This window comes from Vibrio sp. 10N.286.45.E10, assembly GCF_002874195.2.
Lineage (GTDB): Bacteria > Pseudomonadota > Gammaproteobacteria > Enterobacterales > Vibrionaceae > Vibrio > Vibrio crassostreae.
Genome location: NZ_MCWD02000001.1, coordinates 1 through 922,746, shown reverse-complemented (window position 1 = coordinate 922,746; position 922,746 = coordinate 1). Strand labels below are relative to the sequence as shown.

The 922,746-nt window shown below is 44.8% G+C and carries 757 protein-coding genes, 36 tRNA genes, 12 rRNA genes, 3 other RNA genes, 15 pseudogenes, 3 riboswitches and 3 other annotated features (1 of these 829 only partly in view); of the genes and pseudogenes, 310 read left to right on the top strand and 513 right to left on the bottom strand.

From position 1 onward, the window contains the following. The 3 genes from BCU34_RS04115 to BCU34_RS04105 all read left to right on the top strand — a co-directional run. Window positions 1-408: the 3' portion of a DEAD/DEAH box helicase gene (locus tag BCU34_RS04115; RefSeq protein WP_102480782.1), read on the top strand. Its footprint begins 831 nt before the window's first position; the window shows 408 of its 1,239 coding nt (coding positions 832-1,239); the start codon falls outside the window, past its left edge; it ends in the stop codon at window positions 406-408. A gap of 253 nt (window positions 409-661) precedes the next feature. Next, the gene (locus tag BCU34_RS04110; RefSeq protein ID WP_102480781.1) at window positions 662-883 is read left to right on the top strand and encodes a hypothetical protein; all 222 of its coding nucleotides are present in this window, start codon (window positions 662-664) and stop codon (window positions 881-883) included. Window positions 884-1,010: 127 nt separating this feature from the next. After that, window positions 1,011-1,313 (top strand): MTH1187 family thiamine-binding protein, encoded by a 303-nt coding sequence (locus tag BCU34_RS04105; protein WP_102480780.1) that lies wholly within the window; start codon window positions 1,011-1,013, stop codon window positions 1,311-1,313. Between the two features lie 57 nt (window positions 1,314-1,370). On the opposite strand, the gene BCU34_RS04100 is transcribed toward BCU34_RS04105, so the two are convergent. Next, on the bottom strand, window positions 1,371-1,538 hold the full coding sequence (locus tag BCU34_RS04100) for a hypothetical protein (protein WP_009846446.1): 168 nt from the start codon (window positions 1,536-1,538) through the stop codon (window positions 1,371-1,373). Window positions 1,539-1,647: 109 nt separating this feature from the next. Beyond that, complete coding sequence (locus BCU34_RS04095; protein ID WP_048609553.1) at window positions 1,648-1,908, bottom strand: DUF1289 domain-containing protein; 261 nt, start codon at window positions 1,906-1,908, stop codon at window positions 1,648-1,650. Between the two features lie 191 nt (window positions 1,909-2,099). Here BCU34_RS04095 and BCU34_RS04090 point away from each other — a divergent pair, with 191 nt between their 5' ends. From BCU34_RS04090 to BCU34_RS04070, 5 genes are all read left to right on the top strand, one after another. Beyond that, the gene (locus BCU34_RS04090; protein ID WP_102431610.1) at window positions 2,100-2,546 is read left to right on the top strand and encodes an META domain-containing protein; all 447 of its coding nucleotides are present in this window, start codon (window positions 2,100-2,102) and stop codon (window positions 2,544-2,546) included. 357 nt (window positions 2,547-2,903) lie between these two features. Further along, window positions 2,904-4,070, top strand: coding sequence for an ABC transporter substrate-binding protein (locus BCU34_RS04085; RefSeq protein ID WP_102480779.1), 1,167 nt, complete (start codon window positions 2,904-2,906; stop codon window positions 4,068-4,070). A 5-nt stretch (window positions 4,071-4,075) separates the two neighbouring features. Further along, complete coding sequence (locus BCU34_RS04080) at window positions 4,076-5,776, top strand: ABC transporter permease (protein ID WP_102480778.1); 1,701 nt, start codon at window positions 4,076-4,078, stop codon at window positions 5,774-5,776. Beyond that, complete coding sequence (locus BCU34_RS04075) at window positions 5,742-6,392, top strand: ATP-binding cassette domain-containing protein (RefSeq protein ID WP_102480777.1); 651 nt, start codon at window positions 5,742-5,744, stop codon at window positions 6,390-6,392. Before BCU34_RS04080 ends, BCU34_RS04075 begins: the two co-directional genes overlap by 35 nt. After that, complete coding sequence (locus tag BCU34_RS04070; RefSeq protein ID WP_102480776.1) at window positions 6,382-7,002, top strand: CDP-alcohol phosphatidyltransferase family protein; 621 nt, start codon at window positions 6,382-6,384, stop codon at window positions 7,000-7,002. The genes BCU34_RS04075 and BCU34_RS04070 overlap by 11 nt, the downstream gene beginning before the upstream one ends. A gap of 78 nt (window positions 7,003-7,080) precedes the next feature. Here BCU34_RS04070 and BCU34_RS04065 read toward each other — a convergent pair whose 3' ends face one another. From BCU34_RS04065 to BCU34_RS04050, 4 genes are all read right to left on the bottom strand, one after another. After that, window positions 7,081-8,034, bottom strand: a complete 954-nt coding sequence (locus tag BCU34_RS04065) for a class I SAM-dependent methyltransferase (RefSeq protein ID WP_102480775.1) — start codon at window positions 8,032-8,034, stop codon at window positions 7,081-7,083. An 8-nt stretch (window positions 8,035-8,042) separates the two neighbouring features. Then, a complete protein-coding gene (locus BCU34_RS04060) occupies window positions 8,043-8,741 on the bottom strand; it encodes a TIGR01621 family pseudouridine synthase (RefSeq protein WP_004734618.1) in 699 nt (232 codons plus the stop codon). A 179-nt stretch (window positions 8,742-8,920) separates the two neighbouring features. Beyond that, window positions 8,921-10,537: a methyl-accepting chemotaxis protein gene (locus BCU34_RS04055; protein WP_102452951.1), complete on the bottom strand. Its 1,617-nt coding sequence runs from the start codon at window positions 10,535-10,537 to the stop codon at window positions 8,921-8,923. Between the two features lie 229 nt (window positions 10,538-10,766). Then, window positions 10,767-12,200, bottom strand: a complete 1,434-nt coding sequence (locus BCU34_RS04050) for a sodium-dependent transporter (RefSeq protein WP_012604350.1) — start codon at window positions 12,198-12,200, stop codon at window positions 10,767-10,769. Between the two features lie 367 nt (window positions 12,201-12,567). Between BCU34_RS04050 and cls the strand changes: the two genes are divergently transcribed. Next, window positions 12,568-14,022 carry a cardiolipin synthase gene (cls, locus tag BCU34_RS04045; RefSeq protein WP_102480774.1) on the top strand — a complete coding sequence of 485 codons (1,455 nt, stop codon included), beginning with the start codon at window positions 12,568-12,570 and terminating at the stop codon, window positions 14,020-14,022. 183 nt (window positions 14,023-14,205) lie between these two features. Continuing rightward, window positions 14,206-15,390 carry a cystathionine beta-lyase gene (locus BCU34_RS04040; RefSeq protein WP_102480773.1) on the top strand — a complete coding sequence of 395 codons (1,185 nt, stop codon included), beginning with the start codon at window positions 14,206-14,208 and terminating at the stop codon, window positions 15,388-15,390. 86 nt (window positions 15,391-15,476) lie between these two features. On the opposite strand, the gene BCU34_RS04035 is transcribed toward BCU34_RS04040, so the two are convergent. The 9 genes from BCU34_RS04035 to pspA all read right to left on the bottom strand — a co-directional run bounded on the left by BCU34_RS04035 (window position 15,477) and on the right by pspA (window position 24,228). After that, window positions 15,477-15,947: a hypothetical protein gene (locus BCU34_RS04035; RefSeq protein WP_102480772.1), complete on the bottom strand. Its 471-nt coding sequence runs from the start codon at window positions 15,945-15,947 to the stop codon at window positions 15,477-15,479. After that, window positions 15,938-16,795, bottom strand: a complete 858-nt coding sequence (locus tag BCU34_RS04030; protein WP_102480771.1) for a winged helix-turn-helix domain-containing protein — start codon at window positions 16,793-16,795, stop codon at window positions 15,938-15,940. The genes BCU34_RS04035 and BCU34_RS04030 overlap by 10 nt, the downstream gene beginning before the upstream one ends. 109 nt (window positions 16,796-16,904) lie before the next feature. Beyond that, the gene (locus tag BCU34_RS04025) at window positions 16,905-17,471 is read right to left on the bottom strand and encodes a DNA-3-methyladenine glycosylase I (protein WP_055320150.1); all 567 of its coding nucleotides are present in this window, start codon (window positions 17,469-17,471) and stop codon (window positions 16,905-16,907) included. 76 nt (window positions 17,472-17,547) lie between these two features. Next, window positions 17,548-20,658, bottom strand: a complete 3,111-nt coding sequence (locus BCU34_RS04020; RefSeq protein ID WP_102479734.1) for an efflux RND transporter permease subunit — start codon at window positions 20,656-20,658, stop codon at window positions 17,548-17,550. Then, complete coding sequence (locus BCU34_RS04015) at window positions 20,651-21,736, bottom strand: efflux RND transporter periplasmic adaptor subunit (protein ID WP_102431597.1); 1,086 nt, start codon at window positions 21,734-21,736, stop codon at window positions 20,651-20,653. Before BCU34_RS04015 ends, BCU34_RS04020 begins: the two co-directional genes overlap by 8 nt. Before the next feature lies 1 nt (window position 21,737). Continuing rightward, window positions 21,738-22,772: an efflux RND transporter periplasmic adaptor subunit gene (locus BCU34_RS04010; RefSeq protein ID WP_055320147.1), complete on the bottom strand. Its 1,035-nt coding sequence runs from the start codon at window positions 22,770-22,772 to the stop codon at window positions 21,738-21,740. Window positions 22,773-22,929: 157 nt separating this feature from the next. Further along, window positions 22,930-23,316, bottom strand: a complete 387-nt coding sequence (gene pspC, locus BCU34_RS04005) for an envelope stress response membrane protein PspC (RefSeq protein ID WP_102433190.1) — start codon at window positions 23,314-23,316, stop codon at window positions 22,930-22,932. Further along, entirely contained in the window at window positions 23,309-23,542 is a 234-nt protein-coding gene (pspB, locus tag BCU34_RS04000; RefSeq protein ID WP_004734605.1) for an envelope stress response membrane protein PspB, read from the bottom strand. Before pspB ends, pspC begins: the two co-directional genes overlap by 8 nt. A gap of 14 nt (window positions 23,543-23,556) precedes the next feature. Beyond that, on the bottom strand, window positions 23,557-24,228 hold the full coding sequence (gene pspA, locus BCU34_RS03995) for a phage shock protein PspA (RefSeq protein WP_102433191.1): 672 nt from the start codon (window positions 24,226-24,228) through the stop codon (window positions 23,557-23,559). 270 nt (window positions 24,229-24,498) lie between these two features. Between pspA and BCU34_RS03990 the strand changes: the two are divergent. Next, window positions 24,499-25,137: pseudogene (locus BCU34_RS03990) on the top strand (sigma 54-interacting transcriptional regulator); the annotation flags it as partial. Between the two features lie 4 nt (window positions 25,138-25,141). On the opposite strand, the gene BCU34_RS03985 reads toward BCU34_RS03990, so the two are convergent. Further along, complete coding sequence (locus BCU34_RS03985) at window positions 25,142-26,278, bottom strand: ISAs1 family transposase (RefSeq protein WP_108145208.1); 1,137 nt, start codon at window positions 26,276-26,278, stop codon at window positions 25,142-25,144. A gap of 206 nt (window positions 26,279-26,484) precedes the next feature. Between BCU34_RS03985 and BCU34_RS03980 the strand changes: the two genes are divergently transcribed. After that, window positions 26,485-27,072, top strand: coding sequence for a hypothetical protein (locus BCU34_RS03980; RefSeq protein ID WP_102479704.1), 588 nt, complete (start codon window positions 26,485-26,487; stop codon window positions 27,070-27,072). 27 nt (window positions 27,073-27,099) lie between these two features. Here BCU34_RS03980 and BCU34_RS03975 read toward each other — a convergent pair. Next, window positions 27,100-28,236, bottom strand: a pseudogene (locus BCU34_RS03975) (ISAs1 family transposase). A gap of 413 nt (window positions 28,237-28,649) precedes the next feature. On the opposite strand from BCU34_RS03975, the pseudogene BCU34_RS03970 reads away from it, so the two are divergent. The 8 genes and pseudogenes from BCU34_RS03970 to BCU34_RS03935 all read left to right on the top strand — a co-directional run bounded on the left by BCU34_RS03970 (window position 28,650) and on the right by BCU34_RS03935 (window position 36,347). Continuing rightward, window positions 28,650-29,785, top strand: a pseudogene (locus BCU34_RS03970) (ISAs1 family transposase). After that, a pseudogene (locus BCU34_RS03965) lies at window positions 29,781-30,185 on the top strand (helix-turn-helix domain-containing protein); the annotation flags it as partial. The pseudogenes BCU34_RS03970 and BCU34_RS03965, both read left to right, overlap by 5 nt. Window positions 30,186-30,287: 102 nt before the next feature. Further along, entirely contained in the window at window positions 30,288-31,910 is a 1,623-nt protein-coding gene (gene sapA / locus BCU34_RS03960) for an ABC transporter substrate-binding protein SapA (protein WP_102478598.1), read from the top strand. Then, the gene (locus BCU34_RS03955; protein WP_048658331.1) at window positions 31,910-32,872 is read left to right on the top strand and encodes an ABC transporter permease; all 963 of its coding nucleotides are present in this window, start codon (window positions 31,910-31,912) and stop codon (window positions 32,870-32,872) included. The genes sapA and BCU34_RS03955 overlap by 1 nt, the downstream gene beginning before the upstream one ends. Continuing rightward, window positions 32,859-33,746 carry a putrescine export ABC transporter permease SapC gene (sapC, locus tag BCU34_RS03950; protein WP_048658330.1) on the top strand — a complete coding sequence of 296 codons (888 nt, stop codon included), beginning with the start codon at window positions 32,859-32,861 and terminating at the stop codon, window positions 33,744-33,746. The genes BCU34_RS03955 and sapC overlap by 14 nt, the downstream gene beginning before the upstream one ends. After that, entirely contained in the window at window positions 33,746-34,747 is a 1,002-nt protein-coding gene (locus BCU34_RS03945; RefSeq protein WP_102433194.1) for an oligopeptide/dipeptide ABC transporter ATP-binding protein, read from the top strand. Before sapC ends, BCU34_RS03945 begins: the two co-directional genes overlap by 1 nt. Beyond that, on the top strand, window positions 34,744-35,526 hold the full coding sequence (locus tag BCU34_RS03940) for an ATP-binding cassette domain-containing protein (protein WP_017060304.1): 783 nt from the start codon (window positions 34,744-34,746) through the stop codon (window positions 35,524-35,526). The genes BCU34_RS03945 and BCU34_RS03940 overlap by 4 nt, the downstream gene beginning before the upstream one ends. Before the next feature lie 41 nt (window positions 35,527-35,567). Next, entirely contained in the window at window positions 35,568-36,347 is a 780-nt protein-coding gene (locus BCU34_RS03935; RefSeq protein WP_102478597.1) for a DUF2927 domain-containing protein, read from the top strand. Window positions 36,348-36,446: 99 nt separating this feature from the next. On the opposite strand, the gene BCU34_RS03930 is transcribed toward BCU34_RS03935, so the two are convergent. Together BCU34_RS03930 and BCU34_RS03925 are read right to left on the bottom strand one after the other, a co-directional pair. Next, window positions 36,447-36,836, bottom strand: coding sequence for a DUF2750 domain-containing protein (locus BCU34_RS03930; RefSeq protein ID WP_004734596.1), 390 nt, complete (start codon window positions 36,834-36,836; stop codon window positions 36,447-36,449). 150 nt (window positions 36,837-36,986) lie between these two features. Next, on the bottom strand, window positions 36,987-37,892 hold the full coding sequence (locus BCU34_RS03925) for a manganese-dependent inorganic pyrophosphatase (protein WP_048658327.1): 906 nt from the start codon (window positions 37,890-37,892) through the stop codon (window positions 36,987-36,989). Between the two features lie 201 nt (window positions 37,893-38,093). Here BCU34_RS03925 and BCU34_RS03920 point away from each other — a divergent pair, with 201 nt between their 5' ends. Beyond that, a complete protein-coding gene (locus tag BCU34_RS03920) occupies window positions 38,094-39,308 on the top strand; it encodes a putative manganese transporter (protein ID WP_102433197.1) in 1,215 nt (404 codons plus the stop codon). A gap of 251 nt (window positions 39,309-39,559) precedes the next feature. Here the strand turns inward: BCU34_RS03920 and torA are convergent, their stop codons facing one another. The 3 genes from torA to torE are packed head-to-tail and all read right to left on the bottom strand — an operon-like array spanning window position 39,560 to window position 43,461. Continuing rightward, entirely contained in the window at window positions 39,560-42,022 is a 2,463-nt protein-coding gene (gene torA, locus BCU34_RS03915; RefSeq protein WP_048609404.1) for a trimethylamine-N-oxide reductase TorA, read from the bottom strand. Window positions 42,023-42,046: 24 nt separating this feature from the next. Then, window positions 42,047-43,228, bottom strand: coding sequence for a pentaheme c-type cytochrome TorC (torC, locus tag BCU34_RS03910; protein WP_004734592.1), 1,182 nt, complete (start codon window positions 43,226-43,228; stop codon window positions 42,047-42,049). A gap of 50 nt (window positions 43,229-43,278) precedes the next feature. Further along, complete coding sequence (gene torE, locus BCU34_RS03905; protein WP_008222628.1) at window positions 43,279-43,461, bottom strand: trimethylamine N-oxide reductase system protein TorE; 183 nt, start codon at window positions 43,459-43,461, stop codon at window positions 43,279-43,281. A gap of 437 nt (window positions 43,462-43,898) precedes the next feature. On the opposite strand from torE, the gene BCU34_RS03900 reads away from it, so the two are divergent. After that, window positions 43,899-44,693, top strand: coding sequence for an ABC transporter permease (locus tag BCU34_RS03900; protein WP_102433198.1), 795 nt, complete (start codon window positions 43,899-43,901; stop codon window positions 44,691-44,693). Window positions 44,694-45,047: 354 nt separating this feature from the next. On the opposite strand, the gene focA is transcribed toward BCU34_RS03900, so the two are convergent. Beyond that, complete coding sequence (gene focA / locus BCU34_RS03895) at window positions 45,048-45,890, bottom strand: formate transporter FocA (RefSeq protein WP_048614492.1); 843 nt, start codon at window positions 45,888-45,890, stop codon at window positions 45,048-45,050. Window positions 45,891-46,252: 362 nt separating this feature from the next. Further along, window positions 46,253-47,560, bottom strand: coding sequence for an ATPase (locus BCU34_RS03890; RefSeq protein WP_102433199.1), 1,308 nt, complete (start codon window positions 47,558-47,560; stop codon window positions 46,253-46,255). A gap of 257 nt (window positions 47,561-47,817) precedes the next feature. Between BCU34_RS03890 and BCU34_RS03885 the strand changes: the two genes are divergently transcribed. From BCU34_RS03885 to BCU34_RS03875, 3 genes are all read left to right on the top strand, one after another. Continuing rightward, window positions 47,818-48,048, top strand: coding sequence for a TIGR02647 family protein (locus tag BCU34_RS03885; protein WP_017630468.1), 231 nt, complete (start codon window positions 47,818-47,820; stop codon window positions 48,046-48,048). Between the two features lie 114 nt (window positions 48,049-48,162). Continuing rightward, on the top strand, window positions 48,163-49,017 hold the full coding sequence (locus tag BCU34_RS03880; RefSeq protein WP_102433200.1) for an NAD(P)H-binding protein: 855 nt from the start codon (window positions 48,163-48,165) through the stop codon (window positions 49,015-49,017). Then, window positions 49,010-49,675: a YdcF family protein gene (locus BCU34_RS03875; protein WP_102433201.1), complete on the top strand. Its 666-nt coding sequence runs from the start codon at window positions 49,010-49,012 to the stop codon at window positions 49,673-49,675. Before BCU34_RS03880 ends, BCU34_RS03875 begins: the two co-directional genes overlap by 8 nt. Window positions 49,676-49,800: 125 nt before the next feature. On the opposite strand, the gene BCU34_RS03870 is transcribed toward BCU34_RS03875, so the two are convergent. Next, window positions 49,801-50,379, bottom strand: coding sequence for a thymidine kinase (locus BCU34_RS03870; protein WP_048658319.1), 579 nt, complete (start codon window positions 50,377-50,379; stop codon window positions 49,801-49,803). 97 nt (window positions 50,380-50,476) lie between these two features. Then, complete coding sequence (gene cysS / locus BCU34_RS03865) at window positions 50,477-51,862, bottom strand: cysteine--tRNA ligase (RefSeq protein WP_102480818.1); 1,386 nt, start codon at window positions 51,860-51,862, stop codon at window positions 50,477-50,479. Window positions 51,863-52,052: 190 nt separating this feature from the next. On the opposite strand from cysS, the gene BCU34_RS03860 reads away from it, so the two are divergent. From BCU34_RS03860 to BCU34_RS03845, 4 genes are all read left to right on the top strand, one after another. Next, window positions 52,053-52,547: a peptidylprolyl isomerase gene (locus BCU34_RS03860; RefSeq protein WP_017060275.1), complete on the top strand. Its 495-nt coding sequence runs from the start codon at window positions 52,053-52,055 to the stop codon at window positions 52,545-52,547. A gap of 77 nt (window positions 52,548-52,624) precedes the next feature. Continuing rightward, the gene (gene lpxH / locus BCU34_RS03855; RefSeq protein ID WP_102480819.1) at window positions 52,625-53,359 is read left to right on the top strand and encodes a UDP-2,3-diacylglucosamine diphosphatase; all 735 of its coding nucleotides are present in this window, start codon (window positions 52,625-52,627) and stop codon (window positions 53,357-53,359) included. Between the two features lie 123 nt (window positions 53,360-53,482). Further along, a complete protein-coding gene (locus BCU34_RS03850) occupies window positions 53,483-54,700 on the top strand; it encodes an EAL and HDOD domain-containing protein (RefSeq protein WP_102480820.1) in 1,218 nt (405 codons plus the stop codon). Between the two features lie 118 nt (window positions 54,701-54,818). Continuing rightward, the gene (locus BCU34_RS03845; protein ID WP_102433205.1) at window positions 54,819-55,343 is read left to right on the top strand and encodes a YchJ family protein; all 525 of its coding nucleotides are present in this window, start codon (window positions 54,819-54,821) and stop codon (window positions 55,341-55,343) included. 183 nt (window positions 55,344-55,526) lie between these two features. Here BCU34_RS03845 and hisIE read toward each other — a convergent pair whose 3' ends face one another. The 9 genes from hisIE to BCU34_RS03800 all read right to left on the bottom strand — a co-directional run bounded on the left by hisIE (window position 55,527) and on the right by BCU34_RS03800 (window position 64,789). Then, window positions 55,527-56,177 (bottom strand): bifunctional phosphoribosyl-AMP cyclohydrolase/phosphoribosyl-ATP diphosphatase HisIE, encoded by a 651-nt coding sequence (gene hisIE, locus BCU34_RS03840; protein ID WP_009848800.1) that lies wholly within the window; start codon window positions 56,175-56,177, stop codon window positions 55,527-55,529. Next, entirely contained in the window at window positions 56,174-56,947 is a 774-nt protein-coding gene (gene hisF, locus BCU34_RS03835) for an imidazole glycerol phosphate synthase subunit HisF (protein ID WP_017630683.1), read from the bottom strand. The genes hisIE and hisF overlap by 4 nt, the downstream gene beginning before the upstream one ends. After that, a complete protein-coding gene (gene hisA, locus BCU34_RS03830) occupies window positions 56,929-57,666 on the bottom strand; it encodes a 1-(5-phosphoribosyl)-5-[(5-phosphoribosylamino)methylideneamino]imidazole-4-carboxamide isomerase (protein WP_012604374.1) in 738 nt (245 codons plus the stop codon). Before hisA ends, hisF begins: the two co-directional genes overlap by 19 nt. Before the next feature lie 43 nt (window positions 57,667-57,709). Then, window positions 57,710-58,324, bottom strand: a complete 615-nt coding sequence (gene hisH, locus BCU34_RS03825; RefSeq protein WP_017630681.1) for an imidazole glycerol phosphate synthase subunit HisH — start codon at window positions 58,322-58,324, stop codon at window positions 57,710-57,712. A 25-nt stretch (window positions 58,325-58,349) separates the two neighbouring features. Beyond that, window positions 58,350-59,438 (bottom strand): bifunctional histidinol-phosphatase/imidazoleglycerol-phosphate dehydratase HisB, encoded by a 1,089-nt coding sequence (gene hisB, locus BCU34_RS03820; protein WP_102433206.1) that lies wholly within the window; start codon window positions 59,436-59,438, stop codon window positions 58,350-58,352. Window positions 59,439-59,569: 131 nt separating this feature from the next. Next, complete coding sequence (gene hisC / locus BCU34_RS03815; RefSeq protein ID WP_102433207.1) at window positions 59,570-60,610, bottom strand: histidinol-phosphate transaminase; 1,041 nt, start codon at window positions 60,608-60,610, stop codon at window positions 59,570-59,572. 9 nt (window positions 60,611-60,619) lie between these two features. Continuing rightward, window positions 60,620-61,921, bottom strand: coding sequence for a histidinol dehydrogenase (gene hisD / locus BCU34_RS03810; RefSeq protein WP_102433208.1), 1,302 nt, complete (start codon window positions 61,919-61,921; stop codon window positions 60,620-60,622). Next, entirely contained in the window at window positions 61,921-62,817 is an 897-nt protein-coding gene (gene hisG / locus BCU34_RS03805) for an ATP phosphoribosyltransferase (RefSeq protein WP_009848806.1), read from the bottom strand. Before hisG ends, hisD begins: the two co-directional genes overlap by 1 nt. Window positions 62,818-62,870: 53 nt before the next feature. After that, window positions 62,871-63,006: a sequence feature (His leader region), on the bottom strand. Window positions 63,007-63,196: 190 nt separating this feature from the next. Then, complete coding sequence (locus BCU34_RS03800) at window positions 63,197-64,789, bottom strand: Na+/H+ antiporter NhaC family protein (protein WP_102433209.1); 1,593 nt, start codon at window positions 64,787-64,789, stop codon at window positions 63,197-63,199. 112 nt (window positions 64,790-64,901) lie between these two features. Further along, window positions 64,902-65,079, bottom strand: a riboswitch (Lysine riboswitch). A 364-nt stretch (window positions 65,080-65,443) separates the two neighbouring features. On the opposite strand from BCU34_RS03800, the gene BCU34_RS03795 reads away from it, so the two are divergent. Further along, entirely contained in the window at window positions 65,444-65,854 is a 411-nt protein-coding gene (locus tag BCU34_RS03795; protein WP_102433210.1) for an H-NS family nucleoid-associated regulatory protein, read from the top strand. Window positions 65,855-66,072: 218 nt separating this feature from the next. Here the strand turns inward: BCU34_RS03795 and BCU34_RS03790 are convergent, their stop codons facing one another. Both BCU34_RS03790 and BCU34_RS03785 read right to left on the bottom strand, forming a co-directional pair. After that, on the bottom strand, window positions 66,073-67,377 hold the full coding sequence (locus BCU34_RS03790; protein WP_102431572.1) for an inosine/guanosine kinase: 1,305 nt from the start codon (window positions 67,375-67,377) through the stop codon (window positions 66,073-66,075). 102 nt (window positions 67,378-67,479) lie between these two features. Beyond that, window positions 67,480-67,749 carry a hypothetical protein gene (locus BCU34_RS03785; protein ID WP_010439986.1) on the bottom strand — a complete coding sequence of 90 codons (270 nt, stop codon included), beginning with the start codon at window positions 67,747-67,749 and terminating at the stop codon, window positions 67,480-67,482. 204 nt (window positions 67,750-67,953) lie between these two features. Between BCU34_RS03785 and mnmA the strand changes: the two genes are divergently transcribed. From mnmA to purB, 3 genes are all read left to right on the top strand, one after another. Continuing rightward, window positions 67,954-69,090: a tRNA 2-thiouridine(34) synthase MnmA gene (gene mnmA / locus BCU34_RS03780; protein ID WP_017068076.1), complete on the top strand. Its 1,137-nt coding sequence runs from the start codon at window positions 67,954-67,956 to the stop codon at window positions 69,088-69,090. Window positions 69,091-69,133: 43 nt separating this feature from the next. Then, window positions 69,134-69,751: a high frequency lysogenization protein HflD gene (gene hflD, locus BCU34_RS03775; protein ID WP_009848813.1), complete on the top strand. Its 618-nt coding sequence runs from the start codon at window positions 69,134-69,136 to the stop codon at window positions 69,749-69,751. 143 nt (window positions 69,752-69,894) lie between these two features. Continuing rightward, window positions 69,895-71,265: an adenylosuccinate lyase gene (purB, locus tag BCU34_RS03770; protein ID WP_017057059.1), complete on the top strand. Its 1,371-nt coding sequence runs from the start codon at window positions 69,895-69,897 to the stop codon at window positions 71,263-71,265. 286 nt (window positions 71,266-71,551) lie between these two features. On the opposite strand, the gene htpX is transcribed toward purB, so the two are convergent. Further along, window positions 71,552-72,415 (bottom strand): protease HtpX, encoded by an 864-nt coding sequence (gene htpX, locus BCU34_RS03765; protein ID WP_102480629.1) that lies wholly within the window; start codon window positions 72,413-72,415, stop codon window positions 71,552-71,554. A 277-nt stretch (window positions 72,416-72,692) separates the two neighbouring features. Here htpX and BCU34_RS03760 point away from each other — a divergent pair, with 277 nt between their 5' ends. Then, complete coding sequence (locus tag BCU34_RS03760; protein WP_017078977.1) at window positions 72,693-72,860, top strand: hypothetical protein; 168 nt, start codon at window positions 72,693-72,695, stop codon at window positions 72,858-72,860. A gap of 113 nt (window positions 72,861-72,973) precedes the next feature. Here the strand turns inward: BCU34_RS03760 and bioD are convergent, their stop codons facing one another. Genes bioD through bioB form a run of 4 tightly spaced genes read right to left on the bottom strand, consistent with a single transcriptional unit; the run spans window position 72,974 to window position 76,660 of the window. Further along, window positions 72,974-73,657, bottom strand: coding sequence for a dethiobiotin synthase (gene bioD, locus BCU34_RS03755; protein WP_048658306.1), 684 nt, complete (start codon window positions 73,655-73,657; stop codon window positions 72,974-72,976). Further along, a complete protein-coding gene (bioC, locus tag BCU34_RS03750) occupies window positions 73,654-74,457 on the bottom strand; it encodes a malonyl-ACP O-methyltransferase BioC (RefSeq protein WP_102431573.1) in 804 nt (267 codons plus the stop codon). The genes bioD and bioC overlap by 4 nt, the downstream gene beginning before the upstream one ends. After that, window positions 74,458-75,621, bottom strand: coding sequence for an 8-amino-7-oxononanoate synthase (bioF, locus tag BCU34_RS03745; protein WP_102431574.1), 1,164 nt, complete (start codon window positions 75,619-75,621; stop codon window positions 74,458-74,460). Then, window positions 75,608-76,660, bottom strand: coding sequence for a biotin synthase BioB (gene bioB / locus BCU34_RS03740; RefSeq protein ID WP_048609384.1), 1,053 nt, complete (start codon window positions 76,658-76,660; stop codon window positions 75,608-75,610). Before bioB ends, bioF begins: the two co-directional genes overlap by 14 nt. Window positions 76,661-76,822: 162 nt before the next feature. On the opposite strand from bioB, the gene bioA reads away from it, so the two are divergent. Further along, on the top strand, window positions 76,823-78,100 hold the full coding sequence (gene bioA / locus BCU34_RS03735; RefSeq protein WP_102431575.1) for an adenosylmethionine--8-amino-7-oxononanoate transaminase: 1,278 nt from the start codon (window positions 76,823-76,825) through the stop codon (window positions 78,098-78,100). A 136-nt stretch (window positions 78,101-78,236) separates the two neighbouring features. Here bioA and BCU34_RS03730 read toward each other — a convergent pair whose 3' ends face one another. From BCU34_RS03730 to lrp, 6 genes are all read right to left on the bottom strand, one after another. Next, window positions 78,237-78,503 carry a DksA/TraR family C4-type zinc finger protein gene (locus tag BCU34_RS03730; protein ID WP_048658302.1) on the bottom strand — a complete coding sequence of 89 codons (267 nt, stop codon included), beginning with the start codon at window positions 78,501-78,503 and terminating at the stop codon, window positions 78,237-78,239. 235 nt (window positions 78,504-78,738) lie between these two features. Further along, entirely contained in the window at window positions 78,739-80,046 is a 1,308-nt protein-coding gene (serS, locus tag BCU34_RS03725) for a serine--tRNA ligase (RefSeq protein WP_048658298.1), read from the bottom strand. Window positions 80,047-80,188: 142 nt separating this feature from the next. After that, on the bottom strand, window positions 80,189-81,544 hold the full coding sequence (locus tag BCU34_RS03720) for a replication-associated recombination protein A (RefSeq protein WP_276605534.1): 1,356 nt from the start codon (window positions 81,542-81,544) through the stop codon (window positions 80,189-80,191). A gap of 64 nt (window positions 81,545-81,608) precedes the next feature. Further along, on the bottom strand, window positions 81,609-82,205 hold the full coding sequence (gene lolA, locus BCU34_RS03715) for an outer membrane lipoprotein chaperone LolA (protein ID WP_102479105.1): 597 nt from the start codon (window positions 82,203-82,205) through the stop codon (window positions 81,609-81,611). A gap of 75 nt (window positions 82,206-82,280) precedes the next feature. After that, window positions 82,281-85,439, bottom strand: a complete 3,159-nt coding sequence (locus BCU34_RS03710) for a DNA translocase FtsK 4TM domain-containing protein (RefSeq protein WP_102479106.1) — start codon at window positions 85,437-85,439, stop codon at window positions 82,281-82,283. Window positions 85,440-85,602: 163 nt separating this feature from the next. Further along, window positions 85,603-86,097, bottom strand: a complete 495-nt coding sequence (gene lrp, locus BCU34_RS03705) for a leucine-responsive transcriptional regulator Lrp (RefSeq protein ID WP_004734558.1) — start codon at window positions 86,095-86,097, stop codon at window positions 85,603-85,605. Between the two features lie 156 nt (window positions 86,098-86,253). On the opposite strand from lrp, the gene ald reads away from it, so the two are divergent. Then, on the top strand, window positions 86,254-87,378 hold the full coding sequence (gene ald / locus BCU34_RS03700) for an alanine dehydrogenase (RefSeq protein WP_017060246.1): 1,125 nt from the start codon (window positions 86,254-86,256) through the stop codon (window positions 87,376-87,378). A gap of 158 nt (window positions 87,379-87,536) precedes the next feature. On the opposite strand, the gene BCU34_RS03695 is transcribed toward ald, so the two are convergent. Continuing rightward, window positions 87,537-88,739 (bottom strand): methyltransferase, encoded by a 1,203-nt coding sequence (locus BCU34_RS03695; RefSeq protein WP_102432598.1) that lies wholly within the window; start codon window positions 88,737-88,739, stop codon window positions 87,537-87,539. A 152-nt stretch (window positions 88,740-88,891) separates the two neighbouring features. Then, complete coding sequence (gene cysB, locus BCU34_RS03690) at window positions 88,892-89,866, bottom strand: HTH-type transcriptional regulator CysB (protein WP_017060244.1); 975 nt, start codon at window positions 89,864-89,866, stop codon at window positions 88,892-88,894. Window positions 89,867-90,188: 322 nt separating this feature from the next. Between cysB and BCU34_RS03685 the strand changes: the two genes are divergently transcribed. Together BCU34_RS03685 and miaE are read left to right on the top strand one after the other, a co-directional pair. After that, a complete protein-coding gene (locus BCU34_RS03685; protein WP_048658294.1) occupies window positions 90,189-90,953 on the top strand; it encodes a hypothetical protein in 765 nt (254 codons plus the stop codon). A gap of 143 nt (window positions 90,954-91,096) precedes the next feature. Next, window positions 91,097-91,852 carry a tRNA isopentenyl-2-thiomethyl-A-37 hydroxylase MiaE gene (miaE, locus tag BCU34_RS03680; protein ID WP_048658293.1) on the top strand — a complete coding sequence of 252 codons (756 nt, stop codon included), beginning with the start codon at window positions 91,097-91,099 and terminating at the stop codon, window positions 91,850-91,852. 104 nt (window positions 91,853-91,956) lie between these two features. Here the strand turns inward: miaE and pyrF are convergent, their stop codons facing one another. From pyrF to BCU34_RS03625, 11 genes are all read right to left on the bottom strand, one after another. Continuing rightward, window positions 91,957-92,652: an orotidine-5'-phosphate decarboxylase gene (gene pyrF, locus BCU34_RS03675; RefSeq protein ID WP_017078954.1), complete on the bottom strand. Its 696-nt coding sequence runs from the start codon at window positions 92,650-92,652 to the stop codon at window positions 91,957-91,959. Between the two features lie 123 nt (window positions 92,653-92,775). Next, window positions 92,776-93,951, bottom strand: coding sequence for a lipopolysaccharide assembly protein LapB (gene lapB / locus BCU34_RS03670; protein WP_016769333.1), 1,176 nt, complete (start codon window positions 93,949-93,951; stop codon window positions 92,776-92,778). A 12-nt stretch (window positions 93,952-93,963) separates the two neighbouring features. Continuing rightward, complete coding sequence (locus BCU34_RS03665) at window positions 93,964-94,236, bottom strand: LapA family protein (RefSeq protein WP_017066774.1); 273 nt, start codon at window positions 94,234-94,236, stop codon at window positions 93,964-93,966. A 129-nt stretch (window positions 94,237-94,365) separates the two neighbouring features. Continuing rightward, window positions 94,366-94,650, bottom strand: a complete 285-nt coding sequence (gene ihfB, locus BCU34_RS03660) for an integration host factor subunit beta (protein ID WP_010439923.1) — start codon at window positions 94,648-94,650, stop codon at window positions 94,366-94,368. A gap of 121 nt (window positions 94,651-94,771) precedes the next feature. Next, entirely contained in the window at window positions 94,772-96,442 is a 1,671-nt protein-coding gene (gene rpsA, locus BCU34_RS03655) for a 30S ribosomal protein S1 (protein ID WP_010439921.1), read from the bottom strand. Window positions 96,443-96,548: 106 nt separating this feature from the next. Next, complete coding sequence (cmk, locus tag BCU34_RS03650) at window positions 96,549-97,229, bottom strand: (d)CMP kinase (RefSeq protein ID WP_017060237.1); 681 nt, start codon at window positions 97,227-97,229, stop codon at window positions 96,549-96,551. A gap of 276 nt (window positions 97,230-97,505) precedes the next feature. Continuing rightward, complete coding sequence (gene kdsB / locus BCU34_RS03645; RefSeq protein WP_009847141.1) at window positions 97,506-98,252, bottom strand: 3-deoxy-manno-octulosonate cytidylyltransferase; 747 nt, start codon at window positions 98,250-98,252, stop codon at window positions 97,506-97,508. Then, window positions 98,252-98,431 carry a Trm112 family protein gene (locus BCU34_RS03640; RefSeq protein WP_004736429.1) on the bottom strand — a complete coding sequence of 60 codons (180 nt, stop codon included), beginning with the start codon at window positions 98,429-98,431 and terminating at the stop codon, window positions 98,252-98,254. The genes kdsB and BCU34_RS03640 overlap by 1 nt, the downstream gene beginning before the upstream one ends. After that, complete coding sequence (gene lpxK / locus BCU34_RS03635) at window positions 98,412-99,419, bottom strand: tetraacyldisaccharide 4'-kinase (RefSeq protein ID WP_102432599.1); 1,008 nt, start codon at window positions 99,417-99,419, stop codon at window positions 98,412-98,414. Before lpxK ends, BCU34_RS03640 begins: the two co-directional genes overlap by 20 nt. A gap of 14 nt (window positions 99,420-99,433) precedes the next feature. After that, window positions 99,434-101,182, bottom strand: a complete 1,749-nt coding sequence (gene msbA, locus BCU34_RS03630) for a lipid A ABC transporter ATP-binding protein/permease MsbA (protein WP_102478381.1) — start codon at window positions 101,180-101,182, stop codon at window positions 99,434-99,436. Between the two features lie 31 nt (window positions 101,183-101,213). Next, window positions 101,214-103,544: a DNA internalization-related competence protein ComEC/Rec2 gene (locus BCU34_RS03625; RefSeq protein WP_102478380.1), complete on the bottom strand. Its 2,331-nt coding sequence runs from the start codon at window positions 103,542-103,544 to the stop codon at window positions 101,214-101,216. 17 nt (window positions 103,545-103,561) lie between these two features. Between BCU34_RS03625 and BCU34_RS03620 the strand changes: the two genes are divergently transcribed. Further along, window positions 103,562-104,074 carry a DUF2062 domain-containing protein gene (locus BCU34_RS03620; protein ID WP_048658288.1) on the top strand — a complete coding sequence of 171 codons (513 nt, stop codon included), beginning with the start codon at window positions 103,562-103,564 and terminating at the stop codon, window positions 104,072-104,074. A 192-nt stretch (window positions 104,075-104,266) separates the two neighbouring features. Here BCU34_RS03620 and lolE read toward each other — a convergent pair whose 3' ends face one another. Genes lolE through lolC form a run of 3 tightly spaced genes read right to left on the bottom strand, consistent with a single transcriptional unit; the run spans window position 104,267 to window position 107,405 of the window. Further along, on the bottom strand, window positions 104,267-105,511 hold the full coding sequence (lolE, locus tag BCU34_RS03615) for a lipoprotein-releasing ABC transporter permease subunit LolE (protein ID WP_102478379.1): 1,245 nt from the start codon (window positions 105,509-105,511) through the stop codon (window positions 104,267-104,269). Beyond that, a complete protein-coding gene (gene lolD, locus BCU34_RS03610; RefSeq protein WP_102478378.1) occupies window positions 105,512-106,204 on the bottom strand; it encodes a lipoprotein-releasing ABC transporter ATP-binding protein LolD in 693 nt (230 codons plus the stop codon). Then, entirely contained in the window at window positions 106,197-107,405 is a 1,209-nt protein-coding gene (gene lolC / locus BCU34_RS03605; RefSeq protein WP_102478377.1) for a lipoprotein-releasing ABC transporter permease subunit LolC, read from the bottom strand. The genes lolD and lolC overlap by 8 nt, the downstream gene beginning before the upstream one ends. A 227-nt stretch (window positions 107,406-107,632) precedes the next feature. Between lolC and BCU34_RS03600 the strand changes: the two genes are divergently transcribed. The 4 genes from BCU34_RS03600 to BCU34_RS03585 all read left to right on the top strand — a co-directional run bounded on the left by BCU34_RS03600 (window position 107,633) and on the right by BCU34_RS03585 (window position 113,193). Next, window positions 107,633-108,202: a hypothetical protein gene (locus BCU34_RS03600; protein WP_048658284.1), complete on the top strand. Its 570-nt coding sequence runs from the start codon at window positions 107,633-107,635 to the stop codon at window positions 108,200-108,202. Between the two features lie 6 nt (window positions 108,203-108,208). Continuing rightward, window positions 108,209-111,670 carry a transcription-repair coupling factor gene (gene mfd, locus BCU34_RS03595; protein WP_102478376.1) on the top strand — a complete coding sequence of 1,154 codons (3,462 nt, stop codon included), beginning with the start codon at window positions 108,209-108,211 and terminating at the stop codon, window positions 111,668-111,670. A 62-nt stretch (window positions 111,671-111,732) separates the two neighbouring features. Beyond that, a complete protein-coding gene (locus BCU34_RS03590) occupies window positions 111,733-112,500 on the top strand; it encodes a peptidoglycan binding protein CsiV (protein WP_086712213.1) in 768 nt (255 codons plus the stop codon). 147 nt (window positions 112,501-112,647) lie between these two features. Beyond that, complete coding sequence (locus tag BCU34_RS03585; RefSeq protein WP_048658281.1) at window positions 112,648-113,193, top strand: GNAT family N-acetyltransferase; 546 nt, start codon at window positions 112,648-112,650, stop codon at window positions 113,191-113,193. A 110-nt stretch (window positions 113,194-113,303) separates the two neighbouring features. Here BCU34_RS03585 and BCU34_RS03580 read toward each other — a convergent pair whose 3' ends face one another. From BCU34_RS03580 to hinT, 7 genes are all read right to left on the bottom strand, one after another. Continuing rightward, window positions 113,304-114,593 (bottom strand): NAD(P)/FAD-dependent oxidoreductase, encoded by a 1,290-nt coding sequence (locus BCU34_RS03580; protein ID WP_048658280.1) that lies wholly within the window; start codon window positions 114,591-114,593, stop codon window positions 113,304-113,306. A 509-nt stretch (window positions 114,594-115,102) separates the two neighbouring features. Beyond that, complete coding sequence (gene ycfP, locus BCU34_RS03575) at window positions 115,103-115,642, bottom strand: alpha/beta hydrolase YcfP (protein ID WP_102478375.1); 540 nt, start codon at window positions 115,640-115,642, stop codon at window positions 115,103-115,105. Between the two features lie 108 nt (window positions 115,643-115,750). After that, window positions 115,751-116,605 carry a phosphotransferase gene (locus BCU34_RS03570; protein WP_102478374.1) on the bottom strand — a complete coding sequence of 285 codons (855 nt, stop codon included), beginning with the start codon at window positions 116,603-116,605 and terminating at the stop codon, window positions 115,751-115,753. Between the two features lie 170 nt (window positions 116,606-116,775). Next, window positions 116,776-117,366, bottom strand: a complete 591-nt coding sequence (gene lpoB / locus BCU34_RS03565) for a penicillin-binding protein activator LpoB (RefSeq protein WP_048658277.1) — start codon at window positions 117,364-117,366, stop codon at window positions 116,776-116,778. 86 nt (window positions 117,367-117,452) lie between these two features. Continuing rightward, window positions 117,453-117,836 carry a YcfL family protein gene (locus tag BCU34_RS03560; RefSeq protein WP_019822451.1) on the bottom strand — a complete coding sequence of 128 codons (384 nt, stop codon included), beginning with the start codon at window positions 117,834-117,836 and terminating at the stop codon, window positions 117,453-117,455. Further along, a complete protein-coding gene (locus BCU34_RS03555; protein ID WP_102478373.1) occupies window positions 117,836-119,227 on the bottom strand; it encodes a COG3014 family protein in 1,392 nt (463 codons plus the stop codon). Before BCU34_RS03555 ends, BCU34_RS03560 begins: the two co-directional genes overlap by 1 nt. Before the next feature lie 296 nt (window positions 119,228-119,523). Next, window positions 119,524-119,874, bottom strand: a complete 351-nt coding sequence (gene hinT / locus BCU34_RS03550; protein WP_004736268.1) for a purine nucleoside phosphoramidase — start codon at window positions 119,872-119,874, stop codon at window positions 119,524-119,526. A 277-nt stretch (window positions 119,875-120,151) separates the two neighbouring features. Between hinT and BCU34_RS03545 the strand changes: the two genes are divergently transcribed. Continuing rightward, on the top strand, window positions 120,152-122,143 hold the full coding sequence (locus BCU34_RS03545) for a methyl-accepting chemotaxis protein (protein ID WP_048658275.1): 1,992 nt from the start codon (window positions 120,152-120,154) through the stop codon (window positions 122,141-122,143). Between the two features lie 197 nt (window positions 122,144-122,340). After that, window positions 122,341-123,507 carry a DUF1887 family protein gene (locus tag BCU34_RS03540; protein WP_017065293.1) on the top strand — a complete coding sequence of 389 codons (1,167 nt, stop codon included), beginning with the start codon at window positions 122,341-122,343 and terminating at the stop codon, window positions 123,505-123,507. Between the two features lie 208 nt (window positions 123,508-123,715). Here the strand turns inward: BCU34_RS03540 and udp are convergent, their stop codons facing one another. The 4 genes from udp to BCU34_RS03520 all read right to left on the bottom strand — a co-directional run bounded on the left by udp (window position 123,716) and on the right by BCU34_RS03520 (window position 129,350). Next, complete coding sequence (gene udp, locus BCU34_RS03535; RefSeq protein ID WP_102479116.1) at window positions 123,716-124,474, bottom strand: uridine phosphorylase; 759 nt, start codon at window positions 124,472-124,474, stop codon at window positions 123,716-123,718. Between the two features lie 313 nt (window positions 124,475-124,787). Further along, a complete protein-coding gene (locus BCU34_RS03530; RefSeq protein WP_102479115.1) occupies window positions 124,788-127,145 on the bottom strand; it encodes a zinc/cadmium/mercury/lead-transporting ATPase in 2,358 nt (785 codons plus the stop codon). 153 nt (window positions 127,146-127,298) lie between these two features. Beyond that, window positions 127,299-128,762 (bottom strand): MATE family efflux transporter, encoded by a 1,464-nt coding sequence (locus BCU34_RS03525; protein WP_102479114.1) that lies wholly within the window; start codon window positions 128,760-128,762, stop codon window positions 127,299-127,301. Window positions 128,763-128,933: 171 nt separating this feature from the next. Continuing rightward, window positions 128,934-129,350 carry a CBS domain-containing protein gene (locus BCU34_RS03520; RefSeq protein ID WP_102479113.1) on the bottom strand — a complete coding sequence of 139 codons (417 nt, stop codon included), beginning with the start codon at window positions 129,348-129,350 and terminating at the stop codon, window positions 128,934-128,936. Between the two features lie 303 nt (window positions 129,351-129,653). Here BCU34_RS03520 and BCU34_RS03515 point away from each other — a divergent pair, with 303 nt between their 5' ends. Both BCU34_RS03515 and BCU34_RS03510 read left to right on the top strand, forming a co-directional pair. Beyond that, window positions 129,654-129,887, top strand: coding sequence for a hypothetical protein (locus BCU34_RS03515; RefSeq protein ID WP_102479112.1), 234 nt, complete (start codon window positions 129,654-129,656; stop codon window positions 129,885-129,887). Between the two features lie 202 nt (window positions 129,888-130,089). Then, a pseudogene (locus BCU34_RS03510) lies at window positions 130,090-130,374 on the top strand (hypothetical protein). Between the two features lie 99 nt (window positions 130,375-130,473). Here BCU34_RS03510 and BCU34_RS03505 read toward each other — a convergent pair. Then, a complete protein-coding gene (locus tag BCU34_RS03505) occupies window positions 130,474-131,460 on the bottom strand; it encodes a glycosyl transferase family protein (protein ID WP_258186864.1) in 987 nt (328 codons plus the stop codon). 287 nt (window positions 131,461-131,747) lie between these two features. Between BCU34_RS03505 and BCU34_RS03500 the strand changes: the two genes are divergently transcribed. From BCU34_RS03500 to BCU34_RS03490, 3 genes are all read left to right on the top strand, one after another. Then, window positions 131,748-132,122 carry a hypothetical protein gene (locus BCU34_RS03500; RefSeq protein WP_102432614.1) on the top strand — a complete coding sequence of 125 codons (375 nt, stop codon included), beginning with the start codon at window positions 131,748-131,750 and terminating at the stop codon, window positions 132,120-132,122. A gap of 89 nt (window positions 132,123-132,211) precedes the next feature. Beyond that, window positions 132,212-132,811 (top strand): thiol:disulfide interchange protein DsbA/DsbL, encoded by a 600-nt coding sequence (locus BCU34_RS03495; protein ID WP_102479111.1) that lies wholly within the window; start codon window positions 132,212-132,214, stop codon window positions 132,809-132,811. A 202-nt stretch (window positions 132,812-133,013) separates the two neighbouring features. Next, window positions 133,014-133,508: a peptidylprolyl isomerase gene (locus BCU34_RS03490; RefSeq protein WP_102479110.1), complete on the top strand. Its 495-nt coding sequence runs from the start codon at window positions 133,014-133,016 to the stop codon at window positions 133,506-133,508. Window positions 133,509-133,638: 130 nt separating this feature from the next. On the opposite strand, the gene BCU34_RS03485 is transcribed toward BCU34_RS03490, so the two are convergent. Then, on the bottom strand, window positions 133,639-134,061 hold the full coding sequence (locus tag BCU34_RS03485; RefSeq protein WP_102479109.1) for a c-type cytochrome: 423 nt from the start codon (window positions 134,059-134,061) through the stop codon (window positions 133,639-133,641). Between the two features lie 152 nt (window positions 134,062-134,213). Between BCU34_RS03485 and BCU34_RS03480 the strand changes: the two genes are divergently transcribed. Together BCU34_RS03480 and BCU34_RS03475 are read left to right on the top strand one after the other, a co-directional pair. Beyond that, window positions 134,214-134,855, top strand: a complete 642-nt coding sequence (locus BCU34_RS03480) for a cytochrome b/b6 domain-containing protein (RefSeq protein ID WP_048658262.1) — start codon at window positions 134,214-134,216, stop codon at window positions 134,853-134,855. 17 nt (window positions 134,856-134,872) lie between these two features. Next, a complete protein-coding gene (locus tag BCU34_RS03475; RefSeq protein ID WP_048658261.1) occupies window positions 134,873-135,301 on the top strand; it encodes a MarR family winged helix-turn-helix transcriptional regulator in 429 nt (142 codons plus the stop codon). Between the two features lie 64 nt (window positions 135,302-135,365). Here the strand turns inward: BCU34_RS03475 and BCU34_RS03470 are convergent, their stop codons facing one another. The 4 genes from BCU34_RS03470 to BCU34_RS03455 all read right to left on the bottom strand — a co-directional run bounded on the left by BCU34_RS03470 (window position 135,366) and on the right by BCU34_RS03455 (window position 138,984). Continuing rightward, the gene (locus BCU34_RS03470) at window positions 135,366-136,232 is read right to left on the bottom strand and encodes a DMT family transporter (RefSeq protein WP_057621756.1); all 867 of its coding nucleotides are present in this window, start codon (window positions 136,230-136,232) and stop codon (window positions 135,366-135,368) included. Window positions 136,233-136,342: 110 nt separating this feature from the next. Further along, window positions 136,343-137,440, bottom strand: a complete 1,098-nt coding sequence (locus BCU34_RS03465; protein ID WP_102479108.1) for an alkene reductase — start codon at window positions 137,438-137,440, stop codon at window positions 136,343-136,345. A gap of 14 nt (window positions 137,441-137,454) precedes the next feature. Then, the gene (gene gloA / locus BCU34_RS03460) at window positions 137,455-137,832 is read right to left on the bottom strand and encodes a lactoylglutathione lyase (protein ID WP_102479107.1); all 378 of its coding nucleotides are present in this window, start codon (window positions 137,830-137,832) and stop codon (window positions 137,455-137,457) included. Window positions 137,833-138,048: 216 nt separating this feature from the next. Next, entirely contained in the window at window positions 138,049-138,984 is a 936-nt protein-coding gene (locus BCU34_RS03455) for a LysR family transcriptional regulator (protein WP_102480740.1), read from the bottom strand. A 953-nt stretch (window positions 138,985-139,937) separates the two neighbouring features. Between BCU34_RS03455 and BCU34_RS03450 the strand changes: the two genes are divergently transcribed. Next, window positions 139,938-140,549, top strand: a complete 612-nt coding sequence (locus BCU34_RS03450; RefSeq protein ID WP_102480741.1) for a magnesium transporter — start codon at window positions 139,938-139,940, stop codon at window positions 140,547-140,549. Further along, complete coding sequence (locus BCU34_RS03445) at window positions 140,549-141,538, top strand: efflux RND transporter periplasmic adaptor subunit (RefSeq protein WP_012604427.1); 990 nt, start codon at window positions 140,549-140,551, stop codon at window positions 141,536-141,538. Before BCU34_RS03450 ends, BCU34_RS03445 begins: the two co-directional genes overlap by 1 nt. Before the next feature lie 107 nt (window positions 141,539-141,645). Here BCU34_RS03445 and cyoE read toward each other — a convergent pair whose 3' ends face one another. The 7 genes from cyoE to BCU34_RS03410 all read right to left on the bottom strand — a co-directional run bounded on the left by cyoE (window position 141,646) and on the right by BCU34_RS03410 (window position 151,396). Continuing rightward, on the bottom strand, window positions 141,646-142,515 hold the full coding sequence (cyoE, locus tag BCU34_RS03440) for a heme o synthase (protein ID WP_048669035.1): 870 nt from the start codon (window positions 142,513-142,515) through the stop codon (window positions 141,646-141,648). Window positions 142,516-142,523: 8 nt separating this feature from the next. Further along, on the bottom strand, window positions 142,524-142,835 hold the full coding sequence (gene cyoD / locus BCU34_RS03435; protein ID WP_010439794.1) for a cytochrome o ubiquinol oxidase subunit IV: 312 nt from the start codon (window positions 142,833-142,835) through the stop codon (window positions 142,524-142,526). Further along, the gene (gene cyoC / locus BCU34_RS03430) at window positions 142,835-143,452 is read right to left on the bottom strand and encodes a cytochrome o ubiquinol oxidase subunit III (protein ID WP_010439790.1); all 618 of its coding nucleotides are present in this window, start codon (window positions 143,450-143,452) and stop codon (window positions 142,835-142,837) included. The genes cyoD and cyoC overlap by 1 nt, the downstream gene beginning before the upstream one ends. Continuing rightward, complete coding sequence (gene cyoB / locus BCU34_RS03425; protein ID WP_048669033.1) at window positions 143,442-145,520, bottom strand: cytochrome o ubiquinol oxidase subunit I; 2,079 nt, start codon at window positions 145,518-145,520, stop codon at window positions 143,442-143,444. Before cyoB ends, cyoC begins: the two co-directional genes overlap by 11 nt. A 5-nt stretch (window positions 145,521-145,525) precedes the next feature. Then, window positions 145,526-146,422, bottom strand: coding sequence for a ubiquinol oxidase subunit II (gene cyoA, locus BCU34_RS03420; protein ID WP_080585195.1), 897 nt, complete (start codon window positions 146,420-146,422; stop codon window positions 145,526-145,528). 742 nt (window positions 146,423-147,164) lie between these two features. Beyond that, window positions 147,165-150,263 (bottom strand): efflux RND transporter permease subunit, encoded by a 3,099-nt coding sequence (locus BCU34_RS03415; protein ID WP_102480743.1) that lies wholly within the window; start codon window positions 150,261-150,263, stop codon window positions 147,165-147,167. An 8-nt stretch (window positions 150,264-150,271) separates the two neighbouring features. Further along, on the bottom strand, window positions 150,272-151,396 hold the full coding sequence (locus BCU34_RS03410) for an efflux RND transporter periplasmic adaptor subunit (RefSeq protein ID WP_102480744.1): 1,125 nt from the start codon (window positions 151,394-151,396) through the stop codon (window positions 150,272-150,274). A 225-nt stretch (window positions 151,397-151,621) separates the two neighbouring features. Between BCU34_RS03410 and BCU34_RS03405 the strand changes: the two genes are divergently transcribed. Further along, window positions 151,622-152,236 carry a TetR/AcrR family transcriptional regulator gene (locus BCU34_RS03405; protein ID WP_102432624.1) on the top strand — a complete coding sequence of 205 codons (615 nt, stop codon included), beginning with the start codon at window positions 151,622-151,624 and terminating at the stop codon, window positions 152,234-152,236. 42 nt (window positions 152,237-152,278) lie between these two features. On the opposite strand, the gene BCU34_RS03400 is transcribed toward BCU34_RS03405, so the two are convergent. Continuing rightward, window positions 152,279-153,175 (bottom strand): LysR family transcriptional regulator, encoded by an 897-nt coding sequence (locus BCU34_RS03400; protein ID WP_102432625.1) that lies wholly within the window; start codon window positions 153,173-153,175, stop codon window positions 152,279-152,281. Window positions 153,176-153,355: 180 nt separating this feature from the next. On the opposite strand from BCU34_RS03400, the gene BCU34_RS03395 reads away from it, so the two are divergent. Continuing rightward, window positions 153,356-153,661 (top strand): monooxygenase, encoded by a 306-nt coding sequence (locus BCU34_RS03395; RefSeq protein WP_055320113.1) that lies wholly within the window; start codon window positions 153,356-153,358, stop codon window positions 153,659-153,661. A gap of 48 nt (window positions 153,662-153,709) precedes the next feature. Continuing rightward, window positions 153,710-154,084 carry a hypothetical protein gene (locus tag BCU34_RS03390; protein ID WP_102478665.1) on the top strand — a complete coding sequence of 125 codons (375 nt, stop codon included), beginning with the start codon at window positions 153,710-153,712 and terminating at the stop codon, window positions 154,082-154,084. An 88-nt stretch (window positions 154,085-154,172) separates the two neighbouring features. On the opposite strand, the gene BCU34_RS03385 is transcribed toward BCU34_RS03390, so the two are convergent. Beyond that, entirely contained in the window at window positions 154,173-154,691 is a 519-nt protein-coding gene (locus BCU34_RS03385) for a lipocalin family protein (protein WP_048669028.1), read from the bottom strand. 262 nt (window positions 154,692-154,953) lie between these two features. Here BCU34_RS03385 and BCU34_RS03380 point away from each other — a divergent pair, with 262 nt between their 5' ends. After that, window positions 154,954-156,597 carry an amidohydrolase gene (locus BCU34_RS03380; protein WP_240698017.1) on the top strand — a complete coding sequence of 548 codons (1,644 nt, stop codon included), beginning with the start codon at window positions 154,954-154,956 and terminating at the stop codon, window positions 156,595-156,597. A 142-nt stretch (window positions 156,598-156,739) separates the two neighbouring features. Then, window positions 156,740-157,435 (top strand): outer membrane beta-barrel protein, encoded by a 696-nt coding sequence (locus BCU34_RS03375; protein WP_102432629.1) that lies wholly within the window; start codon window positions 156,740-156,742, stop codon window positions 157,433-157,435. A 235-nt stretch (window positions 157,436-157,670) separates the two neighbouring features. On the opposite strand, the gene BCU34_RS03370 is transcribed toward BCU34_RS03375, so the two are convergent. The 3 genes and pseudogenes from BCU34_RS03370 to BCU34_RS03360 all read right to left on the bottom strand — a co-directional run bounded on the left by BCU34_RS03370 (window position 157,671) and on the right by BCU34_RS03360 (window position 161,098). Beyond that, window positions 157,671-158,327: a hypothetical protein gene (locus tag BCU34_RS03370; RefSeq protein WP_102432630.1), complete on the bottom strand. Its 657-nt coding sequence runs from the start codon at window positions 158,325-158,327 to the stop codon at window positions 157,671-157,673. Between the two features lie 368 nt (window positions 158,328-158,695). After that, window positions 158,696-160,177, bottom strand: a complete 1,482-nt coding sequence (locus tag BCU34_RS03365; protein WP_102432860.1) for a serine protease — start codon at window positions 160,175-160,177, stop codon at window positions 158,696-158,698. Between the two features lie 441 nt (window positions 160,178-160,618). Further along, window positions 160,619-161,098, bottom strand: a pseudogene (locus BCU34_RS03360) (hypothetical protein). A 302-nt stretch (window positions 161,099-161,400) separates the two neighbouring features. On the opposite strand from BCU34_RS03360, the gene BCU34_RS03355 reads away from it, so the two are divergent. Beyond that, window positions 161,401-162,663, top strand: a complete 1,263-nt coding sequence (locus BCU34_RS03355) for a metal-dependent hydrolase family protein (RefSeq protein ID WP_102432861.1) — start codon at window positions 161,401-161,403, stop codon at window positions 162,661-162,663. Between the two features lie 156 nt (window positions 162,664-162,819). Further along, on the top strand, window positions 162,820-164,070 hold the full coding sequence (locus BCU34_RS03350; RefSeq protein WP_102432862.1) for a lipase family alpha/beta hydrolase: 1,251 nt from the start codon (window positions 162,820-162,822) through the stop codon (window positions 164,068-164,070). Between the two features lie 209 nt (window positions 164,071-164,279). On the opposite strand, the gene BCU34_RS03345 is transcribed toward BCU34_RS03350, so the two are convergent. The 6 genes from BCU34_RS03345 to BCU34_RS03320 all read right to left on the bottom strand — a co-directional run bounded on the left by BCU34_RS03345 (window position 164,280) and on the right by BCU34_RS03320 (window position 170,592). Beyond that, complete coding sequence (locus BCU34_RS03345) at window positions 164,280-165,701, bottom strand: DUF4041 domain-containing protein (protein ID WP_102432863.1); 1,422 nt, start codon at window positions 165,699-165,701, stop codon at window positions 164,280-164,282. Continuing rightward, complete coding sequence (locus BCU34_RS03340; protein WP_102432885.1) at window positions 165,702-166,004, bottom strand: hypothetical protein; 303 nt, start codon at window positions 166,002-166,004, stop codon at window positions 165,702-165,704. A gap of 224 nt (window positions 166,005-166,228) precedes the next feature. After that, window positions 166,229-167,242: a manganese-dependent inorganic pyrophosphatase gene (locus BCU34_RS03335; RefSeq protein WP_102432864.1), complete on the bottom strand. Its 1,014-nt coding sequence runs from the start codon at window positions 167,240-167,242 to the stop codon at window positions 166,229-166,231. A gap of 391 nt (window positions 167,243-167,633) precedes the next feature. Continuing rightward, window positions 167,634-169,067: a hypothetical protein gene (locus tag BCU34_RS03330; protein WP_048658240.1), complete on the bottom strand. Its 1,434-nt coding sequence runs from the start codon at window positions 169,065-169,067 to the stop codon at window positions 167,634-167,636. Window positions 169,068-169,342: 275 nt separating this feature from the next. Further along, window positions 169,343-169,795: a septal ring lytic transglycosylase RlpA family protein gene (locus BCU34_RS03325; protein ID WP_102480192.1), complete on the bottom strand. Its 453-nt coding sequence runs from the start codon at window positions 169,793-169,795 to the stop codon at window positions 169,343-169,345. A gap of 305 nt (window positions 169,796-170,100) precedes the next feature. Further along, on the bottom strand, window positions 170,101-170,592 hold the full coding sequence (locus BCU34_RS03320) for a VOC family protein (protein WP_102300459.1): 492 nt from the start codon (window positions 170,590-170,592) through the stop codon (window positions 170,101-170,103). Between the two features lie 440 nt (window positions 170,593-171,032). Between BCU34_RS03320 and ahpC the strand changes: the two genes are divergently transcribed. Together ahpC and ahpF are read left to right on the top strand one after the other, a co-directional pair. Then, window positions 171,033-171,590 (top strand): alkyl hydroperoxide reductase subunit C, encoded by a 558-nt coding sequence (gene ahpC, locus BCU34_RS03315; RefSeq protein WP_017629768.1) that lies wholly within the window; start codon window positions 171,033-171,035, stop codon window positions 171,588-171,590. 212 nt (window positions 171,591-171,802) lie between these two features. Then, window positions 171,803-173,395: an alkyl hydroperoxide reductase subunit F gene (ahpF, locus tag BCU34_RS03310; protein WP_102432866.1), complete on the top strand. Its 1,593-nt coding sequence runs from the start codon at window positions 171,803-171,805 to the stop codon at window positions 173,393-173,395. Between the two features lie 145 nt (window positions 173,396-173,540). Here the strand turns inward: ahpF and BCU34_RS03305 are convergent, their stop codons facing one another. Beyond that, the gene (locus tag BCU34_RS03305; protein WP_102277316.1) at window positions 173,541-174,140 is read right to left on the bottom strand and encodes a LysE family translocator; all 600 of its coding nucleotides are present in this window, start codon (window positions 174,138-174,140) and stop codon (window positions 173,541-173,543) included. Between the two features lie 122 nt (window positions 174,141-174,262). Here BCU34_RS03305 and BCU34_RS03300 point away from each other — a divergent pair, with 122 nt between their 5' ends. Further along, the gene (locus BCU34_RS03300; RefSeq protein WP_019825927.1) at window positions 174,263-174,748 is read left to right on the top strand and encodes an Lrp/AsnC family transcriptional regulator; all 486 of its coding nucleotides are present in this window, start codon (window positions 174,263-174,265) and stop codon (window positions 174,746-174,748) included. 113 nt (window positions 174,749-174,861) lie between these two features. Here the strand turns inward: BCU34_RS03300 and BCU34_RS03295 are convergent, their stop codons facing one another. The 4 genes and pseudogenes from BCU34_RS03295 to BCU34_RS03280 form a co-directional block, all read right to left on the bottom strand. Continuing rightward, window positions 174,862-175,209 (bottom strand): hypothetical protein, encoded by a 348-nt coding sequence (locus BCU34_RS03295; protein WP_375071354.1) that lies wholly within the window; start codon window positions 175,207-175,209, stop codon window positions 174,862-174,864. Window positions 175,210-175,350: 141 nt separating this feature from the next. After that, window positions 175,351-175,632, bottom strand: a pseudogene (locus BCU34_RS03290) (sulfatase-like hydrolase/transferase); the annotation flags it as partial. 61 nt (window positions 175,633-175,693) lie between these two features. Beyond that, window positions 175,694-176,249: pseudogene (locus BCU34_RS03285) on the bottom strand (sulfatase-like hydrolase/transferase). 9 nt (window positions 176,250-176,258) lie between these two features. Continuing rightward, a pseudogene (locus BCU34_RS03280) lies at window positions 176,259-176,534 on the bottom strand (DUF4345 domain-containing protein); the annotation flags it as partial. Between BCU34_RS03280 and BCU34_RS03275 the strand changes: the two are divergent. Then, window positions 176,528-177,046: pseudogene (locus tag BCU34_RS03275) on the top strand (hypothetical protein); the annotation flags it as partial. The pseudogenes BCU34_RS03280 and BCU34_RS03275 sit on opposite strands and share 7 nt — an antisense overlap. Before the next feature lie 95 nt (window positions 177,047-177,141). Here the strand turns inward: BCU34_RS03275 and BCU34_RS03270 are convergent. From BCU34_RS03270 to BCU34_RS03245, 6 genes are all read right to left on the bottom strand, one after another. After that, window positions 177,142-177,561, bottom strand: a complete 420-nt coding sequence (locus tag BCU34_RS03270; protein WP_102478463.1) for a globin — start codon at window positions 177,559-177,561, stop codon at window positions 177,142-177,144. A gap of 136 nt (window positions 177,562-177,697) precedes the next feature. Further along, window positions 177,698-178,078 (bottom strand): VOC family protein, encoded by a 381-nt coding sequence (locus tag BCU34_RS03265; protein WP_102432870.1) that lies wholly within the window; start codon window positions 178,076-178,078, stop codon window positions 177,698-177,700. 148 nt (window positions 178,079-178,226) lie between these two features. Next, complete coding sequence (gene soxR / locus BCU34_RS03260; RefSeq protein WP_055320106.1) at window positions 178,227-178,667, bottom strand: redox-sensitive transcriptional activator SoxR; 441 nt, start codon at window positions 178,665-178,667, stop codon at window positions 178,227-178,229. Window positions 178,668-178,854: 187 nt separating this feature from the next. Continuing rightward, a complete protein-coding gene (locus tag BCU34_RS03255; RefSeq protein ID WP_055320105.1) occupies window positions 178,855-179,376 on the bottom strand; it encodes an NADPH-dependent FMN reductase in 522 nt (173 codons plus the stop codon). Between the two features lie 242 nt (window positions 179,377-179,618). Continuing rightward, window positions 179,619-181,181, bottom strand: coding sequence for a glutamate synthase-related protein (locus tag BCU34_RS03250; protein ID WP_102478462.1), 1,563 nt, complete (start codon window positions 181,179-181,181; stop codon window positions 179,619-179,621). A gap of 226 nt (window positions 181,182-181,407) precedes the next feature. Next, window positions 181,408-181,965 (bottom strand): DUF1439 domain-containing protein, encoded by a 558-nt coding sequence (locus tag BCU34_RS03245; RefSeq protein WP_102530474.1) that lies wholly within the window; start codon window positions 181,963-181,965, stop codon window positions 181,408-181,410. Window positions 181,966-182,252: 287 nt separating this feature from the next. Between BCU34_RS03245 and BCU34_RS03240 the strand changes: the two genes are divergently transcribed. Continuing rightward, complete coding sequence (locus BCU34_RS03240; protein WP_102478650.1) at window positions 182,253-183,596, top strand: sigma-54 interaction domain-containing protein; 1,344 nt, start codon at window positions 182,253-182,255, stop codon at window positions 183,594-183,596. A gap of 90 nt (window positions 183,597-183,686) precedes the next feature. Here BCU34_RS03240 and BCU34_RS03235 read toward each other — a convergent pair whose 3' ends face one another. Then, window positions 183,687-185,477 (bottom strand): hypothetical protein, encoded by a 1,791-nt coding sequence (locus BCU34_RS03235; RefSeq protein ID WP_102478649.1) that lies wholly within the window; start codon window positions 185,475-185,477, stop codon window positions 183,687-183,689. Between the two features lie 396 nt (window positions 185,478-185,873). Here BCU34_RS03235 and BCU34_RS03230 point away from each other — a divergent pair, with 396 nt between their 5' ends. The 4 genes from BCU34_RS03230 to BCU34_RS03215 all read left to right on the top strand — a co-directional run bounded on the left by BCU34_RS03230 (window position 185,874) and on the right by BCU34_RS03215 (window position 189,093). Then, window positions 185,874-186,260 (top strand): thiol-disulfide oxidoreductase DCC family protein, encoded by a 387-nt coding sequence (locus tag BCU34_RS03230; RefSeq protein ID WP_102478648.1) that lies wholly within the window; start codon window positions 185,874-185,876, stop codon window positions 186,258-186,260. Between the two features lie 383 nt (window positions 186,261-186,643). Then, the gene (locus tag BCU34_RS03225; protein ID WP_102478647.1) at window positions 186,644-187,987 is read left to right on the top strand and encodes an ABC1 kinase family protein; all 1,344 of its coding nucleotides are present in this window, start codon (window positions 186,644-186,646) and stop codon (window positions 187,985-187,987) included. 96 nt (window positions 187,988-188,083) lie between these two features. Beyond that, complete coding sequence (locus BCU34_RS03220) at window positions 188,084-188,629, top strand: glutathione peroxidase (RefSeq protein WP_048669003.1); 546 nt, start codon at window positions 188,084-188,086, stop codon at window positions 188,627-188,629. Continuing rightward, on the top strand, window positions 188,626-189,093 hold the full coding sequence (locus tag BCU34_RS03215) for a DUF3429 domain-containing protein (protein ID WP_102478646.1): 468 nt from the start codon (window positions 188,626-188,628) through the stop codon (window positions 189,091-189,093). The genes BCU34_RS03220 and BCU34_RS03215 overlap by 4 nt, the downstream gene beginning before the upstream one ends. A gap of 41 nt (window positions 189,094-189,134) precedes the next feature. Here BCU34_RS03215 and BCU34_RS03210 read toward each other — a convergent pair whose 3' ends face one another. The 5 genes and pseudogenes from BCU34_RS03210 to BCU34_RS03190 all read right to left on the bottom strand — a co-directional run bounded on the left by BCU34_RS03210 (window position 189,135) and on the right by BCU34_RS03190 (window position 193,186). After that, entirely contained in the window at window positions 189,135-189,569 is a 435-nt protein-coding gene (locus BCU34_RS03210; RefSeq protein WP_055320100.1) for a GNAT family N-acetyltransferase, read from the bottom strand. Between the two features lie 48 nt (window positions 189,570-189,617). Next, window positions 189,618-190,232: a LysE family translocator gene (locus BCU34_RS03205; RefSeq protein ID WP_017089636.1), complete on the bottom strand. Its 615-nt coding sequence runs from the start codon at window positions 190,230-190,232 to the stop codon at window positions 189,618-189,620. A 109-nt stretch (window positions 190,233-190,341) separates the two neighbouring features. Then, the gene (locus BCU34_RS03200; protein WP_102478645.1) at window positions 190,342-190,695 is read right to left on the bottom strand and encodes a hypothetical protein; all 354 of its coding nucleotides are present in this window, start codon (window positions 190,693-190,695) and stop codon (window positions 190,342-190,344) included. A 113-nt stretch (window positions 190,696-190,808) separates the two neighbouring features. After that, a pseudogene (locus BCU34_RS03195) lies at window positions 190,809-192,243 on the bottom strand (lipopolysaccharide biosynthesis protein). A 16-nt stretch (window positions 192,244-192,259) separates the two neighbouring features. After that, window positions 192,260-193,186, bottom strand: coding sequence for a glycosyltransferase family 2 protein (locus tag BCU34_RS03190; protein ID WP_102432879.1), 927 nt, complete (start codon window positions 193,184-193,186; stop codon window positions 192,260-192,262). 316 nt (window positions 193,187-193,502) lie between these two features. Between BCU34_RS03190 and BCU34_RS03185 the strand changes: the two genes are divergently transcribed. Next, window positions 193,503-194,651, top strand: coding sequence for a glycosyltransferase family 4 protein (locus BCU34_RS03185; RefSeq protein ID WP_102478644.1), 1,149 nt, complete (start codon window positions 193,503-193,505; stop codon window positions 194,649-194,651). Between the two features lie 174 nt (window positions 194,652-194,825). Here BCU34_RS03185 and BCU34_RS03180 read toward each other — a convergent pair whose 3' ends face one another. From BCU34_RS03180 to BCU34_RS03160, 5 genes are all read right to left on the bottom strand, one after another. Next, window positions 194,826-195,599, bottom strand: coding sequence for a viroplasmin family protein (locus BCU34_RS03180; RefSeq protein WP_048658205.1), 774 nt, complete (start codon window positions 195,597-195,599; stop codon window positions 194,826-194,828). A gap of 81 nt (window positions 195,600-195,680) precedes the next feature. Further along, a complete protein-coding gene (locus BCU34_RS03175) occupies window positions 195,681-195,986 on the bottom strand; it encodes an NIPSNAP family protein (protein WP_102478643.1) in 306 nt (101 codons plus the stop codon). A gap of 50 nt (window positions 195,987-196,036) precedes the next feature. Next, a complete protein-coding gene (locus BCU34_RS03170; RefSeq protein WP_102432880.1) occupies window positions 196,037-196,366 on the bottom strand; it encodes an AzlD domain-containing protein in 330 nt (109 codons plus the stop codon). Between the two features lie 2 nt (window positions 196,367-196,368). Continuing rightward, window positions 196,369-197,097 (bottom strand): AzlC family ABC transporter permease, encoded by a 729-nt coding sequence (locus BCU34_RS03165; protein ID WP_048658202.1) that lies wholly within the window; start codon window positions 197,095-197,097, stop codon window positions 196,369-196,371. Between the two features lie 103 nt (window positions 197,098-197,200). Beyond that, the gene (locus tag BCU34_RS03160) at window positions 197,201-198,034 is read right to left on the bottom strand and encodes an AraC family transcriptional regulator (protein ID WP_055320095.1); all 834 of its coding nucleotides are present in this window, start codon (window positions 198,032-198,034) and stop codon (window positions 197,201-197,203) included. A 247-nt stretch (window positions 198,035-198,281) separates the two neighbouring features. Here BCU34_RS03160 and BCU34_RS03155 point away from each other — a divergent pair, with 247 nt between their 5' ends. The 4 genes from BCU34_RS03155 (at window position 198,282) to BCU34_RS03140 (ending at window position 202,493) form a co-directional block, all read left to right on the top strand. Then, the gene (locus BCU34_RS03155) at window positions 198,282-198,620 is read left to right on the top strand and encodes a hypothetical protein (protein WP_102432881.1); all 339 of its coding nucleotides are present in this window, start codon (window positions 198,282-198,284) and stop codon (window positions 198,618-198,620) included. A 331-nt stretch (window positions 198,621-198,951) separates the two neighbouring features. Continuing rightward, complete coding sequence (locus BCU34_RS03150) at window positions 198,952-200,346, top strand: glutamate decarboxylase (protein ID WP_017105444.1); 1,395 nt, start codon at window positions 198,952-198,954, stop codon at window positions 200,344-200,346. Window positions 200,347-200,420: 74 nt separating this feature from the next. Next, window positions 200,421-202,148 (top strand): aspartate:alanine exchanger family transporter, encoded by a 1,728-nt coding sequence (locus BCU34_RS03145; RefSeq protein ID WP_102432886.1) that lies wholly within the window; start codon window positions 200,421-200,423, stop codon window positions 202,146-202,148. 93 nt (window positions 202,149-202,241) lie between these two features. Then, window positions 202,242-202,493 (top strand): GlsB/YeaQ/YmgE family stress response membrane protein, encoded by a 252-nt coding sequence (locus BCU34_RS03140; RefSeq protein WP_017105442.1) that lies wholly within the window; start codon window positions 202,242-202,244, stop codon window positions 202,491-202,493. An 88-nt stretch (window positions 202,494-202,581) separates the two neighbouring features. On the opposite strand, the gene ffs is transcribed toward BCU34_RS03140, so the two are convergent. Beyond that, an RNA gene (ffs, locus tag BCU34_RS03135) (signal recognition particle sRNA small type) lies at window positions 202,582-202,678 on the bottom strand. Between the two features lie 196 nt (window positions 202,679-202,874). Continuing rightward, the gene (locus BCU34_RS03130) at window positions 202,875-203,618 is read right to left on the bottom strand and encodes a hypothetical protein (protein ID WP_048664232.1); all 744 of its coding nucleotides are present in this window, start codon (window positions 203,616-203,618) and stop codon (window positions 202,875-202,877) included. Window positions 203,619-203,832: 214 nt separating this feature from the next. On the opposite strand from BCU34_RS03130, the gene BCU34_RS03125 reads away from it, so the two are divergent. Beyond that, on the top strand, window positions 203,833-204,135 hold the full coding sequence (locus tag BCU34_RS03125; RefSeq protein WP_048664234.1) for an MGMT family protein: 303 nt from the start codon (window positions 203,833-203,835) through the stop codon (window positions 204,133-204,135). Between the two features lie 59 nt (window positions 204,136-204,194). On the opposite strand, the gene BCU34_RS03120 is transcribed toward BCU34_RS03125, so the two are convergent. After that, a complete protein-coding gene (locus BCU34_RS03120; RefSeq protein ID WP_102479526.1) occupies window positions 204,195-204,656 on the bottom strand; it encodes a YbaY family lipoprotein in 462 nt (153 codons plus the stop codon). A 168-nt stretch (window positions 204,657-204,824) separates the two neighbouring features. On the opposite strand from BCU34_RS03120, the gene tesB reads away from it, so the two are divergent. Next, a complete protein-coding gene (tesB, locus tag BCU34_RS03115) occupies window positions 204,825-205,685 on the top strand; it encodes an acyl-CoA thioesterase II (protein ID WP_048664245.1) in 861 nt (286 codons plus the stop codon). A 114-nt stretch (window positions 205,686-205,799) separates the two neighbouring features. Here the strand turns inward: tesB and BCU34_RS03110 are convergent, their stop codons facing one another. Together BCU34_RS03110 and BCU34_RS03105 are read right to left on the bottom strand one after the other, a co-directional pair. Continuing rightward, on the bottom strand, window positions 205,800-206,465 hold the full coding sequence (locus BCU34_RS03110; RefSeq protein ID WP_048664237.1) for a hypothetical protein: 666 nt from the start codon (window positions 206,463-206,465) through the stop codon (window positions 205,800-205,802). Between the two features lie 71 nt (window positions 206,466-206,536). Continuing rightward, entirely contained in the window at window positions 206,537-206,992 is a 456-nt protein-coding gene (locus BCU34_RS03105) for an Lrp/AsnC family transcriptional regulator (RefSeq protein ID WP_029223439.1), read from the bottom strand. A gap of 147 nt (window positions 206,993-207,139) precedes the next feature. Here BCU34_RS03105 and BCU34_RS03100 point away from each other — a divergent pair, with 147 nt between their 5' ends. After that, a complete protein-coding gene (locus tag BCU34_RS03100) occupies window positions 207,140-208,207 on the top strand; it encodes a PLP-dependent cysteine synthase family protein (RefSeq protein ID WP_057623769.1) in 1,068 nt (355 codons plus the stop codon). Between the two features lie 88 nt (window positions 208,208-208,295). On the opposite strand, the gene BCU34_RS03095 is transcribed toward BCU34_RS03100, so the two are convergent. The 3 genes from BCU34_RS03095 to BCU34_RS03085 form a co-directional block, all read right to left on the bottom strand. Next, the gene (locus tag BCU34_RS03095; protein WP_048658194.1) at window positions 208,296-208,616 is read right to left on the bottom strand and encodes a DUF1244 domain-containing protein; all 321 of its coding nucleotides are present in this window, start codon (window positions 208,614-208,616) and stop codon (window positions 208,296-208,298) included. Between the two features lie 124 nt (window positions 208,617-208,740). Then, window positions 208,741-211,854: a vibriobactin export RND transporter permease subunit VexH gene (vexH, locus tag BCU34_RS03090; protein WP_048658193.1), complete on the bottom strand. Its 3,114-nt coding sequence runs from the start codon at window positions 211,852-211,854 to the stop codon at window positions 208,741-208,743. After that, complete coding sequence (locus BCU34_RS03085) at window positions 211,854-212,930, bottom strand: efflux RND transporter periplasmic adaptor subunit (RefSeq protein WP_102479528.1); 1,077 nt, start codon at window positions 212,928-212,930, stop codon at window positions 211,854-211,856. Before BCU34_RS03085 ends, vexH begins: the two co-directional genes overlap by 1 nt. A 551-nt stretch (window positions 212,931-213,481) precedes the next feature. Here BCU34_RS03085 and BCU34_RS03080 point away from each other — a divergent pair. From BCU34_RS03080 to BCU34_RS03050, 7 genes are all read left to right on the top strand, one after another. After that, window positions 213,482-213,566: transfer RNA gene (locus BCU34_RS03080), tRNA-Tyr, on the top strand. A gap of 103 nt (window positions 213,567-213,669) precedes the next feature. Next, window positions 213,670-213,754, top strand: a tRNA-Tyr gene (locus BCU34_RS03075). A gap of 102 nt (window positions 213,755-213,856) precedes the next feature. Next, window positions 213,857-213,941: transfer RNA gene (locus tag BCU34_RS03070), tRNA-Tyr, on the top strand. A gap of 102 nt (window positions 213,942-214,043) precedes the next feature. Further along, window positions 214,044-214,128 (top strand) — tRNA-Tyr (locus BCU34_RS03065). Between the two features lie 102 nt (window positions 214,129-214,230). Continuing rightward, a tRNA-Tyr gene (locus tag BCU34_RS03060) sits at window positions 214,231-214,315 on the top strand. Window positions 214,316-214,417: 102 nt separating this feature from the next. Further along, window positions 214,418-214,502, top strand: a tRNA-Tyr gene (locus BCU34_RS03055). A gap of 102 nt (window positions 214,503-214,604) precedes the next feature. Further along, a tRNA-Tyr gene (locus tag BCU34_RS03050) sits at window positions 214,605-214,689 on the top strand. A 651-nt stretch (window positions 214,690-215,340) separates the two neighbouring features. Here the strand turns inward: BCU34_RS03050 and BCU34_RS03045 are convergent. Further along, a complete protein-coding gene (locus BCU34_RS03045) occupies window positions 215,341-216,249 on the bottom strand; it encodes a Tim44 domain-containing protein (RefSeq protein ID WP_102478634.1) in 909 nt (302 codons plus the stop codon). A gap of 197 nt (window positions 216,250-216,446) precedes the next feature. Between BCU34_RS03045 and BCU34_RS03040 the strand changes: the two genes are divergently transcribed. The 3 genes from BCU34_RS03040 to BCU34_RS03030 all read left to right on the top strand — a co-directional run bounded on the left by BCU34_RS03040 (window position 216,447) and on the right by BCU34_RS03030 (window position 219,996). After that, a complete protein-coding gene (locus BCU34_RS03040) occupies window positions 216,447-217,037 on the top strand; it encodes a TetR/AcrR family transcriptional regulator (protein ID WP_017071712.1) in 591 nt (196 codons plus the stop codon). A 17-nt stretch (window positions 217,038-217,054) separates the two neighbouring features. Then, window positions 217,055-218,929 carry an MFS transporter gene (locus BCU34_RS03035; protein ID WP_102478633.1) on the top strand — a complete coding sequence of 625 codons (1,875 nt, stop codon included), beginning with the start codon at window positions 217,055-217,057 and terminating at the stop codon, window positions 218,927-218,929. A gap of 146 nt (window positions 218,930-219,075) precedes the next feature. Beyond that, window positions 219,076-219,996 carry a YeiH family protein gene (locus BCU34_RS03030; RefSeq protein ID WP_102432826.1) on the top strand — a complete coding sequence of 307 codons (921 nt, stop codon included), beginning with the start codon at window positions 219,076-219,078 and terminating at the stop codon, window positions 219,994-219,996. A gap of 133 nt (window positions 219,997-220,129) precedes the next feature. On the opposite strand, the gene BCU34_RS03025 is transcribed toward BCU34_RS03030, so the two are convergent. The 7 genes from BCU34_RS03025 to BCU34_RS02995 form a co-directional block, all read right to left on the bottom strand. Next, on the bottom strand, window positions 220,130-220,297 hold the full coding sequence (locus BCU34_RS03025) for a hypothetical protein (RefSeq protein ID WP_048664248.1): 168 nt from the start codon (window positions 220,295-220,297) through the stop codon (window positions 220,130-220,132). Between the two features lie 140 nt (window positions 220,298-220,437). Beyond that, window positions 220,438-221,877, bottom strand: a complete 1,440-nt coding sequence (gene menE, locus BCU34_RS03020) for an o-succinylbenzoate--CoA ligase (RefSeq protein ID WP_102478632.1) — start codon at window positions 221,875-221,877, stop codon at window positions 220,438-220,440. 52 nt (window positions 221,878-221,929) lie between these two features. Beyond that, window positions 221,930-222,937, bottom strand: a complete 1,008-nt coding sequence (gene menC, locus BCU34_RS03015) for an o-succinylbenzoate synthase (RefSeq protein WP_102478631.1) — start codon at window positions 222,935-222,937, stop codon at window positions 221,930-221,932. Between the two features lie 75 nt (window positions 222,938-223,012). Further along, window positions 223,013-223,879, bottom strand: a complete 867-nt coding sequence (gene menB / locus BCU34_RS03010) for a 1,4-dihydroxy-2-naphthoyl-CoA synthase (RefSeq protein ID WP_017060170.1) — start codon at window positions 223,877-223,879, stop codon at window positions 223,013-223,015. 93 nt (window positions 223,880-223,972) lie between these two features. After that, entirely contained in the window at window positions 223,973-224,782 is an 810-nt protein-coding gene (gene menH / locus BCU34_RS03005; protein ID WP_102478630.1) for a 2-succinyl-6-hydroxy-2,4-cyclohexadiene-1-carboxylate synthase, read from the bottom strand. Between the two features lie 9 nt (window positions 224,783-224,791). Further along, window positions 224,792-226,516 carry a 2-succinyl-5-enolpyruvyl-6-hydroxy-3-cyclohexene-1-carboxylic-acid synthase gene (gene menD, locus BCU34_RS03000; protein WP_102530046.1) on the bottom strand — a complete coding sequence of 575 codons (1,725 nt, stop codon included), beginning with the start codon at window positions 226,514-226,516 and terminating at the stop codon, window positions 224,792-224,794. Next, the gene (locus BCU34_RS02995; RefSeq protein WP_102480116.1) at window positions 226,513-227,820 is read right to left on the bottom strand and encodes an isochorismate synthase MenF; all 1,308 of its coding nucleotides are present in this window, start codon (window positions 227,818-227,820) and stop codon (window positions 226,513-226,515) included. The genes menD and BCU34_RS02995 overlap by 4 nt, the downstream gene beginning before the upstream one ends. Before the next feature lie 296 nt (window positions 227,821-228,116). Between BCU34_RS02995 and BCU34_RS02990 the strand changes: the two genes are divergently transcribed. The 3 genes from BCU34_RS02990 (at window position 228,117) to BCU34_RS02980 (ending at window position 231,504) form a co-directional block, all read left to right on the top strand. Continuing rightward, window positions 228,117-229,352, top strand: a complete 1,236-nt coding sequence (locus BCU34_RS02990) for a pyridoxal phosphate-dependent aminotransferase (protein WP_048661469.1) — start codon at window positions 228,117-228,119, stop codon at window positions 229,350-229,352. A gap of 168 nt (window positions 229,353-229,520) precedes the next feature. Then, window positions 229,521-230,105, top strand: a complete 585-nt coding sequence (gene yfbR, locus BCU34_RS02985) for a 5'-deoxynucleotidase (protein ID WP_017060613.1) — start codon at window positions 229,521-229,523, stop codon at window positions 230,103-230,105. A gap of 55 nt (window positions 230,106-230,160) precedes the next feature. Continuing rightward, entirely contained in the window at window positions 230,161-231,504 is a 1,344-nt protein-coding gene (locus BCU34_RS02980; protein ID WP_048661470.1) for an anti-phage deoxyguanosine triphosphatase, read from the top strand. 26 nt (window positions 231,505-231,530) lie between these two features. Here BCU34_RS02980 and BCU34_RS02975 read toward each other — a convergent pair whose 3' ends face one another. Further along, window positions 231,531-232,130 (bottom strand): tRNA-uridine aminocarboxypropyltransferase, encoded by a 600-nt coding sequence (locus BCU34_RS02975; RefSeq protein ID WP_102478429.1) that lies wholly within the window; start codon window positions 232,128-232,130, stop codon window positions 231,531-231,533. A gap of 9 nt (window positions 232,131-232,139) precedes the next feature. On the opposite strand from BCU34_RS02975, the gene rrtA reads away from it, so the two are divergent. Beyond that, entirely contained in the window at window positions 232,140-232,688 is a 549-nt protein-coding gene (rrtA, locus tag BCU34_RS02970; protein ID WP_102478428.1) for a rhombosortase, read from the top strand. Here the strand turns inward: rrtA and BCU34_RS02965 are convergent. From BCU34_RS02965 to BCU34_RS02930, 8 genes and pseudogenes are all read right to left on the bottom strand, one after another. Next, window positions 232,679-232,978, bottom strand: a complete 300-nt coding sequence (locus BCU34_RS02965; protein ID WP_102432832.1) for a ComEA family DNA-binding protein — start codon at window positions 232,976-232,978, stop codon at window positions 232,679-232,681. The genes rrtA and BCU34_RS02965 overlap by 10 nt on opposite strands. A 246-nt stretch (window positions 232,979-233,224) precedes the next feature. After that, window positions 233,225-235,090 (bottom strand): peptidylprolyl isomerase, encoded by a 1,866-nt coding sequence (ppiD, locus tag BCU34_RS02960; protein ID WP_048661474.1) that lies wholly within the window; start codon window positions 235,088-235,090, stop codon window positions 233,225-233,227. A 219-nt stretch (window positions 235,091-235,309) separates the two neighbouring features. Further along, window positions 235,310-235,603: an HU family DNA-binding protein gene (locus BCU34_RS02955; protein ID WP_012604504.1), complete on the bottom strand. Its 294-nt coding sequence runs from the start codon at window positions 235,601-235,603 to the stop codon at window positions 235,310-235,312. Window positions 235,604-235,772: 169 nt separating this feature from the next. Beyond that, complete coding sequence (lon, locus tag BCU34_RS02950; protein ID WP_019824784.1) at window positions 235,773-238,124, bottom strand: endopeptidase La; 2,352 nt, start codon at window positions 238,122-238,124, stop codon at window positions 235,773-235,775. 132 nt (window positions 238,125-238,256) lie between these two features. Further along, complete coding sequence (gene clpX / locus BCU34_RS02945) at window positions 238,257-239,537, bottom strand: ATP-dependent protease ATP-binding subunit ClpX (protein WP_009847283.1); 1,281 nt, start codon at window positions 239,535-239,537, stop codon at window positions 238,257-238,259. Window positions 239,538-239,618: 81 nt separating this feature from the next. Next, window positions 239,619-240,245, bottom strand: coding sequence for an ATP-dependent Clp endopeptidase proteolytic subunit ClpP (gene clpP / locus BCU34_RS02940; protein WP_004736080.1), 627 nt, complete (start codon window positions 240,243-240,245; stop codon window positions 239,619-239,621). 105 nt (window positions 240,246-240,350) lie between these two features. Further along, on the bottom strand, window positions 240,351-241,649 hold the full coding sequence (gene tig, locus BCU34_RS02935) for a trigger factor (protein WP_017106221.1): 1,299 nt from the start codon (window positions 241,647-241,649) through the stop codon (window positions 240,351-240,353). Between the two features lie 294 nt (window positions 241,650-241,943). Further along, window positions 241,944-242,126 (bottom strand): annotated as a pseudogene (locus BCU34_RS02930) (hypothetical protein); the annotation flags it as partial. A gap of 163 nt (window positions 242,127-242,289) precedes the next feature. Between BCU34_RS02930 and BCU34_RS02925 the strand changes: the two are divergent. The 3 genes from BCU34_RS02925 (at window position 242,290) to BCU34_RS02915 (ending at window position 245,824) form a co-directional block, all read left to right on the top strand. Continuing rightward, window positions 242,290-244,110, top strand: a complete 1,821-nt coding sequence (locus BCU34_RS02925; RefSeq protein ID WP_102478427.1) for a sensor histidine kinase — start codon at window positions 242,290-242,292, stop codon at window positions 244,108-244,110. Window positions 244,111-244,139: 29 nt separating this feature from the next. Beyond that, window positions 244,140-245,486, top strand: a complete 1,347-nt coding sequence (locus BCU34_RS02920) for a sigma-54-dependent transcriptional regulator (RefSeq protein ID WP_102478426.1) — start codon at window positions 244,140-244,142, stop codon at window positions 245,484-245,486. Window positions 245,487-245,641: 155 nt separating this feature from the next. Beyond that, window positions 245,642-245,824: a hypothetical protein gene (locus BCU34_RS02915; protein WP_017106218.1), complete on the top strand. Its 183-nt coding sequence runs from the start codon at window positions 245,642-245,644 to the stop codon at window positions 245,822-245,824. 74 nt (window positions 245,825-245,898) lie between these two features. Here BCU34_RS02915 and BCU34_RS02910 read toward each other — a convergent pair whose 3' ends face one another. From BCU34_RS02910 to BCU34_RS02900, 3 genes are all read right to left on the bottom strand, one after another. Then, window positions 245,899-247,260 carry a TRAP transporter large permease gene (locus BCU34_RS02910; protein ID WP_102432835.1) on the bottom strand — a complete coding sequence of 454 codons (1,362 nt, stop codon included), beginning with the start codon at window positions 247,258-247,260 and terminating at the stop codon, window positions 245,899-245,901. Between the two features lie 2 nt (window positions 247,261-247,262). After that, the gene (locus BCU34_RS02905; protein ID WP_102432836.1) at window positions 247,263-248,018 is read right to left on the bottom strand and encodes a TRAP transporter small permease; all 756 of its coding nucleotides are present in this window, start codon (window positions 248,016-248,018) and stop codon (window positions 247,263-247,265) included. 64 nt (window positions 248,019-248,082) lie between these two features. Beyond that, entirely contained in the window at window positions 248,083-249,078 is a 996-nt protein-coding gene (locus BCU34_RS02900; RefSeq protein WP_102478425.1) for a TRAP transporter substrate-binding protein, read from the bottom strand. 356 nt (window positions 249,079-249,434) lie between these two features. On the opposite strand from BCU34_RS02900, the gene BCU34_RS02895 reads away from it, so the two are divergent. Beyond that, the gene (locus BCU34_RS02895; protein ID WP_009847292.1) at window positions 249,435-249,842 is read left to right on the top strand and encodes a thioesterase family protein; all 408 of its coding nucleotides are present in this window, start codon (window positions 249,435-249,437) and stop codon (window positions 249,840-249,842) included. Between the two features lie 20 nt (window positions 249,843-249,862). Here BCU34_RS02895 and BCU34_RS02890 read toward each other — a convergent pair whose 3' ends face one another. Continuing rightward, window positions 249,863-250,690, bottom strand: coding sequence for a 4'-phosphopantetheinyl transferase family protein (locus BCU34_RS02890; RefSeq protein ID WP_102478424.1), 828 nt, complete (start codon window positions 250,688-250,690; stop codon window positions 249,863-249,865). A 527-nt stretch (window positions 250,691-251,217) separates the two neighbouring features. Here BCU34_RS02890 and BCU34_RS02885 point away from each other — a divergent pair. The 5 genes from BCU34_RS02885 to pfaD are packed head-to-tail and all read left to right on the top strand — an operon-like array spanning window position 251,218 to window position 268,892. Beyond that, window positions 251,218-251,409 (top strand): hypothetical protein, encoded by a 192-nt coding sequence (locus BCU34_RS02885; RefSeq protein WP_102480884.1) that lies wholly within the window; start codon window positions 251,218-251,220, stop codon window positions 251,407-251,409. Continuing rightward, window positions 251,409-259,265 carry a type I polyketide synthase gene (locus BCU34_RS02880; RefSeq protein ID WP_102480883.1) on the top strand — a complete coding sequence of 2,619 codons (7,857 nt, stop codon included), beginning with the start codon at window positions 251,409-251,411 and terminating at the stop codon, window positions 259,263-259,265. Before BCU34_RS02885 ends, BCU34_RS02880 begins: the two co-directional genes overlap by 1 nt. Then, complete coding sequence (locus BCU34_RS02875) at window positions 259,265-261,313, top strand: PfaB family protein (RefSeq protein ID WP_102480882.1); 2,049 nt, start codon at window positions 259,265-259,267, stop codon at window positions 261,311-261,313. Before BCU34_RS02880 ends, BCU34_RS02875 begins: the two co-directional genes overlap by 1 nt. Then, window positions 261,310-267,216, top strand: coding sequence for a beta-ketoacyl synthase N-terminal-like domain-containing protein (locus BCU34_RS02870; RefSeq protein WP_102480881.1), 5,907 nt, complete (start codon window positions 261,310-261,312; stop codon window positions 267,214-267,216). Before BCU34_RS02875 ends, BCU34_RS02870 begins: the two co-directional genes overlap by 4 nt. Window positions 267,217-267,254: 38 nt before the next feature. Then, the gene (pfaD, locus tag BCU34_RS02865) at window positions 267,255-268,892 is read left to right on the top strand and encodes an eicosapentaenoate synthase subunit PfaD (protein ID WP_102480880.1); all 1,638 of its coding nucleotides are present in this window, start codon (window positions 267,255-267,257) and stop codon (window positions 268,890-268,892) included. Window positions 268,893-268,988: 96 nt separating this feature from the next. Here the strand turns inward: pfaD and hflX are convergent, their stop codons facing one another. From hflX to prmB, 11 genes are all read right to left on the bottom strand, one after another. After that, the gene (hflX, locus tag BCU34_RS02860) at window positions 268,989-270,356 is read right to left on the bottom strand and encodes a GTPase HflX (RefSeq protein ID WP_017056924.1); all 1,368 of its coding nucleotides are present in this window, start codon (window positions 270,354-270,356) and stop codon (window positions 268,989-268,991) included. A 225-nt stretch (window positions 270,357-270,581) separates the two neighbouring features. Beyond that, window positions 270,582-271,727 (bottom strand): S8 family serine peptidase, encoded by a 1,146-nt coding sequence (locus tag BCU34_RS02855; RefSeq protein ID WP_048616112.1) that lies wholly within the window; start codon window positions 271,725-271,727, stop codon window positions 270,582-270,584. 140 nt (window positions 271,728-271,867) lie between these two features. After that, on the bottom strand, window positions 271,868-272,980 hold the full coding sequence (locus BCU34_RS02850) for an ABC transporter ATP-binding protein (protein WP_048613122.1): 1,113 nt from the start codon (window positions 272,978-272,980) through the stop codon (window positions 271,868-271,870). A gap of 6 nt (window positions 272,981-272,986) precedes the next feature. Next, on the bottom strand, window positions 272,987-273,844 hold the full coding sequence (locus BCU34_RS02845; protein ID WP_048613124.1) for a carbohydrate ABC transporter permease: 858 nt from the start codon (window positions 273,842-273,844) through the stop codon (window positions 272,987-272,989). Beyond that, complete coding sequence (locus tag BCU34_RS02840; protein WP_102480879.1) at window positions 273,841-274,779, bottom strand: carbohydrate ABC transporter permease; 939 nt, start codon at window positions 274,777-274,779, stop codon at window positions 273,841-273,843. The genes BCU34_RS02845 and BCU34_RS02840 overlap by 4 nt, the downstream gene beginning before the upstream one ends. Window positions 274,780-274,960: 181 nt before the next feature. Beyond that, the gene (locus BCU34_RS02835) at window positions 274,961-276,208 is read right to left on the bottom strand and encodes an ABC transporter substrate-binding protein (RefSeq protein ID WP_102480878.1); all 1,248 of its coding nucleotides are present in this window, start codon (window positions 276,206-276,208) and stop codon (window positions 274,961-274,963) included. A gap of 110 nt (window positions 276,209-276,318) precedes the next feature. Beyond that, the gene (locus BCU34_RS02830) at window positions 276,319-277,764 is read right to left on the bottom strand and encodes an ATP-binding protein (RefSeq protein WP_048661489.1); all 1,446 of its coding nucleotides are present in this window, start codon (window positions 277,762-277,764) and stop codon (window positions 276,319-276,321) included. Between the two features lie 44 nt (window positions 277,765-277,808). Then, a complete protein-coding gene (locus BCU34_RS02825; protein ID WP_048661490.1) occupies window positions 277,809-278,537 on the bottom strand; it encodes a response regulator in 729 nt (242 codons plus the stop codon). A gap of 152 nt (window positions 278,538-278,689) precedes the next feature. After that, complete coding sequence (locus tag BCU34_RS02820; RefSeq protein ID WP_057622902.1) at window positions 278,690-280,147, bottom strand: protein adenylyltransferase SelO; 1,458 nt, start codon at window positions 280,145-280,147, stop codon at window positions 278,690-278,692. Window positions 280,148-280,626: 479 nt separating this feature from the next. Then, on the bottom strand, window positions 280,627-281,268 hold the full coding sequence (locus tag BCU34_RS02815) for a LysE family translocator (protein ID WP_102432844.1): 642 nt from the start codon (window positions 281,266-281,268) through the stop codon (window positions 280,627-280,629). 253 nt (window positions 281,269-281,521) lie between these two features. Beyond that, window positions 281,522-282,454 carry a 50S ribosomal protein L3 N(5)-glutamine methyltransferase gene (gene prmB / locus BCU34_RS02810; protein WP_102480877.1) on the bottom strand — a complete coding sequence of 311 codons (933 nt, stop codon included), beginning with the start codon at window positions 282,452-282,454 and terminating at the stop codon, window positions 281,522-281,524. Window positions 282,455-282,516: 62 nt separating this feature from the next. Here prmB and smrB point away from each other — a divergent pair, with 62 nt between their 5' ends. Beyond that, complete coding sequence (gene smrB, locus BCU34_RS02805; RefSeq protein WP_048661493.1) at window positions 282,517-283,047, top strand: endonuclease SmrB; 531 nt, start codon at window positions 282,517-282,519, stop codon at window positions 283,045-283,047. A gap of 107 nt (window positions 283,048-283,154) precedes the next feature. On the opposite strand, the gene sixA is transcribed toward smrB, so the two are convergent. Next, a complete protein-coding gene (gene sixA / locus BCU34_RS02800) occupies window positions 283,155-283,619 on the bottom strand; it encodes a phosphohistidine phosphatase SixA (RefSeq protein WP_048664281.1) in 465 nt (154 codons plus the stop codon). Between the two features lie 305 nt (window positions 283,620-283,924). Between sixA and BCU34_RS02795 the strand changes: the two genes are divergently transcribed. After that, on the top strand, window positions 283,925-286,702 hold the full coding sequence (locus BCU34_RS02795; protein ID WP_102480876.1) for an insulinase family protein: 2,778 nt from the start codon (window positions 283,925-283,927) through the stop codon (window positions 286,700-286,702). 302 nt (window positions 286,703-287,004) lie between these two features. Here the strand turns inward: BCU34_RS02795 and fadJ are convergent, their stop codons facing one another. Both fadJ and fadI read right to left on the bottom strand, forming a co-directional pair. Then, complete coding sequence (gene fadJ, locus BCU34_RS02790) at window positions 287,005-289,221, bottom strand: fatty acid oxidation complex subunit alpha FadJ (protein WP_102480875.1); 2,217 nt, start codon at window positions 289,219-289,221, stop codon at window positions 287,005-287,007. Then, window positions 289,221-290,528, bottom strand: coding sequence for an acetyl-CoA C-acyltransferase FadI (gene fadI / locus BCU34_RS02785; RefSeq protein ID WP_048607862.1), 1,308 nt, complete (start codon window positions 290,526-290,528; stop codon window positions 289,221-289,223). The genes fadJ and fadI overlap by 1 nt, the downstream gene beginning before the upstream one ends. 552 nt (window positions 290,529-291,080) lie before the next feature. Between fadI and BCU34_RS02780 the strand changes: the two genes are divergently transcribed. The 4 genes from BCU34_RS02780 to BCU34_RS02765 all read left to right on the top strand — a co-directional run bounded on the left by BCU34_RS02780 (window position 291,081) and on the right by BCU34_RS02765 (window position 295,487). Further along, window positions 291,081-291,629 (top strand): sigma-70 family RNA polymerase sigma factor, encoded by a 549-nt coding sequence (locus tag BCU34_RS02780; RefSeq protein WP_017060646.1) that lies wholly within the window; start codon window positions 291,081-291,083, stop codon window positions 291,627-291,629. Further along, on the top strand, window positions 291,622-292,350 hold the full coding sequence (locus BCU34_RS02775) for a DUF3379 domain-containing protein (RefSeq protein WP_017060647.1): 729 nt from the start codon (window positions 291,622-291,624) through the stop codon (window positions 292,348-292,350). The genes BCU34_RS02780 and BCU34_RS02775 overlap by 8 nt, the downstream gene beginning before the upstream one ends. A gap of 297 nt (window positions 292,351-292,647) precedes the next feature. Next, the gene (locus BCU34_RS02770) at window positions 292,648-293,913 is read left to right on the top strand and encodes an outer membrane protein transport protein (RefSeq protein WP_102479521.1); all 1,266 of its coding nucleotides are present in this window, start codon (window positions 292,648-292,650) and stop codon (window positions 293,911-293,913) included. A 296-nt stretch (window positions 293,914-294,209) separates the two neighbouring features. After that, a complete protein-coding gene (locus BCU34_RS02765; RefSeq protein WP_102478299.1) occupies window positions 294,210-295,487 on the top strand; it encodes an outer membrane protein transport protein in 1,278 nt (425 codons plus the stop codon). Between the two features lie 89 nt (window positions 295,488-295,576). Here BCU34_RS02765 and BCU34_RS02760 read toward each other — a convergent pair whose 3' ends face one another. The 60 genes from BCU34_RS02760 to BCU34_RS02465 all read right to left on the bottom strand — a co-directional run bounded on the left by BCU34_RS02760 (window position 295,577) and on the right by BCU34_RS02465 (window position 356,793). After that, entirely contained in the window at window positions 295,577-296,362 is a 786-nt protein-coding gene (locus BCU34_RS02760; RefSeq protein WP_048668495.1) for a VacJ family lipoprotein, read from the bottom strand. Window positions 296,363-296,486: 124 nt separating this feature from the next. Beyond that, entirely contained in the window at window positions 296,487-297,707 is a 1,221-nt protein-coding gene (gene ccmI / locus BCU34_RS02755; protein ID WP_102478298.1) for a c-type cytochrome biogenesis protein CcmI, read from the bottom strand. Then, on the bottom strand, window positions 297,707-298,198 hold the full coding sequence (locus tag BCU34_RS02750; protein WP_057622892.1) for a cytochrome c-type biogenesis protein: 492 nt from the start codon (window positions 298,196-298,198) through the stop codon (window positions 297,707-297,709). Before BCU34_RS02750 ends, ccmI begins: the two co-directional genes overlap by 1 nt. Beyond that, a complete protein-coding gene (locus BCU34_RS02745; RefSeq protein ID WP_102479681.1) occupies window positions 298,195-298,746 on the bottom strand; it encodes a DsbE family thiol:disulfide interchange protein in 552 nt (183 codons plus the stop codon). Before BCU34_RS02745 ends, BCU34_RS02750 begins: the two co-directional genes overlap by 4 nt. A gap of 5 nt (window positions 298,747-298,751) precedes the next feature. Beyond that, window positions 298,752-300,722 carry a heme lyase CcmF/NrfE family subunit gene (locus tag BCU34_RS02740; RefSeq protein ID WP_048661502.1) on the bottom strand — a complete coding sequence of 657 codons (1,971 nt, stop codon included), beginning with the start codon at window positions 300,720-300,722 and terminating at the stop codon, window positions 298,752-298,754. After that, window positions 300,719-301,201 carry a cytochrome c maturation protein CcmE gene (gene ccmE, locus BCU34_RS02735; protein ID WP_017064106.1) on the bottom strand — a complete coding sequence of 161 codons (483 nt, stop codon included), beginning with the start codon at window positions 301,199-301,201 and terminating at the stop codon, window positions 300,719-300,721. Before ccmE ends, BCU34_RS02740 begins: the two co-directional genes overlap by 4 nt. Then, entirely contained in the window at window positions 301,198-301,404 is a 207-nt protein-coding gene (gene ccmD / locus BCU34_RS02730; RefSeq protein WP_009848525.1) for a heme exporter protein CcmD, read from the bottom strand. Before ccmD ends, ccmE begins: the two co-directional genes overlap by 4 nt. A gap of 14 nt (window positions 301,405-301,418) precedes the next feature. Continuing rightward, window positions 301,419-302,159, bottom strand: a complete 741-nt coding sequence (locus tag BCU34_RS02725; protein ID WP_017064107.1) for a heme ABC transporter permease — start codon at window positions 302,157-302,159, stop codon at window positions 301,419-301,421. Between the two features lie 148 nt (window positions 302,160-302,307). Next, window positions 302,308-302,976: a heme exporter protein CcmB gene (ccmB, locus tag BCU34_RS02720; RefSeq protein ID WP_004736228.1), complete on the bottom strand. Its 669-nt coding sequence runs from the start codon at window positions 302,974-302,976 to the stop codon at window positions 302,308-302,310. A gap of 1 nt (window position 302,977) precedes the next feature. After that, window positions 302,978-303,595 (bottom strand): cytochrome c biogenesis heme-transporting ATPase CcmA, encoded by a 618-nt coding sequence (ccmA, locus tag BCU34_RS02715; protein ID WP_048607846.1) that lies wholly within the window; start codon window positions 303,593-303,595, stop codon window positions 302,978-302,980. A gap of 278 nt (window positions 303,596-303,873) precedes the next feature. Then, window positions 303,874-304,386, bottom strand: coding sequence for a DUF2802 domain-containing protein (locus tag BCU34_RS02710; protein WP_048668497.1), 513 nt, complete (start codon window positions 304,384-304,386; stop codon window positions 303,874-303,876). Beyond that, window positions 304,386-304,880 (bottom strand): chemotaxis protein CheW, encoded by a 495-nt coding sequence (locus tag BCU34_RS02705; RefSeq protein ID WP_017056895.1) that lies wholly within the window; start codon window positions 304,878-304,880, stop codon window positions 304,386-304,388. The genes BCU34_RS02710 and BCU34_RS02705 overlap by 1 nt, the downstream gene beginning before the upstream one ends. A gap of 72 nt (window positions 304,881-304,952) precedes the next feature. Further along, entirely contained in the window at window positions 304,953-306,107 is a 1,155-nt protein-coding gene (locus BCU34_RS02700) for a chemotaxis protein CheW (RefSeq protein ID WP_413286260.1), read from the bottom strand. Beyond that, on the bottom strand, window positions 306,094-306,876 hold the full coding sequence (locus BCU34_RS02695; protein ID WP_048661505.1) for a ParA family protein: 783 nt from the start codon (window positions 306,874-306,876) through the stop codon (window positions 306,094-306,096). The genes BCU34_RS02700 and BCU34_RS02695 overlap by 14 nt, the downstream gene beginning before the upstream one ends. A 10-nt stretch (window positions 306,877-306,886) precedes the next feature. After that, window positions 306,887-308,011, bottom strand: a complete 1,125-nt coding sequence (locus BCU34_RS02690; RefSeq protein WP_048616090.1) for a protein-glutamate methylesterase/protein-glutamine glutaminase — start codon at window positions 308,009-308,011, stop codon at window positions 306,887-306,889. Between the two features lie 13 nt (window positions 308,012-308,024). Continuing rightward, a complete protein-coding gene (locus BCU34_RS02685) occupies window positions 308,025-310,205 on the bottom strand; it encodes a chemotaxis protein CheA (protein ID WP_048664304.1) in 2,181 nt (726 codons plus the stop codon). Window positions 310,206-310,214: 9 nt separating this feature from the next. Beyond that, window positions 310,215-310,946 carry a protein phosphatase CheZ gene (locus BCU34_RS02680; RefSeq protein ID WP_048661507.1) on the bottom strand — a complete coding sequence of 244 codons (732 nt, stop codon included), beginning with the start codon at window positions 310,944-310,946 and terminating at the stop codon, window positions 310,215-310,217. Window positions 310,947-311,052: 106 nt separating this feature from the next. Next, window positions 311,053-311,421, bottom strand: coding sequence for a chemotaxis response regulator CheY (cheY, locus tag BCU34_RS02675; RefSeq protein ID WP_016767062.1), 369 nt, complete (start codon window positions 311,419-311,421; stop codon window positions 311,053-311,055). Between the two features lie 42 nt (window positions 311,422-311,463). After that, window positions 311,464-312,198, bottom strand: coding sequence for an RNA polymerase sigma factor FliA (locus BCU34_RS02670; RefSeq protein WP_048661508.1), 735 nt, complete (start codon window positions 312,196-312,198; stop codon window positions 311,464-311,466). Further along, the gene (locus tag BCU34_RS02665; RefSeq protein WP_048661509.1) at window positions 312,191-313,078 is read right to left on the bottom strand and encodes a MinD/ParA family protein; all 888 of its coding nucleotides are present in this window, start codon (window positions 313,076-313,078) and stop codon (window positions 312,191-312,193) included. The genes BCU34_RS02670 and BCU34_RS02665 overlap by 8 nt, the downstream gene beginning before the upstream one ends. A 13-nt stretch (window positions 313,079-313,091) precedes the next feature. Further along, window positions 313,092-314,654, bottom strand: a complete 1,563-nt coding sequence (gene flhF, locus BCU34_RS02660) for a flagellar biosynthesis protein FlhF (protein WP_102478845.1) — start codon at window positions 314,652-314,654, stop codon at window positions 313,092-313,094. A gap of 27 nt (window positions 314,655-314,681) precedes the next feature. Beyond that, entirely contained in the window at window positions 314,682-316,781 is a 2,100-nt protein-coding gene (flhA, locus tag BCU34_RS02655; protein WP_048668500.1) for a flagellar biosynthesis protein FlhA, read from the bottom strand. Window positions 316,782-316,993: 212 nt separating this feature from the next. Next, window positions 316,994-318,124: a flagellar biosynthesis protein FlhB gene (gene flhB, locus BCU34_RS02650; protein ID WP_048661512.1), complete on the bottom strand. Its 1,131-nt coding sequence runs from the start codon at window positions 318,122-318,124 to the stop codon at window positions 316,994-316,996. 9 nt (window positions 318,125-318,133) lie between these two features. After that, window positions 318,134-318,916 (bottom strand): flagellar biosynthetic protein FliR, encoded by a 783-nt coding sequence (gene fliR / locus BCU34_RS02645; protein ID WP_017060672.1) that lies wholly within the window; start codon window positions 318,914-318,916, stop codon window positions 318,134-318,136. A 6-nt stretch (window positions 318,917-318,922) separates the two neighbouring features. Then, the gene (fliQ, locus tag BCU34_RS02640; protein WP_029235191.1) at window positions 318,923-319,192 is read right to left on the bottom strand and encodes a flagellar biosynthesis protein FliQ; all 270 of its coding nucleotides are present in this window, start codon (window positions 319,190-319,192) and stop codon (window positions 318,923-318,925) included. Window positions 319,193-319,203: 11 nt separating this feature from the next. Beyond that, window positions 319,204-320,133 (bottom strand): flagellar type III secretion system pore protein FliP, encoded by a 930-nt coding sequence (gene fliP / locus BCU34_RS02635; protein WP_170960824.1) that lies wholly within the window; start codon window positions 320,131-320,133, stop codon window positions 319,204-319,206. Next, window positions 320,120-320,560 (bottom strand): flagellar biosynthetic protein FliO, encoded by a 441-nt coding sequence (gene fliO, locus BCU34_RS02630; RefSeq protein WP_048664311.1) that lies wholly within the window; start codon window positions 320,558-320,560, stop codon window positions 320,120-320,122. Before fliO ends, fliP begins: the two co-directional genes overlap by 14 nt. Beyond that, complete coding sequence (gene fliN / locus BCU34_RS02625; RefSeq protein ID WP_004739851.1) at window positions 320,560-320,970, bottom strand: flagellar motor switch protein FliN; 411 nt, start codon at window positions 320,968-320,970, stop codon at window positions 320,560-320,562. The genes fliO and fliN overlap by 1 nt, the downstream gene beginning before the upstream one ends. A 28-nt stretch (window positions 320,971-320,998) precedes the next feature. After that, window positions 320,999-322,042 (bottom strand): flagellar motor switch protein FliM, encoded by a 1,044-nt coding sequence (gene fliM, locus BCU34_RS02620; RefSeq protein ID WP_048661515.1) that lies wholly within the window; start codon window positions 322,040-322,042, stop codon window positions 320,999-321,001. 7 nt (window positions 322,043-322,049) lie between these two features. Next, window positions 322,050-322,538: a flagellar basal body-associated protein FliL gene (fliL, locus tag BCU34_RS02615; RefSeq protein ID WP_048664313.1), complete on the bottom strand. Its 489-nt coding sequence runs from the start codon at window positions 322,536-322,538 to the stop codon at window positions 322,050-322,052. Between the two features lie 89 nt (window positions 322,539-322,627). Continuing rightward, entirely contained in the window at window positions 322,628-324,781 is a 2,154-nt protein-coding gene (locus BCU34_RS02610) for a flagellar hook-length control protein FliK (protein WP_102478844.1), read from the bottom strand. A gap of 180 nt (window positions 324,782-324,961) precedes the next feature. Continuing rightward, window positions 324,962-325,399 carry a flagellar export protein FliJ gene (gene fliJ / locus BCU34_RS02605; protein WP_008218280.1) on the bottom strand — a complete coding sequence of 146 codons (438 nt, stop codon included), beginning with the start codon at window positions 325,397-325,399 and terminating at the stop codon, window positions 324,962-324,964. A gap of 19 nt (window positions 325,400-325,418) precedes the next feature. Further along, window positions 325,419-326,738 carry a flagellar protein export ATPase FliI gene (fliI, locus tag BCU34_RS02600; protein ID WP_061033695.1) on the bottom strand — a complete coding sequence of 440 codons (1,320 nt, stop codon included), beginning with the start codon at window positions 326,736-326,738 and terminating at the stop codon, window positions 325,419-325,421. Next, window positions 326,738-327,538, bottom strand: a complete 801-nt coding sequence (gene fliH, locus BCU34_RS02595; protein ID WP_102478843.1) for a flagellar assembly protein FliH — start codon at window positions 327,536-327,538, stop codon at window positions 326,738-326,740. The genes fliI and fliH overlap by 1 nt, the downstream gene beginning before the upstream one ends. A 125-nt stretch (window positions 327,539-327,663) precedes the next feature. After that, window positions 327,664-328,725 carry a flagellar motor switch protein FliG gene (gene fliG / locus BCU34_RS02590; RefSeq protein WP_048661520.1) on the bottom strand — a complete coding sequence of 354 codons (1,062 nt, stop codon included), beginning with the start codon at window positions 328,723-328,725 and terminating at the stop codon, window positions 327,664-327,666. Beyond that, window positions 328,718-330,460: a flagellar basal-body MS-ring/collar protein FliF gene (gene fliF / locus BCU34_RS02585; RefSeq protein ID WP_102478842.1), complete on the bottom strand. Its 1,743-nt coding sequence runs from the start codon at window positions 330,458-330,460 to the stop codon at window positions 328,718-328,720. The genes fliG and fliF overlap by 8 nt, the downstream gene beginning before the upstream one ends. Window positions 330,461-330,476: 16 nt before the next feature. After that, window positions 330,477-330,788 carry a flagellar hook-basal body complex protein FliE gene (gene fliE, locus BCU34_RS02580; RefSeq protein WP_017060684.1) on the bottom strand — a complete coding sequence of 104 codons (312 nt, stop codon included), beginning with the start codon at window positions 330,786-330,788 and terminating at the stop codon, window positions 330,477-330,479. A gap of 132 nt (window positions 330,789-330,920) precedes the next feature. Then, on the bottom strand, window positions 330,921-332,330 hold the full coding sequence (locus BCU34_RS02575; RefSeq protein WP_017060685.1) for a sigma-54-dependent transcriptional regulator: 1,410 nt from the start codon (window positions 332,328-332,330) through the stop codon (window positions 330,921-330,923). A 30-nt stretch (window positions 332,331-332,360) separates the two neighbouring features. After that, window positions 332,361-333,404: a sensor histidine kinase gene (locus tag BCU34_RS02570; RefSeq protein WP_048661522.1), complete on the bottom strand. Its 1,044-nt coding sequence runs from the start codon at window positions 333,402-333,404 to the stop codon at window positions 332,361-332,363. 184 nt (window positions 333,405-333,588) lie between these two features. Next, a complete protein-coding gene (locus tag BCU34_RS02565; RefSeq protein WP_048661523.1) occupies window positions 333,589-335,055 on the bottom strand; it encodes a sigma-54 dependent transcriptional regulator in 1,467 nt (488 codons plus the stop codon). Between the two features lie 228 nt (window positions 335,056-335,283). Next, a complete protein-coding gene (fliS, locus tag BCU34_RS02560; RefSeq protein WP_004736194.1) occupies window positions 335,284-335,694 on the bottom strand; it encodes a flagellar export chaperone FliS in 411 nt (136 codons plus the stop codon). Window positions 335,695-335,706: 12 nt separating this feature from the next. Continuing rightward, window positions 335,707-336,012: a flagellar protein FliT gene (locus tag BCU34_RS02555; RefSeq protein ID WP_048661524.1), complete on the bottom strand. Its 306-nt coding sequence runs from the start codon at window positions 336,010-336,012 to the stop codon at window positions 335,707-335,709. Window positions 336,013-336,015: 3 nt separating this feature from the next. After that, window positions 336,016-338,043, bottom strand: coding sequence for a flagellar filament capping protein FliD (gene fliD / locus BCU34_RS02550; RefSeq protein WP_102432856.1), 2,028 nt, complete (start codon window positions 338,041-338,043; stop codon window positions 336,016-336,018). Window positions 338,044-338,065: 22 nt separating this feature from the next. Next, window positions 338,066-338,491 carry a flagellar protein FlaG gene (gene flaG / locus BCU34_RS02545; RefSeq protein WP_048661526.1) on the bottom strand — a complete coding sequence of 142 codons (426 nt, stop codon included), beginning with the start codon at window positions 338,489-338,491 and terminating at the stop codon, window positions 338,066-338,068. An 81-nt stretch (window positions 338,492-338,572) separates the two neighbouring features. Continuing rightward, window positions 338,573-339,703 carry a flagellin gene (locus BCU34_RS02540; RefSeq protein ID WP_048661527.1) on the bottom strand — a complete coding sequence of 377 codons (1,131 nt, stop codon included), beginning with the start codon at window positions 339,701-339,703 and terminating at the stop codon, window positions 338,573-338,575. 733 nt (window positions 339,704-340,436) lie between these two features. Next, the gene (locus BCU34_RS02535) at window positions 340,437-341,570 is read right to left on the bottom strand and encodes a flagellin (RefSeq protein WP_048659821.1); all 1,134 of its coding nucleotides are present in this window, start codon (window positions 341,568-341,570) and stop codon (window positions 340,437-340,439) included. A 649-nt stretch (window positions 341,571-342,219) separates the two neighbouring features. Continuing rightward, complete coding sequence (locus tag BCU34_RS02530; RefSeq protein WP_076651682.1) at window positions 342,220-343,356, bottom strand: flagellin; 1,137 nt, start codon at window positions 343,354-343,356, stop codon at window positions 342,220-342,222. A gap of 420 nt (window positions 343,357-343,776) precedes the next feature. Further along, complete coding sequence (gene flgL / locus BCU34_RS02525) at window positions 343,777-344,967, bottom strand: flagellar hook-associated protein FlgL (protein ID WP_048661936.1); 1,191 nt, start codon at window positions 344,965-344,967, stop codon at window positions 343,777-343,779. A gap of 10 nt (window positions 344,968-344,977) precedes the next feature. Next, window positions 344,978-346,858 carry a flagellar hook-associated protein FlgK gene (flgK, locus tag BCU34_RS02520; protein WP_102478908.1) on the bottom strand — a complete coding sequence of 627 codons (1,881 nt, stop codon included), beginning with the start codon at window positions 346,856-346,858 and terminating at the stop codon, window positions 344,978-344,980. Between the two features lie 223 nt (window positions 346,859-347,081). Further along, complete coding sequence (gene flgJ / locus BCU34_RS02515; protein WP_048661934.1) at window positions 347,082-347,999, bottom strand: flagellar assembly peptidoglycan hydrolase FlgJ; 918 nt, start codon at window positions 347,997-347,999, stop codon at window positions 347,082-347,084. A gap of 10 nt (window positions 348,000-348,009) precedes the next feature. Next, a complete protein-coding gene (locus tag BCU34_RS02510) occupies window positions 348,010-349,101 on the bottom strand; it encodes a flagellar basal body P-ring protein FlgI (RefSeq protein WP_017106350.1) in 1,092 nt (363 codons plus the stop codon). A 94-nt stretch (window positions 349,102-349,195) separates the two neighbouring features. Then, on the bottom strand, window positions 349,196-349,972 hold the full coding sequence (gene flgH, locus BCU34_RS02505; protein WP_017064132.1) for a flagellar basal body L-ring protein FlgH: 777 nt from the start codon (window positions 349,970-349,972) through the stop codon (window positions 349,196-349,198). A gap of 88 nt (window positions 349,973-350,060) precedes the next feature. Next, window positions 350,061-350,849, bottom strand: coding sequence for a flagellar basal-body rod protein FlgG (gene flgG, locus BCU34_RS02500; protein WP_017062259.1), 789 nt, complete (start codon window positions 350,847-350,849; stop codon window positions 350,061-350,063). A 21-nt stretch (window positions 350,850-350,870) separates the two neighbouring features. Continuing rightward, on the bottom strand, window positions 350,871-351,620 hold the full coding sequence (locus BCU34_RS02495; RefSeq protein WP_019825277.1) for a flagellar basal body rod protein FlgF: 750 nt from the start codon (window positions 351,618-351,620) through the stop codon (window positions 350,871-350,873). Window positions 351,621-351,873: 253 nt separating this feature from the next. Further along, window positions 351,874-353,178, bottom strand: a complete 1,305-nt coding sequence (gene flgE, locus BCU34_RS02490) for a flagellar hook protein FlgE (protein WP_017062260.1) — start codon at window positions 353,176-353,178, stop codon at window positions 351,874-351,876. A gap of 49 nt (window positions 353,179-353,227) precedes the next feature. Then, window positions 353,228-353,941, bottom strand: coding sequence for a flagellar hook assembly protein FlgD (gene flgD, locus BCU34_RS02485; RefSeq protein WP_010439286.1), 714 nt, complete (start codon window positions 353,939-353,941; stop codon window positions 353,228-353,230). Window positions 353,942-353,958: 17 nt separating this feature from the next. After that, window positions 353,959-354,372: a flagellar basal body rod protein FlgC gene (gene flgC, locus BCU34_RS02480; RefSeq protein ID WP_017631739.1), complete on the bottom strand. Its 414-nt coding sequence runs from the start codon at window positions 354,370-354,372 to the stop codon at window positions 353,959-353,961. Between the two features lie 4 nt (window positions 354,373-354,376). Then, window positions 354,377-354,772: a flagellar basal body rod protein FlgB gene (gene flgB, locus BCU34_RS02475; RefSeq protein WP_004736175.1), complete on the bottom strand. Its 396-nt coding sequence runs from the start codon at window positions 354,770-354,772 to the stop codon at window positions 354,377-354,379. Between the two features lie 255 nt (window positions 354,773-355,027). Then, window positions 355,028-355,855 (bottom strand): protein-glutamate O-methyltransferase, encoded by an 828-nt coding sequence (locus BCU34_RS02470; RefSeq protein WP_004736174.1) that lies wholly within the window; start codon window positions 355,853-355,855, stop codon window positions 355,028-355,030. An 11-nt stretch (window positions 355,856-355,866) separates the two neighbouring features. Further along, window positions 355,867-356,793: a chemotaxis protein CheV gene (locus BCU34_RS02465; RefSeq protein WP_019825285.1), complete on the bottom strand. Its 927-nt coding sequence runs from the start codon at window positions 356,791-356,793 to the stop codon at window positions 355,867-355,869. Between the two features lie 77 nt (window positions 356,794-356,870). Here BCU34_RS02465 and flgA point away from each other — a divergent pair, with 77 nt between their 5' ends. The 3 genes from flgA (at window position 356,871) to BCU34_RS02450 (ending at window position 358,605) form a co-directional block, all read left to right on the top strand. After that, the gene (gene flgA / locus BCU34_RS02460; RefSeq protein ID WP_102478909.1) at window positions 356,871-357,617 is read left to right on the top strand and encodes a flagellar basal body P-ring formation chaperone FlgA; all 747 of its coding nucleotides are present in this window, start codon (window positions 356,871-356,873) and stop codon (window positions 357,615-357,617) included. A 178-nt stretch (window positions 357,618-357,795) separates the two neighbouring features. After that, window positions 357,796-358,113, top strand: coding sequence for a flagellar biosynthesis anti-sigma factor FlgM (flgM, locus tag BCU34_RS02455; RefSeq protein WP_017062263.1), 318 nt, complete (start codon window positions 357,796-357,798; stop codon window positions 358,111-358,113). 66 nt (window positions 358,114-358,179) lie between these two features. After that, on the top strand, window positions 358,180-358,605 hold the full coding sequence (locus BCU34_RS02450) for a flagella synthesis protein FlgN (RefSeq protein ID WP_017064136.1): 426 nt from the start codon (window positions 358,180-358,182) through the stop codon (window positions 358,603-358,605). Between the two features lie 296 nt (window positions 358,606-358,901). Here BCU34_RS02450 and flgP read toward each other — a convergent pair whose 3' ends face one another. Both flgP and BCU34_RS02440 read right to left on the bottom strand, forming a co-directional pair. Continuing rightward, complete coding sequence (flgP, locus tag BCU34_RS02445) at window positions 358,902-359,333, bottom strand: flagellar assembly lipoprotein FlgP (RefSeq protein ID WP_017062265.1); 432 nt, start codon at window positions 359,331-359,333, stop codon at window positions 358,902-358,904. A gap of 9 nt (window positions 359,334-359,342) precedes the next feature. Next, window positions 359,343-359,978 carry a FlgO family outer membrane protein gene (locus tag BCU34_RS02440; protein ID WP_017064137.1) on the bottom strand — a complete coding sequence of 212 codons (636 nt, stop codon included), beginning with the start codon at window positions 359,976-359,978 and terminating at the stop codon, window positions 359,343-359,345. 192 nt (window positions 359,979-360,170) lie between these two features. Between BCU34_RS02440 and BCU34_RS02435 the strand changes: the two genes are divergently transcribed. Both BCU34_RS02435 and BCU34_RS02430 read left to right on the top strand, forming a co-directional pair. Next, window positions 360,171-361,304: a flagellar assembly protein FlgT gene (locus BCU34_RS02435; RefSeq protein ID WP_048615749.1), complete on the top strand. Its 1,134-nt coding sequence runs from the start codon at window positions 360,171-360,173 to the stop codon at window positions 361,302-361,304. A gap of 139 nt (window positions 361,305-361,443) precedes the next feature. Further along, window positions 361,444-361,950, top strand: coding sequence for a hypothetical protein (locus BCU34_RS02430; protein WP_017062268.1), 507 nt, complete (start codon window positions 361,444-361,446; stop codon window positions 361,948-361,950). Window positions 361,951-362,078: 128 nt separating this feature from the next. Here the strand turns inward: BCU34_RS02430 and BCU34_RS02425 are convergent, their stop codons facing one another. From BCU34_RS02425 to BCU34_RS02415, 3 genes are read right to left on the bottom strand one after another with little or no spacing between them, the layout of a single operon-like run. Continuing rightward, window positions 362,079-363,320: an NAD(P)/FAD-dependent oxidoreductase gene (locus BCU34_RS02425; RefSeq protein WP_102480665.1), complete on the bottom strand. Its 1,242-nt coding sequence runs from the start codon at window positions 363,318-363,320 to the stop codon at window positions 362,079-362,081. Between the two features lie 23 nt (window positions 363,321-363,343). Continuing rightward, window positions 363,344-364,417, bottom strand: a complete 1,074-nt coding sequence (locus BCU34_RS02420; protein WP_102480666.1) for a methyltransferase — start codon at window positions 364,415-364,417, stop codon at window positions 363,344-363,346. Between the two features lie 28 nt (window positions 364,418-364,445). Further along, the gene (locus BCU34_RS02415; RefSeq protein WP_017062271.1) at window positions 364,446-364,835 is read right to left on the bottom strand and encodes a hypothetical protein; all 390 of its coding nucleotides are present in this window, start codon (window positions 364,833-364,835) and stop codon (window positions 364,446-364,448) included. A 72-nt stretch (window positions 364,836-364,907) separates the two neighbouring features. On the opposite strand from BCU34_RS02415, the gene BCU34_RS02410 reads away from it, so the two are divergent. The 17 genes from BCU34_RS02410 (at window position 364,908) to BCU34_RS02330 (ending at window position 380,603) form a co-directional block, all read left to right on the top strand. Next, window positions 364,908-365,654 (top strand): beta-ketoacyl synthase chain length factor, encoded by a 747-nt coding sequence (locus tag BCU34_RS02410; RefSeq protein ID WP_170960835.1) that lies wholly within the window; start codon window positions 364,908-364,910, stop codon window positions 365,652-365,654. Then, complete coding sequence (locus BCU34_RS02405) at window positions 365,654-366,424, top strand: lysophospholipid acyltransferase family protein (RefSeq protein WP_048661930.1); 771 nt, start codon at window positions 365,654-365,656, stop codon at window positions 366,422-366,424. The genes BCU34_RS02410 and BCU34_RS02405 overlap by 1 nt, the downstream gene beginning before the upstream one ends. A 105-nt stretch (window positions 366,425-366,529) precedes the next feature. Continuing rightward, window positions 366,530-366,790, top strand: coding sequence for a phosphopantetheine-binding protein (locus BCU34_RS02400; RefSeq protein WP_004736154.1), 261 nt, complete (start codon window positions 366,530-366,532; stop codon window positions 366,788-366,790). Window positions 366,791-366,800: 10 nt separating this feature from the next. Then, window positions 366,801-367,058: an acyl carrier protein gene (locus tag BCU34_RS02395; RefSeq protein ID WP_004739745.1), complete on the top strand. Its 258-nt coding sequence runs from the start codon at window positions 366,801-366,803 to the stop codon at window positions 367,056-367,058. Continuing rightward, window positions 367,058-367,615, top strand: coding sequence for a septation protein IspZ (locus BCU34_RS02390; protein WP_048669155.1), 558 nt, complete (start codon window positions 367,058-367,060; stop codon window positions 367,613-367,615). The genes BCU34_RS02395 and BCU34_RS02390 overlap by 1 nt, the downstream gene beginning before the upstream one ends. 6 nt (window positions 367,616-367,621) lie before the next feature. Next, complete coding sequence (locus BCU34_RS02385; RefSeq protein WP_102480668.1) at window positions 367,622-369,010, top strand: AMP-binding protein; 1,389 nt, start codon at window positions 367,622-367,624, stop codon at window positions 369,008-369,010. A gap of 88 nt (window positions 369,011-369,098) precedes the next feature. Beyond that, window positions 369,099-369,461 (top strand): 3-hydroxyacyl-ACP dehydratase, encoded by a 363-nt coding sequence (locus BCU34_RS02380; RefSeq protein ID WP_102480669.1) that lies wholly within the window; start codon window positions 369,099-369,101, stop codon window positions 369,459-369,461. Continuing rightward, the gene (locus tag BCU34_RS02375; protein WP_102480670.1) at window positions 369,454-371,253 is read left to right on the top strand and encodes a glycosyltransferase family 2 protein; all 1,800 of its coding nucleotides are present in this window, start codon (window positions 369,454-369,456) and stop codon (window positions 371,251-371,253) included. The genes BCU34_RS02380 and BCU34_RS02375 overlap by 8 nt, the downstream gene beginning before the upstream one ends. Further along, the gene (locus BCU34_RS02370; protein WP_102480671.1) at window positions 371,231-372,778 is read left to right on the top strand and encodes an HAL/PAL/TAL family ammonia-lyase; all 1,548 of its coding nucleotides are present in this window, start codon (window positions 371,231-371,233) and stop codon (window positions 372,776-372,778) included. The genes BCU34_RS02375 and BCU34_RS02370 overlap by 23 nt, the downstream gene beginning before the upstream one ends. A 56-nt stretch (window positions 372,779-372,834) precedes the next feature. Beyond that, entirely contained in the window at window positions 372,835-373,362 is a 528-nt protein-coding gene (locus BCU34_RS02365; RefSeq protein ID WP_102480672.1) for an acyl-CoA thioesterase, read from the top strand. Continuing rightward, complete coding sequence (locus tag BCU34_RS02360) at window positions 373,349-374,035, top strand: LolA family protein (RefSeq protein WP_102480673.1); 687 nt, start codon at window positions 373,349-373,351, stop codon at window positions 374,033-374,035. The genes BCU34_RS02365 and BCU34_RS02360 overlap by 14 nt, the downstream gene beginning before the upstream one ends. Then, a complete protein-coding gene (locus BCU34_RS02355; RefSeq protein ID WP_102480674.1) occupies window positions 374,007-376,379 on the top strand; it encodes an MMPL family transporter in 2,373 nt (790 codons plus the stop codon). The genes BCU34_RS02360 and BCU34_RS02355 overlap by 29 nt, the downstream gene beginning before the upstream one ends. After that, window positions 376,376-376,999 carry a DUF3261 domain-containing protein gene (locus BCU34_RS02350; protein ID WP_102480675.1) on the top strand — a complete coding sequence of 208 codons (624 nt, stop codon included), beginning with the start codon at window positions 376,376-376,378 and terminating at the stop codon, window positions 376,997-376,999. Before BCU34_RS02355 ends, BCU34_RS02350 begins: the two co-directional genes overlap by 4 nt. A 5-nt stretch (window positions 377,000-377,004) precedes the next feature. Then, complete coding sequence (locus BCU34_RS02345; protein WP_102480676.1) at window positions 377,005-378,204, top strand: beta-ketoacyl-[acyl-carrier-protein] synthase family protein; 1,200 nt, start codon at window positions 377,005-377,007, stop codon at window positions 378,202-378,204. Next, window positions 378,197-378,661, top strand: a complete 465-nt coding sequence (locus BCU34_RS02340) for a hotdog family protein (protein ID WP_102480677.1) — start codon at window positions 378,197-378,199, stop codon at window positions 378,659-378,661. Before BCU34_RS02345 ends, BCU34_RS02340 begins: the two co-directional genes overlap by 8 nt. After that, window positions 378,658-379,383 (top strand): 3-ketoacyl-ACP reductase FabG2, encoded by a 726-nt coding sequence (locus BCU34_RS02335; RefSeq protein WP_102480678.1) that lies wholly within the window; start codon window positions 378,658-378,660, stop codon window positions 379,381-379,383. The genes BCU34_RS02340 and BCU34_RS02335 overlap by 4 nt, the downstream gene beginning before the upstream one ends. Further along, on the top strand, window positions 379,380-380,603 hold the full coding sequence (locus BCU34_RS02330) for a beta-ketoacyl-ACP synthase (protein WP_048669164.1): 1,224 nt from the start codon (window positions 379,380-379,382) through the stop codon (window positions 380,601-380,603). The genes BCU34_RS02335 and BCU34_RS02330 overlap by 4 nt, the downstream gene beginning before the upstream one ends. Before the next feature lie 84 nt (window positions 380,604-380,687). On the opposite strand, the gene gltX is transcribed toward BCU34_RS02330, so the two are convergent. Beyond that, window positions 380,688-382,115, bottom strand: a complete 1,428-nt coding sequence (gene gltX, locus BCU34_RS02325; RefSeq protein WP_102480679.1) for a glutamate--tRNA ligase — start codon at window positions 382,113-382,115, stop codon at window positions 380,688-380,690. Window positions 382,116-382,446: 331 nt separating this feature from the next. Between gltX and BCU34_RS02320 the strand changes: the two genes are divergently transcribed. Further along, a complete protein-coding gene (locus BCU34_RS02320; RefSeq protein ID WP_102480680.1) occupies window positions 382,447-385,230 on the top strand; it encodes a copper-translocating P-type ATPase in 2,784 nt (927 codons plus the stop codon). Next, window positions 385,220-385,660 carry a DUF411 domain-containing protein gene (locus tag BCU34_RS02315; RefSeq protein ID WP_102480681.1) on the top strand — a complete coding sequence of 147 codons (441 nt, stop codon included), beginning with the start codon at window positions 385,220-385,222 and terminating at the stop codon, window positions 385,658-385,660. The genes BCU34_RS02320 and BCU34_RS02315 overlap by 11 nt, the downstream gene beginning before the upstream one ends. A gap of 247 nt (window positions 385,661-385,907) precedes the next feature. Here BCU34_RS02315 and BCU34_RS02310 read toward each other — a convergent pair whose 3' ends face one another. Both BCU34_RS02310 and BCU34_RS02305 read right to left on the bottom strand, forming a co-directional pair. After that, window positions 385,908-386,564, bottom strand: a complete 657-nt coding sequence (locus tag BCU34_RS02310) for an oligogalacturonate-specific porin KdgM family protein (protein WP_019824160.1) — start codon at window positions 386,562-386,564, stop codon at window positions 385,908-385,910. Between the two features lie 533 nt (window positions 386,565-387,097). Beyond that, a complete protein-coding gene (locus tag BCU34_RS02305; protein WP_102480682.1) occupies window positions 387,098-389,749 on the bottom strand; it encodes a beta-N-acetylhexosaminidase in 2,652 nt (883 codons plus the stop codon). Between the two features lie 404 nt (window positions 389,750-390,153). Between BCU34_RS02305 and BCU34_RS02300 the strand changes: the two genes are divergently transcribed. Together BCU34_RS02300 and BCU34_RS02295 are read left to right on the top strand one after the other, a co-directional pair. Next, entirely contained in the window at window positions 390,154-391,041 is an 888-nt protein-coding gene (locus BCU34_RS02300; RefSeq protein WP_102479135.1) for a TraB/GumN family protein, read from the top strand. A 121-nt stretch (window positions 391,042-391,162) separates the two neighbouring features. After that, window positions 391,163-391,585 (top strand): hypothetical protein, encoded by a 423-nt coding sequence (locus tag BCU34_RS02295; RefSeq protein ID WP_048669169.1) that lies wholly within the window; start codon window positions 391,163-391,165, stop codon window positions 391,583-391,585. Window positions 391,586-391,978: 393 nt separating this feature from the next. Here the strand turns inward: BCU34_RS02295 and BCU34_RS02290 are convergent. Beyond that, window positions 391,979-392,055 (bottom strand) — tRNA-Pro (locus BCU34_RS02290). Between the two features lie 255 nt (window positions 392,056-392,310). On the opposite strand from BCU34_RS02290, the gene BCU34_RS02285 reads away from it, so the two are divergent. The 3 genes from BCU34_RS02285 to rluF all read left to right on the top strand — a co-directional run bounded on the left by BCU34_RS02285 (window position 392,311) and on the right by rluF (window position 394,531). Then, a complete protein-coding gene (locus BCU34_RS02285) occupies window positions 392,311-392,451 on the top strand; it encodes a DUF3149 domain-containing protein (RefSeq protein WP_017062321.1) in 141 nt (46 codons plus the stop codon). Between the two features lie 188 nt (window positions 392,452-392,639). After that, window positions 392,640-393,221, top strand: a complete 582-nt coding sequence (smrA, locus tag BCU34_RS02280) for a DNA endonuclease SmrA (RefSeq protein WP_017062320.1) — start codon at window positions 392,640-392,642, stop codon at window positions 393,219-393,221. A 176-nt stretch (window positions 393,222-393,397) separates the two neighbouring features. Beyond that, a complete protein-coding gene (gene rluF / locus BCU34_RS02275; RefSeq protein ID WP_102479136.1) occupies window positions 393,398-394,531 on the top strand; it encodes a 23S rRNA pseudouridine(2604) synthase RluF in 1,134 nt (377 codons plus the stop codon). A 106-nt stretch (window positions 394,532-394,637) separates the two neighbouring features. Here rluF and ybaK read toward each other — a convergent pair whose 3' ends face one another. From ybaK to hemA, 8 genes are all read right to left on the bottom strand, one after another. Next, window positions 394,638-395,111, bottom strand: coding sequence for a Cys-tRNA(Pro) deacylase (gene ybaK, locus BCU34_RS02270; RefSeq protein WP_102479137.1), 474 nt, complete (start codon window positions 395,109-395,111; stop codon window positions 394,638-394,640). Between the two features lie 118 nt (window positions 395,112-395,229). Further along, window positions 395,230-396,891, bottom strand: a complete 1,662-nt coding sequence (gene ushA / locus BCU34_RS02265) for a bifunctional UDP-sugar hydrolase/5'-nucleotidase UshA (RefSeq protein ID WP_048659781.1) — start codon at window positions 396,889-396,891, stop codon at window positions 395,230-395,232. Between the two features lie 506 nt (window positions 396,892-397,397). Further along, complete coding sequence (kdsA, locus tag BCU34_RS02260; RefSeq protein WP_017069619.1) at window positions 397,398-398,252, bottom strand: 3-deoxy-8-phosphooctulonate synthase; 855 nt, start codon at window positions 398,250-398,252, stop codon at window positions 397,398-397,400. A gap of 22 nt (window positions 398,253-398,274) precedes the next feature. Next, window positions 398,275-399,084: a SirB1 family protein gene (locus BCU34_RS02255; protein WP_017069620.1), complete on the bottom strand. Its 810-nt coding sequence runs from the start codon at window positions 399,082-399,084 to the stop codon at window positions 398,275-398,277. A gap of 28 nt (window positions 399,085-399,112) precedes the next feature. Next, window positions 399,113-399,496 carry a SirB2 family protein gene (locus tag BCU34_RS02250; protein WP_009848726.1) on the bottom strand — a complete coding sequence of 128 codons (384 nt, stop codon included), beginning with the start codon at window positions 399,494-399,496 and terminating at the stop codon, window positions 399,113-399,115. Between the two features lie 204 nt (window positions 399,497-399,700). Further along, window positions 399,701-400,561 (bottom strand): peptide chain release factor N(5)-glutamine methyltransferase, encoded by an 861-nt coding sequence (gene prmC, locus BCU34_RS02245; protein ID WP_102431677.1) that lies wholly within the window; start codon window positions 400,559-400,561, stop codon window positions 399,701-399,703. Window positions 400,562-400,566: 5 nt separating this feature from the next. After that, a complete protein-coding gene (gene prfA, locus BCU34_RS02240) occupies window positions 400,567-401,655 on the bottom strand; it encodes a peptide chain release factor 1 (protein WP_102479138.1) in 1,089 nt (362 codons plus the stop codon). 28 nt (window positions 401,656-401,683) lie between these two features. Further along, complete coding sequence (gene hemA, locus BCU34_RS02235) at window positions 401,684-402,943, bottom strand: glutamyl-tRNA reductase (protein WP_048659779.1); 1,260 nt, start codon at window positions 402,941-402,943, stop codon at window positions 401,684-401,686. Window positions 402,944-403,103: 160 nt separating this feature from the next. Between hemA and lolB the strand changes: the two genes are divergently transcribed. The 25 genes from lolB (at window position 403,104) to BCU34_RS02110 (ending at window position 411,585) form a co-directional block, all read left to right on the top strand. After that, window positions 403,104-403,751: a lipoprotein insertase outer membrane protein LolB gene (gene lolB / locus BCU34_RS02230; protein ID WP_102431676.1), complete on the top strand. Its 648-nt coding sequence runs from the start codon at window positions 403,104-403,106 to the stop codon at window positions 403,749-403,751. Continuing rightward, window positions 403,748-404,623, top strand: coding sequence for a 4-(cytidine 5'-diphospho)-2-C-methyl-D-erythritol kinase (ispE, locus tag BCU34_RS02225; protein ID WP_048669175.1), 876 nt, complete (start codon window positions 403,748-403,750; stop codon window positions 404,621-404,623). The genes lolB and ispE overlap by 4 nt, the downstream gene beginning before the upstream one ends. A 27-nt stretch (window positions 404,624-404,650) precedes the next feature. Next, on the top strand, window positions 404,651-405,595 hold the full coding sequence (locus BCU34_RS02220; RefSeq protein ID WP_004739814.1) for a ribose-phosphate pyrophosphokinase: 945 nt from the start codon (window positions 404,651-404,653) through the stop codon (window positions 405,593-405,595). 208 nt (window positions 405,596-405,803) lie between these two features. Continuing rightward, a complete protein-coding gene (pth, locus tag BCU34_RS02215; protein WP_004739815.1) occupies window positions 405,804-406,394 on the top strand; it encodes an aminoacyl-tRNA hydrolase in 591 nt (196 codons plus the stop codon). A 10-nt stretch (window positions 406,395-406,404) separates the two neighbouring features. After that, entirely contained in the window at window positions 406,405-407,496 is a 1,092-nt protein-coding gene (ychF, locus tag BCU34_RS02210) for a redox-regulated ATPase YchF (RefSeq protein WP_010439159.1), read from the top strand. 280 nt (window positions 407,497-407,776) lie between these two features. Next, a tRNA-Met gene (locus tag BCU34_RS02205) sits at window positions 407,777-407,853 on the top strand. A 67-nt stretch (window positions 407,854-407,920) separates the two neighbouring features. Then, window positions 407,921-408,005 (top strand) — tRNA-Leu (locus BCU34_RS02200). 29 nt (window positions 408,006-408,034) lie between these two features. Continuing rightward, window positions 408,035-408,109: transfer RNA gene (locus tag BCU34_RS02195), tRNA-Gln, on the top strand. 77 nt (window positions 408,110-408,186) lie between these two features. Next, window positions 408,187-408,263 (top strand) — tRNA-Met (locus BCU34_RS02190). A gap of 90 nt (window positions 408,264-408,353) precedes the next feature. Then, window positions 408,354-408,438 (top strand) — tRNA-Leu (locus BCU34_RS02185). A gap of 30 nt (window positions 408,439-408,468) precedes the next feature. Then, window positions 408,469-408,543: transfer RNA gene (locus BCU34_RS02180), tRNA-Gln, on the top strand. Between the two features lie 68 nt (window positions 408,544-408,611). Continuing rightward, window positions 408,612-408,696: transfer RNA gene (locus BCU34_RS02175), tRNA-Leu, on the top strand. Between the two features lie 30 nt (window positions 408,697-408,726). Next, window positions 408,727-408,801 (top strand) — tRNA-Gln (locus tag BCU34_RS02170). 109 nt (window positions 408,802-408,910) lie between these two features. Further along, window positions 408,911-408,995 (top strand) — tRNA-Leu (locus tag BCU34_RS02165). 30 nt (window positions 408,996-409,025) lie between these two features. Next, window positions 409,026-409,100 (top strand) — tRNA-Gln (locus BCU34_RS02160). Between the two features lie 94 nt (window positions 409,101-409,194). Further along, window positions 409,195-409,279, top strand: a tRNA-Leu gene (locus BCU34_RS02155). A 30-nt stretch (window positions 409,280-409,309) separates the two neighbouring features. Next, a tRNA-Gln gene (locus BCU34_RS02150) sits at window positions 409,310-409,384 on the top strand. A 94-nt stretch (window positions 409,385-409,478) separates the two neighbouring features. Continuing rightward, window positions 409,479-409,563: transfer RNA gene (locus BCU34_RS02145), tRNA-Leu, on the top strand. A 50-nt stretch (window positions 409,564-409,613) separates the two neighbouring features. After that, window positions 409,614-409,690, top strand: a tRNA-Met gene (locus BCU34_RS02140). Between the two features lie 55 nt (window positions 409,691-409,745). Further along, window positions 409,746-409,830: transfer RNA gene (locus BCU34_RS02135), tRNA-Leu, on the top strand. 30 nt (window positions 409,831-409,860) lie between these two features. After that, window positions 409,861-409,935: transfer RNA gene (locus BCU34_RS02130), tRNA-Gln, on the top strand. Between the two features lie 94 nt (window positions 409,936-410,029). Then, window positions 410,030-410,114 (top strand) — tRNA-Leu (locus BCU34_RS02125). Window positions 410,115-410,164: 50 nt separating this feature from the next. Beyond that, window positions 410,165-410,241: transfer RNA gene (locus BCU34_RS02120), tRNA-Met, on the top strand. A 55-nt stretch (window positions 410,242-410,296) separates the two neighbouring features. Then, window positions 410,297-410,381: transfer RNA gene (locus tag BCU34_RS02115), tRNA-Leu, on the top strand. A gap of 157 nt (window positions 410,382-410,538) precedes the next feature. Next, window positions 410,539-411,585 carry a lactonase family protein gene (locus BCU34_RS02110; protein WP_102480002.1) on the top strand — a complete coding sequence of 349 codons (1,047 nt, stop codon included), beginning with the start codon at window positions 410,539-410,541 and terminating at the stop codon, window positions 411,583-411,585. A 69-nt stretch (window positions 411,586-411,654) separates the two neighbouring features. Here the strand turns inward: BCU34_RS02110 and BCU34_RS02105 are convergent, their stop codons facing one another. Then, window positions 411,655-412,830, bottom strand: a complete 1,176-nt coding sequence (locus BCU34_RS02105) for a 2-octaprenyl-3-methyl-6-methoxy-1,4-benzoquinol hydroxylase (protein ID WP_102480765.1) — start codon at window positions 412,828-412,830, stop codon at window positions 411,655-411,657. A 308-nt stretch (window positions 412,831-413,138) separates the two neighbouring features. Here BCU34_RS02105 and miaB point away from each other — a divergent pair, with 308 nt between their 5' ends. The 5 genes from miaB to lnt all read left to right on the top strand — a co-directional run bounded on the left by miaB (window position 413,139) and on the right by lnt (window position 418,871). Then, the gene (gene miaB / locus BCU34_RS02100) at window positions 413,139-414,563 is read left to right on the top strand and encodes a tRNA (N6-isopentenyl adenosine(37)-C2)-methylthiotransferase MiaB (RefSeq protein ID WP_012603385.1); all 1,425 of its coding nucleotides are present in this window, start codon (window positions 413,139-413,141) and stop codon (window positions 414,561-414,563) included. 163 nt (window positions 414,564-414,726) lie between these two features. Next, a complete protein-coding gene (locus BCU34_RS02095) occupies window positions 414,727-415,848 on the top strand; it encodes a PhoH family protein (protein WP_048663673.1) in 1,122 nt (373 codons plus the stop codon). Beyond that, window positions 415,849-416,310 (top strand): rRNA maturation RNase YbeY, encoded by a 462-nt coding sequence (ybeY, locus tag BCU34_RS02090; protein WP_102432279.1) that lies wholly within the window; start codon window positions 415,849-415,851, stop codon window positions 416,308-416,310. It abuts the gene before it with no gap. Between the two features lie 120 nt (window positions 416,311-416,430). Continuing rightward, window positions 416,431-417,321, top strand: a complete 891-nt coding sequence (gene corC, locus BCU34_RS02085; protein ID WP_012603382.1) for a CNNM family magnesium/cobalt transport protein CorC — start codon at window positions 416,431-416,433, stop codon at window positions 417,319-417,321. Between the two features lie 32 nt (window positions 417,322-417,353). Next, window positions 417,354-418,871: an apolipoprotein N-acyltransferase gene (gene lnt / locus BCU34_RS02080; RefSeq protein WP_102432278.1), complete on the top strand. Its 1,518-nt coding sequence runs from the start codon at window positions 417,354-417,356 to the stop codon at window positions 418,869-418,871. 106 nt (window positions 418,872-418,977) lie between these two features. Here the strand turns inward: lnt and BCU34_RS02075 are convergent, their stop codons facing one another. After that, window positions 418,978-419,448, bottom strand: coding sequence for a zinc ribbon-containing protein (locus BCU34_RS02075; protein ID WP_102480764.1), 471 nt, complete (start codon window positions 419,446-419,448; stop codon window positions 418,978-418,980). Window positions 419,449-419,711: 263 nt separating this feature from the next. Between BCU34_RS02075 and leuS the strand changes: the two genes are divergently transcribed. From leuS to lipA, 12 genes are all read left to right on the top strand, one after another. Next, entirely contained in the window at window positions 419,712-422,288 is a 2,577-nt protein-coding gene (gene leuS, locus BCU34_RS02070; RefSeq protein WP_102480763.1) for a leucine--tRNA ligase, read from the top strand. Window positions 422,289-422,467: 179 nt separating this feature from the next. Further along, window positions 422,468-423,121 (top strand): LPS assembly lipoprotein LptE, encoded by a 654-nt coding sequence (gene lptE / locus BCU34_RS02065; protein ID WP_102480762.1) that lies wholly within the window; start codon window positions 422,468-422,470, stop codon window positions 423,119-423,121. Window positions 423,122-423,133: 12 nt separating this feature from the next. Beyond that, window positions 423,134-424,159 (top strand): DNA polymerase III subunit delta, encoded by a 1,026-nt coding sequence (gene holA, locus BCU34_RS02060; RefSeq protein WP_102480761.1) that lies wholly within the window; start codon window positions 423,134-423,136, stop codon window positions 424,157-424,159. 64 nt (window positions 424,160-424,223) lie between these two features. Further along, window positions 424,224-424,541, top strand: coding sequence for a ribosome silencing factor (gene rsfS, locus BCU34_RS02055; RefSeq protein WP_004735247.1), 318 nt, complete (start codon window positions 424,224-424,226; stop codon window positions 424,539-424,541). A gap of 3 nt (window positions 424,542-424,544) precedes the next feature. Continuing rightward, window positions 424,545-425,015, top strand: coding sequence for a 23S rRNA (pseudouridine(1915)-N(3))-methyltransferase RlmH (gene rlmH, locus BCU34_RS02050; RefSeq protein ID WP_004735246.1), 471 nt, complete (start codon window positions 424,545-424,547; stop codon window positions 425,013-425,015). 6 nt (window positions 425,016-425,021) lie between these two features. Next, the gene (mrdA, locus tag BCU34_RS02045) at window positions 425,022-426,914 is read left to right on the top strand and encodes a penicillin-binding protein 2 (RefSeq protein ID WP_102432275.1); all 1,893 of its coding nucleotides are present in this window, start codon (window positions 425,022-425,024) and stop codon (window positions 426,912-426,914) included. Then, entirely contained in the window at window positions 426,914-428,035 is a 1,122-nt protein-coding gene (gene rodA / locus BCU34_RS02040; RefSeq protein ID WP_048607962.1) for a rod shape-determining protein RodA, read from the top strand. Before mrdA ends, rodA begins: the two co-directional genes overlap by 1 nt. Before the next feature lie 3 nt (window positions 428,036-428,038). After that, window positions 428,039-428,878 (top strand): septal ring lytic transglycosylase RlpA family protein, encoded by an 840-nt coding sequence (locus BCU34_RS02035; protein ID WP_102480760.1) that lies wholly within the window; start codon window positions 428,039-428,041, stop codon window positions 428,876-428,878. A gap of 93 nt (window positions 428,879-428,971) precedes the next feature. Beyond that, the gene (locus BCU34_RS02030; RefSeq protein ID WP_017067140.1) at window positions 428,972-430,153 is read left to right on the top strand and encodes a serine hydrolase; all 1,182 of its coding nucleotides are present in this window, start codon (window positions 428,972-428,974) and stop codon (window positions 430,151-430,153) included. 232 nt (window positions 430,154-430,385) lie between these two features. Beyond that, window positions 430,386-430,664, top strand: a complete 279-nt coding sequence (gene ybeD / locus BCU34_RS02025) for a DUF493 family protein YbeD (protein ID WP_026084358.1) — start codon at window positions 430,386-430,388, stop codon at window positions 430,662-430,664. Between the two features lie 195 nt (window positions 430,665-430,859). Next, on the top strand, window positions 430,860-431,519 hold the full coding sequence (gene lipB / locus BCU34_RS02020) for a lipoyl(octanoyl) transferase LipB (protein WP_004737632.1): 660 nt from the start codon (window positions 430,860-430,862) through the stop codon (window positions 431,517-431,519). A gap of 4 nt (window positions 431,520-431,523) precedes the next feature. Further along, window positions 431,524-432,489 carry a lipoyl synthase gene (lipA, locus tag BCU34_RS02015; RefSeq protein WP_017059920.1) on the top strand — a complete coding sequence of 322 codons (966 nt, stop codon included), beginning with the start codon at window positions 431,524-431,526 and terminating at the stop codon, window positions 432,487-432,489. 148 nt (window positions 432,490-432,637) lie between these two features. Here the strand turns inward: lipA and BCU34_RS02010 are convergent, their stop codons facing one another. From BCU34_RS02010 to BCU34_RS02000, 3 genes are all read right to left on the bottom strand, one after another. Beyond that, window positions 432,638-433,999 (bottom strand): sodium-dependent transporter, encoded by a 1,362-nt coding sequence (locus BCU34_RS02010; RefSeq protein WP_102432273.1) that lies wholly within the window; start codon window positions 433,997-433,999, stop codon window positions 432,638-432,640. A 290-nt stretch (window positions 434,000-434,289) separates the two neighbouring features. Further along, window positions 434,290-435,066 carry a YggN family protein gene (locus tag BCU34_RS02005; protein ID WP_102480759.1) on the bottom strand — a complete coding sequence of 259 codons (777 nt, stop codon included), beginning with the start codon at window positions 435,064-435,066 and terminating at the stop codon, window positions 434,290-434,292. 88 nt (window positions 435,067-435,154) lie between these two features. Beyond that, window positions 435,155-435,628 (bottom strand): GreA/GreB family elongation factor, encoded by a 474-nt coding sequence (locus BCU34_RS02000; protein ID WP_102480758.1) that lies wholly within the window; start codon window positions 435,626-435,628, stop codon window positions 435,155-435,157. A gap of 145 nt (window positions 435,629-435,773) precedes the next feature. Here BCU34_RS02000 and BCU34_RS01995 point away from each other — a divergent pair, with 145 nt between their 5' ends. After that, the gene (locus BCU34_RS01995) at window positions 435,774-437,708 is read left to right on the top strand and encodes an ATP-dependent DNA helicase RecQ (protein ID WP_102480757.1); all 1,935 of its coding nucleotides are present in this window, start codon (window positions 435,774-435,776) and stop codon (window positions 437,706-437,708) included. Window positions 437,709-437,820: 112 nt separating this feature from the next. Here the strand turns inward: BCU34_RS01995 and dinB are convergent, their stop codons facing one another. Beyond that, window positions 437,821-438,897, bottom strand: coding sequence for a DNA polymerase IV (gene dinB, locus BCU34_RS01990; protein WP_102480756.1), 1,077 nt, complete (start codon window positions 438,895-438,897; stop codon window positions 437,821-437,823). 164 nt (window positions 438,898-439,061) lie between these two features. Between dinB and BCU34_RS01985 the strand changes: the two genes are divergently transcribed. Next, window positions 439,062-440,300, top strand: coding sequence for a response regulator (locus BCU34_RS01985; protein WP_102480755.1), 1,239 nt, complete (start codon window positions 439,062-439,064; stop codon window positions 440,298-440,300). A 135-nt stretch (window positions 440,301-440,435) separates the two neighbouring features. On the opposite strand, the gene nqrM is transcribed toward BCU34_RS01985, so the two are convergent. The 9 genes from nqrM to bolA all read right to left on the bottom strand — a co-directional run bounded on the left by nqrM (window position 440,436) and on the right by bolA (window position 448,555). Continuing rightward, window positions 440,436-440,690 (bottom strand): (Na+)-NQR maturation NqrM, encoded by a 255-nt coding sequence (gene nqrM, locus BCU34_RS01980; RefSeq protein ID WP_009848378.1) that lies wholly within the window; start codon window positions 440,688-440,690, stop codon window positions 440,436-440,438. Window positions 440,691-440,706: 16 nt separating this feature from the next. Continuing rightward, on the bottom strand, window positions 440,707-441,711 hold the full coding sequence (locus tag BCU34_RS01975; protein WP_048657906.1) for an FAD:protein FMN transferase: 1,005 nt from the start codon (window positions 441,709-441,711) through the stop codon (window positions 440,707-440,709). A 174-nt stretch (window positions 441,712-441,885) separates the two neighbouring features. Then, on the bottom strand, window positions 441,886-443,112 hold the full coding sequence (gene nqrF / locus BCU34_RS01970; RefSeq protein WP_017631923.1) for an NADH:ubiquinone reductase (Na(+)-transporting) subunit F: 1,227 nt from the start codon (window positions 443,110-443,112) through the stop codon (window positions 441,886-441,888). 29 nt (window positions 443,113-443,141) lie between these two features. Then, window positions 443,142-443,738 carry an NADH:ubiquinone reductase (Na(+)-transporting) subunit E gene (gene nqrE, locus BCU34_RS01965; protein WP_009848375.1) on the bottom strand — a complete coding sequence of 199 codons (597 nt, stop codon included), beginning with the start codon at window positions 443,736-443,738 and terminating at the stop codon, window positions 443,142-443,144. A 7-nt stretch (window positions 443,739-443,745) separates the two neighbouring features. Further along, window positions 443,746-444,378 (bottom strand): NADH:ubiquinone reductase (Na(+)-transporting) subunit D, encoded by a 633-nt coding sequence (locus tag BCU34_RS01960; protein ID WP_008223083.1) that lies wholly within the window; start codon window positions 444,376-444,378, stop codon window positions 443,746-443,748. After that, on the bottom strand, window positions 444,378-445,145 hold the full coding sequence (locus BCU34_RS01955) for a Na(+)-translocating NADH-quinone reductase subunit C (protein WP_004735209.1): 768 nt from the start codon (window positions 445,143-445,145) through the stop codon (window positions 444,378-444,380). The genes BCU34_RS01960 and BCU34_RS01955 overlap by 1 nt, the downstream gene beginning before the upstream one ends. Next, window positions 445,135-446,379, bottom strand: coding sequence for an NADH:ubiquinone reductase (Na(+)-transporting) subunit B (locus tag BCU34_RS01950; protein WP_017067139.1), 1,245 nt, complete (start codon window positions 446,377-446,379; stop codon window positions 445,135-445,137). The genes BCU34_RS01955 and BCU34_RS01950 overlap by 11 nt, the downstream gene beginning before the upstream one ends. A gap of 5 nt (window positions 446,380-446,384) precedes the next feature. Beyond that, on the bottom strand, window positions 446,385-447,725 hold the full coding sequence (locus tag BCU34_RS01945) for a Na(+)-translocating NADH-quinone reductase subunit A (protein ID WP_048657905.1): 1,341 nt from the start codon (window positions 447,723-447,725) through the stop codon (window positions 446,385-446,387). A 521-nt stretch (window positions 447,726-448,246) separates the two neighbouring features. Then, window positions 448,247-448,555, bottom strand: coding sequence for a transcriptional regulator BolA (gene bolA, locus BCU34_RS01940; RefSeq protein ID WP_017064186.1), 309 nt, complete (start codon window positions 448,553-448,555; stop codon window positions 448,247-448,249). Between the two features lie 174 nt (window positions 448,556-448,729). On the opposite strand from bolA, the gene BCU34_RS01935 reads away from it, so the two are divergent. The 4 genes from BCU34_RS01935 to BCU34_RS01920 all read left to right on the top strand — a co-directional run bounded on the left by BCU34_RS01935 (window position 448,730) and on the right by BCU34_RS01920 (window position 452,477). After that, a complete protein-coding gene (locus tag BCU34_RS01935; RefSeq protein WP_048607983.1) occupies window positions 448,730-449,881 on the top strand; it encodes a methyltransferase in 1,152 nt (383 codons plus the stop codon). A 66-nt stretch (window positions 449,882-449,947) separates the two neighbouring features. Next, window positions 449,948-450,517: a YajG family lipoprotein gene (locus tag BCU34_RS01930; RefSeq protein WP_102480754.1), complete on the top strand. Its 570-nt coding sequence runs from the start codon at window positions 449,948-449,950 to the stop codon at window positions 450,515-450,517. After that, window positions 450,517-451,065 (top strand): peptidylprolyl isomerase, encoded by a 549-nt coding sequence (locus BCU34_RS01925; protein WP_102480753.1) that lies wholly within the window; start codon window positions 450,517-450,519, stop codon window positions 451,063-451,065. Before BCU34_RS01930 ends, BCU34_RS01925 begins: the two co-directional genes overlap by 1 nt. A 53-nt stretch (window positions 451,066-451,118) precedes the next feature. Next, on the top strand, window positions 451,119-452,477 hold the full coding sequence (locus tag BCU34_RS01920) for an AmpG family muropeptide MFS transporter (RefSeq protein ID WP_048657901.1): 1,359 nt from the start codon (window positions 451,119-451,121) through the stop codon (window positions 452,475-452,477). A gap of 78 nt (window positions 452,478-452,555) precedes the next feature. Here the strand turns inward: BCU34_RS01920 and BCU34_RS01915 are convergent, their stop codons facing one another. Beyond that, on the bottom strand, window positions 452,556-453,902 hold the full coding sequence (locus tag BCU34_RS01915) for a DUF4397 domain-containing protein (RefSeq protein WP_102480752.1): 1,347 nt from the start codon (window positions 453,900-453,902) through the stop codon (window positions 452,556-452,558). Between the two features lie 588 nt (window positions 453,903-454,490). Here BCU34_RS01915 and BCU34_RS01910 point away from each other — a divergent pair. From BCU34_RS01910 to csdA, 3 genes are all read left to right on the top strand, one after another. After that, window positions 454,491-455,273 (top strand): outer membrane protein OmpK, encoded by a 783-nt coding sequence (locus BCU34_RS01910; protein ID WP_102480751.1) that lies wholly within the window; start codon window positions 454,491-454,493, stop codon window positions 455,271-455,273. A 110-nt stretch (window positions 455,274-455,383) separates the two neighbouring features. Next, a complete protein-coding gene (panE, locus tag BCU34_RS01905; RefSeq protein ID WP_102480750.1) occupies window positions 455,384-456,277 on the top strand; it encodes a 2-dehydropantoate 2-reductase in 894 nt (297 codons plus the stop codon). A gap of 86 nt (window positions 456,278-456,363) precedes the next feature. Continuing rightward, entirely contained in the window at window positions 456,364-457,575 is a 1,212-nt protein-coding gene (gene csdA, locus BCU34_RS01900; RefSeq protein WP_048657897.1) for a cysteine desulfurase CsdA, read from the top strand. Between the two features lie 74 nt (window positions 457,576-457,649). On the opposite strand, the gene csdE is transcribed toward csdA, so the two are convergent. From csdE to BCU34_RS01880, 4 genes are all read right to left on the bottom strand, one after another. Then, the gene (gene csdE / locus BCU34_RS01895) at window positions 457,650-458,078 is read right to left on the bottom strand and encodes a cysteine desulfurase sulfur acceptor subunit CsdE (protein ID WP_102480749.1); all 429 of its coding nucleotides are present in this window, start codon (window positions 458,076-458,078) and stop codon (window positions 457,650-457,652) included. A gap of 37 nt (window positions 458,079-458,115) precedes the next feature. Then, a complete protein-coding gene (gene tcdA, locus BCU34_RS01890; RefSeq protein ID WP_017059899.1) occupies window positions 458,116-458,925 on the bottom strand; it encodes a tRNA cyclic N6-threonylcarbamoyladenosine(37) synthase TcdA in 810 nt (269 codons plus the stop codon). A 113-nt stretch (window positions 458,926-459,038) separates the two neighbouring features. Next, window positions 459,039-460,151, bottom strand: a complete 1,113-nt coding sequence (mltA, locus tag BCU34_RS01885; protein ID WP_048657894.1) for a murein transglycosylase A — start codon at window positions 460,149-460,151, stop codon at window positions 459,039-459,041. Window positions 460,152-460,232: 81 nt separating this feature from the next. Then, entirely contained in the window at window positions 460,233-460,706 is a 474-nt protein-coding gene (locus BCU34_RS01880) for a DUF2850 domain-containing protein (protein ID WP_048657893.1), read from the bottom strand. A gap of 162 nt (window positions 460,707-460,868) precedes the next feature. Here BCU34_RS01880 and argA point away from each other — a divergent pair, with 162 nt between their 5' ends. Both argA and BCU34_RS01870 read left to right on the top strand, forming a co-directional pair. Further along, the gene (gene argA, locus BCU34_RS01875) at window positions 460,869-462,206 is read left to right on the top strand and encodes an amino-acid N-acetyltransferase (RefSeq protein WP_048663694.1); all 1,338 of its coding nucleotides are present in this window, start codon (window positions 460,869-460,871) and stop codon (window positions 462,204-462,206) included. Window positions 462,207-462,489: 283 nt separating this feature from the next. Beyond that, window positions 462,490-462,681, top strand: coding sequence for a hypothetical protein (locus BCU34_RS01870; protein ID WP_008223046.1), 192 nt, complete (start codon window positions 462,490-462,492; stop codon window positions 462,679-462,681). 52 nt (window positions 462,682-462,733) lie between these two features. On the opposite strand, the gene recD is transcribed toward BCU34_RS01870, so the two are convergent. The 5 genes from recD to BCU34_RS01845 all read right to left on the bottom strand — a co-directional run bounded on the left by recD (window position 462,734) and on the right by BCU34_RS01845 (window position 473,618). Next, entirely contained in the window at window positions 462,734-464,944 is a 2,211-nt protein-coding gene (recD, locus tag BCU34_RS01865; protein ID WP_102480748.1) for an exodeoxyribonuclease V subunit alpha, read from the bottom strand. Next, complete coding sequence (gene recB / locus BCU34_RS01860; RefSeq protein ID WP_102480747.1) at window positions 464,944-468,618, bottom strand: exodeoxyribonuclease V subunit beta; 3,675 nt, start codon at window positions 468,616-468,618, stop codon at window positions 464,944-464,946. Before recB ends, recD begins: the two co-directional genes overlap by 1 nt. Before the next feature lie 241 nt (window positions 468,619-468,859). Beyond that, the gene (locus tag BCU34_RS01855) at window positions 468,860-469,021 is read right to left on the bottom strand and encodes a hypothetical protein (protein WP_165918461.1); all 162 of its coding nucleotides are present in this window, start codon (window positions 469,019-469,021) and stop codon (window positions 468,860-468,862) included. Between the two features lie 6 nt (window positions 469,022-469,027). Further along, window positions 469,028-472,540 (bottom strand): exodeoxyribonuclease V subunit gamma, encoded by a 3,513-nt coding sequence (recC, locus tag BCU34_RS01850; RefSeq protein WP_102480746.1) that lies wholly within the window; start codon window positions 472,538-472,540, stop codon window positions 469,028-469,030. Window positions 472,541-472,667: 127 nt separating this feature from the next. After that, complete coding sequence (locus BCU34_RS01845; protein WP_170960879.1) at window positions 472,668-473,618, bottom strand: TDT family transporter; 951 nt, start codon at window positions 473,616-473,618, stop codon at window positions 472,668-472,670. A gap of 208 nt (window positions 473,619-473,826) precedes the next feature. Here BCU34_RS01845 and BCU34_RS01840 point away from each other — a divergent pair, with 208 nt between their 5' ends. From BCU34_RS01840 to BCU34_RS01820, 5 genes are all read left to right on the top strand, one after another. Beyond that, window positions 473,827-474,723: a LysR family transcriptional regulator gene (locus BCU34_RS01840; protein ID WP_048657887.1), complete on the top strand. Its 897-nt coding sequence runs from the start codon at window positions 473,827-473,829 to the stop codon at window positions 474,721-474,723. 88 nt (window positions 474,724-474,811) lie between these two features. Continuing rightward, on the top strand, window positions 474,812-475,105 hold the full coding sequence (locus BCU34_RS01835) for a YebG family protein (protein ID WP_008223840.1): 294 nt from the start codon (window positions 474,812-474,814) through the stop codon (window positions 475,103-475,105). 155 nt (window positions 475,106-475,260) lie between these two features. Continuing rightward, a riboswitch (Fluoride riboswitch) is annotated at window positions 475,261-475,345 on the top strand. Between the two features lie 194 nt (window positions 475,346-475,539). After that, window positions 475,540-476,232: an iron-sulfur cluster assembly scaffold protein gene (locus BCU34_RS01830; RefSeq protein WP_102432259.1), complete on the top strand. Its 693-nt coding sequence runs from the start codon at window positions 475,540-475,542 to the stop codon at window positions 476,230-476,232. A gap of 21 nt (window positions 476,233-476,253) precedes the next feature. Next, window positions 476,254-477,243: a GGGtGRT protein gene (locus tag BCU34_RS01825; RefSeq protein WP_050645517.1), complete on the top strand. Its 990-nt coding sequence runs from the start codon at window positions 476,254-476,256 to the stop codon at window positions 477,241-477,243. Window positions 477,244-477,485: 242 nt separating this feature from the next. Next, on the top strand, window positions 477,486-478,127 hold the full coding sequence (locus BCU34_RS01820) for a MarC family protein (protein ID WP_065676366.1): 642 nt from the start codon (window positions 477,486-477,488) through the stop codon (window positions 478,125-478,127). 134 nt (window positions 478,128-478,261) lie between these two features. On the opposite strand, the gene BCU34_RS01815 is transcribed toward BCU34_RS01820, so the two are convergent. Next, window positions 478,262-480,253, bottom strand: coding sequence for a bifunctional metallophosphatase/5'-nucleotidase (locus BCU34_RS01815; protein ID WP_102478362.1), 1,992 nt, complete (start codon window positions 480,251-480,253; stop codon window positions 478,262-478,264). A 504-nt stretch (window positions 480,254-480,757) separates the two neighbouring features. Here BCU34_RS01815 and dapD point away from each other — a divergent pair. Next, window positions 480,758-481,789 (top strand): 2,3,4,5-tetrahydropyridine-2,6-dicarboxylate N-succinyltransferase, encoded by a 1,032-nt coding sequence (gene dapD / locus BCU34_RS01810; RefSeq protein ID WP_102478363.1) that lies wholly within the window; start codon window positions 480,758-480,760, stop codon window positions 481,787-481,789. Window positions 481,790-481,887: 98 nt separating this feature from the next. Here the strand turns inward: dapD and BCU34_RS01805 are convergent, their stop codons facing one another. Together BCU34_RS01805 and purL are read right to left on the bottom strand one after the other, a co-directional pair. Continuing rightward, complete coding sequence (locus BCU34_RS01805) at window positions 481,888-482,421, bottom strand: DUF3332 domain-containing protein (protein ID WP_008223831.1); 534 nt, start codon at window positions 482,419-482,421, stop codon at window positions 481,888-481,890. Window positions 482,422-482,685: 264 nt separating this feature from the next. After that, the gene (gene purL, locus BCU34_RS01800; RefSeq protein ID WP_102478364.1) at window positions 482,686-486,582 is read right to left on the bottom strand and encodes a phosphoribosylformylglycinamidine synthase; all 3,897 of its coding nucleotides are present in this window, start codon (window positions 486,580-486,582) and stop codon (window positions 482,686-482,688) included. 329 nt (window positions 486,583-486,911) lie between these two features. Here purL and mltF point away from each other — a divergent pair, with 329 nt between their 5' ends. Continuing rightward, window positions 486,912-488,480, top strand: coding sequence for a membrane-bound lytic murein transglycosylase MltF (mltF, locus tag BCU34_RS01795; RefSeq protein ID WP_055318882.1), 1,569 nt, complete (start codon window positions 486,912-486,914; stop codon window positions 488,478-488,480). 303 nt (window positions 488,481-488,783) lie between these two features. Then, entirely contained in the window at window positions 488,784-488,915 is a 132-nt protein-coding gene (locus BCU34_RS01790; RefSeq protein WP_017059878.1) for a hypothetical protein, read from the top strand. 61 nt (window positions 488,916-488,976) lie between these two features. Here BCU34_RS01790 and tadA read toward each other — a convergent pair whose 3' ends face one another. From tadA to BCU34_RS01755, 7 genes are all read right to left on the bottom strand, one after another. Further along, window positions 488,977-489,582: a tRNA adenosine(34) deaminase TadA gene (gene tadA / locus BCU34_RS01785; protein ID WP_057623811.1), complete on the bottom strand. Its 606-nt coding sequence runs from the start codon at window positions 489,580-489,582 to the stop codon at window positions 488,977-488,979. 85 nt (window positions 489,583-489,667) lie between these two features. Then, window positions 489,668-490,957, bottom strand: a complete 1,290-nt coding sequence (locus BCU34_RS01780; RefSeq protein ID WP_048657877.1) for a hemolysin family protein — start codon at window positions 490,955-490,957, stop codon at window positions 489,668-489,670. Window positions 490,958-491,148: 191 nt separating this feature from the next. Next, window positions 491,149-492,711 (bottom strand): AbgT family transporter, encoded by a 1,563-nt coding sequence (locus BCU34_RS01775; RefSeq protein ID WP_048657876.1) that lies wholly within the window; start codon window positions 492,709-492,711, stop codon window positions 491,149-491,151. 298 nt (window positions 492,712-493,009) lie between these two features. Beyond that, on the bottom strand, window positions 493,010-493,459 hold the full coding sequence (locus BCU34_RS01770; RefSeq protein ID WP_048669197.1) for a prepilin-type N-terminal cleavage/methylation domain-containing protein: 450 nt from the start codon (window positions 493,457-493,459) through the stop codon (window positions 493,010-493,012). Then, window positions 493,449-494,789 carry a hypothetical protein gene (locus BCU34_RS01765; protein ID WP_102478365.1) on the bottom strand — a complete coding sequence of 447 codons (1,341 nt, stop codon included), beginning with the start codon at window positions 494,787-494,789 and terminating at the stop codon, window positions 493,449-493,451. The genes BCU34_RS01770 and BCU34_RS01765 overlap by 11 nt, the downstream gene beginning before the upstream one ends. Continuing rightward, window positions 494,786-495,418, bottom strand: coding sequence for a PilW family protein (locus BCU34_RS01760; RefSeq protein ID WP_102478366.1), 633 nt, complete (start codon window positions 495,416-495,418; stop codon window positions 494,786-494,788). Before BCU34_RS01760 ends, BCU34_RS01765 begins: the two co-directional genes overlap by 4 nt. Then, entirely contained in the window at window positions 495,399-495,905 is a 507-nt protein-coding gene (locus tag BCU34_RS01755; RefSeq protein WP_048657872.1) for a GspH/FimT family pseudopilin, read from the bottom strand. Before BCU34_RS01755 ends, BCU34_RS01760 begins: the two co-directional genes overlap by 20 nt. Window positions 495,906-496,007: 102 nt before the next feature. Here BCU34_RS01755 and BCU34_RS01750 point away from each other — a divergent pair, with 102 nt between their 5' ends. Beyond that, window positions 496,008-496,439: a type IV pilin protein gene (locus BCU34_RS01750; RefSeq protein WP_102478367.1), complete on the top strand. Its 432-nt coding sequence runs from the start codon at window positions 496,008-496,010 to the stop codon at window positions 496,437-496,439. Between the two features lie 103 nt (window positions 496,440-496,542). Here the strand turns inward: BCU34_RS01750 and dnaJ are convergent, their stop codons facing one another. The 4 genes from dnaJ to grpE all read right to left on the bottom strand — a co-directional run bounded on the left by dnaJ (window position 496,543) and on the right by grpE (window position 502,609). Continuing rightward, window positions 496,543-497,688: a molecular chaperone DnaJ gene (gene dnaJ, locus BCU34_RS01745; protein ID WP_102432252.1), complete on the bottom strand. Its 1,146-nt coding sequence runs from the start codon at window positions 497,686-497,688 to the stop codon at window positions 496,543-496,545. A 289-nt stretch (window positions 497,689-497,977) separates the two neighbouring features. Further along, complete coding sequence (dnaK, locus tag BCU34_RS01740; RefSeq protein WP_019823919.1) at window positions 497,978-499,891, bottom strand: molecular chaperone DnaK; 1,914 nt, start codon at window positions 499,889-499,891, stop codon at window positions 497,978-497,980. A 473-nt stretch (window positions 499,892-500,364) separates the two neighbouring features. Then, entirely contained in the window at window positions 500,365-501,639 is a 1,275-nt protein-coding gene (locus BCU34_RS01735) for a dicarboxylate/amino acid:cation symporter (protein WP_019823920.1), read from the bottom strand. A gap of 388 nt (window positions 501,640-502,027) precedes the next feature. Continuing rightward, entirely contained in the window at window positions 502,028-502,609 is a 582-nt protein-coding gene (grpE, locus tag BCU34_RS01730) for a nucleotide exchange factor GrpE (RefSeq protein WP_019823922.1), read from the bottom strand. 143 nt (window positions 502,610-502,752) lie between these two features. On the opposite strand from grpE, the gene nadK reads away from it, so the two are divergent. The 3 genes from nadK to bamE all read left to right on the top strand — a co-directional run bounded on the left by nadK (window position 502,753) and on the right by bamE (window position 506,120). Continuing rightward, the gene (gene nadK, locus BCU34_RS01725) at window positions 502,753-503,637 is read left to right on the top strand and encodes an NAD(+) kinase (protein WP_017066747.1); all 885 of its coding nucleotides are present in this window, start codon (window positions 502,753-502,755) and stop codon (window positions 503,635-503,637) included. Window positions 503,638-503,928: 291 nt separating this feature from the next. Continuing rightward, window positions 503,929-505,593, top strand: coding sequence for a DNA repair protein RecN (recN, locus tag BCU34_RS01720; RefSeq protein ID WP_102478368.1), 1,665 nt, complete (start codon window positions 503,929-503,931; stop codon window positions 505,591-505,593). A 167-nt stretch (window positions 505,594-505,760) separates the two neighbouring features. Beyond that, on the top strand, window positions 505,761-506,120 hold the full coding sequence (gene bamE, locus BCU34_RS01715; RefSeq protein WP_009848326.1) for an outer membrane protein assembly factor BamE: 360 nt from the start codon (window positions 505,761-505,763) through the stop codon (window positions 506,118-506,120). A gap of 181 nt (window positions 506,121-506,301) precedes the next feature. Here the strand turns inward: bamE and BCU34_RS01710 are convergent, their stop codons facing one another. Continuing rightward, complete coding sequence (locus tag BCU34_RS01710) at window positions 506,302-506,613, bottom strand: RnfH family protein (protein WP_009848325.1); 312 nt, start codon at window positions 506,611-506,613, stop codon at window positions 506,302-506,304. Between the two features lie 3 nt (window positions 506,614-506,616). Beyond that, window positions 506,617-507,045, bottom strand: coding sequence for an SRPBCC family protein (locus BCU34_RS01705; RefSeq protein ID WP_017106599.1), 429 nt, complete (start codon window positions 507,043-507,045; stop codon window positions 506,617-506,619). 119 nt (window positions 507,046-507,164) lie between these two features. Between BCU34_RS01705 and smpB the strand changes: the two genes are divergently transcribed. Together smpB and ssrA are read left to right on the top strand one after the other, a co-directional pair. After that, window positions 507,165-507,650: an SsrA-binding protein SmpB gene (smpB, locus tag BCU34_RS01700; protein WP_004735156.1), complete on the top strand. Its 486-nt coding sequence runs from the start codon at window positions 507,165-507,167 to the stop codon at window positions 507,648-507,650. Between the two features lie 66 nt (window positions 507,651-507,716). Next, window positions 507,717-508,083, top strand: a transfer-messenger RNA (tmRNA) gene (gene ssrA, locus BCU34_RS01695). 209 nt (window positions 508,084-508,292) lie between these two features. On the opposite strand, the gene BCU34_RS01690 is transcribed toward ssrA, so the two are convergent. The 4 genes from BCU34_RS01690 to BCU34_RS01675 all read right to left on the bottom strand — a co-directional run bounded on the left by BCU34_RS01690 (window position 508,293) and on the right by BCU34_RS01675 (window position 512,939). Then, window positions 508,293-510,173 (bottom strand): ATP-dependent zinc protease, encoded by a 1,881-nt coding sequence (locus BCU34_RS01690; RefSeq protein ID WP_102479241.1) that lies wholly within the window; start codon window positions 510,171-510,173, stop codon window positions 508,293-508,295. Between the two features lie 305 nt (window positions 510,174-510,478). Continuing rightward, entirely contained in the window at window positions 510,479-511,288 is an 810-nt protein-coding gene (locus BCU34_RS01685; RefSeq protein ID WP_055318878.1) for a M15 family metallopeptidase, read from the bottom strand. A gap of 81 nt (window positions 511,289-511,369) precedes the next feature. Next, window positions 511,370-512,098, bottom strand: a complete 729-nt coding sequence (locus tag BCU34_RS01680) for a DUF429 domain-containing protein (protein ID WP_102479240.1) — start codon at window positions 512,096-512,098, stop codon at window positions 511,370-511,372. A 46-nt stretch (window positions 512,099-512,144) separates the two neighbouring features. Beyond that, window positions 512,145-512,939 (bottom strand): YeeE/YedE thiosulfate transporter family protein, encoded by a 795-nt coding sequence (locus tag BCU34_RS01675; protein WP_102479239.1) that lies wholly within the window; start codon window positions 512,937-512,939, stop codon window positions 512,145-512,147. 187 nt (window positions 512,940-513,126) lie between these two features. Here BCU34_RS01675 and BCU34_RS01670 point away from each other — a divergent pair, with 187 nt between their 5' ends. The 6 genes from BCU34_RS01670 (at window position 513,127) to dndE (ending at window position 521,160) form a co-directional block, all read left to right on the top strand. Then, window positions 513,127-513,654 (top strand): hypothetical protein, encoded by a 528-nt coding sequence (locus tag BCU34_RS01670; protein WP_102479238.1) that lies wholly within the window; start codon window positions 513,127-513,129, stop codon window positions 513,652-513,654. A 26-nt stretch (window positions 513,655-513,680) separates the two neighbouring features. Then, on the top strand, window positions 513,681-515,699 hold the full coding sequence (locus tag BCU34_RS01665; protein ID WP_102479237.1) for a DNA phosphorothioation-associated putative methyltransferase: 2,019 nt from the start codon (window positions 513,681-513,683) through the stop codon (window positions 515,697-515,699). Between the two features lie 205 nt (window positions 515,700-515,904). Continuing rightward, on the top strand, window positions 515,905-516,984 hold the full coding sequence (gene dndB, locus BCU34_RS01660) for a DNA sulfur modification protein DndB (protein ID WP_102479236.1): 1,080 nt from the start codon (window positions 515,905-515,907) through the stop codon (window positions 516,982-516,984). Further along, window positions 516,981-518,789, top strand: coding sequence for a DNA phosphorothioation system sulfurtransferase DndC (locus BCU34_RS01655; protein ID WP_102479235.1), 1,809 nt, complete (start codon window positions 516,981-516,983; stop codon window positions 518,787-518,789). The genes dndB and BCU34_RS01655 overlap by 4 nt, the downstream gene beginning before the upstream one ends. An 8-nt stretch (window positions 518,790-518,797) precedes the next feature. Further along, on the top strand, window positions 518,798-520,810 hold the full coding sequence (gene dndD / locus BCU34_RS01650; RefSeq protein ID WP_102479234.1) for a DNA sulfur modification protein DndD: 2,013 nt from the start codon (window positions 518,798-518,800) through the stop codon (window positions 520,808-520,810). Further along, window positions 520,810-521,160, top strand: a complete 351-nt coding sequence (gene dndE / locus BCU34_RS01645) for a DNA sulfur modification protein DndE (protein WP_102479233.1) — start codon at window positions 520,810-520,812, stop codon at window positions 521,158-521,160. Before dndD ends, dndE begins: the two co-directional genes overlap by 1 nt. 41 nt (window positions 521,161-521,201) lie before the next feature. Here dndE and BCU34_RS01640 read toward each other — a convergent pair whose 3' ends face one another. The 5 genes from BCU34_RS01640 to dptF form a co-directional block, all read right to left on the bottom strand. After that, window positions 521,202-522,401, bottom strand: coding sequence for a hypothetical protein (locus BCU34_RS01640; protein WP_146163856.1), 1,200 nt, complete (start codon window positions 522,399-522,401; stop codon window positions 521,202-521,204). Then, a complete protein-coding gene (locus BCU34_RS01635) occupies window positions 522,394-524,460 on the bottom strand; it encodes a hypothetical protein (RefSeq protein ID WP_108145123.1) in 2,067 nt (688 codons plus the stop codon). The genes BCU34_RS01640 and BCU34_RS01635 overlap by 8 nt, the downstream gene beginning before the upstream one ends. 283 nt (window positions 524,461-524,743) lie before the next feature. Next, complete coding sequence (gene dptH / locus BCU34_RS01630) at window positions 524,744-529,828, bottom strand: DNA phosphorothioation-dependent restriction protein DptH (RefSeq protein WP_102478553.1); 5,085 nt, start codon at window positions 529,826-529,828, stop codon at window positions 524,744-524,746. Beyond that, the gene (gene dptG, locus BCU34_RS01625; RefSeq protein WP_102478554.1) at window positions 529,809-531,149 is read right to left on the bottom strand and encodes a DNA phosphorothioation-dependent restriction protein DptG; all 1,341 of its coding nucleotides are present in this window, start codon (window positions 531,147-531,149) and stop codon (window positions 529,809-529,811) included. Before dptG ends, dptH begins: the two co-directional genes overlap by 20 nt. A 1-nt stretch (window position 531,150) precedes the next feature. After that, window positions 531,151-532,746 (bottom strand): DNA phosphorothioation-dependent restriction protein DptF, encoded by a 1,596-nt coding sequence (dptF, locus tag BCU34_RS01620; RefSeq protein WP_102478555.1) that lies wholly within the window; start codon window positions 532,744-532,746, stop codon window positions 531,151-531,153. Window positions 532,747-533,064: 318 nt separating this feature from the next. Here dptF and BCU34_RS01615 point away from each other — a divergent pair, with 318 nt between their 5' ends. From BCU34_RS01615 to BCU34_RS01595, 5 genes are all read left to right on the top strand, one after another. After that, window positions 533,065-533,922, top strand: a complete 858-nt coding sequence (locus BCU34_RS01615) for a helix-turn-helix transcriptional regulator (protein WP_102266013.1) — start codon at window positions 533,065-533,067, stop codon at window positions 533,920-533,922. Between the two features lie 72 nt (window positions 533,923-533,994). Next, complete coding sequence (locus BCU34_RS01610) at window positions 533,995-534,939, top strand: hypothetical protein (protein ID WP_102478556.1); 945 nt, start codon at window positions 533,995-533,997, stop codon at window positions 534,937-534,939. Between the two features lie 196 nt (window positions 534,940-535,135). After that, entirely contained in the window at window positions 535,136-535,903 is a 768-nt protein-coding gene (locus BCU34_RS01605) for a 1-acylglycerol-3-phosphate O-acyltransferase (protein WP_102478557.1), read from the top strand. 147 nt (window positions 535,904-536,050) lie between these two features. Next, entirely contained in the window at window positions 536,051-537,421 is a 1,371-nt protein-coding gene (locus BCU34_RS01600) for an MBL fold metallo-hydrolase (protein WP_102478558.1), read from the top strand. A gap of 455 nt (window positions 537,422-537,876) precedes the next feature. Further along, complete coding sequence (locus BCU34_RS01595) at window positions 537,877-539,424, top strand: alanine/glycine:cation symporter family protein (protein ID WP_048658817.1); 1,548 nt, start codon at window positions 537,877-537,879, stop codon at window positions 539,422-539,424. Between the two features lie 161 nt (window positions 539,425-539,585). Here the strand turns inward: BCU34_RS01595 and BCU34_RS01590 are convergent, their stop codons facing one another. The 5 genes from BCU34_RS01590 to guaB all read right to left on the bottom strand — a co-directional run bounded on the left by BCU34_RS01590 (window position 539,586) and on the right by guaB (window position 547,856). Then, window positions 539,586-540,179, bottom strand: coding sequence for an acetate uptake transporter (locus BCU34_RS01590; RefSeq protein WP_017056721.1), 594 nt, complete (start codon window positions 540,177-540,179; stop codon window positions 539,586-539,588). A 472-nt stretch (window positions 540,180-540,651) separates the two neighbouring features. Beyond that, a complete protein-coding gene (locus tag BCU34_RS01585) occupies window positions 540,652-542,202 on the bottom strand; it encodes a Na+/H+ antiporter NhaC family protein (RefSeq protein ID WP_102431891.1) in 1,551 nt (516 codons plus the stop codon). Between the two features lie 222 nt (window positions 542,203-542,424). After that, window positions 542,425-544,137 carry a chitinase gene (locus BCU34_RS01580; protein ID WP_102431890.1) on the bottom strand — a complete coding sequence of 571 codons (1,713 nt, stop codon included), beginning with the start codon at window positions 544,135-544,137 and terminating at the stop codon, window positions 542,425-542,427. Between the two features lie 324 nt (window positions 544,138-544,461). Continuing rightward, entirely contained in the window at window positions 544,462-546,015 is a 1,554-nt protein-coding gene (gene guaA / locus BCU34_RS01575; protein ID WP_019820323.1) for a glutamine-hydrolyzing GMP synthase, read from the bottom strand. Window positions 546,016-546,392: 377 nt separating this feature from the next. Next, window positions 546,393-547,856 (bottom strand): IMP dehydrogenase, encoded by a 1,464-nt coding sequence (gene guaB, locus BCU34_RS01570; RefSeq protein WP_048669208.1) that lies wholly within the window; start codon window positions 547,854-547,856, stop codon window positions 546,393-546,395. 269 nt (window positions 547,857-548,125) lie between these two features. Here guaB and xseA point away from each other — a divergent pair, with 269 nt between their 5' ends. Next, complete coding sequence (gene xseA, locus BCU34_RS01565) at window positions 548,126-549,472, top strand: exodeoxyribonuclease VII large subunit (RefSeq protein WP_102478559.1); 1,347 nt, start codon at window positions 548,126-548,128, stop codon at window positions 549,470-549,472. Between the two features lie 92 nt (window positions 549,473-549,564). Here the strand turns inward: xseA and ureG are convergent, their stop codons facing one another. From ureG to trmJ, 34 genes are all read right to left on the bottom strand, one after another. Continuing rightward, window positions 549,565-550,203, bottom strand: coding sequence for an urease accessory protein UreG (gene ureG / locus BCU34_RS01560; RefSeq protein WP_017062498.1), 639 nt, complete (start codon window positions 550,201-550,203; stop codon window positions 549,565-549,567). A 48-nt stretch (window positions 550,204-550,251) separates the two neighbouring features. Continuing rightward, window positions 550,252-550,932, bottom strand: a complete 681-nt coding sequence (locus BCU34_RS01555) for an urease accessory protein UreF (RefSeq protein WP_102478560.1) — start codon at window positions 550,930-550,932, stop codon at window positions 550,252-550,254. 42 nt (window positions 550,933-550,974) lie between these two features. Then, window positions 550,975-551,571 (bottom strand): HupE/UreJ family protein, encoded by a 597-nt coding sequence (locus BCU34_RS01550; RefSeq protein WP_102478561.1) that lies wholly within the window; start codon window positions 551,569-551,571, stop codon window positions 550,975-550,977. 73 nt (window positions 551,572-551,644) lie between these two features. Then, on the bottom strand, window positions 551,645-552,097 hold the full coding sequence (ureE, locus tag BCU34_RS01545; protein WP_048669212.1) for an urease accessory protein UreE: 453 nt from the start codon (window positions 552,095-552,097) through the stop codon (window positions 551,645-551,647). A gap of 116 nt (window positions 552,098-552,213) precedes the next feature. Continuing rightward, on the bottom strand, window positions 552,214-553,917 hold the full coding sequence (gene ureC / locus BCU34_RS01540) for an urease subunit alpha (RefSeq protein WP_102478562.1): 1,704 nt from the start codon (window positions 553,915-553,917) through the stop codon (window positions 552,214-552,216). A 40-nt stretch (window positions 553,918-553,957) separates the two neighbouring features. Continuing rightward, a complete protein-coding gene (locus tag BCU34_RS01535; protein WP_102478563.1) occupies window positions 553,958-554,293 on the bottom strand; it encodes an urease subunit beta in 336 nt (111 codons plus the stop codon). 11 nt (window positions 554,294-554,304) lie between these two features. After that, window positions 554,305-554,607: an urease subunit gamma gene (ureA, locus tag BCU34_RS01530; RefSeq protein WP_004735119.1), complete on the bottom strand. Its 303-nt coding sequence runs from the start codon at window positions 554,605-554,607 to the stop codon at window positions 554,305-554,307. A gap of 133 nt (window positions 554,608-554,740) precedes the next feature. Beyond that, on the bottom strand, window positions 554,741-555,688 hold the full coding sequence (locus BCU34_RS01525; protein ID WP_102478564.1) for an urease accessory protein UreD: 948 nt from the start codon (window positions 555,686-555,688) through the stop codon (window positions 554,741-554,743). Beyond that, window positions 555,685-556,380, bottom strand: a complete 696-nt coding sequence (gene urtE / locus BCU34_RS01520; RefSeq protein ID WP_102478565.1) for an urea ABC transporter ATP-binding subunit UrtE — start codon at window positions 556,378-556,380, stop codon at window positions 555,685-555,687. The genes BCU34_RS01525 and urtE overlap by 4 nt, the downstream gene beginning before the upstream one ends. Window position 556,381: 1 nt before the next feature. Next, entirely contained in the window at window positions 556,382-557,224 is an 843-nt protein-coding gene (gene urtD, locus BCU34_RS01515; RefSeq protein WP_017062506.1) for an urea ABC transporter ATP-binding protein UrtD, read from the bottom strand. Beyond that, on the bottom strand, window positions 557,221-558,393 hold the full coding sequence (gene urtC / locus BCU34_RS01510) for an urea ABC transporter permease subunit UrtC (RefSeq protein ID WP_102478566.1): 1,173 nt from the start codon (window positions 558,391-558,393) through the stop codon (window positions 557,221-557,223). Before urtC ends, urtD begins: the two co-directional genes overlap by 4 nt. Window positions 558,394-558,403: 10 nt before the next feature. Continuing rightward, window positions 558,404-560,032, bottom strand: coding sequence for an urea ABC transporter permease subunit UrtB (urtB, locus tag BCU34_RS01505; RefSeq protein ID WP_102478567.1), 1,629 nt, complete (start codon window positions 560,030-560,032; stop codon window positions 558,404-558,406). Between the two features lie 135 nt (window positions 560,033-560,167). Beyond that, entirely contained in the window at window positions 560,168-561,454 is a 1,287-nt protein-coding gene (gene urtA, locus BCU34_RS01500; RefSeq protein ID WP_076650847.1) for an urea ABC transporter substrate-binding protein, read from the bottom strand. Between the two features lie 294 nt (window positions 561,455-561,748). Further along, entirely contained in the window at window positions 561,749-561,976 is a 228-nt protein-coding gene (locus BCU34_RS01495) for a zinc ribbon domain-containing protein (RefSeq protein WP_102478568.1), read from the bottom strand. A 36-nt stretch (window positions 561,977-562,012) separates the two neighbouring features. Then, window positions 562,013-563,014, bottom strand: a complete 1,002-nt coding sequence (locus BCU34_RS01490; RefSeq protein WP_102478569.1) for a sensor domain-containing diguanylate cyclase — start codon at window positions 563,012-563,014, stop codon at window positions 562,013-562,015. Window positions 563,015-563,303: 289 nt separating this feature from the next. Beyond that, entirely contained in the window at window positions 563,304-564,206 is a 903-nt protein-coding gene (locus tag BCU34_RS01485; protein WP_102478570.1) for a metal-dependent hydrolase, read from the bottom strand. Window positions 564,207-564,337: 131 nt separating this feature from the next. Beyond that, window positions 564,338-565,819 carry a ribosome biogenesis GTPase Der gene (gene der, locus BCU34_RS01480; protein WP_017629857.1) on the bottom strand — a complete coding sequence of 494 codons (1,482 nt, stop codon included), beginning with the start codon at window positions 565,817-565,819 and terminating at the stop codon, window positions 564,338-564,340. A 158-nt stretch (window positions 565,820-565,977) separates the two neighbouring features. After that, window positions 565,978-567,138 (bottom strand): outer membrane protein assembly factor BamB, encoded by a 1,161-nt coding sequence (gene bamB, locus BCU34_RS01475; RefSeq protein WP_048613470.1) that lies wholly within the window; start codon window positions 567,136-567,138, stop codon window positions 565,978-565,980. Window positions 567,139-567,148: 10 nt separating this feature from the next. Beyond that, window positions 567,149-567,763 (bottom strand): YfgM family protein, encoded by a 615-nt coding sequence (locus BCU34_RS01470; RefSeq protein ID WP_102478594.1) that lies wholly within the window; start codon window positions 567,761-567,763, stop codon window positions 567,149-567,151. A gap of 79 nt (window positions 567,764-567,842) precedes the next feature. Continuing rightward, window positions 567,843-569,111, bottom strand: coding sequence for a histidine--tRNA ligase (gene hisS / locus BCU34_RS01465; RefSeq protein WP_017062514.1), 1,269 nt, complete (start codon window positions 569,109-569,111; stop codon window positions 567,843-567,845). Between the two features lie 70 nt (window positions 569,112-569,181). After that, a complete protein-coding gene (gene ispG, locus BCU34_RS01460) occupies window positions 569,182-570,303 on the bottom strand; it encodes a flavodoxin-dependent (E)-4-hydroxy-3-methylbut-2-enyl-diphosphate synthase (RefSeq protein WP_048658835.1) in 1,122 nt (373 codons plus the stop codon). Window positions 570,304-570,310: 7 nt separating this feature from the next. Continuing rightward, window positions 570,311-571,267 carry a cytoskeleton protein RodZ gene (gene rodZ, locus BCU34_RS01455; RefSeq protein ID WP_102478595.1) on the bottom strand — a complete coding sequence of 319 codons (957 nt, stop codon included), beginning with the start codon at window positions 571,265-571,267 and terminating at the stop codon, window positions 570,311-570,313. 440 nt (window positions 571,268-571,707) lie between these two features. Then, window positions 571,708-572,850, bottom strand: coding sequence for a bifunctional tRNA (adenosine(37)-C2)-methyltransferase TrmG/ribosomal RNA large subunit methyltransferase RlmN (locus BCU34_RS01450; protein WP_102478596.1), 1,143 nt, complete (start codon window positions 572,848-572,850; stop codon window positions 571,708-571,710). 291 nt (window positions 572,851-573,141) lie between these two features. Continuing rightward, the gene (ndk, locus tag BCU34_RS01445) at window positions 573,142-573,576 is read right to left on the bottom strand and encodes a nucleoside-diphosphate kinase (RefSeq protein ID WP_008222758.1); all 435 of its coding nucleotides are present in this window, start codon (window positions 573,574-573,576) and stop codon (window positions 573,142-573,144) included. A 106-nt stretch (window positions 573,577-573,682) separates the two neighbouring features. Then, the gene (gene pepB, locus BCU34_RS01440) at window positions 573,683-574,978 is read right to left on the bottom strand and encodes an aminopeptidase PepB (protein ID WP_102480685.1); all 1,296 of its coding nucleotides are present in this window, start codon (window positions 574,976-574,978) and stop codon (window positions 573,683-573,685) included. Window positions 574,979-575,184: 206 nt separating this feature from the next. Then, entirely contained in the window at window positions 575,185-575,385 is a 201-nt protein-coding gene (iscX, locus tag BCU34_RS01435; protein ID WP_004740335.1) for a Fe-S cluster assembly protein IscX, read from the bottom strand. A 134-nt stretch (window positions 575,386-575,519) separates the two neighbouring features. Further along, window positions 575,520-575,858 carry an ISC system 2Fe-2S type ferredoxin gene (gene fdx / locus BCU34_RS01430; RefSeq protein WP_017629863.1) on the bottom strand — a complete coding sequence of 113 codons (339 nt, stop codon included), beginning with the start codon at window positions 575,856-575,858 and terminating at the stop codon, window positions 575,520-575,522. 20 nt (window positions 575,859-575,878) lie between these two features. Further along, a complete protein-coding gene (hscA, locus tag BCU34_RS01425; protein ID WP_048658837.1) occupies window positions 575,879-577,729 on the bottom strand; it encodes a Fe-S protein assembly chaperone HscA in 1,851 nt (616 codons plus the stop codon). Between the two features lie 22 nt (window positions 577,730-577,751). Next, complete coding sequence (gene hscB / locus BCU34_RS01420; RefSeq protein ID WP_019822106.1) at window positions 577,752-578,267, bottom strand: co-chaperone HscB; 516 nt, start codon at window positions 578,265-578,267, stop codon at window positions 577,752-577,754. Window positions 578,268-578,351: 84 nt separating this feature from the next. Continuing rightward, window positions 578,352-578,675 carry an iron-sulfur cluster assembly protein IscA gene (gene iscA, locus BCU34_RS01415; protein ID WP_010440519.1) on the bottom strand — a complete coding sequence of 108 codons (324 nt, stop codon included), beginning with the start codon at window positions 578,673-578,675 and terminating at the stop codon, window positions 578,352-578,354. Between the two features lie 97 nt (window positions 578,676-578,772). Then, window positions 578,773-579,150, bottom strand: a complete 378-nt coding sequence (gene iscU, locus BCU34_RS01410) for a Fe-S cluster assembly scaffold IscU (RefSeq protein WP_004740340.1) — start codon at window positions 579,148-579,150, stop codon at window positions 578,773-578,775. A 33-nt stretch (window positions 579,151-579,183) separates the two neighbouring features. Further along, window positions 579,184-580,398 (bottom strand): IscS subfamily cysteine desulfurase, encoded by a 1,215-nt coding sequence (locus BCU34_RS01405; protein WP_017629866.1) that lies wholly within the window; start codon window positions 580,396-580,398, stop codon window positions 579,184-579,186. A 27-nt stretch (window positions 580,399-580,425) separates the two neighbouring features. Next, a complete protein-coding gene (gene iscR, locus BCU34_RS01400; RefSeq protein WP_010440512.1) occupies window positions 580,426-580,947 on the bottom strand; it encodes a Fe-S cluster assembly transcriptional regulator IscR in 522 nt (173 codons plus the stop codon). 116 nt (window positions 580,948-581,063) lie between these two features. Continuing rightward, complete coding sequence (gene trmJ / locus BCU34_RS01395) at window positions 581,064-581,792, bottom strand: tRNA (cytosine(32)/uridine(32)-2'-O)-methyltransferase TrmJ (RefSeq protein ID WP_048658839.1); 729 nt, start codon at window positions 581,790-581,792, stop codon at window positions 581,064-581,066. A 181-nt stretch (window positions 581,793-581,973) separates the two neighbouring features. Here trmJ and suhB point away from each other — a divergent pair, with 181 nt between their 5' ends. Next, on the top strand, window positions 581,974-582,777 hold the full coding sequence (gene suhB / locus BCU34_RS01390; protein ID WP_017062836.1) for an inositol-1-monophosphatase: 804 nt from the start codon (window positions 581,974-581,976) through the stop codon (window positions 582,775-582,777). Window positions 582,778-583,040: 263 nt separating this feature from the next. On the opposite strand, the gene secF is transcribed toward suhB, so the two are convergent. The 5 genes from secF to queA all read right to left on the bottom strand — a co-directional run bounded on the left by secF (window position 583,041) and on the right by queA (window position 588,700). Continuing rightward, window positions 583,041-583,988, bottom strand: coding sequence for a protein translocase subunit SecF (gene secF / locus BCU34_RS01385; protein ID WP_048658840.1), 948 nt, complete (start codon window positions 583,986-583,988; stop codon window positions 583,041-583,043). A 14-nt stretch (window positions 583,989-584,002) separates the two neighbouring features. Next, a complete protein-coding gene (gene secD, locus BCU34_RS01380) occupies window positions 584,003-585,859 on the bottom strand; it encodes a protein translocase subunit SecD (RefSeq protein WP_080967378.1) in 1,857 nt (618 codons plus the stop codon). A 20-nt stretch (window positions 585,860-585,879) separates the two neighbouring features. Beyond that, on the bottom strand, window positions 585,880-586,209 hold the full coding sequence (gene yajC, locus BCU34_RS01375) for a preprotein translocase subunit YajC (protein ID WP_010440492.1): 330 nt from the start codon (window positions 586,207-586,209) through the stop codon (window positions 585,880-585,882). A 111-nt stretch (window positions 586,210-586,320) separates the two neighbouring features. Continuing rightward, a complete protein-coding gene (gene tgt, locus BCU34_RS01370; RefSeq protein WP_017056177.1) occupies window positions 586,321-587,457 on the bottom strand; it encodes a tRNA guanosine(34) transglycosylase Tgt in 1,137 nt (378 codons plus the stop codon). Between the two features lie 190 nt (window positions 587,458-587,647). Continuing rightward, window positions 587,648-588,700 carry a tRNA preQ1(34) S-adenosylmethionine ribosyltransferase-isomerase QueA gene (gene queA, locus BCU34_RS01365; protein ID WP_017629870.1) on the bottom strand — a complete coding sequence of 351 codons (1,053 nt, stop codon included), beginning with the start codon at window positions 588,698-588,700 and terminating at the stop codon, window positions 587,648-587,650. 335 nt (window positions 588,701-589,035) lie between these two features. Between queA and BCU34_RS01360 the strand changes: the two genes are divergently transcribed. Beyond that, window positions 589,036-589,482: a CBS domain-containing protein gene (locus tag BCU34_RS01360; RefSeq protein ID WP_102480892.1), complete on the top strand. Its 447-nt coding sequence runs from the start codon at window positions 589,036-589,038 to the stop codon at window positions 589,480-589,482. Window positions 589,483-589,549: 67 nt separating this feature from the next. On the opposite strand, the gene BCU34_RS01355 is transcribed toward BCU34_RS01360, so the two are convergent. Together BCU34_RS01355 and BCU34_RS01350 are read right to left on the bottom strand one after the other, a co-directional pair. Next, entirely contained in the window at window positions 589,550-592,525 is a 2,976-nt protein-coding gene (locus tag BCU34_RS01355) for a hypothetical protein (RefSeq protein ID WP_102480893.1), read from the bottom strand. A gap of 348 nt (window positions 592,526-592,873) precedes the next feature. Then, window positions 592,874-593,779: a hydrogen peroxide-inducible genes activator gene (locus tag BCU34_RS01350; RefSeq protein WP_102479637.1), complete on the bottom strand. Its 906-nt coding sequence runs from the start codon at window positions 593,777-593,779 to the stop codon at window positions 592,874-592,876. 210 nt (window positions 593,780-593,989) lie between these two features. Between BCU34_RS01350 and BCU34_RS01345 the strand changes: the two genes are divergently transcribed. From BCU34_RS01345 to BCU34_RS01330, 4 genes are all read left to right on the top strand, one after another. Beyond that, on the top strand, window positions 593,990-594,598 hold the full coding sequence (locus tag BCU34_RS01345; protein WP_048658845.1) for a peroxiredoxin C: 609 nt from the start codon (window positions 593,990-593,992) through the stop codon (window positions 594,596-594,598). A 316-nt stretch (window positions 594,599-594,914) separates the two neighbouring features. Next, the gene (locus BCU34_RS01340) at window positions 594,915-595,658 is read left to right on the top strand and encodes a copper homeostasis protein CutC (protein ID WP_102479635.1); all 744 of its coding nucleotides are present in this window, start codon (window positions 594,915-594,917) and stop codon (window positions 595,656-595,658) included. A 100-nt stretch (window positions 595,659-595,758) separates the two neighbouring features. Next, window positions 595,759-596,688, top strand: a complete 930-nt coding sequence (locus BCU34_RS01335; protein WP_102479633.1) for a LysR family transcriptional regulator — start codon at window positions 595,759-595,761, stop codon at window positions 596,686-596,688. Between the two features lie 126 nt (window positions 596,689-596,814). Continuing rightward, the gene (locus BCU34_RS01330; RefSeq protein WP_102432991.1) at window positions 596,815-597,372 is read left to right on the top strand and encodes a porin family protein; all 558 of its coding nucleotides are present in this window, start codon (window positions 596,815-596,817) and stop codon (window positions 597,370-597,372) included. 77 nt (window positions 597,373-597,449) lie between these two features. Here the strand turns inward: BCU34_RS01330 and BCU34_RS01325 are convergent, their stop codons facing one another. Next, window positions 597,450-598,145, bottom strand: a complete 696-nt coding sequence (locus BCU34_RS01325) for a hypothetical protein (RefSeq protein ID WP_102432990.1) — start codon at window positions 598,143-598,145, stop codon at window positions 597,450-597,452. Between the two features lie 376 nt (window positions 598,146-598,521). Between BCU34_RS01325 and BCU34_RS01320 the strand changes: the two genes are divergently transcribed. Then, window positions 598,522-599,013: a hypothetical protein gene (locus tag BCU34_RS01320; protein WP_102432995.1), complete on the top strand. Its 492-nt coding sequence runs from the start codon at window positions 598,522-598,524 to the stop codon at window positions 599,011-599,013. 8 nt (window positions 599,014-599,021) lie between these two features. Here the strand turns inward: BCU34_RS01320 and phoU are convergent, their stop codons facing one another. The 4 genes from phoU to BCU34_RS01300 all read right to left on the bottom strand — a co-directional run bounded on the left by phoU (window position 599,022) and on the right by BCU34_RS01300 (window position 604,650). After that, window positions 599,022-599,720: a phosphate signaling complex protein PhoU gene (gene phoU, locus BCU34_RS01315; protein WP_009848270.1), complete on the bottom strand. Its 699-nt coding sequence runs from the start codon at window positions 599,718-599,720 to the stop codon at window positions 599,022-599,024. Between the two features lie 74 nt (window positions 599,721-599,794). Further along, window positions 599,795-600,613 (bottom strand): phosphate ABC transporter ATP-binding protein PstB, encoded by an 819-nt coding sequence (gene pstB, locus BCU34_RS01310; RefSeq protein ID WP_048663744.1) that lies wholly within the window; start codon window positions 600,611-600,613, stop codon window positions 599,795-599,797. Then, window positions 600,614-602,323 carry a phosphate ABC transporter permease PstA gene (gene pstA / locus BCU34_RS01305; RefSeq protein ID WP_102479639.1) on the bottom strand — a complete coding sequence of 570 codons (1,710 nt, stop codon included), beginning with the start codon at window positions 602,321-602,323 and terminating at the stop codon, window positions 600,614-600,616. A gap of 110 nt (window positions 602,324-602,433) precedes the next feature. After that, a complete protein-coding gene (locus BCU34_RS01300) occupies window positions 602,434-604,650 on the bottom strand; it encodes an ABC transporter permease subunit (RefSeq protein ID WP_102432989.1) in 2,217 nt (738 codons plus the stop codon). 200 nt (window positions 604,651-604,850) lie between these two features. Here BCU34_RS01300 and ppk1 point away from each other — a divergent pair, with 200 nt between their 5' ends. Continuing rightward, window positions 604,851-606,947, top strand: a complete 2,097-nt coding sequence (gene ppk1, locus BCU34_RS01295) for a polyphosphate kinase 1 (RefSeq protein ID WP_102479353.1) — start codon at window positions 604,851-604,853, stop codon at window positions 606,945-606,947. Beyond that, window positions 606,938-608,449 carry an exopolyphosphatase gene (gene ppx, locus BCU34_RS01290; RefSeq protein WP_102479355.1) on the top strand — a complete coding sequence of 504 codons (1,512 nt, stop codon included), beginning with the start codon at window positions 606,938-606,940 and terminating at the stop codon, window positions 608,447-608,449. Before ppk1 ends, ppx begins: the two co-directional genes overlap by 10 nt. A gap of 78 nt (window positions 608,450-608,527) precedes the next feature. On the opposite strand, the gene BCU34_RS01285 is transcribed toward ppx, so the two are convergent. Genes BCU34_RS01285 through phoB form a run of 3 tightly spaced genes read right to left on the bottom strand, consistent with a single transcriptional unit; the run spans window position 608,528 to window position 611,523 of the window. Further along, entirely contained in the window at window positions 608,528-609,505 is a 978-nt protein-coding gene (locus BCU34_RS01285) for a PstS family phosphate ABC transporter substrate-binding protein (RefSeq protein WP_102479357.1), read from the bottom strand. Further along, on the bottom strand, window positions 609,502-610,800 hold the full coding sequence (gene phoR / locus BCU34_RS01280; RefSeq protein WP_019823041.1) for a phosphate regulon sensor histidine kinase PhoR: 1,299 nt from the start codon (window positions 610,798-610,800) through the stop codon (window positions 609,502-609,504). The genes BCU34_RS01285 and phoR overlap by 4 nt, the downstream gene beginning before the upstream one ends. A 33-nt stretch (window positions 610,801-610,833) precedes the next feature. Further along, window positions 610,834-611,523, bottom strand: a complete 690-nt coding sequence (phoB, locus tag BCU34_RS01275) for a phosphate regulon transcriptional regulator PhoB (RefSeq protein ID WP_004735064.1) — start codon at window positions 611,521-611,523, stop codon at window positions 610,834-610,836. A 194-nt stretch (window positions 611,524-611,717) separates the two neighbouring features. Here phoB and rdgC point away from each other — a divergent pair, with 194 nt between their 5' ends. The 3 genes from rdgC (at window position 611,718) to BCU34_RS01260 (ending at window position 614,525) form a co-directional block, all read left to right on the top strand. After that, entirely contained in the window at window positions 611,718-612,632 is a 915-nt protein-coding gene (rdgC, locus tag BCU34_RS01270) for a recombination-associated protein RdgC (protein WP_048669223.1), read from the top strand. A 206-nt stretch (window positions 612,633-612,838) separates the two neighbouring features. Further along, window positions 612,839-614,242, top strand: coding sequence for a tRNA 5-hydroxyuridine modification protein YegQ (gene yegQ / locus BCU34_RS01265; RefSeq protein WP_102479359.1), 1,404 nt, complete (start codon window positions 612,839-612,841; stop codon window positions 614,240-614,242). A gap of 28 nt (window positions 614,243-614,270) precedes the next feature. Beyond that, a complete protein-coding gene (locus BCU34_RS01260; protein ID WP_004735061.1) occupies window positions 614,271-614,525 on the top strand; it encodes a YfhL family 4Fe-4S dicluster ferredoxin in 255 nt (84 codons plus the stop codon). 40 nt (window positions 614,526-614,565) lie between these two features. On the opposite strand, the gene BCU34_RS01255 is transcribed toward BCU34_RS01260, so the two are convergent. The 11 genes from BCU34_RS01255 to rluD form a co-directional block, all read right to left on the bottom strand. After that, the gene (locus BCU34_RS01255) at window positions 614,566-614,874 is read right to left on the bottom strand and encodes a hypothetical protein (RefSeq protein ID WP_048658856.1); all 309 of its coding nucleotides are present in this window, start codon (window positions 614,872-614,874) and stop codon (window positions 614,566-614,568) included. Window positions 614,875-615,147: 273 nt separating this feature from the next. Further along, a complete protein-coding gene (gene mepA, locus BCU34_RS01250; protein ID WP_048669225.1) occupies window positions 615,148-615,987 on the bottom strand; it encodes a penicillin-insensitive murein endopeptidase in 840 nt (279 codons plus the stop codon). A 187-nt stretch (window positions 615,988-616,174) separates the two neighbouring features. Continuing rightward, a tRNA-Trp gene (locus tag BCU34_RS01245) sits at window positions 616,175-616,251 on the bottom strand. 35 nt (window positions 616,252-616,286) lie between these two features. Then, window positions 616,287-616,363: transfer RNA gene (locus BCU34_RS01240), tRNA-Asp, on the bottom strand. 67 nt (window positions 616,364-616,430) lie between these two features. Beyond that, window positions 616,431-616,546 (bottom strand): 5S ribosomal RNA (rrf, locus tag BCU34_RS01235). Window positions 616,547-616,707: 161 nt separating this feature from the next. After that, window positions 616,708-619,601: ribosomal RNA gene (locus BCU34_RS01230) — 23S ribosomal RNA — on the bottom strand. Window positions 619,602-619,940: 339 nt separating this feature from the next. Further along, a tRNA-Ala gene (locus tag BCU34_RS01225) sits at window positions 619,941-620,016 on the bottom strand. Window positions 620,017-620,092: 76 nt separating this feature from the next. Next, window positions 620,093-621,647, bottom strand: a 16S ribosomal RNA gene (locus BCU34_RS01220). A 585-nt stretch (window positions 621,648-622,232) separates the two neighbouring features. After that, window positions 622,233-624,806: an ATP-dependent chaperone ClpB gene (gene clpB, locus BCU34_RS01215; protein WP_048606842.1), complete on the bottom strand. Its 2,574-nt coding sequence runs from the start codon at window positions 624,804-624,806 to the stop codon at window positions 622,233-622,235. 142 nt (window positions 624,807-624,948) lie between these two features. After that, the gene (pgeF, locus tag BCU34_RS01210; RefSeq protein WP_102479163.1) at window positions 624,949-625,689 is read right to left on the bottom strand and encodes a peptidoglycan editing factor PgeF; all 741 of its coding nucleotides are present in this window, start codon (window positions 625,687-625,689) and stop codon (window positions 624,949-624,951) included. Between the two features lies 1 nt (window position 625,690). Further along, window positions 625,691-626,665: a 23S rRNA pseudouridine(1911/1915/1917) synthase RluD gene (rluD, locus tag BCU34_RS01205; RefSeq protein WP_019820953.1), complete on the bottom strand. Its 975-nt coding sequence runs from the start codon at window positions 626,663-626,665 to the stop codon at window positions 625,691-625,693. A gap of 137 nt (window positions 626,666-626,802) precedes the next feature. Between rluD and BCU34_RS01200 the strand changes: the two genes are divergently transcribed. From BCU34_RS01200 to yjjX, 6 genes are all read left to right on the top strand, one after another. Further along, window positions 626,803-627,531, top strand: coding sequence for an outer membrane protein assembly factor BamD (locus tag BCU34_RS01200; protein WP_102479164.1), 729 nt, complete (start codon window positions 626,803-626,805; stop codon window positions 627,529-627,531). Between the two features lie 138 nt (window positions 627,532-627,669). Continuing rightward, complete coding sequence (locus BCU34_RS01195) at window positions 627,670-629,094, top strand: lytic transglycosylase F (protein WP_346762961.1); 1,425 nt, start codon at window positions 627,670-627,672, stop codon at window positions 629,092-629,094. Between the two features lie 427 nt (window positions 629,095-629,521). Further along, on the top strand, window positions 629,522-629,857 hold the full coding sequence (hpf, locus tag BCU34_RS01190; protein ID WP_004735034.1) for a ribosome hibernation-promoting factor, HPF/YfiA family: 336 nt from the start codon (window positions 629,522-629,524) through the stop codon (window positions 629,855-629,857). Window positions 629,858-629,967: 110 nt separating this feature from the next. Next, window positions 629,968-630,089, top strand: a sequence feature (Phe leader region). 12 nt (window positions 630,090-630,101) lie between these two features. Next, complete coding sequence (pheA, locus tag BCU34_RS01185) at window positions 630,102-631,277, top strand: prephenate dehydratase (RefSeq protein WP_019820950.1); 1,176 nt, start codon at window positions 630,102-630,104, stop codon at window positions 631,275-631,277. 333 nt (window positions 631,278-631,610) lie between these two features. Continuing rightward, complete coding sequence (locus tag BCU34_RS01180) at window positions 631,611-633,989, top strand: EAL domain-containing protein (protein WP_102479051.1); 2,379 nt, start codon at window positions 631,611-631,613, stop codon at window positions 633,987-633,989. After that, complete coding sequence (gene yjjX, locus BCU34_RS01175) at window positions 633,952-634,473, top strand: inosine/xanthosine triphosphatase (RefSeq protein WP_048658081.1); 522 nt, start codon at window positions 633,952-633,954, stop codon at window positions 634,471-634,473. Before BCU34_RS01180 ends, yjjX begins: the two co-directional genes overlap by 38 nt. Window positions 634,474-634,578: 105 nt before the next feature. Here yjjX and trpR read toward each other — a convergent pair whose 3' ends face one another. Together trpR and sltY are read right to left on the bottom strand one after the other, a co-directional pair. Next, entirely contained in the window at window positions 634,579-634,872 is a 294-nt protein-coding gene (gene trpR / locus BCU34_RS01170; protein ID WP_048658080.1) for a trp operon repressor, read from the bottom strand. Between the two features lie 172 nt (window positions 634,873-635,044). Beyond that, a complete protein-coding gene (sltY, locus tag BCU34_RS01165; protein ID WP_102479052.1) occupies window positions 635,045-636,994 on the bottom strand; it encodes a murein transglycosylase in 1,950 nt (649 codons plus the stop codon). Window positions 636,995-637,257: 263 nt separating this feature from the next. Between sltY and ettA the strand changes: the two genes are divergently transcribed. The 3 genes from ettA (at window position 637,258) to BCU34_RS01150 (ending at window position 640,444) form a co-directional block, all read left to right on the top strand. Then, a complete protein-coding gene (gene ettA, locus BCU34_RS01160; RefSeq protein ID WP_017071393.1) occupies window positions 637,258-638,925 on the top strand; it encodes an energy-dependent translational throttle protein EttA in 1,668 nt (555 codons plus the stop codon). Window positions 638,926-639,015: 90 nt separating this feature from the next. Further along, on the top strand, window positions 639,016-639,384 hold the full coding sequence (locus tag BCU34_RS01155) for a PilZ domain-containing protein (protein WP_048658078.1): 369 nt from the start codon (window positions 639,016-639,018) through the stop codon (window positions 639,382-639,384). 49 nt (window positions 639,385-639,433) lie between these two features. Next, on the top strand, window positions 639,434-640,444 hold the full coding sequence (locus BCU34_RS01150; protein WP_102479053.1) for a M23 family metallopeptidase: 1,011 nt from the start codon (window positions 639,434-639,436) through the stop codon (window positions 640,442-640,444). 142 nt (window positions 640,445-640,586) lie between these two features. Here the strand turns inward: BCU34_RS01150 and tyrA are convergent, their stop codons facing one another. The 3 genes from tyrA to nagZ all read right to left on the bottom strand — a co-directional run bounded on the left by tyrA (window position 640,587) and on the right by nagZ (window position 644,126). Then, window positions 640,587-641,714: a bifunctional chorismate mutase/prephenate dehydrogenase gene (gene tyrA, locus BCU34_RS01145; RefSeq protein WP_102479054.1), complete on the bottom strand. Its 1,128-nt coding sequence runs from the start codon at window positions 641,712-641,714 to the stop codon at window positions 640,587-640,589. Between the two features lie 101 nt (window positions 641,715-641,815). Next, the gene (locus tag BCU34_RS01140) at window positions 641,816-642,889 is read right to left on the bottom strand and encodes a 3-deoxy-7-phosphoheptulonate synthase (protein ID WP_017629783.1); all 1,074 of its coding nucleotides are present in this window, start codon (window positions 642,887-642,889) and stop codon (window positions 641,816-641,818) included. 247 nt (window positions 642,890-643,136) lie between these two features. Continuing rightward, the gene (nagZ, locus tag BCU34_RS01135; protein WP_102479055.1) at window positions 643,137-644,126 is read right to left on the bottom strand and encodes a beta-N-acetylhexosaminidase; all 990 of its coding nucleotides are present in this window, start codon (window positions 644,124-644,126) and stop codon (window positions 643,137-643,139) included. 121 nt (window positions 644,127-644,247) lie between these two features. Between nagZ and BCU34_RS01130 the strand changes: the two genes are divergently transcribed. Further along, entirely contained in the window at window positions 644,248-645,363 is a 1,116-nt protein-coding gene (locus BCU34_RS01130) for an anhydro-N-acetylmuramic acid kinase (RefSeq protein WP_102479056.1), read from the top strand. 45 nt (window positions 645,364-645,408) lie between these two features. Beyond that, complete coding sequence (gene murQ, locus BCU34_RS01125) at window positions 645,409-646,329, top strand: N-acetylmuramic acid 6-phosphate etherase (protein ID WP_048658073.1); 921 nt, start codon at window positions 645,409-645,411, stop codon at window positions 646,327-646,329. Between the two features lie 91 nt (window positions 646,330-646,420). On the opposite strand, the gene BCU34_RS01120 is transcribed toward murQ, so the two are convergent. Beyond that, complete coding sequence (locus BCU34_RS01120; protein WP_017098352.1) at window positions 646,421-646,771, bottom strand: DUF2799 domain-containing protein; 351 nt, start codon at window positions 646,769-646,771, stop codon at window positions 646,421-646,423. Between the two features lie 332 nt (window positions 646,772-647,103). Here BCU34_RS01120 and BCU34_RS01115 point away from each other — a divergent pair, with 332 nt between their 5' ends. The 3 genes from BCU34_RS01115 to btsR all read left to right on the top strand — a co-directional run bounded on the left by BCU34_RS01115 (window position 647,104) and on the right by btsR (window position 651,355). Next, on the top strand, window positions 647,104-648,594 hold the full coding sequence (locus BCU34_RS01115) for a carbon starvation protein A (protein WP_048669573.1): 1,491 nt from the start codon (window positions 647,104-647,106) through the stop codon (window positions 648,592-648,594). A gap of 255 nt (window positions 648,595-648,849) precedes the next feature. After that, window positions 648,850-650,520, top strand: a complete 1,671-nt coding sequence (locus tag BCU34_RS01110) for a sensor histidine kinase (protein WP_102432237.1) — start codon at window positions 648,850-648,852, stop codon at window positions 650,518-650,520. 103 nt (window positions 650,521-650,623) lie between these two features. After that, complete coding sequence (gene btsR / locus BCU34_RS01105; protein WP_055319044.1) at window positions 650,624-651,355, top strand: two-component system response regulator BtsR; 732 nt, start codon at window positions 650,624-650,626, stop codon at window positions 651,353-651,355. 132 nt (window positions 651,356-651,487) lie between these two features. On the opposite strand, the gene ispH is transcribed toward btsR, so the two are convergent. The 6 genes from ispH to murJ form a co-directional block, all read right to left on the bottom strand. Further along, window positions 651,488-652,444, bottom strand: a complete 957-nt coding sequence (gene ispH, locus BCU34_RS01100) for a 4-hydroxy-3-methylbut-2-enyl diphosphate reductase (protein ID WP_102394042.1) — start codon at window positions 652,442-652,444, stop codon at window positions 651,488-651,490. Window positions 652,445-652,580: 136 nt separating this feature from the next. Beyond that, a complete protein-coding gene (gene fkpB, locus BCU34_RS01095; RefSeq protein WP_017062866.1) occupies window positions 652,581-653,012 on the bottom strand; it encodes an FKBP-type peptidyl-prolyl cis-trans isomerase in 432 nt (143 codons plus the stop codon). A gap of 149 nt (window positions 653,013-653,161) precedes the next feature. Beyond that, entirely contained in the window at window positions 653,162-653,662 is a 501-nt protein-coding gene (gene lspA / locus BCU34_RS01090; protein ID WP_102394038.1) for a signal peptidase II, read from the bottom strand. Window positions 653,663-653,819: 157 nt separating this feature from the next. Next, window positions 653,820-656,678, bottom strand: coding sequence for an isoleucine--tRNA ligase (gene ileS / locus BCU34_RS01085; protein ID WP_102394039.1), 2,859 nt, complete (start codon window positions 656,676-656,678; stop codon window positions 653,820-653,822). A gap of 63 nt (window positions 656,679-656,741) precedes the next feature. Then, window positions 656,742-657,677 carry a bifunctional riboflavin kinase/FAD synthetase gene (gene ribF / locus BCU34_RS01080; RefSeq protein ID WP_102479057.1) on the bottom strand — a complete coding sequence of 312 codons (936 nt, stop codon included), beginning with the start codon at window positions 657,675-657,677 and terminating at the stop codon, window positions 656,742-656,744. A gap of 70 nt (window positions 657,678-657,747) precedes the next feature. After that, on the bottom strand, window positions 657,748-659,310 hold the full coding sequence (gene murJ / locus BCU34_RS01075) for a murein biosynthesis integral membrane protein MurJ (protein WP_032501129.1): 1,563 nt from the start codon (window positions 659,308-659,310) through the stop codon (window positions 657,748-657,750). A 251-nt stretch (window positions 659,311-659,561) separates the two neighbouring features. Between murJ and rpsT the strand changes: the two genes are divergently transcribed. Next, window positions 659,562-659,822, top strand: coding sequence for a 30S ribosomal protein S20 (gene rpsT, locus BCU34_RS01070; protein WP_012603273.1), 261 nt, complete (start codon window positions 659,562-659,564; stop codon window positions 659,820-659,822). 284 nt (window positions 659,823-660,106) lie between these two features. Here rpsT and BCU34_RS01065 read toward each other — a convergent pair whose 3' ends face one another. Together BCU34_RS01065 and nhaR are read right to left on the bottom strand one after the other, a co-directional pair. Further along, window positions 660,107-660,400 (bottom strand): ArsR/SmtB family transcription factor, encoded by a 294-nt coding sequence (locus BCU34_RS01065; RefSeq protein ID WP_004735028.1) that lies wholly within the window; start codon window positions 660,398-660,400, stop codon window positions 660,107-660,109. 100 nt (window positions 660,401-660,500) lie between these two features. Further along, window positions 660,501-661,391: a transcriptional activator NhaR gene (nhaR, locus tag BCU34_RS01060; RefSeq protein ID WP_048658065.1), complete on the bottom strand. Its 891-nt coding sequence runs from the start codon at window positions 661,389-661,391 to the stop codon at window positions 660,501-660,503. 388 nt (window positions 661,392-661,779) lie between these two features. On the opposite strand from nhaR, the gene BCU34_RS01055 reads away from it, so the two are divergent. Further along, window positions 661,780-662,925, top strand: coding sequence for a Na/Pi symporter (locus BCU34_RS01055; RefSeq protein ID WP_048662115.1), 1,146 nt, complete (start codon window positions 661,780-661,782; stop codon window positions 662,923-662,925). A gap of 270 nt (window positions 662,926-663,195) precedes the next feature. On the opposite strand, the gene BCU34_RS01050 is transcribed toward BCU34_RS01055, so the two are convergent. The 7 genes and pseudogenes from BCU34_RS01050 to rppH all read right to left on the bottom strand — a co-directional run bounded on the left by BCU34_RS01050 (window position 663,196) and on the right by rppH (window position 670,713). Continuing rightward, window positions 663,196-663,672, bottom strand: a complete 477-nt coding sequence (locus BCU34_RS01050) for a hypothetical protein (RefSeq protein WP_048658064.1) — start codon at window positions 663,670-663,672, stop codon at window positions 663,196-663,198. Between the two features lie 216 nt (window positions 663,673-663,888). Continuing rightward, window positions 663,889-665,277 (bottom strand): winged helix-turn-helix domain-containing protein, encoded by a 1,389-nt coding sequence (locus tag BCU34_RS01045; protein ID WP_102479714.1) that lies wholly within the window; start codon window positions 665,275-665,277, stop codon window positions 663,889-663,891. A 124-nt stretch (window positions 665,278-665,401) separates the two neighbouring features. Beyond that, the gene (locus BCU34_RS01040; RefSeq protein WP_017056122.1) at window positions 665,402-666,253 is read right to left on the bottom strand and encodes a thymidylate synthase; all 852 of its coding nucleotides are present in this window, start codon (window positions 666,251-666,253) and stop codon (window positions 665,402-665,404) included. A gap of 9 nt (window positions 666,254-666,262) precedes the next feature. Further along, window positions 666,263-667,084 (bottom strand): prolipoprotein diacylglyceryl transferase, encoded by an 822-nt coding sequence (lgt, locus tag BCU34_RS01035; RefSeq protein ID WP_017059338.1) that lies wholly within the window; start codon window positions 667,082-667,084, stop codon window positions 666,263-666,265. 57 nt (window positions 667,085-667,141) lie between these two features. Beyond that, a complete protein-coding gene (locus tag BCU34_RS01030) occupies window positions 667,142-667,933 on the bottom strand; it encodes a sulfite exporter TauE/SafE family protein (protein WP_048606789.1) in 792 nt (263 codons plus the stop codon). A 12-nt stretch (window positions 667,934-667,945) separates the two neighbouring features. Beyond that, window positions 667,946-670,192 (bottom strand): annotated as a pseudogene (gene ptsP, locus BCU34_RS01025) (phosphoenolpyruvate--protein phosphotransferase); the annotation flags it as partial. Between the two features lie 2 nt (window positions 670,193-670,194). Beyond that, window positions 670,195-670,713: an RNA pyrophosphohydrolase gene (gene rppH / locus BCU34_RS01020; protein WP_017059335.1), complete on the bottom strand. Its 519-nt coding sequence runs from the start codon at window positions 670,711-670,713 to the stop codon at window positions 670,195-670,197. A gap of 616 nt (window positions 670,714-671,329) precedes the next feature. On the opposite strand from rppH, the gene mutH reads away from it, so the two are divergent. Further along, window positions 671,330-671,995, top strand: coding sequence for a DNA mismatch repair endonuclease MutH (gene mutH, locus BCU34_RS01015; protein ID WP_102480739.1), 666 nt, complete (start codon window positions 671,330-671,332; stop codon window positions 671,993-671,995). Window positions 671,996-672,084: 89 nt separating this feature from the next. On the opposite strand, the gene BCU34_RS01010 is transcribed toward mutH, so the two are convergent. The 8 genes and pseudogenes from BCU34_RS01010 to xerD form a co-directional block, all read right to left on the bottom strand. After that, window positions 672,085-672,396, bottom strand: coding sequence for a DUF6482 family protein (locus BCU34_RS01010; protein WP_004735016.1), 312 nt, complete (start codon window positions 672,394-672,396; stop codon window positions 672,085-672,087). Between the two features lie 214 nt (window positions 672,397-672,610). Then, complete coding sequence (locus BCU34_RS01005; RefSeq protein WP_004735015.1) at window positions 672,611-672,862, bottom strand: hypothetical protein; 252 nt, start codon at window positions 672,860-672,862, stop codon at window positions 672,611-672,613. 567 nt (window positions 672,863-673,429) lie between these two features. Further along, on the bottom strand, window positions 673,430-674,764 hold the full coding sequence (vpsR, locus tag BCU34_RS01000; RefSeq protein WP_102480737.1) for a cyclic-di-GMP-binding transcriptional regulator VpsR: 1,335 nt from the start codon (window positions 674,762-674,764) through the stop codon (window positions 673,430-673,432). Between the two features lie 271 nt (window positions 674,765-675,035). Further along, window positions 675,036-676,568 carry a lysine--tRNA ligase gene (gene lysS, locus BCU34_RS00995; protein WP_017059330.1) on the bottom strand — a complete coding sequence of 511 codons (1,533 nt, stop codon included), beginning with the start codon at window positions 676,566-676,568 and terminating at the stop codon, window positions 675,036-675,038. Between the two features lie 98 nt (window positions 676,569-676,666). Further along, a protein-coding gene (prfB, locus tag BCU34_RS00990) for a peptide chain release factor 2 (RefSeq protein WP_100208942.1) occupies window positions 676,667-677,765 on the bottom strand; the annotation gives its coding sequence in 2 pieces (ribosomal slippage) (window positions 676,667-677,689 and window positions 677,691-677,765; 1,098 coding nt in all). A 235-nt stretch (window positions 677,766-678,000) separates the two neighbouring features. After that, window positions 678,001-679,738: pseudogene (gene recJ, locus BCU34_RS00985) on the bottom strand (single-stranded-DNA-specific exonuclease RecJ). Between the two features lie 79 nt (window positions 679,739-679,817). Next, complete coding sequence (locus BCU34_RS00980; RefSeq protein ID WP_017059328.1) at window positions 679,818-680,597, bottom strand: thioredoxin fold domain-containing protein; 780 nt, start codon at window positions 680,595-680,597, stop codon at window positions 679,818-679,820. A 26-nt stretch (window positions 680,598-680,623) separates the two neighbouring features. Further along, a complete protein-coding gene (gene xerD / locus BCU34_RS00975; RefSeq protein ID WP_048658059.1) occupies window positions 680,624-681,538 on the bottom strand; it encodes a site-specific tyrosine recombinase XerD in 915 nt (304 codons plus the stop codon). A 150-nt stretch (window positions 681,539-681,688) separates the two neighbouring features. Here xerD and fldB point away from each other — a divergent pair, with 150 nt between their 5' ends. Next, window positions 681,689-682,210: a flavodoxin FldB gene (fldB, locus tag BCU34_RS00970; RefSeq protein ID WP_019820572.1), complete on the top strand. Its 522-nt coding sequence runs from the start codon at window positions 681,689-681,691 to the stop codon at window positions 682,208-682,210. Between the two features lie 130 nt (window positions 682,211-682,340). On the opposite strand, the gene brnQ is transcribed toward fldB, so the two are convergent. After that, window positions 682,341-683,654, bottom strand: a complete 1,314-nt coding sequence (gene brnQ, locus BCU34_RS00965; RefSeq protein WP_102432244.1) for a branched-chain amino acid transport system II carrier protein — start codon at window positions 683,652-683,654, stop codon at window positions 682,341-682,343. A 314-nt stretch (window positions 683,655-683,968) separates the two neighbouring features. Here brnQ and BCU34_RS00960 point away from each other — a divergent pair, with 314 nt between their 5' ends. Together BCU34_RS00960 and srmB are read left to right on the top strand one after the other, a co-directional pair. Then, entirely contained in the window at window positions 683,969-684,697 is a 729-nt protein-coding gene (locus tag BCU34_RS00960; RefSeq protein ID WP_048662677.1) for a tRNA1(Val) (adenine(37)-N6)-methyltransferase, read from the top strand. Window positions 684,698-684,804: 107 nt separating this feature from the next. Further along, window positions 684,805-686,070 (top strand): ATP-dependent RNA helicase SrmB, encoded by a 1,266-nt coding sequence (srmB, locus tag BCU34_RS00955; protein WP_017059323.1) that lies wholly within the window; start codon window positions 684,805-684,807, stop codon window positions 686,068-686,070. Window positions 686,071-686,182: 112 nt separating this feature from the next. Here the strand turns inward: srmB and yaaA are convergent, their stop codons facing one another. Together yaaA and BCU34_RS00945 are read right to left on the bottom strand one after the other, a co-directional pair. Beyond that, the gene (gene yaaA / locus BCU34_RS00950; protein WP_048662676.1) at window positions 686,183-686,959 is read right to left on the bottom strand and encodes a peroxide stress protein YaaA; all 777 of its coding nucleotides are present in this window, start codon (window positions 686,957-686,959) and stop codon (window positions 686,183-686,185) included. Window positions 686,960-687,186: 227 nt separating this feature from the next. After that, on the bottom strand, window positions 687,187-688,614 hold the full coding sequence (locus BCU34_RS00945; protein WP_032545312.1) for an alanine/glycine:cation symporter family protein: 1,428 nt from the start codon (window positions 688,612-688,614) through the stop codon (window positions 687,187-687,189). A gap of 711 nt (window positions 688,615-689,325) precedes the next feature. On the opposite strand from BCU34_RS00945, the gene BCU34_RS00940 reads away from it, so the two are divergent. Continuing rightward, window positions 689,326-689,514 carry a DUF3545 family protein gene (locus BCU34_RS00940; RefSeq protein ID WP_008224353.1) on the top strand — a complete coding sequence of 63 codons (189 nt, stop codon included), beginning with the start codon at window positions 689,326-689,328 and terminating at the stop codon, window positions 689,512-689,514. Window positions 689,515-689,699: 185 nt separating this feature from the next. On the opposite strand, the gene BCU34_RS00935 is transcribed toward BCU34_RS00940, so the two are convergent. From BCU34_RS00935 to nfo, 3 genes are all read right to left on the bottom strand, one after another. Continuing rightward, entirely contained in the window at window positions 689,700-690,251 is a 552-nt protein-coding gene (locus tag BCU34_RS00935) for a hemerythrin domain-containing protein (protein ID WP_102479464.1), read from the bottom strand. An 86-nt stretch (window positions 690,252-690,337) separates the two neighbouring features. Beyond that, on the bottom strand, window positions 690,338-691,018 hold the full coding sequence (gene ung, locus BCU34_RS00930; RefSeq protein WP_102479466.1) for a uracil-DNA glycosylase: 681 nt from the start codon (window positions 691,016-691,018) through the stop codon (window positions 690,338-690,340). Between the two features lie 397 nt (window positions 691,019-691,415). Further along, the gene (gene nfo, locus BCU34_RS00925; protein ID WP_048658052.1) at window positions 691,416-692,324 is read right to left on the bottom strand and encodes a deoxyribonuclease IV; all 909 of its coding nucleotides are present in this window, start codon (window positions 692,322-692,324) and stop codon (window positions 691,416-691,418) included. A gap of 327 nt (window positions 692,325-692,651) precedes the next feature. On the opposite strand from nfo, the gene grcA reads away from it, so the two are divergent. Further along, on the top strand, window positions 692,652-693,029 hold the full coding sequence (gene grcA, locus BCU34_RS00920) for an autonomous glycyl radical cofactor GrcA (RefSeq protein WP_017059315.1): 378 nt from the start codon (window positions 692,652-692,654) through the stop codon (window positions 693,027-693,029). A gap of 77 nt (window positions 693,030-693,106) precedes the next feature. Here grcA and thrC read toward each other — a convergent pair whose 3' ends face one another. From thrC to thrA, 3 genes are read right to left on the bottom strand one after another with little or no spacing between them, the layout of a single operon-like run. Then, the gene (gene thrC / locus BCU34_RS00915) at window positions 693,107-694,390 is read right to left on the bottom strand and encodes a threonine synthase (RefSeq protein WP_065584718.1); all 1,284 of its coding nucleotides are present in this window, start codon (window positions 694,388-694,390) and stop codon (window positions 693,107-693,109) included. Next, window positions 694,387-695,343 (bottom strand): homoserine kinase, encoded by a 957-nt coding sequence (gene thrB / locus BCU34_RS00910; protein WP_102480910.1) that lies wholly within the window; start codon window positions 695,341-695,343, stop codon window positions 694,387-694,389. Before thrB ends, thrC begins: the two co-directional genes overlap by 4 nt. A gap of 17 nt (window positions 695,344-695,360) precedes the next feature. Continuing rightward, window positions 695,361-697,820, bottom strand: a complete 2,460-nt coding sequence (gene thrA / locus BCU34_RS00905) for a bifunctional aspartate kinase/homoserine dehydrogenase I (protein WP_102480909.1) — start codon at window positions 697,818-697,820, stop codon at window positions 695,361-695,363. A gap of 29 nt (window positions 697,821-697,849) precedes the next feature. Beyond that, window positions 697,850-697,967, bottom strand: a sequence feature (Thr leader region). Window positions 697,968-698,284: 317 nt separating this feature from the next. Here thrA and BCU34_RS00900 point away from each other — a divergent pair. Further along, on the top strand, window positions 698,285-698,743 hold the full coding sequence (locus BCU34_RS00900; protein WP_048662672.1) for a hypothetical protein: 459 nt from the start codon (window positions 698,285-698,287) through the stop codon (window positions 698,741-698,743). A gap of 112 nt (window positions 698,744-698,855) precedes the next feature. Here the strand turns inward: BCU34_RS00900 and BCU34_RS00895 are convergent, their stop codons facing one another. Then, entirely contained in the window at window positions 698,856-699,341 is a 486-nt protein-coding gene (locus BCU34_RS00895) for a putative 4-hydroxy-4-methyl-2-oxoglutarate aldolase (protein WP_048658048.1), read from the bottom strand. 47 nt (window positions 699,342-699,388) lie between these two features. Here BCU34_RS00895 and BCU34_RS00890 point away from each other — a divergent pair. Beyond that, window positions 699,389-699,490: pseudogene (locus tag BCU34_RS00890) on the top strand (ribonuclease activity regulator protein RraA); the annotation flags it as partial. Between the two features lie 429 nt (window positions 699,491-699,919). Beyond that, window positions 699,920-700,636 (top strand): two-component system response regulator ArcA, encoded by a 717-nt coding sequence (gene arcA, locus BCU34_RS00885; protein WP_004741534.1) that lies wholly within the window; start codon window positions 699,920-699,922, stop codon window positions 700,634-700,636. Window positions 700,637-700,760: 124 nt separating this feature from the next. Here the strand turns inward: arcA and BCU34_RS00880 are convergent, their stop codons facing one another. The 4 genes from BCU34_RS00880 to BCU34_RS00865 all read right to left on the bottom strand — a co-directional run bounded on the left by BCU34_RS00880 (window position 700,761) and on the right by BCU34_RS00865 (window position 706,552). Beyond that, window positions 700,761-701,204: a hypothetical protein gene (locus BCU34_RS00880; protein WP_048658047.1), complete on the bottom strand. Its 444-nt coding sequence runs from the start codon at window positions 701,202-701,204 to the stop codon at window positions 700,761-700,763. Window positions 701,205-701,211: 7 nt separating this feature from the next. After that, complete coding sequence (arcB, locus tag BCU34_RS00875; RefSeq protein ID WP_102478685.1) at window positions 701,212-703,581, bottom strand: aerobic respiration two-component sensor histidine kinase ArcB; 2,370 nt, start codon at window positions 703,579-703,581, stop codon at window positions 701,212-701,214. Between the two features lie 174 nt (window positions 703,582-703,755). Further along, window positions 703,756-705,507: a diguanylate cyclase domain-containing protein gene (locus tag BCU34_RS00870; RefSeq protein WP_102432150.1), complete on the bottom strand. Its 1,752-nt coding sequence runs from the start codon at window positions 705,505-705,507 to the stop codon at window positions 703,756-703,758. Window positions 705,508-705,598: 91 nt separating this feature from the next. After that, the gene (locus tag BCU34_RS00865; RefSeq protein WP_102478684.1) at window positions 705,599-706,552 is read right to left on the bottom strand and encodes a TIGR01212 family radical SAM protein; all 954 of its coding nucleotides are present in this window, start codon (window positions 706,550-706,552) and stop codon (window positions 705,599-705,601) included. A gap of 530 nt (window positions 706,553-707,082) precedes the next feature. On the opposite strand from BCU34_RS00865, the gene gltB (BCU34_RS00860) reads away from it, so the two are divergent. From gltB (BCU34_RS00860) to BCU34_RS00810, 11 genes are all read left to right on the top strand, one after another. Further along, window positions 707,083-711,630, top strand: a complete 4,548-nt coding sequence (gene gltB / locus BCU34_RS00860) for a glutamate synthase large subunit (RefSeq protein WP_048658043.1) — start codon at window positions 707,083-707,085, stop codon at window positions 711,628-711,630. Further along, on the top strand, window positions 711,630-713,099 hold the full coding sequence (locus BCU34_RS00855; protein ID WP_048658042.1) for a glutamate synthase subunit beta: 1,470 nt from the start codon (window positions 711,630-711,632) through the stop codon (window positions 713,097-713,099). Before gltB (BCU34_RS00860) ends, BCU34_RS00855 begins: the two co-directional genes overlap by 1 nt. Window positions 713,100-713,527: 428 nt before the next feature. Continuing rightward, the gene (gene gltB / locus BCU34_RS00850; protein WP_102478683.1) at window positions 713,528-717,991 is read left to right on the top strand and encodes a glutamate synthase large subunit; all 4,464 of its coding nucleotides are present in this window, start codon (window positions 713,528-713,530) and stop codon (window positions 717,989-717,991) included. A 16-nt stretch (window positions 717,992-718,007) separates the two neighbouring features. Beyond that, window positions 718,008-719,420, top strand: coding sequence for an FAD-dependent oxidoreductase (locus BCU34_RS00845; RefSeq protein WP_102478682.1), 1,413 nt, complete (start codon window positions 718,008-718,010; stop codon window positions 719,418-719,420). Between the two features lie 170 nt (window positions 719,421-719,590). Continuing rightward, window positions 719,591-720,019, top strand: a complete 429-nt coding sequence (locus BCU34_RS00840; protein ID WP_017070085.1) for a DUF1499 domain-containing protein — start codon at window positions 719,591-719,593, stop codon at window positions 720,017-720,019. 127 nt (window positions 720,020-720,146) lie between these two features. Beyond that, window positions 720,147-720,842: a 5'-methylthioadenosine/S-adenosylhomocysteine nucleosidase gene (gene mtnN, locus BCU34_RS00835; RefSeq protein ID WP_012603226.1), complete on the top strand. Its 696-nt coding sequence runs from the start codon at window positions 720,147-720,149 to the stop codon at window positions 720,840-720,842. A gap of 10 nt (window positions 720,843-720,852) precedes the next feature. Beyond that, window positions 720,853-721,806 (top strand): cobalamin biosynthesis family protein, encoded by a 954-nt coding sequence (locus BCU34_RS00830; protein WP_102478681.1) that lies wholly within the window; start codon window positions 720,853-720,855, stop codon window positions 721,804-721,806. A 1-nt stretch (window position 721,807) separates the two neighbouring features. Then, on the top strand, window positions 721,808-722,677 hold the full coding sequence (gene btuF / locus BCU34_RS00825) for a vitamin B12 ABC transporter substrate-binding protein BtuF (RefSeq protein ID WP_048662665.1): 870 nt from the start codon (window positions 721,808-721,810) through the stop codon (window positions 722,675-722,677). Window positions 722,678-722,751: 74 nt separating this feature from the next. Beyond that, on the top strand, window positions 722,752-723,369 hold the full coding sequence (locus tag BCU34_RS00820; protein ID WP_016789753.1) for a TRIC cation channel family protein: 618 nt from the start codon (window positions 722,752-722,754) through the stop codon (window positions 723,367-723,369). Between the two features lie 242 nt (window positions 723,370-723,611). Beyond that, window positions 723,612-724,193, top strand: a complete 582-nt coding sequence (locus tag BCU34_RS00815; protein ID WP_102478680.1) for a flavodoxin family protein — start codon at window positions 723,612-723,614, stop codon at window positions 724,191-724,193. A gap of 135 nt (window positions 724,194-724,328) precedes the next feature. Continuing rightward, the gene (locus BCU34_RS00810; RefSeq protein ID WP_048658036.1) at window positions 724,329-725,174 is read left to right on the top strand and encodes a LysR family transcriptional regulator; all 846 of its coding nucleotides are present in this window, start codon (window positions 724,329-724,331) and stop codon (window positions 725,172-725,174) included. On the opposite strand, the gene BCU34_RS00805 is transcribed toward BCU34_RS00810, so the two are convergent. The 5 genes from BCU34_RS00805 to mutT form a co-directional block, all read right to left on the bottom strand. Next, the gene (locus BCU34_RS00805) at window positions 725,125-725,904 is read right to left on the bottom strand and encodes a TSUP family transporter (RefSeq protein WP_102478679.1); all 780 of its coding nucleotides are present in this window, start codon (window positions 725,902-725,904) and stop codon (window positions 725,125-725,127) included. The genes BCU34_RS00810 and BCU34_RS00805 overlap by 50 nt on opposite strands. Window positions 725,905-726,099: 195 nt before the next feature. Beyond that, the gene (gene carB / locus BCU34_RS00800; RefSeq protein WP_102478678.1) at window positions 726,100-729,330 is read right to left on the bottom strand and encodes a carbamoyl-phosphate synthase large subunit; all 3,231 of its coding nucleotides are present in this window, start codon (window positions 729,328-729,330) and stop codon (window positions 726,100-726,102) included. A 16-nt stretch (window positions 729,331-729,346) separates the two neighbouring features. Continuing rightward, window positions 729,347-730,486 carry a glutamine-hydrolyzing carbamoyl-phosphate synthase small subunit gene (carA, locus tag BCU34_RS00795; RefSeq protein WP_048609692.1) on the bottom strand — a complete coding sequence of 380 codons (1,140 nt, stop codon included), beginning with the start codon at window positions 730,484-730,486 and terminating at the stop codon, window positions 729,347-729,349. A gap of 503 nt (window positions 730,487-730,989) precedes the next feature. Then, entirely contained in the window at window positions 730,990-731,814 is an 825-nt protein-coding gene (gene dapB, locus BCU34_RS00790) for a 4-hydroxy-tetrahydrodipicolinate reductase (RefSeq protein ID WP_020628676.1), read from the bottom strand. Window positions 731,815-731,906: 92 nt separating this feature from the next. Then, the gene (gene mutT, locus BCU34_RS00785) at window positions 731,907-732,305 is read right to left on the bottom strand and encodes an 8-oxo-dGTP diphosphatase MutT (RefSeq protein WP_017098312.1); all 399 of its coding nucleotides are present in this window, start codon (window positions 732,303-732,305) and stop codon (window positions 731,907-731,909) included. A gap of 207 nt (window positions 732,306-732,512) precedes the next feature. Between mutT and BCU34_RS00780 the strand changes: the two genes are divergently transcribed. Beyond that, a complete protein-coding gene (locus BCU34_RS00780) occupies window positions 732,513-733,538 on the top strand; it encodes an IS110 family transposase (protein ID WP_102479589.1) in 1,026 nt (341 codons plus the stop codon). Window positions 733,539-734,010: 472 nt separating this feature from the next. Here the strand turns inward: BCU34_RS00780 and secA are convergent, their stop codons facing one another. From secA to rsmI, 17 genes are all read right to left on the bottom strand, one after another. Then, window positions 734,011-736,737, bottom strand: a complete 2,727-nt coding sequence (secA, locus tag BCU34_RS00775; protein ID WP_102480624.1) for a preprotein translocase subunit SecA — start codon at window positions 736,735-736,737, stop codon at window positions 734,011-734,013. A 388-nt stretch (window positions 736,738-737,125) separates the two neighbouring features. After that, the gene (gene lpxC / locus BCU34_RS00770) at window positions 737,126-738,043 is read right to left on the bottom strand and encodes a UDP-3-O-acyl-N-acetylglucosamine deacetylase (RefSeq protein ID WP_010434751.1); all 918 of its coding nucleotides are present in this window, start codon (window positions 738,041-738,043) and stop codon (window positions 737,126-737,128) included. A 96-nt stretch (window positions 738,044-738,139) separates the two neighbouring features. Beyond that, window positions 738,140-739,369, bottom strand: a complete 1,230-nt coding sequence (gene ftsZ / locus BCU34_RS00765; protein ID WP_017059291.1) for a cell division protein FtsZ — start codon at window positions 739,367-739,369, stop codon at window positions 738,140-738,142. 31 nt (window positions 739,370-739,400) lie between these two features. Beyond that, a complete protein-coding gene (gene ftsA, locus BCU34_RS00760; RefSeq protein WP_010434747.1) occupies window positions 739,401-740,669 on the bottom strand; it encodes a cell division protein FtsA in 1,269 nt (422 codons plus the stop codon). Next, on the bottom strand, window positions 740,662-741,354 hold the full coding sequence (locus tag BCU34_RS00755; protein ID WP_017629344.1) for a cell division protein FtsQ/DivIB: 693 nt from the start codon (window positions 741,352-741,354) through the stop codon (window positions 740,662-740,664). Before BCU34_RS00755 ends, ftsA begins: the two co-directional genes overlap by 8 nt. Window positions 741,355-741,632: 278 nt before the next feature. Beyond that, a complete protein-coding gene (gene murC, locus BCU34_RS00750) occupies window positions 741,633-743,093 on the bottom strand; it encodes a UDP-N-acetylmuramate--L-alanine ligase (RefSeq protein ID WP_102432159.1) in 1,461 nt (486 codons plus the stop codon). A gap of 13 nt (window positions 743,094-743,106) precedes the next feature. Further along, window positions 743,107-744,168, bottom strand: a complete 1,062-nt coding sequence (murG, locus tag BCU34_RS00745; RefSeq protein ID WP_102432160.1) for an undecaprenyldiphospho-muramoylpentapeptide beta-N-acetylglucosaminyltransferase — start codon at window positions 744,166-744,168, stop codon at window positions 743,107-743,109. Window positions 744,169-744,180: 12 nt separating this feature from the next. Then, window positions 744,181-745,377 (bottom strand): cell division protein FtsW, encoded by a 1,197-nt coding sequence (gene ftsW, locus BCU34_RS00740; protein ID WP_102480623.1) that lies wholly within the window; start codon window positions 745,375-745,377, stop codon window positions 744,181-744,183. A 22-nt stretch (window positions 745,378-745,399) separates the two neighbouring features. Beyond that, window positions 745,400-746,716: a UDP-N-acetylmuramoyl-L-alanine--D-glutamate ligase gene (gene murD / locus BCU34_RS00735; protein ID WP_102480622.1), complete on the bottom strand. Its 1,317-nt coding sequence runs from the start codon at window positions 746,714-746,716 to the stop codon at window positions 745,400-745,402. Window positions 746,717-746,773: 57 nt separating this feature from the next. Continuing rightward, window positions 746,774-747,856, bottom strand: coding sequence for a phospho-N-acetylmuramoyl-pentapeptide-transferase (gene mraY, locus BCU34_RS00730; protein WP_048658030.1), 1,083 nt, complete (start codon window positions 747,854-747,856; stop codon window positions 746,774-746,776). Further along, window positions 747,853-749,226 (bottom strand): UDP-N-acetylmuramoyl-tripeptide--D-alanyl-D-alanine ligase, encoded by a 1,374-nt coding sequence (locus BCU34_RS00725; protein WP_102480621.1) that lies wholly within the window; start codon window positions 749,224-749,226, stop codon window positions 747,853-747,855. Before BCU34_RS00725 ends, mraY begins: the two co-directional genes overlap by 4 nt. After that, window positions 749,226-750,710, bottom strand: coding sequence for a UDP-N-acetylmuramoyl-L-alanyl-D-glutamate--2,6-diaminopimelate ligase (gene murE, locus BCU34_RS00720; protein WP_102480620.1), 1,485 nt, complete (start codon window positions 750,708-750,710; stop codon window positions 749,226-749,228). The genes BCU34_RS00725 and murE overlap by 1 nt, the downstream gene beginning before the upstream one ends. A gap of 18 nt (window positions 750,711-750,728) precedes the next feature. After that, a complete protein-coding gene (locus BCU34_RS00715) occupies window positions 750,729-752,486 on the bottom strand; it encodes a penicillin-binding transpeptidase domain-containing protein (protein ID WP_102480619.1) in 1,758 nt (585 codons plus the stop codon). Next, on the bottom strand, window positions 752,483-752,800 hold the full coding sequence (gene ftsL / locus BCU34_RS00710) for a cell division protein FtsL (protein ID WP_017056040.1): 318 nt from the start codon (window positions 752,798-752,800) through the stop codon (window positions 752,483-752,485). The genes BCU34_RS00715 and ftsL overlap by 4 nt, the downstream gene beginning before the upstream one ends. Window positions 752,801-752,803: 3 nt before the next feature. Beyond that, complete coding sequence (gene rsmH, locus BCU34_RS00705; protein ID WP_076651094.1) at window positions 752,804-753,754, bottom strand: 16S rRNA (cytosine(1402)-N(4))-methyltransferase RsmH; 951 nt, start codon at window positions 753,752-753,754, stop codon at window positions 752,804-752,806. Between the two features lie 228 nt (window positions 753,755-753,982). Then, window positions 753,983-754,422: RNase P RNA component class A (rnpB, locus tag BCU34_RS00700), an RNA gene on the bottom strand. Window positions 754,423-754,598: 176 nt separating this feature from the next. Continuing rightward, entirely contained in the window at window positions 754,599-755,465 is an 867-nt protein-coding gene (rsmI, locus tag BCU34_RS00695; RefSeq protein ID WP_048609684.1) for a 16S rRNA (cytidine(1402)-2'-O)-methyltransferase, read from the bottom strand. A 61-nt stretch (window positions 755,466-755,526) separates the two neighbouring features. Between rsmI and BCU34_RS00690 the strand changes: the two genes are divergently transcribed. The 4 genes from BCU34_RS00690 to BCU34_RS00675 are packed head-to-tail and all read left to right on the top strand — an operon-like array spanning window position 755,527 to window position 758,944. Then, complete coding sequence (locus tag BCU34_RS00690; protein ID WP_102480618.1) at window positions 755,527-757,344, top strand: penicillin-binding protein activator; 1,818 nt, start codon at window positions 755,527-755,529, stop codon at window positions 757,342-757,344. Then, window positions 757,331-757,729 (top strand): YraN family protein, encoded by a 399-nt coding sequence (locus tag BCU34_RS00685; RefSeq protein ID WP_048658025.1) that lies wholly within the window; start codon window positions 757,331-757,333, stop codon window positions 757,727-757,729. The genes BCU34_RS00690 and BCU34_RS00685 overlap by 14 nt, the downstream gene beginning before the upstream one ends. Before the next feature lie 2 nt (window positions 757,730-757,731). Further along, window positions 757,732-758,322 (top strand): phosphoheptose isomerase, encoded by a 591-nt coding sequence (locus BCU34_RS00680; RefSeq protein WP_004729817.1) that lies wholly within the window; start codon window positions 757,732-757,734, stop codon window positions 758,320-758,322. A gap of 16 nt (window positions 758,323-758,338) precedes the next feature. Continuing rightward, on the top strand, window positions 758,339-758,944 hold the full coding sequence (locus BCU34_RS00675) for a BON domain-containing protein (RefSeq protein WP_048658024.1): 606 nt from the start codon (window positions 758,339-758,341) through the stop codon (window positions 758,942-758,944). Between the two features lie 91 nt (window positions 758,945-759,035). Here BCU34_RS00675 and sspB read toward each other — a convergent pair whose 3' ends face one another. From sspB to zapE, 8 genes are all read right to left on the bottom strand, one after another. Further along, window positions 759,036-759,530, bottom strand: coding sequence for a ClpXP protease specificity-enhancing factor (gene sspB / locus BCU34_RS00670; protein ID WP_017072808.1), 495 nt, complete (start codon window positions 759,528-759,530; stop codon window positions 759,036-759,038). A gap of 6 nt (window positions 759,531-759,536) precedes the next feature. Continuing rightward, window positions 759,537-760,172 carry a stringent starvation protein SspA gene (gene sspA, locus BCU34_RS00665; RefSeq protein WP_009848943.1) on the bottom strand — a complete coding sequence of 212 codons (636 nt, stop codon included), beginning with the start codon at window positions 760,170-760,172 and terminating at the stop codon, window positions 759,537-759,539. A gap of 97 nt (window positions 760,173-760,269) precedes the next feature. Beyond that, on the bottom strand, window positions 760,270-761,007 hold the full coding sequence (locus tag BCU34_RS00660; protein ID WP_048658023.1) for a cytochrome c1: 738 nt from the start codon (window positions 761,005-761,007) through the stop codon (window positions 760,270-760,272). Continuing rightward, entirely contained in the window at window positions 761,004-762,269 is a 1,266-nt protein-coding gene (locus tag BCU34_RS00655) for a cytochrome b (RefSeq protein WP_009848941.1), read from the bottom strand. Before BCU34_RS00655 ends, BCU34_RS00660 begins: the two co-directional genes overlap by 4 nt. Next, entirely contained in the window at window positions 762,269-762,859 is a 591-nt protein-coding gene (petA, locus tag BCU34_RS00650; RefSeq protein WP_016797225.1) for a ubiquinol-cytochrome c reductase iron-sulfur subunit, read from the bottom strand. The genes BCU34_RS00655 and petA overlap by 1 nt, the downstream gene beginning before the upstream one ends. Before the next feature lie 330 nt (window positions 762,860-763,189). Continuing rightward, a complete protein-coding gene (gene rpsI / locus BCU34_RS00645; protein ID WP_004740758.1) occupies window positions 763,190-763,582 on the bottom strand; it encodes a 30S ribosomal protein S9 in 393 nt (130 codons plus the stop codon). A gap of 13 nt (window positions 763,583-763,595) precedes the next feature. Beyond that, entirely contained in the window at window positions 763,596-764,024 is a 429-nt protein-coding gene (gene rplM / locus BCU34_RS00640) for a 50S ribosomal protein L13 (RefSeq protein ID WP_010434689.1), read from the bottom strand. A 247-nt stretch (window positions 764,025-764,271) separates the two neighbouring features. Then, complete coding sequence (gene zapE, locus BCU34_RS00635) at window positions 764,272-765,375, bottom strand: cell division protein ZapE (RefSeq protein ID WP_048662655.1); 1,104 nt, start codon at window positions 765,373-765,375, stop codon at window positions 764,272-764,274. A gap of 219 nt (window positions 765,376-765,594) precedes the next feature. Here zapE and zapG point away from each other — a divergent pair, with 219 nt between their 5' ends. The 3 genes from zapG to degS all read left to right on the top strand — a co-directional run bounded on the left by zapG (window position 765,595) and on the right by degS (window position 768,756). Then, entirely contained in the window at window positions 765,595-766,050 is a 456-nt protein-coding gene (gene zapG / locus BCU34_RS00630) for a Z-ring associated protein ZapG (RefSeq protein ID WP_102480617.1), read from the top strand. Window positions 766,051-766,177: 127 nt separating this feature from the next. After that, window positions 766,178-767,533 (top strand): Do family serine endopeptidase, encoded by a 1,356-nt coding sequence (locus tag BCU34_RS00625; RefSeq protein ID WP_102480616.1) that lies wholly within the window; start codon window positions 766,178-766,180, stop codon window positions 767,531-767,533. Window positions 767,534-767,691: 158 nt separating this feature from the next. Beyond that, window positions 767,692-768,756 carry an outer membrane-stress sensor serine endopeptidase DegS gene (gene degS / locus BCU34_RS00620; RefSeq protein ID WP_102480615.1) on the top strand — a complete coding sequence of 355 codons (1,065 nt, stop codon included), beginning with the start codon at window positions 767,692-767,694 and terminating at the stop codon, window positions 768,754-768,756. A 116-nt stretch (window positions 768,757-768,872) separates the two neighbouring features. Here the strand turns inward: degS and parC are convergent, their stop codons facing one another. The 6 genes from parC to nudF form a co-directional block, all read right to left on the bottom strand. Continuing rightward, window positions 768,873-771,131 carry a DNA topoisomerase IV subunit A gene (gene parC, locus BCU34_RS00615; RefSeq protein ID WP_048658018.1) on the bottom strand — a complete coding sequence of 753 codons (2,259 nt, stop codon included), beginning with the start codon at window positions 771,129-771,131 and terminating at the stop codon, window positions 768,873-768,875. A 3-nt stretch (window positions 771,132-771,134) separates the two neighbouring features. Then, a complete protein-coding gene (gene parE / locus BCU34_RS00610) occupies window positions 771,135-773,015 on the bottom strand; it encodes a DNA topoisomerase IV subunit B (protein ID WP_017061428.1) in 1,881 nt (626 codons plus the stop codon). A gap of 239 nt (window positions 773,016-773,254) precedes the next feature. Beyond that, window positions 773,255-773,860, bottom strand: a complete 606-nt coding sequence (gene yqiA / locus BCU34_RS00605) for an esterase YqiA (protein ID WP_102480614.1) — start codon at window positions 773,858-773,860, stop codon at window positions 773,255-773,257. Between the two features lie 15 nt (window positions 773,861-773,875). After that, window positions 773,876-774,700: a 3',5'-cyclic-AMP phosphodiesterase gene (gene cpdA, locus BCU34_RS00600; RefSeq protein ID WP_048658016.1), complete on the bottom strand. Its 825-nt coding sequence runs from the start codon at window positions 774,698-774,700 to the stop codon at window positions 773,876-773,878. 59 nt (window positions 774,701-774,759) lie between these two features. Continuing rightward, complete coding sequence (locus BCU34_RS00595; RefSeq protein WP_004736016.1) at window positions 774,760-775,200, bottom strand: DUF1249 family protein; 441 nt, start codon at window positions 775,198-775,200, stop codon at window positions 774,760-774,762. A 4-nt stretch (window positions 775,201-775,204) separates the two neighbouring features. Then, window positions 775,205-775,834 (bottom strand): ADP-ribose diphosphatase, encoded by a 630-nt coding sequence (nudF, locus tag BCU34_RS00590; RefSeq protein ID WP_102480613.1) that lies wholly within the window; start codon window positions 775,832-775,834, stop codon window positions 775,205-775,207. A gap of 227 nt (window positions 775,835-776,061) precedes the next feature. Between nudF and tolC the strand changes: the two genes are divergently transcribed. Then, window positions 776,062-777,387 (top strand): outer membrane channel protein TolC, encoded by a 1,326-nt coding sequence (tolC, locus tag BCU34_RS00585; protein WP_048658014.1) that lies wholly within the window; start codon window positions 776,062-776,064, stop codon window positions 777,385-777,387. Between the two features lie 92 nt (window positions 777,388-777,479). On the opposite strand, the gene hldE is transcribed toward tolC, so the two are convergent. From hldE to BCU34_RS00570, 3 genes are all read right to left on the bottom strand, one after another. Next, window positions 777,480-778,910, bottom strand: a complete 1,431-nt coding sequence (gene hldE, locus BCU34_RS00580; RefSeq protein ID WP_048658013.1) for a bifunctional D-glycero-beta-D-manno-heptose-7-phosphate kinase/D-glycero-beta-D-manno-heptose 1-phosphate adenylyltransferase HldE — start codon at window positions 778,908-778,910, stop codon at window positions 777,480-777,482. A 120-nt stretch (window positions 778,911-779,030) separates the two neighbouring features. After that, window positions 779,031-781,880: a bifunctional [glutamate--ammonia ligase]-adenylyl-L-tyrosine phosphorylase/[glutamate--ammonia-ligase] adenylyltransferase gene (gene glnE / locus BCU34_RS00575; protein ID WP_102478465.1), complete on the bottom strand. Its 2,850-nt coding sequence runs from the start codon at window positions 781,878-781,880 to the stop codon at window positions 779,031-779,033. Between the two features lie 200 nt (window positions 781,881-782,080). Next, a complete protein-coding gene (locus tag BCU34_RS00570; RefSeq protein WP_048658011.1) occupies window positions 782,081-783,337 on the bottom strand; it encodes a methyl-accepting chemotaxis protein in 1,257 nt (418 codons plus the stop codon). A gap of 97 nt (window positions 783,338-783,434) precedes the next feature. Between BCU34_RS00570 and BCU34_RS00565 the strand changes: the two genes are divergently transcribed. Next, window positions 783,435-784,184, top strand: a complete 750-nt coding sequence (locus BCU34_RS00565; protein ID WP_102433159.1) for a potassium channel family protein — start codon at window positions 783,435-783,437, stop codon at window positions 784,182-784,184. A gap of 51 nt (window positions 784,185-784,235) precedes the next feature. Here the strand turns inward: BCU34_RS00565 and BCU34_RS00560 are convergent, their stop codons facing one another. Beyond that, window positions 784,236-785,753 carry an inorganic triphosphatase gene (locus tag BCU34_RS00560; protein ID WP_048609673.1) on the bottom strand — a complete coding sequence of 506 codons (1,518 nt, stop codon included), beginning with the start codon at window positions 785,751-785,753 and terminating at the stop codon, window positions 784,236-784,238. A 207-nt stretch (window positions 785,754-785,960) separates the two neighbouring features. Between BCU34_RS00560 and BCU34_RS00555 the strand changes: the two genes are divergently transcribed. The 3 genes from BCU34_RS00555 to BCU34_RS00545 all read left to right on the top strand — a co-directional run bounded on the left by BCU34_RS00555 (window position 785,961) and on the right by BCU34_RS00545 (window position 788,849). Then, window positions 785,961-786,641, top strand: a complete 681-nt coding sequence (locus tag BCU34_RS00555) for a TIGR00153 family protein (RefSeq protein WP_010434644.1) — start codon at window positions 785,961-785,963, stop codon at window positions 786,639-786,641. Window positions 786,642-786,769: 128 nt separating this feature from the next. Continuing rightward, window positions 786,770-788,032, top strand: a complete 1,263-nt coding sequence (locus BCU34_RS00550; RefSeq protein WP_017061418.1) for an inorganic phosphate transporter — start codon at window positions 786,770-786,772, stop codon at window positions 788,030-788,032. 205 nt (window positions 788,033-788,237) lie between these two features. After that, on the top strand, window positions 788,238-788,849 hold the full coding sequence (locus BCU34_RS00545) for a TIGR04211 family SH3 domain-containing protein (protein ID WP_019826861.1): 612 nt from the start codon (window positions 788,238-788,240) through the stop codon (window positions 788,847-788,849). A gap of 105 nt (window positions 788,850-788,954) precedes the next feature. On the opposite strand, the gene BCU34_RS00540 is transcribed toward BCU34_RS00545, so the two are convergent. Further along, window positions 788,955-789,890: a general secretion pathway protein GspB gene (locus BCU34_RS00540; RefSeq protein WP_102478466.1), complete on the bottom strand. Its 936-nt coding sequence runs from the start codon at window positions 789,888-789,890 to the stop codon at window positions 788,955-788,957. Then, window positions 789,890-791,560 (bottom strand): ExeA family protein, encoded by a 1,671-nt coding sequence (locus BCU34_RS00535; protein WP_181359721.1) that lies wholly within the window; start codon window positions 791,558-791,560, stop codon window positions 789,890-789,892. The genes BCU34_RS00540 and BCU34_RS00535 overlap by 1 nt, the downstream gene beginning before the upstream one ends. A 36-nt stretch (window positions 791,561-791,596) precedes the next feature. On the opposite strand from BCU34_RS00535, the gene BCU34_RS00530 reads away from it, so the two are divergent. After that, window positions 791,597-792,913, top strand: coding sequence for a multifunctional CCA addition/repair protein (locus BCU34_RS00530; RefSeq protein ID WP_102478468.1), 1,317 nt, complete (start codon window positions 791,597-791,599; stop codon window positions 792,911-792,913). A 100-nt stretch (window positions 792,914-793,013) separates the two neighbouring features. Here the strand turns inward: BCU34_RS00530 and BCU34_RS00525 are convergent, their stop codons facing one another. Genes BCU34_RS00525 through folB form a run of 3 tightly spaced genes read right to left on the bottom strand, consistent with a single transcriptional unit; the run spans window position 793,014 to window position 794,671 of the window. Further along, window positions 793,014-793,817 carry an undecaprenyl-diphosphate phosphatase gene (locus BCU34_RS00525; protein WP_048658005.1) on the bottom strand — a complete coding sequence of 268 codons (804 nt, stop codon included), beginning with the start codon at window positions 793,815-793,817 and terminating at the stop codon, window positions 793,014-793,016. Window positions 793,818-793,832: 15 nt separating this feature from the next. Beyond that, a complete protein-coding gene (folK, locus tag BCU34_RS00520; protein ID WP_048662646.1) occupies window positions 793,833-794,315 on the bottom strand; it encodes a 2-amino-4-hydroxy-6-hydroxymethyldihydropteridine diphosphokinase in 483 nt (160 codons plus the stop codon). Next, window positions 794,312-794,671: a dihydroneopterin aldolase gene (gene folB / locus BCU34_RS00515; protein WP_055319014.1), complete on the bottom strand. Its 360-nt coding sequence runs from the start codon at window positions 794,669-794,671 to the stop codon at window positions 794,312-794,314. The genes folK and folB overlap by 4 nt, the downstream gene beginning before the upstream one ends. Before the next feature lie 138 nt (window positions 794,672-794,809). On the opposite strand from folB, the gene plsY reads away from it, so the two are divergent. Then, a complete protein-coding gene (gene plsY / locus BCU34_RS00510; protein WP_009847793.1) occupies window positions 794,810-795,406 on the top strand; it encodes a glycerol-3-phosphate 1-O-acyltransferase PlsY in 597 nt (198 codons plus the stop codon). Window positions 795,407-795,449: 43 nt separating this feature from the next. On the opposite strand, the gene BCU34_RS00505 is transcribed toward plsY, so the two are convergent. Both BCU34_RS00505 and tsaD read right to left on the bottom strand, forming a co-directional pair. After that, window positions 795,450-796,265 (bottom strand): alpha/beta fold hydrolase, encoded by an 816-nt coding sequence (locus BCU34_RS00505; RefSeq protein WP_102478469.1) that lies wholly within the window; start codon window positions 796,263-796,265, stop codon window positions 795,450-795,452. A gap of 106 nt (window positions 796,266-796,371) precedes the next feature. Continuing rightward, window positions 796,372-797,388 (bottom strand): tRNA (adenosine(37)-N6)-threonylcarbamoyltransferase complex transferase subunit TsaD, encoded by a 1,017-nt coding sequence (gene tsaD / locus BCU34_RS00500; protein ID WP_017061410.1) that lies wholly within the window; start codon window positions 797,386-797,388, stop codon window positions 796,372-796,374. A 258-nt stretch (window positions 797,389-797,646) separates the two neighbouring features. On the opposite strand from tsaD, the gene rpsU reads away from it, so the two are divergent. The 6 genes from rpsU to BCU34_RS00470 all read left to right on the top strand — a co-directional run bounded on the left by rpsU (window position 797,647) and on the right by BCU34_RS00470 (window position 803,858). Further along, a complete protein-coding gene (gene rpsU / locus BCU34_RS00495) occupies window positions 797,647-797,862 on the top strand; it encodes a 30S ribosomal protein S21 (protein WP_004396009.1) in 216 nt (71 codons plus the stop codon). A gap of 25 nt (window positions 797,863-797,887) precedes the next feature. After that, a complete protein-coding gene (locus BCU34_RS00490) occupies window positions 797,888-798,331 on the top strand; it encodes a GatB/YqeY domain-containing protein (protein ID WP_017069475.1) in 444 nt (147 codons plus the stop codon). Window positions 798,332-798,450: 119 nt separating this feature from the next. Continuing rightward, window positions 798,451-800,202 carry a DNA primase gene (gene dnaG, locus BCU34_RS00485; protein WP_017062923.1) on the top strand — a complete coding sequence of 584 codons (1,752 nt, stop codon included), beginning with the start codon at window positions 798,451-798,453 and terminating at the stop codon, window positions 800,200-800,202. Between the two features lie 99 nt (window positions 800,203-800,301). Continuing rightward, entirely contained in the window at window positions 800,302-802,146 is a 1,845-nt protein-coding gene (rpoD, locus tag BCU34_RS00480; protein ID WP_048614894.1) for an RNA polymerase sigma factor RpoD, read from the top strand. 163 nt (window positions 802,147-802,309) lie between these two features. Next, window positions 802,310-802,385 (top strand) — tRNA-Ile (locus BCU34_RS00475). Between the two features lie 204 nt (window positions 802,386-802,589). After that, window positions 802,590-803,858, top strand: coding sequence for an O-acetylhomoserine aminocarboxypropyltransferase/cysteine synthase family protein (locus BCU34_RS00470; protein ID WP_102478470.1), 1,269 nt, complete (start codon window positions 802,590-802,592; stop codon window positions 803,856-803,858). A gap of 85 nt (window positions 803,859-803,943) precedes the next feature. Here the strand turns inward: BCU34_RS00470 and glmS are convergent, their stop codons facing one another. Both glmS and BCU34_RS00460 read right to left on the bottom strand, forming a co-directional pair. Further along, on the bottom strand, window positions 803,944-805,776 hold the full coding sequence (glmS, locus tag BCU34_RS00465; RefSeq protein WP_048657998.1) for a glutamine--fructose-6-phosphate transaminase (isomerizing): 1,833 nt from the start codon (window positions 805,774-805,776) through the stop codon (window positions 803,944-803,946). A 104-nt stretch (window positions 805,777-805,880) separates the two neighbouring features. Continuing rightward, entirely contained in the window at window positions 805,881-806,651 is a 771-nt protein-coding gene (locus BCU34_RS00460) for a DeoR/GlpR family DNA-binding transcription regulator (RefSeq protein WP_048614888.1), read from the bottom strand. 429 nt (window positions 806,652-807,080) lie between these two features. Between BCU34_RS00460 and pykF the strand changes: the two genes are divergently transcribed. Further along, complete coding sequence (pykF, locus tag BCU34_RS00455; protein WP_017061403.1) at window positions 807,081-808,493, top strand: pyruvate kinase PykF; 1,413 nt, start codon at window positions 807,081-807,083, stop codon at window positions 808,491-808,493. Between the two features lie 176 nt (window positions 808,494-808,669). Next, window positions 808,670-809,341: a GntR family transcriptional regulator gene (locus tag BCU34_RS00450; RefSeq protein ID WP_019826885.1), complete on the top strand. Its 672-nt coding sequence runs from the start codon at window positions 808,670-808,672 to the stop codon at window positions 809,339-809,341. Between the two features lie 575 nt (window positions 809,342-809,916). On the opposite strand, the gene BCU34_RS00445 is transcribed toward BCU34_RS00450, so the two are convergent. The 10 genes from BCU34_RS00445 to BCU34_RS00400 form a co-directional block, all read right to left on the bottom strand. Continuing rightward, window positions 809,917-811,800, bottom strand: a complete 1,884-nt coding sequence (locus BCU34_RS00445) for a GGDEF domain-containing protein (RefSeq protein WP_102478471.1) — start codon at window positions 811,798-811,800, stop codon at window positions 809,917-809,919. 113 nt (window positions 811,801-811,913) lie between these two features. Next, on the bottom strand, window positions 811,914-812,408 hold the full coding sequence (gene ilvN / locus BCU34_RS00440) for an acetolactate synthase small subunit (RefSeq protein WP_008219984.1): 495 nt from the start codon (window positions 812,406-812,408) through the stop codon (window positions 811,914-811,916). Window position 812,409: 1 nt separating this feature from the next. Further along, complete coding sequence (locus tag BCU34_RS00435) at window positions 812,410-814,149, bottom strand: acetolactate synthase 3 large subunit (RefSeq protein ID WP_102478552.1); 1,740 nt, start codon at window positions 814,147-814,149, stop codon at window positions 812,410-812,412. Window positions 814,150-814,609: 460 nt separating this feature from the next. Beyond that, window positions 814,610-816,418: an AMP-dependent synthetase/ligase gene (locus tag BCU34_RS00430; protein WP_102478551.1), complete on the bottom strand. Its 1,809-nt coding sequence runs from the start codon at window positions 816,416-816,418 to the stop codon at window positions 814,610-814,612. Window positions 816,419-816,619: 201 nt separating this feature from the next. Further along, on the bottom strand, window positions 816,620-817,579 hold the full coding sequence (gene leuO, locus BCU34_RS00425) for a transcriptional regulator LeuO (protein WP_019826889.1): 960 nt from the start codon (window positions 817,577-817,579) through the stop codon (window positions 816,620-816,622). A 346-nt stretch (window positions 817,580-817,925) separates the two neighbouring features. Further along, window positions 817,926-818,996, bottom strand: a complete 1,071-nt coding sequence (locus tag BCU34_RS00420; protein WP_102478666.1) for an MJ1255/VC2487 family glycosyltransferase — start codon at window positions 818,994-818,996, stop codon at window positions 817,926-817,928. A gap of 54 nt (window positions 818,997-819,050) precedes the next feature. Continuing rightward, complete coding sequence (locus tag BCU34_RS00415) at window positions 819,051-819,575, bottom strand: phosphatase PAP2 family protein (RefSeq protein WP_102478667.1); 525 nt, start codon at window positions 819,573-819,575, stop codon at window positions 819,051-819,053. Between the two features lie 197 nt (window positions 819,576-819,772). After that, window positions 819,773-822,880 (bottom strand): efflux RND transporter permease subunit, encoded by a 3,108-nt coding sequence (locus BCU34_RS00410; RefSeq protein WP_102478668.1) that lies wholly within the window; start codon window positions 822,878-822,880, stop codon window positions 819,773-819,775. Continuing rightward, window positions 822,877-824,214, bottom strand: coding sequence for an efflux RND transporter periplasmic adaptor subunit (locus BCU34_RS00405; RefSeq protein WP_102478669.1), 1,338 nt, complete (start codon window positions 824,212-824,214; stop codon window positions 822,877-822,879). The genes BCU34_RS00410 and BCU34_RS00405 overlap by 4 nt, the downstream gene beginning before the upstream one ends. Continuing rightward, the gene (locus BCU34_RS00400) at window positions 824,214-824,873 is read right to left on the bottom strand and encodes a TetR/AcrR family transcriptional regulator (protein WP_048657989.1); all 660 of its coding nucleotides are present in this window, start codon (window positions 824,871-824,873) and stop codon (window positions 824,214-824,216) included. The genes BCU34_RS00405 and BCU34_RS00400 overlap by 1 nt, the downstream gene beginning before the upstream one ends. A gap of 568 nt (window positions 824,874-825,441) precedes the next feature. On the opposite strand from BCU34_RS00400, the gene leuA reads away from it, so the two are divergent. From leuA to BCU34_RS00375, 5 genes are all read left to right on the top strand, one after another. Then, a complete protein-coding gene (leuA, locus tag BCU34_RS00395; protein ID WP_048657988.1) occupies window positions 825,442-826,989 on the top strand; it encodes a 2-isopropylmalate synthase in 1,548 nt (515 codons plus the stop codon). Between the two features lie 98 nt (window positions 826,990-827,087). Continuing rightward, window positions 827,088-828,179, top strand: a complete 1,092-nt coding sequence (gene leuB, locus BCU34_RS00390) for a 3-isopropylmalate dehydrogenase (RefSeq protein WP_017061390.1) — start codon at window positions 827,088-827,090, stop codon at window positions 828,177-828,179. Window positions 828,180-828,296: 117 nt separating this feature from the next. After that, window positions 828,297-829,709, top strand: coding sequence for a 3-isopropylmalate dehydratase large subunit (gene leuC, locus BCU34_RS00385; RefSeq protein WP_059021564.1), 1,413 nt, complete (start codon window positions 828,297-828,299; stop codon window positions 829,707-829,709). Window positions 829,710-829,723: 14 nt separating this feature from the next. Further along, window positions 829,724-830,326 (top strand): 3-isopropylmalate dehydratase small subunit, encoded by a 603-nt coding sequence (gene leuD / locus BCU34_RS00380; protein ID WP_048657985.1) that lies wholly within the window; start codon window positions 829,724-829,726, stop codon window positions 830,324-830,326. Window positions 830,327-830,501: 175 nt separating this feature from the next. Beyond that, on the top strand, window positions 830,502-831,284 hold the full coding sequence (locus tag BCU34_RS00375; protein ID WP_102478670.1) for a DUF547 domain-containing protein: 783 nt from the start codon (window positions 830,502-830,504) through the stop codon (window positions 831,282-831,284). A gap of 93 nt (window positions 831,285-831,377) precedes the next feature. Here the strand turns inward: BCU34_RS00375 and BCU34_RS00370 are convergent, their stop codons facing one another. Together BCU34_RS00370 and djlA are read right to left on the bottom strand one after the other, a co-directional pair. Beyond that, window positions 831,378-831,923: a DUF924 family protein gene (locus BCU34_RS00370; RefSeq protein WP_102478671.1), complete on the bottom strand. Its 546-nt coding sequence runs from the start codon at window positions 831,921-831,923 to the stop codon at window positions 831,378-831,380. Between the two features lie 59 nt (window positions 831,924-831,982). Continuing rightward, window positions 831,983-832,837: a co-chaperone DjlA gene (gene djlA / locus BCU34_RS00365; protein ID WP_102478672.1), complete on the bottom strand. Its 855-nt coding sequence runs from the start codon at window positions 832,835-832,837 to the stop codon at window positions 831,983-831,985. A gap of 149 nt (window positions 832,838-832,986) precedes the next feature. Between djlA and lptD the strand changes: the two genes are divergently transcribed. The 6 genes from lptD (at window position 832,987) to BCU34_RS00335 (ending at window position 839,758) form a co-directional block, all read left to right on the top strand. Then, on the top strand, window positions 832,987-835,323 hold the full coding sequence (gene lptD, locus BCU34_RS00360) for an LPS assembly protein LptD (protein ID WP_102478673.1): 2,337 nt from the start codon (window positions 832,987-832,989) through the stop codon (window positions 835,321-835,323). Window positions 835,324-835,366: 43 nt separating this feature from the next. Then, a complete protein-coding gene (gene surA, locus BCU34_RS00355) occupies window positions 835,367-836,665 on the top strand; it encodes a peptidylprolyl isomerase SurA (RefSeq protein WP_102478674.1) in 1,299 nt (432 codons plus the stop codon). Next, window positions 836,652-837,644, top strand: coding sequence for a 4-hydroxythreonine-4-phosphate dehydrogenase PdxA (gene pdxA / locus BCU34_RS00350; protein WP_048662744.1), 993 nt, complete (start codon window positions 836,652-836,654; stop codon window positions 837,642-837,644). Before surA ends, pdxA begins: the two co-directional genes overlap by 14 nt. Continuing rightward, window positions 837,641-838,456, top strand: coding sequence for a 16S rRNA (adenine(1518)-N(6)/adenine(1519)-N(6))-dimethyltransferase RsmA (gene rsmA / locus BCU34_RS00345; RefSeq protein ID WP_017062942.1), 816 nt, complete (start codon window positions 837,641-837,643; stop codon window positions 838,454-838,456). Before pdxA ends, rsmA begins: the two co-directional genes overlap by 4 nt. Before the next feature lie 88 nt (window positions 838,457-838,544). After that, window positions 838,545-838,925: a Co2+/Mg2+ efflux protein ApaG gene (gene apaG, locus BCU34_RS00340; protein WP_004735899.1), complete on the top strand. Its 381-nt coding sequence runs from the start codon at window positions 838,545-838,547 to the stop codon at window positions 838,923-838,925. Between the two features lie 29 nt (window positions 838,926-838,954). Then, entirely contained in the window at window positions 838,955-839,758 is an 804-nt protein-coding gene (locus tag BCU34_RS00335) for a symmetrical bis(5'-nucleosyl)-tetraphosphatase (protein WP_102478675.1), read from the top strand. A 56-nt stretch (window positions 839,759-839,814) separates the two neighbouring features. Here the strand turns inward: BCU34_RS00335 and folA are convergent, their stop codons facing one another. The 6 genes from folA to rplU all read right to left on the bottom strand — a co-directional run bounded on the left by folA (window position 839,815) and on the right by rplU (window position 843,925). Further along, entirely contained in the window at window positions 839,815-840,294 is a 480-nt protein-coding gene (gene folA, locus BCU34_RS00330; protein ID WP_065676151.1) for a type 3 dihydrofolate reductase, read from the bottom strand. Between the two features lie 36 nt (window positions 840,295-840,330). After that, entirely contained in the window at window positions 840,331-840,804 is a 474-nt protein-coding gene (locus tag BCU34_RS00325; protein ID WP_017062945.1) for a threonine/serine exporter family protein, read from the bottom strand. Beyond that, entirely contained in the window at window positions 840,804-841,571 is a 768-nt protein-coding gene (locus BCU34_RS00320; protein ID WP_048657975.1) for a threonine/serine exporter family protein, read from the bottom strand. The genes BCU34_RS00325 and BCU34_RS00320 overlap by 1 nt, the downstream gene beginning before the upstream one ends. Window positions 841,572-841,899: 328 nt before the next feature. Further along, window positions 841,900-843,072, bottom strand: coding sequence for an Obg family GTPase CgtA (gene cgtA / locus BCU34_RS00315; RefSeq protein ID WP_102478676.1), 1,173 nt, complete (start codon window positions 843,070-843,072; stop codon window positions 841,900-841,902). Between the two features lie 264 nt (window positions 843,073-843,336). Continuing rightward, entirely contained in the window at window positions 843,337-843,594 is a 258-nt protein-coding gene (gene rpmA, locus BCU34_RS00310; RefSeq protein WP_004735905.1) for a 50S ribosomal protein L27, read from the bottom strand. A 19-nt stretch (window positions 843,595-843,613) separates the two neighbouring features. Further along, window positions 843,614-843,925, bottom strand: a complete 312-nt coding sequence (gene rplU / locus BCU34_RS00305) for a 50S ribosomal protein L21 (protein ID WP_102478677.1) — start codon at window positions 843,923-843,925, stop codon at window positions 843,614-843,616. A gap of 268 nt (window positions 843,926-844,193) precedes the next feature. Between rplU and ispB the strand changes: the two genes are divergently transcribed. Next, window positions 844,194-845,165: an octaprenyl diphosphate synthase gene (ispB, locus tag BCU34_RS00300; RefSeq protein WP_048657974.1), complete on the top strand. Its 972-nt coding sequence runs from the start codon at window positions 844,194-844,196 to the stop codon at window positions 845,163-845,165. A 100-nt stretch (window positions 845,166-845,265) separates the two neighbouring features. Here the strand turns inward: ispB and BCU34_RS00295 are convergent, their stop codons facing one another. Then, complete coding sequence (locus tag BCU34_RS00295; RefSeq protein WP_102432791.1) at window positions 845,266-845,460, bottom strand: hypothetical protein; 195 nt, start codon at window positions 845,458-845,460, stop codon at window positions 845,266-845,268. A 125-nt stretch (window positions 845,461-845,585) separates the two neighbouring features. Then, entirely contained in the window at window positions 845,586-846,521 is a 936-nt protein-coding gene (gene mdh / locus BCU34_RS00290) for a malate dehydrogenase (protein WP_009847834.1), read from the bottom strand. Between the two features lie 332 nt (window positions 846,522-846,853). On the opposite strand from mdh, the gene argR reads away from it, so the two are divergent. From argR to BCU34_RS00270, 4 genes are all read left to right on the top strand, one after another. Further along, the gene (gene argR / locus BCU34_RS00285; RefSeq protein WP_004740827.1) at window positions 846,854-847,324 is read left to right on the top strand and encodes a transcriptional regulator ArgR; all 471 of its coding nucleotides are present in this window, start codon (window positions 846,854-846,856) and stop codon (window positions 847,322-847,324) included. 342 nt (window positions 847,325-847,666) lie between these two features. After that, window positions 847,667-848,635 (top strand): TAXI family TRAP transporter solute-binding subunit, encoded by a 969-nt coding sequence (locus BCU34_RS00280; RefSeq protein WP_017061374.1) that lies wholly within the window; start codon window positions 847,667-847,669, stop codon window positions 848,633-848,635. A 255-nt stretch (window positions 848,636-848,890) separates the two neighbouring features. Continuing rightward, the gene (locus BCU34_RS00275; protein ID WP_048657972.1) at window positions 848,891-851,470 is read left to right on the top strand and encodes a TRAP transporter permease; all 2,580 of its coding nucleotides are present in this window, start codon (window positions 848,891-848,893) and stop codon (window positions 851,468-851,470) included. Between the two features lie 107 nt (window positions 851,471-851,577). Beyond that, a complete protein-coding gene (locus BCU34_RS00270; RefSeq protein ID WP_010434405.1) occupies window positions 851,578-852,015 on the top strand; it encodes a universal stress protein in 438 nt (145 codons plus the stop codon). Between the two features lie 104 nt (window positions 852,016-852,119). On the opposite strand, the gene BCU34_RS00265 is transcribed toward BCU34_RS00270, so the two are convergent. Next, window positions 852,120-853,082 (bottom strand): D-2-hydroxyacid dehydrogenase, encoded by a 963-nt coding sequence (locus BCU34_RS00265; RefSeq protein WP_102480894.1) that lies wholly within the window; start codon window positions 853,080-853,082, stop codon window positions 852,120-852,122. A 34-nt stretch (window positions 853,083-853,116) separates the two neighbouring features. Continuing rightward, the gene (gene rluA, locus BCU34_RS00260; protein ID WP_102432793.1) at window positions 853,117-853,851 is read right to left on the bottom strand and encodes a bifunctional tRNA pseudouridine(32) synthase/23S rRNA pseudouridine(746) synthase RluA; all 735 of its coding nucleotides are present in this window, start codon (window positions 853,849-853,851) and stop codon (window positions 853,117-853,119) included. Window positions 853,852-854,009: 158 nt separating this feature from the next. On the opposite strand from rluA, the gene BCU34_RS00255 reads away from it, so the two are divergent. Further along, window positions 854,010-855,287: an NRAMP family divalent metal transporter gene (locus BCU34_RS00255; RefSeq protein WP_048657969.1), complete on the top strand. Its 1,278-nt coding sequence runs from the start codon at window positions 854,010-854,012 to the stop codon at window positions 855,285-855,287. Window positions 855,288-855,397: 110 nt separating this feature from the next. On the opposite strand, the gene rapA is transcribed toward BCU34_RS00255, so the two are convergent. Then, a complete protein-coding gene (gene rapA, locus BCU34_RS00250) occupies window positions 855,398-858,307 on the bottom strand; it encodes an RNA polymerase-associated protein RapA (RefSeq protein WP_048657968.1) in 2,910 nt (969 codons plus the stop codon). 466 nt (window positions 858,308-858,773) lie between these two features. On the opposite strand from rapA, the gene BCU34_RS00245 reads away from it, so the two are divergent. After that, window positions 858,774-860,153, top strand: a complete 1,380-nt coding sequence (locus BCU34_RS00245; protein WP_102480895.1) for a PhoH family protein — start codon at window positions 858,774-858,776, stop codon at window positions 860,151-860,153. A gap of 107 nt (window positions 860,154-860,260) precedes the next feature. On the opposite strand, the gene tldD is transcribed toward BCU34_RS00245, so the two are convergent. The 26 genes from tldD to BCU34_RS00115 all read right to left on the bottom strand — a co-directional run bounded on the left by tldD (window position 860,261) and on the right by BCU34_RS00115 (window position 891,410). Beyond that, window positions 860,261-861,706 (bottom strand): metalloprotease TldD, encoded by a 1,446-nt coding sequence (gene tldD, locus BCU34_RS00240; RefSeq protein WP_008220563.1) that lies wholly within the window; start codon window positions 861,704-861,706, stop codon window positions 860,261-860,263. 19 nt (window positions 861,707-861,725) lie between these two features. Continuing rightward, a complete protein-coding gene (locus tag BCU34_RS00235) occupies window positions 861,726-862,538 on the bottom strand; it encodes a carbon-nitrogen hydrolase family protein (protein WP_102480896.1) in 813 nt (270 codons plus the stop codon). A 74-nt stretch (window positions 862,539-862,612) separates the two neighbouring features. After that, window positions 862,613-866,485 (bottom strand): YhdP family protein, encoded by a 3,873-nt coding sequence (locus tag BCU34_RS00230; protein ID WP_102480897.1) that lies wholly within the window; start codon window positions 866,483-866,485, stop codon window positions 862,613-862,615. 10 nt (window positions 866,486-866,495) lie between these two features. Continuing rightward, window positions 866,496-867,965: a ribonuclease G gene (gene rng, locus BCU34_RS00225; protein WP_017061363.1), complete on the bottom strand. Its 1,470-nt coding sequence runs from the start codon at window positions 867,963-867,965 to the stop codon at window positions 866,496-866,498. 19 nt (window positions 867,966-867,984) lie between these two features. After that, entirely contained in the window at window positions 867,985-868,608 is a 624-nt protein-coding gene (locus BCU34_RS00220) for a Maf family protein (RefSeq protein WP_102480898.1), read from the bottom strand. Window positions 868,609-868,615: 7 nt separating this feature from the next. Then, entirely contained in the window at window positions 868,616-869,104 is a 489-nt protein-coding gene (gene mreD / locus BCU34_RS00215) for a rod shape-determining protein MreD (RefSeq protein WP_004735926.1), read from the bottom strand. Continuing rightward, window positions 869,094-869,981, bottom strand: coding sequence for a rod shape-determining protein MreC (gene mreC / locus BCU34_RS00210; protein ID WP_048657962.1), 888 nt, complete (start codon window positions 869,979-869,981; stop codon window positions 869,094-869,096). The genes mreD and mreC overlap by 11 nt, the downstream gene beginning before the upstream one ends. 94 nt (window positions 869,982-870,075) lie before the next feature. Then, a complete protein-coding gene (locus BCU34_RS00205) occupies window positions 870,076-871,119 on the bottom strand; it encodes a rod shape-determining protein (protein WP_017062957.1) in 1,044 nt (347 codons plus the stop codon). 150 nt (window positions 871,120-871,269) lie between these two features. Further along, window positions 871,270-875,580: a DUF6701 domain-containing protein gene (locus BCU34_RS00200; RefSeq protein ID WP_241903388.1), complete on the bottom strand. Its 4,311-nt coding sequence runs from the start codon at window positions 875,578-875,580 to the stop codon at window positions 871,270-871,272. 2 nt (window positions 875,581-875,582) lie between these two features. Continuing rightward, window positions 875,583-876,011, bottom strand: coding sequence for a hypothetical protein (locus BCU34_RS00195; RefSeq protein WP_060982980.1), 429 nt, complete (start codon window positions 876,009-876,011; stop codon window positions 875,583-875,585). Continuing rightward, complete coding sequence (locus tag BCU34_RS00190; protein ID WP_102480899.1) at window positions 876,001-876,741, bottom strand: prepilin-type N-terminal cleavage/methylation domain-containing protein; 741 nt, start codon at window positions 876,739-876,741, stop codon at window positions 876,001-876,003. The genes BCU34_RS00195 and BCU34_RS00190 overlap by 11 nt, the downstream gene beginning before the upstream one ends. Then, window positions 876,741-877,310 carry a prepilin-type N-terminal cleavage/methylation domain-containing protein gene (locus tag BCU34_RS00185; protein WP_048657959.1) on the bottom strand — a complete coding sequence of 190 codons (570 nt, stop codon included), beginning with the start codon at window positions 877,308-877,310 and terminating at the stop codon, window positions 876,741-876,743. The genes BCU34_RS00190 and BCU34_RS00185 overlap by 1 nt, the downstream gene beginning before the upstream one ends. After that, window positions 877,307-877,798 (bottom strand): prepilin-type N-terminal cleavage/methylation domain-containing protein, encoded by a 492-nt coding sequence (locus BCU34_RS00180; protein WP_048662726.1) that lies wholly within the window; start codon window positions 877,796-877,798, stop codon window positions 877,307-877,309. Before BCU34_RS00180 ends, BCU34_RS00185 begins: the two co-directional genes overlap by 4 nt. A 146-nt stretch (window positions 877,799-877,944) precedes the next feature. Beyond that, entirely contained in the window at window positions 877,945-878,403 is a 459-nt protein-coding gene (locus tag BCU34_RS00175; RefSeq protein ID WP_102480900.1) for a prepilin-type N-terminal cleavage/methylation domain-containing protein, read from the bottom strand. Between the two features lie 35 nt (window positions 878,404-878,438). After that, window positions 878,439-879,014: a prepilin-type N-terminal cleavage/methylation domain-containing protein gene (locus BCU34_RS00170; RefSeq protein WP_017062964.1), complete on the bottom strand. Its 576-nt coding sequence runs from the start codon at window positions 879,012-879,014 to the stop codon at window positions 878,439-878,441. A gap of 79 nt (window positions 879,015-879,093) precedes the next feature. Continuing rightward, entirely contained in the window at window positions 879,094-879,549 is a 456-nt protein-coding gene (locus BCU34_RS00165; protein WP_102480901.1) for an MSHA biogenesis protein MshF, read from the bottom strand. A gap of 3 nt (window positions 879,550-879,552) precedes the next feature. After that, entirely contained in the window at window positions 879,553-880,776 is a 1,224-nt protein-coding gene (locus BCU34_RS00160; RefSeq protein WP_048657953.1) for a type II secretion system F family protein, read from the bottom strand. Window positions 880,777-880,788: 12 nt separating this feature from the next. After that, window positions 880,789-882,513 (bottom strand): GspE/PulE family protein, encoded by a 1,725-nt coding sequence (locus BCU34_RS00155; RefSeq protein ID WP_102480902.1) that lies wholly within the window; start codon window positions 882,511-882,513, stop codon window positions 880,789-880,791. Continuing rightward, window positions 882,503-883,678, bottom strand: coding sequence for a tetratricopeptide repeat protein (locus BCU34_RS00150; RefSeq protein ID WP_102480903.1), 1,176 nt, complete (start codon window positions 883,676-883,678; stop codon window positions 882,503-882,505). Before BCU34_RS00150 ends, BCU34_RS00155 begins: the two co-directional genes overlap by 11 nt. A gap of 2 nt (window positions 883,679-883,680) precedes the next feature. Further along, complete coding sequence (locus BCU34_RS00145) at window positions 883,681-884,520, bottom strand: ExeA family protein (protein ID WP_055318979.1); 840 nt, start codon at window positions 884,518-884,520, stop codon at window positions 883,681-883,683. A 52-nt stretch (window positions 884,521-884,572) separates the two neighbouring features. Then, window positions 884,573-886,243 (bottom strand): pilus (MSHA type) biogenesis protein MshL, encoded by a 1,671-nt coding sequence (mshL, locus tag BCU34_RS00140; RefSeq protein ID WP_102480904.1) that lies wholly within the window; start codon window positions 886,241-886,243, stop codon window positions 884,573-884,575. Between the two features lie 15 nt (window positions 886,244-886,258). Next, window positions 886,259-886,591, bottom strand: a complete 333-nt coding sequence (locus tag BCU34_RS00135; RefSeq protein ID WP_102480905.1) for an MSHA biogenesis protein MshK — start codon at window positions 886,589-886,591, stop codon at window positions 886,259-886,261. Continuing rightward, window positions 886,584-887,231: a type 4a pilus biogenesis protein PilO gene (gene pilO / locus BCU34_RS00130; RefSeq protein ID WP_102480906.1), complete on the bottom strand. Its 648-nt coding sequence runs from the start codon at window positions 887,229-887,231 to the stop codon at window positions 886,584-886,586. The genes BCU34_RS00135 and pilO overlap by 8 nt, the downstream gene beginning before the upstream one ends. Beyond that, on the bottom strand, window positions 887,231-888,673 hold the full coding sequence (locus BCU34_RS00125; RefSeq protein WP_102480907.1) for an MSHA biogenesis protein MshI: 1,443 nt from the start codon (window positions 888,671-888,673) through the stop codon (window positions 887,231-887,233). Before BCU34_RS00125 ends, pilO begins: the two co-directional genes overlap by 1 nt. A gap of 2 nt (window positions 888,674-888,675) precedes the next feature. Then, the gene (gene csrD / locus BCU34_RS00120) at window positions 888,676-890,691 is read right to left on the bottom strand and encodes an RNase E specificity factor CsrD (RefSeq protein ID WP_102480908.1); all 2,016 of its coding nucleotides are present in this window, start codon (window positions 890,689-890,691) and stop codon (window positions 888,676-888,678) included. Window positions 890,692-890,852: 161 nt separating this feature from the next. After that, a complete protein-coding gene (locus tag BCU34_RS00115; protein WP_017061342.1) occupies window positions 890,853-891,410 on the bottom strand; it encodes a single-stranded DNA-binding protein in 558 nt (185 codons plus the stop codon). Window positions 891,411-891,688: 278 nt separating this feature from the next. On the opposite strand from BCU34_RS00115, the gene BCU34_RS00110 reads away from it, so the two are divergent. The 4 genes from BCU34_RS00110 (at window position 891,689) to BCU34_RS00095 (ending at window position 898,208) form a co-directional block, all read left to right on the top strand. Continuing rightward, complete coding sequence (locus BCU34_RS00110) at window positions 891,689-892,336, top strand: LuxR C-terminal-related transcriptional regulator (protein WP_102478998.1); 648 nt, start codon at window positions 891,689-891,691, stop codon at window positions 892,334-892,336. A 157-nt stretch (window positions 892,337-892,493) separates the two neighbouring features. Continuing rightward, entirely contained in the window at window positions 892,494-893,366 is an 873-nt protein-coding gene (galU, locus tag BCU34_RS00105) for a UTP--glucose-1-phosphate uridylyltransferase GalU (RefSeq protein WP_102478993.1), read from the top strand. Between the two features lie 150 nt (window positions 893,367-893,516). Next, on the top strand, window positions 893,517-896,348 hold the full coding sequence (gene uvrA, locus BCU34_RS00100) for an excinuclease ABC subunit UvrA (protein WP_102478994.1): 2,832 nt from the start codon (window positions 893,517-893,519) through the stop codon (window positions 896,346-896,348). A gap of 96 nt (window positions 896,349-896,444) precedes the next feature. Then, window positions 896,445-898,208, top strand: a complete 1,764-nt coding sequence (locus tag BCU34_RS00095) for a PglL family O-oligosaccharyltransferase (RefSeq protein WP_102478995.1) — start codon at window positions 896,445-896,447, stop codon at window positions 898,206-898,208. A 107-nt stretch (window positions 898,209-898,315) separates the two neighbouring features. Here the strand turns inward: BCU34_RS00095 and BCU34_RS00090 are convergent, their stop codons facing one another. Next, window positions 898,316-899,455, bottom strand: coding sequence for a pyridoxal-phosphate-dependent aminotransferase family protein (locus tag BCU34_RS00090; RefSeq protein ID WP_048618113.1), 1,140 nt, complete (start codon window positions 899,453-899,455; stop codon window positions 898,316-898,318). Window positions 899,456-899,631: 176 nt separating this feature from the next. After that, window positions 899,632-899,809: riboswitch (Lysine riboswitch) on the top strand. Between the two features lie 108 nt (window positions 899,810-899,917). Here BCU34_RS00090 and lysC point away from each other — a divergent pair. Continuing rightward, window positions 899,918-901,285, top strand: a complete 1,368-nt coding sequence (gene lysC, locus BCU34_RS00085) for a lysine-sensitive aspartokinase 3 (RefSeq protein WP_102478996.1) — start codon at window positions 899,918-899,920, stop codon at window positions 901,283-901,285. A 115-nt stretch (window positions 901,286-901,400) separates the two neighbouring features. Here the strand turns inward: lysC and metH are convergent, their stop codons facing one another. After that, a complete protein-coding gene (metH, locus tag BCU34_RS00080; protein ID WP_102478997.1) occupies window positions 901,401-905,078 on the bottom strand; it encodes a methionine synthase in 3,678 nt (1,225 codons plus the stop codon). Window positions 905,079-905,247: 169 nt separating this feature from the next. Here metH and BCU34_RS00075 point away from each other — a divergent pair, with 169 nt between their 5' ends. Then, window positions 905,248-906,528: a cation:proton antiporter gene (locus tag BCU34_RS00075; protein ID WP_017061334.1), complete on the top strand. Its 1,281-nt coding sequence runs from the start codon at window positions 905,248-905,250 to the stop codon at window positions 906,526-906,528. A 921-nt stretch (window positions 906,529-907,449) separates the two neighbouring features. Here BCU34_RS00075 and BCU34_RS00070 read toward each other — a convergent pair. From BCU34_RS00070 to BCU34_RS00005, 14 genes are all read right to left on the bottom strand, one after another. Further along, a tRNA-Trp gene (locus BCU34_RS00070) sits at window positions 907,450-907,526 on the bottom strand. 60 nt (window positions 907,527-907,586) lie between these two features. Beyond that, a tRNA-Asp gene (locus BCU34_RS00065) sits at window positions 907,587-907,663 on the bottom strand. Between the two features lie 67 nt (window positions 907,664-907,730). Beyond that, window positions 907,731-907,846: ribosomal RNA gene (gene rrf / locus BCU34_RS00060) — 5S ribosomal RNA — on the bottom strand. A gap of 130 nt (window positions 907,847-907,976) precedes the next feature. Then, window positions 907,977-910,870 (bottom strand): 23S ribosomal RNA (locus BCU34_RS00055). A 331-nt stretch (window positions 910,871-911,201) separates the two neighbouring features. Beyond that, window positions 911,202-911,277 (bottom strand) — tRNA-Ala (locus tag BCU34_RS00050). Window positions 911,278-911,291: 14 nt separating this feature from the next. Continuing rightward, window positions 911,292-911,368 (bottom strand) — tRNA-Ile (locus BCU34_RS00045). A 67-nt stretch (window positions 911,369-911,435) separates the two neighbouring features. Then, a 16S ribosomal RNA gene (locus BCU34_RS00040) occupies window positions 911,436-912,990 on the bottom strand. A 394-nt stretch (window positions 912,991-913,384) separates the two neighbouring features. Then, window positions 913,385-913,500, bottom strand: a 5S ribosomal RNA gene (gene rrf / locus BCU34_RS00035). 133 nt (window positions 913,501-913,633) lie between these two features. Then, window positions 913,634-916,527, bottom strand: a 23S ribosomal RNA gene (locus tag BCU34_RS00030). Window positions 916,528-916,910: 383 nt separating this feature from the next. After that, window positions 916,911-918,465 (bottom strand): 16S ribosomal RNA (locus BCU34_RS00025). A gap of 349 nt (window positions 918,466-918,814) precedes the next feature. Then, a 5S ribosomal RNA gene (rrf, locus tag BCU34_RS00020) occupies window positions 918,815-918,930 on the bottom strand. A 130-nt stretch (window positions 918,931-919,060) separates the two neighbouring features. Next, window positions 919,061-921,954 (bottom strand): 23S ribosomal RNA (locus BCU34_RS00015). 296 nt (window positions 921,955-922,250) lie between these two features. After that, window positions 922,251-922,327 (bottom strand) — tRNA-Glu (locus tag BCU34_RS00010). Window positions 922,328-922,392: 65 nt separating this feature from the next. Then, window positions 922,393-922,746: ribosomal RNA gene (locus BCU34_RS00005) — 16S ribosomal RNA — on the bottom strand; the annotation flags it as partial.

The following is a 922,746-nucleotide window of genomic DNA, read 5'->3' as shown; positions in this document are numbered from 1 at the left end:
GAGCAAGCATTAGAAAGTTTCAAAAATGGCGAGACTCGTGTGCTTATCGCGACAGACGTCATGGCTCGAGGCATTCATATTGATCAGTTACCTGTCGTGATCAACTTCGAATTACCGTCACACGCAGCAACTTATGTACACCGCGTTGGTCGCACAGCAAGAGCAGGAAATACTGGCTTCGCGATCTCTCTGGTTAGCCACAGCGAAACTGATTACCTCAATGCAATTCGCACCCTGACCAATAAGCCGTTAGTGCTGCAACCATTAGAAGGTTTCCCTGTTACCGACAAACCTGCATCTGAAGCGACCGCTCGCAAGCGTCCACCTAAAGATAAAATGGCCAATCGAAGAACAGCCAAAAAGAAGAGCATTAAGCAATTTAAAAGCAAACCAAATAGCTCCAAGTAACCAGAAATAGCGCTAAGCAGCCAGAAATAGAATGGTCAGCCCAGTTTGTACTGGGCTTTTTTATATGCAACAAAACATAAATTCACACCCAAAAACTTACCTAAAGTTGCCAACTTAAATGACACTTTTGTGAATTATGATGCCAAGGTATTGATTCTTGGTTGCTCAAAAAAAATACTCTTAAATCACGTTGACGCCCCTATATCTGGCAACTAGATTTTTCTATTAGTGTCTACAACAGGAGGTCATTGAAATGAAACGTGCTAGCTCTACATATCGATTACAACTGATTAAGGAAGTGGCAACCCGCCGAGATCGTCAACGTTCCAATGACCCGATGGCAAACTACATACAAACCCTAATAGATAATAGAGATGATTGTGATACTTCGGTTGAACGCAACCAGAGGTTCAGTGGCAGTCATTTTGATGAGCACATAGGTGGTTGGGTAAGTGACCACTGGGGTAACAAGTAGGACAAAGAGAGTAATCCAACCAGCATAACCGCTGTAGAATTCGTCTCCGCATTAACCTATCATCTGCAACAATTCCCTATCCTAGAGTAAGCAGAAAGTGTCTGAGTTAAAAAGAGAAAAAGAAGTGATGGTTGCCTTCCAAGTGATACCTCGCGTTAAAGAAGGCAACAACTTCGAAGTGGTTGATAAAGCCATTGAAGTTGTGAAAGCTGCCGATGTGCCTTTCCAAGTCGGTGCGATGGAAACCACGATGAAAGGTGAACTCAACCAATTACTCGATATCGTTAAAAAAGCAGAACAAGCTTGCTACGATGCAGGGGTTGTAGAAGTGATCACGAACATTAAGATTCACAGTAAAACCACCGAGGCCGATGATACATTTTGCACGTACCATCGTGGTGTAACGAAAGCGAATCACATGTTTGTTTAATCACATTTTTGTTTCTGAAAACTGAGCTTTAAACAAGACTCTGGAGAACCAGTGGTGTTATTGGAAAGGCATGTCTGAGAGGTGAGAAAGGATTTCCATTCGTTCTTCTTCTGACATCGAATGCCAATCACGCGGAGTCTCTTCAGGGTCATCTTTCGCCCCGATCGGTTTTCGGTCCAGTGCTTTGACTGGCTCTTTTTTGAGTTTTACGTTCTTTTTATTCATACCGACACCACTCCTTCAGGTACAAAGGTACCTACCTTAATATTACACCCCAACCATTATGTAAAGTAATAGTTACTTCGGAGTTAAATAAAATCTTAATACTTCCTCTTTAGCCAAAAAGATCTCTTTGGGGACTTGTGTTTCCCTCTTCATCGACCTGCTTACCAACCAAGTTTTTTTGCTTCATTATTTTTCGTCTATAGCGCTGACGACACAGCTTTATCACGTGCAATTGTTCTGACGGTGTCATCGACATCCAATTAAAGCGCTCTTCTCTTTTGCGCATACAACCATTGCAATAGCCTTTGTCATCGCTTGAACAAACCCCAACGCAAGGGCTTGGAACTTGGAAAAACTCTAACTGCTCCACCGTGCCTCCTTACACATTTAAAATTACGCTTACTATCTCAAAAATAAGCGATTAATTTGTCGCCTAGCTCATGAAATCCATACTAAACTATGACCTTATACTGACACATATAGTGTTTTGTAAACTATACTTTGAACCCATCAAGTTACACTTATTCGGTAACTTCGTTCTTTCCTTTGGAGCCTTATAATATGAAGTTTAGTTCAAAAAAATTACTAGCAGTAGCCGCTTTACCTATGATGCTAGCAGCATGCACAACAACAGGTGACAACGCGATGCAAGTAACACCAACCGATCTACAGCACCATAATTGGGAACTTGCGCAAATTGATGGCAAGGACATTGTGAAAAGCGAAGACCAAGCAGCTCCTCGTCTAGAGATCGGCGAAAAGATGACTGCAAACGGCATGGCTGGTTGTAACAACTTCTTCGGTCAAGGTGAGCTGAAAGACGGTCAATTCCGTATCAAACAAATGGGCATGACAATGAAAATGTGTCAGGGCTCAGCGATGGAAATCGAACAATCGGTTTCAGCTACTCTAAGCGAGTGGAGCGACGTAACGCTAACAAACGATACGCTAGTACTGAAAAACGATGTACACACACTAACGTACACAATTCGTGACTGGGTAAACTAACCCATCATCGACACCAGATATTGATTTAAGGAGCCTTCACGGCTCCTTTTTTATTGCTTGCTCAAAACCTAATCATTAAAAACGCTACTTCTCACCTTCTTTTCGTACCAACCTCCAATAAATATCAAAAAAACCTCATTTAGGTGCAATTAATTCACCGCTTTAACGGTCTGTTGCTAGGATGGCAAAGGCCCCTAGTAATTGATTGAATTTACTGTTGAATTAGAATTTATTTGAGAAACAGATAGAATAACTATTATGCCGTGTTGATCTTTCGTTAGCCACGAAAGGTCAACACGCCCAAGGGAGTTCGAAAACACAATGCTCTTGCCCGTTCACTACCAAATGGAAAAGTTTATGAACAAGATAGTAAGTACGTTAGGAATCATGGCAACCGTTGCATACAGCGCAACCATTTATGCTGATGAAGCAACATCCACCGAGAGTTGGAACCAAATAGAACAGCAGGCAGCGGGAGAAACTGCCTACTTTCACGCTTGGGGCGGAAGCCAAGAGATCAACCGTTACCTACAATGGGCAGGCAAGAAGTTACAAAGTAACTACGGTGTCACGTTGAAGCATGTGAAAGTAACCGATATTGCGGAAACCACCACTCGACTGCTTGCTGAAAAAGCGGCAGGCAAGAACAGCGAAGGCAGTGTTGATATCGTTTGGATCAATGGCGAAAACTTCCGTTCGATGAAAGATAACGCTTTGTTGTTTGGCCCGTTCACGGAGTCGCTTCCAAACTGGCAATATGTCGATAAGTCTCTGCCGATTGATGTCGACTTCTCTGAACCAACAGAAGGCCTTGAAGCACCTTGGGGCGTTGGACAATTGGTGTTTATTCATGACCAAGAGACACTACACAACCCGCCACAATCATTCTCAGAGATGTTGAGCTACGCTCAAGCTTTCCCGAACCGATTAAGCTACCCTCGCCCACCAGAATTTCATGGTACGAGCTTCATTAAGTCTCTACTGATTGAACTAACCAACAACAGCCCAGAACTCGCTAAGCCTGTTTCAGAAGACAACTTCCAAGAAGTTACAGCACCACTATGGGCTTACTTAGATAAATTCCATAAAGTAGCGTGGCGCGGTGGCAAACAATTCCCAGCAGGCACATCAGAAAGTATCCAACTTTTGGATGATGGACAGCTCGATCTCGCGATTACGTTCAATCCAAACTCTGTTTATTCAGCACAAGCAAGTGGTCGCCTAGCCGAAACCACTAAGGCCTATGCTCTAGAAAGCGGCGCTTTATCTAACATTCACTTCCTTGCTATTCCTTGGAATGCCAATGCAACCGCAGGAGCTCAAGTGACCATTAACTTCTTGCTGAGCCCAGAAGCGCAATCTCGTAAAGGTGACCTCAATGTTTGGGGCGACCCTTCGGTACTGAGCAGCAAGTACCTCACTGGCAGCGCTAAAAACACCCAACAATTTAAATCGATTGATGAACCACACCCTAGCTGGCAAAACGCGCTCGAGAAAGAGTGGCTGAAGCGATACGGTAACTAATCTTTATGCTACGCGCTCTATATTTTGTTGTTATAGCTGTGTGCATTATCCCAACCATTCCTGGGGTGGCGGGAGTCGTGGCTTCGTCACTGAGTTTCATCCCGCCCCTAGGTTTAGAGGAACCAACACTCAACGGTTTTAGCCAAGTCTTTCAATGGGAAGGAGCTTGGCACTCTATTGGCTTGAGCCTAGGTTCAGCGATTGCAAGCAGCTATATAGCCTGCTTCCTAACCTTTTGTATTCTTCAAGCCTCTTGGGGAAACAAGTTTTGGAGAAAGATAGAATTAACGCTATCGCCAATGCTTGCTATTCCGCATGTGGCTTTCGCTATCGGCTTTGCTTTCCTATTCAGCCCGACAGGGCTTGGAGCCAGAGCCGTGCATCACTTGCTTGGCGAATCGGCTACGAGCTCAGAATTGGCGTTATTGGTGAAAGACCCATACGCGTTCGGCTTGATCATTATGCTCGCACTCAAAGAAGTACCTTTCTTGTTGCTGATGAGCATTTCGACACTGCAGCAAATTGATGTAGAACGTATCACTAAGGTCAGTGCATCTCTGGGTTATAGCCGTGCTCAGATTTGGTGGAAATCTATTTTCCCACAATGGTTTACTAAGCTTCGCTTCCCAATGCTGGCGGTACTCGCTTACAGTGTCTCGGTTGTCGATATTGCTTTGATCATTGGCCCGACAAACCCACCAACCTTTGCGGTATTAGTATGGCAATGGTTTAACGATCCAGATCTTAACCTACTGCCGCGAGCAGCAGCCGGAGCTATTGTTCTATTTGGTTTAGCGTCGTTAATCATCGCCTTAGCACGTTTCGTTGAATGGGCGATCCTTAAATACTTTCGAATTTGGCAATATTCAGGCAGAACAGGCGCGAACCTTCCTGGGAAAACCGTGTTTACTGCGCTTGCTGCGTTATCACTGCTTATCATTCCATTGATGGTGATTTGGAGTGTTGCCCAACGTTGGCGTTTCCCAAACCTACTCCCTAGCCGATATAGCATGCGTTTCTGGGAGTTTGAGTGGGATGGCATCATGAGTACCGTCGGACAAAGCTTATGGATTGGTTTGATTGCCGCTTCAGTCGCTTTGTTGCTTGCGCTGGTTGCTCACGAATACAGAATCAAATACAAGTGGCAAGTTCCGGGCTTCATTATCGCCATTCCGATGTTGATACCTCAACTCTCGGTGTTGTTTGGTATGCAAGTCACGACCCTCTACGTTGGCAGTAGTGCCTATGAGTTCTGGGTGATTTGGGCGCATGTTTTCTTTGCTTTCCCGTTTGTGTATCTCTCTTTGGACGGCCCATGGAAAAGCTTTAACGATGGGTTGATTAAAGCCTCGCTTAGCCTGGGTAAATCGCCATTTCAGAGTTGGTATTCAATCAAACTGCCAATCTTGCTTCCTGCTATTGCCTTTGCTTGGGCGGTCGGGATCAGTGTGAGTTTGGCCCAATACCTTCCAACATTGATGCTAGGTGCGGGCCGTATTAGCACCATCACCACAGAAGCGGTTGCCCTAACCAGTGGTTTCGACCGCAGGGTGACAGCAATCTATGCCATTTGGCAGGCCTTATTGCCTCTGTTCTTTTTCTCTTTAGCGATATTGGTCAGCCGACTTCAACTTAGATATCGCCGTCTTACTTTTAAAGGTTTCCTAAGTAATGAGTCTGTACCTCAACGACCTCGCCATCCGTAAAACCGATGGGGATTCGCTGTTCTCAGCGCTAAACGTAACATTAGAATCTGGCCAAATACTGGCTTTAATGGGGCCGAGTGGCTGCGGAAAGTCGACCTTACTGGATGCGATTGCCGGTCACTTAAGTGAAGAGTTTTCGTATTCTGGCACCGTTGTGTTGAACGATATTCAGCTAGATGAACTACCTTCACATCAGCGTGAAGTCGGTATTTTGTTTCAAGATGACTTGTTGTTTCCGCACCTAAAAGTATGGGAGAACTTGGCCTTTTCATTACCTAATTCGGTTAAGGGTTCCGCTCGTCAACAGCAAGCTATGGCTGCACTAAAAGACATAGATCTGACTCACTTGGCAGAGTCTTTTCCTGATCAAATATCTGGTGGTCAACGCGCAAGAATAAGCTTAACTCGTATGTTACTAGCCAAGCCGAAACTCGCCCTACTCGACGAACCGTTCAGTAAGTTAGACCAAGAATTAAGAGCACAATTTCGCGATTGGGTGTTTGAACAATTGACCAAAGCAAATATCCCGACGTTAATGGTCACGCACGACGAAGCCGATGTGCCTCAAGGGGCAGATGTACTGTCTTGGCCATGGAGAAGTCACAATGCTGGATAAATACTCCATCAAGGTCATTAAGTGGCCATTAAATCAGTCGGCTAAGATACTGAACCAATTGGGTATCACGGCCAATCAAACTACGTTATTCGGATTTCTGATTGGGTGTTTAGCATTTCCAGCGTTAGCGTTCCAGCAATACGATTGGGCGTTGGGCTTCATTGTGTTTAATAGAGTATGTGATGGGCTTGATGGGGCCTTGGCTCGAATCCAAGGCATTAGCGATGCGGGCGGCTTCCTCGATATCAGCCTAGATTTCCTATTCTACTCGTTGATCCCTTTTGGATTTGTAATTGCCAATCCAGAACACAACGCCATTGCCGGTGCATTTTTGATCTTCTCTTTTATCGGCACAGGCAGTAGCTTTTTAGCGTTTGCGGTAATGGCGGGCAAGCGAGGTATCGAGAACCCCGTTTATAAGCACAAGTCGCTCTACTACATGTCTGGATTAACTGAAGGCACAGAGACCATCGCCTGTTTCATTGCCTTTTGTATTTGGCCACAACACTTTGCTGTTATCGCCTATACCTTTGGCGCAGCGTGTTGGCTGACTACATTTATGCGTATCTATTTTGGGTTCCAAACTCTTAAGACTCAGCAAGAGAGCTAGTGCTCTAACGACAAAAACAAGATACAAAAACGCCGCTCAATATGAACGGCGTTTTTTCTAACTGGTGTTTAGAATCAATTAAGCGTCAGCAGAAGCGCCTATCTTAAACCTCAAAACCTTGAGGCTCGAATCAAGGTCGACATCGACAAACTCAGGCGGGTTGTCTAGGCGTTCAATAAACTCAACGCTTGGTGCTTCTTCTACCATCGTCTCAATCAGGAAGTTTGGTGATACAGCAGGTGAATTCACACAGGCAATCACTTCACCACCTTCTGTTAGAAGCTCAGGCAAACGACGTAAGATTTTTTTATAATCTTTAGTTAGAGCAAAGCTGCCTTTTTGGAACGAAGGTGGATCGATGATAACCAACTCGTAAGGGCCGCCCTTCTTGATTTTCCCCCACGACTTAAAGATATCGTAGCCAAGGAAGTTAACCGATCGCATGTCGTGCTCATTAAGACGGTGGTTATCACGACCTTTATTCAACGAGCCGCGAGACATATCCACGTTCATGCATTGACGAGCACCACCAGCGATAGCCGCGACAGAGAAGCCACAAGTATATGCGAACAGGTTAAGAACATTCTTATCCTTGGCATTATCTTGTACCCACTGGCGACCATTACGCATGTCTAAAAACAAACCGAAGTTCTGATTACGGCCAATGTCTAGTTGGTACTTAAGACCGTGTTCAACCACGACGGGTGAGTCATTGAGTTCACCCCATAAAACCTCTGACGGCGCACCATCGGCATAACGATGTTGCAGAACAATACTGGTGCCCTGCTTTGCTTGCCAGATGTCTTTATTAGTCAGATCAACCAATCCGGCTTTGAGAGATGATAAGAATTCGTCATCCACCTCTTTGAATACGTTAACCAATAACTGCCCATCAACCCAATCACATGTCAGTTGATCTAGACCTGGCCAAAACTTACCACGACCGTGAAAAATACGGCGTAGTTCATTCGGCACTTCATTAAGTTGCTGTTCAATATGACTAAAAAACAGAGGTAAAGCTGATGCTTCCATTATTTCACTCACTTAGTGTTTAGCTTTGGCCAAGTTAATGACCAAGGTTCAAGCCAGTTGTCTAAACCATTAGACACGATCTCTTGATGCCACTTCTCACCCAAGGAGTTTAGGCTTCTTGGATCGCAGACATATTCGTAGGCTTGTGATTGATAGGTAAATCGAATCGCGAAGGCATGCAGATAACCTCTGTCAGCCTCACTCGATGGATTATAAATAGGGTCACCAACAATGGCTGAGCCGATCGACTTCATCGCGACACGGATCTGGTGAGTTCTTCCCGTATAGGGTTTACATAAAAATAGACGCTCACCGGGTTCAGCCGTTGCAGATAAAAACTGGGTAATCGCTGGGTTTTCTTTGCTTGTCAGTAACTTCCAGCTCGAGCGTCGTGAACGCTCCATATCTCCTGAAATCAGCCCCTGCTTTTTCTTAGGCTTCTTCGAACCAATCGCAAGGTAGTACTTCTCGACTTCACGCTTTGCGAACAGCTGTGAAAGCTCACTTGCTGCCGAAGCATTTTTTGCCAGCAGTAGAATACCTGATGTCATTTTATCGAGACGATGGACTAGGTATAGCTTCGGCTCGTTGATTGCTTTAGCAACTTCTTGCAACAACATGGTATCACCATCGTCTTTATGGACGCTGACGCCAGGATGTTTGTTTATGAGTAAAAAATCAGAGTGGTTCAGAAGAATGTCGAACATTTAAAGGCTAGCTCCATTGTAGAACGTGGAGTATACCGTGTCTGAACCCAGATTCCAGCTACGAAAAAGCCCAACTCACTCAATAAATATTGAATCATTGGGCTTCTTTTCAGCAAGTAGCGATCAGTGCTTGGTCTTTGTTCTATTGGCATTCGGAAAATAGAACAAAGCCACCCGCCCTACGCGAGTTTGAACTTACCGACTAATGCTTCTAGCTCAGCAACTTTAGCGTTCAAGCCTGAGGTATTTTCAGAGCTGCGAGTCGCTAATTGCAAAGACTGCTCAGAAATATCACTGATCGCCGTAATATCCGCTGCAATTTCTTTGGTCACCGCTGTCTGTTCTTCTGCCGCTGTCGCGATAGAATTGACCATGCTTTGTACATTGCCAGCACCACTTACAATCGCTTCTAGCGCCGAAACTGCGCCAGAGCTTTGCTCAACACCAATCTCAACTAGACGACAGTTATCTTGAGTGTAAGTCACCGCTTCTTGCGTACCAGATTGAATCGACTGAATGATACCAGACACTTCTTGAGTCGCTTTGGTCGTTCTCTCTGCCAGTGCTCGTACTTCATCAGCAACCACTGCAAATCCACGTCCAAACTCGCCAGCACGTGCCGCTTCAATCGCAGCATTCAGCGCCAGTAGATTGGTTTGCCCAGCGATGTCCTCGATTACCTTAATAACGCTGCCAATCTGTTCGCCATGTGAACCTAGCGTATTCATTTGTAGCGACATGTCGCTCATTTGAGTCGACACTTGTTGGATACTTGCCACCATTTCAACAATCACGTTACGGCCATCTTCTGCTGACGTTTCTGAGCGACGCGCCTCTTCATAAGTAGAAGTACCTTGCTGAGCGACTTCAGAAATGGTCAAGCTTAGCTCTTCTGCGGCAGTCGCAATCAGGTTAGCTTTATCAGCTTGCGCAGAGGCACCCGAAACGATGTCTTGACTGATTGATGATAGCTCACCTGTCACCGATTGAACTTGGTTCGTCACAGAAGAGATTGAACCCAATAGGTCGACCAAAGATTTCTGCATTTGGTTAATCGACGTAGCAAGATCGGCCAGTTCATCGCCAGAATCATCAACAATATCTCCAGCGGTAAGGTCGCCATTTGCCACGCGTCGCGCAACTTGTTCAACACGAGTTAGACGGTTAGTGATGGAGCTAGATAATACAAACGCAATCACACAACCAAACACAATCGCAATGGCAGACAACACCATGATGGTACGTTCGATGGTGGTAAACGAATCGGTTAATACAAGCAGCGATTGTTCTGTATCGGCACGCTCACTTGCAGACGCTTGGTCCAGTAAGTTTTCAACCGGGATTAGATTGCTCTCATATAAGGAGCGAAGCTGCTGGATATTCGATAACAGCGCAGACTCATCGTTGATCATAGGTACAAGCTTAGATTCAAACTCTTGAGTAAAGCGCCCCATCAGGTCTTCAATTCGCTCAATACGGCGATGGTCTTCTGAACCTCGACTCTCTAAACGTTTTGCTTCTTTAATAGCCTGAGCAAATTCATTCTTGTTGGTTCGATAATCATTAAGCGCATTGTCGGCCTGAGTAATCGCACCAAGTGCATCGCGATAAACATCCCCAGCTTCATCTATCAATACAAGGTAGGTCACCGTTCCCGGTACATCATCCATTCTAATTTCATCAGCGCTCTTGTGAGCTCCAATGACTTCTATCCATACAATACCGACTAACGTGACAAGCACCGCCAATATAGAGCCAAACCCGGCGTACAACTTCTTCCTAACTGACAATTTCACACAACACCTACTTAAATAAAATACAGCTCAATCAGCTATTACTTTTCATTATATCGGCTACCAGACCAATAACTTTAAGTGTTTATTTTTCTTTGATAATTAAGTTAGTAGCATAAAAAAACGGGAGCCAATGGCTCCCGTTTCTTAACTTACTTTAACTCGCGATTGTAGCTACTAATAACTATGGTTTCTTAGAGCTATAGCTTCTTAGACCTATAGCTTCTCAGAACTATAACTTCTTAGAGATAAGCGCAGAGCCAGCAATGATACCAATACCTAGTAGCATGATTGCACCTTTACCGCTGTCGAAGCCAGAAGAGATACCCATGAACGCTACGATAGCGATAGCTACTGGGATGATGTACTTAACAAGTGTGTACCATAGACCGAATAGAGGGAAAGATACTTCACCGTCGTTAGTGATTTCTTTCTCTAGGTCAGCACGGTTCAGTCTCCAACCAGCGAAGATACATACCAACATACCGCCAACTGCCAGGAAGATTTTATCCGTTAGTAAGTCGAAGATATCGAATGCACCAGTACCAAACAATGTTGGACCGAAGCCGCCAAGTGATAGAGAAGCGAAGATACATAGAATCGCCATCACTACACTTGCAGACAGTACTGCAGTCACACGCTTCATGCCTTTCTCATCGATTAGGTACGAAACCACAACTTCAAGTAGAGATACTGAAGAAGTTAGTGCCGCAACACTTAGACCAACGAAGAACATTAGAGCAAATAGAAGACCAACTACGCCGCCCATTTCAGCGAATAGCTGAGGAACAACAACGAATACTAGACCAGGACCCGCCGCAGGTTCCATACCAAATGCGAACATTGCAGGGAACATTGCAACACCAGCTAGGATAGCAACGCCTGTATCCATCGCCGTAACCATAGCTGTAGTTTGAACTAGGTTCTCTTTCTTCTTAAGGTAAGAACCGTAAGTCAACATACAACCCATACCAAGAGATAATGAGAAGAATGCTTGACCTAGTGCAGCTAGAATTACACCGCTGTCTACTTTAGAGAAATCAGGGCTGAATAGGAATTCAAGACCAGCCATCGCGCCCGGAAGCATTAGGCCTTTGATTGATACCACGATAAGGATGATGAAAAGAAGTGGCATCAGAATCTTACCCGCTTTCTCAATACCGCCAGAAATACCCTTCATAACGATAACAACGTTAAGTAGTAGGTATAGGCCCATCCACATAAGTGGTTGAACTGGGTTTGAGATAAAGCCACCGAAGCTGTCACCAATTGCTTCAGGTGCGTCTAGTAGACCACCAGCAATCTTACCGATGTATGCGATAGACCAGCCACCTACTACAGGGTAGAAACCCATGATAAGTAGACCACTGACTACGCCGATAACACCAGCGAACGTCCAACGACGGTCAGTTGATTTAAATGCACCTACTGCTGATTTTTGCGTATGACGGCCAATCGCAAATTCAGTCAGCATGACACTGAAACCGATGAAGATTACAAAAAACAGGTAAATTGCAACGAATGCACCGCCGCCACTTTCGCCTGCTGTGTAAGGGAATTTCCAGATGTTACCTAGACCAACAGCAGAACCTGCTGCAGCCATTACGAATCCTAACTTCGAACCCCAGGTATCGCGGGGTGTTGTGGTTGTATTACTAGTAGCCACGTGTACTCCAAACTTTTGTGTTGTGTGATGTTGTGTTTTGCTTTGGGTGGCGTCTTTAAAAGATAAGGTGTATAAAAAAATTTACACACTTAAAAGATTTGATTGACGCTCATTGTATGGCAAGTAAACCAGTTTAAGAATAAAATTGGAAGTCCGAACCGTACATATTTCGTTACCAATGTAAATTTTTATGGTTAAATGCCGTCTTTTTATACAAAACAATCGTTTTCGTCTTAAGTTAACCAAAACTTAACAACTATAACCTGTTTACAGCTTTTGCTCTATTTTGTAAATAGTTGATTCCTTAAATTCCCATATCCTCAAAATAGCATTACTATCTAAGTGTCTCTTTTTTCGAGTATTCAATGTGGAAAAGCTCTACCATTTTTTAACTTTAGCTTCCGTTGCTTTGTACTGGGTTCTCGTCGCCGGTGTGACTTTCCGTGTCGTACTAAAACGACGCTCTGTCAGCGTTTCTCTCGCGTGGTTGATGGTTATCTACATTATCCCGATTGTTGGCGTGGGCTGTTACTTCCTTTTCGGCGAGCTAAACCTAGGTAGAAAGCGGGCTGAGCGCGCACATCGCATGTTTACTCCGTTCGGTGATTGGTTCCGCCAATTAAATGATTGTCAGGTTCACCTTCCAGGTAAAGTTGGCTCCCCAATCCACAAGATTGATGAGCTTTGTAATAATCGAATGGGTATACCTGCACTTAGTGGAAACACACTTTCACTGCAAGCTTCACCCAATGAGATCCTACACGCAATTATCGAAGATATAGAAAACGCACAAACCAGTATCAAAATGGTTTTCTACATTTGGCATCCTGGTGGTCTAACCGACTCCGTAGCCTCTGCACTGATTCGAGCGGCCAAACGTGGCGTCGATGTTAAGGTTTTACTCGATTCAGCAGGTAGTCCACGCTTTTTCAAAAGCCATTGGCGTTCAATGATGAAAGACGCTGGTGTGCAAGTTGTGCAAGCATTAGAAGTAAGCCCATGGCGTATTTTCTTACGTCGCCTTGATTTAAGACAGCACCGTAAGATCATCGTGATTGATGAATCCATCGCCTATACCGGTTCAATGAATATGGTGGATCCGGCGCATTTCAAGCAGAGTTCAGGCGTTGGTCAATGGATCGACGTAATGGTCCGAGTCACCGGGCCAACCGTTAACGTGCTTTCGGCCATTCATGGTTGGGATTGGGAAGTAGAAACAGGCGAACGCATTCTTCCTGATTTACCTGAATGCCCGATTGAAGAAATAATGACGCACCATCCGGTTCAGGTCGTTCCGTCTGGTCCTGGTATGCCGGAATATTTGATCCTACAAGTTCTGACTATTGCCATTAATCAAGCCAATCGTTCTGTGCGCATCACTACACCTTATTTTGTACCGAGTGCCGACTTGTTAGAAACGCTAAAAATGACAGCGCAAAGGGGCGTAAACGTAGAACTGATCATTCCACACAACAACGATTCATTGATGGTTAAATGGGCTTCTCGCGCTTTCTATACAGAGTTACTTGAAGCTGGCGTTAAGATTTACGAGTTTTACGGTGGCCTTCTTCACACCAAATCGGTAGTGATTGATGAAGAGTTTTGCTTAATCGGAACGGTCAATATCGACATGCGCAGCCTGTGGCTAAACTTCGAAGTGACGCTAGCCGTTGATGACGTACACTTCACCAAGCAACTGTTTGATTTGCAGCAATCCTATATTGAATCATCTCATCCAGTGGAATTGGAGCAATGGGAGCAGAGAAATTTACGTAACCGCTTCTTCGAACGATTGTTCTATTTGTTCAATCCCCTGCTGTAATCCAATCAATGGACCCACTGCGACTCATATCTCTCTGCTTATCAGATTTTTGACCTTTCACGATAAACGACGTGAAAGGTTAAAAAGCGAAAGAAAAGCATAAAAACTCTCCCTCTGCTCTTGCTTTGAATGCTATTGGCATGTTTTAAATAGGACATAACCGATTGATAAGGAATTCACAGCATGTCCGAGAACAAAACCACTAAACTGATCACTGCTGGTCGTGATAAGAAGTGGACCAATGGTGTCGTTAACCCACCAGTACAGCGCGCCTCTACTGTCGTGTTCAACTCAGTAGAAGAAAAGCGTAAAGCTACGATTAATCGCGCTAATAAAACGCTTTTTTACGGACGCCGTGGAACCAACACTCACTTCGCTTTCCAAGATGCCATGGTTGAAGTCGAGGGCGGCGCAGGCTGTGCACTTTACCCTTGTGGTACTGCAGCCATTTCAAATGCCATTCTTTCTTTTGTAGAAACAGGCGATCATATTCTGATGGTCGACACCTGCTACGAACCGACGCGTGATTTCTGTGACACCATCATGAAGAAGATGGGTGTAGAGACGACCTACTACGAGCCAACGATCGGTGAAGGCATCCAAGACCTTATTAAGCCAAACACTAAGGTGCTGTTTACCGAATCTCCGGGTTCAGTCACCATGGAAGTGCAAGACATTCCAACGCTAGCGCGTATTGCTCATGAACACGACATCATCGTGATGCTCGATAACACTTGGGCTGCTGGTGTTAACTTCTCACCGTTTGATTTCGGTGTTGATATCTCGATTCAAGCAGCAACCAAATACATCGTTGGTCACTCTGATGTGATGCTAGGGACTGCGGTAGCCAATGAAAAATGTTGGGACCAGTTAAGAGAACAGAGCTACCTGATGGGGCAATGTGTTTCGCCAGATGATGCTTACCTCGGCCTTCGTGGTATTCGTACTCTTGATGTTCGCCTACGCCAACACGCAGAAAGCAGCTTGAAAGTGGCAAAATGGTTAGAGACTCGCCCTGAGATTGACCACGTTCGTCACCCTGCGCTTGAATCTTGTCCTGGTCATGAGTTCTTTAAACGAGATTTTACTGGCGGGAATGGCTTGTTCTCTTTCGTGCTGAAGAACTCAAATACCAAAGCGACCACAGCGCTGCTTGATGGTATGACGCACTTTAGTATGGGTTACTCATGGGGTGGTTTCGAAAGCTTGATTCTAGCGAATGAACCAAGCAGCTTTAACAGCCTAAGAACAGTAGCGAACCCTAACTTCGAAGGGACTTTGATTCGTGTTCATATCGGCTTAGAAGACGTTGATGATCTGATTGCAGACCTAGAAGCAGGGTTAGAGCGTTACAACGCGCTCGTTTAATTAAAATCGTTAACAGACGCAGACCAAAAAGGCAGGATATTCCTGCCTTTTTCAGATTAGCGTATTAGACACATAGCTTTAAAAAGCTACTGAACGTTAAAACACGCCCAATTGAATATTTCAGTTCGATGTTCATTGAACATATACAAAGACTGATCCTTCACTGCAATAGCGTAGTCAATCGTCACCCCTTTATACTCACTGTAATCATTGTTAATAATAGGATCATGAAAAGGCGTTGCAGTTCTCACATCAATAATACTCATCGACAAACTATCCCCATCAAGGCCATAGTAACCAGAATAAAGATTTTCCATTGTAGCTTCGTTACCGTCTTTCTCAGTTATCGTCACAAACTCTCTCATACTAAAAGTTTGGTCAGACTGAAAAGTAATGCTCATTCGCTCATAAAGCGATTGATACGGTTGGAATGCCTGAGATAAAAAATCCGTTTTTAGCGTTTTACAGTGCCAGCGAGTGCCAGCCAATGCGTTCTGTTCCAGAAAAAAGCTTGCTGTAGCAATTGCCAATAGAATGAGTAAGCCAATTAGTCGCAAAAGTTACTCCTCTTTTCCATGTACTGAGTAAACGAATCAAAAGACGACTCTACATTGAAAATAGAAGCGCTATAGTTCAAAGCCTCACCACTCTTCCTTTGAATCAACATGTATAGCGTATCATCTTCGGGCTGGTCTACTGATGGGTAGATACGGACAAAAACATCAACATTGCAGTGGCTAGGTATCACATCCGTTAGCTTTTTAGTGATCGCAGGCAGCGAATAGGATTCATTGTGCGCAACATGGAAAAAGTAGTGATTAGTATTGTCTGTGTAACTGCCGCGGTACTCGGCTTTATCAATAAAATAAGGCAGTGGCGTATAATAGGTTTTGAAAAGATTGAACGCCGTTACGACGACACAAATCAATGCGACTAAGTAGCCCGCTTTAATTAAGTGCGCATTACTCTTTGAATCTGAGGGTTCTAATTCAGTTGCAGCCAACACTTCTTGATCGACAGGTGAAGAGTTTAATTTAGATGCCTTCGCAGTCATTTGAGAAGGCACAATTTCAGTTTTACTAGGTTTTATCGATTCATCGATTTCAAGTAAATAACCCGTTTTACTGACCGTGCGAATCGTTGCACAGCCACAAGTCACTCGCGATAACGTTTTTCTAATCTTAGATATCACGTTAGTGAGCGCTTGCTCTGAGACAATCACATTGCCCCAGCACCTATCAAATATTAGGCCTCGTTCAACACACTCACCAGTATTTTCAAGTAAGAACAGAAACACCTTACCTTCTATCGGCGCGATAGTTTCTACGTGGCCATCGTCACGCACAAACTGCCTTAGCAAGGGATCATAACTAACATCACAAATTTGGTAGCTTTGTTGTTTCACTATCGTCTTCTAGGTTTGAATTTGGTCGAGTATGATATTGAATAGTTTATAAATGACCAGTGAATTTTCCTATATTAACGCAATTATTTTTCGACGATAAATAACACCTTTATTTATGCGGACAACCTACGATATGGTCATTAACCATACCTGTCGCTTGCATGAACGCATAACAGATTGTTTCCCCTACAAACTTAAAGCCTCTCTTCTTCAAAAACTTACTCATCGCTTTAGATTGCTCGGTAGAAGCGGGAACTTGAGACATCTCGGTCCATTGATTCACAATCACCTCATTATCAACAAACTGCCATAAAGCATTTGAAAGAGAGCCGAACTCTTTCTGTAATTCAAGCGTAGCTCGCGCATTGTTGTATACCGAAGCAATCTTGCCCTTGTGTTTAACGACATCGAAGTTTTCAATGATGTGCGGCACGTTGTCTTCATTCAACTCAGCTAACTTGTTTAACTCGTAATTATCGAATGCGGCACGATAGCCTTCACGCTTTTTGAGAATCGTAATCCAACTTAGACCTGCCTGAGCGCCTTCCAAGGTAATGAACTCAAACAGAACTTGGTCATCATAAACAGGCACGCCCCACTCTGCATCGTGGTACTCCCTTTCAAGCTCGTGCTTAAGCGCCCATGCACAAGTTCTATCCGATGTATTTACTTCCATTTTTTATTCTCTTCTATCAATCGATATATAAAAATAATGCCCCATTTAGGGGCATTATTTCAAAGGTTAGTTGACGTTAAGCCACTTCAATTTTATGGAATAAACGATACAGCACAGGTACTACGATTAGCGTGAGTACAGTCGCAAAGCCTAAACCAAACATGATGGTTACTGCCATTGGTTTGAAGAAGATATCCGGTAGTAGAGGGATCATACCTAGAATCGTGGTGATCGCTGCCATACATACCGGACGAACACGACTCAGTGCCGCATCAACAACCGCTACATATGGATCTTTACCTGACTTCATCTCAATCTCAATTTGATCAAGCAGTACGATACCGTTCTTCAGAAGCATCCCAGATAGACTCAGGAAGCCCAACAGCGCCATAAAGCCGAATGGTGTATTCAAGGCTAGCAAGCCTGTCGTCACCCCTATCAACGCCAATGGAACCGTTAACCAAACAATCAGAGGCTCTTTCACCGAGTTAAACAAGAACACGGTAATTAAGAACATGAACAAGTAACCAAGAGGCATGGTTGTGAACAGTGACGCCTGTGCATCTGCTGACGACTCATATTCACCACCCCATTCCAATGAGTAACCCGGAGGCATCTCAATCGCTTCAATTTGTGGTTGTAAGCGTTTCTGTAAAGTTGATGCTGTCTCTTCACCCAATAGATCAGGGTCCGCCATTACCGTCAGCATACGCTTACGGTTCTTACGGATGATCAGTGGGTCTTCCCACTCTAACTCATAACCAAGTGTTACTTGTTGCAGCGGGATATACTCACTTAATGCAGGGCTCCAGATCTTCATGCCTTCGATGTTACGTATATCAACACGCTCATCTTCAGGTAAACGAGCCACAATCGGCATCAGCGTTGTACCATCACGGTACACACCAATCGACTTACCAGAGAAAGACATCGCGAGGAAGTCATCGACATCAGACTTGGTGATACCATAACGACGCGCTTGACTTTCGTTGAACTGAGGCTCTAACACCTTAGTTCTATCACGCCAATCATGACGAATATTAAATGCTCCAGAATCAGCTCGCATGATATCCATCACTTGAGCGGCAATTGAACGTAATACTGTTGGATCAGAACCAACAATTCGCGCTTCAATCTTCGCACCACCACCAGGGCCTAATTCAATCTGCTTGAGCTTATAGTCGATCTCAGGGAACTGACCATTTACGTGCTCACGAAAGCGTTTCATCAGCCCTTCAAGCACTTCGTAGCTCTTCACACGGACCGTTATTTCGCCATACGCGCTATAACTTTTCTCTGGTGCGTAAGTCAGCATGAAACGTTGCAGGCCTTTACCCGCAGTCGTCGTGATGTGCTCAACTTCGTCCTGATCAGCCAACCAACTCTCAAGCACTTTAAGCTTGGTATTGGTCGCTCGAATATCAGTACCTTCCGGCATCCAGACGTCAACTTGGAACATCGGTGTTGTCGAGGATGGGAAGAAGGCTTGTTTTACAAAACCAAAGCCGTAAACGCTTGCGCCCAAACCAATAATCAGAACAAACATGGTTAACCAAGCACGCTTCATACAGAACTCAAGGAAGTTTTTGTAGATCACAAAAACCATCCCGTTGTATGGGTCTTTACCTTCGTTCTCTGAGTCGACCTTTTGACCTTTAAAGAACATGTCAGCAAAGAACGGCGTGAGCGAGATGGCAGTAAACCAACTCAGCATCAAAGAAATCAGTAGCACTGTGAACAAGGTGCCACAGTACTCACCTGTTGAGTCCTCGGATAAACCGATAGGAGCAAACGCAGTCACCGCAATCACCGTTGCCCCCAACAGCGGCCATTTGGTTTGGGTCACGATATCGGTGGCGGCCTGCATCCGGGTTCGCCCCTTCTGCGTGCCGATCAATATCCCTTCCACCACCACAATGGCATTATCCACCAGCATCCCCAGAGCGATAACCAACGCGCCTAATGAGATACGTTGAAGGTCAATCTTGAAGTACTGCATGAAAATAAAGGTACCGAAAACGGTCAACAACAATATCAAACCGATCAACAGACCAGAGCGTAGCCCCATGAAGAACAGCAGAACCACGATTACAATCGCAACCGCCTGCCCCAAACTCACCACAAATCCACTTACTGACTTATCTACCTCTTTGGGTTGGTTATAAACCTCAGAGATATCGATACCGATGGGCTGCTGATATTTCAGCTCGGCGAGTCTTCGGTCAAAGGCTTCACCCACCGCCACAACGTTTACACCTTGCGCAAAGGATACCCCAAGGTTGAGCGCAAGCTTGCCATTGTAGCCAATGATGTTAGTAGGTACTTCAACATAACCACGAGTTACCTCTGCCACATCTTTCAGGTAGATAAGCCCTTGAGCGCCACCTTCTGTCAGAATCAAATCACCCAGTTGCTCTACATTCTGGAACTCGCCCGTAGGGTGGATACGAATGTATTCGTCACCAATTCTCACCGCACCTGCACTGGAAACAATATTTTGAGTCGATAAAAGGTTAAATACTGTGCTTGGAGACAGACCTAATGAGCTTATCCGTTTCATCGATATCTCAATGAACACTTGCTCTTGCTGCTGGCCGGATACCGAGACTTTACTGACCCCGTCGACCAGCTCTAATTCTCGCCTTAGGTAGTCAATATAATCGAGTAACTCTTTATAACTGTAGCCATCCCCCGTCACCGCCAACAAAATCCCGTAAACGTCACCGAAATCATCGATGACTTGAGGATCGTTGACGCCGGGTGGCAGTTCAACCTTAAGATCATTCACTTTTCGGCGAAGTTCATCCCAAATTTGCGGAAGATCGTCCGGGCCGTAGTTATTCTTCATCGTTACCGTTACCTGAGACAGGCCACGGCTTGAGATAGAGTTCACTTCGTCCACATAAGTAAGCTGTTGAATCGCTTTCTCTAGCGGATAGGTCACTTCCTCTTCCACTTGCTGAGGGGTAGCCCCAGGGTAAGAGGTCACTACCATTGCATCTTTGATGGTAAAGGCAGGATCTTCTAGACGACCCAAACCAAAGAATGCAGAAACACCACCAATAAGAAAGATCAGAGATAGCATCCAGCTAATGACTTTGTTACGTATAAAGTAAGAAGCAACACCTGTGATCTGATCATCACCCTGTTGATCGTCATTTTGAGGCTTGTTATTTACTTCACTCATTATTCGTCTCCTGAGGCAATACTTCCACTGTCATCCCATCTCGCAATCGCGATACGCCTGCAACAACGACATGCTGCCCCATTTCTAATCCTTTCATGATCTGCAAAGTTTTCTGGTTTGCTTTTCCTAACACGACTTGCTGCTTCGAAACGGTATTGTCATCATTCAAAACCCAAACAAATGAGTTCGTTCGGCTCAGTTCATCGCCATCCGCATTGAACACCGCCTCAATTGGAACCAAAACACCGGCTTTCAGTTCTAAACCAATATCTCGCCCATGAGAGGTAACATCGACAGCCATACCATCAAGAATCAAATCATCTTCGGGCATCGGCAATGCCAAGGTAACCGTAAAGGTACCAGTGCTTGGGTCTGGCTCTGTCGTATACTCTTTTATGCTCGCTGGATACTCATTACCACTCGGAACTCTCACCAGAGCTTCGATAGTCTTTAGTACCGCATCATTCGGTTGATTTACATATATGCGGTCTGGTAACTGGATAATGACTTCAACATCTTCGACGCTGTGAATATTGACAACTTGCTGACCGACTTGAATATTTTCGTATTGATCAACACTGACTCGGGAGATAATCCCATCAACAGGTGCAAGAAGCTTAGTAAAGGATAAGCGTAACTTAGCTAGCTCTAACTCGGCATACGCTATTTGGCGTTGAGCTGCAATTTCATCAAACTGAGATTTAGCCAACAGCCCTTTTTTGACCAACGGACTAGAGCGTCTATATTGGCTATTGATTACCGTATATCTCGCCTGAGCGTTATCAACATCTAATTGGTAGTCTGTAGGGTCGAGCTCGGCAATCAATTCCCCCGCTTTAACTCGCTGGCCTTCTTTGACATCAAGCTTAAAGATCTCACCCGCGACACGAAAACTGAGATGCGCTTTCTCTGCGGCATTCGCCACTGCTGGAAAGTACAGCTTGTCATTGAAATCCAAGACTGAAATTTCAATCGCTTTGACTAGGGGTGTATTGTCGACTTCTATTTGTGGCTTTTCTCCGCAAGCGGTTAGCAGAACTAAACATGACAAACCTGTCGCTAATTTAAATGCACTCATGTTATAGCCCCCTTTCCTTGATCCACTCTCGGACTTTAACGCCGGGTTCAAGACCATTAACACCAGAGGTTACGATGCGGTCTCCATCATTAAGCCCAGAGACAATGTGACGCTTTTCATCAATCACAATTGCCACATTCTCAACAATACCGTCACTGTTTACGCGCCAAACTGAAACATCGTCGCCATCGGTCATCATTGCTGAGGTTGGAATTTTCGTCGCAGCTGCTTTGGCAGAAACCAAATTTACGGTTCCCGACATACCAGGTAGGATGCCAATGTCAGTAGGTCTCTCCATTACCATGGTAACTTTATAAGAACCAGTTTTAGGATCCGCTTCGGTATCAACCTCTTGAAAAATCAGTTCATAAGCGTTGTCAGGAAACGCATCAAATACCATAGTCGAATCAGTTTCAAACCCGGATGAATAACGTGTAATTAGGCGATCAGGCAATAAAAATACGACTTTGAGGATTTGATTGGTTTGAATATTCATGACTCCTTGCTTCGCCGCTATGTATTCATGGTTTTCAGCTGGGATAATGGAGATGGTGCCATCGTATGGAGCAACAAGAGTGGTGTAGCGTAAATTAGCTTTCGCTTGATTGAGCTCTGCTCTTGCAGAGTTATGGTTCGCTTTTGCTTGGTCAAAATCTTGCTCAGAAACGACTCGGTCTTTACGCAATTTTATTGCACGTTGATATTGAACGTCAGACAACTTGAAATTCGCTCTGGCTTGTTTCTCCAACAATTGATATTCATCAGGGTCGAGCATTGCTAAAGGGTCACCTTTTTGCACGCTTTGTCCCGCTGTGACATCGATAGTTTGAAGTAATCCAGGTACACGGAAAGCTAATACCGCTTTGTCACCCGCTTCGGTAGTGGCAGGAAAAGTTCGTTCAAAAGCGTTGCTACCGACGGAGACAGTGAAAAGTTTGGCGGGTCTAGATTCAGGTTCAGGCACGGGAGGAAGCTCCTTACCACACCCAGACAACCCAGCTAAGGCCGTCAATAGGACAACGGAGGCTCTATACATTGGTGTTCATCCATATCTATAAATATTTTTATAACATAGATTAATCACATGTAACTTGCCAGTTATCGTAAGATTTATTTAGACAAAATTATTAAAAAAAATAACGGCTTGGGATAAATTTTCCTAAACCGTTATCTAATTTTTTGAGGTTTTAACACTAGATGTTCTTAAATGCGCGATCAACTTTGAAAGTGTCGGAGGTGACATAAGCTTCCATGTTGCGGACACTGGTCTCTAACTTCTGGAAATCCCCCTCTAAAGTGCCCAGCAAAGACTCTGCAGTCTGCCCTTTTTCCCAAGGCTTCTGCTTCAGCGTGTGCTCTTGCTTAGCTTTCATCTGATCGACATACTGAGGTGGTTGTTTTTCAAGCATAAATGTCAAAGCTAAATACGCTAACAAGACCAGAAAACTCCCCCCAAGCAGTGCTGCAGAGATAACTAAGATGCGAACCAGCCAAACTTCAAGGCCAAAGTAGTTCGCTAAGCCCGCACACACACCAGACAATTTGCCGTTAATCGTGTCTCGATACAGTTCTCTATTCATAGTTGCGTCTCCAGTTAGGCGACTCCGCATCCAGTATTTTTTCTAGTGTCTTCACACGATCTTGCATAGATTCCGCTTGCGCTGAAAGCTTGTGCAGACGCTGAAGATCCGTTTCTGAAAGACCGTTACTGGATTTCTTCTTGCTGCGGTAATGTAAGAATAACCATAGCGGAGCCACGAAGATCAAGAAGACAATCAGTGGGCCTGCAATTAGAAATGTTGACATAGAAAACTCCTAAATTATTTATCGCGGTTTTCAACTTGTTGCTTCAGTTTCGCTAGCTCTTTTTCAATTTCGTCTTGAGCTTGTAGCTCTGCAAACTCTTGATCTAAAGATTTTGCGTTGCCTGTTTTTGCGTAAACGTCTGCCTCAGCTTCTAATTCATCCACTTTACGCGAGAATTGCTCAAACTTCGCCATTGCTTCGTTGGTTTTGCTTGAATGCAGATGTTTTTGAACATCACGACGATTGCTCGCAGTATTATTGCGAATCATCAATGCTTGTTGCTTTGCACGAGTTTCTGCAATTTTAGTTTCTAGCTTGCCAATCTCACTGGTTAGCTTCTCGATGGTTTCATGAACCAATGTTTGTTCTGTATGAAGGCTCTTGATGATGTCTTCAAGTTTTTGCTTTTCAATCAGCGCTGCTCTCGCCAGATCTTCGCGTTGTTTAGTCAGTGCTAGTGTCGCTTTATTTTGCCAATCTAGAATCTGAGTTTCGATAGCTTCAACTTTACGCGCTAGCTCTTTCTTGTCTGCGATAGCTTTTGCCGAGTTAGTGCGAACTTCTACCAGCGTGTCTTCCATTTCTTGGATAATCAGGCGAATCATCTTTTCAGGATCTTCAGCCTTATCTAATAGTGCACTGATGTTTGAATTTACAATGTCTGCAAAGCGAGAAAAAATACCCATGAGGAACTCCTTAATTACAATGATGGCAAATGCGTTCTAAATCGTTGTTCGACCCTTTACTCACTTGCTCGCAAATTTACGTTTGTTATTAAACCTACCATAAGTAATCCAAGTAGCATGCCAACTTTTAAGGCATTAATTATCAGTAGCTTACAATGTAATGGCGATTAATCCGAACCATGCTATGATGAATTTAACCAAGTATTGGTATTTTTCACCACTACAGCCTAAATGACTTCCATCAGCGCTCAGCTAATACAAGGACCCGCTATGCAGCAGAACCTCATTGGTGAATCCCCTAGTTTTCTCTCTGTTTTGGATAAAGTTTCTCAACTGGCTCCAATCGAAAGACCCATTCTGATCATTGGCGAGCGTGGTACGGGTAAAGAATTGATCGCACAAAGGCTGCATTACCTTTCAAGACGTTGGGATCAACCTTTGATCTCGCTGAACTGTTCAACCCTCAGCGAAGGTTTGATTGATTCTGAGTTGTTTGGTCATGAATCCGGTTCTTTCACGGGCTCAAAAGGCCGTCATCAAGGCCGCTTTGAAAGGGCGGAGGGCGGCACTCTGTTTCTTGATGAGCTGGCAACAACCCCGCTTGCAGTTCAAGAAAAGTTGTTACGTGTTATCGAATACGGACAATATGAACGTGTTGGCGGCCAAAAGGCTTTGAGTGCCAATGTAAGACTGGTGTGTGCAACCAATGCCGACTTGCCTGAGATGGCTTTGAAAGGCGAATTCAGGGCCGATTTACTCGATAGATTGGCGTTTGATGTGATTACTATCCCGCCGCTTCGTGAACGTAAAGAAGACATCACGTTATTGGCAGAATACTACGCAATTAAGATGTGTCGTGAATTGGAATTGGAGTTGTTTGTCGGCTTTGCTCCATCAGCCGTTGAATCTAAGGCTAGCGCATTTTAACCGCAGACTCTAAAAGCACTGAGCGGTATTCATCATTCAGTGCTGCATTCTTTTTCTTTCGAGCCATACTCATCTTTTGGGTTGTATCAAACTTAAACAAGTTGAGGGCTATTTTCCTTAACGCATTAAAAGCCAACGCGCCATTTCCTTTTCTAACTCGGCATTCATCTTCTCTGAAGGTCATGTCTAACATCCAGTGCATACTCTCTACTTGCCAATGACCACGGACAGCTTTAAGTGCTTGTTCTGCATCTAATTCCAGTGAACTGATATACCAACGAGTCTCTTTGCTAACCTTGCCTGTTATGGAGTGCTCGACCTCAGAAGTGATTTTAATAATGCTTCTAAGTCCCTCCCACTGATATTGTTTAGTCAGCCATTCTTTATCAACCACAAGGTGCTCACAGTGTCGCGTCTCGATTCGACCATGTCCTGCGTCTACATCCGTGTGTTGAGCATCGTTCTTCTCGGTGAATTGCTCTCGACACGCCTTATGCCACCAAGCTTCTAGCTCTGCCTGCATCGTTGAGTGATTCCCTTTTAGGGCCAAGACATAGTCCGCTTTGCTTTGAACTATTTGTTTGGCAATCTTGCGCTGACAACCCATCGCATCGAGTGTGATGATGCAGTTCTCTATATCAAGTAAGGTTAACAATTTAGGAATAGCGGTTATTTCATTGCTTTTATCGTCAACGGCGGCCTGACCTAAAACAAGTTGGTTGGAGCAACTCCACGCACTCACCGAATGAAGCGGATTTTTTCTTCCGCGAGTATCGAAAGAGTGGCGTGCTGTTTTGCCATCTACGGCAATGATATCAGTGCCTGTCGTTTGAACTAGCGTCTTCATCCACGACTGAAACGCTTGCTCAATCTCATCTGCTCTGAGTTTGGTGATAACTTTTGTAATTGTATCGTGACGAGGGATGCCATTGAGGAATGGACGGTATTTACGAAGCCAATCTAAACGATTATGGCCGAAATCTTCGATGTCCTCCCAGCCCTCCGCGCCAGAAATCACCGCACTAATAGCAAGTAAAAGAATATCTAAGAGTTGGTGTTTTTTACATCGTTCAATGCGAGGGTCAGCGATGTTTTCGAAATGCTCTAGAAACGAATCAGACATGGAAAAGGCTCTAAATGGATAATAGTTACCAGATCTGATCCCTTAAATTAGGAAAAGTTCAAATTTATAATGATCTTGCCTTAGGGGCTTGGTGAACACTTACGATTTAGTTCCATCGATTTAAGCATCAAAGCCCTTTTTGAGCTAATCTATATGTTGAATGTATAGCTATATATTAAAAAATAATACTAAATTTGGGATTGCATATGAAAAAGATATACAATGTACTTATTCTCTTATCTACCTTTCTAACCCCATTTACTATCAGCGCAGGTGAAACACAGGCCTCGCTTGGCTTAGGGGTTTCAGACTATAGATTTAGTAATCATAATGGTGTTAATCAATTTGACGATAACGCATTTGGGGGAGTACTCCATTTAACTCATTATCCTTATTCTCGGGATGCCTTTAATGGAGAGTTATTTATGGGAGGAGGAGTGGGGTACATCAATTACGGTACTTATGATGGAAAAGTATCAACCCAGGGACCTGAGGCCGATATTGCGAAAAGGTTTAGTGTACCAGGGAAGGGACCATTTCTTTTTCTTTCTTCAAACTATCAAACAGAAGCCTGGTTTAGTAAGTTAAATATAGGGCTAATGGATTGGTCTAATAGCATCGAAGTAAATGGTATTCTTTTCAAAGAACATGGTACATCAGTAGTTTATGAAGTTGAAGTTGGTTATCGTGCGTCAGAAAATGTAGGCTTGTCGATAGGTTTAAACACAACAAGCGATAACAGTAACCATGCAACGTTATTTTTATGGAAAATAACATACAACTTTCCTAATTAGGCCAACCACATGGGTATCTAGCTAAGGCTAGCGCATTTTAACCGCAGACTCTAAAAGCACTGAGCGGTATTCATCATTCAGTGCTGCATTCTTTTCTTTCGAGCCATACTCATCTTTTGGGTTGTATCAAACTTAAACAAGTTGAGGGCTATTTTCCTTAACGCATTAAAAGCCAACGCACCATTTCCTTTTCTAATTCGGCATTCATCTTCTCTGAAGGTCATGTCTAACATCCAGTGCATACTCTCTACTTGCCAATGACCACGGACAGCTTTAAGTGCTTGTTCTGCATCTAATTCCAGTGAACTGATATACCAACGAGTCTCTTTGCTAACCTTGCATGTTATGGAGTGCTCGACCTCAGAAGTGATTTTAATAATGCTTCTAAGTCCCTCCCACTGATATTGTTTAGTCAGCCATTCTTTATCAACCACAAGGTGCTCACAGTGTCGCGTCTCGATTCGACCATGTCCTGCGTCTACATCCGTGTGTTGAGCATAGTTCTTCTCGGTGAATTGCTCTCGACACGCCTTATGCCACCAAGCTTCTAGCTCTGCCTGCATCGTTGAGTGATTCCCTTTTAGGGCCAAGACATAGTCCGCTTTGCTTTGAACTATTTGTTTGGCAATCTTGCGCTGACAACCCATCGCATCGAGTGTGATGATGCAGTTCTCTATATCAAGTAAGGTTAACAATTTAGGAATAGCGGTTATTTCATTGCTTTTATCGTCAACGGCGGCCTGACCTAAAACAAGTTGGTTGGAGCAACTCCACGCACTCACCGAATGAAGCGGATTTTTTTCTTCCGCGAGTATCGAAAGAGTGGCGTGCTGTTTTGCCATCTACGGCAATGATATCAGTGCCTGTCGTTTGAACTAGCGTCTTCATCCACGACTGAAACGCTTGCTCAATCTCATCTGCTCTGAGTTTGGTGATAACTCTTGCAATTGTATCGTGACGAGGGATGCCATTGAGGAATGGACGGTATTTACGAAGCCAATCTAAACGATTATGGCCGAAATCTTCGATGTCCTCCCAGCCCTCCGCGCCAGAAATCACCGCACTAATAGCAAGTAAAAGAATATCTAAGAGTTGGTGTTTTTTACATCGTTCAATGCGAGGGTCAACGATGTTTTCGAAATGCTCTAGAAACGAATCAGACATGGAAAAGACTCTAAATGGATAATAGTTACCAGATCTGATCCCTTAAATTAGGAAAAGTTCAAATTTATAATGATCTTGCCTTAGGTATCTAGCGGAGTTGTTGGCTAAATTAGTTGAATATTTTCTCAATCCTGCGATCTGATCCCATGTGATCGAAGCATTGTGGTGTTGTAGGTAAATTGGAAAAGAAGACAACGAGCTGGAATAAGTATATTGAAGCCTTGTGCGAACGAGGCTCCTTGAACTTTTGGATTAACGACCTAGGTGTTGAAGCGTAGTACTTCCAAGCCACCATGGCAAACATGGTAGAGGGTTTCAACCTCCTGATACTAAGGCAAGATCATTATAAATTTGAACTTTTCCTAATTTAAGGGATCAGATCTGGTAACTATTATCCATTTAGAGCCTTTTCCATGTCTGATTCGTTTCTAGAGCATTTCGAAAACATCGCTGACCCTCGCATTGAACGATGTAAAAAACACCAACTCTTAGATATTCTTTTACTTGCTATTAGTGCGGTGATTTCTGGCGCGGAGGGCTGGGAGGACATCGAAGATTTCGGCCATAATCGTTTAGATTGGCTTCGTAAATACCGTCCATTCCTCAATGGCATCCCTCGTCACGATACAATTACAAGAGTTATCACCAAACTCAGAGCAGATGAGATTGAGCAAGCGTTTCAGTCGTGGATGAAGACGCTAGTTCAAACGACAGGCACTGATATCATTGCCGTAGATGGCAAAACAGCACGCCACTCTTTCGATACTCGCGGAAGAAAAATCCGCTTCATTCGGTGAGTGCGTGGAGTTGCTCCAACCAACTTGTTTTAGGTCAGGCCGCCGTTGACGATAAAAGCAATGAAATAACCGCTATTCCTAAATTGTTAACCTTACTTGATATAGAGAACTGCATCATCACACTCGATGCGATGGGTTGTCAGCGCAAGATTGCCAAACAAATAGTTCAAAGCAAAGCGGACTATGTCTTGGCCCTAAAAGGGAATCACTCAACGATGCAGGCAGAGCTAGAAGCTTGGTGGCATAAGGCGTGTCGAGAGCAATTCACCGAGAAGAACTATGCTCAACACACGGATGTAGACGCAGGACATGGTCGAATCGAGACGCGACACTGTGAGCACCTTGTGGTTGATAAAGAATGGCTGACTAAACAATATCAGTGGGAGGGACTTAGAAGCATTATTAAAATCACTTCTGAGGTCGAGCACTCCATAACATGCAAGGTTAGCAAAGAGACTCGTTGGTATATCAGTTCACTGGAATTAGATGCAGAACAAGCACTTAAAGCTGTCCGTGGTCATTGGCAAGTAGAGAGTATGCACTGGATGTTAGACATGACCTTCAGAGAAGATGAATGCCGAATTAGAAAAGGAAATGGTGCGTTGGCTTTTAATGCGTTAAGGAAAATAGCCCTCAACTTGTTTAAGTTTGATACAACCCAAAAGATGAGTATGGCTCGAAAGAAAAAGAATGCAGCACTGAATGATGAATACCGCTCAGTGCTTTTAGAGTCTGCGGTTAAAATGCGCTAGCCTTACCGTTGAATCGCTATTGGAGTACTCTTGGCCAGGGAATGTACGAGAGCTAAAAAACGTCATTGAGCGGGCAATCTATCAGCATGGTAAGAATCCATATCCTATTGAATCTTTGGTGTTTAACCCATTCAAACCAGCATGGAAAACAGAACAAGATTCGACGCCAGAAACTGGCAATGCTCAGTCCAACAGCCATACTTCATCTGATAGCGCTTTTTCTTTGCCGTTGGATTACAAAGCATGGCAGGAACAGCAAGACATCAAGCTACTCAATCAAGCCTTAAAACAAAGCAAGTACAACCAGAAGCAAGCCGCTGAATTACTTGGGTTAACCTACAACCAATTACGAGGAATGGTGAGGAAGTACGCGATTGTCGGACAAGCTAACGATAAATAGCTGCCCACACTAGATTATTATTTGGAGCCGAATAAATAAAATGTTAAATTGTCCGGATCTTGAGGCTCCTCTAACGCCTCGTTTCGAAAAGTATTTCTTTTTATGAAAGCACTAATAAAACTATCACTGAGCATCTGCACGCTGAGCTTTCTAGCTGGATGTGGTGAGAGTGTGGATCACGAGCAAATCCGTGAAAAAGGCTTCATTTATTGCGGCCAAGGTAATCCTAGTACCTTCAACCCACAGCTGGTTGATAGTGGTATTACCGCAGAATCACTGAGCCCTCAAATCTTCGATACACTGCTCACTCTTGATCCGATGACTTACCGACCAAAGCAGAACTTGGCGACAAGTTGGTCTGTTGATAAATCTGGTACAGAGTACACGTTCAAACTGCGCCCAAATGTTGCGTTCCAAACTACAGACTGGTTCACCCCAACTCGTAGCATGAATGCGCAAGACGTAGTGTTTAGCTTCGAACGTGTCATTGATAGTTCAAACCCATTTCATTATGTAGGCGGTGGCCTATATCCATGGTTTGCCGGAATCGACTTCAAAAACCTGATCGTCGATATCACTGCAGTTGACGACCTAACGGTGAAATTCCAATTAAGTCGCCCAGACAATTCATTTCTCAACAATATCGCCACCAGCTATGCGGTCATTCATTCTAAAGAATATGCCAATAAGCTCATTGCTGCGGACGAGAAAAATCAAATCGATTCCAACCCGGTCGGCACTGGTCCTTTTTACTTAGACGAATACCAGATCAATGACCTAGTTCGCTTGAAAAAAAACAAGCACTACTGGAGGGGAGAAGTACAAATGGACCAAGTTGTGTTTGATACTTCACAACGTGGGACAGGCACACTTGCCAAGCTTCTCCGCAGTGAGTGTGACGTGTTGAACTCACCGATTTCTAGTCAGATCCCTATTATTCAAGCTCATGAAGAGCTGAAAATTTCTGCTACACCGGCGGTTAATGTCTCTTTCATCGCGCTGAATACTGAGCACCCTGCACTACGCGATTCTCGAGTTCGTAAAGCGCTCAACCTAGCCATCAATCGTCAGAACATTCTTGATTCTGTGTATTACGGCACAGGTACTAAGGCCTACACATTGCTTCCTCCTACGTCTTGGGCTTACCAAAAAGACAGCGTTCAAGTTCGTTATGATCGAAACTATGCAATTGCGCTTCTCAAAGAAGCTGGTGTTGAACCTGGATTAGAGCTTTCGATGTGGGTACCACTAGAGCCACGCGCATACAACCCAAGCCCAAGAAAAACCGCAGAATTGATCCAAGCAAACTTGGCCGATATTGGTATCGAGCTGAAACTCTATACCGACGATCGATTTGACCGCACACAGTTATCCTCTATTTCCTCAACAGACTTGTTGCTTACTGGCTGGATAGGCAATACGGGGGATCCAGATAACTTCTTGCGTCCACTTCTATCATGCAGCTCAGAACGCGCAGGATTAAACGTCTCTATGTGGTGTAATTCAGACTTTGATTTCCTTCTCGACTTAGCATTAGAGATCAATCAACAAAGGCACCGTGTGAACTTGTATCGACAAGCCCAAAACATTCTCAATGAAGAAGTTCCTGTGATCCCTCTCGCTCACGGCGTGCAGTTCCGCGTGCACGATCGTTCGCTAACCGGTTTTAAACAGAGCCCGTTCAATGCTCAACCTTTTGACCAAGTCAGAAGAGAGGTGCAGTGATGTTTTGGTATACATTAAGACGTGTAAACTTATTCATTATTACGTTGGGGATTCTGACGTTAGTGGGTTTCGCCCTGCTTCGATTAGACCAAACCTCACCTTGGGCGATTCAAGATTTCTGGCCCGGTTGGATCAGCTATATCACTGAATTATCGACACTAAACTTTGGTCTAAGCAAACACGGTGTACCTATCATCGATGAGTTGGCCGTTGTATTCCCTGCAACGTTAGAACTGTGCTTCTTTGCCTTTGTGCTTGCGCTGTTTATCGGCATCCCTTTCGGCACGATTGCAGGTATGAGACAAGGTAAGTTTGTCGATACGACAATATCGTTTACCTCTATGGCCGGTTACTCTGCACCTATATTTTGGGTCGCATTGTTGATGATCATGGTATTTTCTCTGCACTTTGAAATGTTCCCGGTTGGCGGTCGATACGACCTGCTTTACGAAATTGAACACGTGACTGGCTTCGCGATGATAGATGCCTTTTTTGCCGAAGGCCGTTACCGTGCACACGCACTACAAAGTGTTATCGAGCATATGGCGTTGCCTTGCCTCGTTTTAGCGCTCGCCCCAACGACTCAGGTAATCCGATTGATGAGAGCATCAGTAGCTGAAGTGATGACTCAAAACTACATCCGCGCCGCGCGAATTAAGGGTCTATCAACTAGAGAGATCATCACCCAACACGTGTTGAGAAATGCAATACCACCGATTATCCCTAAGGTCGGCGTTCAACTATCAAGTATGTTAACGCTTGCTATTATTACCGAGTCTATCTTTAACTGGCCGGGTATTGGCCGCTGGTTATTGGATGCATTATCGAATCAAGATTATGTTTCAATTCAAGCAGGCGTAATTGTAGTGGCAACCTTGGTTTTGACTGCAAACATTCTGTCCGATCTACTGGGCGCTATGATCAATCCACTGGTAAGGAAGGAATGGTATGCTAACAAATAACGTCTACCAAGAAGAACAGATTCCAACCCAGTTCGAACGTTTCTGGCGCAGCTTTCGTAGCAACAATCTGGCGATGTTTGGCTTGTGGTGTTTGGTGCTTATCATTCTGGTTACCGTCACTTCACCGTGGTTAGCACCGCATGATGCACAAGAGCAAACGGGACACCTTCTAACCCCTCCCTCGTGGGACCCTGCGGGTACGGTTGAATACTTTCTAGGTACTGATGACTTAGGCCGAGACATTCTTTCTCGCCTAATAATTGGCTCTCAACTTACTTTCGGCGCTGCGGTGGTGATTACCTTTATCGCAGCAGTCATTGGCTGTCTGATTGGCGTACTTGCCGGGATGACGCGTGGGTTGCTATCAAGCACGCTCAATCACCTGCTTGATACCGTGATGTCAATCCCATCTCTTCTGCTGGCGATTATCTTCGTAGCATTCCTTGGCTTTGGTGAGTTTAATATCTTGCTTGCCTTGTGCTTGGCACTGATTCCGCGCTTTATTCGCTCGGTGTACATTGCCGTGCACGCTGAAGTAGAGAAGGACTACATTCTGGCATCTCGCCTTGATGGTGCGAACGATTTCTACCTACTATGGAACTCAATCCTTCCTAACATTCTTACCGTGGTCGCTCTTGAAGTGACTCTGGCACTGTCAGTTGCAATTCTTGATATCACGGCGTTAGGTTTCTTGGGGCTTGGCGCTCAAGCACCAAGTACGGAATGGGGCTCTATATTAGGTGATTCGGTCGAGTTGATTTACCTTGCGCCATGGACAGTAACCCTACCCGGCTTAGCTATTATGTTTACAGTTATCGTGATTAACCTCGTCGGTGAAGGTGTTCGCCAAGCGCTAAATGCAGGAATCGAATAATGCCGTTACTTGATATTCGACATCTAACCATCGAAATTGAGACCCCTCAAGGGATGGTTAAAGCAGTAGATCGAATGAGTATTACCCTCAATGAAGGAGAAATTCGTGGCTTAGTAGGTGAGTCTGGCTCAGGTAAGAGCTTGGTTGCAAAGGCAATTGTCGGGGTTTGTAAAGAAAACTGGAAGGTTTCTGCAGACCGAATGCGCTTAGGTAATATCGACCTGCTGCAACTGACGCCGAAAGAAAGGCGACGAGTGATCGCACGCGATATCGCGATGATCTTCCAAGAGCCATCGACCTGTCTTGACCCTTCTGAAAAAGTAGGCAACCAACTCATTGAAGCGATTCCTTCCCACGCATTTGAAGGTCGTTGGTGGCAGCGATTTAAGTGGCGTAAGAAGCAGGCCATAGCGTTACTGCACAAAGTAGGTATCAAAGACCACTCTCGTCTAATGGACAGTTACTCTTATGAACTGACCGATGGTGAGTGTCAGAAAGTCATGATCGCAATGGCGATAGCTGCCAAACCAAAAGTCTTAATAGCGGATGAGCCAACCAACGATTTAGACCCAATTACGCAGTCTCAAATACTGCGTCTGTTGAGTCGTATGAATCAGATCAATAACACGACCATCGTGCTGATCGGCCATGACTTAACTACCATTACCCAATGGGCGACTCGTATTACCGTTATGTACTGTGGCCAATCTGTAGAATCTGCTGATACGCAGAAACTATTGGATACACCTAAGCACCCGTACACCGTTGCTTTGCTAAAAGCGATGCCAGACTTTAACGACTGGATTCCCCACAAGGAGAAGCTACAGTCTTTACCAGGATCAATTCCGCCGTTGCAACATCTACCTATTGGTTGTCGGTTAGGCCCACGTTGCCCATACGCGCAAAGACAATGTGTGGAGATCCCACATACTAAACGTATCAAGAACCATAAATTTAACTGTCACTTCCCTCTGAATATGGAGAAGAAAAAGAAATCATGAGTGCATTATTAGAAGTCAGTGATCTATCTAAAGACTTTACGACTCGCTCTGGTCTTTTTCGTAAGAAGATTCATCAGGCGGTGAAGCCGGTAAGCTTTTCCCTTGAAGCAGGCCAGACGATTGGTTTTATCGGTCAGAATGGATCTGGGAAATCAACATTAGCGAGAATGCTCGCAGGCATGGTTGAACCGACTGCGGGCGAGATCCGCGTGAACGGCGAAAAGCTAGAACACAAAGACTATTCAACTCGTTGCAAGCTGATTCGAATGATCTTCCAAGATCCGAATACATCACTTAATCCACGCATTCAGATTGGTCGAATTCTTGAAGGCCCATTGAAGCGAAATACCAACATGCCACCAGAAGCCCGTATGCGCCGCGTGAAAGACACGTTATTACGCGTTGGTCTCCTTCCGGAACATGCTTACTTCTACCCTCAGATGCTTGCTGCGGGCCAGAAACAGAGGGTTTGTTTGGCTCGTGCCTTGATACTTCAGCCATCCATCATTGTCGCTGATGAAGCGTTAAATGGTTTGGACATGGCAATGCGCTCTCAAATTATTAACTTGTTCTTAGAGCTGCAAGAAGAGATGGGCGTGTCGTTCGTTTACGTATCTCAACACCTAGGTATTGTTAAGCACATCACCGACAAGATCATCGTGATGCACGAAGGCAATGTGGTTGAGAGCGGTGAAACTGATCAAGTGCTGACCAACCCAACTCACCAAATCACGCAAAGACTGGTTGAGAGCCATTTCTCCAAAGCGCCCAACCACTAAACTGGTTTCGCTTTTTCACTCGCCACTAGAGGGGGTAACGCATGCTAACAAAAGCTTCAATGCTTCCCCTCTTGCTTGCAACTCTCTGCTTTAACGCCGTAAGCACTCCGCTTACTTGGTTAGATAGAAGCTTCGTTGAAAATGCGTTTTATAACGTCGCGCTGCAACACGAATATTCCCAAGGCAATAAACCACTCGCCAAATGGAAACAACCGATCAAGATTTGGATTGATCATCGAGTGGGCGATGAAGAACTGCATCAAGAGCTCACCGAGCTTCATATCCAACATCTATCCGAAGTCACTCAACACCCTATAACAATCGTCAGCAAAGAATCTGAAGCGAACGTTAAATGGATATACACGAGGCAGAGCCAGTGGGTGTCAGAGGCGAAATCGGTACTGAAACTCAAATCGACTCAGCATTTAAATAACGCTATCTGCACGGCGGGTTATCGAACCAATTCTAAAAGTGAGATTGTTTACGCTGGGATTGTGATTCCCGTAGATCAGGCAAGATCGCGAGGTAAGCTAGTCGCCTGTATCGTAGAAGAGATCACACAGGTTCTAGGTCTGCCGAATGATTCAGATAAAGCCTACCCTTCTATTTTCAACGACCACACGCCAGAAGAGTTGTTATCACCTTTAGATGTGGTGCTACTGCAACTACTGTATGAACCAGAATTGAAAGCTGGAATGACAGAATCGGAAGTAAAGCCTATCGTTCGAAAGGTACTGAAGAGATACAGTAAAACAGGTGTGCTTCAACAAGCTTCTAGAGCCGCACAGCAAGCGCCCTTGTATCAGTTGATTGGGTATTGAAGGAATATACGTTGGAAGTAGCTGAGATGTGCTAATTGAATGATAGCGCTGCCTAAGAAAGGCAACGCTGACTTACGATGTTACTGTATAACGAAAGAACTAGCGCTTAGCTGCCTGTTTCTTCAACTCGAAATCGAACTCATCAGGGAACAAGATAACGCCCTCTTCTTGTTCGTTCGGGAATACCACAACAGCAAGCTCGTCGTCTTCTAGACCATTCGTCCAGCGACTATGCCATTTGTTTAGCGAGATAGACTCAGCTTTACACTCAGACCAATCACCCGTTGCCCATGACTCTGCGAACTCTTGGTTTGGCCATACTGGAACACAGTCTTCATCTTCTGTGTTCAGCATTACACAACCGTGTTCATCGGTTAAGATCCATACTTCACGGTTTGCTACGATTTCTTTCACACAGTACTTCAGGCGTTGCTCGCCCGTATACTTGTTGATTTCAGCGATTTTTTTATCGTCTAGCTGTGTAGTCATCTTAATTTCCTACTTTAGTCAGTAACTTTGTTCTTAAAGCTATTTTATGCCGAGTACTTTTAACTTCAAACATTATCGATGAAGAAGAAAATCTACTTCAAAGAAAAACGCCTGCTAAAGTAGCAGGCGTTTATTATTTAAGTGACTTGATTAAACAAGCTCACCTTGTAGCCAAGGCCAGCCTTGCTTCTTACGGCTTAGTGTATTTTCCATCATCAATACGCCGTCTTTCTCGTGCTTAACTAATTTCTCAGCCCACTCACCTTTGTAAAGAAGACGAGTTTGCGCAGTAGTGATGTCAGTTAGCATTACCGCAGCAAATGCTAGACCGTCTTTCTCACAACGCTCTTCAAGATCAGCTTCTAGAGCTTCAATCATGCCGTCTACTTGCTCAAGAGTCGCAAGTTCAACTTGACCAACAACAACATCGCGACCATTGAATGGGTAGCCTTTAAGGTCTTTTTCTACTAGCTGTGCAGCAGATAGGCCTTCGATGTTTGTCTTAGCGATTAGAAGTGCTTTGATGAATGCATCAACGTCTTCTACACCTGCGATTTCAGCAAGTTCAGCAACCGCGTCTTTGTCTTTTTGAGTACATGTTGGAGATGCGAAACCAACTGTGTCTGAAAGAATTGCAGACATCATTAGCTTAGCGATTTGTTGAGATATAGCGTGACCTTCAATCTTGAACATGTTGAAAAGTACAGTGTTTGTACAACCAACAGGCCAGATCCAAGCTTCCATTGGGTTTACTGTCATCACATCGCCTAGACGGTGGTGATCGACAATACCTACGATCTCTGCTTCAGCAACATCGTCTGGTGCTTGTGCTAGATCTGAGTAGTCTACTAGCCAGATTTTCTCACCAGCAACAGAAGTACGAAGCTCTGGTTTTTCAGCGCCAGCAACTTCTAGAATGTGTTGAGTTTCGCGGTTGATCTCGCCTTGGCGAATTGGTGTCGCTTCCTCGCCACGAGCTTTAAGAAGCTCTGTTGCAACTAACGCACTACAAATACTGTCACTATCAGGGTTTTTGTGACCAACAACTAAAATCATGTTTCTTCCTATTACACTAACAATTATGACTCTACCTTTAGAGCCTCTCTTTATTAGCCATACTTTACCTCATTTTTTTAGATTGGTCATGTTTCCTAGTTTTAGCCAATAGTAACAATAGATAAAAAAACAACAAATGCAATTGATAATTATTATCATTCGTATATATTTATCTTAAGCCACTAATTTTGAGTAACACCTATGGATCGTCTAATCTCTTTTTTGCCAAGCAGTCGTGCTTCGAAAACAACTCAGTTTTCACTGTCATTTAAGCGACTGCTATTACCTATCTCACTTGCCGCTCTTGTGGCCGCTCCCGCTACACGTGAATTGACGGTGACCACTCTGTCAGACGCGTTCTGGGCAGTGTCTTGCTATGTTGCTTTAACCTTGGCGATTTACCACTGGTTAAGCCTTTACATCAATAAGGACAACGTCTTTAACAAGCTTGTACATCAGTCTCGTTCAAACCAAGTGGTATTTGCGGCACTCATGGGGGCTTTACCCGGTTGTGGCGGTGCGATTGTGGTAACCACGCAATTTATATCCGGCAAACTCGGGTTTGGTGCGGTTGTTGCGGTGCTTGTTTCCACGATGGGTGACGCAGCCTTCCTGCTGATTGCTAGCGAACCTAAAACTGGTTTAGCCATGATGGCGATGGGCGTGATTGTGGGTACTGCTTCAGGTCGAATCATTAACCTATTCCATGCCGATGACTTCTTACGTCCAAAACAGACTGAGCAAAATGAAGCCTCCAACAGCTGTGCTTCCCAATCTCAAGACAAAGAAGCGGTATCTAAAAAGGCGATCAATCTGCAAGGCTACCTATGGTCAGTCCTAATTATTCCCGGTGCAGCGGTGGCCCTACTTGGCTCTTTTCAAGTCGATGTCAACGAGCTGCTCGCTTTGCCTGAAATGTCAATGGAATGGGTGGGAACAATTTTACTGATTAGCTCAATGTTTCTGTGGGGGCTGACCCGTGAAATTGAGGATTACAAATCAGCTGTGAGTGAGGACGAAAAGTGTGTAGGCTCTCATCCACTGCAAAAGACCGCTCAAGACACAAACTTTGTTACCGCTTGGGTGGTGGTTGCCTTTCTTTTCTTTGAATTTGGCTCTGTCATTGCAAATGTCGATTTTGCGACGCTATTCTCAAGCTGGGGCATCATGCTCCCCCTGGCTGGCGTGTTGATGGGTTTGCTACCGGGCTGTGGACCACAATTATTGGTCACTAGCTTATACCTTTCAGGCGCACTACCACTTTCGGCTCAGGTAGGTAACGCAATTTCAAATGATGGTGATGCACTATTTCCTGCGATTGCGATGGCACCGAAAGCAGCACTGGTCGCAACCTTGTATTCAAGTGTGCCCGCTTTAATCTGTGCTTATGGCTATTGGTTTATGTTTGAGATCTAACTTGATCAGAGCTAACTCCATAGGCTTCTGTAAGGTCGGTACTTTGTATCGGCCTTTTTGTTTCCGCGTCATTGCTTCTGTCACCTATCTCAAACAGCACGTTACAACCTATCTCAAAAATGCCCTCTATTCGCCTTGTCACAAGGCTTATTAGAAACAGCAACACAGACATCTAAAATACAAAAAGCCCCCGTAAGAGTGCTTACAGGGGCTTTAATTCAAGCTTTAATCTTAGCTTTTAAGCGAGATGCTTAAGAAACTTCGATTGGACCACCGAATGAAGTTACTGGAGGCAGTTTGCCTTGGAACTTCTCGAAGTCTACCAAACATGTGTTTGCTGACGTTGCTTGAGCAAGTTCAGACGTACCGATATCTTGAGTCAGTGTGTTTGGATCGCCGTATGTATCTAGCGCGCCCACTTTCTCGTTGATCGGACCGTACCAAGCACCTTCTTCGATACGAACAACACCAGGGGCATAGCTATCCATTAGAACAGCACCCGCTAGTAGTTGACCACGGTCGTTGAACACACGTACTACGTCACCATCTTTGATGCCTTTCTTCTTAGCATCTACTGGGTTGATGTAGATTGGCTCACGACCTTGTACCGCGTAAGTCGCACGCCACTCTTCAGATTCACACATCTGAGAGTGAAGACGCTTGTCTGGGTGACAAGATTGTAGCCAGTACGGGTGTTTGTCAGAACCTGGACCACCGTGTGAACGTTCAGATTTCTCGAACCACATTGGGTGCTCTTGACAGTGCTCGTAACCCATGTTGCCTACAGTACGGCTTGTAATTTCGATGAAACCAGAAGGTGTACCTAGAGCATTGATCTCTGGGTCTTCACGGAATGAAGCGTGACGAGTCCATGGCTTACCTTTACCGAAGTCTAGGAAACCTTTTTCCCAGAACTCAGCAAACTCAGGCATTTCGAAGCTACCTTCGTTTGAAGCACGACATTCGTCGTACAGAGATTTAACCCACTGCATTTCGTCCATACCACGCGTGTAATCGTCGTAACGACCCCAACGCTTAGTTAGGCTAGACATGATCTCGAAGTCAGTCTTAGACTGGAACAGAGGATCAACTAGTTTGTGCATCGCGATCAAACCACGGCCAGAGTACGCGCCGTAACCATCGATATCGTTACGCTCCCACTGAGTACATGCTGGAAGCACGATATCAGAGTGACGACAAGTTGCAGTCCAAGCGAAATCAACAGCCACTACAGTTTGTAGGCTCTTGAATGCTTTACGCATCTTGTTGCGATCTTGGTGGTGGTGCCACGGGTTGTTACCACTGAATACCATCATTTTGATATCAGGTAGTGTTACCGTTGAACCGTTCGCTTTGATCTTCTTACCTGGCTCTAGCAGGCTATCTACCCAACGAGCAACAGGGATTACGCGGCTGTAACCGTTGTAATCAGTGTTAGTGTGCTTAGGCGATTGACCCTGGTCGATGTTCAGCGGGAAAGAACCCGGAGCAGCGAAGCCAGTTGAAGATACACCGATACCTGAGTAGTGGTGACCGTAAGAGATACCGCCACCAGGTAGACCAATTTGGCCAACCATTGCTGCGATAACTGCACACATCCAGTAAGGCTGTTCACCGTGCTCTTGACGTTGGATACTCCAACCCACAAGAATCTGTGTACGACCGTTAACCAGCATCTTAGCGAATTCACGGATAGAGTCCGCGCTTGCACCACAGATTTCTGCAGCCCATTCTGGTGTCTTCTCAACTTTATCTTTCGTTTCACCTTGAACGTACTTGATGAAGTCTTCAAAACCTAGACAGTAAGTTTCGATGAACTTCTTGTCGTATAGATCTTCGTTGTAAAGAACGTGAGCAACACCAAGCATGAACGCCACATCAGTTTGTGGGTTGATGTACATTTGCTCGTTTTCTAGGTAACGGCCTGTTTTGTTTTTAACAGGGTCAACAGAAACAACGTTGATCTCTTTCTTAGCAACTTTTTCTTTCAGCTGTTCTAGGTATGCGAACGACTCGTGCGTCTCACATGTCCAACCTACTTGCAGGTTTTTAACTGGATCGTTACCCCAAAGAACAATGTTGTCACTGTTTTCTAGGATAAGTTCCCAAGATGTACCTTGCGCGTAAACTTCAGTCGAACCTAGCACGTAAGGCATGATCGTTTGACCAGCACCTGTTGAGTAGTCACCGATTTTCTTCACAGAGTAACCGTGAAGTGCCATTGCACGTTGCATGTGGTTAGTACAGCTGTGGAACTGACCAGTTTGTCTCCAACCAGTTTGACCGGTGTGAAGCGCCCATGGACCGTAATCTTTCTGTACGCGCTCTAGTTCACGGTAAACAAGGTCTAGTGCCTCATCCCAAGTCACACGAATAAAGCGGTTGTTACCACGCGTATCTGCGCTGTATTTATGCTTCTTCAACCAATCTAGGCGAACCATTGGGTAACGCACACGTGATGGGCTGTAGATAATACCTTTAATACCTTTCAACATCTCAGTTGGGTGTTGATCGATTTCTAGAGGTTTAATTTCTTGTACTTTACCCGCATAAACACGAGCTCGGAATGCACCCCAGTGAGAACCAGAGACTTTCCACGCGCCGTCTGTTTCTGCAGCAGACGCTGATGCCGACGCCAATAAGCTTGGACCGATAACCGATGCCGCACTTGTAGTAGCGACACCTTTCAGAAAACTTCTTCTTGTAATTGCCATTGTGTTACTCCAATTGACGTCTTATTAGTGATGGCCTTCAGAAAAATCTGATGAGTGCTTCTGTAGATACTTAAGAACAAGTGCTTCTGTATCTGTATCGAAGTTAACGAACGCAATCATACCATCTAGCATGCCTACCCAACCGTTAGCGCTGAAGTGAGCTTCATCTGGCTGTGAGTGACACGTTGAACAGTTAGATTGGTACGCTTGACCCGCTGCGTTCCAGATTGGATCGAAGTTATCAACCATAGACTCTTTCTTCATCCAAAGTGCTAGGTTAACTTCTTCCCAAGGAAGACCAGTTAGCTCATCTTCTTTCTTCTCACCAACAGTGATTACGTCACTTTGAGATACTTCTTTCGTCAAGATTGCAGTCGAGATGTTCATACCGAAGTCTTCTTGGATTACACGTCCGAAGCCTTTCGCTTTACGCCAACCGTCGATTTGAATCTTAATCATGTCGCCTTTTTCGTCGATCACTGCAACTTTACTTGCAGGGCTTAATAGACCCGCTTCAACTGTTGCTGTCTCATCCGTATACATTGGTAGGTGACGAATAGAGATTACGTCTGAACCATTTGCGTAAGATGTGCTGCTTGCTACATTTTCTAGCTCGCCAACAATACCGCTTGCTGATGCCATATCTAATGGAAGGTTGTGAGCAATACCTTTGTGACAGTCAACACAGCTTTGATCACGCTCTGCCGCGTTTTTCATCTGGATACGCGCTGTTGGGCGCATGTTTTCGAAATCCATTGAATCGTAGTTGTGGCAGTTTTTACACTCTAGAGATTTGTTCGAAGAGAAACGATCCCATTCATGTTTAGCCAATTCGATACGACGAGCTTCGAATTTCTCAGGTGTATCTAGGTCACCAAATACTTGAGCGAATACTTCTTTAGATGCTTGCATCTTACGAGCGATTTTTGCTGTCCATTCATGTGGAACGTGACAGTCAGGACAAGTCGCGCGTACACCAGAAGTGTTTTTCCAGTGAACCGTTTCTTGTAGTTCTACGTATACGTTGTCACGCATGGTGTGACAGCTTACACAGAATTCTTCTGTATTTGTGTGCTCTAGAGCTGTGTTAAAACCGCCCCAGAAAATAACACCGGCGATAAAGCCACCCATAGTTAGTACACCAAGACTGATGTGTACCGCAGGGCGAGTCATTGTGCGCCATAATTTAACTAAAAATGATTTCATGTTTAGCTCTCTTAAATATTGATTTTAAAAAATGTTGTTACTAGAGGGCATTACATGCCGCCGTGAGCACCTGGAGGTCCGAATACAAACACTTGCAGTGCCCAAACTAGGAAGCCGTAGCCGCCTACAAAAGCCACACTTAATATTGGAAAGAGAACCACCGCGATGAAGAGGAAAGACTTCCACTCCAACGAGCGTTTTTCGCCAGTTTCAATTTTATTAACATCACTCATACATTTTGCCTATTTTGTATTTAGTAATTTCGAGTAACCCATTCTATGGGGCTAAAGTTCTTAAGTATCTAACAACAAATTTTAGACCATACTCAAAGTAGGGTTCAATCAAATCTCCTGTTATAACCCTTGCTAATCAATACTTTTTTGAGCTCATCCAAAGTTGTTTTTAGTTAAACAAAGTTATTAAAAAGTATTAACAAATGTGAAGAATTAAGTATATTTCACAAATGTTAAATTCCAACACTCACACAACCTTATTGTAACCAATTTTAACGTTTTACCTACTAAGTAGTAGCTAAAAATGCCTTAAACAACCAATATTTTGTACTTTGGTTGTTAAATAATTGAGCACTTTTTGAATCGACGGGTTTGAAGCTGAAATGCATCATTTGGCACTTTCAGATATGATGGGGACCTACTTAAAAGGAAGCTCTATGCAAGACGTTATTGATATATCTTGGTGGCAGTTGTTGCTCTTCGGTTCACTTCTCTTTCTGCCCATTGCCATCAACCACAAGCTGAAACTCGGCCTTGGAAAAGAAGCCTCTATTAGCATCATTCGCATGGTTATTCAGCTGTTTCTTGTGGGTCTTTACCTAGAATATTTATTTACTTTGAATAGTTTGTGGGTCAATTTGTTGTGGTTATTTGCCATGATAATTGTCGGTGCGAGCTCGATTGTTGAGAAGTCTAAGCTACCGAGACAGCTATTATTAGCGCCTGTTGCCGTAAGCCTTGCCGTAACCTGTGTACCCATCGTCTTGTTTATCTGCTTTTTCATCATTAAACCGACACCGCTTTTTAACGCGCAGTACCTTATCCCGATCGCAGGAATGTTATTGGGTAATAGCTTAAGCAGTAATATAGTGGCATTGCAGAACCTGTTTGGTGCTTTTGAAACACAGAAATCAGAATATGAAGCAGCAATCGCGTTAGGCGCGTCTCCCTCCTACGCTGCAGCACCGTTTGTACGCAATGCAATACAGAAAGCGATGTCCCCTATCATGGCCTCTATGGCAACCACAGGCTTAGTAACGCTGCCAGGAATGATGACAGGACAAATTCTTGGGGGGGCGTCACCGATGATCGCGATTAAGTATCAACTGATGATCATGCTGGCGATTTTCGTGATGATGAGTTGCTCTTTAGCGCTTGCCCTTCACCTCTCATTGAAGACTTCCCTGACCAAAGAAGGTCGAGTCCTCGCTCAAATAAAACCGGCAAAATAGCCTCTCTACTCCCCTTAGATCTGGTTACTCACTGAATTTGAGACAGGTTATCCACAGAAATTGTGGATAACCAAATCAAGATAGATCCTTTTTTGTCCACTTTCACTCGAGAAAAGATCATTACCGTTGATCCTTCCGTGTTTTCAAAGAGATATACACATATGGTGAGCAGCGCTGTTGAGTGTTCAGATGATCATTAGAGGGGTGAAGAAGTAGGTTTTCCACAAATAAAAAACGGCCTGCAATGCAGACCGTCTTGTAAATGTCATAAGTCAGTTCAGTGTTTCCACTGAGCTTTAGCGCATCTCGTCAACTGAGTTAAGTACGCCACTTTTGTTGATAGAGCCACCTTTATTAGTCACGCAGGTAGATCAACCAATACCACATGCCGACAAAGATACCGCCACCAATGATGTTACCTATAGTAACGGGCAGCAAGTTGTTCATCAGAAAGTCCATCATGTTCAGGTCAACGTAATCCGCAGGGTTAGCGCCCGTCATTGTCCAGAATTCAGCAGGAGCAAATGTTTTAATGCCGATAGCTAAAGGGACTTGGAACATATTCGCAATACAGTGCTCGAAACCAGCTGATACGAACATCGCAACAGGTAAAATCATTACCGCGATTTTGTCGGTAAGTGTACGTCCACTAAACGTCATCCATACCGCGATACAAACCAATACATTACACATGATACCAAGCGCGATAGCTTGGATAAAATCATGGTGCATCTTGTGTTGGGAAATCGCCATTGCATTTAAACCAACCTGGCCATGGTCAAACATGTACTGTTTAGTCAGAAGCATACATGCCACCAGCAACAATGCGCCAATCAAGTTACCTACATAAACCGTAGCCCAGTTCTTGACGAGCGTGCGCCAAGTAATTTTACCACTTGCACGAGCAACCAGAGTAAGCACCGAACTGGTAAATAACTCACCACCGGTAACAACAACGAGAATTAAGCCCAGGCTAAATGCAAGGCCACCTAATAGGCGAGTAATACCCCAAGGCAAATCACCAGCACCGGTCGTTACGATGGTGTAGAACACAAACGCAATACCGATATGGATGCCAGCTGAAATCGCTAGGAGAAAAGATTTGATTGGATCTTTAGTTGCTTTACCTACGCCAATATCTGCAGCGCGCTCAGCCATTTGTGGCGGTAATAATGAGTCAAATTGGTTTAGATTCATGATGATTTACATTTTGAAACATGTCGTCGGGAGCGCGATAATCCTCTCTTTCATTTCTGAATTCAAGAGCTATTTTAAGCTCGAATTTCCTTCAACAACTAAGAAAACGCCAAACCTTCAATGATATTGAAATTTCTTACGACTTTAGTAGTAAAAAGAAAACTCTGATGAATGAAAAACTACCAACGATAAAAACAACACATCTATAAATATCAACAAGTTACGTTAAAACCATAAGAATGACGTACACTATAGCCGTGTTTTGAGAGCTTTTCTTTTCAGATTTTGACATAGATCAACAGAACGTAAAAAAGCGCCCTGAGGCGCTTTTAAGTCAGTCACAAATAAAGACATTGGTTATGCTAAACCGAAGGTTCAATCACTTCTTCTGATGATAGTTCTAGAGCCGGGTTCTCTAGATTTGTTTCAATACTCGGCGAGATCGCATCAGAATCACTTTCGTTGGCAACTTTACCACCTAAGCTTTTCAAACTATCGACTAGTTCTTCTAAGCTTTTTATGTGAGCATCGCTCTTCGTAATCTGCTCACCGAGCAACTCACTATGCTTGGTTGCTTCAGACAATTGCTGTGCTTGCTTCTGGTTTTCAGATTCCAGGTTAGCCAATTGCTCAGTCAAAGTTTCAATCTCTGACTTTAATAGCCCTGTCATGTCGGAGCTTTTTAACGCTTTAATACTCGCTACAATCTTTTGAGATTGCTGACGTAACCCAACATCACGGTAATCTTCATCATTGACGATTTGTGAAATACTCAGTAGTTGGTTCTCTGCATTCAAAACCGACTGTTCGAACTTGTCGCCTTTTACACTCGCCAGCACTTTGACTTCATGAGCGACACTGCGCACGTGGTTCAATTCAAACTCAGCAGCGTGAACCGCATCTTCAATGATCGACTTTTCACGAGGGCTGGCTTTCACTTGGCTTTCGGCCAACGCAATTTGAGATGCTGCCTTAGCAAAGGTCAGCGGAGCAACATCATAAAAATCTTCATCTTCCAAGAACTCTAATTCGTTCTTCAAAGGTTCGATGTATTTCTTATGCGCCACTTTAACTTCTAGTAAGCGAGCATTGTTAAGAAACTCCACCTGCGCTTCTTGAGCGTCTTCAAGCTCATCGACCAGCACATATTCGAACAACTCGCTGTATTCTGAATACAAACGTTTGTAGCTCGAAGTAAACATGGTATCTGCGCCAAGAAACTTCAGGTAATCCATTTGGACAATCGAATCAGCGAGTACTCGGTCAGCCTTCTTCTTTAACACTAAGATCGAGTCATAATTTGATTTGATCAACGCTATTTTTTCATCAAAGGCTTCAGCGTAAGTCAGGCTCGAAAAAATGGAGTAGCTCTTGGTTATCCGAGTTTCGTCTTTCAGTAAGTCCGCATAAATGCTTTCAGCATCATCCCATGCGTCTAATAGTTCATTGTAATTCTCTGGTGCATAGAGAGACAATTGAGCATGGTCTTCAAGCTTAACTTCCCATTCGGAGTAAACGCTTTGGACAGACTGAAATGAACGGACCTCTATTGTAGATTCATTATTGTTGTTTGTGGTTTGGTTCGCGTCTGTCTGCTCTGAGGGTGTGCTTTGACAACCTGAGATAGCAAATAGCATACTGATCGTTAATGCTACTTTGTTCGCTCTCACTTATGCATATCCTTTTTATACAATATTCGCTCAATGCAAATTATTTCTAGTCACAATATATTACAACCACTTAGCAATAAACATCATTGATGATTTAAGTGGGTGCAAATCACCCAATATAACCAAAATAAACCCATCACTCGATGATTAATCAATCAATTTGGTATCACTTATCAATTCTCCTTATTTGCTATTGCCTGAGCCGTGAATGCGCACTAAGGTGAAGGTAGAGAACGTTATGAATATATAGGTTAATTATGAAGTACAACGCTGAACATATTGCTGATTTAAACCTCCTTCTTCAATTTGATGTAAGTAGCGCTGCTACTGGAATTAAAGTTCATCAAGAGGCTGCTCAAGAAACTCAAGACGCTGTTAAGCGCCTATTCGAAAAAAACCTTTGTACTCAGCCAGACGGCGGTTATTTAACAGATGAAGGTATCGAGATGGCAGAGCGCGCAGATAAGCTACTTCGCGTACTTAAATAAAGCTCCATTGTTCTAGTAAAAACTCCACTCGCTTCGGCCGTGGAGTTTTTTCATTTTTGGGCCAAGGTTTGTTAGGCTTATTGTAAATCCATAGCTTGTCGTTGTGAGGTACAGATGGCTTCTATATTTATTGTCGGTGCAGGATGGGTCGGTGCACCTTTATCCAAACATCTAGAAAAACATGGTAACCGAGTGGTGGTCACGAAAACGACCCAAGCGGGAGCGGAGGCCATTGGTAACGAACGAATCCCATGTGAAGTGTTTAGTTTTGACTCATCAAAGCCAGAACAGACTATCGGGCGACTCTATTCACTGTTACTCGAAAACAACACTGAAATTGTAATTGGCAGCTTCCCTCCTGGCTTTAGAAAAGGAGCAGGACAAGAGTATGCCGACTACTGGCAGCAACTCACCAATGCATGTCAAAAGGCCAACATTAAAAAGCTCATTATGGTCAGTTCAACTACGGTATACCCAACCAAGCCGGGTGTGTTGAATGAGCTGGATGCATCGCTCCCCCTTTCAACCTCAGGTAACGAGAACGCATCTTCATTTTCCGATAACGCGCGAATCATGCTGCAAGCTGAACAGTCAGTGATTGATTCAGGTATCGACTACACCATTCTTCGCTTTAGTGGATTAATAGGTCCAAGTCGTCACCCATCAAGGTTTGCTAGTAAGCTAAAGCAAGTGAGCACTCAAGCTCCAGCCAACATGCTGCACCTTGATGACGCGATTGGCGCTGTCGATTTCGCTATCAGTCAGCTGCACAACGAAGTGGTTAACGTGACGACGCCAAATACGGTCAGTAAGGCGGAGTTTTATGCCGCAGCACTGAAAAGCGCCAACAGCAGTGAGCCTCTACCCGCTGTTGTTGATACCCCAGACAAATTAATCTCTTCGAAGAAGATTCTCGATTTAGGTTATTCATTTAAATTCGAATCCACATTGGATGCACTTCATGACTGAACAATCTATGGCTAACAAATATCCCAACACAAAACTGCACCGCTCGGTAGACACCCTTTGGAACTTTATGTCGATGGGTCACAAGGTTACGCCTTCAGACTGCATCTTTGTATTGTGCAGCAATGATACTCGCGTCGCTGAATATGCAGCTGAGCTTTATCACCAACAGATCGCGCCTTACATTGTTTTTTCTGGTGGTGTGGGACGCTTTACCGAAGGAAGCTTTGAGCGCTCAGAAGCTGAAACATTCGCTTCTATCGCACGAGATTGTGGTGTGCCTGACTCTGACATTATCATAGAGAAACACGCGACAAACACTGGGGAAAATGTCCGCTTCACTCATGAGTTACTGAAAGAGCAAGGGTTATCACCGAAGAGGCTAACCTTAGTTCAGAAGCCCTTTATGGAAAAACGAACTTACGCGACCTTTAGTAAACAGTGGCCTGACGAAACGTCCGAGATAACCGTGACATCACGTTGGCAAAATTGGGATGATTACTTTAATGAAGAGTTGCCGTTAGACATGGTGTTAGGTGCATTGATTGCTGATTACGAACGAATCAAATCCTACCCAGAGAAAGGCTTTCAGGTTGAGATGCCCATCCCCGATGACGTTGACCACGCCTATCAAGCATTGAAGAAGCTCGGATTCGAATAAGTCTCCAATAAAGTAAAAGCTAGGCTTGGCATAAAGTAAAAACATAAGTTCAGTAAACAAAAACGGTGACACTTGGTCACCGTTTTTCATTCTTTCCTGTTAGTAACAACAGCAAATAGTTTTGCTTATTTACCTAATGCTTCTTTGTAGTGCAGACGGCAAACAGAAACGTATTTGTCATTGCCACCAATTGCCACTTGATCACCTTCAGCGATCGCGACACCGTGCTCATCGGTACGAATAACCATGTTCGCTTTACGGCCACAATGACAGATGGTTTTCAGCTCCACCAGCTTGTCCGCCCAAGACAGTAAGTAACGGCTACCTTCAAACAGCTCGCCCAAGAAGTCAGTGCGTAAGCCATAACACAGCACAGGAATATGAAGTTTATCCACTACTTCTGTAAGCTGATACACCTGCTCTTTCGACAAGAATTGACACTCATCGATCAACACACAGTGACGCTTCTCTTCGTCGTTCAGCTTTTTGATCGCATCAAACATGTTAGTGTCATTTTTAAAAAGTTGAGCTTCAGATTGCAGACCAATTCTTGAGCTTACTTTACCGATACCATAGCGATCATCCAATGCAGCCGTGAAGATCACTGGCGTCATACCACGTTCTTGGTAGTTGAATGACGATTGAAGAAGCGTTGTTGATTTACCCGCATTCATTGCCGAGTAGTAAAAATACATCTGAGCCACAGAAATATTCCTGTTAAATAAAATTGAATATGAAAAGGTGAAATTAGAGAATTTTTGCTAGAAAAAAGGGCTGAAAATCAGCCCTTTTTTATAAGATTTACTTGCGACGCCAAGTCGTACCTTCTGGGCCGTCTTCTAGAACGATGCCTAACTCGTTTAACTTATCACGTGCAAGGTCGGCATTTGCCCAATCCTTTGAAGCTCGAGAGTCGTTACGCAGTTTGATCAACGCTTCGATTTCAGCCACTTCGTCATCGTTACCAGCCGCATCACCTTGTAGGAAGGCTTCTGGCTCTTGGTGAAGAATACCGATGATGTCCGCTAGTTCACGCATCAATGCACCAAGTCCGCTTGCTTTTTCGATGCTTTCAGGCTTGATACGGTTGATTTCACGCGCCATTTCAAACAGCACTGAGTAAGCTTCAGGCGTGTTGAAATCATCGTTCATCGCAGTAGAGAAGCGAGTTACGTACTCTTCGCCACCAGCAGGAGCTGCGGTAAGGTCTAGGCCACGAAGTGACGTGTATAGACGCTCTAGCGATGCGCGAGCTTGGTTTAGGTTGTCTTCACTGTAGTTCAGTTGGCTACGGTAGTGACCAGACATTAGGAAGTAACGCACTGTTTCAGCATCGTAGTGTGCTAGCACATCACGGATAGTGAAGAAGTTACCTAGTGACTTAGACATTTTTTCTCTGTCTACCATCACCATGCCACTGTGCATCCATGTGTTTACATAGTCAGTACCATGTGCACAGCAAGATTGCGCGATTTCATTCTCGTGGTGTGGGAATTGTAGATCTGAGCCGCCACCGTGGATATCGAAGTGATTACCTAGAATAGACGAGTTCATTGCTGAACATTCAATGTGCCAACCTGGACGACCTGGACCCCATGGTGATTCCCATGTTGGTTCACCTGGCTTAGACATCTTCCAAACCACGAAATCTAGCGGACTACGTTTTGCAGAGTCTATATCAACACGAGCGCCAGCTTGAAGCTGATCAAGGTCTTGCTTAGAAAGCTTACCGTATTCTTCGAACTTCTTAACTTCGAACATTACGTCGCCGTTACTTGCAACATATGCGTAGCCGCGTTCAATCAGCTTTTCAACAAGTTCGATGATTTCAGTGATGAATTCCGTTGCACGAGGCTCAACGTCTGGACGCTTCATGTTCAATGCATCGAAATCAGCGTGCATTTCGCCGATTAGACGTTCAGTCAGAGAGTCACAAGACTCGCCGTTTTCGTTAGCGCGCTTGATGATTTTGTCATCAATATCTGTGATGTTACGAACGAAGTTCAAATCGTAACCAAGGTAACGAAGGTAACGAGTTACTACGTCGAAAGAAACGAACGTACGACCATGACCAATGTGACAGAGATCGTATATGGTTACCCCACAGACATACATGCCGACTTTGCCAGCTGTAATTGGTTTGAATTCCTCTTTCTGTCTTGTGAGCGTGTTATATATCTTCAGCATGATCTCTATCTATTTTATGGATTAATCAAAAATAAGCTCGCAGTATAACAAGTCATACCTTAATAGGTAATCCCCCAAAGCAGGAATTACCTCAAACATCCGAGTTAAGTTAATGATTTGGTGATTTGAAAGTCCGCCAACATGCGCTAGAATTCGAACTTCATATTAAAAAGACAGTAAGGTAACAATCATGATCATCCTTCACACAAATTTTGGTGACATCAAAGTTCAACTTAACGAAGAAAAAGCACCAGAAACAAGCGCAAACTTCCTACAGTATTGCCGTGACGGTTTCTACGACAACACACTATTCCACCGTGTTATCGATGGTTTCATGATTCAAGGCGGCGGCATGACTTCTGGCCTTAAAGAAAAAGCGACTCGTGCAACGATCAAGAACGAAGCAAACAACGGTCTTGCGAACAAAGTTGGTACGCTAGCAATGGCTCGTACTATGGAACCGCATTCAGCGAGCTCTCAGTTCTTCATCAACGTTAACGACAACTCTTTCCTAAACTTCCGTAGCGAAAGCCTAGACGGTTGGGGCTACTGTGTATTCGCAGAAGTTGTTGAAGGCATGGACATCGTAAACAAGATTAAAGGTGTTAGCACTGGTTCTATGGGTATGCACCAAGACGTACCTCTAGAAGAAGTGATCATCACTGGTACTACAATCGAAGCTTAATTCATCGCTTTCGGTTAGTATTGATGAGCCGATAAAATCAGGATATAGGGAGCGAATCGCTCCCTTTTTTTAGACCTATGAAAACATATTTTATATCAGATCTGCACCTTGCTCCGTCACGACAAGATATCACCGACTGCTTCCTAACCTTCATGAAGAAAGAAGCCGTAGAAGCGGATGCACTTTACGTGTTAGGTGACCTTTTCGAATTCTGGATTGGTGACGACGATAAGAGTGAGTTCGCAACTTCTATCCGCCAAGCATTTATTGATTTGGTAAAGACAGGCGTACCTTGCTACTTCACTCAAGGTAACCGTGATTTCCTTGTTGGCAAAAAATTTGCCAAGCAAACGGGCGTGAAACTGCTAGACGAAGTATCGACTATCGATATCTACGGCCAAAGAGCGGTGGTGTTGCATGGTGATACCCTATGTACTGAAGATGTAAAGTACCTCGCTTTTCGTGAAAAAGTACATCAACCATGGCTTCAATGGGTCTTCAACAGAATTCCATTTTTCATCAAGAAAAAAATTGTTTCGAAGGTTCAATCCGATATCAAAGATGACAAGCAAACTAAGTCTCTCGACATCATGGATGTGACACAACAAGAAGTCGAAGATGTAATGGAACGAAACAACGTTGATCTGATGATCCACGGTCATACTCACCGCCCTGACATCCACACCTTCAGTGCTAATAATTGCACTAAAACCCGTATCGTACTTGGCGATTGGTATACGCAAGGTTCCGTGCTGGTGTTCACGCCGCAAAGTTTTGAACTACAGAATCGAGCGTTTAGCAATAGCTTTTAACGTCACTCTTAAACTTTCAGTTTGATTATTATTGTCGGTCAGACTTTCTTAGAAAGTGTATGGTAATTTCTACTGAATTAGCTATTATCTCTCTACCAGAAATAAACCGAACACAGTACCAAGTTGAAATATTCATACGTAGCGCGTCAACCAATACTCGATACAGACAAGAAGACCATAGGTTACGAGTTGCTATTCAGGGATGGTCCTAAGAACACTTTCCCTGAAGTAGAGCCGGAGCTCGCTACTAGCCGTTTGCTTTCCGATCACTTCTTATCGACCCACTATAATACGTTGGGTGATAAGCTTGGGTTCGTGAACTTCCCTTACGCAAGCCTAATCAACTTGGTCCCTACTCTGTTTCCCAAAGAAAGCCTCGTTGTAGAGGTTCTTGAAGACTGCGGACCGACAGACGAGTTACTTGAAGCAATCAAAACTATCTTTGATGCAGGTTATACCATCGCGTTAGATGACTTTGTACCAAGTAAAGCTTGGAAGCGCTTCTTACCTTACGTTTCGATTATCAAGTTCGATATCCGTTTGACGCCAATTGCCAAAGCAGCGATGTTTATGAACTCACTCAAAGGGCTAGATATCAAGTTCCTAGCTGAGAAGGTAGAAACGTACGAAGAATACCAAGAAGCGAAGAAAGCAGGCTTCACTTACTTTCAAGGTTACTTCTTTAGCAAGCCAGAAATGATCCAAACGCGTGCGCTCAACCCTGCATTCCTGACGACCGTTCAGCTGTTAAAAGAGATTGCACACGACCCTATCGACTTTGGTGAAGTAGAGCGTTTAATTACGCTTGATGTGACCATGTCGTATAAGCTACTTACCTACGTAAACTCTGCAGGTGGTTCAGCAACGACGATTCGCTCATTCCGCCAAGCGCTTATTTACCTTGGCGAACAAAAGCTGCGTAAGTTCGTTTCTCTTGTGGCTATCGCCTCCGCGAAAGAAGATAAGCCGGACTCTCTCTATGGTTTAGCGGTAATACGCGCACGTCAATGTGAACTCTTAGTCGAGAAGATGAATGTTAAGGTTGAGCCTGGACAAGCCTTTTTGACCGGTATGTTCTCTCTATTGGACTCACTCTTTGACCAACCATTGAAACAAGTACTCGATTCAGTGCCGATCGACGTAGAGATCAAACAAGCCTTAATTCAACGTAAAGGCGTGTTAGGTGCTGTGTTGGCGATGGTGGTTGCTTATGAACAAGCTCGTTGGGATGAAGCGACTCGTATTCGCCAGCTTCTCAAACTGAGTGAAGCTCAACTTGGTCAAGCTTATGACGAAGCGACGACTTGGGCTCAAGAACTATTATCTCCAGCCCTGAAATAGCGTAATTCACACAACAACTTCAATAGAAACTTAACTTTGGTGAGCGATCGTTTCTTGGTAAACTCCCACGCATTCATTTATGGCCTCTTAATAGAGGCCATTTTTACAGGATCTGACTATGTCTTTATGCCCATGCGGTAGTAATAATACTTACCAACAGTGCTGTGAATCAGCGCACCTCGATCACAGCTCAGTTGAAACTCCAAAGCAGCTGATGCGCTCTCGTTATTCCGCGCACGTTTTAGGATTGGTTGATTATGTAATTGCTACCTATCACCCTAGCTGTGATGCTGAGTCGCAAAGAGAAGGCATTACCGAATCTATCGACAGTGATTGGGCAGGTCTTGAAGTCATCGATACGGCGGCAGGCTCGCACCAAGACGAAGGCTTTGTTGAATTTAAAGCTTACTTCAATGAAGACGGCGCGCAGTACTGTATGCAAGAGCGCTCGCGTTTCGTTCGTGAAAACGGCCTATGGTTTTATATCGATGGCGAGTTCCCAGAGCAAGAAAACGAACATGAAAAGCTAACAGAACCAGAGATTGACCCTCGCCTAAACCAAACCGTAGAGAGCTTCAAGATTGGCCGTAATGACCCTTGCATTTGTGGTAGTGGGAAGAAATATAAAAAGTGCTGCGGGTAATACTGAGATTTAAGGTAGCTAAGCGCTGAGATAGATTCCTGATGTCACCTAAGCTCCTCGGAATGACGATGTTCAGTGCTTTTTAAGTAGATTAATATCTTAGATGATTAAAAAGCCCCGTAAACATGGTTGTTTACGGGGCTTTTATCTATTTTTTACGCGGTTCGATAAATCTAAAGAGGCTTACTTATGACGCTCTTTAAGTTTATTTACCACGTCGTTCATCGATAGGCCTTGGTCTTGAAGAAGAACCATTAGGTGGTAAATCAAATCTGCTGATTCACACACTAGTTCCGCCTTATCGCCCGACGTCGCCGCAAGCGCGACTTCAACGCCTTCTTCGCCCACTTTTTGCGAAATACGCTTGGTGCCACGGGCATATAGACTGGCAGTATAAGAAGACTCAGGGTCTGCGTCCTTGCGGGCAGCCAGTAGCTGCTCAAGCTGATGAAGCCACACCATCTGAGACTCTTCTTGCTTGTCTCCATCCCAACACGTTGTTGTACCTGTGTGGCACGTTGGACCAATGGGATTAACTTTAACCAGTAAAGTGTCGCTGTCACAGTCCAAGGCGATGTTTTGCAGTTGTAATACGTTGCCTGACGTTTCACCTTTCGTCCAAAGGCGCTCTTTGGTGCGAGAGAAAAACGTCACATTGCCAGTTTCACCTGTTTTCTCAAGTGCTGCTGGGTTCATGTATCCCATCATTAACACTTGGCTCGATTGGTAATCTTGAACAATAGCTGGTACTAAGCCATCTACTTTTTCCCAGTTAATACGCTCTGATAATGCGCCTACTTCTGTTTTTGATAAGCTTGCGGTTTCAAAACTCATAGTCGCACCTCTACATCTTGTTGTTTTAAATACTGTTTAAGTTCACCAATATTGATGACTTGCTTGTGGAATACCGAAGCTGCTAGCGCTCCGTCCACGTTGGTCTTCTTATAGGCTTCAGCAAAGTGCTCCATTGCACCTGCGCCACCAGAAGCAATCAGAGGTACATTGCATACTTCACGTACCATGTTTAACTGTTCGATGTCATAGCCGTTACGAACGCCATCTTGGTTCATCATGTTTAACACAATCTCACCTGCGCCACGTTTCTGTACTTCCTGCACCCAATCTTTGGTTTCCCATTTGGTCGCTTTAGTACGCGCCTCATCGCCAGTGAATTGGTAAACCTGATATTTACCGGTTTCTTTATCGAAGTATGAATCGATACCGACAACAATACACTGCACGCCGAACTTATCAGCAAGGTCAGTGATCAATTGAGGGTTAGCAAGTGCAGGCGAGTTGATCGATACTTTATCGGCACCAAATTCAAGAATGCGCGCTGCATCTTCTGCTGATTTAATACCACCAGCAACACAGAAAGGAATGTCAATCACTTCTGCTACGCGCTTCACCCAGCTTTTATCGACGACACGACCATCGCTTGATGCCGTGATGTCATAAAATACTAATTCATCAGCGCCCTCTTCCGCATAGCGCTGTGCTAACGGAACGATGTCGCCAATGATTTCGTGGTTACGGAACTGAACGCCCTTCACCACTTGTCCGTCACGGACATCCAAACAAGGGATTATTCGCTTTGCCAACATGCAAATGCCTCCTCTGCGGTAAACTTGCCATCAAGTAACGCACGACCAACAATCACACCCGCAACACCGCTGCCTTTTAGAGCTTCGATATCCGCTAGGCTGCCAATGCCGCCCGATGATTGGAATTGAACCTGTGGGTACTGTTTACAAAGGTCAACGTAAAGCTCGACGTTTGATCCTTCTAGCGTGCCATCACGTGAAATGTCAGTACATAGAACGTGTTTAAGACCCACTGTTAGGTAGTCTTCAATCAGCGCTTCAATAGTCACGCCTGAATCTTCTTGCCAACCTGAAATTGCCACTTTACGTGTGCCGCTTTCATCGATGTTGATGTCCAGAGCAAGCACGATTTTTTCAGCGCCGTACTTTTCCATCCAACCTTTAACCAGCTCTGGTTGCTTAACTGCTGTAGAACCAACCACAACGCGCTGTGCACCAGCTTCCAGTAGGTCTACGACATCTTGTTCGTTACGCACGCCACCACCAATCTGGATGTTCGCAGGCGTGCTAGCAAGTAGCTTAGCAATCAAGTCTAACTGACGAGCCGTTGTGTCTTTTGCACCCGTTAAGTCAACAAGATGCAGCCAACCTGCGCCAGCTTGGTGATACAGGTTAAACTGCTCTGCTGGGTCTACTTTGTATTCTGTTACTTGCCCGTAGTCTCCTTGGAATAAGCGAACTACTTGACCTTCAATTAAATCTAACGCGGGAATAATCATTTACATTCCTTATATGGCAACGTTAGCCGCTGCCTAATCCTTATTACAATTCCAAGAAGTTCTGAATCAGCTTAGAGCCAGCTTTCGAAGATCGCTCTGGGTGGAACTGAACACCATAATAATTGCCACTTTGAACCGCCGCTGTAAACGGATTACCGTAATCACATTGTGCGATTGTGTAGTCGCCCACTGGCATTGCGAAGCTGTGAACGAAGTAGAAATACTCGCCTTCTTCAATATCTTTAAACAAAGGATGGTTAGGTGTCGAAGTTACTGTGTTCCAACCCATGTGTGGTAATGGCAAATCGCCCGTTTCGAGTAAACGCACTTCACCATCACACAAACCTAGACATTCAACTAACTCGTCAGCCTTTTGGCCTTTCTCTTGAGATAATTTGCCTAACAGTTGCATACCTAAACAAATACCAAGCAGAGGCTTCTCTACTTTCTTCACAAGAGAAACAAGGTCGCGCTCTTGCAGGTTCTTCATTGCCTCACTTGCTGTACCTACACCGGGTAGGAATAGCTTATCGGCAGCAAGAACAACTTCAGGTTCTTTTGAAATTTCAACTGCGTAACCCAAACGTTCAATGGCAAATTTAACCGAAGAAACGTTGGCACACCCAGTATCAATGATGACGACTTTTTGATCTTTCATTGTTTTTTCCTTGCTAACGTTAGCCTTACAGGACGCCTTTGCTGCTTGGTAACTCATTACCTTCAACTTTGATTGCTTGGCGAAGAGTACGGCCAAACGCTTTGAACAGGCTCTCAATGATGTGGTGATCATTATTGCCAGCAGAAGAAAGGTGTAGCGTACAAGCCAGAGTGTCGGTTAGAGAACGGAAGAAGTGAACCACCATCTCTGTTGAAAGATCACCCACTTGCTCACGACTGAATTTAGCATCGAACTTCAGGTATGGACGACCAGAAAGGTCTAGCGCACACTGAGCCAAACATTCATCCATTGGCAGGCTAAAACCAAAACGGCCAATACCACGTTTGTCACCTAGTGCATCTTTCAGAGCTTGGCCTAACGCAAGTGCCGTATCTTCCACTGTGTGGTGATCATCAATGTGTAGATCGCCTTTCACCGTCAGGTTCATTTGGAAACCACCGTGTGTCGCGATTTGATCAAGCATGTGGTCGAAGAAACCCATGCCGGTATCGATCTTATTACCACCGGTTTCATCAAGGTTTACAGCTACCTTAATGTCGGTTTCTTTAGTTGTACGAACCACTTCAGCAACGCGAGCATTAACCGTCAGATCTTTAACGATTTGTGGCCAGTTAAGCGTACCTTCCGTTTCTGCATCAGGGCCATATTGAATACCGCGGATTGCCATATTCTCTGCAAGTTGAAGATCCGTCATTCGGTCGCCAATCACAACAGAGTGTTGGAAGTCGACTTTACCGCCTTGTAAATACTCTTTAACCATACCTAATTTAGGCTTGCGGCAAGAGCAGTTGTCTTCGTCAAAGTGAGGGCAAATAAGCACGTCGTCAAACTTAACGCCTTGAGATTCGAAGAACTCCATCATCATATTGTGTGGCGCATCGAAATCTTCTTGTGGGTAGCTATCGGTACCTAGGCCGTCTTGGTTAGTCACCATCACTAGACGGTAACCAGCATCTTGCAGTGCAAGCAGGCTAGGAATCACTAGCGGTTCGAATTTTAGCTTGTCTAAACGGTCTACTTGAAAGTCAACTGGCGGCTCAACAATTAAGGTGCCGTCGCGGTCTATAAAAAGTATTTTCTGTTGTTTACTCACTTGAACTTCCTTTTAATTTTAAATCTGGTGGCCTAGCTAAAATCAAACGCTAACCCAAAATATTGGTTTCACTTACCAGCCTGCGATTAATCAAATCAAACTGGTAAATGTTATTACTGGTAAGCCTTTCGTTACTGATAAAAGTTACGAATAAATCCAAGTGTCTTTTCGCACTCTTCGCGGTTACCAATACTAATGCGAACACAGTCTTCAATTGGTGAATTACGCAAGATGATGCCCGTATCCCAAGCCGCTTTAAACAACTTATCGCCGTTCGGGAATTTAACCAGTAGGTAGTTACCCCAACCATCAAATACCGTCACTTGAGGCATACCTAATAGACCCGCTTGCAAATACGCTCGGTTCGCACTTAAATCCAGGACCTGGAACTTAGCTCGTGCAAGTCCTTGCTCTGAAAGTGCTTGAACGGCAATGTCAGCAACAGGGATTGGCACTGGGTAAGGAGCAATCACTTTCAACAGCACATCGATAAGCGCTTTATTCGCCAGCGTAAAACCACAACGTAAACCCGCTAAAGCAAAAGCCTTCGACAAGGTGCGTAGGATCGCGAGGTTTGGATATTGCTCAAGCAAATCAACGGTTGACGCTTCTGGACAAAAATCGATATACGCTTCGTCCATCACCACGATCGCTTTGTCTTGAGTCATTTCAAGCAACTTGATGATGTCTTTACGATTAACCAAATTACCGGTTGGGTTGTTTGGGCTACAAACAAACACCACCTTTACGTTGTCGAGTTGAGCTTCAATCGCAGGAAGATCCAGTTGCCATTCAGAAGTTAGAGGCACAACTTTACGCTCAACACCAATCGTCTCTGCACTGATTGCGTACATACCGTAAGTAGGTGGGCAGTAAAGAATAGCGTCTTCGTTCGGCTCACAGAAAGCACGAATCAATAACTCGATGCCTTCATCAGCACCACGAGTCGTTAGTGTTTGCTCTGATTTCACACCGGCGTATTGTGCATAAGCGTCAATCAACTCTTTAGGCTGACATTCGCTGTAGCGATTAAGACGAGACAGGTTTAGGTTGTACTCGTTATCAAACGGAGATTCGTTGGCATTGAGCCATACATCACCAGTACCGCCAATGCGTCTTGCAGACAAGTAAGGTGTAAGAGCCTGAACTTGTTTTCTTGCTAACTTTTCCATGCCCTACCCTTATTTCGCTTTATTTAACTTTTCAACTCGGATGGTCACAGCGCGTTTGTGTGCATCCAAGCCTTCGGCTTCCGCCATTGTTACTACCGTTGGCGCTAGGCCTTTCAAACCGTCAGCCGTTAGCTCTTGCACCGTCATTCTCTTAGAGAAATCAGCTAAACCCAGGCTTGAATACGTTTTCGTGTAACCGTAAGTCGGAAGAACGTGGTTTGTGCCTGATGCGTAGTCACCTGCAGATTCTGGAGACCAGTCACCAAGGAAGATTGAGCCTGCATTATCTAGCAATGGCAGCAATTCACGTGGATTCTTGGTTTGAACAATCAAGTGCTCAGGACCGTAGAAGTTCGAAATCGCAATCGCTTGAGTGATCGATTCAGCAATGATAATTAAGCTTGAAGCCAATGCTTGCTGAGCGATGTTCGCACGAGACAGTTCTTTCAATTGCTTCTGAACCGCTTCTGTTACTTGGTCAGCAACCACTGGAGATGGTGTTACTAGCACAACCTGAGAATCAGGACCGTGCTCCGCTTGGCTCAGTAAATCCGCCGCGATGAAATCTGCATCTGCAGTTTCATCGGCAATCACTAACACTTCAGACGGGCCAGCAGGCATATCAATCGCCGCACCGCGGAAGTCGTTGCTAACTTGGCGTTTCGCTTCCGTTACGTACGCGTTGCCAGGGCCGAAGATCTTATCGACTTTAGCTACACTCTCGGTACCGTAAGCCATAGCAGCAACCGCTTGACCACCACCAACGTTGTAAACCTCGTCGATCTTACAAAGCTTAGCGACATACAAGATTTCATCTGCGATTGGTGGAGGTGAACAAAGCACAACCTTGCGGCAACCTGCGATTTGAGCGGGAACACCTAACATAAGAACCGTTGACGGAAGTGGCGCACTGCCACCTGGAATATAAAGGCCAACAGTATTAATAGCGCGCGTCACTTGCTCACACACAACACCAGGCTGTGTCTCAACCTTAATTGGCTGCGGCTTTTGAGCTTCGTGAAACTTCGCAATGTTGCTATAAGCTTGCTCTAACGCTTGCTTCATCTCTGGTGTTAGACGAGCACACGCCTCTTCGATCTCACCCGAACTGACTCGAATGGATTCTGGAGTCACACCATCAAACTTTGCAGTCAGCTCTCTAAGCGCGGCATCGCCTTCATTTCGTACTTTTGCAATCACATCAGAAACAGTCGCGGTGATGTTTGCACCTTCAGTAATAGCTGGACGCTCTAATACCGAGTCTTGCTGTGATTCACTTAAAGATTGCCAAACAACGGTTCTCATCGTCACTACCCCATCATTTTTTCGATTGGTAATACTAGAATCGAGCTTGCACCCAACTCTTTCAGCTGCTCCATTGTTTCCCAGAACAAGTTCTCTGTACTTACTAGGTGAACGGCAACTTTGTCTTTGTCTGTAGATAGCGGAAGAACCGTTGGATCTTCAGCACCAGGCAGTAGTGCTTTGATTTGCTCTAGCTGAGAGGTTGGCGCGTGAAGCATGATGTACTTCGACTCTTTCGCTTGTTGAACACCCTGCATACGAGTCAGTAGTTTTTCAATCAGTGCGGTTTTGTCTGCGTCGAAATCACCAACACGTTGAATCAGTGTTGCTTTCGATTGGAAGATAGCTTCAGCTTCTTTTAGGCCATTCGCTTCAAGCGTTGCACCTGTAGAAACTAAATCAGCGATAGCGTCTGCTAGACCTGCGCGAGGAGCAACTTCAACCGAACCTGTTAGCATACAAGTGCTGAATTCAACACCCTGCTCATCCATGTAGGCTTTCAGTAGTTGTGGGTAAGTTGTCGCAATACGCTTGCCCGCAAGATCTTGTGGCCCGTTGTAGACTTCATCTTTGTTGATTGCGATAGAAAGACGGCAACCACCGAAGTCTAAACGGCGTAGTGTGCGAAACTCTGATGGCTCTTTTAGAGCAACACGGTCTAGTCGAACTTCTTCTAGTTCATTTTCACCGATGAAACCAAGGTCAACCACACCATCCATGATAAGACCTGGGATGTCATCATCACGAACTAATAACAAGTCGATTGGCATATTTAGTGAATGAACAACTAGGCGCTCACCCATGATGTTAAATTTAACACCACATTTTTTAAGTAGGTCTTGGCACTCTTTACTTAAGCGACCTTTCTTTTGAATTGCGATTCTTAGGCGTTGTGTCTGCATTGCTGTATCCCTGTGCAAATATTTGAATTTATTGATTATTTAAAATCGCTAAAACTAAAAAACCCTCGGAAGACTTTGTCATCCCGAGGGTTTAAATCTAAATTCTTTGACTTAACCTCCGGGAGAATTCTTGCTCCCGGGTATACGTAAATCTCCCCGAAAGACTAGATAGGGTGATGATGGTGATGAATGTTCATTACTAATTTACGCATACTTATAAGCTCTTCAGTTGTTTGCTTTCTTGTCTCCACACTAACTAAGCTGAGATCCTTTTTCAACCATTTATTCGAACTTTTTTCACTAAACTTAAAATTAAATTAACAAGCACAAAAAAGGGAGGCTAATGCCTCCCTGATAGTTTACTGATTAGCTTTCAGTTTTAGCTTTTGCACGTCGCCATTTTGCAGCGAGAGAAGTAAGCCAATGCAAAACATACAGCAACAAACGTTAGAGACGCTGCGCCAAATGCGATGCCAATTGAAGATGTCATACCTAAGGTAATGAAACCAATGCACGATACGAACGCCACAGACAGCGCGTATGGAAGCTGAGTCGATACGTGGTCAATGTGGTTACAACGAGCACCAGTAGAAGACAGAATCGTTGTGTCTGAGATTGGAGAACAGTGGTCACCAAATACAGCACCCGCTAGAACCGCACTTAGCATAGGAAGAATTAGCGCGATATCCGATGCTGCAGCCATGTCGCCCGCGATAGGTAACATAATACCGAACGTACCCCAAGATGTACCTGTCGAGAACGCCATAACGCCCGCTAGAAGGAACAACATAACCGGTAGCCAGTGGTAATCAATGCTGCCTGTTACTAGAGACGATAGGTAAGAACCCGTTTTCATGTCGCCGATGACAGAACCGATAGTCCATGCAAACACAAGAATCAGAATCGCGCCAAACATAGAGCTAGCACCGATCCACATTGTTCTTGCGATATCAGCCATAGAGAGCTTTTGCTTGAATACTGTCGCTAGTGCTACTAGTAAACCGATAACACCACCGTAAACAAGAGACTTACCTACATCCGTGTTTTCGAATGCACCTAGAAGGTTGAATGCTTGGTCATCAGCAGCCAGCGCTTGGCCACCTGTGTAAAGCATTGCTGCAACTGTCGCTACAATTAGCGATACGATTGGCATAACAAGATCAGAAACTGAACCGTTTTCGCTCTCTTCGATGTCTAGCTCTTCGTTTAGATCGTGAGCTTGCTTTTGATCGTTGTCGCCTTCAAAGCCACGGCCTTGAGATGCTTCGATTTCATGCTCACGCATCTTACCAACATCTAGACCGAACCAAGCCACTGCGAACACCATTAATAGTGCAAATACAGCGTAGAAGTTCATTGGAATAAGACGAACGTAAGCACCCAGTGCAGAATACTCTGTCACACCGTGTGTCACTAAAATGCCACCAATAATAGTAATGATGTAAGCACCCCAGCTAGAAGCTGGCATGATCACGCACATTGGAGCAGCAGTAGAATCGAGAATATAAGCAAGCTTAGCGCGAGATACGTAGAAACGGTCTGTTACAGGGCGAGAGATAGCACCTACCGCTAAGCTGTTGAAGTAGTCATCAACAAAGATGAATACACCTAGGAAAGCAGCAAGTAGTTTTGAACCACGTTTGCTCTTAACGCGAGACTGCGCCCACTCCGCGAATGCGCGAGTACCGCCAGACAGTGTTAATAATGCCGTTGTCATTCCAAGAATAATTAGGAATGCAATGATGCTCATGTTCCAAGTGTTGATGCCACCATCTTCGATGAAAACACCAGATGCTTTAGTAAACACGTAACTAACTGCGTTACCTACTGAGTAGTCAGCAAGTAGAATCGCACCCATGATGATACCGACACCCAAAGAAACCAATACACGGCGGGTAACAATAGCAAGGCTCAAAGCCACAAGGGGCGGAAGCAAAGATAAAGGTGATGTTGCAAAATCTATTAAATTCATGATCTTCAAAAACCAGTTTTTTATTTGGCTAGAGATCTACTGCAGACAAACTTGATACGGCTGACCAAGCTCATGTTGAACTAAGCGAAAGGGAAGTGAACACTTCACCCAACCCTACAGTAGCGCTCCATAGTTTAAAATTAAGACTATGGCAGTGTTGTACCTATTGAGCACAACCCCAGCAAATTGCTTAGATATACAATTTACTTCGGCAATTACACCTTTCATTCCCGTTCATTGGCATCACCCCAACGGAAGTTACTTTTTATAATTGCACCTCTACGTGCGATAACATTATTAACCGTGCAAACCAGAGTTTAACAACAAATTAACCAATACCTCGCATCAGGTAGCCGCAATTGTACTCATCAAGAGCAACAATGCAACATATCATTCCGAGAAAAATAGCTTTTTGCTAATGAACTAATCAATAAGAGAATAGTCTACATAAGTTAACTACTCCACCAGTCACATATCAGTTTTTAAGATAATCTTAATAATTATTATAAATTCGATAGAAATACGGCTCTGAATTTTCAACTATTCATCTCACTTTTATATTTAAATATGTAATAGAAGAAATACTATTTGTTTTATTCCTAGGCTCTGTTTATTATTAGGAGGATTATTTAGTTTACCTTGATGGAAAATATCATGTCTGAATTAACAAAAACTCTATTAAATATCCGCAGCCTTCGTGCGTTCTCACGTGAATTAACTCTTGAGCAACTTGAAGAAGCGCTAGACAAGCTGACTATTGTTGTACAAGAGCGTCAAGAGTCTGAAGCTGAAGAGCGTGCTGCTAAAGCAGAGCAAGAAGCTAAGCTTTCTGCTATTGCTGAACAAATTGCAAAAGACGGAATTGATGTTGCAGATCTAATTGCAGCACTTTCTGGTGAAGCAAAATCTAAAACAACTAAAGCTAAACGCGCTCCTCGCCCTGCGAAATACAAATATGTAGACGGAAATGGCGATGAGAAGACTTGGACAGGTCAAGGTCGTACGCCTTCAGCTATCCAAGAACAGCTAGATGCTGGTAAATCTCTAGAAGAGTTTGCAATCTAAACATTTAGTTTACTTAGTGAGTAATCAATTACACGCTAAGCAATAGAATTAATATTTTAGTCGACCAAAGTATTATTTACGGCTTCAATATATTCAGAAACAAAAAAGGCTCCTTTCGGAGCCTTTTTTATATTTGTACTATCAGTATTAGAAACTAACTGATACTGATACTGATACTGATACTGATACTGATAGTACTACTGATTAAAGAAAGTAACTTATCTTTCCCAGTACGCTTCTTCTAGGCTATCTTCTCTTTCAGGAAGACCACGAGATAAACGTGGAGAGTGTTGAACCAACACTTCATAGCTAGCGCGGTTTGAATATTTACAAACTTGTGAGAAAGAAGAATAGGTCAAAAATGAATGTTGGTGCTTACTTGAGTTTGGCACGTTTTCTTTGTGGTACTTATTCGCAGCCATATCATGTAATAAAGCCGATAAAGCAGCATCACCTGCACCATTCGTATTTTTGATTTTTTCCGGACCACCCATGTATGGCGCAATATGCGAATACACTTTGGTTGGGTTTTCACATAAATCTTTATGCGCAGGACGGCTAAATTCAAAACGGTTGAACTCTGCGATTGAACCTGGAAGTAAAGGCAGTGACGTTTCACGTTTAGCTGCATCTTCCGTGTAACCCGCCATGAATAGGCCAACAGGTCCCGCGGTACATAGAACAAGGTCTACCCACTCTAACGCTTTATCTGAAGCAGCAAGCGGATCACTCTCGCCTGTCAATGCTTCAGCTTCATCTTCATTCATTGCAACAACAGTTACGTGTTGCTCAAGGAAATCTTTCCAGAATTCTGGATCATCTTGAATAACAAATTTAGTACCAAGGGTTAAAACAACAGGCACATCGTATTTCTTCGCGTATTCGATCGCTTTCATTGTTGCTTCAGGCATAGGGTCACCTGGCTTACAACGAACTAAATAAGCCGTTAAAACTAAAGCAGAAGCACTTTTGAAGATCTTTTCAGGAATGCTTTCTGGTTTTAATTGGTTCATTTGTCCTTCGCTAATTGCGAAAGTACGTTCACCGTCTTCTGTAATTAATGCAAAGCAGCGACCAATTGCGCCATCTACCCCTTGTAAATGGTTCAGATCCATTCTGCTTGATGTATTACATAAATAGCGGTAACCGTAGCTACCAATCTTAATATCTTGGCTCATTACACCCAGTAGAGTAGAACGGTCATCCGCTAGCACTGAATAGTTGTGTAATGTGTTACCAATTGTGCCACCAGCGTATTCATTGGTAATCAGGCTCTGTTCTTTTAATTCTTGATATAAAGATTCAGCGGCTGCGTCACCAATAACCAGTGAATGTCCCTTGCTCAAACCATACTTCTCAATAAGTTCAGAACTCACCTTTGCTTCAATATCCACCAATGTTTGGTCAATACCGATAATATGAGTGCGTGACATTCTTTTACTGCTTTGAGCTTGGCTCACTAGAGGATCACGAGCGTGAACCGGAAAGTAGTGCTTTGATTTACGTTGTCCAGGGAATTTCATAGGGCTAGTCTAAGTCAAGGGGAAATAGGTGGCGGATTCTACCGCGCTATATTTAACGCGGCAATCTTTCAAACTATAGCAAACGTTTGCTGAAGGTTTTTTTTATTCGCCTTCCATAAAGCTCAGATCAGGCAGCATACCCAAATGCTCTGCGTAACGTTTTTGATTGAACTCCGCGCCGTTTTTCATAACGTCAAAGACTTCAATTGCCAGTGCACATGCCATAGCCGCAATTGCCTCTTCACGAGGAGTACCAGTCATCATTAAACGCATCAGCGTCTCTTTAACTTTTACAGGTTCGCCATCTTCAAGCTGGTTTTCGATAATCTCAATCAGCTCTTCTTCTTGCATAAATTCATTTTGTTCAGACATTTTTTTATCTCAGGTCTTGGATTTCGAGCGACTATGCCACATATACTTCTGACATCCTAGCGACTCACCTCGCTCTCATGCGATTCTCTAACAAAGTCAGCGCACTATTTGTGCAAATGAAACTGTGATTCCGGTCTCGGATCTGTCACGGCGTTTCTCTTTCTGTTAGAATCTGCGACCAAGTAATAGTAACGGTGTTTAGACATGTCAGATATCAGCTCTGGAAACAGCGAAAAGAAAGTAATTGTCGGTATGTCCGGCGGTGTAGATTCGTCAGTATCGGCGTATCTTCTTCAGCAACAAGGCTATCAGGTAGAAGGCCTTTTCATGAAAAACTGGGAAGAAGATGATAACGAAGAATACTGCACGGCAGCTGAAGACCTTGCTGATGCTCAAGCGGTATGTGACAAACTAGGCATCCACCTACACACGATCAACTTTGCTGCGGAATACTGGGACAATGTATTCGAGTACTTCCTTGAAGAGTACAAAGCGGGTCGTACACCGAACCCTGATATCCTTTGTAACAAAGAAATCAAATTCAAAGCATTCTTAGAGTTTGCGGATGAAGTGCTAGACGCAGACTATATTGCGATGGGTCACTACGTTCGTCGTACTTTCCCAACTCAAGAAGAGCTTGATGCTGGCGTAAAACCAGAAATGCTACGTGGTCTAGACAGCAACAAAGACCAAAGCTACTTCCTATACACGCTAAGCTCAGATCAAGTGGCACGCAGCCTATTCCCTGTCGGTGAATTAGAAAAGCCAGAAGTGCGACGTATTGCTGAAGAGCAAGACTTGATCACAGCGAAGAAGAAAGATTCTACAGGCATCTGCTTTATCGGTGAGCGTAAGTTCACTGAATTCCTAGGCAAATACCTACCAGCACAACCGGGTAACATCGAAACACCTGAAGGCCAAGTGATTGGTCAACACCAAGGTTTGATGTACCACACGCTAGGTCAGCGCAAAGGCCTTCATATCGGTGGCACTAAAGGTGGCGGCGGTAATGAAGAACCATGGTTTGTTGGTGAAAAAGATCTCAAGCGTAATGTTTTGATCGCAGTACAAGGTAAAGACCACCCTCTTTTGAAATCAGAAGGTTTGATCGCTTCTCAGCTTCATTGGGTAAATCGCACACCAATTACTGAAGTTATGACATGCACGGTAAAAACACGTTACCGTCAGACTGATATTCCTTGTACAATCATCCCAATTGATGATGAGAACATTAAGGTTATTTTTGATGAACCTCAGATTGCTGTGACCCCAGGTCAATCGGCAGTGTTCTACCTAGACGAAGTATGTCTTGGTGGCGGTATCATCGAAAAACGCATCTAACTAATCGAACGACAAACGATAGAAGACAACTAGGAGTTACTACGTGGCTAATACACTTTATGACCGTACTATTGCTTTCGCCGGAATTTGCCAAGCTGTGGCTTTGGTTCAACAAGTAGCGAAAGACGGCCATTGTGATAAAGATGCCTTCGAAGCTTCACTCAGTGCTATTTTAAATACCAACCCAGCGAATACAGTTGGCGTATTTGGACGTGAAGCGAACCTAAAGCTTGGCCTTGAGTGCTTAGTAAAAGGTATCGATAGTACTCCAGCTGGTAGCGATATTACTCGTTACATTATCAGCTTGATGGCTCTTGAGCGTAAGCTATCTTCTCGCAACGACTCTATGTCTCAGCTTGGTGACCGCATTCAAACTGCGGAGCGCCAAACTGAACACTTTGATCTGTTTGACGAGCAAATGATCAGCAACCTTGCGAGCATCTACCTTGATGTTGTGAGTCCAATAGGCCCTCGTATTCAGGTTTCTGGCACACCAGCTGTACTTCAACAAACCTCGAGCCAACATAAGGTTCGCGCACTGCTTCTATCAGGGATTCGAAGCGCTGTGTTATGGCGCCAGGTTGGTGGTAAACGCCGCCACCTTATCTTCGGTCGCAAGAAGATGATCGAGCAGGCTCAAATCCTACTAGCTCGAATGTAATTTATTAGCTCGCGCCTTGTCGCGAGCTTGTTTTTTGTATCAACACAACTCTCACGCAAACGATTGCGCAATGTGCGTGACAATTGAGATTGTTACTGGTATAAACCTCTCAAAATTTAGAAAACTCAATTCAGGAGAACACCATGGAACTGTCAGCATTGACTGCTGTTTCACCAGTAGACGGCCGTTACGGAAGTAAGACTATTGCATTACGCAGCATCTTTAGTGAGTTTGGACTACTAAAGTACCGCTCTATCGTTGAAATTCGTTGGTTACAAAAGCTTGCAGCTACTGATGCAATCAAGGAAGTACCAGCGTTCAGTGCAGAAGCTAACCAGTTTCTTGATGAACTAGCCGCTAACTTCAGCGAAGAAGACGCTCTGCGTATCAAAGAGATCGAGCGCACGACAAACCACGACGTAAAAGCGGTTGAGTACTTCTTGAAAGAGAAAGTTGCGGGCGTTCCTGAGCTTCACGCAGTTAACGAATTCATTCACTTTGCATGTACTTCTGAAGACATCAACAACACATCTCACGCGCTTATGCTTAAAGAAGCTCGTGACACAGTGATTCTTCCAGAAATTCGTAACGTAATTGATGCTATCAAAGCACTTGCGAACGAGTACCGTGACATTCCTCTTCTTTCTCGTACACACGGTCAGCCAGCTTCTCCTTCTACTATGGGGAAAGAGATGGCTAACGTTGCGTACCGTATGGAACGTCAATACAAGCAAATCGAAAGCGTTGAGATCCTAGCGAAAATCAACGGCGCGGTAGGTAACTACAACGCACACCTTTCTGCATACCCAGAAGTTGAATGGCACCAGTTCTCTGAAGAGTTCATCACTGAATCTCTTGGCGTAACTTGGAACCCGTACACAACTCAAATCGAACCTCACGATTACATCGCTGAGCTATTCGACGCGGTTGCTCGTTTCAACACGATTCTTCTAGACTTCGACCGTGACGTTTGGGGCTACATTGCTCTTGGTCACTTCAAGCAGAAGACTATTGCTGGCGAAATCGGTTCTTCTACAATGCCGCATAAAGTTAACCCAATTGACTTCGAAAACTCTGAAGGCAACCTTGGTCTAGCTAACGCAGTATTTAGCCACCTTGCACAAAAACTTCCAGTTTCTCGCTGGCAACGTGACCTAACTGACTCTACAGTTCTTCGTAACCTAGGTGTTGGTGTTGGCTACGCAATCATTGCATACACTTCAACTCTGAAAGGTATTAGCAAGCTAGAAGTTAACCGTGAAGCACTACTTGCTGAACTAGACAAAAACTGGGAAGTTCTTGCTGAACCAGTACAAACAGTAATGCGTCGTTACGGCATCGAGAAGCCATACGAGAAGCTAAAAGAGCTAACTCGTGGTAAGCGTGTAGATGGAGAAGGCATGCGTGCATTCATCGACGGTCTTGAAATCCCTGCAGACGAGAAAGTTCGCCTGAAAGAGATGACTCCAGCAAACTACATCGGTCAAGCAATCGAGCTAACTGACAAGCTGTAAGATTCGAATCGCAGAATAGACTAAGGCTTCCCATGTGGAAGCCTTTTTATTGCGCGGAATTAAATCTATCGACACAAGAATCGTAAACATAAGAACACCAAGCCTCCTCCAATTGATCTACTCGCCCCCTGCTTATTCAATTTAATCACCTAGCGACAACTACACCTCGTATCTCATACTTCATGTCTCAACACTTGTTATCTTAAGCGCCAAGATCAAAAAAGGCCTCCCGAAGGAAGCCTTTAGATTTTTCTTGTCGACTAGCGATGGCTAATCATATTAGAAATTACATGTTACGTAGAGACGCAATACGCTTATCTAGTGGCGGATGGCTCATTAATAGCTCAGTAAGAGACTTCTTACCGTTAATACCAAACGCCATCATAGAACCTTCTAATTGCGGCTCGTGGCTCACTTTTAGACGCTCTAGCGCTGCAATCATCTTATTTTTACCTACCAAGTGCGCAGCACCTGCATCAGCATGGAACTCACGATGGCGGCTGTACCACATCGTAATGAAGCTCGCTAGGAAACCAAATACCAATTCCAGCACCATAGACACACCGAAGTACACCATCATGTTGCTGCCACCCTCTTCTTCGTTGTCATTCGACGCAACAATGTTGGCGATGAAACGAGATAGGAAGATAACGAACGTGTTCACAACACCCTGCATTAGAGTCATTGTCACCATGTCGCCGTTCGCGATATGGCTAACTTCATGAGCCAATACCGCTTCAGCTTCATCACGCGTCATGTTGTGCAGCAGGCCTGTTGATACTGCGACCAATGAATCGTCACGCTTAGCGCCTGTCGCGAATGCGTTGATGTCTGGCGAGTCGTAGATCGCCACTGTTGGCATACCAATACCAACCTGTTGAGATTGACGGCTTACCGTCTCCATCAACCAATGTTCTGTTTCGTTGCGCGGGCTTTCAATGACCATGCCGCCTACAGAGCGTAGCGCCATTTTCTTTGACATCATTAATGAAATGAATGAGCCGCCAAAACCAAATACCGCAGCCATCACCAATAAGCCTGAGAGGCTACCGGGTTGCATACCTGTGACTGCGTATACAATATTAAGAACAACACTTAGAACCAATACAACCGCTAGGTTGGTTGCAAGGAACAACATTACTCGCTTCATTACTTATCTCCGCATGAAAGCTGTTTTTATAAAACTTATTGTTATAGACAAGGTAGACAGCAATAGATTCCAACCTTGAAGACTTATACTTACTTATACATATAGTCTTAGATTAAGAAAACAAGGTTAAGCATTAAATTGCAACATTTGATTACGAGACCATATCCGAATTAAATCTAGTCTATTAGACCTAAGTCGTATGGTGTCGATATAACAATCCGTTTACAGTGACTTCAGATGATTTATTGGCTAGTCCATGTACAAAAAGGGAAGAATCATGGTTGAAGGTACTAACACTCAAATGGCTATCGATTTACTGTGCTGTCACCTAGGGATTACTGAAGAAGAAGCGAAAAAGCAGATCGGAATCCTAACACCGCAAACTGCACAGACAAAGATCACAGAAACACAGCAAGCTTTAATGGGACTGACAAAAGAACATTAATCCCAAGCTTTCTATTAAAAGACCGGTTGTTTATCAACTTAAGATCTAAAGGCTTAAAATAGCAAAAGGGCTGCAATCGCAGCCCTTTTCTTATTTAGTACATAAGGTGATAATTAAAGCGCAAGCAAAGGCTGCACATCAATGTACTTACCAATGTTCTTAGACTTCGCTTTTGGTACGTAAGGGATTTCACCTAACTTTGGCGCACCTAGCTTATCTTCAAGCATCGCAATAATATCTGCGTAGTGCTCAGTACCCGGATTGATACGGTTTGCGACCCAACCTACTAGGTTTAGGCCATCAGCACGAATCGCTTCTGCCGTTAATAGAGCGTGGCTCAAACAACCAAGCTTAATACCCACAGTAAGTACTACTGGCAACTGCTCTTTTTTAACCCAGCTAGACAAATATTCATCATCTGAAACCGGTACACGCCAGCCACCAGCACCTTCAACTAGAACTATGTCAGAATTTTGCTTATGCTGTTCTAGCTTCGCTGATAATACCGCTTCATCAATTACAACACCGTCATGTTTAGCAGCGATGTGAGGCGATGACGGTAACAATAGCGCATACGGGTTGACGTCTTCGTAAGCAATATCTTGCGTCGCTGCTTCTTGAAGATGCAGAGCATCACTATTACGTAAACCTTCAGGGGATTTCTCACTCCCTGCTGCAACTGGCTTGTAACCAATTGTTGATAGATCTTGTGCGGCCAAAGCTTGAAGAATCGCTTTTGAAACCACAGTTTTTCCCACTTCGGTATCCGTACCTGCAATAAATAATGCATCAATCATAATTGAATAACCCCTAAACAAACTTGATATGTTGCTGGCAAGAAACCTTGATGGTTTTTAAACTCTCGATATTCCCGTTCAACAAGCTGCAACATGCGACGACTTGTTAAACCTTGTGAGCGACCACTTACGTGATTAGCGCCAATACCTTTAAGGTCGCGCATCAGTTCAAACGCAGTGTCGTACCAAACGGTGATGGTGGGCAAGTCTAGTTGATGAGCTGTACAGCTAGATTGCGCTAACGCAATTTTTACCTGATTGATTGTAATAAAATGGTTAACGTGTTGATGTGAGTCAATTTTAGACCACGACTTTTTCAACTCAAACAGTGACCCATCAAGCAAAGTTGAGAAAATAACACGCCCACCAGCGGCAGCAACACGCTTCATTTCTCTCAAAGGCGACGATAAATCGTCACACCATTGCAACGCAAGGCTTGAAAAAACGATGTCAAAAGACCCATCTTCAAACGGTAATTGTTCGGCATCAGCTTGTTGATATAGACAAACACTTGCGCCACAGCGCTGTTCTGCTTTTTGCAGCATTCCATCAGAAAGATCAGCGCATACCACTTCAGCACCGCGTTTCACCATCTGTTCGGAGAAATAGCCAGTCCCACAACCTAAATCGAGCACCTTTAACCCTGAGAGGTCGCTCGGTAACTTATCCAATAGCCGGTGACCAACATCGCGCTGAAACTCAGCGTGTTTATCATAGGTTGTTGCTGCTTTACCGAAAGCTTCGGCAATCGCACTTTTATCTTGGCCTATGTAATCATGCACTACTGCTTCTTGTGACATTTACTGAGCCTCATTATTTAGCTCTATTGCTTTAAGCAACGAGCTGGTTAACTGAAGAATCTGTTTCTGACTGTGGTTAGCCGTTAGCGTGATTCGTAATCGAGCGGTTCCGGCTGGAACGGTTGGCGGCCTTATTGCGGTCACCCAAACTTGGTTTTGCTTTAACTCTTCAGCTATAGATAATGCAGCCTGAGCTTCACCTATCACAAATGGCTTAATTGGAGTCTGAGTATCAACAAAGCCTTTCACGCCATTCAGCTGCTCTGCATAAAGAGCCCCTAACTCGGTTAGCTTCTCGCGACGCCACTCTTGTGTTTGAATCATCTGACACGCATGAGACAAAGCCACTGCTTGTGAAGGTGGCATTGCCGTCGAATACACATGATGACGAGCGAACTGAGTTAAGTAATCACCCACTTCTGATGAACAAAGAATCGCAGCTCCAGAAAGACCAAAGGCTTTACCAAAAGTCACAATTAAGATATCAGGCGTTATTTGTGCCGCGTTACAGCTCCCCGCCCCTTTATCACCTAGTACGCCAATACCGTGGGCATCATCAACCGCTAGCCAACTGTCGTATTGATTGGTCAGGCGAGATATTTGATTGAGAGGAGCTTGGTCGCCGTCCATGCTGAACACGCCTTCCGTCACAACTAAGGATTGTGGAGAACGGCTCAGTAGCGACTCTAGATGTTGCGTATCGTTATGCTTAAAACGTTTCATTGTTGCAGGAGAAAGCATCCCCGCCTCCATCAAAGAAGCGTGGTTAAGTTTGTCTTGCAACAGTGAGTCGTCTTTCTCAAGAAGAGAGAACAACAAGGCTTGATTGGCGCTGAAACCAGAGCTAAAGAGAATGGCACGTTCAAAGCCCAACCATTCACACAGTTGAGCCTCTAAATTTCGATGAGCAGGACTAAAGCCTGTAACCAATGGCGACGCCGCACTTCCAGCTCCATATTGTGAAAGACCCGTTTGCCATGCATCCACCAGTTCAGGATCGTTCGCCAAGCCTAAATAATCATTACTCGAAAAATTGATGAAACTAGAACCTTCGCTATTCAGCAAAGGTCCATTGCTGTTTTCGAGCACCTTGAGTTGGCGAGTCAACCCTTGCTCATGGCGATGAACAAGGGCTTCTTTAATGCGAGCTTTAAACAGTGGCATCGTAGAACATGTCATCTTTAGTTGGACGAGCCGCAACGCGCTCCACCACTTGATCTAACAGTTCGTTTTCTTGAATTTCGTCTGGCTTTTGAGCCACTTCTTGGCTGTTGATACCCAGCTTCTTAAACAACTGCATATCCGTGTCTTCATCAGGGTTTGGCGTCGTCAGTAGCTTACAACCGTAGAAGATAGAGTTCGCACCCGCCATGAAACACATCGCTTGCATCTGTTCGTTCATGTTCTCACGGCCTGCAGATAAGCGAACCGCAGACATAGGCATCATAATACGTGCAATTGCAATCAGCTTGATGAAGTCGAAAGACTCGACATCATCGACGTTTTCCATCGGTGTGCCTTTCACTTTTACAAGCATGTTGATTGGTACACTTTCAGGGTGTACTGGAAGGTTCGCCAGTTCTACAAGAAGGCCTGCGCGGTCATTGGTGCTTTCGCCCATACCGATGATGCCACCAGAACAGATCTTCATTCCGGCATCACGCACGTGAGATAGCGTATCTAAACGATCTTGGTAAGTACGAGTGGTAATAATGCTGCCGTAAAACTCTGGAGACGTATCAAGGTTATGGTTGTAGTAGTCCAAACCTGCGTCGGCTAGCTCACCTGCTTGATCCGGCGTTAACATGCCCAGGGTCATACAGGTTTCTAGACCCATGCCTTTCACACCTTTGATCATGTCAGTTAGGTGAGGCATATCGCGTTCTTTCGGGTTTTTCCATGCAGCGCCCATACAAAAACGAGTTGAGCCCGCATTCTTGGCTTTTTGCGCTGCATCCAAAACACGCTCAACTTCCATTAAGCGTTCTTTGTCGACATCCGTTCGGTAGTGAGCACTTTGAGGGCAGTACTTACAATCTTCAGGACAAGCACCTGTCTTTATCGACAAAAGCGTACTCACCTGCACGTGGTTGTGCTCTTGGTACTGTCTATGAACGACTTGAGCTTCAAACATTAAATCCATAAACGGTTTTTCAAGCAGCGCTGTTACTTCAGCAACTGTCCAGTCATGACGAACTTCCACGTGTCGATCCTTTTTTTTATTTTTTTGATGTTACAACTCTGCGTCTAGAGTTTGCATTTATGCTTGGCTAGTCTACCGACAAGCTTTAGACTGTCAACACATTGATAATATCAAAAGTTTACATCTGGTTATTTTTTAATCACAACAAGAATGGAAGTTACTATGGATCTCGCCTTTGATCGCCAGCATATCTGGCATCCCTACACATCAACGTTAACACCTCTGACCTGCTACCCAGTCACCAATGCAGACGGTGTTTACTTAGAATTAGAAGGCGGAAAACGAATTATTGATGGTATGTCGTCTTGGTGGTCAACTATCCACGGCTACAATCATCCAGAGCTAAATGCCGCTGCTCATAGCCAAATAGATAAGGTTTCACACGTTATGTTTGGTGGTATCACCCACCAGCCTGCCATCGATTTATGTAAGAAGCTTCTCAACCTAGCACCAAGTAATCTTGAACATGTATTCTTGGCCGATTCAGGCTCAGTTGCCGTAGAAGTGAGTCTTAAAATGGCGCTTCAATACTGGCATGCCAAAGGACAACCTCGTTCGAAGTTCCTCACACTCAGAGATGGCTACCACGGTGATACCTTTGCAGCGATGTCAGTGACCGACCCTGACAACTCGATGCACAGCCTCTACAAAGGCTTTTTGCCTGAACATATTTTTGCAGATTCACCGAAAACAGGTTTTTGGGAACAATGGGACGCTAACGACATAAACAGCTTCCGTGAAAAGCTAGCAACACATCATCAAGAAGTCGCAGCCGTGATCTTGGAGCCAATTGTCCAAGGTGCTGGCGGTATGCGCATCTACCACCCTGAGTTACTAAAACAGGTTCGATTGCTGTGTGATGAATTCAACGTATTGCTGATCTTGGATGAGATTGCTACCGGGTTTGGCCGCACAGGCAAACTGTTCGCTTGTGAACATGCCGATGTTCAACCTGATATTTTATGTGTTGGCAAAGCGCTGACTGGTGGCTACATGACCCTTTCAGCAACACTGGCGAGCAAAGAAGTCGCTGATACGGTATGTGGCGGTGAAGCGGGCTGCTTTATGCACGGGCCAACCTTTATGGGGAACCCATTAGCTTGTGCAGTCGGTGCGGCAAGCTTGTCGATCATAGAGCGAGGCGATTGGCAAAATCAGACTCAACAGATCGAACAGCTCTTCTCTGAATTACTGCCACCTTTACGAGAGCATGATCTTGTAAAAGACGTACGCTGGCTAGGAGCGATTGGCGTTGTTGAAACACACACACCTGTCGATATGGAAACCATTCAAGCTCATTTTGTTGAGCAAGGTGTTTGGATTCGTCCGTTCGGAAGGTTAATTTATATGATGCCTCCGTTTATTAGCGAACCACAACATATTGAGCAATTGGTCGCTGCTATCGACACTGCATTACAAAATGCTCATTGCTTTAAATAGTAATTAAATAATGCGTTTATTGTTCTGAACAAGAGCGATGATTATTTCTATATATCTTCAATAATAAATCACTTAATTAAACTTAAAGGCCTTACATAAAAGTAAGGCCTTAACTGTTTTGAAGGTAACCGTCAGTTTAACGTAATTGGCTATCTTTACTTGCTCGACGGTTAAACAATGAATGTCGATGTGCGTCATGCTCTAATATTGACTGACATTCGATACACAAACGAACGCCTTTGATCGCGAGTCGTCTTTGTTCCGGTATCTCATCACCACACTCATCACAATAACGCAAACTCTCACCACCTCGAAGGTTTCCTCTTACACGAGAGATCTCATCATCAATGGTATTTTGTATTTGCTGGCTGACACTATCGTCTCCAGCCCATCCTACGGCCATAAGCCCTCCTCTGTACATAAACGAGAAAATCTTTACCTACCGCGGTAAGAGGACATTATAGCCACATTACAATTAAGTAATAATATGCAAAAATAATAAAACACTATTACTTTTTCGTAATAATATTTAGGTAAAAGTAGTCAAAGAACGCACCAATATATTTTTCAGATGATAAAAAACCCAGCCAATAGGCTGGGTTTTCAATAATTTGTGAACTCACTAAATCGTCGAACGATTAACCGATGTGCGTTACGCCGCCCATGTATGGTTGAAGTACTGCTGGGATAGCAATACGGCCGTCAGCTTCTTGGTTATTCTCAAGAATCGCAACCATAGTACGACCAACAGCAAGACCAGAACCGTTTAGTGTGTGTACAAGCTCAGGTTTCTTCTCGCCTTTACGACGGAAACGAGCTTGCATACGACGAGCTTGGAAATCCCACATGTTTGAGCAAGAAGAAATCTCACGGTAAGTCTCTTGTGCTGGAACCCATACTTCTAAGTCGTAAGTTTTCGCAGAACCGAAGCCCATATCACCCGTACATAGAATTACTTTACGGTAAGGAAGCTCTAGAAGTTGAAGTACTTTTTCAGCATGACCAGTTAGCTCTTCAAGCGCTGCCATTGAGTCTTCTGGCTTAGTGATTTGTACTAATTCAACTTTGTCGAATTGGTGCATACGGATAAGACCACGAGTGTCACGACCGTAAGAACCCGCTTCAGAACGGAAACATGGCGTGTGAGCTGTCATCTTAAGTGGCAGTTCAGCTTCATCAGTAATCGTGTCACGAACCATGTTCGTTACCGGTACTTCCGCAGTAGGGATAAGCGATAGAGTCTTAAGAGGTACGTCACTTACTTGCTCAGTTAGCGGGCTTGTATGGAACAAGTCTTCGCCGAACTTCGGAAGTTGACCAGTACCGTAAAGGCTATCGTGGTTCACTAGGTACGGTACGTACATTTCTGTGTAGCCGTGCTCATCAGTGTGAAGGTCCAGCATGAACTGAGCAATAGCACGGTGTAGGCGTGCGAATTTGCCTTTCATCACGATGAAACGAGAACCAGAGATTTTAACTGCGCTAGCAAAATCAAGACCGCCAGACATTTCGCCAAGATCTACATGATCTTTCACTTCAAAGTCGTAAGCCTTAGGTTGACCCCAACGAGAAACTTCTACGTTGTCGTCTTCATCTTTACCATCTGGCACTTCTGCATCAGGTAGGTTAGGAATAGACATTGTGATCGTTTCTAGCTCAGATTGAAGATCAGCCAATGCTACTTTAGCTTGGTCTAGTTCTGCGCCTAGATTGCCTACTTCAGCAAGGATACGCTCAGCTTCTTCATGGTCGCCTTTTGCTTTCGCTTGACCAATGGACTTCGATCGAGAGTTACGTAACGCTTGTAGCTCTTCAGTTTTCATCTGAAGGGACTTACGTTTTTCTTCAAGTTCACGAATTGTCTCTACATCAAGGGTGAAGCCTCGACGTGCTAATTTTGCCGCTGTTTCATCCAGCTCAGCTCGAAGTAATTTAGAATCCAGCATTGCTAATCCTATGCTTTAGTTATTTGAATATTCAGTAGTTTGCTACTGAATCACTGCTAAACCCCTAAAACTGGTGCTATTTCGACCAATTTCTAACGATTTAATTGAATTTTTATGACTAGGTAACGATATCCAAAAAAGACTACTTTTCATAGCGTTTTTGTGGGCTTTTTGCGTCCAAATCCGCCAGATAATCTAGCTTCTCGCCAATTTTGGTCTCTAAGCCTCGTTTTGTTGGGAAATAGTATTGCTTCTCTCCCATTTCAGGAGGCAGATACTTTTCCCCAGCCGCGTAGGCTCCAGGTTCGTCATGAGCATAACGGTATTCTTGCCCGTAGCCCATGTCCTTCATCAAAGTTGTGGGTGCATTCCGTAAATGATGAGGGACTTCATATTCAGGCAGATTGTGCGCGTCTGTTAACGCTTGCTTCCAAGCTGTATAAACGGCGTTACTCTTTGGTGCACACGCGAGATAAACAACCGCCTGTGCAATCGCACGCTCCCCTTCAGCAGGGCCAATACGTGTAAAACAATCCCAAGCCGACATCGCGACTTGCATTGCGCGAGGGTCAGCATTGCCAATATCTTCAGAAGCAATCGCCAGCAAGCGTCTAACGATATACAGAGGATCGCAACCTGCCGCAATCATGCGTGCCGACCAATATAAAGCCGCATCCGGGTTTGAACCACGAATTGACTTATGAACTGCAGATATTAGGTCATACCAAATATCGCCTTTATTATCAAAACGAGCGACTTTCTCACCGGCCACTTCAGCCAACAGCTGCAAGGTTATCGATTTCTCACCTTTATCGTTGTCTTCTGCCATGTCATACAGCAGTTCAAGATAATTAAGCGACATACGCGCGTCGCCGTTAACCAGTTCTGCAAGGCGATCTAAAACATTATCAGCAAAATCAGCAGGCACATCACCTAACCCACGTTGCTTATCTTCAATCGCTTGGCGGATGACGAGGGAAATATCCTCGGTATTGAGAGAAGTCAGTTTGTAGACACGCGCACGTGACAACAAAGCGTTGTTCAACTCAAAAGAAGGGTTTTCTGTCGTCGCACCAATAAAGGTCACGGTACCATCTTCGATATGAGGCAGAAAAGCATCCTGCTGACTTTTGTTAAAGCGATGGACTTCGTCCACAAACAGGATGGTTCTGCGCCCTGCTTGCTTGTTCTCACGCGCTTTTTCAATCGCAATACGAATGTCTTTTACGCCCGAAGTTACCGCCGATACGCGTTCAACTTCTGCATTCGCATAGTTTGCCGCTACTTCGGCTAACGTCGTTTTACCGGTGCCCGGAGGCCCCCACAAAATCATCGAGTGGATATGACCCGCTTCCAATGCTCTGCGAAGTGGTTTACCTGGGCCTAATATATGCTGCTGACCGATATACTGTTCGACAGTTTCCGGTCTCATACGAGCAGCAAGGGGACGAAAATCTTCGTCCCCCGCAAAATCTAAGCTGTAATTACTCAATTGCAATCTCTTGATTCGTTGATGGCATTAATGCCTATCGACGTACTACCAAACGATCTGCTTCTTTAGATCAGTTTCTTTGGTCGTCGACCTCGACACCTTCCGGCGCCACAAAAGTAAAACGGTCTGCTGCAGGTTTACCCAAGTCAACATTGCTAAAGGTAAACTCACCTTTTTGACCGTCTTGTTCAATCACATTAAAGCCCTGAACAATGCCTTTCTCGGTGATATTAATCTGGAAGTCACCCTGATTAGAGTCCGCTGCCGTTGGTGTTAGTGTAAATTGGTTACCTGTTTGCGCGACGTTGTAGTTATCCCAATCGCTTTCTTGGTTACGTGTAAGCAAAAAAAAAGGTGTTTGCGATGTCGCTTGCTCTTGCCAATAAATACTCACTTGCTCAATGAACGGGCTGTAGTACCACAAGCTTTGGCCATTAGATACCAATAGGTTTTCATCAGGGAAAGTGGTTTCCCAGCGGAATAAGCTAGGGCGAGCAATCTCTACCGTGCCCTCGCCTTCCATGACAACATCACCATCAGGGCTGGTCACGACTTGTTTAAAGTCAGCACTAAAGCCTGCGTTCAATGCCAAACGGCTACTCAACTCTTCTTTCGGAGAAGCAAGCACTGAGAAGCTCATAAATAAAAGTGCGAATACTTTTTTCATCAATAATCCTGTTAGAACATAAGTCGGTCATATTTTCGATTTGACCGACTTAATGGGTATGAGTTCCTAGTGGAACTAATCTTTTGGTGGAGCTGGTGCCAAGACTTCTCGGTTACCGTTATGGCCTGGAGCACTTACGATACCTTGAGCTTCAAGTTGCTCGACAATACGTGCAGCACGGTTGTAACCAATCTTGAATCGACGCTGTACGCCTGAAACTGAGCCACGACGTGAATGAACAACGTGTTCTACCACTTGATCAAACAGAGGATCGACCTCTTCATCACCTTCCATCTTCTCACCCGGAAGCAAGGTTTCTGGGGTTTGTTCGCCGTTAGTGATCTCATCAATATAGTTTGGCTTACCACGCGCTTTCCAGTTATTCACAACTGCGTGTACATCATCATCAGATGCAAAGGCACCGTGAACACGAGTTGTATGACTAGAGCCCGGTGGCAAGTAAAGCATATCACCCATGCCCAATAGTGATTCCGCACCACCTTGGTCAAGGATAGTTCTTGAATCCGTTTTGGTTGATACCGTAAAGGCCACACGGGTTGGAATGTTCGCTTTGATAAGGCCGGTAATAACATCCACCGAAGGACGTTGCGTCGCTAGGATCAAGTGAACACCCGCCGCACGTGCTTTTTGTGCCAAACGCGCGATCAGCTCTTCAACCTTCTTACCGACCACCATGATTAGGTCGGCAAATTCATCAACGATAACCACAATGTAAGGCAGCTTCTCAAGCAATGGGGCTTCAGGGTCCATGCTGTCGCCCGGCTTCCACAGTGGATCGTGAATTGGGTGACCCGCTTCCGCAGCCATCTTAAGCTTATCGTTGTAACCTTTAATGTTACGAACGCCTAACGCTGACATCAGCTTATAACGGCGTTCCATCTCGCCAACACACCAACGAAGGGCGTTCGACGCATCTTTCATGTCGGTTACCACTTCAGACAATAGATGAGGGATACCTTCGTAAACCGATAACTCAAGCATTTTCGGGTCGATCATGATGAATCGAACATCTTCCGGTGATGCTTTGTAAAGCATACTCAGAATCATTACGTTCACACCTACCGACTTACCAGAACCGGTTGTACCAGCAACCAGAACGTGAGGCATTTTCGATAGATCAGCAATGACGGCTTCACCTGCGATGTCTTGTCCTAGAACCACTGTCGTCGGCGATTTCGCTTCTTGGAACTGAGGGCTAGCAACCACATCTGAGAAGAATACCGTTTGACGACTCATGTTCGGCAGCTCTAAGCCAACATAAGGTTTACCCGGAATCACCTCGACAACACGTACAGCCAATGCAGAGAGCGAACGCGCCAAGTCCATAGAAAGGCCAGAAATACGGCTCACTTTCACGCCTGGAGCAAGATCCAGCTCGAATCGAGTGATTACTGGACCTGGGAAAATATCAACCACATCGGCTTTGATCTTGTAGTCCGCTAGCTTAGATTCCACAAGACGAGCAATTGCCTCTAGTGCGTCACGGTCAATAAAGGTTTCACGCTTTTCAGGGTGGAATAACAATTCAAGTGTTGGTAATGGCTCAGCAGGCTTCGGTAAATTAACATCTTGTTGAACCAAGAACGGGTTCTGCGCCGCAGCCATATTCGCTTGGGCTTCAGAAACAATGCTTTGGAATGCGGCGACATCCTGATCTTGATGCGAAGGCTCTTCTTCCGTAACTTCTTCCCAAGGAAGATCAACAGCTGACTCTTGGCTTTGTGCTGTTGGCTGTTCAGGCTCTGAATGTTCTTCTTGATAAGAGAAAGGTTCAAATTGCTCATCAGCTAATTCTGCATCAGCTTGCTCGGTTTCAGTCTGCTGAGCTTCAGGAGCGAAAGTCTGTTCGTCAGCCTGCTCTTCCGTTACATCAAATGGTGAAGCTTGTGCAGAGAAATCGTCTTCCACAGTTGCTTCTGGCTCACCCATTGGTGAAGCGTATAGAGATTCTGGCTGAACATCTTCAACATCGAATTCATTCGTTACTTCTGGCGAGCTATTGACCTCTGGTTCTGCACTTTCAAGAGCCGTATCAGTAGAGGTAACGTCTTGTTGCTCATTCTGCATGTATTGCTGATACGCGATTTGAGATTCATGCGCATCAACCTGCTCTTGCTCCGCAAGGTCATCTTCATACATAGCGGCGTTTTCTAGCTGCTCGATAGTGGCATTAAGCTGCTTAGAACGCTCCACACCTTCTTCTAAAGGCTCCTCTGGCGCTTGGTAAACAGGTGCTACAGGGATCGACTCAGGTGCAACTTGAGGTTGGCGCTGAACCTGAGGTTCTTCTTGTTCTGAAGCTTCTTGCTTCGCTGGCGCCTCAACAGGCATGTGAATATTGTAATGGCGCTTCGGTGTCGCAGCGCTCTCTAGCGCACTTGCAGCCGCATCTGACGAATCATTGGTCGCAGAAAAGCTCATTGCAGGATCTAGTGGATCATGCTCTGTTGATTCTTTGTTATCTTCTAAAGCAGGAACATCACGGTAACTCGGCTCTTGATGACGTTCTTCGATTAAATCGCGGTCTGCTGTTTCTCTTAGCTGAGGCTCTAGTAGCTCTTGATCTTGGCCACGAGCCTTATTAACAGCAGACGTGAAGAATTGGATGGCACATTCACCTAACCATTCCACAATGCTTAACCAAGAAATACCAGTTAATAGAGTAAAACCAGCACCCCATAAGAAAAGAAGAACCAGCGTACTACCAAGAACATTCAACGTCGGAAGTGCAAGGCTTGTTAAGACGTCACCCACGACTCCACCTGATGAAAAGTACCAGATGTCGTCAAAGTTAATATCCGCTAGACCACAACTAGTAAGGATTAGGATAGTCAGGCCAAGTAAGCGAGTGCCCCACAGCATGAAGTCGATCTGCTCGTCTTCATTACGTTTGCGGAATAATACCCACGCAGCAACCGTCACCAAGATAGGCAAAGGGTAAGCCAAAGAACCAAATATGAAGAAAAGTGTATCCGCCAACCAAGCACCTAGATAACCACCCGCATTTTGAATGTCACCACCCCACGCCGTTTGCGACCATGATGGGTCAGCTGGACTAAAAGTTAATAACGCAACGGCAAGTAGAATAGAGAAGAGAACACCGAGAATCAGGCTGCACTCTTTGAGACGTTGAGAACCACTCAAACGAGGAGACTGAGGCTCTTCACTCGTTTTAATGATTGTTTCTACTTTATTACTGCTCTGCTTGAACATAAACCAACTTAATAATTAAACGGGATAAAAACATCTCGAGCGGCAAAAGCCGCTCGTTTCAATGAAACTACTGTTGATTTAACCATATCAAACAGAAAAACCCAATTCCAGAAAGCAAGAAAGCGGAACAAATGTCCGCTTTCTTTCATTTCACCAATTGTGACTAACGAGTTTTAATCACAAGTTGATTAGTTTGTTTCACTTCTTCCATTACAACGTAAGTTCGAGTGTCGTTTACGCCCGGTAGACGAAGTAACGTATCACCCAGTAGCTTACGGTAAGCACCCATATCAGATACACGTGTTTTTAGAAGATAGTCAAAATCACCCGACACTAAATGACACTCTTGGATGTCATCCAGTTTCTGCACAGCGGTGTTGAATTGTTCGAACACATCTGGCGCACCACGGTTCAACGTAATTTCAACAAACACTAAAAGTGAAGCATCAAGGTACTGTGGGTTCAGCAATGCTGTGTACCCAGTAATGTAACCTTGACGTTCTAAACGACGAACACGTTCAAGACATGGAGTTGGAGAAAGTCCTACTCGTTTTGAGAGTTCAACGTTTGAGATACGACCGTCTTTTTGCAACTCATTAAGAATGTTGCGGTCAATACGATCTAGTTCCTTGGACGGCTTCTTATAATTGTCTGCCATTTTTTATTCCACCTTATTACTTCCTTGCAAAAAAATATACTACAACTTTTTAATATTCAGTATCAAATTTTATCTGAACCTATCTATACTAGATATTAATTCGACAGAATTACCCTACACATAGATAAAACAACCAAAATAAAATGAGGAGTCAGGATGATCATTGGCGTACCTAAGGAAATCAAGAACCACGAATACCGCGTTGGTATGACCCCAGCTAGCGTGAGAGAACTAATCTCACACGGCCACCAAGTTTTTGTAGAAACCAATGCCGGTACTGGTATCGGTTTTTCAGACGATGATTACATCGCTGTAGGCGCATCCATTCTTCCTACTGCTGCTGACGTTTTCGCGAAAGCAGAGATGATTGTAAAGGTTAAAGAACCTCAAGCTGTCGAGCGAGCTATGCTTCGCGAAGGGCAAATATTATTTACCTATTTACACCTTGCACCAGATTTTCCACAAACTGAAGAGCTTATCAAGAGCAAAGCTGTCTGCGTAGCCTATGAGACTGTAACAGATAATATGGGTCGCTTGCCACTATTAGCACCAATGTCTGAAGTAGCTGGTCGCATGTCTATTCAAGCAGGTGCACAAACATTAGAGAAATCTAACGGTGGTTGTGGTCTTCTTCTTGGTGGCGTTCCAGGTGTTGAACCAGCAAAAGTTGTTGTTGTTGGTGGCGGTGTTGTAGGTGCTAACGCAGCACGTATGGCTGTTGGCCTTCGCGCTGATGTTACAATCCTTGACCGTAACGTAGATACACTTCGTCGTCTTGATGAAGAATTCCAAGGTCGCGCAAAAGTGGTTTATTCTACTGAAGACGCTATCGAGAAGCATGTTCTAGAAGCAGACCTAGTGATTGGTGCAGTACTAATCCCTGGTGCAGCAGCGCCTAAACTGGTTACAAAAGAGCACATCGCTAAGATGAAGCCAGGTTCAGCAGTTGTTGATGTTGCAATCGACCAAGGCGGTTGTTTCGAGACTTCTCACGCAACCACTCACGCAGACCCAACTTACATCGTTGATGACGTAGTTCACTACTGTGTTGCAAACATGCCAGGTGCTGTAGCGCGTACTTCAACTTACGCACTAAACAATGCAACACTTCCTTACATTGTTAAGCTAGCGAACAAAGGCTACCGCGAAGCACTTCTATCTGATGAAGGCTTCCTAGAAGGTCTAAACGTCATTCACGGTAAAGTAACTTGTAAAGAAGTTGCAGAAAGCTTTGACCTTGAATACGTAGATCCAGCAGAAGCTATCGCAATGTTTAACTAATGATGTAGTAACTAACTGAGCGTCAAATTTTCTCGTTGAAGCGTTCAGTTAATCCACACATTAAAAAGCCAGTCCGATTTTGTCGAACTGGCTTTTTTGTCTCTATAACACTATCGTTCGAAAGCTATGATTAGCACGCTTTCTAATAACCGCATCGTTTATCTATCGCTCTTAACACCATGAACCAACAGATTTCGAGGTGTGACACTACGTTCACAAAACTCTTCGATGGTGGCTTCGTAGCCTTGTTCTTTTAAATAAATCGCGCGATCCAACGCTAGCCATATCTCTAATGGTCGTCTAAAGACTTGCTGAACCAGGCTTAGTTTTTCCATCTCCCAGAAAAGTTGCTCCCCTTGAACAAGATAAGACTCAAAATCGGTATCCAAACGAATTGGGAGCTCTTTAATCTCTGAAGCCCATAAACAAAAAGCTTTAAAGCCCGCAGACAATTCTGATTTTTTGATGCTCGGCACGGGAATGTATTCATCAATCCCCATTTCAGCCTTGAGTAACTGACTGAAGCCTAGGCGATAACTCATCTCCAATTGGCGATGTCGCTTTACCCTTTCGCCACCAGTAACGGTTTCTTGGAGTGGAATTCGTAAATCACTCTTGCTCAATGTTAAAGCCGAGGCTTGTGCCACTGATGACATCGCTTTGTAGTTGTCGTCACGAATAAGGTGATAACAACAAGGGGATATAGTCACAGCAGGAAGCCCATGCGACACGGACTTTTTAACTAACTCAACATGGAGATCACCACAGGCATGCAGTGCTACCGCATGTTGATTGGAATTAAACACCTCATCAACACTCTCAGAAAAGGCATCACCTTGAACAAACGTCATTTCTAAACGTTGTGCATCTGCAATCTTTTGGCCGCTTTCGCACAGCGATTGTTGCCACTCGAAGCTGGTCACTTTTTGCTTCGATTGTTGAGATAAGATTCGACCAAGGAAGCCTTTACCAGAACACCACTCCAGCCACTCTTTACCATGGTGGTGATCAAGTACCGCCTCTCCCATCGACACGATTTGTTGCAACTTTCTACCTGGAATACCATCGGCAGTACCACGAGGGAGGTGGAGCCCTACCAAAGCTGTATTATCAAACTGAATATTTTGATTCGCGAGCTCTAAATCAGGAAGGAAACGAATCAGTTCCTCGGCCAACAGCTCAGGGTTTTCTTTTAAAGTTTGAATGCTTTCAATGCTTAAGTCTTCTAACCAGTCAACAAGTGGACGATTGGCCTCTTGCCATGGTTGCTGTTGAGTTTGGCATAGGTGAAAAGGCTCTGAACGCCAATAAACTTGGTGCTCTAACAAAAATGAGTCGAGAATTGTAAATCGTGAATGCATGATTCCCCCTATGGTGCGTGGATTGTAGGGGTAAGAGCTTCAAATGGAAAGGTTCGAGACAAAGAGAACTAAAAAACGCACGCCCAATAAAGCCGAAAACAAAACGGCCTGTAAATACAGGCCGAATAAGAGTCTAGCTTTAAATGAAGAGATTAACGAACAGGTAGTTCGATATCTTTAAACATCTCTTCGATCTCTTCATTAGACTTCAAAGAAATGGCTTGCTCAACTACTGGGCGAGTTAGGTGCGGCGCAAAACGCTCCATAAAATCAAACATGTAAGAACGCAGGAATGTGCCTTTTCTAAAGCCAATGCTTGTGGTGCTAGCACCAAATAGGTGACTCGCATCAATTGCAACCAAATCGGTATCTTGCTCGTGGTCAATCGCCATACTTGCGATGACACCCACACCAATGCCCATGCGAACATACGTTTTGATGACGTCCGCATCGGTCGCGGTAAACACAACACGCGGTGTTAGACCAACTTTATTGAACGCAGTATCAAGCTCAGAACGACCAGTGAAACCAAATACGTAGGTCACTAGAGAATAAGCCGCAAGATCTTCGATCGTTATATTTCGCTTCTGTGCCAGAGGGTGATCTTTGGTCACAACGATTGAACGGTTCCAGTGGTAACACGGCAGCATGATCGCATCTTGATAAAGGTGCAGCGCTTCTGTTGCAATCGCAAAGTTCGCTGTACCCTTCGCTACCGCTTCTGACATCTGGCTTGGTGTGCCTTGGTGCATGTGAAGCGATACTTTTGGATAACGCGCAGTGAAACCTTTAATCACATCAGGCAGAGCATAACGAGCTTGGGTATGAGTGGTTGAAATATTCAATGTACCCATCTCAGGGTGAGTGTGTTCACCCGCTACGGCTTTAATGCTCTCAACACGAGCCAAAATCTCTTGAGAGATGCGAATGATATCCTCACCGGCTTGGGTAACCTGTGTTAAATGCTTACCGCTACGCTCAAAAATCTGAATGCCTAGCTCGTCTTCAAGTAATCTAACTTGCTTACTAATGCCTGGCTGAGATGTGTACAAACTCTCTGCTGTAGCTGAAACATTTAGGTTATGGTTTACAACCTCAACAATGTACTTCAGTTGCTGTAACTTCATATCTAACCTCGTAATCCTTTACTCATTTCTGTGCTAACTTATTTGCAAAGAGAGCGTTATAGTCTCGTGTAATATAATTAATAGTTATAACGCTTCAAACACAAAAATGACAGAAAAATTGAGTTTTTCTAGCTTAACAAACAAAAACATCACTAACGCTTTGCAACCCAACCCTCATTCTCATACATTAGTGGGTAAGTTTTGATTGCCGATTTCGCTCAACAAGAGATAATCAGAAATTGCAATTTACGAGTGCCGATACACAATGGAATCGTGTATCCTCTCAGGTTAGCTATAGAAAATAATAAGCAGACTCAAATATATGAATATTGGTTTAATAATCGCCTTAGTAGCCGTTCTTTTGGTGTTAGTTTTAGGCTACAACATCATGCTTCAATATAAAGTTAAGGTAGAAACAGCGAAGAAACAGGAAGCTTCTCGTTATCTAACCATTATTGACGGTACAGAAGAACTGATTGGCAACGCTCATCACATGCCGTTTAGCCAAGATCTTCTTGTGTGCTTAAACAATCGGATTCTTGATGCATTAGAAAACATGTATCAACTCGATCCAAAAAATAAGCAGCTTGCCCAACGCATTGAAAGCGTAAAACAACAGATCACTCAGCTCAAAGAGAACTACAAAGGTGGTGAGAGCACAGTTTTCCGCGTACCAAGTAGTGACAAGCAAGCAATCATGATGCTAAAGCTCGTTAAGCGCCTACGTGATACAGTCCGCAACGAACACAATAAGGGTCGCTTCGAGACTCAAGCTTATGTGGTTGAAAACGCTCGTCTAGAGACAATTCAAATTCGTATCAACATTGAAAACGTTATCAAACGTGCAAACGACTCGATTTCTCGTGGGCAACCGGGAACAGCAATTCAGTTACTGCGTAAAGGTATCGATGCGCTAGCAACCAAAAATGATTCGTACTCTAATCAAGCAAAAGAAAAGCTACAGCAGATGCTCGACGAGCTTGATCAAAAACGCCAAGATAAGAACGCTCAAGATTTACAACAGATCGAATCTAAAGAGCGAGAAGACGATATGGATGCCCTCTTCGGTCAAAAGAAAAAATGGTAACAGTCTAACTCAACAATTAAAGGCCGCCTTATTTACATTAAATAGGCGGCCTTTTTTATAGCTGTTGAATTTCCTTTCTCTGTATAGGGAGATCTCTTGAGCTGTGATAAAATCCCCGCATTATCAACAAACTTTCCCTGACCATGTATCAAGAACTACTCGCTCCAATCCACTCTTTTCTGAAAGCAGAAACGCCAGATTCATGGATAGATGAAGCCAAAAAGCCTGAAAATCTGCACATCATTCTACGCGATCACATGCTGTGTGAACTTAAAGCAGCACAGAGTGCCTTGTTCCTTATCCGCAAGTACGCAGTTGATAAAGAAAGTGCGAAACAACTGAATGAATGGATTTTGCCATACGAGCAATTTGCTTACCGTCGTATCGGAGACTTAGAGTCTCTGCGTGGTAAAAGCAACGTATCCAAGCAAATCACAGCGAAAGAAGGCTGTAATTACGGTGCTGATCTGATCGATAAGATGGTACTGCTGATCAAAGAAGAGCTGCATCACTTCTACCAAGTCATGGAGTTGATGGAGAAGAAAGGCGTAACTTACCAGCCAATCGAGGCGGGTCGTTATGCTAAAGGCTTGATCAAACAAGTTAAGACTTACGAGCCTGATGCTCTGGTTGATAAGCTTATCATCGGCGCGTTTATTGAAGCTCGCTCTTGTGAACGATTCGCTAAATTGGCTCCTTTCTTGGAAGAAGACATGGAGAAATTTTACGTGTCTCTACTTCGCTCAGAAGCTCGCCACTACCAAGATTACCTTGAGCTAGCAGAACAGATCGCAGGTAAAGATATTTCAGAGCGTATTGCTCATTTTGCGCAAGTAGAAGCGGAACTTATCACTTCAGAAGACAGTGACTTCAAATTCCATAGTGGTGCTCCAGTTTAAACTCTGTGCAGAGAATTCATTCCAGTTTAGACTAATCCGGACAAGACAATTAAGGCCAGCAATATGCTGGCCTTTGTTATTTATATCTCGAGCTAAATATAAACTTAAGCTAGCGTACCGTTGATCTCTGCAAGTACAGCAGCTGGGTCAATAGCTTGAGTAATAGGACGACCAATAACAAGGTAGTCTGACCCCGATTCAATCGCTTTAGAAGGGGTCATGATACGCTTCTGGTCACCAACATCAGCGCCTACAGGACGAATACCTGGAGTCACTAGTTTGAACTCCTGACCAAGTGCGCCTTTAAGCAAAGAAGCCTCTTGTGCAGAGCATACAACACCGTCTAAGCCAGAGTTCTTCGTTAGAGAAGCTAAGCGCATCACTTGCTGCTGTGGTTCAAGATCCAAGCCAATACCCGCTAAGTCAGATTGCTCCATACTGGTTAGGACAGTTACGCCGATTAGCAACGGGCGATCTTTACCATACGGTTCTAAGATTTCGCGAGAAGCCGTCATCATGCGCTCACCGCCACTTGCGTGTACGTTCACCATCCATACACCTAGTTCAGCGGCAGCGCGGACTGCCTTTGAACATGTGTTCGGGATATCGTGAAACTTAAGGTCTAAAAATACTGAGAAACCACGCTTATGCAATTCACGAACAAATTCAGGGCCAAACAGAGTAAACATCTCTTTGCCCACTTTTAGGCGGCAAGATGCTGGATCAATACGATCAACAAAGGCTAACGCATCCGCTTGGTTGTCATAATCCAAAGCTACAATGATTTTTTGGTCGTTCATTTCATCTCCTAACGCAGTTAACTTTCTAAAAATTTCAATCACCAAATCAGGTGATAAATAACAGTCATAAAAATGCAGCCCGAAAGCTGCAATTAATAATTTGGTCTTAAAATGACCACAAATCTATTCACCATCAAGCCCACGAATAGGCTTGATCGTTCCCCACCCCTTACATGAAGGGCAGTGCCAATACATTGAATGTGTTGAGAAACCACACTGACGACAGCGATAATGGGGCTTAACCTTAAGTTGTTCACCAACCATAGACTGAAGTGTGGTTAAGCTGTCTTTCGCTCGACCTTCTTCAGCTTCCGCTAGGTGGTAATCAATTAATCGATAAAAACCTTTCATGGTTGGGTTTTTAACAAGCTGCTTGGTCAGTAGCTCTTGCGCAGAGCCTACATCTTCATGGTGAGCAACCAATTGCGCCAGCATCAGTTCGGCAGATACACCGGCTTTCTTCTGTATACACGCTTTCAGGAACTCGACCAGTTGAGCTTCTTGTCCAAGTTTGTGGTAACACTCAGCAAGAGTTGGCAACACCTCACTGATAAAATCGATATCTTGTTCGAGTACCGACTCCAGACAATCAATTGTCTTTTGGTAATCTTCATTCGCTAAGTGGAACTTACCTAAAGCAATACTTGCACGAACACATTTAGGATCTTCAGAAAGCGCCTTCTTGAAGTGCTGAAGTGCTTTAGAGCGATTGCCATCAGCTTGCTCCTGCATCGCAAGTTCACACCAAAAATGCGCTACTGTCGCACGCATTTTCATTTTCTTCTTACCAAGCTTAACGAGGATATTTCCGTAATGGATAGCCTTATTCCACTCTCGAGTTTGCTGATAAATAGCAACTAACTGCTGCAAAGCGCCCTCTTTGTGGTCGGGTTCTTCTACAAGCTGTTCAAAGATTTTTTCGGCGCGATCAAGAAAACCAGAGACCATGTAGTCTTTAGCTAATTGTTGCAGTGCGAGATTTTTCTGGTCGAGAGTAAGCCCCGAACGAGAGATAAGATTTTGGTGAATTCGAATAGCGCGGTCGACTTCGCCTCTTGAGCGGAACAAGTTGCCCAAGGCTAAGTGAGTGTCGATGGTCTCATTGTCTACTTGAAGTAGCTCAATAAAATGATCAACCGCTTTGTCAGATTGGTCTGACAGTAATAGGTTCAAACCCGTCACGTATTGACGGGAGATCTGGTGTGATTGTTTTTGTTTTTCTTGCTGAGCATTACGATTACCCATATACCAACCATAAGCGGCTGCGATAGGCAAAAGTAAGAACAGTAACTCTAACATCAAATATAGCCTTTAAGCTTTAGTATCAGCAGCGACCTGCTTTGATTGCTTATTGAGTTGCTTCTTCAAGCGATGAATTTTTAGCTGAGACCGCATGTGCATATTGCCAAAGACTAACCAAGCAAGGGCAAAGCCTGAAACGAATACAACGCCTAGTAAACTTGATAGGTGGAAGTCACCTTGCGCTAGCAGATAGTTGAAATTCACAGTTGTTTGGTTTTGAGAGCCTAAAGCCAGTGCAATTAGGAAAAGTGCGATAACGGCGACTATTTTTATAATTTTCATAGTTCATCACTCATTGGTTGGTTAGCTGTACGATTATGCAGGAAAATTACTAATCAGACCACCATATTATGGTCATAAAAAAGCGGCATACATTATAGTATGCCGCTTTTCTTAATTCCGATAAGTAGGCTACAGTCCTGAGTTTACTCGTTCGCGTAGCTCTTTACCTGGTTTGAAGTGAGGAACGTATTTGCCTTCCAACTCTACCTTGTCACCAGTTTTAGGATTACGTCCAACACGAGGTTCACGGTAATGCAGAGAAAAACTGCCAAAGCCGCGAATTTCGATTCGATCACCACTTTCTAGTGTTGAAGCCATGTGCTCTAAAATGTCTTTTACAGCGTCTTCAATTTCTTTTGCAGAAAGATGCGTTTGCTCAGCGCATAGTCTTTCAATCAATTCAGACTTAGTCATAGTTACCCTCGTTGGTTTTCTTTTTAGAAATTATAGACCTATCGGAAAAATAAGCAAAAAAAAAGGAGCCTTACGGCTCCTTTCTTGGCTATATAGCTATAATTCTCTTAACGAGAAGCTATTATTCGCCTTTAGCAGCTTTGAATGCGTCTGCCATTGCGTTACCGAACGCGCCTTCTTCAGACTTGTTCAGTGAAGCCATTGCTTCTTGCTCATCAGCTTCATCTTTAGCTTTGATAGATAGGTTGATTACGCGGTTCTTACGGTCTACACCAGTGAACTTCGCTTCAACGCTGTCGCCAACGCTTAGGATTAGAGATGCATCTTCGATACGGTCGCGAGAAACTTCAGAAGCGCGGATGTAACCTTCAACGCCTTCGATTAGCTCGATAGTAGCGCCTTTCGCGTCAACTGCAGTAACAGTACCGTTTACAAGAACACCTTTCTTGTTGTCAGCAACGTATGCGTTGAACGGGTCGTTTTCCATTTGCTTAACGCCAAGAGAAATACGCTCACGCTCTGCATCTACTGCTAGAACAACAGCAGAGATTTCGTCGCCTTTCTTGTATTCACGTACAGCTTCTTCGCCGGCAGCGTTCCAAGAAATGTCAGATAGGTGTACAAGACCGTCGATACCGCCTTCTAGACCGATGAAGATACCAAAGTCAGTGATAGACTTGATCTTACCAGTAACTTTGTCGCCCTTAGCTTGCATTTCTGCAAATGACTGCCATGGGTTAGCTTTACACTGTTTCAGACCTAGAGAGATACGACGACGTTCTTCGTCGATATCAAGAACCATAACCTCAACTTCGTCGCCAACATTAACAACTTTAGAAGGGTGGATGTTCTTGTTAGTCCAATCCATTTCAGAAACGTGTACTAGACCTTCAACGCCTTCTTCGATCTCAACGAAGCAGCCGTAGTCAGTTAGGTTTGTAACACGACCAGAAAGCTTGTGACCTTCAGGGTAACGCTTAGCGATTGCTACCCATGGATCTTCGCCTAGTTGCTTAAGACCTAGTGAAACACGAGTGCGCTCACGATCGAACTTAAGAACTTTAACTAGGATTTCGTCACCAACGTTAACGATCTCTGATGGGTGCTTAACGCGCTTCCAAGCCATATCTGTGATATGTAGAAGACCGTCAACACCGCCAAGGTCAACGAATGCACCGTAGTCAGTAAGGTTCTTAACGATACCTTTAACTTCAGTACCTTCTTGTAGAGTTTCAAGAAGTTCGTCACGCTCAACACTGTTTTCAGATTCGATAACAGCACGACGAGAAACAACAACGTTGTTACGCTTCTGGTCTAGCTTGATTACTTTGAACTCTAGCTCTTTGTTTTCTAGGTGAGCAGTGTCACGGATAGGACGTACGTCTACTAGAGAACCTGGAAGGAAAGCACGGATACCGTTAAGTTCAACAGTGAAACCGCCTTTAACTTTACCGTTGATGATACCAACAACAGTTTCAGCTTCTTCGCAAGCTTTCTCAAGTACGATCCAAGCTTCGTGGCGCTTAGCTTTCTCACGAGAAAGTTGAGTCTCACCGAAACCATCTTCAACAGCGTCTAGAGCTACGTCTACTTCAGCACCAACTTCAACTTCAAGTTCGCCAGCAGCGTTCTTGAATTGTTCAGCAGGAATAGCAGATTCAGACTTAAGACCAGCGTCTACAAGAACGAAACCGTTCTCGATAGCTACTACAGTACCTTTAACGATGCTGCCTTGTTGGAATTCAGTTTCAGATAGAAACTCTTCAAAGAGTTGAGCAAAAGATTCAGTCATTATTTAATCTTCAATAATTAAACGTCCATGGGTATCCTACCGCATGGGGTTGATAAATTCGCCGGTCATCATCCTTGCGACCAACGTTCGTACTAGCTCGGCGAAATTACCCAGCCAGTTTCGATTCAATATAGTGTAGTGCTTTTTCTACTACCTGCTCAATATTCATTGAGGTGGAGTCAAGCACTAGAGCATCCTCTGCAGGGCGAAGTGGCGCCACTGGGCGATTACGATCTCGGTCGTCTCGCTCTTGGATCTCGCTCAAAAGGTCGTCAAATTTAACATCTAACCCCTTCTGTTGCAACTGTTTAAGGCGGCGACTCGCACGCTCTTCAGCACTTGCATCTAAAAATATTTTCGCTTCAGCTTCAGGAAACACAACCGTTCCCATGTCACGGCCATCGGCAACCAAGCCAGGCGCAGCGCTGAATGCACGTTGACGACGAAGCAGTGCTTCTCGAACGCGAGGTAAAGCAGCAACTTTTGAAGCCGCCATGCCAGTCTCTTCTTTACGAAGTTCACCAGACACATCTTCACCTTCTAGGATAACCTTAACTAAGTCGCCTTCAGCAATAAACTGCACGTCTAAGTGTGTAGCAAGCGGTACTAAAGCATCTTCTGATTCTGTATCCACACCATGGTGAATTGCCGCTAAAGCCAATACGCGATAGATCGCGCCTGAATCTAGAAGATGAAAGCCTAGCTTATCTGCTAGTAACATACACAGGGTACCTTTACCTGCACCACTTGGTCCATCAACCGTAATCACTGGGCTTTGAGAAGGCATCTTTTACTCCACGTTTTGTCGTAAGTTTTATTCTGTACTAGCGATTCGCCACTACTTTATAGGCGGCATATTATAGAGAAAAATTGGAAGTCGAGCGAGGTAAATCTCAGATAATTCCGTGTTGATGACGCATAAACAAATGCAACCAGCTCAATATCCGTTTGCGTAAGTCAATAAGACACCCACGCGCTTATCGATAGCGTACTTTTCGATAGATAGAAAAAAGCCTCGCAACAAGCAAGGCTCTACTGTGTTTTATGATCAGCTCAAAGAAGCTTAGCCAATAATAGCTCGAACCGCTTCTAGGTCTTCAGGTGTGTCAACCCCAGCAGCAGGCGCTTCAGCCGCAACGTCTACGTGGATTTTTTCACCGTACCAAAGCACGCGTAGTTGCTCTAGGCACTCAATTCGTTCTAGGGTACTTGGTTCCCAATTGATGTAGGTATTGATAAAACCCGCTCGGTAAGCATAGATACCAATATGACGAAGCAAAGGCGATTCTGCTGCAGTGCCGTTGTTCGCATAAGCATCGCGATCCCAAGGGATGGTTGCTCGGCTAAAATATAACGCGTAACCGTCTTTATCGGTTACAACTTTAACTGCGTTAGGATTAAACACTTCATCAGCATGAGTAATTTCCACACCTAACGTTGCCATCGGAGCTGTACTGTTCGCAAGGTTATTCGCAACCTGATTAATGATCGCAGGTGGGATAAGTGGCTCATCACCTTGAACATTCACGATAATATGATCATCTGGAATCTTCATAACTTCAATCACTTCAGCTAGACGCTCAGTGCCTGATTCATGATTCGGTGATGTCATACAAACGGTCGCGCCAAATGCTTTAGCCGCTTTTTCAACTCGAGCGTCGTCGGTAGCGATAATAACGTTATCAGCACCTGCCTTCATCGACTGTTCGTATACCCATTGAATCATCGGCTTGCCACCAATGTCAGCCAGAGGCTTACCTGGTAAACGGCTCGATTGGTATCTTGCAGGTATAACAACCGTATAAGACATTACTTACCCTCATCCATTGAAACGGTGCGAGCTTCAGGTTCTAAAAGAACAGGAATACCCTCTTTAATTGGGTAAGCAAGGCGATCAATTTTACAAACAAGCTCTTGCTTATCCTTGTCAAAAGTTAGTTTACCTTTACATACAGGGCAAGCAACGATCTCAAGTAGACGGTGATCCATAGTATTCCATAACCTCTTTTATTCTTTTTAAAATTTGCTGTTGCGAATCTTCATCAAACTGCGCAGAAACTGGAAGATACCACCAGTTATCTTGAGCATATTCTTCGCATTTTACAGCGTCTTTTTCTGTCATAATCAGATTCATGCCTTTCTTAGCTAAGGCATGAAGTTCATCTTTATCAAAATCTTGATGGTCAGCGAAACCCTGTGTGAACACCACATCACCATCAAGATCTTCCAATGTCTTAAAAAAGCGCGGTGGGTGGCCAATACCGGCAAAAGCCACCAGCTTCTGTAATTCTGAAACAGACCTTTTTTGGCCTGTCTTCAGATTAACCGCTTGGCTTGGAAGCAAAGACATCGAGAACTCTCGCCCATGCGCTTTACCGCCATTATTCACCAAAAAGTCAACTTCATCTAAACGAGATACAGGCTCTCGTAATGGACCTAAAGGAATCAAGCTCTCGCTACCAAAGCGTCTTGCGCCGTCGATAACTGCAAATTCAATATCGCGTTCAAGCGCGTAATGCTGAAGGCCATCATCAGTGATGATGACATTCACCCCTTCGCTCAGTAGAGCTTTCACCGCATTCGCGCGCACAGGGTCGACCGCAACAGGAGCTCCTGTTCGCTTTCGGATCAAACGAGGTTCATCACCAGAGTGTTCTGCTGGCGTATTCTCATCCAAAACCAGCGGATAGCTTGGTGCTTTTGCACCGTAGCCACGAGAAACGACACCAGGCTTAAAACCATTGGCCTGGAGCATCTCAACCAACCAAATTACGACCGGTGTTTTACCATTACCACCAGCGGTAATATTACCAACAACAATTACTGGCAATGGTGGACGGTAAGCCTCTTTCTTCCCCGATAGATAAGCATCACGACGTTGACCGCTGATCATTTTGAACAGCAGACTCAGTGGCCACAACAGCGGCCAGAGAAGGTATTTCAACGGGTGGTTGTTAAACCAAATCTTTTCGATCACAACAAGACCTAATCTTATCCACTGAACTGAATTCGGTGTAATTGTGCATAGGCGCCATCATGCGCGATTAGCTCAGCATGTGCCCCCCTTTCTACAATATGACCATCATCAACCACTAGAATTTCATCGGCTTGCTCGATGGTAGAGAGTCGGTGTGCAATAACTAATACTGTTTTGTCTTTCTGCAGCTCTTCTAGTGCGGATTGAATCGCTCTCTCTGACTCTGTATCCAGTGCAGATGTTGCCTCATCAAGAATCAAAACAGGTGCATCTCTCAATAGAGCTCGGGCAATCGCAATACGCTGTCTTTGACCACCAGAAAGACTCGCGCCATTCTCGCCCACAACCGTATCAATGCCATTTTCCATGCCCTCGATAAATTCGCTTGCATGAGCAAGTTTAGCCGCGTGTTCAATCTGTTCGCGAGTATATTGCTCTTCTGCTGCATAAGCGATGTTGTTCGCGACTGTATCGTTAAACAGATGCACATTTTGAGAAACGAGAGCAAAGTGCTCACGCAGATTTCTCAATTCGTAATCACGAATGTCGTGGCCATCAAGTTCGATAGAGCCTGAGTCTACATCATAAAAACGAGTAAACAGGTTCGCAATGGTACTCTTGCCCGAACCTGATCGGCCGACAAGAGCAACGGTCTTACCTTTCGGTATATTAAAGCTGACCTTATCGAGAGCAGGTTTCTCTGCACCATCATAAGTAAACGTCACATCTTTTACTGCAACTTCACCGGTTACGGTTTCAGGTTTCAACGTGCCTTTGTTTTGTTCTGTATCTAGGTCCATCAAACCAAATAGCGTCGTACTTGCTGCCATACCGCGTTGGAATTCAGATGTTACGTTAGTTAGCGCTTTTAGTGGACGCAACAAACCAAACATTGCAGAGAACACAACCGTGAATGTACCTGGCGTTAGTTCTGCTTTAATAGAATCAACACTAGCAAGGAATAGAACAACAACAATCGCAACTGATGCGATCATTTGAATAATTGGGTTAGCGGCCGCTTGAGCAGTGATTAGCTTCATGCTTTGTTGGCGCATTTGATTACTAACTTTATCAAAGCGGTGTTTTTCTAGATCTTGACCACCGTAAGTTAGAACCACTTTATGCCCTTTCAACATTTGCTCTGCAGACGACGCCACATGGCCCATACTCGTCTGCATGTTCTTAGAGATCTTTCTGAATCGCTTCGATACGATACTGATCGCCCACGCCACAAGAGGTGCTACAGCGAATAACACCAAAGACAACTGCCAACTGTTCCAGAACATCAGCGTCAGTAAGCCAATAATACTTGCACCTTCACGGACAATACTGACTAACGCTTTACTGGTTGCTGCAGACACTTGCTCTGAATCGTAAGTAATTCGGGATAGCAGAGCACCAGTCTGTTCTTTATCGAAGAAAGACACAGGCATGTGCATGAAATGGCTGAATATTTTACGACGAATTTCCATAACCACATTGCCAGAGACCCAGCTCAAACAGTAGGTTGAAACAAAACCACTGACACCACGAACGAACATCATGGCAAAGATAATAAGTGGAAGTGTACGTAAAAAGTCAGATTCAGCATTACCAAAGCCTTCATCAAGTAACGGCTTTAGTAAGGAAATCATATAGGTATCAGAAACGGCATTTATAATAAGCGCAATTACCGCAACACCTAGGCCGGCCTTATATAGTCGAATATAAGTCCAAAGTCTTTTAAATGTGACCCAGGTAGTTTCATCTGTTTGTGTTGACATAGAATCGCTTAATTTTCTCACAATAATCTATCTATTCTACTCCCTTACGAAGCATCTGCCTATACCACTGCCCGCCTTGTTGTTCTCTAATCGCATGATATTGCCAACCTTCTTTGCTAAGAGTGATGGTTATTTGTCCGCTGTCTCCAGTATCTAGCCAAGTACTCCCCGCTTCCTGATAGCGTTCAACAACAGACGCACTTGGCATTCCCCACTGATTTCCTTTGGCTAGAGAAGCTATCGCCAGCTGAGGTGACACGGCCTCAATAAACGACTTAATCGATGACGAATCACTGCCATGATGCGGAACCAACATGACATTACTCCTAAGCCGTTCACCTTCACGGGCAAGTAACCACTCACTTACTAGTTCAACATCGCCAGTGAGCAACATCGAGAAATCTGTATTTGAGTCTGATATCTTGACCACGCACGAATGTGGGTTGTACGCCCTCTTCACTTGCTTGGGAGGCCATAACACTTCAAAAACAATACCTTGCCAGTTCCAAACCTCACCAAGAGTACATGCTTGAATATTAGGCAGAGCTGGAGTGGTAGATTGGGGTTGTTGATTAATATTCTGACTGGTTCTTATCCACTTAGGGTTGTAGTTTTCAAGCAACCCCGGATAACCACCAGCATGGTCAGAATCGAAATGACTCACAATCACGCCTTCTAATTCATGAATCCCCCGCTGATTCAAAGTAGGAATCAACAAAGACTCAACAACCGAGCCTCCTGGCCACGCATTGCCAAGATCATAAACAACAATCTGATTGTTCTTTTCCAACACTAAAGACAACCCGTGTCCAACATCCAATATATCGATGGTTAGCTTTTCTTGCTGGGGTTTGCTGAATTCCCACCACAGCACAAACAGCGCAATTAGCAATATCGATAGTGCTTGCTTGAGGTATCGACCAACAAAGCCGAAAAACAAAATAAGGAATACAAATAACTCAATTGTATGATTATCGACTTGAATCCAAAATCGCTCAGAGAAAGGAAGGCTATATACGAGAGGCTCAAGCGACAAGTCGACCAACTTCCACAGTTGGCTAACAAAACCATTCTCTATCACTCCGAGTTCAAGCGTACTAGACACTGACTCCGATATTAAGCTAAGAAACATTGCCAGAAACAACAGCGGGATCGTCACCATCGATACCCAAGGCAAAAGAAGTAAATTGTAGAAAACAGAGACTAAACTGACCCCTTTGAAAAACAGCATGGAAAACGGCGCGATCAGGAGTGTAAGTATCAGTTGGATCTTAATGAGCAACAATACTCGATCGAAAAATGTAGAGACTGAAGATGAAGGCTGACAATTTAAAGCGATATATAGAACGGCGCCCAATGCACCAAAGGACAACCAAAGACTGCTCGACAAGACTGAAAACGGCCAAATCAGCAGAACCACGCACAGACTTAAAGCGACATACCGAAGCAAACTGATATTCTGCCCACGCCACAAAAAATAACTGGCGATGACGCACATCACTAAAGCTCTTAAAGTTGGCAGCGTGAACCCAGCAAACCAACTATAGAAATAGGCCAAACCGAGCCCGAACATCGTAGGAAGCCAAAGATATGAAGGTGAAAGTAACCTGAATATCTTGCCTAACTGATAACCGAAACCAAAGGCAATCCCGATATGGAGTCCCGAGATAGCCATCAAATGAATTAAGCCACTACTTTTAAGTAAATCCCACCGATGAGGATGAATGAGCTCCCGATACCCAAAGCTTAAAGCCATAATGAGGTCTTGGTTTGTCAGCCGACTTAACCTTTCAAGGCTGGTTTCAAACCATTGGGCTCGCAAGTTGGTGCTAGAGTGTATTCGATATTTGGTATCGGCCCTGTAAGTTGCATTGGCAACCACGCCTGCACTAAACAAGTACTTTTCTAAATCAAAGCCTGCTTCATTGAGTTTGCCCCATACAGGCTTTATGGACACAGATAAATTGACATCATCTCCAAGCGTTAACTTAAAAGGGGTGAATAAACGCAATTTTATCAATTGAGGAGAGATTAATTTTTCGCCGCTAATTGATCTGGCTACTATTACGCTTTCAAAACCGTGGCTATTTTCACTAAAAAGGCTAACAACCGAAGCATTTATGGTAGTATTCTGCCCTGATTGGAATAAGCGACTCGTTTGTATTTCAATCGCATTCCCTAGGCAGATAACTAGTATCAATGCTGTTACTGGACCTCTTGCACTCCGGAAAACGCTATACTTTGTTGATGCTAGCAGTAGCAACAGCATCAATGGTGCCCAAACCCAATGTGGCATCACAGGCCAGAAGCTGGCAGACACAACTGTCGCAGCAAATGAAATCAAGAACCAAGTGTTAAACAAGAGAGTAGCTTCCTCCTATGCCAAGAAAGTTTATCAAACGATTTATGCCTGACCATGAGTTAATCAAGCGTCAGAAAGCATTGAAAGTTTTTGGCAATGTTTTGTACAACCCCAACTTATGGTGCCTTAATCGTCGCTCTGCGGCTGGCGCGTTCGCTGTTGGGTTATTCATGGCGTTTGTCCCTCTACCAAGTCAAATGATTATGTCTGCAGGCCTTGCCGTCGCATGTGGCGTTAATCTGCCTCTGGCTGTCGCACTTGTTTGGATCAGTAACCCGGTCACCATGCCCGTTCTCTTCTACTTTGCTTATAAAGTCGGGGCGTTTGTTATGCATGTTCCGCCGCAAGCCTTTCACTTCGAATTGTCTTGGGACTTCATCTTGGCGCAGATGAGCACCATTGGGCCTCCGTTCTTATTGGGTTGTCTGATTTGTGGGGTGGTTTCAGCAATGACTGGCTACTTTGGTATTCGCGGTTTATGGCGTTACTCAGTAGTAAGAAGTTGGAAAAAGCGACAAGCAAGGTACTGAACGACCGTTCCTTGTCATTCAATCTAACCTTGTATGCGCTTCACTTAAAATGCACACAAGTTAAAATCAGATGAGCCGCTGACCTCTGCAAGATTGGCATGTAACGAAAGTCGTAAAGAACACGAATTGAATTCAATAAAAAAGGATCCCATTGGGATCCTTTTTTGTATCTACTAGAGAACTGACTGCTGATTATTTAGAACTAAGCACCGAGGCCGGATTTAACTTCGCCGCTCGTGATGCTGGATACCATGTCGCCAGCAAACTCAACACAATCGCAGTACCGGACACAACAACAACATCCGTCATATCCAACTGTGATGGCAAAAAGTCGACAAAGTAAATGTCACCGGACAAGAACTGGTGATCGACCAGCTTTTCAAGCCCTTTAATAAGCGTAGTGAGGTTAAGTGCCACCAACACACCTATCGCACTCCCCACTAAACTGCCTAACACACCTGAGAATACGCCCTGCCAAACAAAGATGCGCTTCACTAGACCATCTGATGCACCCATGGTTCTTAAGATCGCGATCTCTGATGCTCTGTCTTTCACTGCCATCATTAAAGTCGAGACAATATTGAAACAAGCGACGCCAATAACCAGTACCATCACCAGATACATGATGGTGCGAACCAATTGGATATCTCGATACAAGAAGCCAAACTTCTGTTGCCAGCTTCGTAGATACACGTACACATCAAGCTGATTGCCCACTTCGCGCACAATAGAGTTCGCGTTCAGCACATCGGTCACTTTTAAAGAGACTCCAGTCACCGCTTCACCTAAGTTTGCGTAGACTTGAGCATCACCAATAGGGATTAGAGCCAAGCTGTGGTCTATCTGACCATTAAGCGTCAGCAAACCCACCACTTTCACTCGAACACGTTTTGGCGCCTGAACCTTCACAGAACCATTCACCGTTGGAATCATCAAAGTCAGATAATCACCGACTTTAGCGCCAAGCACATATGCTACACCTGAGCCCAAGATGATCTGTTGTTGCCCCGACTTAAATTCACTCCAAGCTTGTTTGTCGATGAAGTTAGACAAGCTCGAGACTTCTTGCTCACGCTTAGGGTCAACGCCGCGCACTTCGATCGCTTTCAACTCTTTGCCCTTTTCAGCAAGCGCTGTAATTTTTACATAAGGCGCAGCTGCCACAACCTTGTCGTTTTTTTCGGACTGTTCGATCACATGTTCCCAGCGAGTTACTGGCTCGTTCACGCCCTCAAACTCACCGTGTGGAATAACAGAAAGCACGCGTGATTCAAGCTCACGCTCAAAACCATTCATGGCCGACAAGCCGATAATGATCACGGCGACACCAACCGCAATGCCGATTGTCGAAGACAAAGAGATGAACGACACCATCTTGTCTCGCTGTTTCGCTCGGCTAAATCGACCGCCTATCAATAGAGATAAAGAAGAAAACACTTAGCTCTCCTCTTTTTCTACGTTAACCAACAAGCCATCTTGCATGTGCAATTGACGGTCCATTTTGGCTGCGAGTTCGCCATCATGGGTCACCACTAAAAAGGCGGTATCGTATTCACGGTTGAGCTCACGCATTAAGTCGTAAATTGACAGTGCGGTATTGTGGTCAAGGTTACCAGTCGGCTCATCAGCTAAAACTAAAGCAGGTTTGTTTACCAATGCACGAGCAATTGCCACACGCTGTCTTTCACCACCAGAAAGTTCTGAAGGTCGGTGATCAACACGGTGACTTAACCCAACTTTATCAAGTAACAGTTGAGCTTCTTGTTTTGCTTTCGCAGGTTTCTCGCCGCCAATAAGTAACGGCATAGCTACGTTTTCTAGTGCAGAAAAATCAGAAAGAAGGTGGTGGAATTGATAAACAAAACCGAGATGTTGATTGCGAAGCTTCGCTTGCTTATTTGAACTCAAAGATGCTAAGTCCTGACCAAGAAAACTCACACTGCCTGCAGAGGCATCATCAAGCGCGCCTAAGATATGTAGCAAGGTACTTTTGCCCGAGCCAGAGGTGCCGATGATTGCTACTAGCTCACCCTTTTCGATTTCAAAGCTGACTCCCTTGAGCACCTCTGTATCTAACGAGCCTTCACGGTACGTTTTACGGATATCATTACATTGAAGAAAATTACTCATAACGAAGGGCCTCAGCAGGTTTCACAGACGATGCACGATAAGAAGGGAATACAGTGGCAATCAAGCTAAGTGCGATAGCCAAAACCACAACAACGGCGATTTGAATTGGGTTGATTAAAATTGGTAGTTGGCCACCAAATGAGAATAGAGCAACCCCCATCGCCTCTAAAATGGTATTAAGGTTCATTGCTAGGGCAACGCCCAACACTCCACCAGAGAGCGCCCCAATAACGCCACTACTTGCACCTTGAACCATAAAGATTCCCATGACTTGACCATCGGTCATGCCTTGTGTTTTAAGAATCGCGACTTCAGACTGCTTCTCCATCACCACCATAATAAGCGCGGAAATAATATTAAATGCAGCAACACCGATGATAAGACCAAGCATCAAGCCCATCATATTCTTTTCCATGCGCACCGCTTGAAACAGCTCGCCACGTTGGTCTCGCCAATCACTCCACAACCAACCTTCAGGTAATGGTTGAGTCGATAACTCTGCGACTTCAAACGGGTCTTCAAAAAATAGTCTCCAGCCTGAAATGGTATCTGATTTGTAGCGCATCAAACGCCCAGCATCTTTAATATCTGTCACCATCAATTGAGCATCGATATCAGAGCCAGTATTAAAAATACCAGCAACAGTGAAATTTCGTTGGCTTGGAATACGACCTAATGGTGTGTATTGGCTAGCGCTGGTCACCATCAGGCGAACTTTGTCACCCATAGATACCTTCAAATTTCTCGCCAAGGTATGACCAAGAAATAGCTGATACTGACCCGCTTTAAGTGAAGACAATCGACCTGCAATTAAGTGGTTCTGAAGAGGGTCATCTGAATTAGGCTCAATGCCGATTAACAGCCCTGCAGATAACTGAGCCGGACTCTGAATTACTGCCTCACTGCGAACAATCGGCTCAACGTGACCATTAAGAGACATTTGCTCTGCAAAATTAGGCGCTTTAGCAGAAAGAGAGGTGGTGCCGCCTTGCTCATAAACCACGGCCTGAGGAAGAACACCAAGAATTCGGTCTTTTAACTGCGCTTCGAATCCATTCATTACCGATAAAACAGTAACCAAAGACAGCACACCAATGGTGATACCTGCCGTCGACATATAAGAAACAAAACGGCTAAAGCGATCACCTGAACGGCCTTTCAAATAGCGTAGGCCAACAAACAACGAAATAGGATGAAACATACTTTGAACCATCTAAAGGGGATGCGGGTTAATGTAACGGGTATTGCTGTTACTGTGTAGGGGTTAATTGAAAATATAGAGTGAATTAACTCAATTAGTTAGGCTTGAAAAACAGAACCTTGTCAAATTGCCAAATTTCAAACAACTATTTGAGACTTTCAATTAACTGACCTTGATTACTGCGGCCACATAGCGATAATCAATAGATCACTTCAAGGAACTAACGCATGACAGAACAAGAGTTTTTCACCGTTCACCATAGCCTTACCGCTAATATTGAACCAATGGACAGCGGCTTCACTTTACCCTCTCAAATTCAATTCGAATCTGAGATCCCAGCACCATTTGTGGTGGCAAGTGAATTTAGCCAATTGGATCTGTTAGCTGACAGCGCTCGTGCTGAACTGAAAAACAGCGACTTGAAGAATGTCACCAGTTTATTGGATGCACAAAACTCGAAATTAAACCTCTTGTTGAGCTTTATGTTATCGCAGCAAGATGATGAGAAATTTCGTACTCACACCTATTCATTTGGTGCGAGTCAGTTTTCCTGCTTTTCAAAAGTAGACATCGAACCGGGTCGCTTAGTAAAAGCCAAACTTTTCCTAGAGCACCCAGCAGCAGCCATTTATTGCTACGCAGAAGTATTTGCTAGCGAAGCGAAAGACTCAGGTTTCGAAATCAAATTTAAATACGCTCATCTTCGCGATACCGACCAAGACCTGCTAATTAAAGCGGCACTTCATCAACAACAGAAACTCTTGCGTCAACGCTCTCTAGACCGAGATAACAAGTAAATTAACATGACCAAAAAATCCATATTTACACTACCTAAACTTAAAGGTGCCGGTGACAAAAAGCATATCGGTAACCTAGTCGGTTCGTCTCTCGCTCTGGCCATTGCTAAACTCGCAGAGCAGCACAACAGCCATACCGTACTTGCAGTGCCAGACCCACAAGTCGCACTTAAGCTACAATCTGAAATTGAACAGTTTACGGCACATGAAGTCGCACTATTCCCAGACTGGGAAACACTGCCTTACGACAGCTTTTCGCCGCACCAAGAGATCATCTCAGATCGTATCGCACGCCTTTACGCCCTGCCAACGCTAAAAAATGGCATCACGATCGTTCCGATCAGCACGTTATTGCAACGCCAGTCACCGCGCGACTTTTTGCTGCAGCACACTCTAATGGTGAAAACGGGCGATCTCTACTCGCTTGAGAAACTGCGCTTGCAGCTTGAAAAGTCAGGCTATCGTTACGTTGATCAAGTGTTTGGCCCAGGTGAATACGCAAGCCGTGGTTCTATTCTCGACCTATTCCCAATGGGCAGTAAAGACCCATATCGTATAGACTTCTTTGATGATGAAATCGATACGATTCGTACCTTCGATCCTGAGAATCAACGCTCTATCGAAGATATCTCCGAGATTCGCCTTCTACCTGCTCATGAGTTTCCAACCTCGGAAACAGCGATTGAAGATTTCCGTATTCGTTGGCGCCAACAGTTTGATGCGCGCCGCGAACCAGAATCGGTTTATATGCAGGTTTCAAAAGGGACTTGGCCTGCTGGTATTGAGTATTGGCAACCGCTGTTCTTCGATCACACAGAAACCTTGTTTGATTACGTTGCCGATGAAGCGCAACTCTTAGTTCTTGGTGACGTAGAAACAGCTGTTGATTCTTTCCTTGCTGATGTTGCTCACAGATACGAACAGCGCGGTGTTGATCCATTACGACCACTGCTGACACCTGAACAACTATGGCTAAAGAAAGACGAGCTATTCGCACACTTCAAACAGAAGCCACAAGTCAACCTAAGCCTAGATTCGATTGAAGAGAAAGCAGGCCGCACTAACTTACCGGTCGTGACATTGCCTGACCTCAGTGTTCAGCATCAGAATAAAGAGCCACTCGCAAACCTAAGAAAGTTCACTGAAGCCTTCGAAGGCAAAGTGGTTTTTTCAGTTGAGTCTGAAGGTCGCCGTGAGGCTCTGAGTGAGTTGCTTCGAGGCATTAAAGTTCGTCCAAGCGAAGTTGAAAACCTCGACGAAGCGATTAAAGGCAAAGATAAGTTCAGCCTGATCCTTGGCTCTGCTGAACACGGTTTTATCCATGAAGAGCACAACATCGCCCTTATCTGTGAAAGCGACTTACTTGGCGATCGTGTTGTTCAGCGTCGTAAGAAAGATAAGAAAAGCGTTAATAGCGATACCGTAATTCGCCACTTGGCAGAACTTAAACCGGGTCAGCCTGTTGTGCACATTGACCACGGTATTGGTCGTTACATCGGCTTGCAAACACTCGAAGCCGGCGGCATGAAAACCGAATACGTAACGCTTGAGTATCAAAACGATGCCAAGCTCTACGTGCCAGTTGCGTCTTTGAACTTAATCGGGCGTTACTCTGGTGGCGCTGAAGATTCTGCACCACTGCATAAACTCGGTGGCGAAGCGTGGCAAAAAGCTCGTAAACGCGCCGCAGAGAAAGTCCGTGATGTTGCAGCGGAGCTACTTGATGTTTACGCTAAGCGTGAGCTGAAACCTGGCTACAAATTTGTGCTCGACCGTGGCCAATACGCGACTTTCAAGTCTGGTTTCCCATTTGAAGAAACCGATGACCAAGCTATGGCCATCAATGCAGTGATGTCTGACATGTGCCAAGCAAAAGCCATGGACCGCCTAGTGTGTGGTGATGTGGGCTTTGGTAAGACAGAAGTGGCGATGCGCGCGGCATTCGTGTGTACCGATAACAGCAAGCAAGTGGCGGTTTTAGTCCCTACTACCCTGCTTGCTCAGCAACACTTCGAAAACTTCAGGGACCGTTTCGCCAACTTGCCGATTCGTGTTGAAGTTCTATCCCGATTCAAATCAGCTAAAGAGCAAAAGCTGATCATGCAAGATGTCGCCGAGGGTAAGGTCGACATCTTGGTGGGGACTCACAAGCTTCTTTCTAGCGATATTAAGTTTAAAGACCTTGGCTTGCTGGTTGTCGATGAAGAACACCGCTTCGGTGTGCGTCAGAAAGAGAAAGTGAAAGCAATGCGTGCGGATGTCGACATCCTAACGCTCACTGCTACACCAATCCCGCGAACGCTGAACATGGCAATGAGTGGTATGCGTGATTTGTCTATCATCGCAACACCACCCGCACGACGCTTGGCAATTAAAACCTTCGTTCGCGAGAGTGATGATGCGATCGTCAGAGAAGCGGTGCTGCGTGAAATTATGCGTGGTGGGCAAGTTTACTTCCTGCACAACCAAGTCGACACGATTGAGAAAACAGCAGAGTCACTACAGAAGCTGATTCCAGAAGCGCGCGTTACCGTGGCTCATGGCCAGATGCGAGAGCGCGAACTGGAACGCATCATGAATGACTTCTACCACCAGCGATTTAACATGTTGGTGTGTACAACCATCATCGAAACCGGTATCGATGTACCAACAGCTAATACCATCTTGATGGACAGAGCCGATAACCTTGGTTTAGCTCAGCTACACCAATTGCGTGGTCGTGTGGGCCGTTCTCACCACCAAGCTTATGCCTACTTGCTAACACCTCCCCCGAAAGCAATGACCAAAGACGCGGTCAAACGATTGGACGCCATTGCTTCACTTGAAGACTTAGGTGCAGGCTTTACGCTAGCAACCCATGACTTAGAGATTCGTGGTGCTGGCGAGCTATTAGGCGATGAGCAAAGTGGTCAAATCCAGTCGGTTGGTTTCACCTTGTACATGGAGATGCTTGAGCAAGCAGTAGAAGCATTGAAAGAAGGTAGAGAGCCTTCACTTGATGATCTATTGCGTGAACAAACTGAAATTGAGATGCGTCTGCCTGCACTATTGCCAGACGACTATATTCCAGACATCAACACGCGTTTATCAACATACAAGCGTATTGCGAGCGTGAGTGACACGGATGAACTTGCAGAGCTAAAAGTCGAGCTTATCGACCGCTTCGGTATTCTTCCTGATGCAACCAAGAACTTATTATCGGTTTCCGAGCTTAAGTTAGCGGCGGCATCTATCAAAGCCAAGAAAATTGAAGCGCACGATAAAGGCGGATTTATCGAATTCTACCCGGATGCTGACATAAACCCGAACTACCTTGTTAAACTGTTGCAATCTCAACCGCAAAAGTTTTCAATGGAAGGACCAACTAAGTTCAAGTTTACGATACCATTGGTCGACAGACGGAAACGAATTCAATTTGTTAGTGATTTATTGGACGAATTCAGACAAAACTTGCTGCCTTCAGCATAAGACCCAATCCACTGCACATATAAATTATCCAGCCGATAGTTCGGCTGGAAGACGGAGTAAAAATGAAAAGACTGATCCCACTGCTACTATTGTTCGTCTCACTGCCAAGTTTGGCACAGAGACAATTTGATATAGAAGTGATCATTTTTAAGCGCGCTGTTGATGCAGAAAAAGTAAATGAATCTTGGCCAAACACACAGCCTAAGATTTCACTTGAGCGCGTTGGTTCATTTCAAGATACCCAGTACCGAGCGAAGAAAGGCGTGCAGATGCTTCCTTACTCGGAATACAAGTTAACGCCTCAGAAGGACAAGCTACGCAAACACGCAGGCTTTGAAGTTCTGATGCACACTGCTTGGCGTCAAGGTGACCAAGGTAAAAGTTCAGCACCTGTTTTCCACATTCAAGCAGGTAAAGACTTCTCTAAACAGTTTAATGCCGACGGCTCTGAGAAAGGTGCTGTCACTGCATCAAACCCAGATGGCTTCCAAGAAGAGACTATTGATAAACCGCTTTACGAATTAGACGGCAAGCTACAGATCTACGTACAGCACTATCTATATGCTGAAACGACTCTGGATTTAAAAGCGCCAAGCGTTCGTGAAGTGACGCTGCAAGAACAGCAAATCGAGCTAGACTCGCCAGTAAGTGGTGCAGAGAGCAATGTTCAGGTGGGTAACCTTACTGAGATCTCTCCGACCGTTGAAGTGCAAGAGTTCCTTAAAAGCTACCGCATGGACCAAAAACGTCGCATGCGCAGTACAGAGACTCACTACCTAGACCACCCGCTTCTTGGCATGGTGATTCAAGTACGTCGCGTCGCTCAATAAACCACGTAATCAGTCTTCAGCTAGCAGCTCAACTATTCTTATAGAGAGTGGAACTTGATATAAAGAATTGAAGTTGTATTAAGCATTCAATACGCCCTCCATTGTGAGGGCGTTTTATTAGCCATTACATGTTATTTGGTACGTCCTATGAGCCCAGACTTTCAGATCAATACACAAAATCTAAGCCTCAAAATCATTGAAGCCTCAGATGCTCAAGAGTTTGCTCAGCTGATCAAATCTTCACCGAGTTTATTACCTTGGGTAGATTGGTGCCACGATGAGTTTTCTATCGTCGAAGCCGAGAAGTTTATTCTAGCAACTCGCCTGAACTGGGTGAAAGCCGACGCGTTTGGTTTTGGTATTTTTGAGCGAAAAACCGATAAGCTGGTCGGAATGGTGGCGATCAATGAGCTTTATCACACCTTCAATATGGCGAGTTTAGGTTATTGGGTGAGTGATGACTTTCAAAGGAGAGGAATAGCCAAAGAAGCGATGCTGGCCTTGTTTGAATTTTGCTTTGCGCAACTGAAGTTAACGCGCTTGGAGATTGTCTGCGATACCGAGAACCTACCAAGCCAAAAGCTGATAGAGAAGTGTGGCGCTGAGCGAGAAACCATTGCCAAGAATCGATTTCTGTTTAACGGTAAACCGAAAGATGGCGTGGTTTATTCTGTGCTACCTCCAACCTCTTAACTACTTCAATTAGTTGCAACCAGCGATAGTACTCAATCAACACGATCAAAAAAGAGCTCCGAAGAGCTCTTTTTTATTATCAGCGAAATGCCCTTATAAGGCTTACCTGATTAGTGAAGCTTTAGGTTTGGACGAAGTACACGGTTAATACGACCAACCAGCATCATCAGTGATGTTTTGATTAAGCCGTGAAGCGCCATTTGGTGCATACGGTACAAAGAGATGTAAACCACACGAGCAATACGACCTTCAACCATCATCGAACCTTTAGTTAAGTTACCCATCAAGCTACCTACGGTAGAGAAACGGCTTAACGAAACCAGTGAGCCTTTATCTTTGTAGATGTAGTCTTTTAGGTCACGACCGTTCAGCTTAGCAATGATGTTGCTGAATGCACAGCTTGCCATTTGGTGAGCCGCTTGTGCACGTGGTGGAACAAATGAACCATCTGCTTGGGTACATTGTGCCAAGTCACCGATAGCAAAGATGTTGTCATCCAGTGTTGTTTGCAGCGTGTTTTTCACAACCAACTGGTTGATACGGTTGGTTTCAAGACCACCGATATCTTTCATGAAGTCTGGTGCTTTGATACCTGCTGCCCATACCATGATTTGTGCTGGGATCTTGTCGCCATCTTTGGTTGTTAGGCCGTCAGAGTCCGCCTGAGTCACCATAGTATTAGTACGAACATTCACACCAAGCTTCGTTAGCTCAGAGTGTGCTGCGCTTGAAATACGAGGAGGTAGAGCCGGAAGAATACGCTCACCCGCTTCAACTAGGTTCACGTTCAGCTTGCTTGAATCTAGATCACCGAAGCCGTAAGTACGAAGCTCTTTTACTGCGTTATGTAGCTCTGCAGAAAGCTCAACACCTGTTGCACCCGCGCCAACAATCGCGATGTCTACCGTACCTTGACCGTTCTTAGCGTGAAGCTTTAAGAACTGGTTATTCATTTCAGTACGGAAACGGTGCGCTTGTTCTGGGCTATCAAGGAAAATACAGTTGTCACGAACACCTGGAGTGTTGAAGTCGTTCGACGTTGAACCTAGTGCCATAACAAGAATGTCGTATTCAAGTTCACGACTTGGCATCAGCAATTCGCCGTGCTCATCTTTCAGTTCGCTCAGTGCAATCACTTTACGTTCACGATCGATGTCGTTCAGGCTGCCCATTTGGAAGTCGAAGTAATGGTTTTTTGCATGTGCGCGGTAGCTTAATGCATCAACACCTTCATCCAGTGAGCCAGTTGCTACTTCATGAAGTAATGGTTTCCATAGGTGGCTTGCTTTACGGTCTACCAGAGTGATCTGGGCACGCTTCTTACGACCTAAAGTTCGGCCTAGCTTAGTTGCTAGCTCTAAACCACCAGCACCGCCGCCTACTACGATAATTTTTGTCACAATGACAATCCTCTACAAAATGAATAAATGGGGTTCGGCTCGATTACTCCAACCGATAAATTCTATGTATCTACTCGGCCTTGTTGATAAGGCTGTGACATATTGGATAACCGCGAAAAAGAATAACGACAGCTAACCGAGTAGTTAGAGGGATAACAAACAACAAACATTCGTTTGTCGCTTTGCTCACATGGATAAAAAAGGCGTCTAGCTGAGAGATAGAACGCAAATTATGGGCAAGTTTTTCACTCGCTCTCAATTTTTTTTGATATTTATCAAAATATTTTGCTTAAGAACATTATATATAGCAAAAAGATGACCGCAACAAAAATCCTTACCCACAATGAGGATTCGCGGCTAATTAGTTAACGTTTGCGCAAACTTATCTATAAATGCACAAACCGACCGATAAAACATATACAACTGTTTTATCAATACCAATATCTAAGATTCAGATGTGAAAAAGCAGCACCCAAATGAGTGCTGCTTTTATAAAATAACCGGAGTAATTAAGCGTTCTTAAACGCTTTCATTGCCTGAAGATGTTGAGAGATTTTTTTGAATTTGTGACTCTCTTTCTCGTCCCAGATTACGTCGTAGTAATCTTCGAGTGCAGCGGCTGTTTTGCTATTGTCGTGAATTTCATCTTCACGAGAAAGCACCACTAAACAGCGACCTTTGTTCTTCATACGGTACTGCTCAACACACTTGGTCGCAATATCTTCGTACTCTTCAGGACGGTCAATTCGACCTACCATGTGGTTTTCAGGTTGCAAGTTTGGATTGAAAATCACCTGCTTAATACCACACAAGAAACCAATGCGCTCAGACCAGAAACCACCTAAACCTACACCACAAATAATTGGATGCGGATCATCTGATTGCTCTATCACTTTATGCACTTCTTTTAGCAAATGCTGCATATCGTGTTTTGGATGCAAAGTACTGTAGTTGATGAAACGAACGTCATCATCAATGAATTGCAACTGCAGTATTTTTTCGTGATTGCCCGGGCTTGTTGAGTCGAAGCCATGTAGATAGATAATCATTGTACCTCCCCCGTTGAATATTGGTACGTTTTGATCAATCTAACACGAAAAACAAGGTTTTAAAGGTAACAGCTGAGAAATTATATTTTTCACTTCCTAAACGTGATCCTAGCTACATAAAGTGTGACTCAGAGCCTCTGCTTCCTGCAAATAACTTTCATCGCCCCAAAGCTGATGAGCAAGTAAATACCAAAGCATCGCCATCATTTGGCTTCTTGGTAACCACGCTGCTACACCATCTAGCCAAGGCTGAACATCATGGATACCTCGCAGCTGACAGTACTTCTCAACCGCTTCAGTAGCCGGCACTCCAGTAACCGCAATGGTCAAGGTTAAATCGAGCCTAGGGTCTGCTAGCGCAGAGTATTCCCAGTCGATAATCTTAATACCGTTACTGTTTCTCACTAGGTTATAACCACCTAAATCAAAATGGCACAAAGACAGGTCGACATTGGTAACACTCGGGGCCACGCGCCACTCTTGATAAACCTTAGTGCAGGCTTCGGTCTTATGAATCGCATCAAGCTGCAGCCAATAGTGGTCGACTCGCGCTGTGAAACTGAATGGTTGCAGTGGTAATCGCGCAGTATTGACCAGATGCACAGAGATCAGCGTTTTCAACAGGTCATCGATCTCTAGATCTTCGTAAAGTGTCTCACCTGCAATCCACTCAACCAATAAACCCTGTTCATTCACCACCACTGGGCTTGGCCCGATGCCGAGACGCTCAATTGCCGACAACACTTGGTACTCTTCATGACGAGAGATGAAGAAGGCTTTAGTGATAGCTGTGGTTGGCCGCCAAACATACGCAGTGCCATCGACATCAACCAATTTCCAACATCGATTGGTCAAACCGCCTGTTAATGTCTGAGCTCTAACTGGAGGCTCAGAAAAGTAACCATCAAGCGAACTCAGACTGGTATCAAGAAGCTTAGCCTCAGACCAAGAAAAAATTGCCATTGCTCATTCCCTATAAACGTCTTCATTTCCCTAAAAAAAGACACTGACCAAAAGCCAGTGTCTCTTCATAAACAGCACATCATGCACTGCATTGGCGTGTGGCCAAACTATGCGCAGCCAAGACTAGACGCTGTCAAAACTGGCTGCGTTTAGTTGGCAAGTAAGCGAAATTAAAGGCCTAGAAGGCTCTTAGATTGTTGCTTACGGATTTCAGTCTCGTCAGCCCACTCAATCAAGCCAGACTCAAGATCCATTAGGCGCATCGTCATTTTGTAGTATACGTCTTCATCGCTACCCGCTTTCTTAACGATGCTTGATAGGTTGCCGTACAACATATACTGAGCGCCCACCATTTTACCAAACTGAATCGCTGAACTTTGGTTTACAAGCTCATCGTTGTTTTGGAAGTTCAGTTGATCACGAACAGACTCAACACGATCCATATCAACGAAACGGAACTTACCAGAATTCAACATTTTAGTACTGATTGTGTCAGTGATTGACTCAGTATCGATGTGCTCACTTGTTTTGTTCTTGATTCGCTCAACGAACACGATTGGACGCTGTTCACGAGTAATGTAAGCCACTGAACCAGACGCCATCATGCTATCGACCATTTCACCCGCAATCGTTTGAAGGTCAGTTGAACCGAAATCGATTGTCGTGGTTTCTACTGCTTGTGCATCACCGTAGCTTACCTTGTTCGAACAACCGCCTAAAATAACCGCTAAACCTAGTAGCGCAATGACACTCTTTTTCATTTTGTTTCCTCAACTTATCACTGAGTGGGGTTACCCACACTCTTAAATTCTTATATTTACGAACCATTAGATCCGTTTTATCTAACTTACTGCTCTCGGAACTGAACTCTAAACTGAGTCGCTTTCGGGTTTACCGACACTTCCGACAACGAAATACTTTCAAAGCCACGCACAATCGCTTGCTTCCAAGGGCCTTGCTTTAGGTTGACCTCAAGGCCGGCATCGTCGTACCAGTAAAAACGATAAAGGATATGTTGATCGCCTTTATAGTTACTGTTTAAACGAACGATTCCTCGCGTATGACCGTCGACTAAATCAGTGCGGATATCTTCAACTTGTAAGCGGCTGCCCAATACATTGTCACCAAAGAAAACGTTCTGAGTCAGACTATCGACCCTTACACCAGCTGTATTATCAGCACAACCAGCCAGAGCCATAACCGCTGCTAAGCTCACTAACCACTTTTTCATTACAGCCTCCCTAGCTGTTTATGCCACATTGTTGCGTTGTTTCCTTGTCGAGAAATCCACACCAAGGTGGTCTGCCCCTCTCGAATATCAAAGTCATACGTTTTAGCGCCAGCCTCCAACGTATATTGACCACTGTTTGCTACAAACGTGCTGCTCTTAATCTCTGCTGGTAAAGATTGCCAACTGCGAGTGTCTGGTTGCTCTGTCAGTGTGTTCCACACGTTGAACAGAATATTACCGACATCATCGCCTTTGGTGGCTTCTTTACGAATGCGATCTTTCGCAACCACACGTAGCGCTTGGCGAATAACAATGCTCGTCATACGCTCAGATAAATCGTTTTGAGCCATTGCATTTACATCGGTAATCAAATGCTCTTGTAGCGGCTGCCCACTGATTCGCAATGCAGAAAAACGCTCTACGTTTTGGCTCGGGTAATATGGCAGCGCAAGAGAGTATATCGCTCCCTGATCGCGACTGTCATAAACAGGTAAATCTAGTCGCCAACTGTCCATAGCTTGCACAGCGCTCTGTTCTTGAAGAACAATTACTCTCCCTTCACCTACATTAAGTTTAGAAGACTGCTTATAACGTTTTTCTAGTGTCGCTAAATCTTGTCGCATCCCTAAACGAGCGGCTGTCGCCATGGTTCTGTCGATGATTTCTTGGTTATCTGGCATCACAGCCAAAGCACGACGATAATCAACATAAGCGCTGTTTAGATCATTCGAAGCTTCATAAAGCAGACCAGACAAGAACATCAGATATGCATTCTGTACCGACTGCAGTTTTTTACCCGCATCTGGGTAGTTGGCAAGGATGCTACCGACATTGGCAGACAAACCTTGCTTCTTCGCATCGTTAGCTGCCCGGTCTAACTCAGCTTCGCGTTGCTTCTTCGCTTGCTCTTGCACTTGGTTGGCGCGACGCATTTCGATCACCGCACCTTCTAAATCATTTTTCTTGAGGTAATTTAAACCGAGATAGAGATGAAGAAAGCCCAACTCATAATCGGCTGGCACATACTCGGTAATATTGTCATTCACAGCCAACGCACCCACGCTGGTTGCACTGTCTGAGATTGAGATTACGGCTTTTCGTTGCTGCTCAGTAACCGCCTGATCAGCCACTTCAAACGAAGACTTACTCTCAGGATATTTTTGATCCAGCAGGTTAATTCTGCCTCTTTCAAAGTTATCAAGGATGTCGCCTGCCGCGTAATCTGGTAGCTCTTGCTGAGCCTCTGAATAATCTCCAGATTTAACGGCTTGGTAGATCGCTTTGTTTTGTGCGCTGTAATGACTAAATAGGCTTCCTGCAGAAATACTCGCACAACCTACGGTCAACGCCGATAACAGGGCAATTGAAGCGAATCTAAACTGTTGCTTCACTTATCGTCTCCGTGCATGTTTAAAATGCCAACTTTGTTAGGGTCTGCTGACCTTTCGTGGTCTCATTATCAAAACGAAACGTATTGTAAAAAGGATCTCAAGCCAGTTGAAACCCTACTGATTTAGCCTCTGCCTAGGCGATGCCGATATTCAGACAACAGATAGAACTTAAAGTTGGCATACAAACTACAAATTTTCCAACTAACTACTAGTGTTAACCCGCTAATGATCTCGTTTAAACTAGCTCATTAACTTTCAGTAACTCGTTAGCTTTTCATTAGCTCATTAACTTTTTATTAGCTCATTAATAGCGGACCAAGTGGACGGCCACCAACCAAGTGCATGTGAATATGATAAACCTCTTGGCCACCGTGAGAGTTGCAGTTCACGATAAGACGATAGCCATCTTCTGCGATGCCTTCTTCTTTTGCTAACTTCCGAGCAACGGTAAACATGCGGCCCATCATCGCTTCATCTTCGACTTCAACATCGTTAGTTGTTGGAATCAACTTGTTAGGGATTATTAGGATATGGCTTGGCGCGCGAGGGTTAATATCACGAAATGCGGTTACTAAATCGTCTTGGTATAGTAGATCTGCAGGGATTTCTTTATTGATGATCTTACTAAAAATGGTTTCTTCAGCCATGTTTCTCTCCGATAAAACATTTATTTTTTAATGCTTTGAGTATGCGCTATGCCGCATCAAACCACAATAAATCTGCTTTAAAGCATAATAAAAAACACCGTTCAAATCAAAGAAAACGAGCCTTAGCTCTCAAGAATGGCATGTTGGTTATAACTGAGGGTTATTTTTGACGTGTGCGTCATAAAATGCGCAAGCGGAGCTCAATAGAATGCTGATAATTTTGTTAGTTTTACTTTGACCTGACATTAGGTCAGCATTTTTATTTAGGGAGAAAGCCATGAAGGGATCTGTGATCAAGCGTATGTACGCTGGTTTCGCACTGATCATCATCATGTTCGCAGTCACGATAACCATCATGATGAACAGCATGAATCAGATACACAGCAATTTTGAGAGTGTCTCAGAAACCTCATTACCACTTGTCGCGCTTTCAAATCAAACAAGTGTTCAATTGCTCTCTGCTGATAAGTCATTCAAAGATTTCTTAACCACACAAAACGCTGAACGCATGTCTGCAATGCGTACAGAGTTTGCTGCATCACAAAACTCGTTTTCTGAAGTGCTAGGTAACTTAGAAGCAGCAAGCCAAAACAATGTTTCGCTCACCGAACGTATCGCCCAATTAAGAGCGATGGAAGAGCGCTACTTCGCCGAAGCAGACGAAGCGATGAACAACTACGTCGCTATGTTTGAAGCACAAGAACAAGTACAAAAAGCGTCTCGCGATTTCCAACGCTTACATTCAGAATTAACCGTTGGCATGAAAGAGTACGTGGCCGACCAAAAAAGCATCTCTGTAAAAGTAATGGCAAAAAGCTACTTCATTAAACTGCAAGACGCAGAAGTCATTACCTCTGATGCACTTGCTAGCTCTGATGTAGCCTTCGTTCAAAAAGCCGTTAACCAAAATAAAAAGGCCGTTACTCACCTTAACTACGCTTATCGTGGCCTATCAACACAACTACCAGCACTTAAAAATGTCTTTGATGAATCAGTTCAAAAGTTCACCAAAGATGTTGGTCAGAAAGGCGGTGTCTTGGACAAACACAACAACTACTTGAAAGCGAAAGAAGCTCTGTATATCAACATTGCAAACCTAGCCGTAGAAGTAGACCAAGCAATGGCAGTGCTAGATTCATTCAACGTGACCGCTGAAGAGCAACTGAACTCGTCGTTAGCTGACGCAAGCAGCATCTACGACAAAGGCCTATTCAATGCGATCGCAATTGGCATCATTGTGACCGTATTCGCTGCAGCGATTGGTTACCACATAGCACATAGCGTAAGAGAGCCATTAACTCGCATTCTCGGAACATTAGAAGGCCTGACTCAAGGCGATATGACTCAACGTATCGATATTCGCTACGACAACGAATTCAGCCGTGTGAGTCGCCACATCAACACCTTGGCGGACAACTTGCACAATATCCTTGTGAAGCTGAATGATGCTTCAGATGACTTAACCAAGACAGCAAGCGTAAACCAAAAGACTTCTTCTGAAACGCAAGCTCAGCTGAACAGCCAACGTGAACAAACGGCAACTGTCGCGACCGCAATGACAGAGATGTCTCATTCTGTACAAGAAGTGGCAAACAGCGCGCAAAGCTCACTCACCATGGTTCAACAAGTAGAATCGGCTTCTGAGTCTGGTCGTCAGATCATGAACACCAACATTAGCACTATCAATCAGCTTGAGGTTCGCTTGACCGAATCTGTAGGTGCTGTAGGTGAGTTGCAACAAATGAGTAGTCAGATTGGTTCAATCCTTGACGTTATTCGTGGCATTGCTGAACAGACCAACCTACTTGCACTGAATGCGGCAATCGAAGCAGCGCGTGCTGGCGAGCAAGGTCGTGGTTTTGCAGTTGTTGCCGATGAAGTACGAGTGCTAGCGCAAAAGACCACTCAATCAACGTCAGAAATCGAAACCATGATCAGCAACCTGCAATCAAGCTCGAAAACAGCAAGTAACGTGATTGAAAGTTGTATGAGCGACATGGACATGTCAGTCCAACAAGCTTCAAGTGCAAACAGTGCGATGGAAGAGATCCAAGCCTTGATTCTAGAGATTAGCCACATGAGCACACATATCTCTCAAGCAGCCGCAGAGCAGAGTGAAACGTCTGGCGATATCGCGCGTAATATCGAAGACATCAACCACATCGCAGATAAGAGTTACCAAGCGATGTCATCAATTGCAGAAGCCAGCCAAAACCTAACGATTCTGGCAAATCAGCAAGGTGATTTAGTACATCAATTCAAACTATAGATAAATGAAGAATTGATAGATATTTAGTGAGATTGTTGAGACTTCATACCCAATAGTGGTAACTAATTGAGCTAGGGCAACTTTTATCAAGGGTTGCCCTTGTTTTTTATGAGCTTTGTCATTATATGATTATTAAGGCTTGCTGCTTCCCGTTTTTTCTTTCACCTTTATGAGCGAGCCGCTATTAAGGAATTTATATGGCTGTTCATGTTGGCATTATCGATCAAGACCCTATTCGCTTGCTCACCCCTTTACTTGATAACCGAACGGTCAGCACTCACATCGTGTTTATCGGCGACAAGAATCAAGTCAGTATGTACAAACGTTTAGACAGCGTTTTACATAAGCGCGACATTACCAGTGAGTTTTTCGAAATTCCGACCATCGTAAACACATCTGTAATCAAAGAATCTATCCAAACTCTTGCCGAAGACCTCAAAGCTCGCGGTCAAGAAGTGAAGCTCAACGCTAGTTGTGGCCTCCGTCACCGCCTACTTTCGGTGTATGAAGTATTCCGTACCTACCACTGGCCAATCTTCGTGGTTGAACCAAACAGTGACAAGCTGTGCTGGTTGTACCCGAACGGAAAAGAAGACGCACAAGTTCAAGACCGCATTACTATCGACGACTACCTAACGGTATTTGGGGCTCGTGGCGAGTTCAGCGATGTTCAGCTATCTCCGCAACTTGATCAGAAACTTTATGAACTGGGTGAACGTTGGGCAAGTAACGCGCTAGAATTGGGCCCAGGCCTTGCGACATTAAACTACCTTGCAACGACCTGCCGTAAAGAACAGAAGCTTGATGTTGGTCTCTCTGAGAAGCAACAAGGTTACCGTGAACTGAACATGCTGTTGAGCGATTTAGTTGAAGCGAAGATTGCGACTTACGACAATGGTATTTTAACTTTTGCTAATGAAGACGCACGCCGCTTCTCAAACGGTGAATGGCTGGAGACTCTGGTTCACAGCACAGTGAAACAAATCCAAGATGACATGCCGACCATTCAAGATCGTTCTTTGAATGTTCAGGTATACCGTCAACTGGGTGAACGAGAAGTTCGTAACGAGCTTGATGTTGCCTCAGTGGTGAACAATAAGCTGCACATCATCGAATGTAAGACCAAAGGTATGCGTGACGATGGTGATGACACCTTGTACAAACTGGAATCGCTTAGAGACCTATTGGGTGGCCTACAAGCACGTGCAATGTTAGTGAGCTTCCGCCCTCTTCGCCATAACGACATCACACGAGCAGAAGATCTTGGCCTTGCATTGATTGGCCCTGACGAATTGAAAGATCTTAAAACACACCTAACGGCATGGTTTACGGCTGCGGGTGGTAGTGAAGATCTAGAGTACTAAAAACAAATAAACTCATGAGAGCTAAATGCTCTTAAGCAGATTGTTAAAAAGGCGAATGACGATTAGGTCACTCGCCTTTTTTGTTCTCTAGCCATTTATCTGTTTAGCTCTATTTTCATCTTTCAACTATCTATGTCTCTAATTTCTTTGCCCCATAAAAAATGGCCGCATCATTTGATGCGGCCATTTTTAAATCTTGGAAACAGACTTAAAGCATTTTACGAGCAGCTTCTACAACCACTTTGATTGAACGCGCTTCTGTTACTTTTAGCGTTTCGTGATCAGGCGTCTCTTTTTGAGTACGGTTGATGATTACACCAGCAACACAACCTGCTTTCAGACCAGAACTTGCACACATAGTTAGCAGCGTTGCAGATTCCATCTCGAAGTTTAGAACGCCCATGTCTTGCCATTCTTGCATAGAACCTTGGAAACGCTTAACAACACGACCAGAGAACGTATCGTAACGCTCTTGACCTGGGTAGAAAGTGTCACTTGAAGCCGTTACGCCCATGTGAACTGCTGCGCCTGATTCTTCAACCGCTGCTTTCATCGCTGTTGCCACTTCGAAGTCAGCAACTGCTGGGAATTCCATTGGAGCAAAGTGCAGGCTAGCGCCGTCTAGGCGAACAGAACCTGTAGAAACAATCATGTCACCCACGTTTACGTGAGGTTGGATAGCACCAGTAGTACCAACACGTAGGAAAGTACGAACACCAAGTTGAGCAAGCTCTTCTACAGCGATAGAAGTAGATGGGCCACCGATACCTGTTGAACATACAACAACTGGCTTGCCGTCTAGCTCTGCGCGGTAAAGCGTGTATTCACGGTGACTAGCAAGGAATACTGGATTCTCCATCTCTTCCGCAATTTTTTGCACACGAGCAGGATCACCAGGGATGATCGCCAGAGTAGCACCGTTAAGATCTGCTTCAGTAACACCTAAGTGGAAAACAGCTTGAGACATAGTTCGCTCCTTTTGGCTTATTGGGCTTTTTACCCTTATTTAAGCTCATAGTAAATTCGTGGGGTACGAACACACTCTAACCAAGCTTATTACAAAATGAAGTGACACATGTCACACGAATGATCGCAACAAGAATTCAAGTTTCACAAAAAACCGATTGGCATCACAAAAATAAGCAATCCGTATACCTATGTTGCATAGTAATGAGACAAAAAGCGCCTTTAACGTATTACCGCTAAAGGCGCTTTTTAGATTAGACGCTTTCTATATTCGTCGCTTTGAATAAGACATAATCTATGTCAGAGATCTGAACTTAATCCGCCTTAGACTTGAATCGAAGCAGACGCAATGCGTTCAATGTCACCAAAGCTGTCGCACCACTATCCGCTAACACTGCAACCCATAAGCCAGTAATACCTAATAAGCTCGTCACCAAGAATACACCTTTCAAACCGAGCGCTAACGCAACATTTTGACGGATGTTGTTCATAGTTGCTTGCGATAGCTCAATCATCGCTGGTAATTCTGTTAAGCGGTTATGAGTTAGTGCTGAATCCGCCGTTTCCAAGGCAACATCAGTCCCTCCGCCCATTGCGATGCCGACATTCGCCGTTTTCATTGCTGGCGCATCATTGATGCCATCACCAACCATTGCAACGTGCGACTGTTGAGATAACTCCTCAACGTAAGATACCTTGTCGCTTGGAAGTAGGCTCGCCTTGTATTGCATACCAATCTTACTGCTGATCGCAGCCGCACTGCGCGGGTTATCGCCAGTCAGCATGATAGATTGAATACCCAAATCATTGAGTCGTTCAATCGCAAACTTAGCGTCACTGCGTAACGTATCTTGCCAAGCAATCAGACCAATCACTGTCGTATTTTGCTCTGTTGATTCTTCTTGATCTTTAAGCTCAAGAGCAACCACAACCGTCTTGCCCTCGCCTTCCAATGCTTCTACCTGAGAAACCACATCGGCACCAAGATCGAACGCTATTTTAGACGGTGACAGAACCTGATACTTAACGCCATCAACATCACCTTCAACACCACTACCGATAAGTGCGATCTTGTTGTGTGATTCAGGAATCTCAATATTCAGATCTTTTACTTTAGCGACAAGTGATTGCGCCAATGGGTGAGTAGAGCCAACTTCAATTGCACCAACCACACGCAGCATCGCATCTTGTTGCCAACCCGAAAGAGGCTGAATATCCGTAACCTGCGGCTTACCTTCGGTCAGTGTGCCCGTCTTATCGAAGGCGATAGTTTGGATTTTACCAAGCTGCTCCAGTGCTGCACCGCCTTTAATTAGTGCACCACGTTTCGCTGCTGCCGCTAAACCAGAAGTAATCGCTGCTGGCGTCGAGATAACTAACGCACACGGACAAGCAATCAATAATAACGCTAGACCACGGTATACCCATGTTTCCCAAGGTTGAGCGAACAACAGTGGTGGCGTGATAATAACGAGCAAAGCCACCACCATCATCAATGGCGTGTACCAACGACTGAACTTATCAAGGAAACGTTCCAGCGGTGCTTTACGAGACTCTGCTTCTTCAATCAAGTGAAGAATACGGTCGATTGCGTTTTCACCTTGTTTTGAAGTGATGGTTATACGAACCACTTTGTCCACGACGACGGCACCAGCCATAATGCTGTTACCTTCGGTGTGTTCAACAGGAACAGATTCACCGGTTAACGCACTTTCATCAAAGCTCGCCGCGTCTGTAATCAATTGACCGTCAGCAGGTAAACGAGAACCCGCAGCCACTTCAATCACATCACCAGGAACCAGTTCACTGACTACTACTTCAACACGTTCACCGTTGATAATCTTAGTTGCATTTTCTGGTACCAATGCCATTAACGCTTGAACGCCACTTCTTGCTCTAGATGAAGCAAACGCTTCTAAGCGCTCACCAATCAAGAACAATAATAGAACCATCGCCGCTTCCGCGGTTTCACCCAGGTACAAAGCACCCAGTGCGGCAACACTCATTAAGGTTTCAATAGCAAACGGTGTACCTGAGCGTGCCAACTGAACCGCTTTCTTCGCCACCGGATATAAACCAAGCAAACAAGTTACCGTAAACAAGCCTTCACTTAATTGAGGAGAGGTACTTTTCAGAAGCGCAGCAAACAGCATTGCCGCTGCAATCGCGATAATCTGTAAATTAGGTTGGATATGAGCTTGCCAAAAAGTCTCAGGTTGTTGTTTTTCTTTCTTTGAACCGGCTTCCGTAAGAGGGAAACCCGTTTTAATAGAGACCTGTTCAATGGTGTCGGCAAGGCTTTCATTATCGAATTTCACAACCAGCTTTTCGGTAGCAAAGAGAACCTTCGCTTGAATAACACCGTCAATATTGCTGATCGCGTTTTCTATTTTTCTTGCACAAGCTGGGCAGTCCATTCCGGCAACCAACCAACTTTTCGAAAATTGAGCGTCGAGAGATAAGGTTGAGGACTGACTGTCCTCTTCTCCGCTGTCCGAACTACAGCAATCATCCCCTGACGATGAAGGAGCCGCAGAAGAAGAACCACAACAGCCAGATGAAGTACCTGCTGCCGTGATGCTGGAAATTTTAGGGCTAGAGCAACCAGCTCCCACCGCTTGAGGTTGAACGTCCACTTTTGTTGAGCGGCACGCTGCATGTTTTGCGCACATAATATATCTCCTTAATACTCAAAAGCCTTGAGGTTGTTGCTAACTCACGAGCAACAGAACCTTAAGTTCATCAAAAGTATAAACCTTGGAGGCTACTCCAAGGTCAAGAAGAAGTTTTCAAGAAAACAAAAATATTATGCAAACGCCGATGGCTTACTGAGATTTAAGCTCCGCACACTCTTCACGGTTCGCCGATACATCATCAATAAGAACCGCATCGTGTGAACAGAATGGCTGAGTGTTCAAGCTGACAATCGACACATCATCTTCCACTGGATCAACTTGAGAGCCCTGCATTAACTCAGCAATATGATGTCGAAGTACCAAAATACCTAAAATCCCGAACAGAACATTCCCTAACGCTTGACCATAGAGAACCCCCAAAGCGCCATACCACTGAGAGCCTAGATAGACGAATGGTAAAGTACCTAACGTCGCTTTGCCCAAATTCAACGCTGTCGAGTAAAGAGGTTTACCTAGGTTATTGAAAGAGGTATTGGCAACAAACAGCGCGCCGTTAAAGGTGAAGGTCAGCGCTACATAAGTACAAAACGCAGCAACAATAACGGCCGCATCACCTTGTAAGCTAAAGCCTTGAATGACATAACCTTGAACGAAGTACAACAGAATACAAACGGCGATGGTATAGAGTGTCGTCACCAACAACGAGTTGTTGAGTGTTTCTTTAACTCTGTCCATGCGTTCTGCACCAAAGTTCTGACCAATGATTGGTCCCACGGCGCCAGACAAGGCAAAGATAACCGCAAAACAAACCGGTGTTAGACGACCGATCACGGCAAAGCCCGCGACAAAATCCTCACCATATTGTGCGATACCTGTCGTCACAATCGCATTACCGATAGGCGTTGCGGTATTAGTGATAATCGCAGGCAGCGCAATCGCCAATATTGGTCGAATATTAAGGCGCCATTGCACAAACGAAGGTGGAGCCACCAGCTGATGGCTGCGAATCAGAGGATAAAGCGAGAAGAACAGCACCGAGAAGCGAGCAACAACCGAAGCGATAGCTGCCCCTTCGATGTTCCAACCAAAACCAAAAATAAACAGAGGATCGAGAATCGCGTTAACAATACCGCCTGACAAAGTCGCCCACATCGAACGTTTCGCATCGCCCGCCGCTCTCAAGCCCGCACCCGCGGCCATCGCCAACGCCAAAAATGGACCACTTGGCAACAAAATCTGTAGGTAAGCTTGAGCACGCTCGGCTGCAATGCCTTTGGCTCCTATCGCGGCTAGCAGCTCTGGAATATAAGCGAACATGATTGCCGTTACGGCGGAACTGATAACAAACGCAGTCAACATGATACTGGTGCTTAGGTTTCGAGCGTGTTCTTGATTCTTTGAGCCGATGGCTTTGGACACTAATGCGCCCATGGCAATGGAAGTACCAATCGAAACAGAGGTAGAGAAAAAAGTCAGCGTACCTGCAAAGCCTACCGCAGCAGCCAATTCGACCTGCCCGAGCATACTGATAAACAACATGTCGAGTAAATCAACCACAAATAACGCCATCAAACCGACAGAGCCAGCCCCCGACATCACCAATATGTGGCGCATCGTTGAACCTTCAACAAACTTTGCCGTTTGATTTGACATGAAACCTCCAAAAGTTGGAATACCCAAGAGCTAAAGCCCTATCAACTAATCAACAGGCTAGGGATCCACAAAGAAAGGATCGACCAAGAAAAGTGCTATACATAAAAAAGGCGCTAGTGCGCCTTTTTTCAATTGAGGGTATTGAGAAAAATAATCGTTCTTAACACGCTACTATACCTGATGTTTGAAGCATTCTTCCAAGTTCTTGCCGATTGCTCTCAAAACATCGGTTCTGGTGATCATACCCACCAGTTTTCGATTATCGATTACAGGGTATGCTTTAGGTTTGCCCACCTGCATCATGTCCGCCAATTCAATAATGGATAAGTCAGGTGACACCGACAGTACTTCTTGGTGCATGCAATCACCCACAAGGTGTGTGTCTTGGCAGAAGTAACTGACCTTCACAAGTTTCTCGAGTAAATCCTGCTCAGAAAGGAAGCCTATCACTTGTTCGTTATCATTGATTACGGGTCCACCCATGTGGTGGCTACGCATCACTTTGTCTAACGCTAGACTTAACGGCATATCAGGAGTAAATGTCACAACCTGCTGCGTCATGTAATCTTTCACTTTAATAGAATGCATTGTGTTCTCCCTAAATACTTTGCGTCATATATTTTTCTATCTTGTTAAGTTAATTGTTGTCTAAAATCTTGATTTTACTAAATGGATTTCAACAATTTTATTGATAGGCAAAACCTAACAAGACAACAAAGCGAGACAAACAAAGGCTTGAGCACGTTTTAGACCACCAGAAAAAAGGAAAAAAAGAGCCCTTACAAAGCCTTACTTTCCCTTGCTTAACCTTACTTAGCCGAACTAGCCTGAGTAGATAAACCCTGTAATCTTCTCCGCACTAATAATTAGAAATCCGGATTTGGGAAGTTTATGCAACACGACAACAACATGTACGCGTATGTTTATGCAGGTAACGACGGCACAGAAAACACACTCATCGCCACTGTAGATAATCAAGAAAAACCGCTTATTTCAAGCTGCGTTGATGAGATAAAACGCATGTCGTGCTTAGCCATTGACTTAGCAGCAAAACACGACCTAAAAGTGAAGCTGGTGAAGTATCAAAGAGAGCAAGAGATCGACTTCGGCCTATTCGTAAAATAGTGAGTCCGACACTGGTTTGGTTAATCACGAACTGGCAGCCACAGCAGCATTAGCATTAGCATTAGCATTAGCATTAGCATTAGCATTAGCATTAGCATTAGCCATAATGGCTGCCGAATTCGCCCTGACAAGCCTAACGGGTAAAGGCTATAATGATCAGACGGTGCCCTTGCCGATTTTCATTGTCTAAATACGGTTTACTATGTCTTCTCGAACGTATCTCTCTAACTCCTTATCTAAGTTAAAAAGCTACTTTAGCGAGTTATTGGATTTCCAATCACGCATTTGGGTGGTTCATATCTTTGAAGACTCTATTACCGATCAGTCATTTGTGATTAATGAAGATGGCTTTAAAGAACCGTTAGAGTGGATGAAGAAGCGAGCCTATCAAGCAGTAATGCTTGAATGAGTTGAGAAAATGAAAATTTCACAAGTCATTGAGATTCAGTTCGAAGACAAAATGCATCGATTGATGCGAGTGAAGTAGCTCTATTGTTTGGGCATTAGCAAAAAGCCCTTTGCTATAAATCAAACATAAAAAAGGCCAGCGCTCGCTGACCTTCTCTGATTGGTTAAAAACCATCATCTAACGCGCACAATACTCATGCCACAAGCGCACCGCTTTCTGATATGCCTCAGTTTTATCGTGCGTTTCTGCAAAGAGAATAGCTGTCATGCTGTCGACAACGGTATTCGCCATTAGCGCCATCTCTTCAGTCGACGTACCAAGTACACATTGACGAGGAAGTGGCAGTTCTAAGTTCATCATCTCTTCCCAGTAGAACGACTCGACTTTATCAGGAGAGCTCATCCACACCGTTTGGCTAACTTTAGGATTATATTCCGACTCACCGTTCATCCCTTTGAATGAAATCACCGAGTGGGATTTATTGCCAATGACATGCTCAACTTCCGCATGAAGTTGTGGGAAGCCAGGATGGAAACTACCACGCAGACCTAAACGACCACCACCGGGATTCAATGCTCGAACTACCGTGTTAATTGGTGTTCTTAATCCGTAACGGTGTTTCCAACCGATCATGGTTTGCGCTTCGGGAGCAAAGTTAGCTAGCGGTAAATAAGCAATGCCGTCTTGTTCAAGAATCGACTTAGCATGTTCAGGGTTCTCTGCACTTTGCACACCAACATCTTGCAAATGGCTTTCAACGTGTGTCCTACCGCTCGGTTTGTCCATGTAGCCATGCATTAAGACTTTATAACCACTGTCAGCGAGGATTTTTGCTGCCAGCAAGTTCCAAGGTTTACCACTGGCGTTATCGTTACGCTTACCTGCATAACACGGCCAATCAATATCAGCACCTAAATCTGGCACTCGAGATTGAAACGCTTTTACAAAGCCAGCGATCTCTTCATTGGTTTCATTCTGCACACGAATCAGCATCAGTAGCATAGCCATTTGGTCGTCGCCGACTTCTCCGCTTAAATACTCATCCATGATGCGGTAGGCTTGTTCGAACGATAAAGGCTTACGCCCTCTTTCTCCTCGTCCAACTGTACGAATACACTCTAAAATACTACTCATTGATTGTTTATTCTCTTCCGTTGATATCAATAAAATTCGCATACGTTTTCGATTCTATGATACCCGCAGTCCATTGCAAAGCGATTCAACAGCTGCTCCCTAATTATCAATACACGGATTGAGGTAAAATTAACGAATGCAGCGCACCTTGATAGGTCAAACAAAAATAGAACCCTGGCAAGTTTCATCGGGTTTGATTAGAGATGCTGAAACAAGTCGTGTATTATCGGAACGTTTGCACTTTACCTATTTTACGGTTAGCGGTTGCACAATTTTATTCGCACCAACACACGTTCATATACCAAGACTAAGAATTGATGCCAAAGTTGATTAACAAAATTTGGGTACACGCTTTCATGCTCTTCGCTATGCTAATGGCCACCATTAGTGTGGACAGCATCGCGAGCAGCAATGCTCTGCAAGCCCCCCAAGCTCAATCAACTTCTGCCAATAGCTTATCTTTCTCTGCTTCTAACATCAGTTCTGTAGAGAGCGCCCCAACACCTTTTTCCAGCGTACAATCCAACGTTGAGCACCACTGCTGTGGATCGGTCTGTCTACTGAAAATGCCACCACTTATCGTTTCTGAATCTTTCGAACCGCAGATTGAATCACTGGCACTGATAGAAAAAGAATCTTCGCACAAAGCGATTTTTGCACCACAAGCGCCATACCGCCCCCCTATTTCCTAATCGTTTGTCCCTGTTTGGCAATCTCTGCCACCAAGTTATAACAGCATTTTTGCTGTATCAAATGACATCCGAATTTAGGAAATTAACACATGAAAAAACTATTTAGCCTCTTTGCTGCTCTACTCTTAAGCGCTTCAGTAAACGCCGCACAATTTGAAGAAGGCACGCACTACAAAATCCTTGATGTAGCAAAGGCCGACAAGCCTGTCGTTACCGAATTTTTCTCTTTCTACTGCCCACATTGTTACAAGTTTGAAGGGGTCATTAAGTACCTAAAAGCAGACTTGCCAAAGTCAGCAAGCTTCCAAAAAGTGCACGTCGCTTTTATGGGTAACAACATGGCAGCGCCAATGGCGAAGGCTTACGCGACCATGGTTGCGCTAGACGCTGAAGAAAGCATGGTTCCTGCCATGTTTGCTCAGATCCATGAGAAGCAACAAACACCAAAAAATGAAGCAGAACTGCGTGACGTTTTCATTGATAACGGTATCAATGCGAAGAAGTTTGATGCAGCATACAACAGCTTTGCAGTGAACTCGATGCAAAAACGTTTCGATAAAGAGTTTGAGCAAAGCACACTAACAGGTGTTCCTGGAGTTCTGGTTAACAACAAATACATCGTGAAACCGGATCAAATCAAGAGCTACGAAGAGTACAACCAACTAGTGAATTACCTACTAACGCTCTAAGTCCGTTTTTCATCTCAAAGCCAGTGATTCATCGCTGGCTTTCTTATATATGAAGTCTCCCTAGCCACTCACCATTCCCATAAATCCGCTTGGGAAGCATTGTTAACTGGCATCCTCCACAATTTTTCATATACTGCACTCAAATAAGCTAACCACTGTGCTGTAGCCTTCAAAGTATTAACACTCAAATATTGGGACCTTTATGATCATTCTGACCACAAACTTTGGCGACATTGAAATTGAACTGAACCTTGAAAAAGCGCCAGTAACATCGAAAAACTTCCTTAAATACTGCCAAGATGGCTTCTACGAAGGCACGACATTTCACCGTGTTATTGAAGGTTTCATGATTCAAGGTGGTGGGCACACTATCGACATGACAGAAAAACCAACTCGCGCACCCATCGTCAACGAAGCAAACCGTGGCTTAAATAACGTGATTGGCTCTGTAGCGATGGCTCGTACTGATGCACCACATTCTGCAACGGCACAGTTCTTCATCAACCTTGATGACAACGATTTCCTCGATCACACCTCAACAACCAACGCAGGCTGGGGTTACGCTGTATTTGGTAAAGTATCGGCAGGTATGGATGTGGTAAACAAGATCGCAGCCGCGCCAACGACCATTCGTTGGGGACATGAAGATGTACCTTGCGAAGATATTGTGATTACTAAAGTCACTGTTCGCGACTAATTCACTCACGTACTTTTCCGCCCCTAGTGCATTCGAATTGATTGCACAAAGAAAAGAAGGCTGCGCGATAGGACTATGGTGGTAAGGGGTCGACTTTACCACCTATATTCAAAGCTCGTTGTTAGAATCGTTACCAACGAGAACGATAAGTACGGTGACACCCTTTACACGTCTTATTCGCAGAATTTAACCCTTGCTCTGCACTCAACAAGTCTTGTTCAACACTCGCTTGGTAAACCTCTGCAAAGCCTTGATTCATCTGCAACATCAGTTGGTTAAATTTCTCAGGCTTGCTCCAAACCTCCTTCTTGGCCTTACCTCCTGTATCAGCTTCAGCAAAACTCGCGTTCAAGACATCACCATGTTCCACCAACATTTCACTTAACTCCTCAACCTTTTTCCAATCTGTATTTCGGTTTCCTAATTCTGAAGACACTTGTTTATTGAGTTTTTCAATTGAGCTGAAAGCCTGTTGGCGATTATTCACAGCTTCAGTTGCAGCAATAGCCATTACTGGCGCGGCGATAAGTAAAGCGATAGTCAGTTTTTTCATAGTGTCACTCCTGTTCATTGGTCGGTTGATTTGTTGATCTTTCAATCGGGAATCGATGAGATGCATTTAATTTACACAACAATAGTTGCACACGCAACTATTGTTGTGTAAATTAACCTCACTTTGAAAAGTGACAAGCAGGAAATTGAACAATGAAAATTTGGGATCTACCGACTCGACTGTACCACTGGCTACAAGCCACACTATTCATTGGTCTAGCGGCATCAGGCTTTAGTGGCAATGGCCCACACATTTATCTAGGGCTAGCACTGTTTAGTTTGATTCTTTGGCGCTTGGTCTGGGGAATGATTGGTAGCGATACCAGCCGTTTTTCGCAGTTTATGAGCTCACCTCGATCTGCTTGGCTGTACTTACGAGGCCGAGTTCAACCTAAGCCGGGGCATAATCCTCTAGGTGCTTGGATGGTTGTGGGGATGATTACAACCTTATTCGCCCAATGCATAACTGGCCTAGCGATAGCTGGGTTCTTCGACACATTGCCATATTCAGAAATCATCATCACAGACGATGTTTTTGACCTACTCGGCACAGCTCATACTATTGCCGCACGTATGTTAATCGCTTTTGTAGCACTGCATTTATTGGCTATCTTGACCTACAAACTGCGTTCAAAGCCTTTAGTGCTCGCTATGATCACAGGCAAACAAAATCAATCGTTATCTACCGCTCATTCCGGAAATGGCACTCAATTGGCTTTCTCATCAAATAGAAAAGCATTGTTGGTGCTAATTGCATCGGTATTAGTTACGATGACAATAGTTGTTATGTCATAAGAATTAGGGGCTAACCAATGCCAGAAGAGTTTGATAGACAGAATAGTTTTGGATGGATGATCAATGTTATCGCCAACAAAGCGACCAAAGATTTCGACCTTGAGCTAAAGAAACACGGCTTAAGCATCGCATTGTGGCCAACCTTGATGTGTTTATGGGAAGAAGAAGGCGTTACCCAGCGTGATATTGCCGCTAAGTCGAAAGTAGAAAACTCAACGACAACACGAACATTAGATAAGTTGGAAAAGCTTGAACTGGTAGAGCGTAGAGTAGATCCACACAGTCGCCGCTCTTTTAGAATCTACCTAACAGAGAAAGGTAAAGCACTTGAAGAAGTGTTAATACCCATCCCTGTGAAGTTGAATGAAGAGCTAATGGCCTCGCTTGATGCAAAAGAGCAGCAACAGATGATCGGTTTACTTAAAAAAATGGTCGCAGCTGTCTAGATCAATAGCTCACGCTAAAGTAACCACTTAGAAACTGAATAAGACCCTCGCCCTGAACGAGGGTTTATTTTTTCCGCGACCATTTGATATAGCAAAACAGCGAAGCAATGATCACCGCTCCACCGACCAGCTTTTGTACCTCAACTGTTTCACCCAACATGCTGACACTCAGTAACAATGTCCACACTGGCTCAAGAATCATGATCAATGCCGCCACTTCCATGTTCACGGAGTGCTGACCGACCGTTTGCAGCAAGTAACGAATAGACGTTGCGATCACCGCAGATACGATAAACCAGAACACTAAGGTTTTGGTGATTTCGAACTCCGGCTGAGCTGTCATAGAAGCAAAGGCTAAACCACTCACACCCACAACAAACAATTGCACACAGATTGATGCGATAGGCTTAATATTGGTGATCACACGCTTGTTCATCACAAAGTGAATGGATAGCAACATAGAAGCCAACAAGAAGTAGATCTGACTTTGTTCAACATGCCAACCATTGGTGAGGGTAAGCAGTAACATACCAAGGATCGCGATAGGGAATGACATCCAAAATGCGCGATTAGGCTTTACTCGAAACAGAACCCAAGAGACGAATGGCGCAATGATCATCGCGAGGCTCATGATAAATGCCCCTTCCGATAAACTCTCCGTTACCGAAACCGCAAACACCCACACCTGAAGTGAGGCAGACAAGAGTAAGCCGACACCGCACAATGACAGGATCTGCTTAAATGAGAGATTGCGAATATGATGAATACAGAATGGCAGTAGAATCAGGCTCGCGACAACAAAACGCACACCAATGAACACAGGTCCCGGCATTTCCATGACCACAAGCTTAGATGCAATCCATCCTACCCCTGCCAGTAAAGTGGCACACAAGAGGTAAAGCTCGCCACGCATTGCTTTCACGTTCATCATTTTTATTCGTTCCAATAACAAAAAAGCAACCAGGCTCTGCAAGGTTGCTTTTTATAAACTCTCAACAGGATCAAGATACTATCTTAATACTCTGTTTCAGGCAGCAGTTTTTAGCCTGCGTATTCTGGGTAATCCGTTAAGCCTTTTTCAGCACCGCCAAACAGAGTATTTGGATCGTGCGGAGCTAGAGGAAAACCATTTTGAATACGAGCTGGCAAATCTGGATTTGCTACAAATGGACGACCAAAGCCAACCATATCTGTCACGCCTTCTGCGACTGCTTGCTCGCCACGCTCGCTGTCGTATTTACCTGCGTAAATCAGTACACCTTTGAATGCTTCACGAACCGCAACTTTGAACGCTTTTGGCGTTTCCGGCGCATCATCCCAGTCTACTTCTGCGATGTGCAGGTAAACGATCTTGTATAGGTTTAGGTACACGGCTGCCGCTGTGTAAGTTTCAACTGGCGTCGCGTCAACCGTGCCATTTAGCGAAGTAAACGGAGCAAGACGAACACCAACACGGTCAGCACCAATCGCTTCAACCATCGCTTCAACCACTTCACCTAAGAAACGCAGGCGGTTTTCAATTGAACCACCGTATTCATCGCTACGGTTGTTTGCTTCAGAATCAATAAATTGGTTAATCAAGTAGCCATTTGCTGCGTGAAGCTCAATGCCATCAAAGCCTGCTTCGATTGCATTAAGGGCTGCTTGGCGATATTGCTCAACCGCTTCTTTGATGTCTTCTTTGGTCATTTCACGAGGCTCAACCACGTCAACAAACCCCGGCTCATCAGTGCCGTTATCGATGAAGACTTTTACATTTTCCGCTTTGATAGCAGAAGACGAAATTGGCTGTTCACCACCGATGTTATCTGGGTGTGTTACACGACCGACATGCCAAAGCTGAGCGAAAATAACGCCGCCTTTTTCATGTACTGCATCGGTTACTTTTTTCCAACCAGCAATTTGCTCGTCAGAGTAGATACCTGGAGTCCAAGCATAGCCTTGGCCCATAGGTGAAATTTGTGTGCCTTCAGCGATGATCAAACCTGCAGAAGCGCGCTGAGCGTAGTAAGCCGCCATCATGTCGTTTGCTGAATTACCAGGTTGCGTCGCACGTGAGCGCGTCATCGGAGGCATAACAATACGGTTTTTAAGCTCAATGTTACCAAGTTGAATTGGTTGCAATAGTGCGTTTGTCATAATGGTTTCCTCGATTAACCTAGTTGAATCAGTTCGATTTGGTAGCCGTCTGGGTCAGTAATAAACGCGATATGAGTTGAACCGCCTTTCACTGGACCCGCTTCGCGAGTGACGTTGCCACCCAGCGATTTTATCTTGTCACATGCCACGTAAATATCTTCTACACCCAATGCCAGATGACCAAACGCGCTGCCCATCTCGTACTCATTCGTATCCCAGTTGTACGTTAGCTCGATAGTCGTGCCGCCTTGCTCATAGCCAACAAAAACCAATGTGTAGCGGTAGTCTTTGTTTTCATGGCGTTCAAGTTCCTTCATTCCCAATACCTTGGTGTAGAACTCAATAGACTTGTCTAGATCAGCAACTCGAATCATTGTGTGTAGGAATTTCATATTTCACCCTTTTTAAGCCCAGTAACCTGAGCCGATATAATCGTGAGTGGAGGTTATCCACTTCTTTGTTAGGGTTAATATACGAGCTGACAGCAAATAAATGAAATTATCATAAATTCTCATTGTGATAATTTTTTGTTATTAACATATTGACTAATACAAACTAAGAGACACAAAAAAGGGAAGCCAATGCTCCCCTTAGATTTCGACTCTCAATTAAAACCGCAAACGCCTATCTTTAAGCGTTTTCGACATCGTATCAGATGTATTAATCACTTGCTCTCGAAACCATTTATGAGCGGGGTCGCTGTTCTGCTTCTTCAACCAAATCAGGTAATGAGACATCGGCTGATATTCAAAAGGTGGCTTGAACAGCTGTAAACTTAACTTTTCTTGAAACTGCACGGCCATGGATAAAGGCACTACAGTGATGTAATCGGATTGGCTACACAGCAAGATATTACTGAACAGCGAACGCCCATGAAATACGATTTTACGCTGGGACAGATCTAAAGATGTGTAGTGATTCAAACTGCGAACTTTACGGCGAGTTCGATCTAAAACAGCATGTTTTTCGGTCATAAACTGAGCTTCATTGATTTCACCTTGAATTCGTGGATGCCCCTCACGACACACAATGGCAAAATCGCCCTGATACAAGGTTTCGCTAGCGATGCTAGGATGTTCAGGAACCAAAATATCGATCATCGCATCAAACTCTTGAGTCAGAAGATTTTCATAGATACGATCATCATTATCTGGTTGATCATAGACTTCAAGCGAGAGATTTTGATTTGGAAGAGCCGCAAAACTATTGAGCAATACCCACTGAAGGTGTTCAGGTGAAGAAATAACAAACTTACGCTCAGAAACTTGCTCATCAAAATTTGTCATCGATTGAAAGACACCATTTAACTCATTGATCGGTGCTTTAATTTGCTCATACAAGCTTTGAGAATATGCAGTAGGCACCACCCCCCGTCCTTTTCGGACAAAAAGCTCCTGCCCAATATCACTCTTTAAACGTGCTAATGCGGTACTGATGGTCGATTGGTTGGTACTGAGTTGATCCGCAGCTTTACTTAAACTGCCCTGCTCCATCACCGCAGAAAACACAGCAAGTAGATTGAAGTTGGGGATGTCGTTGCTCATATATCATTACTCGTTAGGCGACCATGAGCACCATGCTATCGTAAAAACGATAGAATGAAATAAGAATCCCTCGTTTAACGTCGAAAATTGAGGCGACATCTCGTCATGCCGCTCGTTTTAGGATGAAGGACCTCATCGTTCAACGACTATCAAGTAACAAAAAAGACACGATTGTCTCGTTTATCATGACACTGTGTTCAGCGTCGTTGAGATATACATTTGAGGAATTAAAGCTACAATATTTCAAATTCAGCACTCAACCGTAAACAGAAACGCATTTTTCCAGTGTTCAAAAACCTATTATCATTTATATGTCATCCATCATTCGTTTCTATTACTCCTTTTATTGTAAAAAGCGTGTAAAAAGATAAATTCTATCAACTCTCTTATTGATGCTTTTATTAGTCATTTCATTGATCCAAGCCAATTTAATTAACAATGTTTTAAAGCCGAATTTGAGCACTAGCAAATAATTCAACTTGCCGATTTTGCGCCATGCCAATTCATCGTAATTACGATATTATTAAATCGGTATACTGGGTAGATACTGCTCAAAACTCTTCCTATTATCCTGCCAGCAAATCAATTATTAGCCCAAACAGAAAAATGACAAATGTTTACTGTGGCATGTCAATTATCATGAAACAGCCCTCTATGGTCGAGGCGCAGCCCATAATAAAGACAGTCGCTACGAAGGTTAAGTCGATAGTCTAATTACCATTCTGTTTGCGTCTACTGACAAATAATAAGATTGATTTGTAAGGGAGCATATTCGCTTCTTGATACCGAGAATCGGTTGTCTGGACTGAGTAGTATCACTTTAAATAGCATCTATTACTTTTGTTTATTATGCGTACCAATCTACCCACATAATAGACATCTACTTTTTAAGATGTCATTAAAGGTCACTTCTAGGCTGCAAATTCTCTCTTCTTATTGATGTAGGTTGAGATATGAACTTTATAAAACTCGTTTTCCAGAAAATCTGGGCCATTGTAATGGTCTTGATTAAATTCTGCCTGTTTATGGCGGTGATGTTTGCTGGTGCATGGGCTCTTGCACCGTTAGGCACAATCCATTCTAAAGACATCGACATGTCTCAATTCAACAATCATCCCAATGAAATGATGATGAACTTCTTCCAGATGGAGTACTTCTCTGGCTACTTGTTCTCAGTGACCATTGCTGTGGTATTAGCCGGTGTTTACGGCATGTGGCAGTTGCATGAACTAGGTGTGCATAAAGCAAAAGAGCATAAGAGCGCTCACGTTCAGATCGTGTTTGCACTATCACTTTGCGGACTCTTCATCAGCAAAACATTCTGGGTGATCGCCTTGGTTATCGCATTGGCGAACTGGAAACATATTGGCCAATCACTGAGTGATGTAATTCGCCGTGGTGTACAGCCTAAACAAGATGCGACAAGTACAGAGGCCGCCGTAGTCCACGTATCACCTGAAGAATCGGTAACAGAGCCGTCTCAAACGAAACAATCTCCAGTAGAACAGTCTTCAGAAGCTCAGCCTTCAAAAGAAAAGACTCCAACAAATAAAGAGGTCGCATAATGAAAGAGATGATGATTCCATACATCCTAATTGTATGGTCACTGTTTGCGACAGGCGCACTTAAGAAGAATTTCAAAAACTACACATGGGCTGCCATTGGCGGTGTAACGATTCTTGCGGTATTAGCAGTTATCTCTCGCTTGTGGGCACCCGTTGATTTAACCAACTCAACCACAGTTAAAGCACCACACGCGGTGATGTCACCTATCTTTGGTCAGCAGATCGACCAAGTGCTTGTTGAACACAACCAAATGGTTAAAGAAGGCGACGTAATTTACACACTCGTCGACATTGATTCTGCCGCAGACAAAGCAAAGATCGAATCTTCAATTGTTCAGAAAGAAGAAGAGATCAAGCAAATGAATCGCGACTTAGAGCGCGCTGAAACGTCACCTGAAATCTTCAATATGCGTGACGTGGAAAAATACGACTCCGATCTTCGAGTGCTGCACGCTGAACTTGTGTCATTAAAAGCCGACTTGCAGAAAGTTAACTGGGCACAAGAGAAGAAAACCATTCGAGCTGAATTTGATGGCCAAGTCTCTATCGTGAACATTGCGGAAGGCTCGGTAATGGGCAATATGCACCTTTACAACACCAGCAAAAAGTTCTTAGAGATGCGCATCTCTGACCAAACATACGGCTATGTTCAAGTGGGTGACTTTGCTGAGTTCTTCGTAGACGCTTATCCAGGTCACGTGTTCCGGGCAAAAGTACACAGCTTTAATGCAGGTACCGGTGAGTCGAGTATTTCTCCACTTCAGGGGCCACAAAGTGTCGGTCAACACGTAGTAAGAAACGGCAATGGTTTAGGTCGTACTATCGTACTTGAGATCATCGAACCAGAAGGTTACAACATCCCGATTGGTTCAACTGGCGCGGCTTGGATCTCGGCTGAGAAGCCACACCCATTCTGGGGCTTCATTGATGTGATTGGCGCAGCAACCGTTCGCCTACAATCTTACAAGTCATACTTAGGGGCTTGGTAAACAAGTTACGCGTAAGAGTTGGATAGAAGATAAACAAAAATACCCCGCTCGTCGGGGTATTTATATTATTGGTGTGAACTGCTTGATAGGTTAATCTTGTTCCAACCTTACGAAAAAGGCAGTGGAATCAACTCCAGTCCAAGAACACCACTGATGCTCATTACCACCAGCAGGGACACCTTAAACACAGTCTTTGACCACTGAATGTAGTTGAGGCAGTCGACCTTACGGAACGTCACTTTGGTCCACATAAAGCAAACGGCTGCCGACACGGCTAGGTATTCATAACCCGCCTCTCCGAGTAAAAATAACCCCAGAGCAACCGCGCCAAAAGCGACCACATACGCTTTCATATGTTTGTGGGCCTTATCCACACCCTCTTTAACCGGTAAAACGGGAATGCCTGCATCTCGGTAGTCTTGAATGCGGAACATCGCAATCGCATACGAGTGTGGCATTTGCCATAAGCAGAACATAATGAACAGCAGAACGGCTTCTAAGCTCAGGTAGTTCGTCACGCCAAGGTAGCCAACCAATGGTGGAACCGCGCCAGAAATACTGCCCACTAAGGTGCCGTAAACTGAATTACGCTTGTACCACATGGTGTAGAAAAAAACGTAGAACACATAACCAAGCAACACCACCACCGCAGACATCGGATTAACGAATTGAAACAGCAACGCCGTGCCTGCCAACAACATGACTAACGCATAGATAAATGCGACGTCTGTGTTGATGTTGCCCTGAACCAATTCACGGTTCTGGGTTCGTTTCATTTTCTGGTCGATATCTCGGTCAAAGATGTTGTTGACCACACAACCTGATGCAATCACAAGTCCCACACCCGCTAATGTTGTCAGTAACAACATCGCACTGGCTGGTTCTGTTTTTGCGGCGAGGAAGAACCCCGCCGCAACAGAAATCAGGTTGCCGAAAATGATGCCCGGTTTGGTAATAGACAGATATCTTTTCAGCATACCCTAGCCTACAACTTCATGTTGACGTTCATATTGTAGATGATCCATACCGAGCCAGCGATAAGAATCAATACAACGATGGCGGTAAACATCAGTGACACCAAGTTCCAACGCCCATCGGAAGATTTCGCTTCCATATGCAAGAAGTACTTAAAGTGCACAAAGATTTGCACCAGCGCACAACCGAACAAGATCACGTAAGTTTCCGTGCTTGGTAGCGCATGTGACCACACGATGTAGAACGGAATAATGGTCAGAATTAGTGACGCAATAAAGCCTTTCACATAATCCGTTGCACCGCTGTCTAGATGCTGTTCCATTACATCACCCCCATTAAGTACACAATGGTAAATACACAAATCCAAACGATATCAAGGAAATGCCAGAACAAGCTTAAACACTGGAAACGCATCGACATGTTGTCGTTCAAGCCTTTGGTTGAAAGCTGGTGATACGCCACTGCCATCCAAATCAGACCAAACGTTACGTGCAACCCGTGTGTGCCAACCAAGGTAAAGAACGCAGAAAGGAACGCACTCTCTTGAGGACCATAACCTTCTGCAATCAAGTGATGGAACTCATACACTTCCATACAGATAAAGGCTAAGCCCAATACGAAAGTAACTTTGATCCATCGCTTCAGTCCCGTAACGTCTTTGCGCTTCATTGCAATCATGCCAAAGCCAAAGGTGATACTACTGAACAGCAGCATCATGGTTTCGACAAACACGAACGGCAGTTCAAAGATGTCTTTGCCTGTAGGCCCTGCGATTGAACCACTCTCAAGCACGGCATAAGTCGCGAAAAGTGTGGCAAACAGGACACAATCACTCATCAAGTAAACCCAGAAGCCAAACAACTTGTTACCCGCAGCTTCGTGGTGATGATCATGCGAGTGTGCAAGATCATAAGTGTGTGACGGAGTATTAGCTTGCATACGTCGTCTCCAAATCATCTTTATTGTTGTTATCACTGTCACCGTCAGCGCTGTTACCACGACCAGAGTTGTCGCCCTTCACTGACTGTCTCTTAGCTTCTTCAAGCTGTGCACGTCGAGCCGCTTCAATCGCTTTGATCTCTTCAACTTCCACGTAGTAGTCCACATCGTCGTTGTAGCTGTGTTGAATACACGTCACCACGATGCCCACTAAGCTTGCCGCCGCTAGCCACCAGATGTACCAAATCATTGCGAAGCCAAATGCCAACGCCCATGCAGACACATAAATGCCTGTCGGTGTATTCTTCGGCATGTGAATACGTTCGTATTCTTCTTCCTGAGTTGGATCAAACTCACCACTTTGCTTTTGATACCAGAACGAATCGATCTCATCGCCCTTAGGCAATTTTGCAAAGTTGTAGAACGGCGGTGGTGAAGACGTTGCCCATTCGAATGTGCGTCCGCCCCACGGGTCACCGGTTAGATCTCGGTTTTGGTCGCGGTCACGAACACTCACGTAAATCTGAACGAACTGACAAACAACACCCATCGCAATCACGCCCGTACCTGCAGCCGCAACCGCCAGTAGAGGGAAGAATTCAGGATTGATGTCTTGGCTCAAACGACGCGTCATGCCCATAAAGCCCAGAGCATAAAGCGGCAAGAACGCCATCAAGAAACCGATTATCCAGCAGTAGAATGCGCGTTTTCCCCAAAGTTCGTTCAGAGTGAAACCCGTCGCTTTCGGGAACCAGTAACCAATAGCAGCGAAACAACCGAACACTACGCCACCGATGATTACGTTGTGGAAGTGAGCAATCAGGAATACCGAGTTATGCAGAATAAAGTCTGCGCCCGGAACTGCCATCAATACGCCTGTCATACCACCCACCGTAAAGGTGATAAGGAAACCGACCGTCCATAACATAGGTGTGGTAAAGCGGATACGACCTTTGTACATGGTGAACAACCAGTTGAAGATCTTAACCCCGGTCGGGATAGAGATAATCATAGTTGCAATGCCGAAGAAGGCATTCACATTGGCGCCTGAACCCATGGTGAAGAAGTGATGCAGCCAAACCACAAACGCTAAAATAGTGATAGCCACCGTCGCCCATACCAGTGAGGTATAACCAAACAGTTTTTTACGTGAGAAAGTCGCAGTAACTTCAGAGAACACTCCGAAAATAGGCAAGATTAGGATGTACACCTCAGGGTGTCCCCATGCCCAAATCAGGTTCACATACATCATCACGTTGCCACCAAGGTCATTGGTGAAGAAGTGCGTGCCGATGTATCTATCCAAAGTCAGTAACGCAATGGTCACAGTTAGGATCGGGAAAGAGATGATGATCAGGATGTTGGCACACAGAGATGCCCATGTGAACACTGGCATCTTCATCATTGGCATAGACGGAGTACGCATGCGCAAAATGGTCGCAAAGAAGTTCACACCCGTTAGTGTGGTACCCACACCGGATATTTGCAGTGCCCATATCCAATAATCGACACCTACTCCCGGGCTTGCCTCAATGCCGGAAAGCGGTGGATACGCTAACCAACCCGTACGGCCAAACTCACCTAAGCCCAGTGACATGTTGGTTAGAATGATACCCACCACAAACAGCCAGAAGCTCAAGTTATTCAAGTAAGGGAATGCAACATCACGAGCACCAATTTGCAGCGGCACGATAATGTTCATCAAACCGATAACCAATGGCATCGCTACGAAGAAAATCATGATCACGCCGTGAGCAGTGAAGATCTGATCGTAGTGATGTGGCGGTAAATAGCCCGTCTCACCGGCTGCAGAAAGCAATTGCTGACTACGCATCATTACCGCATCAGCAAAGCCACGAACTAACATCACCATCGCAACCGCAATGTACATGAAGCCCAGTTTTTTGTGGTCTACAGACGTAAACCATTCATTCCAAAGGTATTGCCACTTACCTGCTTTAGTTACCGCGAACACCACTAAAGCACCCACCAAAGCAATCATGGTTAAAGTGACTACAATAATGGGTTCGTGGTAGGGAATTGAGTCTAGAGTTAATCTTCCAAACATGACGATTATCCTTGGGTTTCCGGCAAACAGTTCATTGAACCAGGGTGCTGGGTCACGACATCAGTGAATAAAAATGGTGGGATACTGGAGAAAAAAGTCACAGGTTCAGCAACACTTGGCGCAGCCAATGAACGGAACTGCTCCCAATCTTCAATACGGTCTGGGCTAGCCTTCACTTTTTCCACCCAGTTTAGAAACGCCACTTGGTCAGGCATTGCTGATGCGGTGAATTTCATTTGAGAGAACCCTTTACCACTGTAGTTCGATGCAAAACCTTTGAAGTCGCCTTCATGGTTAGCAATCAAGTTCAGCTTGGTCACCATTCCCGGCATCGCATAAATCTGCGAACCAAGACGCGGGATAAAGAACGCGTTCATGATGTTGTCTGAAGTCAGCTTAAACGTCACCGGTACATCTTTCGGGAACGCAACATAGTTAACCGTCGCAATGTTTTGCTCCGGATAGATGAACAGCCATTTCCAGTCCAGAGAGACCACTTCGATCACCATAGGCTTAACGTCACTCTCCAGAGGCTTGGAAGGCTCCAGTTCGTGTGTTGTTCGCCAAGTGATGGTGGCCAGAATCGCAATAATGATGATTGGAATCGTCCATACCACTATTTCAATCTTGGTTGAGTGCGCCCAGTCAGGTGCATACTCTTCTGTGGTGTTGCTTTCACGGTATCTATAAGCAAAGTAGATGGTCATCAGAATCACGGGGATGACGACAATCAGCATCAGCAACAGAGCAGTAATAATCAGCTCCTTTTCCTGAACGCCAACGCTACCTTTTGGGTCGAGCAATGCTGAGTTACATCCTTCGAGCATCAGGACGGTTCCCACCAAACCAATCCTCGACAGATTTGCTCTCGATAAAATGCGTTTATATCTTGAAGCTTCCATTAACTTTCTCGATGGTTATCCAGCCTCAGAACGAACGCCCGAGTACTGGTTGTCATGGTCATTAGAATATTTATGTGTTGAGCATGTGAAACGACGCATCTCAAAGCGAAACGGAATTAGCCACTATCTTGAACAGTCGACAGTTGAACCGTTGAACTGCCAAGTTAAAACGACAGTGCTGCGTAGCCGAAACATTGCCGCACGGTTAAAACCACACAAAAAATATGACTTAATTGTTACACTTTGAAATACATTGTTACATTTGGCGCATTATGAGGAGTTGAAATTGAAAGCTCACCAAACAAACTTGGAAACTAACCTTCCAGTTATGAAAGTAAGATGTGGGAAATTGATGCAATTCAGACGCACATCATATACGTGCCACACGAGTTGAGCCATGTGCGGAAAAGGATTAAAGCGAAACGGGAGAGAGAAAAGTAAACACGCAGTAGAAGCAACAATGATTGATTACATTAGAAAGAGCGAATTAAGTAAAGTGTGATGCATGTCAAATTTATGAATTCACATACGATTTTAAAGGTATTTAGAAAAGACATCACTTCAGACGGCAACCCATTAGATATTCGAATAACACACTACTTTTCATTGATAATAATGCCAGTGAGGTACCGAAAAACAATGGAAAAGATCGATCTAAAAAGCCGATTTGATGAGTATTTTGATGTATTTCAGTGAGTATTGCTCCCCTCAAAGGAGAGGAGTAATACTCATTAAAAAGGGGTTATGCTGTTGCTGTGACGACTTTCTTACGCTGATTTTTAGTCATTAAGTGATAAACCACAGGCACAAAGTAGAAAGAAATAAGCGTGGTTAATACCGTTCCGCCAACAATCGCGACCGCGAACGGAGGCCAGAAACCGCCACCAGCAATAATCAACGGCATAAAGCCGCCAACGGTTGTAATCGTGGTCGAGCTGATATGACGAGTACACGACATCACTGCCTCAACGACCGCATCCACATTACCTGATGAGGCTTGCTTATCGAGTTTCAATTCCGTCAGAATCACGATGGCAGCGTTAATCGCTAAGCCCGCAATCCCAAGCATGGCGATGATCACCGTAAAACCAAACGGATAACCGAAGATCCATACCGACAACAGCCCTAGCCCACCAGCCAGTCCTGCTACCATGAAGATGATGCTACTCATTCGGAACGAGTTAAACGACATCACCACCACCAAAACCATCAATACCACCACGACAGCGACATTCGAGATAAGGCTGTTGACTGAATTGTCACGCTCAGCCGATTCACCACCAAAACCAATCGTATAACCCGATGGCATTTCATAGCTTTCCAATCGTTTTTGGAACTCATTAAGCACGGTTTGAGGCAAGACACCCGCTTCAATGTAACCCTCAATGGTATTGACACGCTGCCCGTTACGACGAGTAATCGCACCACGACTGGTAGTCAGTTCAAGTTCAGCCAAAGTCGACACATTGATGCCCGTTGAGTAGACATCAGAACTGATTGGCAAACGAATATTGCTTAAGTGCGCCAAGTTTTCACGCGCATCATCCGCAACACGAACACGGATTGGCACCGATTCACTGCCCTCAATCACAGAGCCACTTTCACGGCCTGTAAGCGTAGTTTGCAGCATGCCAGCAAACTGATTGAGTGAGATGCCGTTAAGTTTCGCGGTGTCTTCATCGACCTTCAACCACACCTTAGGCGTACCTGGCTGCAATGTTTCTCGCGTATGAGTCACATGAGGCACACCTGCCAGAATCAAGCGTACATCTTCACCAATCGCTTTTAACGTATCGAGGTTTTCACCATAAACACGCAGCTCAACTGGCGCAGTAAATGGAGGCCCTTGATTAAGCTTTCGCACCAAGATTTGTGCTTCCGGCACCTCGTTATCTAACACCTTTTGCAACTCAGGAATCAGCGCATTGGCTTGGTCAAAGTTCTCTGTTTTCACCATGGCTTGCGAGAAGTAAGGCGCATTATTTTGCCTTGCCTGCAAGTTGTAATAGAAAGATGGGAAGTTTGCGCCCACCAGCCAATCGATACGTTCTACTTCAGGATAACGATGAATGATATCGTCGATTTTTTCAGAGGTATTCTTGGTCGCATAAATGCTCGCTTGCGGCGGCATGTACACCTGAATCTCAAACATGTCTCGATCTGATGGTGGGAAGAATTGCTCAGTCAGCTGAGACATAGTCCAATAACCAGTAAACGGTACCAACAACACCAGAGCAATCGTGATGATTGGATGCGTCACACCAAAACGGACAGAAGACGAGAACCAACGCGTCAAAGCCGGAATTCTCAAACCGGTCATGTACCAATGGTGCTGACCTTTCTTATCAACATCACTGAGCTGTTTCGGCAGTAACTTAGTCGCCAAGCCCGCAATTAGGGTATGTGAAATAATGTAAGAACCGATCAGTGAGAAAGACACAGTAATCGCAATACCACCGACAAACTCACCCGATGCACCCGGCATCAAAATAATTGGGGCAAACGCCAACACGGTAGTTAAGGTTGAGCCTAATAACGGCACCCACAAGTGCTTCAACGCATTCATGGTCGCTTCCGCTCTGTGTTGCCCTTTCAAGCGATATGCCTGAATGGTGTCAACCATCACCACCGCGTTATCGACCATGATCCCAAGCGCCACAATTAGGCCTGTCACCGACATTTGGTTAATCGGTACGCCAGTCATTTTCATGGTCGACAGGGTCAACAATGAGGTTAACGGCAGAGAAATTGCCACTAAGATTGCGGCACGCACGCCTAAAGTGACAAACAGAACAATCAAAATCAGACCGAAACCGATCATCAAGCTCTTACCTAAATCGTCTAAGCGAGTCTCGGTATAACCTTGCTGATTAAACAGCACCGTCACCTTAACGTTACTTGGTAACTCTTGCTCAAACTTGCCAATCAGAGCATTGGCTCGTGATGTCCAATTATCAACTCGCAGATCAGGGTGCATTCTTGCCGCGACAATCACCCCCGGCTCACCATCAATAATCGCAATCTGATCTTGTGGGGTTTTCTCACCACGTTTCACAGAAGCAATGTCTTCCATACGGATGATGTGACCATTGCTGTCAGTGGCAATTGGCACTTGCTTGATACGTTCAATGGAGTCCAGCTCAGACTCAATTTCCAAACCAAAACGGGAATAGGCACTGACCAATTCTCCCGCAGAATTCTTGGCGTCGGCCCCTTCTAGCGATTCAGCGATATTGGCACTCGAACGCCCTAGAGCAGCGGCATCAGCAGTTCTTAGACTTATTTGAATCTCTTCTTGTGGCATCCCATATTCATCAACAAACTCAGTACCCGACAAGGTTCGTAATCGCTTGGCTAACTCTTTGGCATATCGCCCTAGGGTTAATCGGTCAGGTTCACCCGCACCAGACCAAGTCAGGGAAGCGATAGTGGTAAAAGCGTAGGTATGGTCACTGTCGAGATCGGGAGAATGGGCACCCGCAGGTAAGATGGATTCGATATCAGACAGCTTGTCACGTGCTTGCGACCAAACGGGTTCAGGCTCGGTGATAGTGTCATCAAGCTCAAGCGTCACAATAGACACGCTCGGCCTTGAGGTTGAGCTCACCAGTTTAACTTCACTCAGTTCACGAAGCTTATTCTCGATAACCTCTGTAACCAAGGTTTCTACACGTTCGGCACTGGCTCCGGGAAAGCTGGTTGTGATGTTTGCATAACGGTTGATGATCACCGGATCTTCTGCGCGCGGTAGCGTCATGAAGGCTGAAATGCCACTCACCATCAGCAGCGCAGTCATCAAGATAAGCAATCGGGTATTGGAAATAGTCTCTATGATTTTCATACTATTCCCTATTCCGCAGCAGTGCTTACTGGCTTCACGGTTTGGCCCGGAACCAAGCGATGCAAACCACTCGCAATAACCTGCTCGCCATCCTCAATCGCACCACTCACGTATGCTTGTTGATTGTTCGCAAACAATACCTGAACACTTCTACGTTCAACCTTGTTGCCATCGCCAATCACAAAGATATTCCACACACCGCGCAAGCCATCAATCAATCCAGTTAAAGGGACCCAGTAGCCTTGCTCCTCAACTTGTTCATCAAATTGAAGGTAGGCCAGTTGCCCTTCTAAAACAGACGCTTGTTCGGGGAAAAGATAACGTAAGCCGACACTGCGGGATTGCGTGTCGACCATGGCTCCCGGATTCAACAGCTCCACGGCATAATCGTCACGTCCAACTCGAATACTAGGAGCAGAGAGTGACGTGACCTTTTGCATTTGATGGGCAGGAATACCAATAAAGGCTTCTTTGCCTTCCGTTGCCAATAGAGTGAGCGTCGGATTACCGACATTGACCACGTCACCTAGCGAGACAAATCGAGTGGCGATGGTGCCCGAATACGGCGCAAGAATCGTCGATTTAACCAATTTTAGGTCGTTACCTTTTACCGAGGCGTCAATGCGCAGTAAGTTAGCCTGTAACACACGTTGCTCACTGGTTAGTGAATCAATCTCCGCTTCGGCACTGAAGCCTTTCGCTTTCAATGAACGTTGACGTTTTAGGTTCGCCGCAACAAGGCTCAGTTGAGCTTTCACTTCTTCTGCTTGCGCTTTTAGCTGGCTCGATTCAGTCTGTAACAGTTGAGTGTCTAATCGAATAAGGGGTTGACCTTCGGTTACTGTGTCACCGACATCAACCAGAATCTCATTCACTTTACCTGCCAGCTCGAAACCTAAATTAGCTTGCTGACCTGCCTTAACCACACCAACATATTCACGCAGCACTGCATACGATGGAGAGCTTTCCAAAGCGACAGTTTCTACCGTTAAGACTGTCGACGCTGCACTATTCGATTCCGCTGCAGCATTATCTGCATCGGATGCTGTCTCGGCTTGTGTATTTTCACCACATCCGACAAGAAGAGTCGACAACGCCACTGCGACTGCGCTTCCTTTCATCAATTTATACATACTTCCTGTTCCTATGCGGTACTCAATCCTATTCTTTTTTAGACTAACCAAACCAAACTAGACTGTCTAGTTTGATTGTGTTAAAAATAAGTTTCATCGTTAATGATTGATAAAACCATCACAAAAAGCATAATGCTTAACGCAGAACGAAATGCATAATGCTTAACGCAGAACGAAATGCATTGAACTGAGCAACACCAAGTACCAAGCAATGAGAAACAGCACGTGACTAAAATCATCAAGAGTGAACAGAAGAGATCGCAGATCTTAACCGCAGCAAGCCAGCTTTTCTCTGAGCATGGCTTCAAGATCAATATGGATCAGATAGCCAAAGCGGCGAACGTTTCCAAGCAAACGGTCTACTCTCACTTTAAAAATAAAGACGAACTTTTCGAAACCTGCATGCAAACCAAGTGTGCAGAGCGCGAACTTAGCCCTGCTGCCTTTGATATGAATGCGGCGGTGGGTGATGAGTTGGTGAAATTTGGTGTGAAGTTTCAGGATTTGTTACTTGATGAACAGTCTCGACAAACCTTTCAGAACGCGGTGAGTCAATCCAACACGCACCCAGAAATTGCCTCTATTTATTTAGAAACAGGGCCACAGAAGACCACTAAGTTACTCGCTGATTACTTGCAGACAAAGATAGAGTCTGGCGACTTAACGCTCTCTTCTACAAGCTCGCCAATCATAGCGGCACGTCAACTGTTGCTGATGTTTCATGGTAAGTCGGCGTATTGGTCGTTCTTCGGCCACGATAGCGGCGAGTCAGAAGAAGAAAGGCTTCACTACACTCGTGAATGTGTCGCGCTATTCTTGAACGGCAACCAGCCTCGTTAATAGCTCATAACTCATAGTTCATAGTTAAGTTTCTCATAGCACTTAGTTCGCATTCTGGGCTGATTCAAGAAGCAGTTCGTAGAAACGTTTTGCGGCTGGGCCTGTCTTCGCACCTTTCGGCAGAGTCAGATGCAGCGGCACTTGATAGCCACTGCCATTTTCCACGTTCAACACAGTGAGCTTGTCACTTCCTCGGCTATCGACAATATGTTTAGGTAGCCTGCAATACCCTACACCCTGCTCTACCGCTCCAAAGGCGTGGTCAAAATTATCGACCGTAATACGCTGGCTCGACTTCAACCAACCCACATCCTTTTTCTCGCCCAGTTTTTCAACCGAGCCTAAATCTCTCACCACTATTTGTGGTAGCGACGACAACTGGTTGAGCGATATGGATGACACGTTAGCCAACGGGTGCGAACTGGCTACAACGGGCTCCATCTTGGTAAACCCAAAGGCTTCGGCCGAGTAATTGGTAATTGGCAGGTTGATGATGGCAACATCGGCTCGTTCTTGAGTGACCATTTCAGTGGTCTTCGACAAGGATGTTTCAACCACTTGGATTGAAGTGGTGTTGTTCTCTGCCATAAACGCAGCCATCGGCTTATAAAGACGCTCAAGGCAGCATAGGTGATCAACTGCGACCACAATTTCAGATTCCACACCCTTTGCTAACTGCTCACTGATCAGCTCAAGCTCTCGCGCTTGTTCCAGCATGCTGCTCGCCCTACGCAATAAGGCTTTGCCATCTTCCGATAGCACTGCCCTACGGCCTTCAACCTGAACCAAAGACACGCCTAGCTGATCTTCCAGTTTTCTCAACGCATAAATCAGTGTGGTGTGGCTCTTATTTAATTGCAGTGCCGCCGCCTGAATGCTGCCAGCACGGTCTATCTCATAGAGTGTTTGCCATTGGTCGAGGGTGGTCTTTAATCTCATCGGTCTAAAATCCTGACAGTTAATGGCAATATTATGAACTTTCCTGTCTGTTTTTTACAGGTAATATCTATTTCAACAGGCAATATAAATCTCAACAACAAACGAGAATGTCTTGTTTGTCTTAAACACCTATTTTTCAGCGGATTTTGTTAAACGAAATTTGTTAAACGGAGAAACACCATGAAACTACTGCAAGTTGATTTTGAATTTAACGGCCCTTTCGGTGAAGAGATGTCGAACGCACTCGTCGACCTAGCTAAGTCCATCAACAACGAGCCGGGCATGATCTGGAAAATCTGGACAGAAAACCAAACCGAAAAACTGGGCGGTGGTGTCTACCTTTTTGAAGATCAACTCAGTGCAGAGGCTTACTTAGCCATGCATGCCGCTCGCTTGAAAGAGATGGGCGTAGATGAAGTTCGCGGCGTGATTTTTGACGTGAACCAGCCATTAACTACCATTAACAAAGGCCCAATCAACGGCTAATGGAATGAATAAAGAATTAGCGAAAGGCACGAGATAGAGAGATAACAAATGAACAATAAAACGTTTTTAAGCCTACACGGCATCATTTACGCAGGTTTTGCCTTCGCGTTGTTTTTTCTACCAACGGTCATGTGGCCTATGTACGGCGTGGAAATTAATGATAAGTACGCTTATTTTCTCTCTCAACATACCAGTATCTTCCTTGGTGGTATTGCAGCGATAACATGGTTACTGCGAGATATTGAAACGGGAGTCAGTGCCAAGAAACTCATCCAAGGCTTGGTTGTCACCAATATGCTCGGTGCGATCATCACTCTGTATGCCGCTTTCACGGGCATCTTTGTTGGCTTTGGTTGGAGCGACCCAGCGTTCTTCCTTTCGCTATCAGTACTGAGCGTGTTGCAAGTGCGTAAACAACACTAACTCTCAGATAATTAAAGGCACAGAGAAGTTCATCCTCTGGGCCTTATCAATCATCAATCAATCACTCTCACCAATAACAGCGATCGGTTTATTGGGTATGTTCCACAACGATCAGCTCATCGGTATTGAACCCACGCTCTTTCGACATCGCTTTAAACTTCTCCATCACTTCAGGTGCGACTTCAGGCGTTCTTGCTAGTAGCCATAAGTAATCAGTGTCGGGCCCAGAAACGAAGGCGTATTGGTACCCTTCCTCTTCCAATTCAAATACCACATAGGCACCATAAAACGGACCGAAGAACGACACTTTTAAGTAACCTTGGTCGCTACCTTCAACAAAGTACGCTTTGCCTTCTGCCTCATTCCATTCGCCCTCTTCAGCCGAATAACCGCGGTTAATCACTTTCACGCCGCCATCATCGCGTAGGCTGTATTCAGCGCTCACATTACTTAAGCCACGCTCAAACGAGTGGTCTAAGCGAGCAACTTCGTACCATTTCCCTAAATATCTATCCAATTCAAACTGCTGAACTGGCTTGACGGTTTCTGGCATACCCACGCATCCACCCAACAGAATGACACTCAGCAGCAATAATATTTTCTTCATCCTAACCTCGACTCGATAAATTTATTCGTTATAGATAACTCTATACGTTAACTTTAAAGGAAAGTTCAGTTCTTACTCTGTTAATCAGTGACTTACCTAACATTTATTCGACAAACGTAGGTTTAACTCTTTAGAAATAAAACTTAGATTCAGCCAATCAATTATTCTAACCTTACAATAGACGGGGAAGTTATTAATGTGAATCACTATGAAAATGCACTCAAAACTAAAAGTACGACTATTAAAACAACTCGTTTGTACAATGGGTTTGGCGACATCATTAACAGTCACAGCCTCCGATAGTCGCGTTTTTACTGACGCGATCATTTATGGTCACTATGAATCCAACAGTATCGTCACGCAGAACGGCAAGATTTCTTTCATAGGGAGTGAACAACAAGCACGACAATTTGCTAGCTCTGACGCTGAATTTATCGACCTAAAACAAAACTTCGTCCTTCCAGGATTCATAGACAACCACAACCATGTTTTTGAAGCCGCCTCAGAGCTGGGTGGCACCTGTGAACTCGATTCTGAAGCAACACTCGAAGAGCAAATCCCCTACTTAGAAGCCTGTAAGATCAATGCTGATACCGTTGGCAGAGGTTGGCTAATGGGTTATGGCTTTTCTTTGGAATCGACTCTCGATAGCGATTCTGAATACACACCACTTGAGATCATCGACAGTGTCTTCCCCGATCGACCAGTCGTGATCATGGAGCAGACTTCACATTCAATGTGGGTTAACTCCAAAGCGCTAAAAATCGCCCGAATTAGTCCGCAATCACCAGACCCACAAGGCGGAGCATATTTAAAAGATCCTGCAAGCGGTAAGCTCAATGGCATCTTACTGGACAACGCCGGTGATCAAGTCATGGAAATGACGTGGAACAGTCAAAGCGAGCTCTTTGAGCAGAGCTACCAAGGCTTAATGTACGGCCTTGAAGAAGCGGCTGCCCACGGCATCACCACCATAGGTGACGGTAGAATGTATTGGAAGCGCGGTTGGTATGACGTTTGGCTAGAAGCCGAGCAAAACCAAGATCTCACAGCACGCGTCTCATTGCGTCCTTGGGTTTACCCTTCCATGGCAATGCCTTCTCAGCTCGAGGTATTCGAGAAAATGTATTCCGATAACAAAAGCCGCCTACTACTGGTCGAACAGGTGAAAATGTACAGCGATGGCATCTTCATTAATGGCACAGCAAAAACGCTTGCCCCTTACTTAGATACCTATTTACCAAGCTCTCCTAATGGCTTGAACTACATTCCACCAGCACAGATGAAACAGTGGTTAACGGCCCTAGAAAAAATCGGCTTTAGCGCTCATATACATGCTATTGGTGACGGTGCGGTTCGTGAATCTTTGGATGCAATAGAGAGCGTGCGTAAACAAGGTTCGCAAAAGCCATACACGTTAACCCACGTTGAATTGATCAATGATGAGGACGTTCCACGATTTAAACAACTTGGCGTAACTGCAGATTTTCAAGTCGGCTCTGATTACGTTGCAAGGCATCAACACCAATGGGCGGAAGCTTTCCTTGGCGCCCGCCGTGCTAAAGCCATGATGAACCTCGATGCAATACTCAAAACCGACGCCAATATCACTCTAAGCAGTGACTGGAATGTTCACGACATCAACCCTTTGGTCGGAATCGCAAACAGCTTAATCATGGGCAAAACAGGCCTAACCGATATCTACACAGCCATCGACGCTTACACTCTCAACGCAGCCAAGAGCCTAGGAATTGAAGACGTAACAGGTTCTATTGAAGTTGGGAAGTCTGCAGATTTCGCCATTCTAGATAAAGACATCACCACCTTGTCAGCAAGAGGCATCGCCAAGACTCAAGTATTGATGACTGTACTGCGTGGCGATGTGGTGTATCAAAATGGTGAATAGATTTTACAACCAACAATAAGCAGCATTATTCACCACAAGAAAACAATCATTACATATCATTTTCAGAATGTTAGTTTCCGCAACAGACAGGTTAAATAAAGTAATACAATGCCGCAACTTTTTACAGATAATGAAGTTACACATGAAGAAACATTTAATTTTACTTGCTGCGTTAACGTCTTTACCTGCTGCTGCGAATGACTTCTCTTCTATCTCATTTGGTGCTCAATATGGCATTGATGATGGCCTATCTGACTCAGTAATTGGGCATGCAGAAAGTAGCCTTGGTGGGTACGGTCGTTTATCTTGGAATTTCTACGACCATATCTTTGCTGACTACAACATCAGTTATAGCTCATTTGATGGCCCTAGCTTTCAAAGCCAACATTTTTCAACAACAACCTATGCTTCAACAACAAAGCAAGATTTCGGCATCGGCTACTACTTCGAGTTAGGCTCTTATTCACCTTATATAAAAGTAAACAAGACGTCATTTAAACAAAGCTACAAAGGTACAACCGGAAGCTCTACTCCTGGCAAAAATGGTATAACACCACCTGATATATCTGATGCGAGCTACACCGCGGATGGTTATGGTTTAGAGCTAGGCTCTTTCATTCATATGAGTGAGAATTGGACACTGAAAGTTTTGGGTAGCATTAGTAAGCTTGAAGAGAGCGGTCAGGACATTGACTTATACGAAACGTATGCCATTTCCGATACGAAATTCGGCAGCAATTGGGCTTTTGAAGCAGCTCTCGGCTATCGAAAGCTTAAAGCTCAAGGTGCCGACTTAGGCGAATTCATGCCACAAGTTGGTCTAAAATACGATTTTTAAATCTCTATTTAATAGAGGCTTATAAACTGAATGCTATATAGCTCAGATTTTTAACCTTTTTAATAAAAACACGATTCTGAGTTTTCTGTGGCATCTCTATATGTACATAAACTTCGATAGACCTAAAAGGGTTGGTATTTATTACCAACCCTTTTTCATTTAATACTAAATTAGAATGTTCAAATGAATATGGGTCAGATTATTAATATAAAAATCCGCTCAAACTTTCACACGATTAAATAGCGTAAAATTTGACAAGACGCTCACTGTAACCCAAATTCGCCGGTGTATGGTTAATTTCAACTGTAATATTACCGGACAGTTCGCCATCAGCTTTATACACCGGGCAAGATGCAATATCTGATAAGTATGACTCTTCTGTTGGAGCGCTGAAGTAATAAATTTTTTGTAGATTACATTCACCGACCTTCATACCCAATGCTTCAACTTCCAAGCGTTGACGGTAATAATGCGGACCAATGTCTAGAAGATATTCAGGGCTATGGGTATAGATCTCGCTGGTATAACGCTCAGAAAATTCACTCTCAGCAACGAAGTTTTCATTCTCCATGCTATAAAGAATGTTCAAATGCCAATAGATTAGCTCAGACTCATCACTCGTTGATTGACCCGGTTTTGAATACACACATTGGATCTGACTATGAGGGACTTCCAAGCCTTGATTTGCTTGGATGTTATTGCGAAGCGTATTGATCCCACAACGATGCAAAGTAAAGCCATCTTGCTTCATCGATTCAGTCACTTGATTCATCGATTGGTATTGAACGTAGACACCTTCAGGCGATTCACCGGTGATAACGTTACTATTATCAGCATAAGTAAACGGACTTAGGCAGGCGGTTACAGACACTAACGCTATTGTTTTTTTCATTATTATTTTTCCTTTATGATTGGCGGCAGGAAAATAACTCAAAAACAAAATATGCAATACAGTGCTCATTGATATTTGTGATCTTGGTTAAAGCAATGATTACTTTTATGAATATTAAAGTTTGGTGTCGGGTATATTTTTATATAAAAAGGATTAAACGCCTCAAAAAAATTATGGATTTATATTAATAGAATTACCTTATAACAATTAAGGAAATAGTATTTACTATTAACATATTAGATATTTAAAACTATCAAATATCACCACCATCTCCATTTTTATTAATCATTCTGTTTAATTATAATAATCAAAAGCGAGCCTAACCGACTCGCCTTTATTATGAATGTCGTAAACTGACTTCTCGTTTATTATTGGGACTCTGACAACAACAGGGATAATCCGGAAAAACTTCGGAACGCGTTAATCATGATATAGAGGTCCTCATCCGCCATAGGCACCTCGCAGCTTTCAAAGTTGCCTGAGCGATAAGGTCGGCAATCGTAAGTACTTTTCGTTGGTTGCGCGCCAGAACGAATATAGAGATCGGCGTCACCCACTCCTTGCTTGATAGTTGCAGTTACATCACTGGTACGGTTTGCGGCTTTGAGCACAAACAGTTTTTGTTGGCCGGACGTCGCGGCGAGATCGGTTATTAGGCTTCCTAAAGTCACTTCTGGGATCTCATTCTTAGGCTCACCAACTGAGCCGTTAGGTAGCTCGTCATTGAAATACGAAGCCACTAATGGCCAAATTTTACTGATTTTTACGCCTTGGTTTTCGCAGCCTCCGAAATGATGCAAAGCAATGGCTTTGTTGTTATCGGTTCGCAGAACAGGTGACCCAGACGAGCCTCCAATCGTGTCACAGAAATAGCCAGTATCCGTATTTAATCCTCGCCCATTCGCTGAAGCCACATCGATCTGACACAATCCTGAACCATTTTGATCACTCTCAATAGCGAGCTCTTTCGGCTTACCCGCCCCGTGTTGAGGAATGTAGATACCATCGCCAAAGATTGGCTCTTGAGCATCCAAGCCTAGATAACCAAACGACTCAATTTTTGAAAAATCATCAACGGTGAAAAGTGTGTAATCCAAATCATAATTGGTGCTGAGTATCTTACTTCCCATGACTTTAACCGTGGTGGCCATAGAGCCGTCACAAGTACGGCGCTGATAGTTAAACCATACCTCTGTATTTCTCAGTTCTGATTCTGATGCGACACAGTGGTTATTGGTGAACATATGGTTATTTGGCCCAACTCGCCAAGCGGTACACAAACTACGTCCATTGATTAATAGCCTTGCAACGGGTGTTGTCCAAGCCACCTTACCTGGATGAGACTCTTCCCAACAGGCAACATCTCTGCGCTCGTTAACGCCACATGTCGATAGTGTTGCCAATGCCTCCTCATCTGCACTCTTACCCGCCATGTAGTAGTCTATCTCGAATTCAGGGTATTGGCCGTTTGCGTTTGGCATCGCCTCAATCAACATGGTGTCACCTGAAATAGACTGAGCAAACCAATCTGTCTGACTCTCATGATATTCAACACCCTCATCACTGGTGCTCGAACTCAAGCGCAACAGGCTACCTTTGGGTATAACAAGCGAATTGAAATGAAGCTTAATGAATGACGCGCTCGCGTGTTCAATTTGCTGCGTGTATCGATCGCCCGATGTTTCAGTCAACGTTTGATGTGACAGTTGATACATCACTTCATCAGCAATAACAGGTAGGTGTGGTTGAATCGAAAGCTGTGGCTGAACTAGGAGCTGTGGTTGCGCATTTACGAACGAAGAAAATAGACATGTTGTCGCTAACCCAAGGTTAGATAAGATTACTTTCATTAGATTTCCTATATCGATTTGTAGTGTTCCCTCCACAAACATATGCGCTAATAAACAATATGACACAAAATGCATATTTTATTTTCAGTAAAGAAATCTCAACACCTAAAGTACACTCTAATATTCAACAAGATAGAAATAATTAGTATTGATTCACACCACTCTGACTGTACAAATTGGTGTGCGACTTGAACACAAAAAGAATCATGGGTAAGCAGCGTATTTTGCTATTCTGAAGATAGTTTCGGCAGAGCTATACTCTTCATATAGTCAATAGAGAAAGCCTTGAACTGCCACACTTAAAACTGCGTGGATTATTAAATAAGTAAGAAATCGATAAATGGAATGCAGGTAAACAGAAACCAAAAAGGGCTAGCAAAACTGCTAACCCTTCTCAGTTGAGAGTTCGTTTCAAACTCCCGATTTCTATTCAACTTTCGCTTACGCTGTCTTTTCATTCAAGTTTGCGTCTTGCTTATCATCAAGAGCAAAGTAGATCTTCGATACAATCACTTCGGCAATCAGAATCGTAAATACCACAGCAAAGAACGCAACCACACCATTCCAAGGACCAGTAAAGCTCACCTTCTCACCGAACAACAAGTTAATCGCTTCTAGCATCACGAATTTTGAACCCACTAAAATGATTCAAGTGGTGATTGCTCGGTAAACCTTAGGTGCGGTGCCCGGCTTGCTTTTGAAGTGCTCAGCAATCTTGTGCTCTAAACCAATAGAGAGCTTCAACAACAACTGCAACAACAACGCCGCAATCAAAGAGATAGTGAAAGATTCAATGTTTACAAAGTCCCAGTACTCATCAAAGAAGTTAAGAACCACTAAGTCCACCAGCACAGCTAACGTGTAACCAACGAATAGACGTTGTGGTGTATTGAATCCGTAAACTTTGTCTGATTTAGTCATTCTGTTTCTCTCTAATTGGATAAGTAACCTCGATTTGAAATACATCTTAGCGTTCGAATCGAAGCAAAACTTACCATTTGATGACACCACAACCATTCCATTCGAAATTATTAGTTTTTATCGATTCATCATTTCTCACACCAATAATTCGCTTCCCTCTATAAAGCAATTTTCAAAAATATAGAAATGCACCAAAAGATAACTCTCATCATTGCTTGTCACCAAATGGCCATTTTTCAAATACTGCCCGCCATAAGATAACTCCATCAGCGACACACTCTCATTTCCAAAAGGTGCAGACTATGAAAAAGCTAATCACTAACGCGAACGTATTTAACGGTGTTGATAACAACCTAATCAAGAACGTATCAATTCTTATTGAAGACAACTTGATTACACAAATTGGCGAGGTTGATACAACGTTAGCGGATGAAATTATCGATGCTCAGGGTGGCACGGTAATGCCAGGTTTGATTGATGCGCACGTTCATATCACGCTATCTGCACCTTTCAATGTGATTGATACCATGACACGTGAAGAAGTGGCGATTCGCTCGGCGAAGATTTCAGAAGAGATGCTGATGCGCGGCTTTACCACCATTCGTGATGTAGCGGGTAACACGCTTGGCCTTAAGAAAAGTATCGATAACGGCTACGCGACTGGTCCACGTATTCTTCCTTCAATGGCGGCAATTTCACAAACCAGCGGTCACTCAGATTACCGCCAAAACCAAGCTCAAGAACGTTTAGCGAATGGACACGAAGACTCGCCAATGATGAAGCTAGGCGCGATGCGAGTGGCCGATGGTCGTTCAGAAGTATTGAAAGCAGTACGTGAACAACTGTTTATGGGCGCGTCGCAAATCAAGATCATGGCCGGTGGTGGTGCATCATCGACCTTCGACCCACTAGACACATTGCAATTTACTTCTGACGAAATGGAAGCCGCTGTACAAGCCGCTTCAGATTACGGTACTTATGTTGCCGCGCACATCCATACTTCCGATGCGATGCGCAGAGCAGCTGAAGCGGGCGTCATGTCTTTCGAACACGCTACCATCATGGATGACGAGATCGCCGAGATCATCAAAGAGAAAGGTATTTGGGTGATCCCGTCTTACTTTACTTCTTCATTGATTGCAGAGCGTAAGATCCCTCTGCCAAACGAAGAGACATACCGCAAGACAGAGCGCGTGGGTAAAGCCATGTTCAAGTCAGCAGAGTTGATTAAGAAATACGACATTCGAAACATCGCCTTTGGTACCGATTGTGTCGGCGAAACCAATGTGCATGCCACTCAGCTGAATGAACTCGGTGCGATTGAACAAGTGTTCGATACCATCACTGCACTTCGTATGGCGACATCAAATTGTGGACGCTTGTTCGAAATGTCGACTTACCAACACCCTTACCAAGAAGGCAAACTAGGCCAAATCGTTGAAGGGGCATATGCCGACCTATTGATCATCGACGGTAACCCACTGGAAGGCGTGGCATGTGTTGCTAACACCGATACACAGAAACTGATCATGAAAGACGGCAAAGTGTATAAAAACACGCTTTAGTGCTCAAATTACTCACTGTGTAACTAAACCTCCAAGGCAAGCAAGCGACCTTTTTAGTCGCTTGCTTGCCTTTTTGTTAAGCGTTGTTTTATTGCTACTATTAAACACAGACTATTGATTCAATGATGGAACGAGTCGATTTAAGGATGAAATTGAATGAAGCTATTACTTACTGCACTATTTTTCAGTTCAGCCCTGTTACTCAGTTCAGTGCTATCAGGTTGCAGTAACTTTAGAAACCTATCCCATGAGATAGATGCGATCGACTCCATTACCAACCAATACCAACTCATTTTGAGCCAACCCGCCTCAGGTTCGGCCGTGGTGATTGAGCAAATCAAAGACATCAATAAAAGCGAAGTGGATGGTTACGACGGAATAATCGCTAGTGACCGTATCGACTTACAGCTATCGAACAACATCCATTACCTACTTGTCTTTAAAGATAAAAATCAAGACTTAACCCTACAAGCAGACGAAGCATTCAGTGTCATTAACCTTCGTAACCATCAAGACAAATCCACAATAGAAGTATCCCTAGAAGTTAATGAAAATGAAGTCCCAAGCGCCTTTGTTGATCGCTCATTATCCTCACTACTGAAAATTGAGTTAGACCTCGTCGACATAGGCACCGTGGTGGATCTATCGGATCCCCCTTTTGAGACAGGCAATGCAAAACTCGGTATGTGGCAGCCACTCACATTCTTACTTGAAGACAAAGCCGGACTCTATTTTCTATCTGAATATGACCCAAATAAAATCCCGATCTTGTTTGTGCATGGCATCAACGCCACTGCGTTAGATTTTGCCCCACTGATTGAAAAAGTCGACCAATCTAAATATCAGATCTGGGTCTTTAACTATCCTTCAGGCTTGTCTCTGGCATTGAACTCCAAAGGCCTGAATAACCTCATGCACACGGTGTTAACGGAATACAAAATTCAACAATTACATGTTGTGGCACATAGTATGGGCGGGTTGGTGGCCACCAACAGTCTTCGTCAGTGCCGTATCGGTCAGCTGTGTGATTTTGTTAGCAGCATCACCACTATCTCTTCCCCTTTCGGCGGTGTTGCTTCAGCGAAGCAAGGCATAGAGTACTCCCCTGTCGTGATGCCAGCTTGGGTAGATCTAAACCCCGACGGCCAATTTATCGCTGACTTATTTTCTGAACACGATGAAAACCACACCCCACATTTTCTCGCGTTTGGCTATAACTCAGGTGAGCTGTTCAATACCAAAAGCAACGATGGTGTGATCAATTTATCAAGCCAGTTATCACGACCTGCCCAATTGAATGCGGACCAAATTCGTGGTTACAACGAAAACCATCTGAGTATTTTGAATAATGATGATCTGTTTGAAGATCTGTCCGAGTTTTGGTTAAGAGCAGAACAAGAAAATTGATCTACCTTTAGGCGCATTAGACGGCGTGGGTGAATCGACTTCAAGCATCTCTGACCCTTACGCAAGTGAGCGAATGTGGGGACACCCTAGCGAGCAAGTTTAAGGTAATCAGATACGAAAAATGGAACGCTCAGACGTTCCATTTTTTTGGGTAAACCGAAATACTCTAAGTCAAAAAATCGAGCTAAGATATCTTAGCTCGATTATGTTTACGCTGCATCTTGGAGTCTTAAGCTTTCATAATAGTCTTCTGCGGTAGCCGTCATTTTAAACTCAGCTTCAAAGCCAGCAATTTTTTCTACAGCTTCTTGTATAGATTCCAAATCAACTTGGAAAAACTCTTTGCGGGTATTAACCGCGTTTACACGTTGAGTATGAAACTCTCTATGTAAAGCCGCCTCTAAAGCAGGAGCATCATCGGCATAAATCATAGCGTGGACATCAAAAGAGAATGGTACACTTGCATCCCCTAGTTCTTTAACGCGATCCATTGGCTCAAGTCTTCTCGTTAAACCAATTTTATAGACATCTTCACCAAATGAGCCGATGTTACTAATCACGTAAACATGCCCTTTTCTAGTTTGTTCAGCCATGCTCTTAGCTCGTTGTTCTTTAGATTCAGCTTCTTCGAGTCGAGTTTGCAGCTCTGCTATTCGACGCTCCATAAGCTCTTTCTCTTCATCTGAAGCATCATTTAATTCTTCACGTGCCTTTTCAAGCATCTTGCGATACATCTTTTCTTCTTTTTCAGCATCAGCAATTGCTTTTTGGAACTCCTTTATAGCTCGCTGTTCTTCACGAATCTGCTCTTTAATTAATTTCTGTTCAACTTGCTCTTCTTCTTTCTTGAGCATGTATTGATATTGGAGCTTGCACTCCTCAAATTTTAATTCGATATAATCCAAATTAAAGCCGCATTCAAAAGTAGCACAAAGTTTTTCAATATTATTAGCTAGCTTCTCTATGCGTTCTAATGTTCGAGCAAAGCTACTTGGCGACACTTTTCCTATTAAGAAGTCACATTCTGAATTAAACGCTGTCAGCATTAACTTAACTTGTGCATCTAGGATTTTTCTATTGTAAGCAGTATCATTAGAGATAACCGTGTAGCTTGGATAAATAATCGCAGTTTTATCTTTGATCATCTCTTTTTGTGATTGCCTAACTTCCTTAATTTCTTCAGCAAAGCGAACTGACGTCTCGTACAAATATTGTGGCATTTCAAAATGACCACATGAAGTGTACTCATCAATTCGAGAATATAAGTCAAGCTTACCCATGAGTTCATCAAGAGCCTTAGTATTCATCTCAAATGAAGATTTACTATCTTCGATACCTAGTTCCACAGCTTCAAGTTCTTTTGTTTTTTGAGCTAAACTCTCAGCAATTGTATTCTCATTTTTCTGAAGAGCCCTCAACGATTCAGTCTCATTGAATATAGAATCTAGTTCTCTCGCTGCTTGTTCAGATTCAGTCTTCACCACATGTAGTTCGTTTTTTATGAGCTTAAGTGCCTCATCGATTGACTTATATTCCGCTACTTTTTTGTTGGCACTATTTTTAGTTAGGATATAGGTCAAGATAATTAACACTGCGGCGGAAACGACAACTATTAGTAAATTATTATCCATTTACTTTAAAACCTCTTTGACAAATTGTTTTCTTAATGAAGATCGTTCAAGACAGCGATCGTTGTATTCATCTTTCGCTTCAACCAAGGACTCTTTAAACGCTCTTTTTACTTCTGAGGCTCTCTTTTTCTCAGTTCGTTCAACGTCTTTTAACCGGCGTATCCTTTCACGCTCAACTCGTAATTCTTCACGTTCAGCTGCTTTACGGCGCTTTTCAGATTCCCGTATAGAACGCTTGTTTGCTTTATCTATAGCTTTAACAACTCTAATCGCTGTTCTTAAACCACTACCACGTCTAGCCAAAACTTCACCGTATACCATATAGATGTTGATGACCGAACATTAACACAAATGGACATTTAATCTTTAATACACATCAAGTTTGATATTTGGGCAAGATAAACAACATGGACCCATTATCAAATTAACGTGATTGCTCACACTATAATAATGTGTGGTTTTAGCTCTCCCCAGAACAAAAAGGGACTGGTATCTCTACCAATCCCTCCTCCAAACTCTCTTATTACTTACAAACTCTCAATTGCCTTTTGAACCGCTGGGCCAATCTGACGCTTGCGAGAAGTGACGCCTTCCAGAGTTAGCATGTCGCTGGTTGGTTCAGCGTTGAAAGCCGACTTGATGACTTGATAATCGCTTTCGTCCACCCACAATAGGTTCGCTTCTTTGTTCTTGGTATCTGTGATTGAGAAGAACAGATGATCTAAGCCGTTCTCTTCTTTATAAGACTTCATTGCCGCCAAAAGCTCGTCTTTACGGTCAATCAGTTGTTGAGCGGTTAGCGTTTCAGCGACACCGATGCCCACCTGTTTGCCACCATATTTAAAGTTTTTGTAATCCAGAGTCAGAATGGTTTCAGAAGAAAGGTGGCTAAGGTCTGATTTAGCAATCAACATTTGTTGGCCGAAACCTTCGATATCCGAAATGCCTGCAACCTTCGCCAACTTCTCTGCATATTCACGATCATGCTCAGTGGTGGTTGACGATTGGAATACCACAGTATCAGAGAGAATCGCGCCTAAGCCGACACAAGCAAGGTGCTTAGGTAAAGTCACATCGAGCTTTTCAGCGTTATCAGCCAAAATAGTGGCAGCTGAACCCCAACCTCGGATATCCATCTCGACAATTTGTGGGGTGTTAATCGGTGAGCCACCAATAGCGTGATGATCAACCACAGCAACAATGGATGATTGATCGATGGTTGGCGCTAGTTGAGTCACTTGGTTGAAGTCCACCAGCCCTACTCGATATGAAGAGTAATCTGTCTCTATACGTGGTGATTCCGCATTACAGTAGTTCAAGATAAACGTCGATTCAGGGTTGATAGGCTCAGGCACTGTCGCCGTACCACCATAGACATGAGCCGCAAGCATCGCAGACATAACAGTGTCGCTATCTGGGCTAAGATGCCCGGTCCATACGAGATCTTCACTGTTTTCATTGGCAGATTGTTGCAAACTAAAAGCAAAACTTGCTGAACTGAAATACATGATTACGGCGGCAACGACAGGTGTTAGCTTCACGGGTATTTCCTTATTTGGATTCGTTTTAGAACTCCATACGCTAGCCCTCAAAAATTTCAGAATCGTGTCAGCTATGTTTCAGATTTACTTCAATCAGTAACGAAATGTAATTCCCCTACCCTTTCCCATTGTTAGCCAAGCTACACATGATTTGGGATTAGGTCAGCTTTTCATTATTTCACAATGAATTTTAATGAAACTCAGTGAAATCAAATTTAAGCCACTGATTTAAATTAAGGAAAAACACGTAAGCCAAATACTAAAAATTAGAGAATCTTATCGGAATTTGATTAGAAGAAAGCACAAAAAAGGCTGCGAAAGCAGCCTTTATAGTATATGTATGAATGTTATGCTCTTGCACTTCAAACGGAAAACCGAATGCTAAATAGGTTTAGCTTGAACAGTTAGCCTCTGACAAATCAGATTCAGACATACCACATTCCGTTTTATGAGTGCCGTCTTTATAATTTGTGAGACGTTCCCAGCCCCCATCACTATTATGGCTAGTCATCACTTGAGTCGGATTTTCTCTAAACTCATTTTTCACGCGAGACCAGGAATCCGCACCATGCCCTTCTTCACTATAGAAGTCGGTATCAATCACATTACGAACAGGAGTTAAATCTGATGCAGTGATAGTGTCTGTGACGCCAATCAGGTGACTGAACCCGCTATCGTTGCCATCGTCATAACTGTGCTCTGAATAACTAGTAAGATCAGAACCATCATAATCTTTCGTAACTAAAGCCTGAACCGTGAAAGTATTACTTAAAATAAGGCTACTACAATCACTCCAGTCTCCAGCTTGGCCATATACGGTGTTACGAACCCCTGACGAATCCTGAGAGATAGTCTCCAGCCATTCACTCACAGAGCAATAGTAGTCACTGCTGGCCATATCCATAGATATCGTTTTTTCAATATTAACGCCATCTCGAACCGTTGTTTCCATTGAGTGCCTATCATGAAGCTGAACTTTACTATTGAGATCATCAGACATTACATGAGTTTCTGACTCAGAGTTACCGTTAGACATTTGCACGAATTGGTAGCGATACCAGACATCCTTATAGTTGTTATTAGAACTATCCCATTTGCCCATGAAGTATTCGACCCAAGCAAAGTCTGCTTCTGGGTATTGATTGATTAGTTCCCGTGTATCTGCGTATGACTTTTGTAATCCGGGAACAATATCTTGAGCAATTTGATGCACTTCATCATTACTAGACTCAATATAATCACCATACAATTCATCTACTGTGATGTTGTAGCGACGAGCAACGTGAAGTTCTTGCTCAGTTAGACGTTCAGCTATGTCGTCTCTCAGCTCTTGTTCTTCTAGCAAAGACTCACAAGAAAGCTCCTGAGAAGTACTTTCGCGTAACTCTTTTTCTACTTCATTCCAAACCACAGAGGTTAATGGTGTTAAGTTGTATAGCTCTTCATCTGTACTCAACGCATATTGAGGAGGTATTACCATCGTATAAGCGTCTTCAATTGGAGTATCAGGAAAATCAGTATCGATAGCACCTTCCGGAACATCTACCACAATAGGAACGTATTGCGCGCACTCACGATAAGTTGATGGTATATCTAAACTAAAATCGCCCTGTTCTTTAGTGACAACACTAGGTTCATTGGCATCCAACTCATTATTGAAATTCAGGTCGAGATAAACCGTAGCCCCAATAATATAGCCATCAATAACCTTCCCTGAAATAGAAGAAATATTGGAATCTCCTCCACTGTTGTCACTACCGCTACTCCCACCGCAACCAACTAAGCCAACGGCAAGCCCACAAAGCATAAGCTTCTTCATTTTCATTTCGATCGACACCTAACGGTTAATATTGTTATTGTTATTGTTTTCAAAGTAGGTTGACACTTACTCGTGAAGCAATATATAGATTTTCAATACAACCATATGATGTATTGATCACATCGCGATAAAAATGAATGTAACTTTATCTAGTGCAATTATCTTTTATTAATCATCTATTCCTTACTACTTGAAACAAAGTTAAGAATGGCCCTAAACAAAAAAGATCGGTATCTCTACCAATCCTTAAGTTTCACTAACCAGTTCAGGCTCAGAGGCAATTAGTGTTTGTACCTGAAGGTATTGCTGTCATCAACAATCTCGATTTTGACAGGCAAGGTGCCCTGCTTAACATTGCCGATTTTTGCAAATGCCTTGTGCGAAAGGTCGATAACTCGGCCTTTTACGTAAGGGCCTCGGTCATTAATTTTCACATCGACCGACTTGTTATTGTCTGTATTGGTCACTCTCACGATAGTGCCGAAGGGTAAGGTTTTATGAGCCGCAGTATTCGCATTCATATTATACGTCTCACCACTTGCTGTGAGCCTTCCATGGAATTTATCGCCATACCAAGAAGCTTTACCAGCAAGAGCATGTGACTTGGCATATTCCTTTGTTTTGGAACTGCCGACAGCCGACGTTGAGGTGCATCCAGCTAATATCATAAGAATAAGAGCAGTAAAGATAATATGTGATTTTTTCATGTAATTTGGGGGCGCTAATCTGTGCATTTTTCTCTATTTTCGTTGTTATTGGTTAGCAATATAATGCTGAGTATAGTCACGGCTCAGCCAAGGCTACCATTCGGTATGATGGCGCAATGTTTTCATGAACAACGCTTTATTTCGTCATATTCATGAAAGGTTTTATCTTAGAAACGTCAAATTTAACAACACCTTAAATCTGTATCTTTCTTGAATACTTGATGTAGATAAGTCACCCAGCCAATCATCCAAACACAAAAAAGGATTGGTATCTCTACCAATCCTCTTTGGGGGTGTTTCGGTTTTCTACCTTATGCAAGGCAGTAACGCGATTACTCGTAATCTGTCGCGTACGTATCTTCGTATGAGTGAGAGTAGAATTCGAATAGGTTGCCAAACGGGTCTTCTAGGTAAACCATTTGTGCTTGTTTTAGTTCGTCTTCTGGGTGGTAACGGTGAATATCCATACGTACTTTACCGCCAAACTCTTCTACACGTTTGATAGCTGAATCAAACTGCTCTTTTGGAAGCTGTAGACAGAAGTGGAAGATACCTAGACGAGAGAAATCAACGTTATGACGCTCTTCACGGTCAACCATTTCGAACAGTTCAACACCGATACCATCAGATGTTACTAGGTGTGCGATGTTGAAGCCTTTGAAGCCTTCGCCAAATACAGCAATACACATACGGCCGATTGCTGATTCGCGCTCTTCCATCACTTTAGTGTTGTTCATCACAACTCTTAGACCTAGAGCCTTTGTGTAAAACTCTACTGCTTGGTCCATGTCGCCTACCATGATGCCTACGTGATTCATTTTCATAACTTGCTCCAAATTCGTTTTTAATTCTGTGCTTTCCGAAGATTAGCTTCGGTGTTTCGTTTCGATGGAGAGAGTATATGGAGATGCGACGATTAACTGAAATTATCATAAATTATATTAATGATAATTTTTTGTTATTTACAATTTGGTATAACAACTCAACTCAACTCAACTCGCGTAAAGAAACCGTACTTCCCCTTACCTAAATAGAGAGCAACCTAAAAAGCATAGCTACTCAAATTGGGGGTGCTGATGTTTGATGGCTTTTGTTAATAGTTTTTGTTGATAGCTTTTACCGATAGTCCTTTCCTTTCAAAGATAGGATTCGCCTATTGAATCTATAGAAATGTCCGATTTCACTAATTTTCGGTGGCAATGCAATATATCTACATCGACGCGGGATAGCGTTAAACACTACAAATTAGAAAGAGAGTCAAATCATGATCAACACAGAAATCAAACCATTCAACGCAACAGCATTCAAAAACGGCGAATTCGTAGAAATCACTGAGCAAGACGTTAAAGGCAAGTGGGCTGTATTCTTCTTCTACCCAGCAGACTTCACGTTTGTATGTCCAACTGAGCTAGTTGACCTACAAGAAAAATACGCAGAGCTTCAATCTCGCGGCGTAGAAGTTTACTCAGTATCAACTGACACGCACTTCTCTCACAAAGCATGGCACGATACTTCTGACAAAATCGGCACTATCGAATACTTCATGGTAGGTGACCAAACTGGCAACATCACAAACAACTTCAACGTTATGCGTGAAGGTCAAGGCCTAGCAGACCGTGCTACGTTCCTAATCGACCCAGAAGGCGTTATCCAAGCAATGGAAATTACTGCTGAAGGTATCGGCCGTGACGCTGAAGACCTACTACGCAAAGTTAAAGCAGCACAATACGTAGCCGCTAACCCAGGTGAAGTTTGCCCAGCAAAATGGAAAGAAGGCGAAGAGACACTAGCACCATCTCTAGACCTAGTAGGTAAGATTTAATCTAAGCCTAGCTAACAAGAATAGCTAAAAAGAACAAATAAAACGGTTCTACAGGCGCGCTTCGGCCTCCCTCCTAAAGGGCAGTTGCGCGCCACCCTTTCAAAGCATCAACACCACAATATTTGCCGACTTGCGCCCCTTTTTTATTTTCCTTTTTCAGCAAGAAGGTATTGGTCAATACCAAGACACAGAATTTAAGAGCAGGCACGATTATGTTAGATCAAGCAATGAAGCAGCAGCTAAAAGCATACCTAGAAAACCTAAAAACCAATGTTCAGTTAGTGCTGAGCCTTGATGACAGCGATACCGCAAACAAACTTCAAGACCTAGCGAATGATATCGCCTCTCTCACAGATAAAATTGAAGTGACTCGAGATGATAGCGCAAGCACTCGCCGCCCTATCATGCAGGTCGTGAACCAAGAGAAAGGCACCGCGATCGGTTTTGCCGGTTTGCCAATGGGTCACGAATTTACGTCACTGGTTCTAGCACTGCTTCACAGTGGTGATCACCCTATCAAGCTTGAAGCTGACGTAATCGAACAAATTAAAGAGCTCGACCAAGAGCTTAATGTAGAGATTTTTATCTCACTATCGTGCCAAAACTGTCCGGAAGTGGTTCAGGCATTCAACATGATGTCGGCGATTAACCCTCTGGTTAAGACAACAATGATTGATGGCGCAGCATTCCAAGACGAAGTGAAGTCTCGCGACATCATGGCAGTACCAAGTGTATTCGTTAATGGTGAGCTATTTGGTCAAGGTCGTATGTCACTGGCAGAGATCCTGAACAAGGTTGATTCAGGTGCAGCGGAAAAGAAAGCGGCTAATCTAAACCAACAAGCACCCTTTGATGTATTGGTTGTAGGCGGCGGCCCTGCAGGTTCTTCAGCAGCAATTTATGCGGCACGTAAAGGCATTCGCACAGGTGTGGTTGCTGACCGATTCGGTGGTCAAGTAATGGATACAATGGCGATTGAGAACTTTATCTCAGTGAAAGCGACAACGGGTCCTAAGCTAGTGGCTAGCCTGGAAGAGCACGTAAAAGAGTACGGTGTTGAAGTAATGACTGAGCAGCGCGCTGCCAACATCATTGCTGCAGAAGACACGGAAGATGGCTACATCCACGTTGAGCTAGAGAGCGGCGCAACACTGCGAGCTCGCACTGTCATCACAAGTACGGGTGCACGTTGGCGTGAAATGAACGTTCCAGGCGAGCAAGAGTACCGCAACAAAGGCGTTGCTTACTGCCCACACTGTGACGGCCCACTGTTCAAAGGTAAGAAAACAGCGGTTATCGGTGGCGGTAACTCAGGTATTGAAGCCGCTATTGACCTAGCAGGTATCGTGGAACACGTAACCGTACTTGAATTTGCAGACACGCTACGCGCTGACCAAGTACTTATCGACAAAGCGAACGCAACGCCAAACATCGAAATCATTAAGATGGCTCAAACGACACAAGTGTTGGGTGATGGCAACCGCGTAACCGGTCTGGAATACAAAGACCGCAACACCGATGAGCTGAAACAGATTGAACTCGCGGGTATCTTTGTTCAAATCGGCCTAATGCCAAACAGCGAATGGTTGAAGGGAACGAAGGTAGAACTATCACCACGCGGTGAGATTGAGATTAACGCTCATGGTGCAACATCAATGAAAGGTGTATTTGCAGCGGGTGACGTAACAACCGTACCTTACAAACAGATCATCATCGCGATGGGTGAAGGTGCCAAAGCAAGTTTAGGTGCATTTGACCACCTAATCCGTAACTCAGCTCCAGTTAAAGAGGCTGAAACCGCTTAATCTTAAAACTTAAAAGCTTCTAGGCATAAAAGCTTTTAACTCAAGTTCCTTAAATATTTGTTAACTTAATTCTTTACTGTTAACGACTTAGTCGACATTTAGACACCACTCCTATGGATTTAGGAGTGGTTTTTTTCTTTCTGAACTATGCCGGTTGATAAAGCATGAAAGCAACAACAAGCGCGAGACTTCCACCCAAGCAACGGTTCACAAACATCATCTGTTTTGGTGATTGAAGCAATTTTTTAAGCATGGTGCCGCAATACGCCCACACCAACATGCACGGTACACCCGTGATCACCATACCCGCGATAATGGTCACCACTTGAATCAGGTAGTCCGCGTTCGGGGTGATGAACTGTGAAAACACAGTTAATGAAGCAATCCAACCTTTAGGGTTTAACACCTGCACCAGCACGCCTGACATAAAGCCCGAGCGATTGTCGGTGGTGCTTTCTTCGATTTGCATATTCGCAATCGACCACGCCATGAACAGCAAATAGGCCGCACCCACGTATTTCAAAATGTTGTATAGCTCTGGGTAAAGGGTAAATAGGCTCACCAAACCGACACTGGAACCCGCCAGTACGATGATGATGCCAACAGCGTTTCCAGAGATAAAAGGTAAAGTCGCAGCAAACCCATAACGACTTGAAATCCCAAGTAATGCGATATTGCCTGCCCCAGGTGTAATTGCAATTGATGTTGAAAATAGCAAGAACGCCAGCATTAATTGAGAGCTCATTTCCTCTCACTCCTAATAAGTAAAGTATTTATAGGGAGAGAGTTTACAGATTCGACTAGGAATTAAATTGCTATATAGGCTAATATTAACCCAAATTTGAGCAAGACTTTTCCAAAATAGCCATGAAACAGAAAGAATCCACCAAAGAAGTGTTAGATGACACAGATATCGCCATCTTAGGACATATCCAACAAGACGGGCGCATGAGTAACAGTAAACTCGCCGAGAAGGTAAACCTCAGCGAAACCCCATGCTGGCGCCGTTGGAAACGCATGGAAGAGACGGGTTATATCGATGGTTACGCAGCGAAGCTAAACCGCAAAAAGCTGGGTTTTCATGTAGCAGGCTTTACTCTTGTGACCTTGGGTAACCACGAAGTTGAAAACACAGAACCGTTCGAAGAGTTTGTCGCCGTTACCGATTGGATTCCGATGTGTCACTGCATTGCTGGCGGTGCCGACTATATGGTGCAAGTGTTAGCAAAAGATTTGGAAGAGTACTTTGAGCGTATTAGCTCAATAAGACGAGTAAAAGGCGTGAGTGCGATTCAATCCAACATCTCAGTGAAAGAACTAAAAAACAGCTATCAGCTTCCTCTTGAGGACTAGTTCACTTCTCCTGACTGCCCTGTTCTTTCAGCAAAACAAAAGCCCAGCTCCCTAGATTTCTAAAACTTAGGGGCTGGGCTTTGTTTATTTAGGTTCTAGGAAATGAGCATACGTTAATTCCCCACACCACCGGTTTTCTCAGCCGGAGATTCTGGTGTGACTGGCGGCCACTCTTCGAAGGTTGCTAAGTGTTGCTGAATAGCGGCTTGAGCAGGGCCAAATGCCCACATTTTCTGTCCCATCCATTTCAAGTACATTCCAGACTCTTCAGCTGCTCGCTCGTAAGGATCACGACGCAGGTTGAACAATAGTGGTGCGTTAAGTTCTTCTTTCGGGCCACTCCAACCGTGATTCTGAACCACGAAGTGTGCCTTCCAATCTCCTACTCGAACGGCTTGTAGCTTATCTCGCTCGTAATAGTAAATCTCTTTACGGTTCGACTCGCCTTTTTCCGTCAACATATCGACTTGGTTGTAACCATCGAGATGCGCTTTAAAGCCATCGTGACCTTTCAGCATTTTCTCTTTCAGGTCTGTTGGACCACCCGCCGCTGCAATCAATGTTGGTAACCAATCCATATCATCAAAGATGCCATTACCGACACTGCCAGCTGGGATTTTGCCCGGCCAACTCACCAATGCAGGAGCACGAACACCACCTTCCCATGTTGTGCCTTTTTCGCCATGGAATGGTGTCATACCGCCATCTGGCCATGTCATGATTTCTGGGCCATTATCGGCCGTGAAAATGATGATGGTGTTATCTGCAATGCCGAGCTCTTCCATTTTGGCAAGCATCTCACCAACGTGATCATCGAGATCTTTCATGACCACTTCTTGCAGTCCCCACCCGTTCTGGCCAAGCATGGCTTCATACTCTTCAGAAAGGTGCGTCCAAACGTGACCACGTGATGGACAGTACCAAGTGAAGAACGGTTTATCCGCTTCAACTGCCCTTGCCGTCCGATTTCGCGTAAATCACGTTACGAGGTGCGAAGGCATCTAACGAGCCATCTTTTGGCCAATCAGGGTCCTCGGTGTATTCCATTGCATTCAGGTGATACAACCAGCCCCAATACTCATCAAAACCATGCATAGTTGGTAAAAATTCGTCTCGGTCACCTAAGTGGTTTTTACCAAATTGCCCCGTCACATAGCCCATGCTCTTGAGCATTTCTGGAAGCGTTGGGGTATCCGCACTCAAACCCACAGGCCCACCAGGTAAGCCAACGGAGTGCATGCCTGTTCGTACTGGTAACTGAACGACCCGCGGTACACGAAGGTTGAGCGTAGTAATCGGTGAGTAACATGCCCTTCTCGGCAATGCTGTCGATATTCGGTGTTTCACTGCTCATCACGCCATTGTGATAGGCACTTAAGTTTGAGGTCCCCACATCATCAGTGAAGATAACAAAGATATTTGGCTGCTCTTGAGCTGACCATGCTGATAGTGAAAAGCTACTCAACACACTCAGGATAAGAAGATGGAAAATCCTTTTCATAGAATGTCCTTATACTGTTTCAGATTGTTCGTTATGAATCATTTTTAAACCGACTAAGCCAAAGCCCAGTTCCAAGATCAGATAGACAAAAAGTAGCCAATGCGGCATGCCATCCACCACCAAACTGATGACTCGTCCGGCAGCTAAACCCAACATGAAAACCACCAAACTATAGAGCGCTGGCAGTCGATACTTTTTGAACAGTGCGCCAAACACCCAAAACAACGCCAGAGCCAAATAAAGCCCCATCACTGCACGAAAGATATGAGTCACATTGATGGGGCTATTACATTGACTACAGCTTCATGAAACTAAGCGGAAAAACAAACTCGGTATTAGGATCCAACGCAGAGTTATTAAGAGGCAACCTTGATATCCGACAAGGTGTTTTAGATGTGAAGGGTTTTAAGCGCTACCAATACGATTTTGGCACGATTGATTATCTGTTTGGGCTTCGTTGGTGGGATAACGACATTGATACCAAGCTTTACGGTTCAGGTGGTAGGTTAAGTGTCGACCGATCACTTGATGAAGATTGGGTTGACTACCAAGTAGGTGTGAGATGGATTACGCAGGTCAATAAGGATTGGAAGTTTCACGCAACCATGGATGCAGGGCTTGGCAGTGACACCAACTTTACCTCATCTCTGTTAACTGGCGTGCGATACCAAATAAACAGTTGGTCTGACTTAAATATTGCCTATAAATCGACCTGGGTTGATTACGAAAACAAGGGCACCTTTGAGTACGATGCCGCATCGCAAGGGTTCCTGATTGGTTGGGCTGCTCATTTTTAATGATGAGTTAAAAAATTGAGAATTGAGGTAAGCCTGATTGATGGCTTACCTCTCAAACGAAATCTACCTTTCAAGAAAAGCTGCTGGTGACTTAACTATTGATTCACAGAACCTGGCACAACACACTCTTTCTTCATGATAGTTAAGCCTGCTTCAAGAGTTTCGGTCCAAGCTTTTTCTACTTGCTCATTGTAGTGTGGGTCGTATTTTTTAACCGTATTGAGTAACGAATTAAACCATTCGTTGAGCTCAATTTCGGAAATATCCAGCCCTAAATCTTTATGCCTTTTACCCAATTTCTTTACTGAGTTACGCACGCTCGGCAGACCCGCAGAGTTATAGATAAGAATGATCGAGGCTTTAAGCATCTTGGTTTGTTGCTCTAATCCTATCTTTTCGAAACGTTCTGAAAACCTTGGATTATGCTCGCAAAAATCCGCCAAAAACGTTTCGAGAAATTCTTGGTCGATCCGGCAGCGCTCAAAGCTTTCATAAAACAGTTCGTTCGATGTCATTTAGCTGAACCTTTGCAAAATTTTGAGTATTCAGAAAGCTAACAAGTTCAGAGCCGCGACTTAGCCAACTCCGAACCATCAACATGATCTAAGTATACGCCACTGTGGCATAAAATAAACGGTGGCATAACGTAAACTATGGCATAAAGTGAGTTGCACAGATCTTGTTTCCATCAGGATCTCGCAAATAAGCCATGTACAAGCGACGCTCGTCAGAACCTCTCGCTCCGGGGCCGTTTTCAATACTGGTACCGCCATTTTCGACGCCAACCCGATGCCACTCATCTACAACTTCAGGAGAAGACGCCAGAAAACCCACCGTCATGCCGTTGCCGTGCGTTGCAGGCAGGCCATCAATCGGTTTCGTTAAGCCCAACACGCCCGTTTGACTAACGTAAACACAGCGCCCTTTGGGATCAACTGAGCCTTCGTTATAACCAAGTACTTTCATGATGGGGTCATAAAAACACTTCGCGCGTTCAATATCTTCGGTACCGAGAAAAACATGGCTGAACATAACTAACCTCTTCTTTTATTGAAAGAACCACCTAAACTAGACCCTTAATTCCGCTTTGTCTAGACGAGATACCCCTACCCCTGCCACCACTGCTCTATCAAGTGATAACACATATAGAATTGAGTTCGATGTTCAGACGAAATGGAGGCTAATCAACAATACGCTGAGCACCCTGCCCTTGGTCATGAAGAATATCTTCTGGGTTTAATAAATGGCACTTTTGCATACTCAAGCATCCGCAACCGATACAGCCAGTTAAGTTCTCTTGTAACGAACGAATCTGTGCCATCTTGCTATCAAGTTGCCCTTGCCATTTCTTCGCTACTCGCTCCCAATCACGCTTGGTTGCGGTATGGTTCATCGGCAGCGTCGATAACTCTTCCGTGATCTCTTCAAGAGTAAAGCCTATCGACTGCGCAACTTGAATAAGAGCAATTCGACGCAACATCGCTGACTGATAACGGCGTTGGTTTCCATTCGTTCGAATAGAGGCAATTAACCCTTTAGTCTCATAGAAACGCAGTGCAGAAGGAGCAACACCACTGCGCTCCGAGAGTTGACCAATCGTTAAATACACGATGTTTTTCATGCTCTATCACTTTCCCTGTTCATGTTATTTAGCTATTCAAGTCCACAGAGCAGTATAGCTAAAGTTAATCTTAAGTTTAAGTTGAGGTTCTTGAGTTAGCTTTGAGTTTTCATATAACAACAGCAGGGCTTAAAACGCAAAAACAGCCATCAAGGAAGGGTGTTTGAGTCTTATGACCAATATGCACCTAGATCTTTTTCATTATCATCTTAAGGTTATCGATCATCTCTACGTTAGTCATCTCTCCCGCTTCCATATCGAAGTTATCGTAGAAGCTTGGCACCGACATAGAGCCTTTCACATCAGCATCAAAGTAAGGTGCAGAATTTACCGCTGACGACAACACAGAACTTGCACCACCAGGGCCTGGTGATGTGGAGAGCATAACAACAGGTTTGCCTTGATAAACTTTCATGTCGATGCGTGATGTCCAATCAAACACATTCTTAAAGGCTGCGGTGTATGAACCGTTGTATTCAGCAAAAGAGATGACCACAGCATCAGCTTCACCAATCTTGCTAAAAAAGCGCTGCGCATGTTGATGAACGCCGGACTCTTTTTCTCTGTCTTCACTGTAAATTGGCATCTCGAAATCATTGAGGTCGAGCACCTCGACTTGCGCGCCTTCGACTAAACCTGCTGTGTAAGCTGCAAGTTGTTGGTTAATTGATGTTGTACTGTTAGTCGCGCCAATCGCTAATACTTTCATTGTTGGTTCCTAATTCATTTGTATCACCTTTCCACATTCATGGTTTCAGAGGCGATTGTCTGTGTATTTAGATTGGGAATGATAATAAAACCTCAAGTTAACTTGAGGTAAAGCGATATTTTTAAAAAATAGGAAATGCCCTAAAAACGCTTATAAATCAATGAATTGCAAAAGGATAACTTTGGGGTTGAGGAAATAAGCACACCCAAAAGAGCAGTAGGTGTGCCTTATCGAAGTGCTGTTTACTTAAGTTGGTTTAGTGGACTGACACCAGAATAGGCAACTCCCGATAGCTCTGCCATTTCGCGATTCCATGTTGCTAAATCGTGAGGGTTAAATTGATTCAAGTGATCATGCCCACACGCTCTCGCCATCACTTGCATTAATTCTGTCGACGCCTCAAAGAAGTTTTTAAGCTGATTCGATGCCTTCTCCACATTTAAACGCTGGCGTAAATCGGCTTTTTGAGTCGCAATACCCGCTGGGCAATTATTGGTGTTACACATTCTCGCCGCTACACAACCTATCGACTGCATGGCACTGTTCGAGATGGCGACACCATCAGCACCAAGCGCCATTGCTTTCACAAAGTCCATCGGTACGCGCAAACCGCCCGTGATGATCAATGTTACTCTGTCACTGACACCTTGCTTGTCTAGATAGGCTCTGGCACGAGCAAGCGCTGGAATAGTTGGCACACTGATATGGTCTCGGAACATTTCTGGCGCCGCCCCTGTACCGCCGCCACGCCCATCCAAGATGATGTAATCGGCACTGGCATCTAATGCGAACTGAATGTCTTCCTCGATATGGTTAGCACTTAGCTTAAAGCCTATTGGGATACCGCCTGTCACCTCTCTAACTCGGTCGGCGAACTTTTTGAAATCCTCGACCGTTTTAAGGTCGACAAAGGTGGGCGGAGAAATCGCTGCCGTACCCGCTTCAATGCCACGTACTTCTGCAATCTTACCTATGTTCTTCGCGCCCGGTAAGTGCCCGCCCGTTCCGGTTTTCGCCCCCTGCCCGCCTTTAAAGTGGAAGGCTTGAACGTTTTTAAGCTTGGATTCATCGTAACCAAACTGAGCACTGGCTAATTCATAAAAGTAGCGAGAGTTCGCAGCTTGCTCTTCGGGTAACATACCGCCTTCTCCAGAACAGATGCCTGTTCCTGCAAGTTCAGCACCTTTCGCCAAAGAGACTTTTGCTTCTTCAGATAGCGAGCCAAAACTCATATCAGACACAAACAAAGAGATGTCCAATTTAAGCGGCTTCTTCGCTTTGGGACCAATAATCAGTTCAGTACCAACTGGCACATTTTCTAGCAAAGGCTTGGTGGCCATTTGCGCGACCATCACTTGAATATCATCCCAGTGAGGTAATAGATATCTTGGGACGCCCATTGAGGTCATTGGCCCATGGTGACCTACTTTGGATAAGCCATCTCGTGCCAATTGATGAATGAACTCAACCGTGGGCTCTTCTTTAGTTGCAGAAGGTGCAGGTGAGAGATCGGGCGTTGCCGCTTGGATATGCACATCAGGGCCTTCTTGACCCACTTGCTCAGCCGTAAACTGTTTATGGGCACCATCACAAAAAGGAAGGTTGCTAGAATACTTACAGCGACACAGGTAGGCATCTCCGCTCTCTTCGGCAACAAAGCTTTTCGGTTTGAACCCCGAACCGGCATGGGAACCGTCACAAAACGGTTGGTTTTTCGATTTCCCACAGGTACAGAAGTAATACTCCTCCCCTTCGGTTAGCTCGACCTTAACGGGTTTGTTATCCGCTATCACTGGATTCTTCATAGTTCGTTCACCTTTTCTTTCTTATGATTTGATGACTGAAGCGATGACTTGCTCACAAGAGTAAAGTAAAGATGAGATACGCAGCGAATTCAATAAATGGGCCTGAGAAAACAAGCTTAATATACAGCCAAAAAACAGAAGCATTGACTGTTCAACACAAACAAAAATGGCCACCAAACTGGCAGCCATTGTGTTTTAAATCTTAGTCTAAGCTAAACGTGAAAGGTTAATCGAATAACTCGATGACCAGCTTGTTGTCTTTAATCACAAGATTAGGTTCCGAAGACTTAATCAATGACTCTTGAACCTTATTGCTGTCGAGTTTGTAAACTGGCGACTGAGATAAGGCAAAACCAATCATAGAAACGGCAGGCTTAAGTAGTTTGGCGATCTCAGGAGAAAGTTGTTTGTCTTTTTCTTCAAAGCGCTCTAAACGCAGTGATTTCAAATAAATCTCGCCACTCTCTTTGTCATATTCAGGAATCGCACTGAACTCGATATCAAGATCCAACCTCATGTTCGGCACGTTAAACACCTGAACTTGTGCATTAGTATTCGCCAGAACAGAAACGCGCTCGGCATCAGCTCGGCCAATTTTCACCGCTAAGTCATCGACAGCCACTTGCGCATACATAACGTTTTGCACACCGACTTCTTGCTCTAACATCACCGAATCTTGCAGGTAGCTCGTCATTTCTTGTTCAGTAACGCTATAGCTAACACAACCGCCTAGCACCAACGCAGAAGCTGCCAAAATGAACTTCTTTGCTACGTTAATTATCATCAATATCAGCCCTTTATCATTAGTGATTAGCGCGGAGTTTACTGTGTCATCATCAATAAACAAAACAGTAAAAACACGATATTCGTGAGTATCTTTATTAATAAGCATAAATATCAATAAGTAAAGCACCAGATTAGCTTTCCCGCTTGAGATAATTACACTTGTCAGCCAAACACCATCAGATTTGTGTACTCGAATTAATTGAGTTTTGCTTCTAAGCTTATGGGATATTTTAGGGGGCTTACTGTAGGTTTCATCATGGAGTCGAAACATGAAGAGTGAGCACAATGCCATCAAAAAGAGTATCACCTGAGCCTAAAACTCGTTCTGTGATTCTGCTATGTAACACCACATGCCTGCACCATAATCAGTGGGTAGATGAATTGCGCCTCCATAACTGGGAAGCTCAAATTGCAGAAACGACCGAACAAGCCATTCACTTACTCAACACCCGCAGCGACAGCTACTCATCAATTTTGATGTCTTGTCTAACATCATCCTCGATCGACAAGCAATGTGAACAAATATCAACGCTCAAGGTTCACTTTCCAAGTTTGAAAGCAATCGCTATCTGCAACCAACCACCAAGCCGCAACTTATCGCTCATTAAGCAAACCTATTGGGATTATTACCATCTACCTATTGATACAGAATGGCTTTGTCGAAATTTAGGGCATGCGTATGGCATGGTAGACACCAAGCAACACAAACCTAAGCCTGATTCGTGCCATGAATATCAATTGGTGGGGCAATCCAGCACCATCCAACAACTTAAAAAGAAGATAACTAAGATCGCTAACAACGATTTTCCAGTACTGATTCAAGGGGAAACAGGAACAGGAAAAAGCCTATGTGCGCGTTTAATACATGAGGCCTCAGCCCGTAGCCAGAAACCTTTCATCGCCGTAAATTGTGGCGCAATTCCACAATCCCTGATCCACTCAGAGTTATTTGGTTTTGAAAAAGGCTCATTCACGGGAGCAAACAAACGCTACGTCGGACACGTGGAAAGAGCGAATGGTGGCACACTATTTTTGGATGAGATCGGCGATCTTGAGCTGTCACTACAAACTTACCTGCTCCACTTTCTCGAAAATAGCTCGATAGAGCGACTCGGCAGTAATAACCAATTACCCGTAGATTGCCGTGTAATTTTCGCCACCAACGTCAATATCGAACAAGCCGTTGCTGCGGGTAAATTTCGTAAGGATCTCTTTCATCGGATCAATGTACTTCCATTGGACCTAGTACCACTCAATGATCACAAGGAAGACATTGAAGATTTGGTTCGATTTGAACTGAAGCACAATTACGCATCCAAAACCAAGCTGCCTAGTGACACACTTGAGCAAATGAAACAGTACCATTGGCCGGGCAATGTCAGAGAGTTATTCAACTGTATAAAAAGGGCGATTGTTCTTTCGAATTCAAACGCGCTCTCTACTCGTCATATGGGGATTCAATTGAAAGATGCGTCGCCCGACACTGAGAGTGACACTCGACTTTCCTCAAAAAATGTTCGTCGTGTGATTCAGCAACACCATTACAATATTTCCCAATCCGCTAAAGCGTTGTCTATTTCTCGGACAACCTTATATAAGCTAATTAAAAAACATCAAATAGTAATTTAAGTCGCCTAGTTAATTAATTACATAACAAATAAAGCAGCCTAACGAACTAGGCTGCTTTAGAAATTAAGTGAGTACAACTAATAAAAGTACTTATGGCTCAGGTACAGTAAATGGACAAACATCACAGGTTGCAATGTTCGATGTTTCCATAAATGCTTCTTGCAAGAACAACGAGTCAAACGTTGCTGTTACTTGATTAGATAGCATTCCGTCTACTCCAGTTGGTAACACATTTGGCGCATAGGTTTTGCTTACTTGTGTACAAACTTGACCAATCGCATCACCAAAGTTCGGTATCCACTCACCCTCACCCGTTTTACAAGCAAACAGTTCTGGGTCGGCACTTAATGCACTACACATATTACCAGCACCACATGTGGTCACATCCTCAAGATCATCACAAGGTAAAGCGAAGTCGAGGTAATAACTGCTGTTGACAACTTCGGTAGGTAAGTCAGAACGGCTCAAAGAATCATCCTTAGAATCCACCAGCGATTCAATGGCCAATGGAATATCACCGGTATTACATATTTCAACATCATAGGTTTTCTTAAGCACAACTTGACCGCTATCAACTTCTAAGGAGCTATTACATACCTTAGAAATCTCAACCATTGGACTCAAATCTATTGGCGGACAATTGTAAGCCACGGGAGCTTGAGCATTCACGATAAGCCCGTCAAGATCCACTGAACCATCGATCACGCCGACGGCACCATTATTTACAGACAGGTAATTACCCATGAATGAGAATGACTCACCGACGCTCCACACTTCATCACCGTTACCCACCACTGGAAGCGCACCTAAGATTGGTGACTCCGATAAAAAGGCCACTTCGTAATCACCATTAGTGCCTAACGAACCAGGGCCAGTATTGGTAACCGTCACGGTGTAGTCGATGTTGAACATGCCATCAACCGTAAAACTGGTTGTGTTACAAGTCGCCGCTATGCTGATACTACATAAACTAAATGAACCGACAACGAAGTCAGCCAAAGACGCATCAATCGAACGGGAAGCTCGTGATTCCACTAAGAAGCTACTAAAACAAGGGATATCCTCAATACCAAACTCATCATTCAATAGTGCAGATAAGTTCAGGCGTCCTTCAACAAAGCTCTCCGTCGGAATAGACGTAGTTTCACCCGTTTTAGCTAGATAATCCCAACCTTGTACATTGGGTAAAGCAATTGCCCCGATAGAATCATCATTTGAAATCGCACATATCTTCTCGACACCGACAGCGCCACTGCCACATCGTGCACCAACAAAATCATTCGATTTAGGATCTCCGTCAGTTTGGAAAATTCTCGTCATGTTGTCAGTCACATCACCATTATTCAAATCCCATTGGAATACTTCAATGTAGGGGTTACCACCGCTCGCTTGTGGGAATGAAATCAGCACAAGGATGTCCCCATTGACATGCTGCCCAACAAAGTCGCCCTTAGTTTGTCCATCTGGTAATCCTACTTGGTCTTGTAAGAACCAGAAACCAATGTACATATCACCATTGTTGGCATATCGGTCTGCACCAAAGTAAATCAGCAAATCGCCTTCGCTTTCAAAGGCAGCAGCATACGCATTAGTAAAGTCATCTTTTGGTTGTGGTGACGCAGTACGGAACGCCCAATCCGTAATGTCGGAATCATCTTTTGATCCCCCCTTCCAAAAAATTTGGTCGATACCGTTACGGTCTTTTTGGAAAAATTCTGCAATCCCAACCATGCTATTGGGATCATTTACATCGTCCCAATCAATACCACTATTATCACTGGTCGCATTACCATCAAGTTCCATCACATCAACAGTAGCCCACGCCAACTGGGGGCTACTAAACAACAAAAGCACACTAAGTAAATAATTTATAACCTTCATGTTCTCTCTCCATTTGTTCATACTTATGCTGTTAGGGTTTTCTGCCTTGCCCAAATTGGAGAAAATCCTTTAGCAATTCGTAGGTTCGATAGAGCACATTCCAAGCCAAGTTCAACTAATTGATTTGGTTGATGTTTATATATTGAAGGCACACCTTTATTGGACGCTTTGTTATCATTTGTCCATAAAGTCGAGATTTGACCAAATAATCAAGCACTTGAAAGGGTGAACAAAGTGTCTAAGTCAGACATATTTAGAGCTTTGATACGAGGAGAGTGATCTTTAAAAGGTACAATAGCGTAGCCACTTTAAGCTTATCGAATAACAAGCGTGTGAAGGGTGCCGATTTAGCGGGCAACTTAAGGTTCTTCTAGCTAAGCCACAGGCGAATAAACAATGACACAACTGACGATATTTTATGATGGGACTTGTCCATTGTGCGCAAAAGAGATGGCGGCACTTGCCAAGCATGATATCGAGAATAAGATTCAAACCATTGATATCTACAGTGAAGCCTTTTCAGACTACCCTCAGATTAATGCGGACGCAGCCAACACCATTTTGCATGCACTGGATGAGAACGGCAAACTGCTGTTAGGTTTAGACGTGACCTACCAAGCGTGGCGCTTAGTAGGAAAAGGTTGGCTATATGCTCCATTGCGTTGGGCTATATTTAAGCCAATCGCAGATTGGTGTTATTTACGATTTGCCAAGAACCGATATAAAGTCTCTTTCTGGCTAACTGGAAAATCACGCTGCAACGGAAACAGCTGCATTAAATAGGATTGAGTTAAGACATGCCGCTGGCGACTTTGTAGTAAACGATGCCAAACAGTGCAGCAAATACTAGTACGGTAAGAACGACTTTCAACCAAATAAACTTCATGCTTTGTCCTTTTCAATCGAGTTACTGATTCAGGCGACAAGTTATCACAACAAGACATAAGGTTGTGTAATGATTGATAGAACTTTGTAGTCATACCAATCACAGTAAGTAAGGGTTCAAAAATAGCGCAGGAAAAAAGCTTGAGAACAAGGCAGATTTTTCGATAAGTAGTTATTCTACAATCAAAAAATCTAACGAAGTTATCGAGTTTTTTAACAAGCTAGGGTGAACCGTTATCTACTACGATTGGTATCACACCTGATTCCCAGAGAGAGACTTTATGTCGGCAAAAGAGAGAAACCTTCCCACTCATAGACTTTCTAGATTCAGCAAGTTCGCCTCGCTGGCGACAAGAGTCGTAGGTAACGTGCTAACAGAAGGCACCAAGCAAATTGCACAAGGCAACAGGCCCAAGGCAAAAGACTTACTGTTAACGCCACAGAATATTGCTCGTCTAACCGATCAACTCGCCCACTTGCGCGGCGCTGCGATGAAGTTAGGACAAATGCTATCAATGGATGCGGGCGATGTTCTAGAGCCAGAATTAGCCGACATTCTTTCTCGCCTGCGCTCCGACGCTGACCCACTGCCAACAAAGCAGCTCAATCAAGTCTTAGAGAGCTCGCTTGGGCACCAGTGGAAAACCGAATTCCTTTCCTTCAACTTTAAACCGATTGCCAGTGCCTCTATCGGACAAGTTCACCAAGCCTATAGCGATGCCGGGGACAAACTCGCCGTCAAAGTCCAATACCCAGGCATTCGAAAAAGCATCGACAGTGATGTGGACAACGTCGGCACACTGCTCAACATTGTTGGCTTGATACCAAAGTCGGTCGACTACAAAGGCTTGTTAGAAGAGGCAAAAAAACAGCTCCATGATGAAGCGGACTACGCTCGAGAGGCTGGCTATGCAACTCGTTATCACAATGCATTAAAAGAGCACTCTCACTTCGTCGTACCTAAGATTCATCCGCAAGTCTCTTCAGAATCCGTGCTCGCCATGGACTTCATCGAAGGCGTCTCTATAGAACAGATAGAAAGCTACGACCAAGACACCCGTGACTTTGTGATGCACAGCTTGCTTGAGCTTCTATTCAGAGAGTTGTTCGACTTTAAGATGGTGCAAACCGATCCCAATTTCGCCAACTACCTTTACGTTGAAAACACCCGACAAATTGGCTTGTTAGATTTCGGAGCAACACGTGAATACAGTGACCGCTTCAGCGAAGGTTATCGCTTAGCCTTTTCGTCAGTGATTAATAACAATGAGCAAGGGCTCAACCAAGCGTTAGAGCAAATTGGATTCTTCAGCGAGACGATTCTTCCCGATCAACGTCAAGCTATTTTAAACCTCGTAAAGATGGCATGTGAGCCGATGTTGGTTGACGAAGACTACGACTTCAGAGCCAGTGGTTTGGCACAAAGGCTTCGTGAAGCAGGCACCATATTGAGCATGGAACAAGAGTATTGGCACACACCACCAGCCGATGCGCTGTTCCTGCACCGAAAAATTGGTGGCATGTATCTGTTAGCGGCTCGCCTTGGTGCGAAAGTGAATATAAGTCGTTTGGTCGCTCCATACCTTATGCCAGAGAGTAAAAGCACAATTAAAAACGATAGTTAAAACGCTAATGAAAGAGACAGTAAATAAGACACAAAGTGATCATTTCAACGTGCTCAAGAGTAATAACCATTACGCCAACTAAAATGAGTCACACCTATGGAACATTCACTGCTGCGCTCCACCGCCCTAATCGCGAGCCTCACGAGTTCATTCGCTTTTTCAGCTAGCTGCCCAGAGATACTCAACGGAAAGCAAAGACTGTTAAATTCAAACGAAGAGATTGAACTGTGTGAAGAGTTTCAAGGTAAGGCTTTATTGATCGTGAATACGGCAAGCCAATGTGGTTTCACTCCTCAGTTCGAACAACTAGAGCAGCTCCATCAAACCTATAAAGACCAAGGCTTCACGGTTGTTGGTTTCCCAAGTAATGATTTTCGCCAAGACAGAGGCAGCGAGGAGCAATCCGCTAAAATCTGCTACTTAGATTATGGCGTCACCTTTCCGATGATGGCGCGTGCATCAATCTCTGGGCCAGAAGCAAACCCAGTCTTTGCCGAAATCCAACAACAAGCGGGCGTAACGCCTAAATGGAATTTCTATAAGTTCTTGATCAGCAAAGAAGGTAAAGTGGTCGCAACCTTCCCGAGTTCTACATCGCCAACCAGTACTATCCTTAAAACCGCTATCGAGCAGCAGTTATGAAGTCAGATTACATGGGGACAACTCAAACACGTAACACCATGGCCAAACTCGGTTATATGGGGTTAATTCCGTTTTTATTCGGTCTCCTCCTTTCGCTCACCGACAGCCAATTTATGGGGATAAGCGGTGAAACGCTCTTCATAACCTACAGTGTGGCGATTTTGAGCTTTCTTTCAGGGATCTTGTGGGCAAACGGCATCGAGAACTTTGAAAGCCAATCAAGCAACAAAGCGCTGCTGCTAAGTAATGCGATAGTGCTCGTCGCATGGTTGGCAGTGTTGCTTGGAGAGCAAAAAGAGTTTCTCACTACCCTAATTCTCATCATTGGCTACATTGCGGTTTGGCGAGCGGAAAGGTCAATGAGAGAAGAGAACCAGAGCCAAGGCCCAGATGGCTACTTGGATATGAGAACTCGGCTCACCTCTAGCGTGGTATTGATGCACGGTATCGTGATGCTAACTTAAGCATGCGATGCCTATATCTAAACGGATACATGAAGCGGTAACTAGATGATGAGCTGCATGACCAGACGAGGCTCATCGTCTCCGAAATAATTACTCTCTTCTTTGATGGTCACAAAACCCATCGACAAATACAGCTCACAAGCCGAACTGTTACTTGGATCAACGGTAAGTAAAAGCTTGGAACCTTGTGGCAAGGTTTCTATCGCCAGTTGCATCAATGAACGGCCAATCCCCATACCTCGGTAAGCAGTATCAACAGCCAGTGACAAAACCCAATACTCTTGTTGTTTGTCGGTTGGTGTCATTAATATATAGCCCGCAACCTGCGAATCTTGTTTCGCCACCAGCAAGCCCTTCCCCCAGCAATCAAATGCCTGACGAAAGAAAAACAACGGATAGGCGTGATCGCCAAATAAAGCATGTTCAAGTTGGTAGATATCAGCCAGCTCCTGTTTTTCCGCACAGACAATATTCATAGACAGACCTTAAAAGATTAACGATAAACTAGACAAGCAAAATGAGAACTACTGTCGACTCACCAACAGATTAGCACCGGATAGAGCAAGAAAAACCGAGCACGCTTTGTTGAAACGCTTGGCCATTTGAGGTTTTGAAAACCAATTTCGTAGATATAAACCAAAGGCTGCATAGATGGAAATCGCGAGCATTTCTAATACAAGGAACGTGCTGCCTAAAACAAAGAATTGAGTATTTACGTTCGCTGAAACATCGACAAATTGAGGTAGGAATGCAGTGAAGATAAGTATCGCTTTGGGGTTGCCAGCAGCCAGTGCGAACTCTTGTTTAACAAGACCAAACCAGTTCTTATTTCGTTCAATATCCGCGACCGGACTGGCTTGTGAGCGCCAAAGATTGAACGCGATCCACAACAGATACATCGCGCCAAATAGCTTGATAAGGAAAAACAGAGTTTCAGAGGTATAAAGCACAACAGCTAAACCGGATGCAGCCAAAGCAATCATGCCAGAAAAAGCGAGGATTCTTCCTAAGCCAGCGACAAAGGCGGCCTGAAATCCGTAACAACGGGCGTTGTTCATTGATAACAAATTGTTTGGGCCCGGTGTCATGTTGAGCGCAAAGCAAGCCGGGATAAACAGTAGCAACTTCCATATTTCCATTGGTATTTCCTAGTCTCAATATGCCAAGGTTATCGTATCATTAAATGAGATATGACCTTTTATAGCAGCTATTAAAACCAGTACCAATCCTACTGTCGTATCCTTTCAACTAATTCTCAAAAAATTTCTCGTACTCTGGTGTCGCTAAGTTTTCTGCAATCCCCATTTCACCCACTATATAAATGGCACTCGCAAGAGTCTCTATGGTTTGGTTAAGCTCTCTATCGGGCACTTCACCAACAACAGGAACGGGCTGACGTACAGATGTTGAATTGCAGACTACGCTTTCACAAACGATGTTGTGTTGTTCCTGTTGAGAAACTTCTGGCGGCTTGAAATCCTGTGAATTGAAGTCGGGAGCAGTAATACCCTTACTTGAAAAATCAGAGGCGCTGTATGAGGCAGCTGAAAACAGAGACAAGAGCAGCATCCACTTATTCATAAATCTTTCCATGGTTAGCATTCACTGAATTTATAAATACTATCTAATTCGAGTCGTTATGAACAGTGTTTTATTGTTGAAGATAATTATGTAGCTAAGTGCCGATTACCCGCTGTACTTGGGATTACATGAATTCAACTCACATGCGAATGCTTACCTAACATAAACTTATCGAGTAGCGGCTGTGGTACAGGGATAATAGAGTATCGAATGAAGGCAACTAACGTCACTATCGCCACAAAACTGCCTAAAACAAAATCATGCACATCAACCAGCACCCAACCAAGAACCCTATCACTGACAATCGCAAATAGACCGATACTCACCGCGACTATCCATTTACGGTGATCATAAGGTAAATATTCCATCTTTTGGCTCACGATATAGAGCAGTGACAGCCTCACGATATAAGTACCACAAAGCACCACCACCACACCCCACACTCCATAAATCGGTGCCACAACAAAGTAGCCAATCGCAGCCAAGATCGCACAGCCACCTTGAATCCACATTTGTGATTGACTTGAATCGCCACTAAAGCAGCCTAAATTGAGGTAATCGCCTGCGCTTTTGATAACACCAATCACAAGCAAGGCCACGACGAGAGTACCAGCATAGTGATAGCTGCTAGGCAAAATTAATGAGATGAAACCAGGAACGGTTAGAATCATCAGGATCCCTAACACGATGGCAAGGTTAACGCCGACTAAGGCTCTATCTGCACAAATTTTACTACCGCCAAGCTGCTGAAGCATAGCTACTCGGTTCGGAAACCACCAAAGTGCATAAGGCTGCAACAGTAAGCCTAGAATCAACGCAAACTTACCGCTGACCGCATAAATCGCAAGCTCTTCAACGCCGACGAAACTCGCCATCACCCAACGGTCTAGCCCTGTAATCATGTAAATCGAAGCACCACCGACTAACGTGGGCAATCCAAATTTTAGGATCTTAGCGGAGTACTTGAGGCTGCCAATTGAGCCCATCTCCTGCCATTGATAACGCAGTAAACACAGCATCAGCAGCACACTCGAAACAGCGGAAGATATTAGTACACCATCGATGCCATAACCCGCTTCAAGCAGCACAAACGTCATTGCAGCTTGCACACTCGCCTTCAAGACATTGAGCATGCAAAAACGTTTTGCCATCGCATTCATTCGCATCAGTGTTAACGGGATAGAAATCGCACCATCGAGCATGGTCGGTATCAACAGAAGTAGGATTTGATAGGGTTGGAACTCGACGGGCAGCATCAATAACAGTAGCGGCATGCTAAGTGCAATTAAGCTCCCCCCTAACACACACTAAGACACTCAATGTGAAACAGTTAGAAACCAATTTCCTCTTTTCTTCCCCCTCAGCGACGCCAACATATCGATACATAGCCTCAACAATCCCAAAGCTAAATAGGATCGTCCCGATATCAGCCAACAAGACAATGGCTTCTAAAGAACCGTATTCAACCAACGTCATCTTATGGGTGATATAGGGGACCATCACGAGTGATATCCCTTTCATCATCACAATGCCAATGGCGTAATAGGCGGACTGTTTTAGTGACCCCATAGCAGACACCTATTCCTTACAATGCAGGCATTAGGAAACTCTTAAAGTCCCCAAGTAGATGTCGGAACGTTCGTTTTTGCGGAGCCAAAACCAACGAACGAATACTGTATGAGATGGCCAGTCGGTTTATTTGTAAGCCTCGATAATAGTCAGCGTAGCCTTCCAGTATTCTCGCCTTTGCTATTTTGAAACTTGAAGAGGGTAGATTCCATCGTTGACTATAATCTTGGTAATGTTGAAGAATGGTCTCTATCGACTGCAAATTTCTCAATTTAAGATTTTCAGTTTGGGTAACGGAACTCGCTCTCATCAAGTAACCAACCTGCACGGAGTTCAACGCACCAATCTGATGGTTTTCACTCATTCGAAGCCACAGCTCCCAATCTTCCCCATACTTAATATCAGCATTGAAACTGCCTGTTTGAGAAAACACATCCGCTCTCACCATGACCGTCGATGTCCCAATCACATTGTTTTCAATAATGAACTCTAGCGGGTTCTCGATATTGATGAACAACTCGTCTTGATCTTGAAACTGCGACCAATAACTAAAGCAATCGACTATCACTTGGTAGTCTTCCGTAAGGTGCTCGTAATTGGTAAAACTCATCGCAAGATCAGGATATCGTTGATGAAATTCAAACTGGCGTTCGACTTTTTCGGGAAACCAAAAGTCGTCAGCATCTAAAAACGCAATAAATTCACCCGTCGCCTTTTCGATACCAAGGTTTCTTGCTTGAGGAGCCCCGACACCCAAGGTTGATAACTTGACGATACGATCATCATGGATTGACGCCAGGTAAGTCGACGTACCATCATTACTATTATCATCGATAATGATTAATTCTATGTCTTGATGAGTCTGCTTAAGCACGCTACCAATTGCCTTAGGCAGGTAATCCAGACAATTGTAAGTAGGAATGATAACGCTTACTTTAGCCATAATGACGCCCTCAGATTTATACGTTATATGGCTAACGTTGCATGTTCTATGCCGAGAGCACCTTGCGATAAAATCACTTCTAGATCAGTCCCCTACGTACCCATTCCCAAAATGACGACAAAACACAACCGGTCAAAAAACCTACAACCTCAATTTGATTTTCAATTTGAGAAAACGGACTACTTCTGGGTGGGTAACCTTCAGGAAACCATTGAAATGCCCGCCAAAGCTACGATTTGATCTTGGTTCGTATCTTGCTTTGTTGGTTATTACCTTGGCTTGATAGCTTTAATCAGATGGATTTGAGGAGCAAAGAATGAAGAAAGTAGCATTTGTGGCGCCAACCTACCCTGTACTCAGTGAGACCTTCATTCAAACAGAAGTCGACTCTGTGAAAGCCTGTGGGCACGATGTTTGTGTAATGACGTTCAAAATTGAAAACAGCGAAAAACAGTTCGACTACCACATTGTCGAGATAGGTAAAGATGTTCGGATGAGTAAAGTCACCCACATTAATTGGATAGGGTTAATCAAGGCTGTCTCATTTATTTCTAAGCAAACCAGCATGCCCAAGAAGTCACTGTTCGCTTATGGCTTTAAATTAGCGCTGCAACTCGCGGAAAACGACGTCGAACACGTTCATGCACATTTCTGTCAGCACACTGCAGCTCACGCCATCGTCGCGGCAAAACTGCTGAATATTACCTGTTCGTTCGTTGCTCACGGCCATGATGTTTACGAGTTTGCTTATGATATTGAACACAAGATTTCATCGAGTGATTTTGTGGTTGCAGTATGTAAAGACATGCTCGCTGACTTCAACACCATGGCGAAAGGAAACATTAAGCTCCTGCACTGCGGAGTTAATACCAAACAATTCCAACTCAACCCAAAAACCGAAACCAAGCAACTTCGCTTTGTTTTTCTTGGCCGATTAGTGGAGCAGAAAGGCATCCACCATCTTATTGATGCACTAGCGCCGATTGCCGAACCTCTCGACATTCATCTCGATATCATCGGTACTGGCGATTTAGAGCAACAATTAAAATTGCAGGTCAAAGAGCAAGGGCTCACTCGAAACGTGACCTTTCTTGGTGCCAAATCTCACGAATGGGTGAAAGAGAAACTGTCGAACTATGAGAGCCTAATCGCGCCCTTCTGCTTTTCCGAAACAGGATGTGTGGATACCGGGCCACTGGTTTTAAAAGAAGCGATGGCCGTTGGTACGCCTGTCATCACAACCAACATCATGGGATGCAAAGAGATCGTCTCACCTGAAACAGGTTTTGTGGTTAGCGAAAAGAACGTTGAGGAATTAAGAGAAGCGATTGAGCGTTTTGCGCAGTTGAGCAGTAATGATAAAGCGTCAATGGGATTGGAGGCACGTCAGAGAGTGAAAGACAGTTTTAATTCGATAAAACAAGCTCAGCAATTATCTCGCTGGATAGAGAACCCAGCTCAATAAGGATTAACTCAGGCAGCTAAGCATCACAAGAACAAAGCACCATAAGAAAACTGAGCACCACAAGATCAAAAGAGCGCTACATCAATTTGAAATGTAACGCTCAACTTAGCACTGCCCAATGATGGCGACTTATGCTTTCAGTGACTTTCATTAGCTTTTCATTAAGAAGCCTAGCTAGCCAGCTCGCAATGCCAAAATAGACTCAATATCTTCGATGTCACGATATTGAGCGAGTTGTTGCTCTTTCGATGAAATCGCCACAATAGACATTCTATCGGCCAATTCGTTGCCTTCAATCCCAACGTGTCCGTTCACATGGTAGATGGTGATTTTTGAAGCAAGTTCTTGGTAGAGAGCATACGCAGGCTTAATAATATCGAGGTTTTTGATCTCGCCTCCCGACTTGGTCCAGCCCTTTTTCTCCCAACCTGTTGCCCACTTAGTAATGCAGTCTATCGAGTATTTCGAGTCACAATAAATCGCCACAGAGAGGCCTGCGTTTAACTTATCTTTCGCAAGCAAAAACGCCTGTTTAAGGCCATGTAACTCAGCGGTATTATTGGTACCAACAGGTTGATACAAGCCATACCATAATTCGGTTAATTGGTTGTTTTGATAGACCGCTAAACCCGTCCCCGCTTCACCAGGGTTTGGCTCACAAGCACCATCAGTAAAGATCTTGATATCAAAAGGCATATCAGTGATTTGCTGCTCTGAAAGAGGCGGAACCTTTGCTTTCGTCGCCTTCCCCGCAGAGCTTGGCTTTGTCGCTGTAGAGCCTGACACAGACGACGTTTTACCACCGAAAGCAGACTCAGCCTCGCCTAATGTTGGAAACGATTTATATCTCGCACCAGCGAAGCCATCGACTTGCGATTTACACTCGTTCCAAGTAGTAAAAATACCCGGTGTGCGACCTTTCCAAACCACATAATATTTCTTAGCCAAACTAACTCCTTACCAAAACCTAAACACACAAACAGTGAATCAGTACATTAGATGCCACCACGCTATACGTTGCAAGGTCTATCACTCTAAAACAGGTCTAAAAAAGCTTCGTTCATAACTCACGATACAATCAACTTCGCCCGCAAATTCAAACGCTTTAATACACTCAGCATCGCTCAGCGATTTAATCCGATATTCTTCATAGGCAACCAAACTTTCAAAGGTAAACAGCGCCAAGGCAATATTGTTCGCCCCTTCCGACGGTAAGAAATAACCATTGTGTTGGCCCCCGAATTTAGCGACCAGAGGAATCCACATTTTTGCGTATGTCTCGAACTCATTTACCTTTTTAGGATCAATCACATATCGAACATAACAAGTAATCATATTTATACGGCCCTTAAATTATGGGAGAAACATAAAGTTGAAGTTGAAGCTCACGAGAAAAGGTAATCAACCGCGACAAGGTTATAAAACAAAAACACCCCCATACTGACGCCAATCGTAAGTAACACATTGCCTGTTTTCCAAATCAGCAAGCCAGTCACCACCGCGCCTATCAAGTAAGGGTTTTCAAGGCTTGGCCAAAATGTTTGTTCAGGAGCAAATACAATTGGCCCCCAAATCGCAGTCAGCACCGCTGGGCTTGAATAGCGCAATAGGCGCCTTGCGGTTTGATTGAGTCGAAGCGGGATTGCAGGTTCAAGAAACAGATACCGACTAAAGAAAACAATCGCAGTCATGAAGAATATCGTTAACCAAATCATCTCTATTTCCCCTCCACGATTGTCTTGTCACCGTTGGTTCGCTCTTGGAATGATTCGCTGAAAAAGCCGGCTAACATACCAGCGATCGCTGCAATCATTAGCCCACCATCAATATTGTTAACCGACATGGCAACCGAAGTGACCAGTGAAACCACCACACACACGACAACAGGCAATGTTCTGATTAGTGGAAAAACCAACGCGATAAACGTCGCGGCTACCGCGAAGTCGAGACCGATTTCATTGAGTGACGGGATTTGGCTTCCCGCGACAATGCCAACAAAGCTCGCGATATTCCAAACAAGGTAAAAACCTCCACCTACACCCGCGGCATACCAACGATTAAACTCTTGCTGAGACTGCCCACTACAAATCGCGAACAGCTCGTCGGTGAGCCAAAATCCGAGTAATAGACGCCAACGCGCAGGAAGATGACTGATTTTGTCTCGCATCGATACGCTATACAGAAAGTGCCTTGAAGTGATGAACAGTGTGGTCAACAACATGGTCCCTAAACCAATACCCGCTTTGAACATACCCGCTGCGACAAGTTGCGCTGAGCCAGCAAATAAAATAGCCGACATCGCTTGAGCTTGAAGCTGATTCAACCCAGCATCTATCGCATATGAGCCCGCTAGAATTCCCCAAGGGATAACCGCAATGCTCAAGGGCATTCCCGCTAAAACGCCCTTCCATAACTGTGTTCGTCTATCCATTGTTTCATTATCCATATAATTCTTTTCTCTCCCACATTAGCTATTCAATGTAAGAAGAGTTGAGTCGGTTCGATTGTACAAACTTGCTCGATTTCACAAACGAATTAAGGTGTCCGATTTAGAGCATTTTGATGTATTGCCCCGGCGTGTAGCCATTGGCCTTTTTGAAGTGTCGATGAAAATGGCTTTGGTCGTGAAAACCACACTCTTGCGCGGTATCTGAAATGGTATGCCCTTGTTTCAATAACTTACGGGAAAGCCTTAATCGAGATTGGATCTGATACGCATGCGGCGGAAGGCCAAACTCTTTCTGAAAAGAGCGTACCAAATGAAACGGGCTTAAAGCCGCCAGTTTAGAGAGTTCTTCTAGAGACACATCGGCTTGTGGAAAGTCATCTAAGAACTCTTTCACTAAGACAAGTTGCCGCTGAGTTTTCCCATCGAGTTGAGGGTTAAGCGGCGATTTTCCATGTCGGCTAATCAGCTTAACCAACATCCCATACATCAAGGTCTCTCTTAACAGGCGATTGTCGGATTCATCAATCGTGTTGAAGACCAACCTCAATTGATTGGCGAGCTCTGGGTCTTCAACAACGGCTCTTGGGAAATAAGGCGCGCCGTAATTGGGTAGGTTAAGCTCTTGAGTGATCTTAGCAAGTTGCTCTGGGAGTGGATACATGGCTCGATACGCCCAACCGCCTTCAGTGGCAGAGTGACCGCTATGAACTTCGTCGGCATTGACCAAAATAATCGCATCTTGTGGCGCAATATGATGTCCGCCCGTTCGATAGAAACGCTGAGCGCCCTGCTCGATGACTCCCAGCGTGTAGCCCTCGTGGCTATGGCGTGAGAAGTTCTGCTTTTCATATTCAGCATTAAGAATTTCAAGGCCGCCGAGCTCTTCCGTTATCTTATATTCGGCCTTTTCTTTAGAGCGTTTCTTGTTCTCCATAACAATTCCCAAGCCTGTTGATTATCGAGCGACTTATCAGTCTACTCTATAGTCTCTTTCAGCTTTTGTACAAAATTGCGCATTTGGCGATTAATGCGCTTTTTGACCGAGGAATTAAACAACTCAATAACGCGCTCTAATTGCGAGCAAAGTCATGCTGTTTAGGTACTTGGCGAAGAATTGACAAATCAGTGACTTAATCATGCTCATAATCCCCACCAACTATTGGCAACTGTTCAGAGATATTATGAAGAAAGCCTTAGCATTGATCTTTTTCTTAAGCCTTACAGGCTGCACGCACAATCAATCCAAAGCACTAAGCATGAACTCCTCGTCGGTTAATACATACCCACAATCAATGTCGAACCTACAACTATGCGACACCTTATATTACGGGCGCTCGAGCAACCAAACATTGGCAGCCATTGGCAGTGAGTTTAATCGAAGAGGATTGTCGAAGAGTTGGTGTGATACTGAAACCAATAAGCTCTATCTAACAAAGACAATTGATTGGGTTGCGGATCAAGTAGAAGACAAAGAAGATTCAGAGGAAGAAGCGTCTGCCGTTGTGTTGCCTGCGAATTAAGAGGATTAAAAATTTAACATCGTAGAATGACCAAATTATAATCAGCCACCAAAATTATATATCCAAAACTTACAACACTAAAAAAATAAGCATTAACACTCATATAAAGTTCATCATGACAACTCCGTTTTTTCACCACACAGTGTACTTTTGAAATATTTGTTTTACCGTGCACAAAACAAGATAAAACAATGTGAAATAAGCAACCAGACTCTTATTTAAGCTGAATTTTTATAAAATCCTGCTATGTTTATTTAGCTGCCAATATTGCTATTTACTGATGTTTCAATGGCAATAAGTAAAATAAATTCAATAAGATAAAGGATTCGCCATGCCTCTTCATAAAAAATCGACTGTTCGTGGTTCACTCTTAGATGATGTTTATTCTTCCAAAGATCTTTCCGTTGTTATGCCCAAGTATCGAATCCCAGAGCAAGAGCATGCACCCGCTCATGCTTACCAAGTCGTGCATGATGAACTAATGCTAGATGGCAATTCGCGGCAGAACCTTGCGACCTTCTGTCAAACATGGGTCGAAGACGAAGTCCATAAATTGATGGATGAATGCATCGACAAAAACATGATCGATAAAGATGAATACCCACAAACGGCAGAAATCGAATCTCGATGTGTACATATGCTCGCCGATCTTTGGCATGCACCTAACGCTGAAAATCCAATGGGATGTTCAACAACTGGCTCAAGTGAAGCCGCAATGCTTGGTGGTATGGCGCTAAAATGGGCTTGGCGTGAGAAAATGAAGAAGCAAGGTAAGCCAACTGACCGTCCTAACCTTATTTGTGGTCCAGTTCAGGTTTGTTGGCATAAATTTGCCCGTTACTGGGACATTGAACTTCGCGAAATCCCAATGCAAGGTGATCGTCTGATCATGACCCCAGAGGAAGTAATCAAACGTTGTGACGAGAACACGATTGGCGTCGTCCCGACACTAGGCGTGACCTTTACTTGCCAATACGAGCCAGTACAAGCGGTACACGAAGCGTTAGATAAACTACAAGAAGAGACCGGATTAGATATTCCGATTCACGTTGATGGTGCAAGTGGTGCCTTTCTCGCCCCATTCTGCGACCCAGATTTAGTGTGGGATTTCCGTTTGCCAAGGGTCAAATCCATTAATGCTTCTGGGCATAAATTTGGTCTTTCTCCACTTGGTGTTGGCTGGGTTGTTTGGCGAGATGCGGATGCTCTGCATGAAGACTTGATTTTCAACGTCAACTACCTCGGTGGCAACATGCCGACCTTTGCGCTCAATTTCTCCCGCCCTGGGGGGCAAATCGTTGCGCAATACTATAACTTTTTACGTCTTGGTAAAGAGGGCTACCGTAAGATCCATGATGCTTGTTATGACACGGCTCGTTACCTTGCCAAAGAAGTCGAAAAGATGGGTATATTTCACATCATCTACGATGGCCATGGTGGTATCCCGGCCTTGAGTTGGTCAATTAAAGATGGCGCAACCCCAGGCTTTAACCTCTACGATCTTTCGGATCGCATCCGATCTCGTGGTTGGCAAATTGCCGCTTATGCGATGCCCGCCGAGCGTGAAGATCTGGTAATCATGCGTATTTTAGTTCGTCATGGTTTTAGTCGTGATATGGCTGACCTTTTGATTTCCGACTTACAACACTGCGTTGATTTCTTTGACAAACACCCGGTCGTCAATGGTAGCGACGCTGACGAGTCGAGTAACTTTAATCACAGCTAATTGTCCCATCTTACTTAAAGCAAGGAGCCTTGATGGTTCCTTGCCCTTATATCAACAAGTTAGCAGGTGACATTATGTCCTTTCTATTTAGTTACTTGTCAGAGAATCCGTTTGTATTTCTCTTTCTATCACTCACCATTGGTTATCCACTTGGTCGACTCACTTTTAAAGGTGTGAGCTTAGGCACAACAGCTGGCACCCTAATCGTTGGCGTTGGTATAGCACTGACGTCCTTCTCAGTTTATGGACTAAAAATTGAAGAACCAGGATTGGTCTCCGACATTTTCTTAATGATGTTCATGTACGCCATTGGGATGAAAGTAGGACCGCAATTTTTCTCCGGCCTTGCTAGAGGAGGCATCGACTTCGTCGTCATTGGTTTAATTGTCGTGTTCAGCAATTTTGCGATTGTTGTCATCGGCGCCAAGCTCATGGGCCTTGAGCCCGGCTATGCCGCGGGCATCATTTCTGGCAGTTACACAGTGACGGCAGTAATGGGCGTAGCGCAGTCAGCAATCAGCTCTGGGGCATTTACGCCACCAGAAGGCATGAGCATTGATCAGGTCAGTGCCAATATCGCGGCGGGTTACGCGATAAGCTATGTCCTGTCGACCGTCCTCATCATCTTGTTCATTAAATACCTCCCTTCTCTCTTTGGAATTGACCCCGTCAAAGCAGGTAAAGAAGCAGAAGCAGAGTTCTCAACTGGCGATGACAACGAGAAGCTCCCAAGTACCTTTGGGTTCTCAGATGTTGGCATTCTACCCATTGATGTTCGCTCTTATAAGGTCACACACCAAGAGTTAGTCGGTCGTTCAGTGCAGGAGCTGTATCGAAACTTCCCTGATGCGGCCGTGCTTAAAGTGGTTCGAGGTGAGCAAGTCATTGATGCTTCTGATAATCCAATGCTTGAGTTAAATGATGTCATTGGCATTCGCGGAGAATATCGCGTCTTGATTGCGGAAGGTGAAGCTGATATCGGAAATGAAGTCGATGAACCACGAGCTAGAAATGTCGATATCGAAGTAGCGGACATTCACGTTGGGAAGTCCGAACATGCAGGAAAAACGATAGCGCAGTTACATTCCGAAGTCGGTTTTGGTGTTTACTTTAAAGCAGTCTTCAGACAAGGCCACCAGCAACCTCTATTACCACAAACCCAGATCGAAGTTGGCGATGTGGTTCGAATTGCCGGCTCTCAGTGGTGTGTAGAACAAACAGCCACTAAGTTGAACAGTGTACCCATCGTCGAGAGTACCGTCACAGAAACCTTCTATCTCGCCGTTTCTTTATTAATTGGTTATGTCTTCGGCCATTTAAGTGTCACAGTCGCAGGTATTCCATTTGCATTGGGAACCTCGGCAGGCTGTATGCTCACCGGGATCATTTTTTCCTTCCTACGCACGCGGAATCCAAGTTTTGGCGGCCCTATGAGCGAGGGAGCAAGAAGCTTTCTACAAGACATCGGCCTAAATCTGTTTGTTGCTGTATTGGCAGCGACGGTAGGCCCCAAAATACTGGCCTCTTTTCAAGGCATCGTTGTCATCAAGATAGCTTTGCTCGGGGTGACAGCTGCTTTAGTCCCCCCCTTATTAGCTTGGTTGTACGGCTTATATTTCCGCAAAATGAATCCTGCAATTTTAGCTGGTGCTTGTGCCGGAGGCAGGAACAGTACGCCTGCAATGAAAGGCGCACAAGATGCCAGTCACAGTGACATGCCAGCGATCGGCTATCCTGTGCCCTACGCTTTAACATCGGTATTGGTTCTTATTCTGGGTTACATCGCAATGGTCATCAGTTAGTTAAATCGAGTTTTGATTCATGGTCTATGATTTAAACGTAACCATAGATGTGTGACGACATGCACCTAACACAATAATGAGTAAGGAGAAGTTATGGGGTTTATATCTTGGATTATTCTTGGGTTGATTGCAGGGGCGCTAGCTAAGTGGCTAATGCCGGGCAACGATGGTGGTGGATGGATCGCCACCATGGTTCTAGGTATTGCTGGTGCCTTTGTTGGTGGTTTTTTAGGGAGCTTCATCGGCCTCGGCAGTGCTGACGGCATTAACATCGGTAGTATTATAACCGCAACGCTTGGCGCATTCGTGTTGCTGTTTGTTTATAACCGTTTCCTCAAAAACTGATATTTTCGCACCTCTAGTCATAAACAAGATAAAATTAAGCTTCAGATAGCAAAAAGCCGCTCATGAAGAGCGGCTTTTTTAAAGGGTGGGAACCCAGCCACATCCCGGCACACAAGTCACTCGCTGCGGCTGCTCCCTTCCAGGCCTGACCGAGTTCACGAGCTATTGTTGCGGGAGGACCAGGCCCCCATAGATTCGTTTTCTAAGAGGCTTGCCTCAAAGAGTGATTGGATTATTAAGCATCACAGCAACCATTGCAAGCCCTTCCACCCTATTTTTGAACAATTACGGTCTAAGTGCTTATCCTTTATTCAAACCACTAGAAAATCGCAGGTAAATTCACCATTTACCTGCATTTGGAAAGTTTGGATTGCTGAAGTACTAGACATCGATGTCTTCATTATCTTCTGTACGAATGATGTAGTCAGTCATCCACGCGGTGCCTAATAGACACAACCACACCACAAAGACAGGGCTTGGAACTTCGATACTTGGAGTAATTACCAGAGCCGCAAAACCGACCGTTGGCAGTGTCCAACATAATAGTTTATTCCAGCGGAACGTTTTCAAGCGCGTCAGCGTTTCCATTGATGCCATGATGCCCGTTATACACAAGGCCACCAAAGCAGCATAAGGTAAATCGGCTATCCATAATGGAAGTATTAAGCCTAATGACCACCAGCTGTGTCGGCTGGCTGGCTTAAGGTGATTTGCCGCCCACCAAATTACGATGATAGATAAGGTTTGAAGTGTGGTAACCCACGGGACGCCTTCAAGCTTGCCTGCTGATTGCGTGACCATGATTCCGACCTGCAACGTAGTCACGATCAAGCCAGAAATAATCACGACCGACAAACTACTGCGTCTTGAGAAGACCACCATCAATAGCGGGAATAGTACCCACGCACTGACAGACAGCGTGATGGGCTGCAAAGGAAGGGTTAGACCATAAGTAGTCATGGAAACAAGCAAAGCTAATCCAGCTATGCCCCCCTGCGGTAAAATCCATAAGGCAGGAATTACCATTGCAAGCACCGGGATATCTCCCTCACTTAAACTGATTGCTCTCGCGCAAACAACCGCTAATAATGTGGTGATCAAGAACTGAAACGTTGAAAATACCATAGCCCTCTCCTTCTACCGATCCGTGGTACCATACCAATCGTAGTAATTAACTGGTCACCCTAGCTTGTTAAAAAACTCGATAACCTCGTTAGATTTTTTGATTGGAGAATAACTACTTATCAAAAAAATCTGCCTTGCTCTCAAGCTTTTTCCCTGCGCTATTTTTGAACACTTACTTACTGTGATTGGTATTTATGAACTAGGAACATTTAGTATGGACCAATTTTTGAGCCAAATCTTTGCTGTGATTCACCAAATTCCATATGGAAAAGTAACAACTTATGGAGACATAGCACGTTTTTCAGGATTTCCGGGCTATGCGCGCCATGTTGGTAAAGCGCTGGGTAACCTACCAGAAGGTAGCAAACTGCCTTGGTATCGAGTGATCAACAGCAAGGGAGAGATCTCTTTAAAGGGCGATTCATTCGACCGACAAAAGCGGCATTTGGTTAAAGAAGGGGTTGAAGTGAGTGATGCCGGAAAGATCAAACTAAGAATATATAAATGGCAGCCCTAGAGCTGCCATTTATCGAAAGACGTTAATTAAGATGCCTTAACAATGGCATCTATTTCTAATTAACGAACACCAACCAAGCGTAGGTCTGCTTGTTGCGTGTTTTCTACGTCTGTAATCACTGACTTAATCGTGTCAGTTGTGAAACGCAGTTTGCCATCGACATGAATCGACGCACGCATGTTGTAGCGGTGGTTAGCTTTAATCTTGTTGTTGTCGTAGCTCAGTTCGAATGCGAACGGTACTTGCTTACCATCAGTAGTGAACTCTTGAGTTGCGATAACCGTCGATGGTGCGTCAGCCAGTGAGATATCTTCTAGCGTAACGGTAACTACTGCATTCTCTGGCAATGCAATTCTTTCACGGTAGCTAACTGTTCCTGAAATCACTTGAGTGTTCTCTGCAACCACTTGAGTGTTCTCTGCAACCACTTCTTGAGAAGCATTCGTTTCTGATGTTGCTTGGCAACCAACAAGTAGGCCAAACGATACTAAAGACGTAATAAGAATTAGAGCCTTTTTCATATTCAATTTCTCTCAACATGTTTGCCGGACTCGGCAAATCTACTCAGCAATTATAAGAGAGCTTTCATATTCTGTCTCGAAACCCTATGATTTATTGACAGATATCTGACTAAGCTAAATGATTAACACCATAATCTGACACCTATTTTACCAAGAGGCATGCTGGCGATGAGTCAACCTTTAAAAGAATTACTCAATTTACTTCAGTTAGAGAAACTAGAAGAAGGTCTGTTCCGCGGGCAAAGTGAGAACTTAGGCCTACCACAGGTATATGGCGGTCAAGTATTGGGACAAGCGCTTTCTGCTGCTCGTTATACCGTTCAAGACGACCGTAGTGTTCACTCTTTCCACAGTTATTTTCTATTTCCCGGTGATCCTGAAAAGCCAATCATTTACGATGTTGAGAACCTAAGAGATGGACGCAGCTTTAGCACGCGCCGTGTGAAAGCGATTCAAAATGGCCGCCCTATTTTCTATCTCACCGCTTCTTATCATGGCGATGCGCCAGGTTTTGAGCACCAGATTGCAATGCCTGATATTCCTGGACCAGAGAACTTTGCTTCAGAAACTGAATTAGCGAGCCACATTGCAGAATTCTTACCAGAGAAACTGCGCAAAACCTTTTGTGGCGAAAAGCCGATTGAGATGCGCCCGGTGACGGTTGTGAATCCACTCAACCCGAAGAAGACGGAAGCGAAACAGTACCTTTGGGTAAGAGCAAATGGCGCGATGCCAGACAACCAATTAATTCATCAATACCTACTTGCTTACGCATCGGATTGGGGGTTCTTAGTTACGGCGCTTCATCCTCATGAAGTCTCTATCATGACACCAAATTTCCAAGTGGCGACGATTGACCACTCAATCTGGTTCCACCGCCCGTTCAAGATGGACGAATGGTTACTTTATGCGATTGAAAGCCCAACGGCGGCGAACACTCGTGGCTTAGTGCGCGGCGAGATCTTTAACCAAAAAGGTGAGCTCGTAGCGACGGCAGTACAAGAAGGTGTGATGCGTTTTACTAAGTAACGGATAAACGCTTTTTACAAGCCCAAAATACGCACAAAAAAATAGAGGCTAGGTTTAGTACCTAGCCTCTATTTTTAATATTAACGAAAAGTCGTTACTTCGAATCCATAAACTCTACTCAGCTTCTGGCGTAGGCTCGAATTCACCTTGCACTCGTGTTTTGATGCCATCGCCAGCGTCTCTAAGTAAATTAAATGGCGATAACACTACGCCTTTCACCGCGCCCTCTGCGGCTCCCTGAGCGAGCTCTTTACTCTTATCAGCTAACAAATTAGCTTGTGCCAAAATACCAGGGACTTCCGCTCGTAGCATTTCAGACTCAGTGACGATGACAGGAATAGTCTGTTCGCGGTAAGACTTACTTTCAGCGAGCATTGGTGGCATTACGTCTACGCGATATCGTTTTAACTCAATTAATGTTGGTGGAATAACATCAGTTCTTACCTGTTCAACTTCCGTTCGAACATTTTTAACTTCATCTAATATCGCAGGGATTTTGTTGTCGACCGACGCTACGGTTTGATTCACGTCATCGATCGTCTTTCTCACGTCTTCGACAGTATCTAAAACTCTAGGGGCTAGCTCGTCGACATGAGATGCAAACTCTAGCCACTCTTCAACTTTAAGACCTTTAGTCAATACCGATAAATCCTCAATAACCTGCGGATAAGTATCAACGATTTCACCGACTTTATTGGTAAAGGAGTAGATGGTGTAACCCAAGTAAAAAACGGCAACGGCCAGCACCAATTGGATAGCAGTCGAAACTTTTGCAAACATGAATAATCCTTTTCTTTATCGCTGAGGCAATATCTAAACTGAGAAATAGTTAGCGTAACGCTAGATTTAGCTTAAAGCGGCAATGCTGTCGTGTACTTCAATGGTTCCATCGCAAATGTCGAGGTCACATTAGATATACCATCAATACTATTCACCAAGCGCTTGTAGAAATCATCAAAGCACTTCATGTCTTTAACCTGAACCTTCATCATATAATCATACTCGCCAGCCATTCGATAGAACTCCATCACTTCTGGAAAGTCCGACACAGTATTCACAAAGCGGCCATACCACTCATGAGAATGGTTGCTTGTTTTCACCAATACGAACGCGGTAAAAGCAAGATCAAGCTTCTCAGGGTTCAGCAACGCCACTCTTTTTTCAATAATACCGTTCTCTTCAAGACGCTTCAGTCTTTTCCAACAGGGCGTGGTTGTTAGGTTGACTGCCTCTGAAATATCGTTCAATGACAGCGTGCTGTCTTCTTGCAGCAAACTTAATATCTTTTTATCTACGGCATCTATCACACTTTCACCAAATCGTATTTAAATAGAATAATTTTCTACATTTTAGTCAAAACAAAGCAAATATGGCAAAGTTTTTCTCTCGAATTCTAGTTAAATTATAACCATACCAATTACAAGAAATTCCTACACAAGATCAGGAGAACGCTTATGTGCACTGACCATCAATGGATTAACAACGCGATTCGTAAAATTGAAGCGGACTACCAACGCTCAGCGGATACGCACCTTATCAAGTTAGACCTTCCAAGTATCGAAGGCATTGATATCTACCTTAAAGATGAAAGCACACACCCTACAGGCTCTTTAAAGCACCGTTTAGCGCGTTCTCTATTCTTATACGCTATCTGTAACGGTTGGGTTGGTCCAGAAACAACGATCATTGAATCTTCATCTGGCAGCACTGCTGTATCTGAAGCGTACTTTGCTCGCCTACTTGGCCTGCCGTTTATTGCGGTAATGCCAAAATGCACAGCGAAGAAGAAAATTGAACAGATTGAATTCTACGGCGGCCAAGCGCATCTTGTTGACCGCTCAGATGAAATTTACGATGAGTCTCGTCGTTTAGCAGAAGAGCTGAATGGTCACTACATGGACCAATTTACTTACGCTGAGCGCGCAACCGACTGGCGTGGTAACAACAACATCGCTAACTCGATTTTCAATCAAATGCAGATGGAAGATCACCCAGTTCCAGCTTGGGTAGTAATGAGCCCAGGTACTGGCGGTACTTCTGCAACTATCGGCCGCTTCATTCGCTACCAACAGCATGAAACTAAGCTTTGTGTTGTCGACCCTGAGAACTCTGTATTCCACGAATACTTCCAAACCGGCAATGCGAACGTGAAAGGCAGTACGTTCAGCAAGATTGAAGGCATTGGTCGCCCACGAGCAGAGCCAAGCTTCATTCCTGGTGTGGTTGACGAAATGCGTAAAATCCCAGACGCAGCAAGTATCGCAACGACACATTGGTTATCTGACATTCTTGGCCGCAAGGTTGGTGCATCAACCGGTACTAACATGTACGGTGTGCTTCAGCTAGCCAGTGAAATGAAAGCGCGTGGCGAGAAAGGTTCTATCGTGACTTTGCTATGTGACAGCGGCGAACGTTACCTAGACACTTACTTCAATGACGAGTGGGTAAATCTGAATATCGGTGACCTACAGCCTTACGCAGCGAAGTTGGAAGCTTTCTCGCAAACAGGTGAGTTGGCTTAACCACAGGATAAGCACCGACACCAAAATTGAAAAGAGCCCTTGATGGGCTCTTTTTTTGTTCTGTTAATCAATCACTAACGACAACAAATTACTCTGGCTTCTGCTTCGCTTCAAATGCCGCTAGTTGTTCAGGCGTCGCTTTTGGTTGATGGTTTTGTTTCCACTCATCGTAAGTCATGCCATATATGCGCTCACGAGCGTCATCGATATCCAAGTCTAGGCCTTGTTGCTCAGCTTCTGCTTTGTACCACTTGCTGAAACAGTTACGGCAGAAACCCGCCAAGATCATCAAGTCGATGTTCTGCACATCTTTGTTATCATCCAAGTGTGCTAGCAGGCGACGAAAGGTTGCTGCATCAAGCTTGTCTTGTTCTTCTTGAGAAAGATCTTTGTATTTAAATTCAGCCACTTTACTTTCCTTTATTCGATTTATTGTATTAGTTCGTTGAGCTCTGTTTGTTATACAAAAAAAGCCTGCAATTCGCTAGGAGCAAACGCAGGCTTTTCAATATTGTTACACTATTCCGTGTTCATTAACCGTGACTGGTTCTTCCCACGTTGTCATGGCTAAGCTCTTTATTGAGCACCGCTTCGACGTGACCCGGAGAGCGTGTTGAGCCAGAAATCAGTCGGTACATCGCAGGGATTACGAACAGAGTGACCAGTGTCGCAAAGCCCATACCGAAGAAGATAACCGTACCCACAGCGACTCGGCTTTCATAGCCTGCGCCCGTTGAAGTAATCAATGGAATAGCACCTGCTAGTGTGGTAAACGCCGTCATCATGATTGGACGTAAGCGTCGAGCCGAAGCATCAATGATCGCCTTTTCAAACTCAATACCACGGTCACGAAGTTGGTTAGCAAACTCAACGATCAAGATACCGTTTTTGGTTACCATACCGATCAACATGATCATACCAATCTGGCTGTAGACATTGAGGCCTTGACTCATCAGCACCAGACCTAAGAAGCCACCAAAGATGCCCATAGGTACGGTGAACATCACCACCAGCGGGTTAATGAAGCTCTCAAACTGCGCTGCAAGTACCAAGTACGCAACTAACATCGCTAACGCAAACACCACTAAGATGCTTGATTGGTTCTCTTTGAAGTCTTTAGACTCACCTGAGTAGCTCACAGAGATGTCACCCGGTAGCTGTTCAATCGCTTGCTCATCAAGGAAATCCAGAGCATCACCCAGTGTGTAACCTTCCATTAGGTTAGCTTTGATGGTCACCGACTTTTGCTTGTTGTAGTGCGACAAACGAATCGATGATGCCACTTCTTCAATGTGTGTCAGTGTATCAAGCGTTACAAGCTCGCCTGACTGAGTTCGCATGTAGATTTGGCTTAAATCGTTGGCGTTGTTGAAGCTGTTCTCATCACCACGCAGGTAAACATCGTACTCTTCACCACGGTCAACGAAGGTGGTTTCACTGCGTCCGCCAAGCATGATTTCTAAGGTATCTGAGATGTCTGAAACGCTAACACCTAGCTCTGCTGCACGCTGTTTGTCTACAGTTACCAATAGCTCTGGTGTTTTCTCAGAGTAATCGATGTCCGCACCTTCCATCATTGGAGAGTCTTCAGCGGCTTGCTTTAAGAGCTCTGCCCACTTTTGAAGTTCAGTGTAATCAGAACCGCCAAGTACGAACTGTACTGGCTCACTTGAACCACCTTTAAAGCCCGGCATGAAAGGGAATACGCGCACATCTGGAATACCAGCTAGTGACTTACGAACTTCATTAAGTGCTTCTTGCGCGGTCACGTCACGCTCGTCCCAATCTTCGAGGATCATGATAACGAAGCCCGTTTGGTCGCCGGCATTGCCACCAAATGCTGGTGATTGAATGCTGAATGACTTCAAGAAACCTTGACCAAGCAATGGCATTAGACGCTCTTCAACGATGTCCATGTTGGCAGACATACGGTTGTAACTGGTTGCATCGGCACCACGAACAAACGCAAAGATAACACCACGGTCTTCTTGCGGCGTCAGTTGCGACGGCACTTGTTGCATCAAGCCATAACTACCGCCCATACACGCGATAATGATAATTGGAGCTGCCCAACGCCAATTTAGAGCACGGCGCAATACCGAGCGATATCCAGACTCAAGCTTGCCAAATACGCGCTCGACAAACAGATTAAAACGGTTTGGTTTAACGTTCGCTTTTAGGATTTTACTGCCTAATACTGGCGTTAACGTTAATGCAACTAGCGACGAGAAGATCACCGACATAGCGAGCAATACAGAGAACTCGGTAAACAACAGTCCAACCATGCCATCCATGAAAGAGATTGGTAGGAATACCATCACCAATACAAGCGTCGTTGCGATTACCGCGAAGCCTACTTCACGAGTACCTTTATAGGCAGCAAGCAGTGGTGACTCACCACGTTCAATGTGGTGGAAAATATTCTCAACCACTACGATCGCATCATCTACCACCAAACCAATCGACAGGATAAGTGCCATCAGAGTAATCAGGTTAATAGAGAAACCGAAGTAGTAAGCCGCAATAAACGACGAGATCAGAGATACAGGTACGGTCACCGCAGGAATAAGCGTTGCACGTGCTTGACCAATAAAGATGTAAAGCACAAGGATAACCAAGCCACCCGTGATAAAGAGCGTGCTGTAAACTTCTGAGATTGAACGGTCGATAAACACAGTTGAGTCGTAGTCGACAGCCAAACGAGTACCATCTGGCAAGAACTTTTGAATTGCTTCGACTTCTTTATGGACTAAGTCAGCCACCTCCAGTGGGTTCGCATCTGACTGAGGCACAATACCCATACTTACGTTAACAACGCCGTCACTCTTAAAGGTCGAGTTCTCGTTTTCTGCGCCAATGTAAACATCCGCTACGTCTTTTAAGTAGATAGGTGTGTTATCAGAAGCGCGTTTTACCACCAAGTATTCGAAATCTTCCGCTTCAGTGTAAGAACGAGCGGTACGAACCGACATCACAATTGCATCGTTACGTACTTCACCACCTGGGCTTTCAATGTTCTCACTGTTCAACGCAGAAGTGATGTCCGAGGTAGTAACACCGCGACCAGCCATCTGAGCCGGTTTTAGCTTGACGTACATGACTTTGTACAAGCCACCTGAAATATCCACCGAGCTCACACCAGAGATCAAACTAAAGCGGTCGATCAACACACGTTCGGTGTAATCGGTTAGCTGCGTTCGATCCATCTCTGTCGAACTTAAGTTGATGTAGACCGAGGCTTCACCACTACCATTGTTCTTATAAACAATTGGGTCGTCGGCTTCATCTGGCAATGAGCGCTGTGCACGAGCTACCGCATCACGAACATCACTCACACCAGTATTGAGATCGTAACCAAGCTCAAAAGTAATCGTGATACGCGACATACCGTTACGGGTAGTGGACTCGATCTCATCGATACCACTGATGCCGGATAACTGATCTTCGAGGTTGGAGGTTATTTGGCTCTCAATGATGGTAGCCGAAGCACCCTCATAACGAGTACTGATGGATACCACCGGACTTTCAATATCTGGCATCTCACGAACAGCAAGCTTATTAAACGAAACAATACCAAACACCACCAACAGCAAGCTCAATACGACAGCCGCTACTGGTCTCTTTACAGAAACATCAGATAACAACATTAGTTAGCGCCTTCTTGTGTTGCTTTCTCGTTTGCTGACTCAGCAGGGCGATTGACGGTCAGTTCTTGAACTTGAACACCATCACGCATATTCACTATGCCCTGCACCACAATTTTCTGACCAATTTCGATGCCCTTTTCAATCACAACTTCGTTGTCGATACGAGCACCAAGGAATACTTCGGTTCGTGTCGCCTTGTTATCTTCGCCAATGACATAAACAAAACGTTTAGTACCTGAGTATTCAAGTGCTTGAACTGGAATAATGGGTGCTTCCACTGGTGGAAAGTCCATATCAGCTGCCACTAACATGCCCGGCTTTAAGTAATCATTATTGTTGTCGAAGTGAATTCGAACTCGAAGGTTCAAGGTTTCAGCGTTAATACGAGAATCAATGCCCACTACAGTGCCAGTGAACTGAGTATCTCCCCATGCACTGGTGCGAGCCGTCACTTTCATGCCTTTAGATAGCTTGGAAAGATAACGCTCAGGGATCTGGAGGTCTAACTGCATTACTGAAAGGTCATCTAAGGTCACTAGTTCAGTACCTGCTGTCACCATTTTACCGCGGCTAAAGTCGATAAAGCCGACCGTGCCAGAAAAAGGCGCGCTAATGTGTAAGTCTTTAAGATTAGCATTCGCAGCAGCTAGGCGAGCATTGGCGATCTCTACATTAGTTTTCTGAGCGTCAATTTCAGTTTGCGTGATCGCGTTGCGTTTCACTAGTCGTTGGAATTCCGCTAGCTTACGTTTCTCATCTTTTAAATACGCTTGCGCCTCTGCAACCGCCGCTTTCGCTTTATCATCGTCGAGCTGGACCAACATCTGCCCTTTGGTGACATCTTGATTGGCCTTGATGTTGATAGAGTCCACTCTGCCAGCCACTTCAGAAGTAATCATGACAGATTGCTCAGCTTCTAACTTACCGACCAAAGAAAGAGATTGACTAACTTGGTGGATATCAACTTGCTCAGTAACAACAGTGACAGTGCTAGGGCCCATACGTTTAGCAAGTGCGGCTGGAGACGCCAAAAGAATAGACAAGCTAAGCAGGGTTAAAACAGATTTATGCTTCATAATAATGGTCTGCAAGTAAGGTTTATACCAATCACAGTGAGTCAGTGGTCAAAAATAGCGTAGGGAAAAGGCTTGAGAACAAGGCAGCATTTTAGATAAGTAGTTATCCTACAATCAAAAATTCTAACGCAGTTATCGAGCATTTTAACAAGCTAGAATGACAAGTTACTTACTACGATTGGTATTATTATCTATAAATGAAATTAACCGTATTCTATCAACTGATGAATGCTGTAACGTCAAGAAGTGTAAATCTAGATTAAATTCCATTTACGTTTCATCACGTTCTAGACACAATGAATAGAATACAGAAAGCCAATTACCTCAAGGTGTTATCTATCAGTACGTAAACCTTAGTACAGATGTTCACTTCACGAGCAATATGCGTACTTTTCGCCATCTTTGCCCAAAAAGGCAGCATTTAACACAAAACCATAAGAAAAACCCTTTACAGGTTTAGCGTGTTTGCTATGATGCGCTCCGCACTTGAGAGATGCGTTGGGAAAAACATCTCTTTAGCCTATCCATTATGAGTTAGGAAAAATCACCCTGGAGGGGTTCCCGAGTGGCCAAAGGGAGCAGACTGTAAATCTGCCGGCACTGCCTTCGATGGTTCGAATCCGTCTCCCTCCACCATATTTCTTCTTACCTCTTTTAAGAGTTAAGAGAACAACCTGATTGATGGGCTTATGGGAAAACATCAATTTAGGCTTACTTTGTGAAGAGTAAGACACACCCTGGAGGGGTTCCCGAGTGGCCAAAGGGAGCAGACTGTAAATCTGCCGGCACTGCCTTCGATGGTTCGAATCCGTCTCCCTCCACCATATTCTTCTTACCTCCTTTGAGAGTTAAGAGAACAACCTAGTTGATGGGCTTATGGGAAAACATCAATTTAGGCTTACTTTGTGAAGAGTAAGACACACCCTGGAGGGGTTCCCGAGTGGCCAAAGGGAGCAGACTGTAAATCTGCCGGCACTGCCTTCGATGGTTCGAATCCGTCTCCCTCCACCATATTCTTCTTACCTCCTTTGAGAGTTAAGAGAACAACCTAGTTGATGGGCTTATGGGAAAACATCAATTTAGGCTTACTTTGTGAAGAGTAAGACACACCCTGGAGGGGTTCCCGAGTGGCCAAAGGGAGCAGACTGTAAATCTGCCGGCACTGCCTTCGATGGTTCGAATCCGTCTCCCTCCACCATATTCTTCTTACCTCTTTTAAGAGTTAAGAGAACAACCTAGTTGATGGGCTTATGGGAAAACATCAATTTAGGCTTACTTTGTGAAGAGTAAGACACACCCTGGAGGGGTTCCCGAGTGGCCAAAGGGAGCAGACTGTAAATCTGCCGGCACTGCCTTCGATGGTTCGAATCCGTCTCCCTCCACCATATTCTTCTTACCTCTTTTAAGAGTTAAGAGAACAACCTAATTGATGGGCTTATGGGAAAACATCAATTTAGGCTTACTTTGTGAAAAGTAAGACACACCCTGGAGGGGTTCCCGAGTGGCCAAAGGGAGCAGACTGTAAATCTGCCGGCACTGCCTTCGATGGTTCGAATCCGTCTCCCTCCACCATATTCTTCTTACCTCTTTCGAGAGTTAAGAGAACAACCTAGTTGATGGGCTTATGGGAAAACATCAATTTAGGCTTACTTTGTGAAAAGTAAGACACACCCTGGAGGGGTTCCCGAGTGGCCAAAGGGAGCAGACTGTAAATCTGCCGGCACTGCCTTCGATGGTTCGAATCCGTCTCCCTCCACCATATTCTCCTTAATTGGAAAATCGAAAAGCCAACTCATTGAGTTGGCTTTTTTCGTTTCTGAACGCGTTATTGAAAAACCCTGTTTTATCAAGACAGAAGTTGAAACCGCTTCTGTCTAAGTTCAACACTTCAAACTTCTATCCGTAGATCTCACAACAAGATTGAATCTCTTAAAGATCATTGAGCGCTCAGTCTCTCCAGGCTTCCATGTGGCGTCCACATACCAAGTAAGCAGCGCAACCTAAGCAGTTTGTAGATACATGCTCCTCACACTCGTCCGCTATTTGTTGTTTCTGCTGTAGTGATGTTTCAGGTTCTAGTATCGGCACGAAAAACTCAGTCGTCACGATTAATACCTCTATCTTGGTTAGATAGCCTCGATTGAATATCCAAGTAAAATGAGTAACTTGCGTTCAGCCTAACTCACTGTTAGCACAAAGTATCACTCTAAATAATTGTCGTGATGGTACTGTTTTCTAGCAACGCGAATATCTAAAGAACCGCATCTTCTGTAAGCCGAAGGCAAACGCCCTTCTTAGAATTTACAGTTCCAAACAACCGGACACAAAAAAGCCCCTACAGATTTCTCCGTAAGGGCTTTCAATAATCAAAGTAATGTTAAGTTAACTCATTTTTAGTTAACTATCGAGATTAACCTTGAATACCAACAATTAACCACGGTGCATTTTGAGTCGTTAAATCACGCTCTAAGTGCCAGATATCAGTGATATCTTCTTCAATGCCGTCCGCTGTATCACGGTAGCGACCGCTAAACTGAAGGCTTAGCTGCGCTTTGCTACCATCATGGTCTGCGCGAACGATTTCAGCATCAACGTACATTACGTCTGTGTGCTGATCACCGTCCAGCTTATTACGCTCAACTTTTAGATCTTCAAATAGGCTTGGAGACACGTACTCTTCAATCGTGTTTAGCTCGTTGTGGTTCCATGCACCTTGCAGTGTACGGTAGTGCTCACGAGAGCCATTGATGAATGCCGCTTGATCAAAGCCTGGTGGGTAGTTATGTGGAACATCGCTTTGTGCACCAAAACCGAAACCACCAGCAGCGCCTTGTGATCGAGGCTGTGCTTGTTCGAAGTTATGAACGTTTGGTTGCTGCTTAGGTTGTTCAAACTTGTTCTGACCCATTCCGCCGAATGCTGGCTGCTGGCCACGTGCATTCTGCTGATTCATTGAGCCCTGCTTCGCACCCAACATTCCACGTAGGAATTTAAACGCTAGGAACGCAATCAGACCCATGATAAGAATATCCATAAACTGGATACCTTCAAATGCGCCACCAAAGAATGCTGCTAAAAGACCACCAGCAAGTAAACCACCTAGTAGACCGCCCATAAGGCCTTTCTTGCTAGAGTTAGCTGCTGTGTTCTTACCCGTTTGATCTTGTCGGATCGAATTCGTGTTTTGTTGTTTTGGTGCTGGAGCCGTTTTAAAGCTTTTGCCAAATGACTTACCACCACCAAACTTTTTCGCTTCCGCGATTGGCGTCACCGCGACTGTTACCAACAGGATCGCGACTAGTGAGAAAAATCGTTTCATTATTATCCTTTATAGGGTTCTTTATCTTTCGACACCTTAATCATACTCGTTAACAAAGAACAATGAAATATTCACGGCCTTTACACATGTATCATAATATTGCGGCCATTAATTGATTACTGAACTAGCGAAGGGATTGACGGCACTCTGGGGCAGCATTAAAATATTGAACGATGTTCATTTAATAGAAAGTACCCATGGCAAGACGAAACGATCATACTCGCGAACAATTAGTGCAATTAACCTTAAAAACGGTGACCGACTTCTTAGAAGAGCACTCTTATCACGAGTTAAGTCTACGTAAAATCGCCAATATGATTGGTTACGTTCCAAGTACCTTGGTGAATGTATTTGGTAACTACAACCTATTGCTATTACATGTGGTCGCTCAAACATTAGATGAACTGGCGTCAGAATCTGCTGCAGCGGTTGAACAATCGAGCAACCCTCAACAAGCTCTATTCAACCTTGCATACTGTTACCACGATTTTGCACAAAAACACCCTCACCGTTGGCAGCTTATCTTTGAGCACAACATGAACGGTGAAAACCTTCCTGAATGGCAATCAAACCGCATCGATAGAATGACAGGTATGCTAGAGCAACTATTAATAGCTATTGCCCCTGAACATACTAAAAGCGAAGTCGTTAAAGCTAGCCGTGTATTATGGTCTGGAGTACATGGAATTACTCTACTCAGCGTTGATGATAAATTTTTCGCCGCTGAGCCAATCGATGGTAAAGAGTTGATCAATAACCTAGTCTCAAACTACTTAACCAACTGGTAATCATCCAAGGAAAGACAATGAACAACAGCAGCCAATCTTCGCTGTTAACGCAAAAAAGGTTCCTACCCTACTTTATTACCCAATTTCTAGGAGCCTTTAACGACAACATATTCAAAAATGTCCTGTTACTGTTTGTTGCTTTCGCAAGCGTAGACACGCTGCCTATTTCTAGCAATCTATTCATTAATTTGGCCGCTGGCCTGTTTATTCTGCCCTTCTTCCTATTCTCAGCTTTAGCCGGTGTACTGGCTGATAAATACGAAAAATCGTGGTTTATCCGTAAAGTTAAGCTCCTTGAAGTGGTGATCATGTCACTGGGTGCGATCGGATTTATCTATGAAAGCTACGGAATATTACTTCTGCTTCTGTTCCTTATGGGAACGCAGAGTGCTTTCTTTGGCCCAGTGAAATACGCCCTGCTTCCACAACAGTTAGAAACAAAAGAACTGGTATCTGGTAATGCTCTCGTCGAAACAGGTACATTCTTAGCGATCCTGATCGGTACTCTAGGCGCAGGCATCATTGCATCTGAAGAAGGCGCAAAGCTCATTGCCGCAGTGTGTATTGTTTCGTTCGCCGTGCTTGGCTATGTATCAAGCTGCTTTATTCCACAAGCGCCAAGTAATGCACCAGACCTGAAAGTAAAGTGGCAACCTGTAAAGCTCACCCGTGCAACACTGGCGATTGCCAAAAAAGACCGCCCAACCTTTCAAGCACTGATGTCTATAAGCTGGTTCTGGTTCCTTGGTGCAGCTTACCTGACTCAATTTCCAAACTTCACTAAACTACACCTAAACGGCACTGAAAGCTCAGTCGCCTTTTTACTGGCACTGTTCTCAGTAGGTATCGCGATCGGCTCTTTGGCTTGCGATAAGTTATCTAATCACCGCATTGAGATTGGCATCGTGCCAATGGGCAGCTTAGGTATCTCGATCTTCGGTCTTTTGATGGCGATATCCATCCCGGAGTCTTTGCCTCACTTTAGCTCTTTTCATCAATTCGTAACCTATTCAGAACTATGGCCACTCTTTGCTTACCTTCTGCTATTGGGGATCTCTGGCGGTATCTTTATTGTTCCTCTGTATTCACTGATGCAGCTACGTGCCAAGCCAGATGAGCGTGCCCAAGTGATTGCCGGGCTCAATATTTATAACTCACTGTTCATGGTGGGAAGTGCGGTTTTAGGTATTGTTTGCCTCAGTGTTCTAGAGCTTTCAATTCCACAGCTGTTTGTGTTGCTCGCGTTGGGCAACACTTTGGTGATGCTGTACCTGTTTTATCAGGTTCCTATCTACGCTTTCCGCTTCTTTACGTGGGTGGTCACTCACACCATGTACCGAGTCAGGCATAAAAACTTACATCACCTGCCAGAAAAAGGCGGTGCGTTAATTGTCTGCAATCATGTAAGTTATATGGATGCACTGCTGCTGAGTGCGGTTTGCCCTCGTCTTATCCGTTTCGTGATGGAAGAGGAATACACCAAGTTGCCGCCGATTCGACGTTTCTTGAAAAGAGCTGGGGTGATTCCAATCTCAGCAACCAACCGCAGTTCGATACGAAACGCTTTTAAAGAAGTAGAGCGAGCCCTGCATGAAGGCCACATCGTGTGTATTTTCCCAGAAGGAAAGCTAACCTCTGATGGCGAAGTGGCTGAGTTCATGCGTGGTATGGAGCTAATTATCAAACGCTCCCCTGTCCCTGTGATCCCTATGGCTCTAAAAGGATTATGGGGAAGCTACTTTAGTCGTTACAAAGGCCGTGCCTGCAAAGGGCTACCCACTCGCTTCTGGACCAAATTAGAGATAGAAGCTGGCGAACCTATTGCACCTAAAGAAGCCTCTTGTGAAACTCTTCGACAGTCGGTGTCCAATCTTCGCGGATCTCTACGCTAGCTAACCAGCCCTTTATTCATATCAGCTGAACAAGCGTTAAGTTTTCCTTAACGTTTGTTCAATTCATTTAGACTTACTTATCATTTTATTGAACGTATAGTGGTCTCATTACAATAACATCACTACAAAACAAGACTCTAAATACAATGAACCTAAAAAAGTCCGTTCCGTTTTATCTTGCTGCGCTGTTTTGCTTAACGCCTTGGGTCAGCTCACCGACAGCCCTGGTTATCGGTTTCCTACTTGCTAGTTTAGGTTTAGTCCCTGAACACTTGGAAGTCGGCAAACTCACCAAAAAGCTACTAGCTTACTCGATTGTTGGCTTGGGTTTTGGCATTCAGTTTGAAAAAGCATTAGCGGTAACAGGCGATGGTATTGGTCTCATTGTAACGACGATTATCGGTACATTAGTCATTGGTTGGTTCTTGGCTAAGAGAATGGGTCTAGACCGCACAACGGGTTACCTTATCTCTTCTGGTACCGCGATTTGTGGTGGTAGCGCGATAGCAGCAGTGGCACCCGCGATCAAAGCAGACGATGAACAGATTGGTTTGGCGTTAGCCACTGTATTCGTGTTGAACTCGGTCGCTCTATTCTTATTCCCTATGATTGGTCACGCGCTTGAACTCAGCCAACAAACATTTGGTACTTGGGCAGCTATTGCGATTCACGATACGTCTTCAGTTGTCGGCGCAGCTTCAGCGTATGGCGAAGAAGCACTGACGACAGCGACCACATTGAAGCTCGCTCGGGCACTTTGGATCATCCCAATCGCTTTAATCAGTGCGATGCTCTTCAAGAACGATCAAAAGAAGATTACGGTTCCCTACTTCATTTTCTTCTATTGCGCTGCTATCGCAGTGAGTGACTTACTGCCACAATTTGAGATGGTTTATCAAGGAATCTTTGATGTGTCTAAGCGAGCACTGGTGGTGTGTTTGTTCTTAATTGGCTGTGGTATTTCAGTTGAGAAGTTAAAAGCAGCAGGACCGAAACCATTGATGTTTGGTATTACAATGTGGGTCATGATCTCGACAGGTTCATTGGCGTGGTTAACTCTCACCTAGACCGCAAGCGAACGCTCTAGATAGTTGCTCGATTACCTAGACACTCAGATTAGCGAATGACACAACAAAAAGGCAAAGCTCAAATGGGCTTTGCCTTTATCGTTTGTGGTAAAAATATTCTTTGTTGCAACAATCACGAATCAAACAGGGGCTTATCACTCTTCTTGCTCTCTCTTTTCATTAAAACGAGTACCACAACCAACACAAATGCGGTGAGTTCAGCCAACGAGCGAGTCAACCCTGACGAAGTAACCGCTTGGCCTATCTGCAGCAAAACCGCAATGATGAGGGCAATTTTCATAATAAGACCTTATTCTATAATCCGTTATTTATATGGCTTATTATGATTGATGGTTATAAAGATAATAAATTCTGTTTTGAACTATCTAATTGCTAAATTAACTAACTGCAGGCCAAGTGAACAAAAAACCTCCGACGCAATTAGTTAGAGCGCCGGTGTTGCAACAACCACTGCGCTAATCCCGCTCTCGATACCTTAATACCTAACTGTTCTTGTTGAGGCATGCGGTAATACTCAATAGGGAACTTAAATCGCTCTAGGCTTCCTTGTAGCTGTTCTGCAAACCATTCTTTGGTTAGAACTTCATCACAGTCCACAATAGCAACTGGTCTAAAACCAAATTCGCTGTCTTCTATGGGCACAATAAAGGCTTGCTTAACTTCGGGCAGCTGGTTAAGTACTCGCTCGACCTCCTCACAGTGAATATTCTCACCGCCAGAAATAAACTGATTGTCGGCGCGACCAATAATCGACACTTGCTCACCAACCCACTCCCCAAGATCCTTGCTATCAAACCAGCCATTCTCACCCACTAATGGGGTTAAAGTGCCTTGATAGTAGTAACCAGAAGCGAGCGTCTCGCCGCCAATAAAGATGCGTTGTTCTTCAATTTTTAGCTGGCGATGATTAAGGACAAACCCTGCAGTGCTGCTAGCATCAACAGGCTTTGCCGTCACCGTTGAGGCTGCTTCCGTCATTCCATAACCAAGCCAAGTCTCAATCCCCATTTGCTGAGCTTCAAGGCCAAGCGCCTCTGGAATATAGCTACCACCCAAAAGTACATGAGTTAAAGTAAGTGCTTGCTTACTCTTTAACAATCGATGTAACTGAGTAGCCACCAATGAGGCATGACTGCAACCTTCTATATCGGTTTCAAGCTGGCCAGAACCTATTTTGATGCAGCCACCCGCAGCCAGCCAACGATGAACAATTGCCAACCCTGACACATGGTACATAGGTAAACTCAATAACCAAGTGTTACCTTGTTGATAACGAAACACCTCAAGTAGCCCAGACGCAGAACATAAGTGCTGCTCAAGTGTATGGGCGACCGCTTTGGGGTTTCCAGTAGAACCTGAAGTGAATACGATGCTCGCTAGATTTTTCGGATTGAAGTTAGAGTCTTGAGATGTCGAGAGCCGATTGTCATCACCATCGACCTTAACTTCATTTAAGCAAGGCAAGGTCACCAACTGAGTATTCAAATCGGCACTCTCTGATTGCTCTATTCCATAATTGTCCAAAAGCCAAAGGTAGCTCTGTTGATCTGCTTGATATAAGGAATCGAGCTTTTGCTTCAGGCGTAAACTAGGCTGAGGCATCGTAAACGCACAAACCACACCTAAATTGAGTGCGGCAAGGTAAACAGGGATCACTTCAGCTTGATTCTTACCTACAATCGTCAGTACATCACCTTCAGATAGGCCTTGATGAGATAGCTGTTGTTGGTACTCACTCACCAACACAAACACTTGTTGCCAAGTATAAGTGCGGTGAGTAGTCACTAGCGCTGGTTGAAGTGGTTTTTGCTGCGCCCACTGTTCCCAAAGTGGGTGATAATTAGATTGTGGGCGCATCATAAGATAACCAAGTTATAGATTGAAAAGTGTCTAAGCCAATCAAACGAACAGCCTAAGAAGACCAAATCAATTGCTGCTGTTCAAGGGTAGAAACCGGAAGCTGACAACCCGGCCATGAAACTTCCAACTGTTGCTGATACAAGCCAATCGTATCCAGCCCCGGCACTTCATTTGGCAGATATTGCTGCGCCAGACGAGCAATCTGAGTCAAACCTAGGCTCGACTCAATGCTTGAACTCAATACAGGTTTAATTCCAAGCTGTTGTGCACGCTCAATGATTGCCACACAACGTTCTACAGAGCCAATGAGAGTTGGCTTGATAACTACAGCTTTAACACCAGTAAGGTCGCTAAGATCAAACTCTGGATTACGCACAGCTTCTTGCAGTGTTTCATCCCAAGCAATCGCTACGCCGTGGTCAATAGCAAATGCCAAGCTGTCTTCCGGCTTTTGGCAAGGTTCTTCAATAAAGCTGATACGCTGACGTAATGAAGGCGAAATGTACTTAATGAACTGCTTCGCTTTTTCTGGCTTCCACGCACGGTTGGCATCAAGCCTTAGAGTCAAATCCGGAATCGATTCAAGGAATAAGCTAACCAGCATGCCATCGCGAATCGCTTCGTAGAGGCCGACTTTCACTTTTGCAACCTTCTCGCCTTCCATTTCATTTAGTACAGGGATCAGTTCATCTGGATCACCTGTACACAAAGGCGCAGCCTGGTAGTTACCTTCCGTGTTGAGTTCGCCTCGTAATTCCATAATCGCCATCGAAAAACCGAAGGCAACAGAAGGATATAGCTCATTAAAAGGCGTTTGAGGGTTGTTGTGACTCCAAAGCTCTAATTCATGTTGCAGTTGAATACCGGCTTGTTCAGCATCTTCTTGGCTGAAGCCTGGCAGAGGCGCAACTTCACCAAAACCTGTTTTACCGTCACACTCTAGTTGGATGACATAGCCAACGCGTTCGTTCAACTTATTGTCACGAAGAACCACTCCACTATCCATAGGTAATTGATAACGGTAGAGTTTAGCGTGACGCTGAGAATTCACTGAGTTCATAAAGTTTCCTAAAAAACGGGGAACATCAAAACAAAACGAGCCGCTATTAGCGACTCATTTTGAAAAGGAGAAAGACTATGGGTTACGCGGGAACTTGTCGAAGTCCGGTCGACGTTTCTCGTTGAATGCGTTACGGCCTTCTTGACCTTCCTCTGTCATGTAGAACATCATGGTTGCGTTACCAGCCAACTCTTGTAGACCGGCTTGACCATCACAGTCAGCATTAAGAGCTGCTTTCAAGCAACGTAGAGCCATTGGGCTGTGCTGCAGCACTTCACGACACCAACGAACGGTTTCTTTTTCTAGGTCAGCGACAGGCACAACCGTGTTCACCAAGCCCATGTCCAAAGCTTCTTGAGCATCGTAGAAACGGCATAGGAACCAGATTTCACGCGCTTTCTTTTGGCCAACGATACGAGCCATGTAAGAAGCACCCCAGCCGCCATCGAATGAACCTACTTTAGGACCCGTCTGACCGAACTGCGCGTTTTCAGCAGCAATCGTAAGGTCTGCCATCATGTGAAGTACATGACCGCCACCGACAGCCCAACCCGATACCGCTGCGATTACTGGTTTTGGACAAGTACGAATTTGACGTTGGAAATCCAGTACGTTCAGGTGATGTGTACCTGAATCGTCTTGGTAGCCGCCGTAGTCACCGCGAATACTTTGGTCACCACCAGAACAGAACGCCTTCTCACCAAGACCCGTCAAAATGATCACGCCTACTTTCTCGTCGTAACGAGCATCAGCCAATGCATTGATCATCTCTTTTACGGTTTGTGGACGGAACGCATTGTGGACTTGAGGACGCGCAATCGTGATTTTTGCAATACCGTCGTCAGACTTGTGGTACTGAATATCTTCGTATTGACTGCTTTCATCGCTCCAGTTAACTGCCGCGTAAAGTTCTTCTTCTGTGATGCCTACTGTTTTAGCCATGGTGATTCCCATTGTTCTATTAGAGACCACGACTAACGAGTAGTCGTGACGGTGTTGCTCTGCTTTTGATAGTGCTTGATACGAGAGAATCGCTCAGTCAGATTTACGACGACTGGCGATACATTGGATTATCAGGTTGGAAAACAGTTCTGGTTGCTCAAAATGAACATTATGACCAGCGTAATCCACCTGACTATATTCAAAGCCACTATTATCAGCTAGCTCCATGAATTTACGGTCTTTTTCTCCACACACATAATGCAATAAGTGCTCATGAGATTTCAATGTGGCACGTAAATCCGGTTGCTTAGCTAACGAAGTAGATAACAACATATTTGCTACGGATACTCCAAGATTACCACTACGCTTTATGACCAAAGTTTGTCTTTGCTCATGATTTAGTGAAGAAAAGACGCTTTGTTGATACCAATCGTCTAAAACATCTTCAATCGACTGCTGTGCAAAACGAACAGCCCACTGCGTATCATGTACTAACCTTTGTGCTCTTTCTTCATCACATTCCAAACCAAAGTTGCCACCTTCAATGATGACTTTCTCTAGGTTAAGCGTCTCGAAGCAAGGGCTTGTCACCCCATACATAGCGAGTCTGCCGCCCATAGAATATCCGATCACCACGATAGGGTAATTAGCAGGAAGATCGTTGAGCGCCAGTTGAGATGTGATGCACTGGACAATTTTCTTGCAGCAATGATCAAACCCTACCGGATCGATAAAGCGACTTTGTCCGTGTCCGGGTAAATCTATGCAAAGGAGAGGAAAGTCCTCGAGGAATGGATGACATGCACTCCAATCATCCCCGCTTCCGAGTAAACCATGTAAAAAAACAAGCAAAGGTTTGTCAGAAGAATCTTGTACAGCTGGGTAATAATCGGAGTAAAGCATGTAAAGTCCTTAGGCTAATGCCTCGGTGAGCATTGAACTGAATTGTTTCAGCAAAGTAGACGCTTGTTCGGGAGGCGTCTTAACTTCCACGAGCAAGGTACCCTGACCCTGTTCGAAATGTTGTTCGATAATGGTTTGATAGCAATTCAAGGTTTCTGGCGCAGCGTATCCCAACTGGAATTGAGCAGCAGCGTGTTCAAAACTGAAACCATGAGGCATTTGATAAAGTGACTGTTTCTGCTGCTCTGGCACCGGCAATAAATCAAAGATCGCACCACCATCATTGTTGGTTACAACAATAACCATCGGCGTTAAATTATGAGTCAGCAGAGCGAGTGAGTTGATGTCGTAAAGCAAAGAAGTATCGCCAATCAACATCAATAAGGGATTCTGGTTGGCTTTCACCACGCCCGCAGCCGTCGCCACCAAGCCATCAATGCCCGATGCACCACGATTGCTGTAAACTCGATTCGCAGATATTGACGACAACATATCCACCAGCCTTACCATCAAGCTGTTTCCCACAAACAACTCTCTGTCTTTAAGTCTAGACGACAAGTCAACCGCAACACTCAACTCTGTCAGTTGGTCATTATTGGATATTTGTGCGAGTGCGAGTTGCTGAACGGTATTTGCGACCTCGATTAAAGGCGTCGCCCAACCAGAGTGTTTGCCTAACAATGTTGGCAGGTGTTGATCGGTTATCCATGACTCAATATTGGCAACAATATGAGTTTGAGGTAGATGATCTTGATTTATACGGTGCGCATCAGGTGAAACCACTACATATTGCGTGCAATCGAACCAAGCTGCTTGTGACTTAATCCATTGGTTTAATCGTTTAGAAACGATGCGCTCACCAAACTGAAGAATAAAATCACACTGGTTGAGTTGCTCTTTAACTGAGTCACTCTGTAACCACAGATCATAATGCTTCCAATCACTGTTCACGCCCGATTGAGGATCACAGAAGATTAGCCAGCCCAAAGCAGAAGCAAACTGCTGCGCTTTTGTTGCCGCTTCTTTATCAATCGAACCAATAATCACGGCACCTTTACGCTCTAGGTAATCGCCAGGCGCTACTGGCTGTACAGTCAAATGATTGGGTAAACAAGTATTAGAATACGGGTTGGCTGATGAGCTCCACCCTGCGATACTTTTAGTGTAATCCGCATACATTTCAGCACTGTTCTTAGAATAGAGCGGCTCTGGGAACGGACAATTGATATGAATCGCGCCGCCAACATTGCATTGTTTCGCAAGCGCACTATCAACCGATGTTAGCAGCCAGTTCAAAGAAACTTGTGTGGTTGGGCTTGGCAGGTTTAGCGCCGTTTCAACATGAGACGAAAAGATACCCTGCTGCTGGATCGCTTGATTAGCGCCGCAATCCACTAAATCGATAGGTCGATCTGAAGTCAGTAAAATCAGCTTCTCTCGTGTTAACCCAGACTCAGCGGTCGCAGGAAGAAGGTTCGCGACAGCTGTTCCCGATGTCACAATCACCGCAACGGGCTTGTTACTCGCCTTAGCTAAACCTAAAGCCAAAAATCCAAGACCACGCTCATCAAAGTGCGTGTGTAAGGTTAACTTGGGATTAGCTTCAGCTTCGAGAGTTAACGGTGTTGAGCGAGAGCCCGGTGCAACACAAACATGTTCAACACCGTTGCGTGCTAGCTCTTCAAGTAATGTGTGACACCAAACTCTATTTAATACGGCTTGGTCGTGATTCATGACGCCACACCAAGTGGTGGATGATCGGAAATTAGGCTGAGCAAAGTCGACATCTTCTTGTTCAGCTCTTGCCACTCATGTTCAGCAACCGATCCCGGCACGATCCCTGCTCCAGCAAACAGTTGTACTTGATCGTTTACAATCAAGGCACTTCGAATCGCCACGCAGAATTCCGCTCTCTGATGGCTGATATAGCCTACAGAGCCTGCATACCAGCCTCGAGCAAACGGTTCGTGTTCAAGAATGAAATCCATCGCTTCTTTACGTGGCAAACCCGCTACCGCTGCAGTTGGCTGTAAGGCAGCAAGCAACTGCACACCATTAACACCATTATTAAGTTGAGCATGGATATTGCGCTTCAAATGCTGCACCTTACGCAAGCGCACTAAGCGGGCATCCTTTTCAACATGGACCGTTTGAGAATGAGGAGTGAGACGCTCAATGATGTCGTCAACCACATACTGGTTCTCATTGAGGTTTTTGCTGTCTTGAGAAAGCCAGTTGGCCAGTTCCATATCTTCAGTAGCGTTCTCTCCACGACCAATGGTTCCAGCAAGCGCTTCGGTATCGAGCTCAGTACCATGTCGGCTATATAAGCGCTCTGGCGTCGAGCCAATAAAGCTGTGTTTAGAGTCCAGCACCAACATAAAGTGGAAACTGTGATGATTTTGCAGATAGCTGGCTTTAAGTAATTGAGCCGCACAAATAGGCGCATCGAGTTGTAGCGTGGTTTTACGCGCTAAAACGACTTTTTTATACTCTTCGTCGCTAATGCCTTGCAGCACTTTATCGACAAGGTTGCCCCACTGCTCTCTTTCTGGAACGTGATTGATCTGTTCAATATGGGCAGACAAAGGCGCCAATATCGCCGCTTCAACGGATAACTTATTTAAGGCATTGATAGAAGCAACGCGATCAGGAGACAAGTTGACGGCCAGCGACCAAGTATTGTCAAAGCGAATTAATTCAACCTGAGGAAGGAAGAAAAACGATTCCATGCAGCGACGGTTCTTTGCGGTGTGCCCGTCAAACGATCGTCCCCCCCAGATTCGTTGGTCTTCACCAAGAATCGCGTACGCGGGTGCCGGGTCTGAAAACGTATGTAACTGTCCGAGCGCAACAACCTCTTCACGAGTGTCGCGTGACTGCCAGTAGAACTTAGGAAAGAGCGGTTGAGCATGAAGCCATTCAATAAATGCAAACGATGGTTTTTGCGTTAGAACTTCAACACAACGAACTTCGCTTGCTTGGGCATTTTGTACTCGCTCAATCAAAGCGGAGATAGTTTGCTGGAAATGTGACAAATCGACCTCGTTCACATCTAAATTATTATTATATTAGTTTGATACTTTATGGGCAGTACCCACTTAGATCAAGAATGTACTATATCTTTTCAACATTCCTGTGATTTTAAGCGATCCCGCCCCTTTATTCATCTTAGCCAATAACCAAGAAAGCGATTAATTAAAATTTAGAAAATAGTGACAACAAAAAGACCAAACGTGACACTGAAATGCGACATTCATCAGATTTTTATTCTATCAAACGCCATTTTGCGGTACTTTAATAAAGTATTTAAATTAATTTCAGGAAATCGGCAATGCAAAATATCGGGATGTCGTCAAAACTCAACAGCGTATGCTACGAAATCAGGGGGCCTGTACTCAAACATGCTAAGCGCATGGAAGAAGAAGGGCATAAAATACTAAAGCTTAATATTGGTAACCCCGCCCCATTTGGTTTTGACGCCCCTGATGAAATCCTTGTTGACGTAATCCGTAATCTACCGACATCTCAAGGTTACTGCGACTCAAAAGGCATCTATTCAGCCCGCAAAGCGGTTGTTCAGCACTACCAGAAAAAAGGCCTACGTAACCTTGATGTAGAAGACGTTTACATTGGTAACGGCGCATCAGAGCTTATCGTTATGTCTATGCAGGCGCTACTGGATAATGGTGATGAAATCTTAGTTCCCGCTCCGGACTACCCACTATGGACAGCGTCTGTTGCGCTTTCTGGTGGTACACCGGTTCACTACATGTGTGATGAAGATGCTGATTGGTATCCAGATTTAGACGACATGCGCGCGAAAATCTCTCCAAAGACTCGCGGCATCGTTCTTATCAACCCGAACAACCCAACAGGTGCAGTTTACAGCCGTGATTTCCTACTACAAGTTGTCGAAATTGCACGTGAGCACGGCCTAATCATCTTCGCTGATGAGATTTACGATAAAGTACTTTACGATGGTGCAGTGCATACCTCTGTTGCAACGCTTGCTGAAGACGTATTAATGGTCACGTTCAACGGTCTATCTAAGGCTTACCGTGTATGTGGTTTCCGTGGTGGCTGGATGTTCTTAACAGGTCCTAAACACCTAGCAAAAGGTTATGTCGAAGGGCTAGAGATGCTTGCCTCGATGCGTTTGTGTGCCAACGTACCAATGCAGCACGCTATCCAAACGGCATTAGGCGGCTATCAGAGTATCAATGAGTTGATTCTTCCTGGCGGCCGTCTACTTGAGCAACGTGACCGAGCATGGGAACTGATTAACAAGATTCCTGGCGTTTCTTGTGTGAAACCAAAAGGCGCGATGTACTTGTTCCCTAAGATCGACACCAAGATGTACAACATCAAAGACGATCAGAAATTCGTACTAGACTTCCTTAAGCAAGAGAAGGTGCTATTGGTTCAAGGTACGGGCTTCAACTGGCCGAAACCGGATCACTTCCGCATCGTGACTCTGCCGCACATTGAGGATCTAGAAATCGCGATTGGTCGCCTAGAGCGCTTCTTGCAAACTTACAGCCAAGACGATCTCGTCGACGTTAAATAAACACAATGAAAGGTGGCTACAATTTGCTGTTTTAAAAGACTTTAACTTGTATTCAATCACTTCTATGCTTAAAAGGCTCCTGTTTAGGAGCCTTTTTTGTATCCGCTGTCTCGTACAGTTTGTGGCAAACACAAGGTACGAGTGGAGCACTCTCTAGATAGGACACTTATGAAACAGAGCCATTTCTTCGCCCATCTCGCACGCATGAAGCTGATTCAACGTTGGCCCCTGATGCGATCTGTTTCAAGCGAGAACATTTCAGAACACAGCCTACAGGTCGCTTTCGTTGCCCACGCTTTGGCGCTGATCAAAAACAAGAAGTTTGATGGTCAACTTAATCCTGAGCATATTGCTCTGCTTGGCATGTACCACGACACCAGTGAGGTACTGACAGGCGATTTGCCAACGCCAGTTAAATACTACAACCCGGATATCGCCCAAGAATATAAGAAGATAGAAGCCGCAGCAGAGCAAAGACTGCTTTCTATGTTGCCAGAGGAGTTCCGAGACGACTTCGCCCCATTTTTAATATCTGGAACAGCGAGTAAAGAAGAGCAAAGCATCGTCAAGCAGGCCGACACCATCTGTGCTTACCTGAAATGCTTGGAAGAGCTCAGTGCGGGCAATCATGAATACGAGCAAGCCAAGCGCCGACTGGAAGAGACACTCGAACAACGCAAAAGCCCAGAAATGGACTACTTTCTCACCACATTTGCGCCAAGCTTTGAATTATCACTAGACGAGATAAGCTAGCTGGGTATAAGTTGTTTTTAATTAGCTAAATAAAATCAATTTGATAGGTGCTATTTTGAATTCTCTACTCGAACCACCCTTTGTACTCGAACAAGAATGGCAGCATCGAAATGACGATGAACATAAAATAAGACGAGATGATCACCGTAGCCCATATCAACGTGACCGAGCGCGCGTGCTTCACTCTGCTGCTTTTCGTCGCTTACAAGCGAAAACCCAGATTCATGGCACCATGGTGAATGACTTTCATCGAACACGCCTTACTCACTCTCTTGAGGCCGCCCAGCTTGGCACAGGTATCGTTGCTCAACTGAAGAAAAAGCAACCCGAGTTTCGAGACCTATTACCCTCAGACAGTTTAATTGATTCACTGTGTTTGGCTCACGACATCGGTCATCCACCATACGGACATGGCGGCGAAGTCGCACTCAACTATATGATGCGCGACCACGGCGGCTTTGAAGGCAACGCTCAAACGTTTCGCATTGTCACTCAGCTAGAACCTTACACTGAGAATCACGGGATGAACCTGTCTCGACGCACGCTACTGGGGTTAATTAAGTACCCTTCGCTGCTCAGTCAAGTCCAAGCGAGATTACAGTCTGAACCGGTAAAGCATCAACGACAGCTCCGAGCCAAAGATTGGATGCCGGCAAAAGGCATCTACGATCATGATGAAGAGTTGTTTAACTGGGTGCTTGAACCGCTTTCAAGCAGCGACCAACAGCTCCTAAAACAGAAAAGAAAAACGCATACCGAGCCACTTGAGCACAATAAGACCAAATATAAGTCACTGGACTGTTCGATCATGGAGCTGGCTGATGACATCGCGTATGGCGTGCACGATTTAGAAGATGCGATTGTGCTTGGTTCTGTGACCAAAGCTCAGTGGATCGAATCGGCTTACCCTCAGCTGAAAGAGATGGCCGACCCTTGGATTTGTGAACACCTAGATTCAATTACAGAGATGCTTTTCTCTGGTGAACAGTATCGTCGAAAGGATGCGATTGGTGGAATCGTCAACGCATTGTTGACCAGTATTTCAATTAAGCGAGTGGATGCTAGCTTTGAGAATGTGCTTTTGGCTTACAATGCGGTGCTTGAACCAAGCATGGACGGCACGCTTGATAAACTGAAACACTTTGTCAGCGAGTTTGTGATTCAAGTGCCTCAGGTTCAAGTCATCGAATACAAAGGCCAACAGATCATCATGGATATGTTTGAAACATTCAGCGCTGATCCTGAACGCTTGCTGCCACTGCCCATCAAGAAGCAATGGCTACAGCATCAAGATGAGTCTCGAAAAATGCGCGTGATTGCGGATTACATTTCATCAATGACTGATGATCTTGCGCAGAAAATGCATCAGCAACTATTCTCGGCTCATACCGAGTTTTAATTCCTGACTCATTTTACTGAAACGGCTTAATCTAAGTAGTTTTTCTCAAACACACCCGGCGGCATTTGATTGATTTGAAACTGAATCATTTGATCAAATGCCGTTAGCAAAGGGCTAAATTCGCCATCACTCTCTAACAAGCTAAGCAAATGATAGCCAGCTTCAACGGTTGAAAGGCTGTTTTCACTGGGTGCTTTGCGAATTCGGTAATTACCCTTGAGATCTTTGGGTAAGTGGACCGTGTTCAACGCATGCAAGTTATTCGACACTTGCCACACCTTGAATGCTTTCTTCCACGTCCCATCCAATAAAATCACACGTAGCTTCTTGCTTGGGTATGTTGCCGACTCAACAGGCACAGAATTTTCACTTGGGTATAAAATCACATGTTGGTACTGTTCATCGGCCAGCAATGCGTTCAGTTGTTCGTTGTCTGAAAAGTCTTCACCAACAAGCGTCACGCTGTTTTTTAGAGATAACGAGAGAATACGCGCGGTTCCCATCGGACGGTGCTCTTCTGATGGGTGCTGAAGAATGATAAGCTCAACATTCGATTCGAGTGGTGTAACCCACTGACAAATACAAGCTTTCAAAGCCTTGCTGCATTGGGGGCAATAACGAGACATGGATTTAATGTGTACCCTGTTTTAATTTTCACTTCACTTTTATGCGTCTTATTCCAATTTGAGCCAATACAAGCTTGGGTCGTATGGGATAGCAATGCGATTGCCGAGGGGCAATGGTGGCGGATCCTAACAGGAAACTTTTCACATACCAACTACTCGCACCTTCTGATGAATCTAGCAGGCTTATGGATCATCAGCTATCTGTTTCAACCGAGTAAAAAACAGCTTGTTCTTGCTCTGCTTGTGATTAGTCTAGTGACTGGGATCGCTCTGTTGTTTTCGAGTATTCAGATCTATGTTGGCCTATCTGGCACTTTGCATGGGTTGTTTGGCTTATTCGCGCTCAGAGAGGCTTTAAACGGCAGGAAATCTAGTTGGCTATTAGTGTTGGGGGTAGTAGCTAAAATCGCTTGGGAGCAGCTTGTTGGCCCCTCTAGCACGACTGGCGAACTGATTAACGCTCGTGTCGCAATTGAAGCCCACCTAGCAGGTGCTCTGGTCGGGGGCTTCATGGCTATCATTTCATTTCTAATCAACAAAAAAATGGATCAAAGCTGAATTCTTTCACGGTTCTTTTCAACCGTCGCTTCACCTATCCCTTTCACACTCGCCAAATCATCAGCAGTAGTAAATGCCCCGTTCTGCTCTCTGTAGTCGACAATCTCTTGGGCTTTTTTGTCACCAACACCAACCAGTAGTGCTGATAGCTCTTCTGCTGTCGCGGTATTGATGTTAACCGTAATCTCAATGCCATCGTAAAGCTCAGCTTTAGTTGGGCTGTCTGCAAACACTGCAGGGCTTAAGAGCATCAGAAATGAAAGAAGTAGTGTTGAATATATCGTGCGCATAAATCGTTCCTTTGTACAAAAAAGGTAACTTATGCATTTGCAGCACTAGATAACACAATCACCAGACAAAAATAAAGCGGGTCTCCTAAGTGACCCGCTTCGTTATACATCTTGTTTTCATCAGTTTGTTTGTTGGCTCACAAATCTGATTTATCGAATAAACCTAATTTGCAAAACAACAACCATCGCATGTTGACTCTCGGTAGTCAGTAACCAAATAGGCTTAACTACCGAGCTAATCGATGCTTACTGACCTTGGCCTACTACGTAGTATTCAACGTCTGCGTTTTTACGAAGTACGTTTAGTACGTTAGTCAGATCTTGTTGGTTACCAACTCGTTCCAACTGTGCACCAATTTGAGTGCTGTAAGCTGGGTTGATTTCAGCCGTTACCTTAGAAAGCTCAACAACAACGATGTTACCGTCTTGGTCTTTAGATTGACCGAACACAGCTTGGCCTGCTTCTGGTTTCGCTAGAGCGAATACAGATGCTGCTAACGGAGAGTTGCGGTCAATCGTTTCAAGTTCAGTGAACTCAAGATTGTTGTCCGCTAGCACTGCTTCATTGCCTTGCTTTAGTTCGTTCACTAGAGAAACACCTAGTTCAACCGCTTGTTGCTCAGCTTGTACAGCAGACAATGCAGCGACAACCTGATCTTTCACTTCAGCTAGAGGAAGAACTGTCTCGTCGCGAGTCTCTTCTACACGAACAACGATCACGTGCTCAGGAGCCACTTCGATAACTTCAGAGTTTAGACCGTCTTCTTTCACTTCAGGGCTCAAGATAGCTTGCATAACTGCAGGCGTCATCAGAACTTCTGGAGCGTCAATTTGAGAGATGAAATCTGTTGTTGTGATCTTCGCATTGATAGCTTCTGCAGAATCATCAAGAGAATCTGGGAATTCAAACGCTACTTTTTCTAGCTCAGTTTGTTGCTCGTAGAACTGGTCTACAGCGTGCTGGTCTAGAAGCTCTTGCTTAATCTCTGCCGCTACTTCAGTGTAAGGCTGAGCTTGAGACGCTTTTAGTTCGTCGAGCTTGATGATGTGGTAGCCGAAATCAGATTTAACTAGACCAGTCGTGTCACCAATATTCTCAAGAGCGAAAGCCGCGTCTTCGAATGCTGGGTCCATCACATCACGTTCGATCCAACCTAGGTCACCGCCAACGTCAGCACTGCCGAAGTCGTCAGATTTCTCTTCCGCTAGCGTAGCAAAATCAGCGCCTGCATTTAGTTCGTCTAGGATAGACTGAGCTTTCGCTTCGTCATCGCCTTGAACTAAGATGTGGCTAACTTTACGTTGCTCTTCAGTTGAGTACTTGTCTAGGTGCTCTTGGTAGTACTTCTGCGCTTCTTCATCGCTTACTTCAAGCTGAGACTTAAGTGCTTCAGCAGAAAGCTCAATGTAAGATACCTTCGCTTGCTCTGGACGAGTGTAAGCTGCAGGGTTCTCTTGGTAGTACTGTTCGATCTGTTCGTCAGTTAGCTCGATGCCTTTCGCAAGGTCAGCAACAGACAGTGTCACTGTGCGAATGTCACGAGTTTGTGCGATAAGCTTGCTCTGAGTATCGATTTCACCTTGAAGAACGAATTCACTGCCTTGAAGTGCAGTCACAAGCTGGTTGCGCATTAGGTCACGACGCATGTATTCAGCGAAGCTCTCTGCGCTGAAACCTGCACGACGTAGTGCCGATTGGTAAACTTCTTGGTCGAATTGACCAGCTGTTTGGAACTGAGGCATTTCTAGAATCATGGTACGGATTTGAGAATCACTGATTCGTAGACCTAAAGACTCAGCTTGCTGCTCAAGCAGTACATCGTTGATCATGCGATCAAGTACTGATTTACGGAAAGACTCTACGTATGCAGGGTCTGCAAGCATTTGAGCGAAGTAATCGCCAAGTTGAGACTGCATGCGATTACGTTCGTTTTGGTAAGCCTGTTCGAACTCACCACGAGCAATTTCTGTGTTGCCAACTTTAGCTGCTGCGTTGTTACCGCCACCGGTGATGTAGCTGCCTACACCTGCGAATACGAATGACAGGATAATCAACCCAAGGATAATTTTTACCGCGATGCTATTCACGCCTTCGCGTAATCGATCCATCATAATTTAAGTGCTCTCCGGATATGAAGCATTGGCTTCAAAATAAAAATCTATTCACGCGATATTATCAGAAAAAGAAATGCGCATCAGTAGGATGCGCATAATTTAAATAAGTTCAATGTGCTTTGTACACATACTGTTTAAAAATGAAACATCATTTTTCAAACAGTAAACGCATTTTACAGCCTTCCCCTCGCAAAACCGAGGTTTCAGCCGTAGAAATTAGTTACATGCGTCTTTAAGTGCTTTACCCGCTTTGAAGCCAGGTACTTTAGCTTCTGCGATTTGGATCTCTTCACCAGTTTTTGGGTTACGACCTGTACGAGCAGCACGAGTACGAACACTGAAAGTACCAAAGCCAACAAGTGCAACTTGGTCGCCTGATTGTAGCGTTGTGCCAACTGCTTCGATGAATGCGTCTAGAGCGCGGCCAGCTGAAGCTTTAGAGATGTCTGCGTTTTCTGCGATTGATTCTACTAGTTGTGTTTTATTCACTGTTTTTCCCCTATGTGTCATCTGTGACTACTTCTTGATGACTGTACGTTCCATTTTGGTTTTAATTTAGCCGCAAGCCTTATTGCAAAAGGGCTGCCGCTTTGATCAATAACTTAGCGTCCAAAAAAAACGCTGACAAGCCTTTTCGGGCCTATCAGCGTAATTCTTTACTTATTTTTGCTATGCATCACTATTTTTTCACGTCAAACTCGACCCCAGACGGATCTCGTTCTAGCGCTACTTTGAGTACTTCATCAATCCACTGAACCGGGATCACCTTCAAGTCAGCGATTACGTTGTCTGGAATCTCTTCCAAATCACGCTCATTGTCTTTAGGAATCAGTACAGTTTTGATGCCGCCACGGTGTGCTGCAAGCAGTTTTTCTTTCAAGCCACCGATAGGTAAAACTTCACCACGAAGGGTAATTTCACCTGTCATACCGACCTCAGCTTTAACAGGGTTACCCGTCAAGCTAGACACTAATGCAGTACACATTGCGATACCCGCACTCGGGCCATCTTTCGGTGTAGCACCTTCTGGTACGTGAACGTGAATATCACGTTTCTCATAGAAATCTGAGTTAATACCCAGTTTTTCTGCACGAGAACGAACCACGGTCATTGCCGCTTGAATCGATTCTTTCATCACATCACCAAGTGAACCGGTTTGCGTTAGCTTACCCTTACCCGGCATTGCTTCAGTTTCGATAGTCAGTAGATCACCACCAACTTGAGTCCAAGCTAAACCAGTCACTTGACCAATACGGTTACTTTCATCCGCTTTTCCGAAGTCATGACGTTGAACGCCTAAGTACTCTTTCAGGTTATCAATATTAACCGTTACAGACTTAAGGTCGCTGTCTAGCAAGATGTTCTTCACAGCTTTACGACAGATCTTAGAGATTTCACGCTCTAGGCTACGTACACCCGCTTCACGCGTGTAGTAACGGATAATGCCGATGATTGCAGAGTCTTCAATCTCAATTTCATGAGGCTTAAGACCGTTGCGTTGAACTTGCTTGTCCAATAGGTGGCTCTTAGCGATGTTCAGCTTTTCATCTTCTGTGTAACCAGACAGGCGAATCACTTCCATACGGTCCAATAGTGGGCCAGGGATGTCCATCGAGTTAGACGTTGCAACAAACATCACATCAGATAGATCGTAATCGACTTCTAGGTAGTGATCGTTAAATGCGTTGTTTTGTTCTGGATCTAGTACTTCTAGAAGCGCTGAAGATGGGTCGCCACGCATATCAGAAGACATCTTATCGATTTCATCTAATAGGAACAGTGGGTTCTTAACGCCAACTTTAGACATCTTCTGGATTAATTTACCCGGAAGTGAACCGATGTACGTACGACGGTGACCACGAATCTCAGCTTCATCACGAACGCCACCTAGTGCCATACGTGTGTACTTACGACCCGTTGCCGCAGCAATCGAACGACCTAGCGAGGTTTTACCTACACCAGGAGGACCTACAAGACAAAGGATTGGACCTTTTAGCTTGTTGATACGGTTTTGTACTGCCAAGTACTCAAGAATACGTTCTTTAACACGCTCTAAGCCGTAGTGATCTTCGTTTAAGATCTCTTCCGCTTTAGCTAAATTCTTTTTAACTTTTGAACGCTTAGCCCAAGGAACACCAACCATCCAATCAATGTAGCTACGTACTACTGTTGCTTCAGCAGACATTGGCGACATCATTTTCAGTTTTTGAAGTTCTTGCTCAGTTTTCTCACGAGCTTCTTGAGGCATCTTAGAATCTTCGATCTTCTTCTTCAGAGTCTCGAATTCATCAGGTGCGTCGTCCATCTCGCCAAGTTCTTTCTGAATCGCTTTCATTTGCTCATTCAGGTAGTACTCACGCTGAGATTTTTCCATCTGCTTCTTAACGCGGCCACGGATACGTTTTTCAACTTGCAGGATGTCAATTTCTGACTCCATTTGGCCCATCAAGAATTCCAGACGTTCTGTCACATCTAAGATTTCTAGAACGTGCTGTTTATCTACCAACTTAAGTGGCATGTGCGCAGCAATCGTATCAGCAAGGCGAGCTGCCTCATCAATACCGTTCAGAGATGTTAGAACCTCTGGTGGAATCTTTTTGTTTAGCTTAATAAAGCCTTCGAATTGATTGATCGCACTACGAACAACCACTTCTTGTTCTTTTTCGTCAAGTTCTGAGGTAACAACGTATTCGGCGTCCGCTAAGAAGAATTCACTTTCTTTGAATTGGTGAATCTTTGCACGCTGCTGACCTTCAACAAGTACTTTAACCGTACCATCAGGGAGCTTGAGTAACTGAAGAATGGTAGCGACTGTACCTACGTTAAATAGGTCGTCGATTGAAGGCTCATCAGTGTCCGCTTCTTTCTGCGCTACAAGTAGTACTTGTTTGTTAGCTTCCATTGCCGATTCAAGGCATGTAATCGATTTTTCACGACCAACAAACAATGGAATAACCATGTGTGGGTAAACCACTACATCACGTAGAGGTAGCACGGGGATTTCGATACGCTCGGAACGTTCCAAGTTCATATATTTCTCTCTTCCGCTTTAACTTATAAAGCAGTATATGGGGCTTAAACGACTGGATTCAATGGAAGAATAAAAAAAAGGAGGTAATTGCTTACCTCCTTTTTCAATTTGAGTGACTTGTCTAAAAAAGACCTACTCTGCAACAGCTGCTTGGTTATCTGAGTTGCTGTAAATCAATAGTGGTTCTGACTCACCATTAATTACCGACTCATCAATCACAACCTTGCTTACATCAGTTGAAGATGGCAGTTCGTACATAGTTTCTAGTAGAACACCCTCCAAGATAGAACGTAGACCACGAGCGCCTGTTTTACGGTTCATTGCTTTCTTAGCAATTGCACGTAGGGCGTCTTCACGGAATTCTAATTCTGTATCCTCAAGCTCAAATAATGCTGCGTACTGTTTTGTCAGTGCATTCTTTGGCTCACATAGGATTTGGATTAGCGCTTCTTCATCAAGCTCTGTCAGTGTTGTTGTCACCGGTAGACGACCAATGAATTCTGGAATCAGACCATACTTCACTAGATCTTCAGGTTCTACTTGAGTGAACAATTCACCGATAGTTTTGGTTTCGTCTTTTGAACGCACTTCTGCGCCAAAGCCGATACCTGAACCTGTTTCTACACGTTGTTCAATCACTTTATCTAGGCCTGCAAACGCACCACCACAGATAAATAGGATCTTAGACGTGTCCACTTGCAAGAACTCTTGCTGTGGATGCTTACGACCACCTTGAGGTGGAACTGAAGCAACTGTACCTTCAACAAGTTTTAGTAGAGCTTGCTGTACACCTTCACCAGACACGTCACGCGTGATTGATGGGTTTTCAGCTTTACGAGAAATCTTGTCGATTTCATCGATGTAAACAATGCCGCGTTCCGCTTTCGCTACGTCGTAATCACATTTCTGAAGCAACTTCTGGATGATGTTTTCAACATCTTCGCCCACGTAACCCGCTTCGGTTAGTGTTGTTGCATCAGCCATAGTGAAAGGAACGTCTAGGAAACGAGCCAATGTTTCAGCAAGTAGTGTTTTACCACTACCAGTAGGACCGATAAGAAGAATGTTACTCTTACCTAGCTCTACGCCTTCAGCTGTCGTGTCACCATTACGTAAACGCTTGTAGTGGTTATAAACTGCAACTGCTAGCACTTTCTTCGCGTATTCTTGACCGATTACATAGTCGTCAAGATGCTCACGAATCTCACGCGGCGTTGGCAGCGATTCCGATTCTTTCTTAGGAAGAACATCTTTAATTTCTTCACGAATAATGTCGTTACAAAGATCGACACATTCATCACAAATGTAAACAGAAGGACCTGCGATTAACTTGCGAACTTCGTGTTGGCTTTTGCCACAGAAAGAGCAGTAAAGCAGTTTACCGCTACCACCCTCTTTGCTTTTATCTGTCATTCGCTAACCTCTTAGCCTTAACTCTCTATGCTTGAGTGTATATCAATTTGAATCACTTTGCGTTAAACAATTGCCCTGCAATTATTGACCGCGATGATTAAGAACTGAATCCACTAAGCCGTATTCTACTGCTTGATCAGCAGACATGAAGTTATCACGATCTGTATCGCGCTCAACAACTTCTAGAGGCTGACCCGTGTGCTCTGCCAATAGTTTGTTTAGCTTTTGTTTGATCGTTAGGATCTCTTGCGCGTGAATTTGAATATCAGACGCTTGGCCTTGGAAGCCGCCAAGTGGCTGGTGAATCATTACACGTGAGTTTGGAAGCACGTGACGCTTACCAGGAGTACCACCCGCTAGTAAGAATGCACCCATAGAGCAAGCTTGACCCATACATACTGTGCTCACGTTTGGCTTGATGAACTGCATTGTGTCGTAGATAGACATGCCTGCTGTTACGCTACCGCCAGGTGAGTTGATGTAAAGATAGATATCTTTGTCTGGGTTTTCTGATTCCAAGAAAAGCAGTTGAGCCACGACAAGATTTGCCATGTGGTCTTCCACTTGACCTGTTAAGAAAATGATACGTTCTTTTAATAGACGAGAATAAATATCGTAAGAACGTTCACCACGGGAAGTCTGTTCAACCACCATAGGAACTAGTGCGTCCATAATCGATGGCATTGTATTTTTTTCTTGGTAGCTCATATTCTTATGTCCCTAAAATAAATGGCCCGAATGATTAAATCATACGGACCATTGTTAGCAGAATTGTTGACCGTACGTCAACCTTCTACGTCAGATATTACTATATTAAGCAGGTTGCTGATTCATTAGCTCGTTGAAGCTAACTTCTTTATCAGAAACTTGAGCTTTAGCGATGATTGCATCAATAGCTTGCTCTTCTAGAGCAACATTGCGCATGTTGTTCATCATTTGCTCGTTTTGCTCGTAGTAAGCAATAACTTCTGTTGGATCTTCGTATGCTGTAGCCATCTCTTCGATGATAGCTTTAACTTTCTCGTCGTCAGCTTTTAGCTCTTCAGTCTTGATTACTTCACCAAGAAGAAGACCTACAACTACGCGACGTTTAGCTTGCTCTTCGAACAGCTCACGTGGAAGTTGGTCAGCAGCTTCAGTGTTGCCACCGAAACGTTGAGCAGCTTGTTGACGTAGAACACCGATTTCTTGATCGATAAGAGCAGAAGGTACGTCGATGTTGTTTTCGTTAACTAGACCGTCGATAGCTTGCTCTTTGATGCGGTTCTTAACAGCTTGCTTAAGCTCACGCTCCATGTTCTTACGAACTTCAGCTTTAAGACCTTCAACGCCGTCAGCAGCGCCGAACTTAGAAACGAATTCTTCGTTTAGTTCTGGAAGTTCACGAGCTTCAACTTTGTTCAGCTTGATAGAGAACTTAGCTGCTTTACCTTTTAGGTTTTCAGCGTGGTAATCTTCTGGGAAGTTTACGTCGATTTCGAATTCCATACCTGCTGTTTTACCAACGATACCGTCTTCGAAGCCAGGGATCATGCGACCAGCGCCCATCTCTAGTGGGAAGTTCTCAGCTTTGCCGCCTTCAAACTCTTCACCGTCGATAGAACCAACGAAGTCGATAGTTGCACGAGAACCAGCGTCAGCAGCAGCTTCAACTTCAGTCCAAGTCGCTTGTTGCTTACGTAGAGTTTCGATCATCTCTTCAACGTCAGCTTCTTTAACTTCTACTGCTGGTTTCTCAACAGTGATGTTTTCTAGACCTTTCAGCTCAACTTCTGGGTAAACTTCAAAAGTTGCGTTGAATACTAGGTCAGCGCCTTCGTTGTTTTCAACTGGTGCGAAAGTTGGAGCGCCAGCTGGGTTGATTTTCTCTTTAACGATCGCTTCGATGAAGTGACGTTGCATTACTTCGCCCATCACGTCTTGACGTACTGCTTTGCCGTACATTTTAGCAACCATCTTCATTGGCACTTTGCCTTTACGGAAACCATCGAAACGACGGTTTTTCGCGATGTTGCGTAGTTCAGCTGTAACTGCATCTTCGATGTTAGCAGCAGGAACAGTAATATTAAGACGGCGCTCTAGGCCTTCTAGCGTTTCAACAGTAACTTGCATTATATAAACCTCAAAACTGGCTCAGTAATCTGAGCATATGAGCCGTAACTTAGCTTTAATTCAAAAGCCGACGTTGTTGGCTGCATCCTTGTGTAGTGCTCTATCCGAACACCTAATTTAAAATCGAGCATTGATGTCTGAATTGATTATTCAACCAAACACCAGACTAATCAGCGATATCTTCGTTCTTCACACGTCGATTAAAACGCAATAAAGCTTGTTTTCAGAAACAAGAAAGGTATCTCCGATTAGCCTCAGGACAGAAATTTTAGACGCGACATTCTAGCGATCTGTTTAATCTCTGTCGAGCCGTTCACCTCTGCATGATGATGAATGCTCTAAATTCGTCCAACTAAGTGATACAAAAACGATCAAATCATCACTTAGCACAACAGAAATGGGGACAATAGCGACTTTTTCAAGGGAATCGAGGGCTTTTTTTGCTAAAAACCTTAAAAAGAGATCTTGCTCTTGTTTTACCCCTCAGAGTCGATAACTTTTTCAACAATCCCCGTTACAAACCCTTAACCTACACCCATCTGTTCACTCTCTGCTTTCAGCAAAAACGACCGCTATTTGCTACCATAAACGAGAGAAGACAGGCTTGATTGTTTACCAAAGAAATTAGCGGAGAGCCTTCATGTTTCAAGCTTTTAGAATCCCAATACTCTTAATGGTCGCATACAGTTTACTGATGGTGTTTGGCGGTCATTGGGTGTGGAGCACAAGCCATGAAAGTTTGTTAAATGATCATCAATCTAAGCTAGACCGTTTTTCAGTTCATATTTCAAGTCAATTGGACAAGTTCGCGCACATTCCAGAACTGCTTTCAAAAGACAAAGAGCTGGTCGATGCCCTGCACTCTCCAAGTAACTCTGCGCAAATCGAACTCACTAATCGTTATCTAGAGCACGTAAACTCGGTGATTCAAGCATCCGACACCTACCTACTAGACAGTATCGGTACCACCATCGCAGCCAGTAATTGGAATCAACCGCGTTCTTTTATTCGTCGTAATTTTGCTTTCCGCCCTTACTTTCAAGAAGCGATTCTTGGCAATGAAAATCAATATTTTGCGCTAGGATCAACTTCTGGGAAGCGAGGCTATTATTATTCTTACCCCGTCTCCTATGCCGCCGAGATTATTGGCGTCATTGTTGTAAAGATGGATTTATCGCTGATTGAAGCAAGTTGGAAAGGCAAACAGAGTTTTTTTGTTGCTGACGATAAAGACCAAATCGTATTTATGTCGAGTAACCCTGAATGGCTGTTCAAAAGCCTTCAACCACTAAGCGAAGAACAGCACTCTCAAATTCAAGAAAGCAGACAGTATCTCGATACAAAAATAGAAAGCCTACACTTCTCCGGTGATTTCGAGAGCGCTACTAGCAATATTGAGTCTCAGCACAAGCTCGTCCAAGAACAGTTCTTTAGCTCCTCTCGCTTCTTAGCCGAGCCAAAACTCACCATACGGGTATTTTCTCCGACCCACTTAGTTTGGTGGGACTTGGTTGCTTACCTTGTGGTTCTCAGCCTTATCTTTGCGATTATTTATCTCACAATGCAACTCAACCACCATCGACAACAAAGACGCGCTCAGATAGATAGGCTGCAATCCGAAGCCAAGCAAAAGCTCGAATTTCAAGTGCTCGAACGCACATCAGAGCTGCATGTCGAAATTAAACATCGTATCGAAACCGAACATGTATTGAGGCAAACCCAAGACGAACTCATCCAAGCAGCCAAACTGGCGGTGCTAGGGCAGATGTCAGCGAGCATCAGCCACGAGCTAAATAACCCGCTCGCTGCGATTCGCAGTTATGCCGACAATGGCCGACTGTTTCTTGCCAAAGAAAAAACCGATCGTGTCGATGACAATCTATCGCGAATCTCGGCACTCACTGATCGCATGGCGAAAATCAGCCACCAGCTTCGCTCCTTTGCAAAGAAATCCACCGCGGAAGAACTGCACACCTTGCAAATACTCCCTATCTTACATTCATCGAAAGAGCTGATGAAGCCACAGCTCAAGAGTGAACGAGTTAAGGTCAACGAACTCCCTGAAATCTTTGATGCTTGCGTGCTCGCCAACGCTATTCAACTGGAACAGGTGATCATTAACCTGCTGACTAATGCGATTCAGGCGATGGAACAACAAGATGATAAACAATTAGCTATTCTGTTAGAGATTTGGGAGTCCGACCATCAACAAGCCCAGACCTTGCTGATTCATGTCGATGATAATGGTCCCGGCTTCACCTCCCCTTCGAACGGACACTTTTTTGAACCCTTCCATACCACCAAGAAAAACGGACTTGGACTTGGGCTATCGATTTCTCAACAAATAATCAGCGGAATAAATGGCAAGCTCGTTACAGGAAGCAGCCCCCAAGGTGGTGCTCGATTTAGTATAGAGTTACCCCTTGTTGAACAAGAACAGCAAGCAAAAACGCAGCAATAACCAGAATACAAAGAAGTAAAGGAATCACTATGTGTCACGTCTATTTCATTGATGATGAATCCGATCTAAGAGTGGCGATTGAACAGAGCTTCGAGCTCGCCGACATTGATGCCGAATTCTTTCCCGATGCGGAGTCAGCTCTGCTCGCGATTCAAGAAAACGGCTTACCTCACGTGATCATCACTGATATCTGTTTACCGGGTCTGTCTGGGCATGATCTGCTCAACACCGTGATGCACAAAGACAAAGAGATCCCCGTAATTATGATTACTGGTCACGGCGATATTTCGATGGCCGTTCAAGCAATCCAATACGGCGCCTATGACTTCATCGAAAAGCCGTTCGCCAATGAGCGCCTAATCGAAACCACCAAGCGAGCGATAGAAAAACGTCAACTAACCCTCGAGAACCTTGAGTTAAAACGTTCACTCAAGGCCAGCCAAGCGCTTGGCCCAAGGATCATTGGTGACACACAATCAATGACAGAACTGCGGTCTATCATCACTCACGTTGCCGACACCAACGCCGATATTTTGTTATTTGGCGAAACTGGCACAGGCAAAGAATTAGTTGCACGTTCTCTACATGAACAAAGCAGCAGACGAGAACAAAACTTCGTCGCGGTCAACTGCGGCGCTGTCCCTGAAAACCTGATTGAGAGTGAACTGTACGGCCATGAAAAAGGCGCATTCACTGGCGCAGAAAGCAAGCGAGTGGGTAAATTTGAATTTGCTCAAGGCGGAACTCTATTCTTAGATGAAATTGAGTCCATGCCGATGCAAGCACAAATTCGCCTGTTGCGCGTCTTGCAAGAGCGAGTCATCGAAAGGGTTGGATCTAATGGTTTAGTCCCTCTGGACATTCGAGTGATTGCGGCCACTAAAGTCGACTTAAAGAAAGCCGCTGAAGAAGGCACTTTCCGCCAAGATCTCTATTATCGACTTAACGTTGTGACCTTAGACTTGCCGCCGTTAAGAAGCAGACAAGAAGACATCCCAGCCCTGTTCCATCACTTCTTACTGGTTGCTGCGGCGCGTTATGGCAAGACAGCCCCAGCCCTTCCACAAAAGGAACTGCACGCACTTTTGGCTCATGATTGGCCAGGGAATGTACGTGAGCTACGTAACAGCGCTGAACGCTTCATCTTACTCGGAAAACTAGCTCAATTGGGGGATGGTGCGAACTCAGAGATCCATTCAGACGCCAGTATTAGCCTATCGGACCAAGTGTCAGAGTTCGAAAAAGCAGTGATCGAGCGCGCGTTGATTGAGAATGAAGGGAGTATAAAATTAACCATGTCTCAATTAAATGTCCCAAGAAAAACGCTTTACGACAAAATGCAACGCTATCAAATCGACAAAGATAATTTTAAGTAAACAATAGATTTTGAAGTGAAAATTAAGCTACGAAATAAAAGAATCAACAACGAAACAAAACGCAAAGCGCAACTTGATCTGAATGTCTATCGAAACTGGCAGAGATAAGATTCATCTTCCATAATTCATATGTCGACTTTAAGGATAAGTTGCATATGAACGAAAAAACGACCATTCCTGTCATTGTAGATACAGTGCTTATTGATGACCATTATGAAGTAGAAAGAAGATCTGGGCGCGATCGAAGAAAGAAAAAACTGCGCTGGAAAGGCTATGACAGACGCATAAGCGGTACTTTACGGCGCGGGAAAAAGAAAGCGATAGATGAAAAAGTATAACTCTTCATCTATCGCTGTTATTTACATTGAGAATGAAACCGTTCGTTAGACTAGCCGTGTATCTAAACCGCCAACTACTTGGTAATGATCTCCGGCCCCATCAAGGTGGTTGGTAACCATGTTGACACCCAAGGCACGTAAGTGACGATAATCAAGAACAAGAACATTACGCCTACCCAAGGCAGTGCGGCTTTTACCACGTTCATCATCGACATCTTCGCGACACCTGCGGTCACAAACAAATTGAGCCCGACAGGCGGCGTTATCATCCCTATCTCCATGTTCACCACCATCATGATACCTAAGTGAATTGGGTCGATACCGAGTGCAATGGCAATTGGGAATACCAACGGCGCTACGATGATCAGCAAACCTGATGGCTCCATGAACTGCCCACCAATCAAGAGTAGAACATTCACCACAATCAAGAAGGTGATCGGTCCTAAGCCAGCAGAAAGCATAGACTCAGTGATCATTTGAGGAATACGCTCTTCTGTTAGAACATGCTTAAGAATCAATGCGTTGGCAATGATAAACAGCAGCATGATAGTCAGCTTACCCGCATCATAGAGCGTGTCTTTGGTGTCTCTGTGACAAAAGGTTTGGAACACTTTCACCAGCGCAGGCTTGGTATTACTCTTGTCAGCGAAAGGTCCCATATCTTTATAGATAAAGTTGGCTATAAAGAAGGCATAAACCGCTGCAACAGCCGCCGCTTCTGTTGGTGTAAAGATTCCGCCGTAGATACCACCCAGAATGATGACAATCAGTAGCAAGCCCCAACTCGCATCTTTCGCTGCTGCGAACATCTCGCCCCAACCCACAAACGGCTGTGCCGGAATCTTCTTAATACGTGCCGCAATGTAGATAGCTATCATCAACATCACGCCCGCCAACAGGCCAGGAATCACACCGCCTAGGAACATACGACCTACCGATACATCGGTCGCTGCAGCATAAACCACCATCACGATTGACGGTGGAATCAAAATACCCAAGGTACCTGCGTTACAGATAACCCCTGCAGCGAATTCTTTTGTGTAGCCGTTTTTGATCATACCTGCGATAACAATACTACCGATCGCCACTACCGTTGCAGGAGATGAACCAGAAAGGGCTGCGAACATCATACATGCCACAACCGATGCCATAGCCAAACCGCCGCGGAACCAACCCACCATCGCGATAGCAAAACGAATAATCCGCTTCGCCACACCACCCGTAGACATGAAGCTAGAGGCCAAGATAAAGAAAGGAATCGCTAAGAGTGTGTAGTGGCCTGCAAATGCATTAAACAGCGTTTGTGCGACTGAAGCTAATGACGCATCTGAATGCATCAATAAGAATATTACGCTCGATAAACCGAGGGAAATTGCAATTGGTACACCGACCAACATGAAAGCAATTACCATTAAAAATAGAAATAACATTGCCATGATTAGTCTTCCTTACCGTTAGATTTTGTACCCGACTCGTTCGCTTTGTTCTGCTTAGTCGAATCCAATACTGCTGTCGCGTCTTCATCAGAACCCGCTAACACATCAGCTTTCAAGGCATCCAGCTCTTCTTCGGCTTCGTGTCCTGCAATCATACGGTCAAGCTTGCCTGTTACGACTTGGTAAGCAACTTGAGCAAAACGGAACGTCAACATTGCCATACCAATCGGCAACGCCATATAAGGAATAAAACGTGGCAGTTTCTCGTATCGCTCTCCTTCATTCAGCCAGTCAGCAAGAAACTGAAGCATCTCTGGCATTGGAATATCGTCGGTCTCGTACCATGCGCGATCGGTCGCGAATGGGTACCAATAATTCCAAGAGCCGATAAGAAGTAAGATTGAAAATGCTAGGCAGCTTGTCACGGCGATTAGCGCGTACACTTTGCGTAGCTTTTCTGGGGCAAGGTTGATGATCACATCAACACCAATGTGGAAATGTTTTTTAACACCATAAGATGCGCCGACCAACACCATCCAAGCAAACATGAACACCGTCAATTCCAGTGCCCACAAGATATTGCCATTGAATGCGTATCGAAATACCACATTGGCAAAAGTAAGTAGCGTCATTGCGCCAAGGAAAAATGCGATTAATGACTCTTCAATCACATCCGTAACTCTTCCGACTTTGGAAAAAAGAGAGGTTTCCAGTGCTGATTCGCTAGAATTTGGTTGTTCCATTTGAGGCTTTTCCATAATTGACTCCGCTTATAATTGTTTTAATAAGGAGTGACGAATACTCGCCACTCCCTTAGCGGTATTATTGGTTTGAAGCTAACGCTGCATCGATAAGATCTGAACCGATGTCTTTTTCAAACTTCTTCCATACAGGTTGAAGCGCAACTACCCATGCTTCACGCTGTTCAGGCGTAAGTGTACGAACCTCACCACCGGCTTCGATGATGTTATTTTTGTTCGCTAGGTTAACTTTTGAAGATTCTGCATTACGTGTTTCAGAGACTTCTTGAACGATAGTGCCAAGCTGTGTACGTACATCTTCAGGTAAGTCTTTCCAGAAGTCGTTTGACGTTACAACTAGGTAATCCAAGATACCGTGATTGGTTTCAGTTACGCCGTCTTGTACTTCAAAGAACTTCTTACCGTAAATGTTTGACCATGTGTTCTCTTGACCATCGATAACCTTAGTTTGCAGGCCACCATAAACTTCTTTGAAAGACATCTTCTGTGGGTTAGCGCCTAGTTGTTCAAACTGAGCCACCAATACGTCTGATGCCTGAACACGGAATTTCAAACCTTCCGCGTCTTCAGGGTTGATAAGAGGCTTATTTGCCGACATCTGTTTCATGCCATTGTGCCAAAACGCTAGACCTTGAAGGCCACGACGCTTCATCGCATTCTTCAGTTTTTCGCCAGATTCTGAGTTTTGGAAACGGTCGACGGCTTCTACGTCTTCAAATAGGAAAGGAAGGTCAAAAATGCGGTATTTCTTAGTGAACTTCTCAAATTTAGACAACGATGGCGCCGCCATTTGAACATCACCATTTAACAGGGCTTCCAGTACCTTATTATCATCGTAAAGTGTTGAGTTAGGGAAAACTTGCATACAAGCTTTGCCATTCATTTCCGTGTTTACTCGCTCTTCCAGTAAAGAAGCGGCAATGCCTTTCGGGTGCTTATCGGTATTGGTTACATGACTGAATTTAATCACGATTTCACCTGGATCACAGTTTGCAGCAGCATTAAAACTTGTGAGCGCCAGAGCAGAGACAGACAGCAGGGTAAGAGGCTTAAACATTATTATTCTCCTTAGTAAACAAAACAGCCCTTCAATGGGAACTGCGTGCTTTCACTAAGGCAATTAGCGCGCCACATTGACACAAATCATTAACAACCCTTTAACCATAAGGCTTCATGATATCTGCCTGCTGCAATCACCAACTTGCTGCAAAAATCAATGGGTGGGAAATGACACATAGAATATTTGTAAATGGGTGGGAGTTGACCAACGCATCACTAATGGATACGGCCGAATGAGGTCTGACCAAGAGCCACATTCCCGATGATACCTTGAAGTAATTTCGACCTATCCTGTAGAGTGCTGCACAACTTAGTCAGATTTACTACAACGCTACTTAATAAGAGTTGATATCAATGAGCCAGATCTACCATCACCCAGTACAAATTTACTATGAAGATACCGATCACTCAGGTGTGGTTTATCACCCTAACTTTCTAAAGTACTTTGAGCGTGCACGCGAACATGTATTGGGTAGCGATAAACTGGCAACATTGTGGAATGAACACGGATTAGGTTTTGCGGTATATAAAGCCAACATGACTTTTCAAGATGGGGTTGAGTTCGCTGAGATCTGCGACATCCGAACCTCTTTTGAACTCGATGGCAAATACAAAACGCTATGGCGACAAGAAGTGTGGCGTAAAGATGCAACCAAACCTGCGGTGATTGGTGATATCGAAATGGTTTGCCTAGACAAAGACAAGCAACTGCAGCCCGTGCCTGCTGAAGTATTAAAAGCGATGCTTGGCGAAACGAGCTAACTTCCCCTCACCAAGCTAGCTTAAAAGAGATGAGACGATGAAAAGGTTCTCATCTCTACCTTCATCGGTAGCAAATTTCCACCAAGCGTAACCGCAAAGCGATACTGCTCATCCAACCGCCCTAAGCAACATTGCCAATCTGTAGAAATATCGGTTTGCTCAGTAACATCCAACCCAACTCCACTGTATATGCTGATTTCACCATGAAATCTAATTTCATCCTGCAAGTTTGGTTGAAAATTCGAAGGGTGAATTGGCAATGTTTGCTCCGTCAGATTGGAGAAATCAAACGAAAAGCTTCGCAACGATGTGGCTAGCCCCCTGCCCGTCGCTTTGATATACGACTCCTTCAGCGCCCATAGATCGAAAAAGCGCTCTCTCTGCAGCTCTTTACTAAGTTTAAGTAAATCCGCCAATTCCTTATCTGAAAAATAGTGCTTCATGATCGAATCGATATTGGTCGAGCTTCTTGCATGTTCGATATCGATACCCAGTTGAACTCGCTTCCCTTCTCTCTGGCAAACCGCGACTAACAAATGTTCTTTGCTATGACTGATATTGAAATTCAGGCCGGTTTCTATTTGTTGTTTCTCAATTAATCTTGGCTTCCCTTTCTCACCATATTCAAAGCACCACGCTTCAGGCATCAAATCAGAATAGCTAGACAGCACCTTTCTTAGGTAGTTGCGAACATACAGGGCCTGAATTTGAGATGAAGGCATTCGATAGCGCTCAACTTTGGCTATCTCGTCGGCCGTCAGTCTCTTTTTGAGCTGAGATACAATGTCTGGCTGGTCATTCAAGTTACCCAGAGAACATAGCCACAAATCAACAACGGGAGTTTTCATTTAACTCGAACTCACTTCTATAAATCACTCTTCAAAACACGATCGGAACAACCCAATCGAACAAATTTAACTCACCTATGAATTAAGTGGAACCTAGAGAATACGGGAGGGAAACCCCCTTCATATGAGGACTTAAAACTAATTTTTCAAATAATAACAAATTAAAACACAGATCACACTTAGCCTTACACAAGAGGCATCCATTAAATGTTACTTACAAAAATATGACATAGATCTCGCCAACTCAAAATATAGAGCAAAAACACTAAAAAACAACTCATAACCATTAATTATCAATAAGTTAATTAAATTAAAAATACAAAAATCAAAACCATGTCAAATTCATCTGGTCTGAACAGATCATAGTGGCCTCTGGGAGCATTGTATCGACCACTCACCTCGGGTAGCCTGCTCAACCATTAAACAAATTCACACGTTTTCTTTGCGGATACCGACTTGTCGTTTAGTCAGACTTTGAACAGGATTTTAATGGACATCGCCTCAACATTTGAATGCCACCGTCGCGCATGAAACACCTCCCCTACTCTCGTAAGTCAACGCACTTCGAAAACCTAATTTCTATCTGGTTGCCGCCACTCAGCAACCTGAATTTTCAGCTGCGCTTCCCTAAATCTGTTTCAGATTTTCTTTCTATAGCTTTAAAAGCGCAGCCTCAAAACACGACATCGCCCTCAGTGATTTCAAGTGGAGACTCATAATGAGCCAACCCGAAAAAAATACACCGGAATCAGTCGACGACACTCGACTTAATAAACGTCTTAAAGACATGCCTATTGCTATCGTTGGAATGGCAAGCATGTTTGCGAACTCTCGTTACTTAAACAAGTTCTGGGATTTGATCAGCGAAAAGATCGATGCAATTACCGAAGTGCCTGATACGCACTGGCGTCCAGAAGATTACTACGATTCAGATCGTACGACGCCAGACAAGTCTTACTGTAAGCGCGGTGGTTTCATCCCAGAAGTTGACTTCAACCCTATGGAGTTCGGTCTTCCGCCAAATATCCTTGAACTGACTGATACGTCACAGCTGCTTTCTCTGATCGTGGCAAAAGAAGTACTTGAAGATGCGAAACTTCCTGAAGGTTACGATCGCGATAAGATCGGTATTACGCTCGGTGTGGGTGGTGGTCAGAAGATCGCTCAAAGCCTAAATGCTCGTCTTCAATACCCGGTTTTGAAAAAAGTCTTCAAGAGCAGTGGCATCAACGACGAAGACAGCGAAATGCTGATCAAAAAGTTCCAAGACCAATACATCCATTGGGAAGAGAACTCGTTCCCTGGTTCATTGGGTAACGTTATTTCAGGTCGTATTGCTAACCGCTTTGACCTTGGTGGCATTAACTGTGTAGTAGATGCTGCGTGTGCAGGTTCTCTAGCCGCAATGCGTATGGCTCTGAGTGAGCTGGTTGAAGGCCGCAGTGAAATGATGATCACTGGTGGCGTGTGTACTGATAACTCGCCAACCATGTACATGAGTTTCTCTAAAACACCTGCATTTACCACCAATGAAACCATTCAACCTTTCGACATCGATTCAAAAGGGATGATGATTGGTGAAGGCATCGGCATGGTTGCTCTTAAGCGTCTTGAAGATGCTGAGCGCGATGGCGACAGAATCTACTCAGTGATTAAAGGTGTCGGTTCTTCTTCGGACGGTAAGTTCAAGAGTATCTACGCGCCTCGCCCTGAAGGACAAGCAAAAGCACTAAAACGCGCTTACGATGATGCTGGTTTCGCACCACACACGCTTGGCCTTTTAGAAGCGCACGGCACAGGTACAGCAGCAGGTGATGTTGCTGAATTTGGTGGCCTAAACTCGGTATTCAGTGAGAACAATGAAGAGAAGCAACACATTGCGTTAGGCTCTGTGAAATCTCAAATTGGTCACACTAAATCAACTGCGGGTACTGCAGGTTTAATCAAAGCTGCATTAGCACTACACCACAAAGTACTGCCGCCAACGATCAACGTATCGGCTCCGAATCCTAAGTTGGATATCGAGAACTCACCGTTCTACCTAAACACACAAACGCGTCCTTGGATGAAACGTGTCGACGGCACACCACGCCGTGCAGGTATCAGCTCATTTGGTTTTGGTGGCACTAACTTCCACGTTGTATTAGAAGAGTACACACCAGAACACGCTCGCGGTGACAAATACCGTCAACGCCAAGTACCGCAAACTCTGTTATTCAGCGCGGAATCTCGTCAAGCACTGATCAATGAGCTCAAGCAGGTTTCAACTCAAGCTGCAGATGCGGCATTCAAACTAGAAGCGCTTGCTGAGCAGCACGCTCTGCGCGAAGTAGACGCTAAGCACGCTCGTCTTGGTTTAGTTGTCACTGACCAATCAGACCTTCAAGCGCAACTGACTCAAGCGGTTTCTATGCTTGAGAGCCAAACCAAAACACATTGGCAGATGCCAAACGGTACTAGCTACCGTGAGTCGGCACTGATTGCAGAAAATGGTGCAGGTAAAGTGGCAGCACTATTTGCAGGTCAAGGTTCGCAATACCTCAACATGGGTCGCGAGCTTGCTTGTCATTACCCAGAGATGCGTCAACAGCTTGCTCAAGCGGATCAGGTATTTGGTCAGCACAAGAAAACGGCTCTGTCGCAAATTCTGTTCCCAATTCCAACCTTCACACCAGAAGCAACCAAAGCTCAAGAAGCTGTGTTAACCAACACGGCCAATGCTCAAAGTGCGATTGGTACTGTGTCTATGGGTCAGTTCGACATCATGACTCAAGCTGGCTTCAAAGCAGACATGGTGGCAGGCCACAGCTTTGGTGAACTAAGTGCACTATGTGCATCGGGTGTTATCTCGCAAGACGATTACTACCAGCTAGCTTTCGCTCGTGGCGATGCGATGGCAGCGACACCTGAACAAGGCGACAGCGGTACTATGTTTGCAGTCATCCTAGATGCAGACAAACTTCCAGCTGTTGAAAGCTGCATCAGCCAATTTGAAGGCGTGAGTATTGCTAACTACAACGCTCCGACTCAACTGGTTATTGCAGGTCCAACTGCGACGGTTCAACAAGCAGCACAAGCGCTAACTGAGCAAGGCTTCAAAGCGATTGCTCTGCCAGTTTCTGGCGCTTTCCACACACCGCTTGTTGCTCACGCTCAAAAATCATTTGCTTCTGCAATTGATAAAGCTTCATTCAGCGCTCCAACACTGCCGCTTTACTCAAATGCAACGGGCAAGTTGCACAGCAAAGACGCGAAAGCGATCAAGAAAGCGTTCAAGCAACACATGCTGCAATCGGTTCGTTTTAGCGAGCAAATTGAAGCGATGTATGAAGCAGGCGCGCGCGTATTCGTTGAGTTCGGTCCGAAAAACATTCTTCAAAAGCTGGTTGAGAAAACATTGGCTAATAAGAACGAAGAGCTTTACGCAATCAGTATCAACCCAAGCCCTAAAGGCGACAGTGACCAACAGCTTCGTTTAGCTGCAGTTCAACTATGCGTGGCAGGTGTTTCATTAGACAACATTGACCCTTACCAAGCTGACATTGCTGAACCTGCGAAGGCATCACCAATGAACATCAAGCTGAATGCAACCAACTACATCAGCCCTGCTACTCGTAAGAAAATGGATCAATCATTGGCTTCGGGCAACGTCACCGAAAAGACTGAGATTGTTGAAGTGAAAGTTGAAGTCGAGAAAATCGTGGAAAAAGAAGTGATTAAAACAGAAATCGTTGAAGTACCTGTGGCTGCTCCTCAAGCTTCAAATGTACAACAGTCAACTGCTCCAGCACCAAGTGCACAAGTAGCAACAGCTGCTCCGCAATCACAAGTGGTTCAAACTGCCCCAGCAACTATTCAGCCAGCAGCTCAAGTAACCGTTGATGAATCTTCACTGCAATCGTTCTTCAATGCTCAACAACAAGCAGCAGAAGTACATCAGCAATTCTTGGCGATTCCTCAGCAATACGGTGACACATTCAACACCCTAATGTCTGAGCAAGCGAAAATGGCAACAGCAGGCGTAGCAATTCCTGATAACCTACAGCGTTCTATGGAAATGTTCCACCAGCACCAAGCTGAAACGCTAAAAGCTCACGCTCATTACCTAGAAATGCAAGCGCACAGCAACAACTCAGCACTTAATATGCTGACGCAAGGTTCAGTACAAACGGCACAACCAACCTTCGTTGCGCCAGTAAATGCTCAACCAGTGATTCAAGCTCCAACTACTCCAGCAGCTATCGTCCAACAGCCTGTAGCTCAAGTACAAGCTGCTCCTGTACAAGCTGCGCCAGTTCAAGCTGCACCGCTTCAAAAGACAGCAGCTCAGCAAGCTCCAGTACAGAAAGCCGTTCCTACACCACAAGTAGCGGCTCAAGCGGCAGCGCCTGTTGCAGCTCAACCTGTGCCAGTTAAAGCGCAACCGGCTCCTGTGGCTGCACCAGTGGCAGTACAATCAGCCGATGCTGAAAAAGTGATGCTAGAAGTGGTCGCTGAGAAAACGGGTTACCCAACGGAAATGCTTGATCTAGAAATGGACATGGAAGCAGACCTTGGTATCGACTCAATCAAGCGCGTAGAGATCCTTGGTACCGTTCAAGACGAAATGCCGAACCTACCAGAGCTGAACCCTGAAGATTTAGCTGAATGTCGTACTCTTGGTGAAATCGTTACCTACATGAACAGCAAGATGCCAGCATCAGCGCCTGTGGCAGCACAACCAAGCGCAACTGCTCCTGTTCAAGCTGCTAACGGTCTTGATGCAAAAGTCGTTCAACAAACCATGCTAGAAGTGGTTGCTGGGAAGACCGGTTACCCAACGGAAATGCTTGATCTAGAAATGGATATGGAAGCAGACCTTGGTATCGACTCAATTAAACGTGTTGAGATTCTTGGTACGGTTCAAGATGAACTGCCTACTCTTCCAGAGCTAAACCCTGAAGATTTAGCTGAGTGTCGCACTCTTGGCGAAATTGTTGCTTACATGAACAGCAAGCTCCCAACTTCTGCACCAGTTGCAGCACAAACGGAAGTAGTTGCTCCAGCAGCAGCTAACAATGGACTAGATGCAGCTGTTGTTCAGAAGACGATGTTAGAGGTGGTAGCAGAGAAGACGGGCTACCCGACTGAAATGCTAGATCTAGCAATGGATATGGAAGCTGACCTTGGTATCGATTCAATCAAGCGTGTTGAGATTCTTGGTACGGTTCAAGATGAACTACCGACTCTTCCAGAGCTAAACCCTGAAGACCTCGCTGAGTGTCGTACTCTTGGCGAAATCGTTGCTTACATGAATACTAAAAGCATGAACAGCAAGCTTCCAGCTTCTGCTCCAGTAGTGGCTCAAGTATCTGCACTAGTGCAAGCAGTATCAAACGGTTTAAACGCAGAACAAGTTCAAGGCACAATGCTGAGCGTAGTGGCTGATAAAACGGGCTACCCAACAGAAATGCTAGACTTAGCAATGGACATGGAAGCAGACCTTGGCATCGACTCAATCAAACGTGTTGAGATCCTTGGAACGGTTCAAGACCAGCTACCAACATTGCCAGAGCTGAATCCTGAAGACCTGGCTGAGTGTCGTACTCTGGGTGAAATCGTTGACTACATGAATAGTAAGCTAGGCGCTACTGCTACTACGAGTACAGAAGTCGCTGCAGCAACTGTAGAAAGCGCGAGCAACGACCTAAACCCTGCTCACGTTCAATCCACAATGATGGAAGTGGTTGCCGACAAAACAGGCTACCCAGCAGAAATGCTCGACCTAACGATGGATATGGAAGCAGACCTTGGCATCGACTCAATCAAACGCGTTGAGATTCTAGGTACGGTTCAAGACCAGCTACCAACGCTGCCGGAGCTAAACCCTGAAGACTTAGCTGAGTGTCGTACGCTTGGTGAAATCGTTACCTACATGCAAAGTAAGCTATCCGCTGCTGCACCCGTAGCGACTCCAAAGGCTGAATCAGTAACGCCTATCGTAGAAACAGCGACAGCGGAACTTCCTCCACACAATGAGGTAGCGCTAAAAAAGCTACCAGCGGCAGATAAACTCGTCGATTGTTTCTCAAAAGACGCTTGTGTCGTGATCACAGATGATGGTCACAACGCCGGTGTTCTAGCAGAAAAGTTGACCGCTAACGGCATTCAAGTTGCTGTAGTGCGTAGTGCTCTTTCTGCCGCGTCACCTTTAAACAGTGAAATCGCAAGCTACACACTCAACAGCGTCGATGATGCTGGTGTGACTGCGGTTATTAACGACATCGAAGTAGACCTTAAAACGTCGAACAAAGTGATTGCTGGCTTCATTCACCTACAAGCTATCGTTGATGCTAAACAAAGCAACGAGCAAGCGGTTAACTTGAATGCAGACTCAAGAGCTTCGCTAACCACAGCGTTCTTGTTCGCGAAGCACCTAAATGGCCAACTGAATGCTGTTTCTGGTCGCAGCGTGTTCTTCACGCTAAGCCGTATCGATGGTGGCTTTGGTTACCTAAATACTAAGCAACTAGCGAATGCAGAACTTAACCAAGCCGCGTTGTCTGGTCTAACTAAGACACTGAGCCATGAATGGTCAAGCGTGTTCTGCCGTGCATTGGATGCAGACGCTTCGATTGATGCTCGTCACCTTGCTGAAGCTATCACAGGCGAACTGTTCGATATCGATACCAATACGGTTGAAATCGGCCTTAGCCATGCGGAAAACGGTGAATCTGGTCGTGCAACATTGATTGCTGCAACACCAGGTACTGCACAAACTAAAAACACAGGCGCTCAACTCACCAAGAGCGATAAAGTTCTCGTAACTGGTGGCGCTAAAGGCGTGACGTTTGAATGTGCACTGACGCTTGCTAAGCAATGTAAATCTCATTTCATTCTTGCAGGTCGTAGTAAGCATATTACTTCAGCTGAGCTACCTCAGTGGGCACAGGGCAAGCAAGAGAAAGAGCTAAAACCAGCGGCTATCGCTCACCTACAAGCAACAGGTGATAAACCAACACCGAAAAAAGTTGATGCCTTGCTAAAACCGGTATTGAGCAGCCTTGAAATCAACGCAGCACTTGCCGCTTTCAATGAGATTGGCGCGAGCGCTGAATACCTAAGTCTAGATGTGTCGAACCATGAGTCTGTAGCGAAAACACTGGCGAATTTCGACGGCATCACGGGGCTAATCCACGGCGCAGGTGTACTGGCTGACAAACACATTCAAGACAAAACGCTTGATGAACTGAACATGGTTTACGGCACCAAAGTGGGTGGACTAGAAGCGGTTCTTGGTGGTCTTGATAGCGGCAAGTTAAAACTGATTGCGATGTTCTCTTCGGCGGCAGGTTTCTATGGAAACACAGGCCAAAGCGATTACTCGATGTCTAACGAGATCCTGAACAAAGCGGCTCTACAACTGTCTGCGCGTAACCCTCAAGCGAAAGTAATGAGCTTCAACTGGGGACCGTGGGACGGCGGCATGGTAAACGCAGCACTGAAACGTATGTTTACAGAGCGTGGTGTGTACGTAATTCCTCTTCAGGCAGGTGCAGAACTGTTTAGCTCTCAACTACTGAACGAAACTGGCATTCAACTGCTGGTTGGTACGAGCATGCAAGGTTCTGACAACAAGGAAGCTGCTGTAAAAAAGCTTAATGCGGAGTCTGTGCATCTTGCAAAGAGTCCGCTGAATACAAGCATTACTGTGACACGTCATCTTGATCCTAAGGCATTGCCTTTCATTCAAGATCACTGCATTGCCGGTAACCCCGTGTTACCGACAGTGTGTGCCATCCAATGGATGCGTGAAGTGGCGGAGCAACTGTTAGGGGTGAACGTTAGCGTTCACAACTACAAACTGCTTAAGGGTGTGATTTTTGATACTGATGAAGTGCAAGAGCTAAAACTGGTTCTTTCTTCTGATGCTAAATCAAAAGATCAGCTAAAAGCAGTGATCAGTTGCCAAGGACGACCACAGTATCAAGCTCAGTTGCAAGTTGCCTCTGTGCAAGTGTCTGAAGATGTTCAACAAGCGTCAGAGAAACGCTTTGAAGCCAACACTTCAGCACCTGTAACAACGGCGCAAGCTCTATACAGTGACGGCACTCTGTTTCACGGACCAAGACTGCAAGGTATTACTTCAGTCGAGCGCTTTGACGACTTAGGCTTATTGGCTCAATGCCAGTTGCCTCAGATTGAAAACAGCGACTGCGGATCATTTATTCCGAAGCAAGGTTTTGGCGATAGTCAGCCATTTTCAGAAGATTATCTATTGCAAGCCATGTTGGTATGGGCTCGATTGAAATACGGTGCGGCAAGCCTACCGTCTGCAATTGGTGAGTTTGTTTGTTACGCACCGATGCACAATGGTGACCGAGGTTGGTTAGAGCTGAGCGTGATAAAAAGCACGGCTCGTTCACTGCAAGCTGATATCTCGCTTTACCACCAGGATGGTCGTTTAAGCGCAGTAATGAAAGGTGCCAAAGTCACCATCAGCAAGAGCTTAAACGACGCATTTTTGCCGAAGTCTAGCTCAGCAGTATCAAAGAAAGAGGCGACTAAAAACGCAGAAAAGGAGCAATTGTCATAGTGATTGTTCCTACTAATAAAGCGATGCCATTGCGCATCGCTCTTTTAGCTCAGCCAGCAAACGCGGCTGAGCTTTCTGCCGACTTATCACCTTCGATTCCAGAGATTGTTACTGTTGTGGTTGATGGCAATTTTAATCAAGCACTTGCTCACGCCATCGAGACAGTCAATCAAGGTAATGTTGTTAAGCTTGGTTTGAATTCTCACTCACCATCATTGTTGATGTTGAGTGCACTGACCGCTGCTCAAAACAAGATTCATCCACACGCTTATCTAGCGGGTTTTGTAGATACAGCTACTGGAGATAGCGTCCAGCTTGCTCTGGATATTGCGCGCCGCCCCGCTACAGATTTAAGTCATCAACAGCAACACTCTGACTTATCGGCTTCGCAACAGTTTGGTCAATTGTTGAATATGGTGAATGCAATATCGAGCCGCTCATTGCCGAGCCATTCATTACCTAACCATTACTGGTTCACTGAGACGAACAAAGCTCGTGTTGCTTCATTGACCTTCAATGACGATAACCAAAATGCCACCAGCCTGATATTGACTCAAGCGACCGGTTTGCAAGAACCGAAACCATTGCTATCGAGCGAGCGTTTGATGTTTGTGCTTTCTGGCAACGAACAAGCCGAATTGGTTTCTCTGTTAACCTCGTTAAGAGAAGAGCTTAAATGCGTTAACGAATCGGCAGACAGCAAACTTGCTATCGCCACTTTGATGCATTCAAACCTAAGTCACTTCCAAAGTGTTCAGCACAATGCTGGCCGTGGTGCGAACATCGTGATTCAAGGTGCTTCAATTGAGGCTGCAATACAAGAGGTCACCGCGATAGAGAATGCGTTGCCAAAAGTAATGGCTGATAATAGCCAATACAAAACCCCAGCGGGAAGTTGTTTCTCACCGATGCCTCAAAGCAAAGGTGGCGTTGCATTTGTTTACCCTGGTGTTGGCACGGTTTATCCCGGCATGTTGCGCGAATTTCACCACCATTTCCCACAGTTATTTGCTCGGTTAGAGCGCGAAGGTAACTTGAAAGAGATGCTGCAGGCTGACAAAACCTACGCTGACGACTCGCAAGAAATGTCGCTTAGTGAATTGGCCATTGCAGGTGTAGGCAGTAGTTATCTGTTAACACAACTGCTGTGTGATGAATTCAAAGTGCAGCCAGATTTCGCCTTGGGCTACTCCAAAGGTGAAGCCTCCATGTGGGCCAGCTTAAATGTTTGGAAAAACCCACATGCGCTAATCGAGATGACTCAAACTAGCCCTATTTTCACCACGGCTATTTCTGGCGAACTCACCGCAGTGCGTCAAGATTGGCAGCTGAACGGCGACGAAAGTATCCAATGGAATAGCTTTGTGGTTCGCAGTGATGCACAAGCGATTAAGGCTCTGTTACCAGAATTTCCGCGCGCTTATCTCGCTATCATCCAAGGTGATACTTGCGTACTGGCAGGCTGTGAAAGCACCTGTCGTGCTCTGCTCAAGAAACTGGGTAAACGTGGCATTGCCGCGAACCGTGTTACTGCAATGCACACCACGCCAGCGTTGAGCCAGCATAGCCAAGTGCAGGAGTTTTACACTCAACCACTGTTCGACGAGTTGCCAAAGCATATCCGCTTTATCAGCGCAGCAGGTCTACCGACTGGCGCACCAATCAATATCGACAGCGATAGTATCGCCCTTTCGATTGCCGACACCTTCTGTTCAACGTTAGATTTCACCGCGTTGATCCAGAGTGCGCGTCAACAAGGTGCTCGTCTGTTTATAGAAGTAGGTGCCGATCGTCAAACCAGCACATTGATCGACAAGATCAATCGTAGCGACAACGTAGCCGACCAATACTGCACAATCGCTTCCAATGCCAAAGGCGGTGACGATGTTGTCACGCTCATCAAATGCATTGGTCAGCTCATTACTCATCAAATTCCACTGTCTGTCGAGCCTCTTATTCAAGGGCTAGAACAACAGATCACCGCCGCTAAGCAATTAAGTGGTATGCCTCAAGGCAGCGCAGTGAATCATCAAGGAGAGCTAGTATGAGTTCTCAATCGAATCAGGCTCAGAACAAACAGCAAGTGAAGTGCAATAAGATCGCGATTGTCGGTATTGCTAACCAATACCCTGAAGCTGATACGCCAAAAGATTTTTGGCAAAACTTGCTAAACAAAAAAGATTCTCGAACCACATTAAGCGCTGAAAAGTTAGGTGCTAAACCTGAAAGCTATCAGGGTGTGCAAGGTGAGTCAGACCGCTTTTACTGTGATAAAGGCGGCTACATCGAAAACTTCAATTTCGACAGCAATGGCTACCGTTTAACAGCCGAGTCATTCAAAGGTATCGACCAGAGTTTCCTTTGGGCTTTGGATACCAGTCGCAAGGCTTTAGACGACGCAGGCATTGATTTGAATGCCGATGTTTTAGAGCGCACAGGCGTGATCATGGGTGCCCTTTCGTTCCCAACCACACGCTCAAACGACCTGTTTCTGCCGATGTATCACTCGGTGGTCGAGAAAGCACTCAAAGATAAATTGGCTAATGACCAGTTTTCACTGCTACCAACCAATGAAACTGCTCAAGACCTCAACCCGATCAACGGTGCTGCAGCACACAACGCCTCTAAGTTAGTAGCTGATGCGCTAGGTTTAGGCAACGTACAACTTAGCCTAGATGCGGCATGTGCAAGCTCAGTGTATTCATTGAAGTTAGCGTGTGATTACTTGAACACGGGCAAAGCCGACATGATGTTGGCAGGCGCGGTATCCGGTGCTGACCCATTCTTTATCAACATGGGTTTTTCCATTTTCCACGCTTACCCTGACCACGGTGTGTCGGTTCCGTTTGATAGCAACAGTAAAGGCCTGTTTGCTGGCGAAGGTGCCGGTGTTTTAGTGCTAAAACGCTTAGCTGATGCAGAGCGTGATGGCGACAACATCTACGCAGTCGTCAGCGGTATTGGCTTGTCGAACGATGGCCGTGGCCAGTTCGTATTAAGTCCAAATAGCAAGGGACAAGTCCAAGCCTTTGAACGCGCTTACGAGGCTTCAAACCTATCACCAGACAGCATTGAAGTGATTGAGTGCCACGCAACCGGCACACCGTTAGGTGACAAGGTTGAGTTAACCTCAATGGAACGTTTCTTTGCTGACAAGTTGAATGGTTCTAACCCGCCATTGATTGGCTCTGCCAAGTCAAATCTCGGTCACTTACTGACGGCAGCAGGTATGCCTGGGATCATGAAGATGATCTTCGCGATGAAAGAAGGTGTGCTTCCTCCAAGTATTAATTTGGACAAGCCACTATCGTCGCCAGAAGGTTTATTTGGTTCACAGACGCTACCAACACAAGTGCAACCTTGGCCAAGTAAAGCGGGCAACCAAGAGCGCTGTGCGGGTGTTTCTGTATTTGGTTTCGGTGGTTGTAATGCTCACTTACTGCTTGAAGCGTATTCAGGTACGGGTCATGCAAACCAGACTCTAGAGTCAGCATCTCCAAGCCTACAATCGCCTAATTTAAGCATTACTGGTCTCGCGTCTCACTTCGGTTCTCTGCAAAGCATCAATGCACTAAGCACTGCGATTGAGACTAACAGCGATGCTTTCATTACCTTGCCGAAGAAACGCTGGAAAGGCTTAGACCAACATCCAGAACTGCTGAATCAGTTTGGTTTACACGGCATTCCAAATGGCGCGTACATCGATCAATTCGACCTCGATTTCCTACGCTTCAAAGTGCCGCCTAATGAAGATGACCGTTTGATCTCTCAGCAGTTGCTACTGATGAAAGTTGCAGACGAAGCCATCAAAGATGCCAAGCTTGTAGCTGGCCAAAAGGTAGCAGTACTCGTCGCTATGGAAACAGAGCTTGAGATGCACCAATTCCGTGGACGCGTAAACCTGCATAGCCAATTGGCTGACAGCTTTACCAACATGGGGATTGAGCTGACACAAGACGAATACCAAGCGCTAGAAACCATTGCGATGGACAGTGTGATGGACGCAGCCAAGCTGAACCAGTACACCAGTTTCATCGGTAATATCATGGCTTCGCGCATCTCTTCATTGTGGGACTTTAACGGCCCTGCCTTTACGATTTCAGCCGCTGAACAGTCGGTTGCTCGTTGTATCGATGTCGCACAAAACCTAATGTCGCAAGAATCCATGGATGCAGTCGTGATTGCAGCCGTTGACCTTAGCGGCAGCGCAGAACATGTGATTCTGAAGAACAGCGTGAGCCCAGTGTCACTTGATCCTAAATTCGGACAACCGCAAGACGGCAGTTGGAATGTCGGTGAAGGCGCTGGTGCAATCGTTCTTGTTGAAGAGAGTCGAGCCACCGGAAACCAAGATACGGCTTACGGCAGCATCAATGCATTGGCCTTTGGTTCAAGCGAGCGTAGCAACGCCGTTGCTGATGAGTTACTGACTCAAGCAGGCATCGGCTCGAACGATGTATCTTTGCTTGAGCTTAACCATGCACCAGAGTCTTCATCACACGAGCTTGTATCTCTCAATCTAGGTGTAACCAAGACCACTCAAGCAAGTCTACGTGTGGGTCACTGCTCTGCAGCTTCTGGCATGGCAAGTCTGCTACACGGCCTGCTCAACCTGAACCTTAAGTCTCTGAATCCAAACATCAGCTCTAAGAGCGCGATTGTTGCCAACATCAGCGAAGGACAATGTTCACAGCTGCTACTAAGCCAGTCGAGTGTTGAATCTCAGTCACTTTCCGTTCGTTTAAGCAATGAACTAGCGAGCGATGCTAAACGTCAATTGGTTAAGCAAGTGACATTAGGTGGTCGCGATATCTATCAACATATTGCTCAAACCCCAGTGACCAACTTGGCAACGATTCAACAGAAAGCTTCTGGTAAACAAGCAGCAAGAGTGGCGTCGATTCCAACGACAGCAAGCATTCAAGCAGCCCTTGCGCAAAAAGAGTTAGAGAAGAAGGCATTAGCGCAGAACGCGGTAGAGCCAGTAATCGAAACTCCTACATCAGTATCCCCTACTCTGGCGCCAACTCGCCACAGTCAGCTAACAGGTAACCACAGCAATATGACTCATGTCCTATCCGCTAAAAATGGCGCGTCTCAAATCGACGCTAAGACGGATGCAGCATTACAACCGTCTGTAACACCACATAACCAAGCTTTTGCTCAAAACCAGCAAGCGGCCCAGCAAGTACACAAAGCATTCCTGCACACTCGTGCCCAAGGCATGCAGATGGCTGATGCACTATTAAAGGCACAGTTAAACGCAATTACGTCTGGTTTAGATAGCTCAGCCGAAACATCAGCTCAACCAGCTCAAGTTCAGTCAGCTCAGGTTCAGTCAACACCAGTCAACGTACTTGCGACACCAGCACCAGTAAAACCTATCCGTAAACCATGTATCTGGGATTACGATGATCTGGTTGAATACGCCGAAGGTGATATCGCCAATGTATTTGGTCCTGACTACGCGATCATCGATAGCTACTCGCGCCGCGTTCGATTGCCAACCACCGACTACCTATTGGTATCTCGTGTCACTAAGCTCAACGCGACAGTGAACGAGTACAGGCCAAGCACCATGACCACAGAATACGACATCCCAGTTGATGCGCCGTATCTTGTCGATGGTCAGATCCCTTGGGCTGTAGCGGTAGAATCTGGTCAGTGTGACCTAATGCTGATCAGCTACCTAGGTATTGATTTTGAAAACAAAGGCGAGCGTGTTTATCGCCTGCTTGATTGTACACTGACCTTCCTTGGCGACTTGCCTCGTGGTGGCGACACACTGCGTTACGACATCTCAATCAACAGCTTTGCTCGCAATGGCGACACACTACTGTTCTTCTTCTCGTACGAATGTTTCGTTGGCGACAAGATGATCCTGAAAATGGACAACGGTTGTGCAGGCTTCTTCACTGATGAAGAGCTAGCAGACGGCAAAGGGGTGATTCACACTGAAGAGGAGATCAAGGCTCGTAAGCTTGCCACTAAGCAACGCTTTGACCCGATTCTGCACTGCCCTAAAACCCAGTTTAACCACCAAGAACTGCGTCACCTACTGACTGCCAACATCGCAGAGTGTTTTGGCCCAACTCACCAATCTGATCGCCACCAGCCTTCTTTATGTTTCAGCTCAGAAAAATTCATGATGATCGAAAAGGTCAGCCGTGTTGAACCGCAAGGCGGCACATGGGGACTTGGTCTGATTGAAGGTCACAAACAGCTAGAACCTGAGCATTGGTACTTCCCTTGTCATTTCAAAGATGACTCAGTAATGGCCGGCTCTTTGATGGCAGAAGGTTGTGGTCAACTGCTGCAATTCTTCATGATGCACCTTGGCATGCACACGCTTGTTCAAAATGGTCGTTTCCAGCCGCTTGAAAATGCGCCTCAACAAGTACGCTGTCGTGGTCAAGTTCTACCACAATCGGCAGAACTGACTTACCGCATGGAAGTGACCGAGATTGGTTTAAGCCCTCGCCCATACGCAAAAGCTAACATCGATATCTTGCTGAACGGCAAAGTGATTGTTGATTTCCAAAACTTAGGTGTAATGATCAAAGAAGACGACGAATGTACTCGTTACCTGCCTTCTTTAGAAACAGCTGTCGCAACCCCTGTTATCGAAAACTTGGACCATAAAAGCTTGGGCCATACGCCAGCAGTGAATCAACAAGCTTCAGCAAATGCGCCACTTATGGCGCAAATTGAAGACCTAGAAACAACGCCAAATAAAGGCGTGATTCCTCTTCAACACGTTGAAGCTCCGGTAACGCCTGATTACCCGAACCGCACACCCGATACGGTTCCATTCACGCCTTACCATATGTTCGAATTCGCGACTGGCGATATCGAGAAATGTTTCGGCCCTGATTTCTCAATCTATCGCGGGATGATTCCACCACGTACTCCATGTGGCGACCTACAGTTAACTACACGTGTGGTTGAAATCGACGGTAAGCGTGGCGACTTCAAGAAACCTTCATCGTGTATCGCAGAATACGAAGTGCCAGAAAATGCATGGTACTTTGATGAAAACAGCCATCACACCTTGATGCCTTACTCGGTATTGATGGAGATCTCATTGCAGCCAAACGGCTTCATCTCTGGCTACATGGGCACCACATTGGGCTTCCCAGGTGAAGAGCTGTTTTTCCGTAACCTAGACGGCAGCGGCAAAATGCTGCGTAACGTCGACTTGCGTGGCAAAACGATTACCAACGATTCTCGTCTGCTTTCAACCGTAATGATGGGCACTAACATCGTACAGAGCTTTAGCTTCGAACTGAGCACTGACGGCGTGCCTTTCTACGAAGGTACAGCGGTATTTGGTTACTTCAAAGGCGCAGCACTGAAAGATCAGCTTGGTTTGGACAACGGTAAAGTGACTCACCCTTGGCACGTTGATAACAACCGCACACCGGATGTAAACATCAACCTGCTAGACAAAACGACTCGTTACTTCAATGCACCTGTTTCTGCTACTGGTGAAGTGCAAGAACACTACCAACTGGCTGGCGGTCGTTTGAACTTTATCGATACTGTGCAGATCACAAGCGATGGTGGTAAAGACGGTCTAGGTTACCTATACGCTGAGCGTACGATTGACCCAAGCGATTGGTTCTTCCAGTTCCACTTCCATCAAGATCCGGTAATGCCTGGTTCTCTAGGTGTCGAAGCGATCATCGAACTGATGCAAACCTACGCGCTAAACAAAGATCTTGGCGCTGGCTTCCGCAATCCGAAATTTGGTCAAATCCAATCTGAAGTGAAGTGGAAATACCGTGGTCAGATTAACCCTCTGAACAAGCAAATGTCTCTGGATGTACACATCACTGCGATTAAAGACGAAGACGGCAAACGTATCATCGTTGGCGACGCAAACCTGAGCAAAGATGGTCTGCGTATTTACGAAGTGAAAGACATCGCGATTTGTATCGAAGAAGCATAAGCCGCCATTAGAGACAGAGAATTAGGAAAGAATTTAGTATGACAACTCAAACTACTATCAATAACGAAAAGCTATCTCCGTGGCCTTGGCAGATCGAAGAGAACACAACGCGTTTCGATAGCGCGGCAATGTCGACAATCTTGAAAGATCTAAGCCTTGCTTGTTACGTCGTGAACCACCCAGAAAAAGGCTTAGGCGTTAGCCAACAAGCAGAGATTACATCAGGCAATTCAGCAAGCTCTGCTAACAGCCAACCTGTTAGCGCATTTGCTCCGGCTCTTGGTACTCAAAGCCTAGGCGACGAAGATTTTCGTCGCTGCCACGGCGTAAAATACGCTTACTACGCAGGTGCAATGGCAAACGGTATCTCATCAGAAGAGTTGGTGATAGCGCTTGGCCAGGCAGGCATTCTTTGTTCATTTGGCGCGGCGGGCTTAATCCCGTCTCGCGTTGAGCAAGCGATCAACCGTATTCAAGCAGCACTGCCAAACGGTCCTTATGCGTTTAACCTGATTCACAGCCCAAGCGAACCCGCTCTAGAGCGCGGCAGTGTAGAGCTGTTTTTGAAGCACAAAGTGAAAACCGTTGAGGCTTCAGCCTTCTTAGGTTTAACTCCGCAAATCGTTCACTACCGTGCCGCTGGCCTTAGCCGTGATGCACAAGGTGAGATTCAGATTGGAAACAAGGTTATTGCTAAGGTAAGCCGTACTGAAGTCGCGAGTAAGTTCATGCAACCAGCTCCAGCTAAAATGCTGCAAGCTCTAGTTGATGAAGGTCGAATCACAGCAGAACAGATGGAACTGGCGCAGCTGGTTCCTATGGCTGATGACATTACCGCAGAAGCAGATTCTGGTGGTCACACCGATAACCGTCCACTGGTTACGCTACTGCCAACGATTCTTGCACTGAAAGAGCAAATCCAAGCACAGTACCAATTCAAAACTCCGCTACGTGTCGGTTGTGGTGGTGGCGTAGGTACGCCTGACGCTGCTCTAGCGACGTTTAACATGGGTGCTGCTTACATTGTTACCGGTTCAATCAACCAAGCGTGTGTTGAGGCTGGCGCGAGCGAACACACACGTAAGCTGCTTTCGACAACCGAAATGGCTGACGTGACTATGGCTCCGGCAGCAGACATGTTCGAAATGGGCGTGAAACTGCAAGTGGTTAAGCGTGGCACCTTGTTCCCAATGCGTGCCAACAAACTGTATGAGTTATACACACGTTATGACTCGATTGAAGCGATTCCAGTAGAAGAGCGTCTGAAGCTTGAGAAGCAAGTATTCCGTTCAACACTGGATGACATTTGGGCAGGGACTGTGGCGCACTTTAACGAGCGCGATCCTAAACAGATCGAACGCGCTGAAGGCAACCCGAAGCGTAAGATGGCGTTGATTTTCCGTTGGTACTTGGGCCTTTCTAGCCGTTGGTCAAACACCGGCGAACAAGGTCGTGAGATGGATTACCAAGTATGGGCTGGCCCTGCACTTGGCGCATTCAACGCATGGGCGAAAGACAGCTACCTAGATGATTACCAGCAGCGTAATGCAGTCGACCTAGCAAAACACCTAATGCACGGCGCAGCCTACTTAGCTCGTGTTAACCTGCTGACTTCGCAAGGTATCAAGCTTGATCCAGAGCTAGCACGCTGGAAGCCGACGCAAAGAATGGCCTAGGCATTTCAATACAGCGTAATTAAGCTCAACGAATAAAAAAAGCGACCTTAACGGGTCGCTTTTCTTCTGGTTATTCTTCTTAAACTAGCTAAGAGATTAAGATTTCTGCATACGCTTTTTCAGTCGAGCTAAGTCAATTTCACTAGAGCGAACAGTCAACTTAATACACTCGTAATCGTACTCTTCTTTAACCACACTCATGTTTGAGCGAATCTCACCGATGATGCCTTGGCCAGAATAAGGAATCGTGATCTCTTCTTCGATCATGCCTTCTTCAGCAACACCAACGATGTACTTGTGCAGTTTGGTGATATCCAGAGGATCACGAGTTGACGTTAGCATCGCATCTGGGAATTCTTCGATCAGCTCTAATTGCTGCTCTTCAGTCAATCTATCGCACTTATTCAGCACTAATAGTTTTTCGCTGCCTTCAACGCCCACTTGAGCTAATACGTCGTGCACTACATCAAGTTGTGCGCGGAATGAAACGTCAGAAGCATCAACGACATAAAGCAGCAACGAAGCATCATGCGCTTCTGCTAGCGTTGAGTGGAACGAAGCAACCAGATCGTGTGGCAATTTCTTGATGAAACCCACTGTATCTGAAACCAGAATACGCGGTTGAGTGATTGGCTGAAGCGCACGAACCGTGGTGTCTAGCGTTGCGAACAGTTTATCTTCACCCACCACTTCGGTTGCGGTCATTGCACGCATCATCGAAGATTTACCGGCATTGGTGTAGCCAACTAAAGCAACAGTGAAAAGCTCCGCGCGCCTTGTGCGTCGGGTCTTCATTTCATCTTGTACGCTGACTAGTTCACGCTTAAGCGCAGCAATTTGGTCACGTACGTTACGACGGTCTAGCTCTAGTGAAGTTTCACCGGCGCCCTGACCCATTTGACGCTCTTTATCACCCTCAGCCGTTTCACGAAGTCGTGGCACTAAGTAGTTTAGACGAGCGATATCAACTTGCAGGCGAGCAGTACGAGTACGAGCGTGACGGCTGAAGATTTCGATGATGATGCCAGTACGGTCAAATACTTCCACACCCAAACTCGCCTCAACAGTGCGCAGTTGAGATGGGCTTAAATCACAGTCAAAGACCACAACATCAGCAGCGCCGTATTGGAAATTGCCCGTTGGAAGATCATCAAAATCTAGCTCGTCGATTTCTGAATCAAATAGGCCTGATTCATCAAGGAAGTCTTCATCTTCTGCTTCTTCAATCGAACCTTGGTAACCAGTTAGATGAGCAATTTCCGCAAGCTTACCAGCACCCAACACGTTTTGTCGTTGAGCTGAACTGTGGTGCTGCGATTGAGTACCAACCACTTTAAACCCTAGGGTTGTTACTAAGCGAGCAAGTTCGGCAAGAGACTCTTTTGCTTCGTCACCTTTGAAGTCCGGTGTCGTAATAGAAATAAGTAAAGCGTTACTAGCTGAGGGTTTTGCTGTTAGTTTCATGTATTCTTCTGTTTATGCACCAAAGTGCAACCTAGTATTTGGTCTAAAGTTGACTCGATCCTACGCGTTTCTACGTCAGCTTTATATAGCCACATCACACTAAATATCAGCTTTGATGATAATTAACTGTCTACTCGATGATTATTCACAATAAAAAACGACCCATCAGGTCGCTTTTTATTGCCTACAACGGCATTTTTATACCTACTTAAACTATCAAACAAGTTAATTACTCACTGCAATAGGGTCAGGAGACCCGTCGGGATCATTATTCACATCACCATCCAAAGAGAATGAGCCTCCGGTGGCTAACAGTACTCCACAAAAGTGAGGAGCCGCCATTGAGGTACCATTGTAAGAAACTGTTCCTCCGCCCGTTTTGGTCGATAACACATCGACTCCAGGTTGAGCGTAATCTACATCAGAGCCATAATTGGAAAAGTAAGCGAAATTATCGTTAGATTCACCAAATGCGGAAATAGTAAATATATTCGTGCCGTTGGTACTCGCTGGCGTAAACCCACTGGCATCCTGCCCTGAATTACCCGCTGCGATTGAGAAAAATATCCCTTGAGCAGCGGCCGTTTTAATCGCGCTATCCAAGGCGGCTGAATATCCAGCTCCTCCCAAACTCATATTGGCACAGTCACCAGAGTCACCATAACGAGCAACATGATCAACTCCTGCAATCACGCCCGACATTGAACCACTGCCGCTATTATCTAACACCCGTACTGGAATTACCTGTACACCAGGAGCAACACCAACGACATCAAAACCGTCATCATACGCACCAATCGTTCCTGCTACATGCGTGCCGTGACCATTACCATCGCTAGTATTGTTTTTCTTACCGCGAGTAAAGTTTGCCCCTCGAGATTTGTTTACATTTAAATCTGGGTGATTACTGTCAATACCCGAGTCTATAACCCACGCAACAGATGAGGAATTACTCATATCAACAGTACCACCGTTGACTCTGGTTACACCCCAAGGAACCTGCTGAACAGCTCGCTCAACACTATCTCCACCTCCGCCTCGATTAGGTTTACCTCCTCGCGGTAAAGCATGCATGACGATATCAGGCTCAATGTAATCAATCTCGGGAAACCTATTTTTAAGACCTTTGAGAGCTTGCTCTGGGACCTTAACAGAAAACCCTTTCAAGGCATGGCTATATTGATGACCAACTACACCACGCCCATTGGCAACTTCGCGCGCGATATCGTTCGCCCGTGATTCCGATACACTCTGTTTTAAAACGACAATATAACTGTCTCTCAAATCATGATTAACAACAGCAGATACAGGAGAGGAAAGAAGAGCAAGTGACATTGCTCCTACGAGTAATTGGACTCTCATTGCAGACATCCTTTTTATAAAAATTAATCTCCCATCAAGCATAGACTCTACTGAGTTTTTTATCATTAATGTGACAATTAACCTGTCTTGATACAAAAACACCCCATCAAACGATGAGGTGTTTGGTGAAACTAACTTGCTAGTAACACTTAGAAATCGATTCTCGCTTCCGTCTGAGCATCGAAGAATACGGCTTTGGATAGGTCAAAATGCAGCGGTGCCATTTGCCCAACCGACACCTCAAACTCCGGTGACAAGCGACACGCGACTTCTTGATCGTTCACTTTAACCATTGCGATGGTATCTGGCCCTGTCGGTTCCAATACCTCTAGCTGTAAGTCCAGCTTTGTCGAGGCAGAAACATCATCACCTTCCTGTTCGGTAATGTGTTCTGGACGCAGCCCAATCACCAACTCCTTGCCATCTTGGTCACGCATACTTTGTGGCAAACGAATATGGTGTTCTTGATCTGCGGTGCCGACCACTTTAATAATCGGATTCTGTTCCTCATCCAAGTCCACCATGGTTTTAATAAAGTTCATTGACGGTGAACCCATAAAGCCAGCCACGAACATATTGTTGGGTTTGGTGTAGATCTCTTGTGGCGTACCGAGCTGCTGTAGCTCACCATCTTTCATTACTGCGATACGATCAGCCAGTGTCATTGCCTCAATCTGATCATGGGTTACATAAACGATCGTGGTATTGAGCTTCTGGTGCAGGCGCTTAATCTGATGACGCATCTCAACACGTAACTTGGCATCCAAGTTCGAAAGCGGCTCATCAAACAGATACAGCTTAGGGCGACGAGCTAGAGCACGGCCCATCGCGACACGTTGACGCTGACCACCAGAAAGCTGCGATGGCTTACGATCAAGCAACTGTTCTATTTGCAGCATTTCAGCGACTCGATTCACTTCAGCATCGATCTCGTCCTGAGGCATCTTGCGAATCTTCAGACCGAAAGCGATATTGCCACGTACCGTCATGTTTGGGTAAAGCGCGTAGGATTGGAATACCATGGCGATATCGCGATCTTTAGGTTCAACCTGCGCCACGTCTATGCCGTCAATTACAATCTCACCCGAGCTAATATTCTCGAGCCCAGCAATGGTGTTCATTAGGGTGGATTTTCCACACCCCGAAGGGCCGACAAGTATCAAAAATTCCCCCGAATCGATACTGATGTCGATGCCCTTTAACGTTTCGTTGTCCGCGTTGCGATAGGTTTTACGGATCTGTTTTAAATCTAATGTTGCCATGGGTAATTATCCTTTTACTGATCCTGCCGTTAGGCCACGAACAAAATATTTTCCTGCGAAGACATATACCAACAGCGTTGGCAGTGCGGCGATGATCGCGGCAGCCATGTCGACGTTATATTCTTTAACGCCCGTACTGGTGTTGACTAAGTTATTTAATGCCACAGTGATTGGCTGAGTTTCTGAGCCCGAATAGACCACCCCAAACAAGAAATCATTCCAGATAGCGGTGAACTGCCAGATCACCGTCACCATGATGATTGGCGTTGAGATCGGTAATAAGATCTTGAAGAAGATGGTAAAGAAGCCAGCACCATCGAGCTTTGCCGCCTTGATTAATTCATCAGGGATCGAGATATAGAAGTTACGGAAAAACAGTGTTGTAAATGCCATGCCGTAGATAACGTGCACAATCACCAAGCCGATGGTTGTGTTCGCTAACCCCATCTTGCCAAGCATGGTCGCCATTGGCAGTAGCACCACTTGGAATGGAATGAAGCAGCCAAATAACAACAAACTAAAGAACAGGTTTGAACCTCTAAATTGCCATTTCGTCACCACATAGCCATTGAATGCACCGAGTAGTGTTGAAATCGCAACCGCTGGAATCACCATTTGGAATGAGTTCCAGAAGTAGCCTTTGATGCCTTCACATTTCACGCCCGTACAAGCGGTGTCCCACGCTTTATACCAAGCATCGAACACCCACTCTTTCGGCAAGCTCATCAGGTTGCCCGCCTTGATATCAGGCAGAGTTTTGAATGAGGTCAGCACCATCACGAACAATGGCATTAGATACACTAAACAGAAGAAAAGCAGTGCTGAATAGATAAAGATTCGAGCAAAATTGATGTTATTCATCATGACTTTTTCTCCCTAAGTTCAGAGTAAAGATAAGGCACGAGAATCGCTAAAATGCCGGCAAGCATCATCATGGCACTGGCAGCACCAAGGCCGATTTGTCCACGCGTAAATGAGTGTGCATACATGAATAGCGCAGGAAGGTCCGATGAATAACCCGGGCCACCCGCCGTCATTGCGGTCACAAGGTCGAAGCTCTTAATCGCGATGTGTGAGGTGATGATCACCGCACTGAAAACCACAGGGCGCAAGCAAGGCAGAATGATTTTGAGATAAATAGTAGGTAAGCTTGCCCCATCAATTTGTGCCGCTTTGATAATTGATGAATCGATGCCGCGAAGACCCGCTAAGAACATCGCCATCACAAAGCCTGAAGACTGCCAAAGTGCCGCGATAACCAAGGTATACACCGACATTTCCGAGTCAACTAGCCAATCAAATTTGAAGTCGGTAAATCCCCAGTCTTGCATCAGCTTTTCAATGCCAAGACCCGGATTAAGAATCCATTTCCACGCCGTACCTGTCACGATGAATGACAACGCCATTGGGTAGAGATAGATAGTTCGAATCGCCCCTTCTTGGCGGATATTCTGGTCAAGCAATACCGCTAAACCAACACCAAGCAAGATAGCAATCGCCATAAAAAGAAAGCCAAACACACCGAGGTTAGTGATTGAGGTGATCCAACGATCGTTGTCCATCAGCTTTTCATATTGGGTTAAACCAACGAAGTTAAAGCTCGGCAGAAATCGAGAGTTGGTGAACGACAGCGCTGCCGTCCAAAAAATGTAGCCGTAGATACACACCACGGTCACTAACGCGGTCGGCGCAAGTACCATTTTAGGTAACCAATGTTGTAACCTGTCAGCAAAACTCGGTTTCGGTGCAGGCTGGCTCCTTGTGGGTTTTGGAGTCGACTCAGTCAAAACATGCTCCATAACTTATCCTTGTTGCACAATCGAGCCAATGGCTTACCTCTCGGCACCACATCAGCATCACGCATATCAGAATTGGGAGTGAAGAGTAGATAGGCTCCCTACGAGCCTACCCACCCTGGGGGTTTGGTAAAGCAACACAACCCGTCACTCACGTGCGTTGTGTGTCGCTTATCAAGTTAGATTAGATAGCCGCTTTCACAGCTTTCGCTAACTTAGCCGCCGCCTCTTTTGGATCGGCATCTTTTTCGTTGAAGAAGTTGGTCACTACGTCATAGATAGCACCTTGAGCGTAGCTTGTTGTCGCTAGGCCGTGAGCCATACTCGGAACAAGATCGCCAGATTCCGCACTTGCTTTGAAGGTTGCCATTGAATCCAACGCACATTGGTCAAACTTAGACATGTCCATATCTAGACGAACAGGGATAGAACCTTTGTTAAGGTTGAAGACTTCTTGGAAATCTTTGGTAAGAATGGTTTTCGCTAGGTCTTGCTGCGCTTTTTGGTTCTCTTTGTCACTCAGCTCAAAGAACGCAAAGCTATCGATGTTGAAAGTGAATTGGCCATCAGTACCTGGAGCTGGTGCACAGATGTAGTCTTTACCCGGCACTTTGCCTGCCGCAGTAAATTCACCTTTCGCCCAGTCACCCATGATCTGCATTGCCGCTTCGCCATTGATAACCATCGAAGTTGCTACGTTCCAATCACGACCCGGAGAGTTGCTGTCGATGTAATCACGCATCTTTTTGAACTTGGTGAACACTTCCACCATTTTGTCGCCAGATAACACGTCCATATCAAGATCAACGAACGCTTTGTTGTAGTCTTCACTGCCTAGCACATCAAGTGCCACTGCTTCGAAGACTGTCGCGTCTTGCCAAGGTTGACCACCGTGAGCCAGTGGAATGAAGCCAGCCGCTTTGATCTTGTCTGCCGCCACAAAGAACTCATCTAATGTGGTTGGAACGGTAACACCTGATTTTTCTAAAACAATAGGATTCGCCCAAAGCCAGTTAACACGGTGAACGTTGACAGGAACCGCCACATATTCTCCGTCCCACTTCATCACTTTGGTCACAACCTCTGGCAGTAACTCATCCCACTGTTCTTGTTTTGCTGTTGCATCGAGAGACGTAAGAAAACCTAAACCACCCCACTCTTGAATATCATGACCTTTGATCTGCGCAGCAGATGGTGGGTTACCTGATACTGCTCGCGTTTTCAAAACGGTCATCGCACTTTCACCGCCGCCACCAGCAACAGCGAAATCTTTCCAAGTATGACCTTGTTCTTCAATCATCTCTTTCAGTACCGCAGCGGATTTTGCTTCGCCACCAGCAGTCCACCAGTGGAGCACTTCCACTTCACCAGCTTGAGAAAATGTTGAGGCAGCAAGAAGAGATAGAGTAAGTAGGGTTTTATTGATTTTCATTATTATCTTCCATGTTTAGCGGACTCGACGTCCGGTTCAATACAGAGTCTACTTATTCTGATTTGTAAGATTGAAACAAAAGGTAAGCTCAATGTAACACAATTGTTACATTACACTTCTAGGCCTCTAGGGATATAGACTTTGGCTTCTAAGCCGCCTTGAGGGGAGTTACGAATAATGAGATCTCCACCGTGTCCGTGCAGGATATTTCGGCAGATCCCGAGCCCTAAACCGTGTCCTTGGTCGTCGGTGGCAAGCCTAAAGTAAGGTTCAAACACCAACTCTAACTTGCCTTCAGGGATACCTTTTCCGTGGTCTTGAATCGTCACGATAACCCACACCGAATCACTGTTGATACCGACCTCAGCTGATGTTCCATATTTCACAGCGTTGTCGATAAGGTTGGTTAGCACACGTTTAATGGCTAATGGTTTGGCGACTAGCGGTTCAACCACAGTGGGCTCAAACTCAACCAAGGTTTGATGTTGGTTGTGCAATTCAATCACAGAGAGCATCATCTCATTGAGGTCGATAATAGCGTTGTTTTCGTGAAGATCAGTATCTCTTACCGCTTGTAATGCACCTTTGACCATCATCTCCAGCTCATCCAAGTCTTTATTGAATTTGTCTTTCTTTACTTCACTCTCCAACAATTCAGCCCGCAATCTAAGACGTGTTATTGGTGTCTTTAAATCATGAGAAATAGCAGAGAAAAGGTGCTCACGGTCGGCAACATAACGGCGAATCCGCTGCTGCATGCGGTTGAAGGCTCGGGTTGCGGTAACCAGTTCTGTCGCACCTTCTTCGTTAAGTGGAGGCTGCTGAATATCCATGCTCATTTCGTTGGCTGCCCTTGCTAGCTTTTTAAGCGGGCGCACTTGGCGGCGAATCATTAAGTAGGTCAACACCAATAGAATCAGCGTTGAAGAGAGCAAGAAGATCACCTGTTCACGACCAAGAATGGTGTCATCAAGTTTTACATAGGGAGCTGGTAACAGTGCGGCAATATACACCCATTCGTGACTGGCTAGCTCTATCTGAACGACCAAAATAGGTGGATTAAGAGGTTCCAACGTTAAAGTATGATGTGCCCACGATCGCGGGAGATCGCTTAAATATATGTCATTTTTAAGCAAACGGAGATGTTCAGGGCGAGAGAAGTCAACACGGACTGATTCCACTTTATTGAGCTTGCTACTCAAAACACTTTCTATCGCTTCAATCGAGGCGGTTTTTAAGCGAGTATCGGGGATCGATTCAACAATCAAAGCCTCTTTATTGAAAGAGACAAAAAATCGCGTGCCACCCATATTTCGAATTTGGTCTAACACGATGTGGCGATATTTGACGGGTAAAGACTGAAAGAAAGTCACCGTTGAAGCAAACATGTTCGCCATGCTAGATGAGGCTGAGCGAATCCCTTCCAGTTCTTTATGTTTAGATTCGCTATACCAAATAGAGGTTGCGATACCTTGAGCAATCACCACCGCTAACAGAGTCAACAACAAGGTTCTTGCGACCAAGGAATTTGGTTTTAATCGACTTAACCATTTCATACGAGATACTTCATTAGCATTACTTAATAAACATTAGATCATGCTCAGTGCTCATACTGAACAGGCACAGCGAGAATATAGCCATTGCCACGCATGGTTTTGATGTAGTGAGGGTATTTGCCGCTGTCGCCCAATCGGCTTCTCAGACGACTAAGCTGCACATCAATGCCTCGTTCAAAAGGCAACGCTTCGCGGCCTCTGGTAGCGAAAGAGATGGTGTCACGGTCGAGAACTTCGTTAGGACGAGTTAAGAACAGCATCAACAGAGAAAAGTCACTGCCCGACAAGTCCATCTCTTCTGAGTGTTCATTGTGGGAAATTCGATGTGCGAGCGTATCAAGCGTCCAATCACCAAAAATAATCTGCTTTGGCAGTGCATCACTCGGCTTGTCATCCACCACTTGAACACGGCGCAATAACGCTTTGATACGCGCCATTAACTGACGTGGACTAAACGGCTTGGCAATATAATCATCGGCACCAATTTCCAACCCGATAATCTGGTCGGTTTCATCCGACACCGCAGTCAGCATGATAATAGGCACATTCGATTGCTTACGGACACGTTGACACAAGGTAAAGCCATCGTCACCGGGCAGCATCACATCAAGCAGAATCAGATCCGGGTAACCTTGGTTTTGCAGGTGAGTTTCTAGTTCAACACCGTCTCCTACAGAAGAGACATCGAAACCCGATTTTGTCAGGTACTCTTCCAGCAGCTCGCGGATTTCTTGATCATCATCCACCACGAGAATTCGAGTATTTGTTGGCATCGCCCAAACCTATTAAATTTACAACTTATTCACATAGTGTATAGGCAGGTCGAGTATTTGATTATTGATATGTTGATAAAATTAGAAGAACAAACAGATAGAGATCACAACTAAGCGACCGCTATCTGTTGGTATTGCATTGATAAGCCGATTTAAGACGAGCAGCTGATCTCCATCGCTTTACCCCACTCTGGTGGTAACGCGGCAAGATGTTCGTAGTCAGGGTGTTCCGCATAAGGATCGGCCAACACCACCATTAATGCGTCAATATCACTGCTATCACCACGCTCTGCTTTATCTATTGCAAGCTGAGCTAGGTAGTTTCTGAGGATGTATTTCGGGTTTACCTGCCTCATCTTTTCGCAGCGCTCTACAACTGAACACTCCTCAAGTTCACAACGTTGCAAGTAGTTATCCACCCACAGCTTCGCAGCATCACGATCGATAACTAAATCAATCACCTCCTGTGGTGGCAAGGTGTCCAAGTTCGACAACGTTCTAAAGAACCTTGGATAATCAACTTTGTTTTGCGACATTAACTCGAACATAGATTCAAACAAGCGGCTGTCACCTTCTTGTTTCGAAAGTAGCCCCAACTTACGACGCATCAGCTGACTAAAGTAACCATTCATTTGCGGTTCGTATTGTTCAAGTGCCGCTTCTAAGTCAGCCCTCTCTATCAACGGTGACAACGAGTGTGCCAATGCAGATAAATTCCACATACCAATTCTAGGTTGTTGATTGAACGCGTAACGACCTTGGTAATCCGAATGGTTACAGATCAAACGAGGGTCATATTCATCAAGGAAAGCGAACGGGCCGTAATCGAAGGTTTGTCCGATGATTGACATGTTATCCGTATTCATCACGCCGTGAGCAAAACCATTCGCTTGCCACAACGCAATCATCCCCGCGGTACGATCGACAATTTGATTAAACATGGCTGCGTATGGCTTTTCTTCTTCAAGACACTCTGGGAAGTGCCATTCGATGACTTTATCAGCCAGCAACTTATGCTCAGCTAACTGATTGGTATAAAAAAGATGTTCAAAGTGGCCAAATCGAATGTGAGATTCTGCAGCACGCACCAGTAATGCGCCCCACTCTTGTTTCTCTCGGTAAACCGGCGTGTCACTGGTCATCATGGCTAATGCACGTGTGGTTGGGATATTAAGCCCTGCCATTGCTTCGCTACACAAATACTCACGAACCGTTGAACGAATAACCGCACGGCCATCACCCATACGTGAATATGGCGTTTTACCTGCACCTTTAAGGTGTAAGTCGAACGTTTCACCGCTTTTAGCGACAACTTGTGCCAAAAGTAGCCCTCTTCCATCACCTAAGTCGGGATTATAAGAGCCAAACTGGTGGCCTGCGTATTTCATTGCTACAGGCGAAAACTGCTCAGGTTCAACATTGCCAGATAACGTCTCAAGCAGCTCTTCGGAGGCGTCATCAAATGACGGAAAACCGAGTTCATCCGCAAGATTATGATTCCATGCAAGCCATTGAACATTGTTTAGCGGTGTAGGTTGAATTGGGGTATAGAACAGTCGAGGTAATGCCGTAAATCGATTGTTAAATGAAATAGAATCCCAGACAGACATGAGCGGTACACTGTAGATAAAAGATGATTTAAGATTATCACAGTTTGATAACAACTTCAGATGAGGTTACGTGATGAACTTGTTAGAGAAGATTGCTTAGCTGTTTTACGAAAAGAAAAAGCTAAGTGGCTAGACTGATGAGAAGAGCCACATTTACGAGAGTAAGAGTTCTGACTTTGAAGACTTTTTGAAAAGTGTATTCATAATAAAAACTAAAAATATAGAGCCGAAAAATAGGCTACATTAGAGCAAGAATACCCACTAGAGAAAGGGTAGAGAAAATCCAAGTACGACTGATTACGCCAAAGTTACTGTGTTGAATCATTTCTTGATGCTGCATATGTCTCTCCTTGAGAACGTGATGGTGTAACTACAATATATCGGCTTTTCACCAAAAGCAGCAAGCACATTAATATTAACCTTTTATGACAGCATTAAGAATTTTCTGTAACTATTCAGCCCTTTGATAAATAAAAAAGTTATGCTCGGCTTGTCGTCGAAAGCAGCGCGCCTGCACCAATAAACACGCCCCCTGTAACACGATTGAAGACCTTAGCTCTGCCCTTCGCAAATAGCCAGTTTGACGACTTCGCACCTAAATACGCGTACACCAATAGCCAAGACAACTCCATCACTGCAAAGGTTAAAGCAAACACGGTAAACTGGGGAAGCAGAGCGATCGACGGGTCAATAAATTGAGGGAAAAGTGCGGTAAAAAACAGGATAGCTTTGGGGTTACTCGCGCCAACAATAAAGCCACTTAGGTAATGTTGCGCAGCGCTTTCTTTAACAGATTTAGAATCGGCTTGTTGACTAGATAGCTTGTCATAATCTTGCTGACTGGAACGCAGAGACTTCCAACCAAGGTAGATTAGGTAAGCGGCACCAGTCCATTTAATAACGTTAAACACCACTTCAGACGACGCAATGATCACCCCTAAGCCGGTAAACGATAGGGTTAGAATGCCAGTAATCGCAGTTAAGCTGCCCAGCGCGGTAAATATCGATAATTTAAAGCCTGATTGCACGCCTTTAGTCATGCACAACAAAGAGCTTGGGCCTGGTGATGCCGTTAAGATCAGCACCGCTAATAAGTAATAAATCCATGTATCTAAGCTCATCGTGAATTCTCCTTAACTCACTAAAACGACCAAACATTAAGCATCAATATGTAATAACCTCTCATATTAATCAACTAAATATTGAGCTGAACGTCTTCGATATAAATACAAACATCCTTAATCTAGGCAATAAAAAACGCCATGCATTGCTGCACGGCGTTTAAATAAAAACGTTTCAAATCGAACGTCTTATTCAGTTTCAGGTTCTAAGCTTACAGCCCTAAGATCGGGGCACTAACCTAATAATTGAAACCTAGTCTTTGTAAATAGAGAACTCATCGGCGCAAGCAACAAGCTGCTCACGAGTGATCATGAATACGCCGTGGCCACCGTTAGAGAATTCAATCCAAGTGAATGGAATCTCTGGGTACTGATCCATCATGTGAACCATTGAGTTACCCACTTCACAGATAAGAATACCGTCATCAGTTAGGTAGTCTGGTGCGTTAGCTAAGATGCGACGAACCAATTTCAGACCATCTGTACCCGCAGCTAGGCCAAGTTCTGGCTCATGAGTAAACTCATCTGGCAGGCTGTTCATATCTTCTTCATCCACATAAGGCGGGTTCGATACGATCAGGTTGTATTTCTCTTTTGGCAGATCACGGAAAAGATCTGAACGGATTGGGAACACTTGCTGCTCCATGCCGTGATCTTGAACGTTCTGTTCTGCAACTTGCAGTGCGTCTGTAGAGATATCAATCGCATCTACTTCAGCGTCAGGGAATGCGTGCGCACATGCAATAGCAATACAACCACTGCCCGTACACATATCCATGATGCGAGTTGGCTCTTCAGTTAACCAAGGTTGGAACTGAGCTTCAATCAGCTCACCAATTGGAGAACGAGGCACAAGAACGCGCTCATCAACGAAGAATTCAAGGCCACAGAACCAAGCTTTGTTGGTTAGGTAAGCCGTTGGTGTACGATCATTAATACGCTTGATTACGCGCTCAACAACACGCAGACGCTCGCTACTCGTTAGACGAGAGTTCATCACATGCGAAGGAACATCAATCGGCAGATAAAGAGTAGGTAAGATAAGTTGTACTGCCTCATCCCACGCGTTATCAGTGCCGTGACCATAAAATAGGCCCGCTGCGTTAAAGCGGCTAACAGTCCAACGAATCACATCTTGAAGCGTGTGTAGTTCTGATACCGCTTCTTCTACAAAAATCTTATCCAAAATTGTCTCCGAAAAGCGCTACAATACTGCTAATTACGTTTCTAATTAGAATTCATAACCTGATGAGCAAAAAAGACACCGACTTCGATGACGATTTCGCCCTGTTCAACGATGCAGTAAAGGGCGTTAAAAAGTTGCAACAGGATACCATAGTCCAGCAGCCAAAAAGAAATGCCAAGCAAAAAGAAATTACTCGAACGGCAAGACAAGCCAGTGATAGCGAGTTTTATTTCTCGGATGAGTTCATTCCGCACCTTAGCGAAGAGGGTCCGACACGCTATGCTCGCGATGATGTCTCGAAATATGAGGTAAAGCGCTTACGTCGTGGTGTCTACGTTCCTGATGTGTATCTCGACATGCATGGTATGACTCAACAAGAAGCTAAACGTGAGCTTGGCGCGATGATTGCGCACTGCGTGAAAGAGAGCGTGGCGTGTGCCTGTGTTCAGCATGGTATCGGTAAACACATCCTTAAACAGAAAGTGCCGTTGTGGCTAGCACAACACCCTGATGTGATGGCTTTCCACCAAGCGCCGTTAGAGTTCGGCGGCAATGGCGCACTATTGGTTCTGTTGTCGATTCCTGAGAAATAATTCTGGTTTTCGAATCCGCTCGACGTCAAAAACAACAAAGGGCATCTCAAATATTTGAGGTGCCCTTTTCATTTTGCTTACGAGAGACAACTTAGATTAAGCGTCGACTATGGATTGATATTCCAAAGTAACTCGCCTTTTTGTGTCTCAAGATTGAAGTCGATACACGCTAAGCCCGAAGTTGGAAACATAGGCGGCGCCATGCCAGTTGCAAACTCTGCTGTTAGGTAGCCCACTAGAGGTAAATGAGAAACAAATAAAATGGTCTCTAGTTTTTCTACTTCAGCCATTGCCACGGTCAAATCAAACACATCGTCGGACATTCCATAAGGCGTAATATCATCACAGGTTTCTACTTTCTTTCCAGAAAACACCTGAGAGATCTCTAACCACGTTTCTTGTGCCCTCAAATATGGGCTCACAAGTACTTTATCGAACTGGCTGATGCCCTGCTCGTTTGCAGCTTGAGCCACCGCAAGAGACGCCATCTTACCGCGCTTAGTTAACGCTCGTTCTGCATCCGAGTTAGCAAAATGTTCTGCTTCACCGTGGCGCATTATGAATATTTTCATGTTCAGTCCTGTCTACGTAACATTTCGAAAGTCGATATATCCCATATCAGCGATACGCTACTTAGCGTTTGGCCCTCAATCCAGAGGGAGCCGCAGTCTATATAAATAATTATATCAAGTCACTTGCTAAAGAGTTCGACTTTCTTAACAATCTTGTTAAAAGAAAATAAATTACTGATAAAAATCGATAAAAGTGATTTAGAAATCACCAAAAAGCACTTCATATCCCAAAATATGATCACAAGGTTTGCACGCCGAATCATCGGGTACATAATTTAAAAACCACCTTCTCTGGAGATGCTCCTGTGCACTTAAGCCCCAACGATGAACATCAATACCGCTACATAACCTTAAATAATGGGTTACGTGTACTGTTAGTTCAGGATCAAAATGCTCAAAAAGCAGCAGCCGCATTAGCCGTCAATGTGGGGCATTTTGATGACCCTATAGACCGAGAGGGTTTAGCTCACTACTTAGAGCATATGCTATTTCTAGGAACTGAAAAGTATCCAAAGGTCGGAGAGTTCCAAAGTTTTATCAGCCAACATGGCGGCAGTAACAATGCTTGGACAGGAACAGAACACACCTGCTTCTTTTTTGATGTTGAATTGAATGCCTTTGAAACCGCACTCGATCGCTTTAGCCAATTTTTTACCGCTCCGCTGTTCAACGAAGAAGCATTAGATAAAGAACGCCAAGCCGTTGATTCCGAATACAAGATGAAACTCAACGACGATTCGCGACGCTTGTACCAAGTTACCAAAGAACTGGTGAATCACAATCACCCATTCTCGAAGTTTTCTGTCGGTAATATCGATACGTTGGGCGACAGAAACGGCGAGACGATTCGACAAGAGATCTTAGCTTTCCACCAGCAACAATACTCTGCTGACTTAATAACGCTGACATTGTCTAGCAATCAATCTTTAGATGAAATGCAAAACTGGGTTGAGGATCGCTTTAGCTCGATCACCAATCACAACCTACAAGGCAAGAAGGTTGAAGTACCAATTGTTGGCGAGTTAAGCACCGGCGTTCAAGTCCGCGTTGAGCCAATTAAAGAAGTTCGCAAACTGATCTTAACCTTCCCTATGCCAAGCATGGACGAGCACTATGGCGTTAAACCATTGTCGTTCTTTGCCCACCTTTTAGGTTACGAAGGTGAAGGCAGTTTGATGATGCAACTTAAAGAGAAAGGTTGGATAACATCCCTCTCTGCGGGTGGTGGCGCCAGCGGCAGTAACTACCGTGATTTCACAGTCAGTTGCTCGTTGACCATTGAAGGTTTAACCAAAACCGATAACATCATCCAAGCGATATTTCAGTACATCAAATTAGTCGAGCAACAAGGCATAGAAGAGTGGCGCTACCTAGAAAAACGCGCAGTATTAGAGTCTGCTTTCCGCTTTCAAGAGCCAGCAAGGCCGCTAGATGTGGTCAGCCACCTTGTTATCAACATGCAACACTACCAAGAGCAAGATGTGGTGTATGGCGATTACAAAATGTCGCATTTTGATGACGAGTTACAGCGTTCTTTACTGCCTTACTTAACCGTCGACAACATGCGAGCGACCATTGTTGCTCAGGGATTCGAGTATGACAGAGAAGCGAAGTGGTATTTTACGCCTTACTCGGTCACACCATTTAGCGCTGAACAAGTTCAATGCTTTGCATGCATTAACCCCGGTTGGCAGTTTGAGCTCCCAAGCAAAAACCCGTTTATTTGCTACGATCTAGACCCTACTGAGCTCGAAGGTGACGCTAAGTTCCCACAACTGTTAGAAGAGCTCGATGGCTTTAAGCTTTGGCACCTGCAAGATCATCAATTTCGAGTGCCTAAAGGTGTGGTGTATGTTGCTATCGACAGCCCACACTCAGTCGCTAGCCCAAGAAATATCGTTAAAACGCGCTTGTGTGTAGAAATGTTCTTAGACTCGCTCGAAAAAGATACCTATCAAGCTGAAATCGCCGGAATGGGTTACAACATGTATACCCATCAGGGCGGCGTTACACTCACACTTTCTGGATTCAGTGAGAAGCAACCACAATTGCTTAATATGATCCTTGAACGCTTTCAAGCACGCGACTTTAGTCCAACACGCTTCGAAACGATTAAGCATCAATTGCTAAGAAACTGGAATAATGCGTCGCAAGACCGCCCTATTTCGCAGCTGTTTAATGCGATGACAGGGATACTTCAGCCAAATAACCCGCCCTATTCTGTATTAATTGAAGCGCTGGAAACGATAGAGGTCGATGAACTCTCTTCTTTTGTTCAAGCAATCTTGGCTGAACTGCACGTAGAAATGTTTGTGTATGGCGACTGGAAAAAAGCCGACGCACATAAAATGGCGGAAACGCTAAAAGATGCCCTACGTGTTCAAGACCAAGCCTACGAAGAGTCATTGCGCCCGTTAATTATGCTAGGTGAAAACGGCAGCTTCCAGCGTGAAGTGGTGTGTAACCAAGATGATTCGGCAATCGTGGTTTATTACCAGTGCGCTGATATTTCTCCTAAAAACATTGCGCTGTATTCATTGGCGAACCATTTGATGTCAGCCACCTTCTTCCATGAGATCCGTACCAAGCAGCAGCTAGGTTACATGGTCGGCACAGGTAATATGCCACTCAACCGACACCCAGGTATTGTGTTGTATGTACAATCACCGAATGCTGCTCCAGCAGACTTATTAGCCTCGATAGACGAGTTCCTCAATGCCTTTTATATGGTGTTGTTAGAGCTTAACGACTACCAATGGCACAGCAGTAAACGCGGTCTCTGGAATCAGATTTCGACACCAGATACGACTTTGCGAGGACGAGCTCAACGCTTATGGGTTGCTATAGGCAACAAGGACTTGGAATTCAATCAGAGAGAGCGTGTGTTGGAAGATCTTAAAGGGTTAACTCGCTCAGACATGATGCGTTTTGTGGTGAGCCAACTAAAACCACGCACCGCAAATCGTCTGATTATGCATGCGCACGGTAATGCCCATCATGAGGAAGAGAAGTTGTCGGCAGGTGTGGAGATTGGCTCTATTGATGAGTTCCAGTTGCGCCCGAAAGATACTGAGCTTGGTTGATAAGAGTGTTTTAGAAATCAAAGGTTGATGTGAAAGCATCAACCTTTTTTATTGGATGCAACATAAAAGCAGATCTCCTATTACGCTCCTTCGTCGCTTTAGGAGATGACGATAGTTTCAATTACAATGCATTTAGCCATAATTTCCCTATTAACACTAATAGCTTACTTTCATCTGTCTTTCGTCATTCCCGAGAAGGAAGAATGACTGAGTCGGGAATCTCATACCTTTCACTCGCCAATTAAACAGAAAAGCCCGCATCAATTGCTTGATACGGGCTCAATAACTAGCGAACTAGAGAGTTACTTGTAAAAAGACTCATCCAAACCAGCACGTGTCAGTAGGCCATCACATGGCGCGAAACGATCACCATACTTCACAGCAAAGTCGTTCATCATCTCAACCAGTGACTTAATACCGATTTGGTCCATGTAACGGAACGGACCACCTAAGAACGGAGGGAAACCGATACCAAAAATAGCACCAATATCGCCATCACGAGGGCTACGGATAATGCCGTCATCTAGACAACGAACCGCTTCGTTTAGCATCGGTAACACACAACGCATTGCGATATCGTTATCGCTCAACTTAGGTTCAGGTTGCAGTTTAAGCAGCTTGTAAACTGACTTATCGACTTCCTTCTTCTTACCCTTGTAGGTGTAGAAACCTTTACCACTCTTACGACCTTTACGGTTGTCATTCAATAGAATATCAAACACATCTGGGCCTTGGAAACGATCGCCAAGTTCATTCACTAGAATAGGAATAATCTTCGCGCCGATATCCACACCGACCTCATCTAATAAGGTAATTGGGCCAACCGGGAAACCGAAGTCCAATAACGTGCTGTCGAGTTTTTCAATCGGCTCGTTCGCTAATAACAAATGCGCGGCTTCATTCATGTACGGAGCAAGAATACGGTTCACATAGAAACCTGCCGTATCTTTAACAACAATCGGCGTTTTGCCTTGCTTCTTCGCTAATGCTACAACCGTTGAAATCGTCTCTTCTGAGGTTGTCTCATGAGGAATAACCTCAACCAGTGGCATTTTCTCAGCAGGACTGAAGTAGTGAAGACCAACCACATTTTCTGGTCGCTGCGCCTTCTCCGCAATCTTATGGATCGGCAGTGAAGAAGTATTCGTCGCGAAAATCGTGTCTGGCTTGGCATTGGCTTCGATGTCCGCAACCATTGATTGCTTAAGATCGAGGTCTTCAAACACCGCTTCAATCACCACATCGGTGTGGTTAAAGCTTGTAAAGTCGATACCACCAGAAAGCTGAAGCATCTTACTTTCAAGACCAGCTCGGCTCAGAATGCGACGCTTACGCTGCTTATCGAACAACTTGAAGTTGTAGTTCAGCGCGTTCAAAACGCCTTCATTTGATACGTCTTTAATACGAACAGGTACTTTCGCTTTTGCAACGCTTACATGACTAATACCTGCGCCCATAAGGCCGCCACCCAGAACACCAACACGCTTAACTGCCTTTGGATCTGCGTCTGCGCCATGTTCTTTTTTCATTTCGGTGGTTGCAAAGAAAATCGAACGAAGGGCTTTTGACTCAGAGGTCATCACTAGTTCAGAGAAACGCTTCGCTTCGTACTGAAGGCCTTTATCAAAGCCGTTCTCTAGGCCATAACGAATGACGTCTAGAATCGCATCTGCTGCTGGGTAATTTCCGCGTGTTTTCTGATTCGTCTTCTTTGAAGCCTGTTCAAAAATCACTTTGCGACCAAGGCCCGTGCGTGAAATCAGCTTTTCTTTAGTCGACGCTTGGCTTTTCGACGCCAGACGCTTACCTTTTTTACTGCCCGTATTCTTTTCAACAAAGCTTTTTGCTACTTCAAGCAAAATGGTATCAGGGACACAAGCATCCACAACACCAAGTGATTTCGCTTTCTTAGCGCGCAGTTGCTTGCCCGTTAGGATTAGATCGAGTGACGGTAGCAAACCAATCAAACGAGGAAGACGCTGCGTACCACCAGAACCTGGTAGCAAACCTAGTTGCACTTCAGGTAGACCAAGACGCGTCTTATCTGAATCAGTACATACACGGTAATCACACGCCAGTGCGAGCTCTAAGCCACCACCTAAACATGGGCCGTGAATCGCTGCAACAACTGGGTATGGAAGATCAGATAATGCTTGGAACATCTCTTGACCTTGGCGAGCTAAAGACTGCGCTTCATCAGCGGTTTTACAAGCATCCAGCATTCTTACATCAGCGCCAGCGATAAAGTTATCTGGCTTAAGAGAATGAACGATTAAGCCCTTAACTCGGCTCTGCTTTTCTTTGAGTTGCTCGAAGATCGCTTTCATTTCTTCAGCAAAAGCCACTTGTAGCGTGTTCATTTTCTCGTTTGGCACATCAATCGCCAACCAAGCAATATCTTGGTCATCGATGTTAAGAGAAAATGCTGTCGTTTTCTTTTGGGTTGATTCAGTCGCAGACGTTGAATCTGGTTGAGCGACTGTTTCTTTTTCTGTTGTTGCATCAAGAGTCGTAGACATTATTCTACCTCCAAGATCATTGCTGCACCTAAACCACCAGCCGCACACGCTGTGTTAAGTGCCAAGCCGCCACCGCGACGTTTCAGTTCACGTAATGTTTGAGTCATCATTCGCGCACCAGTTGCCGCAAACGGGTGTCCGTAAGCAATTGAGCTACCCAGCACGTTGAACTTCTCCATATCAATCTCACCGATCGCTTTGTCACGGCCAAGATTCTTCTGAGCAAACTCATCGCTCGCAAACATTTTTACATTCGCAAGAACTTGCGCTGCAAACGCTTCATGCATCTCGATCAGTGTTAGGTCTGACAACTCTAGACCCGTGTTCTTCAATACTTGAGAGGTCGCGTAAGTCGGCCCCATCAACATATCCGTTTCAACACCAATCGCTGAGAATGCGTAGCCACGAATATAGCCAAGCACTTCTAAGCCTAGCTCTTTCGCTTTGCCTTCGCGCATCAACATCACTGCTGCGCCGCCATCGGTAAGGGGCGTAGCATTGGCTGCCGTTACACTGCCGTACTTTCTGTCAAAAGCAGGGCGCAGCTTAGCGTAGCCTTCAACTGTTGAGTCGTGGCGAATGTTGTTGTCTTCCGCTAGGTACTTTTTGTAAGGCGCCGGGAATGCTGTCATCACTTCGTCTTTGATCTTGCCTTCTTTCCATGCTTGAGAAGCCAAAGAGTGAGAACGGTGAGCAAGTGCGTCTTGAGCTTCGCGAGTAATACCATGTGTCTTCGCCATCTGCTCAGCCGTTTGTCCCATGGATAAACCGGTCGAGTACTCTGCAACAGCAGGCGGCACTGGCATCAAATCTTTTACTGAAAGCGTTTTAAGAATCTTCAGCTTTTGACCCATAGTTTTCGTTTTACTCAGCGCTAATAGATTTGCCGCTAACTTTTTCGAAACACCGATAGGCAATACAGAAGAAGAGTCCGCTCCGCCCGCAATACCGACATCAATCGTGCCAGCCATAATGCTTTCGGTCACGTTAACTGCCGCTTGGAAGCTGGTCGCACATGCTCGTGTGACACTGTAGGCATCGGTATTGATGTCCATGCCTGTGCCCAACACGATTTCACGCGCAATGTTCGGCGCTTCTGGCATTTGCACGACTTGGCCGAACACAACTTGTTCGATAAGCGCAGGATCGACATCCGTTCTTGCAAGCATTTCGCTCACAACCATTTTGCCTAGGTCAACCGCAGGCACTTGGCTAAATTCTGTGCTCTGACGAGCGAATGGGGTTCGTAATCCAGCGACAACGGCAACACGTTCTCCAGAACGCGTTTTGACTTCCTGTTTGCCCATGGTTTCTCCTTAAAGTTAAGAGGTCTGACCTGAAGCATTGTAAAGAAGTTGTTAATTAAATCAAACGAGCGTTTAAATAAACGTGATACGAGTATCTCACTGTTTGAAAATATAACTGCACATTCAGGCGAACCTTTTTGGGGGAAAGGTTGTCGTAAGAGACTAAACTATTGTAAGTAAATACTGTTATCGCTTTGTAGGGAATGGTTTTCTTGAGGTAAAAAAAAACCACACAAAGCTGTGTGGTCGGAATGTATATAAAGCAATTAACTTAGCGCCAATTGAAATAATCAGTTTCCTGATTAGGAGAAAGTAAAGTCAGCCTTCAAAAGGAAGTGTCGTCTTGCTCAACATGCTAGCCACGAATGACTAACTAGACGACAAGGTGTACTATAGCTTGTTCGAGGCCTTAGATTTTGAAGTAGATCAATTTTAATGTGATTTTACGATTTCCTGCCGATCGTTAGCTCTAAAAATATAAAAACAAAGCACAACGTATAGAGGACAGCTATACGCAGAGCAATTATGGAGGCTCGTGTGTCAATAATAAAAATGTTTGGAAAGAAAACAGCCAAGCGTCCGGTCAACTCTGATATGGACAAACAAAGAAAATACGAAGCACTCGTGCGTGCCTATCATCGTGACCTCTTTCGCTACGCCTATTGGTTATGCAAAGACAAAAGCATTGCCGAAGACTTAGTTCAAGAAACTTGCCTTCGTGCATGGAAGTCACTCGATAGCCTTCAAGATGAAAAAGCCGCTAAATCTTGGCTGATTACTATCTTGAGACGCGAGAACGCTCGACGATTTGAACGCAAACAGTTTGATCTGGTTGATATCGACGATCACGGTAATGATGCTAGTGTCAGCGATGACCCGCACCATCAGCATCAGTGGTTGCAAGCGCAGATCATGAAACTTGAAATCGATTACCGTGAACCGCTCTTCTTGCAAGTGATTGGTGGTTTTAGTGGTGATGAGATTGCCGATATTCTCGATCTCAACAAAAACACGGTGATGACACGTTTATTCAGAGCTCGAAATCAGTTGAAAGAGCTGTTGGATACAGAAGAGGCAGAGAGGGGGCAACATAATGGATGATTTGGAATTTCGTCGTCGTGTATTGTCGGAACCTAAACAACGTACACAAGATATTGTTGATGCAACCGCCAATAGCGAAGCCAATAGTAATTTCTTAGACGATGTATTAGCGCTAGATAAACAGATCCACTCTGCGATGAATGTGGATGTGCCAGACGATCTTGCTGATCGCATTCTGTTCAATCAGACCTCAAGCGAAGAAAGCAAAGTGGTAAGGCCTACATTTGCTAGAAGAGCAATGGCAATGGCTGCCTCGGTGGCGTTTGTTGCTGGTTTACTAGTTGGCCAAGTGAATTGGGGCAATGCATTCGTTTCACCAGCTCAAGCTAGTTTGGTTGATACAGCGATGAAGCACGTTGTTGATGAAAAAAGTTTTGTTAGTTCCATTGATGAACAGGTCACATCACAGCAGATTAACGCAAAAATGAACCCATTTGCTTTTCAGTTTGATGATGCTTTCCCTTACCACGTCTATTACCTAAACCACTGTGGCTTTGGTAAATCCAACGCAGTACATATGGTCTTCCAAGGCGCAAAAGGCAAAGTAACGTTGTTTTTAACCGGTATTCCGACAGACAAACCTATCGACTTTGATGAAAAAGGCATGTCCGGATCGGTAACACCCGTCGATGGCAGCAGCTTAATCCTTGTTGGTGAAAATGGTGAGGATGTTTCCAAAATCGCCGAAAAGCTGACAAAAATGATCAAACCGATGAGCTAATTCGCTCTTAAAGCCCCGTGACAAAAGGCCCAGCAATTATATTACTGATATTGCTGGGCTTTATTTATAAATAAACTAAAAAACCATTCACAAAACCAATACCTCTAGAGTTAAAACTCTAAAAAACAGCATTTCGCACCATTTTCGTGCCAGATAGGCGTCATTTCCATAATTTTCCACTCAAAATTTCCAATGGTCGGATTTGTATATCGTATACTTGCGAATAGGATCAGCCACCATTGAGCAATTGCTCAAATTAATCGCCCTGTAGAGGCGGATATATAAAGGAATAAATGAATGACTACCAACAACACGCGTCTGTTTAAAAAGTCTCTTTTAGCAGTAACAATTACACTGGCGTCTTCGCAAGCGATGGCAGCAGGTTTCCAACTTAACTCACAATCAGCTACCGGCCTTGGCCGAGCATTTGCTGGTGATGCAGTAATCGCAGATAACGCTTCTGTTATGGCTCGTAACTCAGCAGCAATGGCTCTGTTTGATTCATCTCAGTTTTCTGCTGGTATAAACTACATCGAGACTGACATCGATGTTACAAACGTAAAAGCAGGCGGTACAGTGCCTGTTGATAGCGCAAATAATAGCAGTGGTACTCCGGTTCCTAATATCTACTATATCCACCGATTAAATGACCAATGGGCATTTGGTGCTGGTATCTACTCAAACTTTGGTACAACTAATAATTTTGATAGCAGCTTTGGTTCAAGCAGCGCTTTAGGCGGTGCACACACAGGTGTGTCAGCATTTGGTGGAACGACTGAAATTAAAAGCATCAACTACGCGCTATCAGCTTCATACCGTGTTAACGAACAGTTTTCTGTTGGTGCTGGTTTAGATATTGTTCAAGGTAGTGGTAAGCTTGAACGTAATTTAACAACGACGAATCCTTTAACAGGCGAAACGAGCACATCTAACCTAGCATCAATTGACGCGGATGGTGTTGGTGTTGGTTGGAACATCGGCGCGGTATATGAACTTGATTCAGCAAACCGCTTTGGCCTTTCTTACCATTACAGCCCTGAAATTGAAGCAGATGGCGACATGACTTTAGGTGGGGCACTTCCACTAGATACGTTATACCTATCGTTACCAAGCATGGCTGAATTCTCTGGTTACCATGAGATTAAAGACACTAACTTTGCAGTTCACTACTCTGTTCAGTGGATTGGCTGGAACACATTTGACACTCTAGAAGCAGACTCTGTTGCTGGTAAGCAAGAAATTGGTAACTACCAATGGCAAGACGGTTGGCACTACGCAATCGGTGGTACTTACTTCCTGAACGATGCTTGGACTCTGCGCGCTGGTTACATGTATGACACTGCAGCTCAAGATAAAGTAACTTCGATTTCTGTTCCTGATTCTGACCGTCAATGGTTCTCTGCAGGTTTCACATACGCATTCCAACAGCAGCATACTGTTGACTTCGGCTTTACATACCTACTAGGTGAAGATGTAGATGTGACTGAAGGTGACGGTGCACTAACAGCAACTACTCACGCAGACGCTATCTTAGCTGGTATCCAATACAGCTACAGCTTCTAATATAAGCTAGTAAGTAATCCCCAAAGGGTCGCTTTATGCGACCCTTTTTTATTGCCTAAGTCACTGACCCGCATCAATTTAAGCTTACAGCTGTAGCCTGCAAGACCAATATATGACTACAAGTGTACGCTCAAACTTCGCAACACAGCCGAAACATTTAGATTATTTCTCTAATAATTAAACACATTTACTCATTAAATCCCTAAAACACTGTTTTATTCGAATTTCATTTTTAAAGTAATGACTCTAAAAGTAGAATCACGCCACTAAATACTTATGATTCAGCGAACATAATAATGAAAATAAATAAGACTCTTCTATCTGCTGCAGTGGCAGTTGGACTACTTTCGACTTCTACCGTGACTCAAGCGGCAGGTTTTCAGCTAGCAGAATACTCAGCAACAGGCCTAGGCCGTGCATACGCGGGTGAAGCTGCAATGGCTGATGGTGCAGACGCACAATGGCGTAACCCTGCCATGCTGACTTATCTAGAAGGCACTCAGGTTTCTGTTGGTGCTATCTATGTTGACCCGAACATCGATATCGACGGTACTTCTACGTCTATGATGGGCAAAACAACTTCATCAAATTCTAGTGATTTTGCACACAGTGCAGTTATCCCAAACTTTTACGTTTCTCATAAGTACAACGAAAAATTTGCTTTAGGTTTTGCTGCTGGTACCAACTACGGTATGGAAACAGACCTAGGGAAAGACTTTGGTGGCGCTAACCATGGTAACGAAGCAAGTGTTACTACAATGGAGCTAAACCTTAATGCTGCATACCAATTACTGGAGAGTGTTTCTCTTGGTGGTGGCATTCGTTACATTATGGCTGAAGGTAGCTTTGGTGCAGTATCTACAGCAAACTCGCTTGTTCCATTACCAGCAGGTACTCCTTTAAAATATATGGAAGGTGATGACACTGCATGGGGCTGGCAAATTGGCACAGCGTGGCAGATTAATGAAAACAACCGCCTTGGCTTTACTTACAAGTCAGAAGTTGATCTAACTCTAGAAGGTTATGCACAAGGCTTTGGTTTCAACCAAGCAAACCCGGCGGCGCACAAAAATGGTTCAATGGACCTTGCACTTCCAGCAACAGCAGAACTTGCGAGCTTCCACCAGCTAACAGAAAAAGTTGCAGTTCACGCGAGTGTTAACTGGACAAACTGGAGCAGCTTTAAAGAACTTGTAGCGGATTTCCCTGGTGAAAACAGCGTTGAGATCAAGCAAGAGAACTGGGAAGACAACTACCGCTTTGCAATTGGTACGACTTACCAAATGACACCAAAACTGGCTCTGCGTTCTGGTATTGCTTACGACACTTCGGCAGTAAGCGAAGAGCACCGCACTGCGACTATCCCAGAAACAGATCGTACTTGGCTGAGCATTGGTGCAGGCTACCAATGGTCTGAGCAGCTAACTCTAGATGCTGGTTTCACTTACATCCTAGCGAAAGACGCTAAAATGCATGAAACCGATGCTGCAGCAGATTTATTTGGTGGCAGCTTCGAAGGTGAAGTAACAGGTAGCATCTGGCTAGTAGGTATACAAGCTAACTACCGCTTCTGATCTACCTCCCTAAAAGTAGAAAGCATTAAAAAGGCTCGATGTTGCATCAACATCGAGCCTTTCTTTTATCGATTTTCTAAATCATGTTTCTAGTAATCTTCTAGATAACCATCGATCAAATCTTCTTCTTCAAGGTCGACCTCTTCAGGCTCGATCTCGGCTTTAAAGTCACGGCGTTGAATATATACATCACGCGTTAATGCGTATGGATCTGGAGAATCATCCAACAGCGCTTCTTGTGACACTAATTGAGCACGTGTTTCCATGCCTTCAAATGCCCATTTGCCTAGACTCGCCCAAAAGTTCAGAAACGACAGAGGGACATATAATCCATCGACAGTTTCAGTCACTTCACGTGTGGTTAATGGGCCATAACCCGGCACCATGAAGTACGGACCATTCCCTACCCCGTAATGACCAATCGCATCAGAAAACGACTTATCATCGTACTTGGTGATCCCTGCCTCGCTGGCAATATCGATTAAGCCTAACAAACCAATCGTTGAGTTAATCCAAAAACGATTGAAATGGTCGAGAGCTTTCTCGCCATTACCCATAATAAGGTTATTCACCATGCTTGATGGTTCGTCTAAGTTGGCTAGAAAATTGGATATACCAGAGCGCACTGGCACAGGTGTGTAGTCAACATAAGCGAGGGAAACAGGACGAACTAAATAAGGATCTAGATATTCGTAGTTGATATCCCACATCGCTCGGTTGAAGCCTTCAAAAGGATCATTCGGGTGGGACTCTTCGACGTATTCAGAGGTTTCGAGGTTATCATCGCTGACACTTTCGTCCGGCGCACTTGAACACCCAGCCGTTAAGCTTGCGATAAAAAGTAAACTCGAGAGTCTTAAAACACTGACAGACATATCACCTTTTCCATAAGGAATTCAAATAATAAAAAAGGCCAGCAATCGCTGGCCTCAATTGTTTGGCTAAGTCTATACCGTTTATCGATAAATCGGAATAGCTAACACCTATGCAAAGTGATGATTAATATTGCTTATTGATATTGATGGTGACTGGAGCGCCCAATTCAACCACTTCACTTTCACCGTACCAATCGCCTTCGCGAGTTGAAACGTTGCGATCTGTATCAAGCCTAGCTCTAACCATCAGAGTTTCAAGGCTAGACAGCTCTTGTCCTTCCAGCATGCTGTTGCCGTCATCTAGCACAACCGTACGAGGGAAAGTCCCTAGTGGGTAACGAGCGGCTGCGATAGGCATTGGAGAACCATCTGCTCTGTGTACTGAAACAATTAACACTGAGTTAGGGTCAGCATTCACGTCTGCAGATAGATCGAGCGTTACAGCAACAGTCTTACCTTGGTCGACACCCATATTGTCGCCCATTTTCTTCTGAGCACTTTCAATACTGCGCGAAAGCATTTCATAGCGACTGTCTTGTGGACCAATCATCTGTTGCATGATGCTCCAGTACTTCACAGCACCTGGGTAGTCTTGACGCTCAAACGCATCAAACGCAAGCAGTGAGAACACACGAAGGTCAACGTAATCGTTTTGAATCAAACGGCTCAAAATCAAACGAGCTTGGTTTTGATCAGCTTCATCCGGTGAAAGCATCAGCGCTTGTGCGAAACCTAACTGAACATCTTCATTCTTAGGTTCAAGCTTGTAAGCTCGTTCCATTGAATCTTTTGCTGTTTCAGCGTCGCGGTTAGCCAGTGCAATACGACCGAGTAGCAACCAGCCTGTTGAATCTTTTGGTTGGTAATGTAGGCGAGTACGAAGCGCTAGAGTCAAATCTTCAAGTTCATCATCCGTTAGTGCACCACCTTCCGATGACATTAGCTTTTTAGACAATTCAGGAAGGTTCGAGCTCACTTCTTGCCAGTGTTGAACTTTGTCCAACGCACCGAACTTAAAGTACATACCATAAGTCACAACGACGACAAGGATGATCGACGGTACAACCACACCGACCGTTGAAATTTGAGTCTTCTTCATCTCTTCTTGTGCAGGAACATCATCAAGTAGCGACTGTTTCAAATCAGCGATCAGTTCTTGTTGGTTATCAACAAGACCTTCCTCTGCTTCTACTTCTAACTCGACAAGACGGTCTTTATAGAATGCTTTGTTCAACTCGTCGCGAAGCATTTCGTCATTGTTTGCCTTCTTGTTAATGAAAGGCAGAACAATTAAGAAAATTGCCGCTAGCGAAAGGATAATGGTAGAAATCCAAAATAGAGTCATTACTTCTTATCTCCGTCGTTCTCTTCATCGAGTAACGCTTTTAAGCGAGCTTCTTTGTCTGCATCCCAGTCTTTATCTGACTCTACTGCCGCTTTCGATTTTGACTTTCTGCTTCGCAAAATGATCAAACCAAATCCAAACACAACCACCGCAAACGGACCAATCCAAAGGATCGATGTTGCTAGTGTCAGTGGTGGATTGTAAGTCACAAAGTTACCGTAGCGAGCAATCATGTAATCAATGATATCTTGCTTCGACTTACCGTCTTTTGTCATCTCGTACACTTTTTGACGTAAGTCGACCGCTAACTCAGCGTTCGAATCACCAATCGTGTTGTTCTGACATTTAGGGCAACGCAATGTATTGCTTAGCTCTTTGAACTGCTGCTCTTGATCTACGGTATCAAATTCATGAAATTCGATAGGTGCAGCAGAAACCGTCGCTGAGATTGCGAACGTAGTAAATAGAGTAATCAATGCCTTTCTAATCATTTCGATTCCTCCAACAACTCTTGATACATCGGCTCAAGCGTCGATGCCCAGTTGGTCGGGTTCACATCGCCAACATGGCGGTAACGAACCACACCGTTAGCATCAATTAGGAAAGTTTCAGGAGCGCCATACACACCAAGGTCAAGACCTAGCATGCCATTACCATCAAACAGGCTGATTAGGTACGGGTTACCCAGTTCTTTTAACCAACCAACCGCTTTATTGCGATCATCTTTGTAATTAAGACCAATGATCTTAACCCCTTGACCAGCAAGTTTGTTCAGGTAAGAGTGCTCTGCATAACAAGTAGGACACCAAGTCGCCCATACGTTAAGAAGCAGCGGCTCACCTTTAAAGATAGCTTGATCATGCAGCTTACCTGGTTGCTCTAGATCTTCTAGGTCAAACTCAGGCACAGGCTTACCAATCAATACGGATTCAAGCTTAGTTGGGTCATCGCCCGACTGGTTGCGCATTAATTGCGTTGCAAAGATTCCAGCTAGAACCATGAACGCAATCAATGGAATGAATAAAACCTTCTTGTTCATTCGGATTAAGCCTCCTGCTCTTCAGCCGACTTTTTTGTTGGCTTACGGAAACGGTAACGACGGTCACTGATAGCAATAGCGCCACCAATCGACATGATCAAAGAGCCTGCCCAGATCCAACGTACAAATGGTTTGTAGTAGATACGTACAGCCCAAGATTTGTTGTCGTCTAAACGTTCACCCATTGCGATGTAAAGATCGCGCGTTACACCACGGTCAATCGCTGCTTCCGTCATCATAGACTTAGCGGTGGTGTAGAAACGTTTTTCAGCGTGAAGCGTGTTGATGTATTTGCCTTCTTTAGTAATTTCAAAGTCAGCAATGTAACCATCGTAGTTAGGACCATCTTTGTCACGAACCCCTGTAAACAGGAAGCTGTATTCTTCAAGCTGGTAGCTTTCACCAGGTGCCAGACGAACATCGCGTTCGATGCTGTAGTTTTGCACCATCGCGATACCAATCACTGTCACAGCTAAACCGATGTGACCACACACCATCGCCCAGTGACTACGAGGCAACTTAGTTAGACCTTTCATAAACGTATGACGGTGAGTCGCACGTTCATGCAGCTCAAAGCCGTGCATGAAGATGATCCAGAATGCCATTACCCAGCCAGCAAACGCAGTACCACTGAAGCGGTCAGCCAATAGAGCAACCATTAGCGCACTCAAGCCCAGTGAGAATGCACCTGAAATCAGCATTGGTTTAACAAGCTTAGACAGGTTGTCACGTTTCCAGCGGATCAGAGGACCGATACCAAGCAAGAACGAGAACGGAATCATTAACCAAAAGAACAGCATGTCAAAGAATGGAGCACCGATAGATACCGATCCCAAGCCTAACTGTTTGTGAACTAGTGGTAATAACGTACCTACTAACACAACCACTAGGGCTGCAATCAATAAGATGTTGTTGCCAAGCAGTGCGTTTTCACGAGAAACCAGATCGAAGTTACCACGAACACGAACCGATGCGCCTTTAACAGCAAACAACAGCAGTGAACCACCGATAACGAAGACTAGGAAACCTAGGATAAACATACCGCGAGCAGGATCCGACGCAAACGCGTGAACCGATACCAAGATGCCTGAACGAACTAAGAATGTACCTAGTAAGCTTAGCGAGAATGCAGAGATAGCCAGCAATACTGTCCAAGCTTTAAATGTGCCACGCTTTTCTGTTACCGCTAGTGAGTGCATCAGCGCAGTACCAGCCAACCAAGGCATGAATGAAGCGTTTTCTACTGGATCCCAGAACCACCAGCCACCCCAGCCAAGTTCGTAGTAAGCCCACCAAGAGCCTAGTGCGATACCTACTGTTAGGAATAACCAAGCTGCGATTGTCCAAGGACGCGACCAACGAGCCCATGCCGTATCTAAACGACCACTCATTAGAGAAGCGATGGCGAAAGAGAACGCTACCGAGAAACCTACATAACCCATGTAAAGCATTGGCGGGTGAATAATCAAACCCGGATCTTGCAGTAGTGGGTTCAAGTCACGGCCATCTACAGGGAAGAAAGGCAATGTACGTAGGAACGGGTTAGACGTTACGATAATGAACAGCAAGAAGCCGACAGTAATCAAACCCATGATAGCCAGTACGCGAGCCACAGACTCTTGAGGCATACCACGGCTAAACGTCGCTACTGCAACTGTCCAACCCGCTTGGATAAGAACCCAAAGCAGTAATGAACCTTCATGAGCGCCCCAAACCGCCGTAATTCGGTAGTACCAAGGCAGTTGGCTATTCGAGTTACTTGCTACGTATTGAATCGTAAAATCATTGGTGTAGAACGCGTAACACAAGATAAAGAACGAAATCGCTAAGAATCCGAACATACCCCACGACAACGGTCGTGCGCTGTTCATCAATAATGTGTTATTTCGAGCGGCTCCATACAATGGGAGCACGCTTAGCAGCAATGCAAGTCCCAAGGACAGGATCATCGCAAAATGGCCGATCTCGGCTATCATTGAGCATTTCCTTCTTTTTGTTCAGTCGTGTATTGCAAAGGCTCATGGGTTTTCTTCATTGCTTCCGCAACTTCAGAAGGCATGTACTCTTCATCGTGCTTTGCCAACACCTCAAACGCTTCGATTGTCGTTGCATTTTTAAGCACACCCTGAGCAACAATACCTTGGCCTTCACGGAAAAGATCAGGAAGGATGCCATCGTATAGAATCGTTACTTTAGGGCCTACATCTTGCAAATCAAAGCTTACACGTAGTGATTCATTGTCACGGCTTACAGAGCCGACTACGACCATGCCACCAATACGTAGGCGTTGACCAACTTCAGGTTTTTTACCATCTTTGCCGTTGACCAGCTCAGTTGGTGTGTAGAACAGATCCATGTTCTGGTTAAGTGCGTAAACCATCAATCCAACAGTCGCACTGATACCAAAAAAGATCGCTAAGACAATGCCCAGCCTCTTTTTACGTCTTGGGTTCATAGAGTGTTCTCCATATTTTTTGCTGCATCGATACGAGCCTGACGATCAATCTTAGCTTGTACTTCATTTAGTAATTGCTTACCACGACGAACGCTTACGACCAGTAAAATGATCATCGCGAGAAATGTGATTCCAAATGCACTCCATACATATGAGGCGTAGCCCCCCATGGCAAAGAAATCACTCAAAGATTCAAAATACATAATTACCTACCCTACTACGCTTTTTCGGCCGCAAGCTTGCGAACCCATGGACGGTGACTCTCTTTACTGATGATTTCGTTACGGAAACGAACCATAGTCACAGCACCAAAGAAAAAGGCGAAGCCGAAGATGTTAAGAAGAAGCGGCCATAGCATGTCACTTGATATAGAAGGCTTGTCGAATTTAGTGATCGTCGCGCCTTGGTGAAGTGTGTTCCACCACTCTACGGAAAAGTGAATGATAGGTAGGTTGATGACACCAACGATTGCCAAAATGCCTGCTGCTTTAGCGGCTGTTTTTTGGTCATCAAATGCGTGGTGAAGTGCAATCACACCCAAGTATAAGAATAGAAGAATCAGCTCTGAGGTTAAACGTGCATCCCAAACCCACCAAGCACCCCACATTGGTTTACCCCAAACCGCACCGGTTAGCAGTGCAATGAAGGTAAATACAGCACCAATCGGCGCCATCGCCAATGCGGCCATATCAGATAGTCTCACCTGCCATACCAAACCGATAAAGGCAGCAATCGCCATCGACATGTAAACGCCCATCGACCAGATGGCAGACGGAACATGGATGTAGATGATTCGGAAACTATCACCTTGTTGGTAATCTGAAGGCGCAAATGCAAGCCCCCACACGGTACCGACGGATAGACACAATAGCGCTAGGATCGAAAACCATGGCAAAAGTTTACCAGCAAGCTGATAAGAGGTTTCTGCTTTGGCATAGGGATGGAGCCATTTCCACATGTTGTAATCTCACTCTTACTTCATATTGCTTACAGCTATTAAAGCTATAATTATAATAATTTTATTTGTCTTGCTTTCAGTTTTACTGACTCTATGAGTCCAATCGACACGTTTGGTTCACATTAGCTATACGATAACGGAACCCTTATCAGTTCACACTCACTCTAAGTGCGGCACTGATCGCAAAAGGTGTCAGAGTCATCGCCCCCATTAACATCGCCCCAAGCACCGCCAACTGACCGTTGTATGCAACGCCCAATGCCGCAGCGTCAATAGCTGACGTCGCGAAAATCAAAATGGGGATGTAAAGCGGCAGAATTAACAGGCTTAATAGGACTCCGCCCTTCTGTAACCCAACGGTCAACGCAACACCAATCGCACCAATAAAGCTCAATGCGGGTGTACCTACCAGCAAGGTCAACACAACTGAGAGCCATGTATCAAAATCTAAAGACAACAAAACAGCTAACAATGGGCTAATTAAAATCAATGGTAACCCGGTCAACAACCAGTGTGCTATGACCTTGGACAAGACTACCAACTGCAACGGGATGGGCATCAGCATCATCTGCTCAAGGGCACCATCTTGAAAATCATCGCGGAAAAGGCGCTCTAAAGAGAGCAATGCCGAGAGCAAAGCGGCCACCCAAACAATACCCGCAGCAATACGTGCAAGTAGGTTTGGCTCAGGGCCGATACTTAAAGGGAAAAGCGTGATAACAATGATGAAGAACCACAGAGGGTTAAAGATATCCGCTTGACGTCGGAATGCGATAAGCAGCTCACGTCGGATAATCGTGGTCATAGAAGAGATCATATTACTCACCCAACTTTATTTTTCTTAGTTTCGGGCTATCAGCAAACATATCTTGGTGCGTGGTTAATAACACAATGCCACCGTTGTCTGCATGCTGAGAAAAAAGAGATTCGAGAACTTTCACGCCCTGCTTATCAATCGCAGTCAGCGGTTCATCGAGAATCCACAACATTTGCTTACTCAACCAAAGACGAGCCAATGCGACTCGGCGCTGTTGCCCCGCTGAAAGTTGCCCCGCAGGTACGTCTTCTCTGCCCGCAAGCCCGACTTGAGCCAACGCGTGGTAAAGCTCTTCTTTGCTCGTACCACCACTGTGAATCGACTGATAGAAACTCAGGTTCTCATAGGCACTTAGCTCGCGCTTCACACCAGTTTGGTGACCAAGAAAAAGCAAATTTTGATGATACACGTCTCGACTCGATTCGATAGACTCACCATCCCAAGAGATAGTGCCGTCATCGCGATCACCTAAGCCAGTAATAATCCTAAGGAGTGTCGTTTTCCCGGTACCGTTACGACCTTCAACCTGAACCAGTTCACCTGGTTTCAATTGAAAAGACAACGATTCAAATAGAACCCTGTCGTCACGAATAGCAGTTAAATTTGAGACTTCTAGCATAGGTAAATTTAGTCGAGTAATGAGAGGGCTATAGTAGCACACCAACATGGTGACAAAACAGGACTAGGCGTTTTCGATAGAACAAAGTCGGTAAGAAACTGTTACCACCGCATCACAATTTACACATTTTCATCAACAAACAAGATATTGCCTTAGATACAAGCACTTATAAACATCGTTCTATATAGATAGAACAGGCATAAAAAAAGAAGCCGAAGCTTCTTTTAAAAGGAATACGTAATAAACATCAATTGTTCAATACGAATTAAGCGCTCAATTTAACGACGTCGAGACGGGTCTCTGCGATCGCGAGAGGCATCGGGTTGATCATCGTACGATGAAGGGTTACTTCTCAACGAAGGGATTTTCTCCTTACCCGCGAGCTTATTCTGTAGAGACATCATTAGCTCAGCTTCCGCTTTAGGTAGTTCACACTCTTCAATCAGTTCGTTTATCCCGGCACCAAGCTGAACCATTTTCGTTGCACGTGTGTACAAGCGGCCATCAGTGTCAGCATGTTCCAACTCAACAATACGCTCATTCAAGTGCTTTATCAGATCTTGCTGTTCAGTAACTTTTTGGCCCAGGCCAACCACAACCGAGCGAACCTCAAGTAATTGCTTACTCGATTTTTGAAGCTCTTTGTCCAAATTACGAACTTGCAGACGTGACTGATCGAGCTGCTTTTGAATCGCACGTTTTACTTTGCTAATCAAAATCACGATGAATAACGTAAAAACCCCAACGCCTGATATCAGAGCAACAGGGGTTAAAGGAAGCGCTTCAAACATTACAGGTGAGCCATCTCATCCCATTCGTCTTCGCTTAGTAGTTTGTTTAGATCTACTAAGATAAGCAGCTTGCCATCACGGTTACTGACACCTTGAATGAACTTAGCACTTTCGTCAGTGCCAACACTTGGCGTTGTGTCGATTTCAGAAGAACGTAGGTAAACCACTTCAGCAACGCTATCTACTAGAATGCCAATAACTTGACGCTCAGATTCAATAACGATGATACGAGTGTTATCTGTGATTTCACCTTGCATCAAACCAAAGCGAGAACGAGTGTCGATAACAGTAACAACATTACCACGCAGGTTGATAATACCTAGAACGTAGTCTGGAGCACCCGGTACAGGAGCAATTTCACTGTAACGCAGTACTTCACGTACTTGCATTACATTGATGCCGTAAGTTTCTTCTTCTAGCTGGAATGTCACCCATTGAAGTACTTCATCATTGGTTGGATCTTTTCTTACTTCAACTTCACTCATATGAGACATAGATAATCCTCTTGCCGTCGTTACCGACCACTATTATTAACTTGACGCTTATTGTTAGCCTAATGCTTATGACTAGCTTAATGCTTTTACATCTAGCCCTGCGTTTAGCATGGCGATTAATGCTTCAACATGGATCAAAGCACACATTTTTTCTTTTACCATACCAGCGAGCCATGGGCGTTTCCCTGCCATTTCTCGCCAACGTACTTTATCTGTATTAAGTAGCTCGGTGCCTTTTAACTCGGTGCCCGCAAGCCCCCACAAGCTCTCTCCAAGCATCACTATATATTGATAGTTTTCTTTGTATTCGTCACCCGATAGTTTCTCAGACATCACCCATTTTGCGGTGTCAACCACATCTAGCTGACTATCACGGTTGGTTTGTAAACCTAAATACCAAGCTGGCTTACCAATGATATGGCTTAACTCTTCAAGGCGATGGATGCCGCCAAGCTCATCAAGTGGCACCGCAAAGGTCACGCCGTTTACATCAAAATACAAAACTTGAAAGTCTTCTGTGCGAACCGTACTTTCCCAAGAGGTAAACTGTTCAGCACCTCCTGCTTGAGTTTCAGGTTCAATAACTGTCTCGGGCTCAGGGACGTCAAGTTCAGGTTCAACAGCCTTAACTTCTAGTTGTTCCATCTCCAGCGATTCAGCTTGTAACTCTTCAAATTGCTGCGTTTCAACCGGTGGCTCTGCAGCAATTGATAAATCAGGTTGTGGAAGATTCCAATCTTGAATCTCTGGCTCTTCAAACACCTGAACAGATTCAACCGCGGCATCAAATATTTGCATATCTGCTTGCTGTGCGATTTTCTGGGTGTTCTGATCCATCAACTCATCAAGGTTCAGTTCATCAACAACATTGGTCGCCTCTAAACGACTCAGTAGTTTCTGAACATCCTCAAGGTTAGGAACCTCAAACTCAGCCGCGCGTATTTCTGCATAGCTTGAGTGGTGACTCGAAAATTGGCGCTCTGGCTCTGGCTCTGGCTCTGGCTCTGGCTCTGGCTCTGGCTCTGGCTCTGGCTCTGGCTCTGGCTCTGGCTCTGGCTCTGGCTCTGGCTCTGGCTCTTCAGATTGTGATTCGTCGCTCGACTCGTCAACAAAAAAATCATCAGATTCAAAGCTTTCATCGCCTAATAACGCAGTAAAGTAATCATCCAGTGCTTGTTCACTGGAGAGACTTGGCTGCGCCAATACTGATTCTTTATTCGCGCTCATTTATCGCCAACCTTTCGAGATAAATAAGCAACTGTTTATAAGCAAATACACCACGGCTACCCGATGCAAAATGAGATGCTGGTAGGCGTTTTAGGCTCGCATCTCGAAACTTAGTATCTATCGGCACAGCAGACGTCCAAACTTGGTTTGGATAATCATCTTTGAGCTGCGTTAATGTTTGCAGTGAGGCTTTAGTTCGCTTGTCGTACATCGTCGGGACAATCGTCACCTTAAACGGCGTTTTGCGAGACTTCTGCATGATGGTCAAAGTGCGAATCATGCGCTCTAAGCCCTTCATCGCCAAAAACTCAGTCTGTACCGGAATCAAAATACGATCACTAGCAGCCAATGCATTGACCATCATCACCCCCAGAATTGGCGGACAATCGATCAACACATAGTCATAGTCACCTTTCAAAGCGGCCAAAGCGCGCTTCAAGATCAACCCCATGCCACTTCGATTTCCCATTACACGGTCTAATGTGGCCAAAGACATGTGCGCAGGAATAATATCGATACCTTCAACTTCCGTTTGTAAAAGCAAAGGTCTTACTGTCTGCGCGTTAAACTCACGCAACTGAAACAAATCAAACAGGCTCGATTCCACCGTATCTGAGTCGTAACCCAGATAGGTGGTCAGTGATGCATGTGGGTCAGTATCAACCAACAGAACACGGTGCCCCTTCAACGCAAGTAAACCTGCTAGAGTCACGGTCGTGGTCGTTTTACCAACACCACCTTTTTGGTTTGCAACACTCCAAACAATCATTTCGATTTACCTAAGCTAACCCAACTTCAACCAAAATCCTTTCCGCGATGCGGTCGAGAGGTAGGTCTTCAGTAGAAATGCCAGCTTTTGCTACAGCTTGAGGCATACCATATACAACACAACTATCTTCGTCTTGTGCCCAAATCGTCGAGCCCGCGGTTTTCAACATACGCGAACCTTCTCGACCATCTGCGCCCATACCGGTCAGTATCATAGACAACACTTTGTCACCGTAGATCTTCGCTGCAGAGCCAAATGTGACATCTACACAAGGCTTGTAATTCATTCGGTCGCCGCCATCGATAATTCTTAGACGTGCAGAGCCTGCACGGCCATCAACCATCATCTGTTTACCACCCGGAGCAAGATACGCCACTCCTGGTTTCAACACATCACCGTCTTGCGCTTCACGGACTTCAATCTTACACAAGGTGTTCAATCGACTAGCAAAAGCAGCTGTGAATGTTGCTGGCATATGCTGAACTAACACAATCGGATGTGGATAGTTAGCAGGGATGCGCGTCAAAATCTTCTGTAGCGCAACCGGGCCACCAGTCGACGTACCAATTGCCGTTAATTGATATTTCTTACCTGACGCTCTGAATTTTGCCGTTGATGCAACCGCTGGCTTCGCTGTCGAAGTCGCAGCTGCTGTTGAAATCGGTTGGCGTAATGGCGTAGATGTTGAAGTCGTTGCTGTCGCTCTCGGTGCAATAGGAGCACGACGCATAAACGCACGCTTTGCAGCAATCTGAATCACACGCTGTTGAAGCAATGCAACCGCATCATCGCGGTTACGTGCGATGTCTTCAAACTTCTTAGGTAGGAAGTCGAGAGCACCTGCATCTAATGCATCTAACGTTGCTCTCGCTCCATCATGCGTTAACGATGAAAACATCAAAATAGGCGTTGGAGACGCGGCCATGATCTCACGAACGGCAGTGATGCCGTCCATGACAGGCATTTCAATGTCCATCGTGATTACGTCAGGTCTTAGCTGTTTCGCTTTCTCAACGGCTTCTTTACCGTTTACTGCTACATCAATGACTTCTAGGCGAGCCTCTGAGTTGATGATCTCGCTAACGCGACGACGAAAGAAACTCGAATCATCAACGACTAATACTTTAATCGCCATATTTATCCTTAAATTAAATTCTTGACGCAGCTGCGTACTGCTTCAACAAGTCCGGCACATCTAGAATCAATGCAATGTGTCCGTCACTTGTAATTGTCGCGCCTGCCATTCCTGGCGTGCCTTGCAGAAGCTTATCAAGTGGCTTGATCACGACTTCTTCTTGACCGATAAGCGTATCGACAACAAAACCAACTCGTTGGCTACCAAGTTGTACGATAACAACATGGCCGTGCCCTTTACGCAGTTCAACAATACCCGCTTTAGGAGCAAGCCAGTTTTGCAAGTAGAACAACGGAATAGACTTATCGCGAACGATGATCGTTAGCTGACCATCAACCACATTTGTGCGGCTTAAGTCTAGGTGGAAGATCTCGTTAACCGATGCCAATGGCAATGCAAATGGGTGACCCGCAACACCGACCATCAAGGTTGGTAGAATAGCTAGGGTTAGTGGAACCTTGATGGTGATCTTGGTGCCTTGTCCCATTTCTGAATCAATATCAATAGAGCCGTTCAGTGTGTTGATCGCCGTTTTCACAACGTCCATACCTACACCACGACCAGAGATATCCGAGATCTGCTCTTTGCTTGAGAAGCCAGGAGCAAAAATCAGGTTGAAACACTCTTTATTTGATAAACGAGACGCTGCATCTTCATCCATCAGGCCACGTTTGACCGCAATAGCACGAAGCTTATCAGGGTCCATACCGCCACCGTCATCAACGATAGCCAGCTCAATGTGATCACCTTCTTGAGAGGCAGACAGAATCACTTTACCCGTTTGTGATTTACCCGCAGCAACACGGTCGTTCGGCATTTCGATACCATGGTCGACAGAGTTTCTCACCAAGTGAATCAGGGGATCAGCAAGTGCTTCTACCAAGTTTTTATCAAGGTCAGTTTCTTCGCCACGCATTTCAAGAACGATGTCTTTCTTCAAGCTACGCGCAAGGTCACGGACAACTCGTGGGAAGCGACCAAATACTTTCTTGATCGGCTGCATACGAGTCTTCATTACCGCGCCTTGTAGGTCTGCAGTAACAACATCTAAGTTAGAGACAGCTTTCGACATTTCTTCGTCATTGCTGTTTAGGCCAAGACTGACAAGTCGGTTACGCACCAATACCAGTTCACCCACCATGTTCATGATGGTATCCAGTGTTGATGTATCGACACGAACTGTAGCTTCAGCTTGCTGCTTCTTCGCTGGCGCTTTAACTTCAGTTTTTGCTGGAGCACTAGGTTTCGGTTCTTCTTTAACCACAACCGGAGCAGCAGGCTTAGGCGCAGCTTGTGGTGCAACTGCCGCAGACTTCACTTCTGCAGGCTTAGTCGCAGCATCGAGCTCTTCAATCGAAGGTCCGTTACCTGAACCATGCAATTGGTCCAGTAACTTCTCGAACTCTTCGTCAGTCATCAGGTCATCGCCTTCAGACATCGCCGAAACAGGTGCTGCCGGAGGCGCTGGCGGTGGAGGAGGCGTTGAACTTGCCGCTGTCGGGCTGTTACCCGCGCCGTGCAATTCATCCAACAACTTCTCAAATTCGTCATCAGTAATATCACCACTGTCAGCAACAGGCTGAGGTGCAACTGGTGCTGGCGGCGGTGTGGGTGCAGAAGGTGCTGTTGGTGAACCACCTTTACCGTGAAGTTCATCAAGCAGGCGCTCAAACTCGTCTTCAGAGATATCATCCACAGATGAGGCACTGATGCTTGAGCTTTCGACAACCGGTTCAGGGGCTGTAACGACAGGCTCTGGGATAACAGGTGCTGGCGCTTCTACTGGTGCAACTTCATCCGCTGATTCTGGTTTGCAGAGGCGGTGAAGTTCATCCAATAAAGCTTGGTCTGCTGGTACTAAAGGTTCCTGATCTTGCACGGCTTGGAACTGTGTATTAACAGTATCTAACGCCTGCAGCATAGTATCCATCAAGCCTGATGTTACGCTGCGCTGACCGTTTCGTAGAATGTCGAACACATTCTCGGCACCATGACAAGTATCCACCAGCTCAGTTAATGCTAAGAAACCAGCACCACCTTTTACTGTATGGAAACCACGGAAAATAGCATTTAATAGGTCTTTGTCGTCAGGGTTATTCTCAAGCTCTACCAGTTGCTCTGATAGAAGTTCAAGGATCTCTCCTGCTTCGACTAAAAAGTCCTGAAGAATATCTTCGTCTAAATCGTAGCTCATACGTTACCTTTAAAATCCAAGACTGGATAACAAATCGTCGACTTCATCCTGAGAAGCAACAGCGTCTTCGCGCTCTTCTGGATTCATGATTGGCCCTTCTGGAGCAATCGATGCTTTCTTCTCTGATTTTGGAGTTGGCTCAGTCTGATTCGCACCAAATACGGTGAGAATCTCAACTAAGCGTCCTTCAACCTCATTCACCAAGGTAATAACTTTGCTAATTATCTGCCCAGTTAAATCTTGGAAATCCTGAGCCATCAAGATTTCAGTCAGTTGTCCACGTAGTTCGGTACTATCGCCCTCTACTTGGACAAGCAATCCATCAATGCGGTGACATAAAGCTTTAAATTGTGCCAGCTCAATGCGGCCATGCATCAGTTCATTCCATTGAGGCCTTACTTGAAGTAAACACTCGTGTAGGTTGTCTGCAATTGGCATACAGCGATCGACAGCGTCCATCGTCTTATTTGCCGCAACTTCCGTTTTATCAATGACATACTGAAGGCGATCCCTTGCATCGGGGATTTCGTCATTTGCGATAACGCTAATGCGCTCATCGAAATTAAATTGAGTCAAAGAGTCATGGAGGTCGCGAGTCAGACTTCCTATTTCTTGAAGCATTGGATTGTCTTGAAGACTAAAATTATCTTCATAAATGCTTCTAACAAGAGAATCAGCATCTTGCTGCTCATCGTTCTCAAGCAGCTCTACTAATTTTTTTGCTTGTTCTAATGAAATCATCCTGAGTTCGGCCTTACTCCGCATACTTTGTGCGCTTAGGCTATCGAGATAAACAGATAACTTATCAGTCAGCGTTTATCTAGAAGTACCTAAAACTTATTGATGCTTATAAGCGATCAAAAATCTTATCAAGTTTCTCTTTCAGCGTTGCAGCAGTGAAAGGCTTCACAATGTAACCATTAACACCCGCTTGCGCTGCTTCGATGATCTGCTCACGCTTCGCTTCTGCTGTGATCATAAGCACTGGAAGGTGCTTAAGTTCTGCATCTGCGCGAATGTGTTTAAGCAAGTCAATACCTTGCATGCCTGGCATGTTCCAGTCAGTTACCACGAAATCAAATTCGCCTTTTTTCAGCATAGGTAACGCGGTCAAGCCATCGTCTGCTTCTTGAGTGTTGTTGAAACCTAAATCGCGAAGTAGGTTTTTAACAATTCGGCGCATCGTTGAAAAATCATCAACAATGAGAATTTTCATGTTTTTGTTCAAATTAGCCTCCACTGAATAGGATCAGTGTTGTTAGTCGTTCTGTGTCCAAGCACTTAACTTAGTGCGTAAACGCTGCATAGATTGGCTCAGTATTTGGCTGACACGAGATTCGCTGACACCTAGCACTTCCCCAATCTCTTTTAAATTGAGTTCTTCGTCGTAATAAAGCGAAAGCACAAGGCCTTCTCTTTCCGGAAGTTGTTTTATCGAGTCGATCAGAGCTTGGCGGAATGACTCATCAGCAACCCCTTGAAAAGGCGTGTTATCTTGAGAGTCTTCATTCGGAGATATTACATCATCTGAGACGCCTAAATCTTCGATCCCAACCAGTCTTGAGCAATTAATATCAGTTAAAGCACTGTGGTACTGCTCCAAAGTGAGTCCCATATGTTTTGCCACTTCGGCATCACTCGGGTCGCGGTTGAGGATACCCTCTAATTCCGCGATTGCACTGCTGATTTCTCGGTTGTTTTTATGAACCGATCTCGGTACCCAGTCCCCGCGGCGAATGTCATCCAACATTGCCCCACGAATCCGAATACCAGCATACGTCTCAAAGCTTGCGCCTTTGGTACCATCATAGTTTTGTTGCGCTTCAATCAAGCCGATCATGCCAGCTTGAATTAAGTCATCAACCAATACATTAGGCGGTAATCGCCCCAACAAGTGATGAGCGATACGTTTAACCAACACAGAATACTTCTCAAAAAAAGCCTGTTGGCTATTGTGATTAGCATGTTGGTCGTAAGTAAGCGCTTTATTCACCAAATGGTTCCTCTATAAATTCAGTACGATTCAGCAGCCTTTCAACAAAGAACTCCAAGTGCCCACTTGGTGTTTTTGGTATTGGCCAGGTCAATGCTTTATTCGCCAAAGAGCTGATTGCCAACGCAGCTGGAGAGCGAGGATACGCATCTACTACGATCTTCTGTCTCTTGACTGATTGACGTACTTTATCATCTAAAGGAATACATGCTACGAGTTCGAGGCTCACATTCAAGAAGCGCTCTGTGACCAAAGTCAACTTTGCAAATAATTCTCGGCCTTCTCGGTAGCTTCTGACCATATTTGCAACAACTTTGAATCGCTGAACTTGGTGCTCTCTGCTCAAAAGCTTAATCAAAGCATATGCATCTGTGATTGAGGTAGGTTCATCACATACCACAACAACCACGTCTTGCGCCGCTCTTGAGAAACTGATCACCATGTCCGAAATTCCGGCAGCGGTATCAACCAACAAGATATCCATCTCGTCTTCAAGCGAACCAAATGCGCGAATCAAACCAGCATGCTGTGCGTGTGAAAGTTCAGTCATGCTTTGTGTGCCCGATGTCGCTGGAATAATTTTAATTCCGTGCGGCCCTTCGACAATCGCATCCTTAAGTTCACATTCGCCAGCCAACACATGCCCAAGGTTTCGTTTAGAACGAATACCCAGCATGATATCGACGTTAGCTAGCCCTAAATCGGCATCTAACACCATGACTTTTTTGCCTTGGCGCGCCATGCAAATAGCCATACCTAACGTCACATTGGATTTACCAACGCCTCCCTTACCACCGGTGACAGCGATAACTTTTGTGAGTGAAGGCTTGGTTAAGCGACGGAGGCCGCTAGCTTGATCATGTATCATATTTTCATTCATATTTATCCGCCGCCTAGAGCCCTTCAGAATCGCTATTCCAGTAATGAGGTTCATTCTCTGTAGATTTTTCTAATAACTCATTAGCCTTAGCAATCATGTACTTTGGCTGAGCTATAACGATATCTTCAGGAACTCGTTGACCATTTGCTATGTAAGCAACTGGTAATGCATTTTGTATTACGACACTGATGAATTCACCAAGACTGAGGGATTCATCCAATTTAGTCATGATGCATCCCGACAACGGGATTCTTCTAAAGTGTTCAATTGTTTCTTGTAGCACTTTGCGTTGTGCAGTTGCTGGCAACACAAGGTAGCTATTGATAACGGAACCACTCTCTTGCATCAATGTGTCTAACTGCTCAGATAGGCGAACATCTCGTTGTCCCATGCCTGCAGTATCGACCAGAATCAGGCGACGATTACGTAACTGATATATTACATCGGCCAGTTCGCTAGAATCTTTAGCAACTCTTACAGGACAACCCATAATTCGACCATAGATCGATAACTGCTCATGTGCACCTATACGATATGTGTCAGTTGTCACTAGTGCGACGTTATCTGCGCCATATTCCATGGCAGCACGTGCAGCTAGCTTTGCAACAGTTGTCGTTTTACCCACACCGGTTGGGCCAAGTAGAGCCACAATACCGCCGCGTTTTAAAATATCTTTCTGAGTGACAGAGATTTGGTCAGCAACCAGTGCTAACAAAGCCTTCCATGCACGCGCTGGTTTGGTATCTTCAGGAATGTAACAAGCCATCTGATCGGCCAGCTCTGCAGAAACACCCATACGCTCAAGGCGCTTAATAAGCATCGCTCTGAGCGGTTCACGACGCTCAACTTCTTGCCACATTAATCCAGATACTTGATGTTCTAACAGACGACGAATTGAGGTCATCTCTTCGCGCATCGTTTCCATTTCAGAATCAGAGCCTTTCGAGTGAGTGTTCTCACGACCGCGATCATAACGAGTAGGATCCAAGCGAGGTGCCGGACGCTCGACTCTGCGGTCTTCAGCAATCAACTTAGACAAACCTGTTTCACGAGCAAATGCTGAATCAAGATTGCCGTGAGACTGTTGGTTACCGTGAGACTGCTGATGGCCATGAGACTGCAGATTGCTTTGAGTCTGATGACTATGAGAGTTATGACCCGTGCTTGATTGGCGATTAAGCAATGCTGACAATGAATCTTCATTTTCAGCACGATGTTGTGGTTCATCCTCGGCGCCATGACTGTATTGTTTTAGCATATTCGCAAAGCGCTTAGTCATTGAGCGTCCACCTTCAGCATTCGACTGCAGGCTAACCTTGTCATCGTCTAGTTGACGTCGCCCTGCAGGAGCTGCGGGCGCGGCCATTTGCGTATATTGGCTTTGTGCAGGCTGCTGAGGTTTATTTAGTCTCTGGCTTGCTGTTGAAGGGCTAGATTCGCCATCAATAGCGGCAACAATTTCCACGCCACCTGCGACCTTTTTGTTAGACATGATCACCGCCTCTGAGCCAAGTTCTTCTTTAACTTGGAGCAGTGCCGTTCGCATATCTTTTGCAAAAAATCGTTTAATTTTCAATTCGATCGTCCGTTCTAATTAGGCGGCTTAATTACCAACAGCTTGTACTATACGTATCTGTTTTTCGTCCGGTATCTCTTGGTAAGACAAGACTCTCAAGCTTGGGATCGTGTTTTTCACGAACTTAGCCAGAGTCGAGCGTAACACACCAGAGGTCAGTAGCACCGCTGGTTCACCTTTCAGCTCCTGCTCTTGCGTAGCGTGGCTGAGGGAGGTCTGTAAACGTTCGGCTAAACCAGGTTCAATACCAGCAGATTCTCCGCCGGATGCCTGCATGGTTTGATGCAAGATTTGTTCCAGCTCAGGAATTAGGGTTATCACTGGCAACTCTGGCTCTATACCATTGATTTCTTGAACAATTAATCGTTTCAATGAGATACGAACCGCCGCAGTAAGTATGTCAGGTTCTTGACTCTTACCTGAATACTCCGACAAAGTTTGGACTATAGTTCGAATGTCACGAATTGGAATAGCTTCATTCAATAGGTTCTGTAGCACTTTCACAACCACACCCAACTGCAATTGATCCGGTACAAAACCTTCGACCAGCTTAGGTGTTGAGCGGCTAAGCATCTCAAGTAAGTTCTGAACTTCCTCGTGACCAATAAGCTGTGATGCGTTGTTGGTAAGCAGTTGGCTAAGATGTGTCGCCAATACTGTAGAAGAATCGACAACGGTATAACCTAGAGCTTGTGCGTGTTCACGCTGCTCTTCACGAATCCATACCGCTTCTAATCCAAATGCAGGGTCGATTGTCGGCTCACCATCGATCATACCGTACACTTGGCCCGGGTTAATCGCGAGCTCCATGTCAGGCTTGATCTCAGCTTCACCTACTGCGACACCCATCAGGGTAATTCGGTAGCTGTTTGGTGTCAGCTCTAGGTTATCGCGAATGTGTACCGCTGGGATCAAGAAACCAAAGTCTTGAGACAGCTTCTTACGCACACCTTTAACGCGTTCAAGCAGTTCGCCCCCTTGGTCTCTGTCAACCAAAGGAATTAAACGGTAACCCACTTCTAAACCAATAATATCGACAGGTTGAACATCATCCCAAGAAAGCTCCTTCTGAGAGCCTGCTTCTCCATTCGCTTCAACGGTCGCCGGAAGATTAGGTTCTTCCGCCTTCTTTTTGTTTTTCTTATCGATGTAATACGCACCCGCGCCCGCAATAACAGCAAGGCTCAAGAACGAGAAATGTGGCATACCCGGAACAATACCCATGATGCCAAGGATAGCGGCGGTGATCATCAAGGCTTTTGGATTGTCGAACATCTGGAAGACGAGCTGTTGCCCCATGTCTTCATCAGTATTTTGACGCGTTACCATCATTGCAGCTGCTATAGAAAGGAGCAGTGACGGGATTTGTGCAACCAGACCATCACCGATAGTCAGTAGCGTGTAGATTTCGATTGCTTCACCAAAACCAAGGTCAAACTGAGCCATACCAATGCTCAAGCCACCAATGATGTTGATGAACAGGATAAGGATACCGGCGATCGCATCGCCTTTTACAAACTTAGAAGCACCGTCCATCGAACCGTAGAAGTCAGCTTCCTTGGTTACTTCAAAACGTCGCAGACGTGCTTGATCTTGGTCGATCAAACCCGCGTTCAAGTCGGCATCGATTGCCATTTGTTTACCCGGTAACGCATCCAAAGTGAAACGCGCACTTACTTCCGAGATACGGCCCGCACCTTTGGTTACAACCATGAAGTTGATGATCATCAGAATCAAGAACACCACTAGACCGACAGCGTAGTTACCACCGATAACCACGTTACCGAAGGCTTCGATCACGTTACCAGCAGCGTCACCACCTTCATGGCCATGGAGCAATACCACACGTGTTGAAGCAACGTTCAAGGCCAATCGAAGCAGAGTCGCAATAAGCAGCACGGTCGGGAATGCAGCGAAGTCTAAAGGCCTACGGGTATAAACCGAAACCAATAGCACAACCATAGACAGTGCAATATTAAAGGTGAAGAACATATCCAACAAGAAAGCTGGAATGGGCAACACCACCATAGCAAGCGTGGCAAGTACCATAACAGGCGCACCAATCGCAGGCATGGCACGGTTAGGGATTTTAGGTAGCTTGTCCGCAAAAGGCAGGGAGAATTTCATAAATCTAGACAGTTTCGCTATGTTGTAGCTCTCTGAAGAAGTGGATTAGATCTTAGTCAGGGCTGTTTTGCTATGGGCTTATAATGTTCAGGCTTACTACAGCAAACACTGTACCAACATCTCACGTCAAATTATCGCCATCACCTCAATAAAAAGAAGATTAGCTAGCTCGCTATTATCAAGGTTCATCACGCAGAGCTCAAGCAATTGATCTAATGACGTAAATCAGGTGGGATCGGCATATTAGAATCTTGCAGTTTTGGCCTCTCCCCTCCTCGTTTTCGGTACTGCTTAAGCTGGAAAACATATGCAAGTACCTGCGCAACTGCCGTAAACAGACCGTCAGGAATTTGTTGTTCTAGCTCAGTGGTGTGATAAAGCGCCCTCGCCAATGGTGGCGCTGGAACAATATAGATGTCGTTTTCGCGCGCAATTTCTCGGATTTTCATCGCCATGTGGTCGACACCTTTGGCAACCACAATCGGCGCTTTATCTTGATTCTGCTTATAGCGCAATGCCACGGAAAAGTGCTCTGGGTTGGTCACAATCACATCCGCTTGAGGAACATCAGCCATCATTCGACGTTGAGCCGCTTCCCTTTGAAGCATACGAATTCGCCCTTTCACTTCCGGCTTACCTTCAGTATCTTTGAATTCGTCTTTGACTTCTTGTTTGGTCATCTTCAATTGATCGGCGTGTTGCCAGATCTGGAACGGGATATCAATCGCCACCACAATAAGCAGAGAGCAACTGATTAAAAGAATAAAGTTGAGCAAGATATCCAAAGCATGAAAGATATTCTGCGGATAAACATCCATGCTCAGCTGCATTAAATCATGCTGAGAGGCCTGAATCAGATAAATGGCCATGCCTGATACAAGAGCTACTTTCAAAATAGATTTGAGAAGTTCAACCCAACTTTGTAGGCCAAACATACGCTTGATACCACTGAGTGGATTGAGCTTAGACGCCTTTGGCATCGCGGCTTGCATTGAAAAGTTAATCCCACCGACACCCGCCGCACCAATGACTGCTGCAACGAATAAGGTTATCAGGATCAAAAACAGCGGAAACAGCAAATTCACCAGTGCACCACCGGCAATTTCGAAGAGTTTATTGGTATCAAAAATCTCGTCGCGGCTCAGAGAAAACAGACGTTGCATAGCCTCGAACAACGCCTTCGCCATCGATTCGCCAAACCACATTAATGCAATCGCACCTACTATCAGTACCGACGCCGACGCTAGCTCTTTCGACCTTGCAACCTGCCCTTTTTCTTTGGCCTGTTGCAAGCGTTTGGGCGTGGCGTCTTCTGTGCGTTCTTGACCGTCTGACTCTGCCATTTCAGTCCCCTAGCAATCTAACCGGATTAGACGACATATCTGTTGTTCGCCTTGCATCCAGAATAGCTCATAGTGACTATACAAGCCGCCAAGGATGTACCAACAAAGTAACAGACCCACGAGTAGCGCAAATGCAAAACCCAAAGAAAAGATGTTTAACTGAGGTGCAGCACGCGTCATTACACCAAAAGAAAGGTTAATCGTTAGTAGCGCGATAATGCCCGACAACGACATTGCTAATGCCGTTTTGAACATGATACCGAGCCACAACGCGAGTTCTCGAAAATCGACCGAAGTCAGAGAGCCACTGCCAATCGGCAAAGTCTTAAAACTGAACACCACCAACTGCAGCATTTTCAAGTGACCATCTGTCGCCAAAAAAAACATGGTCGCAAGCAACATGAACAACTGACCAAGTACTGGCGTATTCTGTCCGTTAGCGGGGTCAACCATTGAGGCGAAGCCCAAGCTAGATTGCATACCCAAGATCTGGCCGAGCATGACGAAGGTCTGAATCATAAACTGAGTAACAAAGCCCATGGCAACACCAATCACGATTTGCTCAAACACCGTTAAGAACCCTTGGAAAGAGAGCAGTTCGATCTCTTTGGGAACAGCAGGAATTGCGGGCATCACGGCAAAGGTGATAGCCAAACCTAAATACAGACGAATACGCGGCGACACGAAGCGTGCCCCTGTTACCGTCATCACCATCAGCATCGCTGAGATGCGAGTGTATGGCCAAAAATAATTGGCTAACCACTCTAGTACAAGGCTCGTTGGGTATTCCATATCGGTCTAATACAGAACTTGCGGCAAGCGTTCGATGAGTTCGAAAAAGAACTCCATCATCATCTGGGTCATCCAGTGTGCAAATAGCATCAACGCCAACAAAGTTACTATCAAACGCGGCAGGAAACTCAGTGTTTGTTCATTGATTGAGGTCGCGGCTTGGAAAACAGCCACAACCAAACCGATCAGCAGGCTAGGAATAATGATGGCGCAAACCATGATTAATACCATCCAAAGGGCATCTCGGAACAACTCTACGAATATTTCAGGATTCATTATTCCCCCAGCTACAAGGCAAAACTGCCGGCGAGTGTGGAGAGGATCAAGTTCCAGCCATCAACAAGAACAAACAACATCAACTTAAACGGCAGCGATACAATCATCGGTGACAACATCATCATACCCATGGCCATCAATACCGATGCCACCACCAAGTCGATGATTAGGAACGGTAAGAACAACATAAAGCCGATTTGGAAAGCCGTTTTTAATTCCGATGTGATAAACGCTGGAATCAGAACCGCCATGGAAACATCTTCAGGGTTGGTCACTTCCGCACCAGAGATCTCAACAAAGGTTTCAAGATCTTTGATTCGAGTCTGTTTGAGCATGAAAGACTTGATCGGACCTTGGGCAACATCGAATGCCTGTCGTGCCGATATCTGTTCATTGAGATAAGGTTGAACCGCCTGTTCGTTAACCTGATTGATTACCGGTGACATAATGAAAAAGGTCAAAAATATTGCGATACCAATAATCACTTGGTTAGACGGTGTTTGTTGTAAACCCATCGCCTGACGCAAAATAGACATCACCACCACAATACGGGTGAACGAGGTCATCAAAATCACCATCGCTGGCAAGAAGCCAAGCATGGTCATTAACGCCAAGATCTGAAGGTTTATCGAGTAGTCTTCACCGCCATTAGCATTGGTTGTCATGGTAAAGGCAGGTATGCCGCCACCATTGCCGGTTAAGCTGCCCGTGGTCATGGTTGTCGATTTGGCTTGGTCTTGTTCCATCGTGCTGATGGTTACCGACTCTGAGCCAGCGGTATTCGCCGGAATGACGGTGCCATCTTCAGTCTGTGCAAATACCGACATACTGAATACGAGTGAGCAGAGAAGAGTGAGCTGAACCAACAACACTTTAACCATTCGGAAAGCTCCGTTTTGGCAAACGTAAGATGAGTTCAAAAGTCCGTTACTTGTTTGCATCTTTTTTTATTAGCTGGGAAAGCTGACTTGAAAATGTACTTTTTTCCAGCATCTCCTGAGTAAGAGGTTTATCGAGCTTAGAAATTAGCTGAATAGATTGCGTGGTAATCCCGACTAAGAACTGCTCATCACCCGCTTGAACAATAGCGATGCGTTCTTTAGTACCTACAGGAATTTGCCTAACAATCGCCAAGCCTTGCTGATTCGACATTGCAGGCACTTGCATGCGCTTGAGTAGCCAAGCAATAAATAAGATGAAGGCTATAACGAAAATTAGCGACCCAAAAGTGGTCGCTAAATCGAGAGATGGCGGCGTTGCAGCAAAGGCAATGGAGGGAACAATTAATAGCCCTACTCCCAAGCCCCCTCTTAACAGCTTTGTCATTCCGAGAGAAGAGCTCGCCAGTCTTTGAGACAAAAAGCTCATTAACGCAGCTTCTTAATTCGTTCTGTTTGGCTAATAACGTCAGTCAAACGAATACCAAACTTGTCGTTCACCACAACCACTTCACCATGAGCAATCAAGGTACCGTTGACCATTACGTCCAGTGATTCACCAGCAATTCTATCTAGCTCAACGACCGAACCTTGGTTCAACTGAAGTAAATTACGGATACTGATCTGAGAGCGGCCAACTTCCATTGAGATAGTCACTGGAATATCCATGATGGTATCCAGCTTACGACGCTCATCTTCAGAAATCGGAGATGATGAATCAGTTAGCTCATCAAGTGGTGCCGCAAGCACGTCATCAACATCAATTGACGGTGCTGAAGGATCTTCACCAAGTGCTGCAGCCCATTCGTCTGCTAGCTTTTGATCTTCACTAGGTTCCATTACCAATTCCTATACTTTTATCTATTTTCTATTCGTCATCATCGCTGTTTTCTAGTTCAGACATTAAGTCCTTGCCTAGAAAAGCGAGATCAGTTTTAACCACATGGGGTCTTTGAATTTTTTCAGAAATCTGTACTGCGAGCTTCTCACCAGAGCGCCCCATTTTCACACGATAGGTCGGCAGTTCTTCGACAAACATCGTTGCGTGCTCAGGCATGTTCATTGGAATGACGTCACCGGGGCGCAGCTCCATCAAATCACGCAGAGAAATATCTTGCTCTAGAAGGTTCACACGAAAGTTAACCGGCACATCCATGATTTCATCACGCAGTGCGGTACTCCAACGAACGTCGGTTTCCATTTTGTCAGATTGAACACCCGCATCAAGCAGTTCACGGATCGGTTCAACCATTGAATAAGGCATCACAACGTGGAAGTCACCACCACCGCCATCTACCTCGATGTGGAACGAACTCACAACGATCACTTCTGTTGGGCTCACAATGTTCGCCATACTTGGGTTCACTTCAGAATCCAGGTATTCAAACTCAACCCCCATCACTGGAGACCAAGCTTCTTTGTAATCTTCAAAAACAATTTTCAGCAGCAGCTGGATAATACGTCTTTCAGTCGGCGTGAATTCACGGCCTTCAATCTTGGCGTGGAAACGACCATCACCACCAAAAAAGTTCTCTACAAGAATAAAAACAAGACGTGCTTCCATGGTGATCAGCGCCGTACCTTTTAACGGACGGAAACGAACCATATTTAAACTGGTGGGTACATACAATGTGTTTTGATACTCACCAAACTTCATCATCTGTACGCCGTTGATCGACACTTCAGCCGTTTTACGCAACATATTAAACAAGCTAATCCGCATATGACGTGCGAAGCGCTCGTTAATAAGTTCAAGGGTCGGCATTCGACCACGGACGATTCGATCTTGAGATGAAAAGTCGAAATTGACCGCACTGTCATTCTCGGTTTCTAAGACATCTTCTACGTCTTCAACATCATCAACGCCATGTAACAGCGCATCAATTTCGTCTTGGCTTAATAAATCGGTCACAAATTACCTATTGAATTACGAAGTCAGTGAATAGCACTTTTTCAATCACAGGCTGGCCAACAGCTTGAGCCAGACTTGCTTTAATATCTTCAGTCGCCTTGTTTCGCAGTTCAACTCGTCCGGTTGGAGAGCGCAATTGATCGACCGTGGCCGAAGCGAACGTTGCTAGTAGCGTACTTTCTACAAGAGGAGAGTGATAGCGAGCCAAGTCTTCATTCTTGCTGCCTCGTACCATCAGCTGTGCTTTTATCTGCACTAGGCGATCTTTTTTATCACCTGTCACATTGAACAAGAAGGGCTGAGGAATATTAACATACATAACTGGCTCTGCAGCGACCATAGCAGTGGCTGGCTGAGACTGAGATTCAGAGGCACTATCATCGGAGCCTAAGAAAAAGAACAAAGCACCACCGATACCAAGCAGTAAAACGACTACCGCTATAATGATGATGAGGAGCTTACTCTTCCCTTTAGGTGCATCTTGTTCTTCGGCCATATCTTACTCTAACTTCCTGTTCTTTCTATTAACTAACGGTTCTTTCTATTAACTGATGTTTTTATTAACTTAGTCTTCTTAGCCTGATACTAGGCATAATAACTAATTCCATCACGCTTTGATGAGACATTCAATTCAAGATTGCTGCCACTATCAAGGTTTTCGTCACCTTGACCATCATTTGTGCGGTTAGCGCCGGATTGTTGCTCACCACTGTTGTACCTCTCCTGCCCCTGACCAGAGTTCTGTTGTTGAACTGACGAATCAGCAAGCTGCATCCCTTGTTGAGCCAACATCTCTCTCAACCGAGGTAAGGTTTGTTCAATCACATCTCTCGCCTGCTGATTGCTCACAGTAAAGTGTACGTTTGCCACATCATTATTCATGGTCATTCGAATTTTCATTTGACCCAGCTCTGGTGGGTCGAGGCGGATATCCAAGTTCTTAAGGTTCTTAGACATCATCATTTGTACTTTTTCCGCTACCTGCTCGTTCGCGAGTTCTTTAGTAAGCTGCAAAGGCGCTTGTTGAGCAGCTTGAATTTCAGCTCGAGTTGGCGCAGAACCCGCGGTGGCAGCGCCTTGAACACCCGCAGCAGAAGCGATCTGCTGAGCAAAGGTCGAATCTTTAGAATCTTCCTTAGCACTCGCTTTTCCAAGACCAGACAGTGCCGCTGCACCAGCTCCGGCTTTAAGTAACATGTCCGTTGAACCTGCTTTGGTCGCGGCAGGCGCAGCATTCATCGCCACCCCTTGTGCAGTTAAAGCAGGGTCTAACGCAGCTTGCTGTTGAGGTGAAGAAAGATTGGCTTGTTGAGCCGCTGCCTGTTGGGCCGCGTGCGCATTATTGGCGTGCAGCATTGCCGCCTTATCCGTAAGAGCATTGTTTGCTGATTGAGAAGCGGCCTGCGCTGACACTTGTTGTGCCGCCGTCGCTACAGCTGCTGTTGATGCTGCCGCAGCTAAGGCTTTAGTTTCGCTTGAATCCGTATTATCCCAATCGATAGCAGCGGGTTCACCAGACGCACTGTTCGCAGCCGGAGCTTGACTTAGCAGAGCTGTTGCTTGTTGTTGAACGTTTGCGAGCTGTTGATTCAACAGGTCTAGGTTAGAGGTCGCTTTAGCCAAAGCGGCTTGCTCATCAACCGTCAACTTAGCACCACTTTGTTGCTTGTGAAGCAAGCTATCGACAACAGACTGCTCTGATTCGATTTTTCCATTCAATTGGTTTAGCGCTTTGGTATGGGCATCTACTTGCTTTGCCAGTTCAATATCCGCGGCTGACAATGCTTGACTCTGATCGGCAGCAACCGCACTAGCTGCATTCTTTTGGCTCAGCTCTCGGCTCATACTGGCTTCAATTTGTTCTGGAGTGACGCCTTTATCCATCAACTGTCGGATTTCATCATCAGTCAGCTGAGAAACACCCTTACCTCCGGTAAGTACAGCGATTTCAGAATCAACTTCTAGCGCACTACCTTGATTCGCTGCATTGGCTTGGCTCACTTGCTTACCCGCTTCACCTGCAACTGAAAGACCAGCAACTGAAGCTCCTGGAATATTACCTTGAGCTTGGTTGAACTGAGACTGTTCTAACTGAGACTGTTGTGGCAAGGCTTTGCCGTTCGGAGTCTGATTCAGCGTTTTATTTGCCTCATCCAACTGGCCAAGCAACTTATTACCTTCATTCATCGCGGCACTTGCTTGCGATGCCTGCTTAGACTCATCTACCGCAGATGAAGCCTGCTCTTGGGGTTGAGCAACCTGTTCTTTCGAATCGTTAGTCGTAGCCTGCGCGTCTTTACCAACCGCCTTATCTGCGACATTGTTATCAGCGACAGTGCTATCAGCGCTCGAATGGGCTTTGAGCTGAGCCGCGGAATCAGACGCTGCCTCTGTAGATGTTTTATCTGTGGCTTTGTCACCCTCTACTCCTGAAGCTGCTTGCTTGCTTTGCGCTTCGCTCACTTCCTCAGTAGCCTTTGATTCGGCTGAATCACCTTTATCCGCTTCAGCTGAAGCTTCACCTTCCTTAGCCGCTTGCTTAGCATCAGATTTTGTGGTGCTTTCTGAGTCTTTTACTGCAGCTTTATTGCCACTTTCTTCAAAGCCAATAGCTTCTTTGAAAGATTCAAAGAAACCTTTTGAGTCGCTGGTTTCCTCTACCTTTGAAGCGGCAGAACCGGTGTCCAACAACGAAGACGTTGTGTTGGTCGCTGAATTTGAAGAAGGACTAACGTTCATATATACAAGCTCTATCTACTAGCTTTGCCACCATAAACAGGCAACAAAAAGAAAGTCGGATGCTTTTCATACCTTTGGCAGGCACAAGGCGCAATTTTATATAAAACAGAGCAAGAAACATGCCTAGAAAACTCGGCTAATCACCATGTGAACAGCGCCAGTAGGATTCATGGCTCGGGATCACATCTTCTTACGGCTATAAAGCAAAGTCGAAAACTCATCCATCTGCTTTTGTTCTCTTTGATCCTGCAGTTTGGCTTTCTCTTTCTGCTTCTTCTCCATCAACCACTCATAGGATTTACGTTTCTTACGCAGTTCCATCCAGTAGTTTTGGCAGTTATCGACCTGATTTTTAAAGTGATGCTCCGCTTCTCGCTGTTTAGAAAGCGTTTCGTCCAATTGAGTTAAGAAGCGATTCAAATGCCCATATTGACTGGCTGTAAGCCCTGCCTTGCCTCTGTCGACCAGTTGCTGACAATAATCCAGTCGATACTTTTCAATCTGCGCAACCTGTTCGTAGTAACCTTGCAGCTCCGCATTGGCTTTGTTGAGCGCCAAGACCGCTTGATTTTCTTGGTCTTTTGCTTGGTCGAGAAGAAACTCTAATGCATTATCCATGACTAACCTTAATCACCCGTTAGCCACCCAACACATGCTTCAACATGTTGACGCACATATCGTAAGGAACCGTTTCTTTCATCTTCTGCTGTAAGTACTCATCCAACTTCGGCTTCAAGGTGAAGGCGCTATCAATCGCAGGGTCGGTACCCGGCTTGTAAGCACCAATCGACACCAAGTCTTGGTTCTTACGGCAGATAGAAAGCACTTGTCTTACCGCTTTCGACATCAACACATGTTCTTCGGTGGTGATTTGAGGCATCACACGGCTGACGGACTTCTCAACGTCAATCGCAGGATAATGACCCGCATCGGCCATTTCACGTGACAATACAACGTGGCCATCGAGAATCGCTCGTGAGGCATCGGCGATTGGGTCTTGTAGATCATCACCTTCGGTTAGTACGGTAAAGAAAGCGGTGATTGAACCTTGCTCATCATTGCCGTTACCCGCACGCTCAACCAGCGCTGGCAGCTTAGCAAATACCGATGGCGGATAACCTTTGGTTGCTGGCGGCTCGCCAACAGATAGTGCGATTTCACGCTGAGCCTGTGCAAAACGGGTCAATGAGTCCATCAGGAGCAGAACATCTAAACCTTGGTCGCGGAAATATTCCGCTACCGTTAACGCCGTTTGACAGCCTTTTAATCGCATTAATGGTGATGAATCGGCAGGGGCAGCAACCACAACCGATCGCTTACGGCCGTCCTCACCAAGAATCTCTTCAATAAACTCTTTTACTTCACGTCCACGCTCACCAATCAGGCCCACCACAACCACTTGCGCGGTAGTACCTCGAGTCATCATGCCTAGTGTTACCGACTTACCGACACCAGAACCAGCGAACAGACCGATACGCTGTCCTTTACCCACCGTCAGCAAGCCGTTAATCGCTTTCAAGCCAACATCCAGTGGTTCTGAGATCGGCTTACGAGCCAGAGGGTTAATCGGTTCGGCACTGAATGATGCGCGTTGCTCAGTATAGATAGGACCAAGCCCATCCAGAGGATTACCGACACCGTCGATAACACGGCCAAGCAGTTCCATCCCGACAGGAATGCCGCTTTCAGAGGTCATAGGGGTGACACGAGCACCGGGTAAGATCCCTGTGATTTGTTCACTCGGCATCAGAAATAGGTTATCACCAGAGAAGCCAACCACTTCAGCTTCCATCTGACCAGACATGGTTTCAACTAAGCACAAGCTACCAATTGGGGCTTTACAGCCAGTTGCTTCAAGGGTTAGTCCGACTACCCGTACCAACTTACCAGAGGCAACGGGACGTGATTTTAGCCCTTCGACTTTGTATTGGCTGAGACGATTCGCTAACTCAAGCATTACGCATGACCTTGATGGCGGTTAGCACCACAGAAGCTCTGGATAACGTTCTTCACACGCTCTTCCATTCGATAATTCACACTCGACTCACCCGCTTCTATTTGTACATCGCCACGGTTAAGTGCTGGCTCTGAAACCAATGTCCAATTGCGGCAGTCCAATTCTGTTTCACCATATGCAGAGCGAATGATCGCCACATCTTCCGGGTTAAGCTTCAATGTAATTGCATGACCAGAAATTGGCAGGGACTCTACCGACTCTTTGACGGTATCTAATATGATTTGTGGATTGGTTTGCACTTCAACATGAACCACTTCTTTGACCATGGTCAGTACCATGTCTACCAGCTGCTTCTCAACCTGAGCATTCATCAGCTCTAGTGGCTGAGCAAACTGGTTGGCAAGCCCCATAAAGATGGCCACTTGTTGCTGAATGTACTCTTGGCCAGCGGTCACGCCTTCAAGCTTACCAGCTTGATTGCCTTCTTCATGGCCAGCGGCAAACCCTTCTTCTTTGCCTTTTTCGTAACCTTGTTTAAAACCAGCCTCTTGCCCTTGATGAAGGCCTTCCTGATAAGCACCTTGTTTGATCAGCTCGATCTGCTCTTCAGTTAGAACCAGCTCTTCATCTTCAATGGCTTCTTCAACCGTTGGCATCCAACCAGGATCGTAGTTAAAGGCCGTTTCTTTGGCTTGTTTATTCACATCAGAGGTATAGTCAGGTAGCCCCCATTTCTGAGGTTGGGCAACCGTATTATCTTCTTCAGGGCGAAGGAAGCCGCGTTTTCTATCACCTGACATATCAGTACCTATCTATGAGTGCATCCAACTGCATTGTAAATTCAAACAGTTAAACGGAGTTAATCTGTGGTTCGAGATTGGATAAAGAAAAGCCCCAACAGTGTGGGGCTTTTGAGGTTTCTGTATTAAAGGAACTCGTCGGCGCCACCAGACAGCATAATCTCGCCACTGTCTGCCATCTTCCTCGCAATACCCAATATCTCTTTCTGAGCCGCTTCCACATCAGAGACTTTCACTGGCGGCATCGCCTCAATATCGTCTCTCATCATATCGGCAGCACGTTTAGACATATTCTTGAAGATCTTCTCGCGTAGACCATCATCAGCACCTTTAAGCGCTTTCTGTAGAATGTCTTGTGGAACATCACGCAGCAGTCGCTGAACACCTTGGTCATCAACTTCAATTAGGTTTTCAAAGACAAACATAAGATCTTGAATCTGGGTTGCCATGTCTTCGTCTTGATCTCGGATTTGATCCATCAAGACACCTTCTACGTTGTTGTCCATGTAGTTCATGATCTCAGCCGCAGCTTTCAGGCCACCAATTTTGGCAGCTTGAGCACCCGCTTGACCCGCAAACTGTTTCTCCATGATTTCGTTCAGTTCAGCAAGAGCTGACGGTTGAACTTCTTCAAGGTTCGCAATACGCATCATTAGATCCAGACGAACACGCTCTGGGAACTGTGACAGAATCTCAGCCGATTGATCGGCATCGAGATACGACAAAACAATCGTTTGAATTTGAGGGTGTTCGTTGATGATGATACTCGCCACCTGACGAGGATCCATCCACTTAAGCGAATCCAAACCTTTCGAACCTGTGCCGAGAAGGATTTGATCGACAAGGTTATTCGCCTTGTCTTCACCCAGAGCAGCCACCAATGCGTTACGCATAAAGTCTTCGCTGCCCATACCAATGTTGGTGTACTTCTGAATATCATCTAAGAAAGCACGGTGCACTGCGCCGACTTTCTCTTGAGATAAATCCGTAGCTCGCGCCATCGCACTACCAACACGCTGAACCTGCTTTGGCTCTAGGTGACGAATAATACCAGCAGCGTCTTCTTCGTTTAAACTGAGCAACAAGATCGCAGCGCGCTCATCGCCTGAGATAGAGCCGATATCCACGCTAGAGACATCAAGCACTTCACCGCCTTCAGTTTGTTGTGGAACTATTTCGTTAGCCATCTACCATCCAATTCTTAACTACTTGAGCTGCTAGCTCTGGTTCATTCGCTACAAGTGCACGTACTGCTTTCAGCACGTCCTCGTCTTTATGAAGGTTTGGCAAGTCAATGCTTGAACCAAATTCAAACAGCTCACCACCTTCAATATCACCACCAATTAAGCTGGTTTCGCCGTCGACACCAATTGGCATGCCATCAGGGCCGTACATTTGATCATCATTGTCAGCTGCAGGATTAAGCAGTTTCTTCATTGCAGGGCGAACAAGTACCAATACCACCACAATAATAACCAAGGCACTCGCAAACCAACGAACCCAATCATTAAAGTTTGGATGCTCCCAGATAGGCACATCTGCCACAACATCTGTCACTTGTGGTGCGAACTGCATGCTTAACACGTTCAGTAAATCACCGCGGCTTTCATCAAATCCAACAGTACCAATCAATACCTGACGAATCGCGTTGATTTCGCTGGCAGGGATTGGAGTATGAACCACTTCGCCCGTATCTGGGTTCAACGATTGACGGTCTTTGATCGCTACAGATACCGTCTGGCGATTCACCGTGCCACTCTGTTTACGTTCATGGCTGATGGTGGTGTCTAACTCAAAGTTTCGGGTCGCTTCTTTGTGAACCGAGCCTTGCCCCGTCATTGCGCCGTCTTTCATCTGAGCAACATCTTGTGGGATTGAGGCATCAGCAGGTGGCTGATTACTCAAAGCTCCAGGAATACCCGCCACAGTATTACCGTTGTTGTAATCTTCTAAGGTGTATTCACTTCGAGTCGCAGGTGTATTCGGATCAAAACGCTTTCGGGTTTGTTCCACTGCACTGAAGTCGAGCTGAATATCAACCTGAGCGGTATAGTTACCAAACCCAAGAATAGGAATCAGAATAGAATCAATTTTTTCACGTAGAGCCTGTTCTTGATTGCGCTCTAACTCGTGTTCTTTACGACGCGCTGCAGACATTGGGTCTTGAGAGCCTGAGCTCAACAATCGGCCATGCTGATCAGTCACCGTAATACGTGAGGTTTTCATTCCCGGAACGGCACTAGCGACCATATCCACAACAGAATCGACTTCTTGTTGCTTAAGATTGTTGCCCGTTTTAAGGGTTAGGAATACGGAAGCGGAGGCTTCTTGATTGTGACGCACAAACACGCTTTGCTTCGGCAACGCCAGTAAAACCTGAGCTTTACGCACCTGTTTCATCTGCTCAATCGCTTTGGCAAGCTGTCTTTCACGGCTTAATTTAAGGCGTTCTTGTTCTAAACGTTGTGATACACCAAAGCCCATGTCTTGCATGAGGATGTCATCACCCGCGTTTCGCTCTTGGTTCAAACCCGCTCGTACCATATTAAGCTTCAATGAGTTGTACTCACTCGCCGGTACTGAGATGGTATTGCCTTCAAGCGTGTACTGGATCTTTTGCAGATCCAAGTAGTCAAGAACGGGGATCAATTCTTCTGTTTCGTAAGCCCCTAGTGGACGCATTTCTGGCTCTTTCACCCAGAAAAACAGCATCACAATCAGCGCTACACAGATAGAGATAGAAAGGACTAATACGACCTGACGGAGTAAATCGAGATCACCGACAGCCATATCGAACTTCGATGAACTGCGTTCACCTAGATCGGGATTTTGCCCTTCTCCGTCTAGCTCAGAGCCTGCAATAAGTGCGTGGTCGTTGCTATCGCTTACGGTTAAATCTGTTGTTTGACTATTATCTGCCACTATTTAACTACCCAACTTATACCGGCATATTCATCAGCTCTTTGTACGATTCGACCAATTTATTTCTAATTTGGATCGTCGCCTCAAAAGCCACGCTAGATTTATTACGAGCAATCATCACGTCCGATAGGGATACGCTTTGGTCGCCACTATCAAAACGAGCTTGAAGATCACCAGAGGTCTTTTGTAATGAGTTCACATTATTGATGGCATTAGTCAGCATGTTGCCAAAATCTGCACCGACCGCTTGCCCCGTTGCTGCGGGACGCGCGCTGGCAGCTTCGACCATCATCGCCTGCATTTCGCCTTGTAAACCATCTATTCTCATCTACTACCTCAGGAGTCAAAATTATGACCATCTATTTAGCTGTATTATTGACAGAGCAATTAGCGTGCCACACATTAAATTGACTAGATATCGTATTACACTAGTCAGAAAGCTGACACTACTAATCTATCCTCAGTTTGGGATATCTATTCCAGCATCGCGCATTTTCGCCAGCTTGTAACGCAATGTACGAGGGCTAATCCCCAGTTTTTCAGCCATATCTTTGCGTCGGCCATTACATGCTATCAGGGTTTCAAGAATGATCGCATACTCTTGATCTCTAAGCTCATTACCTAACCCCTCGCTGCTAGCCGCGATTTTATTAATTGGGTTTGCTTCGGCAATAGGCTTGATTTCTGGCGCAGCAACATCACTGCCTTCGACGATTTGTTGTAGGCTGCTTGCGTCTTGCCAATCAACACCTTCAAGAAGGATGTGCTCGCCAGAGATGTTCTCTTGTTCGCTCAATATTAACGCACGCTGTACCACGTTGTCTAATTCACGAACATTTCCCGGCCACGGATAATTGACGAGTTTGCTGATCGCTTGTGCCGACATCACTGGCACTGGCATACCAAGCTTGGTGCAGTGGCGCTCAACTAAGTGCTTGGCCAAAGGCTCAATATCACCTTTACGCTCGCAAAGCGGAGGCCAAGAAATTGGGAATACATTCAGGCGATAGTATAAATCTTCACGAAAGTTCCCTTCAGAAACATACTGTTTTAGATCACGGTTACTGGTCGCTAATACGCGGACGTCTAATTTGATGCTCTTGCGGCTACCTAACCGCTCAACTTCGCGTTCTTGCAATACACGCAGTAGTTTGGCTTGTAGGCTAAGATCCATTTCACTGATCTCATCCAACAAAATAGTGCCGCCCTGCGCTTGCTCGAATTTCCCTGGGCAAGCTTGGATCGCGCCAGTAAATGCGCCTTTTTCATAACCAAACAGAGTCGCTTCTAACATGTTGTCTGGGATCGCCGCGCAGTTAATCGCGACAAACGGGCCATCTTTTCGGCTAGAGGCATTGTGAATGTAACGAGACATCACTTCTTTACCAGAACCACTTGGGCCTAATACCATGACGTTGGCATCGGTTTTAGCCACCTTATCAGCCAACATCATTAACTTGATGCTTTTCTCATCGGCAACGATAGCGTCGCCATTATCATCCGATTTTACGGGAGCATAACGGCTCACCATATTTAGCAGAACTTCAGGCGCAAATGGCTTTGCCATATAGTCTATGGCGCCCTCTTTCATTGCAGCAACGGCATCTTCGATGTTGGCATAAGCTGTCATCAACAGCACAGGCAAATTTGGCCAATGCTGCTTGATATTTCTCAATAGTGCCAAACCACCCATGCCTGCCATCTGAACATCAGATACGACAATATCAACGGAGTTAGACTTTAATTTGACCAGAGCATCTTCCGCACAATCCGCTTCCAGCCATTCATAGCCAGCAAGCGCGAGCGTGTCGACAAGGGCTTCGCGTAGACCTTCATCATCTTCGACGATTAACACTTTGCTTTGAGCCATAGGATTCTCCAGTGTAAATTCAGTTAAAACTTATTCGTTTTCAGAAGAAGCGCTTCTTTCCAGCGGCAAGCACATGGTAAAGCATGCGCCGTCCCCTTCTTCTGATATCAATTCAAGTCGGCCTTCATGTGCACGACATACCATTTGTACAACCGCTAAGCCTAGACCTGTACCTTGCGAACGAGTGGTAAAGAAGGGTTCCATGATTTTACCTTGAAGCTCTTTCGGTACGCCCGGCCCACTGTCTTGCACTGATATCTTAAGCTCGCCGTTTACGGGTCTAAAAAAAACATCAATCTGCGATTCTTTACCCGCAATTTGAACCGCGTTCAAAACCAAGTTACTTAACGCTGAAGCGATGGCGTTGGCGTTGCCAAACATTTGAGTCTGTTCGCCCTCAACTTCCTGGCAATAATCAATCTGACTGGTTTTCAATGCCGCTTCCACCATAGGGTGAAATTCGGTAATCAATTCAGCCACGGTAAAAGGTTTCACCACCTTATTATCGCCACCTTTGGCAAACAACAACATGTCATTCACTTGCTTCTCTAAGTCATGCAATCTATCCATAAGCTTAGATTGAAAACGCGTTTTTGTTGCCGGCGGCAGATTCGGCGCGGCAAGGTTTGATGCATACAGCATCGCACTAGATAACGGCGTACGGACCTGATGAGCAAGCGAAGCCACCATTCGACCTAACGAAGACAAGCGTTGAAGATCACTCACTCGAGACTGCAATAGACGAGTTTCTGTCAGGTCGGTAATCAAAATCAGCTGACCTGTAGTAGAGGCTGAAATGGCCAAACGTACCTTTCGACCGTTCTTTAATGAGATCTCATGACCATCATCGTCTTTTGGGTCGAAGGCACTTTGAATCACTGAAAACCACTTCTCACCAACCAACTCAACCCCAAGGATACGGTGCGCTTCAGGGTTCGCTTCTCTCACTTCGCCATGAGTATCTAACAAGATAACCCCTGCAGGCATTACATCGAGTACTTGCTTATAGCGTTCAACCTGCTGCTCAACAGAATCTAGGTGTGATTGATTTTCTGGTTCGTTCGATACGTGCATGTCAAAAATTTGCCTCAAATACTAAAACAGCCTGAGACGTATAACACGAGTCAGGCTATTTGCTATATTTATCACATAGTTAAGCAAGCAACAACTCGACTATGGTTTATCTGTTCACTTAGCTAGAATTACCAAATAGCTAAAAAGTGTGTGCTAGTTTTTCGTTTTCATCTAAAACTGGACACTATCGCTGCAAGTTATATTTACGCATTTTTTCAACCAGAGTGGTTCTGCGCATTCCAAGCATGTCAGCAGCACGGGCAACAATGCCACCTTGTGCTTCCAAGGCTTGATTGATCATATTCACTTCCATATCCGCGAGTAACTCTTTCAGGTTAACCCCTTCTGGCGGTAACTCTTGAGGTGCATTGGCGTTGTCGGCAAGTTCATCTTGCTGATCAAAGCTGAAATCTTCTGCGAACAAGTCGGAAAGTGCATCACGCTCTTGCTCTTCTTCAGATACAAAGCTATTAAACTCAGGCTGGAACTCAGGAATATCGCTGTATCGATATTTAGTTGGAAGGTGATTCACATCAACCAAGCTGTTTGGATACAGGATAACCATTCGCTCAACCAGGTTCGCTAATTCACGAACGTTACCTGGCCAGTAGTGCTCCATTAGAGAGTTAATCGCACGAGCGGTAAAGCAGATAGGCATGCTGCCTTCCGCTTCCATTCGAGTCATCAACTCTTGAAGCAACAGTGGAATATCTTCTTTACGGTCCTGAAGCGCCGGCATTTCGATTGGGAACACGTTCAAGCGGTAGTAAAGATCTTCACGGAACAAATCATCATCGATCATATCTTCAAGGTTGCGGTGGGTTGCCGCAATCACACGAACATCAGCTTGTATGGTGCTGTTACCACCGACGCGTTCAAAGCATCGCTCTTGCAGTACACGCAACAACTTAACTTGCATCGCCATTGGCATATCGCCAATTTCATCAAGAAACAGTGTGCCACCCTCAGCCAATTCAAAACGACCTTTACGTGCGGTAATCGCACCAGTAAACGCACCCTTCTCATGACCAAACAATTCACTCTCAAGTAAATCTGGTGGGATAGCACCACAGTTTACCGGCACGAAAGGCCCAGTACGACGTTTAGAGTGATAGTGAATATTACGCGCTACAACTTCTTTACCGGTACCAGATTCACCAAGAATCAGCACGTTCGCTTCCGTAGAAGAGACTTGTTCAATTAAGTGACGTACTTCTTGAATGCCAGCACTTTGTCCTACTAGGCTACGAAATAGAGTGTTCTTGCGTGCCGAAGACACCACTTGAACACCTTTGCGACCTAAGAAGTCTTTACAGTGTCTTAATGCATCACTTAATTGAGGGTAGTTAAGAGGAAGTTCAAGCTCACCAACATAGTTAGTCAACTCGTCAACCGGGTGATTGTTTTTGCCAATCACCAGTAAAGGGATGTGATTGGCGTGAACAAGCTTTTCGTTCAGTAATGCGTTGAAGCCTTTACCTTTAATGGTACCAATAATGCAGCCGGCCCACTGTAGTGACCAGTCAACTTTACGTGCTTGTTCAGAGCTGATTACTTCGCAGCTCTCTCCTACAAACTCTAATATTGTGCTTAAATTGTGACGATCTTGAGCGCTATCGTCGACGACAAGCAGTTTTGCCAAACCTTGCATAAGTAGGAATTATTGCCTTTATTTTGGTGCGATGCGGAAAAACGGTGAGCGACGTAGTCTATAAAACAATGAAAAGTATCAATGATTATGGTCTACGTGGACAAATTTAGGAAATCAGCAACGAAAAAAGCCATTAGGCTATCTAATGGCTTCTATTTTATTTGATTAAAAAAATAAGGCAACCAACCAATTAAGGGATATGAGATTGGTTAAAACTGCAATTTTTCTTTAAATACCTACGTCAGCAGACGTCAAGTTGTGATATTCGTTCGGAATTTGGTCCCAAGCGCTCTTAATTTCGCGAATAATATCGATAACATCATCAATAGGCTGTGGGTCATTTTTGTGATTTGCCGCAGAAATTTGCGTGATCATGAACTCATAAAGTTGATCTAGGTTTTTCGCAATATCGCCACCATCGTCCATAGATAGGCAACTGCGTAGGCTAATAATGATATCTAGAGCCTTACCAAGTCGCTCACCTTTCACCGGGATGTTACCCGCTTGCATTGCCGCTTTACCTTGAATCAAACGCTCGATAGCACCTGCCATTAGCATCTGTACAATCTTATGCGGTGAAGCAGCCGTTAGCTGACTATCCACTGATACCTTTTTATATGCCTGTAAAGAACCGCGCATAGTAAACCTCTTCTATAAAAACTTTTTGTATTGTTGAACTGATTTAGCACCGTGACGATATTTGTGTAGGGCCTTACCTACTCGACTCGTCTCAGACTGCATCAATTCGACTAATTTTCTGGTTCTGATAATGGCTTCAAACCATTCAGAACTTTGCTTAACGTCGGGGTGTGAGTCGATTATTTGAAGCACGTTTTGCAATAACTGTTCTCTGTTATCGACAAGCAGCGTTATTTCTTCAGCATTAATTTCACTAAATTCAAGCTTAGAGAGAATTAATTGATCGAGTTCACAAAGCTCTTTTAGCTGGCTATTCATCTATTAGCCCAACGCATTCATCATACTGCCCAACTGAGATTGCATCTTACTGGTCGCATCTTGCATGGCCGTAAACTTAGAGTGGGTACGGCTCTCAAGGCTGTCCATGCGGCGGTCAAGCGCGCTTTGGTCATCTGCTAGGCGGTAATTTTGCTCGACCAAGCTCTTTTCTCGAGTACGGATTGAACCCGTGATACCTGTAATGCCTTGAATCGCGTCTTCCACTTTTTTGGCGAAGCCGTTGTTGCCACCAAAGAACTCACCCAACTTATCAAAGTTATTGTTAAGTTGACGGTCAAGCATGTCGTAGTTGATTTCTAACGAGCCTTGTCTTGTGGTCGTGATACCAAACTCGGTCAAAGATTTTAGGTTATCAGGCGCGCCTTCAATGCTTGATGAGAACACACCTTTTAATCGTGAGTCGGCGTTACGCACGGTACTGTCACCAGACAGCGGGCCTTTTTGGCCAGTCGTTGGGTCAACACCCGCCAAGTTTTTAGACACTTGGTAAAACTGATTATAAGAATTAACAAAAGCTTCAATGTCTTGGCGAACACTATTACGGTCGTACTCCACACCAATTTCTGCCGGCGGCTTATCTTTAGGTGTTTTTCCTTTTACCGTAATATCGATGCCTTCCACGGCATCTTCAATCACATTGTTGTTACTTGAGAGCTGAGCAACGCCATCCAAGACAACCATTGAATCTTGTCCGGCTTGAACTTCCGTCATACCACTGTAGGTATCGAAAGACTCTTGAGCCTGAGCAAGATCAGCTTGTGCTTTATCGACCTTCTCTAATTGCTCACGCTCTTCCGGATCGAGTTTGGCACGTTCAATTTTTTTGGCTTGTTCAGCGGTCAATTCGCCTTTTTGAACTTTCTCAGCGAGCTCTGCTTTTTCTTGTGAGATCTTTTCTTCGATACGCGCTTGTTCAGCCTCTAGCTTTTGCTGGGCTTCTTTTGGCGTCACGTAAGAATCTGTCAACGTACCTGAAGCAGCATTTGACCACCCCGGCACATCAGGAGCTTTCTCTATCGCTTTTTCATCAAGCTCAAGTTCAGGTGTGTAGTAAGAATCAAGAAGCGTACCAGATGCAGTTTCCGTCCAACCTGGGATATTGTCTTCCGGCATGACAGATTTTGCCGCTTTAGCTGCATCAAGGGCAGCTTGTCCGTCGGCGGCGGCTTGCTCACCGTAGCTAAGGCTTTGAGAGCCTTCATCAGCTAATGAAGTAGCGTCGGTCTGGGATGCAGGAAGGGCATTACCGTCTTCATCGATTGTTTCACTCGCATTTGGATCATCGTTCGAAATTACGTCATCAACGAGTTGTGCGGCTTTTCCTGCAGGAGTTAGAGCAAGAACATCTTGAGCTGCAAGGCGCGCTTTCTCTAAAGCTTTAACGCGCTCTTCAAGAGTTTTGTATTCGAGTTTTTTTAGGGGATTAGCGGCATCTGACTCAACGTTGATGCTGATCTGCTGGTCTGAACCAGACTGATTCGAGGCAACGATAAGTCGTGGGCCTTCAACATCGTTGATAATAGATGCACGAACGCCTGGGTTGCTATCTGCACCGTTTATACTGCGAACAACATCGATAAGTTTCGATCTGTCGCCAACTTGCACATCAAAGCTGTCATCACCAAGCGAAACCTGCAGCTTACCTGGGCCAAATTTCATGTCCTCTGACAGTACATCAGAAGCCACTTTATGGCTTTGGGCAAGCTGCAACACATCGATGGCATATTTGCCAGCGATCGCTTCGGTAGTCGCGGTTGCAGAGACAAGAGCTTCATCAGTACTTTCCACTGTTCGCACAGCGAAAGCTTTTTCCTGACGAAAGTTTGTCATCAGGTTTTTCATCGAATCGAGGGATTCTCTGAGTCTTCCATAGGCACTAATGCTGGTATCGATTCGCGTTCGTTCATTGTCAATTCGTTGCTGTTTAGGTACACGCTCCGAATCAACAATTTTGCTGACCATGGAATTGATATCCATGCCAGACGAAATCCCCATTGGGCCAAAACTCATTAAACCACCTCAATAATACGACTTAAACCTTCACCTCAAATATTCGACTATTTGAGTTTTGGGCTGCTAGGCGTCTTAGAATTTCAAGCATTTCTTCATCGGGTATTTGGCGAATAATATCACCGGTTGTGGTCTCATAAATGGTCACCACATCCCTACCCGACTCTTCATCGACCTTAAAGGCAACACCCTTATTGAGGGAGGAGATAAACTCGTTTACCTTCTCCACCATTTTGACTCGCTCTTCATCATTTAGCTCTTGTCTATGTTGAGCTAATTGAATCGCTGCTTCGGTAGCTTCCTCTTTCGATTTCTCTACCTTGCCATAAGATGTTGCTTCTTTTAGTCGCGAAATACTCGACGCACTACTACCTTCATCGCTTGCAATTTTAATGCCATTAGGTGAGCCATAAGGCTGGATGTTCGATGCGTTGGATGATATTTCCATAACACTCTCCCTCCCTCCTTTATGAGCCATACAGTAAAACTCTACCCAGAGTAGAGTTTACCGCTACTTACCGAGGTAAGTTTAGCCCAATAAGCTTAGAGCTGCTGATGGTGATTGTTTTGCTTGAGCTAGGATAGAAGTACTCGCCTGTTGTAGGATTTGAGACTTAGTCATAGCTGTTGTTTCTTTCGCGTAATCGGTATCTTTGATACGGCTCTTAGACGCATTAACGTTTTCGTTAATATTATCTAAGTTGCTAATTGCATGGTCAAAACGGTTTTGGAAAGCACCAAGAGATGCGCGGTTACTATCAACAGATTTTAGTGCGCCATCAATGATAGATACCGCTTCGTTTGCACCTGCAACCGATGTTACGTCGATATCGTTAACAGTAACGTCTTTACCTGCACCGATACCTAATTCACCAGCAAGACTGCCACCGAACTCAACATCACCATCAACTTTTTGGCTTGAAGCGAAAAGTTGCAGTTTACCGCCTTCGCCTACCGAAGCTTTAACGTCTTGGCTTTGACCGTTGATGTAAGTTGCTAGCTCTTCCATATCGTTGCCTTCCTTCGCAGAAATAGACAACTCTTGTGCTTCACCAAACTTATCGTTGTATTTGATCGTTAAGTCAGCACCAGCACCTACACGCCAAGAAGCATCTTTGCCTTCTGTAACGCCGTAGCTCTTACCACCCATGTCTTGAGTGTCGGTACGCATGTTGTTCATAGTCAGCATTACTGCTTCACCAGAATCTGCACCGATTTGGAAAGATTGGCTGCCGTAAGTACCGTTAAGAAGCTTATTACCACCAAAAGAGGTCGTTTCAGCAATACGGTTAAGTTCTGTATTTAGAGCAGAGACTTCTTCTTGGATCGCAACACGTTCAGATTTGCTGTTTGAACCATTTGAAGATTGAAGAGAAAGGTCACGCATACGTTGCAGAATGTTGGTTGACTCATTCATTGCACCTTCAGCTGTCTGTGCAATAGAGATACCGTCATTCGCGTTTTTCACAGCCATATCTAGGCCACGGCTTTGCGACGTTAAGCGGTTAGAGATTTGTAGGCCAGCAGCATCATCTTTTGCGCTATTGATTTTATAGCCAGAAGACAAACGCTCCATTGATTTTTGAGTACCTTCAGCCGCGCTATTTAGGTAGCGCTGAGCCGTCATTGCAGACACATTTGTGCTTACATTAATCGCCATAGTTGATCTCCTTTAGGCATTTTTAATGTACTTATGTGACTCTCACCTCACACAAATACATGTCAATTTTGTTTATGCACCAGTGTCTCTCTCACCTTACATTGGTACATATCATTTCTCTCAATCCCTTTAACGGCCCCTTAATTAGAAGCTTTAATAAAAAATGCGCTTTTTTTCATATTCTTTTCAACAACAAAGGAAAGTGTGATCGGGCTTCAATTAATAGGGCGACATTCGCTAAAGTTTCCCGTTTTCTTGATTATTGAGCGTGGTGTTGAATATAAAACCAAAAGAGATCCCTGAGATCTCGTTCTATTCGATTCTAGGATGACGATGAATCTTCTCATCGACCAATAAGTAGCTCGTCACTCCCTAGAATGATAAGCGAGAACTAAACAAGTCCGCTCATTAAAAGTCAGATTCCTGATACCTCGTTTTACTCGGTTCTGGAATGACGAAAGGTAGCTTCGGTACAATAAGCGATGAAATTATCATTTCCCGATCCCGTCATTCCCTACAGTGAGGAACGAGCGTGATAGGGAATCTCGCTTTTGCTTCTGTTTACCCGCACTACACTTTTCCAAATACACCTTCACCAAATTTCAGGCAATAAAAAACCCAGCCGAAGCTGGGTCTGTTTAGCGCTCATCTCTCACCACGAGCTAATTTGTGGAAGCCTAACGTTAACGCTTATGATCAAAACTACTTATAGTCAACGTGGCCTTTCAATCGATTAACCTAGTAGGCTAAGTGCCGAGTTCGGTGCTTGCTTCGCTTGAGCAAGAATCGAGCTTGAAGCTTGAGAAAGGATCTGAGACTTAGTCATCTGAGTCGTTTCTTTCGCGAAGTCGGTATCTTTAATACGGCTCTTAGATGCATTAACGTTTTCGTTAATGTTGTCTAAGTTGCTGATAGCGTGGTCGAAACGGTTTTGGAAAGCACCCAGTTCAGCACGGTGGCTGTCGACATACTTAAGTGCCGCATCGATAACCGCTACAGACTCTTGTGCGCCGCCAACAGACGTTACGTCGATAGTATCAACCGTTACGTCTTTGCCAGGTTGCATGCCTAGTTCGCCAGCAAGGCTACCAGAGAATGCCACTTCGCCTTCAACTTTGTTGTTACCAGTAAACATTTGTAGCTTACCATCTTCAGTTACAGACGCTTTCACAGAGTCTTGTTGACCGTTGATGTAAGTTGCTAGCTCTTCGATGTCGTCACCCGCTTTTGCGCTGATGTCGATTTCTTGTGCTTGACCGAAGTTATCAGTGAACGACAGTTTTAGGTCGTTAGAGCCAGCTTGAACGTTCCAATCTTTGTCTTTCGCGTTCTCAGTTTGGTAGCTCTTACCACCCATCTGAGCATTATCAGAGCGCATGTCTTTCAGTTGAAGCATTACCGCTTCACCGTTATCCGCACCGATTTGGAATGATTTAGTACCGTGAGTACCGTTAAGCAGCTTGTTGCCACCAAAAGACGTAGTTTCCGCGATACGGTTTAGTTCGTCGTTAAGTGCTGTTACTTCTTCTTGAATCGCTACACGCTCAGATTTTGAGTTTGAGCCGTTTGAAGATTGTAGAGACAAATCACGCATACGTTGCAGGATGTTCGTTGTTTCGTTCATTGCACCTTCAGCAGTTTGTGCAATAGAGATACCGTCATTCGCGTTACGTACAGCAACATCAAGGCCGCGGCTCTGAACATTCAAACGGTTAGAGATTTGTAGGCCCGCAGCGTCATCTTTCGCGCTGTTGATTTTAGAGCCTGAAGCTAGACGCTCCATTGATGTTTGTTGTGCGCTGTTTGCGTTGTTTAGGTAACGTTGTGCTGTCATCGCTGAAACGTTTGTATTTACATTCACTGCCATGGTGATTTCTCCAATTGATTTTCCGGTATAGCGGTTTCCGACGTCTCGGAAAACCAAAGTAGTTCTCTCAAAGTTACTTTTAATAACGGCGCGAAATTCAGAAGCTTTAGAAAAACTTTTAAAAAACCAAAAAAAAATTATTAACCTGATATTTATCAATAATTTAATTTTCATCACTTTCTATTACAGAGATAGATTTCAATTGAAAAAAGATTTCAACCTGTTTAAAAAACGTACGAATCGACATCTAAATTAGTCAAGGTGGAGAAATGATCAATCACCAAAGATCTCTGGGGTAGGCAAATCCTGTGCAATAGATGAAATTATTTGTCGTGAAGAAGAGCCTTCAAATAGAGATCTAAGAAAGGTAGAGCGAGAAAATTCGCAGGGAAGTAAGTAGCAAAAACAAGAAACACAGAAAGGAAAAAGCCCCTTTTCCTTTGAGAGAACCGGGGCTAGTTGGCGCGTCAGAGCCTGTGTGGAGATCATCGAGAAATGAACACATTTCCGACTTGCCGTTGCATTCTTACCGTAAAAATGGATAGCAGGTGAGAGATGAGAGAGCTAAACACTCAATAGTAAGTATGCTTGCCAGTTTCCCTTGCTGCATGGCTCACGTCTGAACACGAGCAGCAAGTTCAACCAATAACTATTGCAACAATGTCATTGCAGAGTTAGGCAACTGTTTTGCTTGAGCAAGTATCGAAGTACCTGCTTGTTGCAGAATTTGTGACTTGGTCATTTGCGTCGTCTCTTTCGCAAAGTCCGTATCTTTGATTCGGCTGTTAGAAGCGTCTACGTTCTCTTGTACGTTTGCCAAGTTATTAATACTGTGGCTTAGACGGTTCTGTTTCGCACCCAAATCAGCACGCTGTGAATCTACGTACTTCATTGCAGAATCAATCACACTGATTGCGTTCTGTGAACCTGCAACGCTTGTTAGGCTGATATCTTGAACTGATGTTGCACGGCCTTCACTCTTAATACCTAGCTCAGATGCTAGACCACCAGAGATAGACATTGAACCCTCAAGATCAGGTTCAGCAACGAACAACTGTAAACGCCCTTCATCGGTAACCGATGCGTTCACTAGATCAGATTGACCATTAATGTAAGTCGCCAGTTCTTCAATATCGTCACCCGCTTTGGTGTTGATATCTAGAATGATGTCTTCGCCCGCTTTAGTCTTAAATTCGAACTTAAGATCGCTTGCAGTTGGCGGCACTTGCCAATCTTTATCTTTCGCGTTTTCTGAATCAAACGTAGTACCACCCATGCGGAAATCATCGGCACGAATGCTAGTCAACGCCATGATCATCGCTTCACCAGAGTTAGAACCAATCTGGAACGACGCTTCACCAAATGAACCATTCAGTAGACGACGGCCACCAAAAGAGGTTGTTTCCGCGATACGGTTAAGCTCATCTTGAAGTGCCATTGACTCTTCGTTCAGTGCAGTACGCTCTGCTGGAGAGTTAGTGCCGTTTGATGATTGAATCGCTAGATCACGCATACGTTGCAGTACGTTGGTTGATTCATTCATCGCGCCTTCAGCGGTTTGAGCAATCGAAATACCGTCGTTAGCATTACGCATTGCTACATCAAGGCCACGAGATTGAGCCGTTAAGCGGTTCGAGATTTGCAGACCTGCTGCATCATCTTTCGCGCTGTTGATCTTGTGACCAGATGACAAACGCTCCATAGAAGTCGCTAAGTCATTAGACGCTTTATTCAGGTAACGTTGTGCTGTCATAGCAGATACGTTAGTGCTTACATTGATAGCCATTTTGCTCTCCTTATGAGTTCGCAAACTTTCTGCGAAGCGGCCAGCTTTACTCTCATATGGATAAGCACTGACCGTGTATTACTCGATAAACCCTATTCAGGGTTTAAGATCTGTATTAATCATTTATAACCAACACAGATACAAGTTGTATGCCAAGTTTAATTTTGTATAAATAATTTTTTAATTAAATAAAAATCAAAAACTTACAAAAAATTAAACGCGATTATGATTGTTTGTTCTTTGAGGGTGAAACAACGTATACCCTCCTGATTGCCGTTTTTTGCCGCTATCTTGAAAAACAAAACGTTTCGTATAAAAAAGCGGCAAGTATTGAAGTCATTCGCACGTATGGCATAGCACATAAGGCAAAGAATCGACTCCATGATGAACAGCAGCTCACCACTAAATACCGATTGATCATTAAATATAATTAAACAAGGTCAGGTCTTTTGTTTTGCCAAACGCTTGTTGTGAAGCTTGGAGTGCTCGAGAGTTTTCATTGAATTCAATGATGGCTTTCGAATAATCCAAGTCTTCAAAGTTGCTTTTTGCTTTCGCCAAAGACAACTTAAAATCTTCATGTTGTTGCTCTTGAATATCCAAGGTACTCAAGCGTGCACCGACATCGGTTCTCGCCTTAGTTAAATGGATAAACGCAGCATGGAACTCTTCTGTTACTTGGTGCAATTTCGCCGTTGCCGATGCATCCGACACAGGGTTTTCTGCCTGTTCTGCCGCCTCTTTGAACGTATCAAAGATAGAGAATGTCTCTCTCGGCTCTAAGGTGATGGAGTCACCCTTAGTGATCTGGCCTTTGACTTGAATATTCAGCCCTTCGTAAACAATGCCTGTCGAAGGATCAAAATCTTCTGCTGCAACCACTGCACCGTCTTTTTCAAGCTGATAAGCGAAATTACCCGTCTGCATGTCGACAAAAGTCACTTTATAAGTAGACCCATCTTCATCGCTGTTGGTCGCACGCCCGAGCAATAACTCAGACGCAGGCTCAAGCTCATATTGAGGCTCGTAATCCCCGAACGGGTTGTCTATTTCCATAAACATTTTGCTGCCGGGATCATTCATCGCCATTTCAAAGCTGCTTGCCACACGCATCTTGCGTTGATAGTCATCACCTTGGTAAGTCACGTTCCCTTCATTATCTCGAAAGAAAGGTTGGTTCTTTGGTTTAGTACCCGCAAATGTGTAGTTACCCGACTCATCTTGAGAGTTGGCTAAATGCAGAAAGTTATTCGCCAGTTCTTGAATTTCACGCTTCTTAGCTAAGCGGTCTTCTGGAGAAAGTGCACCGTTGATCATTTCCATCACGGTTCGTTTTGCTTCATCAGCAAAGCCTTCAGTGTTGGAGACCAATACCTCATGATGTTCAAGACGGTTTCTTACTAAAGTAATCGCATCTACATACTGTTTAAGCTGCTCTGACTGCTGACCAATATTCTGTAAATAGTGCGTCGCCAATGGGTCATCACTCGGCGACTGCAACTTCTTACCAGAAGCGAGCTGCGCTTGGTTGTGATGCACCTTGTTCTCTTGGCGGCGCAAGTCGTTTTGTACTGACTGATAATTGTGGAAGCTAGAGATGCGATTCAACATTTATACCTTCCTATCTCAGAGCCAAAATGGTGTTAAACGTATCGTTGGCTGCTTGCATGATGCGTGACGAAGCCATATACGCTTGTTGAAATTTCATCATATTTGCCGCTTCTTCATCGAGGTTAACCCCCGAAATCGAAGCAATACGTTCTTGAGCTGACTGCTTTTCTAGCGTCGCGATATCACTCAAGCGATTTGCCGTGGAAGACTTCAAGCCCGTATTGGTGTTCAAATTGTGGTAAAGGTCTAAAATCGTAGACTCACCATCATTCAAGATCTTACCTGTTTGGAGATCTTGTAGCTTACGTAGGTTTCCGTTATCGCCTTCTGATGGGACAAGGTTTGCCGTAAATTTATCGTTTGCCACCGCACCGGCTGTTAGCTCAAAGGTGGTGCCATTGATGGTCACAGGCCCTTGTGGCGGATACGGTTGCGGCTGCATTAAAATGTTGCCCTTTGGATCCGTCACGGCAAATTGCTCACCCTTTGGCGATACAACCACTTCGAACTCACGTAATTGGCCAGCCGCTAAAATTTTGAACCCCGCAGTGCCTTTAGCAAAGGTGGTCGATGCCTCATAACTTTGTGCGGCAATATCTCTAGGGTCTTTAGTTTCCATCTGAATCTGCGCAGCAAAGTTGCGCGTAGGGCGCAGTAATAACTTCTCGCCAAGTTCAGGAGGATTACGTATTTCCACTCGCATGCCATCAAGATAAAAAGCGTTACCATTAGAGTCGGTCGTCACCTTAACGGTTTCGCCATTCGGCTTAGTCACGACATAATCACTGCCGTCATACTTAAGGCCGTACTCACCACCTTTTAAGGCAGAGGTGTCATCGATATATACCGCAACATCCGCTGTTGACTGCCCACTAGCCGTGACACGAGATTTTGCCACCAGCTCTGAGTTCACATCGGTGAAAATATCTTGGCCTACGTTGCCGTTGAGATCCAAACCTTGCTCTTGAAGACTATTTACCTTGTACGAAAACGCCGTCGCCAAACGACCAAGCTCATCCATGATTGCTGGAATATGCTCGTCTCGCATGTCTAACATGGCACCGATTTTTCCGTCGATATCACTGCTGGTGATCGGTTTTAAAGACTTCCCTTCAACAATCGCCAAGCGACGCTGATGCGCATCGGGCAAGCCATCAACCATTTTCAGTTGGCTTGCTTCACTACCTGAAACCAAGGTATGGCCATTACCGATATGGACGTTAAATCCTTCGGCGTTTGAGCGCGGATTTACCGTGACTTTGGTATAACCAGACAGCTCATTAATAAGCTTTTCGTGCTGATCCCGAAGGTCGTTATGTGGCCCAGGAGTTCGCATCATTAAGCGTTGTACGTCACGGATCTCGTAAGCCAGTTGGTTAACTCGCTCGATACCCATATCTAACTTTTTATTAGTAGAATCAGACTGTTGTCGAACTGTTTCATGAAATTCGTTCAAGGTTTTAGTTAATAGCCCAGCCTTTTCTAATACAACCTTTCGCGCACCAACATCATTCGGTGTATCGGCCAATGTTTTAACCGAGTCAAACCACTCGTTGAGGTTTTCTGGGATCTTCTTCGAAGCAACCGATGACAACATGCCCGACAGCATATCTAGGTTGGCTTCGGTATCACCTTTGTTGGCGGCATTGGTTGTCGATAGGTTAAGTTCATTGACGGCAAATTGGTCCCAAGAGCGGCGAACATTTTCCACATGCACACCCATACCATAGGTTTGGCCACCGTACTGGCGCGGGTCATTCACACCTTGAATCACAGATTGGCGGCTATAGCCCTCTGTGTTGGCGTTAGAAATGTTATGACCTGTGGTGTTTAGCTGTCTCTGAGCGGTAAGAACACTTTGTGCCCCTACATTCAGAAGATCCGACGCCATAATGCCCCCAAAAAACTTAACAAAATCAGCGCAAACTGATTAACTACAACTGCATATCATCAAGAGATAAAGCAATATATATGCCAATAGATAAAACTGAGAATTCAAAGGCAATAATTTATTGAAGTGTAAGGAGATAACTACAGACTTCGCAGCAAAACTTGAGGTGATAGATAGGAAAAGAGCCTGCCAATGGCAAGCTCTCAATGTTCATTAAAGGTGATTAGTTCATCTCATCAATCTTAGCTTTAACGCGCAATACCTTATCTGCATAGTTAGGGTCAGTTGCGTAACCTGCTTGGTGGATACCTTTGATGAAGTTCTCTGAGTTACCTTGATGCTGCAATGCCGTTTCGTATCTTGGGTTTTCGTTCAAGAACTTCACATAGTCGTTAAAGCTATCTTCAAAGTTTGAGTAAGAACGGAAAGAAGCCGACTCTTTAACGGCTGTTTTACCGTGGAACTCAAGTGTCTGCGTAGCAACCTTATCGCCCTTCCAACTTCTGTCTGCTTTGATGTTGAATAGGTTATTGCTGTTGCCCAAAGAGTTCTTAACCATTTTAGAACCCCAACCCGTTTCAAGGGCAGCTTGTGCCAATAGTAGAGACGAGTCCACACCAAGCGCGCTCGCTGCTTTTTCTGCGTAAGGCTTCATTGAGGTCACAAACGATTCTGGAGAATCAAAGGATACTGGCTGTTTTGCTGCTTGCGCAGATTGTACTTCTGATGCTCGACCTTCTGAACGGCCTGAGTACTGAGGTCTTTGCAATGAAGTATCAAAGCCTTCACTACGAACCTTATCTTCCGTCGCATCGCTTGCTTGACCCGCGCTTAACTGCGCCACAATCATATCCGCAAGACCTAACGAACCCGAAGCACTCAACTCACTCGCCATTTGCTCATCTTGCATTTGGCGATAAAACTGCTCGTTCTGGCTATTCAGCATATCCGATTTGAAGCTTGAGTTTGCATCGCGCATCGACTTAAACAACATTGAGGTAAAAATTGATTCAAACTGCTTTGCCGCAGCGGTTAATGCTTCTTTCTCGCTGCCTTCTTCACCGTTTACCGCTTGTTGACGAAGGCGGTCTAGGCTGCCGATGTCGTGGATAAAGCCGATGTCATTGTTATTCTTAATCATGCTTAACCCCTTAGATAATGATCAATTGGCCTTCAATCGCACCCGCTTGTTTCAGTGCTTGAAGGATTGCCATTAGATCAGAAGGCGCTGCGCCGACTTCGTTAACTGCTCGAACCAAATCATCCAGCGTTAGGCCAGGTTCAAACTTAAACATCTTGCCATCAGCTTCAGTGACTTCGATATCTGAATCAGGAACCACTACTGTTTGGCCGCCAGAAAATGCATTCGGTTGGCTTACGTTGAGATTTTCTTTGATTGCGACCGTCATACCACCGTGCGTTACCGCCGCCGCTTTTAAGCGAACGTGCTTACCAACCACGATCGTACCGGTACGAGAGTTAACAATGATTTTTGCAGAACCTTCTGCAGGGTCGAATTCGATATTTTCAATTGCAGACAGGAAAGCCACACGTTGGCTGATTTCTCGAGGTGCCCGAACTTTTACTGACGTCGCGTCTACCGCAGACGCCATTTGTGGGCCTAAGAAGTTGTTAACCGCATCAGCCAAACGCTGAGCCGTTGTAAAATCTGATTGGATTAGGTTGAAGGTAATATAGTCACCGCGACCGAATGGGGTTGGAATCTCTTGTTCAACCGTTGCACCGCTAGAGATGATGCCAACGTTAGGGTTGTTACCGACAATCTTAGAACCGTCGTTACCCTGCGCGCTAAAACCACTTACTACCAAGTTACCTTGCGCTACGGCATACACCTGGCCATCAAGACCTTTTAAAAAGGTTTGTAGCAGCGTACCACCACGTAGGCTTTTTGCCGAACCGATAGAAGACACGGTTACGTCAACTTCCTGACCTTGCTTAGAGAAAGCTGGCAGTTCAGCAGTCACAATAACAGCCGCTACGTTTTTGGTTTTTGGCTTAGTGCCGGGCGGCAATTGAATGCCAAAATTTTGCAGCATCGCGTTAAACGTTTGATCGGTAAAGGGAGTTGTCTCACCTGTACCCGGCAAACCTGTAACCAAACCGTAGCCAACAAGTTGGTTACTACGAACACCCGCCACTTTTGCCACGTCTTTGATACGCGCAGCATGGGCACTGGTGGCAAGAAATAGCATGCCGAATAGTACGAGTGTTAGTTTTTTCATTGAGTAACCTGTCTGTATTGCTTTAATTTATAATAGCTTAGCTAAATATGGCTGCGTGATAGAGGCTGTCAGTATGTCGACACCCTCTCAAGCTCTACAGTGATACATTAAAGAATCGTGCCAAGAATCCAGGCTCTTGCATATCTTTCTGTACGCCAGTCCCTGAGTACTGAATTCGCGCGTTAGAAACACGGTTTGAAGCGATGGTATTTTCGAAGTCAATATCGTCTGGACGGATGGTGCCGCTTAGGCGGATGTACTCATCGCCCGTGTTCAGTGTCATCCACTTCTCACCACGAACCACTAGGTTACCATTGGCTAATACTTCGATGACTTCAACGGTAATGTAACCGCTGATACTGTTACTTTGGTTGGCTGACGCATCACCCGCAAAGGTATTGGTGTTGCTCAGATCGTAAGAGAAGTTGTACTTGTCGATCGTCAGCTCTTGACCACCAACAGCCAGTGGCTCCATCGATGCATCATTCGACTTAGACATGTCTGCGTTGGCTTTTTTGGTCGCTCGAGTATTCTCATCTAGCGCCACTGTAATGATGTCACCAATACCACGCGGTTTTGAATCGTCATACATGCTGCCAATGTGGTTCACATTGAACAAAGAGCCCGTTGCCGCTGCGTAATGCTCTGGTTTCTGCTTTGGGTTGATTGGTGCCCATGCAGGGTCACCGGCAATTGGATCGGTTCGCCCACGAAGCGTGTCGATAATGCCTGAGCTCTCTTGAGCCGACTTATCACCTTCAACAGCATCAACCACTGTGGTTGCATTTTCTTCTGCCGGAGTCTCGATCGGGTCCAGAACAGCACACCCCGACATAGACATAAACAAAGCTAAACAAAAAATACGTTTCATGGCGATATACTCTCAGCAGGCAGTGGTAAATGGGTCAATTAGCAAAAACAGATCGATTAATTAAAAAAGTAAACGGCGAATAAACCAATTACAGCTGTTGGTTAACAAAGCTCATCATCTTGTCTACTGACGAGATAACTTTCGAGTTCATTTCGTATACACGCTGAGCTTCAATCATGTTTACCAGCTCTTCGGTTACGTTTACGTTCGATGTTTCTAGCATCGATTGGCGGATGTTACCTAGGCCATCAAAACCCGGTACACCCTCTTGTGGGTCGCCACTCGCGCCAGTTGGCAAGTAAAGGTTTTGACCTACTGGCTCTAGACCACCTGGGTTTACAAAGTCAGTAATGGTAATTTGACCAACCACGACGTTGTTTTGCTCACCACGTAGACGAACAGATACTTCACCGTCGTTACCAACCGTTACTGAGATCGCGTCTTCAGGAATCACAATTTCTGGTTGTAGAGGATAACCTTGGCCCGACGTTACGATCGCGCCTTCACCGTTCAGTGTGAACTGACCATTGCGGCTGTAACCTGTTTCACCGTCTGGCATTTCAACTTGGAAGAAACCGTCGCCTTCAATCATCATGTCTAGGCTGTTAGACGTCGTTTGTGCGTTACCGTGAGTATGCACTTTTTGAGTTGCCACTACCTTAGAACCCGCACCCAGCATCAAACCACTTGGCAGCTCAGTATTCTGAGATGATTGACCACCCGGTTGATTAATATTCTGGTAGAACAGATCTTCAAATACCGCGCGGCTCTTTTTAAAGCCAATAGTCGAGGCGTTGGCAAGGTTGTTCGAAATCGTTGAGATATTGGTTTGTTGGGCGTCTAAACCCGTTTTACTTACCCATAATGCTGGATGCATAGCAATGTCCTTTAAATTCTATTAGCTCATACGAAGCAGTGAATCAGACGACTTGTCCATTTCCTCTGCTGTGCTCATCATCTTGACCTGCATTTCAAACTGACGTTGTAAGTCAATTAGGCTGGTCATTTCACCTACGGCATTTACGTTACTGCCTTCGATAGCACCTTTTAGCAACGTTACCGCTGCATCTGCTTCGTATGCCTGATCTGGGTTTTTCGAACGGAATAGACCATTCGTATCTTTAAACAAACTTTGGTTGTCTGGACGCACAAGCTTAATACGATCAACCACGGCCAATTCTTCAGCTGGAGCGCCTTGAGGAATCACCGAAATCGTACCGTCAGTACCAATTTCTACTTTACTGATTGGGATGGGCAGTGTGATTGGCGCATCGTTCTCACCTAGCACCAAATGGCCACTTGCATTAGTTAGCAAACCGTTTTGGTCAACCTTAAGGTTACCGTTACGCGTTAAACCTTCGCGGCCGGTGTTATCCATCACTGAAATCCAACCATCACCTTGAACGGTAACATCGAGATCTCGACCAGTGGTAACCACACTACCTTGCGCGAAATTATGACCAGGACGCTCTGTCATGCTGAAAACACGAGTAGGCATGCCTTCACCATACGCTTGCATTGAACGTGCTTGTGCTAAATCAGCACGGAAACCCGTTGTACTCACGTTGGCAAGGTTGTTTGCACGTAGCTGCAAAGCCTGCATATTTTGCTTTGCGCCACTCATGGCAAGAAACAGTGCGCGATCCATAATTTTGCTCCAAAAAATCATCTTCTAGAGCTTATAAAGCAAACACTGTGCCAATATTTTTAACTGTTATTTATCAATAATTTAAATAGAAAATGTTCAAAGAGGGGTGATCATTAAAGGATCATTCAGGAAGAATTGTTGCCAGTGGCATTACCGTGCGGCAATAGGAGCGGCAAATAAGAAGACAAACAACAATACCCAATTCAATAACATTGAATTGGGTATTCGCAGATGATTCAAACGCTCGAAACGATTAACGAATCTGAAGAATATTCTGTTGTAGCTGGTTGTGTACTTCTAGAGAACGCGAGTTCGCTTGGAAGTTACGTTGAGCAGAAATCAAATCAACCAGTTCTTGAGTCATATCGATGTTCGACTGCTCTAGCGAACCGTTGTTGATGCTACCAAATGAACCTTTGTTCGATTCACCCCAGATCTTGTCACCAGAGTCGTTGGTAGAATCCCATTGAGTACCGCCTTTCTTATCCAGACCTTGCTCATTTGGTACACGAACCAAGCCTACACGGCCAAGCATCACGTTTTCACCATTTGAGTAAGTACCCAGAACACTGCCGTACTCATCGAAATCGATTTTTGTTAAGAAACCTGTTGTCGCACCATCTTCATCAAATTTAGTCAATTCAAACGGAGCGGCAAACTGAGTTGAAGAATCTAGACCAAACTTAAGCACTTGAGTTGGATCAGCACCGTTCAAGTCAATAGGGTTCGCACCAGCACCCAGTGGTTCCGAGTTAATCGGCTGACCATTGTTCAGGCTTGCTAACGTACCGTCATTGTTGAACTTCATAGTGTGACCAACATGACCTTGTGCATTCGTCGCATCACCACCAGTAATGTTGACCGGCTTTTCACCGTTCTCATCTGACATGGTGTAGTACGTTTGCCAAGTGTTTGGTTGAGTCTGATCTTTGAGGTAGTAAGTCGTTAACTTGTAAGACTGACCCATAGAATCGTATACCGTCGAAGACGTTGCACGGTTATAAGTATCAGCATCTTTGAAGTTAAATGCAGCCGGGTCTTTAAGATCACCGTTTGCAGGAAGGTTAACCCCTACTTCAATGTTTTCTGTCTGTTTTGGTTTACCAAACTCAGCAGGAATGTCGAGAGGCTTTGGCGCGTAAGAAAGAACTTCACCCGAGTTTGGATCAACATCGTAACCTAAAAGAAACTCATCGTTAGCGGTAACCATGTAGTTGTCTTTGTTTAAGTGAAATGCACCATTACGCGTTAATTCGTTAATCTCTGGCACCATGCGGTCTTTCGATACTGCAAAGAAACCTGTACCACTTACACGTAAGTCCATTGGGTTGTTCGTATAAATACTTGAACCTTCGTGGAACTGTTGCGCCACTTGGCTAGCTTGCGCACCGCCACCTGCCGTCGTTTTTGCGTTAGTGAACAACGAGCTTGAGTAAACATCACCGAACTCGGCACGAGACTCTTTAAAGCCAAATGTGTTCGCGTTCGCAATGTTGTTACTGGTTGTATTCAGGTCTAATTGTGCAGCGGATAGGCCGCTTAAAGCTACATATGACATTCCATTATTCTCCTAATCTATCTAGCTAGCATAGTCACTCAATAAAGAGCTACGCTTTACCAACTTCTAGTACTTCAGCAAGTCGTACTGGCGATGTGAAACCAGCCAGATTGAGTAGTACGTTGCCATCGCCCTTACCAAGAAGCACACTGTTCACGTTCGCATAACTGGAAACTTGGAACTCTGTGTTCTCGCCATCCAGCAAACCTGACGCTTTCACGTTGTATTTACCGGCCGGCAATGGGTTACCGTCTTCGTCTTTTCCGTCCCATTCAACACGTGTATCACCAGATGGTTTAGAGCCGATATCAAATGTGCGAACTAATTGGCCAACTTCGTTCTCAACACGGACCATTACATTGTCCATTGCCTGAGGAAGCTTAACCATTGCCGCCATACCGCCATCACCGGGTTTTACACCTGCCGCACCAGGAACCAATACATCACGGCCAACCAAAGAGGATGCCTGAAGTGCTTGGTTAGAGGTCATTGATGAATTCAAGCTTTCAAACTGTGTATTCATTTTGCCAATGCCATCTACGGTCGCAAATGAAGCCATTTGCGCAATCATCTGGTCATTGCTAACCGGCTTGAAAGGGTCTTGTTGTGCTAGTTGCTTAGTCAACAAAGATAAGAAGTCTTCTTGTTTGAGATCCTGCTTACCTGTTGTTTCGTCGGGCTTTTTAGCGCCATCTTGAAGACTCTTCAGCTGGTCAACATAGGACAAGCCGCTTTGACCAACATTGTTGTTGATTCCAGCCATGTGCTACCTCCTTATCCTTATTGACCCATCTGCAGCGTACGCAGCAGCATTTGTTTACTCGAGTCAGCAACCTGTACGTTCGTTTGATACGCACGTGATGCCGAAATCATGTTTGCCATCTCTTCCATAACGTTCACGTTAGGCTTGTAGATGTAGCCTTCGTTGTTCGCTAATGGGTGATCCGGGTTGTACTCCGCACTCAGCGGCTTATCGCTTTCCACAATACCTAGTACTTTCACAGGCACAGTGTGGTCACTGTTGCGTGCTCGATTTAACTCAGCGCCGAACACTGCGTGACGAGCCTTGTAAGTTTCTTCAGCAGAACTACTTACACTGTCCGCGTTCGCAAGGTTGCTCGAGGTCGTATTTAGACGAACAGATTCAGCACTCATCGCAGAACCAGTCACATTGAATACATTAAATAAGCTCATCTAATTATTCCCCTTTAATCGCTTTAGTTAAATTCTTGAACTTGCTTCCTAAGAAGTCGAGAGAGGCTTGATGCCTAATTTGGTTTTGCATGAAAAGGTTTCTTTCCAAATCCAAATCAACCGTGTTGCCATCTCCTGTATCAGGTTGTGTAGGAATGCGATACTTCGTTTCCCCGTTCACCGTTGTTGAGGCAGAAATGTGCCGACCATCTGTACGGCTAAGACCAATGCTTGCCCCAGAACTTGCCGCTTGCAGTGATTTCTTAAAGTCTAATCCCTTTGCTTTATACCCAGGCGTGTTTGCTTGCGCGATATTGGTGGAAAGCACCTCAGCGTTACGCTCACGTACACCAACTGTGTGCTGGTGAATGCCCAAAGCATTGTCAAAAGAAATAGCCATGTAAACCTCAACTCAAGAACTGACTGTTATGAAATAACCAAAGCAATATATATACCAACTTTTAAAACAAGGCGGTCTATCAATGCTTTTACAGGTTACTCGTGGGTAAACTTGCAATATACAAGCCAAAAAATAGAGTAAATTGGAATGTCACTCTGACTTAAAGATATAGCTTAAGTAGGAAAAAGAAAACCCAGCACTTGGCTGGGTTTTAAATTTAGATGGTAACGTTACACCTAATATGGGTGTCGCTCGTTACTTTAATTTGTAGATGATGCCTGGATTACAGCGAACCATTTCAAAACGATCCGTTAAGCCTGTTAACGATTCAGACGCACCCAATAGTAAGTAACCACCAGGGTTCAGGCTATTTGCCATCTGGTTAAGTACCTTTGACTTCATATCAGGCGAGAAGTAAATCAGCACGTTACGACAGAAAATAATGTCGAACTTGCCTAACAATGCATAGCTGTCCATCAGGTTCTGAGGGCGGAAGTTCACCATGCGCTTGACGTTATCTTTCACTTTCATACGGCCATCGCCCGCATCTTCAAAGAAAGTACGACGGCGCTCTGGAGAAAGTCCACGTCCCAATGCAAGGTTGTCGTAAGCGCCAGTGCGGCACATATCCAACATACTTGCTGAGATGTCAGTTGCGGTAATCGATACATTTGGCAGCATACCCGGCTTACGAGCTTGAGTTTCAAGAATCGTCATTGCCATTGAGTATGCTTCTTGGCCTGAAGAGCTTGCCGCAGACCAAATCTTAATAGGACGTTTATTTGCCGCTATTTCCGGTAGAAGCTTATCCGCAAGCACAGCAAACGGGTAAGTATCACGGAACCAAAGTGTCTCGTTCGTCGTCATGGCATCGACAGCAGCCACACGCAGCTCACGGTTTCGACCTGTTACTACATCTCTCAACAAATCAGACAACGAAGCTAACTTAAACTTCGTTACTAATGGGCTTAGACGACTGCGCACTAAGTACTGCTTGCTGTCACCTAATACAATGCCACATTGAGATTCTAAGAAACGGCTGAAATCGCGATACTCTTGATCACTTATTGTTATAGCAGTCATTAATGTCTCTTTTAGTTAGTTAACGCAGCTTTTACCGCTGCACCAAGCTCATCCGGGTTGAATTTAGCGATGAAGGAGTTAGCTCCAACACGCTCAACCATGGCTTGGTTAAATACACCACTCAACGATGAGTGTAAAATTACGTATAAATCTTTAAGTTCGGCGTGACGACGAATCTCAGCAGTCAGCGTGTATCCATCCATTTCTGGCATTTCGATATCAGAAATCACCAATGAAATCTGATCGTAAATACTGCCTTCTGATGACATCTGCATCAGCTTCTCATAGGCTTCTTTACCATCCTTCACCGAGATAACTTCAAAACCAATCGACTCAATAGCACGCTGAACCTGCTTACGAGCAACCGTTGAATCATCAGCAATCAAGATGCGACGAACCAGTTCTTTCTCTTGTTCTACTTTCGCAATATCTTCAGCAATCTTGCTGTCCATTGTTTCATCAACAGGAGAAATTTCTGCAAGGATCTTCTCAACATCAAGAATTTCTACCAATTCATTATCAATGTTGGTTACTGCTGTCAGGTAGTTAGCTCTACCTGCGCCATCCGGCGGCGGAAGAATCGATTCCCAGTGCATGTTAATAATGCGCTCTACTGAACTTACCAAGAAACCTTGAATGGTTCGGTTAAACTCAGAGATAACCACAAAACACTTTTCAACATCCGTTGTAGGACGGCCACCAATCGCTAAGCTCAAGTCGATCACAGAGATCGTTTGGCCACGAATGTGTGCTACACCTTTAACCAGTGGGTTCAAATTTGGCATCTTTGTCAACTTAGGGCATTGAAGCACTTCTTTTACTTTAAAGACATTAATGCCGTAACGCTGACGCCCCATTAGGCGAAAGGTTAGTAATTCTAATCGGTTTTGACCGACGAGTTGCGTACGCTGATTCACCGAATCAAGAATACCCGTCATGAGCTCATCTCCATATCAAACTTTTTTGTATAAAAAGTGTTAGTCTACTGCAGGCTACGAACCACCAGAGAAACGGAATGACGTATTATAAATCAAATTTGCCACCTCTTTCTATAGCAATGTGTAGAGCTACTTTTAAAACTGTCGCTAAGTTTATCGGCATTTTATCAATATTGTTTAGTTTTTTTGTGCAAGCTGCGACCCCAGAACAAATTGAGATGATTCAGTCTGCAGCGGAGCAACATATCCTTGATACGGTAGAGCAGCCACAAGGTGGCGAACTCTTTGTTAATTCAGCAAATGTTGACTCAAGAATCAAAGCGACAGACTGCCCAGTGCCTTTAGAGACCAGTGCTTCAACGACCACTAATACCCGCAGCAGTATTACGGTTTTAGTGCAATGTGTTCCTGATGAGTGGCGAGTTTATGTACCCGTTCGCCTTTCGATGTCGGTGCCTCTTGTCACCACCACTCGCTCACTCGCGAGAGGCGAAATCGTCGGTCAATACGATGTCACCACCGCTACGATTTCTCTTAACAAGTTTCGTCGCCAAGGTTTCACAGCTCCACAACAAGTCATCGGCGCTAAGGTAAAAAAGAACCTAAGACCGGGTGATGTTGTAGAAAGAGGTGATATCTGTGTCGTGTGCCGAAACGAGAAGGTTATCATACAGGCAGTAAAAGGTGGCATGACCATTACCACCAAAGGAACTGCGCTTACCGATGGCTCTATGGGTGATCAAGTAAGAGTGAAAAATGATAAATCACAGCGTATAATTGAAGGGATTGTTACCAGCATGTCTGAAGTCACGGTTTACTTTTAACTCTTTACTTCTAAATTGACGGTATCGTTAGCGATTTCACCCTCAACTCTAACGCCAAATATAACGGCTGCGGTGTTTTGTCCCTTTTCGACTATTGAGCTAAAAATTGCTAAAGTATTCGAACCCTTGGTCGATATTGACTGTACAGGTTCCCATTTTTGAAGAAAAAGGCTTAACTATGGCAGGCATTGATAATATTCGTTCAGGGCAAACCCTAACGACCACTAACCGATCAGCAGTACGCTCTGATTCTAGTTCTGAGGCATCACGCTCTGATGTATCAACTAAATCACCAGCAAGCAAAGATGCGGTTTCACTGAGCCAACAAGGCAAAGCGATTGGTCAGCTCCACCAAGATATGGCAGCACAGCCAAGCTTTGATTCTGTGAAAGTAGCAGCGATCAAAGAAGCAATTGCGAACGGTTCATACACTGTCGATCCAGAAAAACTGGCAGACAACATGATCAAGTTCGAAGATGAATTAAAAGGCCTTTAAGCCAACACTCACTTTTGATTGAAGTGATTGTCTTAAAGCACACGAGGTTATGAATAGGTTTACGTTATGGCGGCACTAGCAGATTTAGTTAATTTTCAACTTCAAAATGCCAAAGCCTTATCTGAATTATTAAGTTCAGAGAAAACCGCTATTACGAGCCGACAATCAAACGATATTGAGCGAATCGCCAAAGAAAAAGTGGTCCTAGTTGAACAACTAAGATCAACCGATCAGCGAATCGCAGCCCATACCAATATCTCAGAACTGACCGAGAATCCTGAACTTGCTCAGTTAGTCACAAAGATCCAGTCCATAGTGCACGATTGCCAGCAAGCGAATCTTGTGAACGGCGAAGCCTTGAATCGAGCGCACCTTAGCTTCAAAAAACTCAGTAATATGATGCAGCAAAGCCACGGAAAAATTGGCATGACCTACAATGCCGGTGGTCAAACGCATACTATCTCTACGCTGGGAACCAACGTAAAAGCATAGTTAAACTCCCTCTATTCAATAATATCTTTAGTCACCTTCCTGCTCGTATCTATATCTATATCTATATCTATATCTGTATTTGTATCTGTATCTCAGCCTATCCTTAGCATGACATCCGTCAAAACTCCCACTAGATCGGTAAATGCGCCGAACAAATCGACAGACACAAAAAAGCGGCAAGTATTTTCATACTTGCCGCTTTTTTATTCATATTAGTTATTAGTTGCCGATACGCCATCTGGAAAACGAGAGCAGCCAATATAACTGGATAATCCTATCGCTAGACGCCCGTTAGGCTAGAACAACGTTTGTTGTCTCTTTTCAGGTACAGGCTGAACTTCACCGTAATTACGTAGCTGTTCCATCTTACGGATATCAAGCTGAAGCTCTGTTACATAGCTATCACCCACTGGGTAGCTGCGTACCACTTCTGCACCGCGGATTACGCCATCAACCGCACCAGAAGTACGTTCTGTACCAAGGCGTTGATCTTCAAGCTCTGCTCGACCACTCACACGCATACCATAGACTTGCTCAGCAAGTTCACGATAGGCATCGATCTTGGAAGCTCTCATCGCACGGATACGTCTTTCTTCGTCGTTACGTCCCTTCTGCTCGCTGATACTCGCGTAACCAACGGCAACCAAGTAGTCGTCTGGCCTCATGTTTTGCAGTGGCTGACAGCCAACAAGCAGTAAAGCGGCAACAACAAATATTAACTTCTTCATCTCGAACTCCTAAGGGCGAAGAATAACAGTATAAGGCTGGCTGATCGTTGGGTCAGAACGAATGATAACGCCATCTTGAGTTCGAATACTGTTCAGAGTATCTAGGTCACGACCAATACGGTCTGCAGGCAAGAAGCCTTGTGCCGTCGCCACGACAATCCGAGTTTGCATGCCAACAACACGAGCATTGACTAACACACCGCCTTCTTGGCGAAGCATAGTGCCTGTCAGTACGTACTGTACGTCTTGCTCTTGAGCTAAGTCTTTCCAATCGCGGCTTAACGCGAAGTCACCTTGGTGAGTCACTTGGATCGAACCTGTTGTTTTGAAATCAACCACCTTGAAGCCACGACGCTGAAACTGATGAATAAAACCTTCTGAAACTGAATTACCTAGCCAGTTTGTTGTGTCCATGTGTTGTAGGTCAACAAACGAAGTAATCGCTATCGGAGTTCTTGCGGAGATACTCGTATTCGAAATGATCAGATCTTCGGTCATACTTTCCACGAAGAAATCCATGGTATGACGAGGGCTATCCATCAACATAAACTGACTGCCTGAATATTCAGACTTGCCGTTATAGATTGGCGAATAAGCGCATGAGGTCAACAACATGACACTCATTACTACGAGCCATTTTTTCATTCTCTTATCTCCAGATAGGTTTAGTGCTCCCTGTTCCAATATGTTCTCACCATTATTCTTTTCAATGGATTACAATGTTGGAACAGTCTTTGCTTTTCATTAATGGTTCAGATTAAGAAAAACGCACTTAAGTCAGCTTCAAGCTTATAGTTATTTGTTAAGCAATATTTATACCCAACTGGTAACGAATAGATGAAAAAAATAATTTCTTACTTATTTTCAATAAGTTCACTGATAACCATAAGCTTCAGTGCTCATGCCTCTTGGTATGAAGTTACCGGTACCGCAGCCATCGTATCGTCAGAGAGCGCCGCAAGGGTCCATGCTTTGGAAGACGCGGTATATAAAGCGATCCAGTTCTCAGGAGCCGACATTGGTAGCATTGCTAACCTCACGCCCTACCTCGACGCAAACAAGAAAGAATTTCAATTTACCAATCATGAAGTGCGTTACATCTTGGTAGAAAAAGAGAAAAAACGCAGTGGCAATATAATGATCACCGCAAGGATCGATATCTATCCTTCGGCAAATGCTTGCCATGAGAGCCAATACAAGAAGACATTTTTGGTAGGCAACATTGATGTGACTTCCCCACAGCAAGCTGTAATGGGCAGAATCTATAACATTGGTGATGATTTTGGCCATGTCGTGGATCGACAGCTGGCGCAAGAGTCTCGCAGCTTTGTTTCCGTTGGCACGACCAATTACGACATCGACAAGCGTCGACCAGAGGTGATCAAGATGATCGCCCAAGATACTGGCGCGCAGTACATCATTGGTGGTGACATTACCGATTTAACCGCGACCATCGAATCCAAGCTTTTGAAAGACGACATCATCAATCGTCAGTTTGCGTTAGAGATGCAAGTCTTCGATGGTAAAACAGGACACCAGGTTTACAACCGTAGCTATCGTGAAGTGGCAAAGTGGCCATTTGCTAAGACCAGTGAAGTGGACACCCGCAGTGCTCGTTTCTGGGCATCAACCTACGGCAGTATGATGCTGCGTGTTAGCCGCAATATTATGTTGGACTTGGAATCTGAAGTGTCATGTAAGATCACACTTCCAGAGGTGGCAGCGGTATTTGGTAACACGGTGACCATTGATTTAGGTCGAATGCATGGTGTTCAACAAGGTGACAAGCTGCAGCTATGGCACACAGGTTCGTTTATCGACCAACGCGGCTTGCCACGTAATAAGGTATCTCAAAGCGATATCACACTGACGGTTTCTCGCGTTTATGAAAACGAAGCAGAACTGACGATCGACCAACCAAGCCTTGCAGGAAGTATTCAAATTGGTGATGTGATGCAGAAAATCATGTAGTTAGCGACACGCCCGTCTCATAGTTTCTAATAAAGCCTTAGCACTTTTGTTAAGGCTTTATTTTTTTCATGGGTATTAGTTTCGGTTTTGCAGTATTTGGCGTAATCTTATTAATAACATAATCATCACTTAGCAAACTATGAGTCAGAATAATCTAATTGGTGCTACCGGTTACCGCTTTATCTCGAAAGGTAAAACCGCTTTTAAGATCCACATCCATACTCCCGAAGATACGGTGCTGCATCGGTCGGTCGGTTTTGTTCGTATGGGTGAAGACAAAGCACTAAAGAAAACCATTAAATTAAGAGATGAACTGGGCAGACAGCTTTGGGGTAAATTTTGGCCCAAAGTCCTCAAAGAGCCCTACCTAATGACGCGCCTGCCTCATAGTTTAGAACCCAAAATTGTATTCAAGCCAAATCCAACTCAGAGTGATCCTGAGCACCGCGACGAGTGCTACATCGCTAAGTGGCGCGTCTTCTCTGAGAATGGTGACTACAAGTACAAAACCAAGGTATGTTCAATCAGAAAGCACGGCCGACTTGCAGCTTATAGCCAAACCAAACGTGCGCTGCTTGATGCTCACAAAGACGTAATTGATCTACTTATATTTATGGGACGGTTGAACAGCATCGACTTAAAATAGGCTTAAATCCGATTAAGCTGACCGCCCATATTTTTCAGATACAAAAACAGCCGCACATTGCGGCTGTTTTTAATTTATGACGATCCATCGTGGCAATTTAGAGTATTGCTACATACAAAATCGATTACCTAGTTTCGGCATATCTCAGCCAGTGTCGCCAATCGGCGCTTAGACTCTTTCACATAAGGGTTGGCTTGATCCCATGCGTAACCCGCCAGAATTGAGCACACCATCTGCTTAATCTTTGGATTTGGATCTTGATAGAAAATCACATCCTGCAAAGCACCTGAGTACCACCCCTCAACATACGTTCTAAAGGTGTTTACACCAACCATCAAAGGAGCGGCATAATCGCGTTCCCAATCTACCTTCTCACCGTTAAGTTGCTTTTCGACACACTCAACCGCAAACTGTGCCGACTTCATCGCAATCGTCACGCCTGACGAGAACACCGGGTCAAGGAACTCACCAGCATTGCCAAGCAACGCGTACTTATCCGTCGCCAAATGTTTTACATTGGCAGAATAGCCACCAATTTCACCCGCAGGGTTTGGATACTCGGCGCTTGCCAGTATCTCAGCCAAGCCCGGCTCTTCCGCTGCCAGCTGTTTAATTGCAGCAATCTTGTCTTCTGGATAGGACTCAAAGAACTTAGGCTCTCCTACGACACCAAACGAAGAGACACCGTTACTAAACGGGATCAACCAATACCAAACATCAGGGTTGGTTGGATGCACAGAGATAAGAATTTTATTTCGGTCATATTCAAGATCGGTATCCACCTCTGCAATATGATCGTTAATGTGCGTAAAAATAGCTTTGCGTGGAGGGAGCGATGACGGCTCTGCCAAGTTAAGCATTTTTGGTAGCACTCGACCAAAACCACTGCCATCCAGAACGTATTGCGCTTCTATCTGATAACGCTCTCCACCCAGCACTTGTACATCTAAAATGGTGCTGTCGTCGGTGAAATTAATGCCCATTAACTCATGTTGGTAATCAATGCAGACACCCTGCGCCTCAGCCGTATCTGCCAAAACCTTATCAAAGGCACCTCGCTGAACCTGAAACGTAGTTCCAGGGCCAGAAGAGAACTTGTCTTCAAAATTAAACGCCGTATAAACGCCATTTTTGCGAAAGGCAGCGCCATCTTTGTATTGGAAGTTAGCGTTGATCACTGCGTCAGTCATCCCAGCCTGTTCAATCACTTCCATACAAGCTGGTAATAGGCTTTCACCAATAGAAAAGCGAGGGAATACGCTCTTTTCAATCACTCGAACATCGATGCCTTTTTTATGAAGTAAAGACGCAGCAATAGACCCTGATGGCCCAGCTCCGATGATCACCACTTGAGTTGATAGTTTTTTCATTATTTAAGCCATGTTTGTTATTTTTATTGCGCGCCAGCTTTCAATTCTAGAAGCGTGTGACCAAGACCGATATCGTCGGTACGCGTTACCACTTCAAAGCCCGCTTCTTCAACAATCTCTAAGAAATCTTCACAGCGGTAAAAACGACTGTTGCCATTGGCCAAGCAGGTAAAGTAGAGAGACGTCGCGTTTAAGCTATAAGAAGCCGCATCGTATTTCTGTGAATCCCAAAACAGTTCAAGGATATAGACAGTCGCATCTTCTGACATATGAGAGCGAACGCGCTTTAATATGCTCAGAATCTCCATTGGCGAGAAACAATCAAGGAACTGACTCATCCACCAAACATCCGCGCCCGTTGGCAGAGTTTGCTGTTTATCGAGCATATTCGCTGGGAATGACGTGACTCGCTCTTGATGACCATGCTTTGCCGCGTTTGCCATTGCCATTTCTAGCTGCTGTGGCAAATCAACAATCGTCACCTTAACGTCCGCATCATGGTTGCAGCATTTCATCGCCCACTTACCCGTGTTGCCGCCGATATCCACCAGCGACTTAGGTTTCTTGCTGAAGACTTTTTCAAGTAACACAGGGAACGAGCGATCCGAATAGAAGTGATCAAACTTGAACCAACTCTCTTTTGCTTTTTCTGGCAATTGAGACAAGCCTTGGTAAATGGTTTCCCAATCACCCAACTCTTTCAAGCCTGCAGGTGTGCCTTCTTCAATCGCTTCTGTTAGATGCATCATCGCGGCATAACAAACATCGGCTGTGAAATCCATGTTTGCGTTAGTCATACCATCATGCAGAAGGTAGAAACCAAGGTTAGCCATTTTGTAGTTAGGCTTTTCCCAAGTCACAATATGAGCACTTAACGCCATATCGAGCAGGACTTTCACGCCGTACTCAGAGACACCGGTCGATTCAGAGATAGACTCTGCTGGTAAACCCTCGTTGCCCGCGTCATCTAACGCTTTCAAAATGCCTAAATCACGAAGTGTACGAGCAGTATGAAAAACAATCGGAGCGAAAGACAATTTCTGCGCTTCTGTTTTTGCTTCTAATGCGTTGAATGGATCTAATTTATATTCCGACACGAAAAACCTAACTTTAAATAATAGAGAGTTACTCAGCTGCCATTTGCGCAAGCTTACGTTTAATATCAACGTTTAAGTTATTAACCCAACGGTTGTAATTACGGTGTATTTCACCATCGTCGTACTTCAAATTCTCTGATTCAACGTAAAGAATAGAGTAAAACTTATCACTATAAGGAATTTCAACCACAGCGTGGTGCGAACGAACATACAATTCAGCGCGGATCAAACCAGGCTTTATTTCTGAAACCAACCAGCCTCGATTTTCAGCAGATTCAGAAATAGCTGATTTAACCTGTTTACTTTGAAGATTCAGTGCAACTGGAGTATCCTCAACATTCATTACAGGTTGGACGCGTCCACATCCTGCAAGAACGAATATGAATAACATTGAAACTGCTATTTTTAGTAATTTCATTTAAATTCCTTATCTGTGTTTATTTATAAGCGCGCATAGTATTTAGTTAGACTCAAAGCAAATCAATACTCTATGTCAAATCAATCCCAATTAATGTCGTTTAATATTGAGAAATGGTCTGCAAATTCAGCGGGGCTCAATTCTATTGCTGAATGGCAAGCGTGGAGCACTAATTTAGATTGGCCACAAGATGGCTCAACTGAATTTAAAGCTATTCCTCCAATGATGCGCCGCCGAATGAGTGTGCAAAGCAAACTTGCTGTCCAAACCGCGTTAACCCTATTAAAAGACACCTCGATTGATTATCTGGTCTTTGCTAGCCGACATGGTGAGTTGCATCGAACCGCCACTTTGATTCAGTCGATATTAGAAGGTGACGATGCCTCACCAATGGCGTTCTCGCAGTCGGTACATAATACCGCAGCCGGTCTAACCACCATTGCCGCCAAAGCACCGATTCCACTGACTTCAATAGCCGCAGGGCAAGATACTTTCCATAACGCTCTGATCGAAGCTTATCTTTACCTTCATCAATATCCGTCGCATCGAGTGTTAGTTATCGATTTCGACCAACCTCTGCCCGAGCTCTACCAAGAGTACGAAACACAGAACTTTGCTGATTATGCGCTGGGCTTAGTGCTCACCGCTGGCAGTGAATGCTCTATTACTAGGACAGTAGAGACCAACCAAGCATCTTCCGTGTTACCACAAGGGTTAGAAATGCTCCAACATATCTTATTAGGTACAAATAAGTGGGCTATTGCTGGCAAGCACCAAACTTGGTCTTGGGTAAATAACACCGAGACAGGTACAGCGTAATGAGCAGAGTAGACCAGTATTGGCGAGTATTCGCGACAGGCCTCTGCTTTACCATCTTTGGTTTGGGTGGCTTAGTATTGAGCTTCTTAATCTTACCGACTATCGCGCTAACCACTCCAAATACCATTAAAAGAGAGCTTAAAGCACAGCGATTAATCCGTTTCTCATTCAATGCGTTTTGCCAGATCATGAAGTTCACCGGAGCAATCGATTACCGAATTGATGGTGCAGAACTACTGCGTAACGACCGTAACTGCATTATCGTCGCAAACCACCCAAGTTTGATTGACTATGTGCTGATCGCCTCCCAACTTCCTCAATGTGATTGCCTCGTCAAAGCGGCCATTTGGGAAAACCCTTTTATGAAAAGGATTGTCAAAGCGGCAGGTTATATACCGAACCAAGCCCCTGACGATCTTTTAGAGCGCTGTGAAGAACGCTTCTCACGTGGCAATGTCCTGCTGATTTTTCCCGAAGGAACTCGCACAACGCCAGGAATTGAACCATCCTTACAGCGTGGGGCGGCACAAATCGCGACTCGAACACAAACCGATTTACGCGTGATTCATATTACGGTTTCTCCGACATTCTTAACGAAAGAGAAAAAATGGTATCAAGTTCCTGCGTCGAAGCCCTTTTTTCATGTCGCGGTGAAAGGTAAAATAGAAGTCGAACCATTTATTGAAGGCTCAAATAATTTAACTTCGGCAGCAAGGCGCCTTAATCATCATCTTGCACAAACAATTTTCCCTTCCGAAGAAAACATTTAGCGTATCAATAACATAACAGGCGATATCGGCATTTCGAAAATACCTCATATAATGTAGAATCGCCCCTTTAAAGCAGCATTCAGATAAAGCATTAAGTAGGCCAAAGTGGAAACATTACACAACGAACTGAAACAACTGATCATCGACGCATTGAACCTTGAAGACATGAGCATTGATGAGATTGAAACGGAAGCTCCACTATTTGGTGATGGACTTGGACTAGACTCTATCGATGCCCTTGAGCTTGGCCTTGCTATCAAGAAAAAGTACAACATTGTTATCGATGCAGATGATTCAAACACTCGACAGCACTTTGCGTCAGTTGAAAATCTAGCGAACTACATCTCTTCTCAAACGAATAACTAGACAGATCTTTATGACACAAGCTAACCAACAAGAAGTATACAACCAGGTTAAAGATGCGCTTATTGAGCTGTTCGAGCTTGATGCTGAAGATATCACCCCTGAAGCTCATCTCTATCTTGATCTAGACCTAGACAGCATTGATGCCGTTGATTTGGTCGTTCACCTACAGAACGTCACAGGTAAGAAGATCAAACCTGAAGAGTTCAAAGCAGTGCGCACCGTTAATGACGTTGTCGAATCTGTGGTTGAACTATTGAAGGACGCCTAATGCGTCCTCTGCTGACTTTACTGTCGGCAATTATACTTTTCACTTATCCAATAGCGGTTTACTTTGGACTCAACAAGTTTGGCTTACAAACCGTTGGTATTGCCTTAGCCGCTATCTTTGCTGTACGCATTTTCACCGGCGGTCAGGCTAAAATCAAAGAGCTAAAACACCTAGCTTGGATCAGTGGAAGTGCCGGTATTGTTCTGCTGGCTTTAGGCTTAGCCTTTAAGCAACACGGCTGGCTAACCTATTATCCCGTTATCGTTAATGTTTGTATGCTGGTTGTATTCGCTTCGAGCCTATGGCAACCACAAACGATTATCGAACGTCTTGCTCGCCTTCAAGAGCCTGAACTTCCGCAAAGTGGCGTTGATTACACACGACAAGTCACCAAAGTGTGGTGCTTGTTCTTTGTTATCAATGGCTCTATTGCCCTTTACACCTGCTTCCAACCGCTAGAAGTATGGACCCTATACAATGGCTTACTCAGCTATCTGTTTGCAGGGTTACTCTTTGCAGGAGAGTGGGTAGTAAGACAGCGCATTCGTCAGAGTTAAATTGTTATGACCCAAACCGTATCTTACACCTCGTTGTCTGAGCTTCTCAACCAGGACAGAACCCCTGAATCTATTGTCTGCTTTGACGACAATAGCGAGATTACGTGGCAAACATTTAACGACGACTTATCTCAACTCGTACAATTTTTGTCTTTATCCCCTTTTCAACGAATCGCGATTTGTACCCAAGACAGCTACCTATTTACGGTGGCCTTTTTGGCATGTGCAGCAGCCAACAAACACATCATCTTACCGGGCAACTACCAGCCATGTGCGCTTGCTGAGTTAAGTAAGCAGTTTGATTGCCTGCTAGTTGATAACTCGATTGGCGAAGTTGAGGTGAGTGACGTTCGTAATATCCAAACCTTATTGGATTCAAACACTGAAGCACAAAAACCTCTAACCGAGAATCTTACGACCATTGATTTGGCAACAGTCCCATTAACTCTGTTCACTTCAGGTTCAAGTGGCACGCCAAAAGCGATAGATAAAACGTTAGAACACCTAGATATTGAAACGGCTCAGTTACACAAGAACTGGGATGCTTTACTCAAGGGAAACCGAATCCAAAGCACCGTTTCCCACCAACACATCTATGGCCTGCTGTTTAGAATCTTATGGCCGCTCTGTTCTGGTGTGCCATTTGCTCGAAACAACCTTGAGTACCCAGAACAAATTCTGTCTCATGCCAATAAAAACTGTGTTCTGATCAGCAGCCCTGCGCTACTCAAGCGATTAAAGCATGAGACCAACAAGGTACAACTTGCAGGAATCTTCTCTTCAGGTGGCCCATTGCCTACCGAGTCGGCTCACCAGTCACGAGATCTACTAGGACATTTACCTATCGAGGTATTTGGCAGCACAGAGACCGGTGGCATCGCCTTTCGCCAACAAGAGAACGCTCAAACCCCTTGGCAGCTTTTTGACTGTATTGAGGCTAGTCTCAACAGTGAGAATTGCATTAAGTTATTGTCGCCGTATATCGATAAGAATAACTGGTATCAAACCGCTGATGAGTGCGAAATGGTCTCAGATAATCAATTCATATTGAAGGGCCGAACCGACCGAGTGATCAAGATAGAAGAGAAACGAGTATCACTGGTTGAAGTGGAGAAACGACTGGAGCAACTGCCTTGGATAAGTGAGTGCGTGGTGATTCCATTTGAGGAGCCTGAGCGATTAATCTTAGCCTCTGTTTTGGTATTATCAGATGAAGGCCAAGCCGCTCTATCGACCATGAGCAAAGGCAAATTCTGGTTGATGCTGCGTACAGAGCTCAGAAAGTGGTTAGAGCCAATCGCTATCCCACGAAAGTATCGTATTGTTGATGAGATTCCTCTCAACAGCCAAGGCAAGCGATTAACGTCTCACATAGAACAGCTAATAAAATCATAGAAACCGCTGATCGTATTTTACACTGAGATTATCTTTTTATATTTTTGTCAAAGAACCAATATTTGCCCAAGGATTCTAAGCACGCCCTATGGATAAAAGAAAACCAAACATCATTGCTGTAGACACGGTAGCAAATGAATCGACCCTGACACTTCATGTTAGCGGAGATATCACCGATTTTAAGGGGCACTTCAAGAGCTTCCCTATTCTACCTGGCGTCACGCAAATTGATTGGGCACTTCACTACGCAATCCAAGAGTTAGGCGTTCCTGGTTTCTTTAAAGGAATGGAAGTCATCAAGTTCCAAGAGCCTATCCTGCCTGATGCTACAATCCAGCTATCACTCAAATGGGATGCTGACAAAGACAAGCTGAGCTTTAGTTACACCTCAAACAACGGTGAACGGACCCACTCTTCAGGCAAAATGAAGCTGGGAGAAAAAAGTGAATAGCGCTCCCGTCGAGGCTACTTCTCAACATCCAACAGAAGAAAGCAGCTACAAGGCTTGCTTCCTTATCCCGTGCTTTAACCATGGCACAACCATGCCTACTGTGGTCTCGTCGCTCCATCACTTTGAGTTGCCGATCATCATCGTTGACGATGGCAGTGAACTGACCACAAAACAGTTTCTGGCTCCTCTTGAAGAGCACTCACACGTAACCTTGGTGACACTTGAGCAGAACCAAGGCAAAGGCGGTGCAGTAAAAGCCGGTATCAAAAAAGCACACGAACTCGGCTTTAGCCACGCCATTCAAATTGATGCTGACGGACAACACGACCTTGAAGCCTTACCAACATTAATTGAGGCCTCACAAGCTAAGCCACAACGTCTGATATCAGGCCAGCCTGTTTATGACGAGAGCGTGCCTAAGGCAAGGCTCTATGGGCGCTACGCGACACACATTTGGGTATGGATAGAAACCCTATCTCTATCAATTAAAGACAGCATGTGTGGCTTTAGAGCGTACCCTGTCGACCAAACACTAGCAGTGCTAAGCAAATACGATGTTGGGTCTCGAATGGACTTCGATATCGAGATTTTGGTTCGCCTGTATTGGGAAAGCTGCGACATCGACTTCGTTGAAACGCGGGTTATCTATCCTGAAAACGGCATCTCTCATTTCGATGCGCTGTGGGACAACGTAAAAATCAGCTGGATGCACACGCGTCTTTTCTTCGGCATGCTACCAAGAGCACCAAAACTGATTGCTCGCCATTTCAAATCCGATTCAGCTGATAATAACCAAAATTTATCGACTGATTCAGAGCCGCAAGCTTCTGAACAACCACACTGGTCTCGCACTCAAGAACGCGGCACCGTGTTAGGCATCAAACTACTATTAGCCATTTATACCTTGTTAGGTCGCGGTGTATTCAACCTGATTTTACGTGGTGTGATGCGTTACTACCACTTGACGGGCAAGCGCGCGCGAAACGCTTCTGAGCAATACTTGTTTCAACTAAAGGCGTACGCAGAGCAGCAGAACATAGAGTTACCCGCAGAGCTAACCAGCTATAACCATCTGCTTTCATTTGGCCATACCATGTTAGACAAGCTCGCTGCATGGAAAGGTGATTTCTCGGCAGATAATCTGACTATTCATGGCCAAGACCAGTTCGAGAGCATGGTGGCAAACCAACAAGGTGTGCTAATCCTTGGATCTCACCTTGGCAATATTGAGCTGTGCCGAGCTTTAGGTCGCAGACACTCGAACATCAAAATCAATGCTTTGGTTTTTACAGAACACGCTGAACGTTTTAATTCCGTGATGAAAGCCGTGAACCCGCAATCTGACTTAAACTTGATTCAGGTGACATCGATGGGGCCTGATACCGCTATCTTGTTGCAACAAAAACTGGAGCAAGGCGAATGGATCGTGATTGTTGGCGATAGAACCTCCACCAGCAAAGAGAGTCGCTCAGTATGGGCAGAGTTCTTGGGTAAGGAAGCGCCGTTCCCTCAAGGACCATTTATGTTAGCCTCTGTTCTCAAAGCACCCGTATTTTTGCTGTTTGGTTTACGTGACGACTCACAGAGAAAACCGCACTTTAATGTCTATTTTGAGCATTTTAGCGACAAAATCGAATTACCTAGAAAGACCCGCGAACAATCTTTAAAGCAAGTCGTTCAACAATACGCAGACCGACTTCAGCACTACACACTGAGAGCACCGCTTCAGTGGTACAACTTTTTTAATTTTTGGACATTGAGCAAGCACCATGACGAAAAAGAATCCAAATAGCATCACCTTTGGTGCCGAACGCCTCACGATTGAGGATGTTGTCGCTATCTCACAGGGCGCAAAAGCCTCGATGAACTCAAGTGAAGCATTCACATCTAAGATCGACCGTGGTGTCGCTTTCTTAGAACGCCTACTGAAAGAGGAAGGCGTAATTTATGGTGTAACAACGGGCTACGGTGATTCATGTACCGTTGCGATTCCACCAAATCTTGTTGATGAATTGCCACTGCATCTGACGCGCTTTCACGGCTGTGGTTTAGGTGAAATACTATCTCACGAGCAAGCTCGCGCAGTATTAGCAACGCGTCTTTGTTCCTTGTCACAAGGCGTATCTGGTGTGACTCATGATTTGCTCAACCAGATCGTTACTCTGATCAACCAAGATATCTCACCGCGTATTCCGCAAGAAGGTTCTGTTGGTGCCAGTGGCGACTTAACGCCGCTATCATACTTAGCAGCAGCACTGATCGGCGAACGCGATGTCATCTACAAAGGTGAAGTGCGCCCAACCAGTGACGTCTACAAAGAGCTAGGCATTCGCCCTATCAAGCTTAAGCCAAAAGAAGGCTTGGCATTGATGAATGGTACGTCTGTCATGACGGCATTAGCGTGTATCGCTTATAAGCGTGCAGAATACCTAGCTCAGCTATCAACTAAGATCACGGCTATGGTATCGGTCGGTATGCACGGCAATGACTTCCACTTCGATGAAGCCTTGTTCGCAGTAAAACCTCATCCGGGTCAACAACAAGTGGCTGCATGGCTGCGTGATGATCTGCAAGCAGATCGCCCGCCACGTAACAGTGACCGCCTACAAGATCGTTACTCTCTGCGCTGTGCTCCACATGTTATCGGTGTGGTTCAAGACTCTCTACCTTGGCTTCGCCAGATGATCGAGAACGAGTTAAACAGTGCAAACGACAACCCAATTATCGATGGTGATAACGAACGCGTACTGCACGGTGGACACTTCTATGGTGGTCATATCGCAATGGCAATGGATACACTAAAAACTGCCGTAGCCAACCTTGCTGACCTGCTTGATCGCCAAATGGCCCAGCTGATGGATTACAAGTTCAACAACGGTCTGCCATTCAACCTAACCGGTGCTGAAGGCGAACGTAAGCCAATCAACCACGGCTTCAAAGCAGTACAAATCGGCGTGTCAGCTTGGACAGCAGAAGCATTGAAACACACCATGCCAGCAAGCGTGTTTTCTCGTTCAACAGAGTGTCACAACCAAGACAAAGTCAGCATGGGCACCATTGCAGCTCGTGATTGCCTTCGTGTTCTTGAACTAACGGAACAAGTAGCGGCAGCATCACTTCTGGCGGGTACACAAGCGCTTGAACTTCGTAAACGCCACAATGAGCTTGATGAGCACCACATGAGTGAGAACCTAAAGCATATTCGCGACGAAGTGCTTAAAGAGTTTGAATTTATCGTTGAAGATCGACCACTTGAAGGCGATCTACGTCACTTCATTGCTCGTATTCAAAGTCAGCACTGGTCACTTTACCCATAAAGTAGCTAACTTCATAAAGTAGCTGCCCCTTTACGCAATATTGTTGAGAGCGATTTATGTCTGAAGTTCTTCATCCATTACAATCTGAGGTGACACTTATCACCTCATTCCAAGATGCCGATCCAATGGGCGTGATCTATCACGGCAACTACTTCCGATTTTTTGAAGAAGTTAGGCGCATCATGATGGATAAGATTGAGTACAACTACCATGAGATGAAGGATTCAGGCTACATGTGGCCGATCATCGACACGCGCGTAAAATACATTAAGGCGATACCGTTTAATCACAAGATTAAGGTCACGGCGAAGCTCACCGAGTGGGAAAACCGCCTGCGCGTCGATTATGAAATTCATGATGCCCTAACCGGTGCTCGCATGACTCGAGCACACACAATGCAGGTCGCGGTGACCATTGAAGAGCAAGAGATGTGCTTCGCTTCGCCGAACGTGTTTACCGACAAGGTAGAACACTGGCATCAATTTGGCTGCTTATCCCAATCAACTGAGCAGCAGCCAAGCGACCAACAATCAGACCCATCTCAAGTATCTAACACACAGCAGGTGAAACATGAGTCTGTTTAAGCGTGGACGTAAGCAAATCAGCATCGTACTACTAGGGCTTGCCTCTGTGATGGCGAGTAACCTTGTTATTGCTAACGAAAATTCAGCAACCATCGGCTCTATTTCAGATCTGCAAACTGTATTAAGCGCAAACAACATAGTGCGTGGTGAGTTCACTCAAACACGCAACATGGAAATGTTCGCCCAGCCTTTGACGTCACAAGGTACTTTCCTGTTAGACAAGTCGAACGGTTTGCTTTGGACACAAGCTACCCCCTTCCCTGTGAGTTTGGTGCTCACCGATAACAAACTGAGCCAAAGGTTTGCCGATCAACCCGCTAAAATCATTACCGATAAAGAAAACCCAATGGCGTTTTATTTCAGCCATATCTTCTTGTCGGTGTTTCATGGGGATACGCAAAAACTTCAGGAACAGTTCGCACTCGATTTTGAGCCTGCAACTGCCACAAGCTCTGATGAAAATACAGAGAATAAGTCTTGGACACTGACTCTAAAGCCTAAAAGTGCACCGATGAACGCGGTATTTGAAGCCATTACTCTGCAAGGTCAAAATGATATTGAACGCATTGAACTGAGAGAGATTCGTGGAGACAGCACGGTGATCGAATTTAGTCAGTTAAGCCATCTACCGGAAGTATTATCAGATGCTGAAGCGCAACAATTCCAACTCTAGTCTTGCCCTTGTTTGGCTTGTTGTCGTCATGCTATTTAGCGGATTGTTGATAAAACAATTCGCTTTTTCTTCGTCGGTACCGATTGAAAGCAACATTCTAAAATTACTGCCAGAAAACCAGCAAGACCCAATGGTCGAGCAAGCCTTTCAGCAGATATCCAGCTCGATGAGCGAGCAGGTGGTGTTTATCATCAGCGCCCCCGACGTTGACCAAGCCATGATTGCGACCGACGCTTTTGAAAAAGCTCTCAACCAAAGAGCCTTTTCAAGTCAGCCAACTCTGTTTCAGCAAGTTCAAGGCAAAATCAGCGCCAGCACCCAAAGCCAATGGAGCGATTTCTACTTTCGTCACCGAGCTCAACTGCTGACTCAACAACAAAAAGAGACGCTGACCCACTCGCCTGATTCGCGATCTCAATACGTCATTCAGTCTCTGTACAATCCGTTCTCAGGCGTCACTGCAGCCGAACTGTCGATGGATCCATTTTTACTATTTCGCGACTACATCAGTGCTGTTGGCGTTCAATCAAGTAACTTTGTTCTGAAAGAGGGATACCTCACCGCTCAATCTAATGACCAAACTCATATTTTGGTGACGGCGACTTTGGCGGGTTCACCTTATAGCTTGGCCATTCAAGAGCAACTTCCCGATCTTGATTCAATTGAGCGCGAAGTCGAAAAGCAGTTTGGCGTCAAAGTGCAGCATACCGGTGTGGTGTTCTACGCCAATTACGGTACCGAAAGTGCGAAATCAGAAATCAGTACCATTGGTTTGGGCTCTTTGGCAGGTGTTATTTTATTGGTGTGGCTGACGTTTCGTAGTGCCCTACCACTTGCATTATCTTTGCTATCAATCAGTACTGGGTTATTGGTTGCGCTGGCAAGCACCGTCGCTATCTTCGGTAAAGTTCATCTGTTTAGTTTGGTGTTCGGTGCTAGCTTGATTGGCGTATCGATCGATTACTCCTTTCACTACCTGACTGACCGCTTGGCAGCTGGAAGTAAATGGCAAAGTGACAAAGGCTTGAAGCACATTCTCATTGCGATCACCTTGGGTCTTATCACGAGCTTAATTGGCTACTTAGGTTTGCTGGTCGCGCCTTTCCCGGGATTGCAGCAACTTGCTCTGTTTTCGTCGATTGGGCTGATCGCAGCTTACGCCAGTGTGGTGTGTTGGTATCCCGTTTTAGCGGCAAAACCAAGCCAAGAACGCCCTCTTCCCCTGTCGAAGCTTTGGCATACTTGGTTAAACCTCTGGAGCAACCAAAAATTTAGAATTGGCTTACCGTTAGCTGTGACTGTCTTGAGCCTGATATCACTCAGTCAAATTCGTTACGACGACGATATTCGCCAGCTTCAGGCTATGCCCGAACAACTCAAACAACAAGAGCAAGCCATTACTGAGATATCAGGGTTAGGCAGTGGTCAAAATATGCTTTTGGTCACAGCTCAGAGCGACCAAAAGCTACTCAAAAAATTGACAGAAATCACCACAAGCTTAGATTCGCTAGTCAATAGCCAAGGTATCTCCGGGTATCGCAGCATCAATCAACACTTGTTAAGTAAACAAGAACAGCATGATAACTATCAGTTGGTTGAACAACTCTATAGCCAACAAAGTCATATATTACAAAGCTCTTTCGGTTGGTCTACCTTTCCAGAACTACCAAAATTCGAACCAATCACAGTATCTGGATTTTTGGAGTCTCCGGTATCAGAACCCGTTCGACCACTTTGGTTAAAACCTATCGACGGGCAAGCAGCGTCGGTCATTTTGATAAAAGACGTCACTGATGCTGAGCTGTTCTCACAGTGGTTGGAGTCAGATTTTGCTCAGAAGCAAGGTGTGAAACACCTCAATAAAGCGGATGAAATCTCCTCTCTTTTTGCTGAGTACCGCGTCAAGATTACCGAGCTGTTATTGATAGCATTGGCAGCTATTGGCATGCTGTTAGGCTGGCGCTATGGTGTGAGGCAAAGCCTGTTAATGCTGTTGCCTTCATTGATTGCAGGCGTAGCAGGTTTGGCGGTGACCGGAGTTTTAGGCTCGACACTGAACCTATTTAACCTGCTTGGTTTGATTCTGATTTTAGGGATTGGCATAGACTACACCCTGTTTTTTGCTGAGCAAAAGAAATCGCTGAGCACCTTATTAGCGATCACCTTATCAGGTCTCACAACACTACTTTCATTCGGCTTACTATCACTAAGTCAGACTCATGCTATTCATAGCTTCGGGGTGACGGTTCTGACAGGGATCCTTGTCGCTTGGCTACTTTCTCCACTCGCGATCAACATAAGTAAAAACGTAGAACGACCAATTTCTCGAGAGGCTTTTAGATGATCCAGACATTAAAGGTAACCTTCGCCATGCTAGTGGGCATTCTAATGAGTGCCTGCTCGATGGTTTCTCAGCAGCCAAGTGGTGCGAGTGTGTCTATCGATCAAGACACCGAGCTAGCACTACCACTTCCAGCTGAACTGGGATACTCATTAACGGCCAGTCAGTTGATTGGCGCTACGTGGGAAAATGATACACAGCAGCTTCCGGTTCAAGTCGAAGTCACACCAGGTAAAGTGGTTTTAGCAGGATTCTCTTCTTGGGGTACACGTATCTTATCGCTGCAATATCAAAACCAAGCCATTGAAACGCAAGTGCTATCTGGCCTTGGTGCGACACTGCCGCAGCCGGAACAAGTGCTATTTAATTTAATGCTCACCTTGTGGCCAGCAGAAGCATGGGCTCAGCCTTTGCAAGGCATCGGTTGGCACCTAGTCGATACCGACAAAACAAGAACCGTTTTTGACGATAACCAACAAGCCATCATTCGTATTGAATACCAAGCAAAAGTCGGCGAACCAAAGACATCTGGAGAGATTGTTTTCAAGCATCTCATCCAAGGCTACAACATTACCATACAAACGTTGAACTCAACGATTGTCGACAATCCAAGTAAGAGTTGAACACTATGCCTATTTACATCCAAGACTGTGGTTTCCACTCAGCGCTAGGCTCTGAGGTTACCGATATTCATGGCTGTCTGAAAGACGAGCGTGAATCAAATATGGTCGAAGTGCACGATATACTGAACGATGGTAAACATACTGTCGTTGGTCAGATCGCAGGTGAACTACCACCGATTCCTTCAGATCTTACGCAATACGCCACTCGCAACAATCAACTGGCGCTGTCGGCTCTTCACCAAATTGAAGATTCTATCGAGCAAGCCAAATCTCAGTTTGGCGCAGATAGAATTGCTGTTGTTATTGGCACCAGCACCTCTGGGATCTCCGATGGTGAAGCAGCCTTCAAACAAAAATTGGCAAACGGCGAGTTTCCAGCAGATTACCATTACTCAAAACAAGAGCTTGGTGATACCTCAGAGTTCGTTAGCCAGTATTGCGCATTAACGGGGCCAAACTACGTAATATCTACGGCTTGCTCATCCAGTGGCCGCGTATTTCTGACCGCCCAGCGCTTATTAGATTCAGGTATAGCTGATGCCGTGTTAGTGGGTGGTGTGGATACCTTGTGTAAGCTGACACTCAATGGTTTCCACGGCCTTGAAGCACTCTCAACAACACATTGTAAGCCATTTAGTGCAACCCGAGATGGTATCAACATAGGAGAAGCAGCGGCATTTATGTTGCTCAGCAAAACAAAGTTAGCCGGTGTTAATGCAGCACAAGACACGTCAAACATTGCCTTATTGGGCTGTGGGGACAGCTCTGATGCACACCACATTTCAGCGCCTCACCCTGAAGGCAATGGTGCTGAACAAGCAATGAAAAAAGCGTTACATTCTGCACAGTTAAACGCAGAAGACATTGGTTATATCAATGCACATGGTACAGCAACGCCACTCAATGACTCGATGGAAAGTAAAGCCATTCATCGTATTTTTGCAAACAAGGTTCCCGTCAGTTCTACCAAACCGCTGACCGGGCATACTCTAGGCGCAGCAAGTGCGATTGAGGCTGCAATTGCGTGGCATATTTTGAAATATGACTTACCGCTTCCCTTACAAAAATGTCAGGATAAAGCTGAAGATATTGAGATTGATTTGGTAAACTGTTCACAGAAACTTAAAGCAAAGAACATCTTAAGCAACTCGTTTGCTTTTGGTGGCAACAACATTAGCCTGATTTTTGGTGTAGTAAATGACTGATATCCCTTCTGTAGACCAACTTCTCCCTCACGATGATCCGATGATATTAATCGATCGTGCTATCAGCGTAGAAGCGTTGTCGATCCACTGTCAGGTCGATATTGGTGACCATAATCTGTTCTTTGACGCCGAATCTCAAACGGTCCCAGCTTATGTTGGCATCGAGTTTATGGCGCAGTCTGTAGCGGCGTGGTCTGGATACCATGCGCTGAAAAGCGGCACCACTCCCCCTATCGGTTTTCTGCTTGGCTCTCGTCGCTATAAATCACTGTGTGATGAGTTTACTCAAGGTCAGACCCTTGATATCTATGCCGAACAGCTTATGGAAGACAGCGGCATGGCCGTATTTACCGCAAGAGTCGAAGACCAAGGCGAGTTGGTAGCTCAATGCCAACTCAATGTTTACGTGCCAACCGAACAAAAATTACAAGAAATGAAAACTAGGAGCCCATCATGACCCGTCAGGTTTTAGTCACTGGTGCCAGCAAAGGCATTGGTAAAGCGATCGCTATTCAACTCGCGAAAGACGGATTTGAAATCGCCGTTCATTACATGGGTGACAAGCAAGGTGCTGAGGAGACTCTACAATCGATCACCGAGCAAGGTGGCGCTGGACGTCTTATCCAATTTGATATCAGCAACCGCAGCGAGTGTCGCGAAAAGCTTGAGTCTGATATCGCTGAACATGATGCTTACTATGGTGTAGTGAACAACGCGGGCATTACTCGTGACACTGCATTCCCCGCGATGACGGAAGAAGAGTGGGATGGTGTGATCCATACCAACCTAGATAGCTTCTACAACGTACTTCACCCTTGTGTAATGCCTATGGTTCAAAAGCGTAAAGGTGGCCGTATCGTCACTCTAGCGTCGGTATCAGGCATTATGGGTAACCGCGGTCAAACTAACTATGCGGCAGCAAAAGCTGGTGTAATTGGCGCGACTAAGTCTCTTGCTCTAGAACTCGCAAAACGCAAGATCACGGTAAACTGTGTCGCTCCTGGCCTAATTGACACTGGCATGGTTGACGAACACGTGAAAGATCATGCGCTTCCTCAAGTACCACTGCGCCGCATGGGCGAGCCTGAAGAAGTAGCCGGCCTAGTCAGCTACCTAATGTCTGATATTGCAGGCTACGTAACTCGCCAAGTGATTTCAGTAAATGGAGGCTTAGTATGACCCGTCGCGTTGTTGTAACAGGAATGTCTGGTGTTACTGCTTTTGGTAACGACTGGCAACAGATAGAGCCTAAGCTAAAGGCCTGTGAGAATGCGACTCAATATATGCCAAGCTTCGAGCAATATGACGGTCTCAACACTAAGCTTGCCGCGCCTATTGATGACTTCCAACTTCCTAAACACTACAAGCGTAAGCAAGTGCGTGGCATGGGCCGTGTATCACGCCTAGCTACCGTTGCGACTGAGAATGCATTGGAGCAAGCCGGCTTAATTGGTCACGATATATTGACCAATGGCGAAACGGGTATCGCTTACGGCTCTTCAACTGGCAGTACCGATGCGGTTGGTGCTTTCGGAGTAATGCTGAACGAGAAGTCGACACGAGCAATCACAGCTACCACTTACGTACAGATGATGCCACACACAGCCGCGGTAAACGTAGGTCTGTTCTTTGGTCTGCGTGGCCGCGTGATTCCCACCAGCAGCGCCTGTACTTCAGGAAGCCAAGCCATTGGTTACGCCTATGAAGCGATCAAGCATGGTTACCAAACCGTAATGGTTGCCGGTGGTGGTGAAGAGTTATGCCCAACTGAGTCTGCCGTTTTCGATACCCTTTTCGCTACCAGTTTAAAAAACGACACACCCAAGAAATCCCCTAGCCCATACGACAGCGAGCGTGATGGCTTGGTTATCGGCGAAGGCGCTGGAACCCTGATCCTTGAAGAGTACGAACATGCTGTTGCTCGTGGCGCAAAGATCTACGCAGAAATCATAGGTTTTGCGAGCAACTGTGATGCGGCTCATGTGACTCAACCTCAGATGGAAACCATGCAAATCTGTATGGAGAAAGCATTGAGAGACGCACAACTTCCAGCTGAGAAGATTGGCTATGTTTCTGCGCACGGTACTGCGACTGAAAAAGGTGATATTGCAGAGAGTAACGCGACAGCGAATATCTTTGGTGAAGTACCAATCAGCTCTCTTAAGAGTTACTTTGGCCATACGCTTGGTGCGTGTGGTGCAATTGAAGCGTGGCTCAGCCTAGAGATGATGCATAGCGGTTGGTTCAGCCCAACCCTAAACCTTAAGAATGTCGATGAACAGTGCGGCAAGCTCGATTACATCACGGGCTCAGGTCGCGAATTGGATGTTGAATACTTGATGAGCAACAACTTTGCTTTTGGTGGAATCAACACCTCTATCATCTTCAAGAAAGTCTAAGCTTAGCTACATAAAACGCTAAGTAAATAAAAAGGGCCAGTAACCAAGTTACTGACCCTTTTTTGATTCTATCAATCGCTCAAATTAAGCGTTAGCTTCACGCTCAGCGATGAACTCAAGAGCCATCTTGATACGAGCGATTACGCGCTCTTTACCAACAAGCTCCATCACTGCATCAACAGAAGGAGACTGACCGCCGCCTGTTACTGCTACGCGAAGTGGCATACCGATTTTACCCATGCCGATCTCTAGCTCTTCACATACTGCTGCGATCACACCGTCTTTGATGTTTGCAGTCGTGAAATCTTCAAGCGCTTCAACCTTAGCAAGCGCAAGCTCTAGCGGGCCTTTAGCAACACCACGTAGGTGCTTCTTCGCTGCGCCAGCTTCAAACTCAGAGAAATCTTCGTAGAAGTAACGAGATTGCTCAGCAAGTTCGATAAGCGTGTTACAACGCTCGCCAACTAGCTTGATCACTTCAGTGATAGCTGGACCGTTTGTTGCATCGATCTTCTGTGCGTCTAGGTGCCATTGCAGGTATTTTGCAACGTACTCAGGCTCAGATGTCTTGATGTAGTGGTTGTTCAACCAAAGTAGCTTATCAGTGTTGAATGCAGAAGCAGACTTGCTGATAGCGTTCAGGCTGAAGAATTCAATCATCTCTTCTTGAGAGAAGATCTCTTGGTCACCGTGAGACCAGCCTAAACGAACTAGATAGTTGTTTAATGCATTTGGTAGGTAACCTTCATCGCGGTATTGCATTACAGAAACAGCACCGTGACGCTTAGAAAGTTTCGCACCGTCATCACCAAGAATCATTGCACAGTGAGCGAACGTTGGAACTGGCGCGCCTAGTGCTTCATAGATGTTGATTTGACGAGGTGTGTTGTTGATGTGGTCTTCACCACGAACAACGTGTGTGATACCCATGTCCCAGTCATCCACTACTACTACGAAGTTGTAAGTTGGTGCACCGTCTGTACGACGAATGATCAGGTCATCAAGTTGGCTGTTTGCGATTTCAATGCGACCACGGATTTGGTCATCAAATACTACGCTGCCTTCTTTAGGGTTACGGAAACGGATAACGCACGCATCGCCTTCTTTTGCTGCTTCGTTTGCTGCAACAATTTTAGGGTGGTTAGCATCGTAGCGAGCCATTTCTTTGTTTTCTTCTTGCTCTGCACGAATTTCATCAAGCAGCTCTTTAGACGCGTAGCATTTGAATGCTTTGTCTTCAGCAAGTAGCTTATCAACCATTTCGTTGTAACGGTCAAAACGCTTAGATTGGTAGTAAGGACCTTCGTCCCATTCCATACCCATCCATTGCATGCCTTCTAGAATTGCATCAACCGCTTCTTGAGAGTTACGCTCAAGGTCTGTGTCTTCGATACGTAGAACGAATTCACCGCCTTGGTTTTTAGCGAATAGCCAAGAGTAAAGTGCAGTACGTGCACCACCAACGTGAAGATAGCCAGTTGGGCTAGGAGCAAAACGAGTTTTAACCGTCATTTAAATACCTTGATTATGTAGGTGATTCTTTTAGTGCTCGCCATTACAAAGCCTGTAACAGAAAAATATCACTAAATTTTGGGCGCTATTTTATCACCACCGCTTAAATCTACAATCAGTAGTGAATGATTAATGCACTGTTGTTGTACGAAAGCTGTTATTGAAAGACTAATTACGTCTTCAAAGTAGCAAATCGATGGTATTAGCCTGTAGATTATAGTCGCACATTCTTTATTCCCCTCTCTCATTCCCAAATTGAATCCACCAGCTAATGCACCACTAAGATCAAATTCTTGAATTTATGTTTGACCTTACCCTTACGGGAAGGTTTATGTTAGGCGTAGATGAGAATTGGAGTATCGATATGAACCACTACACAACCGCGCTCAACGGCTTAAATTGCATGGGTTGTGCGAAGAAAGTCCGCACCCTGTTTGCTGATCTCGACAACACGACGATCAATGATATATCGCCGACCTACATCGATATTTCGACTCCATTTAATTACGTTCAACTCAACGAACAGTTGGCGACGCTTGGTTATAGCATGGGCAATAAACTGCACCTTTCGTTATCCGGTCTTAGCTGCGGTAAGTGCGTTAGCAAGCTGACTCAAGCACTTGAACAAACCGAGCAAATCTCAGACCTAGAAATCAGCAAACATGAATTGTCCTTGGTTACTCAGCTTTCAGAACCCGAGCTTATTGAGTTGATCGAAAGCGTGGGTTATCACGCGGCTTCCTACTCAGAAGTTAATGAGCCTTTATCTAATTCAGATTCAGAATACGATAAAAAAACAGCGCCAGTGGAGCCGACACAAGATAAACCTGCTGCTAGCCAATATACCTATCACCTTGTTCTTGAGGGAATGACGTGTGCGAGTTGTGTTTCTTCGGTAGAGAAAGCACTGAAAAAGAATGAGTTCGTCGACCAAGCTCAGATCAATCTCGCAGAACAGACAGCCTTAGTTTTCACCTCTAAAACACGAGACGTCATCGAAAGCGCGCTAATAGAATCCGTAAAAACCGCAGGTTATGGTGCAGAGTTCGTTGATGACGCGGCGACTCAACAACAAAAACAGCAAGAACAACAACTTCGTACCCAAAAAGCTTTCCTAAAAAATTCGGTAAGCGCGCTGCTTATCGGTGCTCCGCTGATGGCGTGGGGTCTGTTTGGTGGCAGCATGACTATTGCTACATTTAACGACCAATTGGCTTGGGGCTTAATCGGTGTCGTCTGTTTGGTACTGCTAGCCACTTCAGGTCGTAGCTTCTTCACCAATGCTTGGCAATCACTGATGCACAAGCGCGCGACCATGGATACGTTAGTTGCTTTGGGTACAGGCGCAGCATGGTTCTACTCCATGCTAGTTGTGTTGATTCCGTCATGGTTCCCTGAGGCCTCTCGCCATGTCTACTTTGAGGCGAGTGCGATGATCGTTGGTCTAATTTCTTTGGGCCACTACATTGAAGCCAAAGCCAAAGCTCGCACCACAAAATCACTACAAGCTTTGATTAACCTACAACCTCAAAAAGCGGTGGTGATTGTCGATGGCAAAGAACAAACTATTGCTGTAGAAGCTATCCAAGTAGGCATGCAAGTACGCGTCAAACCGGGTGAGAAAGTGCCAGTTGATGGTGTTGTGGTATCGGGTGAGTCTTACATCGATGAATCCATGTTGACCGGTGAACCACTTCCCAACGTTAAATCGATGAGTGATGGCGTTTCAGCGGGCACTATTAATGGTGATGGCAGCTTAGTTATTGAAGCGACAGGAATTGGCTCAAGCACCATGTTGGCTAGAATCATTCAAATGGTTCGCCAAGCACAAAGCAGCAAACCAGCAATTGCGAAACTAGCCGATTCTATATCTGCCATTTTCGTACCAGTTGTAGTCGCGATCGCAGCTGTTGCAGCCCTAGTTTGGTTTTTTGTAGGCCCACAGCCAAGTGCCAGTTACATGCTTGTTGTATCGACCACTGTGCTGATCATCGCTTGTCCATGTGCATTAGGCTTAGCCACACCGCTTTCGATTACTGTCGGCGTTGGTAAAGCGGCTGAGTTTGGCGTTCTGATCAAAGACGCCGATGTGTTGCAATCTGCAAGCAAAATCGATGCTGTTGTATTTGATAAAACAGGCACTCTAACCCAAGGTAAACCAAGCGTTCAGCAGGCGTTTTACCCTAATCTAACGGAACGGGAATTACTGGCTTACGCTTATTCAGTGGAAGTAGGATCTGAGCACCCACTCGCCAAAGCCGTTTGCCAATATGCAGAGAGCTTGCATGTTTCAGCACTCCCACACAGCGACTTTGAAAACCGCCGAGGCCTTGGAGTACAAGCCAACATTAACGGAAAACACGTCCAAGTCGGCTCTCTTAAATACTTAACCCAACTTGGTATTGATACTCAAATAGGCCGTGACTTTATCGAACTTTGCCGTACACAAGCATGGACGCCAATCTTCGTAGTCATCGACCAAAAACTGGTAGGCATATTAGGCATTTCAGACGCGTTAAAAATAGATAGCACACAAGCCATTGCTCAACTAAAATCCGCCGGAATTCACACTGTGCTATTAACAGGCGACAACGATTCTGTTGCTCAAGCGATTGGCAAAAGCGTCGGTATTGATGAGGTTATCTCGGAAGTACTACCAGAGCAGAAAGCTCAGCATATTGTTCAGCTTCAACAACAATATAAGAGTGTGGCTATGGTTGGAGATGGCATTAACGATGCACCAGCGCTTGCTCAGGCCGACATAGGTATCGCAATGGGCAGTGGCAGTGATGTTGCAATTGAAAGTGCACAAATGACACTCCTCAACTCGTCGCCACTGTCTGTAAGCAACGCGATCGAGCTATCTCAAGCGACCGTAAGAAACATGAAGCAAAACCTATTTGGTGCCTTCATCTACAACTCGCTAGGCATTCCAATAGCAGCCGGTGTGCTCTACCCACTTTTTGGATTTTTGCTTAGCCCAGTAGTTGCAGGTGCAGCAATGGCGATGTCGTCAATTACTGTGGTAAGCAACGCCAACAGGCTGAGATTGTTCAAACCCACTCATTCTAATATCAATAATAACCATATTCATGAGGTTAACCATGATTCGTAAAGTTATGACTCTTACTGCACTCGCTGCAATTTCAGGACAGGCTTTGGCTACTGATGTGCTAAACCATAAATCTCCATATTGCGGCTGCTGCACTGAATGGACGGAGCATATGCGTGATTCCGGGTTCGATGTAACAGAGAAGCTCCACGATGATATGAACCCTATCAAGCAAAAGTTAGGCGTAACACAAGAGCTGTCTTCTTGCCACACCGCAGAGATCGACGGTTATGTATTTGAAGGTCACATTCCAGCAGAAGACGTAAAAGCCTTTTTAGAAAACCCACCACGTAATGCGATTGGTTTGGCGGTTCCGGGTATGCCAATGGGCTCACCAGGCATGGAGTATGGCGATAAGAAAGACGAGTATTCTGTGTATGCGTTTAATGAAAAAGGTCAGGTGTTTGAATACCGTCACTACAACGGGAAATAGAACCTAAACAGACCAACACACAACTATAAAAAAGAAGTCATAAAAATAGAGCCTAGCATTCAGTAAACCCAAGACTGTGGTTTACTTGCTAGGCTCTTTGCTTTTGGACAGTAAAGCAAATCTTGTCGCGGCACTAACCGGGCTGTTAGTGCCGCTATGTTCCCCTCGCTAATTAGCTAGCAAGCTATTTAACAAAGAAGTTCATTCAGCTAATAATCGAATCGACTAAACAGCTAAGCGAATCAGCTTAGAAGCCGTAAGAAGCACCGAATACGAATGCGTTGTTAGCATTATCAGCTTGGTTACGGTACTCAAAGTAAGGTTGAACACCTTGACGAGTCCATGTAGCACGAAGCTCGTGGTCCATTGTGTTGTCAGCATCGCTGATTACGTATACGTTGTTGTAGCTAAGCGCTAGTTCAGCATTTACTGCATAGCCGATACGGTTATCAAAACGAGTTTGGTCGTCAGCTTTGCTGTCTTCCATTGCGTGGTAACGAGTACGGTTGCTGATAGAGATACCGTTGTCGAAGTTATAACCGATCTTAACTAATGGACGATACTGAACCGTTTCGCCGTTGTTTAGTAGGTGGTGGTAACCAGCAGCAACCCATAGGTTGTCGTTGATGTTGTACATCTGCTCAACACCAAGAGTGATGTATGGAGAGTTACCTAGACCGCTATCTTGGATTGCGTCGTTGTCGTACTTACCAAGAGAGATACCATCAAACTCTGTTAGTAGCGTTGTACCTGAATCAAACGTGTGGCCCGCTTCTAGCGTAGACGTAGCGTTTGGTTGGAAATCAGAGTGAAATTGAACGTTACCTGTAACGTAAGAAGAACCAGCAAAAGCACTAGAAGCGAAAGCAAGAGAAAGAGCACTTAGAGCGATAATTTTTTTCATAGTAAACTGCCTTAGTTTGATTTTTTCAGCGGCATATCTTCGGTACATCATTCACCTTCACCGCTTGAGTAGTTGGTCGCCTCCCTGGCATGAAATCTATGTTGCTCGAATTAATTTGCGTTTCAAAATAAAAGGGGCAACAGAGTGATCCCTCTCACTATCAAAAAAAGACAAGTTATTTAACTCTTTAAAATCAATAATTTAAAAACATAAAAATTGATAAAAAACTCAAGATGGAAAAATATACAGATCGGGATCACGTTATTTCATGAAGAAAAATTAGATTCAGATAGTTGAATCACATCTGATTTAGAGTTTTTTACAGGGGACTTATTTTTTGAAGAGAATAATGAGAAGCGCGTCACTTTTGGGATTAAAGTCACCTTATGTGCATTGTTGACGATATAAACAAAGGCGATTTCTATATATTTCAGTTTTGGATAAACACCTAATTCGCATCAAACAAAAAGAGCTCCCGTTTTATCTTGAATAAGATAAAGGTCAGGAGCTCTTTTACTAATAGTGCTTATCGATTATTTAACTGAGGTAACTCGACTTACTTTCTCACCACTTTCTGAAATAGAGCGGATGTAAGTTTCACCAGAGACCGATGGACGTTGTTGCTCATCATACGTTAGCCACTTTTCACCATCTGCTGAGTATTGAAGCTCTACACCTGGGAATTGAACGTTCATCGCTAACTTACCATCCACAACCAGAGCGCCCGGCACGGGTAGTCGGTAATCAATGCCCGCTTTTTCAAGCTTAGCCAGTTCACGTTGACCCACGATATTGGCGAAGCGATTGAAGTCGCTGTTTAGCGCTTGCTTATTCACTAGGTTAGTTTCTGGAGAGTATTCAACGCCAACCTTGTAGTCGTTTTCCCAATCTGCTCGGTGCCATGCGCGCTCTGCTGCTGCTAGTACGCGAGGGAACACCATGTATTCATATTGCTCATCGTTACGTACTGTCTCAGACCAAAGCTGTGCTGATAGACCGTAGAAAGGTTTCGCTTCGATTTCACCTTTGCCAATAAAGCCGTTGCCATCGCGGTCTACAGATGTTTCCGCGTTTTGAGGCATATTCTCTGGTGCAAAACCAAACATTTTACGAGTATCGGTTGCACGAGTACCCCAATAGTAACCACGCTCTTTCGAGTCAACCTCATATGGGAAGTCCATGTACACGTAGTCTGGGTTAGAAGCGATCACGTCGTAACCTTTCTTAGACCACTCGTACACTGATGATGTGCCCCCCCAGTAAAGAACGTCCCAGAAGTTAACGCGTGTGTTTTCTGTTGCGAACGCATTCTCACCTTCACTGTACTTAAGGCCATCTTGCCAAGCTTGGAAGTTTGGAATACCCTTCTCAGCAACAATCTTAGACACCTCTTCTGCAAAGTGGCTTGGCAGGTGACCGAAATCACTTACTGTACCGTCTGCAATTAATTTCTGACATTGTGGAGACTGTTGGAATGGCTTATCTTGCTTAGACAAGTCAATGTTACCTTTCCAAGCCACTTTATCTTCTGCATTAATATCTTGTAAGCCAGCGCCTAACTTGATGTTTTTCGCTTCATCGCCACCAAAGTGCCAAGTCGTTAGCGGAACACCCGCTTCTTGGTGCATTGCTGCCACTTCAGAGATCACTTTATCAACAAAGTGCGTCGAAGATTCCATACATGGGTTAATGAAGCTTTGCTTATCGTAGAACTGAACCGTGGTTACGTTCGATGTATCTAGTGGATCCATCAAGCGGTATTCATTTGCTGCCGCTTCTTTACCTTCCGCCATTAGACGAGTGTAACGCGCTTCCATCGACACCACAGCAGAACGAGCGTGTGCTGGCATATCAATTTCTGGAATTACTTCGATGCTGCGCGCTTTTGCGTAGCTTAAGATCTCGACGTAATCCGCTTTACTAAAGAAACCAGAGCCAAAGTTGTCTGTTGTTGGACCTGACCCTAGCTGAGGCAGTAAACAGCTTTGCTCTTCCAAATCAAAACAACGATTAGACCCTACATCCGTTAGCTCTGGTAAACCTGGAATTTCTAAACGCCAGCCTTCATCATCTGTTAGGTGAAGGTGCAGTTTATTCATCTTGTATGCCGCCATTTGGTCTAGCGTTGCTAGGATGGCATCTTTTGAGTGGAAGTTTCGAGCTACATCCACCATCACACCACGGTAATCAAAGCGCGGTGCATCTTTGATCGACAGTTGTGGTAATGATTCAGCGTTCTGACTATCTATTAGGCCAAAAATAGACTGAACTGCGTAGAAAGCACCCGTTTTATCAAACGCTTTAATCGCAATCCCCTCTTCCGAGATGCTTAGTTCATAAGCGCCAGATTTTGCTAAATCACCCGTAAACTGAGTAGGAACAACGGCAACACTTACAGGAAGGTCACCACTCACATCTACGTTTACCACATCTGCACGTTCTTCAATTGCAGCGAACTGATCAGCGTCGAATGCGTCTTTTGGTAAAGCAATACCACCAGCAATACTTACTGAACCTTCACCCGCTTCTACCGACATTGGCGTTGGCAATAGCGTTGTTGATACATCTTGAGTTGCTAGATCAGCATTCTTTTCAAAACGCGTCACCGCTGTCGCCATTACGTTATTATCATCAGGCGTACGCTTAAGGTTATTACCCTCAAGGCCGGTTACGAACGATGCAACATCTTCTGTATTCAATGATGCAATCATCTTAGGTTCTGCGTTTGGCGCCGTCACGAATGCACCTGGCATAAAGTCAGTTTCAAACAGTTGCCAGTATTCACTCGTTAACGGAAGAACCACTTCTTCACCAGCCGCAAAGCCGTCAAATTTTTCAGTAGGTTCTAGCTTGTGAAGGTCACCAGTAACGCGAGTGATCTTAAATTGCTCATTATCAACATCTAAAATAAGACGAATACTGTGGAAGTAGATGCTCCAATCTTTAGAGTCAATCGCTTCACCGTCATTGGTTAGCGTCATGTTCACTTTATTACATGACGCCCATTCAGCACCTAGGTCCTGACAAGCCAAGCCTTCATTCGCACCATGGTTAGTTAGAATTTCGTACTGAACATCAAGATTATCAGCCAGTGCATTCACTACTTTTTGTTCTGGTGCTTGCGTTACTGCACAACCTGTTAGGCCAGCCAATACCGCTACAGATAGTAAGTTTCTCTTCAACATCGTATTCACCCATAAATTAAAAATTGAGTAAGAAGCAAATTGGAGCGCTTCGAAAGTTAGATAAACTATATGGGCTTATTTTTTACCGTGAATTAAATCGAGCTAATAAAGTGATCGGCTTCAAATCTCAAAAATATTGATAAATTTAATTTAAATAAAATCATCAAGTTACAAGCATCGACACTTCCGTCATTTTAATTTTGACGTAAAATTTGAGAAATGAATCACAATCTTTTTTACCGATTTCATAAAATCGTGTCATTGGTAGTCAGAAAGGATTTAGAGTTTCAGCGTATTGTTATACTTTTCGTACAAACAACGTGACATCGTTCTCAAAAAAAACCGTTAAAAAACACCGTCAAAATCGATTTTAACGAGTTTAATACTTCCTAAAGGAGCTCCCTTTGCGCCCACTCTGGTACATGGTTTTATTCGTTTTCGCTTTTTCAGCAAGGCAAGCGCTCGCCGAGCCTCTTTATTGGCGAGCAAAAAAGGATGAACTGACACTCACTATCTTAGGTTCTGTGCACGTTGGGGACGAGAGTATGTACCCACTTCCTTCAGCGATCACCGACACGCTAAAAAACAGTGATGGGTTAGTTATCGAAACGGATATCAGAAAATCTGATGGCGTTGTATATCCCCGCAACAAACTCACTACAGCCGATGTACTCAATGAAGAACAGCTGCAATTATTAATCGACATCTCAAAATCATTGGATATGCCGACGCAACAACTGCTTAGCTCACCGCCTTGGGCGACATCTCTTTCCATACAGATGCAGCAGTTAAAAAATCTTGGTTATGGGTCCGCAGGAGGCGTTGATACGACGCTAGCTTACAAAGCGACTATCCAAGATGTCCCGGTGATCAGCTTAGAGCCTCTTCAATTCCAAATAGACTTGATGACAAAACAGAAGGACGACGGTAAGGAGTGGTTAGTCAGTAGCCTTGAGGAATTTGACCAAACTGATCGTGTGGTTCATTGCCTAATAGAAAGCTGGAAGGCGGGTGATTTAGCAAAACTGGAAGCCTTCGCAAAGCTCTCTGAGATGTCGCCTGAACTAGAGAAAGCATTTTTAGCCGATCGAAACCTAGACTGGGCAAACAAACTAGCAGCCAATGATTGGAAACTCGACTCAAAAGGGAACTACTTGATTGTGGTTGGTGCCTTGCACCTAGTTGGCGAAGGTAACCTTTTGCAGTTGTTAAAAGAGAAAGGTTTTAATGTCACACAACAATCACAAAGCCAACAGGCTCAGTGTCAATTTGAGATTAGTGACGACAGCTAGTTCAACTCGAAGCCATGACCTTCTCCTAATATAAGCATTATCTAATAACAGAATCATTACATTTAATAGCACCATTGGGGTGCTATTATCTTTCGCTCTTTCTACCTACGGCGTTGTTCGAATGAAACCAGTACTTTTTGCTTTCCCTTTAGCCCTCACGATGCTGATGCCCTCAATAGCCTCAGCCAAAGAAACGTGCACCATTGAACAGTTTCAGGCTATAGATATTCAACCTGATGCTAAAGGCGGTGTCTTAGATAAAGAAAGCGGACAGTTCTTGATTACTGAGAAGCCACCAATGCGATGCGCGAACATTACGTTCACGACGTCTACAACACGCAACCGTATCGCAAGCCAAATGAATAGTAATTTTGAAGCAAGCTTTTACGATGGCAAGACGGGTAACTCTCACTCGGTGACTTTTAACGAAGATGAAGTACAAGCAGGTTACATTCGAATTGGTCCAAATAACCCTGTTGAAGCGTATGTTTGCTTTGTCACTTCAGAGACTCCAATCAAAAACATCACCTGTGATGTCAAGTAAACAGGTTTGGGGCTACTAGCTATTGGGTCAACCCTTGTCTCTATAAAGGGCATTTAGAACAACAAGAGATTCCCGACTCGCTCTAGGGAATGACGTACATACCGGAAAGCAAAAAAGCCGTAGCACCTTCTACTACAAAGAGTGCTACGGCTTTCTTTTATGTGGTCGGTGAAGAGCTATTTTGAACATCAGGCGAACCCCACCTAGGTTCAAATCCCATTTCCCTTCCCCTGAAACGACGAAAGCCTGCTCAATGAGCAGGCTTTCTAAATGTTGTAGATGAAGAGCTTGTTTTGAACATCAGGCGAACCCCGCTTGGGTTCTAAACCAAATCAAACCATAAAACCCAAATGCAAAAAAGCCGTAGCATCTCTGCTACGGCTTTCTTTAATGTGGTCGGTGAAGAGGGATTCGAACCCCCGACCCTCTGGTCCCAAACCAGATGCGCTACCAAGCTGCGCTATTCACCGAGATATCTAACTGGCTGATTGCCTGTCGATGGAGCGTATAATACGGATTCTGAATTTATCCGCAAGCGCTTTTTCTCATATTTATTGTGAATTCCAATCGTTCGAACAAAAGACATACAACAACTCGCTTGATGTGACGAAAAACACACAGTTACCAACAAGTATTTAACTTATGAAACAGAATTGATCCAGATCAGTGAATTGATAACACCACTTAATACACTAACCCGTGTCATATAACTTTGAGGTATACACATGGACTTTTGGCTAGATCTCCTATTTGGTAATGCGGTGGGACTATCTTCAATGATAGTAATCTTCGGGGCTCTGGGTCTCATGATGTTTTATGGAGGCTTCTTCATCTACAAAGTTATGACTGAAAAATCTCCTCACTAGAATCGCTCAGCCTAAATCATTTACTTTTAAGCATTGTTTTACTTTATAAGTATTACTTTATTTTATCACTAAATGTAAAAACGCTTTGCACCGGAGCAGACTTATTGTCTTCTCCGGTTTTTTCATTTTTAAACCCAGCCTCAACTTAGGTATACTTACCCTATCCTTCCCAACTTGAGATACACAATATGTCTCATGATGACGACTTAGATCTATTCCAAGAAATGATGGGCGATGTTAAACGTATCGACCATGACACCGCTGAACACCAAAAAGTACACCGAGTCACAGAATCTCACCTTGCTAAGCGTGAAGCCGCTATGTGGCTGTCTGACGACGAGAAAGACTACTTATCATTAGACTATTCGCCAATGATCAAGCCAGACGATGTCGTTGCTTATAAAAAAGACGGTGTACAAGAAGGCGTATACAAAAAGCTGCGCCTAGGCAAATACCCTATTCAAGCCAAGCTCGACCTTCATAGAAAAACACTGAAAGACGCACGTAACGAAGTGCTTTCATTTTTGCGTCAGTGTTTAAGAATGGATGTTCGTACCGTCATCATTGTTCACGGTAAGGGAGAGCGTTCGAACCCACCAGCAATGATGAAAAGCTACGTGGCAAATTGGCTCACGCAAATCAACGACGTTCAATGTGTTCATTCTGCTCAGCAATTTCATGGTGGTACGGGCGCTGTCTATGTCATGCTCAGAAAGAGTAATGAGAAAAAGCTAGAGAACAGAGAGCGCCATCAAAAACGCACCAGTTAATAGGTTGAGATAGATAAACGGGCGAATAACGATTTTGCATCAGGATCGATATTTCGTGCCTAGACTCACACCAAGTGCTAAAATTGCCTCAGTTAACGAATTCCAACTCAAAGCAACTATCCAAAGGTTGCTTTTTGTTTATTTATATTTCCGTTGTGAAACGCTAAGAGAATATCATGTCACAAGAATCCCAAGCTAAACGCCTTAATAAATACATCAGTGAAACTGGTTTTTGCTCACGCCGCGAAGCCGATAAACTCATTGATGCAGGCCGAGTTACTATTAACGGTAAGATCCCTGAGATGGGCACTAAAGTCTTGCCAGGTGATGATGTTGAGATCGACAATAAGCCTGTTCGCTCAAAAGAGAAGCCGATTTACATTGCTCTTAATAAACCAACAGGTATCACCTGTACGACTGAGCGTGATATTCCTGGCAACATCGTCGACTTTATCGGCCACCACAAGCGTATTTTCCCTATTGGCCGCTTAGATAAACCTTCTGATGGCCTTATCTTCTTGACCAACGATGGCGACATCGTAAATAAAATCCTACGTGCAGGTAACAATCACGAGAAAGAATACGTGGTGCGTGTAGATAAGCCGATTACGACTGAGTTTTTGAAGCAAATGGGCGCTGGTGTCCATATTCTCGATACTGTTACCTTGCCATGTAAGGTCGAGAAAGAGACCAAGTTCTCATTCCGAATTACACTAACACAAGGCCTTAACCGCCAAATTCGCCGTATGTGTGAAGCGCTCGGTTACGAAGTATTTAAGCTGCGCCGTGTTCGTATTATGAATATCTCACTAGACGGTATTCCTAACGGCAAATGGCGCTACCTGAGCGACGAAGAGATCACTGAGATCTTGGCGATGTGTGAAGGTTCAGTAAGTACGGAAGATGCGTCAAAAATGAACGCGAAAGGTCAACGTATTCGTAAAGCGACTGACGCGAAACTTTTTGACAGCCGTGAAGAGAACCAAACTTCAACAGCACGTCGCAATCAAAAAGAGAACCGTACTCGCACTTACCGCGGTAACAATGCGGATGAATTCCGTCATGCGCCTAATTCAAAGCGTGGCCGCAATTCGTCGAACGGTGAAAGCGGTGGTAATACCGAGAACTGGAAATCAAACTCTCGTTCAGAGCGCTCTAACTCAGATAGAAACCGTTCGGATCGCAATCGTAACGATCGCGACAATACCGATCGTAGAAGCGGTAAACCGGCAAACCGCAGCCAAAATTCAAACAGACCGAACAAACCTGCACCAAAGCGTGTTGGTGGTACTTTAGGTCTTAAGAAGTAGTCAGAATCAATAAGACGAGACACTCGATATAAAAACGCCCGCTAGATTAGTCTAGCGGGCGTTTTTGTTGGTCATTCGATAGCTTTATCGCCATGATGACGACAATCTATAAACAGAGATCAGCAAACTGGCCGCGAGTGAGCAATGCTAAGTCTTTTGGATCTAACTCAATCTCTAGCCCGCGCTTCCCTGCACTCACACAGATAGTTTCAAAATCGGTAGCGCTTGAATGAACAAAGGTAGGCAGTGCTTTTTTCTGTCCAAGAGGACTAATTCCACCAACAACATAACCCGTGGTTTTCTGAGCAATATCTGGATCAGCCATCTCCGCTTTTTTGCCCTTCGCTGCTTTCGCTGCAAGCTTTAAGTTTAGCTTCTGATCGACAGGAATAACGGCAACCGCCAAATCTTTAGCGACACCGTTCAAACAGAACAACAGCGTTTTGAACACACGTTTTGGGTCCTGACCCAGCGCTTCAACGGCTTCCAATCCATAGTTGGTATTATTCGCATCATGATGATACTGATGCACACAATGAGCGATTTTCTTTTTCTTGGCGAGATTGATTGCAGGGGTCATAACAAATCCAAACGATAGATAAACAAAAAGCGACGCCGAGGCGTCGCTTTAGTTAAATTTATCATGGTGCTAGAGTCAATCTAATTTAGCCCCTATTGACACAATTACTTGTATTCAATTACTTGTAAACCATTTGGCCTGAAGGTGCGTACTTGTTTACGTCAACCGGGCTGTTTGCTTCTAGGTATTCTTTCAGTACTTCAGCGTCAACAAAGCCAGTGTTTACGTAACCAGGGTGGTCAGACAGTTTAGGGTAACCATCACCACCAGCTGCGTTGAAGCTTGGCACCGTGAAGCGGTATGTTTCATCTAAACGTAGCTGTTTACCACCGATGAATACATTCGATACTTCACCGTTTGCCACTGTCATTGAGATACCAGCAAACTGTGCGTAAGCACCAGAATCGATTGGTTTAGTCGCCACTACATTTAGGTAATCTAGAACTTCTTTACCCGTCATGTCTGTGTAAGTCAGGATGTTTGCAAAAGGTTGTACTGTTAGTACGTCTTTGTAAGTCACATCACCGGCTTCAATTGAATCACGTACACCACCAGAGTTCATCACAGCGAAGTCTGCTTTTGCACGCTCCATGTGAGACGTTGCAATCAAACGACCTAGGTTAGTCTGTTGGAAACGAACAACGTTACGGTCGCCTTCAAGCTTGCCATTAGTTTCAGCAATTTGAACTTCTAGCTGTGCTTGACCTTGCTCTTGGAAAGGACGTAGGAATTCAAGTAACTCTGGGTCTTGTGCGATTTCATCTTGAATAAGAACACGTTGCTTCTTACCGTCAATCTTAACTTTCTTCTTAAGGTTAACTGGAATCAGATCGTAGCTCACCATCTCTAGTTCGCCGTTACGGAATTCGTAATCAGCACGGCCTACGTACTTGCCCCACTCATGAGCTTGAACGATGTAAGTACCGTTCTGTACGTCAGGCTTACACTCATCACCCGGCTTGAAGTTTTTCTTCGCTACGTTAGGGCCTTCCATACATACAGGCTCTTGAGAGTGACCACCAACGATCATGTCTAGATCGCCTTCGTTTAGGTAACGAGCGAGTGCAACATCACCCGGAGCGTTAACACCACGTTGGCCATTTTCGTAGTGACCCATGTGAGTCACAGCAAAGATTAGATCCGGTTTTTCTGTTTCTTTAAGTTCAGCGATTAGCTTCTTCGCTTCTTCTTTAGGGTCACGGAAATCTATGCCTGCGATAAATTCAGGGTTACCAATCTTTTGGGTATCTTCAGTTGTTAAACCAATAACCGCAATCTTGATACCTTGCTTTTCAAACATTTCGTACGCTTGGAATTTACGTTCGCCTGTCGCTTTATCGTAGATGTTTGCAGATAACATTGGGAAGTTAGCCCAGTCGATCTGCTTTTGTAGTACGTCTAAAGAGTTATCAAACTCGTGGTTACCCAATGCCATTGCATCGTAACCAATTTTGTTCATACCTTTAAAATCAGGTTCTGCGTCCTGAAGGTCTGACTCTGGAACACCCGTGTTGATGTCACCGCCAGATAGAAGCAACACGCTACCGCCTTCTGCTTCAACTTCTGAACGAAGTTGGTCAACAAGCGTTTTACGCGCAGACATGCCGTATTCGCCGTATTTATTCTGCCAGAAACGACCATGGTTATCGTTTGTGTGAAGAATCGTTAGCTTGTAAGTTTCGTCTTGGTTCCAATCATGAGCTGATTGAGACGCACACCCAGCTAAAGTAGCTAGGATTGCAGCACTTAGTGCTGTCTTTAGAATAAGGCGTTGCTTCATTGTCATACCTTTGAACTTTTTAGGGGAATCCACTGCTTTTTATAATCTATTGCGACCCCTTTCCTGGAGTTCGAACAATAAGACTTCAACATGACTAATCTTAAATTAACATTCTAGATGTAACACGACGATTTCATATTTATGTCGAATTGGTCACGCATAGATCAACAGTTAAGTGTAACAAAATTATGAGATTACACTCAAACTTCCCCTGCATCACAGGCAATCGTTTACTTATAAAGTGTGATGAACATCAGTAATTTACTGTAAACAGGACAGACCTCACACACTCATGGTTATTTCTTAGGGAGTCAAAGATTCTGTTAACAAGGGTTTAATCATCTAGCGCTAATTAGCGCTCAAAAGAACAGATAAGCGCACAACGAAACGAACTGATACCCAGATAAACAAAAACGCCCAACTCTTAGAGTTGGGCGTTTATTTGATATCGTTAAATAACCACTTTAACTAATTTACATTAGCGAGTTATTTAACATCAGCTTCAGCTACTTAATATCGATGTGCTCAAAGCCTTTGATAAGGTCATCCAGTGCTTTCATCTGCTTCAAGAACGGCTCTAGTTTGTCTAGAGGTAGCGCAGATGGGCCATCACAGCGAGCTTGGTCTGGGTTAGGGTGAGCTTCAATGAACAGACCCGCAATACCTGTCGCAAGACCCGCTTTAGCAAGCTCAACCGTTTGCTCACGACGGCCGCCAGATGCAGCACCTGATGGGTCACGCATTTGTAGAGAGTGCGTCACATCGAAGATGATTGGGCTACCGTTTGAAGACTTCTTCATTACGCCAAAGCCAAGCATATCAACTACTAGGTTGTCGTAACCCATGCAAGCGCCACGCTCACAAAGGATGATGTTGTCGTTACCACACTCAGCGAACTTATCAACGATGTTGCCAACTTGGTTCGGGCTCATGAACTGAGGCTTCTTCACGTTGATTACTGCGCCAGTCTTAGCCATTGCTTCAACAAGATCAGTTTGACGAGCTAAGAATGCAGGTAGTTGGATCACATCAACCACATCCGCAACAGGCTGAGCTTGGGCTTCTGTGTGAATATCAGTAATGATCTTCACGCCGAAAGTGTCTTTCAGCTCTTGGAAGATTTTAAGACCTTCTTCCATGCCTGGACCACGGTATGAATGAACTGAGCTTCGATTCGCTTTATCGAAAGACGCCTTAAATACGTAAGGGATGCCCAGCTTCTCTGTTACTTTTACATAGTGCTCACAGATCTGCATAGCGAGATCGCGAGATTCAAGAACGTTCATGCCTGCAAATAGCGTAAATGGCTTGTCGTTAGCAATTGGCATATCGCCAATATGAACTGTTTTCTGTTCCATCATATTCTCTCTAAATAATTATTAATTAGTGAACAACCACTGTCTTTTCGTTCATGACGTTCACTTGAGATTTCAGTAACTCAGATGCAGGGTCATCTGGGCATTGGTCGATAAAGTATTGATAATCCGTTGCAGCCACTTGATGACAGTCTAGCTGCTGATAGATAAAACCGCGGTCACGGATTTCATACGGGTCATCCGGCACAAACGTTAACGCCAGATCGGTACACTTCAATGCAAGTGTATAACGCTCTTCTCGCAGCAGTGCACTCTTGAGCAGAGCTAACCACTTACCAATAATTGTTGGATGGTCGGCGACTTCCAAGTGCTCAGGTTTCACCTTAGCTAATGGGCCATCATGCCCAATTAACCATGCTCGCAACGTTTGTTCGCCAACGTACTCACCGTTATAAGGGTTAATGTAGGCCGCAGCTTGCCCGTACCAGCTTACTTTAAGTAAGAATTGAGTCGGGAAAGAGACGCCCTCTACAGGAAAGCCTAGCTTGCGACCTAGAAAAAGAAAGATCGCCCCCAGACTCACTGGAATGCCTTTCTTTCTCTCAAGCACTTTATCAATGAATGCGTTTTCTGAAGAGAAGTACGCGTCCTTATCGCCAGCAAAACCCCACTCGTAGAAAAATAGTCGAATAAAAGACTCAAACTTCTGCTGTTCGTCGGTTTCATGAACCAAAGCAAACTCAGCTTCTTTAAACAATCTTGCCAGCTCTTGCTCAGCCCAACTGTCTTGGGTTTCTGGGTTAATCGCTTTATTTAAGATCAATGCACCTTCAGCTAATTCTAGCTGGTCAAAGTCTTCATCAAAAAATTCGTACATAGATAGTTAACCGAAAATAAGGAGATAATTAACCGAAAAATGTTGGCGTCTTGGTCATTGCGATTTTGCCTGCCATTGCTAACCAGCCAAGTGCACCGAAGAAAGAGAAAACTCTCAATAGCTTGTTCTTACCTAGCTTAAGTGCAAAGAAGCCCAATGCAATGTAAGCCATAACACAGGTTAGTTTTTCAGTTAACCATGGTGCTGCAGGTGTAAATGGAATAAAGCCGGTGATAAAAATCAAACCAATACCCGATAGCAGTAGCAACGAATCATTGATATGAGGAAAACGCTGCAAGAAAGGATGCTTAAGCTTTGGAGAGTTAGCCATCATAAGAGCGAAACGAATCGAAAGCAGCAGTGCGCTTATCGCAATCGTTAGTAAGTGAAAATGTTTTAAACCTTCGTACATGGTATTCCTTTATATTTTTATATGTGCTTTCGTTAACACGAGCCACACAATACCCGTTAATGCTCTGTATTTCTGCGTTAAATGCATCATCGGGTGAAATGTATTGTCGAGTTAAAGGTATCAATTTAGCAAGTTCATCATCTATTGCTCACAAGACGATTAACCGCAGCCGATGGACAGTCACTATCTATGAACAGTCACTAACTATGAACAGTAACGACCCAATGTCACTCGGTCATTACCACCGTAATCTTTCTCTGTGACAACATCGAGATAACCGAGCGCCTGCATTATCTCACGCACCGCCAAGCCTTGGTCGTAACCGTGTTCAAACGCCAACCAGCCTTCATTTTCCAAAAAGCCACGTGCATTTTCAGAAATATAGCGAATGTCAGCCAGTCCTTTCTCTTCAGCAACCAATGCGGTAATTGGCTCAAAACGCACATCCCCTTGAGATAAATGAGGATCATCTTTCTCAATATAAGGTGGGTTAGAGACAATCAGAGAGAACTTCACAGCTTCTTCAGAGCTCAAAGGCTCAAACCAACTGCCATGTAAAAACGTAGCGTTGGTGATGTTTAAGCGCTTCGCATTTTCTGTCGCCAGCTGCTGCGCTTCAGGGCGAAGATCAATACCCGTTACCTGTCGGTTCGGCATCTCTGACGCCAATGCTAACGCGATAGCACCTGTACCTGTCCCTAAATCTAGAATCGCACCTTGCTTGCCGTAAGTTTTATCCAAAGCCACCTCAACCAAACGCTCAGTATCTGGGCGTGGAATTAAGGTAGAAGGAGAAACTTTTAACGGCAGTGACCAAAACTCACGCTCACCGATAATATAAGCCACAGGCTCACCAGTTAAGCGACGTTTTAGAAGGGCATTGAATTCAGACTCTTGCTCTGAGGTGAGATGCTTCTCAGGCCAAGTCAGTAAGTAAGATCTTGGTTTATCTAAGGCGTGACAAAGCAGTACCGCTGCATCAATAGAGGGTGATGTGTTATCACCCTCTTGAAGCTTTACGATTGCTGCTTTTAAAGCACTTTCAACCGTATATGCTGACTGCATACAGGTTAGTTGTTCTCTGCAAGTGCAGCAAGCTGATCGGCTTGGTGCTCTTGAAGTACAGGATCAAGCAAGCTTTGCATGTCACCTTCAAGTACTTCGTTAAGACGGTAGATAGTAAGGTTGATACGGTGATCCGAAACACGACCTTGTGGGTAGTTGTACGTACGAATACGGTCACTACGGTCACCAGAACCTAATAGGTTACGACGTGTATCAGAAACCGCTGCCGCGCGGCGCTCTTCTTCTGCTTGAACAATACGAGCAGCAAGAACAGCCATCGCTTTCGCTTTGTTTTTATGCTGAGAACGCTCGTCCTGACACTCTACTACTGTACCCGTTGGTAAGTGAGTAATACGGATTGCTGAATCCGTGGTGTTAACGTGCTGACCACCCGCGCCTGATGCACGGAAAGTATCAATTTTAAGATCGCCCGCTTTGATTTCAGGCAGATCAGCTTCTGGGATCTCAGGCATAACTGCAACTGTACATGCTGACGTGTGAACACGGCCTTGAGATTCAGTTTCAGGTACACGTTGTACACGGTGACCGCCCGACTCAAACTTCATGGTGCCGTAAACAGCATCGCCGCTTACCTTAGCGATCATCTCTTTGTAGCCGCCTTGTTCAGAAGCATTGCTGCTCATGATTTCAACGCGCCAACCTTTCTTCTCAGCAAACTTAGAGTACATACGGAACAGGTTGCCCGCGAAGATACCCGCTTCATCACCACCCGCGCCTGCACGGATTTCAAGGAAACAGTTGCGCTCATCGTTTGGATCTTTTGGAATCAGAAGAATCTGTAGCTCATCAGTCAAACGTTCAATCGCCGCTTTTGCGTCTTTGATTTCGTCTTGAGCCATTTCACGCATTTCAGCGTCATCTTCGTTCGCCATATCTTCAGCAGCTTCTAAATCTTCTTGAGCTTGCTGGTATGACTGGAAGCAAGCCGTTACTTCTTCTAGTTGAGAGTACTCTTTAGAAAGTGCACGGAATTTGTCTTGATTCCCGATTACATCTGGATCACCAAGTAGATGTTGAACTTCTTCATAGCGTTCAACAAGTGTTTCAAGCTTTACTAGAATCGAGGCTTTCATAATGTCTTATTCTGTTGGAGGTCTAATATTATTGAGGGTTTTCTAAGCCCAAACTCTGTCTAATGACCATTAATTTTGCAGGTTCTCCTTGCTCTGCTGCACTTTGAAGTGCGCGCGTTGGAGCATGGATCAATTTGTTTGTGAGCTTATTGCTTAGCTCAAGTAAGACTTTTTCAGGGTCACCGCCAGCGGCAAGTGATTGTAAACTCTTACTTAATAATTCTTCTCGGATTTCGTTGGCCGATTTACGGTAGTCACGAATACTGTCTACTGCTTGCAGTGAACGCATCCAACTCATGAATGCCGCACTTTCTTCGCTAACTATTGCTTCCGCTTGAATCGCTTCCACTTTGCGTTGTTCAATGTTGCCATCAACAATCGACTGCAGATCATCCACAGAATAAAGGTAGGCGTCGTTTAATTCGCCGACCTGAGATTCCACATCACGCGGAACCGCAATATCAACCAATAACATAGGTTGATGTTTTCTCGTCTTCAGCGCGGTCTCTACCATACCCTTACCTATAATCGGTAACGGACTGGCGGTTGAGCTGATCACGATATCCGCTCGATGCAGATGATCAGGGATCTCATTTAGGCTGATCACTTCAGCACCAAACTCTTCAGCCAGCCCTAAAGCACGCTCACGAGTTCGGTTAGCCACTATCATCTTGGTACAGCCATTTGCTGAAAGATGCTTAGCCACCAACTCAATCGTTTCACCCGCCCCCACCAATAACACGGTTGAATCGGCAATCGATTCAAATATGTGCTTGGCTAACGTACAAGCTGCGTAAGCAACCGAAACCGCGCTTCCGCCGATCTCCGTTTCAGTTCGAACACGCTTCGCGACAGAGAATGATTTCTGGAACAGTTTTTCCATTGAAGCATCAACAGATTTGTTCTCTCGCGAGTCTGTATAAGCTTGCTTCACCTGACCTAAGATCTGTGGCTCGCCCAATACTAAAGAGTCCAAACCACAAGCTACACGCATTAAATGTTTAATCGCAGCCTGCTCTTCATGGATATAAAGGCTTGGTTTTAGCTCTTCAGGGCTAACTTGATGGAAAACTGACAACCAATCGATCAACTTGTTTTTTGCCACGCCTTTGACGTCACAATACACTTCAGTTCGATTACAGGTAGAAAGTATGACACTTCCATTTACGTGTGCATTTGCGTTAAGTTGCTTGAGTGCCTCAGATAATTTATCTGGACCAAAAGCGACTTTTTCTCGCAATTCAACCGACGCTGTATTGTGATTGATACCTACGGCAAGCAAAGACATGTATCAGAAGTTCTCGATCAGGGAATGGAAACAAGGGGCGAATTTTACTTGATGCATGGCTCTATTTAAAGAGCAAGCGGGATTTGTTTTCCTGACTTCGTGAATTCAATGCTATAGTTGAAGCGTTTTTTAGATAAATTTGAACAAGTTGTGAGCAAATATGAGCAAGCTTCTCAAAATCACGTCTCTTATTTTTATGACCATAATTATGGTGGGTTGCTCGTCTATCCCAGAACAACCAACCAGCGTCGAGTGGCAAAGTCACCAAGATCGGCTTTTACAGATAGAAAACTATCAAGCGTCAGGCAAGCTCGCTTACATTTCCCCAGAGCAACGCCAAAGCCTCAATTTCATTTGGAAGCACTCTCCAAATAAAAGTCAATTAAGGCTTACGACGTTTCTCGGTCAAACCGCATTGAACCTAACCATTGATCCATCGGGTGCAAAAGTCGTGACCTATGATGACCAAATCTTTACTCATGCGAGTGCTTCAATCTTGGTTGAGCAGCTGACAGGCTTACAGATCCCCATTGATCATCTACCACAATGGTTCCTTGGCATTCCAGACCAAGCCGATTCCTATCAACTCAACAGCACCAACACGCTTGAATCTCTGTCCAAACAAGTCAGCAGTCAATTATGGACACTGAATTTTGCTAACTATCGCAATACAGAGATGCCGAGTAAGCAACTATCGAATGAAGACAACGCAAAAGTAGAGACAATCCCACTCCCTACTCGATTGTCATTCAAGCAAAACGAGAACAAAATCAACATTGTAGTTTCGAAGTGGACACTGAAAAAATGATAACAACGCCAACCCATTGGCCCTCTCCGGCTAAACTGAATTTATTTCTCTATATCACTGGTCGACGTGACAATGGCTATCACGAACTTCAAACCTTATTTCAGTTTGTCGATTTTGGTGATGAACTGACGGTCACTGCAAATAAAAAAACAAGTGCGATCACAATAAGCCCTGCAATTCCGGGCGTTGCTACAGAAGACAACCTTATTTGGAAAGCGGCTACGGCCCTTCAACAATACACATCGACCTCTTTCGGTGCGGATATTGAACTCAAGAAAGTGCTGCCTATGGGTGGTGGTATTGGTGGAGGCTCTTCAAACGCAGCAACCGTGTTGGTCGCCCTGAATTATTTATGGCAACTCAACCTCTCGGATGATCAGCTCGCTAAGATCGGTTTGAAGCTTGGTGCTGACGTTCCTGTCTTCGTTCGAGGCTACGCCGCCTTTGCTGAAGGCGTTGGAGAACAGCTACAGCCAGCTAATCCGGATGAGAAATGGTATCTTGTGGTTAAACCTCAAGTGAGCATAGCAACTGTAGACATATTCACACATTCAGAATTAACTCGAAACACGCCAAAGCGAGCGCTATCAACGCTTCTAGAGCAAGAATACGTAAACGATTGCGAAAAAATTGTGCGAATGCTGTACCCAGAGGTTGATAAGCAACTTTCATGGCTGCTACAATACGCGCCGTCGAGATTGACTGGCACAGGTTCGTGCGTTTTTGCTGAATTTAACAGCGAAAAAGACGCCGAATTGGTGCGAGAACAACTGCCTGACACAGTTTCCGCTTTCGTAGCGAAAGGAAGAAACATTTCTCCTTTAAAAGAAACTCTGGCTGAATACCAATCAGCCCACCCACAATCTATTTAAAACTGGACGCAACCCGAGGTTTCCACCGTGCCTGATATGAAGCTATTTGCTGGTAACGCAACACCTGAACTAGCCCAACGTATTGCTGATCGTCTATACATCTCTCTTGGCGATGCTACTGTAGACCGTTTTTCTGATGGCGAAGTCGCTGTTCAAATCAATGAAAACGTTCGTGGTAGCGATGTATTCCTGATTCAATCAACTTGTGCACCAACCAATGACAACCTTATGGAATTGGTGGTAATGATTGACGCAATGCGCCGTGCTTCTGCTGGCCGTATTACTGCTGTAATCCCTTACTTCGGTTATGCCCGTCAAGATCGTCGTGTACGTTCTGCTCGTGTGCCAATTACTGCAAAAGTTGTTGCAGATTTCCTTTCTAACGTTGGCGTTGACCGCGTTCTTACTATCGACCTACACGCAGAGCAAATCCAAGGCTTCTTCGATGTACCAGTTGATAACATCTTCGGTACTCCAGTTCTTCTAGAAGACATGGCTAACCGTGGCCTAGAAAACCCAGTTGTGGTTTCTCCAGACCTTGGTGGTGTTGTACGTGCTCGTGCAACGGCTAAAGCGCTAGGTGATGTTGACATCGCTATCGTTGATAAGCGTCGTCCACGTGCTAACGTTTCTGAAGTAATGAACCTAATCGGTGATGTTGAAGGCCGTGACTGTGTTATCGTTGATGACATGATCGATACAGGTGGCACACTATGTAAAGCAGCTGAAGCACTTAAAGAGCGCGGTGCTAAGCGTGTATTCGCTTACGCAACTCACGCTGTTTTCTCTGGTACTGCTGCGAACAACATCAAGAACTCTGTTCTAGACCAAGTTATCGTAACGGATTCTATCTCTCTATCTCCAGAGATGGCTGCGACTGGTAAAGTGACAACACTTAGCCTTTCTCGCATGCTTGCTGAAGCGATTCGTCGTATCAGCAACGAAGAATCAATCTCAGCGATGTTCAACTAATCAGAGCTCAATAGCTTTGTTTTAGAAACACGTGAGAGAAAAACATTAAGCACTTCATTCAATGAAGTGCTTTTTTTATGTCTGAGTAATATTGCCCTACTAGTTATCACAAACAGGAATAATCGCGCAGCTATCAGCTAGCTCGCACCTTTTTCATAAACTGTGATATCATACGGCGCTTTTTGAAATCCCAAGAGAGATCCATACCTTGAGCCAACAAATAAAACTTCTCGTTGGACTGGCTAATCCAGGTCCAGAATACGCCAAAACTCGCCACAATGCGGGTGCTTGGGTAGTTGAAGAATTAGCGCGTGTACATAACGTGACACTAAAGAACGAACCAAAGTTCTTTGGCCTAACGGGTCGTATCATGGTTCACGGTGAAGATCTTCGTTTGCTGATCCCAACTACTTTTATGAACTTGTCAGGCAAAGCAGTTGCAGCCTTAGCAAAGTTCTACCAAATTAAACCTGAAGAGATCATGGTCGCTCACGACGAGTTAGATCTGCCTCCTGGTATTGGAAAGTTTAAAAAAGGTGGTGGTCATGGTGGACATAATGGTCTGAAAGACATCATCAGCAAACAGGGTAACAATAAAGAATTCTATCGTCTTAGATTAGGCATTGGCCATCCAGGACACAAAGATAAAGTTGCAGGTTATGTATTAGGCAAAGCTCCTCAAAAAGAGCAAGAGTGTATCGAGGCCGTCGTTGACGAATCGGTTCGCAGCCTAGACATCTTATTGAAAGATGGCCTACCAAAAGCACAAAATCGCTTACATACGTTCAAAGCAGAATAAGGTTTATATCATGGGTTTTAAATGTGGCATCGTTGGTCTACCAAACGTTGGTAAGTCAACTCTGTTTAACGCACTGACTAAAGCAGGCATCGAAGCAGCAAACTTTCCATTTTGTACGATCGAACCAAACACAGGTATCGTTCCGGTTCCAGATCTACGCTTAGATGCATTAGCAAAAATTGTTAATCCACAGAAGATCCTTCCAACGACAATGGAATTCGTAGATATCGCGGGCCTAGTAGCTGGCGCATCTAAAGGTGAAGGTCTTGGTAACAAATTCCTAGCTAACATCCGTGAAACTGACGCTATCGGTCACGTTGTGCGCTGCTTTGAAAATGAAAACATTGTTCACGTTGCTGGCAAAGTATCTCCAATCGAAGATATCGAAGTGATCAACCTTGAACTTGCACTGGCTGACTTAGACAGTTGTGAGCGTGCAATTCAACGTAACGCGAAGAAAGCAAAAGGCGGCGACAAAGACGCTAAATTCGAAATCACTGTACTAGAAAAGCTACTTCCAGTTCTAACAGAAGGTGGGATGGCGCGTACTGTTGAACTTGGCAAAGAAGAAGCGGCAGCAATCGGCTACCTAAACTTCCTAACGCTTAAGCCAACAATGTACATCGCAAACGTTGCAGAAGATGGTTTTGAAAATAACCCATACCTAGACGCTGTTCGTGAATACGCTGAAAACGAAAACAACGTAGTTGTTGCTGTTTGTGCAGCAATCGAATCTGAGCTTTCTGAACTTGACGACGAAGATCGCGAAGAGTTCCTAGCGGATATGGGTATCGAAGAGCCAGGTCTTAACCGAGTGATCCGCTCTGGTTACGAACTACTGACTCTTCAAACTTACTTCACAGCTGGCGTTAAAGAAGTTCGTGCTTGGACAATCCCTGTAGGTGCAACTGCGCCACAAGCAGCGGGTAAGATCCACACAGACTTCGAGAAAGGTTTCATCCGTGCTGAAGTTGTTGGATTTGATCACTTCATCGAATTTAACGGTGAGAGCGGAGCGAAAGACGCAGGTAAATGGCGCCTTGAAGGTAAAGAATACATTGTTAAAGATGGTGACGTTGTTCACTTCCGCTTCAACGTATAATTCTGATTAAACATCTAGAAAAAAGGCCAGTGAATTCACTGGCCTTTTTGTTTTTCCCCTTTCTAAATTGCCCCTCATCAGAAACTTAACTTCCTATATATATCGCCTTTTTGACCTGTTTTTTGTCGACAAATACGCCTCTTTGCCTAAAAAGAAACCGAACAGATGTTTATTCGCGATTTATTCAAAAAAAAAGTTGACGGGTTTCGCTCAACTACGCATAATGCGCCCCGTTCACAACGAAGCGACAACGTCTCGAAATGAACGACAATTTGGAAATGGCTACTTAGCTCAGTTGGTTAGAGCACATCACTCATAATGATGGGGTCGCAGGTTCAAATCCCGCAGTAGCCACCATTTCCTAAGCACTCTGTTTGTTATTAAATACATGTTTATTAACGACAAGAGTTTTTAGGAAAGTAAAGCGGTCGTGGCGGAATTGGTAGACGCACCAGATTTAGGTTCTGGCGCCGAGAGGTGTGAGAGTTCAAGTCTCTCCGACCGCACCATATTGAGATATCTTAAGTGATATCATTGTTGGGCTATCGCCAAGCGGTAAGGCACTGGCTTTTGATGCCAGCATTCCCTGGTTCGAATCCAGGTAGCCCAGCCACTATTTAAAGTGTAATTATCTTTAAAAAGATAATGGCATTGGAAGCGAGATTATATTATATTACTTCGCTCTCAGATGGCTACTTAGCTCAGTTGGTTAGAGCACATCACTCATAATGATGGGGTCGCAGGTTCAAATCCCGCAGTAGCCACCATTCTTTCTTTATGAAAGAAGAACAAACAACGTTATATTGAATCACCAATGTCGATATAACTATACTCTTCGCTAGAGTAAAAGCTTTGCTGCGGTCGTGGCGGAATTGGTAGACGCACCAGATTTAGGTTCTGGCGCCGAGAGGTGTGAGAGTTCAAGTCTCTCCGACCGCACCATTATTTAGATATCTTAAATGATATCATTGTTGGGCTATCGCCAAGCGGTAAGGCACTGGCTTTTGATGCCAGCATTCCCTGGTTCGAATCCAGGTAGCCCAGCCATTACAACGTTACTTAGACAAACCATAAGTCTTCTTAACTATACTCTTCGCTAGAGTAAAAGCTTTGCTGCGGTCGTGGCGGAATTGGTAGACGCACCAGATTTAGGTTCTGGCGCCGAGAGGTGTGAGAGTTCAAGTCTCTCCGACCGCACCATTATTTAGATATCTTAAGTGATATCATTGTTGGGCTATCGCCAAGCGGTAAGGCACTGGCTTTTGATGCCAGCATTCCCTGGTTCGAATCCAGGTAGCCCAGCCACTATTTAAAACTCTTTGTTTTTACTTAGCTTGTTTTAAAGTTAAATAGAAAACTAAGAGCACAACGTTACATCGAATCACCAATATCGATATAACTATAAAGATTTGCTGCGGTCGTGGCGGAATTGGTAGACGCACCAGATTTAGGTTCTGGCGCCGAGAGGTGTGAGAGTTCAAGTCTCTCCGACCGCACCATTATTTAGATATCTTAAGTGATATCATTGTTGGGCTATCGCCAAGCGGTAAGGCACTGGCTTTTGATGCCAGCATTCCCTGGTTCGAATCCAGGTAGCCCAGCCACTATTTAAACTCTTTGTTTTATTACTTAAGTAGTTAACTAAGAGCACAACGTTACATCGAATCACCAATGTCGATATAACTATAAAGATTTGCTGCGGTCGTGGCGGAATTGGTAGACGCACCAGATTTAGGTTCTGGCGCCGAGAGGTGTGAGAGTTCAAGTCTCTCCGACCGCACCATTATTTAGATATCTTAAGTGATATCATTGTTGGGCTATCGCCAAGCGGTAAGGCACTGGCTTTTGATGCCAGCATTCCCTGGTTCGAATCCAGGTAGCCCAGCCACTATTTAAACTCTTTGTTTTATTACTTAAGTAATTAACTAAGAGCACAACGTTACATCGAATCACCAATGTCGATATAACTATAAAGCTTTGCTGCGGTCGTGGCGGAATTGGTAGACGCACCAGATTTAGGTTCTGGCGCCGAGAGGTGTGAGAGTTCAAGTCTCTCCGACCGCACCATTATTTCTCTTTAATTAGAGAACAAATAGTGAATCTATTAGATTTATTATGGCTACTTAGCTCAGTTGGTTAGAGCACATCACTCATAATGATGGGGTCGCAGGTTCAAATCCCGCAGTAGCCACCACTTATACAACGTCTTATTGAAGCACCAATATTCGATATGACTATAAAGATTTGCTGCGGTCGTGGCGGAATTGGTAGACGCACCAGATTTAGGTTCTGGCGCCGAGAGGTGTGAGAGTTCAAGTCTCTCCGACCGCACCATTATTTAGATATCTTAAATGATATCATTGTTGGGCTATCGCCAAGCGGTAAGGCACTGGCTTTTGATGCCAGCATTCCCTGGTTCGAATCCAGGTAGCCCAGCCACTATTTAAACTCTTTGTTTTATTACTTAAGTAGTTAACTAAGAGCACAACGTTACATCGAATCACCAATGTCGATATAACTATAAAGCTTTGCTGCGGTCGTGGCGGAATTGGTAGACGCACCAGATTTAGGTTCTGGCGCCGAGAGGTGTGAGAGTTCAAGTCTCTCCGACCGCACCATTATTTCTCTTTAATTAGAGAACAAATAATGAATCTATTAGATTTATTATGGCTACTTAGCTCAGTTGGTTAGAGCACATCACTCATAATGATGGGGTCGCAGGTTCAAATCCCGCAGTAGCCACCACTTATACAATGTCTTATTGAAGCACCAATATTCGATATGACTACAAAGATTTGCTGCGGTCGTGGCGGAATTGGTAGACGCACCAGATTTAGGTTCTGGCGCCGAGAGGTGTGAGAGTTCAAGTCTCTCCGACCGCACCATCATTGAATGAAACCCAGCTTTTTAGCTGGGTTTTGTTTTATCTGGAATATGTAAATCTGATAACTCCGTCACCAAGTATTTCTCTCTATCTAATCACTTCATGACTTTTTTATAAGACAATGTCTGCTCCATTTTCTAATTGAGTATGACTTCCCTATGAAAAACCTCACTCTAACGATCGGTTGCTACACAGACACTCCCAGTAAAAGCCAAGGCGTATATCAGGCTCAATTAGACTTGGAAAGCGGAAAGCTATTACCTTTAGAGCTCGTTGCAGAGTGCACTAACCCGTCTTTTGTCGTAGCGACAAAACTTGGCATCTATACCGCGTCTGAAATTGATCAGCCAAAACAGCCGCAGCTGATTCATATTCCTAGCCCTAACTCAAAGACGGTTAAGAACTCCGGTACTATCGCTGGCGGTCACCCCTGTCACATCACGATAGATCCACACAATAAGTTTGCTATCACGTCGCAATACTCATCAGGCACATTCGATATTTTTAGCTTAAGTATCAATGGCAACATCGATAAGCGCCTCAAAACAATCAAGATGGTTGGTTCCGGGCCAAACAAAGAGAGACAAACTAGCCCGCACGCCCACCAATGTCTGTTCTTACAAAACTCGCCACAGTTTGTGACTGTCGATCTCGGCACCGATCGAATCAACTTCTATTGCTTCGATGAAGAACAGGAAGAGTTTCTAGACGGGCCTATGCAGTCTATTAAAGTGCCAGCTGGCAATGGACCTCGCCATTTAATCTTTAACAAAGCAGAAGACAGAGCCTATGTGATCTGCGAGCTCTCTGAATCAATACTTATGTTGGAAAAGGTTTTGGGTGTATGGAATATCGTAGAAGAAATTGATGCGCTTCCCAATATGGAGAAAGGAGAAGCTACGGCTGCGATAAAACTATCGCCGGATGAGCAATTCCTCTATGTATCTTGTCGACACCAATCAAGGATCAGTTGCTTCAGAATCGAGCCTACAACAAAAATGCCTATTTTTATTGATAGCTATAATACTGAAGGCAACTTCCCTCGCGATTTTCATATTACTGACTGCGGACGATGGGTTATCGCAGCAAACCAACACTCCAATAACATCACCTCATTCAAACGAAATAATGAGGATGGGTCTTTGGTTTATACAGGATACTCTTTAGAGATCGATGCACCGGTTTGCGTTACACAGCAGTTATAGCACTCAGCACCAAACAAAAAAGGAGAGCATCTGCTCTCCTTCTCTATATAGATAATCTGAACTAATAAATTAAAGGCCTAAGGCGTATTTCAATACTTGGGTTTTAATCGGCCCAGAGTTCTCTGCTAATTTTAGCGCAGCATTACGTGCAAACTTGAGCGGACCAATGTCGTTGCTGAATGTCTTGTAGAAAAAATCCATGCCACTCTGCATCATTAGGTTGTCGCCTCTTCTCATCACTTCATAACGTCTTGCTACAAACTGATTCAATTCACCCTTTTCGTTGGTGACATCCAACAGTACTGATACATCTTTAAAGCCTAAGTTAACACCCTGCCCTGCCAATGGGTTGATCGTATGTGCAGAGTCCCCGACTAAAATACAGTTATTCTTCGAATATGATTGAGCATGACGTCGTGTCAGAGGAAAATAACCCGAATTCAAGACTTTAATATCACCTAACTCTTTAGGAAAGTGAGAAAGTACTTCGTTACGTAGTTTTTCAGGGGTCATTGCTGACAGTTGCTTAATACGCAGTGGAGAATCATACCAAACTAATGACCCCTGCCCGATTTCTTGACCGTCAGAGGTTAGAGAACACAAAGGCAAAAATGAACGAGGACCACTTGGTAAAAATTGCTGCCAAGTAATATCTTGCTGAGGCTGCTCGGTTTCTACGTTGATAAGCATACAGTGCTGGCGGTAGTCCCAAGCAGTAATACCGATACCAGCTTGTTGACGAACGGCTGAATTGGCGCCATCCGCGCCAATCACCCATTTCGCGGATAGCTCAGCCCCAGATTGAAGCTTAACGATATTGATTTCACCAAACTCAATCTCATCGAGCTTTTCTGGACATAGCAATTCGAGGTTGTCGTGTTCAGCAAATTGAGACCATAAACCTAATTGAATGAGTCTGTTCTCAACGATATAGCCCAAACGAGGAAGGTCCAGTGATGCAGCATCAAACCGAGTACGACACTCTGGGTGTTCCCACGTCTCTAAACGCTTATATGAACACACTCGCATCGCTGCAATACTTCGCCATGCACCAAGATCTTCAAGCAACTCGACCGATGCTTGAGAAATCGCTGACACACGAATGTCCATCGTTTGTGACTCATCAAAAGCTTGTGGGGCAAAACCTTCGATTACCGCAACACTCAGACCTTGCTTTGCAAAACCGATAGCTGTTGCTGCGCCAACCATGCCGCCACCGACTACTACAATATCGTAACTGTTCATATTTTGTACTTATCAGTTTGATTCTTTGACTGTTTTTGATTGTACTTTTTCATAACTAACTTGTAACCAAAAACCTTATTCGAAAAAAGGGTTATCCCTTATGGCATATGGCGTTAACGATAATAAAAGCCACTACATAAGAGATTTGTTCAGACTACTAGTCAGTCGGTTTTGAAACCAGTACAATACGCCGCTTGCCGCTAGAGCCTGTCATAAAATTGAATACTGAATTATGACATATGGAGCTAGCGGATGAATAATGGGCGATTTGCTCCCTTAAATTAAACTAACGATCGAGCGAACATATAATGAGTAAGAAACTGCTAATTAAAACTTGGGGCTGTCAGATGAATGAATACGATTCATCAAAAATGGCCGACCTGCTTAACGCTGCAAATGGCTATGAGCTAACTGAAGTACCTGAGGAAGCAGACGTACTACTATTGAATACTTGTTCTATCCGCGAAAAAGCACAAGAAAAAGTATTCCACCAGCTTGGTCGTTGGAAAACGCTTAAAGATAAGAAAGAAGGTGTGGTGATCGGTGTGGGTGGCTGTGTAGCGACTCAAGAGGGTGATCACATTCGTCAACGTGCACCTTACGTAGACGTTATCTTTGGCCCACAAACACTGCACCGTCTGCCAGAGATGATTAAATCATCACTGTCTAACGAAAAGCCAGTAATGGACATCTCTTTCCCAGAGATCGAAAAGTTCGATAACCTGCCTGAGCCAAAAGCTGAAGGTGCGACGGCATTTGTTTCTATCATGGAAGGTTGTTCTAAATACTGTACTTACTGCGTTGTACCATACACACGTGGTGAAGAAGTTAGCCGTCCAATGGATGATGTACTGTTCGAAGTGGCTCAACTTGCAGAGCAAGGCGTACGTGAAGTTAACCTACTAGGTCAGAACGTAAACGCATACCGCGGTCCAACACACGAAGGCGATATCTGTTCATTCGCAGAACTGCTTCGTCTTGTTGCTTCTATCGATGGTATCGACCGTATTCGTTTCACAACTAGCCATCCGCTTGAGTTTGGTGACGACATCATTGAAGTTTACAAAGATACTCCTGAACTAGTGAGCTTCCTTCACCTGCCAGTACAAAGTGGTAGTGACCGTATTCTTACGATGATGAAGCGTCCACACACGGCTATCGAGTACAAGTCTATTATCCGTAAACTGCGTAAAGCTCGTCCTGATATTCAAATCAGTTCTGACTTTATCGTTGGTTTCCCTGGTGAGTCTAAACAAGACTTCCAAGATACAATGAAGTTAATTAAAGAAGTTGATTTCGATATGAGCTTCAGCTTTGTTTTCTCTCCTCGTCCGGGTACGCCAGCGGCAGATTACCCATGTGACGTACCAGCACAAGAGAAGAAAGATCGTCTATACGAACTGCAACAAACGGTAAACACACAAGCTATGCGCTTCTCTCGTCTAATGCTAGGCACAGAGCAACGTATCCTTGTTGAAGGTCCATCAAGAAAGAACCTAATGGAACTTCGCGGCCGTACAGAAAACAGCCGTGTTGTGAACTTCGAAGGTTCTGCAGACCTAATCGGCCAGTTCGTAGATGTGAAGATCACTGAGGTTTACACCAACTCACTACGTGGTGAGCTAGTTCGCACAGAAAAAGACATGGGTCTACGCGTTGTTATGACTCCAGCAGAAATGATGGAAAAAACAAAACGTGAAGACGAGCTAGGTGTAGCGACATTTACACCGTAGGCAATACAACTGTTTGAGCACAAAGCGCAAACACAAAGCTTGAAATTACCTAACTAAGTGACCATCTTAGAAATAGGGATATCACAATCAAAAGCCCGGTCTAAATCGGGCTTTTTGCTCTTTGTTTTATTTAAGAGCGAGTGGCACAAAATGAGAGGCTAATTTGAGCAATAAAATCGTTACCTTAGAGATAAATCTAGAGCCAGCCGACAACAAGCGCTTGGCTAGCTTATGCGGACCATTCGACGACAACATCAAACACCTTGAGCGTCGTCTTGGCGTTGAGATTAATTACCGAAGCAACTTCTTCACCATCGTTGGTAAGCCTCACACAGCAGCCGCTGCTTTAGACATCATCAAACACCTCTATGTTGAAACGGCTCCAGTTAAAGGCAACATAATCGATATCGAACCAGAGCAAGTGCATCTGGCGGTCACCGAATCTGGCATTTTGGAACAACACGTCGAGTCTGAAATCGACTACGGCAAAGAAGTGACCATTAAGACTAAAAAAGGCGTCATCAAACCTCGTACGCCAAACCAAGCACAGTACCTAATGAACATGGTCACCCATGACATCACCTTTGGTATTGGGCCAGCAGGTACAGGTAAAACCTATTTAGCCGTTGCAGCAGCAGTTGATGCACTTGAACGCCAAGAGGTTCGCCGGATCCTACTGACTCGCCCTGCTGTAGAAGCCGGTGAGAAGCTTGGGTTCCTACCGGGTGATTTAAGCCAGAAAGTCGACCCATATTTGCGCCCACTTTACGATGCACTGTTTGAGATGCTCGGTTTTGAACGTGTTGAAAAGCTAATTGAACGTAACGTGATTGAAGTCGCTCCACTGGCTTACATGCGTGGACGTACACTAAATGATGCATTTATCATTCTTGATGAGAGCCAAAACACCACGGTAGAACAGATGAAAATGTTCTTAACCCGTATCGGTTTTAATTCGCGTGCAGTTATCACAGGTGACATTACGCAAATCGATTTACCTCGTGGAGCGAAGTCTGGTCTTCGTCATGCAACTGAAGTGCTGAGTGAAGTGGATGACATCAGCTTTAATTTCTTCATGTCTGAAGATGTGGTTCGTCACCCTGTTGTTGCTCGTATCGTCAACGCCTACGAGAAATGGGAAGCGAAAGACCAGAAAGAGCGCAAAGAGTTTGAAAAGCGTAAACGTGAAGAGCGCGAAGCCAAACTTCTTGAGGCTCAGCAGGCAGTTACGACACAATTAGCAACACAAAATAGTTCTGTGATTACAGAACAAGGTGATAAATAGATGTCTATTGAACTAGACCTGCAAATAGCAGTCGAAAATGAGCAAGGTCTTCCAACTGAGCAAGATATTCAGCTTTGGTTGGACAAGACAATTCCTCAGTTTCAAGAGAACGCTGAGTTGACGGTTCGTATCGTTGATATGCAAGAAAGCCACCAGCTCAATCATGAATACCGTGGCAAAGACAAGCCAACTAACGTGCTGTCTTTTCCATTCGAGGCACCTCCAGGGATCGAGCTAGATCTGCTAGGCGACCTCATTATCTGCCGTCAAGTTGTCGAAAAAGAAGCAGAAGAGCAAAGTAAGCCTCTGCTAGCACACTGGGCTCATATGGTTGTACATGGCAGTCTGCATCTGCTAGGTTATGATCATATCGAAGATGATGAAGCTGAAGAGATGGAATCACTCGAGACAGAAATCATGCAAACTATGGGGTTTGAAGACCCGTATATTCTAGAAAAGTAAATTGATTCTAGTAAAGTAGGTTGCAGAGAAACAATAACTCATCGAACCTGTGATTTCCGCAGGAATCTGAGTTGTAACGTGTGCTATCACACTTCTGATAGCGTTATTTTTTGAGAAATCATGAACGAAGGTAACCCCCCCACTTCTGAGGGAAGTAAAAAATCTGAAGGTCCGAGTAGAAAGTCCTTCTTTGAACGCCTAGGCCAACTATTTCAAGGTGAAGTAAAAGATCGCCAAGAGCTCGTGGATGTAATCCGCGACTCAGAAATTAATGACCTAATTGACCACGACACGCGCGACATGCTCGAGGGTGTAATGGAAATTTCAGAGATGCGAGTACGCGATATCATGCTGCCTCGCTCTCAAATGGTTACAGTTGAACGCACCGATGATTTAGATACATTGATTGCGCTTATTACTGATGCTCAACACTCTCGCTACCCAGTGATCAGTGAAGATAAAGACCATGTTGAAGGCATTCTATTAGCGAAGGACCTACTTAAGTATTTGGGTTCAGAAAGTGCCCCATTTGATATCGAACAAGTGATTCGCCCTGTCGTAGTTGTTCCTGAAAGTAAGCGAGTTGATCGCCTGCTTAAGGAGTTCCAAGAAGAGCGTTACCACATGTCTATCGTTGTCGATGAGTTTGGCGGAGTTTCTGGCCTAGTAACCATTGAAGATATCCTCGAAGAAATCGTTGGTGAAATTGAAGACGAGTTCGACGATGAAGAAGAGTTAGATATTCGTAAGCTGAGTAAGCATACCTTTTCTGTAAAAGCTTTAACCACTATTGAAGAGTTCAACGATACGTTTAACACTGCCTTTAGTGATGATGAAGTAGATACAGTAGGCGGCATGGTTATGACAGCACTCGGTCACCTGCCGGTTCGTGGCGAAATTGTAGAAATTGAAAACTACCATTTCAAGATAACATCAGCAGATAACCGTCGTGTAATTCAGCTACAGGTAACCATTCCTGACGAACAGCCTCTTCCGACTATCGAAGAATAACAACTTCTCTCTAAAGAGATGACAGAAATTAGATGACTAAGACCTTTATTCATCGCCTATTACGGCCGCTTGCGGCCGTTTTTGTTGGCGCTATAACCACCCTTTCATTCGCTCCATACTCCATATGGCCTCTTGCTATTCTCAGCCCAGCTTTGTTGCTGTTACTGATCCACAACCGCTCTCCTAAAAGCGCGCTTTGGATTGGCTACGCATGGGGTTTAGGCCAATTCACGACAGGTATCAGCTGGGTATACGTCAGCATTGATGGTTTTGGTGGCATGCCACTGGCGGCTAATCTATTTTTGATGGCATTGCTCGTTGGCTACCTAGCTGTTTATTCAGGTCTGTTTACCTGGAGTTTGAACAAGTTCTTCCCTGTTAATAATCTAAGCCGCTTTTTCCTCGCTGCTCCAGCATTGTGGTTAGTCAGTGATTGGCTACGTGGATGGGTAATGACGGGCTTCCCTTGGCTTTGGTTGGGCTACAGCCAAATCGATTCGCCATTAAGTTCGTTTGCACCGATTGGCGGCGTAGAGCTAGTAACTCTAGCGATCATTGTTTCAGCCTCTGCATTCGCTTATGCGATTGTTAACAGGGCTTGGAGTATCGCTATCATTCCCGCCGTCGTATTTAGCGCAGGTTTTGGTATTCGAAATATCGATTGGGTCACGCCGAACCCGGAAAAAACTACGTCAGTCGTTTTAATACAAGGCAACGTCGATCAAGACAGTAAATGGCTACCAAGTCATCGCTGGCCGACCATGATGAAATACACCGACCTCAGCAGAGAAAACTGGGATGCGGATATCATCATCTGGCCTGAAGCCGCTATTCCTGCTTTTGAAGTCGAGATACCCTCTTTTCTGCGCAACTTAGACAGCGCTGCTAAGATGAATAACAGCTCAATCATCACAGGTGTACTGAATCAGTCTGAAGACAAGAAGTACTACAACAGCGTTCTCTCACTTGGTGTAAACCCATACGGTGAATACAGCTACGATCCAGACGAGCGCTATCATAAACATCACCTACTGCCATTTGGTGAGTTTGTACCGTTTGAGGACATATTGCGCCCATTGGCACCATTCTTTAACTTGCCAATGTCTTCGTTCAGTCGTGGTGATTTCATCCAACCAAACATCGTGGCCAACGGTCGTCATCTTGCGCCTGCGTTGTGTTACGAGATCATCTTTAATGATCAAGTTAGACAGAATGTGACTGATGAGACTGACTTTATCCTCACGCTCTCCAACGATGCGTGGTTTGGTCGTTCGATTGGGCCATTGCAACATATGGAAATCGCACAAATGCGGGCTCTGGAGCTTGGTAAGCCGCTTATTCGCTCTACCAACAATGGTGTGACGGCGGTGACAGATTACAAAGGCAACATCATCAAACAAGTGCCTCAGTTTGAAACGGCCGTATTAAAAGCTGAACTCATTTCAACGGATGGTCAAACGCCTTATCACACAATAGGTACTTGGCCACTGTATATATGGGCGATGCTCAGCTTGGTGATTGGTTGGCTAATAAGAAAGCCAAAAAGCTAGATTCGAGATTCGAGATTCGACGAAAGGTGATTGGAGGGTTGACTGACTGGGTCAACCCTTTTTATTGCTGTGGTTTTACGTTGATACTGTATTATGGTTCAGGAGCTTACGGCTTAAGGGCTTTACGACTAAACCCTTTAGAACCACATTTAATGCATGGAATGATATTGGTTGGGTGGTTATATTCAGTTTGGTGACCACACTCGTCACATACCAAGGTTCCTAAGCCTATGACTTCACCCGCTTGATACAGCCCCTGATGTTCTAAATCTTGGAACAGTTCAACCCACTCCACCTTAGTGCGGTCAGTGATATCCAACAGTCCTTGCCAAATAGAGTCTGCAATCATCAAATAGAATTGACCACTTTTACTCTCTTCATAGCTTTCAGAAAACTCTTTTAAGTCCGACTTCACGTAGGCAGAAATCAGCGATAGTTCATCTTTGGTCATGTCGTTGGCTGCTTTCGCATACTTGCCTGACGTTTCGATTTTGTTGTTGAGCTCTTCAGGACTATGCTTCAGCGTTTCAATCACCTCTTCGACTACTTCTTCATAGAGCGCTTTTTTCTTCGGCATAACAACCTCCTTAAGATAACCAACCTTTTAGTGAGCAAACGGGTGCGCTGCAATGCACTCCCGCTCACAAACAAATGCAATTCATACTCTTAAGTATAGTTGCCCTGCGAAATTCAGTGAAAATTACACAATCTACTAGGTAGCAACTGCAAGTATGAAGGGTATAACTATTGTTGTACTCAGCTCCTTTAGGTATTCTATGACGATCTGTAAGATTCTGTTCTAACCGAACTCACAAATTCCAAGATAACCGGATACCATCGATGCAAGAACAATATAACCCGCAAGAGATTGAACAAAAGGTTCAACAACACTGGGATAACAGCGAAACTTTCGTTGTAAGTGAAGACCCAAACAAAGAAAAATTCTACTGTCTTTCTATGTTCCCTTACCCAAGTGGCCGACTGCACATGGGTCACGTGCGTAACTACACCATCGGTGATGTGGTATCTCGTTTCCAACGTCTACAAGGCAAAAACGTAATGCAGCCAATTGGTTGGGATGCATTCGGCCTACCTGCAGAAAACGCAGCTGTTAAAAACAACACAGCGCCTGCACCATGGACTTACGAAAACATTGAGTACATGAAAAACCAGCTTAAACTTCTAGGCTTTGGTTACGACTGGAACCGTGAATTCGCAACATGTACTCCAGAGTACTACCGTTGGGAACAAGAGTTCTTCACTAAGCTTTACGAAAAAGGCCTGGTTTACAAGAAGACATCTTCTGTTAACTGGTGTCCAAACGACCAAACAGTACTAGCAAACGAGCAAGTAGAAGACGGTTGCTGCTGGCGTTGTGATACTCCAGTAGAGCAAAAGAAAATTCCACAGTGGTTCATTAAAATCACGGAGTACGCTCAAGAGCTACTAGACGATCTCGACAACCTTGAAGGTTGGCCTGAAATGGTTAAGACCATGCAGCGCAACTGGATCGGCCGCTCTGAAGGTGTTGAGCTGTCTTTCGCTGTCAACGGCGAAGAAGCGCCACTGGAAGTTTACACAACTCGTCCAGACACACTGATGGGTGTTTCTTACGTGGGTATCGCTGCAGGTCACCCTCTTGCAGAGAAAGCATCGAAGAACAACCCAGAGCTTGCTGCATTCGTTGAAGAGTGTCGTAACACTAAAGTTGCTGAAGCTGAACTAGCAACGATGGAAAAGAAAGGTATGGATACTGGCCTAACGGCTATCCACCCTCTTAACGGTCGTGTTGTTCCTGTTTACGTAGCAAACTTCGTTCTTATGGATTACGGCACAGGTGCGGTAATGGCGGTTCCTGCTCACGATCAACGTGACTACGAATTCGCAACTAAGTACGGCATCGACATTATCCCAGTAATCAAACCTGAAGACGGTTCTGAGCTAGATGTGTCTGAAGCGGCTTACACCGAGAAAGGCGTATTGTTCGATTCTGGTGAGTTCGATGGTCTTGCGTTCCAAGAAGCATTCGATGCAATTGCTGCGAAGCTTGAAGCTGAAGGTAAAGGTAAAAAGACAGTAAACTTCCGTCTACGTGACTGGGGTATATCTCGTCAGCGTTACTGGGGTGCTCCAATCCCAATGGTAACCACTGAAGACGGTGAAGTTCACCCTGTCCCAGCAGACCAATTACCAGTAATTCTTCCTGAAGATGTGGTAATGGATGGCGTAACTAGCCCAATCAAGGCAGACAAATCTTGGGCTGAGACAACGTTCAACGGCGAACCAGCTCTACGTGAGACTGACACGTTCGATACGTTTATGGAGTCTTCTTGGTACTACGCACGTTACTGTTCACCACAAGCAGACGACATTCTAGATCCAGAGAAAGCAAACTACTGGCTACCAGTTGACCAATACGTTGGTGGTATCGAGCACGCTTGTATGCACCTGCTTTACTCTCGTTTCTTCCACAAGCTTCTACGTGATGCTGGTTACGTGACGTCTGACGAACCGTTCAAGCAACTACTATGTCAAGGCATGGTTCTGGCTGACGCTTTCTATCACGAAAACGAAAAAGGCACCAAAGAGTGGATTGCACCGACTGACGTAACGGTTGAACGTGACGGTAAAGGTCGCATCGAAAAAGCAGTCGACGATCAAGGCCGCGAAGTTGAGCACTCAGGCATGATCAAAATGTCTAAGTCTAAGAACAACGGTATCGACCCACAAGAGATGGTAGACAAGTACGGCGCTGATACAGTACGTCTATTCATGATGTTTGCATCACCTGCAGACATGACGCTTGAGTGGCAAGAGTCTGGCGTTGAAGGAGCTAACCGCTTCCTTAAACGTGTTTGGAAATTGGTTCACGCTCATTCTTCTAAAGGTGCAGCTGAATCTGTTGACGCTTCTGCGCTATCTGGCGACCAAAAAGCACTTCGTCGTGATATCCACAAGACTATCGCGAAAGTAACGGACGATATTGGCCGCCGCCAAACGTTCAACACAGCTATCGCTGCAATCATGGAACTAATGAACAAGCTAGCGAAAGCACCTCAAGAGTCTGTACAAGATCGTGCAATTCTTGATGAAGCGCTAAAAGCAGTAGTTCGTATGCTTTACCCTATGACTCCACACATCTCTTACGAAATGTGGATTGCACTTGGTGAATCAAACGTAGACTCAGCAACATGGCCAACTTTCGATGAGAAAGCGCTAGTTGAAGACGAGAAGACTATCGTTGTCATGATCAACGGTAAGCTACGTGCGAAGCTAACGGTTGCTGCTGACGCGACAGAAGAGCAAGTTCGTGAACTTGGTCTAAACGATGAGAACGCTAAGAAGTTCCTAGATGGCCTAACGATTCGTAAGGTTATCTTCGTTCCTGGTAAGCTTCTAAACATCGTTGCTAACTAATTTCGTTAGTACAGTGCAATTGCTAAAGAATTAACGAACTTAATTCATCAAAAGCAGTCTGTAGACAGGGTAGCTAATTGCCCTGTCTACTTATTTAAGCGCTTTAGATTTGAGCCTAACAACTCAATCTAGCTAAAGCCTTTAAATAAGTATTCTACCTTCATGAGAGCCATCAAATAATGCGCCTGATTTCACTATCTTCATTGAAAGTTACTATTGTTGTTTTAACCGTCAGCCTGTTAAGTGCGTGTGGTTTCCACCTGCGTGGTGATTACTCCGTACCAGAAGAACTCAACAAGATCTCCGTAACCAGTTATGACCAATACAGTACGTTTACACGTATGGTGAAAGGTCAGCTACGCATGAATGATGTAGAAATCGTGCCACCTGCTGAAAATACCCCTAACCTACACATTATTAGTGAGAGCGTTGGTGAGCGTACCCTTTCTCTATACCAAAACACTCGTGCTGCTGAAATTGAACTTACGTTTTATGCTTCGTATCGCGTAACTATCCCAGACCTTGGCTCAAAGACATTCTCAACCAGTGTAACCCGTAGTTATCTAGACAACCCACTGACTGCACTTGCGAAGTCGGTTGAACGAGACATGATTGAAGATGAGATGCGCAAGTTGGCAACAAGCCAAATCCTACGTCAAATGGCTCGACTAAAAGCGAACATCGCAGCTGATAGCATGGATTTAGAAGCGTTAGAACACGTTCAAGTGAAAGAGCTCGAAAAGCAATACAACATCAAGAATGTTGAAATTGACGACGTTGAGATCGTACCGGCTTCAGAAGAGCAACCAACACTTAGCGAACCGGCTGAGTAATAGGTTTATTTGATGCGTATTTTTGCTGACCGCTTATCAGAGCAACTTGCTAAACAGCTAATCAGTGTTTACCTCATTTTTGGTAACGAGCCTCTGCTATTACAAGAAAGCCGAGAAGCAATTCAAAAAGCTGCAAAACAACAAGGTTTTGAAGAACGTCACCGCTTTGCTATTGATAGCAGCCTCGACTGGAATCAAGTCTACGACTGCACTCAAGCACTGAGCCTGTTCTCTAGCCGTCAAGTCATCGAACTTGAATTACCAGAGTCAGGCGTCAATGCCGCGATAGCAAAAGAGCTACTCGCGATCTCCGAGCATATCCACAGTGATATCCTATTGATCTTGGTCGGCACTAAGCTAACCAAAGCTCAAGAGAGCGCGAAGTGGTTTAAGGCGCTCTCGAATCAAGGTCACTGGGTCAGTTGCTTGACTCCAGATGTCAGTCGACTTCCTCAGTTTGTCCAAGCTCGCTGCCGTCAAATCGGTTTGACGCCAGATCCTGAAGCGATTCAAATGCTGGCACAATGGCATGAGGGTAACCTATTTGCACTAACCCAAAGCCTAGAAAAACTGGCTCTCCAATACCCAGATGGAAAGCTCACACTAGTACGCTTAGAAGAATCGCTGAGTCGCCATAACCATTTTACTCCATTCCATTGGAGTGATGCGTTATTAGCAGGCAAAGGAAACCGAGCACAACGGATCCTGCGTCAGCTAGAAGCCGAGGGTATAGAGCCAGTCATTTTACTGCGTAGTATCCAACGTGAACTTGCCCTGTTGTTGCAAATGCAGCAACAAATGAAACAGATGCCGATTGGTCAAGTCTTCGACAAACACCGCATCTGGCAATCTAAAAAGCCTCTTTATAACGCCGCGCTAACAAGAGTTTCGATTTCTCAATTACACTCTTTGTTCGCGTTGCTCACCCAAGCTGAATTGATGACAAAGACTCAATATGAGCAGTCGCCTTGGCCACTAATTCATCAGTTAAGCGTAGAGTTTTGTATCCCTTCAGCTTCAATACCATTTCACGCATAAAAGCGTGGTATATTCTAGGGTCAACAGCCCCTAAAAAGCTAAATTCAGATTAAAGGAACACCCCGTGTTACGTGAAGAACTAAAAGATTTTCTTGCAGACAAAGCCGACGACATGAAAGCAGAATCGATTGTGACTATCGATGTAGAAGGCAAATCAAGTGTGACTGATTACATGATTGTTTGTACTGGCACCTCTAAGCGCCATGTTGCTTCTATTGCACAGCATGTTGCTGATGAAGTACGTAAAGCAGGCATGCAACCACTAGGCATGGATGGCCAGCAAGAAGGTGAATGGGTTGTTCTAGATATGGGCACAAGCATGCTCCACGTTATGCAAGAAGAGCATCGTGAACTGTACCAACTAGAAAAACTTTGGGGCTAAGCTTTGAAGATCCAGTTAATCGCAGTTGGTACAAAAATGCCAAAGTGGGTTGAAGAAGGCTTTAAAGAATATAAACGCCGCTTCCCTCATGATATGCCATTAGAACTCATTGAAATCACTGCGGGTAAACGCGGTAAAAATGCGGATATTGCACGTATTCTTCAAAAAGAAGGCGAAGCAATGTTGGCAGCGGTTCCGAAAGGTAACCGCATTGTCACGCTTGATATCCCAGGTAAAAAATGGGATACCCCTCAGCTGGCAGAGCAATTGGAAAGTTGGAAATTGGATGGACGCGACGTTTCTATCCTTATTGGCGGGCCTGAAGGACTAGCACCTGCATGTAAAGCGGCAGCAGATCAAAGTTGGTCTCTATCGGCACTTACTCTCCCTCACCCATTAGTACGCGTTATCATGGCTGAAAGCTTGTATCGAGCTTGGAGCATCACTGCTAACCACCCTTATCATCGAGAATAAGCGTTAATGTTACGTAAACGTAGCCAAATCCGTGACTACAAAGCAGAAGCACGACTATTTACTAGCCGTGCTTTTGTTGCGTTTGCAGGGATCATAGTGATGATGTCGATGTTGGTTATGAATCTTTACAACATTCAAATCAACCAATATCAGGACTATAAAACCCGCTCTAACGACAACCGTATCAAGGTCGTTCCAATCGCACCCAACCGAGGTTTGATTTACGATCGCAACGGTGTACTTCTTGCTGAAAACCGCCCTGTTTTCAATCTAGAAATCACACCAGAAAAAATAAAAGATATGGATGACACGCTCGCCCGCCTACAAGCGTTAATCGAGGTCCCACCAGAACGTGTCGAGCGTTTTAATCGTGATCGTCGTAATTCACGACGCTTCAAGTCAGTACCGATTCTGAACCAACTTACAGAAGAACAGGTTGCGGTCTTTTCTGTAAACCAACATAAGTTCCCTGGTGTTGAGGTCACTGGCACGTTAAAACGTTTTTACCCTTATGGTGATGTGCTGACTCACGTTATTGGTTATGTATCGCGCATCAATGACCGTGATATGCAGCGCCTAGCACGAGAAGAGAAAGACGCCAATTACCAAGCGACTCGCGACATCGGTAAACTTGGCATTGAACGCTACTACGAAGACATGTTGCACGGTACCGCTGGCTATCAAGAAGTCGAAGTAAACAGCCGTGGACGAGTGATCCGTACCCTTAAGTTTGTACCTTCGGTTCCGGGTAAAGATATCGTGCTCAACTTGGACATCAAGCTACAACTATACGTACATAAGTTACTTGATGGCCGCCGTGGTTCAGCTATCGTTCTCGACCCGAAAGACAATGGCGTGTTAGCTATGGTATCTAGCCCAAGCTACGACCCAAATGCATTTGTACATGGTATATCCTCTAAAGGTTACAACGCACTGCTTCAAGACAAAGACCGACCTTTAGTTAACCGTGCAACGCTAGGTATTTATCCACCAGCATCGACGATCAAGCCATTCATTGCTGTTGCGGCTTTGCAAGAAGGTGTCATTACACCGAATACCACACGTAACGACCCTGGCTACTGGAAGATCCCGAACTCTAAAACCAGACCATTCCGTGACTGGTTGCGTTGGGGGCACGGTGTCGTTGATATAGAGAAAGCGATTGAAGAGTCAGTGGATACTTTCTTTTACCAAATTGCTTATGATCTCGGAATTGACCGCATATCCAAATGGATGATGATGTTCGGCTTTGGTGACTACACTGGCATCGATATTTATGAAGAAAGCAAAGCCAATATGCCAACTCGTGATTGGAAAATGGCAAGACACCGTGTGCCTTGGTACCAAGGTGACACCATCCCTGTTGGCATTGGACAAGGCTACTGGACAGCAACACCAATGCAGATTGCAAAAGCCACATCAGTTTTGGTGAATGAAGGTGAAGTAACAGCCCCTCATCTACTTCGTTCAACCATTGATAACGGCCGCCCATTCGATGAACAAATTATGTCGGATATTGAAACTTACCCACCGCTAACCGGAGTTAAGAAGAAGTATTGGGACATCGCTCAGGAAGGTATGAGGCTGGCTAACCACGGTAAGAAAGGCACCGCAAGACGTTCATTCCAGAAGATGTCTTACCAAACTGCTGGTAAATCGGGTACCGCGCAGGTATTCGGCTTAAAAGAAGATGAAGAGTACAACGCGGATGAAATCGCAGAGCACTTACGCGATCACGCCCTCTTTACGGGTTACGCGCCTTTTGAAGATCCTGAAGCAGTCGTGACTATCGTTCTAGAGAACGCAGGTGGCGGTTCGTCTAACGGCGGACCAGTAGTAAGAAGAATTTTAGACCATATTATCCTTGCAGAAGATTATCAAAGTGAGCCAATTAAATAATGAAACTTGATCCTTCAACTGGACGAAATAGAGCCCTATTCGAAAGGCTGCATATCGACCTGCCGCTTTTGCTCGGCATTCTGGTTTTAATGGGCTTTGCCCTACTGATCATGTACAGCGCAAGCGGACAAAGTCTTGCTATGATGGATCGCCAAGCAATGCGTATGGCTCTATCTTTAGGTGTGATGATCTTCCTAGCGCAAATCTCACCTCGCACTTATGAGACCTTGGCACCACTGCTGTTTGCTGGTGGTGTCATCTTACTATTAGGCGTGTTGTTCTTTGGTGAAGCCTCGAAAGGTGCCCAGCGTTGGTTAAACTTCGGCTTTGTTCGATTCCAGCCCTCAGAGCTATTAAAGCTTGCAGTGCCTTTGATGCTGGCACGATTTATCGGTAAGCGTTCACTTCCACCTACCTTCCAAACATTAGCGATCTCGCTAGTGATGGTATTTGTACCGACGATTCTAATCGCAAAGCAACCCGACTTAGGTACATCTATCCTTATCGCCGCATCCGGTATCTTCGTGATATTCCTGGCAGGTATCAGTTGGAAAATCATTGCTAGTGCGGCAATCGCGTTGGGGGCGTTTATCCCAATCTTATGGTTCTTCTTGATGCGTGAATATCAAAAAGTACGTGTAAGAACCCTTTTTGACCCTGAATCAGATCCATTAGGTGCGGGTTACCACATCATTCAAAGTAAGATTGCGATAGGTTCTGGTGGTATATCAGGAAAAGGTTGGCTGCAAGGCACTCAATCTCAACTAGAGTTCATCCCAGAGCGCCACACCGACTTCATTTTTGCGGTAATTGCCGAAGAGTGGGGCATGATTGGTATCTTGTTCTTGCTTGCTATCTATTTGTTTATTATTGGACGTGGCTTAGTGCTTGCTAGCCAAGCTCAAACCGCATTCGGCCGAATGATGGGCGGCAGTATTGTACTGAGCTTCTTCGTCTACATTTTTGTAAACATTGGCATGGTAAGTGGCATTCTACCTGTGGTTGGTGTTCCTCTTCCTCTAGTCAGTTATGGCGGTACTTCAATGGTTACCCTTATGGCTGGTTTTGGTATTTTAATGTCAATCCATACACACAGAAAAGCATTCTCAAAGGCGACCTAATCGATGTCTATTACAACGTTCTCAAAAAAAGCATCCCTGGTTGATGAGCTGCCATTCAAAAAAATAGCCTCTATCTTAGGGCTAGCGATTTTAATCAATGGCTGTTCTTCACATAAGCCAACAGGTCGCTACGATATTGATTCAGATATTGCGCCAGACGCACCGATCTCGGTAGAGCATTTAGAAGATGCTCACCCTCAGTATGAACCTTATAGTTTAGGTGGTAACACGGATTACACTCTGCGTGGCGAAGACTATAAGATCGTCAAGGAGACGGAAGGATTTACCGAGAAAGGAAAAGCCTCTTGGTACGGTAAGAAATTTCATGGTCATTTAACGTCTAATGGCGAAATCTACGACATGTATTCGATGTCTGCAGCACACAAAACATTGCCGATTCCAAGCTACGTAAAAGTGACCAATACCGACAATAACAAAACCACGATTGTTCGTATCAATGATCGTGGTCCATTCCATGAAGGCCGAATCATTGACCTTAGTTATGCGGCCGCTTACAAGCTCGATGTATTAAGAACCGGCACTGCAAATGTTGAGATAGAAGTCATTACTGTAGCTATGCCAACCGACGCTAAGAAAAAGGCCGCTTTGCCACAATTTATTATTCAAGTTGCCACATCTCCACATGAAGATAGAACAGAGAAGTTAGCTAAAGATCTAGCCGAAAAACTAGAAGTAGCAACGTTCTTGCAGTCAAATGATGACAACTACCGTCTGATGATTGGGCCATTTCATGACTATGCTCTGACTCAAGAAAAATTAGAACAAGTTAAGCTAATGGGTTACCCGTCAGCTTATATAAAAAAACACACCCTAACTCGCTAATTAATCTAACAGTTACTTCTGGTAATCAGCGCTCTGGTGTGACAGAGTGATTCTGTTAATATATGAATAGTTCACCAAATAATTGCATTCAAAATGATTAAATCTAATAAACTTGTTAAATCGATTTTTGCTACTTCTGTTGCTCTTTCTGCAACGATAGCTACATCGTCATTCGCCGCTCCTATTGTTGTTCCTGATGCACCTCAAATCGCCGCTAAAGGTTTTGTTCTGATGGATTACCATTCAGGCAAAGTACTAGCAGAGAAAGAGATGAATACTCAACTTTCTCCAGCAAGTTTAACCAAGATGATGACGAGCTACGTAATTGGCCAAGAGCTAGAGCGTGGCAACATCAACTTAAACGACGATGTTGTAATCAGTGAAAATGCTTGGGCTAAAAACTTCCCAGATTCATCTAAGATGTTCGTTGAAGTAGGTACAACGGTTAAAGTTGAAGAACTGAACCGCGGTATCATTGTTCAGTCAGGTAACGATGCTTGTGTTGCCATGGCTGAACACATCGCCGGCTCTGAAGATGCATTCGTTGACCTAATGAACGCATGGGCAAGCTCTATCGGTATGAAAGACACGCACTTTGCTAACGTGCACGGTCTAGACAACCCGAACCTATACTCAACGCCTTACGATATGGCGCTACTTGGTCAGGCGCTGATTCGTGACGTTCCTGATGAGTACCGTATCTACTCGCAGAAAAAATTCACTTACAACGGCATCACCCAATACAACCGTAACGGTCTGTTATGGGATAAGAGCATGAACGTTGATGGCATCAAAACGGGCCACACAAGCAATGCAGGTTACAGCCTAGTAAGCTCAGCGACCGAAGGCAAAATGCGCCTAGTTGCTGTAGTTATGGGCACCAAGAATGCTAATGCTCGTAAAACAGAAAGCAAAAAACTGCTTAGCTACGGCTTCCGTTTCTTCGAAACAGTGGCGCCACATACAGCGGGTGAAACCTTCGTAGAAGAGAAAATCTGGATGGGTAGCAAGGACACAGTTGCGCTAGGTGTCGATGAAGATACTTTCGTAACTCTACCTCGTGGCCAAGCTAAGAACCTAAAAGCAAGCTTCGTACTTGAGAAAGAGCTAGAAGCGCCAATCAGCAAAGGCGATGTAGTTGGTAAACTATTCTACCAAGTCGACGGTGAAGACGTTGCTGAATACCCACTACTAGCACTTGAAGATGTAGACCAAGGCAGCCTATTCAGCCGCCTATGGGACTACCTAGTTCTTCTGTTCAAGGGTTTATTCTAAACCAGCCAAAGGTTTGTTCTAAGTAAAACCTAAGCTTGTTGTATAGCTAACCTAATGAGTAAGTTCATGATTTACTCATTAGTGAGCCAAAAGCCGCCATGTGCGGCTTTTGTTGATCTTGAGTTCAGTGATATTTACACGTAATATTCCGCCTTATTACTCGTGTCTGTTGACCGAACACGCTTTTTATCGACATTTCGCCAATTTGCGAGAGTCTAGCCTTTTGGAGCTAATCATGAACATCAATTCTGATGCAAAACTAAAAGATCTCTTAGAGTTCCCTTGTTCATTTACTTACAAAGTAATGGGCCACGCTAAGCCAGAACTAACAGAGCTAGTGCTAGAAGTGATCCAGCGTCATGCTCCTGGTGACTACAGCCCAACACTAAAACCGAGTGCGAAAGGTAACTACCACTCTGTTTCTATCAATATTACTGCGACTTCAATCGAGCAAGTAGAAACTCTTTATAAAGAACTGGGCGAGATCGAAATCGTTCGTATGGTTCTGTAATCTCCGATTACACATCAAAAACAGCGGCTTATTGCCGCTGTTTTTGTTTAAAGCCCCCTAACGAGTTCAAATTCATTCAACTTAATTTTCAATAAATACAAAGAAAGTTGAAAAACCTTGCAGTCCGTCTGTAGTTAGAATCATGTTTCGCGTTTATAATGCGTTCACTTTATTAATCCTTGAGGGAGTGCAGCTTTGCAAAATAAGCTAATCGTAAAAAAATTAGGCCGTCAGGATTACGAACCTGTATGGAAAGCCATGCATAAGTTCACAGACGAACGCACGGAAGAAGACGTAGACCAAGTTTGGTTGGTTGAACACAACCCTGTCTTCACTCAAGGACAAGCAGGCAAAGCTGAGCATGTATTAAATGCCGGTGATATCCCTGTGATACAAAGCGATCGCGGTGGCCAAGTGACTTACCACGGCCCAGGCCAATTAGTTGCTTACTTTCTGATTAACATCCGCCGCAAGAAATTCGGAGTACGTGATTTGGTTACTCATATCGAGAACCTCGTAATCAATACTCTGAAAGCTTACAATATAGATTCAGCTGCCCGACCTGACGCTCCTGGTGTTTATGTCGATGGCAAAAAAATCTGTTCACTCGGATTACGTATTCGACGTGGCTGCTCGTTCCACGGGCTAGCACTTAACGTCGATATGGACCTGTCTCCATTCCTACGTATTAACCCATGCGGTTACCAAGGTATGGAAATGGCGCAGGTAAGCCAACTTGGCGGACCAAGTGAACTGGAAAACGTTGAGCAACAGTTAATACAAGAGCTCGTAGAGCTACTCGGCTATGACCAAGTAGACATTCAAGCCACCAGTAACATTACAGCAGAAGCATAAAATCATGAGCAAACCAATCCAAATGGAAAAAGGCGTTAAATATCGTGACGCTGACAAAATGGCATTAATTCCCGTAAAGAATATGCCTGCTGAACAGAAAGAAGTTCTACGTAAGCCTGAATGGATGAAGATTAAACTTCCTTCAGACAGCCATCGTATTCAAGAAATCAAATCAGCAATGCGCAAAAACAACCTGCACTCAGTTTGTGAAGAAGCGTCTTGCCCTAACCTAGCCGAGTGTTTCAACCACGGTACGGCAACGTTTATGATTCTTGGCGCTATCTGTACTCGTCGCTGCCCGTTCTGTGATGTTGCCCATGGTCGTCCTGTTGCTCCTGAAGCAGAAGAGCCGAAGAAACTGGCTAAGACGATTAAAGACATGAAACTGAAGTACGTAGTAATCACTTCAGTTGACCGTGATGACTTGCGTGACGGCGGTGCTCAGCACTTTGCTGACTGTAACCGTGAGATTCGCGAGCTAAACCCAAATATTCGTATCGAAACACTGGTTCCAGACTTCCGCGGTCGTATGGATGTTGCGCTTGATCTAATGAAAGACAACCCGCCAGATGTTTTCAACCACAACCTAGAGACAGCACCACGTCTATACCGTAAAGCGCGTCCAGGTGCGAACTACAAGTGGTCTCTTGATCTACTGAAGAAATTCAAAGAACAGCACCCTGATATCCCAACAAAATCAGGTGTGATGATGGGTCTTGGTGAGACGAAAGAAGAGATCGTTCAAGTACTGAAAGACCTTCGCGAACATGGTGTGACTATGCTGACACTAGGCCAATACCTAGCACCAAGCCGTCACCACTTACCAGTAGAACGCTACGTGCCGCCTTCTGAGTTCGATGAACTAAAAGAGATTGCTCTAGAGCTTGGCTTCACTCACGCAGCGTGTGGCCCGTTTGTACGCTCTTCTTACCATGCAGATCTACAAGCTCAAGGTATGGAAATTAAGTAATCACGATTGCTTAACTAAAAATACAAAGGCGCTGAATATTATGTTCAGCGCCTTTTTTCTATCTTCTTGGTGCCGCTAAAAACAACAAAGCCACTCATTAAGAGTGGCCTTGAATAGCAAATATAATGATGTAGCCGTCAGCTGGTCACTATCCGAAAGAAGCCCAAATAACCGTTGCCACCAAGATTGGGCAGACAAATTTCACATACATTGGCCAAACTTTACCAAACCAACCCAGTTGAAAATCAGGGCAGCCTTGCTCAAGCTCTCTCACTTTTGAAGCTCGGCTCCACACCCAGCCACCAAACAGGCAAAACATCAATGCCGCTACAGGTTGAAGGTATTGAGTTGCAATCATCGCTACCATGCCAAACATCGCAGCAAAGTTGTAAACAATCACCACACTAAACAGCGCGATAGCACCACCAATCACCCAGCTTGTTGGCGTTCGTCTAGTATTGAAACGCTCACTCACTAGCGCTACCGGGCCTTCAAGCATCGAGATAGAAGAAGTCAGTGCAGCAATCGTTAGTAGTAAGAAGAAGACAATTGCGAAGATCTGACCAAGCACACCTAAACTATCAAACATCAACGGCAGAACCGTGAATACTAGCGTGTCAGAACTTAATAGTGAGCCGTCTTCCGCGTAGATTTGAACGCCTTTTTGCATCGCAACAAACATTGCAGGCATCACCACTAGTCCAGCAATAAAAGCGACAGCAGTATCAACCAAAGTAACGTTCATTGCCATTTTTGGCAGGTTTTCTTTCTTACTTAAGTAAGAGCCATAAACCAACATTGAGCAGCCACCAATGGTGAGCGAAAAGAAACCCTGCCCCATTGCCGCCAGAATCAGTTTTCTATCCCACACTTTCTCAAAGTCTGGAACGAGGTAATGTTTTAGGCCTTCCATTGCACCAGATTGCGTCATGATGTAAACAAACAATAAGCCAAATAAAACAAACAGCGCAGGCATCAAACGAGTCGACCACTTCTCGATACCTTGCTTAACACCGCCCTGTACAATCAAGATAGTCAGTACATAGAACGCGACGGTACCAAATACGTTGCGCTCAACACTGAAGCCTTTAAACCAATCAGCAGCAGCCTCTAGACCAATCAGATCCGCAACAGCTCCAATTAGGAAGCAGATCAACCAACCGCCAACAATGCTATAAAAGGCTAGCACTGCACTTGGAACACTCAATCCAATCCAACCGACAAACTCACCGACTTTCTTACCCAAAGGGTTTGTCGTCAACGAGCGCATGCTATCAACTGGATTTGCTTGGCCGTGACGGCCGATAGCCATCTCTACCACCAGCATAGGGAAAGCAACCACGAAGATCATGATCAAATAGACCAAAAGGAAAGCACCGCCACCGTTGCTGGCAACTTGAGTCGGGAAACCCCAAATATTACCCAAGCCAACCGCTGCACCAGCCGCTGCTAAAATAAAGCCTAAACGAGAGCTAAAGTGCTCTCTTGAAGAGGAAGATTGTTGGTCCATATTGCCCGCATTAAAAATCAGTGAACTAGTTGAGAAGTACAGTAATAAAAAGCAATGATAGGCACAACCAATAAATGAACAATTCTCTGATTTTTACAATCAATGCGCTATTTAGAACCACAAAATTAACAAATAACCAGTCTTATCATTCAATCATAAGCAATAAAGCAAAGTGGCGGGCTTGAGAAGGGAATGGATTAACATAGAGATAAATACTCGTTGCGTGGTTCCATTTATACAAACAAAAAGAGCACCAACCGGTGCTCTTGCTATTCATCATTAGATTCAAATTAAATTGTGAATACTTGGTAATCTTTTAGGTTCGGAATAATTTCATGCAGTTCTTGCTCTTGCTCTGCCATCTCATCAAGTGAATCACAGAACTCAGTGCCTTCTTCTTCCATTTGCTGAGCATGTTCTTTCATTCGCTCTTCAACTTTCAGCTTTAATTCAGCCATGCTGTCAGCCAATTCAGTCAGGTTTAGGCCACCGTCTTGTTTCATCTTTTCTGACATCGCATTAAAAGCGCTAGATATAAATTCTTGGTTAAAGATTTCTTTCGCCTTCTCGAAATCTTCAGACCAGCCATTGGCCATCGAATCAAAGCTTTCTGCTGGTAACACTAACTCACCATCTTTGTAGTAACGCGCTTCCAGTTCTGCAAAGTAGGTTTTCATTGATTCTTTTACATTATCAAACGACTCAGGCGAATCTAGGCTAGCGGCGATATCATCAATCACATCATTGGCTAATGCGAGACTTTCGCTCGCCATCTGCTTAGCTCGCGGCAAATACTCACTCATACTTTCACGATACTTTTCAATTGCCGCTTGTTGGTCAGCATCGAGCTCAACTTTCTCTCCATGGATATAGAGGTCATTGTTTTCATCGAAGACCGCAGTATCGCCATTCACCTGATGGATTTCGACTTTTTGGTCATCGATTCGTAATTCATTCTTCAAATCAACGCGACACTGAGCAGCAAAAGTTGGCAGGCTCACAACAGAGATTACCGCTGTTAACGATGCGATTAATAGATTGTTTTTCATAAATACATTGCTTTTCATAACATCCTCTCATCAATCTGACGAATTACTATACCTTGGGTTTATGCTTCTTTGTCAGAGCAACGTCTTATATTCCTTAGCCAATTATTCAGCAAACCGATACCACTTCGTAGCAAAACTGTTTATCAGCAACTTTAAATTCAATTTCATCACCGACTTCTTTACCCATTAACGCCTGACCAAAAGGTGCATTTGCCGTCACGATAGCGACTTCATTATCATTCCACGTGACAGCCAGTCCCCCAACTCTCGGCCCCATAAAGAAGTGTTTATATTGGTCATGCTCATCAATCACCACCACATAGCTACTCACAGTAATTTTTTCACTGTCACGCAATACAAGATTTCGGTAACACTGAATATCATCTTCACACTCTTGCACTCTCACCGCTTGACCATGGGCAAGGTACGAGGCTTCTAGAGCCAAGGTGTCGTACTTGTGCTCTGGTACTGTCTCTTCATCTGTCGCAGCGTCAATCGCACGTTGAGTGGCAGATTGTGCGATACGCAATCGGGATTCGAGTTGCTCTATGATTATTTGGCGAAGCTCAGACTTATTCATACTATTGGGGTGCTTTTCTATAGGAGCTACAGAATAGAATTAGGTACAATCAGGTGCAAGACATTTGATTCATCAAGCGACGCTATCATGAATAGGCGCCCGCTTTAGCATCAATACGACACTTAATAACTCAGGTAGAACATAAATGATTGAGCAGAAACTAAAACAAGTATTCGGATTCGACTCACTGCGTAATGGACAAAAGCAAGTCATTGATAATGTTCTATCTGGTCACTCAACTGCGGCCATATTTCCTACAGGCTCAGGTAAATCCCTGTGTTATCAATTACCAGCATTAGAATTGCCGCACTTAACCTTAGTGATATCACCGCTGTTAGCCTTGATGAAAGACCAACTGGCTTTCCTGCACAGTAAAGGCATTAGCGCAGCTGCAGTCGAATCAAGCCAAGACAGACAAACCACACAACAGGTCATGCAGTCGGTACGTAACGGCGACACAAAGATCCTCATGATCTCCGTTGAACGCTTGAAGAACGAGCGCTTTCGTCAGTTTATCTCTCAAGTGCCGATCTCACTGCTTGTGGTCGATGAAGCGCACTGTATTTCAGAATGGGGACACAACTTCAGACCCGATTACCTGAAGCTTCCTCAATATCAGAAACAGCTCAATATTCCTCAAGTGCTGCTACTGACAGCAACCGCGACGACATCTGTTATTCAAGATATGAAGTCGAAGTTTGAAATTGATGAGGAGCGCGTTGTGGTTACGGGGTTCTATCGTCAAAACCTCGACCTGTCGATTCAACCTTGCGAACAAACCAGCAAGCTAGAAACCTTGTGCAATGTCGTCAACCAAGCTTCTCTCGCTCCGACTATTGTTTATGTCACCCTTCAACAAACAGCAGAGATGGTGGCTCAGCAACTTCGAAACGCTGGCGTTAATGCCGTGGCTTACCATGCGGGTCTTAAGCCTGAAAACCGAGATGCAATTCAACATCAATTCATGAATGATGAAGTGAGCTGTATCGTGGCAACCATTGCGTTTGGTATGGGCGTAGATAAGTCCAACATTCGCCGAGTGATTCACTTTGATTTACCAAAATCGATCGAGAACTACTCACAAGAGATCGGCAGAGCGGGACGAGATGGACAAGCTTCTGAGTGTATATTGCTCGCGAACAAACACGGCTTGAGCACACTAGAGAACTTTGTATTTGGCGATACTCCAGACAACATATCGATCCAGGCAGTATTAAAAGAGATCTACGAAAATCAAAACATTGGCGCTTCTGGTTGGAACCAATGGGAGATCATGCTTAACCAACTATCACGTGAATCCAACATTCGTCAGTTACCGCTAAAAACACTGCTGGTGTATCTCGAAATTGAAGGTGTGATTGAGCCGAAGTACAGCTACTTCGCAGACTACAAATTTAAGTTCATTCGCCCGAAACAGCAAATCACCGAACAGTTCCAAAGCGAACGTCGTCAATTTGTCGAAGCGATTTTCCAATGCTCTCCTCAGGCAAGAGTGTGGTGCCAAGTCGACTTCGATGCGCTTTGGACTCATTTCCAAGCTGATCGTCAGCGCGTGATTGCGGCTATCGACTACTTCAATGAACAAGGTTGGATTGAACTGGAAAGCAAGCAGATCACAGATGTCTATGCGATTCACAATACCTCAGAAGATATGATGCAGCTGTCAGAGCGTCTAACTGAGTTGTTTAAGGTAAAAGAGAACAGTGAAATCAATCGTCTTAATCAGATGCTGAGCTTCTTTGAAGCCGACACCTGCCTAAGCTCGCGCCTTGCAAGTTACTTTGCCGATGATAAGGCGCCAGCAAACTGCGGTCATTGCTCTGTATGTCGAGGAGAAGTGGCAATCTTACCAACCGTTGATGTTGAACCTGTCGATGATGAGACGGTGATGACATGGATACATGAGTTTATTTCGACTAGCCAACAACTGATTACCGACGAGGCAATTACTCGCTTCTTATGTGGAATCGCTACCCCGCTTTCAACCAAACTCAAAGCCAGCAAAATGGTTGGTTACGGCAAGCTAGAGCAGCAACCGTTCAGTGATACCTTAGCGCGAGTAAAACAGCTTCCTAGATAAGCCAACTTCCATACTTAGGTAAAAACCGATTAGGCTGTGAAGTCTAGTCGGTATTCAAATACCAACAACACTTTCAACAACATTTCTAAGCCGAACCTCTCAGAGCCTTTCCCTAAAAGAAACTCAACTGACGCATTTGGTCTTTGGGTTGCAGCATTACGCTTAAACCAAGCAGACGTATCTCTCGCCCCTGTTGTCTTTTCAGTATTTCACTTAGCAGTTCTTTGAAGTGTTCACGATCTAAAGAGACGTGGATATGTTCAATCGTGGTTTGCTGAAAGTCGGCGAACTTGAGTTTGATTCCCTGCTTGATGATCGCTTTACTTGGACTAGCCTTTTCTAAGCGAGTTTCGAGTTCAGGAAATAGCTTATCTTCTATCACCTGCCAACATTCTGCATAGGTTGAAATGTTTTGGGTGAAGGTGCGTTCTACGCCTACTGATTTTCGCTCACGTTCGATGATAACTTCTCGGTCATCAATACCATGACTGCGCTTCCAAAGTGATGCGCCTTGACGGCCAAACTTGAGCAGGAGATCGCGATAGTCAGACTCTTTAATATCCTTACAAGTAAAGAAACCTGCTTGATGCAGCTTTTCAATGCTCACCTTGCCGACACCGGGAATCTTTTCTAGTGGCAACTCATCAATCACTGATTGTACGTCTTGTGGAGGGATAACAAACTGACCATTGGGCTTATTCAGATCCGAGGCAACTTTGGCTAAGAACTTGATCGGGGCAATGCCAGCCGAAGCGGTCAGGTTGAGTTCATTCCAGATATCACGGCGAATCGACTCAGCAATAAGTGTTGCTGAACCATGACACTGCGTAGAATCGGTGACATCAAGAAACGCTTCATCTAAGGAAAGAGGCTCTATGACAGACGTGTATCGAGAGAAGATTTCACGGATCTTTTTAGATATCTCGACATAGACCGACATTCTTCCCGGCACAACCAATAGATTAGGACAAAGCTGTAGCGCTTTTCCGGTCGGCATTGCAGAGCGAACACCAAACTTGCGGGCTTCATAATTACATGTGCTCAAAACACCGCGTTGCTTCTCATGCCCACCAACAGCTAACGGGCGATTTCGGTAAGCAGGGTTATCACGCATTTCTACAGCCGCATAAAAACAATCCATATCGACATGAATTATTTTTCTTATTTTCTCTTCGCCTGCGCTACACATCTAGGAATGACTCGACCTTACAACTGTATCAATAAACAGTATAATCCAAATTTTATCAGATTTAAAACGATCTCGAGTCTAGCTAAAAAGGTTTCGCTTCAATAGTCATAAGCTCTTCTGATACTATTGTTAACGAGTATTTAGTCTATAAGTAGGGATCGCTTGTGAGTGAAAAAATACTAGTGGTGGAAGATAGCCGAGCATTCCGCAACTACCTGTACCAACAGCTTAAAAATAGCGGTTATGAGGTCGCACTTGCTGAATCTATTGCAGAAGCAAAAAACATCTTGGAACAAGAGACGGATTTCTTATGTGCCGTATTAGATTACTGCTTACCTGACGGGCAAGACGGTGAGATCATTGATCTCGTATTAGGCTATCAACAGAAAATAATTGTTCTTACCGGGATGTTCGACAATCAACTGCGAGAACAAGTCCTAGCAAAAGGCGTTATTGACTACATACTTAAAGACAGTATGTCATCAGTAAGCTACCTACTCCCTCTGGTTCAAAGAATTTCGAATAATCGCCACCACAAAGTATTGGTTGTCGATGATTCAGCGGTTGTTCGCCGTTACATAGCTCAACTTCTAGAACACCAATATATCCAAACTATTCAAGCCGAAGACGGCGAACAAGCATTAAAGCTTCTTCATAACGATCCCGATATTACATTCGTTGTTACAGACCATGATATGCCGAACAAAGACGGTATAGCGATGATCCGTGAAATTCGACGCGATCACGATAGAAACCAGTTGGCTATTTTAGGGCTATCAGGCAGCGATGACCGCACCATGACAGCTCGATTCCTTAAAGCGGGTGCTAACGATTTCCTTTACAAGCCTTTTAACCAAGAAGAGTTTTTCTGCCGTATCCATCAACTGCTTGATATGAAAGAAGCGGCCAATGAGCTATTTCGACATGCCAACGAGGATGCTCTTACTGGCTTATGGAATCGTCGCTACCTGTTTAATCATCCTTGTAAGGGCTGCGATCAACGAAACATCGCGATGATGGATATCGACTTCTTTAAGAAAGTGAATGATACCTTTGGCCACGATGGTGGTGATGCCGTGCTGATCGATGTAGGGAAAATCATCAAAGATCATTTCAAAGACGATGTCGCTGTGCGCTTCGGTGGTGAAGAGTTTTGTATTCAGTCATGCGGTGCATTTGAGAGCTTTGTTGACAACTTAGAGTCCATGAGAGAAGCCATTGAAAGCCATGTTGTTGAGCATGACTCTCAAAGAATCAAGGTCAGTATTAGCATCGGCGTAACCGATTTAGACGCCAAGTTAGATGAGCAGATCAAAGCCGCTGATGAGCTTCTTTATACGGCAAAAGAGCAAGGTAGGAATCAGCTAGTGTTTGCGCGTAACAGCATGCAAATCGAACAATAGTCATTCGTTTTTGTTTCCATCGTTAATCTGCCAAGATAAATGACTAAGCCTCAAAACCAAAAAAGCTCAAGATGATAATCTTGAGCTTTTCAATTTAAGGGCATAGATAACTCTACCCCTTATGACTGTCACCCATTAAGCGATACGGTCTTTACTCCAAGCCGCTTCTTTTTGTTGGCGCTCAGCCAGCTTCTCTTCACGGTAAGCTTCACGTGCTTCACGCTTCTTACGCGCGTCGCAAGGTTCAGGGCAGTTACATACTTTATCAATACCAACAGCACCTAAGCCACCACAGCTACCTTTCACAACTTTCTTTTGGATAATGTAGCCAATTGACATCGCTGCGATTACTGCAAGAAAAACACCAAATGTAATCAGAAATGTATTCATAATTATCTCGCTTACCTTATTTACCTAAGTATGGCTTAAATGCTTCAGAAGCAATTTCTTTAAAGCCATCTGCTGTTTTTACCACCATGAACACTGGGATGTTATGCTGGTTTGCGACTTCCATTCCTTTTTCCTCACCTAAGACCATAAGGCCAGTAGATAAGCCGTCTGCAGTCATTGAAGACGGGTTTAAAACAGTCACAGAAACCACTTTATGATGAAGAGGCTTTCCTGTTTCTGGGTTGATGATGTGTGAGTAACGAACACCATCACGCTCAAAATAGTTGCGGTAGTCACCAGACGTTGCGATCGCCATATCACCAGGCTCGATGATCTCTTGGATGTTACGTTCGTCAATACTTGGCTTTTCGATGGCAATACGCCAGCCTACACTTTCACGGTTTAGGCCTTTCAAACGGATTTCACCGCCTACTTCTACCATGTAGTTGTGAATACCAATTGAATCAAGGTAATCGGCAACAACATCAACGCCCCAACCTTTTGCAATAGTTGACAGGTCGACATACAAATTAGGCAAGTCTTTAGTTAGCTTGTTGCCTTCAACGCTCAAGTGGTGAATACCAACCTTAGCTTTACGAGCAGCAAGTTCTTCATCTGATGGAACGACTTCCGGACGCGCTTCAGGACCAAAACCCCAAAGATTAACCAATGGGCCAACCGTAACATCCAACGCACCTTCAGTAAGACCGTTCAAACGAATGGCTTCTTTCACAACGATAGCAGTTTGTTCAGATACTTCGAATGCGTCCGCACCTTTGTGTTGATTGAAACGGCTCAGCTCTGAATCTTCACGGTAAGTCGACATTTGATCATTCACTTCTTCAAGTAGACGATCGATCTCAGTATGAACTTCATTAGATTCAGGAAATTCATCACCATTGATATATTTAATATTGTAACTGGTACCCATTGTTGGGCCACTTAAATGCACTTGCTCTCTTGCCTGATCACAGCCCGCAAGAAAAATCAAAGAAGTTAATGCAACAAGCCAAATTCTCACTTGCTTACTCCTGTCTAATGTTAAGGATTTATATAAGGAAAAATAAGAGTAAAAAATAGGTATTTTGAATGCCTTACTCTTTCTTATATAAGCCAGTATGTTGTCAAAAATAGTCTTAGAAAAACAAATGGCTGACTCGTGAGAGTCAGCCATAATATCAATCACTTAAATGGATTAACCACCGAAGTCATCTAGTAGGATGTTTTCATCTTCTACACCAAGATCTTTCAGCATGCCGATAACAGCCGCGTTCATCATTGGTGGACCACACATGTAGTACTCACAGTCTTCAGGAGCTTCGTGATCCTTCAGGTAGTTTTCGTACAATACGTTATGGATGAAACCTGTGTAACCGTCCCAGTTGTCCTCTGGTTGAGGATCAGACAGAGCACAGTGCCACACGAAGTTCTCGTTTGCAGCCGCTAGGCCATCGAAATCTTCAATGTAGAACATCTCACGCTTAGAACGTGCACCGTACCAGTAAGACATCTTACGAGTAGAGTTAAGACGCTTAAGTTGGTCGAAGATATGTGAACGCATTGGCGCCATACCTGCACCACCACCGATGAATACCATTTCATTGTCTGTGTCTTTAGCAAAGAACTCACCAAATGGACCAGAAATAGTACATTTGTCGCCTTCTTTAAGAGACCAGATGTATGAAGACATCACACCAGGAGCTACGTCAGGGTTGTTTGGCGGCGGAGTTGCGATACGCACGTTAAGCTTGATGATGCCTTTCTCTTCTGGGTATGAAGCCATAGAGTAAGCACGGATCGAGTGCTCTTTAACGATAGACTCGTAACGGAACAAGTTGAACTTATCCCAGTCACCACGGTATTCCTCAGGAATATCGTAATCTGCGTATTTCACGTGATGTGGTTCAGCTTCAATCTGAATGTAACCACCCGCGCGGAACGGAACTTCTTCACCTTCAGGGATCGCTAGAGCAAGTTCTTTGATGAAAGTAGCTTCGTTGTTATTCGAGATAACAGTACATTCCCACTTTTTAACACCAAAGATATCTTCGTCTAGTTCAATCTCCATGTCAGTTTTCATAGCAACTTGACATGCAAGACGTTCGCCTTCGCGAGCTTCACCTTTTGTGATGTGATCAAGTTCAGTTGGAAGGATGTCGCCACCACCAGACTTAACTTTTACACGACACTGACCACAAGAGCCACCGCCACCACAAGCAGAAGATACGAAGATACCAGCGCCAGCTAGGGCACCAAGTAGCTTGCTACCAGGTTGAGTAACGATCGCCTTTTCAGGGTCGCCGTTTACAGCAATAGTGATGTCACCTGATGGTACTAGCTTAGACTTAGCGAAAAGAATCACTAGTACTAGAGCCAATACAATAATGGTAAACATCGCTACGCCAAGAATAATGCTTTGCATTTGTTATTCCTTATTACTGGGTGCTTACCCTACAGTTGAACACCAGAGAAAGACATAAAGCCTAACGCCATCAGACCAACAGTAATGAACGTGATACCAAGGCCACGAAGACCTGGAGGTACGTCAGAGTACTTCATCTTCTCACGGATACCCGCAAGAGCAACGATAGCTAACATCCAACCCACACCAGAACCGAAGCCGTAAACAACAGATTCCGCAAAGTTGTAGTCACGAGTTACCATGAAAGATACACCACCAAAGATTGCACAGTTAACTGTGATCAGTGGAAGGAAGATACCTAGTGCGTTGTACAAAGGTGGGAAGAAACGGTCTAGAACCATCTCTAGGATTTGTACAAGTGCCGCGATAACACCGATGAATGCGATGAAGTTAAGGAAACTTAAATCGACACCTTCAACAAGCGCGTTTTCTTTCAGGATGTGTGTGTAAACAAGGTTGTTTACAGGAACAGCGATTGTAAGTACTACAACTACCGCAACACCAAGACCAAAAGAAGTTTTAACTTTCTTAGATACCGCTAGGAATGTACACATACCTAGGAAGAAAGAAAGCGCCATGTTTTCGATGAAAATCGATTTAACTAGCAGACTAATATAATGTTCCATGACTACCTTACCCCTTCGCTTCTACTTGTTCTGGTTTGAACACACGAATTGCCCAAATCAAGAAACCAATTAGGAAGAATGCAGAAGGTGCTAGAAGCATCAAGCCGTTTGGCTGATACCAACCACCGTTGCTCACTAGAGGTAGTACTTCCATACCAAATAGTTTGCCAGAGCCTAGAAGCTCACGGAAGAAACCAACAGTGATAAGAACGAAACCGTAACCAAGACCGTTACCAAGACCATCGATTAGAGATGGGATTGGCGCAGACTTCATTGCGAATGCTTCAGCACGACCCATTACAATACAGTTAGTAATGATTAGGCCTACGAATACAGATAGCTGCTTAGAGATATCGTATAGGTATGCTTTAAGCACTTGGTCTACCACGATTACTAATGATGCGATGATTGCCATCTGAACGATGATACGCACACTGTTAGGAATGTGGTTACGGATCAAAGAAACGAAGAAGTTAGACAGAGCAGTAACGAACATTACCGCGATAGTCATAACAAATGCTGTTTCTAGCTTAGTGGTTACCGCAAGAGCAGAACACACACCAAGAACCTGTAGCGCGATTGGGTTGTTGTCCAACACCGGCGCTAAGATGCTCTTTTTAATTTCTTTTGCACTAGACATTAGTTCAGACCTCCGTCACGAACTTTTGCTAGGAACGGACCAAAGCCCATATCACCTAACCAGAAGTCAAATGTATGTTGAACACCAACGCTAGTCAGTGTTGCACCAGAAAGGCCATCTACACCGTGCTCAGAACCTTGAGGAGCGCCACCTTTAACAACCTGAATAGCAGGTTTGTGGTTTTCGTCGAATAATTTCTTACCAACGAATTGAGCGCGCCAAGTTGGGTTCTCAACTTCACCACCAAGTCCAGGAGTTTCACCTTGCTCGTAGTAAGTGATACCAGAAACTGTGTTGCCATCAGTTTCTACCGCAACGAATGCGTACATCATTGACCATAGACCGTTACCGTGAACAGGGATGATAACTTTAGAAGTTTCAGCGCCATCTTTCACAAGGTATACAGTACCTGTGTTAGCACGACGAATGATCTTAGCGATGTCATCTTCAGCTGAAAGCTTAATTGACTGAGCTGGATCTTTTGCCGCTTTACGTTGGTCGTATGCAGCAGCATCGCCGTCAACGAAATCACCAGTAGCGAAATCAACTAGACGAGGTTCAATGTTCTCTGCGTACAGTGCTGGAATGTTACCCGCAAGTTCAATGCCCGCAACTTCAAGGATCTTAGTTTGCTGATCCAGAACCGCGTTAGCTTGTTGCTTAGGTTTAAGAACAACTGCAGCTGTTGAAACGATGATTGAGCACACTAAGCTCAATGCGATAACAACAAACAGCGTCTTTTTAATGCTATCGTTATTACTTGCCATAGCGCGCTAGTCTCCGCTTAATGTTCTTCTCGATTACAACGTGGTCAAACAGAGGAGCAAATAGGTTTGCGAATAGAATCGCAAGCATCATGCCTTCTGGGTATGCAGGGTTAACTACACGGATCATTACACACATTGCGCCGATTAGGATGCCGTACCACCACTTACCTTTGTTGGTAAATGAAGCTGATACTGGGTCAGTCGCCATGAAGAACATACCGAACGCGAAGCCACCAAGAACTAGGTGCCAGTGCCAAGGCATGCTGAACATTGCGTTAGTATCAGAACCGATCACGTTAAACAGCGTAGACACTGCAATCATACCGATCATTACACCAGCAATGATACGCCATGAAGCGATACGCATGTATACGATCATCGCAGCACCGATCATAAGTGCTAGAGTCGATACTTCACCGATAGAACCTGGGATGTTACCAATGAATGCGTCCATCCAAGTGATTGCTTCACCAGATGTTACGTTCATTAGTGCGCTACCGCCGCCTTGAGCCCATTGGCTAAGAGCAGTTGCACCAGAGAAACCGTCTGCAGCAGTCCAAACTACGTCACCTGAAATCTGTGCAGGGTATGCAAAGAATAGGAACGCACGGCCAGCAAGTGCAGGGTTCAGGAAGTTACGACCCGTACCACCGAAGATCTCTTTAGCGACTACAACACCGAAGGTAATACCTAGTGCTGCTTGCCATAGAGGAAGTGTTGGCGGAACGATAAGCGCAAATAAGATAGAAGTAACAAAGAAGCCTTCGTTTACTTCGTGCTTACGCACCATACAGAACAGAACTTCCCAGAAACCACCAACGATGAATACCGTTGCGTAGATAGGTAGGAAGTATGTCGCACCAAGTAGCATCTTGCTGCCAACACCTGCATCGGCTCCTAAGGAGGCGCCAAGCATTTCGGTTAGCCAGTAGTGCCAGTTACCACTGATAACAGATGCTAGTTCAGCGCCTGCGTACATATGGTTAAGTGCTGCGATAGCTTGGCCACCCGCGTTGTACATACCCCAGAACATTGCTGGGAATACCGCGAACCAAACCATGATCATGATACGTTTTAAATCAACGCTATCACGAACGTGCGAGCTTTTCTTTGTAATAAGACCTGGCGTGTAGAACACTGTCGCTGCTGCTTCGTAAAGCGCAAACCACTTCTCGTGTTTACCACCTGGCTCAAAATGATGCTCGATGTCTTCAAGAAACTTTTTAAGGCCCATGAAAATTACCCTTCCTTCTCAATCGTATCTAGGCATTCACGAAGTAGTTGACCGTACTCGTACTTACCTGGACATACAAAGGTACACAATGCTACATCTTCTTCGTCTAGCTCTAGCGCACCAAGTGCTTGAGCACTATCAATGTCGCCTGCACATAGATCACGAAGCAGCAATGTAGGTTCCATATCTAGAGGCATTACGCGCTCGTAGTTACCAATTGGAACCATTGAGCGGTCACTACCGTTTGTCGTCGTTGTCATGTTGAACAACTGACCTTTAAACAGGTGACCAAGGAATGAACGAGTAACAGAGAACTTGTTCTTACCAGGCATAGCCCAGCCGAATAGCTCTTTATCACGACCTTCACGTAGAACAGAAACTTGCTGATGGTAACGACCAAGGAAAGCATGTGGACCTGTTGCTTCAGTACCCGTAAGTACAGAACCAGAAATCACACGAACTTCGCCTGGCATTAACTCGCTGTCTGTCAACTCTTCAAGGCTAGCACCAATTTGAGTACGAACTAGACGTGGGTTGTTAACCACTGGACCAGCCAGAGAAACAACACGCTCAGAGTAAATCTCACCAGTAAGGAAAAGCTTACCGAATGCGATAACATCTTGGTAGTTAATGCTCCACGCTACATTTTGTGCATTTACCGGATATAGGTAATGCATATGCGTGCCTGCAAGACCTGCAGGGTGTGGGCCATCAAAAACATGTTCTTCAACGTTAGACTGAGCTGAACGAGGTAAGCTAGTACCTTTTTTACAAACGTACACTTTACCGTTAGTCAGAGTTGAAAGAAGATCTAAACCAGCAACGAAAGCATCAGACTGCTCGTTAATGATTAATTCTGGCTCAGCTGCTAGTGGATTAGTATCCATAGCAGTAACGAAAATAGCCTGAGTTTCAGAATCAACTGCTGGAACCTTGCTGAACGGACGAGTTCGCAAAGCGGTCCATGCGCCAGACTCAACTAACTGAGCTTTAACCGTTTCACGGTCAAGACTTGTTAGTTGGTTAGCTTCATAGCTATTGAACGTGATTTGCTCATTACCTGCTACTTCAATCACTACTGATTGAAGAACACGCTTAGCACCACGGTTCACTTCAATAACTTTACCGCTTGCTGGAGAAGTAAATACAACACCTGGATTCTTTTTATCTGCAAAAAGAACTTGGCCTTTCTTCACTTCATCACCAACGCGAGCATGCATCGTAGGACGCATACCAACGTACTCTTCGCCAAGCAAGGCGACTTTAGTGATGGACTTACCATCATTAATCACCTGGGATGGAGTTCCTGCGATAGGAAGATCCAAACCCTTCTTTATTGTAATCATACGCACTTGCACTACTTTATCGGGAAAAAGATTCTTTTAATTGCGTAAATTCGGGACGTTTTAAAATCGCCCTTAGACACGACATTACAGTGTCCGGTTTTGATATATTTGAGATACCAAAATCGCAACATTACATTAATAAACTCATCACAAAGATTATGTGAGATTTATCAGGTGCCGTATTCTAGCATTTTTTGACAACTTGATGCCATGACCAATAACTTGAATACGGCCTTTATTTGGTGAGATTTGAAGCATATGGACTCTCAAATATGTATAAATTTGACGAGCCGCACAGATAAAATGGCTTTTGAAACGTGTTTTAAACAAGAGATTAATACTCTGTCACAAACTAATATTTTACGAGTTATGTTGAAACACTGTTAATAAAAACATTACTCATTGTAGGTATTTTCAGCCGTTCGATTTACCATCAGTTTGAGTGATATAACAACGAAAAACAGATGAATTTGACGACAAAAAAGGCGGCATCGCCACCTCTTCTATATTCGTAAGCTTTCTTACTTACCGCCGCCCATACACATCGGGCTATCTGGCACGTTATCTAGCTGCTTCATCCATTCATCTTTTGTATAAGTGTGAATGGACAATGCATGAATATTGTTCGCCAGCTCTTCTGAAAGGGCTTTATTTACCGCTCGATGACGAGCAATAAGACGCAAACCTTCAAACACATCGCTGACAACAATCACTTTGAAATGACTCTCAGAACCAGCCGGAACATTGTGCATATAGCTCTCATTGACCACGTTTAAATGACTTGGTGAAAACTCATTGTGCAATTTTGTTTCGATAACTTCTTGGATCATTGTGATTCCTTAATAACGTATTGGCATTATCCGTGGGGTGAGTATAAACCCTAACAGGTCGAGTGTCTGAGTATTTCATAGCGAATGGCATAGGTTTGGTTGAGTTTTTTCTATCTTGTTCAGCCTGCATTTGAGACAATATCTTTGTTATTTCTTACATAAGTATCTCAAGCAATGAAAACCGAACTTACTCTTCACGACAGAACTTTGACCTTACATCGTTTCCCTAAACGTTCAAATGAAACCCTTCAAGCTTGGGATGCAGGCGACGAATACCTGATCAGTCATGTTGAAGAGATGAACCTTGAACCAGGTAAACACATCCTGATCATGAACGACAGCTTCGGTGCTCTATCGACTTGGTTCTCGAAAGATCATGATGTCACTATGATGAGCGACTCATTTATCTCTCACCGTGGTGCTCTGAAAAACTTGCAGCGTAATCAAAGTAACCGAGTGAACTTCTTGAACACAATGGATGATATCCCACACGGTATCGATCTTGTGATCATGCAGCTGCCGAAAACAAATCGTCACCTAATCTGGCAATTGAGTCAGCTACGCCAAGCTTTGCCGGAAGGCTGCCAAGTGATCGGTGTCAACAAGGTAAAAGAGATTCACACTTCTACGCTTAACCTGTTCGAGAAGTACCTAGGCGAAACCAAAACATCACTAGCGAAGAAAAAACACCGCTTAGTATTCTCGTCTCCAAACTGCCAGCCAATTCAAACGGTAGAGCCTTTTGTTGAATGGGATGTGGACGGTGAAGATATCCGCCTGAAAAATTTACCAAATGTTTACTCAGGGGAAGCACTCGATCAAGGCGCTCGCTATATGCTAGAGCACATCCCTCAAGATCCTGAGCTGCGTCATATCATCGACCTAGGCTGTGGCAACGGTGTATTGAGTGTAAAAGCTGGGCAATTGAACCCACAAGCTCGTATCACTTGTGTGGATGAAAGCTTTATGGCAGTGGAATCAGCACGCCAAAACGTCAAGGATAACCTTGGTGAAGAAGGTAACTTCCAGTTCATCGCCAACAACTGTTTAGATGGCTTCAAGAAAAACAGCACCTACTTAGTGATGTGTAATCCTCCATTCCATCAGCAACAAGCGATTACGGATCACATTGCGTGGCAAATGTTCTGTGATGCAAAGCATGTTCTAAGCAATGGAGGCAAATTAATTGTTATTGGCAACCGACACCTCGGATACGATGTCAAACTAGCAAGACTATTTGGTGAAGCTAACGTTGAAACGCTTGAACTAAACCAAAAATTTGAGATATTACAAGCAACAAGAGAACCTGCGAATTTTAATAAATAAGCAGAAACGACTTCACAAGAATTTAAGATACCGAGCTTCTGGTGTGAATTTAGAAAGGATAAAGGAATGAAAAAACTGATTTTGGCTGCTTCTATTATGGCTTTGACAGCATGTTCAGCCCCTCAGCAAGAACAGATCAATGTAATGCCAGAAGCTTCACTAAGCTCAAGCAACCTTGTACAAGGTAAAACATACACACTAACCAGTAAAGATGTTCGTGCCGCTCAATATGTTGCATTGGTTGATAGTGGCCGTTCAAACATTCAGCCAATTCATGCTAAGCAAAACATGCGTATTTCTCTAGAAAACGCTGTGGCTCAACAGTTAGAGTCTCAAGGTTTTCGTGCAAGCGTAAACAGTGAAAACTCAATTGTTTTAGAAATTCAAGAAGCACTCGTTACCGTAGAACACACCATTATGGAAAACAAAATGGACGGTAAAGTAACGCTTGAAGTTACCGCTGAAACACCGGAAGGTAAGCTCGTTAAAACATTCAACGGTACTGCTACTCGCACAGGAGCATTAAGCGCTTCAAACGATGATATCGCGATAGTGCTTAACGATGTAATCAACTTGGTATTGAAAGAGATTGCCAATGACCAAGAGCTACAAACTTACATGAAGGAACGTTTCTAATGGGTCGCATTCTATCTTTTATTGCATTAATGCTAGTGAGCGTGAGCGTTTGGGCTGGTCCTAAAGTGAACGTAGAAACAACATTAGGCGACTTCACTATCGAGCTTAACCAAGAGCAAGCACCAGTTAGTGCTGAGAACTTTTTAAAGTACGTTGCTGACGGCAGCTACGAAGGTACTATCTTCCACCGTGTTATTCCTGGCTTTATGGCGCAAGGTGGCGGCTTCGATCAAGAGATGAATCAACAAGCGACTTATGCTCCTATCAAAAATGAAGGCAGCAACGGCCTAAAGAATGATACAGCAACGATCGCTATGGCTCGCACTAATGCGCCAGATTCTGCAACTCGCCAGTTCTTCATTAACTTCTCTGATAATGATTTTTTGAACGCAAAAGGTGGTAACCCAGGTTACGCAGTATTCGGCAAAGTAACTGAAGGTTTTGATGTTGTACAAAAAATGGCAACAATTCCAACTAAACGAATGGGCCGCATGTCAGACATTCCAGTCGACCCAATCGTCATCACTAAAGTGACCCTTCTTAAGTAATCCAATGCAACGCCCTTATTTCTTAAGGGCGTTTTTCTATACAAGGACGCCCTATGTCATCAGGCACTCCCTCTCTTTCTTGGATGCAGACTTTTCGCAGCTACCTAGATAAACGCCTACTTTGGGTGTTTATGCTCGGCTGTTCGAGCGGCTTCCCATGGGTTCTTATTGGATCCAACATGTCTGGTTGGTTAAAAGATGCAGGTTTAACACGAGCAGCCATTGGCTACTTTGGTAGTGTGTTTGCCGTCTATGCGATTAACTTTCTATGGGCACCATTGGTAGACCGAGTAAAACTGCCGGTGCTTCACGCAATACTCGGCCAGCGCCGCAGTTGGATCTTTTTCTGCCAAACCATTGTTTTGATTGGCACCTTATTCATCGCAGGCGTCAATCCCGCAGAAAATTTGGCGTTTACCTCAATGTTGGCGCTCGCTATTGCTATTGCCTCAGCCACGCAAGATATCGCGATTGATGCATTTCGTATTGATACCTTCCCAAAATCCGAAGCATCAAAACTGCCGCAAGCTTCTGCAATGGCCGTCATTGGTTGGTGGACAGGGTATTCTCTACCAGGCTACCTTGCCTTTATTAATGCAGACTCAATCGGTTGGAATGGCGTGTATTACGGCATGGCAGGTGTCGTTGTTGTATTAATGCTGTTTACTCTTTTTGTCGGAGAGCCAAACACACAACGTGAAGCCCTACAAGAGCAAGCACAGCAGCGCCACAATAAAGTGGTCGGCTCAAAGCTTGTCGCTTGGTTCAGTGTAACGGTAATTGAACCGTTTTATGATTTCTTCAAAAGAAACGGCGTTCAAGTTGCCATTACTCTATTGCTGTTTGTGTTCCTATTTAAGATAGGTGAAGCCTTCTTAGGTCGCATGTCGATCACCTTCTATAAAGAGATAGGTTTCAGTAACGAACAGATCGGTCACTACTCCAAGTTAATTGGCTGGGGAGCAACCATATTCTTCACTTTGGTAGGCAGTGTCTTCAATGTGAAATTTGGCATTGTACGCGGACTGATGATCGGTGGTGTGGCAATGGCAGCAAGTAATCTAATGTTTGCGTGGATCGCTCAGACAGGCCCGAGTGAAACCTTGTTCTTGGCAACCATTATTGTCGACAACTTCACAACTGCCTTTTCTACCGTTGCGTTTGTCTCTTTCCTAACGTTATTAACAGGCCAAGCGTTTTCGGCAACACAATACGCCTTACTCGCATCCTTAGGTAACTTCGGTCGCACCACACTAGCTTCCTTCAGCGGTGAGTTGGTTGATTACCTCAATGACTGGTCAACCTTCTTTATATTGACTGCTCTCATGGTGATACCAAGTTTGATCATGCTCTATTCGTTGCGCCACTTTTTCACAGATTTACTAGAAAAAGCCAAAACCAACCACGAATAAGAGAAAAAGAAGACAGAATAGAAAGAGGGTAGCTTCACGCTACCCTCTTTTACTTTGTCACTACTGATTTAGTAAACGCTAGTCTGTTGTATCACTCACAATAAGGTTGAAGCCTGTGCCAGCCGAATCGTCGATCGCCACAACTTGATACACCACGCCATCAGCCAAGGTCGCCTGTGCTGAATTAACAGCGATTGTTGATGGGTCACCTGCAACGGTAATCGTTACATAATAAGTTCCCGCTGCAACATAAATGCCATTCGCATAATCTTTGAATTTCACATCACTCAGCGCCGGAGTGCTACCAGAGATCCCCGCGTTTTCTGTTAAGTAGATATCCACCGATGCCGCAATTGGGTTAGCAGCGGCGTGGGTAATGTTTAACACCGCACTGGTCGCAACCGGACGACGGTTTTCAGGAACAACCAAAGGTTCCAAATTCAGTGGACTTACTGTCCCTACCGCATAGACGCTGTAATCCATGCCAGCAAATACAGCTAATCCATCAACATCAATAAATGTCGGAGACGTCGTTCCCGTTTCGTATATATCAATATCATAACTGCCTGCTGCTAAATCTAAGAAACCGCGAATTTCTTTAAACATTAAACCATCAAGAGGAGCAAACTTAGCAGAATTAACAAATACATCTACAGCTGGTGCGCCATCGACCAAATGCCCGACTCTCACTTCGGCAGTTTCTGACATGTCGTATATTAAAGAGGAACCGCTACCATCCATCACCATCAACTTAACTGGAGATGCACTGTTTGAGTCAGCTCTTGGCACAGCTGCAATCGTTAGCTCGCTACCGCCAGACAGAGTGATCTCTCCTGAATCAAACGCGATAGCACTACCAGTGACTGTTTCAAGTCTCACGCGATATTGACCAGCAGGAATATTGAGCACATCGGTAAAATCTTTATAAGCCAACGTCCCCAACGGTGCACCCAATGGATCGCTAGGACCTGTGACATACAAGTTTACATCGCCGACACCTGTCGCCGCATGGACTACTTGCACATCTAAACTTGAACTTGTTGCCGTGCCCGCAGCAGGACGAGTAACAACTAAAGCCTCAACCGGGTTATTAGAACCATCAGCATCGCCGACCACCATCACGGTGTAATCTAGGTCTTTGCTCAGGTTAAATTGGCTTTGAGGTATGACGGTTGCGACGGCCTCTCCAGGAAGCTGAACGTCAACTTGCACTGAAGTCTGCCCTTCTGACACTGACGCGTACCCAGACGCTTGAGCATAATCGACGCCAGTCCAACGAGCTTGACTGTTGACGATAACATTAGCCAAAGGTGCATCGGGTGATGCGTGAACGGCTTGAAGTTGTGTAGTAGGTTCATCGTCATCGTCACACCCAACAACGAACAGGGCTGCTATTGCTACCGCTAGTAATGGTGAATATTTCATCGGTCTTCTCTCCAAAAAAGTTAGACCAGTTCGTCACACAAAAGATAAGCTCAGTAAAAAATCTTCAAATACTCTCTCAGTATTTAGTGCAGTGAACTGTCTCAATAATATCTGTGGTGGGAAAAGTAATAAGGCTGACATTCCAAATTACTCATCACATGAGTTGTTCATCAATTGATTCCCCCACCATTACGGAGCTGGTTAAAAATAGATCAAAGAGTGGATCTAACTGAGGAGAGATTTAGTCGTTTTCTGGGGGTAAATTACATAGAAAAGAATACTGTTGATTTTGATATGCATGTCACTCTAATTAGTAGAATCGTTTGCTTAGCGTAGTATTTCACCTATTTATCCACAAAATAATCAAATTTCACAAAATCAATAGAATTAGAGGTGCATCTAGATGCATTGACACTTTAAAGTTCCATCATTTAGATCGTTAGTGTGATCAACCTCACCTTAATAATTGTAGTTTTCACTCTGTCTCACTTTTATTTGAGAACAAAATCGCTATTATGCTCGGCATTCGGACATTATAAACACGCACGGATTAGCGGGTTATTCATTTTTAACATAGAGAGTTCCATTATGCGTAAATCACTTTTAACTCTTGGCCTACTTGCAGCAGCATCTGCTCCAGTAATGGCGGCTGATTATTCTGACGGCGACATCCATAAGAACGATTACAAATGGATGCAATTCAACCTTATGGCTGCAATTGACGAACTTCCAGGTGAGTCTTCACATGATTACCTAGAGATGGAATTCGGTGGCCGCTCGGGAATCTTCGACCTTTATGGCTATGTTGACGTATTTAACCTAACGTCTGATCCAGGTAGCGATAAAGCTGGTGCTGAAAAGATGTTCATGAAGTTCGCTCCTCGTATGTCTCTAGACGGACTTACAGGTAAAGATCTTTCTTTCGGTCCAGTTCAAGAGCTTTACGTATCTACACTTATGGAATGGGGTGGTAACTCTGGCGTTAACACTCAAAAAGTTGGTTTAGGTTCTGACGTAATGGTTCCGTGGTTAGGCAAAATTGGCCTAAACCTTTACGGTACATACGATTCAAACAACAAAGATTGGAACGGTTACCAAGTTTCTGCAAACTGGTTTAAACCTTTCTACTTCTTCGAGAACGGTTCATTCATCTCTTACCAAGGTTACATCGATTACCAATTTGGTCTGGAAGACAAGTACTCTTCTGCAAGTAACGGTGGTGCAATGTACAATGGTATCTACTGGCACTCAGATCGTTTTGCTGTTGGTTACGGCCTAAAAGGTTACAAAGACATCTACGGTATTAAAGATACTGATGGATTCAAATCAACAGGCTTCGGTCACTACGTAGCAGTAACTTACAAGTTCTAATCGAACTTCTAAGAAAGTTTCCTAAATGGCACCCTCGGGTGCCATTTTTTATTGCTTTCATTTAATGCCTCGCTATCCTTGCAGCATCACTTTCTTATCTTGGTATTGCTGTGAACATCACGATTGTTGGACCTGGAGCAATTGGCTCTTTATGGGCAATAAAACTACTTCAAGCTGGTCATAATGTCTCTTTGTGGAGCCGCTCCCCTGAAACCTCAATTGACCTATCACTTGATGAGCAAACTTCACTTCACTTCAGTAACAACAATATCGAAAAGCTATCAGCGAGTGACTTAGTGATTTTCACGGTCAAGGCTTGGCAAGTAAAAGAAGCCACCACTCCGTTACTTCAATATCTCGACCCTGATACCATTCTTATGTTCATGCACAACGGAATGGGAGCAGTAGATGAGATAGCCACTCAGATTGATGCTCACCCGATAGTATTGGCAACCACCACCCAAGCAGCATTCAAACCTGATCGTAATAGTGTATATCACACTGGACTTGGCCAAACTCAACTGGGTGCTTTTAACCTCAATGGGCAACAGTGCACTTTTTTAGTTGATGTATTGGATAATGCTCTCCCGGCTGTGAGTTGGAACCCACAAATAAAAATCGCGCTTTGGACTAAACTCGCCATCAACTGTGCTATCAACCCACTGACTGGGTTAGAGCAAGTCAAGAATGGCGAACTTGCAGAGCAAAAGTTTGGAGATACTTTAAGCTCTATCGTTGAAGAGCTCACAAAAGTTATTCAGGCAGAAGGTATTGATTGTTCGATCGAAGAGTTAGAAGCGAGCGTCAAACAGGTAATCCAAGCCACAGCCCAGAACAACTCATCCATGAAGCAGGATATGTTTTACCAACGCAAGACAGAGATCGACTTCATCACTGGACACCTGATAAAAACAGCAAATAAGCATCAGATAGAAGTTCCCGTTAACCAAAAGCTGTTCGATCAGGTCAAAGAGCAAGAAAATAGCTGGAATCATCAAGATTAGTCAGCAACGGTTAACAAGTCGCGATAAAATAATGATACCGCTTAGCATGACGCTGGCACCAATTTCCAAGATTTAGGTAAGAATAGATGTTTGATATCAATCACATCCGAGAGCAGTTTCCTGCGCTATCACAAACCATCAATCAACAACCATTGATTTACTTAGACAGCGCGGCAACAACACAAAAACCTCAGGTAGTTATTGATGCCATTAGCCAATATTACTCCAAACAAAATGCCAATGTTCACCGTGGTAGTCATAGCTTAACAGCGAACGCGACCAGTCAGTTTGAAGCTGCTAGAGATAAGGTCGCTCAGTTCATTGGCGCAGCCTCATCAAAAGAGATCATCTGGACTCGTGGTGCCACCGAAGCACTCAATTTAATTGCTCAAACTTACGCAAGAAGTACCCTTCAACCTGGCGATGAGATCTTAGTGAGTGAAATGGAACATCACGCCAACATAGTGCCTTGGCAAATTGTTGCAGAACAAACCGGCGCTAAAGTAGTTAAAGTGCCAATGACATCTGATTGCGAATTTGATCTACAAGCTTTTGATCATCTTCTTAATGATAAGACCAAGATTGTTGCCTTAGCTCAGATCACCAATGTCACAGGTTCTCGTCAGCCAATTGAACAAGTCATCGAAAAAGCTCACAAAATGAATGCGGTTGTGGTGGTTGATGGCGCACAAGGTATCGTTCATGAATCAATTGATGTTGCAGCTTTAGGCGCTGATTTCTACGTATTCTCTGGGCACAAGCTCTATGCTCCCGCCGGCATTGGTGTACTTTACGGCAAGCTTGAATTGCTCGAAGCGATGCCACCATGGCACGGTGGAGGTAAAATGGTTGAGCGAGTATCATTTTCTGGTACCACTTTTTCAGAATTACCGGGCAAGTTTGAAGCAGGCACGCCAAATGTTGCCGGAGCGATAGCATTAAGTACTGCAATAGAATGGTTAAGTGGTTTTACACAGCAAGATGTCGAAAATCATATCCACCAGCTACAGCACGAGACTTACCTTGCGCTCAGTAAACTGGATGACATTCAGATTTTGGGCTATCAACCCAACGCCAGTGTGATTACGTTTGTAATGGATGGCGTTCACCATCAAGATATAGCGACTCTACTGGATCAGCAAGGTATCGCAGTACGTGCAGGGCATCATTGTGCTCACCCATTGATGGATGCTCTTAATGTGAAAGGAACGGTTCGTATTTCATTTGGCATTTACAACAACATGGATGATGTTGAAAGGCTCGTAGCAGCGATAGAAAAAGCCGTTGATATGCTTTAGCCGAGTCACGAGCGAAATTATTTAGGGTTGGCGTTTAGCGTCAACCCTTTTTGTTTCTGTGTATCTAAGAGATGTTAAGCACTGAGCTCTTGGATTTGAGCAACAATCGCTTTTAATCCATTACCGCGAGATGGGCTTAGGTGAGTGATTAGACCGATTTTTTCAAAGTAGCTGTCAATATCAAACCCTTGAATCTGCACTGATGTTTTTCCATCATACGCAGCCATCACTAATGCGATTAGCCCGCGAACGATACGAGCATCAGAATCAGCACAAAAGTGCCAAACACCATCGATATTCTGAGAAACTAACCACACTTGGCTTTCACAACCAGACACTACAACCTGCTCACTTTTCAGTTCATCAGGCATGTTAGGTAGTTTTTTTCCCCATTGAATCACTTGGCGATAACGGTCTTCCCAGCCGCTGAATGTCTGCATTTTCGCGACAATATCATCACTGGTAATTTCAGTGCCGAAAGGAGAGCTTGGGAAGGTGGTCATTTTCATATCCAGTCGATTGTTAATTGAGTAGAAGACGTTACTTAGCGTGCTTTTGAATCAGCTTTTCTACAATACGTGAAACAGCCACAAAACCAAACGTAGCAGTTACCACCGTTGCCGCACCAAAACCCGTCGCACAATCCATGCGCTTTGGACCTTCTGCGGTCGCTTTCGCAGCGCATACACTGCCGTCAGCTTGAGGGTATTTCAGCTGTTCAGTTGAGAACACACAATCGATACCAAACTTACGCGCTGGATTCTTAGGGAAATTATGATGACGACGAAGGGTATCTTTTAGCTTCTTCGCTAGCGGATCTTGAATCGTCTTGGTCAAATCGGCCACTTTGATTTGAGTCGGATCGATTTGACCACCAGCGCCACCGGTAGTGATCACCTTGATTTTGTTGCTACGACAGTACGCCAGCAGTGAAGCCTTCGCTTTCATGCTATCAATCGCATCTAACACAAAGTCGAATTCTTTCGATAGGTATTCAGCCTGATTGTCTGGGCCGATAAAGTCATCAATCAGGTTAACCTTACACTCAGGATTAATCAGCTTGACGCGCTCTGCCATCACTTCGATTTTGCTCTTACCAACGGTACCCGACATAGCATGAATCTGGCGGTTAATGTTAGTTACACACACGTCATCCATATCGATCAACGTCAGCTCACCTAAACCGGTACGAGCAAGCGCTTCAACCGCCCATGAACCTACGCCACCAATACCGATAACACATACGTGTGCAGCTCTAAGTATGTCGACTTCACTATTGCCATACAGGCGACGAGTGCCACCAAATCGTTGGTCATAGTTTTCTGAAGCTGGAGTGGTCAATTCACGCATTGTTGCCGCCAATTTATTTCTGAGAAAAAGAAAAGAGTGCGTTTTATACGCACTCTTGAATAAAAAGTCTAGGGGATTAGCGATTCGCTTTCAATGCCCTATTTTATTGTCGCTTACTCAACTTTTTCAGGAGGTAAAGCCCAAGGCGCTTCAGTTGCGCTGCCATCTAAGCCGAGCTTCCACACACGACCAAAATGCTTGTAATGACCCGCTTCAGTACCCGCTCGAGGGCCCATGCCGTGGTAAAGGTCCAAATGGTTTTGCTTAACCGCGCCGCCCGTATCCAAAACCAGTAACAGTCTTAATTGGTGTGCACCGCTCCAAGTACCATCCGCATTCAATAAAGGAACCTCAGCCAGAATTGGAGTTCCCATAGGCAAGATAGAGCGATCGCCAGCTACTGCAGCCATTGGCAATAGAGGAATCCCAGCACTACCCATTACTGACAAGTCGTCTCTCGCTTCAAAAAACACGAAAGATGGATTTTGCTCAAGCAACTCTTTGACCACTTCAGGGTCGTTTGCCAATACCCACTCTTTGATTGCTTTTAGTGACATTTTTTCGCGTGGAACTAAGCCTCGCTCAATCAAAACACGGCCAATGCTCACATAAGCTTTATTGTTCTTACCTGCGTATGCGAAATACTGCAGCGTATCATCATCTCCGAAATGCACAAAGCCACTGCCCTGCACTTCCATCATAAACGGGTCGATACGGTTCGCAGCGTAGCCAAGCTCAAGCCCTTGACCGTCTAAGGCGCCATTGTAAATCTCTTCACGGGTTGGGCACTCTTTATCGCAGTCAGGAAGCCCATAAACAGGGAATCGATATTCTTCATTGGCTTCATGGCGTAATTCCATCACAGGAGAGAAGTAGCCCGTGAACAAAACATTGCCTTGCTTATCGCCACCACCCAGTTGAGCAGTCTGAACGCCAAAGTTTGCTAGTTGGCTTGGATCACCGCTTTGCAGCGCCCACTCATTGAGTTGCTGATAAAGCGGCTCATAGATTTTCGCCATCGAAGGAGATTTAGATACCACCATCTCAGCTTGTTCAGCGAATGCGGTGTAGTCTCTTGGCTTATTGGATTCAACCTGATCGACCTTATTTAAGGTGCGAGGAAATTCATCATCAAGATGTTGTTGAGCAAGATCGGTAGGTTGAGCACAGCCAAATAGTAAAGAGGCGGCAACAAGGGGAAGCCATTTTTTAATCACAAGAGTCATCCTAAAAATTCTATGCATCGAGGATGACAAAAACAGTCAGATAACACAATCTTAGATTGTAAGAGTTTACAATAAGATAACCTACCGGACGGAGTTATCGATGTGACCTTTAAGGCGGAAGATAGGGTTATAGTGGCTGTCAGAATCGAGCACCATTTCTGTATTGTCAGAATTAGTCATGCGGTAGCGATAGGTCTTTTCACCGGCCTTATATTCGAAGTAGTGGCCATCAAAGTCAAAGTTCGTCGAGATAACAGACCCACGAACTGACACACCATTAGCATTCAGTACAAACTCATCTGTCGCATAATGTGCAACATCCTGCTCTATCCAAGTACCATATATTAGATGATCAGGCGTCGCCGCATCTTGCACTCGGGAAAGCACATCACCGAATAAAGAAACCACAGCAAATGAACCCACCAAGGCTAAAACCATTAAGCAGCGCTCAATGATCTTACGCTTCAACTTAGATTGATTGCGCTGATCTGCTTCACTGTAGAGGCCTTTGGTTATCTCATCGATTTTGTTCTTTGTAGCTGGAACTTGCTGCATTCGTTTACGACTCATAAGGATGCTATGCGCATTCTACACTGAGACAGTTTATATATTGAAGTCTAGATAAGAATAGTTTGCGCTTTATTCCAAAAAGGTGTTGTTTACATTTGAATTTAAATGCTAAATTAACGAATAAATAAACACAAATGGACTTGTTCTGTGAAATTAAGAAGTACAGCGTTAGTAAAAGGTTTCAGACAATCAACCCCTTACGTGAATGCTCACCGTGGCAAAACCATGGTCATTATGCTGGGAGGCGAAGCTGTTGCCGATAGAAACTTTGGTAACATTATTAGCGACATTGCCCTACTCCATAGCCTTGGCGTGAAGATTGTTCTCGTTCACGGGGCAAGGCCACAGATCAACCAACTGCTAGAAAAACAAGATTGCCATACGCCTTATCACAAGAATATTAGAGTCACCGATGAATACTCTCTGGGTGTTGCTATGCAGGCAGCTGGCCAGCTACAACTAGCCATAACTGCTCGCCTTTCAATGAGCTTGAACAACACCCCTATGGCAGGCACTCAACTCAATGTGATGAGTGGTAACTTCATTACCGCGCAACCGTTAGGTGTCGATGATGGTACAGATTATTGCCACAGTGGGCGTATTCGTCGAATCGATATAGAAGGGATTAATCGCACACTTGACCAAGGTTCCATCGTCCTTCTTGGGCCTATAGCTAGCTCCGTGACTGGCGAAAGCTTTAATCTACTTTCTGAAGAAGTCGCGACTCAAGTAGCCATTCGTTTAAAAGCCGACAAGCTGATTGGGTTCTGCTCCGAACAAGGGGTAACAGATGAAAGCGGCAATGTACTCGCCGAACTCTTCCCTAAAGACGCCAAACAAATTCTAGAACGCTTAACAGAATCTCAAAAACCTGCCGAAGACATGAGCACAGGAACGCTGCGCTTCTTGAAAGGTGCGATCTCAGCTTGTCGTGCAGGCGTACCTCGTTGCCATCTAATCAGCTACAAAGTCGACGGCGCATTAATCCAAGAGCTGTTCTCTTTTGATGGTATTGGCACCCAAGTGGTCATGGCGAGTGCAGAGCAAGTAAGACAAGCTCAGATTGACGATATTGGTGGCATATTTGATCTCATTCGTCCTTTAGAAGAACAAGGCATCTTGGTTCGTCGTTCAAGAGAGCAATTAGAGCAGGAGATCCACCGCTTTACCATTATCGAAAAAGACGGACTGATCATTGGTTGCGCGGCGCTATACGCCTACCCGGAAGATCACATGGCAGAGATGGCGTGTGTTGCAATCCACCCTGATTATCGTGATGGAAATCGTGGGCAATTACTGCTGGATTACATGCGCCACCAATCAAAATCTCGCGATATCGACCAAATATTTGTCCTAACGACACACAGCCTTCATTGGTTTCGTGAACAAGGTTTTTACGAGATAGCAGTTGATGAGTTACCGATGGAAAAACAAGGGCTATACAACTATCAGAGAAACTCAAAGATCCTGGCGCTCAACGTATAAATAAAGTTTTTGGAGCGGAATCTCACTTCAAAATAAAAATAATTGCAAACGTAATCGTTTTCTATATGAGATTTATTAACTATGCACTTTAACTCACACGCAAAATTGTATAGAATTTAGTCGCTTTAACAAAATAACAAATGTTTTTATTGGAATTACCATCTCGGTTGTCATATCAAATGCATTGAGGTGGTCACTGCACGGATTGCTATACCCGTTGACGGTCAGCACGCTAACATTAGCTCTGCTCGTTAATATAAACAGCAAAAAGAGCAACATTGATATGAGAACCATTGTTTGTAACTCGCTGCAAAGTTTTTGGGATATGGCTGATAACCAATTCTTAGAAGGGCTAGACGTACACTGCGTGTTCCCTGTGAGCGAGAATCTAAAAGAGTTTATTTTGAATTGCCAAGCAAAATACAAAATAAACCACATATCGTTTACTCGAGCGTTTTTAGGCACTGATTCCTAGCACGCTCAAAGCAACCAGGGATGGTTGCTTTGTACGTACATCGACATCATCTTTAGTTGGTTAAGCGACTGCCTAAACCACTCACTCGCTCTGTTTTCACCTTAATCCCACGCTTTAATACATTAGTATCACTGAACATCATCAGTCGTTTCTTCGCACGCGTAATACCTGTGTAGATAAGCTCTCGCGTCAAGATGGGGCTGAAATCTGGCGGCAGGATCATTAAGGTTAAATCAAATTCACTGCCCTGAGATTTGTGAATCGTCATCGCATAAGCGGTTTCATGATCAGGCACTCGGCTTGGTAACACCGCTTTTACGCTGCCATCGGGCAACTCAAAATAAACCTTCAAGCGAGGAGTTGAGTCTGACTGGTGTGAATCCGCCTCGAGCATACAGATACCAATATCACCATTGTATAACCCCAAGCCATGATCGTTACGCGTTACCATTACTGGTCGCCCGTGATACCAAAGTTCATCGTTGTGCGGATTCACCAAGCGTCTTGCAGCAAGCGCTCTTTCAATACGATGGTTGAGGCCTTTAACACCAAAATCACCTTCACGAATAGAACACAACAGTCGGCATTGGCTGAACAAATCGAGTACCGATTTGGCTCTCGCTTCTTGGGTTTCTAATTCTTCTAACGGCACATTCATTCGGTTGAGATAAGCACCATACTCATTAACCAAGGTACGCAGCATCAAGTTGTAGCTGTCACTCGATAGAGGATGATTTTCAATATCGCCAAATCCTTTGGCAAACACTTGGTCGACTTGATTCGCAGACCCGTTATTGATTGCTTTTGCCAACTGCCCGATACCAGAACGCGCGTCGAAACGATAACTCTTCTGCAGCATACACAGACTATCTGCAATTGCCGGTGGATTAACGGTTCCTGCTTTTGCTTGTTGTGTCTTCGCTATCGCATCGAAACCTGTCATATCCGCAATCAAGTTGCCTTGCGCGCTGCTGTAACCTGTAGAATTAAATGAGCAGATATCACCCAACACCGCGCCCGCCTCAACAGAAGCCAGTTGGTCTTTATCACCCAACAGGATAAGCCTTGCGTGCTCAGGAAGTGCATCCACCAGCTTATACATCATCGACAGATCAACCATCGACGCTTCATCCACCACCAAGATATCAAGGTGGAGTGGATTGCGTCGGTTATGTCGAAACTCAGCACGGTTAGGAATCGCGCCGAGTAATCTGTGTAAGGTACTCGATTCCGTTGGTATGTTGGCTTTCACTTCAGGCGCTAATGGCAACTGTTCAATCGCTTTACCAATCGACTCAGTTAAACGCGCCGCCGCTTTACCCGTTGGTGCCACTAGCTTAATCGTAGGTGTTTTTCCTTGGCTTAATGATTGCTCGACCATCGCCGACAATAACTTGGTTACTGTGGTCGTTTTACCAGTACCCGGCCCACCGGAAATCACCGCAAAGCGACGACTCAGCGCCACCGCTGCCGCCACTTTTTGCCAATTCAAACATGCCGATAACGGTACCAAGCTGTCTAGCACATCTAAGTCTGTTACCTGCTTGGCTTGGATAATCGCTTGGTCGATTGCTCCCCAATCTAGAGCCTGCTCATTCACAATATCAAGATGATCACACACCAATTGTTGGCGTAACACCTGAGACGTTTGTTGGCTTGCTTCAGCCTTGGCTAAGGCGTTAAACAGGAAGTGATAGCTGCGTGCAAAGAGCTGATTGAGTGTTTCCGTCAGCGCCTTTTTCTGTTCAATATTGAACTCTACTGGCTTACTTAAACGGTTTAACGTGTCAGCCAGTACAACCTCGTAGTTCCAGTAACGCTGTAAGTAGACACGCTGTCCATCAAACATCAGCGGCTTAACACAGTCATTGGTTGCTCCAACTAAATTGGACGATTGAAGTACCGCCAACCAATCAATACCTAACAACTTTTGATTCAATTGCAGGGCCGTTTCACCGTACAAACCAAGTAACTGGGCTAGATCTGCCGTTTGTGCAGGGCCTGTCGTATGCTGCTGTATAAGCTGAGTACAAATGTGTCCTTTGCCTAATTCATGGCTCACTACCCCCGCGAGAAAGCCGATCTCTTGAGGGTAGCTCGTGGCTTGCTGAGCAATAAAACGGGCAAATTGATAATCCAACTGACGAATAGAACCCTTATCCGCAAGAAACTGGAGTACATCCATCAGTTGCTCAGGAATAAGTGAAACTGGCTTTGCTGTGTTCGCAGTATCTATGCCGGTATTAGTGGTCGTTGTTGTCATTATAAAAGCCCCATCTGTCCAGTTTCATCGTCATTCAATTGTGCCGAACGTCTGTCTATCACTTTACCGTCAATCAATTGATCCATTTCAGCAAGTAAAGCCAGTGTTGGTTTGGCCGAGAAAATACCTTGCTGAGATTGGCCGTCCATTCCTCGTAAGAACAAGTAGTACACGCCACCAAAATGTTGTTCGTAGCTGTAATTGGCAACGCGGCTGCGTAAGAAACGGTGCAACGCCAATGCATAAATTTGATATTGCAAATCATAGCGATGGTCGGCCATCGCCGATTTCAATGCCTCGCCATGGTAGACAGCAACATCATCTCCTAAGTGATTCGATTTCCAGTCGAGTACATAGTATTTACCTTGGTGCTCAAACACCAAATCGATGAAGCCTTTCAACATACCTTGCACGGTTTGGAAACCTAGATCGCCCGCTTTTGCCGATAACGGATCGTGATATTGAATGGTTTGATTCAGTTCAGATGCAGCCAATACTTCGATCGGCAGTAAGAATTCCATCTCAACTAAACGTTGCGTCGAGTCTTTCTCGCTTAGCTTTAAGCTTTTACCATCCAACGCTGTGTTAAGAACGGTATCGACCAGTTGTTGAAGCACAGGTAACCACTCTAGTTCGTATTGCTCCGACTCTAATAAGTGAGTGATTACTTGCGTGTTATGTTTACTGGTTGCTGGCTCAGTAAATTCAACATCCTCAAACAAGGTGTGCAAGAAGGTACCTGGGCGAGCGCCGCGAGGGAACGTGAATATAGAACGTTCAGGTTCAATCAGTTCCGACTCATCTTGTTCATCAGCCGAGTCAATATCGAAGCCAGACACCTCAATTGTCGCATCATGGCTCGCGCCGTGACTGCCTTGTTTTACAAGCCCTGAATAACTGGTGATACGCCAAGCTCGGTCAATTGAAGCTTTAAGTTCATTGGCCTGTAAGTCGTCACTCACTTGCTCTGTTTGCACAAAAACTTGTTCGTGAGCGGTTGGTGTTTCAGACAGCAATACGCTTGAATTCTTACCCTCAATCGCTGACAGAGCTTGATGTAACTCAGCGATGCCTTGCTCTTGTCCGTTTTGAACCAAGTAGCCCATGGCACTTAAGTGAACGCCGGTCGGCTCTTTGGTTGAACGCCCTTTACGTAAAGGAGCCATACCAATAAAACAGCCATAAACGGCACGAGTCAGCGCTACATAAATCAAACGCAGGTCTTCCGCGAGTCGCTCTTTATCGGCTTGCGCCAAAGCACTGTCGCTACCGGTAATATCAAGCACTGTGGTATCTGATTCGTGATCGTAGAACTTGCCTTCACTCGCTTCACGGTAACTCGCGACAAACGGCAAAAATACGAGGTCATATTCCAAGCCTTTTGATTTGTGGATGGTAACGATTTGAACCAAGTTTCTCTCTGATTCAAGGCGTTGAATGTCGTCTTCACTGCCACCTAAACCATTTTGCGCATCTGATATCGCTTCTGCTAACCAACGTAACAAGCCATAGTCGCTGTCGAGTTCTTGCCTAGCTTGTTGCAGCAATTCGCCAATGTGCATCAAATCAGTGAGTGAGCGCTCACCATTTTCTTCTTCTAGTAAGCGTTCGGCGAGGTGCCTTTTACTGATCACGCTGCGAAGCATTGGTAATACGCCACGTTGCAACCACAACTTACGATATTCTCGGAATTCGTTAACGACGTTTTCCCAAACCACTTCATCGTTATTGAGTTCATCCAATGATGCGGCATCCAAAGCAAACAACTCCGACGCTAAACTCGCGCGCAATGCACGGTCGTTTTCAGGAGTCAGCACCGCTTGCAATAGGCGTTGAATATCTTGCGCGACCAAGCTGGTGAACACGCTATCTCGGTTAGACAAATACACGCTCGCAATGCCTTGTTCCGACAATGCATTTTTAATTAGACGCCCTTCACTGCCGGTTCGAACCAAGACAGCAATATCACCTGCATTCACGGCATGTTGTTTTTTACCGTTATCAAAATAGGCTTGCTGGTTTTGAGAAGCAGTCAGAATGGTTTGAATTTGACTCGCCGTCGCCTCGGCCATTGCCTTGTGGTATTCGCCTTTCGGTAAGGGCTTTTCTTCCGCCTCTTGCAGCCAAAAGGTGAGCGCGTGCTGAGTTTCACCATTCATCACCCATTGGCGTTTGTCGGCCGATGGGCTGGCTGCGACGGGCAAAAATGGAATATCTTGGTCGTAGATAAATGGGCTATCCGAATTCATAAACACTTGGTTTACCGCGCTGACCATATCCGCACTCGAACGCCAGTTAGTGCCTAACGTGTAGTGAGCACTAACTTGGTTTCTCGCTTTGATATAGGTAAAGATATCTGCGCCGCGAAAGCCATAGATAGCCTGCTTCGGGTCGCCGATCATAAACAAGCCACATTGCGGGTTATCTAGGTAGATTCGACTAAAAATACTGTATTGCAGCGGATCGGTATCTTGGAATTCATCGATCATCGCTACTGGGTATAAGGTGCGAATTCTCTCCACCAGCAGTGATTGCTCATCGACATCGATTGACGCGGATAACTGAGTCAACAAATCATCAAACGATAACCACTGCTTTTGTTGCTTAGCCTTGGCTAGCATAGTTCGACAATGGGTAATGGCATGCGCCAGCAATGGAGCTTTTAGATCTGCTGGAGAATTTAAGAAGTCCTCAATCGCTTCGAAAACGGCGTGCTGAGGCGCGGTGCCTTTGGGTGTTTTTTCAATTAGAGTGGCTTGTGAGAACTTCTCTAATTTATCTGGGAACTGGTAATCATGGGTGTCGCTCTGCGCCCATGCTGTTACCGCTTCTAGCCATGTTGGCAAAGACTTCTTGGTGTAGCTGCGCTTGTTCACATCTGAACCTGAAATCAAAGCCAAAAAGTCCGCTTCAGATTCACACCACAGCGCTTTAAGTTGCTTCACTTTGTCTAGGTTTTGATTGTGCAGAGTTTGTAAATCGCCCGACATTGCTTCGACGGTTAGCTTTAGTGGAGATCCCGTCAGATAACGATTTACGTCAGCTAATAACGAAGCGGGAGAACCCCAGATATTACGAACCTCACCAGCTAATTGAGTCGGCAGCGGGTAGAACTGTTTACGCCAATAGTCGGCAACTACTTGTGCTTTCAGATGGCTTTCATCGGTCACAAATTCATTATCAAAACGGCTTCCAGACTCAAAAGCATTTTGAGTCAACATTCGCTGACAGAAACCGTGAATGGTGTATACCGCCGCTTCGTCCATTTGCCTTTCGGCATTAAGCAGTGTTTTCGCAGCGCCAGCGTGGTCTTCGATCTCTTGCAACAGAGGCGCAATCACTGGGTCATCACTTTGCCCGCGAGCAAACGCAATGCGCGCATCATGGATTCGTGCACGGATACGATCTCGCAGCTCTGCGGTTGCCGCTTCGGTAAAGGTCACTACCAGGATTTGATCTACGGTCAGTGGCTCATGGTGTCGGGTAGCTTCTGTAAGCTCACCTTGTGGTGCTACCGTGCCGTGCCCGAGCAGTAGGCGCAAGTACAAACCAGCGATGGTAAATGTTTTACCCGTACCCGCTGATGCTTCAATTAAACGCGCGCCATGAAGTGGAAACGTCATGGTATCGAGTGTCTGTGGAGCAATTACCTGAACACTGCTTGTGGTCGTCATGCCTTACTGCCTTCTGATAAATATGTTGTTACAAATGTGACCTAGCGTGGAAAACGTCATTCAATTTACGTCCTACGCTGATTTGTTAATAGTTAGTGCGATCTCTCTCACGGATCAATTCAGATCGCCTCGCTACTATGCGCCCACGAGTTCAGGAGCGCGTACGAGTTTTGTACTTTACGGCGTTACTTTGAACCACAGAATAATGGTCCCTCTGACCTGTGGCCGTACAGCGAACGCCCTACACTAATAATGATTTACTGGCGGCCACTTTATTTCCTGTACCTTGCTTCTGTTCACCTTGATTCCCTTCACCTGGAAAGTAAGCACCCCAAATGCTTACCAGCGACTCTCTTTCGTTTTTCATTAATTCAGCGCACACGCTACTGATCTTGTCGATCACAGCCACTTACTCCTGATCTTCCAGATCGGCAGCAGCCAACCTTGCCGCCTGTAACACAAGCGTTGAATACATACGCGACTCAGCCGCCAGCTCCTCGTCCCACTTAGGCCAAATACGCGAGATGTAGGTATCTCGACCCTCGCCCGTGAAAGCGAAGCTATCATTAAAAGTATCGGCCATTTTCTTGAGCGACTTCTCTTCATCATCGACCCATTTACCACGGCTAAAGCCCGCTTCAACGCCGGCCAAGGCGGTTTTCGGGAAATACGGCAGTGGTGCAGTCATACCTTGATAGAACAGTCGCACTAACTCAGCTAATAAACTCTTCGCCTGCTGCGCATCGCCGATAGGTTGTAGCGTTTGGTGAACCACGCCTTCTTTTCTGTCATAGCCAATAATATGAGTCGTTTTGCCGTGCCCCATCACCGCACAACACAAGTGATCGACCCACGCAGCCAAGTAATCTTGCGAGCGAATTTTGCCACTACGGAAACGCACTAAACCCGATTGATAGTTTTGAGTCAGCCAACCCATCAAACGAACCGGTTTGCCCTCACCTAGTACGTCAAATTCAATATTTACCTCGAGATCTTGTTGTGGCTGCCCACTTACAAATCGAATCTCTTTGGCTAAGTCTTCTGCTTGAACGCGGTTGGTTTCAAATTCGATATCACCAAAAGCGCCAACCGGTAATCGACCTTGAGCTTTTTGCTCAGAGACAAACAAGCGAACCGCTTCATCCGCCCCTTCAGGATGATCGAGTAATACTTGAAGCAAAGCGTCTTTTAGTTGGAAACTTTCTAAACCATTAAGCACGAACGGTTCATCGTCTTCCATTACCGGAAGCGGGGGCTCAAACACCACTTTTAGTCGGCGATTAAAGAAGTATTGCACTGGCAAGCGCCAGAAACGCTGCAGCTCAACCAAATCCAATTCCAATGGATAGGTCGCACCAAGCAAATAGTCATCCAAGGCACGATTGAATTCACCACTGCGTTCACCGGAACGGTTAGCCGCAGGAAGCCATTCTTTGGCGTAACTCAGCACATGGCTTGAATCACCTTGAGTAAAGGCAGCCGGGCTAAATGGCGTCATGGTGTGTTCAAAACTGATCGCTTGAGTCAGCTTGATACCAGAATCATCACTTGGTAGCGCTTGGTCTTCACTTAGACAGTAGTTCTGCTGGCAGTACTCTATCAACTCTGAAACCAATACCGACGGCACTCGCTCAGTATTATCTTGAATCGAACGGCCGACATAGCTTATGTACAAACATTCTTGCGCTGACAACATCGCCTCTAAGAATAGGTAGCGGTCATCATCACGACGAGAACGGTCTCCGGGACGAGCTAGACTCTTTTTGCCTACGCCATTCGGCGAGCGAGTTTGGGCGCTCATCAAATCAAAACCTTCCGGTGGCATTGAGCGCGGGTAAACACCATCATTCATGCCTAATAGACAAACGGTTTTGAACGGAATAGAACGCATCGGCATCAGGGTACAGAAGTTAACTTGTCCCGCTAAGAAACGCTGACTAATACGCGCGCCCGACAGTTTATTATTCAAGTACTGATAGATAATGCTTGGCGATAGCTCTTGTTCGTACAAGGCATCATCAAGCTGTTCATTCAGTTGAGAAAGTGCATCGCGAATCGACTTAAGCACCACCTCACCTTCTAACTCAACCGCAAAGAAATCATCAATCATTTGCAGCAAGGTTTCACGCCACATGTCGATAGATTGCGTCTCAGCAAGGCGTTGACGGTAATGAGCAATGCGGTCAATAAAATGCGCTAACTTACCTGCAAGTTCGGCGTTAATGCCCTGAACTTCGTTATAAGCGGCAATTGGAGAGTGTTCATTTTCAAACAAACCTGCAGAATCCGACATCGCATAGCCCAGTAGCATTCGCTGGATACCAAATAGCCAGGTATTTTGTTCAGTAGCAGGTAAGTCAAATTCAGTTGCGGTAGAAGAATCGACACCCCAACGGATACCCGCTTCTTCAACCCACTGCTTAGCTTGTTCAAATTGAAATTCATCAATACCGAAGCGTGCCATCATCGCTGGGATTTCTAATAACTCTAGAAGTTCAGAAGCTAAACAGCGCGTGTTTGGTAGCGCGACTAGCTGCATGAACGCCGTCAAAATTGGGCTCTCTTGATCTGCGGTTCTATCCGAGATCGAGTAAGGGATGTAACGCTCACCCGGAGCATTGCCAAATACCGCCTGAATCGCAGGGCTGTAGGCATTGATATCTGCCACCATCACGATGATATCGCGTGGCTTTAGTGTCGGGTCAGCGTCAAACATTGCTAACAGCTGATCATGAAGAACTTCAACCTCACGCATTGGGCTGTGACAAGCGTGTACCGTCAACGAGCGATCGCCCAGCTCAACCACTTGTTTGTGGTTGCTGGAATCTAAGATGTGATCGTCTTGGTGTTCTTCTAGCTCAAGAATATCCGCTTGCAGTTGATGCAGCAGGCTGTCTCTCTCAACATCAATAAAGAACTCATGCTCTTCACTGTCTGATTGAGACAGCAAGAACAGGTTATCTCTGCCCAGTTTACCCATAGACGCAAGTAAGCTATTACCGACCGCTTGGCTGGTATGCAGTTCGTCTTCAATATTGGCTTCAATGCCATCTTTCAATGGTGAGGCTTCGCCTTCAAGTAGAGGTAAACCATCAACCAAAGCAAACTGCTTACGACGCTGCGCTTCCACTCTAGCCAAGTATTTACGGTCACGAATATCGCCCCAGTAATGTTGGCAAGGGTTGGTAAACATCAGGTGGACATCAATCTGTTCGCCAAGTGCTTTCAAAGCATCCATGTAGCGAGGAGGCAGTGACGAAATACCAAACACAAACAAACGTTTCGGCAGGTGTTGTAACTGGCCTTGTTGATTAGCTAACGCTTCAATGAAGTCGTGATACAAGTTGCCACGGTGATACTTTGATTGGCCTTGAGAGAGCGTTTGCTCGTAGAGTGCCTTCCACAAAATTGGCTGCCAAGGGTGCTCTTGTTGCCCTTCACTATCAATCAATTCTGCAACGGGTTCTCCCGCTTCCCACATCGCCATCCACTCAGGTCGATACACCAAGTAACCATCGAAGATATCGGCAATTTTCTCTGCCAATTGATACAGCTTAGAGCCGTCTTCGTCGTTTTCAAGATAGCGCTGTAGGGGTAAGAAATCAGGATGGTCAAGCTTCGCGGGTAGCAAATTCATTAGCTTCCACGTCATCGCTTCTTTATTAAAAGCACTGCGTTTCGGTACATCAGGAAGCACTTGGGTAAACATATCCCAAATGAAGGTTGCTGGGAGAGGAAAATCGATATTTGCTGCTACACCAAACTCTTTGGCGAGTTCCATCTTAAGCCATTGAGACATACCAGGGCTCTGAACCAAGATCTGCTCTTTTTCGAAAGGATTGGCTAAAGGGTCACTTTTGATTAAGTGAACGAGAAGGATTTTTAAAGTATCAACTTTATTGGAATGATAAACAGTAAACAAAGTGCACTCACGCTAATCTTGCCACAATATACTGCCAGATTAGCATAAGTGCTGAGTTTGGATGAGGAATATAAGCTTATGAAATACCGAAAGCTTAAGCTTCGTTTATCTTTTGAACTATTGCCTCTTACAATCTACCCGCTACCGCGCCTAAAACACGATGAGGTTTGTAGTTCATGTAGTAACGAACAGCGACATAACCCACAACCAACGTAGCCACAATCAATTCAAGATACGCTAGGCCAAACACTTGATTGATGTAATGCGCTTCAATACCTTGTGCTTGCATCCACGCAGCCAGTTTAAACAAGGCTGTTGCACCAATCACGATTGGGAAGGTAAACGCTGCATAACCAGGGCTAAATGGAAGACGAAGTAGTTTGAAAAACGCCATATAGATAATGAACGTCATCAACACTGCAATACCAAATAGTAAACCAATGATCACAGGTGAAGGGCTAGCAGTAACGGTTAAGTAACCCGCTAAAGATAGGCTTGCCGGTGCTGCCATAATCGCAATCGTTGGTTTTGCAGCATCTGGCACTTCGTGAGCGAAGATCAAACGGTAAACCATGATTGGTAGCATTACTGCGTAAACCAATAAGCCGAATACCAAAGTCGCGTTAGCTACTGGCTCTAAAACTGGATTACCAGAGAAAGAGACGTCAGCGACGATAATACCGATCGGTGGCACAAACCAGCTTGGCACCATGTGGTGAATCTCAAAGTTTTTAGCTCTGTGGTACAAAAAGCTCATTAGAAACACAACGTGCAAAGCCACAGAAGCCAACCACATAGCTTCTTGTAAGAATTGAGAGATTGGCGCCAAAGACGCTGACACCACCATGCACCCCATTGCAAATGTTGGTACCACACTGCCGACAACAGGGTGAGCAAGATCTTCACGAAGTAAATGACCGTGAATCAAAAATTTCACAGCTAAAACAAGAAGCAATACCGCTGCAATAGCTGCACTGATCCACTGGACTAAGCCTGGGGTGTGCAAAATACCTTGTGCGACTAAAACGCCATCCCAGCACCAGCCTAAGCTTGCGATTGCTAGTGCTAACCCTGCCATGGGTGTTGGAGCTCCTGTTAATCTATATTTAATACGTTGAATCATGTCAGCCTCTCTTAAACTTAATTCACTAAACTTGTGAACTCATCAGCTTGTTGAAGCCATAATACGCTTGCGCTTCGTTAAACAATATCCAATTATATATAACAAGTGTTCATCAATACTGAACAGAACCCGTTTTCACCAGCAGAGCAAAACTAGGAATCTGATGGCTAATATTTCAATTAAACAACTCAAAGTGTTTGTCACCATTACCCAGCATTCGACGCTTACCGCAGCATCAGAAGCGCTGTTTTTGTCTAAAGCTGCGGTCAGCATGGCACTAGGCGAAATGGAGAAACAACTCGGCCACTCTCTATTTGACCGGGTCAACAACCGATTAATTCTCAACCAAGAGGGACATAAGTTACTTCCTTTGGCTGATGAAATACTTCACCGAGCTGCGGGTATTGATGTTTTGTTCCGTGACGACCAGCCTTTAAGTGGCAATTTAAAGGTCGGCGCGAGTGACACGATTGGTAATCAGGTCGCACCGTTTATTTTGTCAGGTTTTCGTGAACGAACTCAGCACCAGGATCAAAGCTTGTTCATTTCAAACAGTGCACTGATCTGTCAAAAGTTGGTGGATTATGAACTTGATATCGCGCTAATTGAAGGAAAAACATTACACCCTGAACTCATTTCGAGTCAGTTTAGCAGCGATGAAATGTGTATTATTGTTAGTAATCAACATCCTCTCGTTTCAAAAGAAAAAGTAACTTTAAGCGATTTAGAAGGCAGCCATTGGATTCTACGTGAATCAGGCTCAGGGACTCGCGAGTTTTTCCTTCGTGCCGTCGCACCACGTATCGAACACTGGTATGAATCTTTTGAACTCAACACGACAGAGGCGATCATCAATTCGGTTTCTGCCAATCTTGGATTCGCGTGTTTATCACGATTGGCGGCGCAACGAGCGATTGATTCAGGCCGGGTGAAAGCGCTCGATGTGCCACTCGACATGAAACGACGTTTCTGGATGCTGGTACATAAAGACAAATACCAGAGCCCGCTGCTGAAATCTTTCATGAGTTATTGTGAAGACTGGGCTACACATCAAGATTGAGGCCGCATAGTTGGGGCTCCAACTGGACTTTTAACATCAGAAACTGTATAAAAAGCCAGTAAAATTTATCAAACTTAGAGGATTAACCATGGCTGTTATCGTCAAGTACGTGGTGGAACGCAACGGAGAAGAGAAAATGACTTTTACCTCTAAAGCCGAAGCTGACGCATACGACAAAATGCTGGATATGGCTGATGAGCTTTTTGAACTGTTAGGCAAAAGCGATTTAGTTGAAGATGAAGGCAAGCAAGAAGAACTTGCAATGTACCTAGCGAAGAACAAAGAAGAAGTTCTTTACGCATTAGGTGCTAAGCGTAAGCCAGCTCCGAAAAAAGCTAAGAAGCTTGAAGCTGTTGAAGACGCAGAAGAAGATGCAGCTTAACTAGCTGATACCTTTCTAAAAAACGTCAATGACGCCTCTAATCAGAGTTCGTTATTGGCGTTTTTTTATACTTTTCGAAATATAATGAAGCTTGTTTATAGTCGAAATCGCTCTAAACATTCGCTTGCACAAAAGTGTGATAAAGATCTAATCTATAGCCATCAGGTGATGGGGTTCCACCTAAGCTTTTGCTTCAACCGCCCGTTCTTTTCGAACAGTGCTAATGACTCCTACAGAATCGAAAACAGGTAATACTGTTGGATGTATCGCTATTCCTCCATTTTGAAATGGACTTAGTCTATTGAGACCAAGACCCATGACACCTTTGGATTATCGATACTCAAGATCTGTAGTGAATTAGCCGCACCTCTTCCAACACGTCCTGTTTTCTCAACGCCCTAGGTCTTAAATGGCTCTACAAGTGAGAAAACATTATGCACTACTCTTCAGAAATTCAATCAATGTGCCCTATTCAAAGGGGTGACCTTCACAATTCAGCTCCAATTCCAGTTGAAGGCGCAATGGTTAGCCCAAAAGATGTCATCGCTATTTCTGGCTTAAGCCACGGTGTTGGCACTTGTGCACCACAACAAGGTGCTGCAAAACTGACTCTTAACGTAAAAAACGGCATCATCGAAGAAGCACTAATCGAAACGATTGGTTGTTCAGGCATGACTCAATCAGCCGCGATGGCCGCTGAAATCCTCACCGGAAAAACTATCCTAGAAGCACTTAATACAGACTTAGTATGTGACGCTATTAACGTAGCCATGCGTGAAATCTTCCTGCAGTTTGTTTACGGTCGAACTCAATCAGCTTTCTCTGAAGGTGGTCTAGAAATTGGCGCTGCATTAGAAGACTTAGGTCAAACACAGCGCAGCCAAGTGGGTACCAGTTACTCAACCGCTGCAAAAGGCGTACGTTACCTAGAGCTTGCAGAAGGTTACGTGACCAAGCTTGCACTTGATGATCACAGCGAAGTGATTGGCTACGAATATCTCAACCTCGGCAAAATGATGAAGGCGATTAACCAAGGCGTGCCAGCGAATGAAGCGGCCGACCTTGCGACAGGGACCTATGGCCGCTTCGATGAAGCCGTGACCACTATTAACCCACGCCAACACTAATTGCCAATTTAGAGGAAAGATATGATGAACACTCAATTTAATGAATCAGTAACTCGCGTATTGGCAGAAATGAACTTCGACTCTTTGGAGCAAGCTGACCAATACTGTAAAGCCCACAACGTTGATCCAAAAGCGCTAGTGATGGATACCCAACCTATCGCTTTTGAAAGCGCTGCAGATGCTTATATCCTTGGCTCAGCACTGGCGTTATTTCGTAAAGCCACCAGCGCAGAACAAGCCGCTAATATTATTGGTGAAGGTCTTCAAGCATTCACCAAACCTGGCAGTGTTGCTGAACAACGCCAAGTTGGTATTGGACATGGCGCGCTAGCCGCTCGTCTTCTCAATGAAGAGAGCCACTGCTTCGCCTTCCTAGCGGGTCACGAATCTTTTGCTGCAGCAGAAGGTGCGATTAAAATTGCGCTAAACGTCAACAAATCACGCAAAAACCCATTGAAAGTGATCTTAAATGGCCTAGGTAAAGATGCGGCTTATCTTATCTCGCGCATCAACGGCTTCACTTACGTGCGCACTCAATACGATTACCAAACAGGTGAACTTGTTGAAACTGAACGTCGCCGTTTCTCACAAGGCCCTCGCGGCGACATCTTGTGTTACGGCGCTGATGATGTACGTGAAGGTGTGGCTATCATGCACAGAGAAGAAGTGGATGTCAGTATTACGGGTAACTCAACCAACCCTACTCGCTTCCAACACCCTGTAGCGGGTATCTACAAAGCAGAACGTACTCGCCAAGGTTTGCCATACTTCTCAGTAGCTTCAGGCGGCGGTACAGGTCGAACATTACACCCAGATAACGTAGCAGCAGGCCCAGCGTCTTACGGCATGACAGATACCATGGGCAGAATGCACGCTGACGCCCAGTTCGCAGGTAGCTCTTCTGTTCCTGCTCACGTGGCGATGATGGGCTTCATCGGCATGGGCAATAATCCAATGGTCGGTGCTACAGTTGCATTGGCTGTCGCAGTGAGTGAATCTCAAAACGCATAGCGCCAAAACGAGCTCCACCGTCGGCCTGTTATATAGAGGCCGTTGTGTCGAGCTTAATAATTGAGAAACTCGCAATAACGCGCGACCAAAACTCTACCCCTATCACTAAAATCAAACAGTCAGCCTTGTGCTGGCTGTTTTTTATTCATACTTGCTCTACTATCTATTTCTAATAATTATTTGTATCTAAGATTAAATACACTAGCCATTAGTATTTAACTGCATCTTTTCAAAGGAATAATATGAAAGAGCTCATCATTCATACCATTACCGTGTTCATGGGCTTTTTTGCCATCATGAACCCAATCGCTAATACGCCAATCTTTCTTGGATTAACCGGTGACAATGACAGGGAAACGGTCAAGTCCATCGCCTTCCGTTCAGTGTTTATCGCATTCGTCATCGTCAGTACGTTTGCACTCTCTGGCAAACTGATCTTTGACCTCTTTGGTATCACGCTTTACGCACTGCGTATCACGGGCGGTATTCTGGTCTTTTTGATTGGCTTTCACATGCTACAAGGCGACTCAACACACGCCAAAGCGAAAGAGAAGGTCAACTCAGATGCCCAACGAGACGCGGCGCTAAGTATCGCAGTTTCACCTTTAGCTATGCCAATACTGGCCGGCCCGGGCACCATTGCCACTGCGATGAACTTTGCCAGTACCGAGGGGATTTACGAGACCATCATCACCATCGTCGCCTTTGGTCTACTGTGTACTTTAACCTATGTATTATTTGTATTCGGCGAACGCTTCGTGAAAGCCGTTGGGCCAAGTGCACTGAATGTGATTACTCGAATGATGGGTTTGATACTAGCGGTAATCGGTATGCAGATGTTGATTGAAGGTATTGAACAAGCTCATAAGGCGCTGTTTGTTTAAGCTCAGACTACAAAAATCTAAAACAAAAATAGCCAGCGATTCGCTGGCTATTTTCTTTTACTGTTAATCTATACCCTTGTCTTTTAAGGCTTTGAATAACAATAAATAACGCTCCGACAAGTGCGGTATCAGTACTATTTATATTCCATCGTTGTTGTTTCAAACCCTAGTGGTTCTAGTACTTTCTTATGCTCAGCCCAAGAGATAAATGATTCAGCATCAGTATTACATATGTCACCTGAGCCTTCCGCACATGGTTTAATACCACCGTCATAGATGACGCTATACTTCTCGGTACTTCCATCGTATGACAAGTTGTTAACTTTGTAAGTTTTAAAACTATCGCCTGAAATAACTATGTCTTGACGATCTGTTGATGTTAATTGAGCATCGCCTAATACATTCCAACCATCACTACCGCTTGCATTATAGTTATTAACGATAACAGTGTAGTCAGCGGCATCGTTCATTGTCGCCCATACTGGGTTTACTTCTGTTCCAGTATTTACCTCTAGATTCGTAACTGTACCTGATACACCTTTCACATCTTCTGTAAACGTGTAACGCATACCCGATACATACGGGAACTTACCAGCATGAGCACCTTCAGCAAGCGTCGGCTCAATTGTGCTGTCAATAAGGTTTCGAATCACCTCGCCTTTCACTGTTAAAATCGACAGGTAGTTCGAGAATGGTAATAATTCTAGCGTAGCGTTACCTTCCCTGAAATCACCTGACGCGATATCCGTTCGAACACCACCAGCTCCCACCAAACCAATCTGGACATTTTTACCGGTAACAGTTGCTACCGACGCTTGATTTGCCCAATAAATCATACCTTGAGCTATCATAGGTGCAACATCAGAACCGTGCACATCTGTTCCAGCATCACCAGGACGACGCTCATGACTGATTTCAGTCGGTGCGGCTGCAACAACATCACCATATGCAGCTTCAAGAGCAGGCTTATAAGTCGCGTCGATACGGGTTCTTAAATCAACATCTTCATTTTTAATCGTGATTTTATCGTTATCATCAATAAACGAAGTTACATCATCTTTATCAGAGCTAACCATTTGATGTTCTCGATGAGAATCATGATAAAACTCATCATTTGATAATAAAGTATTATTCCCAACACATGATAGGAGGTTGCCATTTATATCAAATGCTACATCAACGTCTCCGATAGCTTCGGCATACTGACCAGCTTGAACCACACAAGTATTTTGTGCCTTATCTTTTTGCGGGATCATTTCGGCGTAAATACCATTATTACCTTGATCAAGGTCGGTAAAATCACCAAGTAAAGTATGAGAATGACCGCCAACAATAATATCGATACCCGTTGTATTGGCAGCTAGATCCTTATCGGCAGCATTTCCTATATGTGATAGAACAATGATTTTATTCACACCCTTGGTTTTTAAATCATTTATAGTGGCTTGAGTTGCTGTAATTTGGTCACTAAATGTCACATCACCAGTCCCGGTAGCTATCGTTGGCATATCCCCCAAAACAACACCGATTACCGCAACAACTTTCTCATCATCACTTGCATCAGAAACAGAGGTAATTGCTCTTTTTTCTGAGCCTTCAAATGCAAACAGTTGATAAGGGTATAAATTATCTACATTACTTAAAGACTGATCTTTTGATGCATCCATATTATTTGCTAATATCGGAAAACTAACCGTATTGATGAACGATGCGAGCTTGTCGGTATCTAAGTCGAATTCATGGTTCCCAAGTACCATTGCATCTAACCCCATCTGGGACAATAAGTCTGCGTTTGCAGCACCTTCATTTAGCTTAAAGTAAGCGGTACCTTGCCATGCATCACCACCATGCAAGAATAACAAAGGTTCTTTGTCTGCTTTAGCCCCTGCTTTGATATCGTCAGCGGCTTTCAATAGGCGAGGATAGCCGCCAAATTCGTTATAAACCTTCTTGCCATCAGCACCCATAGTAAAACTGGATTTTACAGGATCAAAATTTGAGTGAGTGTCATTCACATGTGCTATGCGCAATGTCATATCGGGAACAATAATATCGTCACTGTCCGAGCCACAACCAACCATCGCTACGCCGATAGAGAGCACCAGTAAAGACTTAGTAAAATTCATAGAAGATCCTTTATTAATCGTTTTAATGTCGTTATGGCTGGAAATATACTTATATCCTTAAGTGTTTTAGTGATCGCTATCTTAATTACACAGCGGAAAAACTGAGTAATTACTCGGACTGTAGGCACAAGCGATTAATCAACAGAACTCGATTAATTCCGATACTAAACAGATATTTATAAAGAATTTGTGACTAGCTCTATTGATATAGCGAACAAGAGACTTCTTTCTAAGTGCAGATTTGGGATGAGAATGGAGCGGTGCAAAGCAGCTTAAGCAATGATCAATACAATAAGCTCAGAGAGTAATATCCGGATAATGAAAACTATCGCCAGAAAGACAAGCAATATCATTTTACAGACTTTATCCCGATACGCCCTTTCATAACGAGAGCGCTCTCTTTATGATGAACGCAATTAAATTAACTTTGCTAACGGCAGCGCTTGTTATTCGAGCCGCTGTTATGAAATAGCAAAATCAAGACTCAACACATGGAGATTCAACATGGCTTACTTTTCACTAGCCTTCGGTACGGCAACCAAAAACCGCGACAATAAAATCATTGAAGCGTTCTTCCCTAACCCACTTCTAAACCCAAGTGACGCTCTTGTTGCGGCTGTTGGTGAAGTTGCAGGTTACACTGAAGGCAACCAAGCTATCGAAATCTCTGCTGCACAGAGCGCGGAACTAGCGAAAGCATTCGCAGCAAACGACGATTCAGCAAACGCATCTTTAGCAGAAAAAGCAGCAGCATCTGAACAGCCACTTGTTCTTGTTGTTCTTGCTACTGACGAGAAGCCAGCATCAGTTGCTGAAGGCTTCCTAAAACTACAACTTATCTCTAACCGCCTAGTACAACCACACGGTACGGTACTGGACGGCATCTTCGGCCTACTGCACAACATCGCATGGACTAACGAAGGCCCAATCGACCTTCCTGAGCTGGCTGAGCGCCAAATCGAAGCTCGCCTTGCGGGTCGCGCTCTATCTGTAGATTGCGTAGACAAGTTCCCTAAAATGGTGGATTACGTGGTACCAACAGGTATTCGTATTGCTGACACTTCTCGTGTTCGTCTTGGCGCACACGTAGGCGAAGGCACAACAGTAATGCATGAAGGTTTCATCAACTTCAATGCAGGTACAACAGGCGTAAGCATGGTCGAAGGTCGTATCTCTGCGGGTGTTGTTGTAGGTAACGGTTCAGACATCGGCGGCGGCGCTTCTATCATGGGTACGCTATCTGGTGGCGGTACTATGGTTATCTCTATCGGCGAAAACTGCCTACTGGGCGCAAACGCGGGTCTTGGCTTCCCAATGGGCGACCGTTGTACTGTTGAGTCTGGCCTATATGTGACTGCAGGTACTAAAGTTCGCATGCTAGATAAAGAAGGCAACGAAGTAGAAATCATCAAAGCGCGTGACCTAGCTGGCGTTTCTGATCTTCTGTTCCGTCGCAACTCGATCACTGGTCAAATTGAATGTCTAGCGAACAAGTCTGCTGTTGAACTGAACAGCGAGCTACACAGCAACAACTAATTTAAGCGCTAGATGCTAAATTACTAGATACTAAAAAATACGAAGCCGCTGGGGTTAACTCCAGCGGCTTTTCTTTTATTAGTCTCTAGCTGAAAGGGTTACGCTTTCTCTGCGGCTAGCTGTTCAAGCGCTTGAATAGAGGTCTCTGATACTAGCGTGCCATCCATGTAGTAGCTGACCTTATCGCCATCACGAACACCCGTCAGAACGGCTTTCTGGCCATCGTTGTAGGTGATGTCCATGCGAATGGTGTTCTCATCGATTTGTTGCATCTCACCCCATTCAATCTGGCGATTATTGAAACCAAGTGGCGCTTCTTTTAGTGAATCATCAAGGCTGTCGTTCACATCAATCATGGTGTCGACTTTGCTATCAAAGATGTGAGGCGCGCCTGTGAGTGGGTTTTTACCCGCCCAGAATTCGATTGAGTTAAAGACAATGTAATCGGCTGCGGTGGTTAGTGCGTAAACCGGAGCAAGCAAGAAGTTGACGCCTGCACGAGCGTAACGGTTATCTACCACCTCGACGTTGAACTTCATTAATTTCCCAGTAACCGCGTTACTACCTACACACCCAGCTAACGACATAACAATCGCTGCCACTGCAACGGCTTTTGTAATTGTTGTTTTCATAGATCCCTCTTATGCCACGATGATTGATTCAGTTTTTGCATAGCCGAACGAAGCTTTCCTTGCTCGAGTGCAAGAATTATTCGCCTAACAAATTGATTCCATAACATTTAGCGTAGTGGAGATTTTTAGAACAGCAAACTGCAAACCTCAATTGTTTCGCACCGGTTCCTAAATCTTAGGAAATAAAAAAGCGCAGACCTTTCGATCTGCGCTTTTCATTTTTGCATAACCTAGCCTAGATTAATGCGACCTGTAAGAAAGTGATTAACCTACATTCTTACGAGCGTTTTGGAACATACGCATCCAAGCGCCATTCTCGCCCCAACCTTCAGGAGACCAAGAGTTTGCAACCGTGCGGAATACACGCTCTGGGTGAGGCATCATGATTGTCACGCGGCCATCCGTCGTTGTTAAACCAGTGATAGCGTTTGGCGAACCGTTCGGGTTGTTCGGGTATTGCTGCGTTTGGTTACCGTTGTTATCAACGTAACGTAGGGCAACTGTACCTGAGTTTTCAATCGCGTTTAGGTGGTCGTTGTCACGCACTTCTACGCGACCTTCACCGTGAGAAACCGCAATTGGCATACGAGAACCTTCCATGCCATTGAAGAATACGGAATCAGACTTCTGAACTTCAACTAGGCTGAAACGAGCTTCAAAACGCTCAGATTCGTTGCGAACGAAACGTGGCCAGTACTCAGCTCCTGGGATAAGTTCACGTAAGTTAGAAAGCATCTGACAACCGTTACACACACCTAGTGAGAAGGTATCTTCACGCTTGAAGAAGTTTTCAAACTGGTCACGCGTCGAATCGTTAAACAGAACCGACTTCGCCCAACCTTCACCAGCGCCTAGTACGTCACCGTAAGAGAAGCCACCACAAGCCACAAGCCCGTTGTACTCTTCAAGAACCGCTTGACCCGTTAGGATGTCGCTCATGTGAATATCTGTCGCTTCGAAACCTGCACGGTCGAATGCTGCTGCCATTTCCACGTGAGAGTTAACACCCTGCTCACGTAGAATCGCCATCTTAGGCTTAGCGCCAGTGTTGATGAACGGTGCAGCGATATCTTCATTTACGTCGAAGCTTAGTTTCACGTTCAGACCTGGGTCTGAGTTGTCTTTCTTCGCTTCGTGCTCTTGGTCAGCACATGCTGGGTTATCACGTAGACCTTGCATCTTATGCGTTGTCTCAGCCCAGATAGTACGTAGTTCAGTACGGTTACGTTGGATTACAACGTCTGCGCCTGACTTAATCACTACCTCGTCAGATGCTTCAACAGAGCCAATTACGTGTGAACACGCTTCTAGGCCATTTGCTGCAAGAGTAGAAAGAACTGCGTCTAGGTCGTCGTTGCGAACTTGGATTACCGCACCTAGCTCTTCGTTGAATAGTGCTGCTAGTGTGTCTTCGCCTAGCGCTGCAATATCAGCGTTAACACCACAGTGACCTGCGAACGCCATTTCAGCTAGCGTTACGAATAGACCACCGTCGCCTTTATCGTGGTAAGCGACAACTTGGTCGTTAGCCACAAGTGCTTGAACGCCTTCGTAGAAACCTTTTAGTTGTGCTGCGTTGTCTACGTCTGCTGGCTTGTCACCAAGCTGCTTGTAAACTTGCGCTAGTGCTGTAGCACCCATACGGTTTTTGCCGTTACCTAAGTCGATAAGAACTAGGCTTGTATTACCCTTGTCAGTGCGAAGTTGAGGCGTAATCGTCTTACGAACATCTTCAACACGTGCGAACGCAGTGATAACAAGAGATAGCGGAGACGTTACTTCTTTCTGCTCGCCATTCTCTTCCCACTTAGTCTTCATCGACATTGAGTCTTTACCCACAGGGATAGTTAGACCTAGCGCTGGACATAGTTCTTCACCAACTGCTTTCACCGCTTCGTAAAGACCTGCATCTTCACCTGGGTGACCCGCTGGAGACATCCAGTTAGCCGACAGTTTAATGTGTTTGATATCGCCGATATTGGTCGCTGCGATGTTTGTGATTGCTTCACCAACCGCTAGACGAGCAGATGCGCCGAAGTCTAGTAGTGCCACTGGCGTACGCTCACCAAGAGACATCGCCTCACCGTGGTAAGAGTCGTAACTTGCCGCAGTTACAGCACAGTTAGCAACAGGAACCTGCCATGGGCCAACCATTTGGTCACGAGCCACAAGGCCAGTTACCGAGCGATCACCGATAGTGATAAGGAATGTTTTCTCAGCCACTGTTGGTAGACGAAGAACACGGTCAACCGCTTCGTTCATCTCGATACCAGAACGGTCAATCGCTGGGTTATTTGCTTTTAGCGTTTTCGCGTCACGGTGCATCTTAGGTGTTTTACCTAAAAGGATGTCCATTGGCATGTCGATTGGCGTGTTGTTGAAGTGTGAATCTTCAAGTTTAAGTTCACGCTCTTCCGTTGCTTTACCAACCACTGCGTAAGGTGCGCGTTCACGCTTACAAATAGCGTCGAACGTTGCCATGTCTTCGTCAGCAACCGCCATTACGTAACGCTCTTGAGATTCGTTACACCAGATCTCAAGTGGGCTCATGCCCGGCTCATCGTTTGGCACATCACGTAGGTTAAAGATACCACCACGCTCGCCATCGTCTACTAGCTCAGGAAGAGCATTAGAGATACCGCCCGCGCCCACATCGTGGATGAATGCGATTGGGTTCGCATCACCTAGCTGCCAACAACGGTCGATAACTTCCTGACAACGACGTTCCATTTCTGGGTTTTCACGTTGTACAGAAGCGAAGTCTAGATCTTCAGAAGAAGAACCCGAATCCATTGAAGATGCCGCACCGCCACCAAGGCCGATGTTCATCGCAGGACCACCAAGAACGATTAGGCTTGCACCTACTGGGATCTCTTTCTTCTGAACGTGCTCATCACGGATGTTACCAAGACCACCAGCTAGCATGATTGGTTTGTGGTAACCACGTACTTCTTCACCAGCGTGAGAGTTAACTTTCTCTTCGTAAGTACGGAAGTAACCTAGCAGGTTTGGACGACCAAATTCGTTGTTGAATGCTGCGCCGCCAAGAGGACCTTCAAGCATGATATCCAGAGCAGTAACGATACGGCTTGGCTTACCAAAGTCTGTTTCCCAAGGTTGAACGAAGTTCGGGATCTTAAGATTAGATACAGAGAACGCAACCAAACCAGCTTTTGGTTTACCACCAATACCAGTCGCGCCTTCATCACGGATTTCACCGCCTGAACCTGTCGATGCGCCCGGCCATGGAGAGATTGCCGTTGGGTGGTTGTGCGTTTCAACTTTCATCAAGATGTGTGTTTTTTCTTGGTGGTAGTTGTATTGGCGAGTTTCTGGATCTGGGAAGAAACGACCGACTTCAGAACCTGTCATTACCGCTGCATTATCTTTGTAAGCAGACAGAACGTGCTCTGGTGTCGTTTCAAAGGTGTTCTTAATCATCTTGAACAATGATTTTTCTTGCTTAACGCCATCGATAGTCCAATCAGCGTTAAAGATCTTGTGACGACAGTGCTCTGAGTTCGCTTGTGCAAACATCATTAGCTCGATGTCAGTCGGATTACGACCTAGCTTCTCAGTGAAGCTTTCAAGAAGGTAATCGATCTCATCTTCTGCAAGTGCAAGACCTAGGGTAACGTTTGCTTTTTCAAGCGCTTTACGTCCGCCAGTTAATAGGTCAACTTCCGCATAAGGAGCAGGCTCAGCAACCGTGAATAGTGCCGCCGCTGATTCGAAGTCAGTGAAAACCACTTCCATCATACGGTCGTGCAGAATCGCTTTCAGCTCAACAAGTTGAAGCTCAGAAAGTTCAGAAGAGGTTTCAATGTAGAAAGCAGTACCGCGCTCTAGACGTGACACTTTAGCCAGTCCGCAGTTGTGTGCGATATCTGTTGATTTTGAAGACCAAGGCGAGATAGTGCCCGGGCGTGGCGTTGCAAGCAGCAGTAAACCTTCAGGTTCATGCTCTTCAATCGTTGGACCGTAAGTCAGTAGCTTTTCTAGCTTCTCAACTTCAGACTCATCTAGGTCTGCCGTTAGATCAGCAAAGTGGGCAAACTCAGCGTAAATACCTGTTATAGGTAAGCTTAATTCACGACAAAGCTCTAAAAGCTTGTTAACACGAAACTCAGATAGAGCTGGGGAGCCACGCAAAATTCTCATGTGCTTACGTCTCTTATGCAGTTGATTAAGGTAGTATTGGAATAAATTCAGTGGGTTATAGGAACAACCTAACTGTTTTCTTCGAAGCTATTCCCGAAGGTTGCCAAACCTATGCCGATTCCACCTCTTCAATGCGAGCGCATTATAAAGCATTTCTTTTTGTGACGTAACACCAAAAGCAACCGTTTGCGTGATTTTTTTTATCTTTCTGCGTAAATGGTACTTTTGCTGCATTTATCACCACTTTTACAACTGTTTAATTAAACCTACTTTGCCAGCCTTGCGGGGTTTGGTATAAAGGGGCTTCCACTTTTCGAGATTTCATTTTGATGCCTAAATTTACGCTCATCTTTTCGTCTAAGTTCCTTCTGCTCGCCATCGCCCTCTTTGGGTTGGCTGGATGTCAGATTGAATCTGAACCTAAAAGTGTCCTTGAGCAGATACGAGATCGTGGCGTTCTTCGTGTCGGCACCCTCAATAACCAACTCTCTTATTACATCGGTCCTGATGGCCCTGCTGGCTTGGATTACGAATTAGCGCGTGAATTTGCGCAGGAGCTTGGTGTAAAGCTTGAGGTTAAACCCGCTTACCGTTTGTCTGGCCTGTTCCCTGCCCTGCAGAAAGGCGAAATCGATCTTATCGCAACCGGCTTAACGCAAAACAATAAACTGACACGCGCTTATCGCGCCGCACCTGCTTATTATTATGTAAGCCAACAGGTCGTATACAAAAAAGGCCAGTGGCGACCAAGAAACCTTGAACAACTGATCAAGTTTGAGAATGAGCGTCAGGCTGAGTTTGTAAAAGCGCAAACTGAATCAGAAGAGGCGGCGTCTACTGACACATTAACGCCATCTTTGGTTGTAGTGAAAGACTCACACTTTGAGCCAACACTAAAGCAGCTGCAAAAAACACACGATGACTTTATCTATGATGCGGTCGGCAATGCTGATATCAACGACCTGCTTAAAGAAGTCTCGACTGGGGAGCGCTTATTCACTGTGGCTGACTCAATTGAGCTGTCACTTGCACAACGTTTATACCCAGACGTAGCTTTGGCTTTTGAACTGACAGAAGACCAACCTATCTCTTGGTATTTGCAGAAGTCTGAAGATGAAAGCCTTTATGCTCTGTTGATTGAGTTCTTCGGTAACCTAAAACAGTCTGGTGAACTCGCTTCACTGGAAGAGAAATACATCGGCCACATCGGTACTTTTGACTATGTTGATACTCGTGCCTTTATCCGTGCACTGGACAGCAAGTTACCAAAATGGTCACCGCTGTTTCAGAAGTACTCGCAAGAGTTTGATTGGCGCTTGATTGCTGCATTGGCATACCAAGAGTCACACTGGAACCCTGTTGCGCGCTCGCCAACTGGTGTGCGAGGCATGATGATGCTAACACTGCCTACTGCTAAGAGTGTTGGTGTAACCAACCGTCTTGACCCGAAACAGTCGGTACAAGGTGGTGTTGAATACCTGCGTCGGATCGTGAACCGAGTGCCAGATTCAATCACACAACATGAAAAGATCTGGTTTGCCCTAGCCTCATACAACGTAGGTTACGGACACATGATGGATGCTCGACGCTTAACCAAAGCACAAGGCGGAGATCCTGATGCTTGGGGCGATGTAAAAGACCGATTGCCTCTATTGAGACAGAAGAAGTACTACAGTAAGACTCGTTATGGGTATGCGCGTGGTGATGAAGCAAGGAATTACGTTGAGAACATTCGCCGTTATTACCAGAGCATCATTGGCCATGTGAATAAGCGCAATAAAGAGCAAGAAGCGAGCCTTGAAGGTTTGGTGGTGATCCCGCCTTTAGAAACCTCAGGTGCTGAATCAAGCATTAGTGCTGCTCAATCGACAGTAAGCAGTTCGGAACCTTCGCAGTAGATACTAAAAGAGCAATGCCATTAAGCATTGCTCTTTTTTATTGTGCTTTTTATAACTGCGCGAAAAAGAACAAGCTCGACAAAAGGCCATGAAACTCGATGTGTCATATTGCAGTAACAATCGAACTTTATAACGGCACACCATAATCAAAAATTACGTTCTGTTGCACATCAGTGCTGGCTTTAGACTAGAACTGCTCTTCTATTTAAGCCAAGCGTGCGACAGGCCAAACAAACGAATAACACTATAATTAAATCGTTAGTCCAAACTAAAAAGTCAGACGACAAATAGGAAATCATTGAAATGATGAAGAAACTGAAATCGAAACGCCTTGATAAGACCGTTGCTGCAAACCGTCGTAAGCGTATGCTTTCAAATAATAAAAAGAAGATCATTTGGCGCAATCGCGCTTTCATGCAGATGATTGCCGAGTAAATGTAGTTACTCAGTCAGTTTGCTTGGCACTCTTGCGATTGAGAGTGCCGAAAGCACGCTGCTATTTCTTGTTGCTAGCCTTCATCTCTGCTTCTAAACGCTGCTCTTCCAACAGACGTTCTTGCTTTCGCTTCTCTTTTATCTCTTTTCTACGACGCTTGAAAAACGCCTGCAATTGTTCACGGCACTCTTCCTCTAACAAACCATGCTCGACGTCGGCATAGTGGTATGAGGCTTGGCTTTCAAACAAATTCAACACTGTACCTGCAGCACCCGCTTTTAAGTCTGGGGCGCCAAACACAATGCGCTTTACTCGGCTGTGTAACAAGGCACCTGCGCACATTGGGCAAGGCTCTAGCGTGACATATAAAGTGGTATCGAGTAGACGGTAGTTTTCTAAGGTTTGACCGGCTTTACGCAAGGTTTCAATTTCTGCGTGTGCCGTTGCATCGTGGCTGCCAATCGAACGGTTCCATCCTTCAGAGATAATCTCCCCATCTTTCACTAATACAGCACCCACAGGAACCTCTCCCTCACTCTCTGCTTGCTTAGCAACCTCAATGGCGCGTCGCATGAAGATTTCATCTTGAGGGGTGAATTGATGGTCTGACAAAGGGAACTCCAAAAAACATAGGATAAAAACGAAAATAGGTATGCGGTGAAGCATACCTAATCTTCGTGATAATGAACAATAAAGAGGTTAAGACAACAAAAGACAATGAACCATTGCCGCTTGTTGGTTGATCTGACTGTTAGCTATTAGCATCTTCTGTGTCATCGACTATTGGCGTCGCCTTGATACTCACTATGCGATTGTTCTCAACAGAGATAATTTCAAACTGCCACTGCTGGTATTGAACAACTTCGCCGGCATCCGGTAAACGCCCGATTAACCAAGTCACAAGGCCATTCAACGTTTGGAAGCTCTCACTTTCGCCCTCAAAATCCGATAGCTCTAAACGGTTTTTCAGTTCACTGATAGGAATCAATCCATCCACCAGCAAACCGTCTTCCACTTGCTCGGTCCAAAGATCGTTCGGGTTATTCGATAGCTCACCAGCAATCGCCTCAAGAATATCGTAATGAGTCACAAGACCTTGCACATCGCCATACTCGTCGACAATGAATGCCATCTCAGTACCCGACTCTTTAAAGTAGCCAAGTAAACGCAGAGCTTTCATCGATTCTGGAACATAGATCGGCGAGCGAGACAGCCCCATGATCACTTGAATGCTTAGATTGCCCGCCTGATTCAGCAAGGCTTTGGCTGACACCGTACCGACCACTTTATTGAGGTGATCTTGGCACAATGGAAACACACTATGCTTTGATGAACGCAATTGCTTAAAGATATTCTCGACAGGCTGATCGATATCCAGAAAATCGATGTCTCGACGCGGAGTCATCAATGAGCTCACAAGGCGATCATCAAGCTGCAAGATATTGCGAATCATCTCTTGTTCGCCGCGTTCAATCACACCCGATTCCGAGCCCTCTTTCACCAGTGCATGGATATCATCTTCAGTCACGCTATCTTCTTCACCGCCTCGACCCATCAACTTAAGAATACCTTCCGTTGAAGCCGACAACGCAAATACAAACGGCGTCGCGATTTTAGATAGCCAGAAGATTGGCAGCGCGACTAACACAGCAATGTTTTCAGCTTGAGACTGAGCAAAACGCTTTGGTACCAACTCACCGACAACGATAGCGAAATAAGTAATACCCACCACCACAACCGCGGTAGACAAGATATTCGCTTGTGTTGGGTCTAATCCCCACAGTTCAAGTTGAACGGCCAATGGAGCCGATAGCGTCGCCTCACCCACAATACCGCTGAGCAGGCCGATTACCGTGATACCGATTTGAATGGTTGAGAGGAAGCGGGTTGGGTTTTCTTTGAGTTCAAGCGCAACCTGAGCGGAACGGTGTTTTTCGGCTAAGCGTTTCAACCGACTATTCTTTGCTGCTACCAATGCAATCTCTGACATGGCAAACAGACCATTTAAAACAATTAACCCTACTAAAAGCAGAATCTTCATGTGGCTTGGATTTCCTAAATTTACCGGCCAACAATTAGCCGTAATCCGGAGTATAAGCTGAGTGCCTTTACCTTGGATATAAAAAGTTTTGGGTATAAAAAGTCTCAGATATAAAAAATAGCGAAAAAAAAACCCGCATATTTCGGTGCGGGCTTAGCAATGAATAAAGCTTAATTTTGCTTAGTTCAATCTTACATTGTGTAAGTGTAAGGTGCTTGGATACCTAGTGGGATACCAAGAGCCCAGTAAGCTAGCAAGAAGATAGACCAACCGATTAGCATAGCAATCGAGAATGGCATCATTAGAGAAGCTAGAGTACCGATACCTGTGGACTTAACGTAGCGTTGACAGTAAACAACAACCAGTGGGAAGAACACCATTAGTGGAGAGATGATGTTAGACACTGAGTCACCTACACGGTAAGCCGCTTGAGATAGCTCAGGAGAGATACCCACAACCATTAGCATTGGAACTAGGATTGGACCGATAAGAGCCCACTTAGCTGAAGCAGAACCTACAAGCAGGTTAACTGAAGCTGTTAGTAGAATCATACCAACAACCGTTGCTTCACCAGGAAGGTCCATCGCTTTCAGGCCTTCAGCACCGTAAAGTGCCAGCATAGTACCGATGTTTGATTGACCGAATGCAGATAGGAACTGTGCACAGAAGAACGACATTACAATGTATGCGCCCATCGTTGCCATCGTCTCAGACATTGCTTTGATTACGTCATTGCTGTTTTTGAAAGTACCCGCTACACGGCCGTAGACGATACCTGGAATGATGAACAGGATGAAGATAAGAGGAACGATAGACTTCATTACTGGTGCAGAGAATGCTGTTAGCTCACCTTCAGGCGAACGAAGCGCTGAGTTTTCAGGAATAAGAGCCGCGATAAGCAGACCAATACCTGCAACCATAGCCCAACCCGCAAACTTGAATGCTTTAGATTCAATTGCAGTGAACGTACCAAGATCTGGTGCTGCTTCTGCATCTTCATCAACTGGCGTGTTAGCAAGGCGAGGCTCGATGATCTTCTCAGTTACGTACCAACCGATAGCAACAATAAGAACTGAAGATAGGCCAGTAAAGAAGATGTTCGCTAGAGGGTTAATCACGTATTCAGGGTCAAGAACGTTTGCCGCTGTTTGAGTGAAACCAGCTAGTAGCGGGTCAATACCTGAAGGAATGAAGTTCGCTGAGAAACCACCTGATACACCAGCAAACGCTGCTGCAATACCCGCTAGAGGGTGACGACCCGCAGCGTGGAAGATGATACCGCCAAGAGGGATTACGAGAACGTAACCTGCATCTGCTGCTGTGTGAGACACGATAGCAACAAGAATTAGCATTGGTGTTAGTAGCTTAGCTGGCGTGAAATTAAGCATCTTCTTAAGGCCAGTCGTAATGAAGCCTGAAGAATCTGCAACGCCAACACCTAGCATAGCAACAAGTACGATGCCTAGAGGTGCGAAGCCTGTGAACGTAGTAACCATATTCGCTAGGAAGCTAGCAAGCGCTTCACCAGTAAGTAGGTTGTTAACTTCAAGAGCAGCACCCGTTTGAGGGTTGATGAGGTCGAATGAAAAGTTCGACAAAAGTGCAGATGCTACCCATACAATAACTAGAGCCCAGAAGAACAGGATTGCTGGATCTGGAATTTTGTTGCCGGCGCGTTCAATGAAGTTTAGAAAGCGGTCCATTCCACTGATTTTCTCAGTCGATGGTGCTTTTTTTACGGCTTGGTTACTCATTGTAACTCCATATGTGATGTTGTTTTGTTTAGGCCTAATATAAGTTTTGACCACGGCCTATTGGTACAGCACATATTCTATTAAAGTCGTTATTAAAAAGCACAAGATTCCATCTGATTTTCCATAAATGGAGACATATTTTGCAAAAATACCATACAACCACAACAATATAAAAACACAAAAAACACCATTCCATATACAGAGTTTTAACTAGCACGCAAACAATGTCCGAGGAGTGAAAATTATCAGTAAAAGGAGTGGCGTAAGCCTTGGCATGCAGTAAACGTTTGCTTAGGGGTCAGTCAAACTCACTGTATTTGGAGAGCATAGTTTCGAGATAAATACTTTGCGCGCGGTTCATACGATCTTGCCATGCAATTGTGACAACAATGTTTTTGAGGGCACCAGATAAGGCTCCGCTCGCATTAGTGACTTCACATGTCATCGAATATACAGAACCAGATAAACCGGATAAGGGATCTGAACTCGCGATGTTGAGACAGTAACTCGACTGATTTAGTTCCTCAAAAGGAATAAGCCCTACCGCGCCACTAACATTGAGCGCGCGAGTTCGATAATGCTCCATCTGCCTTTCTGCAAAATGCAAAGCTTCGACACTCTGGAGCGCATGATCCGACTTTTGTTCCGCATACACCTGTAATTTAACCAGCCCTAACGACGCAACGCCAATCAGCAGAAAAGAGATAAGTACCTCTAGTAAACTGAAGCCAGAACTCTTAGAAATCATTCCACGAACCTCGCTGCCATTGGTACGTTGAAGGTGGGTCACTTGGGTTCGAATCCGCACGAAAATCCATGTCCATATCGCCCACTATGGTCGTCACTCCCGAGGGGGAATCAAAAATAAGACCACCAGAAGGTAAACCAGAGGCAAACTGAATCCCGACACTTTTTTTGACGACACTGGCCTCATCAATATCTTTGATAAAAGGCGCAAACACGTTATTAGCAGCGAGCGCATTCCAGAAACCATCGACTCGATTTTTCACGTGGCTCTTTTGATAATCGACCAAATGATAAATCACTCCGTTGTAAGCCATGGCTCCATTCAGGGCCAACACACCATCTTGCACAACCAACAGCTGTGACGGATTGATTGTGGCCGCAACCGAAGCGTTGATATGGCAGTTGCCTTCAATCCACAGCCCCTTGGTTTGCCCTGCAGTGAAGTGGTCCATGATCTCAGTGCCGCACTCAGTCGCATTCAATAGCTGAACATGCTTAAACAAATCCGTATCTTGTGATAAATCGACAATGTTTTGATCAGTTTTAGCAACACCAAAAAAGGTGTAAAACGGATTCATATTCGGATCTGGATTAAAGTCTTTTTGGAAAGGCGGTGGATTAGTACCTTGATAGTAATCAGGGGCATAGATTGAATGAGTGCTACCGGAAGCACCTTTCGGGATCTCCGTTTTATAATCACTATGGCATATACCATCAAAGCCAGAAAATGGACCATCAGCACTAGGATCGAGAACCTCTAACCCCAATGCCTGTCCTGAATTACTATGAGTTTCGTTATATTGATAGGTGAACAGGTCAGCAAAAGAGACACTGACACACTCATATTCATTGCCGCTAATTGGGTCTTCTTTTACTGTCGGCTTCAAGCTTAAGGTACCAATAAGCTCAATAGGCCCCGTCGACTGAATCGCCCCACTGCCGAACTGAGATCTTTCTTTTATTGTCTTAAAAAGTGACTGTGCGTTTGAGGATGACGTTACGATGTAAGCACTAGAAATTGCACTATCGGAGATCTCGATTTCTGGCTGATTTTGATAAGGAGAGCACCAATCTGCAAAATCCGCCGGGCGAGCACTCACGTCTTTGATATCAGCAATAGTCTTGTCTAATTCAAGTAAGTAAGAATAAGTACATTCTAACCCCCCTTCCGAACGCCAATGTTCTTGCCTACCTTGAACCTCGTTTTGAGCAACTTTGACCTGATGAAAAACACTGCGATACGTGCCTAGCGTCACCACTAAAGCTCCAACTAAAAGAACCGATGTCACCAGCAAGGTCACCACGCCGCGCTGCTTTCTATATATCATCATTGCCAGTTCCTTTGTTTAACGGAAACCGAAACCGATTTGGAAACACCTGCGGTTGGAATTGAGGCTGTGATACTGATGTCAGTAAATGTGCTCTTGATAGAGTTCTGCTCTAATACTTGGGAATTAATGCTGAACTCATCAACCTCAATGAGGTTGTCATCGAAAAGTGAGTAACATCCAGTAACCTCATGAAATGTAGGAATTGCCTCCGATACAGTGGTGCCCTTCTCACATATTTGCAGTTTGGTTCCATTTTTTCTGTAAACGATATTTCGATGATCTTTACTTGCGCTCGAACCCTCTCGGAAGTAAACAAAACCAACGGCAACACCACCGCTCACTTGAATGGTATCCGTCGCGCCAGACAACTTGATTGAATAACCATTAGATCCATCGTAGCCCGCTCGTTGAATATCTTCTTTCATCACTTGCATGGTGCTGGTTAGGTTTTGTAGTAGCAGTAACTCGATACCTTTGTCTTTAGCTGTTCTCTGACCGGTGATAAAAACACTGCCCATGATCGAGATCGCGAAGATACCAATCACAGACGCCACCATTAACTCAATCAATGATGTGCCTCGTTGCTTGCTAGGCGCAGCCACAATCGGCTTAACACGCATAATAGCCATACAGAGCGCTCGACTCGCCGCAAACCTTAATTCGCCCTGGGGGACTAGATAACTTAATCAATAAACGGTCGGTTGAAGATGCATTAGGAGAAAGATAGATCGTGCCCCTGGCAGGTCTCCCCCTGACACTCTCAAAACTGATTCTCGCCCCCGTATAGTTGTGAGAAAACGACACATCTCGAAACGGTTGACCCGATAACATCACCAGCGTTTCGCCAGAGAGATCTTCGGTCGGCTTCAACAACAGACTCCATTCCCCTGTTGATTGCTCCTCATTTTTATCCATAGAAAAATGCACCCAAAGATCTTGATTCCTTTTAACCGATTCAGACTTGGCCTGAATAAGAAAGCCATTCAACTCTCCGGCGAGTCGCTGCATCTTGACGGTTTCAGTAACCGAACTAAAACTCGGGGCAGCCGCAGCTATCAGTATCGACAGCACCGATACCGTTACTAACAGCTCTAATAAAGTAAACCCGCGAGTCATTTCCCAAATTCCTATGTAATTCAGTGCGTAACCGTATTTAATCTTGCAGCGATGCTACCACCAGAGAAGAATGGACAGAGTTATGAAAGGAAACTACTCGCGATGATTCGAAGAAATATATGCAACAGCAACAACATAAGCATGAGAGGGATGACATTGATCGAGTTATTGCTGGCTGTGGTAATCGTGGGGATACTCGGTGCCATTGCCTATCCAAGTTATACCAACCATGTTACCAAGGCTCATCGAGTTACAGCGATGGCCGACATGACCAAAATACAACTGGAGATAGAAACCCTATACACGGGAAACTATGCGTCGGCAGCAGTGAATATTATTTCTGGAGGAACATGCTTGTTTTGTGATACCGATTCTAGCCGATACACGCTCGCTATCTCAGCAAGCAGCAGCACCTATTCAATTCAGGCTGAGCCGCATGCACCACAGACAAGTGATGACTGTTTAGATTCGACGACTGATTTTTTGGAATTGCACCACTCAGGTATCTCAGAGCCAGAAGCGTGTTGGAAATAATGAGGTAAGCCAATCAATCTCATGCGTTACCCTTTTACCCTTTCTACAGGCACAAAAAAGCCTGCACACTGGCAGGCTTTAAAATTTTCAAATCACTATCTAATTACTTAGTTAGGTCATCGAAGAAGTTTTTCACGCCGCTGAAGAAACCTTCAGATTTTGGCTTGTGCTTGCTTGCCGCTTCGCCACAACATGTTTCTTCGAATTCACGTAGTAGTTCTTTCTGACGAGAGCTTAGCTTAACTGGCGTTTCTACCACTAGCTTAACGATTAGGTCACCCACACCGCCGCCACGAACACCTTTCACGCCTTTGCCACGCATACGGAACATACGGCCCGTTTGTGTTTCTTCTGGCACTTTAAGGTTTACACGACCATCTAGTGTTGGAACTTCAACTTCACCGCCTAGAGCAGCCATAGAGAAGCTTACTGGAACTTCACAGTAAAGGTTGTTGCCGTCACGCTCAAAGATGTTGTGCTCTTTTACGTGTACTTGTACGTACAGGTCGCCAGCTGGAGCACCTTGCTCTCCCGCTTCGCCTTCGCCAGATAGGCGAATACGATCGCCAGTATCAACACCAGCAGGGATCTTAACGTTAAGTGTTTTCGTCTTCTGCTTGCGACCTTGACCATGACATGAGTTACATGGGTCTTTGATGATCTTGCCTTTACCGTTACACGTAGGACAAGTCTGTTGAACCGCAAAGAAACCTTGGCGCATTTGTACTTGGCCGTGGCCATGACAAGTGCCACACGTTTGTGCAGAAGAACCCGCTTTCGCGCCGCTGCCGTCACAAGTATCACACTCTACAAGTGTTGGTACTTCAATTTCTTTAGAAACACCACGAACCGCTTCTTCTAAAGAAAGTTCCATGTTGTAACGTAGATCTGAACCACGTTGTGCACGCTGTTGACCGCCACCACGACGACCACCGCCGAAGATGTCGCCAAATACGTCACCGAAGATATCGCCGAAGTCACCTTGGCCACCGCCGCCGAAACCGCCGCCGCCCATGCCGCCTTGTTCAAAAGCTGCGTGGCCGTATTGGTCGTAAGCTGCTTTCTTTTGAGAGTCAGTTAGGATCTCGTACGCTACTTTTACTTCTTTAAACTTATCTGCTGCGGTCTCGTCACCCTGGTTACGGTCCGGGTGGAATTTCATCGCTAAGCGTTTGTACGCTTTTTTAATATCGCGCTCTGATGCATCGCGGCTTACGCCTAATACTTCGTAAAAATCACGTTTTGACATGTTCTAGGTCACCAAAATAATTGCTACTACCGAATGATCACTTCAGTAGTCTGTGTATCAATCTAGATAAAAGTTCTGCCGGCTGAAACGCCGAATAAAGCTATTATCTAGATCGACAAGTCTAAATACAAATTTACGGGCGTGAGAGTTACCTCTGACGCCCGTATATTTAGAAATCGAAAAACGACTTTTCTAAGCTAAAACACGTTAGTTCAAGGAGAAGGCACGGAGCTTACGGATGTAAGTGAGTACCTTCGACGTAGAAATCACGTGTTATAGCGACGAAAAATTACTTTTTGTCGTCTTTAACTTCTTCAAACTCCGCGTCTACCACGTCGTCGTCTTGCTTAGGTTGTTCACCAGCGTCAGCACCAGCTTGTTCAGCTTGAGCTTTCTGTTGAGCAATTTCCATTAGCTTTTGAGCTGCTTGCATAAGTTCTTGAACTTTAGCGTCGATAGCTTCTTTGTCGTTACCAGACTTAACTTCTTCTAGTGCCGTGATAGCCGCTTCGATTTTAGCTTTCTCGTCTGCAGGTAGAGCTTCACCAGCTTCTTCTACTTGCTTCTTAGTGCCGTGAATCATTTGGTCAGCTTGGTTACGTGCAGTTACTAGCTCTTCGAACTTTTTGTCCGCTTCTTTGTTAGCTTCTGCTTCTTGTACCATTGCTTCGATCTCTTCCTCAGACAGGCCGCCTGATGCTTGGATAGTGATCTTCTGCTCTTTACCCGTCGCTTTATCTTTAGCAGATACGTTCAGGATACCATCAGCATCTAGGTCGAATGTTACTTCGATTTGTGGCATGCCACGTGGTGCTGGTTGGATACCTTCTAGGTTGAACTGACCAAGAGACTTGTTGTAAGTCGCTTGCTTACGCTCACCTTGAAGAACGTGGATAGTTACTGCGTTTTGGTTGTCTTCAGCTGTAGAGAACACTTGATCCGCTTTAGTAGGGATAGTTGTGTTTTTCTCGATAAGCTTAGTCATCACGCCGCCCATCGTTTCGATACCGAAAGATAGAGGAGTAACGTCTAGTAGTAGAACGTCTTTAACGTCACCAGCTAGTACACCACCTTGAACAGCAGCACCCATCGCAACAGCTTCGTCAGGGTTCACGTCTTTACGTGGCTCTTTACCGAAGAATTCAGTTACTTTAGCTTGAACCATAGGCATACGAGTTTGACCACCAACTAGGATAACGTCAGTGATTTCGCCTACAGATAGGTCAGCATCTGCTAGAGCAACTTTTAGTGGCTCAAGAGAACGTTGAACTAGGTCTTCAACTAGAGACTCAAGCTTCGCACGAGTCACTTTGATGTTCATGTGCTTAGGACCAGTCGCATCAGCAGTAACGTAAGGTAGGTTTACGTCAGTTTGAGTAGTAGAAGAAAGCTCGATTTTCGCTTTTTCTGCTGCTTCTTTAACACGCTGCATTGCTAGTGGATCAGCTTTAAGGTCGATACCTTGCTCTTTCTTGAACTCATCTACTAGGTAGTTGATCATGCGGTTATCGAAATCTTCACCACCAAGGTGAGTGTCACCGTTAGTTGAAAGAACTTCGAAAGTCTTCTCGCCTTCTACTTCATCGATTTCGATGATAGAGATATCGAATGTACCACCACCAAGGTCGTATACAGCGATAGTGCGATCACCACCTTGCTTATCTAGGCCGTAAGCTAGAGCAGCAGCAGTTGGTTCGTTGATGATACGTTTAACATCTAGACCTGCGATACGGCCAGCATCTTTAGTTGCTTGACGTTGAGCATCGTTGAAGTAAGCAGGAACAGTAACAACTGCGCCAGTTACTTCTTCGCCTAGGAAGTCTTCAGCTGTTTTCTTCATTTTCTTAAGAACTTCAGCAGATACTTGAGGAGCAGCCATTTTTTGGCCTTGCGCTTCAACCCATGCATCACCGTTATCAGCTTTAACAATGTTAAAAGGCATGATTTCGATATCGCGTTGAACTTCTTCATCTTCAAAACGACGACCGATTAGACGCTTAATTGCGTATAGCGTGTTTTGAGGGTTAGTAACTGCTTGACGTTTCGCAGGTTGACCAACTAGCGTCTCGCCGTCAGTGTATGCGATTACCGATGCTGTTGTGCGTTCGCCTTCAGCATTTTCTAGTACGCGTGGTTTGTCGCCGTCTAAAACAGCAACACAAGAGTTAGTAGTACCTAAATCAATACCAATGATTCGACCCATCAGGCTATCTCCGAAATATAATCTATATTAGTTTTTGCTATACCCACATATGTGGGGGGCGGTAATCAGGGATTCAACCCTAATACACAAAATTTAAGTGCAAATGTAATTTGCTTTCGTATGCACCATAGATAAGGGCTCACGAAGCCTTTTCAAGGGTGAAAAGGGATTTTTTTACATTTATTTTAATAAAAGGAATGATTAGGCACGAATACATATCATTACCGCCTATATAAGTCCCATAACTGGGTTTATTCACCCTCTACTATCCTTTTTTGTAGCAAAGTCTTATTTCTGTAAACTGACTCTCAAAGAGGCTCCCCTCACACAGCAATTCAGACTGCACTATCGTTTGTTGAGTAAAAATAGATAAGGTGACCTTCTCACTCAATAAAAAACGGAGCCACTTGGGCTCCGTTTATCTACTCAGGGTTTCAGCTCAGATTAAATCTATAGCGGAAAGAATCTCTGAATTAAGCTTCTGCTTTTTGTAACTCAGCTTCTTCATTAGCTTCAACGCCAATTTCGTTTTCAGATTTAGCAACGATAGTGTTCACCGCTGTATCACCAACTACGTTTGAAGAAGTACAGAACATGTCACAGATACGGTCAACAGCAGCAACGATTGCTAGACCTTCTGGTGGTAAACCTAGTTGGTGCAATAGAACACCTACCATCACAACACCGCCACCAGGAACACCACCAGCACCGATAGACAATAGCAGGATAGTTAGACCTAGAGTGAAGATATCAGCAGTGTTGATTGGCTGACCAAACGCGTTTGCTACGAACATAGTTGCTAGCGCGATGTAGATAGATACACCAGACATGTTCATTGTTGCACCTAGTGGTACACCGAAACCCGCTACTGACTTAGATACGTTTAGTTTGTCAGTTAGAGTGCGCATTGTTACTGGGATTGTTGCATTCGAACTTGCTGTAGATAGTGAGAATAGAACTTGCTCACGAGTTGCACGTAGGAACTGCTTTGGAGAAATACCTGTGAATGAACCCACCATCATTGGGTAGAAGAAGAAAATCCAGAACACAAGCATTGCAACCACAAGTGCCACATAGCCAGCAACTGACATTAGCGTGTCTGCATCCAGTGTTGCGCCCAGTTGAATCATCAGAGCAAATACACCGTAAGGCGCCAAGCTCATTACTAGGCCGATAAGCTTCATCATGATTTCGTTAGCCATCTTGAATGTCTTGATAGCTGGACCACCACGAGAATCAAGCGCTTGAATAGCAAGACCTGTCAAAATTGCCATGAAGATGATTTGTAGCATGTCGCCGCTTGCGAACGCTTCTACAGGGTTGCTAGGAACGATGTTAACAACAAGAGAGAAGATGTCTGGCGTTTCAGTTGTTGTAAGCGCAATTGTCTCAGAAACCGTACCGGCTAGATTCGCACCTGCACCTGGTTGGAAAATAAGACCAATCGTTAGCGCTGCTGAAATCGCGATGATGGTGTTAATAATGTAAAGACCAAAGGTTTTACCACCAAGACGACCAAATGAACGAATATCTTTTAGCTCAACAATACCGCAAACAATAGATACGTATACAAGAGGAACTACAAGCAATTTGATAAGTGAGACGAACATACCACCAGCACCTTCGGCAGCACCAAGTAGATACGTATCAAAAATAGCAATACCGCTGAATAGGTACTGAATAGCAGTACCAATAAGTAGACCGGCGAACAAGCCTACAAAAATTTTACTTGAGAGCGATTTATCCATCGTTCTTCTCCAGTTTGTTGTGTTTAAAATTTGTACTTTTATAGTTATATATGCGACCAAAGTCGCTATATGGCAGTGGATTTTACATACAAAGATAACAATTAAAAGTATTTATTTACAAAAATATCACAAATGTGACATCAAAACATTCACTCAATCACAACAAGTTTCATAACACAAAACTCTAAATCGCTGATCTGAATGAAATAAAAAGAACGACATTCTTAATGCGGTTTTGATGCTTATTTACGTGGACTCTCAGGCTATAGACATAAAAAAAGAGAGGCATATGCCTCTCTTTTCATTTCACGTAAACCAGTGATTTATTTTGCCGCCACGACTTATTCAGTCAATGCGCCAGTCAATCAGTTGGTAACGTAATAAGTCATTACTTAGCAACCATAACCATCGCTGGGCGAACCACACGACCGTTTAGTTCGTAGCCTTTTTGCATCACAAACATAACCGTGTTTGATTCATGATCTGGGCTTTCTTGGATAGACATTGCTTGGTGGAATTCAGGGTTGAACGCTTCACCTTCAGGGTTGATCTCTTTAAGACCAAACTTAGCAACTGTATCTACGAACGTCTTGTGCGTTAGCTCAACACCTTCAAACAGTGGCTTAACCACTTCGTTTTCAGCGTCTGCCGCTTGCATTGCACGCTCTAGGTTGTCGATTACAGGAAGTAGACCTTCAGCAAACTTGTTCAAAGCGAATTTACGCGCTTTATCAATTTCTTGTTCGCTACGGCGACGCATGTTTTCAACTTCAGCTTTCGCGCGAAGAACAGAATCTTGCTGCTCTTTCACTTTAGATTCGCTAGAAAGCAGTGCAGCTTCCAGTTGAGCGATTTTTGCTTCCTGCTCATCAGCAGCGTCTTCATTCAGCTCAGCTTCTTCAACTTTCTCAGCTTCAGCGATGATCTGATCTAGCTCTTCTTCGGTTACTTTGTTTTCTTCGTTGCTCATGATATCTCCAGAATTCGTTTTCAATGCAAGTGACAGGCGTGTTTGCGCCCCAAATTGATATAAAACACTCGCATAGACGTTCAACTTGCCTTTATTATGGGGATGAAGAATTTTGATTCAAGCCTAATTCGTTTGGAAACGTTATGAAAAAGCCATTTGAAGTCATCGCCATTATTGGTAAACCTCGAGATCAGCAAGCAATTCAGACTCATAGAGAGCTCTATCAGTGGTTAAGTGCTGAGGGTTATCAAGTGTTTGTTGATGACAGACTCGCCACTATTTTAGACGACATCCCAAAAGAACATTTTTCTAGCCTGATTGAATTAGGTAAACGCGCCGATCTCGCCATTGTGGTCGGTGGCGACGGAAATATGCTCGGTGCCGCTCGAATCTTGTCACGTTTCGACATTTCAGTGATTGGTGTTAACCGAGGCAACCTTGGTTTCCTAACCGATCTCAACCCTGAAAACTTCCAGAGTGCGCTTACTGATGTTCTCAAAGGCGAGTTCATGGAAGAGGAACGCTTCCTGCTTGAAACGGAAATTCACCGTCACGGCCAAATAAAAAGCCATAATGCAGCACTAAACGAAGCGGTACTTCACCCAGGTCAAGTTGCACACATGATCGAGTTTGAAGTCTATATCGACGACAGCTTCGCTTTCTCGCAGCGTTCTGATGGTTTAATCGTGTCGACGCCAACAGGTTCTACCGCCTACTCACTTTCTGGCGGCGGCCCTATCCTGTCATCAAGCCTAAATGCGATCTCACTAGTACCAATGTTCCCACACACCCTTTCAAGTCGACCACTTGTGGTGGATGGCAAGCGTCGTATCAAGCTGATCGTATCGCCTGATAACCGCGGAACTCAGGAAGTGAGCTGTGATGGTCAAATCTCGCTGCCTGTCTCCCCTGGCGATGAGATCCACATTTACCAAAGCCCAAATGTACTCAAACTGATCCATCCTAAGGACTACAATTACTACCACGTTCTACGTAACAAACTAGGCTGGTCGAGTAAGCTGTTCTAACTAAACAGCTCTAGCAATAACCGAAAATTTCAAAGGCTGACGACATTCGTCAGCCTTTTTTATTACCGATTAAAAGCCCACCATCTCGGTCTTTACGCCAATCCACCACATCGTCATTCCCAAGAGGAAGGAACGACCGAGTTGGGAATCTATAGCGGTTTCAGTGATCTACAGACAAGCTTAATTCTGAGAGCTGTCGCAAAAAATTTTCACCCGCCGACTTTACTGTATAAAGAAACAGTATATACTGAGCTTATATACAGTATTGTTCAGTTATACAGGTAAATAAAAATGCTGGCTCATTTAAGTGTTAATAATTTCGCTATTGTTAAGTCTTTACAGCTAGAACTCTCTAAAGGCATGACAACAATCACCGGTGAAACTGGTGCGGGTAAATCTATCGCTATCGATGCTTTAGGCTTGTGCCTTGGAGGAAGATCCGATGCAGGAATGGTTCGACAAGGTGAAGAAAAAACCGAAGTCAGTGCCGCTTTTTTACTTGAGAACAATCTGCATGCTACCCGCTGGTTAGAAGACAACGAATTGCTTGATGGCAGTGAGTGTATCCTGCGCAGAACCATCTCAAAAGAAGGTCGTTCTCGTGCATTCATCAACGGTAGCCCTGTCCCTCTTTCACAATTGAAATCGCTAGGGCAACTATTGATCAACATTCATGGTCAACATGCGCATCACCAGTTGATGAAAAGCGATTACCAAATGGCCATGCTTGATCAATACGCAGGCCACTTGAACCTATTGAAATCAACACGTAATGCTTACCAAGCGTGGCGACAAGCGGATAACCACTTAAAAGAGTTACGTGAAAATAGCCAGCAAAACCAAGCTCAAAAACAACTTCTTGAATACCAAATCAAAGAGTTAAATGAGCTGTCTATTGGGGAGGAAGAATATGAAGACCTCGAACAAGAGCATAAGCGCCTCTCCAATAGCGGAGAACTGGCCACAACCTGTCAGCAAGCTATCGAGCTTATTTATGAAGGCGAAGAAGTTAATGCGCTTGGTATTCTGCAATCGGCCAATAACTCCTTAATTCAGTTAGCTGAGCTCGATGAAAGATTGGCCGAGTTACCGAACTTGCTTTCTGAAGCCATTATTCAGATTGAAGAAACCAACAACGAGTTAAGAACATACCTAGACAGCATTGATGTTGATCCCGGTCGTATGGCTTACGTTGAAGAACGCTTCTCAAAAGTGATGTCAATGTCTCGTAAACACCACGTGTTGCCAGAAGAGCTATATAAGCACCATAAAGATTTATTACAACAAGTTGAAGCGCTTGATTGCTCTGATGAAAAGTTGGAAGAATTGGTAAACGAGGTAGAAAACCAATACCAATCGTTCGTTGCTAAATCAGAGAAGCTTCATAAATCTCGAACTCGTTACGCAAAAGAGCTAAACAAACTGATCACGCAAAGCATGCACGAACTGAGCATGGAAAAAGCGCAGTTTGCCATTGAAGTGAACAACACCAACACACACCCTTCTCCATTGGGTATGGATAACGTGACCTTCATTGTTTCAACCAACCCAGGGCAGCCAATGCAGCCGATTGCGAAAGTGGCCTCTGGTGGTGAGTTATCACGAATCTCACTAGCGATTCAGGTGATCACAGCGCAAAAAGTGGATACACCAAGCCTGATTTTCGATGAAGTCGATGTGGGTATCAGTGGACCAACCGCTGCGGTTGTCGGAAAAATGCTTCGCAAGCTGGGCGAATCTACACAGGTGATGTGTGTGACTCACTTACCTCAAGTGGCAGGTTGCGGTCACCAACAGCTGTTTGTAGCGAAGAACACGAAATCGGGCAAAACAGAGACTCAAATGCACACGCTTGATGAGCAACAACGTGTTTCAGAGCTTGCTCGACTGCTTGGTGGCAGCCAAATTACCGAATCGACGCTTGCCAACGCAAAAGAGCTATTAATCGCAGCTTAGGTTACATATTCAGCAACTTTCTGATAATTTACCGAAAATTCTTGGCAATTTTGCAACTTAATTCAAAATTGCCAGTCATAACAAGCTCAAAGCGCAAGGAGCTTTTTACTTCTTGCTGGAGCTTGTTTATTATCAGGCAGTATTTTAGCGAAGAAAGATCTCAAACTATGCGAATTAAAAAGTGGTTAGTTGCAGTTCCACTTGCACTAACAATGTTGACCGGTTGCTCTCTACTAGAGAAGTTGGTTTATCGAATTGACATCAATCAGGGTAACTATGTTGAACAAGAAGCTGTCGACCAGCTCAAGTTTGGCATGACAAAAACACAAGTTCGTTACGTTATGGGCTCACCTATGCTTATCGAAAATGGCTACCCAGATACGTGGTACTACATTTACCACCATCAGAAAGGTCACAACGACCCTATTCAGAAAAACCTTGTCGTAAACTTTGATGCTACGGGCACTCTGGTAACGATCAATGGTGATTTTGAAGCCAGTGATGAGTTCTTCGAAAGCCTTCGCTAGCTTTCCAGTCAACAAAACTCTCAGCCGATAAAGCTATCAGTCGACAAAGCAAGAATCACAAAAGCCTGCTCATATGAGCAGGCTTTTTAACATCTGCTAACAAATTAGCTGCTGTGTCTAACTAACAGGCACAAAAAAGCTCGCAGATGCGAGCTCTCTTCTAACTTAAATTTGTTTAGCATTACGATTTAGCTGCGGCCGCTTTTGCTTGTTCAGCACGCTTGCGACGAATCTCTTTTGGATCTGCCAATAGCGCACGGTAGATTTCGATACGGTCTTTATCACGAACCGTCGCATCAAGCTTCACGTTACGGCTGAATACACCAACCTTATTTTTCGCTAAGTCGATCTCTGGATACAATTCCAAAACACCAGACTGCGCAATGATCTCTTCAACGGTCGCGTGCTTGTTCACTACCAAAGTAAACACACGCTGTTCATGCGGAAGCGCAAACACAACCTCTACGTGGATCATATCCGATTCAATAGTCATGGCTTAGTAAACCTGTTTCGCGCGTTGAGTAAAAGCACTGACCATATTGCTCGTCAGCTCATTGAAAATCTTACCAAATGCCATTTCAATCATTCGGCTAGAGAACTCAAACTCTAGCTTAAGTTCAACCTTACAAGCTTGCTCGTCGAGCGGAGTAAAGTACCAACCACCCTGCAGCTTTTTGAACGGGCCGTCCACCAGCTCCATCAAAATCTCAGCACCATCCGCTAAACGGTTCGATGTGGTAAATGTTTTGCTGATACCAGCTTTAGAGACATCAACCGAAGCCACCATAGTTGAATCTGAAGATTCGATCACACGCGAACCAGAACACCCTGGCAAAAACTCATGATAACGAGCAACATCATTGACCAAGCTGAACATCTGGTCGGCACTAAACGACACTAATGCTGAACGAGTAACCTTTGGCATATAGACTCCTGTTAAAGACAGCGTTACATTAACACAAACTGCAATTTTAATTGTATTGGGCCAGAGCGCAAATAAAAAGGATTCCCCAACTAGGGCGCAATCCGTATAATGAGGCCATTATGGCAAAGAATAAATCAAAATCAAAAGCCGGTAGTAATACCATTGCGCTTAACAAGAAAGCTCGCCACGAATATTTCATCGATGATGAGATAGAAGCGGGGCTTGAGCTACAAGGCTGGGAAGTAAAATCCCTACGTGAAGGCAAAACCAATATCGCAGAAAGCTACGTTTACATCCGAGATGGCGAAGCATTCATCAGTGGTATGACGATTACTCCGCTAACTCAAGCGAGTACTCATATCGTGGCGAACCCAACACGTATTCGTAAACTCCTTATGTCGAGAAAAGAACTCGACAACCTTATCGGTCGTATTAACCGTGAAGGCATGACACTTGTCGCAACCGCACTTTACTGGTCTCGCTCTTGGGCGAAGATTAAAGTTGGCGTTGCGAAAGGTAAAAAGCTGCACGATAAACGTACTGATATGAAAGAAAAAGATTGGGCGAGAGATAAAGCACGAATTATGAAGAGTAATTTGCGTTAATTTTAAGCACTTAAACGCACAGTGCTAGACAGGGTAAGCTTTTCTGGTACTATGCAAATAACACTTGGGGCTGATTTAGGATTCGACAGGAATTTTGAAGTCTGAGGTGCATGCCGTGGGGCGGTTGGCCACGTTAAAAGCCGCAAAAAAATAGTCGCAAACGACGAAAACTACGCACTAGCAGCTTAATAACCTGCTCAGAGCTCTCTTACCCTAGCTTCCGCTCGTAAGACGGGGACCAATAAGAGATCAAACCCAAACTAGCTAGCGCGGATTCTCCCACCTGAGAGGAAAAGCGCGAATAACAATTCAGGTTAGCCTTTAACTAGCGTGTCGGTTCGCAGGTTGCTGGTGAAATTAAAGATCGACTAAGCATGTAGTACCAATGATGAATGATTTTTGGACGCGGGTTCAACTCCCGCCAGCTCCACCAAACGTTTGGAAAGGGCCAACTCGAAAGAGTTGGCCCTTTTTGTTTGTCTAAAGGTTGAGTAGTAGTAGATAAATTTCTAAATAACAAAGGTTTAGAACTCAAACCATTAACGTCAAAAACAGACACCTAATAAAAAAGCCACACATCCCGTTGCTGAAATGTGTGGCTGTTTGGAACGGTTCTATTATGAATAGAAGCAGGTTTAGGTGTTACTCCATATCACCCAGCACATAATCTTCATCGCTACTCACAACCGCGCCGTGTTTCAGGAAGTTCTTACCTAGGATCATGCTGTATTCAAAGCGAGAGCGATCTTGAAGGTTTACCCTCACCTCTTTCTCTAGGTCTCCAAGCTTAACCTTCATTTCAACGACAGGGCGAATGTTCACCTTCTCGCCTTTCTTGGCTTTGATGCGCATTACATCAATCACTGGCTTGGTGAACTCTTGCTTATCACCTTGGTTGTTTTGATAAGTAAAGGTCACCATGTCTTGGCCATCTTTCTTGAATCGCTTGATGTTCACCGCGTTCATTGAGCTTACATCCGCACCAGTGTCGAGCTTGGCCGGGAACTTCATGCCATTCACTTCAACCACTTCAATGTGCCCAACTTTAAACAGTGGCTCGGCTTTCAATAGGTAGTCTGAGCGCGTGTTTACGTAAACGCCCTCTTTCGCCATCTTCTTACCTAAAATAAAGTACGCTTCTTTCTCATTCGTATTGAGCACGTCGATGGCAAACTCTTGCGTACGCACTTTTCCAGACACCGCAAACTCACCACTTACAACCGGGCGAGTATCATCCCCGACTTTAAGCTTCTTAATAATTGGCTTGGTCACCTTCTGCTTCTCACCATTTACATCCGTAAGATAAAATTCAACGGAGGCATCTTTGCCTTTACCTGTCATTTCAAAACTGTCGACCTTCAACAAAGGCGTATTAACAGTAAAAGAAGCCACAGCCTTAAGCGGGAAGTCATCTAGGGTGATGTCCTCTTCCGGCGAGATAATCATAGGCTCACCAGACTCAGCCACATCACTAAATTTCTCTGAACCTTCTGATAAAATATTCTCAGCACTGGTGTCAATCATGAAGAGTTCGCTGGCAGTGCTGGTTCCAAATCTCAACTGCGACTCACTACTCGAGCGCTCACGTAGGTACACCAGAACGTCTTTGGTTGTGTTTTCATCGAGTTGAACCGGCACATACACCAAAGGCCTTTTCTTACCACTTACGCTTAACATACGAACTAATGGCAGTGTCATCTCTTTCTGCTTGCCATCGTTGTCGAACATATCAAACGTCACTTCACTGTTCTTCTTATCTACATCGATGTCTTTTGCATGCAAAATGCTGTAGCGGTTCTTTAAAGAGAAGGTCGCATTCATCGCCATTCCCGAGATAGAAACCACCTCTTTACGGCCAACCACCGTTGCGTTCTCTTGCTCTTGTAAGTAGTCATAGCCCGCAAACACTAAAGCGTTATCTGCAAGGAAGGTTTTGCCGATCAATACTGGCGCAGAGAAGTGACTTCTGTCGGTCAGGTTAACGTCTGTTTTTAGCTCTTGGTCTGCAATGGTAAGCGACATTTTTACGGTAGGGCGAAGTAAAGGCGTGCTGCTAGTGCGGCTGCGTATCATGCTGACACGCTCTAAAGGCGCTTCGATTAATACCATGTCTCCCGTGCGTGGGTTTTGGATCTTAAAAGACACCACAGCTTCATATTTCGCAAAGGTGCTGCCATCCCAATCATCGTAATCAACATCAGAATTGTTCAACAGGTCTTCGGTTAACGCCGCCATCAACTCTTTGTCTTTGAGGTTTTGGTAATCGGGATTAGAGCTCTTCACATGAATGTCTTCAGCATGCATAGAAGTGGTTTCTGCACCGGTATCAATTTTACCAATGAAAGGAACGTCTTTTAGCCCTTGAACGCTAGATAGGTACACGTTCTCAGTACGGCCTAATACCGACTTACCATCGAGTTCGTAAGTAGGATTTTGAGTGGTGTGTGAAGTATCAGTAGCCAAAGTGTATTGTGAAAAAAGTAGAGTGCTTAAAAGAGTTAGAGCCAAAGGTATCTTTTTCATTAGTTGGTCCGTTGTGATCAGTTCACTAATAATACTGGCGTTTCAGCGAAGAGTTCCCCCACCAGTAATGGTTCTCACAAAACGTTAACGCTATGAGTTTTTCAATGACAAACCGATGACTTTGCGCTGCATTCGCTTATCGATTATTGACTAATGGATACCCAATAACCTTTTCAATGCTCGGTGTTCTATTGGAGAAATGAATACAAAAAAGGCCAACGACAAGCGCTGACCTTAGCTATTCAAAACACACCTGAAGCGAGTTTAACTTGCTAAAACACAAACGGTTCTAGATAAACATAGCACTAAAAAGTCCCGACTGTTTTCTTTGCGCAGATAGCTCGAGCTTTTTCTGCGTCCTCACCTTTATTTTTGAGATAGCACTGTCGATAAGATTCGACGTAGCGCTCAAATAACACCTTAGCTTCAGGTTGTGGTTTAGAGAGCAGTTGGTTAACAAACTTTCTTGAGCCGACCTCAAAATGCTGAGTATCGATTGGGCTATTCCAATCCCCTCCCCAGATCATAAATCCGTGATGGGCAAAAAGCTCAACCACATCTTCAGCCATGCCGCGGCGTTCTATTTCATCACGCGCACGAAAGCGAGTACGGTTCACATAACTTGTCGCAGATTGTGAAGGCTTTACCGTGATCTTTCCGTTGCTATCGAACGCTAAGAAAGGATTTTGAACTGGGTTGATGTCTATCGCCACACCATAAGCATGCTTCGACCAACCACCTCCACCTATAATAGGACGAGCATTAAACGCACTGCTGTTGTTCGCGTCCATTGAGGCGTTATCGTCACCTCTGAATTCACGCATTAGGCGAGCGGAATGAAGAGGAAAATTGCGCTGTTTGAGCTCCGAAAAAATTTGTTCAACAGCAGGTGCAACCACATCAAGCACGATCATATTGCCCTGTTGCGTTTCCCCTTTGAAATTAATGAAATCGAAATCCACTTTGGATAGTCGCTCACAACCGACAGGCGCACCACTACTCAAGACATTGTTCTTTTTCATCATGTCGCATTGCCATTGAGATATAGGGGCAACTTGGCCGTAACTCGCAACACTGAGAACAGTGGCCAGCCAGCCGACAATAAAACGTTTCATATCAAAGACTCAAAATAGTAAGTGTGAAAAGTAGCAGAAGTTGGAAAGTAACATATTAAGCCAAGTGGAGCGCACGCTTTGTTAGCGCGTTTTGTCCCAATAGACAATCTCTCGAACTCTTCCGTTCTGATCCTTATCAGCCTTTCCGCCGATTTCAGAAAGCTCAGGCAAGCACGACAATGTTGGAGCGTGATAAGCAATCAACATCAAAATGAATGCGTCATAAATATCGTCTATCGCGACGTCTTTACGCTTGGTATTTAAAATGGCCAAAGACAAGCCGTCACACCATTGAGGGGCGAGTTGCTGAATAATAGAAAGCCGTTCCTCTTTGCCTTCTTGCGTTCGTTTGGAAAACGTCAGCGGTTCACCTTTCAATGCTGCAAACACCACCTCAGGATGTGATTCCCTTATCGAAAGGCTTGGGTGAGATTCAATGAGTTCATCAAGCTCGCGAATCTTGGGCACAATTCCCCAAGTCTGTTTAGAAAACTTCTTATCAAGCTGCTCAACATTAGCACTGCACGCCGCAATGTAATCGGTTTGGTAAACCGCCTCTCGACACGGAACAGGAAACACGGAAGAGCCACGTTTGCTGGTGAGGAAACGTCTTGCTGCTTTATCGCATAATCTATCTGGAGTCAGTGAATCGCTAAAGCCAATCGGCATATCGATTAACGTTGTTGATCCCGTAAGATCATCAACCAACTCTTCGAGGGTCTTCACCACCTTGAACTCAGGTGTTTCATTGCCAGAGACAATCCAAGCGATCCAACCCGCCTTGCAGCCATCAATTCCGATGTATTTCATTGTGTTCTCAAATTACGTGCCCATGTTATCTACGTACTGTCGCTAACTATCGGCTTTGAATCAACTTAACTCCGGTATATATGCCCACAATGATACTCAACACAGAAAAAACACCCGCCAACGACAGCACTGGCATCGCCACTAACAGCTGAGTATCGTTCCCGCCACCAGCCATCACAGCGCCAAGCCCCATAAGTACACCAGCAACCAAATGTTTACCCAACAGACGTATAGAGCTCAACCTCAGTGAAAACGACCCAGTAAACAACGCGGCGCTAACCATTCCAACTAACAGAGAGATCATCAAGATAAAACGCTCGCTGCTTGGCCAATCTTCGGCTTTTCCGTGCCAGAGTGAAGTACCCATAGATTTCAATAAACCACTTGGCGTCCAGTGTGGTTCATAAAGGAATACAAAACCTGCCGTTAAGCCAATTCCCAGCATTGATAACCATAACTTACGATTTACCGCATTCATGAAATAGCAACTCACCACAATAATGAACGAAATGCTCCCAAGGAATGCATAGCGAGAAAAATCAGACAATACCAACTTATCTCCCTTTAACTCGTTAGGTAAAACGGGAGCAAATAACAACCAAGCAACGAACCACCCTAATATCGTCGCCAGCATAACCAGTTCGCCACGAGCTAAGCGGCTTACGGTAGATACCCCGCAACCACTATTAATTGCCGCTCCAATACCAAACAGAAAACCACCAAACAGGGAAAACAGGCTCGGCCAAAAAGCGGCAGATAAAAGCCGCCCTTCTACGACAGAGCCAAGAGCCATAGAAACCCAAGCCAGCGAACCACTAAACACAATCGCAACGATGAACATCGGTGATCCGTTTATTGCCTCCTTCACTCCTCTCACCATACAAAGGCCCGTAGTTTGTGCAAGATACCCCAACAAGAAGATGCAGAGTAAAGCGAGAATAAACAACATACATAGCCCCCGAATTGCATTGATTTTACTGCTGTCGTTCGTTAAATATAGTAGCAACCTAGAACCCTAAGGACAGAAAATGCACCACAAGCTTATTGATTGGCATAAGTCTAGACATCCTAATTACTTAGGAGACAACAAGGTTAATAAACTTTCTTCCACTGAGCTTCAGTGTTTAACGGTTCAAATTTTACAGCCTATCGAACGCTCACTAGGAGAGGTAACGGTGACCTATGGTTATACAAGCCATCCTCTTTTAAGGTGGATATTGAAAAATAGCCCTGGAGATATGGCGCCCGATATTGACCAACATGCCTCTATGGAACTCAACACCCGGGATAGTCGTATCTGTAAGCGCAGTGGGGCTGCGTGTGATATTTATGTTGAAGGGTATGAGCAACGTATGGATGAGGTCGCTCGATTTATCTGCACGCATTTAGAGTTCGACCGCCTCTATTTTTATGGCAAAGATAAACCTCTGCATATTAGCGTTGGGGCTGATAATTCAAAATACGCACTTATCCGACAACGTCGAAGTGACGGGCTTCGCGTAAACACAAAAAGTGCAAAAGGCAGCGCCACACAGGCATTGTTTGATGATTTATAATCTTCAAAAACACCTAAGGAATAGGAATGAACGAAGAGCTATTTGCTGAACTTACCTCTCAAATAAAAGTTGGAAAACAACTACCCGATGCCATTTATCTTCATAAAGACGCATTCAGCGCATTGCCTAAAGTATTAACACAGTTCATTCCTGCCGTAGCAAAAGCCGTTAACTTAGATGAAGAAGAGTGGAACCTCGTTAAGCTGTTTAAAAAAGAGTTCCGCTTATCTCTTCTTCATTACCCTGATTTTTATACTGATTCCTATCCCGCATTAGAACAAAGCCTCAATGTCGACCTCTCTAAGCTAAGCCACAAAATTACAGGCTATCTCGAATCTGAAAACCCGCCGATCTTACATAGAAAAGAAACGATGGTTTTGCCAACAAGTGAATATTACGAACACTTCGTTTCACTCACACAAGAAGGCGAGAATGCAGGCCTGTACGAAAACAGCCGTTTGATTGGTTTTAAACGTTCTTGGGAAAACCTAATAGCACGCCATGGTTACGAGCTTGTCGATGGTCGATTATTCCGATGCTCCTCTGTGACAACGCAAGAAGAGGCTGGGATTGATAGGCACAGAACAGCCATCGTGCGCCATGAACTCTCCGCACCAATGAAGACTCTCGTTAAACATGGTTACTTAAAAGGCGAACACTCAATTTTCGATTACGGCTGTGGTCGCGGAGACGATTTAAGAGAGCTCGAAGCACATGGCCTCGACGCTCTAGGTTGGGATCCGAACTTTCAACCCGACAACGAGAAATCCAATTCTGATATCGTAAACATAGGGTTTGTTCTTAACGTAATAGAAGATCAAGATGAACGACTCGATGCCCTACTAGGCGCATGGGAGCTGACAGACAAGCTTCTGGTGGTTTCTGTCATGCTGGCCAACGAAAACTACATTGCTCAGTTCAAACCTTATAAGGATGGGGTCATCACCTCTCGTAACACCTTCCAAAAATACTATGCGCAATCAGAGATCAAAGCGTACATAGAGAGAAGCCTACAAGAAGACGCCATTACCGTCGCGCCTGGTATTTTCTATATCTTCAAAGACAAATTGGAAGAGCAACAGTACCTGCAGAGTAAATACAAACGACACCACAAGTGGCAGCAACTGACTTCACCAGAACCTATCGAAGCGAAAGATAAAGCCAAGCTACTTATCACTCAGCATCAAGACCTGTTCAACAACTTTTGGAATACCTGCTTAGAACTAGGCCGAATTCCGGCCAACGACGAATTTGAACAATCTGACAAAATTCGAGAGTTAATAGGCTCACACAGAAAAACCTTTAACTTACTGCAAGAGATGTTTGATACCCAAGAGTTTGAACAAGCAGAAAAAAGCCGAAAAGAAGATCTTCTCCTCTACTTTGCTATGGGACTGTTTGAGAAAAGAAAACCCTATACGCAGCAACCAGAGCCGCTAAAGCGAGACATCAAAGCCTTGTTTGATGATTACAAAACCGCGATCAACCTAGCTGCAGAATTACTATTCGCAATCGCAGATATCGACTTAATCCAGAAGCAGTGCCAGAAAGCACATGATCTGTTACCAGCCAGTCTTCTTAATGAAGGGCACTCTTTGATTCTGCATCGAGACTTTATCGATGATTTACCTTTGTTACTGCGAGTCTACGTAGGCGCAGGGTTGCAAATGTATGGCGAACTGGATGAAGAGGTAGACCTAATTAAAATTCATATCACATCAGGAAAACTTACCCTCACCGCCTATGATGACTTCGAGAAATCGGTTCCTTTCTTAGTAGAACGCATAAAAATCAAGATGGCTGAGCAAGATATCGACTTCTTCGATTACGTTAATGAAGATCGCAGGCCGCCATTGCTCAATAAGCACCTTTACATATCAGCCGAGCACGAGAACTACAAGAAACAACAGAGCTTTGATAAACGATTAGCAAAGCTCATGGAGTTTGAAGTAAGTGAAGAAACACGGATGATGAGAACAGAATTTGAGGTTCTATTAGAGAAGGAACATAAAGAAATCAAAGGGTTTACGCTAAGTTCAAAATAGCGCTTTTTTAGCACTATAAAAACCTATGGTTACCATAGATATCTGGCCTACATACCTGTAAAATACTCAGCCTATTTTGGCATACCTATGTAATAATTCGCATAGATAAGACTAAAGCATAACAAACTAAAAGCTTAGTTTGTCAAAATATGACATACCAACTATGGTTTATGTCATAGGCAAATAACATAACTTAGAGTTCACTATGCAAAATCAAGATTCAGGCTATTGCTATTCATTTCCAGCAGTCAGAGGTATTCAAGCAGGACGTCCATTTTACATTGCGACATGTCCTCTTCGAATCATCCCGAAGATTTTCAGTTATAACGAAGATGATGTTCCTCCAGAGCTTAGAGCTCAAAGAACATTAAACAAGACTCGTATACCTGAAATGGTCAAATACCTACTCGACAACCCTAAAGAGTACGTATTCTCAGCATTAACAGCATCGGTTGGAGTTGATATATCTTTCCACGATCATGAAGGTGCGCCTAATTTAGGTACGCTTCAAATCCCGATGGATGCACAGATTCTAATTAACGATGGCCAACACCGTCGTAAAGCGATAGAAGAAGCACTAAGAGAAAATCCTGACCTTGGGCAAGACAACATTCCAGTATTGTTCTTCATCGATGAAGGTTTAGGAAGAAGCCAACAAATGTTTGCTGACTTAAACAAGTACGCAGTAAAACCCAGTCCATCTCTTGGCACTCTCTACGATCACCGAGACGAAAGCTCTGAATTAGCACGTGAATTAGCAGCTAAAGTGAAGCCCTTCATCGGAATGACTGAAATGGAAAAGTCTAACATCAGTCCAAAGTCGAACAAGCTATTTACTTTAAGCAGTATAAAACAGTCAACACGAGCACTTTTAAGTAAAGGGCCTAAAGATGGTTTCACTGAAGAAGAGAAGCAGTTAGCTGCTGAGTTTTGGGAAGAGGTCACTCGCCATATTAAAGATTGGCAAATGGTGATCGACAAACAAGTATCCCCTGCACAGCTTCGCCAAGAATACATCCACGCACACGGTGTCGGGCTGCATGCTATTGGCGTCTTGGGTAAACACCTGTTGTGTCAGGAGCCAAAGCAATGGAAAGAAAAACTCCAGTTACTAGGGAAAGTCAATTGGTTGAAAACCAATCCTGAATGGATCAAGCGTAGCATGAACCACGGCAAGTTGAGTAAATCGAACATCAACATTCAGCTCACGGCAAACGCACTTAAAATTGAACTTGGGTTACCACTTACCCCAGAAGAAAAAGCTCTAGAGAAGCAGTTATCATGATACACGAGCTAAAATTGGCAGAAGATCTCGCCGAAGAATACCAAGAATTCATCAACGCTGAAGAGTTCGCAAATAATAAACTCAGCTACTATGTTGCTGACGTTCAACGCGTCTATTGTGCAGACAACCGCCCATGGGTGATCGGCTACAGTGGTGGTAAAGATTCCTCCGCTATCATGTCTTTAATCTATATGGCACTACTTGGCCTAGAGAAAGAACAACGCCACAAACCCGTATTTGTCGTTTCATCAGACACACTGGTTGAGACACCTGTTGTTGTTAACCACATTAAAGACTCCCTAGCGGCAATACAAAAAGGCGCTAAGCGTGACGACTTGCCAATCAGCTGCCACAAAGTTGTACCTGAGTCAGACCAAACGTTCTGGTCAAGTCTTCTTGGTAAAGGCTACCCAGCACCGACACGTTCATTTCGCTGGTGTACAGAGCGAATGAAGATCGATCCGGTTAGTGACTTCATCAAAAGCAAAGTATCTCAATTTGATGAGGTGATTGTTGTATTGGGCTCACGTAGCCAAGAAAGTGCCTCGCGTGCTCAGGTTATCGCTAAACACAAAATTGATGGCTCTCGTCTAGCTCGCCATACAACGCTAGCCAATGCATTCATTTACACCCCTATTGATACATGGGCTGTTGATGATGTTTGGAAGATCTTGCGTTTATGTCACCTAGAGACAAAAGAAACGCCATTAGGTATTAGAAACATCTGGAAAGATGACTATGACCTAGAATGGGAAAACCCTTGGGGCGGTAAAAACCTAGTACTTTGGAATCTATATAAAGACTCTTCAGGCCAAGGTGAATGCCCAATGGTGATTGACGAAACTACCCCCTCTTGTGGTAACTCTCGTTTTGGTTGTTGGACATGTACCGTAGTAACCAAAGACCGTGCGATGGAAAGCCTTATCCAAAACGGTGAAGAGTGGATGTCACCTCTACTTGAGTTCCGCAATAAGCTTGCGGCAACCAATGTCCCCAAAGACAAAGATGAGTATAGAAACTTTAAAAGAAGAACAGGCCGAGTTCACGACCACACAAAAAAATTGCCTTGGGATATAAAGACTCCAGAAGCAGCAATCACGTATATAAAAACTGAAAAACGTGACGAGCTGTATGATACCCAGGAATTTCGCATTATTAACGATAGTAACATTGAGATTCTAGATGGTAAAACTGTTGTCGAAACTGTTACTTATCAAGTTGATACCAAGGATTTAAAAGAGCGTAAAGCATGGTTTTGGTCACGCTATACTCCAGGCCCTTACTGGCTTAAATACCGCCGTCAATGGCTCCGTGAATTGCTAGAGCTAGATAAGAAATACAAAGCTGAAGGCCGAGAGATTGAGTTAATCACAGTGCCAGAGCTGCATGCTATTCGCCAAGAGTGGATCCACGATCCAAACGAACCGGATTGGGATGACTCTCTACCAACTATTTTTAAAGACGTTTATGGCTACGACCTTGATTGGGTATATGACGATAACGCAAGTTTTGGTAAAGATGACGCACAGCTGATCCATGAGCTTTGCAATAACTTCGATGTCGAACCGGAAATGATCATGAAACTCATCGAGCTTGAGGTATCTATGGAAGGTTTGAGCCGTCGTAGTGGCATCTCGAACAAGATCGCATCGCTATTGAAACGAGACTGGGGAAGCTTGGAAGAAATCAAACAAAAGCATGCTTCACTGCAAAGCAAAGCCGAGTTTGATATCCACCAACAAGAAATTGAGCGCTATAACGAACAGCTTGCTGACCTAGATAACCAGCTTCAAAAAGAGTTTTAAATACTGAAATGTTGATTACAAAACTAACTTTAAACAACTTTCGCGTGTTTCGCGGTGTGCATGAAATTGACTTGCGCCCCGCCCCAGCTCGTTTAAGTAAAAGTGGCCCTATCGAAGGGACCGAACGACCTATTATTTTGTTTGGCGGCTTAAATGGTGCCGGTAAAACATCAATACTGACAGCAGTTCGCTTAGCGCTTTTCGGGCGTCAATCATTTAGCCAATTACTTTCAAATGGTGACTACGTTGACGCTTTATCGGAACTGATTCACAAAGGTGTCGGCCACGGTGGAGTTCAAGATAATGCATCGATCGAGCTTGAGTTTAAATACAGCCAAAACGGTGAAGAGAACACCTATAAAGTGATTCGCGGTTGGAAACGTGGCAAGAAAGACAACCTATGCCTTGAAAAAGATGGCATCCAAATTCCAGAGCTGAATTACGAGCAGTGCCAAGGCTTCCTTAATGAGTTAATTCCAACGGGTATTGCTGATCTGTTCTTCTTTGACGGTGAGAAGATTGCTGAATTAGCAGAAGATGAGTCTGGTAACGTACTTAAAACTGCCGTTCGTCGTTTGTTGGGATTAGATGTTATAGCTAAGCTTAAAAGCGATCTGAACATCTTCTTAAAAAAACAGGGAGCAGGCGCTTTAAGTCAGTCTCTAAAAGAAGAGATGGATAATCTCGAAGATATTCGTATTAGACATGAAAGAGAATCAGACAAACTCCGCTTCGAAGCTGAAAACGAAGTCTATAAGCAGATTATCCATACTAATTCTGATATCCAAATTTTGGAAAACAAGCTTGCACAAAATGGCGGAGCTTGGGCAAAAACCAGAGAAGATGAACAACTAAAAGTTGAAAGCTTGCTGAAAGAAAAAGTGGAGCTTGAGAAACAGATTCGTATGGAGATGGAAACCAACCTTCCATTTTCACTTGCTCCAAAGGCAATGCAAAGACTGCAAACTCAAATCAAGCAAGAGCAGCAGGTTAAGAAGAAACAAAACTTTGGCAATGAGCTAGATTCATTCTTAGAAACCCTATGCTCAAAATACCCAAGCTTTGATACTGAGATGGCGCAAAATGCAATTGCCGACAGCTTTAAAGCTCATGTAGGTGAATTTGATTCTACAGATCTACTTTTAGATATTTCAGACCGTCAGTCGAACACCATTGATTACCAGTTATCAAATCTTTCGCAGGATTCTTTTGTTCGCTTTGATAAAGCGCGAATTCGCCTTCAAAAAGTTGAAGACGAGATCGACAATGCTTCAAACAATATCGCGCGAGCTCCCGAACAAGAGCAGGTACAAGAGTTGTTTACGGATGTTCGAGCATTAGATAAGAAGAAAGAAAAGCTAATTATCGAGTACCATGATTTACTTGAAAAAGCTAAGCGTGAGCTTCGACTAGCACTGGAAACAGCTCGTCAAATCCAAAAACTACACGACAAGCACAAAGATCAGTCCAACAAAGATCAAAGCGTTAGCAACGCCCAAAACTCAATTTTATTGCTAGAAAAGTTTGGTGAACAGTTAACCAAAGCTCGCGTTAATCAACTAGAGAATGAATTCGTTCAATCATACAAAAAATTAGCACGTAAAGAAGATTTGCAGATAACCGCTTCAATCAACCCTGCATCATTTGATGTTGAGTTAGTTGATGAACACGGTATTAAGATCAACCGTAAGGCGATGTCTGCTGGTGAAAAGCAGATCTACGCTATCTCGATCCTAGAAGCACTTGGTCGTACATCTGGCCGTAAGTTACCAATAATCATTGACACACCACTAGGTCGATTGGATTCACACCACCGTGATAAGTTGGTTGAGAACTACTTCCCTACAGCGAGTCACCAAGTGGTAATTTTATCGACAGATACCGAAATCGATAGAAACTACACAAGCCTCATCCAAGACGATCTTGCGCGTACTTACGAGATCTGTTTCGACGGTACAACCAAGTCTTCAAGGTTGAAAGAAGGTTACTTCTGGAAAGAATCGATTAAGGAGGCAGTGTAATGCTACCTAACCGCATGAACTTAACTCGCTCTACTGAAGAACAGCTTAAAAAGTTGAAAGGCTATACTGGAATAACTCCAAACGTTTCGGCACGTATTGCTTTCTTCCGTTCTATTGAAAGTGATTTCCGATACCAAGGCCAAGAAGCTAAGTTAGATGGTTCACTTGTACTAGATAAGTACACTTGGCTCGGTGAGACTAGTGATGTGACTGAGCTAATGCTGAAAATGTACTACCCAGAGCTTGATAGTAAAGAATGCCAACAAGCTTGGGCAGCACATGTTGAAGATGGGATTGCTTCTGTGCGTAATCACAAATTAATATCAGCCTTAGCAACTAAGATTGCTTGATTTTTTAAGCAACAATAGGGCTTCCTCTGCAAGCCCTATTGTTAGAAGTTTTGTTCATCGCAAAAATATGAAATTTCGTCAAATACATCAATCGACAAAAATTCATCAAGTCGATGAGAAATATTATACCATTTTGATGCTTGCTGATTTATTTCATTCTCAAAAGCCAAAATGAAACTAGATATTATATCAATTGATGCCCTCGATATTTGCTTAGTAAGCTTCACATTTCCATGAGTTAGCACAAAATTATTTCTCAACTCTTTAATTTTCTCCAATTCATTGATTAAATTGGGCTCAATAGAACTAAACTCATCTTGAGTTTTTATCTCAGACCACTTTCCACCAAAACCAGAAATAAAACGGTTGTTAACTAGTAAAGTATCAGGCTTAAATATTTCACCTTGGCGATTTAAAGCATCACCAATACGAGCTCTTCCAAAAAAAACCAGCAAACCATCACAGTACGCTTCTAACGCTCTAAAAGCATACATAAATGAACTAGAAATAACATTAGATGACAATTTAAACTCGGCAGCTTTAATAAAAAACGAGGACAATATTTTAATAGATATTGGATAGCCATCCACCAGCTTCAGACTTAAGTCACTATTATTTCTCAGGCTAAATAAATCATTCAGGCATGAAATCTTTCTTTCCTTAAAAGCATTAGTACATAGGTAATAATCGAAAACTGAACTTTGATAAAAAGATCTTACTTTATCTAATTCATTTAAATTGAGCATTTCTAAATACGTTTCATCTTTTCGATTCCAAACTTCCTCGTCTAAAAAAAAACCATCTTTAGATATAAATCTTTCATCATATGTAGAGATATTTTCTAGAAAATTAATATAATTACTTAAATTATACTTCAAAGTCGAAGATAGTGTACTTGATGCTATCATAGACTTTAACCTGAACAATCGAACCCTAGCTTGAGTTCCAAAATTATTTCCCTGAAAGTCATATATATCAATTTCTAAATTTAACAATCTTCCCGTGTTCACACAAACTGGCATTAATTTTTCAACTTTCAAGGATTCCAGAAATAACACGTCGCTATACTTTTGATTAGTAACCCTTAAACTAAAGTCTATTTCCAATTCCGTTAAAGATTGTAGTTCATGTTCATATAACTCTCTAGAGGATACAATTATAACAGGTGAGTATAAGCACATACCCACCATTGCATTGTCATTATCATCCTCCCTAATATCAACTAGATAATTACTATTCATCTTCACCATCATCAGAAGTAAAAACTAGTGCGCTAGCTTCAATACCAAAGCAAGAACGTAAAGAATCCAAAGCAGTATCTAATTCTGTAGAAATAGCTTCTGTAATAGCTTTATCAAACGGTTCATTTGCATTTCTTCTCTCAGACGCTGTTGATGCTAAAATCAACTTTTCATCTCTTTCAGATTCTAATTGCAATAGTTTTTCCCTATCGAATGAAGAAACAGAAAAATTAACTTTATAATTTTTCTCAAAGTATTTCTTCTTATCTAAGGTCATTCTGTTTACATACGAACTAAATTCTTTAGAAGCTAGATTTAACAACCTTTCAGCACATGACTCACTAACGATCCCCTTAACTTTCGCTAAAATAGAAGGAGAATTCAAAGAGCAAATTATCAATCTTGATAGCTGCTTCCTTGTTTCTTTTGTTACTTTAAGCTTATTAGCATTATATATAGTATTTTGAACATAAGGCTGTCTGAAATCATAATTTCTACCACAGTCAATCAAGCTTGAATCCAATAGTAATATCAATATTTCAGTTGCTTCTTTCACCGTAAACCCAGAAGCGACTACAATTTCTAGTATTTTAAACCAAGACTCTATTATTGACTTCTGAAATATTGATCTTCTAACAATTTCAGAAACCTTCCCTTTTCTATTAGCAAGTAATACATTATAGAATTCCGAACGAAGTTCCCTTGCTTTCTTTTGAGAACTATCTATCGGATCATTGAATAATATATTATTCTTTACCAGAGATGCAGAGTCAGAGATAGATTTCCTTTCCGAAATTGCTTTTTCAATAACTTCATCTAATGAGTCTTTAAATGTATCATATAGAACCTTATAAGACTCAGACTCAAAAAATATCTCTACCAAATGCTTGGTTATATTATCGTTAACTAATTCAGTTAATTTGGATTTATGTTTAATAGAGATAGATTCTAAAGGGAATTTTTCTGGTTTAGGCTTTTTATTTTCATACTCATCAACCCCAAAGTCAAAATCTGATATATTATCATCTATCTTAAGAATTTCATTAATCAGTTGAATACCAGATTTATTGTTAAACATCTCTTCAAATGCTGAGTTCAAAACTCCAATGCTAGTTGTGGTATGTTCCCGACTTATATTCAATGATTCTTTGTGATTTTTAGTATTCCATTCAATTAAACCTAACCCTTCATTAGATAAACTAGGAGAGTTGAGAACTTCATTACAAAAATCTCTACAAATAACAGAACCAAGAGAATCATCTTTTAATAAAGTAAGAAAATGCCCACTGACTCTTTCAACGGTCGAGTTAACATCGACAAATAAACTTCGCATAACGCTCTGGATATTTGGAATATCTTGTCCATCAGAAGACAATGACTTTATTGATTTTGGTGAGTACACAACACAGACCGGTAAAACAATATTTTTAACGCTTTCGTAATGTTCTCTTCTTAAGTAGTTCAGGGCATATAGACGGTGCTGCCCATCAATAACAACTAATTTAGCTCCTTTCATTTGCTTTGGACTCAAATTTAGAGAAATTTCTGCCTGAGTGGATGTAATTCGTATCGACTTATCAACAAGGTCACTATCTAAAATATTTAAGTCAAATCCCTTCTTTGCAGGATAGTTTTCAACTTTGAATACTCCTGGCCATTCTCTCGTATGTGTCCCACCAAATTTATCTTTTATAAATTCATACTCTGAGTCAGGGTAAGTTTCTACAATATTATCTTGATTATCAGTCTCGACTACTGCCACTAATAAAGGCGGAAGAAATATAATTTCCTTCTGCTTTTTTGTTCCATCAGTATAAATATACTGACTAATTTCACTTAAAGCTCTCTCTTCATCAATATCCCTCTGAATTAAATAGTCAAAATTCAATTCAGAGTACAAATCTCTAGCCAGACTAAGGTGTGGAAGTTCATTAATGGTAAAAGAAGTCATTACAAATTCTATCGGTATTGTCGACTCAGTATCAAATATTCCAAATGCACCACTTCTACTAAACTCATACTTGTAACCATCTTCTAAAGGTCTTCTTTTGTCATTCATTATTATTACCCATTTTTCAATTCATTAACCAACCTCAGTAGTTAATACTAGCAAGCACATCAACCTTAAATAACCTGTAATGAAAGAATACCGATATTTATTCTTACTAACTTTCATATACAACGTATTACTTTATAAATTTAAGTTACCTAATGGGCTAGAGTCCATCTAACTAAAACGCGAGGAACTCCCGGATCCAATTACGAGTTAATATGCATCTGCATTATATTACTATGATATAGCATAACAAAAAACGCCCTAAAGGGCGTTTAAAATCAGTTGTTTATTGAAGAAGCTCCCAAAATGCTCTATCTCTCATTGGGAGTATCTTCTTCGCCCCATCAATGTATAAGCTGTAGTGCTTCTCTAGCTTATTGATGGTTTCCATCAGCTTCTCTTGTTCTGCTTTTTCGTTTACACCAAACATGGCTTTTAGCTCTTGTGGGCGAATCTTCGCTACGCGATGAATTACCCATGTAAGTACGTAACTTGAGTAGTCATTCTCACCAGTTTGGAAGTGGGTGATGTCTTGTGTAGACAGAATCACACCAACACCGTATTCACGGCCTTCCTTCAAGATCTTACGTAAACTTGGGAAATTTTGAGACATGAAGTTATCCGCTTCATCCACCAAAATCATCTTAGTAATTTGGCGGAAATCACCTTGGACTTCAGGCTTACCTTTCTTCTGCATTTGTGAGTAGAAAAGGTCTAACGTAAGTGCGACTACAAGGTTTTGAATTTCTGAAGGGTAACCCGCTAGTTCAACTACCGTGATGCCATCCACCAAGTCATAAAGGCTCATGCACTTGGTGTTATCGTCTTCAAAAATCTCTAGCTCATATAAGCTCTCAAGTGCCGCATATAATGAATCTTCATCTGGTTCTGTTTCAATGAACAAGTCCCATACCTGTGAGATTGTCGGCGCTGCTTTTGACCAAGTGTTTGGATCCGCTTTGCGGATACCCGCCAACTCATACGCTTCACCCACCAGCTTACGCAAACGCAGTTGCTGTTTTTGGCCCAAGCCAAAGGCTTTCCCCATGGTTTCAGAGAAGCCACGTGCGGTGTGCACAGGTAGCATTGGTGTATCGCCAAACAAGCTCAGTGGGTTATACGGCAGTTTATGAAGGTTAAACTTCTTACCCGCGGTCGCTTGTTGAAACTTGTCGTCTACATAATCGGATTTGTAGTCGAAAATAAGCATCCCAATTGGCGCACCGTTTACGTTGTCTGCTTGGTTGCGGTAAAGCTGAGTGATCACCGACTTGGTAAACTGCGTTTTACCCGTACCCATGGTGCCAATAATGCCGGTATTGGTATTCATGAATTTGGCGGTATTGGTTGGCTCCCAGTTCAATGGTGCTTGTGTTAACGCATTGTGGCCAAATAACACGTTTAGGTTGCTGTTAGATTCGACCTTCATAGGCTCAACGACTGGTGCTACTTGCTCTTCAACAACTGGCTGTTCAGGCTGCACTGATTCTGTCGTTTCAACCTCATCAGATTCTACTACCGCTGGCTGTGATTCAGCTTCAGGGAATTTCTCTAATCGAGTCTCACCATTCAACACATATTCACTTGGCACGTGGCAAAGTTTCACTACATCTAATTCGTTCAACACTTCTTGCAGCGGAGTTTCCACTAAGCCAGGAAGTAGCCCCATCGGTAGGTCGACTTTTAACACCCCTTCCATCATTTGGTAGTCGGGTTGTAAACAGCCAGCCCCTTCAAGGTGGCTAACCACAAAGCCCTCTGGGTAGTCTGCAATTTGACCAAGTGAATAGTCGCCTCTTAGCCACTCTTCTTTGTTAGCAAGTAAGCTATCGAAGTAATTATCTGCAAACACCTTGTATAGGCGATACTTGTCGACTTGCATCAATACTTGGCGCATAAATAGGCCACGGTAAAGCTTGCTCGCTAGGTCATCATTTCCTAGTAAGTCTTGGCTTAAGTAACGTAGTAGCTCTTTCGACTGTTTAACGGCTTTGTTGTAATTCGGCACCGAGCCCGTTTTTACTTCAACAGGTAATAAATACATGTCTTGGTCTTTGAAGCCAACCAGCAACACATCGTCAGAAATTTCGCCTTTCTTGTAACCTTGTACATTACGAGAGAATTCACTGTCAGACATCTTCAGGCCAATGTTGCCCGATACTCGGATCATCTCAGCGACAGACAGCGGTACCCATGTAATGTCTGAATCATGCACAAGGCTAGTCACAAACTTGTAGGCACCAATCACGCCTTTGCGTTCTTTATTTATGGTCGGCGCACAGGTCATCATTTTAAGGAGCCAATCGCCGTTGAACGCGTTGAACTCATTAATTTGGCCACCATCACCTTGCTTGATGACTTTCTCAAACAAACCACGCTGAGCGGTAACCGTGATCGCGTCGTAGCTTGATGAACTGGTGTACTGATCTGAATAGTGAATCAATACTACGTCTTCATTACTGTGGAAGAAGTCCAACGTAACCTTAGGATCAATAATGGTCGTCCAGATAGAACTCTCGTACGAACGTTCTAGTAAACCTTTAAAGTCTTCACTTACAGCAAGGGCAACCGCGTTTGCACCGTGATATTGAGTATTTGGCTTGAGTGCAGGTTTTAACAGAGCACCGACGTATTTAGCCATCATCAAATGTGGGTAGTCTTGGTAATCCGTTCCTTTTAAGCCAAAGCCCGTAAAGTACGAACCTGATTTACTTTCAGAAGCATCACCCGTTAATAGACCATCACATGCAATGCCTGATGCCATATCTTCAATCGCAATGTCTGAGCAATCGACCTTGTCGTTATTACGGAAAAAGGAAAGATGCGCATAAGACTGACCATCTTTTTCGGCTTGGGCATTAGTGAACTTGCTGTAAGTTAGACGCGTGCGAAGAATATCGATAATAGTATCTGCAACTTCACGAACTTTACCCTTGTTCAGCTCTAGCCACTCTTTCAATTCATCGTAATTGGCTGTTTCAGCAAATCGGTCAAACGCATTAAACGCTAACTTGTCGTCATACAGGTTAATATGAATCGATGCAGCCTGATCTTGGTTACTGCGGACATAATCCACCAGCCCCATGAATAACTCTTCAGCGCTGTCTTGGTTCACCGCATTGACAATAATGCTCTTCTCAGAGCCTGTGAACAGTTGGCTGAATGCCGTTTGGAACTCATCGATTTTCTCTTTTACCAGCTTACGAACGAAAGTAAGAGAGCTTTTCTCTTGAGGCACACTCTTGATCCAGAATGCGTTCTCTTTCACCTGTTGGTTATAAGAGAACTCATGTTTTGGATGGAAAACATATGGCAGCAAACCTTTTGGTGACAAGCGTTCGAAAGTGACATCCGGTAGCTGAGCAAAGCTCTTGTCATTACGAATCGAATTTCTTAGATTGAGGTAATAAGCCAAAATCAGCGGGTGGAAGGGTGAGTAATACTCCTCACCTTCTGAGTTAACTAAACCAATAGTCAGTGCTAGCTTTTGCTCTTTGGTTAGCATACTGCCTGTTGGAATTGCTTCAAAATAACCTAAGCAAGCGTCAACCGTGTTTTGAACAAGCGTTGTAAACTCATCTCCCCAAGATGCCAATGAAGGCGTACTGCGGCGTTGTTCTAGGTAATCAAAAAGCTCAACGTAAGAAGAGTGAATGGCATCATCAATCGCTTGCAGGTCATCGAGCTTGAGCGCCCCTGAATCAGCAATCGACACCACTTTGTTGTTAATGAACTCTTCTTCCCAACGCAGTAGTTTTAAGCGAACACCAGGTACAACGAACTCGCTGTTGTCGATGCCGACCTTGCCTTTGTGAGAATAAAACTCGCCGTTGTATTCATCTTTGAAAAGCTTGTGATAACGACCTCTATTGATCAATAAAGGTAAGCTCAATGAATCGGTGGCTACTGCACCTTCAACATTAAACTTAAGCTGGTTATCACCTGATTTAACGGCAAAATCTATTTCGTCAGCTTCATTGGCTAACGCTTCAAAATCCACTACGGCGTAGTCTGCTGCATCGACAACCTGCTTAGCATCAAGCAGTGAACATGCGCTGCCTTCGTTGGCTCTGATTTGCAGCTTATTCTCTTCCATATTCAAGGTTAAGCGCTGCTTCGCTGGTGCAGGCTCTACCAAGAAGATGTTTTTGAACGGTTCAATATAGAACTCGCCTTTTCGAACCACTAAACAACGGAAGTTATAAACTTCAGATTTATTCTCGCGCTTCAACGCCAAATTAAAGAACAATGGCTCGTGCTTATAGGTACCTTTTAAGCTAGCTCGTGTCGTTTTTAGGCCGTTAAGTGTGGTAATCACTTCCTCGTTGTTGAGCGCTTTTGCTGGCTGAATTTTGAATTGGCTTCTCTCAAGATTACTCGCACCTTGGAAGATCAGCTTCAGTTCAAACTCATTCACATCTTCATCTAACTCGATGATTAAGTGGCGATCACGCATACCCGCTTTGGTCTCTGCACGGTTACGCGCTGTGATTGTGATACCATCACTCGCTTGCTCTTCTTCAAGAACTAGCTGCTGTTGCGCATTGCGTTTTTTCTCTTGCAGAAAAGCTTCAAATTCAACATCTTTCCATGCATCCGTTTCAGCAAAGTTTTCTTTAATAAATTTCTCGCCGAATGATTTCAAGCGGTCTTGAAGCTGACCACCAAAGTGTTCAACTTCAAAAGTGAGCTCTTCATAAAGTGCACGGTTATCTTCTAGGCGTTTTTTAATTTGCTTAGGATTGCCGCTCATTTCAGCTACAAGCGGATCTTCAAACATGCCCAATTCATTGAAGCGCAAGTCACCGTCTTCAACTGCTTTGTATAGAGATTCAAAACCAAACATGGTTGCGCCATCTTCTAAAATGGCATCAAATTGGTCATCAAGCAGGCAATTCGACACATCGCGCCCTTTGTCTTGCTGATCGATTAACCCTTTCATTGCCGCTTTGATCTTTGATGCGCTCCAAACCTGCCCCACTTGAGCTAAGTCTTCTGCAGAGTTTATCAAGGTATCAAGCAAGCTGTTGTGGATCACAACTAGCGCGCAACCTTTTAAGTAGCCTGATTGACTCGCCACTTCGTCACGCAAATGTGAGATGTAGTTTTCAGTGAAGCCTTCGAACTCTGCTGGGTTTTCGCTATGAATCACAGGTACGATTTTGCAACCTGACAGTTCAATGAATGGCAATTTAATGTCGTTAGTCGCATCAATGCTGTTTTCAGAATGAGCCGTCATCGCCTGATACAAGCGCATGCTATTTTCATTGTCTGGCGACTTAAACTGATAGCGAAAACCTGCCTTGATGTGTGTTTCAGCATCCGCTAAAAACTGCTCTACTAGAAAGGTCTCAAATTGTTTTACGGACATATACTGCGTCTCCACTATCACTCATGCGCTCTACGTTACCAATGCGCTCATAGAATTTAATTAGTTCTTGTTCTGTTTGTTTATCAACGAAAATGCCACGTTGCTCAAAAGCTGTGATTAATTCGTGGAAACGGAGTTTGTCCTTTTCTCCAACAACTAGGTTGGTTAATAATATTATGTAGTCTTGGTTAAGTACTAATACTCGACCACTACGACCTCGGCTTTGAATAAAGTGAGACGCCAGATATTTCTCGACTTCTGATACATACTTCTTGTTGATATTGAAACGCTCACCGACGCTAAACTGCGCTGATGCCAACTTCATTACATTGCCAAGCCAATCGAGCGCCAATTCAGACTCACCTAGATCTGTGTCTAGATTACGTTGTGACTTAAACGCTCTGGCAAAGTTTTCTAGTTGTTCTTTTAGATGCGTCGACTTCGACTCTTGAATGCCCTTTGATATTTCCCACAGAGGTACTTTTATCGCATTCTTATCGCCAACACCTGGCTGAAGTAGCTCAAGCATCGTCAGCATAGGGAACAGTCGAGTGGCTGACTCATTAAATAGCTTATAGCCGTGATTCTTAATATGGGTGCGTTCGTTACTCGCACGCTCATGATCCATAATGAAATATAAAGGCTTAGCCACTGGCTCTTCACCACTGCGCCAATCAGTTATCGCTAAACTCAGCTGCGCGGTGTATGCGAAACCATAAAAAGACAAGAACGACTCAATTTCACTGAGTAGATACTTAGGGCGACTTGCCAAGAATTTCAGGTCGTCACGGAATGCTTTCGAAAGATAAGGTAGATAAGGTTTCTCGCTCGCTTGCAATGACGAGTCAGACTTCATTTTTCCACGAAGCGTAGAAAGCATCTCACGTTCAATGAAGTTTAACTTCGCATCAAACTCTTCAACACGCATGTTCTGCAGTAAGTTGGTAAACATAGAAGCGACACGCGAGTCACCTGCCGCAAACTCACCTTTTTGTGCTCGAAATAGAAGGAGCTCAGGGCTAACAGTAAAGATATCTTTGTTATCAAAGTACATCTCTTTTAGCACCTGCCAAAACTCTTCTTCACCGAGCTTTTCTTCAAAGGCGCTTTGGCAGTCAGCCACAAACTCTTCGTAGCTATAACCTTCTACTTTTTTACGTAGAAGCCCACGTAAAACTAAACCGATGACCGCATCAACATCAAAGTCATTACCTTTGGTTCGAATAGGTAAGTAGCTGCTTAGGCTATTTTTATTTCGCACTTTTTCCGCAGTTTGTGGCAACGTTGGATTAAATGGTTGGGTGTAATTATCCATTGTCATTTTATAAACCACTCACTTCGAAATATTCATCATCTTCATTCACGACCTTATAGCGTTTGTCGTTTTTCAGAATAAATAGGGTGTGTTTTTCGTTGGCTACGGTGATGATCTGCTCAATCACTTCATCCAACAAAAGTACCGCGTTCTTGTCGTGTTTGTTTGGACGGTACCCTTGGTTAATTTTTTCCAACAGCTCGAGTAAATTAATGCTAATAGGCATAGGTAGAAGCGAATGATCGTCGACTCGAATATGAGCGTTAAACGAACCAATTTTACTCACAGCTTGCGTTTTGATAGATGAGAAGTCAGGTTTAACTTCAAGCTCAGCCGCAGTCTTAAAACCGTTATATTCAGAGATAAAAAACTGGTCTTTATCAAGAGATGGGGAGTTACGATTACAATAACGGTGGACAGCTGAAATCAATGTGTCTTTGTAGAATTTATTAAGCTCTTTTTTCTGTTTACCTGAACCATCAAACTCACGATGAAGTAACCAGATCTTGGCATATTGCTCAACCAAAGAGTTATCGAAGTCTGCTTTTAACCCATTGATATAGTCATTAGCGAACTGCGCTTCATCCTTTAACAAGTAAACCATACGTAGATAAGAAGCAGCGCTTAGCACGTCAAATACACCGAGCGCTTTCACTTGATCTTTAAGTTGTGCGAAACCTTCATCTTCGATCCCTAAACCAAACTGAAGAACGAACTCATCCACTTTGCGAGTATGAATATTGCTTGGGTCAAAGCTTTGAATATGTTCAAGCAACTCGTTATCAGAGCCTGAATACAAATTATCAAACAAGTATCCATCGCTCGCTAAGATTTGGTATACAAAGTCTAATAGAGCTCTTGCCGTTAAGAACTGGTCTTTGATTAAACGAGCCTTCAGCAACAAAGAAATAATATTCTTCTGTACAGATTCTAAGCCTAACAACGCATAGTTTGCCGTGAGCTTACTGTGACCTAGCTTTTGTACTTCACTGTCATACAGTGCGTAAAACGGGTTATCTAGCGTTGGCTCAGTTAAGCGAGCGAGAAACTTAGCCGCAAAGTCAGAGGTACTAACTTCATGGCCAAGCGTAAATTTCGGGTATTGCTCGAAATCTAAGAAAATATGGTTCGTTGGAATATCGTCCGTTTTGTTTTCCAAGAACGCTTTTATCGAAGCTTTAATATCGTCGTGTTGTTCAGCACCTTCCTCAGCATAGTTGCCTAACATTCCGATATTAATGCCAACAACAAGTGGCTTATCATTTCCTTTGAACTGTGAGAATCGCTCATCCAACGCATTGATTGCCGTCTGATTTGGGTTAAAGCTGTGTGTCGCATCCAGATGGAATTCATGTGTCGCTTTATGCTTCTGGCTATACTGAGTCAGAATCTCAGATTTACCATCACCACTACTGCCACACAAAAATATGATGTCACTTTTCTTAGAGGACAGCAGAGACTTTTTAAAGTCCACTTCGATATCTGTAGTGATGTACACATGGCTTTTATAATCAGCCAGAAGATCTTGATTTTGCTCTCTTTCTGTACTTACCGCGTAGGGCGATGATTTAGAAAGTATGCTGAGGGCTTTTTCTAAGTTCAAAGGAATCTCTTCAAAATTTGATTAAACGGACTTTTTTTGTGGAGATAAATAGTATCAAACACGGAAAAGTAACGGTACTTGTAACCATAAAAAAATGGAATGAGTGGATGAGTTAACATCACCATATGCAAATTGTTTATCTTACTCGCTTTACAAACAAATATTGTGTTTAGTATTAGAAAAGTATGATTTAGCTTACATTGCGTTACGTAACACTCCGCAATTTTAACCGTTGAGTGTGTACTATACCCATGTAAAAAATGTACGTATATTCTGTACACATCAACATGTATCATTTTCAGGCATTAGATAATTGTTATGACAATAAAGTGGGATCAGTTACTGCGCTTCAAATTAATCGAAGTTGTTGCATTGTGGGAGGGTCGCGTTACGACTAATCACCTATGTAACTCTTTCAACATTAAGCGACAGCAAGCCTCTAGAGACATCAAAGCTTATCAAGAGCACTTTTCTACTTCACCACTTGTTCATGATCGTAGTATTAAAGGCTACCGACTTACTGATCATTTTGCGCCAAAGTTTACAAAAGGCACTCCTAACGAGTATTTGTCGCTACTGCACAAATACAACAGTGACCATGTAGACGGCTTTAATTTAAAAGATCTGGGTTTCGCAGACTCTATTGTCCTTTCAGTCCCAGACAGGCAGATAGCCCCTATAATCGTTCGTAGACTTCTACAAGCAGCACGAGAAAGGCGTAGAGTTGATATTGAGTATGTTTCAATGGATAACCCTGAGGGGCGAGGTCGAAATATCGTTCCACACACCATCGTATTTGATGGGTTTCGCTGGCACGTGAGAGCATATTGCGAAGAAAGAAAGATGTTCTTAGACTTTGTATTGAGCCGATTTAGAGGTGAGCCTGAGCTGCTCAACCAATCGGAGATTAACATCGAAGACGATGAAGATTGGGCAACAGAAGAAATAATCGAAATCATCCCAAATCCACATCTTTCACCAGCACAACAGCAAATAGTGAAAGTCGACTACGGGATGCATGATGCGCCATTTACAATTGACTGTCGACGAGCATTGATTAAGTATTTGCTCAAACGTTTGGATGTCTGCGTAGATACTAAGAAGCTCTCTTCAGCTCCCAAAAAGTACCAATTAACCCTAGCGAATCCAAAGAATATAAAACGCTGGTTGTTATAGTGGTATAAGAAGACATTCCCCATAGGTAAAGACTCACTACCTCTACCTCGATAATTCAGAAATGGTTCAAAATTGACAGTTAACACATACTCGCACATAGATACCCCGTTCAACCTGCGCCACACCTGTTGGTTTTGTGGTGAACCTTCCAGTAACCTTGTTGAATTTCCTAAGACAGCGCAGGCTGTTGCCAAGATTGGCCATTCACCGATAGCACTGCCGGCTTGTAATGAGTGTGAGAGAATTAACTATTCAAAGAATCTGACCTCAATTTGGTCTGTGCGCGATCAGATAAAACACACTCTGATAGACAAGTACGCTAAGCACCTTGGCATCGGTGAGAACTGGACAGAGCAAGAACTTATTGATTCTGATTTCTCGGGCTCGACACTTGGCGGGTTTGGGCGCAGCGCGTGGAAAATGTATCAAATCGCCAAGCAACGCGTCGATTATAAAGGCTGGCCTTTGTCGGTTGATGACATCCCACTTGAGGTATACGACGAAACCAGTGGCTTTGAGTTTGACGGTACTCGTTATGCCTCAATCAATTCGTGTATAGACTATTTCACCAAGGCTGCAGGCGTAGACAAAGAGCTGTTGTCGCAGCTTGTCGACATCGTTTCATCAGACCGATTTAGCTACGCACTGCGAATCGCTAAGCTGAACAAAAGTGTCTCTAATACCAAGCGCTCGGAGATCGTCGAAGAGGTGCTACAACAAGAGTCTGAACAAGAAGAGATACTGCTTGAGCAAGCTAATTCAATGTTTAACCCAAACGTCGAAGAGGTGAATATTTCAGGCTCAGTTGCGCCTGTATTTGCCATTCAATGGGCGTTAGCTAACAAGGTTGAAGATTTGGCCCACCTATGTGCGCTCGAAGATGAGTATTTCGACTATTTCGAACACCTCGGCGGCCCTGCAGCTTTCATGTCTTATAACGGCCTACAACTCTACTTGGAATCGCGTCAAGATCCTGAATGGGTAGAAAAATCGGATCCAAATAAACAGTATTGGTGATCATGAGCCATTACTGGTGAACACGTGTAAGCTCGATAAGTGTGTCAAATGCCCATTGTTAGTCCTTGTTTTATATAAAGATCTAAAAATAGCCCCCTAACACAGTTAATTGTTGCAATTCGGTTAAATAGAGTGAAAACTTCAAGCATCTAAAACTATTTAATCACTGCCCTCTGTGGTGAGTAAGGAGTGAATTGTGCTTGCTGTTCTTCGTATTATTTTGGCTACGGTGTTTATTATTCTCACCACTCTATGTGCTTTTGTTTACTGCTTGTTTAGCCCCAAGAACCCCAAGCATGTGTACGTTTTCTGTCGTTGGTTCAACCAACTCCAAAAGATCATCGGTGTAAAACTGGTGCAGCGCGGCCTCGACAATGCCCCGACACCAGAAAACAGCGTCTACATCTCTAACCACCAAAGCATATTGGACTTTGTGACCGACCCAGGAATGCTAAGACCACGCACTGTTTCATTGGGCAAACGCGATTTGTTGTACGTGCCTTTCTTTGGTCTGCTGTATTGGATCACGGGTAACATCATGATTAACCGTGAAGACAAGTCCAAAGCACGCGATACCATCAAACAAGTGGCGGAAGCGATTCATCAGAGAGATCTATCTGTTTGGGTTTACCCTGAAGGAACCCGTAGTAAAGGACGTGGGTTACTGCCATTCAAAACAGGCGCTTTCCGAATGGCGATTGAAGCTGGTGTGCCTATCACCCCGATGTGTACCAGCACCACACACAATAAGATCGACTTAAATCGATTAAACAACGGTATTGCGATTACCGAGATGCTGGAACCTATCGATGTGTCTGGATACAAGCTCAGCGATGCAAGGGAGCTGGCCAATCGCTGTCACGCACTCATGGCAGAGAAAATAGCAGAGCTTGATGCCGAAGTAGCTAGTTTAGAGGCGCAGCAAAACCCAGAGTTGGATTCAGACCGCTCTTCTACGAACTAACTCACAACGAACCCACTGAGTCATCGCTCAGTTACTTAAAAAGATACTCAACGATCGCAACTCTCATTGTTCTTGTTTTACTTACTGGCGCTTATCCGCAAAATAAAAACAGGCGTTAACGGCTTTATAGAGCAATGGGAGTAAACGATGGAAGTGATTCACCATGGCGGCAAACATACTGTCACAGGATCTTGTCACGAATTAAGAGATTCAGGCCAAGCGGTGCTCATCGATTGTGGCCTGTTTCAAGGTTTAGATCTTCAAGGTAAAAAGCTTCAAGGTGCGGACACCCACCCTCTTGATATTGAATTTGAAACATCCCACCTCAACGCTCTGCTGCTGACTCATACTCACATTGATCATATTGGCCGATTACCTTGGTTACTCGCCAGTGGGTTTAACCAACCGATTTATTGCACGCAAGCCACCGCTGAACTCGCCCCTTTAATGATTGAGGATGGCTTAAAGCTGCAAGGACTCAGTAATAAACAGTCGAAGCTGATACTCAAAAAGATTCATTCATTAATTGCTCCCAAGCCTTACGGGGAATGGTTTCCAATCACGTCTAAACAGCAAAAAAACGGAAAGGATCATCATAGGCCAAATACTTTGCATGCCCGCTTTCAACCCGCTGGGCACATCTTAGGTTCTGCCTATATCGAGATTAAATTACCTAATCAAGAGGTGGTGGTATTTTCTGGCGACTTAGGGCCAAGCAACACACCTTTACTTCCCGACCCGATGCCGCCACAACAAGCCGACTATCTGTTTATCGAATCTACTTATGGCACCAGTACACATGATGATATTGCGACACGAGCAGAACGCCTCAAAAGCATCATAGATCGTTCGCTACTTGATGGGGGTGTCATCCTAATTCCGGCCTTCAGTATCGGTCGAACACAAGAGTTGCTATTTGATATCGAACACCTGATCTTTGAGCATCAGCTCAGCGCCGATATTCCTATCATCCTCGATTCTCCTATGGCAGAGAAAGTGACACGTTCCTATCGACGCTTTAAAGAACTCTGGGGACAAGAAGCAAAGCAACGGCTAGAACTGAACCGTCACCCACTCGCTTTTGAGCAGTGCATTACCGTTGATGGGCATCGAATGCACAAGAAAATCGTTAATCGCCTTAAGTCGACAGGTGAACCCGCGATTGTGGTCGCAGCTTCTGGAATGTGTCAGGGCGGCAGGATCATGAACTACTTATCCGCCTTGCTTCCCGATAAACGAACTGATGTAATTTTAGCTGGCTATCAAGCGCACGGAACGCTCGGACGAGAGCTGCAACAAGGCGAAATGCAGGTTTCTATTGATAACAAAGACGTTGAGGTTAATGCTCAAATTCATGGCATGTCTGGCTATTCTGCCCATGCTGATAAAGAGGATCTCTACCGATTTATAGAGGGCATCGCGACGCCACCGAAAGAGGTGCATTTGATTCACGGCGAGCCAAATACTCAGTCGGAGTTCGCTCAAGAATTACAAGAGCGAGGGTTCGTAGTTGTTTGAAACAGTCATCAAACTAACAACTTTCACTAAGTAATTCTTAAAGCCGCAATTATCGAATCTTCAAAAAACACAGTTTCTTATATCTGCTAACTCACACGATGCAGGTGATAGATTCCAATCTACTTATCCCACAACCCCTATATCAGCCGTTTATGCTAGCGGCCTTAACCGCTGCTCTTTTTTAATTTCGTATTTTATTCGCATCTCAAATCCCCCTTTTTGTATTAATCACTATTTATTCACTTTGTAAAACACCAGAAAGCAAAACTAGTTGCATATTAGGTTGAATGGGACGATTATCGAATTAGCACTAAGCATTAACAACCCCCCTCTATAACTTGCTTTATGTCACAGTAATCCTAATGCGCAGTTAAATAATTTAACACTTGGGTTACAAGTGAAGTATTGTGTTGTTCGAAAAACAATCATAAGCAAAACTAACAGGGAAAATACTCATGCAGTCATTCGTTGATTTTTTGAATGGAATAATCTGGAGCCCAGTACTTATCTACCTATGTTTAGGTGCAGGTTTGTTCTACTCCATCATGACTCGATTTGTTCAAATCCGTCACTTCTTTGAAATGTGGCGCTTGCTACTATCAGGTAAAAGCTCATCAAAAGGCATCTCGTCTTTCCAAGCTCTAGCCGTTTCGCTATCTGGCCGTGTCGGTACCGGTAACATTGCTGGTGTTGCTGCCGCTATCGGTTTCGGTGGCCCAGGTGCAGTATTCTGGATGTGGGTTGTAGCCTTCTTTGGCGCCGCAACTGCTTACGCAGAATCTACACTAGCGCAAATCTACAAAGAAGAAGACGAAGGCCAGTTCCGTGGTGGTCCGGCTTACTACATTGAAAAAGCAATGGGTCAGAAGTGGTACGCATGGATCTTCGCTATCGCGACTATTTTTGCATGTGGCATTTTGCTTCCAGGTGTTCAGTCAAACAGTATTGGTAATGCTGTAGAAGCTGCATTTGGCTCAGGTGATATGATTGAAACAGCTGTCGGTACATTCAGTTTCGCTAAAATTTTCACCGGTACTGTTGTTGCTATCATCCTTGCTTTCATCATCTTTGGTGGTGTTAAACGTATTGCGAACTTCACACAAATCGTTGTTCCTTTCATGGCATTGGCTTACATCATCATCGCGTTCGTTATCATTCTGCTAAACATCAGCCAAGTGCCAACTGTTTTCGCAATGATTGTTGGTGATGCATTCACACCTATGGCTGGCTTCGGTGCTGCAATTGGTTGGGGTGTTAAGCGTGGTGTTTACTCAAACGAAGCGGGTCAAGGTACAGGTCCTCACGCGGCAGCAGCTGCAAGTGTTGATCACCCAGCTCAGCAAGGTTTGGTACAAGCGTTCTCTATCTACATCGATACTCTTCTAGTATGTTCTGCTACAGCGTTCATGATCATCATCACTGGTGCTTACAACGTTCACGGCGGCGCAGAAGGTGTGTTCCTTGTTCAGAACTTAGCAGCAAACGTTGGTGCGAATGGTCCTGTATTTACACAGCTTGCTATTGAAAGTGCACTACCAGGCATTGGTAAGCCATTCATCGCATTTGCTCTGTTCTTCTTCGCATTTACAACGATTCTTGCTTACTACTACATCGCAGAAACGAATATTGCTTACCTACGTCGTACCATCAAGATCCCTGGCATGATGTTCGTACTTAAGCTTGTTCTTATCACTGCAGTTTTCTATGGCACAGTTAAAACAGCTAACCTTGCATGGGCAATGGGTGATGTTGGTGTTGGCTTGATGGCATGGTTAAACATCGTGGGTATTCTGATCATCTTCTTCATGTCTAAGCCTGCGCTTAAAGCTCTAGCTGACTACGAAGAACAGCAGAAACAAGGCGTAACTGAGTACACGTTCAACCCTGTAAAACTAGGCATTAAAGGTGCTACTTACTGGGAAGAGAAGTACAAACGTAAAACAGGCAAGTCTCCTGAAACAGAAGCTGCAGACACTAAACCTGTAGAGCAACCTTCAGCTTAAGCTTGTGCCTTAACAAATGGATTGCTTTAGCAAATAGCTCGCTTTAACTCGCGCTATTAATAACGCATAAAAAAGGGGTTAGCCATTTCGGCTAACCCCTTTTGTTTTATTCATAACCAATAAACGGCTTATAACAAACTAACTGTTCCCGAGTTAGAGTATTAAGCAGCGATTTCTTGTGTTGCCAGTTGAGGTGCTTTCTTCTCACCGATAGGCAGAACTGTGCGGCCGTATTCGTTGTTGATTACTTGTGCCATTGCAAAGTAGATAGCTGAAGCGCCACAGAAGATACCTTCAAAACCAGCGATAGTGCCGATCAGTTCGCTACCAGTGAAATCACGAGCTGCAAGTAGGAAGAACAAGATAGTTAGTGAACCGAATACTACTTGCTTCGCTACTGGGTAGCATAGAGAACCGATGAACATGAAGCCAGTGAAGATGCCCCATAGAAGTAGGTACCAACCCATAAATGCAGCAGGGCTTGCTGGTAGGCCCATGTAAGGCATTACGATTAAACCAACCAAAGACAACCAGAATAGGCCGTAAGAAGTAAACGCAGTTGTACCGAACGTGTCACCACGTTTGAAACACATTGTGCCCACGATAACTTGGCTCAAACCACCGTAAAAAATACCCATAGCAAGAATCATTGAATCGATTGGAAAGAAACCTGCGTTGTGGATATTAAGAAGAATAGTGGTCATACCGAAACCCATTAAGCCTAGTGGCGCTGGGTTAGCTAGTTTGGTCGACATTGCGAATTTACCTTATTAAAGTGGTTGATTAAAAAAAATCGATAAAATTTGTAAGAAAATTTTAATCTATAAACCGCTCAACTAGGTAATCCAGTTATCGAAAACTAAGATTGTGTAAATGATCTTATGGAAGATTAGTTTCATAACGACACAAATCAATTCACAGAAACTATAAGTAAACAAATTCCCTATCGCGCTATAAAAAAGATGCGAGTAACGAGATACGAGATTCGAAAAGAGTCTTTAGATTCGAGTAAGCGGGATACGAAGAGCGTGTTGAGATTGAAGTTAGTAATATGCATATGAAAAAGTTTCGGGTAACGAGATGCGGGATGCGAAAAGAGTCTTCAGATTTGAGTAAGCGAGAACCCTTAGCATCAAACTTAGACAATAGAGAGCTAGCTTTTCGTTACTCGATTACTCGCATCCCGTATCTGTCCATTAAATCTCGTCTCTACTTAGACATATTAAATTACGCTTGTTGTTGTTTAGACTCTGACACTTGAGATTGAACGTCTGAAGAAGCGTTTTTACTCGCATCGCGCTTGGCTAACAACGTAACGATAATCAATTGAGCGACAAGCGCACCTAACACAACCAACGAGCTACCAGTAAAGCCAGCCACGATAAAGCTCACTAAAGCGATAGAACCGTTCATCAATGCATAAGGCAGTTGTGTCTTAAAGTGCTCAAACTGGTCACACCCGGCACCTGTTGAAGAAAGAATCGTGGTTTCAGAGATCGGTGAGCAGTGATCACCAAACAAGCCACCCGATAACACGGCACCAATTGCGACGAGTAGCGGAGCATCTATTGCAATCGCGGTTGGAATAACCAATGGCATCATTATCGCGAAGGTTCCCCAAGAAGAGCCCGTAGCGAATGAGATGATAGCCGACAGCAAGAAAGCGACCGCAGGTACTAACCAGTATGGAAAGCCACTCTGTGCTTGTTCAGCAATATAAGCCGCTGCTCCTAACTCTTTACCGACAGTACTTAACGCCCAAGCCAGTACCAAGATTATTGCCACTGGCATCATGTTTCCCATGCCTTTTAGGTACACAGAAACGCCATCCGACAGTTTTCTCACGCCGTAGTAAGCCATCAGCGAGATCAAGGTAATCGCGGCAAAGAAATAAGCCGAAGATAATGCTGCTCTGAATGATGAGCCTGCGACCTTTTGGAATGGGAAGCCTTGTGGAACCAACATGGCGCACAACACCACCAACATCACTAACAATGGTGCCCAGACAAAAGAAGCCTTTGCATTTTTATGCGAGAACGCATTGAGTGATTCGTTATTCACGCCAGAGTTAATCCCCGCTTGGCAATCACGCTCGGCTTTTGCCATTGGTCCAAAGTCTAAACCTTTAACGGACACGAGCGGAACGATGAAAATCGCGAGAAATGCGTAGAACTGGAAAGGAATCGCACCGATGAAGGCATCCCAGTCAGACATGTTGACATTCAAAGCCGTAAACTCTTTTTGAATCAGACTCATGATGTAAACACCCCAGCCGATAAAAGGGATAAGGATTGCGACTGGTGATGACGTAGAATCGATGATGAATGCTAGCTTCTGTCTTGAAAGTTTTAGTTTATCGAAAAGAGGACGAAAAACAGGGCCAACAATTAGCGGAGTACCTAAGTCTGAGAAAAATATAACGATTCCACCCAGCCATGCTGACAATTGAGCTTGGCATTTATTGCTTACCCACTGAGTCACTCGCTTTGCAAACGCGACGCCGCCACCGGACTTTTCCATCAAAGCGACAAAACCACCGATGAACACCAACAGCATAATCACACCTGCGTTGTAGCTATCCGTAAGCTGTGGTACTAGGTAGCCTTTGACCATGGTTCCAAAGGTATCAAGAGGATTTAGTTCACTAAACATTCCGGTGAGCATAGCTACACCACTGAGTACGCCAGCAAAAAGGCCAATCACTACATTCCTTGTCGCCAACGACAACACCAAAGTAATCACAATGGGGATGAGTGACGTGATATCTGTCTGTTCCATAGGTAAACCTTAACCCTAAAATAAAGAATAAGTATAATTTAAAAGTGAATATAAATTCACACTCAGCATTTGTACAGGACTTTATTCTCTAAATGGAAAATTAGCATTCAGCTAAGAAGTTTTGCGTTAGATAATCGAGGAACGCAGAGCAGAAACGCAAAAGCCGAAAGCAATCACTTTCGGCTTTGATTCGTCAGTTGAGGTACTTAATTAGCTGAGTAATTATTGACAGCTGATTTCATCCCAGAACCAATTCGATTGAACTGGGCTTTCCCAGACACCAGGGCCGTTTTTAGCCACGAAGCACTTACCGTTATGCGTCACTTTATCGCCATTACTCACTTGGCTAACGCCAGCTTGCCATGTGATAAACACAGATGGGTCAACAACGACAGGTGGCTCGGTAACTGGCGGTTCAACTGGTGTTGGGTCTACCGGAGCAGGATCGACAGGCACAGGATCAACAGGAGTTGGATCAGTAACAACCGGCGGTGTTGGCTCTCCAGCAACCAATTTCCAAGGGCCACCATTGGCAGGGTCATCCCCTTGTGTCCACCATTTCGCTTCATAGGTTGCGCCGTTGTGAGTCACTTGGTCGCCCGCATTGTAAACCTTAGTCGCACTCCAACCATTACCACCGGGATCAGTACCTGGGTCTACCGGATCAAGCTTATCGACCACTTTCACTTCCGGCCAGCTTGCATGAGAGCCATAGAAATTGGTCACACACTTCTCGTAATCGCCCGCCACCAGCGCGGAATAAGCAGTTTGGAAACCAACCAACTCGCACTCAAATGAATACCCTTCTGGGCGATCTGCGTAGTATTTCCAGTTGCCATCCCAGTTGGTGTACAACACATCAGTCGCGCCGTTGAGGTTCAAGCTTCCGTAAGGTGTTTGCTGCCAACAGGTATTGGCTTCATCCGCTTCTACAGGAATTTCATAGTGAGCCGCTAACCCTTCCCAGTAACGAATACGGTTAACTGGTTGGCCCTTGTCTTTATTCTGTTCACCACACTCAATACCACCGTTGATCACGTTGATTGTGGTACCAAACCCATAACCAATACCGGCATCCAGTTCACGTTGAGATGGTGTCCATGTACGGTCAATGACATGCAGCATGGCAGGCTTAGGTGCTTGTGGTGTTAAGAAAAACCAGATAGCTGACGCTAAGTTCAACCAAGAGTCCGCTACCAAGCCCGGATTGTTGAGAAGCACTGTCGCGTCACCATCAAACATCACCTCAGAGAAAGCACCGTAATTAAAGTGGTAAGAAAGCTGTTTAGCACCACGACCGAAGTAGCCCTGCCCCGCGGCACATGGCCAGCGAGCATTTTGCCAATCGTTCTGACCACAACCAGTGGTGTAGCCTTCTTGACCTTCTGACCACCCCATTTCACGAACATGTACCAGCGCTTGCTGCCACTCTTCTAGAGCTAATGGGTTATCTGAGGTGTTGTCTATCGCGATGTGACCGCCTGTCTCTTGAGAGAAGTGAGCAAAAGCGGTGATGATGGATTTCTTACAGATAGCATCAGAATCACGGCCATCAGTGTACTCTCCACAGAACGCAGGGAATTTACCAATCGCACGTAAGAAACGAGTGTAAGTGTATTCTGGCGCCGCCATCTGAGTAAGGAAATCCCATTCAGATTGAGGGAACACACGCTCAACCCGCTTTACGTTTTCAGGGTTAGATGGGGAACCGGGTTCAATCGCTTCAACGATTGTGTTCGAACGAGTTTGTAATGCTTGTGACCAGATCGCATACATAGGATCGGATGTTTTTGCTTGTTCAGCAGCTTGTAATGCCGACTTTTCAACAAGGTAACCATTCGGGTTTTGCGGATCAGGTTGAATGTTCAAAGACGCATGACTTTGCGCTGCCAATGTGCAGCCCAGTACTGTCGCCAAATATTTGATTTTTAACATGATGGATTCTCTTATCTGTCCTTAATAAGTCCATCAAAGAGTATGCGGCGCGTGAGAAATGGCCTAGCTGTTGCTGTGTGAATTTATAAAAAGTGCGAGTGATATTTTTGATATATAGCTCAACACAACAAAGCGTCTCATAGTTTCTTGAGCTGATATCTAGTTTCCAACTCATTTGGTTTCTAGGCATTGTTCATTTGATTTCTAGGTATGGCTCATAAGCCTTTAATGCTATGAGTCAATATAATGAATCGAAAAGAAAAAAGCCCCGAACTGAGTTCGAGGCTTAAGATCTTAATCAACGCTGGTTAAATCTCTAAGAGATTATTCCCACTCGATAGTTGCCGGTGGCTTACCAGAAATATCGTAAACAACACGTGAAATGCCGTTAACTTCGTTGATAATACGGTTAGAAACCTTACCTAGGAAGTCGTATGGTAGGTGTGCCCAGTGAGCAGTCATGAAGTCGATAGTTTCTACAGCACGTAGAGATACAACCCAATCGTACTTACGGCCATCGCCCATTACGCCAACTGAACGTACTGGTAGGAATACCGTGAATGCTTGAGATACTTTGTGGTAAAGGTCAGCAGCGTGAAGCTCTTCAATGAAGATTGCATCAGCACGACGCAGTAAATCACAGTACTCTTTCTTCACTTCGCCAAGTACACGAACACCTAGACCTGGACCTGGGAATGGGTGGCGGTAAAGCATGTTGTATGGAAGACCAAGCTCTAGACCGATCTTACGTACTTCATCTTTGAATAGCTCACGTAGAGGCTCAACAAGGCCCATTTCCATATCATCAGGAAGACCACCAACGTTGTGGTGAGATTTGATTACGTGTGCTTTACCTGTCTTAGATGCAGCAGACTCGATTACGTCTGGGTAGATAGTACCTTGAGCAAGCCATTTAGCATTCTTCAGTTTCTTAGACTCTTCATCGAAGATATCTACGAATACGTGACCGATGATCTTACGCTTAGCTTCTGGTTCAGCTTCGCCTTCAAGAGCGTCAAGGAAGCGTTGCTCAGCATCTACTTTGATGATGTTTAGACCAAACTTGTTGCCGAACATCTCCATAACCTGCTCAGCTTCGTTCAAACGAAGAAGGCCGTTATCTACAAATACACATGTTAGTTTGTCGCCGATAGCGCGGTGAGCAAGCATTGCAACTACAGATGAATCAACACCACCAGAAAGACCAAGGATAACTTCGTCGTCACCTACTTGTTCTTTAATACGTGCAACTGCATCTTCAATGATTGAAGCTGAAGTCCACAGACCTTCACAACCACATGCGTTAAGAACGAAGTTCTCTAGCATTTTTAGGCCGTTCTTAGTGTGTGTTACTTCTGGGTGGAATTGTACGCCGTAGTACTTCTTCTCTTCGTTTGCCATTGCAGCGTATGGGCAAGTGTCTGTTTCAGCGATCTTTGTGAAATCAGCTGGGATCTCAACCACTTTATCGCCGTGGCTCATCCAAACATCTTGAGTAGACTCAAGGTCTGCGAAAAGTGCAGATTCACCAGTCACTTGTACCGCTGCGTAGCCGAACTCGCGCTCAGTAGACGTTGCTACTTTACCGCCAAGTTGCTCAGCCATAGTTTGCATTCCGTAGCAGATACCGAATACAGGAACACCTGAATCAAATACGTACTGAGGTGCACGTGGAGAGTTCTCTTCCGTTACACTTTCAGGGCCACCAGATAGGATGATGCCGTCTGGATTGAATTCACGAATATCCGCTTCTTCTACGTCCCAGCTCCAAAGTTCACAGTAAACACCGATCTCACGAATACGACGAGCTACTAGCTGTGTGTATTGAGAACCGAAGTCTAGAATTAGAATACGTTGGTCATGAATATTTTTAGTCATTGTAAGCAGTCTTATTGGCTATGTGATAAAACGGAGGCGAGTTTACTCACCTCTGATTAACTCTTCAAGAAATAAAGCAAACGTTTTCGTTGGTTATCTGTAACCTCGTGTTTTGAGAAAATCAGAATTTCAGCAAAACAGGCGGTAGATATAATACCAATCACAGTAAGTAAGTGTTCAGTAGTAGCGCTGGAAAAAAGCTTGAGAACAAGGCTGTCTATTCAACAAAGAGTTCTGATAAGTAGTTATTCCACAATCAAAAATTCTAACGAAGTTATCGAGGTTTTTAACAAGCTAGGATGACCAGTTATTTACTACGGTTGGTATATTAATGTGCCGACTCAATCAGCACATTATTCAAACGTTTGGACGTATTATTAACCTAAACGGTAGTTAGGTGCTTCTTTCGTGATTTGAACATCGTGTACGTGAGATTCTTTCATGCCCGCACCAGAGATACGAACAAACTCAGCTTTAGTACGCATGTCTTCAACAGTTGCAGAACCCGTAAGGCCCATGCTTGAGCGTAGACCGCCCATCTGTTGGTGAACGATCTCTTTTAGACGACCTTTGTATGCGATACGACCTTCAATACCTTCTGGAACAAGCTTGTCTGCAGCGTTGTCAGATTGGAAGTAACGGTCAGAAGAACCTTGAGACATAGCGCCAAGAGAACCCATACCACGGTAAGACTTGTAAGAACGACCGTTGTAAAGGATAACTTCACCTGGAGCTTCTTCAGTACCAGCGAACATTGAACCAACCATCACACAAGATGCGCCAGCAACGATAGCTTTACAGATATCGCCAGAGAAGCGGATACCGCCATCTGCGATTACTGGAATACCGTATTCGTTAGCGACTTCAGCTGCATCTGCGATTGCTGTCACTTGAGGAACACCAACACCAGTAACGATACGAGTCGTACAGATTGAACCAGGGCCGATACCTACTTTAACCGCACTAACACCAGCTTCGATAAGAGCACGAGCGCCAGCGCCAGTTGCTACGTTACCACCGATGATTTGTAGATCAGGGTATGCAGCGCGAGTTTCGCGGATACGGTTAAGTACGCCTTCAGAGTGACCGTGTGAAGAGTCGATAAGTAGAACGTCTACGCCAGCTTCAACTAGAGCAGCAACGCGCTCTTCGTTACCAGCACCAGCACCAACAGCTGCACCTACACGTAGGCTGCCGCGCTCATCTTTACAAGCGTTTGGTTTACGTTCTGCTTTGTGGAAATCTTTTGCAGTGATCATTCCAGTTAGTTGGAAGTCATCATTTACAACAAGAACTTTTTCAACACGCGCTTCATGCATTTTCTCTTGAACTTCTTCACGAGTTGCACCTTCTTTAACAGAAGCAAGGCGAGCTTTAGGCGTCATTACTACATCAACTTTCTTAGAAAGGTCAGTAACAAAGCGAACGTCACGGCCAGTAATAATACCAACCAATTCGTTTGTTTCAGTAACAACAGGGAAACCGGCAAAGCCGTGTTTTTCAGTTAGGGCTACAACATCAGCGATTGTCGCGTCAGGGTTTACAGTTACTGGGTGAGAAACCACACCTGCTTCGTAAATTTTAACCTGGCGAACCATTTCAGCTTGCTGTTCAATAGACATGTTCTTATGAATGAAGCCTATTCCGCCTTCTTGTGCCAGTGCAATCGCTAGGCGAGCTTCTGTCACAGTATCCATCGATGCAGAGATCATTGGGATGTTTAGGGAAATATTCTTCGTCAGCTGAGTGCGAAGATCAGCTGTATTAGGGAGAACGGTGGAGTGTGCTGGCACTAGCAGTACGTCGTCGAATGTCAGCGCTTCTTTGGCAATTCTTAGCATTTGCAATATCTCACAATAATAGGAGTAAAAAGAAACAATCCAATCTCATCGTTTCGCCTAATGAGGGCAGCCAATTAAGGAAAATCAAACTGCATTTGGATTAGATATTGCGGACGGATTATACGGCCAACGAAATCGCTTGGCTACACATTTTTGTATTTTTAATTTGCATTTACCCTCTTGCTATGTATTATATTGCCGCTATCTTCCATACTCACGCCCTGTGAGATTCCAAGAAAGACCTTCCTTCAAGGAAAGATAGTGCTTCTATGACTAATCCAAACATCTTTACTGTTTCTCGCCTCAACTCAGAGGTTCGTCTCCTATTAGAAAACGAAATGGGAATAGTCTGGCTCGTTGGTGAAATATCAAACTTCTCTGCACCTGTATCTGGTCACTGGTACCTCACGCTTAAAGACTCTCGCGCTCAAGTTAAGTGCGCCATGTTTCGTGGCAATAACCGCCGAGTCACTTTTAAGCCTCAGAACGGTAATCAAGTGTTAGTCAAAGCTCGTCTGTCGCTTTATGAGCCACGCGGTGACTACCAACTGATCATCGAAAGCATGCAGCCAGAGGGTGACGGTAAACTTCAGCAAGAGTTTGAAAAGCTTAAGATGAACTTGGCGGCAGAAGGCTTATTTGCTCAGTCCAGTAAGCAAGCTCTTCCTGAACATCCAAAACGCGTTGGCGTCATCACCTCTAAAACCGGTGCAGCACTGTTTGATATTCTTGATGTCCTGAAAAGACGCGATCCTTCATTGCCTGTTGTGGTTTACCCGACCATGGTTCAAGGCGAAGAGGCGGCAATTCAGATTGCTCAGGCGATTGGGTGTGCCAATGAGCGCAATGAGTGTGATGTGTTGATCGTGGGTCGTGGCGGCGGTTCGTTAGAAGACCTATGGTGCTTCAATAACGAGATCGTAGCTCGCACAATCGCTGCAAGCCAAATCCCGATTATCAGTGCAGTTGGCCACGAAGTTGATGTCACTATCGCCGATTTCGTCGCAGATATGCGCGCTCCAACACCATCAGCAGCCGCTGAATTGGTTAGCCGTGATAACAGCCATAAAGAACAAGCTTTTGCGTCTAAACGTGCTCGCTTAGTCAGTGCGATTCGTCATGTGTTAATCAAACAAGCGCAATCAACTCAAACATTGAAGTACCGCTTAGAGAAGCAACATCCTAGCTACCAACTGCAAAAGCAGAGTCAGCAGCTTGATGATCTAGATATGCGTTTGCGTCGTGGTATGACTCAATACCTAAAGCAGCATGCACAGCGTGTTGAACGTAAACAGCACCAGCTTCAATTGAACTCGCCAGTAAAGCGCCTTGGCGAACAGAAGCTACATCTGCAACGTTCAGAGCAAAAGCTATTGGATGCGATGGATAAAACGTTACTAACGACTCGCCACCAGCTCGCTATGGCTGCAGAGAAGTTAGAAACCGTTAGTCCACTGGCTACCCTAAAGCGTGGCTACAGCATTACTCATTCAGCATCGAGCAAGACGGTATCATCGATTAACGATGTCGAAGTGGGCGAAGTGATCACCACCCAAGTTGAAGACGGTGTTATTGAATCGCAAGTGACCACAAGAGTCGCTAAGAGCGAGCTTTAAGTTCGACTCGAACGTTTAAAATCAAAAAGCCCTATCGATAATCGACAGGGCTTTTTAGTCTCTAGCGGCTTAAAAAATCAATGATTCCAACCCTACTCAGTAGTAGAAGGTTCCTTCATGGTTAGCATACCTTCGGTCACAATAAAGTTGATGATGAAGTCTAGCCCTTGGCTCTCTTTGAGGTTGGTAAACACATAGGGCTTGGTTGGACGCATGCGTTGTGTGTCTTGCTCCATCACCTCCAATGATGCGCCAACATACGGTGCTAAATCGATTTTATTGATAACCAACAGATCAGATCGTGTAATACCCGGGCCACCTTTACGTGGGATCTTCTCCCCTTCAGCTACATCAATCACGTAGATGGTCAGGTCTGCTAATTCAGGGCTAAACGTCGCACTGAGGTTGTCGCCACCACTCTCTACAAACACCACATCGAGATTCTTATGTAGCTTAGCCAGCTCTTCGACTGCTGCGAGGTTCATCGAGGCATCTTCACGAATCGCGGTATGTGGGCAGCCGCCTGTTTCCACACCGATAATACGATCCGGTTCTAGCGCTTCTGCTCGCGTGAGTATCTTGGCATCTTCTTGGGTGTAGATGTCGTTGGTTACCACCGCAATGTTGAGCTTGTCGCGAATCGCCTTACATAGCACCTCTAACAACGCTGTTTTACCAGACCCTACCGGGCCACCAATACCAATTCGAAGTGGTTGCTTATAACTTTCCATAATCTACTTCCTTATATTCTTTTCTTGCTACCTCGTTAGCGCTGACCGCTACGAACGAAATAGTCGTGTGTATTGTGTTTCGTGCAGTGAACTTGCTAATGCCATTGATGGCGAAAAGCTACCTATCATCCAATCTTCAATCTTGCGTGCTTTCTCAATCACCTCGGGAAAGGTGTTAGTGATATTAATCAGTGCCAACTGCCCGTCGGTTTGGCCTAAAGGCACCAATTTGACTCCTGCGGTAACGATATTTTCAAGCCAGCTCCATAAGTAACCTTGCTTGAGGCTTTCTAAATCAATGCACCAATGCTGAGCCGCCATACACATGCCCAACAGTTGGTTTGGGTGACTATCAACAGAGTCCACCAGCGAAATATCGATATCCAAGCGCTTCAACAAGGTGTTCAATGCCTGCCCACGCTGCTTTTCTTCCGCTCGCAATTCACTGGTTTCACGGCTTGAGTATAAGTAGTTACACCAATGCTCAATCTCATCGATTTCACCCTTTTCTAGGGCATGATAAAGACGCTCTAAGATAGGTAATTCCAAAGTCGCGATACTGGAACTGACGATGGTATTGAGCCACTGCTCCATGCTGTTGCGATCGGTCACCCACCCCGCTTCAACCGCTAACTCAAGGCCTTGCGAGTAAGTGAACCCACCAATCGGCAGTGACGGACTGATCAATTGAAACAGACGATAGATGGCAACATTTTCTGTTGTGTTCATAATCGCGCCCTCAGTCTTCTAGAATCGAAAAAGTTCGAGAGCTTACGCGCCTAACAGTAATAATGCGCTAGCTGAAGCCACACCAACCGACATCCATTTTGAGTAAACCGCGCGTCCAACCGATGTACCGATAACCATAAGAGCCAAAGCAGTGATGCTCATGCCTGCTGCAAACTGAGTTAGGTTGCTCGCAGCTTCAACGCCGTGTGCGTAGCCATGGAAAAACAACATAGCAATAGAAGCGACTAATACGCTGTTTACACGCTTGGTTGATGGTGAGAATACGTGCCAAAGGCAAAAGCTGACGACGAACAGAGAAGCGATAATGGCTGGTTCAACAATTACAGAGAAACCTAAGGCTTGGCCTGCGATAAGCCCAACCACCAACGAAGCCAATCCACCACCAATCAAAGCGGCTTTTATCTTGGTTGAAAACGACAGTGCGCCAATTAACAGACCAAAAGCGATCAGCATAATCAGGTGATCCATACCTGTCACAGGGTGAGTTAAGCCAGACATCAATGAGTGAGACTCATGAACCGAATGCGAACCGTGCCCCGGGTGAGCGAAAGCCATCGTGGATGTTGTTAGAGAAGCCAGTGTGAAAGTACAAAAGCCAGCAGCTGTTTTAAAGTTCATCGCGAGTTCCTTGCGTTTATAATTATTGATATCGTGGTTGTATCTATAAATGGATGAGTCTCAAATGACTCGATTAATGATGGTGATGATGACCACCAGAGCGACCGCCATAAGCGCCGCCTTCTGGTTCAAACGGTTGTTTTTCGGTCGTCACTGTCGCGCCTAAACCTTCAACCATTTCATCCAAAACATGGTCGTGTTGATAACGAACCCAGCCCGCTTCCACTTGCAGCGGAACATGTCGGTTACCAAGGTGATAAGCAACACGAGTTAACAGATGCGAGTCTTCACAGTAAACGGTCGACACGGTTTCCGGCGCCGCTTTCACTTCGACAGTTAAGCCACACTCACTAGTCAATTGTTCTCCACCACGCAAAATATGACCGCGTGGTAGAAACAATCCAGCATTGCGCCCGTCATCAAGCATCACCTTAAGACGGCTTTTAATGCGACTATCGATCGGCAGACTTAAATAGCCGTCCGGTGCATTTTGTATTTGAGTATTTAGTTGAGTCAGTTCAATCATGCTATTACCTCAATCTCCTTGTGAGATTTATAACGTTCAAATTAGGAGCCCTCAGCCAAGAGCTAAAATACGAGCTTCAGCTAAAGGACTTAAAATAAAAGCCTTCAGCCGAGCTATTAAAATAAAAAATATCTTTGAGCCATTGGCAGTTCTTCAGCCGGCTCACACGTCAGCAGTTCACCATCAGCACGCACTTGATAAGTCTGAGAGTCGACCTCAATTTTTGGCATCCAGTCGTTAAGCTTCATGTCGGCTTTGCTAATGTTTCGGCAATTGCTCACAACACCAATCAGGCTTTGCAAACCCAATTTTTTATCGATGTTCTGTGCTTTGGCTTCCTTGGAAACAAACAGCATCGATGTGTTCTGACACGCCTTGCCATAACTACCAAACATAGAGCGGTAGTGGACGGGTTGAGGGGTTGGAATTGAAGCATTAGGATCACCCATTGGTGCCATGGCGATCATTCCGCCTTTCAAAATCACGCTCGGCTTCACACCAAAGAAAGCTGGTTTCCACAGCACGAGATCCGCGAGCTTTCCTGCTTCGATAGAGCCGATCTCATGTGCCATGCCGTGCGTGATCGCAGGGTTAATGGTGTACTTAGCGACATAACGTCTTAGGCGGAAGTTATCGCTGTAGTCAGAATCTTCTTTTAGGCTGCCACGCTGCACTTTCATCTTGTGCGCGGTTTGCCAAGTTCGGGTTACCACCTCGCCTACGCGCCCCATTGCCTGTGAATCCGAAGCGATCATCGAGAACGCGCCTAAGTCATGAAGAATGTCTTCTGCGGCAATGGTTTCACGGCGAATGCGCGATTCAGCAAACGCGACATCTTCAGCAATTGACGGTGACAGGTGATGACACACCATCAACATGTCTAAGTGCTCATCGACCGTATTGACCGTATAAGGTCGCGTTGGGTTAGTCGAAGAAGGCAGAACATTTGGTTCACCTGCCGCACGGATAATATCGGGAGCATGACCACCACCTGCACCTTCGGTGTGATAGGTATGAATCACACGGTCACCGATGGCACCCAGTGTAGATTCAACAAAACCCGATTCATTTAGTGTATCGGTGTGAATTGCAACTTGTACGTCCATCTCGTCAGCAACACTCAAGCAAGTATCAATTGACGCGGGTGTGGTTCCCCAGTCTTCATGCAACTTCAAACCCACTGCGCCTGCAGCTACTTGTTCGCGTAGAGCTTCTGGCTGACTGGCATTGCCTTTGCCGAGCAAGCCAAAGTTCATCGGGAATTGATCGAGTGACTCCAACATACGGTGCATGTTCCACGGGCCCGGTGTACAGGTCGTCGCATTGGTGCCTGTGTTTGGCCCAGTACCACCACCTATCATGGTAGTCACACCCGACGCCAGCGCCTCTTCAACCTGCTGTGGGCAGATAAAGTGAATGTGTGAATCGATACCGCCAGCAGTCAGGATCGAACCTTCACCTGCCAAAATTTCCGTGCCCGGGCCAATGACTATATCGACGCCCGGTTGAACGTCGGGGTTACCCGCTTTACCCAACGCTTGAACTCGGCCGTCTTTGATAGCGACATCGGCTTTTACTATGCCCCAATAGTCCAACACAATCGCGTTAGTGATCACCAAGTCAGGTGTTTCGGCACTTGGACGCTGGCTTTGCCCTTGTCCATCACGGATCACTTTACCGCCGCCAAACTTCACTTCGTCACCGTATACGGTGTAATCCTTTTCAACTTCTAGCCATAAATCGGTGTCAGCAAGACGCACTCGGTCACCGACTGTAGGCCCAAACATTTCGGCATAAGCCTGTTTGGATATCGTCGCCATGATCAATCCTTTGTTGTTTTAATTCTTTCTATGGGAGCGCTTAGAGCTTGCCCATCACCTTTCCTTGGAAGCCATAAATCTCTAACTTACCTGCGTAACGCACTAACTCGACGCTACGTGATTGACCCGGTTCAAAACGAGTGGCAGTACCTGCAGGGATATTGAGTCGAAACCCTTTAGTGGCTTCTCGGTCAAAGATCAAAGAAGGGTTTGCTTCATAGAAATGGTAATGAGAGCCAATTTGCACAGGACGGTCGCCAATGTTTTGCACCTTAACCGACGTCGTGTCTCGGCCTTCATTTAAAGTAATGTTGCCCGGAGCGGTTTCGACTTGCCCGGGAACTAAGCCTGAATATTGTTTGGTGGAACTAGCCATACTACTTCTCCCTAAACGATAGGTTCATGAACGGTCACCAATTTGGTGCCATCGGGAAAAGTCGCTTCGACTTGTACATCTGGGATCATGGAAGGGATCCCCTCCATAACGTCATCGACGGTTAGCAGTGTGCGTCCAAAATCCATCAGTTCCGAAACGGTTTTACCCTCGCGGGCACCTTCTAGAATGGCGCTGCTGATCAGCGCAATAGATTCTGGATAGTTGAGTTTTAAGCCTTTTTGTTTGCGCTGCTGTGCCAGCATTCCTGCGCAGAAGATAAGTAGCTTATCCTTTTCTCTTGGTGTTAATTCCATTTAGCCGCCCGCTGTTAGTGTTGTTTTCTTATTGCTCATAAACGCATGAGCAGTAAGTGGGATTCAGTCACAGCAAGCTTGAAAAAATGTACCGAGGGCCGGAAGTCACTCTCGGTACAAATAGGGCTAATCGCTAAGTCGCCCAAATCCTTGGTAAATCAGGAGTCGTACCATACAAATGAGAGCGAGTTGCTTGCCATATCTGACCAAAGGCCTGGAGAATATCTTCACTCCAATTGCCCAAGGCTCGCACCACAATCAATCCTTCTATTTGTGTCGCGCCCAATATTAATGTGGGGTCACTCGACATTTTCGATGAGTCTGATTGCTGTGAAGCTTGCTGTGTAATAGATAAGAGCAAGCTCTGTACCAACTCTAAATCTTGCTTCTCATTTGAGGTGAGATAAAAGGTTCCCATCATAGAATAGTCAAGTAACCCCATATTTATCATCAACTTATCGCCACCGTGAAAATTAAACCCTTCCGTAAGAAGCCGTTGATTATCAAGATAGATTTCCGTTTTACCGACGAGGTGACCATGCTCAAATCCCTCATTCTGTGCAGGCCGTCCAAAACAGTGCATCTCCCAACCCCAAAACTGTGCACCCTTTTCTAGGCGTATTTCAGTATCGAGTCGAACATGTGCATTGGGGAAAAAGATGTTCTCTTGTGGCATCCACTCCAAGCGAGCCCCTTTCTCCACATGTAAGGTTTGCTTCTGCTTGGCGTACTTGTTGTTGGAACGATAGAACTTGGTCGCACCGGGGGTGGTGATCAACGCATGAGCACCTCGCTCAAGGTTCACGTTAATATTGAGAGTGTCACCACCTACCACTCCGCCGGGGGGATGGAGTAAGTAGGTGTGACACGTTTCCCCATCAGGATACAGGGGGCGTTGCACCGCAAGCGGGCCTGACTGCTGACGATTCTTTAATACGGTTTTATCACCACGATCGACAAAGGTGAGATTTAAACTCGCTTGCCAACCATCACGAATATCTTGTTCGATGGTGTCATTCAAAGATAAAGCTTCAACTAAAGAAGCCTTGCTTACTTCATTTGGAGAAAAGAGAGAATTCATACGGTTAGGTACTCCTTAATCAAAGACTCATCGAGCCCTGTCATTTCACCTTCTGCCACCTGACGCCCACGGTCGAGAATACAAAAACGGTCACCGACCTTTCTTGCAAATGGTAGCTTCTGCTCTACAAGTAGAACCGTGAGTCCCATCTTCTCGTTAAGCATGCGAATGATGTCGCCAATCTCTTGCACAATATTGGGTTGAATACCTTCCGTCGGCTCATCCAAGATCAATAGCTTTGGATTAACCACCAGCGCACGCCCAATCGCTAGCTGCTGCTGCTGCCCACCCGATAAATCACCACCGCGACGATGTAGCATCTCTTTTAACACTGGGAAAATATCGAAGATGAATTCAGGAATCTTGCGGTCGCCCTTTTTACGAATCGGTAAACCGACCTCTAGATTTTCTTGAACAGTGAGCATTGGGAAGATCTGGCGACCTTGCGGTACATAGCCGATCCCTTGGCGTGGGCGGTCCTCGGCATCGGTTTTCAAAAGTGACTCACCCGATAAAGAAATGTCACCGCTTTCAACATTCACCAACCCCATAATGCATTGCAGCAAGGTGGTTTTACCAACACCGTTACGCCCCATTAATACCGTGCATTTTCCCTCAGGGATCTGCATATCTAAGTCCCATAAGGTGTGGCTCTCACCGTAATATTGATTAACTGATTTAACATCTAACATCCTATTCTCCGAGATAAACTTGTTTAACTTCAGGGTGAGCCTGTACTTGATCCATGGTGCCTTCTGCCAACACGTGACCTTGATGAAGCACGGTGACATGGCTAGCAATCGAACGAACGAAATCCATATCATGTTCAACCACAACCACCGAGTGCTTACCTGCCAGCGAATTAAGAAGTTCAGAGGTGCGATCCATCTCTTGGTGAGTCATACCTGCAACGGGTTCATCCACCAGCAACAGCTTAGGGTTTTGCATCAGTAACATACCGATCTCTAACCACTGCTTTTGTCCGTGAGACAGATTGCCCGCCAAGTTCGCGGCTTCGTCTTTAAGGTGAATAAGCTCAAGTACCGAGGTCAGTTTGTCTTTCTGCTCACCAGACATCACGGCAGTAAAAGTCGCCCACACTGAACGATCGCCGGCCATCGCCAACTCAAGGTTCTGCCACACGGTTAAACATTCAATTACGGTCGGCTTTTGGAACTTACGCCCAACACCTGCATTGGCGATTTCAGCTTCGTTCATCTTGAGCAGATTGATGTTCGAACCTAGCCACACTTCACCAGTGTCTGGCTTAGTCTTCCCGGTGATGATGTCCATCATGGTGGTTTTACCGGCGCCATTAGGGCCGATGATGCAGCGCAGTTCGCCCTCTTTGATATAGAGATTGAGGTCGTTTATCGCTTGGAAGCCATCAAAGCTTTTGTTGACGCCTTCAACATACAACAGCACGTTATGACGAGTATCGATGGCAGGATGAATATCAGGTTTAAGATAATCAAACACTTCATCTCGACGAGTGAACGCCTGAACCGATTCCTTTACGCTATTAAATGTGGTCATGCGATCGCCTCCTTTCCTTTATGTTGATCATCCTTATCTTGTCCTTCGCCTTTTGAGTTCGATGCCTTGCGCAGCTGTTGCCATTTTTCGCTAACAAAGCCAATCACACCTTGTGGGAAGTACATGGTCGAGAGAACGAATAGACCACCGAGGGCAAATAGCCACACCTCTGGGAACTCAACGGTAAACCAGCTCTTGGCGTAGTTGATGATCAGGGCACCAACAATGGCACCAAACAGAGTGGCGCGGCCACCTAAGGCAACCCAAACCACAATTTCAATCGAGTTAAGCGGTGCAAATTCACCTGGGTTGATGATGCCGACTTGAGGCACATAGAGCGCGCCAGCAATACCCGCGATAACCGCAGACAGAACGAAGACCCAGAGCTTAATGCCATCGACGTCGTAACCCATAAAGCGGGTGCGAGATTCAGTATCACGAATCGCTAAGGCCACACGTCCTAATCGACTGGTCACGACCATGCGACACGCTATATAGCTAAGGATGAGCGAGATACCCGTCGTGACAAACAGACCAATCTTGACCGCATCACTCTGTAAACTCAGGCCAATGATGTCTTTAAAATCCGTCAGTCCGTTGTTACCACCAAAGCCCATCTCGTTGCGGAAGAACGCCAACATCAAAGCGTAAGTTAACGCTTGAGTCATGATCGAAAGGTAGACACCAGACACGCGAGATCGGAAAGCCAAATAACCGAACAAATAGGCCAATGCGCCCGGCACCAACACCACCATTAAGCAAGCAAACCAGAATTGATCAAAGCCCTGCCAGAACCACGGCAACGCTGACCAATCAAGGAACACCATGAAGTCTGGTAGAACCGGATCACCATAAGCCCCACGATCACCAATCTGGCGCATTAAGTACATGCCCATCGCATAACCGCCAAGCGCAAAGAAAGCACCGTGGCCTAAGCTCAATATTCCGAGGTAGCCCCACACCAGATCGAGCGCCAACGCCAACATCGCATAGCTTAGGTATTTGCCCATCAGCGAGATAGTGAAAGTCTCGACATGAAGCGGGTGTCCACTTGGTAACACGGTATTAGCCAGTGGGATTAGAATCACGGCCGCAAGAATGGCAAGGATGGTCAGTTGACCACCTTTATCACCACGCATCGCCGAAAGTACAAATGATTTAGACTGCATGATGTTGTCCTTAACCTTCAGCCGCACGACCACGTTGCGGGAACAATCCGCGTGGGCGTTTTTGAATAAATAGAATGATGAGAACCAGTACTAGAATCTTGGCGAGCACTGCGCCAGCCCAAGGCTCTAAGATCTTATTGAACAAACCAAGACTCAGACCTGCAACGAGTGTTCCCCACAAGTTACCGACTCCGCCGAACACCACCACCATGAAAGAATCGATGATGTACGCTTGCCCCATATTAGGGCCAACGTTAGTCAGTTGAGAAAGTGCCACACCCGCGACACCCGCCACGCCAGAACCTAAACCAAAGGTCAGCGCATCAACACGTTCAGAACGTATCCCCATCGCGCGAGCCATGCCACGGTTTTGAGAAACTGCACGTACCTGCAAGCCAAGTGGCGTTTTCTTGAGAACCATCAACAATCCCATAAACACCAAACCACAGAACAAGATGATGTATAAGCGGTTGTAGGTCAGAGACAGCATTGGATTCAATTGCAGTGCGCCAGACATCCATTCAGGCGTGCTCACTGAGCGGTTCAATGGAGAGAAAATAGAGCGAACGGCTTGCTGTAAGATCAAGCTGATACCGAAGGTCGCAAGTAAGGTTTCCAATGGACGGCCATAAAGGTGACGAATCACACTACGCTCAATCGCAATGCCAACCAGACCAGACACAATAAATGCAGCCGGAATAGAGAGAATCAGCGCTAAACCGATGTGATTCGGCATCAACAACTGCAATACATAGGTGGTGTATGCGCCAATCATGATCAGCTCGCCATGGGCCATGTTAATCACGCCCATTACGCCAAAGGTGATCGCCAAACCAATACCCGCCAGCACTAGTACCGAACCTAAACTCAAGCCGAAGAATACGGTCTCAACGCCCGAGTACAGTGCTTGGCTCTGTTGATAATCATCCATCGCTCTCTCTGCTGCCGCCAAGACTTTTGGGTCTTGTTCGCTGTTGAGCAATTGATTCAAGGTTTTGAGTACTACTGAATGTTTGAAGTCACCGACTCGGTCAATCGAAACCACACGATCGTCAACCGTGGCACTCTTATCAAGAGAAGTGAAAATGGCTAACGACAAGTCCATCAACTCAGCGACTTTGCCCTCTGATTCACTGGTTCTCAGCACAGCTAAACGATCAATAATGTCAGAATCTTTGGTACCGAGCAGATCCAGAACCGCTTTATAACGCACGTCTGGGTTGTTGCTGTTCAGTCCAATCGAGGCAATTTCCCCACGCAAGATCCCGCGAAGCTTGTTATTCACGCGAACTTTTTTGAACTGTCTAGCATTCTCGATACTGAGGCTTGATTCATCCCACACAGACTGAGCCGAGGTTGCCGTTTTAATGCTTTGAATTAGGTAAAGCTGTTTGTACTGCTCACTTTGTTTGTCATTAAAGTAATAGAGATTACCGTTTAACCAGCCATCCAAAATAGGTTTCGACACATCTTCCGTTTGCGTCTCAATAACCCAATCAATAGCTAATTCTTTATCCGATGTTTTCTTACCAACTAGCGCCTTGGTAAAACTAGCTTCATCCGTTATTCCAGCAAAAGCCAACTGAGCACTGACTGCCATAAGCAATAGCGCCTTAAATACGTTCAATAGGTTTTTCATCCCTGCTTCCTTAATCCACCGAGCTAGATATTGTTATTTTTGCTTGATGGATACGTGGATAATTATTGTTACCTGAGAAGTAGTGAGCCTTACCTTAGCTATATTTACTAAAGACAAGGCTCAACATTCATGACTCTAGTTACCGCCAGAACACTTCTTGGTTTCGACATTAAACGCGCCACATGAGAATGGCTTCGACCAGCTAGAGAACAATTTTGCCGACTCAGGTAAGTAGCTCGACCAAGCATCACCCGCAACGAGACCTGTGGTTTCCCAAACGATATCGAATTGACCATCGTCTTGGATTTCACCGATCAGGACAGGTTTCGTGATGTGGTGGTTTGGCAGCATGGTAGAGTAGCCGCCAGAAAGGTTAGGTACAGAGACACCAATCAAGGCATCTTGTACAGATTCAGGATCGGTTGTGCCTGCATTAGTGACCGCTTGAGCCCACATGTTGAAACCTACATAGTGCGCTTCCATTGGGTCATTGGTGACACGCTTTTCACTCTTGATGAACGACTGCCACGTTTCAACGAACTCTTCATTGGCTTCGGTATCAACACTCATGAAATAGTTCCATGCCGCTAGGTGGCCTACCAGTGGTTCTGTGTCCATACCTGACAGTTCTTCTTCACCAACAGAGAATGCAATAACTGGGATGTCTTCAGATGAAATGCCTTGAGCGCCGAGCTCTTTATAGAAAGGGACGTTCGCATCGCCGTTCACAGTAGAAACCACTGCGGTTTTCTTGCCTGCTTCACCGAACTTCTTGATGTCAGAAACGATAGATTGCCAATCAGAGTGACCAAATGGCGTGTAGTTGATCATGATGTCTTCTTCTGCGACACCTTTATCTTTTAGGTAAGCTTCTAAGATCTTATTGGTAGTACGTGGGTAAACGTAATCGGTACCTGCAAGTACCCAACGCTCAACTTCAAGCTCTTCCATCAAGTAATCCACTGCTGGGATCGCTTGTTGGTTTGGCGCGGCACCGGTGTAGAAAACGTTTTTAGAGGACTCTTCACCTTCATACTGTACTGGGTAGAAAAGGATGCTGTTGAGTTCCTCAAAGACAGGCAGCATCGATTTACGTGATACCGATGTCCAACCACCGAACACCACATCGACCTTCTCTTTTTCGATAAGCTCACGCGCTTTCTCAGCAAATAGCGGCCAGTTTGACGCAGGGTCAACCACAACAGGCTCTAGCTTCTTGCCAAGTAAACCGCCCTTTTTGTTCTGCTCTTCGATAAGCATTAGCACGGTATCTTTTAGCGTTGTTTCACTGATCGCCATGGTACCAGACAGTGAATGTAGAACGCCGACCTTGATGGTCTCATCAGCCGCAAGCACGGTAGCAGAAGAAAATGAAAGTGTTGTACACAGTGCAGCTAGCGATAAATTGAACACCTTGTTCATGATAGTACTCCATAATTGTATTTTTGTTATTCAATTACAGAGTTACAAGAAGAGTGCCAAACTTATAAATCAACAAGTTTATTTATAAGCTATTGTATTAATAGAATTTAAAATTAACTCACACCAGTATGAAACATAGTAATCATGTAACTATGTTTCATACTGGTGCAGCGGCGATAAGAATGAACCAAGATGACACATTCCTGTTCTTCAGATACAAAAAAGACCCAACACTTTAGTATTGAGTCTCTGGTATAACATCACCGATAGTCGTTCAAACCATGCAGTTTAAGGCTATTCCGCTGGTTGGAATTCGAATTTTACTCTCGATTTAGACTTAAGCTCGTTGCAATCGCCATTACAAAAATAGCTCGCGGCACCACAGGCTTGAAGCTTCTCTAACTGGCTCCTGCACTCAGGACAAAACCCAACTTTAGTAAAGTGAGCCTGACAAGTTTCACAGTGATACTTGCCATCCCAAGCTAGCTCAGACTGGCACTTAGGGCAGATATTTTCACTCATTAGCATTTCCTAATTCACTACTCTGTTTACAATCTACTACTGCTGGGATTTAGCTTGCTTGATTTGGTACATGTTCTTATCAGCTTGTGCAATCAACTGGTCTAATCCTTGAGGATCTTTCTCACAAGAAAGCCCGACACTCACTGAAAACTGCACATCATTGATATAAAGCGCTTGTTGCAGTGCTTTTTCTAAGCTGTGATAGAAGCTAACAACGCTTTCTTGATCATCAAAACAAGAGAACACCACAAACTCATCACCACCATAACGCCCTATCTTGGCACAGGCTGTAGTTGCCTCATCAAGAACCTCAGCAACCGCCAACAACACATCGTCACCGAAACTGTGGCCATAGGTATCATTTATCGATTTGAACTTATCGACATCAACAAACAGACACGCCATCACCTTTTGTGCAAAACAGCGCTTAGTTAACACTTTTTCGGCTTCATTGAACAATGCCCGACGATTCAAACAGTGAGTTAGAGAATCACGATTGGCGAAAAAGTTAAGCTGATTCTCCAGCTCAAACTTCTCTAGTGCGACCGAATACAGAGACGCTAATAGCTCTAAGATCTCGAGCTCAAATTCATGTGGTTCAGAGATGTACTGACTATAAATAGCAAAGGTACCCAAAACATTACCGCGCGACGATATAATGGGTACCGACCAACAGGCATGCAGATTGGCTTGGCTGGTTAAGGCTAAGAAAGGCGCCCAGTTTGGGTGTGCATTTATATTGGAGACCATCACTGCTTTCTTAAGCGCAGCTGCCTCACCACAGGAACCAATCCCGGCACCAATTCCCACCCCTTCTATCTGTTGATTGTAGAAATCAGGCAGGTTGGGGGCATATTCAAGATGTAGAGTCTTTGATTCGGAGTTGAGCAGTAAGATTGAAGCCATACGCTGACCAAAAAGCAGCTCAGTAAGCTGAATGATCTTATGGTTTAAGTCCTTGCGATCCATCCCAAGGGCAAGCTTCCGCAGCAAACTATTGACTGCTCGGTGGCCTTCTAATAAAAATTGTTGTTCCATTCGCTAAAGCTTTCAATTGTGTAATTGGGTACAGCTTGTTCTTATGCAAGCTTGTTATTGGTTAATAATAACACACTAAGTTAGTACCACACACAACCGAAGATCATAGGTTGATCTTTCGCTTTATCTATTTTGATCAGCGATCTACCCCAAAAAGAATATTTATATCACCACACACCGAAAGCATAAGTTACATGTGCTGCATTTCAATTTTAAATGGTCATTTATATCAAAAGTGACATGTTAAAAAAGAATATACAGCACAACCCATTTCGATCTGTAGTCTAAATCATCGAATTACATGCGTCAGCATTTCAATATGCTGGTCATCTAGCTGGGTTAACTTAACGGATAATGTCTTAAGTTCTGAGGTGTTCTCGATGTGAGTACCACCACACGGAATAGACACCAAAGTATCGCTATCCAACTGCCATTCCCAATAGCGAGAGTCTGTTAATGTCTCGCCTTCCAGTCGCATCGCAACTGGTGTCGGCTCTGCAAGCCAGCCCGCAATCATCTGGTTGATGTCAGCTTCAATGACATCTAGGTTTGCTAGCATGTCTGCAACGTTCAAACCGCGCTTCTTCAGGGTTTTGCCTAAACGATACTTATCGGTACACAGCTCTGGAGTCACAAAGCTCGTCACCTGTGCATAGCTATTGAAATCGTAGCTGCCAAGCGGATCTTTTCTGTCCGCATCTTTACGCCAGTAGCTTTCAGCCAATACTTTATTCAGGGCTAGAAAAGCGATGTGGCCAGCACTGTGACCACGGCTCAAACTGGCTTGATACTCTTTATCAACCGACAACACGACTTCGTCGCTAACCTTAATCATAGAAGCAGATGCGGGTAGCTGGTGGACAACCACAAACGCCCACCCTTCCGTATCACGCTTAACAGGAATATCTGCTGCAATATGAAGCTTGCCAGTAGATTGTTCTATTGCACCAACAAGGCACTCCTCCACTGGATATTGAACGTCACCAACAGTCACAAAGCCTTGGTCTGCCGGATGATCAGGCCAAATATGGCTAACAGGGTGGAAAGGTGTTACGTCGGTGATCAAGTAAGTTTTACTGTCATCACTTTCAACGTACAGCGCTTTAGCATTGAACTGCCAGGCCTGATGACAAAATTTAGTGATGGTTGGTGTGATTGCTGACGCAGGTGTAATCAAATCGCTAGTAGTCATATCGTTCTTCTTTGGGAATCTAGTCTGATTCGTTAAGCCATGATGATAAAAATATATTTTTATGGCTTAACGTGAATTTTGCTTAAAAAAATACCCGAGACAGGCTCGGGTATCAAATCTATTGGAAAGGTTTACTTACGACCTTTAACCATGCTCATCATACGCTTACGTTTACGTTCTTGAGAAATTGTCAGCTTGTTTGTCTTAGCTTCAAATGGGTTCTCGCTGTTCTGGAACTGAATGCGAATAGGTGTCCCCATAATTTCTAGTGAACGACGGTAGTAGTTCATCAAGAATCGTTTGTATGAATCTGGCAAATTACGAACTTGGTTACCGTGGATAACGATAATCGGTGGGTTGTAGCCACCAGCGTGCGCGTATTTCAGTTTCACACGACGGCCACGAACCATAGGCGGTTGGTGATCATCAGTCGCCATCTTCATGATACGAGTTAGCACAGAAGTACCAACACGAGTCGTCGCTGACTTGTAAGCTTCTTGTACAGACTCAAACAAGTGACCAACACCAGTACCGTGAAGTGCAGAGATAAAGTGAATACGTGCGAAATCAACGAAACCTAAGCGACGGTCTAGCTCTTTCTTAACGCGTTCTTTCACGTCGTTATCTAGGCCATCCCACTTGTTTACCGCAATCACGATTGAACGACCCGCGTTCAACGCAAAGCCTAACAAGCTTAGATCTTGATCAGAGATGTTTTCGCGAGCATCGATAAGCAGCAATACAACGTTGGCATCTTCAATCGCTTTCAGTGTTTTAACTACTGAGAACTTCTCTACCGTTTCGTTGATGTTTTTACGGCGACGAACACCCGCAGTATCGATTAGAACGTATTCACGCTCATCACGTTGCATTGGGATATAGATAGAGTCACGAGTTGTGCCTGGCATATCGTAAACAACCACACGTTCTTCACCAAGAATACGGTTAGTTAGTGTTGATTTACCTACGTTAGGACGGCCAATGATCGCTAGCTTGATTGGTTGATCTTGAAGACGCTTGAATTCTTCTTCAGCTTCTTCTTCTGTAAATTCAACCTGCTCTTCTTCTTCGTCTTCAAACTCAGTTAGATCGCTTACTTCGCCATTTTCCGCTTTTAGCGCTTCTGCGAACGGGTTAAGAGCAAGGTCAATCAGTGCAGTAACGCCACGACCGTGCGCCGCAGCGATTTGGTACATGTCTTCTACACCTAGTTGCCAGAAGTCAGCACTTGCAGCATCAGGGTCGATACCATCAACCTTGTTTACTACTAGCATTGAAGGCTTTTCTAGTTGACGTAGGTGCTTAGCAATCGCTACATCAGATGGTGTTAGACCAGCACGGCCATCTACCATAAATAGAACAACATCAGCTTCATCAATCGCTGCTAGCGACTGTTCAGCCATTTTAGTTTCAACACCTTCTTCAGTACCGTCGATACCGCCAGTGTCAATAACAATAAAGTCATGCTCGCTAAAATGAGCATGGCCGTATTTACGGTCACGCGTTAAGCCAGGGAAATCCGCAACCAATGCATCACGAGTTCGAGTCAATCGGTTAAATAACGTAGATTTACCTACGTTCGGACGCCCTACTAGAGCAACAACAGGTACCATAACAACCTCTACAATTTCTTCTCTAAATGTAGTTATAGGTAAGCACTTGTTCGCAAGTTTAAACTCTTACCTATAACCACACGGTTTATTAATTTTTAACAACAAAACGGCTCCTGGCTGTTACCAACCAGGAGCCGACTGTGAATTATATCACGCTTTTATTGGCTAATCGTTAGTTTCTTTACATCGCCATTGCGAGTCGTCACTAAGTAGCCTTCAGGCAGTTCAATTGGTGCAACCGCAAAGCCGCTATCATCGACAAGCTGTTGAGCAACAAACTCACCCGATGAACGATCTAACCAGTGCAGGTAACCTTCTGTGTCACCCACGACTACATAACCATTAATAATAGCAGGTGCTGTCAGTAAGCGGTTTTCTAACAATGGAGTGCTCCACAGTTCAGTACCACTACGAGCATCAACCGCAACCACATGGTCTTTGTCGGTAACAACGAACAAACGGCTGCCATCACTTGCTAAATCAATCGCTGACGAGTAGTTACGCTTCCAAATTGGCTTACCAGAACGAAGGTCAATTGCAATCAGCTGACCATTGATACCTACGGTATACAGGGTGCCACCGAGAACAATTGGAGATGCATCAACATCAACCAAGCGATCGATTTCCGTTGCGCCTTTTGGCGTGCCTACTGGCTGTTGCCAAATAAGCTGACCACGGTCGACGATAGCTGCAGCTAGACGACCATTTGCTGTACCCCAGAATACACCACCAGAAACCGCAACCGGTGAGCTATCGCCACGGAGTGTTAGGCTTGGTACTTCAGTACTGATGGTCCATTTTTGTTCGCCACTTGCTTGATCTAACGCGATCAACATACCGCGACTGGTATGAACAATGACCATGTTGCTATCAGTTGCTGGGGATGCAAGCACCTCGCCATTCACTGATACACGCCACAGCTCTTCACCGGTCGATTCTTCCAGTGCGATCACTTCGCCATTTTCAGAACCAACAAATACTTTACCGTAAGCCGCCGTTAAGCCACCCGATAAACGAGCCAGTACGTCTTTCTCAAGATCGACTTTCCACAGCTCTTTACCTGTATCAGGATCAAGCGCTTTAACCATACCTTCACGGCTTGCAACAAACACTTTGTCGTAAGCCAATTCTGGCGTTAGTTTTGAAAAGTAGTGACCAACACCATCACCAACCGACGTAGACCATTCCTGACTAGGAGTGAACTCGCTGTTTACCGTTGGTACTGGAGCCATGATTACGGTGTCTTCTTCACCCGCACAGCCAGCTAGTAGGCCAAGAGCAATCGCACACAACGCCGCTTTTGGAAACATCTTCTTCATTCAAAGCGCCTTATTTAGCTAGGTCGTCAAGTTTGATTTGAAGCGTTTGGCTAGCATCAACAGCTTGCTGTGCTTCTGTATAAGCACTGTATGCTGCGTCAGTGTCGCCTTTACGAAGTGAGATATCACCACGCAGTTCAGCAACACGGCCTTTCCAAGATTCATCAGTCATAGCAGCAAGATCAGTCAATGCTGCGTCAAATTCACCTTGCTCAGCTTTAATGCGTGCAACACGGTAAGTAAGTAGTGGCGCAAGTGCCGCGTCCTTAGTTGCCGATTTTGCCCACTCTAGCTGTTCAAGTGCTGCTGCTAGCTCACCCGCTTGCACTTGTACTTTTGCTAATTGCATAGCTGCAAGTACTGAGTACTCAGCCTCTTTGTTTGCGTCGATGAAAGCTTGAATATCAGATTGAGCATCAACGCCCTTAGTATCAAGAGCTGAAATTACAGAGGTGTAGCTTTCTGAAGCTGCTTCACGCGCTTCAACGACTGAATCTTGGTAATAACGCCAGCCAAATAGACCACCTAAACCAATAACCGCACCAAAGATTACGGCTTTACCGTTCTCTTTCCACCAATCTTTAATGGCTTCAACTTGTTGCTCTTCGCTATCGTAAAGTTCCACTTCCTGTCCTCTTTAATTCTTTAAACGCCAGCATAGTGCTGACGTTAGTATTCATTATGAGCGTTTGCTCAATGGCTAATTAGATTAGCGCAGCAACTTTCTCTGCAACTTCCGTTTGAGACACGGTTTCTTGCTCGCCGCCAACCAGATCTTTTAGCACAACTGTATTGTCAGCAACTTCGTTCTCACCAAGTACCAGCGCCACAACAGCACCTACTTTGTCAGCACGTTTGAATTGCTTCTTGAAGTTACCACCACCGAAGTGGTTCATTACACGCACGCCTTCAACGGTGTCGCGTAATTGATTCGCTAACTGCATGCCCGCGATCATAGTACCTTCGCCAGCAGCAACTACGTAAACATCAACGCTACGGCGAACTTCTGTTAGCTCTAGCGTTTCCATCATCAGAACCAGACGCTCTAGACCCATTGCGAAGCCAACTGCATTGGTTGCTTTGCCGCCCAGTTGCTCAACAAGACCATCGTAACGACCGCCGCCACATACTGTACCTTGAGCACCAAGGCTGTCTGTGATCCACTCAAATACGGTGCGGTTGTAGTAATCTAGGCCACGTACTAGACGCTCATTAACTTGGTATTCGATACCAACAGCGTCAAGAAGTTCACACAAACCAGCAAAATGTTGCTTCGATTCTTCACCTAGATATTCAGATAGTCGAGGTGCGTCACCTAAGATAGCTTGAACATCAGGGTTCTTAGTATCAAGTACACGTAGAGGGTTAGTGTGCATACGACGTTTACAGTCTTCGTCAAGCACATCAATGTGTTGCTCAAGGAAAGCCACTAACGCAGTGCGGTAGCTTACGCGATCTTCTTGAGAACCGATTGAGTTCAGCTCTAGGCGAACGTGCTTATCGATGCCTAGCTCACGCCATAGACGTGCTGTCATCATGATAAGTTCTGCGTCAACGTCTGGACCGTCTAGGCCAAACACCTCAACACCACATTGGTGGAATTGACGGTAACGACCTTTTTGAGGACGCTCGTGACGGAACATTGGACCCATGTACCATAGGCGCTGTTCATCACGGTTGATAAGGCTATTTTGAATACATGAACGTACACAACCTGCCGTGCCTTCTGGACGCAGCGTTAAGCTATCGCCATTGCGGTCATCAAAAGTGTACATTTCTTTAGAAACAACATCTGTCTCTTCACCAACTGCACGGCTAAATAGGTTTGTTTCTTCAACGATAGGCATACGTACTTCGTTGTAACCGTATGCGCTCACCACGTTTTTAACTGCGCTTTCTACTTTCTGCCACAGTGGTGATTGAGTTGGAAGGCAGTCGTTCATGCCTCGAATTGCTTGGATATTTTTAGCCACAGTATTTATTCCGTAATTTCTCACGACCAGGTGTTAGTGCGAATAGACAATCACACCCCATCGCGTTGTATTAATCTTCTAAGTTTTCTACATCAATGCGATTTGCTTGATCAAGCACTGACGCTTTTGCACGAATCTTAGCTTCAAGTTTGTCGACAAGATCATCGTTGTCGAAGCGCTCTTTCTGACGCTTACCGTCTTCGTAGAAAGCACTCTTACGTGCACTACCCGCTAGACCTAAGTGAGACACTTCAGCTTCACCAGGGCCGTTAACCACACAACCGATGATTGATACATCCATTGGTGTAATCACGTCTTCTAGGCGCTCTTCAAGGGCATTAACAGTGTTAATAACATCGAACTCTTGACGAGAACAGCTTGGGCACGCAATGAAGTTGATGCCACGCGAGCGAATGCGCAAAGATTTAAGAATATCAAAGCCGACTTTGATCTCTTCAACAGGATCAGCCGCTAGCGAGATACGCAGCGTATCGCCGATACCTTCAGAAAGAAGCATACCCAAACCTACCGCGGACTTCACAGAGCCAGCACGTGCCCCACCCGCTTCGGTAATACCAAGGTGAAGAGGTTGGTCAATCTGCTTAGCAAGCAAACGGTAAGAACCAACAGCTAGGAATACATCAGACGCCTTCACGCTGACTTTGAATTGATCAAAGTTCAGACGGTCGAGGATATCTACGTGACGCATTGCTGATTCAACAAGCGCTTCTGCTGTAGGTTCTGTGTATTTCTCTTGGATCTCTTTCTCAAGAGAACCGCCGTTAACACCAATACGAATCGGAATATTCATATCACGTGCGCAATCAACAACTGAGCGGATACGGCTTTCGTTACCGATGTTACCAGGGTTGATACGCAGACAGTCAACGCCGTACTCTGCCACTTTAAGAGCAATACGGTAGTCGAAGTGAATATCAGCAACCAAAGGAACAGAGACCTGCTGTTTGATTAGCTTAAAAGCTTCAGCGGCATCCATAGTCGGTACAGATACGCGAACGATATCTGCGCCAACTTTTTCCAAAGCTCGAATTTGAGCAACGGTCGCGGCTACATCTGTTGTTCTTGTGTTGGTCATGGATTGCACAGCAATTGGTGCACCATCACCGATCGGCACATCACCCACATAAATACGGGTTGATTTGCGACGAATAATAGGAGATTCGTGTTGCATATTAACTCTAAGGTAAGGTTATTCTAGCTACTTTGCCTGAAGTATACCCAGAAAGGTCGACAGGTTCACTTGCAAATGTCATTGATACGCCCTCTGGCGCACCTAGAATCACTTTATATGGCGCAGTTCCTGATAGATTTAATGACTGACCTGCTTTTTTGATGCCAGTCGACAGGGTTTTACCGGTTGCATCTTTTACTTGGATCCAACAATCAGCAGAGAACTGCATCACTAGCTCGTTAGCCACAACTTCAGGAGTAGCACTTGCTTCTACAGCTTCTGCCTTAGCAGCAACTTCAGTAGCGGGTTCTGTCTCTGTTGCTTGTTGTGCCGCAGTTTCGTCAGCTAGAATAACTGCATCTGAAGTATCTTCCGTATCGCTTATAGCAACAAGGTCATCTGTACTTTCAGCAACAGCAGCACCTGCTTCGTTTTGTTCAGCTTCAATCACTTCTAAAGAGGTGAATTCAGGGACAAGTGATTCTTCTACCGCTAGCTCTTCTGAACTTGCAGTATTCGCTAAAGATTGAGATAGGGTGTCTTGCTGTTGGTTCTGCCACCACCACAGTGAAGAGATACCCGCAATTACCGCAAAAATGCTCCAAGTAAGGATCATAATACGGCTGTTGTGCTTCTCGGTTTTGGTCTTACGAGAAAAGCTCAGCATTTCTTGCTCTTGATGCTGAGCATCACCAGCATGATGCAGCGCACTCAATACGACTTTTTCGTCAAGATTGACGTATTTCGCGTATGAACGAATGTAGCCACGCATAAACGTCGCCACTTGATCTGACTCGAATTGGTTTTCTTCAATTTGCTGGATCAGCGTAACGCGAAGTTTTAAGCGATCAGAAATCTGCTTTTGCGTTAAACCAAGAGCTTCTCGTTTGTTCTTAAGCAGCGTTCCCGCTTCCAAAGCTGGAGCGATCGGTTCTTGCGTTTGTGTATCTTGTTCTGTGTTCATAGAGAGTGAACTTCTAAAGTATTATCGCAAGTTGAGGAGAGCGTTTTTTTATTGTCGTTTAAGCTCAATCTAACAACCCACGTTATGTGGAATTTTTCCTGCTATCTAAATCATCAACCCTTAAAGGCGAACATCATTCATTTGTTATGGATGACCTTCTCAGGAAGCTAGTTTATCAAGTAGCCAACCTAAATAGACATATTGGCGATCAGTAGCAAGCGAGCACTTAAATTAATTTAAGATTAGTTAATCATAAGCTAATGCCATTACAAGGCAAAAACACTTTAAACAAAATTTACCGTCAGCTCATGGTTTTGTCCAAAATTTGACGAAAAATGTAAGAAAGCGTGGGCAAGAAGTCCAAAAAATCAAAAACTGTCCCCCAGAAAAGCAACAAGCCAGAAGTAAGACTTCTGGCTTGTTTAGGTTCTAATCGCGTTTTATACCGCTTTTACTTCAATCACACCACCGGCAATCAAGTTCGCTTCAGAGGCTGCTTTAAGCATTTTAGTACGCTTGGTTCTGTCAATAACATCACCGACTAATTGGCCACACGCGGCATCAATATCATCACCACGCGTTTTACGAACCGTTACTGTGTAGTTGTATTCCATCAGCGTTTTTTGGAAGCGATCAATTCGAGAGTTGCTTGGCTTCTTATAAGGCGAACCCGGGTAAGGGTTGAATGGAATCAAGTTAATCTTACAAGGCGTCTCTTTCATTAGCTCTGCAAGTTCACGTGCGTGGTCCATATCATCATTCACATGATCCAATAACACGTACTCAACCGTTACTTTACCGCGGTTAGCATTTGAAGAGGCAATGTAACGACGAACAGATGCTAGGAAGTCTTGGATATCCCAACGATCGTTGATCGGCATGATTTGGCTGCGTAGTGCATCGTTTGGCGCATGCAGAGAGATAGCCAATGCTACATCGATGTTGTCTGTCATTTGGTCAAGGCCAGATACAACACCAGAAGTTGATACGGTTACACGACGCTTAGACAGTGCGAAACCTAGATCATCAAGCATGATTTCTAATGATGGCATTAGGTTCTTCATGTTCAATAGAGGCTCGCCCATACCCATCATTACAATGTTAGTAATTGGACGACGACCGGTTTCTTTTTCTAGGCCGATTTCGCGAGATGCACGCCAGATTTGGCCAACAATCTCTGAAACTTTTAGGTTACGGTTAAAGCCTTGTTGAGCTGTAGAACAGAACTTACATTCAAGTGCACAACCAACCTGTGAAGATACACACAGCGTCGCACGGTCACCATCTGGGATGTATACCGTTTCAACGTCTTGGTCGCCAACGCTCATCGCCCATTTGATTGTGCCATCTGAAGAGTGTTGAGCTTCAGAAACAACAGGTGCAACAATCTCACAGCGACGTTGCAGTTTCTCACGTAACTTTTTGTTGATGTTGTTCATTTGTTCGAAGTCATCGACACCGAAGTGATAAATCCACTTCATCACTTGCTCTGCTCGAAACGCTTTCTCATTCAGTTCTTCTGTGAAAAATTTACGAAGACCTTTACGATCAAAATCGAGTAGATTGACTTTAGCTGTGGTCATGATGCCTCTCAATGACGGAACAATAATTAAGGGCGCGAATTGTACAGGCTTTACGCAACTTCAACAAGCACTGTAAAACCCTGTGTTTATTAAGACATTCAAACTTAAGCGATTAAAATTTGAACAACTGTATTTATTAGCCTGAGATTACCTAATTTAAACAAAAGATTCCCGACTACGCTCCTTCGTCGCTTTTAGGAATGACGACTAAATTGATTATCGAGAACGTAAAACTCACTTACAAAAAAGGCCTCACCGAAGTGAAGCCTTTAGAATCATTTGCTGTGTCGCTTATTGAGCTGGACGTGGGCAAATTTCAGATTCTGGGAAGAAGAACTCGATTTCACGAGCTGCAGACTCAGGGCTGTCGCTGCCGTGTACTGAGTTGTAACGCATGCTGATTGCGTAGTCAGCGCGGATAGTGCCGCATGCTGCTTCTTCTGGGTTAGTTTTACCCATGAGTTCACGGTAACGAGCGATTGCGTTTTCGCCTTCAAGTACTTGAACCATGATAGGACCAGAAGTCATGAACTCTTTTAGTGGACCAAAAAATTCTTTGCCTTCGTGTTCCGCGTAGAAGCCGCTCGCTTGCTCTTCAGTCAGACGAACCATCTTAGCAGCGATAATTTCAAGACCTGCTTTTTCGATTCGGTGGTAAATTTCACCAACAAGGTTACGCTTAACTGCATCCGGCTTAACAATTGAGAACGTTCTTTCTAGAGCCATAGGGATTCCTTCACTTCATTTTTTTGTTATTAAATACTGAAATTACTGAGATCTTTCAATCTTAGCTTTATGAATGAGCGGCACAAAATACCGCTCACTCTTATTATTATTTTGCTTGGTCAACAAGAAGACGAGCCAGTGTACGAACACCCATACCCGTTGCGCCTGCCGCCCACTTATCACTTGCTGATTTACGGTAAGTACCCGCGCAATCCATGTGAATCCAACCTTTTTTGTAGTCGTCTACAAAGTAAGAAAGGAACGCAGCTGCTGTACTTGCACCCGGCGTGTAATCGCCCGTGCTGATGTTTGAAAGATCAGCAAAGTTTGAAGGCAACATGCCACGGTGGAAATCAGCAAGAGGCAATGGCCATAGGCCTTCTTTCTCTTGGTTTGCCGCAGTTAGCGCTTGATGAGAAAGCTCATCGTCGAAGCTTAATAGTGCGTGGTAGTCGTTACCCAGTGCATTTTTAGCTGCACCAGTTAGCGTTGCACAGTCGATGATAAGCTCAGGGTTTTGTGCACTTGCGTACATCAGGCCATCAGCAAGCACCAAGCGGCCTTCCGCATCGGTGTTCATTATCTCAACTGTCTTACCATTTTTGTAAGTAATGATGTCGCCAAGCTTCAATGCACGGCCAGAGATCATGTTCTCAGCACAACATAGGATAAGCTTGATACGCTTGTTCAGACCACGTTCAATCGCAAGACCCAAGCCACCAGTGATGGTAGCTGCGCCGCCCATGTCAGCCTTCATCGCTGTCATGAATTGCCCTGGCTTGATGCTGTAACCGCCTGAGTCAAAGGTAATACCTTTACCCACTAGACAAGCAAACACGGGTGCGTTTTCGTCACCGGTTGGGTTGAAGTCCAGTTGCAGCATTGCAGAGGTGCGTTCAGAGCCACGACCTACCGCATAAATGCCTTCCCAACCTTCAGTTAGGAGATCTTTGTCTTTAACGATTTTTGCTTTTACTGTGCCTGCTGGCGCCACTGATTTGATGTATTCAGCTGCCATCGTCGCTAATTGACGAGGAGCCACTTCTTCAGCAGTTTTGTTGATAATGTCACGCGTCCAATCAGTAGCACGGATGCGAGCTTCTAGCTCAGCTTGAACAGCTTCTGAAAGTGCATCCCATTCCAATGCATTTTTTTTCTTTGGTCCACGGTAGCCTTGGTAGAAAGCCCAAACGCTTTCTAGATCCCAACCTTCACCACGAAGTGAAACGAATGCGATACCTTGTCCGTCAAGCGTACGACCAGCACGCTGAACCGCGCCTAGATCGTGGCCTTCACCAATGTGAATTGTCGCTCCCGCTTCTGAGAACGATAAAATAGCTCTTGCTCCCCACTGAGGCTGGGCAGCTTCTTGACTTAAAAATACTGACATCTGTGTAGACATGATTTCTCCTTGTCATGAACCACTTTGAGTGTGTGATTCTGATTATTTTTTATTAGCGCACTGATGTTAGCATTATGTAGGAGGAAAATGTCATTTTGATAAAAAAACGGACCATAAGGTCCGCTTTTTTTAGTAAGAATTGTTAACTTGGCTGCGTTTTATATTGGACTGATACCAACCCGCGACCAAATCATCAGATAAGAGGATTAATCCATCTCATCCATCCAGCACAAAATAATAGCCTCTAAGATTTTCTCATTCGAGTGGTTAGGCTCGTCGTCGAACTCTTCAAGGTCTAGCACCCATTGATGCAGATCGGTAAAACGTACCGTTTTAGGATCAGTATCAGGGTACAAATCACATAGCTCAATTGCGATATCTCGCGAATCAATCCACTTCAAGCTCATAACACTTCCTTATATTTATCAGCGACGCTCTGTCACCTTTATGATCTATATTCTAGGCCAGTTTTCTTAGTATGTTTGTCTAAGCAATAGCTCTCTCAGTCATCACTGTATTAGCCATGACTGAGAACAGGTTCTTAGTGGTCTTCAGAAGCCAGGTTCAATGTGTACTTTGGAATCTCTACTACAAGATCTTCATTCGCCACTTTTGCTTGGCAACCCAGGCGAGATTCCATCTCTAAGCCCCATGCTTTATCTAGCATGTCGTCTTCTAGGTCATCACTCTCTTCTAAAGAATCAAAACCTTCACGAATCACAACGTGACATGTCGTACATGCACACGATTTTTCACATGCGTGTTCAATACCAATACCGGCCTTCAATGCAACATCAAGAACCGTCTCACCAGTTTTTGCTTCTAAAACAGCGCCTTCTGGACATAGATCTTCGTGAGGTAAAACAATAATCTTTGGCATGTTTATCTATTCTCTAACTATTAAATATTATCGACTGACTGACCTGACAGTGCAGCACGAATTGATTTATCCATACGACGAGAAGCAAAGTCTTGGCTCGCTTTGTCGGTATTCTTAATTTCTAGTTCAATCGCATCGGCATTATCGCCATTGCGCACTTCAATCAGTGCTTCAATCGCTTGAACAAGTTGTTGTTTGCCTTGCTCATCAAGTAACTCATCGCCATCGGCTTGCATTGCAGCAATTAGGCCTTCAATAACGCGATCCGCTTCTACGCGTTGCTCAGCAAGAGCACGCGCTTGCATGTCTTCTTTTGCAAAAGTCATCGAATCTTTTAGCATGCTAGCCACTTCGTTATCGCTTAGACCGTAAGAAGGCTTAACTTGGATTTCAGCTTGAACGCCTGTGCTCTTCTCCATTGCGGTAACCGATAGCAGGCCATCAGCATCCACTTGGTAAGTCACACGAATATGAGCAGCACCTGCAGTCATCGGCGGGATGCCTTTCAAAGCAAATCGAGCCAGTGAACGACAGTCATCAACCATTTCGCGTTCACCTTGTACGGTGTGCACTGTCATAGCAGTTTGACCGTCTTTGAACGTGGTAAATTCTTGTGCGCGAGCCACTGGGATCGTGGTGTTTCGAGGGATGATCTTTTCGACCAAACCGCCCATGGTTTCGATGCCAAGAGACAGAGGGATAACGTCCAGTAGCAGCATCTCAGAGTCAGGCTTATTACCGACTAAGATATCCGCTTGAATTGATGCGCCAATTGCAACCACTTCATCAGGGTTAATGCTGGTTAGTGGCGTACGACCAAAGAAGTCACCGACCATTTCACGTACAAGTAATGTGCGAGTTGAACCGCCGACCATCACGACTTCTAGAACTTCATCTGCATCAACTTCCGCATCTTTTAGTGCACGACGGCATGAAAGCAGTGTTTTCTTAACGAGCGGTTTGATGATCTCTTCAAACTCTTCACGAGTTAATGAACCAGACCACCCTAGTACTTCAACCTCAACGCTTTCAGCTTCAGATAAGCCAATCTTAGCTTCTGTTGCGGCGTCTAGAAGAATACGGTTCTGCTCTGCAGTTAGCTCCGATAAGCCCATTTGCTCTTGGAAATGATCCGCAACTAAATGGTCAAAGTCGTCGCCGCCTAATGCAGAGTCACCGCCCGTAGCTAGAACTTCGAAGACACCTTTAGATAGGCGTAGGATAGAGATATCAAACGTACCACCACCTAAGTCATAAACAGCAATTACCCCTTCTTTACCTGAATCCAAACCGTAAGCAATAGCAGCGGCAGTCGGCTCATTAAGAAGACGTAACACGTGAAGACCAGCAAGTTGCGCCGCGTCTTTCGTACCCGCACGCTGTGCATCATCAAAGTAAGCAGGAACGGTAATAACAGCACCAGATAACTCGCCACCAAGTGTTGACTCAGCACGTTGACCTAGCGCTCGCAGAATGTCTGCAGATACTTGAATTGGGTTTTTGTTACCTTGCTCTGTGCGAATCACAGGCAAACCATTATCACTTTCTTCAAATTGATATGGCAGAGATGGGTATCGCTGTTGAATATCTGACAGTGAGCGACCGATTAGTCGCTTAACTGAGATAATGGTATTTTTAGGATCAGTCTGTGCATTTGCACGAGCTTCATCACCAGTCGTGTATGACTCTGACGTATAGTGAACAACGGAAGGAAGAATACTGCGACCCTGTTGATCAATCAGTGTGCTCGCCTCACCACTGCGCACTGCCGCAACCAATGAGTTTGTTGTACCTAAATCAATACCCACAGCAAGCTTGTGCTGATGAGGAGCGGCGCTTTGCCCTGGTTCTGCAATCTGAAGTAGTGCCATGGATGTGTCCTTGTTATACGAACTAGCCGATCAGACGATCTTCAACTAACTCGATTTCATTCTTTAATTTTGCAATAAACTTAAGCTTTCTTACTCGGTCTGCAGCTTCTAACCAAGCCTCACTGTCGAGTTCTTGTTGGATAGCGCTTAATTGTTGTTTATACATTTTGCTAACCTTTCCTTCAAATGCAAACAAAGCATCTTCAGGTTCAGAACTGTCGGCGATATCTTCAAGCTCTTCACGCAATTCCATTTGCTCCATTAGGAACATAGGATCTTGCAGGGTCTGCTGTTCACCACGAATATCCTCACCATGTTGCACTAACAGGTATTCAGCTCGGCTGATTGGATTCTTCAATACCTGATACGCATCATTGATTTGCGCAGCTTTTTGCACGGCTAGCAGGCGATCACGCTCAGAAGCAGTGGCAAATTTATCAGGGTGGAATTGGCGTTGCAGATCTCTAAACTGAGAAGAAAGAAGGCTACCATCCAGTTGAAACTGAAGTGGTAGCCCAAATAATTCGAAATGATTCATGTAACGGTGGTCCTAAGTTTAGGCTCTTCAATCAGAGCCTAATTTTATTCTTCGCTCACTATAAACGCTTAACGATTGAAGCGTTTATACGTTGAAGCTCTCACCACAACCACATTCGCCTTTCGCGTTAGGGTTGTTGAATTCAAAACCTTCGTTTAGGCCTTCTTTTACGTAATCAAGCTCAGTTCCGTCTAGGTAAACTAGGCTCTTTGGATCAATAATGACCTTAACACCTGAATGCTCGAACACTTCGTCTTCTTCGTTAAGCTCGTCAACGAATTCTAGTACATACGCCATACCCGAACAGCCAGTCGTTTTTACCGCTAAGCGTAACCCGATACCTTTACCTCGGTTATCTAGGAAAGCTTGAACTCGGCTTGCTGCCGTATCTGTCATGGTGATGGCCATACTACAACCTTGTGTTTTATATAAATTGAGAACTCAGGGGGAGCACAAAGGATGCTCCCAAATATTGCTTATTTTTTGTGATTACTTAATGAGACGATTAACGCTTCTTTTTGTAATCCGCAACAGCTGCTTTGATTGCATCTTCAGCAAGAATTGAACAGTGAACTTTCACTGGTGGCAACTCTAGCTCTTCTGCGATTTCAGAGTTTTTGATAGCTGCCGCTTCATCAATACTTTTGCCTTTAACCCACTCAGTTACTAATGAGCTAGAAGCGATTGCGCTGCCGCAACCGTAAGTTTTGAATTTTGCATCTTCGATAATGCCTTCTGGCGTTACCTTGATTTGCAGTTTCATTACGTCACCACAAGCTGGTGCGCCAACCATACCGCTACCAACACTTGGGTCTTCTTTATCAAACGAACCTACGTTACGTGGGTTTTCGTAGTGATCAATTACTTTTTCGCTATATGCCATGATAGTTACCTCGAATCCTCTATTTCCGTGAGATTAGTGATGAGCCCACTCAACAGTGTTCAAATCAATCCCTTCTTTATACATATCCCATAGAGGAGACATGTCGCGTAATTTGTTTACCGCTACACGAATTTGTGCAATCGCGTAGTCGATTTCTTCTTCCGTTGTGAAACGGCCGAATGAGAAACGTACTGAGCTGTGTGCCAGTTCATCGTTCAGGCCAAGAGCACGTAGAACGTATGAAGGCTCTAGGCTTGCTGATGTACATGCAGAACCTGATGATACTGCTAGGTCTTTTAGAGACATAAGCAGAGACTCACCTTCAACGAAAGCGAAGCTCACGTTTAGGTTGTGTGGTACACGTTGGTCTAAGTCACCGTTTACCGTTACCGCTTCTAGATCTTGAACACCTTTCAATAGGCGCTCACGAAGTGCTAGTGCGTGATCGTAATCTTTCTGCATGTCTTGCTTAGCAACAGCACAAGCTTCGCCCATACCCACGATTTGGTGAGTAGCAAGCGTACCTGAACGGAAACCACGCTCATGACCGCCGCCGTGCATTTGCGCTTCAAGACGAATACGTGGCTTACGACGAACGTAAAGTGCACCGATACCTTTAGGGCCATACATTTTGTGAGCTGAAAGTGAGATTAGGTCAACTTTCATCTCTTGTACGTCTAGTGGGATTTTACCCGCAGACTGAGCCGCATCAACGTGGAAGATGATCTTACGAGAACGACATAATTCGCCGATTGCAGAGATATCTTGGATTACACCAATCTCGTTGTTAACGTGCATGATAGAAACTAGAACAGTGTCTTCACGCATTGCAGCTTGTAGCTTGTCTAGATCGATGATGCCGTTTGCTTCTGGCTCAAGGTAAGTTACCTCAAAACCTTCACGCTCTAGTTGGCGACATGGATCAAGAACCGCTTTATGTTCTGTTTTGCACGTAATTACGTGCTTACCTTTCTTCTCGTAAAAGTGCGCTGCACCTTTAATAGCAAGGTTGTCTGACTCTGTAGCACCTGAAGTGAAAACAATCTCACGTGGGTCTGCATTTAATAGGTCAGCAATTTGCTCACGAGCATTATCTACTGCTTCTTCTGCCTGCCAGCCGTAACGGTGTGAACGAGATGCAGGGTTACCGAAGTTACCGTCCATCGTCATGCACTGAACCATTTTCTCAGCAACTCGTGGATCGACTGGGCATGTAGCTGAATAGTCAAAGTAAATAGGCAGTTTCATTTTCTACTCCAATGTAAAAACTGACCGCTAAGAGCGGGCATTAACACCGTGAGGTGCTGCACTAATCGTTGTAGTGCTCGTATTTTTATGTGCAAAACCATTATTAACCGCAAGATCGATATCTTGACGATCAGAAATTTCTAAAACTTCGTTATCTTTCATTAGCTCACCGAGCGTAATGTCGTTTAAGAAGCTGCTGATTCGGGAGCTTAAATCACGCCATAGAGTGTGAGTTAAACAACGACTACCACCCTGGCAATCTGCTCGACCGTGACACTTAGTCGCATCCACTGATTCGTCTACTGCTGCAATCACAGTTCCGACAGCGATGTCGCTCGCTTCAGCTCCTAAACGGTAACCACCACCAGGGCCGCGAACACTAGCAACTAAGCCAGCTTTACGTAACTTAGAAAAAAGTTGCTCTAAGTAAGATAACGAGATGCCTTGTCGCTCTGAAATGTCAGCCAGAGGAACTGGGCTTTTTTGCGAATGCAGTGCTACATCGAGCATAGCTGTTACCGCATATCTTCCTTTAGATGTAAGTTTCATATCACACCGTATCCACATTGTTTATGTGGTTGGAATCTTCCCATACCCGACCAAATTGGTCAAGTATTTAGTTGACTATTTTAGTCAGGTATTCACCCTTAGTTTTCACATGGGCTTTATTTATCGTTTTTGCTCTTCTCAATTGAAGTCAAAATGCCACGTAGAGTATTGATCTCTTGCAGCTCTGGACGAGCTCGGCTAAACAGACGACGCAGCTTATTCATCACCTGCCCCGGCTTATCCTTAGAGATAAATTGGGTATCAATGATCACTTTTTCAAGGTGCTCGTAGAACATTTCTAGTTCTTCGTGACGAGGGTACTCATCTTGTGGCTGTGGTTGATATTGGCTAGCGACCATATCAAGGTGGGCGACACGCACTTCGTAGCTCAGAGTCTGTACCGCCATTGCTAGGTTTAGCGAGCTGTATTCAGGGTTAGCTGGGATACATACATGGAAGTGGCACTTCTGAAGCTCATCGTTAGTCAAGCCCGTACGCTCACGGCCGAATACTAATGCTACTGGGTGCTTCTGACCTTCAATTGCAAATTTTTGTCCACACTCACGAGGCTCAAGCATTGGCCATTCAAGTGTGCGTGAACGTGCACTCGAACCAACCACTAAACCACAGTCTTTTACTGCTTCGTCCAGTGTGGAAACGATAGTCGCGTTTTCTGCGATGTCACCAGCACCCGCAGCCAGTGCTAAGGTCTGCTCGTCAACTTCACATTGAGGGTCTACAAGAACTAATTGACTCAAACCCATCACTTTCATTGCGCGAGCTGCTGATCCGATATTTCCCGAATGAGACGTACCAACCAGAACGACTTTTACATTGTCTAACATGCTATATGACACCACTTTAAAAATAATCGCGAGATATTAACACATAGCAAAGTAAAATGGTCAGACCCTTCGCGCAATGTGAAACCAAGAGTTCAAAAAATAACCACTTCCCTTTTGGTAAAACTTTGGTATACTCGCCGCCGCTTTAAATTGTTCTTTAACATCTTGTGGGAAAAACCATATGCATCCAATGCTAAACATTGCGATACGCGCTGCGCGTAAAGCTGGCAACCATATTGCTAAATCTCTAGAAACAACTGATAAGATCGAATCGTCTCTAAAAGGTAACAACGATTACGTTACTAACATTGCTCAAGAAGCTGAGTACATGATCATTGAGACAATCAAAGCATCTTACCCAGAGCACAGCATTATTTCTGAAGAGAAAGGCCTGACTGAAGGTAAAGACTCTGACGTACAATGGATCGTTGACCCACTAGATGGCACCAACAACTTTGTAAAAGGTTTCCCTCACTTCTCTGTATCTATCGCTGTTCGCATGAACGGTCGTACAGAAGTTGCTTGTGTTTATGACCCAATGCTAAACGAGCTATTCACAGCTCAACGTGGCGCTGGCGCTCAACTTAACAACGCTCGTATGCGTGTTACTCAACTAAAAGACCTTCAAGGTACTGTTCTAGCGACTGGTTTCCCATTCAAGCAAAAACAACACTCAGAATCTTTCATGAAGATCATCTCTGGTCTATTCATTGACTGTGCTGATTTCCGTCGTACAGGTTCTCCTGCTCTTGACCTATGTTACCTAGCAGCTGGCCGTGTTGATGGTTACCTAGAACTAGGCCTTAAGCCATGGGATCTAGCAGCTGGTGACCTAATCGCTCGTGAAGCTGGTGCTATCATGACCGACTTCGCTGGCGGTACTGATTACATGACTTCTGGTAATGTTGTTGCTTCAAGCGCACGTGGTGTTAAGTCTATTCTTAAGCACGTTCGTGAGAACGCTAACGAAGGTATGCTGAAATAATTCAGACCTTACGTTAAAGCTCCCTGTTTTAAGGGCGCATAAAAATTCCAAAGCCTCGCTAGATAGCGAGGCTTTTTTGTATCTGTGGTTCAGGGATGCGAGATGCGAGATGCGAGATGCGAGCAGAATAGCGCTTATGGTATTAAGTACAACTCACTTCGACCATAAAATTTGTATTGAGTTTTCCTGCAAAATGCAGCCATAAAAAAACCGCTAGTTGCCTAGCGGTTTTTTTGGTTTAGCGAAACTTGTTAAGCCAAGGCCTAAGGCATTTCGTCAAACTCTTCACCTTCTTTTTCCACTTGTGGTGGCATTAGGTGTTCACGTGTAATACCCAACTTCATTGCTAGTGCAGATGCAACGTAGATAGAAGAGTAAGTACCAACCGTAATACCCAATAGAAGGGCAGTTGCGAAGCCGTGAATCATAGCGCCGCCCTGAACGAACAGTGCGATAACTACGAATAACGTGGTACCAGAAGTGATCAATGTACGACTCAATGTTTGTGTGATTGAGCTGTTCAGTACTTCAGGCGCTTCACCTTTACGCATCTTACGGAAGTTCTCACGAATACGGTCGAATACAACGATGGTATCGTTGAGGGAGTAACCGACTACCGTTAGCAAGGCTGCTACGATGGTAAGGTCGACCTCAATTTGCATTAGAGAGAACACACCAAGTGTGATGATAACATCGTGCGCCAGTGCTAATACCGCACCCGCAGCCAAACGCCATTCAAATCGCACTGATACGTAGATCAAGATACAGATAAGAGAAACTAGGATAGCAAGGCCACCCGCTTCTGTTAGCTCATCACCTACGTTAGGACCAACGAACTCGATACGACGCATTTCAACTTGCTCACCAGTACCATTCTCAATAGCAGAAAGGATTTGGTTACCAAGCGTTTCGCCCGCTACGCCATCACGTGGACGTAAACGAACCATCACATCACGAGCTGAACCGAAGTTCTGTACCGTTGCATCACCAAAGCCTTCGGCTTCTAGTGCACTACGGATATCAGGAAGGTGTGCCGGTTGTTCAAAACCAACTTCAATCAGAGTACCGCCAGTAAAATCTAGACCCCAGTTCAACGATTTCGTTGTTAGGGTGAAGATAGCAGTACCAATCATCAAGATAGAAAAAACAAAGGCAACCTTTGACCAACGCATAAAGTCGATCATTTTGTCTGCTTTTAGAATCTGAAACATATTAATTCCTAGCCTTAGATCGACAGTTTTTTAACGCGTTTGCCGCCATACATCAGGTTCACGATACAACGTGTTCCCACAATAGCTGTAAACATTGAAGTCAAGATACCGATAGACAGCGTTACCGCGAAGCCTTTGATAGCACCAGTACCCACAGCAAATAGAATAATTGCTGTTAGTAGCGTGGTGATGTTGGCATCGGCGATTGTGCTGAATGCGTTCGCGTAACCTTGGTGAATCGCTTGTTGTGGACTACGTCCATCTCGAAGCTCTTCACGTATACGCTCAAAGATCAGAACGTTGGCATCAACCGCCATACCGACCGTTAATACGATACCGGCAATACCTGGCAGGGTCATAGTAGCCCCCGGAATCATCGACATCACACCGATAATCAACACCAAGTTAGCCATTAGCGCAACGTTCGCAATCAGACCAAAGCTGCGGTAGTAAAGCAGCGTAAACAGCATTACAGCAGCCATACCCCAAACCATCGCCATGATACCCATATCGATGTTTTGTTGCCCCATAGATGGACCAATCGTACGTTCTTCTACAATCGAGATAGGCGCAATCAGAGCACCAGCACGCAGTAGAAGTGCCAAGTTATGAGCTTCAGCCGTTGAGTCGATACCAGTAATACGGAAGTTACGACCAAGTGCAGACTGAATCGTCGCTTGGTTAATCACTTCTTCGTGCTTACTTAAGATAACTCGACCTTCCGGTGTTTTACGACCGCTGTCTTTGTACTCTGCAAATACCGTCGCCATTAGCTTACCGATATTCTGACGAGAGAATGCAGACATCTTGCTACCACCTTCGCTGTCTAGCGAGATGTTAACTTGAGGACGACCATATTCATCAACACTTGAGCTTGCATCAGTAATACTTGAACCGCCTAGAATAACGCGCTTCTTAAGTACCACAGGACGACCATCACGATCTTGCTTGATTTCGCTACCCGCAGGGGCACGACCAGAAGCGGCAGCGGCTAAATCAGCACTGCTATCTACTTCACGGAACTCAAGCGTCGCGGTAGCACCAAGGATTTCTTTAGCGCGAGCAGTGTCTTGAACACCAGGCAATTCCACTACGATACGGCTAGAACCTTGACGTTGAACCAAAGGTTCAGCAACACCAAGTTCGTTAACACGGTTACGTAGAATGGTAATGTTTTGCTCAACCGCGTAGTTACGGATTTCTTGAAGACGAGCCTCTGTAAAGCTTGCAACCAAAGAGAAACGACCGTTAGATTCAGAATCTACGAACGTCATATCTTGGTGCTTAGATTGCAGTAGCGATTTCGCTTCAGCAAGCTGCTCTTCGTTACGCAGAATCACTTCAACCGCATCTTTACCAGATGGGCGAATCGCACGGTAACGGATTTTCTCTTCACGAAGTTCACTACGGAATGCTTCTTCTTGTTGACCAACCAGCTTTTGCATCGCCGCGTCCATATCCACTTCCATTAAGAAGTGAACACCACCACGTAGATCAAGACCAAGTTTCATTGGTGCAGCACCAATAGATTCAAGCCAATCAGGAGTTGAAGCCGCTAGGTTTAAAGCAACAATAACGTCATCGCCTAGTGCTTCTGTGATGATATCACGGGCACTAATTTGCGTATCTGTGTCGTTAAAGCGAACAAGAATGGAACCGTTTTCGAGAGCAACGGATTTAGTAGAAAGGTTTTCTGCTTCAAGAGCATTGGTGACAGCATCCAGCGTAGACATATCTACAGAGGCGCCGCGCGCCCCTGTAACTTGAACTGCCGGATCTTCACCGTATATATTTGGAAGTGCGTACAACGCAGCGATAGCGATGGCAAACACCACCATCAAATACTTCCATAACGGGTAACGGTTTAGCACAGCGAGGATCCTCTAGCTGTTTATAGAGATTTCAGAGTACCTTTTGGTAGCACTGCTGTAACGAAGTCTTTCTTGATAACTACTTCGTTGTTTGCGTTCAGTTCGATAGCAACGTAGTCGCTGTCTTCAGCAATCTTAGTGATCTTGCCGATTAGGCCGCCGCTTGTAAGAACTTCATCGCCTTTGCCCATAGAAGACATAAGGTTCTTGTGCTCTTTAACACGCTTAGCTTGTGGACGGTAGATCATGAAGTAGAAGATCACAGCGAACATACCTAGCATGATAAGCATTTCGAAACCGCCGCCTGCTGGTGCACCTTCTGCTGCTGCGTGAGCTTGAGAAATAAACATTTAAAACATCCTCTATTTATATTTTCGTAATTGTTTGTCTAATTGGGTTGCATCCCTTTATTTTCAAGCCCCATCACTCGGAAGAGAGATAGGGCTCGCAAAAAAGAAATACTAAGATTCTTTACCTAGTGGTGGCACTTCACGCCCCATTCTTGCGTAGAACTCTGCAACGAACTCTTCAAAGCGGTCTTCATCGATAGACTGACGAATGTCTGACATTACTCGTTGGTAGAAACGCAGGTTATGAATCGTGTTCAGTCGAGCACCTAGGATTTCGTTACAACGATCCAAATGGTGTAAGTACGACTTGCTGTAGTTCTTACAAGTGTAACAGTCACACTCTGAATCTAGTGGTGTTGTATCGGTTTTATGCTTCGCATTACGGATCTTGATCACACCTTCAGTCACAAACAGGTGGCCGTTACGTGCATTTCGCGTTGGCATTACACAGTCAAACATGTCGATACCACGACGAACACCTTCAACTAGGTCTTCTGGTTTGCCTACACCCATTAGGTAACGTGGCTTATCTTCCGGCAGTTGAGGACATGTGTGTTCAAGAATACGGTGCATGTCTTCTTTTGGTTCGCCTACTGCTAGACCACCAACTGCGTAACCATCAAAACCAATTTCAGTTAGGCCTTTAACAGATACATCACGAAGGTCTTCGTACACACCACCTTGAACGATACCGAATAGTGAGTTCGGGTTTTCAAGTTTGTCGAAGTGGTTACGTGAACGCTCAGCCCAACGAAGAGACATCTCCATTGAGTCTTTTGCTTCTTTGTGTGTCGCTGGGTAAGGCGTACACTCGTCAAAGATCATTACGATGTCTGAACCTAAGTCTTTTTGGATTTCCATAGACTTCTCAGCGTCCATGAAGATCTTGTCACCGTTTACAGGGTTACGGAAGTGAACACCCTCTTCAGTGATTTTACGCATTGCACCTAGGCTGAATACTTGGAAGCCGCCTGAATCAGTCAGGATAGGACCGTGCCAGTTCATGAAATCGTGCAGGTCACCGTGCATTTTCATGATTTCTTGACCAGGACGTAGCCATAGGTGGAATGTGTTACCTAATAGGATCTCAGCACCTGTGTCTTTAACTTCTTCAGGTGTCATACCTTTTACAGTACCGTAAGTACCTACAGGCATGAATGCTGGGGTTTCAACGGTACCGCGTTCAAACTGAAGTTGACCACGACGTGCGCCGCTATTAGTTTTTTTAAGTTCGTATTTTAATTTCACGAAGCCTCCAATATGCCAGAGAAACAATCTGACTGTTAATTCAGAACCTTAAGCCAAACAAAAGTTCAGTCCAGTGAGCTCTATGAGGAGCGGTCGCGTATTCCTTGCGAGAGATTAGACAGACACCCTGCCCGACTCCTAGCTTACTGCTAGCACCCGTAAATTTTTTTATCGCTTAAACCAGCTTCAATTAGCTCGTTTTCTTATTGATGAACATGGCATCGCCGTAGCTGAAGAAACGATATTCGCTCTTCACAGCGTGATCGTATGCGCCCATCACATTATCGTAACCTGCAAATGCACTCACCAACATAATCAGCGTTGATTCTGGTAAGTGGAAATTGGTAATCAAGCAATCCACCAACTGGTATTCGTAACCAGGGAAGATAAAGATTTCAGTGTCACCAAAGAAAGGAACCAACTCTGTGCCTTTCTTCAATGCATCTTGCGCTGCACTTTCTAGTGAGCGTACTGATGTTGTACCAACGGCAATAATACGACCGCCACGAGCTTTTGCTGCAGCTACGGCGTCAACCACTTCTTGCGGGACTTCAACGTACTCCGCATGCATGTGGTGATCATTGATGTTGTCTACTTTAACTGGCTGGAATGTGCCAGCGCCAACGTGAAGCGTCACGTAAGCAAACTCAACACCTTTCTCTTTCATGTCAGCCATTAACTTGTCATCAAAATGAAGACCCGCTGTTGGAGCTGCAACCGCTCCCGGCTTCTCATTATAGACCGTCTGGTAACGCTCTTTATCTGCGTCTTCATCTGGACGATCAATATAAGGAGGTAGCGGCATATGACCAACACTGTTCAGAATCTCTAAAACGCTTTGATCGGATGTGAAATGGATTTCGAATAACGCATCGTGACGCGCCACCATTTCAGCTTCATATTCATCGTTCTCACCAAGGAACAACTTGGTACCCGGCTTCGGTGATTTAGAACAACGAACATGCGCAAGAATGCTTTTCTCATCAAGCATACGTTCAACCAAGACTTCAAGCTTACCGCCTGATGCCTTGCGACCGAATACACGAGCAGGAATCACTCGAGTATTATTGAAAACAACAAGATCGCCTGGTTCAACCAAGTCTAAAACGTCTTTAAACGAACCATCTGTCAGGTTGCCATTATTGCCGTCTAATTTAAGCAGACGGCTTGCTGTACGCTCTTCTTGAGGATAGCGAGCAATAAGTTCATCTGGTAGGTCAAAGTGAAAATCTGAAACTTGCATGTGTCTAGTCTTGTCTTAGTTGATGAGATTTGTGCCGTTGACGAATCATCAATCGTAGTTGCTGAACAATGGTTACGGTAAGTCAATCATTACCGGAAACACATCGCAAACACGACTAAAAATTTCGCAGTGGGCTAGTATAGGCACACGAGCCGCAATAGCAAGGTTTACAGCAATGGATTATTGTAAAGAGGCGTAAAATAATGCTACTAACTCACCTCCTTAAACTAAAGAATTAGTTGCATAAAACTCACCCAAAAATGCGTCAGATCTCAGTTATTTTTAGGATAAAAAACTATAGTAATAGCAACAAAATAAAAAAGAAGGAGGTTCGTATGATCAAGGTTGAAGATATGATGACTCGCAACCCTCATACCCTATTGCGCTCACACTCACTGGCCGATGCTAAGCACATGATGGAAGCGCTTGATATCCGCCATATTCCGGTCGTCGATGCCGATAGAAAGCTACTCGGTGTTGTCACACAACGAGACGTTCTAGCCGCTCAAGAATCCAGCCTACAAAACATCCCACAAGCTCAATCTTTTACTCTTGCTACTCCCCTCAACGACATCATGCACAAAAGTGTTATGTCAGCAGAGCCACGTGCAGGATTAAAAGAATCGGCTATCTATATGCAGAAACATAAAGTGGGCTGTTTACCTGTCGTAGAAAACCACGAACTAGTAGGCATTATCACCGACAGTGACTTCGTCACCATCGCGATTAACTTGCTTGAACTGCAAGAAGAAGTCGAGCCAGAAGAAGCTGAAGTAGATTGAGACAACAATAAAAAGAGCCTCATGACATCATGAGGCTCTATTAGAATCAGATTTACTGTTTCTGTTGTTACAGAGGGGTAGCATCACTGCAAAGGTTAGTTTGTCGAGTTCTGAATTGATGCTGAATAACTAGCTGAATATCATCAATCGCTTCCGTCTCAACAATATCGCCATATTCATCACCTAATTGCAGAGACAATCTCCAACCAGAAGCAGCTACACTTCTCTCTTTAAATGAATAGGTTGGATTAAGTAACTCTCTATTGTCATGATAACCTGCCGTTAAGTTAGCGGTCATACGCTGTCTAAAACTACCATTAGATACAACGCTATCACGGGAAATATCAGCAAAACGAGTGGAATAAGAGTTCAAACCACCTTGAAGCCCCTCGCCATCACCTACTAATACTCCTGGAGTGCTACTACGCATGTAACTATTCCCGCCGTAAGTAAGATATGCTTTAGTTGTCGCCTCGCCAGATATGTCGTAATTCAGCGCGAGATCAATAGCAACACCACCAATTTTATCAGAATATGTACCGGCAGCACTTAAGCACATAACGTCATCATCACTACCCACAATCGGACCTTGAAAAAGGACTGAGGATGGAAAGTTTTTCACGGTACTGAACTCTACCGTTAGCCATTCACCAGAAACTAAATCGCGAGATAATAACTTAAGCTTGGCATTAAATGCTTCATCAGCATTCAACATTTCACCACTACCATTTGGGTCTGGGTAAAGGATAGTTCTCCCGTTATAGTTATCAATGTAACCAAAGATATCCCTCTTGAGAGAAATAATATCCACGGTTTGATGACCATTCGATGTATACCATCCGCCATAGAAACTTTCCAAAGCATTGAGGTATTCGATAGATTGCTGAATGTTTGAGACTTTGAATACATCGCCTTTATCTAGCTCTGCATTACGGTCATTGAACAACACTTGTCTACTATGCTCAAAAGCTTGTACAGCATAAAACAGCCACTCTTGAAGTTCAGAAAACTCTAATTCTGCTTGATAGGTTTCAACAGTCAAAGTGCTGAAAGATAGTGGATTAGCGTACGAGCGCTCTGAAGCCAGATACTCATTTTGGTCGGTTTCCGCGACCAAACGCAAAGCTTCAGCATTTAAAGCAAGTAACCTACCAGCATCATCACTTAAATTAGAAAGTGACTTAGCCATATCAGCTCTAGCCGTTGCCAATTCTAAGGTTAGTTGTTGAATTCGCCCCTTAGCAAAAACATCTGATGTCTCTACCTGTAAACCTTTTATTGTTGCACGCTCAAGCAAAGCCAACTTCTGTGTATATAAGTCAGCCTTAAGAGAACTTCCCTTCAATGCACCTTGTAAGTTCTCGACAGCAGTAAATGTCGATGATAAATCGGTAGAGCCGGTATCATTCAAGAAACGATTTAGTATATCAAGAGAGTGTTGTACTTCTTCAGACAGCAGCAATGTGTTCATATCGAAAGTCGAAGTTCGACTTTCATCAATTAGGCTTTGGAGCTTAAATTCATTAAGACCTAATTTAACCGTGATCTTATCGACCAAATTACTAGTTTGCTGCACCAGCTCAAGATGTGCCACTTCTAGTGCTATGTTGTTTAATACCTCACTATGGACTCTATAAGCTCGTTCAACTTCGCGCTTTGCAGCTTGAATGTTTTTCAACTGATAGCCGATTAAGCTGCCTCTACGTTGACTCTTAGTCTGCTCTTTACAGGAGTTAACAATCAATGAAGAAGGGCAACCTAGAAGAGTTGATAACCTCTCTTTTGAGCGTTGATTTTCTTGCTCAAAATTTCGTGTAAAGACGCCCAACTGATAACGGTAATCAAGGTGTTTTTTTTGAGCAAAATTCAGTGAACTCTCAAGAGAGAGCGTCATTTCATCTAATACTTTCCCTATAGCCTCAGTTGAACTGCTCCCAATACTATCTTCAGAGTCATAATCTGGCATCAACAAAACGAAATCATCTGGCAGCCCTAAATAGTTAGCTCCACCTTCGAGCCAGTTGGCTACAGATTTCAATTCAACAACGTTACCTTTAAATTTATCTAGCTCAGACGACAATATTATATGGGTATAGGAATCATCGCCTAACAAACGACGTAACTGCGTCTCTTTTGAAATAACTCGCTCAAGCAGTGAACTAGCATCATATGCAAGCTTAGATTTTTGCTCTACAGAACTCGCCGATACCGACTTTAATTTACTAATTTGTAACTGCTGAGCTAATAACTCATTCATAAACTGATAAGCTAATAAAGCATCTTTATAACCTGTAATTAAACGGTCTTCTTGGTATACAGGTAATGACTGTCCTTTTTCATTTAGGTATCGAGCACTTTTCACATCACGAAATGGCTGCGCACTAGCAAATGATTGAGGGTACTTTTCGATCAATCTCCAATAATCATCAAAAGCGCTTAATAGAATATCTAAAGACTGTTGACGGTACTTTTCCACTGCGGCTGTGCTTGCTCGATCTACCCATAATATTCTAGCTTGGTCAGTTGCACGATTCGCCAAAATAAAATCTGCTGTAGCGCGATCATAATAAATATCAAAAAGTACCGCTTTTAAGCCCACCAAATCAGAAGTTTCGATAACGAGTTTTTCAATCGTTTTAATGGCACCAGTAGCTTGACGTTTTTCTGCATTACCCCATAAAGAGTCGAAGGGCCATCCTTCTCCGCTTTCAGATATTGCAACGATAATATTTCCTGTTTTTGGGTCGAGAGTAAACATACGCTCCAAATAACGAAAAGCTGTTAAATCTTTAGCTTCAGTATCTTTTGCATACTGAGGATATAATTTAGATAACGCTTGTTCGATAGTCGTATATGTTGTAGAAAATTGAGGTACGCTCGACCAACAGAGTTCACCTTCAATAAACTCCTGATAACAACTCTGCCTTAGATTATTCTCATCAAATAAATAGTTTTCATTTTTATCATCTGAAGCGTTAGTAACTCCTGATAATAGTAATAAGGGCGTAAAAAGCCCTACCAAACGCTGTTTAGCATCAATCATAATTATTCTTTTAATTTTATTTTTGACCATTAAGTAAATAACATAATGGTCATTTACTTTACCTAGCTAACAATAATATTTTTTTATCATTAGTCGGGTTCACTATCCACACAGGGAATGCAATATCAACTTTTATAAAACCCAATTATCATTAACTTAATTTCGATCACAGTTATCAATAGATGGAATGATAAAAAGCATAACAATTAGAAGAAAATAACCATTTATTATTTTATGCTTCATTAGATTTAACTAATAATAAATTTATTTAACAGTATCAATAAATAAAAGAGCGGCTTTAATAGCCGCTCAAAGATATAAATTAAATACGCTGATAAATGATGTCTCTTAAAGTAACTCAGAAACCACATCAGCAAGTTGATGGAAGGTTTCGCGACGTGATGAGCTTGGTCGCCAAACCAGGCCTATATCTCGGTACGCATGCTGACCAGGAGGATCAATAACCACTAGGTTTTGGTTTTCAAGCAAGCCATGATCGATCGCCATTTGCGGAATAAAGGTGGTTCCTAAACCATTGGCGACCATTTGTACCAACGTATGTAGGCTTGTGGCGGTGAACGGGTTGATCTTCTCTTTGTCGGTTAGCTTACAAGCTGATACCGCATGCTCGGTTAAGCAGTGCTCGTTCTCCAATAAAAATACAGACTCATCTGGCAAGTCATCGTATTTAATCGGGACACGAATGCCATCTGCTTGATTACGACTGATCACCATACGGAAAGGGTCTTGCCCAACAACTTTGCTCTCCATGTTGTCGATATCGACAGGCAGGGCCAGAATCAACACATCTAACTCACCATGACGCAGTGCAGCCAATAAGTTGGTCGTCGTGTCTTCACGCAATAGTAAATTTAGCTGCGGGAAACGATGGTTGGCTTCTTGGACTAAATCACACAAAAGGAATGGCGCAATGGTAGGGATACATCCGACTCTTAGCTGCCCTTGCATCGCATCACCATTGCATAGGTTTCCAAGCTCGACAAGGTCTTGCCCCTTCGCCAGTAGATCTCGTCCATGCTTGACCACCAGCTCACCCGCTTGAGTAAAAACCAATGGGCTCTTCTTATCCTTCTTTTCATAAAGAGGGCAACCAATGAGTTCTTCTAGGTTTTGAATGCCTTTACTTAATGTAGATTGACTAACGAAACAGCGATCAGCGGCGTCGCTGAAGTGACGAGTTTCGTGAAGAGTAACAAGATAGTGAAGTTGCTTAAGACTTGGCCATTTATTCATGAAATTACTTTGTAATATGAGTAGGATAAGTTACGTAAAGGTCATAAGACCTAAGGACAGGACAAAGAATAAGCTTATCGCTTTTTTCGATTAACTTAATCTATTTAATTCGCTTTTTTCTATAGTACCGATTGTACTATAGTTTGTCCCGTAGAAACGGAGCCCAAACAAAGATGTGTTGGGCCAACTAATTTTTTAGGAGATTCCAAAATGGTACTAGTAGGTCGTCAAGCCCCTGACTTTACTGCAGCAGCTGTTCTAGGTAACGGTGAGATCGTTGATAACTTCAACTTCGCAGAATTCACTAAAGGTAAGAAAGCTGTAGTTTTCTTCTACCCACTAGACTTCACTTTCGTTTGTCCTTCAGAGCTAATCGCTTTCGACAACCGTCTAGAAGATTTCCAAGCTAAAGGCGTTGAAGTAATCGGTGTTTCAATCGATTCTCAATTCTCTCACAACGCATGGCGTAACACTGCTATCGCTGATGGCGGTATCGGTCAAGTTAAATACCCTCTAGTTGCTGACGTTAAGCACGAGATCTGCAAAGCATACGATGTTGAGCACCCAGAAGCAGGCGTTGCTTTCCGTGGTTCTTTCCTAATCGATGCTGACGGTCTTGTACGTCATCAAGTAGTTAACGACCTTCCACTAGGTCGTAACATCGACGAAATGCTACGCATGGTAGACGCACTAAACTTCCACGAGAAGAACGGTGAAGTTTGTCCTGCACAATGGGAAGAAGGTAAATCAGGTATGGACGCATCTCCACAAGGTGTTGCAGCATTCCTATCTGAGCACGCTGACGACCTAAGCAAGTAATTACCTCTTAAGCCCGAACTCAACGCGGGTTAATGGTTGGAAGATTCTCTATAAAGAGACATAAAGCATAAGCTAATAGCGCAAAGCGCACCGCCAATCAGTTAAGAAGTAAAGTCCTATTAAAAGCCCGAAGTTAACGCTTCGGGCTTTTTGCATCTACCGCTTCAATAATGATTTATTCCTCGCTCATATCCGCTATGAATAGGGGTAACCGCAAAGCCAAACTTTACCTCTATTTTCCTCTGCCCCTACCTATTCAGAATCATCCCAAGATTGCTATGATTTCCTTAGTCTCAATTTGAACGAGTAAAATAGCATGAACATCGAAATTGAAGTTTGTATCGATAACCTAGAATCCCTACACAATGCCCTAGCTGGCGGAGCTAATCGTATTGAGCTCTGCTCTTCACTAGCACTGGGTGGGTTAACTCCGAGCTTCGGAATGATGAAGCAAGCGGCAAGAATTTCGTCCGTTCCGGTCTACGCGATGATACGCCCAAGACAAGGCGACTTCATCTTCGATGATGATGACATGATGTGTATGCTTGATGATATCCAAGCCGCTGCCGATGCTGGTTTACATGGCGTGGTATTGGGTGTACTTACCGCTCAAGGTGAAATAGAAATGGTCGCGATGAAAGCCCTTACCTCAAAGGCCCACCAACTAAAACTTGGTGTGACCTTTCACCGTGCCATCGACCAACTTAAGGATTACCAAACAGCACTAGAACAGATTATCGAACTTGGTTGTGAGCGCGTTTTAACTTCAGGCTTAGCAAGTAACGCAGAGCAAGGAAAAGACATTCTCAAGGAAATGGTTACACTCACTCAAGGCCGCTTAGACATCATGGCAGGGGCAGGCGTTACCGCTGACAATGGCCAAGACATTCTTAAGCACACTGGCGTTCAAGCGCTGCATCTATCTGGCAAGTCGACAAGATCGAGCGTCATGACACAAGCCTCTCAAGCTCAAATGGGGCACGATGACATAGACGACTACTCAATCCCCGTTACGAGTACAGCCAAGATTCAAGACCTAATTGCTTCGCTTAACGAATAGATGAACACCGAGAGCTGACTAAACACCAACACAACATGGCTAGTAAAAGCTTGGAAGTCACGTATATTAATAGACTCAATATAGCGACTCATGGAATGTTATGGCTAAGGATCTGTTCAGCTCTCTTGATTTAAACCTACTGCGCACCTTTTTGATTGTTTACCAAGAAAAAAACACCAGAAAGGCAGCTGAGCGTTTATTCGTTTCTCAGCCAGCGGTGAGCCAAGCCTTACAAAAGCTACGCCATCACTTCAACGATGAGCTTTTCGTCAAAGTTCATGGTGGATTGCAAGCTACCTCGTTCAGTGAGCAACTCATCAATGAGATAACACCTCACTTGGATGGCTTGATGACGGCAGTGAATGCATCCAATAAATTTGATCCAAACGACATTGACTACCCTATAAAGATTGCGCTATCTCCTGTGGTACTCGCTTGCTTATCCGGCACCTTATACAAAGAACTCATGAGCCAAGCGCCAAACTCGAAACTCGAGCTAGTAAGCTGGTCTACTTCATCTTGTGAAGATATACAGAAAGGAGAGGTTCTGCTAGGGGTTGCTTACGAGCTACCTTTTACATCAAAAGAGATCTATGTAAAAAAACTGGTTGAGATTACAGGCCGATTATTTGTAAGAAAAGATCACCCAATTAAACAAGCTTCAGTCAGTCCCGAAGAATTAGCAGGTTATGAAATAGCATCAATGATATCTCCTGGTTGGAACGACAATTTTAGCCATGCAGCCAACATATTAGAGTCACGTTCAATTCCACACAGTATTGGCTTTCGTTCCGAGATTTTGATGGCAATCATCGATGTCGTAGCGAACTCCGATATGTACATGCCACATTCTAACCTATTCCCCATAGATAACTACCCAACGCTGCGAGCTATAGATGTAGATCTTGATACTAAACATAAGAATGTCAGCGTTTACAGTCATATACATACTAAAAATCGTAATAACCCTCTCATATCCTGGCTTTTCGATGTAATCAAAGCTGCACTACTACAACAGATTAATAAGTAATGCTTATTACAGATATACGAGAACCTATTTAGCTTAAAAATATAACACTGTTTAATATTCACTCCATCGACAGGGAGTCAATCAAATATAAGGATGCAATAATTAAACATTAAGAGCGTTATTTATATGAAATTACTAACTACAGCACTAACCGTTATCGCAATCATTTCTGCTTCATCAGCTTATGCTCAGAAAGACTATTCTGGACATCGTATTGGTTTCGGTATTGTTTCTAGTGAAGTCGATCATCTAGATTCAAATTTCTCTCGAAGCGATTTAGGTAATGGGTTAAAGCTCGAATATGGTTATGACATTAACCGAATCTTTGGTGTGAATATCTCATCAGATACGAGTAAAGAAGATGAAAATTTTGAAGGCTATGGATATGAGACTAAAGTTTCAACCTTCAAAATAGACACAGACATCGGCTATGCATTCTTCCTCAATGGCTTTGATGTAAAGCCATACGGTGCTATTGGTTTTACTCGTGTAGAGGAAAAGATCACGTTAAATACGCCTGACGGTAGTGCAAGTATCAAAGACAACAATACTTCTCTATTGCTAGGCACCGGAGTTAGAGCAAACTTTGATTTCGGCCTATACACTGACCTGCGTTTCAATTTCATCATGATGGATGATTACGATATCGACCAGTTATCTTTAACCGTGGGCTACAAGTTCTAACCTCTCTCGTAATCAGGTACGCTATTTGCTCACAATTATTTCTTATTGTGAGCAAAATAATTAATACCATCGCTTTTCTAATCTTCTGGACGCCAACTCAATGCACTCGCGATAGTACCAATAACTAACGTATCTTTCTCATCATCATTAAGTTCAGGCATCATCTGTAAAGTTAGCATTCCATTCGTCTGAGCCGCTGCTGCCTCTTGTGAAGCTTGTTTAAAGCTATACCCTAAAGGTTTTTCAACTGACATCAAAAGGTCTTTGCTTGAGTGGACAGTTTCGACATCATATTTATTCGACCCAACTCGTATGTAGCCAGCTTCTTTCTTCTCTAAACTAACTTTAATCATCCCAGATTGAGGCTCTAAGACGAACTCTCCTACTTTCTCATTCCTTTGGGTTACAGAGCAGCGATAAGGCTTATTGCCACCGAAATCAACACCCATATAGTTAACTGAAGTCCCACCGCCAGAACAAATTAAGTTCCACACCTGACCATTGTCGTTTCTAGTGATCTCAGCAGCAAGCTCTCCGTCTTTAAAAGAGACAGTATCAAACCATGTTGAGCTTGATGAGTTTCGACTGTATTTGCCTTGATACATACCTGCAATATCAAACGTTCCTTCTTGTCCCAATCCCCAGAAGTCACCATCTGTTTTAATAATAAGTTGCGGTTGCTTACTAACCACTTCTGATTTGTCCATGATGGCAACGCTGCCGCACGCTGTTAACGTGAAAAGGGGAGTTAAAACTAAAAGAAACTTTTTCATACTGATATCTACCTGAAAAAATAAATGTGGAGGATAAATTCAGCAGGAGAATAAATTAAAGATTGATCGGAATATAGTAAACACTAATGAGCCACATCGACATTATCATCATCACATCGGAACAAATACATTAAATAACATAAGGTTAAGTAGACGCTTATCTATCAAACTCGTTTTGTAAGGCTACGTAAGACAAAGCATTCGCTAAATAACGAAAACAACCACTGATAAGTACACGTTATTACAGAGATAACCAATGCGAATTAGCCTGCTCTTTCAAAGTCCATATAATGATTTCCGTTATCCAGTTAATTCTCTGGGTTCATTCATGGATCGACCTAATGCTAAGGAGAGCAAAAATTACTTCGGTGGTACCATGAAACTAAAAACACTTCTTCTCACTTCGGCTTTATTCTCAACCTCTGCATTTTCAAGTGGTCTTCATTTATCCCCTGAACTAAAAATTGGTTCTTATCATGGCTTCGGATTACAGGCGGGTATTACTGATGTGGCAAATTTAGGCGCTGTTTACCTAAGTTATTCTCACCTTTGGTATGACAGCGATCGATATGATGAAACTGTCGATGCATATCGTATTGGTATCCAAAATATGTTTGGAAGAAATCAAACCCACGGCTTTCAGGCTGAAATTGGTGTGGCAAGCTATGACGGTACAAAAACGCGCTCAGGCGAAGTAGAAGAGAAAACATCACATGGGTTAAGCCTAGGCGGTGCCTATGTTTACCAAGCGACACCAATGCTTGGGTTACGTGCTGGTGTTGATATGAATATTTTTGATCACAATAAAACCTTTGTACCTTACGACACGACGATCAATTTTAATCTTGGTGCAATCCTTAGCTTTTAAGATGTCCCCTACTTCAATGCGTCATCAAGGCTTTGATCGCCTAGGTGGCGTACATCTTTACCCTTCACAAAGTAAATAATGTATTCGCAGATGTTTTGGCAACGGTCTCCCACTCGCTCAATCGCACGCGCTGACCACATCACCTGCAAAATATTAGGAATGTTCTTAGGATCTTCCATCATATACGTCATTAACTGACGAATAACCGCCTCGTATTCCGCATCCAACTTATCATCAAGCTTATGAACTTCAGCTGCCGCATCAACATCCATACGAGCAAAAGCATCTAATACTTGGTGAAGCATGGTGATTGCTTGTCGGCATAGCGGCTCTAACGAAACATGGAATTTTTGCTCTTTGGTCGAAGGGATCTCTATCGCGCCTTGAGCAATTTTAGAGGCTACATCACCAATACGTTCCAGATCGGTAATCGTTTTGATGATCGCCATAATCAAACGCAGATCTTTCGCTGTCGGCTGACGCTTTGCAATAATTCGGGTACACGCTTCGTCAATCGACACTTCCATCGCATTCACTTTATGGTCGTCACGAATCACTTTTTTAGCCAATTCAACATCGTCTTTATGAAGCGCCTGCATTGCAAACGAAAGTTGCTGCTCCACTAACCCGCCCATGGTCAATACATGAGTACGGATCGACTCTAACTCGACATTGAATTGCCCTGAAATGTGGCGACCGAAATGCATACCTGCTCCTTGAAAGAAATGAAGAAAGCCATTTTTATAGAGTGACTAAGCTCTAAATGACGCCTCTATAGAGGTTAACCATATCTACCAGTAATGTAGTCTTCCGTCTGATTTTTCAATGGAGAAGTAAAAATTGAGTCCGTATCTGAGTACTCGATCAATTTTCCCATATGAATAAAAGCAGTATGGTCACTCACGCGCGCCGCTTGCTGCATGTTATGAGTAACAATCACCACGGTGTATTGTGTTTTGAGATCGTTAATCAGCTCTTCAATCGTCAAAGTAGAAATAGGATCCAGTGCCGATGTCGGTTCATCCAACAATAGTACTTCAGGCTCAATCGCGACCGCACGTGCAATCACCAAACGCTGCTGTTGACCACCCGATAAACCAAATGCGTTTTCATGAAGTCGGTCTTTCACTTCATCCCATAGTGCAGCAGCACGCAGAGATCGCTCAACCGCATCATCCAGGTCTCGACTATTGCTGACACCTTGTAGTCTCAAACCATAAACCACATTCTCATAGATAGATTTAGGAAAAGGGTTCGGGCGCTGGAATACCATGCCAACACGACGTCGCAAGGTCGCGACATCTACCTTAGGGTGATAGACGTTCTTGCCATGAAGCTTCACTTTCCCGGAAACCTTGCAGCCCTCAACAAGATCATTCATGCGATTAATACAGCGCAGCAGCGTCGACTTACCGCACCCTGATGGGCCGATAAAAGCCGTCACTTGCCCCTTCGGAATTTGCATTGAAATATCATCGAGTGCTTGACTCTCTTTATAATAAAGATTCAGCCCTTCAATTGAGATAGCAACTTGCTCATCCTTCAGGTTATGAACATCTAGTGGTGCTTGGTAACCCAAGGTTTCATTAATCGAGAACATCTAATCTTGTCCTAAGGTTCGGTATTTTTCACGCAAGTTATTTCGGATATTGATGGCCGTTAAATTTAATCCAACAATCACCGTAACCAATAAAAATGAAGTGGCATACACTAAAGGTCGTGCCGCTTCGATATTCGAGGTTTGAAACCCAACATCATAAATATGAAAGCCTAAATGCATGAACTTTCTGTCTAAATGTAGATACGGGAACTGACCATCGACTGGCAAGCTGGATGCTAGCTTAACAACACCCACCAACATGAGTGGAGCAACTTCCCCCGCGGCTCTCGCGATGGCCAAAATTAAACCAGTGATAATCGCAGGGCTTGCCATCGGTAAAACAATGCGCCAAAGCGTCTCAAATTGAGTAGCACCAAGCGCTAATGAACCATACCTCACGGAGCTAGGGATACGCGTTAAGCCCTCTTCCGTAGTTACAATAACAACGGGCAAGGTTAATACTGCTAAGGTCAAAGCAGACCATAATAAGCCAGGCGTACCAAATGTCGGAGCGGGTAATCGCTCTGCATAAAACAACGTATCAATCGAGCCGCCAATGGTATAGACGAAGAAGCCTAAACCAAAAACGCCATACACAATCGATGGTACACCAGCCAAGTTAATCACGGCGATACGAATCAAACGTGTCAGGGCGTTGTTTTTTGCATATTCATGAAGATAAATAGCAGCAACAACACCAAGAGGCATCACTACAATCGACATCAGAATAACCAACAAAACAGTACCGAAAATGGCTGGGAATACGCCACCTTCAGAGTTTGAGTCTCGTGGGTTCTCTGACAAGAACTTCCAAACTTGTTTGCCCCAATGCCCAACCTTTTCAAGGTAGGGCATATTATTCGGGTACCAATAATCCAGAATATGGCTGAGCGAAATTTCGACCTGTTCTCCTGTCATATCCTCAACGAGCAAGCTTTCTACATTAAGCTGCGTTCTCAAGTGCTCAAGCTTTACTTCAGCCTCACCTAATTGGCGGTTTAATTCCAGTTTAGTTTGAGTATAGGTTTTAAGATATTCATCGCTCACTGATTCATTGAGTTCAAGCTTACGCTTTTCTAAACGCAAGTTTTCCAATTGCCAGCTTATATTGCGAATTTCTTGGTTCACAACACGCGACGTTTCTTTACGTAACGTATCAGCAAACGCTAAACCTTGTTCGAGCTTTTGGTCTATGTTCGAATCAAATGTGCCAGAAGCGGTTTTAAAACCCACTGGCTTACCAAAGAAATAGCCACCTCGACTTCGTTCAATCACAATCCAATCAAGTGGAGTGGTTGGTTCACGTAAGTTAACATCCAGAATGGAAACAAAGTCCGCAGGGTACAGTTCTCTATTGGCGACTTTGATGCTTAAGCGCTGTATTAGCCCTGTCGACAAATTTTGAGGTGACAAAAGGTCATGGACTTGTGGAACTTGCTCTATCGGGATGTACTTGCGTTCATATAACTGACCAATCAATAAATCTTGTTTCGATACGGTTTCGTCAAGGTCAACTACTAACGATAAGTCTTTGGAATCAACTTGCCATTGGTACAAAGGTGCTGGCCAAAAATAGGTCAAGCCCTTCCAACCAATCAGCAGCATCAGGCCAAGAACAGAAAGCATACTGATGCTCACCGCCCCACCCGTTAGCCATATCCACGGAGAGCCCGATTTAACCCAAAATAATAATGACTTCAGTTTATTGATCATAATCGACCTTGCTCTGACGCGCTGAAACCAAGGTACAGTAAAGATCACGAGATGCGCTAGCCAAACAACTAAAAGCCGTTGATACACATTGAGATAAACCGATAAAACTACAGTGCACGATATTTGTCTCTCAATCTTTGTCGAACCCACTCTGCGACTGAGTTCACCGCAAACGTAAAAATAAACAGCAAGAGTGCAGCCAAGAACAACAAGCGGAAATGAGAACCGCCTACTTCAGATTCAGGCAGCTCTACAGCAATCGTTGCCGATAACGTCCTCATCCCTTCTAGAATATTCCAATCAAGGATCGGCGTATTACCTGTTGCCATCAAAACGATCATCGTTTCGCCCACAGCTCGTCCTAGCCCCATCATGATGGCTGAAAAGATACCTGGGCTAGCCGTCAATAACACCACATAAATAAGGGTCTGCCACGCGGTTGCCCCCAACGCTAATGAACCATCAGATAAGTGTTTAGGCACAGAGAAAATCGCGTCTTCTGCGATAGTAAAAATGGTCGGGATAACCGCGAATCCCATAGCAAAACCGACCACCAGCGCATTACGTTGGTCAAAATCGATACCATAGCTAGCCAAGAAAGTACGAATATCCCCCCCAAACAGCAAGGCTTCCATACTATTTTCAGCAATAAATACTGCAATCACAGTAATCACCAATACCGGAATCAATATCAGGGCATGCCAACCATTAGAAAAACGACTGGTCACCATCTTCGGTAAGCAGAACCACACAAGCCCAGTCAGCAGTGTGCTCAATGGCAATAGCACCATTAACAAGAAAACGGCCGTTAAATGCGTTTCAACAATGGGAGCAAACCAAAGCCCGGCTAAGAATCCGATGATAACGGTCGGAAGAGCTTCCATCAGCTCTATCGAAGGTTTCACCACTCTTCGCATTCGAGGAGACATGAAGTAAGCGGTATAAATGGCTCCGAGTACAGCAACAGGTACTGCGAACATCATCGCGAACAGGGCGGCTTTGATAGTACCAAACGTGATAGGTACTAAACTGAATTTCTCTTCAAAGTCATCATTAGCCGACGTTGATTGCCACACATATTGAGGCTCTGGGTAGCTTTCGTACCAGACTTTTTGCCAAAGTGATGAGAATGAGATTTGCGGATATTCGTTATCGACTTTAGCCACACTGATGGTGCCATCAATCAGCGTCGCCAGATGCAGTTCATTGGCAGACATAGCGGCTAATTGTGGTGACTTCTCAAATGCCCGTTCAAACAAAGACAGTTTTTCACTGGTCGTATAGTGGCTCTGTAAGGTGCCGTTTTTGTAGAAGCTATAGAAGCCCTTCCTGTAAGTATCAGGCAGGATAAATTGAACCTCTTCAGCAAGCTGGAAGTCTCGAATATGGGTTAAGCTACGCTTTTCATCTTTGAGAACATCAAACCACTGAGAAACCTGCCCGTCCTCATGCGTAACCAATAGCGAATAGGCCCCAGACAACAAATCGATACTTTTCACCGAGTGCTTCGCATCATTCAAGCTAAGGTCAATCACTTCACGAACATTAAAGCCGCTATCTGATAACTTCAAAACCACTAAATCCGATTGTGCTCGGAGATATAAGGTTTGACCATCGGGTGTCACTAACAGCTGTTGCTGTATGCCCAACTTATCCGATAGCCATTGGCTCTTCTGAAAAATATACTGACCCGTAATATCACTTTGGTACCACTTCACTAAGACTCGTTGGTCACTTAGCTGAGCGGCAACCGTGATACCACGTCCATTCTTAGCGAACGCGAATTTTTCGATTGTCGCCTCGTTCGAGGATTCGTCATTTAAAAATGGCTCAGGGAGAGTGATTTGCTCGATTTTAGGTTCGGCTTCACTGCCCTTTTGCAACACAGGCGCACTATACTCAGGGTAGAAAAAAGTAAGGTTGCTTGCGCTATCGGCAAAAGCAAACCAGTTTTCAGATGGGGTGTTTCGAGAAAAGGCAATTGGATTGGCTAAAACATTTCGCTCAAAGTAAGAGTGTGTATTTTGAGACTCTAAATCCCAAAATTTCACCAAACCGTTTTTTTCGATAGTAAATGCATGCTGACCGTATTCATCAACAGATATGGCGATAGCCTTTTCTACAGCAACGCTCTTTACTGCTCGGTCTGTCTCTAAACCAGTATCAGAAAATACTGGTAAAATGACCATCGCCAAGTAAACAAAGATCAATACCAGAGCAGCTAAGACACTGACGGCACCACATGTCACTGAAAAACGGACGAGACGATCTTTCAACCATCTTTTTTTGTCGCGCTCTTTCAATGAAAATTGGGCTGAAGCCATCTGTTTATCTACCTTTTTTTAGCTACTGACATAATATGTACGTTAGATGACAATTATATTACAAGTTACGTTAAACAACTGAAACTAATAACAAGTTTGTTGACCATATTTCTTAAAGTAAGATCCTAGATTTTGTGAATTTTGTCATTCTAAATTAAAGTAATCAGCTCTATAGCCAGCACTCAAGGATTATCATCTCGATGGAAAAAGACTATGTCACAAAAGAACTTAGCTGGTTATCCTTCAATGAAAGAGTGCTCCAAGAAGCGGCCGACAAGTCAGTTCCCTTAATCGAAAGAGTTCGTTTTTTAGGTATTTACTCGAAAAACCTCGATGAGTTTTACAAAGTCCGATTTGCTGATGTGAAACGAAAGATCTTACTTCAAGATCCACCGCTAACCTCCAACTCACCGAAAGCCTTGCTGACTCAAATGCAGAGCAAAGCGAGCAAGCTCGATGCTCAATTCCATGAACTGTATAACGACTTGCTATTGGAATTGGCACGCAATCGTATTTTTCTGGTCAACGAACAGCAAATCAGCAAAGAACAAAGTGGCTGGATAAAAAAGTACTTTAAGAAAAAAGTATTGCCACACTTAACTCCGCTTCTCTTGAACGAAGATAGCCAGTTACTCAATATTCTCAAAGATGAACAAAGTTACTTAGCCATCGACATCGAGCGTGAGGCAGCTTCTCAATATGTCTTACTCGAAATTCCATCAGAGGCTCTCCCTCGATTTGTTAAGCTACCGGAAGCTTCGGGTTCGCAGCGTACGACTTTGATCTTATTAGATAATATAGTTCGATTTTGTTTAGATGACTTGCTTAAAGGGTTCTTTGAGTATGACTCATTGCGTTGTTTTGCGATAAAAATGACGCGTGATGCCGATTATGATCTTCAAGATAACAATGAAAATAACCTATTAGAATCGATGTCTTTAGGTTTAGAACAACGCTTAACGGCACTGCCGATACGTCTGATCTATGAGTCAGAAATGCCAGCTGAAATGCTCAACTTCTTACAAGTCAGACTTAAGTTGTCTGACTATGACAGTGTTATCGCTGGAGGGCGCTATCATAACTTCAAACATTTCTCTGAGTTCCCAAGTCTTAATCGACGTGATTTAACTAATCGCCCACTCCCCCCGATTAAGTGCGCGCATTTCAGTCATTATCCAAACTATTTCGAAGCGATCAAAGCGCGTGACATCTTACTCCATTACCCTTATCACACCTTTAATCACATCACTGAGCTTGTTAGGCAGGCTTCCTTTGACCCGAAGGTAACCTCCATCAAAATAAATGTTTACCGTGTTGCGGAAGGCTCAAAACTCCTCAGCTCGATCATCGATGCGGCGCACAATGGTAAAAAGATCACCGTGGTTGTCGAGCTGCAAGCCCGCTTTGACGAGCAAGCCAATATTCAGTGGACCAAGAAACTTCAAGAAGCGGGTGTAAAAGTCATCCATGGTATCCCGAGCTTAAAAATTCACTCCAAGCTGCTGCTCATTAAACGAAAAGAAGGCAAGCATACAGAGCATTATGCCCATATTGGCACCGGTAACTTTCATGAAGTTACAGCGCGCGTTTATACCGATTTCTCTCTACTCACTGCGCATGAAGATTTGACTCAGGAGGTGAGACAAGTTTTTAAATATATCGAAAACCCATATCAAAAATCACAGTTCAAGCAACTGATTGTGTCACCAAAGAATACAAGAAAACGTCTATATCAGTTGATAGATCGTGAAATACAAAACGCGATAGAGGATAAGCCAGCAAGCATCACTCTAAAACTCAACAACTTGGTCGATCGAGAGATCATCGAAAAGCTCTATCAGGCTAGCCAAGCCAATGTAAAAGTAAGAATGGTCATTCGTGGTATGTGCTCCCTTGTCTCTGGCATACCCAACATCAGTGACCATATTGAGATTGTCAGTGTGGTCGATCGTTTTCTCGAACATCCGAGAGTGATGATATTTGGTAATGCTGGAAAGCCGAAAGTCTATATCTCCTCTGCTGACTGGATGACTCGAAACTTTGATCACCGCATCGAGGTTGCTGCCCCAATTTTAGATCCAAAGATCAAGCAAACCATTATCGATATCACCGAGTTTCATTTTGAAGACGGCAACAAAGCTCGAGTGTTAGACCAATCGATGAGCAACCCTTACATACAACCACCAGCAACCCCACTTGATTACCCAACGTCACAACTCTCCACTTACCACTATATTAAACGTATGGAGAAACTTACTCGCAAGAAGTACAAACAAGAGAAGAAATCATGCCGCTAATTGATAACGAACATTCTCGATGTATTGCCGCTATCGACTTGGGTTCGAACAGCTTCCACATGGTGGTTGCCCGAGTATTCGATCAACACCTGCAATTAGTCAGCAGACACAAACAGAAAGTGAGATTAGGTGATGGATTGGATGAACGTAACTTCCTATCCGAAAGCGCTATCGAGCGAGGCCTAGAATGCCTCAAGGTGTTCGCAGAACGACTAGCGGATTTTGAGCTTGATGATGTCAGAGTTGTTGCGACTCATACTCTAAGAAAGGCCAAAAACGCTAAAGACTTCTTAGAACAAGCTAAACCATTGTTTCCTTTCCCAATCGAGATCATTTCTGGTCAAGAAGAAGCTCGAATAATCTATAACGGCGTAGAACACACTCAAACCGCTTCTGAATCTAAGTTGGTTATTGATATCGGTGGAGGGAGTACCGAACTCGTCGCTGGACAAGGCTTTACTCCCCTAATTATGCGCAGTTTACCGATGGGATGCGTCAGCTTCACTCAACGTTTCTTTACTGAAGGAGAGCTAACCTCACAACACTTTTCAGATGCTTATACCGCGGCTACTCGTCTATTGATGCCACTGATTGAAGAATATAAAAAGCCCCCTTGGGAAATAGCCTTTGGCTCATCTGGGAGCGCTAAATCCATAAAAGAGGTACTCATTGGCTTAGGGTTCACCGACGGTCTCATTACACCCCAACGCCTTTCCTATTTAAAGAATCACTTATGTGAGTACTCATCTTCCGAAACCTTAAATCTTTCAGGTTTAAGTGATGAGAGAAAGCCAGTGTTTGCTGCTGGTGTCACCATTCTTTCAGCAGCCATGGATACGCTAGACATCAAGGAGTTACATTTTTCTGATGGTGCCCTAAGAGAAGGCGTTCTTTATGACATGGAGGATAGATTTAAAGATATTGATGTTCGCACAAGAACTGCCGAAACGCTGGTCTCTCGATACCATGTTGACGTAGCTCATGGCCAGAAAGTCAAAGTACTCGCACTTGCATTATTGAAACAAGTGCAGCCTCAAGTGACTACTACAGTCACTAATGAGCTGTATGATCTGGTTGGTTGGACAGCATTGCTTCATGAGGTTGGACAAAGCATTGCATTTCAAGGCTATCACCGCCATTCGGCTTATCTGCTTAAGCACACGACAATGCCAGGCTTCAATACGGAGCAGCAACGTCTGATCTCGACATTAGTTCGCTATCAAAGAAAAGCGCTCAAGTTACAAGACTTACCGGAGCTCTCTCTATTTACTCCACAACAAATCACACTGCTGATTCGTATATTGAGACTCGCTATCTTACTTAATCGTCAGCGAAATCAAGCACCTGAACCAAACGTAACTCTAACGATTGAACAACAGAATAACTGGGAATTAAAAGGATCTAACAGCGACTGGTTGACCCAAAACCAACTGCTTGAGTATGAACTCAGAGAAGAGCAACAACGTTGGAACAACGCTGGATGGTCGTTGAAACTAAAATAACGAACAATCAAAATAATAACAGCCTGCGAGATCGCAAGCTGTTCATAGGTTTCTTTTCTACGTTCGCAGTGACCTCAATCAGAGCCCGACTTTCGCCAACTCTTGCTCTGCGAACTCAGACGGTATCGCTAGATAGCCATCTTTTTCTACAAGCTCTTGGCCCTGCTTTGAGAATACAAAAGTAAGGAACTCTCTCTCAACCGGAGAAAGTGGTTTATCCGGATGCTTATTCACATACACATAGAGAAAACGAGATAGAGGGTAATCACCACTCAAGATATTCTCACGCGTAGGCTCAACATAATTAGAGCCATGCTCTGCAATAGGAATCAGCTTAACACCAGCTACGCGGTAGCCAATGCCCGAGTAGCCAATCCCACTGATGGATGAAGCAACCGACTGAACGACTGAAGCCGAACCAGGTTGCTCATTCACACGATTTTTAAAGTCACCGCCGCACAGTGCATTCTGTTTGAAGTATCCATAAGTCCCCGATACAGAATTGCGACCGAACAATTGGAATCGATGTTTCGCCCATGGCTGATCGATTCCGAGATCTTGCCAGTTATTGAGGGGCTTCGTTGCTCCGCAGCGTAATGTCTCAGAAAAGATACCATCAATCTGACGGAAGTTAAGCCCTTCAATAGGATTATCTCGGTGGACAAACAGCCCGATTGCATCAATAGCGACTCGCAGTGCTGTTGGCTTATATCCATGCTCCCTTTCAAATGCTTCAATTTCTCGCAGGCGCATCGGACGACTCATTGGCCCTAGATGTGCAGTCCCTTCGGTTAAGGCTGGAGGAGCAGTAGAAGAACCCGATGCTTGGACTTGAGCGTTAACATTTGGGTAGTAGGACTTGAACTCTTCCACCCATAACGTCGTCATACCCGCTAAGGTATCCGAACCGACCGATAATAAGCTCCCAGAAACTCCCGGAACCTTAGAATAATCAGGAAGAGAATCGACACCCTGTTCGGCATGCACAGGGTTAACTAAAGCAAACGCTAATAATGAGCTGACTGGAAAATGCATCCTGCGTATCGAACAACTCATGATACGGTCAGTCGATTTGGTAAAGTAAAATGGAATCGACTACCGACGCCCACTTCACTTTGAATTTCTAAATGTGAGTCATGGTGACTAAGCGCGTGTTTCACAATCGCTAATCCAAGACCACTACCACCAGTATCACGTGAACGTGCTTTATCTACACGGTAGAAACGCTCTGTGAGTCGATGTAAGTGTTGTGGCTCAATACCGTCCCCAGTATCGGACACATCCAAACACGCGCCTTGACTGGTCTGGTACCAACGCACCTTAACCGTCGCGCCCGGTGGTGTGTATTTCACTGCGTTATAAACCAAATTCGATATCGCACTTCTCAATTGGTCTTCATCAGCTAATACACGTAGGCTCTTATCAATATCAAACTCAAGCTTGTGTTCGCGGTCACCACTCAAGCTCGCGGCTTCTTTCTCAAGAACCTCAAGCATAGCGGGAACGTTGACCACTTCATCAAGCTCATGCATTGGCGCAGCTTCAATTTTAGAAAGCGTGAGTAGTTGATTGACCAGACTGTTCATGCGATTCAATTGCTCGGTCATCACACCATGAGCTTTAGGCCACATAGGCCCAACGACCATGTCTGGGTCTTCCGTCATTTCAAGGTAGCCCTGAAGTACGGTCATTGGAGTACGTAGCTCGTGAGAAACGTTAGCAAAGAAGTTACGACGCATACCTTCTAGCTGCTTTAGCTGAGTAACATCACGTACCACCATTAAGTGTTCACCCTCGGTATACGGCACAATACGCAACTCAAGCATACGCTCCACATTCAGTGGCGAAGGCATCTCTAACGGTTCTGAAAAATCTTGTTTATTAAGATACTTAATGAAGTCCGGCGTGCGGATCAAGTTAGAAATCGGTTGTCCTGAATCGTCCGGCCAGCGAAACCCAAGTAAATATTGAGCGAGCTTATTACACCAAACGATATTACCTTCACCGCGAAATACCACAACGGCATCGGGAAGCGATTCTGCACCGTTACGGAAACGGCGGATAAGGTTAGTCAGTTCTTTGCGTTTGCGACGCTGTCTCTGCTGCATACGATAAATACCGTTAAACAGAGATTCCCAGTTCCCAGAGCCTGAAGGTGGAGTTAGACGCTTCTCATCCCACAGCCATGCGGACAAACGCATTTGGTTGTGTAGATGCCAGCCGAGCTGCAATACCGTAGCAGCCAGCAGTAACCAAGGTAGGTAACCGAATATCCATCCGACTAAAACCCATGGTGCGTAAAAAAAAGCCAGCTCCCAAGCCAGCTTTTTCCAGGTTAACTTTTCAACCATTCAGGACTCCGTAAACTGGGCAGCGAAGCCACATTAAGCCTTTGTAGAAAAACGGTAGCCAGCGCCACGAACCGTTTGGATTAGCTTATCGTGACCTGCAGACTCAAGCGCTTTACGCAGGCGTCGAATATGTACATCAACAGTACGATCTTCAACGTAAACGTTGGTGCCCCAGACGTTATTCAGTAATTGCTCTCGGCTGTATACACGCTCTTGGTGCGTCATAAAGAAGTGCAGCATTTTGAATTCTGTTGGGCCCATATCTACTGGACCTTCACTCGCGGTAACACGGTGTGATACAGGGTCTAGTTTAAGACCTTGAACGTCAATCACATCTTCCAATGCGGTTGGGGTTACTCGGCGAATAACCGCTTTCAGGCGAGCTACTAACTCTTTTGGCGAAAATGGTTTGGTAATGTAGTCGTCAGCGCCAACTTCTAAACCGCGAACCTTATCTTCTTCTTCACCACGAGCCGTCAGCATCACCACTGGGATGTTGCGAGTTAACTCTTCACGCTTCATGTGCTTGATAAAGTTTATCCCGCTACCACCAGGTAGCATCCAATCTAGTAATACTAGATCTGGGAAAGGTTCACATAGCTTGTTTACCGCTGTATCGTAATCTTCAGCCTCTACTGCTTGGTAGCCTTTTTGTTCAAGTACAAAACACAGCATCTCACGAATAGGTGCTTCATCTTCAACGACCAGAATCCTTCTCGACATAATTGAATAGCCTTTGTATTTAATCAACGCATTGCATTATCTGAGTTAATTATGACACTTTTGTGACCTTTGAAAACAAATTTTCATATAACTGTCTCAAACGTTTCACTTTACAACTTTTGATACAGAGCTAAGGACAAATCGAATTAGATCTCATATCATGAAGCACTTCTAAAAAGGTATGAGAAAAATTTATGTGGTTTAAAAATTGCCTAGTCTATCGCTTCAACCGTGATATTGATTTCAACGCAGATCAGCTAGAGAAACAACTTGAAGAATTCCGCTTTACTCCTTGTGGTAGCCAAGACAAACAGAAGTTTGGTTGGGTACATGCAATGGGTAGACACGGCGATATGATGACGCACGTATCAGAAAACCGCATTCTAATTTGTGCAAAGAAAGAAGAGAAAATGCTACCGGCTTCTGTGATCAAAGAATCGCTGAACGCAAAAGTAGAAACGCTTGAAGCTGAATCTGGCACTCCTCTTAAAAAGAAAGAGAAAGACAGCCTAAAAGAAGACATCATCATTGATTTGCTTCCTCGTGCATTCAGCCGCAGTAACTTTACTTATGCGCTGATCATGCCAAAAGAAGGTTTCATTGTGGTTGATGCTAGCAGCTACAAAAAAGCAGAAGACGTATTAGCATTGCTACGTAAAACAATGGGTAGCCTACCAGTCGTGCCCGCTATTCCTGAGCAAGCGATTGAAACGACTCTAACCGAGTGGGTTAAATCAGGTGATACACCTCAAGGTATCACAATGCTTGATGAAGCTGAGCTTAAGTCGATTCAGGAAGACGGCGGTATTGTTCGAGTTAAGAAACAAGAACTAGAAACGGACGAGATTAAGAACCACATCGAAGCTAATAAGATGGTGACTAAACTTCTTATCAACTGGCAAGATCGTATTGAATTCATTCTGGCAGAAGACGGCAGCATCAAGCGCCTAAAATTCAGCGATGAACTTAAAGATGAAAACGATGATATCCCTCGTGAAGACCAAGCTGCGCGTTTTGATGCTGATTTCTCACTTCTATGTGGTGAGTTCAGCGTTTTCCTTCCGAACTTATTTGAATCACTTGGCGGGTTAACTCAACCAAACGCTTAATCTGTGATTTTAAAAGCTCAGATTTCGATGGTATCTGAGCTTATTTCCTAGCAAACTCTTGCTTATATTTATCTCTCTGCCCTCTTCTTAATGTCATTGCTATCTTTAGGGCTATCAACCAAACTCGTTTTAGCGTAAAATTTGCGCCCCTTTGATATCACTTGGTGGTATCAACCTGACTTGAGATCAGATTAGAGAACGAAGCAATGACTACACAAAAACCATTTGTACCTGAACTATTATCACCGGCAGGAAGCCTTAAAAACATGCGCTACGCATTCGCCTATGGCGCAGATGCAGTTTACGCAGGCCAGCCACGTTACAGCCTTCGCGTTCGTAACAACGAGTTCAATCACGAAAACCTACAAATTGGTATCGATGAAGCTCATGCTCAAGGCAAAAAGTTATATGTTGTATGTAACATTCAGCCGCACAACTCTAAATTAAAAACATTTATTCGCGACCTTAAACCTATTGTCGATATGGGCCCAGACGCTCTTATCATGTCAGATCCTGGTCTTATCATGATGGTTCGTGAAGCATTCCCGGAGATGCCAATCCACCTTTCTGTTCAAGCAAACGCAGTAAACTGGGCGACCGTTAAGTTCTGGTCAACTCAAGGCGTTGAGCGTGTGATTCTATCTCGTGAGCTTTCTCTTGAAGAGATCGAAGAGATTCGCGAACACTGCCCTGAAACAGAGCTAGAGATCTTTGTTCACGGTGCACTTTGCATGGCGTATTCTGGTCGTTGCCTACTTTCTGGCTACATGAACAAACGCGATCCAAACCAAGGTACTTGCACTAACGCTTGTCGTTGGGAATACAAAACAGAAGCGGCAAAAGAAGACGAAAACGGTCAGATCGTTGAAGCAAACCCTACTGGTGTTGAGATTCAAGAAGTAGAAGTTCAAGACGAACGTCCAGACAACACACTAGGTCTTGGTAAACCAACCGACGAAGTCGTTCTACTTTCTGAGTCACATAAGCCAGAAGAGAAAATGGCAGCGTTTGAAGATGAGCATGGTACTTACATCATGAACTCAAAAGATCTTCGCGCGATCCAACACGTTGAACGCCTAACGAAGATGGGTGTCCACTCTCTGAAAATCGAAGGTCGTACTAAGTCTTTCTACTACTGTGCACGTACAGCACAGGTTTACCGTAAAGCGATCGATGACGCTGTAGCAGGCAAGCCGTTCGATGAAAGCCTAATGGGTACACTAGAGAGCCTAGCTCACCGTGGTTACACTGAAGGTTTCCTACGCCGCCACACTCATGATACATACCAAAACTACGAGTACGGTTACTCTATCTCAGACACTCAACAGTTTGTTGGTGAATTCACAGGTAAGCGCCGCGGTGACCTAGCGGAAGTAGAAGTGAAGAACAAATTCCTAGTTGGCGATAGCTTAGAAATGATGACACCGAAAGGTAACGTTGTTTTCACGCTAGAGATGATGGAAAACCGTAAGTCTGAAGCAGTAGAAGATGCGAAAGGTAACGGTCACTTTGTATTTATCCCTGTACCAGCAGATCTAGATCTCGAGTACGGCTTGTTGATGCGTAACTTGAGCGAAGGCCAAGACACACGTAACGCATCAGGTAAGTAACTTTACTTAGAAAACCGAGAAGTAAGCAATGGCTCTGTTAATCACTGACAAGTGCATAAACTGCGATATGTGTGACCCTGAATGCCCAAATGGTGCAATCACTATGGGTGACAGTATCTTCGAGATCGATCCAGATTTATGTACTGAATGTAAAGGTCACTATGAGAAGCCAACGTGTCAATCTGTATGCCCGATTACCAAGTGCATCATCACTGACCCCAACCATATTGAAACTGATGATGAGCTACTTGAGAAGTTTGTTATCATTCAAGGCTTGACCTAAAAGAGAAAAGGTTCAACTTATTGTAAGTTGAACCTTTTTTTTATCCTGACTTTTCGATTGGATAAATATTGCAGAAGAGCTCTTTTTCAAATTGATATTCGAGTCGCTCCCGCCAATTTATCGACTGAGAAACAGGAACTAGATAAAAGTGTTCCCGCCCAGTGTCAGTCACAAATGCCATTCCATACTGCATCAATTCATAGTGAACATCATTCACGAAGCTAGGGTCTAAGCGTTGTCTACCTGTCAGTTGGGTAATGTCATCTCTCGAAATCGAAATACCAGAACTTTCAGCGTTGAACCTATGTCTTAACCATTCTGAAAATTCCTTGGCACAAATCATAGTCATAGTCTTATCCTTGAATTATCTATCGACGGGTATCAGACTCTGATTTCGCATACTGCATATAAGCCGCATCTTTCACCCCAAAACACTCCATCCCTGACCAAACCTTGTCAAATTCGTCATCGCCGTTGCTGATACCGTAATTGATTTTATTAATATCAAACGATGTTCTTAATCTAGTGTTTATAAACTCTAGACAAAAGTGTGACATTTCTCCAGTTTCAGAGACGAGAAAGCCAGTGTCGTTACCACTGTAATTAACCTTGATAGATACGATTACTTATTAGATATCAAGGCTAAACATTGACTTGGCATCACTTTAACTTTCTTCTTTTTCTTACTTTTTACGACTTTTTTAGGAGGAGGAACAGGTATAGTTTTCGGAGCCCAACTTGCAAGTTCGTCTCCACAACCATCACCTTTAGGAGGGCTTGCTTGGGCTATGCAGTTTGAACTCCCTTCAGGGCACTTCAAGCGAACATGAAAATGTGAATGATGTCCCCACCAAGGTCTGATTTTTCCAAGCCAAGCTCTATCATCTGCGTCAGAATCTTCTTGATCACAAAGGGTTTGCTTAATCACTGGATGAACAAAAATACGCACCACTTTTTCATCTTTCGCTGCATAACGAATAACTTGAAAATGCTCATCAGTCCAATTCGATTGACGCAATTTGTAGTTAGTAAGATCCACAACGCTCACAGGTTTAGGCACAGCTAACTCGTTTTCTGACAATCTCTTACTCGTTAACCTTAACCATATATCAATATCTAACCCGGTTTGATGACTTGAATGACCGGAAGAAAAGCGCCCTCCTCTAGGAAGAGAAATATCACCGACCAATAAATTAGTATTGAGTTTCTCGCTAGTAGTTACACCTAACCTCTCGATAAACTTTATAGCTTCTGTATGACCATAGTAGCGTTCTCTTTGGGGACGAATGATTTGATACCCCAAACCATTAATAGGTAGAGCCTGTGCTCCATCAAGGCAGCCATTAGCATAACTACCTATTGATGAGGTTGAGTTTCTTGTCGGGATTTTTTCTTCTTCCCATGGGGTTGCCAAAGCAGAAAATGAATAAAACAGGACAACTAAAACAAAAGATAACCTCATAACCGTTCCATGTAAGTGATGCATATTATCTATACTAGTCGGCATTCGAGAAGAGTTGACGATTATTGGTAACTTTTTGGGGATAGACAGAGAGGTATTTGAGGTGGAAGAAGCTGAAAGGGGATTATGAAGTATTTCGCCACCAGAAAGTAAAAAGGCTCTAGTCTTTCGACTAGAGCCTTAAATATGGCAGGGGTGGAGAGATTCGAACTCCCAACACGCGGATTTGGAATCCGCTGCTCTGCCAATTGGAGCTACACCCCCTATTTCAGTTTTAAAGAGCTGAAACTCTGAATAAGTGGCGGAGTGGACGGGACTCGAACCCGCGACCCCCGGCGTGACAGGCCGGTATTCTAACCAACTGAACTACCACTCCGCAGTGGTCAACTCACTAAGTGAGCGTCCATATCTCCAGGTTGGTCAACCTAAAGATTTAATTTAAAGCCTGGCGATGTCCTACTCTCACATGGGGAAGCCCCACACTACCATCGGCGCTATTATGTTTCACTTCTGAGTTCGGCATGGAATCAGGTGGGTCCACAATGCTATGGTCGCCAAGCAAATTTTGCTTTTACTTTCAGTTTTTTAAAAACTGAAGGCAAAATAATCTGGAAAGCTGTTTTTGTTCTCTTCAAACTCATTCAAGCGTTTGTACTTTGTTTCTGCTTTTAAAAAGCGGAGACAAATAGTTTTGAGTCCACAAAACCCCTTGGGTGTTGTATGGTTAAGCCTCACGGGCAATTAGTACAGGTTAGCTCAATGCCTCGCAGCACTTACACACCCTGCCTATCAACGTCGTAGTCTACGACAACCCTTTAGGACGCTTATAGCGTCAGGGAAAACTCATCTCAAGGCTCGCTTCCCGCTTAGATGCTTTCAGCGGTTATCGATTCCGAACTTAGCTACCGGGCAATGCCATTGGCATGACAACCCGAACACCAGAGGTTCGTCCACTCCGGTCCTCTCGTACTAGGAGCAGCCCCTTTCAATTTTCCAACGCCCACGGCAGATAGGGACCGAACTGTCTCACGACGTTCTAAACCCAGCTCGCGTACCACTTTAAATGGCGAACAGCCATACCCTTGGGACCGACTTCAGCCCCAGGATGTGATGAGCCGACATCGAGGTGCCAAACACCGCCGTCGATATGAACTCTTGGGCGGTATCAGCCTGTTATCCCCGGAGTACCTTTTATCCGTTGAGCGATGGCCCTTCCATTCAGAACCACCGGATCACTATGACCTGCTTTCGCACCTGCTCGAATTGTCATTCTCGCAGTCAAGCGGGCTTATGCCATTGCACTAACCACACGATGTCCAACCGTGTTTAGCCCACCTTCGTGCTCCTCCGTTACTCTTTGGGAGGAGACCGCCCCAGTCAAACTACCCACCAGGCACTGTCCGTAACCCCGATTCAGGGGCCAACGTTAGAACATCAAAACTACAAGGGTGGTATTTCAAGGACGACTCCACCACATCTAGCGACGCGGTTTCAAAGTCTCCCACCTATCCTACACATGTAGGTTCAATGTTCAGTGCCAAGCTGTAGTAAAGGTTCACGGGGTCTTTCCGTCTAGCCGCGGGTACACTGCATCTTCACAGCGATTTCAATTTCACTGAGTCTCGGGTGGAGACAGCGTGGCCATCATTACGCCATTCGTGCAGGTCGGAACTTACCCGACAAGGAATTTCGCTACCTTAGGACCGTTATAGTTACGGCCGCCGTTTACCGGGGCTTCGATCAAGAGCTTCGACCGAAGTCTAACCCCATCAATTAACCTTCCGGCACCGGGCAGGCGTCACACCGTATACGTCATCTTACGATTTTGCACAGTGCTGTGTTTTTAATAAACAGTTGCAGCCACCTGGTATCTGCGACTCTCGTCTGCTCCATCCGCAAGGGACTTCACTGATAAGAGCGTACCTTCTCCCGAAGTTACGGTACCATTTTGCCTAGTTCCTTCACCCGAGTTCTCTCAAGCGCCTTGGTATTCTCTACCCGACCACCTGTGTCGGTTTGGGGTACGATTCCTTACAATCTGAAGCTTAGAGGCTTTTCCTGGAAGCATGGCATCAATGACTTCACTACCGTAGTAGCTCGACATCGTATCTCAGCGTTAGTAGCGGTCCGGATTTACCTAAACCACCCGCCTACGTACTTGAACCTGGACAACCGTCGCCAGGCCCACCTAGCCTTCTCCGTCCCCCCATCGCAATTGTAAGAAGTACGGGAATATTAACCCGTTTCCCATCGACTACGCCTTTCGGCCTCGCCTTAGGAGTCGACTTACCCTGCCCCGATTAACGTTGGACAGGAACCCTTGGTCTTCCGGCGAGGGAGTTTTTCACTCCCTTTATCGTTACTCATGTCAGCATTCGCACTTCTGATACCTCCAGCAGCCCTTACAGACCACCTTCAACGGCTTACAGAACGCTCCCCTACCCCACATACCCTAAGGTACGTAGCCGCAGCTTCGGTGTATAGCTTAGCCCCGTTACATCTTCCGCGCAGGCCGACTCGACCAGTGAGCTATTACGCTTTCTTTAAATGATGGCTGCTTCTAAGCCAACATCCTGGCTGTCTGAGCCTTCCCACATCGTTTCCCACTTAGCTATACTTTGGGACCTTAGCTGGCGGTCTGGGTTGTTTCCCTCTCCACGACGGACGTTAGCACCCGCCGTGTGTCTCCCGGATAGTACTTACTGGTATTCGGAGTTTGCAAAGGGTTGGTAAGTCGGGATGACCCCCTAGCCTTAACAGTGCTCTACCCCCAGTAGTATTCGTCCGAGGCGCTACCTAAATAGCTTTCGGGGAGAACCAGCTATCTCCAGGTTTGATTGGCCTTTCACCCCTAGCCACAAGTCATCCGCTAATTTTTCAACATTAGTCGGTTCGGTCCTCCAGTTGATGTTACTCAACCTTCAACCTGCCCATGGCTAGATCACCTGGTTTCGGGTCTAATCCTAGCAACTGTACGCCCAGTTAAGACTCGGTTTCCCTACGGCTCCCCTAAACGGTTAACCTTGCTACTAAAATTAAGTCGCTGACCCATTATACAAAAGGTACGCAGTCACACCACGAAGGTGCTCCTACTGCTTGTACGTACACGGTTTCAGGTTCTATTTCACTCCCCTCACAGGGGTTCTTTTCGCCTTTCCCTCACGGTACTGGTTCACTATCGGTCAGTCAGTAGTATTTAGCCTTGGAGGATGGTCCCCCCATATTCAGACAGGATATCACGTGTCCCGCCCTACTCGTTTTCACTGATGATGAGATGTCGATTACGGGGCTATCACCCTTTATTGCGGCACTTTCCAGAGCCTTCATCTGTCTCATTAAAAGCTTAAGGGCTAATCCAATTTCGCTCGCCGCTACTTTCGGAATCTCGGTTGATTTCTCTTCCTCGGGGTACTTAGATGTTTCAGTTCCCCCGGTTTGCCTCCTGTTGCTATTTATTCACAACAGGATACTTACTTATGTAAGTGGGTTTCCCCATTCAGGAATCCCAGACTCAAAAGGTTATTACTACCTAATCTGGGCTTATCGCAAGTTATTACGCCTTTCATCGCCTCTGACTGCCAAGGCATCCACCGTGTACGCTTAGTCACTTAACCATACAACCCGAAAGGGTTTCTATTTGCTTTCACTTTAAAAAGTGAAGACAAATAATCGTATGGCAACTAACCAAGGTTTTTGGTTGTCATTAAGAAGGGTTAATTCTCAATGACTGTTTGCCGGACTCAATTGTGAATCAAACTAAGTTTGATTCGAATACAAGACACTTGAATGTGTTTGTTGTGTTTACCATAAAGGTAAACATTGAGAACTTTTAAATTTGATTGAATTACTCGTAAGTAATCAATCAGTCAGCTTTCCAAATTGTTAAAGAGCTAGATTTTTCTAATTAAAGAAATAACCATTTTTAAAGATTCTTAAGGAAGAACACTTAAAGATGGTGGAGCTATGCGGGATCGAACCGCAGACCTCCTCGCTGCCAGCGAGGCGCTCTCCCAGCTGAGCTATAGCCCCATCTGGAAAAGTATTTCCTACTCTTAACTTATTAAACCATCAATCTGTGTGGACACTTATCGTGAGTATCTTCGTATAAGGAGGTGATCCAGCCCCAGGTTCCCCTAGGGCTACCTTGTTACGACTTCACCCCAGTCATGAACCACAAAGTGGTGAGCGTCCTCCCCGAAAGGTTAAACTACCCACTTCTTTTGCAGCCCACTCCCATGGTGTGACGGGCGGTGTGTACAAGGCCCGGGAACGTATTCACCGTAGCATTCTGATCTACGATTACTAGCGATTCCGACTTCATGGAGTCGAGTTGCAGACTCCAATCCGGACTACGACGCACTTTTTGGGATTCGCTCACTATCGCTAGCTTGCTGCCCTCTGTATGCGCCATTGTAGCACGTGTGTAGCCCTACTCGTAAGGGCCATGATGACTTGACGTCGTCCCCACCTTCCTCCGGTTTATCACCGGCAGTCTCCCTGGAGTTCCCGACATTACTCGCTGGCAAACAAGGATAAGGGTTGCGCTCGTTGCGGGACTTAACCCAACATTTCACAACACGAGCTGACGACAGCCATGCAGCACCTGTCTCAGAGTTCCCGAAGGCACGCCTGCGTCTCCGCTGGCTTCTCTGGATGTCAAGAGTAGGTAAGGTTCTTCGCGTTGCATCGAATTAAACCACATGCTCCACCGCTTGTGCGGGCCCCCGTCAATTCATTTGAGTTTTAATCTTGCGACCGTACTCCCCAGGCGGTCTACTTAACGCGTTAGCTCCGAAAGCCACGGCTCAAGGCCACAACCTCCAAGTAGACATCGTTTACGGCGTGGACTACCAGGGTATCTAATCCTGTTTGCTCCCCACGCTTTCGCATCTGAGTGTCAGTATCTGTCCAGGGGGCCGCCTTCGCCACTGGTATTCCTTCAGATCTCTACGCATTTCACCGCTACACCTGAAATTCTACCCCCCTCTACAGTACTCTAGTTCACCAGTTTCAAATGCAGTTCCGAGGTTGAGCCCCGGGCTTTCACATCTGACTTAATGAACCACCTGCATGCGCTTTACGCCCAGTAATTCCGATTAACGCTCGCACCCTCCGTATTACCGCGGCTGCTGGCACGGAGTTAGCCGGTGCTTCTTCTGTTGCTAACGTCAAGAGATAGCGCTATTAACGCTACCCCCTTCCTCACAACTGAAAGTACTTTACAACCCGAAGGCCTTCTTCATACACGCGGCATGGCTGCATCAGGCTTTCGCCCATTGTGCAATATTCCCCACTGCTGCCTCCCGTAGGAGTCTGGACCGTGTCTCAGTTCCAGTGTGGCTGATCATCCTCTCAGACCAGCTAGGGATCGTCGCCTTGGTGAGCCATTACCTCACCAACTAGCTAATCCCACCTAGGCATATCTTGACGCGAGAGGCCCGAAGGTCCCCCTCTTTGGCCCGTAGGCATTATGCGGTATTAGCCATCGTTTCCAATGGTTATCCCCCACATCAAGGCAATTTCCTAGGCATTACTCACCCGTCCGCCGCTCGACGCCCATTAACGCACCCGAAGGATTGTTAGTGTCGTTTCCGCTCGACTTGCATGTGTTAGGCCTGCCGCCAGCGTTCAATCTGAGCCATGATCAAACTCTTCAATTTAAGATTTTGTCGGCTCAATGAATACTGACTTCAAAACTACAAAAAGTAATTCTAAAGCTATTATCTTTCCAACAGAAAGATAATGAATTGACTGTGCCAAATACCTTCTTTCTACAAGAGAAAGTAGTTATTTGTATTGGTCACTCAGTTCATTGAAACCAAAGTTGATTCCGAAGAATCTGTTTTATCTAACGATAAAACGTTTTGATATTCATCAACGAGTGCCCACACAGATTGATAGGTTTAAATTGTTAAAGAGCTTTACTTGTTGAGCGTTCCTTTTAATAAGGAGCCTCTCGAAGTGGACGGCCATTCTAGCGAATTGGATTCCAGTGTCAAACACTTTTTCCAGCTAATTTTTCAAAGCATCTTAAATGCTTATCACCGTCTCGTCATTCAGTTCAAACCGCTTGGTTATCCTTGGCAACGGAGGCGCATTATAGAGAGAATAATCCTTTGCACAAGGCCAAAAACGAAAAAAAAACCGCCACCGGCGACCGTTCGAACACTATTCACACAAAGCGTTCAAAATAGGTACGATTACACCTTGATTTTGGCCAATCGTACCTACAATTCTTACTTAAACTACTGGTGAGCAATAATGCGGTCGTTGTTTACTAATAGTTGTACTTTTTTATCTGGATTAATTTTTCCTGCCAATATTGCTTTCGCTAAAGGGTTCTCGACACTTTGTTGAATCGCTCTTTTCAAAGGTCGTGCACCATATACTGGGTCAAAACCGACTTGAGAAATTAACTTGAGTGCTTTATCCGAGACTTCAAGCTCATAACCATTGTCTTCCATTCGCTTCTTGAGGTGCTCAAGCTGAATAGCGGCTATCGATTGAATGTGCTCTTGACCTAATGGGTGGAACACAACGCTTTCATCAACTCGATTCAAAAACTCAGGACGGAAATGTTTGCCTACTACTTCCATCACCTCATTCTTTATTCCTTGGTAATCGAGCGTATTGAAGTTCTCTTGAATTCTCGAAGAGCCAAGGTTCGAAGTCATGATCACTACCGTGTTTCTAAAGTCGACGGTCCGACCTTGTCCATCAGTTAAGCGTCCATCATCAAGAACCTGTAATAAGATATTGAAAACATCAGGATGCGCTTTCTCTACTTCATCTAGCAAAATCACTGAGTAAGGCTTGCGACGCACGGCTTCTGTTAAGTAGCCACCTTCTTCATATCCAACGTAACCCGGAGGAGCACCAACCAAACGAGCAACAGAGTGTTTCTCCATAAACTCAGACATATCGATGCGCACCATTGCATCGTCACTATCAAACATGAAGTTTGCGAGTGTTTTACATAACTCGGTTTTACCAACACCAGTTGGGCCAAGGAATAAGAAGGAGCCAATCGGCTTGTTCGGATCAGATAAACCAGCACGGCTACGACGAATCGCGTTCGATACCACTTCTACTGCTTCCGCTTGACCAATAACACGCTTGTGCAGAACACCTTCCATTTTAAGAAGCTTCTCTTTCTCAGCCTCTAGCATTTTAGAAACAGGGATACCTGTTTGCTTCGATAGTACGTCTGCAATTTCTGCATCCGTGACCTTATTACGTAGTAAGGTCATCTCTTGCATCTCAGCTTGAGTCGCAAGATCTAACTGCTTCTCTAATTCTGGGATTCGACCATATTGCAATTCAGACATTCGGTTAAGATCACCAGCACGTCTTGCAAAATCCATATCCATGCGAGCTTGTTCTAACTCGGACTTGATGTGTTGTGTGCCAGAAAGTGCGGCTTTCTCTGCATTCCACACTTCTTCGAGCTCTGCGAAATCTCGTTCTTTATCAGAAAGCTCTTCTTGTAGTGTTCGAAGGCGTTTTTCACTGGCTTCGTCATTCTCATTAGTAAGAGCTTGCTGCTCGATCTTTAACTGAATGATCTTACGCTCGAGCTTATCTAGTGACTCAGGTTTTGAGTCGATCTGCATACGAATACTCGAAGCCGCTTCATCAATCAGATCAATCGCCTTATCTGGCAACTGACGGTCAGAAACGTATCGATGAGATAAGGTTGCCGCTGCGACAATCGCTGGGTCGGTAATTTCTACATGATGGTGAAGTTCATAGCGCTCTTTCAAACCGCGGAGAATTGCGACTGTGTCTTCCACGGTTGGCTCATCGACTATCACTTTTTGGAATCGACGCTCTAACGCGGGATCTTTCTCTATATACTGGCGATATTCATCGAGTGTCGTTGCACCTACACAGTGAAGTTCACCACGAGCCAATGCTGGTTTCAGCATATTACCCGCATCCATAGAGCCTTCACCCTTGCCCGCACCTACCATGGTGTGAATTTCATCGATGAAGAGAATGATGTTGCCCTCTTCTTTTGATAATTCGTTAAGAACTGATTTCAAACGTTCTTCAAATTCACCACGATATTTAGCACCGGCAATCAAAGAGCCCATATCTAACGAAAGTACACGTCGGCCTCTCAAACCTTCCGGCACTTCATTGTTGATAATACGCTGCGCTAAACCTTCGACTATCGCTGTTTTACCGACACCAGGTTCACCGATAATGACAGGGTTATTCTTAGTACGGCGTTGAAGTACTTGGATAGTGCGACGAATTTCGTCATCTCGGCCAATTACCGGATCAAGCTTGCCTTGCTCTGCTCTTTCCGTCAGATCAATGGTGAACTTCTCTAGCGCTTGACGTCTGTCTTCCGCATTCGGATCATCGACCTTTTGGCCGCCACGAACTTGTTCAATTGCTTGAGATAATTTTTGCTCGGTAAGACCTAGCTCTTTAAGTAGGTTTCCTAAAGGGCCTTTGTCTTCAATGGCAGCAAGTAGGAATACTTCTGAAGATATGTAACTGTCTTGACGCTTTTGCGCGACCTTATCACATAGATTAAACAGCGTTCCCATCGCATTCGATAGCTGAACGTCACCACCAATGCCACTGACTTTAGGCACTCGGTCTAATATTTCGCTCAATTTAGAACGTAATTGAACCACATCAATATTCAGCATGGTGAGCAATGGACGAATTGCACTACCATCTTGATTCAGCAAAGACACCATTAGGTGTACAGGTTCTATATATTGGTGATCACGACCTAATGCGAGTGACTGAGCATCAGATATCGCAATTTGGAATTTACTAGTGAATCGATCGAGACGCATGCCAACCTTCCTACTCTTAGATATGTTTATCTTATGCTTAGAAGATGGATACGGTAACGCGGATTTTCAAGGGATAAGAATGAAGAATAGAGTTTATATGAAAATATAAATGGGCTGGATGGCTAGTTGCACTAGCTAAAGATTACTCTAACCAAATAAAAGTAGCTTGGCGTCCCGTAATGCCATCACGACGATAAGAATAGAACGCATCCGCATCAGCGAAGGTGCATAGATTGGAGTCTATCACAGAAGTTACATCAACTTTGTTCAGTCGTTGCGTTGCAAGCTGAGACATATTCGCTAGCCATTTACCCTGTTCAGGCTTGGCTTTAAATGCAAGCTTAGCTTGAGGGTCAAAGCTAACAAACGCTTCCAACACATCATCGCCGACTTCAAAGGCTTGTTTGCCTATTGCAGGCCCAAGCCAAGCAATGATCTTATTCTCTGAATCTAGTTTCGAAAACTTTGCGACGGCATTTTCAAGAATTCCACCAGCAAGACCACGCCAACCAGCATGAACGGCAGCAACTTGAGTGCCTTTCGTATCAGTAAGGATTACAGGTAAACAATCAGCTGTCATCGCAGAACAAACAACACCTTTAGCAGTGGTAAATGCACCGTCAGCATCAAGAATATCCACCGTAGGTTGTAAAACCGTAACAACATCTGTTGAATGGGTTTGATTTAGCCATACCGGAGTTGCCGGCATGTTCGCTTGCTGCTTAAGCCAAGTTCTATTGTTTTCAACAAGCGAAGCATCATCCCCAACATGCGTACCTAGGTTTAATCCTTGATACGCACCAGTAGAAAAGCCACCTACACGTGTCGACGCAAATGCCTTCACGTTATTGGGTGCATTCCAGTTAGGGATGATCAACGACATATTAAATGTCTTCTTCTTTATTTTCGCGAGCATCAACACGTAACGCTTCAGCCATCACAACCATGTCATTTGGCACAGGAGCGTGGAACTCAACTTCTTCACCTGTAATTGGGTGAACAAATTTAAGCATGACTGCGTGCAGTGCTTGGCGGTCAAAAGAACGAATCATTGTTGTTAGTTCTTCAGATGCACCTTTTGGAATACGAGCACGGCCACCGTATGCAACATCACCTAGCAGCGGGTGCTGAAGGTATGACATGTGAACACGGATTTGGTGAGTACGACCCGTTTCTAGGCGTAGACGAATACGAGTATGCTCGCGGAAGTGCTCAGCAACACGGTAGTGAGTTACCGCTGGCTTTCCTAATTCATTTACGTCCATTAAGGTACGCTTAGTTGCATGACGGCTAATGCCTTTCTCTACAACACCACCAGCGGTCATTTTACCAATTGCAATTGCTTCATATTCACGAGTAATACGACGCTTAGCAAGAGCACGCACAAGACGAGTTTGAGCTGGAACCGTTTTAGCCACAACCATAAGGCCTGTTGTGTCTTTATCAAGACGGTGCACAATACCTGCACGAGGCACTTCTGCAATCTGTGGGTAATGGAAAAGCAATGCGTTTAGTATGGTTCCATCCGGTGTGCCTGCGCCTGGGTGTACAACCAGATCGCGAGGCTTATTGATAACCAATAAGTCATCATCTTCGTAGACAATGTCTAGAGGAATATCTTGTGCTTCCCAGCGTTCTTCATCTGCAAGTTCAGCTTGCAAGATGATCTCTTCACCGCCCAAAACCTTAACGCGCGGCTTAGTAATAACTTCGCCATCCACTTGGATTTTGCCGTCAAGAAGCCACTCTTTAATGCGAGAGCGAGAAAAATCGGTAAATAGTTCAGCGACAGCTTGGTCTAAACGTTGACCTAACTGGCTGCTTTTTACTGTGTCTGTTAATGTGATCTGCTGAGCCATATCGAACTTTTTTAAAAACCGTGAGACTAATACCCATTAGTATGGATAAAATAGAATAATTGCATCATTGTATCTGTTACTGGTTAGAAAGTAACGGAAGCTTACGAAATATTTAATTCAAGGAATCGACGCCTGACATGAAACACCTTACTTTATCGGGTCTATTAGCCGTATCACTCTTGGTTGGTTGTTCAAGTAGTGAAGAGATAGTGCCAGATGTACCGCCATCGGTTCTCTACTCTGACGCTCAAGAATCACTACAGAGCGGTAGCTGGCTTTCAGCAATAGAAAAGCTAGAAGCCCTAGACTCACGTTACCCATTCGGCGCCTATTCTGAGCAAGTACAGCTCGATCTGATTTACGCTTACTACAAAAATGATGACTTGGCACTTGGCCTTGCTACCATTTCACGTTTCCTACGTTTGAACCCAACTCATGAGAAACAAGACTGGGTTCTTTACATGCGCGGCTTAACGCACATGGCGCAAGACCTAAACTTCATGCACGATATTTTCAATATCGACCGTAGTGACCGAGACCCTGAGCCAGTGAAACTCGCTTTTGCAGATTTCAAGCGACTACTCGAACGTTTCCCTAGCAGCCCTTATGCTGAAGATGCACAAAAACGCATGTTCGCACTTAAGAACCGCCTAGCAGAATATGACTTAGCAACTGCGGACTTCTACCTACGTCGCGAAGCGTGGATTGCTGCTATTAACAGAACACAAGAGTTGCAAAAGACTTACCCAGATACCGTTGCTGCGCGTAAATCTTTAGAGATTCAGCTAGAAGCTTATAAACAACTAGGCCTAGATGATGCTGTGTTAAGAACTGAAAAGTTGATTGAGTTAAACCCACTACCTTAATCAACTTCTTACATCTCAACCCAAAAAGCGCGCTAGTTTACTAGCGCGTTTTTTTTGACCACATATCGCAAACTTGATGAATCGCATAATACACGGTATCTTCAAAAGATAACTTTTAACAAAACATCAACATGGAGTGTGGATGTGAGTAGGTTGTTATTATTTATCTGGATATCGCTATTTAGCCAATTATCCTACGCATTAGAACTGTCCCCATTAAGCAATAAGCCTTACATGGGTGATTTGGATGTGCTCAAAACCAAAGGAACGGTTAGAGTGCTCGTATCTGCCGATCTTGGTTTCTATTACATCGAGGATGGTAAGCCAAAAGGCATCGTGGCAGAAATGCTCTACCACTTTGAAAAAAGTCTTCGTAAAAAACACCCCTACCTCAATGTTCAAATCATCCCCGTACAACGAGATGATCTACTTCCCTCTTTAGAATCTGGCTATGGTGATGTCGCTGTCGCGAACCTAACGATCACCGACAAACGATTACGAAGCATCGATTTTTCAGATCCGATGATTAAAGATGGTAAAGAACTAATTATCACAGGGAAAAAGGCCGAACCTATCACCGAAATCAAGCAATTGAGCGGCAAAGAGGTGTGGATACGTGCAAGCTCGAGTTACTTCGAGAGTGTACAAAGAATCAATAAAGAGCTTAACAAATTAGGTTTACCACCACTGCATGTCCACTTCATTGAAGAATCACTGCAAGACTACGAGCTGATAGAGTTGGTTAACCAAGGTTATATTCAGGGCACAATTCTGGACAGCCACAAAGCAAAGCTCTGGATAGATGTAATGGAAAACATTCAAGTGCATCATGATTTGCCCTTACGTGAAAATGGCCAAATAGCATGGGCATTGAGAAAAAACAGCCCTCAGTTAAAGAAAGAGATAAACAAATACGTCAAGACTGCACGAACAGGTACCCTACTTGGAAATGTTATCTATCAGAAATACATCGACAACACTCGCTGGTTAGGTCGAGCACTCAACCCAAATAAAATAGACCGAGTGGCTAAGCTGTCAGATGTCTTTGAAAAGTATTCGAGTAAATACGAATTCGACCCTTTGATGATGTCTGCACAAGGTTTCCAAGAGTCTGGGTTGGATCAAAGCAGAGTTTCTCATCGTGGGGCTATTGGTGTGATGCAGGTATTACCAAGTACCGCCAAAGATAAAAACGTCAACATAAAGAACATCCATAAGGTGGATAACAATATCCATGCGGGTGTGAAATACATGCGTTTTATCAAAGACCGATATTTTGACGACCCGGCAATATCACCCGACAATCAAATCTACTTTACCTTGGCTTCTTATAACGCAGGTCCCGCTAAGATCAGAAAGATGAGGCGCCTTGCTAAGCAGAAAGGCTACAACCCAAACATCTGGTTTAAAAACGTAGAAATCATCACTCGCAAGTACGTGAGTAAAGAACCCGTAACCTATGTTGCCAACATCAATCGCTACTTCGTAATCTATAAACAATTACAAGCTATCAATGCCATCCGAGAAGACGGCACAGCGAGATTACTGAACACTAACGATTAGGATCGCCTCAATCAATCCCCAGCTGGAGAGCTAAAGGGGATTAGGTAAGTCTAAAAACACAAAAGCCGCATAAGAAGACTTATGCGGCTTTTGCTTATCTAATTCAGAAGAAGCTTGCGTAGCTATCTATGTCACGAGAGCTACATCACAAAATACTATTGAGCAAATTTCAATCAAGCACTTTCTATAAGCTGTAGGACGCCCCTAAAAACTGGTTTAATTTTTAGCGAAGACTTGCCTCCAAGTTATCGTTTTCCATAAGGATAACAAGCATTTTCCGCCAAAAAGATACTAAGACTTGCGTGAGATCACATTTGATTTTAATGCTCACTCCATCCAACCAAAACAAGATCTATATCACATTCTTTATTCCTAAAAGTCGTAATCTGAAGTTAACCCATGAGGGATACAACAGAGGAAAACTTCTATGAAAATGAACATCACTGGTAAAAACATCGACATTACCTCTGCAATCCGTGATCACATAGAAAGCAAATTTAAAAAGCTGGATAAATGGCAAGTAGACATCATTGGCTGCCAAGCGAGCTTTAGCGAAGAACCAAACAAGAAGAAGAAGTTTGAAGCGGTACTAACCGTACCAAAAGGCCAACTTGTTGCTTCATCAATCCATGATGACCTCTACGTAGCTATCAACGAAGTAGAACAAAAACTAGAGCGTCAACTCAACAAGCTACGCCATAAACCAGAAGCGCGCCGCGCTGAAAAGCCTGAAATCGAAGAGCTAGAAGCTGAAGTAGAATAAGGAAAGAGAACAGATTAAAAAATAGCGCCTCAGGGCGCTATTTTTTTGCTTGACGCTCGTAGCTCGCTTGCTTATTGTGTTTAAACATTCATAAAACAATCACTTTTTATGCACACTCAATCTTTGTTTATTTTTGACTTCTTTTTTCTTCCGTAAATCGGAGGCTAAGTCGTTTTAGAAAAACAAGTCAAAAACGAACAAGAAGCCTCCCACACTAGGGAGGCTTTTTTATAAGGACACATTTATGACTGACAGCTCAATTTCACTGGATGATATCCGCCTTCGTCTTAATGATTTAGACGACGAACTCCTGAAGTTACTTTCGGAGCGTCGCAAGCTAAGTATCGAAGTTGCTAAAAGCAAGGTAGAGACATCAAAACCAGTTCGTGATGCAGTACGAGAGCAACAACTATTAGTTAAGCTGATCAACAATGGCAAAGATAAATACGAACTTGATGCGCAGTACATTACCAAGCTGTTTCACACCATCATCGAAGACTCCGTTTTACTGCAGCAGTCATACTTACAAAATCTAGCGAACCCGCAAAGTCGTAAACCATTGGCTCGCGTTGCATTCTTGGGTTCTAAGGGATCGTACTCTCACCTTGCGAGTCGCGAATACTTCAGCCGTAAGAATATGGAGTTGATTGAGTTAAACTGTAATCACTTCAAAGAAGTAGCCTCTACGGTAGAATCTGGCCATGCCGACTACGGTGTACTACCTATTGAGAACACCAGTTCAGGTTCGATTAACGAAGTGTATGACCTACTTCAACACACAACGCTTTACATTGTTGGTGAGCTTTCTCAACCAATCGAACACTGCCTAGTGGCGAAAAGTGATATCCGTTTAGAAGACATCAAAACGCTTTACTCGCACCCACAACCACATCAGCAGTGCAGCGAGTTCTTGAGCCGTCTTAAAGATGTAACCCTTGAGTCTTGTGCCAGCACAGCTGACGCCATGAAGAAGGTGAAAGATCTGGACGGTGATGATGTTGCTGCAATTGGTAATGCGTCTAGCGGCAAGCTTTATGGACTTCAGCCAATTCAAGGCAACATTGCAAACCAAACAGAGAACCACACACGTTTCATCGTGGTAGCTCGTAAGCCTGTTGAAGTGTCAACTCAAATACCTGCAAAAACGACGCTCATCATGTCGACTTCTCAAGAAGCAGGTTCTTTGGTCGAGACACTACTGATTCTGCAACGCTTGGGTATCAACATGACCAAGCTAGAGTCTCGTCCTATTATGGGTAACCCTTGGGAAGAGATGTTCTATGTCGATTTAGAAGCACATCTGGATTCAGATAATATGCAGCAAGCAATCACTGAATTAACAGCCATAACTCGTCACCTGAAAGTGTTAGGTTGCTACCCAAGTGAGAATATCAAAGCGACTCAAGTTAAGTTGTCATAGCTGAGAGGGAGTATCAGCTTTTAGCTAACATAAGTATTTGGCCTACAGTAGGCCAAATACTTAAATCACCATTTAGTCGAATACTATTCGGTCTAAGAACACTTACCCTAGCATGCCTAAAACACAATTCACTTGTTTCGCACATTCGGCACGCTTCTCCCCTCCACTGCTTAAGTATTTCTAACAAAAAACCCATTAGTGGCTTTTTTATTAATAAAGACAAAACCTTACACCCTTCACAGGAAATCATCGAACTACGTGTAATTAATAGCGAGTAAGCATTAAGTAACATAAACTTACGCGCTTAAATTATAAATAGTGTTGTCATTAACTATGAAGCTAAGTACTAAAATCTTACTACTGATAACCCCTGTGATACTGATCAGTACCGCGGCTTCTAGCTATATTATTTATTCGACGCAAAAAAGCAGCTTCATCAAACGCGAAGACAACGCACTTCAGCTCAACATGGAAAAACTAGCCGGATACTTTCGTCAATCTCGTTCGTTTCTCAATAGCTACTCTTACACCTTGATCCAAAGCGATATGGTGAAAGGTTATTTTCTCACTGACCAAAATCTATCTCGCGATCTTGAACTGGTTAGTAACTTTCGAGAAGCTATAGATTTCCTGCAAGATGACGATGAGAGCTATACGGGTTTAGCACTTCTTAATGCTGACCGAAAACTGCGTTACTACGCAGATAATAGCAACGACTCACGCACTCAGATTGACAGTAAGATATTGGAGTATGTTGACCAGCACTATCAAGACACCCTAGCAACATCGAGTACCAACTATATTCAAAACTCCCAAGGCGAAGGGATGTTGGTTCACTATGAAAAGGTAGATAGAAAAGCGATTTTTCCAACCGAAAGTAATCAACCAAGCGATGTATTCTTTGTTGTTGTATCTGTTTCTCTCGACAAGTTTAATGCGCTTAGAAAACAGATAGAGTTCGACTACCAAACCAGCTTGTTTTTCACATCCATAGCGATTTCTTTGGAAAATGATGTCACCCATTCAGTCAAGCTGGCTCCAGAACTATACGCCACGGTCGATCCGGCGCAATTCCTGTTGGAAAACAAGCTCGATTCCATATGGAACAAGCTGAGTTTGTCGTTTGCACTGTCTGCGTTTGTGACTGTCGCTTTACTACTCATACTTCTGTCTCGCACTGTGATTACTCCGATAACACGGCTTGATCGACAACTACAGCAAGTAGAAAAAAAACAACGGAAGAACATTGAACGCTTAGGCACTCGAGATGAGCTTGGCCGACTATCACAGCGTTTTTATGACATGTACCAAGAGCTAGATAACACCTACCAACAAACCAAGCTCTTGGCCGAGAATGATCAGTTAACCCAAATCGCCAACAGGCATCAGTTTCAAACCTTCGTTCAGCAATCGTTGCCAAAACCGAGTTCAAATACCGAAACTTGGGTTCTCTACTTTGATTTGGATAACTTCAAGTTTGTGAACGATAAATATGGGCATCAAATCGGCGACTCGATTCTGGTCTCTTTTGCTCAGCGTATTTCAGATATTTGTCGCCACTATCAAACGGAGTTCGATGCTCATTGCATGCCAGCCCGACTTTCTGGTGACGAATTCGTTGTCTACATTAACGCTCCTAGTCACCGAGGAAATGTCGCGCATCGATTTTCGAGTGATTTACTGACTCCCTTACAAAAAGGGTTTATCACCGAATCAGGAAGCTTTCCGATCACGGTCAGTATTGGTATTGCGACCTACCCTAATGATGGCGATTCAATCGAGAAGCTACTGTCGAACGCGGATACCGCAATGTATCAAGCCAAGCGTGCAGGCAAAAACCAATTTGCTGACTATTCACGGGATTTAGACAAAGCGATTCAACGCCAAGCAAACATTGAACGTGCGCTTAGAGACAAGAATTTTGATGAAGAGTTTAGACTCGTTTATATGCCCTATATGGATTCAACCGGCGCGCATATTATTGGGGTTGAGGTACTATTACGCTGGGACTCGAAACTGTTGGGAGTAGTTCCGCCCGATGAATTCATTCCAATTGCCGAGCAAACTGGGTTATTCGAGCAAGTTGATCGTTGGGTAATTCAGAATGCGTTTGCTTCTTTTTACCGACTTCAGGCTCAATTTGACCACTCAATTCAGCTGTCGATTAACTTATCTTCTGCTGGGATTGAAACCACACACCTTGCCGATTTCATTAAAAAACACGCAAAAATCAATCATATTCCACCAAGTTTGATTGATTTTGAAATTACCGAGACCTTTTATTCGAATTCGGAAGGCTTTCCGTTGCTCAACGAATTGGCGGGGATGGGCTATCGATTAGCAATTGATGACTTTGGTTCCGGTTATACCTCTATCACTCAACTGGTGCAGTATCCAACTCAAAAAATTAAATTAGATAAAGCGTTTTTGGATACCTTGATTGAGACCGATAACCAGAACATCGTAAAACCTGTGATTGGACTATGTCATGCTCAGGGGAAAAAGGTCACCGCCGAAGGGATTGAAACTCAAGGCATGCACCAGTGGTTACAGGATGCGCAGTGCGATATGCTGCAAGGCTATTACTTTGGTAAACCTATGCCATTAGAAGAGTTGAGTGACTGGTACCAACAACATCAACTCAATCTACTCGACAACAAAAAGAATCCGACACATGAAATCTGTAATCATCGCATCGCTGAACCCAGCTAAAATTAACGCCGTTAAAAGTGCGTTCTTATCTGCTTTTCCTGATACTGAATTTGATTTCAAAGGCATCAGCGTCCCTAGTGGCGTTGCCGATCAACCGATGAGTAATGATGAAACCTATCAAGGGGCAGTGAACCGCGTGCACAACGCAACGCAAGCGCAGCCCTATGCTGACTTTTATGTTGGTCTAGAAGCAGGAATAGAAAAAAACGTCACCTTTGCTTGGATGGTTATCGAAGCGAATGGTCAACGTGGAGAGTCTCGTTCAGCGAGCCTTATGTTGCCACCAGCCGTGCTTGATAAGTTAGAGCATGCAAACGAGCTCGGAGATGTAATGGATGAAGTGTTTGGTACCGATAATATCAAACAGAAAGGTGGAGCAATTGGCCTACTGACACATAATCAACTGTCTCGCAGTTCAGTGTATCATCAGGCTTTAATTTTAGCGCTGATCCCATTTTTGAACCCTGAGCACTTTCCTGTTTAGTGCTTCGTTAAACTTAGAAAGGTTCTGAAAACAATCTTCAGAAACAAAAAACGCTAACAGTTAGTTAGCGTTTTTTATCGAACTCTTACTTTAACAACTTAGTGACTATTTGAGTAGTAGATCCGCAATCACGGCTTTCTCTTGTTCCGATTTTGCCTTTAGCTCATTCGAACCTCTGGTTATCGTCGCTACGCCTACTCCCAGCATTTGACTCACCTGTCGTTGAGACAGATCGCCTTTCATCAACTCACAGAAGATATTAATTCGAGCAACCAGAGCATCTCGCTCGTCTGGTGTCATCATCATGGTCAACAACAGTTCGTGCTGATCTTTTTCGACAGCCGTCTTTACCAAGTCCATCAGTTGTTGCCAATTATCATATTCAGGTTGTGATGCCATATCTCTACACTTACTTTTAAATTCTGACTTTAAAGAGTCGCTTAACAATTGAAAGTGTTTAACACTTTATACCGAAACACTTGATGCGATCCAATGTAAAAAGGCAGTAAGTGGAAATGGTTCGCACTCACTGCCTTTATTCTTACTCAGTTTCGGGCCAAATGCCGAAGCCTTAGTATTTCATTTTTGCTTCATGGGTAGCTAAAAATGTCCCTTTCTCACCCAAGATATCTCGATAGTAGGTCTCAAACATCAAGATATTCTGAACGTAGCCCCGAGTCTCTTTGAATGGGATCATTTCAATAAATGCAAAAGCATCGAGTTTTTCATCGCTGCGTGAACGCCATTGTTTAACACGGCTAGGACCTGCATTATAAGCGGCAAAAGCAAAGATACGGTTGTCATCATATTGAGCTAATAAGCCATCTAAGTAGTGGCTACCAATCTCAATGTTCTTGCCGACATCATAAAGATCATCGCTGCCCTGATACTTAATTTTATGTTTGTTAGCCGTGTATTGCGCCGTCTTCGGCATAATTTGCATGATTCCACGCGCGCCAACAGGGGAGCGAGCCTCTGAATCCATCGCACTCTCTTGTCTTGCTAAAGACATCAAGGTGATTGGGTCAATATCATGTTTTTCTGCATAGAAGTTAAACCACCACTTATGAGCAACAGGGAAACGTAATGCAATGTTGTCCCACATCTTCGCTGAGATACTCGCCGTCACGGTAAAGTGATTCCAACGTTGCGTCGCAGCATGAGCCGCAAGCATCGCTTTTTGGTCTTTGTCTACGTTGCTTAGTAACCAACTCCACTCACTCTTCGCTGCCGCAATTTTATCTCGGTCAATCAGCTCACCAATACGCACCAAAGAGGTGTCGAATGGCTTGACTGTTTCAGCATTGTATTTAAGTGTCGATGTTGGGTATTCGACAGACTTACCTAACTGCTTAGCCGCAGCTACACTGTAAAAATTACGCTGACCCAAGATATCTGACAATCGCTTATTTCCTTTGTCAGTATCGCCCGTCGCGATTTCAGCTCTGCCCTGCCAATATTGCCAACGAAGCGAAGCCTGATGCTTGTCATCCAAGCGCGCTATCCACTCTTTCAAACCCGTCCAATCGGCATGTTGAATCGCTAAGCGAGCACGTCGTTCGAGCAGAACTTGCTTTGATGAACTCGCGAGCATCTGGTCTCGCCACGCCATCAACTCTTCAGAATCGGTGTTAATCAAACGAAACGTTAGGTAATCAGCAAGCTCTTGAGACTTCTCTTTCGAGAACTTTTGAGCCTTGATGACGTCATCAAACACCTCTTGAGCGCTGCTTGATGACTTCCTTGCTAACTTCTCGAAAGCAAACTCGGTTTGCGCTTGGTAGAATTCATTTGCTGGGTGCTTGTTAGCAAATTCGAGCACGTTTTCAGGCTTGTTGTACAACGCCTTCATCTGCTTAGCTTGAGCAATTGAATCATCATGATCCAATTGCTTGATCAGGTAGCTCATCAGCTTGCCGTTACGGCCTTCAAACGCTAATAACATTCTATCTAGGATGAGTTCATCCGTTCTTAAACCGGCTTGATCCCAACTTTTAAATAAAGGGTCACAGGCATCATCAACACCACTGCCACTCAACCAAAGCTGTTTCGCCCCTTTAAAGGCGAGCTCTTTGTTACCTTGCTCGTAATGCGCTCGATAATAGATGCATTGATATTTTTCACCGACAGGCTCTTTAGTTTGAAATTCAAGGATGGTCTTCCACTGTTTTTGAGAAGCCAATGAATCCAGGTAAGGTGCGCGCATTCGATTAGAAAATGGCAGTGCCTTATTCTCTTCAATGAAAGCATCCACCTCAGCAGGTGTGCGATCACCTAAGCCAATCAGAAAGGCTCGATAATCGGTGTAAGGTGTTAAAGGGTATGTTTGAATTTTGTTGCGCAGCGCGGAGTAAGCTTTTAGATCACGGTTGTCTAAAACCTCTTGCGCTCTATCATAAACATCACGCTGCATTTCAAGCTCAGAGGCGTTGCTAGCCATAGCCATCGGAGCCAGTGAAAATGAAGACAAAATTGCTGATGCAGCCACAGCAATTTTCGTATTACCAATGCGGAAAAACATTCGCTCTTTCCTTAGTGCGTGTATGAATACGTGAAGTCTATTTACGCCCGACATCACATCAAATGTAAAGGATTTGAGTGTAAATACTATTAATATTTAACACTTCGCCTCAGAAGCTTATTAAATATAGTTTTAATGACCAATGTGACAATAATAGGTAAGGATTAGTTCAAGAATGGCTTTTCTGACCTAGGAGTAACATCTTTAGGGATATTGGTATAAAATAGCAGACAATTTTGAACAATAATTAGGATCGATCGGCAATGGCTGAATACGTATATACCATGTCTCGGGTGAGCAAAACTGTTCCACCTAAGCGTCAAATTCTTAAAGACATTTCTCTTAGCTTTTTTCCTGGCGCTAAAATCGGTGTTTTGGGTCTAAATGGTTCAGGTAAATCGACCCTACTACGTATCATGGCTGGTATTGATACTGATATTGATGGTGAAGCTCGTGCACAGCAAGGCCTTAAAGTAGGTTACCTACCGCAAGAACCTGTACTAGACGAATCAAAAACCGTTCGTGAGATCGTAGAAGAAGCGGTTTCTGACGTTGCTGACGCACTTAAGCGTATCGATGCAGTCTACGCAGCTTACGCAGAACCGGATGCAGACTTCGATGCACTAGCAAAAGAGCAAGGCGAACTAGAAGCACTGATTCAAGCAAAAGACGGCCACAACCTAGAAACAGCTCTAGAGCGTGCTGCTGACGCACTTCGTCTTCCTGAGTGGGATGCGAAAATTGAATTCCTATCAGGTGGTGAGCGTCGTCGTGTTGCTATCTGTCGTCTACTTCTTGAAAAGCCAGACATGCTGCTTCTTGATGAACCAACCAACCACTTGGATGCCGAATCAGTAGCATGGCTTGAGCACTTCCTAGTCGATTACAGCGGTACTGTTGTGGCGATTACCCACGACCGTTACTTCCTAGACAACGCTGCAGGCTGGATTCTAGAACTTGACCGTGGTGAAGGTATCCCATGGGAAGGTAACTACACGTCTTGGCTAGAGCAAAAAGACGAGCGTCTTAAGCAAGAAAAAGCGGGCGAAAGCGCACGTCAAAAGACAATCGAGAAAGAACTTGAATGGGTTCGTCAAAACCCTAAAGGCCGTCAAGCTAAGTCTAAAGCTCGTATGGCTCGTTTTGAAGAACTGACTACTGGCCAATACCAAAAGCGTAACGAAACCAACGAACTGTTCATCCCGCCAGGTGAGCGTTTAGGTGACAAAGTTCTTGAAGTGAACAACCTGACTAAGTCGTTTGGTGACCGCGTTCTTATCGACGACCTATCGTTCAGCATGCCTAAGGGCGCTATCGTCGGTATCGTTGGTGCCAACGGTGCAGGTAAATCAACACTATTCAAGATGCTAAGCGGTGCAGAACAACCAGATTCAGGTTCAGTTGTATTAGGTGAGACTGTTAAGCTTGCTTCTGTTGATCAGTTCCGTGACAGCATGGACGACACTAAGACAGTATTCCAAGAGATCTCTGAAGGCGCTGATATCATTAAGATCAACAACTTCGAAATCCCTGCGCGTGCTTACTGTTCTCGTTTCAACTTTAAAGGCAACGACCAACAGAAGATCATCGGTGAGCTTTCTGGTGGTGAACGTAACCGTGTTCACTTAGCTAAACTGCTAAAAGCGGGCGGTAACGTACTGTTACTCGATGAACCGACCAACGACCTTGACGTTGAAACGCTACGTGCTCTTGAAGAAGCACTGCTTGAATTCCCTGGCTGTGCAATGGTTATCTCGCATGACCGTTGGTTCCTTGACCGTATTGCGACCCATATCTTAGACTACCGTGATGAAGGTCAAGTTAACTTCTACGAAGGTAACTATACTGAGTACACTGAGTGGCTTAAGCAGACTCTGGGCGCTCAAGCGGCAGAACCGCACCGCATCAAGTACAAGCGTATCGCTAAGTAAATAAGCTTGTATTTTGAACAAAGGCCGCGATAATAGCGGCCTTTGATATATCTGGCTTACGTGTTATGCATCGATATAGAGAGATTACTTATGGTTGAAAGACGTCAATTTTCACGAGTTATTTATCAAGTCCCGACTGAGATCTCACAAGGGCAAGTAAATGTATCAGGCTCAGTGCAAGACTTATCACTCCATGGTTTACTCATTCAATGCAATGAATCAAAACAACTTAGCCATGATATCCCCGTTCAAGTGAGCTTTAAGCTCGAAAGCAGTGATATCAATATTCAGTTAGAAGCAACGATAGTCTCTACCATCAATACCTCAATGCGTTTACGCATAGAGCATTTAGATATTGATAGTATTAGCCACCTTAAGCGCCTTGTGGAGCTTAACGTTGGTGACGATGAACTGCTTTATAGAGAGATTGAACACCTTACCGATTTAGGTAGAGAGTGACATCTCCATTACCCTTTTTCTATTAGAAGCATTTAGTTAATACAGAACCATGTCTAAAAAACTATCCATTACTATTCCCTCTAGCCAGGGGGAACAGACGTTTTACTTCGGCCGTAAAGCCGTACTCATGTGCACTACTGCCATTTTTTCAGTACCGCTATTGATTGGCGGAGCGGCGTACATGCACTTCGAGAGTAAACAAGAACTCGCGATGCAAGCAGGTGACGCACAAGAGTTGATTGAAACTCTGATTGTTGAAAAAGAGCAAACTGAGTTTCTTTATGCTGAGCAAGTAGAAACCAACCATTCGCTATCGCAAACACTGACTGAGAAAGAAGGCACGATTCAACTGCTTGGTAAGCGTGTATTCGATGTGGAATCAGTACTTGGTCTTGCTGATGAAGAGCTGCTTACCGATGATGCATCTTTAGAAGATCGTATTGATGCGGCTGCAGTCGATTCAGCAGTAAGAGCCACGATGTTCCGTTTGATTCCAAACGACAGCCCGATGGCTTATCAACGTATCTCTTCTTCTTATGGTAGCCGCACTAACCCTATTTCAGGTAAACGCCACGTACATACTGGTATCGATCTAACGTGTAAGCGTGGTGAAGATATTGTGGCGCCCGCAGATGGAGTCATTGAAACAGTACGCCCAAGTAAAAAAGGCTTCGGCAACTTTATCACTATGCGTCACTCGTTTGGTTTCATGAGTTCTTATGCGCACCTACAGAAGTTCAAGGTACGTAGCGGTCAGTTTGTAAGTAAAGGCGATGTCATTGCGAGCTGTGGTAATTCAGGTAACTCAACCGGCCCACACTTGCATTATGAAGTACGCTTCCTTGGCCGTTCGTTGAACCCTCAATACTTGATGGATTGGACACCGGAAAACTTCAACTACGTATTCGAAAAAGAGAAAAAGGTTAAGTGGGGCCCACTGGTTCAGCTGATTGATAATGTGGTTCGTTTGCAGATCAACCTGACTAACGTGCCTTACATTAGCTCAACCATCGACACCGTATCGAGTGAAGATAGTAAGAAACCTATTACGACTAACTAGACACAGCTAACTAGAACCTGTTGATTTGGCCTATGATGATCTAATTGCATTTAGCCTACAGTAGGCCAAATGCTTTCATAGCGTTCAACACAAACAAAAAGAGCGACCATCAGGTCGCTCTTTTTTATGATTTCAAATCGTATTAACCACGATGAATCGAGTCATGTGCTTGTTTTAGAAGACTTTGGCTCTCTTGCAAAAATTGTTGTGAGTAGTCACCAAACCAATCACTCACTTGGTTGAAGCTCTCAACAAACTTGGCTTTATCTTTCCCGTCCAAGATCTCTAGAGCTTCTCCGAAACAACTATGGAAACGTCGAATCATCTCAATGTTCTCATCTGAAGAGAGAATGATGTCTCCGTACAAGTTCGGGTTTTGAGCAAACAGACGACCAACCATAGCAATCTCAAGACGGTAGATTGGCGAACTGAGCTTCAGAAGCTGATCGATATTCGGATTCTCTTTACTTAGGTGCAAACCGTAAGCAAACGAGGTGAAGTGACGAAGTGCTTGAATCAAGGTCATGCCGTGATCGTGTTCTGCTGCATCCATCTGACATAGGCTCGCACCCCAGATACCAAATTGATTCAGTAGCCATTGGTAGCTTTCAGAACCACGACCATCACTGTAGACAATCACCTGCTTAGCAAGGCTAGGAACATCAGGACCAAACATTGGGTGCAATCCAACCACTGGGCCTTGGTGCATGTCCATCATTGCTTGTAGCGGTTTTGACTTAATCGATGTTAAATCACAAAGAATACAATCGCTTGGTAGGTTACCTAGTTTTGCAATCACACCTTCCGTTAGGTGAATTGGAACCGTAACAACAACAAGGCCAGCATTATCTAAGATTTCGTCGGCCTTATCCCAATCTTGGCTGCCGAGGATTTTCACTTCGTAGCCAGACAGTTTGAACATACGACCAAACAAGCCACCAAGTTGACCATTACCACCAACGATAACCACTGAACGTAACTCTGGGTTTAGACACTTAAAACCAGAATCTTTCTCACTGGCATAAGACTCACGCATAGTACGACGCAAAATATCTTCGATTAGCTGTGGTGGAACCCCTATTTTCTCGGCTTCTTGACGACGAGATGCCAGCATTGCAGCCTCACGCTCTGGTACATAAATAGGTAAACCATGTTCACTTTTTACTTCACCGACTTTCTCTACTAGAGCCAATCGCTGAGCAAGTAAATCCAACATTTGTTTATCGACAGCATCGATTTGGTCGCGTAATTCGTTCAGTTCAACGGCCATTTTATTCCTTACTAATCTATAAGCCCCTACTAACGCTGAGTTCGCTAGTAACAGATCTTAAAATGCCCCATTAGATGAGGCACTTAAATTTAAAACTCTGACTAACCTTTCAAACGGTTCTCTAAGAACGGGACTAATTCCGTATGTGCATGCTTCAATAGTGCCTCAGTTGAATCCCAATTGATACACGCGTCGGTAATAGATACGCCGTATTTCATCTCATTGAGAGGTATATCCGAAGATTGGTTTCCTTCGTTAATATGGCTTTCAATCATAAGGCCGATAATCGACTTGTTGCCTTCACGAATTTGGTGAATCACATCTTCTGCAACTAGAGGTTGGCGGCGGAAATCTTTGCGAGAGTTAGCGTGGCTACAGTCGACCATTAGCGCAGCCTCTAAGCCAGATTTACCCAGCTCTTGCTCACATTCGTGTACCGATACTGAATCGTAGTTCGTCTGCTTACCGCCACGTAAAATCACGTGACCGTTTGGGTTACCTTGCGTTGTTAGTAGTGCAACTTGACCTTCGCGACTAATACCCATGAAACGGTGGCTAGAAGAAGCCGCCTGCATTGCATTGATTGCTGTACCTAAGTTGCCATCGGTGCCGTTTTTAAAACCGATTGGCATTGAAAGACCACTTGCCATCTCACGGTGAGTTTGCGATTCAGTAGTACGAGCGCCAATCGCCGCCCAACTGAAGGTATCTGCTAGGTATTGCGGGCTGATTGGATCTAGTGCTTCTGTTGCGAGTGGAATTTCCATCTCAGCAAGTTCAACCAGCAGCTCACGACCAACATGCAGACCGTGCTCAATATCGAAAGTGCCATCTAGATGAGGGTCATTAATCAAACCTTTCCAACCAACAGTAGTACGAGGCTTTTCAAAGTAAACACGCATTACAATATACAGTTGATCGCTCAGTTCTTCAGAAAGTGCTTTTAGGCGTTTCGCATACTCTTTCGCAGCTTCAATGTCATGGATAGAACATGGACCACATACAACAAGCATACGATGATCTTTCTTATGAATGATGTTTGCGATAGTTTGACGAGACTCTTGAATGAAACGACGAGCATTATCACTCAAAGGCAGTTTTGCTTTTAACTCCTCAGGAGTAATCAGTACCTGTTCGTCGATGATATTGACATTGCTTAATTCACTTTTCTGCATAACTCAACCTGTATATTTATTTTTACACCCAACATTTCCATTTGGGCTAACAATCTTTAAAAACACAATAACAGCTACAAAAACGATTGCAAGTGTAAACAATAAAAAACATTTAATGTAAATATAAATTTACACCCCCATCTTTATCTCGTTCTGAGGCACAAATAGGCCTTAACCACACCAAGCACATACAAAAAAGGCGATATCTTTAATATCGCCTTCTTAAAACTTATAGAGTGTTTATTTATCACCCAGCGTTTAACATCCGCTTAATTTGCTCTGAGGCCTCTTTCCATCGGCTATCCGAGTGAAGCGTCGGTAAATCAAAGCTGTGCTTTTTAAGCAATGAGTTGGCTAAAGGCACCTCTTGAATCGCTAAGTGATCAAGAGCTTCAATTTGTGCATCTCGTTTATTACACATCAACACCATGTCACACCCCGCATTCAAGGCCGCTTTCGCTCTGTCGGCTGGTCCGCCCATAATAGCAGCACCTTCCATGGTTAAGTCGTCCGAGAATATTAGGCCTTTAAAGCCAAGTTTTTGTCTCAATACTTTCTGTAGCCAATACTGAGAGCCACTTGCTGGTTGATCATCATAATGAGAGAACACCACATGTGCAGGCATCATGGCATCCAATATTCCGGCTTCAATTTGCGCCTTGAAGATTGCCATGTCGGTTTCAAAGATGTCGTCTCTAGGGTCATATGGCGTCTCTAAGTGTGAGTCAGCAATTACGCCACCGTGCCCAGGGAAGTGTTTTCCTGTTGTCGCCATGCCAACCGACTTCATGCCTTTGATGAACGCGCTGCTATGACGAACGATGGTATCAATATCTTCACCAAACGCTCGGCTACCAATTGCTTTACAGTCGTGGCCTTTATCTAATACTGGCGCAAAGCTCAGGTCGATATCATGGGCAATCAATTCTGCCGCCATCAGCCAACCGGCCTGTTCTGCTAACTGCTCACCATTATTCTTAGTCGCAAATTCCTGAGCAGCTGGAATAATTGAAAAGCCGTCACGAAAACGCTGAACTCGGCCGCCTTCTTGGTCAACGCCGATTAAAATAGGACGTTTTGCTACCTTACGAATTTCTTTGTTTAACGCCGATAACTGTTTGCTATCGTGATAGTTTCGAGAAAATAAGATGAGACCACCAACAGTTGGGTGCTCCAAAATCTCTCTGTCTTCAGCTGTCAGCTCGTAGCCTGCAACATCAACCCACAACGGTCCCATATTTATCCCTTATTAAACCTAATTTCATAAACTTCCCGAGATTATTCTCTTTAAATTTGCTTTACAATGTTTTTAAACCAATCTGTGGAAGACTTTAGGAATGCAGTGCAAGAGCTTAGGAATGGATCATAAAGAACTGTATATCGGTGTGATGTCGGGGACCAGTATGGACGGCGTTGATACTGCTTTAGTTTCGATTGAAGATACGCGTATCACATTACTCGCTCATGATGAGTTCCCAATGCCTGATGATCTCAAAGCGCGTCTGCTTGAGGTGTGTATTGGTCAGAAAACGGATTTGATTGCTATTGGCGAACTCGACCACCAGCTTGGCCATCTATTTGCTGATGCGGTTCTGCAACTTCTCGACAAGTCAGACACACCTGCATCTTCTGTGACTGCGATTGGTAATCATGGCCAAACGGTGTTTCATCAGCCAACAGGCGAATCTCCATTTACCATGCAGCTGGGTGATGCCAACATCATTGCCGCTAAAACACAGATTCAAACCGTCGCTGATTTTAGACGTAAAGACATGGCATTAGGCGGACAAGGTGCACCGTTAGTACCGGCTTTCCACCACACTATTTTTCACCCGCAAGACAGCTCAGTTGTAGTGTTGAATATTGGTGGTATCTCGAATATTTCAGTACTGCGCCCGAATCAGCCAACGCTTGGTTATGATACTGGCCCGGGCAATATGTTGATGGACGCTTGGGTTGATAAACATACGGGTAAGAAGTTTGACCGTGATGCGCAATTCGCACTTAAAGGCCAACTTAATCAAGCTTTACTCGAACAGCTGTTGAATGAGTCTTATCTATCTCAAATACCACCGAAAAGTACTGGTAGAGAGCTATTTAATCTACCGTGGCTAGAGCAACAGCTTACAGAATTTAAATACCTTGCAGCAGAAGATGTGCAACGCACGCTTTGTGAATACACGGCATTGACGATAGCCAATGAAGTGGAGATTTATCGCTTGGGTGACCAACCCGCCTTGTATGTGTGTGGTGGTGGTACAAGAAACCCATTGTTGATGAAGAGACTGTCTGAACTGCTTTCGAGTTGGGAAGTTGACTCAACCACCAGTAAAGGCGTTGATGCAGATTACATGGAAGCAATGGCCTTTGCGTGGCTTGCTCAACGTCATGTTCATCAACTACCAAGCAATTTACCAGAAGTGACTGGCGCAAGTAGGGCTGCCTCTCTAGGCGTTCTCTACCGTGCTGACTAAACCATTTTAGAACCATCATTTTAGAATCACCATTTAAGGATCATTATGAGTAACGACGCTCTCATATCAGCGCTCTCGCACCTCGTTTCGGAGGGGAGAAACCCTGATACTATGGATATTGATCTGCTCACCTCTCTCGAAGTGGTTGAAAAGATTAACCAACAAGACAAACAAGTCCCACTGGCGATTGAAGCGGAACTGCCGCAGATCGCGAAAGCGGTTGATAAAATTGCTCATGCCTTTCAAAACGGTGGTCGACTGATTTATATGGGCGCAGGCACCAGTGGTCGATTAGGTGTGTTGGACGCATCAGAATGCCCACCGACTTTCGGTGTTTCAGACAAAATGGTTATCGGCCTAATTGCAGGTGGACCAGAGGCGATTTTAAAAGCCAAAGAAGGCGCAGAAGACTCGCTGACTCTCGGTATTGAAGATCTGAAAGCGATTCAATTTTCAGAAAATGATGTCGTGGTGGGTATAGCTGCCAGTGGTCGCACACCTTACGTGATTGGTGCACTCAACTATGCCAATCAGCTTGGCGCGGTGACCGTTGCATTGTCTTGTAACCCTGATTCTCCAATTGCTGAAATCGCTCAAATCGCAATTAGCCCGGTGGTTGGCCCAGAAGCATTGACTGGTTCAACACGACTCAAATCAGGTACAGCACAAAAGCTGGTGCTTAATATGCTAACGACTGCCAGCATGATTCGTATCGGTAAGAGCTACCAAAATCTGATGGTCGACGTAAAAGCGACCAATGAAAAGTTGGTTGCCCGCGCTGCTCGTATCGTTATCCAAGCAACTGAATGCGACAAAGCGCTGGCAGTCTCGACACTTAAAACGACTGATTACGATGTGAAGTTGTCTATTTTGATGATTCTAACCGGGCTAGATTTAGAATTGGCCAAGGCTCAGCTTGATAAGCAAAATGGTTTCTTGAGAAAAGCAGTCGAGAATAATCAGTAATCTGCTTCTGTTACTCTCACTACAAACAAAAAGACCAGTACACATGCGGTACTGGTCTTTTTAGTTTTAATTTTTTATCGCTAGCTTGGGCTTAATAGTCGTTTGAGAACTCATCCCAGCCACGTTGCCATTCCATGCGGAAACGTTGAGCGTCTTCCGTACCAGAGCACACGCCTTCATACACCTGACCAGATAAACCAATCTGATAAGCATGGTTCGGATTACAATATTCAGTCACACCTAGATGGTAACCTTCTGTGTAACTCGCTTGATCGACTGCGCCAAGCTCAGTCATCTCTGAATACGAACGCTGAGTGTGACCTTTGATGCCATCACGATAGCCAATCTCTTGCCAATTGCCCTCAGCGGCTAAATCTTGAACATTGGCGCTGCATCCTGCAAGGCTAAATGCCACGGCGAATAGTGCGATTATTTTTTTCATTTCAGTCCTTTATATTTACCTAGCCACTTCCTGACGAAGCGTTACCTTTATGGTGATTCTCCGCTGAACACTGGCTGATGTCCACTTATGTCTGTTATCTGCCACTGATATCTATTGGTTACCGCTTAAAGCTGATAAATCACCACTTGCCAGAAGCAAGAGCCTTCTCAACACGAATAACCAACCGCTCTACAAACGTAGCAAACCACTCAATCAGTTATAACACCACTTAATTGACTATTCGACCACTCACTCTCATAGCAGAAGTTTCTTTTCATACTCTTCTTTAATATACACCCTGACTTAATTAATACATTCAGGGATAACAAATTATGATGTGGTTTCTTACCTGTGTTGCAGCACTCATTGGTGGCTACTTTATTTACGGTGCCTTTATCGAGAAGATTTTCGGTATCAATGAAAAGCGTCAAACACCCGCTCACACTAAGCAAGATGGCGTGGACTACGTTCCAATGTCGACACCAAAGGTTTACCTAGTTCAACTGCTTAACATTGCAGGTGTAGGTCCAATCTTCGGACCTATCATGGGTGCCCTTTACGGCCCAGCAGCGATGCTTTGGATCGTGCTAGGTTGTATCTTCGCAGGTGCAGTGCACGACTACTTCTCAGGTATGTTATCTATCCGTAATGGTGGTGCTTCGGTTCCAACCATCACTGGACGTTACCTAGGCAATGGCGCAAAACACTTTATGAACATCTTTGCCATTGTTCTACTGCTTCTTGTTGGTGTGGTATTTGTTTCTGCTCCTGCAGGCATGATCACTAACCTAGTGAACGACCAAACTGATTTCGCGATGTCTGCAACAACCATGGTTGTTATCATCTTTGCTTACTACATCATCGCAACGATTGTCCCTGTCGATAAAATCATTGGTCGTTTCTACCCACTGTTCGGTGCACTACTTATCTTCATGTCTGTTGGCCTAATCACTGCGATTGGTCTATCTGACGAGCACCAAATCATGGGAGGCTTCGAGATGAAAGACATGTTCACCAACATGAACCCGAATGACCTACCACTTTGGCCTGCTCTATTCATCACTATCGCTTGTGGTGCAATCTCTGGCTTCCACGCAACTCAGTCACCACTGATGGCGCGTTGTATGGAAAACGAGAAGAACGGTCGCTTCGTATTCTATGGTGCAATGATTGGTGAAGGCATCATCGCTCTAATCTGGTGTGCACTTGCTCTTTCATTCTTCGGTTCAGTTGAGTCTCTATCAGACGCAATTGCAAACGGCGGCCCAGGTAACGTGGTATACAGCGCTTCATTTGGTCTACTGGGTGTATTCGGCGGTATCCTTGCTTTCCTTGGCGTGGTTATCCTACCAATCACTTCTGGTGACACAGCATTCCGTTCAAGCCGTCTTATCCTTGCTGAATACTTCAACATGGAACAGAAAACACTGCGTAACCGCCTACTGATGGCTCTGCCACTGTTCGTTATCGGTGGCATCTTGACTCAAGTTGATTTCGGTATCATCTGGCGCTACTTCGGTTTTGCTAACCAATCAACAGCTGTAATGATGTTATGGACAGCTTCGGCTTACCTACTTCGTCACAATAAACTGCACTGGGTAACTACGGTTCCAGCTGTGTTCATGACATCTGTATGTATCACATTCATCCTGAACAACAGCCAACTAGGCTTCGGTCTACCAATGCAAATCTCGACCATCATTGGTGTGGTGAGTGCACTTGGTATTGCGGCTTACGTTATCAAGATATCAAAAGGCAAAGGTGATATCGACCTTGCTGATGAAGAAGAGAAAGAAGCAAAAGGCGTAACCAAAACTGCCTAGTTCTTTCAGACTTTGAATAAAAGAGACACGTCTTCATTGAGAGACAAAACAACAGCCAAACACACTTCGCTTGCTCCCGTAATCACCCAGTGATTCGTGGAAATTAAGACTAAAGCCCGTCCTCTGTGATGGGCTTTACTGTATCTCAGCATTGAGAAGCAATCGTCACTCGATATAACCAACGAAAACACAAGCAAAGCTACCGTTACCACGCAATGAGCTTTACACTTAACAAGCGTCTCAATAGGTGAAAATATGGAACTCATTCTCTCTCTTCTGCAACAAACTTGTGTCTACTTAGTGATTGCTTACATGCTAAGTAAAACCCCGCTGATTCTCCCTCTGTTAAGCATCTCTTCACGCTTAAGTCATAAAGTCAGCTGTTATGTTCTGTTTTCCCTGTTCTGCATTATGGGCACCTATTTCGGACTGCAGATTAATGACGCGATAGCCAACACTCGTGCAATGGGGGCGGTAATGGGAGGCCTGTTTGGCGGCCCTGTCGTTGGCTTTGCCGTAGGCTTTACAGGCGGGATTCATCGCTACTCATTAGGTGGCTTTACTGACTTAGCTTGTGCGATTTCAACCACTGCAGAGGGCCTGATTGGTGGCTTGCTGCATGTATACTTAGTCCGAAAGAACAAAGCCAGCCAGTTGTTTAACCCGATGGTGGTGTTCTCTGTGACGCTATTTGCAGAGATCATTCAGATGTTGATTCTGCTCGCAGTCGCTAAACCGTTTGAGCAGTCCTACGCTCTAGTTTCTGATATTGCCGCGCCAATGATCATTGCTAACTCAGTGGGCGCTGCACTGTTCATGAGCATCATTCAAGATAGGAAAACTATCTTCGAGAAGTACTCAGCGACCTTCTCGCGCCGCGCACTCACCATCGCCGAGCGTTCGGTAGGTATTTTGCATGGCGGGTTTAATTCAGATAACGCGCAAAAAATCGTACGTATCGTTTACGAAGAGACCAATGTTGGGGCGGTAGCGATCACCGACCGAGAAAAAATCCTCGCGTTCGTTGGCATTGGCGATGAACACCATATTCCAAATACCCCTATTTCATCGCAAAGCACGCTCACTTCGATGGAACAGAACGACATCATCTACCTTGATGGCAAAGAGAACCCATACCAATGTTCTCTTTCGCAAGATTGTAAGTTAGGTTCTGCGCTTATTATCCCACTGCGTGCCGGTAACGAAGTCGTCGGTACCATCAAACTGTATGAGCCTAAGCTAAAGCTATTTTCAACCATCAACATGTCGATGGCTGAAGGTATTGCTCAACTATTGTCGAGTCAGATCCTGTTCAGCAACTATCAGCAACAACAGACGCTACTGACACAAGCGGAAATCAAACTACTGCACGCTCAAGTGAACCCGCACTTCTTGTTTAATGCGCTTAATACTATCAGTGCAGTAACACGTCGTGACCCTGATAAAGCGCGAGAGCTCATTCAGCACCTATCTCACTTCTTTAGAAGCAACCTTAAGCAGAACATCAACACTGTGAAACTTAAAGACGAGCTTGCACACGTCAATGCGTATCTCACCATTGAAAAGGCACGTTTTACCGACCGGTTAGAAGTGGAATGGGACATAGATCCACAGTTATACGAGTCACAACTACCAAGCTTTACCCTGCAACCATTGGTTGAAAACGCCATCAAGCATGGCATTTCGAACATGCTAGAAGGTGGCACAGTGAAGATCTATAGCGAGGCTTTCGAGAGTGGGTTCAAGTTAACCGTTGAAGACAACGCGGGTAATTATCAGAAGCCATCTCAAGATCATGTAGGATTAGGGATGGAGATTGTTGATAAACGACTCACTAATTTCTTTGGACAAGATTCAGCACTAAAAATAGAATCTCAACCACAGCAATTTACTCGAATGAGCTTTATCATACCTATACTAAAATAATGATGTTTTCATAGATGTTAGCTCCCCCAGTAGTAACATTTAGCAGACATTAAAAAGATAAGCGTGAATCAAGCAGGGATGGCACAAAAATGAAGATTGTAGGATGTTAAAAGCATTAGTTATCGATGATGAGCTTTTTGCTCGCGAAGAACTGATTGAACTTCTGACCGAAACCGGAGAAGTCGAAGTCATTGGTCAAGCGAGTAACGCAATTGAAGGACTTAAGCAGATCAACCTTCTCAAGCCTGATGTGGTGTATTTGGACATTCAAATGCCTCAGGTCACCGGTATTGAATTGTTGAGTATGCTTGACCCGGAAACCATGCCCTACGTGGTATTTGTCACCGCCTACGACCAATATGCTATTCAAGCCTTTGAAGATAATGCTTTTGATTACCTACTTAAGCCAGTCGAGCCTTGTCGATTAAACAAGAGCGTTTGTCGCCTGAATAAGGTCATCAAACAAAATCAGAAAGCGCCAGCACAAGACATCTCTGCGATTGCTCCCTGTCACTTAGAGCAGATTCCATGTATTGGTCATAACCGCATTGTGATCATGGCAAGCCAAACGGTCGAGTGCGCCTATTCCGATATCAGTGGGGTGCATGTACGTAGCTCATCGCAAACCGCGACTTCACAGTTAACGCTAAAGATCTTGGAAGAAAAAACCGATTTGATCCGCTGTCATCGCCAGTATTTGATCAACATAAAGTCGATCCAAGAGATCAAACTGTTAGAGAATGGATTAGCGGAGATCATTACCCTGACTGGCTTTGAAGTCCCTGTTAGCCGTCGTTACCTCAAGACTTTAAAAGAGCAGCTCGGTCTTCAGTAAACACATCTCGGACGGGACATAAAGCACGATCAAAAAAGCCAACGCATCAACGTTGGCTTCCTACTGTTTACAAATCGATAGTATTTGCGAATCAACTGTTTGCGAATCGCTAGTGTCTCGAATCAATAGAGATTAATCTACTTGCTTGATCTGCAGCTCTTTAGGTACTTCGAAGAACATGTTCTCTTCGCGACCTTGAATCTCTTCAACGCCAGTCGCACCTAGTTCGCGGATACGATCTAAGATTTGGTTAACTAACTCTTCAGGAGCAGAAGCACCAGCCGTTACGCCGATTTTCTTCTTGCCTTCAACCCATTCAGTCTGAATATCTTCTGGGCAATCCGTTAGGTAGCCTGGTGTGCCTAGCTTCTCAGCTAGCTCTTTTAGGCGTGTAGAGTTCGATGAGTTCTTAGAACCAACCACTATCACCACATCAACGTCATTCGCCATCTCACGCACCGCGTCTTGACGGTTTTGAGTCGCATAACAGATGTCGTCTTTACGAGGGCCTTGAATCTCAGGGAATACACGACGTAACTCTTCAATTACATCTGCCGTTTCATCAACAGACAGCGTAGTTTGGCTCACGTAGTGTAAGTTACTTGGATCATTAACCACTAGTTTTTGTACGTCTTCTGGTCTTTCAACCAAGTACATACCACCTGTTTGACTCGCGTACTGACCCATAGTGCCTTCAACTTCCGGGTGACCCGCGTGACCGATCAGTACTACTTCCATATGTTTACGGCTCGCACGAGCAACCTCCATATGAACTTTAGTCACCAAAGGACAGGTTGCATCGAATACCGTTAGCTCGCGCTCCTTCGCTTCTTTACGAACCGCTTGAGAAACACCGTGAGCAGAGAAAATCACGATATTGTCGTCAGGCACTTCACTCAGTTCTTCGACAAAAATAGCACCACGTTGCTTGAGCCCCTCAACAACAAAGCGGTTGTGTACCACTTCATGGCGAACATAGATCGGTGGCTGATACATTTCAAGTGCGCGCTCTACGATGCTGATCGCACGATCGACACCGGCACAAAAGCCACGAGGGTTAGCTAACATTATTTTCATTTCATTGCTCATCATTTACCGCGGTACTAAGGTTGTTTCTATAGAGTTCGCCGTCAGCGAGGTTCGCATTCTACAGTGAAGCGTCTAGACAGTGAAGCTCTAGGTGACATCACCGCAGTAAGGCTATCTTATTCTAACGTTAAGAGAGTTATTCTACCGTTAAGATATTGACGTCAAACGTAACGTCTTGACCTGCGAGTGGGTGATTAAAATCAACCGTCACTGAATCACCTGCGATCTCAGTAATAATACCTGGAATTTCCATCCCATCAGGACCAGAGAATGCCATGATAGTACCCACTTCAACTTCAGAATCACCAACAAACTTAGCACGATCCATATAATGAATATGATCAGGGTTTGGCATACCAAACGCATCTTCCGCTTTCAGTTCGATAGACTTTTCAGTTCCAGCTTCAAGTCCAAGTAAGCACGCTTCAAAGTTCTCACTTAGGCTGCCATCGCCCATGACGAACTTTGCAGGTTTGCCCATATTTTCGGTGCTATCGGCAACTGAACCATCCTTCATTTTAATCGTAAAATGTAGAGTTACTGCTGAATCATTTTTAATTGCTGCCACGTTACTTTCCTTAGATTTCTTTATTATTTGAGGATGCATTGTGCTTTGCTTCCTTGTTGACTGAAGCATAAAAAAAAGCGCCGTCGGAATCAACCGACAGCGCTTAGGGCTATTCTATTCTGTGAGTCATAGACTGACTTTGAGGCAAGCTATTTGCTTTCGTCTTTCTTACGGAAACCATCTAGGATGATCATCGCAGCACCGATACAGATTCCCATATCGGCTAAGTTAAATGCGGGCCAATGGTAAGTGCCCCAGTAGAAGTCTAAGTAATCGACAACAAAGCCATGTACGACTCGGTCAAACACATTTCCTACTGCGCCACCAATGATGATCGCATAAGCAATGTTATTCCACTTCTCTGCAGCTGGTAGTTTGCTCATCCAGTACGTCAGCATACCTGTTACCGCAAATGCGATACCGGTAAATAACCAACGCTGCCAACCACTTTGATCACTCAAGAAGCTAAACGCTGCACCATAGTTATGCACGTACAAAAAGTTAAAGAATGGCAGAACCTCAATACGGTTTGCCCAGCCATAACCCATGTTATCCATAACAAAGAGTTTAATGCCGATATCGGCAAGGAAGACCACTAGGGCCAACCATAGCCAACGCACACCAGATTGTTTTAACGAAACTTCACTCATTTCTATTCCTAGTATTTACGAAGTTGGTATTCACTGTTACTCAATTTAAGTGACCTGATTACCGTACTTGTATAAACACATTTCCTATAATTAAAAATAACCCCAGTTGATACTGGGGCTATGATTTTTACAAAAAGTTCAGTCTTTCTCTGAGCTGTTATGCGAACTTACGCACTTCGCCTTCACCGTCGATGTTCGACACACAACGACCACAAACTTTCTCATGACCTTCGATAGTGCCTACATCTGGAGTGTGGTGCCAGCAACGGTCACACTTCTCAGCTTCAGTAGCTGCAACTTCAACGAATAGACCAGCAACGTCTGTCTCTTGAGCTGCATCAGACTTCTCGCTTAATGGCTTAACAACAGCTGCAGAAGTGATAAGTACGAAACGTAGCTCATCTTCTAGCTTGTTGATTTTCGCCGCTAGTGCGTCGTCAGCGTATAGAATCACTTCAGCTTGCAGTGCACCACCGATCGTTTTCTCTTTACGAGCATCTTCAAGAAGCTTGTTCACAGCGCCACGAACCGTTTGGATTTCAGCCCAGAATTCGTTGCTTAGCTCTTCGCCTTCAGCTAGACCGAATAGGCCTTCGAACCATTCGCCAGTAAACACGAACTTGTCGCGCTCACCCGGCATCTCGTTCCAGATTTCATCTGCAGTGAACGACATGATAGGTGCCATCCAACGAACTAGAGCTTCTACGATGTAGTAAAGCGCAGTTTGACAGCTACGTTGAGCATGGCTGCCCTGCTTCGCTGTGTACTGACGGTCTTTAATTACGTCTAGGTAGAAAGAACCCATTTCGATAGAACAGAACTGCATTAGACGTTGAGTCACACCGTGAGTGTTGTACTCGCCGTATGCTTTAACAATCTCTTCTTGTGCAGCTTGAGCACGGCCAACAGCCCAGCGATCAAGTGCAACCATCTCTTCAGCAGGTACTAGGTCAGTTTCAGGGTTGAAACCATTCAAGTTCGCTAGGAAGAAACGCGCTGTGTTACGAATACGACGGTAAGCATCAGCTGAACGCTTCAGGATTTCATCAGAAACCGCAACTTCACCCGTGTAGTCTGTAGAAGCAACCCATAGACGCAGGATATCTGCACCTAGCTTGTTGGTTACATCTTTAGGTGCAACAACGTTACCGATAGATTTAGACATCTTACGGCCGTTACCGTCAACCACGAAACCGTGAGTTAGTACTTGCTTGTATGGTGCTTCGTCTTTCATCGCAATAGATGAAATTAAAGAAGACTGGAACCAGCCACGGTGTTGGTCTGAACCTTCAAGGTAAAGATCAGCACTGTGAGTACGCTCTTCGTTCGGGAAGTTGTACTCTTCACGAGAATCAACAACCGAGAAGTGCGTCACACCTGAGTCGAACCATACGTCTAGCGTATCCATTACTTTTTCGTACTTATCAGCGTCTTCTGCGCCCATAAGTTCAGCAGCGTCTACATCCCACCAAGCTTGAATACCTTTCTCTTCAACTAACTTCGCGACTTTTTCAATAAGCGCTGGGCTTTCTGGGTGAAGTTCTGCTGTTTCTTTATGAACGAACAGAGCAATTGGCACACCCCAAGTACGTTGACGAGAGATACACCACTCAGGGCGACCTTCAACCATACCTTCGATACGGCTTTGACCCCATTCAGGCAACCACTCAACACTCTTGATAGACTCTAGTGCTTTAGCACGTAGGCCAGCTTGATCCATAGAGATGAACCATTGTGGTGTTGCACGGAAGATGATTGGAGTTTTGTGTCTCCAACAGTGTGGGTAGCTGTGCTCGTAAGCGTGGTGATGCAGAAGTGCACCTTTATCTTTTAGAACTTCTAAAACAGAGTCGTTCGCTTTAAATACGTGCTGACCAGCAAATAGCTCAGTATCTGGCAGGTAAACGCCGTTTGAACCAACTGGGTTAGCGATTTCTAGGTTGTACTTCTTACCAACCACGAAATCCTCTTGACCGTGGCCAGGCGCAGTGTGAACCACACCAGTACCTGAATCCGTTGTTACGTGGTCGCCAAGAACAGCAGGAACAGTAAAATCGTAGAACGGGTGGTTGAACTGAGAAAGCTCAAGATCAGCACCTGTAGCAAAACCAAGGTTATGGAAATGCTCGATACCTGCACGGTCCATTACGTCTTTTGCTAGATCAGAAGCAACAACGATACGTTGAGCTGGTTGGTCGCCATTCGCTTCAACTTGGATAAGCACGTATTCAAGATCATCACGTAGACATACTGCGCGGTTCGCCGGCAGAGTCCATGGTGTTGTCGTCCAGATAACGATAGAAATTTCGCCTTGACCCGCATGACCTTCAGCTAGAGTAAATTTCTCTAGCAGCGCCGCTTCGTCAGCTGCTGTAAATTTCACATCGATAGATGGAGAAACTTTATCTTTATATTCAACTTCAGCTTCAGCCAGAGCAGAACCACAGTCAGTACACCAGTGAACTGGTTTGAAACCTTTAAGAAGGTGACCTTTGTCTGCGATTTTGCCTAGAGAACGAATGATGTTCGCTTCAGTGCCGAAATCCATAGTACGGTAAGGTTTGTCCCACTCGCCCATGATACCAAGACGTTTGAAGCTCTCTTTCTGACCTTCAACTTGGCCCGCAGCGTACTTACGACACTCTTCGCGGAATTCAGCAGCCGAAATCTTCTGACCAGGCTTACCTTTCTTCTTCTCAACCATTAGCTCGATTGGAAGACCGTGACAGTCCCAACCTGGGATGTACGGTGCATCAAAACCAGAAAGGGTCTTAGATTTGATAATAATGTCTTTAAGAATCTTATTCAGCGCGTGGCCAATGTGAATGTCGCCGTTCGCGTATGGAGGGCCATCATGCAGTACGAAAGATTTTTTACCTTTCTTTGCCTTACGGATTTCGCCGTAAAGATCTTCTTTGTACCAACGCTTCAGCATTTCTGGCTCACGATTTGCCAGATTACCGCGCATTGGGAACCCTGTTTCTGGTAAGTTCAGGGTATCTTTATAATCACTCATCGATTCTTAATTCCGTTATATTGGGCGAAGTTAGACATTATGTTAATCGGTGGAATCATCCGATTAATTCTTTAGCTGAAGCAGCCACACCCTTGCGGCTTCAGCATCCAATTCTATTTGATTCTTTAGTGCGTCGAACGATTCAAATTTTATCTCGTCGCGCAGTTTGTGCAAAAGTCGTACTTCTAACTGTTTACCATATAAATTGGCTTTAAAGTCAAAAAAGTGCACTTCTAATTGCTGCCTTACCCCATTAACTGTTGGTCGTTGTCCAATATTAGCAACGCCACCGACAGGAACACCGTCGATATCCAAAGCTTCAACAACATACACTCCCGATACAGGAGAAACACAACGCTTTAATGGAATATTAGCGGTAGGGAAACCGATAGTTCTCCCTAGTTTTCGACCATGAGAAACACGACCACTGATACTGTAGTCACGCCCTAGCATGGTAGCACTAGAAGCCAAGTCATTGGCCGCTAACGCATTTCGTATCTCAGTACTGCTTACTCGTAATTGGTTTAAGCAATAGCTCTGGGTGCTCACCACCTCAAAACCATACTTCTCGCCTGCCGCTTTGAGCATAGCGAAATTACCAGTACGCCCCTTACCGAAGCAAAAATCGTCACCGACAACCAAGAATTTCACGCCAAGCTTATCAACCAAAAGGTCTTTAATGAACGCTTCAGCCGACAAGCTTGCAAAATACTGATTAAAATTCACACACAATAAACGACTGATATCTAGCTTACTCAGTTGCACGTATTTATCTCGTAAGCGAGTTAAACGTGCTGGTGCTTTACCTTTGGCAAACAACTCCATAGGTTGCGGCTCAAACATCATGACAACAGAAGGGAGCCCTAATGCTGCAGCTTGTTTAGAAACCTGACTCAGAACCTCTTGATGCCCTAAATGAACACCATCGAAGTTACCTATGGTTAATACACAGCCATGATGCTGCGCTTTAATATTGTGTATACCTCGGATCAGTTCCATTGTGATCAGCTAAAACCTGTTATTAACATCATTTATTGTGTGAAACCGACGGATTATATACTAATCAGTATTAATCTGTCGCTGCTTTTAAATGTTTTACTCGGATACCTAAAACCAGTATCGACACAATATAAGCAAAGGCGCCAAGTGCGATCAACCCTGTTAGTGTCAACGCTCTTTGGTTAAAGCCCCAATCAAGCCACAATTGCATATTGTCTAGCTGCCATAAAATCACGCCAATCATTACCGTACCTGAGATCAATAATTTAAGGCTAAACAACAATGTAGTCTTGGTTAAACGATAAACACCCGCTAGATGCAAACCACGATAAAGCAGAGTCATGTTCACGAACGCAGACAACGCCGTTGCGATTGCCAAACCAACATAACCATAGAAATAAGCGAAGATTGCGTTGAACACCATGTTAGTCACCATCGCAATGATGCCGTACTTAACCGGTGTTTTGGTGTCTTGACGAGAGTAATAGCCGGGAGCCAATACTTTAATAAGCATGAAATTCAGCAAGCCTGAAGCGTACGCCACTAAAGACATTGAAGCCTGATTAACATCATGAGGAGAAAACTCACCACGCATAAACAGCACCATCAACATCGGTTTTGCTAACACAATAAGACCGAACATCGCAGGAATACCGAGCAGCAGTACCATGCGCACACCCCAATCCATGGTGTGAGCAAACCCTTCTCCTTCAGCATCAACGTGCTTACGAGATAAAGCAGGAAGAATAACCGTCGCAATGGCAATACCAAACAAACCGAGTGGAAATTCTAATAGTCGATCCGAGTAATACAGCCAACTGATCGAGCCCGTCGCTAGAAAACTGGCAATGAAAGTATCGAACAACAAGTTGATTTGACTTACTGACACACCAAACAAAGCAGGGATCATTAACGTGCGGATCTTAACCACGCCCGGATCTCTCCAACCCCACTTAGGCTTAACCAGTACTCCCGCTTTAATCAAGAAAGGCATTTGGAACAGGAATTGAACTAAGCCTCCAAGAAAAACGCCGATGGATAAACCAATTTCAGGTTGTTCTAAATTAGGAGCAAGAAACCAAGCACAAGCAATGATCATTACGTTCAAGAACACAGGCGTAAATGACGAAACCGCAAATTTGCCCATGGTATTAAGGATTGCACCTGATAAAGCGACAAACGTAATGAACCATAAATAAGGAAAAGTAATTTTCAGCATTAGGCTGGCGAGTTCAAACTTAGGCGCCGAGGGGCCGTCATTAAGCCAATCAATAAACCAACCCGCACCGAACATTGCGGTGATAACCCCAGAGCCTAATACCCCAAGCACCGTAACAATAGAAACCAACACCCCAAGAGTACCGGACACCTTTGCTATCAAGTCTCGAGTTTTATCTTTATCACCTGCGGCGTGATATTCCGTTAATACTGGTACAAAGGCTTGAGAAAAAGCACCTTCGGCAAACAGCCGACGTAAAAAATTAGGAATTTTATTGGCGAAGAAAAATACGTCTGCACTTGCTCCTGCCCCCATTAAGTTTGCTACTACGACATCACGTACTAGCCCCAAGACACGGGAAACAAAAGTCATTACACTGACAATCAGCCCTGACTTTAATAGTCGTTTACTCACAGAAACCTCTGACACTGGTTGATTACTTTCAAGCGAGGATAAATACTATCCTATCCTAAGAAGCATATTTATTAGCATTGGTCTAAAAATGCTGTTAGAATCCCCGCCATCTTAACCGCGATGACCTTTCCATACCAAAGTTTGTTTGGCTACGATTGGTTTTTGCACAAATCATTTGACAATTAAGCGCTAATGAGGGATAGTCCTCGCCCTTAAATTGTCACCGAACTAAGTTTTTGGGAGTTAGACCCTTGGCAAACAGTAAATCTGCTAAGAAGCGCGCTATCCAAGCTGAGAAACGTCGCCAGCACAATGCTAGCCGTCGTTCTATGATGCGCACTTACATGAAAAAAACTATTGCAGCTATTGAAGCTGGCAATAAAGAAGCTGCAACTGCTGCTCTTGTAGAAGTTACACCTCTTCTAGACCGTATGGCGACTAAAGGCCTTATTCATAAGAATAAAGCTGCACGTCATAAGTCTCGTTTCGCTGCTGCAATCAAAGCTCTTTAATAGAAATTTGATTACAACGCAAAACGAAAAAAACCGGCCTTGGCCGGTTTTTTTATATCTAAAATTTGAGAAATGCTATTATTTTCCGGTGATTATTTAACTGAAAAACCGCTAATTTGCTTACCGATAAATAGCTAAGCAGCTAAAAAACAACGAGAAAAAAACAGACAAGCAGATAGATAGGTCGGTAATATAGATAGGCACTCACGTTTGACGTGAAATACTGACACTTCCTTGTGTCGGTCTTATTCCTGATAAGAAATCCCCCTCCCACCAGCAATAAGCTACTTGCAGTAAATACCATGCAGTAGGTTAATCATCGCTTTTACTTCTTCACTACTCAATGTGTAATACACAGTTTGAGCTTCTTTGCGAGTTTCGACCAAACCATCTCTTCTCAACCAAGCAAGATGTTGAGATAAAGCAGACTGACTCAGTTCCAACTTGCCACACAACTCCCCAACCGACAGCTCAGTACCATGTAATAGGCACAAGATCTGTAAGCGACGCTCGTTGGCCATGGCTTTGAGTAGAATCACAGCTTGTGCTGAGTTCTTCTCCATCTCTTTTAAGTTCATAGTTTGGCTCCCTACAACCTTTACGCCAACTACGGGCTATCAGTATTTCCGGCATATCGTGGAGTTATGATAATCGATATCAATTCATTAACAAACCGCCTCATTCGAACAATTTGCTAAAATCTGCGTCGCATACGTTTTTTACTGCTGGATGTTGGATCATCCTCTCAGCAAATATGACGTAGTACTCCTCTTTTAACTCTTCAATGCCACCTAATAATTGCAGTGATGTATCTTCCTCAACCTCAGACATATAAAGGGTTGGCGCTAAGAATATTGCGTCATCGTGGTAGCGAGCAAAAGCCTTCATCAATGCCGCATCATCAAACTCACCCAAAACATCAGGTTTAAGTCCTTGTCTATCAAACCACTGCAGCACTTTGCGCCCCATAGAGGTTCGACTACCAGGTATCAAAAGCTTTCTTTGTTCTAATACCGCGGGGAAGTTCACACCTTCAACCTTGCCGGAACTGAAAAAGCTCATTCCACTTTCGCCAAGCTTTTTACTAAACAGGCCAGGGCTTTGACTCGAATCCACCGGGCAATCAGACAAGATCATATCGAGCTTATGCTGAGAAAGTTGCTCAAGTAGCATTTCATGGGTCGATTCAAAGCAACGTAAATGAATGCTGTTATCTGGGGGAATCGTCGACATCAGTATCTTGCTTACGAGTCTTTTAGACAGTGCATCCGCAACACCAACATCAAACAGAATATTAGAGTGCTGGCTATAATTTACGATATCCAGCATCTCGTAACTCAGGCCAAACATACGGTCAGCGTACTTAAAGACTAGCTGCCCAAGCTCTGTCGGCTCAACACTGCGACCATTACGCTTAGTTAACTTGCCATCCATACGCTCTTCTAACGCTTTTATCTGACCAGTTACTGTTTGTGGTGTTAGGAATAGAGCTTCTGCCGCTTTAGTAACAGAGCCTTGTTTGCAAACCATCCAAAAGTAATAAAGGTGGTTATAGTTGAGGTGCGACATAGATGTGCCGTAATAAAGAGTAGATACCCTTTTATATCAAATATGACACTCCCACTCAACAAACTCGGAAAAACCAAACCTAACTAACCATTACCACCTATTTTTACGAAGTGTCTGATTTCATAATGTAATATTTCAGCGATTATTTTCAATTTTTCTCTAACTTTTAAGATCTATATCACCCAGGTTGAAAATGACAAAAAACCAATTAAAACATAAGGTTAAATAAACAACATTTACTGTCGAAATATTTAAACAGCAAATCATCACAAAAAAACCCAACCTAAACCAAAATGTAATATTACTGAAATATTTGTTCTCTAACATCACGCTCAGATTAAACAAACAGACCAAACACAGACTTAAACGGTCCAATGGAGAAAACATTATGAACCAAGCTACTACTGCAGCAGCGCCTATCTCGAGCACTACTCGTTGGCTACGCTGGGCTAACTTGGCATTCATGCTTTACCTACTATTACTTTCAGTTTCAATGGTTGGTACAGGCTTCAAATGGGCAACAGGCGAGCAAGCAAAGGTTCTTTTCGAATTTGCTTCACACCCAGTTGCAGGCTTAATGATTGGTTTAGTGGCAACAGCACTTATTCAATCATCAAGCACAGTTACTTCAATTATCGTTGGCCTTGTGGCAGGTGGTTTACCTGTTGAGCTAGCAATCCCAATGATCATGGGTGCTAACATTGGTACTACGGTAACCAATACGCTAGTTAGCCTTGGTCACGTTCGTTGTAAAGAAGAGTTCAAACGTGCATTCGCAAGTGCGACTATTCACGACTTCTTTAACCTATTAGCCGTTGCTATCTTCCTACCACTAGAGATGGCGTTTGGTATTCTAGAAAAGATTTCTCACTGGTTGGTATCACCAATGCTAGCAACAGGTGATATGAGCATGGGTGGTCTTAACTTCATCAAGCCAATCACGAAGCCTGTAGTAAGTGCGATTAAAGAACCACTATCAACATTTGGCGACACTGTTGGTGGCATCATGCTTATCGTTTTAGGTATTGCGACTATCTTCGTAGCTATCACGGTAATGGGTAAGCTAATGAAGAGCCTGATGGTTGGCCGTGCTCGTGAGATTCTAAAGAATGCAATTGGTCGTGGTCCTATCCACGGTATCGCTTCTGGCTCTATCGTTACTATCCTTGTTCAGTCTTCTTCTACGACAACAAGCTTGATGGTTCCACTAGTCGGCTCAGGTGTTCTTAAAGTACGTGACGTTTACCCATTCACTCTTGGTGCAAACATCGGTACATGTATTACGGCTCTACTTGCAGCTACAGCAGTATCTGGTGAGTTCGCAGTATTCGCACTACAAATTGCTCTAGTACACTTGGTGTTCAACATCATGGCAACGGTATTCATCTTCGGTATTCCGTTCCTACGCGAGCTACCAGTTAAAGCGGCAGACATGATTTCAGACATGGCTGTGAAGAACAAATCAGTAGTCGCTGGTTACCTTGTTGCGGTATTCCTTGTACTGCCTGGTACCGTGTTAGCTTTGACTGCTTAATAGCAAAACAAACATCGCTTATAGCAAAGCCCGCAACCTCCTAGGTTGCGGGCTTTTTCTTTTTAGGAACAGATGCAGGAAACAAAAAGAAGATACGGGATTCGAGTAAACGAGTAACGAAGACCAAAACCAGATACGAGATTCGTGTAAACGAGTAACGAAAAGCGACTATCTCTAATTATCTGCGTTTTAATATTTCATATCTAACTGACTCAAATCTAAACACGCTCTTCGCATCTCGAATCCCGTTTACTCGCATCTAAAAAACGCTTACTTACCTTGCTCATTACGCAGGTACATAATGGCAACCATACCAAAGCCGATAAATTGCCATAGATACTGCCCGTCGCTTGCGCCAGTGATGGTTTGAGTGAAAGCCATACAAGCGGTCACAAACAGGGAAGCGAATGCGGCATAGAGCAACCACGGACGTTCTTTGCCAACCATGAACTCACCAGCAAGTACCGAACGAAGAACCAATAAAAACGGCACACATTGCAAAGCAATCAGAATTGGGAACATAAAATCGAACGTTGGACTCAATAAAGCATGACCGACTTGGCTCTTATCCCAAGTGCCAACAATATAACCTTTCCAACCAGCCCAGGTATCACCTGCATAAGCGGTATCAGGTGTAACAAAGCCAAGTAACACCCCCATCACTTTATCGATAAAGCCATTTTTAAACCAAAAGACGAATAAGAAGATCTGAATTGGAATGATCTGAAAAGCAAACTTCTTCAACATGTGTGTACCCCAAATAATGAATGATTTGGTACCAGTATCTGGAAGTCGATGTTTTTACGCTTGATGCAAGGCAATCGAGCCTGAGTCCAAACAATAATCAAACATATTGAGAAGCCTGTTGGCACAAGAAAGTCTTGCGGATATACCGTTACTATTTGCTCTCACGAAACACCTTCGCTTGAAAACGTATTTCGTGGTTTAGGAAAGGTTTGTTTTTTATAAAGATTCAATAAGATCAAACAGTTGACCGTCATTCTCTTTTTTTACTTCGGTATAACGTTGATAGTTGTATTGCGAACCTTTTGGGTTGTCCGACAGCTTGTCAGCCACACTCAGTAGATAAAAGCTGATTGGGCTCGGCGTACTTTCGGCAGCATAGGAGAGATAAGGGAACGCTTGATTAGCATGTTGATTGATTAACAAGGCTAGCCCTAAGGTAAGATTAGCGATGTCACAACGTGGGTTCATCTCGAAGGCTTGCTTTGCCAGTTGCAGTGCATGTTCGCGATCTTTCTGTTCATGACTTTGTAAATAAGCCAAAGATTCCGAATACGACAGTAAGGCATTGACCAGATAGTTATCTCGCCCTTGTTGCTGAATCGTGTCCAACTGGAGTGCTATTTCCTCAATTGGCTGACCACCTTTTCCTTGGTAGAACAACGATATCCCCTCGGAGATAACACTCCAATCATCGTAGTTATCAATAGAGGTCACTCGATGACTTGCCACGCCGTATTCGGAGCTCATTGGAGCAATAATAGCTTTGACCTCGAGAATCACATCCCCAATGGCATCAAAGAAATTATCTTGGCTAAAGCGCTTTTCCACTTTCTGACTTTGATTCGGTTGGCGATTGTTTTGTACAAGCACGCTCAACACATAATCACTGTCCTTTTGTTTGAGCCAACCTTTGAGTTCAACACCATTGTTGGTCAGTGATTGCTTGCCCTGATGCGATAGCTGAGAAAAGTGGTAACCCGATAAGTTTTTTGCCGAATTCAGCCCGTAGAAAAGATAGTTATAAACGCTTTCTGACATCTCATAATCGTTCGCAGAATCGAGTGTTATGTCATGAATATAAACAGGAATTACATCACTTTGATGAGCAGAAATAACAGCAGTGTCATTAGTTGGGACATCGGTTTGCCATGCCCAAGCTGCTATTAAGCCAATAGAGAATACTGCGGTTGTAATCAGGGCGATGGTTTTCTTTTTCGACTTAGCAACAATAGGCTCAAGTTGAGAGACGTCCTCAACGGGAGTTGGTTTAACGCTCGACTGAGTCACCTCAACATCGAACAGGTAACCTTGTTTAGGGATCGTCTGAATAATGCGATACGGACGTGACTTATCCTGAAGTTGACTGCGCAATAAACTGATGACTTGCCTAACCAGATTGTCAGACACTTGAGTTCTTTGCCACACATCAGAGGCTATCTGCTGAGTGCTAACCACTTGCCCGCGATTTTCGATGAAATAGCTGAGTAGCTTTGCTTGTAATGGCTCTAGATGAATCGCCTCATCATCAATCACCAACTGATTTTTATCAGGGTAGAAAGCAATAGGAAAGTCATGTTGCAACACGAAGCAATGCGAACGAGTCATAGCAGTTCTGTGGTTAGAAAAGACCCCACAAGATTATTGGTTTTATAAATAGTAAGCAAGCCAAGTATCACAAATAAAAAAGGCTGCACAATGGCAGCCTTTCAATCAAACAAAGCAGATTAGATTAAACCGAGAACGGGTACTTAATCGCTTCGTGGCATTCGTAACCTTCAACCCAGAAGTCATCCATCGTTACCCATGTTTCCAAATCTTCTAGAGACTTAATCTCAGGATTGATATGGAATGTTGGGCCAGCTAACGGCTCACGCTTTAGCTGAATGTCACGCATTGGCGCCAGCTGATCTTCGTAGATATGAGCATTCACAAGCTTGTGGTAAGCCACGCCAGCTTTCTTACCCGTGATTTGCGCCATAATAGCTAGGAAGACATACACTTGAACCATGTTGAAGTTCAGGCCTAAAGGCACGTCACAAGAACGTTGAGTACTGTTTAGGTACAGAGTGTCACCAAGTAGAGAGAAGTGATGGCTGTACATACACGGACGCAAACATCCCATGTGGAACTCACCTGGGTTATAGAAGTTTAAGATCTCACCACGGTCATCAATACCGTTCGTTAGATCATCAACAATCTTCTTCAGTTGGTCGATATGACCGCCATCAGGTTTTGCCCATGCACGTCCTTGAACGCCGTAAACACGGCCCATATCGTCTTCGCCCTTGCGGTAAGGGTTATTTAGCCATGCCTCGTTCAAGTTCGAATTCGCATCCCAAGTCTTAGTACCTAGTTTGCGGAAGTCTTCAGCATTATCGTAACCACGGATGTAGCCAAGCAGTTCAGCAACCGCGGCCTTCCAAAAGCTCTTACGCGTTGTTACTAGAGGGAACTGGTTATTACCAACATCATATTCCAGGTCAGCATTGATCACGGTTAGGCAGCGCTTGCCCGTGCGTTCATTTTCAATCCAAGTACCGTCATCAACGATACGCTGACAGAGATCTAAATACTGTTTCACACCAATTCCTTACTTCGTTTGTTGTGGTAATTCGTCTTTGTAGTGACCACGCTTGTATGCCCACACCATCATCAGCACACCGATGATAACCATTGGCAGTGACAAAATTTGTCCCATAGAGATAAATCCACCGAACAAACCTAGGTGGGCATCAGGTTCACGTACGTATTCTACTAAGAAGCGGAATGTACCATATCCTGCTAGGAATAACCCTGATACAGAACCAAGAGGACGCGGCTTTTTGATAAACCAGTTCAAGATGAAGAACAGCACAATACCTTCAAGCGCCATCTCGTAAAGTTGAGATGGGTGACGAGGAAGTGGACCACCGTTAGGGAAGACAATAGCCCATGGCACATCAGTCACACGGCCCCAAAGCTCGCTGTTCATGAAGTTACCTAAGCGTCCCATGCCTAAACCAAATGGCACCAATGGTGCAATCATGTCTGCCACACCAAAGAAGGTTCGACCGTTCTTTTTGGCATACCAAAACATGGCAGTAATAACACCAAGCAAACCACCGTGAAAAGACATACCGCCAGTCCATACCTTAAATAGATACAGAGGATCTGCTAGGAAAAGGTCAAAGTTGTAGAAAAGTACGTAGCCAATACGACCACCCAGCACCACACCTAGAAAGCCAGCAAACAGTAAATCTGATACTTGCTCTCGAGTCCAACCGCTGCCCGGTTGATCAGCTCGACGATTTGCTAACCAAAGAGCAAACATAAAACCAACAAGGTACATTAAGCCGTACCAACGAACTGAGATTGGTCCTAGTTCAATAAGAACAGGATCGATATTTGGGAATTCGATAAAACCCTGAGACATACTTGGCTCTCTATCTAAATTGATTAACGGTTAGCTCAATGGCTAACAGAAAAGACACTACAGCAGCATTGTCGCCGCTATAAACATTAAAAATACCGCAAAGAATTTCTTCAGCACAGGGGTTGGCAATTGAGTGGCCAGTTTCGCCCCCACTCGAGTGGTCAAAACTGAGGTACAAGATATCGCGATCAAAGCCGGCAGATAAACGTAACCTAAGCTATACGCAGGAAGATCATCAACAGAAGATCCATGCCAAATGAAACCGAGCATTCCCGAAATCGCGATAACACAACCGCATACCGAAGATGAGCCCACAGCTTTCCGCATTTCCACACCATGATGGTTAAGGAAGGGCACCGATAAAGACCCACCGCCAATGCCCGCCAAGCTTGATACCAAACCAATACCGCCACCACACAATACGGTTTTAGCTGAACCCGGCATCGACTTTTGGCTCTTAGAACGAATCGACAACAGCATTTGCAACGCCAATACCAAAACAATCACACCAAAGACTTTTGGTAAGTATTGAGCTGGAATGACATCGGCCACGAAAGAACCGAGGAAGCCACCTATAACGACACCCGGCATCAACCACTTAACGACAAATATCTCTACGTTACCCAATTTTAAATGGTTAATCGCAGACGATCCCGACGTAACAATGATGGTTGATAGCGAAGTAGCCAATGCCATTTGCATCGCAAACTCTTGGGGGATACCCGCTTTAGGAAGCAAAAAAAGTAAGGCAGGAACCACCAGCAAACCACCACCAATGCCTAGCAAGCCTGCTAAAACACCAACAATAGCACCAAGGCCTGCTAACAAGCCTATTAGTTCATATGACACGTTAAATCCTATTTTTTTACCTGCTCGAATGAAGCCTGTAAATTCACGCTCTTCGAAATAGTTCAGCATCATACTATAGATGTCACTACCATACGGTTTTGAAAGTGCCTTATTTGCCAAATCCTGTAATTCAGCCAAGTTCGATTGACGAATCAAATATTTGGTCCTTGCGACATTCGAGGTATTCATACTTAGCGTCTCATACCCCAATCCAATCAATAGCAGCGCGCCCATCGGGTCACCGGCTAACTCGCCACAAATACACACAGGTAATTGATATTGCTTACAAGTATCATGAATTTGTTTTAATGCCATGATCACCGCAGGGTGCATTGATTCATAGACATCGGATACTCGTGAATTGTTCCGATCAACCGCTAATAAATATTGGGTTAAGTCGTTGGTACCGACTGAAACGAAGTCGACCTTATCCGCAATCAGCGGCAGTATGTACAGCATGGATGGCACTTCAATCATGATACCAACGCGAGGCATACGCACTCGATTATCAAGTTCATGCACTTCATCATACGCTTGTTCAATCAGCTGTAGCGCGTCATCCAACTCCTGAGCACCAGAGATCATCGGCAGCAAAATGCTCAAGTTATGGCTTTCACAACTCGCACGTAGCATGGCACGCAGTTGAATAATGAAGATATCTGGATGATCGAGCGTAAAACGAATACCACGCCAACCAAGGAATGGATTGTCCTCTTCGATAGGAAAATAAGGTAAGGCCTTATCACCACCGATATCGAGTGTACGCATCACCACTTGTTTCTCAGGGTAACTTGCCAGCACAGAACGATACTGCTTGAATTGTTCATCCTCTGACGGGAATCTTTGCTGTAACAAGAAAGAGATTTCAGTTCGATACAGCCCTACTCCATCAACACCTTGGTTGATGGCGATGTTAGTGTCTGCACTCAAACCCGCATTAAGTAGAATCTCTACTTGCTTGTCGTCTTGCGTTTTTGCCGGTAGGTACAGCTCGCGATTGACCATAGAGGAGAGCTCACTCTCTTCTAGAATCAGCCCTCGATACTCTTTAAGCAGGTTTTTAGTCGGCTCAATAAAGATCTCACCGCTATACCCATCCACAATCGCTCGCTTGCCATTAGCTTGAGCTAGATTGAGATTTACCCCCATGACTGAAGGTATGCCAAGCGCTCGAGACAAAATCGCTGCATGCGAGTTCGCCGCCCCTTCCAAGGAAATAACAGCTAATAGCTTTTCTTTTGGAATAGACGCTAATACCGAAGCGGTTAACTCACGAACCACTAGAATAATCGGCTTATCTAATGTGCGGAGTTCATGTTCAGAGTTATGGAGGAAATAGAGCAACCTTTGTCCGAGCTCTCGGATGTCTTGTGCTCTCTCACGAAGGTACACATCAGACATACGAGCAAAGCGGTTCGAATAGCTCTCAACCACTTGTCTTAATGCCCAATCGGCTTTATCGCCTTTCTGAATTTGACTCTTTAGATCCTTACGCAACATAGGATCGTTGAGTAAGTGAGTAAACAGGTCAAAGATCGCTAATGCGTCTTTATTGATTTCGCTATCTAAGCGCTTTCGCATGCGCTTAAAGTCATTGAGGGCATTTTCAACCGCTACCGCCAACAACTCATGCTCTCTCTCTACATTGAGCGTCGAAGCAGGATAAACATCGGTAAGTTCAGGCTGGGTGTTGTCCCACCATAAATCACCAATCGCCACGCCCGATGAAGCTGCAATACCTTTAGTCGCAGGTAGCTTCTGTTGCTCTAACAGCCAATGACCTTGAGTTTGGGCGTGCGCCACAATAACGGCAAGTTGTGCTGAGAGCGTGACAAGGAAAGATTCTTCCATCTCACTGAATAAACGCGGAGTCTTCTGTTGAATGACCAATACACCGAGTACTTGCTTGCGGTGGATAATCGGAGTACCGAGAAAAGAGTGATAGACGTTTTCTCCAAGCTCTGGAAAAAACTTATAAGCAGGGTGAGCAGATGCTTGTGCAAGGTTGATAGGTTCAGCACTTCTTTTAACAAGGCCAACCAGACCTTCGTCAAAACCAATGTGAATGCTATTGCCTTTGAAGATCAGGCCTTGAGTTGCCATCAACTCAAGGCGCTGCATATCATTATTTGCCAAATACACGGTGCAACATTCCGTCTGCATCGCACTGCATGTCTCTTTAACCAAAATATCAAGAGCCGTCGACACATCTTCAACTCTTGATACGTGTTCAACTATTTCCCTTAGTTGACTGAGCATGCTTAACCTCTACGCAATTTGCGCTTTCCTTTTATTTTTCGCTCTTTAAACGGCATTGCTAAAGATGCGAACTCTTTCATCGCTCGACGGTAAACATCTCGCTTGAAAGAAACAACTTGTCGAACTGGGTACCAGTAACTCACCCAACGCCAACCATCAAACTCAGGTGTACTTCCACGCTGCATATTGATATGCGATTCATCGCAATCTAAGCGCAAAAGAAACCACTTCTGTTTTTGTCCAATACAGACAGGTTTAGAATCCCACCGAACCAGTCGTTTGGGTAGCTTATAGCGTAACCAATGACGACTTGTCGCGACGATCTTTACATCCTTTTTAGTAAGGCCAACCTCTTCATACAACTCGCGGTACATTGCCTGTTCCGGAGTCTCACCTTCATCTATTCCCCCTTGAGGAAATTGCCATGAATGTTGCCCGTATCGTTTAGCCCAGAAGACCTGACCATGGTTGTTACAGATTACAATACCAACATTTAATCGGTAACCATCGCCATCTATCACTGGCCAACCTCTATCTAAATTTTTAATTACTCTGATTTTTCCACATATCCCCAATCGGAGCAAACTTAGTGACGTGATAAGCGCTATATTTATGAATAATAACTAAAGATATGGATAAGTTTTGCTCAAATTCTAGTTACCCACACAATAGTGAGACATAGACCACATTTATTCACCTTTTCTGTGAATAACTATGTGAAGAATTACCCGCAATCGTTTTTTTTAATCCATAGATTCATCAACACAAAAAACGACAAATCAATAAAACTTAATTTATATTCATACAAATCAACCAATTAAAATAATATCTTAGTTTTAAAAAACATTGGAAATGTAAAAGATCTTTCAGAAATTCGACATGGTTAAAGATCAACCACTCCGATGTTTATCCACACTACCAAGTGAAAGATTCATTTTGAACCCCATTTGGCAAGCATTTTATCCACCATAAACCCCTGTTTATTTATCCACTAAATTAATATTTCAATTAATTACCTTTATGTCCTGTGGATAACCCTGAGTTTGATCCCTTTTCTCGCAAGGAGATCATTTCTTAACCAGTCGTCATTTGGTGATAACTTCTGATAAAATCGTTTTTTTGATCATACCTTTTATTATGAAACCAGAACCACAAACACAACAAGAGCTGTTAGAGCGCGCGTATGCCATCGCCGGAATGACCTTTAAAGAACTCGCCGACGAAGCCGAGATGCGGATGCCAAACGACCTTAAGCGTGATAAAGGCTGGGTTGGGCAGTTATTGGAATGGCACTTGGGTGCACCTGCAGGCAGCAAGCCAGAACAAGATTTTACCAAGCTAGGGATCGAGCTAAAAAGTATTCCGATTGGCTATTCTGGCAAGCCACTCGAAACCACCTTTGTGTGTGTCGCGCCTTTGATGGGTGTGCAAGGCATAACTTGGGAAACCAGCCACGTTCGAAACAAGCTGTCTAAGGTGTTGTGGATCCCTGTCGAGGGAGAAAGAGAGATCCCGTTAGCAGAGAGGCATGTAGGATCCCCTTTATTATGGACACCTAGCCAAGCTGAAGACGAACTCTTGAAAAGAGATTGGGAAGAACTAATGGAATTGATCGTGTTAGGCAATGTGGAGCAAATAACTGCAAGACACGGTGAAGCACTGCATTTACGTCCAAAAGCTGCCAACAGTCGAGTGTTAACCGAAGCTTACGGTGCAAGTGGAAAACCTATCAAAACTAAACCACGTGGTTTCTATCTACGAACTCAATTCACCCACAAATTGCTGACAACACATTACGCATAGATCGTTTAATCAAGCCTCGGTAGCGAAAACTCTCAATGCGTTACAAAAGAGCCTGCAATTAGAATCAATCTCTAGCAACAAACGCTCTCTTAATGAGGTTTAAGCGCCAGTTCAATGTCACAGTAGCTTTGGCTTGGCTCATTACCAAACTCATCATACGCGTTATGTAGGCGAAGATACGCCTTTTCAAAGCCGAGCCGGAGTAACTCCTCTTTCACTTGATCCAAGGATCCAAAGTGAAGCGGCTCGCCGTCTTGCTTTACCGGTTCTAGCTTGTGTTTGTACTCCACCGCCAGTAGATATTCTGAGATATCAGAACAGCCTATAACGTACACTTTTGGAGTTTGATAAGAGTCTTTATGCTCTCCATGTAACCACATGTCTAATTGATGCTTCTGCATAGCCAGCCTCCCTTGCTCTATAAAGCTTAGTAGAACTCTTTTCCTTTACTAGATAACAACTTAAAAAAGCATAGATAACGGCTTAAAAAAGCAAAAAAGAGAAGCAAGAGCTTCTCTTATTTGACCAGTTCTAGTTCAAAAGTTTGCACTTTCGACGCCATAACTATCACTGTGACTTATCTTAGGGGTTGAACGGTGCTATCAACCCCGCAGATTACGTCGGTATTCGCGCACTTAGGACACGACGAAGGTGACGTACTCGACGTTCAATAGTGACAACTTCTGGTTCAGAAAAACCAATAGGTCGACCGTCAGCCTCAAGACCAATATCTCTTAATAAGTGAGTATTGTTCCATGGTAGATCATATGAACTACGACGAACTTTTCGTTGCCATTCACGCTCTTCACGACGAAGATCGGCACGGATAAGGACTGTTGCTAATTTTAAATATACTGAGTGACGCATAATAACTCTCCAGTTGTTGAATAAACTGAGGAAAAATAGCGTGTTAGATAGTGTGAGGGCTTCTCATTTAGCTGCTATTTTTCCGCAGCCAAATAAGGATACGGATCTATTAGTTAGGTTTATCTTGGGTGTTTCGATCGGCCATGGCTGATGTTTGTGACATATCAGTCACCATGTCAGTACACGGATCAAACGACGCGCAAATATGCTGTATAAAATCGAAATGTTTCATTTGCGCCTCCAAGCTAACTAAAAAATCCAAAAAGATATGAGGTAGTAAAAGCAGACAAGTATTTGTTAAATCTCTGCTTTCACGGGTAAAGTCTAACCAAGTGAGTATATTATTCAACCGATAATTGGTTAACATTTTCAAAACAATGCATTTACCCAAAATATCAGTTGCATATTCATTTAAATATAACATATTCACTATGATTATATAAAATCACAGCATATCTATCTTCGGCTGAGCTAGAAAAGAACTGGCTATCCTTCAGAAACAAAAAAGCCACGTAGATACGTGGCCTTTCATTTACAGTGACTGAATAAAGTCATGTAGAAAAGAGTCTAAACAACCCCTTCAGAGATTAGGCTGTGTTTATTGAGCAATCGGTACATAGTTGCTCGTGATACGCCAAGTTCTTTAGCTGCCAACGAAACCTGACCGCCGTAAGACTCCAACACAATCAGCAGTGCATCGCGCTCTGAACGCTCACGAATACTCTTCAAACTTCGGCGTTCATCATTCTGTTTTGGTAAATCGAGTTGGTGATCCTCAATGATCACCGCATCAGACATCAACACAACACGCTTAATCTGATTCATCAGCTCACGCACATTTCCAGGCCAATGGTAGCGATTCATCGAACGGATAGCATCGTCTGAAAAGCTCTTCGCTTGAGCATTAAACTCTTTCGAGTACTCACGCAGAAAGTGATTAGCCAGTACTGAAATATCACTCACACGTTCTTTTAAGCTCGGAACATGAATACGCAGAACATTAATGTAGTGATAGAGCTCTTCATTAAAATCGCCCTCAATCAACGCCTTCTCGATATCAGAGGAGTTCGCGGCCAGAATACGCACATCAACGGATTTAGGTCCATTAGCGGTTTCAATCTTACCCTCTTGTAAAAAGCGCAACAGATTCAGTTGTTGATTGCGTGGCATCGCTAAAACATCATTAAGCAAGATGGTTCCGCCATCGGCTTCTTCCAACATACAAGGCGCTGTCGCTGGCTGTGCTGAAATACCAAAGACCTCGGCCTCTATTCTCATTTCAGACAAGGCACGACAGTTAACCGTTAAAAATGGCTTCTGTGCTCGCGACGAGTTTTGGTGAATCGAGCGTGCAATCGTCTCTTTACCAGCTCCGCTCTCGCCATAAATCAAGATACTGACATCAGTCGGCCCAATACGCTTCACTTGGTCTCTCAAGCGCTTCACAGCCACAGAGTCGCCCAGCAGGCCCATATTGTTGTTAATGCCGTAGTTTGGCCATACTTTCTGCTCAAGCTTCAGCATACCCAGTTGGTGACCAATGGTACTCAGCAACTGAGCATCTGGGATTGGCGCCGTGAAAAAGTCGATACAGAAGTTAACGATAAACTGGCAGATAGTATCAGAGCTTAATTGCGATTCACGGATAAAGGCGAGCCATCTCACCTGCTTGTTATTGCTCACAAGGTTAGCAATACCGTTGAGACTGAACTCATCATGACTAAGATCGACAATACCAATACATGGGCCAATATCAGCAATCAAGGCATCGGCTTTTCGTAAATCTGCACACTGGGTACACTGCCAACCCACTTGTTCTAACACTGATAAACAGGGTTCGTACGCACCACCAACGACGATAAGAGAACCTGGTAAGGAATCCATCTTAAATTGAGTTCCCATCCTTCTTCCTTATTCTATTTTTATTTAAATCAGGCTAATACGAGTCACTGCTTCATCGTTCGACAAAATGCCGCGAGATCGTATTCAGCGCAGAGGCGTATAGTAGTGAGACTATCTTAGATTTTATGTCTCAATAGTAAGACTATGTCAGAAATAACGATTTTTCGAATCAAGAGTGCGGTACAGACTAGGTTTTGAAGCCCAAAAACAGAAAAAGCCACCCGAAGGTGGCTTTTTAATTACATAGGCTGTTACGCCCTATAAGCGAGAATTACGCTTGTGGACGCATTGCCGGGAACAAGATCACGTCACGGATTGTGTGCGTGTTTGTAAATAGCATTGCTAGACGGTCGATACCGATACCTTGACCTGCTGTTGGCGGTAGGCCGTGCTCTAGTGCAGTAATGTAGTCTGCATCGTAGTACATTGCTTCGTCGTCACCCGCGTCTTTCGCGTTAACTTGCGCTTTGAAACGCTCGTCTTGGTCTTGTGCATCGTTAAGCTCAGAGAAACCATTCGCAACTTCACGGCCACCGATGAAGAACTCAAAACGGTCTGTGAAGAATGGGTTGTCATCGCTACGACGTGCTAGAGGAGAGATGTCCGCTGGGTAGCCAGTGATGAACGTTGGTTGAATTAGCTGAGGCTCAGCCGTTTCACCAAAGATCTCTTCTAGAAGCTGACCACATGTCCAGAACGTTTCTACGTCTACGTGTACAGATTTTGCGATAGCAACCATCTTCTCACGGTCTTGTAGGTCTGCTTCTGTTAGCGCTTGAATCTCAGCGTGCTCAGGGTTGTAGTGCTTGATTGCATCGAACATGCTCATTCGAGCGTAAGTGCCACCGAACTCAACCGTTTCGTCACCGTAAGGCATAGAAGTAGAACCAAGAACGTCCATTGCTGCCGTGCTTAGCATCTCTTCTGTCAGATCCATAAGGTCTTTGTAGTCAGAGTACGCTTGGTAGAATTCCATCATTGTGAATTCTGGGTTGTGACGTGGAGATAGACCTTCGTTACGGAAGTTACGGTTGATCTCGAATACACGATCAAAACCACCAACCACTAGACGCTTAAGGTAAAGCTCTGGTGCAACACGTAGATACATGTCGATGTCTAGTGCATTGTGATGAGTGATGAATGGACGTGCAGTTGCGCCACCCGGGATCACGTGCATCATTGGCGTTTCAACTTCTAGGTAGCCTTTCGCGCTCATGAAGTTACGGATTGAAGATACAAGCTTAGAACGCACGATAAATGCATTGCGAGAATCTTCGTTCACGATTAGGTCAACGTAACGCTGACGGTAACGCATCTCTTGGTCAGTTAGACCGTGGAACTTCTCTGGTAGAGGACGAAGTGCTTTAGTCAGCAATTCAAACTCTTCCATGTTCACGTAAAGGTCGCCTTTACCTGATTTGTGAAGCGCACCTTTAACACCGATGATGTCACCGATATCTAGGCCTTGGTACTTCTCTTTCAGTACTTTTTGTACGTCTTTCGCTGCGTATGCTTGGATACGACCAGAAGTTTCTTGAATCGCAAGGAATGGACCACGCTTCGCCATAACACGACCAGCGATCGCAACGATGTGGTTAAGCTCTTCTAGCTCTTCCTTAGTCTTCTCACCGAATTCCGCTTGAAGATCGCCAGCTAGGTGCTCACGACGGAAGTCATTTGGGTGACCGTTAGCTTTGCAGTTTTGGCGGATGTGATCCAGCTTGCTGCGGCGCTCAGCGATTAGTTTGTTCTCTTCAGGTGAAGAAGCTTCTTGTGCGTTTTCGTTTTGAACAGCATCAGTCATTAGAGATGTACCCTGCTTTTAAAATTTGGACCGCTATATTTTTGCAAATATAGGCATTTTTACCAATATTATTGGTAAAGCTTAATAGTTGATAAAGCTTACAGACCTGATTTCAGGCTAGCTTCAATAAACTTGTCTAAGTCACCGTCAAGAACCGCTTGAGTATTACGGTTTTCGATGCCGGTGCGTAAATCTTTGATACGAGAATCATCCAGTACGTAAGAGCGGATCTGACTGCCCCAACCGATGTCTGATTTCGTTTCTTCGCTCGCTTGTTTTTCAGCATTTTGTTTTTGAATCTCAAGTTCAAAAAGCTTAGCACGTAGCTGCTTCATCGCTTGATCTTTGTTCTTATGCTGCGAACGGTCATTCTGACACTGAACCACGGTGTTGGTCGGAACGTGAGTAATACGTACCGCCGATTCCGTGGTGTTTACGTGCTGACCACCAGCGCCAGAGGCACGGTATACGTCAATACGTAGGTCAGAAGGATTAATGTCGATCGTAATGTTGTCATCAATCTCAGGATAGATAAACGCAGATGCAAATGAAGTATGACGACGACCACTTGAATCAAATGGTGATTTACGAACTAGACGGTGAACACCAGTCTCTGTACGTAACCAGCCGTAAGCATACTCACCAGAGATACGTACCGTTGCGCCTTTAAGGCCAGCAACATCGCCATCAGACACTTCGATAACTTCAGTCTTGAAGCCTTTCGAATCTGCCCAACGTAAGTACATGCGCAACATCATTGAAGTCCAGTCTTGAGCTTCTGTACCGCCCGAACCTGACTGTAAATCGATGTAGCAATCTGATGCATCGTGATCACCAGAGAACATACGACGGAATTCCAGCTTCTCTAGCTTAGCTTCAAGCTCGGCCAGTTCAGGTTCAATTTCATCGAACGTTTCTTGATCTTCTTCTTCAACCGCAAGCTCTAATAGGCCATCAACATCCTCAACACCTTGGTCAAGTTGGTCGATCGTTTCTACTACCGCTTCCAATGCAGAACGTTCTTTACCTAGCGCTTGAGCACGCTCAGGTTCGTTCCATACATCCGGTTGTTCTAATTCTGCGTTTACTTCTTCTAGACGCTCTTTCTTAGCGTCATAGTCAAAGATACCCCCTCAGGATATTTGTGCGCTCAGACACATCCTGCAGACGGTTTTTTATAGGATTGATTTCAAACATTTTAGCTCATCATTTATGAGTAGAATTTAACCGAAGAATTGTACTCAAAAGTGTGACGGAGATACAGAATTTTTTAGAGTGGTGAACCAAGATTCAACAACTTAATGGGATATAAAATTGACAGGCAGAAGAAACACGTAGAATTTGTAAGGGCAGGAAGGAAAACAAGCCCTGTTTTTGAACAGAGCTTGTTGAATTTAGCGCTAGATGATGAACATTATTGAGCCCAAAATAACTATTTGGCTTCGATATGATCGATCATCAGCTGCAACGATTGGTTACCACGAAATTCGTTGATATCGAGCTTAAATGCAAGATGAACGGTTTTTACTGATGCATCAGGCCAGCGACGTAGGTCGACGTTAAAGGCAATACCATCAATCATCACATTGGTAGGGTGGCCTTTGTAGAGCGGCTCGAGCATCAGCTTAAGGTGTTTTTCACCCACCAGCTTTTGGTGCAGCACTTTAAACTCACCATCGAAAATTGGCTCAGGGAAAGCTTGTCCCCACGGGCCACCTGAACGCAGCGTTTCAGCGGTGTGCATAGAGAACTCTTCTGGTAACAGCTCACCATCAGACAAGATAATGCCCTTCAGTGCTGTTTCTCCAAGTTCATTCTTCACAACATCATTGAACAACTTGCTGAAGCGTTCAAAGTCCTTTTCCATGATGGTTAAGCCAGCCGCCATTGCGTGGCCACCAAACTTAAGAATCAAGCCTGGGTTTTGAGTGTCGATTCGGTCCAAAGCATCACGCATGTGCAAACCTGGAATTGAGCGACATGAACCTTTGATACTGCCTTCGCCGCCATCTGCAAACGCAATCACTGGGCGGTGGTATTTGTCTTTGATACGCGAAGCCAAGATACCAATCACACCTTGATGCCAATCACGTTGGAACAAGGCTAAACCAGAAGGCAGGTCGTCTTTACCAAACTCAAGGCGCTCACAAAAAGCCATCGCTTCTTGCTTCATGCCCTCTTCGATCTCTTTACGTGTTTGGTTCAAACCATCCAGTTCACTTGCCATTCGACGCGCCGCATGGATGTTGTTACTCATTAGTAGCTCAACACCAAAAGACATGTCATCCAATCGACCAGCTGCATTGATACGAGGACCAAGAGCAAAGCCAAAATCAGACGCCACCAAACGCTTAGCGTCTCGCTTAGCGATTTCGATCAAGGCTTGAATACCCGGACGAGCTTTACCCGCACGAATACGTTGCAAACCTTGATGCACTAAAATTCGGTTGTTTTCGTCGAGTGGGACCACGTCGGCAACCGTACCCAGCGCCACAAGGTCAATCAATTCCATCAACTTAGGTTCTGTCATGCCGCGCTCTGCAAACCAACCCAACTTACGCATGTGAACACACAATGCCATCATCAGATAAAAAGCGACACCAACACCCGCTAGGGCTTTCGAAGGAAAAGCACAGCTCTCAAGGTTTGGGTTAACCATCGCATCGACCATTGGCAGTTCATTGCCCGGTAAGTGATGGTCGGTAACCAGAACCTCTAGTCCTTTCTCTTTAGCGAAGCGAACACCTTCAATAGAAGAGACACCGTTATCAACCGTCATGATCACTTCGGCGCCAAGCTCGATTGCCTGTTCGACAACCTCAGGGCTCAAGCCATAACCATCTTCAAAACGGTTTGGTACCAGATAATCGACGTTAGAAACTGCCCAACATACGTAGAGCAAGTACGGACAACGCTGAACTGGTTGCGCCATCGGCATCAAAGTCACCAACAATGATGATGCGTTTTTGCTGCTGAATGGCCTTGAACAACAGTTCAACCGCAGCATCAATGCCACCCAGTTTTTGATAAGAGTGCAAGCCTTTCGCTGCTGTCTCTAGTTGGTCAGCACTGTCGATTCCACGACTCACATAAATACGCTTTAATAAGTCAGGTAAGTGAGCAGGTAAGACTGAAATGTCGACCTCTGGACGGCGTTGGATCTCTATCATATAAAAATGGGCCCGATATCAATCAGGCCTCTCCTTAAATCAAAAACATGGGGGATAAATGGCAATACAGAAAACGAGATTATTGCTCTAAACGTTGAAGAAGTTGTGCTGGCGGCAAGTAACCACTCACCAACTCACCACTTGCTAGTACGATAGCCGGTGTACCATTGATGCCAAGCTCACGACCCAATTGGTATTGTTTAGCAATGATCTGCTTCTGCTCTGCTAGGTCTTTACCAGACGCTGGCATTTGACGATTTACTTTAGCGTCATGCATAGCTGTTTTTGGATCATCTGACGCCCAGATTGCCGCCATTTGATCAGCAACTTGTCCTGTCGCGCCTTGACGCGGGTAAGCCATGTAACGAACGGTAATACCCAGATCGTTGTAGCCCTGCATTTGGCTGTGCAGACGAACACAGTAGCCACAGGTAATATCCGTAAATACCGTCACAACGTACTTTTCGTTATCAGCTTTATATTCGATAACCGTATCCGACATTGCTGCTACTTTTTCAGCATTCAACGGAGCTTGACGCTCAGCCAAAACATCACTGAACTTACCGTTGTCATCCAAAGAGTAAAGTGTACCGGCTAGAAAATGGTCGCCCTTAGGAGAAGAAAAGATAATGCCGCTGTTGGTTTGAACTTCTAAAAGACCATCGATATCCGAAGGAACAATCTTATCGACCTTAATGCCGATCTTTTCAAAACGCTTAGTTAACGCTGCAGTATCAATAGCTTGAGCAGGAGCAGCTTCTACGGCTGTTGACGTTGTTTCTACTTTCGCTTCTGATGCATTACATGCAGTAATCATAAGAGGAAGCGCTAGTAGAGGAAGACGGCGTAATACGCTCATTAAGTTCACCTTAAAAATAAATGGATTTAAGCACGTGGGTGATGCTGCGCGTGAATTTGCTTCAGCCTTTCAGTCGCCACGTGAGTATAAATTTGGGTTGTCGATAAGTCACTATGCCCAAGTAACATCTGTACGACCCTGAGATCTGCGCCATAGTTCAGTAAATGCGTCGCAAAAGCGTGTCTCAATACGTGGGGTGACAACAATTCTGTGTCGATACCGGCGACGACCGAGTAGTGCTTGATACGATACCAGAACGTCTGACGGGTCATTTGCTTGGCGCGTTTACTCGGAAAAACCACATCAGAACTGTTTTCGCCAAGTAGATGTGGACGACCTTGTTCAATAAAAGTCTCTATCCAATCGACCGCATTTTCGCCCATGGGTACTAAGCGCTCTTTACCACCCTTACCAATAACACGCACCACGCCCTGTCTTAGGCTAATGTTTTCCATCGTCAAGCTAACCAGTTCTGTCACACGCAAACCCGTTGCATAGAGTAACTCAAGCATCGCCTTATCGCGAAGCTCAATCGGATCGTTCGGATCTGGCGCATCAAGCAAAGCATCAACCTGCTCTTCGCTCAAATCTTTCGGCAAGCGTTGCGGCAACTTCGGGCTGATCAACAAAGCACTTGGATCATCACCTCTGATTTTCTCGCGGTGTAAGTATTGGAACAAGCGACGAATCGCCGACAACATACGGGCACGAGAAGTCTGCTTAAAATCAGCGTCGGCTAACCAGCCTTGATAATCCTGTAAACCTGAAAGGCTAATGAAGTCGAGGCGGTAATTGTTCTTTTCCATCCACGCTAATAACTTGGACAAATCGGTACGGTACGAAACCAGCGTATTCTCCGATAATCCTCGCTCCATCCACATAGCATCTAAAAACTGCTCAACGAGACCGTGGTCTTCGCTCTGCCCTTGAGGCGACTGCATAGTGTTACTCACAATATTGGAAACTGTTTTGAGAGTATGCCAGAGCAAATATGAATGCCATAAAAATTACGACTTGAGCGGATAATCGCTGCAATCGAAGTCGATTTATGGTTAGAATTCGCCATCTGAAATTAAAATCGAACGTTTGCTATGAAAATTGGATTATTTTACGGCTCAACCACCTGCTACACAGAAATGGCAGCAGAGAAAATTCGCGGCATTATTGGTGAAGACCTAGTTGATATCCATAACGTTAAAGAAACCCCTCTTTCATTGATGGCGGACTACGACCTTTTATTGCTGGGCATCTCGACTTGGGACTTCGGTGAAATCCAAGAAGATTGGAATGAACTGTGGGAAGACATCGCAACCACGCCAATGAAAGGCAAGGTTGTGGCTCTGTTTGGTTTAGGTGACCAAGAAGGCTACGGCGAATGGTTCCTTGATGCGATGGGTCTGTTGCATGATGAACTGAAAACCGCTGGAGCAGAGTTTGTTGGCTTCTGGCCAAACGACGACAGCTACGAGTTCGAAGCGTCTAAAGCGTTAACGGAAGACCAATCTCAATTCGTTGGTTTGGCGCTTGATGAAGATTCACAATACGAGCTTAGCGATGACCGTATCGCAAGCTGGGTTGAGCAAGTACTGGTTGAGTACAGCGAAAAGCTATAACCAAACAGAAGTACACCTAACTAAGTAGCTGAATATAAAAAGACCACAGAATACAAAAAGGCCTCATTACTGCGAAGTAATGAGGCCTTTTCTATTTCATCTCGAAGAACAATCTAATCTCAACGGAAGATTAAACAGTCTCCTCAGCCATCTCTTGCTCTGTTGATTTACCAACGAAGAACATACAGATGATTGCAGCAGTCGTTGGAAGCAACCAACCCATACCGATCTCAAACAGTGGCAGCATCTTAAGTGCAGACACGTCTACACCCGCTACTTTAGCGCCATCAATAAGAGCAAACAGCAGTGACACTAATACTACTACGCGGTAAGCCACTTTTGGATTAGGGAAACGGCTACGCAAGAATGTCAGAGCAACCAACGCGATAGCGACTGGGTACAATGCAAATAGTACTGGAACAGACAGAGAAATCAGTTGAGAAAGACCAACGTTTGCAACGGTTGCACAAGCCACACCGTTGATGATTACCCAAGTCTTGTAAGACAGAGGCGTTAGCGAGCTGAAGTAATCCGAACATGCTGACACAAGACCAATCGCCGTTGTTAGACACGCTAATAGTACGATCACAGAAAGCACTAGCTGACCAGAAGGACCAAACAACGATTGAACGTATAGGCTTAAGATAGCACCGCCATTGTCTGCACCGGCTGCTACTGTTGCACTTGTTGCGCCTAGGAAGAATAGAGAGATGTAAACAAACGCTAGACCCGCTGCGGCAATACAACCCGCGCTAATTAGGTACTTAGTCGTCGCAGCACGGTCAGTAATGCCCTTGCTACGAATCGCATCAACAATCAGCATACCAAACATCAAAGAAGCAAAAGTATCCATGGTGTTGTAGCCTTCAAGGAAACCTTTGGTCAGTGGTTGAGTGATGTACTCACCGTGAGCCGCAAGAATATCACCTTGAGGGTTAACGAACACAGCAATCGCCAGTACAACCAAACCAACGAACAGTGCAGGTGTCAGTACCTTGCCAATAACGTCAATAAGCTTACCTTGCGACCATGAGAAGAACATCGCTACTACAAAAAATGCAATCGAAAAGAGAGTTAGGTGAGCTTGAGAGGCATCGATGAAGAACGGTTTCACCGCCATCTCATAGGCAACAAGGCCAGTACGTGGTGCAGCAAATGCAGGACCGATAATGATAAAGATCAGAACAGCCATGATAGTTGCAGCTTGCTTTGGAAGATCTTTAGTTAAGTGACCCCAAGAGCCACCAGCCACAGCGACCGCGACGATAGTGATTAACGGCAGACCAACGGCAGTCAGCAGAAAACCAGACATCGCTGGAAGGAAGTGATCACCGGCTAATTGGCCAGCTAGAGGTGGGAAGATGATGTTACCCGCACCCAAGAAAAACGCAAAAAGCATAAAGCCCAATGCCATTATATCTGTTAGTTTTAGACTCTGTTTCACAGATAATCCTTAATTATATTTATGAGTTTATGTTGTGCTTACATGAATGTTACAGCTAAAAGCTGCCAATCAATCTATAAAATAGTCGCGCATAATGACGAAACACTTGGCTAGCTGCAAGTCACCACACAAAAACACCATATAAATTTGCATATGAGAACAAAAAGCAGTTGATTACACTGGCTATGGAAAAATAGCCACAATTATAAACTAACCATAATTCACAACAATATTTTCCCAAGCAGAACATTGATTCATACAAGCGGTTAACATTAGAGCTAATCACTTAAAATATCTTGATACTCAGAACATTAATGAAAGACAAAACAGTGCAAACTAAAAGCTTCAATTTTAAGCAATTCTCAATTTACGGCGGGCAAAGCGGTATGCCAGTCAGTACCGATGGCGTGTTACTTGGCGCGTGGGTAAGCCTGCCACAAAGATCATGTGTACTCGATATTGGAACAGGAACAGGTCTGCTGGCCTTGATGGCTGCGCAGCGTTTTGAGGATGCTTCAATCTCTGCGATAGATATTGATCAACACGCCATTGATGCTGCCACTGTCAATATTGAGCAGTCGCCTTGGCAAAATCGTGTCTCGCTTCATCACGACAGTGTGTTATCGGCAAGCTTTCCACAGAAGTTTGATGCGATCATCTGTAACCCGCCCTACTTCAACTCTGGAGAACAGGCGCAGCAAAGCCAAAGAGCCACTGCCAGACACACCGACAGCTTGGATCACCTAGCGCTTGCTCAACGTTGTTTCGAGATCACAACCGAAGCCGCGACGGCCAGTTTCATCCTACCGACGCCTGAGGGGGAAGGTTTTATCAAGCTTGCCGAGCAATGTGGTTGGTATCTAGCAAAACGCCTTGATGTGAGAACAACAGACAAGAAACCGGCTAGCCGAATTCTATTTGAGTTATCTAAAGATCCTGCCTGCGAGCAAGATTTGCAGCGCGAATCGCTTACAATTCACCATCAAGGTGGTTATAGCGAAGCATTTATTGCGCTCACGAAAGATTTTTATCTCAAGATGTAGCAAATACCATGTGATCCTAATCACTAATGCTTCTATAATGTCCGACTACTCTTTTTTATCGTCTGCTTTTTGAGGCAGAAACATTTATTGCTTGTGGAGAAACAACAGTGATCAGAACCTTTGCAGAACTCGATCTAAACCAAGAGCTGCTTAAAGCAATTGACGAAATGGGCTACGAACGTCCAACACAGATACAAGCTGAAGCAATCCCACAAGCGTTAGATGGAAGAGACGTTTTGGCTTCTGCGCCAACAGGTACTGGTAAAACAGCATCATTTGTATTGCCAGCACTGCAATACCTACTGGATTTCCCACGTAAGAAATCTGGCCCTGCTCGTATGCTTATCCTGACGCCAACGCGTGAGCTAGCAATGCAGATCACCGAACAAGCACGTGAGCTTGCTAAATACACTAGCCTAAATATCTTCACGATCACGGGCGGTGTTATGTACCAAGAGCACGCAGATATCTTAAGCACAACTCAAGATATCGTAGTAGCAACACCTGGTCGTTTGATGGAATACATTGAAGGCGAGCGTTTTGACTGTCGTGCAATTGAATGGCTGGTTCTAGATGAAGCCGACCGTATGCTAGACATGGGCTTTGGTCCTGTTGTTGACCGTCTGTCTGCAGAGTGTCGCTGGCGTAAACAAACTTTACTGTTCTCAGCAACGCTAGAAGGTAAAGGCATTGAAGGCTTCACTGAAGATCTACTGAAAAACCCAGCAGAGATCGATGCGAAATCATCACTTCGTGAGCGTAAGAAGATCACTCAGTGGTACCACCGTGCAGATACAGCAGAGCACAAGCTGAACATCCTAAAGCACGTCATCACAGAGCAAGCTGAGCGCAGCATCGTATTCTTGAAGACGCGTGATCGTCTAGGAGATCTACGAGCTCAACTTGAAAGCGCGCAAATCCCATGTGCATGGATCCAAGGTGAAATGCCTCAAGATCGTCGTAACAACGCGATTGCTCGTTTCCGTGACGGCTCTGTAAACGTGCTACTAGCGACTGACGTTGCGGCGCGTGGTATCGACCTTCCAGACGTAAGCCACGTAATCAACTACGACATGCCACGTACTGCTGACGTATACCTACACCGTATTGGCCGTACTGCTCGTGCTGGTAAAAAAGGTAACGCGGTTTCTATCATTGAAGCGCACGATCAACTAATGATTGAGCGTGTGGCTCGTTACACAGACGAACCAATCAAAGAACGCTTCATCGAAGGCATGCGCCCTACGCATAAGAAAGCGGCCGTGACTAAGAAGAAGAAACCGAAGAAAGAAGATAAGAAAGCGGTAGAGAAACAAAAAATCGCGAAGAAGAAAAAAATCGCGAAGAAAAAGAAAGCAGCAAAGAAGAAATAATCTAATAGCTTCAACGATTCAATAAAAAGCCCCATGCAGTTCGCTGCATGGGGCTTTTCTCTATCTGGTTGGCATCTCGCCATAGAGCGTGACGACCATTAATCAATAACGTCTAGTTTTGCTCTTCACGTTTGAAGACAAGCTCTTTCGCGTTCGACTCTTCTTCAACGAAGTAGTAACCCGCTGTATCAAACTGAGTCAGCGCTTCAACCGAGTCGATCTTGTTCTCGATAATGTAGCGAGCCATCATGCCACGCGCTTTCTTCGCATAGAAACTGATCACCTTGTATTGACCGTTCTTACAGTCTTTGAATACAGGGGTAATCACTTGGCCATCCAAGCTCTTCGGCTTCACAGCTTTAAAGTATTCGTTAGATGCTAGGTTGATCAGCACATTGTCGCCTTGAGCATTCAACGCTTCATTCAGCTTGTCTGTAATGATGTTGCCCCAGAACTGGTACAAGTTAGTACCACGAGCATTCGCCAAGCGTGTGCCCATCTCTAGACGGTAAGGCTGCATCAAATCTAACGGCTTAAGCAAGCCATATAACCCAGAAAGCATGCGCAGGTGATTTTGTGCGTAGTCAAAATCTTCATCCGATAGCGTCTCAGCATCTAAGCCAGTGTATACATCGCCCTTAAAGGCTAGGATTGCTTGGCGTGCGTTGTCTTGGGTAAAGGTCTCGCTCCACTGCTCAAAGCGCGCTACGTTCAACCCTGCGATTTTATCGCTCACCTTCATCAGTGCAGAAATATCGACTGGCGTCAGTTTACGGCACTCTTCAATCAGTTCAGCAGAGTGTTCAACAAACTCAGGCTGACTAAAGCGTTCAGTCGCTAATGGTGATTCGTAATCAAGTGTTTTGGCTGGAGAAACGACAACTAACATAACTTTACCCTAATCGGTTATCTAACTGGATGCTGCTAGAGTATAGAAAAAACATCAACTTGTCTTTATGACTCTTCCTATTACTTTGATAGGAAGAATGAGCTTCGATAGGGAGAATAAGCTTTGATAGACAGAATGAGACAAATGACAGGCAAAGAAAAAGGCTAAGGTCGAAACCTTAGCCTTTCTAATCATTTTAGGATGAGCGGTTTATCGCTCCAACAAGATTATTTCTTGTTGTTGTCCCAAATACCGTCTTCCAGTTGAGACTTAAGCTCAGGGAAGTCATTCGAATCGAATGTCGGTACTTTACCCGCGTCTAGTTGGCGGTTGTAGTCTTTCGCTAGCTTAATCACGATGCCTGATAGCAGGATAATCGCCACCAAGTTAACAATCGCCATTAGGCCCATCGATACGTCAGCCAGGGCCCATACCGTTGGTAGTGTCGCTAGAGAACCGAACATAACCATACCCAGTACAACAATACGGAACAGCACTAGGCCTTTCTTGTTGTTGTGCTCTAGGAAGATAAGGTTCGTTTCAGCGTACGAGTAGTTTGCAATAATTGAAGTGAAAGCGAAGAAGAAAATCGCTACCGCTACAAAGATGCCACCCCATTCGCCAACTTGTGCTGTTAGTGCACGTTGCGTTAGTTCGATACCCGTAACTTCACCGTGTGGTACATACTCACCAGACATCAGGATGATTGCTACTGTTGCTGAACAGATAACAATGGTATCCATGAACACGCCTAGCATTTGCACGTAACCTTGTGATGCTGGGTGTGGTGGGTAAGGCGTAGCAGAAGCTGCTGCGTTTGGCGCAGAACCCATACCCGCTTCGTTCGAGAACAAACCACGTTTGATACCGTTAATCATCGCTTGTGCGATTGCGTAACCTAGGCCACCCGCCGCTGCTTCTTGCAGACCGAATGCACTCTTGAAGATAAGAGCCAATACTTCAGGCACTTTCTCGATGTTCGCGAACATCACGTACATAGCGATCGCTAGGTAAGCCAATGCCATGATTGGAACGATGATTTCTGCAGTACGTGCAATCTTACGGATACCACCGAAGATAACGAATGCAGAGATAATTACGATACCAACACCAACGTAGCTACGCTCAAGGTCAAATGCTGTGTTCATTGCGCTTGCAATCGCGTTTGCTTGAACCGCGTTGAATACAAGACCGAATGCAATGATTAGGAAGATAGAGAATAGAACCCCCATCCAACGCATGCCTAGGCCTTTCTCCATGTAGTATGCAGGGCCGCCGCGGTAGTTACCGTCGTTATCACGCGTTTTGTATAGCTGTGCCAGTGTACTTTCAGCAAACGATGTTGCCATACCTAGCATGGCGATTAGCCACATCCAGAAGATAGCACCAGGGCCACCTGCGGTTAGAGCTACAGCAACACCTGCCATGTTACCCGTACCTACACGAGCAGCGAGACTAGTACAAAGAGCTTGGAAAGAAGAGATACCAGCACTGTCTGCTTTACGGCTGTTTCTCAGAACAGAGAACATGTGGCCGAAATGGCGGAATTGAATGAAGCCTAGTCGTACAGTGAAGTAGATACCCACACCAACCAGTAAGTAAACTAAGATAGATCCCCAAAGGAGATCGTTCATCAAATTGATTAAGTCTGTCACGTGAACCTCGTAATTGAGTTTAAGCACCGATCATGCTTCCTAGCCTTCCTCTAAATCGCCTATGCCAGTGTCAATGTTGTGTCGGCATTCGTTTTATATTTATTTGCTGCGATCTAGATTGTAAATGTCGCTTCATGCATCCATTTTACGTATCAGTGTATTTTTTGACGGGCGGATAATGCAGCGAGACGACTTAAAAATCAATATGCAAATGCATTTATATTAAAATGACATTTCACTAATAACACACCTTTTGTTAACACAACTTTCAACAATACAGCCCAATAAAAGTCACATTATCGGGACATAATATCAACAACAGCCACGGCTCCGCCCCAACAAGAACACCATCCCATAAAAATGACGTCAGCCTAGGTTTTACAAGGTATAGTGAAGATCTTCGTTTTTTTCTAGGCCAATGAGATCCCTATACCGCATAGCACCATGTGCACTTCAATGCATTATAGGCAAAACACTATTCCATTCGCACAATGAATTAACATTCAATAACCCCTAATTTAATCGTTTACTTAGGTTTGTTTGCTTGTTTTTTATACATAAAAAGTCCCTCAATGTGTGAGCATGCATAAAAAAACAGAACAAAAACTTCATAGATTTGAAACAAATGAGAAACAAATCAAGGTTATGGTGAACCTAAATATGATATTTAATGGTTCGTAAGAACTAGTCCCACGGAAGGAGATATGGCTTATGGATAGCTTTCAATTCGATGAAGTATCAGAACTAGAAATGCCTCGTGCAACTCAAAAAACACGCTCGAAACCACTTAAGCGTAAGTGGCGTGAAATCGAAGCCATCAACGATCGCAGGCAGCTTGAGAAAGAGCTAAGAGAGATGAATCTCGGTCTCGATTTTAGCCTTGACGATATAAAGCTTTAATCAGCACGATAAGAAATCAGATAGCAAAAGGCACCTATAAAGGTGCCTTTTTTATTGTTTAGACTATCGCATCCGTTCAAAGCGCCGCACTAAGAACTAATCAACTAATATAGAGGGAGTCTCAAACAGTCACCTCTTAATATAGAAGGCACTTCGAAATAGGTGTGACTCACTCTTAATATTAACTAAACGCACTCTTGCTCATTTTGTCGAACGCGAGCTGCGAGCTGGCGATATTGGTCAGCAATCGTGTCCCCAAAAACAGGGTCGTCTTCTGGTTGAAGCCACTGTGACTCAACCTCTTGCCAATCCTTAACCGTGAACGCCTCAACAATCATTGGTAGCACATGCTTCTCTTCATATTCCATGTGCTTTCTCTGAGCCTTAACAAACGCTTCAAGCTGCTCAATAAAGACTTGCTGAGGAACCACCGCATCTTGAAGGATCATATCGACCACGCCTAAAAAGTCCGCCGTTTTCTCAGAAAGCAATTGATGCTCTAACTCCAAGTCTTCAATCGCTTGATCACTGCCATATTGTTTAAGATAGTAGCGATAAATAACGTCTTCTTTAGGGTGATGCACTTTGTCCGAATGGTTCATCAGGTAATCAACCACCTCTGCGATCAAGCTATAGTTTATTTCTCGCTCTTGTTTTAGAAACTCTAACTTATTGTTGAGTATCGCGAGCAAACGAGCCATATAGCCATGCTCTCGTCTTATCCTTTCAATCATCATAGTATTGCACTCCATTACACCTACTGTTTATAAGTGTATACGAAGATACTGATTTATGATTTGACCCGGCTCAGAAAACCACCAACCTACACTTCTGTTGGTAAACACCAGTCAATAGGTTGTTGATCCATAGAAGAAAGTAACTTGTTGGTTGTTGAGAAATGCTGACAACCGAAGAAGCCACGACGTGCCGATAATGGCGATGGGTGAGGTGCAACCAACACTTGATGTTTGTCTTCATCAATCGCTTGGCCTTTCTTCTGGGCGTGTGCGCCCCACAACAAAAAGATGATCGGTTCAGAACGCTGATTGAGCTCAGCAATCATGGCATCAGTAAAAGTTTCCCAACCACATTTAGCATGTGAGTGTGCTTTTGCCTCTTCTACTGTAAGAACGGTGTTCAACATCAACACCCCTTGCGATGCCCAAGAATCGAGATAACCGTGACTAGGAATCTCAAAGCCCTCTATATCTTGTGCAAGCTCTTTGTACATATTGCGTAGAGAAGGGGGGATTTTCACGCCAGGAAGGACTGAGAATGCTAAACCATGAGCTTGGTTAGCACCGTGATAAGGATCTTGCCCTAAGATAACTACTCGCACGGATTCGAAAGGCGTCATATCAAAGGCACTGAACACCTGATCTTGTGGCGGGTAGACGGTTTTCCCATTATTACGTTGCTGCTCAACAAACGCGAGGACACTCTGAAAGTACTCCTTGTCACGTTCATCATTAATAATGGATTCCCAAGTTTTTGGTGCGATCATCGTTTTACTTCCCAATCATCAAGGTTTCTAGCGGCTTTCGCCAGACAAAAAAATAGCTGTATCGGCTAACTGTCCTAAATAGGGATCTAGTTATACCTCATACAGCTATCAATAAACATGATTTGTAGGGTTCACTTGTTGATGAATCATAATAATCAGTTCAAGTTGTGTTTATCTCGATTAACCACTTTTCTGTTGTGTACGATGGTGGCCATGGTTATGCACGTGACGGTTTGGTGTTGGTAAACGACTTGCGACAGCAACAGTTGAAGTTTGGGTGATTGAATACATAAAGGCACCTCCTCTAAGACATCGTGAACTACATATTCACTTTAATGTTATGAAAGAAAGGTGCCAATTTTTAGAAATAGACGGAAATAAATTTTCCCTTCTATTATTACGCTTCTTCGCTGACTACCGTTGCTGAGCGATGAAACATTCTAAGTTGTTGAATTTCCTCTTTCCAAATCGTCGAATCAATCGTTTCCAAGATAAGAGGGATACCATTAAAGCGAGAATCAGAAGCAATATACTCAAAACAATCCCAGCCAATTTCACCTTTTCCTAAAGAATGGTGTCGATCAACTCGACTCGCGAACTCAGCTTTTGAATCATTGATGTGCATTGCTCTTAGATAGTGCATACCCACAATGCGGTCGAACTCAGCAAAAGTATGCTCACACGCCTCTTTTGTACGTAAGTCATAGCCAGCAGTAAACGTATGGCAGGTGTCTAAGCACACGCCAACACGTGACTTATCTTCTACCTGCTCGATAATCTCAGCTAGATGTTCAAACTTCCAACCAAGGTTAGTGCCCTGCCCTGACGTATTCTCGATCACCGCGATTACGTCAGGTACAGCTTGATGAGCTAGGTTGATCGACTCGGCGATCTTAGCCAAACATTCGCTTTCTGAGATTTTCTTCAAATGACTCCCAGGGTGAAAATTCAAAAGCGTTAACCCAAGTTGATTACAACGCTCCATCTCATCAATAAAAGCCGCGCGTGATTTCTCTAGCTTCTCTTCCTCTGGTGCTCCTAGGTTAATAAGGTAGGAGTCATGAGGAAGAATGTGCTCAGCACCGAAGCCCAACATTTTGCAATTGGCTTTGAAGGCACTAATGGTTTTCGCTTCTAGCGGTTTTGCCGCCCACTGTCTCTGATTCTTGGTAAACAGTGCAAACGCATTGGCACCTATTTCACGTGCACGCATAGGCGCCTGATCAACACCACCAGCAGCCGACACATGAGCGCCAATAAACTTCATATTTGTTTCCGGTTTTGAGGATGAATTATTGTTTGTCATTAAATCACTTTACACTTTCATAATGCTTAATAAATAAAGGGTTGTATCGGTTGCTGTTCAATAAAAACACAACAAATGTAGTAAATTTACAACAAATACAACTGTTAAATATTTTTTATACTTTAAAATATTTTGTAATTACTTTGTTTTCAAAGGTTTTTTTTGATTTACCTCAAGATAATCACCTTTGTAAAAATATGGTTTTTGGTTGTTTTTTGACTTAAATCAATGTTAACCTTACTAATATTAGGTATATATTACTCAGCTCAATAAAAATCGAAAGTTAACACCATAATCAAACCACATTCAGTGGACTAGGAGATAGTTATGATCCAAGGTATTCAAATTACTAAAGCAGCAAACGATGACCTACTAAACTCAATCTGGCTACTAGATAGCGAGAAGAATGAAGCTCGTTGTGTTGTTGCTACTGCAGGTTTCGAAGCTGACCAAGTTATCTCAGCTGCAGACCTAGGCGAGTACGAAAGCCGTGAAGTTGCAATCGAAGCAGCACCACGCATCGAAGGTGGCCAACACCTAAACGTTAACGTTCTTAAGCGTGAAACGCTAGAAGACGCAGTTGCTCACCCAGAGAACTACCCACAGCTAACTATCCGTGTATCGGGTTACGCTGTACGTTTCAACTCTCTAACAACTGAACAGCAACGTGACGTTATCGCACGTACGTTCACTGAGTCTCTATAATTTTTAGAGCTTAAATTAGAATACAAAAACGGCGCTCATTGAGCGCCGTTTTTATTTGTTCGAAAAACAAATGGACGTTACGGTTGAACTCGACGAAGCACTGCTTTTAGCGCTTCAAAATCGTTATCAAGATCTTCAGACAACAACTCCATTACCGCGTGTTTTGCTAGCGGGCCTGGCAGTTCGATATCAGAACCTAGGATGTCATCAACCACTTCTTTGAATTTCGCTGGGTGTGCTGTACACAGGAACAAGCCAGTTTCATTCTCTTGCAATTGCTCTTCCAATAGACGGTAAGCAATCGCACCATGTGGTTCACATAGGTAACCTTGTGCTTTTAGGTCGCGAACTGACTCAGCGCTCTGCTCGTCAGATACTTTACCTTTGCCTAGTGTATCTAAGCCCCAACCTTTGAGTTGGCAAAGCTCTTCAATACGAGGCCAGTTATTTGGTTGGCTTACGTCCATCGCGTTCGATGTTGTCGCAACGGTCGGTTTTGGATCCCATTGACCTGTTTCTAGGTAGCGAGGAACCGTGTCATTTTCATTGGTTGCTGCGATGAAACGCTTAACAGGTAAACCTAGTGCTTTAGCCAATAGACCCGCCGTTAGGTTACCAAAGTTACCACTTGGTACAGAAATAACTAGGTTTTCACGTTGCTCTTTAGTCAGCTGAGAAGCCGCTTCAAAGTAGTAACAGATCTGAGCCATTAAACGGCTGATGTTGATAGAGTTTGCCGAGTTAAGACCAATCTCTTTACGCAGTTCAGCATCATCAAATGAGTCTTTAACCAGAGCCTGACACGCATCAAAGTCACCATCGATAGCGACAGTGTGAATGTTCTTACCCAGCGTACAGAAAAGCTTCTCTTGCAATGGGCTGATCTTGCCTTTCGGGTAAAGAATCACAACATTGATGTCTTCCATGCCGTAGAAAGCATGTGCGACCGCCGCACCAGTATCACCTGATGTTGCTGTTAAGATAGTGATTTGACCACCATCTGAAACGGCTGCTAAAGACTGAGCCATAAAGCGGCCACCGAAATCTTTAAACGCCAGTGTAGGGCCGTGGAAAAGCTCAAGCGCGTAAACGCCGTCTTTTACTTGGTTGATTGGTGCAGGGAATTGGAACGCTGCATCCACCATTTGGTCGATCTGTTCTTTTGGTAATTCATCGCCAATCAATGCTGACAGAATCTTTGAGCTACGAGGGACAAAGTCCTCTGCTAGCAGCGCATCGATATCATCAAACTTTGGTAGCTCAGATGGAAAAAATAGACCTTGATTACGACCTAAACCTTGACGAACGGCTTGGCCAAAAGAGACTTGCTCGTCATTTTCTTTGATGTTGTACAGCTTCATAACTCACTTCCTGTAACGATCGAACCTTGCTTATCTAGGCGACAAACGTGAACGAATCCTTCTTCATTTTGTACGTAATTTTGTTCTAACCAGCGTGCAACACGCTCGGCGACATCTTGTTCTTTGCAAATGCTAAATAGAGTTGGACCGCTACCGGAGATCCCAGTAGCCAGTGCTCCTGCTGAAGTGGCGTATTTACGCGCATCAGCAAACCCTGGAAGCAGTTTCTCACGATATGGTTCAGCAATCACGTCTTTGATCATCTTCGCTGCTAGCTCTGGCTGACCAGAGTGGCACGCGTGGATAAAACCCGCTAGATGACGGCCATGGGCAATCACATCCTGACGACGATATTGAGAAGGAAGAATTTCGCGAGCTTCAGCCGTTGAAACCTTAATACCCGGATACGCCATTACCCAATACCAGTCATCAAAACACGGTACTTCTTGGCTAATGATACCTAACTCTTCAAGCATTAACTGCACACCACCAAGGTAACATGGAGCAACGTTATCATAATGGATACCGCCTGAAATCTTACCTTCCATTTCGCCCATTAGAGCAAGCAGTTCAGTCTCATTCAGTGGCTGGCCATGAAAACGATTTAGCGCATCCAGTGCCGCGACAATTGAACATGCACTTGAACCTAGACCAGAACCAATAGGCATGTTCTTTTCGAGTGTCATTTCTAAAGGCTTTAGCGCAACGCCTTTTTTATCAAGCTCTCTAGAGAACACCACCCAGCAGTCATAGACGATGTTTTCTTTGGCTTCAGTCGGCAGCTTAGAAACAAAGCTGCCTGCTGTTTTTAGCGAGAATGATTCATCGCCTACTTTAACCATTACTCGGTCACCCAGCAGTGTGCCATCCACTGGAGACACAGCGGCCCCCAGCACATCAAACCCTACACTGACATTACCGATTGATGCAGGAGCATAAACGACAACATCCATATCACTTGAACTCATTCCTAAACTCCTAATTTCCAACCAAGAGTACGCATCACATCAGAGAATACGCCAGCTGCTGTTACTTCAGTACCCGCGCCGTAGCCACGTAGTACTAGAGGGATTGGTTGGTAGTAACGGCTGTAGAATGCTAATGCGTTCTCGCCATCTTTAATCTTGAACATTGGGTCATCGCCATCAACAGCAGCGATACGAACCTTACACTTACCTTCAGCGATTTCGCCAACATAACGAAGTACTTTGCCTTCTTCTGCTGCGATAGCCGACAGCTCTTGGAAGTAAGCATCCGCTTCTGGCAGACGAGCCATAAACTCTTCAACCGTGCCTGAGTCATCAAAACCTGGTGGCAGAGCTTGATCAACTTCAACATCTTCAAGTTCAAGCGCCATGCCTGCTTCACGAGCAAGAATAAGCAGCTTACGCGCCACATCCATACCAGATAAATCGTCACGAGGATCCGGTTCAGTAAAGCCGTTATCTTTAGCAATATTGGTTGCTTGGCTTAGTGTCATACCTTCATCAAGTTTACCGAAGATGTAAGACAGTGAACCTGAAAGAATGCCGTTGAACTTCTCAAGTTCATCACCTGCAGAGATAAGGTTCTGAAGGTTTTCGATTACTGGTAGACCTGCACCTACGGTTGTTTCGTACATCAGCTTACGACGTGAGTTACGTGCAACTTCACGAAGCTGATGGTAGTAAGCCATGCTTGCTGTGTTTGCTTTCTTGTTTGGTGTTACCACGTGGAAACCAGCCGCTAGGAAATCAGCGTACTGCGCAGCAATACCTTCGCTAGACGTACAGTCAACCAATACTGGGTTGATGATGTGGTTACGTTGAACAAGAGCCGCTAAGCGAGCTAGGCTGAATTCTTCAGTCGCACTCGACATACGGTCACGCCACTGCTCTAACGGTAGACCATCGCTGTCTAGCAACAAACCTTTACTGTTTGCTAAACCACATACGCGAATCACGATGCCTTTTTCAGCCAATTTACCTTGCTGACGTTGGATCTGATCAACAAGTTCGCCACCAACGCCGCCAACACCCACAACGAATACGTCAAGGAAGTGCTTAGAGTTAAATAGGTTCTCGTGACACGCTTTGATTGCTTCAGAGATTTTATCTTCAGGGATAACCGCTGAGATAGCACGCTCAGATGACCCTTGAGCAATCGCAACAATGTTGACGTTCACTTCAGCTAAAGAAGAGAAGAACTGAGAAGCAACACCGCGTGAAGTACGCATACCGTCACCCACCAGCGTTACAATCGCTACGTCGTCCATGAACTCAACTGGCTCTAATAGACCATCTTTGAGCTCAAGTTCAAACGCGTCTGACAACACTTGTTTCGCTTTCACTTTGTCAGCCGATTCAATACAGAAGCTGATGCTGTACTCAGAAGACGATTGAGTAATAAGGACAATAGAAACGCCAGCCGAAGACATCGCGCCGAATACGCGACTTGCCATGCCAACCATGCCTTTCATACCAGGGCCTGATACGTTAACCATTGTTAGGTCACTTAGCGTAGTAATACCTTTAATTGCTAGGTTATCTTCGCCAGTGTCTTGACCAATCAAAGTACCCGCACCCTGTGGGTTAAAGCTGTTTTTGATCAGACAAGGAATATGGAATTGCGCGATAGGCGCGATAGTCTTCGGGTGCAGAACCGAAGCACCGAAGTAAGAAAGCTCCATCGCTTCTTGGTAGCTTAATGATTTAAGCAGACGTGCATCATCGACTAAGCGTGGGTCACAGTTGTAAACGCCGTCTACATCAGTCCAGATTTCACAGCAATCAGCACGTAGACATGCCGCTAGAACTGCCGCTGAGTAGTCAGAGCCATTACGGCCAAGTGTTACTAACTCACCTTTATCATTACCAGCAGTGAAGCCCGGCATGATGTTTACGTGACCTTTAGGAAGTGGCGATTGACGGAAGTTCTGAGTTGAAACATCCACATCGACCATAGCTTCAAGGTGATCACCTTTAGCGTATAGGTATTGAACTGGGTCAATCAGGCTTGCTGGTTGGCCTTTCGCTTCAAGTACCGCTTTCATCAACTGGATTGAGATTCGCTCACCTTTACTGATGATGCGAGCATTAACATGATTCGGGCACATACCCAGTAGGTTAATGCCGTTCACGAACTGTTTTAGCTGAGCAAGAGAAGTATCCACCTGCTCTTGGAACGCAGAACCGTCAATAGAAGGAACAACGGCTTGAATATCTGCAAACAGTGCAGCGAATGAGGATTCGATCTCTGTAATCTGTGCATCTGCTTCACCATTTTTAAGTGCAGCTTCAATTACAGCGACCAACTTATTGGTTGTTTTTCCTGGAGCCGATAGTACAACAGCTAGCTCTTCTTGCTGGGCATTATTAGCGATGATATCAGCCGCTCGTAAAAAACGATCTGCATCAGCTAATGATGAACCTCCAAACTTTAAAACGCGCATCCCTTTCTCCATAAGTCATAAAAATGGTACAAAAAAAGGCCTGTATCTTGTTGGATACAGGCCTTTTTTTAAAATCCGTTACTTAGCAGCCTGCCCCAACAATGTTAATGTCGGTAATAATAATGGTTGTGGTCATTACTAGGTGGCTTACGTGCTGCATATCAAATTCTCTGCTTGTGCTTTACTCTACGTGTATCAATTTTTACCACTGGACGTCAATGAAAAGTTGCGTTTTTTTTACATTCGCACCGTTTTTCAGAGCAAACCGTCATTTAAGGGATAAAACACCCTGTATAAACCTTCACTTAAGATACTGGATTTACTCATTGAACAAGCAAGAGTGATCAATTGCATATATAGTCATAACAAAATGCTATATCGATTGTGCAGCGAACGCACAAGTTCTGTGCTTTAATTGAACGATAACGTTCGAAGAACAATAATAATGACATCAGGAGTGGGAAATGAAGAGATTACTTATTCTTTTGGCTTTTGCTATGCCTGTTGTTTGTTCAGCGAATAGTTTGCCTCTACTTCCTTCTCAAATAGATCGTTCTTCTCATAAATTTTTTATCTCCACACAAAACGCGTCAAGTGAAAGCTTCGATACTTGGAAAATAGACAGTGGCTATTCTTATAGCTTGTTTTCAGATGTGGATCTTTACGTGGGTACACGTATCAATAGTGCGGCACTGAAACAGGAAAGTGGATTCTTAAGTGGTGTCAGTTATCAGTTTTCAGAAAGAGTCTCTTTCAACAGTTCTTTACACACCTATAAAGATGAAACCGAAGACAATGAGAAATCGGTAGCCGCAGAGGTTTCCAGCCGAGTGCAACTGACTGATAATCTAGATTTGCATGCCACCCTTGACTATGAAGAGTGGCAGCAAGGTGTTGAAGTGGGATTAGGGTTTCGCTTTTAATCTCTTTCGCTTGTTCTTTATTTACTGATTAGTCCGAATTGAGCCCCAAGCTTTCAGCACATCACAAACCATTCCCCAATCTAATCTAACAACGGAATTAAATTTGAGTTAGTTACGACTCAATTAACAACTCAGATGAAATTAATACGCCATTCCAATCGGCATAAATATAGTCACCAGGCTGAATCAGTTGATTATGTATAGAGAGCGTAACATTCACTTGTCCGACGCCGCGTTTCTCGGTCTTGAATGGCGATGCACCCAGCGCCTGAACACCAAGGTCCATTTGCGACATCATGCCAACATCACGCACCGCACCGTTCACAATCACGCCTTCCCAACCATTCTCTATCGCGAGAATAGCGAGCTGATCGCCAAGCAGCGCCTTTTGGCATGAGCCATTTCCATCAACGACAAGCACTTTGCCACAGCCATCGGTCTCTAAAATCTCGCGAACCTTGGAATTATCGTGGTAACAACGAACTGTTACAATTTTTCCAAAGAACGCACCACGTTGACCGAAGTTCTGCAATGGCATGTTCAGTAGGGTGACTTCGCTTTCAAACTCATCACATAAGTCGGGTGTTATATCGTGCATATATCCTCCGTGAGTAAGGCGTTACCTGTTTAGTCAGGCTAACCTCTATGCTTTTATATGTTATTAAAATTAATCCTTTGTTTTCATTGTTCTATGCTCAATTTATTACTCAATAAAAGTTGATTGAGCATATTTATCTACTAGACTCTTAGGACAGCTTTCAGCTTCCTTGGTTCATAATCCGGTCTTTAGCAGGCAAGATGTGCGAAACATCTCGAATAATCATTCTTGTTTTGGTGCTAAATAATCACCATAACATTGGTTAAGTTGTAGCCATACTATTAAAGTTTGTTGCGATACGGCAATTGATGTAAATCAACAAAGTGAATGGAATTAACATTCTCGCGTTGTTAGCATGCTGTTAACATTATAGAATCCTCTCCAATCACTAAAAGAATGATTGAAAGGCGTACTGGATCTACGTTATTGGGCAATACTTCAAGGAAGGCAGATAGCTGGAAGTAAGTGTTTTTTTGAAAACTTTAAGTTATCATCAAAAATACATTACCTGTATGTTATGTTTTTGCCTAGAATTTATTCTATTAGCACAGTTTCGTCACAAATTTAGGTACCGCCAAATGCAAACCCCGCAGATTCTTATCGTTGAAGATGAGCAAGTAACTCGTAACACTCTAAAGAGTATTTTTGAAGCAGAGGGATATGCTGTTTTTGAGGCTAGCGACGGTGAAGAGATGCACCAAGTGCTATCTGACAACCAAGTTAACCTTGTAATTATGGACATCAACCTTCCAGGTAAGAATGGCCTACTACTTGCGCGTGAACTACGTGAGCAAGCAAACGTAGCGCTTATGTTCTTAACTGGTCGTGATAATGAAGTTGATAAGATCCTTGGCCTAGAGATCGGCGCTGATGACTACATCACGAAGCCTTTCAACCCTCGTGAACTGACTATCCGTGCACGCAACCTTCTTAACCGTTCAATGAGCACAAGCTCTGTTCAAGAAGAAAAGCGTAGCGTTGAAAAGTATGAGTTCAACGGTTGGGTACTAGATATCAACAGTCGTTCTCTGGTTAGCCCAGATGGCGAAGGCTACAAGCTACCTCGTTCAGAGTTCCGTGCTCTACTTCACTTCTGTGAGAACCCAGGTAAGATCCAAACACGTGCAGACCTTCTTAAGAAGATGACTGGTCGTGAGCTTAAGCCACACGATCGTACTGTAGACGTAACAATCCGTCGTATTCGTAAGCACTTTGAATCTGTTTCTGGTACGCCAGAAATCATCGCAACGATTCACGGTGAAGGCTACCGCTTTTGTGGTGACCTAGAAGACTAATTCGATTCGCGTTTCGAGTCGTTTAGCACTTAGTGTTTGAACAGTAGAAGCGCAATCAATAGTTATTAAAAAGGGAGAATGCCAACGCATTCTCCCTTTTTTGTTGTTCATTGTTCGCTAAGGTTTAGTAAACCGTATCAACCTTAACGTCTTTCTCTACTAGCCACTTCACGGTTTCACCATCTTTCAGTTCAACCGCCACATCAACAGGCTTGTCGCTGTCGATCTCTAGTTGCCACACAAAAGCGACTTCCCATTGAGTTTCGCTATGTGTTCTTAAATCAAGATCGTCAGCTGTTACCAATAAGGTGTCTGCACCCTGTTTAACGGTAACACTCTCAACCGCAAGCGTTGCTGGCAGTTGTGAGTCTGACTCTAGGTAGATTGCACCATGCAGAGTCTTATCTTGGGTCTCTCCAATCGTTGGCATCTTGTTGTGCCAAAGGTTGCTTTTCATTGTGACTGTTGCTGCAGATACTTCTACTTGATTATCTTGCTGCCATTCTACTTGGGGCGTAGAACAACCCGCTAATGCCACTACACATGCGGCGAATGCTAATTTTTTCATTCTTCTTCTACCTTTGATTTAACCAACTCTTTAAGACTTCAATGTCATTCTGGTATTCGTTATTAATCTCATCGACCCAATCTGAAATGTTTTCCCACCAAGCTGGTAGGTCAGGAGATTGAGCTTTCTGAGCAACTTGTTGAATGCGTTTCAGGCCGATAGAACCTGCTGCACCTTTAATTTTATGTGCTTCAGAAACGATACTGGCTTTATCTTTCGCGACCATGTTGGAGTTCAATATTTCCATATACTCCGGCATCATATCTTCAAACATCACGATGCTATCCAAAACCGGTTTTGGTCCAACAATGTCAACATAAGACTCTAGCATATCAATATCAAGCAAAGTGGTATCAATAGCTGAAAGAACAGACTTAGTGGCGTCGACTTTCTCAATGCTTTCAACCTTCTCCGTACCCGCTACTTTCTCAATTACCTCTGGCGCATCTTCGATCAGCTCGCTGATGACATCTTGAATAGCTCGAACTGACAAAGGTTTGCTGATCGCTTCGTCCATGCCTTTCTGGAAATACTCTTGCTTGTTGCTTAACACGTTGGCAGTTAATGCCACCAAAGGCGGTAGTTGGCTGTATTTCTCGCGGTAGTATTGAGCAATATCGAAACCTGTCATGTCTGGCAGTTGGATATCTAACAGTACCAAGTCATAGTCTTCCGGGTTGAAAGCAATCTGAGCCTCTTTACCCGTCATTACTACGGTCACCTCATGACCCAGACTTTCAAGTAGAGAGCGAGCCACTGTGATATTGAGTTCAATATCTTCAACCATGAAGATCTTAAGATTTGACTGCTTTCTTGGCGTTTTGATCAGTGCCTGAGTATCGTGATTCACTGGAACTCGAATCGAAACCGTAAAGGTGCTACCAAAGCCCTCTTCACTGGTGACTTCAATGTGGCCATCCATCATATTGATCAGCTGCTGTGAGACCGCGAGGCCAATGCCCGTGCCGACAGCGTGCAAGTTGTCCGTGCCCGATTTCACCTGATAGTACATCGCGAAGATCTTCTCGATTTCACTTTCAGGGATACCAATCCCGGTGTCTTCTACTTCCATCGTTATGTTGGCAAAGTCGCCATCAATGTCGGCGCTGACTGTCATCACCACACCACCATCTTTGGTGAACTTCATCGCGTTGCTGACAAGGTTCCACAATACCTGTCTAAGACGAGTACCATCCACCTCAACAGCAGCTGGAAGATCAGACAATCTTTCTAGATCGAACCTTAGTCCTTTCTGCTCTGCCATTAACGCAGAAATACTCTCGATCTCGACAACGAAATCTTCAAAATTGATAGGGGTTGGGAAGAGCTCAAGCTTACGGCGGTCGAACTTATCCATGTCGATAATATCGTTAAAGATATTACCCAATGTCACTGCGCTTACCTTAATGGTTTGCATCTGCTTACGCTGCTCGGTCGTTAGTTGGCTATCCAACAACATGCGGCTCAAGCCGATGATGCCATTGAGCGGTGTTCTTAACTCGTGGCTAATGGTTGAGATAAAGGTGGTCTTATCGCGGCTAGCTTTTTCTAACGACTCTTGATGCTCTTTACGTTCAGTAATATCGCGACCAAAACCGACTAAACCCAAGTGACGGCCATCTTTGCTATAGAAAGGAACTTTACGCAGTTCGAAGTAACTCTTACGTCCGTCAGGGTATTCAAGCCATTGGTCATAGGTCAGCGCTTGGTTATCAGAAAAGACTTTCTTATCGGTTTCAACAACTTGCTGGGCTACCTCTTTACTGTAGACATCCCAAGGAGTCAAACCAACCAGCTCTTTTTCTGTTTTGCCGGTGAGCTCTTCTACAGCACGGTTACAACCAGAGAACACACCATCTTCATTACGATAGTAAATAAGGTCAGGAGAAGCATCAATAAATGAACGTAGCAGTGCCGTACGTTCTGCAAGTTCAAGCTGAGTTCGCTCACGTTGAAACACCTCGTTCTCAAGGTCGTGCATCGCTTCTGCACGCGCTTCTTCCGCTTTTTCACGCTCTTCAATTTCTTGATTAAGCTTCTCAATATTGAGCTGCAGTTTATTGTTGAGCTCTTGGTCTCGCTCACGCATGTCGCCAAGTTTAGAGACCAGTTTCGCTAACCTTTGACGAGACTCTTCCAGCTGATCAACGACTACAGATAGGAAGTAAACCGCCCAAGGCGTTATCACTAAACCAAAGAAAACTGAACGGACAATATCGATATCATCAACATTACCTTTGAGTGCGAGGGTGATACCGACTTGCACAACAACAGCGAGGGCAACAAGCGCTAGGGCGAGTAAGATAGAAAAGCGGACAATCCCCAGCTTTACGAGTAGATCCACGTAATACTGGGCAAGATTTTTCATGGGTTTCATTTAACGCTCCATGCGATAAGACTAGCAACATTCTACCCTGTTTGAAGATAGGAGGTAAGCTAGCTACATCACACGCAGCAAGAGATCAGCGGCAATATCGAAGGTTAATCCAATTAATATAAATACCGAACAACCAAAACAGACGAAGGTGGGAAAATCACCGATTTTATAGAGTTAGCAAATTGAGGATGGGTGCACCATAGAACGGTTTCGACCGTCAGACTTTGCTTGATACAGAGCACTGTCAGCCAAAGCAACGGCCGACTCCATCTCGTCATCAGGTTTCGGAATGTAAGAGACAATACCAATACTCACGGTGATGAATTCAGAGACCGTCGACTTCTCATGCGCAAGTTCCAACTTTAGGACTTCGTCATGAATACGCTGCGCCACCAGCTGAGCACCTTCGGTCGTTGTATTCGGCAGAATAAAGCCGAATTCTTCACCACCATAACGAGCTACACAGTCCGATGAACGATTCAACACCTGCTTAAATGCCTGAGAAACTTGGACCAAGGCATCATCACCTTGCTGGTGTCCGTAATAGTCGTTGTAGCCTTTAAAGAAATCGATGTCACACAGCATGATCGTCAGCGGTAACTTCTCACGCACATGATAATGCCACAGTGTCGAGAGCTGTTCATCGAAACGACGTCGGTTAGAAACTTTAGTCAGGCTATCCATAAAGCTGAGGCGTTCAAGTTCAAGGTTGGCTTCTTCAAGCTTTTGTTCTGCTAGATAACGCTCTGTAATATCACGCGCCATGATCAACACACCATTAGTGCTCGATGCTGGATCTCTAAACGGTGATTTGACTACATCATACCAAGTAAATGCTCCATCACTTGAGACCACTTTGTCGATATAACGCAGCGATTTACTTTGATGAAGCACTTGATGATCGGTTTCTGATATTCGCGTATAGATACTATGTGGCACCACATCTTGTAAGCGTTTACCGATCAAGTCACTCACTTCAGAGATACCTAGCGCAGCCACAAATGGCTTATTACACGCTTGATAAACCATGTTTTCATTAAAGATGCCAATCGAGTCTGGGCTGGCCTCCAAGATGTTTTGCAAGATGGTGTCACGCTGCGCAAGTGCCACTTCGGTATCTTTTCGCTTCTCCATTTCGCCACGAAGCTGCTGCTGCATGTCATGCCAATCGGTCACATCATGGCTAATAGAGAGCGTACCTATGGTTGATCCATCTTGTGAGAGCAAGACACTTTGGTAGGTTTCAAGCAAGCAGCTTTTTCCATCTTGATCTGTAGTCCAAGAGCGTTCACTTACACGACCTTTTAATACTCCACCAGAAACACTCAGGGTGCCCTCTTCAGCACGACCATGCCAAAACTTTTTAAACGAGCGATTACTCGTCACTAACTGATCTTTCTGATCTTTCACGTAGATCAACTCAGACAAAGAATCCAAAGCGGTACGAGCAACATTCAACTCTCGAACTTCTTGGGACATTTCTTCGTTAGTATTCTTATAAGGTGAAGCATGAATCATCCAAGCCTGCTTATTTCTAAAATGAACCTTACGACCGACTAAGTTGATCTTAAACGACTCAAATTCAGAAAGCGCCCACAGGGAGACCTGCTCGAAGGCTCGAGAGTTGATGTGATTGGTTAAGTAGTGGCGAAAGCTATTCTCGCTTTCAACGGTAGGGAATCGAAAGTTAACACCAATTTGTCGAATACCAAGCAACTGCATTGCTTGGCGATTGGCATAGAGTATTTCGCCACTTCGAACATCAACAAAGTAGAGTGGCGACGGGGTAGCAAGTAGAAGCGTTTCGATATGCGATTGATAACGAGAATAGAGATGCCAGCAGATGAGAGCAATCAGCAATACAACAACGATATAAATACCGTAGCCATACGCCCTGTCCCACAACCAAGTCATTACCAGTTCCATCTGCTCTCAATCTATACCATAAAATCTGTGAGGGAAATGTTACCACTATTTGTTGGTTTTATCTGCTGTTACCTACAGTCACCCATTTCTATTAATTGGCTGCGTTTAAAACAGGCAACGTGTACTCGAATGCAGAGCCAGTTTTGATGCCTTGAGCACCGGTTTTATCGAGCGAACGGCCTATTTCAGTCATCGCTAACCAGCGGTTCTCACACCATAAAGGAGAAAGTAACGTTGGCCGTCTCGCCGCTGAAGAAACACGGTGATAAACCACGTCCGCAGGCGTGCGTTGAATGATCTCACTCGCGATATCGATGTACTCTTCAAGGCTTGGGGCTTCTAGCTTTCCGGCTTTCCACGCCTTAGCCATGTTACTGCCCTCTACTATATGCAGGCCGTGCAGCTTAATACCATCAGTGCCAACCGCTAATACCTTGTCTAAGGTTTCAAGGTTATCCGGCTTAGTCTCTTTTGGTAGACCAACAATCAGGTGGGTACACACCTTGATGCCTAAAGCGCGTGCACGCTGGGTGATCGTTTCATACACCGCAAAGTCGTGTCCGCGGTTAATTCGCTTGAGGGTTTTATCATTGGCGGTTTGCAGGCCAAGCTCGAGCCAAATCTCATAGCCTTGTTTAACGTAACCCGCTAACAGATCCAACACCGCATCAGGCACGCAGTCTGGTCTTGTGCCAACACAAAGGCCGACGATCTCTGCACCAGGTGCTTTTAACGCCTCTTCATACATATTCTTAAGCACTTGTACCTCAGCATAAGTGCTGGTGTACGCCTGAAAGTAAGCCAGATACTTCTTGGCACGAGCAATCTCACCCGCGCGATCTTTTAACTGGTCAGCAATACTTTGAATTTGAGTTTGTTCATCGGCAAAGGAAGCCACGTTACAAAACGTACAACCTCCACGACCAATGGTCCCGTCTCGGTTTGGGCAGCTGAAACCACCGTGAAGCGTCAGCTTGTGGACTTTCTCGCCATAACGGCGTTGAAGGTCTTGGCCGATAGTATTGACCAACTCGTGTAATTGCATATTTTCAAAGCACTCAAGTAAATAAGAATGAATATCAGTCTTTTTTTGAAAAAAAATTACATCCCTGCAAAATTCGACCAATTAGTTTACTCAAGGCTTTTTGCGAGCAACCTAACAAATATCAATAAACATGCAAAAAATCGGCTCTATTTGCCTAATGTTGCACATTTGTTAGGCATTAAATTCAAAATAAAACGAAAAAAATGGTCTACATGGGTCAACTTTCATTGCAATTCGCCTAGACAAAATTGTAGGATACTTACACATATTGGCTATTTTTGAGTATTTACTTACAACGAAAACTTGCTAATAAGTCGGTGATATCTAACTCCCACCTATATAAACCACTAGTTTGTGGTTAAAAATAAACAGGTATCACTAAGGATTGTTTTTCTCGCAATACTTTTCCTGCGAGATACGGAAAGGATTCAAACCGCCAGCATAGGCAGGTTTAGACCCATAAATATAAAAGGACAAGGCTGACTTTATACAAATAAGTTGCGCCTAGATTTAACTGGAAGGATGTATCTATGGTAGATCAAGAGCAGAACTCACAGGGTCTGTATACTCCTGAATTGGAGCATGACGCTTGTGGTATCGGTTTTGTTGCGCATCTAAAGAATCGCAAATCTCATGATGTAGTAACTCAAGCACTCGATATGCTTGCACGTATGGAACACCGTGGCGGCCAAGGCTGCGATCCGTGTTCTGGTGATGGTGCAGGTATCCTGCTACAGAAGCCGCACGAATTCTTACTAGAAGAAGCCGTAAAGCTTGGAATTAAGCTGCCATCTTTTGAAAAATATGGTGTTGGTGTTGTACTTTTCCCTAAAGATGAACACAAACGTGCACAGTGTCGTGACATTCTAGAACGCAATGCACAACGCCTTGAGTTAGAAGTGATCGGTTACCGTGAACTTCCAACTGACAATTCAATGATTGGTGCTGACCCACTAAGCACTGAACCTCAATTTGAACATGTATTTATTTCTGGCGGCCCTGGTATCACACCAGAAGAACTTGAGCGTAAACTGTATGTTCTACGTAACTACACGGTTCGTGTATGCCTAGAAAGCGTTTCAAATATCGGTGATGACTTCTACATCAACTCTATGTCTTACAAGACATTGGTGTACAAAGGTCAGCTAACAACTGAACAAGTTCCTCAGTACTTCCTAGACCTGCAAAACCCAACCATGGTGACAGCTCTAGCACTGGTACACTCTCGCTTCTCTACCAATACATTCCCACGTTGGCGTCTAGCTCAGCCTTTCCGTTACATCGCGCATAATGGCGAAATCAATACGGTTCGCGGCAACCTGAACTGGATGAAAGCGCGTGAAGCAATCCTAGAATCGGATCTGTTTACACAAGCTGAAATCGACATGCTACTGCCTATCTGTCAGGAAGGTAGTTCGGATTCATCAAACTTCGATATGGCACTTGAGCTACTTGTTCTTTCAGGTCGTACTCTGCCACATGCGTTGATGATGATGATCCCGGAAGCATGGCAAGAAAACAAAAACATGGACCCAACTCGTCGTGCGTTCTACCAGTACCACGCGAACGTAATGGAACCATGGGATGGCCCAGCATCTGTATGTTTCACCGATGGTGTTCAAGTAGGTGCAACGCTAGACCGTAACGGTCTGCGTCCTTCTCGCTACACAGTAACAAAAGACGATTTCCTAGTAATGGCGTCTGAGTCTGGTGTTGTTGAGATTGCACCTGAAAACGTTGAGTACCGTGGTCGCCTGCAACCAGGTCGTATTTTTGTTGCTGACCTTGAGCAAGGCCGCATCATTTCTGATGAAGAAGTGAAAGACAGCATTGCTAAAGCACAACCCTACGAAAAGTGGGTTGAAGAGAACCTTCTGAGCTTGAAAAAGCTACCAGATGCGAGCAACGAATTTAGTCAACCTTCTCCAGAGAAACTTCTCCACAAACAACAATCGTTTGGTGTGAGCTCTGAAGAAGTCAACGAAATCATTCTACCTCTTGCGAAAACAGGCTACGAGCCACTTTCTGCAATGGGTGCTGACTGGCCGCTAGCGATTCTTTCTCATCAATCACAGCACCTTTCAAACTACTTCAAACAGTTGTTTGCACAAGTAACCAACCCGCCGATCGACCCGATTCGTGAGCGTATGGTTATGTCTCTGAACACTTACCTAGGTAAAGATCAGAACTTACTTGCTGAAACACCTGAACACTGTCAAAAAGTAGAGCTTGAGTCTCCAGTACTGTCTAACTCTGAGTTAGAAAAACTGCGTGCAATCGATAACGAGCACCTTCAAGCGAAGACGCTGGATATCGTATTCCAAGCAAATGGCGACCAAGGTAAATTAGAGCGCGCACTTAAGCGTATCTGCCAATACGCAGAAGACGCAGTGATTGATGGCTACTCTATCATCCTACTAACTGACCGTGCGGTTAACTCTAACCATGCCGCTATTCCAGCAATGCTGGCTGTTGGCGCGGTTCACCACCACCTAATCCGTAAAGGTCTACGTGCTAAGTGTGACATCGTGGTTGAAACGGGCGACGCTCGTGAGACACACCACTTTGCAACGCTTATCGGTTACGGTGCGAACGCAGTTAACCCATACCTAGTTATTGAAACGATTGTTGAACTGCAACGTACGAAGAAGCTAGATCCAAACGTACACCCACGTGAGTTATTCGATAACTACCGTAAAGGTGTTAACGGCGGTCTACTTAAGATCTTCTCTAAGATGGGGATCTCTACGCTGCAGTCTTACCACGGTGCACAAATCTTTGAAGCACTTGGTGTTAGCAAATCAGTGGTTGAAAAATACTTCACAGGTACTGTTTCTCGTATCCAAGGTCTAACGATCGACGATATCGCGCGAGAAGTACTGGTTCGTCACCGTGTTGGTTACCCAGCTCGTGAAATCCCAGCTCAGATCCTTGATGTCGGTGGTGTTTACCAGTGGAAACAACGTGGTGAGAAGCACCTGTTCAACCCTGAAACGATTTCTCTACTTCAAGAGTCGACGCGTAACAAAGATTACGGTCAGTTCAAGAAGTACGCAAAAGCAGTTGATGACCAAGGCGACAACGCAGCAACGCTACGTAGCCAACTGGACTTCATCAAAAACCCTGCAGGCTCTATTCCTCTAGCAGAAGTAGAACCAATCGAGAACATCCTTAAGCGTTTTGCTACTGGCGCAATGAGCTTTGGTTCAATCTCGCATGAGGCTCACTCAACACTGGCTGTTGCGATGAACCGCATTGGCGCGAAATCAAACTCAGGTGAAGGTGGTGAAGATCCAGCACGTTTCGAACGTAAAGAAAACGGCGACTGGGAACGTTCAGCAATCAAACAGGTGGCTTCTGGTCGCTTTGGTGTAACGTCTTACTACCTATCTAACGCTGATGAGCTACAAATCAAGATGGCTCAAGGTGCGAAACCGGGCGAAGGTGGTCAACTACCTGGTGATAAGGTTGATGACTGGATCGGCGCAACGCGTCACTCGACTCCGGGCGTCGGTCTTATCTCGCCACCGCCACACCACGATATCTACTCAATCGAAGATTTGGCTCAGCTGATCTACGATCTGAAAAACGCGAACCGTAATGGCCGTGTAAACGTGAAGCTAGTATCAGAAGCTGGCGTAGGTACGATTGCATCTGGTGTAGCGAAAGCGAAAGCTGACGTGGTACTTATCGCAGGTTTTGATGGTGGTACGGGTGCATCTCCGATGTCTTCTATCCGTCACACTGGTCTGCCTTGGGAACTGGGTCTAGCAGAAACGCACCAAACACTACTGAAAAACGGCCTACGTAACCGTATCGTTGTTCAGTCTGATGGTCAGATGAAAACACCACGTGACCTTGCAGTAGCAACACTACTTGGTGCTGAAGAATGGGGCGTAGCAACAGCAGCATTGGTTGTTGAAGGCTGTATCATGATGCGTAAGTGTCACAAGAATACATGTCCTGTTGGTATCGCAACACAGAACAAGACTCTGCGTGAACGTTTCGACGGCCGCGTAGAAGACGTAGTGACTTTCTTCCAATACATGGCAGAAGGCCTGCGTGAAGTAATGGCTGAGCTCGGCTTCCGCTCTATCGATGAGATGGTGGGTCAATCGCACAAACTGAAAGTGCGTGATGACATCGGTCACTGGAAGTACAAGAACCTAGATCTAACGCCGGTACTGCACATTGAGCAGGCGCGTGAAGAAGATGGTATCTACAACCAGACACAACAAAACCACAACCTAGAAGATGTTCTAGACCGTAAGTTGATTCAAGCTGCGATTCCTGCACTTGAGAAAGGCGAAGCTGTAAGTGCAAGCTTCCCTATCATCAACACGGACCGCTCTGCAGGTACCATGCTGTCGAACGAAATCTCGAAGGTTTACAAAGACCAAGGTTTACCACAGCCAATGAACGTTAAGTTCCACGGTAGTGCTGGCCAATCTTTCGGTGCTTTCCTTGCGAAAGGCGTTAAGTTCGAAGTAGAAGGCGACGCGAACGATTACTGGGGTAAAGGTCTGTCTGGCGGTACTTTGGTACTGTACCCAGATGCGAAATCATCTATCGTTGCTGAAGATAACATCGTGGTAGGTAACGTATGTTTCTACGGTGCGACTTCAGGTGAATCTTTCATTCGCGGTATGGCTGGCGAACGTTTCTGTGTTCGTAACTCAGGTGCGAAGGTTGTTGTTGAAGGCGTTGGTGACCACGGTTGTGAATACATGACTGGCGGTGTTGCTATTATCCTTGGCTCAACGGGTCGTAACTTTGCTGCGGGTATGAGTGGCGGTGTCGCTTATGTTTGGGATAAAGCGGGCGACTTCGAAACCAAGCTTAACTCTGAACTTGTCGACCTAGATCCAATTGAACAAGAAGATAAAGATCTTCTACTAGATATGCTAACGAAGCACGTTGAATTCACAGGAAGTGAAGTTGCTCAGTCTTTCCTAGACAACTTTGAAGCAAGTGTTGCATCACTAATTAAAGTAATGCCACGCGACTACAAAGCAGTTCTTGAGAAGCGTAAAGCTGAAGCACAACAGGCACAAACGGAAGAAGTGGAGGCAGTATAATGGGTAAGCCTACTGGATTTTTAGAACACGGTCGTGAGCTTCCAAAGAAGCTCGACCCGTCAGTTCGTATCGAAGACAACAAAGAGTTCGTACTTAACGAAGAGTTTGGTGACAAGATCAATACTCAAGCATCTCGTTGTATGGACTGTGGCGTACCTTTCTGTCACAGCGGTTGTCCGATTGGTAACATCATCCCAGAATTCAATGACGCGGTTTACCGTGACAGCTGGGAAGAGGCTTGGAACATCCTAAGCTCGACCAATAACTTCCCTGAATTTACAGGTCGTGTGTGCCCTTCTCCTTGTGAGAGTGCTTGTGTACTAGGTATCAACCAAGACCCAATCACTATCTGTAATATCGAGAAAACGATTGTAGAAACTGCGTACCGCGAAGGGTACGCAAAACCTAAAACACCTCGTTCTCGCACAGGCAAAACCGTGGCTGTTATCGGTTCAGGTCCTGCTGGCCTAGCCGCTGCTGAGCAGCTGAACAGTGCTGGTCACTCAGTAACAGTATTTGAACGTGACGAGAAAGTTGGCGGCCTACTGCGTTTCGGAATCCCAGACTTCAAACTGGGTATGGACGTGATTGATCGTAAGATCAATCTAATGGCTGAAGCGGGCGTTGAGTTTAAAGTGAACCAACACATCGGTGTTGATGTTAACGCTCAGCAACTACGTCAAGAGTTTGATGTAGTCCTGCTAACAGGTGGTTCTACGGTTCCTCGTGACCTACCAATTCCAGGTCGTGAGCTAAAAGGCGTTCATTTTGCGATGGAATTCCTTGGCCAAAACAACCGTCGTGCCAACGACCTAGACCTCAAAACAGAAGAGATTCACGCTCAAGATAAGCACATTGTGGTTATCGGTGGTGGTGATACTGGTTCTGACTGTGTAGGTACCTCAAACCGTCATAAAGCAGCAAGCATTACTCAGGTAGAGATCATGCCGATCCCACCAGAGAAGCGCCCTGCAAATATGCCTTGGCCTCAATACCCAATGATCATGAAAACAACGACTTCTCACGAGGAAGGTTGTGAACGTCACTGGAACATCTTGACTAAAGAGTTCATCGGTAACGACCAAGGTCAAGTGACGGGTCTACGTATTGCTGACATCGTTTGGCAAGATGCGAAACCAGGTGAGCGTCCAAGCTTTGATGAAGTGGCGAACACAGAACGTGTTATCCCTTGTGATATGGCATTCCTAGCAATGGGTTTCTTACACCCAGAGCCAACAGGTGTGCTAGCTCAACTAGACATTAAACTGGACGAGCGCGGTAACGTCGCTTCTGAAGGTTACGCAACTAACCAGAAAGGCGTTTTCGCTGCTGGTGATATGCGTACAGGTCAGTCTCTAGTGGTACGTTGTATTAATGAAGGTCGTGAATGTGCAATTGCTATTGATGACTTCTTAATGGGTAACTCAAACTTAGAAGCGAAAGCTGATTCACTCATGCTTTCCGCATAATATTTCTCGGGCTAACGTCAATGACGTTAGCCTAGAGGAAAAGCAACACCCTTCCTAACTTTTATATTTGGCTAGCACTCGATGCTAGCCTTTTTTCTATCTGCTTTCTGGCGCTTTCAAAATCCCCCGGTTGTATATGTTAAATCCCGTTAACATCCACCTTGTATATCTCATTGATATCCATCGACTATTTTAGATTATTAAGTGGCTAATCGCGTTTATGCATGATAATTAACCATGAACTTGACCTTAAACACAATTAGCTATACGTTGTAAAGCTGATGAAAATAAAATCAATCGGTTTTGTTAACACAACCAATAACGTTTTAACTGGCTAAAGCAAACTATCAGTTTATAAAAAACAACAAGTACATGAATAGTTAGTCATTTACTGTCTGGATGACAGAGAAGCAAAAGGGAGAATTGCAATGGCTCTATATGATCCTAGTCTTGAAAAAGACAACTGTGGATTTGGTTTAATAGCGCAAATGGAAGGCCAACCTAGTCATAAGTTGGTAAGAACTGCTATTTCAGCCCTAGATCGCATGACACACCGTGGTGGTATCGCTGCGGATGGTAAAACCGGAGATGGCTGTGGCTTATTACTACAGAAGCCAGACTCTTACCTCAGAATAATCGCAGAAGAGAATAACTTCAAGCTCGGCAAGCAATACGCTGTCGGCATGATTTTCTTCAGCCAAGACCCAATCAAGGCGCAATCCGCGCAAGACATCGTCAATAAAGAGCTCGCTCAAGAGACACTCACCGTTGCAGGTTGGCGTGTCGTGCCGACTAACACCGACGTTTTGGGTCCCATCGCGAAAGACTCGGTTCCCAACATTCAACAGGTGTTTATCTCAGCACCTGCAGGCTGGCGTGAGCGTGATATCGAACGCCGCCTATACATTGCTCGTCGCAGAATTGAAAAGCAGATCACCGAAGACAAAGATTTCTATATTTGTAGCCTTTCAACACAAGTAATGGTCTACAAAGGTCTGTGTATGCCCGCCGATCTTCCGCGATTTTACCTCGATCTTGCAGACTTACGTATGGAATCGGCAATATGTCTGTTCCACCAGCGTTTCTCAACTAACACGCAACCACGCTGGCCACTGGCTCAACCATTCCGCTATTTGGCGCACAATGGTGAGATCAATACCATCGAAGGTAACCGCCAATGGGCCAAGGCTCGTGCCTATAAATTCTCTTCACCGTTGCTGCCCGACTTACAAACGGCTGCACCCTTTGTGAATGAGACAGGCTCAGATTCATCAAGCCTAGATAACATGCTCGACCTGTTCCTTGCCGGTGGTATGGATGTGTTCCGAGCGATGCGCATGCTTGTGCCGCCCGCTTGGCAAAATCACCCAGACATGGACCCAGATCTGCGTGCCTTTTACGACTTCAACTCCAAGCACATGGAACCGTGGGATGGCCCTGCTGGCATCGTACTTTCTGATGGTCGTTACGCCGCATGTAACCTTGATAGAAATGGCCTGCGACCAGCGCGTTATGTGATTACCAAAGACAATCTAATCACACTGGCATCTGAGGTCGGTATCTGGAACTACGCACCGGATGAAGTTGCAGAAAAAGGTCGTGTTGGTCCAGGTGAGTTACTGGTGATAGATACTCGCCGCGGCAAACTGTGGCAATCTAATGAAATCGATAATGACCTCAAAAGCCGCCATCCATATAAAGAGTGGATGGAAAAGAATGTTCACAAATTAACGCCATTTTCTGCGTTGCAAGATGACCAAGTCGGTAAGCGTAGCTTTGACGATGACACGCTCAAGACCTACCAAAAACAGTTTGCGATGAGCAACGAGGAGTCCGACCAAGTACTGCGTGTACTTGGTGATATGGGGCAAGAAGCAGTAGGCTCAATGGGCGATGATACGCCGATGGCTGTTCTCTCTTCAAAAGAGCGTCTGGTTACTGATTACTTCCGTCAGAAGTTTGCACAGGTCACCAACCCTCCGATTGATCCATTGCGTGAAAAACACGTGATGTCTTTGGCGACCAGTATCGGTAAAGAGATGAACGTGTTCTGTGAAACAGACGGTCACGCCTATCGTGTGACGTTTGATTCACCAGTACTGCTTTACTCAGACATGCAACAGCTTCTGCAGTTAAGTCAGAAACATTACCGTCATGTCATTCTCAGCATGCACTACGACCCGAATCATCAAGATCTCGAACAAGCGATCAAAGCGGTATGTGATAGCGCGGAACAAGAAGTCCGTGAGGGTGCGGTTTTAGTTGTGCTATCGGACAAAGGTTTAGAAAAAGGCAAACTACCGATCCCTGCAGCCATGGTGGTTGGCGCGGTTCAAACAAGGCTTGCTGATACTAACCTACGTTGTGATGCCAACATCGTGGTTGAGACAGCCACTGCTCGTGACCCACATCAGTTCGCAGTTCTACTTGGCTTCGGTGCGACCGCGGTTTATCCATACCTTGCTTATGAAGCGTTAGGTAAAATGTTGGATAATGGTTCTTTAGATAAAGACTATCGTACCGCGATGCAGAACTACCAAAACGGCATCAACAAAGGTCTGTATAAGATCATGTCGAAGATGGGTATTTCTACGATTGCTTCATATCGTTGTTCGCAACTTTTCGAAGCCGTTGGCCTACATTCCGATGTTGTTAAGCTCTGCTTCCGCGGAGTTACCACACGAATCCAAGGCGCAAGCTTTAGCGATTTCCAACAAGATATCTATAACTTATCTCGTAAAGCGTGGACTAAGCGCAAACCGATCGAACACGGCGGTTTACTGAAATACGTCCATGGCGGTGAATATCACGCCTACAACCCAGATGTAGTTGGCACACTGCAAACCGCAGTTAAAACTGGCGAAACTTCGGATTACCTATCTTTTGCTAAACAGGTAAATGCTCGCCCTGCGGCAATGTTGCGTGACTTAATGAGCCTGAAAAAAGCCGATAAACCACTAACACTTGAGCAAGTAGAGCCAAGTAGCGATCTGTTTAAGCGCTTTGACTCGGCTGCGATGTCGATTGGAGCTTTGAGCCCAGAAGCTCATGAAGCACTGGCTATGGCGATGAACCGATTAGGAGGCTACTCCAACTCTGGTGAAGGTGGTGAAGACCCACGACGCTTTGGGACTGACCGCAACTCGCGCATCAAACAGATTGCGTCTGGTCGATTTGGCGTAACGCCGCATTACTTAACCAATGCAGATGTTCTGCAAATCAAGGTCGCGCAAGGTGCGAAACCCGGTGAAGGTGGTCAGCTGCCAGGTCATAAAGTCACGGCAGAAATCGCCAAACTGAGATACTCAGTTCAAGGGGTCACGCTGATTTCCCCTCCTCCACATCACGATATCTATTCCATCGAAGATTTGGCACAGCTGATTTTCGACCTTAAACAAGTGAATCCTAAAGCCTTAGTTTCCGTGAAGTTAGTATCCGAACCGGGTGTCGGCACGATTGCAACAGGTGTGGCAAAAGCCTATGCGGATCTGATCACCATTTCAGGTTACGACGGCGGTACCGCGGCAAGCCCACTGACTTCGGTGAAATACGCTGGCTGTCCTTGGGAGCTAGGACTCGCGGAAACCCAGCAAGCATTGGTTGCTAACGGGCTTCGTCATAAGATCCGTCTACAAGTCGATGGTGGTCTGAAAACTGGCCTTGATGTGATTAAAGGCGCGATTCTCGGTGCTGAAAGCTTTGGTTTCGGGACTGCGCCAATGGTCGCGATGGGTTGTAAGTTCTTACGAATTTGTCACCTAAACAACTGTGCAACGGGTGTTGCGACTCAAGATGAAACGCTACGCCGTGAATACTTCAAAGGCCTGCCAGACATGGTGGTGAACTACTTTACTGGCCTAGCCGATGAAGTTCGCCAATACCTTGCGGAGCTTGGTGTAGAAAAACTTACAGACCTGATTGGACGTACGGACTTACTAGAAGCCGTTCAAGGCCTCACAGCGAAACAGAGCAAACTCGATCTATCTTCAATACTCGAAGCTCCAGTATCTCCGGAAGGTCACCCGCTGTTTTGGACTGAGCCAAACGCACCATTTGATAAGGCGCAACTCAACCAACAGATCCTTGATGATGCACTCGATGCGATTGAGAAACGACAGTCCACCAGCCTCTACTACAACGTGATTAATACAGACCGTTCGATAGGCGCACGTATCTCTGGCGAAATTGCTAAGCGTTACGGCAACCAAGGGATGGCAGGCTCACCAATTAAGTTGTACCTCGATGGTACAGCAGGCCAATCATTTGCGGTTTGGAACGCTGGTGGCGTTGAGCTGTATCTGACAGGCGATGCCAATGACTATGTCGGCAAAGGCATGGCGGGCGGCAAGGTGGTTATCAAGCCTCACCAAGGAACAGCCTTTGTTTGTAACGAAGCTACCATCATTGGTAACACCTGTCTGTATGGTGCAACCGGAGGCAAGTTATTCGCTGCAGGTACGGCTGGCGAACGATTTGGCGTACGTAACTCAGGCACGGTTGCCGTGATTGAGGGTGCGGGTGACAACGCTTGTGAATATATGACAGGCGGTATTGTGGCCATTCTTGGCGCAACTGGCGTCAACTTCGGTGCGGGTATGACGGGTGGCTTCGCTTATGTAATGGATAAGAACGAAGACTTCCAAGGCCGAGTTAATAATGAGTCGGTCGAGGCACTTTCTCTATCTGACCTATACATCCACCAAGAACATCTGCGTGGTTTGATTGCAGAGCACTTAGAAGAGACAGGTTCAGTACACGCTGAAGCGATTCTGGCGAACTTTGATGAATGGATTCCGAAGTTCTACCTAGTGAAGCCAAAGACGGCAGATCTGAACACCTTGCTCGGCCACCAAAGCCGCAGCTCAGCTGAACTTCGTGTTCAAGCGCAATAATTGGAAGGAGCCAATAATGAGCCAGAATGTATACCAATTTATTGATGTGAATCGCGTAGACCCAGCGAAGAAACCGATCAAGATACGTAAGATTGAGTTTGTAGAGATCTACGAACCTTTCACTAAACAGCAAGCCAAAGCACAAGCAGACCGTTGTTTAGACTGTGGTAACCCATACTGTGAATGGAAATGTCCTGTTCACAACTACATCCCTCAGTGGCTTAAGCTTGCCAATGAAGGGCGCATTATCGAAGCGGCTGAACTATCTCACCAAACCAACAGCTTGCCTGAGGTTTGTGGACGAGTTTGTCCTCAAGACCGTTTGTGTGAAGGCTCTTGTACCCTCAACGACGATTTCGGCGCAGTAACCATCGGCAACATTGAAAAATACATCAATGACAAAGCGTTTGAGATGGGTTGGAAGCCAGACATGTCGCACGTCGAGTGGACCGACAAAAAGGTCGCAATCATCGGTGCAGGCCCCGCCGGTCTTGCTGCTGCTGACATCTTAGTTCGAAACGGTGTGAAGGCCGTAGTATTTGACCGCTATCCGGAGATCGGTGGTCTGCTGACGTTTGGCATCCCGTCGTTCAAACTTGAGAAAGGCATCATGGAAAACCGACGCCGCATCTTTAGTGGAATGGGTGTCGAATTTAAAATGAATACCGAAGTCGGTAAAGACGTTCAACTTCAGCAACTTGTCGATGACTACGACGCTGTCTTCTTAGGTGTCGGTACCTACAAAAACATGCGTGCTGGCTTAGACAACGAAGACGCACCGGGCGTTTATGATGCTCTGCCTTTCCTAATATCCAACACCTACAAGGTAATGGATTTAGATAACCCAACCCCTTTCATAGATATGCAAGGCAAGAAGGTGGTCGTGCTTGGTGGTGGTGATACGGCGATGGACTGTGTCCGAACTTCGATTCGTCAACATGCGGCTAATGTTGTGTGTGCTTACCGCCGAGATGAAGCCAATATGCCGGGCTCTCGCCGTGAGGTAAAAAATGCACGTGAAGAGGGTGTGAAGTTCAAGTTCAACCTACAACCTATTGGCTTAGAGCTTAACAACGCTGGTCATGTGGTTGGTGTCAAAGTCGTGAAAACTGCTTTGGGTGAGCCAGATGAAGCTGGTCGTCGTCGTCCAGAACCTGTCGAAGGCAGTGAACATGTTCTTGAAGCCGATGCTGTGATCATGGCATTTGGTTTCCAACCTCATGCGATGGAATGGTTAGAACCTTTCGGTGTGGAACTCGATCAATGGGGGCGAATCAAAGCCTCCGGCAAACAAGAGTTTCAATACCAAACCACCAACAACAAGATCTTTGCAGGTGGTGATGCGGTTCGAGGATCTGACTTGGTGGTGACCGCTATCGATGAAGGCCGCAAAGCAGCAGAAGGGATATTAGATTACCTAGAAGTGTGATTAGGTTTCCTTTATTACTCAGTTCGTTACTATAAAAAAGGATCCAATTATGGATCCTTTTTTGAATTAGATTCGTTTATCAAAAGCACAACAAAAATACGTAAAACAATTACAAATAAGCCAATACCGATAACTACAATTAGAATTAAAAACAAGCCATAGGAAACACTATGAAAAAAGCCGCTCTCCTCTCGCTATCACTTTTAACGTTAACCGCATGCAGCCAAGGAATCACGGACATGAAAGATAGAACTTCATCACCTTGTGGAGACAAACCAAACTGCGTATCAACTCAAGATGATCGTGAGCAGCACGCATTGGCCGCGTTTGAGTTATCAGATTCAGCAAACCTAGATGCGATTGAGCAGGTTGCACTAACCTTACCGGGATCGAAAACCGCGAGTAAAACAGAAGATTATCTGCGTGTTGAATGTACCTCTCGCATCATGCGCTTTGTCGATGACTTAGAGCTTAAGATCACCGATGGCAAACTGATCGTGCGTTCAGAGTCTCGTACTGGCCATTCTGATTTTGGCGTAAACCGAAAACGAGCTGAACAACTTCGTGCTAGCTTGAAAAGCGAAGGCCTAATCAAGTAGATAAAAGAATACGCAGATAAATCGCTGCTATTCGGATGAGAAGTGCCTCTGGGCAGTCGCTCGACACTTCTTATCCATGCTACAATTTCGCTCTACTGTTTAAATATTATTTATTAAGAGACTACACATGAAAATCGGCATCATTGGCGCAATGGAGCAAGAAGTTGCGATCCTAAAAGCAGCAATTTCAGACATTACTGAAGTTAATAAAGGCGGTTGTACCTTTTTCTCTGGTCAGCTAAATGGTGTTGACGTTGTTTTGCTTCAATCTGGCATTGGTAAAGTAGCAGCGGCTGTTGGTACTTCAATCCTACTAAGCGAATACCAACCAGATGTCGTTCTGAACACTGGCTCTGCTGGCGGTTTTGATTCAACACTGAATCTTGGCGATGTGGTTATCTCAACTGAAGTTCGTCACCACGATGCAGACGTTACAGCTTTCGGTTACGAAATCGGCCAAATGGCAGGTCAACCTGCAGCGTTCAAAGCTGACGACAAACTGATGGCTGTTGCTGAACAAGCTCTAGCTCAAATGGAAGATAAGCATGCCGTTCGCGGTCTTATCTGTACTGGCGACGCATTTGTTTGCACAGCAGAACGCCAAGAGTTCATCCGCAAGCACTTCCCATCTGTCGTTGCTGTAGAGATGGAAGCATCCGCTATCGCTCAAGCTTGTCACCAATTCCAAGTACCATTCGTGGTTGTTCGTGCAATCTCTGACGTTGCAGACAAAGAGTCACCAATGAGCTTCGAAGAGTTCCTGCCACTAGCAGCGCAAAGCTCTTCTGAAATGGTAATCAAGATGGTTGCCCTACTAAAGTAAGCGACTAGACATGCAAACACTGTTTGATCAGGTATTTGCAAATGGCGTGCTCCTTGTGATGTGGGGAGCACTGCTTTTTCATTTAATTTTACCTATCCCCCATGCCGCACACCCCACGACCTTATGGCATAAGTTTGCTGAGCTTTTAGCAAGCAAGGTTAATAACAACCACAACTATTCCCAAAGTTTAATCTCAGGCACATTAGCCTGGGGGTTAATGGTACTGCCGACTCTGGTTATTCTTCTGGCACTGCAACCATTGGTTTGGCAATCTCAACTATTTGAATTAGCACTGTTATTACTCGCAATTGATTGGCGCAATAATGAAAAGCTGGCAAATCAGTTAATCAAAGCATTAGGCCGAGAAGATAAAGCTGCTGCTCGTCAGTTACTGGCTCCGATTATCAATCGTCAAACTGAATCACTTTCGTCACTTGGCCTAGGCAAAGCCGCCACAGAAACCATCATCATGGGCTACGCTCGTAACGTAGTTTGTGTGTTGTTCTGGTACGCCATTGGTGGTGGAATCGCCGCGTTAATGTATCGCCTTATGGTCGAATTAGCTCGAGCTTGGTCGCCAAGTCGCAAGCAATTTTCTCCGTTCGGCTCAACGGCGATCAAGATAGTCGCGATTCTCGAATTTATACCGATGCGTTTTTTTGCTTTGATGATCGTATGTGGTGATAAAGCCACACACACGTTTAAGATGATGTTAGTTCAGAGTCGCTCTTGGCCACTGCCCGGCCCTGCCTGGTTGATCACGGCCGTTGGCAACAAGCTGGAGTTATCATTAGGTGGTCCTGCGATTTACGACAACACTAAAGCCATTCGCGCGAAATTAGGCGGAAGAATCGCACCGTCAGCTCTGCATCTGTCTCAGGTTCAGAAACTACTCTTTGGTCGCATCGCTATCTGGATATTTTTACAAAGCCTAGCCTTACTATTTATTCACCAAGGGATTTAGAGTGAAACCTTCAGCACTTGTTACAAGCCTTACTATTTTGTCTTCCAGCTTATGGCTGCCTTTATCATTTGCAGAAGAAGCACCACGGACTCAAGAAAAAGTACAGCCAGCTCAACGCGTGGTCAGCCTTGCTCCTCATGCCACTGAGCTCGCGTACAGCGCAGGTTTAGGCAACAGCCTTGTTGCCGTAAGTGAACGAAGTGATTACCCACCACAAGCCGATAAGCTTGAAAAAGTGGCAAACTATCAAGGTATCAAGGTTGAGAAGATCATCGCTCTTCAGCCTGATTTGATTCTTGCGTGGCCAGCCGGAAACCCGCCCAGAGAGCTCGCGAAACTAGAGCAATTTGGTTTTAATATTTACTACTCCAAGACCAAAAGCCTAGACAGTATCGCAACCAATATTGAACAACTGAGCCAATACGCTAGCGATCCAAGTATTGGCGAAAATAATGCTCAGCAATACAGAGAGCAGCTCAACGCGTTGAGACTAAAATACAAAGATGCCGAGCCAGTAAACTACTTCTACCAACTCAGTGAGAAGCCGATCATCACTGTTGCTCAAGGGCACTGGCCAAGTGAGGTGTTTGAGTTTTGTGGTGGCCACAATATTTTTGAAGACAGCGCCTCCCCATATCCGCAAGTTGGTATTGAACAAGTTGTATTAAGGAAACCGCAAGTGATCTTCACGTCTCAGCACGCGATTGAGAATGGAACCATGTGGCAAACTTGGCAAAATGAGATCCCAGCAGTTGCTCAAAATCAGATTTGGTCACTCAATTCTGACTGGATTAATCGCCCAACAACGAGAACTTTGCAAGCGATCCAACAAGTGTGCGATTTCTTCGATAGAGCTAGGCAAAATCACTAACTATTTGCTGCGTTTTTTCGTACAATTCGCCACCGACCTGTCCCTACAATTTTAACCATAAGAGCACCAGTATCATGGACTCCATGCTGCTTTATATTATCGATTTATTTGGCACTGCCATCTTTGCCGTCTCAGGCGTTTTTGTCGCTGGCCGTCTTAAGATGGACCCCTTTGGCGTAGCCGTTTTAGGCAGTGTAACCGCAATTGGTGGCGGTACAATTCGAGACATGGCTCTGGGTGCAACTCCCGTGTTTTGGATCACCGACACCACCTATCTTTGGGTCATCATCACCACCTGCTTGCTGACCATGATTATAGTAAGACGCCCCAAACGCCTGGCTTGGTGGATCCTGCCAGTATGTGATGCGATAGGCTTAGCGGTATTTGTTGGCATTGGTGTAGAAAAAGCACTGATTTATCAAGATTCTGCATTAGTTGCTATCATCATGGGTGTCATCACCGGCTGCGGTGGCGGTATTATCCGTGACGTACTTGCCCGTGAAGTGCCAATGATTCTAAGAAGTGAAGTCTACGCGACCGCTTGTATCATTGGTGGCGCTTTCCACACCATGGCGATCAGTATGGGGCACGACTCAGAAACTGCATTTCTGGCCGGCGTGTTCTCAACACTATTGATTAGACTTGGCGCTATTCGCTGGCATTTATCATTGCCGACCTTCGCCATCAAATAAGCTATCATTACAAAGAGAAAGGCTCCGTAAAGGAGCCTTTTTTGATCCGGTTTCAAATCACTATACCCTCTATTTCCACTCATCAAAGATCCCCTCCTTTCCTAAAACTCAATTTAGTTAGTCCATTAGCCCACCAAGTTAGTAATGTTTTTTATTTACTTATCTAGTCCACAGGCTATATTAATAAACAAATAGCTTTATAAAAGATTTTATTTACTAACATTGGCAAACGGGAGTTCAAGATGGGTATTGGTAAAGTGGGCATTGTTTTCTTCTCTAAGAATGGAGCAACTAAACAAGTTGCAGAGACAATCGCTGAAGGTATTAACACTCAACAACCTAACTCAGTACTCCTTGTCGAAGTGCTATCTTCTGAAGTGGTCGAAGGAAGGTATGACAATGACGATAAGCTCAAGTCATTAGATAACTGTGACGCCATTATCTTTGGATCCCCGACTTACATGGGTTCACCAGCCGCGCAGTTTAAGAGTTTTATGGATGCAAGCAGTGATAGCTACTGTAAGAAAGCGTGGCGAAATAAACTCGCAGCAGGCTTTACCACTGGCGGCAGCCTTAACGGTGAGCAACAACAAACCTTGTTGAGCTTTTTCACTCTGGCTTGTCAGCATGGCATGATTTGGGCAGGGCTTGATATCTCAAAGCACATTGATAACTTAGGTTTGAATCGCACAGGATCAAGCATTGGTTTGGTCGCCAGTGAAGATGAGATGGCAGATAGCACCAGTAATCACATCAACAGCAACGATCTTCAGACTGCTTTCTATTTCGGCCAACGCATCGCGAGCCTAGTTAAGAGAACCTAAGTAACTGACTAATTAACTGACGGGCTAGCTTCAAAACTCCTAGCTTGTTTGATATCTATGAGCTCAAGACTAGAGAATGAATGTCGTTTCAGGTAACTTGATTCAATCATTCCCAACTTTCATGAATATACCCTAATGCTACTCGAAGGAATCGAAACTCTACTGGTATTGAGTAAAGCAAAGACCATGAGCCGCACAGGCAGTTTGCTTTATATCAGCCAATCAGCGGTCAGTAAACGGATTGCGAATTTAGAAAAGAAGCTAGGTAAAAAGCTCATTGAGCCGAGTGGCCGACAGATAAAACTCACGCCAGATGCGCTTGCATTAATCGAGAGTATTGGCCCTACATTCAATGAACTTCGCGGGCTTATTTATGAACAGCAAGAGTTGGAAGATACCACTCTCATCACCCTAGACAGCTCTAAGTCTCTGATAGCCGGTTATTTAGGTGAGATGATGGGCCAATTTATCCAGCAAGATAAGTACATCACCATAACCACCAACCACACGCCAAGAATCATAGAGCGAGTGCAATCTGGCAAGGCGACCTTGGGGTTGTGTGCTGGCTTGTTGCCACCGCATCATGGGTTGATGACCTTTCATCTATTTGATGAGCCGTTTTACATAGTGAGTAAGTCGCCGTTAACGGAGCTTCCTCCATTGGTGATTACCAACGATATGACCAACCCTGCCAACTCTTATCAGCTCTCAGTGTTAGAAAAGTTTGGTATTAAACCCTTGATGGAGATGGATGCCTACACCGCAGCAGCACAACTTGCATTGGGTGGGACTGGACCGGCCTTAATCCCACTCTCAATCGTAAAAACACTCAATATTGAGCCTAAATATCTGTATAGCTTCCACGAATTAGCAGGCTTAATTCGACCAATTCATATCTGTGTCAGACCAAATAGTTATCAGTCTCCACGTGTTAAAACACTGATAGAATCCATTGTTGATGCTGTTCCCAAAGCAGTTTAGACGCCATTAGCATCGACATCGCGATCACAAGAGGGCGAATCCATTTCTGCCCTTTTGTCACCACCACTTTAGCGCCAAGCTGAGCGCCCATAAAACCGCCGACTGCCATTACTAAACCCAACTCCCAAATTGGCAAACCAGCCAAAATAAAGAAAATTAAGGCCGCGATATTCGAGGTAAAGTTAAGTACCTTAGTGCGCGCCGTTGCATCGACTAACGAGAAGTGACCAATCGCAACAAAGCAGACGGTGAAGATAGAACCTGTTCCTGGGCCAAAAAAGCCATCATAGAAACCCACACCGCCACCAACACACAGGGCAAACATCGCCTCAGAGATCTTCTGTTTTCCTTCAGACGCTCTAGTTTGGGGGGCTAACAGGAAATAGAGAGAGATAGCGATGAGCAGCAACGGGATAACACTGGTCAGTAAGCTCGCATCAATGTGTTGGACTAGCTCGGCACCAATTGCAGAACCAATAAAGGTACAAAAGATAGCGAGGCGCATCTCTTTAATACTGACGATACCATTGCGCACGAAATACCAACTTGCAGAGAAGCTGCCGAAGGAGCTTTGGAGTTTATTGGTTGCCAGTGCCTGCGTTGGTGGAACTCCAGCCGCTAGCAATGCTGGTAGAGTCAATAACCCACCGCCGCCAGCCATTGCATCAATAAAGCCTGCTGCCGTTGCGACAACAAACAAGATAGCCAATATTTCTAGAGTGATTTCCATATACCCAACGCCTTAAAGTCCTGTGTAGCGACAAGTTACCACTCACGGCAGACGAGCAATAACGAAACACAAGATTCTAACCTATTCCTGATTTTCATCATTTAACTCATGCTATCTAACAGACATAAAAAAGCCCACTCCGAAGAGTGGGCTTTGAGCATTCATATCCGCTTAACAGCGATACACTTTAGGCGATTAAGCTTGAGAAGCTTTAACCTGAGCGTGTAGCTCTTGAACTGAAGTTACTGAAGTTTTCGCGTCTGCAGTGTGCGCCATACAAGTCGCGAATGCAGCGTTTAGCGTAGTCGTGTAGTTCACTTTCTCAGCAAGTGCTCCACGACGAAGAACTTTAGAGTCTTCAATCGCTTGACGGCCAGCTGCAGTGTTCACGATATACGTGTACTCGTTATTCTTGATACGGTCAAGAATGTGAGGACGACCTTCGTGTACCTTGTTTACTAAACGTGGGTTGATACCCGCTTCACCAAGGATAACCGCAGTACCGTGAGTTGCGTCTAGCTGGTAACCAAGCTTAGATAGCTTAGATGCTAGGTCAACAACACGCTCTTTGTCGCCTTCGCGAACAGAAAGCAATGCACGACCGCCTTCAGGGTAGATGTGACCACAACCCAATTCTGCTTTAGAGTATGCTTCTGCGAATGTCGCGCCAACACCCATAACTTCACCAGTAGAGCGCATTTCTGGGCCTAACAGTGGGTCAACACCAGGGAACTTGTTGAATGGAAGTACAACTTCTTTCACTGAATAGTAAGGTGGGATGATTTCTTTCGTAAAGCCTTGAGACTCTAGAGATTGACCTGCCATTACACGAGCGGCAATCTTAGCGATTGGTGCGCCAGTTGCTTTAGATACGAATGGAACCGTACGTGCTGCACGAGGGTTAACCTCGATTAGGTACACTTCATTGTTCTTAACAGCAAACTGCGTGTTCATCAGACCACGAACACCCAACTCAAACGCTAGCTTTTCAACTTGCTCGCGCATTACGTCTTGGATTTCTTGGCTTAGCGTGTATGCAGGAAGAGAACATGCTGAGTCACCTGAGTGAACACCCGCTTGCTCGATATGCTCCATGATACCGCCGATAACAACGCGTTCACCGTCACAAATCGCATCAACGTCGACTTCAACAGCGTCGTCTAGGAAGCTATCAAGTAGTACTGGAGATTCGTTTGATACGCTAACTGCTTCGTTGAAGTAGCGACGTAGATCTTGCTCGTCGTATACGATTTCCATCGCACGACCACCAAGTACGTAAGAAGGACGTACAACCAGTGGGAAGCCGATTTCGCGAGATTTCTCAACCGCTTGCTCCATCGTTGTTACTGTCGCGTTCTCTGGCTGAAGTAGGCCTAGGCGGTCTACAGCAACTTGGAAACGCTCACGGTCTTCTGCACGGTCGATTGCGTCTGGGCTAGTACCGATGATTGGTACACCAGCAGCTTCAAGAGCACGAGCCAGTTTAAGTGGTGTTTGACCACCGTACTGAACGATAACGCCTTTTGGCTTCTCTACACGTGCGATTGCTAGTACGTCTTCCAGAGTTACTGGTTCGAAGTACAGACGGTCAGATGTATCGTAGTCTGTAGAAACTGTCTCAGGGTTACAGTTAACCATGATAGTTTCGTAGCCATCTTCACGTAGTGCTAGTGATGCATGTACACAACAGTAGTCAAATTCAATACCTTGGCCGATACGGTTTGGACCGCCGCCTAGAATCATGATCTTGTCTTTGTCTGTTGGGTTCGCTTCACACTCGTCATCGTAAGAAGAGTACATGTAAGCTGTATCAGAAGAGAACTCAGCCGCACATGTATCTACACGCTTGTACACTGGGTGGATATCGTACTGGTCACGCAGACGACGGATTTCGCTTTCCGCTACACCTAGAATCTTAGATAGGCGCGCATCAGCAAAACCTTTACGCTTAAGCTTGTTTAGCTCGTCTTTGTTCAGACCAGCAAAGCCTTTCGCTTTAAGTTCTTGCTCTAGCTTAACGATGTCTTCGATTTGAACTAGGAACCAACGGTCGATTTGCGTTAGGTTGAATACACCATCTACCGACATACCAGCACGGAATGCGTCAGCGATGTACCAAATACGCTCTGCGCCAGCTTCTTTCAGTTCGTGACGGATAGTCGTTAGAGCATCTGGTGCATCTAGGTCTACCATTTCGTCAAAACCAGTCGCGCCAACTTCTAGGCCGCGAAGTGCTTTTTGTAGAGATTCTTGTTGGTTACGGCCGATAGCCATAACTTCACCAACAGACTTCATTTGCGTCGTTAGACGGTCGTTAGCACCTGCAAATTTCTCGAAGTTAAAACGAGGAATCTTAGTTACTACGTAGTCGATTGTTGGTTCGAATGATGCTGGCGTTGCGCCGCCAGTGATGTCATTCATTAGCTCGTCTAGCGTGAAGCCAACAGCCAGTTTCGCTGCAATCTTAGCGATTGGGAAACCTGTTGCTTTAGAAGCTAGTGCTGAAGAGCGAGATACACGTGGGTTCATCTCGATGATAACCATACGGCCATCTTTCGGGTTGATACCAAACTGTACGTTTGAACCACCTGTTTCAACACCAATCTCACGCAATACTGCTAGAGATGCGTTACGCATTAGTTGGTATTCTTTATCTGTCAGCGTTTGAGCTGGAGCCACAGTGATTGAGTCACCTGTGTGAATACCCATTGGGTCGACGTTTTCAATCGCACATACGATGATGCAGTTGTCGTTTTTGTCACGAACCACTTCCATCTCGTACTCTTTCCAACCGATAAGTGATTCATCGATAAGAAGTTCATTAGTTGGAGATAGGTCCAAACCACGACGACAGATTTCTTCAAATTCTTCTTTGTTGTAAGCGATACCGCCACCAGTACCACCCATCGTGAACGATGGACGAATGATACAAGGGAAGCCAACCATGTCTAAAACTTTGTAAGCTTCTTCCATCGTTTTCGCTGTATCAGCAGTTGGACACTCAAGGCCAATTGCTTTCATTGCTTTATCGAAGCGTGAACGGTCTTCTGCTTTATCGATAGCGTCAGCCGTTGCACCAATCATTTCAACACCGAACTCTTCAAGAACACCGTGCTTTTCTAGGTCTAGAGCACAGTTCAATGCAGTTTGGCCACCCATAGTAGGTAGAACTGCATCAGGCTTCTCTTTAGCGATGATGTTACGCACAACTTCCCATTGGATAGGTTCGATGTAAGTTGCATCGGCCATATCTGGGTCAGTCATGATTGTCGCTGGGTTCGAGTTTACAAGAATAACTCGGTAACCTTCTTCGCGAAGCGCTTTACAAGCTTGAGCACCAGAGTAATCGAACTCACATGCTTGGCCGATAACGATCGGGCCAGCACCTAGAATAAGAATACTTTTAATGTCAGTACGTTTTGGCATTGTCTACTACTCCGAATTACGCTGTGTGCTGTTTGATTAGTTCAATAAAGTGGTCGAATAACGGCGCTGCGTCTTCTGGACCTGGGCTTGCTTCAGGGTGACCTTGGAAGCTGAATGCTGGTTTGTCTGTACGGTGAATACCTTGTAGAGAACCATCAAATAGTGATTTGTGCGTTGCACGTAGTGTCTCTGGAAGGGTTTCTTCGTCAGCAGCAAAGCCGTGGTTTTGCGAAGTAATCATCACAACATCACGATCTAAATCTTTAACCGGGTGGTTTGCACCGTGGTGACCAAACTTCATCTTCACTGTCTTAGCGCCTGACGCAAGAGCAAGAATCTGGTGACCTAGACAAATACCGAAGATTGGTAAGCCTTTTTCTAGGAACACTTTTGTCGCTTCAATTGCGTAAGTACATGGTTCTGGGTCACCAGGGCCATTTGAAAGGAAAACACCGTCTGGGTTCAGAGCTAGTACTTCTTCAGCAGAAGTTTCAGCAGGAACAACTGTTAGGCGGCAGCCGCGGTCAACAAGCATTCGTAGGATGTTTCGTTTTGCACCGAAGTCATAAGCAACAACGTGGTATGGCAATTCAGAGTCTGCTTTCGCTTCAGGAAGTCCACCCGTAAGCGTCCACGAACCTTGTTTCCATTGATACGCTTCTTTTGTTGTAACTTCTTTCGCAAGGTCCATACCTTTCAGGCCAGGAAATTCTTTTGCTTTAGCTAGAGCCAAAGCTTCGTCTAAATTGTTACCCGCTACGATACAACCGTTCTGAGCGCCTTTTTCACGAAGAATACGCGTCAGTTTACGAGTATCGATATCAGCGATACCAACAACGTTTTGCGACTTAAGGTAATCAGAAAGGGATTGTTCATTACGGAAGTTAGAAGCGATTAGAGGGAGATCGCGAATCACAAGGCCTTGAGCGTGGATTGAAGAGGATTCTTCGTCTTCGGAATTGGTTCCGGTATTGCCAATGTGAGGGTAAGTAAGGGTAACGATTTGTTGAGAATAGGAAGGATCAGTGAGGATTTCTTGGTACCCCGTCATCGAGGTATTAAAAACGACTTCACCAACTGCAGAACCTACAGCGCCAATGGCTTCACCGTGAAATACTGTCCCATCTTCTAGGACGAGTAGTGCTGACTTCTTCAAGACAACCTCCAGAAATAAAAATGCATTAAAATTGATTTAATTTGCAAATCTACCTTCCTGCAACACCAGAAACTGCGTGTTTATGGAAATTAGACAAATTGGCGGTATTTTAGTGATGTGCGTGATACGTGTCAACATTTAACGCAAAAGAAATTAAACATTTGTAAGGACTAATTCAATTTTTGCCATCAAAGCTTCAAAAGTTCAACTTTCATGCTCATTTCGGCCGAATATTACGATTTTCTAATTTTCACCCCTCATTTTAGCCAACCATAGAGTAATAAAAATATCAGCAACAAAACGCAATCGATAAATACAAAGAGAAAAGATCGTAATTTAAAGACCTAAAACAAAAAACACATTATAAGCATTAAAAAAGACAGTTAAATAAGAGAAAATTGACGATAAGAAGAAACTATAGGGAGGTTTGTAAAAGGGATATTACGAAGGGAAATGTATCAAATAAAGAAAGCGCCGGCAATTGCCAGCGCATAAATATCTATTTACAGGTCATTCAAACCTAGGACATCAGTCATGGTATAAAAGCCGGCTGGTTTATCATTTAACCAGACTGCAGCCTTGATTGCGCCATTAGCGAAAGTCATTCGATCAGTGGCTTTATGGGTAATTTCCACTCGCTCACCGATATCAGCAAACATAGCGGTGTGTTCACCAATAATGTCACCGGCACGAATCGTCGCGAAACCAATCTCATCTTTAGTACGCTCGCCAGTAATACCTTCGCGTGACCATACAGCTACATCGTTCAGCTCGTTGCCCATCGCACCAGCAATCGCTTCGCCCATACCAATCGCAGTACCAGAAGGTGCATCGACTTTATGGCGGTGGTGCGCCTCAACGATCTCGACATCACAGTAATCGCCCATCACTTTAGCGGCCTTCTCTAGCAGCTTAAAGACCAGGTTCACACCAACGCTGTAGTTAGGTGCCATTACGATAGCCATCTCTTTTGAAGCAGCATCAATCACCTGCTTCTCTTCTTCAGAGAAACCCGTCGTACCGATAATCAGTTTTTTACCGTGACGTTTACAAAGTTCAATATTCGCTAATGTGCTAACAGGGGCAGTAAAATCGACGATCACGTCAAACTCTTCGATGGCTTTAGACAGGTCATCGACTAGAGCAACATCAAAACGACCTTCACCGCATAACTCACCGACATCTACGCCGACCAAAGATGACTCTGGACGCTCTGAACCAGCTCCAACACTTGCTTCTGAATTATGATGAGCGGCTTTCACCAAGTTGCGGCCCATGCGGCCCGCTGCTCCTGCAATTGCAATTCTTACCACTGCGAATATCTCCATTGTTTTGGTTACGGTTGCCGCTTATCTCTTGCAGCAACGTTCAATCGATTAATCTCTTTAAACTAACAACAATCTCAAACTCAGGCTAGCAATTACGAAAACTCTTTTATCACTCGCTCTAAAATTGGCACATTTGCCTCTGGGAAGGCGTATTGATTCAATGATTCTAGGCTTACCCATTCACCTTGTTGACCTTCTTTGCCATAAGGTTGCTCCTCAAAGTCAGTCACAAGGATGAAGTCGAACTTAAGCGACTTATCGGTGTAATCAAACTCAAGGTGCTCAAACAGAGACTGTTCTGTCACCTTGATGCCAATCTCTTCATCAAGCTCACGAGTCATCGCTTGTTCAATGGTTTCGCCCACTTCAACCTTGCCACCAGGGAACTCCCAAAAACCGCCCTTGTGTTTGTCGTCCGGACGTTTAGTGATAAATACCTGTGACTTATCTTGGTTAAAGATAATGCCAGCTACAATATGGATTCTTTTCATGTGTTGGTGTTCCTTAATAAAACGCTTAACTCACATAGTCCCTGAATACGTCATCTTCAAGAAGGAGGAATGACTGAGTTGGGGATATAAAACAACGTGAGCCTAACTAAACGAGATTCCCTACTACGCTCAATGGTATGGACTCCCCACCTCAACTGACAGCGTCAGCTAAAGTTACAGGTGCGAACCAAAACAGGAGCCCATACCATGAATAAATTTAACACAATCTCGATTGATTTAGCCAAATCCGTCTTTCAAGTCGCGGTATTTAACCGCCATGGCAAGCGTAAGTTGAACCAAGCTATGTCTAAAAAGAAAATGCTAACGGTCATCAGCCAACACCCTGGCGCGACCATTTGCATAGAGGCCTGTGCAGCATCTCATTATTGGGGACGAACGTTTCAAAGCCGTGGTCATACCGTCAAAATGATACCTCCCCAAAAAGTGAAGCCGTATCGCAGTGGTAATAAGAACGATGCTAATGATGCTATCGCGATTTACGAAGCTTCCTTACGCTCCGATATTCATGCTGTACCTGTAAAAACACCGGAGCAGCAAGATATCGCAATGCTGCTGAGTTTAAGACAAAGCTATATAAAACAACGCACGGCAGTAAGTCTACGTATCCGTGGCTATGCAGCGGAATGTGGCATTACCTTCCCACAAGGAGCCAATAAACTGCGAGAACTGCTCCCTTTCGTTATCGAAGATATGGAGAATGAATTAACACCGACAACTCGATTCGTTCTCCGAGAATTACATGCTCAGCTACTAAATCTTGATGAGCCTATCGAGAGAGTTGAATCGCAACTTATAGACTTTGCAAAGCAAATACCCGCTTGCCAGTTATTAATCACTTTACGAGGTGTACGTTGGGTGATTGCAAGTGCCATTTTTTCCCGTCTAGGTGACGCTTCGGCCTATAGAAATGGTCGAGGAGCTAGTGCGAGCTTAGGTTTAGTTCCGGCTCATACTGGCAGTGGTGGTAAGAACAAAAACCACGGAATAAGTAAATCAGGTGATAAAACCTTACGCTCTCTTGTCGTTCATGGAGCAAGAGCGGTGGTAGCGAATATCCGAGATAAAGAAGATCGCTTAAGTTGCTGGATACGAAACTTATTAGAAAGAAAGTCGTTTAACCAAGTGGTTGTCGCCCTTGCGAACAAAACGATCAGAATGGCTTGTGCCATGCTGAAAAGCAATCAATCTTATAATGAGACGTTAATCGCTTAACAGTTGATTTTATAAGGTTAAGGGAGACATCAATCCCCCCATGTAAGCAAGTAAATTATGGTAAAGAGTAAGCATAGCAAGCAAAAGAAACTCTGAGAGGGACGAAGGTGATAATACACCACACGCTCGATAAGAACTTTTGCTGAGTGGATTAAGCCATAGAGGTTCGGGGTAGCTCCCCATAAAGAAACCGAATATACGTGCACTTGCGTACCTTTACTCGTTTCCTTGCAATACTAGGGGAGTCCATATACGTTCCTCGCTATAGGGAATGACGACTTCCTTGCGTAACAAAGTAAGCCACGAAATTTACATACAAAAAGAGCCGCCTAAGCGACTCTTTATATTCTATTTATCAGTTTTATGAAGCTAAGTTGTAGTGCTTGAGAGCAAGGCGGTGGCACAGAGCTTACGACTGTAAGTGAGTACCACCAACGCAGCTATCATGCGCTACAACAACGATTCATTAAACTTACGCGATTTTACCGTGACACTGCTTGTACTTCTTGCCACTTCCACATGGACATGGCTCGTTACGACCCACTTTACGCTCATCACGTACTACCGTTTGTGGAGATGCTGCTTCAGCTTCATTGTCACCTAGCTGGTTTTCAGCCGTTGCATGTTGTGCCTGTGCACGACGCGCCGCTTCTTCAGCTTGAGCTTGACGTTGAGCTTCCATCTTTTCAACTTCTTCTTGTTGCTGAACGCGAACTTTAGAAAGGATGGTAACAACGTCTGTTTTTAGTACATCTAGTAGGCCTTCAAACAGTTCAAACGACTCGCGCTTGTACTCTTGTTTCGGGTTCTTCTGAGCATAACCACGCAGGTGGATACCTTGACGAAGGTGATCCATCGCAGCCAAATGCTCTTTCCAAAGACCGTCTAGCGTTTGTAGCATCACAGATTTCTCGAAGTTACGCAGTACTTGAGCACCAACCACTTCTTCTTTCTGTTTGTACGAATCAACCGCCATGCCAAGAATACGCTCACGCAAAGCTTCTTCATAAAGCTTGTCGTCTTCGTCTAACCAACCTTGAATATCAAAGTCTAGATCAAAGTCATTCTTCAGACGATCTTGTAGACCCGCGATATCCCACATGTCTTCAAGAGACTGAGGTGCGATGTATTCATCAATGACTGATGCCAGTACATCTTCACGGTTGTGTTCGATCATCTCACTGATGTCGTCAGAACTCATCAGTTCGTCACGAAGCTCATAAACCACTTTACGTTGGTCATTGGCTACATCATCGTACTCAAGAAGCTGCTTACGGATATCGAAGTTACGACCTTCAACTTTACGTTGTGCTTTTTCAATTGAGCGAGAAAGCATCTTAGATTCGATCGCTTCGCCTTCGTCCATACCACTTTGGATAAGACCAGCCATACGATCCGATGTAAAGATACGTAGCAGAGAATCTTCCATTGATAGGTAGAAACGAGAAGAACCCGCATCACCTTGACGACCAGAACGACCACGTAGCTGGTTATCGATACGGCGAGATTCATGACGTTCAGTACCTATGATGTGCAGACCACCTGACTCAAGTACTTTATCGTGGATTACTCTCCAATCAGCTTTGACCTTCTCGATCTGCTCTTTGGTTGGATTCTCTAGCTTCTCAACTTGTGCCTGCCAGCTACCACCTAACACGATATCGGTACCACGACCGGCCATGTTAGTTGCGATAGTTACCGCACTCGGCATACCAGCTTGTGCAACGATCTCTGCTTCCATTTCGTGGAACTTAGCATTTAGAACGCTGTGCTTAATTTTTGCTTTTTTCAGTTCATTAGACAGTAGTTCAGACTTCTCGATAGAAACCGTACCAACCAGTGATGGCTGACCAGCTGCGACACGGTCTTTGATGTCTTCAATGATCGCGTTGAACTTGTCTTCTTCAGTACGATAAACCACATCTGGCATATCGTTACGCACCATAGGTTTGTTGGTTGGGATAACCACTGTTTCTAGGCCGTAGATAGACTGGAATTCGAAAGCTTCAGTATCGGCAGTACCTGTCATACCTGACAGTTTTTCGTATAGACGGAAGAAGTTCTGGAATGTAATCGATGCTAGCGTCTGGTTTTCATTCTGAATCTTCACTCCTTCTTTAGCTTCAACAGCTTGGTGTAAACCTTCAGACCAACGACGACCTGGCATAGTACGACCAGTATGTTCATCAACGATAACCACTTCGCCTTCTTCAGTAACGATGTAATCGACGTCTTTCTCAAACAATACGTGTGCACGCAGCGCTGCATTAACATGGTGCAATAGGCTGATATTTGTTGGAGAGTAAAGCGTGTCACCCTCTTCCATCAGACCGTTTTTCACCATTAGCTCTTCTACAAATTCTTGACCGTTTTCAGTCAGGTGAACCTGCTTCGATTTCTCGTCCATGGTGTAATGACCTTCACCACGGTACTCTTCAGAATCTTCTTTATCTTGGCGCTCAAGGTTAGGAATCAACGTGTTAATACGCGTGTAAAGATCTGAACTATCTTCAGCTGGGCCAGAGATAATAAGTGGAGTACGAGCTTCATCGATTAAGATTGAGTCAACTTCATCGACAACAGCGAAGAAGCGTTCACGTTGAACACGATCTTCAGCACGGAAAGCCATGTTGTCACGTAGGTAATCGAAACCAAACTCGTTGTTTGTTCCGTATAGGATGTCAGCTTGGTACGCTTCTTTTTTCTCTGGCGGAGCCATGTTTGGCACGTTCACGCCAACCGTCATACCAAGGAATTCAAATAATGGGCGGTTTGTTTCCGCATCACGCTTCGCTAGGTAGTCGTTCACCGTTACTACGTGAACACCTTTGCTAGGTAGGGCGTTAAGATAAGCTGGTAAGGTTGCTGTAAGAGTCTTACCTTCACCAGTACGCATTTCTGCAATTTGGCCAGCATTTAGAACCATGCCGCCAATCATTTGCACGTCAAAGTGACGCATGCCGTAAACACGCTTAGACGCTTCACGTACCGTAGCAAATGCTTCCGGTAGAAGCTGGTCTAGCGATTCACCTTTATCTAAGCGCTCACGAAACTCAACCGTTTTTGCTTTTAGCTCTTCGTCTGAAAGTGCTTCAAACGTTGGTTCGTAGTTATTAATTTCTTTTACAATTTTTCTAAGGCGGCGCAGTGTTCTGTCATTGCGACTGCCAATTACCTTTGTCAGCAGCTTAGTAATCATGTGCTTGGAATCTCTTCGTTCTCAGATCGTCCGCGATCTATTTTAAATGCCGTCAGTCTCTACTAGCTATGAACTAGTCTTCAGTTACTAACCAAGGATACTGAGATAAATCTAGTATCTTTGATATTGTACTTGAGAGTAGAGTTTTCAAGGCTTGAGTTAAAATTAATGCCCTTTAGTGTAAGTAATTTTCACACCAACGACCATTTATAACCCCATTTGTTTGATGTGCTTGGAACTTTTCTTTCTAATTGCTGACGGATTAGCCAGACTGTAGCCCATTGGTAGTCAACTTTCGGATGTTGACGACACTGTATCTGGAAAATAGATACAAAAAAACCAGGTCAATGACCTGGTTTTCGAAATCTTATATTGTTGTAAACAACAATTACGCTAGAACCATTCCTGGCTCAGCAAATGCAACAGGAGAGCCTACTTCTTCTTCGAATGTTGCCCATTCCCAAGCTTCTGCGTCAGCAAGTACTGCACGTAGTAGTTGGTTGTTTAGGCCGTGACCTGATTTGTATGCACGGAACTCACCAATAATAGCGTGTCCACACATGTAAAGGTCACCAATCGCATCCAGTACTTTGTGAGTTACGAACTCATTGTCAAAACGTAGACCTTCTTCATTAAGAATTCGGTATTCGTCTAGAACGATAGCGTTATCGAAGCTACCGCCAAGTACTAGGTTTTGAGATTGTAGATACTCAATATCGCGCATGAAGCCGAAAGTACGAGCGCGAGAGATTTCTTTCACAAAGCCTTGTGAAGAGAAATCAAACAACAAACGTTGCTCATCAGATTCAATTGCTGGGTGGTTAAAGTCGATCTCAAAGTCCATACGGAAGCCGTTAAATGGAACAAACTCTGCCCACTTATCGCCATCTTCAAAACGGATAGGCTTTTTGATACGAATAAAACGCTTCGCTGCATTCAGTGTTTCTACACCCGCTTGCTGTAGCAAGTATACGAATGGGCTTGCGCTACCATCCATAATTGGGATCTCAGGAGCATCTACTTCAACAATAATGTTGTCGATGCCCATACCCGCTAGAGCTGCGTTAAGGTGTTCCACTGTAGAGATACGTACGCCTTCGTCATTAACAAGAGCTGTACATAGCATAGTGTCACGAACTGACGCTGGATCAGCTGGGAAATCTACAGGTGGATTTACATCTGTACGACGATAAACAATGCCTGTATTTGCAGCTGCCGGGCGAAGAGTAAGTGTGACTTTACGACCAGAGTGGAGACCCACACCAGTTGTTTTCACAATTTCTTTCAGAGTACGTTGTCTGATCATCTGCTTGCCTCGTTATCAGTGCTACAAATCACGGTCAGTATTTACCGACCGCGAATTTTACCATTAATTCGACGATAGTCAAATTTTGGGTATTTGTTAATCAGCCTGACGTCGTAAGAATGCTGGAATATCTAAGTATCCACTCTCTTTCTCAGCCTTAGGTGCTGCACTTTGGCTAGCGCCTGTACCTGAAGAAACAGGAGACGTTGTTGGCTGCGGCTTAACTTGAGGTTTAACCTCAGTTTTTTCTTGCAATGGCTGTGCCACTTTCTCTTCCACTTTTGGTGCAGTTTGAGCCGCTACCTGTGGTTGAGGAGTTGGTGCAACCTTAGCTTTACCACCAGCAACTAATGTAATGTCTGGTTTTTTCTCTGTACCGATACCTGTTGCAACAACAGTTACACGGATTTCATCCGTCATATCAGGGTCTAGAGAAGTACCAATCACAACTGTTGCGTTATCAGATGCGAATGCCTTAACTGTATTACCTACTGTTTCGAACTCATCTAGACGCATATCTAGGCCTGCAGTGATGTTCACAAGAACGCCACGCGCACCAGCTAGGTCGATGTCTTCTAGTAGTGGGCTAGAAATTGCCGTTTCAGCAGCTTCTTCAGCACGGTCTTCACCTTTTGCGATACCGCTACCCATCATTGCATGACCCATCTCAGACATTACGGTGCGAACATCCGCGAAATCGACGTTAATCATACCAGGGCGAGTAATTAGCTCAGCGATACCTTGTACAGCGTTTTTAAGTACATCATTTGCACTTGCGAAAGCTTCTAGCAGAGTTACGCCGCGGCCAAGTACTTTAAGTAGCTTCTCATTTGGAATCGTAATTAAAGAATCCACATGCTTAGAAAGCTCTTCAATACCTTGCTCAGCAAACGCTAAACGCTTTTTGCCTTCAAAGCTAAATGGCTTAGTTACAACAGCAACCGTTAGCACACCCAACTCTTTCGCAACTTCAGCAATAACTGGAGCAGCACCTGTACCAGTACCACCGCCCATACCAGCTGCGATAAATACCATATCGGCGCCAGTTAGAACTTCTTTAATTCTTTCTCGATCTTCGAGAGCTGCATCACGGCCAACTTGTGGGTTTGCACCAGCGCCCAAACCTTTAGTGATATCACCACCAATTTGGATCACGCTGCTCACGCTCGTTTTACGAAGTGCTTGTGCATCAGTGTTAACACTGATGAATTCTACACCTTCGATTGATTCACGTACCATGTGTTCAACAGCGTTACCGCCACCGCCACCAACTCCAACGACTTTAATTACTGCATCGTCAGACATTTCCATCATCGGTTCAAACATGTGTTATCTCCGTTTTTTCCTGCAACTCAGGTTAAAACTCTTTTTGTATCCAATTACGCAATTTACCAAATAAACCAGACATAGAAGGTGCTGAACGCTTAGGTTCGCTGTAATCACCTTCATCACTGATCTGACAATCTCTTGCGTAATGAAGTAAACCAACCGCCGTAGAATGATACGGCTCTTTAACATAGTCAGTTAAGCCACTAACTTCTAACGGCTTACCAACTCGAACTTGATTGCGGAAAACACGTTCCGCACACTCTACCAATCCGTCAATTTGTGCCGCTCCACCAGTGAGAACGACGCCAGCTGCAAGGTGGTGTTTAATACCTTCATCGCGTAGCTGTAATTGAACCGTATCAATAGTTTGGTTAACGAGCCCCATAAGTTCAGTGTAACGTGGTTCAATCACTTCCGACAAAGTTTGTCTTTGCAAACTTCTCGATGGGCGACCACCAACACTAGGGACGTTAACAGAGTCATCCTTGCTTACGAGTTCACTCAGAGCGCAACCATGGTTTACTTTTATCTCTTCAGCATCGCTCACTGGCGTGCCGAAAGCGAAGGCAATATCACTGGTTACTGCATTTCCTGCGTAGGAAAAGACTTCTGTGTGTCGCAATGCACCGCCAGTCCAAATGGAAATGTCCATCGTACCTGCACCGATATCTACAACACAGACTCCAAGCTCTCTCTCGTCTTCAGTAATTACCGCATTGCTTGAGGCAAGTCCTGAAAACACGATTTGTTCTACTGTGAGACCACATCGCTCAACAGCTTTAATAATGTTTCTCGCCATGTCGCTATGGCAAGAAATTAGGTGAACACTGACTTCCATTCGAACACCAGATAAGCCAAGTGGGTTCTTAATCCCCTCTTGATAATCAATGGTAAATTCTTGTGGGATCACGTGCAGAATTCTCTGCTCATCACCAATTTTAATTGATTTCGCGGTATGGATCGCTCGATCCATATCGTCTTGAGACACCTCTTCATCAGAGATAGTGCCCATGCCTTTTTCAATTCGGCTTGCGATATGTTTACCCGATAGCGAGATAAATACATTGCTGATTTGGCATTCCGCCATCAACTCTGCTTGATCAATAGCTCGCTGAACCGACTTAACTACCGACTCTAGGTCGTTTACACCACCTTTATCCATACCTCTGGATGGGCTTTGCCCAGAACCAATGATATTGATTTGACCATCAGGCAATATTTCACCAACCAGAGCTGATATGGTCGCAGTGCCTATATCAAGACCAACGATTATGTTGTCATCTGCGGTCTTAGTCATCTGTGCTCTCTTCTAACTCTTGCTCTGGAAACCAGCCTACAGCGGCTCCCGTATCATACCTGAGGTCGATGTAGCTCACTTGATTCGCTTTACTACCAAGTTCGTTGTAAAGCGAAATGAAGCGTTCAACACGCTCATCTAAAGAATCTTTACCTAGTTCTAAACGGATACCGTTATCTAGGATTATTTGCCAAGCGCGACGCTCATTGAGAACGAGAGAGGTAACGGTTAACCCTAGACTGTTAATCAAAGGGGTTATCTGTCGCCACTTTTCTATCACTTCTTGGCTGGTGCCGTCTGGGCCGTAAAGCTTAACTCTATCGCCCTTCAACAGGCCGATATCACCATTAAACACCTGACCATCGTCATTCAACAGCATGTTGCCGTTCCAGATTGCTGCTGCATGGTACTCAGTCAAAAATACTTTTATTGTGTCTGGCCACTGCTTACGAATGGAGACCACTGAAACCCAAGGTAACGCTTCTAAACTGTCTTGCAACACACCGATGTCTTGCGACATGAATGTTCCAATATGCTCTAGCTCGCCAAAGGCATGTTGGACATCACCAGCGGTTACGTAAGTTAAGTCGCCTTGAAGTACTATTTTGGAGAGAGGCAATCGCTGATCGTCCCACATCCAAGTCAGTGTGGTATAGAAAAGAAACCCAATGAATAGCAATACCATGACAAAAAAAGACCCGCCTAAAGCGTGTTTCTTGAGCGACGGTAAACTGAATAGGTGGCGGTTTTCGCTAAAAGTACTTTCTACCAAAGCCCGCATTCCCTGTCGTTGGTTCGCAATTCTATTCCCTATCTTCGTAATAGAGGTAAAAGCACTTACTTTAACCTATGAATTATACTGAGCAAAATCAAACTATCAAACGTTGATAATAAGATTTTTGGTCAATTTTAGGTCAATCGCAAGAAACGAGCGATCGACCACAGTATGTAGACGCTATTCTGTTACGCGTTCTGCATTTTATTAATGTCTAACTGTAACGATTCCAACTGCTTCGCCACTCGACCAACATCGCCTGCACCCTGCGTTAAAACAAGGTCACCGCCTTGAATTACGTTGGCTAAAGCCGATGGCAGTGCGTTGATATCGGCAACAAAGATTGGATCTATCTTACCACGCCCGCGAATGGTTCGACTTAATGAACGTCCGTCAGCCCCTGCAATGGGTTTCTCACCTGCAGAATAAACATCTAACAGAATTAGGACATCAACCTGTTCAAGAACGTTCGCAAAATCATCATAAAGATCGCGTGTTCGGCTGTAACGGTGCGGTTGAAAGATCATTACAAGGCGTTTGTCAGTCCAGCCACTGCGAGCCGCTTGAATCGTCACATCCACTTCGGTTGGGTGATGACCGTAATCATCGACCAACATCGCCACGCCTTTACCCGTTTCATACTCACCTAGGTGATCGAAACGGCGACCTGTGCCTTCGGTTCCCGCCATCGCTTTTAGAATCGCTTCATCGCAGATGTCATCTTCTGTTGCAACCGCAATCGCCGCTGATGCATTCAGTGCGTTGTGGCGACCTGGAATATTCAACGTAATATCTAAGTTCGCTTTGCCTTCACGTACCACCGTGAACTTACCTTGTTGACCTTCTTGTACGTAGTTCTCAATACGGATATCCGCATCTTCTGAGAAACCGTAAGTAATCACTTGGCGACTTACCTGAGGGATAAGCTCGCGCACGACTGGATCATCAACACACATCACAGCCTGACCGTAGAATGGCAGGTTGTGTAAGAAATCAATAAACGTCTGCTTTAGCGTTTCAAAATCACCGCCATAAGTATCCATATGATCCGCTTCAATGTTAGTCACGATACTAACCATCGGTTGCAGATGTAAGAATGACGCATCACTCTCATCGGCTTCAGCGATAAGAATACGGCTTGAGCCTAAACGTGCGTTAGTACCTGCACTTTTCACCAAACCACCGTTTACGAAGGTTGGATCTAGGCCTGCTTCCGAGTAAATCTGTGTCACTAGCGCAGTCGTGGTTGTCTTACCGTGCGTACCTGCCACAGCAATGCCGTGACGAAAACGCATCAGCTCAGCCAGCATTTCGGCACGGCGAACGATAGGTGTGCGCGCTTCACGAGCTGCAATAATTTCTGGGTTTTCTTCGTTGATAGCGGTTGAAACCACCACCACACTTGCGTCGGCAACGTTACTCGCTTGGTGACCGATATAAACGGTCGCACCCTTGCTAACTAAACGATCGGTCACTGGGTTTTGAGCAATATCAGAACCCGTGATCTGGTAGCCTTCATTCAACAGGACTTCAGCGATCCCGCTCATGCCGGCCCCACCAATACCAATGAAGTGGATAGATTTAACACGGCGCATCTCTGGCACCATTGCACGGATTTGCGCTAAGTCTTGGGTATGTTCAATCGTCATCAATTCAATCTCATTATTTTGCTAAAGCTTTAATCGCTTCAGCGACGGTCACATCAGCATCAAGCTTGGCAGCTTGACGCGCTTTTGTAGCCATCATTTTTAATTCATTTCTATCAAGCTCGGCGATGGTGTTCGCTAGCTTATCAGCCGTCAGTTGAGGCTGTTCAATCATTAGCGCTGCGCCACACTCAACCAAGTGATCGGCGTTCAGTGCTTGTTGTCTGTCTTTGTGCATAAACGGAACGAAGATAGAACCTACACCCGCCGCAGAGACTTCAGATACAGTTAATGCTCCTGAGCGACACACTAATAGATCTGCCCACTCATAAGCTTGCGCCACATCATCAATAAATTCAGTCACTTGAACATTATCTACAGAGTGTGATTTATATTGTTCAATCACTTGTTGTTGATTGTTCTTACCCGCTTGGTGCATCACTGTGAAGCCTTCGCCAAGCTGAGCCATCGTCACTGGCAAGGTATCGTTGAGGATTTTTGCACCCTGACTACCGCCCATAACCAAGATACGGATGTCACCGTCACGCTCTGCTATGCGTTGCTCTGGTTCAGCTAAGGCAACCACATCTTCACGTACTGGGTTACCCACTACTTCTGCAGTAGGAAATGCACCAGGGAAGGCTTGGAAAACCTTTTTGGCAATCTTAGACAGCCACTGGTTAGTTAAACCTGCCACTGCATTTTGTTCATGCAGAACCACTGGAATACCGGACAACCATGCCGCGATACCACCCGGGCCACTTACGTAACCACCCATGCCAAGCACCACATCAGGCTGCCACGCTTTGATATGCTGCTTTGCTTGAAGTATGGCATTAATAATCTGAAACGGCGCTTTAATTAACTTGCTAATGCCTTGACCACGCAGGCCTTTCACCTTGATGAAGTCGATCTCAATACCATGCTTTGGCACCAAATCCGCTTCCATTCTGTCTGCCGTTCCTAACCAGCGAATTTCCCAGCCTTGTTGCTGAAGCTTTTTAGCTACCGCTAACCCTGGAAAAACGTGACCGCCAGTACCACCAGCCATCACTAAAAGTTTTTTGTTTTGTTTCATAACGTTAGATTCTTATTCTACTAATTCGTTTTGATTATCGGCTTGTTCTTTCTGCTGCATTCGGCATTCGTGATCGATACGCAGTAGCATAGACACCGCCACCGACATCACGATAAGACTTGAACCACCATAACTGATCAGCGGTAAGGTTAAGCCTTTGGTTGGGACGATACCTGAAGCAGCCCCCACATTAACAAGCGTCTGAAATGCAAACCAAATACCAATACCAAATGCCAGATAACCACTGAATACTTGGTCGTTTTCAAAAGCCTTTTTACCAATAAGAATGGCTTTAAAAACCAAGCTAAAGATCAGCATCAACACTAAGGTTACACCAACAAAACCCAATTCTTCTGCCAACACAGCAAATACAAAATCGGTGTGCGCTTCCGGTAGGTATTCGAGTTTCTGAATTGAGTTACCCAGCCCTTGCCCCATCCAATCACCACGGCCGAACGCCATCAATGACTGAGTTAGCTGGTAACCACTGCCGAACGGGTCGTTCCAAGGTTCCCAGAATGAGGTAACACGTCGAACACGATAAGGTTCTATAACAATCAAACCGACGACCGCGGCAATACCTGCCACCATCAAGGCGATAAACTGTGAAAGCTTGGCTCCCGCAATGAACAGCATGCCAAACAGGGTAACTAGCATTACGACCACTGTACCTAAATCGGGCTGGCCCAGCAGCAGCACGGCAAAAGCGCCGAACACCATGATGGGTTTTGCAAAACCACCGAAGAAGGTTTTTCTCACTTCGTCTTGTTTACGAACCAAGTAGCCCGCCATAAAGATAAACAGCGATAACTTGGCGACTTCAGCAGGTTGTAAGTTAAATAGCCCTAAGGGGATCCAACGCGATGCGCCGTTAACCGACTTACCGACCGCTAATACCACGATCAACAAGAAGAAGGACAGACCCAATAGGTACATACTGTACTGAAACCAGCGCTGCATCGGAATCTGCAATATGATGCTGGACACACCTAACGCCAACACAAGGAAGATGGCATGACGGAACATAAAGTGAAACGGCTGATCGGTTAAACGAGCACTGATAGGGAACGAAGCCGACGTTACCATCACTAAGCCCGTCAGCATCAGCCCAAGAGCAATCCATACCAATTGACGATCGTAGAGCGCCTCTGGTGTGGCACGGTTAAGCCATTGCCAAATAGATTGATTGATCTCTTTCACTCTTTGCACTGAATGTTAGTCCTTCAACACGTTAGGCATACTCATGAGCAAGTTCAGTGAACGCATCACCTCTCGCCATGAAATTATTAAATTGATCGAAGCTCGCGCACGCAGGAGACAGCATCACCATATCTCCAGCCACCAATTGTGGTGAGATAGATTCGATTATCTGCTGCATGGTCTCGAACTTTTGTGCTGATGAATGCAGCGGCATAAATTGCGCGGCGTCTTCACCGAAACAACACAGCTGAACACGGTCTAATTGCGCCAACACTGGTTTAAGTTCGCTAAAGTCAGCACCTTTACCAACACCGCCAACCAAGAGGTACAAGGTACCTTGGTATTCTAAACCGGACAGAGCCGCTAATGTGCTCGCTACGTTGGTTGCTTTGGAGTCATTAACCCATTTGATTTCGCGCTTGTCAGCCACCACTTGGCAACGATGAGTCAAACCGTTATAAGCTTTCAAAGCTACAAGGCTTTCGCTGTAATCAATGCCAACTTGCTTCAATAGTGCAAGAGAGACTAACGCATTCGCCACATTGTGACGTCCAACCAATGTTAAATCTTGAGTAGCAAGTACAGGTTTACCGTTATCGATTAACCACTCCGTACCATCAATCGTCGTAACACCAAACTCTTGGTCATCAAGTCCAAACGTCACCAATGGCATCGTGTGGCCAGGGTAAGTCTCTTTGTCTTCACGATTAACAATCGCACAATGCGCGTTATTAAAGATTCTCAACTTGGCCTCACGGTAATCAGCCATGCCTTGATAGCGATCCATATGATCTTCAGACAGGTTTAAGAATGCAGCAGCGGCAAGTTTTAAATTCGATGTAGTTTCTAGCTGAAAACTTGAAAGCTCAAGGACATACAAATCCGCATCAAGTTCTAGAAGGTCTAGGGCAGGAATGCCAATATTGCCGCCAACGCCAACATTAAGCCCAGCTGCCTTAGCAAGCACACCAGTCAGATCAGTCACGGTACTCTTACCGTTTGAACCAGTAATCGCCAAGACAGGCTTATCTACTGCCCAGCCAAACAACTCGATATCACCAACGACAGGCATTCCCGCTTGAATAACATCTTGTATTTCAGGGGTCGCGAGTGCGATACCTGGGTTAGCTACCACCAAATCAGCTTCCGCTAACCATTGGCTATTCCAACTTCCAGAATGCAGCTCTACCGATTCAGGTAAAGATTCCTTTCCTGGTGGTAGCTCTCGCGTATCAATGACCTTCACATGCGTATGAGGCTGATATTTTACGAGATGTTTAACGACAGAGAGCCCGGTAATACCGAGCCCCACAACCACTACATTTTGAATATTTTGCCAACGTTCCATTTAAACAAGATGCTCTTAATAGTTTTAAAGAGCCCCTACTCAGAGGCTCACACAGGATTAACGAACTTTCAGTGTCGCTAGGCCAACCAGTACTAATACCATTGAGATGATCCAAAAACGCACGATAACACGCGGCTCTGGCCAACCTTTCAGTTCATAGTGGTGGTGAATCGGTGCCATGCGGAAAATACGCTGACCACGCAATTTGTAAGAGCCCACCTGCAGAATCACTGACAGGGTCTCCATTACAAATACACCGCCCATGATAACCAGTACCAACTCTTGGCGAACTAACACAGCAATCACACCCAATGCACCGCCCAGTGCTAGCGAACCAACATCGCCCATGAATACTTGAGCTGGGTAGGTGTTGAACCATAGGAAACCTAGGCCTGCACCGACGATAGCAGTACATACAACCACAAGCTCAGAAGTGTACGGGATGTATGGAATGTGTAGATATGCCGCGAAGTTAACGTTACCTGTCGCCCATGCAATCACAGCAAAACCAGCAGCAACCATCACCGTCGGCATAATCGCCAAACCATCTAGGCCGTCTGTTAGGTTTACCGCGTTACTGGTACCCACAATAACAAAATAAGTCAGTACGATGTACAATAAACCTAATTGTGGCATCACATCTTTAAAGAAAGGAACAACCAGTTGGGTTGCCGCAGTATCGTGTCCGTGAGCATACAGAGCAAACGCCACAACCAATGCAATCGCTGATTGCCAGAAGTACTTCCAGCGAGCGATCAAGCCATCAGTGTTTTTACGAACCACTTTACGGTAGTCATCAACAAAGCCAACCGCACCGTAACCGCCAAGGACAACCAATACCGCCCAAACGTAAGGGTTGGAAAGATCAGCCCACATTAATACCGTAATAATAATGGCAGCTAGGATCATCACGCCGCCCATGGTTGGTGTACCACGTTTGCTAAAGTGAGATTCAGGACCGTCGTTACGAACAACTTGGCCAATTTGTAGCATTTGCAGACGCTCAATTAAACGAGGTCCCATCCACAACGACAGACATAAAGCCGTCAAAATACTCGCGATTGCACGAAACGATAAGTATTCGAACAAACGGAAAAAAGAAAAGTGTGGCTGTAGTAGCTCTGCAAGCCAAATTATCATGAAAAGTTCTCCTTTAAAGCAGCGGCTATTTTACTCATTCCTGCACTATTCGCGCCTTTTACCAACAAGGTATGTGGCGCGTTTTCTGGCAAGCTTAAGTGCTGCTCTATGTGCGCGATCATCGCTTGATGCGTTGCAAAGTGGGTACCATTACAGACCTCACTAATCACCTTGGTATCATCACCGTAAGTGAGTACATGCTCAAAAGCGAATGGGGCAGCATATTCACCGACTTGACGGTGAAGTGCAAGGCTTTCGTCGCCTAATTCAGCCATATTGCCTAAAATCAACCAACGCTGACCTTTGAAGCTAGACAGTAGTTTAGCTGCCGCCTTCATCGCGGGTACGCTGGCGTTATAACTGTCATCTATCAGCTTGATATTCTGACTTAATTGTTGAACCTCAACTCGCCCTTTGACAGAGATAAGATTCGCTAAACCATTTTTTACTTCTTCAAGCGTGGCACCAAATTGGATACTCAACGCTGCTGCAGCCAACGCATTCGCTACGTTATGCTGACCAATAATGCCAAGCTCAACAGGCATAGCGCCTTGCGGTGTTTGCATCTCAAAACAAGCTTCGCCCTGCTCATTAATGCGAATATTCTTAGCAAAGTAATCCGCCGTGTTGTCGCTTTCTGAAAATGTCAGTACCGTTTTATCTGCAAGTACTTCATTCCAAAAGTCGCCACCGTTGCTTTCTAGATTAACAATAGCAGTATCACCAGCAGCAAGCCCCTGAAAGATTTCACCTTTCGCTTGTTTAACACCATCAATTGAGCCAAAGCCCTCTAGATGCGCCGCTGCGACGTTATTAACTAATGCCACCTGTGGTTTCACAAGCTGGGTGGTATAGGCAATTTCACCAATGTGGTTCGCGCCCAGTTCTATCACAGCATAGTCGTCATTGGGTTCACTGCGCAGCAATGTTAGTGGTACTCCAATATCATTATTGAAGTTACCCGCTGTAAACAGCACTTTGCCACGTTGTTGTAGAATACTCGCGACCATCTCTTTGACGGTCGTTTTGCCACAACTTCCTGTTATCGCCATGGTTGGCACGTCACATTGTTTGTGGATCCAAGCACTTAGCTGACCTAAAGCAAGTTTAGTGTCTTCAACAACAACTTGAGTAATATTTAGGTCAAGTTTTCGTTCGACTAACAACGCGCTCGCATTTGCCTCAACCGCTTGATGACAAAAGTCATGCGCATCGAAGCGTTCTCCGACGATAGCGACAAACAATACGCCTTCTTCAACGGTGCGAGTGTCGGTAGAAACGGCATTAATTACGGCATTGTTTGAGTTAGCATCCTCAATCAATTCACCGCTGACCGCTGAACAAATCTGTTCGAGTGATACATCAATCATTATGAAATACCTAAAAGTTGAAGCGCAGACTCTCGGTCTGAGTAATGTACCGTTTTGTCTTTCAATACTTGGTAATCCTCATGGCCTTTACCAGCCAAAAGAATAATGTCATTACTGCCAGCCTGTTCTAGGGCAAACTTAACCGCTTGATAGCGATCGTGTTCGACGAATGCAGATTCAGGTTCGCTTAAGCCAGCTAGCATATCTTTAACAATCAAAGCAGGATCTTCGCTGCGAGGATTGTCATCTGAAATAATAATTTTGTCGGCGAACTGCTCAGCCGTTACCGCCATCATTGGGCGCTTACCAGTGTCACGGTCACCACCGCAGCCAAAGATAGCCCACAATTTTCCAGAGCAGTGAACTCGCAGTGCTGCCAATGCTTTTTCTAGAGCATCTGGTGTGTGCGCGTAATCGACAACGACTTTTGCTTTGTTTGGTACTTGGAACAATTCCATGCGACCAATAACCGGTTGAAGTTGAGATGCAGTGTCGACCAAGGTTTGCTTGTCGATGCCCAATGACAGCAGAGTCGCGAAAGCAACCAATACATTTGATGCGTTGAATTGACCAATTAAAGGAACCGAAAGCTGACCTTGCCCCCAGCTACCATCGAAAGACATCTGAATACCTGTTTCTGCATAAGCGACATCAGATGCCCATACCGACTGTTGGTAACCAGACAGAGGAAGTAATGAAACAGCTATCGCATTGGACAAATCTGACATCCACGCTTTGCCGACTTTGTCATCCACATTGATCACAGCGTACTTGCATTTATGCTCAGTAAACAGGCTCTTCTTAGCCAAAGCGTACTCTTCCATCGTGCCATGGTAATCAAGATGATCACGGCTCAAATTAGTGAATACACCCACTTCAAAGTCCAAGGCTTTAACGCGACCTTGAACCAAACCATGAGAAGATATTTCCATCGCAGTATAAACGGCTTTTTCTTCAGCCAACCCACTCAGCGTGCGCTGTATTTCAATCGCGCTGCCTGTGGTGTTAGCCGCTGTTTTTAGATTATCTAAGAAACCATTACCTGTGGTGCCCATTACTGCTGAGCGTTGACCGACTAGGTCTAGCCACTGAACAATCAATTGAGTGATGGTAGTTTTGCCATTGGTGCCAGTAACACCAATTAGTTTGGTCGCTTGAGAAGAATAAACTCGGCCAGCCAGTTCAGAGAGAATTGAATTTAGCTCAGGTACATAAACTACCGGCACTGCATTTAACCACTCAACCAAGCCATGAACTTTGTCATCACTCGCTTGTGCAATGATGGCTTTCGCACCTTGAGCGACAGCTTTGTCGATAAAGCGACGACCATCAACGGCATGTCCAACAATGGCAACAAAGATATCACCGTCCTTGATCGCACGGCTATCCAACTCCAACTGCTCAACAACAATCGCATCTAACTCAGAAGAACTGAAGTCTCCCCAAGGAGAAAGTAAAGATGACAGCGTGAGGCTATTACTCATATTGAATCCTGATTAGCTCTATTCTTGAAATTTGTTTTCATCAGCAGGGACATTGAGAATTTGCAGTGCCCCCTTCATGATTTCAGAAAAAACGGGGGCAGCAACTGAACCGCCATAGTAAAGGTCACCTTGAGGCTCATTGACCACAACAACCAGCGCTACTCTAGGGTCACTGACAGGGGCAAAGCCAGATGTAATAGCGATATATTCATCGCTGTACCCACCAGCTTCTGCTTTACGAGATGTACCTGTTTTTGCTGCTACTCGGTAACCCGGCACAGCAGCTCTCGTTGCCGTACCACCCTTTTGAGTTACCCCTTCTAGCATTTGCAGAACAAGCTCAGCATTCTCACGCTTGATGATCTGCTTAGAGAAATCTTGGTCGTTACTTTTGATGATGTGAATTGGTTCATACATACCTTTGTTGGCTAACGTTGCGTAAGCATGAGCCAATTGAAGTGGCGTAACTGCTAATCCATAACCAAATGCCAAGGTAGCGATTTCAAACTTAGACCAGCGACGACGATTCGGGAAAATACCAGCCGTTTCCCCCACCAGGTTCAACCCAGACATCTCACCTAAGCCAACAGAGCTGTACATCCCAAGCAAAGCTTCAAGTGGCATATCAAGCGCTAACTTCGCTACACCGATATTACTCGATTTTTTGAGGATCAACGCTAAATCAGCTTTGCCGACTTTCGATGTATCACGTACACGACTGCCACCAATCTGCATGATGCCATTACCTGTATCAATGATGGTTTTCGCATCTGCCGTCCCATTCTCCAGTGCCGCTAGCACCACGAAAGGTTTTACTGTCGAACCTGGCTCCATTGCATCAGTAAGTACGCGGTTACGCATCTTAAAGCTTTGTAAGTCTGCACGATTATTCGGGTTGTAAGATGGCGCGTTGACCATGGCTAGCACAGCGCCCGTCTTCACATCGAGTAATACTGCAGAGCCGGAAGTCGCCTTATGATCGGCCACCGCCTGTTTAATCGCTCGGTAGGCGATAGCTTGTAATCGTTGATCGATCGTTAGCTCGAGTGGCTTACCTTCTTCACGCTCTTCTAAAGCAATGTTTTCAACAACACGTCCGTAACGGTCTTTACGAATCGTTCGCTTACCCGCCTCGCCTGTGAGCCATTTGTCATAGCTGCGCTCAACGCCTTCTAGGCCGTGCCCATCAATGCCGGTCACACCAATAAGATGTGCACTGACTTCGCCTGCAGGGTAGTAACGTCGAGATTCCGCTTTCAGGCCAACACCCACCAGCTTAAGCTCACGGATATACTTAGCCATTGCAGGGCTAACTTGTCTTTGCAGGTAAATAAATCGACGGGATTTGTTGCTAGAGATCTTGTCGATCATCGACTGTCGCTCTAAGCCAAGTACATCGGCTAGCGCGTACCAACGATCAATTTGAGCCATACCATTTTTATCGAAAATCGTTTTTGGATCGGCCCATACCGCCTCAACTGGAACACTCACAGCAAGCGGCTCGCCATTGCGGTCTGAGATAATACCGCGAGCAGAAGGAATTGCCTTAACACGTACCGAGCGAAGGTCGCCCTGACGAATTAAGTTATCTGGTTCAATAATTTGAATGTAAGCCACACGGCCAACAAGTGCAGCAAAGGCAAGAAACACGAAAGCAATCACGACGTTGAAACGCCATTTAATCAGAATTGGATCCGAATCCTTTTCGCTCTTCACACGCTCTTTCGTTGATTTCTTAACGGGTTTTGCGGGTGCTTTTTCCTTTTTACCGGTCATTTCAGTGTGATCACAACTTCTTTGTCAGAGTCTGGACGTTTCATGTCTAGCTCTCTTTTTGCCGATGCTTGAACGCGGCTGTGTTCAGCTAGAGCCGTCTCTTCAAGCATTAAATTTCGCCACTCATCATCAAGCTGTTCTCGCTCCACCAACGCCGTGTCTTTTTGCGTGATCGCCTGACGTGACATATGTGTCGTAAGAACGACCCCCATGGCACTCGCGAAGATACAGATAAGAAGCACCAACGGGACCTTGCCCACGGAGATCAAATCAAAAAATATTATCTTGGCTAAGTTAGGCTTGGAGGTCTTCATTGACTATAGCTTTTCTGCGATTCGTAGTACTGAACTGCGCGAACGAGTATTCTCATCCACTTCGCCTTTCGATGGTTTGATCGCTTTACCAACAGGTTTAAGATCAGCACTGCCTAGCGCTTTGATCTGCTCTTCTGTTAGTGGCAGGCCATGTGGTACTTGCGGGCCTTGGCTCTCTTTACGGATAAAGCGCTTCACCATACGGTCTTCAAGTGAATGGAAGCTGATAACCGACAAACGGCCTTCAGGAGCAAGAATGCTTGCTGCGCCTTTTAGGGCTGTATCGATCTCTTCAAGTTCGCTGTTGATGTAGATACGGAAGGCTTGGAAAGCACGTGTTGCTGGGTGCTTTTTCTCTTTGAAGCTTTTTGGAGCCACATCCGAGATAAGCTTAGCCAGTTGACCAGTGCGCGTTAGTGGTTCGTTCTCTTCATTCTCTTGATAAGCAATAATGCCCTTCGCGATACGACGAGCGTGTTTGTCTTCACCGAACTCACGAATAACCCATGTGATGTCATCAAGATCGGCTTCAAGTAGCCACTGAGACACAGGAATGCCAGTTGTTGGGTCCATACGCATATCAAGCGGGCCGTCTTTCATGAAGCTAAAGCCACGCTCAGCGTCATCCAACTGTGGTGAAGAAACACCTAAATCCAGTAAAACACCATCCACTTGACCGACTAAGTCATAACGCTCTGCATATTCAGCCATACCTGAGAATGGGCCGTGAATAATCGTAAAGCGAGGGTCATCGATCTTTTGCGCTTCTGCAATCGCTTGTGGATCGCGGTCGATACTAAAGAGTCGTCCATTCTCGCCCAGTTTAGACAGGATTGTACGGCTGTGACCACCACGGCCAAAAGTACCATCGATGTAGGTACCGTCAGGTTTGATCGCAAGTCCGTCAATAGATTCGTTAAGCAATACTGAAATATGTTTGAATGCTTCTGTCATAGTCTTCTCAGTGAGTGGATTGAGCCATTAGTGCGGCAATAATTTGTTCTATTAACGTTTTAGTGTACTGATTTCACGCCGTATCTCCACCATATTGTGTATAGGCTTTGGGAATTTTTGACCCAAGCTCATATCAGGGTGAAGGATTCTAAGGAAATCTAAATAATTTACGTCAATATAAAGCAAAAAACCCATCACTACCGTTAAGTAATGATGGGTTCTTTATATAGGTGGAGTTGACACATACGCCGGGTTCTGTTCCGCTTGCGCGGCGGTAACCATTCGTCTAGGCCTGCAATCGCTCACAGGCTCAAGCAATCTACCCGCCCCCATACGCGAGCAACGCAATGTGAGGGCCTATTTGATCTTGCTCCGGGTGGAGTTTACCTTGCTACGAACTGTTGCCAGTCGCACGGTGCGCTCTTACCGCACCCTTTCAGCCTTACCTGTGCCCCTTCCGAAGAAATGAGGCCATCGGCGGTCTTCTCTCTGCTGCACTTGTCGTGGGCTCGCACCCCCCAGACGTTATCTGGCACCCTGCTCTATGGAGCCCGGACGTTCCTCCCCTCTGCCAGTCTCCCGAAGGACTTCAACGTCAGTTTCCCGAAGGACCTCAACGTCAGTCTCCCGAAGGACATCAGCAAAGCAGCGATTACCCGTTCAACTCCGAGGGCGGATTGTATAGAGATTAGGGTGCAGTGTCTAGCGAGATCACAAATATGGTGCAAACCTCTAAGCAACTGCGGGAATTTTACACAATTCAGACAAAAAAGAGGAATGACGGCAACACCATCATTCCTCACAAGCTTTTTCAACAAAGGCCATCTACTCTATAAATAGATATCTAGTTGTCTAGATGCTCTAGGCCCCATTTGTATAAAGCGTTCTTTTTCAAGTTATAGATTTCTGCTGTCATTGCAGCCGCTTTTTTAAGGGGTAATTCTTTGGTTAGGATACCCAGCGTGCGAGTCGCTTCGTCTGGCAGTTCTGTGCTCGCTTCTTCACGGTGACCATGAATCAATAACACCATCTCACCGCGCTTACGGTTCGAATCTTCTTCAATCCAATCAATCAGCTCACCCAATGGCAATCCTTGAATAGTTTCGAATGTCTTAGTCAACTCACGCGCCAACACAACTTCGCGGTCTGGGCCTAAGATCTCAAGCATATCTTGTAGAGAATCTGAGATGCGGTGCGGTGACTCGTAGAAGATACAGGTGCGTTCTGCCTTTGCGATCTCTAAGAACTTGTCTTTACGGCCTTTGCTCTTCGGCGGTAAGAAGCCTTCAAAGCTGAAACGATCAGACGGTAAACCTGAAGCACTCAATGCAGTAATAACAGCACAAGCACCAGGAAGTGGCACAACTCTCACACCCGCTTGACGACATTGTGAGACAAGATGGTAACCTGGGTCACTAATTAAAGGAGTACCCGCATCAGAGACTAATGCGATAGACTGACCTTCTAATAACCTTTCGACTAGAACTTGCGCTTTAGTTTGTTCATTATGATCATGTAAAGCGAACGTTCTGGTTGATATATTGAAGTGAGCAAGCAGCTTACCCGTGTGGCGTGTGTCTTCGGCTGCAATAACATCGACACTTGATAAAATTTCAATTGCTCTTTGAGTGATATCTCCCAAATTTCCGATTGGGGTTGGCACAATGTAGAGAGTTGGGCTCTCTGTGAGCAAGGTTTTGTTATCTGTCATTTGTTTACCATCACTTCAACGATTAATATAGATACAAATTTATACGGAATTTAAAGAACTCATGGCAACGATGAACCATAAGAGACTCAGTGTACCACGCTTACTAACTCCAATTGCATTAGCAATTACATTGGCGGCTTGTTCTTCAGGTCCTCAAACACCAACGAGCGTAGATATTACACTAGATCCAGTGCAATCAACTGAAAGTTACATGATGCAGGCGGATAGTAGCAAAGGAAGTCTACAAAACGACTGGTTAATCATGGCGCTTAAGGCTTCTGTGCAAGCTGGAAAAACCGATCAAGCAACTCTGCTGATCAAACGCTTAGCAAAACAAGAGCTGAGCGAAACGCAACAAGCGGAATGGCAATTAGCGCGCGCTCAACTGCTAGTGAACAACTCGCAGCCGGAGCAAGCTTATAGCCAACTGAACTTCCAGCCTTGGTGGAAACTTCCGAACGAGCAGTGGAAAGATTATCACGAGCTACGCGCGAACATTTCTGAAATGCAAAGCGAGTATTTTGAGGCGAGCCGCGAGTTAGTTCTTTATTCAGAATATCTAGACGCTGACGACGAGCTCCAACAGCAAGCTGCTGACCGTATTTGGCAGACCCTAAATAGCTACTCTCAATATGAGATTCTAGAGCTTAAGACGTCGCCTACGGAAGACGTTCTTGAAGGTTGGTTACAGCTGGCGATTTACATGAAGACGCTGAACTCGAACCTTCCAAACCTACAGGAAACCCTGTCTGATTGGCTAGCTGAGAATCCTCAGCACCCAGCAGCGACATATACACCTCAGGCGATCACGGACATCTTAGCGCTAGAGATCAGCAAGCCAACCAGCACTGCACTATTACTACCTCTAACCGGCAAGTACGGCAAGCAAGCACAACTTGTACGTGACGGTTTCATCTTTGCGATGATGAATGACAAAGAGCGCGAAGAAGATGCAACGCTGACGGTAATGGATACCAACCTGCAAAGTGCGGCTGAGATTAAAGCGACACTGGAAGAGAACAACGTTGATTTCATCGTTGGCCCGCTGATTAAGAGCAACATCACTAAGCTTCAGCAAGCGCAGAAAAACCACGAGAACTCGATTCCAGCTTTAGCTCTGAACATTCCAACGCAACTAGAACCTGATACCAATATTTGTTATCTCGCTCTATCGCCAGAGCAAGAAGTCGCTCAGGCAGCGAAACACCTATTTACTCAAGGTTACAAGTACCCGCTTATCCTTGCGCCAAGAGGACGCTTAGGTGAGCGTGTTGAGCAAGCGTTTAAAGAAGAGTGGAAAAAATACAGCAGCAACGATGTTGCTATCAGCTTGTTCTCTGACAAACGCCAACTACAACGCAATGTGAATCAGGTATTCGGCTTGCAAGAGAGCCAACAGCGTATCGCTCAAATGGATGGACTACTTAACCTAGACCTTGAAACTGAGCCACGCAGCCGTCGTGATATCGATTCTGTCTACATTGTGGCTAAGAACTCAGAGCTAACGCTCATCAAGCCCTTCATTGAAGTTGCAATCAACCCAGATGCAAGCCAACCAGCTCTATTCTCAAACTCACGCAGCAACAGCGGTGATAAGCAGTATGAAGACCTAACCGGTGTGTTCTACAGCGATATCCCACTATTGGTTGAGAATAAAAACGAGCTTAATAAAGAGCTCAACGACCTATGGCCTGCACACTCAAACGGCCAAAAGCGTCTGCAAGCACTGGGAATGGATGCATACTACCTAATGGATGCACTGCCACAGATGAAAGCCGTACAGGGTTACAGCATTCCAGGTGAAACCGGCGTGTTAACCATCGATAACAACTGTGTGGTTCAACGTGAAATCAGCTGGGCAGAGCATGGGGCTTTTTAGCCGAAAGTTCCTATCCAAACCAACCATCACCCACAAACAAGTGGGTGATAAATACGAGACCGTGGCAAAATCTTATCTGATTAACCACGGTTTATCGTTAATTCAAGAAAACTTCATAGCAAAATGTGGCGAGATTGATCTTATAATGCGCCATAACAATACGGTTGTGTTTGCTGAGGTAAAATACCGCAAGCAAACCCGCTACGGACATGCCGCTGAAATGGTGACTGCCAAGAAGTCACAGAAACTGCTAAAAACAGCCAATGTTTGGCTTATGCAGCAAGGCTTGTCGGTACACTCTACAGATTTCAGGTTTGATATTGTTGCCATTGAAGGGCCGAATGACAGTATCAACTGGATTCAAAACGCGATTACCCAAGGATAAACATGCTAGACAGCATTAAAGAAAGTTTCACAGAAAGTATTCAAATCCAAATTGCGGCTGCAGAAGCTCTGCCTGACGCAATCACGCATGCCGCTCAAGCAATGGTTGCGACCTTGCTTAACGGAAACAAAATTCTTTGTTGTGGTAATGGTGGTTCGGCGTCGAATGCTCAGCAATTTGTATCGTGCCTACTCAACCGATTTGAAACAGAGCGCCCTAGCCTTCCAGCGATGGCACTCACAGCAGACAACACTACGCTCACAGCTGTGGCTAACGACTACCACTATGAAGAGATCTTCTCTAAGCAGGTGCGTGCGTTTGGTCAAACTGGCGATATTCTGTTGGCTATCTCGACTAGCGGTAACAGCAAGAATATCATCAAGGCAATGGAAGCGGCGGTAACGCGCGACATGACAATCATTGCCTTTACCGGTAAAGATGGTGGCGAGATGGCAGGTCTGCTTGGTGAACACGATGTAGAAATTCGTATTCCTTCACACCGTACAGCGCGCATTCATGAAGTACATATGGTGACGCTACACTGCCTATGTGACCTAATCGATCAAGTACTCTTCCCTGCTCACGAAGAGTGATATACGGAGCATCACAATGAAATCATTAACCTCTATGAGGCTGTTTAAGCTGATTAGTGTTTCGCTACTTACACTGTCTCTGTCTGGCTGTGCTGGCATTTTCATTGCTGGTGCGGCAACCACAGCAAATCTAGTCACTGACACGCGAACCACCAAAGAAATTTGGAACGACAACAATATCGAGTTTGAAGTTGCAGCTATCACTAATAAACAACCCTACCGTGGTAGCGTGCGTGTCACTGCAAGTTCTTACCGCGGCTCTGTGGTGTTAATGGGGCAAGCAAAAACAGACGCTGAACGTCGTGCTTTTGAGAGCCAAGCCAAAGAAGTAACCGGTGTCGAAAGCATACATAACCAGATTCGAGTGAAAGAGCCATTATCGGTTAGCGCGATTAGCAAAGACAGCTGGATTACGACTAAAGTGAAGTCAGCTCTGCTTGCTAATGCTGAGCTTAACGGCATCAAAGTAAAAGTAATTACTGAGGACTCAGAAGTATTCCTGCTTGGACTGGTCACTCGAGAGCATGCTGATATCGCAACAGAAGTTGCGCGTAACATCTCTGGCGTAAAGCAGGTCATTCGAGCATTTGAATATGGTGAAGAAGAGACGGCTGTTAACTAGCCTTAAGTCAGTCAATTAAATGCTATTTACCAGAAAAGAAAAAGCAGCGACGAGTCGCTGCTTTTTTATTTGATTCGTTATTTAACTAACGTTATTTGATAACACGAAGGCTTGGGCGACCTTTCGCTGGACGAGGTGGCTCAGGATCTGAGTCAGGCTCTTCAGCATCTACGTCTGCCGTTGCTACGCTCAAAGATGGGCCTTTTTCTGGTTCTTCAAAAGGACTTTCTTCAATCCCTTCTTCAAACGCTTCCATGTAAGCCTCTTCAGGTTCAAACATGGTACCAGCACCATTTTCACGAGCATAAATCGCTTGTACTGCGTAAAGCGGAACGATCACAGAGTGTGGACGACCACTAAAGCGAGCACTAAACGTCACAGCTTCGTTACCCAGTTCAAGTTGTCCAACCGCACGAGGCGCGATGTTCAGAATGATCTGACCATCTTGAACAAACTCTTCTGGAACTCGCACACCCGGCAATGTTGCTTCAACAACAAGGTGTGGAGTTAATTCGTTATCAACCAGCCATTCATAAAATGCACGAAGCATATATGGTCGGCGTGGAGTCATATTAGAAATATCCATAAACGCTTAGCGAACAAGTCGCATCTCACGCTCAGCTTCAGTTAGAGAAGCTAGGAATGAATCACGTTCGAATACGCGGTTCATGTAAATCTTAAGCTCTTTAGAACCAGGACCAATTAGTTCGATACCAAGCTCAGGTAAACGCCATAGTAGCGGAGCTAGGTAACAATCAATTAGGCTAAACTCTTCGCTCATGAAGTATTCATACTCAGCGAAGATAGGAGCAAGAGTCAGTAGGTCGTTGCGCAGTTTAACGCGAGCTGCTTCAGATTCTTCAGCATTGCCTTTAACGATCTTCTCTGCAACTGAATACCAGTTACGCTCAATGCGGTACATCATTAGACGACTGTTACCACGAGCAACCGGGTATACAGGCATCAATGGTGGATGAGGGAAACGCTCATCTAGGTATTCCATGATGATCTTTGAGTCATATAGAGCAAGCTCACGATCAACAAGAGTAGGTACTGATTTGTACGGGTTCAGTTCAACAAGCTCTGCTGGTAGATTTTTTTCATCAACCAACTCAACTTCAACACTTACGCCTTTTTCAGCAAGAACGATGCGCACCTGATGGCTATACATATCAGAAGCACTTGAGAAAAGAGTCATTACAGAACGTTTATTGGCAGCTACAGCCATGGAGCCCTCCAGTACACTTTAAATAAAAACAATGGAGGCCTAAAGCCTCCATTGAACATTAACATAATTTGGGAATTAGCACGGTATTATAGCACAATTAGTGCACATCACGCCAATACTCTTTCTTCAGCAAAATCACGATGATAGTGAATATTACTAAGAAGGCCATTACCCACCAACCCATAGCGTGACGCTCAAGTTGAACTGGGTCGCCCGAGTAAACCAAAAAGTTAACAAGGTCACGAACCGCTTCGTCGTATTCACCAGCACTTAGTTCACCAGAACCGTCAGTTTCAGTACCAACAACAACCGTCACTTCCTCGCCATCTACCATATGCGTATCGTAGATTGGTGTTGGGATACCTTGTAGCTCTTCAAGAACGTGCGGCATACCTACACTTGGGAAAACAATGTTGTTCACGCCAAACGGACGAGACGGATCTTCATAGAATGTACGAAGGTAAGTGTACAGCCAATCTGCGCCACGAACACGAGCAACCAAAGTTAGGTCAGGTGGCGGAGCACCAAACCAACTTGCCGCTTGCTCAGAAGGCATAGCGTTAACCATCAAGCTACCAATTTTCGCCTCTGGGTCGAAAATCAGGTTTTCCTTCATTAGATCAACAGGGATCTCTAAATCATTCGCAACACGTTCATAACGCTGGTACTGCGTTGAGTGACAAGCGAAACAGTAGTTCATGAACATCTTAGCGCCATTTTGCAATGAAGCTTTGTCTGTTAAGTCATTGTTCGCTTTGTCTAATGGTACGTTTGCACCCGCTGCCATCGCCAATGACGGCAACATAGCAAATAAAATTACAATCCACTTTTTCATTTGAATGTCACCCTTTCTGGTAATGGTTTCGTCGCTTCATTTTTACTGTAGAACCACAGTAGAACGAAGAACATGAAATAACCTAAGCTAAAGATTTGAGCCAGTAGCGTGTATGTTGGCGTTGCTGGAAGCGCACCAAGTACACCAAGCGCAATAAAGCTTATTGTGAATTGGATGATGTTAATCAAATGCAGTTTGCTACGGTAACGGTAAGAGCGCACTTTACAACGGTCGAACCATGGCAATAGGAATAACACAACAATAGATGCACCCATTGCTACTACACCTAGCAGCTTATCAGGAACAGCACGAAGTACAGCGTAGAACGGCGTGAAGTACCAAACTGGAGCAATATGCTCAGGTGTTTTCAGCGGATTCGCGGCTTCAAAGTTAGGCGGCTCAAGGAAGTATCCACCCATTTCTGGGTTAAAGAACAGCACGTAACAGAACAAGAATAGGAAACCAGCAACACCTACCATGTCTTTCACCGTCCCGTATGGGTGGAAAGGAATAGAGTCGATGATGTCGTATTTCTTAGTGTAATCCTTATGGAATGGGAACTGAGTTTTGTAATCGTCGCCCATTGTACCTTTAGGAAGCTTAGTCTCGATACCATCTGGGTTGTTCGAACCCACTTCGTGCAGTGCTAGTACGTGAAGTACGATAAGTAGCAGAAGTACGATTGGTAGAGCGATAACGTGCAGTGCGAAGAAACGGTTCAGCGTTGCACCAGATATGATGTAGTCACCACGGATCCAAAGCGTTAGGTCATCACCAATAACAGGAATCGCACCAAACAAAGAAATGATTACCTGAGCACCCCAGTAAGACATTTGACCCCATGGTAGTAGGTAACCCATGAAAGCCTCAGCCATAAGCACTAAGAAGATCAACATACCGAAGATCCAAAGTAGCTCACGAGGTTTTTGGTAAGAACCGTAGATTAGGCCACGGAACATATGCAGGTAGATAACAACGAAGAATGCCGAAGCACCCGTTGAGTGCATGTAACGCAGTAACCAACCGTATTCCACATCACGCATGATGTATTCAACAGAAGCAAATGCACCCTCACCTGACGGTACGTAGTTCATTGTTAGCCAAATACCCGTAAGAATTTGGTTAACCAGTACCAACATTGCTAAAGAACCGAAAAGGTACCAAAAGTTAAAGTTCTTAGGCATTGGGTATTCAGATAAATGCTTTTTATAAGCATTCATCGCGGGTAGACGTTTCTCTACCCAATCAAGCAATCCTTGCATTACGCGTCTCCCTCGTCCACACCGATCATGATCTTAGTGTCACTCAAATACATATGCTTTGGTACAACAAGATTCAATGGAGCTGGTACGCCTTGGAATACTCGACCTGCCATATCAAACTTTGAACCATGACAAGGACAGAAGAAACCAGACTTAACACCCTGAACTTGCTCTGCAAAAGAATCCGGCAGGTAAGTTGGAGAACAACCTAAGTGCGTACAGAAACCAACAGCAACGAAGAATTCAGGCTTAATTGAACGGAACTCGTTCTGCGCGTATTCAGGTTGTTGTTCAGTTTCAGATTGAGGGTCACGAAGTTGACCACCGATCGCTTTTAGGTTCTCTAGTACCGACTCAGCACGGCGTACAACCCATACAGGTTTACCTTGCCACTCGACACGAACCATTTGTCCCGGTTCTAACTTACTGACTTCCACTTCCACCGGTGCGCCCGCAGCTTTCGCCTTGGCACTCGGATTCCATGATTTAATAAAAGGCACGGCTACAGCAGCTGCTCCTAAACCACCAACAACGGCTGTTGTTGCGGTTAAGAAACGCCTGCGACCGTTATTTAAAGGCGCGTTGCTCATCCAAACATTCTCCCATTTGCTCCTTATGGATTGAAATAATTCCGATTAAAGAGCATGGCTAACAAAATATGTATTTAGTTCTATTTATTGACGGCAAATGATAAATAAAACCCTACTTTTTGACAAGATAAAGCTACCTTTTTGTAACAATCATGAGGCAAAGCGCACATTGGGTTACAAAAGCTTTCAAAATATAAGAATTTAGAAATAAAACGAGGGAGGGAAAGCGTTTAGAGGGGATATAAAAACAAAAAGCCCGGCATATAGCCGAGCTTTGAACCACAATTCCAGTCGTAAAACTGGGAGCGTGTACTTTTTCGTAAAGAAAAATTAACGCTTAGAGAATTGAGGTTTACGACGTGCTTTACGTAGACCAACTTTCTTACGTTCAACGCAACGAGCGTCACGAGTAACGTAGCCAGCTGCACGTAGAGCAGGACGTAGAGTTTCATCGTACTCCATAAGAGCGCGAGTGATACCGTGGCGGATTGCGCCAGCTTGACCAGAAATACCACCACCAGAAACAGTGATGTAAAGGTCAAGTTTCTCAGTTAGTTCAACTAGCTCAAGAGGTTGCTTAACAACCATACGAGAAGTTGGACGACCGAAGTAAACATCAAGGCTACGCTTGTTGATTACGATCTCACCAGAGCCTGGTTTGATGAAAACACGAGCTGCTGAGCTTTTGCGACGACCAGTGCCGTAGTATTGATTCTCTGCCATTTTCATAATCCCCTTAGATGTCTAGTACTTGTGGCTGTTGAGCAACATGGTTGTGCTCAGTACCAGCGTACACTTTAAGCTTACGGTACATCGCGCGGCCTAGAGGACCACGTGGAAGCATACCTTTAACTGCTAGTTCTAGAACCATTTCTGGTTTCTTAGCAATTAGCTTTTCAAAAGTGATAGTTTTAAGACCACCTGGGAACTCAGAGTGACGGTAGTAAACCTTACCCTTAGCTTTGTTACCAGTTACAGCAACTTTCTCAGCGTTAACAACGATGATGTAATCACCAGTGTCTACGTGAGGAGTGTATTCTGCTTTGTGCTTGCCGCGTAGGCGAGAAGCGATTTCACTTGCTAGACGGCCAAGAGTTTTGCCTTCAGCGTCTACAACATACCAGTCGCGTTTTACAGTTTCTGGTTTAGCAACGAAAGTTTTCATGCTAATAATTACCTATTTAAAAAATTTACACTTAAGGAATACTCGCGTATTCCCACTGTCTAAGAGTTACCATTCATCACCCCTTCGAGTGTTGGAAAACTCTTGGCATAACGTGATTTTACTCATCGCTAGAGGCCCGCAGTAACGGTAGGTCGCAGGATTATAGAGAAGAGCGAAGAAAAAATCACCTCTTTTTGAACAAAATCACGATTTTTTTAATTCTATTTCTTATTCGAGATAATCAAAGCTAACTTAAGTGTTCTTTTGCCAAATATTCATGGCTCTGCATTTCAATTAAGCGCGATTGACAACGTTTAAATTCAAACTCTAGCTGACCATGGGTGTATAGCTTTTCTAGCTCCACTTGCGCTGAAATAATCAGTTTCACATTGCGCTCATAGAACTCATCAACTAATGCAATGAAGCGCCTTGCAGCATCATCTGAAGTCGCCCCCATTTGCAATACATCCGCCAATAGAACCGTGTGATAAACCCGAGACAACTCAATATAGTCGTTCTGGCTACGAGCCGACTGACAAAGCTGAGCAAAAGTACCATGCAACACCCCATCACTCGCTTCGACTACTTCTAATTGACGGTGATTAACCTCAATCTGCTTAAGCTTCTCTTTATCTTCACCTACGAGCTGAGCGTAATACTTTTCGAGATTGATATTCGCTTGGCTATCTAGCGGGTAATGGTAAATCTCTGCTTGCTCTAAAGTACGCAGACGATAATCAATACCGCTATCAACATTAAGAATGTGGCAGTTGTCTTGAATAAGCTTAATGGCAGGTAAGAAACGCGCTCTCTGTAACCCGTTACGATATAGATCCGCAGGGGGAATATTAGAGGTCGCGACCAAGATAACGTTGCGAGCGAACAACTCTTGGAACAAAGTTCCTAGGATCATCGCATCAGTGATGTCTGAAACAAAGAATTCGTCGAAACAGATAATGTCCGCTTCTTCCTTCAACTTGTCTGCCACTAAAGGCAATGGATCGCTAACATTACCTAGCGCCTTTAGTTCATCATGAACTCGATACATAAAGCGATGAAAGTGAACCCGCATTTTTTTAGTGGTCGGTAAGGCGTCGTAGAACGTATCCATTAGATAAGTTTTACCGCGCCCTACGCCTCCCCAGAAATAGAGACCTTTCGGTGGCTGTGGCAATTCTGGTTTTTTGCCCAATAATTTCTGGAATCGAGTTAGTTGAGGAATAGGCGTATTCATGTAATCTTGGAATTGATGAAAGAGTTCATCTAAAGACTTAACTGCTTGCTCTTGTGCTGGATCTCTTTGAAATCCATGTTCTTTTATATCTTGTTCGTATTTTTTAATGGGATTCATGACGACATTTCCACAATGAAAGCGATATCAGACAGCAAATAAAAATGAGCCCAAACAGTACGAGAAATAACGTAACGTGGTGAATAATGCAGCATCAAACTGCTAACTAGCGCACACGCATTTCTCTTTATACTGCGGCTTTCTCATAGTACCATGGAGCCGTATCACGTGTAACTAAGCAGTAACAAACATGTTAAAAAACAATAATAAGGAGCTGTTATGCCTTGGATGTATGCCGTTGCCGGTTTACTAGTCGGAGTTATTTTAGGGGTCGCCATTTCTCGTCTTATGACACCTGAATACAAAAAACAAAAGAACGTACAGAAAGAATTAGATAGCGCAAAGTTTGCCCTAGAACAGCAGCGACAAGAGCTGGCTGACCACTTTGCGAAATCAGCAGAAATGTTGGACACCTTAGGTAAGGACTACACGAAACTGTACCAACACATGGAAAAAACAAGCTCAGAGCTGATTCCTAACCTGCCAGAGCAAGACAACCCGTTTGTAAAAACAGCCGCTGCTCATTCGGATAAGCCACAAGATAAGTCTTCAGTTAAAGAGTCGACGCTTGAAGAACAACCGAAAGATTACGCTAATGGCGCAACGGGTTTATTTACCGAGCAGAAGAAAGAAATCATGGATGCTCCCGATGTCGTTACAGCAAAAGCATCGTAAACATTTAACACTTCTGTGAACTTTACAAAGGTTTTTGAGTCATAACTTTCACTCAGGTCATTTGAAACTTCTCATACTTATTACACGTAGTGAGAGGGGTAAGACCTTAACTAGAGAGGAGTTTATGATGAAAAAACCTTTGCTTGCTTTATCAGTACTGACTTTAAGCTTAAGTTCAATCATCACCCCCATTCAAGCAACGGCCGCACTACCATTAAGTGTGGGTAATGAACAATTACCAAGCCTCGCGCCTATGCTTGAACAAGTGACCCCCGCTGTGGTTAGTATTGCCGTAGAAGGCAAACAGGTACAACGCCAGCAAATCCCTGAACAATTCCAATTCTTTTTTGGTCCAGAACAAACACGAGAGCGCCCATTCCGCGGATTAGGCTCTGGTGTGATCATTGATGCCAAGAAAGGCCATATCGTGACTAACTACCATGTGATTAATGGTGCTGACGATATCAAAGTAAAACTTCATGATGGTCGAGAATACGATGCCGAACTTATCGGTGGCGACCAGATGTCGGATATCGCGCTGCTTAAACTAGAAGAAGCCAAGAACCTTACTCAGATAAAAGTGGCAGACTCAGACAAGTTAAGAGTTGGTGATTTTAGTGTCGCAATTGGTAACCCATTTGGACTTGGTCAAACCGTGACATCAGGTATTGTTTCTGCGCTTGGTCGTAGCGGCCTGAATCTAGAGAACTTTGAGAACTTCATTCAGACCGATGCGGCAATCAACAGCGGTAACTCTGGTGGTGCGCTAGTTAACCTCAACGGTGAACTGATTGGTATCAATACTGCCATTCTTGGCCCTAACGGAGGTAATGTCGGTATCGGCTTTGCAATCCCATCCAATATGATGAAAAACCTGACAGAACAAATTCTCGATTTCGGTGAAGTAAAACGCGGCATGCTGGGCGTTCAAGGTGGAGAGATCACCTCAGAACTAGCAGAAGCACTCGGTTATGAATCAAGTAAAGGCGCCTTCGTTAGCCAAGTCGTGCCGGACAGTGCAGCCGATGATGCAGGCCTGAAAGCGGGTGACATTATTGTCTCTATTAATGGTAAACGTATTGATACTTTCAGTGAATTAAGAGCTAAAGTCGCTACACTCGGTGCAGGTAAAGAAATCGAACTGGGCGTGGTTCGCGACGGCAAGAACAAAACCTTTGATGTGACTCTGGGTGAATCAACCAACAGCAAGACACAAGCTGAAAAACTGCATGAAGGCTTAGCTGGTGCAGAGCTCACCAACACAACAGACAGCGACTCAGCAACGGGCGTGAAAGTGTCAAGTGTGGCTCAAGGCTCACCAGCAGAAGCTTATCAACTTCTCAAAGACGACATCATTATTGGCGTCAATCGCCAAACCGTTAAGAACCTTGCTGAATTTAGAGATATTCTTGAGAAACAGCCGGGCGTACTAGCGCTAAATATCCAACGTGGCGACAGAACTATCTACCTCGTTATTAGATAGTCATACGTCAACGTAATAACAGGGAGGCTCGGTAAGTTTGCTTTAAACTTACTCAGTCTCCCTTTTCTTTAGATGAATCAAAATGCTATGCTTCACTAGTAATCAAGTCAGTCATCCATCTACGGAGGCTTCACACCTTACTTGTTGAAGAGGGAAACATGCTGTCCTTTCTATTTCGTTCTATTTCCCTTGGACTCGTTTCAGCGGCTCTGATTCTTCTCGCTTTTCCAAGCTTAAGACCAGCTATTGTTGCAGATGTCACTAACCCTAAAGTCGACAATATTGGCTCTCTTCAGATTTCATTCAATCAAGCAGTACGCCGCGCGGCACCTGCCGTGGTTAATATTTATAGCCGTAAATACGCCGAAGATGATCGTAACAAGCTACTGACTCAAGGTTTGGGGTCTGGGGTGATTGTTAGCGAGAAAGGCTACATCATTACCAACTTCCATGTTGTGGCTCAAGCAGACCAAATAGTTGTGGCCCTTCAAGATGGCCGAGTAGCAGCAGCGCAACTTGTCGGCTCAGACAAACGCACCGATATCGCGATACTGAGAGTCAGCGGTGACAACCTACCAGTAATCCCATTAAACCCAAGCTACAAAGCCAATGTTGGTGATGTGGTACTGGCGATAGGTAATCCATATAACCTAGGTCAAACAACAACCTTTGGTATCATCTCTGCAACTGGCCGCTCTTCGATCAGTGCTGATGGTCATCAAGCCTTTATCCAGACCGATGCAGCAATCAATGAAGGTAACTCAGGTGGTGCACTGGTGAATTCACAAGGTGAGCTAGTCGGTATCAATACCGCCTCTTTCCAACAAGCTACCGACATGGAAACCTATGGGATCTCATTCGCTATCCCCTATCCGCTTGCTAATAAAATCATGGAGAAGATCATCGCCGATGGCCGTGTAATTCGTGGTTATATCGGTATCGATGGACAAGACATCAACTCTGTCACCTCACGCATGTTGGGTACTAAGAATATCGGCGGTATTGTTGTGTTAGGTATCGATCCAAATGGCCCCGCTGCGGATGCCGGTTTTGAAGCTCAAGACATTATTGTAAGTATCAATAATAACCAGGTAAATGGTCGTCAGAGTGTGATGGATACTGTTACTGATTTGCGTCCAGGTACCGAGATTGATGTGGGAATCTTACGCCAAGGTGAAAACAAAACCCTCAAAGTGACAATTGCTGAAGATACTCGCCTGTAGAACAAACGCTGTTAGCAGTGGTTCAAGCTGCTAGATTTAAGCTGCTAATAAACAAATACAAAAAACCCAGCTCACAGGCTGGGTTTTCTTTTATCTAAAGATAGTATCAGGTATCTCTACGATTCACTTGGCTCTTCGATATCGATGCGAGTCACTCGCTGTAAACCTCTTGGTAGTAGGCCACCACGGCGACCACGTTCACCACGGAAGTTTTCAAGGTCAGCAGGCTTCAAGCCAAGCTTGCGTTTACCGGCGTAGATAGTCAGCGTCGCATTCTCTGGGATAGCCATCAAGTGCGAGACAAACTCTTCACGCTCTTTTGCTTTCGCCGAAGGGATGTTGATGATCTTGTTGCCTTTACCCTTGCTCAACTGAGGTAGGTCTTTAATAGGGAACAACAACATACGGCCTTGGTTAGTAATCGCCAGAATCTGGTTACTATCTAAATCAGCAATCGGACTTGGCATCATCACTTCAGAAGCTTGTGGCAAGTTAACCAACGCTTTACCGCTCTTGTTCTTAGATAGCAGGTCGCTACCCTTACAAACAAAGCCATAACCTGCATCAGAACCGACTAACCATAATTGCTCATTCTCTCCCATCACCACTTGGCGAATAGAAGTACCTGGGCTGACGTTCAAGCGGCCTGTAATTGGCTCACCTTGGCTACGTGCCGACGGTAATGAGTGTGATTCAAGGGAGTAGCTTCGGCCATCACTGCCAAGGAACACCGCTTGTTGATTACTCTTACCCTTAGCGCTCGCTAGGAATTTATCACCTGATTTATAGTTCAAGCCTTCAGCATCAACCTCATGCCCTTTGGCATGACGAATCCAACCTTTTTCAGACAACACAACTGTGATTGGTTCGCTTGGTACTAAGTCACGCTCTGTTAGCGCTTTCGCTTCAGCACGCTCAATCAGAGGTGAACGACGATCATCGCCGTATTTATCCGCATCTGCTTGGATTTCTTTCTTGATCAGCGTATTCAAGCGACGCTCTGAACCGAGTAGCTTTTCAAGCTTTTCACGTTCAGCTTCAAGCTCTTCTTGCTCAGCTCGGATTTTAAACTCTTCTAACTTAGCTAAGTTACGAAGTTTAATATCAAGAATCGCATTAGCTTGAACTTCAGAAATGTTGAAACGGCTCATAAGGACAGGACATGGTTCGTCTTCTGTACGAATGATCTCAATCACTTCATCGATATTAAGATAAGCAGCAAGTAAGCCTTCTAAGATGTGCAAACGTGCCAGTACTTTATCTAAACGGTACTGCAAACGACGACGAACTGTTGTGCGGCGGAACTCGATCCACTCTTTCAGGATTTGAACTAAGCCTTTAACCTGAGGACGGTTATCTAAACCAATCATGTTCAAGTTAACGCGGAAGTTTTTCTCTAGATCCGTCGACGCGAACAGGTGACTCATCAATTGATCACAATCGATACGATTCGAACGAGGAACGACAACGATACGCGTTGGGTTCTCGTGATCAGATTCATCGCGCAAGTCGTCAACCATTGGCAGCTTCTTAGCACGCATCTGGTTAGCAATTTGCTCAAGTAACTTTGCACCTGACACTTGATGAGGTAAAGCCGTGATAACAATATCAGAGCCTTCCTTGTGCCAAACCGCGCGCATCTTGATGCTGCCACGTCCAGTACGGTAGATCTTTTCGATATCCGATTTCGGAGAGATAATCTCAGCTTCTGTCGGGTAATCTGGACCTTGAATGAAACCCATCACATCTGAAAGCTCAGACTTAGGCGTATCAATTAGGTGAATGGCTGCATTAGCGACTTCACGCACGTTGTGTGGTGGAATATCGGTCGCCATACCTACCGCGATACCAGTGATACCGTTAAGCAGGATATGTGGAAGACGAGCAGGCAACATTTGAGGCTCTTTCATCGTGCCATCAAAGTTTGGTTGCCAGTCAACAGTGCCTTGACCTAACTCGCCTAGCAGAACTTCAGCAAACTTAGACAGTTTTGCTTCGGTATAACGCATTGCAGCGAACGATTTCGGATCATCAGGAGCCCCCCAGTTACCTTGACCATCTACTAATGGGTAGCGGTAAGAGAACGGCTGCGCCATCAATACCATCGCTTCGTAACAAGCAGAGTCACCGTGTGGGTGATACTTACCTAATACGTCACCAACGGTACGTGCTGATTTTTTGTATTTCGATGCAGCCGATAAGCCCAGCTCAGACATCGCGTAGATAATACGACGCTGTACTGGCTTCAAGCCATCACCGATATACGGCAATGCACGATCCATGATCACGTACATTGAGTAATTTAAGTAGGCATCTTCGGTGAACTTGCGCATTGGCAGCTGTTCAACGCCATCATATGTAATTTCGTTAGACATCCATTATACCTCGGCCATATCACCGTTAGTCTGTAGCCATGTACGGCGATCATCTGCACGTTTCTTACCAAGCAGCATGTCCATCATCTCGTTAGTCGCTTCGCTGTCATCAATCGTTAACTGAACAAGGCGACGAGTGTTTGGATCCATGGTGGTTTCACGCAACTGAAGTGGGTTCATTTCACCCAGACCTTTGAATCGTTGCACGTTGATCTTGGCTTTCTTCTGCGATAGTCGCTCAAGCACACCGTCTTTCTCTGCGTCATCGAGTGCGTAGAACACTTCTTTACCGCAATCGATACGATACAGAGGAGGCATTGCCACATAGATATGGCCCGCTTCAACCAAAGCATGGAAATGGCGAGTAAACAATGCACATAACAGTGTCGCGATATGAAGACCATCCGAGTCCGCATCGGCAAGAATACAGATCTTACCGTAACGCAGGCCTGATAAGTCATCGTTGTCCGGGTCGATACCCAGAGCTACCGAGATATCGTGCACTTCTTGCGAAGCCAATACTTGGTCTGCCGACACTTCCCACGTATTTAGGATCTTACCGCGAAGTGGCATCACCGCTTGGAACTCACGGTCACGCGCTTGTTTAGCAGAACCACCCGCCGAGTCCCCTTCCACGAAGAAGATTTCAGTACGGCTTAAATCTTGAACCGAACAATCCGTTAGCTTACCCGGCAGTGCTGGGCCTGAGGCGATTTTCTTACGCACAACCTTTTTGCTTGCGCGCATACGGCGGTGGGCATTCGCAATACAAGCTTCTGCCAACTGTTCTGCCAGTTGTGGCTTTTCGTTCAGCCACAGGCTAAAGGCATCTTTTACCACACCAGAAACAAACGCAGCGGTTTGACGCGAAGACAAGCGTTCTTTTGTTTGACCTGCAAACTGCGGATCTTGCATCTTCACCGATAGTACGTACGAACAGCGATCGAAAATATCGTCGCCAGTTAGCTTAACGCCGCGTGGTAACAAGTTCCGGAATTCACAGAACTCACGCATTGCATCAAGCAAACCTTGGCGAAGACCGTTTACGTGTGTACCACCTTGTTTAGTCGGTACTAAGTTCACATAACTCTCGGTGATCATATCACCGCCTTCTGGCTGCCAGATGATCGCCCAGTTTGCCATTTCGGTTTCAGCAACGAATTCGCCAACATAAGGTTCTTCAGGCAGCAAGGTATAACCTTTCACGCCTTCGGCAAGGTAATCTTTTAGGCCATCTTCATAGAACCATTTATGCTCTTCGCCACCGACTTTGTCGATAAAGGTAATTTCTAAACCTGGGCAAAGCACTGCTTTTGCACGTAGATTGTTAATCAAACGAAGTGTCGAGAATTTAGGGCTATCAAAGTACTTAGGATCAGGCCAGAAATGTACTGATGTACCACTGTTACGATGACCACAAGTGCCCGTTACAGTAAGCTCTGTTACTGCATGACCGCCTTCAAGTGCGATCTCGTGAACCTGACCTTCTCGGCGTACGGTCACTTCAACACGTTTTGACAGCGCGTTTACTACCGAGATACCTACACCGTGCAGACCACCAGAGAACTTGTAGTTGTTGTTCGAGAATTTACCACCAGAGTGGAGCTTTGTTAAAATCAGCTCAACACCTGAGATCCCTTTTTCTGGGTGAATATCGACAGGCATACCACGGCCGTCATCGGTAACTTCTAACGATTGGTCTGCATGAAGCACAACTTTGATTTTCTTAGCGTGTCCCGCTAGTGCTTCATCGACCGAGTTATCAATGACTTCTTGGGCAAGGTGGTTAGGTCTTTCTGTCTCGGTATACATTCCTGGGCGGTGTCGCACAGGATCGAGACCTTCAAGTACCTCGAGGTCTTTTGCATTATATTGTTCAGTCATAATACGGAGTTTACTCAAAAAGTTTGCGTCAGTTCGCTGGCTCCAGTTTCACTAAAGCAGAATCATTACTATGAACCGTCATAGTAGAGCGAACGAGCGAAGTATTGGGGAATATAGTCTGGAAGCTGAGTAATGATGTCAAGCTAGTTCAAAAACTAAGACATCAAACTATGATATTTCACCATTGATAGATGAAATAACAGGCAAACAAGAGAAAATCACTTGGTTGGTGGAACAGATTAAAGATTTAGAAAGGTGATGATTTGTTGTGGGTAGCGTTCAAAATCAACAAAGCTATGATCCCCGCCCTCTTCTACTGTCTGTGTTGCACCTTGGTACTTCTCTACCGCTTGTCGGTAATCCAGAACTTCGTCTTCCGTTTGCTGAAGTAACCAGAAGTCGCTCGGCTTAGCGATAGCCGAAACCTCTAACGCCTTCAGTTCATCAATATGTTTTGTTTCCAGTACATATCGTTCATCTGTGTATGGGTTTACTTGTTCACCTAAATAGTCAGCAAGAAGCTCATACGGCTTCACTGCAGGGTTTACAACCACCGCTTTAAAACCATAGTGGCTATTCAGCCATGTTGAAAGATAGCCACCTAGTGAGCTACCGACCAACGCTATCTGATATTGCTCTTTGTATTGCTCCACCAGCTGTTGCAAATGAAGTGCCGCTTGCTTAGGGAGACTCGGCAGTTGAGGCGTTACGACTTTAATATCAGCGCGATGCTCCGCACAGTAATCTGCCATCACATTCGCTTTATGAGAACGTGATGAACTGTTAAACCCGTGAATATAGAGAAGCAGCGATGGCTTAGTCGCTTGCTGATTAGAGCCTAACATCAATAACAACCTTCATTAATAACCAGCGGCTTCAAAATCAGGCAAGAACTGCCCATGAGGCAAACGACGAACTTGCGTGCTGACCGTTCCGTCTTGATGTAATTCAATCTCTCTCCAGCCCGGAGACAAAGTATCTACCGCGAAGTCATCTGAGTTAGGTTTGAATTGCACACAAGTCGACGGTGTTGCCATGACTTGTACACCATAATGATCTCGATTCATGTCTTGATGAACGTGACCACACAATACTGCTTTGACATTGGTGTGCTGTTGAACCACATCCCAAAATTGATCGGCGTCTTTTAGGTTATGCTGATCCAACCATGCACTGCCAACCAGCAATGGATGGTGATGCAATAGAACCAAAGTATTACGTTCAGGGAATTCCGTCAGCTTTTGTTCTAACAGATCAAGCTGTTGATCGCTAAGGCGACCATGAGGCACACCAACCACCTGCGAGTCTAGCATCACCATCTGCCAGTTATCGCCTAGCAAGACATGCTCAACACACTGTATTTGTGGTGATGGTAAAACACTGCCCATATTAGGCTTAAAGTCATGGTTCCCTGGCAGCCAATAGCATGGCTTTTCCAAAGGTTGAATCCCTGACTCAAATTTCTGGTACGACTCAGCACTGTGATCTTGAGAGATATCACCGGTTGCTAAAATCGCTTGATAGTCAAAACCCTGACTAACAATACCATCGACTACAGCACGAAAGCTATCTTGAGTGTTGATGCTTAATAAGCTGCCATTGCTCGGCGCAAACAAATGCGTGTCCGTTAGCTGCACAAGCTTAATAGTGCTCTCATCAAATTTTGAAGTGTGTGATAATTCCAAAATAACAAATCCAGATACGTTACTGTTTAGACTTTAAAAGTGTTGATAAATAGGCTCAATTAAAAGGTAATTGGGGTTCGGCTGATACCCGTTTTTAAACAAAACGTTAACCATTCCCCAAGAAATTTATTCAATTGAAATTTCTCGTCCTTTTGCAGAAGCTTAGTGTTGGGATAGTCATATTTCGCTTTGACTCTTGAAAAATCCCCGCTAGCGCACACTTCTGCAACTCGAGCGTCGTGATATAGCCTGACAGACATTTTTGGCAAAGGAAACACTGGCATCGCGTCACTCTGACATATATCTATTAATGTGGTGTATTTTGTGACCTCATTCACTGTCAATTGATACACCATATTAACGGCTTGGTAACAGCGAACGTCACCAACTTCATGTCCAACCGGTAACAAAGCGTTCAGTTTGGCATAGTTCGTCTCGTAAACTCGCATCAATTCAGCAAGATCAACATGATACGGTTTCTTGACTGCTATATTTGGCATGACGTTAATCTATCCACTCTGACTGTAATTCTTGGTAGTTCAATTGTAGCCACTGTAGCGCAATGATCGTGGCTCCATTTTCAAACACACCGTCTTTTACCAACTGATAAGCAGTTTCACGACTCATCACTTGTACGCGAATGTCTTCACCTTCGTAGTCCAATCCGTGTACCCCTTTGGCTGTCGTTGCATCAACACAGCCAACAAAGACGTCGAGCTTTTCTGAGCAACCACCAGATGAAGGGTAATACGAAGTAATAGGCAACACAGATCCGACTTCGACCCCGGCTTCTTCCATCGCTTCACGACGAGCGACATCTTGTGGTGATTCATCGGTATCAATGATCCCAGCAACAATTTCGTATTGCCATGGGGTCTCATGCTCTAGAGCACCGACACGGATCTGTTCGACGATCACAACTTCGTCACGCACAGGATCATAAGGTAGCAAAGCAGCAGCATGTCCACGCTCAAACATCTCACGCTCTATTGGTCGGCTCCAGCCGCCCTCAAACAGTCTATGTTTAAATGTGTACTTAACCATTTTGAAAAAACCACGAAACAGCGTCTCTTTTGAGACTATTTCCACATCTTGCGGAGTAAACTCATGTCGTTGATTGTCATACTGTTGCATTTGGTACCTCACTAAGTGATCTTTATAGTTTACTCATTGTCCGAGTTAACTACCAAGGATAAGGTTCAACTTTTTATATAAAATTTATAATTAAAGTTAAGTTTTAAAAAATAAATATTGCACAAGTGGACAGTTAACTGTAAAAAAGTGCAAAGTTTCGAGTAAATTACCACCAAACTGGGTTAAACTCTTTTAAAGAAAACTCCATAAAAGGCAGGAATAGGAAAATGAAAAAACTGCTTCCACTATTTATCAGTGCAGCAATTGGCAGCCTGAGTTCGTCAGCTTTTGCTGATACGCTAGCTGAAGTTTACGACCAAGCAAAACAGAACGATCCACAACTTCTTCGTTCAGCAGCGCAGCGCGATGCCGCTTTTGAAGCAGTAACGTCAAGCCGTAGTGATTTGCTACCACAAATTAACCTAACAGCAAACTACGACATTAATCGTGGTGATCGAGATACATCAGGTGTTGGTAATTCAAGCATTGATAACAACACTTGGGGAGCTGCTATCGGCTTCAGCCAAGAGCTTTATCAGCGCTCTTCATGGATCACACTAGATACGGCAGAGAAAACCGCTCGTCAATCTGATTCAGCTTACGCGGCAGAACAACAAGCCTTGATTCTTCGTGTTGCGACAGCATATTTCGAAGTACTTCGCGCTCAAGATAACCTAGAATTTGTTCGTGCAGAGAAAGCAGCAGTTGCTCGTCAACTAGAGCAAACTAAACAGCGTTTTGAAGTAGGTCTTTCAGCAATCACCGATGTACATGATGCGCAAGCTCAGTACGATGGCGTTTTGGCTGATGAAGTTCTTGCAGAGAACGACCTAACGAATAGCTACGAAGGTCTACGTGAGATTACAGGTCAGGAACACTCTAACCTAAGCATCCTAGATACTGATCGTTTCTCAGCAAGCAAATCTTCTGAGTCTGCTGTTGCGCTTGTTGAACAAGCAGAACAAAAGAACCTTAGCTTATTGGCTGCACGTATCTCTCAAGACGTAGCAAAAGACAACATCTCTCTAGCAAGCTCTGGTCACCTACCAAGCTTAACACTAGATGGTAGCTACGCTCTTTCAGATCAATCAAACAGCACCCAAGATTACGACCAAGACAACCTAAACATTGGTTTGAACTTAGTTGTACCTCTATACACGGGTGGCAACACAACTTCATTGACTAAACAGGCTGAATACAACTACGTTGCAGCAAGTGAAGATCTAGAAGCGACTTACCGTAGCGTTGTAAAAGACGTACGTGCGTTCAACAACAACATCAGTGCTTCGATCGGTGCGCTACGCGCTTACGAACAATCTGTAGTTTCTGCTCAATCAGCTCTAGAAGCGACAGAAGCAGGTTTTGATGTGGGTACTCGTACTATCGTTGACGTACTAGATTCAACTCGTCGTCTATACGATGCGAACAAAAACCTTTCAGATGCTCGTTACAACTATATCCTAAGTGTACTTCAGCTTCGCCAAGCGGTTGGTACGCTAAGCGAACAAGACATCGTTGATGTAAACGCAGGTCTAAAAGTAGCAAGTAAGTAATTCAGAATTACTTAAGTTACAAAAATGCCGCTCATTGAGCGGCATTTTTATTATCTATTCAAAAGCTAGCATAGAAGCTAAAAGACCGAAGGTTAGCCTCGGCCACCTTTAATCGCTTTAATGATTTCAGTGGTAGAGCAACCATCTTCAAAATTAAGTACTTTCACTTCACCACCAGCAGCAATCACTTCCGCACCACCAGCGATCTCTTCAGGTTTGTAATCACCGCCTTTAACAAGAATGCTTGGCAATACCTCAGAGATTAAACGTTGAGGAGTATCTTCAGAGAATGGTACAACCCAATCAACCGCACCTAAGCCAGCCAATACCGCCATACGACGATCAGTTGGATTCACAGGACGACCTGGACCTTTCAAACGTTTTACTGATTCATCAGTATTAACCGCAACGATCAAACGATCGCCCAACTCAGCAGCATGATTCATGTAAGAAACATGCCCAGCGTGCAGAATATCAAAGCAGCCATTGGTCATAACCACTTTCTCGCCTTTCGCACGAGCACGCTTCACCGCTTCAACCAGTGCTGCTTCAGAGATAACGCCGTAGTCTGTATCTTGGCTACCGTGAATCGCTTCCGCTAATTCTATCGTAGACAGTGTCGATGTACCTAGCTTACCAACAACTACACCAGCAGCCGCATTCGCTAATGCACACGCTTCATCCAGAGGTTTACCAGCAGCAACAGAAGCTGCAAGGACAGAGATAACCGTATCGCCGGCACCTGTGACATCGTACACTTCCTTGGCTTGAGTCGGTAAGTGGAACGGTGCCTGACCTTTACGCAGCAGAGTCATACCGTTCTCGCTGCGAGTCACCAACAAAGCTTCAAAATCATATTTTTCGATCAAGGCAATGCCCTTCTCGATAAGGTCTTCTTCTGATTTAACTTTACCTGCAACTAGCTCGAACTCCGCCATATTTGGCGTAAGCAAAGTCGCACCACGGTAGCGCTCTAAATCCGCGCCTTTTGGATCGATGAATACTGGAACATTCGCTGCGCGTGCTTTTTGAATGAAGCTCTGTACATGCTCTAATGCACCCTTCGCATAATCTGACAAGATAACCGAACGGACATTTGGCAGTGCTTGCTCCATGCGAGACAGAATAAGCTCTGGATTAGTGTTTTCAAATTTGTCTTCAAAATCAAGACGAATCAACTGCTGACCACGGCTCATCACTCGTAGTTTTGTGATGGTTGGATAGTCTTCTAACTCAACGAAATCACACTTAACCTTTAGTGCGCCCAAAGTATTTTTTAACACCTCGGCGGGTTCATCTTTACCAGTTAAACCAACAACATGAGCATGACCACCAAGAGAGGCAATGTTCATTGCAACGTTGGCAGCACCACCTGGACGCTCTTCGTTATTTTCTACTTTTACAACGGGTACAGGTGCTTCTGGTGAAATACGGCCAGTTGGACCATACCAGTAACGATCAAGCATGACGTCACCGACAATAAGAACACCTGATTGGCTGTAGTCAGGTAGAATTGGTTTCATTGTTGAGCTCCAAAAATCGAATCTGGCTAGAGTCTAGCACACTGATTACAGTGGCTAAACCTTAGAAAAATGAGTAAAGCCTACCTCGATAGGCACTGTGATAGCTAAGCAAAAGACAAGCTACGCTTCCATCCACTGCTTCCATGCTCGAACCACGTGTTCTCTTTCCATTTCAAACTTATTAATTGCCACATCCGCATCAAGATTGAGTAGATTGCGGTGGTGGATTTCATCTCTTAACGTTGTATAAGCATGGGTTAATGCCATGCCTTGTTGCTCGTCCATAATCCCTTGTGACAGCAGGCTTTCAAAGATTCGTACATTATCACACCAACGAGTAAGCTTTGGCTTCTCATTGCTGTACCGAAGGACTAAATATTGCGCCAAAAATTCGATATCGGTAATACCACCCGCATCTTGTTTGAGCATGAATCGATCGGCTTTTTTACCGCCAAGATGACCGCGCATTTTTTCACGCATATCCACAACAGACTTTTTAAGCGTCGCTTCATCACGAGCCAAACACAGAACCTCATGACGCGTTTTGTTAAATGCCGCAGCCAATAAGTCATCGCCATAAATCATGCGAGCGCGAGTCAAAGCTTGATGCTCCCACGTCCACGCATCATTGTGCTGATACTCATCAAAGGCATCAGTTGGACTAACCAACAAACCAGATGCACCAGAAGGGCGTAGACGAGTGTCGACTTCGTACAGAATGCCAGAAGCGGTTCTAGTCGAGAAAATATGAATAATACGCTGTGCCAACCTCAGATAAAATTGGCGTCCATCGATCTCTTTCTTACCATCAGTATAGATGTGTACCGGGCAGTCGTGCATAAACACAATGTCTAAGTCTGAGTTGTAGCCAAGCTCCCAACCACCGACCTTACCGTAACCAACAACCGCAAAACCGCGACCTTCGCGATCTTTAACATGAGTCGGCTCACCAAACTTGGCCGATACTTGTAACCAAGCTTGATTGACCCCCGCCTCAACAATCGCTTCGGCTAAGTAGGTCAAGTGATCACTGACCTTCATGACAGGTAGAGCGCCCGCTATATCCGCGGCTGCAATTCTCAGGATACAGGTCTGCTTAAACTGGCGCAGGCCTTCCATCTGTTGCTCCATATCATCTTCAGGGATACGGGCTAGGTAATCACGCAGCTCTGTTTTATACGACTCCAAAGGCACTGGGTTGTAGAGTTGCTGAGGGTCGATAAGTTCATCTAACAGAATTGGGTAACGACCCAATTGCTCGGAGATCATCGGGCTAGCGGTACATAGGCGTACAAGCTGAGTCAACGCGGCAGGGTGCTCATCTAGTAGTTCAAGGTAAGTGGTACGGGTAACGATTTTATGCAGTAGATGCAGTACTCGAGACAAACCAAACTCGGCATCCTTAGCAGTGTACAGTGCTTGAAACACTTTCGGCATCAATCGATTGAGGACTTCACGGCCGCGTGGGCCAAGGGTCTTCTTAGCCAAATCGGCTTTAAATTGAATAATCGTTTTCGCGGCTTCCGGTGGGTTAGCAATCGCAATATCATGTTCCAGAACATGTTCAATCACATCTGGTTTATGGGCCATATCCCACAGTTCACTAAAGTGACTCGCAATCGGGTTGGCGTCATCTTCATCAACACCAATCAGATCTTCGAACACGGTATGTACATTGGCCATATGAGCACGAGTTGCCTCAATCAAACTATCCCAATCAGTGAATTGCATTGCGACAGCGAGTTGCAACTGTTCGAATTCACCGTCAGGTAAGGTTTGAGTTTGCTTGTCGGCCATTGCTTGCAACAGGTTCTCAAGGCGACGCAAAAACAGATAAGCCTCACGTAAGTGCCCTACCTCTTCTGCCTCTAACAGATGAAGTGATTCAATCGCGCTTAAGGTTTCCAGTAACCCTCGACCACGAAGGCTCGGTTCACGGCCACCACGAATCAATTGGAATACTTGTGCAATAAATTCCACTTCGCGAATCCCACCAGACCCCAGCTTGATGTTGTTTGATAATCCACGACGACGTACTTCGCTGCTTATCATCGACTTCATACGACGCAAAGATTGAATCGCACTGAAATCGATATAACGACGGAATACAAATGGGCGCAGCATCTGGCGGAGCTCTTGGTATTCAGGGTACATTTCGCTGCCCATCACTCGCGCTTTCACCATCGCATAGCGTTCCCAATCGCGACCTTGCTCTTGGTAGTAATCTTCCAGTGCAGCGTAGCTCATCACCAATGGACCACTCTCACCGAATGGACGCAGGCGCATATCGACGCGATAGCAGAACCCGTCAAAGGTTTGCTGATCAAGCGCCTTGATAATTCGTTGCCCCAAGCGTGTGAAAAATTGTGCGTTGGCGATACTTCGTCTTGCACCTTGGGTTTCGCCATTTTCAGGATAAGTAAAAATCAGGTCGATATCAGAAGAGAAGTTGAGCTCACCGCCACCTAGCTTACCCATGCCAATGATCAGCATCGGCTGTGCTTCACCCTGTTCATTGCATGGTGTGCCCCACTCTTTACAGCAAATATCGTACTGCCATTGATAGGTCTCGAAGATCATCGCCTCAGCTAACATCGATAGGTGACTTAAGCTCTGTTCTAACTCCCATGAGCCCATAAAATCACGCCAAGCAATATAGGTCATTTCTCGATTGCGGAATTGACGCAGCACGCGCTGACCACTCATTTCATCAGCACAACCAGAAAGTAATCCAGCCAGTCGCTCTCGGTACCCTTCAGCACGCTCTGCACATGCCAACATATCAGGTAAATCACCACATAAAACCGTATCACGCTGCAGGCAATCACCAATAAAACAGCTTAAACCGAGTACACGTTTAAGCTCCTCAGTCTGTTGCTCAGACCAAGTATCGATGGCTTCACTTTGATGCTCTAATAATTGCTCAAAAGCAGACTGTGAGTGAGTGACGAGTTGAGAAGGCAATGGCATGTTTCTTCCTTGTATAAGCTGCGCGACGAACGTTCGGGTTATCGGTTCGAGTCTTCATAAAACTAAAGATAAGTTATACCAAAGTTACGCCAATAAAAAACGCCCACATTAGCAATGTGGGCGTTTTATCGGTTAACTTAGCGAGTTAGGCCTTTCTCTCTAGAAAACAGGCTCTAGCAATAAGGATTTAGAGAACATGACTAAACCTTAAATTGCTTAATCTTACCGTCGAGTTCTTGTGCGTTGCTTTCCATAAGCTGAGAGGTCTCCAACAGCTCACCAACAACCACAACTGAAGCTTCGACAAGCTCACGAACATTGGTCAGGTTGACACTCATCTCTTCTGCAACGCTGCTCTGTTGACCTGCAGCGGTCGCGATCTGGAAGTTCATATCATTAATTTGGTTTACTTGGCTTACGATACCATCAAGCTCAGAGCCCGCGTTAGTCACCAGATCCACACCTTCAGCCGCTTCAACAACACTCTTCTCCATCAGTTCTACCGCAGAGTTAGCGCTGCTTTGCAGATGACTGATCATATCTTGAATCTCGACAGTCGCTTGCTGAGTGCGCTGTGCAAGGTTACGAACCTCATCAGCAACAACAGCAAAACCACGACCCGCTTCACCTGCACGTGCCGCTTCAATTGCAGCGTTCAATGCTAGTAGGTTTGTTTGTTCTGAAATGCCTTGGATAGTACCAACCACACTGCCAATTGAGTCAACGCGCTCTTCTACTTGGTTTACCGCTGCTGCAGATGCTGCGATATCTGAAGATAGCTCACTCATCTTAGAAACAGACCCTTGAACGAACTTCTGTCCCGTCAATGCTTGGCCAGATGCCTGTTCCGTCAATGAAGAAGCGCTTTGCGCATGTTCGGCTACAGTTTGCACTGTAGAGGTCATCTCACTCATTGCTGTTGCCAGCTGATCGATCTCATTGAACTCTTCTTGAGCTGATTCTTTGGTTTCAGACATGCTGATGGTCATCACTTCCGTCAGAGCAAACAGTTCATCAGAAGAGGCCACCTGAGTTTTGATCATGTCGTTCAGTTGAACGCGAGTTTTTTCGAGTTCACGTGCCACATCGCCGTATTCATCTTTACAGTCCATTTGAATCGGCACTGATAAGTTCTTGTCGGCCATGGTTTTAATGGCGTCATTAAGGTATTGAGTCTGGCGCAGCATAACGCGCGCCGCTGCTAATAGAAGAACCACAAACACAATAATCATCAAGGCTGTTTGCCAAGCCACTTGAACTAAGTAAGTCTCGTAATGCTGTTGTGCGACTTGCGCATTGTTGGTTACAGCAAGCAATGAATCGTAAAACGTACTTGCGTCCCATAGCTGCTTCGAAATGATCAGGATTGTACTGAATATCATCAACATGACCATTTTTGGAACGAGACGAACGTCAGAGATTATCCTTTCCCACGGCTTGAATGACAGTTTAGTCATTGTCAGTTCTCCATTAATTCTTATATATTGATGGCTTCTATATCCGCGAGGTGGCTATGTCAGTCAAAGTTCGCGATTTATTTTGAGCCTCGTATGAATGTTGAATAATACCAAAGACGCCACCAAGCCGATGAGCTTATTGTCACTGATTCTCTCTTTCTTAGCGTTATTTGTGATCTCAGGCTTATTGTTCGTACCGATCGACAAAGAATCGAAACAAGTCCTTATCGGCCTCGATTTTATAATCTGTAGTGTTTTTCTTTTTCAGCTCACAATTGATCTATTCAGATCACAAAACAAAAAAGAATATCTAAAAGTACACTGGATCGATTTCTTAGCAAGCATCCCAATGATCGAACCACTTCGTTTCGCTCGCATTTTTCAGATCTTACGTGTAATTCTTGTTCTTCGTTCGGGTAAACGAGTGTTAAGAGAGCTATTTCGCAATCGTAAAGAGACCACCCTCGCCTCGATTATATTGCTGCTGATCATTCTCCTGACCATAGGAGCTGGGACAATACTGCTGTTAGAGCACAAAGATCCCAACGCCAACATCACCACTGGACAAGATGCGTTATGGTGGGCTTTCGTGACCATCAGTACCGTGGGATATGGCGATCATTATCCCGTCACGAGCTCAGGAAAATTAGTTGCCTCTCTGGTGATCATTTGCGGTGTGGGTGTGTTTGGTATGATTTCAGGCTTGATTACTTCTTTGATCACCTCTCCAACTCATCATGAGAATCAACGCGCGGAAAACAAAGAGAAGCACCTTGAGAAGATCATTGAGCAACAACAGAAGATCTTAGAGCGACTCGAAAAGCTTGAGCAACAAACAAAAAAATAGGGCCGGAGCCCTATTTTCAAATTCATACTTATATTGATACAGGTATTGAGTTTAGTCTTGCCAGTATGGCTCAACCTCAACACTGATTTGGCGTGTCTGTTCCATCGCATGCAGAATAGATACTTCTTGACGAGCCAACCAACGCTCTAGCTGAACCTTCTCGTCGCCTTCCAACTTCTCAGTCAAAGGCTCTAATGTTTTAAGTGCCAGCAAGTCATCAATACCTTGCACCATATCGGCCCATGGCAAGCGGAAGCTGTTTCGTTCAGCGTCATCATATAAACTCGCGAAGCCAACACCAGAATACAGATTACGCATCAAACGGTATTGCTGTTCAATATACGCTTGGCTGGTCATCACTCGTTCTGGCGGGAAAGCTTCCATCAAGTCAGCCCATGTGCGATCGAGTTGCTGCACGGAAAACCATTCGATACCACGACCCATTTGTTCACGCGCTTTCTCATCTAAGAAAGGTTGCCAGCCACGAGACAAGATCCAGCGGCTCAGATCTAACAATAAACCAGTGTAACGAGCAGAGCTCAACAAGGTAAGCAGCTCTTCACGATCTGGCAGTTGCTCTTGCATCTCTTTAAGCTCAGCCACTAAGAACTTACGTGCATCGAGTTTACGTAGTACATGGCCTTTATCTTCCAGCAAGTCTTCGAAATGGTCATAGCTTTTCAGCCAGTCGAGCTCTTGCTCAAGCCACTTCAACTCTTGACGTAAAATAGCACTCGCACGTCTTGGGACAATGCCACCGTAGATAGTAAAGGTTTGACGAATAAAACTGAGTGAGTGACTGATCTCATGTAACGCTTCAATAGATTGGCGCTCGGTGAAGATCTGCTCATGATAGTGCCAATGAGCGAGAGCGTGCTCTAAAGATTGAATGAAACACGATTCAACGGTATCACTTTTATCAGTATCAACTAAAGTCAAAGGAGTAACTTCATCTCCTTGATAACCTTGAGCAAGGCGGTAACCCTTAGCAGCTTTGCTTAGATTGCCCAAACGCATGCCACCTTGTTCGCAGAATTGGCGAGACAATGTAAATAGCGCATCCGTTTGACCAGATTTAAGTTCTAATTCGACTTCGCAAATCGGTTCTTGCAGGTCACCTGACTCAACGAAGCCCTGGTCGAATGCGACCTCGACTTGACTGCCATCAGGCATACCAATCAACCACTGCTCGCGCGTGAAGTTGGTAGAGAACAGAGGAGTCAGCTCAGCTTGCAACGTTTCGATGTCTTTACCTGCCGGCCAGATATCCTCTGGGTGCAGGGCTAGCTTAGGTTCGTTGCTGTCATGTTCTGCATTGTATTCAGGCCTTTGATGCAGGCCAGCAACCACACGACCCGCTGTCTTTACGGTTTGTACAAATACGTCATCAAAGCGTCGAATGCGTAAGCCGGTATCGTGCTTACGTAGCCAGTTGTCAGCGGTGTCAAAGTAGATGTTACCTAGCTCACGACAACTGTGCTGAAGTACTTTAGTTTCAGCAATTTTATTGCGTAAAGTCTCTGAAAATTCAGGAGAAACAAAAAACTTCAGTTCTATCTCGGTTTCCATAGTTATACCTTTCTGTGAAGATAGGGACAGGATATTGCCAATTTGAAAAGTCGGCAAGTCAGAAATATCGCCCTTATGATGATCTAAAACAGTTTTAATGAGAGATTGATTAGGTTAACATGCGCGACTTTGTAGCCATCGCTTAACATTTCACCATGAATATGGTGTATGTTGTTTTAAGGTTATTATTTATTAGGTTGGATGACCATGCCAGTAAATACAATTATGGGGTTATTTGCAAAGTCCCCAATTAAACCTTTGCAGCGTCACGTAGTATGCGTGAACGAATGTTGTTCTCACCTAGTTAATTTCTTTGAAGTTTCTTCAAAAGGTGACTGGGAAAAAGCATCAGAAATTCGAGCTCAAATTTCTCACCTTGAGAAAGAAGCTGACGTACTAAAACGTGAAATTCGCCTTAAACTTCCTCGTGGTTTGTTTATGCCAGTTGATCGCACCGATATGTTGGAGCTATTAACGCAACAAGACAAACTCGCAAACCTAGCGAAAGACATTGCTGGCCGTGTATATGGTCGTCAACTTGTCATTCCTGCTCCTATGCAAGAAAACTTCATCGCTTACGTTAAACGTTGTCTAGATGCAGCGAACCAAGCACAAAACGTAATCAATGAATTAGACGAATTACTTGAGACTGGCTTTAAAGGCCGTGAAGTAACACTCGTTGCCGAAATGATTCATCAATTAGATGTAATTGAAGATGACACGGATGCGATGCAGATCGAACTACGCCAACAACTAATGGCGATTGAAGGCGATCTGAATCCAGTTGATATCATGTTCTTATACAAAATTCTTGAATGGGTTGGTGGTATTGCAGATCAAGCACAGCGTGTAGGCGCTCGTCTTGAAGTAATGCTTTCTCGATCTTAAATCATACGTTAACCATATAACGAAGAGCATTTTTTGAACAAACCACTTATGCGCTGAGTATTTCTCTCGCTGAGCGGTTTTTTGCGTCTAAATTTGTTCCGCTTGTTATCAAACAACTAGGTATTACGATGGATATCCTTGCTAACTACGGCACTGTCCTGATTATTGTTGCAGCAGCTTTCGGTTTCTTGATGGCTATTGGTATTGGTGCAAATGACGTTGCGAACGCAATGGGCACCTCAGTAGGCTCTAAAGCTCTAACCGTTAAACAAGCGATCATTATCGCAATGATCTTTGAATTCGCAGGTGCTTACCTTGCGGGCGGCGAAGTAACAGACACGATCCGTAAAGGTGTTATCGAAACGTCTCTATTCGCTCATCAACCAGATGTACTTGTGTACGGCATGATGTCAGCACTTCTTGCTGCTGGTACATGGCTACTTCTAGCTTCTTACATGGGCTGGCCGGTTTCTACGACTCACTCAATCATCGGTGCAATCATCGGTTTTGCTTGTATTTCTGTAGGTACTGAAGCTGTAGACTGGAACAGTGTTCAAGGTATTGTGGGCAGTTGGATTATCACACCCGTTATTTCCGGCTTCTTCGCTTACGTGATATTTGTAAGTGCTCAACGACTGATTTTTGATACAGAGAACCCGCTATTCAACGCGAAGCGCTTTGTACCGGTATACATGTTCATCACAACGATGGTGATTGCACTTGTAACCATCAAGAAAGGTCTTAAACACGTTGGTCTTCACCTAAGCAACACTGAAGCATGGGTTTGGGCTGCTGGCGTTTCTGCGCTTGTTATGATCGGCGGTTACCTATACATCCAGAAGAAATTTGCTAACCGCGAAGAAGACCACGGCTTTGCCGGTGTTGAAGGCATCTTCTCGGTACTAATGGTTATCACAGCTTGTGCGATGGCATTTGCACACGGTTCAAACGACGTTGCGAACGCGATTGGTCCACTGTCTGCTGTTGTATCAACCGTTGAGCACATGGGTGAAATCACAGGTAAGAGTACTATCGCATGGTGGATTCTTCCTCTAGGTGGTTTCGGTATCGTTGTTGGTCTTGCAACAATGGGTCATAAAGTAATGGCAACCGTTGGTACTGGTATTACAGAATTAACACCAAGCCGTGGCTTTGCTGCACAACTTGCAACTGCATGTACGGTTGTACTAGCTTCAGGTACTGGCCTTCCAATCTCTACTACACAGACACTAGTTGGTGCAGTATTAGGTGTTGGTTTTGCTCGTGGTATCGCAGCACTAAACTTAGGCGTTGTACGTAATATCGTGGCTTCTTGGATTGTGACACTGCCTGCAGGTGCTCTACTTGCTGTTGTGTTCTTCTACGGAATTCAAGCTGCGTTTACTATGTAATCGCGACCGCGTTAGTGAATACTAGCGTCAGAATAGTGTGAGCTTCAGTAACGATATGTAAATGCCATGTCATTATTGACTCAAACGCACAGAAAGGGAGGCTTTGCCTCCCTTCTTTGTTGCACCGCATAAAGAAACTAAATATTATTTGCTGATTGAGGCTGACTCATACGCCTACCCAATTTGAATCGTTAAGGGATTTACTGTGAAAAAACTGATTAGCTTAGTTTTGTTCGCAATGCTTGCGGCTCCAGCTGCCTTTGCACAAGACCGTTATATTGCTGACAAACTATTTACTTATATGCATTCTGGCCCAAACAACACCTTCCGTATCATAGGTAGTGTTGATGCTGGTGAAAAGATTACATACCTACAAACTAACAAGAGTACAGGTTACACCCAAATTCAAGACAACCGTGGCCGTAAAGGTTGGGTTGAAAGCAAGTTTGTAAGCACAAAAGAAAGCATGGCACTGCGCATGCCTAAGCTAGAGAAAGAGCTGACAGAAGTTAAAGGTAAGCTAGCGAACGCTCGTCAGAGTGCTGACAGCGAAAAAGCTGGCCTAGCAAGCTCTCTAGATTCTCGTAACAAGCAGATTGCTGAACTAGAACAGAACTACAGTGAAATTAGCCAGCAGCTGACGAGCTCTCAAACAGAGAACCGTGAACTACGCGCTAAGCTAGACACTCAAAAAGACGACCTACTATTAAAGTACTTCATGTACGGTGGTGGTGTTGCGGGTATTGGTCTACTTCTTGGCCTTGTTCTGCCACACATCATGCCTCGTCGCAGAAAGTCACCAAACGGTTGGGCGTAGACTTAACGCTTGTATCAGGTACAGTAAATTCAGTATCGAATATCAAAAAGGAGCACCTAGGTGCTCCTTTTTATTTGTCTGTTATCTAAATACTTATAGAACTCGCTAGCCTTTCCATTCGTACAGAGCTGGGATTTCTATCTTCTGCTGATTGAACTCTATGATTACCGATTGTGGCTTAATCTCAAGTAATTGAATGTCTTGTCCAATCCAATCTCCTTGAGCCACTTCTTGGCCGTTCACTTTTACCCAACGCTTGGTTTCGCTACTCGAGTACATATGAGTTTGTAGGTCTAACTTAGGTAGCACTCCTGATAAGCTATTAGTGTGCGTTTCCAATTCAATGACCTGAGAACCTCTTTGCCCTGCAGGTCTAGAGTCCATCGGCTCAGGAGCGCTTTGTTGCTCACCCATAATGGATTCAAGCTTCAATGCTAAATCAGGAGGTAACTCACTGAGGTCTAGCCCTTGCAGCAGATCACTATCCGATTGCAGAGCAGTGTTTTCATTGCTGACACCAGGCTGAACCAGTGACAGTTCTGATTCCTCTGACGCTCGAGCACTGCTCTCTGAGCTAGCCAAAGGCACAATAGATCCGCCTGCGACATTTGTACTTTCAGAGTCAACCTGTGCATACATCTCTTGACGTGGCAGAGCTTTCAAAGTTTGGCTAACTGGCGCAGGACGAACCACAAACAAGGGGTCATCTTTAACCTCTTCCACAGCATTCAAGTCTGCAGTATCCACATCAGAAATTTGAGATTCAATAACTGGCTGTGTTTGTGTATTAGGAAGCGTCGCGGATAATAGCTGAGGCGCAGTTTGATGTTGATTGTATGATTGATAAACCAAGGTACCGCCTACCAACAAAGAAGGCACAAGCAAAAGAAGTAACCCCATGGCTAACGACGAACCACGTTTGTTACTGATGCCCTTTGCCGAGTTCGGCACATGATGATTTTGGTAGCCTTTAAAGCTAGGTTTATTGATAGATGATTGTGTAACCGAAGACTGATTCAGCTCGTGCATAATGCGTGACATTAGCTTGCCCCTCCACTTAATGACATCAACTTCGGAGAATCAAGCTGAGCTAATCTTTGCAACCTTGCTAATGTTCGTTGACCTGCGATGCCGTCGACCGACATACTTTGCCAAGTTTGAAACGCTTCAACCTTCATTTTTAATTCGTAATCAAATACATCACTACCAGACACAACCTCTCCCAACACCTCAGAAAGCAACAAATCAAGCAAAGCCACAGCTTCACCTTGGTAACCCTCTTTCAGCGTCTCTCGCAGCGGCTGTTTCCAAATCGCGACATAATCACCCTGCCAGATCTGCTCTAGAGATTGCTTCGGCATGACTAAGAGTTTTTCGTTAACCAGTAGTTCGACAGAATCTTGTGATACGCCATAAAGCACCGCAAACACAGATTCTTGTTCTATGTCTAAGTTCAACACCACAGGAACGCCTAACTCAAGTAAGTCATCCAAGCTAGATTGTTGCTGTTCACATACGAAAACACTTTGCGGCTCGCTTAGACATAAACCGTCTCGCAATGAAGACTGGTATCCCCAAAGGGTGTATAAATCCTTGATAGCCAGCGAGCGGTTAGTCCCTTGCATCAAGTGTTGTTGAATATGTGGTGGCAGCGCGAACTTGTCTGTTTCTGGCTCAGAAACAGCCTTAGGCATATCCACCACTAACGACCGCTGCATCTTGGCTGAGCTTACTGTTTGGGCTTCATTTGAAGGCTCGGTTGTTAACCATGAATCTATGTACGTTGGGGCAAAGTTAAAAGTTGCCATCGCAAGTGCGACACTCAAGGTAGCTGCACCAGCGTACTGAACGAGCTTTGGTATCGCGCTCGCTGCGCGAGGTTTATCGACATGGTAAACCTCGGCTTGAAACGCCATCACCTGCTGGCAGGCTTTATTGACCGTTTCATTGCTCGGTGTTTGCTCTCCATCATGAAAAGCTAACTGTAGGGCCTTGTCGCACACCAAGTTAATGAGCCTTGGAATACCATGAGTATATTGGGCGATCAGCTTAACGGAGCGATTCGAGAACAACATCTGCTCGCCACCTGCCGTCTCCAGACGAAACGCGATGTACTTACCGGTCTCTTCAATATTGAGAGGCAATAAATGATAACGCCCTGTAATACGCTGCGCCAATTGACGCAGTTGTGTAGTCTGCAAATGCTGTTGTAATTCAGGTTGACCAACCAACAATACTTTTAATAGCTTACGACTGTCGGTTTCCAAATTAGTTAAAAGGCGAAGCTGCTCCAACACATCGGCAGCAAGGTGTTGAGCTTCGTCTATCACCAATAAGGTTTGAATGCCCTCTGCATGGCTATCCAATAAGAAGTAGTAAATCGCCTGACTCAGCTGCTTCAAGGATGCTTGTTCTGGATACTCGACCTCAAACTCATCGCAGATAGCTTCAAGTAAATCCGTATTGGAAAACGTAGGGTTAAGTATAAGGCCAGCCTGAGTATGACGATCCAAAGAAGACAACATCGCCTTAGCAACCGTTGTTTTCCCTGTACCCACCTCACCAGTGAGCATTGCAAAGCCCCCACCTTCGCCTAAACCGGCTTGTAGGTTCTGCATCGCTTCTTGATGGCGTTGACTCAAAAACAAATAGCGAGAATTTGGTACAATCGAAAATGGCATCTCAACGAAGCCAAAATATTCCTTATACATGTGCTGCCCTATAATTACGATTAATGGAAAGTACCATTGCTTGCCGTAAAGTCCAGCAGTGATAAAACATTTCGAGGTGATAAGTTGCAAATATACGATAGCCTACCAGAAGAGAATGGGCTACAGCGCTATCTAGTCGGTGGGGCAGTGCGCGATAAGCTACTCAATATTGATAGCTATGATAAAGATTGGGTCGTGGTCGGCAGTACGCCTCAACAGATGGAAAGCCTTGGCTTCACTGCGGTGGGTAAAGACTTCCCGGTATTCCTGCATCCAAAAACCAAGGAAGAGCACGCACTGGCTCGCACCGAGAGAAAATCAGGCTCTGGTTACACAGGCTTCGAATGTTACTTCGCTCCAGACGTGGGTTTGGAAGAAGATCTGATGCGCCGAGATCTAACCATTAACGCCATCGCACAAGATGATGCAGGCAACCTTCACGATCCTTACCATGGCCAACAAGATCTCTCCGATCGTATTCTTAGACACGTATCCGATGCCTTTGTTGAAGATCCGCTTCGTGTGCTGCGTGTTGCCCGTTTCGCTGCCAAGCTTCAGCACCTAAACTTTACGATTGCACCTGAAACCATGACCATGATGGCGACCATCGTTGAATCAGGAGAACTGGCACACCTTACAGCCGAACGAGTTTGGCAAGAGTGGCACAAATCACTTAGTACGCCACATCCAGAAGTGTTCCTTTCAGTGTTGAAAGAGTGTGGTGCATTAACGGTTGTTTTGCCAGAGATTGACGCTCTATTTGGTGTCCCTCAACCTGAAAAATGGCACCCTGAAATCGACACCGGGATTCACACGCTGATGGTTGCTCAACAAGCAGCGCTATTAAGCCCATCGTTACCAGTACGCTTTGCTGCTCAAGTGCATGACTTAGGTAAAGGCGTTACACCTGAAAGTGAGTGGCCAAGCCACAAAATGCACTGCCACACAGGTGTTAAGATCATCAAAAAGCTATGTGAACGAGTCAGAGTACCTAATGAGTTCAGAGATCTTGCGCTGTTAGTGTGCGAGCAGCATTCTAATATCCATCGTGCAGGTGAGTTAAAGCCAACCACCTTCCTTAAAGTTCTCAACAAGTTCGATGTTTGGCGCAAACCAGATCGACTTAACGACATCTTGCTTTGCTGCCAAGCTGACCACGCTGGCCGTAAAGGGTTACAAGATCAGCCTTACCCTCAAAAGGCTCGTTTTGAAGCAGCCTATAAAGCGGCACTTCAAGTTGAAGTCAAAGCAATCATTGCCGATGGTTTCAAAGGTAAAGATATTCGAGAAGAACAAGAGAAGCGCAGAGCAGCGGCCATCGAAAACGCGTTATCAGAACTCACTGATAATTAGTCTTCATTCCGTTAGTAAGCACGCATTAAAAAACCCGCGACTAAGCGGGTTTTTCCGTTTCAATCTGTAAGAAGAAACATTTGTCTTCGAAAGTCGAGCGCTACTGCATCATCAAGAAAGCAAATAGACCAAAACCTAGAATCAGGCGGTAGATAACAAACGGTGTCATACCCATACGAGAGATAAGCTTCAAGAAGAAGTGAATACAGATATAAGCACTAATGAAAGAAACCACGATTCCCGTTAGCAAAGTGCCAGCATGGATTGGGTCACCACTGGTCACTAACTTCAGACCCAAGTAACCACCAGCCAGAGTGATGATTGGGATAGACATCAAGAAAGAGAATCGAGCTGCCGCTTCACGAGTAAAACCAAGGTAAAGTGCTGCCGTAATCGTAGCGCCTGAACGAGAGGTACCAGGAATGATTGCCATTGCTTGAGCAAGGCCTATAAACAGCGCCTTTTTCCAACCTGCTTGGTATTCGTCATCACGCAAGCTTGAGTTCTTATCCACCCACCATAACAACAAACCAAAGATAATCGTTGTGGTTGCGATCACCCACGCACTGCGTAAGTAAAGCTCAACAATATCTTTCATCAACAAACCAAAGATACACGCTGGAATCGTCGCGAGAATGATCATCCACGCTAACTTCGCTTCCTTGCTACGATCGCCTTTAAACACTGAACCAAAGAATGCGCTCAACAGAGAGACCACTTCTTTACGGAAATAGATCACTACCGCGGCCAAAGTACCGACATGGACAGCAACATCAAAAGCCAAACCTTGATCTTCCCAACCTAAAACAGCAGAAGGAAGGATTAAGTGTGCAGAACTGGAAATAGGTAAAAACTCAGTAAAGCCTTGCACCAACGCCAACATAAACGCTTCAAAATAACTCATTACTTACCTTAAAAATTATAGTTTTATATCTACGACAGAGAGCGAGTCTAATTGCTGCATCTTCTGCCATATTTCACTGACGGTTCTTCCGTCTTGCGGGATCACTCTCGCAGGACAAAGATCATAAAGAGGTTGTGTTACAAAAGGATATTTGTAGATATCACTGCGTGGTAATTCTGGTTCGCGCTCAGAAACCACCTCTCCAAACAGCACAATATCAAGATCGAGTTTTCGATCTTGAAGTTTGTGCGCATCTTGAGAGCGACCCCATTTAAACTCAATTTTACGCAGCTGCTGTGAAAATTCAGTCAATGAGAGTGACGTGTCGAGCTCTATCACAAAGTTATAAAACGGATGGCTATTAAAACCCACGGGCTCACAGTGATAGATTTTAGAGCATTTAAGGTTAGTCCCTAACGATTGAAGCTCTGTCCATGCCACCCTTGCATGCTTGTCGCGGTCTATGTTCGTGCCAACACCAACATAGGCTACTGTCATGCTCGGCCTCGTTCGATGATCACGCCAACAGCTTTTGCTTGTGGTACTGCGCCCGGTTTAGCCAAGCGGATTTTGATCCAAGGCACAGAGAATTGAGTCATGATCAATTCAGCGACTTCTTCAGCCACACGCTCCACTAGCAGGAATCGGCCATTCGCAATGTGGTCAAGCACGGCAGTACTCACAGTCGAGTAATCCAAAGCATCAACCACATCATCACTCTTACCTGCAGGGCGGTTGTCATGAGCCATTTCAATATCAAGCACAAGTTTTTGTTTAATCTCTTGTTCCCAATCGTAAACACCGATCGTTGTAATTACTTCTAGCTGTTCAATGAAAACTTTATCCAGTGCCATGACTTGTCCTTTTAGAGGTCGGATACCCATATTGGGGAAAAAAACGTATTATTTGCGTAATTCGAGATATGATATCAATTACTCTTGGATTGAGCATTATTTTCCCATCGTTAGGCTTATAACCGTTTAAGGAAAGACATGACCCCATTGGCACTAATCATGATCATTGCAGCCTATTTGCTAGGTTCAATCTCTAGTGCGGTCTTGATATGCCGAGTCTTAAGGCTTCCTGATCCAAGAACGGTGGGCTCCAATAACCCTGGTGCCACTAATGTACTGCGCGTTGGCGGTAAAGGCGCAGCTGCAGCAGTCCTCCTGTGCGACATGCTGAAAGGCACCATCCCCGTCTGGCTTGGCTACTACCTCAAGATCGACCCAATCATTTTAGGCGTTGTGGCGATTGCGGCGTGTCTTGGCCATATGTATCCGATCTTCTTCCACTTTAAAGGTGGTAAAGGCGTCGCAACCGCACTCGGAGCTATCGCCCCAATAGGATTCGATCTAACCGGTATGATCATGGCGACTTGGTTAGTTGTGGCGTTTTTGTTTCGTTACTCTTCTTTAGCGGCACTGGTTACTGTGCTACTTGCCCCTTTCTACGCTTGGTTAGTCAAACCTCAATACACATTGCCAGTAGCCATGCTGTGCTGTTTGATCGTGTTACGTCACCACCAGAATATCCGCCGCCTACTCGATGGCAGCGAACCAAAACTCGGACAAAAAAAATCGGCTTAAACTGTCACGTCTAAGCCGAACCATAGTATTCAGTATTTAAAGCTTACAGCAGATGTTTATCTAAAAACGTCTTCAGCATTGTGTTCACAAACTCTGGTTGCTCTAACGAGCTAATATGACCTGCGCTAGGAATTACCACTAATTCACTGCCCGTAATGCAATCGTGCATTAGGTATGACTCAAGTACCGGACGTGGTTTGTCTTCTTGTCCTACCGCAATCAACACAGGTAGCGCGAAGTTCTCTACTGATTCGATCATATCACGACGTCCAAAGACCATTCGACCGATGCGCGCCACTTCTTCCGCTTTATCACCCTTAAGTTCAGATAACTGCTGAGTAAAACCTTCCACTAAAGCTGGCGTGTGGGTTTGAGCATCGTTTGCGAAGAACAGTGGAACCACAGCTTCAACAATCGGTTGAGGAACCATCTTAGTTTGAGTGATGGTGTCTAACATGTGGAAGTATTTAGCGTGTGCAACTTCTGGCTCTAAACCCACAAAGGTATCCATTAATACCAATGACTTGACTCGAGCAGGTGCTAACTCCGCAAGCTCCGTTCCCCACATACCGCCAACCGATAAACCTACCACTGAGAATTCATCGATCTCTAAATGATCAAGCAGAGCCAAAACGTGCTGAGCGTAATCTTTCAAGTTACGCATCGAAGCTGGTGCAGCTTGAGATTCACCATGAGACCAAAGCTCAGGCACAATACAACGGTACTGAGTTTTCAACGCCTCAATCTGTGGCTTCCACATTGCACTATCCCAAAGGTAGCTGTGGCCTAATACAACAACAGGGCCTTGACCTTCATCTAGGTACGCCATCAATTGATTGTCTACTGTGAACTTGTTCATCTTCTTCCCTAATCTCTATCAGCAATTATTTATCGACATACAGTCGGTAAGCTAAGATATAAAAACGGCCGCACAAGGCGACCGTTTATCGAAACACTATATTCAATTACGCAATTGGCTCTAGCTGGTCAATAGGCCAACGCGGTGTGGCATGAACAGACAAATCAGCCGTTTCGCCATTCTTCAAGCGCTGCATACCCGCATAAGCGATCATCGCACCATTATCTGTACAGAATTCTGTGCGCGGGTAGTACACCTCACCACCGACTTTCTTAGCAAGAGCTTCAAGCTCAACACGCAGTTGTTTGTTGGCACTTACACCGCCAGCAATCACTATACGTTTCATGCCCGTTTCAACCAAGGCTCGCTTACACTTGATTACTAAGGTTGCACAAACAGCTTCTTGGAATGCATAAGCGATATCAGCGCGAGTTTGGTCATCATTATCGTTATCGCGAATGGTATTCGCTGCGAACGTCTTCAAACCAGAAAAGCTCATATCTAGACCCGGACGATCGGTCATTGGACGCGGGAACTTAAAACGACCCGGAGTGCCTTTTTCCGCCAAACGGGATAACAGTGGACCACCAGGGTAATCTAAGCCCATCAGTTTCGCGGTCTTATCAAACGCTTCACCCGCTGCATCATCAATCGATTCACCAAGGATTCGATATTCACCAATACCTTTCACTTCTACCATCATGGTATGGCCGCCAGAAACCAGCAGAGCCACAAATGGGAATGGTGGTGGGTTATCTTCTAGCATTGGCGCCAGAAGGTGACCTTCCATATGGTGAACAGGCACTGCAGGCACTCCCCACGCATAAGCAATACTGCGACCAATCGTTGCACCAACCAGCAGTGCCCCTACTAAACCAGGGCCAGCCGTGTAAGCCACACCATCAATGTCTTTCGACGTTAGGTTCGCTTCAGCTAATGCCGCTTTAATAAGAGGAATTGTTTTTTTCACGTGGTCACGTGAAGCTAGCTCAGGTACCACACCACCGTAATCGGCGTGCAGCTTTACTTGGCTATATAATTGATGAGAAAGCAGCCCTTGCTCATCATCATAAATCGCGATTCCTGTTTCATCACAAGAGGTTTCAATACCAATAATGCGCATAATTTTCTCGGCACGCTTTCGTCTAAAATGGGAAATTAGCGCAATATTACCCTGCCTAAGCTCTTCAAACAAATATTGTACAGACTATAATCGACAAAGTGCTTTACAAAGCCACTGTGATCGGATTAAAATTCCGCACCATTTTTGATCAAGCTGGTTAATGGCCAAACGCGAATAGAGAGTTAGCTCGATGGGTAACTTCTCTGATTTGGTACTGAGTAGCCAGCGATAATGAATAACCCCTGAGGTGAAAGGCATATGCCAATAGTTAAAGTACGTGAAAACGAACCGTTCGACGTTGCACTACGTCGTTTCAAGCGCTCTTGTGAAAAAGCAGGTATCCTTTCTGAAGTTCGCCGTCGCGAGCACTACGAAAAGCCAACTACAGTTCGCAAACGCGCTAAAGCAGCAGCTCAAAAGCGTCACGCTAAGAAGCTAGCTCGCGAAAACGCACGTCGCGTTCGCCTGTACTAATAACTTAATCCATAAGGACTGAGTTATGGCTCTTATTGAACAACTCAAAGAAGAGCAAAAATTAGCGATGAAAGCCAAGGACAAACCGCGCCTTGGCACTATCCGCTTAGCTCTTTCAGCAATTAAGCAACGTGAAGTTGACGAACGGATCACTCTGAACGACGACGACATTCTTGCTGTATTAGTTAAAATGGTTAAGCAACGTCGCGATTCTGTTGCTCAATATGAATCAGCAAATCGTCAAGATCTTGCTGACGTGGAAAAAGCAGAAATTACGGTACTTGAAGGCTTTATGCCTCAACCGCTAACTGATGAAGAAGTTATTGCACTACTTGATAGCGCAATCGCCGAAGCTCAACCAGCGGGCATGCAAGACATGGGTAAAGTAATGGCTATCTTGAAACCACAAATTCAAGGGCGTGCAGATATGGGTAAAGTTAGTGGTTTAGTTCGTTCTAAACTCGCTTAATCCCAAATCAAATTGCAACAAGCCGTGCAATCCTTCGGAACGCACGGCTTGTTTGTATCTGTAACCTATTCAAACTATTATTATCCACACTCTCAGTTAGTGCATTTTTCTAAGGTTTTATGGCAGGACACATCCCGCGTAGTTTCATTGATGATCTCCTAGCGCGTCTCGACATTGTCGACATAGTGGACGCACGCGTGAAACTTAAGAAAAAAGGCAAAAACTATGGTGCTTGTTGCCCATTCCACAACGAAAAGACCCCTTCTTTTAGCGTAAGCCAAGAAAAACAGTTTTATCACTGCTTTGGTTGTGGCGTACACGGTAATGCTATCGACTTCATTATGGAGTTCGAACGTCTCGATTTTGTTGAAGCGATTGAAGAGCTTGCCTCTTTCTTAGGCCTCGATGTTCCTAGAGAGCAACGTAGCGGCGAGATATCAACAGCACCAAGAGCCAACAGCGAACAAAAACGTAACCTCTACGATTTGATGGGCGGCATCAGTAATTTTTACCGCTCTCAACTGAAAATATCAGCTAACAAACCTGCGATTGATTACCTAAAGAATCGTGGCCTTTCGGGCGAGATCGTCCAGAAGTTTGGCATTGGTTATGTGGCCGATGAGTGGGACTTAGTTCGTAAGAACTTTGGCCAACAGAAAGAAGCCCAAGACATGCTCGTAACTGGCGGCATGTTAATTGAGAACGATAAAGGTAACCGATACGACCGATTCCGTGGACGCGTAATGTTCCCGATTCGCGATCGTCGTGGCCGTGTGATTGGTTTTGGTGGTCGTGTATTAGAAGACGGTACTCCAAAATATCTCAACTCACCAGAAACGCCTATCTTCCATAAAGGTAAAGAGCTTTACGGCCTTTATGAAGTGCTGCAAGCCTACCGTGAACCGCCGCAAATACTTGTGGTTGAAGGTTACATGGATGTCGTGGCATTAGCGCAATATGGTGTTGATTACTCAGTAGCATCACTGGGCACATCGACAACCGGTGACCACGTTCAAATGCTGTTCCGCCAAACCAGCACAGTGGTTTGTTGTTACGATGGTGACCGAGCAGGTAAAGAAGCCGCGTGGCGCGCACTAGAAAATGCCCTTGAGTACCTGAAAACCGGTAACACACTCAAGTTTCTATTCTTGCCCGACGGTGAAGACCCAGACAGCTATATAAGAGAACACGGCAAAGCCGCTTTCGAACAGCTTGTTCAAAATGCGACACCGCTTTCGACCTATTTGTTCGATAACCTGATTGAAATACACAAGTTAAACTTGGGAACAACCGAAGGGAAATCGGCACTGCGCGCACACGCTAGCGCATTGATTAACAAAATCCCTGACAGTTACTTCCAAGAGTTGCTCGAAAAATTGCTCGATGAGCGCACTGGATTTGATAACCAATTGAGGCGAGCGCGTGTTCATACACAGAACCCGACACCTCAACCGCATAAAGAGCTGAAACGCACTCCAATGCGTGAAGTTATCGCTTTGCTTATCCAAAATCCGAGCTATGCTGATATGGTACCGGATTTATCAAGTGTCAAAGGCTTACAGCTGCCTGGACTAAGTTTATTCGTCGAAGTACTTGATAAATGCCATGCGCATCCCCATATCAACACAGGCCAATTATTAGAGCATTGGCGACACAATAAACATGAGGCTCTTCTGTCTCGTCTCGCGAGCTGGGAAATCCCCCTCGACGAAGACAATCAAGAAGACATATTTTTAGACTCATTGGACAATATACTTGCCCAGTGCGTTGAAAAACAAATTGAAAACCTGCAGGCCAAAGCAAGAAGCGTCGGTTTATCAGCCGAAGAAAAAAGGGAGCTACTAGCTTTAATGCTAGATCTAAAAGCGTAACCCTGTTTGATTAGTCAGCATTTAATAAATTTGTTAACATAATTGGTTTGCATTTGAGAATGCAACGTCCTTCACCAGACCTGAAGTTGGATATCATCTATGGATCAAAATCCGCAGTCACAGCTTAAATTACTTGTTATTAAAGGCAAGGAACAAGGCTATCTGACCTACGCCGAAGTAAACGACCACCTACCTGCAGAAATCGTGGATTCTGAACAGGTAGAAGACATCATTCAAATGATTAACGACATGGGTATCAAGGTAGTTGAAACTGCACCTGATGCTGATGATCTAGCACTTAATGATGACGATGCCAATATAGATGAAGATGCAGCCGAAGCTGCAGCTGCCGCGCTTTCAAGCGTAGAAAGCGAGATTGGCCGTACTACTGACCCAGTTCGTATGTACATGCGTGAAATGGGTACGGTTGAACTACTGACTCGTGAAGGCGAAATCGACATTGCGAAGCGTATTGAAGATGGTATCAATACGGTTCAACTTTCTGTTGCTGAGTACCCAGGCACTATTCCATACATCTTGGAACAGTTTGACCGCGTACAAGCAGAAGAGATTCGCTTAACAGACCTAATCAATGGCTTTGTTGACCCAGACGACGATGGTACAGCTGCGCCAACGGCGACTCACATCGGTTCAGAACTTGCTGAAACTGATCTGGAAGACGAAGACAAAGAAGACGCTGAAGACGACGAGGAAGAGGAAGAAGAAGATACAGGTATCGATCCTGAACTTGCTCTTGAGAAGTTCACAGCACTTCGTACTAGCTACCAGAATCGTCAACTAGCGATCAACGAGTACGGCCATGAAAGCCCGAAAGCAATGCTTGCAACGACAATGATGCAAGACGTATTCAAAGAGTTCCGTCTAACACCAAAACAGTTTGATTACCTAGTAAACGAACTGCGTAACTCTATGGATCGTGTACGTACTCAAGAACGCCTAATCATGCGTCAAACGGTTGAGTACGGCAAAATGCCGAAGAAATCTTTCATTGCTCTATTTACTGGCAACGAATCTAGCGAAGCATGGTTGGATGAAGTTCTTGCTTCAGACAAGCCATACGCAGAAAAGATTAAACGTAACGAGCACGACATCCGTCGCTCTATCCAAAAACTGGATATGATCGAACGTGAAACGTCTCTTACTGTTCAAAGCATCAAAGATATCAGCCGTCGTATGTCTATCGGTGAAGCGAAAGCTCGTCGTGCGAAGAAAGAAATGGTTGAAGCGAACTTACGTCTAGTAATCTCGATTGCTAAGAAGTACACAAACCGTGGTCTACAATTCCTGGATCTAATCCAAGAAGGTAACATCGGTCTGATGAAAGCCGTAGATAAGTTTGAATACCGTCGTGGTTACAAGTTCTCTACTTACGCTACTTGGTGGATCCGTCAAGCAATCACTCGTTCGATTGCCGACCAAGCTCGTACTATCCGTATTCCGGTTCACATGATCGAAACGATCAACAAACTAAACCGTATCTCTCGTCAAATGCTACAAGAGATGGGTCGTGAACCACTTCCGGAAGAACTGGCTGAACGCATGCAAATGCCTGAAGACAAGATCCGTAAAGTACTGAAAATCGCTAAAGAGCCAATCTCAATGGAGACACCAATCGGTGACGACGAAGATTCGCACCTAGGTGATTTCATCGAAGATACAACGCTAGAACTGCCTCTAGACTCTGCAACGGCAACCAGCCTACGCGGTGCAACTAAAGACGTTCTTGCAGGCCTAACACCTCGTGAAGCTAAAGTACTGCGTATGCGTTTCGGTATCGACATGAACACTGACCACACTCTTGAAGAGGTTGGTAAACAGTTCGACGTAACTCGTGAACGTATCCGTCAGATCGAAGCAAAAGCACTACGTAAACTTCGTCACCCAAGCCGCTCAGAAACTCTGCGTAGCTTCCTAGACGAGTAATCGCACACTCAAGTGTGGTTAGCTTTTAAGCATAAATAAGAAAAGGTGAGCGTTGGCTCACCTTTTTTTTATCTGTGTGATTTAAGTGGCTAAGATGTAAGCGGAATTGCCCCTTATAGTGTCTAGACACCATTGAACGCTTCCCCTATAATCTATGCCCTACGGCCCCTTAGCTCAGTGGTTAGAGCGCACGACTCATAATCGTTCGGTCCCCAGTTCAAATCTGGGAGGGGCCACCAAATTAGAAAAGCCAGAACAGTTCATGCTGCTCTGGCTTTTTGCTTTTCTAAATCTGTACAACTTACGCCCTGCATTTCCTAACCAATAACGAATCATCCCGCACACAATTCCAATTGCCTCTCTGTGACTAAACATACTTTTCTTTTATAAAAAAATCGGCAATATGAGTGTACACAAATCATTCAATAGTTCAGGGAAGAAACATGAAAGACGAAACACTCTCGATTCACTTCGGCTACGAAACTGATCCAACAACCAAATCGGTTGCCACACCTATTTACCAAACCGTCGCTTACGAATTCGATGACGCACAACATGGCGCCGACCTGTTTAACCTTGCGGTGCCAGGTAATATCTACACACGGATAATGAATCCAACCAATGATGTGTTAGAAAAACGCATGGCAGCCTTAGAAGGGGGGATTGCAGGCTTAGTGGTAAGTGCGGGCAGTGCTGCGATCAACTACGCGATTCAGACGTTGGCGCAAATCGGTGACAACATTGTCTCAACGCCTCAGCTTTACGGTGGTACTTACACCCTATTTGCTCACATGTTGCCAAACCAAGGAATTGAAGTTCGTTTTGCTAAAGACGACAAACCAGAAAGCTTAGCGGCACTGATCGATGAAAAAACCAAGGCGGTTTACTGTGAAAGTATTGGTAACCCTGCTGGTAATATCATCGACTTAGAACGTGTTGCAGAACTTGCCCACGCACAAGGAGTGCCTGTGATTGTTGATAATACGGTGGCGACGCCAGTGCTGTGTAAACCTATCGATTTTGGTGCTGACATCGTGGTGCACTCACTAACCAAATACGTGGGTGGTCACGGTACAACGTTAGGTGGCGTGATTGTCGATTCAGGAAAATTCCCATGGGCAGAGCACAAAGAGCGCTTCCCTGTTTTTAATCAGCCAGAGCCTTCTTATCATGGCGTGGTTTATACCGAGGCATTTGGTGAGGCTGCGTTTATTGGTCGAGCTAGAACGGTTCCCCTACGTAATACAGGTGCAGCACTGTCGCCAATGAATGCTTTCATGTTGATGCAAGGCTTGGAGACATTGTCGTTACGTATGGAGCGACACACAGAGAATGCATTGAAAGTGGCAGAATACCTCAGCCAACACGAAAAAGTCAGTTGGGTAAGCTACGCTGGTCTGCCTAGCTCAGAATTCTACCCGCTTTCTGAAAAATACATGCAGGGTAAGCCATCGGCTATTCTATCTTTTGGCTTGAAGGACGGTTATGAAGCTGGTGTCCGCTTCTACGACGCGCTACAAATCTTCAAGCGCCTAGTGAACATTGGTGATGCCAAGTCTCTGGCTTGCCACCCTGCTTCTACAACACACCGTCAGCTAAGCGAAGCAGAACAAAAGCAAGCCGGTGTATCACCAGAGATGATTCGCCTCTCAGTAGGTATCGAGCACATTGACGATATCTTGGCTGACCTAGAGCAAGCACTTAGCGCTTAATGACGCTACAGCTTTAAGTAACAGACATAAAAAAGCCCATCACAGGATGGGCTTCTTATTATCTATTTCTTAGATAAGCTGTCGATTACTCAACCGTTACAGCTTTCGCTAGGTTACGAGGTTGGTCAACGTCGGTACCTTTGATCAACGCAACATGGTAAGACAGCAGCTGCATTGGTACTGTGTAGTAGATAGATGCAGTTACTTCACTTACATGAGGCATCTTGATGATCTTCATGTTCTCATCGCTTTCGAAACCAGCAGCTTCATCTGCAAATACATACAGCAGACCGCCACGAGCACGGACTTCTTCAACATTTGATTTCAGCTTCTCTAGCAAGTCGTTACTTGGTGCAATAACGACAACTGGCATATCTGCATCGATAAGAGCCAAAGGACCGTGCTTAAGCTCACCAGCCGCGTATGCTTCTGCGTGGATGTAAGAGATCTCTTTCAGTTTAAGAGATGCTTCCATCGCGATTGGGTAGAATTCACCACGACCCAAGAACAGTGTGTGGTGCTTATCAGCAAAATCAGGTGCCAGTGCTTCGATCTCTTTATCAAACGCTAATGCTTTCTCGATATCAGCAGGCAGTTGGTGAAGTGCTTGAACGATTTCCGCTTCTTTCTCTTCATTGATACGACCTTGTAGACGACCAATTGACGTTACCATCATCAGCATAGCCGCTAGCTGTGTTGTGAAGGCTTTAGTAGAAGCAACACCGATCTCCGTTCCTGCGCGAGTCATAAAGGCAAAATCAGACTCACGAACAAGCGAAGAACCTGCTACGTTACAGATGGTCATTGCTGACATGTAACCCTTCTCTTTTGCAAGACGAAGTGCAGCAAGCGTATCCGCCGTTTCACCAGACTGAGACAGAGTCACTAAAAGGCTGTTCGGGCGAACAACGAAATCACGGTAACGGAACTCAGAAGCGATCTCTACATCACAGCTTACGCCTGCTAGAGACTCAAACCAGTAACGAGCTGCCATGCCTGAGTTGTAAGACGTACCACATGCGATGATCTGCACGTGTTCTACCTTGCTTAAGATCTCTTCAGCTTTAACACCGATTGCATTAGTGATTACAGAGGTGTCAGAGATTCGACCTTCCATCGTGTTGACTAATGCTGTTGGCTGCTCAAAAATCTCTTTTTGCATGAAGTGACGGTATTGACCTTTATCACCAGCATCGTGCTCTGCGTTTGATTCAACGATGTCACGCTCAACACGCTCGCCCGCTACATCAAATACCGTTACATCACGACGAGTAACCTCAGCAACATCACCTTCTTCTAGGTACATGAAACGACGAGTTACGCTTAATAGTGCAAGTTGGTCAGAGGCTAGGAAATTCTCGCCCACACCAAAACCGATAACGATTGGGCTACCTGAACGAGCAACTACAATACGACTAGGATCTTTACGATCAACCGCCACCGTGCCGTATGCACCGTCTAATTGTTTCGCTGTCTTTTGAAGCGCTTCAACCAATGAATCAGAAGTGCGAAGTTCCCATTCAACTAAGTGAGCGATAACTTCAGTATCCGTTTGTGAAGTAAACACATAACCACGCTCTTGAAGAAGAGCACGCAGTGCTTCGTGATTTTCGATAATGCCGTTGTGTACAACTGCAATATCACCAGACATATGTGGGTGTGCATTCGCTTCAGATGGTTCACCGTGCGTCGCCCAACGTGTATGAGCGATACCAGTACCGCCAATCACATGTTGCTGATCGACTGCGTCTGCTAGCTCTTGTACTTTACCAAGGCGGCGCACACGAGTTAGGTTAGATTCAGTATCGACTACAGCGACACCTGCTGAATCGTAGCCACGGTATTCTAGGCGACGAAGGCCTTCTACTAAAATTTCAGCTACATCACGCTGTGCTACTGCACCAACAATTCCACACATAGTTTCACTCCATCAATTTTTCATTCCTATTGGCAGCAAGCAAAGGCCATATCTTTATTAAGATCAATTATAGGAAGATAAATGCATAATATTTTAATTTGTTTTTACGCTGGATCAGTCAGGATCACGCGAACATCATGTGATTCGATACTTGCTTTAGATTCTTCGCCCAAGTCTGTATCGGTAATTAAGATGTCAATGTGTTCCCATGCCAGCTCTAAGTTCGGGATCTTTCGTCCCACTTTTTCCGACTCAACCATCACGATCACTTCTCGTGACACTTCAGCCATTACTTTGCTCAGGCCAACCAGTTCATTAAACGTGGTTGTGCCTCTATCAAGGTCGATGCCATCGGCCCCGATAAATAGTTGGTCAAAATCGTAAGCGCGAAGCACCGACTCTGCGACTTTGCCTTGGAAAGAGTCCGAATGGGTATCCCAAGTGCCGCCAGTCATTAATAACGTCGGCTCACTTTCAAGCTCATTAAGCGCATTAGCGACGTGCAATGAGTTGGTCATCACAACCAAGCCACGCTTAGCATTTAGCTGCTGAATTAGGGCACCGGTAGTACTGCCACTATCGATCACGATGCGGTTATGGTCGCGAATTAAATCTGCAGCGGCTTTTGCCAATGAAACCTTTCGAGTCGAAACTTGTTGACCCAGTTCTTCGTTGACAACCTCTTTCGGTAACGAAATCGCACCACCATAACGGCGTAAAAGCTGACCGTTTTTCTCTAAAGACGCCAAGTCCTTTCTAATAGTGACCTCTGAGGTTTCGAACTTAGCGGATAATTCATCAACACTAACCTCCCCTTTTTCATTCACTAGGTTAGAAATTGCATGTCTTCTGAGCTGGGTGTTTCGTTTCGACATTTAAAAAAGGCCACTAAGTTTCGATATGAAACATATTATAGTTACAACGAAACTATTTAGTCCATTTATTTTGATCCAAAAAATTAATAAATAGCGATAAAACCTTGTCCTAAGACAATTGTTAAGCAGTGATATTGAACTCATTAGGTGGTAGAATCCGCACCCGAAAAGAAAAAAAATTACAAAACTGACTGTTATTTTTTTGCAACTTACCGCCTATATAGTGGGGTAAGTCACAGAAAACCGATATTGAATCAAATTCTTTTGGTCATAAAATGACTAAAACTGATGAAAGACTTACAACTCTGAAGGACATATTGGAAGTCCCGCGCTTTTACACAACAGGCACAAAATGTTGATGTAGCGGACCAATCTTCAGAACTTAAATAAATTTCAAATTGTAACAATACTTACCGGAGAGTACCTTCCATGAAAAAGACCAAAATCGTATGTACGATTGGCCCTAAAACTGAATCTGTAGAGAAGCTAACTGAACTAGTAGATGCTGGCATGAACGTTATGCGTCTTAACTTCTCTCACGGTGATTTCGCAGAGCACGGCACTCGTATCGCGAACTTCCGTAAAGTAATGGAAAACAAAGGTGAGCAACTTGCTATCCTTCTAGATACTAAAGGTCCAGAAATCCGTACTATCAAACTTGAAGATGGTAACGACGTAGATCTAGTAGCTGGTCAAGAGTTCACTTTCACAACTGACGCAACAGTTGTTGGTAACAAAGACGTAGTAGCAGTAACTTACCTAGGTTTCGCTAAAGACCTAACAGCGGGTAACACTATCCTTGTTGATGACGGCCTAATCGAAATGGAAGTTATCGCAACAACAGAAACTGAAGTTAAGTGTAAAGTTCTTAACAACGGTGCTCTAGGCGAAAACAAAGGTGTTAACCTTCCTGGCGTTTCTGTTCAACTTCCAGCTCTTTCTGAGAAAGACAAAGCTGACCTTAAGTTTGGCTGTGAGCAAGGCGTTGATTTCGTTGCTGCTTCTTTCATCCGTAAAGAAGAAGACGTTAAAGAAATCCGTGAGCTTCTAAACGCTAACGGCGGCGAGAACATCCACATCATTTCTAAGATTGAAAACCAAGAAGGTGTTGATAACTTCGATTCAATCCTTGAAGCTTCTGACGGCATCATGGTTGCTCGTGGTGACCTAGGTGTTGAAATCCCAGCTGAAGAAGTAATCTTCGCTCAGAAGATGATGATCGAGAAGTGTAACCGCGCACGTAAGATGGTTATCACAGCAACTCAAATGCTTGACTCTATGATCAGCAACCCACGTCCAACTCGTGCTGAAGCGGGTGACGTTGCGAACGCAATCATGGATGGTACTGATGCAGTAATGCTTTCTGGTGAAACTGCTAAAGGTAAGTACCCAGTTGAAGCTGTTACTATCATGGCTCAAATCGCGAACCGTACTGATTCAGCTCTTAAAGCTGAGCTAGGTTCTCGTCTAGACAGCCCACGTCTACGCATCACTGAAGCAGTATGTAAAGGCGCTGTAGACACAGCAGAGAAGCTAGCTGCTCCTCTAATCGTTGTTGCAACTGAAGGCGGTAAGTCTGCACGTTCAGTACGTAAGTACTTCCCAACTGCAAACATCCTTGCTCTAACAACTAACGAAAAGACAGCTGCACAGCTAGTTCTTACTAAAGGTGTTAAGCCTGTTCTTGTTGACTCTATCGAGAACACAGACGCGTTCTACATCAACGGTAAAGAAATCGCTCTACAATCTGGCCTAGGTAACAAAGGCGACATCGTAGTTATGGTTTCTGGTGCTCTAGTAGCTTCTGGTACTACAAATACGGCATCTGTTCACGTTCTATAAGAATGAACCGATTCGCATAAAATATAAAAGAGGGCTTCGGCCCTCTTTTTTTATGAAACAAAATCTTGCCTAACTTTTCAGTACGCTGTATTATCAATCACAATAGAACTACGTACTGTTAACTTCCAATTGGCTCTTTCTAAGAGACGGATTAGCAGACTAGAAATCATATATAGATGAGGTTTGTAATGTCTAGTCCTACGCTCACTGACAAAGTATCAAAGATGATTCGCCAAGATATTCTTAATGGTGAGTTAACCCCAGGTCAAAAGCTCGTTGTTGCTGATCTAAAAGCACGCTACAACGTTGGCGCATCTCCTATTCGCGAAGCCTTGGTACAGTTATCTTGGAGCAAATACGTAAAACTAGAGCCACAGAAAGGCTGCTGGGTATCTCCTGTATCAAAGAAAGAATTGAATGACCTATACGAAAGCCTTCGTGTTGTCTCTTCTGTTCTACTAAAAAAGGCGATTTCAGCGGGTGATGAGAGCTGGGAGCTGGATGTACTAACGTCTTACCATAAACTGTCACGAGTACAGTACGTATCTGAAGAGTTTGATTGTGTTGAATGGGAAGAGCGTCACCAACAATTCCACGTTGCGTTACTTGAAGGCGCTGATTCAGAAAACATGTTTAAGTTCTTTGATGACCTGATCAACCAAGTAAAACGTTACCGCTTCCTCGCTATGTCTGCAGAAAGCGCATCAGATGATCTGTTCAATATTGATGAACACGAAATGATCATGAAACTAGTACTGTCTAAGAATGTAGAACAAGCGACTGAACTGCTTGATCAACACCTGCTAGGTTCAATGAAACGAATTGAAGAAGTTATCGAAGCAGCATAATGCCAAGATAGATTCTAACTAAATAAAAACGGAGCCCAACGGCTCCGTTTTTTTGTTTCAGTATCACGACTGAACTACCACCCAAAAAACTCTTTGTGATGAGTATTGAGCAGCACAACCATAGGTAAAAAATACAATGCACTCAGCTGAAAGCCAAGAATGGCTAATGTGCCTATGGTTAACCTCACTAAAAAATCGACAAACATACCACGCCTCTTTTAACCAGACTGTATGATCCCCAAACTCTTGCTCCAGCTAACCTAATTCTACTGCTGCCTCTCAAATCATTGAAAAAGCTAGCTAATCAGTTGAATTAAGTTAACGGTGTCATCCTTTTACATCTGGTAAACACTCTATTTATTACATCGTTTAACACGATGTAATCTGAAGCAAAGTAGTTTACTTATTGTTCATTTTAGCTCAAATTTTCACCGGCATTAGACTTTAGTCTAACTGTATAGATTTTGTGACATAGGTCGCTCAAAAGTGAGATTCCTAGAAAAAGGGGGAGAGATAAAGTGAGTCGGGGCCAGCTTGAAGAGGTGAAGCAAAGAGAAGAAAGGATTAAAGCTAAGCTAAGCGACATCATCGTAGCTAGGACACATAGAGACCGTATTACGACCAGACGATTTAGATTCGTAAAGCGCAACATCGGCACACTTGTATGAGCGAGTACTGTTACTTGTTAAATCAGTAAAGCCAACACTCACCGTGACCTTAGTTCCGGCTGCCAGTTCAATCTCGATTCGCAAGCGATCCAATACGCGCTTTGCTTCCGATAGTGAGGTGTGTGGCATCAACAGTGCAAACTCTTCTCCTCCGACACGTGCAACAAAGTCAGTCCCGCGAAGGCTATCTTGCAGAAGCTTAGCGACACTTGCTATCACCCGGTCGCCTTCGTCATGACCAAGTTCGTCGTTGATTCGCTTGAAGTTATCGATATCGACTAAAGCTAAGCAAGTCGTCGATTCATTGGGGTAACGCTCTACCAGACGAGAATAATACGCGAGCTGCTCTTCGAACTTTCGTCTATTCCAAAGGTTACTCAAAGAGTCACGTTCACTTAAGATCCTCAAACGTACTTCAAGCTCCTTCCTCACGGAAATATCCACCAACGAGGTGATGTAGTAGCTGACTTTACCCGAATTGTTTTTGACCACATGCACTCGCATGATCGCTGTAAAAGGAATACGCAGTTTGTTCTTACACTGAACTTCCCCTTCCCATACTTCTTCTTGCTCTAAATGACTCCAGATAGCCGAACTTGAGAGTACTTGGTCGGTATTCTCAAGTAACAACTGCAGGGCATTCTGACCGATAACTTGTTTTTTGCAGTACCCTGTCATGTTTTCAAATTCGTTGTTGGTCATCATTGTGCGGTGCTGCTTGTCAGAGATCATCACTGCCGACATGCCATTCAATGCGGCGCGCGCCAATTTACTCTCAAGGCTTCGGCGTCGATAGTGCGTCACCAAGTAAGCAAACGGGAAGGCGAAAATCAGCACCGTAATCAAAACAATGATCTCTTCGTAGGCCAAATCATTCAGGTCACGCTCAGCCCGCTCCATCAGTTGCTTCTGATTAAGTTGAATCAGCAAATGGACCTTTTGACTGTTCGCAAGCATAACCGTGTTAAAGGCAAACAAGTTGTCACCTTCAAAAACGTACCCCACCTGCTCATTGGAGATCGCATTCCACGTCTTTGGCGCGATATTTTTCAGGTTGTAACTCTTTCTTTCAGGAATAGCGTCTCCGAACAACTTATCGCTGTTGTTACTCGCGATGAAATAACCCGCTTCATTGATAACTTCAGCTCTAAGGTCGTTATCAGGTGAAAAGCTAAGACGCGACGATAAGCCCCATACATCGAGATTAATGACTAGATAGCCCACTCTTTTGTCAGGGGTTTCTACCGGGGTAAATACACGGATTACTGGCGAATAAGGAAAGGTGACTTCACCATGCTCCGTTTCAAGCTCAATCCCCCAGCCGCCAATCTGTTCGGCTTCTAGTTTTTGAGCGTATTGGAAGTAGTTAGAATCCGACCTATCTTGCAGTTGCTGGGGTAACGTCACCCTACCGGTATCAGAAGAATAGTTAACGCGCACCAGCTCTTTACCTGTGATATCTAATAGGTGAATTTGTGTATACCACTTCTGATTCACAAGAACAGATTGCCAGACCTCCTCAAGTAGATCTTTGGTTTGGTCTGAGGGAGAAGAAGCAAAGTTAACCAAGCTCTGGCTATGACTGAGTAGCTCCATTACCGAGACTAACTGAGTCTTGAGAAGATCATAATCTCGCTTGGCATACACTAGTTGATGGACAGCTTGCTTAGCTGAGTAGTCAAAGCTCTGCTGTTTTACTTCTTTGTAACGCTGAAAATAATACAGGCATACTGCAGAAGACAATATGATAGAGATAATCAGCAATGTAATTATTGATTTTTTATTTCTCATTGCTAACTCAGATGAATGGAAGTGCAGCGCGGGATTATAGCACTCTAAAAAATTAACAAAATTAAAGCCGCTTAAAAAAGCGGCTTTAAATATATTTTTTAAAGACTTATCGTCTAGGCTTTCAACGCACGTTCGCCTCGTGCGATACCAACAACACCACTTCGAGCCACTTCAAGCACTTCTGTTACTTCAGACAGCGCCTGAATGAATGCATCCAGTTTCTCGCTCGTACCCGCCATTTGAACCGTATATTGCGAAGCCGTTACATCAACAATCTGACCACGGAAGATATCTGCTGTGCGCTTCACTTCTGCGCGAGCAAAGCCGCTCGCGCGAACTTTAACCATCAACAGCTCACGCTCGATGTGTTCAAGCTCAGAGACCTCTTGCACTTTTAGTACGTCGATTAGCTTATGCAGCTGTTTCTGGATCTGCTCAAGCTGCATTTCGCTCGAGTTAGTGGTTACATTAAGACGAGACAGCGTCGGATCATCGGTTGGCGATACGTTCAAAGACTCGATGTTGTAGCCACGCTGAGAAAACAAGCCAACTACACGAGAAAGCGCACCAGGTTGGTTTTCCATTAGTAGTGAAATAATGTGTCTCATATTATGTTCTCTCCGTTTTGCTTAGCCACATGTTATCCATACCCTCGCCTTTGATTTGCATTGGGTATACGTGCTCGGTGTCATCCACACTAATATCGACAAATACCAAACGGTCTTTCATCGCTAGTGCTTTTTCCAAACCTGATTCCAGTTCATCCGGAGATGAAATACGCATACCAACGTGGCCATAAGCCTCAGCAATAGCAGCAAAATCAGGAACAGAGTCCATATATGAGTTAGAGTAACGACCTTGATAAACAATGTCTTGCCACTGTTTTACCATGCCTAGGAAACGGTTGTTAAGGTTAATAATCTTAACGGGAATATTGTATTGCAGCGCAGTCGACAGCTCTTGGATATTCATTTGAATACTGCCGTCACCGGTTACTACAACCACTTCTTCGTCTGGTTTTGCAAACTTAACGCCCATACCAGCAGGCAGACCAAAGCCCATCGTGCCTAGACCACCAGAGTTAATCCAACGACGTGGCTTGTTAAACGGGTAGTACAATGCTGCAAACATTTGGTGCTGACCTACATCCGAAGCAACGTAAGCATCACCATTAGTTACTTTATGAAGTGTTTCAATAACTTGTTGTGGTTTGATGCACTCTGAAGATTTTTCATAAGCTAGGCAATCACGATCTTGCCACACCTTGATTTCACTCCACCAGCTTTCCATTGCTTCTGCATCATTGGTGCCGCCTTGCTCAACCAGCAGGTTGACCATACTCTCTAGAACTTTTTCAGCAGAACCTACAATCGGTAGATCCACTTTTACGTTCTTAGAGATCGAAGATGGGTCGATATCAATGTGCATGATCTTCGCATCAGGACAGTACTTATCTAGGTTATTGGTCGTTCGGTCATCGAAACGCACGCCAATACCAAAGATCAAGTCCGCATTGTGCATTGCCATATTGGCTTCATACAAACCATGCATACCCAACATGCCCAAAGAGTTCTTATGGGTGCCAGGGAAAGCGCCAAGCCCCATTAGGGTACTTACCACGGGTAAATTCAGTGCCTCTGCTAATTTTAACAGCGGCTTATCTGCCTCAGAAATAACCGCACCACCACCGACATAAAGTACCGGCTTCTTCGCTTCAAGAAGGGCTTTTAGTGCCTTTTTGATTTGACCTTTATGACCCGTAACCGTTGGGTTATACGAACGCATTTTGATCGTTTCTGGGTATTCATAAGGAAGTTTGATTTGTGGGTTTAAGATATCTTTTGGCAGATCAATAACCACAGGACCAGGACGTCCTGTCGTTGAAATATAGAATGCTTTTTTAACGACTTCAGGGATATCTTCCGCTTTCTTAACTAAGAAGCTGTGTTTAACGATCGGGCGGGATACACCCACGATGTCACACTCTTGGAAGGCGTCGTTACCAATAAGGTTATTTGGTACGTTACCAGAAATAACAATCATTGGGATTGAGTCCATGTAGGCTGTTGCAATACCAGTAACGGTATTGGTCGCACCTGGACCAGAACACACAAGTACTACACCCGGTTTACCGGTAGAACGAGTGTAGCCATCTGCCATGTGGGTAGCGGCTTGTTCGTGTCGTACTAATACGTGTTTAATTTCATTAGTTTTAGCATGCAGCGCATCGTAGATATCAAGTACAGAACCACCTGGGTAACCAAAGATTTGTTCTACACCCTCTTCAATTAGAGACTGCACCACCATCTCAGCGCCGGATAACATTGCTGTTTCAGGTTTTGTTGTCATATTGCTCTCCTCACCAGTTTCCAATCATATTTGGTGAACATGTTGGGCTGGTTTTTCATAGTCTAGGGCTTATTCGTAGCCTAATTCGAAATACTTCCACTTTTTCGGCTATGGCTGTCTGTCGTGATAACAACAAACAGTAATACGAAACAACTTTAACGCTTTATTATCATCTGGTCTAACACCTGTTATTCGGCAACTGTGCCAAAAAACCAACTATTAGCTCAAAGCATCAAATAAAACCCAAACCAACCTTAACAACTAGTTTTAAAAACTAGTACGCGGGCAAAAAAAAGCACTTAATATTTCGATAGAACGCTATTTATCGATAAACAGCGAGCCTGTTGGTGTGCGCTTTCGCACATAGTGCTGTGTCATTAGATACAAAAAATCCCCCTAAAAATGCAATCACATTCGTAGGGGGATTTTTAAACAACTGAAAATTTATCTAAGCAGAAAACTACTTATCTTTAGGCTGTTCGTTGTACATTTCTTCGATTTCGTCTTGATACTTATCGTTGATAACTTTACGACGCAGTTTCTGAGTTGGTGTCAGTTCACCATCATCCATCGAAAATGCTTTCGGTAGCAGTTTGAATTTCTTCACTTGCTCAAACTTAGCCAGCTCTTGCTGTAAGTCATTTACACGCTTTTCTAGCATCTCAACGATTTGGTGATGCTTAACAAGCTCAACGCGATCGTGATACTTGATATTAAGCTCTTTGGCGTACTCTTCTAGCGAGTCATAACAAGGTACAATCAGCGCAGAAACGAATTTGCGTGTATCAGCAATAACAGCAATCTGTTCGATAAAGTGATCTTTACCAATCGCGCCTTCAACCACTTGCGGTGCAATGTACTTACCACCAGAGGTTTTCATCAACTCTTTGATACGATCAGTAATGAACAGGTTACCATTTTCATCAAAATGACCCGCATCACCAGTTTTCAGGAAGCCGTGCTCGTCAAACGTCTTAGCCGTCTCTTCTGGCATCTTGTAATAGCCACGCATCACCATTGGACCACGAACAAGAATTTCATCCTTCGCACCAATCTTCACTTCTGCACCCGGCATCGACATACCAATCGAATCAGGATTAAAACAGCGGTCATCCCAGCAAGATACTGTTGCTGTAGTTTCTGTCATGCCATAGCCAAGTTTTACGTTGATACCGATAGCATGGAAGAAGCGACCAATCGTCTCATCTAGCTTCGCGCCACCACATGGCATGAAGTTGATGTTACCACCTAGCAAAGCTCGCAGTTTAGACAGCACAAGCTTATCGGCTAGTGCATGGCTCTTCTTCAGCATTAACGATGGAGTACGGCCTTCCTGGTGACAAACTGAAAGCTTCGCTCCCATGTTCACCGCCCAAGTAAATAGCACTTTACGGATAAACGGCGCTTTAGATACCTTCTCGTGAATAGCTGAGAAGATCTTCTCGTAGAAGCGTGGAACCGCACACATTACGGTAGGTTTCACATCGCTTAGCGCATCACGCACTTGCATCGTATCTTGCAGGTAGCAGTTGGTTGCGCCTTTATAGAGAACGTAGAACGTCCAAGCACGCTCAAATACGTGTGACAGAGGTAGGAAACACAATGAGACATCGTCTTTACTTAGGCTAAGACGCTCATCGTGGCCTTCTAACTGGTAACCAATATTAGTGTAATCAAGCATTACGCCTTTTGGCTGACCTGTAGTACCAGAGGTATAAATAAGAGTCAGTAAGTCATCCATGCTTGCATCAGTAAGACGCGCGTCAAGTTCTGCTTGTTGTGCTTCAACGCCACGCGCCATGAAGTCATTCCAAGATACGGCAAAGCTGTGTCCTTGCAGGTCGATGTCATCAGACATAGCTACAACAACTTCTAGCTGCTCGCACTCTTCAGACAGGCTAACTGCCGCATCGAATTGAACTTGCTCACCAACGAATAAGATCTTCACATCTGCATTTTGGATGATGTAAGACGACTGCGCTGCTGTGTTGGTTGGATAAATCGGCACAGTCACAAGACGTGCTTGTAAAGATGCAAAATCTGCCACGGTCCATTGAGGCATATTGTTCGAATAGATACCGATCTTATCCTGAACTCTCAGTCCTTGAGCCAACAGTGCTAATGAAAGCGTATCGATTTGTTGTCCAAACTGTTCCCAGCTAATGCCTTGCCATACATTGTCTACTTTGTGCTTCAAAGCTGTACGGTTGCCGCCTTGGGCAATTTGGTCACGAAGTCTTTTTACGATATGAAAATCTAAATTGGCCATCTCTTTACCTTTGGCTTACACCTGTAAGCTTTTTTGAGCGCACAAGTGTACCTCTGATCATGGAAAAGGCAACTGATGAAGCTCAAAGTTATAAGTAATAGTACGTCTCACGCTAAGTTTTCTATCAACAAAAATAGCAGGTACAAAAAAGCCCCAAGCCAGACTCCTAGCTTAGGGCTTATAAATCATAGGGATTAGTGTTTAGTTAAGTGCCACTACTTCGCCACAGATCATCATTAACTGATCTCGTAACCAAATGTGTCCTTTATCCTTTTCACTTGATTCGTGCCAGCTTAGGAAGCCAGAAATCGCCGCATTATCGAATGGGAAATCTAGAATCTGAAGCTGCTCTTTGTTTGCAGCATGTTCAACCATCCAACGAGGAGCAATTGTTACTAGTTCAGATTGGCCTACAACGTAAAGAACGTTGCTCAAGCTCGTACCTTCGTAGAAAGGCGTGCAATCTAGGTCACGGTAAGCTTGCTCAGAGAAGCTACGTTGACCATGGATGCGAGACAGTTTTGCGTGCTTTTCGTTAAGCAGCTCTGCCGCAGAAACTTCACCGTTGATGCGTGGGTGAGAAGCAGAAGCAACCACAACTAACTCGTCTTGGAAGATTTCAGTGCTTGAGAAGCCTTGCTCATCAAAACGAGCGTAATCGATAACGAAGTCGATTTCTTGGTAACGCATACGCTCAGAAAGTTGACGATCGAATTCAGCATCCATGTGCAGTTTAACGCTCGGTGCTTGGTCGTTGATTGTAGACATAATCTTAGGTGCAAAACGCATGTCACAAGGGCTGCAAATCGCAAGTTTGAACAGGCGAGAAGACGACTCCGGAGAGAACACAGAACTTGGTAGTTCGTTGCGTACTAATTGTAGCGCTTGGCGGATTGGACCAAACAACTGACGAGCACGTTGAGTCGGTTGAATACCACGACCTTGACGCATGAATAGTTCGTCGTTAAACATCACTTTTAGACGAGCAACAGCGTTACTTACAGCAGGCTGAGACATACCCAGATTGTGAGCTGCACGTGTAATGTTTTGCTCTTGCATAACTGCATCAAATACAGTCAAAAGATTTAAGTCGACTCCACGAAGTGTGCTTTCCATTCTGTAGCTTGCAATAGCACTCATTGCGTCTTTTTTATCTAACATTCAAGTTGCCTCTTGTCGGTTCGACAGCGTTAAATTGGTAATGGTATGAGAATAGATAACCACTAATTCTTATATTTATCAGACCGATGTTTTTCGGATTGACATTACTATTAACCAATACATCTCGAGCTACCAACAAGATTGATAAAGAATAATTTTATTTTACCTTAATGATTAAATAACCTCTAAAAATCAGTAATTTATAGAGTTATAAAAAAATATAAAAAGCTCAACTTATGAGTTTGATTTCGACTTATTTAGCTGTTCTATCTTTTGGTTACAATTGTTACAACTTATTGAACCGATGAATTAGTTGACCAGCTAATTCAGAAATAACACTTATGAGTTAGGTGAGCGATGCATAACTTGGAAAGTCTACCTTGTCCCAAAGTTGCTTTCTTAAGTCATCTTGATTAGACCAATTTCCCGCTAATACCCACTCAACGAGTGCACTTGCCACGTCTGGATAAGTGACCACTTCAGCCTGTTTTTCACTGAGCCAAGCACGCAAGATAGCTGCATCTAAAAAGGTCATGGTCTGAGCTAATCCAAGAGCCTCTAGCGTCGCCACATTGCTCTGTTGTTCGAACTGCCCTTCAAGTGGTTTGAGAAGCAATTTCTTCCCTAAGGTTAAAGCTTCAGACGGCAATTCAAAGCCGCCATTTGCGACCACACCTGAGCACTGATTAAGGTCGAATTGGAAGCCCGCATGACTGAGTGGTTTGAACTCAATATTTTCGACTCGACTATGCTCAATAACATCTGGGTGGTAACAGACAAAATTATGCGAAATGAACTTCATCAGCAGCTCTGAGATCGACTCAAGATCCTCAAATGGCAAATAGACCAACGTAAAGTCTTGTGCTGTTTTGGTTTGTTGCTCACCAACTAGCGTGGGAGCGATAGGCGTATGAACAATAGGTGGAAGTATCGGCTGTTCAAAGTGATACCAGTGCAACCCAATTGAGTGCGCGGTTGGGGCGAAATGTTGAATCACTGAATGTTCAATCCAGTTACCCCCTTCTTTGGGTACATCATAACGAAACGCATTCTGGTGGCTTATCCCTATGCAAGGTACGCCCTGTCTTTTAGCTGCCCAAGCGGTCACGGGTTCAAAGTCGTTAAGCACTAAATCATATGGTGTCAGATCGATCTGGTTAATCTCACTCAGAAATCGCCAGATGTTGTTCTTCATGAATGTCTTGCCGTATTTCACCTGCCCCTGCTCACTATAAAACGTTAAGCCACTGCGGGTTTGGTAGTTTCCAAATTCTTCCATCGAGAAGTACTTGCTCTCATCTCTTCCAGAGAATAGAAAGTCGACATCGATATTTTGCTGACGAAAGGCGACGGCCATTGCTCTCGCACGTGCGATGTGACCATTTCCAGTGCCTTGTACGCCGTATAAAATTTTCATGCATGTTCCTTTAAATTTGCCACTTTAGCTCGGCAGTGGTTGCCAACAAAATAATTACAGGATGAAGCTGATAGCAAGGCTAGTACAAGCGATGCCCAAGGCTGCGCCAATCAGTACGTCTGTTAAAAAGTGCACACCAAGTAAGATTCGAGAGCCAGCAATCGCAGTTGCCCACACCAAGCTAAAGAGATATAAGCTCGGATAGAAATGTCCGATTAGGGTCGCCATAACAAAAGCCGCCGCGGAATGCCCAGATGGCAGGCTGTATTTATCGGATGGCACAATGTGGGAATAAAGCAGTGAAGAGAATTCAGCCGGTCTACGACGCTTGAGGGTGTTTTTAGCAAGCCAATAAATAGGCAGTTCGATTGCAAAGGCGGTTAAGCCCACCAAAAGAAAGTCTCGGCCAGTACTGCTATCAGCCAGCAAAGCAATCAACGCAATTAACACGTAAAGGTGTCCATCTCCAGTATGAGACACCGCTTTACTGAGCGTTGCATGTTGCCCGCCATAGCGGTTGTTTAAACAGAAAACAGAAAATGCCACATCCCAGCGGACAATAGGTTCGATTGTACGCATACGATCTCCTTAACAATCCTTATTCAGTTAAGGCTCAAGTTATGCTCAACAAATGACAGTTAAGTGACGTTTTGAATGAACTAAAATGAAATTTCCTTGGGATGCGCAGTGCAGCCGCTCGGGCCAAGGATATGAAAAAACATCCTATAAAGATAAAGCGGCACTAGGCCGCTTTATTGTTTATTTTCTTCCAATGTCTATAGCGAGAGAGGCTCGTGCTTTTTCACTAAACCAAAGTCCGCCAATATTGCGTAAGCCGCTGGGATCATAAACAGCACCAGTAAGGTCGAGGCAAATATGCCGAACACAATCGAAATAACCAGAGGCTGAATAACCTGAGCCTGTAAACTTGTTTCCGTTAACAGCGGTAGCAAACCAGCGGCGGTTGTCATTGAGGTCAAGAATACCGCTCGGAAACGCTCGCGACTGGCTTTCACCACCGAGTCATGCACGCTATCTCCCTCATCGACATGGTGACGAATGTATTGCACCAGCAAGATAGAGTCGTTAACCACAATCCCTGCGAGCGAAACAAAGCCCATCATGCTTGGCATACTCAAAGAGTGCCCAAGTATCCAGTGTCCAACGACCACCCCAATAAAAGCGAGTGGAATCGCCAACATCACGACCACAGGCTCTAAGTAGCTTCGGAATTGATAGCTAAGAATCGCAAACACGCCAAATAAGCCGAGTAAGAAGCCTTTGCCCATAGAGGCTCCGGTCTTAGCCGCATCTTTGGCCTCTCCTTCGAAATCAAAGCGTAAACCCGGGTACTTCTGAATAAGTTTGGCGGCTTCATCTTTTTGGAACTGAGCCAAGATCGCGGATGAACTCGCTTTCTTGTTATCAATATCACCAAAGATACTGATGGTTCTCAGCCCATCAATACGCTGAATTCGCACGTAATTACGTTGGAAATCTAACGTCGCCAACGTTGCTAGCGGGATCTGACTGCCATCTGCGGTGATGATCGGGAAGTTGGCCAGCTGCTGTATGTCGCCCGCTTGCTCTTTATCAAGACGCACTTCAATCGAGATATTCTCAACACCGATTTGAATCTCATCCGCTGTCTGACCAAAGAAAGCCGCACGCAATTGGGAAGCAATCATCTGCCCATTCACATTGTAGGTTTCAGCTCCCGGACGCAGCTTCACCAAGATCTCTTCTTTACCCATACGCATGTCGTCAAGCACGCCGTGCACGCCATCGAACTGATTAAGGTATTCCTGAATATCCAGAGAAGCGGATTTCAATGCACTTAGGTCATCATGCTTAGCTCGAATCTCGATAGCGCGACCACCCGGCCCCATGGTGGGTTGCTTGAATACCAGTGAGATTGGATCTGCAAGTTCACCGATGTCCTCTCGCCATGCATCGATGAAATCATCGACCACCGTATTACGACTCTCTGCTCCGCGTAAGTCTAAGCGCACTGTGGCTAGGTGTGGGCCAGATTCATTGGCATCGGCGTTAGCATTGAATTGGCTAGTTATGTGCTCGACCAGTGTATTGCCTTCTTCAACCTCTTCGCTCCATTGCTTGTTCAAACGCTCAGCCGACGCGACAATTTTATCGACGACTTTTTCGGTTTGAGACAGTGATGCGCCCGGTGGAAGAATGATACGCGCTTCGGCAATATCACCATCCAGCTCAGGGAAAGGTTGGAACTTAACAACACCACCAGCAATCAAAGCGATAGAAAGAAGCAGTAAGGTCAACACTCCTCCCATGAAGGCATAGCGGAAGGTCACCACTTTCTCAACCATGTTCATCAAGGTGGTATTACGGAAGTTCTCGAATTTCTCTAGTAACACCACTTTGAAGCGTAGTGCTGGCTTGTCGTTTTTCTCTTTATGCAGCGAGTGAGACAGGTGATTTGGCAGAATCAGGAAGGCTTCGATTAAGCTCAACGACAGCACCAAAATCAATACTTGAGGAACGGCCTTGAGTACCGCGCCCATTTCCCCATCGAGAAATAACAAGCTACCGAAAATACACACCGTGGTTAAGAAAGAAGATAAGACCCCGGGAAGCACTTTCTTAACGCCGTTGTACACCGCATCATCAACACTCTGCCCCCTGTCTAAATGGGACGCTATCGATTCGGCGATCACGATGGCGTCATCCATCATAATACCGATTGCCATCAACAACCCGACCAGCGACATAATGTTAATCGACAAACCTAAATTGGCCATCAAGAACAGGCCACCTAGGAAGGCAACCGGTAACCCTGCCGCCACCCAGAATGAATAGCGTAAGCTGAAGAACAACCACATGGTGGCGAACACCAGCACAATACCTTGCCAGCCATTACGCGCCATCATGGTTAAACGATCCCACAGCACAGAGGAGAGATCGTTGGTCATTTGTAGTGTCACGCCGTCAGGAGCAATCGCGCTTTGATCTTCAACGAATCGCGTTACATTCTCTTTAATTCGTAGTGCATCATCTTCTTTATTTTTACTGATCTTCAACAGGGCTGATGGTTTGCCATCAAATAAAACTTTCTGCTCATCAAGCTCAAAGCGATCGGTAATTTTAGCGATATCTCTTAAACGGATCACTGAGCCATTTGGTGCAGAACCAACCACGATACTTTCCAGTTCAACTGGCGTGATACGTCTTTCGTCGAAACGAATCAGGAAGTTTTTATCTGGTGTTTCAACGTTACCACTCGGCAGTTTTACATTCTGACGGCCAATCTGTTCTGCGATATCACCGACACTCAAACCCAACTGACGAATCGCTTGGGTATCCAGTTCTACTCTATATTGATGATCTGAGAAGCCACTGACCTCGACCAAAGAGACACCGTAATCGAGCTTCATGGTGCGCTTAAGATCTTCCGCGTAGGCTTTAAGTTCCGGCCACGACGTTTCTGCTGTGATCGCGATATCAACAACCGGTTCATTCCAATCTAGCTCTTGAACAACAGGTGATTCAATCTCAGTTGGGAAGTCATTGATCGAGTTGATCTGAGTTTGCACGTCCACCAGCATTCGGCCGATATCCGCTTTCTCATTCAACTTCAGAATTAGACGTGCGCTGCCTTCGATCGCCTCACACTGAGTTTCTTCAATGTTGGCTAAACCATCTACCGCGTCTTCCATTCGCACACATAGGCTCTCTTCCACTTCTTGTGGAGAAGCGCCGGGATAAACGATGGCTGCCATAATGTAAGGCGGATCATAAGCGGGGAAGGTTTCACGTTTGATGGTTGATAATGAGCTTATACCCATGATCAACAATCCAAGCATCAACAAGTTGGCTGCTGTTGGGTGCCTAGAGAAGAACTTGATCATGACGCACTCTCCAGAGTATCCGATTCAAGCTCAGCCTCTTCAGAGTTCGACTCTTTCAATAACATGCCCTCGATAGCTGGCAGGACATCATTTAGAACCAATTTGTCTCCGGTTTGTAGCTCACCACTCACAACCACTTGATTGTCTCTGCGATAAAGCACTTCAACATTCACCACTTGCAAACGCTGATTGTCATCCATCAAGTAAACCTTATCACCATGCAGTGCTCGCTCCGGCACAACCCAACTCAGATTCGCTACACCTTCAATCTCGGCTTTTACAAACATACCATTAACCAACGGCGTTGCGCTGTCTGGCTGCAGTTGTGAATAGTCTTGAGCGATCTCGAGAATAATCCCCGCCGTCGCTTGGTTTTCATCAACCGTTTCGCTGATTCTTGCTACCTTCGCAGGCCAGCTAAGGTTCAGGTTACCGCTGTTAAGTTGGATGCTTGCTTTGATTGGCGCTTCATAAGGATTAGGAATTCCTGCGGTATCGCGAGGGAACTGCTTAAAACTGGAGGCTAAAGTTTGCATATCGTGAATAGAAAGTTGCGCCTCTACTTCCATGACATCAATCCCGTGAGCAATAAACATCTCTTGTTGAAGGTTAACCACTTGATTTTGCTCGATATCAACTTGAGCAATTCGCATCGCTCTTGGTAAAGTGACGGTAGTCTTATCGAGAGAGCGTTGCGCCTCTTTGACTTTAGATACATTGACCTTAATCACCGCTTCCGCAACACGTTTTTCGTCTGGCATTAATGCGATTTGGTTCGCGATATCTAATACCAACTTCTGTTGAGATAGCGCACTTTGTTTTTGTAGATCGACATCAGACTGCGAAGTCAGCCCTTTCTTACGCAGATCCTGTTTACGTTGTAACTCTTTATTACTGATCACTAAGCGATTCTTTTCGATCTTAAGAGTCTGATTAAGGTTGTCTTCTTCTTGATTCAATTTCTCTAATGAGGTTTGGCTTGATTTTAGATCCGCCTCTGCTTGTATCAGTTTCAATTCGTAATCCAATGGATCAACTTTGAGCACGACCGTTCCTGCAGGGATCACCTGCCCTTTTTCAAGATCTGGATGTCGATAGACAATCTGCCCTGTTACCTCGGCAATTGCTTTCCATTCGACTTTCGGCACCACCTTGCCAAAGCCAACCGCTAACGGCGCTATCAGTTGTTGCTCTAGGCTTACTGTATCAACTAAGCGGGCTCTATCACCCGCAGGTTTGGTTGGAAGATCCGGCTTCAAGTTAATCGCGGCGATAAGGCCAATCACACCAACCGCAAGTGCTGGAAAGAAGAGTAGTTTTTTATTTATTTTCATTATCTTTGGTCCTGCACAGAAGAAGGGCTAGGCGTATTTATAAAGCCTTCTGTCATCAATTTAATGTTGTGTTCGATTAAGCGGTTAAGAAATTCTTCATTAATCTCAATACCATGAATAGCAAGCAAAGGTGGGGGCGCAATGAATGGGAACACCATCAAGCTTATATACGACACGCGGCAGAGTTTGGGATCCATCTCTTTTCTTAAAACGCCTTGTTCAACCAGTTTTTCAAAAATGACATCCTGAGCTGGCTTAGCGACATCGTGAAAAACCTTTTCGAGCAATTCTCTTTGCACTTCAGAGGGAGGCATATTCATCACTTGGGCTAGCAAGCGAGGAAACTTAGGTACCTTGACCATCTCTTTGTAGTAAGTCCGCATTAGGTCAAGAAAGCTCTCATGACTACCTTCTTCAACCAACCTTTGCATCTGCAATTGCATCGGTCGTAGCGTTTCACGCAGCATGGCTTCAAACAGCCCGGCCTTACTGCCAAAGTAATAACGGATCATCGCAATATTGACACCCGCACGCTCAGCAATCAGGCGTGTCGAGACCTTGTCGTATGGCAGAACGACAAACAGATCACGAGCATGCTCAATCAATAACTGTCGAACATCTAAGTTCTTTTGAGGTCGCCCCGCTTTTCGTGCCGTCATGGAAAAAATCCATCTCTATAATTAATCATCTGATTAATTATAGAGATAAACAGGCGTAACAGTAGAAGATTAATTACTCATTATTTAATCAAGTGATTAATTAATTTGGTCACGCTTGTGATTTTTTTGGTGAATCGTTCCATCAAAAAGATTTACTACAAAGTTTTAACCTACACATAAGCCAAACGATAAACTAACCCCCCAATAAAAAACCATCAATCAGATGATTTAGCCAATAACTCAACACAAAACAGTACAAACCAAACAAAAACGTCGCCAATGCACGCTGATATTGGATTTTCTTGTTTGACGCTCAGAATAAATTGCGGTAAATATGGTGTTAACAGTTTATTTACGGATATTTGTGTAATGATTTTTTCTTCTTCTCGACTGCTGAAACTTCTCCTTATCGTGAACCAATCGCGCGGGTAAGTTGTGGGTCAAGAACTACACAAATATTAAAACCCGCGCTGAGCGGGTTTTTTTGTAACTGGCACTTTTAAAAGAACATCATTCTTAATAATAATTTGGATAGCAATCGATTCATTATCGATATAAGGAAGCACCCATGAACGATCAAGTGATAATTTTTGACACGACCTTACGTGATGGCGAGCAAGCGTTGGCTGCAAGCTTAACGGTAAAAGAGAAATTACAGATCGCTTATGCACTTGAACGACTGGGTGTAGATGTTATTGAAGCGGGTTTCCCTGTGTCATCACCAGGCGATTTTGAATCAGTACAAACCATCGCAAAGAATATTAAAGATAGCCGTATATGTGCGCTTTCTCGTGCAGTAGCGAAAGATATTGATGCCGCAGCCGAAGCACTAAAAGTGGCTGAACAGTTCCGTATTCATACCTTTATTTCTACATCGACGGTTCACGTACAAGACAAATTACGCCGCAGCTACGACGATGTTGTCGAGATGGCAGTGAAAGCGGTAAAGCATGCGCGTAACTATACCGATGATGTTGAATTCTCTTGTGAAGATGCCGGTCGTACACCTATCGACAACCTATGTCGTATGGTTGAAGCCGCGATTAACGCTGGCGCAAAAACCATCAACATTCCAGACACCGTAGGCTACACCGTACCGAATGAGTTTGGTGGCATTATCCAAACGCTATTTGATCGCGTACCAAACATCGATCAAGCGATCATCTCTGTTCACTGTCACGATGACTTAGGCATGTCGGTTGCTAATTCAATTGCAGCTGTGCAAGCGGGTGCTAGACAAATTGAAGGCACAATCAATGGTATTGGTGAGCGTGCGGGTAACTGTTCTTTAGAAGAAATAGCAATGATCATCAAAACTCGTCAAGAGCTTTTAGGTGTTCACACAGGCTTGGATCATAAAGAGATTCACCGTACCAGTAAGTTGGTTAGCCAGCTTTGCCACATGCCAATTCAAGACAATAAAGCAATCGTTGGTGCTAACGCATTCAGCCACTCTTCGGGTATCCACCAAGATGGCATGCTTAAGAACAAGAACACTTACGAGATCATGACGCCTGAGTCTATCGGCTTGAAAAACAAAGCTTTGAACCTAACCAGCCGTAGTGGTCGTGCAGCCGTTAAGAGCCACATGGACGCAATGGGCTACAAAGACAATGAGTACAACCTAGATTCATTGTACGAAGACTTTTTGAAGCTGGCTGACCGTAAAGGCCAAGTGTTCGATTACGACCTAGAAGCATTGATGCACTTCGCGAACCTACGTGACGAAGATGACTTCTATAAACTTAACTACCTAAGCGTACAATCTGGTAGTGTTATGTCTACCACCAGCATCAAGCTGCAATGTGGTGATGAAGAGAAATGCGAAGCGGCTGTCGGTAACGGCCCAGTTGATGCTTTATACCAATGTATCTACCGCTTAACGGGTTACGAAATTGCATTGGATAAATTCGACCTTACCGCCAAAGGTGAAGGCGAAGATGGCCTAGGCCAAGCTGATATTATTGCTAACTATAAAGGCCGCAAGTACCACGGTACAGGCGTATCAACCGATATCGTTGAAGCTTCTGGTCAGGCGCTACTGCATGTTATCAATAGTATTCAACGTGCCGACACCATTGCTGAAATGAAACAGCAAAAAATCGCGACAGTTTAAATACCCAATAACAGAGCCCTAGAGCCGATGTTATTGGCTTTAGGGACAAAATTTAAAACGAGCCAAATAGCTCAGTAACAAAGAATTAAAGGATTAACATGACTGATAAATCATACAAAATTGCCGTACTACCTGGTGATGGCATTGGCCCAGAAGTAATGCAACAAGCACATAAAGTGCTAGACGCGATCGAAAAGAAGCACGCGATTAGCTTTTCTCGCGAAGAGTATGATGTTGGTGGTATTGCGATTGATAACCACGGCTGTCCACTTCCAGAAGCAACAGTAACTGGCTGTGAAGAATCTGACGCAGTACTTTTTGGTTCTGTCGGCGGTCCTAAATGGGAACACCTTCCACCAAACGATCAACCAGAGCGTGGTGCCCTACTTCCTCTACGTAAACACTTCCAACTGTTCTGCAACCTACGTCCTGCACAAATCCATAAAGGTTTAGAGTCTTTCTCTCCTTTACGTGCTGACATCTCAGGTAACGGTTTCGACATCGTGGTAGTACGTGAGCTAACAGGCGGCATCTACTTCGGCCAACCTAAAGGTCGTGAAGGCGAAGGCGCAACTGAAAAAGCATTTGATACTGAGGTTTACCACCGCTACGAAATCGAACGTATTGCAAAAATTGCGTTTGAATCGGCACGCCTACGTAACAAAAACGTTTACTCAATCGATAAAGCGAACGTTCTACAGAGCTCTATCTTATGGCGCGAAGTTGTCGAAGAGATTGCAAAAGATTACCCAGATGTCACGCTAAACCACATGTACATCGACAACGCGACCATGCAGCTAATCAAAGATCCTTCTCAGTTTGACGTAATGCTGTGTTCAAACATCTTCGGCGACATCATCTCTGATGAGTGCGCAATGATTACAGGCTCTATGGGTATGCTTCCTTCTGCTAGCTTGAACGAAAGCAACTTCGGCCTATACGAGCCAGCAGGCGGCAGCGCACCAGATATCGCAGGTAAGAACATCGCAAACCCAGTAGCGCAAATCCTTTCTGCAGCACTAATGCTTCGTTACAGCCTAGGCGAAGAAGCGGCAGCACAAGACATCGAAGCAGCGGTATCTAAAGCGCTTTCAGCAGGCGAGCTAACAGCAGACCTTGCAGGTAAAAACCAAGCACTGACTACCTCTGAAATGGGTGACAAGATCGCTGAGTACATCTTAGCTTCATAAGCTAAATGCTCCGATTAGAAGCAAGTACATAAGAATAATATCAAGCCAAGTCAGCGTAAACCGCATGACTTGGCTCGAAACAAACACTGGGACTGATGCTCCCAAGGAAGAAAAGCTATGTCGACAAACCAGCAAGCAAAAACCTTATACGAAAAAGTTTATGACGCTCACGTTGCGGTTGCAGCGAAGGGCGAAACACCAATTCTTTATATCGATCGCCACTTAGTCCATGAAGTAACCTCGCCACAAGCCTTTGATGGCCTGCGTGAAAAAGGCCGTAAAGTTCGCCAAGTAGGCAAAACTTTTGCGACCATGGATCACAACGTATCGACACAAACGAAAGACATCAACGCTTCTGGTGAGATGGCTCGTATCCAAATGGAAACGCTATCGAAAAACTGTGAAGAATTTGGTGTCACGCTTTACGATCTAAACCACAAATACCAAGGTATTGTGCACGTAATGGGCCCTGAGCTAGGTATTACTCTGCCGGGCATGACCATCGTATGTGGTGACTCACACACAGCAACACACGGTGCATTTGGTTCTTTAGCATTCGGTATCGGTACTTCTGAAGTAGAGCACGTTCTGGCAACGCAAACGCTAAAACAAGCGCGTGCAAAAACGATGAAGATCGAAGTAAAAGGCAAGGTTGCTCCGGGCATCACGGCAAAAGACATCGTGCTAGCGATCATCGGTAAAACAACAGCGGCTGGCGGTACTGGCTACGTGGTTGAATTCTGTGGTGAGGCAATTACAGACCTTACGATGGAAGGTCGTATGACGGTATGTAACATGGCAATCGAGTTGGGTGCTAAAGCGGGTCTAATTGCTCCGGATGCAACGACATACGAGTACATCAAAGGTCGTAAGTTCTCTCCACAAGGCGAAGACTTAGAAGCAGCAATTGAATACTGGGACACATTGAAAACCGATGCAGACGCTGAGTTCGATGCCGTTGTCACGCTAGAAGCGGCAGACATCAAACCACAAGTCACTTGGGGTACTAACCCAGGTCAGGTTATCTCGGTAGACACACCAATCCCTGCGCCAGAAAGCTTCGCTGACCCTGTAGAAAAAGCATCTGCAGAAAAAGCGCTGGCTTACATGGGTCTTGAAGCCGGTAAATCTCTATCTGATTACAACGTAGATAAAGTGTTCGTTGGTTCTTGTACTAACTCTCGTATCGAAGACATGCGTGCAGCAGCAGCGGTAGCGAAAGGCCGTCAAGTAGCGAAACATGTTCAAGCGCTTATCGTTCCGGGTTCAGAGCAAGTTAAAGCACAAGCTGAAGCTGAAGGCCTAGATAAGATCTTCATCGAAGCCGGCTTTGAATGGCGCTTACCAGGCTGTTCTATGTGTCTTGCAATGAACAACGACCGTCTAGGTCCACAAGAGCGCTGTGCTTCTACATCAAACCGTAACTTTGAAGGTCGCCAAGGCCGTGATGGTCGTACGCACCTAGTTAGCCCAGCAATGGCAGCCGCAGCAGCTATCGCTGGTCACTTTGTCGATATTCGTGAACTTTAATTAGAGGATTTAACATGTCAGGTTTTCAACAACACACCGGATTAGTCGTTCCTCTAGATACGGCCAACATCGATACTGATGCGATCATTCCAAAGCAGTTTCTACAGAAAGTAAACCGCATCGGTTTTGGTAAACACTTGTTCCACGATTGGCGCTTCCTAGACGATGCAGGCCAACAACCAAACCCTGAATTTGTAATGAATGAAGAACGCTACCAAGGCGCTTCAATTCTTCTAGCTCGTGAAAACTTTGGTTGTGGTTCATCTCGTGAACACGCACCTTGGGCACTTGCCGATTACGGTATCCAAGTAATGATCGCACCAAGCTTTGCCGACATTTTCTACGGTAACTCGATCAACAACCAAATGGTGCCAGTTCGATTGACTGAGCAAGAAGTGGATGAGCTATTCCAATTCGTTGAAGCGAATGAAGGTGCAGAAATCACAGTTGACCTAGAAGCAATGAAAGTTAGCGCAGACGGTAAAGAGTACTCGTTTGAAATTGATGAGTTCCGTCGTCACTGCTTACTGAATGGCCTAGATAACATCGGCCTAACACTTCAACACGCCGATAAGATTTCAGAGTTTGAAGCTAAGATTCCTAGCTTCCTAAAATAAGAAGTCTTGAAATAGAATCGCACTGTTTTGTGTACACATAAAAGGTTGGCCTAGTGCCAACCTTTTTTATTTAGCTGAATATATTTATTAGACTTAAGTCTGTAATTTAACTGAAGAGCCATGAAAGAAAATCGTAAAGCATAAGGTCTTAGTAGTCAGTCATCAGGAGAATGCCATGAAACAACTACTCGTTATTATCAGCCTACTTTTCTCAACCTTAGCTTGGTCGGCGCCTAAATCTGAACTGTGGCCGTACTGGAATCAAAATAATGAGGCTAACTCAGAGCAAGTTTCTCATCAAAGCTGGCAGCAATTTCTCGATAACTACTTAACTAGACAGGGACAAAATACGTTAGTTCGTTATCAAGCAGTGACTGCGGCAGACAAATCAAAACTGAAGCAATACATTAAGCTGTTAGAACAGGTAAACCCACTCGACTATTCAAAAGCAGAGCAGTATGCCTATTGGGTTAATCTATACAACGCTGTGACGGTCGATTTGATTCTTGAGGCTTACCCAATCAAATCGATTACCAAGCTCGGCGGGTTATTTAGTTTTGGACCATGGGGAGATGATGCGGTAGTCGTTAACGGGAAGTCACTGACACTCAACGATATTGAACATCGAATCCTAAGACCGATTTGGCAAGACCCTCGCACGCATTATGCAGTGAACTGTGCCAGCCTAGGTTGCCCTAACTTGCAGCCTGACGCCTTTACCTCTGACAATACTGAAGCCTTGCTAGAGCAAGCTGTTAATGAGTTTGTAAACAGTGACAAAGGCGTGTTGGTTAAAGGTAATAAGCTCCAACTATCATCGATTTACGAGTGGTTTGCTGTAGATTTTGGTACAGAGAAACAGCTCTTTGAGCACTTAAACCAATATCGAGCTGAAACAGTAACCAATACTCAAAACATCAGTTATGACTACGACTGGTCGCTTAACCAAGCAAACTAGCTCTAACGCTAAAGTTCATTACTAAAGCAAAAAAAGAGGCTAGTGGTATATTAACCACTAGCCTCTTTTCATCTATTTCACTGTGTTCGAGAGCTAGAAACTTGAACCAGGCTGCAGCAAGAATTCAACCTCTTCTGGCGTTGATGTTCTCTCTAACACCTCATTACGATGCGGATATCGACCAAAGCGCTCAATGATAATCTTGTGCTTAAACTCAAAGTCTAAATTATGTTCTAATCCCGTTTGAGAAAAGAGCTCCACGGCTTGTTCATGGACTAACAAAGACTCACTATGCATATAAGGCATATACAGGAAGCTTTTTTGTTGCTCGTTAAGTTGGTGATCAAAACCACCCGCTACCGCCTCTTGTGCTAGAGCCAACGCCATCGGATCAACCGAAAAAGCTGCCGGACTGTTTCTACCAATATTGCGAGAAAACTGATCAAGCACGATAATCTCTGCCAATCGTCCTTGTGCGTTTTGTCGCCATTCAAATAGCTCACCTTGAGCTGCTGAACGGTGTAAGTCAAAAAAGCGAGCCTCAATCAAAGCATCAATTTCTTCGCCGCCAGTAAACCAGTCTTTTGGCGTCAATTCATCGAACCAAAACTCTAGAACATCCTGATACGTTACCGTCATATAATTCCCTTTAATAAAAAACCGAGTCATTTAATGTCATGGCTCGGTTTAGTGTTCGATTACTTAAAACCTTTAACCTTCTTGATTAGGTCATAAGCATTTTGAATCTCTTGCGATTTCTCTTTCGCAACGTTAATCATCTCAGGCGGTAAGCCCTTCGCCATCAGTTTATCTGGGTGATGTTCATTCATCAGTTTGCGGTAGGCTTTCTTCACCTCTTTACCGTCAGCACTTTCACTCACACCAAGAACTTTATATGCATCGCCTAGCTGGTTCTGTTGTGAAGCCTGTTGCCAACCTGATGATTGCCCATGGCCTTGATGACCACCAAAGCTTCCACCTTGCTGTTGGAAACGGAATGCAGCTTCTTGCATCTGCAAGCGGCGTTCTAGTTGCTCAGCAGAAAACCCAAGGCCTTGCGCTATCTTATGCAAAACCTGACGCTCACTCGGGTGCAAACTTCCATCCGCAAATGCGGCAGATACCTGAAGCTCTAAAAAAAACTGTAGCAAATCAAAACGGCCACCCGATGAGATTTTCACTCGCTCAAGTACTTCGCTCAGAGGGAAGTCGCTCTCTTTGCCGTCACGGAATGCATCTTGCGCCGCTTTGCGCTGTTCGCCATGCAGGTTCATGCGTTCCATCATGGTGGAAGCGAGTTGAATCTCTTCTGGCGTTACCTGCCCTTTCGCTTTGGCAACGTGCCCCATAACCGCAAAAGCGGATTTAAAAAACTCGTTCTGTCTTTCTGCTTGGCTTGGACCTCGACCAAAACCAGAACTATTGAAGCCTGATTGGTTCAATCGGCGAGCTTTATCGAATTGGTGTCCTAAAAACAGACCAAAAACTAAACCGAGCGGCCCTCCAAATAAAAAGCCAAAAAACGCGCCCAAAATTTTGCCAAATATTTGCATTATGTGTTCTCTATCTATGAATTTTATCTGAGTAATGCTGTCTGATGATGCTGAATGCTATTATTTCCTTTATCATAAGGAAAATGCTTTATTAATTGGATTGATACTAGATCAACCCTTCATCTAGTGACACAGGATAGTTCAACTTCATGCAATCTTTTTCCCGCACCTTGTTAGCCGCGTCTATAAGTACGGCGTTATACGTGTCGACAACTCAAGCTGAAACAATCACCGATAGTAGTGTGCAGGAAATGCCCTCTATAGATCAATGCTTGATCGAACCCGCTGCAGAAAACGAGACACAGCTACCCGCTCATGTTGAGTCAGATCGCTTAGAAGCTATCAACGGTGAAAAGGCAATTTATTCAGGTGACGTAAGAGTTACGCAAGGGAACAAGACCATCCTTGCCGATAACGTAACCCTGCACCAACAAGAAAATATCGTTGTAGCTGAAGGCAACGTAAACTTTAGTGACGGTCAAATCAAATCTATCTCAGACAGAGCAACTAATAATCTGACGACTGATGAAATGACACTAGAAAACACCGATTACGAATTTCTATGTGAACCAGGCCGTGGAGATGCGGTTTATATCGCAAAAACAGGTAAAGCGGTTTATGAGATTGAAGATGGCTCGATTACCTCTTGCCCGATTGGTGACAATGCTTGGCGTCTAAGAGCATCGAGCATCGATGTCGACCAAGACGAAGAACAAGCCACTTTTTATAACCCACGCTTTGAAATCCAAAGTGTTCCGGTATTTTACCTACCGTACTTAACGGTTCCTATTGGTGATACTCGTAAAACCGGTTTCTTGTATCCAACAGTTTCATACGGCTCAAGCGACGGTTTTGAAGCTGAAATCCCAGTTTATTGGAACTTGGCACCAAACTACGACTTAGAAACCACTTTTAAGTACATGCAAGAACGTGGAACGCAACTTAATAGTAAATTCCGTTACTTGAGCGATTTCGGTTCGGGTAGTATCAAGTCTGAATACCTGCCCGATGATAAGAAGTTCAAAGAGAAAGGTGACCGCTGGGGCGCTCAACTAGAGCATACCGGGATTTTCCAAGAGTCATGGTTGTTTGAAGTTGATTACTCCAAAGTCAGTGACATTGATTACTTTACTGACGTTAGCTCAAGCAGTATTGGTAATCGTGAAGATGGCCAACTATTGCAAGAAGGTAAAGCAACCTACCGTTCTCAGAACTGGGATGCTTCTGTGCTTGTACGGGATTTCCAAGTCCTGACAACGAGCAATAATTTACCTTATCGCCTAATGCCCCAACTAGAGTACAACTACTATGCTCCTGAAGTGATGGAGTATTTAGATTTCGACATGATCAGTCATGTCTCGATATTTGATACCGACGCTGCAGGTAAACCATCTGCGAACCGTATTCACGTGGAACCTGGCATTACCATTCCTGTAGGCAACACTTGGGGTACTTGGACAACAGAAGCTCGACTACTTGGTACTTACTATCAACAAGACCTTGATGGCGTTGATACAGGTGCGGGTTCTGATTATGAAGGCTTAGAAGAATCGGTAAGCCGAGTTATTCCAGAGTTTAGAAGCCACGCAGGTATCGTTCTAGAACGCGACACCACTATTGTTGGCAACTATACTCAAACACTCGAACCGCAAGTCCAGTATCTTTACGTGCCAGAAGAAGATCAAAGCGATATTGGTCTTTATGATACCACACTACTGCAGACCGATTACTATGGTCTATTTAGAAGCCGTAAATATAGCGGTGTTGATCGTATCGCATCTGCGAATCAAATTAGTTATGGTGCATCGTCTCGTTTCTTCGATGATGAGTATAAAGAGCGTTTGAATATTTCTTTTGGTCAGATTTTTTATATCGATAAAGATACAAAACAGACTTTAGACAACGACGACTCTGATAACAAAACTAATTATTCGTCTTGGGCTATAGAAATGGACTTCAACTATGATGACTACCTGTTCTACCATGGTGGCGTGCAATACGATATTGACTCATCTTCGATGCAATTAGCGAATAGCACACTTGAATACCGCTTTGCTGGTGGTTACATACAAACCAACTATCGCTATGTTACAGAAGAATACATAAATGAAACTGTAGATTTTGACGTATCATCAATAACAAGAGATGGCATCTCTCAAGCCGGCTTACTCGGTGCCTACCAAATTTCACCGAAGTGGAGCACAAGCGCTCAATATTTCTATGACTTAACAACACAAGAAGATCTAGAGTGGTTAGCTAGACTCAATTATAAATCGGATTGCTGGTACATCGGCTTTACCTATAGTAACCGTTTGACAAATAACATTAGTAATCCAAATACTACACCTGAATATGAAAACAACTTCAGCGTGAACTTCGGTATTGTTGGCTTTGGTACTAATATCGGCTCTGACTCCGGCGCTATTGGTGAAAGCAGCTCAGATAACTCTTTGAGCTACGGACGCCCATTCTTCTTAAACAACTAATTTTCTTTATTGATAAAACATCAGTAAATTTAAAGGATTACACATGACATTGTGGAAACGCACATTAATTGCTGTCGCAGCGACTTGTACTTTATCAACAAGCTACGCAGCGCCTGTTGAACTCGACAGCGTAAAAGTGATCGTTAACGAAGGCGTGATTTTACAAAGCGACATCGATGCTTCGATGAAAACGCTACGCGCAAACGCTAAGAAAAGTGGTCAAACCTTACCGTCGCAAGATGTATTAAATGAACAAGTGCTAGAAAAATTGATCATCGATACGATTCAAACTCAAGAAGCGGAACGTATTGGAGTTCGAATTGATGATGCTCGACTTGATCAAGCGATTGAAGGCATTGCCAAAGATAACAACCAAACGGTGGAACAACTTACCGCATCGGTTGCGGAAGAAGGCCTTAGCTACAACGCATTTCGTGAACAGGTAAGAAAAGAGATCGCAGCAAGCGAAGCGCGTAACGCTCTCGTTCGTCGTCGTATCAACATTCTTCCTGCAGAAGTAGACAACCTAGCGGATATCCTTGCTCAAGAAACGAATGCTACGGTTCAATACAAAATTGGCCACATTCAACTGCGCTTTAACGATGACCAAACCAAAGAAGAGCTAGAAGCTCAAGCTAAAGAGCTAGTTGAAGAACTTAACTCAGGCAAAGATTTCAGCACAATGGCGTATACTTACTCTAAGGGTCCTAAAGCACTGCAAGGTGGTGATTGGGGATGGATGCGTAAAGAAGAGATGCCAACCATTTTCGCTGACCAAATCAAAATGCAGAACAAAGGCAGCATCATCGGTCCTTTCCGCAGCGGTGTAGGCTTCCACATCCTGAAAATTGAAGATGTGAAAGGCTTAGAAACCGTAGCAGTAACGGAAGTGAATGCTCGTCATATCCTGATTAAGCCAACTGTCATCTTGAGTGACGATGGCGCGAAGGAACAACTTGAAGAAATCACACGCCGCGTAAACGCAGGTGAAGCGAGCTTCGGTGACCTTGCTCAGCAATACAGCCAAGACCCAGGTTCTGCAGTACAAGATGGTGAGCTAGGCTACCAAACACCAGATTTGTATGTACCAGAGTTCAAACACCAAGTAGAAACGCTACCTGAAGGCAAGATTAGTGCGCCATTCAAAACCGTACACGGTTGGCACATTGTTGAAGTACTAGACCGTCGCGAAGTAGACCGTACCGATTCAGCTTTGAAAAACAAAGCTTACCAAATTCTATTTAACCGTAAATTCAACGAAGAAGCTGGCGCCTGGCTACAAGAAGTAAGAGCAAGTGCCTTTGTTGAAATGGTTGAGGACGACCAAGATGACAGCAACTAAACGTATTGTCATAACCGCAGGTGAACCAGCAGGTATAGGTCCAGATTTAACTCTGGCTCTATCTCAAGAAAGCTGGCCTCATCAACTCGTGGTTTGTGCTGATAAAACACTGCTATCCGAGCGAGCTAAAATTCTTGGCATCGAAGTCGATCTGCTGGATTATGACGCAAGTGCAGCTAAGACACCTCAACGCGCTGGTACACTGGTAGTGAAACACGTTCCACTAGCTGAAACGGCGGTTGCAGGCCAACTCAACGAAGCTAACGGTCATTACGTATTAAATACTTTAGAAACCGCAGCAATTGGCTGTATGAATGATGAATTTGATGCTATTGTCACCGGCCCTGTTCACAAGGGTGTAATTAACCGAGCTGGCGTTGCTTTTAGCGGCCATACCGAGTTCTTTGCAGAGAAGTCCAATACGCCACTGGTGGTGATGATGTTGGCAACTGAAGGGCTGCGTGTTGCACTAGTAACAACTCACATCCCACTAGCTTATGTATCTCAAGCAGTGACCGAAGACAGATTAGAGCAAATTATTACTATTCTGAATAAAGATTTGGTTGAAAAATTTGCTATTGAGAAACCAACTATCTACGTGTGTGGCTTGAATCCACATGCTGGTGAAGATGGTTGCTTAGGGCGTGAAGAAATTGAAACCATCACCCCGACGCTAGAAAAAATTCGCCAAATAGATGGCATCAATTTAGTTGGCCCATTGCCAGCAGATACCATCTTTAATGAAAAATATTTGCAAGATGCAGATGCTGTTTTAGGTATGTATCACGACCAAGTACTCCCGGTATTGAAATACAAAGGGTTTGGTCGCTCAGTGAACATCACGCTTGGCTTACCGTTTATTCGCACATCAGTCGACCACGGTACCGCCTTAGACTTGGCAGGGAAAGGCCAAGCCGATACAGGGAGCTTTAGAACAGCGCTCACGCACGCCATTGAATTAGTAGAGAAAAAGCAATGAGAAATGATGTCCACTTAGGGCACAAAGCGCGTAAACGTTTTGGTCAAAACTTCCTTAACGATCCATACATTATTGATGGCATCGTATCGAGCATTAACCCACTACCAGGTCAAAACTTGGTAGAGATCGGCCCTGGTCTAGGCGCAATTACTGAGCCTGTGGGTAAGCTTGTCGATAAATTTACCGTTATCGAATTGGATAGAGACCTTGCAGAACGTCTGCGTAACCATCCAGATCTTGCGGACAAGCTAACGATCCGCGAAGGCGATGCGATGAAGTTCGATTTCCAAGAACTGGTTAAACCGAACAATAAGCTACGCATCTTTGGTAACTTGCCATACAACATCTCTACACCATTGATGTTCCACCTTTTTGAATTCCATAAAGACGTACAAGACATGCACTTTATGCTTCAAAAAGAAGTGGTTAACCGTCTAGCCGCTGGCCCTGGCAGTAAAGCTTACGGCCGTCTTACTGTGATGGCTCAGTACTACTGTAAAGTGACACCTGTGCTAGAAGTGCCACCAACGGCCTTCGTTCCGCCACCGAAAGTAGACTCTGCAGTTGTTCGCCTACAGCCATACGAAGTGCTGCCTTACCCAGCAAAAGATCTAAAATGGTTAGATCGTGTTTGTCGTGAAGGCTTTAACCAACGTCGTAAAACGGTTCGTAACTGCTACAAGAGTTTGATTGATAAGGAAGTGCTTGAAGAGCTTGGCATCAACCCAAGCATGCGCCCTGAGAACCTAACGCTCGAGCAGTTTGTCGACATGGCAAACTGGCTGTACGACAGTCACAACGCTGATAAATAAATAAAAAAGGCTCCTACACTTCGGTTAGGAGCCTTTTTTATGTAATACTTTAATTACATTAAGTATACCAACAACAAAAGGTGCGAATATGGATATATCTACGCCTTGTATCAAATGCCAGGTTCACTCTAAATACATAGAGGAGCAATCTGAGCCAACGAAGAACCGTTACGTCTTCGCCTACATTATTACCATCAAAAATCTAAGTAAAACAACGGTGCAGCTTATGTCTCGCCGCTGGTTAATTACCGACTCTAACGGCAAGCAACTCACCATTGAGGGTGATGGTGTGGTTGGGCAACAACCCGTGATTGAAGCCAACGACGAATACACCTACACAAGTGGCACTGTCATCGAAACCCCTGTTGGCGTTATGCAAGGTCACTATGTGATGACCGATAACAAGGGCATTGATTTTATTACCGAAGTTGACCCATTCAGACTCGCAATCCCTAATATTCTTAATTAGCCGTACATCCGTATCTACAGGAAATTATTGTGTCGAATTATATTGTCGGAGACATCCAAGGGTGCTTCGACGAACTTCAATTACTGCTTGAAGCTATTAACTTTGATAAACACCAAGATACCTTATGGGTAGCTGGAGACCTAGTCGCTCGAGGCCCAAAATCATTGGAAACTCTACGCTTTATTCGTAGCCTTGGTGACGCAGCTAAGGTTGTATTAGGCAACCACGACTTGCACCTTCTGGCGGTGTCCTTAGGGCTATTTCCAGCGAAACCAAAAGATAAGACTCAAACGATTCTTGATGCTGAAGATCGTGAACTACTACTCGAATGGTTAAGGCAACAACCTTTGCTTCAGGAACACCCGGAGTTCGTGATGTGCCATGCGGGTATCTCGCCGCAATGGAGCATAGAAACAGCACGTATCGAAAATCAAGAGGTTGTATCCTTGCTGAAGTCGGAAAGATGGCAATGGCTTATCGAAAACATGTACAGCAACACGCCTGATTTATGGCATCAGGATTTACATGATATTGAGCGCTATCGCTATGCAATCAATAGCCTTACAAGAATGCGCTTCTGTTTTGAAGACGGTCGACTCGACATGGCATGTAAGCTACCACCCAATGAAATTACCGATGAACCATTAGTACCGTGGTTTGACCTTCCACAACGCATAAAGCTCGATAAAACCGTTGTTTTTGGACACTGGGCTGCACTTGAAGGCTATAACGGAAAAGACGTGATTGGACTTGATACTGGCTGCGTTTGGGGAGGAGACTTAACCGCACTTCGCTGGGAAGACAAACAGTTTTTTACTCAAAAAGCGTTATAGATATACGAAACACTTGCGCTACTCGTGCAGCAGCGCAAGTGTTTTTAAATTAGGAGTTAACGCTCGAGAATCACAAACTCCATGTTGTGTTTGTTTTTCTCGTCAGCTTGATAGCTCTCGTTAAAGCTCTGCTTCCAACCTTCTCCCCAGTCTGGAAATTGCGTATCACCATCGACATCAAAATCGATATAAGTCAGATACAACTTGTCTGCTTTAGGTAGGCAAGTTTCATAGATTGAACCACCACCGATAATCATCACTTCATCGACATCGTTGACCAGCTCTAGTGCTTTATCAATCGAAGTAACAGTCGTCACCCCTTCAATTTCCAAGCTCGCATCACGGCTAATCACAACGTTTAATCGACCAGGTAAAGGACGCCCGATCGAATCATAGGTTTTACGCCCCATGACTACAGGCTTACCCATAGTCGAGCGTTTAAACCATGCAAAATCCGCAGGCAAGTGCCAAGGCATCTGGTTGTCTTTACCTATTACACGGTTATTGGCCATTGCTGCAATCATACTGATGATCATAAATCGAAAGTCCTGTCCCTAAAAAGAAAATTAACGCTAGACGATAGGTCTGCGTCGGTAGAATAACAGCCCTGGTACAGCTAAGCCAACCGCCAGTCCAGCGATAATAAACATTGATTTCAAAAAGTTCTCCATCAACATTGCCAGTAACTCAGGCGTATAGCCTGCCCTGTTAATCTCTACCATAGCAATCATTGCCTTGAAGGCAAACACGCCTGGGACCATAGGAATCAAGGCTGCAACCGTAAATACCTTAGGATGCGCTAACAGTTTATGTGACCAATGAACCCCTATCATGCCAACCACCGTCGCGGCAAAGAACGTTGCCCATTCGATTGGAATACCAAAGTGCATCATCAGATAACGGCTACCATGGCCGATAGAGCCGCCAAGTGCACAATAAATTAAAGCGCGTTGCGGGACGTTAAACACCAATGCGAATCCAACCGCAGGAATCGCGGCGAAAAACATATCATTGAGCAAACCTAAAAACAGTTCGAAAATACTCATTAGCTCGCCCATCCCCAAACATCAGATAAACTCATCGCTGCCACAATACCCAAGCTCGTCGCCAAAGTTAATAAGCTGGCCATGGTAAAGCGCGCTAACCCCATATTAATATGGCCTTTAAGCATATCAGCGACAGAGTTAATCAGAGGGAAGCCGGGTACTAACATCAATACCGATGAAGCCATCACGATCGTGGGCTGTCCGCCAATATTGTAAAGTACGGCTTGAGCAGAGATGGTAGTGGTAACGAATGCGGTGATCGCAAAATTTAATAAAGGATTGAAATGACGATGGCCAATTTCTTGTCTGACGATCATGCCACAGGCTGAAGCAATAAAAGTCATCATGAATACCTGCCAATCTCCGCCCGCAAGACGGCTAAAAGAGGCACATGATAATCCTATCATCACAACCACTAGCCAACGGTTGTAGCGCTCGGGGCTGATGTTTTGAATCTTTTTATACGCCAAATCATAATCAAGAATTCCCTTCTCCATCATGATGCAAATGCGTTGAATGTCAGTGATAACCTGCATGTTAATGCCACGATCCGCACAACTTCGAGTGGTGGTAATACAGTGATCATCCATCACAGTAGTAACAACAAGCGCATTGGCTGACAGTGCGACTTCAACCTCATTCACCCCACAAGCAATGCCGATACGGCGCATGATATCGCCGACCAGTGTGCTCTCAGCCCCGTGAGCCAGTAACATTTGTCCCGATTGAGCGACAAGTCTTGAGATCGCTCTTTGCTTTGATGCCATGATTTCCTTCCCATAGGCGTTATACCATCACAGTAAGTAAGTGTTCAGAAATAGCGCAGGAAAAAAGCTTGAGAACAAGGCAGAGATTTTCGATAAGTAGTTATTCTACAATCAAAATCTCTAACGCAGTTATCGAGCGTTTTAACAAGCTAGGGTGACCAGTTATTTACTACGATTGGTATTAATTATCTAGAAATAAAGTCTGCATTAAAATTCGACAGTACATAATGATTTAGATACAAAAAAACCGCAATTTTCATTGCGGTTTAATAAAACTATCAGTGTACTTGGAAAAAGCGACCGATGATTTATGAGAAGTTAAGAGGGATTAGTCACGAACATAGATAACATGACCGTCATCTTCTTCGTCATCCCAATCATCCCAATCGTCGTCATCTTCAGTAACGACATTCTTACCGCTCATTGCATCTTTATGGTAGTCATCCCACATAAAGTCTACTTTCTCTTCTTCTTCAACTTCTACAACTTCACGAGGTAGGTTTTCCATAAACTCACCTAGTTTGAAGCAAAGATCTTTGGTGCCGATTTTATTCACTGCAGAGATCTTGAAGTGCTCGCCTTCCCAGCCCAAAGCATCGATGATTTCTTGAATCTTTTCGTCTGCTTCGTCTTCTGGCATTAGGTCAACTTTGTTGAACACTAACCAACGAGGTTTTTGTGAAACTTTTTCGCTGTATTGCTCAAGCTCATCAATGATCGTCAGTGCATTCTGAATAGGATCAGATTGATCGATCGGCATAATATCGATCATATGCAGAAGAACACGACAGCGCTCAAGGTGCTTAAGGAAACGAATACCAAGGCCTGCGCCATCAGCTGCACCTTCGATTAGACCAGGGATATCGGCAACAACGAAGCTCTTTTCAGGAACAACACTCACTACACCCAAGCTTGGGATCAAGGTAGTGAACGGGTAATCAGCCACTTTTGGTTTCGCAGCAGATACTGAACGAATAAAAGTAGATTTACCTGCGTTTGGTAAGCCAAGCATACCAACGTCAGCTAATAGAAGAAGCTCTAAACGCAGTTCGCGAACTTCGCCTTTAGTACCCATTGTCTTTTGACGAGGAGCGCGGTTAACAGACGATTTAAAACGCGTGTTACCAAGACCGTGCCAACCACCTTTACCAACCATCACTTTCTTGCCGTGTTCAGCAACTTCAGCAACGATTTCGTTGGTGTGGATATCAACTGCACGAGTACCTACAGGCACTTTCAGTGTAATGTCTTTACCACGTTTACCAGTACAGTTACCACCGCGACCGTTCTCACCACGCTCTGCGTTGTAAAAACGTTGGAAACGATAATCGATCAGTGTGTTTAAGTTCTCATCCGCTTGGATGTAAACATCACCACCATCACCGCCGTCGCCGCCATCAGGGCCACCTTTAGCGACGAATTTTTCGCGCCAAAAGCTAACTGTACCATTACCGCCATCACCGGCTTCTATTTTTACTACCGCTTCATCAACGAATTTCATTTTTTAACTCCGCACTTACGTTGCGTTACCACTCATCAAGGAGTGATATAAATTCTAGCAGATCCGTGTTTAGATCGATCACCTAAGATCTAGGCCGACCTGCAACCAAGGAACAAAGAAGGAGAGGTTCTTTGCTAAGCTTATTAAAGCTAAGGCAAGAGCGTCTGCTTTTTTATTCTCGCTATAAATAAAAAACCCTGCCGAATCGGCAGGGCTTTTGAATTCAGCTTGAAAGCTAATAAGATAATCTAATTAAAGATTAAATTACTCAGCTTCGATGCTTACAAACTTACGGTTTTTAGGACCTTTAACAGCAAATTTCACTTTACCTTCAGTAAGAGCGAAAAGAGTGTGGTCTTTACCGATGCCAACGTTTGTGCCAGCGTGGAATTTAGTACCACGTTGACGAACGATGATGTTACCTGCAAGAACAGATTCACCACCAAAACGCTTAACACCAAGACGTTTGCTTTCTGAATCGCGGCCGTTATTAGTAGAACCGCCAGCTTTTTTATGTGCCATTGTTAAACTCTCCTAATACTTAAGCGTTAATGCCAGTGATTTTCACTTCAGTGAACCACTGACGGTGACCAGCTTGCTTACGCGAGTGCTTACGACGACGGAACTTAACGATTTTTACTTTATCGCCACGACCGTGTTGTACTACTTCTGCAATAACCTTGCCACCTTCAACAAGAGGTGCACCAACAGCGATTTCTTCGCCGTTAGCAACAAGAAGAACTTTATCAAATTCTACAGTTGCACCAGTTTCAACGTCTAATTTCTCTAAACGAAGTGTTTGACCTTCGCTTACTCGGTGTTGTTTGCCACCAGATTGGAAAACAGCGTACATATTTTACTCCGCTTTTTCCGCACAGCCTATGGTTGTTAATTGTACAACTCGGGTGTGCGCTAAACTAATCAATAGGGCGCAGATTCTACGGGAATCATGGCGCTATGACAAGCCATATTTTTAAAAAATTGGCGAAAACCTGTTCGCCAAAGAAAAGTGCGGCAATCATGCCCTTTAGCGATGTATTAATCAACGTTTTTTAGTGTATTATTCAACAATTAAATACAACGTATAAGCCTTACAGGGTCTAACTTCAGCCGGATGAACAATGGATTTTAAAGCTATCCAAACGCTTACTGCCAATGATATGGCAAAAGTGAATGAAACAATTCAAGCCCAACTTAATTCTGACGTAAGTTTAATCAACCAGCTTGGTTTTTATATCGTTAGCGGTGGTGGCAAACGCCTACGCCCTTTGCTTGCTCTTTTATCTGCTCGCGCACTTGGTTACCAAGGTGAAGCTCATATCACCTCTGCAGCCTTTATCGAGTTTATTCACACAGCAACCCTACTTCATGATGATGTCGTCGACGAATCGGACATGAGACGCGGTAAAGCGACAGCCAACGCAGCTTTTGGTAATGCTGCTAGCGTTTTGGTGGGTGACTTTATTTATACTCGCTCATTCCAAATGATGACAACGCTAGGATCCTTAAAGATCCTTGAACTAATGAGTGAAGCAGTAAACGTGATTGCCGAGGGTGAAGTTCAACAGTTAATGAACTGCAACAACCCAGACACCACTGAAGAAAGCTACATGCAAGTGATCTACTCTAAGACCGCTCGCCTGTTTGAAGCCGCAACACAAATCGGTGCCATCCTTAGCGAATCATCACCAGAAATCGAAACGGCAATGCAAAACTACGGTAAATACCTAGGCACCGCATTCCAACTGATTGACGATGTGATGGACTACACTGCTGATGGTAAAGAGATGGGCAAGAACGTTGGTGACGACCTTGCTGAAGGCAAACCAACGCTGCCTTTACTATATGCAATGCACAATGGTTCTCCTGAACAAGCAAGCATGATTCGTGAAGCAATTGAGAAAGCGAACGGCATGGAACGTCTCGACGACATTATGGCGGTGATGAAAGACACAGGCTCATTAGAGTACACGACTAATAAAGCCTATGAAGAAGCCGACAAAGCGATTGCTGAGCTTTCTGTACTGCCTGACTCTGAATATAAGCAAGCACTAACCACACTTGCACACTTGGCTGTTAAACGCAGCAAGTAACTTTGTAGACTGTCTTCTATATAGCGACATTACATAGATAATAAAAAAGAGCCTCAGGGCTCTTTTTTTGATCCTCACGAAAATCTTTTCAAATCCACTGTCAATAACGACTCGACTCTAACGACAACGGAAGTTGAGCTTCGACTTCTTCTATCTCTTCCAGCGGCACTGCGTACTGCTCGTGGCTATTGTATGACTCAACCAGCGCAAATTGCTCTTGCTCATCTATAACGAGGATCTTTCCCAATCTACCTAAATGGAAATGGACGTTCATTCCTTTTTGAATACGACTCATAACTGCTGCCCCACTTTCATCTCTAAAACACTATTTACGAACGAGGCAAATCCAAGGATCAAAAAAGCCGATCATAATGACCGGCATTTATTAGCAATTTTAAATTGAGTTAAATGCTGTATCGCTTACTTAGCGAACTCAACACCAATCTCAATATCGCCATTTAGTGTTTCAAGCATGCTGTCTAAAGCGTTACGCTCGAAGTCGCTCAGTTCACCGTAGCTAAGGATCGCTTCTGCGCCCTCTTTACCTAGCTTAACTGGCTGAGCGAAGAATGGTGCGTGTTCGCCTTCACCTTCAACGTATGCACATTCAATCACGTTCTCTTCACCTTGAAGCGCTTTCACTAGAGCAAGACCGAAACGACAAGCCGCTTGACCCATAGACAGTGTCGCACTGCCGCCGCCAGCTTTAGCTTCTACTACTTCAGTACCTGCATTTTGGATGCGAGTCGTTAGCGCTGCAATTTCTTCATCAGTGAACTCTACGCCTTCAACTTGAGAAAGCAGAGGAAGGATCGTTACGCCTGAGTGACCGCCGATAACAGGAACACGGATGTCGCCTGGATCTTTATCTTTTAGTTCAGCAACGAACGTTTCAGAACGAATCACATCAAGAGTCGTAATACCGAATAGGCGACGCTTATCGTAAACACCTGCTTTCTTGAGTACTTCAGCTGCGATTGGCACTGTTGTGTTTACTGGGTTAGTGATGATACCAACACAAGCAGTAGGACAAGTAACTGCGATTTTCTCTGCAAGAGACTTAACAATGCCAGCGTTCACATTGAAAAGATCCGCACGATCCATACCAGGCTTACGAGCAACACCCGCTGAAATAAGTACAACATCCGCACCTTCTAGTGCTGGTGTTGGATCTTCACCCGCGTAACCTTTGATCGAAACAGGCGTTGGGATATGGCTAAGATCGGCAGCAACACCCGGTGTTACCGGAGCGATGTCGTAAAGTGCAAGATCTGAACCAGCAGGTAGGCGGTTCTTAAGTAGTAGGGCTAGGGCTTGACCGATGCCACCAGCGGCACCAATAACAGCTACTTTCATTGTTATTCTCCTTGAGAGCTTTCTCTTATAGATTCTTTGTAGGGTAATTCTTGAGCTAAATCTAAGTTAAAAAACTATATTAATCACAAAGTGATTACAATCAATTAACGCTAGCTTTGCGACTTCGCGCAAGTCAATAAAACCGTGCTACACAGCAAGTTCGCATTATGGCGATAATCGACTGAAATAACAAAATAAGTCGTCGCAAATAACACATTATTCTATTAAATATTTACAGTGATATGACTAACAAATTACAGGGATGTTTTGGCTAAAATTGAATATGTATGCGAGAATATGCAAACATCTTTGTTAATGAATAAGAATGACATATGCGCAATACAGAAAAGCAAGACAACTTAGTTCGTGCATTTAAAGCCTTACTAAAAGAAGAACGTTTTGGCTCACAAGGCGAAATTGTAGATGCCCTAAAACACGAAGGTTTTGAAAGCATCAACCAGTCTAAAGTCTCGCGTATGTTAACCAAGTTTGGTGCCGTTCGAACTCGTAACGCAAAAATGGAGATGGTTTACTGTCTTCCTGCTGAACTGGGTGTTCCGACAGTTTCTAGCTCTTTACGAGAATTAGTACTAGATATTGACCACAACAATGCATTAGTTGTGATACACACTGGCCCTGGTGCAGCTCAGCTTATCGCTCGCTTATTAGACTCACTAGGTAAGTCGGAAGGCATACTGGGTGTAGTCGCGGGTGATGACACTATCTTTATTACTCCAACGTTATCGGTTACCACTAAGCAACTGTTTGATTCTGTGTGCGAACTGTTTGAATACGCAGGATAATTGCTCACTGTTTCATAACTATCAGCCTTACTAATGGATCACGAACATCTATTCGCTTCGTGATCCAAATCACATCCTAGAATATCCATACACCCTTCCCGAAATTACACTAAATCATTGATTTTAAAAAACTCAGTAGCAAATTAAACACGAGATCTAGACATCATTTGTTAGATTTTTTAGCTATATCTTTTAACATTCGAGTAATTTTCTGCCAATTTTTGATATTATTCAGCCACTTTTTCATCACATGGATTGAAAAAGGTGCCGTTTCCAAATAGGAAACTCCAGAAACGACTACACTTGTTTCAGGGTTAATAATGAATAAAGGAAGGGAAATTCATGGCATTTACCAAACTTATTAAAGTTGGTGCTATTGCAGCTGCTGTAATGGGCGCTGGCGCTGTTAACGCTCAAGAGTTCATCACAATTGGTACTGGTTCAGTGACGGGTGTTTACTACCCGACTGGTGGTGCAATTTGTAAACTAGTGAACAAGGGCCGCAAAGACCACAACATTCGTTGTTCTGTAGAGTCTACTGGTGGTTCAATCTACAACGTTAACACCATCCGTGCTGGTGAACTAGATTTTGGTGTTGTTCAATCGGACTGGCAATACCACGGCTACAACGGTACAAGTAAGTTCAAAGATCAGGGCGAATACAAGAAACTTCGCGCTATGTTCTCTCTACATACAGAACCGTTCAACATCATCGCTCGTACCGATGCTGGCATTAACAATGTTTCTGACCTAGCTGGTAAGCGCGTAAACATTGGTAATCCAGGCTCTGGTGACCGTGCAACGATGGGTGTTGTAATGGACGCAATGGGTTGGACGAACGACAGCTTCAAGCTTGCTTCTGAACTTAAAGGTTCTGAGCGTTCACAAGCACTTTGTGATAACAAGATTGATGCATTTATCTACATGGTTGGTCACCCGAACGGATCAATCAAAGAAGCAACAACGTCTTGTGATGCAAAACTGGTTTCAGCAACGGGTCCACAGATCGACAAGATCGTAGCTGAAAACCCATACTACGCTTACAGCACAGTTCCTGCTGGCATGTACCGTGGTACTGACGCTGACGTAAACAGCTTCGGTGTTGCAGCAACAATGGTAACAACTTCAGACGTTTCTGAAGAAGTTGCATACAACGTTGCTAAGGCAGTATTTGAAAACTTTGACACTTTCAAACGCCTACATCCAGCATTTGCTAACCTGAAAAAAGAAGACATGGTTAAAGCGGGTATCTCTATCCCTCTTCACCCAGGCGCAGCAAAATACTACAAAGAAGTGGGCCTTCTAAAGTAATTCTACTTTAAGCCTACTACACCAATAAGGAGGCTAGCCCTCCTTATTGGCTTTTCACGTTTTATAAAAATAACTTAAGTGAAAAGAGCAACCCTTTAAGTTTCTCCAATTTGGAGGACTTACCTTCGTATCAAGCCTAAGACAAAGACGAACAAAGAACGCATTTCCCTATCCATTCACTACACTAGATAGGAAATAAATAACGTTTGGTTGTTCGTAAGAAAAGGCAGACCATCAATAATAAGGATAAAGTACATGACGCAGACAACATCACCGTCTCCAGATGTGCAAGAAATGGTGGCACAATCAGATACTGGTGCGCGTAGCCCTCGTGGTATCCAAGGCCGTATTTTATGGTTTGTGCCTCTATGTTGGTCACTGTTCCAACTTTGGTATGCATCTCCGCTGCCGTTCATTTTTAACTTCGCAATTTTAAACGACACTGAAGCTCGAGCAATTCACCTTACGTTTGCTATTTTCCTAGCCTTTACCGCTTATCCAGCTATGAAGAACTCGCCTCGGGATCGCATTCCTGCAGTCGACTGGATATTGGCGCTAGTAGGTAGTTTTTCAGCTTCTTATATCTATATTTTCTACACTGAACTTGCCGGTCGTTCGGGCGCACCAACAACATTCGATATTGTTGCTGCTGTATTCGGCATGGTTTTACTGCTTGAAGCAACACGACGCGCTTTAGGTCCACCTCTTATGGTTGTGGCGGCAGTATTCCTACTTTACACCTTTGGCGGTCCACACATGCCAGACGTTATCGCCCATAAAGGTGCAAGCCTGAACAAGGCAATGTCGCACCTGTGGCTAACAACGGAAGGTGTATTCGGTGTTGCTCTTGGCGTATCAACGTCATTCGTATTCTTGTTTGTACTGTTTGGTGCAATGCTAGAACGCGCTGGTGCTGGTGCCTACTTCATCAAGGTTGCATTCTCTCTGCTTGGTCACATGAAAGGCGGCCCAGCAAAAGCAGCCGTTGTAGCCTCTGGGTTATCTGGTCTGGTATCAGGTTCATCTATTGCAAACGTGGTAACCACAGGTACCTTTACTATCCCGCTAATGAAGCGTGTTGGTTTCCCGGGCACAAAAGCAGGTGCGGTAGAAGTTGCGGCTTCAACCAATGGCCAACTAACGCCACCGATCATGGGTGCTGCGGCATTCTTGATGGTTGAGTATGTGGGCATCTCGTATGTGGAAGTTATCAAGGCGGCGCTACTGCCAGCTCTGATCTCTTACATAGCTCTGATTTACATCGTTCACCTAGAAGCATGTAAAGCTGGCATGACCGGCTTACCTCGTCGTCACACACCAACTATCGTACAAAGCCTACTCTCTTTCACTGGCACCATATTAGGTCTATGTGTTATTAGTGCCGCGGTTTACTACGGTGTGGGTTGGACGAAAGATGTATTTGGCGATGCTGCAACACCGATCGTAACTGTGGCGCTATTGATCGCTTATGTTGCTCTGGTTCGCGTATCAGCAAAATACGCAGCTGAAGGCGGCATGGAAATCGATGCGGACCTGAAAGAAGTTCCAGATCCAGGTCCAACAATTAAATCTGGTTTGCACTTCCTACTGCCTATCGTAGTGCTAGTTTGGTGTCTAACCGTTGAACGTTTCTCGCCAGGTCTATCTGCATTCTGGGCAACCGTCTTCATGATCTTCATTTTGATCACTCAGCGTCCTTTGATGACTCTGATGAACAAATCAGACGATCTTGCAGAGCAAACTAAAGCTGGTTTCGTTGATCTAGCAGAGAGCTTGGTTTCAGGCGCACGTAACATGATTGGTATCGGTGTAGCGACAGCTGCCGCAGGTACGGTTGTTGGTGTGGTGACTCTAACGGGTATCGGCCTTGTAATGACTGATTTCGTTGAGTTCATCTCAGGCGGTAGCATCATTCTTATGTTGCTATTCACCGCGGTAATCAGCTTGATCCTAGGCATGGGCTTACCAACCACAGCAAACTACATCGTTGTATCAACGCTAATGGCGCCGGTAATTGTTACTCTGGGCGCTGCGCACGGTCTTATCATCCCACTGATTGCGGTGCACTTATTCGTGTTCTACTTCGGTATTCTTGCGGATGACACACCTCCGGTAGGTCTGGCAGCATTTGCCGCAGCAGCGATTGCGAAATCAGACCCGATTCGTACAGGTATTCAAGGTTTTACCTACGATATCCGGACCGCAATCTTACCATTCATGTTCATATTCAATACCCAACTACTGTTGATGGGCATTGATTCTTGGTGGCATTTAGCGCTAACGATTTTCTCTTCGGTTACTGCGGTACTTATCTTTGCAGCAGCAACTCAAGGTTGGTGGTTCACTAAGAACAAGTGGTGGGAAACCATACTGCTTATCGTTCTGACTTTCTCTTTCTTCCGCCCAGGTTTCTGGTGGGACATGATTTATCCAGAGAAAGTTCTTTCGCCAGGAGTTGAGATCGCTCAAATCACAGAAAATTTATCTGTGGGACAATCACTTGAATTGAGAGTAGGTGGCGAAAACTTAGAAGGTAACTATTCTGAGAAGACAGTCCGCCTTCCATTTGAAGATTCTGCGACAACAAGTGAAGACCGCATTGCTTCAATGGGCCTAATGCTGACACAAGCTGACAACAAGATGATTGTTGATATGGTTGAGTTTGGTAGCCCTGCAGAAGCCGCTGGCATTGACTTTGATTGGGAAATTAAATCCGTTATCCAAGATGCAGATCGACCAATGAAAGAGTGGGTATTCTTACCTGCCCTACTGATTTTGATTGGTTTAGCGATGAACCAAAGAAGGCGTGCTCGTAAGGATGAGATTAGCGCGTAATGGATAGAGCCAAGTAGCGCTCTACTCTATTTGGCTTTTTTACTACATGGAAAAGATAATTACAGCGTTTGGTATGTGCTAAGCGCTGCTCAAAAAGAGACGAATACATGTATAGACAAATCCTTGTTCCCGTTGATCTTAACGACAAAGGCTTTTCTGATAAAGCAGTCGAGCTAGCGGTATGGCACGCGAAACACAGCAATGCTGAAATCCACATTCTGAACGTACTACCGGGCATTCACATGTCGATGGTGGCGTCTTACTTCCCGAAAGATGCGGCGAACCAAATGAAGCTTGATGTTAAAAATCAGCTGAAAGAGTTTGCCGACAAACACATCGACGATGAAGTGGTGTATAAGGTTCACGTAGCTGAAGGTAAAACTTACACGACGATTCTTGATTACGCAGAAAAGCTTGGCGCCGACCTTATTGTGATGCCTAGCCATAAGCGTTCGAAAATCGACAAAGTGGTTCTTGGTTCTGTTGCAAGCAAAGTGGTACAGAACTCACCAATCAATGTATTGGTAGTTAAGCCGCAAGGCTAAATCACTTAATCGACATAACGATCTAAAAAGGTTGGCCCAAAAGCCAACCTTTTTTGTTTTGAACTCTACTCGCTTAATACCAATCGTAATAAAGATCTCAAGAATCAACGCACTAAGTTTTGCGGATTACCTGCGACAAAGCCATCTATGTTGTCCATTAAGATATCCGACAGCTTTTGAATTGAGCTATCACTGCCCCATGCAACATGAGGCGTTAGCAGTAAATTAGGTAAGTGACTGTTAGCCAAGAGTGGATTCGAATTGTCTGCAGGCTCTTGTGTGAATACATCCATACCTGCGCCTGCAATCTCATGTTTTTTCAAAGCCTCAACTAAGGCTTGCTCATCAACTAATCCACCGCGCCCTGCATTGATTAAGACTGCACTCGGTTTCATCATCGCGAGCTCTCGCTCTGAAATCAGGTTGCGAGTCGCATCAGTCAAAGGGCAATGCAGACTGATCGCATCCGCTTGCTTTAAAACAGTTTCAAAAGGCAGATAGCCTTCTCGACAAGAGTCAGCCCCTTTGCGCTCTGCAAAAATGACATTCATGCCTATCGCTTTAGCTAATATCGCGGTGGCTTGCCCTAAACTTCCACTGCCCATTAAACCTAATGTGCTGCCCGCTACATCTTGAATCGGATGAGTAAAGAAACAGAACTGCTTACCCTTCTGCCACTCCCCGGCTTCAATGTCTTGATGGTAGCCAACAAGATTTCGCTTTAGCGTAAACAGCATAGCAATCACATGTTCAGGTACCGACTGAGTCGCATAGCCTTGCACATTAGCCACTGCGATATTACTGCCCTTGCAGTATTCCACATCAACATTGTTGACACCTGTCGCAGAAACAGCGATCAACTTGAGTTGTTGCGCTTGAGCTAAATTATCAGCGTTGAGCACAACCTTATTGGTGATAACAACATCTGCTCCCGCAACGCGCTCAGCAACGAGCTCTGGAACAGTAAAATCAAACTCAATCCATTCATGTTCAAAGCTAAGAGGTTTTAAATTGATTTGAGATGGGATGGTGGCTCGGTCGAGAAAGACCACTTTCAGCTTCGGCATTGTACTTCCTTGAATTGGTATTGATGACACCATTCTAAGCTTTTAGCTTTCTGTAGTCTGGAAGCTCTGGCGCAATTTCAAAGTGCTGTTCAATTTGTGGTGACGCTTGAGGGTAAAATTCACAAGGAACAAAGGCTTTGAACAGTTGGTTGTTCTCCGGATGATAGAAGCTCAGTTCACACGCATGTAAAGCTAATCTATCGCTATACTCAAAAGCTTCAGGCGTTGCATAAAACTCGTCGCCAACAATTGGGTTCCCTATTTCCATACAATGCACACGCAACTGATGAGAGCGACCGGTAATCGGCAGTAACTTCAACAAAGTGGTTTGAGTCTCTTCTTGCTCTACCACATAACGAGTCTTTGATGGCTTGCCATCATCAAAACACACTTTCTGCCTAGGGCGATTCGGCCAATCACAGATGAGTGGCAGATCAATAAGCCCTTCTTTTTCTTCTACTGCCCCCCACACTCGTGCGTAATAGAGCTTATGTGTCAGTCGATATTGGAACTGCTTCTTCAAATGCCGCTCAGCCTGCTTATGTTTAGCTAACAACATCAAGCCTGATGTCGACATATCCAACCGATGCACAACCTGAATCTCCGGAAAATCCACAACCAACCGACTCCACATACTGTCGTAGTGCTCTGGTAACCTTCCCGGCACTGAAAGTAGGCCTGCTGGCTTGTTCACCACTAGAATATCGTCATCTTGATAGACAATGTCGACCCACGGTTCACGTGGTGGTGTGTACTGTTCTAACGCCATTGAAGCCTCTTAATTACTGGTGAATAAATAATTTACGGTTGATTTGTTTATTATTAAATACAATTCCCAACATTTTCGTACATAAAAGTTGACGACTTTACAAAACATGGTATTGATAGGGTAACGGAAAATAAGAAGTCAGCATCAAAGGAAAAATGATGGAAAGTACGGTTAAAACAACCACAGAAAAAACACAAACCTCTGCTCCCCTATCAAGTTTAATCAAGTCTCTTGGCCCTGGCATCATGATGGCTGCTGCGGCAGTAGGTGGCTCACATTTAGTTGCCTCGACCAAAGCTGGTGCGATTTATGGCTGGCAACTCGCCGCTCTTATTATTCTGGTTAACGTATTTAAATACCCATTCTTTAGAGCCGGTATCCAATATACATTGGGAACAGGTCAAAGCTTGGTTGAGGGCTACTCTAACCTAGGTCGCCCATACCTTGTGATCTTTTCAATATTGAGCGCCATTTCCGCCGTCGTGAACACGGCTGCTTTGTTGCTATTCAGTGCAAGCTTACTTAGCTACTTTGTTCCTTTCGAATTAGCCACCAGCACATTGTGCATGATCGTTTTAGCAACATGCTTGATCATTCTATTTGCAGGCCACTATCGTGCTCTTGATACCTTATCTAAGGCGATCATGGCGATCCTGACCATCACAACCTTAGCTGCAGTCGCCATTGCTATAGGCTCTCCAGTCGAACCTGATGCTGCTTTTGTTCCACCGTCGCCTTGGTCATTGGCTGCTATTGGCTTTATCGTGGTGACTATGGGTTGGATGCCTGCGCCTATCGAGATATCCAGCATCACCTCTATGTGGCTAAAGAGCCAAAAAGAGAAACAAGAAGTCACGGCTCAATCAGCGCTATTCGATTTCAATGTTGGCTACATTGGTACTGCACTACTTGCACTAGTGTTCGTTGCGTTAGGCGCTCTGGTACTTCACGGCTCGGGGGTTGAACTGTCTCGCTCTGGTGTTGGCTTTACTCACCAGTTAGTCGGTATTTATGCTTCTACGATTGGTGAATGGTCTCGTCCACTGATCGCCATCGTCGCTTTCTTCTGTATCTTTGGCAGCACCATTACCGTTATCGATGGCTACTCACGCGTACTTGCTGAATCACAGCGACTATTATTTAAAAAAGAGTCGAGCCCACGCATGCTGCAAGGCTGGATCATCATTGTCTCTATCGCGGCCTTGGCGATTGTGATGTTCTTTAGTGCTGCGCTGATGCCAATGTTGGATTTTGCGATGGTACTTGCGTTTGCAACGACACCGTTCTTCGCTCTGCTTAACTTCATTTTGGTAAACAAAGCCAAGCTTCCTGAAGCTCTAGCGATTGGCACCAAACTAAAATGGTTGTCTGTAGCGGGTCTGGTTTACCTATTTGGTTTCCTAGCGGTATTTGTTTGGTGGAAGTGGTTGATGTAATTCCTCAGTCAATACACCTTTCAACAACCAGTACATCTTTCAAACGCTAGATAACAATAAGGCCTTCGTAATGAAGGCCTTATTTCGTTGAAGCATTTCGCTAATTCAAACTAGTTGTGAGAAACCACAATCAAGCGTAATGAATCTAGCTGAACCTGAGCTTTGCTGATGTAACCTGTCAGTTCATTGATTTGAGCTTCGATAACCTCAAGCTCTTCATCACGAATATTCGGGTTCACCGCTTTAAGCGCTTGTAGACGCTCTAGTTCACCGTTCAAGTTAGTTTGCATATCTTTCTGAGCTTGCTGACGAACTTCTTCAACCTTCGGCAGTACATGCGTCTCACCCGCTTCGATTAGCTTGTGAATCTCGCCTTGTACCGAGTTCACTAGTTTGCTCGCTAAGTGACGGTTTACAGGGCTTAGCTGACGGTTAAAGCTATCAAATTCAACCTGAGCAGATAGATCGTTACCACGGCCATCCATCATCAAACGAATTGGTGTCTTAGGCAGGAACTGACTGATACCGCTGCGTTTCGGTGCTTGCGCATCCACAAGGTAAACCAACTCAAGCAGGATAGTACCCACTGGCAGCGCTTTGTTTTTCAGCAATGATACCGCTGATGCACCCACACCTTCACTCAGTAGCAGATCAATACCGCCTTGAATCATTGGGTGCTCCCAGCTGATGAAGTTCATGTCTTCACGAGAAAGGGCTGTATCACGATCGAACGTGATGGTTGCGCCTTCGTATGGTAAGCCAGGGTAGCTTGGTACCATCATGTGCTCAGATGGTGTCACGACTAGCGCATTTTCACCCTTGTCGTCTTGGTTCAAACCAATCGTGTCGAACAAGCTCAGTGCAAACGTTACTAGGTTAGTATCGCCATCAGTTGATGCAATCTTCTCTGCGATTTCGTGTGCTTTGTCGCCGCCGTTTGAGTGCATCTCTAATAGGCGATCGCGGCCTTTTTCTAGATCCGCTTTTAGGCTTTGATTTAGCTTGGCAGACTCTTCAATCACTTCATCAAGCTGCTCTGTATTACCAGAAGCCAGCATTTCGATAAGAACATCTGAGTACTTGTCGTAAACTGTGCGACCAGTTGGACATGTCTCTGCAAATGCATTTAGACCCTCATCAAACCAACGCGCAAGAATCGCCTGTGACGTGCCTTTTAAGTAAGGGACATGGATGTCGATGTCACGCAGCTGACCGATACGGTCCAAACGACCAATACGTTGTTCAAGCAAGTCTGGGTTGAACGGAAGATCGAACATTACTAGCTGGTTCGCGAACTGGAAGTTACGACCTTCAGAGCCGATTTCGCTACAGATAAGAACCTGAGCTCCGCCCTCTTCTTGAGCAAAGTAAGCCGCGGCTTTATCACGCTCTAGAATCGACATGCCTTCGTGGAATACGGTTGCACGCACACCTTCACGCTCACGCAGTGCTTGCTCTAGTTGAAGCGCCGTACTTGCACGTGATGCGATCACTAGGATCTTTTCACTACGCTTGTCTTGGATTTTTTCAATCAACCAGTTAACACGTGAATCGAACTGCCACCAGCTTGAGTCTTCACCTTCAAACTCTTGGAAGATCTCTTCTGGGTACAGCATCTTCATAGCACGAGCTTCGGGAGCCATCTTGCCACCGATCATGCCAGATACACGCATTGAGGTTGTGTACTGCGTTGGAATCTCCATAGGCAGTAGGTTTACATTACGCTTAGGGAAGCCTTTGATTGCAGCTCGCGTGTTTCTAAATAGAACACGGCCAGTACCATGGCGGTCCATAAGGTTATCAATTAATTCTTGGCGAGCTAACGCTTGCTCTTCTTCGCTACTATCACCTTCGATAACACGGAACAGCGGCTCTACATCTTGCTCAGAAAGCAGTTCAGTAATCTGATTCTTCGCGCTGTTTTCAAGCTTCACACCAGAGAACAATGCAGTAACAGCATCAGCAACCGGTGCGTATTGGTCTTCTTCTTCAACGAATGCTTCGTAATCGTAGAAGCGGTCAGGATCAAGCAGACGCAGACGTGCAAAGTGACTCTCACGACCTAGTTGTTCAGGCGTTGCTGTTAGTAGTAGCACACCAGACGTATTTTCCGCTAAGCCTTCAACCACCTGGTATTCGCGGCTTGGTTTGTCTTGGCTCCACTCAAGGTGATGCGCTTCATCGACAACCAGCAAGTCCCACTCGCCTTCAAGTGCTTGCTCGTAGCGCTTACGGCTCTTACGTAGGAAATCCAAAGAACACAGAACGTACTGCTGGGTATCAAATGGGTTGTCCGATTCAGCAAACGCTTCAATACAACGCTCTTCATCGAAGATAGAGAAGTGCAGATTGAAACGGCGCATCATCTCTACTAACCATTGGTGCTGTAGAGTTTCAGGAACCACAATCAGAATTCGTTCAGCACGGCCAGACAACACCTGTTGGTGGATGATCATGCCCGCTTCGATGGTTTTACCTAGGCCAACTTCATCAGCCAGTAAAACGCGCGGAGCGTGACGACGGCCCACTTCATGAGCGATGTATAGCTGGTGAGGGATCAAGCCAGCACGCATACCACACAAGCCACGCATAGGGCTCTTGTGTTGTTGGTACTGGTTACTCAACGCGCGGTAACGCAACACGAAGTTATCCATACGGTCGATTTGACCTGCGTACAGTTTATCTTGTGGCTTGTTAAAGCGGATCTGGTTACTTAAGAAGATTTCACGCAGAGTGACTTCTGTTTCTTGGGTATCTTCGCGAGTACCTAAGTAGGTTAGCAGTCCTTTGTCTTCGATAACTTCTTCGACAGACAGAGACCAACCTTCTTGGCATTCGATGACATCGCCTACATTAAACGTTACTCGGGTTACGGGAGCATCAGTACGTGCATAAACACGGTTTTCTTCTGACGCTGCAAACATTAGTGTCACTGTGCGAGCATCCATTGCTACAACGGTACCTAAACCTAAATCGCTCTCCGTATCGCTTATCCAGCGTTGCCCCAAAGCAAATGTCATGAATCGACTACCTCAATCTTATAGTTGGAATTTGGTCTTTTTAACTGCAGTTTCAAACAAGAACGTTCTCGCTCCTGAACTAAAAATATAGCCAAAAATGCCTAGTTTGCAGCCACTTTTTAAGTGCGCTCTAGATAATAAATATCTCAAGAAAATGGTGCAGAAAAAGGTCGCTAATCTTACTCGATGCTGTGATTTAGGTCACGCCTAAAGGAGATGATTTCGTGCTTTTTTTCTGTTTTCGCCAGTGCAATCAAACTGTCAAAAAATCATGGTTAATCTATAGGTAGCAGATTGCTGCTCTCAAACGAATACGCCATATTCATCTACAACGATATGGTGGTATTCCTCTAGATGAAGTTTAGGTGAGTAGTTGACTATCACCAGAATCAGATACTAATCTTTATATGAGCTTTATCTACGTTCAATGAATGCAAGGCAAGCCGCACGTCGGCAAGGAGATGCTATGGGCGAGACCAACCGGAAGCTATTTGTTTTAGACACCAATATCCTACTTCACGAACCCTTCGCTATATTTTCTTTCCAAGAGCACGATGTCGTTATCCCCATGACAGTGCTAGAAGAACTAGACAGAATCAAAGACAGTAAGAGAGACGTTGCCCGAGATGCGAGAATTGCGATACGAACTCTCGAAGATCTATTCAGGGAAGCTACACCAGACCAAATATCGGAAGGTATCCCTTTCACCAAAGACATTAAAGCCTCAGGCAGTATTTCAATACTCGCCGATTACGAACTTCAAGAAAGCATCAAAGCCTTTGCCGACGACAAGGCAGGCGATAACCGAATCCTCAACGCAGTCCTCTATCTTCAAAACAAACGTGCGCCACGCGAAGTGGTTCTCATCACCAAAGACATCAACATGCGCTTACGAGCCAAAGGCGCTGGTGTTCGCTTTGTTGAAGACTATCAAACAGACCAACTGATTGATGATATCCAATATCTCACCAAAGGCTTTCAACAGCTCGAAGGATCATTTTGGGATAGTATCGACAATGTCGAGAGCAGAAGTTTAGGTGGAAAGACACTGCACACCTTAGCTAGAGCGCCTTTTGAGCCAACCTTCCTTAACCAATATGTCATTGATGAAGAGAGTGACTTTGCCGCTCGAGTCGAAGAGATTGAGCCAGAAAGCATTACCCTGAGAGACCTCAGTCGCGAACGACTGATGAATCGCAGAGCATGGGACATCACACCCAAAAACGTCTATCAAGGTATGGCGATCGATGCCCTGCTCGACCCTGATATTGATCTTGTGATTCTCACTGGCGCAGCGGGTAGTGGTAAGACACTGTTAGCCATGGCTGCAGCACTTGAACAAACCATTGAACGTAAGCAGTTCGATAAGATCATCGTAACCCGAAACACACCTGATATAGGTGAGTCGATAGGTTTCCTTCCTGGTACTGAGGAAGAGAAGATGTTGCCTTGGTTAGCCGCCGTGACCGATACACTGGAAGCGCTGCACAAGAACGATCACTGTACAGAAGGGTCGATGAAGTACATCTGTGACAAAGCCAACATCCAGTTCAAGTCGATTAACTTCATGCGCGGACGTTCAATTCAGAATGCGTTTGTACTTCTCGATGAGTGTCAGAACCTCACCGCTTCACAAATCAAAACCATCATCACCCGTTGTGGCGAAGGTACTAAGATTATCTGTTCTGGAAACCTAGCGCAGATAGATTCTTCTTACCTAACCCCTGTGACCTCTGGCTTAACCTACATGGTCGAGCGCTTTAAAAACTTCGAAGGCAGTGCCAACATCCACCTCAATGGTGTAGTGCGAAGCCGACTGGCTGAGTTTGCAGAAGAGAACATGTAGTGACTCTATACGCTCACTGAATCAGTAATATAAAAACAAAAAGCGCCTCACATTGGAGGCGCTTTTCAATTTATTTTTTTAAACAGACTTGTTGAGGCTAACCTGAGTTACTCAGTACCACCAACAGTTAGCGAGTCTAGCTTCAATGTTGGTTGACCAACACCCACTGGTACACTTTGACCAGCCTTACCACACACCCCGACACCACGGTCGATACTTAGGTCGTTACCGACCATAGACACCTGCTGCATTGCTTCAATACCAGAACCGATTAGCGTCGCGCCTTTCACTGGGTGAGTGATCTTGCCGTTTTCAATCATGTACGCTTCAGAAGCTGAGAATACAAACTTACCTGATGTAATATCCACCTGACCGCCACCGAAGTTCGGTGCATAGATACCCTTCTCAACCGTTGCGATGATCTCTTCCGGCGTGTGTTCGCCCGGTAGCATGTATGTATTCGTCATACGTGGCATTGGAAGATGCGCGTAAGACTCACGACGACCATTACCTGTCGGTGCTACACCCATTAGGCGAGCGTTCAGCTTATCTTGCATGTAACCTTTTAAGATGCCGTTTTCGATTAACGTATTGTACTGACCATTGACACCTTCATCATCGACGTTCAATGAACCACGAAGATCAGTCAATGTACCGTCATCGACAATCGTACATAGGCTTGAAGTGACTTGCTCGCCAACTTTACCCGAGAATACTGAAGACTCTTTACGGTTAAAGTCGCCTTCTAAACCGTGGCCTACGGCTTCGTGTAGAAGAACGCCCGGCCAACCAGAACCAAGAACCACAGGCATTGCACCAGCAGGCGCAGCAACTGCTTCAAGGTTAACAAGCGCTTGGCGAATCGCTTCATCCGCAAATTGGTAAGCAACCTGAGTGCCTTTGTCATCGCTTAGGAAAAAGTCGTAACCAAAACGACCACCGCCACCAGCACTACCACGTTCACGGCGATCGCCTTTCTGAGCAAGTACACTGATTGATAGACGAACCAGCGGACGAATATCGCCAGCGTAAGTTCCATCAGTCGCAGCAACCAGCATCTGCTCATGCACACCGCTTAGGCTCACAGATACCTCAGTCACCATAGGCTCTTTCGTACGAATGTAAGCATCCAATGATTTCAGTAGTTCCGTTTTCTGCTGTTTTTCCCAGCTCGCTAGCGGGTTAACTGCATCATAGTAAGTTTGGTTAGAGTTGCGTTTAAACGCTTGAACCTTGCCGTTTTGACCTTGCTTCGCGATACCACGAGCCGCAATTGCGCTCTGTTTAAGACCATCCAATTGGATTTGGTCAGAGTAAGCAAAACCGGTCTTTTCGCCAGATACCGCACGAACACCAACACCGCAATCGATATTGAAAGAGCCGTCTTTAATAATACTATCTTCTAGCACCAAAGATTCGTGCCAGCTAGACTGAAAGTAGATATCAGCATAATCAATTTGGCGGGTAGCAATGCTCGCCAATGTATCTGCGATATTTTGCTCCGTAAGCCCTGTTGGGTTCAGTAGCGCTTCTTCAATTTGATTAATGCTCATAGATGGCTCTTGTTTGTAATTAAAATTGATTGGTAAATCGAGAGTGTTGCGCGATGGGCATATTTTGCCTGATTGATTCGCAACTGGACGTATCTATCTCAACCACCATACTTTTAGGATCTTGGTCTAACTGTGCGACCACTCTTCCCCAGGGATCAACCACCATAGAGTGTCCCCATGTTTCTCTTTGACAAGGATGTTTGCCGCCTTGTCCTACCGCAACGATCCACGATTGTGTTTCGATCGCACGGCATCTTAATAGTGCTTCCCAATGCGCCTGTCCGGTTACTGCAGTAAATGCTGCCGGAACAACCATGATTTGCGCACCTTGTTTCCGTAACTCGGAATATAAGTGTGGAAAGCGCACATCATAACAAATACTCAAACCTAAGCGACCAAAAGGCGTTTCCGCTGTCACAACTTGGTCACCCGGTGTGAAAATATCCGACTCTCGATAGCACTTATGGGCATCGGCGACATCTACGTCAAACATGTGTAGCTTGTCGTAATGAGCCACTAAACTGCCAAAATCGTCAATCACCAAGGTTGTGGTAGTCACGCCTTTAGCTGTGCTTATCGGCATACTACCAATAACGATCCAAATTCGGTGAAGCTTTGCTAGCTCAGAGATTTTCTTTTGCAGTGGGCCATCATTTAGAGGCTCTGCATACTGGTGATAGTCAGCTTTACTGCCAAAGACTAACGCGTTTTCAGGGCACACAACCCACTTCGCCCCTAACTCTTTGCACTTTGCTACCTCTTGAACAAGGTACTCAAAGTTCAATTCAGGGCTAGGGCCAGATGTCATTTGAATCAACCCAACACAATCCATGTGTATCGCTCCTCCATTCATTATGATTCAGAAATCAGCATTTCACCGTATATTCGCTGACTAGGATATAAGGCCTATTCGGCTAACTTTCTGAGTTTCTCTGGTAGCTGGAACTCACCGGAGCTACGAGAAAGCTCGCTCACCGTTGGTGAATCCAATGGCCCTTTCACCGAATAATTAACTTGGGTAAAGACTTCAACAACCGGCGAAATAACCGTGGTCACCGCCAATACGTACAGCGCCGTTTGAGGGGTTACCGCAAACGCCGTTAATACCGGAATTCCAGAAGTGATATCTGGAGTAAAGTTCACTTCTGCATCAACCTGACGCGTATTTAGGTTGGCGATGCCTTTGATCTTCATCTCACCCGCCACCGCATCCATATTCAAGTCATTAGTCAGGAAGATACCGTTTTGGATCTCGCCCGTACCTGTGATGCTGTTGAATGCCATGCCTTTATCAAACACATCTGAGAAATCGAGCTGCATCTTACGGATGATCGAATCTAGGCTAAACAGACCAAGTAGACGAGCCGCGCCGCTCACATCTGAGATAATGCCTTTACCAAACTTGGTTTTCACGTTGCCATCAAGGGTGTCCATCTTAATGCCCCAAGGCGAACCATCCCAACCAAGTTGAGCTTCTAACGCAAATGGTGCTTTTTGAATTCCTGAAGTGATACCAAAGCGTTCCATCAACTCACTGTTGTTTTCACCCTCAACATCAACCGTTAGCGCGGAATGACTCTTGTCACCGTCCAGTTCCCACCAGCCACTGACATCCGCTTTATTGCCGCCGCTTCGAACCTGAATCTTCTTCCAATCAATGCGATTATCTTGTCTAGCCATCTCAACATCGACCTTGCCAACCTTATAGCCTTGCAGCCAAAAATCGTTCAGGGTCAGCTTCAGGTTCGGCATCACATCGTGGATCTTCCTATCTAGCTCAGAGATCAATGGCGCTTCTTGTGCTTTGCGTTGCAGCAGTTGTTCTTGATTTTTCTTGTCGCTCCACTCAGGAACGAACAGATGTAGACGATCCAGTGAAACGGTCAAATCGTAAGGTGGCAGGTAATTAATATCGCCTTCTAACTCTTGGCTAGACACTTCCATTTGCCAAGCTTGCTTGTTCTTACGAGCACTAAAATCAACGTCATTCCAAGAGATACCACCTAGAATCAGCTCTTTACTTTCGAAGGTCACACGACTTGGCGCAGGAATGGTTGGCGTGTTCATTTGACTCAGCACAGCGGTTGACGGCTGTACAGGTTCCATCACGACAGATAACCAATCATCCGCATTAAACTTGTCAGTACGAATCAGTGCATGATGACCCACAACAGGGCTAATTTTATAGCCACCACGACCCAGAACTAAGTTAGTCGCCGTTAACTCAGGCACATCACCTGTAATATCGATTTCAGCTTGGTACTTAGTATTCGGCAGTTGCAAACGCGCAGTAATCGACTCTTGGTTACCCGATGCTTGTAGCCTTGCAGAGCCACTTTCCAATGACTTTTTGGCCAATGGATATGGGTAATCGCTCGCGAGATATTTTAAATCAGACTGCAAATCCAATTGGTAGGTAAAACCGATGTCATTCAGTTGGATATCAATCTGACTTTGCCACTGCGCATGACCAGATAAGCGACTTAGCCATTGTTCACCAATGTAAGGTTCTAAAGGTTTAACATCCCAATCGCCTAACACATCGATATCAACTGCGTAGCCAGGGCCATCATTCTGACCTTTAAAATCAAGCGATATCCCTTGCTTAAGCAAATCAGCGGCGAGGCCATTTGTTGTCACTACGTCATTATCAAACTCGATACGGCCCGTGGTGTTCTCAAGCACCATTGGCGGCGCTTCAATCTCAACATGGTTACCACTAAGGTCAGCATAACCCCATGCTCTTGCTTCTCTTTCAGAATCAAACGGAATATTGAGCTGGAACTCGGAAGAGACATCACCACTCACTTGAAGTGCGGTTAACGCGGCCCCTACTGAGTCAACCAGTGGCGAAGCCGTCATGTAATCACGCACCGCATTGCCAGACGCCGTTGCCTTGGCTTCAATCTCAATATGACCGCCTTCCCCTAGATAAGGAATACGTCCAGTGATGCGATCAGCTGTCACATCCATCAGCTGTGCTGAACGAGAATCTAGATGCATTGCATCATTTTCAAATAGCAGATCGAGCTGAAGGTCGGTAATCAATGGCCATGCTGTATCAAAGCTGAATTTAGCATCTTCTAATCCGACCCAAACTTGGAAAATACCATCATGATTAGTGTAGGGATAATGAGATAAATCACCATGCCACAATAGCTTTACGGTATCAGCCTTACCGGCTTGAATCGCAGTTGAAAGGTAATCGGTCAGGTCTTGTCCAAGTGCCAGTGTCGGCAGGTAACGCCATGTTTCACCTACATTGTAAGCGTCCGCTTCGCCATAGAAGGATAAGAATGGGCTCGCATCCTTTGGAAAGTCTAAGCGAAATGCGCCTAGTACTTGTAAGTCTGGTGTGGCCGCCGTGATTTTATCCGACCACAGTTTCCAGCCGTTTTCATCCTGCTGCCAAACAATATCAACCTGACCTTGCTTGATGTTCAAAGGGGCTTGGAAAACATCACCATATGGGAACACATCATCAATCACATGCAGACTAGCTTTGGCTTCCGAAGCCGAACCAAACACACTGCCTAACACTTGGCTAAAACCTGGAACTAAATCCCATTGCTCAATCGCAAGATCAGAAAAGCTGGCAGAGTAGCGTAGGCTATCGATTCCCGAATCCATTGAGACACGGATATCAGAAACAGTACCGCCCGGCGCCAATACGTTGATCATTTTGGTTGATTGTTCAGAGTCAGGCATCAGCTTAATCAACGGCGTAATTGTCTCAATGTTTAATTCAGAGACATTGAGCTCCCAAGGACCTTGGTTCCACTTGAACGCAACGTCGAGCTCAGGCCAAGGTGTATCATCCGTTCTAAGGTTTAGTGAGTGACCATTTACCTGCCAACCATCATCAATCGGAGACAACTTAAAGATACCTGACTCAAGCATCAGGTCATGCTTACCATCTTCCTTCCAAGTCAACTCTGAAGGCAGAACTTCAACATAAGCGCTCACAGGTTTGCTATTACGCAGTGTTAGCCAGCTATTCAAGCTCACAGTGCCCGTCTCAATGCCGGATTCCGCCTGCATATAACGAGTTAACCAAGGCTTAACCGAAATGCTGTCTGCACTGACATAAAACTCGCCCGTCATATCCGTTAACGAGCCGCCATCAACAAAGTTAGCACTCACTGACAAAGAGTTTAGATTGGCATCTTTGATACTTACCACACCTTCCGCAAGGTGATGCTTACCAGAGTTTTGCCATTTCAGAGTTTCGATATCAAGCTGACGTTCTTCATCAGAGATAGTGCGATACAAAAGAGAGGAGTCTTTAGCGGTCACATCCACCAAAGTTTTCAGCAGTAAATTATCGAGCTCTTGTACCACTCGCTTGGAAGAACCGGGATCTTTAGGTTCGTCTTTGCCATTTTGCCCGGCAAACAGATCAATAGAACGGATATCAAGATACATTTGATTCATGACCAAATCGGCCACAACCGGACGCATTTGAACAAGCGATTGAATCAAGTCAAACTCGACTTCAACACGCTCGACAGAAAAGGTCACATCTTCTGCATTAGGAAGGCTGGCTTTAACGCCTTGCAGAGCAATAGAAGGGTGAGTGTTACGCCAAAAACCGCCCACGTCTTGAATTGAAAAATCAAAACCGGAATGTTGGTTTACCCAAAGCTCAATTTCAGATTGATACTTATTTAAATTGGGTAAGGCTACACGCAGTGTAGTTACGGCAATGGCTAGCGTTACTAAGAGAGTAACCACTAACCATAAACATGCACGTAGAATCAGAGTAACGCTTGAGCTCACAAAATTTCCATTACATCATAACAACATCAAACTGCTCTTGTATGTACAGAGGCTCAGCCTGGATTTTAACTTGCTTACCAATAAAGACTTCAAGCTCAGCAAGCGCATGAGATTCATCGCCCTCTAACGCCTCAGCTACGGCAGCTGCCGCATAAACCACAAATTTATCGGCGTCATATGCACGATTCACTCGCGTGATCTCTCGAAGAATTTCATAACAAACGGTTTCAACGGTCTTCACACTGCCGCGACCTTCACAAGCAGGACAGCTCGAACACAGGATATGCTCAATACTTTCACGAGTACGTTTACGAGTCATCTCAACCAAACCAAGCTGCGTGAAGCCATTAATATTGGTTTTCACACGGTCTTTATCTAGCGCAGCCTCTAAAGAAGTGAGCACTCGCTTACGATGTTCCTCTGACAACATATCAATAAAGTCGATAATGATGATGCCACCTAGGTTACGCAGACGTAGCTGGCGAGCAATCGCTTGAGTCGCTTCTACGTTGGTGTTGAAAATCGTCTCTTCTAGATTACGGCGACCAACAAACGCGCCAGTGTTGATATCAACCGTGGTCATCGCTTCAGTTTGGTCAATAATCAAATATCCACCAGACTTTAATTCGACTTTACGATCCAATGAACGCTGAATTTCGTTCTCGGTATCGTACATATCAAAGATAGGTTTATCACCTTCATACAGCTCAAGCTTGTCTGTCAGCTCTGGCACGTATTCAGAGGTAAACTCTTTTAGGTTTTCATACTCTAGACGAGAATCGACCTGAATCTTACTCAGCTCAGTACCGACAAAATCACGCAAGATACGTTGGCTTAGGCAAAGTTCACCATACAAGCGAGTGCGCGCTTTGTGTTTACCACGACGCTCAAGAACCTTTAGCCAAAGTCGCTTCAAGAAAGCGGCATCTTGTGCAAGTTCATTCGAGTCAGCGCCTTCAGCCGCAGTGCGGATGATGAAGCCACCGTGTTCGTCACAGTAACGAGACACGACTTTTTTAAGACGGTTACGCTCAGACTCGCTGTCGATTCGTTGGGAAACGCCAACATGACTTGCGCCCGGCATAAATACCAGATAACGAGACGGTAGAGTGATATCCGTGGTTAGGCGAGCACCTTTAGTTCCAAGAGGGTCTTTGACCACTTGCACCACAATGTCTTGCCCTTGACGAACAAGCTCTGAAATGTCACGAACTTGAAACTGCTTCTTTTCATTTTCAGCCACACATTCAGTGTGCGGAACAATATCAGAGGCGTGTAAAAAAGCTGCTTTCTCAAGGCCTATATCCACAAAAGCCGCCTGCATTCCCGGAAGAACACGGCTTACACGTCCTTTATAGATATTTCCTACGATACCGCGTCGAGCATCTCGTTCGACATGGATCTCTTGAAGAGCCCCCCCTTCAATCATGGCCACACGAGTTTCACTCGGGGTCACGTTCAGCAACAATTCAGCACTCATGGGCACCTCAGATTAGTAATTATAAGAATTCTTGCAGTAGCTGGTCCGTTTCAAATAAAGGTAAGCCGACAACGGCGTAATAACTACCTTCAATTCGGGTAACAAAGCGTCCGCCCAAACCTTGGATCCCATAGCTACCGGCTTTATCGCATGGCTCCCCTGTTTGCCAGTATTGTTCTATTTCTTTTTCACTGAGGGGTTTAAACCATACGTCGGTAATAATGATTTCTGTTCTTTGTTTTTCTTCTGAAACCACAGAAACCGCCGTCATCACTTGGTGACGTTCATTCGCTAACTGAGTAAGCATACGCTTAGAGTCAGCAAAATCGCATGGCTTCTCAAGTACTTGCCCTTGACTAACAACGACGGTATCAGAACCAAGAACGACTATATCAGAGCCATTATCTACAGTATCAGAACTAGGAACGACATGCTGCCTTTCAGAAGGGTTATCTTTTAATAAAGACAATGCCGCTAAGGCTTTATCTAAAGATAGTCGCTTAACATACTCTTCGGCGGTTTCTTGAGCGTGTTTACACTCTTCAACATCGGTTACAAGGACAGAGAACTCATAACCGAGTTGCGATAGTAATTCTTTGCGGCGTGGTGAACCGGATGCCAAAACTAAATGTTTCTTTTGCATTGTCACGCTACCTCACATGCCAATGGCGACGCACGCGTCTCATTAATAAAAACATCCAAGGCCAAAGTATACAGTTTATCAATGCGCTCCATAGCGATAATGGGTTGAAAACGACATCTTGGATCAAATATTCACCAAAGAAGATCAATACCTCAAACAACACCGTTAACGCAGCAATGATCATCGCTTGCTGCCATAGCGCCATGTTACGAATAACGAGGAAGTTCATGGCAATAATGTACATCACTATTGCCATCATCATACCTCGAATACCCAGAGTAGAACCGATCAAAAGGTCCCACAATAAGCCTAGAATCAAAGCACTACCTACGTTAACACGATGTGGCAGAGCCAAAACCCAGTAACACGTAACCAGCAGCAACCAAGATGGTCTAAATAGATCTAAGCTACCAGGCCAAGGGATCGTTTGCAGAATAAGGGCTACTAAAAATGAGCAGCCAATTACGACCTTGCTTCTTAAAACGCTATTGGCCATCTTCATCCTCTAACAATGCTTGTTCTATGCTGGATTGATCCGCTTGCATCTGTTTATTTTCATCAGGCCATACAAGCAGCAAGTATCTGAGCTTGTCGAACTCAACCACAGGCTCTGCTTTGATAACGGCGAATTCTCGTTTCGGGTCGTAATCAACGGCAGTAACATAGGCGACTGGGTAACCTTCTGGATACACCCCACCAAGACCCGATGTCACCAACAGATCTTCTTCCTGTATATCAGTACTGGTTGGAATGTGCTCTAGCTGGATCTCGTCAATCATGCCATTCCCCGAAGCAATCACACGGATGTCATTACGAATAACCTGCACGGGAATCGCATTGTTTGCATCAGTGAGTAGAAGGACACGGCTATTATGAGCAGCAACAAAGGTCACTTGACCCACAATACCTTTCTCGTTGATCACCGGTTGACCTTCGTACACCCCATCAATCTGACCTTTATCGATCACGACTTGATGACGATATGGTGAAGTGTCTACCGCCATAACTTCTGTGACGACTTTCTTCTCATCACGGATAAACGGAGATCCTAACAGCTTACGTAGGCGTTTGTTTTCCTCTTGATATTGCTCAAGCAGAATCAACTCGCTCTTAAGACGCAAAACTTCTCGTTTAATATTATGGTTGGATTCAATTAACCCTTTGCGAGTGCTAAAACGGTCATAAACACCATCGAACATAGTGCGAGGCAAGTTGGCTGCATACTGGATAGGCGCAACCATGCTGTTCAATAGATAGCGGACATTTGAGAAAGCATCTAAACGACTATCAGCCAGCATAAGGCTGGCTGATAAAATTACAGCAAAAAACAGGCGCAATTGTAGAGAGGGACCTCTACCAAAAATTGGCTTCATTCTATATTTGGTCCTAGAGCTACATTTGATCCTATAGACAAGGTCCTAGGCTCTTTACATAAAACTAGATAATAAAAGAGCCTAACACTAGATATTATTCTTCGCTGAACAGATCGCCGCCGTGCATGTCGATCATCTCTAGAGCTTTACCGCCACCTAGAGCAACACACGTTAATGGCTCTTCTGCAACAACAACAGGGATGCCTGTTTCTTCTGTTAACAGACGATCAAGGTCTTTAAGCAGTGCACCACCACCTGTTAGTACCATACCGTTTTCTGAGATATCAGAAGCTAGCTCTGGCGGACACTGCTCTAGTGCAACCATTACTGCAGATACGATGCCAGATAGAGGCTCTTGAAGTGCTTCAAGGATTTCGTTTGAGTTTAAGCTAAAGCTACGAGGCACACCTTCAGCAAGGTTACGACCACGTACTTCGATCTCTTCTACTTCATCGCCAGGGTAAGCTGAACCGATTTCGTGTTTGATCTTCTCTGCCGTCGCTTCACCGATCAAGCTGCCGTAGTTACGACGAACGTAGTTGATGATCGCTTCATCAAAACGGTCACCGCCGATACGTACAGAAGACGAGTAAACCACACCATTCAGTGAGATAACCGCAACTTCAGTAGTACCACCACCGATATCAACAACCATTGAACCTGTTGGTTCAGAGACACGTAGGCCAGCACCAATCGCTGCAGCCATTGGCTCATCGATTAGGTAAACCTCACGAGCACCAGCACCTAATGCTGATTCACGAATAGCACGACGCTCTACTTGCGTAGAACCACAAGGAACACAAACCAAAACGCGAGGGCTTGGTTTAAGCACACTGTTGTCATGCACTTGTTTAATGAAGTGCTGAAGCATTTTTTCCGTTACGTAAAAGTCGGCAATTACACCGTCTTTCATTGGACGGATCGCTGAGATGTTACCAGGCGTACGACCAAGCATTTGCTTAGCAGCGTGACCAACAGCAGCGACACTCTTTGCAGAACCCGCACGATCTTGGCGAATAGCTACAACTGAAGGCTCATCAAGAACAATGCCTTGGCCTTTTACATAAATAAGGGTATTGGCTGTACCTAAATCAATCGATAGGTCGTTTGAAAACATGCCACGAAGTTTTTTAAACATATTCTTCGCTCATCCTGCAAGAATTAGAAGACAAAAATTGCACTAAATGTACCAATGCCTTGCTGTTACGGCAAGGCATTGAAGTACAAACATGGACTGAAACCCGCAATTTCTTACAGATTCCTAACTTAAGGGGCAAAAATTATATTATTACTGACCTGTTAAGCCACTTTCACCTCGGTAGATCACACGATCGTTACCACGATAGATGCCAAATGTGACGACGGTGGAGGGATCTTCGTCCCCCAATTGTCGCCAGTTGTAACGGAGCCATGGCTGGTCTTGATCACTACCAGAACATGAGATGTCATTTTCGCCAGTCTTCTTGCTTGGCTCCGAGTCATCCATTCTTAGCCACAAACGAACCTGTTCACGTGGCGAATCTGTACCTGCTGGCGTATTTTGATTTGCTGTGACCTCTTCCTCTCCCTCATCCACATTTCCACTACCGTTAAGTAAAGCTAAAGTGGTTGCCGCCCCTTCACTGTGCCAAATAACTTGTTTACAAGTATTAGCCCCATTGAAGGTACTGCGGTCATCATCCTCGTTAACAATAAACTCGCTGCCATCCCAGAACTCAGCTCGCAGTGGAATCGTTAGAGTAGTACCTGAGTTGCCACCAATATCATCGAGTACTATTCGGCCATAACGGGCCGGAGGTTGGACTGGGAATACTGCCGAATCAGTAACAGGGTCAGAGTCCGTAAATGACACAGGATCAGCACCGTCTACCGTTAAACCGAAATGAGTAACGGTAGAGTTAGTATCCGATGTATTAAAGGGATTATCCTTGCGGCTAATCCCATCAGAATCCGTAACTCGCTCAAGAACAGCGGCACTATCACTCAACAACCAGTGCTTGCGTTCTGTAGACCAAGACCCAGCATCAGTATCTAGTAAGAAATCATTATCTATACTTGTGTCATCCAGAATACCAAAACTAGCTTGCAGGTCTGAACTGAAAAATCGGTAATTATTGAGTGCATTATCCGTATCACTCTCACCTGATGCCATTGGATATACTTGGTGAACTGTAGAGTCATAAGGTTGACTTAGGTACGCAATATTCTTTTGGTCCGCAACAATCCATTCCGGAGTACCTTGAACAAAGAATTTAGGATAAAAGCGACCTATCGATTTGCTGCCAGATAAGCCACCTAAAATTGAACCGTAGAAACTCCCAGTTTCCGTTGCTATGAAGTTAAAGCTACCCGCTTCTGAGTACTTCAAACTACCGAACTTATAACCTTTATTCGCCTGGTCATTCGACGAAATTTGTTTAGTTAGCTGAGCTACAGGGGTCAAATCACCTAACTTAGCGTCAGGATAAACCGTAATTAGAGGTGTATCTAAAGTCGTTGTAACTTCGACGCTTGCTGTCGACTTAAAGTAATTGTTCGTCAACAAGTTATCATTAGTACAAACTGCAGATGAATTTGTATGCTTTATTGGACGAGCATAAACATCGAATGACTCTCCCGCACTACTAAAGCTGTCAGAGTCTTTCTCGTTGCTGTTTCCATCCGAACTCTTACTAGTACAAATTGCAAACTTCCACGGACGAGAGTACACAGAGAAGCTCCCTTCAACATCGTAACTCCCGTCTTCGGGGCAACCGGCGAAACCAGTACAACCAAAACTATTGTCTTTTAAAGTGACATTAAAAAGCCCTGACTCAGAGATAGTTAAGTCAGTTGAGGCGCTACCTTTTTTAAACTCAGGTAAGTAAGTCAGCGAACCATCGGAGCCACTCCAAGAACTATCAAGCTCATGAGCAATAGTAACTTCATCACCAGCTTCACCTATATAGTTTTCAGCAACAACAATTGAGTCACCAGAATCACACGCTAAAACTTTAGTTACTGTCTGTGTAGCCTGCCCCGCAATAACGTCAAGACGATTTGTTGGAGTACTGCCATCCACTAAAGAGAATTTAAATGGTACGAACTTGAACTGACTTTCTACCTCTTTGCCAGAATCATCTACTAATGTCGCCGTTAGCTTATAACCTGTATCAAAATCAATATTGGCAGTATCTTTAGCGACAACTTTTAAAGTTAATTCACCATCCTCATTTGAAACATAGTTAGGGTAAGAACCTGAACCTTGTAGTGCAAAAACATCAAATTCATCAGCGTCTGGCGTAATACCTACGGTAACGCCTAGACTTTCCGCCACACTATTATTAGAGGTATTAATGGTAAATTGAGGGGAATCGTCACCACACATCAAGGCTAGATCCGTCGCCGGGGAAATATCTATCTCGTAATCATCTGCGGGTACAATACAGCTGGTCTCAGCATGAATTAAAGAGCTTGATGACATATTGACTGATTTAGCAGAAACAGCACCATACACTCTTGCTGTACCGCTCATATCAACATTCTGTTCGCTATATAACAGACCTACAAACGTGGTTTTATTTGCAGAGCCACTACTATTTAAACTAACAAAACTGGAACCACTTTGTAATACGTTGACCCTAAAGTGTGTATCTCCAGCTAAAATGGGCTTATCCCCGATCCAATTAACAATTGGAACACCGATATAGCTACCGTTGTTTACAGATAAGCTTTTAGTAAAGACGGTCACCGTATCGCCACTCTTGACGCGTAATTCCCCCGTGCCATTGATATTAAGTGTGCCAATTTTATATTTACCAGACTCTATTTCGACCACAGCACCAGTACCAATTGAGATGCTGTCATATTCGTAGATCTTCACACCACCAACAGTGATAGGTAAGGAAGTGACATTGTGGGTATAAGGGATATCTAACGAGTTGCCTAAATTATCTGGTACATCTTCTAATGCTTCTTTATCAATAAGTAAATCATCTAAGCCGAAGCATTGCTGGCCTTCACAAGCGACACCCGTTCTATCATTGGTATTCGAATTTAAAAAGCCTACATAACGATTCCCGCCATCTCTCAGCGCCCCTACTATTTGGGGAGAACCATTGATTTCCAAACTCCCATTGGAGCCTTTCCATGTTTGTACTGGACTTTTATTATTAAAACCTTCACAAATTCCTATGTCATTAGGTCTGTCAAACATAAAGAAACCAACGTCTTCTTTTACGTGACCACGCTCTTTATCTTTGTCCATGTCCTCTTCAACTACGAAGTAGACTTTGTTTTTAGTGACATCACAGCGACGCAACCAACCGCCATTATTACCGTCACGAGAGTTCTTGTTAGCAACTAGAATCGGTGGAGCATCAAACCCCGAAAATGCGATATCGGTATATTCTAAACATCCCTGCTCAATAGGAGAGATGACCTTCTCATTAAGTTCGGTCGTTTTGAGAGTCTGCCCATCTCCTAACCAAAAACGTGCACCTTGAATAAACCCGTTACCCTCACCAGCAACGAAACCCACGGTCTCCTTCTGAGTAAGATGATTGTTATTCGTCACCTCTGACTTCTCTAGTGACAAGAAAAATCTATCTTTTTTGACCTCTCTAGCCATACCCGTAAACCACTTAGAGCTGTTTCTTTTGGTTTGAGGTTGAACAAGAACCCCCGGAGTATTGGAGAAGTTGGAAGGTAAGCCATAATCCTGATAGTTAATCGTAACTTTGTTGCCTCGTTCACTTTGAATATATGAAGCGGCAACCTTAGTTTCAATCGAACCTGCAACTATCTTCGCCTTGTTACCTAGAGTGATAACTCCAGGTTCAATAACAAAGTAATCAATATTATGCATTGGGGCATCATTTACAAAATTAACGTGATTCGCTGCATTTCGATGAGGGGCAACCTCTTGAACAATGGTGGCAGTTAGTCTTGTAGTAGCAGTAACGGAAGCTGTTGAAGGTAATTCAGTTTGATTAAGAGACAGCTTAGATAAACCAGCATCGATAGTAGGCATAACGAAAACTAATGGCTTTGGCTTAGCCGAATCATAAGTGTTATCAAAAATAATCGTACAAGTACGTTGGCCATTTTGAGACGTAGTACACTCTGTATCAGTTAGAGTACCGAACTCAAACTGAGGGTTTAAGTTCACAGGAGGTGGCTGCGGAGGGGATATGCCGTCACTACAACTGACGTTAGTAATATCGTCATCATCATAGACCGGAGATAAGCTACCATTTTTCAAAGATTCGTATTTAGTTTCAATAATGTTAGCACCTAATCCACTATCAATATCTCGTCGATAATATTTAACTTCATCATTAGAGGCATCATTAGTAATTGTTACTTCATACAGACGATCATCAATAAGATTTTGCTCATTGAAAATATATGATGGATGCCACCTTTTATGGTTTGTATACCAAATAACATGCCCATGGCTACCTTGTTTTAAATAAAAATCTTGATAGTCATCATCACCTTCTACCTGAAATGAAATGGTAAAATCCTCATTTCCCTTCAAGTTAGAACATTGGTTTGCGTAAGTATTTCCTACAAAAAACAAACAAACGAAGATAACTAAATACCTTAACAAGTTCATACTCATTCCCTCACCCAAACTTCTTGGATACGCTGTACTTGGTTGATACCTGAGCCACAGATAGCTGTTGATTCTATTTTGAAAAAGCCAACGCCATCTAAAACGCCGATTTGTCGACAAGTTAATTGATCGACACTACAGATAGTCGACATACCACTACTCACTTGATTGGCATTTAAGTTGCTACACACAGTACTCACACTCGTTGAAACCGCAGGCGACACCGTTAATGGATAAACTTGAGTGAGTGCCCACTCATTCGCTGAATGTGCTAATAGCCAAGCCTGCGTTCCAAGCTGTTTACGCGTCAATGTATCGTGATTTGACCACTGAACTTGTACTAAAGAAGTCGCAAGGAAGCCCATCACCACAATAACAAATACTGCGACGACCAAAACACTGCCTTGTTGAGATGATTTTCTATGGCGCATTGAGTACCTGCACATCTTGTTGGTAAACACTTACTTCACTGTTTTGCTCAAGCACAAGGTCGACGTGAATCACACCACCTCGTTGTAAGCTTGGTTCTTCATAACGAAAATTACTTTCAGCATAATTAATACTATCCGCAACGGTGACTCCATTGCGTTGAATTAAGCCTTGATTCTGAACGGTATCATTCACCAAACAGTAACTCACCGAAGCACTCTCATCGTAAATATAATGGCGTTGAGCAATAGACTGACTGCTAAGATTAACAGAGGTCGCGGTAAACACATTATTCGTGGAAATTAAACCTGAGACTGAAATCCGTTTAGTTGAGCCCGCTCCTAAGTCAGAGTAATTCGTTGGGTTAATAATTAGGAAGTCGTCTGCGTCGAGTATTGGGGAGTCCTGGCCGATAATAAAATTCAGCTCGTCTGTTGCTTCATCAAGATGATAAAAGCCTGAGTACTTAATAGCGTAAAAGGTGAGACATTTTTGAGCAAAAGCCGAAGCAGGCATAATGCTCGAATCAAAACTGTTAGGAACCGCATGGCTTATCTCTCGCGACATTTTCTCGACAACAAATTGCCCTTTCACTTGCACCTTTTGTCTATCGATAGTGTCGACATAACCTTTCATGCCGTATTCAACAAAGCCTGCGATCGCTAAACCAATCACACCTACGACGACAATCGTTACAATCATCTCAATTAAGGTAAAACCACGTTGCTTCATCAGTAGTTCCCCTTGTAAGCGATAACGCTGTAGCGGTTGTTGCCACCAAAGATCTGTAACTCAACACGCTTCATCGTGCCGATAACGTTATCGTTAATACCGTCCATGTTTTGATCATAAAACACGGAAACCTCAACACGAAAATTGGCATAACTGTCTTCAATATTTTCATCAAGGATATTAGCGAGCGGATACTTAGTTGATGAGACACACGCTGACTCCGTAGTATCAGTGTACCAACAACCGATATAGTCATCGACATCATTAAAAGCTGCGGGCGTTGCCTCTAAGCCATCAATACCAAGTTCATTAGGCGCAGAACAAGCAGTCGCACCTGCATCCCCACAACGCACCAGACCACCATCAAAATCACTGTGTTCATCAAAACCACGTGCCAATATTTGGTTCATCAAACTCTGACCTAAGGCCACGGAACGGTTTTGATACTGTGGGTCGGCTGAACTTGCCACTTGTGGTGCTAAAAAACTGGTAATCGTGACCATCGCAATACCCAAAACGATAATCACAACAATGCTTTCAATCAGAGTAAAACCACGAGAACGAATCATAGGCACACTCCCTCACGTACATAACCTTGAGAGTTAATACAAACTTGGGCGCTATTACTTGAAGTGGTGGAGTTAATCGTAATGTTCACTCCAGCGCTTACTGAAGGATTTCCCAATAAATCAAAGTCGATAACAGTATTCGCTGGAGAAAATGAAATATCTGATTCACGCACATAATCACTACGTGCATCGGCCTGTGTTTTTTGATCGCTATTCGAAAGATTTAAGTTACACGCGGCCACAGAGCCTAAACAATTACTATTAATAGCAAGACGAAAGCTGTCACTAGCAGCGGAAACGTTTGATTGCATTCGATTGACTTGGATTTGGCGAATTACGGAGATAGCTTGTTCTTGTGCAGTAAAAGTGGAATAGCTAGAAGTACCAACGAAGCGACTCGCGGCAAAAGTTGAAATAATACCGAGGATAATGATAACGATGATCAGCTCTACCAAAGTAAAGCCGTTGGGTGTGGGGCTGTTATCCATAATGAGCCTCTAACTGCCTAGCGAATACTGATTATACAAGATAACGAAACTGACGATCTTATGTATATGAATAGTTTTGATATTTATGCGTAGTAGATAGAAAAAAGGCCAGCAAGAGCTGGCCTCTGTTTTCTCAAATTTACAAATCAATCAGTACAAGAAGTAACTGTAATTCTCGGCTCTTGAGCTGTTGTTGCTGTAGCATCGATCGCGTAAGTTACAAAACAAGTAGTGTTGTTATCAAAGCCGTATGCAATAGCACCAGTTGCAGACGAAATTACCGTCCAATCGTCAGCTAAACCTGATACTGCATTGCCAATACCAGCAGATGTAGCTTCAGGGTAACCAAACACTACATTAATATCATTTCCGTTAGCGCCAGAGACAGCTCGGCCTGAAGAAATAGCCTCTAAGCCATCAATTGCAGCTTTGCCATATACAATACCTGCCGCACCAGCCATTGCACCTTTTAAACCTTCCAAAGAAGACGTACGAGCATCATCTTGCAGGTTTAGGAAACGTGGTGCCGCAGTTACAGCAAGAATACCTAGAATAACAATTACAACCACTAGTTCGATTAGGGTGAAACCGCCTTGTCTTTTCATAGTTAAGCTCTCTCTATGTTTAATTTTACGCAGACTTACTGCAAAGTTACGGTCACACGACCAGTTTTAATTTCGTAAACAAATTCGTGCTCAGTACTACCTTCTAATTGAACGTAAGTACAGGTTGCATCACCTGAATTCGCTTGCGCTGAATATTTGTAATTTGAGTCGTTAGCGACATCTGCCACTGCACCTACTTTAGGTGGATTTTGCAGCAAGTTTTCCATCAGTTCAGAACATGTTTCATCTGAAATATCTTGTGGCGCGGTGCTCGAATTATTGTTCAGAGTCCACGGATAGCCATCTCGAAAGTCAGTATCGACGTTGCTACTGTTCTTTGATCTTGTTAACCAAAAATCAACACCATCATAATTTACAGTATTGTATGTCTCAACACCAATCTTCTCTGACGGTCTTGCTTCTGCTTCCCACTGTGCTCTTGCCGACAAAACAGCGGTCGCAAAACCACCAGCGACACCTTCAATGCTTGATTTCTTGGCTTCATCAGTTACATCGAGAAAACGAGGTAATGCAGCAACCGCCAATAAACCAACGACCACGATCACTATCACTAATTCGACAAGGGAGAAACCCTTTTGATTCTTAAGCATTTTCTACCTACTCATCTAATTATTAACGCGCATTATACATTCGCGCACGTATAAAACCATACAAAAACTGTCAATATTTTCACAAAGCCAAAATATTGGCTTTCACACTAAACCTTTCTTTTTCGAGCAATATATCTAACTGATACTTATCAGTATAATGATAACTGCAGTGAAACAGTATGTTATCACTTTTATCTTCAACACTTGGAGATCTTAGCCCTAAAATGCTCCCTTGGGGATACAATTGATCCAGCCAATAATTACAGTCTCGCTCCGTACCTTGAATCGGTTTTAACCAGCCTGTTCGACTATAACTTTTGGGGTGCTCCGGATCATTGTTTTGCTCGGAGCCTGATAACAAATACTGCTGTTTGAACAAATTGGCTTGTTCTAAAATCCGCTTGCTCGCCACAATAAATGCCGTATTAGTCGCTTCTTCTTCTACCGTTTTAAATGCCGAAAGCACACCGACAATAAGAAAAAGAATAACCACAGTCCAAATAACAAAACGTGAGCGTTGTAGGTTATTTAGCATTCCCTAGCCTTTGATTGCATCCAACATTCCCCACATCGGCAAGAATATACCTAGTGCTAAAATCAGCACCATGCCCGCAACGATGGTTAACAAAATGGGCTCAATTCTGGCGGTTAAAGTTTTCAGATCGTAATCGACCTCGCGATCATAAAAATCAGCCACTTCAAGCAGCAACTCATCAATACGACCCGTCTCTTCACCAACTGAAATCATTTGTATCACCAGCGGTGTGAAAATTTCGCTGTTGATAGCAGTAGATGACACCGTACTACCCGCTTCAATAGCCGATTTCATGGCTTGAACTCGCAACTCTAGAAAACGGTTATCCAAAGCTTCAGCGGATAAAGCTAACGATTGGTTTAGTGGCACGCCCGCTTTTAGCATCAAAGCAAACGTACGTGAGAAGCGTGACAATAGTGCTCTATTTACTACCCCGCCAATAACCGGCATTTTTAAGCGTAATCGATCCCACTTCTCCAAGCCTTTGTCTGTTTTAACCCAGGCTTTAAACGCAAAAATAAGGCCAAAGATCACGCCAAGCATTAAGCCCCAGTAATTCACAAAGAATTCCGACATACCAATCAAGATACGAGTCGGTAGCGGCAGGTCGACACCAAAGCGCGCAAACATGCTAGAGAACTGCGGAATCACCTTGATGTTAAGAATGAACATCGCAATCAAAATAAAGCTAATCACGAACGTTGGATAACGCATCGCGGTCTTGATTCGCTTGCGAGTCTCAACTTCCTGCTCATAGTACCCGGCCAACTGCAGAAGAGCCTGATCTAAACGACCCGTGTTTTCACCAACCCCAATCATAGACACAAACAATGGGCTAAATACCTTGGGATGCATCTGCATCGATGCTGCTAATCCGCGGCCATTAGTTAGCTCAGCAACCACTTCTTCGAGAGCAGCCTTCAACTGCTTATTTTCACAGTTTTGAGTAAGGCCTTTCATCGACCTTAAAAGTGGTACACCCGCTTTGGTTAAGCTGTATAACTGTCGGCAAAACAGAACCAACACCTCTAATGGTACACTCGGAGAGAACAGGCTCGATACATCCATATCTAAGACTGAACCGCCACTTTTACCTAGCTTGATAGAGGTTGGAATGATCCCCTTGCTCATCAAGCTTTCAGCTGCGAGATCTTCGTTATTCGCATCCAATTGACCACTCACTTGGCTACCATCAGAGCTGCGACCTACATAACGATACGTTGGCATATCACTCTACCCCTACAGATAAATTGGGTCGGTGGCACCAGAAGCATCACCTTCGCCAAGATGCATGATCTCATCGAGACTCACAACACCTTGCAGAGCCAGTTCCATCGCAGAAGCCAATAACGGTTTGTAGTTTTCAGACTGTCTCGCCGTTTGAGCAAAACCAACTGCATCATTCGCTCTTAGTACATCCATCATGTTTTGTTCTAGCTCCAACATTTCAAATACACCAATACGCCCACGGTAACCGGTTAAATTACAGTTCTGACAGCCACGGCCTTTCATAAACGGCACACCCACTTGGTTAGGGAAACGAACGCTCAGCCATTGCTTACGAGGTTCATCTAACTCATCCTCAACCTTACAATCGGTACAAACTTTGCGAACCAATCGCTGTGCAACGACCGCTCGAACAGCGCTCGCGACCAAATAACCTGGTGCTCCCATATCCATCATGCGCAGTGCACTGTCTACCGCATCATTGGTATGGAGGGTGCTTAATACTAAGTGGCCAGTCAGCGCGGCTCTCAAGCCAATCTCAACCGTTTCGTGGTCACGCATCTCACCAATAAGAATGATATCGGGATCCTGACGCAAGAAGGTTCTTAGGACTGTAGAGAAGTCGAGATTGATCTTAGGGTTTACCTGAACTTGGTTCACACGAGGAAGACGGTATTCCACCGGATCTTCCGCGGTAATGATCTTTTTACCCGGTTCGTTGAGCTCACTTAATGCCCCATACAGGGTTGTGGTTTTACCCGAACCTGTCGGCCCAGTAACCAAGATCATACCGTGCGGGCGGCGCAGCTGTTGACGAAGACGAACCAACAGATCGCTCGGTATACCCGAGGCTTCAAGTTTACGTAGTCCTGCAGATTGGTTAAGCAGACGCATCACGACAGACTCACCGTGCTGTACCGGCATGGTCGACATACGAATATCAACCGACTGACCTTTAGCACGGATATTAAAGCGACCATCTTGAGGAAGACGTTTTTCTGAGATATCGAGGTTTGCCATCAGCTTTAAGCGCAGTACAAGTGCAGAAGCAATGTTCACTTCGTTCAGCAATGTTTCATGCAGCACACCATCAATACGCTGACGAAGACGCAGTACGTTTGAGTCTGGCTCTATATGGATATCAGAAGCGCCGACTTGGATTGCATCTTCAAATAACGAGTTAATTAGCTTTACTACTGTAACTTCGTCACTGTCTTCTTCAGCGATATCGAAATCAAAGGCATCATTAACTTGGTGTTCAGCGTGAAGCTGCTCAGCAAATGAGGCGATCTCTTTAGTTCTTCGGTAATAGCGATCGAAGCCATCAACTAATTGCCTCTCTGGAGCGACAACGAATTCAAGTGCGTAATCTCCCAACTGACCAAGCAAAGATTCTTGGGCAAACAGGTCGGCAGGATCGCTCATTGCAACACGCAAAGTGTCACCTTGGCGTCCAATCACCAATGCACGAAGGCGACGAGCATGTACTTCCGGTAAAAGCTGTACCGCTTCGACATCGACAACAGCTCGGCTTAGATCAATAAGAGGAATCGCTAACTGCTGCGACAAGAAACTCAACATCTGTTGCTCTGACAAGAAGCCAAGTTCAATCAGTGCATCACCCAGCTTACGACCGGTGCTTTTCTGAGCAGCCAGTGCTTGCTCAACTTGAGTCTCCGTGATAATGCCCTCTTCGACAAGCAAATCACCAAGCCTTTTTCTTAATCTAATTTGCATCGCCGCTCTCCTCTAAAGCATTGAGTATTTTTAACCTGTCACGCACAAAGCTTTGTGATTGAGATGAGATACCTACTCTGGTTAACGCACCTTGGTATGACGCTTTAGCTGCTATGAAATCGAGCTGACGTTCTTGTTGGATCGCTAAGCCTAACCACCAGCGAGCATTATCTGAATCAATCTCAACCAACTTTTGGTAACTTTCCAAGGCCACTTCTTCTTGCTGAGACTTTTGACTCAATGCTGCACGCATAGCTAGATAATCTTGCGTAGGGTTCGGCGGTAAATGTATTAATGGACTTAAAGCCGCTTCTGCTTGGTTTGCTTTAACCAAAAGCTTAGATAGGCCCAAGCGTAGCTTTTCGCTGTTAATATTAAGCTTAATCCCTGACTGAAACAGCTCGTACGCTTTACGTGTATCACCCTTACCAAAATAGAGAATCGCGAGTTTCTGACGAACATCTTCATTTCGTGGCGTATAACGTAGAGCTTCAGTGTAGCCTTTCAGAGCACCAGTAAGATCATTCGCATCAAGCGCTTTTTGAGCACGCCCTTGTGCATTCACAGATAACTGCGCAGGTGTTAACTCAACCTGTTCGATCAACATTCCGTTATTTCCTGAACCACCAGAAGTTACTGACCCATTAGAGATAGAGGCTGAATCTGTTTTTGCCACATTAGCAACATAAGTCGGCTGAGGAATTTCAGTCTTAGTCGCTTGAGGCGCGCTTAGAGATTTCGTTGATGCTTGCTGTTTTGTCGGCTGTGGGATAGACACCGCAACCGGTTCAGATACGACTGGCTTAGCTTGAACGCTTTTTACCATCGCAGTGTTTTCTGTTGAAAAGCTGGCAGTGTCTAATGTCACCAATTTCGTAGTTGGTGATGAGATAGGTTGAACTGCTTCCTGAATACCATTTGAATCATCAACGACAGAAACCTGAACCTGTAAATCTCGAGTTGAGATTGACTGTTCAACAATAGGCTGCTCAATAACTGGACCTTGCGATATCGCCCAACCGCCCATTGCTAAACTCAGAGTAAAACCTGCTGTGATCCAAACCAATGGGGAACGTGTTTTTACTTTAGGTACGATTGCCGCTTCAATCGAAGTCGCTGATTTTTTCTTTGCCAATTCAGACAAGGCGTTGTTAATGACGCTCATAATTAATTCCAACCCCACAGTATTGGCGTTTTAAATTTAGGCTTACACACATCGTATGTTTCATGCATAGCGGAAAACAGATGCTGGTTATCGATACTTTTCTTATCTTCACTGAACGAAAGCAATAGAGCCTTATGACAAAGTTGATTGATCAATCTAGGGATACCTAACGACGATCGACAAATCGCCTTTTTTTGATTCAAACTGAACAACTCAGGATTACCACCAGATTTAGCGATCCGGTTATCAATATACGCCACCGTTTCATCGAGAGTCAGCGGCCTCAAAGTTGAGCTAAACGTGATTCTTTGGCGAAACTGTCTGAGATGGTAAGCCTCTAGTCGAGCATCCAGCTCAGGCTGCCCCAATAAAACAATCTGCAGCAGCTTCTTATCTTCTGTTTCAAGGTTGCCAAACAGCCTTAGTGTTTCGAGAGCTTCATCCGATAGAGCCTGAGCTTCATCAAGAATTGCCACCACTCTTAAACCCGAATTGTGCAATTCAATGAGCTTATGCTGAATGTTGTCAACCAAGGTTGCTTCACTGTCGATAGTCAAACCGAGCTCTTTAGCAACGGCTTGGCGTAAGTCTGCACCTGAGAGCACAGGGTTTGGCAAGTAAATTAGAGCTGTGCAATCATTTAGGTGATTGACCAGCATCCGGCAAACCATGGTTTTTCCAGTACCGACCTCTCCGGTGACCTTAATCACGCCCTCGCCCATTTCTAACGCCGATATTACCGTCTGAATCGCTTCAAAGTGAGGCGCTAAACCATAAAAAAAATCGGTATTCGGCGTTAAGGTAAATGGCAGTTGTTCAAAACCAAAATGAGCTTGATACATAAGTAACCTAGCTTAGTTAGATACTGCCAATCTACATTGAAAAAGTAAGTAACTACTCTTCATCATCTGGGAACCACTGTTGAAGCAGATCTCGAGAACGCTCTAACTCTGTTTGCCATGTGTTCACACCGACGATTGTCGGTTTAAGCAAGATCACAAGCTCAGTTTTTTGCGTCAACTGACTGGTATTACGGAATAAATGGCCGAGGGCTGGAATATCACCAAGGAATGGAACTTTAGAGGTTACATCGCTGGTATTTGATTTCATCAAGCCACCAATAACCACAACATCACCATCTTGAGCACGAATCACTGAGTCAGACTCACGAATAGAGCTTTTTGCCAAAGGAAGCGTCACGACCCCCGTTGTTGAACCCAAGTTAAGCTCTTTGACCTCTTCATCCACCTCAATAACTGCCGGGTGGACATGTAAAAACACACTGCCTTTATCATCGATCTGAGGTGTCACGTCCAAAGAGATACCAGAGAAAAACGGGGTTAATTCAACCTCAGGAGCGACATTCGCGTTATCGCCACTACCAACCGCACTTGATAAATCAGTTACATAATATTCATCAGTACCGACTTTAATAACCGCTTTCTGGTTATTCGCAGCTGTCACTCTAGGGCTAGACAGCACGTTCAAATCTCCCTGTGTATCCATGAAACTTAATACTGCTTCAAAGCTACCACCAGAAACAACTAGGTTAGATTGACCACCTAAAGCTGTACCAATTGGGTCCATCCCTGGCAATGTACCTGGGATTATCGTACCGGCTGCATCTTTAACAATAGAGCCCATGCCAATTGTGTAGTTAGTACCATTTGACGAGAACATCTTGGTCCAGTTAATACCCTGCTGGTAGCCATCACTCAAAGTCACTTCCATGATCTTTGCTTCCAAGATCACTTGGCGTTGTAAGCGCTTCTGAGAAATGCCTAAGAACTCACGAACTTCACGGATTTCATCAGGATAAGCACGCACAGTAATCACACTGGCTTGCGGGGTAACAACGACGCTCTGTCCATCACCAGAACCAATTAAGTGAGCAACGGCGGCTTCAAGTTGTGGCCAAAAGTCACTTTCAGAGGTCGTTTCAATCTCTGTTCCACCGTTCGATGTAGAATTCGATGAGTTAGAAGAGTTGGATGAATTCGACGAATTTGAATTGGAACTGGAAGAGCTCGACGAGTTTGAATCAGAAGTCGTGATAGTCCCTGTCGTGATCGTCGTTAATGAGCGACCAGAACGTTTAACTTGTAAGTAATCAACTGGAATCGTTACTGTACGTAAACCTGCAGGGTAAACCTGAATGACTTTTCCACGCTTTTCAATATCGTAGCCATACATATCCTGAGCAACAGCCAGCACTTCATCTAACGTCACATCGGTTAAATTAAAAGTGAGCTTTCCAGAAACACTTGGATGAATAGCAGCACTATACTCAGTACCTTTCACTAAGCTTGCAAAAAAGGTTCTCGCTTCAACACCTTTTGCCTGAATACGAAAACGCTTAACCGTTTCCATCCCCGGAGACATAGAGTCAGAACTAAGCTGAGGCATAAGGTCATCTTGTACCGACGAAGGCAGCTCATGAAGCGCTCTGCTATTGGCTTCATTAATTGATTCGTTTAAAGATTCTTTAATCTCAACAGGATCTCTATGCCCCATCGAACAGCCAACCAAAGATGACACTAGGATTGCTACTACAAGTTTACGCATGTCTTCACTCTAACCTTAATTATTCTTAACATCTAAAGAGAACATCTCTAATTTCCACTGCTTAGAGCTTCTCTGCAGAGTGACGTATTCTGGATCTATGTTCTTAACTCGGTACCCTCTGATCGTTTCCCCTTGGCCGAGAATCTGACCATTCATAATCGCATAGCAAGGCGTATCTCCCTTACACACGATGCTTTCTAAAGAAGGTAAGCGATGGCGAGTTGGTGCTTTCTTAGCAGGTGCCGTTTTCTGTTGAGGTGAAAGCCAGCCTAATGGCGCCGTTGGATCTTGCTCAGCCCACACCACGGAACTGCTAAACAGCAGAAACAACAAAAGAGTTCTAACCACCGATAAACTCCTGTCTGGTACCTAATGTATAAACCTCGAACACCAGTCGAGCTTTAGGATATTCCTCTACCGTGTATTCAAATGTTCGCCAGTAATAGCTAACAGGAAGAGACTCAAGTGCTTGAAGGTAAGCTGAAATATCAAAGTAACTACCTGTTAGTTCCATTCTCACAGGGTGAAGAAAGTAGCCTGAATATTCACTGGTCTCTTGATTATTCGAAATCGCCTCTGGTTTTAACGACTCTAGCGATTCAAGCTTAAGCCCATTGCCGGCATTAAGAACACTCTCCAATAATTGCGACATTTGAGAAGGCGTAATCAACCCGTCGACAATTTCTGAAAGCTGCAATGAAAGATCTTGGCTCTCTCGCATTAGTTTCTTGTATTCGAGGTTAATTTCTTTATCTGGGTCTTTGTTTAACTTAGCTTGTAGAACAAGTAACTCACCTTGCTGCCTTTGGTTTGATTGAGTCAGGCTGGTCGCCTTGGCATTTTTCGCTTGTAAGTCGAGATACGCGGGCTCTACCAATAAGGTAAACAACAACATGGATAGACCAACAAAACCACACACGAAAAGTAGCCATTTTTCTCTTTGGCTCAATGCAAGAAACTTATCGCTAAGTTGATTCCACTGCTGCATTATTTACTCTCCCGACGAGTACTTAACTCAAACGTCACCACATCCTGATCATTACGACCTATTTTTAGTTTTTCAAAAGCACGTCCAACTAAATTAAGCTCACTTTTAAACTGACCAATCCAGTTAGGAACGACATTTGCGTTACGAGCTAATCCACTAAGATCTAAAGTATCGTGGGTCATGTAGATGTGCGAAAGAGAGATGTCATTTCGGCCTAATTTAGCTAAGGAATTCATGACGCCAGAATACCCGACTTGTTGGGATTCGTCGTATTGCCCGACCGCCTTCAAAGCCTCTTTTTTTGCTTGAGTCTCACGTTTGAGACGCGCAACGGCCGCCACTTTCTCAGGGGACGGTTTGTGTTGAGTTAACTTACTATTCAATTGGTTAACTTGCTTGTTAAGTTGATTCGAGTCTTGTTGCAGGGCTGTTAGTTCTTTATCTAGATTAGATACTTGGTACTGCATCGCGAAGTAACCACCAAGCAATAAAACACAAACTAGCCCCCAGCTCGCAACAACATTGGTCAGCGTAAAATATTCTTTTTTAGGCTTAAGATGTTCAGGGTAAAGGTTGACCTTAAACGTCTCTTTTTCAGCTGCGAGTTTAACCAACAAACTCTCTGAATTATCACGTTCATATTCAACCAACAATGAAACTGTCGAGCTCAATGTACTATTTAAGGCACTTTGTAACTCTGCTTCATCTTCCTCATCACAGCAAATTTTCAGCTGGTGAAGCTGTGTACCTTTAATTTGTGAAGAAAGGTAATCGATCGAGCGTTGAAGTTCTAAAGCGAGACCGTCTAACTGTAGAGCACTTGACGCAACACCCGTTAAAGGTGGAACAACACTGCGAATCGTTCTTTGAAAACAAACGGTATTTTCAACAAACGCACCCAACTTAAAGTGTGAATTAGCGCTGCGCTGTAAAAGGATGAAGTTAGACAACTCGCCAGCACTGTAACCCCAGATTTCATCTTCAGGAGCCACTCCAACTAATTCGATCTGAACCGAGTTGGCAATATTTAAAAGCTTATCTAACAGCTTTTTAGGCAAGACATACACTTGTAGCTTGTTCGACGTCGGAAGCGCGACCGCACTCGCCGTGATCTCAGTAACCCTTTCAGAGACGAGATCTTTGAGTAAGAATGGCAACGCAACCGACCATTCACTCTCTGGAATGTCCGGTTTATCAAGTTGATAGGTTTGGTAGTAGTTAGCACAGACAACCAACTGGAGACGATTACTGGCAAACGCCTCACTGCTAAGCGATTTTTTTAGCGCACTCTCCCAGTCCCCATTAACCACGGGAATACTGGTTACTTGAGGTTCTTGTTCTGTCGATGAAATATAAATGGCATCATTGCCCAGCAGGACAACTTGCGAGCTACCTTTATTATTCGTTGGCTTTATCTTGTCTAAAATCGCTTTAAAATTCATTCTTAACTACTACTCTTACGCCATCGATTTCTTCGTCCAACTTTTACAACAGATTCCGCTTTTGCAGCCTTTTCAACGTGGTTAGGCAAAGGGATAATTTGTTGTTCTTCGTCGAAATATCTTCCTTGATAGCCGTTAATGCCTAACTCTATCAAAGTATTCTTCTCTTGTTTTGTCTCGACTCCAACGGCAATAACTTGAGTTGGAGAGTCACCGCATGCCCCAATTAAGCTTCGGACAAACAGTTGATTCTCATGCCTTTGATCAATTTTCTTGATTAAGCTTCGATGAAGCTTAATGTAATTAACCTTTAAGTCCTTTATATAGTGAGTGCTAACAATGGTTCGCCCCGCTTGGCCAACCACAACTTTACACCCTAAACCTCGCAGCATCTTTGCCACCGGTCTCATATAATCAAGATGAGCAATCAAGTGCCCTTCTGGAAACTCAAATGAAAGCTGAGAGCGGTGCTGAGCAGAAAGCTGTAACAACTCACTCCTAAACCACTTAAAGTGCTGTTTATTAGCAAACGGGGTAACATTCAGATTCACCGAATAGTTGATAGGTTGAGTTGATTCTTTCAGCGATTTCAACACAACCTTTAGAACCGATTGGTCCATTTGAGCTTGATAACCCACTTGCTCTACCGCAGGCATAAATCGAGACGATTTCAATAAACCTTTATCAGGATCCTGAATTCTAGTAAATATTTCTCTATGTAATTCATTAGCTTGACCAGATTCCGGCATAAGATAACACCGCTGAGCAAAGATTACTAAATTTTCAGGAAGCAGCGCTTTATCAAGTAATGTTCTCCAACGAACACTGCCTCTATCCAACTCATTCTTATTCTGTTTCGGGTAACGGCTCCAGTTATTTATACGCTCTAACTGAGCACTCTTTAATGCCGTTTCCGTTTCATCCATGATCTGGCTGTGACGATCACCTTCGGTATACATAGTCACACCGATATGACACCAGTTTTCGGATTCCAAAGGCTCTGGCGGGGTTAGTTTATCCAACTGCCTTAAACATTGAGCTGCCAAGGTCGCAATATCTTTTGCACCCTGGTGAGGGATGAATACAGCAAAGTCCGCTTCGTAATAGCGAGAAAAAATGACATCTGGATAACGCTGAACGATATTCGATAAGACTTCACCGACTTCAATAATAAAGCCGTCAGTGATTTGCTTATCGTTAGCATCACGAACTTGTTCCCACTCGTCGATACGTATCAGTAACACACCGCCTCGAGCACCACTTTCATGCAGTACAGATTCCAGTTTATTATCAAATAAAACTCGGTTTGCCGTGCCCGTGAGTTTATCTAGGAAGGTATGGGTACGAATAAAGGTATCAAAGCGACTTCGCTCTTGACGAGCATCTTGTAGCTCTTCAATCAATACATCTAAGGCTTCACTTGCAGTATAAGGCCATTCACGCTCATCTCCCTTTGCGTGAGGTTCAACCTGCCCAGCAAGGATCATTCTTCCTCGCTCTTCTAAGATCTCAGAACCCATGAGTTGCTCTTTCAACCAACGAACACCTCGAGCCAGACAGAACAAGACCAATGCGACAGCCAAAGTAATTGACCACATCGCTTCCATTGAGTAGTTGTAGCCAATATAAGGAGGAAGCGCTTTAAATTCGATTCGGTAACCTTCATTACGCTCTAAAATGAAGCTTTTCTCATAAAGGCGATTGGGATCAATTTGTGGGGAGGTATCTTTGAAACGATAGACGATGCCAGTCTTGTTCGAGAGTTTCATCTCAACAATATTGCTCGCCTGCAACATTTTAGGCATCCAACGCTGCATTGAATACGCGGCGTCGGGATCTTCCATCTCTTTATCTACAACGTCGACAATACCAACCAAATAATGGTCTAAATATTCCTGTCCAATACGCTTAAAGGAAAGTGTGCCACCAATAAAAAGAATGAACATCGCGCTGATCACTATCACTGTGACAAATGCGACCAATCGGGTGCTCAATTTTAGTGTCGGGGTATATCTCATGAATAACGAAATCCTTTTCAACTCACATTATACCGTATTGCTACTTATACTATAAATTGACGTTGTAAATAAAGCGTTAAGAATTGTAGGTAACAAAAAGCCGCGATGAACGCGGCTTTTTCCAATTTAATACTGTCTTTATAATATATTAAAAACAGAGCTTAAAATGGGATGTCATCATCAAAATCCATTGGCGGCTCATTATATTGAGGTTGAGCCTGCTGAGGAGCTTGTTGAGGTGCTTTCGGCTGCTGTTGAGCTGGAGCACTGTATTGTTGCTGCTGTTGTTGTGGCTGCTGTGGCTGACCCCAACCACCTTGCTGTTGGTTGTTACCCATGCCACCTTGAGCAGGAGCACCACCTTGAGCACGGCCGCCAAGCATTTGCATTACACCGTTGAAGCCTTGAACAACCACTTCAGTTGTGTAGCGATCTTGACCGCTTTGATCTTGCCATTTACGCGTTTGAAGTTGACCTTCAATGTAAACTTGAGAACCTTTACGCAGGTACTCACCAGCAACTTCCGCAAGCTTGCCAAACAGAGCAACACGGTGCCATTCTGTTTTTTCACGCTGCTCGCCAGTTGCTTTATCACGCCATGACTCTGACGTTGCAATGGTAATGTTCGCTACTGCGCCGCCATTTGGCATGTAACGAATTTCAGGGTCATTACCTAGGTTACCCACTAATATAACTTTGTTAACTCCACGGCTAGCCATGATTTGCTCCGTCTAAATTCATAGTCTCAGAAAATTTTTAGCGCACAAGAATAGCATGCTTTTCTGTTGTGATAAATCGCTTCCTATTCTCACTCCACCACAAAGAATAAAAACGTAACAAATCATGATATTCAGAGCGATGTTGCTTTTTTCTCCACTTACAAACCACTCATTTACTTTGATAATTGATATTCAACGCAAGTCACTATCAAGGCGCTAGAGAAGCGAAAGCCTGCATGACAACGTGGAATCTAATCCCACTCAAACAGGACGTTTCAATGAGAAAATCAAGATACGCTCGCACTTTACACTTTCTGTGCATCGACCCAAACGATACCTATCTACATGTAAAAGAGATAGAAAAGCACTTATCTATTATCCTTTATAAGATGACACCGGACGATTTAATGCTTGTTGATAGAAAACAGAGTAACCGGATCTTGCTCGTCGATTACAGAGAGGTACCACAACTACTGATTATTTGCCCTAACCTGACTGTTATGTGGAAAAATCACGAAATCATTTTATTCAATGTCCCCCAGCAACTTCCAACCTCAGAACTGCTTACCTATGGGGTACTAAAAGGACTCTTTTACAACACTGAACAAAAGGACAAGATTGCTCGTGGTCTTCAAGAAGTCATTGATGGCGATAACTGGCTGCCAAGGAAGGTAACCAATCAACTGTTGTTTTATTATCGTAATATGGTCAATACCAACACGACACCAACCAATGTTGATTTAACCATTCGTGAGATCCAAGTGATTCGCTGCCTTCAATCAGGGTCATCAAACACACAAATCGCCGATGACTTGTTTATTAGTGAGTTCACGGTTAAATCTCACCTTTATCAGATATTCCGTAAGTTAGCAGTCAAAAATAGGGTTCAAGCTATTGCTTGGGCAAACCAGAACCTACTTGCATAATCGATCCGCCTCTTAGTCTGGCGATAATTTTGAGGGAAGCTCTAGTAAACCATGGCTATTGTTGCTGAATTTTCGACATAACTTGTGCTAGAGTTGCCCTCAGAAATATCAACCACTCAGGTTGAATCAATAATTATTATAGATAAAGGGTCTTATCATGATCAAAAAGTGCCTTTTCCCGGCTGCTGGCTACGGTACACGTTTTTTACCAGCGACTAAGTCAATGCCGAAAGAAATGATGCCTGTAGTAAACAAACCTCTGATTGAATACGGTGTAGAGGAAGCTATCGAAGCTGGTATGGATGGAATGTGTATCGTCACTGGTCGTGGTAAGCATTCATTGATGGACCACTTTGATAAGAACTACGAGCTTGAGCACCAAATTAGCGGCACCAACAAAGAAGACCTTCTAATTAATATCCGTGAAACGATTGAAGCGGCAAACTTCACCTACATTCGCCAACGTGAGATGAAAGGCCTTGGTCACGCTATCTTAACGGGTCGCGAGCTGGTAGGTGATGAACCGTTCGCAGTAGTACTTGCCGATGACCTTTGTGTTAACGAACAGCACGGCGTATTGGCTCAAATGGTTGCGCTATACAAACAGTTCCGCTGCTCAATTGTTGCAGTACAAGAAGTTCCTGAAGAAGAAACTCACAAGTACGGTGTTATCTCTGGCGAAATGATTAAAGATGATCTTTTCCGTGTTGATGACATGGTAGAGAAGCCAGAACAAGGTACTGCTCCAAGCAACCTAGCGATCATTGGTCGTTATATTCTGACTCCGGATATCTTTGAACTTATCGAACAGACTGAACCAGGTAAAGGCGGCGAGATCCAGATTACCGATGCATTGCTAAAACAAGCAAAAGCGGGCTGTGTATTAGCTTACAAATTTAAAGGCCAACGTTTTGACTGTGGTAGTGTTGAAGGTTATATCGAAGCAACAAACTACTGCTTTGAAAACCTATACAAAAAAGACCAAAAGCAAATCGAGTTAGGTAAGCACTCGACCAAGAAAGAAGCATAACGCCTGGTTAATAACTAGCGTTTCGAATTGTAAAAGGGTGACTCTATGAGTCGCCCTTTTTTGTTTTACTGTTTTTTTATCCAGTAAAACTTTGCACAAATCTCACTCTATGTAATACTTTAGCCACTTAAAATTACATGGCCTATTGAGATGGATAAAATAGAAATCAGAGGCGCTCGTACGCATAACCTCAAAGACGTCAACCTAACCATTCCTCGTGACAAACTGACTGTCATCACCGGGCTATCCGGTTCAGGAAAGTCGTCACTTGCGTTTGATACACTCTACGCAGAAGGACAGCGCCGTTATGTTGAGTCTTTATCCGCCTACGCTCGTCAATTCCTATCTCTTATGGAAAAGCCTGATGTCGACCACATTGAAGGCCTGTCTCCTGCGATCTCAATAGAACAAAAATCGACGTCACATAACCCTCGCTCAACCGTCGGTACTATTACTGAAGTCTATGACTACCTTAGATTACTGTACGCGCGAGTTGGCGAACCTCGCTGTCCAGATCACAATATCCCCCTCGCGGCGCAAACTATCAGCCAAATGGTCGATAAGGTATTAGAACTGCCTGAAGGCTCAAAGATGATGTTAATGGCACCGATCGTCAAAGAGCGCAAAGGCGAACATGTTAAAACACTGGAAAACTTAGCTGCGCAAGGCTTTATCCGTGCGCGCATTGATGGTGAAACCTGTGATCTATCCGATCCACCAGCACTTGAACTTCATAAAAAGCACACCATTGAAGTCGTGGTAGACCGATTCAAGGTTCGTCCTGATCTTCAACAGCGTTTAGCCGAGTCATTCGAGACCACATTAGAGCTATCTGGTGGTATCGCTGTCGTCGGTTGGATGGACGAAACAGATCAAGAAGAAATCGTATTTTCTGCTAACTTCGCTTGTCCAAAGTGTGGCTACAGCATGCAAGAGCTTGAGCCTCGCCTATTCTCTTTCAATAATCCAGCAGGGGCATGCGGTACTTGTGATGGCCTTGGGGTTCAGCAGTATTTTGATCCAAGCCGAGTGATTTTAGATGAGAACCTCAGCATAGCTGAAGGTGCAATCAAAGGTTGGGATCAAAAGAACTACTACTATTTCCAGATGCTAACGTCGTTGTCAGAGCATTATGGTTTTGATCTATATGCACCATTTAATTCTCTACCTAAAAAGACTCAAGAGATCATTCTAAAAGGATCAGGTCGTACTGAAGTAGAATTCAAGTACATCAATGACCGAGGTGATATTCGAGTTAAGCGTCATCCATTCGAGGGGATTTTAAATACCTTAGAGCGCCGTTATCGTGATACTGAATCTAGCGCGGTGCGTGAAGATCTCGCCAAGTACATTTCAACCAAGTCTTGTTCAAGCTGTGATGGCACTCGCTTAAGATTAGAAGCTCGAAATGTTTTCATTGGTGATACAACACTGCCGGAAATCGTTGAACTGAGCATTGCTGACGCACTACAATTTTTCCAAGAATTGAAGTTAGACGGTCAGCGTGGGCAGATCGCAGATAAAGTGATGAAAGAGATCAATGATCGTCTACATTTCTTAGTCAACGTAGGTTTGAACTACCTTAACCTATCACGCAGTGCTGAAACGCTGTCTGGTGGTGAGGCGCAACGTATTCGCTTGGCGAGTCAAATCGGTGCCGGTTTAGTTGGCGTTATGTATGTACTGGATGAGCCATCAATTGGACTCCACCAGCGCGATAATGAACGTCTACTGCAAACCTTAATTCACCTCAGGGACTTAGGTAATACCGTGCTAGTCGTGGAGCATGACGAAGATGCAATTCGTTGTGCTGACCATGTTATCGATATCGGCCCAGGGGCGGGGGTGCATGGTGGACACGTGGTAGCAGAAGGCACCATGCAAGACATCATCGACAACCCGAACTCTTTGACAGGCCAATACTTGAGCGGTGCCAAAGAAATTGCAGTGCCAGAAAAGAGAACACCTATCGATAAGAAAAAGGTCGTAGAGATTGTAGGCGCAACGGGGAACAACCTAAAGAATGTCACTGCGACGATTCCTGTAGGCTTATTCAGTTGTATTACGGGGGTATCAGGTTCGGGGAAATCCACGCTGATCAATGACACCTTCTTCAAAGTCGCCCACACTCAATTAAACGGGGCCACGACTGCAGTTCCTGCACAACACAAAAAGATTAAAGGATTAGAACATTTTGATAAGGTGATCGACATAGATCAAAGCCCTATCGGTCGTACACCAAGATCAAATCCTGCAACCTACACAGGGATCTTCACTCCTATCCGTGAGTTATTCGCTGGTACACAAGAGTCACGTTCGCGCGGTTACAAGCCGGGACGCTTCAGCTTTAACGTGCGTGGTGGTCGTTGTGAGGCTTGTCAGGGTGATGGAGTAATCAAAGTAGAGATGCACTTCTTGCCGGACGTGTATGTGCCTTGTGATGTGTGTAAAGGTAAACGCTACAACCGTGAAACACTAGAAGTTCGTTACAAGGGCAAAACCATTGACGAAGTCCTTGAAATGACCGTAGAAGATGCGCGTGAGTTCTTCAATCCGGTTCCAGTGATTGCTCGTAAACTGCAAACACTCATGGACGTGGGTCTATCTTACATTCGCTTAGGGCAAGCAGCGACAACCTTATCTGGTGGTGAAGCGCAGCGTGTTAAATTGGCGCGTGAGCTATCGAAGCGAGACACAGGTAAAACCTTGTACATTCTCGATGAACCAACAACAGGTCTTCATTTCCACGATATTCAGCAGCTGTTAACAGTACTACATAGGTTGCGTGATCACGGTAATACGGTTGTCGTGATTGAGCACAACCTAGATGTCGTTAAAACAGCAGACTGGATCCTAGATCTTGGCCCAGAAGGTGGTCAAGGTGGTGGCGAGATTGTTGCAGAAGGTACACCTGAAGATGTGGCTTTAGTCGAAGGTTCACACACCGCTCGCTTCCTTAAGCCTATGTTAAATTTGAAGTAGGTGTAAAATAGCGCCCTGCGAGCAGACAGAAAAATGTTAAAGTAACAGAGCTTGTTTCAGAAGGAACAAGCTCTGTTTTTATAAGGTTAGGGATTTATGGCAACAATACACACTAGCGGTACCCAGCTAGAAAATCAGGTCACTCAGCTACCACTCAACAAAGCATTTCTGGCTTCTTTAGCTGTTGTATTCTTGTTAGCCATGCATTTTTTCATGCCTAACCCTGGAGGCTCGGGGCTTGCGTTATCATTTAACCCAACAACTTGGCTGGCGCTAAGCTTCACGCTAGCAATTGGCTTTTACCAACTCGCTACCAACCGAGTACTTAAGTATTCAAAATTAACGATTGGCTTGTTGATAAGCTGCGTCATACTCACACTACCCATTTTATACAGCAATGCAGCTCCTCAAGGAGCTTCAGGACGCTTGCTTGGATTGTGGGCGGGCTTTGCATTATTCGTCGTGCTGCAGCAATTTAAATTCAGCAATAAGCACAAGCAGCGCATGTTGTGGTTCATTGTGCTTGCTGTTGTCATACAAGCACTATTTGGCTATGTGCAATATTTCTTCTTGGAGCCTGGCAACCTATTTGGCTACAACACAGCGGCAAACCGACCATATGGGATATTCCAACAACCGAATGTAATGGCAAGCTTCCTTGCTACGGGCTTTGTGCTTTCAGCTTATCTTTTAGCAAGGCAGCCCGCCAAATATAACCATAAGATCAGTGAGTCTATTTTACTTTATCTAACCCCAACCTTAACTGTACCCCTGTTGATTATCATCGCTTCTCGTACTGGTTGGCTTGCGGCTGGAATTGGATTGATATGTATCCTGCCTTATCTTTACAAGTTCTCGACAAAAAAACGCTTTTACGGATGGTGTATATCTGTAGTGGCTGGTACCGCTGTTGCGTTTACGGTTATTAACTTGAGCGCTACAGACAGTATCGCTAGCAAGAAGGCGAATCTAGAAAGCCCACGAGCTTATACCTTTCCACAAGCTCTAGATATGATGATCGAAAAGCCATTTACCGGTTATGGTTACGGGAAATTTGAATCTGAGTACACCTTGTATACGGCTCGCCAACATCAACTCAACTCGAACTATCATCCCGGCCTTCCTTCAATGGATCACCCTCACAATGAGTTCCTATTTTGGGGAGTTGAAGGGGGCATAGTACCAATCATCGGAATCTTAATTGCTGCAATATTGGTTATGTCACGCATAGCAAGTTCTGCAAAGGGAACGCGTCTAGCCCTGCTCGCATTATTCATTCCAATCCTTTTGCACTCTCAACTCGAGTATCCTTTCTATCACTCGGCGATTCATTGGATAACATTCATTATATTGATTTACTGGGTCGATCAACGCTCTTCCCGACACTATCAACAGCCGTTCAGTATCATCAGTAAAACCTTGTTTCGAGTATCGAGCTTAGTAATACCTATCTTGGTCAGTTTTTATATGTTGAGCGCTCTGCATACCAACTATGTCCTGACCCAATTTGAACTGTCTAAGCCTAAAAACCCAGACATTCTGAAGCAGGTAACCAACCCCGTAGTCTGGAAGGATCGCTATGATTGGGACGTATACAGCACGTACCTTAATATTGGTCTCTATAAAGCAGACCCGAGCCTTATCCAGCCTTACATCGACTGGTCGTTAGAGATCATCAAGAGTAAACCTAGGCCGGCTTTTTACAGCAACCTTATTCTTGCTTATCAAGGATTGGGGGATCACAGCAAGGCGGAACAAATTCGTAGTGAAGCAAGCTTCTTGTTCCCAGATAGAGACTTTTCAAAGGTTCAGTATAAGAAAGTGTCACAAGCAGAAGATACCGTTTCATCTGCTGAGTGATGTTTAGAATTCGGAACTGATGCACCATTTTTGACCTTTCGGTTTGACACAAAAAAGCGCCCGATCTCTCGGGCGCTTTTCTCTTTAATTTCAGTTCATTGCCACTACTATTTCAGAACATCTTTTAACGCTTTGAGACACAGCGCAACATTCTCTTTACGAGCACCGTAACCCATTAGGCCGATACGCCATGCCTTACCAGCCAAAGAGCCCAGCCCTGCACCGATTTCAAGATTGTATTCTTCTAAAAGCTGCGTTCTGATCTTAGCTTCATCAATTCCTTCAGGGAAATAAAGTGCGTTCAGCTGCGGCAGGCGACTCTCTTCATCAACCACAAACTTTAACCCTAGAGCTTCTACGCCTTCTTTAAGCTCCTGGTGCATCGCATGATGACGAGACCACGCATTATCTAAGCCTTCATTTTTCAACAAAACCAGCGACTCATGCAGAGCATAGAGGCTATTTACAGGTGCGGTATGGTGGTAGCTGCGCTTACCTTCTCCGCTCCAGTAACCTAATACTAAACTTTGATCTAAGAACCAGCTTTGCACTGGAGCTTGGCGGGCTTTCATTTTATCAACGGCACGCTGAGAGAAAGTCACCGGAGATAGCCCTGGCACACAAGACAGACACTTTTGGCTGCCAGAATAAACCGCATCTAGCTGCCACTCATCAACCAGCAATGGCACACCACCAAGTGATGTCACTGCATCGACAATCGTTAACGCATCAAACTGACGAGCGATAGCTGAGATAGCTTGAGCATCAGATAGCGCTCCAGTTGATGTCTCTGCATGCACAAATGCAACCGCAACAGCATCGGGGTTTTCTGCCAATGCTTGTTCTACCTTTTCTACGGATACGGGCTTGCCCCACTCGTCATCAACAAGGATGGCTTCGCCACCACAGCGCACCACGTTTTCTCGCATACGCTCACCGAAGACACCGTTACGACAAACAATCACCTTTTCACCAGGCTCAATCAAGTTAACAAAACAGGTCTCCATACCCGCACTGCCCGGTGCAGAAACTGCAATCGTAAATTCGTTTTCAGTCTGAAAAGCGTATTTAAGAAGCTGTTTAAGCTCATCCATCATCGCAATAAAAAGCGGATCTAAGTGACCAATCGTCGGACGGCTTAGAGCCTGCAGTACCTGAGGTGAGATATCAGAAGGACCTGGTCCCATTAACGTTCGGTGTGGTGGATAAAAGCTATCGATAGCAGTAGTGAGTGTTAAATTAGACATGTACATCCCTTACGTTAATGTTGTGAACAATCCACCCTAAAGCAAATTGATTACCTCAGCAATTAGCCATAAGTATTGAGGTCAAACCACTGTCACATAATTGTTAAAATTATTTTTCAATTATCTCAAGTTACGGATTGACATTGTTACCGCAAACACGTTCAATGAAATGGCTATCTAGCAGAAGAGGAGCACTGCCCAGGCAGGTGTTTTGTGGAACCGCATTTCCAATACAAAACATTTATGGGGAGCAGTGCCGAGATAATAAAAGGATGCAGGACCTTTATTATCGGTTGAGCGGGCTGAATCCCGTCAACTGTCGCCATTTCTATATGGTGAAGAGCTTCTGAGGTTACTATTCTAATAATTCCTCTCTTTTTGCTCTAAAACTCTCTTCGAAAAACATCGGACGTTGGATTACCCAACCGTAATTTTATTTTAGGAAGTCGTGGGAGATATATCGTGAGTGCATCTAATGTAGCTGGTTCTTTTAATGTCGCTAAGTTTGGTGGTACAAGTGTTGCCAACTTTGAAGCAATGAGCCGCTGTGCTGCCATTATTGAAAACAACTCAAACACGAAACTGGTCGTGAGTAGTGCATGCTCTGGTGTCACTAACTTGCTGGTTGAACTGGCAAATGGTGTTCAAGACAAAGCTCGTCGTCAGGAATTGATGACCCAATTAGCGAACATTCATGACGCAATTCTTGACCAACTCGCAGACCCAATCAGCATCGAAAAAGAAGTTCATAGCATTCTTGATGACATTGCGAGCGCTGCAGAGGCTGCATCATTCCAAACAAGCACTAAACTGACTGATCACCTTGTCGCATGTGGCGAGTTGATGTCGACACACATCTTGGCTCAGATCATCCGTGAACGAGGCACTCCTGCAGTTCGCTTTGATATCAGAGATGTGATGCGCACTAATGATGATTTTGGTAAAGCCGAACCTCAACTCGAAGATATTGCCGCTCTAGCGCAACAGAAACTTATGCCACTTTGCCAACAACAAGTTGTCGTGACCCAAGGTTTTATCGGTGCTGATAGCGAAGGTAACACCACGACTTTAGGCCGCGGTGGCAGTGATTACTCAGCAGCATTGATTGCCGAATCTGTACAGGCGATTGGTTTAGAAATCTGGACGGATGTTCCGGGGATCTACACCACTGATCCTCGTATTGCACCTAAAGCTTCTCCTATCCCAGAGATCAGCTTTAGTGAAGCATCGGAAATGGCAAACTTTGGTGCGAAGATCTTACACCCATCAACTCTAGTACCTGCACTGCGCCACCAAATCCCAGTATTTGTCGGCTCTTCTAAAGCACCAGAGCTCGGTGGAACTTGGATTCGTCAAGAAGTTGAAAGCTCCCCTCTATTTAGAGCGCTTGCCCTACGCTGCAACCAAACTATGGTTACACTCCGCAGCGCTAACATGTTCCATGCCTATGGCTTCTTGGCAAAGGTATTCGAGATCCTTGCTAAACATAAGATCTCGGTCGATCTTATCACCACCTCAGAGATCAGTGTGTCACTCACTCTGGATCAAACAGACACTTCAGGTGGTGCTCCTGAGTTACCTGAAGCCGCTCGTCTTGAGCTTGAAGAGCTGTGTTCTGTCGATATTGAGCACGACCTATGCCTTGTTGCGCTTATTGGTAACAACATGAGCGAAAGCAAAGGCTATGCAAAGCAGGTATTCGGCACTCTTGAAGATTTCAACCTACGCATGATTTGTTACGGAGCAAGCCCACACAACCTGTGTTTCTTGCTAGATGAATCTGTTTCTAAGTTGGCGATTCAAAAACTGCACCAAGAGTTATTTGAATAGAAAGTCCGTTTATCATCGACAGATAAATAACTAAATCACAAATACAAAAAGGGTTGCCATTCAGCAACCCTTTCTCTTTTTAACTTTACGAATCAAAGCTCGTTATAGATTCAAACTAGTTAATGTTTGGACCTAACCACTTCTCGGCTTCTAACATGTCCCAACCTTTGCGGTCAGCATAGCTATCCACTTGATCCTGTTGAATCTGAGCAATAGCAAAGTATCTAGCATCAGGGTGTGAGAAGTACATACCAGACACTGAGGCACCAGGCCACATCGCGTAGCTTGTCGTTAATGACATATCGATTGCCTTTTCAACGTCCATCAGCTCCCACAACGTGCCTTTCTCTGTATGCTCTGGGCAAGCAGGGTAACCTGGAGCTGGACGAATACCTTGGTATTTCTCTCGAATCAAATCGTCGTTAGACAAATCCTCATCTGGCGAGTAGCCCCAAATATCCTTTCTCACTTCTTTATGCAGATACTCTGCGAACGCTTCAGCCAATCGGTCAGCAACCGCCTGAATCATGATTGCGTTGTAGTCATCGCCTTTCGCTTTGTATTCATCAGCCAGCTCTCGCTCACCAATACCACCGGTTACCGCAAAGCCACCAATCCAATCCGCTTTACCGCTTTCTTTTGGCGCAATGTAATCTGACAGGCAATAGTTAAAGCCTTTTGGTTTCTCTGTTTGTTGACGAAGGTTGTGTAGAACTTTTAGAACTTCGGTACGAGATTCATCGGTATACACTTCAATATCATCACCAACACTGTTCGCTGGGAACATGGCACACATACCACGCGCTTCAAGCAGCTTCTCTTTCTCTACGCGATCCAGTAAATCATTGGCATCTTTGAATAAACGTTTTGCTTCTTCACCCACTTCTTCATGATCAATGATCGCAGGGTACTTACCAACCAATGACCATGTCATAAAGAATGGAGTCCAATCGATGTACTGACGCAGAGTAGCTACATCAAAATCATTGAAGATGTGAACTCCCGGCTTAGCGGGTGCCGGTGGCGTATACGCATCCCAATCGATAGCGACTTTATTGGCACGAGCTCTTTCAAGTGTGACAGGCTTAGTGCGCGGCTTCTTACGATTGTGCTGGTCTCGAACGCGATCATAGTCGATATCTAGCTTCTCAACGAAAGCGGGCTTCAATTCATCAGAAAGTAGTGAAGTACACACACCTACAGCGCGCGAGGCATTATTTACGTATACAACAGGTTCTGAATAATTTTGTTCAATCTTGACCGCAGTGTGCGCTTTAGATGTAGTTGCGCCGCCGATCAATAGAGGAAGCTTAAAACCTTGTCTTTCCATCTCTTTGGCAACGTGTACCATTTCATCAAGAGATGGCGTGATCAAACCAGACAGACCGATAATATCGACGTTCTCTTCTTTAGCGACTTTCAGAATCTTTTCACAAGAAACCATTACACCGAGATCGATAATTTCGTAGTTGTTACATTGCAAAACCACGCCAACGATATTCTTACCGATATCGTGTACGTCACCTTTAACGGTCGCTAATAGAATCTTACCGTTAGTTGCGCCCACTTCTTTCGATGCATTGATGAATGGTTCTAGGTGGGCAACCGCTTGTTTCATAACACGCGCAGACTTTACAACCTGTGGTAAGAACATCTTACCTTCACCAAATAGGTCACCGACAACGTTCATGCCGTCCATTAGAGGGCCTTCAATCACCTCGATAGGGCGAGAGGCATTAACGCGAGCTTCTTCGGTATCTTCAACGATAAAATCGGTGATACCTTTAACCAAAGAGTGCTCTAAGCGCTTCTCTACAGGCCAAGTTCTCCATTCTAGAGCAGATTTATCTTCAACCTTACCGACAGCACGCTCTAGGTATTCGGTCGCCATATCAAGCAATCGTTCAGTCGAATCATCACGACGGTTCAATACAACATCTTCAACAGCATCACGCAGATCTTCTGGAACATTATCGTAAATTTCCAGCTGACCAGCGTTTACGATACCCATATCCATACCATTTTTAAAACAGTGATATAGGAATACTGCGTGGATTGCCTCACGAACGTAATTGTTACCGCGGAATGAGAACGACACGTTCGATACACCACCAGAGATCATCGCATGAGGGAGATCACGCTTGATATCCCCTACAGCTTCGATGAAATCGACCGCATAGTTGTTATGTTCATCAATACCAGTAGCAACCGCGAAGATGTTCGGGTCAAAAATAATGTCTTCAGGTGGGAAGCCAACCTCATCAACAAGAATGTTGTAGGCATTGGTACAGATCTCGACTTTACGCTCTCGAGTATCAGCCTGCCCGACTTCATCGAACGCCATCACAATGACAGCTGCACCATAACGACGAACTAATTTGGCTTGCTCAACAAACTTCTCTTTGCCTTCTTTTAGAGAGATTGAGTTAACTATACCTTTGCCTTGAATACATTTCAGACCAGCTTCGATAACTTCCCACTTAGAAGAGTCGACCATGACTGGCACTTTCGAGATTTCTGGTTCTGACGCACATAGATTAAGGAATTTAACCATACACGCCTCAGCGTCTAGCATCCCTTCATCCATGTTGATATCGATAATTTGAGCACCGTTCTCAACTTGCTCTCGAGCAACACTCAAGGCTTCGTCGTAAAGCTCTTCCTTAATAAGGCGCTTAAAGCGGGCAGAACCGGTAACGTTAGTACGCTCACCCACGTTCACGAACAAAGATTCTTTAGCTATCGTCAGTGGCTCTAGTCCCGAAAGACGGCAAGAAACAGGTAAATCTGGCAATTGACGCGGCGTTACACCTTCAACTGCCTCAGCCATTTGGCGGATATGCTCTGGAGTAGTACCACAACAGCCACCAATTAGGTTCAAGAAGCCACTTTCAGCCCATTCCTTAACGTGCTCAGCCATATCTTCAGGCGAAAGGTCATACTCACCAAATGCGTTAGGCAAACCTGCATTAGGGTGAGCGGAAACGTTACATTCTGAGATGCGAGACATCTCACCAACGTACTCTCGCAGTTCATCAGGACCTAATGCACAGTTCAATCCAAATGAGATAGGTTTTACATGACGAAGTGCGTTGTAGAATGCTTCTGTCGTCTGACCTGAAAGCGTACGACCTGAAGCATCAGTAATGGTACCGGAGAGCATAACAGGTAGAGTAATGCCCACTTCTTCGAAAACGGATTCAACCGCAAAAGCACACGCTTTCGCGTTCAACGTATCGAAGATAGTTTCGATAAGAATTAAGTCTGAACCGCCCTTAATGAGCGCGCGAGTCGACTCAGAATAAGCTTCAACTAACTCGTCAAAGCTAACATTTCGATAACCTGGATCGTTTACATCAGGCGAGATAGAACAAGTTCGGTTAGTTGGACCTAATACACCCGCGACGAAGCGAGGCTTTTCTGGGGTCTTTGCGGTCCATTCATCAGCCGCTTCACGAGCAAGCTTGGCAGCAGCAAAGTTAATTTCTTCACTAAGGCTTTCCATATCATAGTCGGCCATAGCGATGGTTGTAGCGTTAAAGGTATTGGTTTCGAGGATGTCAGCCCCAGCTTCCAAGTATTCTGAATGGATATCTTTGATAAGCTTAGGCTGTGTAAGAACTAAAAGGTCATTGTTGCCCTTTAAGTCACTGTGCCAATCAGCAAAGCGTTCACCACGATAGTCTTGCTCTTCCAATTTATAATCCTGAATCATGGTGCCCATGCCACCATCAATCAGTAAAATTCGTTGCTTCAACAGAGCGTCAATCTTTTGCCTTACATTACTTCCCACGGTACAACCTCATTCCTTTAATTATCCCTCCATCCTATCACACATTAAAAAGGAGTCTAGACGTCTAAAAAAGGAAATTGATTACCGACTCATGACAAAAAAATGTTTGCTATTTGAGCATGAGACAACGAAAATTCATATTCATACTTTGTTACATGTTGGAATCCCAATGTCGGTCTATTACACCTTATGCTTCTTGTCCGCTGCAGCCATGCTTATTGCTTTCGTGAATACCAAAATTGGTAAAATGCAGACAACCATCGCCATCACAGCTGGCTCAATGATGTTATCTCTATTGATTATCATTGCGGGACAAAACAATTGGTTCCAATTGGCTGACATCGCCTCAGAAACCGTTGCCAGTATCAACTTTGAAGATTTCTTACTTAAGGGAATCTTGGGGTTCTTGCTCTTTGCCGGTGGTTTGGGGATTAAATTACCAAACCTAAAAGACCAGAAGTGGGAAATAACAGTACTCGCATTAGGTGCAACGCTGTTTTCAACATTCTTTATCGGTTTTGTGCTGTACGGGTTCTGTCAGTTTATTGGTATTCAATTTGACCTGATTTACTGCTTACTGTTTGGTTCTCTAATCTCCCCTACCGACCCCATTGCCGTGTTAGCCATCGTAAAGAAACTCGATGCGCCAAGACGAATCTCTACTCAAATCGAGGGAGAGTCTCTATTTAACGATGGTTTTGGTTTAGTTATCTTCGTAACCTTATTTACCATCGCGTTCGGCACAGAAGCACCGACTGTCGGTAGTGTCACCATGTTATTCGTTCAAGAGGCGATTGGCGGCATTGTCTACGGTTTTGTTTTAGGTCTCGTATTCCACTACCTAATCAGCAACACCGATGACCACTCGATGGAGTTACTATTGACCATCGGCATCCCAACTGCTGGTTATGCGTTTGCTGAAGTTCTACATGTATCAGGACCATTAGCAATGGTGGTATCAGGTATCATGATTGGTAACTGGACTCGCTTTATCGGATTCTCAAAAGAGAGTGAAGATCACCTAGATCATTTCTGGGAATTAATAGATGAATTCTTAAACGGCGTATTATTCCTATTAATTGGTATGTCGATGCTGCTATTCAAATTCCACCAAGAAGACTGGATCTTAATGGCATTCGCAGTCCCTCTAGTATTGAGTGCACGCTACTTGAGTGTTTTCTTGTCTTACATCGGATTTAAACGCTTTAGAACTTACAACCCATGGTCGATTAAGATTCTAACTTGGGGTGGCTTGCGTGGTGGTCTAGCTCTAGCGATGGCACTTTCAATCCCTTCAGGTATCTGGGTAATAGAAGATAAGGCAATAGATGTTAAAGAGATAATCCTTGTTATGACCTATGCCGTAGTAGTGTTCTCGATTCTCGTTCAAGGCTCGACGATCACTCCTATGATAGAAAAAGCGAAGCAAGCTGAGAAAGAGCTAGATTAACATCTAAAAAATTAAACTAGGCTGCCTAATTTAGGTAGCCTTTTTTATACCTGATGAAAATCAGACTTACCAATCTTCTCACTGAAGCTCTAGCTAAAGGTATATGTAGCACATCGATCGTATCTAGGACATTTGATGTACTGATATTGGAGTAATCAAAAATCTCAATGTAGGGTAAACACTAGATTTGGCCAGAACTCTTTCAGGAAGTTCAGCCTAGTTCCTATTCGCAGTAGCGAGTCTACCCAATAAACCACTCACAAGATTGTATAAGTGCCAGATAAAAGGCTTCACCTTTCATCTGGAAACAAAAACAACAGGACTCAACGTCTCGCTTAAATAGCGTTAATATCGCTAGTTATTAATTAGCAAAACTGCAGAACAAAATGAGTGTTGATCAGAAAGCTCTGGTTTTGAACTAAGTCTTTATATTCGACAAGGCTGTACTAAGCAGGAGTTCAAGAGGTTGAGTAGATAGAGATAGCTAAAGGAGCACTTGGTACTTCCAGTGTAACTTCTAAAGATGACAGGAATAATAAAGGCTCTAGCATTTCTACGGGACGCGCAGTCTAGCCTGGGGTGGACTTGGGTCCCTCCGGAGATTCGAGCTAGCTGGCAAAGCAACAGACGTAAACAAGCCCCAGCATTTCTACTGAGGCTTTGATATGGCGGGGTGGAGAGATTCGAAATTCCTGCATCCTCTATTTTAGTAATTCGGGGAATCCGCGGCTTACTAATAGCGTATCTTAGATTCAGAAAGCAAAAAGGCTCTAGCATTTCTGCTAGAGCCTTAAATATGACAGGGGTGGACTGGGCCGGCACTCCGGAGATTAGACCGGGCTGGCGATCCAGCTCCCAACATTGCTTCGTAGAAGCAACAGATGTAAACAAGCCTCAGCATTTCTGCTGAGGCTTCGTATATGGCAGGGGTGGAGAGATTCGAACTCCCAACACGCGGATTTGGAATCCGCTGCTCTGCCAATTGGAGCTACACCCCTAAAACTTTTTACTACTTCAGATTCGAAAAAACCTCGCACTAGGCGAGGTTATCGAATAAGTGGCGGAGTGGACGGGACTCGAACCCGCGACCCCCGGCGTGACAGGCCGGTATTCTAACCAACTGAACTACCACTCCGCAGTGGTCAACTCACTAAGTGAGCGTCCATATCTCCAGGTTGGTCAACCTAAAGATTTAATTTAAAGCCTGGCGATGTCCTACTCTCACATGGGGAAGCCCCACACTACCATCGGCGCTATTGTGTTTCACTTCTGAGTTCGGCATGGAATCAGGTGGGTCCACAATGCTATGGTCGCCAAGCAAATTTTGCTTTTACTTTCAGTTTTTTAAAAACTGAAGGCAAAATAATCTGGAAAGCTGTTTTTGTTCTCTTCAAACTCATTCAAGTGTTTGGTATTTCTTTGAGTCCACAAAACCCCTTGGGTGTTGTATGGTTAAGCCTCACGGGCAATTAGTACAGGTTAGCTCAATGCCTCGCAGCACTTACACACCCTGCCTATCAACGTCGTAGTCTACGACAACCCTTTAGGACGCTTATAGCGCCAGGGAAAACTCATCTCAAGGCTCGCTTCCCGCTTAGATGCTTTCAGCGGTTATCGATTCCGAACTTAGCTACCGGGCAATGCCATTGGCATGACAACCCGAACACCAGAGGTTCGTCCACTCCGGTCCTCTCGTACTAGGAGCAGCCCCTTTCAATTTTCCAACGCCCACGGCAGATAGGGACCGAACTGTCTCACGACGTTCTAAACCCAGCTCGCGTACCACTTTAAATGGCGAACAGCCATACCCTTGGGACCGACTTCAGCCCCAGGATGTGATGAGCCGACATCGAGGTGCCAAACACCGCCGTCGATATGAACTCTTGGGCGGTATCAGCCTGTTATCCCCGGAGTACCTTTTATCCGTTGAGCGATGGCCCTTCCATTCAGAACCACCGGATCACTATGACCTGCTTTCGCACCTGCTCGAATTGTCATTCTCGCAGTCAAGCGGGCTTATGCCATTGCACTAACCACACGATGTCCAACCGTGTTTAGCCCACCTTCGTGCTCCTCCGTTACTCTTTGGGAGGAGACCGCCCCAGTCAAACTACCCACCAGGCACTGTCCGTAATCCCGATTCAGGGACCAACGTTAGAACATCAAAACTACAAGGGTGGTATTTCAAGGACGACTCCACCACATCTAGCGACGCGGTTTCAAAGTCTCCCACCTATCCTACACATGTAGGTTCAATGTTCAGTGCCAAGCTGTAGTAAAGGTTCACGGGGTCTTTCCGTCTAGCCGCGGGTACACTGCATCTTCACAGCGATTTCAATTTCACTGAGTCTCGGGTGGAGACAGCGTGGCCATCATTACGCCATTCGTGCAGGTCGGAACTTACCCGACAAGGAATTTCGCTACCTTAGGACCGTTATAGTTACGGCCGCCGTTTACCGGGGCTTCGATCAAGAGCTTCGACCGAAGTCTAACCCCATCAATTAACCTTCCGGCACCGGGCAGGCGTCACACCGTATACTTCATCTTACGATTTTGCACAGTGCTGTGTTTTTAATAAACAGTTGCAGCCACCTGGTATCTGCGACTCTCGTCTGCTCCATCCGCAAGGGACTTCACTGATAAGAGCGTACCTTCTCCCGAAGTTACGGTACCATTTTGCCTAGTTCCTTCACCCGAGTTCTCTCAAGCGCCTTGGTATTCTCTACCCGACCACCTGTGTCGGTTTGGGGTACGATTCCTTACAATCTGAAGCTTAGAGGCTTTTCCTGGAAGCATGGCATCAATGACTTCACTACCGTAGTAGCTCGACATCGTATCTCAGCGTTAATAGCGGTCCGGATTTACCTAAACCACCCGCCTACGTACTTGAACCTGGACAACCGTCGCCAGGCCCACCTAGCCTTCTCCGTCCCCCCATCGCAATTGTAAGAAGTACAGGAATATTAACCTGTTTCCCATCGACTACGCCTTTCGGCCTCGCCTTAGGAGTCGACTTACCCTGCCCCGATTAACGTTGGACAGGAACCCTTGGTCTTCCGGCGAGGGAGTTTTTCACTCCCTTTATCGTTACTCATGTCAGCATTCGCACTTCTGATACCTCCAGCAGCCCTTACAGACCACCTTCAACGGCTTACAGAACGCTCCCCTACCCCACATACCCTAAGGTACGTAGCCGCAGCTTCGGTGTATAGCTTAGCCCCGTTACATCTTCCGCGCAGGCCGACTCGACCAGTGAGCTATTACGCTTTCTTTAAATGATGGCTGCTTCTAAGCCAACATCCTGGCTGTCTGAGCCTTCCCACATCGTTTCCCACTTAGCTATACTTTGGGACCTTAGCTGGCGGTCTGGGTTGTTTCCCTCTCCACGACGGACGTTAGCACCCGCCGTGTGTCTCCCGGATAGTACTTACTGGTATTCGGAGTTTGCAAAGGGTTGGTAAGTCGGGATGACCCCCTAGCCTTAACAGTGCTCTACCCCCAGTAGTATTCGTCCGAGGCGCTACCTAAATAGCTTTCGGGGAGAACCAGCTATCTCCAGGTTTGATTGGCCTTTCACCCCTAGCCACAAGTCATCCGCTAATTTTTCAACATTAGTCGGTTCGGTCCTCCAGTTGATGTTACTCAACCTTCAACCTGCCCATGGCTAGATCACCTGGTTTCGGGTCTAATCCTAGCAACTGTACGCCCAGTTAAGACTCGGTTTCCCTACGGCTCCCCTAAACGGTTAACCTTGCTACTAAAATTAAGTCGCTGACCCATTATACAAAAGGTACGCAGTCACACCACGAAGGTGCTCCTACTGCTTGTACGTACACGGTTTCAGGTTCTATTTCACTCCCCTCACAGGGGTTCTTTTCGCCTTTCCCTCACGGTACTGGTTCACTATCGGTCAGTCAGTAGTATTTAGCCTTGGAGGATGGTCCCCCCATATTCAGACAGGATATCACGTGTCCCGCCCTACTCGTTTTCACTGATTATGATGTGTCGGTTACGGGGCTATCACCCTTTACTGCGAGACTTTCCAGACTCTTCACCTGCATCATTAAAAGCTTAAGGGCTAATCCAATTTCGCTCGCCGCTACTTTCGGAATCTCGGTTGATTTCTCTTCCTCGGGGTACTTAGATGTTTCAGTTCCCCCGGTTTGCCTCCTGCTGCTATGTATTCACAACAGGATACTTACTTATGTAAGTGGGTTTCCCCATTCAGGAATCCCAGACTCAAAAGGTTATTACTACCTAATCTGGGCTTATCGCAAGTTATTACGCCTTTCATCGCCTCTGACTGCCAAGGCATCCACCGTGTACGCTTAGTCACTTAACCATACAACCCGAAAGGGTCTCTGTTTTACTTTCACTTTTGAAAAGTGAAAACAAACTAGTATGGCAACTAACCAAGGTTTTTGGTTGTCATTAAGAAGGGTTAATTCTCAATGACTGTTTGCCGGACTCAATGTGATTCAAACAAGTTTGAATCGAATACAAGACACTTGAATGTGTTTGTTGTGTTTATCTAATGAAAGATAAACATTGAGAACTTTTAAATTTGATTGGATTACTCGTAAGTAATCAATCAGTCAGCTTTCCAAATTGTTAAAGAGCTTGATTTCTTTCGAAACCATTTTTAAAGATTCTTAGGGAAAAACCCTTAAAGATGGTGGAGCTATGCGGGATCGAACCGCAGACCTCCTGCGTGCAAGGCAGGCGCTCTCCCAGCTGAGCTATAGCCCCATCTAGGTCGATATTGGTGGGTCTGAGTGGACTTGAACCACCGACCTCCCGCTTATCAGGCGAGCGCTCTAACCAGCTGAGCTACAGACCCAATATCGTCTCTTAACTTTTCTAAACCTAATCAATCTGTGTGGACACTTATCGTGAGTATCTTCGTATAAGGAGGTGATCCAGCCCCAGGTTCCCCTAGGGCTACCTTGTTACGACTTCACCCCAGTCATGAACCACAAAGTGGTGAGCGTCCTCCCCGAAAGGTTAAACTACCCACTTCTTTTGCAGCCCACTCCCATGGTGTGACGGGCGGTGTGTACAAGGCCCGGGAACGTATTCACCGTAGCATTCTGATCTACGATTACTAGCGATTCCGACTTCATGGAGTCGAGTTGCAGACTCCAATCCGGACTACGACGCACTTTTTGGGATTCGCTCACTATCGCTAGCTTGCTGCCCTCTGTATGCGCCATTGTAGCACGTGTGTAGCCCTACTCGTAAGGGCCATGATGACTTGACGTCGTCCCCACCTTCCTCCGGTTTATCACCGGCAGTCTCCCTGGAGTTCCCGACATTACTCGCTGGCAAACAAGGATAAGGGTTGCGCTCGTTGCGGGACTTAACCCAACATTTCACAACACGAGCTGACGACAGCCATGCAGCACCTGTCTCAGAGTTCCCGAAGGCACACCTGCGTCTCCGCTGGCTTCTCTGGATGTCAAGAGTAGGTAAGGTTCTTCGCGTTGCATCGAATTAAACCACATGCTCCACCGCTTGTGCGGGCCCCCGTCAATTCATTTGAGTTTTAATCTTGCGACCGTACTCCCCAGGCGGTCTACTTAACGCGTTAGCTCCGAAAGCCACGGCTCAAGGCCACAACCTCCAAGTAGACATCGTTTACGGCGTGGACTACCAGGGTATCTAATCCTGTTTGCTCCCCACGCTTTCGCATCTGAGTGTCAGTATCTGTCCAGGGGGCCGCCTTCGCCACTGGTATTCCTTCAGATCTCTACGCATTTCACCGCTACACCTGAAATTCTACCCCCCTCTACAGTACTCTAGTTCACCAGTTTCAAATGCAGTTCCGAGGTTGAGCCCCGGGCTTTCACATCTGACTTAATGAACCACCTGCATGCGCTTTACGCCCAGTAATTCCGATTAACGCTCGCACCCTCCGTATTACCGCGGCTGCTGGCACGGAGTTAGCCGGTGCTTCTTCTGTTGCTAACGTCAAGAGATGCAGCTATTAACTACACCCCCTTCCTCACAACTGAAAGTACTTTACAACCCGAAGGCCTTCTTCATACACGCGGCATGGCTGCATCAGGCTTTCGCCCATTGTGCAATATTCCCCACTGCTGCCTCCCGTAGGAGTCTGGACCGTGTCTCAGTTCCAGTGTGGCTGATCATCCTCTCAGACCAGCTAGGGATCGTCGCCTTGGTGAGCCATTACCTCACCAACTAGCTAATCCCACCTAGGCATATCTTGACGCGAGAGGCCCGAAGGTCCCCCTCTTTGGCCCGTAGGCATTATGCGGTATTAGCCATCGTTTCCAATGGTTATCCCCCACATCAAGGCAATTTCCTAGGCATTACTCACCCGTCCGCCGCTCGACGCCCATTAACGCACCCGAAGGATTGTTAGTGTCGTTTCCGCTCGACTTGCATGTGTTAGGCCTGCCGCCAGCGTTCAATCTGAGCCATGATCAAACTCTTCAATTTAAGATTTTGTCGGCTCAATGAATACTGACTTCAAAACTACAAAAAGTAATTCTAAAGCTATTACCTTTCCAACAGAAAGATAATGAATTGACTGTGCCAAATACCTTCTTCCTACAAGAGAAAGTAGTTATTTGTATTGGTCACTCAGTTCATTGAAACCAAAGTTGATTCCGAAGAATCTGTTTTATCTAACGATAAAACGTTTTGATATTCATCAACGAGTGCCCACACAGATTGATAGGTTTAAATTGTTAAAGAGCTTTGCTTTCAGTGCCTTAGCACTTAAGCAGGACGCGTATGATACGCTTTCTACTTTGAAAGTCAACATAAAATACTAAGAAAACTTAGAACTCTATGGTGACTTGTCTACTTTGTAGACAAAGTCGAATTTAAAGCCTGGCGATGTCCTACTCTCACATGGGGAAGCCCCACACTACCATCGGCGCTATTATGTTTCACTTCTGAGTTCGGCATGGAATCAGGTGGGTCCACAATGCTATGGTCGCCAAGCAAATTTTGCTTTTACTTTCAGTTTTTTAAAAACTGAAGGCAAAATAATCTGGAAAACTGTATTTAAAAGTCTCTTCAAACTCATTCAAGTGTTTGGTATTTCTTTGAGTCCACAAAACCCCTTGGGTGTTGTATGGTTAAGCCTCACGGGCAATTAGTACAGGTTAGCTCAATGCCTCGCAGCACTTACACACCCTGCCTATCAACGTCGTAGTCTACGACAACCCTTTAGGACGCTTATAGCGTCAGGGAAAACTCATCTCAAGGCTCGCTTCCCGCTTAGATGCTTTCAGCGGTTATCGATTCCGAACTTAGCTACCGGGCAATGCCATTGGCATGACAACCCGAACACCAGAGGTTCGTCCACTCCGGTCCTCTCGTACTAGGAGCAGCCCCTTTCAATTTTCCAACGCCCACGGCAGATAGGGACCGAACTGTCTCACGACGTTCTAAACCCAGCTCGCGTACCACTTTAAATGGCGAACAGCCATACCCTTGGGACCGACTTCAGCCCCAGGATGTGATGAGCCGACATCGAGGTGCCAAACACCGCCGTCGATATGAACTCTTGGGCGGTATCAGCCTGTTATCCCCGGAGTACCTTTTATCCGTTGAGCGATGGCCCTTCCATTCAGAACCACCGGATCACTATGACCTGCTTTCGCACCTGCTCGAATTGTCATTCTCGCAGTCAAGCGGGCTTATGCCATTGCACTAACCACACGATGTCCAACCGTGTTTAGCCCACCTTCGTGCTCCTCCGTTACTCTTTGGGAGGAGACCGCCCCAGTCAAACTACCCACCAGGCACTGTCCGTAACCCCGATTCAGGGGCCAACGTTAGAACATCAAAACTACAAGGGTGGTATTTCAAGGACGACTCCACCACATCTAGCGACGCGGTTTCAAAGTCTCCCACCTATCCTACACATGTAGGTTCAATGTTCAGTGCCAAGCTGTAGTAAAGGTTCACGGGGTCTTTCCGTCTAGCCGCGGGTACACTGCATCTTCACAGCGATTTCAATTTCACTGAGTCTCGGGTGGAGACAGCGTGGCCATCATTACGCCATTCGTGCAGGTCGGAACTTACCCGACAAGGAATTTCGCTACCTTAGGACCGTTATAGTTACGGCCGCCGTTTACCGGGGCTTCGATCAAGAGCTTCGACCGAAGTCTAACCCCATCAATTAACCTTCCGGCACCGGGCAGGCGTCACACCGTATACTTCATCTTACGATTTTGCACAGTGCTGTGTTTTTAATAAACAGTTGCAGCCACCTGGTATCTGCGACTCTCGTCTGCTCCATCCGCAAGGGACTTCACTGATAAGAGCGTACCTTCTCCCGAAGTTACGGTACCATTTTGCCTAGTTCCTTCACCCGAGTTCTCTCAAGCGCCTTGGTATTCTCTACCCGACCACCTGTGTCGGTTTGGGGTACGATTCCTTACAATCTGAAGCTTAGAGGCTTTTCCTGGAAGCATGGCATCAATGACTTCACTACCGTAGTAGCTCGACATCGTATCTCAGCGTTAATAGCGGTCCGGATTTACCTAAACCACCCGCCTACGTACTTGAACCTGGACAACCGTCGCCAGGCCCACCTAGCCTTCTCCGTCCCCCCATCGCAATTGTAAGAAGTACAGGAATATTAACCTGTTTCCCATCGACTACGCCTTTCGGCCTCGCCTTAGGAGTCGACTTACCCTGCCCCGATTAACGTTGGACAGGAACCCTTGGTCTTCCGGCGAGGGAGTTTTTCACTCCCTTTATCGTTACTCATGTCAGCATTCGCACTTCTGATACCTCCAGCAGCCCTTACAGACCACCTTCAACGGCTTACAGAACGCTCCCCTACCCCACATACCCTAAGGTACGTAGCCGCAGCTTCGGTGTATAGCTTAGCCCCGTTACATCTTCCGCGCAGGCCGACTCGACCAGTGAGCTATTACGCTTTCTTTAAATGATGGCTGCTTCTAAGCCAACATCCTGGCTGTCTGAGCCTTCCCACATCGTTTCCCACTTAGCTATACTTTGGGACCTTAGCTGGCGGTCTGGGTTGTTTCCCTCTCCACGACGGACGTTAGCACCCGCCGTGTGTCTCCCGGATAGTACTTACTGGTATTCGGAGTTTGCAAAGGGTTGGTAAGTCGGGATGACCCCCTAGCCTTAACAGTGCTCTACCCCCAGTAGTATTCGTCCGAGGCGCTACCTAAATAGCTTTCGGGGAGAACCAGCTATCTCCAGGTTTGATTGGCCTTTCACCCCTAGCCACAAGTCATCCGCTAATTTTTCAACATTAGTCGGTTCGGTCCTCCAGTTGATGTTACTCAACCTTCAACCTGCCCATGGCTAGATCACCTGGTTTCGGGTCTAATCCTAGCAACTGTACGCCCAGTTAAGACTCGGTTTCCCTACGGCTCCCCTAAACGGTTAACCTTGCTACTAAAATTAAGTCGCTGACCCATTATACAAAAGGTACGCAGTCACACCACGAAGGTGCTCCTACTGCTTGTACGTACACGGTTTCAGGTTCTATTTCACTCCCCTCACAGGGGTTCTTTTCGCCTTTCCCTCACGGTACTGGTTCACTATCGGTCAGTCAGTAGTATTTAGCCTTGGAGGATGGTCCCCCCATATTCAGACAGGATATCACGTGTCCCGCCCTACTCGTTTTCACTGATTATGACGTGTCGGTTACGGGGCTATCACCCTTTACTGCGAGACTTTCCAGACTCTTCACCTGCATCATTAAAAGCTTAAGGGCTAATCCAATTTCGCTCGCCGCTACTTTCGGAATCTCGGTTGATTTCTCTTCCTCGGGGTACTTAGATGTTTCAGTTCCCCCGGTTTGCCTCCTGTTGTTATGTATTCACAACAGGATACTTACTTATGTAAGTGGGTTTCCCCATTCAGGAATCCCAGACTCAAAAGGTTATTACTACCTAATCTGGGCTTATCGCAAGTTATTACGCCTTTCATCGCCTCTGACTGCCAAGGCATCCACCGTGTACGCTTAGTCACTTAACCATACAACCCGAAAGGGTCTCTGTTTTACTTTCACTTTTGAAAAGTGAAAACAAACTAGTATGGCAACTAACCAAGGTTTTTGGTTGTCATTAAGAAGGGTTAATTCTCAATGACTGTTTGCCGGACTCAATGTAATTCAAACAAGTTTGAATCGAATACAAGACACTTGAATGTGTTTGTTGTGTTTACCATAAAGGTAAACATTGAGAACTTTTAAATTTGATTGAATTACTCGTAAGTAATCAATCAGTCAGCTTTCCAAATTGTTAAAGAGCATAAAGCAAAAAGCTTTAATCAATAACTTACGTTATTAATTAAAGCTCTGGCTTTAACTAAATCTAAACCATCAATCTGTGTGGACACTTATCGTGAGTATCTTCGTATAAGGAGGTGATCCAGCCCCAGGTTCCCCTAGGGCTACCTTGTTACGACTTCACCCCAGTCATGAACCACAAAGTGGTGAGCGTCCTCCCCGAAAGGTTAAACTACCCACTTCTTTTGCAGCCCACTCCCATGGTGTGACGGGCGGTGTGTACAAGGCCCGGGAACGTATTCACCGTGACATTCTGATTCACGATTACTAGCGATTCCGACTTCATGGAGTCGAGTTGCAGACTCCAATCCGGACTACGACGCACTTTTTGGGATTCGCTCACTATCGCTAGCTTGCTGCCCTCTGTATGCGCCATTGTAGCACGTGTGTAGCCCTACTCGTAAGGGCCATGATGACTTGACGTCGTCCCCACCTTCCTCCGGTTTATCACCGGCAGTCTCCCTGGAGTTCCCGACATTACTCGCTGGCAAACAAGGATAAGGGTTGCGCTCGTTGCGGGACTTAACCCAACATTTCACAACACGAGCTGACGACAGCCATGCAGCACCTGTCTCAGAGCTCCCGAAGGCACACCTGCGTCTCCGCTGGCTTCTCTGGATGTCAAGAGTAGGTAAGGTTCTTCGCGTTGCATCGAATTAAACCACATGCTCCACCGCTTGTGCGGGCCCCCGTCAATTCATTTGAGTTTTAATCTTGCGACCGTACTCCCCAGGCGGTCTACTTAACGCGTTAGCTCCGAAAGCCACGGCTCAAGGCCACAACCTCCAAGTAGACATCGTTTACGGCGTGGACTACCAGGGTATCTAATCCTGTTTGCTCCCCACGCTTTCGCATCTGAGTGTCAGTATCTGTCCAGGGGGCCGCCTTCGCCACTGGTATTCCTTCAGATCTCTACGCATTTCACCGCTACACCTGAAATTCTACCCCCCTCTACAGTACTCTAGTTCACCAGTTTCAAATGCAGTTCCGAGGTTGAGCCCCGGGCTTTCACATCTGACTTAATGAACCACCTGCATGCGCTTTACGCCCAGTAATTCCGATTAACGCTCGCACCCTCCGTATTACCGCGGCTGCTGGCACGGAGTTAGCCGGTGCTTCTTCTGTTGCTAACGTCAAGAGATAGCGCTATTAACGCTACCCCCTTCCTCACAACTGAAAGTACTTTACAACCCGAAGGCCTTCTTCATACACGCGGCATGGCTGCATCAGGCTTTCGCCCATTGTGCAATATTCCCCACTGCTGCCTCCCGTAGGAGTCTGGACCGTGTCTCAGTTCCAGTGTGGCTGATCATCCTCTCAGACCAGCTAGGGATCGTCGCCTTGGTGAGCCATTACCTCACCAACTAGCTAATCCCACCTAGGCATATCTTGACGCGAGAGGCCCGAAGGTCCCCCTCTTTGGCCCGTAGGCATTATGCGGTATTAGCCATCGTTTCCAATGGTTATCCCCCACATCAAGGCAATTTCCTAGGCATTACTCACCCGTCCGCCGCTCGACGCCCATTAACGCACCCGAAGGATTGTTAGTGTCGTTTCCGCTCGACTTGCATGTGTTAGGCCTGCCGCCAGCGTTCAATCTGAGCCATGATCAAACTCTTCAATTTAAGATTTTGTGACTCAACGAATACTGACTTCAAAACTACTATGTAATTTTAAAGCTATTACCATTCCAACAGAATGATAATGAATTGACTGTGCCGATAATAAATTATCGATTGGTCACTCAGTTCATTGAAATCAATGTGATTCCTAAGAATCAATTTTTGATATTCATCAACGAGTGCCCACACAGATTGATAGGTTTAAATTGTTAAAGAGCTTTGCTTTCAGTGCCTTAGCACTTAAGCAGGACGCGTATGATACGCTTTCTACTTTGAAAGTCAACATAAAATACTAAGAAAACTTAGAACTCTATGGTGACTTGTCTACTTTGTAGACAAAGTCGAAATTAAAGCCTGGCGATGTCCTACTCTCACATGGGGAAGCCCCACACTACCATCGGCGCTATTGTGTTTCACTTCTGAGTTCGGCATGGAATCAGGTGGGTCCACAATGCTATGGTCGCCAAGCAAATTTTGCTTTTACTTTCAGTTTTTTAAAAACTGAAGGCAAAATAATTTGGAAAGCTGTTTTTGTTCTCTTCAAACTCATTCAAGCGTTTGGTATTTCTTTGAGTCCACAAAACCCCTTGGGTGTTGTATGGTTAAGCCTCACGGGCAATTAGTACAGGTTAGCTCAATGCCTCGCAGCACTTACACACCCTGCCTATCAACGTCGTAGTCTACGACAACCCTTTAGGACGCTTATAGCGCCAGGGAAAACTCATCTCAAGGCTCGCTTCCCGCTTAGATGCTTTCAGCGGTTATCGATTCCGAACTTAGCTACCGGGCAATGCCATTGGCATGACAACCCGAACACCAGAGGTTCGTCCACTCCGGTCCTCTCGTACTAGGAGCAGCCCCTTTCAATTTTCCAACGCCCACGGCAGATAGGGACCGAACTGTCTCACGACGTTCTAAACCCAGCTCGCGTACCACTTTAAATGGCGAACAGCCATACCCTTGGGACCGACTTCAGCCCCAGGATGTGATGAGCCGACATCGAGGTGCCAAACACCGCCGTCGATATGAACTCTTGGGCGGTATCAGCCTGTTATCCCCGGAGTACCTTTTATCCGTTGAGCGATGGCCCTTCCATTCAGAACCACCGGATCACTATGACCTGCTTTCGCACCTGCTCGAATTGTCATTCTCGCAGTCAAGCGGGCTTATGCCATTGCACTAACCACACGATGTCCAACCGTGTTTAGCCCACCTTCGTGCTCCTCCGTTACTCTTTGGGAGGAGACCGCCCCAGTCAAACTACCCACCAGGCACTGTCCGTAATCCCGATTCAGGGACCAACGTTAGAACATCAAAACTACAAGGGTGGTATTTCAAGGACGACTCCACCACATCTAGCGACGCGGTTTCAAAGTCTCCCACCTATCCTACACATGTAGGTTCAATGTTCAGTGCCAAGCTGTAGTAAAGGTTCACGGGGTCTTTCCGTCTAGCCGCGGGTACACTGCATCTTCACAGCGATTTCAATTTCACTGAGTCTCGGGTGGAGACAGCGTGGCCATCATTACGCCATTCGTGCAGGTCGGAACTTACCCGACAAGGAATTTCGCTACCTTAGGACCGTTATAGTTACGGCCGCCGTTTACCGGGGCTTCGATCAAGAGCTTCGACCGAAGTCTAACCCCATCAATTAACCTTCCGGCACCGGGCAGGCGTCACACCGTATACGTCATCTTACGATTTTGCACAGTGCTGTGTTTTTAATAAACAGTTGCAGCCACCTGGTATCTGCGACTCTCGTCTGCTCCATCCGCAAGGGACTTCACTGATAAGAGCGTACCTTCTCCCGAAGTTACGGTACCATTTTGCCTAGTTCCTTCACCCGAGTTCTCTCAAGCGCCTTGGTATTCTCTACCCGACCACCTGTGTCGGTTTGGGGTACGATTCCTTACAATCTGAAGCTTAGAGGCTTTTCCTGGAAGCATGGCATCAATGACTTCACTACCGTAGTAGCTCGACATCGTATCTCAGCGTTAATAGCGGTCCGGATTTACCTAAACCACCCGCCTACGTACTTGAACCTGGACAACCGTCGCCAGGCCCACCTAGCCTTCTCCGTCCCCCCATCGCAATTGTAAGAAGTACAGGAATATTAACCTGTTTCCCATCGACTACGCCTTTCGGCCTCGCCTTAGGAGTCGACTTACCCTGCCCCGATTAACGTTGGACAGGAACCCTTGGTCTTCCGGCGAGGGAGTTTTTCACTCCCTTTATCGTTACTCATGTCAGCATTCGCACTTCTGATACCTCCAGCAGCCCTTACAGACCACCTTCAACGGCTTACAGAACGCTCCCCTACCCCACATACCCTAAGGTACGTAGCCGCAGCTTCGGTGTATAGCTTAGCCCCGTTACATCTTCCGCGCAGGCCGACTCGACCAGTGAGCTATTACGCTTTCTTTAAATGATGGCTGCTTCTAAGCCAACATCCTGGTTGTCTGAGCCTTCCCACATCGTTTCCCACTTAGCTATACTTTGGGACCTTAGCTGGCGGTCTGGGTTGTTTCCCTCTCCACGACGGACGTTAGCACCCGCCGTGTGTCTCCCGGATAGTACTTACTGGTATTCGGAGTTTGCAAAGGGTTGGTAAGTCGGGATGACCCCCTAGCCTTAACAGTGCTCTACCCCCAGTAGTATTCGTCCGAGGCGCTACCTAAATAGCTTTCGGGGAGAACCAGCTATCTCCAGGTTTGATTGGCCTTTCACCCCTAGCCACAAGTCATCCGCTAATTTTTCAACATTAGTCGGTTCGGTCCTCCAGTTGATGTTACTCAACCTTCAACCTGCCCATGGCTAGATCACCTGGTTTCGGGTCTAATCCTAGCAACTGTACGCCCAGTTAAGACTCGGTTTCCCTACGGCTCCCCTAAACGGTTAACCTTGCTACTAAAATTAAGTCGCTGACCCATTATACAAAAGGTACGCAGTCACACCACGAAGGTGCTCCTACTGCTTGTACGTACACGGTTTCAGGTTCTATTTCACTCCCCTCACAGGGGTTCTTTTCGCCTTTCCCTCACGGTACTGGTTCACTATCGGTCAGTCAGTAGTATTTAGCCTTGGAGGATGGTCCCCCCATATTCAGACAGGATATCACGTGTCCCGCCCTACTCGTTTTCACTGATGATGAGATGTCGATTACGGGGCTATCACCCTTTATTGCGGCACTTTCCAGAGCCTTCATCTGTCTCATTAAAAGCTTAAGGGCTAATCCAATTTCGCTCGCCGCTACTTTCGGAATCTCGGTTGATTTCTCTTCCTCGGGGTACTTAGATGTTTCAGTTCCCCCGGTTTGCCTCCTGTTGCTATGTATTCACAACAGGATACTTACTTATGTAAGTGGGTTTCCCCATTCAGGAATCCCAGACTCAAAAGGTTATTACTACCTAATCTGGGCTTATCGCAAGTTATTACGCCTTTCATCGCCTCTGACTGCCAAGGCATCCACCGTGTACGCTTAGTCACTTAACCATACAACCCGAAAGGGTCTTAGCGTATGGCAACTAACCAAGGTTTTTGGTTGTCATTAAGAAGGGTTAATTCTCAATGACTGTTTGCCGGACTCAATGTGAATCAAACTAAGTTTGATTCGAATACAAGACACTTGAATGTGTTTGTTGTGTTTACCATAAAGGTAAACATTGAGAACTTTTAAATTTGATTGGATTACTCGTAAGTAATCAATCAGTCAGCTTTCCAAATTGTTAAAGAGCTTGATTCAATAAATGAACCATTTTTAAAGACACTTAAATAAATGCGCTTAAAGATGGTATCCCGTAGGGGGAGTCGAACCCCTGTTACCGCCGTGAAAGGGCGGTGTCCTAGGCCTCTAGACGAACGGGACATAGGTTACTCTTAACTGTTTAAACATATCAATCTGTGTGGACACTTATCGTGAATATCTTCGTATAAGGAGGTGATCCAGCCCCAGGTTCCCCTAGGGCTACCTTGTTACGACTTCACCCCAGTCATGAACCACAAAGTGGTGAGCGTCCTCCCCGAAAGGTTAAACTACCCACTTCTTTTGCAGCCCACTCCCATGGTGTGACGGGCGGTGTGTACAAGGCCCGGGAACGTATTCACCGTGACATTCTGATTCACGATTACTAGCGATTCCGACTTCATGGAGTCGAGTTGCAGACTCCAATCCGGACTACGACGCACTTTTTGGGATTCGCTCACTATCGCTAGCTTGCCGCCCTCTGTATGCGCCATTGTAGCACGTGTGTAGCCCTACTCGTAAGGGCCATGATGACTTGACGT

Bases quoted from the DNA above. Each gene is read 5' to 3' on its own strand.
- BCU34_RS04110 (WP_102480781.1), top strand. From the start codon at position 662: ATGAAACGTGCTAGCTCTACATATCGATTACAACTGATTAAGGAAGTG.
- BCU34_RS04105 (WP_102480780.1), top strand. From the start codon at position 1,011: ATGGTTGCCTTCCAAGTGATACCTCGCGTTAAAGAAGGCAACAACTTC.
- BCU34_RS04100 (WP_009846446.1), bottom strand. From the start codon at position 1,538: ATGAATAAAAAGAACGTAAAACTCAAAAAAGAGCCAGTCAAAGCACTG.
- BCU34_RS04090 (WP_102431610.1), top strand. From the start codon at position 2,100: ATGAAGTTTAGTTCAAAAAAATTACTAGCAGTAGCCGCTTTACCTATG.
- BCU34_RS04085 (WP_102480779.1), top strand. From the start codon at position 2,904: ATGAACAAGATAGTAAGTACGTTAGGAATCATGGCAACCGTTGCATAC.
- BCU34_RS04080 (WP_102480778.1), top strand. From the start codon at position 4,076: ATGCTACGCGCTCTATATTTTGTTGTTATAGCTGTGTGCATTATCCCA.
- BCU34_RS04075 (WP_102480777.1), top strand. From the start codon at position 5,742: ATGAGTCTGTACCTCAACGACCTCGCCATCCGTAAAACCGATGGGGAT.
- BCU34_RS04070 (WP_102480776.1), top strand. From the start codon at position 6,382: ATGCTGGATAAATACTCCATCAAGGTCATTAAGTGGCCATTAAATCAG.
- BCU34_RS04065 (WP_102480775.1), bottom strand. From the start codon at position 8,034: ATGGAAGCATCAGCTTTACCTCTGTTTTTTAGTCATATTGAACAGCAA.
- BCU34_RS04060 (WP_004734618.1), bottom strand. From the start codon at position 8,741: ATGTTCGACATTCTTCTGAACCACTCTGATTTTTTACTCATAAACAAA.
- BCU34_RS04040 (WP_102480773.1), top strand. From the start codon at position 14,206: ATGTCCGAGAACAAAACCACTAAACTGATCACTGCTGGTCGTGATAAG.
- BCU34_RS04025 (WP_055320150.1), bottom strand. From the start codon at position 17,471: ATGGAAGTAAATACATCGGATAGAACTTGTGCATGGGCGCTTAAGCAC.
- BCU34_RS04020 (WP_102479734.1), bottom strand. From the start codon at position 20,658: ATGAGTGAAGTAAATAACAAGCCTCAAAATGACGATCAACAGGGTGAT.
- BCU34_RS04015 (WP_102431597.1), bottom strand. From the start codon at position 21,736: ATGAGTGCATTTAAATTAGCGACAGGTTTGTCATGTTTAGTTCTGCTA.
- BCU34_RS04010 (WP_055320147.1), bottom strand. From the start codon at position 22,772: ATGTATAGAGCCTCCGTTGTCCTATTGACGGCCTTAGCTGGGTTGTCT.
- pspC (WP_102433190.1), bottom strand. From the start codon at position 23,316: ATGAATAGAGAACTGTATCGAGACACGATTAACGGCAAATTGTCTGGT.
- pspB (WP_004734605.1), bottom strand. From the start codon at position 23,542: ATGTCAACATTTCTAATTGCAGGCCCACTGATTGTCTTCTTGATCTTC.
- pspA (WP_102433191.1), bottom strand. From the start codon at position 24,228: ATGGGTATTTTTTCTCGCTTTGCAGACATTGTAAATTCAAACATCAGT.
- BCU34_RS03985 (WP_108145208.1), bottom strand. From the start codon at position 26,278: ATGTCTGATTCGTTTCTAGAGCATTTCGAAAACATCGCTGACCCTCGC.
- BCU34_RS03980 (WP_102479704.1), top strand. From the start codon at position 26,485: ATGAAAAAGATATACAATGTACTTATTCTCTTATCTACCTTTCTAACC.
- sapA (WP_102478598.1), top strand. From the start codon at position 30,288: ATGAAAGCACTAATAAAACTATCACTGAGCATCTGCACGCTGAGCTTT.
- BCU34_RS03955 (WP_048658331.1), top strand. From the start codon at position 31,910: ATGTTTTGGTATACATTAAGACGTGTAAACTTATTCATTATTACGTTG.
- sapC (WP_048658330.1), top strand. From the start codon at position 32,859: ATGCTAACAAATAACGTCTACCAAGAAGAACAGATTCCAACCCAGTTC.
- BCU34_RS03945 (WP_102433194.1), top strand. From the start codon at position 33,746: ATGCCGTTACTTGATATTCGACATCTAACCATCGAAATTGAGACCCCT.
- BCU34_RS03940 (WP_017060304.1), top strand. From the start codon at position 34,744: ATGAGTGCATTATTAGAAGTCAGTGATCTATCTAAAGACTTTACGACT.
- BCU34_RS03935 (WP_102478597.1), top strand. From the start codon at position 35,568: ATGCTAACAAAAGCTTCAATGCTTCCCCTCTTGCTTGCAACTCTCTGC.
- BCU34_RS03930 (WP_004734596.1), bottom strand. From the start codon at position 36,836: ATGACTACACAGCTAGACGATAAAAAAATCGCTGAAATCAACAAGTAT.
- BCU34_RS03925 (WP_048658327.1), bottom strand. From the start codon at position 37,892: ATGATTTTAGTTGTTGGTCACAAAAACCCTGATAGTGACAGTATTTGT.
- BCU34_RS03920 (WP_102433197.1), top strand. From the start codon at position 38,094: ATGGATCGTCTAATCTCTTTTTTGCCAAGCAGTCGTGCTTCGAAAACA.
- torA (WP_048609404.1), bottom strand. From the start codon at position 42,022: ATGGCAATTACAAGAAGAAGTTTTCTGAAAGGTGTCGCTACTACAAGT.
- torC (WP_004734592.1), bottom strand. From the start codon at position 43,228: ATGAAATCATTTTTAGTTAAATTATGGCGCACAATGACTCGCCCTGCG.
- torE (WP_008222628.1), bottom strand. From the start codon at position 43,461: ATGAGTGATGTTAATAAAATTGAAACTGGCGAAAAACGCTCGTTGGAG.
- BCU34_RS03900 (WP_102433198.1), top strand. From the start codon at position 43,899: ATGCAAGACGTTATTGATATATCTTGGTGGCAGTTGTTGCTCTTCGGT.
- focA (WP_048614492.1), bottom strand. From the start codon at position 45,890: ATGAATCTAAACCAATTTGACTCATTATTACCGCCACAAATGGCTGAG.
- BCU34_RS03885 (WP_017630468.1), top strand. From the start codon at position 47,818: ATGAAGTACAACGCTGAACATATTGCTGATTTAAACCTCCTTCTTCAA.
- BCU34_RS03880 (WP_102433200.1), top strand. From the start codon at position 48,163: ATGGCTTCTATATTTATTGTCGGTGCAGGATGGGTCGGTGCACCTTTA.
- BCU34_RS03875 (WP_102433201.1), top strand. From the start codon at position 49,010: ATGACTGAACAATCTATGGCTAACAAATATCCCAACACAAAACTGCAC.
- cysS (WP_102480818.1), bottom strand. From the start codon at position 51,862: ATGCTGAAGATATATAACACGCTCACAAGACAGAAAGAGGAATTCAAA.
- BCU34_RS03860 (WP_017060275.1), top strand. From the start codon at position 52,053: ATGATCATCCTTCACACAAATTTTGGTGACATCAAAGTTCAACTTAAC.
- lpxH (WP_102480819.1), top strand. From the start codon at position 52,625: ATGAAAACATATTTTATATCAGATCTGCACCTTGCTCCGTCACGACAA.
- BCU34_RS03845 (WP_102433205.1), top strand. From the start codon at position 54,819: ATGTCTTTATGCCCATGCGGTAGTAATAATACTTACCAACAGTGCTGT.
- hisIE (WP_009848800.1), bottom strand. From the start codon at position 56,177: ATGAGTTTTGAAACCGCAAGCTTATCAAAAACAGAAGTAGGCGCATTA.
- hisF (WP_017630683.1), bottom strand. From the start codon at position 56,947: ATGTTGGCAAAGCGAATAATCCCTTGTTTGGATGTCCGTGACGGACAA.
- hisA (WP_012604374.1), bottom strand. From the start codon at position 57,666: ATGATTATTCCCGCGTTAGATTTAATTGAAGGTCAAGTAGTTCGCTTA.
- hisH (WP_017630681.1), bottom strand. From the start codon at position 58,324: ATGAAAGATCAAAAAGTCGTCATCATTGATACTGGGTGTGCCAACGTT.
- hisC (WP_102433207.1), bottom strand. From the start codon at position 60,610: ATGGAAAAGTTAGCAAGAAAACAAGTTCAGGCTCTTACACCTTACTTG.
- hisG (WP_009848806.1), bottom strand. From the start codon at position 62,817: ATGCAGACACAACGCCTAAGAATCGCAATTCAAAAGAAAGGTCGCTTA.
- BCU34_RS03800 (WP_102433209.1), bottom strand. From the start codon at position 64,789: ATGAATTTAATAGATTTTGCAACATCACCTTTATCTTTGCTTCCGCCC.
- BCU34_RS03795 (WP_102433210.1), top strand. From the start codon at position 65,444: ATGTCTGAATTAACAAAAACTCTATTAAATATCCGCAGCCTTCGTGCG.
- BCU34_RS03790 (WP_102431572.1), bottom strand. From the start codon at position 67,377: ATGAAATTCCCTGGACAACGTAAATCAAAGCACTACTTTCCGGTTCAC.
- BCU34_RS03785 (WP_010439986.1), bottom strand. From the start codon at position 67,749: ATGTCTGAACAAAATGAATTTATGCAAGAAGAAGAGCTGATTGAGATT.
- mnmA (WP_017068076.1), top strand. From the start codon at position 67,954: ATGTCAGATATCAGCTCTGGAAACAGCGAAAAGAAAGTAATTGTCGGT.
- purB (WP_017057059.1), top strand. From the start codon at position 69,895: ATGGAACTGTCAGCATTGACTGCTGTTTCACCAGTAGACGGCCGTTAC.
- htpX (WP_102480629.1), bottom strand. From the start codon at position 72,415: ATGAAGCGAGTAATGTTGTTCCTTGCAACCAACCTAGCGGTTGTATTG.
- BCU34_RS03760 (WP_017078977.1), top strand. From the start codon at position 72,693: ATGGTTGAAGGTACTAACACTCAAATGGCTATCGATTTACTGTGCTGT.
- bioD (WP_048658306.1), bottom strand. From the start codon at position 73,657: ATGATTGATGCATTATTTATTGCAGGTACGGATACCGAAGTGGGAAAA.
- bioC (WP_102431573.1), bottom strand. From the start codon at position 74,457: ATGTCACAAGAAGCAGTAGTGCATGATTACATAGGCCAAGATAAAAGT.
- bioF (WP_102431574.1), bottom strand. From the start codon at position 75,621: ATGCCACTGTTTAAAGCTCGCATTAAAGAAGCCCTTGTTCATCGCCAT.
- bioA (WP_102431575.1), top strand. From the start codon at position 76,823: ATGGATCTCGCCTTTGATCGCCAGCATATCTGGCATCCCTACACATCA.
- BCU34_RS03730 (WP_048658302.1), bottom strand. From the start codon at position 78,503: ATGGCCGTAGGATGGGCTGGAGACGATAGTGTCAGCCAGCAAATACAA.
- serS (WP_048658298.1), bottom strand. From the start codon at position 80,046: ATGCTGGATTCTAAATTACTTCGAGCTGAGCTGGATGAAACAGCGGCA.
- lolA (WP_102479105.1), bottom strand. From the start codon at position 82,205: ATGAAAAAAGTATTCGCACTTTTATTTATGAGCTTCTCAGTGCTTGCT.
- BCU34_RS03710 (WP_102479106.1), bottom strand. From the start codon at position 85,439: ATGTTCAAGCAGAGCAGTAATAAAGTAGAAACAATCATTAAAACGAGT.
- lrp (WP_004734558.1), bottom strand. From the start codon at position 86,097: ATGGCAGACAATTATAAGAAGCCGTCCAAGGAACTAGATCGTATTGAC.
- ald (WP_017060246.1), top strand. From the start codon at position 86,254: ATGATCATTGGCGTACCTAAGGAAATCAAGAACCACGAATACCGCGTT.
- BCU34_RS03695 (WP_102432598.1), bottom strand. From the start codon at position 88,739: ATGCATTCACGATTTACAATTCTCGACTCATTTTTGTTAGAGCACCAA.
- cysB (WP_017060244.1), bottom strand. From the start codon at position 89,866: ATGAAGTTACAGCAACTGAAGTACATTGTTGAGGTTGTAAACCATAAC.
- BCU34_RS03685 (WP_048658294.1), top strand. From the start codon at position 90,189: ATGAATATTGGTTTAATAATCGCCTTAGTAGCCGTTCTTTTGGTGTTA.
- miaE (WP_048658293.1), top strand. From the start codon at position 91,097: ATGTATCAAGAACTACTCGCTCCAATCCACTCTTTTCTGAAAGCAGAA.
- pyrF (WP_017078954.1), bottom strand. From the start codon at position 92,652: ATGAACGACCAAAAAATCATTGTAGCTTTGGATTATGACAACCAAGCG.
- lapB (WP_016769333.1), bottom strand. From the start codon at position 93,951: ATGTTAGAGTTACTGTTCTTACTTTTGCCTATCGCAGCCGCTTATGGT.
- BCU34_RS03665 (WP_017066774.1), bottom strand. From the start codon at position 94,236: ATGAAAATTATAAAAATAGTCGCCGTTATCGCACTTTTCCTAATTGCA.
- ihfB (WP_010439923.1), bottom strand. From the start codon at position 94,650: ATGACTAAGTCTGAATTGATTGAAAGACTATGCGCTGAGCAAACGCAT.
- rpsA (WP_010439921.1), bottom strand. From the start codon at position 96,442: ATGACTGAATCTTTTGCTCAACTCTTTGAAGAGTTTCTATCTGAAACT.
- cmk (WP_017060237.1), bottom strand. From the start codon at position 97,229: ATGCCTTCTCAAAGCCCAGTGATTACGGTTGATGGACCAAGTGGTGCA.
- kdsB (WP_009847141.1), bottom strand. From the start codon at position 98,252: ATGTCTTATACGGTTGTTATACCTGCAAGATACCAATCGAGCCGTTTA.
- BCU34_RS03640 (WP_004736429.1), bottom strand. From the start codon at position 98,431: ATGGATCACCGTCTACTTGAGATCGTTGCTTGCCCTGTATGTAAAGGT.
- msbA (WP_102478381.1), bottom strand. From the start codon at position 101,182: ATGTCAACACAAACAGATGAAACTACCTGGGTCACATTTAAAAGACTT.
- BCU34_RS03620 (WP_048658288.1), top strand. From the start codon at position 103,562: ATGCCAAGAAAGTTTATCAAACGATTTATGCCTGACCATGAGTTAATC.
- lolD (WP_102478378.1), bottom strand. From the start codon at position 106,204: ATGAGTAATTTTCTTCAATGTAATGATATCCGTAAAACGTACCGTGAA.
- lolC (WP_102478377.1), bottom strand. From the start codon at position 107,405: ATGTTTCATCCTATTTCGTTGTTTGTTGGCCTACGCTATTTGAAAGGC.
- BCU34_RS03600 (WP_048658284.1), top strand. From the start codon at position 107,633: ATGACAGAACAAGAGTTTTTCACCGTTCACCATAGCCTTACCGCTAAT.
- mfd (WP_102478376.1), top strand. From the start codon at position 108,209: ATGACCAAAAAATCCATATTTACACTACCTAAACTTAAAGGTGCCGGT.
- BCU34_RS03590 (WP_086712213.1), top strand. From the start codon at position 111,733: ATGAAAAGACTGATCCCACTGCTACTATTGTTCGTCTCACTGCCAAGT.
- BCU34_RS03585 (WP_048658281.1), top strand. From the start codon at position 112,648: ATGAGCCCAGACTTTCAGATCAATACACAAAATCTAAGCCTCAAAATC.
- ycfP (WP_102478375.1), bottom strand. From the start codon at position 115,642: ATGATTATCTATCTACATGGCTTCGACTCAACAAGCCCGGGCAATCAC.
- BCU34_RS03570 (WP_102478374.1), bottom strand. From the start codon at position 116,605: ATGGCAATTTTTTCTTGGTCTGAGGCTAAGCTTCTTGATACCAGTCTG.
- lpoB (WP_048658277.1), bottom strand. From the start codon at position 117,366: ATGAAAAAGAGTGTCATTGCGCTACTAGGTTTAGCGGTTATTTTAGGC.
- BCU34_RS03560 (WP_019822451.1), bottom strand. From the start codon at position 117,836: ATGAAAAAGTGGTTAGTGAGCTTAGCAGCGGTTATGGCTCTGGCTGGT.
- hinT (WP_004736268.1), bottom strand. From the start codon at position 119,874: ATGGCTGAAGAAACCATTTTTAGTAAGATCATCAATAAAGAAATCCCT.
- BCU34_RS03545 (WP_048658275.1), top strand. From the start codon at position 120,152: ATGAAGGGATCTGTGATCAAGCGTATGTACGCTGGTTTCGCACTGATC.
- BCU34_RS03540 (WP_017065293.1), top strand. From the start codon at position 122,341: ATGGCTGTTCATGTTGGCATTATCGATCAAGACCCTATTCGCTTGCTC.
- udp (WP_102479116.1), bottom strand. From the start codon at position 124,474: ATGTCTCAAGCTGTTTTCCACTTAGGTGTTACTGAAGCAGATCTTAAC.
- BCU34_RS03530 (WP_102479115.1), bottom strand. From the start codon at position 127,145: ATGTGCGCAAAACATGCAGCGTGCCGCTCAACAAAAGTGGACGTTCAA.
- BCU34_RS03525 (WP_102479114.1), bottom strand. From the start codon at position 128,762: ATGTCAAATCAAACGGCAAAGTTTGTTGAAGGTTCAACGATGCGCCAC.
- BCU34_RS03520 (WP_102479113.1), bottom strand. From the start codon at position 129,350: ATGCATTCTATTAAAGTGAAAGATTACATGACGCAGCAGGTTGTGACA.
- BCU34_RS03515 (WP_102479112.1), top strand. From the start codon at position 129,654: ATGCAACACGACAACAACATGTACGCGTATGTTTATGCAGGTAACGAC.
- BCU34_RS03500 (WP_102432614.1), top strand. From the start codon at position 131,748: ATGCCAAAGTTGATTAACAAAATTTGGGTACACGCTTTCATGCTCTTC.
- BCU34_RS03495 (WP_102479111.1), top strand. From the start codon at position 132,212: ATGAAAAAACTATTTAGCCTCTTTGCTGCTCTACTCTTAAGCGCTTCA.
- BCU34_RS03490 (WP_102479110.1), top strand. From the start codon at position 133,014: ATGATCATTCTGACCACAAACTTTGGCGACATTGAAATTGAACTGAAC.
- BCU34_RS03485 (WP_102479109.1), bottom strand. From the start codon at position 134,061: ATGAAAAAACTGACTATCGCTTTACTTATCGCCGCGCCAGTAATGGCT.
- BCU34_RS03480 (WP_048658262.1), top strand. From the start codon at position 134,214: ATGAAAATTTGGGATCTACCGACTCGACTGTACCACTGGCTACAAGCC.
- BCU34_RS03475 (WP_048658261.1), top strand. From the start codon at position 134,873: ATGCCAGAAGAGTTTGATAGACAGAATAGTTTTGGATGGATGATCAAT.
- BCU34_RS03470 (WP_057621756.1), bottom strand. From the start codon at position 136,232: ATGATGAACGTGAAAGCAATGCGTGGCGAGCTTTACCTCTTGTGTGCC.
- BCU34_RS03465 (WP_102479108.1), bottom strand. From the start codon at position 137,440: ATGACAAACGCACTATTGCAACCAATTCAACTTGGTAACATTGAGCTT.
- gloA (WP_102479107.1), bottom strand. From the start codon at position 137,832: ATGAAATTCCTACACACAATGATTCGAGTTGCTGATCTAGACAAGTCT.
- BCU34_RS03455 (WP_102480740.1), bottom strand. From the start codon at position 138,984: ATGAGCAACGACATCCCCAACTTCAATCTACTTGCTGTGTTTTCTGCG.
- BCU34_RS03450 (WP_102480741.1), top strand. From the start codon at position 139,938: ATGAACTTTATAAAACTCGTTTTCCAGAAAATCTGGGCCATTGTAATG.
- BCU34_RS03445 (WP_012604427.1), top strand. From the start codon at position 140,549: ATGAAAGAGATGATGATTCCATACATCCTAATTGTATGGTCACTGTTT.
- cyoE (WP_048669035.1), bottom strand. From the start codon at position 142,515: ATGCTGAAAAGATATCTGTCTATTACCAAACCGGGCATCATTTTCGGC.
- cyoD (WP_010439794.1), bottom strand. From the start codon at position 142,835: ATGGAACAGCATCTAGACAGCGGTGCAACGGATTATGTGAAAGGCTTT.
- cyoC (WP_010439790.1), bottom strand. From the start codon at position 143,452: ATGCAAGCTAATACTCCGTCACACACTTATGATCTTGCACACTCGCAT.
- cyoB (WP_048669033.1), bottom strand. From the start codon at position 145,520: ATGTTTGGAAGATTAACTCTAGACTCAATTCCCTACCACGAACCCATT.
- cyoA (WP_080585195.1), bottom strand. From the start codon at position 146,422: ATGGAAGCTTCAAGATATAAACGCATTTTATCGAGAGCAAATCTGTCG.
- BCU34_RS03415 (WP_102480743.1), bottom strand. From the start codon at position 150,263: ATGAAAATCATAGAGACTATTTCCAATACCCGATTGCTTATCTTGATG.
- BCU34_RS03410 (WP_102480744.1), bottom strand. From the start codon at position 151,396: ATGTATAAATTGATGAAAGGAAGCGCAGTCGCAGTGGCGTTGTCGACT.
- BCU34_RS03400 (WP_102432625.1), bottom strand. From the start codon at position 153,175: ATGAGATTAAAGACCACCCTCGACCAATGGCAAACACTCTATGAGATA.
- BCU34_RS03395 (WP_055320113.1), top strand. From the start codon at position 153,356: ATGAAACTACTGCAAGTTGATTTTGAATTTAACGGCCCTTTCGGTGAA.
- BCU34_RS03390 (WP_102478665.1), top strand. From the start codon at position 153,710: ATGAACAATAAAACGTTTTTAAGCCTACACGGCATCATTTACGCAGGT.
- BCU34_RS03385 (WP_048669028.1), bottom strand. From the start codon at position 154,691: ATGAAGAAAATATTATTGCTGCTGAGTGTCATTCTGTTGGGTGGATGC.
- BCU34_RS03380 (WP_240698017.1), top strand. From the start codon at position 154,954: ATGGGTTTGGCGACATCATTAACAGTCACAGCCTCCGATAGTCGCGTT.
- BCU34_RS03375 (WP_102432629.1), top strand. From the start codon at position 156,740: ATGAAGAAACATTTAATTTTACTTGCTGCGTTAACGTCTTTACCTGCT.
- BCU34_RS03370 (WP_102432630.1), bottom strand. From the start codon at position 158,327: ATGAAAAAAACAATAGCGTTAGTGTCTGTAACCGCCTGCCTAAGTCCG.
- BCU34_RS03365 (WP_102432860.1), bottom strand. From the start codon at position 160,177: ATGAAAGTAATCTTATCTAACCTTGGGTTAGCGACAACATGTCTATTT.
- BCU34_RS03355 (WP_102432861.1), top strand. From the start codon at position 161,401: ATGAAAAAGCTAATCACTAACGCGAACGTATTTAACGGTGTTGATAAC.
- BCU34_RS03350 (WP_102432862.1), top strand. From the start codon at position 162,820: ATGAAGCTATTACTTACTGCACTATTTTTCAGTTCAGCCCTGTTACTC.
- BCU34_RS03345 (WP_102432863.1), bottom strand. From the start codon at position 165,701: ATGGATAATAATTTACTAATAGTTGTCGTTTCCGCCGCAGTGTTAATT.
- BCU34_RS03330 (WP_048658240.1), bottom strand. From the start codon at position 169,067: ATGAAAATGAAGAAGCTTATGCTTTGTGGGCTTGCCGTTGGCTTAGTT.
- BCU34_RS03325 (WP_102480192.1), bottom strand. From the start codon at position 169,795: ATGCACAGATTAGCGCCCCCAAATTACATGAAAAAATCACATATTATC.
- BCU34_RS03320 (WP_102300459.1), bottom strand. From the start codon at position 170,592: ATGAAAATGAATCACGTAGGCATCATGGTAGGCGACATGGACCAAGCA.
- ahpC (WP_017629768.1), top strand. From the start codon at position 171,033: ATGATCAACACAGAAATCAAACCATTCAACGCAACAGCATTCAAAAAC.
- ahpF (WP_102432866.1), top strand. From the start codon at position 171,803: ATGTTAGATCAAGCAATGAAGCAGCAGCTAAAAGCATACCTAGAAAAC.
- BCU34_RS03305 (WP_102277316.1), bottom strand. From the start codon at position 174,140: ATGAGCTCTCAATTAATGCTGGCGTTCTTGCTATTTTCAACATCAATT.
- BCU34_RS03300 (WP_019825927.1), top strand. From the start codon at position 174,263: ATGAAACAGAAAGAATCCACCAAAGAAGTGTTAGATGACACAGATATC.
- BCU34_RS03295 (WP_375071354.1), bottom strand. From the start codon at position 175,209: ATGTTGACGGAAAAAGGCGAGTCGAACCGTAAAGAGATTTACTATTAC.
- BCU34_RS03270 (WP_102478463.1), bottom strand. From the start codon at position 177,561: ATGACATCGAACGAACTGTTTTATGAAAGCTTTGAGCGCTGCCGGATC.
- BCU34_RS03265 (WP_102432870.1), bottom strand. From the start codon at position 178,078: ATGTTCAGCCATGTTTTTCTCGGTACCGAAGATATTGAACGCGCGAAG.
- soxR (WP_055320106.1), bottom strand. From the start codon at position 178,667: ATGAAAAACATCGTGTATTTAACGATTGGTCAACTCTCGGAGCGCAGT.
- BCU34_RS03255 (WP_055320105.1), bottom strand. From the start codon at position 179,376: ATGAAAGTATTAGCGATTGGCGCGACTAACAGTACAACATCAATTAAC.
- BCU34_RS03250 (WP_102478462.1), bottom strand. From the start codon at position 181,181: ATGAAGAATCCAGTGATAGCGGATAACAAACCCGTTAAGGTCGAGCTA.
- BCU34_RS03245 (WP_102530474.1), bottom strand. From the start codon at position 181,965: ATGATAATTAACGTAGCAAAGAAGTTCATTTTGGCAGCTTCTGCGTTG.
- BCU34_RS03240 (WP_102478650.1), top strand. From the start codon at position 182,253: ATGCCATCAAAAAGAGTATCACCTGAGCCTAAAACTCGTTCTGTGATT.
- BCU34_RS03235 (WP_102478649.1), bottom strand. From the start codon at position 185,477: ATGAAGGTTATAAATTATTTACTTAGTGTGCTTTTGTTGTTTAGTAGC.
- BCU34_RS03230 (WP_102478648.1), top strand. From the start codon at position 185,874: ATGACACAACTGACGATATTTTATGATGGGACTTGTCCATTGTGCGCA.
- BCU34_RS03225 (WP_102478647.1), top strand. From the start codon at position 186,644: ATGTCGGCAAAAGAGAGAAACCTTCCCACTCATAGACTTTCTAGATTC.
- BCU34_RS03220 (WP_048669003.1), top strand. From the start codon at position 188,084: ATGGAACATTCACTGCTGCGCTCCACCGCCCTAATCGCGAGCCTCACG.
- BCU34_RS03215 (WP_102478646.1), top strand. From the start codon at position 188,626: ATGAAGTCAGATTACATGGGGACAACTCAAACACGTAACACCATGGCC.
- BCU34_RS03210 (WP_055320100.1), bottom strand. From the start codon at position 189,569: ATGAATATTGTCTGTGCGGAAAAACAGGAGCTGGCTGATATCTACCAA.
- BCU34_RS03205 (WP_017089636.1), bottom strand. From the start codon at position 190,232: ATGGAAATATGGAAGTTGCTACTGTTTATCCCGGCTTGCTTTGCGCTC.
- BCU34_RS03200 (WP_102478645.1), bottom strand. From the start codon at position 190,695: ATGCTAACCATGGAAAGATTTATGAATAAGTGGATGCTGCTCTTGTCT.
- BCU34_RS03190 (WP_102432879.1), bottom strand. From the start codon at position 193,186: ATGGCTAAAGTAAGCGTTATCATTCCTACTTACAATTGTCTGGATTAC.
- BCU34_RS03185 (WP_102478644.1), top strand. From the start codon at position 193,503: ATGAAGAAAGTAGCATTTGTGGCGCCAACCTACCCTGTACTCAGTGAG.
- BCU34_RS03175 (WP_102478643.1), bottom strand. From the start codon at position 195,986: ATGATTACTTGTTATGTTCGATATGTGATTGATCCTAAAAAGGTAAAT.
- BCU34_RS03170 (WP_102432880.1), bottom strand. From the start codon at position 196,366: ATGATTTGGTTAACGATATTCTTCATGACTGCGATTGTTTTCTTTAGT.
- BCU34_RS03165 (WP_048658202.1), bottom strand. From the start codon at position 197,097: ATGGATAATGAAACAATGGATAGACGAACACAGTTATGGAAGGGCGTT.
- BCU34_RS03160 (WP_055320095.1), bottom strand. From the start codon at position 198,034: ATGGAGAACAAGAAACGCTCTAAAGAAAAGGCCGAATATAAGATAACG.
- BCU34_RS03155 (WP_102432881.1), top strand. From the start codon at position 198,282: ATGAAGAAAGCCTTAGCATTGATCTTTTTCTTAAGCCTTACAGGCTGC.
- BCU34_RS03150 (WP_017105444.1), top strand. From the start codon at position 198,952: ATGCCTCTTCATAAAAAATCGACTGTTCGTGGTTCACTCTTAGATGAT.
- BCU34_RS03145 (WP_102432886.1), top strand. From the start codon at position 200,421: ATGTCCTTTCTATTTAGTTACTTGTCAGAGAATCCGTTTGTATTTCTC.
- BCU34_RS03140 (WP_017105442.1), top strand. From the start codon at position 202,242: ATGGGGTTTATATCTTGGATTATTCTTGGGTTGATTGCAGGGGCGCTA.
- BCU34_RS03130 (WP_048664232.1), bottom strand. From the start codon at position 203,618: ATGGTATTTTCAACGTTTCAGTTCTTGATCACCACATTATTAGCGGTT.
- BCU34_RS03125 (WP_048664234.1), top strand. From the start codon at position 203,833: ATGGACCAATTTTTGAGCCAAATCTTTGCTGTGATTCACCAAATTCCA.
- BCU34_RS03120 (WP_102479526.1), bottom strand. From the start codon at position 204,656: ATGAAAAAGGCTCTAATTCTTATTACGTCTTTAGTATCGTTTGGCCTA.
- tesB (WP_048664245.1), top strand. From the start codon at position 204,825: ATGAGTCAACCTTTAAAAGAATTACTCAATTTACTTCAGTTAGAGAAA.
- BCU34_RS03110 (WP_048664237.1), bottom strand. From the start codon at position 206,465: ATGTTTGCAAAAGTTTCGACTGCTATCCAATTGGTGCTGGCCGTTGCC.
- BCU34_RS03100 (WP_057623769.1), top strand. From the start codon at position 207,140: ATGTGCACTGACCATCAATGGATTAACAACGCGATTCGTAAAATTGAA.
- vexH (WP_048658193.1), bottom strand. From the start codon at position 211,854: ATGTTGTTATCTGATGTTTCTGTAAAGAGACCAGTAGCGGCTGTCGTA.
- BCU34_RS03085 (WP_102479528.1), bottom strand. From the start codon at position 212,930: ATGAAGCATAAATCTGTTTTAACCCTGCTTAGCTTGTCTATTCTTTTG.
- BCU34_RS03045 (WP_102478634.1), bottom strand. From the start codon at position 216,249: ATGAAACGATTTTTCTCACTAGTCGCGATCCTGTTGGTAACAGTCGCG.
- BCU34_RS03040 (WP_017071712.1), top strand. From the start codon at position 216,447: ATGGCAAGACGAAACGATCATACTCGCGAACAATTAGTGCAATTAACC.
- BCU34_RS03035 (WP_102478633.1), top strand. From the start codon at position 217,055: ATGAACAACAGCAGCCAATCTTCGCTGTTAACGCAAAAAAGGTTCCTA.
- BCU34_RS03030 (WP_102432826.1), top strand. From the start codon at position 219,076: ATGAACCTAAAAAAGTCCGTTCCGTTTTATCTTGCTGCGCTGTTTTGC.
- BCU34_RS03025 (WP_048664248.1), bottom strand. From the start codon at position 220,297: ATGAAAATTGCCCTCATCATTGCGGTTTTGCTGCAGATAGGCCAAGCG.
- menE (WP_102478632.1), bottom strand. From the start codon at position 221,877: ATGATGCGCCCACAATCTAATTATCACCCACTTTGGGAACAGTGGGCG.
- menC (WP_102478631.1), bottom strand. From the start codon at position 222,937: ATGAACTCAGTGAATTCTCAGCGTCACGCTAAACTCTACCGTTATCAA.
- menB (WP_017060170.1), bottom strand. From the start codon at position 223,879: ATGGCTAAAACAGTAGGCATCACAGAAGAAGAACTTTACGCGGCAGTT.
- menH (WP_102478630.1), bottom strand. From the start codon at position 224,782: ATGCTTTACTCCGATTATTACCCAGCTGTACAAGATTCTTCTGACAAA.
- menD (WP_102530046.1), bottom strand. From the start codon at position 226,516: ATGAATCACGACCAAGCCGTATTAAATAGAGTTTGGTGTCACACATTA.
- BCU34_RS02990 (WP_048661469.1), top strand. From the start codon at position 228,117: ATGCAAAATATCGGGATGTCGTCAAAACTCAACAGCGTATGCTACGAA.
- yfbR (WP_017060613.1), top strand. From the start codon at position 229,521: ATGAAACAGAGCCATTTCTTCGCCCATCTCGCACGCATGAAGCTGATT.
- BCU34_RS02975 (WP_102478429.1), bottom strand. From the start codon at position 232,130: ATGTCTCGTTATTGCCCCCAATGCAGCAAGGCTTTGAAAGCTTGTATT.
- BCU34_RS02965 (WP_102432832.1), bottom strand. From the start codon at position 232,978: ATGCGCACGATATATTCAACACTACTTCTTTCATTTCTGATGCTCTTA.
- ppiD (WP_048661474.1), bottom strand. From the start codon at position 235,090: ATGATGGATCGATTACGCGAAGGCGTGAATAGCATCGCGGTAAAAATT.
- BCU34_RS02955 (WP_012604504.1), bottom strand. From the start codon at position 235,603: ATGACACATAGGGGAAAAACAGTGAATAAAACACAACTAGTAGAATCA.
- lon (WP_019824784.1), bottom strand. From the start codon at position 238,124: ATGAACTTGGAACGTTCCGAGCGTATCGAAATCCCCGTGCTACCTCTA.
- clpX (WP_009847283.1), bottom strand. From the start codon at position 239,537: ATGACAGATAAAAGCAAAGAGGGTGGTAGCGGTAAACTGCTTTACTGC.
- clpP (WP_004736080.1), bottom strand. From the start codon at position 240,245: ATGAGCTACCAAGAAAAAAATACAATGCCATCGATTATGGACGCACTA.
- tig (WP_017106221.1), bottom strand. From the start codon at position 241,649: ATGCAAGTTACTGTTGAAACGCTAGAAGGCCTAGAGCGCCGTCTTAAT.
- BCU34_RS02925 (WP_102478427.1), top strand. From the start codon at position 242,290: ATGTTTCAAGCTTTTAGAATCCCAATACTCTTAATGGTCGCATACAGT.
- BCU34_RS02920 (WP_102478426.1), top strand. From the start codon at position 244,140: ATGTGTCACGTCTATTTCATTGATGATGAATCCGATCTAAGAGTGGCG.
- BCU34_RS02915 (WP_017106218.1), top strand. From the start codon at position 245,642: ATGAACGAAAAAACGACCATTCCTGTCATTGTAGATACAGTGCTTATT.
- BCU34_RS02910 (WP_102432835.1), bottom strand. From the start codon at position 247,260: ATGGCAATGTTATTTCTATTTTTAATGGTAATTGCTTTCATGTTGGTC.
- BCU34_RS02905 (WP_102432836.1), bottom strand. From the start codon at position 248,018: ATGGAAAAGCCTCAAATGGAACAACCAAATTCTAGCGAATCAGCACTG.
- BCU34_RS02900 (WP_102478425.1), bottom strand. From the start codon at position 249,078: ATGTTTAAGCCTCTTACCCTGCTGTCTGTCTCTGCTCTGGCGCTCACA.
- BCU34_RS02895 (WP_009847292.1), top strand. From the start codon at position 249,435: ATGAGCCAGATCTACCATCACCCAGTACAAATTTACTATGAAGATACC.
- BCU34_RS02890 (WP_102478424.1), bottom strand. From the start codon at position 250,690: ATGAAAACTCCCGTTGTTGATTTGTGGCTATGTTCTCTGGGTAACTTG.
- BCU34_RS02885 (WP_102480884.1), top strand. From the start codon at position 251,218: ATGAAACACCTCCCCTACTCTCGTAAGTCAACGCACTTCGAAAACCTA.
- BCU34_RS02880 (WP_102480883.1), top strand. From the start codon at position 251,409: ATGAGCCAACCCGAAAAAAATACACCGGAATCAGTCGACGACACTCGA.
- BCU34_RS02870 (WP_102480881.1), top strand. From the start codon at position 261,310: ATGAGTTCTCAATCGAATCAGGCTCAGAACAAACAGCAAGTGAAGTGC.
- pfaD (WP_102480880.1), top strand. From the start codon at position 267,255: ATGACAACTCAAACTACTATCAATAACGAAAAGCTATCTCCGTGGCCT.
- hflX (WP_017056924.1), bottom strand. From the start codon at position 270,356: ATGAAACTAACAGCAAAACCCTCAGCTAGTAACGCTTTACTTATTTCT.
- BCU34_RS02855 (WP_048616112.1), bottom strand. From the start codon at position 271,727: ATGTCTGCAATGAGAGTCCAATTACTCGTAGGAGCAATGTCACTTGCT.
- BCU34_RS02850 (WP_048613122.1), bottom strand. From the start codon at position 272,980: ATGGCAACATTAGATTTAAAACAGATCCGTAAAACCTATCGCAACGCG.
- BCU34_RS02845 (WP_048613124.1), bottom strand. From the start codon at position 273,844: ATGATGAATAACATCAATTTTGCTCGAATCTTTATCTATTCAGCACTG.
- BCU34_RS02840 (WP_102480879.1), bottom strand. From the start codon at position 274,779: ATGGAGCATGTTTTGACTGAGTCGACTCCAAAACCCACAAGGAGCCAG.
- BCU34_RS02835 (WP_102480878.1), bottom strand. From the start codon at position 276,208: ATGAAAATCAATAAAACCCTACTTACTCTATCTCTTCTTGCTGCCTCA.
- BCU34_RS02830 (WP_048661489.1), bottom strand. From the start codon at position 277,764: ATGAAATGGTTAAGTCGATTAAAACCAAATTCCTTGGTCGCAAGAACC.
- BCU34_RS02825 (WP_048661490.1), bottom strand. From the start codon at position 278,537: ATGCCAACAAATACTCGAATTCTCGTGGTGGATGATGATCAAGAAATC.
- BCU34_RS02820 (WP_057622902.1), bottom strand. From the start codon at position 280,147: ATGTCTGTCTGGGATTCTATTTCATTTAACAATCGATTTACGGCATTA.
- BCU34_RS02815 (WP_102432844.1), bottom strand. From the start codon at position 281,268: ATGAGCTTAGATACATGGATTTATTACTTATTAGCGGTGCTGATCTTA.
- smrB (WP_048661493.1), top strand. From the start codon at position 282,517: ATGAGCAAAAAAGACACCGACTTCGATGACGATTTCGCCCTGTTCAAC.
- sixA (WP_048664281.1), bottom strand. From the start codon at position 283,619: ATGAAAATATTCATAATGCGCCACGGTGAAGCAGAACATTTTGCTAAC.
- fadJ (WP_102480875.1), bottom strand. From the start codon at position 289,221: ATGTCTACGACTCTTGATGCAACAACAGAAAAAGAAACAGTCGCTCAA.
- fadI (WP_048607862.1), bottom strand. From the start codon at position 290,528: ATGGGCAAACAGGAAGTCAAAACGCGTTCTGGAGAACGTGTTGCCGTT.
- BCU34_RS02780 (WP_017060646.1), top strand. From the start codon at position 291,081: ATGTTTGGAAAGAAAACAGCCAAGCGTCCGGTCAACTCTGATATGGAC.
- BCU34_RS02775 (WP_017060647.1), top strand. From the start codon at position 291,622: ATGGATGATTTGGAATTTCGTCGTCGTGTATTGTCGGAACCTAAACAA.
- BCU34_RS02770 (WP_102479521.1), top strand. From the start codon at position 292,648: ATGACTACCAACAACACGCGTCTGTTTAAAAAGTCTCTTTTAGCAGTA.
- BCU34_RS02765 (WP_102478299.1), top strand. From the start codon at position 294,210: ATGAAAATAAATAAGACTCTTCTATCTGCTGCAGTGGCAGTTGGACTA.
- BCU34_RS02760 (WP_048668495.1), bottom strand. From the start codon at position 296,362: ATGTCTGTCAGTGTTTTAAGACTCTCGAGTTTACTTTTTATCGCAAGC.
- ccmI (WP_102478298.1), bottom strand. From the start codon at position 297,707: ATGACTCTATTTTGGATTTCTACCATTATCCTTTCGCTAGCGGCAATT.
- BCU34_RS02750 (WP_057622892.1), bottom strand. From the start codon at position 298,198: ATGATTAGAAAGGCATTGATTACTCTATTTACTACGTTCGCAATCTCA.
- BCU34_RS02745 (WP_102479681.1), bottom strand. From the start codon at position 298,746: ATGAACAAGAAGGTTTTATTCATTCCATTGATTGCGTTCATGGTTCTA.
- BCU34_RS02740 (WP_048661502.1), bottom strand. From the start codon at position 300,722: ATGATAGCCGAGATCGGCCATTTTGCGATGATCCTGTCCTTGGGACTT.
- ccmE (WP_017064106.1), bottom strand. From the start codon at position 301,201: ATGAACCCAAGACGTAAAAAGAGGCTGGGCATTGTCTTAGCGATCTTT.
- ccmD (WP_009848525.1), bottom strand. From the start codon at position 301,404: ATGTATTTTGAATCTTTGAGTGATTTCTTTGCCATGGGGGGCTACGCC.
- BCU34_RS02725 (WP_017064107.1), bottom strand. From the start codon at position 302,159: ATGTGGAAATGGCTCCATCCCTATGCCAAAGCAGAAACCTCTTATCAG.
- ccmB (WP_004736228.1), bottom strand. From the start codon at position 302,976: ATGATCTCTTCTATGACCACGATTATCCGACGTGAGCTGCTTATCGCA.
- ccmA (WP_048607846.1), bottom strand. From the start codon at position 303,595: ATGCTAGAAGTCTCAAATTTAACTGCTATTCGTGACGACAGGGTTCTA.
- BCU34_RS02710 (WP_048668497.1), bottom strand. From the start codon at position 304,386: ATGTTTGAAGCGCTTCCTTTAACCCCTGTTGCTCTGATATCAGGCGTT.
- BCU34_RS02705 (WP_017056895.1), bottom strand. From the start codon at position 304,880: ATGTCTCATATGAGTGAAGTTGAAGTAAGAAAAGATCCAACCAATGAT.
- BCU34_RS02700 (WP_413286260.1), bottom strand. From the start codon at position 306,107: ATGAGCGCGAATAAAGAATCAGTATTGGCGCAGCCAAGTCTCTCCAGT.
- BCU34_RS02695 (WP_048661505.1), bottom strand. From the start codon at position 306,876: ATGATTGTTTGGAGTGTTGCAAACCAAAAAGGTGGTGTTGGTAAAACG.
- BCU34_RS02690 (WP_048616090.1), bottom strand. From the start codon at position 308,011: ATGGCGATTAAAGTATTAGTCGTTGATGATTCGAGTTTCTTTCGTCGT.
- BCU34_RS02685 (WP_048664304.1), bottom strand. From the start codon at position 310,205: ATGAGCTACGATTTAGACGAAGATATTCTTCAGGACTTTTTAGTCGAA.
- BCU34_RS02680 (WP_048661507.1), bottom strand. From the start codon at position 310,946: ATGATTTCATTAGAACAAGCAAAAAAATTAGTAGAGCTGCTTGAGAAC.
- cheY (WP_016767062.1), bottom strand. From the start codon at position 311,421: ATGAAAATTCTCATTGTTGATGATTTTTCAACGATGCGCCGAATTGTT.
- BCU34_RS02665 (WP_048661509.1), bottom strand. From the start codon at position 313,078: ATGAATGAAAATATGATACATGATCAAGCTAGCGGCCTCCGTCGCTTA.
- flhA (WP_048668500.1), bottom strand. From the start codon at position 316,781: ATGAAATTCTCCCTGCCTTTTGCGGACAAGCTACCTAAAATCCCTAAC.
- flhB (WP_048661512.1), bottom strand. From the start codon at position 318,124: ATGGCAGAGTCAGACGGTCAAGAACGCACAGAAGACGCCACGCCCAAA.
- fliR (WP_017060672.1), bottom strand. From the start codon at position 318,916: ATGGAATACCCAACGAGCCTTGTACTAGAGTGGTTAGCCAATTATTTT.
- fliQ (WP_029235191.1), bottom strand. From the start codon at position 319,192: ATGAATCCTGAAATATTCGTAGAGTTGTTCCGAGATGCCCTTTGGATG.
- fliP (WP_170960824.1), bottom strand. From the start codon at position 320,133: ATGCAAACAAGTAACGGACTTTTGAACTCATCTTACGTTTGCCAAAAC.
- fliO (WP_048664311.1), bottom strand. From the start codon at position 320,560: ATGAGCTTTTTGTCTCAAAGACTGGCGAGCTCTTCTCTCGGAATGACA.
- fliN (WP_004739851.1), bottom strand. From the start codon at position 320,970: ATGGAACCTAGTGAAGATCAAAAGCTAGCAGACGAATGGGCTGCAGCA.
- fliL (WP_048664313.1), bottom strand. From the start codon at position 322,538: ATGGCCGAAGAACAAGATGCACCTAAAGGGAAGAGTAAGCTCCTCATC.
- BCU34_RS02610 (WP_102478844.1), bottom strand. From the start codon at position 324,781: ATGAACGTTAGTCCTTCTTCAAATTCAGCGACCAACACAACGTCTTCG.
- fliJ (WP_008218280.1), bottom strand. From the start codon at position 325,399: ATGGATAATGCATTAGAGTTTCTTCTCGACCAAGCAAAAGACCAAGAA.
- fliI (WP_061033695.1), bottom strand. From the start codon at position 326,738: ATGCTTGAGTTAGCGAATCGTCTCAGCCAATACAAAGTCGAAGGGCTA.
- fliH (WP_102478843.1), bottom strand. From the start codon at position 327,538: ATGTCAGGTGATAGAAAACGCGGCTTCCTTCGCCCTGAAGAAGATAAT.
- fliG (WP_048661520.1), bottom strand. From the start codon at position 328,725: ATGGCTAACGAAATAGTTCCACAACAAACTGAAGGCGGTGAAGTGCTT.
- fliE (WP_017060684.1), bottom strand. From the start codon at position 330,788: ATGAGAATAGATGGTTTACAAGGCGAAATGCAGGCGATGATGGTCGAA.
- BCU34_RS02575 (WP_017060685.1), bottom strand. From the start codon at position 332,330: ATGGCTCAAAGCAAAGTGTTAATCGTCGAAGATGATGAAGGTCTACGC.
- BCU34_RS02570 (WP_048661522.1), bottom strand. From the start codon at position 333,404: ATGCACGTATCGAACGAACCAGAAAATCAATCACACCTAGATTCTGTT.
- BCU34_RS02565 (WP_048661523.1), bottom strand. From the start codon at position 335,055: ATGCAAGGTTTGGCAAAACTGCTTGTCGTCGACGATAGCGCTCAAGAT.
- fliS (WP_004736194.1), bottom strand. From the start codon at position 335,694: ATGCGCGGTTCTTTACAGGCATATAAAAAGGTATCAGTGGATAGTCAG.
- BCU34_RS02555 (WP_048661524.1), bottom strand. From the start codon at position 336,012: ATGAATAGCCAGCTAAAAGAGCTTTGTGAACTCGATCAATTAATTCTC.
- fliD (WP_102432856.1), bottom strand. From the start codon at position 338,043: ATGAGTTTTGGCCCAATGGGGATTTCGTCTGGCATGGATATCAATTCC.
- flaG (WP_048661526.1), bottom strand. From the start codon at position 338,491: ATGGAAATATCATCCAACGCATCGAACATCCAGCCTTATGGCTCACCT.
- BCU34_RS02540 (WP_048661527.1), bottom strand. From the start codon at position 339,703: ATGGCGATTAATGTAAGCACAAATGTGTCTGCAATGACGGCTCAGCGC.
- BCU34_RS02535 (WP_048659821.1), bottom strand. From the start codon at position 341,570: ATGGCAGTGAATGTAAATACAAACGTTTCAGCGATGACAGCACAACGT.
- BCU34_RS02530 (WP_076651682.1), bottom strand. From the start codon at position 343,356: ATGGCTATCAATGTAAGCACTAACGTATCTGCTATGACAGCACAACGT.
- flgL (WP_048661936.1), bottom strand. From the start codon at position 344,967: ATGTTGAATCGCATCTCTAGCTTCCACAATTATCAGTCAGTACAAAAC.
- flgK (WP_102478908.1), bottom strand. From the start codon at position 346,858: ATGGCGTCGGATCTTCTGAATGTAGGGGCACAAAGTGTTCTTACCGCT.
- flgJ (WP_048661934.1), bottom strand. From the start codon at position 347,999: ATGATTAAGAATAACAATGACATCGGCTTTATCCACGACATCGGCAGC.
- BCU34_RS02510 (WP_017106350.1), bottom strand. From the start codon at position 349,101: ATGAAAAAACTAACACTCGTACTATTCGGCATGCTATTTCTTGCCACC.
- flgH (WP_017064132.1), bottom strand. From the start codon at position 349,972: ATGAAACGTATTTTTTGTTTAGCTTTGTTTATGTCTATGTCGGGGTGT.
- flgG (WP_017062259.1), bottom strand. From the start codon at position 350,849: ATGCATCCAGCATTATGGGTAAGTAAAACGGGTTTAGACGCCCAACAA.
- BCU34_RS02495 (WP_019825277.1), bottom strand. From the start codon at position 351,620: ATGGATCGCGCACTGTTTCTTGCCATGAGTGGCGCAAAGCAAAATATG.
- flgE (WP_017062260.1), bottom strand. From the start codon at position 353,178: ATGTCATATGTAGCTTTAAGCGGCCTATCCGCTGCACAATTAGACCTG.
- flgD (WP_010439286.1), bottom strand. From the start codon at position 353,941: ATGGCTGGAATCAACAACAATGTTGGTCAAAGCGGCTTGTCCTATGTT.
- flgC (WP_017631739.1), bottom strand. From the start codon at position 354,372: ATGAGCTTATTTAATGTATTCAATGTGACTGGTTCTGCGATGAGTGCT.
- flgB (WP_004736175.1), bottom strand. From the start codon at position 354,772: ATGGCTATTTCTTTTGACAATGCTTTGGGCATTCACCAGCACACAGTT.
- BCU34_RS02470 (WP_004736174.1), bottom strand. From the start codon at position 355,855: ATGACTGCTATAACAATAAGTGATCAAGAGTATCGCGATTTCAGCCGT.
- BCU34_RS02465 (WP_019825285.1), bottom strand. From the start codon at position 356,793: ATGACGGGTATTCTTGATTCGGTGAATCAGCGTACGCAACTCGTCGGT.
- flgA (WP_102478909.1), top strand. From the start codon at position 356,871: ATGACGTATTATAAATCAAATTTGCCACCTCTTTCTATAGCAATGTGT.
- flgM (WP_017062263.1), top strand. From the start codon at position 357,796: ATGGCAGGCATTGATAATATTCGTTCAGGGCAAACCCTAACGACCACT.
- BCU34_RS02450 (WP_017064136.1), top strand. From the start codon at position 358,180: ATGGCGGCACTAGCAGATTTAGTTAATTTTCAACTTCAAAATGCCAAA.
- flgP (WP_017062265.1), bottom strand. From the start codon at position 359,333: ATGAAGAAGTTAATATTTGTTGTTGCCGCTTTACTGCTTGTTGGCTGT.
- BCU34_RS02440 (WP_017064137.1), bottom strand. From the start codon at position 359,978: ATGAAAAAATGGCTCGTAGTAATGAGTGTCATGTTGTTGACCTCATGC.
- BCU34_RS02435 (WP_048615749.1), top strand. From the start codon at position 360,171: ATGAAAAAAATAATTTCTTACTTATTTTCAATAAGTTCACTGATAACC.
- BCU34_RS02430 (WP_017062268.1), top strand. From the start codon at position 361,444: ATGAGTCAGAATAATCTAATTGGTGCTACCGGTTACCGCTTTATCTCG.
- BCU34_RS02425 (WP_102480665.1), bottom strand. From the start codon at position 363,320: ATGAAAAAACTATCAACTCAAGTGGTGATCATCGGAGCTGGGCCATCA.
- BCU34_RS02415 (WP_017062271.1), bottom strand. From the start codon at position 364,835: ATGAAATTACTAAAAATAGCAGTTTCAATGTTATTCATATTCGTTCTT.
- BCU34_RS02410 (WP_170960835.1), top strand. From the start codon at position 364,908: ATGTCAAATCAATCCCAATTAATGTCGTTTAATATTGAGAAATGGTCT.
- BCU34_RS02405 (WP_048661930.1), top strand. From the start codon at position 365,654: ATGAGCAGAGTAGACCAGTATTGGCGAGTATTCGCGACAGGCCTCTGC.
- BCU34_RS02395 (WP_004739745.1), top strand. From the start codon at position 366,801: ATGACACAAGCTAACCAACAAGAAGTATACAACCAGGTTAAAGATGCG.
- BCU34_RS02390 (WP_048669155.1), top strand. From the start codon at position 367,058: ATGCGTCCTCTGCTGACTTTACTGTCGGCAATTATACTTTTCACTTAT.
- BCU34_RS02385 (WP_102480668.1), top strand. From the start codon at position 367,622: ATGACCCAAACCGTATCTTACACCTCGTTGTCTGAGCTTCTCAACCAG.
- BCU34_RS02380 (WP_102480669.1), top strand. From the start codon at position 369,099: ATGGATAAAAGAAAACCAAACATCATTGCTGTAGACACGGTAGCAAAT.
- BCU34_RS02370 (WP_102480671.1), top strand. From the start codon at position 371,231: ATGACGAAAAAGAATCCAAATAGCATCACCTTTGGTGCCGAACGCCTC.
- BCU34_RS02365 (WP_102480672.1), top strand. From the start codon at position 372,835: ATGTCTGAAGTTCTTCATCCATTACAATCTGAGGTGACACTTATCACC.
- BCU34_RS02360 (WP_102480673.1), top strand. From the start codon at position 373,349: ATGAGTCTGTTTAAGCGTGGACGTAAGCAAATCAGCATCGTACTACTA.
- BCU34_RS02355 (WP_102480674.1), top strand. From the start codon at position 374,007: ATGCTGAAGCGCAACAATTCCAACTCTAGTCTTGCCCTTGTTTGGCTT.
- BCU34_RS02350 (WP_102480675.1), top strand. From the start codon at position 376,376: ATGATCCAGACATTAAAGGTAACCTTCGCCATGCTAGTGGGCATTCTA.
- BCU34_RS02345 (WP_102480676.1), top strand. From the start codon at position 377,005: ATGCCTATTTACATCCAAGACTGTGGTTTCCACTCAGCGCTAGGCTCT.
- BCU34_RS02340 (WP_102480677.1), top strand. From the start codon at position 378,197: ATGACTGATATCCCTTCTGTAGACCAACTTCTCCCTCACGATGATCCG.
- BCU34_RS02335 (WP_102480678.1), top strand. From the start codon at position 378,658: ATGACCCGTCAGGTTTTAGTCACTGGTGCCAGCAAAGGCATTGGTAAA.
- BCU34_RS02330 (WP_048669164.1), top strand. From the start codon at position 379,380: ATGACCCGTCGCGTTGTTGTAACAGGAATGTCTGGTGTTACTGCTTTT.
- gltX (WP_102480679.1), bottom strand. From the start codon at position 382,115: ATGACGGTTAAAACTCGTTTTGCTCCTAGCCCAACTGGCTATCTTCAC.
- BCU34_RS02320 (WP_102480680.1), top strand. From the start codon at position 382,447: ATGTTAGGCGTAGATGAGAATTGGAGTATCGATATGAACCACTACACA.
- BCU34_RS02315 (WP_102480681.1), top strand. From the start codon at position 385,220: ATGATTCGTAAAGTTATGACTCTTACTGCACTCGCTGCAATTTCAGGA.
- BCU34_RS02310 (WP_019824160.1), bottom strand. From the start codon at position 386,564: ATGAAAAAAATTATCGCTCTAAGTGCTCTTTCTCTTGCTTTCGCTTCT.
- BCU34_RS02305 (WP_102480682.1), bottom strand. From the start codon at position 389,749: ATGTTGAAGAGAAACTTACTATCTGTAGCGGTATTGGCTGGCCTAACA.
- BCU34_RS02295 (WP_048669169.1), top strand. From the start codon at position 391,163: ATGAAACCAGTACTTTTTGCTTTCCCTTTAGCCCTCACGATGCTGATG.
- BCU34_RS02285 (WP_017062321.1), top strand. From the start codon at position 392,311: ATGGACTTTTGGCTAGATCTCCTATTTGGTAATGCGGTGGGACTATCT.
- smrA (WP_017062320.1), top strand. From the start codon at position 392,640: ATGTCTCATGATGACGACTTAGATCTATTCCAAGAAATGATGGGCGAT.
- rluF (WP_102479136.1), top strand. From the start codon at position 393,398: ATGTCACAAGAATCCCAAGCTAAACGCCTTAATAAATACATCAGTGAA.
- ybaK (WP_102479137.1), bottom strand. From the start codon at position 395,111: ATGACCCCTGCAATCAATCTCGCCAAGAAAAAGAAAATCGCTCATTGT.
- ushA (WP_048659781.1), bottom strand. From the start codon at position 396,891: ATGAAGCAACGCCTTATTCTAAAGACAGCACTAAGTGCTGCAATCCTA.
- kdsA (WP_017069619.1), bottom strand. From the start codon at position 398,252: ATGATGGAACAGAAAACAGTTCATATTGGCGATATGCCAATTGCTAAC.
- BCU34_RS02255 (WP_017069620.1), bottom strand. From the start codon at position 399,084: ATGTACGAATTTTTTGATGAAGACTTTGACCAGCTAGAATTAGCTGAA.
- BCU34_RS02250 (WP_009848726.1), bottom strand. From the start codon at position 399,496: ATGTACGAAGGTTTAAAACATTTTCACTTACTAACGATTGCGATAAGC.
- prmC (WP_102431677.1), bottom strand. From the start codon at position 400,561: ATGCAGTCAGCATATACGGTTGAAAGTGCTTTAAAAGCAGCAATCGTA.
- prfA (WP_102479138.1), bottom strand. From the start codon at position 401,655: ATGAAAGCCTCGATTCTAGTAAAGCTTGAAACACTTGTTGAACGCTAT.
- hemA (WP_048659779.1), bottom strand. From the start codon at position 402,943: ATGTCTTTGCTTGCCGTAGGTATCAATCACAATACAGCGTCGGTTGAA.
- lolB (WP_102431676.1), top strand. From the start codon at position 403,104: ATGAGCAAGCTTCTCAAAATCACGTCTCTTATTTTTATGACCATAATT.
- ispE (WP_048669175.1), top strand. From the start codon at position 403,748: ATGATAACAACGCCAACCCATTGGCCCTCTCCGGCTAAACTGAATTTA.
- ychF (WP_010439159.1), top strand. From the start codon at position 406,405: ATGGGTTTTAAATGTGGCATCGTTGGTCTACCAAACGTTGGTAAGTCA.
- BCU34_RS02110 (WP_102480002.1), top strand. From the start codon at position 410,539: ATGAAAAACCTCACTCTAACGATCGGTTGCTACACAGACACTCCCAGT.
- BCU34_RS02105 (WP_102480765.1), bottom strand. From the start codon at position 412,830: ATGAACAGTTACGATATTGTAGTAGTCGGTGGCGGCATGGTTGGCGCA.
- miaB (WP_012603385.1), top strand. From the start codon at position 413,139: ATGAGTAAGAAACTGCTAATTAAAACTTGGGGCTGTCAGATGAATGAA.
- ybeY (WP_102432279.1), top strand. From the start codon at position 415,849: ATGTCTATTGAACTAGACCTGCAAATAGCAGTCGAAAATGAGCAAGGT.
- corC (WP_012603382.1), top strand. From the start codon at position 416,431: ATGAACGAAGGTAACCCCCCCACTTCTGAGGGAAGTAAAAAATCTGAA.
- lnt (WP_102432278.1), top strand. From the start codon at position 417,354: ATGACTAAGACCTTTATTCATCGCCTATTACGGCCGCTTGCGGCCGTT.
- BCU34_RS02075 (WP_102480764.1), bottom strand. From the start codon at position 419,448: ATGCCGAAGAAAAAAGCGCTCTATGAAGAAGTAGTCGAAGAGGTGATT.
- leuS (WP_102480763.1), top strand. From the start codon at position 419,712: ATGCAAGAACAATATAACCCGCAAGAGATTGAACAAAAGGTTCAACAA.
- lptE (WP_102480762.1), top strand. From the start codon at position 422,468: ATGCGCCTGATTTCACTATCTTCATTGAAAGTTACTATTGTTGTTTTA.
- holA (WP_102480761.1), top strand. From the start codon at position 423,134: ATGCGTATTTTTGCTGACCGCTTATCAGAGCAACTTGCTAAACAGCTA.
- mrdA (WP_102432275.1), top strand. From the start codon at position 425,022: ATGTTACGTAAACGTAGCCAAATCCGTGACTACAAAGCAGAAGCACGA.
- rodA (WP_048607962.1), top strand. From the start codon at position 426,914: ATGAAACTTGATCCTTCAACTGGACGAAATAGAGCCCTATTCGAAAGG.
- BCU34_RS02035 (WP_102480760.1), top strand. From the start codon at position 428,039: ATGTCTATTACAACGTTCTCAAAAAAAGCATCCCTGGTTGATGAGCTG.
- BCU34_RS02030 (WP_017067140.1), top strand. From the start codon at position 428,972: ATGATTAAATCTAATAAACTTGTTAAATCGATTTTTGCTACTTCTGTT.
- lipA (WP_017059920.1), top strand. From the start codon at position 431,524: ATGAGCAAACCAATCCAAATGGAAAAAGGCGTTAAATATCGTGACGCT.
- BCU34_RS02010 (WP_102432273.1), bottom strand. From the start codon at position 433,999: ATGGACCAACAATCTTCCTCTTCAAGAGAGCACTTTAGCTCTCGTTTA.
- BCU34_RS02005 (WP_102480759.1), bottom strand. From the start codon at position 435,066: ATGAAAAGCAATGTATTTATGAAAAACAATCTATTAATCGCATCGTTA.
- BCU34_RS02000 (WP_102480758.1), bottom strand. From the start codon at position 435,628: ATGAATAAGTCTGAGCTTCGCCAAATAATCATAGAGCAACTCGAATCC.
- BCU34_RS01995 (WP_102480757.1), top strand. From the start codon at position 435,774: ATGATTGAGCAGAAACTAAAACAAGTATTCGGATTCGACTCACTGCGT.
- dinB (WP_102480756.1), bottom strand. From the start codon at position 438,897: ATGTGTAGCGCAGGCGAAGAGAAAATAAGAAAAATAATTCATGTCGAT.
- nqrM (WP_009848378.1), bottom strand. From the start codon at position 440,690: ATGAATACATTTCTGATTACATTTGGTGTTTTTCTTGCAGTAATCGCA.
- nqrF (WP_017631923.1), bottom strand. From the start codon at position 443,112: ATGCAAAGCATTATTCTTGGCGTAGCGATGTTTACCATTATTGTATTG.
- nqrE (WP_009848375.1), bottom strand. From the start codon at position 443,738: ATGGAACATTATATTAGTCTGCTAGTTAAATCGATTTTCATCGAAAAC.
- BCU34_RS01960 (WP_008223083.1), bottom strand. From the start codon at position 444,378: ATGTCTAGTGCAAAAGAAATTAAAAAGAGCATCTTAGCGCCGGTGTTG.
- BCU34_RS01955 (WP_004735209.1), bottom strand. From the start codon at position 445,145: ATGGCAAGTAATAACGATAGCATTAAAAAGACGCTGTTTGTTGTTATC.
- BCU34_RS01950 (WP_017067139.1), bottom strand. From the start codon at position 446,379: ATGGGCCTTAAAAAGTTTCTTGAAGACATCGAGCATCATTTTGAGCCA.
- BCU34_RS01945 (WP_048657905.1), bottom strand. From the start codon at position 447,725: ATGATTACAATAAAGAAGGGTTTGGATCTTCCTATCGCAGGAACTCCA.
- bolA (WP_017064186.1), bottom strand. From the start codon at position 448,555: ATGATCCAAGAAGTTATCGAAACAAAATTGCACAATGAGTTTTCACCA.
- BCU34_RS01935 (WP_048607983.1), top strand. From the start codon at position 448,730: ATGAAAACCGAACTTACTCTTCACGACAGAACTTTGACCTTACATCGT.
- BCU34_RS01930 (WP_102480754.1), top strand. From the start codon at position 449,948: ATGAAAAAACTGATTTTGGCTGCTTCTATTATGGCTTTGACAGCATGT.
- BCU34_RS01925 (WP_102480753.1), top strand. From the start codon at position 450,517: ATGGGTCGCATTCTATCTTTTATTGCATTAATGCTAGTGAGCGTGAGC.
- BCU34_RS01920 (WP_048657901.1), top strand. From the start codon at position 451,119: ATGTCATCAGGCACTCCCTCTCTTTCTTGGATGCAGACTTTTCGCAGC.
- BCU34_RS01915 (WP_102480752.1), bottom strand. From the start codon at position 453,902: ATGAAATATTCACCATTACTAGCGGTAGCAATAGCAGCCCTGTTCGTT.
- BCU34_RS01910 (WP_102480751.1), top strand. From the start codon at position 454,491: ATGCGTAAATCACTTTTAACTCTTGGCCTACTTGCAGCAGCATCTGCT.
- csdA (WP_048657897.1), top strand. From the start codon at position 456,364: ATGTTTGATATCAATCACATCCGAGAGCAGTTTCCTGCGCTATCACAA.
- csdE (WP_102480749.1), bottom strand. From the start codon at position 458,078: ATGACCACCTTCCCAAGCTCTCCTTTCGGCACTGAAATTACCAGTGAT.
- tcdA (WP_017059899.1), bottom strand. From the start codon at position 458,925: ATGCGTGAATTGACCACTCCAGCTTCAGAAAACTATGACCAACGATTT.
- mltA (WP_048657894.1), bottom strand. From the start codon at position 460,151: ATGACTCTTGTGATTAAAAAATGGCTTCCCCTTGTTGCCGCCTCTTTA.
- BCU34_RS01880 (WP_048657893.1), bottom strand. From the start codon at position 460,706: ATGCAGCAAGTTCCAGCTACAAAGAACAAAATCGATGAGATAACCAAA.
- BCU34_RS01870 (WP_008223046.1), top strand. From the start codon at position 462,490: ATGAGAACCATTGTTTGTAACTCGCTGCAAAGTTTTTGGGATATGGCT.
- recD (WP_102480748.1), bottom strand. From the start codon at position 464,944: ATGACAACAACGACCACTAATACCGGCATAGATACTGCGAACACAGCA.
- recB (WP_102480747.1), bottom strand. From the start codon at position 468,618: ATGACGACCACAAGCAGTGTTCAGGTAATTGCTCCACAGACACTCGAT.
- BCU34_RS01845 (WP_170960879.1), bottom strand. From the start codon at position 473,618: ATGGCAGGGTTAGCACTAGCAATCGCAAGCTTAGGCTGGTGCTGGGAT.
- BCU34_RS01840 (WP_048657887.1), top strand. From the start codon at position 473,827: ATGGCTAATATTTCAATTAAACAACTCAAAGTGTTTGTCACCATTACC.
- BCU34_RS01835 (WP_008223840.1), top strand. From the start codon at position 474,812: ATGGCTGTTATCGTCAAGTACGTGGTGGAACGCAACGGAGAAGAGAAA.
- BCU34_RS01830 (WP_102432259.1), top strand. From the start codon at position 475,540: ATGCACTACTCTTCAGAAATTCAATCAATGTGCCCTATTCAAAGGGGT.
- BCU34_RS01825 (WP_050645517.1), top strand. From the start codon at position 476,254: ATGATGAACACTCAATTTAATGAATCAGTAACTCGCGTATTGGCAGAA.
- BCU34_RS01820 (WP_065676366.1), top strand. From the start codon at position 477,486: ATGAAAGAGCTCATCATTCATACCATTACCGTGTTCATGGGCTTTTTT.
- BCU34_RS01815 (WP_102478362.1), bottom strand. From the start codon at position 480,253: ATGAATTTTACTAAGTCTTTACTGGTGCTCTCTATCGGCGTAGCGATG.
- dapD (WP_102478363.1), top strand. From the start codon at position 480,758: ATGGCTTACTTTTCACTAGCCTTCGGTACGGCAACCAAAAACCGCGAC.
- BCU34_RS01805 (WP_008223831.1), bottom strand. From the start codon at position 482,421: ATGAAAACAACAATTACAAAAGCCGTTGCAGTGGCAGCGATTGTTATG.
- purL (WP_102478364.1), bottom strand. From the start codon at position 486,582: ATGAGAATTTTGCGTGGCTCCCCAGCTCTATCTGAGTTTCGTGTTAAC.
- mltF (WP_055318882.1), top strand. From the start codon at position 486,912: ATGCCTAAATTTACGCTCATCTTTTCGTCTAAGTTCCTTCTGCTCGCC.
- BCU34_RS01790 (WP_017059878.1), top strand. From the start codon at position 488,784: ATGATGAAGAAACTGAAATCGAAACGCCTTGATAAGACCGTTGCTGCA.
- tadA (WP_057623811.1), bottom strand. From the start codon at position 489,582: ATGCTTCACCGCATACCTATTTTCGTTTTTATCCTATGTTTTTTGGAG.
- BCU34_RS01780 (WP_048657877.1), bottom strand. From the start codon at position 490,957: ATGAAGATTCTGCTTTTAGTAGGGTTAATTGTTTTAAATGGTCTGTTT.
- BCU34_RS01775 (WP_048657876.1), bottom strand. From the start codon at position 492,711: ATGAGTAACCAAGCCGTAAAAAAAGCACCATCGACTGAGAAAATCAGT.
- BCU34_RS01770 (WP_048669197.1), bottom strand. From the start codon at position 493,459: ATGATTTCTAAGAGTTCTGGCTTCAGTTTACTAGAGGTACTTATCTCT.
- BCU34_RS01765 (WP_102478365.1), bottom strand. From the start codon at position 494,789: ATGATGATATATAGAAAGCAGCGCGGCGTGGTGACCTTGCTGGTGACA.
- BCU34_RS01760 (WP_102478366.1), bottom strand. From the start codon at position 495,418: ATGGCTATTATGCGTGTTAAGCCGATTGTGGCTGCGCCTAGCAAGCAA.
- BCU34_RS01755 (WP_048657872.1), bottom strand. From the start codon at position 495,905: ATGACTCGCGGGTTTACTTTATTAGAGCTGTTAGTAACGGTATCGGTG.
- BCU34_RS01750 (WP_102478367.1), top strand. From the start codon at position 496,008: ATGATTCGAAGAAATATATGCAACAGCAACAACATAAGCATGAGAGGG.
- dnaJ (WP_102432252.1), bottom strand. From the start codon at position 497,688: ATGTCAAAACGTGATTTTTACGAAGTATTAGGCGTAAGCCGCGATGCA.
- dnaK (WP_019823919.1), bottom strand. From the start codon at position 499,891: ATGGGTCGAATCATTGGTATTGATTTAGGTACTACTAACTCTTGTGTT.
- BCU34_RS01735 (WP_019823920.1), bottom strand. From the start codon at position 501,639: ATGGATAAATCGCTCTCAAGTAAAATTTTTGTAGGCTTGTTCGCCGGT.
- grpE (WP_019823922.1), bottom strand. From the start codon at position 502,609: ATGAGCAACGAAGAAAACAAAGTAACCGAAGAAGAGCTAGATCAGATC.
- nadK (WP_017066747.1), top strand. From the start codon at position 502,753: ATGAAAAAGCCATTTGAAGTCATCGCCATTATTGGTAAACCTCGAGAT.
- recN (WP_102478368.1), top strand. From the start codon at position 503,929: ATGCTGGCTCATTTAAGTGTTAATAATTTCGCTATTGTTAAGTCTTTA.
- bamE (WP_009848326.1), top strand. From the start codon at position 505,761: ATGCGAATTAAAAAGTGGTTAGTTGCAGTTCCACTTGCACTAACAATG.
- BCU34_RS01710 (WP_009848325.1), bottom strand. From the start codon at position 506,613: ATGACTATTGAATCGGATATGATCCACGTAGAGGTTGTGTTTGCGCTT.
- BCU34_RS01705 (WP_017106599.1), bottom strand. From the start codon at position 507,045: ATGCCAAAGGTTACTCGTTCAGCATTAGTGTCGTTTAGTGCCGACCAG.
- smpB (WP_004735156.1), top strand. From the start codon at position 507,165: ATGGCAAAGAATAAATCAAAATCAAAAGCCGGTAGTAATACCATTGCG.
- BCU34_RS01690 (WP_102479241.1), bottom strand. From the start codon at position 510,173: ATGAAAAAGATACCTTTGGCTCTAACTCTTTTAAGCACTCTACTTTTT.
- BCU34_RS01685 (WP_055318878.1), bottom strand. From the start codon at position 511,288: ATGAAACGTTTTATTGTCGGCTGGCTGGCCACTGTTCTCAGTGTTGCG.
- BCU34_RS01680 (WP_102479240.1), bottom strand. From the start codon at position 512,098: ATGAAATACATCGGAATTGATGGCTGCAAGGCGGGTTGGATCGCTTGG.
- BCU34_RS01675 (WP_102479239.1), bottom strand. From the start codon at position 512,939: ATGTTCATCGTTGCGATTGTGTTTAGTGGTTCGCTGGCTTGGGTTTCT.
- BCU34_RS01670 (WP_102479238.1), top strand. From the start codon at position 513,127: ATGCACCACAAGCTTATTGATTGGCATAAGTCTAGACATCCTAATTAC.
- BCU34_RS01665 (WP_102479237.1), top strand. From the start codon at position 513,681: ATGAACGAAGAGCTATTTGCTGAACTTACCTCTCAAATAAAAGTTGGA.
- dndB (WP_102479236.1), top strand. From the start codon at position 515,905: ATGCAAAATCAAGATTCAGGCTATTGCTATTCATTTCCAGCAGTCAGA.
- BCU34_RS01655 (WP_102479235.1), top strand. From the start codon at position 516,981: ATGATACACGAGCTAAAATTGGCAGAAGATCTCGCCGAAGAATACCAA.
- dndD (WP_102479234.1), top strand. From the start codon at position 518,798: ATGTTGATTACAAAACTAACTTTAAACAACTTTCGCGTGTTTCGCGGT.
- dndE (WP_102479233.1), top strand. From the start codon at position 520,810: ATGCTACCTAACCGCATGAACTTAACTCGCTCTACTGAAGAACAGCTT.
- BCU34_RS01640 (WP_146163856.1), bottom strand. From the start codon at position 522,401: ATGAATAGTAATTATCTAGTTGATATTAGGGAGGATGATAATGACAAT.
- BCU34_RS01635 (WP_108145123.1), bottom strand. From the start codon at position 524,460: ATGAATGACAAAAGAAGACCTTTAGAAGATGGTTACAAGTATGAGTTT.
- dptH (WP_102478553.1), bottom strand. From the start codon at position 529,828: ATGTCCGTAAAACAATTTGAGACCTTTCTAGTAGAGCAGTTTTTAGCG.
- dptG (WP_102478554.1), bottom strand. From the start codon at position 531,149: ATGACAATGGATAATTACACCCAACCATTTAATCCAACGTTGCCACAA.
- BCU34_RS01615 (WP_102266013.1), top strand. From the start codon at position 533,065: ATGACAATAAAGTGGGATCAGTTACTGCGCTTCAAATTAATCGAAGTT.
- BCU34_RS01600 (WP_102478558.1), top strand. From the start codon at position 536,051: ATGGAAGTGATTCACCATGGCGGCAAACATACTGTCACAGGATCTTGT.
- BCU34_RS01595 (WP_048658817.1), top strand. From the start codon at position 537,877: ATGCAGTCATTCGTTGATTTTTTGAATGGAATAATCTGGAGCCCAGTA.
- BCU34_RS01590 (WP_017056721.1), bottom strand. From the start codon at position 540,179: ATGTCGACCAAACTAGCTAACCCAGCGCCACTAGGCTTAATGGGTTTC.
- BCU34_RS01585 (WP_102431891.1), bottom strand. From the start codon at position 542,202: ATGGAACAGACAGATATCACGTCACTCATCCCCATTGTGATTACTTTG.
- BCU34_RS01580 (WP_102431890.1), bottom strand. From the start codon at position 544,137: ATGTTAAAAATCAAATATTTGGCGACAGTACTGGGCTGCACATTGGCA.
- guaA (WP_019820323.1), bottom strand. From the start codon at position 546,015: ATGACTAAAAATATTCATGACCAACGTATTCTAATTCTAGACTTCGGT.
- guaB (WP_048669208.1), bottom strand. From the start codon at position 547,856: ATGCTAAGAATTGCCAAAGAAGCGCTGACATTCGACGACGTACTGCTA.
- xseA (WP_102478559.1), top strand. From the start codon at position 548,126: ATGACTAATCCAAACATCTTTACTGTTTCTCGCCTCAACTCAGAGGTT.
- ureG (WP_017062498.1), bottom strand. From the start codon at position 550,203: ATGGAAAGTTATAAGCAACCACTTCGAATTGGTATTGGTGGCCCGGTA.
- BCU34_RS01555 (WP_102478560.1), bottom strand. From the start codon at position 550,932: ATGAACACAACAGAAAATGTTGCCATCTATCGTCTGTTTCAATTGATC.
- BCU34_RS01550 (WP_102478561.1), bottom strand. From the start codon at position 551,571: ATGAACTTTAAAACAGCTGCTGGCTTTTGTACTTTCACACTGGCTTCT.
- ureE (WP_048669212.1), bottom strand. From the start codon at position 552,097: ATGATTGAACTGACTCAACTAAATACTCAAATACAAAATGCACCGGAC.
- ureC (WP_102478562.1), bottom strand. From the start codon at position 553,917: ATGGCGACGATATCCAAACAGGCTTATGCCGAAATGTTTGGGCCTACA.
- BCU34_RS01535 (WP_102478563.1), bottom strand. From the start codon at position 554,293: ATGGCTAGTTCCACCAAACAATATTCAGGCTTAGTTCCCGGGCAAGTC.
- ureA (WP_004735119.1), bottom strand. From the start codon at position 554,607: ATGGAATTAACACCAAGAGAAAAGGATAAGCTACTTATCTTCTGCGCA.
- BCU34_RS01525 (WP_102478564.1), bottom strand. From the start codon at position 555,688: ATGAATTCTCTCTTTTCTCCAAATGAAGTAAGCAAGGCTTCTTTAGTT.
- urtE (WP_102478565.1), bottom strand. From the start codon at position 556,380: ATGTTAGATGTTAAATCAGTTAATCAATATTACGGTGAGAGCCACACC.
- urtD (WP_017062506.1), bottom strand. From the start codon at position 557,224: ATGACCACATTTAATAGCGTAAAGGAATCGGTTCAGGCGTTCACTCGT.
- urtC (WP_102478566.1), bottom strand. From the start codon at position 558,393: ATGCAGTCTAAATCATTTGTACTTTCGGCGATGCGTGGTGATAAAGGT.
- urtB (WP_102478567.1), bottom strand. From the start codon at position 560,032: ATGAAAAACCTATTGAACGTATTTAAGGCGCTATTGCTTATGGCAGTC.
- urtA (WP_076650847.1), bottom strand. From the start codon at position 561,454: ATGAACAAGGTGTTCAATTTATCGCTAGCTGCACTGTGTACAACACTT.
- BCU34_RS01495 (WP_102478568.1), bottom strand. From the start codon at position 561,976: ATGAGTGAAAATATCTGCCCTAAGTGCCAGTCTGAGCTAGCTTGGGAT.
- BCU34_RS01490 (WP_102478569.1), bottom strand. From the start codon at position 563,014: ATGGAACAACAATTTTTATTAGAAGGCCACCGAGCAGTCAATAGTTTG.
- BCU34_RS01485 (WP_102478570.1), bottom strand. From the start codon at position 564,206: ATGACTACTAGCGATTTGATTACACCTGCGTCAGCAATCACACCAACC.
- der (WP_017629857.1), bottom strand. From the start codon at position 565,819: ATGGTACCTGTTGTTGCTCTAGTAGGGCGTCCGAACGTAGGTAAATCT.
- bamB (WP_048613470.1), bottom strand. From the start codon at position 567,138: ATGAAGAAGATGTTTCCAAAAGCGGCGTTGTGTGCGATTGCTCTTGGC.
- ispG (WP_048658835.1), bottom strand. From the start codon at position 570,303: ATGCAACACGAATCTCCTATTATTCGTCGCAAATCAACCCGTATTTAT.
- rodZ (WP_102478595.1), bottom strand. From the start codon at position 571,267: ATGAACACAGAACAAGATACACAAACGCAAGAACCGATCGCTCCAGCT.
- BCU34_RS01450 (WP_102478596.1), bottom strand. From the start codon at position 572,850: ATGACCACAGCTAAAGTCAATCTACTCGATTTTGATCGTAAAGGTCTT.
- ndk (WP_008222758.1), bottom strand. From the start codon at position 573,576: ATGGCTCTAGAAAGAACGTTCTCAATTGTTAAGCCGGATGCAGTTAAG.
- pepB (WP_102480685.1), bottom strand. From the start codon at position 574,978: ATGTCTACACAGATGTCAGTATTTTTAAGTCAAGAAGCTGCCCAGCCT.
- iscX (WP_004740335.1), bottom strand. From the start codon at position 575,385: ATGAGCTTGAAGTGGATTGATTCGCGAGATATCGCAATTGAGCTATGT.
- fdx (WP_017629863.1), bottom strand. From the start codon at position 575,858: ATGCCAAAGATTATTGTTTTACCTCACGAAGATCTATGTCCAGAAGGC.
- hscA (WP_048658837.1), bottom strand. From the start codon at position 577,729: ATGGCACTACTTCAGATTGCAGAACCAGGGCAAAGCGCCGCTCCTCAT.
- hscB (WP_019822106.1), bottom strand. From the start codon at position 578,267: ATGAATCATTTCGAATTATTTGGGCTACCACTTCAGTTTCAACTGGAT.
- iscA (WP_010440519.1), bottom strand. From the start codon at position 578,675: ATGGCCATCACCATGACAGATACGGCAGCAAGCCGAGTTCAAGCTTTC.
- iscU (WP_004740340.1), bottom strand. From the start codon at position 579,150: ATGGCATATAGCGAAAAAGTAATTGATCACTACGAAAACCCACGTAAC.
- BCU34_RS01405 (WP_017629866.1), bottom strand. From the start codon at position 580,398: ATGAAACTGCCTATTTACTTTGACTATTCAGCTACATGCCCAGTCGAT.
- iscR (WP_010440512.1), bottom strand. From the start codon at position 580,947: ATGAAACTTACATCTAAAGGAAGATATGCGGTAACAGCTATGCTCGAT.
- trmJ (WP_048658839.1), bottom strand. From the start codon at position 581,792: ATGTTAGACAATGTAAAAGTCGTTCTGGTTGGTACGTCTCATTCGGGA.
- suhB (WP_017062836.1), top strand. From the start codon at position 581,974: ATGCATCCAATGCTAAACATTGCGATACGCGCTGCGCGTAAAGCTGGC.
- secF (WP_048658840.1), bottom strand. From the start codon at position 583,988: ATGTTTCAGATTCTAAAAGCAGACAAAATGATCGACTTTATGCGTTGG.
- yajC (WP_010440492.1), bottom strand. From the start codon at position 586,209: ATGTTTATTTCTCAAGCTCACGCAGCAGCAGAAGGTGCACCAGCAGGC.
- queA (WP_017629870.1), bottom strand. From the start codon at position 588,700: ATGCAAGTTTCAGATTTTCACTTTGACCTACCAGATGAACTTATTGCT.
- BCU34_RS01360 (WP_102480892.1), top strand. From the start codon at position 589,036: ATGATCAAGGTTGAAGATATGATGACTCGCAACCCTCATACCCTATTG.
- BCU34_RS01355 (WP_102480893.1), bottom strand. From the start codon at position 592,525: ATGATTGATGCTAAACAGCGTTTGGTAGGGCTTTTTACGCCCTTATTA.
- BCU34_RS01350 (WP_102479637.1), bottom strand. From the start codon at position 593,779: ATGAATAAATGGCCAAGTCTTAAGCAACTTCACTATCTTGTTACTCTT.
- BCU34_RS01345 (WP_048658845.1), top strand. From the start codon at position 593,990: ATGGTACTAGTAGGTCGTCAAGCCCCTGACTTTACTGCAGCAGCTGTT.
- BCU34_RS01340 (WP_102479635.1), top strand. From the start codon at position 594,915: ATGAACATCGAAATTGAAGTTTGTATCGATAACCTAGAATCCCTACAC.
- BCU34_RS01335 (WP_102479633.1), top strand. From the start codon at position 595,759: ATGGCTAAGGATCTGTTCAGCTCTCTTGATTTAAACCTACTGCGCACC.
- BCU34_RS01330 (WP_102432991.1), top strand. From the start codon at position 596,815: ATGAAATTACTAACTACAGCACTAACCGTTATCGCAATCATTTCTGCT.
- BCU34_RS01325 (WP_102432990.1), bottom strand. From the start codon at position 598,145: ATGAAAAAGTTTCTTTTAGTTTTAACTCCCCTTTTCACGTTAACAGCG.
- BCU34_RS01320 (WP_102432995.1), top strand. From the start codon at position 598,522: ATGAAACTAAAAACACTTCTTCTCACTTCGGCTTTATTCTCAACCTCT.
- phoU (WP_009848270.1), bottom strand. From the start codon at position 599,720: ATGCATTTCGGTCGCCACATTTCAGGGCAATTCAATGTCGAGTTAGAG.
- pstB (WP_048663744.1), bottom strand. From the start codon at position 600,613: ATGTTCTCGATTAATGAAACCTTGGGTTACCAAGCACCACTAGATGTT.
- BCU34_RS01300 (WP_102432989.1), bottom strand. From the start codon at position 604,650: ATGGCTTCAGCCCAATTTTCATTGAAAGAGCGCGACAAAAAAAGATGG.
- ppk1 (WP_102479353.1), top strand. From the start codon at position 604,851: ATGGAAAAAGACTATGTCACAAAAGAACTTAGCTGGTTATCCTTCAAT.
- ppx (WP_102479355.1), top strand. From the start codon at position 606,938: ATGCCGCTAATTGATAACGAACATTCTCGATGTATTGCCGCTATCGAC.
- BCU34_RS01285 (WP_102479357.1), bottom strand. From the start codon at position 609,505: ATGAGTTGTTCGATACGCAGGATGCATTTTCCAGTCAGCTCATTATTA.
- phoR (WP_019823041.1), bottom strand. From the start codon at position 610,800: ATGGTTGAAAAGTTAACCTGGAAAAAGCTGGCTTGGGAGCTGGCTTTT.
- phoB (WP_004735064.1), bottom strand. From the start codon at position 611,523: ATGTCGAGAAGGATTCTGGTCGTTGAAGATGAAGCACCTATTCGTGAG.
- rdgC (WP_048669223.1), top strand. From the start codon at position 611,718: ATGTGGTTTAAAAATTGCCTAGTCTATCGCTTCAACCGTGATATTGAT.
- yegQ (WP_102479359.1), top strand. From the start codon at position 612,839: ATGACTACACAAAAACCATTTGTACCTGAACTATTATCACCGGCAGGA.
- BCU34_RS01260 (WP_004735061.1), top strand. From the start codon at position 614,271: ATGGCTCTGTTAATCACTGACAAGTGCATAAACTGCGATATGTGTGAC.
- BCU34_RS01255 (WP_048658856.1), bottom strand. From the start codon at position 614,874: ATGACTATGATTTGTGCCAAGGAATTTTCAGAATGGTTAAGACATAGG.
- mepA (WP_048669225.1), bottom strand. From the start codon at position 615,987: ATGAGGTTATCTTTTGTTTTAGTTGTCCTGTTTTATTCATTTTCTGCT.
- clpB (WP_048606842.1), bottom strand. From the start codon at position 624,806: ATGCGTCTCGATCGATTCACTAGTAAATTCCAAATTGCGATATCTGAT.
- pgeF (WP_102479163.1), bottom strand. From the start codon at position 625,689: ATGTCGTTGATCATCCCTAACTGGAATGCACCCAATAACGTGAAGGCA.
- rluD (WP_019820953.1), bottom strand. From the start codon at position 626,665: ATGGCTCAGCAGATCACATTAACAGACACAGTAAAAAGCAGCCAGTTA.
- BCU34_RS01200 (WP_102479164.1), top strand. From the start codon at position 626,803: ATGAAACACCTTACTTTATCGGGTCTATTAGCCGTATCACTCTTGGTT.
- hpf (WP_004735034.1), top strand. From the start codon at position 629,522: ATGAAAATGAACATCACTGGTAAAAACATCGACATTACCTCTGCAATC.
- pheA (WP_019820950.1), top strand. From the start codon at position 630,102: ATGACTGACAGCTCAATTTCACTGGATGATATCCGCCTTCGTCTTAAT.
- BCU34_RS01180 (WP_102479051.1), top strand. From the start codon at position 631,611: ATGAAGCTAAGTACTAAAATCTTACTACTGATAACCCCTGTGATACTG.
- yjjX (WP_048658081.1), top strand. From the start codon at position 633,952: ATGAAATCTGTAATCATCGCATCGCTGAACCCAGCTAAAATTAACGCC.
- trpR (WP_048658080.1), bottom strand. From the start codon at position 634,872: ATGGCATCACAACCTGAATATGATAATTGGCAACAACTGATGGACTTG.
- sltY (WP_102479052.1), bottom strand. From the start codon at position 636,994: ATGTTTTTCCGCATTGGTAATACGAAAATTGCTGTGGCTGCATCAGCA.
- ettA (WP_017071393.1), top strand. From the start codon at position 637,258: ATGGCTGAATACGTATATACCATGTCTCGGGTGAGCAAAACTGTTCCA.
- BCU34_RS01155 (WP_048658078.1), top strand. From the start codon at position 639,016: ATGGTTGAAAGACGTCAATTTTCACGAGTTATTTATCAAGTCCCGACT.
- BCU34_RS01150 (WP_102479053.1), top strand. From the start codon at position 639,434: ATGTCTAAAAAACTATCCATTACTATTCCCTCTAGCCAGGGGGAACAG.
- tyrA (WP_102479054.1), bottom strand. From the start codon at position 641,714: ATGGCCGTTGAACTGAACGAATTACGCGACCAAATCGATGCTGTCGAT.
- BCU34_RS01140 (WP_017629783.1), bottom strand. From the start codon at position 642,889: ATGCAGAAAAGTGAATTAAGCAATGTCAATATCATCGACGAACAGGTA.
- nagZ (WP_102479055.1), bottom strand. From the start codon at position 644,126: ATGGGACCGTTGTGGGTTGATGTTGCAGGCTACGAGCTGACAGCTGAA.
- BCU34_RS01130 (WP_102479056.1), top strand. From the start codon at position 644,248: ATGGATCATAAAGAACTGTATATCGGTGTGATGTCGGGGACCAGTATG.
- murQ (WP_048658073.1), top strand. From the start codon at position 645,409: ATGAGTAACGACGCTCTCATATCAGCGCTCTCGCACCTCGTTTCGGAG.
- BCU34_RS01120 (WP_017098352.1), bottom strand. From the start codon at position 646,771: ATGAAAAAAATAATCGCACTATTCGCCGTGGCATTTAGCCTTGCAGGA.
- BCU34_RS01115 (WP_048669573.1), top strand. From the start codon at position 647,104: ATGATGTGGTTTCTTACCTGTGTTGCAGCACTCATTGGTGGCTACTTT.
- BCU34_RS01110 (WP_102432237.1), top strand. From the start codon at position 648,850: ATGGAACTCATTCTCTCTCTTCTGCAACAAACTTGTGTCTACTTAGTG.
- btsR (WP_055319044.1), top strand. From the start codon at position 650,624: ATGTTAAAAGCATTAGTTATCGATGATGAGCTTTTTGCTCGCGAAGAA.
- ispH (WP_102394042.1), bottom strand. From the start codon at position 652,444: ATGAGCAATGAAATGAAAATAATGTTAGCTAACCCTCGTGGCTTTTGT.
- lspA (WP_102394038.1), bottom strand. From the start codon at position 653,662: ATGAGTGAAGTTTCGTTAAAACAATCTGGTGTGCGTTGGCTATGGTTG.
- ileS (WP_102394039.1), bottom strand. From the start codon at position 656,678: ATGAGTGATTATAAAGATACCCTGAACTTACCAGAAACAGGGTTCCCA.
- ribF (WP_102479057.1), bottom strand. From the start codon at position 657,677: ATGGAACTGATCCGAGGTATACACAATATTAAAGCGCAGCATCATGGC.
- BCU34_RS01065 (WP_004735028.1), bottom strand. From the start codon at position 660,400: ATGAACTTAAAAGAGATGGAGAAGAACTCAGCACAAGCTGTGATTCTA.
- nhaR (WP_048658065.1), bottom strand. From the start codon at position 661,391: ATGTCGCACCTCAACTATAACCACCTTTATTACTTTTGGATGGTTTGC.
- BCU34_RS01055 (WP_048662115.1), top strand. From the start codon at position 661,780: ATGAACCAAGCTACTACTGCAGCAGCGCCTATCTCGAGCACTACTCGT.
- BCU34_RS01050 (WP_048658064.1), bottom strand. From the start codon at position 663,672: ATGTTGAAGAAGTTTGCTTTTCAGATCATTCCAATTCAGATCTTCTTA.
- BCU34_RS01045 (WP_102479714.1), bottom strand. From the start codon at position 665,277: ATGACTCGTTCGCATTGCTTCGTGTTGCAACATGACTTTCCTATTGCT.
- lgt (WP_017059338.1), bottom strand. From the start codon at position 667,084: ATGTCTCAGGGTTTTATCGAATTCCCAAATATCGATCCTGTTCTTATT.
- mutH (WP_102480739.1), top strand. From the start codon at position 671,330: ATGAAACCAGAACCACAAACACAACAAGAGCTGTTAGAGCGCGCGTAT.
- BCU34_RS01010 (WP_004735016.1), bottom strand. From the start codon at position 672,396: ATGCAGAAGCATCAATTAGACATGTGGTTACATGGAGAGCATAAAGAC.
- BCU34_RS01005 (WP_004735015.1), bottom strand. From the start codon at position 672,862: ATGCGTCACTCAGTATATTTAAAATTAGCAACAGTCCTTATCCGTGCC.
- vpsR (WP_102480737.1), bottom strand. From the start codon at position 674,764: ATGGGAACTCAATTTAAGATGGATTCCTTACCAGGTTCTCTTATCGTC.
- lysS (WP_017059330.1), bottom strand. From the start codon at position 676,568: ATGACTGATGCTGTTCAAAACGAAAACGCACAAGAAGCTTCTTCACCT.
- BCU34_RS00980 (WP_017059328.1), bottom strand. From the start codon at position 680,597: ATGAGCGTATTACGCCGTCTTCCTCTACTAGCGCTTCCTCTTATGATT.
- xerD (WP_048658059.1), bottom strand. From the start codon at position 681,538: ATGCAGTCGCCTCAAGGGCAGAGCGAAGACCACGGTCTCGTTGAGCAG.
- fldB (WP_019820572.1), top strand. From the start codon at position 681,689: ATGAAAATTGGATTATTTTACGGCTCAACCACCTGCTACACAGAAATG.
- BCU34_RS00960 (WP_048662677.1), top strand. From the start codon at position 683,969: ATGAAAGACAAAACAGTGCAAACTAAAAGCTTCAATTTTAAGCAATTC.
- yaaA (WP_048662676.1), bottom strand. From the start codon at position 686,959: ATGTTAGTTGTCGTTTCTCCAGCCAAAACACTTGATTACGAATCACCA.
- BCU34_RS00940 (WP_008224353.1), top strand. From the start codon at position 689,326: ATGGATAGCTTTCAATTCGATGAAGTATCAGAACTAGAAATGCCTCGT.
- BCU34_RS00935 (WP_102479464.1), bottom strand. From the start codon at position 690,251: ATGATGATTGAAAGGATAAGACGAGAGCATGGCTATATGGCTCGTTTG.
- ung (WP_102479466.1), bottom strand. From the start codon at position 691,018: ATGATCGCACCAAAAACTTGGGAATCCATTATTAATGATGAACGTGAC.
- nfo (WP_048658052.1), bottom strand. From the start codon at position 692,324: ATGACAAACAATAATTCATCCTCAAAACCGGAAACAAATATGAAGTTT.
- grcA (WP_017059315.1), top strand. From the start codon at position 692,652: ATGATCCAAGGTATTCAAATTACTAAAGCAGCAAACGATGACCTACTA.
- thrC (WP_065584718.1), bottom strand. From the start codon at position 694,390: ATGAAGCTGTACAACATCAAAGAAAATGACGAGCAAGTCTCTTTTGGC.
- thrB (WP_102480910.1), bottom strand. From the start codon at position 695,343: ATGGATGTTGTCGTTTATGCTCCTGCATCAATCGGTAATGTCAGTGTA.
- thrA (WP_102480909.1), bottom strand. From the start codon at position 697,820: ATGCGCGTTTTAAAGTTTGGAGGTTCATCATTAGCTGATGCAGATCGT.
- BCU34_RS00900 (WP_048662672.1), top strand. From the start codon at position 698,285: ATGAAGAGATTACTTATTCTTTTGGCTTTTGCTATGCCTGTTGTTTGT.
- BCU34_RS00895 (WP_048658048.1), bottom strand. From the start codon at position 699,341: ATGCACGATATAACACCCGACTTATGTGATGAGTTTGAAAGCGAAGTC.
- arcA (WP_004741534.1), top strand. From the start codon at position 699,920: ATGCAAACCCCGCAGATTCTTATCGTTGAAGATGAGCAAGTAACTCGT.
- BCU34_RS00880 (WP_048658047.1), bottom strand. From the start codon at position 701,204: ATGAAAAAATTAGCATTCGCCGCATGTGTAGTGGCATTAGCGGGTTGT.
- arcB (WP_102478685.1), bottom strand. From the start codon at position 703,581: ATGAAACCCATGAAAAATCTTGCCCAGTATTACGTGGATCTACTCGTA.
- BCU34_RS00870 (WP_102432150.1), bottom strand. From the start codon at position 705,507: ATGGAACTGGTAATGACTTGGTTGTGGGACAGGGCGTATGGCTACGGT.
- BCU34_RS00865 (WP_102478684.1), bottom strand. From the start codon at position 706,552: ATGCAATTACACGAGTTGGTCAATACTATCGGCCAAGACCTTCAACGC.
- gltB (WP_048658043.1), top strand. From the start codon at position 707,083: ATGGTAGATCAAGAGCAGAACTCACAGGGTCTGTATACTCCTGAATTG.
- BCU34_RS00855 (WP_048658042.1), top strand. From the start codon at position 711,630: ATGGGTAAGCCTACTGGATTTTTAGAACACGGTCGTGAGCTTCCAAAG.
- gltB (WP_102478683.1), top strand. From the start codon at position 713,528: ATGGCTCTATATGATCCTAGTCTTGAAAAAGACAACTGTGGATTTGGT.
- BCU34_RS00845 (WP_102478682.1), top strand. From the start codon at position 718,008: ATGAGCCAGAATGTATACCAATTTATTGATGTGAATCGCGTAGACCCA.
- BCU34_RS00840 (WP_017070085.1), top strand. From the start codon at position 719,591: ATGAAAAAAGCCGCTCTCCTCTCGCTATCACTTTTAACGTTAACCGCA.
- mtnN (WP_012603226.1), top strand. From the start codon at position 720,147: ATGAAAATCGGCATCATTGGCGCAATGGAGCAAGAAGTTGCGATCCTA.
- BCU34_RS00830 (WP_102478681.1), top strand. From the start codon at position 720,853: ATGCAAACACTGTTTGATCAGGTATTTGCAAATGGCGTGCTCCTTGTG.
- BCU34_RS00820 (WP_016789753.1), top strand. From the start codon at position 722,752: ATGGACTCCATGCTGCTTTATATTATCGATTTATTTGGCACTGCCATC.
- BCU34_RS00815 (WP_102478680.1), top strand. From the start codon at position 723,612: ATGGGTATTGGTAAAGTGGGCATTGTTTTCTTCTCTAAGAATGGAGCA.
- BCU34_RS00810 (WP_048658036.1), top strand. From the start codon at position 724,329: ATGCTACTCGAAGGAATCGAAACTCTACTGGTATTGAGTAAAGCAAAG.
- BCU34_RS00805 (WP_102478679.1), bottom strand. From the start codon at position 725,904: ATGGAAATCACTCTAGAAATATTGGCTATCTTGTTTGTTGTCGCAACG.
- carB (WP_102478678.1), bottom strand. From the start codon at position 729,330: ATGCCAAAACGTACTGACATTAAAAGTATTCTTATTCTAGGTGCTGGC.
- dapB (WP_020628676.1), bottom strand. From the start codon at position 731,814: ATGGAGATATTCGCAGTGGTAAGAATTGCAATTGCAGGAGCAGCGGGC.
- mutT (WP_017098312.1), bottom strand. From the start codon at position 732,305: ATGAAAAGAATCCATATTGTAGCTGGCATTATCTTTAACCAAGATAAG.
- BCU34_RS00780 (WP_102479589.1), top strand. From the start codon at position 732,513: ATGAATAAATTTAACACAATCTCGATTGATTTAGCCAAATCCGTCTTT.
- secA (WP_102480624.1), bottom strand. From the start codon at position 736,737: ATGATTACTAAGCTGCTGACAAAGGTAATTGGCAGTCGCAATGACAGA.
- lpxC (WP_010434751.1), bottom strand. From the start codon at position 738,043: ATGATCAGACAACGTACTCTGAAAGAAATTGTGAAAACAACTGGTGTG.
- ftsZ (WP_017059291.1), bottom strand. From the start codon at position 739,369: ATGTTTGAACCGATGATGGAAATGTCTGACGATGCAGTAATTAAAGTC.
- ftsA (WP_010434747.1), bottom strand. From the start codon at position 740,669: ATGACTAAGACCGCAGATGACAACATAATCGTTGGTCTTGATATAGGC.
- BCU34_RS00755 (WP_017629344.1), bottom strand. From the start codon at position 741,354: ATGGTATTGCTATTCATTGGGTTTCTTTTCTATACCACACTGACTTGG.
- murC (WP_102432159.1), bottom strand. From the start codon at position 743,093: ATGACGATTGAACATACCCAAGACTTAGCGCAAATCCGTGCAATGGTG.
- murG (WP_102432160.1), bottom strand. From the start codon at position 744,168: ATGAAACAAAACAAAAAACTTTTAGTGATGGCTGGTGGTACTGGCGGT.
- murD (WP_102480622.1), bottom strand. From the start codon at position 746,716: ATGGAACGTTGGCAAAATATTCAAAATGTAGTGGTTGTGGGGCTCGGT.
- mraY (WP_048658030.1), bottom strand. From the start codon at position 747,856: ATGATAATTTGGCTTGCAGAGCTACTACAGCCACACTTTTCTTTTTTC.
- BCU34_RS00725 (WP_102480621.1), bottom strand. From the start codon at position 749,226: ATGATTGATGTATCACTCGAACAGATTTGTTCAGCGGTCAGCGGTGAA.
- murE (WP_102480620.1), bottom strand. From the start codon at position 750,710: ATGAGTAATAGCCTCACGCTGTCATCTTTACTTTCTCCTTGGGGAGAC.
- BCU34_RS00715 (WP_102480619.1), bottom strand. From the start codon at position 752,486: ATGACCGGTAAAAAGGAAAAAGCACCCGCAAAACCCGTTAAGAAATCA.
- ftsL (WP_017056040.1), bottom strand. From the start codon at position 752,800: ATGAAGACCTCCAAGCCTAACTTAGCCAAGATAATATTTTTTGATTTG.
- rsmH (WP_076651094.1), bottom strand. From the start codon at position 753,754: ATGACAGAAGCATTCAAACATATTTCAGTATTGCTTAACGAATCTATT.
- rsmI (WP_048609684.1), bottom strand. From the start codon at position 755,465: ATGACAGATAACAAAACCTTGCTCACAGAGAGCCCAACTCTCTACATT.
- BCU34_RS00690 (WP_102480618.1), top strand. From the start codon at position 755,527: ATGGCAACGATGAACCATAAGAGACTCAGTGTACCACGCTTACTAACT.
- BCU34_RS00685 (WP_048658025.1), top strand. From the start codon at position 757,331: ATGGGGCTTTTTAGCCGAAAGTTCCTATCCAAACCAACCATCACCCAC.
- BCU34_RS00680 (WP_004729817.1), top strand. From the start codon at position 757,732: ATGCTAGACAGCATTAAAGAAAGTTTCACAGAAAGTATTCAAATCCAA.
- BCU34_RS00675 (WP_048658024.1), top strand. From the start codon at position 758,339: ATGAAATCATTAACCTCTATGAGGCTGTTTAAGCTGATTAGTGTTTCG.
- sspB (WP_017072808.1), bottom strand. From the start codon at position 759,530: ATGGATATTTCTAATATGACTCCACGCCGACCATATATGCTTCGTGCA.
- sspA (WP_009848943.1), bottom strand. From the start codon at position 760,172: ATGGCTGTAGCTGCCAATAAACGTTCTGTAATGACTCTTTTCTCAAGT.
- BCU34_RS00660 (WP_048658023.1), bottom strand. From the start codon at position 761,007: ATGAAAAAGTGGATTGTAATTTTATTTGCTATGTTGCCGTCATTGGCG.
- BCU34_RS00655 (WP_009848941.1), bottom strand. From the start codon at position 762,269: ATGCAAGGATTGCTTGATTGGGTAGAGAAACGTCTACCCGCGATGAAT.
- petA (WP_016797225.1), bottom strand. From the start codon at position 762,859: ATGAGCAACGCGCCTTTAAATAACGGTCGCAGGCGTTTCTTAACCGCA.
- rpsI (WP_004740758.1), bottom strand. From the start codon at position 763,582: ATGGCAGAGAATCAATACTACGGCACTGGTCGTCGCAAAAGCTCAGCA.
- rplM (WP_010434689.1), bottom strand. From the start codon at position 764,024: ATGAAAACTTTCGTTGCTAAACCAGAAACTGTAAAACGCGACTGGTAT.
- zapE (WP_048662655.1), bottom strand. From the start codon at position 765,375: ATGAATCCCATTAAAAAATACGAACAAGATATAAAAGAACATGGATTT.
- zapG (WP_102480617.1), top strand. From the start codon at position 765,595: ATGCCTTGGATGTATGCCGTTGCCGGTTTACTAGTCGGAGTTATTTTA.
- BCU34_RS00625 (WP_102480616.1), top strand. From the start codon at position 766,178: ATGAAAAAACCTTTGCTTGCTTTATCAGTACTGACTTTAAGCTTAAGT.
- degS (WP_102480615.1), top strand. From the start codon at position 767,692: ATGCTGTCCTTTCTATTTCGTTCTATTTCCCTTGGACTCGTTTCAGCG.
- parC (WP_048658018.1), bottom strand. From the start codon at position 771,131: ATGTCTAACGAAATTACATATGATGGCGTTGAACAGCTGCCAATGCGC.
- parE (WP_017061428.1), bottom strand. From the start codon at position 773,015: ATGACTGAACAATATAATGCAAAAGACCTCGAGGTACTTGAAGGTCTC.
- yqiA (WP_102480614.1), bottom strand. From the start codon at position 773,860: ATGTTAGGCTCTAATCAGCAAGCGACTAAGCCATCGCTGCTTCTCTAT.
- BCU34_RS00595 (WP_004736016.1), bottom strand. From the start codon at position 775,200: ATGCCAAATATAGCAGTCAAGAAACCGTATCATGTTGATCTTGCTGAA.
- nudF (WP_102480613.1), bottom strand. From the start codon at position 775,834: ATGCAACAGTATGACAATCAACGACATGAGTTTACTCCGCAAGATGTG.
- tolC (WP_048658014.1), top strand. From the start codon at position 776,062: ATGAAAAAACTGCTTCCACTATTTATCAGTGCAGCAATTGGCAGCCTG.
- hldE (WP_048658013.1), bottom strand. From the start codon at position 778,910: ATGAAACCAATTCTACCTGACTACAGCCAATCAGGTGTTCTTATTGTC.
- glnE (WP_102478465.1), bottom strand. From the start codon at position 781,880: ATGCCATTGCCTTCTCAACTCGTCACTCACTCACAGTCTGCTTTTGAG.
- BCU34_RS00570 (WP_048658011.1), bottom strand. From the start codon at position 783,337: ATGACTAAACTGTCATTCAAGCCGTGGGAAAGGATAATCTCTGACGTT.
- BCU34_RS00565 (WP_102433159.1), top strand. From the start codon at position 783,435: ATGTTGAATAATACCAAAGACGCCACCAAGCCGATGAGCTTATTGTCA.
- BCU34_RS00560 (WP_048609673.1), bottom strand. From the start codon at position 785,753: ATGGAAACCGAGATAGAACTGAAGTTTTTTGTTTCTCCTGAATTTTCA.
- BCU34_RS00555 (WP_010434644.1), top strand. From the start codon at position 785,961: ATGCCAGTAAATACAATTATGGGGTTATTTGCAAAGTCCCCAATTAAA.
- BCU34_RS00550 (WP_017061418.1), top strand. From the start codon at position 786,770: ATGGATATCCTTGCTAACTACGGCACTGTCCTGATTATTGTTGCAGCA.
- BCU34_RS00540 (WP_102478466.1), bottom strand. From the start codon at position 789,890: ATGTCACGCATTATGCACGAGCTGAATCAGTCTTCGGTTACACAATCA.
- BCU34_RS00535 (WP_181359721.1), bottom strand. From the start codon at position 791,560: ATGTATAAGGAATATTTTGGCTTCGTTGAGATGCCATTTTCGATTGTA.
- BCU34_RS00525 (WP_048658005.1), bottom strand. From the start codon at position 793,817: ATGAGTTATTTTGAAGCGTTTATGTTGGCGTTGGTGCAAGGCTTTACT.
- folK (WP_048662646.1), bottom strand. From the start codon at position 794,315: ATGACAGTAGCCTATGTTGGTGTTGGCACGAACATAGACCGCGACAAG.
- folB (WP_055319014.1), bottom strand. From the start codon at position 794,671: ATGGCACTGGATAAAGTTTTCATTGAACAGCTAGAAGTAATTACAACG.
- plsY (WP_009847793.1), top strand. From the start codon at position 794,810: ATGACCCCATTGGCACTAATCATGATCATTGCAGCCTATTTGCTAGGT.
- BCU34_RS00505 (WP_102478469.1), bottom strand. From the start codon at position 796,265: ATGAACAAGTTCACAGTAGACAATCAATTGATGGCGTACCTAGATGAA.
- tsaD (WP_017061410.1), bottom strand. From the start codon at position 797,388: ATGCGCATTATTGGTATTGAAACCTCTTGTGATGAAACAGGAATCGCG.
- rpsU (WP_004396009.1), top strand. From the start codon at position 797,647: ATGCCAATAGTTAAAGTACGTGAAAACGAACCGTTCGACGTTGCACTA.
- BCU34_RS00490 (WP_017069475.1), top strand. From the start codon at position 797,888: ATGGCTCTTATTGAACAACTCAAAGAAGAGCAAAAATTAGCGATGAAA.
- dnaG (WP_017062923.1), top strand. From the start codon at position 798,451: ATGGCAGGACACATCCCGCGTAGTTTCATTGATGATCTCCTAGCGCGT.
- rpoD (WP_048614894.1), top strand. From the start codon at position 800,302: ATGGATCAAAATCCGCAGTCACAGCTTAAATTACTTGTTATTAAAGGC.
- BCU34_RS00470 (WP_102478470.1), top strand. From the start codon at position 802,590: ATGAAAGACGAAACACTCTCGATTCACTTCGGCTACGAAACTGATCCA.
- glmS (WP_048657998.1), bottom strand. From the start codon at position 805,776: ATGTGTGGAATTGTTGGTGCAGTAGCACAGCGTGATGTAGCTGAAATT.
- BCU34_RS00460 (WP_048614888.1), bottom strand. From the start codon at position 806,651: ATGTCGAAACGAAACACCCAGCTCAGAAGACATGCAATTTCTAACCTA.
- pykF (WP_017061403.1), top strand. From the start codon at position 807,081: ATGAAAAAGACCAAAATCGTATGTACGATTGGCCCTAAAACTGAATCT.
- BCU34_RS00450 (WP_019826885.1), top strand. From the start codon at position 808,670: ATGAGGTTTGTAATGTCTAGTCCTACGCTCACTGACAAAGTATCAAAG.
- BCU34_RS00445 (WP_102478471.1), bottom strand. From the start codon at position 811,800: ATGAGAAATAAAAAATCAATAATTACATTGCTGATTATCTCTATCATA.
- ilvN (WP_008219984.1), bottom strand. From the start codon at position 812,408: ATGAGACACATTATTTCACTACTAATGGAAAACCAACCTGGTGCGCTT.
- BCU34_RS00435 (WP_102478552.1), bottom strand. From the start codon at position 814,149: ATGACAACAAAACCTGAAACAGCAATGTTATCCGGCGCTGAGATGGTG.
- BCU34_RS00430 (WP_102478551.1), bottom strand. From the start codon at position 816,418: ATGGCCAATTTAGATTTTCATATCGTAAAAAGACTTCGTGACCAAATT.
- leuO (WP_019826889.1), bottom strand. From the start codon at position 817,579: ATGTTAGATAAAAAAGACGCAATGAGTGCTATTGCAAGCTACAGAATG.
- BCU34_RS00420 (WP_102478666.1), bottom strand. From the start codon at position 818,996: ATGAAAATTTTATACGGCGTACAAGGCACTGGAAATGGTCACATCGCA.
- BCU34_RS00415 (WP_102478667.1), bottom strand. From the start codon at position 819,575: ATGCGTACAATCGAACCTATTGTCCGCTGGGATGTGGCATTTTCTGTT.
- BCU34_RS00410 (WP_102478668.1), bottom strand. From the start codon at position 822,880: ATGATCAAGTTCTTCTCTAGGCACCCAACAGCAGCCAACTTGTTGATG.
- BCU34_RS00405 (WP_102478669.1), bottom strand. From the start codon at position 824,214: ATGAAAATAAATAAAAAACTACTCTTCTTTCCAGCACTTGCGGTTGGT.
- BCU34_RS00400 (WP_048657989.1), bottom strand. From the start codon at position 824,873: ATGACGGCACGAAAAGCGGGGCGACCTCAAAAGAACTTAGATGTTCGA.
- leuA (WP_048657988.1), top strand. From the start codon at position 825,442: ATGAACGATCAAGTGATAATTTTTGACACGACCTTACGTGATGGCGAG.
- leuB (WP_017061390.1), top strand. From the start codon at position 827,088: ATGACTGATAAATCATACAAAATTGCCGTACTACCTGGTGATGGCATT.
- leuC (WP_059021564.1), top strand. From the start codon at position 828,297: ATGTCGACAAACCAGCAAGCAAAAACCTTATACGAAAAAGTTTATGAC.
- leuD (WP_048657985.1), top strand. From the start codon at position 829,724: ATGTCAGGTTTTCAACAACACACCGGATTAGTCGTTCCTCTAGATACG.
- BCU34_RS00375 (WP_102478670.1), top strand. From the start codon at position 830,502: ATGAAACAACTACTCGTTATTATCAGCCTACTTTTCTCAACCTTAGCT.
- BCU34_RS00370 (WP_102478671.1), bottom strand. From the start codon at position 831,923: ATGACGGTAACGTATCAGGATGTTCTAGAGTTTTGGTTCGATGAATTG.
- djlA (WP_102478672.1), bottom strand. From the start codon at position 832,837: ATGCAAATATTTGGCAAAATTTTGGGCGCGTTTTTTGGCTTTTTATTT.
- lptD (WP_102478673.1), top strand. From the start codon at position 832,987: ATGCAATCTTTTTCCCGCACCTTGTTAGCCGCGTCTATAAGTACGGCG.
- surA (WP_102478674.1), top strand. From the start codon at position 835,367: ATGACATTGTGGAAACGCACATTAATTGCTGTCGCAGCGACTTGTACT.
- pdxA (WP_048662744.1), top strand. From the start codon at position 836,652: ATGACAGCAACTAAACGTATTGTCATAACCGCAGGTGAACCAGCAGGT.
- rsmA (WP_017062942.1), top strand. From the start codon at position 837,641: ATGAGAAATGATGTCCACTTAGGGCACAAAGCGCGTAAACGTTTTGGT.
- apaG (WP_004735899.1), top strand. From the start codon at position 838,545: ATGGATATATCTACGCCTTGTATCAAATGCCAGGTTCACTCTAAATAC.
- folA (WP_065676151.1), bottom strand. From the start codon at position 840,294: ATGATCATCAGTATGATTGCAGCAATGGCCAATAACCGTGTAATAGGT.
- BCU34_RS00325 (WP_017062945.1), bottom strand. From the start codon at position 840,804: ATGAGTATTTTCGAACTGTTTTTAGGTTTGCTCAATGATATGTTTTTC.
- BCU34_RS00320 (WP_048657975.1), bottom strand. From the start codon at position 841,571: ATGGCATCAAAGCAAAGAGCGATCTCAAGACTTGTCGCTCAATCGGGA.
- cgtA (WP_102478676.1), bottom strand. From the start codon at position 843,072: ATGAAATTCGTTGATGAAGCGGTAGTAAAAATAGAAGCCGGTGATGGC.
- rpmA (WP_004735905.1), bottom strand. From the start codon at position 843,594: ATGGCACATAAAAAAGCTGGCGGTTCTACTAATAACGGCCGCGATTCA.
- rplU (WP_102478677.1), bottom strand. From the start codon at position 843,925: ATGTACGCTGTTTTCCAATCTGGTGGCAAACAACACCGAGTAAGCGAA.
- ispB (WP_048657974.1), top strand. From the start codon at position 844,194: ATGGATTTTAAAGCTATCCAAACGCTTACTGCCAATGATATGGCAAAA.
- BCU34_RS00295 (WP_102432791.1), bottom strand. From the start codon at position 845,460: ATGAGTCGTATTCAAAAAGGAATGAACGTCCATTTCCATTTAGGTAGA.
- mdh (WP_009847834.1), bottom strand. From the start codon at position 846,521: ATGAAAGTAGCTGTTATTGGTGCCGCTGGTGGCATCGGTCAAGCCCTA.
- argR (WP_004740827.1), top strand. From the start codon at position 846,854: ATGCGCAATACAGAAAAGCAAGACAACTTAGTTCGTGCATTTAAAGCC.
- BCU34_RS00280 (WP_017061374.1), top strand. From the start codon at position 847,667: ATGGCATTTACCAAACTTATTAAAGTTGGTGCTATTGCAGCTGCTGTA.
- BCU34_RS00275 (WP_048657972.1), top strand. From the start codon at position 848,891: ATGACGCAGACAACATCACCGTCTCCAGATGTGCAAGAAATGGTGGCA.
- BCU34_RS00270 (WP_010434405.1), top strand. From the start codon at position 851,578: ATGTATAGACAAATCCTTGTTCCCGTTGATCTTAACGACAAAGGCTTT.
- BCU34_RS00265 (WP_102480894.1), bottom strand. From the start codon at position 853,082: ATGCCGAAGCTGAAAGTGGTCTTTCTCGACCGAGCCACCATCCCATCT.
- rluA (WP_102432793.1), bottom strand. From the start codon at position 853,851: ATGGCGTTAGAACAGTACACACCACCACGTGAACCGTGGGTCGACATT.
- BCU34_RS00255 (WP_048657969.1), top strand. From the start codon at position 854,010: ATGGAAAGTACGGTTAAAACAACCACAGAAAAAACACAAACCTCTGCT.
- rapA (WP_048657968.1), bottom strand. From the start codon at position 858,307: ATGACATTTGCTTTGGGGCAACGCTGGATAAGCGATACGGAGAGCGAT.
- BCU34_RS00245 (WP_102480895.1), top strand. From the start codon at position 858,774: ATGGGCGAGACCAACCGGAAGCTATTTGTTTTAGACACCAATATCCTA.
- tldD (WP_008220563.1), bottom strand. From the start codon at position 861,706: ATGAGCATTAATCAAATTGAAGAAGCGCTACTGAACCCAACAGGGCTT.
- BCU34_RS00235 (WP_102480896.1), bottom strand. From the start codon at position 862,538: ATGGATTGTGTTGGGTTGATTCAAATGACATCTGGCCCTAGCCCTGAA.
- rng (WP_017061363.1), bottom strand. From the start codon at position 867,965: ATGAGTGCTGAATTGTTGCTGAACGTGACCCCGAGTGAAACTCGTGTG.
- BCU34_RS00220 (WP_102480898.1), bottom strand. From the start codon at position 868,608: ATGCAAAAGAAACATTTAGTTTTGGCATCCGGTTCACCACGCCGCAAA.
- mreD (WP_004735926.1), bottom strand. From the start codon at position 869,104: ATGGCCAATAGCGTTTTAAGAAGCAAGGTCGTAATTGGCTGCTCATTT.
- mreC (WP_048657962.1), bottom strand. From the start codon at position 869,981: ATGAAGCCAATTTTTGGTAGAGGTCCCTCTCTACAATTGCGCCTGTTT.
- BCU34_RS00205 (WP_017062957.1), bottom strand. From the start codon at position 871,119: ATGTTTAAAAAACTTCGTGGCATGTTTTCAAACGACCTATCGATTGAT.
- BCU34_RS00200 (WP_241903388.1), bottom strand. From the start codon at position 875,580: ATGAACTTGTTAAGGTATTTAGTTATCTTCGTTTGTTTGTTTTTTGTA.
- BCU34_RS00195 (WP_060982980.1), bottom strand. From the start codon at position 876,011: ATGCGCCATAGAAAATCATCTCAACAAGGCAGTGTTTTGGTCGTCGCA.
- BCU34_RS00190 (WP_102480899.1), bottom strand. From the start codon at position 876,741: ATGAAGCAACGTGGTTTTACCTTAATTGAGATGATTGTAACGATTGTC.
- BCU34_RS00185 (WP_048657959.1), bottom strand. From the start codon at position 877,310: ATGATTCGTTCTCGTGGTTTTACTCTGATTGAAAGCATTGTTGTGATT.
- BCU34_RS00180 (WP_048662726.1), bottom strand. From the start codon at position 877,798: ATGGATAACAGCCCCACACCCAACGGCTTTACTTTGGTAGAGCTGATC.
- BCU34_RS00175 (WP_102480900.1), bottom strand. From the start codon at position 878,403: ATGAAAAGACAAGGCGGTTTCACCCTAATCGAACTAGTGGTTGTAATT.
- BCU34_RS00170 (WP_017062964.1), bottom strand. From the start codon at position 879,014: ATGCTTAAGAATCAAAAGGGTTTCTCCCTTGTCGAATTAGTGATAGTG.
- BCU34_RS00165 (WP_102480901.1), bottom strand. From the start codon at position 879,549: ATGCTAAATAACCTACAACGCTCACGTTTTGTTATTTGGACTGTGGTT.
- BCU34_RS00160 (WP_048657953.1), bottom strand. From the start codon at position 880,776: ATGCCAACGTATCGTTATGTAGGTCGCAGCTCTGATGGTAGCCAAGTG.
- BCU34_RS00155 (WP_102480902.1), bottom strand. From the start codon at position 882,513: ATGCAAATTAGATTAAGAAAAAGGCTTGGTGATTTGCTTGTCGAAGAG.
- BCU34_RS00150 (WP_102480903.1), bottom strand. From the start codon at position 883,678: ATGAGCGTCATTAACAACGCCTTGTCTGAATTGGCAAAGAAAAAATCA.
- BCU34_RS00145 (WP_055318979.1), bottom strand. From the start codon at position 884,520: ATGTATCAAGCTCATTTTGGTTTTGAACAACTGCCATTTACCTTAACG.
- mshL (WP_102480904.1), bottom strand. From the start codon at position 886,243: ATGCGTAAACTTGTAGTAGCAATCCTAGTGTCATCTTTGGTTGGCTGT.
- pilO (WP_102480906.1), bottom strand. From the start codon at position 887,231: ATGCAGCAGTGGAATCAACTTAGCGATAAGTTTCTTGCATTGAGCCAA.
- BCU34_RS00125 (WP_102480907.1), bottom strand. From the start codon at position 888,673: ATGAATTTTAAAGCGATTTTAGACAAGATAAAGCCAACGAATAATAAA.
- csrD (WP_102480908.1), bottom strand. From the start codon at position 890,691: ATGAGATATACCCCGACACTAAAATTGAGCACCCGATTGGTCGCATTT.
- BCU34_RS00115 (WP_017061342.1), bottom strand. From the start codon at position 891,410: ATGGCTAGCCGTGGAGTTAACAAAGTTATATTAGTGGGTAACCTAGGT.
- BCU34_RS00110 (WP_102478998.1), top strand. From the start codon at position 891,689: ATGAGAAAATCAAGATACGCTCGCACTTTACACTTTCTGTGCATCGAC.
- galU (WP_102478993.1), top strand. From the start codon at position 892,494: ATGATCAAAAAGTGCCTTTTCCCGGCTGCTGGCTACGGTACACGTTTT.
- uvrA (WP_102478994.1), top strand. From the start codon at position 893,517: ATGGATAAAATAGAAATCAGAGGCGCTCGTACGCATAACCTCAAAGAC.
- BCU34_RS00095 (WP_102478995.1), top strand. From the start codon at position 896,445: ATGGCAACAATACACACTAGCGGTACCCAGCTAGAAAATCAGGTCACT.
- BCU34_RS00090 (WP_048618113.1), bottom strand. From the start codon at position 899,455: ATGTCTAATTTAACACTCACTACTGCTATCGATAGCTTTTATCCACCA.
- BCU34_RS00075 (WP_017061334.1), top strand. From the start codon at position 905,248: ATGTCGGTCTATTACACCTTATGCTTCTTGTCCGCTGCAGCCATGCTT.